This is a genomic window from Curtobacterium sp. TC1 (genome assembly GCF_019844075.1).
Lineage (GTDB): Bacteria > Actinomycetota > Actinomycetes > Actinomycetales > Microbacteriaceae > Curtobacterium.
This window is the reverse complement of the sequence record NZ_CP081964.1, coordinates 619,899-1,537,754: the sequence shown is the minus strand read 5'-3', so window position 1 is coordinate 1,537,754 and position 917,856 is coordinate 619,899. Positions and strand designations below refer to the sequence as shown.

Below are 917,856 nucleotides of genomic sequence, written 5' to 3'. Positions count from 1 at the left end.
GCCATGCTGACAGCGTGCGTTTCGACGAACTCCTCCCCCGGCCCGACGGCCCCGCGATCGCCGAGGAGCTCGCCGCGCTCCGCCGACCCGCCCGGTACGTCCTCGAGGGCATCCACCAGGAGTCACGGCAGAAGTACTCGCAGTTCCGCGTCGACGTCGATGAGGCCGCGCAGACCTGGACCTTGGTCCGCCAGCGCGCCAAGCCGGTCTCCTACCGCGACGGCGTGCTGCACGAGCCCGACGACGGCCCGATCGAGGTGTCGTTCGCCCGGAGCATGGTCTCGTCTCCCGTCGTCCGGATGGCAGTCCCCGACCTGATGCTCCGGTGGGGCCGCGCCTCGGACGACGTCCACCCGATCCTGGTCCAGCACGTCGGCGAGCACTCGATCCTGGTGACCTTCGAGCACGGCGAGGACCCGGCGTTCCGCTCGACGCTGGTGATCGACGAGCGAGACGGCATCGCCCGCCGTTCGTACGAGTACGGCGAGGCCACGATCATCACGAGCGTGCGGACCGCCGAGCCGGACGAGGTCCTGCCCCGCGCCCGCTTCGTGCAACCGACGGACTGGATCCGGCCGCAGTACTGAGACGTTGACGGTTCCGGTTCACGATCCCCGACGATCGCGAACCAGAACCGTCAGTGCTTCGGCTCACTCGTCGATGAGGCCGATCCGCGCCGCGAGCGCAGCGGTCGACAGCCGATCTCGAGCGCGTGCGACGCCGCTCGCCGAGAAAGCGAGTCCCTCGGCCTCGAGGACGGCCCGGGGATCGCGGCCGTCCGCCGGGTCCGGCCAGCGGAACCCCGGCGCCACGGTGCCACTCCCCTGCAGGACCCGATGTGTCCCGTGGATGTGCGTTCCCGCCAGGTGCGCGCCGACCGCAGCGGGGTGCGTGCCGATGAGGGCCGCGAGGTCGCCGTACGACGTCCAGCGCCCCGCCGGGATGGCCGCGATCGCCCGGTGCACGATCGACCAGTCCCGGCGGCCGCCGACCGACCGGGCGCGCACGTTCGGGCCGGTCCACTGGCGGGTGATGCGGTCGGCGAACCACTCACTCCGTGCCAGGATCTGCGTCCGCCCCCACACCGGCGCATCGAGCAGCAGCCGGTTGAGGGCGGTGAAGCTGCTCTGCCGGTACTCCTCCTGCTTCTCGGGGAACGGGCGGTTGCCGAGCGTCGCGTTGTACCCGGTGAGCGTCAGGTTGCCGAGCGAGTGGACGAGTCGTTCGTGCACGACGTCGACGGGCTCCCCGTCGAGGTCTGCGGCGAGCGCTGCCCGCCAGTCCGGGGTCAGCGTCTGCGGCAGGACGTGCTCGATGGTGGCCCGTTCGACGTCGATCGGCTCGTTGGGGTTCAACTCCTCCTGCACCCACTTCAGGATGAGCTTTTGCTGGTTGCGGAGCCCGCGCAGGTAGAACGGCTGCGTCCGGATCGCATCGCGCACCTGTTCGTCGGTCGCGAAGTGCTTCCGGCCGGTGGAGAAGTAGTCGAGCAGCACCTGGTCGACGGGTCGGTCGTCGAGTTCCCCGCAGGCCTGCAGGATGATCCGGTTGAGTCCCTGCCCCGGCCGCCCGACGAGGGTGCGCCGGACGAGGTACGCCTCGAGGGTCGCGAGCGCCCCGGCGACCTCGGCAGAGGTACTGGTGCCGGCGGCACGACGGGACAGCAGCCGCAGGGTGAGCGGGACGGTCGTGGTGGAGGACCACTCGGCGAGGTGCCGCAGGTGCTTCCGGACGGTCGGGTCGGACTCCTGCGACGGGTCCCGGATGCGCATGAGGTGCTCGGACAGTCGGCTGAACCGTTCGATCTCGGCCAGGATCTGTTCGTCGTCCATCGCCGCCAGGCGGGCCTGCTGCGAGCTGTAGATGTCGCCCTGTTTCAGCAGTGGTTCCTCGGCCACGGCGTCCAACCAGAAGAGCAGCTCGAGGTCGTTCACGCTGAGCCGACGCTGCATCGGCAGCCACCACGACGAGTAGGCCGATTCACCTCGGTGCCCGAGTCGCATGAAGAGGTCGTTGCGCACCAGGTCGCCCTGCGTCAGCCGCATCCCCGTGTTGTTGAGGGACTCGAAGATCCGGTAGACGTTGTCCTCGTCCTTCGCGGTGATCGAGACGAAGACCAGGCCGCCGAGGACGGCGTCGCGGGTCAGTTCGAGGTCGTCGACCCGGCCGAGCTCGCGTCGGAAGTACGTGTACGCGTCGCGCACGCCGGACACCGACGCGTCGGGCTCGTCCGGCACGTCGGCACCGCCGTCGACCACGCTTCGGTACGCGTCGCGGTCCGCCTGGGTCGGCAGGAGCTTGAGCCGGGCATCGCCGGGCTTGAAGCGATCGGCGACGTACTGCTCGTGGATGCTCTCGGCGAGCACGGGCGACTCCGGACGGCGCTCCCGGAACGTGTCGCGCAGGGCGCAGAGCAGGATCGAGAGCGTCGTCAACCGCTGCTGGCCGTCGACCACGAGGAACTCCATGCCGCTCGGGACGACCGTGCCGGTCGAGAACACGAGCGACCCGGTGAAGTGCGTGGCACCGGGCTCGGTGCGTCGGGTCTCGCTGAGTTCCAGCACGTCGGCCCAGAGCCGCTCGCGTTGGCGGGCCTCCCACGCGTAGGGCCGCTGGTAGAGCGGGACGAGGTACTGCTTCGGTCCCCCGAACAGCTCTTGCAGGGTGGTCTCGCGGACGTCCATGGTCGCCTTTCGATGGGTGCTTCGTTCGGACGGGAGGCCCGGTGCCAGCTCGCTAAGCGCCTGGCGTCCGTCAGGTGGTCGCGTCGACTGCCAGCGCGAGTTCCGCGCCGGCCCATGCGATGAGCGCAGGGTCGTGGGTCGCCACGACGACGGCGCTGCCGGATGCACGCAGCGCGTCCAGACCGGCGCTGACGCGGGCCGCGCTCTCGCTGTCGAGCGACGCGGTGGGCTCATCGGCCAGGACGAGCCGTGGTCGCTGCGCCAGGACCCGTGCGACAGCGACCCGCTGCTGTTCTCCGCCACTCATCGTCCCGGCACGAGCAGTACGGCGACCACCGAGCCCGACGATCCGCAGCGCCTCGTCGATCCGGTCGCCGAGCTCGGCACGGGCGACGCCGCTCGGACGCAACACCCGCAAGTTCTGCGTGACCGTCCACTCCGGCACGACGGCGTGGTCTTGCATGACCAGGCCGACGGTGTCCCGGCGCAGCGCCCGACGTTCTCCCTCTCCTGCCGTCTGCAGAACGTTGCCATCGATGGTGATCCGCCCCCGTGTCGGTTGTTCGAGTCCTCCCAAGCAGCGGAGCATCGTGCTCTTGCCCTGCCCGGAAGGCCCGCGGAGGGCGAGGGCTTCCCCGGCGCGGAGCTGGAACGAGACGCCGTCCCAGAGGGTCCGCCCGGCGATGTCGTACCCGATCCCCTCGGCGCGGAGTCGCAGTTGCTCGGTCATCGTCAGGTCCCTTCTCGGTGGTGTGTGGCAGCGAGCAGGACCGACAGGGCCACAGCGGCGAGCACAGCGGCGGCGCCAGCCGTCCCGGCAACGTGGAGCACATCGACGGTCCCACCACCGAGCAGCACGACGGCGGTGGTTCCGGCGACGATCCCGCTCGCGGTGCACACGAACTGTCTGTGCTGCACGGCTGGGTGGCGACCGACCAGGAATCGCAGGCGTCCCGCGCGTCGACGTCGCATCCGGTGGTCGGCGACCAGGGCGGCGGCAGCGAACAGGCTCGCGAGTACGGCGCCGAGCGATGCCCCGATGACGACCACCCGCTCGGTGCGGACGGCAGCGAGCTCGCGCTCGAGCACGGCACCGACCCGGTTGATCTGGGTGACGACGTCGAGCAGGTCAGCGGCGCGGAGTTCACGGAGGAGCGTCGACCGGTCGGCGAACCGCACCTCACCGTTGCGAGCCGCCGTCCCGAGCCGGTTGGGCGGGAGGTCTCGCAGATCTGCCACCACGATCACGGGGACGTCCAGCGAGTCGGTGGTTCGTGGCGTCACCCAGTCGACCCATCGATCGGCGGACTCGACGATCGGAGCGGTCGTGTCCACCACCTCGGGGCGGATCGGAACTGTTCGGGGCGGACGAACACTGTCCACTTCCCAGCCGTCATCGAAAGCCGTACGGACGTGATCGACGACGGCGTCAGCATCGCCTGCCATGCTGCGCGGCACCAGCACGGTCACGCCGTCGCGGTTCGGAGCGGTCAGCTGCTCAGCGGCGTCGCCGGCGATCAGGAGGGCGTCCTGCATGAAGGTCGTCTGCGCCAATCCCGCGGTACCGGCGTCGAGGGCTCGACGGGCGATCTGCCCGAACGTTCGCTCCTGTTCGATGGTGTCGTTGCCGACACCCAGCACGACGTCATCGCCGTGCGGAGCCTCGCGGCTCAGCGACCGCTCGAGTGCAGTCGCCCGTCGTGCGTTCTCTGCGACAGCGCCGGCGTTCACGGTCAGGATGCCGACGAGTGCGACGCCACACAGCGAGACGACGATCGGGCGCCAGACCGGGGCCGCGAGGCTCCCGAACCTGCGACGGCCCGCGATCGAGCAGACCAGGTGCACTCCGACGACGCTGACGAGGGTGATGGGGAACACCACCGCGGCGAGCCCGGAGCTGAACGACCAGATCGTCGGCGATGCCCCGCGGACGAGCAGGTACACGGCGAGTGTTCCGCACACCAGCACGGAACAGACAACGAGCAGCCCCACGATCTCGAGAGACTCACGAGCTGCGATCTGCTTCGGCGACCACCCGGCGAGTTCGCGAAGGCGCTGTCGACTCGCGCGCCGGTCCGATTCAGCGACGAGTGCGATGACGATCCCGAGCACGACGCACGCCGAGATCGCCAGCACGCCGGGTTGCTGGATCACCGCGGGGACCAGGACATGGGCCGTCGGTGTGGCATCCACGAACCTGAATTCCGCGCCGTGCAACGCGGCGAGGAACGACCGTACTTGGTCAGGAGTCCCGTCGACGGCGTACGACCACACGATCACGGCATCACCGATGTCACTCGCAGGGTGCTCGACGACCGTCCCCCAGAACAGCGGCTCGGCGACCGAACCGGTGAACGCATACGCGTCGACCGAGTTCGGTGCACCGGAGCGGTCGGGTACAACGAGGGCCAGCGAGACGTCGTGTTCCTCGGCCAGTTCGGTGAGCTGCTCGACGTGCTCCTGTTTCGTCGGTCCGAACGGCAGGTCGACGACGTCGATCATCGTCCGTGCGGAGAGGTACCCGCTCGCCTCGCCGCTCCCGACCACGAACACGACGAGGCCGGCTACGAGCACGGGTACGGCCGCCACCGCGAGGACGGTGGCGGCCGCGAAGCTCCGGATCAGTAGATGCCCCAGAACGCCTGGTTCCCGAACAGCGCCTTCGGTCGAACGGCGCTGGCGAGCCGCCCCTTCGCGACGAGCCCAGAGGACTTCGTCTTGCCCGATGACTTGACCGCCGTGCTGTGGATGAAGCGGTGGTTCTCGAACGCCGAGACGACGTTGTCGCGGGTCACGGTGTACGACCAGAGACCACCACCGACAGCCTGCGTCCCGTTCGTGCTGACGCCATCGACGGATGCGCTTCCGCTCGTCACGGAGGAGACCTCGGCCGGTGCTGCGTGCGCGACGCCGGTCGAGAGCGCCCCCACGAGCGACACCCCGGCGATGACAGCGGACAGCTTTCCGAATCGGTTCATGGTTCGGCCTTTCTGGTTGCGACAGCGAGCTCGGATCGGCTCGACAGGAGCCAATCAGAAGAACGTCGAAATCTGAAGTTGCAGATATTCGGAATACAACATGCCCTTTCCGTGCGCGAGCACCTGATAGCGCGTCCACCGACGCGCTCGCACCATCCCCCGATCGGAGGATGCAGCACCACCGCCCCCACCGATCCCCCGCGGCACCCCACCGGCCAGGCTGGACCCATGCCCGAGTCCCCCGCCATCGAGGTCCACAACCTCAGCAAGACCTACGCCACCGGCAAGGTCGCCGTCGACGACGTCAGCTTCGTCATCCAGCCCGGCGAGACCTTCGCCCTCCTCGGTCCGAACGGCGCCGGCAAGTCCACGACGGTCGAGATCCTCGAGGGGTACCGCTCCCGCACCGCCGGCGAGGTCCGTGTCCTCGGCGTTGACCCGAACAAGGCGTCCCGACGACACAGAGAGAGAATCGGCATCGTCCTGCAGACCAGCGCCGAGTCCCCGAACGTCACCGTCGCCGAGCAGCTGCACCACTTCGCGACGCTCTACCCGAAGCACCGCAGCGTCGATGACCTCATCGCTGCGGTCGGTCTCACGGACCAGCGCAACACCCGCATCGCCCGACTCTCCGGTGGCCAGCGCCGCCGCGTCGACGTCGCCCTCGGCATCATCGGCCGCCCCGAGGTCCTGTTCCTCGACGAACCGACCACGGGCTTCGACCCCGAGGCCCGCCGGCAGTTCTGGGACCTCCTGCGCCAGGTCCAGCACGAGGGCACGACGATCCTGCTCACCACGCACTACCTCGACGAAGCTGCACAGCTCGCCGACCGGGCCGCGGTGATCGCGGACGGGAAGCTGCTCGACATCGCCCCGATCGACGAGATCGGCGGCGCCGCAGCACGCACGCCACGAGTCCGCTGGCGCGACGATGCCGGCGAACACCACGACGAACGCACGACCGACCCGACCGCACTCGTCCGCAGCAGCACCACGGCCATGCACGATCTCGAAGTCATCCGCCCGTCCCTCGAGGACGTCTACCTCGGAATGGTGGGCCAGCAGTGAACACCGCGACCAGCCGCATCTCGTACGAGATCCGCTCCTACTTCCGCGCCCCCGACGCCGTCTTCTTCACGTTCCTCTTCCCCATCATCATGCTGGCGCTCTTCTCGGTCGCGTTCGCGGACGCCGACCCGATCCGCGCCATCGCCGGCAACGGGCGACCGATCAGCGTCGACTACGCCACCTACTACCTGCCCGGGCTGGTCGCGACGGGCATCCTGCTCTCCGGCACCCAGTCCCTCGGCGTCGACATCGCCACCGAACGCAGCGACGGCACGCTGAAGCGTCTCGGCGGCACACCCCTGCCGGTCCTGAGCTACTTCGTCGGCAAGATCGGCATGGTCCTCGTCACGACCATCGTGCAGACGGCGTTGCTGCTCGGGATCGCGAGCCTCGTGTTCGGCGTCGACCTCCCGACCGCGGCGAGCAACTGGGGCGTCTTCGCGGGCGTGATGGTCCTCGGCATCGCGACCAGCTGCGTCCTCGGCATCGCGATCTCGGCGCTCCCCCGCGAGGGCCGCCGCGCCACCGCCACGATCGTCCCCATCGTCCTGGTGCTGCAGTTCATCTCCGGCGTCTACCTGCCCTTCACGCAACTGCCCGACTGGCTGCAGAACGTCGCGTCCGTCTTCCCCCTGCGCTGGATGGCGTCCGGCATGCGGTCCGTCTTCCTGCCCGGCGCGTTCGCGTCCGCCGAGCCGGGAGGCGCGTGGCACCTCGCCCTCGGAACGCTCGTGTTGGTCGCGTGGCTGGTCGGGGGCACGGTGGCCTGCGCCCTCACCTTCCGCTGGAACCGCAAGGACTCCTGATGGGGCCTGTGGAGAACCGCTCCGCGGTGCTGCATCGATGGGATGCTGTGGTCATGAGCGGCGAGACGTGGGTGCGCAACCGGTGGTTGCACGTGTTCTTCGCGGGCACGATGCTCCTCACCGCCGTGATCACCGCGCTCGGCTGGTCCCCGTGGTCGACCCGCTGGCCCGCGTACCTCGCTGTGGTGGTCCTCGTCGTGGCGTACATCGCGTACGGGCACCGCGGCTACGACAGCCCCCGAGCTGCCGCCGCGTTCCTGCCGCTCGTCGTCGTCGCCGCCCTGGTGTTGCCGGCCGTCGTGCCGAGCACCGCGTTCGTGCAGTGCATCGTGTTCCCGCTGGTCTGGGTGCAGTCCGAGCGGGTCCGCACCGCGGTCCTGTTGTCCATCGCGGTCGGCGTCGTGAGCGGCATCGGTCTGCAGGTCTCCGAGGGCCCGGACGCCCTCGTCAGCACCCTGCTCATCGAGGGCATCAGCGTCATCGGTGCCTGCGCGATGGGCGTGTGGATCTCGAGCGTCGCCGGCCTGTCCGAGGAGCGCCGCCAGCTCGTCGAGGAACTCCGCGCCACCCAGCAGTCCCTCGCCGACGCGAACCGCACTGCGGGCATCGCGAGCGAACGGGAGCGCCTGGCCCGTGAGATCCACGACACCGTCGCGCAGAACCTCGCCGGCATCGTCATGCTCACCGAACGGGCCCGCGGGGACCTGGCGAACGACCGCTCCGATGCGCTCGAGGAACGACTCACCGTCCTCGAGGAGTCCGCCCGAGCCGCCCTCGAGGAATCCCGAGTCCTCGTCGCAGCCGGGGCAGCCGGCATGACCCACGACAGCCTCGCCGGCGCCCTCCACCGCCTCGCCGAACGGCACACCCGCGAGACCGGCGCAGTCGTGACCGTCGATGCGTCCGACTGTGCACTGGATCGCGACGCGCAGGTGGTCCTGCTCCGCGTCGCGCAGGAGGCCCTCTCGAACGTCCGCGCGCACGCCGGCTCCGCCTCCGTGCAGGTCCGTCTGCTCCGCGAAGAAGAGCAGACCGTGCTGCGGATCACCGACGACGGCACCGGGTTCGACCCCGCGCAGCCGACGGCCGGGCACGGCCTGCGCGGGCTCCGCGAGCGCCTCGCCCTCGCCGGCGGTACCTGCACGATCACGAGCGCCCTGGGCCGGGGCACCGTCGTCGAGGCGACCCTGCCCACCGGAGCCGCACCGGGCCTCCCGTCCGCCGTTCGCCACCCCGTGGCGGAGGTGGCCCGGTGATCCGCGTCGTGGTCGCCGACGACCACCCGATCGTCCGCTCGGGCATCGTTGCGCTGCTGCAGGACGCCGACGACATCGACGTGGTGGGCCAGGCCAGCGACGGCCGTGCCGCGGTGTCCGTCGTGCTGGCGGAGCGCCCCGACGTCGTGCTGATGGACCTGCGGATGCCAGAGCTCGACGGTGATGCGGCGACGGCGGAGATCCTCGCGGCGGAACCGGGCGTCCGCGTCCTGATCCTGACGACGTACGAGTCCGACGACCAGATCCTCGCGGCCATCGAGGCCGGGGCCACCGGGTACCTGCTCAAGGCGGCCCCGGAGTCCGAGATTCTCGCCGGGGTGCGGGCGACCGCGCGGGGCGAGACGGCACTGGCCCCGTCGGCGGCGGCTGCGCTCGTCAGGCGGGCCACCGGTGGGATCCCGACGGGCCCGTCCCTGACCCCGCGCGAACTCGAGGTCCTGCAACTCGTCGCCCAGGGCAACTCGAACCCGGCGATCGGCCGCGCCCTGTTCCTCAGCGAGACGACGGTGAAGACGCACCTCGGGCACGTGTTCGAGAAGCTCGGCGTCAACGACCGCACCCGTGCCGTGACCCGTGCGATGGAGCTCCGACTCTTCCCCTGACCCCCGCGCTTCCCGACGCGCGCTTGGTGAGCAGAAATGGTCGGGTGCGTCACCGCGACCCGACCATTCCTGCTCACCATCTGACGCACGCCGCTGCCATCGACGCGCGCCCACCCGGTGTCACCACCGGCTCAGTGCTCCGCGTCCGCCCCCTCCGGTCGGACGCGGAACACCCGTGCCGTCGGGGTGGCACCACCGTGACCGACGTGGAGCACGCCTGCCGATGCCTCCCACGAGACGGACCACGATCCGAGCGCCGTCGGGAACAGCGGCTCGACGACGACCTCCTGCCCGGCGAAGCCCGACAGCGGCAACGACACCGACGAGCCGGCACCGGGCAGCGCCCAGACCGACAAGTACAGCTCCCCGGACGTGGCCCGCAACCCGAGCGCGAGCCACGGGTCCTCCCACGCCGGCAACCCGAGCGGCCACACCGGCACCGCCGACTCGATGACCTCGAGCACTGTCCGGTGTGCCTCGATCGCAGAACGCACGACCGCCCGTTGCGCCGGCGACATCGCGTTCAGGTAGCCCGACAGGTACATCCGCCCGAGCACCCCGTTCACGAGCGACAGCTCGAACAGGTCGGGCGACATCGTCGGCGCCGGGTACGCCCAGTTCCCCGCCTGCTCGGGCAGCATCGCGGCGGGAGCGGCCGCGGCGATCGACGCGGACAGCACCGGGTCCTGCTGGTCCGAGGTCGACTGCATGTGCAACCGGGACAGCATCGCGGAGTCGGCGCGCATCGCTCCCGAGGCGCAGTTCTCGATGAGCAGCGACGGGTACCGGGCCTGCACGGCGTCGAGCCAGTCGAGCAGCGCCCGCTGGTGGTCGAGCATCCCGGCGAACGGCCCCGTCATGGTGTTGTTGTCCATCTTGAAGAACGTCACCCCGAGCTCCCCGACCAGCCGGTCGACGACCGCGTCCAGGTGCGCCCGAGCCTCCGGCGAACGGAGGTCGAGCAGGTGCCGCCCGTGCTCCGCGACCCGGACCCCGTGGTGCTGGACGAACGCGGACGACGGCAGGGTCACGGCCAGCGGCGAGTGGATGCCGATGACCTCGGGCTCGAGCCACAGCCCGGCCTGCATGCCCCGCGACCGGATGTGGTCGATGACAGACCCGAGCCCGGTCGGGAACCGCGACGCAGCCTCCTCCCACGCTCCGACGGTGTCCCACCAGTGCCCCTCGGCGTACCAGCCGGCGTCGATGCAGAACAGGTCCGCTCCGGCGTCTGCTGCCGCGTCGATCAGCGGCAGGAGCTTCTCGGTGGTCGGGTCGCCCATGAGCGTGTTCATGTAGTCGTTGAACACGAGCGGCAGGGCACGGTCGGCCTCGCGCACGTGCCGGAACGCCCGACGCTGCGCCGTGAGCACCTCGAACGCGCCACCGACCGAGCCGGCGATCCCGACCGACACCGGAACGGACACGAACGGCTGCCCCGGAGCGACGACGGCCGTCCACTGGTGCTCCTGGTCGGTCGGTCCGCTCAGCAGCACGTACGCGTGCCGCCGGGTGTCGCCGAGTTCGTACAGCCACGGCCCGTTGTGCTCGATCTGCCACACGAGCGCGTACGGAGTCGGCACAGCGCCGTCCGCCTGCAGCACCCCGATCGGCAGGGCCTCTCCCGTCGACCACGACCCCCGGTTCTGCACGACCGCGCGGCTGCGGGGCGGGTGGTGCTGCGCCTCGCGGTCGATCGCCGCCAGCCCGATCGACCGCAGCGGATCGGTCCGCCACCGGCTCTCGGCCGCCCAGTCGTTGTCCGCGTGCACGAGGGCCAGGTCGTCGACGCCGACCCCGGAGTCCGTCAGGAACGCCCCGGTCGCGAACGACGACACGAAGTCCACGACGTGCTCGCCGTCGTCGGCGGACACCTCGGTCCACGTCTGGAACCCCGGGACGTCGGCGCGCGCCCGGAACACCGACTCGACCTGGAGGCCCGTGGCCGCGTCCGTCTGCACGATCCGGAACCACGGATCGGTCGCGTCGTCGGACCCATGCCAGGAAACGGGTCGCAGTCGCGCCCCGATCGTGGAGTCCACGTGCCGGAACCCGCCCGGGAACCGCCCGTGTCCGATCGTGGTCAGCTCGACCAACGGCTGCGGGTCGTCGGGTCCGTCGGCGAGCGCTCCACCGGCCGGCACGAAGGACACGAGTGCGGCGGGCTGGTCGTCGCCGATCCGGAAGCGTGCCGAGAACCCGGGCGTGACCCAGTCGGCGAAGGCTCCGCTCACCGTGCGCCGACCGGCGCGGGCGAACTCGTCACCCAGTCACCGACGCCGTGGTCGTAGCAGGTGGTGTTGTCGATCTTCGCGCGGTCGAGGGCGCTGCCCGAGGTCACCTTGCGGTCGATCCGTTCGGGGTCCGGGGCGGCCTCGGCGAGCAGCCGGGTGTAGTCGTGCTGCGGGTTGAGGATCACGGCGTCGGAGGGTCCGCGTTCGACGACCCGGCCGCGGTAGAGCACCAGGATCTCGTCGGAGAAGTGGCGTGCGGTCGCCAGGTCGTGCGTGATGTACAGCACGGCGAGGTGGTCCTCGCGCTGCAGGCGTCCCATCAGGTTGAGCACGCTGAGCCGGATCGACACGTCGAGCATCGACACCGGTTCGTCGGCGATGAGCACCTGGGCGCCGGGGGCGAGTGCGCGGGCGATGGCGACGCGCTGCCGCTGCCCGCCGGAGAGCTCGTGCGGTCGGCGGCTCGCGAAGTCCTCGTCGAGGTTGACGCGGCCGAGCAGTTCCCGCACCTTCTCGGCGGTCTCGTCGGCGCCTCGGGACCGGTGGTGCAGCTGCAGCGGCCGAGCGATGTGGTGCTCGATCGAGTGGAACGGGTTGAGCGACGCGAAGGGGTCCTGGAACACCATCTGCACGTGCCGGCGGTACATGCTGCCGACGACGGGTGTGCCGTCCTCGAGCCGCACGTCGATCGAGCCACGTGTGGTGCTCTCGAGTTTGGCGAGCATCCGGGCGATGGTCGACTTGCCCGAGCCGGACTCCCCCACGAGCGCCACGGTCCGGCCCGGCAACAGGTCGAACGACACGTCGTCGACGGCGCGCAGGGTGGTCCGCTTGAGGCCCTTGCGGGTGTGGAAGTCCTTGCCGAGGTGGCTGACGGTCACACTGGTCATCGGATCTCCTCGTGGACTGCGGCCGCGTGGTCGTCGACGCCGGAGCGGATGAACGCGCCGCGCTCCCCCGACAGGCTCGGGAACGACTGCAGCAGCTTCTGCGTGTACGGGTGCTTCGGGTCGTGCTGGATGACCGAGGCGCGGTCGCACTCGACGACCTCGCCGCGCAGCATGATCGCGATCCTGTCGCTGATCTCGAGCAGCAGCGGCAGGTCGTGCGTGATGAACACGACGGCGAACCCGAGCTCGTCGCGCAGTCGGACGATCTCGCGCAGGATCTCGCGCTGCACCACGACGTCGAGCGCGGTGGTGGGCTCGTCCATGATCATGATCTGCGGTTCGAGCAGCATCGCCATCGCGATCATCACGCGCTGCCGCATGCCGCCGGACAGCTCGTGCGGGTACGCGGTGATGCGGGACGGGTCGACGCCGACGCGGCTCAGGGCGTCCTCGGCGATGGCACGGCGCTCCTTGCGGGACAGGTCGCGCCGGTGTTCCTTGAGGGCGTCGTCGAGCTGCGCCCGGATGGTGGTGACCGGGTTGAGGGCGTTCATCGCGCCCTGGAACACCATCGACAGCTTCGACCAGCGCACGGCCCGCAGCTGTTCGTGCGGCAGCCCGAGCAGGTCGATGTCGGTGCCGTCGCGGTCGTGGAACGTGATGCTGCCCGAGGCGACCTTCGCCGGCGGTCGGTGCAGCCGGGTGATGGCGTAGGCCAGGGTCGTCTTGCCGCAGCCGGACTCCCCCGCCAGCCCGAGGATCTCGCCGGGGGCCAGGGTGAGCGACACGTCCTTGACGGCGTGCACGGGGTGTTCGGTCTCGTAGACGACGTCGAGGTGGTCGATCGTCAGCACGGCTTCGGCACTCATCGGACGAACTCCTTCGTGGTGCGTGCGGAACGCGTGGCGCGGGCGGCGCGCTTCGCACGACGGTCGCGCCGTCGCTGCGCCCGCACGTTGGCGAGCCGCGGGTTGATGACCTCGTCGATCGAGAAGTTCACCAGGGACAGGCCCATGCCGAGCAGCGCGATGAGCAGGCCGGGTGGTACGAACCACCACCACGCACCGTTCGCCAGCGCGAAACCGTTCTGGGCGTAGAAGAGCATGGTGCCGAGCGTCGACGAGTTCGACGCCCCGAGCCCGAGGAACGACAGTCCCGCTTCCCCGAGGATCGCGGCGATCACCGCGAACACGAACTGCGACGCCAGGACGGGCAGCAGGTTCGGCAGGATCTCGACGGCGATGACCCGCCAGGGCCGTTCGCCGGCGACGCGGGCGGCGGAGACGTAGTCGCGGTTGCGGATCGACATCGTCTGCGCCCGCAGGACCCGGGCGGACCCGGCCCACGAGGTGATCGCGAGGACGACGGCGATGGTCCAGAGCCCGCGGGCCTCGCGCGGCACCAGGCCGGAGATCACGATGACGAGCGGCAGGCCGGGGATGACGAGGAACACGTTCGAGAACAGTGAGAACGCCTCGTCCATGATCCCGCCCAGGTAGGCGCCGAGGATCCCGAAGAACGCGGACAGCACCGTGGCGAGCACGCCGACGATCAGGCCGATCTGCAGGCTGCCGCGGGTGGCGTAGGCGAGCTGGGCGAGGACGTCCTGCCCGGTCTGGGTGGTGCCCAGGACGTTCGAGCCGCTCGGCCCCTGCAGTCCGGAGTCGCGGATGGTGGTCGGGTCGCCGACGAGCAGCGGCCCGATCACCCCGAACAGCGTGACGCCGGCGACGAGGGCGATGCCCGTGACGAGCCACGGGGTCAGGGTCGGCAGGAAACGGCGGATGCCGCCCTTCGTCTGCCGCCTGGTGGCGATCGACGTGGTGGTGTCGGCCTCTTCGGCGAGTGCGCCGATGGTGGGTTCGGTGTCCTGCTGGATGTTGGTCATGGCGTGTCCTCCCTAGCTCCGCGCCCGCGTCCGCGGGTCGATGAGCCCGTACAGCAGGTCGACGACGAGGTTCGCGCCGAGGACCGCCAGGGTGATGAACAGGAAGATCCCCTGCATGAGCGCGTAGTCGTTGTTCGTCACGGCGGACAGCAGCTTCGACCCGATGCCCGGGTACGAGAACACCTGCTCGGTGACGACGGAGCCGGACACGATGAACCCGAGGGAGATCGCGAAGCCGGCGACCGAGGGCAGGACGGCGTTCCGGGCGGCGTAGTTCCGCAGGATCTTGCCGTCGGACAGTCCCTTGGCCTGGGCGGTGGTGATGTAGTCCTCGGACAGCGTCGACACCATCATGTTGCGCATGCCGAGCAGCCAGCCGCCCAGGGACGCGAGCACGATCGTCACGGCGGGCAGCACCCCGTACTGGACCGCCGAGGCGATGAAGTCCCAGTTGAACCCGGGGGTCAGGATGACGTCGTAGCCACCCTGCGCCGGGAACAGGTGGATGCCGGTGGCGAAGAAGTACACCAGGATCAGCGCGAGCCAGAAGTACGGCACCGCGGCGAGCAGGGTGGTGGCCGGTACGAACGAGTCGAGCCAGGTGCCCGGACGCCAGCCGACGAAGGCACCGAGGCCGACGCCGATGATCGCGGCGAGGATCGTCGCGATCCCGACCAGCGCGATCGTCCACGGCAGCGAGCTTGCGATGACCTCGGTGACGGGCGCCGGGAAGTAGCTGACGGACACCCCGAGGTCACCGCGGAACACGTTGACCAGGTAGTGGCCGTACTGGGAGATCAACGGTTCCGAGGAATCGCCACCGAGGAGCAGCTCGTACGCCTGCCGTGTCGCCGGGGTCACCTGCCCGCCGCGCTGCTGGAGCTTGGCGAGCAGGATGTCCACCGGGTTCCCGGGCAGCAGCCGCGGGATGATGAAGTTCAGCGTCAGTGCCGCCCACAGCGCGACGATGTAGAAGCCGATCTTGCGCAGGAAGTAGGTCATCGTCGAGTGCTCCTCGGTCGCGATCCCATCGTGGTCAGCCCTTCGCCGGCTTCAGTGCCTTGAAGATCTCGGCGTTGTCCGGGCTCGCCCAGACCGCCGGGAAGGCGTAGAGGTCGTCCTTCGTGGGCCAGCCGGTGAACTTCGCCGCGTGGAACTCGCTCGTCGTGCCGCCGGTCATGACGGGGATGTACGGCAGGTCCTCGACGATGTGCTGCTGGATCGTGTCGATCTCCGGCTGCGTCGCAGCGGTGTCGGACGGGTCGATCGTCGCGAGCTTCGCGATGGCCTTGTCGACGTCGGGGTTGCTGTACCGCGAGATGTTCATCGGGGCCGCTTCACCGACCTTCGCGGTGTTCGCCGTCGTGAAGTAGTTGTTGTACAGGTAGTACGGGTTCGCCGTCGGGCCCTGGCCGAGCGAGTCGATCGCGAGCTCGAAGTTGCCCTTGGTCTTCTTGTCGGTCCACTCGTTCCACGACGACTGCTGCGCCTTGAGCTCGATGCCCGCGGCCTTGAGCTGCTGCGTCATCGTGTCGATCGCAGTGATGTAGTCGGTCCATCCGGTGACGACCTCGACGGTCAGGGACAGCTTCTTGCCGTCCTTGGCGTAGATGCCGTCAGCGCCCTTCTTCCACCCGGCGTCCTCGAGCGTCGACGCGGCGGCGGCCTTGTCGGCGGTCTCCGGCATCACGGCGGGCTCGATGTCCTTCGAGATGGTGTCCTTCTGCGTCGTGGTGAGCGCGAAGGTCGGCGAGATCTCGCTCGCGGTGTTCTCGAACGCCAGCGAGTTGAGCTGCTTGCGGTTGATGGCGTCGGCGATGGCGTGGCGGACGGCCGGGTCGGTCTGCGGGCCGGCGCAGCCGAGGTCCGTGTTCGCGCAGGTGAGCAGCGCCATCTGGTTCTGGCCGACGGTGATGCCGTCGTAGCCGTTGTAGTTGCCGGCGATGTCGTCCATGTTCGGCACCGGGCCGGTCTGCCAGTCGATCGAGCCCTGCTTGAGCGCGTCGGCGCCGGCGGTGTTGCCGGAGAGCGACAGGTAGCGGATGGTCTTCACGGCCGGGGCGCCGTCCCAGTACTCCTTGTTCGCCTCGAGGGTGAAGGCCTGCGCCTTGAAGGTGCCGAGCGTGTACGGACCGGTGCCGACGGGCTCGCGCACGACGTCGGTGGTCGGGTCGATGTCCTTCCACAGGTGCTCCGGCACGATCCAGGTCTTGCCGAGCAGGTTCGGGCCGAGCACGAACGACGGCTTGTCGAACGTCACGACGACCTTGTCGTCGCCGTCGGCCTTCGCGGTGCCGTCGTAGCCGATCGAGTTCAGGGCCTTCTGCTTCGTGAGCATGTCGAGCGTGAAGACGACGTCCTTCGAGGTGAAGGGCTCGCCGTCGCTCCAGGTCGCCCCGTCGCGCAGGGTGATGGTGAGCTGGGTGCCGTCCGTGTTCCACTCGTAGGACTTGCCGAGCAGTGGCTTCGGGTCCTTCGTGTTGACGTTGGTGATGAAGAACAGCGACTCGTAGATCGTGCCGACGCCACCGATGTTGGACGGCGACCACGGGTTGAAGTTGATCTGGTAGTCGCCGGACTGTCCGGTGTAGGCGACCAGGGTCGAGGCGGCGTCGCCCTTCGTGCTGGCGCTGCCGCTCGCGCTGCAGCCGCTCAGCGCGAGGCCGGCGGCGAGGAGTACGGCGGCGCCGATGGCGAGCCGTGAACGGGTTGGGTTGAACATCGTTGTCCTCTCGGTCTGCGTCGTCGCAGGATCCACGTTGTGAGCGTGATTGTTACACGCGTAAACTAAGGCGGTCAAGGGGTCGTGTCACGGCCCCGTAACGATGAGGAGACGCAATGGAGCGGACCACCCTGGACGGCACGTGGACGGTCGAGGCGGTGCACGGACCGGCACAGGCCGATGCGCACCGGGAGCCGGTCGCCGCGATCGTCCCCGGCTGCGTGCACACCGACCTGCTGCGGGCGGGTCGGATCCCCGACCCGTTCGACGGCGACAACGAGGCCGCGACCCAGTGGATCGGCGACACGGTCTGGCGGTACCGCCGCACCTTCGAGTGGTCGGGCACGGGCACGCACGACCGCCACGACCTGGTCGCCGACGGTCTCGACACCCTCGCGACGATCGAGCTGAACGGCGTCGTCGTCGCGACCACCGCGAACCAGCACCGCGCGTACCGGTTCCCCGTCGGGCACCTGCTGCGCCCCGGCGCGAACGAGCTCGTCGTCACCTTCGACGCCCCGGTCCCCGCGGCCGAGCGGCTGTCCGCCCTGCACGGCGGCGAACTCCCCCACGTCAACCACCACCCCTACAACGCGCTGCGCAAGAACGCGTCGAACTTCGGCTGGGACTGGGGCATCGACGTCGCCACGAGCGGCATCTGGAAGTCGATCGGCATCGAGTCGTGGAGCGGCGCCCGCATCGCGGCCGTCCGCCCGCTCGTCGACGTCGACGGCACCACCGGCGTGCTCACCGCGCACGTGGACGTCGAGTTCGCCGGTTCCTCCGGCGCCTTCTCGCAGGCCATCGGCAGCGCACCCGTCGCGTCCGCGGGCGGTGACGCCGGTGCCGGACTGGAGGCCCGGATCACCCTGGCCCCGCACCACGCGTCCGCAGCGCACCCCGGTGCCGACACCGTGCCTCCCGTCCGCCCCGCCGACCACGCGGCGACCGCCGGCCGGGTCGTCGGCGCGCGCCCCGTCGTGACCGGTCCGGATCGCACGACCGGGTCCGTCGTCGTGCGGCTCGAGGTGCCCCAGGTCGCCGTCTGGTGGCCGCGCGGCGAGGGCGACCAGCCGTTGTACGACGTCCGGGTCGAGGTCGGCGACGACGTGTGGACCGGCCGCGTCGGGTTCCGGACCGTCACGCTCGACACCGCGGCCGACGGCGGTGGAGCGCCGTTCCTGCTCCGGGTGAACGACCGGCCCGTGATCGTGCGGGGCGCGAACTGGATCCCCGACCACGCGTACCTGACCGAGATGACGCCCGAGCGCTACGCCGACCGGATCGACGACGCGATCGACGCGAACGTCAACCTGCTCCGCGTCTGGGGCGGCGGGATCTACGAGTCCGACGACCTGTACGACCGGTGCGACGAACTCGGCGTGCTCGTCTGGCAGGACTTCCTGTTCGCCTGCGCCGCCTACGCCGAGGAACCCTGGCTCGCCGACGAGGTCGAGCCCGAGGTCCGCGAAGCCGTCACCCGGCTCAGCCCGCACCCGTCGCTCGTGGTGTGGAACGGCAACAACGAGAACCTCGTCGCGTACGCCGAGTGGGGATGGCGGCCGTCGCTCGTCGGCCGGACCTGGGGCAACGGCTACTACCGCTCGCTGCTGCCGTCGATCGTCGCCGAGCTCGACCCGACCCGTCCGTACACGCCGGGCAGCCCGTTCTCGTTCGACGAGTACCTGACGCCGAACGACGAGCGGAACGGCAGCGTGCACATCTGGGACGTCTGGAACCGGCTCGACTACCGCGCCTACGCCGACTGGAACCCGCGGTTCGTGGCGGAGTTCGGGTTCCAGGGACCGCCCGCGTGGTCGACCCTCACCGCGGTGGTGCACGACGAGCCGCTCGACCCCGACGGCCACGAGATGCTCGTGCACCAGAAGGCCGACCAGGGCAACCAGAAGCTCGCCGACGGCATGCGCGGGCACCTGCCCGCACCGACGAGCATCGAGGACTGGCACTTCGCCGCGCAGCTCAACCAGGCGCACGCGATCCGCTTCGGCATGGAGTGGTTCCGGTCCCGCACGCCCGACAACACCGGCATGATCGTCTGGCAGCTCAACGACGACTGGCCCGTGGTGTCATGGGCACTCGTCGACCACGCGGGCATCCGGAAGCCGGTCTGGTACGCGGTGCGGCAGGCCTACCAGCCGGTCCTGCTCACCGTGCAGCCCGATGCGTCCGGTGCTGCGGGTGGGCTCGACGTCGTGCTCGTGAACGCGTCCGGGGCATCGGTCGCCGAGGAGGTCACGGTCTCCCGCGTCGGGTTCGACGGCACCGTGCTCGAGTCGTCCTCGTTCCCGCTCACCGCCGGGCCCGCCGACGCCGACCGGGTCACGCTGCCGGTTGCGCTCGCGGTGCCCGGGGATGCCGGCTCCGAGGTGCTGGTCGTCACCGGGGCAGGGACCCGCACGGTGTTCGACTTCGCCGAGGTCGTCGACCAGGTGCTCGCCCGCTCACCGCTGTCCACGTCGGTCACGGCGACCGACGACGGGGCGGTCGTGACGGTGACGGCGACATCCTACGCGCGGGACGTCTCGCTGTTCCCGGACCGCGTGGACCCGGCCGCTCGGGTCGACGACGGCCTGGTGTCCCTGCTCGCCGGCGAGTCGGTGACGTTCACGGTGACGGGTGCGCGGGGCATCGCCCCCGAGGCGCTCGTCGCCCCGCTCGTCCTGCGCCACGCGGGCTCGCTGCTCCCCTGACGCGGGCGCCCGCTCGCCGACCGTGCTGTCGGCGAGCGGGCGATCCGCGAGCGGGTCAGTCGAGGGCGGCCAGCTCGAACACGATCGCGGTCGCGGGGGCCAGCAGCGGCAGCCTCGCCCCGACGTCCTCGAGCACCGCACCCGACAGCTCCAGGTGCCCGCGAACGAGCCACGCCGGCGGCACCATGTCGAGTCCGTGCGGCACCCGCAGCCCTGCGACCGGGGCCAGCCGGTAGCTCCGAGCCCGGTCGAGCCCCCGCATCCGCAACGGCACCGGCAGCGACTGCGGCCCGGTCTCGGTCCGTGCGACCCGCACCAGCGCCCGCGACCGGTCGACGGCCACCACCGAGGTCGCCACGAGCCCGGGGTCGCCGAGCTCCAGGTGCCGCAGCCGCCCGGTGTGCAGCAGCCCGCGCTCCCGCTTGTACAGCGCCGTCCACGCGCGCAACCGGTCGAGCTCCGACGGTGACAGCCGGGTGACGTCGGTCTCGATGCCCGCGGAACCGAACAACGACACCGCCATCCGGAAGTCCAGGTCCAGGTGCCGTCCGGTGGTGTGCGACACCTCGGGGCCGACGTGCGAACCGATCAGCTCGAGCGGCAGCAGTGCCTCGGTCCAGCGTTGGATCGGCAGCCGTTCGAAGGCGTCGTTGGAGTCCGACGGCCACACCCGGTCGGTGCGCTCCAGCACGCCGAGGTCCACTCGGGCACCCCCGCTCGCGCACGCCTCGATCTCGAGCCACGGGTGCCGGGCGCGCAGGGCGTCCATCAGCGCCCAGACCCCGCGGGTGTGCGCGTCGATGCCGGCGCGTCCGGCGTGGACCGCGTGCACGATGTCGCGGTTCTGGTCCCACTTCACGAAGTCGACGTGGTGCGCCGCGATCACGGCGGACATCGCCTCGAGCACGAACGCCCGCGCGAGCGGGTTCGCCATGTCGAGCACGTACTGGTTCCGCCAGGTGCGGACGTCGTCCTCGGGGCGCTGCAGCAGCCACTCGGGGTGCGCTGCCGCGAGTTCGGACACCGGGCTCACCATCTCGGGCTCGAACCACAGCCCGAACTCCATGCCGAGTCCGCGGACCCGGTCGACCAGCGGGCCGAGGCCGTCGGGCCACACCGTCGGGTCGACGCGCCAGTCGCCGAGCGACGTCGAGTCCGAACGCCGTCCGAGGAACCAGCCGTCGTCGAGCACGAACCGCTCGACGCCGATGTCCGCCGCGGTCTCGGCCAGGGCCACCAGGGGCGCGAGCTCCTGCCGGAAGTAGACGGCCTCCCAGGTGTTGAGCACCACGGGCCTCGGGCGCTTCGGGTGGCCGGAGCGGCTGCGGAGCGAATCGTGCAGCCGGTCGGACAGGCCGTCCAGCCCGGCGTCGCTCCAGACGAAGACGGCCTCGGGCGCGGCGAAGGACTCCCCCTGCCCGAGGACGACCTCGCCGGCGCGCAGGAGTTCCCCGGCGCCGAGCAGCGGTCGCGCCTCGGCGAGCACGTCGTACCGGTGCACCGAGTCGGCGCTCCAGGCCAGGTGCACGCCCCAGACCGCACCGGAAGCGTCCGAGAACCCGGGCGTCCCGAGCACGAGCAGCGTCGGGGCGTCGTGGCCGGTGCGACCGCGACGGCTCTCCCGCGCGTGGCTCCCGGCGGTCAGGGCTCGACGCTGCGGGGTCCGCTCCCGGGTCCAGCGTCCGGCCAGGTCGAGCACCTCCCCGACCCGTTCGTCGACGGGCAGCGTCGCCTCGAGCGCCTGAAGGTGCACGGGCACCGCGGCCCCGCTCGTCACGGTGTGCCCGACGCGCAGCACCCCCGCGCCGTCGAGCCTGAAGGCACTCCGCAGCAGCAGTTCGTCGGACACCGCGGTGACGACCAGGGAGCCCGGCTCCGCGGCCACCTCGACGTCGCGCCACCGCGGCACGAGCGGCAGCCCGTCGACGTGCCCCGCGATCCCCGGTCGGCCCTCCCACCCGTCGCGTTCGGTCGGCAGCACGGTCAGCGGCCAGGCCGCGTCGAGAGCGCTCGGTCCGAGCGGCCGTCCGACCGCGAGCCGCAGGTCGTCGCCGTCGCCGTCCGCGACGGGTCCGACGTCGCGGCCCCAGTGCAGCACCTCGGGCAGTCCCTCGTCGGCAGTCGCGAGCACGAGCGACACCCCGCCGTCGCGCAGGACGTGCACCCGCCGGCCGTCCAGCGCGTGCGCCGGCGCCGGGTCGCGGTCCACGACGGTCACGACGCACGCTCCTCGCGCAGGACGCGGACGCGTCCCGCGGGGACAACGGTCTCCGGCCCGTGGCCGGAGCCGTCGAGCAGGTCCGTACCGGACGCGGTGACCGTGACGTCGTCTGCGCCGTGGTTGACGAGGAACAGGAAGACGGAACCGTCGTCGTGGACGCGGCGCACCGCCTCCAGGCCGGGAGGCGCGGCGACCGTCCGCGGGAGCGCGCGCTCCTCGATGACCCGGTCCACGAGCCGCTGGGTGCTCTGGGCAGGCAGCATCGCGGACACGTACCAGGCGCCGCCGCCGACGGCGCGGCGGGTGACCGCTGCGCGGTCCGCGAGCGGGCCGCCCGTGTACCGGAGCACGACGTCGGCGTCGTCGACCACCACGGCCTCGGCCCAGTCGGTGACGGTCCCGCCGTCGTCGAGCGTGCGGGTCTCGTCGCGCTGCAGCGGGGTGAACTCCTCGCTCCAGGCGCCGAGCACCTGCCGGAACGCGCCCGGGTAGCCGCCGGCGCGGATGCGGGCGGTCTCGTCGGCCACGCCGGACAGGTAGGTGACGATCAGGGTCGCACCACGGTCGACCACCGCGGCGATCCGCGCGGCGGTGGCGTCGTCGACGACGAGCATCGTCGGGACGACGACCACGTCGTACCCGTCGAGGTCGGCGTCCGAGGGCACGACGTCGGTGAGCACCTGCCGGTCGTGGAACGCGGCGTACCAGGCACGGAGCTCCCGCGAGTACCGCAGGGCTCGGTGCGGCTTCAGCCCGGACTGCAGTGCCCAGCCGGACGGCTCGTCGACGACGATCGCGACCCGCGCCGGTTCGACGCGACTGCCCTGCACCGGGGCGAGGTCACGGAGTGCACGCCCGAGCGCGACGACCTCCCGCCAGATGCGCGTGCGGGTGCCGGCGTGCGGGACCATCGCGGAGTGGAACTGCTCGGCCCCCGCGGTCGACGCCCGCCACTGGAAGAACAGTGCGCCGTCGGATCCGCGGGCGACGTGCACGAGCGAGTTCCGCAGGATCTCCCCCGGCTCCTTCGCCCTGTTGCGCTGCTGCCAGCTCGGCCCGCCCGTCGAGTGCTCCATGAGCAGCCAGGGGTTCCGGCCGGCGGTGATGCCGCGCATCCGGTCGGCGGCGAGGGCGAGGTCCTGCTCACGGTGCGGGTCGTCGACGAGCGTGTAGTGGTCGTTGGCCGGGATCGCGACGTGCTTCGCCCACTCGGCGTAGTCGACGACCTGCGATCCCGCTCCGACCATGAAGTTCGTCGTGACGGGGACGTCCGAGTGCTGCTCGATGACGGCCTTCTCGGCGTCGAAGTGCCGGAGCAGGGCATCGGAGGAGTACCGCTCGAAGTCCAGCGCGAGGCCGGGGTTCGGTGCGCCGCCGACGCCTCGAGGCGGCGACACCTCGTCGAAGGACGTGTAGGTGTGCCCCCAGAACGCCGTCCCCCACGCGGCGTTCGCGGCGTCGACGTCCCCGTACCGCTCGGCGAGCCAGCGTCGGAAGTCCGCTGCCGACTCCTCGCAGTAGCAGCGACCGTTCCCGCCGCCGAGCTCGTTGCTCACGTGCCAGAGCCGCACCGCCGGGTGGTGTCCGTAGCGTTCGGCCAGGGCACCGACGATACGCAGGGCGTGCTCGCGGAAGACCGTCGAGGCGGCGCACCACCCGAGGCGTCCACCTGGACGCTCGCGGCGTTCCGTGGCGTCGACCGGCAGGACCTCGGGGTGGGCGGTCAGCAGCCAGTTCGGCGGGGCGGCGGTCGGCGTCGCGAGGTCCACCGCGATGCCGTTCTCGTGCAGCAGGGCGATGACGTCGTCGAGCCAGTCGAAGGTGTACTCCCCCGGCGACCGCTCGAGCAGCGCCCACGAGAAGACCCCGATCGTGACCAGGTTCACCCCGGCCTCGCGCATCAGGCGGACGTCCTCGAGCCAGACCGCACGGGGCCATTGTTCCGGGCTGTAGTCGCCGCCGAACGACAGGCCGTCGGTCGGCCACGGGACGGTGGGGGCAGCGGTCACGGCATCTCCTTCGATGGGTGGACCGCACCAGCCTCCCGTCTCCGGCGGCGTTTGTCAACGTGTGTAACTAAGGCGCCAGGAGTCGTGCCGCGTCAGGTCTCGAGCAGCTGCCGGATCGCGACGACCGCACCCGCACGCGCCCACTCCGAGAACTCGAACGGCTGCACCTCGACGGTCACCGGCTGCCGGTACGGAGCCAGGGCCGCCCGGAGTGCCTCGTCGACCGTCGACCGTGCCAGGTCGTACACGGGCAGTCCGTCCCCGGTCAGGACGATGGCGGCGGGATCGGCGATGTGGACGGCCGTCGCCAGCACCACCCCGAGCGCTCGGCCGGCGTCCTCGAACGCGGCCACGGCCCGCTCGTCGCCGGTGCGCGCGAGCTCGACGACCTGCTCGTACGTCGAGCCCTCCCGCCCGGCGTTGCGGACGATCACCGGACTCGGCAGGAAGCTCGAGGCGCACCCCGCGTGCCCGATGCCGCAGTCGGGTCCCCCACCGAGGACCGGCAGGTGCCCGATCCGGCCGAGTCGCCCGTGTTCACCGGTGGACACCTGCCCGTTCACGATGAGCCCGAGACCGAGCCCCTCGCCGACGGTGACCAGGGCCATCGAGTCACGGCCGGCACCGGCACCGAACCAGTGCTCCTTGACGGTCAGGGCGTGGACGTCGTTCGCCGTGAAGGCGGCCAGCCCGGTGCGCTCCCGGACCATCCGCGCGAACGGGACGTCGGTCCACCCGAGGAACGGCGACGACGCCACGACGGCCTCTCCACCGCGGACGAGCACGTCACCCGGCAGGGAGACCCCGACGGCACAGATCGCGGGGTGTGCGGCCCGGAGGCGCTCGTGCACCGCGCTGACCTGGTCGGCCAGGGCTTCCGGAACCGTGGACGCGACGGCTTCCTCGTGCAGGGCGAGCACGCGGCCGCCCAGGTCGGTCACGGCGGCGTACAGGCGCTCACGCGTCAGCTTCACACCGAGGAACTCCCACTGCCCCGAGCTCGACTGCAGCAGCTCCGACGGCCGGCCGGTCGCGCCCCGCACACCGGTGCCGACCTCGACGACGAGCCGGTGTGCCACGAGGATGCGCATCGCCCGGGTCAGGCTCGCCCGCGACAGTCCGAGCGACCGAGCGATCTCGGCGCGGGAAAGCGTGCCGTGGATGAGGATCTCCCGCAGTGCCAAGCGGGAACCCTCGGGCAGTGCCGGCCAGGCTTCGGTCATCGTTCCTCCGTCGTCGGCTGATCCTACGGCCTGCCCGGAAACGCAGAAAACCCCTGACCAGTGCTGGTCAGGGGTTCCCTGGTGTTACTACGGTTAAGTCCGGCGGCGTCCTACTCTCCCACAAGGTCCCCCTTGCAGTACCATCGGCGCTGAGAGGCTTAGCTTCCGGGTTCGGAATGTGACCGGGCGTTTCCCTCTCGCTATGACCACCGGAACACTGTCGACCATGATCTGGTCTCAAACATGTCCCAGCTGTCGCTGAGCTATTTATTCAGTTTGATTCCCGATCGTCTGTCGGGAACCACAAAGTGGACGCGAGCCCCGCACACGAAGGTGCGGGAAATCAGTGTGTTATCAAGTCTTCGGCTTATTAGTACCGGTCAGCTCCACGGGTCGTTAGTCCCCGCTTCCACATCCGGCCTATCAACCCAGTAGTCTGCTGGGAGCCTCTCACACTCAAGGTGCATGGAAATCTCATCTCGAAGACGGCTTCCCGCTTAGATGCTTTCAGCGGTTATCCGGTCCGAACGTAGCTAATCAGCGGTGCCCTTGGCAGAACAACTGACACACCAGAGGTTCGTCCATCCCGGTCCTCTCGTACTAGGGATAGATCTTCTCAAATTTCCAACGCGCGCAGCGGATAGGGACCGAACTGTCTCACGACGTTCTAAACCCAGCTCGCGTACCGCTTTAATGGGCGAACAGCCCAACCCTTGGGACCTACTCCAGCCCCAGGATGCGACGAGCCGACATCGAGGTGCCAAACCATGCCGTCGATATGGACTCTTGGGCAAGATCAGCCTGTTATCCCCGAGGTACCTTTTATCCGTTGAGCGACAGCGCTTCCACAAGCCACTGCCGGATCACTAGTCCCGACTTTCGTCCCTGCTCGACCTGTCAGTCTCACAGTCAAGCTCCCTTGTGCACTTACACTCGCCACCTGATTGCCAACCAGGTTGAGGGAACCTTTGGGCGCCTCCGTTACTCTTTGGGAGGCAACCGCCCCAGTTAAACTACCCATCAGGCACTGTCCATGAACCCGATCAGGGTCCTACGTTAGACATCCAGAGTGACCAGAGTGGTATTTCAACAATGACTCCACGAACACTAGCGTGCCCGCTTCACAGTCTCCCACCTATCCTACACAAGCCACACCGAACACCAATACCAAACTGTAGTAAAGGTCACGGGGTCTTTCCGTCCTGCTGCGCGTAACGAGCATCTTTACTCGTAGTGCAATTTCGCCGAGTTCGCGGTTGAGACAGCTGGGAAGTCGTTACGCCATTCGTGCAGGTCGGAACTTACCCGACAAGGAATTTCGCTACCTTAGGATGGTTATAGTTACCACCGCCGTTTACTGGGGCTTAAATTCAGAGCTTCGCCCAAAGGCTAACCCTTCCTCTTAACCTTCCAGCACCGGGCAGGCGTCAGTCCGTATACATCGTCTTGCGACTTCGCACGGACCTGTGTTTTTAGTAAACAGTCGCTTCCCACTGGTCTCTGCGGCCTTCAACGCTCACGGAGCTAAGTCCGGTCACGTGTCCGGCCCCCCTTCTCCCGAAGTTACGGGGGCATTTTGCCGAGTTCCTTAACCACGATTCTCTCGATCTCCTTGGTATTCTCTACCTGACCACCTGAGTCGGTTTCGGGTACGGGCGGCTGCAACCTCGCGTCGATGCTTTTCTCGGCAGCATAGGATCACTGATTTCCCCTTACGGGTACGCTTCGGATCTCAGGCACACAGACGACGGATTTGCCTATCGTCAGCCCTACATCCTTACACCAGGTTCACCTTACGGATACCATCGCCTGGCTCAGCTACCTTCCTGCGTCACACCTGTTCATACGCTAACCGCACCAGCATGGGGTCGAGCGTTAGACCGGCCACCATCACCCCGAAGGGATCCGGTTGAACCGGGTTAGGACTCTTAGCACCACTGGATTAGCTTGGGCGGTTGTTCGCCGGTACGGGAATATCAACCCGTTGTCCATCGACTACGCCTGTCGGCCTCGCCTTAGGTCCCGACTTACCCAGGGCGGATTAACCTGGCCCTGGAACCCTTGGTCTTTCGGAGGACGGGTTTCTCACCCGTCTTTCGCTACTCATGCCTGCATTCTCACTCGTGTAGCGTCCACGGCTGGATCACTCCGCCGCTTCACTCGCCACACGACGCTCTCCTACCACTCCGCACGACTGAACCACGAAGGCTTGTCAATGTGCGAAATCTACAACTTCGGTGGTGTGCTTGAGCCCCGTTACATTGTCGGCGCGGAATCACTTGACCAGTGAGCTATTACGCACTCTTTCAAGGGTGGCTGCTTCTAAGCCAACCTCCTGGTTGTCTATGCAACTCCACATCCTTTCCCACTTAGCACACGCTTAGGGACCTTAGTTGGTAGTCTGGGTTGTTTCCCTCTCGACGATGAAGCTTATCCCCCACCGTCTCACTGCTGCGCTCTCACTCACCGGCATTCGGAGTTTGGCTGACGTCAGTAACCTGTTGAGGCCCATCGGCCATCCAGTAGCTCTACCTCCGGCGAGAAACACGCAACGCTGCACCTAAATGCATTTCGGAGAGAACCAGCTATCACGAAGTTTGATTGGCCTTTCACCCCTATCCACAGCTCATCCCCTCCATTTTCAACTGAAGTGGGTTCGGTCCTCCACGACGTCTTACCGTCGCTTCAACCTGGCCATGGATAGATCACTTCGCTTCGGGTCTAGAACATGCGACTCAAACGCCCTATTCAGACTCGCTTTCGCTACGGCTGCCCCACACGGGTTAACCTCGCCACATATCACTAACTCGCAGGCTCATTCTTCAAAAGGCACGCCGTCACCCCTACAAAGGAGGCTCCGACGGTTTGTAAGCAAACGGTTTCAGGTACTATTTCACTCCCCTCCCGGGGTACTTTTCACCTTTCCCTCACGGTACTTGTCCGCTATCGGTCATCTGGGAGTATTTAGGCTTATCAGGTGGTCCTGACAGATTCACACGGGATTTCTCGGGCCCCGTGCTACTTGGGATACACATCCGGCCATAACACCATTTCGTCTACGGGGCTGGCACCCACTACGGCCCGGCTTTCAAACCGGTTCGACTATGATGCGCTGTAACCGCCCCAGTCCGGCAGAACTGAGCGACGTGTCCCACAACCCCGACCATGCAACGCCCGCCGGCTATCACACATGATCGGTTTAGCCTCATCCGCTTTCGCTCGCCACTACTCACGGAATCACATGTTGTTTTCTCTTCCTGTGGGTACTGAGATGTTTCACTTCCCCACGTTCCCTCTACCCGCCCTATATATTCAGGCGGGAGTCACCAGGTCACAAAAGCGCCCAGCGGGGTTTCCCCATTCGGAAATCCTCGGATCAGGGCTCGATTATCAGCTCCCCGAGGCTTATCGCAGATTTCTACGTCCTTCTTCGGCTCCAGATGCCAAGGCATCCACCGTTTGCTCTTAGAAACTTGACCACAAAGATTAAAATTGCGATCCGTCATCACCCACAACCATCAGCCCGAAGACCTCAGATCGATTGGATGACTCGAATCAAAGATGCTCGCGTCCACTGTGTAGTTCTCAACATACGATCGGCACCACACTCCCCACCATCCAACGACAGTGCTTCATGCGGCCCAACGAAGGACACACCACGGATCACTCCATGCGGCCCAACCCCCAACCCACCTCACAGCAGATCAGGAAGCCTGGTCCCTCAGGACCCAACAACGTGCACCAGCCAACCCGTGCGACACCAACCCGTTCCAACCCCGCAAGCGGAGCGTACTGAGGCCAGCACCATCGGTACCAGCTGCACTGTCAATGTTCCACCCATGAGCTACCCGTCGGACACGTTCGGTCCGAATCAGGCGCCTGGACCATGCATGCCCCGATGAGGGACAACACGAGGCCAGATGCTCCTTAGAAAGGAGGTGATCCAGCCGCACCTTCCGGTACGGCTACCTTGTTACGACTTAGTCCTAATCACCGATCCCACCTTCGACGGCTCCTTCCACAAGGGTTAGGCCACCGGCTTCGGGTGTTACCGACTTTCATGACTTGACGGGCGGTGTGTACAAGGCCCGGGAACGTATTCACCGCAGCGTTGCTGATCTGCGATTACTAGCGACTCCGACTTCATGAGGTCGAGTTGCAGACCTCAATCCGAACTGAGACCGGCTTTTTGGGATTCGCTCCACCTTACGGTATCGCAGCCCTTTGTACCGGCCATTGTAGCATGCGTGAAGCCCAAGACATAAGGGGCATGATGATTTGACGTCATCCCCACCTTCCTCCGAGTTGACCCCGGCAGTCTCCTATGAGTCCCCGGCATAACCCGCTGGCAACATAGAACGAGGGTTGCGCTCGTTGCGGGACTTAACCCAACATCTCACGACACGAGCTGACGACAACCATGCACCACCTGTACACCGACCACAAGGGGGCGACCATCTCTGGCCGTTTCCGGTGTATGTCAAGCCTTGGTAAGGTTCTTCGCGTTGCATCGAATTAATCCGCATGCTCCGCCGCTTGTGCGGGCCCCCGTCAATTCCTTTGAGTTTTAGCCTTGCGGCCGTACTCCCCAGGCGGGGCGCTTAATGCGTTAGCTACGACACAGAAACCGTGGAAAGGTCCCTACATCTAGCGCCCAACGTTTACGGCATGGACTACCAGGGTATCTAATCCTGTTCGCTCCCCATGCTTTCGCTCCTCAGCGTCAGTTACGGCCCAGAGATCTGCCTTCGCCATCGGTGTTCCTCCTGATATCTGCGCATTCCACCGCTACACCAGGAATTCCAATCTCCCCTACCGCACTCTAGTCTGCCCGTACCCACTGCAAGCCCGAGGTTGAGCCTCGGGATTTCACAGCAGACGCGACAAACCGCCTACGAGCTCTTTACGCCCAATAATTCCGGACAACGCTTGCACCCTACGTATTACCGCGGCTGCTGGCACGTAGTTAGCCGGTGCTTTTTCTGCAGGTACCGTCACTTTCGCTTCTTCCCTACTAAAAGAGGTTTACAACCCGAAGGCCGTCATCCCTCACGCGGCGTTGCTGCATCAGGCTTTCGCCCATTGTGCAATATTCCCCACTGCTGCCTCCCGTAGGAGTCTGGGCCGTGTCTCAGTCCCAGTGTGGCCGGTCACCCTCTCAGGCCGGCTACCCGTCGTCGCCTTGGTGAGCCATTACCTCACCAACAAGCTGATAGGCCGCGAGTCCATCCCCAACCAAAAAATCTTTCCACCACCAGACCATGCGGCCAGTGATCATATCCAGTATTAGACGTCGTTTCCAACGCTTATCCCAGAGTCAGGGGCAGGTTACTCACGTGTTACTCACCCGTTCGCCACTAATCCACCCAGCAAGCTGGGCATCATCGTTCGACTTGCATGTGTTAAGCACGCCGCCAGCGTTCGTCCTGAGCCAGGATCAAACTCTCCGTAAAAAAATACAGACCCAACACCCCAAAAGGTGCCAGACCGAGTTGATTCTGACTGTTGACTGTCTACTGACAATCTTCAATCCAAAAGGAATTGTCTCAAACCCAACCAACCCGAAGGAAGGCCAGGCACGAGGTCAATCAATAAATTGGCATTGACAATGTGCACGCTGTTGAGTTCTCAAGGACCAGACGCACTCCCCCACTCGACACCCGAAGATGCTCCGCCAGAGAGGCTATGAAATCCGCTACCCGGGGAAGAACCGTGGCGGACAAGATCTCCAGGTGAACCCAGGGACCGTCTCAGCCGTTCCGTTCTCCGCCGCCGTGGCAACGAGAGGTAACACTACACAGGCTCCGAGGGCCTCGCCAACCGTTGTCCCTCCCGGGCGTGTCGGCCCGGGAGGCCCCGTCGGCGCGGGGCCTACTCGGCGGCAGCGAGCTGCCCGCAGGCCCCGTCGATCTCCTTGCCGCGGGTGTCGCGCAGGGTCGTCGGGATGCCCGCGGCGTTGAGCCGGCGGACGAACTCGTCCTGCACGTGCACCTCGGACGAGGTCCACACGGAGCCCGGCGTCGGGTTGAGCGGGATCGGGTTGACGTGCACCCAGCCCTTGCCGCGCTTGTTGAGCTTCTCGGCGAGCAGGTCGGCACGCCAGGCGTGGTCGTTCATGTCCTTGATGAGCGCGTACTCGATCGAGACGCGGCGGCCCGTCTTGACGTAGTAGTTGTGCGCGGCGTCGATCGCCTCGTCGGCCTTCCAGCGCGAGTTCACCGGGATGAGCTCGTCGCGGAGTTCGTCGTCCGGGGCGTGCAGCGACAGCGCGAAGGTCACCGGGATGTCCTCCTCCGCCAGCTTGAGGATCGCGGGGACCAGCCCGACGGTCGAGATCGTGATGCCACGGGCGCTCATGCCGAGGCCGTTCGGCTGCGGCGCGACCATCAGGCGGACGGCGTCCATCACCCGCTTGTAGTTGGCGAGCGGCTCCCCCATGCCCATGAACACGATGTTCGTCACGCGCTCAGCGTCGACGCGGTCCTTGCCGCCCTTGCGGGGATCACCACCGAGCTCCCCCGCGGCGATGGCCGCATTGGCCCGGACGATCTGCTCGATGATCTCGGCGGTCGACATGTTCCGGGTCAGACCCGCCTGGCCGGTGGCGCAGAACGGGCAGTTCATGCCGCAGCCGGCCTGCGACGAGACGCAGAGCGTGATGCGACCCGGGTAGCGCATGAGCACCGACTCGACCAGGGCGCCGTCGTGCAGCTTCCACAGGAACTTGATGGTGTCGCCGTTGTCCGTCGCCAGCCGCCGGGTCTCGGTCAGCAGGGGCGGCAGCATCCCGGCGACGAGCTGCTCGCGCTGGGCGGCCGGCAGGTCGGTCATCTTGTCCGGGTCGGACGTGTAGTGCGTGAAGTAGTGGGTCGCGAGCTGCTTCGCCCGGAAGCCCGGCAGGCCGAGTTCCTTGACGCGTGCCTCGCGCTCCGCTGCCGTCAGGTCGGCGAGGTGGACGGGCGGCTTGCCGCGCTTCGGCGACGCGAACTGCAGCAGCGGACGGCCGTCGGTGTCGGTCGCCTGCTTCCAGCCCTCGGTGCGCGGACGCACCTGCGGACGAGCAGACTGCTGCTGTTCGAACGGAGTGCGGGTCTCGGAAGCCATCAGACCAGGATACGGGAGGCCCGTGACACGTCGGTGCCGGACCCTCCGGTGGCCGGGATGGTCACCGTCGACGGCCCCGCCCGCGTCGGGTCAGCTGCCGGCGGGCAGCAGGCGCGCGAAGTGGTGTGCGGCCGAGTACATCGGCACGATGTCGACGACCTCGCCCGGGTGCGGGGCCTGCAGCACGAGTCCCTGGCCGAGGTACAGGCCGACGTGGTCCTCGTCGTCGTACACGACCAGGTCGCCGGGCAGCGCCTCGGACTCGGGGATCGTCGTCGCGGCGGCGTCCTGCGTCGGCACGTAGTGGACGAGCGGGATGCCGACCGCGGCGTACGCGACCATCGTCAGGCCGGAGCAGTCGATGCCCTCGTGGCTCGCGCCGCCCTCGACGTAGGGGTCTCCCATGTACTGCAGGGCGGTCTCGACGATGGTGGCGCGGTCGCCGCCGGCGGACAGCGCCGCCGACAGGGCCGACTGCGCCTGGGCCGTCGTGACGCCGAAGCGCAGGTCGAGCGTCGGGTACGAGACGACGGTGGTCGTGGTGGTCATGCCGTCGGTGGTGACGACCGGGACCTTGACGTCGTGCGCCACGGTGAAGGTCTGCGCGGCCTGCGCGGTCGTCGTGCCCTGCTGCGTCTCCGCCGGGGTCGCCGCGTTCGCCGGCACGGCCAGCGTCAGGCTCGAGGTCACGGCGATCGCGGGTGCGAGCAGGATCGCGGCGCGCTTGGCGTTCGCGGCGCGGCGGATGTGCCGGGGGTCCACGGCGCGCTCGGCACGCAGCACGGCCGTCCGGCTCAGGACGGCGGCACCGGCGACCGAGGCGACGGGTGCCGAGGAGACGGGTGCCGGGCGCGACTGCATCCGGACGGTCCGGGTCGGCTTCGGGTGCTCGACGAAGGTCGCCTGTGCGGCGGCGGGCCCGAGCGCCGAGCGCCGACCACGGGGACGCAGCTGCTGCGGTTCCGGGGACGGCGATGCGGGTGCCACCGCGGTGCGCGGGGTCGCTCGCGAGGGCTGTCGGTCATCGGCTGCTGCAGGCAGGGCGTGGCGTCCCATGGGTCCTTCCGGGTCGGGACCGCTGGGCGATCCGGAAAGTAACGTATTGGTCACGGCCCGGATCGCGGCTGGGCAGTCCCGGAGTGTTCCTGCGGCTCGTCACAGGAACGGGCGATCCTCGCAGGTCGCTCCGATGCGGCGGATCCGCGCCCGGGGCCCGAAGACCCGGCCTCAGACGGACGCGACCCGCATGACGGCGGCGATCCGGGCCTCCCGGTCGGACGACAGGCGGTCGAGGCGAGCCGCCAGCGCCACGACGGACGCGTCGACCGGGGCGTCCCCCGAGATGTCCCCCGGTACCGGCACGCCGGCTCGGACGGCGAGCGGCAGGACGCCGGCCCAGACCGTGTGGTCCTCGCCGTCGTCCGCGGCCTCGCCGTTGCCCTGGAAGCGCACCTTCACGCTCGCGCGGTCGAGGGGCAGCTGCAGGACCTGGGTGGCGCGGACCTCCTTCGGGGTCATCTCGCGGACCTCGTCGCGGCGGCCGGGCATGAGGTGGTCGGCGACCTGCCAGAGTGCCTCGGTGCGGAGCTCGGGCGGCACGACCGTCGCGGCGCCGGCGATCATCGCGCTGCGGTAGTTCGCCGAACTGTCGAAGGTCGAGCGGGCGAACACGAGCCCGTCCAGGTGCGTGACCGTCGCTGCGACCTGCACGCCGGCCACTCCGGCCTCGAGGAAGAGGCCGCCTCCCGTCGAGCCGTGCAGCAGCAGGACCGGGCCGGCCCCGAGGTCGCCGACGCCGCACAGGAAGGGCAGCACGATCGGGTGGCCGCCGCGGACGAACCCGACGTGGGCGACGTGGGCCTCGGCGAGGATCGCGCGGAGGACGGCGGGGTCGTCGGACTGGCGCTCGCGGATGCGACGGACGCGCAGGTCGGGGCCGTCGGAGGGCTCGTACTGGTGGGGCGTGGTGCTCATGCGGGCCACGCTAGGTTCGTCAGTGGTCCAGTACATGGACCAGATCGAGGTGATCGTGGTGGACCAGTCCGGCAAGACCGCGGGGGTCGTGGCGCGCATCCGGCGCATGGTGCACGACGGCACGCTGCACGAGGGCGATCCGCTGCCCTCGACCCGGGCGTTGGCAGCCGAGCTCGGTGTCGCGCGCGGCACGGTCGTCGCCGCGTACGACCAGCTCGACGGCGAGGGCTGGATCCGGACGCGGCACGGTGCCGTGGCGCGGGTGGTCGCGTCGGCCGGCACGGCCACCGCTGCCGTCCCGGTCGTCGCCCGATCCGGGGTCCGGCCGGCGTCGACCGACCCGAGCGCGGCGCCGTCAGCGTCGGTGGCGGCCACCGCGGCCCGGATGGTGGACTGCCGACCCGGGGTCCCCGCCGTCACCGCGATCGCGCAGCGGGACTGGCGCGCGGCCTGGCGGGCGGCGGCCGACGCACCACTGCGGAACGCGGTCGCGGACCCCCTCGGCACTGCGGAGCTCCGAGCGCAGGTCGTCGCGCAGCTCGGCCTGGGTCGCGGGTTCGCCCCGTCGGTCGACCGGGTGCTGCTGACCGCGGGGACGTCCGAGGCGCTGTCGCTCGTCGCCGAGGCACTCCGCGTGCACCTCGGCCGCGCACCCGTGTTCGCGGTCGAGGACCCGGGGTACCGGACCGGTCAGCGTGCCGTGCTCAGTGCGGGCGGTACCGTGGTCGGCATCCCGCTGGACGACGACGGGATGGACCTCGACGCGCTGACGGCCGCCCCGCCGGTGGACGTCGTGCTCGTCACGCCGACGCACCAGTACCCGCTCGGTTCCGTGATGCCGGTGGCACGACGGCAGCGGCTGCTCGCCTGGGCTGCGGCGACGGGCACGCTCGTGGTCGAGGACGACTACGACTCCGAGTTCCGGCACCGCGGCAGCCCCGTGCCCGCCCTCGCGGCGCTCGACACCGAGGGGGTGGTGCTGCACGTCGGCGGGTTCTCGAAGACGCTCGACCCGCGGGTGCGCTGCGCCTACGTCGTGCTGCCGGCGGCGGCTGGTGTGCCGGTCGGCGTCGATCCGGCTCGGCTGATCGACGGTCGCGTCGACGCGGTGCTGGCTGCCCGTCGCGCCCGCGGCGCGGTCGTCGCCGAACCGGTGCAGGTCGCGCTCGCGCACCTGCTCCGGACCGGCGCGCTCCGCCGGCACCTCGGCCGGGTCCGACGCGACTACACGCACCGTCGCGCACGGATCGCGGCTCGGCTCGACGGCGTCGCCGGACTGGAGGCCCGTGCACTGGCCGGTGGACTGCACGCGGTGGTCGTGTGGTCGGGTCCGGCGACCGGACGGGACGTCGCCGCGCGGATGGCCGACGGCGGCGTGCTCGTCTCGACGCTCGAGGAGTACGGGATGGCGCCCGGCAGCACGCCGGCCGGGATCGTGTTGGGGTACGGGGCGGTGACGGTCCCGGAGCTGGACCGGGCGCTGGACGCGCTGGTCGCGGCGGTCGAGCGGGCCTAGACCGTTCGGTGGCGCCGGTGCGAGCGGACCACCGGGCGCCCCCGATCAGCCGCCGTTCTGGGCGGTGGCCACCACGTTCGAACCGGCCTGCTGGCACGCGGTGTTCAGGGTGCGCCCGACGAGTTCCCACTCGGGGCTGTCGTCGAGCGCCGGCCCCGACGCAGGCGCCGGGTGGGCGTCCAGGTACTCGAGTGCGTAGTCGATGGCGTCGTCGAGCCGCTCGTCGCTGCTCGACAGGTGCTCGTAGCCGAAGCGCTCCGCGGCGATGAGCGCCTCGTACTGCGCATCGGACAGGACACCGCGGGAACGACCGTCCGAGGCGTTCAGGGCGATCGTCGACAGCGCGCTCAGCTGCCCGCAGACGGCCGCGGCGCTCCGGTCCTCCTCCATCGGGTCCACCGTGGGGGACGCCGCCGGCACGTCCACCGCTGCGTCCGCTGACCGAGCGCTCGACGAGGTCGGCGCCGGTGCCGACGAGGCGTCGGCCGAGCACGACGTCAGGGAGACGGACGCGAGCAGTGCACCGACGACCAGGGGCAGCGCGAGTCGGAGGGAAGTCATGCCCGCCATCGTGGCAGCGAAGTCGTCACGCCCGCGGCGTCGTGTCGCGATCGAGACCTCGTCGATACCGGATCGTGAGCAAGCGGGCGAGCCGGCGGTCAGGGTCGCTGCAGGTGCGCGCGCACCCGTGCTTGCACGGCTGCGGCGTCGCGGTGGTCCCAGAGCGCGAAGTGCGTGCCGCCCGGCAGCGTGACGAGCTCCGCGCCGGGGATCGTTGCGGCGGCGCGGGTGCTGTCGTCCGGCCGGACCTCGGTGTCGGCGTCGCCGTGCACCAGGAGCGTGGGCGCCCGGAGGGCACCGAGGTCGAGCGACCCCACGGCCGCGAGCTGGCGCACGTCGTTCTCCCGGCCGGTGCGTCTCGGCCCGGAGGCGTTGCCGGTGCGTGCGAGCCCGAGCAGGAACGCACGCCGGTCGGGGTCGGCGAGGACGCCGGCGACGTGGTCGCGGAGGGCCCCGCCGCGCAGGGTGCTCACGCCGGCCACCGCAGCGCGTGCTGCTGCGGCCGGGGCGACGCGCGCTGCGGCCGCTGCCACCCGGGCGCCGAACGCCGTGCCGGTCACGAGTCGTTCGGCCAGGCCGGCAGGTCCGGGGACCCAGCGACCGGACACCCCGGAGGCGACGGCGAGCGCACTGACCCGGTCCGGGTCGCGGACGGCCAGACGGTACGCGGCCGCAGCGCCACCGGACCACGCCAGCACGCCGGCCCGGTCGATGCCGAGGTCGTCGAGGAGCGCGGCGAGCCGGTCGGCCTCGTCGTCGATCGTGGCGTGGTCGCTGTCGAACGGGGTGCCGAGGTACCCGGGTCGCGACACCGTGACCACCCGGAAGTCCTCGGACGGCAGGAAGCCGGCCATCAGCTCGGCGACGTCGATGCCGCCGGGGCTGCCGTGCAGGACGAGCACGGGGACGCCGGTGTCGGAGCCTCGGGTCCCGACCTCGACGCCGTGGGTGACCGCTCGGGCCGAAGGGGGCATGGCCCGACGATACTGCGGGCTCGGGTTCGTCGTCGGCGTGCGGGTCAGCGGCCCTCGGGGCGCGCGGAGCCGCGGGTGCTCACGAGGTCGGCGAGGGACGGCTCGGCCTCGTCGGTCGGCACGGCCCAACCACGGCGGGCGGCCTTGCGGACGAGACGGTAGGTGGTGACCTGGACGGGCTCCACCCCGTCGGCGGATTCGTAGTTCGTCATCGTGCTTCTCCCTGATTCGCGAGTGATTCGCTGCTGCCGAAAGTACCCGGAGGACGTACCCCCGGACAGGGGCATGCGTTCCGTGGCCAATGGTCGGAGAGCGCGGGTCGACACCGCTCGCCGTGGTGGGATTGTTCGCATACAATGCGAACATGTTGATCACCGTCGACCCGACCGCGCGGGCCACGCTCGCCGAGCAGGTCGCGTCGCAGATCCGGTACGCGATCGCTCGCGGCGAGCTCGCGAGCGGGGAGCGCCTGCCGTCGGCGCGCGACCTCGCCGCCGCGGTCGACGTCAACATGCACACGGTGCTGCGCGCCTACGCACAGCTGCAGGACGACGGACTGATCGAGCTGCGGCGGGGTCGCGGAGCCACCGTCCTGCGATCGGGCAACGCCTCGTTCGACCGGCTGCGCACGCTCGTCGACGAGCTGCGCGACCAGGCCGACACGCTCGGGGTCCCGCTCGACGACCTGTTCACGATGATCAAGGGGGCACGATGACGAACCGACCAGCGACGAACCGAACGCTGCGCACGACGACGCGCACGGCGGTGGTGGCACCCGGGCTGGTGGTGTTGCTGGCCCTGGTGACCGCGGCGCTCGTCGCCGCACCGAACCTGCCGGACCGCATGGCCGTGCACTTCGGGGCCGACGGCACCGCGGACGGCTGGAGTTCGCCCTGGCCGGTGTTCTGGATCACGCTCGCGGTGGCCGCCGGTGCGGTGGCCCTGGCGTTCGCGGCGCTGCGGATGCCCGACCGTCGGACCGCCGCCACGCTGGTGCTCGTCGCCAACCTCTTCGCCGGCAGTCTGGGCACCGCCTGGATCGTGCTCGCCGCCACGAACACCGTCGGCGACGGGACGCTGTCCGGCTGGTGGACCGTCCCGTTCCTGGCCGTCAGCGCGGTCATCGCCGCGGTGCCGGTCGTCGCACTCGTCCGGTCGGCCGCCCCGGTGCCCGCACACGACGTCGAACCGCTGCGCGTCTGGTCGGACACGCGGGTGGCGTGGCGCGCCCGCATCGGCAGTCGCTGGTTCGCGGCACTCGGGGCCGTGGTCGTCGGACTCGGCATCGGCACGGGGATCGCGATGGCGCCGGCCGGCGTCGGCACGGCCGTCGGCTCCGGAGCGGCGCTGGTCGTCGCCGGGCTCGCCGTGCTGGTCCTCGCCCGGGTCGAGCTCACCGTGGACCGTCGCGGGATGCGGCTGACCTCCACCTGGATCCGCATCCCCCTCATGCGCGTCCCGCTCGAGCGGATCGAGTCCTGCGGGTGGGAGGACGTGTCGCCCGGACAATGGGGCGGGTGGGGCTACCGGTTCTCCGGCCGCGGGGTCGCCTACGTGGTGCGGTCCGGGCCGGGGCTCGTGGCACGGCTCCGCGGCGGGCAGGCGCGGATGGTGACGGTGCCGGACGCTGCGGGCGGGGCCGCGGCCCTGGGCGCACTGCTCGCCCAGCGCACGCCGGCCTGACGGGGCCGCGCCGGGCCTCCCGGTCGGGGTGGTGATGCCCCGAGTCTCGGGTGAGGCGACAGTCCTCGCGCTGCGGAGCCCGAGAGGTGTCGCTCAGCCCGAGACTCGGGGCGAGCTCGCGCCGCAGGCGGTCAGAGGCTCGTCATGCCGCCGTCGACGCGGAACTCGGCGCCCGTCGCGTAGGACGACTCTCCGCTGGCCAGGTAGACCATGATCCCGGTCACGTCGTCGGGGGTCCCGGGGCGGCCGAGCGGTGTGCGGGAGACGATCGCCGCGCGCGCCGAGGGATCGCCGGAGATCGTCCGGACGAGCCCGGTCTCGGTGTAGCCCGGCACGACGGTGTTCACCCGGATGCCGTCCCGCGCGTAGGCCATCGCGGTCGCACGGACGAGCGCGTGGATGCCGCCCTTGGTCGACGAGTAGGCCGCGAAGTCGGCGCCCTCGCCGTTCAGGCCGGTGGGTGAGCCGGTCGCGATGATCGACCCGCCGCCGCCGGCCGCGAGCATCGCCCGGACGGCGTGCTTCACCGTCAGGAACGTGCCCGTCAGGTTCACCGCCAGCGTGCGGTTCCAGGTCTCGAGCGACACGTCCGCGACCGCGGCATCGTGGCCGAACAGCTGCACGCCGGCGTTCGCGACCACGACGTCGGGGGTCCACTCCTGCGCGGCGAGGGCGGCGAACCCGGCCGCGACGCTGCCCTCGTCGGCGATGTCCACGGTGAGCGGCAGTGCGCGCGGACCGGCTGCCGCTGCCGCGGCGCCCGCCGCCGTCGCGTCTCGGTCGGCGTAGACCACGCGCGCGCCCTCGGCGACGAACCGGTCCGCGGTCGCGCGGCCGATGCCGGAGCCCGCCCCCGTGACGAGTGCGGTGCTGTGGTCGAGTCGTGCGGTCATGCGGGCGCTCCGTCCTGGGAGCGTCGTCGCTCCACGGACCCATCATTGCCCAACCGGTTGACCGGTGGTAGTCATGCACCATGACCGTGACGTCGATGGGCACCGAGTCGTCGATCGGTGCGTGGTGGTTCACCCTGCGCGGTGCCGAGCTCGCCGACCTCACGTACGACGGTGAACCCGTGCTGCGGGCGATCCGGTTCGTGACACGGGATCACGACTGGCGCACCGCCGACGACACCGTGCTCGCACGGACACAGCCGTCCGGCACGGGTACCGGTGGACGGCTCCGCATCGAGGCCAGCAGCCGGTACGACGGCACGGAGGTGCTCCGGTACGTCCTCGAGGTCACCGTCGACGGCCCGACCCTGCACGTCGACGCGGTCGCCACCACGACGGCGCCCTTCCGCCGCAACCGCATCGGCCTGGTCGTGCTGCACCCGCCGGCCCTCGCCGGTGTGCCGTTCACCGCCCGGCACCCGTCCGGCTCCGTCACCGGGTCCGCGTTCCCGACGTGGATCGCGCCGCACCAGCCGGCCACCGACCTGTCGGGCCTGGACTGGTCGACGGGGCGGGTCGCGCTGACGCTCGACCTGGCCGGCGACGTGTTCGAGACGGAGGACCAGCGCAACTGGACCGACGCATCGTTCAAGACCTACTCGACGCCGCTGTCCGAACCGTTCCCCGTCGCGCTCGACGCCGGTTCCGTGGTCCACCAGTCGCTCACGCTGCGCGCGACGACGGACGACCGACCGGGAGGCACGGCCTCCCCCGCCCCGGACCTCGCGTTCCTGGACGGGCCGGCTCCCACCACCGTGGTCGCCCCGTCGCCGACGCTCCAGCTGCTCGCCGCCTCGGCCCCGGCCGCTGCGCGCCCGACCGCGGTGCCGCTCGACGTGCCGGTCGTGGTGGAGCCCGTCGTGCTGGTTGAACCCTTCCTCGGCGATCCGAACGTCCGGGCCGTGCTGGCGTCAGCTCGCCGCGATGCCGGCGGCGGCCCGCTCGACGTCCGGTTCGTCACCGACGACCCGGACGTGCTCCGTGCCGCGATCGACGACGTGCTCGACTCGGGCGCGGTCGTGCGGATCGGCGCGTTCGACCCGACCACACACGTGACGGCCCCGGCGTTGCAGCAGGCCCTGCGCGACGCCGCGGCTTCCGTGGGCGACCTCGAGGTCGTGGCGGGCAGCCGCGCGCACTTCACGGAGCTGAACCGGACCGTCGACCTGTTCCGCGACTGGGACGGGCCCCTGACGTTCAGCGTGACGCCGCAGATGCACGACCGGTCGCCCGAACAGGTGACCGAGTCGATCCGGATGCAGCGCTGGGTGGTGAGCAGCGCCTCCCGGCTGGCCGCCGGCAGGGCGCTCCACGTCGGACCGGTGACGCTGCGACCACGCTTCAACGCGGTCGCGACGTCCGCGCGCCCGTCGGTGACCGACGCGACGATCGAAGCCGGGTACGGGCCGCAGTTCGTGCCGGACGCGACCGATCCGGAGCAGCACTCCCCCGCGGCGCGGGCGTGGTTCGCGGCGTCCGTGGAGGCGCTGACGGTGCCGGGGGTCGCGTCGATCACCCTCGCCGAGGCCTGGGGACCCCGCGGCGTGCGGTGAGTGCGCCGCGGGCGGTGGGTGCCGGCGGGCGGAGAGTGCCGACGGGCGGTGGGTGCCGACGGGCGGTGGGTGCCGCGAAAGCGACAGATTCCCGCCGATGGTCGGCGGGAATCTGTCGCTTCGGCAGATCAGACGAACGTCAGCGGCGGACGGCGTCGATCTTGAGCATCTTGGCGATGACCGAGTCGAGCTCGCTGTCGTCGAAGACCTGCTTCCAGTCCTCCTTGATGAGCTTCTCGCGGCCGTAGCCCATCGCGATGTGGCACGCATCCGAGAACGGGTTCGAGCCGCGCAGGCCGTTGGTCAGCGCGATCCAGGTGTGGCCGTAGAGCATGGCGCGGGCGGCCTCGCGGGGCACGCCGACACCGGTGACGGTCTCCTCGAGGGCGTCGTTGAGGAAGTCGCCGATCATGCAGGCGATGGTCTCGACCAGGGTCGGCTCGAGCACGGCGAGCTGCTTCACGGTGACCCAGTGCACCTGGATGACGGGTGCGTACATGGTGGTGATGACGGCCTCGGCGATCGCCTTGGCGGAGTCGTCCGGGTCGCCGAGGGACTCGGAGGCGTCGAAGGCCGCGATGACCTCCTGCGGGGCGGCGATGCCACCGAAGGTGTCGTCCCACTCGGCCTTGGTGGTGCGCTCGAGGAACACCGACGGGTGGCACGGGTGCGCCACGGCGTAGTGGATGTCCTCACGCTTGGCGAGCAGTCCGGCGTAGGCGGCGGCCGGGTCGAGCGTCAGGATCGTCGCGCCCGACTGCATGACGGGGACGAGCTGCTCCGAGATGGTGCCGAGCAGGACGTCCGGCACGGCGAGGATGACCACGTCGGCGACCTTGGCGGCGTCGAGGCTGTCGGTCAGCTCGCGGCCGAGGGCCTGGATGCGCTCCTGACCCGCGGGCGAGGCCTCGCTGTAGAGCGTCGTGTACTCGCTCTTCGCGAAGTTGTTCGAGACGCGGGTGCCCATCTTGCCGCCGGCACCGATCACGGCGACGGTGACGTCGGCCGTACCGGATCCGGCAGCGACGGTGTGGGTGGTGGTGACGGTGTCGGTCATGATTCCTTGCTCCTGATGTGCTCGATGGTGTGTTCGGTCCACGCCGCCTCGATGCGGGTGGTGGTCTGTGCGGGCGTCTCGCCCGGTCGTGGTTCGGCGCCCGCGTGCTCGTCCTGCCAGGGCAGCCAGAACTCGATGACGCGGTTGATCCCGCGGGCGTCGGGGTCGATCGCAGCGCGGACGGCGTCGTGGTCGACGACCCCGGTGCCGATCGGGACGCCGGTGTACTGGAACCCGACCCACCCCGGCGACCGGGTGAACCCGGAGTCCTTGACGTGCCAGTTGACGACGTGCGGGGCGGTCATCGCGACGACGTCGGCGGGGTGTTCGAGCCGTGCGACGGTGTTCGCCGGGTCCAGGCAGATGCCGAGGTGGTCGGAGCCGATCGCTTGCACGACCGCGACGAGGTCGGCGGTGGCGACGACCTCGTAGGTCTCGAGGGCGAGCGTCACTCCGGCCGCCTCGTAGGCGGGGAGTGCTTGGCGCAGACGGCGTTCGGTCTCGGTGGCGTCCGGCTGGTCGTCGCCGCTCGTCCACATCGACCGGACGAGCGTCGCGCCGAGCACCTGCGCGATCTGCAGGTACCGGGCGAGGTGCGCCGGGTCGGTGCCGCGGGTGCCGACCTCGAGTGTGAGCCCGAGGTCGTCGGCCAGCGTCCGGATCGCGGTCAGCCGGTCGTCCGACGCGGTGTCGAGCGGCAGGTGGTCGCAGATCTGGAACAGGTCGACGCCGTCGTGGGCCGCGGCGTCGCGCAGGGCGTCGTCGAGGGACAGCGGTGCCGGCACACGGTCGGACATGCGCCAGAAGTAGGCGTAGGTGGAGAGACCGAGCAGGGAGGTCACGTGGTCACCTCCAGCGCCTGGGCTTCGTCGAGGATCGTGCGGATCGCCTCGGGGTCGTGGGCGAAGCGGCCGAGGAACAGGCCACCGATGCGGCCCTCCCCCCGGGTGAGCAGGCCCGGTCCGGCGCTGCCGCCGTAGACGACGACCGAACCGGCGAGCTCCGGACGGGTCGCCAGGTGCTGCTCGATGCCCGCGAGCACCGCGACGATGTGCTCGTCGGGAGCGGGCTGCGGTGCGCCGATCGCCCAGACCGGCTCGTAGGCGGCGATGACCGGCCCGGCGAGCCCGTCGGCGACGGCCGTCGCGACGAAGCGGTCCAGCTGCGCGGTGACCTCGGCGACGGCGGCGGACGGGTCGCCGTCGGCGGCACGGTCGGTCTCGCCGATGCAGATGAGGGGACGCAGGCCGTTGCGGAACGCGGCGTGCACCTTGCCGGCGATGTCCTGGTCGGACTCGTGGAACAGGGAGCGACGCTCGGCGTGGGCGATCTCGACCAGGTCGACCCCGACCTCGCGGAGCTCGCGGCCGGACACCTCTCCGGTGAAGGCGCCCTCGTCTGCCCATGCCAGGTCCTGCGCGCCGAGGAGCACCGGGGTGCGCTCGAGCACGGCGTGCACCGGCACCAGCGAGGGGAACGTCGGGATGACGAAGAGTTCAACCGCGCCCGACTGCACCGCCGGGTGGGTCCGGGCGATGTCGGCCACGGCGGCCGCCCACTCGAGCGTCCGGGCGTGCCCGAAGTACATCTTGAGCGACACCCCGATCGTGATCGGGGCCGCCGCCGTGGTCGCCGGCATCAGGCGTCGGTCCCGACCGGGGCCGAGCCGTCGTAGGCACAGATCGCCGCGACCTTCGATGCGCTGGCACTCGAAGCGTCGAACGTGTAGCCGAGCCACTCCTTCGCCATCCGGCGTGCGACCTCGACGCCGACGACCCGCTGGCCCATGCAGAGGACCTGCGCGTCGTTCGACAGGACCGAGCGCTCCACGCTGAACGAGTCGTGCGCCGTGACCGCCCGGATGCCGGGGACCTTGTTCGCCGCGATCGCCACACCGAGTCCGGTGCCGCAGATCAGGATGGCGCGGTCGGCCTCGCCGTTCGCGACCAGGCGTGCGGCGTCGACCGCGACGTGCGGGTACGCGGTGTGTCCGTCCGCGTCGACGCCGACGTCGACCACGGAGACGACGCGCGGGTCGGCCTGCAGGTCCTGCTTGATGATCTCCTTGTAGTCGAAGCCGGCGTCGTCCGAGCCGACGACGATGCGGAACTGCTGGTCACTCATGCGGGTGCCTTTCGTGGTGGTGTGGGTCAGGCGGGGACGGAGACGGTCGACAGGACCGCCGCGGTGATCAGGGCGAACGAGGTCGCGCCGGCGTCGGGGGTGCCGACGGCGTCCTCGCCGTGGGTGCGAGCGCGGCCCATCTTGGGCAGCAGGTCGGCGGTGGCGTCGGCAGCGGCCGTCGCGGCGGCGGACGCGGCCGACCAGGCGCTGACCAGGTCGTCGCCGGCCGCGACGCGGTCGGTGAGGACTCGGTCGAACGGGACGATCGCGTCGACCATGGTCTTGTCACCGGGGACGGCGCCGAAGGCGAGGACCGCCTCGGTGGCAGCGTGCACCGCGCTCTGGACCGTGGCGGCCGTCGGACGCGACACGTCCCCGAGGACGCGACCCAGTGCCTCCAGGGCGGCTCCCCAGATCGCACCGGACGTGCCACCGGCCTTGTCGGACCAGGCGTCTCCGGCGATCGCCAGGACGCTGCCGGCACCGGCGCCGCGCGCGGCGGCGTCCTGTGCGGCACGGTCCGCCGCGGTCGAGCCGCGCTGCATGCCGATGCCGTGGTCGCCGTCACCGGCGACGGCGTCGATGCGGCCGAGCTCGTCGGCGTGGTCGTCGATGGTGACGCGGATCGCCGTGATCGCTGCGGCGACCCGAGCGGCGGACGCCTGCGACGCCTCGGTACCGGGCGTGACCGGTGCCTGCTCGTCCGCGGCGAGGGTCTCGGGTGCGACCTGCTCCTGCGGGACGGCGCCGCCCTTGCGGTACGCGGGGCTGTCGGCGGGCGCTGCCCAGAGCTGCTCGAGTTCGTCGTCGAGCCAGAAGAGCGTGAGCGAGACGCCGGCCATGTCGAAGCTCGTGACGAGTTCGCCGACCTCGGGCTCGACGACCACGACGCCGGCCGCGGTCAGCTTGCGCTGCACGGCGTTGAAGACGACGAAGAGCTCCTCGTACTTGACGCTGCCGAGGCCGTTCAGGATCGGGACGACGCGTGCTCCGTCGACGACGACACCGGATGGCAGCTCGGTCAGGAGCTTGTCGACGAGCAGGTCGGCCAGTCCGGACGCAGTGGGGACGTCGGCTTCGGCGATGCCGCGTTCCCCGTGGATGCCCATCCCGATGGCCATCCGGCCCTCGGGGACGGTGAAGAGCGGCTCGTCGGCGCCGGGCAGCGAGCACCCGGAGAACGCGACACCGAAACTGCGGGTGCGGTCGTTGGCGCGGGTGGCGATCGCGGTGACCGTGTCGAGGTCGTCTCCGCGTTCGGCTGCGGCACCGGCGACCTTGAAGACGCAGAGGTCACCGGCGATGCCGCGGCGCTTGTGGGCTTCGGCGCTCGGGGCGGAGGCGACGTCGTCGGTCACCCGCACCGTGCGGACGTCGATCCCGCTGTCGGTCAGTGCCCGCGCCGCGGCGTCGAAGTTCAGCACGTCGCCGGCGTAGTTGCCGTAGCTCAGCAGCACCCCGCCGCCGTGCTCGGACGCCTTCGCCACCGCCGTGACCTGCTGGGCACTCGGGCTGGCGAACAGGTTGCCCATCGCCGCACCGGCGGCCAGACCGTGCCCGACGAGTCCGCCGAAGGCCGGGTAGTGGCCGGAGCCACCGCCGACGACGAGCGCGACGGTGCCCTCGGGGCTGGTGGTCGAGCGGGCGACGCCGCCGTGGACCTTGCGGACCCGGGCCTGGTTCGCGGCCACGAAGCCGTCGACCATCTCGTCTGCGAAGTCGGCAGGGTCGTTGAACAGGCGGGTCATGCGTGAGTCTCCTGGGTCGTCGACGTCGCGTCGTGTGCCGCAGCGTCGGCGTCGCGCTGCTCGTTCCGCTTCGTGTTCCGGCCGAGGACGAACATCAGCACGCTCGACAGCACCATGAAGAAGCCGACGATGAACATCGGGACCTGGTAGCCGCCGGTCCACCCGCTGACGACGCCCGTGATGTACGGAGCGGCGAACCCACCGAGGTTGCCGATCGTGTTGATGAGCGCGACCCCCGCGGCAGCGGCGGCACCGGTCAGGAACTGCGTCGGCACGGTCCAGAAGTTCGGCAGCGCGGCGAAGATGGCGCAGGCGGTGACCGCGATGACGGCGATCGTGGCGGCCGGGCTGTTCATGTAGAGCGCGACCGGGATGCTCAGGCCACCGACGAGCGCGGGGACGGCGATGTGCCAGACCCGGACGCCGCGCCGGAAGGCGTCACGCGACCAGAAGTACAGGACGACCGCGGCGGGGACGTACGGGATCGCCGTGATCATGCCCTTCTGGAACAGGTCGAACGTGGTGCCGAACTGCTCCTGGAAGCCGTCGATGATCGTCGGCAGGAAGAAGCTCAGCGCGTACAGGCCGTAGATGAAGCCGAAGTAGACCGCCGCGAGCATCCAGACGCGGCCGGAACCGAACGCGGCACGGAGGCCGCCCTTGGCGTGACCGTCTCCCCCGCTCTTCTCCTTGTTCTCCTTCGCCAGGGCACCTTCGAGCCACGTCTTCTCGTCCTCGTCGAGCCACTTCGCCTGCGACGGCTTGTCCTTGAGGACGAAGAGGCACAGGATGCCGACGATGATCGCCGGGATCGAGACGCAGAGGAACATGAAGCGCCAGCCGGCGAGTCCGCCGAGCAACCCCTCGTGGGTCATCAGCCAGCCGGCGAGCGGGGAGCCGATGACGCTGGTGAGCGGCTGCGCCAGGTAGAACAGCGCGAGCATCTTGCCGCGGTGGCGTGCGGGCACCCAGGTCGACAGGAACAGGATCGCGCCGGGGAAGAAGCCCGCCTCGGCGATGCCGAGCAGGAAGCGCAGCCCGACGAGCTGCGGGTAGTTCTGCACCCACGTGAAGAGCAGCGAGACGATGCCCCACGTGATCATGATCCGGGCGAGCCAGATGCGGGCGCCGAACTTGTGGAGCGCCAGGTTCGACGGCACCTCGAGCACGAGGTAGCCGATGAAGAACACGCCGGAGGCGAACCCGAACTGGGCGGCGGTCAGACCGAGGTCCGCCTCCATGCCGTTCGGGGCCGCGAAGGAGATCGCGGTGCGGTCGAGGAAGTTGATGAAGAACATCAGTGCAACGAACGGCACGATGCGGATCGCGATCTTGCGGATGGCCGTCTTCTCGACGACCGAGGTGGGGATGCCTCGCGTGGCGGGGATGTCCACGATGACTCCTGCTCGGTGGGGGTGGTACGACTCCGACCCGTGCTGCTGCGCCCGGATGGAGCGGGCGCATCGGTGCGCCTGGTCCAGTGTGCGGATTCCAGTTCGACTTGTCAACCGGTTGACCAAAGCGCGCAGGCCCAACCGGTTGACCGAACGGTACGCTCACTGCATGCCCGCGTTCAGCCCGGACGATCCCCTCAACATCCGACTCGAACTCGAGTCCGTACCCGCGGGATCGCCCGCCTCCGAGGTCGCCCGACAGCTCGTGTCCCTGCTCACCGCGGGTGAACTGGCACCGGGCTCGCGGTTGCCGTCCGAGCGGATCCTCGCCGAACGGCTCGGCGTCGGTCGCTCCGCCGTGCGCGAGGCGCTGGCCGCCCTCGAGATCCTGGGCATCGTGCAGATCCGGCCCGGCTCGGGCACGTACCTGCAGGGCGGCACCTCGGACCTGCTGCCGACGACGCTGTCGTGGGGGCTCATGCTCGCCTCGAACCGCACCCGCGAGCTGCTCGAGGTCCGGTCGTCGCTCGAGCGCACGGTCGCGATCCTCGCCGCGCAGCGCGCCACGCCCGAGCAGGTCGCTGAGCTCGGCGAGTACCTCGTCCGACAAGAGGCCACCCTCGACGACCCGGAGGCCTTCATCGACGCCGACGTCCGGTTCCACGTCCTGCTCGCCCGAGCCGCGGGGAACGACGTGCTCGGTGATCTGCTGCAGAGCCTGCGGTCGATGCTGAGCGTGTGGGTCGGTCGCCGCGTCCAGACCCGCCAGGCCACCGAGGCGGCCTACGAGGAACACCGCGCGATCTACGAGGCACTGCGGGCCGGCGACGTGCCCGCCGTGCAGCGGGCGATGGACGAGCACATGGCCACGGCGAGCGCCCGCATCGAGAACGCCGAGCCCGTCCCGCCCGCCGAGTAGCGGTGGTGGGGCGCGCGCGCGGGCGCGGCGCGCGCGCTTCGGGAGCAGAAATGGTCGGGTCCGTGTAGGCGACCCGACATCTTCTGCTCACCATCCGGCGGCCGGGAGGCGCGGCGCGCGTCCGCCTCGCACCGTGCGACGTTGCCGGGGCGGCAACAGGGCTTGGGTCCGGCCCGGCAGGTGCGCTGGAGTGGGCGGATGCATGCACACAAAACCACCACCGACGGCGTCGGCTCGGCCCGCGACTGGTGGGAGCAGCGGTACGCCGAGCGCGACGGGATCTGGTCTGGCCGGGTGAACGCGGTGCTGGCCGACGTCGCCGGGTCGCTGCCGACGGCGCCGGGCGGCGGTGTGCGCCGCGCGCTCGACCTCGGCTGCGGTGAGGGCGGGGACGTCGTCTGGCTCGCCGAGCAGGGTTGGGACGTGCTGGGGATCGACCTGTCGGTGACGGCGATCGAGCGCGGTTCGCGGGCGTCCGTGTCGGCCGGGGTCGAGGAACAGACGGCGTTCGTCGCCGCCGACCTCGCCACGTGGGAGACGGCGGCGCGCTTCGACCTGGTGACGGCGTCGTTCCTGCAGTCGTGGCCCGTGGAGATCCCGCGCGCGGTGATCCTGCGACGGGCCGCCGGCTTCGTCGCGGTCGGCGGCCACCTGCTCGTCACGGCGCACGCTGCACCCCCGCACGACGACCTGCCCGTCGAACTGCGGGAGTACCGGTTCCCGACGCCCGACGAGGACCTGACCGCGCTGCAGCTCGACGACACCTGGGACGTCGTCGCCGCCGAGCTCCGGCCGCGCACCGCGACGACACCCGACGGCGACCCGCACCAGGTCGTCGACAGCGTGGTGCTGGTCCGCCGTTCGCGCGGGTAGCGTCGGAGCGGTGAGCACCGACGACCGCCTCCGCACGATCGAGGTGGACGCGGTCGAGGTCGCTGTCGGCCGCGACGGTGCCGGGACCACTACCACCTCGTCCCCTCGCCCGTACCTGCACCCGGTGCGGACCCTCGGCCGTACCGTCCTCACTGCCCACCACCCGGCCGACCACGAGTGGCACTGCGGTGTCGGGGTCGCGATCCCGGACGTCGACGGCGTGAACTGCTGGGGCGGTCCCACCTACGTGCACGGTGAGGGCTACGTCTGGCGCGACGACCACGGCCGGGCCGACGTCGTGCGTGCCGAGCAGCACGCCGCTCCGCACGGTGGTCGCACGGTCCAGGAGCTCGCCTGGCGCGGCCCCGACCACACGGTCGTCCTGCACGAAGCCCGCACCCTCGCCTGGCGTGCCGTCGACTCCGGGTGGGAACTGCGCTGGTCGTCGTCGTTCCGGGCTCCGGGGAACGACACCGTGCACCTCGGCAGCCCCGGCAGCAACGGTCGGGTCGGTGCCGGCTACGGCGGGTTCTCCTGGCGGTTCGCCGAGTGCACCGACGTGGTCGTCCGGACCGCCGACGCGCAGGGCGAGGAAGCAGTGCACGGCTCGATCGCCCCGTGGATCGAGTGGTCCGCGACGTTCGAGGGTGCCCCGGCGACGGTCCGGCTCGAAGCACTCGACCACCGTGACCCCTGGTTCGTCCGTGTCGCGGAGTACCCCGCGATCGGTTCGGCCCTCGCCTGGCGTGAACCAGTGCTCGTGCGCCCCGGCGTCCCATTCGTCCGCTCCTTCCGCGCGACGATCACCGACGGTGCCGTCCTGCCCGGCAATACGCTGGACCGATGAGCACCGCAGACTGGGAAGCCCGCGTCGCCGCACTCTGGGCCGACGAGACCATCGACGACCAGCAGCGCATCGAGCGGATGCGCGAGCTCGCGGCAGCTGCACCGCACCCGGCCCTCGGTGCCTTCGAGCTCGGCGGCGCGAACGACTCCGGCGGCCACGAGGCGGAGGCCGACGTCCACTACGCAGCCGCCACGGCCGCAGGTCTCGCGGACGTCGATCCGTCCCGTGCCGCGCAGATGGTCGTCCAGCACGCTTCGACCCTGCGGAACCTCGGCCGGATCGACGAGGCCATCGCGATGCTCCGCAACGCACCGGAGCACCCGTCCACCGGCGCCGCGCCGAAGGTGTTCCTCGCGCTCGCCCTGCACAGTGCGGGCCGTCACGACGAAGCGCTCCGGGTCGCGATCGAGGCCGTCGAGCCGACGCTCCCCCGCTACAACCGGTCCGTCCGCGCCTACGCCGCTGCCCTCACCGACGCCTGACGGTTCCCGCCCCGACCCGCCGGCGCTCGGTGTCGGGTCACCACGACGCGCTCGTGCCGTTCGCGACCCGACGGCGAGCGGGCGAAACACCGTGGTCCGTCCGGCATCCGACCCCGGCATTTCGCCCGCTCGAGCCGTCGGGAACCCCCACCCACCCGCGAACGGGCGAAACATCCGGGTGTCCACGGCGCTCAACGCTGGCATTTCGCCCGCTCGCGTGAACGGGCGCTCGTATTCCAGCGGATGCATGCGAGTTGCGGCATGCCTGCATGAGCGGGCGAAATACCCGGGTGGAGGGGCCGCGCACCCCGGTATTTCGCCCGCTCGCCCGCTGACGGGCCGGCGCGCTGACGGACAGCGGGCTGACGGGCCGCGGGCGCACGCTGGCGGACGCGCCCGCGCACGAGAGCGACGCACGGGGCGCGACCGCAGGGCGGACGGGAGGCGCGGGGCGGACCCGCACCGGGCCTCCCGTCCGTCGGCGGCGACCGTCTAGGGCCGCGCGCGCTCCTGCTGCCCCGTCACCTGCGCGACCGGCAGGGAGTCACTCGTGGTGCGGAGCGACTCCTGCCGGAGCTCGAGCTGCGTGACCGCGAGGGCGGCGAGGTCGTGCAGGTTCGCCAGGTCGGCTTCGGTCGCCTGCCGCGGCTTCGTGTCGAGCACCGCGAGGGTGCCGATCGGGACGCCATCGTGCCGCACGAGCGGCACGCTCACGTAGAACCTGATGCCGAGCGCGCCGGTGACGAGCGGGCTGTGCTGCATGTCCGGGTGGATCGACCCGTCCGGGATGACGACGGGGACCGCGACGGGCGCGAAGCCGTTGCCGAAGTTGATGTTGCGCGCTGCTTCGTCGACGCCCTCGGCGATGTACGACTGCGACCAGGCGCGGTCCTCGTCGAGCACCTCGACCAGGGCGATCGGGGCGTCGAACAGGCGGGCGGCCATCGCGGTGGTGCGGTGCAGGGCCTCGTCGGGCAGTGTGTCGAGCGTCGCCGGGCGGGCCGTGTCGGCGTCGGCACGCGGAGCATCGGCAGCGGCGGCGGGACCCGACGCCGAGGTGTCCACGACGTGGTCGGTACCGGCGGTCTCGGCGATGACGACGTCGCGCAGCAGCGTCACGAGTTCGGCACCGGCGGGGCGTACGGACGGGTCCTGTGCGGTCATCGCGCGGAGCAGCTGCTTCCAGTGCTCGGGCAGGGGTTCGGGGACGACCGGGTCGCGGGACAGCCGGGCGACGGCGGACTCGACGAGCGACCCGGGGAACTCCCGGCGCCGGGTGAAGCACTGCAGCAGCACGAGTCCGAGTGAGTACACGTCGCTCGGGGCGCCGACGTCGCCGCCTCGGGCCTGCTCCGGGCTGAGGTAGGCGGCGGTGCCCGTGGTGACGCCGTCGGCGGTCAGCCGCTCGACGCCCGCGGCGAGCGCGATGCCGAAGTCGGTGAGGCGTGCACGGGCACGGTCGGAGTCGTTGCCGTAGTCGACGAGCAGGATGTTCGACGGCTTGATGTCGCGGTGCACCACGCCGTGGCTGTGGATGTAGTGCAGCGCCTCGGCCATGTCGTAGCCGATCTCGGCGATGTGGCGGGAGGCGAGTGGGCCGACGGCGAGGCGTTCCTCGAGGTCCTGTCCGACGACGAGTGCCATCACGAGGTAGCGCTGGTGGGTACCGTCGTGGCCGGTCACGACCCCGGTGTCGAGCAGGCTGACCAGGTTGTGGTGCTCGAGCGAAGCGAGCACGCCGAGCTCCGCCTCTTGCCGGGCGATGTCGACGGTGCCGGCGTGGAACACCTTGACGGCGACGGGGCGGTGCAGGCTCTCGTCGATGCCGCGGTACACGACGGACATGCCGCCCTGGCCGATGGCGTGTTCGAGTCGGTAGCGCCCGTCGAGCAGTGGGGCCGCGGACTGGGGGTCCTCGGTCGGACTCATCGAACCTCGTTCTCGGTGCGGGCAGGCGTCGGTGCATCTTCCCATCCCGACGGGGATCGTGGTGGCCCGCGGCGTTCTCCGGATGGACGGCGTCGGCGCACCAGGCTCGGTAGCCCGTCACCGCCGGTGCGTCGCCACCGTGCTCACCCGCAGGTCGTCGAACGTGCTCGTGAACCCGGCGCCGCCGAGTGAGATGAGCCCGACCCTCGGGGCGCTGCCGAGGTCCGCCGTCCAGGTCCCGCCTCGGACGAAGTGCCGCCCGTCGACACTCGTGTACGCCGTGTACCGGTGCTCCCCGCCGACGGACCGGTGCACGATCCGGAGCGTGGTGGTGTCCCCGACCGGACCCACGACCGTGTTGCCGTAGCTCGGCGCCCCGGCCGGTTGCCCGGCCACCTGCTTGCCGAACTCCGTCTGCCGGGTGTTGAAGATCGAGTTCGACGTGAGCCGGACGTAGTTGCCGTCGTCGCCCCACACGATCAGTCCGCCCTGCACGTAGTTCTTGCCGTCGCCGGTGGCGGGGGTGTCCACCGCGACGGTCGTCTGCAGCACGTAGTCGCCACGCGGCGCCGGTTCGGACAGCACGGAGGCGAGCGGCGTCGCCGGTGGGTGGATGTCGGCGTCCTGCGTCTGCCAGCGGAACGTGCCGCTGCCGACGGTCCAGGTCGAGCGGTCGGGTTCGCGGGTCCAGCTGAGCGCCGCGGGGAGCGTGCTCCCGTCGAACGACGTCGACAACGCGCGGATGGTCCGTCCGGGCACGTCGACCGGTGCAGTGGTCGCCCGGTAGGTCGCACGCTGCCCCGGCTGCGCGACCGGCCCCGGCAGCACCGTGTCAGACGGACCCGCACCCCCGCGTACGACGGGCCAGCCGTGCCGCCAGTCGAGCGGGTCGATGAGCGCCGGCCGCTTCGTGTACGTCGGCTGCCCGGCGTAGTACGGGTCGCCGCGGTCGACCGCGTGGTAGATGATCCAGTCCTGGCCGGCGAGGTCGGTGACCACCGTGTTGTGCCCGGTGCCGACCCAGCGGTTGCCGTTCTGCGCGAGCAACGGTGTCCCGCCGACCCGGGTGCTCGTGATCGCGACACCGTCCTGGTCGGTGAAGGGTCCGAGTGGGCTGCGCGACCGTGCGACGAAGACGCCGTACCCGGTGAGTGCGCCGTTGCAGCAGTTCGTGGCGGAGCCCGTGAAGTACCACCAGCCGTCGTGGCGCATCAGGTACGCGCCCTCGTACCGGTTGTCGATCGCGATCTGCCGTTCGCTCGCGGGGTCCGACCGGAGTCCGTCGGCGCTGAGGGTGCGGACGTTGACGCCACCGAAGTAGCTGCCGAAGTACAGGTACGTGGTGCCCTTGTCGGTGATGACCTCGGGGTCGAACGCCCATCGCTGCCCGGTGCCGTTCGCGGCCGCCTGCGGAGCGACGACGGGGCCTCCGGAGTCCGTCCACGGACCGGTCGGGCTCGAGCTCGTCGCGACGCCGACCGCTGATCCCCCGCCGGTCGCTGCCGATGCCGAGGGCGTGTCCGACGCGGCGTAGTACAGGTACCAGGTGCCGGGACGACCACGCTCGCCCGCGCGGTACACGACGTCCGGTGCCCAGATGCCGTTGGCGGCCCCGACCCACGCCGGTCGTGTCGGGAACGCGTCGTTGACGTACGTCCAGTGCGTCAGGTCGGTCGACCGGTACGTCGGCACGCCGTGCTGCACGAGCGATCCGTCGGCGTTCTGCTCCGTCGCCGTCAGCGCGTCGGTCGTGCAGTACAGGTACCAGTTGCGGTCACGTCCGACCCCGCGGATCGCGGTCGGGTCGGCGCAGCTCGCCGCCGTCTCGCCATCGGGCAGGCTGAGCGCGACCGGGTTCCGGTGCGTCGGCGCGGCGGTGCCGTGTCCTGCGCTGGTGCGTCCGGTGGTCCGGTCCGCCACGGGCGCGGACGCTGCGGCGGCGCCGACCGGGAGGCCCGTGGCCGCGACCGCCGTGAGCGCCGCGACGGCGAGGATGGTTGCGACTGTTCGGCGCACGGGGTCCTGCTCTCATCGTCGAGGAAGGGCTGCGTGCGCGAGCGTACGCTCGCGGGCAGCGGACCGGGCCGGTTCCGTCCGGTTCCGCGCGACGAAGGAGTCAGCGATGCCCGCGAGGTTCGTGTACTGGATGAACGTGTCGATCGACGGCTTCGTCGAGCGCGACGAGGGAGAACTCGGCGACGTCGCTGGACCCGAGTGGATGCGGATCGACGAGCCGCTGCACCGCGAGTTCAACGCCCGCGCCGCCGCGTTGACCCTGTCCGTCGAGGGCCGGGTCGTCCGCGACGTGATGGACCCGTTCTGGCCGGACGCCCGCACCGACGGGTCGATGCCGGCGTTCATGCGCGAGTACGGCGAGATCTGGACCGACCAGCCGAAGATCCTGGTCTCACGCACCCGGACCAGCGCCGACCACAACACGCGGATCATCGGCGGCGACGACGCGATCGCGCAGCTCGCCGTCCTGCGCGAGGAGTCCGAGGGCGACATCGGCGTCGGCGGCCCGAACCTCGCGACGCAGTTGCTCGACGCGGGGCTGCTCGACGAGCTCCTGCTCTACACGCACCCCGCGGTGCTCGGCGCCGGCCGTCCGCTGTTCGATCCGCCGGCCTCGGGTGGACGGCCGCCGGTGCTGCTGGACCTGCTCGAGCAGCGGGAGTACCACAACGGGGTCACGCTGCACCGCTACCAGGTGCTGCGGTAGTCATTCCCCCGAGGGGCCTGGACCGATGATGACGAGTCGCCAGGCGCTCGGCCGGTCGCTGTCGAAGTCGTTGAACGCGACGCTGTCGACGGCCTTGCTCGACGACAGCTCGATCTGGTGCGGGCTGTCCGTGCAGGACATCGGATCGAGTTCGATGCTCTGCGATCCGCGCGCCGACACCGTCCGCACGATGCCGCGCATGTGCCCGTTGCCGTAGCAGGAGAACTCGAGGTGGTCGATCGTCCGCGAGTCCGGGAACTGCACGCGGACGCCTGGCTCGAGGTGGGCCGGGTCCTCGTCGCCGGGGCTCGTGTCGGCGCTCAGCACCCCGAGGACCGCGTCCTCGGTCTCGGTCCTCGCCTCCTGCTGCGTCTTCCACTTGGCGAGGGCCTGTTCATCGACGGGCGGCCCCGACGTGCAGCCGGCGAGCAGGGCCACGACGGCGAGCGCCGGCAGGACCAGGGCGGGGAGGTGTCGCACGGTGCGAGCCTAGCGACGCCGTGGGTCGGTCGATGCGTGCGCAACGAACGACGTCCCACCCGTCGATCGACAGGTGGGACGTCGCAGAACGCACGTGCGGTTGTTCGGGTCAGACGTCGCGCCGACGTGCGACCGTCAGCGCGAGCGCACCCACGACCAGGACCTCGCCCGCCAGGACACCGAATCCGCCCCAGCCGTTCAGGACGACACCGCTCGTCGGTCCGGCCTCCGCGCCCGAGGACGAGTACGCGAAGAGCTGGCTCCCTGCCTGGTCGGGCAGGAACCGGAACACGTCACCGACCCAGTCGGCGTTCAACAGACCCGCGACCAGCGACAAGATCACCGGCAGGACGAGCAGGATGCCGAGCGTGATCGCGATGCCACCGGCACTGGACCGGACCAGCAGACCGATGCCGTAGGCGAGCAGTGCGAGCAGCGTCACGTAGACCGACGAACCGAGGATCGGCATGAACACCGACGGGTCGCCGATCTGTGCGGTCGTGCCGTCGGAGGACAGCAACAGCGCCGACAGGAGCACGCCGATCCACGTCGACACCACGCTCACGACGAAGGTCGTCAGCGCGAGGACGGTCGCCTTCGCGAGGATCACGCCCGTACGCCGCGGGTCAGCCGTGAAGGTCGAGCGGACCTGACCGGTGCCGTACTCGCCGGTGATGATCAGGACGCCGAGCACACCGACGACGAGCGCGCTGAGCGAGACGCCGGTGGTGTTGATGCTCACGAAGTTGGCGTTCATGACGGACTGCGGAGCGTTCTCCGGCACGACCACGAAGGCGCCGAGCAGCGCCGCCATGCCGATCGTCAACACGACCAGGATCGCGTAGCACCAGATCGTCGACCGGATGCTGCGGAGCTTGATCCACTCACTGCGGACCAGGTGTGGGAACGACAGGCGGACCGAGTCCGGCACGGAAGCCGAGTGTGCCCGGGTGACGGGCGGGGTGGTGGCGCTCATCGGGTGCCCTCCGATCGGTACTCGACGTCGTCGCGGGTGAGGGCCATGTAGGCCTCCTCCAGGCTCGCGCCGGTCGGGGTGAGTTCGTGCAGGACGACACCGGCCTGGGCGGCGATGGTGCCGACCGTCGGTGCGTCGGGACCGACGACCAGGAAGGTGCCGTCCTCGCGCGGGGTGACGGTCGCGTTCGGGCCGATGGCCTGGAACAGCTGGTCGGGCGACGGCGTCCGGACGATGACCCGGCTGCCACCGCCGGCGGCGCCGGGAGCGGCTCCCCCGCCGGCGACGAACTCGGCGATCGGGGCGTCCGCCAGGACCTTGCCGCGACCGAGTACGACCACGCGGTCAGCGGTCTGCGCCATCTCGCTCATCAGGTGGCTGGACAGGAACACGGTGCGGCCGTCGGCGGCCATCCGCCGGGCGAGCTGCCTGACCCACAGCACGCCGTCGGGGTCGAGACCGTTGACGGGCTCGTCGAGGATCAGGGTCTTCGGGTCGCCGAGCAGTGCGGCAGCGATTCCCAGGCGCTGCCCCATGCCGAGCGAGAACCCGCCGACGCGCTTCTTCGCGACCGACTCGAGGCCGGTCATGTCGATGACCTCGTGCACGCGGGCCTTCGGGATGCCGTGGGTCGCCGCGAGCGAGAGCAGGTGGTTGTAGGCGCTGCGGCCCGAGTGGACCGCCTTCGCCTCGAGCAGGGCGCCGACCTGTCGGAGCGGGTCGCGGAACGTCGTGTACGGCTGGCCGTTCACCGTCGCGCTCCCCGCGGTGGGCCGGTCGAGGCCCATGATCATGCGCATCGTGGTGGACTTCCCGGCACCGTTCGGCCCCAGGAAGCCGGTCACACTGCCGGGTCGGACGACGAACGAGACGTCGTCCACGGCGGTCTTCGGACCGTACTGTTTGGTGAGGTGGCTGACTTCGATCACGGCGGCCACGCTATTGCAGCGGTGTCCGGTGGCGCGTCCGCCGGAAGGGGGATGTGTCAGGTGCGCGGGGGTCGGATTCGCTCGACCCGGCGCCGTGTCTGGTCGGTGAGCTCGAGCTTGCCGCTGCTGTGCAGGACGAGCAGCAGCAGTCCCAGCGCTACTGGAGCGGCGATGACGCCCGCGGAGCCGCTCTCGGACAGGATCCCGCGCAACTCGTTGCCGACGACCGTGAGGATGTACGGAGTCAGGCCGAGCGTGATCGTGAAGACGACCGTCCAGAGGCGCGCCACCGCGAACCCGACGGCCACGACCTCGATCGCCCCGACGGCGTACCAGGCCCACAGGTTGCCGTCCCACAGGCTCCGGCTGGTCAGCCACGCCCCCGTCAGGTGGACGACGCTGCCGTAGCTCGCGACGCCGAGCAGGAACCACCCGACCGCGGCTGCTGCGGTGTGGTGGCTGCGCAACGGTCGACCGACGAGGGCGACGACCGCGCACGCCGCGAAGAGGGCGAGCGTGCCGCGGTCGACGCTCCAGACCCCCGGGAACCGGGCGAACCAGTACGGGGTCACGACGGCAGCGAGGATGCAGACGGCCAGCGCGATCCGCCCGACCGCCCACCGACCCGCGAGTGCCGCGGCGAGGGCGACGAGCCAGAGCGCGGCGAACACGAAGCCGGTGTCGCGGAACGGCCCGACCTGCACCAGCGACTCCGGCACCGGGTTGCCGTGGATCCACGGCGCCCAGCTGCTGACGAGGAACTCGGCGAGCGCGAAGCCGGTGCCCATGGTGAGGGCGATCGTGCTGCCCGCGTCGCGGACGTGCGGCACGACGATCCGGTCCAACCGTCCGGAGACCGCGTGCCCGACGATGTCCAGCCGCTCCTGTCGCGTCGGAGCGGCACGGCCCTCGGCGTCCGCGACGTCGAGGAGCGTCCCGACGAAGGCGTCTTCGTTCGCTGCTCGCCACGTGCGCGGGTACCACCTCGTGAGCCGGCGGTACCGGTCTTCGAGCGGGGATCCGCTCCGCTGGGCGGTCATGCCGCTCCCCCGGCCGTCGCCGTCGTCGCACGCCCGAGTCGGGTGCGGAGGACGCGCAGCTTCGCGTCCAGCCGTGCGGCTTCGTCGGCCAGCCGCTGCTCGCCCTCGGTCGTGATCGCGAAGTAGCGCCGGAGTCGACCGCTGACGACCTCGTCACCGTCGCCCTGGACCAGCCCGTCCTTCTGGAGACGCTCGAGCGACGCGTACAACGTGGTGACCGCGAGTGCGACGCGGCCTTCGGACAGGTCGGACACCGCCTGGATGATCGCGTACCCGTGCTGTCGACCGCCCGTCAGGCTGGTCAGGATCCAGAAGACGGGTTCGCGGAGTTCCCCACTGCTCATGGCCAGAGCATATACCCACAGTGGGAGTATTCCCGTCACGGAACGTGCGCGAGGGATGCTCGTGCGCGCGGCGAGATCCTCAACTGAGCCGACTGGCGGACGGGAGGCGCGGGGCGGGGCCGCCACGGGCCTCCCGTCCGCTCCGCCCTGGTCTCAGGGCCCCGAACGCGCCCTGCGGACGTCAGCGGTTGAGCGCGTCGCTCGTCGTGACGGTCGCGAAGCTGCCGTCGAGCGCCGCCATGAAGGCGGCGTGGACGCTCGCGCCCGGGACGGTGACGCCCCCAGAGGTCAGGTCCGGCGCCGCGCACGCGTCGGCGACGACGGTCGCCGTGAAGCCGAGCTCGTGCGCGGCCCGGGTCGTCGAGTCGATGCACATGCTGCTCATCATGCCGACGATGGTGACCTCGTCGACTCCGGCGTCGGTCAGCAGTTCCTGGAGTCCGGTGCCGATGAAGCTGTTCGGTGCGTGCTTCTCGAGGACCGGCTCGCCGTCGACGGGCACGACCGACGGGTGGAAGTCGAGTCCCGGCATGCCCGGCACGAAGAACGTGGCGTCGGGATCGGTGGACACGTGGAACACGTGCACCACCAGGTCGCCGGCAGCGCGGAAGGAGTCGAGCACCGCACGGGCCGCGGCCGCAGCAGCCTCGGGTTCGACGAGGGGGAACGCCCCGCCCGGGAAGTAGTCCAGCTGGATGTCGACGAGGAGCAGCGCGCGGGTCATGCGGTCAGTATGGCGTGCCGCGGGCCTCAGACCGGGCCGTGTCCGGGCTGTTCGTCGCCGGGGTCGCGGGCGAAGGCCAGGCTCTCCGCGATGATCGCGAGCACGACGTCCACCTCGTGGTCGTCGCGCGGCCCGTAGACGAGGAACTCGGTGCCGTGGTCCTCGTACTGATGGGGGGTCGCCCACCCGAGAGCGGTGAGCTCGACGCCACGAGCCGCCGGCAGGCACAGGTGCACCGAGGTGTCGTCGACACCGTGCAGGTGCACGGGTTCGAGGCGCCCCTCGGGAGCGAGCGACGTCCACGGCACGACGTGGTCGGCACGGTCGCGGAGGAACAGTGCGCGCGACGACGCCGGCGAGACCCGACTGTGCCCCTCGACGACGTCCGGTAGTGCCAGGGCGTTCGCGACGAGTCGTCCCCACCGCTCCGGGGTCGCTCGGTCGGTGAGCTGACGTTGTGGCCCGTCGTCGGACACGGTCGGGCGGACACCGGGGCGAGGTGTGGAGATCACCGTTCGACGCTACCGGCGCGCTCCGCCGTCGCGGGTCACGGTTTGGCGCCGTTGCCGAACGAGCCGTGCAGGGTCGTGTCCGCGAAGGCCGTCGTGTCGATCACGGCGCGGACACGGTCGAGGACGTCCTGGTCGTCCGAGTCCACGCCGATGACGAGCGAACCGTAGTCGACGCGCATCGTGTACGGGATCGAGGCCTCGAGCCCGGTCACGTGCGGGGTCGCAGCGAGGGTCGCGAGTCCCTGCGCCACCGCGGTCGACGTCGACTCGGGGATCTGCTGGTCGAACGTGCCGTCGTAGTGGACGGTGCTCGCGATGTGATCCTCGTCCGCCGGCACGGTCAGGGTCAGGGAGACGCCGGTCCACGCCAGCTCGGTGGCCATCGTCGTCGGGACGGCTCCGGCCTCCGACGGTGTCGCGACGGGGGCCATCGTGACCGCGAACCGCGACGCGAAGTGGTTCGCCGTGACCCACCGGGTGGGACAGGTCGGGTCGGGGGTGGAGCTGGGGGTGTTCGTGGTCGTCTGCGTGGCCTCGGCGACGGACGGGAGCGCACGGACCTGTCGGAGCGCGGTGCCGACCTGGCTCGCGACCGCGGGGTCGAGGGTCGGCGCCGGGGTCTGTTCCCGTGTCGGGTCGGCTTGCTCCGGTGCTGGCACGTCGTCGCTCGGACAGGCCGCCGTCTCGGTGCCGTTCGATCCGCCGGACGACCGCAGCGCGTCGCGTGCCAGGCCCTCGACGGCCGAACACGCCGTGAGCGGCACGGTGCAGGCAAGGGTGAGGAGGAGTCCGACGACGAGACGAGAACGCACCGACCCAGTCTCGCTGCCCCGTGCTGCGTTGGGGAGCTGGACGAACGCGCTGTGTCCCGGGTGCTACGCGGCACTCGTGCGATGACGGGAGAGCTGCCCGTCCGGTGCCTGACCCGAACAGGGCCGGACGGACAACTCCTGATCCCGTTACTACGAGTTGTTCGGAACCGGGCCCCGGATCGATTGCCCGGGCGCACGAACGCGCCCACGTCGAAGTTCGGGTCGACGACGAGGGCGCGTCCTGTAACGGGTCATGAACGACCGGACTCATTCGGAGCCCCCGTTCGAGGGGTTTGGTCGTGTGCGGATCCCCGACTCAGCGCTGCTGGTCGTCCAGGTCGAGCGACGAGGTCAGTTCCGGGAACGCCCGCGCCTGCTCGTCCAGCTGCTGCGCCTTCCGCAGGACCCCCGCGACGCTGTCCGCTCCGGCCACGAGGCGCACCGGCGGCTCGGACATCTCGGTCAGGGCCAGGAGCGTCCGGGCGAGCTTCACCGGATCGCCACTCTGCTTGCCCTCCATGCCGCGGAAGAACTCCTTGGTCTGGTCCGACGAGGACCGGTAGTCGTCGAGGTGGACGTCGCCCCAGAACGTGGAGCTGCCCTCCGCGAGCAGGTCGGTGCGGAAGAAACCGGGCTCGACGACGGTGGTGTGGATGCCGAACGGCATGACCTCGTCGTGCAGTGCCTCCATCCACCCCTCGAGCGCGAACTTCGACGCGGCGTACGCGCTCCCGCCGGCACCGGCGACGATGCCCGCGGTGGAGCTGATGCTGATGACCCGACCAGAGCCCTGTGCCCGCATGACGGGGAGCACCGCACGGGTGACGTTCAGCGCGCCGAAGAAGTTCGTCTCCATCTGCGCGCGGAACTGCTCCGGGGAGACCTCTTCGAAGAACCCGCCCTGGAAGCTCCCGGCGTTGTTCACCAGCACGTCGATGCGGCCGAACCGTTCGATCGCGGCGTCGACCGCGCTCCGGACGGTGCGCTCGTCCGTGACGTCCAGCGCGACGGCGAGCAGTTCCTCGTGCTGGCCAACGACTGCCTCGTCCTGCTGTCCGACGGCTGCGAGGACGCGTTCCGGGTCCCGCCCGGTCGCGACGACGTGGTGTCCGGCGTCCAGGGCCGCACGCGCGAAGTCGGTGCCCATGCCGCGGCTGGTCCCGGTGATGAAGAAGGTCTGGGGTTCGGTCATGCTCCCAGCGAAGAACACTTCCGCGCAACGAGTGAGGCTCTGCCGAAACGGGGTCGAGCAGAACCTCCCTCCCGCCGCTCGAGCCGCCCCACCGTCAGGGACATGGACCCCCTCGTGACCACGACCCCGTCGACTCCGTCGACCACTCCGGTTGCCGACGACCGGCTGCCGTGGTTCCCGCTCGCACTGCTCGCGGCGATCGGGTTCGTGCTCGTCGCGATGGAGACCATGCCCGCGGGCCTCCTACCGGTCATCGCGGACGGCATGGGGACATCGGAGGGCACGGTGGGGCTCTTCGTCAGCGCCTACGCGATCGGCACGGTCGTCGCCACGGTGCCGGCGATCGCCCTCACCCGGAGCCTGCGTCGCAAGCCGTTGCTCGTGACGGCCATCGCCGTGCTGGTCATCGCGAACACCCTCACCGCGTTCGCGCCGAACGTGACCGTCGCGCTCGTGACACGGTTCGTCGCCGGCGCGGCGTCCGGCGTCATCTGGGGCATGTTCGCCACCTACGCGCGGCGGATCAGCCCCGCCCGGTTCGCGGGCGTCTCGCTCGCCATCGTCTCCACCGGCGCACCCGTCGGCTTCGCGCTGGGCACGCCGCTCGGGTCGTTCATCGGTACCGCCCTGGACTGGCGGTGGTCGTTCATCGGCCTCAGCCTGGTCGGGGTCGTCGTCCTGGCCCTCATCGCCGTCTTCGTGCCGGATGCACCGGGCCAGACCGGCACCGCGAAGCTCTCCGTCGTCAAGGTGTTCCGCATCCGCGGGATCGCGGTCATCCTCGCCGTCATCGCCACGTGGATGGTCGCGCACAACACGATCTACACCTACATCTCGCCGTACCTGCGGGTGACCGGTACCGACCTCAGCGCCGGGCTCGTCCTCCTCGTCTACGGCATCGCGGCGATCCTCGGCGTCGTGATCACGGGCGCGCTCCTCGACCGGCATCCTCGTCCCCTGCTGCACCTGAGCGTCGGACTGTTCGTCGTCGCCGGTGTCGTCCTGCTCGTCGGTCACGCGTCGCCGGTCGCGGTCCTCGTCGCCGCCGTCCTGTGGGGTGTCAGTTTCGGTGGTGCCTCGACGCAGCTGCAGGCGGCGCTCACCACGGCCGGAGGAGAGAACGCCGACGTCGCCAGCGCGTTCCTACCGGTCGCGTTCAACATCGCGATCTTCGTCGCCGGGGTCTTCGGAGCCGCGCTGTTGACCGTGTTCGACGGACTGGTCCTGGCCGTGGTGATGATCGTCTTCGGGACGGTCGCGGCGCTGCTCACGCTGGTGGGCCGGCGGTCGGCGTTCCCGGCGCGGCTCTAGTCGACAGCCGGCGGACGAGGCCGCCGACACCGCCACGGTTCAACCGTTGACGAGGTCGCCGTCCCACGTCAGGTCGCTGTCCTCGTCGACCGGGAACGCCTCGAACCGGTCGTCGGCCAGGACCGCGTCGACCAGGGCGCGTGACCCGGCGACGATCGTCGAGTCCCAGTCGATCTCCGACGCGAGCACCCAGGAGTGGTCTTCCGGCCAGAGCATCTGCGGGGTGTGGTGCAGATCCGCGACCGTCCCGATCCGGGCGCGGTCCAGCCACGTCGGGTCGGCGAGCTGCGGCAGGGTCATCGAGAGGAGGAGGCACTCGCGGTGCGGCCAGTCGAAGCGTTCGACAGCGAGGGCAGCACGGACCGCCGCCTGCTCGTCGTGGTGTGCCGCTCGCCGCTCGACGACGTACCGCTGCATGGACTCGATCTCCTCCGCGGTGGGCTCGTCCGGGCCCTGCCAGCCGACGGCGAGCGTCGAACCGCCGCTCAGTTCCGCCCACCCACCCCAGACCGCCGCGACCAGGTCGTCCGGCGTCGACGTGGCCTCGGCCAGGTGCTCGGTGAGCGCAGCAAGCAGGATCGGCTCGAATGAGCCTTCCTCGGGCGGGTCGACGCGCCATCCGTCCTCGAACACCAGGTCGGACTCGTTGGGCCGGCCGGTCAGGCTCCGCCACTGCACCAGCGGATGCATCGTCTTCCCGGTGCGAGCCGCGACCTCCGCCCACGGCCACACCGCCGACTCGACGTTCGGGTGGTCGCCCCACTCGTCCTCGATCGAACGGTCCTCGCGATCCGCCGACACCGGATGGAGGATGCGCGCGGCGGCCTCGAAGCCGGTTCCGACTGTCCCACCCACGGTGGCGAACGCCCCCGCCCGGGCGAGCAGCCAGGCGCCGCGGGACACGTCGGTGATCAGTTCCACGTGCCGAGCCTAGGACGAGCCCCGACCGACACCGTCCACGTGCACCGGCAGCGTCGGCAGAGCCGGGGCCGGATCCGTCGCGAGCCGAGCGTGGGTCTCCACGTCGAAGCGTTCGACGCCGTACCGCAGCTTCTGTCGCTCGATGCCCTCCGCGGCGAACCCGGCGGCGGTGGCGACCCGGCAGGAAGCGGGGTTGTTCACCCGGTGCCCGAGCTCCACGCGGAACAGCCCGACGCCGAACGCCCAGGACGAGACGCTGGCGAGCGCCGCCGTCGCGAGTCCGCGTCCGCGCGCCCCACGCGTCAGCCAGTAGGACGCCCAGGCCGTCCCGTGCCGGAACTCGATCGCGGTGAGCCCGACGTTCCCGACCGCGACACCGTCGTCCACGAGCGCCCAGTTCTTCGCGCGATCGTCGAACCCGAGCACCCTGCTGATGTGCTCGCGCGTCTGCGCTTCGTCGCGCAGATCGGCGTCGGGGAACTGCGTGTCCAGGTCCGGCGTCGTCTGCCGGGCCAGGAGCAGCGCAGATGCGTCGTCGACCGACCACGGGCGCAGCACGACCGCCATGCGATCAGCCGGCGGCCGGCGGCCGCGGACGGGACGCACGCAGTCCTGGGAACTGCTCGTCGCGCCACTCACCGTCGACGGGCACGCCGCTCACGGCCGCGCGTTCTTCGCGCTCCCGCAGCTCCACGCGTCGGATCTTGCCCGAGATGGTCTTCGGCAGCTCCGCGAACTCGACCCGCCGCACCCGTGCGTACGCCGGGAGCGCGGTCCTGGCGTAGGCGAGCACCTGTTCGGCGGTGTCCGCCGTCGCCTCGAACCCGGCGGCGAGGGTGACGTACGCCTTGACGACGTTGAGCCGGGCGTCGTCCGGGGCGGGCACGACGGCACTCTCGGCCACTGCGGGGTGCTGCAGCAGGGCGCTCTCGACCTCGAACGGCGACACCTTGTAGTCGGACGACTTGAAGACGTCGTCGGTCCGGCCGATGAACGTCAGCTCCCCGTCGGCGTCCCGGACGGCGATGTCGCCGGTGTGGAAGAAGCCGTCGCGCATCGACGCCGCGGTCCGGTCGGGGTCGCCGAGGTACTCGGCCATCAGGTTGACCGGCCGCTCGTCGAGGTCCAGGCAGACCTCGCCCTCGTCGCCGGGCTGCCCGGTCACCGGGTCCAGCAGCGTCACGGTGACACCGGGCAACGCACGGCCCATCGCGCCCGGGGTCACGGTGCTGCCGGGGGCGTTGCCGATGATCGCGGTGGTCTCGGTCTGCCCGTAGCCGTCGCGGATGGTCAGACCCCACGCTCGTTCGACCCGTTCGATGACCTCGGGGTTCAGTGGCTCTCCGGCCGACACGACCTCGCGCAGTGCCCGAGGGCGCGCACCGAGGTCGGACTGGAGCATCATCCGCCAGGCGGTGGGCGGTGCGCAGAACGTGCTCACCTCGGCGGCGTCCAGCTGGGCGAGGAGCGCGGCCGGATCGAACCGCGGGGTGTCGTGGACGAAGACGGTCGCCTCGGCGATCCACGGCGCGAAGAAGCAGCTCCAGGCGTGCTTCCCCCAGCCGGGCGAGCTGATCGCCAGGTGGACGTCCCCGGTCCGCAGGCCGAGCCAGTGCATCGTGCTGAGGTGCCCGACTGGGTAGGACGTCTGGGTGTGCACGACCATCTTCGGTTTCGAGGTCGTTCCCGACGTGAAGTAGACGAGGCAGGGATCCGAGGTCTTGGTGACCACGACCGGTCGCGACTCCCCCGCGGGCGCTGGTTCGCCGAGGTCCGACGGGTACTCCGTCCAGCCGTCCACGGCGCCGCCGATCACGATGCGGGAGAAGCCCCCGCGCACGCCGTCGTACTTCGCGGTCTCGCTGCGGTTCGTGACGACGTGCGCCACGGCTCCGCGGTCGACGCGGTCCTGCAGGTCGGCGGTGTCGAGCATCGTCGACGTCGGCAGGATCACCGCTCCGAGCTTGATCACCGCGAGCATCGTCTCCCACAGCTCGAGCTGGTTGCCGAGCATGACCAGCACGTGGTCGCCCTTCCGGACGCCGTGCTCGTGCAGGCGCACGGCCAAGCGGTCGGACCGGGCGGCCATCTCCGCGTAGCTGAGTCGCTGTTCCGAGCCGGCCGCGTCGACGATCCAGAGCGCGATGCGGTCGTTGCCGGCCGCGATGACGTCGAACCAGTCGTCCGCCCAGTTGAAGGTGTCGCCGAGGTCCGGCCACCGGAAGTCGGCACGGGCGGCATCGGCGGACTCTGCGGAGAGCAACTGGTCACGGGCAGCGCGGTACGCGGCGGTCACGTTCGGGTTGGGCACGGACCGATCATGCCGCATCCGTCTGGTCGCCGATCCCGAACAGCCGACGTGCGTTCCCCGATGTGAAGGCATCGCGGGCCACGTCCGAGGGGAACTCCTGCAGGAACGCCTCGATCTCGTCGGCGGAGGGCCGCTGGAACGGGTGGTCGGTGGAGAACAGCAGCCGATCGGGCGTCGTGACGTCGAGCGCGTGCCGGAGCAGGGTCGGGCTGAGCATGCCCGAGCTGGTGATGTGGACGTTGGAGCGGACGGTGTCGGAAACCTTCCGCTCGAGCCCGGCGACCCGCGACAGGCTGTCCGCGCGGTCGAGCCAGAAGAGCAGCAGCTCACCCCAGTGGCCCAGCACGATCTGCAGGTCCGGGTGCCGGTCGAAGGTGCCCCCGACGATGAGGCGGAGTGCCGCTCGTGCCGCCTCGAGGTGCCACCCCCACCCGAAGGTCGCCAACCCGAGCTCGACCATCGGGTCGAATCCCTCGTACGCCGCTTCGCGCAGACGCCTCGACGGGATCTGCGGGTGGATGAAGACGGGCTGCCCGAGCGATGCCGCGGCAGCGAAGAGGTCGTCGTACCGCCGGTCGTCGAGCGGCACCTCGCCGGTCCGCCCGTAGACCATCGCCCCCACGCAGCCGAGGCCGGCGGTGCGGTGCAGCTCGGTGACGGCGGCAGCCGGGTCCGCCATCGGCAGGGTCGCGAACGCACGGAACCGGTCCGGGTGGTCCGCCACCGCGGCGATCGCGATGTCGTTCGCCTGCCGACTCAGCGGGATCGCGTCCGCGGCGTCGAGCGGCTGCGCTCCGGGAGGCGCGAGCGACAGCACCTGCACGTCGATCCCCTGCTCGTCCATCGCCGCGAGCCGGGCGTCACCGAGGTCACGGAGTCGCTCGCCGTTGTCGCCGAGCTCGTCCAGCGCGGTGCTCGGGTCGCGGCGGTCCTCGGGCAGGGCGTTGACGGCGTCGGTCAGTGCCGGGTGGTTCCAGTGCTCTTCGATCGCGATCAGGGTCATCGGGTTCCTCCGTCAGGTCTCGCACCGATGCATTCGCTCATCGATGTTGAGTGAACCGTACACCTCGCTCAACACCGTAGAGTCAGGTACATGGCCAAGACCTCACGCGACGCGAAACGCGCGCAGACCGCGGAGCGCATCCGCGCGGCTGCTCGGCAGCAGTTCGGTGCGAACGGGTACGAGGGCACGACGATCCGGAGCATCGCCGCAGCAGCGGGCATCGATCCGTCGCTCGTGATGCAGCACTTCGGGTCGAAGGCAGCGCTGTTCGCGACCGCCGTGCAGCTGCCAGCCGTGTCGGACAGCGGGAGTGAGCGCGCGGCTGCCGACCACCTGCTCGACGTCCTGGGGATCCGGTTCGACGCCCTCCCCGCCGAGACGGCCGCCCTCGTCCGGTCGATGCTGACGGTGCCCGAGGCCACGGACACGATGCGCGGCTACCTCGACGAACGGGTCGAGAACCTGGCGCGGTCACTCGACGGCGACGACGCGCGGCTGCGGGCCTTGATGACCGTGAGCGGGATCCTCGGCATCACGATCACGCAGCACTTCCTGCGTCTCAGCGCGTTCGAGGGCGCGTCCCGCGACGACCTCCTCCGCGCGGCGCGGGGCTGGGTGGAGTCGCTCACGACGGAGGCCGGACCACCGAGCCCCGAGACAGATGCGTGCTGAACCGGATCAGTCCAGACCGCGCAGCCACGTCTCGAGCCACGGCACGACGGCCGACAGGTCCGTCGTGTCGATCGCGGACGACGCTGCCGCCCGTGCTGCTCCGGTTGCGTTGAGTGCCAGTGCCGCCGGGACCACCTCGAAGAGCGGGATGTCCGACCGGCTGTCCCCGATCGCACAGCACCGCTCGATCGGCACGCCACGAGTCAGCGCGTACCGAAGCGCAGCGTCTCGTTTGTCGAACTCGTCGAAGTGCTCCGCCACCGTCCCGTCGTGGGTCCCGCCCGTGACCCCCACCCGCGGTCCGCCGTTGGCGACGAACCCGAACTTTCGCGCGAGCGACGCCGTGACCGGCTGCCACGCGAGCGACGCGAGCACGGGTGCGACCCGGTGCGAGCGGCACCAGGCCACCACGAGCTCCACGCCGTCAAGGACCGGGAGGTCCTCGAGCCATCGGTTGACGGCCGTCGTCGATGCACCGCGCCAGCCTGCGGCGTCGATCTCGCTCACCTGTCGGTTCGTGAGGGTGCCGTCGGCGTACTGCCGCTCGGCCTCGTCCAACGCCTCCCGATGGCCGAGACGCGCCGCGAGGTGACTGCTGCTCGAACCGGTCGACACGAGGGTCCCGTCGACGTCGAAGAAGACGATGCCGCGGACCGGTTCCGTCACGGCTCCCGATCCTCCGGCATCGCGGCGCGGATCGCCGCGATCGTGTCCGCGGTCTCGACGTGCAGGTGCGCCCGGATCCCCATCGCGCGGGCAGCCTCGATGTTCTCCGGTACGTCGTCGACGAACAGGACATCGGCGGGTGCGGCGTCGAGCCGGTCGAGCACGATCCGGAACGCCTCGGGTTCCGGCTTCGTGACCCCGATCTCGTGGCTGTAGGAGATCGGGTCGAACACCGCCGAGAACCCGAACCGTCGCTCTTCCTCCTCGCGCGCGCCGTCACCCGAGTTGGACAGGATGGCGAGTCCGACCTGCCCGCGCAGACCGGCGAGGAAGTCGAAGAGCGGCTGGTTCAACGTGCCGCAGTACGCGTCCCAGAAGTCGGCTCGCATCGACGCGAGCACCTCGGCCGAGGCTCCGAGTGCCGCGCCGATCTTTCCCCAGTACTCGTCGTCGACCCCGGACCGCCGCGCGGCATCGGGCAGGTCGGCGTTCGACAACCGCTCGGAGAACTCCTCATCCGTCAGACCGAACGCTCCAGCCCACCTCGTGCGGAACTGCCCGGGCCACGCTGCGTCGTCGACCTGCTCGAGCACCCCGCCGACGTCGAGCAGCAGCCACCGCACCCCACCGCCCGTCATGCGGACGCCCCGTCGAGCCGACGGATCATCTCGAGCTCCCGTTCGTCGGGCGCGAGCAGGTACGGCTCCGTCGCCCCGGTCCGCTCGTACCCGCGCCGCGCGTAGAAGGCCTGGGCCCGCAGGTTGCGCTCGTGCACGTGGAGTCGGAGCGTGTCGCCGTGGCCGGACGCCCACGACTCGATCCCGTCCAGCAGGGCATCGGTCACCCCAGCCGCTCGGCCGCGGTGCGACGGCGCCACGTACACGCCGACCAGCAACGGGCCGGTCACGGCGTCGGGGATGAACGACCCCATCGCACCGACCCAGCGGCCGTCGGCATCGATCGCCACGAGTGCGGTGCCGCCCGTGTCCTGACCGCGCCGGCCCCGTGCACGCCACTCCGCCTCGTCGAGCTGCTCGGCATCGGCCAGGTGCTCCGCGTAGGCCATCGGGGTGTCCCGGAGCATCTCCAGGCGGAGCGCTCGGACGGCTTCCCAGTCGGCTTCGGTCGTCGGTCGGATCGTGATCCCCTGCATGGACCGAGCCTAGGACAGCGGTCGGTCGGCCAAACTCGTCCGAACTGGTTCCAATCGGCTTCGGGCAGGGCGCCGAATCACCTGCACAGACCGGGAACCACCCGGAGCGCTCACCAGCCGCACACTGCTGGTTCTCCACCCTGCACCAGGGTGTGTTCGGCGCGCACACAGCAGCCGCGCCGAGCGCGACACCTCAGCAAAGGAATCGATCACCATGCGCAAGAGCCTGAAGACCTCCATCACCCTCGCCACGACCGGCGCCCTCGTCCTCGGCGGTGCCGCGTTCGGCATCTCCTCCGCCCAGGCCGCCACCCCCTCGATCCACACCGTGTCGTCGTCGTCGTCGAAGATCCCCGCACCGGTCGCATCGGTCCCCGAGGTCCTGGGCGGCTCCACCGCCGTGAAGCTCGACTCCGGCTTCACCGACGCCCTCACCGCCCTGAAGCTCACCCCCGGCGTCTCCGGAGATGCGACCCTCGCCGACGGGTCCGTGTCGTTCCCGATCACCGCCGGATCGGTCACGTACTGGTCGCCGGACGGCAACTACCGCCCCTACGTGCAGGGCATGCTCAACCACGACGACTCCGGCCTCACGCTGAAGGCCGGCGACACCACCGTCACGCTCGAGAACTTCGTCGTGAACCCGGGCTCCTCCAAGCTCTACGGTGACGTCCTGGTCAACGGCAAGGTCGCCGCGTCCAACGCGTACCTGTTCGAGCTCTGGGGCGGTTCGCTCAAGCCCCTCCAGCTCGAGGGCGACAACGCCATCCTCACCGGCACCACCGTCCACGTCTCCGAGGACGCCGCCGGCCTGCTGAACAAGACCTTCGGCACCGACGCCGTCAAGCGCGGCCTCCTCGTCGGCACCGCCACCATCACCGCACAGATCAAGTAACACCCCACGTACTCCGGCTGTGCATGGCAGACCGGAACGGCCAACGCCCCGTCGCACGCGACGGGGCGTTGCTCGTGTACGGAGGATCCTCGTGGAGCTGGTCGCACCGACGAGCGACGATCCCCTCCGCCGGCTGCAGGCCGGGCGGACCGCCCCGCGCTCACTTGCTATCGTGGAGGACAGGGGAACGGGGAGGCGCTTCCATGGGGGATCTGCAGGTCGACACGTCGGCGCTGGACGCCTTGACGCACGCCCTCACGCCGGTGCCCGAGGCCGTCCGCTTGGATCGATCATTCAGTGATCCGCGTGAAGACGCCCTCGGGTCGGCGGACGTGGCTGGCGCCCTCGGTGACGCGGGCTCGACCGTGACGGACCGCGCCGAGGTACTCGCACAGTCCCTCACCGCGATCGGTCAGTACCCCTTCCAGGTCGCGACGCAGATCTCGGCGACCGAAGACGACCTCGCCGGACAGGCCGGTGGTCGCTGATGACGTGGACCACGACCGACCCGGGCGCCGGCGACACCGCCGCCGTCGCGGCACTGGCGACGGCACGACGCACCAGGGCCGACGAGCTCCGCGACGTCGAACGGACGCTGCGTGGTGTCGCGGGTGACGGTCAGAGCGCCGATTGGAAGGGTCGCGCCAAGGAGCCGTTCATGGCGAACATCGGCGACTTCACCGCCGACACGATGACGCTCCGCACCGCGCTCGACGAGCAGGCAGCAGCGCTCGAGCAGTACGCCAGCGACCTGCAGGCCGTGCAACAGGAGCAGCAGCGGCTCGAGACGGCCCGCGCATCGGCGGCCGAGGCACTGGCGACGGCACAGTCGGCCCTCGACACGGCCCGTTCCGAATCGCGCGCAGCCGCATCCGACGACAGCGCGACGGCCGAGTCGCGAGATGCGCTCCGGTCGGCGGCAAACCAGCACGAGGACTCGGTCTCCGCCGCGGTCACCACCAGCCGTGCGCTCGACCTCGAGTGGGACGCCCTCGTCGAGCAGCGTCGCACCGCGGACCGGAAGTGCTCCGACGCCCTGAGCGGCCGTGTCGCCAACGGACTCCCGCGCACCCTCTCGCAGTCGTCGATCGCCGGTGCCACTCCCCTGACCCTGCTCGCCCTGCTGCAGGGCATGACCGCCGACGAGGCCGCGGCCTTCCTCGAGAAGCACCCTGAGGTGGCCGAGGCAATCGAGCAGGCTGATCCCGGTGCCGTCCGCGCGTGGTGGCAGTCCCTCGGCACCGGCGACGACTCGGTCCTCTCCCCTGAGCAACTGGCGCTCGTCGGTTCGATCCCGAGCGTGCTCGGAGCGCTGAACGGCGTCCCGCCGGCTGCTCGTGTCGCCGCCAACCGGAACCTCGCCGGCGACCGGCTCTCGACGGTGCAGTCGCGGCTCCAAGCCCTCCGCATCGCGCAGGGTCTGTCGAAGTCGCTCACCGGTCGGACGGACAAGAAGACCCAGGACGAGATCGACAGCCTGGCGCTCGAGGAGAAGTACCTCCTGCGCGTCGTGGCTGAGCCGCCGAAGACCCAGCTGTACCTCTACGACCCCGCCGAGAAGCGCATCATCGAGATGATCGGGACACCCTCGCCGGACACGAAGCACGTGATCACCTACGTGCCGGGCACGTTCAGCGCGATGGAGTCCTTCTACGGTCAGGATGTCCAGCAGGTTGGCAAGTGGCTCCACGATCAGTCGCCCGACGACACCGTGGTCTTCGTCGCGAAGGACGGCGTGTTCCCCGGCGAGGAGACCGCAGGCCCAGCTGGCATCGATGAGGCCAACCAGCCGGACTTCGCGCTCGGCCCCGCCGAACGGCTCCGGCAGCTCGCCGCGGGACTCGACGTGGACCCGGACCTCGCGAACGCCCGGACCACCGCGATCGGGCACAGCTGGGGTGTGGCGAACATCACCACGTCCGAGACCCTCGGCACGCAGTACAACCAGGTCGTCTCGCTGTCCGGAGCCGGGATGCCCGAGACCTGGAAGCCGAACCAGCTGACGACCTACGCCGACTACTCGTACGTCGACATCCTCCAGGTCGCCCAAGCGACGCGACATGTGTGGGACGGCAACAACCCGCGGTGGAACCCGGCGTTCTCACACGACCAGTACTACGGTCCCGCGCCCGGAGACGTGAACCCGTACGATTTCGGGAACCTGATGGCACAGCACAACCGCGTCGCGCGCGTCCAGGGCAATCGTGCCGTGCTCGACCAACTCTCCGAGGAGATCTTCGATTGACCAAACTATCCAGGACGGTCATCGCAAGCCTCGTGACGTCCCTGACCCTGTCACTCACCGCGTGCGCTGGAGGACCGTCGATGACCGAGACACCCGATTCGAGCACATCGCCCTCGATCACTCGCGCTGCTGCTGAGGAGCAGACGACGTCGATCCTGGACCGTGTCATCGCTACCCTCCCCGACGGCGCGGTCGCGAGCCGTCGAACGATCGACTGGACCTTGCTCGCGTGCTCGGACACCGAAGTCTCGGCTGCCGGCGGCGCATGGCTGACGCTCGCACGGGACGTGGACGCGGACGCCGCGTACGACGCGATGATCGCGGCTGTCCGCGACGACGGCTACACCGCGACCACGGACACGACCGGCAAGGGGGCGAAACGCTTGACGATCACCGGTGCCGACGACGACCAGTTCCTCGTCACGATCTACAACGACACGCAGAAGGTCCGGATCTCGTCGTTCTCGCAGTGCTTCCCGGGGTCCCTCACCGACGGCTGAGCAGGGCCGTCCCGAGGGCGGCCCCCAGACCCGGTCAGACCGCGGCGCGGAGCACAGTCCCCACGACCCGTGCGGGCTCGGGCAGCGGCTCGTTCGTCGCCGATGCTCGGAAGGAGTCGAGTGCAAGCGCAGCGAACCGCCGCGCGGCGCCGAGCCGCTCGGCCTGGTCGTCTCCCCGGAGCCCCCGCGCCGCGAACAGCACGAGGAGCACGTCGTCGACGACGAAGTCCGGTCGCAGCCGTCCCGCGGCCTTCGCTCGCAGCGACAGGGCTGCGATCGCGTGCAGGAGCTCAGCGCGGTGCCGGGCGAGCCGGCCGGACACCTGCCCAGCGGCGACGAGCGCATCGACGAAGCCCTGGTTGCGGGCGTTCAACTCGACGGTGCGCTCGACGACGGAGCGCAGGCCCAGCCAGGGGTCGGGGTGCGCGGCGCCCTCGAGGACGATGCTCCGACACAGCTCGAGCTCGTCCTCGAACGCGGCGTCGACCAGGTCCTGCCGGGTCGGGAATCGTCGGTACAGCGTCGCCGGGCCGACCCCCGCGTGCCGAGCGATCTCACGCATCGTCACGCCGAGACCGCGCGAACCGAACAGGTCGCGCGCAGCCTGCAGCACGCGGTCGCGGTTCTCCTGCGCATCGGCCCGCAGGTGAGGCGTCTCAGCGTCCATCCCTCCCACTTTACCCAAGCGGACGCCCCCGTCCGTTAGCGTCCGGACATGCTTGCTGTCACCATTCGGTCATTCGGTTCGCCGGACGGCCTCGTCTCCACCGACCTCCCCGAACCCGTCGCCGCTCCCGGCCAGGTCCTCATCGACGTCGAGGCGATCGGCGTCGGTGGCGTCGACGCCGTCATCCGACGCGGCACCATCGGCCGCCCGGGTATCGAGCCCGGGTACGTCCCCGGCAGCGAGGTCGCCGGGACCGTCGCCGCGGTCGGCGACGAGCAGGACACCGCGTGGCTCGGCCGACGCGTGTGGGCGTTCACCGGGGTCGGTGGTGCCTACGCCGAACGGGTGGTTGCACGGATAGCCGACCTGACCGCGCTCGGTGACCTCGGCGCGGTCGAGGCCGTCGCCCTCGGCTCGGCGGCGCCGGTCGCGCGGTTCGCCCTGGAGCATGCACACCTGTCGGCCGGCGAACGGGTCCTGGTCCGCGGTGCCGCCGGCAGCATCGGGATCGCCGCGGTCGAGCTCGCCGTGCTGGCCGGAGCCGGGGCCGTCGCGGTGACGACCGGCTCGGCGGAGCGCGGCGAGCGACTGCGCGGACTCGGCGCGACGCACGTGCTCGATCGGCAGGGCGCGGGAGACGGACCGGAGTCCTACGACGTCGTCATCGACATCGTCGGCGGTCCCACGATGCCCGACTTCATCGACCGCCTGGCTCCCAACGGCCGACTCGTGATCGTCGGTGCTGTCGCCGGGATGCCCCCGGCGGACTTCGGAGCGCACCTCCTGCGCGCGTTCCAGCAGTCGCGGTCCGTCGCGACGTTCAGCCTCGACTCGGTACCGCGCGACGTGCTGGCCACGGCCCGCGCGGAGCTGTTCCGTGCGGCCGCCACAGGCGAGCTCACGCCGGTCGTCGACGACGTGCTGCCGCTCGCCGAGGCAGCGGAGGCGCACCATCGCATGGACGCGGGCCGGGTGTTCGGACGGATCGTCCTGACGCCCTGAACCTCGAACCAGGCCGGAAGCCGTTCCGCGCAGAGCAGGTCATTCCGCGCCCACCTGGCCGAATCGGGCGTACCTGGCCGTTTCTTTCGATCAGGGACGCCCGATTCCGCATACCAGCGCAGTGGCGATGGGAAAGAAACGACGGGAGGCACGGTGCCAGCTGGCACCGTGCCTCCCGTCCGTCGTCCGCGTCAGCGGATGATCGAGATGTTGTCCGCCTGCGGGCCCTTCTTGCCGGGGCCCACGTCGTACTGCACGTGGTCGTTCTCCTCGAGCGACCGGTGGCCGGTCGTCGCGATGATGCTGGAGAAGTGGGCGAACAGGTCCTCGGACCCGTCGTCGGGGTGGATGAATCCGTACCCCTTGGCGTGGTCGAACCACTTCACGGTGCCGGTCGGCATGGTCGACAACACGGCGTCAGTGGATGCGCAGTTGCGCGACCATCGGGCAGGCGAACGGGTCGCGGGCAGCGAGCCCGACCCGGTTCAGGTACCGGACGACGATGCCGTACGAGCGCAGCAGGGTGGTCTCGGTGTAGGGCACGTCGAGCGTGTCGCAGTGGTCGCGGACGAGCAGGCGGGCCTGCTTCAGCGCCGGGCGCGGCATCGACGGGAACAGGTGGTGCTCGACCTGGTAGTTCAGGCCGCCCATCAGGAACGAGACCCACCAGCCGCCGCGGATGTTGCGCGACGTGCGGACCTGGCGCGAGAAGAAGTCGACCTTGGCGTCGTGCGCGATGGTCGGCATGCCCTTGTGGTTCGGGGCGAACGAGGCGCCCATCATCACGCCGAACACAGCGAGCTGCACGCCGAGGAACGCGCAGGCCATGCCGAACGGCAGGAACCAGAACACGACCGTCAGGTAGATGCCGAAGCGGGCGACGAGCAGGGCGGCTTCGAGCCAGCGGTGCTTCACGTCGGCCTTGGTGCCGTTGCCCGTGACGATGCTCTGCACCGCGTACCGGTGCAGGTTGAGGCCCTCGAGCGTCAGCAGCGGGAAGAACAGCCAGCCCTGGAACCGCATGAAGGTGGTCATGAGCGGCCCCTTGACCGCGGCGGCGTCCTCCGGCAGGAACCGGATGCCGTCGGGAGCGATGTCGGGGTCCTTGCCGACCGTGTTCGGGTTGCCGTGGTGGCGGGTGTGCTTGTTCATCCACCACGAGTAGCTGAGGCCGACCAGGAACGTGCCGAGCCAGCGGCCGGCGTGGTCGTTCCACTTCTGCGAGGCGAAGACCTGGCGGTGCGCGGCCTCGTGCGACAGGAACGCGAACTGCGTGAAGATCACGCCGAGCGCGCCGGCGACGATCAGCTGGAACCAGGAGTCGCCCAGGAACGCGAACGCGACCCATGCGAGGGCGAAGGTGACGATGAGTGTGGAGAACAGCGACCAGTAGAACCCGGTGCGGCGGCGGAGGAGTCCGTTCTCCTTCACCTGCGCGAGCAGAGCGGAGTAGGTCGAGGTGCCCTTGGGGCTTCCTGTTCCTGGACGAGTGCGTGTGTAGCCCGGAGCGAGCGGAGTGGTGGTCAAGAGGACCGACCTTCCGGTACGGACCGGCCCTTCAGCCGGTTCGAGAGAGTTCACGCGATTGCGCTTGTCGCGACCCTAAGGCCTCAACTTGCGTTTCCACCTGGCAATCCGCCCGCTGCGCTCCGGTGACCGGATGGGCACGGTCACGCTGCAGGACGTCGCCGCGCACGCGGGCGTCTCGATGAAGACCGTGTCCAACGTCGTGCGTGGCCACCAGCACGTCAGCCCGCCGATGTGCGACCGGGTGCAGGCCGCGATCGACGAGCTGGGGTACCGCCCGAACGTCTCCGGACGGTCGCTCGCCACCGGCCGGTCGAACATGCTCGCGTTCGCGTTCCCCGACCTGCGGCGGCCGTACTTCGCCGAGCTCGCGTACATGCGACCAGCAGACGGACGGGAGGCGCGGGTCGACCCCGCCCCGTGCCTCCCGTCCGGCACTCGTCAGCGCGACCGCCGCGCGCACCGTGCGCACGCCGCCATCCGGTGCGACACGCCTGAGCGAACGCACAGAGCCGCCGCCAGGCACCATGGAACGCATGCCAAGCACCACCTCTGCTCCCCCGTCCGGCCCAGGAACGACGACCTCGGAGGTCCGGCGGTGGGTGTTCTGGCCCGCCGCCGTCCTCGTGCTCGGGTTCGTGGCGTTCACGCTGGTCTCGCCGTCGAGTGCCGAGGCGATGTTCGTCGGCCTGCAGGACGGCATCGTCCGGAACTTCAGCTGGTACTACGTCCTCATCGCGGCCTTCTTCGTCGGCTTCTCGGTGTTCGTCGGCTTCAGCAGGTTCGGCGACATCAAGCTCGGCAAGGACCGGGACGAGCCCGAGTTCTCGACGGGTTCGTGGTTCTCGCTCCTCTTCGCGGCAGGCATGGGCATCGGCCTCGTGTTCTACGGCGTCTCGGAACCCCTCAGCCACTTCGCCTCACCGCGCCCCGGCGTCACCGGCACCGAGAGCGAACTCGCGCAGCAGGCCCTCACCCAGACGTTCCTCCACTGGGGACTCCACGCCTGGGCCATCTACGTGGTGCTCGGCCTCGCACTCGCGTACGCCATCCACCGCCGCGGCCGTCCGGTCTCGATCCGCTGGGCCCTCGAACCACTGCTCGGCAACCGCGTACGCGGCGGCTGGGGCAACCTCATCGACGTGCTCGCCCTCGTCGGCACCGTCTTCGGCGTCGCGACGTCGCTCGGCCTCGGCGTGATCCAGATCGGCGCCGGGCTCGAGAACGCGGGGATCGCCGACAGCGGCATCGTCAGCCAGATCTTCATCATCGCCGCGATCACCGCCGTCACCATCGTCTCGCTCGTGACCGGGGTGGCGAAGGGCATGAAGATCCTGTCGAACTTCAACCTGCTGCTCGCCGCAGCGCTGCTGCTGTTCGTGCTCATCGTCGGCCCGACCCAGTTCCTGCTCCGTGACTTCGTGCAGTCGATCGGTTCGTACCTGCAGAACGTCGTCGGTCTGTCGTTCAACGTCACCGCACAGCAGGGCGCCGAGGGCGAGGCCTGGCAGGGCGCGTGGACCACGTTCTACTGGGGCTGGTGGATGTCGTGGGCACCGTTCGTCGGCGTCTTCATCGCGCGCATCTCGAAGGGCCGCACCGTCCGCCAGTTCGTCTTCGGTGTCCTGCTCGTGCCGACCGTGCTCACGTTCCTGTGGTTCGCCGTCCTCGGTGGCGCCGCGATCCACCGCGAGACCGACGGTTCCGGCGGCCTGGTCGGCGCGGACGGTTCGGTCGACGTCGAGGGTTCCCTCTTCACCCTGCTCGGCGATCTGCCCGCCGGCACCGTCCTGGTGTTCGGCGCGATCCTGCTCATCGGCGTGTTCTTCGTGACCTCGTCGGACTCCGGCGCCCTGGTCATGGCGATGATCGCGTCCGGCGGCGACATCGAGCCGAAGAACTGGCTTCGGGTGTTCTTCGCGTTCGTCTCGGCCCTGCTCGCGGTCGCCCTGCTGCTGAGCGGTGGCCTCGATGCCCTGAAGACCGCGGCGATCACCACGGCACTGCCCTTCAGCGTCGTTCTGCTGCTCACCTGCTGGTCGACGATCATCGCCTTCACCCGTGAGCGGCGGGCGTACGACAAGGCCGAACGCGAGGTCCTGCTCGAACACGTCGGCGCGTACTACGGGCTCGAGGTCGACGGGCCGTCGGAGCGCGCACCGCGATCCGCGTTCGGTCGGCCGTGGGCCGCCGTCAAGAAGCGGGTGCGCGGCGGGTCGGGACCCTCTGGTGCCGCCGTCCTGGACGACGTCCCGGTCCGACCGCAGTCAGTCTCACCCGACCCGGCGGTCGACGCGAGTCTCGACGACGAGCCGGCTGCGGAGAGCGCACGGCGCCCCACGGAGGGATGACGGACGGAGCCTCAGAGGTGCTTCTCCATGCAGTAGCTCGTCGGGTCGTCGGTGTACGGCGCGAAGCGCGGGACCTGGCGGTACCCGAGCTTCTCGTACAGGGCGATCGCCGCGACCTGCGGCAGGCCGGTCTCCAGTTGCAGCGTCGAGATGCCCACGTCACGTGCATGGGCTTCGAGCGCCTGGAGCAGGGCTCGGCCGACCCCGAGTCCTCGGGCGTCGTCGGTGACGAACATCCGCTTGACCTCGCCGGATCCGTCGCGCCGATCGACGATCGCCGCCGTGCCGACGGCCACGTCGTGCTCGCGGGCGACGAACAGCGAGACCCCGTCGGCTTCCAGGGCGTCGACGTCGAGGCCGTGGTAGTTCTCGGCCGGGTACAACGCCAGGGCGAAGGCATCCCCCTGGCGGAGCAGGCTGCGGACGTCGTCGCTCCGAGGGCTCTCGATCTGGATGGAAGGCACAGCCGATCCTACGAGCTCAGTCGGCCGCTGGGCGCCGTCCCGCCGAGGACTGGAACCGCACCAGGTACCCGTCCGGGTCCTGCACGAGGAACTGGTCGACGCCCGCCTGCTCGGTCCCGACGTCGTACCACTTCGTCTCGGGCTGCATGAAGAGCTCCGTACCGGCACGGAGCAGCGACTCGGACAGCGCACGGCTGTCGGGCACGGTGACCTGGAAGTTCACGCCCCGGCCGAGCGGTCGATCGAGCGGACCGGTGATCCAGTTCCGGCCGACCCCGGCCTGTTCGAGCATGAGGTGGGCGGTGCCGAGGGCGACGTACGCGAAGCGCTCCTCGGGCCGGGCGTAGCGGACCTCGAAGCCGCACAGGCCGCACCAGAACGCGAGGCTCCGGTCCAGGTCGGCAACGAGGAGCTCGGGGACGAGGGTGGGCTCGGGGGTCTCGGTCACAGCACCATCGTGACATCGGAGCGCTGCGGTACCTGCTCGACGGGCCTCAGGTGCCGGGACAGGAACACGACGATGCGGCATCGTGCGAGGACTCGTCGACCACATCGACGCCTGGAGCACCGCGCCGAGGTTCCATGACATGCCGCGTGTACGTCGCCGAGGTTCCACTGGCAGGCTCCGCGGCGCGTGAGATGCCGGGATTTCGGAACCTCGAGCGCGGTCACCAACCCGGCACGGCGACCCGCACCGCGCTGATCCGACCGGCGCGCGTCTGCGCCGTGGTCGCCGGGTCGTAGCTGTCGGCGGTCGCCAGGTAGAGGGTGCGACCGTCCTCGCCGCCGAGCGCACAGTCGATCGCGCACTCGCCTGGTGCATCGATGCGGTCCGTCACCTCGCCGCCCTCGAGGACCCGCAGGAACTCCCCCGTGTCGACCGAGCAGACCCAGATCGCGCCGTCACGGTCGACGGTGCTGCCGTCCGGGGTCACGCCGCCGGGCAGGGCTGCCCACTCGCGCCGCCCGGTCAGCGAACCGTCGTCCTCGATGTCGAACGCGGTGAGCAGGCCGCCCCACGTCTCGCTGACCACCAGGGTGCGGGTGCCGGGCAGGATGTAGGCGCTGTTCGGGAACACCAGGCCCTCGGCGGCGAGCCGGACGGAGCCGTCGGGGTCGATCACGTAGAGCGGGCCGGGGCGCAGCTCCTCGCCCGCGTACAGGTCGTACCCGAAGGCACCGATGTAGGTCCGGCCGGTGTGGGCGTCGACGACCAGGTCGTTCACGAGGGAGGACTCGACGGCGGACAGGTCGGCGAACACCGAGGTGCTGGCGTCCGGCTCGACGGCGACGACCGTGCGGGACTCCATCGAGCTGACGATGAGCCGCCCGTCGGCGAGCCACCCGAGTCCCGACGACTGCCCGTCGACGGTGGCCTCGAGCCGGGGGCCGTCGGTCGAGGCAGGGTCGACCGAGAACACCTGACCGGTGTGCATGTCGGAGTACCAGAGCCGCCCGTCGTGCCAGCGGTTGCCCTCCGGGAACCGGATGCCGGAGATGACGATGTCGGTCGCGGAGTCGAGGGTGATGTGCACGGATCCAGCCTGCCAGCGCACCCGGAGAGCCGCCCGGACGGATGCGGAGACGTCGGCCTAGGGTCGTCCCATGCCGGGTCAGCGACTCATCCACCACCTGGGCGTCTTCGCCAGCGACTTCGCCGCGAGCGACGCGTTCTACACCGCCGCCCTCGCGCCGCTCGGCATCGGAGCGGGCTACCGCACGGACTCCGTCGCCGAGTTCTGGCAGCACGGGGACGACACCCCGAGCGTCTCGCTCGAGACCGCCCGGGCACCCGAGGCGGTGACACGCGGGCTCCACCTGGCGTTCGAGGCCGGGTCACGGAGCGAGGTCGACGCGTTCCACCGCGAGGCCGTCGCCGCCGGCGGGGTGTCACGACACGAGCCGCGGTACTGGGCCGAGTACCGCGCGTACACGGCTTTCGTTTCCGACCCGGACGGCAACAACGTCGAGGCGCTGATCAAGGAGCCACGGCCCTGACCAGCAAGACCGGGGTCTGAGCGACGCACCGGGCACGACGCATCTGGCACGATCGACCCATGCCCCTCGACGGAACTCCCCTGCACCGGCTCGGCTTCCTGACGATCGGGTCGTTCGACCCCGCCCGACCGGCCGAAGGCCACGAGGACACGCTCCGCGTCATCGAGCGTGCGGAGGCGCTCGGCTTCGACAGTGCGTGGCTGCGCCACCGGCACCTGCAGCACGGCATCTCCTCCCCCGTCGCGGTGATGGCCGCCGCGTCGCAGCGGACCTCGCGGATCGACCTCGGCACCGCCGTCACGCCGATCGGGGCGGAGAACCCGTTCCGCCTGGCGGAGGACCTCGGCACCGTCGACGTGCTCCTCGGCGGACGGCTGAACCCCGGCTTCTCGGTCGGCACCCCGATGAACTTCGACCTGTACCGCGACGCGATCTACCCCGACACCCTCGAGCACGAGGACCTGGGCAACGACCGCCTCCTGCGCTTCCGCGACCTGGTCCGCGGCGACCACGTGACCGGAACCGACACCGTCGAACGTCGGGGCATCGAGGAGTTCGCGAGCACCGTCCAACCACACGGTGACGGCCTGGCCGACCGCATCTGGTACGGCACCGGCAGCACGAAGTCGGCGGTCTGGGCTGGCGAGAACGGCTTCCACCTGCTGACGTCGAGCGTCACCCGCAGCGAGAACGGCACGGACTTCGCCACCAACCAGCGGGCCCAGATCGACGCCTACCTCGACGTCCACCCCGACCCCGACTCCGCCCGTGTCTCGCAGGGGCTGGTCGTCATCCCGACGGACACCGCGACCAAGGAGCAGGAGGCCCGCTACCGCGCCTACGTCGAGAGCCGCTCGGGGCGTGTGGGTGTGCCGATGGGACCCGCGGGGATGCTCTTCGCCGCCGACCTGGTGGGCACGTCGGCCGAGATCGCGGACCGGTTGCGTGCCGACGCCGGCTACCAGGCGGTCACCGAGGTCGCCTTCGCACTGCCGTTCTCGTTCGAGCCGGACGACTACGCGCAGATCACCACGGACATCGCCGAGCACCTGGGTCCGCAACTCGGCTGGTCGCCGGAACCGGCGGCCTGAGAACGGCGCCAGACCGCCGGACGGGAGGCACGGGGCCAGCTCCCGCCGTGCCTCCCGTCCGCTCTGTGGTCGCGCCCAGGGCGCGTGATCAGTCCTGCTGGTCGGCCTCGACCGCATCCCGCAACCGGTCGAGCACGTCCGGCACCGCCGAGCGCACCCGGCTCCAGCTCGGGATGAACGGCTTGTCGTCCGGGCGCGCGGTGAACGCGCCACCGGCGTCGAGGATCGCCTTGGTGAAGAGCTCGACGGCGGCTTCTTCCGCGTGCTGGTCGAACCCGAGGCCGCTCATCTCCGCCTCGTGCCGGTAGACCTCGACGATGTCGAGCGCGTTCCGGTAGTACGTCGCCTTGAGCACCCGGAACGAGTCCGAGGTGAGCGGCACGCCCATCGTCGCGAGCTTCCGCAGCAGCGACTGCACGATGTCGTTCCCCATTCGGGCGAGTCCGCCGGTGCCGTCGGACTCGGCGAGGGGTTGGTGCTTGTGGTCGTAGGCGTCGGCGATCTCCACCTGGCACACCTGCCGGGTCGCGTAGTCGCGGTAGACCTCGGACAGCATGCCGATCTCGAGGCCCCAGTCCCCCGGGATCTTCAACCCGTTCAGCACGTGCGCGCGCATCGCGAACTCGCCGGACAGCGGGTACCGGAAGCTGCTGAGGTACTCCAGGTACTCGGACTCGCCGTAGACCTGGCGGAGCGACCGGAGCAGCGGACCGACGAGCAGGCGTCCGACGCGCCCGTTGATCCGGCCGTCGGCGACACGGGCGTAGAAGCCCTTCGAGAACTCGTAGTCGAACGCCGGGTTCGCCACCGGGTAGAACAGCCGCGCGAGCATGCCCCGCTCGTACGTCGTGATGTCGCAGTCGTGCAGCGCGATGCACTCGGCGCGCTCCGACGCCAACGCGTAGCCCGTGCAGTACCAGACGTTCCGGCCCTTGCCCGGCTCGCCGGGAGCCAGCCCCTCGCGCTCCAGCTCGGCGTCGAGCTCCCGCAGCCGCGGCCCGTCGTTCCACAGGATGCGGTGCCGCTGCGGCAGCCGCGCGAAGAACTCCCGCGCGTGCTCGAACTGCGCACGGTCGGCGCGGTCCAGCCCGATCACGATCTCGCTGAGCCAGTCGGCCTCGGCCAGCTCGTCGACGATCCGTGCGAGCGCGGGACGTTCGAGCTCCGAGTACAGCGCCGGCAGGATCAGGCTCATCGGACGCTTCTCGGCGAACCCGCGCAGGTCGTCCTCGATGCTCGCGGTGCTGCGGCGGCCGAGATCGTGGAACGTCGTGATGACGCCGTTCTGGTGGAAGTCGCTCATCGGTGGCTCCTGACGGACGGGGTGGTGAACCGGGTGAGGCCCTCGGCCCAGCCCTGCGGGCCGGGGGCGGTCGTGCGGTGGACGCGCTCGGGGCGGTCGTCGGCGAGCGGCCCGGGTGCCGGGCCGTGGCCGCGCACGACGACCGCCAGGTCGACGGCGTCGAGCAGCGCGGTGTCGTTCGGGCCGTCGCCGAGCCCGATGGTGCGCGGGACGGTGCCGGTGCGGCGTGTGTGGTCGGCGACGAGCAGGCGGACCGCGGTGCCCTTGTCGCGTCCGGCCGGCAGGACGTGCCAGAAGCGGCCCCCGCGCACGAGCTCGAGGCCGGCCGCGGCGAGCGCCGTGCGGAACGTCTCGGCACGGTCGTCGTCCTCGGCGTGCCAGAACAGGACCTCGGAGGCTTCGCGCTGCCGGGCGGCCGCCGCCGCCACGACGTCGAGGCCGGTCCAGGCGGCGACGACCGCGTCGGTCTCGCCGCCGAACGTCGCGAAGTGCAGGTCCAGGTCCGCTCGGATGCGGTCGAGATCCGCACGGAGTCGCTCGAGATCGCCGGCCGCGGGGCCGACGCCGGAGCCGGCCGAAGGTCCGGCGATCACGTTGCCGTCTTCTCCGACGACGACCGCGCCGTTCTCCGCGACGAACGCCTGCCCGTCCAGACCGGTCCGCTGGTGCAGGGCGGTGATCTCGGCCCGGGTCTTGCTGCTGCAGAACACCACCGGCACGCCGTCCGCGCGCAGGCGCTCGAGCATCGGCAGGGCGGCGTCGAACGAGTAGTCGTGGTGGTCGAGGAACGTTCCGTCGAGGTCCGTGACGACCATCAGGTCGGGTGGTGGCATCGTGCTCCGCTCGCGGCTGGCTGGGCTGCGGGCGACGACGCCCCGGACCACCCTGCCATGCGCGGGAGTCCGGTTGGTGAACGGCGCATCCCGGCATTTTCCACGCACATGTCGGAAAAGTCGTAGGGTGGAGCCGTGCAGAGCAGCGCGCCCGTGCGGGCAACCGATCCCCGTCCAGCCCGGACCCGTGCCGCGATCGTCCGCGCCGTCGAGGGCCTCGCCGCCGACGCGTCGACGGAGATCACCGTCAACGCGATCGCCCGCGCTGCCGGGGTGAGCCGGAGCGCGTTCTACGCGCAGTTCGCGGACCTCGACGACCTCGCGGTCGCGATGCTGGTCGACGCCTTCCGGGACATCGGGCTCGACGACCTCCGGGCACGGGACGACCACGCTGCCGACCTCCGCACCCTGGCCGTCGCGGCGAACCGCCGGATGCTCGCGCACATCGGTTCGCGTTCCGCCTTCTACCGGGCGTCCCTGGACTGGCGGTTGTCCGGGCGGGTGCACGAGAGCGTGGTCGCCGCGTACGCGCAGCAGGTCCTCGCGACCATCCGACTCCTCGGCGTTCGCGTCCCCGGGACCGTCCACGCCGAGGACACCGCCCGGTTCATCGCCGGCGGTGCGATCGCGATGCTCACGGCGTGGCTGCGCGACGACGCTCCCGCCGAACAGGACGCGATGGCCGAACGACTGGTCGCCGTCATGCCCGAGTGGCTGGTCGGCAGCGACTGACCCCTGACTTCTCCGCTACCCGAGCGGAGCTCGCGCGCTCCCGCGCGCCGACGTCGACGATGACGAGAGGAACCACCATGAGCAGGACGTACGTGGTCACCGGAGCCGCTTCCGGTATCGGCAAGGCCACCGCAGAACGACTCGAAGCCGACGGGCACCGCGTGATCGGTGTCGACATCAAGGACGCGGACGTCGTCGCGGACCTCAGCACCGCCGAGGGCCGGACCGCGCTCGTGCACGAGGTCGAGCAGCGCTCCGGAGGCCGGGTCGACGGCGTGATCGCCGTCGCCGGGCTCGTCGCGGCGAGTCCCGTGACGGTCGGGGTGAACTACTTCGGCGCGACGGCCACGCTCGAAGGGCTCCGCCCGCTCCTCGCCGGCTCCGATGCACCGCGCGCCGTGGTCGTCGCGTCCCTCGCGGCCCTCGAGGAGGTCGACGAGGGCCTGTACGAGCGGCTCCTCGCGGACGACGAGCCGGGCGCACGGCAGGAGGCCGAGCGCATCGGCACCGCGACGAACGCCGCCGGGTCCAGCGCCATCTACTCGACCACCAAGAAGGCGATCGCGCAGTGGGTCCGCACCCACGCGAAGGACCCGGAGTGGGCCGGCGCCGGCATCGCACTGAACGCCATCGCTCCCGGCGTCATCGAGACGCCGATGACCGCCGCAGCGCTGGAGAGCGCCGAAGGCCGCGCCGCCCTCGACGCGGGAGCCCCGTCTCCCCTGAACGGTCCGGCCGCACCACCCGCAGCTCCGGCGGCGCTCCTTGCCTGGCTCGCCAGCGCCGAGAACACGCACGTCACCGGACAGATCGTCTTCATCGACGGCGGCGCCGAGAGCATCCGACGCCCCGAACGCATCTGACCCGCACCACGAGAGCAGGAGACACGACATGGCACGACTCGACGACAAGGTCGCGATCATCACCGGCGCAGCGAGCGGCATGGGCCTCGCCGGAGCCCAGCTGTTCGCCCGGGAGGGCGCGACCGTCATCATGACCGACGTCAGCGAAGCAGCACTGCAGCGGGAAGCGGCCACGATCCGCGACGAAGGAGGTCGGGCCACCGCGATCACGCTCGACGTCACGTCGCCGGAATCGTGGAACGGCGTCGTCGAACGGGTGGTCGCCGACCACGGACGCGTCGACGTGCTCGTCAACAACGCGGGCATCCACGTCGCGAAGGGCATCCTCGACGCCGAGCTCGACGACTGGAACACGGTCATGGCGGTGAACACCACCGGCGTGTGGCTCGGCATGAAGTCGGTCATCCCGCACATGCAGCGGCAGGGCGGCGGATCGATCGTCAACGTGTCGTCCATCGCCGCGATCGTCGGCGGCGTCTCCGATGCCGGCGGTGCCGCGTACTCGGCGTCGAAGGGCGCCGTGCGGTCCCTCACGAAGCACGCCGCACAGTGGTTCGCCGGGGACGGTGTCCGCGTCAACTCGATCCACCCCGGCTCCGTCTACACCGGCCTGGCCGCCGCTGCAGGCATGACGAAGGAGACGATGGCCGAGCAGCTCGGTGGCGAGGTGCCCCTGCCGCCGCACGTCGGCGAACCGACCGACATCGGCTACGGCATGGTCTACCTCGCCTCCGACGAGGCGAAGTACGTCACCGGCGAGGAACTCGTCATCGACGGCGGCTGGACCACCCACTAGCCGCGTCGACGCGCTCCTGCGCGCGTGGACCGGGCTCGAGACGCGACCCCGAGACGGACGGGAGGCGGGGTGCCAGCTGGCACCGTGCCTCCCGGCCCTCATCGCCCCGACAGTGGACACTGAAGACGTGAACGCACGAATCCCTGGCCGCGCCGGCGTCGGTGCCGCCGTCATCCTGACGGCGGCCCTGAGCGCTGCCGGTTGCAGCAACGCTCTCGGGAGCAAGGCGGCGGATCCGTCCGAAGCGAAGCAGTCGATCGTCAGCATCGTCGAGGAATCCGCCGACGCCGTCGGCGGTGACTGGACCGTGTACCGCGGCCCTGCCGCCGAGGTCTGCACCCGGTCGGGCGGTGGAGACGGCGCCCGCTTCGTGTACGTCCTGGAGCGCAGCGGCACCGACGGCACCGACGCGGCTGACATCCGTGCGGTCGAGGAGCTCTGGCAGGCGAAGGGCATCACGACGGAGCGGTTCGAGAGCGGCGGCTCGGACCCGCTCACCGGCATCCGGGGTGTCGGCGGCACGGTCACCTCGATCGGCTTCAACGCGTACCCGCAGCGGTACAGCATCACCGGGGTCTCGAAGTGCTCCGACGGGGACGTGCAGGACCTGCGGAGTGCGGCGTGAGGCGGGCATCATGATGATCCGGCACGCGACCGTCGACGACGCGGAGTCCATCGCCCACGTCCACACCACGTCCTGGCGTGAGACCTACGGCCGGTTCGTGGACGACCCGGCCACCAATCCGTGGTTCGACGTCGAGCGACGGATCACGATGTGGCGATCGAACCTGGAACACGAGACCTTCGCGACCCTGATCGCCGAGGACGAGAGCGGGATCATCGGCTTCGCCGCAGCACAGGTCGTGACCGAGCCCGATGCGGTCCGGCCGGAAGAGCTCACCATGCTCTACGTGCTGGCCCGCGCTCACGGGAGCGGTGCTGGCCAGGCACTCCTGGACGCCGTCCTCGGGGGCCGTCCGGCGTCGCTCTGGGTCGCGGCCGACAACCCGCGAGCGCACTCGTTCTACCGCCGGAACGGCTTCGCCGCCGACGGCGCGACGTCGAGCTTCGGCCCGATCGGGACGACCGTCCGGCTCGTCCGCTGATCGCCTGGTGACACCGGCAGGGACGGGAGGCGCGGTGCCAGACAGCACCGGGCCTCCCGTCCCGCTCGTGGGGCGTCTACCGAGACACGTCGTCCGCGGTCCCGTGCTGGAGCCCGGCTGCGCGTCCGATCGGCGAAGGATCGCCGAGCAGTCGTCGGGTCCAGTCCGCGAGGGCCGCGGTCGCGGTCCTCGAGATCGCGGCGTCGGGCATCATGCTCGTGAACCCGTGGAAGGCACCGGGCCAGACGTGGAGCTCCGCGTCGACCCCCGCTGCCCAGAGGCGGCTCGCGAAGGCGACGTCCTCGTCGCGGAAGACCTCGGCACTGCCGCAGTCGATGTAGGTACGCGGCAGCGCCGACAGGTCTGCAGCACGAGCCGGAGCGGCGTACTCCGAGACGTCAGGGGTGGCGCGGCGTGGTCCGAGGTATGCATCCCACGCGAAACGGTTCATCTGGCGGTCGGCGACCCCGACACCGTCGATCTGCTGGGTCGAGACGGTGTCGTCACGGTCGTCGAGCATGGGTGACACCAGGATCTGCGCCATCAGGTCGGGACCCCGCCGGTCACGGGCGAGCAGGGCCGTCCCCACGGCGAGTCCGCCGCCGGCGCTCTGCCCCGCGATGACGATCCGTGCCGGGTCGATGCCGAGCTCGTCGGCGTGGGCCGCCACCCAGACGAGACCGGCGTAGCAGTCCTCCACCGGGTACGGATCGGGGTACTCGGGTGCGAGGCGGTAGTCGACGCTGACGAGGACCACGTCGTGGTCGAGCAGCCAGTCGTCGAACGAGTCGAGGTTCCCGAGGTGGTGACCGAACACCATGCCCCCGCCGTGGATCGAGAAGACGGCCGCGGTCGTTCCGGTGCGCTCGACACGGTCGATGATCGCGAGGTCGATCGGGTCGCCGAGGTGCCCCGGAACGGTGACGCTCCGCCGCTGGTACCCGCGGGAACGCAGGCGCTCGTCGACGACTTCCTCGGGCACGTCGAGCTGTCGCATACGGGGCAGCATCTCTGCGGTGAGGGTGAACGGACCGCGGGCCTCGAGCGCCGTCAGGAAGGTCGCGAGTTCGGGGTCGAACGGCGGGCGGGCAATGGTGTCGGACACGGGCACACTCCTTCGATGAAGAAGTGGCGACTCCCGTGAGACGCGTGTGCGGTCCCGCCTGCCGGAGCAGCGCGGGCTTTTTCCCTCTGCCGACGACAGTAGTGCACGCGACGCTGCGGAGCGCGCACCGCACTGTGCGAGAAGCCGCGGAGACGAGGTACTGAACGCCGACATCCCTGGTGCACAACCGGGACGCCGTTCTTCCCCACCGCCCGCCAGACGCGTACAGTCCCCCGCAAGGTACGACTGGTGGGCGGGGAACGCGATGCGACTGATCACGGGAACGACACTGGTCGTGGCGCTTGCCGCAGCTGCGATGGTCGGCCTGGCACCGCCAGCGGCCGCGGCCGGGTCGGGGACGATCGCTGTGCAACTCGCGGCGCCGGACGGCACCCCGATCAGGTTGGCGGACGTCGAACTCGGTGCGATCGGCGTCGACGCCGTCGTCGGGACCGCCACCACCGATGCCGACGGCACCGCGACGTTCACCGGCATCCCCGCCCCGGACACCGTGACGGTCACCACACGGCAACTCCCGCCGCGCGGAACGCAGACCTACGCCCCCGGACTCCGCTCGGACATCGCGGTCCGCGGTGGCACGACGGTCGCGGTCACCGTGCCGCTCGTGCGCGGCGCCACCGTGCAGGGCGGGGTGGTCGGCCCCTCGGGTCCCGCTGCTGGACGGTTGATGTACGCCTGGAACGAGGACACCTCGCAGGTGTTCCGGACGACCTCGGACAGCGCGGGCCAGTACCGGTTCGTCGGGTTGAGCACCGGGAAGTACCGCATCGAGGCGTACGCCAGCGGCACGGCGTCGCCCGCCGTCTGGAAGACCCGGGTCCACCAGCAGCGCGGGACCCTCCCGGCGTCGCAGGTGACGTTGTCGCAGCACTACGCGCACAGCGACTACGACCTGGTCGTCTCCGCGGCCTCTGCGTCCCTCGCCCCGTCCGCGCAGCTGAGTGGCGCGAGCGTCACGGTGACGAACACGACGACCGGCGCGTCGTTCTCGACCCGGTTCTCGACGCTGCTCGACAGCGAGCAGACGGCGCAGTTCCAGATCCCCTCCGGGCAGTACGTGGTCGAGCTCCGGACGACGGCGACGACCGCGACGCCGGCGCGCGTGCTGTGGCTCGGCCGTCCGGGCGGCGTGTACCGGTACGTGACCGACCGGGCGCAGGCCGTCCCGGTGCGGGTCGTGTTCGGCGGGTTCAACGGCTGGGGTGGGGCGGTGCCGGAGACGTCCGTGGCCGTGGCCGAGGACAACTAGCCGAGGGTGGTCCGTCCGGCGAGGACGGCGAGGGCGACCTCGCCGATCGGGAGTTGATTCCGCCGCGCGTGGTCGCGCAGCAGGGAGAACGCAGTCGCGGTGTCCACCCCGTTCCGGTTCGCGATCCACCCCTTCGCCTGCTCGATGACCGTACGGCTGTCGAGTGCTGCTTGCAGCTGCCCTTGCGTCGCCACCGCGTCGTCGATGGTGCGCTGCTGCATGAGCGAGACCGCTGCGATGTCGGCCAGTGCCCGCGCAGCGATGAGGTCGTCCTCGTCGAACGCGCCGGCGGACTCGCCGAACAGGTTGAGCGATCCGATGACGGTCGTCCGGAGCCGCAGCGGGATCGAGTGGACGGCCGTGTACCCGGCGTCAGCCGCAGCCCGGCAGAAGTGCGGCCATCGCGGCTCGGCCAGTCGGACGTCGGGGATCGAGACCACGCTCCCGGTCCGCGCTGCCTCGAGACAGGGCCCGTCGCCGACTTCGAGCTGCAGGAGCTCGAGCATTCCGCTGTGGTGCCCCACTGAGGCGGTGATCTGCAACCGGTGGTCCGAGCCGAACAGCATCAGCCCGGCAGCGTGGACGTCGAACAACGCCGCCGACTCGTCCACCAGGTGCTGCAGTCGCTTGCTGAGGTCCTCGGAGCTGGTGGCACTGCCGACCAGCGCGATGATCGTCTGCAACAGTCGTCGTTCGCGATCGGCGCCCACGGGGTCACTCCAGATGCTGTGATCAGAAGTGGCCGGTCGTGCCCTGCTCCAGCAGTCGAAGACCGCGTGACACCACCGTACGGCCCGGGGATGCGAACACACCTGGTGCCACGGTGACTCCCCGCTGGATGCTCGTGCGGATCACCGACCCCGGGTACGAACGGCCTGCCGGGTCGCGGTCAACGGCGCTCCTGGACGGCGAGCGCGCCCATGGCCCTGTCCAGCACCTGGTCGAACGGCACGGACTGGTCGGAAGCGAACCAGCTCGCACGAGCGGCCTGCATGCACGCGAACGCTGCTCCGACGATGGCGGATGCTCGCGGATCTCCGTCATCGGACTCGTCCGAACCGATCCGGTTCGCGACACGTCCGATGAGCAGCTGCTGGATCCGCTGCATCTTCTCGAGGTAGCCGGCGGAGAGCTGCGGGGTGCTCCGCACGATCGCTTCCATGGCATCGTTCCGGGCGCGCTGGTGCTCGTCCTGGACGTAGTCGAGGGTGATGTCGAACACCCGCCGCAGGGACTCCCACACCGGCTCGTCGGCGGGGCGCTGATCGAGCGCTTCGGCCATCCGGTCGCCGAAGAGGTCGTACTTGCCGATCACGAGGGCGTCCTTCGACGGGAAGTACCGGAAGAACGTGCGCTTCGACATGCCCGCGGCCGCCGCGATCTGGTCGACGGTCGTCTCCTCGTACCCGTGCTCGAGGAAGAGATCCTGCGCAACGACGGTCAACTCGGTCTGCGCGATCCGACGAGTGCGCTCGCGCATCGTGACCGGACGGGGCTCGCTCATACCCTCAGCATAACCCCAGGAGGCGGACTTGACACCGGGTGTCACTTACGGCGTAGGGTCTACCAATCGTCACTGAGACGCCATCGATCGAAGGAGCACCATGAGCAAGGTCTGGTTCGTCACGGGAGCCTCGAAGGGCTTCGGCCGAGAATTCGTGCTCGCCGCGCTCCAGCGCGGAGACAAGGTCGCCGCCACCGCCCGCAACACCGACACCCTGAACGACCTGGTCGAGCAGTACGGCGACGCCGTGCTCCCCCTCCAGCTCGACGTCACCGACCGCGACCAGGTCGCCGCCGCCGTGCAGGCCGCGCACGAGACGTTCGGATCGCTCGACGTCGTCATCAACAACGCCGGCTACGGCCTCTTCGGCACCGTCGAGGAGATCACCGAGCAGCAGCTCCGCGACCAGCTCGAGACGAACCTGTTCGGCGTCCTCCACGTCACCCAGGCCGTCCTGCCGATCCTCCGCGAGCAGGGCTCGGGCCACATCATCCAGATCTCCACCATCGGCGGCGTCGCCGCGTTCCCGAGCCTCGGCGGCTACCACGCCTCGAAGTGGGCCCTGGAAGGTCTCACCGAGTCGCTCTCGCAGGAAGTCGCCGGCTTCGGCATCAAGGTGACCCTCGTCGAGCCCGGCGGGTTCAACACCGACTGGGCCGGCAGCTCCGCCGTGTTCGCCGACACGCTGCCGCAGTACCAGCCGCTGCACGACGCCATGGCCGAGCAGATGTCCGGCACCGCCAGCCCCGAGCCGGTCGGGTTCGGGTCCGCGATCCTCAAGGTGGTCGATGCCGAGAAGGCGCCGCTCCGGGTGTTCTTCGGCGAGCGGCCCACCCAGATCGCGCCGCACATCTACCAGCAGCGCCTGGCGGAGTGGGCCGAGTGGGCTCCCGTCTCCCGCGAGGCCGAGGGCAAGTAACACCCCACTGGGAGGAGGGGCCGGTCACCACCAGCCGACCCCTCCTCCCGTTTCCGTCCACGCAGCACGTCTCCGAGAAAGCGGCCCCTCATGGCTCCCTTGAACATCGCGATCATCGTCGGCAGCACCCGCCCCGGCCGCAACGGCACCGCCGTCGCCGCTTGGGTGCACGAACAGGCCTCCGGTCGAGAGGCCGCGACGTACGAGATCATCGATCTCGAGGACACGGGCCTGCCTCTGCTCGACGAAGCCATCCCCGCTCTGGTGGGCAAGTACGAGCAACAGCACACCAAGGACTGGGCAGCGACCGTCGCCCGGTTCGACGGGTTCGTGTTCGTCACCCCCGAGTACAACCACAGCACCTCCCCCGCACTGCTGAACGCGCTCGACTACGTCTACGCCGAGTGGAACAACAAGGCCGTCGGGTTCGTCAGCTACGGCACCAGCTACGGCGTCCGCGCCGTCGAGCACCTCCGCGGCGTCGCCGGCGAACTACAGATGGCCGACATCCGCAACCAGGTCCGCTTCGCCCTGCCCAGCGACTTCCCCGACCGCGTCTTCACCCCCGGCCCCGAGCACGCAGAGCAGGCCGCAGACCTCTTCGACCAGCTCGAACTCTGGGCCGGCGCACTCCGCACCGTCCGCTCCTGACCCGAGCGACCTCGGCGGCGATCGGGAGCCGGCCGACTCGGCGTCAGATCGTGCTGGCGTCGAGGACAAACCGGTACCGGACGTCGCTCCTGAGCATCCGCGTGTACGAGTCGTTGATGTCCGTCGCGGCGACGGTCTCGATCTCCGCGCCCAGCCCGTGCTCGGCGCAGAAGTCGAGCATCTCCTGGGTCTCGGCGATGCCGCCGATCATGGAGCCGGCCAGGGCCCGGTTGCCGGCGATCAGGGAGAACGCGTGCAGTGGCAGCGGCTCGTCTGGGATGCCGACCATGACCATGGTCCCCTCGGCGTGCAGGAGACCGAGGTACGCGCCGAGGTCGATCGGGGCAGACACCGTCGACAGGATGAGGTCGAATCGGCCGGCGAGTTCGGTGAAGGTCGCGGCGTCCGACGTCGCACGGTAATCCGCCGCACCGAGGCGCAACCCGTCCTCCCGCTTGCTGAGCGTCTGGGACAGCACCGTGACCTCCGCGCCCATGGCGTGGGCGATCTTCACCGCCATGTGGCCGACGCCGCCGAGTCCGACGACCGCGACCTTCTTGCCGGGGCCGGCGTTCCAGCGCTTCAGCGGCGAGTAGGTGGTGATGCCCGCGCAGAGCAGCGGTGCCGCGACGTCGAGGGGAAGCGCGTCGGGGATCCGCAGCACGAAGGCCTCGGTGACGACGACCTGCTTCGCGTACCCGCCGTACGTCGGCTTCCCGTCGCGACCGATCGCGTTGTACGTGTCGGTGGCACCACGGACGCACTGCTGCTCCTGGCCCGCGAGACAGCGCTCGCACTCGCCGCACGAGTCGACCAGGCACCCCACGCCGACACGGTCGCCGACCTGGTGCGCCGTGACAGCAGAGCCGACAGCGGCCACGATGTCGGCGATCTCGTGCCCGGGGACCATCGGGTACATGCCCGGGCCCCATTCGTCGCGGGTCAGGTGGATGTCGGTGTGGCACAGACCGGTGAAGCGGACGTCGATGAGGACGTCGTGCGCACCGAGTTCTCGGAGCTCGACCGACGACGGTTCCAAGAGCGCTCCGGCGGCGGCAGCGGCGTAGGCGGGGACGATCGGCATGGGTGGTTCTCCTCGACGGTGGTGCCGGAGCAGGATCAGTCCTGCCCCACGAACCCCTCAACACTCCCTCGGAACGACGGCCCGAGCCAGACTCCCCTGTTGCGTACGTCCATCGTGGGTACCACTGGCAGTGGTGGGACAACCGGAACGATCACCCACATACTGGGCTGATGAGCTCCTCCTCTTCGACCGAGCCGCTGGTGACGGCGGACGAGGACGAAGGTCGCGAGCTGGGCCGCTTCCTCGCTGCGAAGCGAGCTCGGATCCGACCGGGCGACGTCGGGCTACCGGGTGGCGGGCGTCGGCGGGTGCCGGGGCTGCGTCGCGAGGAGGTCGCGATGCTCGCCGGTGTCTCCCCGGCCTACTACACGCGCCTCGAACAGGGCGACGTCGGTCGTGTGTCCGACGAGGGCGTCGGTGCGCTCGCGCAGGCACTCCACCTCAGCCACGCGGAGACCGACCACTTCTTCCGGCTCGCGAACCCGCGAGGAGAAGCACGCCGGGAAGCCTGCAGCCGCACCGCGGTCCGGCCAGCGCTGCAGGGGCTGCTGGACGTGCTCGTCGACGTGCCGGCCCTGGTCATCGGCCGCCGGTCGGACATCCTGGCCTGGAACGGACTCGGGTCGATCGTGTTCGGCGGGCTCCACGACCTGCGCGAGGAGCGGAACCTGGCACGGCTCGTGTTCCTCGACCCGGCCTACCGGGACCTGTTCGTCGACTGGGACCAGAAGGCCGCCGACGTCGTCGGGCAGCTCCGGGTGGACGCCGGCTTCCACCCGAGCGATCCTCACCTTTCGGCCCTCGTCGGCGAGCTCGCCGTGCGGAGTGACCCGTTCGCACGCCTCTGGGCCCGGCACGAGATCCGGGAACGCTGCCACGGCGTCCAGCAGCTGCGCCACCCAGAGGTCGGCCTGCTCGACCTGCACGTCGAGACCTTCCGCGTCGCCGGAGAAGACGACAAGAGCCTCGTCACCTACCGGGCCGCACCGGGGTCGACGACGCTGGAGTCGTTGCGCATGCTCGGCAGCTGGGCCGCAGCGGCCTGAACCTCCGGGTTCGCGGCGCACACGGAGCTTCGGGGGTCAGAGTCGGTTGCGATGAGGGCGCCGGCGGACCCGAACCGTGTCTTCCCTCATCGCGGTGCGGGAGCATGACCCGAATCAGCGCTCCCGCACCCGCCGTGAGCCCCTGAGCCCGCCCGGCGATCCGGTACTCGGACCGCCAGTCGACGTGTTCTCAGTAAGCGCCTGTTTCCGCCGATCTCCGAGGATCCAGGCGACTTGCCAGGTTGGTTGAATCCGTGAACGACTTTCTAGCCGTGAGACGCGGGTCTGGTTCAATCCGTGAACAATCGGCATCGAAGGGTGCCGTATCCGGTGCTGAACCGGACCACGATCAATCGGCAGAAAGGGACGCAGACACCAGTCGCATGTGCTTCCATGGCCACTCGCGGATGTTCACCGATCACTGACGGATAGTCGCGGACCCGATCGAAAGGTCCACCATGAGCAGCCTCGCCCACTCACTGCAGTCCGGAGAACCGACGCCGGACGACGATGGTCCCGCCACACTCATGGCGGCGATGTCGGCGATGCAGACTGCCGACGCCCTCCTGCGGTGGCGACTCCGCGATCGTCTCACGCTCCGCGCGAACGAGATCATGGCGCTCGAGTTCGTGATGCGCCTCGACCACCTGCGGGAGCCCGTCCGGGCGACCGACGTCGCGAACGCGCTCGGGGTGAGCCGTGGTGCGAGCACCATCATCCTCGCCAGGCTCGTCGAACGCGGATACCTCACGCGGACCAGCAACCCGCGCGACGGACGCGGCCACCACTTCCACTTCACGGAGGTCGCGGCGCGCGAGGTGGCCGAAGCGGTCGGCGACTCCCGGCACGAGATCGACGCACTCGTGTCCGGGCTGTCCCCCCGAGAGTCACGACGGATCACCGCGCTCCTCATCGCGATCACCGGGACGCTCGACCGCGGGGGCGTCGTCCAGCCGACCTGAGCACACCCCGACGAGCACATCCGCGTCGCGCGCCTCCGAGGATCCGTGCATGAGCCCGCCTGAGGGATCGCGCGTCACGGGCGGATGACGGACGGGAGGCCCGGTGCCAGCTGGCATCGAGCCTCCCGTCTGTCCGTGGTCGCGCTGCAGATCCTCCATCACGCGTCCGCAGGGCGGGCGCGACGACGACACCTTCCTTGGCAAAAGCTTCTACGTCTGACATGTTAACGGCTGATTATCGTTCACATCCACTGAGGCGGGAGGAGAAGACGTGACGAAGCAACAGATCACAGCGATCGCTGGCCTGCTCCTGCTAGCCATGGTGTTGACGGTCCTGATCGGGGTGTTCGACGCTCGCCGACGTGTGATCGCCGCGGAAGGCAATGACCTCCGCACGGGCCAGAGCGCGTGGGTGACCGCGACCCTCGGCGATCTCGATCGTGCGCGGAGCGCGTTCGAACCGGGAACCAAGGTGTTCGTGGAACTCGATGATCGTGTCCGAGCCGTTGCGATGCTGTCGGGACGGTGGACAGACGTCCCACTGCACGACGGGCACGCACTGACCGGCGGTCCCGGCGAAGCCCTCGCCGGCGCCGACGTCAGTGTCCACGGTGACGACATCGCGGTCGGTGGCAAGACGTACACCGTGGTGGGACACCTTGGCGTGCGGGCGGACAGTCTGCTGTCCGGTGATGTGGTCCTCGCCGATCCGTCGCTGTTCTCGGCGTCACCACAGCGGCTGCTCCTGGACGGCCCGAACAGTGTCCGCCACTACAACGCACAGTTCCCTGGCCGAAGCGTCGAGATCATCGACGACGGCACGAACCGCAGGACGAACGTCGACGCCGTGTCGCCGGTCCTGGTCGCCCTCGGCGCGCTCGTCGTCGTGCTCATCGCCGTGGTCGCAGGTCTGCAGGCTGGACGATGGGAACTCCGCACCGCCACCGTCCGCTTCACCACCGGGTTCCGACCGCTGAACACCCTTCGCAGCGCTGCCGCCAGAGTCGCTGTGATCGGCACCGCCGCCTGTACGACCGCCCTCGCGGGCGCGTCGGTCGTCAGGCAGACCACCACCCTCGACCTCGACCTCACCACCGCCATCGTCGCGGTCGGAAGCGTCGTGTTTGCCGTGTCCGTCACTTCGTTCTGGCAGGGAAGCCGTCGATGGAACTGCTGAACGACCTCCGGTCCAACTGGCCGATCATCGTCGCCAAGATCGTCCTGCTCGCGCTGCTCGCACTCTGCTGGTACAACGTGGCGTCGTTCACCCAGTCCACATCGCAGGCCGTGGCCCAGGGCTTGTCCGCTGACGCCGACGTCGACCTCTACACGGTGATCGACGATCTCGACCCGGACGCTTTCGAAGCGATCCGGCGAGACCAGCACGCGCTCGACGAAGTCGCCTCGTTCGTCGATCGCATCGACGACGAGCCCGGATTCGACTTCATCTCCTCGTACGACCAACCCGTCGCCGTGCAGGACTTCCGCGGCGACGACCGCTTCGACGTCGGTTACGGCACCGAGTACACACTCAACGGGAAGTACCAGGACGAATCGGGGCGAAGTGTTCAGGACATCAAGTCGATCCAACTCAACGAGACCGCGTACGAGTTCGCGGGGCTCTCCGTGCAGGACGGCGAGCCGATCGAGTGGGATGCCGTCGACTGGGGGGCCGGCCAGATGCCGGTGCTCCTGGGCGCTGAGTACCGCGGCGTGTACGAGCTCGGACAGCGACTCACCGGCTCGGTCATCCTGCAGGAGCAGGAGCTCGAGGTCGTCGGTTTCCTCGAACCGAACAGTGCCATGTACTTCCGCGGTGATGCCAACCACTACCTCGACGACACCGTCATCGTGCCCTACCCGCCGACACTCGCCGGACTCGATCGAGCAGCACTCGACCGGCTGGATCCCGAGCTGTTCGGACGCCTGGTGTTCCAGGTACTCAACGCCGACCTCGCCGTTGATCGCAGCCTCGATTTTGGTGGCGTCGTCGCGCGACTCGACGCGATCGGAGACGACACCGGCTTCCGGTCGTACACGTTGCTCGGAGTACCGACCTACCTCGTGCAGCTCTCCCTCGTCCGCCAGCTCATCCAGGACAACCTGGTGCTCGTCACCGCGCTGCTCGTCTCGCTCACCGCGGGAGTGAGCGTCATCACGGCGTTTCTCAACCGACTACTCCATCACCGTCGAGCGCCAGTCGCGCGGGTGCACCATCTCCTCGGAAAGAGTCCGAACCACACGAACCGACTGTTCCGCGCAAGCCGCCTCACCGAGTACACCGCCGCGTTCGGGCTGTTCCTCGCGATCAGCGCGCTTCTCCCCAACGACAGCGCGACGGCTCGATTCGGCGCAGGCACCGTCCTCCTGCTCTGGTGCGTGGTGGACGGCGCGGTCAGCCGACGAGCCGTCCGCATCGAACTGACCACCCGGCGTCGAAGAGGTATCCCACGATGATCGCGCTGCGCGACGTCTCGAAGACCATCACCGAGCCCGACGGATCGACCCGAGCGCTGTTCGACCGACTCGATTTCGACCTTCGCGACGACGATCGGTCAGTAGCCATCACCGGGCGGAGCGGATCCGGCAAGAGCACGCTGCTCCGGATCCTCGCCGGCCTTGACACCGACTTCCGGGGGACCTACGAGCACGACGGGCACGTGCTCGAGCGCACCACATCCAGAATGGCGGCGCACCGGCTCCGTCACATCGGCATCGTCACCCAGGATCACAACCTGCTCGGCGACCGCAGCGTGCTCGACAACGTCCGGCTCGGCGTTCCTGCTCGCGCTGACTCGGTCGACCGAGCACATGACGCCCTCGAGGCGGTCGGCATCAGTCACCTCGCCGGCAAGCGCCCACGACGACTCTCGGGAGGAGAAGCGCAGCGCGTCGCGATCGCTCGAGCCATCGCGAAGCGCCCCGCCGTCGTCCTCGCCGATGAGCCGACCGGCGCACTGGACGAGACGACCGAGGACGACGTGCTCGCGCTCTTCGATCAGCTGCAGCGAGCTGGGACCACGTTCGTGATCGTCACGCACAGTGAGCGCGTTGCACAGCGATGCGGACGGCAGCTCCACCTGCAACACGAGCAGCTCATCGAGTGCGACTCCTGACGGATGCAGAAGCAAACGAAAGCGCAACCACTCTCCCTGCTGCACCGGAGGCGCAGGAGTTCTCCGCAGTGGTCAGGTGCAGGGGCAGGTCCAGGTCCAGGTCACGCCGACGCGGACATCACCGGCCTGCGTCATCTCCTGGCCTTCCGGCTCAAGATCACGTCGAACCGTGCCGTCGCACCGCTCTGCGACCAGATTGCGCGTCCGGCGCGCCAGGCATCCGGGTCGCAGCTGCACGCTCGGATGTTGCCGTCGACATCCCCGAGGGTCCGGGGGCCGTTGCAGTGGAAGCGGCTGGCGATGCCTTCTGCCCACTCGGGCACGCCCGGTTCGATGGGTGCGGCGTTCGTGGTCGTGGTGGTATCGGCTCGCCGTTCGTCATCGTCAGCAGGAAATCCCACTCGTCACGATGGATCTCGGAGGCGGCTCCGCCGGCACGTCAGTCCGACCGATTGACACACATTGCGCGAATTGTTCCGATTTGGAACGGCCTCATCGCGATCGCACTCACGTCGTTTGTGGACTGAGGCTTCGCACAGATTGACGCGATAATCCGGCATCTGCGGCGGTGATTTCCGAACGTATCTTGTCAGAAGCGGTGCCGCATGCTTTGCTCCCGCTTATGCGGCAAGGGGCCGCTCGAGGGGAACACCATGCGAATCACACAGAAGCGCTCCGCGTTCTGGACATTGCCATTCGGGGCCGTCCTTCTTTCCATCACTCTCGCGGCGCCGGCCCACGCGGCCACCGTAGCCGACGCCGATCAGCCGGTGCTGTCCAGCACACTGACGATCACCAACAGCGACGGAACGTCGAAGACCACGACCTCGACCGGCACGCTGCAGTCGATCCAAGACGTCACGCCGTCTGACGATGTCGACTCAGATCAGCCGGCAACAGCCACCGCGCGGTCGGCGGCCACGAGTACAGCTGCCCAGTCGGTTGCGAGTCCCGCCGTCGCCGGTCCGCAGGGCGCCAAGTTGCTGTGCAACAAGTTCTACAAATTCTCGGACGCGAACCTCAGCTACACAGTCCAGCACCAGTGCGGCGGCAACACCGTTCCCTGGGGCATCAAGCTCTCGACGGCAGATTGCGCAACAGCTACGGGTCTCGTCACAGAAGCTCCGCAGCACTGGACGAAGAATGGTGTCACGCAGAAGGCGCAGTCTGGACACACCGTGAACTGCTCGTATCAGTTCCACGGTAACTACAGCGGGTCACCTGACGGAACGCACATCGCCTACTCGGGTGTCTACACCTGGCGTGTGAAGGGCGACGGCACCGCCACCCTCCAGGTGTACGGTTCCTTCACCGCGACAGGCAACCGCTGCGGTTCCGCTACCTCCTGCTGAGGGGACACCGATGCCAGATTCCGGAATCGTGCGCAGTTGGAACTCCGACGAAGGATGGGGCGTCGTCGACGTTGATGACGTCGACGACGGCATCTGGGTGCATTTCAGTTCGGTCGAAGGTCGTCCATTCGGATTTCTCAACGTCGGGGAACCAGTGACGGTCGACTGGGAGCCAGTTGAGCATTCGCCCTATCCCGCGCAGGCAACGCGAGTCATTGTGGCAACGAACGATGAGCCCGCCGGTGACCAGGCCAACTCCAGCGCTCTGAACTCCATCCTGACAATTGACTGGGACGCGGACAGGAAAGAGTGACGACCTCCTTTGCAGACTGAAGCGCCACGGACCATCGGCCGACACAGCCTGGGCCGTGGCGTTTCTGTGCCGGTCCGCGCGATCCGAGGACAATCCGTGGTGTGGAAGAACCGAGGGCTCATCGCTGTCGGGGACGGCCTCAGCCTGGCCGTCACGCTGAGGTTTGGGGTTACCAGGGGCGCGTCGACGAACGGGTTGGCCCATCTCCTTCAGGAGAGAGCTCGTGATCGACTCCGACGTGAGCGGGGATCCCGCCTCCCCGCCGCACGACGTGTCCTCGGTTGGCCTCTGTTCTGGTGTCTCGGCCTCGGTTGCCGTACCCGGCAGCACCGTCAGGTCACCCCCGGGTCAAGCGCTGTTCACTCGCTGCCGCTAACTCTGCTTGTCGGACCGCCGCCCGAGGGTCCCGATACCGGAGGACCCATGAACACCCGCACTGCGCTGTCCTGCGTTGCCGTCGCTGCTCTCGCCTCGCTGATGCTCGCGGTACCGGCGCACGCCGACGGCGAGGCCAGCTTCTACAGCAGCAAGCAGCCCTACATCGCCCCCAGCCAGTCGGACATCGACGCCTATTCGCCGGCGCCGCCGGGCTACGCCCCCGTCGCCACGGAGTCGGTCGCCCGACACGGATCTCGGGGGCTCTCCGCGTACAAGTACGACGCGCTGCTGCACCGTCTCGCCGCGACCGCGCAGGCCGAGAACGGGTTCCTGACTCTTGAGATCGGGAGAGAGTTCTCCGCGAACCTCGACGCCATCACAGCGGCGAACGTCGCGAACGGCTACGGCATGCTCACCGGTCAGGGCGCCGCTCAGCACCAGGGCATCGGAGCGCGAGCAGCACAGCGCAACAAGCAGCTGTTCGCAGCTGCGGCCAAGACGGGCGGGCGCGTCGTCGCCGAGACCTCGGGTGAGTCTCGCGCAACGGAGTCGGGCGAGAACTTCGTGCGGGGCTTCGGGGCCGCGGGCGTCAAGCTCGAACCGCGCCCCGACCTGCTCTACTTCCACGAGGTCGAGAACCCGGAGGGCACCGACAAGGCCGAGGGGTCACCCGAGCGCAAGCGCGCACAGGCGTACGAGGACTACATCGCCCAACAGACCGGTGACGGCGGCACGATCGCGGCGGCCTTGCAGTACATCGAGGCGAAGCCGCGATCGGTCGAGGCGGCGAAGGACCTGCTCTCCGGCATCTTCACGCCCGAGTTCATCTCCGCGATCGGGACGGACAAGGCACACATCTGGTACAACACCGCCGACGGCTCCAAGGGCGGTGCGGTGGCGTGCGCGCCCGGCGCCGACACGAAGGCCGATCCCGATGCCTGCGGCGACCCGAAGAAGTCGATCAAGAGCACAGTCGATGCGGCGATGGCGCTGTACAACCTGTACATCATCGCGGCGGACATGCAAGAGGAGAACGTCGCTCCGCACGAGTTCGACTTCGCGCAGTACTTCGCTGGCCGACCGGCGGATGCCGAGTGGTTCGCGTACTTGCTCGATGCGGAGGACTTCTACGAGAAGGGCCCGAGCCTCACCGGTCACGACGAGACCTACTCGATCGCCAAGCCCCTGCTCGACGACTTCTTCGCCACGATCGACGCCCGCGTCGCCGGCGGCGACGTGGTCGGGACCTTCCGCTTCGCACACGCCGAGACGATCATCCCGTTCGCTGCGCTGTTGCGTCTGCCAGGATCGACCGTTGCCGCACCCGACGACGCCGCTCCGGCATCGGACGCCGACGTCTACGACTACGCCAACAACCCGTGGCGAGGTTCTGAAATGACGCCGATGGCTGCGAACGTGCAGTGGGACGTCGTGTCGCGAGCGGGCATCGACCCCGCTACCGGAGCGGCCTACACGCCGCTCGTGCGCATGCTCTACAACGAGCGGGAGATCGCGTTCGCCTCCGGGTGCCGTGCAGTCGCCGCAGGGTCGAACTGGGTCAAGGAGACCGAGCTCAAGCACTGCCTCACCGGTACGGCGATGACCGAGAGCCCGCTGATCGCGGCAGCCACGCCGGGACCGACCGTGACACCCACTGCGGAGTCCACGCAGACCTCGACCGTGACACCAGCGACTCGGGGCACCGGCACACCGACGGCCCGGGCGACGGGCACGCTGGCCGCGACCGGAGCGCAGGCGCCCGTTGGACCGGCGCTGCTCGCGACACTGCTCCTCCTGGCCGGTGCCGGGACGCTGGCACTGCGTCGCCGGCGTCGTCAGACCGAGTGAAACCGATGCGGAGTGGCGGCTTCCCTCGGTGACCGAGCCACTACCGGGCACCGTGGACGAGGGGTGGTCATCGGGGTGCCCCTGCGAGACTCGCCAGATGGACCTCGACGACCTCGGCCAGCGGATCTGCATCCTGGGGCCATCGAACAGCGGCAAGTCAACCCTCGCGGCAGCCATCGGCCGAGCCCGCTCGCTCCCTGTGATCCACCTCGACCAGTACCGCCACCTGCCCGGAACACAGTGGGTCGAGCGCCCGGACCCCGATTTTGAGCGCATGCACAACGAGGCGATGGACACCGATCATTGGGTCATCGACGGCAACTACTCGCGCTGGCTCCCCGGCCGGTTACGGCGATCGACTGGTCTGGTGCTGCTGGACGCCTCGACGGCAGCAAGCATCGTCCGTTACTTCCGTCGCAGTCTCTTCGAGCCCGACCGTGCTGGGAGCTTGGACGGTACTCGCGACCGTGTCCGCATCGAGATGGTCCGGTTCCTGCTCGGACCCGCCAGGAAGAACCGTCCCCGGTATCGGCACGTCTTCGACGAGTTCGATCGGCCGAAAGTGTCTCTGCCGGACCCTGCGGCCTTGGAGGAGTACTACCGCCGGAACAACCTGGCTCGGCGAAGTCCATGACCACTGACCCCTCCGATGGACGATCGGGTACCGAGACAGAAACGGGTGGTGTGTGAACTGTCTTGCTCCCAGCGTTGCGCTCTGCCAGCGTTGGCGCATGGGCGACGACGTGACCACGCTGCGTCGAGTGCACGGGTTCCGCGCGTACTGGTCTGCCGCGACCGTCTCGTCGTTCGGATCGGCAGTGAGCGCGGTCGCCGTACCGGTTCTCGCGGTGACGGTTCTGCACGCCAGCCCCCTCGAGGTGGGGCTGGTGAACGCTGCCCAGTTCCTGCCGTACGCGTTGTTCGGTCTGATCATCGGCGCGTACGTCGATCGGTTCCGGCGCAAGCCACTCCTGATCTGGGCGAGCGTCGGTCGTGGCGTGTGCCTGGGCGCGATCCCGGTGCTCTGGTCGACCGGGCTCTTGAACCTCTGGGTGACCGCGGCGGCCTTGTTCGTGTTCGGCATCTTGTCCGTTGTGGGATTCGCCGCGACGCAGTCCCTCCTCCCCCGGATCGTGCCTCGCCCTCTCCTCCTGGCAGCGAATGCGCGGGTGGACCAGAGTGACGCGGCAGCGCAGACGGTGGGCCCGGCTCTCGGAGGTGTCCTGGTCAGCATCGTGACCGCGCCGTTCGCGATCGCCATTGACGCGGTCAGCTACTTCGTCGACGCTGTCCTCATCGCGCGAGTCCGCGTCATCGAGCAGCAGCCAGCGCGTCCCGCGGGTACGAGGCTGCGGAGCGACATCGCCGAAGGCCTGCGGTGGACGTACGGTCATCCGATGCTCGCACCGCTGGCGCTGTCGACACATCTCTGGTTCCTGGCCAACGCCGCCGGGTTGACGGTGTTCGCGACACTCGCGCTCCGCACCCTCGCGCTCCCAGCGGCCGTGTACGGGGGCATCCTCGCCCTCAGCGGCGTCGCGATGCTCCTCGGCGCCACTGCGGCGCCGCGCCTCGGCACCCGCTTCGGTGCCGGCCGGACGATCATCGCCGCTCGAGCCGCGTACCCGATCGCGTGGGCGGCCATCGCGCTCGCGACCGTTGGCATCGGCGTCGCAGCACCGCCGGCGACCGTCGTGGTCTTGTTCGCCGCCTTCGCCGTTCACGGCCTTGCGGCGGGGTGCGAGAACGCGAACGAGATGAGCCTCCGCCAGACCGTCACACCCGATGCGCTCCTCGGTCGGGTGAACGGCACGATGCGCAGCGCGAACAGAACCCTTGCGGCTGCGGGAGCAGTGAGCGGCGGCGCTCTGATGACCGTCGCTGGGGATGGCGTCGCACTGCTCGCGGTGACCCTCGTGTTCTCTGGCGCCGTCGTCGTGGCGATGGGATCACCACTCAGGACGAACGCTGGTCGATAGAGAATCGACTACCGAAGGGCAAGCACTCGACTGTCCTTCTTTCGTCCGCCGGTACCGGCGCACCGCGCCTCCCGTCCGCAGTTTCAGCCTTCAGACCCCGCGACCGGTGGAGATCACCGGTCGCCTTTTACTCGCTCCATCGCGCGGCGTTCACGGCTGAAGAACTCGGCAAACATCTCCCGTTTCGCCGCGTGCGAATCGGGCTTGAGTTCGAGTCCCTCCATGTTGAGGTCGGTCCCGAAGAGCCGCAGGATTCCCGGACCATTCGGACCCGTGGTCTCGAGGGACACCGAGAACAGCGTCGGCGACATCGCCGGTACCCTCTCGCAATGGCCGGTCGCCACCAGGGACAGCGTCGTCGAGTGGGCTCACGGCTCGTCTGGAGATGCGGGCACCGTCGTCCTGTCCGCCCTTCGTGGGAGACCTGCAATGTAGGCGGTCAGGATGGCGACTGGGTCGAGCGGTGCGACCGCGGCCGTGCGGTACAGCAACATCGCGTCGATGAGGCCGACGAGATCGACCGCCGTGCGGTCAGGGTCAGCCACTCGGAGCGCGTCGAGGAGCGATCGAGCTGCTTCGTTCAGCCGGCCGCGCACCGGGTCGGCCCCGGTGAGCGGCGCGCGGAGTTCCTCGTCCTCTCGGAGGTCGAGCAGGAGTGCAAGGCGAGCCGCCTGCGCTTCTGCTCGTGCTGCGAGTTGTTCGAGGAACGCGGCCGCGCTGTGCACGACAGCAGCGTCGTCGAGGTCATCGGGGATCTGCAGGGCTCCGAGTTCGGCGGAGAGTTGCGCTGTGACGCGGGCGACCACGAGCGCTGTCAGCTCGCGGCGCGTGCGGGCGTAGTACGACGTCGACCCCGCGGCCAGCCCGGCCTCGGCGTCGACTGCGCGATGCGTGAGCGCGCGGACACCTCCGCGCGCTGTGAGCCTGATTCCCGCATCTGCGAGCAGTTCCCGCCGATCCATACCTGTCCCTTCGGCCTCTACTATCGTAGTGTTCTCTACGGACGTAGAGGACGGGTGGGCTCATGCGAGTAGGAGTTGTCGGCGGCGGGATCTCCGGTGCCGCGATCAGCCGGGCGGTGGAAGCGCGAGGATGTTCGGTCACGCAGCTGTCCCGGTCGACGGGTTTCGACGTGTTGCGCGACGACGCAACCGCTGCGCTTGCCGGTGCGGACGTGATCATCGAGGCGACTGGACGGTTCACGACGAGCAGGAGAGCGGCCACGCAGTTCTTCACGGGGTCGACCCGCGCGATCGGCAGGGTAGCCGGTGCGACCGGCGCGCACCACGTGCTGCTCTCCATCGTCAACTGCATGCGTCCCGAGGTGCAGGGGTACGGCTACTTCGCCGGCAAGACCGCCCAGGAAGCAGTCGCGCGTTCCGTCAGCCCGCACCTCACGATCGTGCGCTCCACGCAGTGGTTCGAGTTCGCCCGGCAGAACCTCGAGCGGATGCGCTTCGGACCCGTCGCGCTGGTCCCGGGGATGACGATCGCTCCGGTTGCACTCGATGCCGTGGCAGCGGTGATCGCCGACGTCGTGGTCGGCGAACGCTCCGCGCGAGAGGTCGAGGTCGCAGGCCCCGACACCACGACGCTGTGGACGATGACGAAGGCGCTGCCCGGCCCCGGGGTGATCCCGGTGCTCCTGCCGATCCCGGGCCGGATGGGGCGAGCGTTCCGCGGTGGCGTCCTCCTGCCGGCTCGCGAAATCGAGATCGTCGGCCCAGGCTTCCGCGACTGGATCACCGAGACGTGAATCTCGACGACGGACCGGCCGGTACAGCATTGACCACCGGACCGCTGACCATCTCGCCGCGCATTCGGGAACAGCGGATCAGAACGGTCGCTCCTCAGACCGGGTCGGCCTGCCGCGGGAAAGCGCTCCGAGGTGGGATTCCAGTGTGTGAAACGATCGACGGGTGGAAGATCGGCAGCTGACCCAGGAACTTGTTTGGCGTGGAAGAACTGTCCGATGGGACCGCATCGGGTCAGGGCCGGCGCTGGTGTTCCTGCACGGGACGCCGTGGTCATCCTGGCTCTGGCGCCCGATCGCGCTCGCGATGGCCGGGCGGTTCACGGTCTACCTCTGGGACATGCCGGGGTACGGCGCGTCGTCCAAGGATCCGTCGCATGCTGTCGACCTCGGGACGCAAGGCGAACTGTTCGCAGCGCTCCTCGAACACTGGGGACTCGATCGGCCGCACGTCGTCGCGCATGACTTCGGCGGCGCCGTCGCGCTCCGAGCGCGTCTCCTCCACGGAGCCAGATTCGCCTCGCTGTGCCTCGTCGACGTGGTGGCGCTCGCTCCCTGGGGATCGCCCTTCTTCAAGCTCGTCCAAGAGCACGCTCGGGTCTTCGAACAACTTCCTTCAGCGGTGCACCGAGGTGCCGTAGAGGCCTACATCAGCGGCGCCAGTCACAAGGGCCTCCGTGTCGACGAGCTGCGGATACTCGTCGATCCCTGGTCGGACGAGGAAGGTCAGCCGGCGTTCTACCGTCAGATAGCGCAAGCGGACGAGCGCTTCACGACCGAGATCGAAACGGAGTTGGGCAGGCTCACCGAGCCCGTGCACATCGTCTGGGGGACGGAGGACACCTGGATACCCGCGGACCGAGCTCGTCGACTCAACGACGCCATCCCGCACGCCTCGGTCACGCTCATCCCGGAAGCAGGACACCTCATCCAGCTCGATGCGCCAGCAGCGCTGTCCGCCGAGCTCACCAACTGGATGGCCACCACCGACGCTCGCACCGCGATGCGCGAAGCTGCCGTTCCCATCGCGGAGTAGCGACGAAGAGGTGTCCCGGCGCGCCATCATCACACGGACGGAGTCCGTGCTCGGCTCAGATCGGCGTGACCTCGTGAGCGCGGAAGAAGTAGCCGTCCTGCCCCGGTGGGTACGGCTCGACGTCGAACCGAACGCGGTCCCCGGGCTGGAGCGTGTGATTCCCGCCCGTGCTCAGGTTCGCGAAGTGCACGAACACCTCAGACGCGACATCGTCCGAACGGAGCGCACCCCACCCGTCCTCATCACTCCACCAGACACACTCGCCCCCGACGTTCCGCATGAGCAGACGCTATCGCTCGGTGCGATCCGGTGAACGATCGGTCAGCGATCAGAACTGTCGTACGGTCCGCACGACGTTGGGCAACGTGATCGGATCGAGCACCCCGTGGTGGACTACCCACACCACCCATATCATCTGGGTGGGAAGGGCGACGACGATCAACACCGTCATCGCGGCCATCACTCTGACGGTCCATCGCAGGACAGCTTGCGGGCCGAACCGTGCGGACGGATCGAGCCGCTCGGAAAGTTGCCACCCGATCACCGCGGCCGCGCCGGTGATCGCAACCAGCCACCATGTCGGATGCGACTGGAAGTCGAACTCGCTGTCTGGCACACCGGGCTGTGTCGCCGAGGCCTGCCAGGCCGATGCGACGGCCTGCACGACCACGAACATCACGGCCCATCCGGCCAGGCGAGGCCCGTCGATCGCCACCGGACCGATTCGGCGTCTGCCGCCGTGCCGCGCATCGGTCGTCGTCGTCGTGGACATGAGATGAGCATGGCAGAACTACCACCCGTTGCAACGACCCATTCGAGCCGAAGGGTCGGCGTCAGATGGGTCGGTGCTGAGCTGCTCCGCGGGTTAGCATCGCCCTGGGGCGGATGGTCTGCCACCAAGGGGGACACAGTGTCGGACATCATCGCGGTCGGGGAACACAAGAAACGGGTGCAGTTCAAGCTCCGCATCCAGATGGTCGTGTTCATCGCAGCGGTCGTCGGCGGCGGAGCATTCGGCATCAACGGCGCCGCTCACCTGAACAGTGCCGCGCTCGGGGCCATCGGCCTCGTGGGACTGGGCGTGGCGATCATCGCGTACGTGTGGTCACGCATCTACGGGCTCGTCATCATCGCGAAGCACCAGGGACCGCCGAACCTGCGCTGACCGCGGTCCGGGTGCCGCACTGCAACGTGCTCAGTGACAGGCCGTGTCGAGGGCGACGATCCGGCTGGTCGAGCCGATGCCGTCCCCCCACGTGAAGCTTCCGTGCAAGTCCGGAGACCCGGACACGTCGTCCGTGAACTCCAGCCGGCCCGAGCTGGCATCGACCTTCTGCTGCTGCAGATCAGCACCCGGCACGGTCGCCTCGACCGCTGCCCGGACCGCCGCAGCGGCGCGGACTGGGTCGACGGAATCATCGAGGAAGAGGTCCCACCGGTAGAACACGCCCGCCTTCGGACCGTATCCCGCATCGCATTGCCCCGTGGACGGGGTGACGCGGACAGACCGCGCCGCGGCCGACCCCGTCGGCAATGGCTGCCCCGCCGGGACGATGTCGTCCGGTGTGATCGCCAGCGCATCCAGTAGGGCCTGGCTCACCGCGTCGAGTCGCTGCTTCGTCGCGGCCCGGCGTGCGGGAGCGTCGCGCTCCGCAGCCCGACCCGCCGGCGAGGCCGCGCTCTCCGATGCTCGGGCCTCGGCTCTCGCCGTCGCCAGCACCTCTGACCGCGGGTTCTCCCGCTCGTACGCCGCCTGCAGCCGCACCGAGCTCCGGATGATCGTCACCGACTCGGGGACGATCGTGCAGAGAGCGATACCCAGCGCCACAGCTCCGACCAGGAGCGCTGCACCCGGTGTCCCACGAGTCCGCCGCACGTCGACGATGCCCCAAACCAGCGCCCACCCGGGGATCCCGACACCGAGCACGATCGCGACGATTCCGTAGCCAGCGAACCCGCCGGGACCGCCGCCGTCACCACCGTCGCCGCCGTCCTGCCCGTACCCGGCCAGGAGACCGCCGAGGAAGTACGGCACGAACGCCACCAACAAGGCCACCAGAGCCGCGATCGCGAGGACGACGGAAACCCCGCTCACCCGTCGTCTTCCTCCCGGCCCACTGCCAGACACTTCGGTCACCCCACGCCCCCGGTCACTCTCTCCCGTCGCCAATCATGATGGGTGTTTCCGAGCGCGTACAGCGCTACCCCTCGACCCGTTCGCCGATGGGTTACCGAGTCCGTCTGAGAAGCCGCAAGTAGATCGTCATGCGCCACCCCGCCGAAGCGGCCAGGACGAACATCAGGACGGCGAGCCAAGTTGACCCGGTCGACGAAACGACCTCGGCGATCCCGACGACCAAGCAGGCGAAGCAGGCGAAGCAGGCGATGAGTGAAGCGGCCAGCGCGATGCGAGCACTTCGTCCGGCTCCTCGTCGTCTGGCTCTCATAACCAAGGAGCTAACTCGCTCACGCCCGTTGAGGGCTCGACTACCGGACTGCAGCGCTACTCGGCACCGAGGTTGCCACGTGATGGGGCCGTGGGATGTACGGACAGTGACTAGCGCTGAGTCCTTCGCGGTTGCTGCATCGCATCGCCATTCTGAGTTCAAGCGCCGGACTCGTCGCGTGATCGTCCAAGAAATCGTCTGCTGAGCGAGAGCGATCCCGCCGAGGCTCAACGAACGCCGTCTTGGCCAGCGCGCCTCTGCCCCGCAGGGGATCCGCATCCGGCACCAGTGCTTTGCAAGCGGCACGATTGGCCCTCCCGGCTGGGCGCAGATGCCGACCCGACCGCAGAGCGTGGGAAACCTCCTGGTAGTTCCTTGCAAGCAGTTCGGTCTCGCCAACACGCGCCTCGGTCCGTTCTGGTCGCAGAAGGTCCCGCTCGGATGCCTTGGTGATGCGGTGCGAGCCAGGCAACGAACGCCTGACCGCGTCCGCGCTCTCACACTTACTCTGTAGGGCCTCGATTGCTCGACCGCCGATTCCACCGAGTACCACGGCGAGGGTGGGGTCTGGCCCTCGAAGTGGTACTCACGACAGCCCGCGTGGCACTGGCAGAGTGATGAATCTGTCTTGTCAGTCGCCTCTGCGGCTGAGCATCTACCGGGGGACCAAGCCATGCCGAAAGCACTGTTCATCACGCTGCTCATCGTCGTCCCGACCCTTGCCATCGCAACGTCCGGCAGCTTCCTGCTTGGCGTGCTCGCGTTCTTCTTGGTGCTCGTCGCGAACCCGATTGTGCGATCGATCCGCAAGGCTCGGTACTTCGGGTCTGAGCACTTCAAGGACCTGCGCGCCGAGGTTGCTGCGTTGGTGAGCGAGCACAACGCTGTTGTCGACTACGTGTCGGAGATGCGCACTGAAGGCTCCTTCGAACTTGGAGCGTCCACAAGTGGGCAGTACGCGCACCTGGCAGGCTACGTCAATGAGTCAAGGTGGAACAACCGACGCGACCGGCACGTCGCGGAGTTTGCCCCACATGTCCACCACGCCTCTCTCCAAGTCGTCCGCAACGCGAAGATTGAGCCGATCAAGTACTTGATGAAGTACTTCGGGATCAAGGCAGACCAAGCAACACTTGCTGAAGTGCAGCGCGTTTCAGAAGACATTGCGCGCCTTGAAGATGCGGTTGCCAACGTACGAGGTCGTGAAACCGATCTGACTGCCCGGATCGCTCCGCCTCACTTCATCCTCAAGCACTACTCGACAGAGTTCTGGAATCAGCTAGGCGCGCACCTCACACCGATCGAAGTGCCCTACCCGAAGTACAGGTTCGAATACACATCAGCAGGCGGGAACAGTTCACAATCCGCTCCTATTCGACTCGACACCCCAACGCTCGAAGCCTTGTCGCAGGTGCTCGTCGAGAAAATCCGCTGGGCTAAGTCCGCAGCTGGCCAGCGGGCGCTGATGACGACCCGTCTTCGCACCTTCATCAAGAGTCGGGACAACTACGCGTGCCGATACTGCAAGATCTCAGTAGCCGCGGAGCCTCACTTGCTTCTCGAGGTTGACCACATCGTACCGGTATCACGAGGAGGTCTGAGCGCCCCCGAAAACCTACAGACGCTCTGCTGGCGCTGCAACCGGACCAAGGGCTCGAAGATCCTCGCGTAGCGACTTCGTTGGTGCGCGTGCTGGTCCCAAACGTCTCGATAGCCGGTCCGCCCACGGACCTCGGTGTCGGACTCGGACAGGACGCATTTGCGAGAAGGGTTCTGCCTCACACACAAGTGCTTCGCTGATCGCCGCAGCGAAGGAGCCCTGTACGTACGACCCACGACAGCCGCCGAAACGACGGAAGCCCACCGAGATCCTCGGTGGGCTTCTTCGTGGTGTCAGACACGCTTCGGTCGGTCGGGCTGACAGGATTCGAACCTGCGACCCCTTGACCCCCAGGCAGCACCGGGCGCTTGCCCACCATGAACCGAGTGGACCCGAGGCGACCCTCGTAAACCTGATCTCACCGGGAATGTCGGCGGAACGCCCCACCTCGATCGTCGCAACTTGGTCCGCATCGGGCTGCGGCAGCGGAGCGCGGTTGGAGGGGTCTCGGAGGGGGCAGTCTGCCGCGACGACACTCGTCACGTGTCAAGAAAGTCCCACTCGTCCCCGAGGACCCACCGCAGCGCGGAGAGCTTCCCGTTCACAAAGCCCCACGTCCAGTCGTCCCAGGGACCCACGTCGCTCGCGCCGTAACGCTCGACGACCGCCGCACGCGCAGCGAGCACTCGCTCACGCAAGTCGGCGGAAAGATCATCGCTCTCACCCGCTGCGATGTTCTCGTCGTGGATGAGGCTCCGCACGTACCAGACCTTGTCGAAGAACTCGTGCTCGGCGGCACGGATGTCTGCAACCGTACGCATCGACTCCGCTTCGATGATCCCGTGGCGATGCATCAGGTCCGGAAAGCGGGAAAGCATGCGGCTTAGATCCGGCTTCTCCCAGTACCGGATCCGAAACCCTGGAGAACGATTGCTGACGTAGGCCGAAACCCAGTCCTTCGCGGGGTTAGACAAGAAACCAGAAGCGGCCACAAGCGCTACATCGGGGCGCTCAACCTCCGACCAAGTCATCAACCCCTGCAGTGCCTCAGGCGGAACACCCCTGGCGTAGTGCTTGGCGTCCACGAACCACGTCTCGAATCGAGTATGACCGTCGACGTCCTTCACAACCCATTGCGCGACGATGTCCCTGCCACGGTCGGACGGGCTAGCGTTCTTCGGAGTACCTTTTCGCCAATCCACATTCACAAAACCCAACGTGACCAACAGGTCGTAGACAAACTCCTCAAATTCGGTGTCATTAAGGTTAGCGAACGAGACGTCAAGCGATGCGGCCGAAGGCAGACCGTCGCCAAGCTCGGCAGGTGTCAGTCGATCCCGATCGTCCGTCATATGGCCACGCCGAAGGGTCCGGCGACGGCCTGCTTAATCATCAACCGCACAGCTCCAGCCCTGCATCGATAACAGGCGAGATGTCAATCTTCAGTCCACTGACATCAGGGTCAGCTGCCCAAATCGGGTCGATAGCCGGGGCAGTCGTGCGGTCCTTCGCTGTCCCGTTCGCCGCGTACGTGGCGCCATCGGGTGCGTCAACAGTCAGTACTTCCAGCGCACGACCGCCCGCAACGATGTTGTCGCAGTGAGCCACCACGTACGGCACAGTCAGGGGCCACTCGTCGCCGAAGTCGGTGCTCACGAGCAAACCCGGGTCGTCCGCCACCGACGCGGGCACATCGACCGCACTCGGAGTCGGGTCACTGGCTGGCTTGTAGTCGGCGCATGAGCCACTCTGAGGCTCACCAAGGTCCAACGACGGGAAGTTAACCACGACGTACCCAGCGTTGCCGCCCGTTCCGTTCAGGCCTCCCGTTGGCCCGTACGTTCGGTCTACGCAGACCTCAGATGCATCGACGGCGCTCCCCTTTGCAGTAACCCCATCCCAGGCTGGAACATCCGGAAGCTCCGCGAGCACGAGCTTCTCGGCTTTCGCGGTGCGATCCCCTTCGCTCATCGCGCTTTTGGCTGACTGCTTTACCGAAGGCGAAAGCGTGACTTCGGGTGTTACTGAACCCGACGAACAGCCGGTCAGCACAGCCGCGGCGAGGCCGACGGTCACGGTGAGAATGAGAGTCTTGAGCACCGTAGGAGAGTATCTCTCACTCACGGCTGCGGGCTACCCCGCGAAGGCAGGTCGGCGCTGCCGGAGCCGATGGCGACCAAACACCCGAGGCGGGTCGCCGACCTGGTTGCGGATCCCTAGCTTACGCAGCTGACGCGCGCGCTCTTGTCTGCTGACCGGTCACCGATCGCGTTCCTCGTCAGATCCGGTGTCTTCACTCATGTCTTCACTAATGCCTCCACTCATGCCTTCACTCATGCCTTCACTCATGCCTTCACTCATGCCTTCACTCATGCCTTCACTCATGCCTTCACTCATGCCTTCACTCATGCCTTCACTCATGCCTTCACTCATGCCTTCACTCATGCCTTCACTCATGCCTTCACTCATGCTATTAAACTCCACGCTCCCGAGCGCACCGCCTTCATGCAGTCCCCACAAACGTATCCCGAGTTCTGTCAGCAGCGGCGTAAGCAACTTTGGGCGTTAAGTAATAGGCGTCCGAAATAAACCGGAGGCGATTATGGGAAAACGTGGCCAAGAGCCCCTCGACTACACCGAAGAGCTACGCACCAGCGTGCCGCGGGGGGTCAAAAAGGCGCTCGAAGTTCTCGTGCCCGTCGGAGGAATTTCGAGAGCGCACATAGTGCGTGTCGCGATCACCTACCTGCTGACGCACGCAGGAGTCCTCTTCCCGGAAGTAGCGGAAGCGCTGCACCCCACCGCTCCGGCCGGGCGTCCGCGAATCGACGAGGAGAAGGAACGACGACCAACATTGAGACTCGCCGCCGACCGGATCCCGGTCGCGGTGACCTGCCGGGTGTTGGGCTTCACGAAGCAGGCGTTCCATGCCTGGCGGAAGAACCCGGTGAGCCGCCGCGATTGGGAGAACGCGCACCTGACCAATGCCGCCGTCGATGCGCACCGCGACGACCCGACGTTCGGGTACCGGTTCATCACCGACGACCTCCGCGCCGGCCTGCTCGTCTCGGAACGGCGCGTCTGGCGACTGTGCTCGCAGCAGCGGCTCTGGTCACTGCACGCAAAGAAACGGGGCCTGACCCGGAAGGCCGGACCACCAGTGCATGACGATCGGGTGCGGAGGGCGTGCACCGCGCCGGATCTGGACAAGCTTCGGTTGACCGACATCACCGAGCACAACACGGGCGAGGGCACGCTCTACCTCTGCGCCGTGAAGGACGCAAGCTCCCGCCGGATCGTCGGCTACTCCATCGACTCTCGGATGCGATCCTCGCTCGCCGTCGCGGCACTGCAGATGGCAATCTCTCGCCGCGGCCCGCTCCACACCGTGGTTCATTCGGATCGCGGCAGCCAGGCCGTATTCAACCCGCATCGAACACCTCCGGTATCAGGTGTTGCGACGACCGGTTGAATACGGCCAGTTCCGGTCCAAGAGGTTCGTTCGAGCGCTGTCGGATGCCGGGCTGCTGGGGTCGATGGGCAGGTCGGGGAGCGCGCGGACGACGCGGCAATGGAGTCGTTCTTCGCGCTGCTGCAGAAGAACGTCCTCAACCGGCACCGACGGACTTCTCGTGAGCAACTGCGGCTCGCGATCGTGCACTGGATCGAGGGCATCTACCACCGAAAGCGCCGACAGCGCGGTCGGGAAGTTGACGCCCATCGAGTACGAAGCAATCATCAACCCACAGGCAGCACTCGCGGCCTAAACCAACGAGTCAACCAAACCAGCAGCAGTCCCTCCGGCGCATTCGACATGTTTGAGCTGTCGCGGCTGATGGGCCACGCGTCCGTCGCCATCACCGACAAGGTCTACGCTCACCTGCGGAAGAAGGACTACGCCGCGCAGCGGGCTCGGTTCGCGCCGTTCGTCACGGGGCCAGCACACCGCCCGCCGACCTCAGGGAGGGCCAACCGTTGGCCAGCGCGACGAAGTAGACCTCGCTCACCAGCGCTACACGGAGCGGCTCACCGGCGTGATGACCGGGCAGATTGACGGTGAAGATGGTCCGTTGGCTCCCGCCCAGTCAGCTTCGCCGAGCGACCAGTCCGCCGTGGAAGAACTGGACTAGCGGCACTGCAAGGAACAGTGCCGCTTCGGCTTCTTCTTGCGTCGCCGCCCGATCACCGTTTCCGCCGTGCCGCTCCTGCTGGCCCGAGTGCAAGGAACGCATCATCTTCACGACGGTGTCGCTGGAGGGATTTGTCTCGTCGTCTTGCAGTGGAAGCGCCCAGTCTTTCTGGTCCCGCATCGCCGACACCATCTTGCCGAGCGTTGCGACTGAGTCCTTGGGCGAGACGCGGGGCTTCGCAGCCTCCTCGACAGCCTTGATCGCCTTGGAGTAAGCCTTCTCCGGGTCCGGATGGATACCGAATGTGGCCTGCCAGGCTGCCGACAGCAGCTCGCCCGCCGAGCCGGTCCTCCCCATCACCACGTTTGCAGCTTCGCCGACACCAGACGCCACTCGCCGCTCCACACCGGCCGCGCCGCTTCTGGTCCCAATCCGCCAAGCTGACCCGGACTGTTCCAGGATGCCCTCGAGGTCATCGAGCCAGTGCGAGATAGCCCAGCTCGCCCGCTCGAGCGACGACGAAGTCAGTCACGCTCCAGGTCAGGTTGTCATCCCCACGCCGTTGTAGGACGTTACTCAAGTTGTAGGTGCCGCACTCTGGAGCTAGCGGCTCCCGCATCCGCCGTCGCTCGTCGTACTCGGCCATGACTACCTTGTGCCCCTTTTCACGGGACAGAGAGTCGAACGAGCGCTCGAGCCAGGTCCAGAAGCGGGTCGCCATCCACGCCGGTACGCCCTCGTGCAAGTCCGCTACATCCGATTGTCGCGTTCCCAACGGCAGCCACTCATCCATCATGGTCAAAATCTAGCGAGCAGAACCGACACACACGGCGGCATCATCGATGCCCAAGCCCGGTCGATGCGTGCGGAAGGGGAGCTGTTCTCGCCTAAGCGGCGAGAACCTCTTCCACAATTCGAGGAAGCGAGAGCTGACGTAGAGGCTCGCGTACGAAGTCAAGAGCCCAGGCATTGTCGCGCAGTACAGCAGCAACCACGGGTGCGTGGGCTGCGTCGCGCAGGGCCAAGCGAACAGCGTCGATGAAGCGATCACGGACAAACCAACGATTGTGGCTGGCCCCGAGCACCAGGAGTCGGCTGATGACAAGACCGTGGACACGCATGTCCGCCGACGCGCGGTAAGCCGCCAGCAAGAAGACGGCGATGTTGTCCGTGAAGTCGAATCCGAAGCTGCCATCTGCGAAGCCATCGAACGCGAGCATCACCTGGTGGAACAGCTCAGCGTCACGAGTAGCGAGCTGAGCGAGCACAGACTCCGGGACCTTCGGAACTACCTGAATGAATAGCTGGAGGTCGTCGCTCTTCTCCAAGACGAGCCGCGCGAACTCATCCACCAACTCAATGTCGCCGGATGCGATTGCTTCGACCAACGAGATCGCCTGCTCCGCGGGGGACAACAGGGAGCCTGGCTCGCGGCCAAGGAGTGCTACCTCTCTCAGCATCTCTCCCACCGTCGCGAAGCGTCGTTCAGGATCAATCTGAGTCGCTTTGTTGATGATGAATCGGTACTGCCCGGGTAATCTCTCCAGGTCTTGACCCGTTATCGACATCTGCCCGGACAGCATCTCGTAGAAGATCCGTCCGAGCGCGAAGACGTCAGACCGCTGATCAGCTTCCTTCGCATTGTTGAACTGCTCCGGCGCCGAGTAGGCGAAGGTGCCCATGCCGACATTGGTCATCGTGAGCGTGGTGCTGTCGGAGTAGAGGCGGCGGCCGAGCCCGAAGTCCGAGAGGACCGGCCGCCCCTCGAGGATCAAGATGTTTTCGGGCTTCAAGTCACGGTGAATGACGCCCGCCAAGTGGGCGTGCTCGACGCCCTCCAGAATCAGCTGGAACATCCTCAACGCCTCAGGTTCCGGGATCCCGATGCCTGCTCCCGGCGCGAGTCGTCCTCGCAGCGACCCCTCCGCAAGCGGCATCGCGAAGTGGGGCTGCGCACCTCCGAGTTCGGACCCCAGGATCGGGAGCACCTGGGGGTGATCCAGCGACGCCTGACACGTAACTTCTCGCTGGAAGCGGCGACGCTCTTCAGCCTGCTGGGAGTCGTTGCCGACCAGGTTCAGGTACTTGATGGCTACTGGGTTACCAACTTCGTCGCGCCCGAGCCAAACCTCACCCTGGCCGCCGCCGTCGATACGCGTCTCGCGTGTGTACCTCGACAAAGATCCCCCTTGATGCGATTGAGGCGTCAGCACTTCCGACCGAGAACCGAGGGATTCCGGAGGGGTTCACAAGCGCCCCCCCAAAAGAAGGCCCCGACAGAACTCGCGTTCTATCGGGGCCTTTCGGTCGGGCTGACAGGATTTGAACCTGCGACCCCTTGACCCCCAGTCAAGTGCGCTACCAAGCTGCGCCACAGCCCGCGAGTTCCGGAGAACTCAGGATCCCGGAGGATCCTCGCCCGCTTCCGACCGGAGCGCGAGCGACCGGTCCAGCATAGCGGACGTCAGACCCCCTCCGTGCCACGGCGAGTCGGTCGCACCACCTCGCGCCGCGCTGCCAACCACGGCAACCCGAGCCCGACGAGCAATCCCCCGGCCCCGTCCGCGGCCAGGTCCCCGATCGTGTCGTCGTACCCGACGTAGATCGCCGAGTCGACGAAGTTGTGGCCGAGCCACTCCCCCATCTCCCACGCGGCCCCGATGGCGAGTCCCGCACACAGTCCGAGGATCGCGACGACCACCCGTCGCTCCCCGTCCGGCGCCGGCACCGCGCGCAGGTCGGCACCGATGACGTAGAGCACAGCGGCGAGCAGGCCGGTGAGGACGACGTGCATGAACTTGTCCCACAGGAACACACTCGTGTACCACTCGAGCACGCTCGACCACCCGGCGAGGAGCACGAGCACGCACACCGCCAGGTCGAACGCGGGCCGCAGCCCGAGCATCCGGGGCACCACGACCCCGAGCAGCGACAGCGCCATCACCGGCAGCGCGGTCCCGCCCCACCCGATGCTCGCGACGACCAGGCTGACGAGCGTCAGGGCACGCACCACGTCGGCCACCAGGAACTTCGGGCGCAGGAACGTCGGCCCGAGCGTGGCGATCACGACGCCCACCGCACGACCGCGTGCACAGCCGCGTGGTCGGACGGCCACACCCCGCCCGGCCGCCGGTTCGACACGGCGACCCGCTCGACGGTCGCGTCCGGCGTCACGAGGACACCGTCGATGCGCCGGCCGCCGACACGTGGGCTCCCGTAGTGCGGGTACGTCCCGTACGGCTCACCCACCTGCCGGGAGGCCCGCCCCCAGCTGTCGACGACACCAGCGTCCGCCAGTGCTTGCCATGGTGCGGATCCTGCCGGGCTGTTCCAGTCGGCCATCACGACGGCGGGCAGGCCGCGCTGTCGCACGATCCGGCCGAGCAGTTCGGCGGATCGCAGCCGGGCCCACGGCGAGGCGACGTCGAGGTGGGTGGCGATCGCCAGGAACCGGACGCCGGTCGCGCGGTCGTCGACGACGGCGCCGACGGCGTGCCGGGGGAAGGACGTCGCCCACGAGCGGGATCCCGGACGGTGCGGCGTGCGGGAAAGCGCCCACGTGCGGCGCTCGACGACGTCGAGGCGCGAGCGGTCGAGGAAGAGCCCGACCTGTTCGCCACCGCCGCGCGCGCCGCGCCCGGCCAGGACGGGCTCCCAACCGGACCCGAGGCCGGCCGTCAGGTCGTCTGCCTGCGCGGGGAGGGCCTCCTGGACGGCGAGGACGGTGGGCGCTTCGGAGGTGACGAGCGCGGTGATCGCGTCGCGGCGACGCTCCCAGGCGTCCGGGTGCGCGGGCGGTCGCGGCACGCGGCGCCGCACGTTCAGGGTCATGCAGTGGACCTCGGGCGACCGGACGGCTCCGATGAGCGGGTGGTCGTCGGGGTGGTGGGGCATGCCTCCCTTCTACGAGACGACACCCGTCGGATTCCCAGGGACCTCTCCGCGTGGCTCGTAGGGTGGCCCGATGCGTTCTCGTCCCACCCCTCGTTTCCTCGTCGCGATCGCGGTCTCCGGACTGCTGCTCGGAGCCGCCGGGTGCACCTCGAGCGGCCCGGACACGAGTCGCCCGACCCTCGCGAAGGCCACGGCGGGGACGGTCACGGTGGCCGATGCCTCGGACGCCGCAGCCCGGTCCGTCCGCGTCAGCAAGGCCCTGTTCGCGAGTGCTCCCGGCGCGGTCGTGGCGACGGCCGGCGATGCCGACGCGATCTCCGATGCCGCGAAGACCGCGGCGAGCGCCCACGTTCCGGTCCTGCTCACCGCGAAGAAGGAGCAGGACACGAAGGGCGGCGCTGCCGTCGCCCACGAACTCGACCGGCTCGGGGCCGACTGGTACCAGGCCGAGGGCGACGTGTCGGTCGACACGGACGTCGAACAGCGGCAGGCGCCCGAGGGTGGCGACGCGCCGGAGTCGACCCGGGCCTCCCGGCAGGCGACCGTGGTGGTGGCGGACGCGAGCGCGGACGCTGCGGCCGTGGCGACCGCCAAGGCCGCAGGAGCGAAGGTCGTGACCATGCCGGAGGGCGTGACCGACCCGGCTGCCGCACCCGACGTGGTGACGGCGCTGCACGAGCGGGCGAAGCACCCGACGGTCCTGGTCGGTGCGGCATTCGACGCGCTGCAGGACCCGGAGTGGACGGTGCGGGCGGCCGAGGGCGGGTTCCAGCTGCGGAACGGCGGCCAGCGGCCGTTCGACGGGCACCGGTACGTGGCGCTGTACGGGGCTCCCGGGGCGCCAGCGCTGGGCGTGCTCGGCGAGCAGGGGCCGGAGGCCACCGTCCGGCGTGCTGAGCAGGTCGCGAAGCCGTACCGGGCGGAGTCCGACGAGCTCGTGACGCCCGCCATGGAGGTCATCGCGACCGTCGCTGCGGGTGACGCCGGAGCCGACGGCGACTACTCGACGGAGCTGCCGGTCTCGACCCTCGAGCCCTACGTCGATGCCGCCCACGACGCCGACATGCCCGTCATCATCGACCTGCAGCCGGGCCGCTCGGACTTCCTGTCGCAGGCCAAGAAGTACGAGTCGCTGCTGAAGAAGCCCGGTGTCTGGCTGGCGCTCGACCCGGAGTGGCGGCTGACGAAGGACCAGGTGCCGCTCGAGCAGATCGGTAGCGTGTCGGCGTCCGAGGTGAACGAGGTCTCCTCGTGGCTGGCTGCGCTCGTGCGCAAGGAAGGGCTGCCGCCGAAGGCCCTGGTGCTGCACCAGTTCCGGCTGTCGATGATCCAGGATCGTTCCGCGCTCGAGACCCACCCGGAGCTCGACATGCTCGTGCACGTCGACGGGCAGGGCTCGCAGCCGGACAAGCAGGCGACGTGGAAGGCGCTGCACCAGGGCGCGCCGGAGGGCCTGCACTGGGGCTGGAAGAACTTCTACGACGAGGACACGCCCATGCTGACGCCGTCGCAGACGATGCAGGACGTGCAGCCGACGCCGTCGTTGGTCACCTACCAGTAAGCGCGTTCCGTCGCGCTGTCCACAGATAGGAGGCGCGGGTCGGGTTTCGTCGGTCGGTGCTGACAGCATGGGGGCATGGACACCCCCACCGCCGCTCCGTCTGTCGTCTCGCCGTCTGCAGACATCGCCGCCGAGGCACAGCACGCGCTCGCTGCGCTCACGGGGCGCCCCGACGCGGTCTTCCACCCCGGCCAGCTCGAGGCGATCTCCGCCCTGGTCGAGCACCGACAGCGTGCCCTGGTCGTGCAGCGCACCGGGTGGGGCAAGTCCGCCGTGTACTTCCTCGCGACCCTGCTGCTCCGTCGCCGGGGTGGCGGCCCGACCGTCCTGGTCTCGCCGCTGCTGGCGCTGATGCGCGATCAGGTGGCAGCGGCTGCCCGCGCGGGGGTCCGTGCGGTGTCGATCAACTCCGCGAACGCGCACGAGTGGGGCGAGACTCAGGCAGCCCTTGCCCGTGACGAGGTCGACGTCCTCCTCGTCTCCCCCGAGCGCCTGAACAACCCGAAGTTCCGCGACGAGCAGATGCCGACCCTGATCGCCCGGATGGGCATGCTCGTGGTCGACGAAGCGCACTGCATCTCGGACTGGGGCCACGACTTCCGACCGGACTACCGCCGCTTGGCCGAACTCATCCGCTCGCTCCCCCACGGCGTCCCCGTCCTGGCGACGACCGCGACGGCGAACGAGCGCGTGGTCGAGGACGTCGCCGAGCAGCTGACCGCCGGCCCGGCCGACCCGGTCTTCACCATCCGTGGGTCGCTCGCCCGGGCCTCACTGCGGCTCGGCGTGCTGACGCTTCCGGATGCCCGGCAGCGGCTCGGCTGGCTGCTCGCGCACCTCGGCGACCTGCCCGGCAGCGGCATCATCTACACGCTCACGGTCTCGGCGGCCGAGGACATCGCCCGGCTGCTGCGCGACAACGGGTACGCCGTCCGCGCCTACACGGGGCGCACCGACACCGACGAGCGGGAGCAGCTCGAGCAGCAGCTCAAGGGCAACGAACTGAAGGCCCTGGTCGCCACGAGTGCGCTCGGCATGGGGTTCGACAAGCCGGACCTCGGGTTCGTCGTGCACGTCGGTGCTCCCTCGTCGCCCGTCGCTTACTACCAGCAGATCGGTCGTGCGGGTCGTGCCACCGACAACGCCGACGTGCTGCTGCTGCCCGGGCGTGAGGACCGCGAGATCTGGCAGTACTTCGCCAGCGCGTCGATGCCGACCGAGGCCCGCGCTTCGGCCGTGCTCGGCGCCCTGTCCACCGACACCGCGATGTCGACGGTCGCCCTCGAGGGCCTGGTCGACATCAAGCGCTCGACCCTCGAACTCCTGCTCAAGGTGCTCGATGTCGACGGGGCGGTCCGACGCGTCACCGGCGGCTGGATCTCGACCGGACAGCCGTGGCAGTACGACGCCCCGCGGTACGAGCGGGTCGCGGCTGCACGCGCTGCCGAGGCCGCGTCGATGCTCGACTACGAGTCCACCTCGGCCTGCCGCATGCAGCTGCTGCAGCAGGACCTCGACGACCCCTCCGCGGAGCCCTGCGGCCGCTGCGACAACTGTGCCGGGGCGTGGTTCCCGACCTCGGTCTCCGACTCGGACTCGTCCGGTGCTGCTGCTGCGCTCGACAAGGTCGGCGTCGAGATCGCCCCGCGTGCCCAGTGGCCGTCCGGCATGTCGTCGCTCGGCGTCTCGGTGCGAGGCAAGATCGGCGCCGACGAGCTCGTGCAGCCCGGCCGCGCGGTGGCTCGTCTGACCGACCTCGGCTGGGGTGGACCGCTGCGTGCACTGTTCTCGCCGTCCACACCCGACGCCCCGATCTCCCGCGAGCTCGTCGACGGCTGTGTGCGCGCGCTCAAGGACTGGCCGTGGGAGACCCGGCCGACCGGGGTCGTGGCGATGTCCTCGCGGTCACGGCCGCAGCTCGTGGGGTCGCTCGCCCAGGCGCTGTCGACGATCGGGCGGCTGCAGTTCCTCGGCACGCTCGACCGGAACGGCGGCACGCCCCGCGGCGACGGTGCGACGAACAGCGCGTACCGGTTGTCCGGCGTGTGGGACACGTTCCAGGTCGGGCCCTCGCTCGCTGAGGCACTGCAGTCGCACGAGGGCCCGGTGCTGCTCGTCGACGACCTGGTCGACAGCCGGTGGACGATGACCGTCGCGGGCCGCGAGCTCCGGCGTGCCGGGGCCGCCGCCGTGCTGCCCTTCGCGCTGGCCACGGTCGCGTAGCCGCCGCGGGCGCTAGCGGCGGGCGGGCTTGGGGAACGTGGCGCGCATGTGGTCGGTCGTGAGCACGTCGCCGATGCCGATCATGAGCAGTGAGAACACGATCTGCTCGATCACCATCCAGAACGGGTACAGCCCGGGGATCGCCGCGACGATGAGCGTCACGATCGGGAAGATCCGGCTGAACAACCGCACCCGCTGGTACGCCCAGTAGTACCCGAGCTGCGCCCGCCAGGCGAACACGTACAGCGTCAGGGTGATGAGCAGCACGACCGTCGCCCGGAACCAGACCGCCCACGGCACGGTCTCCCCCGCACGCGTCAGCAGCACGGCCACGACGATGGCAGCGAGTCCGACGATCGTCTCGGCGACGAGCAGCCACCGGATCCAGCGGAACGACCGAACGGTGTCGGGGTGCTCGAGCATGTCCTGCCGGATGACGTACCCGCCCTGACGGCCTCCGGCCAACCGGTCGAGCCGGAGTCGGCACCACGCGCGGTCGGCGAGGCCACCGAGTCCGTCGTTGCGCTGCGTCACCAGTACATCGTGCCGCATCGAACGACCGCCGACGTACCGCGCCGACCGCTCAGTCGCTCGGGACGAGCGCCGCGCCACCCAGCACCGTGCCGGTCGCCGCGTCGAGCAGGACGAGGGAACGGACCTCGTCGGGCAGTGTCCACGGCTCGCCGAGCACGACGGTCAGCCCCTCTTCGAGACCGGCGGCCTGGAAGAGGTCGAAGGACTCCCCCGCCGGCGTCCACGTCGGGTCCTCCCCACCCGTCACCGTCCCACCGGACAACACGACGTCGACCGGGCCCGTCGTTCCCGTCTCCAGGTGCGCGATCTCGACCGCGAGGGTGGCGTCACTCGTGTTCCCCGCGATGTGGACGTGACCCGAGGCAGCAGCGCCGTCGATGCCGACGATGTCCCCGGAGACCGGCGGGACACGGCGCCACCACGGCTCGATCGGCGACGGGTCGACCGGTTGCACGGCCGGGGACTCCTCCGGCAGGGGTGCGCCCAGGCCGTTCGACGGCCGCAGCCCTTCTGCTGGGGACTGCGCGGGTACGGGGACGGCTCGATCGGAACGGGTGACGAGGTCGTCCTCGGCTGGGGCGTGCGAGACCGACCAGAGCGACACCGAGCCGACGACGACCACGGCGACGAGGACTCCCACCAGGGCGAGCCGACGTCGATCCGTTCCCCACCGCCCGATGCGCACGCACCCATGGTGCCGCACCGACGCTGCGGACGCGATCCGGGCCTCCCGGCCGAACGCGACCGCGAACGCACAACGCGCCCCGTGCAGACGGGACGCGTTGTGTGTGGTGCGGCTGCGACTCAGCGCTTCCGGCGCTCGCGCACCCGCATGTTGACGTTGATCGGGGTGCCGGAGAAGCCCCAGACCTCGCGGAGGCGACGGGTGATGAACCGTCGGTACTGCGGGTCGAGGAACGCCGACGTGAAGAGCACGAACGTCGGCGGCTGGCTCGACGCCTGGGTGCCGAACAGGATGCGGGGCTGCTTGCCGCCGCGCACGGGGTGGGGGTGCTCCTGCACGAGCTCGGCGATGAAGGCGTTGACCTTGCCGGTGGGGATGCGGGTGTCCCACGACTCGAGGGCGGTCTCGAGCGCCGGCACGAGCTTCTCGAGGTGACGGCCGGTCCGGGCGGAGATGTTCACCCGCGGAGCCCAGGCGACGTGCGCCAGGTCCTGCTCGATCTCACGCTCGAGGTAGCGGCGACGTTCGTCGTCGAGCAGGTCCCACTTGTTGTAGGCCAGGACGAGCGCACGGCCCGACTCGAGCACCAGGTCGATGATGCGGAGGTCCTGCACGGACACCGGCTCGGTGACGTCGAGGACGACGACGGCGACCTCGGCCTTCTCGAGCGCGGCGGTCGTGCGGAGCGACGCGTAGAAGTCGGCGCCCTGCTGCATGTGGACGCGCTTCCGGATGCCGGCGGTGTCGACGAACCGCCACACCTTGCCGCCGAGCTCGATCTGCTCGTCCACCGGGTCGCGGGTGGTGCCGGCGATGTCGTTCACGACGACGCGCTCTTCACCGGCCGCCTTGTTGAGCAGCGAGCTCTTGCCGACGTTCGGGCGGCCGAGGATCGCGACGCGGCGGGGGCCGCCGACCTCCTGCTTGGCGACGGCCGAGGTGTCGGGGAGCGTCTTGATGATCAGGTCGAGCAGGTCCGCGACGCCACGGCCGTGCAGGGCCGACACCGGGTGCGGCTCACCGAGCCCCAGGTTCCAGAGCTCGTAGGCGTCGAGTTCACGGCGCTCGTCGTCGGCCTTGTTCGCGACGACGATGACCGGGCGGTCGGTGCCGCGGAGCATCTTGACGACGTGCTCGTCGGTGGCGGTGATGCCGACCGTGACGTCGACGACGAACAGGACGGCGTCGGCGAGGTCGATCGCGACCTCGGCCTGCGCGGCGACCGAGGCGTTGATGCCCTCGGCGCCGGGCTCCCAGCCGCCGGTGTCGACGAGCGTGAAGCGCTTGTCGTTCCAGTCGGCCTTGTAGCTGACGCGGTCACGCGTGACGCCGGGGACGTCCTGCACGACGGCCTCGCGACGACCGAGGATGCGGTTGACGAGCGCGGACTTGCCGACGTTCGGGCGGCCGACGATCGCGAGCACCGGGTAGGCGGGCAGGTAGTGGACGCCGTCCTCGCCGACCTGACCGGCCTCGAGCAGGGCGAGGTCCTCGTCCTCGAGGTCGTACTCCTCGAGCCCGGCGCGGAGCGCGGTGGCGCGCTGCTCGGCCTCGGCCTCGTCGAGTCCGGCGAGCCGCTCGCCGAGGGCGTCGTCGTACTGGGGAAAGTCGTCGTTGTCCGGGTTGTCCAACTGAGCCATGGTGGGTTCCTCGCGAGCGGCCGGAGCCGCGGTGTCGGTGGCCGTTCCCGGCCGGGCCGGAGTTCCGGCCGTGGTGTGACCAGGCGGCCGAGGCCGTCCGGTCGTGCGTCAGTGCGTGGCCGCGCGGGCCAGGTCGACGACCGCCTGCACGGTCTGGTCGAAGTCGAGGTCGGTGGAGTCGAGCGTCGTGACGCCGTCCGCGGCGTTCATGAAGTCGACGACCTTCGCGTCCGCCGCGTCTCGGCGAGCGAGTGCGGCGGAGGTCTCTGCGGCCGACTGGGTCGTGACCTCCGCCGAGCGCCGGGCCATTCTAACCGACTCGTCGGCCGTCAGCAGGATCCGGACCTCGGCGTCGGGTGCGACCACCGTGGTGATGTCCCGCCCCTCGGTGATGATGCCCGGTGCGTCGGTCTTCCGCATCACGTTCCGGAACAGCTGCACGAGGCGGTGCCGGACGTCCGGGAGCTTCGCGATGTGGGCAACCGCAACCGTCACGTCCGGGGTGCGGATCGCGTCGGTGACGTCGGTCTCCCCCACGCGCACGTAGTAGTCGTCGGGATCGGTGCCGATCGCGTAGTCGAAGGTGTCCCAGCTCGCCAGGATCGCCGCCGCGTCGTCGAGGTCCACCCGCTGCTGCAGGGCGTGCCAGGCGAGCGCACGGTAGGCGGCGCCGGTGTCCTGGTAGCCGTAGCCGAGAGCACGGGCGGCCGCGCGGGACACGCTCGACTTGCCGCTGCCCGCTGGGCCGTCGACCGCGATGACGATCTTCGCGACGTAGGCGCCGTCGGTGAGACCGGCCGGCACCGGGGCACTGGTCGAACCGGGCTCGCCGCCGGGTTCGCCGAGGCCGCCGGCCGGACCGCCGAGTGCGCCGCCGTCGCCGCTGCCGCTGAGCGGACCGCCGGCACCACCCTGTCCCGGGGTCGGCAGACCGGTGTCGGGCCCGTCCGGACCACCGGTCACACCGGATTCGTTCGTCGCTGCGTTCGTGTCGTCGTTCAGGCCCATGCTGCTGCGATCCTCCATCCGCGCCCCTCGAGTTCCTCGACGAGTCGCTGTTCCTGCTCGGGCAGCACCGACACCTCGACGATGCCGATCTGCGCGCCCGGTGAGTGCTCGAGGCGCATGTCCTCGAGGTTGATGCCGATCTCCCCGATGAACGTCAGGAGCGCGGCGATCTGCCCGGGGGTGTCGTCGACGAGGACGACCACCTGGGCGAAGCGCTTGGTGGTGCCGTGCTTGCCCGGCAGCCGTTCGACCCCGCGGTTGCCGGCGGCGATCGTCTCGGCGATGGTGCGCGGCGAACCGGCGCCGTCCGGGTCGCCGAGGGCGTCGATCACGCGGGAAAGGTCGTCGCGCAGGTCGGTGAGCACCGGCCGGATGTGCCCGGCGTTCGCCCCGATGATCTGCACCCAGAGCCCGGGGTCGCTCGCGGCGATCCGGGTGACGTCGCGCACGCCGCCGCCGGCCAGGCCGAGCGAACCGTCCGGGGCGTCCCGCAGACGTGCGGCCATGAGGGTCGACACGAGCTGCGGCGCGTGCGAGACGTACGCCACGGCGAGGTCGTGCGACTCGGGGTCCATCGGGACGACGGTGGCGCCGACGTCGAGCGCGAGGTCCTCGACCACCGCGGCACGCTGGTAAGTGATGCCGTCGTGCCCGGCGATCACCCACGGGCGTCCGACGAACAGGTCGGCGCGGGCGGCGGTCGGACCGCTGCGCTCGCGTCCGGCCATCGGGTGCGAGCCGATGTAGCGGGTGACGTCGGCTCCGGCGGCAACCAGGGCGGCCAACGGACCGGACTTCACGCTGGCGACGTCGGTCACCACGGCGCTCGGGTGGGCGGCGAGCTCACGCTCCACCACGGTCGCGACGACGTCCGGCGGCACCGCGACGACGACGAGCTCCGGCTGGTCGCCGGCTGCCGGTCGACGCCCGGCGCCGTAGTCCACGGCGAGCGCCAACGCGGCCGGCGACACGTCGTCGAGGACGACGTCCACGCCCTTCTCGCGCAGGGCCAGACCGATCGAGGCGCCCAGCAGCCCGGCACCGACGACCCGGACCGGGCCGCGCAGACGGCGGTCGATGTCGGTCGGGGTCACGTCGGTCACCGGGCAAGCCTACCGACCGAGCACGGTCAGTCCGCCGTCTCGTCGTCCCACTCGTCGTCCTCGCCCTGGTCGAGGGCGACGTCGCGGTCGTCACGAGCGGAGGGCTTGGCGTCACGGACCGTTCCGAGCAGCTTGCCGACCTCGACCGAGCCGAGCTCGCGCATCTTGCCCGGCGGCAGGCTGCCGAGGTGCAGCGGCCCGAACGAGCGACGGACGAGTTCGAGGACCGGGTGGTCCACGGCCTCGAGCATGCGTCGGACGATCCGGTTGCGGCCGGAGTGCAGCGTGATCTCGACGAGCGACTCACCCCGCGAGGACTCGAGCAACCGCACCTTGTCGGCCTTGATGGGACCGTCCTCGAGCTCGACGCCCTCGGTCAGACGCTGCACCACGGCGGGGTTCACGTTGCCGTGCACCTTCGCGATGTACGTCTTCTGCACCCCGAACGACGGGTGCGCCAGCACGTGCGCCAGGTCGCCGTCGTTCGTCAGGACGAGCAGCCCGGAGGTCTCGGTGTCCAGGCGGCCGACGTTGAACAGGCGCTCCTCGTAGCGGTCCACGAACTCGGTCAGGTCGCGGCGACCACGCTCGTCCTGCAGGCTCGAGACGACACCGGTCGGCTTGTTCAGCACGATGTACCGCCGCGAGGAATCGATCTGCACCGGCACGCCGTCGACCGAGATCGCGTCGGTCGCGGGGTCGACACGACGCCCGAGAGCGTCCACGACCTGGCCGTTGACCGTCACGCGGCCCTCGACGATCAGGTTCTCCGCGACTCGGCGAGATGCCACGCCCGCAGCGGCGATCACCTTCTGCAGGCGCTCCCCCTCTGCCTGGAGGCCCGGCTCGGCCCCGGCAGTCGCCGTCCCGTCCGCCGCGTCCCAGTCCTCGATGATCGGCCGTTCGGGCGTGCCCTCCACCGGGATGCCGTTGCTGTCGCGCTCACCGCTCGGCTTCGGCGTGGTGCGGCCGTTGCTGCTGCGGTCGCTGTTGCGAACGCTCGTGGTACCGCCGACGTAGCGACGGCCGTTGTGCCACACGCGGCTCTGCTGGCCGTCGGGGCCGCGGCGGTCGTCGCGGTTGTCACGCGGGGCCGAGCGGCGGTCGTCGCGGTTGTCGCGGGGTGCCGAGCTGCGGTCGTCGCGGCCGCGGTAGCCGCCACGGTCGTCGCGGTTGTCACGGGGAGCGGCATTGCGGTCGTCACGACCCCGGTAGCCGCTACGGTCGTCGCGGTTGTCGCGAGGTGCCGAGCTGCGGTCGTCGCGGCCGCGGTAGCCGCCACGGTCATCACGCGGAGCCGAACTGCGGTCATCGCGACCCCGGTACCCACCACGGTCATCGCGCGGAGCCGAGCTGCGGTCATCGCGGCCGCGGTACCCGCCACGGTCGTCACGCGGCGCCGAACTGCGGTCATCGCGACCCCGGTACCCACCACGGTCATCACGCGGAGCCGAACTGCGGTCATCGCGACCCCGGTACCCACCACGGTCGTCACGCGGAGCCGAGTTGCCCCGGTATCCGCCGCGGTCATCACGGGGCGGGGCGCTGCGGTCGTCGCGCCCGCGGTACCCACCACGGTCATCACGCGGCGCCGAACTGCGGTCATCGCGACCCCGGTACCCACCACGGTCATCACGCGGCGCGGAACTGCGGTCATCGCGACCCCGGTACCCACCACGGTCATCACGCGGCGCGGAACTGCGGTCATCGCGACCCCGGTACCCACCACGGTCGTCACGCGGAGCCGAGTTGCCCCGGTACCCACCACGGTCACCACCGCGGTCGTCGCGCGACGGGTACCCGCCACGACGGTCGTCGTCGCGCGGCGGACGTGCGCCCCCGCGGTCGTCGCGCCCGTACCCGCCGGAGCGGCCACCGGCACTGGAGCCGGCCCCGCCGCGGCCGGGAGCCGAACGCCCGGGGCGATCCGGGCCTCCTGAGCGTCCGTTGCGGTCGTCTCGGTCTCGGGGCGCGCCGCGCCCCCGGTCGTCAAACCCGGCCATCGGGGATCCCTTCGTTCTGCTCGAAGCCGTCCGCACCGTCGTCCAGGAGGGGCGAGATGAGCGGCAGCTCGTCGAGCGAGTTGATGCCGAGCTGCTGCAGGAGCAGATCGGACGTGACGTAGTTGATGGCGCCGGTCTCGGAGTCGGTGAACGACTCCTCGATGAGACCGCGCGCGACCAGCGTTCGGACGACGCCGTCGACGTTGACGGCACGGATCGCCGCGATCTGGGATCGCGTGATCGGTTGCTTGTAGGCGACGACCGCCAGGGTCTCGAGCGCGGCCTGCGACAGGCGCGAGGGGCGCTCGGCCTCGACGAACTGCTCGACGACGGCGTCCAGGTCCTGGCGGACGTAGAAACGCCAGCCGCCGCCGACCTCGCGGAGTTCGAACCCGCGTCGGATCGTGTCGTCGACACCGTCGAAGTCCGCGACGAGGCGCTCGATCGCCTGGCGGACGGCGGGCACCGGGGCGTCCACGGCGGCGCCGAGTGCGACGAGCGACTGGGGCTCGTCGGCGATCATCAGGATCGCCTCGAGCTGGCGGTCGAGCGGGATCGCCGGGTGCGACTGCGGGGCGCGGTCGTGCTCGGCGCGCTCGTGGATCGCGTGCTCGATCGCGCGGGCATCGGCCATCTCGTCGGCGCCGCCGGGCTCGGCACTGGACGCGTCGTGTGCGTCATCCGTCATAGTCGGCTCCCAGGTTGGCGAGGCTCTCGTCGGACCAGTCCTCGGCGGTCCATCGGAGCGTGAGTTCCCCGAGCGGCTCGAGTTGTTCGAACGAGATCGATGCGTTCCGGTACAGCTCCAGGATCGCGAGGAAGCGAGCCACCACGATACCCGTCTGGTCGACGCCCGCGACCAGTTCGCGGAACGAGACGCCCTCGCCGTCGCGTGTCCGCAGGATCGAGACGACGATCGCGGCCTGCTCACGGATGCTGATGAGCGGAGCGTGCAGGTGGTCGAGACCGACCGTCGGGATCTCCCGCGGGGCGAACGCCAGCGCCGCCAGCGCGGCGAAGTCCTGCACCGACAGCGTCCACACGAGCTCGGGCGTGCGCGCGCGGAACCGCTCCTCGAGCCGGACGCTGCGGACGTGCCGACGCGACTCCATGCCCCAGCGTTCGCCGAACCAGTCGGCGGCCTGCTTGAACGCCCGGTACTGCAGCAGCCGCGCGAACAGCAGGTCGCGGGCCTCGAGCAGGGCGACGTCCTCGGCGTCGACGAGCTCACCCTGCGGCAGCAGCCCGACGATCTTCAGGTCGAGGAGGGTCGCGGCGACGACCAGGAACTCGCTGGCCTCGTCGAGCTCGTCCGCCGACTCGGCCTGGCGCACGTACTGGATGAACTCCCCCGTGACGGCGCCGAGCGAGACCTCGGTGATGTCGAGCTGGTGCTTCGTGATGAGCGACAGCAGGAGGTCGAACGGGCCGTCGAAGTTGGCGAGTCGGACCCGGAACCCCGGCTCAGGCGACGGCGCCACGCTGGACGAGCTCTCGTGCGAGCTGCCGGTAGGCGTGGGCGGCGGCGTGGTCGGGCGCCGTCTGGGTGATCGGCCGCGCCGAGACCGTGGCGTCGGGGAACTTCACGGTGCGCCCGATGACGGTGTCGAGGACCCGGTCGTCGAAGGTGTCGACGACGCGCTCCATGACCTCGCGCGAGTGCAGGGTGCGGGAGTCGTACATGGTGGGCAGGATGCCGTCGAGCGTCAGTGCCGGGTTGAGACGGTCGCGCACCTTGTCGATCGTCTCGATGAGCAGGGCGACACCGCGCAGGGCGAAGAACTCGCACTCGAGCGGGATGAGCACGCCGTGCGCCGCGGTCAGGGCGTTGACGGTGAGCAGGCCGAGCGACGGCTGGCAGTCGACCAGGATCACGTCGTAGTCGTTCGCGACCTTGCGCAGCACGCTCGCAAGGATCTGCTCGCGGGCGACCTCGTTGACCAGGTGCACCTCGGCCGCGGAGAGGTCGATGTTCGCGGGGATCACGTCGAGCCCCGGGGTGTTCGTCGGCTGGATGACCTGGATCGGGTCCTTCACGGCGCCCATGAGCAGGTCGTAGACGGTGTGGATGTCGTGTGTGCGGACACCGAGACCCGCCGAGAGCGCACCCTGCGGGTCGAAGTCGACGGCCAGCACCTTGCGGCCGTACTCCGCCAGCGCCGCACCGAGGTTGATCGCCGTCGTGGTCTTGCCGACGCCGCCCTTCTGGTTGCAGAGGGCGATGATGCGCGCGGGGCCGGTGCTGTCGAGTTCCTCGGGCACGGGGAACTCCCGGACAGGACGACCCGTCGGACCGATGGAGGTCGCGCCGGTGGGGTTGGTCGTCGGGTTCGTGCTCACCCGGCCATCGTACCGGCGACGCCGCCCGGGCCGAGGCCGCACCGCCGCGCGCGGTTCAGGCTGCGCGGAGGGCCACGCGCATGCTGTCGACGCGTTCGGCGATGACCGGGTCCGTCGACCACCGCTGCTGCAGCCGGCCGACGAGGTCGCCGACCTGCTCGCGGTCGAGCCCGGGGTGCAGCGCCAGCCCGACCGTCAGCTCCGGTCCGGCGAAGCGTCCGACCGGGTCCCCGGGGGTGAGTTCGACGCGGGCGACGCTGCGCTCCCCCACGACCGAGTCCGCGAACGCCTGGGCGACCTCGGGGTCCTCGAAGCACGGTGTCCACGGCAGGTCCTGGCCGAGCGCCCAGACCGCGGGACGGCGCAGCACGAACTCGGTGGCGGACTGCGGGTCGAGCACGACGAGCTGGGTCTCCTCGCTCGCCGCGGCCATCGCCACCCGGCGGGATTCGACGGGTACGGGCCGGGCATCGGCGTCCCACACGTGCATCGCGTCGACCGAGGTGAAGGCGGGCATCACGCTCCGCCCGTCCGGCCCCGCGACCGTCACGATGGAGAGTTCCTGGGTCTTGTCCACGACCTTGCCGGCGTCGGTCTCGCCGAGGTCACCGGCCTCGGCGATGAGCGGGATGAGCAGGCGGGCGGTGCGCAGCGCCTCGATGACCGCCGCCTGCGAGGCACCGGCGGCCAGGCCCGTGATCGCTGCGGTCACCGCAGGGTCGGCCAGCCCGTCGTCGTCGGCGAAGGCGGTGTCGTGGTGGTCGAACGTGCGGCCCTCCCACGCGAAGCCGGCCGAGTCCGCCGCGCCACCCGGGGTGTGCGCGTCGTCGACGCCGTGCGCGCCGTCCGACCCGGCGCCGGGCTCGACGTCCGGCCCGGTTCCGCGCCCGTTGGAGATCCCCGCCACGCCGCTACTCCGAGGCGATGTCGAGCGCGGCCGGCAGCGTGAACGCCCCGGAGTACAGCGCCTTGCCGATGATCGCGCCCTCGAGCCCGAACGGCACGAGCTCGCGGAGTGCCCGGAGGTCGTCGAGTGTCGAGATCCCACCCGAGGCGACCACGGGCTGGTCGGTCCGGTCGCACACCTGACGCAGCAGCTCGACGTTCGGGCCCTGCAGCGTGCCGTCCTTCGTCACGTCGGTGACGACGTAGCGTGCGCACCCCGCGGCCTCGAGGCGGTCCAGGACCTCCCACAGGTCGCCGGCGTCCTCGGTCCAGCCGCGGCTGGCGAGGGTCGTGCCCCGGACGTCGAGCCCGACGGCGATCTGCTCGCCGTACTCGCCGATCACCCGCGCGGCCCAGCCCGGGTTCTCGAGGGCCGCCGTGCCGAGGTTGACGCGCGCGGCACCGGTCGCGAGGGCCGCCTCGAGCGAGGCGTCGTCGCGGATGCCGCCCGACAGCTCGACGGACACGCCCTCGACCTCGCGGATCGCGTGCGCGATGACCTTGCGGTTGTCGCCCCGCCCGAAGGCCGCGTCGAGGTCCACCAGGTGGATCCACTCCGCGCCCTGGTCGCGCCAGGTGCGTGCGGCGGCGACGGGGTCGCCGTAGCCGGTCTCGCTGCCCGCCTCGCCCTGGGTCAGCCGGACCGCCTGGCCGTCGACGACGTCGACGGCCGGCAGCAGGACGAGGGGCGAGGTGTCGGTGAGGTCGGTCATGGTCCTGTCGGTTTCGTCGCGGTGGAGGAGGTGCGGTGTTCGGACTGGAGGCCCGTGGCGCGTCCGGCGGCGCCGTCGCGCCCGTCGCGGGCCGGGTTCAGAGCGAGCGCACCCAGTTGGTCAGCAGGCGGATGCCCGGCTCGCCGGACTTCTCGGGGTGGAACTGGGTCGCCGTGAGCGGCCCGTTCTCGACCGCGGCGATGAACCGCTGCCCGTGCTCGGCCCAGGTCAGGCCGGGAGCACGGAACGGCCCGTAGGCGTCGAGCGGGAAGTCGGTCACCCCGTACGAGTGCACGAAGTAGAACCGCTCGTCGTGCAGCCCGTCGAACAGCACGGAGTCCTCCGGCGCCTGGACGGTGTTCCAGCCCATGTGCGGCAGGACCTCGGCCTCGAGCTGCTCGACGGTGCCGGGCCACTGCCCGAGCCCCTCGACGTCGGCACCACGCTCGATGCCCCGCGAGAACAGCACCTGCATGCCGACGCAGATGCCGAGGACGGGACGGCCGCCGGCCAGACGGTGGTCGACGATCTCGCCGCCCTGGACGCCTTCGAGCTGGTCGATGACCGCGGCGAACGCCCCGACCCCGGGCACGAGCAGGCCGTCGGCTCGGAGTGCCGCCTGCTTGTCCGAGGTCAACGTGACGTCGGCACCGGCCCGCTCGAGCGCCTTCGCCGCGGAGTGGACGTTCCCCGACCCGTAGTCGAGGACGACGACGTTCGGCTTCGCGGTCACAGTGCGCCCTTCGTGGAGGGGATGCCGTCGACGCGCGAGTCGAGCTCGACCGCCTTCCGCATCGCACGCGCGAACGCCTTGAACTCGGCTTCGGCGATGTGGTGCGGGTCACGACCCCCGAGCACGCGGACGTGCACGGTGATGCCGGCGTTGAACGTGATCGCCTCGAACACGTGGCGGATCATCGACCCGGTGAAGTGCCCGCCGATGCGGTGGAACACGAACCCGGCCGGCTCGCCGGAGTGCACGAGGAAGGGACGCCCGGAGACGTCTACGACCGCCTGGGCGAGGGCTTCGTCGAGGGGCACCAGGGCGTCGCCGTACCGGCCGATGCCCGAGCGGTCGCCGAGGGCCTGCTTGAGGGCCTGGCCGAGCACGATGCCGGTGTCCTCGACCGTGTGGTGCACGTCGATGTCGGTGTCACCCGTCGAACGGATGCGGAGGTCGATGAGCGAGTGCTTGCTGAACGCCGTCAGCATGTGGTCGAAGAACGGCACGCTCGTCGAGATGTCGGACGAGCCGGTGCCGTCGAGGTCGAGCTCGAGTTCGACGCTCGATTCGCTCGTACTGCGGCTGATCGAGGCGGTGCGGGCGGTCATGCCCCAACCCTAACCGGCGGCTGCTCGGCGGCGACCTGGCGCATGGCGTCGAGGAACGCGGCGGTCTCCTCTTCCGTTCCGGCGCTCACTCGCAGGTGGTGCGGGATGCCGAGGTCGCGCACGATGACGTCCCGCTCGAGCAGGGACTCGAACGCGGCGTGCGGGTCGGCGACCCCACCGAACAGGACGAAGTTCGACCACGTCTCGTACGTCCGGTAACCCATGGCCTGCAGCTCCGTCACCATCCGGTCGCGCTGCTGCTTGATGTCGTCGACCATCGCGAGCATCTCGGGCGCGTGGCGCAGCGCCGCGACGGCCGCAGCCTGCGTCAGGACGGAGAGGTGGTACGGCAGCCGGACGAGCCGGAGGGCGTCGATCACGGCGGGGTGCGCGGCCATGTACCCGACACGGGCGCCGGCGAAGGCGAACGCCTTGCTCATGGTGCGTGAGACCACGAGACGCTCACGACCGGGCAGCAGCGTGAGCGCGCTCGGGACGTCGGACGGCATGAACTCGGCGTAGGCCTCGTCCACCATCACGATGCCGTCGGTCGCGGCGTACGCGGCCTCGATCGTCTCGATCGGCAGCGGCGTGCCCGTGGGGTTGTTCGGCCCGCACAGGAACACGATGTCCGGCCGGTGCTGCTCGATCGCCGCCACCACGGTCTCCGGCGAGATGCGGTACTCGTCGTCGCGCTCCGCCGGGATCCAGGTCGTGCCGGTGCCGGACGCCAGGATGGAGTGCATCGAGTAGGTGGGCGGGAACCCGAGGACCGTTCGGCCCGGGCCGCCGAACGCCTGCAGCAGCTGCTGGAGGACCTCGTTCGACCCGTTCGCTGCCCACAACTGTTCTGCCGACAGGCCGTGCCCGAGGTAGCGAGCCAGTGACTCGCGGAGCTCGGTGAACTCGCGGTCGGGGTAGCGGTTGACCGTTGCCAGCGCCTGTCGGATCGAGGCGACGATGTCGTCAGCCACGTCGTCCGGCACCGGATGCGTGTTCTCGTTGACGTTCAGCTGGACGCGGACGTGCTTCTGCGGAGCGCCGTACGGGCTCTGACCGCGGAGGTCGTCTCGGATCGGGAGGTCTTCGAGCGTGAATGCCACCGATCCATCGTAGGCCGCTGAGCGCGACCCGTGACCAGCCGTCTGGACGGGACTGCCCACCATGACTGGCGGCGATTACTGGCCGGAGGTGTACTTCGTCGGGATGGCGATCTGCTCGCCTGCCTGCAGCCCCGAGCCGTCGAGGGCGTTGAGGCTGATGACGTCCTGCACGAAGTCGCGCGGGTCGGCGTTCGGCGCGGTGTCCTCGGCCAGCTGCCAGAGCGTCTCGCCCGGCTGGATGGTGACGGTGTCGAAGTGCGTCCGGGCTCCACCGGCGGCGGCATCACCGGCGGACGCCTGCCCGCCGTTCAGGACGAAGAAGGCGACGACGATGAGGAGCGGGAGTGCTGCGAGCGTCGTGAAGACGATGCGCCCGCGGCGCGTCAGGCGCAGGCGGACGCGTGCGGCGGGGGCCGCGGTGCGCTGGATGTCAGCGATGGCGATGGTGCTCATGTCGTTCTTGCCTTCCCGTTCGGGTGAACCGAAGTCGTGTACCGAACATAGTTTCGAATCGTACGTCGCACAAGTCCTGGGAGCGGATTTCTGCGGGGTTTTCTTGCGACACGCTCGAACAGGTGTTTGTCCGGGGTTGACCGGTCGGATACTGTTTCGATCGACTGGGACAAGTCAAGCGGGGACCACCGACATTCCCGCCACGGCCGCTCAGCACCGACGAAAGCGAGACGACGTGGTGGACGAACTGCGGGGCCAGAAGCCGCTGACCGCGAAGCAGCAGACGATCCTCGACGCCATCCGCGGATCCATCGCCTCGCGTGGGTACCCGCCGAGCATGCGCGAGATCGGTGACGCGGCCGGGTTGTCCTCGTTGTCGAGCGTGTCCCACCAGCTCGGCCAGCTCGAGCTCGGCGGTTGGATCCGCCGTGACCCGAACCGCCCTCGCGCGCTCGAGGTCCTGGTCGACGAGCCGACGCCCGACGTCACCGGACCCGACGTCGACGCCACCACGCTCGTCCCCCTGGTCGGCCGGATCGCCGCCGGTGTGCCGATCACCGCCGAGCAGCACGTCGACGAGATCGTCCCGCTCCCCCGTCAGCTCGTCGGTTCGGGCGACCTCTTCATGCTCAAGGTCGTCGGCGAGTCGATGATCGACGCCGCGATCTGCGACGGCGACTGGGTGGTCGTCCGCTCGCAGCAGACCGCCGAGAACGGGGACATCGTCGCCGCGATGCTCGACGAAGAGGCGACCGTCAAGGTCTTCCGCCAGCGCGACGGCCACACGTGGCTGCTCCCCCGCAACACCGCGTTCGAGCCGATCCTCGGCGACGCGGCGTCGGTGCTCGGCAAGGTCGTCGCGGTCCTCCGCTCCCTCTGACCCGCGCCGGGCGCCGGCCGCACTGACCCGCGCTGGGTCGAGACCCGCGCACAACCAAGATCGGCTCGAACCACGAGATCTCGTGGTTCGAGCCGATTTGCGTTGTGCGGCGCTGAACGGAACCGCGGCCGGACCGGACCCGCGCGGCGGACGCGGGGCGGGCCTCCCGGCCGTCAGTCCCGGCCGGCCGTCAGGACGTGACGGGGGCGACCACGTACGGGTCGAGTTCCGCGACCTGGCGCTGGAAGACGCGCACGCGCAGGCGCGTGCCGTCCTCGACGTAGTCGACGGACTCCACCGCACCGGTGTCGTGCAGCGTCGAAACGAGGTCGCCGCGGTCGTACGGCACGACGACCGTGAGCTCGACGTCGGGCTCCGGCAGGCGGTCCTCGATGACGCGGAGCAGCTCGTCGATGCCCTCGCCCGTGCGCGCCGACACGAAGACCGCGTCCGACGCCAGGCCGATGAGCACCAGACGCTGGGCATCGTCGATCAGGTCGGCCTTGTTGAACACGACGATCTCGGGGATGTCGTGCGCACCGACGTCGCCGATGACCTCGCGCACGGTGGCGAGCTGCGCCGCGGGGTCGGGGTGCGAGCCGTCGACCACGTGCACGATGACGTCCGCCTCGCCGACCTCCTCGAGGGTGGAGCGGAACGCCTCGACCAGCTGGTGCGGCAGGTTCCGGACGAAGCCCACCGTGTCCACGAAGGTGAACTCACGGCCCTTGGTGCTCTCGGTCCGGCGGACCGTGGCGTCGAGCGTCGCGAACAGCTGGTTCTGCACCAGCACACCGGCGCTCGTCAGGCGGTTCAGCAACGAGGACTTCCCCGCGTTGGTGTAGCCGGCGATCGCGACGCTCGGCACCTCGTTGCGGTGTCGGTCGGCGCGCTTCGCCTCGCGCGCGGGCCGGAACCCGGCGATCTGGCGGCGGAGCTTCGACATGCGGGTGTGGATGCGACGGCGGTCGAGCTCGATCTTCGTCTCACCGGAGCCACGGGACCCCATGCCGGCACCGCCGGAGACCTGGCCACCGGCCTGGCGGGACATCGAGTCGCCCCAGCCGCGCAGTCGTGGCAGCAGGTACTGGAGCTGCGCGAGCTCGACCTGGGCCTTGCCCTCCCGGGTCTTCGCGTGCTGGCTGAAGATGTCGAGGATCACGGCCGTGCGGTCGATGACCTTGACCTTCACGACGTCCTCGAGCGCACGGCGCTGCGACGGGGCGAGCTCGGTGTCCGCGATCACCGTGTCGGCGCCGGTGGCCTTGACGACCATCGCGAGCTCTTCGGCCTTGCCCTTGCCGAGGTAGGTGGCGGGGTCGGGGTTCGGCCGGCGCTGCAGGAGTCCGTCGAGGACGACAGCGCCCGCGGTCTCGGCCAGGGCGGAGAGCTCGCGCAGCGAGTTCTCCGCCTCTTGCGCGTCACCGTGCGGGTACACGCCGATCAGGACGACCTGTTCGAGCCGCAGCTGGCGGTACTCGACCTCGGTGACGTCCTCGAGCTCGGTGGAGAGGCCGGCGACGCGGCGCAGGGCCGCTCGGTCCTCGCGGTCGTACTGGTCGCCGTCGCCGTCCCAACTCGGGTCGTCGACCGAGCGGGTCTGGATCGCCTGGGCGGGGGCGAAGATGGACGATGCTGCGCGGCGGTCGGCGTTGCGCAACACCCGTTCGACGACACCGTCTGCGCTGTCGTCGTTGGTCTGGTCGTTCTGCTGATGGGTATCCGTCATCCTGTCCACAGGGTACCTCCGGCGGCCCTCGGACGCACCGGGTTCCCGCTACGGTTCATCCATGGCGAACGACCACTACTTCTCCGCGAACCCGTCATCGGACACCCGCGAACGCCAGATCGACGTCACCCTCGCCGGCCGGCCGCTCACGCTGACCACCGCGGCAGGGGTCTTCAGCCCGGACGGCCTCGACCGCGGCACACGCGTGCTGCTCGGTGCCGTCCCGCCGCCCGCGCACGACGGCGCGCTGCTCGACATCGGCTGCGGCTGGGGGCCGATCGCGATCACGATGGCGCTGCACTCCCCCGACGCCCAGGTGTGGGGCGTCGACGTCAACGAGCGCGTGCTCGGACTGGCGCGCGCGAACGCCGAGGCAGCCGGAACCACCAACGTCACGATCGCCCTGCCCGACGACGTGCCGGCCGACCTGCGGTTCCGGACGATCTGGTCGAACCCGCCCATCCGCGTCGGCAAGGACGAGCTGCACGAGATCCTGCTGACCTGGCTGCCCCGGCTCCAGGTCGAGGGCGACGCCTGGTTGGTCGTGTCGAAGGACCTCGGGGGCGACTCGTTGCAGAAGTGGCTCGTCGGCGCGCTCGGCACCGGGTTCCACGTCGCGCGGGCGTCCACGGACAAGGGGTTCCGCGTCATCCGCGTGCGCCGGACGGCGTAGGGACGGTACCGAGCGCCGGCGTCAGACCGTCAGGTCCCCGGAGAACACGAGCTCGGCCGGCCCGGACAACGAGACGTGCTCGCCGTCCTCCGCCGCGAACATCCGAACCGTCACGACCCCACCCGGCACCCGGACGCGCCAGGTGTCCGGCGCGCCGGAGCCCACCCAGTACCGCGTCGCCAGGGCCGCAGCCACCGCACCGGTGCCGCACGACAGCGTCTCGCCGCTGCCCCGCTCGTGCACCCGCATCGTGATCTCGCCGACGCCGTCGTTGATGAGTGGGTCGCCGGGCAGCACGAACTCGACGTTGGCGCCGTGTTCGGGCGCCGGATCGAGCACCGGCAGGAAGGTCAGGTCGAGGTCGGCGAGTTCGTCCTCGGTCGCGACGGCCACGACGACGTGCGGGTTGCCCACGTCGATGCCGATGCCCGGACGGGCACCGTCGAGGTTCTTGGCGCGCACCATGACGTCGTCCGAGCCGCCGTCCTCGATGCCGAGTCCCCACCGGCCGAGGTCGGCAGCGAAGCCGTTCGTGGTGCGCTGGATGTCGACGAGGCCCTTGCGGCTGCCGACGGTCAGCGTCTCACCGGGCGCCAGCTCGACCAGGCCGGACTCGGTCAGGTAGCGCGCGAACACCCGGATCCCGTTGCCGCACATCTCGGCGACCGTGCCGTCGGCGTTGTGGTAGTCCATGAACCAGGTCGCGGCGGGTTCGACGGCCACCAGCGCGCGCCCCTCGGGGATCGCCTCGGACCGCACCGCACGGATCACGCCGTCGCCGCCCACGCCGAAGCGTCGGTCCGCGATCGCGCGGATCCGCTCAGGGGTCAGGTCGACGGTGGCGTCGGGGTCGGCGAACAGGACGAAGTCGTTACCGGTCCCCTGGCCCTTGGTGAAGTGCAGCTCGGTCACGGGACGATCCTACGGGCCAGTTCCGACAGGTCCCCGCGGTCCGCTCCGGTGACGTCGAGGGTCTCGGCGTCGGCGTAGCGGCGGAACCAGGACACCTGCCGCCGCGCGTACTTGCGCGTCGCGATGCCGGTCGCCTCGACCGCGGCCTCGACCGTGGAGCTCCCCCGCAGCACGTCGAGCGCCTGCGAGTACCCGATCGCGGCCCGCGCGGTCCTGCCCTGCTCGATGCCCTGCTCGCGCAGCGCTGCGACCTCGTCGACGAGCCCGGCGGCGAACATGCCCGCCGCGCGCGCGTGCAGCGCCGCGACGAGTTGCTCGCGGAACCGTCGCAGGTGCAGGATCCGGGACGGTCGCCACGCGCGGGGCGCGGACGGGAGGCTCGGGGTCACGACCTCGGATCGGCTCGCGATCTCGAGTGCGCGGATCAACCGCCGTGGGTTGCGTGCGTCGATCGCCGCTGCGGCTGCCGGGTCCATGCCGCGCAGCCGTTCGAGCAGGATGCCCGGACCGAGCTCGTCGTGCTCGCGTTCGAGCCGCGCACGGAGCTCGGGGTCGGTGCCGGGGAACGCCAGGTCGAACAGCACCGACGACACGTAGAGCCCGCTGCCGCCGACGAGCACGGCGACGCCACCGTCGGCCCGGATCCGGTCGACCTCGGCTCGGGCAGCGACCTGGTAGGCGGCGACGCTCGCCTCGTCGGTGACGTCGAGGACGTCGAGTTGGTGGTGCGGGATGCCGTGCCGTTCGTCGAGCGACAGCTTCGCGGTGCCGATGTCCATGCCGCGGTACAGCTGCATGGCGTCGGCGTTGACGATCTCGGCGTTCCGGCCGGCGGCGCGGAGGCGTTCGGCGATGGCGATGCCGAGGTCGGACTTGCCCGTCCCCGTCGCACCGACGACAGCGATCAGGTCGGCATCGGTCGCGTCGCGGGGGTGCCCGTGGTCCGGGATCGGGTCGCGCCCGAGGTCGTCCGGTCCGACGAGGGCTTCAGCGCCCGACACGGAGCGTGGGCAGCCCGAGCGACACCGGGCGCGGACCGTCACCGGGCACCGCCGGCGTGGGCACACCGCAGCTCTCGGCCTCGGCACGGTCCCAGGCGTCGCCCGCCCGGGTGCGTCGGACGCGCAGCGGAGCATCGTCGTCGGCGATGAGGAAGTGCGGAGCAGCCCGGGTGATCTGGACGGTGACGACGTCACCGGGGCGCGGGACCGCGGAACCCTCCGGCACGGCGAAGTGCACGAGCCGCGAGTCCTCGGCGCGTCCGGACAACCGGCGGGTGGCGTCGTCCTTCCGCCCTTCACCCGTCGCGACCAGCACCTCGACGCTCCGGCCGACCTGCGCCGCGTTCTCCTCGGCGGTGATGCGTTCCTGCAGGGCGACGAGCCGCTCGTACCGCTCCTGCACGACCTGCTTCGGCAGTTGGTCGTCCATCGTCGCCGCGGGGGTTCCGGGGCGGATCGAGTACTGGAACGTGAAGGCGCTGGCGAACCGTGCCTGCTCCACGACGCGGAGCGTGTCCGCGAAGTCCGCTTCGGTCTCGCCGGGGAACCCGACGATGATGTCGGTGGAGATGGCAGCGTTCGGGATCTTCGCGCGCACCCGATCGAGGATGCCGAGGAACCGCTCGCTCCGGTAGCTGCGGCGCATCGCCTTGAGCACGCGATCCGAGCCGGACTGCAACGGCATGTGCAGCTGCGGCATCACGTTCGGGGTCTCGGCCATGGCGTCGATGACGTCGTCGGTGAAGGCCGCCGGGTGCGGGCTCGTGAAGCGGATGCGTTCGAGGCCGTCGATGGTGCCGGCCGCGCGCAGCAGCTTGCCGAAGGCCTGGCGATCGCCGAACTCGACTCCGTACGAGTTCACGTTCTGTCCGAGCAGTGTGACCTCGATCGCACCGTCGTCCACGAGCGCCTGGATCTCGGCGAGGACGTCGCCGGGGCGGCGGTCCTTCTCCTTGCCGCGGAGCGACGGGACGATGCAGAACGTGCAGGTGTTGTTGCAGCCGACCGAGATCGACACCCACCCGCTGTGGGTCGAGTCACGCTTGGTGGGCAGCGTCGACGGGAACACGTCGAGCGCCTCGAGGATCTCGATCTGTGCTTCGTCGTTGTGCCGTGCACGCTCGAGCAGGGTCGGCAGTGACGCCATGTTGTGCGTCCCGAAGACGACGTCGACCCACGGCGCCTTCTCGAGGATGACGTTCTTGTCCTTCTGCGCCAGGCACCCACCGACGGCGATCTGCATGCCGGGGTGGTCGCGCTTGATGCCGGCGAGCTGCCCGAGGTTGCCGTACAGGCGGTTGTCGGCGTTCTCGCGCACCGCACAGGTGTTGATCACGACGACGTCGGCCTGCTCGCCGTCCGCCGCCGTGTAGCCCGCCGCCTGCAGCGACCCGCTCAGTCGCTCGGAGTCGTGGACGTTCATCTGGCACCCGTAGGTGCGGACTTCGTAGGTGCGCTGGCGCGCTGCGACGGTGGCCATGGTCGTCCCAGTGTAGGTCGGGGCGACTACTCGAAGCGCACGGTCCCGCGGCCCGTCGGAGGCCGACGTCCGCCGCCGTCGAGGGCGCGCTGGACGGCGATCCGCACCACGCCCGAGCCGTAGCCCTTGCGCATCAGGAAGCCGGACAACCGACGCTCGGCGGTCGCTCGGTCGAGCCCGCGCATCTGCGGCGCGCGCTTGTCGGCGAGCTCCTGGGCGCGGATGAACTCGTCGTCCTCGTCGTCGGCGGCTTCGTCGAGCGCGGTGTCGATCGCGATCTGGTCGATGCCGCGTCGCCGGAGCTCGGTCACGACGCCCTGCCGCCCGAGACCCTTGCGGGCGTGCAGGCGGTCCACCAGGTCGGTGGCGAGGGCGACGTCGTCGAGCAGCCCGACGCGGGTCAGGCGTTCGATCTCGTGCTCGACCACGTCGGGGTCGAGGTCCTGTTGCGTGAGGAGCGTCCGCATCTCGGACTCGCTCACGCCCTTGCGACCGAGCGCGCGCATGCTGAGCCGCTCGGCGTCGGCGCGCTGTTCGTCGAGCGGACGAGGAGCATCCGCGGGGTCGAGTTCCTCGCCACCGGCGATCGAGAAGACCGATGCCGTGGTGGCGTCCGCGCCGTCGTCGGCGTAGCCGTCCTGCTCGGCCCGAGCGCTCCGGCCGGACCCGTCACCGATGACCGGCGAGACCCAGTCCGCCTGCGCACGCGGCCCGCGGATCGGCAGTGGGACGGGGGTGTCCGCGTCGTCCTCGAGCACGGGATCCGGGACGTCGGACAGCGGCCGGTGGGGCGCGGGAGGAGGGGTGGGCTCCGCAGGTGCCGGGGCCCGACGACGGGACCTCGCACCGAACAGGTCGGTGACCGGTGCGAGGCCGTCGTCGTCGTGGTCGGTGCTCACGCGCCCTTGCGCTCCGCGAGCTTCGGCGCGATCGACTCGACCGGGGCGTCCTCGGCCTTGGCACCGCCGACGCCGAGCTTGGCGAGGATCTTGCCCTCGATCTCAGCAGCCGTGTCCGGGTTCTGGATCAGGAAGGAACGCGAGTTCTCCTTGCCCTGCCCGAGCTGGTCACCGTCGTAGGTGTACCAGGCACCCGACTTCTTGACGATGCCGTGGTCGACACCGAAGTCGAGCAGCGAGCCTTCGCGCGAGATGCCGACGCCGTACAGGATGTCGAACTCGGCCTGCTTGAAGGGCGGCGCCATCTTGTTCTTGACGACCTTGACGCGCGTGCGGTTGCCGACGGCATCGGTCCCGCTCTTCAGCGTCTCGATGCGACGGATGTCGAGGCGGACGGACGCGTAGAACTTCAGCGCCTTACCGCCCGAGGTGGTCTCCGGGGAGCCGAAGAACACACCGATCTTCTCGCGCAGCTGGTTGATGAAGATCATCGTCGTCTGCGTCTGGTTCAGCCCACCGGCGAGCTTGCGCAGGGCCTGGGACATGAGGCGGGCCTGCAGACCGACGTGGGAGTCGCCCATCTCGCCCTCGATCTCGGCGCGCGGCACGAGTGCGGCGACGGAGTCGATGACGATGAGGTCGATCGAGCCAGAGCGGACGAGCATGTCCGCGATCTCGAGCGCCTGCTCGGCGGTGTCCGGCTGGGACACGAGCAGGGCGTCGATGTCGACACCGAGCTTCTTCGCGTACTCGGGGTCGAGCGCGTGCTCGGCGTCGATGAAGGCTGCGATGCCACCGGCGCGCTGGGCGTTGGCGATGGCGTGGATCGTGAGGGTCGTCTTGCCCGACGACTCCGGACCGTAGATCTCGACGATGCGGCCGCGGGGCAGCCCGCCGATGCCGAGCGCGACGTCGAGCGCCACCGACCCGGTCTGGATGACGTTGACGGGGGCGCGTTCGTCCGAACCGAGGCGCATGATCGCACCCTTGCCGAACTGCCTGTCGATCTGTGCGAGTGCGGTCTCGAGGGCCTTTTCGCGGTCTGCCGGTGATGGCATGGGGTGCTCCTTCGTGCTCGTGTTCGGCCGCCTGTAGGCTGTCGCGTCCACGCCGGCCGGTGGTGCAAGGCCGATGGTTCTGCGACAAGGCTTCGGGCTGTTCCCGATGTCAATCAACCTATGGCTGGCCACCGACATCACTGCCGACGGTCACGCGATCTGTGGATGGAACACCCGGGCGACGCCGCTGTGGAGGAACGTACCACCGATCGAACACCCGTTCGAGCAACACGCCGAACAGAGTTTCGCGCGTCGGAGCCAGCGCGACCGGAGGAGCACACGCCTCAGTTCTGCGGCTCGGCCAGCCCCTTGCCGTGCCGCCGGTCCAGCGGGACGTCCTGCGAATCGCACAGCGCGTCCCACACCCGGCGGGCGTCGATGCCGGCGTCCAACGCGTCCACGGCCGAGCGGCCACCGAGGTCCTCGAGCACGACGTCACGGGTGACCACGGATCCGTAGGCCTCGCCGAACACCTGGTCGACGGCACGCCAGAACTCACTCACCCGCATCCGTCCAGCCTAAACGCCGCCACGCCCCACGGCGCCGCCCGGACGCAGAACGCCCCCGCCGGGAGGTTCCGGCGGGGGCGTTCAGTGCGAGGCGCTCAGCGCACCGCGAGGTCGTTGTCGAACTCTGCGACGAGGTCGTCCGGGAGCGTGTCGGGGACGGGAGTGAGTCCCTCGACGATCGCGAGGCGGTCGCCCACCTCGCGCATGATCGTGGAGATGGGGGTGTCCAGCGCATCCGCGACGGACGCGAGGATCTCCGAGCTGGCCTCTTTCTGACCACGCTCGACCTCACTGAGGTACCCGAGGGCCACACTGGCCTTGGACGCGACCTGACGGAGGGTCCGGCCCTTCTGCAAGCGGAAGTCCCGAAGCACATCGCCGATTTCCTGACGAACGAGAACCATGAGAACTCCTCCTCTCTGTCGTCTCCGCGCCCGCCCGATCCGGAGGATCGAGTTCGGGTTCAGCAACTTGAGCGTTGCCGGTTGAAGCATGCTAACCAGGCTGGCTGCCGTCCTGCTGGAGATTGCGTGAGATGTAACCCAGTGGAAACGGGACCTATTCCCGGCCCCGGACCACGGACGACATCCGTGTCAGGAGTTCGGAGACGGACGCCGTCCGGATTGCACCGCGGTCCCCGTCGAGGTGGAGTTCCCAGGCAGTGGCGCCGTCCGCCGACGCGATCCCGACGAACACGGTGCCGACGGGCTTGCCGTCCTGCGGGTCCGGCCCGGCGACCCCGGTCGTGCTGATCCCCCACGTCGCCGGCTCGCCGTCGACGGACAGCGCGGTCCGGACACCGGCAGCCATCTGCCGCGCGACCTCCGGGTCGACGGCGCCTCTGGCGGCCAGCAACTCGGACGAGACCCCGAGCACGCTGTGCTTGACGGGCGTCGCGTAGGCCACGACTCCCCCGCGCACCACGGCGCTCGCCCCCGGTACGCCGACGAGCGTCGACACCACCGATCCGCCGGTGAGCGACTCCGCCACGGCGACGGTCTCACCGCGACGCGTCAGCTCGGCGACCAGGGACTGCGCGATCGCGTCGACCGTGCCGGCCGGACCGGGAGGCACGGTGCCGGTCGCGTCGTCGTCCTGCGTCACGCGGTGGTCCGGTTGTGCTTCCACGCCTGGTACAGGTAGTCGATGCCGCTCAGCACGGTCGCCAGGAAGGCGGCGGTCATCAGGATGCCGTTGACCCAGTGCGCCCAGTCGCCGACGAGCTCCCACCACGGGAACAGTGCCGCCGTCAGGGCGACGGCCTGCAGCACGGTCTTGATCTTGCCGCCGCGGCTGGCCGGGATCACCCGGTCCGACAGCACCGCGAAGCGGAACACCGTGATGCCGATCTCGCGCACCATGATCAGGACGGTCACGTACCAGGGCAGCTCCCAGAGGATCGATAGGGCGACGAGCGCGCCGCCGATCAGGACCTTGTCGGCGATGGGGTCGACGAGCTTGCCGAAGTCGGTGACCAGGTTCTGCCGGCGGGCGATGATGCCGTCGGCACTGTCGGTGACGATCGCGACGACGAACACGACCGCGGCCCAGATGCGCAGTGGGCCGTCGTCACCGGCGTCGGCGAGGAGCAGCACGAAGAACAGCGGCGCCATGAGGATGCGCACCACGGTGATGATGTTCGCGACGTTCGCCGTCGATGCGGGGCCGGGGCCCTTGCGGAGCAGTCGCCCGCGCCAGGGGAACTTCGCGCCGTGTGTCGTGTCCGTGCCGTCCGAGGCGGTCATCGCCTTCACTCCCTGCCCGTCAGTCCCCACGCGTCCTCTTCGGGCTCGTCGTGCACTTCATCGTACCCGCGGGTCATGTCACCCACGGGGTCGGCGCCGTAGCGGTCGCCGTCGTCGCTCGGACCGGGCGCGGGGGCCACGGGCGCCGGAGCGGCGGGCGGCTCCTCGCCACGGAGCTTCGCGAGCACCGCGGGCAGCTGGTCCGCGGTGACGAGCACGTCGCGGGCCTTCGACCCCTCGGACGGACCGACGATGTCGCGGGACTCCATCAGGTCCATCAGGCGACCCGCCTTCGCGAAGCCGACACGGAGCTTGCGCTGCAGCATCGAGGTGGACCCGAACTGCGTCGAGACCACCTGTTCGACCGCCGCGAGGAGCAGCTCGAGGTCGTCGCCGATGTCGGCGTCGATCTCCTTGCGCTCGACCACGGCCTGGACGTCCTGGCGGTACTCGGGCTGGGCCTGGCGGGTGACGTGCTGGACGACCTCGGCGACCTCGCCCTCCTGCACCCAGGCACCCTGCACGCGCAGGGACTTCGACGACCCCATCGGCAGGAACAGCGCGTCGCCCTGGCCGATGAGCTTGTCGGCACCGGGCTGGTCGAGGATGACGCGGGAGTCCGTGACGCTCGTGACCGCGAAGGCGATGCGGGACGGCACGTTCGCCTTGATCAGGCCGGTGATGACGTCCACCGACGGACGCTGCGTAGCGAGCACCAGGTGGATGCCGGCTGCACGGGCGAGCTGGGTGATGCGGACGATCGACTCCTCGACGTCGCGCGGGGCGACGAGCATGAGGTCGGCGAGCTCGTCGACGACGACGAGCAGGTACGGGTAGGGCTTGAGCTTCCGTTCGCTGCCCGCTGGCAGGACGATCTCCTCGTTCTCGATCGCCTTGTTGAAGTCGTCGACGTGGCGGAACCCGAACGACGCCAGGTCGTCGTACCGCATGTCCATCTCCTTCACGACCCACTGCAGCGCTTCGGCCGCCTTCTTCGGGTTCGTGATGATGGGCGTGATGAGGTGCGGGACACCCGCGTAGATCGAGAGCTCGACGCGCTTCGGGTCGACCAGCACCATCCGGACCTCGGACGGCTTCGCCCGCATGAGCAGCGACGTGATCATCGAGTTGATGAAGACCGACTTGCCGGAACCGGTCGAACCGGCGACGAGCAGGTGCGGCATCTTCGCCAGGTTCGCGACGACGAAGCCGCCCTCGACGTCCTTGCCGACGCCGATCGTCATCGGGTGCTTCGACTTGCGCGCGGCGTTCGAGCGCAGGACGTCGCCGAGGGACACGATCTCGCGGTCGGTGTTCGGGATCTCGACGCCGATCGCGCTCTTGCCGGGGATCGGCGAGAGGATGCGGACCTCGTTCGAGGCGACGGCGTAGGACAGGTTCTTCGACAGCGCCGTAACCCGCTCGACCTTGACGCCCGGACCGAGCTCGATCTCGTACCGCGTGACCGTCGGCCCACGCGAGAACCCGGTGACCTTCGCGTCGACCTTGAACTCGGTGAGCACGCCGGTGATGGCGGCGACGATGTCGTCGTTCGCCTGGCTGCGGGCGACCGAGGGGGTGCCGGAGCTCAGGGTCGTGGCGGCGGGCAGGCGGTACGGCTTCGACGGGTCCTCGTCGGACCCGGCTGCGGCCGCGCTCAAATCGGCGGCGGCGTCGGCCTCGTCCGGCTCGTCGACGACCTCGGGTTCGGACAGGACCGCAGGCACCGCCGGTCGGATGTCGCCGGTCGGTTCCGGACGCGCGGGGACGTCGGTGCCGAACGCGCGGAGCGCCTGCTCGGCGTCCTGCAGGTCCTGCTCGACGGAGTCGTTGAGGTTGACCGACGCGGGCTCGGCGGGTGTCAGGTCGACCAGGCCGACCGCGGCGCCGGCGTTCGGGTTCGTGGTCGGTGCGGCCGCCGCGGGAGCAGCAGCAGCCGTGGGCGGGGCCGTCGGAGCGACACCGGTCGCCGGGGGCAGGACGGGGCTGTCGTACGCCGGGTCCTCTTCGCGCCCGGACTTGTTCCGGCGCCACCACGGCACGTTGTCGCCGTCGGCAGCGTCGTCGCTGTCGCCTGCTGCGCGATCGTCGCCGAACCCGAGGTCGTCGAACAGCTGGAAGTCGGTGTCGCCCTTCTTGCCGCGCTTGGTCGTCTTGGTGCGGGTGGCGGGCGCCGCTGCTGCTGCTTCGACCTCGGGCTCTGCCGCCGGGGCCGGCGCACCGAACAGGTACGCGTACAACTCGTGCAGGCGACGACCGACCCTGTTCGGCGGCGTCTTGGTGACGATGAAGAGCGAGAGCACGAGCAGCACGACCGCCACCGGGACCGCGACCCACGCGGTCGCGATCGTCACGAGCCAGCCGATCACGACCCAGCCGAGCACCCCGCCGGCCGCTGCCAGCGCGGGCATGCCGTCGGCTGCGCTCGGCTGCCCACCGAAGACGTGGCAGAGCGAGGCGATGGAGACGAGCAGGATCCCCAGGCCGATGCCGATGCGGGTGTTGTCGTGCACCGAGGCCGGGTGCCGGAACAGCCATCCGGCGAAGACGATCATGATCACCGGCAGCGCGAACGCCAACCGGCCGAACAGTCCCCCGAACGTGTAGGCGTCGAGCGCGACGGACACGTCGTTCGTCGGGTTGAGCCACTCGACGACCGCACCGGCGATGGCCAGCACGAACAGCAGGAACGGGAACCCGTCGCGCCGCTGGTCCTTCTCGAGCGACTCCTTGCCGAGCAGCCGGAACACCGCGCCGACGCCGTGCGCCATCGCGAGCCAGAACGTCACGAGCGGGTTCTGCTCGCGGAACACCGGTGTCGGTGCAGCCTGCGGCAGCTTCTTCGTCGTGGCCTGGGTGCGCGACGAACCACGCGTCCCGTTCCCACGGGACGACGTGGACGCGCGCGAGCGCGTGGTCGACTTGGTGCCTCCGGCCATGGGCAGAACCCTAATCCCCACTCAGGACAAACCAAGGGAGGCCCGCCGCAGCATCCGTGACGGACGCTGGACGGGCCTCCCGGTCGACCGCGATGAACGCGACTGACGCGACGAACGCGCTACGCCTCGATGACCACCGGGACGATCATCGGACGGCGGCGGTGCTTGGTGTTGACCCAGCGGCCGACCGTGCGGCGGACGACCTGCGCGAACGCGTGCGAGTCGCGCGTGCCGTTGGCGGCCGCCTCGGCGATCGCCTTGGCGATCTGCGGACGGACGTCGTCGAACACGGAGTCGTCCTCGGCGAAGCCGCGCGACTGGATCTCCGGGCCGATGACGCACTGGCCGGTGGTGAAGTCCACCGCGGCGAAGACCGAGATGAAGCCCTCTTCCGACAGGACACGGCGGTCCTTGAGGTCGGCGTCGGTGATCTCGCCCACGGTCGAGCCGTCGACGTACACGTAGCCGATGTCGAGCTGCCCGGCGACCGTCGCGACGCCGTCCTTCAGGTCGACGACGATGCCGTCCTGCCCGAGGATCACGTTGCGCGGCGGCACACCCGTCTGGATCGCCAGGTCGGCGTTCGCGTACAGGTGACGGTGCTCGCCGTGGACGGGCAGCACGTTGCGCGGACGCAGGATGTTGTAGCAGTAGAGCAGTTCGCCGGCCGAGGCGTGTCCGGAGACGTGCACCTTGGCGTTGCCCTTGTGCACGACCTTCGCGCCGAGCTTCGTCAGCCCGTCGATGACGCGGTACACGGCGTTCTCGTTGCCGGGGATGAGGGACGACGCGAGGATGACGGTGTCGCCCTCGCCGATCTCGATCTGGTGCTCGAGGTTCGCCATCCGCGCGAGCACGGCCATCGGCTCGCCCTGCGACCCGGTCGACATGTAGACGATCTGGTCGTCGGGGACGTTCTTCGCCTTCTTCGTGTCGATGAGGACGTTCTCGGGCACCCGGAGGTAGCCGAGGTCGGCGGCGATGGTCATGTTGCGGATCATCGAGCGCCCCATGAACGCGACCTTGCGGTTCGCGGCCGCGGCGGCGTCGAGGACCTGCTGCACACGGTGCACGTGCGACGAGAAGCTCGCCACGACGACCTTCTTGCGCGCCCGCATGATGATGTTCTCGAGCACCGGTCCGATGTCCCGCTCGGGCGCGGTGAAGCCCGGCACGTCGGCGTTGGTCGAGTCCGGCAGGAACAGGTCGACGCCGGCCTCACCGAGACGCGCGAACGCACGGAGGTCGGTGATGCGGTCGTCCAGCGGGAGCTGGTCCATCTTGAAGTCACCCGTGTGCAGGACACGACCGGCGGGGGTCGTGATCGCGACGGCGAGGGCGTCCGGGATGGAGTGGTTCACGGCGACGAACTCGAGGTGGAACGGGCCGAGCTGTTCCGTCTGGTCCTCGGCCACGACGAGCGTGTACGGCTTGATCCGGTGTTCCTTGAGCTTCGCCTCGACGAGCGCGAGGGTCAGCGTGGAGCCGATCAGCGGGATGTCGTCGCGGAGCTTCAGCAGGTACGGGACGGCGCCGATGTGGTCCTCGTGGCCGTGCGTGAGCACGACACCGAGGACGTCGTCGAGGCGGTCACGGATCGGCGCGAAGTCCGGCAGGATCAGGTCGACCCCGGGCTGGTGCTCCTCGGGGAAGAGCACGCCGGCGTCGACGATGAGGAGCTTGCCGTCGTACTCGTAGACGGTCATGTTGCGACCGATCTCGCCGAGTCCCCCGATGGGGATGACGCGGAGGGTGCCGGGTTCGAGCGGCTGCGGTGTGGAGACTTGTGTGGGCATTCGGTCCTACGGATTCGGGCGACGCGCGGGGAGCGCGCCGCGGTGTTCGCTAGCGGGTGGTGCCTGGCACCTTTGGCAGTGCGCCGCCGGCCGCTGCGTTGCGGTCGGGGCGGAAGTTCGAGAAGTCGGCGCCGGGCACGTCGTGCACGGCTTCGAGCGAGGTCTCGATGGCGTACGCCTCGGAGTCCTCGGGGCCGACGAGCGGCAGACGGACGCGCGGGCTGCCGATGCGGCCGAGCCCGTGCAGGATGTACTTCGCCGCGACGGTGCCGGGCACGTGGGTCATCACGGCGCGGACGAGCGGCTCGACGCGCTTGTGCTCGGCGGTGGCGGTCGCCAGGTCGCCGCGGTTCACGGCGTCGACGATGGTGCGGTACGGCGTGCTCGTGATGTTCGCGGTGACGCCGATCAGGCCCGTCGCACCGATGGACAGGTGCGGGAGCACGTTGGTGTCGTCGCCGGAGAAGTACATCAGGTCGGTGTTGTTCAGCACGCGGGACACCTCGGCGAAGTCGCCCTTGGCGTCCTTCACGGCGAGGATGTTCGGGTGCTTCGACGCGCGCAGGATCGTGTCGTAGGTGATCGGGATGCCCGTGCGCCCCGGGATGTCGTACAGGATCACCGGCAGGTCGGTCGCGTCGGCGATCATCCGGAAGTGGGTGAGCACGCCCGACTGGGTGGGCTTGTTGTAGTACGGCGTGACGATCATGACGCCGTCGGCGCCGGCCCGCTCGCTCTGCTTGTAGAGGTGGATCGCGTGCGCGGTCTCGTTCGACCCACCGCCCGTGATGATCTTCGCGCGGCCTGCGGCGACGGACTTGCCGACCTCGACCAGCCGGAGCTTCTCGGGGTCGGTCAGGGTGCTGGTCTCGCCGGTGGTGCCGGTGACGACGATGCCGTCGGCGCCGGCCGTGATGCAGTCGTCGATGTGCTGCTCGACGCCGGGCCAGTCGACCTCGCCGTCGGCCGTGAACGGGGTCACGAGGGCGACGAGGACCTGACCGAAGGGATTCTCACGCGGGGACACGGGCACCAGCGTACCGGGGATGGGCGCGATGGCCGCCGTCCGGGTGGACGGTCGCCTGCCTGCGGCGCGGACGGGAGGCCCGGATCGCGTCCGTCAGGCACCGCCCGTCCGGTGGGAAACAGGTTCCGGACGCTCAGGCGCGGTGCCACTCGAGGAAGCGGTAGCGGGTCCCCGTGCGGGATTCCTGCCACGCGCCCTCGTCGACGAGCGACCAGTCGGCCGACTCGTGGAGCGTCGGAGCGACGGTGTCGCCGGGCACGTCGACGTCGATGACGGTCTCGGACACACGCTCGGCACGGTCCAGCGCTGCGGCGTAGACCTGCCCGCCGCCGATGACCCAGACGGTCTCGTCGGCACCGCCGGCACCGTCGAGGGCGGCCACCAGCTCGTGCACGACCTCGGCGCCGTCCGCCGACCAGGACGGGTCGCGGGTGAGCACCACGTTGCGCCGACCGGGCAGCGGACGGAACCGCTCGGGCAGGGACTCCCAGGTGCGCCGGCCCATCAGCACCGTGGCGTCACCCGTGACCTGCTTGAAGTGCGCGAGGTCCTCGGGCACGTGCCAGGGCATGCCGCCGTCGGCCCCGATGACCCCGCCGGTCGACCGGGCCCACACCATGCCGATCATCAGACCGCGACCGCGGCCTTGATCGCCGGGTGGTGGTGGTAGCCGACGACCGTGAAGTCCTCGTACTCGTAGTCGTCGATGGAGTCCCTCGGTGCGAGCTCCAGGGTCGGCAGGGCGTACGCCGTGCGGGACAGCTGCTCCTCCACCTGCTCGACGTGGTTGTCGTAGACGTGGCAGTCGCCGCCGGTCCAGACGAAGTCACCGACCTCGAGCCCGGTCTGCGCGGCGATCATGTGGGTGAGCAGGGCGTACGACGCGATGTTGAACGGGACCCCGAGGAACATGTCCGCGCTGCGCTGGTAGAGCTGGCACGAGAGCTTGCCGTCGTTGACGAAGAACTGGAAGAACGCGTGGCACGGCGCGAGCGCCATGTCCGGGATGTCCGCCACGTTCCAGGCCGACACGATGAGCCGTCGGCTGTCCGGGTTCGTGCGGATCTGGTCGATCACCTGGGCGATCTGGTCGACGTGCTCGCCGGACGGGGTCGGCCACGAGCGCCACTGCACGCCGTAGACCGGGCCGAGGTCGCCGTCCTCGTCCGCCCACTCGTTCCAGATCCGGACGCCGTGTTCCTGCAGCCAGGTCGCGTTGCCGTCGCCGCGCAGGAACCAGAGCAGCTCGTACGCGATCGACTTGAAGTGCACGCGCTTCGTGGAGACGAGCGGGAAGCCCTTCGACAGGTCGTAGCGGAGCTGCGCACCGAACAGACTGCGGGTCCCGGTGCCGGTGCGGTCGCCCTTCGGCGTGCCCTCGGTGAGGACCCGTCGGAGCAAGTCCTCGTAGGGGGTCGGCACAGTGGGGTCGGGCTGCACGGTCTCGCTGTCGCTCACACACAGAAGACTACGTCGGCATGAGTAGCGTTGGCGGCATGGCAGACACGGCGGCAGAGCCGCTCTCGATCCTGATCGCCGGCGCGTCCGGTTTCATCGGCACCCCGCTCGTCCGCGCGCTGCGCGAAGCGGGCCACCACGTGACCACGCTCGTGCGACGCGAGCCGCACACAGCTACGGAGTTCCGCTGGGCCCCCGGGCGCCGCCCGCTCGACCCCGCCATCGTCGACGGCGCCGACGTGGTCGTCAACCTGGCGGGCGCGAACATCGGCAAGCTGCCCTGGACCCGCTCGTACCGCGAGGAGATCCGGCGCTCGCGCGTCGACGCGACCGACACCCTGGTCGAGGCGATGCAGCACGCCAGCACGCCCCCGGCGCTGTTCCTGTCCGGATCGGCCTCGGGCGTGTACGGCGACCGCCCGGCGGACGTCCTGCAGGACGACGCGGCGCCCGGCACCGGGTTCCTCGCCGAGGTCTGCACCGCATGGGAGGCCGCGGCGAACGCGGCGCCGGACGGCGTCCGCGTCATCACCCTGCGCACCGGCATCGTCATCGGCGAGGGCGGCGGCGCGCTCGCTCCCCTCATCCCGCTCACCCGGGCCGGGCTCGGCGGGCGTCTCGGCACCGGCGGGCAGCACTGGCCGTGGATCGCGCTCGAGGACGAGGTCGGCGCCATCGTGCACCTGGCCACGAGCCCGTCGGCGTCCGGGGTCAGCGGGCCGGTGAACCTGGCCGGGCCGGAGGCCGTCGTCGCCGACCGCATCACGAAGCGCGTCGCCGAGGACCTGCACCGGCCGTACCTGTTCCGGATCCCGGAGTTCGCGTTGCGCCTCGCACTGCAGGACGCGGCGGACGAGATGCTGCTGTCGAGTCAGCAGATGGTGCCGACGAAGCTGCTCGAGTCCGGCTACGCCTTCCGCTACACCCGCGCGTCGGACGCGGTCGACGCGGTCCTCTGACCGGGGGTCAGGCGCTCGCCCGCGACAGCGCGGTGCGCATCGCGGCGCGGGCACGCTTCCGGTCCCCCGCGGCGTCGTAGACGACCCCGAGCCGGTACCAGGCACGCCAGTCGGCAGGGTCCTGCTCGACGGCGGCCTGGTACTTCGGGAAGACCTCGTCGGCGGCCTCGCGCGTCGGTCGGCCGGAGGGCCGGACCGGCACGACGTCCTCCGGTGCGCCGCCCTCGGCCTCGAGGCGGGACCCGAGCCGGGTGATCCGGACACCGAACCGGAACTCGAGCACGAGCAGGAGTGCCCCGATCGCGGCGACGACGAACAGCGCGACGCCGATGCCGATCCCGATCGGGATGCCGGTCGCGATGAAGGCGACGGCCCGCTGCCCGACGAGCACGATGTAGAGCGCCAGCAGCAGGGTCATCAGCGCCGCACCCCAGAACGGCGACCGGATCGCGCGCCCGGCCCGCGCTGCACGTCCCACCGGGTCAGCCGATGCCGAGGACGCTGCCGAGGCCCACGGTGAGTCCGCGGGCGGACCCGAGTGCCGACAGCGCCGCCCGGATCCCGGCGACGTAGGCGACGTCGTCGTTGGTGTCGTGCCGGATGGTCAGGGTCTCGCCGGGGCCGCTGAGCAGGACGTCCTGCACCGCCTTCACCCCGGGCAACCGGAGCGAGTGGATCGGCACGCTCGCCACCTGCTGACCGCGGGCGCGTTGGTCGACGTGCGGGGCCTCGACCGGACCGACGTCGCGCCGCGCCTCGGCGATCAGTTCGGCGGTGCGCACCGCGGTGCCGGACGGCGAGTCGATCTTGCCGGCGTGGTGCGTCTCGACGATCTCGACCGAGGGGAACCACGGCGCCGCGATCGTGGCGAGGTGGGTGCCGAGCACCGAGCCGATCGAGAAGTTCTGGACCACGAGGACGCCCTGGTCGGGTCGCTCCTGCAGGGTGGTGCGGAGCTTCGCGAGACGGTCGGCCGACCAACCCGAGGTGCCGACGAGCACGTTCGCCCCGCTCGACAGGGCGTTCTCGACGATCGCGGGGCTGAGCGCCGGCACCGTCACGTCGACGACGAGCGCAGCGCCGCCGAACACCGACGGAGGCGCCTCGTGGGCACCGTCCTTCGACGACAGACGGGCGACGAGCTCGAACTCCGGGAGTTCCTCGACGACGGAGGCCACGAGGCCCCCGAGACGACCGGTGGCGCCGACGACGGCGACGGGAGTGACCATGCGGTCCATCCTAGGATCGACCCATGTCAGTCGAGGTCAGGACCGTGCCCGCCGATCTGCCCGAGGTCGACGTCCTGCTCGACGCGTACCTGGACGAGCGCGAGGCGACGTTCCCGAGCGCGCAGGGCACCTACTCGCGCAAGCGGACACCGGCTGCCGAGTTCACGCCGCCGAACGGCGTCTTCGCGGTGGCCTACGACGGCGGTACCGCAGTCGGGTGCGGCGGGCTCCGGCGGATCCCGGACGGGGTCGACGCGACGGGCGCCGACGACGTCCGGTTCGAGGTCAAGCACGTCTTCGTGACCCCGGGCGGACGGGGCAAGGGCATCGCGTCCGCGCTGATGGACCTGCTCGAACGGGAAGGTGCCGCGCTGGGAGCGACGAGCATCGTGCTCGACACGAACGACTCGCTCGTCGCTGCGGGCGCGATGTACCGCGGTCGGGGCTACGAGCGCGTCGCAGCGTTCAACGACAACCCGAACGCGACCGCCTGGTACCGCAAGCCGACGACCCGCTAGACGGGCTGGTCGACCGGCAGCCCGGTCCGCAGCTCCACCGGCAGGTGGGCCAGGTCGTTCAGGGCGACCACCTCGGCCGGCTTCGCGGAGCGGATCCGGATGATCGTGAGTGCGGTGTGCGCCACGTTCGTGCCCATCCAGCGCCACTCGGGGGCCTGGAACGCCTCGCGCACGAACCAGCCGATCACGGCGTTGTGCGTGATGAGCAGGTCGTGCCGGTCCTCGCGCGCCGGGGTGAACCACTCGGAGACGGCATCGCCCATCTGGGCCTGTCCTGCGACGATCTCCTCTTCGGTGACACCGCCGTACCAGCCCTGGTAGGCGTGCGGCATGTCCGGGGTCGGGCCGGAGGGGACGCAGTCGAACAGCAGTGTCGACGGTTCGGGCTGGATCGAGGGCAGCCGCTGCGCCAGGAACGCAGCCGTCTCGCTCGGGGCCTGCAACGGGGAGTGGTACACGCCGTCGAAGGGCAGGCCACCCAGTCGGTCGGCGACGAGCATCGCCTGCCGCTTGCCGCGCTCCGACAGCTTGCCGTCGCGGAGGCCGTGCTCGGCGTCCTGGTGTTCGCCGTGCCGGACGAGGTACAGGTAGTGGGACATGTCCGTGCTCAGCTGCCCATCCCGATCGCTGCGGCGAGTTCGTCCTGCTGCACCGCTCCGACCACCGACGTGATCGTCGGACGGGTCAGGAGGTCGCGGGCGAGTTCGAGCACGCCGTCGGTGGTGACCCGGTCGACGCGCTCCAGTGCGGTCGACAGGTCGGTGTACTCGCCGGTGCCGAGCTCGGACCGGCCGAGGCGGGTCATGCGGGCGTCGGAGTCCTCGAGCGAGAGGGTCAGGGCACCCTCGATCTGGCCCTTCGCGCGGCGGAGCTCGTCGTCGGTGATGCCGTGGTCCACCATGCGGCGGAACTCGGCGTCGATGATCTCGATGACCCCGGGGACGTTGTCGGGCGCGCAGCCCGCGTAGACGCCGAAGGCGCCGTTGTCGAGGTAGGCGGGCGCGAACGACGACACCGCGTAGGCGAGGCCGCGGCGCTCGCGGACCTCTTGGAACAGCCGGGAGCTCATGCCCCCGCCGAGCACGGCGTTCAGGACGCTGAGCGACGGCCGGCGGTCGTCGCGCAGGTCGAGTCCCTGCGAGCCGCGGAGCATGCTCACCTGCTCGGTCGGCCGGTGCACCACCGACAGCTTCGGCTCGATGGGGTCTGCCACGGTCTGGGGTGTGCGGCGCGCGAGCGGTTCGGCGCGCGGGGCGTCGTGGAACACCGCGGCGACCGCGTCGCAGAAGCGGTCGTGGTCGACGGCACCGGCGGCGGTCACGACGATGCCGTTCGGTGCGTAGTGCTCGCGGTAGTGGGCCAGGACCTCGTCGCGCTGGACCGCACGGATGCTGTCCGGGGTGCCACCGATGGGGCGACCGAGCGGGTGTCCGCTGAAAGCCGAGGCGAAGAACGCCTCGCCCGCCACGTCGGCCGGGTCGTCGGCGGCCATCGCGAGCTCTTCGAGGATGACGCCGCGCTCGACGGCGAACGCCTCCGGGTCGAGCACCGAGCCGGTCACCATGTCCCCGATGACCTGCACGGCCATCGGGACGTCGGCGTCCCGCACCCGTGCGTAGTAGCAGGTGTACTCCTTGGCCGTCGCGGCGTTGTGCTCGCCGCCGACCGAGTCGAACGCGATGGCGATGTCGAGCGCCGACCGGGTCTCGGTGCCCTTGAACAGCAGGTGTTCGAGGAAGTGGGTCGATCCGAACTGCCCGTCGCGTTCGTCCCGCGAGCCGACGCCGACCCAGAACCCGATGCTCGTGGAGGCGGCACCGGGAACGGCTTCGGTGAGCACACGCACACCCGACGGCAGCACGGTGCGGCGGACGAAGGCTCCGCCGGACGTCAGGAACGACGTGTCCGGGGCCCCGAGCGGCAGTGGCACTGGCTGGTTCATCGCAGACGAGCCTACTGATGCTCCGGAGCCCGCCGCCCAGTTTCCACAGGCGCACGGACTGTCACTCGAAGAGGGGTACAGAAATTGCGGACAGACCGACTCGTCTGTCTGTCCTCCTTGTGGTACAGTCGTTCACGCCGGATCGAAAGCCCCCCTAAGTTCCGATCCGGCGGCTCGGGACATCAGTCCTCGCGGCCACGAGTCCCCCCACTCGTCCGCGGAGCCGATGAACCAAGGAGCCACGCTGTGACGGTCGATTCCCCCCAACCGGCCGTCCAGCGTCTCCCTGGTCCGAGCACGAACCTCGCGTCGCCGGACGGGTCGAGCGTCCCCCCGACTCCCCGCTCCGGCGGCGCGAAGGTCCGCGTCCTCGAGACGGCCACGCGACTCTTCTACGAAGAGGGCATCCACAGCGTGGGCGTCGACCGCCTCATCTCCGAGGCGAGCGTCACGAAGGCGACGTTCTACAAGCACTACGGGTCGAAGGACAACCTGATCCTCGCCTACATCCGCACCCAGCACGAACGGGTGCAGGAACGCATGGAGCGGCTCGTCGCCGACGCCGGCTCCCCCGCAGCAGCCGTCCGCGCCTGGGTCGCCGCCCTCGCCGACGAGGTCAACGGCCCCGACTTCCGCGGGTGCGCCTTCCTGAACGCCGCCGCCGAGTACCACGACCCCCGTGACCCCGTGCGCGAGGTGGTCGCCACCCACCGCGACTGGTACACCGACCGGCTCGCCACCCTGCTGCAGGAGTCCGGCCACAAGCTGCCGGGCGACGGCGCCGACGAGCTCATGCTCGCGCGCGACGGCGCGATGGCCGGCGCCTACGCCGGTGACGCGATCGCCGCGACGGCCGCCCTCGGTCGCGTCGTCGACCGCGTCCTCGCCGACTGACGTCCGGCTGGTCCGCGCGCCGCGCGCATGCGCATGCGCCTCCCGTCCGCACCGTGCGCACTCCCGCACCCCGTGCGAGCTTCCCCGCTCCGTGCGCGCCTACAACCCCGCACCCACCCACCAAGGCCGCACCAGCCCGAGAAGGCGGCACCGTGCAGACGGGAGGAACGTGACGGGGCCGCACCGCGCCTCCCGTCCGCACCGTGCGCACTCCCGCACCCCGTGCGAGCTTCCCCGCTCCGTGCGCGCCTACAACCCCGCACCCACCCACCAACGCCACACCAGCCTGAGAAGGCGGCACCGTGCAGACGGGAGGAACGTGACGAGACCGCACCGCGCCTCCCGTCCGCACCGCGCGCACTTCTGCGCCCCGTGCGAGCTTCCCCGCTCCGTGCGAGCTTCCCCGCTCCGTGCGCGCCTACACCACCGCACCCACCCACCAACGCCACACCAGCTGACGAAACGAGCACCGCGCATCGGGCTTCGGGCACCCACCGAGGCTGCGGGTGTTGGCTGGGGGCATGGCCAACGACCCCAACTGGAACCTCCCCGAGGTCCCCTCGTTCACCCTGACCAGCCCCGACTTCACCGACGGCGGCGAGCTGCCGACCTCGGCGCGCGGCACCGACGCCGGTGGTGAGGACCGCTCCCCCGCACTCGAGTGGTCCGGCGCACCGGAGGGCACGAAGAGCTTCGTCCTCACCGTGTACGACCCCGACGCCCCGACCGGCTCGGGCTTCTGGCACTGGAGCCTGACGGACATCCCGGGCTCCGCGACCTCGCTGCCCGCCGGCGCCGGCACCGACGACGCCCTGCTGCCCGCCGAGGCACTCCGCCGGCGCAACGAGTTCGGCACCGACACGTTCCTCGGCGCCGCCCCGCCCGCGGGCCACGGCGTGCACCGCTACTTCTTCACGCTGAGCGCCCTCGACGTGCCGCTGCTCGAGGCGCCGGCCGACGCGACCCCCGCGGTCGTCGGGTTCGTGCTGCGCGAGCACCTGCTCGGCCGCGCACAGCTCGTCGGCACGCAGGAGACCCCCGCCGCGTAGAACGATCCCGCAACGACGAACGGCCGCCGTCCTGCGAGGGACGACGGCCGTTCGTGTGCCAGGGGAGGATCAGACGGTGGCGTCCGTCGACTCCTCGCGGGCGCCGCTGGAGTCGGTGTCCGACTCCTCGGCGACGACCGGCGCGAGCGACAGCTTGCCGCGGTCGTCCACCTTGGTGACCTCGACCAGGACCTTCTGGCCGACGCCCAGGACGTCCTCGACGTTCTCCACACGCTTGCCACCGGCGAGCTTGCGCACCTCGGAGACGTGGAGCAGACCGTCACGGCCCGGGAGCAGCGACACGAAGGCGCCGAACGTGGCGATCTTCACGACGGTGCCGAGGAACTGGTCCCCGATCTCCGGGTTGGTCGGGTTCGCGATCGCGTTGACCGACGCACGAGCGGCCTCGGCCGACGGTCCGTCGACGGCACCGATGTAGACGGTGCCGTTGTCCTCGATCGAGATGTCGGCACCGGTCTCGTCCTGGATGCCGTTGATCGTCTTGCCCTTCGGGCCGATCAGCTCGCCGATCTTGTCGACGGGGATCTGCACCGAGATGACGCGAGGAGCGGTGTCCGCCATCTCGTCGGGAGCGTCGATCGCCTCGTTGAGCACACCCAGGATGGCCGAGCGGGCCTCCTTGGCCTGCTTCAGCGCCGCGTCGAGCACCGTCGACGGGATGCCGTCGAGCTTGGTGTCGAGCTGGATCGCGGTGACGAACTCCGAGGTACCGGCGACCTTGAAGTCCATGTCGCCGAGGGCGTCCTCCGCACCGAGGATGTCGGTCAGCGCCGCGTAGCGGGTCTGACCGTCGACGGTGTCGGACACCAGGCCCATCGCGATGCCGGCGACCGGGGCCTTGAGGGGCACACCGGCGTTGAGCAGCGAGAGGGTCGAGGCGCAGACGGAGCCCATCGAGGTCGAGCCGTTGGAGCTGAGCGCCTCGGAGACCTGACGGATGGCGTACGGGAACTCTTCACGCGTCGGCAGCACCGGCACGAGGGCGCGCTCGGCGAGGAAGCCGTGCCCGATCTCGCGACGCTTCGGCGAACCCACACGGCCGGTCTCACCGGTCGAGTAGGGCGGGAAGTTGTAGTGGTGCAGGTAGCGCTTCTTCGTGACGGGCGACAGCGAGTCGATCTGCTGCTCCATCTTGAGCATGTTCAGCGTGGTGACGCCGAGGATCTGCGTCTCGCCGCGCTGGAAGATCGCCGAACCGTGGACGCGCGGGATCACGGCGACCTCGGCGTCGAGCGGACGGATGTCGGCGAGGCCGCGGCCGTCCATGCGGATCTGCTCGGTCAGGATGCGGCCGCGGACGACCTTCTTCGTGACCGACTTGTACGCGGCGCTGACCTGCGAGTTGGCGACCTCGGGCAGCTCGCCCGCGGTGACCTGCTCCGCGATGGCGGCCTTGACGCGCGACTTGAGCGCGTCGTCGGCGTCCTGACGCTCCGTCTTGGCGGCGATCTTGTAGACGTCACCGAGCTCGGAGAGCGCGAGGGCCTCGACGGCCGAGTAGACCTCGGGCGCGTACGGCGGGAAGACCGGGTAGTCCTGGATCTCCTTCGCCGACTGCGCGGCGAGCTTGGCCTGGGCGTCGACAAGCGACTTGAGGAACGGCTTGGCCGCCTCGAGCCCCTGCGCGACGATTGCCTCGTCGGGCTTGGTGGCGCCGCCCTGGATGAGCTCCCAGCTGTGCTCGGTGGCCTCGGCCTCGACCATCATGATGGCGACGTCCTCGTTGCCCGCCTCGTCCGTGACGACACGGCCGGCGACGGTGAGGTCGAAGACGGCGTCAGCGAGCTGCGACGCCTTCGGGAACGCGACCCACTGGTCACCGATGAGCGCGAGGCGCACACCGGCGATCGGGCCGGAGAACGGCAGACCGGAGATCTGCGTCGAGGCGGACGCGGCGTTGATGGCCAGCGCGTCGTAGAACTCGTCCGGAGCGATGCTCAGGACGGTGATGACGATCTGGACCTCGTTGCGCAGGCCGTCGACGAAGGACGGGCGCAGCGGCCGGTCGATCAGACGGCAGACCAGGATGGCCTCGGTCGACGGGCGGCCTTCGCGGCGGAAGAACGAGCCGGGGATCTTGCCGGCGGCGTAGGAGCGCTCCTCGACGTCGACGGTCAGCGGGAAGAAGTCGAATCCTTCACGCGGGTGCTTGCCGGCGCTGGTGGCCGAGAGGAGCATCGTTTCCTCGTCGAGGTACGCGGCGACCGCGCCCTGCGCCTGCTGTGCGAGCCGACCGGTCTCGAACCGGACGGTGCGCTTGCCGTACTTGCCGTTGTCGATGACGGCTTCGGCGAACTTGATCTCGGGACCCTCCAAAAGGGTGCCTCCTTGAAGTGTGTTCGGCAGGCCTTGGCGACGGCACTCGATGGTGCGTGCGCGCCGATCGTTCCGGACGCATGTCTGGCCAGCAGTAGAAGCACTCGGGAAACCGTTCCGGCCCGCGAGCCACCACCGATGACCAGCTCCGTGCCCGGCCTGCGCAGTGTTTTTTCGTGCGTCCGGGGAAACGGTCCCCGGACACGATGGACTTTACCAGTCCACAGGGAATCGGCGGCGCGGCTCGCGGACACCCGGGCGAGCCTCGGTAGCCTGCTGCCATGCGTCTCACCCCCTCGCGGGGCGTGCTCGTCGCGGCCGCCGTGGTCGTCGGCGCGCTCGTCGCCCCGGTCCTCACCGTTGTCCCGGCGACCGCGACGGAGTACCCGACCTGGCAGGACGTGCAGCGGGCCAAGGGCAACGAGACCGCCAAGCGTGCCGAGGTGACCAAGGTCCAGGCCGCGCTGCAGTCGGCGCAGGACGAGGCCGCAGCGAAGTCGCAGGCCGCGCTGACGGCCTCGTCGAAGGCGGACGCGGCCGAGGCGGAGCTGGCGGAGGCCACCCAGGCCGCCACGAGCCTCCAGGCCCAGGCGCAACGCGCGTCGGAGACGGCCGAACGCGCGCAGACGCGCGCCGGTCAGCTGGCGGCGAACCTGTACCGCGACGGCAGCACGAACCAGATGACCACCCGGATCGCGACCGCCGGCAACCCGGACCAGCTGCTCTACCAGCTGGGCGCCCTCGACCAGCTGTCGTCCACCTGGTCCGGCGTGATGGACGAGGCGTCCGTCGCGGCCGGCACGGCGTCGTCGCTGCACGAACAGGCCGAACGCGCCGAGGCCGAGCGGGCGACACGTGCGCAGGCAGCCGAGGAACGCTCCGCGGCGGCGAAGTCGGCCGAGGCCGTGGCGAACGCCGCCGTCGAGTCGACCGAGCAGCACAGCGACGAGCTGTACGCGCAGCTGGCGTCGCTCCGGGACACCACCGCCGAGCAGGCCGCCGGGTACGAGCTCGGGCAGAAGGTCGCGGCGCAGAAGGCCGAACAGCAGCGCAAGCGCGCGGCGGCGGCTGCAGCGCAGGCGGCGGCAGCAGCCTCGGCGAGCGCCGACACCGGCGGCGGGAGCACCAGCGCCAGCGGCGGCTCGGGCACGAGCTACCCGAGCACCGGCGGGGTCGTCGTGGACCCCGCTGCCGCGCAGGCCTACGCCCGGAGCGCCCTGGGTTCCTACGGCTGGGGCGACGACCAGTTCTCGTGTCTGGTGTCGCTCTGGACGCAGGAGTCCGGCTGGCGGGCGAACGCACTGAACGCCTCGAGCGGCGCCTACGGCATCCCGCAGTCGCTGCCGGCCGAGAAGATGTCGGCGGCCGGAGCGGACTGGCGGACGAACGCGAACACGCAGATCAACTGGGGGCTCGCCTACATCAAGAGCGCGTACGGGTCGCCGTGCGGTGCGTGGGGGCACGAGATGAGCGTCAACCCGCACTGGTACTGAGCTCCCGCGCTCACCGCCCCACCAGCCGCAGCGCCTGCAGCGGGCACAGCGTCACCGCGTCCGCAGCGGCGGCGCGTTCGTCCGGCCGCACCGGCACGTCGCGGGTGCCGCCGCCGTCCCGCGCGACCGGGTAGCCCCACTCGTCGCGCGCCAGCCGCTCGGCGAACAGCTCGGTGCACAGGCCGCGTCCCCGACAGCGGGTCCAGTCGACGTGCAGCGCGACGGGACCAGCGGCGGTGGCACCGCCCGGCGCGCCGCTCACGGTCGTCCCCCGACCAGGCACGTGCCCCGCAGGTGCGCCTGCACGTCGTCGTGGAACACGTCGAGCGCGCTCCGCACCATCCGTGCGACGCCGTCCGGGTGGTGGCAGGCCCCGCGTCCGTCGACGAGGCCAGCGATCCGCCGGACCTCGCCGGCCAGGTCGCCCGCCCGGTGCCCGGAGGCAAGGTCGGCGACCACCTCGGCGATCCGCGGCAACCCGTTCACGCACGGCCCGCAGCGCCCGGCGGACGCTCCGGCGAGCGCCGCGGCGAGTCCCGCGGTGACCCCGACCGGGCAGGTCCGGTCGTCGAGCACGGCCAGCACGCCGGCCCCGGGCGCCGCACCCCACGGTGCCAGTCCGTCGACGTCGAAGGGCGCGTCGAGCGCCGCGGCCGGCACCCAGGTGCCGCCCCACCCGCCGACCAGCACGGCTCGCGTCCGTCCCGGATCGGCCGCCGGGAGCCGGGAGGCGCCCAGCAGCTGCCCGAGCGGCGCACCCCCGGCGGTCTCCAGCACCACGGCACCGGGCGGGTCCGTCACGTCGCTGACGGTCACGAGGCGGGTGCCGGGAGCGCTCGCGCTGCCCACGCTCCGCGCCCACGCCGCCCCGTACCGTGCGACGAGCGCCGCCTGCGCGAGCGTCTCGACGTTCGACACCAGGGTCGGTCGTCCGCCCGGTCCACGCTCGGCCAGCCGGACGGTGCGGTCCTCCGGCAGACCTCGGCCACCGGCGACGGCGGAGGCGAGCGCCGTGGCCTGCCCGGCGACGAAGGTGCTGTGCGGCAGGGCGCGGACCGCGATCGTGACCGGGTCGGTGCCGGACCGGGCGTCGGTGCGTTCGGCCAGGGCCTGCCGGACCCGGTCGGCGAGCCGCTCGCTCGTGGCGACCACGGCCTCGGTCGCACCGATCGCCAGCGCCGCGACCACGATGCCGTCGAGCACCAGGTGCGGTGCTCGTCCGAGCAGGACGGCGTCCTTGCGGCTGGCGGGTTCGCCCTCGGCGCCGTTCGCGATGACGATCGGGGCACCGCGGCTGCCGCGCCGGGTCCGGCCCGCCACGGCGTCGAGCTTGCGGGCGAGCGGGAACCCGGCTCCGCCGCGGCCGTCGACCCCGGCGAGACCGATCTCGTCGATGATCCCGGGTCCCACGTGCGGGAGCGTCCCGTGCGTGCGGTGGTGGGTGTCGAGGCCGGGGCCGGGGGCGGCGAGGAGGCGTTGCGTGCCGGTCGGTGGCGGGACGGTGAGCGGGTGGGTCAGGGTCATCGGAGGGCCTCCCTCGGGGTCGGACGGAACGCGGTGACGCCAGCGGTGCAGCGCCAGGCGACGGCACCGAGGACGGCGGCGGCGCAGACCCCGGCGATCACCAGGAACCAGGCCGACGTGCCGTCGGTCCCGGTACCGATCGCGTGCGCCATCGCGATCGGCCACATGGCGTAGGCGGCCCAGTGCACGGCGCGGAACACGCGTGGTCCGATCACCCGGCGGAGCATCCCCGTGACGACGAGCACCACGAGCAGGTCCACCGCCAGGGTGCCGAGCCCGAGCCAGAACCAGCGGTACGCACCGGCGAACGGCACGAGGGCGTCGAGCAGGCGGAGTTCCGCCTCGGTGTCGAGCAGCAGCGTCACCACGTGCACGCCCACGAACACGGTGGATGCCAGGGCGACGTCCCGGTGCACGAGCTGCACGCCGAACCGTGGCAGGCCGGGGAGCGGTCGTCCGCCGCGGGTCACGATGCCGAGCAGGACCGTCAGGGTCAGGAGCACGACGGCGGCGACGCCCGTGCCGCGGCCGACCACCCAGAGCGCGGTGTCCATCAGGCGGCGTCCGCCCCGTCGACGCTGAGGGAACCGTCGGCAGCCTGGTCCTCCGGCCAGCCGCCGAGCCGCAGCACCGACCCGTCGGCCGCGACGAGTCGGGCCGCGCGGCCGCTCTGCCGGAGCCACTCCACGGCGCCGTGCCCCCGGACCACCGCGGCGGTCGTCATCGTGTTGGCGGTGGTGCACGAGGGGGCGACGACCGTCACTGACCGCCACACCGGGTCGGCGGGCAGGCCCCACCGCGGGTCGAGGATGTGGTGCCGCGCGGTCCCGTCCTGCTCCCAGCGGCGCTTCTGCGTGCTCGAGGTCGCGACGGACCACCCGGAAGCGATGCGGACGTGGTCGACGGGGTCGTCCGCCTGGTCCTGCACGCGCACCTGCCAGCCGCCGGAGGGGTCCGGGCCGGCCGTGGCGACGTCCCCACCGAGCGAGACGAGGGCGCCGACGCCGAGCCGCGCGGTGATGCTCGCGGCAGCCATGTCCGCCGCGGCGGCCTTCGCCGTGGCACCGAGGTCGAGCGTGACGCCCTCGGGGACCCGCAGGAACGTGCCGGAGAGCAGGATCCGCTGCCAGGCGGGTCGACCGTCGAGCGCTCGGGCGACGGTGTCGGGCGACGGGACCGGGGGCGCGTCGGCGAACGCGGCGTCGTACCCGAGGGACGCCATCCGCCGGCCGAGCGTCGGGTCGACGTCCCCGTCCGACAGTCGCGCGGCGTCGACGGCCTGGTGCACGAGGGTCGCCAGCAGCGGCGAGACCTCGGTGCCGCGCACCAGGTCGTCGGCGCGGGCGAGGAGCTCGGAGTCGTCGCGGAACCGACTGCACGCGGCGTCGACGGCGGCCGTGACCTCGCGGACGCACGACTCGGCGGCGGCGAGGTGGCGGCGGTCGCGGTGGTCCAGGACGACCCGGGCGGTGGTGGTCCAGAGGTCCCACTCGGCGGCGGCGCGCACGGTCAGGAACCCGTCGTCGTCGTGTCCGACGACCCACCGGTGGTGCCCTGCGAGACCCCGGTGTCGGTCGACGTGTCGGTCGACGACGACGAGGACGAGGACCCGGAGTCGGTGGCGGCATCACTCGACGTCCCGGTACCCGAACCGGAATCCGTCGTCGTGCTCGTGGTCGTGGACGTGTCGGTCGTCGTCGTGCCGGCCTGCTCGTGCCCGAACCACAGCCCGGCGCCCGTGACCGTCGCGACCGCGAGTCCGCCCAGGCTCACGAGCGCACTCGTGATCCGTGCGGACCGCCTGCCGGTGCCTCTGGTGTCCATCGGTCCTCCTCGTCGTCATGACGAGGTTCCCGAGGCCACCGATGAGCGAGCCGCCAGCCGGCCCCACTCCGACCCCACGAACCCTGTGGTCCGCCTAAGAGCGGGCCGCGGGGTCAGCGGTCCGGGTCAGTGGCCGAGGCCACCGAGCAGGCTCGCGAAGTCCGCGGTCGCGGGGAGCGCGTCGGCTTCCTGCGGGGCCCGACGGGAGGCCCGGATCGCCCAGGCCAGGTCGACTCCGGCCCGACGGATGCGTCCGTCCAGGGCCGCGGCGTCACCGTCGCTCCCCCAGTCGTCGGTCGCGGCGAAGACACCGGTCGGCACCACCGCTGCGCGGAGGTACGCGAACACCGGGCGCAGGGCGTGGTCGATGGCGAGCGAGTGCCGCGAGGTCCCGCCGGTGGCGCCGAGGAGGACGGGCAGGTCGGCGAGCGAGTCCTTGTCGAGGATGTCCAGGAACGACTTCGCGAGACCGCTCACGCCGGCCGTGAAGATCGGCGTGACGAAGACGACCGCGTCGGCCTCGACCACGGCGGCCATGGCGGTGGACAGCGCGGGCGCGGCGAACCCGGTGAGCATCGCGTCGGTGATCTCGTGGGCGAGCGGCCGGAGCTCGACGTGCAGGACGTGTGCTGGCGTGCCCGCGGCGACCAGCGCGGCCACGGCGGCCTCTCCCAGGCGGTCGGCGAGCAGGCGGGTGGAGCTGGGCTCGGAGAGTCCGGCGGAGACGACGGCGATGGTGGTCATGGTGGTTCCCGACTTTCGATGCGTTTGCATGAACATCGTACCGAACCGTTCGACACGCGCAACCATTCCCGCAGAACGGAGAACGCCCCGGTCCTCTCGAGGAGGACCGGGGCGTTCGGTCAAGCCGTGGGGCGTCGACTAGCGGCGCAGGCCGAGGCGCTCGATGAGCGCACGGTAGCGGGCGATGTCGACGTCGGAGAGGTAACCGAGGAGACGGCGACGCTGACCGACCATGAGCAGCAGACCACGACGCGAGTGGTGGTCGTGCTTGTGCTCCTTGAGGTGCTCGTTCAGGTCGTTGATACGACGCGTCAGAACGGCGACCTGGACCTCGGGGGAACCGGTGTCGCCCGGGTGGGTCGCGTACTCTTCGATGATCTCCTGCTTGACCTTCGCGTCAAGTGCCATGCGTAGATCCCCTTTCAGTCCGTTGCGCGGTGCCCGTGCCTGATGCACGAGCGCTCTTTGTCCGCGGCCGTTCGACGGCAACCGCGCAAGACTAGCAGAGTCCTAGACCGTCCTGGCGCGCAGGCGACGACGACGCGGCGCGGGCAGCAGGCTGCGGACGAGCCCGACGAGCGTCGCGCCGAGCAGTCCGCCGAGGCCGTTCGACAGCACGTCGCGGGGGTCGGCGACGCGGTAGGGCAGGTAGGTGGCCTGCGCGAACTCGATGCCGGTCGACAGGGCGACCGCGACCAGGGCCCCGAGGATCCACCAGCGCCGTGGCAACCAGAGCGCGGCGAGCATGCCGACCGGCACGAACATCGCGATGTTGGCGAGGAACTCGGTGCGCTCGTACGTGAACCAGGCACCGTGCGGCAGCTGCTGGACCCAGGCGATCGCGTGCAGCACGAACGAGTTCTGTGCCGATGTGAACACCTGCGGGGTCAGCGTCATCCGCCAGATCACCCAGGCGTACGCCGCGGTCACGGCGAGGAGGAGGAGTCGACGGAACATCCCGGTATTGTGCAACACCGCCCTGCGCGGTCGCTGGAGCACTCCTGGCAGAGGCCGTCGGCGGACCTGGACGAACGCCCCCGTGGCCTGGTCAGGACTCCCCCGCACCTGTCAGCATGGGGAGCGAACAGGGAGGACCGCCGGATGCCGGAGGACCAGGGGATGCGCAGGTCGGCGCACCGGCAGTGGCTGTGGATCGCGGCCGCGGTCGTCGCCGTCGCCGCGGTGGTCACGACGCTCGTCGTGGTCGTGCCGCACGGCAGCGGGCCGGATGCCGACCCGCCGAAGAGCGGACGTGACGTCGTGACGCGGAAGACCGCGGAGCAGGCGTTCCCCGGCGGACTCGCGCACCAGCCGTCGGCGGTGAACCAGCCGGGCATCCGCGAGCGCCAGGCACGAGCCGCCGGACACGACGACACCGCGGCGCAGATCGCCCGCATCGCCGACCAGCCGATCGCGACCTGGCTCACGAACTCCTCGCGGTCCGAGACGCGCGCGACCATCCGCGCGGTCGTCCGGAACGCCGAGCAGCAGCGGGCCACCCCGGAGTTCGTGCTGTACACCGTGCCGGACCGCGACTGTGGCAGCTACTCGAAGGGCGGCACCGCCGACGACGCGTACCTGCCGTGGGTCCGGTCCGCCGTGCGGGCGATGGCCGGGTCCGGGGCCGTCGTGCTCGTCGAGCCGGACGCGATCGCGCAGATCCAGAACTGCCAGCGCCTGCGCGACTCCCGGCTCCCCCTGCTCCGGAAGGCCGTGGACGCGCTGACCGGGCACGGGCTGACGGTGTACCTCGACGGCGGCAACGAGAACCGCGTCCCGACCGCGACGATGGCCGACTGGCTGCGGCAGGCGGGTGTCGATCAGGTGCAGGGCTTCTTCACGAACGTGTCGAACTTCTACCGCGTCGACCAGGAACGCGCCTACGCCGACGAGCTCGCCGACGCGATCGGTGGTGATCCGCACTTCGTCATCGACGTCTCCCGCAACGGGCAGGGCTGGCGCGGGACCTGGTGCAACCCCGAGGGCGCGGGGCTCGGCCAGGCCCCGCACGTCACCGGTGGATCGAGCCGACTCGACGCCCTGCTGTGGGTCAAGACGCCGGGACTCAGCGACGGCACGTGCAACGGCGGACCGGCCGCCGGGCAGTGGTGGGAGTCCTACGCGCTCGGTCTGGTCGAGAACCGCAAGCGCGACTGACCCGTGGCCGGGGTGTCGGTGCCCGGTGGTTGCATGAGCGCATGACCCCGACCGACAGCCGGCGCTCCGTCGTCCCGCCCTACCTGCTCCACGCCGTGGCCCAGGCGGCTGAGTTCCCCCGCGCGGCATCGGCCGCGCGCACCGCACTGGCGTCGCTCGAGCTCGTGCAGAGCCCGAAGCACCAGCACCTGGTCGCCCCGCGCGGCGTCAGTGTCGGCGTCGACGGCAGCGGCACGGTCGACCGGTCGCCCCGGCGCACGATCGCCGACGCCCGCGGCACGACGACCCTGCCCGGCACGGTCGTCCGGAACGAGGGCGACCTCGAGACCGGTGACGCGGCCGTCGACGAGGCGTACGCCGGACTCGGTGCGACCCACGCCTTCTGGCTCGACGTCTTCGGTCGGGTGTCGATCGACGGCGCCGGGCTCCCCCTCGACGCCACGGTCCACTTCGGGCAGGACTACGACAACGCCTACTGGGACGGCAGCCGGATGGTGTTCGGTGACGGCGACGACGAGGTCTTCCGGCGGTTCACGATCGCCCTCGACGTCATCGGTCACGAGCTGGCGCACGGCGTCACGCAGTACACGGCCGACCTCACCTACCAGGGGCAGTCCGGGGCGCTGAACGAGTCCGTCAGCGACGTGTTCGGCTCCCTCGTGGCCCAGTACGCGGCAGGGCAGACCGCCGAACAAGCGAGCTGGCTCATCGGCGAGGGGCTCTTCACCGATGCCGTCCACGGCGACGCCCTGCGGTCGATGCGGGCACCCGGTACCGCCTACGACGACCCGGTGCTCGGCAAGGACCCGCAGCCCGCGACGATGGCCGACTTCGTCGTGACGACCGACGACGCCGGCGGGGTGCACACCAACTCCGGCATCCCGAACCACGCGTTCTTCCTGGCGGCGACGGCGATCGGCGGGTACGCCTGGCAGGGTGCCGGTGCCGTGTGGTGGGACGCCCTGACCTCGGACGCCGTCACCGCCTCGATCGACTTCGCCGGGTTCGCCGCCGTCACGATCGACGCCGCCGCCACCCGGTTCGGCGACGGGGCAGCGGAGCACGCCGCCGTGCAGGGCGCCTGGCGGACAGTGGGCGTGCTCGCCTGAGCACGCCACCGGCGCGTACGGTCGGGAGCATGCGCATCGAGGTCCGTCGTTCCGGGGGCTTCGCCGGCACCACGCGGCGCTGGCGGGTCGACACCGACACGAGCGGTGACCCCGCGGCGTGGTCCGAGGTCCTCGACGCGCTCCCCCGCACCGCCGCGACGCCGTCGCCGTCCGGGCCACCGGTCCCCGACGACTTCACGTGGACGATCACCGTCGAGCGCACGACCGTGACGTTCCCGGGCCGACGCCTGGACGGACCGTGGGCCGACCTCGTCGCGCGCGTCCGATCTGCAGGCGACCCGTCCTGAGCCAGCAGGCACAGGACGGGCTCGCCACGGGCCTCCCGGCTCAGGCCACGTCGATGACCGTCAGGCGACGTCGATGACCGTCAGGCGCCGTGTCGGGCGGGTCATCGCGACGTAGACCGCGGCGGCGGGGCGCGCGGCGTCGCCCCCGACACGGTCGGGGTCGACGAGCAGCACGCCGTCGAACTCGAGGCCCTTGGCGTCGGCCCCGGTGAGCACCGTGAGCGACCCGGCGTGCGGCGCGGCGAGCCCGCGCACGTCGGCCTCCGTGCGGGCGAGGCGCTGCCGGACGGCGTCGACCTCGGACTCGGGGACGATCACGCCGATGGTGCCGGCACCGATCCGCGACCGTTCGGCGTCGGCGACCGACACGACGGTGTCGAGCAGGTCGGCGCGGGCGACGCGGACGCGCTCGACGGGGTCGCCGTCGCGCACGGCCTCGTTCCGGGTGACGGTGAGGCCGGCACCGTCGGCGAAGACGCCGGCGGCCTCGACGATCGACCGCGGGGTGCGGTAGTTCACGGTGAGCTGTTCGATGCGGTGGTCGAGCGGCACGAGCGGCGCCCGGCCACGGCGACGACGGGCCAGCGCGCCGAGCACGTCGTCCCAGGTGCGCGCGGCCCCCGGCGAGGAGCCCTGCGCCATGTCGCCCACGATCGTGAAGGACCGCAGCGGGTTGCGGCGGGCGAGCACGCGCCACTGCATCGGCGACAGCTCCTGCGCCTCGTCGACCACGATGTGCCCGTAGGTCCACTCGCGGTCGTCGGCCGCGCGTTCGGCCGTCGACCGGGGGTCGCCGCCCTCGGCGAACGAGCCGGCCACCTGTTCGGCGGTGACGATGCCCTCGACACCCATGTTCTCGATCGCCTGGCGGGCGTTCTCGATGTCACGGTTGCGGCTGGCCTTCGCCGCGCGCTTGGCGGCGCCGCCGGTCGGGTCGAACGGGCCGAGCAGTTCGGCGGCCTCGTCGAGCAGGGGGACGTCCTCGACCGTCCACGCCGCACCACGGGCCCGGTGCAGCAGGGCGCGGCGCTCCGGGGTCCAGTCGGGGGTCAGCGACGCGAGCCAGTTCGGGCGGGCGTACAGGTCCTCGAGGAACTTCTCCGGCGGCAGCGGCAACCACGCGGTGTTGAGCAGCACCCGGGCGTCGTACGAGCTCCGGATGTCCTCGCGCAGGACCTTCTCGTCGGCCTCGTCGACCGTCGTCCCACGCTCGCGCAGCTGGTCGGCGAGCAGCCGGGTCATCGCGTCGAGCGCGAGCTTGTTGAACGTCACGCGCGCGGCGTTGTGGGGCTTGCCGCGGTCCTGTGCGCGCTTCATCGCGTCGGCCACGAGCTGCGGCGGCACGACGAGCCGCTCGCCCTCGACGTCGAGCGTCACCGACTCGGTCGGCACCACCTGACGGGAGCGCACCGCGCGGCGCAGGAGTGCGGCCGTCTGCGCGGAGCCCTTCACGGCGGCGACGTCGCGGGCGTCGTGCGTCGTCGCGTGCACACCCGGGTAGAGCGACCCGAGCGAGGCCATCACGACGCCGGTCTCGCCGAGCGACGGCAGGACCTGTTCGATGTACGTCAGGAACGCCGGCGACGGACCGACCATCAGGACCCCGGAGCCCCGCAGCCGCTCGCGGTACGAGTACAGCAGGTACGCGGCACGGTGCAGCGCCACGGCGGTCTTGCCGGTGCCGGGGCCGCCCTGCACGATCAGGACGCCCTCGAGCGGGGAGCGGATGATCCGGTCCTGCTCGCCCTGGATCGTGGCGACGATGTCGGTCATCCGGCCGGTGCGTTCCGCGGTCACCGCGGCGAGCAGCGCCCCCTCGCCCTGCAGGTGGGTGCGTTCGTCGTCGTAGAGCGCGGCGTCGAACACCTCGTCCTCGACACCGACGACCCGACGGCCCTCGAGTGACAGGTGGCGGCGCGAGCGCATCCCCATCGGGTGCGCCGCGGTGGCCTGGTAGAAGGCGCTGGCACCGGGCACGCGCCAGTCGAGCAGCAGCGGGCGGTGGTCGGCGTCGCGGAGCCCCACGCGGCCGATGTACCGGAAGGCGTCCTCGGCGCTGTCGGGTTCGGAGACCTCGAGCCGTCCGAAGACCAGACGGTCCCCCACACGCTCGAGCGTCGCCACGGTGTCTTCGTAGAGCCGGGCGTACGCATCGCGCTCGCTGCGGCTCTGGTGGTTCCCGCCGACCGCCTGACGACGGGTCTCGGCGAGACGCTGTTCGGCCTCGGCGGTCAGCTCGTCGAGACGGCGGAAGAGGCCGTCCACGTAGCCGCGCTCGCGGTCGATCTCGGTCGGTTCGGACACACGCAACCCTTCGGGAAGAGGGGAATCCAGTGTACTGCCCGCTGGAGCCCCGCAGTTCCCGAAGGGTCGTCGCTCACATCTCTTCGTGCGTGTCCGGGTCGGCGTCCCAGAGCCGGCCGCGCTCGAGGCCGGAGATGGCCTGCACCTCGGCGTCGGTCAGCTCGAAGCCGAACACGTCGAGGTTCTCGCGCTGCCGGGTGGCGTCGGCCGACTTCGGCACCGGCACGGCGCCGAGCTGGACGTGCCACCGCAGCACGACCTGGCCGGGGGTCACACCGTGGGCCGCTGCGGCGTCGGTGATCGGCTGCTCGGTGAGGAGCTCCGAGCGGACCGCGAGCGGGCTCCAGCTCTCGGTGACGATGCCGAGCTCCTGGTGCACCTTCCGCAGTGCCGCCTGCGGGAAGTACGGGTGCAGCTCGACCTGGTTCACCGCCGGTGCGACGCCGGTCGCGTCGATGATGCGACGCAGGTGCTCCGGCGTGAAGTTCGAGACGCCGATCGAGCGGACCTTGCCGCTGTCGCGCAGGTCGACGAAGGCCTTCCAGGTGTCGACGAACCTGTCCACCGACGGGTTCGGCCAGTGGATCAGGTACAGGTCGACGTGGTCGAGCCCGAGGTTGCCCAGGGTCTCGTCGATCGAGCGGTGCGCCTCGTCGTAGCCGTGGTGCCGGCCGGGGAGCTTCGACGTGACGACGAGGTCCTCGCGCGCCACCTCGGACTCGCGGACGGCGCGACCGACGGCGTCCTCGTTGCCGTAGTTCAGTGCGGTGTCGAGCAGCCGGTAGCCGCTCGCGATCGCGGTGCCGACCGCGGCCGCACCCTCGTCGCCGTTCAGCCCGTAGGTGCCGAGGCCGAGCTCCGGGAACCGGTGGCCGTCGTTCAGCTCGATGGTCGGGGCACCGACCTGCATCAGCGCACCCCGAGCAGGTCGATCACGAAGATCAGGGTCTTGCCGGACAGGAAGTGGCCGCCACCGGCGGGACCGTAGGCGAGCTCCGGCGGGACGACGAGCTTGCGGCGACCGCCGACCTTCATGCCGGGGATGCCCTCCTGCCAACCGCGCACGAGCGCCGCGAGCGGGAAGTCGATGGGCTCACCGCGGTTCCACGAGCTGTCGAACTCCTCGCCGGTCTCGTACTCGACGCCGGCGTAGTGCACCTTCACGGTCGACCCGGCGCTCGCGACGTCGCCGTCACCCTCGACGATGTCGGTGACGACGAGATCGGTGGGGGCCGGGCCCTCGGGCGCGTCGAACTCGGGCTTGCTGTTGAGGTCAGTCATGCGATCCAGTCAACCAGAGCGCGGCAACGGCAGACGCAACGACCGTCCAGGCCGCAGAATGGTTCCACCGTGACACGACCCACTCCCGCACCGCCGCACCGCCGCCTGCTCGCCGACCTCACCCCGCTCCGCCGATCCCCCGCCTTCGCCCGGCTCTGGGCGGGCACCGCCATCGCCGGGATCGGCACGCAGATGACCACGGTGGCGGTCGGGCTCGAGGTGTACGAGATCACGCACTCCACCTTCGCGGTGGCGCTCGTGGGGGTCATCGCCCTGCTGCCGATGGTGGTCGCGGGCCTGTACGGCGGCATGCTCGCCGACGCCTTCGACCGCCGCACGGTCGCGCTCGTGTCGTCGATCATCGCTTGGGTCGCCGTCGCCCTGATCGCCACCCACTCGTGGCTCGGGCTGCACAGCGTCGCCCTGCTCTACGTCCTGGCGACCGTGAACGCCGTCGCCGCGACCGTGAGCAACGCCTCGCGCTCGGCGATCGTCCCGCGACTGGTCGGCACGGACCTGCTGCCCGCGGCGAGCGCCCTGGGCGGGATCGCCTCGGGCTTCCAGGTCACGGTGGGTCCGGCGGTCGCCGGTGTGCTGATCGCGAGCGTCGGGTTCGCGCCGACCTACACGATCGACGTCGTCCTGTTCACGTTCGCGTTCCTCGGGGTGTTCACGCTGCCGCGCATGGCCGCCGACCACGGTGCGCTCCGCCCGGGGCTCAGCTCGCTCATCGAGGGTGCGAAGTTCCTGCGGCGGTCGCGCAACATCACCATGACGTTCGTGCTCGACATCGTCGCGATGACGTTCGGGCAGCCCCGCGTCCTGTTCCCCGCGATCGGGGCGCTGGTGATCGGCGGCGGATCGATCACCGTCGGCACGCTCACGGCCGCGTACGCGATCGGTGCGCTGCTGTCGAGCGTCTTCTCCGGCCCGCTCGGGCACGTGCGCCGCCAGGGCGAGGCCGTCGGCTGGGCCATCACGGCGTACGGCGGCGCGATCGCCGCGTTCGGTGTGGTCATCGCGCTGGCGCACGTGCTCGGCGGGCGCTCAGGCGAAGCGTTCGGTGTCGAGATCCTGCCGGCGCTCGGGCTCGCGGCGCTGTTCCTGGCGATGGCCGGCGGTGCGGACAACGTCAGCTCGGTGTTCCGGAACACGATCCTGCAGGCGGCGTCGCCGGACGGCATGCGCGGGCGGCTGCAGGGCATCTTCATCGTGGTCGTCACCGGAGGCCCTCGGCTCGGTGACCTCTACGCGGGTCTGGTCGTCGCGGCCGGCATCGCGTACCCGCCGATCATCGGCGGGGTGCTCATCGTCGCGCTCGTCGCGCTGCTCCTCCGCCTGGTCCCGTCGTTCCGCCGCTACGACGCCCTGCACCCCCACGCCAACTGACGCCCGAGATTCGGGCTCGCTGCGCCGAGACTCGGCCCCAGCGACGGTCCTCGGGCCGGGGAGCGCGTGATCTGTCGTTCAGCCCGAGACTCGACAGCGGCCGCCGGACGCGACCAAGGGCCGGACGGGAGGCCCGTGGCGGGGCCGCCACGGGCCTCCCGTCCGCCACGTGTCGGGTACCGTACAACGCATGCCGGACAGCGCATCGCGCGATCTCCAGCGGACGGGAGTCCGCGCCGTCGTCCGGCGCACCTACCACTCGGTCATCCGGCACCGCGTCGTCGACGCGGCCGCGTCGCTGACGTTCTTCGCGCTGCTGACCGTGTTCCCGACGGCGCTGACGGTGGTGTCCGCGCTGTCGATCGTGGACCGCGAGGGCGACAGCCTGTCCGACATCATCGGCGTACTCGGGTTCATCCTGCGACCGGAGACGGCGGAGCACCTCGAGACCCCGCTGCGGCAGCTGCTGACCCTCGACAACCCGTGGCTCGGCTTCGCGATCGGTGTCGTGCTGACGCTGTGGTCGCTGTCCGGGTACGCGACGGCGTTCGGGCGCGCCATGAACACCTCGTACGAGGTCGAGGAGGGGCGGCGGATCTGGAAGTTCCGCAGCATGATGCTGCTCGTCACGCTGCTCGTGATGGTGGGCGGGGCGATCGCGATCGTCATCCTGCTCGGCACCCCGACGATCTCGGCGGCGATCGTCGCGTCGTTCGGTTGGGCGCCGTGGATCGACGACGTGTGGAACGTCGTGAAGTGGCCCGTGCTCGCCGCCGACCTGGTCGTGATGGTCGCGGTCCTGTACTACGCGACCCCGAACGTGAAGACGCCGCAGCTGCGGTGGGTGTCCGCCGGTGCCGCGTTCGCCATCGTCACCTGGGCGCTCGCGACCCTCGGCTTCGCCGTCTACGTCGAGACGATCGGCGGCGGCAACCGTGCGTACGGGTGGCTCGGCGGCGGGATCCTGCTGCTCGTCTACCTGTACATCTCGAACTTCGTGCTCGTGGTCGGCGGCGAACTCGACTCCGAGGTGATCCGGATGCGGCAGCTCCTGGCCGGCATCGAGGCCGACGAGTCGATCCGGTTGCCGCTGCGCGACGTGACGCGGAACTTCACGCTGGCCCGCTGGCGCGACGCCGACATCGCGGCTGCTCGGCACGTCCGGAGCGTCGCGGCGCAGGTCGCTGCCGACGAGGACGTCGAGCCGACCCCGGCGCAGGAGCACCTGCGCGACGTCGCGCAGCAGGTGCGCGTCGGCGAGGCACCGATGCCGTGAGGCGGTTGCGCCGCCCGTGCTCGCGCGTCAGCGCTCACGCGCCGCTTGGTCCAGCATCTCCTCGGTGACCACCGGGATCGCGCCGGTCGCGAGCTCGATGCCGGACAGCCGCGCCGGGCTCAGCACACGCTGCACCTGGTCCTCGTCCATCAGGCCGGCCGCGACGACGAGCGTCGAGATCGGCGTCGACGTCGTCAGTGCCGTGTGCGCGATCGACGCCGCCGCCGCGTAGCCGATGTACGGGGTGAGCGCCGTGACCACCCCGACGTTCGTGTCGACCTGCGCCGCGAGCTTCGCCTCGTTCGCCTCGATGCCGGTCACGCAGTGCTCGCGCAACGTGGCACAGCCCCGCGACATCCACTGCAGCGACTGGAGGATCGAGTGCGCGATGATCGGCTCGAACGCGTTGAGCTGCAGCTGGCCACCCTCGGCTGCCATCGTCACCGTGGTGTCGGCGCCGACCACGGCGAACGCGATCTGGTTCACGACCTCGGGGATCACCGGGTTCACCTTGCCCGGCATGATCGACGAGCCCGCCTGGCGCGCCGGCAGGGTGATCTCGCCGAGCCCCGCCTGCGGCCCCGACGCGAGCAGCCGCAGGTCGTTGCAGATCTTCGAGAGCTTCGCGGCACTGCGCTTCACCGTGCCGGACAGCGTCATGAAGGCGCCGGCGTCGCTCGTCGCCTCGATCAGGTCCGGCGCCGTCACGACGTCGATGCCGCTGGCGTCCTGCAGCTGCCGGCGGACCTCGTCGCGGTAGAGCGGGTCCGCGGTGATCCCGGTGCCGATCGCCGTCGCGCCGAGGTTCATCTCGGCCAACAGCGGCAGGACCTTGCGGAGCAGGTCGGCGTCCTCCTGGATGGTGTGCGAGAACCCGGTGAACTCCTGCCCGAGGGTCATCGGCACGGCGTCCTGCAGCTGTGTCCTGCCGACCTTGAGCACGTCGGCGAAGGCGTTCCCCCGCTCGGCGAACGCCGCGGAGAGCTGCTCGAGCTGCTCGATGAGCCGCCGGGCGGAGAAGATCATCGCGATCTTGATGCTCGTCGGGTACGTGTCGTTCGTCGACTGGCTGCGGTTCACGTGGTCGATCGGGTGCAGGTACCCGTAGTCGCCCCGCTCGCGGCCGAGGAGCTCGAGGGCCCGGTTCGCCAGGACCTCGTTCGTGTTCATATTCGTGCTCGTGCCGGCGCCGCCCTGCACGACGTCGACGACGAACTGCTCGCGCAGGGCACCGTCACGCACCTCCTGCGCAGCACGGTCGATGGCGTCGGCGCGCTCCTCGTCGAGGACCCCGATCGCCCGGTTCGCCCGCGCCGCCGCCTGCTTCACCGTGGCGAGGGCCTCGATGAGGTCCGGGTACACCGAGATCGGCACCGACGTGATCGGGAAGTTCTCCAGCGCGCGCAGGGTGTTGATGCCCCAGTAGGCGTCGATCGGGACCTCGCGCGACCCCAGCGAGTCGCTCTCGGTACGGGTCTGCGCCCCTGCGGGGGCCTGTGCTGCTTCGTTGCCGGTCACACGTCGAGGCTAGCCCAGTCCGTCCGGCCGGTCCGGGACGAGCTCGGGGTGTGTGCGGGCCCGCGCCGGAGCGCGCACATGGTGAGCAGGAACGGTCGGGTCGCCGGAAGGCACCCGACCATTGCTGCTCACGATGCGCGCGTCGCGCGCGCCCCGCGTCAGTGGAACTGGGGCACGATGAGGTAGATGCCGTACAGGACGACGGCGCCGCAGACCGCGTAGCAGAGGATCGCGAGCGCCCGGAAGGCACGCACCGCGGTCGTCGCTCCGGCGGGGTTCGGGAACCCGGCGGTCGCCGGACCGATCGTGCCGTCGTCCTTCACGGTGAACTTGCCGGCGCGGGTGTCCGCGGCGCTCCAGAAGCGGAGGCCGACCGAGTAGACGGCGACGACGAAGCAGGACGAGACCACGGCGACGAGCGCCACGGTGAGGAATGCAAACCAGTCGATGCCCATCAGCGACGGCCTCCCTTGCGTGCGGCCATGCGGCGGAGCGTGCGCTCGCGGCTCAGTGCGGCGCGACGGTCGGCGACGGCGTCCGCACGCTTCTTGCGCTGCAGGTCGCGCAGTTCCTTGCGGGTGTACACGGCGTTCGCGGCGACGTCGACCTCGATGGCCGATGCCTGCTCGTGCGGCTTCCGGAGCGACCACAGGTACAGGCCGAGGATCACGGCGGCACCGACGACCGCGTCGATGACGAGCCCGACGACGCCGAGGCGTGCGATGCCCGACGCCACGGCGCCCACGGCTGCGGCGGCGGGCAGGGTGATGAACCAGGCGATCACGATCTTGCCGGCGGTGGACCACTGGATCTTCGAGCCGCGGCGGCCGAGCCCGGCACCGATGATCGAGCCTGAGGACACCTGCGTGGTCGAGAGCGCGAAGCCGAGGTGGCTGGACGCCAGGATGGTCGCGGCGGTCGACGCCTCGGCAGCGAAGCCCTGGGTCGCACGGATCTCGGTGATGCCGGACCCGAGGGTGCGGATGATGCGCCACCCGCCCGTGTAGGTACCGAGGGCGATCGCCAGGGCACAGGCCACGACGACCCAGAACTGCACGCCCTGGTTCGACGACTGCGCCCCCGAGGCGATCAGCGTCAGCGTGATGACACCCATCGTCTTCTGGGCGTCGTTCGTGCCGTGCGCGAGCGACACCATCGACGAGGTGAAGACCTGCCCGACGCGGAAGCCACCGCGCTCGTTCGGGAACACCGGGCGCTTCGTGATCCGGTACGCGATGCGCGTCGACAGGAACGACACGAGCGACGCGATCACCGGGGACGCGAAGGCGGGGATGATCACCACCGTCAGCAGCGCGACGTAGTTCACGGACTGGAACCCGGCGCCGACGATCGCGGCTCCGATCAGTCCGCCGAACAGCGCGTGCGACGACGACGAGGGCAGCCCGCGGAGCCACGTGATCATGTTCCACACGACCGCTCCGATGAGCCCCGCGAAGATCATCTCCGGTGAGATCGCGACGCCGCCCGGGCCCTCGTTGATGAGGCCGTGCGAGATCGAGGTCGCCACCGCGGTGCTGAGGAACGCACCGACGAGGTTGAGCACCGCGGCGACCGTGACCGCGACCTTGGGCTTCATGGCCCCGGTCGCGATCGGAGTCGCCATCGCGTTGGCGGTGTCGTGAAAACCGTTTGTGAAGTCGAAGAAGAGGGCCAACGCGATGACCAGGACGACTATGAGTGTGATGTCCACCGCGGGCCAGTGTTCCCCATCGACGGCCTCCGGAGCAAACCTGATCGGCAACCCGTTGTTCACCGGAGCTTCAGACTCGTTCAGATTCGGAACCATGCCGATGCGAGAATGAGTCCCATGGACACCGTCGAGCTCCTCATCCTGTTGGTCGGATCGCTCGCGGTGACCGGGTTCGCACGGGCGAAGGGACTCCCCGCTCCCCTGCTCGTGACGGCGGTCGCGCTCGCAGCGTCGTTCCTGCCGGGGCTCCCCGCGATGGAGATCGACTCCGAGGTGATCCTGACGGTGATCCTGCCGCCGCTGCTCTACTCGGCGGCCCTCGACGTGTCGTGGCAGAGCTTCCGCACGTCGATCAAGCAGATCCGGCGTCTCGGCATCTTCCTGGTCATCGTCACGGCACTCGTGGTCGGCGCGGTGGCGTACTTCCTCATCCCGGACATGACCCTGCCGGCGGCGATCCTGCTCGGTGCGATCGTGGCCCCGCCGGACGCCGTGTCGGCCGCCGCGATCGGCCGCAAGCTCGGGCTCCCCCGCCGGGTGATGACGGTGCTGTCCGGCGAGAGCCTGATCAACGACGCCGCGTCCCTGACCCTGGTGCGCGTGTTCACGCTGATCATCGCGGGCACGTCACTGACGATCTGGCAGGACCTCGGCATCTTCGGCCTGGCGATCGGCGTCGGGCTCGCCGTCGGCATCGTGCTCGGCGTCGTCGTGCACTGGATCCGGATGCGTCTCAACGACCCCGTGGTCGAGACGATCATGAGCATCCTGCTGCCCTTCGTCGCGTACATCCTGGCCGAGGACCTCTCCGGCTCCGGCGTCATCGCGGTCGTCACGGCCGGCCTGTACATCGGCTACAACTCGCCGAAGGAGGGCTACGCCACCCGGCTGCAGGAGCGCCCGCTGTGGACCAGCATCGACGTCATCCTCGAGGGCTTCGTCTTCGCCCTGATCGGTCTGCAGCTGAACACGGTGGTGCAGGACCTGGTCGAGAGCGAGCGGAGCCTCGGACAGACCCTCACCGCCGCGGCCGTGGTGCTCGGCGTCGTGATCCTGGTGCGGCCCCTCTTCATCTTCGAGTCGTACGTGCGCAACCGCTTCAACGGGCGGTGGCTCCGTCCACTGCGCATCAAACTGTCCCGCGGGCACCCGTCCCTGCGGTGGATGCGCGGGACGGCCGAACCGAAGCTCAACTGGCGCGAGCTGACCGTGATCTCGTGGACCGGCATGCGCGGCGTGGTGACGCTCGCCGCCGCGGTGTCGGTGGTCGCGAGCCCGACGCAGATCCCCGCACAGGACACGATCTTCATCATCGCGTTCTTCGTCACCGTCGGCACCCTGCTGCTGCAGGGCCTGACCCTGCCGTTCGTCATCCGCGCCCTCAAGGTGCAGGACCCGGCCGAGGGCGAGGAGGACGTCCGCAGCGAGATGCGCCTGAACCAGCGCACGACCGAGGCGGCGATCGAGCTGCTCGAGAAGCGCCGCCCGGACTGGTCGAAGCAGTACGGCGCCGTCGCCGTCGACTCCGTGGTGAACCGGCTGAAGGCCCGGCTCGAGCGGCAGGTCGAGACCTTCCGCCAGGACGCGCTCGAGGAAGAGGACGAGGAGCGGAACGCCCCGATGCGGCTGCGCGGCTCGCAGATCCAGGACATCCGGCGTGAGCTGCTCGACCGCCGACGCGAGATCGTGCTCGAGGAGCGCGAGAAGGGCAACCTCGACGAGGAGGTCATGCGCCGCGTGCTCGTGACCCTCGACGCCGAAGAGCTCGCGATGGACTCGGCGCAGGCCTCACGCAGCCGCTCCTGAGGGCCCCGGCGTATCCTGGCGCTCCGTTACGAGAACAGGAGCACAGCGCGAACGTGAGCACGCCGCGGAACGACGTCCCCAGGAACGACGACACCCCGGAACGTCCCGGAGCGTCCCGACCGACGTCGGCACCGAAGCCACGCAGCACCCGGCCCTCGGCCCGCGGGACCAAGCCCCGTCGCGGTGCGAAGGTCGCCGGGTCATCCCGCCCGGCCCCGCGTCGTCAGGCGCCCGTCCCGGAGCCGCAGCAGCACGGCGCCTACCGCCGCTGGTACGCCACCCTGCACCCGTCGCTCCAGCTCATCGGCCTGCAGCTCTGGATGCCGCTCTTCTTCATCGTCGGCTTCTGCCTCTGCTACGTCTTCGCCTTCCACGCACCGCACCCGCACGACGTGCCGATCGCACTGGTCGGCAGCGACCCGACGCTCGTCGCCGCCGTGCAGAAGGCGTTGCCGGGCGAGTTCGTCTTCCACACGTACGACTCGTTGGCCGCGGCGAAGCGTGACGTCCTCGCCGGCTCGATGGCGGTCGCGTACGACCCCGCGACGAACGAGTTCTTCAAGGCGAGCGCACACCAGTTCCAGGTGGCGAGCCTCGTCCCGGCGACGCTGACCGCGGTCCTGACCGGCATCGGGGTCGCGAGTCCGACGGTCACCGAGCTCGCTCCCCTGCCCGCGTGGGACGAGTACGGCACCGTGCCGATGTACGTCATGCTCGCCTGGTGCATCGGCGGCTACATGGTCGCGATGTTCATCGGGATCATGGGCGGTCCGCTCCGGCACCGCACCCGCATGGCCGTCATCGTCGTCGGTGGCCTCGTCATCTCCCTCATCACGAACACGCTCGCCGGACCGGTGGTCGGTGCGATCCACGGGCACTGGATCCAGCTCGTGCTCATCGCGTGGGGGTGGATCGTCGCGATCGGGCTCGCCGTCAACGGGCTGAGCTACTTCGTGGGCCGGTTCATCGCCGCCCCCGCCATGATCTGCTTCGTGTTCCTGTCGATGCCGTCGTCCGGGGGCGCGTACCCGAAGTGGTTCATGCCGGAGCCGTTCGCCTGGCTCAACAACGTCGTCGTCGGGTCGAGCATGGTCGACATGATCAAGCACCAGATCTACGGCGTCGGCCCGGGTCCGGCGCGCGGCCTGATCACGATGGGTTGCTACGCCGCGGCCGGCCTGGTGCTCATGTACTTCGGCAAGAAGTGGTGGGAGCGGCGCCGCATCCGCGCCATCGTCACCGGCCGGACCACGATGTTCCAGGACGCCAACACCGCGAACCGCGAGTTCCTCGGCAAGGAGCGCGACGCCGAGCTCGAGCGCCACGGCCTCGAGTCGACCGAGACGGGCACCCTGAGCGTCCTGAGCGACGACGACTGGGAGGACGCCCGCGTCGGCGGCGACGTCTTCACGGGCGGTCGCGACGGCCTCGAGACCGAGACCACCCCCACCGGCCGCATCCCGGTGCAGCGGCCTGGGTCCACGCGGGCCGGTACCGGCGCGTCGCGGAGCCTGCGGAGCGACGTGACGGCCGAGCACGTGGGGGGAGGCGCGGGGACCGGACCACGCACCCGTCCCGTCCCACGCACCGAGGGTTCCAGAGCCCCGGTCCGGTCCGAGACGTCGGCTCGCGTCGAGGCCACGGACGAGCAGCCGCACGGCCGGCACGCCGACCGGTGAGCCACGGCGGCCGGGTATCCTGGGTCGCATGAACCCCCGCATCACCTGGCACCGCGTCCTCGTCACCGTCGTCGTCGTGCTCCTCGTGCTGACGGTCGGCTTCTACGTCGCGAGCATCGTGCTCGCCCCCGCCGACGGCCGGAACACCGCCGGGCTCTTCGTCGGTTGGGCGATGTTCGCCATGGTCGGCGCGATCGTGTTCGGGATCATCGACTTCTTCGTCCGGCCCCTCGGTGGTCGGAGCGGCGACGCCGAGGTCATCGCCGCTGCCGAAGAGGCACGCACCGGCAGCACCCGCACCCAGCAGCAGACCCGCTGACGCGGACTACGCGGGTGTCTCGACGCCCGTCCCGGTGAAGCCCGCGACCGTCGCGTCGTCGTCGGCGAACGTGAAGCGTGCACGCACCGAACCCCCACGCAGCACCCTCGGCAGCCAGTACTTCGCGTCGTCCCACATCGCCCCGTAGGGGACGTCGGCGACGGGGATCCACCGCGGTTCGAGCTCGTCGGAGCCCGACGGGCTGCCCTGCCATCGGCGGCACACGAAGACGTCCGAGACCTGGGACCAGGACGGTCGGTACGGGAACCGGTAGTCCAACGTGCCACGGGCCTCCAGGTCGACCGCGTCGAGCCGCAGGCCGACCTCTTCACGCACCTCGCGCACGGCGGTCTCGACCGCCGTCTCGCCGGGCTCGCGCTTGCCGCCGGGGCCGACCAGTCGGCCCGTGCCGAGGCCGCGGCGCTTCTCGCCCAGCAGCACCTCGGGGCCGTCCGCACCGTCGCGGAGCAGGTAGACGACGACCACCCGGGGGTGCTGGGACTTGCTCTCGTCGCGCGGGGTCACCCGTCCAGTCTGGCCGAAGATGTGTCGTACGCTCTTCCCATGGCAGGCGTGCTGCGGGGGCACCGTGGCTGAGCCCCGCAGGACCGGGCGCAGCCTCGAAGTGCTGCGCGCCGAGGCGGCCGAGGAGATCTCGATGCTCGTCGAGCACCGGAGCCGACAGGGCGAGGACCCGTGGGAGTTCATGCCCACGCTCCCCACGGTGGACGAGCAGGTCGTGCTGATCCTCCGGGCCGACGCGGTCGATCTGGACGAGGCGATCGGCAAGCGGAACGCGCAGTGGTCGAGCCACCCGGCGTCCGGGCAGGGCACCAGGCTGGGCGAGGAGTACCACCGGTTGCGCCGGATCGCGCTGCAGCACCCCGAGCTGACGCCAGCGGTGTGGAAGCTGCTGGGCGCGCTGCCCGAAGCGGGCTGAGCTGCGGTTGGATGGGTGCATGACCGAAACCGTGCTCGCGATCCTCAACCAGCCCTCCCGCGACGCCGCGCCGCACGACCCCGCAGCGGACGCCTTCACCTGGGCGAAGCCGCTCGAGGAGCACCTGCAGGTCCAGGACCTCGGCATCACCCGGGGCGACGGCGTGTTCGAGACCATCACGGTGGTCGACGGTCGCCCCCAGGCGCTCGAGGCGCACCTGGCCCGGTTCGGCCGCTCCGCTGCGATGCTCGACCTGCCCGCGCCGGACCCCGACGCGTGGCGGCAGGCGATCGAGGCCGTCTGCGCCCGGCTCGACCCGGTCCGCGAGGCCTTCGCGAAGACCGTCCTGACCCGTGGTGTCGAGGGCACCGACCGCCCCACCGGGTGGGTGTACGCCGCGCCGTCCGTCGACTCCACCGCGGCGCGCACCGAGGGCATCTCCGTCGTGGTCCTGGACCGCGGGTACCGGCACGACGTCGAGCGCACCTCGCCGTGGCTGCTGCAGGGCGCGAAGACGCTCTCGTACGCCGTCAACATGGCCGCCCTGCGCGAGGCCGCCCGCCGCGGGGCCGACGACGCCCTGTTCGTGTCGAGCGACGGCTACGTGCTCGAGGGCACGCGCGCCAACCTGATCATGAAGGTCGGCGAGCGGCTCGTGACGCCGCGCACCGACATCGGGATCCTCGCCGGCACCACGCAGGCCGACGTCTTCCGCTTCGCCGAGCAGGCCGGCATCGAGACCGCCTACGAGCTCGTCACCCTCGCCGACCTGCAGGCCGCCGACGCGCTCTGGCTCGTGTCGAGCGTCCGTCAGGCGGCGCCGATCCGCTCGGTGAACGGCGACACCCGGGCGATCGACGCGGACCTGACGGACCGCATCAACGAGTTCCTGCTGGCGCGCGAGGTCTGACCCGGCCGGGTCCGCCGACCGTCACCACCCAGCGCCCCGGCGCCACGGACGGGAGGCCCGGATCGCGACGTCCGGGCACGTCGCGATCCGCGCCTCCCGGCTCTCCCCCGCTACCAGCGCGGGGTGGTGACGCCGACGCCGTCCGCCCACTCGAAGACGGGCTCACCGTCGATCCAGACGCGCGTCGCGCGACTGGTCGCGTCCAGCGGGTCACCGTCCCAGAGCACGAGGTCGGCGTCGTAGCCCACGGCCAGTCGACCGACACGGTCCCCGAAGCCGAGGAACTCGGCCGGGTTGACGGTGAGCGCCTCGAGCGCGGTCTGTGCGGGCAGGCCCTCCTTCACGGCGGCCGTCGCCTGGTCGACGAGCATGCCGATCGGCACGACCGGGGCATCGGTGGTGATCGCGACCCGGACGCCGGCGGCAGCGATCGTGGCGAGGTTCGGGATGCCGCGGTCCCGGAGTTCCACCTTCGAACGGCTCGTGAAGAGCGGGCCGTAGATGACCGGGATGTCCTTCTCGGCGAGCAGGCTCGCGATCTTGTGTGCCTCGGTGCCGTGGTTCACCACGAGGCGGTACCCGAACTCCTCGGACAGCCGGATCGCGGTGGCGATGTCGTCGTGGCGGTGCGTGTGCTGGTCCCAGACGAGCTCGCCGTCGAGGACCCGGACCAGGGCCTCCTTGGACAGGTCCCGCGCGAACGGCTCCCCCTTGGCCGCGGCGGCGTCGCGGGCGGCACGGTAGTTCTCGGCCTCGACGAAGGCGTCACGGATGATCTTCGCGACGCCCAGGCGCGTCGACGGCGTCTGGCCCTTGCCGCCGTACACGCGCTTCGGGTTCTCGCCGAGGGCGCTCTTGATGCTCACCGAGTCCGAGATGAGCTGCTCGTCGACGGTCCGGCCGCCCCAGGTCTTGATGGCGACGGTCTGGCCGCCGATCGGGTTGCCCGAGCCGGGCTTCACGACGATGCTCGTGATGCCGCCGGCGAGCGCATCGCGGAAGCCCTCGTCGTCGATGTCGATCGCGTCGATCGCACGGACCCCGGCCATGTTGGGGCCGGTCATCTCGTTCGTGTCGTTGCCGGCCTCGCCGTTCGCCTCCTCGTGGATGCCGACGTGGCCGTGCGACTCGACGAACCCGGGGACCAGCCACGCTCCGGCGGCGTCCACGACCGCGATCCCCGGGGGCGGCGTGACGTCCGGGCCGATCGCCGTGATGCGGCCGTCCTCGACGACGACCGCGCCGCCGTCGAAGGCGGGGGCGGAGACGGGGACGACGTGGGCACCGGTGATCGCGAAGGAGTTGCGCATGCCACCAACGCTACGCGGGCCGGCGAAATACGGATTCCTGGCGTCGGGCGTCCGGCGGTCCCTACGCTCGCGGCATGGCACATCGGATCGAGCCCGCGGACCACCTCGGCACGTCGACCGCACCCGGCAGCTGGCCCGTGCACCGCAGTGCGGAGCGTCCGTGGCGCAGTTCCCGTCGGGGCTCCCGCGAGGACCGCATGACGACGTCCGTGCGGGTGTCGCTGCCGCCGCGGATCGCCCGGGTCCGGTGGGTGCCCGGCGATGCCACCGTGGCGCTCCTCGACCGCGCCGCGGCCGCGCTCCGCGCACTCGACGTCCACCACGGTTCCCGACTCGCGCCGCTCGGCTCGGTGATCGGCCGGACCGAAGCGGCGGCGTCCTCACGGATCGAGGACGAGTCCGCGTCGCTCGACGACTGCGCCCGAGCACTCGTGGGCATCCGCGCGAACCCGACTGCGACCGTCGTCGTCCGCGCCGCCGGTGCGATCGAGGGGTTGGTCGCAGCAGCGGACACGGGCGTGATCACCGAGGCCGCGCTGCTCGAGGCGCACCGGCTGCTCATGCGGGACGACCCGGTCGACGGACGGTACGCCGGGCGGTACCGCAGCGTCCAGAACTGGATCGGTGGCGGTGACACCCCGCGGCTGGCGACGTACGTCCCGCCTCCGCCGGAGCTCGTCGCGCCGCTCATGACCGACCTCTTCGCGTTCCTGCACCGGACGGACCTGCACCCGATCGCCCAGGCTGCGATCGGGCACGCCCAGTTCGAGTCGATCCACCCGTTCACCGACGGCAACGGCCGGATCGGACGTGCGTTGATCAGCGCCGTGCTGCGACGCCGGGGCGTCACGACGACGGTGACCGCACCGATCGCCACGGCGCTCGCAGCGGATCGGGGCCGGTACTTCCGGCACCTCGAGCGGTACCGCGACGGGGTCGTGGACGCCCTCGTGGCAGACGTCGCGATCGCCATCGGCACCGTGTGCGACGAGGCGACCGTGACCGCCCTGCTCCTCGACGAACACGCGGCCGACCGGGCTGCAGGGCCGTGCGCCGACGGGCTGCACGCGGTCGTCGGCCGGGCGCTCTCCGACGATCCGGTCCTGACGGAGACCCGGCTGCAGGAGCTCGTCCCGGCCGGGGCCGCTGATGCCGTCGCCGCGGACCTCGTGCGGACCGGGGTGCTGCGTCCGGTCACCGAGCGGCAGCGCGACCGGGCCTGGGTGGCGCCGGCGGTGGTCGACGAGCTCGAGGCCTTCGAGCAGCGCGTGCAGGCTGCCGTCACCGGGCGATCGAACCCGGTCCGTGCGGTGGCATGACGCCCGGCTCGCCGCGGGGCGGTGCGAATAGGGTGGGACGGTGAGCACCGAGCACTCCCAGGCCACCCCTCCCACCGCCGCCAAGCGGCCCGTGACGCGGACCCACCACGGCATCGACTTCGTCGACGACTACGAGTGGCTGAGAGACAAGGAGTCGCCGGACACCCTGGCCTACCTCGAGGCCGAGAACGCGTACACCGACGCCGCGACCGAGCACCTCGCGCCGCTGCGCGACCGTGTCTTCGCCGAGGTCAAGAGCCGCGTCCAGGAGACCGACCTCTCGGTGCCGGTGCGCATGGGCGACTGGTGGTACTTCACCCGCACGGCCGAGGGCAGCCAGTACGGCGTGCACTGCCGCGCGCCGATCGCCGGTCCGGACGACTGGACCCCGCCGGCCGTCGTCGAGGGTGAGTCCACCCTGCCCGGCGAGCAGGTCGTGCTCGACGGCAACGCCCTGGCCGACGGCCACGACTTCTTCTCGCTCGGCACCTACGACATCAGCGACGACGGCACCCGCCTGGTGTACGGCATCGACGTCGAGGGCGACGAGCGGTACACCCTGCACGTCCGCGACCTGACGACCGGCACCGACCTCGGCGACGCCATCCCGAACACCGGGGCCGGCGCCACCTTCGACCCCGCCGGCCGGTACGTCTTCTACCCCACGGTCGACGAGTCGTGGCGCCCGGACAAGATCTGGCGCCACGCGGTCGGCGCGGCTGCGTCCGACGACGTCCTGGTGTTCGAGGAACCGGACGACCGCTACTGGGTCGGCGTCGGCGTGACCCGATCGTCGCAGTACATCGTCATCGAGCTCGGGTCGAAGATCACCTCGGAGGCCCTGGTGCTCGACGCAGCCGACCCCACCGGCGAGTTCCAGGTCGTCTGGCCGCGGCGCGACGGTGTCGAGTACGAGATCGAGCACGCCATCGTCGGCGGCAGCGACCGGTTCCTCGTGCTGCACAACGACGGCGCCGAGAACTTCGAGCTCGTGGACGTCCCCGCCGACGACCCCACGTCCGAACGTGACCGCCGCGTGGTCGTGGCGCACGACAGCGAGCGCCGCATCGAGTCCGTCGACGCCTTCGCCGGGCACCTCGCGCTCGAGTACCGTTCCGAGGCGCTCCCCCGCATCGCGATCATCCCCATCGAGGGGGACGGGTACGGCGACGCGCACGAGGTCCCGTTCGACGAAGCACTGTTCTCGGCCGGGCTCGGCGGCAACCCCGAGTGGGACCAGCCGACGCTCCGCATCGGGTTCACGTCCTTCGTCACCCCGTCCGAGGTCAGCGACCTCGACCTGGCGACCGGCCAGGTGACGGTCCTCAAGCGCCAGCCGGTGCTCGGCGGCTACGACCCCGCCGACTACGCGCAGGAGCGCGACTGGGCCACCACCTCGGACGGCACCCGCGTGCCGATCTCGCTCGTGTGGCGCCGCGACGCCGTCGACGCGGACACCCCCTCGCCGCTCCACCTGTACGGCTACGGCTCGTACGAGCACTCGATCGACCCGGGCTTCAGCGTCATGCGCCTGTCGATGCTCGACCGCGGTGTCGTCTTCGCGGTCGCCCACGTGCGCGGTGGGGGCGAGATGGGTCGGCACTGGTACGAGAACGGCAAGACCCTGACGAAGAAGAACACCTTCACCGACTTCGTCGCGGTCGCCGACCACCTGATCGCGTCCGGTCGCACCACCGCGGACCGGCTCGTGGCCGAGGGCGGCAGCGCCGGCGGGCTGCTGATGGGTGCCGTGGCGAACATCGCGCCGGACCGGTTCGCCGGGATCGTCGCCGCGGTGCCGTTCGTCGACGCGCTCACGAGCATCCTCGACCCCGACCTGCCGCTGACCGTCATCGAGTGGGACGAGTGGGGCGACCCGCTGCACGACGCGGAGGTCTACCGCTACATGAGCGAGTACACCCCGTACGAGAACGTCCGCGACGACGTGCAGTACCCCCGGATCCTCGCCGTGACGTCGCTCAACGACACCCGTGTGCTGTACGTCGAGCCGGCGAAGTGGACCGCGAAGCTGCGCGAGGTCGGGGCGCCGGTGCTGCTGAAGACCGAGATGTCCGCGGGCCACGGCGGTGTGAGCGGTCGGTACGCCTCGTGGAAGGAGCGGGCGTTCGAGCTGGCCTGGCTGCTGGACGTTCTGGGTCTGGCGGACGAGGCACCTGCCGCGTCCTGACCACTTCGTGAGCAGGAATGGTCGGGTTGCCCGTGGGCACCCGACCATTTCTGCTCACCAAGCGATCCGCCGCGAACGCCCGCGGCGAAGCGCATCGGCTCACACGCGGTTGAGCGCGTGCACCGCCTCGTCGTAGGACTCCTCGGCCAGCCGCACCCGGTCCCCCGCGAGCACGCCGTACCCGAACGTCCCCTCGCCACCGCGCTCGGCGATCGCCGCGTTTGTCCGCAGTGCGTCGAGGGCGTGCAGCGACCTGACCCGCTCGGTCAGGACGTCGGCCGCGCTGCCGATGCGCTTCCAGAGGGCGTGCGGGAACGCGTCGTCGCCGAGGACGTCCATCGCCATCCGCGCCCGCATCGTGGCCTGCCACGCGGCTTCGGTGGTCGCGCGGTCGGCGGCCTCGCGCTCGGCGGCGGTGTCGGAGGTGTCGTCGGCGACCGCGGCCCGGACGAGCTCCCGGATGTGCGGCTTCACGACCGCCCCGACGTCCTGTGCGACCTTCTTCGGTGAACGGAGCGACCACTCGGTCGGGGCCGGCCGCTCGACCGCGTCGTCGAGCGCGTCGAGCAGCTCGAGGAACGGCTCGCCGTGCACGAACGCGACGACGTCCCGCACCGACTGGTCGCGACGCTCACGGGTCGAGGCCAGGATGCGTTCGCGGGTCATCGAGTCGACCAGGTCGTCCTGCGCCGGGGTCGACGCGCGCGGCAGCCGGTCGATCAGGTACTCGTTCAGGGCGGCGCGCGCCGTGACGGCGGCCAGCCCGTCCGCTGCCTCGGCGGCGCGGTCGACGGCGTCGCCGGTGGGGAACGCCAGCCGGTAGGCGCTCAAGATCGCAGCGACCTCGAGGGCGGTCTCGGCCGTCTGACGCAGGTCGGCCGCATCGCCGGAGCGGAGGCGCGATTCCTGGCCGAGCAGCGCAGCGCGCAGCTTCCGCAGCCGCTTCGCCAGGACGCGGGCGGTCGTGCCCTTGTCCGGCTTCTCCTCGGTCTGGAGGCGCGGTGCCGGTGCTCCTGCCAGCCCGCGTGCCAGCTTGGACGCGACGGCGGCGGGGCCGGCGCCGACGGCCGCGAAGCGCCCGTCGAGGGTGGTGAAGAGTTCGTGTGCGACCTGCGGGTCGACACCCGCGACGGCCTCGACCTCGACCTCGCGCCAGGTGCGTGGCGTCTCCGGTGCGTCGTCGTCGAGGCGCTGGGCGGTGACCTGGTCGTCGGCGAGCTCGGCGACCTGGTCGCCGTCCTCGTCGAGCAGGCGGGTGACGGTGCGGGTGGTGGTGATGCGGACCACGGGTCGCAGGCCGCGGCCGCGGCGCTCGGTGAAGAGCGCGGCGAGGACCTCGGTCGGCACCGCGTCGGCGTCGTCGGTCAGCGGGAAGTGCTGCTCGTGGCGGACGGTGTCCGACTCGGAGCGCTTGATGTGCCACCCGGCGTCGGGGCCGCCGGTGCGGCGGCGGACCGTGACCCGCGCCGCCACCAGGTCGTACCGTTCGGTGTCCCAGTACGTCGCATCGAGCTCGAACGGCTCCTGGTGCTCGGTGCGGAGGATGCCACCGGCGCCGACGAGGTCGGGCAGGGCACCGCCCTCTGGCAGGTCGTAGGTGCGCTCGATCTCGAGGTGGGTGTCGCTCACGGGGTCTTGTCTACCAGGGCTTCGCCGTGCGCCTCGACCACCGCGGGTGCATCTGTGGAGAACCGTGACGCCACCACGGCTCCGACGACGGCGACCAGGAACGGGACGAGCTGCCCGGCCCACGACACCAGCGTCATGACGGAGTACGGGATGCCCGTGCCGTTCGCTGCTTCCGCGAGCGGGAACACCAGCACGGCAGCGACGACGGGCAGGACGAGGAGCGAGTACGTCCATCCCGGACGGTGGAGCACCACGAGCCAGACCGCGAGCAGCCCAGCCGCGATGACGCCGACCTGGACCGGGGCGTACACGGGGACGTTGAGCGAACCGTTCGTGATCGCCCACCACACGGCGGCGACGGCGGACACGGCGACAGCGCCGAGGACCCGGCGGCGGCGCGCGACGTCCGACACCAGCAGGACGCTCGTCGCGACAGCGACGCCCGGCACCACCGCGAGCCCGATCCCCACCAGGTCGAAGACGGGAAGCGCCTCCGGCAGGCCGTTGTACCGCTGCAGGAGCGCGAGGACGCCCACCGAGACAACGAAGGACAGCACCGCGAACGCGACGAGCACCGGGATCGTACGGATGGTGTGCGGTGCAGAACGGACGGGTGTCGGCAGTGCGGTCATGGTGTCCCCCCAGGTGGAACGGTGGCCGGCGCGTCGGTGGAACAGCGCCGTGGTGAACGCGCCGAACGCGAGTGCGGTCGGCGAGAGGTCGAGTTCGTGGGCATCGCGGACGTCGGCGAGCCACTGCTCGCGGCGGGCGGCGCGGTGTGCAGCGGGTGAGACCGCGACAGCGACCCCGACGAGCACCCGGTCGACTGCGCTCACGAGGTCACCGGCCGGGCCGAGCGAGCCGGACGCGCGGGCGTCGCGGCGGACGGACGGGCGGGCGGTGCGGCGGACGGACGGGCGGCGACGAGGTCGCGTGCGGCGTCGACCCCGTCGGACGTGAACTCGTAGAGCCGACGACGCGGCCCGGGGCGGTCGGTCTCGTCGTCCCACGACGACGTGATCCACCCCTGCCGCTCGAGTCGTTCGAGGATCGGGTAGACGGTGCCAGCCTGGCGCCCGGTGGCCTTGATGACGAGCAGCCCCCATGCCGGGCCGTCGACGGTCAGCAGTGCGTCGAGCACGTCGAGCGTCGGGGCGGTGATGCGTTGGATCGGATCCATGCGGCTTAACCTAGCTATATAGAATAAGTGCGTCAAGGGCGTCCAGAAAGCGGGGTTAGCCTGGCGCCATGAGCGACACGATCACGCGCGAGCAGTTCACCCCCGGAGCCGGCGGCGTCACGATGTTCACGACCACGTGGTGCGGCTACTGCGCCCGCCTGAAGAACCAGATGACAAAGGCCGGTGTGCCCTTCACCGAGGTCGACATCGAGCAGACCCCGGGTACGGCGGAACTCGTCGCCGAGGTCAACGGCGGCAACCAGACCGTGCCGACGCTGGTGTTCTCCGACGGCAGCACGGCGACGAACCCGTCCCTGGCCGAGGTGCAGTCCCGCATCTGAGCAGCGGCACCCCGGCGCTCCGGCGCCCCCGGCGCGAAGCCTCGCACAACCAAAGTCCGTCCGAACCGCGTGATCGCGTGGTTCGGACGGACTTTGGTTGTGCGAGACGAACTCGCGCCGCGACTCGCGCCGCAGGACCCGGTCGCTAGCCGCCGAGCGCCTCGGTCAGCAGTGCGGCCATCGCGTCGAGCTGGATGTCGCCGGAGTCGACGAGTTCCTCGTCCGACCCGTCGAGCGCGCGAGCGGCCAGGGACGCCTTCGAGTCGATGAGCTCGGCGATCTTCGTGTCGATCGTCTGTGCGGCGATGATGCGCCACGCGGTGACGGGCTCTTCCTGGCCGATGCGGTGCACGCGGTCGATCGCCTGGGTCTGCTCGGCGCTCGTCCACGACAGCTCGGCGAGCACGACGTTGGACGCGACCTGCAGGTTCAGGCCGACGCCGGCCGCGGTGAGCGAGCAGACGATCACGGCGACGTCGGGGTCGTTCACGAACGAGTCGATCTGCGCCGTGCGCTGCGTGGCCGTCTGGTCGCCGCGGATCGTGGCGGTGCGCAGGCCCCGACGCGCGAAGACCTCTTCCGCCTGGTCCATGACGTCGAGGTGCTTGGCGAAGAACACGACCTTGCCGACGTTCGACGCGAGCTGCGCGGCGTAGTCCGCGGCGAGCTGGGCCTTGGCGCGACCGATGCGGCGGACCATCGAGAACACGTTCTCGCCGGTCGACGAGGCGTCCTGGTCCTCGAGTTCCCAGCGGGCGACCTGCCGGACGAGCTTGTGGTCGATGCCGACGACCGGGTCCTGCCCGGTGCGGGCGTCGAGCGCCTGGTGGTACCGGCGCACCAGCTTCGCGGTGAGCTCGCGCTCGGCGTCGCGGATGGAGCGGCCCTCGTCGCCGTCGAGCTCGACGGGGATGTCGGCGATCCGGCGGGCCGGGATGTCCGCGGCGACGTCGACCTTGCGGCGTCGGACGATGCCCTGGTCGATGACGGCACGACGGGCCTCGACGAAGAAGCCCTGGTCGGCCGGGGTCAGTCCGATCTCCTCGAGCTCGTTCATGAGCTTCGCGCGGGGCTTCTTGTCGTCGATCCAGCCGAGGTACTCCCAGATGGTGCGGAAGTCCTCGACCGAGTTGATCAGCGGGGTGCCCGTCAGCGCCATGAGCAGCGGCGCTGCGGTGCGCTGCCGGATGCGGTCGGCGATCTGCAGCACGAACCGGGCGCGCTGCGAGTCCTTGTTCTTGATGAAGTGCGCCTCGTCGACGACCATGCCCTTGAAGCCGAAGCCGCCGAGCCAGCCGGCGTGCCGGTCGAGGATCTCGTAGTTCACGATGACGATGTCGGCGAACCCGTCGAGGTCGTTGCCGTCGCCGTGGATCACGGTGGCGCGGTGGTTCGGCACCCAGCGCTCGGCTTCGCGTGCCCAGTTCGTCTTGACGACGTTCGGCACGACCACGAGCAGCGGGAACGCGTTCGCGGCGTCGGCTGCGAGGAGCGACTGCGCCGTCTTGCCCAGACCCGGCTCGTCGGCGAGCAGGAACGTGCGGTGCCCCTGCGACGCGGCGGCGACCAGTTCGGCCTGGTGCTTCATCAGGGTGGTGCCGGAGCGGGAGTGCAGCGACGTGGGCTCGGGCAACGGCATCGTCGCCGCTCCCCCGCCTGCGCCGTACTCGAACGACTTGAACAGCGGGCCGAAGAGCTCCCAGTTCGCCAGGCGGCGCGGGTGCGCGACGGGCTGGTCGGCGAGCGCGAAGTCCGGCGGCAGGAACGGGTTCGCGAGCTGGCGCTGCACGACCGCCTGCGGGGTGACCGCGCGCACCGGGGTCTCGGCGACCGGGGCGGGTTCCGTCGCGATGACGAGGTCCTCCGGCTGCAGCTCCATGCCGCCGGCGATCATCATGTCGCGCTTGACGGCTCGGGTCGCCTCGGAGACCTGGACCTCTTCGGCGAGCAGCTGGATCACGCTGGTGTCGCGCGCCGCCGTCTTCGCCAGGATCGTCGCGACGCCGTCGAGCCGTTTGAGCTGCTCGGCGCGCTGCGAGTCGGTGAGGTCGGTGTCGCCCTTCACCCGTGCGCGCTCTTCGCGCATGAGCAGTGCGACGGCCTGGAACTTCGTCCGGTTCGTCGCCTTGAGCGGTCCACGCTGCGCCGCCGCCTCGACCTCGCGCACTGCGCGAGCGAGGACGGGGATCACGCCGTCGTTGTCCAGCGGCCTCGTGCGACGTGACGCGGTCCGCGTCCCGCCGGCAGCTCGCCGGGTGCCTGATCGAGCCAACGCTCCTCCTGTTCCGCCCACGCATCGGGGCGAGCCGCCCGTGGGGCGGAAGTCCTGCACCGGGTCCTGACACGGCTCCGGTTCGGCTGCGGGCCACCGTGGCCCACCGCATCGCCGGTCCCCGCTTCGGGACGTCCGGTGGAGTCCCGCGGTCCGTTCCACCACGAGCGCCTGCTCGGCGCCGGGTGCGACGGTCCGCGCCGGGATCCGGCGTCGTCACACGCACATGACGCCCCCGCGGGGCGGTCACGGCCCGGTTCCCGCGTCGATCAAGTGATCGACGGCTGCGTCCGGAATCGACGCGGCACGCGGGAACGCGGTGCGTGCAGGGTCAGTTTACTCCCCGACCCCCGACAGCGGCGACTCCGCGTCGCCCGCGCGCGTCGCGTGCCCTGGATCGTGCTGCAGGACGGCCGGGAGGCACGGTGCGGGCCCGCCACGCGCCTCCCGTCCGACGCCGGGCGCGTCCACCCCGCGAAAGCGACAGATCCCCGCCGACCTTCCGCGCAGATCTGTCGCTTTCGCGGCCGGGGACGCAAGCCGTCAGACGCGGGGTGCGGACCGCGGGCGGACCAGGCCGGCCACCGGCAGGACCGGTGCGGCGTCCGCCAGCGCGGCCCGCGTCGCCGCGAGGAGCTGCTCGGCGGTCTGGATCCCGTTCGCGGAGCCGGTGGTCGCCTGGCCACCGGCGTGCGCCAGCAGCTGGGCGCCGATGGCGGGTCCGATGCGGTCGGCCTCGCCGGGGTTGCGGGCGACCCAGTCGCGGGCGATCCCGTCCGCGAGGCGCTCGGCCGCCGCACCGCGCTCGGCGTCGCCGCGCGATCGGTGCCAGAGACCGGTCACGACCAGGTGCGCGACGACTGCGCCGATGTCGCGGACCGGGAAGCCCCAACCAGCGGTGTCGATGTCCAGGAGCCCGGAGATCCGCCACGGCTCGTCCTCGTCGACGAAGACCTGCTCGAGGTGCAGGTCGCCGTGCACGACCTGCTTCGTCGCGCTCGTCCACCCGATCGACCGGCGGCCGATGGCGTCGTACAGGCGGTCGATCTCCTCGGCGTCCTGAGGCAGCGCGGCGACGAGTGTGCGCCGGTGCCAGTCGGCGTGGTCCATCGCGTCGGCACGGGCCTGCTGGGTCATCGGCACGGTGGCGACCCGACCGCTCAGGGCGGCCAGCGACGCGACGAACCGAGGGTCGTCGGCGATGTCGAGGATGCGGCTGCCGGCCGGCACCCCGCGGATCCGCTCGAGCACGAGGAGCCCGTCGCCGCGGCTGGACAGCACCCGGGGCACCGGCAGGCCCGCAGCCACGAACTGCTCGTGAGACTGCACGATCGGCGCGACCCGGTGCGGGCGGACGATCTTCAGGAACAGGGTGCGCTCCGGGGCGTCCACGCGCACGACCGCACGTTTTCCGGGTCGGTAGGCGGCGACCGTGAGCACCGGGTCGGTGACGGGCATGCCGAGCGTCGTCAGGAGCTCGGCGACCGCATCGCGGTAGGTCACCTGCGGCAGCACCGGCAGGCCGGGGTCGTTCGGGTACGCCCACACCGAGACCGGCTCGCCGGTCGCGGGATCGGTGACGATCGCACTGTTCTGGTCGTGCGTGCCGCCGGTGTCGACGTAGGTCAGGACGGTGGCGCGCTGGCCGTTCCGGTCGACCGTGTCGACCGTGTCGACCTCGTAGCCGTACAGGTAGCCGTTGCCCGAGGGCTCGACGGAGTGTGCCCGTGCGGCCACGACGGAGGTCCCGGAGCCGGCGAAGGCCTGCGGGATGACGCGCTCATGGTTGGGCCACACGACATCAGTCAACCGTGTCCGGGCGTTTTCGTCGCCTTCGTGCACGGCTCGGCGTGCGGGCGATGGCTAGCGTGGTCGGCGTGAACCCGGTCGCGCGCCTCCGCAGCTCGAGTCGCACGCCGTTCCTGCAGGTCGTCAAGACCGCGGTCGCGGTCGTGGCGGCGGTGCTGCTGTGCCGGCTGCTCATCCAGGGACCGTTCCCGACCTTCGCCGCGATCGCCGCGCTGCTCGTCGTGCAGCCGAGCATCAACCAGTCGTTCGTGAAGGGCCTCGAACGGAGTGCCGGCGTCGTGCTCGGGGTGCTGCTGGCCACCGGGTTCCACCTGCTGCTCGGCGACTCCGTGTGGGTCGTGCTGCTCGTGGTCGTCCTCGCGATCCTCATCGCCTGGGCGCTCCGGCTGACCCCGACCTCGGCCACCCAGGTCAGCATCAGCGGCATGCTCGTGCTCACCGCCGGGGTCGTCACGCCGAACTACTCGGCCGACCGCATCCTCGAGACGGTGATCGGAGCGGTCGTCGCCCTCGTCGTGAACGCGCTGATCATCCCGCCGGTCCTGCTCGAGCCGGCGCACCTGGCCGTCGCCCGACTCGCCCGCGACACCGCCGTGGCGTTCGAACGGGTCGCGATCGGCCTGACCGAGGGGTGGGACCGCGACCGCTGGCAGGACGCCCTGGTCCGCGCCCGCGCACTCCGCGCGCAGCACGCGAAGACCGAAGCGTCCCTCAACGCGGCCCGCGAGTCCCTGACGATGAACCCGCGCGGCGGACGGCACCGCACGATCCTCGACCGCGACGACGCCATCACCGAGCACCTGCGCGTCCTGGTCACGCGCGTGACCGGCATGACCCGGGCGATCCGCGACAACACCGCGCCCGACCTGCGCGCCGACCCCGTGGTCGGCGGCATCGCGACGGAGGTGGCCCGGATCGGCGCGGACGTCCGTGCCCTGAGCGCCCGGGTCGAGTCGACGCGGCTGGACCCGTCGCCCACCGCAAGTACGGGTGGCGACGACGAAGCGCCGTCGACCGCCGAACCCGCACTGACCGCGCCGATGGAGATCGTCCGACCGAACTCACGGCACTGGGTGCTCATCGGCGCCCTGCTCGAGGACGTCCGGCGTGTGCGCGAGGAGCTGCTCGGCGAGGACGACTGACGCGGGGGCTCGGGTCAGCGCGTGGCGCGGGCCGCTTCCGCGGCGGTCTGCACGACGTCCTCCCAGATCCCCGCGGCCGGCACGGCGGGGTCCGTCCCGGGCGCACCGGCGTCGGCGAACCGGTCGATCTCCGCCACGACGGCCTCGGTGCCGACCTCGCGCGCCGCACGGCTCGCCACGTCGGGCACGGCCGTCCGCAGCTCGGCGACCACGCGGTCGCGGCGGACGCCCTCCAACTGGCCGAGGGCGCCGATGCCCTTCCACGCGGCGTCGAGCTCCGCGCGGAGACGGACGATGGCCGGATGGTCGACAGACGGGTGGTCGGACGGGTCGTTCATGGTGCCCCCTGGTGCAACGGACCGCGCTTCGGGTAAGCGCTGTCCGCTCCGGGAGCCTAGCAACGACGCAAGAAGTCCTCATGTCCCTAGAACGCGGGACAGACCGTTCTGCACAGTGGGCTGGCAGCAACGGTAGCCGCTCCTGTGACGAGATTCAGTGAGTTCGGCCCCGACATCGGCCCTCGGCGCCGGTTCGATGCCACGATGGGTCCGAGGAGGTCCACTATGCGGCTGTTGGTGGTCGAGGACGACGACGAGATGCGTGCCCTGATGGAGCGCGGTCTCGCTGCCGAGGGGTACCGCGTGACGGCGGTCGAGAACGGGGTCGAGGCGCTCATCGCCCTCGGCGAGCAGGCGTTCGACCTGGCCGTCGTGGACGTCATGATGCCCGGCATGTCCGGGTTCGAGCTCGCACGCCGGATCCGCGAACGCGAGGACCCCGTGCGGATCCTGCTCGTCACCGCGCGCGACGCCGTGGACGACCGCGTGTTCGGCCTCGATGCCGGCGCCGACGACTACCTCACCAAGCCGTTCGCCTTCGCCGAGCTCACCGCCCGGCTCCGCGCCCTCGGTCGCCGCGAGTCCGCCGGCGCGCCGCGCACGATCGAGGTCGGCGACGTCTCGATCGACTCCGAGGCCCGACGCATCTCGATCAAGGGCCAGCGCGTCGCCGTCAGCCCGACCGAGTTCGCGCTGCTCCGACTGCTGGCACGCTCCGCCGGCAGCGTGGTGGACCGTCCGAAGATCCTCGAGGAGGTCTGGGACGGCTCGCAGCACGTCGACCCGAACGTCGTCGAGCAGTACATCTCGTACCTCCGCAAGAAGCTGACCTCGCACGAGGCCACCGTGGCGATCGCCACCGTCCGCGGCCGCGGGTACCGCCTGGATCTGCTCGGGGCGTGAGCAGGGCGTCCGCTCGCCCGGAGCCGGACCGCCCACGACGCGGTCTGGTCCGGCCCCTGCGCCTGCTGTCCCTGCGAGCACGGATCACGATCGGTTCGACGGCGATCGCGGCGGTCGTGATCGTGCTGCTCGTGCTGGTGATGCGGTTCCAGGTGGTGAGCGTCGTCGCCAGTGCGACCCGGACCCTGCTCGACGCCGACGCCGACCCGTACGTCGCCACGCTCGAGGTCGACAGCGACCCCGACCTGTCCCCACCGGGCAACGCCCAGCTCGTCGCCGTGGTCTCCCCGTCCGGCGACATCGTGCTCTCGACGATGCCCACCCGGGTGGAGAGCGCGCTCGGCAGCCTGACCTCGACCGCTGCCGGCACCTCGATCATCCGGGTGTCGGGGTCCGAGTACCGCGTGGTCGTCGAACACCCCGTGAACCAGGCCGGACGGTGGACGGTGGTCGCCGCCCGGAACTCGCAGGCCGAGGCGATCGTGGTCGACGACCTCACCTCGACGCTGTCGCTCACGGGCGTCGCGATCCTGCTGGCGTTCGGGATCGCGTCCTGGATCCTGGCGACCGCGGCGCTCCGCCCCGTCAACCGGATGCGCCGTGAAGCCGAGCGGCTGTCCGTCGCGCCCGAACGCGCCGAGCTGCCCGTCGGCCCCGCCCAGGACGAACTCGCGTCCCTCGCCACGACCCTCAACGCGTTCCTCGCCCGCACGCGGCAGGCCACCGAGCGAGAGCGGCAGATGGTGTCGGACGCCAGTCACGAGCTCCGCACCCCGCTCGCCATCCTCACCACGCAGCTCGACCTGGCATCGCTCGACGGTGACGATGCCGCTGCGCTGGCCGCCCACATCGAGCGCGCCAAGCACAGCGTCGCCCGCCTCTCGCGGCTGGCGAACGACCTGCTGGCGCTGTCGCGGATCGAGGAGTCCGAGCGGCGGGAGCAGGACGGCGACCAGCGGCCGGAGACCGCGTGGTCGGACCTGGGCGACGAGGTCATGGCCGCCGTCGACCGGGTGCGACTCATCGCGTCGGCGAAGGACATCACCGTCGACTTCGACCTCGAGGCCCCCGTGGCCGTCGGCGGCTCCGGGCCGGGCATCGGCGGCGGGACCCACGAGCCTCGCTACCGGTTGGACACGGGCGGCATGGCGCAGCTCGTGACGAACATCGCGGGCAACGCGGTGTCGGCGCTCCCCCGCGGTGGCGGCATCTTCGTGTCCTGGCGCAGCACCGGGGGCGAGGGCGTCCTGCAGATCACCGACGACGGCCCCGGCGTCCCCGAGTCGTTCATCCCGGTCGCGTTCGACCGGTTCACCCGACCGGACGAAGCCCGCAAGTCCCGCCCGAGCCCCGATCCGGCCACCGGCGCCATCGCGCTGCCCGGCGGGTCCGGACTCGGGCTCGCGATCGTGCGCGCGGTGGCCGAGCGCGCCGGTGGCACGGCGTCGCTGCGGAACGTGCGCTCCGGTGGGCTCGAGGTCACGGTGCGACTGCCCGAGGTCGAGTAGCCGCGCCCGTCCCGCGCCCGTCACCTGCGACCACTCACTGGAAGTCCCGTGACCGCGTGCGCACGGACAGCGACAGGTGCTCGATCCGGTCCGCCACCAGGTTGACCACGCCGTCGGGCGACCGCTCGAGGATGCCCCGGACGATCACCGCCGGGGACTCGCGGGCGACCCGCCGGTAGCGTCCCCAGACGCCGACGCTGCAGATCACGTTGACCAGCCCGGTCTCGTCCTCGACGTTCAGGAACGTGATCCCCGACGCCGTCGCCGGACGCTGCCGGTGCGTGACGATCCCGCCGACCTCGACCCGCCGCCCCGTCTCGGCGGTCGCGGTGTCCTGCACGCTGAGCACCCGGCGGGCGGCGAGCCGGTCGCGCACGTGCCGCACGGGGTGGTCGTCGGTCGTCATCCCCGTCGACCACATGTCGGCGATCAGGACGTCGCCGCTCGTCATCTGCCCGAACAGCGGCGGCTGGACGACGACCTGCGTGTCCGGCAACTGGTCGGCGCGCTCCGCCGCAGCCTGAGCCGCCGACCACATCGCGCCGCGGCGGTCGATGTCGAACGGGGCGAAGGCGTCGGCCGCGGCGAGCGCCTCGAGCTGCGCCGTCGTCAGGCCCACCCGGCGGGCGAGGTCGGACATGTCGGTGAACGGGCCGTTCGCGTCGCGCTCGGCGACGATCTTCTCGGCGCTCTTCCGACTGAGCGAGGCGACCTCGGCCAGCCCGAGCCGGACCGCGAAGGCGCCGTCGCGGCGGTGCCTGGCGGTGTCGTCGGGCAGTGCCTTGTCGAAGGGCAGTACCGGCGGCTGCTCCGTGACCAGGCAGGCGTCGTCGCCGCACGGTGGCGGCACCTGGTCGTCGCCGAGCGGCTCGAGCGTCGCGTCGACGCCCGACCGCAGGATGTCCGGCCGGAGCACCTGGACGCCGTGCCGCCGGGCGTCGGCGACCAGGGTCTGCGGCGAGTAGAACCCCATCGGCTGTGCCCGGAGCAGCGCGGCCAGGAACGCCCCTGGGTAGTGCAGCCGCATCCAGGCACTCGCGTAGACGATCAGGGCGAAGCTGATCGAGTGGCTCTCCGCGAAGCCGAAGTTCGCGAACGCCTGGATCTTCGCGTAGATCGCGTCGGCGTCCTCGCCGTGGATGCCGTTGTCGGACATGCCGGCGTAGAGCTTGTCGCGCAGCCGGTCGATCTTCTCGTGGCCGCGCTTCGAGCCCATCGCCCGCCGCAGCAGGTCGGCGTCGTCGCCCGAGCAGTTGCCGACCGCGATCGCCATCTGCATGAGCTGCTCCTGGAACAGCGGCACCCCGAGGGTCCGTTCGAGCACCGGCTCGAGTGACGGGTGGATGTACGTGATCGGTTCCTCGCCGGTGCGCCGCCGGATGTACGGGTGCACGGCGCCGCCCTGGATCGGACCGGGGCGGACGAGGGCGACCTCGATCACCAGGTCGTAGAAGCGCCGAGGGAGCAGCCGGGGCAGCGTGCCCATCTGCGCGCGGGACTCCACCTGGAACACCCCGATCGTGTCCGCACGGCAGAGCTGGTCGTAGACGCCCTGTTCCTCCTTCGGCATGGAGTGCATCTCCCAGCGCTCCCCGCAGTGCTCCGCCGCCAGGTCGAACGAGTACTGCAGCGCCGCGAGCATGCCGAGGCCGAGCATGTCGAACTTCACGAGCCCCATGAAGGCGCAGTCGTCCTTGTCCCACTGCAGCACCGTGCGGCCGTCCATCCGCGCGTGCTCGATCGGCACGACCTCGCCCACCGGCCGGTCGGTGAGCACCATGCCACCCGAGTGGATCCCGAGGTGGCGCGGGAACCCCAGGACGTCGCTCGCCAACCCGACGACCGCCGGCGGGATGTCGTGGTCCTGGCTCTCGGTCACCGAGCCCCACCGTTCGACCTGCTTCGACCAGGCGTCCTGCTGCCCCGGGCTGTGGCCGAGGGCCTTCGCCATGTCGCGGACGGCGCCCTTCGGCCGGTACGTGATGACGTTCGCGACCTGGGCGGCGTTGTACCGGCCGTACTTCTCGTAGACGTACTGGATCACCTCTTCGCGGCGGTCCGAGTCGAAGTCGACGTCGATGTCGGGTTCCTCGTCACGCATCGCCGACAGGAACCGCTCGAACGGCAGACCGTAGCGGATCGAGTCCACCGCGGTGATCTCGAGCAGGTAGCAGACCGCGGAGTTCGCGGCGGAGCCCCGCCCCTGGCAGAGGATCCCCCGACCACGGGCGTACTGCACCATGTCGCGCACGATCAGGAAGTAGCCGGGGAAGTTCTTGTCCTCGATCACCGCCAGCTCGCGTTCGATGCGCTCGCGCTTCTGCGAGTCCACCCCGTCGGCGCTGCCCGGGTAGAGCCGACGGGCTCCGGTCCAGGTGAGTTCCCGCAACCAGGACATCGCGGTGTGCCCGTCCGGCACGTCGAGGTCCGGCAGCCCGGGCTTGACCGTGCGCAGCCGGAACCCGAGTTCGTCGGCCAGCGTGACGGTGTTCTCGATCGCCCCGGAGTAGCGCCCGAACCGCCGTGTCATCTCGACACCGGAACGCAGGTGCGCGGTGTCGGCGGCCGGCAGCCACCCGTCGATCTCGTCGAGACTGCGCCGGGCCCGGACCGCGGCCAGTGCCGTCGCCACCGGGAACCGGTCCGGGGTGGCGTAGTGGACGTTGCCGGTCGCGACCAGGGGCAGCGCGTACCGCTCGGCGAGGGTCGCGAGCACGTCGTTCCGTGCGCTGTCGAGCGGATCGCCGTGGTCGAGGAGCTCCACCACGACGTTGCCGCGGCCGAAGCGGTCGAGCAGCACGCGCAGGGCGGTCTCCGCCGCGGACTCCCCACCCTGTTCGAGCGCCTGTCGGACGGTGCCCTTCCGGCACCCGGTGAGCACCCGCCAGTGTCCGTCGGCCCGCGCCGCGAGCTCGTCGAGGTCGTAGCGCGGGCTGCCCTTCTCGGACCCGGCCGCGAGGTGCGCGCTCGTCACCGCGCCCGCGAGCCGGTGGTAGCCGTCCTGCCCGTCGGCGAGCAGGAGCAGGTGGGAGCCCTCGGGGTCGGGGACGCCGTTCTGGGGTTCGGTGAGTCCCAGCGAGAGCTCGGTGCCGTATACGGTCCCGACCTGCGGGTACGCCTCGGCCACCTCGGCCATCCGGGCAGCACCGTAGAAGCCGTCGTGGTCGGTGAGGGCGAGGGCGTGCAGGCGCAGCCGTGCGGCTTCCTCGAACAGCTGCTCGGGCTGGCTCGCACCGTCGAGGAAGCTGAAGGCCGAATGCGCGTGCAGCTCGGCGTACGGCACGACCGGAGCGCCGTCGGTGTCCAGGGCCGTCGGCACGTAGCGCTCGCGCTTCCGCGACCACGCCGGGCTGTCCCCGCCGTCGCCCGCGTTCCCCGATCCGGGGCTCCGCTTGTCCGACAGGGCGCGCTCGAACTGCGACCACGGGACGGGTGGGTTGCTGTAGCCCATCAGGTCCTGCTCCTGGATCGGTTCACGTGGCGATCGCCTCCGCCCACCACCGGTGGTCGGCCAGCACCAGGTACCAGGCACGGCCCTCGGCGTCGACGAGCTGCAGCCGGTGCAGTCGTCGACCGCCGGACTCCCACCACCGCACGACGAGCGGCCACGGACCGGCCCAGGCGGTGACGGGCGCGAACCCGCCGCCCCGGTCCCCCTCGGCGCGGAAGCCTTCGGGTGCGCCGGACAGCACGCCGCGGTCGTCGACGTCGACGCTCGCGCCGTCGCCGGAGACCACGTCGACCGGACGGGGACGCTCGAGGACGGTGGCGGGCGGCGGCCCGGGCAGCTTGCCGGGCCACGGTCGGTCGCGCACGGTGGCCAGGGCACGCTCGCCGCCGGGCGGGGCGTCGCCCCATGGCACGAGCACCACCCGCTCGGACAGGGTCCGACCGCCACCGACGCGCGGGCTCACCACACCGTCGTGTCCGACCATGCCCTGGATCCGCGCCAGCCCGTGGTGCACGCGCTCGTCCGGCCCGGAGCCCCAGAGCCCGCGCTCGTGGTTCGCCATGTCGTCGACGGCGACCGGTTCGAGCACGACCGACGTGACCGGGGCTTCGAGCCCGGTCGGGTCGACCCCGCCGGCGAGCTGCCACCGCACCCGGTCGACGACGTCGGCGGCGTCGAACCAGCGGGGGTGCGCCCACGTGCGTTCGAGCAGGATGTCCCGCTCGTCGACGATCCCCACCCGGATGGTCGTCGCCACCAGCCCAGCAGCGCGGAGGCGTGCGGCGAAGTCGTCGGCGGAGCGCCGGAACGCGAACGCGATCTGGTCGGCGCGGTCGAGCGGGGGCTCGAAGGCGGCCTCGATCCGGAGTTCGGGCGGGATCGCGCGCGCCGAGATCTCCCGCGGGTCGCGTCCGCCCGCCAGCCGGTGCAGGAACGCCCCGGCGACCCCGAACCGGTCGCGGACCTGCTCGTCGCTGAGCGATGCGAACGCGCCCAGCGTGGTGATGCCGAGCCGGTCGAGGACGGTCGCGAGCTCGGGGTCGCCGAGCACACCGAGGGGCAGGTCCGCCAGGAAGTCCGACGAGCCGGAGACCGGCACGATCCGCACCCGTTCGCCGGGACGCACCGGCCGGGCCCGTGCTGCCTGCTCCGCCGCGAACGGGGTGTCCGCCACACCGGCCCGCACCGCCGGGGCACCGTGGTCGGCCGCGATCCCCGCCAGGGTCGCCGCGGCCGCCCGCTCGCCGCCGTAGTACCGCGCCGGCCCCCGGGCACGCAGGGCGAGGGTGCCGGGCCGGAGCACCTCGACCCCGGGGACGGCCGCCTCGACCGCGCGGATGACGGGTTCGAACGCACGGTGGTCGAGCGCGTCGTCGTAGGGCTGCACGACGAGCTCCGGACAGCGCGCCTGCGCCTCGCGCACCCGGAGGCCCCGGACGACACCGTGCTGCCGTGCGGACGCGGAGCTCGCGAACACCAGGCCCTTCGCGACCACGGCGAAGGGCTGCTCCGGCGGCGCACCGGCCGCGCGGGCTGCCGCGATCACCGGCCAGTCCGGGCACCAGAGCACGATGGTGCGGGTCGGTGGCGGCTCGGGCAGCGCACCGCCGCGGGCGATCGCGTCGGCCCGGACACGCCCCGGCGCGATCACGACGCCACCGCCACGGGGCGCAGCACCCGGGTGTCGCCGGAGCCCACCGTCGGCACCGGGGCGGCTGCCCGGACCGAGCCGTCGGCCGCCGGCAGCAGCAGCTCGGTGCTCGTGGGGCGCACCGCACCCGCACGACCGGTCGCCGTGACGGTGGCGCGACGCTCGGTCAGGTGCCCGTGGCCCTGTCCGATGCCGCTCCACACCGACGACGTGATCCGCAGCGTAACGTCCGCGCCCGGCCAGGAGCCGAGCGCGACGAGGGCGCCACCGCGTTGCCGGAGCCGTGCCGACAGCCGGGCGACGTCACCCGGCACGACCCGGCCGAGCGGCCGGGTGAGGACGATCTGGGCGACGTCGGCCATCGCCGCGGTCACCGCGAGCCACTGGTCGCCCGGGTCGGGGACGAGCACGAGCCGCTCGAGGTCGATGCCCGCGGCGGCGGCGGCCTCGATCCCGAAGGACGGCACCCCGATGACCGCGCACCACGCACCGGACGCCGAGGCAGCCTGCAGCATGGTGATCACGAGCAGCACCGACTCGGGGACGGCGTAGGTGCCGCCGACCCGGATCGCCCCACCGGGCAACAGGGGCTCGAGGGCGGGAGCGGTCGGGAGCCCCGCGGTGTCCACGCGGGTGGACTCCATGTCGGTGACCCGGGACCGCAGGGACGTGATGCGGTCGAGCGCCGCCCGGGCATCGCCGAGGTGGTCGGCGCTGCCCCCACGCGCACCGCCCGCGCCGTTCCCGCGCGCGGGACCGTCACCCCCACGTGCAGCACCACTCCGCCCGACCCGGTCCGGGCCGGGCGACCGGAGTGCCGCCGCCGTCTGCATGCCCTCATATTCGAACATGTGTTCGATGATGTCAACCGCGTCCGACATCCGCGGACAGAGCAGTTCGAACGTGCGTTCGACGCGCGGGAGCCCACCGGGATGCACCCATCCTGCAGCGGACGGCCGACACGGACCCGAGCACGACAGCGCCGGGCACCCTCGTGACGAGGATGCCCGGCGCGTCAGGCAGACGGTGTCAGCGTCAGTTCGCGGCGACCCGGAACGTCACCTCGACCGTGGTCGGAGCCCCTCCCCCGGTCGGGGTCTGCGTGACCCACAGGCGGTACGCGCCGTTCCCCAGGTCGAAGTCGGCCGGGACCGACCAGGTTCCGTCCTCGACCGTGGTCGTCGCCACCGTGCGGCTCGACCCCTTGACCTCGATCCGAGCACCCTCCGCACCGGTGCCCTCGAACACCGGACGCTTCGACGTGACCGTCGACCCCTCGGTCGGCGCGGTCACCACGACCGGCGCGGCGGCGGCATGCCGCACGGTGAACGTGATGACGACCGGGTCCGTCGGAGCACCGCGAGTGGGCTCCTGCACCACCAGCAGGCGGTAGTCACCGTTCCCGAGGTCGAAGTCCGCAGGTACCGCCCACTTGCCGTCGACCACCGTGGTCGTCGCGACCTGACGGCTCGAACCCCGCACCACGATCGTGGCGCCCTCGTCACCGGTGCCCTCGAACACCGGACGCTTCGACGTCACCGTCGCCCCCTCGGCCGGCCCGGTCACGACCACCGGCACCACCGGTGCGACCGCGTGCCGCACCGTGAACGTGATGACGACCGGGTCCGTCGGAGCACCGCGAGTGGGCTCCTGCACCACCAGCAGGCGGTAGTCACCGTTCCCGAGGTCGAAGTCCGCCGGTACCGCCCACTTGCCGTCGACCACCGTGGTCGTCGCGACCTGACGGCTCGAACCCCGCACCACGATCGTGGCGCCCTCGTCACCGGTGCCCTCGAACACCGGACGCTTCGACGTCACCGTCGCCCCCTCGGCGGGCGAGGTGACGACCACCGGGGCGACCGGCGTGCCGTCGTCCGACGTGAACGAGACGTCCTGCATCGTCGAGGTCCGGCCGTCCTGGGTGGTCTGCGTGAACGTGACCTCGAGCGCACCCTTCGGCAGGTCGGCGTCCGCCGACCAGGTCCCGACGCCGGCCTTCGCGCCGGAGGCCTCCGTCGAGAAGAGCTCGGTGCCGTCGGCGTCGCGTGCGACGATCGTCGCACCGGCTTCGGCCGACCCGGAGAACGCGTTGATCCCCGGCTCGAACACGTTGTCGCCGTCGGTGACGCCGTCGACCGAGAGCAGGCGGGGCAGTGCGACCCGCTCGGAGACCTTGCCGAACTGCATCGTCACCATGTCGACCTGTTGACCGGTGAACTCCTCGGGGATCGTGTACGAGATCCCGCTGTCCGTGGTGGTCCCGGCCACGACCCGATCACCGTGCATGAACCAGGTCACTCCGGGCGCATGCGCGTCGCCGGTCACCATGATCCGACCATCGGGCAGGTTGAAGACGTCGCGGACCGTCGGCGCGGCGATGTTCGGATCCTGTTCCGCGACCGGCAGGAGCACGTCGACCGCGGCCGACTCCGAGTCGTCCGAGCGGACTGACACCGAGGCCGTCTGACCCACGAACCGCTCGGGCACCTCGACCCGGAAGCGGCCGTCGGCACCCGTCTCGTCGGTGAACTCCTCCCCGCCGACGGCGACCACAGCGGTGCTCGCCTCGCCGACGCTCGACCCCTGCACGAAGAACCGGCCGTCCACACCACGGTCGACGTCGTCGACGACGGGCGCGTCCAGGTCGTCGGATGTGTCCGGCACGAACCGGATGCCCTCCAGCGTCGTGGTGATCCCGCTCGGTGCGGTCTGCGTGAAGGTCAGGACGTGGGTCGCGTCCGTCAGGTCGGCCGACGCCGACCACGCGGCCGCCGCCGAGCGCGACGACGGCACCTGCTCGCGGAAGACCTCCGAGCCGTCGGCATCGGTGGCCGTGATCGTCGCGCCGGCAGTCGCAGTGCCCGCGAAATCGACCGTTCCGGGAGCGAACGCTGTCGTCGACGAGATGCCGTCGATCTGCAGGGTACGCGGGAGTGGGACCGGCACCGAGCGCACGACCGCGCCGTCGACGACGCGGGAGGCGACCATGGTCAGCGGTGTGTCCTTGTACCCGTCCGGTACTGCGATCATGAAGAGTCCACCGCCGCCCGGCCAGGCGCTGACGACGGTGTCCCCGTCGAGGACCTCGACACGGTCGGTGCCGGCCGAGCCGAGCATGCGCTGGGTGCCGTTCGGCTCGGTCTCGATGTTCTGGACGACGGGTGCGGGGACGACGGTCGACGCCGTCGCGACGGATCCGCCAGGCGTCGAAGCGGACGAAGCCGTCGCGGCGACGGCACCGGTTGCACTGATCGTGCACCCGAGGCCGACGGCGACGACGACCCCGAGGGCCGTCAGGCGTGCTGTGCGTGGGATTGCCAAAGGGAACTCCTTGATGTGGGGGGACCGCAGACGCGGCGACCACATCGTAACGCACGGTATGTTACATATTGACGTTCCATGATGCCGTCGCTCCGACCGCGCCCAGCACCGACCGTGTCTTCGTCACGACCTCCTCCGCCTCGTCCGCCGCGACCGACGACCACGTCACCGCTCCCCCGGCCCCGAGTGTCCGCGAGCGGACCTGACCTGCGGCATCCACCACCGTCACCAGCGTCCGGATCACCACCGACAGGTCGACCGCCCCGCTCGCCGAGAAGTACCCGATCGCCCCGGAGTAGACCCCGCGCGGTGCACGCTCGAGCCGGTCGGCGATCGCCATCGCACTGATCTTGGGCGCACCGGTCATCGACCCCGGCGGGAAGGCCGCCCGCACCACGTCCGCCCGCGACGTCGCCGCCGGCAGCTGCGCACCGATCGTCGACACCATCTGGTGCACGCTCGCGTAGGTCTCGACCGCGCACAGCCGGTCGACGTGCACCGACCCGGGCGTCGCCGTCCGCAGCAGGTCGTTCCGCAGCAGGTCGACGATCATCACGTTCTCGGCACGGTCCTTGGCACTCGCTGCGAGGTCGTCCCGCACGACAGCGTCGGCGGCAGCGTCGGCGACGCGCCGCCGCGTGCCCTTGATCGGTTCTGCCAGCACGGCACCGTCCGCGTCGATCCGCAGGAACCGTTCCGGCGACCGGCTCGCCACGCGCAGCGAGCCGAGCCGCAGGTACGCACCGAACGGGACCGGGTCCGACACCCGCATCCGCACGTAGTCGGCCAGGTGCGGGTCGTCCGGGTGCGGATCCGCACCGGGGTCGACCCGGGCCTCCCGGTCCGCGACGGGCACGGAGAAGGAGGTGGTGAGGCAGACCTGGAACGCGTTGCCCTCGCGGATCTCGGCGCGGCACGCGTCGACCGCGCGTTCGTGGTCGGCACGCGACACGCGTCCGACCGCTGACGACACCCCGGCCGGGAGGCCCGTGGCCGCGTCCGCCACGGCGGCCTGCGACGGAGCCCCGGTCACCGTCTCGAGCCACGCCCGGTTCCGCGCGCTGGCCGCCGGTTCGGCGTCGGCGACGAGCGTCAGCGCCCAGGCGCCTCCGGTGTGGTCGACGACCACGGCGCGGTCCACGAACCGCAGGTCGGCGTCGGCGTGGCCGTCGGCGGTGCGGTCCGGGCCGCCGGACTCGCGCCCGAGCTCGTACCCGAGGAACCCGACCCAGCCGAGCGCGAAGCCGCAGCCGACGATCGGCTCAGGCAGGTGCGGCGTCCGGTCCAGCAGCTCCGCCAGCACGGCGAAGGCCGGGCGGTCGTCGGTGGACGACGGACCGAACCACCCGGCAGCGGGCGCGGCGACGTCGACGGAGGCCTGCCGGTCCTGGTGGCGGAACCGGGCTCGGAACGGCCCGTCCGCCCATGCCAGGACCGACCACCGCGCGCGTGGTCGAGCGGTTTCCGGCGCGCCGTCCGGCAACGCGGAGTCGAGCCACACCACGTCGCCCCGGGCCTGGGCGGCCAACGCACCGAGGTCGGGGGCCGGGTCGAGCCGGCGGACCTCGATGCGGGCGTCGGCCGACGGACCGGTCAGATCGCGGAGATCGTCCATGCGGCGGCGTGGGACGCACCCGGGGCGAGCACCACGAGACCACGGTCGACCCCGTCGTTGAACGCGTCGGGCGCGCACGTCATCGGCTCGACCGCCAGCCCGGCGCGGTGGTACTCGGGGACCACGTGGTCGGCCGTGTGCACCTGCACCCACGGGCACTCCGGCCCGAAGGCCACGCGGACACCACGGCCGTCCGCGGCGGTCAGCGTGATGGTCGCGGTCCCGTCGGCGTCGCGGTCGAAGCCCGTGAAGGCGTGGTCGATGAACCGGTCGCCGATGAGGGTGGGCGTGCGCAGGTCGAACTCGTCGTGCACGGGGACCAGGTCGGTCGGGATCAGCCGGTCCGGGGTGACCTCGAGCACCTCGGCCGCGGGCAGGGTGAGGGTCCAGTCGTCGACCGTGCCGGAGCCCGCCGCCAGGTACGGGTGCGGGCCGGTCCCCCACGGGGCGTCGTCGGCACCGGAGTTCGTGCCGGTGATCGTCGTGTGCAGCCCGGTGGCGTCGAGTCGGTACTCGACCAGGACCTCGACGCGGTACGGGTAGCCCGCCTGAGCCTGCACGGTGGTGCTGAGCACGACGCGGTCGGGCTCCTGGGCCTCGACCCGGAAGTCGGTCCAGGCGACCAGTCCGTGCAGGGCGTGGTGCCGTGCCGGCTCGGTGAGCGCGAGCTCGTGGTCGACACCCCCGAAGGTGTACTCGCCGTCGACGACGCGGTTCGGCCACGGTGCGAGGACCGCACCGCGGAAGGCCGGGCGGACCTCGTCGGCGTCGAACGGCACGACCAGGTCGCGGCCCTCGTGGCGGAACGTCCGCAGCGTCGCTCCGACCGTGGCGATGTCGGCCGTGTACCCGGCGGCGGAGATCGTCAGCGGGGTCCCGGACAGCGGCGCATCGTTGCTCATGCGCTCAGCGTATCGGGCGCGTGCGCCCACATGCACCACGAGGAAACCCCCGCCGTTCCGGGGAACGACGGGGGTTGAGGGTGGATCTGAGGGGACTCGAACCCCTGACCCCCTGCATGCCATGCAGGTGCGCTACCAGCTGCGCCACAGACCCAGATGTCTTGCTTTCGTGCCATCCGGTTCCCCGGAGGCACCATAGAAGCGTACACCATGCGAACGCCGGGCAACGAAATCGAAGCCGTCACCCGGGCGCGTCGCTGATCAGGCGGTGTGGTCCACCGGGAGCTCGAGCGGGATGGTCGGGCAGTCGGCCCAGAGACGCTCGAGCGAGTAGTACTGACGGTCTTCGTCGTGGAAGACGTGCACCACGATGTCGCCGACGTCGATGAGGACCCAGCGGCCCTCGCTCCGGCCTTCGCGGCGGAGGGTCTTGGCGCCGAGCTCGAGGAGGCGCTCCTCGACCGCATCGGCGATGGACTGCACGTTGCGCTCGTTCCGACCGGTTGCGAGCAGGAACACGTCCGTGAGCTGCAACGGCCCGGTCACATCGAGCGCGACGAGGTCCTCGGCCTGCTTGGCGTCGGCCGCGAGAGCAGCGGCCTGCACGAGTTCCAGTGCGCGAGTGGAGGCGGTCACGGATTCCTTCCGGTCGTCGACCCGGCAGGGAGCCGGATCGCTTGGTGGGTCACGATCATAAGCCACCCCGCCGACAGCGGCCAGGCCAGGGCGACGGGGTGGGGCACGACGGACGTCGGGGACGGCAGCGGTCAGCCGCCCATGTGGGTGGTGAGGAGGGCGGTGATGATGACACCGGCCGCTGCCAGTCCGACCGCACCCACCGTGACGCCGAGGATGAGCGGCGTGCGCGACTCCTTCGGCTTCGCGGCGGCGAGGACGACCTGGCGGGTCGAGGTGTGGCTGGACACGGCACGGCTGGCGCGCACCGGGCTGGCGTCGGTCTCCGGCTGCTCGTCGTGCTGCTCGAGCAGACGATCGACCTCGGCGCCGTCGATCGGCCGGTGCGACCCCGTCGACGACAGCGACGCAGGCAGGTCGATCGATCCGGTGAGGATCACCTCGCCCGTCGCGTTCAGCGCACCGGTCGGGTCGGCGAGGGCCGAGTTCGGCAGGATGATCGCGTTCGTGTCGGTGACCGCGATGCGGCGGGTGCCGGTCGAGTCGTCGAGCACCTCGGCGTCGTTCGAGCCGTGCGCCTGCTGCGACCAGTGCCCGACGGGCGGCTCGAAGGCCGTCGTCATCGGCTTCGGCTCGGACGGCCGCTGGAAGGACGCGGGGACCTTCGGGGGCTCGGTCCGAGCGGGTTCCGGGATCGGGACCTCGTTGGTGTCGTCGTCCTCGGGATCGAGGGACAGCGGGAACACCGCCGGGGTCGACGGCGCGCCGTCCGGGATCCCCGGGAGCGGCGTGGCCGAGGGGTGCTCGAGCGCGGCGACGTCGGCCGGTGTCTCCGCGTCGCTCTGCGCCCCGTCGGCGCCCGTCTCGTCGGCGCCCGTCTGGTCGGTGCCCGTCCGGTCGGTGTGCGACTGGTCGCCCGGCGTCCCTGCGGCGACCTCGTCCGTGGACCCGGCTGCGGGCTGTGCGTCGGAAGCGTCGTCGGCGGGCGGTGACCAGGTCGACCGGTGGCGCCGGGGCTCCTCGGCGTGCGCAGCGGCTTCGTCGAGCGGCTCGAGGGCGTCGGGCGACCCGTCGGCCTCGGTGGCCTGGGCGACCGCAGCCTGGTCGAGAACGGTGGGGCCGTCGGCGCCGGACGGCTCGTCCGTCGCACGCGGGGCCGAGGTCGGCTCGATGGTGTCGACCGAGCCGAGGACGTCCTCGACGGTGCGGTCGGAGGACTGCGGCGTCGGGTTCTGCAGCGGTACCGGCAGGACCGCCTGGTTCTCGGCGGCACGCTGCTGGCGGATCTGGCGGCGGGTCAGACCACCGCTGCCGGGGACGATCTCGGTCGCGGAGGCCGGCGGGAACGGCGACACCCCGGCAGAAGGCACGGAGGTCACCGGCACGGAGGGCGCCGATGCCGGCGTGCCCGTCGCGGCGGATGCCGGGGCAGAGGACTGGGTCGGACCGCCGGGGGCGGGTGCCACGTGCGAACCGGGCCGAGGACGGGGTTCCGTCGACTCGGCGGGTGCGGCGACGGTCGGTGGCGGCGTCGCGGGCTGCGAACCGGCTGCTGCGGCACGCTCCCGCTCGCGCGCCTGGCGCCGCGACAGGGGCGGCTGCGCGTCGGACGAACTCATGCAACGCTCCGATACAGGTGGTGCTTGGAGATGTACTGGACGACCCCGTCGGGGACCAGGTACCAGACGGGGGAACCACGTCTCACCCGGTCGCGGCAGTCGGTCGACGAGATGGCCAGTGCAGGGACTTCGAGCAAGCTTACGTCTCGCTCGGGGAGTCCACTGATGCTCAGGTCGTGTCCCGGACGCGTCACAGCGACGAAGTGCGCGAGGTCCCAGAGACCATCATGGTCTTTCCAGTCGACAATCTGCTGAACGGCGTCTGCGCCCGAGATGAAGACGAGCTGCGCGTCGGGCCGCTGTTCGTGCAGGTCGCGGAGCGTGTCGACCGTGTACGTCGGGCCGGGGCGGTCGATGTCGACGCGGCTCACCGTGAACATCGGGTTCGATGCGGTCGCGATGACCGTCATCAGGTAGCGGTGCTCGGCATCCGTGACGCCGGACTTCATGTACGGCTGCCCCGTGGGGACGAACACGACCTCGTCGAGGTCGAACGCCCGAGCCACCTCGGACGCCGCGACGAGGTGACCGTGGTGGATGGGGTCGAACGTGCCGCCCATCACCCCGATGCGCGGTCGTCCGGTGCTCTCGAGCATCGAGTGCAGATCAGATCTTGGTGTGGCCGAACTCGTCGACACCCGTCTCGTGGTGGCGGGTCGCCTCGAACTTCTGCGAGTGGCGGTACGCCACGTCGCGGAAGCTCCAGGTGACGAAGCCCAGGAAGACGAAGAACAGCGCACCGACGAGCGGGAACACGAACGCCGGGGCCCCGGAGGCGTGCTCAGCAGCTTCTGCGAGGAAGGTCATCGTTCGGTGCTCCGTTCGGTCGGGGAAAGACGCCGTTCAGTCTAGCCGCGGATCTGGCCGTTCCCGCGCACGATCCACTTGGTGCTCGTGAGCTCCGGCAACCCCATCGGACCACGGGCGTGCAGCTTCTGCGTCGAGATGCCCACCTCGGCGCCGAAGCCGAACTCGCCGCCGTCGGTGAAGCGCGTCGAGGCGTTCACCATCACGACCGCCGAGTCCACCGTCGCCAGGAACCGCTCGGCCGTGTCGACGTCGTTCGTCACGATCGACTCGGTGTGGTGGGTGGACCAGCGCGCGATGTGCGCCATCGCGGCGTCGACGTCCGGCACGACCCGGATCGACAAGTCGAGGTCCATCGACTCGGTCGCCCAGTCCTCGTCGGTGGCGCGGAGCACCCCCGGCACGATCGCCCGGGTGGCGTCGTCGCCGCGCAGCGTGACCCCGGAGGCGCGGAGCCGGTCCGCCAACGCGGGCAGGAGCCTCTCGGCCGCCTGCTCGTGCACCAGCAGGGTCTCGAGGGCGTTGCACACGCTCGGCCGCTGCACCTTGCTGTTCAGGACGATGTCGACGGCGCGCTGCTCGGGGGCGGACGCATCGAGGAACACGTGCACGACGCCGGCACCCGTCTCGATCACGGGGACCTGCGACTCGGTGACGACGGTCTGGATGAGCGAGGCGCTGCCACGCGGGATGAGGACGTCGACCAGGCCCCGGGCGCGCATCAGCTCCGTGGCGCCGGCGCGGCCGAACTCGTCGATGGTCTGCACGAGCTCGCGCGGTAGGCCGACCGACTCCACTGCGTCCTGGATGCGGGCCACGAGCACGGCGTTCGTCCGCTGGGCCGCCGATCCACCGCGGAGCACGACGGCGTTGCCGGACTTCAGCGCGAGCGAGGCGATGTCGACCGTGACGTTCGGGCGTGCTTCGTAGATGGCACCGACGACCCCGAACGGCACCCGCACCTGGGTCAGCTGCAGGCCGTTCGGCAGCAGCGAGCCGCGGAGGTGCTCCCCCACCGGGTCCTGCAGACCGACGACGTCCTCGACCGCGGTGGCCAGCGCCTCGATGCGTGCGGGGTCGAGCCGGAGACGGTCGACGAGCCCGGACGACAGGCCGCTCTCCTCGCCCGCGACCAGGTCACCGTGGTTCGCGGCGACGATCTCGTCCGTGGCGGCGCGGACGCCGGCGGCGATCGCCACGAGGGCGGCGTCCTTGACCGCCGTCGTCGCGGTCGCGAGGGCCGACGAAGCGGTGCGGGCCGCCACGAGCGTGTCGGTCAGGGTCGGGGCGGGCGCGATCGACGACATGGACCGATCCTAGGCCCGACGCGATCCCGTGTGACGGACGCGACCCCGGCCTCCCGACCGCTGTGGACGACGCGTGTCAGGAACGGGGCGCCGCGTGGAACCAGGTGCCCACGTGCTCGCCCGACAGGGCGCGGTCGACGAGCGCCGTGGCGGTCACCAGGACCGACGTACCGGCCTCGGCCGCGAGCCGTGCGGCCGCGACCTTCGTGCCGGCACCCCCGGTCCCCACGCCGGACTTGCCGACGGAGCCGAAGGTGACGCCGGCGAGCTCGTCGCCGAACGGGACCTCGTCGATGCGCTCGGCGCCGGGCTGCTCGGGGGGCTTCGTGTACAGGGCCTCGACGTCGGACAGCAGCACCAGGGCGTCGGCACCGAGCAGCCGCGCCACCAGGGCGGCGAGCCGGTCGTTGTCGCCGAAGCGGATCTCGTGCGTGGCGACGGTGTCGTTCTCGTTCACGATCGGCAGCACCCGGAGGGCGAGCAGTCGGTCGACGGCGCGCTGCGCGTTCACCCGGTGCGTCGGGTTCTGCAGGTCACCGGCGGTCAGCAGGATCTGCGCCGCGACGACCCGGTGCCGGTCGAGTTCCTTCTGGTACCGGAACATCAGGACGTTCTGGCCGGTCGCCGCGGCGGCCTGCTGCGTGGCGAGGTCGTCCGGACGGCCCTCGAGCCCGAGGAACGGGAACCCGGTGGCGATCGCGCCGGACGACACGAGCACGACCTCGGTGCCCCGGCCGTACGCCGCGGACAGGGCGTCCACCAGCGGTCCGATCTGACCGGCGGCGTCACCGCTGACCGACGACGAGCCGACCTTCACCACGATCCGCCGCGCACGCGGGATGTCCTCGCGCCGGGTGACGGGTCCGAGGTCGGTGCGGGCGGTCGTGTCGGTCATGCCGCGGTCAGTCCTTCTGGTCGCTGGTCGTCTCGAGGTCGTCGCTCGTCTCGAGGTCGTCGCTCGTCTCGAGGTCGTCGCTGGTCACGACGTCGTCGTTCACCCAGAGGCCGGCGACGCGCTCCTGCTCGAGCTCGGCACGGGCGGCCGCCTTGGCGTCCATCCGCTCGAAGTACTCCTCGCGACGCTCGTTGCGGGTCGGACGCGACGTCGCGCCGATACGGGCGTCGGTGCCTCGGGCGCTCGTGATGAGCTCCGCCGTCGAGGTGAGCGTCGGCTCCCAGTCGAAGACCATGCCGCCGTCGCCGCCGATCACGACGGTCGAGCCGGCGACGGCGCCGGCCTTGAACAGGCCGTCCTCGACACCGAGCTTCGCGAGCCGGTCGGCCAGAAAGCCGATCGCCTCTTCGTTGGTGAAGTCGGTCTGCTGCACCCACCGCTCGGGCTTCGCACCGCGCACGCGGTAGAAGCGGTGCTCCTCGCCGCCCTCGGCACGGACCGTGAAGCCCTGGTCGTTGACCGCGCGGGGGCGGATGACGATGCGCTCGACGACCGGCTCGGCCGCGCGCTTCGCACGACCCTGCTCGACGACCTCGGCCAGCGCGAACGTCAGCTCGCGCAGGCCCTTGTGCGACGCAGTGGAGATCGGGAACACGCGGTAGCCGCGGCCCTCGAGCTCGGCGGTGACGAACTCGGCGAGCTCGGCGGCGTCCGGCACGTCGATCTTGTTGAGCGCGATGAGCTGCGGACGCTCGAGCAGCGGCACCTGGCCCTCGGGGACCGGGTAGCGCTCGAGTTCGCCGAGGATGACGTCGAGGTCGCTGATCGGGTCGCGGCCCGGGTCCATCGTCGCGCAGTCGATGACGTGCAGCAGGGCTTCGCAGCGCTCGACGTGCCGCAGGAACTCGAGGCCGAGGCCCTTGCCCTCCGACGCGCCCTCGATCAGACCGGGGACGTCGGCGACCGTGAAGCGGCTCTCGCCCGACTCGACGACGCCGAGGTTGGGGGTGAGCGTGGTGAAGGGGTAGTCGGCGATCTTCGGCTTCGCGGCCGAGATCGCCGCGATGAGCGAGGACTTGCCGGCACTCGGGAACCCGACGAGGGCGACGTCGGCGATGGTCTTCAGCTCGAGGCTGATGTCACCCGCCCAGCCCTCGGTACCGAGGAGCGCGAACCCGGGGGCCTTGCGCTTCGTGGTGGAGAGCGCCGCGTTGCCGAGACCGCCCTGCCCACCGGGGGCCACGACAACGCGCATCCCGGGTTCGGTCAAGTCGGCGATGACCTCGCCGGCCTCGTCGTACACGACGGTGCCGATCGGGAGCGGGAGCTCCTGGACCTCACCGCTCACACCACTGCGGTGGTCACCCATGCCGGGCTGACCGTTCTTGGACGAACGGTGCGGCGAGCGGTGGTAGCCGAGCAGCGTGGTGACCTGCGGGTCGGCCACGAGCACGATGTCGCCGCCGTCACCGCCGTTGCCACCGTCGGGCCCGGCGAGGGGCTTGAACTTCTCACGGCGGACCGAGACGCAACCGTTGCCGCCCTTCCCCGCGCTGAGGTGCAGGGTCACGCGGTCGACGAAGGTCGCCATGGTTCCACTCCTGGAAGGTCGTTGTGCCGACGGGATCCGTCAGCGCGTTGTGCCGACGGGATCCGTCAGCGCGTTGTGCCGACGGCATCCGTCGGCGGGAAAAGCGAAGGAGGGGCGGGCACTCGGCCCGCCCCTCCCGCTGAAGCTGATCGTCGCGACTACGCGTTGACGATGTTGATGATGTTGATGACCTTGCGGCCACCCTTGGTGCCGAACTCGACCGAACCGGCCGAGAGGGCGAACAGCGTGTCGTCGCCACCGCGGCCGACGTTGGCGCCCGGGTGGAAGTGGGTCCCACGCTGGCGGATGATGATCTCGCCGGCGTTGACGACCTCGCCACCGAAGCGCTTCACGCCGAGGCGCTGTGCGTTCGAGTCACGACCGTTGCGAGTGGAACTCGCACCCTTCTTGTGTGCCATGAGCTGACTCCCTTACGCGATCTTGGTGATCTTGACGCGGGTCAGTTCAGCGCGGAAACCCTGGCGCTTCTTGTACCCGGTCTTGTTCTTGAACTTCTGGATGATGACCTTCGGACCGCGCAGGTCGTCGAGCACCTCGGCGGTGACGGTCACGTTGGCGAGCTCGGAAGCCGCCGACGTGATCTTGTCACCGTCCACGAGGAGCACGGGGGCGAGGTCGATGTTGCCCTTGTCGTCCGCCTTGACACGGTCGACGGTCAGGATGGTGCCGACCTCGACCTTTTCCTGACGGCCGCCGGCGCGCACTACTGCGTAAACCACGTGGAAATCCTTACGTAACTCTGCTTGAGGGAAGTCTCGGGTGCCCACTTCTGCACGAGCGGCTCCCGGGAGGCCGGGCCCGATCGGCGACGCAGGCAGAACGGCCCGCTGACACCAGGGATCGAGAATACTCGATCCCCATGGGTCCGGTCAAACGGCGACACACGTACGATTGCACGGTGACCGTGTTGATCGACCCACCGACGTGGCCCGCTCACGACACTCTGTGGTCGCACCTCGTCAGTGATGAATCCTACGCGGAACTCCACGCGTTCGCTGCACGCGCCGGTGTGCCGCGACGTGCGTTCGACCACGACCACTACGACGTGCCGCTCGCGAAGTACGACGAACTCGTCGCCGCGGGGGCGTCGGCGGTGTCCGGACGCGAGCTCGTGCTGCGGCTGATCCGCAGCGGGCTGCGCGTGGCGCAGCGCGACAAGCGCGCGCACTGACGCGCGGGCCGCGTGCGTCCTGCACGCACGGTGCACGGTTCCGGACTCGGCGCGGGGCGTGGCGGCTCGCACCGTGTCCGGAACCTCGCACGATGCGCACGTGCCCTGGACGTGGCGTCGCACCGTGCGAGGTGAGACGCGTGGCGGGCGTGCGCCGGGCCTCCCGGCCGCACCGTGCGGGGTTCCCCGCAGCATGCGAGGTTGGTGGCTCGATGCGGCGCCAGAGGCTCGCACCGTGCCGTGAACGCCGCACCGCCCGGAGAACCTCGCACGGTGCAGCGACCGCGCGTCGACGACCGGGGGTCAGCGGGCGGTGCGAGGTTGGTGGCTCGGTGCAGCGCCAGAGGCTCGCACCGTGCCGTGAACGCCGCACCGCCCGGAGAACCTCGCACGGTGCCGCGACCGCGCGTCGACGGCCGGGGTTCAGCGGGCGGTGCGAGGTTGGTGGCTCGGTGCAGCGCCAGAGGCTCGCACCGTGCCACGAACGCCGCACCGCCCGGAGAACCTCGCACGGTGCAGCGACCGCGCGTCGACGGCCGGGGGTCAGCGGGGCGCCGGACCACCCCATGGTGCGGCCGGCGGCTGCTGCTGGTCCGGACGGGGCTGTGCGCCGTACTGACCGCCGTACTGCCCGTGGGGGTCCGGCTGGACCAGACCCTGTCCGTACGGGCCCTGGTGCGGCTGCTGCGGCCCCGGCTGCACGGTCGCGGGCGGCACGGCGTCTGCGGGCCGTACCGTGCCCGGCAGGCCGGACGTCGGCGCTGCACCGCGGTTCCGTCGCGGGCGGCCGAGCCAGAGCCATGCGGCGGTGGCGGTCGCCAGGAGCATCACCGTGTACGGCACCCCGTTGCGGAGCGGGTTCGTGACGACGTCGATGACCAGACGGGACCCGCCCGAGGTGATCGCGCCGAACGCGCCGGTGAAGACGCCGACGAGCGCGAGTGCGATGGTCCCCGCGGCGCCGGCGAGCGCCGCTCGGAGCAGCACCGTCGGCAGCGGGCTGCGACGGGCGATCGGCGTCAGGAAGGCCAGCGCCAGGAAGGCCCCGGCGTAGAACGGGAACGGCGCGAGGAAGACCCCGGCGATGAAGCTGCCGACGAGGCTCGCACCGGCACCGTAGTGCGCGAACGGGCTGACGACGAGCGACGTCCCGATCAGGCCGACGACGCCGGACACGAACTCGACGAGCACGAGCGACACCACGGCGATGAGCGCCCCGGCCGTGTTGTTCACCGAGGCGCCGGGCGCGAAGGCCCGACGCGGATCGGCCGGCGTGCGCGGCGGCCGTGGCGGCGCGTAGGGCACCCCCGCGGTCGGCTGCCCACCGCGCAGCGGCTGCCCGCCGGGCTGCCCTCCGTACGGCGGCACGGGACCGCCGGCTCCCCCGGGTCCGGGCGGTGCGGGCTGCTGCCAGCCCGCACCGTAGTACCCACGATCCTGCTGCGGGTCACCGGGGTTCGCCACGCTCAGTTCCCCAGGATGACGGAGCCGTCGGTGTCGTCGCCGGATGCGTCCTCGGTCGTGGCCGGAGCACTGATGCTCGGCGACGACACGCGGCGGGACCGCGAACGGCCCTGGCCCGGCTGCTTCGGCTCCGGCAGCGCCTGGAGCACGGAGTCCAGCAGCGACTCGGCGTCCGGGGCCACCTGGCGGGGCTCGCGCTTCGGTGCGGCGTTGAGCGGGATGTCCAGGATCGCGACCGTGTTCTCGGTCGGGGTCACCGTCGCGCTGGAGCTGACCCGACGGCGGGCCGGGGCCTTGGCCTTCGGTTCGGGGGCAGGAGCGGCAGCCGCCGACTGGTCGGCAGCCTGACTCGGCGCGGCCTGCTTCGGCTCGTCGCGCTTCGGCTCGGCGACGGGCTCCGGCTCGACCACGGCGGATGCCGACTCGGCGGATGCCGACTCGGTGGCTTCGGTCGTGGCAGCGTTCGGCTGCTCACCGCCCCGTCCACCACGGCCGCCACGGCGCCGACGCTTCGAGCCGCTGGGCTGTTCACCCGCGTCTGCGGACTCGGCGGTCCCCGCCGGCGCGTCGGCCGAGGTCGGGGCCGCTGCCGAGGTCGGCGATGCCGGCGACTCCTCGTGCGGGATCGTGGAGGCCGCGATCCGGGACAGCGCGTTCTTCACGTCGTCCGTGATCTGGTGCGCCTGGCTCGACTGCCCGTTCGACGAACCCGAGCCACCGCCGGAGTTGCCCCCGCCGTTGCCGTGCCCGTTGCCGCCGTTGCCGCCGTTCCCGTTCCCGTTGCCGCCGTTCCCGGCCGCACCGCTGCGCCCCTTGCGACGCCCCTTGCTCGGGCCCGGGTCGGCGTTGTTGTCGTTGACCTTCGCGTTGACCTCGTCGAGCGACTCGCGCAGGCCGACACCGATCTTCTTGCGGGTCATCTGCACGAGGCCGAGCGAGGTGACCTCGGCGACCTGGTGCTTCGTGCGGTCGCGGCTCAGGCACTCGATCAGGCGACGGAGCACGAGGTCGCGGTTCTCCTCGAGCACCATGTCGATGAAGTCGACGACGATGATGCCGCCGATGTCGCGCAGGCGGAGCTGACGGACGAGTTCCTCGGCGGCCTCGAGGTTGTTCTTCGTGACGGTCTCCTCGAGGTTGCCCCCGGAGCCGACGAACTTGCCGGTGTTGACGTCGACGACCGTCATGGCCTCGGTGCGGTCGATCACGAGCGAACCGCCGGAGGGCAGCCAGACCTTGCGGTCGAGCGCCTTGTCGATCTGCTCGTTCAGGCGGTACTCCTCGAAGGAGTCCGGACCCTCGTAGCGGACGACGCGGTCCTTCAGGTCGGGTGCGACGGCCGACAGGTACTCGTCGATGGTGCCGCCGGCAGCCTCGCCGTCGATGATGAGCTTCGTGAAGTCCTCGTTGAAGACGTCGCGCACGATCTTGACGAGCAGGTCGGGCTCCGAGTGCAGCATGACCGGGGCCTGGCCACCGGCGACCTTCTTCTGGATGGCCTCCCACTGGCTGGTCAGACGCTGCACGTCGCGGGTGAGCTGCTCCTCGGTCGCACCTTCGGCAGCGGTGCGCACGATGACGCCCGCGTGCTCCGGCAGGACCTCCTTCAGGATCTTCTTGAGGCGCGCACGCTCGGTGTCGGGCAGCTTGCGTGAGATGCCGTTCATGGAGCCGTTCGGCACGTAGACCAGGTAGCGACCGGGCAGCGAGACCTGGCTGGTCAGACGGGCGCCCTTGTGGCCGACGGGGTCCTTCGTGACCTGGACCAGGACCTTGTCGCCCGGCTTGAGCGCGGCCTCGATGCGACGGCCGTGGCTGGTGTCGACGGAGTTCCAGTCGACCTCGCCGGCGTAGAGCACGGCGTTGCGGCCGCGGCCGATGTCGACGAAGGCTGCCTCCATTGAGGGCAGCACGTTCTGCACCTTGCCGAGGTACACGTTGCCGATGAGCGACACGTTCTCGGACTTGGTGATGTAGTGCTCGGCGAGGATGCCGTCCTCGAGCACGCCGATCTCGATCGTCGACGAGCTGGAGCGGACGATCATCTGACGGTCGACGCTCTCGCGGCGGGCGAGGAACTCGTCCTCGCTCACGACCTGGCGACGACGTCCGGCGTCACGGCCGTCGCGGCGGCGCTGCTTCTTCGCCTCGAGTCGGGTCGAGCCCTTGATGCGCTGCGGCTCGGTGATGAGCTCGGGCTCGCGGCGGCGGGGCTCCTGGTGGTCGCGCGGCTCGCGCGGTGCACGGGACTCGCGGTCGGCGCTGCTCCCCCGACGACGCGAACGACGGCGGGAGCCGCCGGGCTCCTCGTCGTGGTCCTCGCGGTCGAACCGGTCCTCGCGCTCGGAACGGTCGAAGCGGTCGTCACGGTCGTCCTCGTCGCGCTCGTACCGCGCGGCGCGGCGCGGCAGCTCCGGCAAGACGGGGGCGTGGAAGATCAGGCTGAGCGTGCTCGTCGCCTTCGGGACGAACGGCTCGGCCGGGGCGGCGGGTTCGCTCGCCTCGGTCGTCGGCGCGGTCTCGGTCGGACGGGAGGCACCACTCGCCTCCGTCACGTCGGTCGCGGGCTCGGTCGGCTCGGCCGTGACCACCGGCAGGTCGCCGGTCAGCGTGCTCACGTCGTCCGGCTCGGCGCTCTGGGCGGCGACGGCCTCGACCGCGACGGAGACCGTGTCGGCTCCGGTCGGCTCGGCCGCGTCCGCTGCGTCGGCGGACGAACCGTCCGTCAGCGCGGCGGCCTCGTCGACGGCCGGCGCCTGCGCGGCACCGGCCTGACCCTGCAGGCCGGACGACCGGGCGCGGCGTCCGCCGAACAGGCGGGTCCGACGCTTCGGGGCGTTCTCGTCGTTGGTCGTGTTGTCGTTGTTCTGCTCCACCATGGACTGGCGCACTCCTCGGCCCCACTCGCACCCTTGTCAGGCGGCGGGAATTCTTTGGTTGTGGCGGTGGCGTCGACGCCCCGCGCTCGCTGTCTTCGTGACCGGTCTGCGTCAACTTCTCGTTGCGTCCGCGGCCGTTCCGGTCCGGGCACCCGGCCCGGGTCGGCTCGGCGTCGGAGTGACGCTGTCCCGACCACGGTGCGCTCTCACCGCACCTGATCGTCCGGACACTGCCCCGTGGGGCACCGCCCGGAAAGCTCTCTTCGGTCTGCGGTTGCCCGCACGACCTCCGGCCAGTATCGCACGCCGCTCCCGGAAAGGACCGGAACCCGCGTGCGATGATGACGGCGTGAGCACGTCAGCGCCTGCCCCCCGTCGTCCGGTCGCGATGGCCGTCTTCCTCTTGATCACCGGGATCGTCGGCCTCTACGGGTCGTTCTCCCTGGTGCTCGACGAGTTCAAGAAGTACGCAGACCCGGACACCGTGCTGTCGTGCGACGTGAACCCGTTCATCAGCTGCTCGGACGTCATGGCCAGTTGGCAGGGCCACCTGTTCGGGTTCCCGAACCCGTTGCTCGGCGTGATGGGCTTCGTCGCGCCGATCGCCGTCGCCGTGCTGATGCTCGCGGGCTTCCGGAACGGTTCGCGGTGGTTCTGGATCGCGTTCAACGCCGGCGTGTTCCTGGCATGGGTCTTCGTGACGTGGCTCTTCACCCAGACCGTGTGGTTCATCGGCGCGCTCTGCCCCTGGTGCATGCTCGTGTGGTCGATGACGATCCCGATGTTCTGGGTGTTCACGATCTGGAACGCCGCGCAGGGTCGCTTCGGCGCGGGGACCCAGCGCGTCGGCCGGGTGCTGCTCCCCTTCTGCTGGGCGTTCCCGCTGGCGAACTACCTGTTCATCATCGTGACGATCATCATCAAGTTCCCGACCATCCTGACGGTCTTCTAATCCGCTCCTGGGCGTTCCCGATACGGCGACGATGACGCGTCGATGACGTGTCGATGACACGTCATCGAATTCCTGGGCGCTTCCCAGGCAGGACGCCCGGTCGGCGTCCGGGCAGCACCTACGCTCGATCTCGATGAGCGAGAACGAGAGCAAGAAGGTCCGTCGCGACGCCGCCCGAGAGCGCGCTCGCGAAGCCCGGGTGCAGGAACAGGCGCGACGTCGCCGCAACAGGACGCTCGGCATCAGCGGCATCATCGTCGGCAGCCTGGCGGTCGTCGCCGTGGTCGTCCTGGTGATCGCGAACTCGGTGCAACCCGCCGGGCCGGGGCCGCGCAACATGGCGAGCGACGGCATCCTGTTCACCGGCCAGAGCGGCAAGATCGTGCCCGTCGAGACGAAGGCGACGCCCGACGGCGGGACCCCGACGGCGACGAAGCAGGACGACTCGGTGGCGAACATCACCGTGTACTCGGACTACATGTGCCCGTACTGCAACCAGTTCGAGACGGCGCAGATGGACCAGATCCAGCAATGGGTGAAGAGCGGCTCGGCGACGCTCGAACTGCACCCGTTCAACCTGCTCGACCGGGTGTCCCTCGGGTCGAAGTACTCCACGCGCTCCGCCGCCGCCGCTGCCTGCGTCGCGAACGACGACCCGGACGCGTTCCTGGCGTACAATACGGCGCTCTACGAGAACCAGCCGTCCGAGAGCACCAAGGGACTGTCGAACGACGAGCTGGCATCCCTGGCGAAGGAGGCCGGCGCGACGAGCAGCAAGATCGCCTCGTGCATCACCGGGCAGCACTTCGCCGGGTGGGTCGCCGACGCCACGAACCGGGTGATGAACGACCCGATCCCGAACTCGTCGCTCGACAAGGTGACGAGCACCCCCACGATCATCGTGAACGGGAAGCAGTTCACCGGCTCCCTGACCGACACCGACGCCTTCGCGTCCTTCGTCGAGCAGAACGGTGGCGCCGCCTGACCCGAAGGCGCCCGCCACGAGCGAAGGCCCCCGCTTCCGGATGGAAGCGGGGGCCTTCGCTCGTGTCGGTGGCGCTACTTCGCCGCGGCGTCGATCGCCGTGATGACCGTGCTGAGGTCGTCGAGGCGCTTGCCGTTCACGACCACGGTCGGCGTGCCGAAGCCCTGCGTGCCCTGCAGCGCCGCGTCTTCGGTGACGAGCTTCGTGGACTTGGTCACCCAGCCCTTGAACTGCTCGGTCGACAGGCACTCGGAGACGTTCGACCCGGTCGCACCCCCGGCCTTGACGAGCTTCGCGATCTCGGCGTTCGTCAGGCCCGAGGTGCCCTCGGTGGGCTGGTTGTCGAAGAACTGCGTCTGGACGTCCAGGAACTTGTCCGGCGCGTAGTTCGCGACGCACATCGCGGCGTTCGCGGCCCGGCTGGCGTAGCGCGAGCTCTGGTAGCTGCGGTCGAGGATCGACACCGGCTGGATGGCCAGCGTCGCGTCGCCCGACTTCACCTTGTCCAGGATCTGGTCGGCGTAGGCGGCCTCGAACTGCTTGCAGACCGGGCAGGCCCAGTCGACGTACTCGGTGACCGCCACGGCGCCGTCGGTGTTCGACGTCGGGACCGCCGACGGGGTGCCCTTCGCGGTGACGGCCTTCGTGGTCACCGGGGTGACCTCGCCGCCCTCGCCGGTGAACTGGATCGCACCGGTGGCCATGTTCTTCGGCCCGGCCGCGGACACGGCGGGCGCGTTGTTCACGTTCACCACGACGAGCGTGATGATCGCGGCGATCGCGATGATCCCCAGGCCGATGCCGCCCTGCAGGAACCACTTGTTGCGGCGCTTGCGACGCTTCTCGGCGTCGGCGCGCTGCCGCGAGACCTCGCGCGCGTGCTGACGACGTTCGTTCTTGGTGGGTCGGTCGTTGTTCGTCATGCTCTCCCCGTCGCTCAGGCGAACCAGAGCGCGAGCTCGCGCGCCGACGACTCGGTGCTGTCGGATCCGTGCACCAGGTTCTGCTGCACCTTGAGACCCCAGTCGCGACCGAGGTCGCCACGGATCGTCCCGGGTGCGGCGCTGGTCGGGTCGGTGGTGCCGGCGAGCGACCGGAAGCCGGCGATCACGCCGTTGCCGGCGACGCGCACGGCGACGACCGGACCGGACTGCATGAACTCGACGAGCGGCTCGAAGAACGGCTTGCCCTGGTGCTCCTCGTAGTGCGCGTCCAGCAGGTCGCGCGGCGCGGTGAGCATCTTCAGGTCGACGATCTCGTAGCCCTTCGACTCGATGCGGCGGAGGATCTCACCGGTGAGCTGGCGGGCGACGCCGTCGGGCTTGACGAGGACGAGGGTCTCTTCGAGGTCGGACACGCAGTACTCCTAGTGTGTTCGCGGGATCGGAGGGGTGGTCAGTCCTCGCCCATGGCGGCCCGGCGCGCGGCGTTCTGACGGTCGAGCTGACCGCCCTTGACGAAGCAGAAGACCCACTGCGCCAGGAACACCACGGCGACCGCGAACATGAACGGTTCGATGAACCCGGTGGCGAGGATGGCCGCCTGCAGCAGCCACCCGAACCATACACCGGCGGGGTTGCCGGTCAGGCGTGAGGCCAGTGCCAGCACGACCATCGCACCGATGCCGCCGCCGAACGCCAGGGCCGGCGGCAGGGTCCCCTTGCCGAACACGACGAGCATCGGGAAGAAGAACATGATCGCCTCGAGCACGAGCGCGATCGACAGCAGGCTCTCCTGCGCCCCGCGGTCACGTCGCGGCTTCCGGGTGCGCGGTGCACGCCCCGGCCGGGAGGCACGTGGTGCGTCCGTCACTTCGTCTCGCCTTCCCGGTGGACCAGGTCCATGACCGCACCCACCATCACGATGGAGCCCGCGACGAGCACGAGGGCGTCCTCGGCGTCCGCCTCGTCCGCCAGGTCGCGTGCCTGCTGCAGCGCGGCGGCCAGCGACGGCTCGACGACGACACGGTCCGCGCCGACCTCGTCCACGACGACCTTCGCGAAGGCGTCCGCGTCGAGCGCACGATCCCCCGGCGGCTGCGTGACGACGAAGGTCTCGACGGTGCCCTTCAGCGCGCGGACGAACCCGCGGGCGTCCTTGTCGCCGAGGATCCCCACGACGCCGACGACGTGCTCGGACGGGAACGCCACCGGCAGGGCCTCGGCCAGGGCCTTGGCGCCGTGCGGGTTGTGCGCTGCGTCGACCACCACGGTCGGCTCGGTGGCGATCGGCTGCAGGCGGCCGGGGCTCGTGGCACCGGCGAGCCCCTCCGACAGGACGTCCTCGTCGAGCGCCTGGGTGCCCCGACCGAGGAACGACTCGACCGCGGCGATCGCGACGGCCGCGTTGTGCGCCTGGTGCCGGCCGAACAGCGGCAGGAACAGGTCGTCGTAGCGGCCGGCGATCCCCTGCACGGTGATGAGCTGACCGCCTACCGCCGGCGTCACGTCCACGACGCTGAATCCGGCGCCTTCGACGGCCAGGGTCGACTCGGTGAGCTCGGCGGCCCGCTCGAGTTCGACGAGGGCCTCGGGGACCTGCTCGCTCGAGACCACGGCGGACGACGGCTTGATGATCCCGGACTTGGTGCGGGCGATCTCCGCCACGGTGCTGCCGAGCTGCTTCGCGTGGTCGATGGCGATCGGGGTGAACACCGCGACCTGGCTCTGCACGACGTTCGTGGAGTCCCACTCGCCGCCCATGCCGACCTCGATCACGGCGACGTCGACCGGCGCCTCGGCGAAGCAGGCCAGGGCCAGCACGGTCAGTGCCTCGAAGAAGGTGAGCGGGAGCTCGCCCTTGTCGGCGAGCTCCCGGTCGGTCAGCTCGAGGACCGGGGCGATGTCGTCCCAGTTCTCGACGAACCGCTCGGCGGCGATCGGCTGGCCGTCGATGACGATGCGCTCCCGGATCGACACCAGGTGCGGGCTCGTCATCAGGCCGGTGCGCAGACCGTGCGCACGGACGATGCTCTCGGTCGTCCGGGCCGTCGAGGTCTTGCCGTTCGTGCCGGTGATGTGGATCACCGGGTACGCCAGGTGCGGGTCGCCGAGCAGCTCGACGGCGCGACGGGTCGCGGTCAGGCGGTGCTCGGGCGACTGCTCGCCGATCCGGGCGTACAGGGCGGCCTCGACGCGCTTGACCTCGTCGTCGTCACCGCCGTACGGCACGGCCTCGACCGGGGCGTCACCGGACGGACCCACCGGGATCCGGATGCCGTCCTCGTCGTGCTGGTCGTGCTCGTCGTACTGGTCGTCGTCGCTCATGCGCGTGACACCTCCACGGTCACCTTCGCGCCGTCACCGACATCGGTGGCGGCGCCTGCCCCGAGGGGCACGATCTCGACGCTCGTCGCCAGGGTCTCCCCCGCGATGAGCTGCTGGTGGGTGCGCACCGACGCGTCGGCGGCCTCGTCGACCCCGAGGGTGAGGACGATGCGGTCGCTGACGTCCAGGTCGGCGTCGCGTCGGGCCTGCTGGACGGCGCGGACGACGTCGCGGGCGAGCCCCTCGGCCTCGAGCTCGGGCGTGGTCACGGTGTCGAGCACCACGAAACCGCCCTCGTCGAGGAACGCCACCGCGACCGACGGGTCGGCGACGGTGAGGTCGAGCGTGTACTCGCCCTCGACCAGGTCGACACCGCCGACGGTGACGCCGGACTCGGTCGCGGTCCAGTCGCCCTTCTTGGCGGCCGGGATCACCTGCTGCACCTGCTTGCCGATCCGGGGACCGGCGACACGGGCGTTGACGGTGAGCTTCCGCTCGATGCCGTACTGCGCCAGGGATTCCTCGGCCTGCGCCTCGAGCACGACCCGCTTGACGTTCAGCTCGTCGCGCAGGATGTCGGCGAACGGTTCGACCGCCGCCGGGTCCGGCACCACGAGCGTGAGCGTGGCGAGCGGCAGCCGGACGCGCTTGCCGGTCGCCTTGCGGAGCGCGAGGCCCTTCGAGGCGACGTCGCGCACGCGGTCCATCGCCGCGACGAGGGCGTCGTCGGCGGGGAACTCGGCCGCGTCCGGGAAGTCCGTCAGGTGCACGCTCCGACCGCCGGTCAGGCCCTTCCAGATCTCCTCGGTGACGAGCGGGGCGAGCGGGGCCGCCACACGGGTCAGGGTCTCGAGCACCGTGTACAGCGTGTCGAACGCCGCACGTGCGTCGTCCGCTGCCACGCCGTCGGCGCCGGTCCAGAACTTGTCGCGCGACCGGCGGACGTACCAGTTCGTCAGCACGTCGGCGAAGTCGCGGACGGCCTGGGCCGCGAGCGGGGTGTCGAGCGCGTCGAGGTGCTGCTGCACGTCGGACACGAGCACCCGGGTCTTCGCGAGCAGGTAGCGGTCGAGCACGTCGGTGCTGTCCGTGCGGCGGGACGCCCGGTACCCGTCCGGCCCGGAGGCGTTCGCGTACAGGGTGAAGAAGTAGTACGTCGACCACAGCGGGAGCATGAACTCGCGGACGCCCTGGCGGATGCCTTCCTCGGTGACGACGAGGTTGCCGCCGCGGATCACCGACGAGGACATCAGGAACCAGCGCATGGCGTCGGCACCGTCGCGGTCGAACACCTCGGAGACGTCCGGGTAGTTCCGCAGCGACTTCGACATCTTCTGGCCGTCCGAGCCGAGGACGATGCCGTGGCTGATGACGTTCTTGAAGGCCGGCCGGTCGAACAGCGCCGTGGACAGCACGTGCATGACGTAGAACCAGCCACGGGTCTGCCCGATGTACTCGACGATGAAGTCGGCAGGGTTGTGCGACTCGAACCACGCAGCGTTCTCGAACGGGTAGTGCACCTGGGCGTACGGCATCGACCCGGAATCGAACCAGACGTCGAACACGTCGGTGATCCGGCGCATCGTCGAGTTGCCCGTCGGGTCGTCGGGGTTCGGACGGGTCAGGTCGTCGATGAACGGGCGGTGCAGGTCGACCTCGCCGTCGGCGTTCAGCGGCAGGCGACCGAAGTCGCGTTCGATGTCGGCGAGCGAGCCGTACACGTCGGTGCGCGGGTACTCGGGGTCGTCCGACTGCCACACCGGGATCGGCGTACCGAAGTAGCGGTTGCGCGAGACCGACCAGTCGATGGCGTTGCCGACCCACTTGCCGAACTGGCCGTCCTTGACGTTGTCCGGCACCCAGTTGATGTCCTGGTTCAGCTCGCCCATGCGGTCGCGGAGCTCCGTGACCCGGACGAACCACGACGAAACGGCCTTGTAGATGAGGGGCTTCCGGCAGCGCCAGCAGTGCGGGTAGCTGTGCTCGTACGAGGCCTGGCGGAGCAGACGCCCGGCGTCGCGTACGGCCTTGGTGAGCGGCTTGTTCGCGTCGGACCAGAGCAGGCCGGCGACCTCGCCGAACTGCGAGGTGAACACACCGCCCTCGTCCAGCGACAGCACGACGGGGATGCCGGCTGCGGCGCAGACCTCCTGGTCGTCGGCGCCGTAGGCCGGGGCCTGGTGCACGATGCCGGTGCCCTCGCCGGTCTCGACGTAGTCGGCGACCAGGATGCGCCAAGCGTTCTCATAGCCCTCGGCGTCCGCGAGGAAGTCGAACAGGCGCTCGTACTCCACGCCGTCGAGCTCCGCGCCCGTCAGGGTGTGGACGACCGCGGCACCGGCGTCCTCCGCGCTCTCGTAGCCGAGGTCCTTCGCGTAGGCGGCCACGGTGTCCGAAGCCAACAGGTAGTGGACGGAACCGGCGGTACCACCGTCAGCCGCGCCTCCCGGTCCGGCCGGCAGCACCACGTACGAGACCGCAGGGCCCACGGCCAACGCGGCGTTCGTCGGCAGCGTCCAGGGGGTCGTCGTCCAGGCGAGCGCGCGGACGCCCGTCAGGTCGAGCGCGGCAGCGCGGTCGCCGTGCAGCGGGAACGACACCGTGACGGACTGGTCCTGGCGCATCTTGTAGACGTCGTCGTCCATGCGCAGCTCGTGGTTCGACAGCGGCGTCTGGTCGTTCCAGCAGTACGGCAGGACCCGGAAGCCCTCGTACGCCAGGCCCTTGTCCCAGAGCTGCTTCCACGCCCACAGCACGCTCTCCATGAACGTGGTGTCGAGCGTCTTGTAGTCGTCCTCGAAGTCGACCCAGCGCGCCTGGCGGGTGACGTACTGCTGCCACTCGTCGGTGTACTGCAGGACGGACTTCTTGGCGGCGGCGTTGAACACGTCGATGCCCATGGCGTCGATCTCGTGCTTCTCGGTGATGCCGAGCTGGCGCATCGCCTCGAGCTCGGCGGGCAGACCGTGGGTGTCCCAGCCGAAGCGCCGGTGCACCTGCTTGCCGCGCATGGTCTGGTAGCGCGGGAAGACGTCCTTCGCGTACCCGGTCAGCAGGTGGCCGTAGTGCGGCAGGCCGTTCGCGAACGGGGGGCCGTCGTAGAAGGTCCACTCGTCGCAGCCCTGGCGCTGGTCGATGGACGCCTGGAACGTGTCGTCGCGCTTCCAGAAGGCGAGGATCCCCCGCTCGACGGCGGGGAAGGACGGCGAGGGGACGACGCCTGCGGCGCCGTCGTGCTCGTCGGGACGGTTCAAGGGGTAGCGCACCGCGGGGCTCCTGTGGGTTGCCGGTTCTCGGACCACGAGGACGGAGCGGGCTCCGCGGTACCACCTCGCTTGCCGTGGCGCGCTGTTCGGCGCGTCACGACCGCTCGTGTTCGGGTTCGGCGCGGCCCGGTCCGCCCGGTTCTACTGACGAGCCGCTCGCGCGGACCGCGTTCTTCCGGGAGCTCCCCGGTGATGGCCGGATCGACGCTCGTGTGACACGAGTTTAGCGGACGGGAGCATGCTGGAGGGATGCCCGACGACTCTGCCCCCGGCGAACGCCCGGAGTCCTCCCTCACCGTCATCATCGCCTTCGGCGCGAACCTGCTCGTGGCGCTCGCGAAGACCATCGCGTCGCTCGTCTCGGGTTCGGCATCGATGGTCGCCGAGGCGGCGCACTCGTGGGCGGACACCGGCAACGAGGTCTTCCTGCTCGTCGCCGAACGACGGGGCGCGCGGAAGCGCGACACCGCACACCCCCTCGGCTACGGGCGCGAGACGTACATCTGGTCGATGTTCGCCGCGTTCGGCCTGTTCACCGCCGGCGCCATCGTGTCGATCTACCACGGCATCTCGGAGCTCGGGGACACCGGCCCGGCCGAGGACGTCCTGCTCAACTACATCGTGCTGGCGCTGTCGTTCTGCCTCGAGGGCACGAGCTTCCTGCAGGCGTACCGCCAGGCGCACGGTGCCGCGACGAAGCGCAAGGTGCCGGTGCTGCGCCACGTGCTGCAGTCCTCGAACCCGACGCTGCGAGCCGTGTTCGCCGAGGACGCCGCCGCGCTCATCGGCCTCGTCGTCGCGTTCCTCGGGGTGTTCCTGCACCAGGTCACCGGCCTGGCGGTCTTCGACGCGATCGGGTCCATCGCGATCGGCGTGCTGCTCGGGGTCGTGGCGATCGTCCTCATCGACCGCAACCGCCGCTTCCTGCTCGGCGAGAGCACGTCGCCGGAGCTCGAGAACGCCGTGCTCGTCGAGCTGCTCGGCCGCTCGCAGGTCGAACGCGTCACCTACCTGCACCTGGAGTTCGTCGGACCGTCACGGGTGTACCTCGTCGCCGCCGTCGACCTGACGGGCAACGAGAACGAGGAGCACGTCGCGGTGCGGTTGCGCGACGTCGAGAAGTCGCTCGAGGACAGCCCCTACATCGAGGAGGCCGTCCTCACCCTGAGCTACCCGGGTGACGACTCCCTGGTGCCGACCGACGACGACGTGCCCGAGGTCGTGCGGGACGGCACCGTGGAGGACGTGGCGTCCGGTGGTGCGGGGACCCTGCGCACGGAGTGAGCGTCCGCGCGTCAGCCCGCGTCAGCCCGCGTCAGCCCGCGTCAGCCCGCGTCAGCCCGCGTCGAGGCCCGCGACCACCGGCGTCAGCGCTGCGGCGACGTACTCGACGAGCGGCCGGCGCGCCACCCCGTCGGCGACCCACACCCAGAACGCCGCCGCGGCGGCACCGAGCATCGCGCCCGACACGGTCTGCGGCCAGAGCGACCCCGGCTGCTCCCCCGTGCGCCCCGCCACGAAGGCGGCGACGGCCCCGTGCTGCGCCATCACCCGGACGGCGACGCCGGCGACGAGCTCGGATCCGATGCCCATCACCTCGGCCTGCGCGACCGCCCACGGCACCCGCTCGGGGTCGTGGGCCCGGGCCGCGGCGAGCAGGGCCTGCTCCACCGCACGCACCGCACTCGCCTCGGTCGAGGACGCCAGGTACCCGGGCAGCCCCGCCACCGCGGCGTCGAGCTCGAGCCACATGACGTCGGACTTCGCCGTGAAGTAGTTGAAGAACGTCGCTCGGCTGACCCCGGCCCGCACGGCGATCTGGTCGACCGTGGTGCGTCCGTACCCCTGCTCGAGGAACAGCTCGGCTGCGGCGTCCGCGAGGACCTCGGCGCTCGAGCGTCGGGGCCGCCCACCGCGGCGGATCGGTTCGTCCATGGGCCCCAGTAAACCGCTAGACTCGTCCAGCCATGATCTTGGACTCAGTACAGAAAACCGTCGCCGCCGTCGCGAGCGCCACCGCCGTCGTCCTCGTCCTCGCCGCCTGCAGCGGCGCGGGGACGGGCACCACGAGCAGCAAGCCGGTGAGCGGCGGGACCCTGACGTACGCGTCCGGCGATGCCGAACCCACCTGCCTCGACCCGCACGTCGGCGGCAACTACCCGCAGGCGCTCCTGGCGACGCAGTACATCGAGGAGCTCGTCGGGCTGGAGGACGGCGAGCCGACGCCCGAGCTCGCGACGAAGTGGACCACGAGCGACGACGGCAAGACCCTCACCTTCACGCTGCGCGACGACGTCACCTTCACCGACGGCACCCCGTTCGACGCCGCCGCCGTCGTGGCGAACATCGAGCACGTGCAGGACCCGGCCACCGCGTCGAGCACCGGCTACCTGGCGCTGCAGTCGATCACGAAGGCGACGGCCACCGACGACCACACCGTGACGCTCTCGCTGAGCCGTCCGGACAGCGCGCTGCTCGAGTCGTTCTCGCAGCCCTGGGTCGGCATGGAGTCCCCGAAGGCGCTCGAGCGCAAGCAGGCGACGAACTGCGAGTCCCCCGTCGGCACCGGGCCCTTCGAAGTGACCGGCTGGAAGCACGGCGACCGCGTCACCCTGACGAAGAACACCGACTACTGGGGGAAGACGAAGCCGCGCCTGTCCGGCATCACGTGGCGGTTCCTGCCCGACTCGACCTCGCGCTACGCCGCGCTGCAGTCCGGCCAGGTCGACGTGATCGACAACGCGCAGCCCGACCAGCTCAAGGCCGCGTCGGCGAAGGGCGCGATCCGCGACCTCGACGCCCCGCGCCCCGGCGCCTCGAACCGGCTCGAACTGAACTCCGGCCACGGGGTGTTCCGCGACGAGGCCGTGCGCCAGGCGTTCATCGCCGGCGCGGAGATCGACCCGGGCCTGCAGTCGCTGTTCCTCGGTACCGCGAAGCGCTCGTACTCGGTGCTCTCGAGCGCCGAGCCCCTGGCGTACTCGGAGAAGAGCCGGTTCGACTACTCCCCCACCACGGCGAAGCAGCTGCTCGACGACGCCGGCTGGAAGGTCGGGTCGGACGGCATCCGGCAGAAGGACGGCCAGCAGCTCACCGTGACGTTCCCGGTGTCGACGAACCAGTCGGTGCCGGCCGAGCGCAGCCTGTTCCAGCAGATCCAGGCGTCCGAGAAGGCCGTCGGGTTCAAGGTCGTGCTGGACGAGCTCGACCTGTCCAGCTGGTACGCGGCCCTCGCGGCGAACGAGTACGACGTGGTCAGCGCCCCGTACACGAAGGTCGGCCCCGACGTCCTGCGCATCCTGTACGACAGCGCGAGCATCGAACCCGCACCGTCCGGCTACTTCGCGAACCTGGCCCAGCTCGACGACCCCGCACTCGACACCCTGCTCGAGCAGGCGGCCCGCACCTCGGACGCCGACGAGCGCGCCGACCTCTACGAGCAGGCCCAGAAGGCGATCCTCGCGAGCGACACCGTGCTCCCCCTGTACGACCAGCAGAACCACTTCCTGGTGCGCTCGGCCGTGCACGGCATCCAGACGACCTCCGTCTCGACGCCCTGGTTCGGCACCGCCTGGATCGACCGCTGACACGGATGCGATGGGTCTGGTGGGCCGTCCGGCGGCTCGCCGGGGGCATCGGTGTGCTCTGGGCCGTCGCGACGATCGTCTTCGTCGCGATCCGGCTGATCCCCGGCGACCCCGCACTCGCGATCCTCGGGGGTCCGGGTTCGCAGGCCTCCGCCGAGGCCGTCGCCCAGGTCCGCCACGAGTACGGCCTCGACCAGCCCGTGCTCGCGCAGTACGCGGTGTTCCTCGGTCGCCTCGCCACCCTGCAGCTCGGTGACTCCTACGCCTTCCGCACCCCCGTCTCCACCCTGCTCGGCCAGCAGCTCCCGGTCACGCTGACCCTGGCGGTGGCCGGGCTCGTCGTCGCGTGGGTCCTGGCGATCGTCGCGGCCTGGTGGTCGACGCAGCGCGGCCGGTTCGCGGCCGGACTGACGAGCGCGCTGAGTGTCACCGCGAGCGTGATGCCGCACTTCTGGCTCGGCAGCGTGCTCATCGTGGTGTTCGCGAGCGCCCTCGGCTGGGTGCCCGCGGTGAGCGACGGCACGGTGCGGGGCTGGGTGCTCCCGGTGCTGACGGTGGCCGTCCCGGTCGCCGGGTACCTGGCCGAGACCGTCCGCGACGGGGTCGTCGACGCGCAACGCTCCGCCTTCGCGCTCGCCGCCCGTGGCCGTGGCGAGACCCGCCTCGGGCTGTTCTCCCGGCACCTGCTCCGCCACGCGGCGCTGCCCGGGATCGCCCTGTCCGCCTGGGCCTTCGGTTCGCTCGTGTCCGGAGCCGTGGTCGTCGAGTCCGTCTTCGCCCTGTCCGGCATCGGCCGCGCCCTCGTGACCGCCGTCACGCAGCGGGACATGCCGCTCGTCGCCGGGATCGCGCTGGTGTCCGCAGCCGCGTACGTCGTGGTGCTGGCCGTCGCCGACCTGGTCGAGCGCGTCGTCGACCCGCGCACGTCGGCGGGCAGCGGTGCGCGGAACAGCGGCGCACGCGGCGGCACCGCGCGACGCCGTGGACCCGGCCGACCGGCGGACGCGCGGTGAGCGGGATCGCCGACCCGGGCCTCCAGACCGAAGCGCCCGGCCACCAGACCGCCGCCGGCACCGAGCGCGTCCGTGGGGGGACGCTCGGCGTCGGCGGCACCGCCGCGGCGGTGGTCGTCCTCGTCGCCGTCGTGGCGGCCGCCTGGCCGGCGCTGCTCGGCGGCGGCGACCCGCTCGCGGTGCACCCCACGGACGCCCTGACCGCCCCGAGCGGCGCGCACCCGTTCGGCACCGACGAGTCCGGTCGCGACGTCCTGGCACGGGTGGTCGCGGGGACCCGCGCATCGCTCGTCGTGGGCGTCGCCGCGACCCTGATCGGGGGCGGAGCGGGCGTCCTGCTCGGCGTCGTCGCCGGGCTCGGTGCCGGGGCGGGACGGCTCGGCCGCCTGCTCGACGCCGTGATCGGCCGCGTGACCGAGGTGGCGTTCGCCCTGCCGCTGCTGCTCGTCGCCCTGGTGGTCATCGCCGTCACCGGACCCGGCCCGGTCCCCGCCGTGCTCGCCGTCGGCTTCGCCACCGCCCCCGGCTACGCCCGCATCGTCCGTGGGCTCGTCCGTGCCGCCCGGTCGTCGCAGGTGGTCGAGACGGCCGTGCTGCAGGGCCGCTCCCCCGTCCGCATCGTGGTCCGGCACGTCCTGCCCACCGCACTCTGGCCCGTCGTCGCCGTCGCCACGCTCGGCGTCGGTCAGGCGATCGTCTGGGCCTCGGCACTGAGCTACCTCGGCGTCGGCACACCGCCCCCGGCTCCGGAGTGGGGCGCGATGCTCGCCGACGGCCGGACCTACCTGCAGACCGCGCCGTGGATGAGCACCTTCCCCGGACTCGCCATCGTGGTGCTCGCGACCGCCGTCACCGTGCTCGGTCGCGCGATCCGCCGAACAGGAGTCGTCCGATGACCACCGTCCTCGAGGTCCAGGGGCTGCACGTCGCCATCGCGGGCACGCCGATCGTGCACGACGTCGCCCTGCGGGTGGACGTCGGCGAGTGCGTCGCACTGGTCGGCGCGTCCGGCTCCGGCAAGACCGTCACCGCGCGCGCCGCGCTCGGCCTGTCCGCGCCCGGCTCCGCCGTCCGCGCCGACGCCTTCACCGTCGCCGGTCTCGACGTCCGGGCGTTCTCCGACCGGCGGTGGCGCCAGGTGCGCGGGTCGCGGGTCGGCTACGTCGGCCAGGAGGCCCTGGGTGCGTTGGACCCGCTGCGACCGGTCGGGCGCGAGGTCGCCGACAGCCTCCGCCTGCACACCGAGATGGGTGCGGCCGAGCGCGTGGACGCCGTGCGCGATGCCCTGCGAGCGGTCGGCCTCGATCCGGACATCGCGACCGACGGCCGACTCGCCGGCACACTGTCGGGCGGCATGCGGCAGCGGGCCCTCATCGCCGCGGCCACCATCGGGTCGCCCGCGCTCGTGGTAGCCGACGAGCCCACGACCGCACTGGACGCCGGGGTCGCGGTCACCGTGATGGAACAACTGCGGGCGGCGCAGCAGCGCGGGGCGGGGCTGCTCGTGATCACGCACGACCTCGGGCTCGTCGCGGGGTGGGCCGACCGCGTGGCCGTCATGCACGAGGGGCGGATCGTCGAGCAGGGTCCGGTCGCCTCGGTGTTCGCCGCGCCCGAGCACGCAGCGACGCAGGCCCTGGTGCGCGCGGCGCACGGTGCCGATCTGGTCGACCGGTGCGAGGTTGATGGCTCCGTGCAGGCCTCTGACGGCGCACCGAGCGGGCAACCCCGCACCGAGCGCACGTCTACTCACCGTGCGCCGATCGGCGACCGCGGCACCCAGCGCGCGACCTCGCACGGTGCGAGGGGCGTGCTCGTCGCCGAGGGCCTCGCGCGCGACTTCGGTGGCGTCCGCGCGGTCGACGACGTGTCGTTCGGACTCGACCGCGGGCGGGTGCTCGGGGTGATCGGTGCCTCGGGGTCGGGCAAGACGACCCTCGCGCGCGTGCTGCTCGGGCTCGAGACGCCCGACGCCGGCACCGTCGCACTCGACGGCGAACCGTGGGTGCCGCTCCCCGAGCACGACCGACGCCCCCGACGACACCGGGTGTCGGCCGTGGTGCAGGACCCCGGTGCCACCTTCGACGAGCGGTGGTCGGTCGAGCGGGTCCTCGCCGACGCGTTCTCGAGGGGCGACGCTCGACGTGCCCAGGGTCCGCTCGCCGCCCGGGTGGACGCAGCCCTGCGGCAGGTCGACCTCGACCCGGCGCTCCGACCGCGCTCCCCGCGCACGCTGTCCGGCGGGCAACGGCAGCGCCTGGCGATCGCCCGCGCGCTGGCGACCGACCCCGAGGTGATCGTCCTCGACGAGCCGGTGACCGCCCTCGACGCCACCGTGCAGGACGCCGTGCTGACCCTGCTCGAACGGCTCCGCGACGACACCGGCGTGGCGATGGTGTTCGTGTCGCACGACCTCCGGGCGGTACGCCGGATGGCCCACGACCTACTGGTCGTGCACCGTGGCGCGGTCGTCGAGCACGGCCCCGCCGCGACGGTGTTCGCGCGCCCGGCACACCCGGTGACCGCGCACCTGCTACAGGCCGCCGAGCGGCTCGCCGCCGGCCACGGCCCTGGACGTGACCGGAGGCCCGGTGCGCGTCCGTGACGGACGTGCACCGGGCCTCCAGGGCGGGTCTGACCGGGGTCAGGAGTCCGCGGACTCCTTCTTCGGCGTGTCACCCGAGATGATCGGGATCTCACTCGTCGCGAACTCCTTCGCCCAGTCGGACTGCGCGAACTCCGAGTTCGGGTCGTTGTAGTCGTCGATCACGCCGGCGACCTCGTCCTCGGAACCGACCGTCGGGCCGGAGCCCATGAGCGGCGTGGCCGCGGTCTCCTTCGTGAAGTACACCGCGACGAGCCCGATGACGGCGGCCAGCATCAGGTAGAAGGCCGGGATGTCCTCGGCCCAGCCGTAGCCGGCGTCCTTCGCAGCGTTGATGAGCGCGGACGTCGCGAGCGGGGTCGTCCCACCGAACAGCGACACGGACACGTTGAACGCGATCGCGAGGGCGCCGTAGCGGATGATCGTCGGGAACAGCGCGGGCAGCGTCGACGGCATGGTCGAGGTGAACGTGACGAGCACGACACCGAGGATCAGCAGGCCGGAGAACACCCCGACGCCCGTGCCGGTCTGGACGAGCTTGAGCGCCGGCCAGGACAGCAGGATGAAGCCGATGCAGCCGGCAGCGAGCACCGGACGACGGCCGAACCTGTCGGACAGCCGGCCACCGAAGGTGATGACGACCATCATGAGCAGCATCACGACGACGATCAGGATGAGGCCGAACGTGGCGTTCTGGCCGAGGTTCTGCTCGAGGTAGGTCGGCATGTACGACAGCAGCATGTAGTCGGTCACGTTGAAGACCAGGACCAGGCCGATGCAGATGATGAGCGAGCGCCAGTTCTCGGCGAAGAGCTTGAGGAACGGCGTCTTCTGCCCCTCGCGTTCGGCGGCCTGCTCCTGCTGCTTCTGGAAGGCCGGCGTCTCCTCCAGCTTGAGGCGCAGGTAGAGCCCGATCAGACCGAGCGGGCCCGCGATGATGAACGGGATGCGCCAGCCCCAGCTGAGCAGGGCGTCCTCGGACAGGCCGAACTGCAGGCCGGTGACGATCGACGCACCGAGCACGTAGCCGGCGAGGGTGCCGAACTCGAGCCACGAGCCCATGAACCCGCGGCGCTTGTCGGGCGAGTACTCGGCGATGAAGGTCGCGGCGCCGCCGTACTCACCACCGGTCGAGAAGCCCTGCACGAAGCGCGCCACGAGGAGCAGGACCGGAGCCCAGAAGCCGATCGAGTCGTACGACGGGATCAGGCCGATCATCAGCGTGCCGGCGGCCATCAGGATCATCGTCAGTGCGAGGACCTTCTGCCGACCGATCTTGTCGCCGATCGGGCCGAACACGGCGCCACCGATCGGTCGGACGATGAACGCTGCGGCGAAGAACCCGAAGGTCGCGACGATGTTCGCGGCCGGGTCGCCCTGCGGCAGGAAGACCTGCGAGATGGTGACCGTCAGGTACGCGAAGATGCCGAAGTCGAACCACTCCATGGCGTTGCCGAGGGCGGCGGCCGCCACGGCGCGCTTGAGCAGCGACTCCTCGACGACGGTCACGTCGTCCTTCGTGAGCTTGCGCCGAGCGCGCTTCGCAGCGCCCTTCGAGCGCAGCGGTCGGTCGCCGTGCGGCAACGGCCGATCGCCGTGCGGGTGGGGTGCGTCGTTCGGTGCCAAGTCGTTCCTCCGGTGTGCGGTGCGTCCTTCGGGCGTCCGGCGGACGGCAACGGTGCAGTTCCTGCGAACCCGCGCTCGCCGGACAAACTCCGACAGACTACCAGGTGTCCGGCGTGTCCGACAGGTCGGTGTGGTAACCACCGCTCCGACCGCCCGCGAACGGCGTCGGCCCCGCCCGCTACGATTGGGACACCTCGCATCGCGCGGGGACACTCAGGCACCTCATCACGGACTCGGTGCCGCACACACGCACGGAAGGCGCAGCCATGACCAAGCCCATGCCCGAGAAGCCCAGCGTCGACGGACTCGAGCAGGTCTGGGGGCCGGTCTGGGAGCAGGACGGTACCTACCGCTTCGACCGTGACGCCGCCGGCCACCGCGACGCCGTGTACTCGATCGACACCCCGCCTCCGACCGCCTCCGGGTCGCTGCACATCGGCCACGTGTTCTCGTACACGCACACCGACCTCAAGGCGCGGTTCGAGCGCATGCGGGGCAAGCACGTGTTCTACCCGATGGGCTGGGACGACAACGGCCTGCCGACCGAGCGACGCGTGCAGAACTACTACGGCGTCCGCTGCGACCCGACCCTGCCCTACGACCCCGACTTCACGCCGCCGTTCGAGGGCGGCGACGGCAAGTCGTCGAAGGCCGCCGACCAGCTGCCGATCTCGCGCCGCAACTTCATCGAGCTGTGCGACCAGCTGACCGTGCAGGACGAGCAGCAGTTCGAGGAGCTCTTCCGCACCCTCGGGCTGTCGGTGGACTGGACGCAGTCGTACCGCACCATCGACGAGACCTCGCGGGCGAGCGCCCAGCGGGCCTTCCTCCGCAACCTCGAGCGCGGCGAGGCCTACCAGGCCGACGCCCCGACCCTGTGGGACGTCACGTTCCGCACCGCGGTCGCGCAGGCCGAGCTCGAGGACAAGGAGATGCCCGGCGCCTACCACGGCATCGCGTTCCACCGTGCGGACGGCGGCGACGACGTCGTGATCCAGACGACCCGCCCCGAGCTGCTGCCGGCGTGCGTCGCCCTCGTCGCACACCCGGACGACGAGCGGTTCCAGGACCTGTTCGGCACCACCGTCCGCTCCCCCCTGTTCGACGTCGAGGTCCCGGTGCTCGCGCACCACCTGGCACAGAAGGACAAGGGCGCCGGCATCGCGATGGTCTGCACCTTCGGCGACACCACCGACGTCGTGTGGTGGCGCGAGCTGCAGCTGCCGAACCGCGCGATCCTCGGCTTCGACGGCCGTGTCCGCTCCGACGAGCCCGCGTGGATCGAGAGCGAGCAGGGCAAGGCGCTCTACGCCGAGATGGCCGGCAAGACCGTGTTCTCGGCGAAGAAGGTCGTCGTCGACGCCCTGACCGAGTCCGGCGAGCTCGTCGGCGACGTCAAGACGATCAACCACCCGGTGAAGTTCTTCGAGAAGGGCGACAAGCCCCTCGAGATCGTCTCGACCCGCCAGTGGTACATCGTCAACGGCGCCCGCGACGAAGCCCTGAAGGCGATGCTCCGCGCCCGCGGCGAGGAGATCGCGTTCCACCCGGACTTCATGCGCGTCCGGTACGACAACTGGGTCGGTGGCCTGTCCGGCGACTGGCTCATCTCGCGCCAGCGGTTCTTCGGGGTGCCGATCCCGGTCTGGTACCCGCTCGACGCCGACCGTAACCCGGTGTTCGACCAGCCGATCGTCCCGACCGAGGCGCAGCTCCCCGTCGACCCGTCGTCCGACCCGGCGCCGGGCTACTCCGAGGACCAGCGCGGCGTCGCCGGTGGGTTCCAGGGCGAGCTCGACGTCATGGACACCTGGGCCACCTCGTCGCTCACCCCGCAGCTCGCGGGCAAGTGGGAGACCGACCCGGCGCTCTACGACCTGGTGTACCCGTACGACGTCCGCCCGCAGGCGCAGGACATCATCCGCACGTGGCTCTTCACGACGGTGCTCCGCAGCCAGCTCGAAGCGGACACCGTGCCGTGGAAGCACGCGAGCATCTCCGGCTTCATCGTCGACCCCGACCGCAAGAAGATGTCGAAGTCGAAGGGCAACGTCGTCACGCCGCTGTCGATCCTCGAGCAGCACGGCGCCGACGCGGTCCGCTACTGGGCGGCGTCGTCGAAACTCGGCACGGATGCGGCGTTCGACCCGCAGAACCCGAAGCAGATCAAGGTCGGTCGTCGTCTGGCGATCAAGGTCCTGAACGCGGCGAAGTTCGTCTACGGGTTCCCGCTGCCGGAGGGCGCGAGCGACGTCACCGAGGCGCTCGACGTGGACATGCTCGCCGAGCTCGGCGCGGTCGTCGAGCAGGCCACCGCCGCGTTCGACGGGTTCGACCACGCCCGTGCGCTCGAGATCGTGGAGCGGTTCTTCTGGACCTTCTGCGACGACTACCTCGAGCTCGTGAAGGAGCGTGCCTACGGCACGGCGGCCGACGCGACGCACGAGACCCAGGCGAGCGCGGTCCTGGCGCTGCGCGGCGCGATCGACGTGCTGCTCCGACTGCTGGCACCGTTCCTCCCGTACGCGACGGAGGAAGTGTGGTCCTGGACCCACGAGACGAGCGTGCACCGGGCCTCCTGGCCGACCGCTGCCGACCTGCCGACCGACGCGGCCCCCACCGGGCTGCTCGCGGCCGTCGGGCAGGCGCTCATCGGGATCCGCGGGGCGAAGACGGCGGCGAAGGCGTCCCAGAAGACGCCTGTGACGCGCGCCGTGGTCGCCGCGCCGACGGAGACGCGGGTGCTCATCGAGCGCGCGGCGGTCGACCTGGCGGCCGTCGGCCGCATCGAGAACCTGTCGTTCGTCGACGGTGACGAGCTCGCGGTCACCGAGATCGAGCTCGCGGAGCAGCAGGCGTAAGGTCGGCCGTCCGGGCCGGGTCGCGTCGGCGACCCGGCCCGCCCACCACCGGACAGGAGGCACGGATGCAGTTGGGCACACGATGGGGCGTGGGTGGGGAGCCGCCTGCGCGACTGCCCGAGGCGATGGTCGTCGCCGTGCGGGGGGTCGAGGACGAGCTCGCTGCGGAGTCGGTCGACACCGGGGCGTGGGGCTGGACCCTGACGTTCCTGGAGGGCAAGCCGATCGTCGAGCTCGACGACGGCACCTCGATCCACCTCGACGATGCCGGGCACGCCCAGGTCACGAACCCCGACGACGCGGCGGAAGAGGACTAGCGCGCGGTCGGCGGTTCGCGGTTCGCTGTTCGCTTGGTGAGCAGAAATGGTCGGGTCCCTGGTAGGGACCCGACCATTTCTGCTCACGCTGCGGGCGCCCCGAGGCGCCCGCGTGATCGCCGAGGGATCAGGACTCGGCGAGCCAGGTGAGCAGGACCTCGTTCACCTCAGCGGTGTGCGTGGTGAGCAGGCCGTGCGGGGCGCCCTCGATCTCGACGTACTTCGCCGCCGGCAGGGCCTTGGTGAAGCGGCGACCGGTGGCGTCGATCGGCAGGATGTTGTCCGCCGTGCCGTGGACGATGAGTGCCGGGACGGTGACCTTCGGGATGTCCTGGCGGAAGTCGGTCGGCCAGGTCAGCGGAGCTGCGGCGGACGCGATGGAGCCCGATCCGGCGGCGACGTTCCAGGCGTTGCGGACGGCTTCTTCCGAGATGCGCGAGCCGAGGTTCTCGGACAGGTTGAAGAAGTCCTGGTAGAAGTTCGTGAAGTACGCGTACCGGTCCTTCTGGACGTCGGCGGCGATGCCCTCGAAGAACGACATCGGGCCGGCACCGTCCGGGTTGTCCTCGGTGATGGCCAGGAACGGCTCGAGCGAGGCGAGGAACGCGACCTTGGCGATCCGGTCCTGTCCGTGGCGGCCGATGTAGCGGGCGATCTCGCCGGTGCCCATCGAGAAGCCGACCAGGATCACGTCGCGCAGGTCGAGGGTCTCGAGGACGGTGTGCAGGTCGTCGGCGAAGGTGTCGTAGTCGTAGCCGGTGCTCGGCTGCGAGGACTGGCCGAAGCCGCGGCGGTCGTACGTGATCACGCGGTAGCCGGCCTCGAGCAGGGCCGGGGTCTGGCCCTCCCACGAGTTGCCGTCGAGGGGGAAGCCGTGGATCAGCACGATCGGCTGCCCGGTCCCCTTGTCCTCGTAGTGGAGTTCGATGTCGACGCTGTTCTCGGTTCCGACGGTGATGGCACCCATGATCGTTCCTTCCCTGAGCATCGCGGAGAACGACCGTTCTCCGCCGATGTGGATTACACTAGAGAACGATCGTTCCCGGCGCAACTCGGGAACGGTGAACACACAGCGAACGGGGTACGTCATGGCAACCAGCACCGTCGAGCCGGACGTCCGCGCACACATCGTGGACGTTGCGGACCAGTTGTTCTACGCGCGCGGCATCCAGTCGGTCGGCATGGACGAGATCCGCACCGGCGCCGGTGTCTCGTTGAAGAAGCTCTACGCGGCCTTCCCCGGCAAGGAGCAGCTCATCGCGGCCGTCCTGTCCGGGCGCCACGACCTGTGGGAGCGCGGCGTGCACGGCGCGGTCGAGGCCGCCACCACCCCGCGCGACAAGCTGCTCGCCGTGTACGACTTCCTCGAGTCGTGGTTCGGGGACGACACCTTCCGTGGCTGCGGCTTCATCAACGCCTTCGGGGAGCTCGGGGCCACGTCGCCCGCGGTCGCCGAGATCGCCCGCGAGCACAAGGACTCGTTCCAGCGGTTCGTGCAGGAACTCACCGCCGAGGTCGTCACCGATCCGGAGCGCGCCGAGGAACTCGCCGCCCAGCTCGCGCTGCTGGCCGAGGGCGCGCAGACCACTGCCGCCATCGCCGGCACCACGGCGCCGGCCGCGCACGCCCGCCGTGCGGCTGCCACGCTGATCGACGCCGCGACCCGCTGACGCGCGAACCTGGTCGTTCCGGGCGTACCTGGTCGGTTCGGGCATACCGGGTCCCTGGTCGGTTCGGGCATACCGGGTCGTTTCTTCTGACCCGGTACGCCCGATTCCGCTTTCCAGGCCGGTCGCGATGGGAAGGAACGCACCCACAGGGCGGACGGGAGGCGCGGGGCAAGGCCGCCACGGGCCTCCCGTCCGTCCCGTCACGGCGCGACGTCCGTAGTGTGGTGACCATGGCAACTCCGTTCGACGTCCCGAGCACCCTCCCCTACGCACTGCCGCCCTTCGGCGACGTGCGACTCGAGCACTACCGGCCGGCCTTCGAGGCCGGCATGGCCGAGCAGCGCGCCGAGGTCGAGGCCATCGCCACCGATCCGCACGCACCGACGGTCGAGAACACCCTCATCGCTCTCGAGCGCTCCGGGCAGTTGCTGACCCGCGTCAGCCACGTGTTCTTCACGCTGTCGTCGGCGGACTCGACGCCGGAGCTGCACGACCTCGAAGCCGAGATCTCGCCGCTGCTCGCCGCCCACCGCGACGCCATCACGCTCGACTCGCGGCTCTACGCCCGGGTGCAGTCCGTGCTCGACGGCGCCGAGTCAGCCGGGCTCGAGGGCGAAGCGCTCCGACTGGTCGAGCGCACCCACGCCGAGATGACCCTGGCGGGCGCCGGACTCGACGACGCCGGCAAGGAGCGCCTGACCGCGATCAACCAGGAGTTGTCGACGCTCACCACCACCTTCGAGCGCAACCTGCTCGAGGACACCAACGACTCCGCCGTGCACGTGACCGACGAGGCCGAGCTCGAGGGCCTCGACGACGGTGCGAAGTCCGCCGCCGCCGGATCCGCCGCCGACCGCGGGCTCGAGGGGTGGCTCATCACGCTGCCGCTCTACACCGGACACCCGTGGCTGCCGTCGCTGGCGAACCGCGACCTGCGCGAGCGGATCATGCAGGCCTCGCTCGCCCGCGGTCGCCGCGGGAACCAGTACGACAACCGCGAGGTGCTGCTGCGCATCGTGCGGCTGCGGGCCGAGCGTGCCGAACTGCTCGGGTTCCCGAACCACGCCGCCGTCGTCACCGCCGACGAGACCGCCAAGACCCCCGAGGCCGTCGACGGGCTGCTGTCGTCGCTCGTCGGCGCCGCGGCACGGAACGCCGACGACGAGCGAGCCGTCCGGTCCCGCACCGTCGGGTTCGACATCGAGTCGTGGGACTGGGCGTACGCCACCGAGATCCTGCGCGGAGAGCAGTTCGCCGCGGACAGCTCCGCGCTCCGGCCCTACTTCGAGGCCGACCGGGTCCTGCACGACGGCGTCTTCCACGCTGCCGGAGCGCTGTACGGCCTGACGTTCACCGAGCGTCCGGACCTGCACGGCTACAACGACGAGGTCCGTGTCTTCGAGGTCACCGGCGACGACGACGAGCCCGTCGGGCTCTACCTGCTCGACCTCTACACGCGCGACGGCAAGCGCGGCGGCGCCTGGATGAACCCCGTCGTCGAGCAGTCCGAGCTGCTCGGCACGCTGCCCGTCGTGGTGAACAACCTCAACGTCGCGAAGCCGGCACCCGGGTCGCCGACGCTGCTCATCCAGGACGAGGTCGAGACGCTCTTCCACGAGTTCGGCCACGCGCTGCACGGCCTCATCGCCCGCACCACCTACCCCCGCTTCTCCGGCACGAACGTCGAACGCGACTTCGTCGAGTTCCCGAGCCAGGTGAACGAGATGTGGGTGTCGTGGCCGTCGGTCCTGGCGAACTACGCCAAGCACCACGAGACCGGTGCCCCGCTGCCGCCCGAGCTCGTCCTGGGCCTGAGCGAGTCCGAGGGCTTCAACGAGGGCTTCGGCACGACCGAGTACCTGGCCGCAGCGCTGCTCGACCAGGCGTGGCACCGCCTCTCCGCCGCAGAGGCCGCCGCGGTGACGTCCGTCGAGGACTTCGAACGCTCGGCACTCGAGTCGGCCGGGATCGCCGTCGAGGCCGTTCCGCCGCGGTACTCGTCGACGTACTTCGCGCACACGTTCTCGGGCGGGTACGACGCCGGGTACTACGGGTACATCTGGTCCGAGGTGCTCGACGCCGACACGGTCGAGTGGTTCCGCGAGAACGGCGGGCTCGACCGGTCCGCGGGCAGGCGGTTCGCTTCGCTCCTGCTGGGCGTCGGTGGTTCGAAGGACCCGCTCGAGGCATACCGCGACTTCCGCGGCCGTGACGCCGAGGTCGGGCCGCTGCTGCGGCGCCGCGGGCTGGAGTAGGGCGCCGCGGGGGCGGGCGCTTCCGGGCGTACCTGGTCGAATCGGGCGTACCTGGTCGGAACTTTCGACCAGGTACGCCCGATCTCATCTTCCATCGCAGCCGTCATGGGAAGAACCAGACATCAACCCGCGCACCGCGCCGACCGCCCCACCACGACGAAGGCCCGCACCGAACGGTGCGGGCCCTCGTGGCGTTCCGGAGCGCTACGCCGACTTCTCGACGCGCTTCGCCCGAGGCCGCGGCACGATGGTCGGCGCGGCGTTCTCGAGCACGGACTCGCGGGTGATCACCACGCGAGCCACGTCGTCGTCGGAGGGGACGTCGAACATCACCGGGCCGAGCACTTCTTCGAGGATGGCACGCAGGCCGCGGGCACCGGTCTGGCGCAGCACGGCCAGGTCGGCGATCGCCTCGAGCGCTCCCTGGTCGAACTCGAGCTCGACGCCGTCGATCTGGAACATCCGCTGGTACTGCTTGATCAGCGCGTTCTTCGGCTCGGTCAGGATCTGCATGAGCGCCGCCTGGTCGAGCTGCGACACCGTGGTGACGACGGGCAGACGACCGATGAACTCGGGGATCAGGCCGAACTTGTGCAGGTCTTCCGGCAGGACCTCGGAGTACAGGTCCTGGTGGTCGGTCGCACTGTGCAGCGGCGCCCCGAAGCCGATCCCCCGCTTGCCGACGCGCGAGGACACGATGTCCTCGAGCCCGGCGAACGCACCGGCCACGATGAACAGGACGTTCGTCGTGTCGATCTGGATGAACTCCTGGTGCGGGTGCTTGCGACCACCCTGCGGCGGGACGGAGGCGACCGTGCCCTCGAGGATCTTGAGCAGTGCCTGCTGCACGCCTTCGCCCGAGACGTCACGCGTGATCGACGGGTTCTCGGCCTTCCGGGCGATCTTGTCGACCTCGTCGATGTAGATGATGCCGGTCTCGGCGCGCTTGACGTCGTAGTCGGCGGCCTGGATCAGCTTGAGCAGGATGTTCTCGACGTCCTCGCCCACGTAGCCGGCCTCGGTCAGGGCGGTGGCGTCGGCGACGGCGAACGGCACGTTGAGGCGCTTCGCCAGGGTCTGCGCCAGGTAGGTCTTGCCGCAACCCGTCGGACCGATGAGCAGGATGTTCGACTTCGCGATCTCGATGTCGTCGCGGTCTTCGGCAGCGGTGATCTGCCCCTGTGCCCGGATGCGCTTGTAGTGGTTGTAGACGGCCACGGCGAGGGCGCGCTTCGCCGGGTCCTGCCCGATGACGTACTCCTGCAGGAAGTCGAAGATCTCGCGCGGCTTCGGCAGTTCGAAGTCACCGCTCGAGGTGTCCTCGCCGGCTTCGGCCAGGCGCTCCTCGATGATCTCGTTGCACAGCTCGACGCACTCGTCACAGATGTAGACACCCGGACCGGCGATCAACTGCTGCACCTGCTTCTGGCTCTTGCCGCAGAAGGAGCACTTGAGGAGGTCCCCGCTCTCTCCGATGCGTGCCATTGCCGTGCCTCCCTGGTTGGACATGCCGGCCCGCGCGCTCGCACCGGCCGCTGGTGCACCGCTGCTGGTGGGCACCTCGTCGTGGACACGAGCCTAACCGCAACCGGTGACACCGACCGTGCGGCGCCGCGGGATTTCGCGTGCGCGTTCGCCCAGGGCGTTCGGGCCTGCTACCGTGATCCCGTCGTCTCTACAAGTTGTAGAAACCCCGTCGAACCAACCCCCGAAGGATCCCCATGCAGAAGCGTCTCGCCGCCGGCGGCGTCGTCACCCTCGGAGCAGTGGCCGTCATCGTCCTCGGCACCGCCGGCGCAGCCAGCGCGCACGTGTCCGCGACGGCCACCTCGACCGCCGCGAACTCGTACACCACGGCGACCTTCTCGGTCCCGCACGGCTGCGACGGCTCCCCCACCACGAAGATCGAGTTCCAGGTGCCGGAGTCGGTCATCGAGGTCACCCCGACCGTGAACCCGAACTGGAAGATCACGAAGGCGACCGAGCCGTACACGAGCCCCTCCGCCGCGGCCGACGGTGAGCACGCCGAGGACGAGGCCGAGCGCGTCACGAGCATCACCTACACCGCGAAGACCCCGCTCCCCGCCGACGAGCGCGACACCTTCGCGCTGTCCTTCTCACTGCCCGACGGCAAGGCCGGCGACCTCGTCGAGTTCCCCGCGATCCAGACCTGCGAGAAGGGCTCGGTCGAGTGGAACCAGGAGCAGCAGGCCGGCGAAGCCGAGCCCGAGCACCCGGCCCCCTCGATCACGCTGACCGCCGCCGAGGCGACGGACGACGACGGCGACCCGGTCGCCGCCACGCCGACCGCCGAGGCCGCAGCCGGCTCGACGGCCCCCGCGGACCCCGACCTGGTCGGCCGCTTCCTCGGCCTGAGCGGCCTGGTCCTCGGTGCCGTCGCCCTGGTCGTCGCCGTCGCCGGCACGCGCCGCAGGAGCTCCGCCAAGTGACGCAGCGCGGCTCGCGTCGGACGCGACTGCGGTCCTCTGCCCGGAGGCTCGTGGCCGGGTCCGCCGCGGCCGTCGCGATCGCGGGCGGTGCGGTCCTCGGGCTCGCGGGGCCCGCCAGCGCGCACAACTACCTGATCGCGTCCACACCGGAGGTCGACGGCACGCTCACCGCGCTGCCGAAGACGTTCGAGATCACCACGAACGACAAGCTGCTCGACATCGGCGACTCCGGGTCGGGCTTCGCCTTCCGGGTCGTGGGTCCGGACGGGAAGTACTACGAGGACGGCTGCGTCGCCGTCGACGGCTCCTCGATGACCACGCCCGCCGCGCTCGGCGACTCCGGGGAGTACACCGTCGAGTGGCAGATCGTCTCCGCCGACGGCCACACCGTCTCCGACGAGTACCCCTTCACGTGGAAGGCTCCGTCCGGGTTCTCGGCCGCGACGGGATCGTCGACGCCGCCGACCTGCGCCACCGCGGGCGACGACTCGACCGAGGCCGCCACCACCGGCACCGCCTCGGGCGACACCGACTCAGCCGCGACCGACGCGCTCTGGATCGGTGCCGGCGGCGTCGTCCTCGTCGCCGCGGTCGTCGCGGTGCTGCTGCTCCTGCGGCGCCGCCCCGCGCCCGAGACGGACGACGCCGACGACTGACGCCGCTGCACGACGAAGGCCCCACACCGATCGGTGCGGGGCCTTCGTCGTTCCTGCTGGTGCTACTTGACGAGCGCCGGCAGGTTCTTGCGGCTGGTGAGGACCTGGTCGATCAGGCCGTACTCCACGGCTTCCTGCGCGGACATGATCTTGTCGCGCTCGATGTCGTGGTTGATCTCCTCCGGCGTCTTGTTGGAGTGCTTGGACAGCGTCTCCTCGAGCCAGGTGCGCATGCGGAGGATCTCCGCGGCCTGGATCTCGATGTCGGACGCCTGACCGCCACCCTGCTGGGTCGCGGGCTGGTGGATGAGCACGCGCGCGTTCGGCAGGGCCAGACGCTTGCCCGGCGTCCCACCGGCGAGGAGCACCGACGCGGCCGAGGCAGCCTGGCCGAGGCAGACCGTCTGGATCTGCGGACGGATGTACTGCATCGTGTCGTAGATCGCGGTCATCGCGGTGAACGAGCCACCGGGCGAGTTGATGTACATGACGATGTCGCGGTCCGGGTCCATCGACTCGAGCACGAGCAGCTGGGCCATGACGTCGTCAGCCGACGCGTCGTCGACCTGGACACCGAGGAACACGATGCGGTCCTCGAAGAGCTTCGCGTACGGGTCCTGGCGCTTGTAGCCGTAGGCCGTGCGCTCCTCGAAGCTCGGCAGGATGTACCGATTGGACGGAGCCGGGACGTTCTGCGCGCCACCGAGCATTGGGAGATGCATTCTCGTTTCCTTTTCTTCGGTGGGGATCAGGACTGGGCGTCGGGGTCGGCCGCGCTGGTGGGCGTCTCGCCGTCGGCGACGGTGCCGCCGCCACCGATGACCTCGGCGCTCGAGGCGCGGAGGTGGTCGACGAAGCCGTACTCGAGCGCTTCCTGCGCCGTGAACCAGTTGTCACGGTCGTTGTCCTTGAGGATCTGCTCGATCGACTTGCCGGTCTGCTCGGCCGTGAGCTCCGCCATGCGCTGCTTCATGTCGAGGATGACCTTGGCCTGCGTCTGGATGTCGGCAGCGGTACCGCCGAACCCGCCGGACGGCTGGTGCAGCAGGACGCGGGCGTTCGGCGTGATGTAGCGCTTGCCCGGCGTGCCGGAGGACAGCAGGAACTGTCCCATCGACGCGGCCAGGCCGATGCCCACGGTGACGATGTCGTTCGGGACGAACTGCATCGTGTCGTAGATCGCCATGCCGGCGGTGATCGAACCACCGGGCGAGTTGATGTAGAGGTAGATGTCCTTCTCAGGGTCCTCGGCGGCGAGCAGCAGCAGCTTGGCTGCGATCTCGTTCGAGTTGTCGTCGCGGACCTCGGAGCCGAGCCACACGATCCGGTCTCTCAGAAGGCGGTCAAAAACACTGGGGTTCAGTGTTGCTTCGGCCATGGAAAAGCTCCCGTTCAGTTGTCGCTTGTTGTCGAACTTATCGGTTGCAACGCACCACTTCGCGTGTGTTCGCCGACAGCAATGCGGTGGTGCGGAAATACGAGACGGGAGGCACGGTGCCAGCTGGCACCGTGCCTCCCGTCCGTCGTTCTGGTGGCGTCGAGATCGTTACTCGGCGTCCTCAGCAGGAGCCTGCGCAACGCCCGCCGTGAAGGCGGACAGGTCGACGGCGTCGCCGTTGGTGTCCTTGACGGTCACCTTCGACAGGACGGTCGCGACGGCCTTGGAACGGGCGACCTCGCCGACCATGCCGGGGATCTGGCCGTTCTGGTCGATGACCTTGATGAACTCGGCCGGCTCCATGCCGTACTGCGCAGCAGCCTGGATGAGGTACTGGGTCAGTTCCTCCTGCGAGACCTGGATCTCTTCCTTCTCGGCGATCGAGTCGAGGAGGATCTGCGAGCGGAAGGCCGTCTCGCTGGACTCCGAGACCTCCTTGCGGTGCTCGTCGTCCTCGAGGCGGTTCTCCTGCTCGAGGTGACGGTGCACCTCGTCCTCGATGAGCTGCGCCGAGATCGGGATGTTGACGTCCTCGATGAGCTTCTCGACGAGCTTGTCGCGAGCCGCGGCACCCTGACCGAAGGTCTTGGACTTCGCGATCTGCTCCTTCAGGTCCGCCTTGAGCTCGTCGATCGTGTCGAACTGGCTGGCGATCTGCGCGAACTCGTCGTCGGCCTCGGGCAGCTCGCGCTCCTTGACGGCGGTGACGGTGACGGCGATCTGGGCGGTCTCGCCCTCGCGGTCGCCACCGACGAGCTTCGACTCGAAGTTCGTCGACTCACCGGCGGTCAGGGACTCGAGCGCCTCGTCGATGCCCTCGAGCAGGTCGCCGGAGCCGATCTCGTAGGAGACGCCGGTGGCCGAGTCGACCTCGTCGTCGCCGATGCTCGCGGTCAGGTCGATCTGCGCGAAGTCGCCGGTCTTCGCCGGACGGTCGACCGTCACGAGCGTGCCGAAGCGGGTGCGCAGGTTCTGCAGCTCCTCTTCGATCTCGTCGTCCGACACCTCGACGGCGTCGACGGTGAGCTCGTAGGCGGAGTAGTCCGGCAGGTCGAACTCGGGACGCACGTCGACCTCGAAGGTGAGGACGAGGTCGCCGGCGAAGTCGGCGAGGTTCGGCAGCTCGGCGACGTCGGCCTCGGCACGGCCGAGGATGCGCAGCTCCTGCTCTTCGACCGCCTGGCGGTAGAAGTTGTCGATGGCGTCACCGACGGCGTGGTTCAGGACCTCGCCACGGCCGACGCGCTGGTCGACGATCGCCGGCGGGACCTTGCCCTTGCGGAAGCCGGGGATGTTGATCTGCTCGGCGATGTGCTTGTACGCGTGGTCGATGCTCGGCTTGAGATCTTCCGGCGTCACGTTCACGGTGAGCTTGACGCGGGTGTCGCTCACCTTGTCGACGGTGCTGGTGGCCACGGGATGTTCTCCTGTTGGTTGACGTTCGTGTGGTCGATGGTTCTCGAGGACCTGGTCGGGGCGACAGGAGTTGAACCTGCGACCTCCCGCTCCCAAAGCGGGCGCTCTACCAAGCTGAGCTACGCCCCGTTTGACTGGGCCAGGGTGTTCGCGCACGCCGAAGGGCGCACGCGACGCCGATGAGTCTAGCGGTCCGGGGCCGGGCGGTTCCCGGGAGGGACGTCGTCGTGTTCCACAGCGCGTCGCAGGCCCTTCCGCCACTGCACCCCGACCGCCACCTGGACCCCGAGCGCAGCCACCCCGAGCACGATCCCGACGACGATCCGCCACACGTGCAGCAGGGCGTGCGCGGGCTGCGACTGCGGATCGCCGAACAGGTCCGGGCGCATCGAGAACACGATCGCGGCGAGGACCACCAGCGCGTACGAGACCACCCGCGACCGCTTGATCCGCCGTGCACCGGCGTCGGTCGGCGGGAGCATCACACGGGGTGGCATGTCGGTACTCGTTCGTCCGCTACGATGGTCGGGCTGCGACACGTGCGCAGCGCGGGGATGTAGCTCAATGGTAGAGCCCCAGTCTTCCAAACTGGCCACGCGGGTTCGATTCCCGTCATCCCCTCTCTTCTTCCCCTACCTGCTGTCCCCGCACGGAGCGGTGTTCTTCAGTCCGTGCACGGTGGGTTGCTCGGTGCGAGGTCGTTCTGGCGCACCGAGCGATCAACTCCGCACGGAGCGAACACGGGCGCACCGTGCATTTCGGCACCACCCTGAACTGGGGATGGGGCGGCGGAGCTGTTTCCGCGACACTTGAGCGGTCCTCGTCATGCCAAGGAGCTCAGTGCCGAACCCCCGCCAGACCACAAGCCCACGTGCGCCACGTCCCCGTCGACGGGTACCGATCATCACGTGGATCGGCATCGTGGGAACCGCCGTCCTCGCACTCGCCGGCCTCGCATCGAGCGGAGTCTGGGGAATGCTGATGATGATCGCGCTCGTGGTCCTGCCCACGACGCTCTACGCCGTCGCCTTCCGCCGCTCGACGTGGCTCCGGATCCCGAGGAAGCGCGCTACTGCCGCGATCGGTGCCGGCATCGCTCTCGCCGCACTGATCGGATCCACCTCCGCCTACGGGGCGACCCACCCGTTGCCGGACGCACCGGCACAGGTCGTCGCCGCGACGACTCCGAGCACGACGGTGGCCGCGAAGCCGAAGACGTCTCCGACACTGACACCGACACCGACACGCACGGTGACGCCCACGCCGACGCCGACCCCCACGCCGATGGTCACGACCAAGGCGGTGACGGAGACCTCACGGATCGCGTTCGGCTCGACGACGGTGCAGAGCTCGACCCTGGCCCAGGGCACGACCTCAGTGACGACGCCCGGGGTCCGCGGTGTCAACACGAAGACGTACCTCGTCACGTACACGGACGGTGTGGAAACCGACCGTGTTCTGCGGAGCGAACGCGTCACGACGCCGCCGGTGACGCAGGTCACCACGGTCGGGACCTACGTTGCCCCCGCAGCACCTGCCGCTCCCGCGGCCCCGACGTGTACGAACGGCACCTACGTCAACGCGGCGGGAGCAACGGTCTGTCGACCAGAAGCGGCTTCGAGTGCGCCCGCTGGCGCGACAGCCAAGTGCGTCGACGGCGTTTACAGCTTCAGCCAGTCGCGACGAGGAACCTGCTCTGGGCACGGAGGCGTCGCCGTCTGGCTGTGACGCATGCCTGCTGGTAGCGGCGCCGATGCTCGGTTGTCAGAGCGCGCCGATCGGCTCTTCGTCGACCTCCTGTCGCAGCATCCGGTACTGCCGCTCCCAACCAGGGGTGCCGCGCCCAGCGGCGTGCAGCGCAGTCCGGACTGCCCCGAGCGCACGGTCGAGCGCACCGAACTCGTCGTCCGAGACGACCCCGATCGAGAAGTTGAGGGTGCCGGTCGCGATGTCGACGGCCAGGTCCTGATCGTGGACGTCGTCGAGATCGAAGAGCGCGTCCGCGATGACGTCGAAGTCCGCCGTGAGCTCGGCGCGGAGGTCGTCCGCTGCCTCGAGCTGTGCTGCGCACTCGACGCGCACGATGTAGTTCGTCATGAGCTCCTCCTGTCCCAGCAGCCTGTTCTCTCGAACCGATACTTCAGATGCACAACGTACCAGGGGTTCGACGGCGTCACGTGGACCGTGTGCAGGTGCTCGCCGCAGGGGCAGTACGCCTTGTAGTACTTCTTCCCCTTCGCGAACCGCCAACCATGCGACTCCGCAACACGCATGACGCGTTCGATGTCCTTCTTCGGATGTCGAGGTCGCTCGACCATCGCCACCTCCCTTCCACTCGTTCGACGGTAGGGAGAACGGCAGCGACACCGAGGCGCGCTTGCGAGCACTGTGGACATGCTCCACGCCTGCCCGAGCTGTGGAGGAATGTCAGGGGCCGCCGAGTTCGAGCGTGATCTGCGGGGCCTCGCCGACCTCCACCTGAGCACGGCGACGCTCGGCAGCACGGAGGGGCACGAGGTACCCGCCGTCCTTCGGGAACAACGAGGTGGTCCAGGTGACGGCGCCGATCGTCACCCGGGCGGGGATCACACCCCACCCGTAGGTGAGCATCGGTGCGAGGTCGGCGATGACCTCGGCGGCGTCCGGCGGCACGACGGCGAAGAAGAACGGCGACGGCCCGCGCCACTCGACGACCTCGCCGCGGAACTCGAGCTCCATGCGGCGATCGTACGGCCGCATCCCTCGCACGGTGCGAGGTCGACGGAACTCCGTGCGAGGTTCCACACTCGGTGCGACGGCAGCGCGAACGCGTCAGCGGTACGACGCGGCCTGCCCGTACAGCTTCTGCGTCAGCGCCGAGACGTAGGCGGACTTGTCGCCTCCCGGCAGGTTGTACGTCATGAAGACGCCGTACCCGTCGGCCTTCGTGCGCTGTGCGAGCGACACCGCCGTCGACTGCGAGGTGTTCTGGATGTCCACCGCGGCAGCCGACAACCGGTCCTTGCCGAGCCCCGGGATCGACGGCGCCGAGTACGTGCCGTAGTAGGGGTTCCAGGCGTAGTCGAGCTTCGAGCCGATGGTGCTGCTCGACTGCGACAGCGAGGACGACGCCGGGCCGATGTCGTAGAACGAGATGAGCTTGCCGGGCATCTGGGCACGCAGCGCGGTGATGAGCCAACCGATGGACTGCTGGTTCGGCTGCGGGGTGCCGTTCGCGCCGTAGTCGGAGTACTCGTCGTCGAGGTCGACCCCGTCGAGGCCGTACTTCGACACGGTGGCGGCGATCTGGGACGCGAAGTCCGACGCCGCGGCCTGGGTCGGGAAGTTGGCGATGCCCGCACCCTGGTGGTTGCCGAGGACCGACAGTGACACCTTGATGCCCTTCGCCTGCAGCGGCCTGATCTGCGTCGCTGCGTTGTCGAGCGTCGCCTGCACCTTGTCGTTGTTGACCAGGACGGCCTTGGAGCCGTTCCAGTTGATGTTCGCCGCGAAGATGATCGCGACGTCGAAGGCGTTCGCCCCACCGGACAGCGTGTACCGGCCGACGTTGGCGAGCTGGTCGTTGTTGACCTCGACGTAGGCGATGCTCGTCGGCCCCGACTTCGTAGCGGCGGCAGTGCCGGCGGCTGCAGCAGCGGTCGGTGCTGCGGTCGCTGCGGACGGCACCAGCGGTGCCGCCACCATCGCGGCGATGGCCGCCACGATCCCGAACTTCATGGACTTCTTCATGTCATTCCTCCTTGAATGGGTCGGTCGTTCAGTTGTGTGGGAAGCGGAAGGTGCGGACCTCGTAGGCGTCGACGGCGAACGAGGACGCGTCGACGGTGCCGGCCGAGGCCAACGGCTCTTCGAGCAGGGTGACCTCGGCAGCCGTGCCGAACGCGGCCCCATCGCCCTCGGACAGGGCGATCGCCCCGGTCCCCCGCCGCCCCACCGGCTCGTACACCCGCACGACCAGGTCGCCGGAGCGGTCGTCGGCGAACTTGACGCTCGACAGCACGACCCCGCCGGACACGCGCACGAGCGGTGCGAACCCGTTCGCCCCGGTGACGGTCCGCACTCCGGCGTTCATCCGCACGCCGGCCGCCGTCGCCCCGAGCTGGTCCGTCCCGATGACGATGCCGTACCGGTGCGTCTGCACGCCCTGGTCGGTCTCGGGGTCCGGGAACCGCGGTGCCCGCAGCAGCGACAGCCGCACGGTGGTGGTGACGTGCCCGTCGACGGCGTCGCGGGTGGTGTCGAACCCGTGGATCGAGTCGTTCACGAGCGACACACCGAAGCCCGGCTCGGACACGAGCACGTAGCGGTGCATCGACGTCTCGAACTTCGCGGCTTCCCACGAGGTGTTCGTGTGCGTCACCCGCTTCTGTGCTCCGAACTGCGTCTCGGCGACGGTGTGCTCGGCGCGGACGTCGAGCGGGAACGCGACCTTGAGGAACTTCTCGGTCTCGTGCCAGTCGGTCGTCTGGTCGAACTCGAGGGTGCGGGAGTCCGGCGCGAGTGTGATCTCCTGACGCACGGTCGAGTCGCCGAAGGCCCGCGAGACGACGACGCGCGCGACGCCGTCGGCATCGACGGACGCGTCGAGCGACGTCACCGCGACGAGGTCCTCGACCCGGTTCCGGTAGTACCGGTCGACGTCCCACGCGTCCCACATGTTCGGGAAGTCCTGGTGCAGCTGCAGCAGGTTCGCGGCCTGTCCGGCAGCGATCGCCTCGCGGCCGCTCGCCAGGTCGACGGCGCTCGTGACGAGCCCCTGGTCGGTGACGGTGACGCGCACCAGCTCGTTCGCCAGCACGTACCCGCCGTCCTGCTCGGTCAGGGTCACGGCGGTGGCTTCCGGCACGTCAGTCGCCAGGACCGCGCCCTGCGCGGGTGCGCCGGCCTGGAGGAACGGGGCCGGGTTGACGACGACGGCTGCCTGTCCGGTGCCGGCGAGCGCCGAGAGCGCCTGGTCGATGATCGCGGTCAGGGCCGCGGCCGTCTCGGCGTACTTCGCGACCGCTTCGCGGTGCACCCACGCGATCGAGGTGCCCGGCAGGATGTCGTGGAACTGCTGGAGCAGGACCTGCTGCCACAGGGCGTCGAGTTCGTCGTACGGGTAGGCGAAGTCGCTGCGGGCGGCGGCGGTCGCGGCCCAGAGCTCGGCCTCGATGAGCAGCTGCTCGCACCGGCGGTTGCCCTGCTTCGTGCCGTGCTGGCTGGTCAGCGTGGCGCGGTGCAGCTCGAGGTACAGCTCCCCCACCCACACCGGCGGGTCGGTCAGCTCGGACTTCGCGCGGTCGAAGAACGTGTCGGGGTGCTCCCACCGGACCTTCGCACTGCCCTCGAGGTCGGCAAGGCGTGCGGCCGTGCCGGTCATCTCGCGGGTCGTGCCACCGCCGCCGTCGCCCCAGCCGACCGGTGCGATCGAGCCCGTGGCGAGCCGGTTCTCACGGAACTGGCGGGAGGCCTTCGCGACCTCGCTGCCGGACAGGCGGGAGTTGTAGGTGTCCATCGACGGGAAGTGCGAGAACACCCGCGAGCCGTCGATGCCTTCCCACAGGAACGTGTGGTGCGGGAACTTGTTCACCTGGTTCCACGAGATCTTCTGCGTGAAGAACCACTCGAAGCCGGCGCGGCGCATGAGCTGCGGGAGCGCCGGCGAGTACCCGAAGCTGTCGGGCAGCCAGACGCCCTTGGGTCGGATGCCGAACTCGCGCTCGAAGAACCGCTGTCCCTGCGAGAACTGCCGGACGATGCTCTCGCCGGTCGGCATCACGGTGTCGGACTCGACCCACATGCCGCCGATCGGCAGGAACCGGCCGGCCTCGACCGCGGCCTGCACCCGCGCGTAGACCTCGGGGCGGTGCTCCTTGATCCACGCGTACTGCTGCGCGCTCGACATGCCGTACAGGAAGTCGTCGGTCTGGTCGATGAGTTCGGTCATCGTCGAGGTGGTGCGGGCGACCTTGCGGATCGTCTCGCGGACGGGCCAGAGCCACGCGGAGTCGATGTGGGCGTGGCCGATCGCCGAGATCGTGTGGGCGGAGGCCTCGGCGGGGGCGGCGAGCACATCGGCGAGCGCCGCGCGGGCGTCACCCGCGGTCGCGGCGATGTGCTGCAGGTCGAGCCGGTCCAGCGCGTCGTCGAGGGCCTGCAGGATCCGCATCCGCCGTGGGCCCTCGGGCAGCTCTGCCTGCAGTTCGAGCAGGACGTCGATGTCGAGCGCGAGTTCGTGCGCCTCGGACTCGAAGACGGCGAGGTCCATCCGGCGCGAGGTGTAGAGCCGCTTCGACGACGAGGTCTGGATGTCACCCTCGTGGGTGACCAGGAAGGGGTGGTAGTCGAGCAGGACGGGGTTCGACGCGGCCTCGACGAAGAGCTCGATGGTCTCCCCGCCCACCGCTGCTTCGGTGAGGAGCACCCACTGGTTGCGCGGGTTGATCGACTTCACCGGCGTGCCGTCGGCCAGGTAGACGAGCCCCTCGCACTGGAACCCGGGCATGTTCTTGTCGAACCCGAGGTCGATGACCGCTTCCACCCGTCGTCCGGCCCACTCGGTCGGCACGGTCCCGGTCAGCCGGAACCACGTCGTCCCCCAGGCCGCACCCCAGGGCGTGCCGACCTCGTACGGTTCGAAGGTGAGCTGCAGGCCCTCGGTCGGCGGGACGGGCTCACCGGGCAGTTCGTGCCACGCGGTCTCCAGCGGCACGGCGGTGGCGTGCACCGCGGGCGTGATCCGCTCGTCGAGGACCCGGCGGGCCCGTCCGGTGGTGAGGGGGATGTCGTCGTGCATGGAGCCTTCCAGGGTCGGGGCGTTGCCGCAGATCAGGGCGTGGTCGCGGGGTGCGCGACGCGGATGGTGGTGGAGTCGAGGTCGGCGGGCACGTCCACGCAGCGGTCGATGCCACGGGCGGCGAGCATCTCGGTGTCGCCGAGTCGGGAACGGAGGACGACCTGCGGACCGCGACCGTCCGGGTCCGCCGACGCGACGGCGAGCCAGGCGGCGGCGAACCGGCCTCCGGGGGCGCAGTCGGCACGCATCCCGTGCCGGTCCGAGCCGTCGGGCAGCACGTCGTCGAGCACGAGCGCGGTGGCCGGCGGCGCAGCGGCGGCGGCGCCTGACCGTGCGACGGCGGCGAAGGCCTCCCCCGCCGGCTTGACGCGGCCGTCGTTGGTGAAGAGCCCGAGGTCGTACTCGAGCTCCGGGAAGTCGGCGAGCGACCGGGCGACGTCGTGCGAGCACCACCACGTGATGCCGAGCACCTGCTGCGCCCCGAGCACGTGCCGGATGGTCTGCTCGGTGAACGAGGCGGCGTCCTCCGGGGCGATGACGTTGGTGGGCGCCCCCACCTCCTGCAGCCAGTTCGGCCGTGCGGGGTCGCGGTTCCAGGCGGCGGCGAGCTGGAGCAGGTACTCACCGTGCCGCACCGATCCCGGTCCGAGTGCGCCGTGCAGCGCTGCCGAGCCGTTGAACACCCACGAGTGCGTGACGGTGGCGTCACCGTGGTCCGCCGCGTGCTCCGGGCCGAAGGGCTGGGCGTCGTCGTACCAGGCGGCGTCGTACTGCGCGACGGTGACCAGCGGCCGTGGACGCGACCCGGCGCCGGACGGCGCAGACGTGGCGGGGCCGAGCCGTGCCTCCAGGCCGGACCCGCCGGACGAACCGGCCGGACCGGCCGACAGCCCGTCACGCGCCGCCGCGACCATCGCCGCCGCCCACGCGTGGCCCTGCTCCGCCGTGATGTCGTGCGGCGCGGGGTGCGGCGCGTGCGCGAACTGGTTCACCTCGTTGCCGATGGTGATGCCGAGCAGGTTCGGCTTGTCCGCGACCGCTCGGGCGAGCGCCCGGACGTACGCCGCGGTCGACGCGACGACGTCCGGGTCGGTGAACATGTTCCGGCGGTGCCAGCTGTCCAGCCACGCGGGCACGAAGTCGAAGCTCGACAGGTGCCCCTGCAGGGCGTCGACGTTGACGTCGAGCCCGAACGAGCCGGCGATGTCCACGACCGTCGCGACGTCCTGCAGCGCCGAGGCCCGGATGAGCGTCCGGTTCGGCTGCACGACCGGCCAGAGCGGGAAGATCCGCACGTGGTCGGCGCCGAGCGAGGCGATCGCCTCGAGGTCCCTGGCGGTGTCCGACGCCGAGAAGTCGAGCCACGAGTGGAACCATCCGACCGAGGGCGTGTAGTTGACCCCGAAGCGCATCAGCCCTTCACACCGCCCTCTTCGACGCCCTTGAAGAAGAAGCGTTGCAGGACGGCGAAGATCACGGCGATCGGGATGAACGCGATCATGGTGCCGGCGGCGATCATGCGCTGGTCGGTCGCGAACGTGCCCTGCAGGTACTGCAGTCCGACGGTCAGGGTGAGGTTCTCCGGCGACTGCAGCACGATGAGCGGCCACAGGAAGTCGTCCCACGCCCCGATGAACGAGAAGATCGCGATGACGGCGATCGTCCCCTGCACGGCGGGCAGCGAGATGTACCGCAGCCGCTGCATCGCGTTCGCGCCGTCCATCACGGCGGCCTGGTCGATCTCCTCCGGGATCTGCCGGAACGCGTTGAACATGAGCAGCACGTTGAGCGCGGCGATCATCCCGGGCAGGGCGACACCGACGAGGTTGTCGGCGAGGCCGAGGTCCTTGACGGTGACGAACTGCGAGATGATCGTCGCCTCGCCGGGCAGGACGAGCGTGGCGAGGAACAGCCCGAGGACGAGCTTGCGGTGCCGCCACTGCAGCCGCGCCAGGGCGAACCCGGCGAGCGTCGCGAAGACGATGTTGCCGAACACGTCGATCGCGGCGACGAGCAGCGAGTTGCCGATGTACCGCCAGACCGGGATCGCGGCAGCCACCTTGAGGTAGTTCTCGAAGGTCGGCTCGGTCGGGATGAAGGACGGGTTCGCGGTGTAGATGTCCTCGCCGGCGCCCTTGAGCGAGGTGGACAGCTGCCACAGGAACGGGCCGATCGTGATGAAGAGCACCACGATGAGCAGGACGTAGCGCACGACCTTCTCGCGGGTGGACATGACGCCCCAGACCGCGCGACGGCGCTTGCGTCCGTCTTGTCCGTTCTGCCTGGAGGCCCGTCCCGCGTCCGTCGCGCCGGTCACGTCCGGCGTCGGGCTGGCTGCACCGCGTGCCCCGCCCAGTGCGGGTTCGGTGGTCGTCGTGTTCGTCACTTGTCCGCCTTGCTGTTCATCCGCGCGAGGGCGAGCATCGGGATGAGCGTCACGACGAAGAGCAGGAGGCTCAAGGCGGACGCGTACCCGAGGTTGCCGGTGAAACCGCGGGCGTACTGCTGGATGAGCATGACGAGCGAGTTGTCCTGCCCGCCGGGTCCACCGGTGCCGTTGGTGAGGATGTAGAGCTCGCTGAACACCCGGAGCGCGGAGACGCACACCAGGATCCCGACGAGCGTCATGGTGCCGCGGACCCCCGGCATGGTGACCGACCAGAACCGTCGCACCGATCCGGCGCCGTCGAGGGCGGCCGCTTCGTGCAGGTCCTTGCCGACGTTCCCGAGGGCCGCGAGGAAGATGATCATGTAGTAGCCGAGGCCCTTCCAGACCGTCAGGCTGATCGCGCTGAGGAGCAGCAGCCACCGGTCGGTCAGGAACGGGACGCTGCCCTGCACGACGCCGAGCGCCTGCGCCATCTCGTTGATGACGCCGCGGTCGTCGAGGATCCAGGTCCAGATGAGCCCGACGACGACGGCCGAGGCGATGACGGGCGTGTAGAACGCCGTGCGGAAGAACGCGATCCCCGGGAGCTTCTGCTGGACGAGCACCGCGATGAGCAGCGGCAGCACGGTCAGCAGGGGCAGGCAGATCGCCATGTAGATGACGCTGTTGAGCAGCGCCTCCCACACCTGCGGATCGGCCAGCAGGGTCTCGAAGTTCGCAAGACCCACCCACTGGCTCACGCCCCCCAGCGGGCTGGCGTTCGTGAACGACAGCCGGACGGTGTTGATCGACGGCCAGAGGCTGAACGCGACGAGCCAGACGAGGGCCGGCAGGACGAGCAGCCAGGGCGTGAACCAGCGGTTGGCGCGCATCAGCCGTTGGCCAGCAGGCTGTTCATTTTGGTCTGCGCCGTCTGCAGTGCCTGCTCCGGCGCGACCTGGCCCTTCATGGCGAGGGCGATCTGCTGGTCGAGGAAGTCCGTCATGGCGGAGTTCGCCTCGACCGGGTTGAGGACCTTCGCGGTCTTCAGGGCCTCGTTCGCCAGGACACGGGCCTCACCGTTCACGGTGCCGTCGTCCTTCGAGAAGTACGGGTCGGACTGCGACGACGTGGTCGACGGGAAGATGTTCACCTGGTGCGCGAACGCCTCCTGGTTCTTCGCGTTCGTCATGAACTTCGCGAACGCCTCAGCCGTGGCGAGGTGCTTCGACTTCGCCGACACCGACAGCCCCTGCACGTACAGCGGCGGGGTGTCGAGTGCGGGGCTGACGGTGACCTTGCCCTTGAGCGACGGGTTGTTCTTCTCGAAGTCCGCGAGCGAGGTGGCGCCGCCGGTGGTCCACGCGACCTTCTGCTGCGTGAACAGCGTCGAGTTGCCGAGGTAGTCGCTGTTCAGCACGTTCGAGGGCATGTAGCCGTCCTGGTACGCGTCCTTGTACCGCTCGATCAGGTCGGCGGCCTTCGACGAGTCGGCGAAGGTGAACTTCGTGCCGTCCGCGTTGAGGACCTTCACGCCTGCCAGGGTGAAGTCGCCGAGGCCGGGCTTGCGGCTCATCAGGTAGTCGGTCGGGCAGTTCTCGTGCATGGTCTTCGCCTGCGTGAACAGCTCGTCGGTGGTCTTCGGCGGGTTGTCCGCGTCGAGGCCGCACTTCGCGAACATCGTCGCGTTCCAGTAGTCGACGTCGGTGTTGAGGTACCAGGGGTACCCGAACGTGCCGTCCACGCCCTTGTACTCGTACGAGTCCAACGCACCGGCGACGTAGGTGCTCGCGAGCTCGGTGTCGTCCTTCGCGACGTCCTGCAGGAACCCGCGCTTGGCGAGCGGCAGGGCGATGTCCGGCGGCAGGTTGATGACGTCGGGCAACGAGTTCGACGACGCCTGGCTGAGCACCTTGTCGGCGTAGCCGTCGCCCGGCTGGTCCTGCAGCTTCACCTTCGCGTCCGGGTGGGCCTTCTCGAAGTCGGCGATCACCCCGTTCAGGTAGTCCGTGTACGTCGGCGTGAGCGCCCACGTCTGCAGCGTGATCGACCCGCTGATCTCCCCGCCGCCGTTGTCGGCCGCGGTGCTGCCGCCCGAGCAGCCGGTCAGGACGAGTGCCGTGGCGGCAGCTCCTGCGAGCAGCGCCGCAGCACGGCTCCTCGTCGCACGTGTGGTGGTCCTCATGGCGTCTGACTCCCTCGTCATCCTGCTTCGTCAGTGTGCTGAACCGGTTCAGTCCCTGTCCCCGAACCCGCTCGTGGCAGTGACTATGAAGGACTAAAACGCTATAGTCAAGCCCATGGCCGCGAACCGTCGAACGACGATCTCCGACATCGCCGCGCGTGCCGGCGTGTCCGTCAGCGCGGTCTCGTTCGCCCTGAACGACCGCCCCGGCGTGTCCGACGAGACCCGTGCTCGCGTGCGCGCGATCGCCCGCGAACTCGACTGGCAACCGCACACCGCAGCCCGCGCACTGGGCGGTGCCAAGGCCGGCTCGATCGGCTTCGTGCTGAACCGGCCGGCCCGCACCCTCGGCACCGAGTCGTTCTTCGGCGACCTGATCTCCGGCATCCAGCTCGGACTCGCCGGCACCCACGTCGGGATGAACCTGCTCGTGGCGCGCGACGTCGCCGAGGAACTCGAGACCTACCGGGCGTGGTGGCGTGGGCACCGCGTCGACGGGGTGGTCGTCATCGACCCGCGGCGCGACGACGACCGGTTGACCCTGCTCGCCGAACTCGGCATGCCCACGGTCGTCGTCGGGTCCCACCCCTCGCCCGAGGGCTCCGCACCGAGCGTGTGGATCGACGACGGTGACGCGACGGACACCGTCCTGCGGTACCTGCACGCGCTCGGGCACCGACGCATCGCGCACGTCGCCGGGCGCCCCGAGTTCGAGCACACCGCCATGCGGATCGGCCGTGTGCGGGCGTTCGCCGCGGCCGAGGGGCTCGCCGACGCCGTGTCGATCCCGACCGACTACTCGGCCGAGGCCGGTGCGAGTGCGACCCGCACGCTGCTGTCCCGCAGCAGCCGACCGACGGCGATCGTCTACGACAACGACGTCCTGGCGGTGGCCGGGCTCGGGGTCGCGAGCGAGATGGGCGTCGCCGTGCCGACCGACGTCTCGATCGTGTCGTTCGACGACTCGGCGATGATCCAGCTGGTCCGGCCGTCCATCACCTCGCTGACCCGCGACACCGTGGAGCTCGGGCAGCGGGCGGCGACGCTCCTGCGCGCGCAGATCGACGCCGACGCGCCGCTGCCGTCACGCCCCGGGCCACCGCTGACACTGAGCGTCCGGGAGTCGACGGCGCGCGCCGGGTCCTGAGACGCCGCACCGGCGCTCCGCTGCGACACGCCCAGCGGGCGTCCGACCGAGGTCCACTGCACGCGGCGGACTTGACTCCCGTTCGAACACACGTTCGAATACCGTCGTGGGACGGCGTCGCGAGAACCGGTGGCAGCCCCCGGAACACCCGGAGGTCGAACGTCCGCGCGCCTACTCGCTGTCCGAGGACGCCCGCGGGCCCGACGTCTGCCACGCCGTCACCCCGGTGCCGGTCTGGGCGTGGATCCAGTTCCCGACCTTCCACGTGCGCGTGAAGGCCTTCGCGAAGAGCTGGACCCGCGATGCCGTCATGGTCGAGTGGGCGCAGTTCGGACAGCAGGCGGACGCGTGGGTGTGGCGGTCCGCCGTGAAGCACCGCACCCTGCGCGCCGACCAGGCGGAACGCGCGATCCGGAGTCCGCAGAACGCAGCGCGTTGACTTCCGGTCGCACCCCGAGGATCGTTTGGCGAACACCGGTTCGGCAAGTAACTCACTGATCGAGGCATTCGTTCGAGTGCCGCTCCGGAACGAGGAGGCACCATGAAGAACACCGCGGTGCCGTCCTGGGTCGCCCACGTGCTCACCCCGCCCGAGGTCATCAGCGCCTACGTCGAGGCCCGGGTCAACGACCCCGCCCTGCTGTCGGGCGAGCACACGGAACCCACGTGCGCCGACTTCCTCGGCGACGAGTAGACGGTCGTTCAGCGGCGTCGGCGGCGCGCCGAGAGCGTGACGGCGACGCTCGCAGCGGTGACGCACACCAGCGCCACCGTCTCCAGCACCGACAGCCCCTCACTGAGCACCACGAGGCCGGCCAGCGCGGCGATCGCCGGGCCGAGGCTCTGCAGGACGCCGAACACCCGCGTCGGCATCCGCCGCAACGCCGCCATCTCGAGGGCGTAGGGCAGCACGCTCGACAACACCGCGACCGCGCCGAAGACCAGCAGGAGCACGGGTTCGCGGACCACGCCGTCCACCGCGGACGGGAGCCCGAACGGCAGCGACACGAGCATCGCGACCACCATCGACACCACCAGGCCGTCGACCCCGGGGATCGCCGCGCCGACGTGCCGGTTCATCACGATGTAGCCCGCCCAGCACGCCGCCGCGAACACGGCCCAGACGACCCCGCCGACCTCGGTCACGGCGCTCGGGCCGACCCCGAGCAGCACGACGCCGGCGAGCGCCAGGGCAGCCCAGAGCGCGTCCCGCCAGCGTCGGGTGTGCACGAGGGACAGGGCGAGGGGGCCGAGGAACTCGATCGTCACCGCGACCCCGATCGGGATGCTCGCGAACGCCAGGTAGATGAAGACGTTCATCCCGCCGAGCGCCAGCCCGAGACCGACGGCACCGACCCACTGCGCGCGGGTCCAGTGCCGGACGCGGGGACGGACGACCAGGGCGAGCACCACCGCACCGATGACGAGCCGGAGCGCCGCGGCCCCGACCGCGCCGACGTCGTCGAAGTGGGTCTTCGCGATCGCGGCGCCGAGCTGGACGGACACCATCGCGGTGAGGGCGAGCAGCGGAGCCGGGACCCGATCGGTGCCGCGGGCCTGGTTCATCCGCGCGCCCGGGTCATCCGAGGTAGGCGAGCACGGCGAGGACGCGGCGGTGGTCCTCACCGGTGTCCTCGAGCGCGAGCTTGCCGAAGATGCTCGACACGTGCTTCTCGACGGCGCCGGTGCCGATGACGAGCGCGCGGGCGATGGCTGCGTTCGTGCGCCCCTCGGCCATCAGGCCGAGCACGTCGCGTTCACGAGGGGTGAGCGCGGCGAGGGGGTCGCGCCGACGGCTCATCAACTGCGTGACGACCTCGGGGTCGAGCACGGTGCCACCGGCCGCGATCCGGCGCACGGCGTCGTCGATCTCCTCGAGCCGTGTGACGCGGTCCTTGAGCAGGTAGCCGATGCCCGTCGCGCCGGCGGCGAGGACGTCTTCGGCGTAGGTGGCCTCGACGTACTGCGAGAGCAGGAGCACACCCGTGCGCGGGGCGATCCGGCGGGTCTCGACGGCCGCGCGGACGCCTTCGTCGGTGAAGGTCGGTGGCATCCGGACGTCCATGACCACGACGTCGGGAGCGCCGTCGGGCAGCGTCGCGAGGAAGGCGCGGGCGTCGGCGTACTGCCCGATGACGTCGATGCCGGCTTCGTCGAGCACGCGGGCCAAGCCCTCGCGCAGCAGGACGGCGTCGTCGACGACGACGGCCCGGATGCGTGCTGCATCCGGGCCGTCTGTCATGCCGACCAGCCTAGTGGGAGCGCGGGCGCTCCCGTGGGGTCACGACCGCGGGTTCGCCGTCGTGGGGACGCCGTTCAGGGCGCCGAGCGGGATGCGGGCCGTGGCCTCGGTGGGTCCGCCCTCGGGGCTCGCGACGACCAGGTCGCCGTCGAGCGCGCGCATCCGGCCGATCAGGCCCTCGATGCCGTGGCCCTGCTGGGGTCGGGCGCCACCACGGCCGTCGTCGGTGACGCTGACGGTCAGGTACCAGAGCCCGGAGGCGTCGACGACGAGCCCGAGGTACACCCCGGCGGTCGTCGCACCGGCGTGCTTCATGGTGTTCGTCAGGAGCTCGCTCACCGTGAAGTACACGTTGCGCTGGATCTCCGTCGCGAGCTCGAGGCCCTCGGGCAGACGGACGTCGAGGCCGACCGGGATCGGCGTGCGGGCGACGAGCGCCTCAAGGGCCGCCACGAGCCCGCGGTCGAGCAGGATCGGCGGGGCGAACCCGCGGGACAGCGCACGCAGTTCGTCGAGGGCGTCCTGCGCGTGCTCCGATGCCTCGCCGATCAGCTGCTTCGCCTTCTGCGGGTCCTTGTCGAACGCGCGCTCGGCGGCGGACAGGTCCATCCGGAGCCGCACCAGGCGCTGCTGAGGGCCGTCGTGCAGGTCGCGCTCGATCTGGCGCAGGGCCTGTCCCTCGGCGGTCGCCGCACCGGCGCGGGAGGCCTGCAGTCCGGCGACGCGCTGCTCGAGCTGCTCCGCACGGAACCCGCCGAGCAGGCCGAAGTCCACCCAGTAGTGCGCGATGACCGAACCGCGGGCCCACAGCGGGAACAGCACGACCGAGGCCGCCATCGACAGCAGCCCGAGGAACCCGACGCCCGTGGCGAACCCGATGCCGTCCGGGAAGTACCCGGACCGGATGTTGTTGAGCAGGAACAACCCGCCGACGGCGATCGGCCAGAGGAACCCGGCGAGCAGGATCGCCCCCGCACCGACGGTCACCAGGGCGACGAGCGGGTACACGACCGCTGCGTGCAGCAGGTAGAGCCAGTAGTGCGGGTTGGCGACCGCGGACCCCGTGCGCGTCCACCAGTTCTGCTGCCAGCGGGGCGTCCAGTCCACCGGCCGGATCGGACGCCGGTCGGCCCATCCGATGCGGAGCTTCTCGAACTGTCCGAGCCACCGCGCCACGAACAGCGCGATGAAGAACATCAGCAGCACGAACGGGTTGAACAGGTCGCGGAAGCCTCCACCGAAGATCGCTGCGGGGAACGCGACGTACAGGGTGCACAGCAGCACGGCCGTCAGGGCCATGTAGCCGAAGTCGCGCGGCAGGCGCTTCCAGGACTCGCGGTAGAACGCACCGGCGGTCATGCCGGAACCCGGACCGCGGCCGTGGCCGCCGACGGGTGCCGATCCGTTCGGCGGGGTCGCGCCCCACGACGCCGGCGGCGTCTGCTGGTCGTGCTGTCGCGGGTACTGCGGCATCGGCTTGGTGGCTCCAGGTGGGACGGAGTCGCCCAGCGGGACGGTCTGGGCCTGGTCGGGCGAGGGCGTGACGTCGTCCAGCGGGACGGTTCGCGCCTGGTCGAGGCGGTCGGTGTCGGTCATGACTCCAGCCTCGCGATCACGGGGCCGTTCCCCCATCCTGCCCCCTCCCCACCCCGGGTGGGGTTATCCCCCGTTCCGCCGGCTCCCGGGGCACCATCGCGGTGTGACGGGCGCGGGAGTAGTGTGCGCGCATGCAGAACATCACGGGGGTTCGGGTGGTCTCGGCCGCGGCAGTCGTCGCAGCGGTCGTGTTCGGGGCGCGCGGCCTGGTGGGGACGATCTGGCTCGCGCCGTGGGACCTGCCGAACGGGCTGCTCCTCGTCGCCACGGCGCTCGCCGGGCTGGCAGCTGCGGTCGTGCTCGTCGCAGCGGTGCGCGCTCGGGACCGCCGGGCGCTCGCGTTCGCGGTGTCGGTCCTGGCGTTCGCGCTCCTGTGGCCGGCGCCGGGCTGGGCCACCGAGGTGCTCCTCGTGGTCGCGCAGGGTGCACTCGTGGCGTTCGGGGTGCTCACCGTCCGGAACGAGGACGGCGTGCAGCGGGCCTTCGGCTGGGTCGTCACCGTGGCGGCGTCGCTGTGGTTCGTCGCGGCGCTCCTGTCGAACACGGTGCTGATCCTGGCGACCCCACAGGAGGCGCTGGGCATCGTGCTGGCCGTCCCGGGGCTGCTGCAGACCGTGGCGTACCTGGCGGCGACGGTGCTCGTCGCCGTCCCGCTCCTGCGTCCGGTCGGCCGCGGCGCGAACGCCCTGTGGGTCTCAGCCGAGGTGCGCTGACGCCACACGGACGCCGACCTAGCAGCTGCGCTGAGCCTGCAACTGCGCCGAGGCCGCGAGCGCCCCTCAGCCGACCCGTGCGGCCAGACGCTCGGACCGGCGGACGGCCTGCTCGGCCGGGTCGGGTACCGGCGCGGCCTGGATGAGCCGGCGCGTGTAGGGGTCCTGCGGCGACCGGAGGATGGCGTCGCGGGTCCCCTGCTCGGCGACCTCCCCACCGTGCAGCACGACGACCCGGTCGCACAGCGTGTCGACCACGGCCAGGTCGTGCGTGACGAACAGGCACGCGAAGCCCAGGCGCTCCTGCAGTTCCCGGAAGACGTCGAGCACCCGCGCCTGCACCGAGACGTCGAGGGCACTCGTGGGCTCGTCGGCGATGAGCAGTGCGGGGTCGAGCGCGACCGCGCGGGCGATCGCGACGCGCTGCCGTTGCCCGCCGGAGAGCTCGTGCGGGAAGCGCTCGCGGTACCCGCCGTCCAGGCCGACGTCGGCGAGCAGCCGGTCCACCCGTTCGTCGATCTGCGCCGACGGCAGGCGCAGGACCTGCCGGAGCGGCTCGGCGACGGTCTGTCCGACCGTGTACCGCGGGTTGAGCGACCGGAGCGGGTTCTGGAAGACCACACCGACGTGTCGCCGCATCTCGCGACGAGCTGCTCGCCGGGCGACCGCCACGTCGGTGCCCGCGACGACGACCGATCCGGACGTGATCGGTGCGAGTCCCACGGCCGCGCGGCCGATGGTGGTCTTGCCGCTGCCGGACTCCCCCACGAGTCCGACGATCTCACCGCGACCGACCGTGAACGACACGTCGTCGACCGCGCGGAACCGCCCGCGCAGCGCACCGCCGTACTCGACCACGAGGTGCCGGACGTCGAGGACGACCGAGGGGGCCTCCGTGACGGTGTCGATCCGGGCCTCCTGGCCGGACCCGGTGCCCATGCGTGGGACCGCAGCGAGCAGGTCGCGGGTGTACTCAGCGGACGGCGCGGCGAAGACCGCGGCGACGGTGCCCGTCTCGACGACGCGACCGCGGCGCATGACGACCACGCGGTCGGCAATGTCGGCGACGACGCCCATGTCGTGGGTGATGAGGAGGATCGCGGTGCCGGTGCGTTCCCGCAGCGCACGCAGGACGTCGAGCACCTCGGCCTGCACCGTGACGTCGAGTGCGGTCGTCGGCTCGTCGGCGATGAGCAGGTCGGGGTCGGCGGCGAGCGCCATCGCGATCATCACGCGCTGCGCCTGTCCGCCGGAGAGCTCGTGCGGGTACTGGCCGAGCCGGCGTTCGGGCTCCGGCACCTCGACGGCGCGCAGGAGTTCGAGCGATCGTTCACGGACGGCGGCGCGGTCGTGCGATGCGTCGGCGCGGCGGACGGCCTCGGCCAGCTGGAACCCGACCGTGAACACCGGGTTGAGCGCGGCCGACGGGTCCTGGAAGACCATCGACACGCTGCGGCCCCGGACCCCGCGCAGGGTGCGCTCGTCGGAGCCGATGACCTCGAGGTCGCCGAGCCGGATGCTGCCGGAGGCGCGCGCACCGTCGGGGGCGATCCCCATCGCCGTCATCGCGGTGATGCTCTTGCCCGACCCGGACTCCCCGACGACGGCGACGACCTCGCCGCGGCCGACCGTGAACGAGGCGTCGTCGACCGCGCGGACCTCGACGCCGTCGACGTCGAAGGTCACGGACAGGTGGTCGACGGTCAGGACGTCGGTCATGGGGTCTCCGAACGGTCGGTGTGGTCGCGGGCGGCCTTGAACGCCTCCCACTCCTCGAGCATCTTGCGGTGGTACCCCTGCAGCCACTGCATGTAGTCGCGGCCGTTGAGCAGGCGCTCGCGGACCTCGGCGTCGACGTCGCCCGCGCCGGTGCGGCCCGCGGCCTCGACGACGGTGAGTCCGCGGCCGATGATGTCGCGCTGCCGGTCGAGGTACTTCCGCTCGCTCGCGAGCCAGGAACCCCAGACGTCCGCCTCGGCGCGGAAGTAGTGGCTGCGTTCGCCGGCGACGATGTGGCGCTTCACGAACCCGGAGTCGACGAGCCGTCGCGTGGCCATCGACACCGAGCCCGAGCTGGCGCCGAGGGCGTCCTGCAGGTCGGCGGAGGACGAGTGCGGCGCGCGGGTCATCATGAGGTAGCCGAGCACGCGGGCGTCGGTGAGGGGCATGCCCGCACCGTCGTTGAGCATCAGGGCGAACTCCTCGACGAACGCCTGCCGCTCGGGTTCGAGCACGACGTCGTCGTGCCCGACACCGTCGTCCCGACCGTCGACGCCGCTCACGGTGCCAGCCCCGCCGCGACCTCGGGCGACTCGGTCGGGATCGTCCACGGTTCCTCGGTCATGCCGCCACCGGCGCGGATCGACCGGACGGTACCGTCGGCGTCGCGCGTGAAGGTGATGTCCTCGTCGATCGAACCGAAGCGGTTGCCGTGCGTCATCCGCAGCGTGTCCGCGTCGACGACCTCGAGCCGGGTGGGGGTGTCGAGCGGTTCGGGTCCGGACGGGTCGACCTCGACGAGCCGGTCGCCGATGCGGGCGATGTCGCTGACGCCCCACGGGTTGGCGAAGCGGCCGGTGTACGCGGCGGTGTCGACGTCGTCGGGCACGGGGGTGCCGGGCGCGGACGCGTCCGCCGCGGCGTCGAGCATCTGCACGACGGCGGTGGCGATGAGGGTGGCGGGTCCGGCGGCAGCGCTCGTCATCACGGAGACGACGAGGCCCGATGCCGGGTCGAACAGCGACTGCGTGATGTGCCCGGGGAACCCGCCGGAGTGGCCGCGGACCTCACGGCCTCCGATGCGGTCGACGATGAAGCCGGCGCCGTACCCGCGGGCGGCCGGGTCGTCGGTGGCACTCCAGGCCTTGCGCTGCGCGAGCCGCTTCGAGTGGTCGTCGAGCAGCCTGCCGTGCCCGATGACGTGCTGCGAGAAGTACCTGACCAGGTCGGAGGCGGTGCCGTGGAACCCGGTGGCGGCGGCCATCGCGCGGGTGTCCACGTGGTCGATGCGCTGCCGGCGCCGCGCGGTGTGGAACCCGGTGTACCCGACCACGAAGTCGTCGGCACGGGTGGGGTCCCAGTCCGGGCCGGTGTTGCGGAGTCCCAGGGGTTCGGTGATCGACTCGCGGACGAAGTCGTTGTAGGACCGGCCGGAGACCGCGGCGATGACGAGTCCGAGCAGCGAGTAGCCGAGGTTCGAGTAGTTGAAGGACGACCCGGTGGGGACCTTCTGACCGCGGTCGAGCACGAGCGCCAGCAGCTCCTGCTCGTCGGGGAACGGCCGCAGGAGCGACCAGTAGTCGCCGTCGTGGCCGTCGCGGATGACCCCGGCGCCCATCTCCATGAGCTCCCGGATCGTGGCGTCGGCGAGCGGGGAGCCGCCGTCGACCAGGGCGGGGATGTACGTGCCGACGGTGTCGTCGAGCCGGAGCGACCCGCGCTCGGCGAGCTGGAGCAGGGCCGTCGCGGTGAAGGTCTTCGAGTGCGAGGCGATGCGGAACAGGTCGGTGGTGGTCAGGCGACGCCCGGCCTCGACGTCGGCGTAGCCCCAGGCTTCGTCGAACAGCACCTCGCCGCCGAACCCGATGGCGACCTGCACGCCGGGCACCCGGAGCTGCCAGACCTTGTACGACACCCACTCGCGGATGTAGGGCAGGGTCTTCCGGTACGCGGAGAGGGTGTCGGTCACGGTGGTCCTTTCGAGAACGGTTCTGCAGCGAGTCTGGCGCGTCGGCCGCGGCGGTGCCCGCCACGACGCGGGGCGCGCCGTGCGGGTCAGCGCCGACGCGGGTCGAGCGCGGCGCGCAGCGTGTCGCCGAGCGCGATGACGGCGAGCACGGTCACGGCGAGGAACGTCGCGGGTGCGATGAGCATGTGCGGGGCGCGGAGGAACTGCGCCGTCGCTGCGGAGAGCTGCAGTCCCCACGAGATCGCGGGGCTCTCGAGCCCGATGCCGAGGTAGGTCAGCGACGACTCGGACACGATGACGCCGCCGACGGTGATGGTCGCGAGCACGAGCAGCGGCGAGATCGACGACGGCAGGACGTACCGGGTGGTGATCCGCCAGGTGGACAGCCCCATCGTGCGGGCGGCGAGCACGAACTCGGCGTTCCGCACGCTGCGGACGCTCGACCGCACGAGCCGGGCCATCGTCGGCCACCCGAACAGTGCGAGCACGAGCGACACGGTGAGCACCGAGCGCTCCCCCACGCTGTTGAGCACCACGACGGCGCCGAGCAGGAACGGGAAGCCGAGGAACACGTCGGTCAGGCGGGCGAGCACGGCGTCGACCCACCCGCCGACCATGCCCGCGATCGTCCCGACGACGACGGCGACCATGCCGGCGAGCACGGTGGTGAGCACCGCGACGGCGATCGACGACCGGGTGCCGTACACGACGTTGGCGTACACGTCGCAGCCCTGCAGGTCGAAGCCGAACGGGTGCCCGCCGGTCGGCGAGGCGCCGCTCTGCCCGAGGTCGCACACCCGGGGGTCGCCGTGGCCGAACAGTCCGGCGAACAGCTGCGGGAACGACGCGACGAGCAGCACGACGACCAGGACCGAGGCGGGCACCCAGAAGCCGGGGGTCCGGGCCGCGGCCAGCAGGGGTCGGCGGCGACCGCCGACGACGGGTTCGACGGTGGCGCTGAGCGCTGAGGTGGTCATGCGGCTGCTCCGGTCCGGACGCGGGGGTCGAGGGCGGCGTGCAGCAGGTCGACGAGCACGCTCGTGACGAGGAACACCAGGATGAGCGCGGTCGAGATGCCGACGACGACCGCGCCTTCGTGCGACCGGATGCCCTGGAACAGCAGGTTGCCGACGCCGGGCAGGTTGAAGATGCCCTCGATGATCACGGTGCCGCCCATCAGGTACCCGAGGTCGGTCGCCAGGTAGGTGGCGGTGGGGATGAGCGAGTTCCGCATCACGTGCACGCCGACGATCCGACCGGGCGTGAGCCCCTTGGCCCGTGCGGTGCGGGCGTAGTCGGCGTCGAGGGTCTCGATCATCGAGGTGCGGGTGAGCCGGGACACCGCGGCGAGGCCGAAGAGCGCGATGACGAACGCCGGCAGGATGTACGCCGTCGGCCAGCCCGCGGTGACGCCGGCGACCGGGAACCAGTGCAGCCGCACCGAGAACACCAGTTGCAGGGCGACGCCGAGGACGAACACGGGGATCGCGCCGACGACGATGGTGCCGACCAGGACCGTCTTGTCGAGGGCGGTGCCGCGCCGCAGGGCGGAGAGCACCCCGAGCCCGATGCCCAGGACGATCTCGAGGGCCCAGGCGGTGAGCGCCAGGGTGATCGTGACCGGCCAGCGCGACGCCATCTGCTCGCCGACGGACTGCCCGTTGAAGTCGGTGCCGAAGTCGCCACGGAACAGCCCGCCGAGGTACTGCACGTACTGCAGCCAGAGCGGCTGGTCCAGGTGGTACTCGGCGCGGAGCGTGCGGACGACCGCGTCGCTGAGCGGACGCTCGCCGCCGAGCGCCTTGATCGGGTCGCCGGGCAGCGCGAAGGTCATCGCGTAGATGAGGAACGTCACCCCGAGGAACACGATGGCCAGGCCGCCGAGCCGGCGACCGACGGCGAGCGTCGGACGCATCACGCGCCTCCCGACCTGCTCGTGGTGACCAGGGGCGGACGGGAGGCGCGGGCCGGGTCCGACACGTGTGCCGCGCAGGCGAGGATCGCCCCGTACTGCACCCCCACCAGTTTCCGCACCGGGATCGGCTGGGCGTCCGTGGACGCGTCCGCCTGCCAGCGCGCGTACCGCTCCACCAGGCGGTCGCACAGGCGCCGGAGCGGCGCGGACGCCGTGCCGGCGGTGGTCTCCGCCTCGACCGCACGGAGCAGCATGCCGCCGTAGCGCAGTCGGAAGCAGCGGACCAGGTCCTCGCAGCCGAAACGCTCCGCGACCGTGGCCATCCGCTCGGCCGGCTCGCGGTCGGCGCGACGGCGGTCGGTGTCGGCCGTGCTGACGAGCATCGGCACGAAGGCGCGCGACGCCTCGAGGAACGGCGACTCGATCGTCAGCATCGGCGACGCCTCGTCGAGGAACTGCTGGAGTTCCTCGCCCGAGGCACCGAGCTCGGCGGAGCAGCGCCGGAGCAGGTCGGCGTACGACTCGTCGGTCGGGGTCTGGTCGTCGGCGTCCGGATGGCTCCAGTACGGCAGTTCGGCGACCATGCACAGCGCCCCGTGCCGCATCGCCCACGCTGCGCTCGACGCCCCGTGGATGTGCTCGCCCGGATCGACCCCGAGTCCTTCGAGGTAGTCGTACGCGGTCTCGATCCCGTCCATCGCGAACACCGCGGGGGCGAGTGCACGCAGGAACGGCGACTCCGGCTCCCCGGTGTCGAGCGGCAGCCCGAGCGCGGCCGGTACCGCGTGCAGGGTGTCGACGACGTCGGGCAGGTCCTCGGACAGGTAGTAGTAGACCCCGCCCATCTCGCCGTTGTGCAGCGACACCAGCAGGTCCGGCTCGGTGTCGTCGATGAGCCGCATGAACGCGAGCGTCTCGGGCAGCACCTGGTCGAAGTACACCGACCGGTAGCTGTTCGGGAACGTCCACTCCACCTGGCTGTCCGGGGCCGGGCGGTAGAAGTGCCGCGAGTAGAACACCCGGTCGTGCGGGTCGTGGAACCAGGCCTCGTTGAGCCGCATGCCGTCCGGGTCGATCGTCGGGACGATGTGCCAGGTGACGTCGAGCGCACGGGCCTCGTCGTCGGTGGTCATCGTCTCGGCGAGGTGCAGGGCCGTCCACGAACCGATCGGTTCGTTCGGGTGCACGCCGCCGACCACGACGGCGGCGTGCGACCCGGTGCCGATCCGGTAGGAGTGCAGCGGTTCACCGAGCCGGCTGGTGCCGATCCGGGTGACCGTGACCCGGTCCGGGTGGGCCGCGGCGAGCGCGTCGAACCGGGCGTGCAGGTCGTCGACGAACGGGAAGCCGTCGCGGTCGGGGACCTCGGCCGCCAGACGGAGGATGGTGCGCTGGTCCATGCGGTGCCCTACTTCACGGCGATCTGCGTGACGACCGGGCTGCCGGCGACCGCGGGGAGCTTCGTGACCTTGTCACTCGTCACGTAGGAGTACTTGTCGAAGAAGGTCGGGACGACGGGGAAGTCCTCGAGCACGGCCTCCTGCGTCTTCGTGTAGTACTCGTTCGCCTCGTCCTGGGACCCGGCCGAGTCGGCCTTCGCGAGCAGGGCGTCCACGGTGTCGGACTGGTAGTACCCGGTGCAGGGTGCGCAGCCGCCGGCCGTGGTGAACAGGGCGCGGAGGGTGTTCTGCTGGCTGATGTACAGCGCGCCCCAGTGGCCGAAGTGCGGGCCGGCGACCTTCTTGTCCGTCAGCTCGGAGTAGTACGAGGCCCAGTCGGTGGTGGCCTTCGCGACGGTGTCGACGCCCAGGTTCTGCCGGATCTGGTTGGCGTACGCCTCGTAGAGCGAGTCGAGGCCGCTGCCGCCGGGGTAGACGAGGGTGATCGTGCCGTCGAAGCCGCCGGACTTCGCCAGGAGCTTCTTGGCCGCGGCGGGGTCGAACTCGCACGCCTCGCCGCAGATGCCCTCTTCCGTGCCGGACATCGACGGCGGCGTGAGCGCGGTGGCGGGTTCGTACAGGCCGCCGTAGATGGCGGTGTTCACCTCGTCGCGGTCGATCGACATCGAGATCGCGCGTCGGACGTCGGGGTCGGAGTACCGGTCGTCCCAGAGCGGGAACCCGAGGTAGTCGATGCCGGGGGCGTCGAAGGAGTGCAGGCGGTCGCCGAAGTCGGCCTCCGCGCTGGTCATCTTGTCGGTCGGCAGGAACAGCACGTCGGCGTTGCCCGCGAGGACGTCGGTGTACGCGGTGTTCATGTCGGAGTAGCTCCGGAACGTGACGTCCTTCGTGACCGGCTTCGTCCCCTCGTAGTCCTTCCACGCGGTGACGGTGAACTCCTTGTCCGCCTTCCACGCCGACTGCATCTCGTAGGGGCCGTTGCCGATCGGCTTCTTGTCGTACGCCTTGAGGTCGTCGTACGCGGCGGACGGCATCGGGTAGAACGCCGTCTGGGCCTGGCTGAGCTGGAGCGGGAACTGGCTGTCGGCGTGGGTGAGCGTGACCGTGAAGGTGTCCTTGCCGGTGACCTTGAGCCCCGACATCTCCTTCGTCTTCGGGGTGCCCTTCGCCGGGTTGAGGTCCGTGTACCCGACGATCGCGGCGAGCTGCCCGCTGTTCTCCCACGCGTTCGGTCCGTAGGCGACGTGGTTCCAGGCCTTCACGTAGCTCTCCGGGGTGACGGCCTCGCCGTTCTGGAACGTCCAGCGGTCCCGGAGCGTGATGGTCCACGTGGTGGCGTCGTCGCTCTCGACGCTCTTCGCGGCGACGTCGTGGAGCTCGCCCTTCGCGTCGGTCTGCGTCAGCGGCGCGAACAGGCTCTGCACCTGGTCGAACGCGACGGTCTGCCGTCCGGGCGTCAGGTGGTCGGGCTCGCCGGTGGCGTACACCAGGCTGGATCCGCCGTCGGAGTCGGCCGTGCCGCTCGCCGAACAGCCGGTCACCACGAGTGCCAGCGTGGCCGCCGTGGCCAGCGTGGCGATGGTCCTGCGTCGCATGGGGTCTCCTCCGGGTCGTCGTTGATGAGTGAAGCTAGGCCTGCAGCGACCCCCGGCACAATGCTTCTTTCAATGAACTCTGAAACTTTTACCGGTCTGAAACACTCGCGAAACGACAGGTGTCGCGCTCGGCCGGAGCCGTGTGCCACGCTCGGACCATGCGGCACACACCCCACTTCCTGATGACGGACGTCGACGAGGTCAAGCGCCTGGTCGCGGGCAACCCGTGGGCTACGATCGTGTCGCACACCGACGCCGGGATCGTCGCGTCGCACTACCCGTTCCTGCTCGAGGCGCCCGGGCCGGACGACGACCCCGACGAGATCGTGCTCGTCTCGCACGTCGGCCGTCCGGACGAGCTCGCGCATGAACTCGGCCGGCACGAGGTCCTGGTCGTGGTGCAGGGTCCGCACGGGTACGTCTCCCCTGCCTGGTACCCGCCGGAACAGTTCGTGCCCACCTGGAACCACGTCACCGCACACCTGTGGGGCACGCCTGAGCTGCTGTCCGACGACGAGAACTTCCGGGTGCTCGGCGAGCTCGTCGACCACTTCGAGCGTGTCATGCCCGAGCCGGTGTCCCTCGAGATCGACGAGGAGACCGCACGCCGGATGGCGAAGGGCACCGTGGGCATCCGCATCCGGATCACCCGGTTCGACGCCCGCGCGAAGCTCTCGCAGAACAAGGCGCCCGAGGTCGTCGACCGGATCATCGCCGGCCTGCGCGGCGACGGCCCCTACGCGTCGCCGGCGCTCGCCGACGAGATGGAACGAGCGCACGCTGCGCGCGCTGACGACCGGGAGGAACGGTGACGGAGATCCTGCTCAGGACCGTCCGCAGGGTGGGCACCTCCGGGGCCCCTGCCGACGTCCGCATCGCCGACGGCCGGGTCGCCGAGATCGCGCCGGCCGGCACGCTCGACCCCGCAGGCCCCGACACCGAGGTCGTCGAGACCGCCGGCGCGTGGCTCGGCCCCGGCCTCCGCGACCACCACACGCACTTCGACCAGTGGGCCCTGGTGCGCCGCCGCGTCGACGTCTCCGGCTGCGACTCCGCGGAGTCGACCGCCGACCTCCTCGCAGCGGTCGCGCGGACCGGGGTGCCGGACCGCGTGCTGATCGGACACGGCTACCGCGACGGGTTGTGGCCGACCCCCGCACGACGCGAGCTGCTCGACCAGGCCGCACCGGGCCTCCCGACCGTCGTCATCAGCGGTGACCTGCACGCGGTCTGGTGCAACGCCCTCGCGCTCGCCCGCTTCTCCGCGCTCGTCGGCCGCTCGCTCGAGGCGGGTGCCGACGGGGTCCTGCGCGAGCAGGACGCCTTCGACGTGACCGGTGCGCTCTCGCAGGTGCCGGACGACCTGCTCGACGGGTACGTCGCCGACGCGGTGGAGGCCGCTGCCGCCCGCGGTGTGACGGGCGTCGTCGACCTCGAGATGCGCTTCGGCCTCGACCGCTGGGCGCGCCGGATCCACGCCGGCACCGACGCGCTCCGGGTGGCGTCCGGGGTCTACCCGGCGGAACTCGATGCCGTCATCAACCGCGGGCTCCGCACCGGCGACGTCGTCGACCGGACCCGCGGCTTGCTGACGATGGGGCCGTTCAAGGTCGTCACCGACGGGTCCCTCGGCACCCGGACCGCGGCCATGACCGACGGGTCCGGCGTGCTCGCGTGGGAGTTCGACGACCTCGTGGCCATCACCCGCCGGGCTGTCGACGCCGACCTCGTCCCCGCGATCCACGCGATCGGCGACCGGGCGAACACCCTCGCGCTCGACGTCTTCGAGGCCGTCGGCGCCCGCGGCACCATCGAGCACGCGCAACTGCTCGTCGACACCGACGTCGACCGGTTCGCCAGGCTCGGGGTGGCCGCCTCGGTGCAGCCCGAGCACGCCATGGACGACCGCGACATCGCCGACCGGCACTGGGCCGGCCGCACCGACCGGGCCTTTGCGTTCGCGTCGCTCGCCCGAGCCGGAGCCCGGCTGCTGCTCGGATCGGACGCCCCGGTGGCGCCCCTCGACCCGTGGGTGTCGATGGCCGCGGCCGTCGGGCGCGACCGCGACGGCCGCGACCCGTGGCACCCCGCCGAACGACTGTCGGCGCTCGCCGCGTGGCAAGGGTCGACGGACGGACGGGTCAGCGTGGCCGTCGGCGACGTCGCGGACCTCGTGCTCGTCGGGTCGGACCCGCTCACGGCGTCGTCGTCCGCGTTGCGTTCGATGCCGGTGCTCGCGACCGCCATCGCCGGGCGGTTCACGTACTGCGAACTCTGAGCTCTCGATTCTGAGGCGCGCTACTTCTGGTCCTTCGGGCACCAGTAGAGCTTCCGGCCAGCCATGTCGGCCATCCGGATCTCGGTGCCGCACAGCCGGCACGGCTCGCCCTGCCGGTGGTAGACCCAGTGGCGGTCCTTGCGCGAGCGCAGGGCCTTCTTGTGGTCGGCCTCGGACAGGTCGTCCATCGTCATCATCAGGCCGTCACGGACGCCGTCGTGCAGCAGCTTCGACCAGTCCGCCCAGAGCGCCTTCGCCTGCTTGACGGTGATCTTCTTGCCCGGCTTGTACGGGTCGATGCGCTGCCGGAAGAGCAGTTCGGCACGGTAGATGTTGCCGATGCCGGCCACGACCGACTGGTCCATGAGCAGCTGCCCGATGGCGACGTTGCGCTTCCGGACGTTGTCGACGAACACCTTCTCGGCCTCGGGGCCGTCGTCGTTCATCGGGTCGGGGCCGAGCTTGTCGAGGGCGCGCTGCACCTCGGCCGGCGTCTCCACGACGCAGGCGGTCGGGCCGCGCAGGTCGGCGACGGTGTCCTCGGTCAGGATCCGGACGCGCACCTGGCCGACGGGGTCCGGGGGGAAGGACTCGATCGGGTCCTCCGCCTTCTCCTGCTCGGCCATCCGGTACCGGGCCAGCCGCGGTGCGCCGATCGAGCTGAGCGACTCTTCGCGGTCGTCGTCGTCCGACAGTGCCTCGGCGGTCGAGATCACCCCCGCGAAGTCCCACGCGCCGTAGAGGCCGAGGTGGACGCGGAGGAACAGGTCGCCCTCGAACTCGAGGAACATCTGCTTCGCCACCGCCCGGGCAGCGATCATCCGCTTGCCGTCGAGCTGCGCGGCCCCAGCGGCGAACCGCCCCTGCGGACTGGACACCTCGCAGCGTTTGCCGACGAAGTGCCGGGTGAACTGGTTGGCGATTCGGTGGACGGAGTGACCCTCGGGCATGGGACCTGTCTACTCGGCCGAGCCGTCGATCTGCTTGCCGGCGATGTGCCCCGTCTGCTCGTACTCGGCGAGCTGCGCGATGCGGCGGGCGTGACGCTCCTCGCCCGAGAACGGCTCGGCGATGAACAGGTCGACGAAGCGGATCGCTTCGTCCTCGGTGTGCTGGCGGGCACCGATCGAGATGACGTTGGCGTCGTTGTGCTGACGCGCCAGGAGCGCGGTCGACTCGTTCCAGACGAGCGCTGCGCGGACGCCCTCGACCTTGTTCGCGGCGATCTGCTCGCCGTTGCCGGAGCCGCCGAACACGACGCCGAGCGCCTGGACACCGGCGCGCTGGTCCTGCACCACGGCGTGCGCGGCGTTGATGCAGAACGAGGGGTAGTCGTCGAGCGCGTCGTACTCGGTCGGTCCGTGGTCCACGACCTCGTGCCCGGCTTCCGTCAGGTGCGTCGCGAGGGTCTGGTTGAACTCGAGGCCGGCGTGGTCCGTTCCGAGGTGGATGCGCATGGAACCGATCCTATTCCTGCGGCTACTGCCCCCGGACCACCACGACGACGTACCGGGTGGGCCCGTCGCCCGGGTTCCGGTAGACCACGTCGGCGGGGTCGCCGAGCTCGATCCGGTCGCCCGCGGCGAGCCGCGTCGACTCGCTGCCGACGACGAGTTCGAGCACGCCGTCGACCACCCAGATGCAGTGGCGCAGGAACGCGTAGGCGGACGCCGGGTAGGCCACTTCGCGGCCGGCCGGGAGGCGCACCTCGGTGACGTCAGCGGGGAAGGTCGCACTCGAGACCGGACGGCGGCGGTACCCGGTGTCGGGATCGGTCCAGGACTCGGCGGTCGCGCCGCGTTGGATGCCGCGTGCGTCGTCGGGATCGGTCGCCCTGGGGACCTCGTGCTCGAGGGCCTCGTCGAGGAGCTGCGAGATCGTCAGGCCGAAGGCGCCGGAGAGCCGCCCGAGGATCGTCGCGGTGGGGCTGGAGACCCCGCGCTCGACGCGGTTGATCATGGCGCGGGAGACGCCGGACTCCTCGGCGAGCTCGGTGAGGCTCCACTTCCGTTCGGTCCGGAGGCGCTGGAGCCGCTCGCCGAGGGCCCGTTCCGCGAGGCCCGGTTCGTCGTCTACGATGTGAGACATGACGACAGCATATGCGACGAACGGGGTCGTGGTCCGCGACTGCACCCCGGCCGACCTCGACGTCGTGCACGCCCTGCACGTCGACGCCGTGCTGCACTCCACCGCCATCTGGCAAGAGGAGCCGCACCCGCGCGAGTACTTCGACACCTGGCTGGCCGAACGGCAGGGCGACGGGTACCCCGTGCTCGTCGCCGAGGTCGACGGCACCGTGGCCGGGTACGCCACGTACTCGCAGTGGCGGCCGCACCACGGGTACCGCCTGACCGTCGAGCACAGCGTCTACGTGGTCGAGTCGCTCCGCGGCCGGGGCATCGCCTCGACCCTGATGCGGTCCCTCGTCGAGCGGGCGACCGCCGAGGGCCGGCACGTCATGATCGCGGGGATCTGCAGCACGAACACCGGGTCGATCGCCCTGCACGAGAAGCTCGGGTTCAGCACGGTCGCGGTCGTGCCCGAGGTCGGACGCAAGTTCGACCGCTGGCTGGACCTGACGCTCATGCGCCTGCCCCTCGCCTGACGGGACGGACGTGGCGGTGGCGAGCCGCGCCTCCCGTCAGTCGGTGGTGTCGAAGACCGGACCGACGGTGCGCGAGCGCTTGAGCTCGAAGAAGCCGGGGTACTTGGCCACGGCGACGACGCCGTCCCACAGGTCGAGCGCTTCCTGCCCCTTGGGTGCCGGGGAGATGACCGGTCCGAAGAACGCGGTGCCGGCGACCGCGATGACGGGCGTGCCGACGTCCTGTCCGACCCGGTCGATGCCGTCCTGGTGGCTCGCGCGCACGGCGGCGTCGACCTCGTCCGTCCAGGCGTACTCGAGCAGGTCGGCGTCGAGACCGAGCTCGGCGAGCACGGCGGGGACGACCTGGTCGGGGTCCTGCTCCTGGCGGTGGTGGACGTGCTCGCCGAGGGCGTCGTAGAGCGGCTTGACGATGTCCTGGCCGAGCCGGAGCTTCGCCGCCGTGACGATGCGCGGGTACAGCTGCCCCTTGTGGATGCGCTCGCGGTACTCCTCGGGGATGTCCTGGTCCTCGTTGAGGACGAACAGGCTCATCACCTTCCACGTCACGTCGAGGTCGCGGTGCTCGGCGACCTCGCCCACCCAGCGGCTCGTCATCCAGGCCCAGGGGCAGTTCGGGTCGAACCAGAACTCCACGGTGGTTCGTTCGGTCGTCTGTCCGGTCGGGTGTTCCGTCGTCTTGTCCACAGTCGTCTCGCTCACGCTCCGAGCGTACGCGGCGTCGCTAGGCTGGAACCCATCGTCCCGCCGGTGCACGACGCCGTGCCGGGACTCCCCTCGCGGACACGATCGTCCGCGTCCCCAGCGAAGATGGAGCGTTGCGTGCCCGGAGAGAACCTCACCAGAACCGAAGCCCAGGAACGTGCCGGCATCGTCAGCGTGCAGACGTACGACGTCGAGCTCGACCTGACCCGCGGCGCCGAGACCTTCGGCAGCACCACCCGCGTGCGCTTCACCGCGACCGCCGGTGCCTCCACGTTCATCGACGCGATCACGAAGACCGTGCACTCCGTCACCCTGAACGGCACCGCGCTCGACGTCGCCGCGGTGAACGACGGCGTCCGCATCCAGCTCGACGACCTGCAGGAGCAGAACGAGCTCGTGGTCGTCAGCGACGCGCTGTACACGAACACGGGCGAGGGCCTGCACCGCTTCGTCGACCCGGTGGACGACGAGGTGTACCTGTACTCCCAGTTCGAGGTCCCCGACTCGCGCCGTATGTTCGCGGTGTTCGAGCAGCCCGACCTCAAGGCACGGTTCTCCTTCACCGTGACGGCGCCGTCGCGGTGGCAGGTCGTGTCGAACTCGCCCACACCCGAGCCCCACGTCGACGGCGACGTCGCGACCTGGGCCTTCCCGCCCACCGCCACCATCTCGAGCTACATCACGGCGCTCATCGCCGGCCCGTACGAGGTCGTCCGCGACGAACTGACGAGCAGCGACGGCCGCACCATCCCGCTCGGCGTCTTCGCGCGCAAGTCACTGGCCGAGTACCTCGACCCCGAGTACGTGTTCGAGACCACGAAGAAGGGCTTCGCCTACTACGAGGAGAAGTTCGACGTCCCGTACCCGTTCGAGAAGTACGACCAGCTCTTCGTGCCGGAGTTCAACGCCGGCGCGATGGAGAACGCGGGCGCCGTCACGTTCACCGAGACCTACGTCTTCCGCTCGAAGGTGACCGACGCCATCAAGGAGCGTCGGGTCGTCACGATCCTGCACGAGCTCGCGCACATGTGGTTCGGCGACCTCGTCACGATGAAGTGGTGGAACGACCTCTGGCTGAACGAGTCGTTCGCCGAGTGGGCGTCCACGATCGCCACCGCCGAGGCCACCGAGTGGACCGAGGCCTGGACCACGTTCCAGGCGATGGAGAAGTCCTGGGCCTACCGCCAGGACCAGCTCCCCTCGACGCACCCGATCGTCGCGACGATCAACGACCTCGAGGACGTCCAGGTCAACTTCGACGGCATCACCTACGCCAAGGGCGGCTCCGTCCTGAAGCAGCTCGTGGCGTGGGTCGGCATCGACGCGTTCTTCGCGGGTGTCTCGGCCTACTTCAAGAAGCACCACCACTCGAACACCGAGCTGCGTGACCTGCTCGTCGAGCTCGAGGCCACCAGCGGCCGTGACCTGTCCGAGTGGTCGAAGCTCTGGCTCGAGACCGCCGGGGTCAACACGCTCCGCCCGGAGATCGAGGTCGACGCGTCCGGCGCGATCACCGCGTTCGCCGTCCTGCAGGAAGCGCCGGCCGACCACCCGACGCTCCGCCCGCACCGCCTCGCCATCGGCGTCTACGCGTTCGGGACGGACGACTCCGCGCCGTTCGGTGCCGACACCGCGTCGTCCGGCGGCAAGCTCGAGCGCGTGCACCGTGTCGAGATCGACGTCGACGGCGCACGCACCGAGGTCCCCGAGCTCGTCGGTGTGCAGCGCGGCGACCTCGTGCTCCTCAACGACGACGACCTGGCCTACGCCAAGATCCGTCTCGACGAGCAGTCCCGCACGACGGCGATCGAGCACCTCGCGGCCATCGCGAACCCGCTCGCCCGCTCGATCGTCTGGGGTGCGATGTGGGACGCCACGCGCGACGCCGAGTCGCCCGCCAGCGACTACGTCCGGCTCGCGCTCGGCAACATCGCGACCGAGTCCGAGTCGACGACCATCCGCACGACCCTGTCGCAGCTGCTCCTGACGACGCGCAACTACGTGGCACCGTCGAAGGTCGACGCCACGGTCCGCACGGTGGGCGACACCCTCTGGCAGCTCGCGGCCTCGGCCGAGGCCGGTTCGGACGCGCAGTTCCAGTTCGTGAAGTTCTTCGCGCAGATCGCGTCGACGCCCGAGCACGTCGCCACCCTGCAGGGGCTGCGCGACGGATCGGTCACGCTGCAGGGCCTCGAGATCGACACCGACCTGCGCTGGGAGCTGCTCGAGGGCCTCGTCCTCGCCGGTGCCGCCTCCGACGCCGAGGTCGACGCCGAACTCGCGGCGGACAAGACCGCGTCGGGTGAGCAGGCCGCGGCCCGCGCCCGTGCGACGATCCCCACCGCCGAGGGCAAGCTCGCGGCCTTCGCGTCGCTCGTCGACTCGTCCGAGCTGCCGAACGCGATCGTGCGGCAGACCACGGTCGGGTTCCAGCACGTGAACAGCCCCGTCGTGCTCGAAGGCCTCGTACCGAAGTACTTCGAGGTGCTCACGCGCATCTGGGCCGAGCGCAGCTACCACATGGCCGACACGATCGTCTCGGGCCTGTACCCGGCGCCGCTCGCGTCCGCCGAGCTCCGCGACGCCGCGCACGCGTGGCTCGAGGCGCACCCGGAGACCCCGGCGCTGCGGCGCATCGTCTCCGAGAGCGTCGCGGGCACGGAGCGTGCGCTCCGGGTGCAGGCGGCGGACGTCTGAGCCTGAATTCGCTGAACCGCTGATCGGCGGGGTCGGGGCGTTCCTCCAGGGACGCCAAGACCCCGCCGTTAGCATCGATCGGATATGACCTTGGCTGCAGAGACCTCCGACGTCCCCAAGTGGGCATCCAACGCGTTCACCCAGTTCGTCGACGCCTGGCACATCCCGATCACGATCGTGATCACGATCATCGCGGCGATCATCCTGCGCGTGATCCTCCGCCGCATGATCAAGCAGATCGTCGACCGCGTCGTGAACGGCGTGAAGAAGCGTCAGGGTGCCGAGGACACGCAGGCCCTCATCGCTTCGCCGGTCCAGACGGCGCGTGTGGTGCAGCGGACCCGCACCCTGGGCAGTGTGCTCGAGAACCTCGCGACGGTGATCGTCGTGGTGGTGGCCCTGGCGATCATCATCCCCGTGGCGATCCCGAACGCCGCAGTCGGCATCGTCGGTGGCGCTTCGCTCGTCGCCGCGGGCCTCGCCGTCGGCGCGCAGTCGATCGTGAAGGACCTGCTGTCCGGCATCTTCATGATCCTCGAGGACCAGGCCGGCGTCGGGGACGTCGTCGACACCGGACAGGCCACGGGCGTGGTCGAGAACGTCGGGCTGCGCGTCATGCAGGTGCGTGACGTCAACGGCATCCTGTGGTTCGTGCCGAACGGCCAGATCCTGCGCGTCGGCAACCTGTCGCAGGGCTGGTCACGGGTCCTCGTCGACATCACGGTCCCCTACGACACCGACATCGACGCCGTGCAGGACGCCCTGCTCGCGGCCGCGGTCACCATGTCGCAGGAGCCCCGCTGGCGCCAGCGCATCGTCGAGAAGCCCGAGATCTGGGGGCTGCAGTCGATCTCCGAGGACGGCATGGTCTTCCGGCTCGTCGTGAAGACCCGCGCATCCGAGCTCGACGTCGTCGGACGCGAACTCCGCGCCCGCTTGAAGCACGCCGTCGACGGCCTCGGCATCACCCTTCCCGCGATGGCGATGATCATGCCCGAGGGCTGGGAGAACGCGACCTCGATCAACGGGCTGCGATCCGTCCAGACCCGGCCCACCCCGGCACCGACCAAGCCGCGCCGCACCAAGCGCAACGTGCTCGGGCAGCCGATCCGCACCGACGACCAGCACGACGGTGGGAAGGACCCCCGGTGACCGATCTCACTCCCCCGAGCAACGGCCCCGGCAAGCCCGGTGTGACTGGCGGCCTCGGCGTGCCCGGCGGGGCTGGCAGCCTCGGCGTGCCCGGCGGGGCTGGCAGCCTCGGCGTGCCCGGCGGGGCTGGCGGCCTCGGCGTGCCCGGCGGGGCTGGCAGCCTCGGCGTGCCCGGCGGGGCTGGCGGCCTCGGCGTGCCCGGCGTCCCGGCGCAGCCGATCACGCTGCGGGTCGGCGAGCACGGGGTCTCGGCCACCGGCTCGCTCTTCGACCGCATCGGCGGCGCTCCGACCTTCGACCGGCTCGTCCGCCGCTTCTACGAGGGCGTGCAGCACGACGAGGTCATCTGGCCGATGTACCCGGCCGACGACCTCGAGGGCGCGATCTGGCGCCTGTCGGCCTTCCTGCAGCAGTACTGGGGCGGGCCGGGCACCTACAGCGAACAGCGCGGACACCCCCGGCTGCGCATGCGGCACAACCCGTTCCGCATCACGTCCGAGGCCCGCGAGCGGTGGTTGCACCACATGCGTGAGGCCGTCGAGTCACTCGAGCTCGCGCCCCTGGACGAGGCCGAGCTCTGGGCGTACCTCGACCGCACCGCGCACGCCATGACGAACACCTTCGACTGACCCCTGCCGTCGGCGCCTGGGTCCCGCCTGCCGGCAGGTCCTGACTGCCGTTCAGGTTCCAAAATCTGCACATCTCGGCGGCCTCTCGCGCCGTTCGTGGAACCTTGACGAACGGTGCACGGCGTGTTGTGGAACCTCGGCGGCGCTGAAGCCGTCGTCGAGGGCCGCTGGTCGTCCTCAGCGCACGTACGAGCCGGTGGCGAGGTCCTGGACGAGGGACGGGTGCGTCGGGTTCCAGCCGTACGCGGCGCGGGCATGTGCACCGGAAGCCTCCTGGTGCAGGAGCAGGGCATCGGCGAACGCCGCGCCGAGTCGCTCACGCGAGGCGTCGACGCTCTCGGGGACGACCGGAGCGCCGTGCGCCCCCGCTTCGGCGAGCTCGCGCACCGTGGGGTTGTCCCCGGTGGCGGCGACGATGTATCCGTCCTGCTCGGCCCGCTCCAGCGCCAGGACGTAGAGCTCGCCGAGGTCGTCGACGTGCACCGTGGTCCAGCGCTGCGAGCCGTCGCCGACCAGGGCGACCGGCTGCGTGCCGTCGCTGACGAACATCGCGGGGATCCCCGCACTGCGCCCGTACACGATGCCCGGGGCGACGATCGTGGTCCGCGCGTCGCTCGCCCGGACGGCTGCCTCGTTCGCCGTGCGCCACGACGTCAGCTCGGGCGGGTCGATCGGGGACTGCTCGGAGATGTCCGTCGAGTTGCCGAAGGTGAAGATGCCGCCCGTGTGCACGAACGGCTTCGGGGTGCCGGAGTACGCGCGGAGGACCGTCGCCACGAAGTCGGGGTCGACATCGGGAGCGGACGCGGTGTGGACGACGCCGTCGGTCTCGTGCAGCAGCCGTTCGACGACCTCGGTGTCGGTGACGTCCTCGACGAGGGCGTGCCCGCCGGCGTCACGGACGCGCTGCGCCTTCTCGTCGGAGCGCACGATGGCGGTCACCTGGTGCCCGTGGGCGACGAGGGCGCGGAGGACGGAGGAACCGATGTAGCCGGACGCGCCGGTGAGGAAGACGTGCATGCCGCCAGCCAACCACCCGGGCAGGACGCGACGCTCGCTACGGGTTCAGGGTCCAGGCGCGGCGCTTGACGAGGACGTGCCCGCGCGACGTCGTCAGACGGCTCCACGGACCCGTCTCGAACAGTCGGACGGGATCGTGACCGAGGAAGCCGAGGCTCTCCCCCGCGAAGCCTGCGCCAGCGGGCAGGTGCTCGATGCCCGGCACCGGACGGCCCCAGACCTCGGAGCGCACCTTGCGGATGATCGCCTCGCCCGCGTTGGTCGGGACGGCGTCGGCGACCTCGGCGATGCCGTCGCGGGTGGCGCGGCGCAGCAGCTCCGGCGAGATGTCGGGCAGCGGCACCCACCCACCACGAGGCGGTGAGATCGCTGCCCAGGTCACGGTGTGGACCTCGTGCGGGAGCTCGACCTCGATCGGGGTGGCCCGCGTCGGGTCCGCACCGTCGGCGTGCTCGGCGTCCTGTTCTTCGGCGAGGAGTCGCAGCCGCTCGAGCAGGGACTGCAGCGGCACGACGGCGTCGATCGTCGCGGGCTCGGTGAGCGAGAACGTCCGGAGTCCGAGGACCGTCGGCAGCTCGTCGAGGAGCCCGAGCGGGTAGAGGATCGCCGTGTAGACCGCGAGGACGCCGGAGTCGGCGATGAACCGGACCGAGCCGTCCTCGATCCGAGCGGCACGTCCGAGGTACGTGCGGAGGTCCCCGAGGGAGGCGGCGTCGGGAAGCGTGAACGAGGTGCCCATGTCGCACCGATCCTACCGGCGCACCCTGTGTTCGTAGACTGCACCTCGTGAACGGCGAACCCGACTTCCTGCGGACACTCCGACTCGAGGACACCGGTGCGAGCACGGGTGAGACGATCCTCACCGGCGCGAACCACTGGTCCCCCGGCGGGCGGGTGTTCGGCGGCCAGGTGCTCGCCCAGTGCATCGTCGCCGCGCAGGCCACCATCGAGGGGCGCGACATCCACTCGATGCACGGGTACTTCCTGCGCCCCGGTGACATCGACGTGCCGATCACCTTCGGCGTCGAACGCATCCACGACGGACGGTCGTTCGCGACCCGGCGGGTGCAGGCCTACCAGCGCGGCGTCCCGATCTTCTCGATGATCGCGTCGTTCCAGGTGCCGGACACCGGGGTCGAGCACCAGGACCCGTACCCGGTCGACACCCCGGCACCGGAGTCGCTGCCGTCGGCCGCGTCGATCCTGTCCGCCATCGACCACCCCGTCGCCAAGGCCTGGGCCGAGCGGTCGATCGACCTCCGGCACGTCGAGGGCCCGGTGTTCGTCGACGTGCAGGGCGAACACGTCCCGCACCAGGCGGTCTGGTTCCGCGTGCAGGGCGACCTGCCCGATGACCCGGCCCTGCACCGCGCGGTCCTCGGGTACGCCAGCGACCTGTCGATCCTCGAACCGATCATGCGGCGGCACGGTGTCGCCTGGGGCACACCCGGCGTGAAGAGCGCCAGCCTGGACCACGCGATGTGGTGGCACCGCGACGGTCGGGCCGACGAGTGGATCCTGTACACGCAGGAGTCCCCCAGCGCGCAGGGCGGCCGGGGGCTCGCGTTCGGTCGGATGTTCTCCCGCGACGGCCGCCTGCTGGCGACCGTCGCGCAGGAGGGCATGATGCGGGTGCCTACGGGCGGCTGAACTCCACCGGGGCCTCGAGGTACGGCTCGCACGCCGCACGCTCGGCCTCGGTCAGCCGCCGAGGCCGGTTCGTGGCGGCGTCCACCATGACGAGCGCCGTCGTCGCCCGGGTGTAGAGCTCGGCCGGCTGCTGCCCGACCGGCGACCAGACCTCGTACGACACGTCGATGCTCGCTCCACCGAGGCGTCCGATCCACATCTGGATGTCGAGCGGCTGGCGGAGGTACGGGATCGACGCGAGGTACTCGAGACGCTGTCCGGCGATCACCGTCATCGTGCCGGAGCCCGGCCGACCGTCGATGATCGGCTCGGGCAGGCTGCCGTCATCCGTCAGCTCGCCCGCATCCGGCCCCCAGAACCCCACGATGCGCGCCTCTTCGAGCAGGCGCAGCATCGCGGAGTTGTTGACGTGACCGTAGGCGTCGATGTCGCTCCACCGCATGCGGATGGGAGCGTGCAGTCTCGCCACGCGGGTCAGTCGCGGGTGAGCTTGCGGTACGTCGCGCGACCGGGCTTCGCGGCGTCGGCACCGAGGCGCTCGATCTTGTTCTCCTCGTACGCCTCGAAGTTGCCCTCGAACCAGTACCAGTTCGGCGTGCCGTCCTCGTTGAGGCCTTCCCACGCCAGGATGTGCGTCGCGATGCGGTCGAGGAACCACCGGTCGTGGGTGATGACCACGGCGCAACCGGGGTACTCGAGCAGGGCGTTCTCGAGGCTGCCGAGGGTCTCGACGTCCAGGTCGTTCGTCGGCTCGTCGAGGAGCAGCAGGTTGCCGCCCTGCTTGAGGGTCAGCGCGAGGTTCAGACGGTTGCGCTCACCACCCGACAGGATTCCGGCCCGCTTCTGCTGGTCCGGGCCCTTGAACCCGAACTGCGAGACGTACGCGCGGGACGGGATCTCGGTCTTGCCGACCTGGATGTAGTCGAGCCCGTCGGACACGACCTCCCACAGGTTCTTGTTCGGGTCGATGCCGCCACGGCTCTGGTCGACGTAGGAGATGTCGACCGTGTCGCCGATCTTCAGCGTGCCGCCGTCGAGGGGCTCGAGGCCGACGATCGTCTTGAACAGCGTCGTCTTGCCGACACCGTTCGGGCCGATGACGCCGACGATGCCGTTGCGGGGCAGCGTGAAGGACAGGTCGCCGATGATGACGCGCTCACCGAACTGCTTGTGCAGCTTCTCGGCGTCGATGACCTGCGAGCCCAGACGCGGGCCCACGGGGATCACGATCTCCTCGAAGTCGAGCTTGCGGGTGCGCTCGGCCTCGGTGACCATCTCTTCGTACCGGGCGAGACGGGCCTTCGACTTCGCCTGACGGCCCTTGGTGTTGCTGCGGACCCAGTCGAGCTCCGAGGACAGGCGCTTCGCGAGCTTCGCGTCCTTCTTGCCCTGCACCTCGAGGCGCGCACGCTTCTTCTCGAGGTACGTCGAGTAGTTGCCCTCGTACGGGTAGAGGCGACCACGGTCGACCTCGGCGATCCACTGGGCCACGTGGTCCAGGAAGTACCGGTCGTGGGTCACGGCGAGGACGGCACCGTGGTACTGCTGCAGGTGCTGCTCGAGCCACTGCACGCTCTCGGCGTCCAGGTGGTTGGTGGGTTCGTCGAGCAGGAGCAGGTCGGGCTTCTGGAGCAGGAGCTTGCACAGCGCGACGCGACGCTTCTCACCGCCGGAGAGGTGCGTGACGAGTTCGTCCCCCGGGGGGCACTGGAGCGCGGCCATGGCCTGCTCGAGCTGCGAGTCGAGGTCCCACGCGTCGGCGGCGTCGATCTCCTCCTGCAGCGTGCCCATCTCGGCGAGGAGCGCGTCGAAGTCGGCGTCGGGCTCGGCCATCAGCGCGGAGATCTCGTTGAAGCGGGCGAGCTTCGCGTGGATCTCGCCGACGCCTTCCTGGACGTTCTCGAGCACGGTCTTCGTCTCGTCGAGCTCCGGCTCCTGCATGAGGATGCCGACGGTGAAGCCCGGCGTGAGCTTCGCCTCACCGTTCGACGGCTGGTCGAGACCGGCCATGATCTTCAGGATCGTCGACTTGCCGGCACCGTTCGGTCCCACGACGCCGATCTTGGCGCCGGGGAGGAACGACATCGTGACGTCGTCGAGGATCAGCTTGTCGCCGACCGCCTTGCGGGCGCGGACCATCTGGTAGATGTACTCAGCCATATCGGCCCCAAGTGTAGTGACACCGCCGGTGCGTCGCGCGCCCGGAACCGGATCGCCGCTTCGCGCACCCGACCGGACGGGGGTCTGTCGGGATCCGTGGCGACGACGTAGGTTGTCCTCGCCAACCACCTCGGGGCCCGTCGCTCACCACGACGCGGACCGGCTCAGGATCACGGACGGGATGACAACCATGACCAGGCACGCCACACGACTGCGCCGACTCGCGCTCCCCTTCGTCGGAGCGATCGCGCTCACCGTCGCCCTCGTCGCTCCGGCCGCGCCGGCTTCGGCCGCCGGAGCCGTCCCGAAGGGCGACCCCTACCTGCTCTACACGGCGAGCATCAGCGCCAGCGGGTCCGGCACGGGGTACTCGTCGTACATCAACGTCCACGACGCCCACAACAACGCCTACTCGTTCGGCATCCAGTCGGACAAGGGGTCCCCCGAGAGCAAGGGCAAGCCGCGCTACATCTGGGAGCGCGTGCAGAACGGCAAGTTCACCTACGGCTACCTCGGTCCGGCGACGAACAAGCTCACGCCGATCGGGATGCGCTGGTACAAGAACGACGTCGCGACGATGATCGTGAACCACAAGACGATCGGCACCCTCAAGCTCAACCTGGACGGCCGGCTGTTCTTCAACGCCGAGGCGAACGCCCGCCTGAACGGTGACGTCGTGCACTCGACCGTGCAGAACACGCGCATCACCGTCGGCGACCGCAAGGGCCAGATCGGGCTGAACGGCAAGTGGGACACGAGCTTCTCGTTCCACGGGCTGAAGGCGACGCAGACGAACAAGCCACGGATCCAGGGCGCGAGCTTCAAGATCGACGGCCGGGTCGCCGGGCTGCCGCGCGGTGGGAACTGGGACACCGAGCAGGTGTCCGGCATCGCGATGATCGCGCAGAAGTGGTGACCGTCCGGCGCGTCTGACCGGGTTCACGCCGCGACCCTGGCGAGGGGACCGTCGTCGTCCGGTGACTCGGGGTCGAACGCGGCACCGTCCTGTTCGAGCATGCGCTCCGACGGCCCGACCGGGTCGGCGTCGTCGAGTCCGTGGTCGATCCCGGAGTCGTTCCCCTGGTCGGCCCCTGGGTCGACCCCGTCCTCGTCCTCGCGGTCGGCACCGGCCTCGTGCTCGGTGTCGTGCTCGTGCCGCGGGCCGTCGAGCGCCGGAGCAGCGACCAGGCCGCCGCCGTGCACCTCGCCGGTCCGGGGGTCGACGCCCCGCACCCCGCCGTGCCCGGACGTCGTGTCGTTCACCTGCCGCGGCACCCGGACCCAGTTGCTGATGCCCCAGGCCAGGTCGTGCCCGATGCCGTCGGCGTCGATCTCGACGGACGTGCCACCGCGACCGTCGCGCTCCCAGGTGCGGATCCGGACACGGCCGGACACGACGATGCGGTCGCCCTTCTTCAGGGACTTGAACACGTTCGACGCGAGGGAGCGGAACGCGGTGACGGTGTACCAGTTGGTCGCACCGTTGACCCAGGCGGCGCTGGCCCGGTCCCATCGGCGTGACGGTGAGGCGAGGCGCAGGCTCGTGATGGCGATGCCGGTCTCGGTGACGAGGTGACGGGGTTCCGTGGCGACGATTCCGCAGACGGTGATGATGTCGTTCATGCGTCGATCGTCATCGAGCCCGGGGCTGCCGAAGCAGCCCCGGGCTCGATCTGTGGCGTGTGGACCCGATCAGGCGACCTGTGGAGGACGAGTCCCCCGGGCCTCCTGTCCGGCCCTGGACCGCTAGTGCGCTCGGAACTCGGGCCGCGCCGCGAGCGGCCCGAGCGCGGCGTGGACCGCGCCCTTCGCCGACTCGAGCGACGGGTAGAGCCCGCCGGTGCGCCCTCGTCCGTAGAGCTCGACCTGGAAGCCGTCCGCGGCACGGTGGATGCTGCCCACCGCACCGGCCGGACCGATCGCGACCCAGGTCCCGGTGTTGTTCGTCATCGTTCGACCACCTCCTCGTGGCCCCGACGCCCGAGGATCAGGACGCCAGGATGTACTGACTGTAGGCCTTGCGGACCTTGTTCACCTTGGGCAGCGCGACTGCGAGGCAGTAGCCCTGGCCGGGGTTCTTCGCGAAGAAGTCCTGGTGGTACTCCTCCGCCGGGTAGAACGTCGTGAGCGGTTCGATCGTGGTGACGATGCCGCCGTCCCAGATCTCGGATGCGCGCGCGATCGCCTGCTCGAACAGCACGCGCTGCGCGTCGTCCGCCGGGAACATCGCCGACCGGTACTGCGTGCCGACGTCGGCGCCCTGCCGGTTCAGCTGCCGCGGGTCGTGCAGCGTGAAGAAGACGTCGAGGATGACGTCGGCCGGGATCACCGTTTCGTCGAACGTGACCGCGACGGCCTCGGCGTGACCGGTCGACCCGGTGCACACCAGCTCGTACGAGGGGTTCTCCACCCGACCGCCGATGTAGCCGGACTCCACGTCCTGCACCCCCTGGAGCGTGCGGTACACGGCGTCGAGACACCAGAAACATCCACCTGCGAGCACGAACGTGGTCATGGCCACAACCTACCTCCCGGAGTCCGGCAGCGGATCGAACAGCGGACGGCCCGCACAGGGGACATCCCCTCCACAGCGCGCTGCGTCCGTCCCACCGTCCACGATGCGCCGGCAGAGCCCCGGCGTGTCGGTGGTGGCCCGTAGCGTCGGGACCACACCGACCAGGAGGCCACGATGCAGACCACGACCGAACCCGCACTGCGGATCCGCTCCGTCCCGCTCTCCCGGTCGCGCGGCGACTACCGCATCCTCGACGTCCGCGACGACCTGAGCCGTGTGACCCGCGCCAACGGCGAGATCGTCGGGTACGTGGACCGCATCGACGTCGCCGGGGACACCGCCTACCGCGCTCGTCGCTACGTCGCCACCGAGCGTCGGTTCGTCGAGCTGCCGAACGTGTGGTCGGCAGACGACGCCGTGGACTGCCTCCGTTGGTCATGATGTTCCAGATTGGAATCATCTGGGGTCGGATGTGCGGAACGCCGTTCGTCCTCCCCGGGGCCTGACCGTTTCGTGAGTATGGTGCGCGCATGGACTGGTGGAACGACCTGACCGACTGGACTGCGTCCGACGACGGGTGGCGGGTGATCTCGGGTGCCGTGATCCCCTTCGTCGCCATCGTCGTCGCCGGCGTGATCGCGGCGCTCATCGGACGGGGTGCGACCAAGCGGGTCGTCGCCCTGCAGGAGCGTGAGTCGAAGAACGCCGCCGTCTCGGCGATCATCTCCGCGGCGCGCAAGGCCGCTGCCTGGGGTTCGCTCGGGCACGACGAACGCAGGTACGCGGACCACCTGGCAGAGGACGCCGACATCCGGCTCCGGCTGCTCCCCGTGCAGGGTGCGCCCCTCGCCGCCAGCTGGGCGCAGCACGAGATCGCCGACATCAAGAAGAACTCGTCGACCTTCAGCTTCCAGGCCGACCAGTCGCTCGCCGAGTTCCGCGACCGCCTGCTCGAGTGGCAGGCCCGCCCGGGTCGCGCCCGCAAGCTCTTCAAGGCCGACCTCGAGCGCTGGAAGTTCGAGTCCCCCGACCCCGACGCCGACCTGATCAAGCGCCAGCAGGACTGGAACGCCGACCAGAACGGCACCGCCCGACCGCAGAGCCCGACCCCGGCGGCTCCCGCCCCGGCGGCTCCCGTCGAGCGCCCCACGCCGACGACGACGTCCCTGCGTCCGGCGCAGCGATCAGCAGGAGCTCCCGCCTCCGCACCGTCGACCCCGGCCAACGCCGGGTCGGCCCCCGCCGGCGGCGCCCCCGCTGCCTCCGCTCCCGCAGCTCCCGCAGCTCCCGCAGCTCCCGCCGCAGGACCCGAGTTCTCGGTGACCCGAGGTGGGTCGGACGCCAACGCCACCCGGTCCTACGGCGAGAACACCACCCGCGTCTACGGCGACGACACCGCGCCCCCGGTACGCCCGGCACTCGGCACCCCCACGTCACCCACACGCTCGACCCCGAGCCGCGGGACCGACGACACCGAGGTCGTGGACGACGACGCCGTCACCAAGGCGTTCGGCGACTCCGACCGGGCGACCCCGGCCCGCAGCTCCGACCGTCCCGCGTCGTCCGCAGTGGTGACGCCGTCGCCGACCTCGGCCGACGCGCACGTCAACCGGACCCCCGCCAACGACGTCCCGACGGCCCAGGCGTCACCGGCTGCTCCGTCGTCCTCGGCTGCCCCGGCGTCCGCCCCGGCCCCGAAGGTCGAGACCCCGGGTACGACGAACACGACGTCCATCCCGACCCGCATCACCCAGGCCCCCGCGGAACCGACCGACGCGAACGAGACGTCCGAGGCGCCGTACACGCAGCCGATCAGTGCCGCCGAACTCCGCCGCCGCGCAGCGGACGACGACGAGTAGCGGGCCAGGACACCCAGCACCCGCACGAACGAGCAACGGGCCGCCATCCGATCGGATGGCGGCCCGTTCGCGTCGTGCCCCCGGCAGGAATCGAACCCGCGGCACGGTGGGTAGAAACCACCTGCTCTATCCACTGAGCTACGGAGGCGAGCGACGTCGATTCTAACCGGGACCCGCCGGTCGAGCGGTTCCGGAACGGTTCGGCCCGCGTCTGCCCGCAGTTCGCCTCCGGGACACCCGCACTTCGTACCGTCCGGGAGATGCACTCCTCTCCCACCGTCCTCGCCGTCGTCCCCGCGCGCGCCGGCTCGAAGGGCATCCCGGGCAAGAACCTGCGGACGGTCGCCGGCCGGTCGCTCGTCCGCCGGGCCGTGGAGTCGGCGCGGAGCGCGGCACTGATCGACGCCGTGATCGTCACGACCGACGGCGACGCCATCGCGGCGGAGGCACGAGCAGCCGGTGCCGACGTGGTCCGACGGCCGGCCGACCTCGCGGGCGACGAGGCGTCGTCGGAGTCCGCGCTGCTCCACGTGCTCGACGAACTCGAGGCCGCGGGCACCGGGCTGCCCGAGGTCCTGGTGTTCCTGCAGGCGACCTCGCCGTTCATCGACCCGGACGACCTCGACACCGCGATCCGGCGCGTCTCGGAGGGGCACGCCGACGTCGTGTTCGCCGCGGCGCCGTCGCACGCGTTCCTGTGGCGCGTCGCCGCGGACGGTTCCGCCGTCGCCGTGAACCACGACGCCGCCACCCGTCCGCGTCGCCAGGACCGCGCGGCCGAGTACCGCGAGACCGGCGCCTCGTACGTCATGCGGACCGATGGCTTCCGGCAGCACCGGCACCGCTTCCACGGCCGCGTCGAACTCATCGCCGTCGACCCCGCCGGCGCGATCGACATCGACGACGAGACGGACCTGATGGCGGCCGAAGCCAGGTCCGAAGTCGCGGCCGACGCCACGGCCGGCGCCGTCGCTCCCCAGACCCCGGACCACGACCCATCCCCGACGCGGGCAGCCCCCGCACTGAACGGAGCACCATGACCGTCACCATCGGCACGTCCACGATCGGCGCGGGCCACCCCGCGTACCTCATCGGCGAGATCGGCCTCAACCACAACGGGGACGTCGACATCGCCAAGCAGCTCATCGACGTCGCAGCCGACGCCGGGCTGCAGGCCGTGAAGTTCCAGAAGCGCACCCCGGCCATCGCCACCCCGGAGCACATGAAGAACACGCCCCGCAGCACCCCGTGGGGCGAGATGACCTACCTGGAGTACCGCTACCGCGTCGAGTTCGACCGCGACCAGTACATCGAGATCGGCGACCACGCGACCCTCCGTGGTCTCGACTGGTTCGCGTCGCCGTGGGACGAGCCGTCCGTGGACTTCCTCGAGGACCTCAACGTCGTCGCGTACAAGATCGCCTCGGCATCGGTGACCGACCTCGGGATGCTCGCCGCCGTCGCCGCGACCGGCAAGCCCGTCATCCTGTCGACGGGCATGTCGACCCTCGAGCAGATCGACGCCGCCGTCGACGCCCTCGGCACCGACCGTCTCGTGCTCATGCACGCCACGTCGACGTACCCGCTCCCCGCCGAGGAGGCGAACCTCCGCATGATCGACACCCTCGCCCACCGCTACTCGGGCGTGCCGGTCGGGTACTCCGGCCACGAACCGGGCCTGCAGATCTCGATCGCCGCTGTGGCCCTCGGCGCGACCGCGGTCGAACGGCACATCACGCTCGACCGCACGATGTGGGGCTCGGACCACGCGGCCTCGCTCGAGCCGCACGGCCTGAAGACCCTGGCGCGGGACATCCGCATCATCGAGACGGCACTCGGCGACGGCGTCAAGAGGATCTTCCCCGGCGAGCAGGCACCGCTCGCGAAGCTGCGTCGCGTCGGCGCGTGAGCGGAGCGCACGTGCGCGGCGCACACGTGAGCGGTGCACACGTGCGCGGCCCGGTCGACGGGACCCGCGCCCTGGACGCGCCGGCTGACGGGGGTGCGCCGAGCAGCGGACGGGAGGCGCGCCTCCCGTCCGACGCGTCACCACGCGTCCGACGCGTGGTCGGCCTGGTCGACACCGATTCGTTCGCGAAGTGGGGTGCGCACCTGCTGGCGACGGCCCCGGCCGACTGGGACCTGGAGCTGCGCACCGTGGCGACCCCGCGGTCTGCGAGTCCGGAACAGCTGCGGTCGGCGTTCCGCGGACTGGACCGGCGGCTCGCCCACCTGCGCCACGATCCGCCGGCACCGAAGGACGTCGACGCCGTCGTCGAGGAGCTCCGCGTCGACCCGCCGGACGCCGTCCTCGTGTCGTTGATCGGCCCCGTGGCCGAACTCGTCATCGACGAGGTGCACCGGCGGATCCCGGACCGGCCGGTGCTGGTGTCGGGACTGCCGGGGATCTCGTTCCCGGCGAAGTGGAAGGGCATCTTCTTCCGCGCCCGAGCCGACTTGTTCGTGCTGCACAGCCACCGCGAGGTCCGGGCGTACGACGAGATGGCGCGCGAGGGCGGGGTGCAGCCGCACTTCGCGCTCGCCACGCTGCCCTTCGCGCGGAGCGCGACCGCCAGCGCGACCACCGGCGCCAGCGCGACCACCGGCGCCAGCGCGACCACCGGCGCCAGCGCGACCACCGGCGCGAGCGCGCCCGTCCGTGACTCCGTCGTCTTCGCCGCCCAGCCGAGTGTCCCGCTGGAGCGCGCCGACCGGGCCCTCGTGGTGCAGTGGCTCGTCGCGACCGCGCGGCAGCACCCGGAGTGGCGCGTCGTGATCAAGACCCGCGCGGCCGCCGGCGAACACCAGACGCACCGCGAGGAACACCCCTACCCCGACCTCGTGCCGGCCGACGCCCCGGCGAACCTGGTGGTCGAGAGTGGGCCGATGGCCGAGCACCTCGACCGTGCGGTGGCCCTCGTGACGATCAGCTCGACGGCGGTGCTCGAAGCGGCTGCCCGTGGTGTGCCCGCGCTGACCCTGACGGACTTCGGCATCGGACGGCACCTGATCAACGAGGTGTTCGTGTCGAGCGGCCTCGAGGGCGACTCGGTCGACCTGGTGGACGGCCGGTTCGGCACGGTCCGACCGAGCTGGATGCGGGACAACTACTTCCACCCGACCTCGGAGGACGACTGGCAGCAGCGGCTGACCGAGCTCATGGCACGGCGGGACGCCGGGGCGCTCGTGGACCGCGAACCCGCACGCCGCAGCCGGGGCGGCGTGCTGCGCCGGGCCTGGGAGCGGAAGAACGCCCTCGGCGGTGCGGACCGCTCGACGCTCGGCTGGCTCGCACTCGCGATCGGGGCCCCGATCCGCACGGTGAAGCGGCTGGCCCGGAAGGCGAGGGCGCTGGTCGACCCGCCGGAGCCGGTCGTGGTGGCGGCGCCGACGTCGCAGCGCGCGGCGGGCGCGGGCCGCGTGGCGGGCGCTGGCGGCACGGTGGGCGCCGGGTCAGAGCGCCTTGGCGATCGCCAGCAGGAGCTGGTCTCGGGTGGGGACCCCGGGTGAACGGAAGACCTCGGCTCCGTCCTCCCGCCGCACGATGATCGTGGGCGTGGAACGGATGCCGAGGTCCTCCGCGTCGTCGGGGTACGACGCCACGTCACGTTCGGTCACGGCGAGCCCGGGGACGAGTGCCGACGCCTCGGCCGACACCCGTCGGGCGGCGGCGCACGGCGCACAGAAAGCGGACGTCCAGAGGTCGAGCTGCATGTGACCGTGCAACACGGCGGCGAGGGGTTCTACTCCCGGTCGAACTCGCCGCTGCGGTCGCCGCGATCGGCCAGGTCGTCCACCGGGTCGGACTCACCCGGCTCGTAGGTGAACTCGACGGAGATCTGGTCGAGGACCTGCCGCGACTTGGTCGCACGGTACGTGAAGGCCGTCTGCAGGCCCTCGACGTCGGCGAACACCGTGACCTCGTCGTCCAGCGCGTCGCTCGTCGCGGTGCGGGTGTCGGTCGTGCCGTCGAAGGGGCCGCCGTGGAAGATCGCGGTGTACTCGTCGCCTTCGTGGATGGTGATGTCGCTCATGCGTCCCTTCTACCAGGCGGTGCCTGTTGCGGTCTGTTGCGCATTGCATAGCATGGCTATATAGTTCAGCTATGGAAACAACGCGTGCGCAGACGATCGAGACGCTCCTCGTCTCCGTCAACCGCCTGATCCGCAGCGCCGTGCAGTCGACGGGCAACACCACGTCGGCCGCGGTCTGGCGCACGCTCGGCATCCTCGAGTCCGACGAGCCGCTCCGACTGGGTGAACTCGCGGTCGCCTCGCGCGTGGCGCAGCCCACGATGACCCGGCTCGTCACCGGCATGCTCGCCGACGGCCTGGTCTCGCGCAGCGTCGACCCCGACGACTCCCGCGGGCAGCTCATCGAGATCACCGACGCAGGCCGCGCACGACTCACCGCCTGGCGCGCCACGCTCACCGACACGGTCGGCCCGCTGTTCGCCGACCTCACCGACGACGACTGGGACGTCCTGCACCACGCGGCCGTCCTGATCGCACAGCGCACGAACACCACCACCCCCGCGACGTCGTCCACCGGGACGGCACCGACCAGAACGGAGACCACCGCGTGAACGCCCACGCACCTGCCGGCCAGTCCGGCTCCATCCTCAAGCAGTCGTCGGCGGTCTGGGCGATCGCGTTCGCCTGCGTCGTCGCCTTCATGGGCATCGGTCTCGTCGACCCGATCCTCCCCGCGATCGCTGCGTCGCTCAAGGCGACCCCGGCGCAGACCGAACTGCTGTTCACGAGCTACCTGGCGGTCACCGGCGTCGCGATGTTCTTCACCAGCTGGGTCTCGAGCCGCATCGGTGCGAAGCGCACCCTGCTCATCGGTCTGGCGCTCATCGTCGTGTTCTCGGTCCTCGCCGCCACGTCGAACAGCGTGTGGAGCATCATCGACTTCCGCGCCGGCTGGGGCCTCGGCAACGCACTCTTCATCTCCACCGCGCTGGCCACCATCGTCGGTGCGGCATCAGGCGGCACCGACTCGGCGATCATCCTCTACGAGGCAGCACTCGGTCTCGGCATCGCCGTCGGTCCGCTCGTCGGCGGCCTGCTCGGATCGGTCAGCTGGCGCGGTCCGTTCTTCGGCGTCACCACCCTGATGGCCGTCGCGTTCATCGCCATCGTCGCCCTGCTGAAGACCGGCCGCCTCGAGAAGCCCACCCCGACGAAGCTCTCGGCACCGTTCCGTGCCCTCGGCCGTCCCGCGCTCGCCGCACTCGCCGCGACCGCGCTGTTCTACAACATCGGCTTCTTCGTCCTGCTCGCCTACACGCCCTTCCCGCTCGGCTTCGGCGCGCTCGGCATCGGCTTCACGTTCTTCGGCTGGGGGCTCGGTCTCGCGATCACGTCCGTCTGGGTCGCGCCGATGCTCACCGCCCGTCTCCGCCGGACGACCGTGCTGAAGATCGCGTTGCCCTTGCTGGCGCTCGACCTGTTCGCCGCGGCCGTCGTCGTGGACTCGCAGGTCGGCCTCATCATCTGCGTCATCGTGGGCGGACTCGTCCTCGGTGTCCTGAACACGGTGCTCACCGAGTGCGTGATGGAGGCCACGGACCTGCCCCGATCGGTCGCCTCGAGCGCCTACTCCGCCGTCCGCTTCATCGGCGGAGCCATCGCCCCGCCGGTCGCGACCCTGCTCGCCGACGCGTTCGCTCCCTCGGCCGCGTACGTGTTCGCCGGAACGTCGGTCGCCGTCGCGTTCGTCGTCGTCCTCTGCACCACGAAGGTCCTGCGCCGCGTGGACGACGGTGCCGAGCCGGAGCGCGTCGAGGTCGAGGCCATCGGCGCCGGAGAGATGTCCTAGTCGCGGGCCCCTCCTTCCCCTTCCAGCCCCGCGAGCCCCGCGAGCCCCGCGAGCGGGCGAAACACCCGGGTGCCCGGCAACGCGGCCCGGGCATTTCGCCCGCTCGCGGTGGGCGCACTGATCGCGAGCGGCTCGGAGGCCCGGCACCCGCCCGACGGACCGGCACCGGGCCTCCAGGCCGTCACCGCAACCGCGGCGCAAGCCCTCTCGGCACATCCGCGCGTCTGCGCGTCTGCTCGCCTGCTCGTCTGCGCGCCTGCGCGCCTGCGCGCCTGCGCGTTCGCGCGTCTGCTCGCCACGCGCTCGTCGAGCGGGCGAAACACCCGCGTGCCGCGCGACGCAAGCCTGGCATTTCGCCCGCTCGCGGTGGGTGCACGGGGCGCGACCGGCCTGGAGGCCCGGCGCCCGCCCGGCGGACCGGCTCCGGGCCTCCAGGCCGTCACCACCACCGCCCCGCGCGCCACCGCCCCGCGCACCCCGCGTCGAGCGGCCTGCCGAGCGGGCGGAACACCCGGGTCGCCCCGCCGCACGACCGCGGCATTTCGCCCGCTCGCGCGCTCGGCGGACGCCGCTGCGCCGCCGCGCACGGGGCGCACGCGGGCCGGGAATAGGATCGTGCACATGGCAACCGCGAATGACCGCCTCGTCTGGATCGACTGCGAGATGACCGGCCTCGACCTCGAGGTCGACGAACTCGTCGAGGTGGCCGTGGTCATCACCGACTTCGACCTCGAGCCCGTGCACCCCGGATTCGACATCGTCATCAAGCCGGACCAGTCCGCGCTCGACAACATGAACGAGTTCGTGACGAACATGCACGTCACGTCAGGGCTCATCGAGGAGATCCCGAACGGCGTGAGCCTGGCGGACGCCGAGTACCAGGTGCTCGAGTACATCCTCGAGCACGTCCCGGCAGAGGGCACCGCTCCCCTCGCCGGCAACACCATCGGCACCGACCGGGCGTTCCTGTCGAAGTACATGCCCCGCGTCGACGGCCACCTGCACTACCGCAGCGTCGACGTCTCGAGCATCAAGGAGCTCTGCCGCCGCTGGTTCCCGCGCGTGTACTTCAACTCGCCGGAGAAGCACGGCGGGCACCGCGCGCTCGCGGACATACTCGAGTCGATCCGCGAGCTCGAGTACTACCGCCGCGCCGGCTTCGTCGCCGAACCCGGCCCGACCACCGACGACGTCCGCGCCGTCCAGGCCGAGGTCGTCGAGAAGTGGGAACCGCGCCTGGCACAGCCCGCGGCCGAGTGACGACACGGGTGGTCGGCACCACCCGCGGCATGTACTACTATTGAGTGGTCGCGCCGGTCCGCCGGTGTGTGCATGGTGGATATAGCTCAGTTGGTAGAGCGCCTGGTTGTGGTCTAGGAGGTCGCGGGTTCGAGACCCGTTATTCACCCAGAACAGAAGGCCCCGGTCCGTTGGATCGGGGCCTTCGTCGTTTGGGCGCTTCTCGGCGTCATGTGAACTACTTGCAGGGAATATCACGCAATGGATATCCTGTTCCGATGCACACCCGAACCCTCCGCTCCGACGTCCAGGGGCTCCGCGGCATCGCGGTGGCCGCAGTCGTCCTCGACCACGCCTTCCACTGGCCGAGCGGCGGGTTCCTCGGTGTCGACGTCTTCTTCGTGCTCTCCGGCTTCGTCATCACGGCCGGTTTGCTGCGCGAACGGGCACGGAGCGGTCGGATCGACCTGCGCGCCTTCGCGGTCCGACGGGTGCGTCGTCTGGCGCCGGCCGCGATGCTCGTGCTCGTCACGACCACCGCGGCGGCGTGGGTACTGCTGCCCGCCACACGCTTCGGGTCGGTCGCGACGGACGCCCTCTGGTCCGCACTCGCGGTGCAGAACTGGCGGCTCGCATCCGAGGGGACCGACTACTTCGCCGCGACGACCTCGGCGTCGCCGTTCCAGCACTTCTGGTCCCTCGGGGTCGAGGAACAGTTCTACCTGGTCCTCCCCGTCCTGATGCTGCTCCTGCTCGGGCGCTCGGCCGGCACCGGGCGCAGCGCCGAGGTCGGACGGGCCGGCCTGACGACCGTGGTGATCGCCGTACTGACCATCTGTTCACTGGCGTGGGCCTTCCTCGCGGTCACCCGCGATCCCGGCGCGGCGTACTTCTCGACGGCGACCCGCGCCTGGGAACTCGGCCTCGGCGTCGTGGTGGCCCTGCTGGTGCGGCGAGGACGCGCACTGCGCCCGTTGCTCGCCGAGGTCCTGGTGGTCATCGGCTCCGTCGCGATCATCGTGTCGATCGTCATCGGACGTGAGTCGATCGGCGTCCCGGCTCCGCTCGCCGTCGTCCCGACGATCGGCACCGCCCTGGTCCTGATCGCGGGCACCGGAGGACCCCGAGGTGTCCGAGCTGCGGCTCCGCTCCGGTGGCGGCCCCTCGTCGGGCTCGGCGCGATCAGCTACTCCCTCTACCTCTGGCACTGGCCGTTCATCGTCCTGCTGCCCCTGTTCACCTCGCTGCCGATGCCCGCGATCGTGGCGCTGTCCCTGCTGGCCGCGATCGCCAGCTACGCGACGGTCGAGACCGCCTTCCGACACCGCGGACTCGTGTCGACGCTGCGTGAGAACCGTCTGCGGCTCCAGCTCGGCGGACTCACCGTCCTGACCGTGCTGACGCTGATCACCGTGTCCGGCACCGCGGAACGACTGAAGCCGCTCCCCGCGGTGCCTGCCGCGGCGGCCGATGCAGGTCCGGCCGAGGACGACGACGCCTTCCCCGCGCTCCGGGCGCGTGCCGATGCCGTCGCCGCAGGTCTGGCCGCGCGTGCGTGGCCGGACACCCTCACGCCGAGCGCCGACGCCATCAGCGCGGCCGGCTACGCGGACTCGCTCACCACCGCCTCGGACTGGGCGTCGACCATCGGGTGCTCGCGGATCGGCGCGGACTGGCGTGCCGCGGGCTGCACGTGGGGCCCGGAGGCGGAGACCAGTACCGACATCGTGCTCGCCGGCGACTCGACGGGGGCGTTCTCGGCGCCGGGATGGCGTGCCCTCGCCGATGTCTCCGAGGCCGGCGTCCGGGTCCGCAACGCCGCAGAGATCGGCTGCCCCTTCTCGACGACCGCGCTCCGATCAGACGCCGCGACGTGCGCCACGCACAACGCCGAGGTGCTCGCCGAACTCGAGCGGACCAGGCCGGACGTCCTCGTCGTCACCAACCGGTTCTGGGACGAGAACGACCCGAGTCTGGAGTCGATCGACCAGGACGCCTACCAGGACGGCATCCGCGAGATGATCGAGGCGGCCCGCGTCCACGTCGGTCGCGTCGTCGTGGTGCCGGCGACGCCGCCGGGCTACGCCCCCACGAGCTGCACCGCAGGCACCAAGGGCCCTCAGGACTGCCTGACCAGCGACGGCGTCGCCCGCTCGCAGATGCGCGCGCTCACCTCGGCGCTGCGCGGCGTCGAAGGCACCGAGGTGCTCGACACGACCCCGCTCTGGTGCGCCTTCGGGTCCTGCCCGCTGCTCATCGGCGACGTCCTGACACGCTTCGATCCCGTGCACGTCACACCCGAGGCATCGCACGCGTCGGCACCGGCGCTGCTCGAGCTGCTCCGTCAGCAAGGCATCCTGCCGGGTGTGGCACGATCGACCCCGTGATGGAGATGTCCGCCGACGACTTCGAGCAGCTCGTGACCGCCGAACTCGACCTCCTGCCCGACGAGATGGTCGACGGGCTCGACAACGTGGTGTTCGTCGTCGAGGACGAACCGGAGGGAGGCGAAGAGCTGTTCGGCGTGTACGACGGCATCGCGGCGACCGAGCGCGGGCAGTACGGCTTCGGCGAGCTGCCCGACCGGATCGTGGTGTTCCGCAAGCAGCACCTGGCCGAGTGCGACACCCTCGAGGAACTCAAGGACGAAGTGCACACCACGCTCGTCCACGAGATCGGGCACTTCTACGGCATCGACGACGAGCGCCTGCACGAGCTCGGCTGGGCGTAGCGGGCGCCGCCCCTCAGAACCGCGTCGGCCCCACCTCGTGGTACTTCTCCCACGCACCCACCGGCCCCCGCCCGTGCAGCGCGTACTCCCCCACGAGCCGCTCCTTGTAGACCGCCGGGTTGTGCGACGCCACCACGCGCGCGTTCCGCCAGTGCCGGTCCAGCGCGCGCGTCCGGTCGGCAGCTGACGCCCCACCGACCTCGAACAGCTCGGACGCCGACCGCAGCACCCGCGGCCCGATCTCGACCTGTGCCTGGTACACGGCGTTCTCGGCCGCGTCGAGCAGCACGCGGTCCACGCCGACCCCGGGTTCGTTCGTCGCGACCACGGCGTCGAGCAGTCCCGCCGCGGCGGCGACCAGTGACCGGGCGGTGAAGGCCCCGCTCGACAGCCGACCGAGGACCGCCAGGACCTGCGGGTCCTCCCCCGGCGTGGCCGCGTTCGCGTGGATGTACGTGCGGGTCCGTGGTCGGACGAACGCCACGGCGTCGTCGGACGCCGCCTGCCCGATCCCCGCGAGGACCGCCAGCAGGTACAGCTGGTAGAAGGCCTGGATGTGCGAGAGCGGGGCGTCCCGGTACGCCGACACCGCAGCGGGGTCGACCGGCACCCCGTCGAACACGGTGGTGCCGGACGCGGTCAGCCGCTGCCCGAAGCCGTCCCAGTCGTCGACGCTCGTCACGCCGGGTGCGGTGGCGTCGACGGCGAACGTCACGCGTTCCCCGTCGCGGTCCGCCGCCAGGTAGATCCAGTCCGCGTAGAGCGTGCCGGTCGAGTAGAACTTCCGACCGTCGAGGCGGAGGGAACCACCGGCCGGCGTCACCGTCGTCGAGATGTCGGCCAGGGTCGTGCCGGTCCGCTCCGAGGTCGCGTTCCCGATGATCGCGCCGTCGACGATCCGGTCGAGCCACTCGTCGCGCGATCCGGAGTCCGGCCGGAGCAGCACGAGCTCGGTGTACCCGAAGTGTCCCCGCCACAGGTGCGCGATGTTCGAGTCCGCCGCCGCCAGGTCCGCCACCAGCTGCACGAGTTCGACAAGGGTCACGCCGAAGCCGCCCCGGTCCTCCGGCACGCGCAACCGTCCGAACCCCGCGTCAGCCAGCGCGCGGACCTCGGCGTGCGGCAGCGGCCGGTCGCCGGGAGCACCGGAGGCGAGCTCACGCTCGACCGCGCCCTCGCGGATGGTCGCGAACACCGGTGCGAAGCGCGCCCGCAGCGTGGCCAGGCGGTCGGCCGGGAGGCCCGGTGTGCGCCCGTCGGTCGTCGTCGCGTCCGTCATGCGGGCACCTCCACGGCACGGGGTGCGTCGTCCGGGTGGGCCGCGGTCGCGCCGCTCGCGCCACCGGAGAACGCGCCGCGCCACTGCCGGGCGGGGTGCGAGTCGGGCAGCTGCGCGTGCCCGAAGAGCTTCTCGCGCAGGGTGCCCGCGCGGTACTCGGACTGCATCAGGCCACGCTCCTGCAGGGTCGGGGCGATGTGGTCGACGAACTCCTCGTACGAACCGGGCAGCGTCCAGTTGATGACGTTGACGCCGTCGACGCCGACCCGCTGCCAGTCGGCGAGCTCGTCGGCGATCTGCTCCGGCGTGCCGACGACCCGGGCGCGGAGCTTCGCGGACAGGCGTGCGAGGTCGGCGATCGTGGGTTCGCGGTCGCCGGCGGCCTCACGGAGCCACTGCAGGTGCGACTGCCCGGCGTGGGTGCGGACCTCGGACAGCGGGGTGTCCGGATCGAGGGCCTCGCCGGTGTCCGGGTCGAAGCCGAGGTTCGAGTGCACCAGGAACCCGTCGGCGGCCAGGTACTCGTCGATCTCCGCTTCCTTGGCCTTCGCCTCGGCTTCGGTCGAGCCGGTGACGAACGTCAGCCCGAGGAAGAACGCGATGTCCTCCCGCTGGCGGCCCGCGGCCTGGGCGAGGTCGCGGGTCTCGCGGATGAGCTGCTCGGTGGCGTCCCGGTTCGAGGTCAGGATGAACTGGGCCTCGGCGTTCCGTGCCGCGAAGGCCCGACCGGCGGGCGAGGAGCCGGCCTGGAAGAGCACCGGCGTGCGCTGCGGGCTGGGCGCGCTGAGGTGCGGACCCTGCACGTCGTAGCGGGTGCCGTGGTGGTCGATGCGGTGCACCTTGTCGGGGTCGGCGTAGCCGCGGACCGGGTCCTTCAGCACGGCGCCGTCCTCCCACGAGCCCTCCCAGAGCTTCGTGCAGACCTCGAGGTACTCCTCGGCCCAGACGTAGCGCTCGTCGTGCTCCTCGAGCCGGTCGGCGCCGAAGTTGCGGGCGGCGCTGTCGAGCGCACTCGTGACGACGTTCCAGCCGATGCGGCCCCGCGTGATGTGGTCGAGCGTGGAGACCCTGCGGGCGAAGTCGAACGGGTGCGCCTGGATGACGCTCGACGTGAACGCCAGGCCGAGGTGCTCGGTCGACACGGCGAGCGCGGAGAGCAGCATCGAGGGGTCGTTCGAGGGGATCTGCAGTCCCTCGCGCAGGTTGGTCGAGTAGTCGCCGCGGCCGGGACCGTAGGTACCGACGACGTCGGCGAAGAACACGGCGTCGAACTTGCCGCGCTCGAGCGTCTTCGCCAGGTCGGTCCAGAGCGTCACGTTGTCGAAGTCGGCCTGGCGGGCGTCCGGGTGCCGCCACAGGCCGTGCTGGATGTGCGACGTCGTGTTCATGACGAAGGCCGCGAAGCGCAGCGGACGGTTCGGTGCATCGCTCATGCGTCCCATCGTGGTCGGCGGGCACCGCCCGACGACAGCGACGTGACCTTCCGTTACGCGCGGTGTTCCCCGCGGCCCTGGAGACGACCATGCTCCTGAGGCATGCCGACCCCGAGTACCGTCACCGCGCCTCCCGGCCCTCCCGCCGCACCGTCGACCACCGCGACCCGCCGTCGCGTCGCCCTGGCCTCGTTCGTCGGCACGACGGTCGAGTACTACGACTTCTACCTGTACGCGACGGCATCCGCCCTGGTGTTCGCGCCGACGTTCTTCCCGTCGGTGACGCCCGCCGTCGGCGTGATCGCGTCGTTCGCGACCTACGGGGTCGGCTTCGTCGCGCGGCCGCTCGGCGGGGTGATCGCCGGCCACCTGGGCGACCGCATCGGACGCAAGAAGCTGCTCGTCGCGTCCCTGGTGCTGATGGGCATCGCGTCGACGCTGATCGGTGTCGTGCCGTCGGCAGCGAGCATCGGTGTCGGTGCCGTGGTCGCGCTGGTGTTCCTGCGGCTGCTGCAGGGCGTCGCGGCCGGCGCGGAGTGGGGCGGGTCGGCGCTCCTGTCCGTCGAGCACGCACCCGAGCGGCACCGCGGGCTGTTCGGGGCGTTCACGCAGATGGGGTCGGCGGGCGGGATGCTGCTCGCGACCGGCGTGTTCACCCTGGTGCGCTCGCTGCTCGGCACCGAGGTGTTCCTCGCCTGGGGGTGGCGGCTGCCGTTCCTGTTCTCCGCGGTGATCGTGGCGGTCGGCCTGGTGATCCGGCTCGGCGTGCAGGACGCTCCGGTGTTCCAGGAGCTGCGGGCCTCCGGCGGGGTCGAGCGGTTCCCGGTCTGGCAGGCGATCCGGCACCACCCGCGCGCGATCCTGGTGACGGCCGGACTGCGCCTGGTGCAGCCCGCGCTGTACTCGATCCTGACGACGTACTCGCTGACCTACCTCGCGGCCGTGCGGGGACCGTCCGGCTCCGATGCGGGGTTGCAGGCCGTGCTCGTGATCTCGGCGGTGTCGCTCGTGTCGACGCCGTTCTGGGGCTGGCTGTCCGACCGAGTGGGTCGCCGCGTGCTCACGATCTGGTCGGCAGTGGGCATCGCGGTGCTCATCTGGCCGTTCTTCGCGTTCCTCGACGCCGGGCCGCTCGTGCTGCTGCCGCTCGTGGCGCTCATCGGGATGTGCGTGTTCCACGACAGCATCTACGGGCCGCAGGCAGCCTGGTTCGCGGAGCAGTTCCCGACCGGGCGGCGGTACTCGGGGATGTCGCTCGGGTACCAGATCGGGTCGATCTTCTCGGTGGGACTGACGCCGCTGCTGGCCGCGGTGTTCGTGGAGCTCGGTGGGGGCTCGCCGTGGATCCTGTGCGGGTACCTCGGGGTGTACGCGGTGCTGACCATCGTGGCGGCGGTGTTCGCGGTGGACCCCGCTGCGCGGGCGCGTGCGGGCGCGGGCGGCGGCACGGCCCGAGTTTCGCGGTGAGCGACAGTTCTCGCGCTCGTGCGTGCGTGATCTGTCGCTCAGCCCGAGACTCGGCGCGGCACGGCCCGAGACTCGGGCGACCGCGCTACGTCCGCAGCACTACGTCGGTTAGGGACGCCGGGTCCTCGGCGGCGATGAAGTCCTGCTCCTGCGCCGCCCACCGGTCCCACTCGCGCGCGAAGGTGTCGCCGTCGCGGCCGATCGCCCGGTCCCACCGGACTGCGTCGTCGGCCTCGAGCCACACCGCCAGCGAGGCGAGCGCCACCGACGCCCGGGACACCGCCCCGCAGCCCTCGATCACGATCGGCATGTCGGGGTCGACGGCGGTCCACTCCGCAGGACCGTCGGTCGCCCAGTCCCACCGGCGGTACCCGCTGGGTGCGCCGAGCACGTCACGGACCACGGCGTCGGCCGCCGCGCGCAGTCCGTCCCACCCCGGGTAGACGTCGTCGAGGTGCACGACCTGCGCTCCCAGCAGCCGGGCGAGCTGGTCGCCGAGGGTCGTCTTGCCGGTGCCGGAGCGGCCGTCGACGAGCACCACGCGGCGCCCTCCCGACGCCGCCGCGGCGCCGGCAGCGGCTGCGGCGACACCCGCGGCGAGACCGTCGCCGCTCGCCGCCTCGGTCGCATCAGACACGCCAGGTCCCCGCTGCCACCGCGACCGCGATCGACACCACGCCGATCCCGACGAGCACCGCGACCATCGCCCACTCCGGCCCCGCGAACCGCGCGACCCGCGCCCACGTCCGTCGTCCGGGAGCCCCGAACCCACGCGACTCCATCGCCACCGCCAACGTCGTCGCGCGACGCAGTGCCAGGACCAGCAGCGCGAACGCCATCGATGCCCCACGCCGCAGCCGCCCGGTGTCGGCAAGCCCCCGAGCTCGCCGCGCCATCGCGAGCTGCCGCCAGTCGTCAACGAGCAGCGTCATCATCCGGATGGCCGCGAGCGCTCCGAGCACGAACCGCGCGGGCAGTCGCAGCACCTGCGCGAGCCCGTCGGCCAGGTCGGTCGGGTCGACGCGCACGAACAACGCGACCGCGGGCAGCCCCACCGCGAGCACGCGCAGAGCCGTTGCCAGCGCGAGCGTCAGCGACCCGTCGGTGACGTGGGCGAAGCCGAAGTCGAACCACTCCCGCCCGGAGGGTCGTCCGTACAGCGCGATGCTCACCGCCGTGAGCGGCACGGCCACCAGGACCGGGGACACCCGCAGCAGCAGGGTCCGCACCGGCAGCCGCAGGAGCGGCAGCAGGGCGAGCTCGAGGGCGAGGGCGACGGCTGCGGACACGACGTCCAGGCTCAGCACGAGGCACACGCCGAGTGCGAGGACGCCGACGAGTGCGGCGACCGGTTGGACGGCGCGGACGCCGCGGTGGTGGTCGGTCGCGGGGGCGGTCGCGGTCGTTGCGTCTGTTCGGTCTGGAGGCGCGGTTCGGCTCGACGTCGTCGGCACCGTCGCCGGGGTGGGCGCCGTCGCACCCCCCTGGTCGCGTTCCGCGCGCCCTTGGTCGCCGTCCACACGCTGGGTGCCGTCCACACGCTGGGCGCCGTCCGCCGCGAGCGCGACCTCCTCGGCGTCGAGTGCACGGATCAGGTCGCGGTCGTGCGTGACGGCGACGATGGTGGTGCCGGCGTCGGCGAGCGCTCCGAGGTGCCGGACGACGGCGTCCCACGTGGCGCGGTCCTGCCCGGAGGTCGGTTCGTCGAGCACGACGACGGGCGGCCGGGCGGCGACCACCGCGGCGATGGCGAGCCGTCGCTGTTCGCCGCCGGACAGCGTGAAGGGGTTGGCGTCGGCGAGGTGGGCGAGGCCGAACTCGCCGAGGAGCGCGTCCGCCCGGTCCGCGGCGTCCGGCGTGCCGAGCGCTCTGGGGCCGGCCTCGACCTCTTCGCGGACGGAGCGGGCGACGAACTGGTGCTCGGGGTCCTGGAAGACGGTGCCGATGCGGGCGGACAGCTCGCGGCTCGACCAGGTGTGCGGTGCGGGGTCGAGGCCGGCGGCGAGTTCCGTCGTCGCCGAGAGTTCCCCCGCGGCCGGAGGCAGGAGCCCCGCGAGCGTGAGGCCGAGCGTCGACTTGCCGATGCCGTTCGGTCCCGTGACCGCCAGGACCTGACCGGCTCGGAGCTCGAGGTCGATCCCGCTGCCCACCCGCTGCCGCTTGCCGCGGGCGGTCCCGAGGTCCCGGGCCTCGAGCAGCGCCGCGCCCACCCCCGCGCCCTTCCCCGCGCCGAGCGGGCGAAATGCCGCGGTGCCCTCGGCGGCCGACCCGGGTGTTTCGCCCGCTCGCGCAGCGGCACGGCGCCCGCGGGCCGCACCACGTCCGGGCTCGGCGCCGGGCACCCACACCCCGGCCGCGGTGAGCGCGGCGCCGTGGTGGGCGAGGACCTCGGCCGGGGCGCCGTCCGCGACGACTCCGCCGCCGGGTGCGAGCAGCACGAGCCGGTCGACCAGGTCGAGCCAGGTGCCGATCCGGTGCTCCACCACGAGCAGGGTCGCCCCGGTCTCGTCGAGCAGCGCCCGGACGGCGTCGTGCACCTGGAGCACGCCGGCCGGGTCGAGGTTCGCGCAGGGTTCGTCGAGCACGAGGGCTCCCGGACGCATCGCGAGCACCCCGGCGAGCGCCAGCCGTTGCCGCTGGCCGCCGGACAGCATCGCGGTGGAACGGTCGAGGGGCAGGTCGAGCCCGACGACCTCGAGGGCGGACCGCACCCGCGCCCAGGTCTCCTCGCGCGGGACGCCGAGGTTCTCACAGCCGAACGCCACGTCGTCACCGATCCGCGACATCACGGTGTGCGCTTCGGGGTCCTGCATGACGAGGCCGACACGCCCGCGGACCGCGCGGGGGTCGGCACCGTCGACCAGGACCGAGCCCTGCGCGGAGGCAGCCGTGTCGTCGGTGGCGTCGGGTTCGTCGGGCAGGACGGCGGCGACCGCTCGGAGCAGCGTCGACTTGCCGGAGCCGGACGGTCCGACGATCGCGACCCGCTCCCCCGGCTCGACGCTCAGGTCGACACCGCGGACGGCCCACTCGGCGCGTTCGGGGTAGCGCCACCCCCAGCCGCGGAACGCGATGCGTGCGGCGCGCACGCCGACGGCGCCCGGGGACGTCGACGACGGAGCGGACACCCTCACACCAGTTCGCGCGGCCGACGTCGGCTGTGCTCGCGACCCGCCGCGAACGAGGACAGCACGCCGGTGCGGGCGAGTGCGCGGACGAGCAACCACGAGCCGGCACCCGCGATGACCGCGCCCGAGATGATCGCGCAGACGACGTAGACGACCTTGAACGCGGCGTCGAGGCCGGGGTACCACAGCACGGTGTCGTTGATGCCGAGCGCGAGGCCGGCCGCGGCGCCCGCCAGGACGACGACCGGCAGCCGGTACACGCGGTACAGGAAGAGTGCGAGGACGATCTCGGCTCCGAGGCCCTGGACGAGCCCGGCCTCGAGCGTCAGCCAGCCCCACTGGGTGCCGAAGAGCGCTTCGACGGACGCGGCGACCATCTCACCGTAGAGTGCGGCGCCGGGCTTGCGGACGACGATGGCGACGAGTGGGCCGGCGAGCAGCCAGACCCCGCCGAACAGCGCTTTCGTCCCCGGCAGGACGAGGTCCATGACGGCGCTGATGGGTTCGTAGCCGAACTCCCAGAGCCGGAAGACGACGCCGAGTGCCACCGCGAGCACGCTCGCGACGACGATGTCGACGACCCGCCAGCGCAGCGAACGCCGCGGGGCGGTGTGGACGGTTGATGACGTGCCAGAAGACATGGTGCTGGACTCCTCCCTGCGCCGGCATGATCCGGATCAGGTTCGACGGTCGGAGCGCCACTCGCTCCCTCTCAGCCCGGCGGTCCCGGACTCCCGTGTGTGTCCCAGCAGTCTAGACGTGGTCGCGACCACATGACGGGTCGCGACCACGGATCGGACGGGAGGCCCGTGGCGGGTCCGCCACGGGCCTCCCGTCCGATCGTCGCTACTTCTTCAGGACGCGCACCAGTTTCCGGAGCACGGTGCCGGTCACCCAGACGAGCGGGATGCTGACGGCGACGAGCGAGATGAGGTTCGGCTCGAACTCGAGGTCCTTGCCGGGGCGACGGACGTACGCGCCGACCGGGATCGACGCGCCGCCGCCACCACCGCCGCCGTTCTCGTCGTCCCCGCCGCCCCCGAAGCCGAACCAGCCGAGGGACACCGGGATGAGGGTCTGGTCTCCGACCTCGACGGGGTCCCCGTAGTTCGTGGAGACGCCGATCGGGCGTACCTTGTCTGCGATCTGCGTGACGATGTTGGCCATGCGCGCGACGCTACTCGTCCGTTCCTCCACAGGGCGGGCCACGCGCGCAAGGGTGCACAGCTGGGGCTTGTCTGCGGACGCGGACGGGCGTCACCGATATGTTGGCGCGACCATCACCTGGAGGACCGTTTGCACACCTGGCCCGGCAACCCGTACCCGCTCGGGGCGACCTACGACGGAAGCGGCACGAACTTCGCGCTCTTCAGCGAGGTCGCCGAGCGCGTCGAACTCTGTCTGTTCGACACCGACGGCAACGAAGAGTGCATCCCCCTCGTCGAGGTCGACGCCTACGTCTGGCACGCCTACCTGCCGAACATCGGCCCCGGGCAGGAGTACGGCTTCCGTGTCCACGGCCCGTACGACCCCGACAGCGGTGCACGCTGCAACCCGTCGAAGCTCCTGCTCGACCCCTACGCCAAGGCGACGAGCGGCGAGATCGACTGGGACCAGTCACTCTTCGCGTACACCTTCGGCGACCCGGACTCGACGAACGACGACGACTCCGCGGCGCACATGATGAAGGGCGTCGTGATCAACCCGTTCTTCGACTGGCAGGGCGACCGCGCACCGCGCACGCCCTACGGCGAGACGGTGATCTACGAAGCACACGTCAAGGGCCTCACCGAGACCCACCCCGACGTGCCGGAGGAGCAGCGCGGCACCTACGCCGGCGTCTCCCACCCGGCGGTCATCGAGCACCTGCAGCGACTCGGCATCACGACGCTCGAGCTCATGCCCGTGCACCAGTTCGTGAACGACTCCACCCTGCAGGACAAGGGGCTGTCGAACTACTGGGGCTACAACACCATCGGCTTCTTCGCGCCGCACTCCTCGTACTCGTCCTCGGGCGACCAGGGGCAGCAGGTGCAGGAGTTCAAGACCATGGTGCGGGAACTCCACCGCGCCGGCATCGAGGTCGTGCTCGACGTCGTCTACAACCACACCGCCGAGGGCAACCACCTCGGACCGACGCTGTCGTTCCGCGGCATCGACAACGCGGCGTACTACCGCCTGGTCGACGACGACAAGAAGTTCTACATGGACTACACGGGCACCGGGAACTCGCTCAACGTCGGGCACCCGCACTCGCTGCAGCTCATCCTCGACTCGCTGCGCTACTGGGTGACCGAGATGCACGTCGACGGCTTCCGCTTCGACCTCGCCTCGGCGCTCGCCCGCGAGTTCTACGAGGTCGACCGGCTGTCCGCGTTCTTCGAGCTCGTGCAGCAGGACCCGATCGTGTCGCAGGTCAAGCTCATCGCCGAGCCCTGGGACGTCGGCCCCGGCGGCTACCAGGTCGGCAACTTCCCGCCCCAGTGGTCGGAGTGGAACGGCAAGTACCGCGACACCGTGCGCGACTTCTGGCGCGGTGAGTCGTCCACGCTCGGCGAGTTCGCCTCCCGCATCTCCGGCTCGGCCGACCTGTACGAGCACGACGGCCGCACGCCCAAGGCGAGCATCAACTTCATCACGGCGCACGACGGCTTCACGCTGTACGACCTCGTCGCCTACAACGAGAAGCACAACGAGGCCAACGGCGAGGACAACAACGACGGCGAGAGCCACAACCGGTCCTGGAACTCCGGCGCCGAGGGTCCGACCGACGACGAGGCCGTGAACTCCCTGCGGCTGCAGCGACGCCGGAACTTCCTGGCGACGCTGCTCCTCAGCCAGGGCGTGCCGATGATCGCCCACGGTGACGAGCTCGGCCGTTCGCAGTCCGGCAACAACAACGTCTACGCGCAGGACTCCGAGCTCAGCTGGATCGACTGGGAGACCGCGGACGACGACCTCGTCCAGTTCACGGCCGACGTCGTGAAGCTCCGCCACGACCACCCGACGTTCCGCCGCACCCGGTACTTCAACGGGCGCCCGGTCCGCCGCGGCCAGGACGAGCCGCTGCCCGACGTGGTGTGGCTCACCCCCGACGGCGAGGCCATGTCGCCGGAGGACTGGGACTCCGGCTTCGGCAAGAGCGTCGGCATGTACCTGAACGGCGACGGGATCCGTGGGCGCGACTCCCGCGGTGAGCGTGTCACCGACGTGGCGTTCATCACGTACTTCAACGCCCACGACGACGTCGTGACCTTCACCCTGCCGCCCGAGGAGTACGCACCGGGGTGGACGGTCCGCATCGACACCGCCGAGCCCGGCGCCCGCGACGAGGTCATCGACGCGGGGACGCCGCTCGACGTCCCCGCCCGGTCGATGATCGTCCTCCGCGCCGAGCCGAACCACGAGGTCTCCGCCGCGCCGGTCGAGGTCCAGCACCACGAGGGCGATCCGGAGCTCCGGTCCCCGCAGGACGCCGTCACCCCGGCGAACCCCGCCGGCTCCACCGCACCGAGCGGCACCGCACGATGAGCGCCGTCGCACCGGGAACCGGGCGTCGCGTCCCCGTCTCGACGTACCGGCTGCAGGTCTCCGCGGACTTCGACCTGGCCGCAGCACGCGACCTCGTCGACTACGTGCACGACCTCGGCGCCGACTGGCTGTACCTGTCGCCCGTCCTGCAGTCGGAACCCGGCTCGGACCACGGCTACGACGTCGTCGACCACACGCACGTCGACACCGACCGCGGCGGTGACGAGGCCCTCCGGGTCCTCGCCGAAGCCGCGCACGCCGTCGGCCTCGGCGTACTGGTCGACGTCGTCCCGAACCACGTCGGGGTCGCCACCCCGGAGGTCAACCCGTGGTGGTGGTCCCTGCTCGAACTCGGCCAGGGCTCCCCCGTCGCGTGGGCGTTCGACGTCGACTGGGACGCCGGCGACGGCAAGGTCCGCGTGCCGGTCCTCGACGACCGGCTGCTCGACGCCGTGTCGCTCGACACGTCCGACCCGGAACGCCCGGTGCTGCGGGTCGGTGAGACCGCGTACCCGACCGCGCCCGGCAGCGCCCACCCGGGCGACTCGGTCGAGGCCGTGCACGAGTTGCAGCACTACGCGTTCGTGCACTGGAAGCGCGCCGACCACGAGCTCAACTACCGCCGGTTCTTCGCGGTGAACACGCTCGCGGCGATCCGAGTCGAGGAGCCCGAGGTCTTCGCGGCCTCGCACGGCGTCATCGGAGCCTGGTTCCGCGACGGCCTCGTCGACGGCCTGCGCATCGACCACCCGGACGGGCTGTACGACCCCGCCGGGTACCTGCAGGACCTCGCCGAGCTGACCGGCGGCGCGTACACCCTCGTCGAGAAGATCCTCGAGCCCGGCGAGGAACTGCCGAGCTCGTGGCCCGTCGACGGCACCACCGGGTACGACGCCCTGGGCGTCCTGGACCGCGTGCTCGTCGACCCCGCGGGCGAACCGACGCTGACGGCCGCGTCCGGAGCGGAACCGGCCGACTGGCAGCAGCTCACGCACGACACCCGTCGCGGCATCGCCGACGGGATCCTCGGCAGCGAGGTCGAGCGGCTCGCCCGCCTCCTCGCCCCGGCCGCCGCCGGGGCGGACGCGATCACGCACGAACGACTCGTGGACGCCCTCGCCGAGGTCGTCGCGTCGTTCGACGTGTACCGCACCTACCTGCCCGAGGGCGCGCACCACCTCATCGCCGCGCTCGAACGTGCCGCCGAGGCCCGCCCGGACCTCGACGACGTCATCGACCGCATCGCCCCGGCGCTCGTCGACCCGGAGAACGCCGCCGCCGTCCGCCTGCAGCAGACGAGCGGCATGGTGATGGCCAAGGGCGTCGAGGACACGGCGTTCTACCGCACGTCCCGCCTGACGTCGCTGAGCGAGGTCGGGAGCGACCCGAGCGTGTTCGCGGTGTCCGTGGCCGACTTCCACCAGGCGCAGCGCGACCGGCTCGGCAGCTGGCCGCACACCATGACGACGCTCACCACCCACGACACGAAGCGCAGCGAGGACACCCGGGCACGCATCGCGGTCCTGGCCGAGCTCGGCAGCGAGTGGGCCGACACCCTCGACCGGCTGCAGTCCCTCGTCCCGCTCGAGGACCGCGTGTTCGCGGACCTGCTCTGGCAGGCCATCGTCGGTGCCCGGCCAGCGAGCCGCGAGCGGTTGCACTCCTACGCCGAGAAGGCGTCGCGCGAAGCCGGCGACAGCACGACCTGGACCGAGCCGGACACGGCGTTCGAGGAGCGCATGCACGCGCTCGTCGACGCGGCGTTCGACGAGCCCGCGGTGGTGGCCGTGCTCGATGCCCTCGACGAGCGGATCGACGCGGCCGGGTGGTCGAACGGGCTCGCGCAGAAGCTCGTGCAGCTCACGGCGCCCGGCGTCCCCGACGTCTACCAGGGCACCGAGTTCTGGGACCGTTCCCTCGTCGACCCCGACAACCGCCGTGCGGTGGACTACGCCGAACGGCGCCACGTCCTCGCCGAGATCGACGGCCCGGACGACGACGGCCCCGAGGACCTGCCCGCGATCGGGATCGACGGCGCTGCGAAGCTCCTCGTGACCGCGCGTGCGCTCCGGCTCCGCCGTGACCACCCGGAGCTCTTCACGCGGTACCTCGCGCTCGAGGCGACGGGCAGCGCGGCGGACCACGTCGTCGCGTTCGACCGCGGTGGTGCCGTGACGGTCGCCACGCGACTGCCGATCGGCCTCGAACGGGTCGGCGGCTGGGGCGACACCCTCGTGCACGCCGTCCCCGTCGATCGGGTCGACCTGCTCACCGGCAGGTCGTTCCCGGCCAGCCGGGGCATCGCGCTCGCGGACCTGCTCACCACGTACCCGGTCGCGCTGCTCGTCCCGGCCGCCACGGTCGGGGAACCCGGCCACACCGACACCGTGACCGACGCGTCCGACGCGGGACGGGCCTCCCGGTCGACCGCCGGAACCGCCCCGGCGACCACCGAGTCCGACGCACAAGCCGAGATCGACATCCTGGAGGGTCACGCATGACCGCACCCGACCGCTACGCCGTCTGGGCGCCCGAGCCGGACCGCGTCCGGCTGGTCGTCGACGACGTCGAGTACCCGCTGACCCGGGGCGACGACGACTGGTGGTCGACCGACGCGATCATGCCGGTCGTCGGTGCCCGCTACGGGTTCCGCCTCGGCGACGACGACGCGGTCCGGCCCGACCCCCGCAGTCGCTTCCAACCGGACGGCGTGCACGGCACCTCGGCAGTGGTCGACCCGGCGCGCTTCGCGTGGACCGACGAGTCGTGGACCGGACGCCCGGCCCGCGGGTCCGTCATCTACGAGATGCACGTCGGCACCTACACGCCGGAGGGCACCCTCGACGCAGCCGCGCAGAAGCTCGACCACCTGGTCGAGCTCGGTGTCGAGTTCGTCGAACTGCTGCCCGTCAACGGTGTGAACGGCGAGTGGAACTGGGGCTACGACGGCGTCGCGTGGTTCGCGGTGCACGCGCCGTACGGCGGCCCGGACGCGTACGACCGCTTCGTCGACACCGCACACTCGCTCGGTCTCGGCGTCATCCAGGACGTCGTCTACAACCACCTCGGTCCGAGCGGCAACTACCTGCCGCTGTACGGGCCGTACCTGGTGCAGGGCCTCGCGAACACGTGGGGCGACTCGGTGAACGTGGAGCACCCCGAGGTCCGCCGGTACGTCCTCGACAACGTGCGCATGTGGTTCCGCGACCACCACGTCGACGGGCTCCGGCTCGACGCCGTGCACGCGATCCGCGACACCACCCGACCGCACGTGCTGGCCGAGATGGCCGACGAGACGGACGCGTACGGCGCCTTCGTCGGTCGACCGCTGTCCCTGATCGCCGAGTCGGACCTCAACGACCCCGTGATGTTCCGCCCGCGTGAAGCCGCCGGGTACGGACTCTCCGGGCAGTGGTCCGACGACTTCCACCACGCCGTGCACGTCGCGCTGACGGGTGAGACGAACGGCTACTACGCCGACTTCGCACCGCTGTCGGCGCTCGCGAAGGTGCTCGACCACGGGTTCTTCCACGACGGCACGTGGTCGTCGTTCCGTGGCAGGCGGCACGGGCAGCCGATCGACCGCGGCACCTCGCCGGCGACGGCCCTGGTCGTCACGAACCAGAACCACGACCAGATCGGCAACCGCGCGGCGGGCGACCGTCTGGCGGCGACGCTCGACGACGAGGGTCTCGTCATCGCGGCGGCGCTGACGCTGCTCGGCCCCTTCACGCCCATGCTGTTCATGGGCGAGGAGTTCGCCGCGACGACGCCGTGGCAGTTCTTCACCTCGCACCCGGAGCCCGAGCTGGGCGCGGCCACCGCCGAGGGGCGCATCGCCGAGTTCGCCGAGCACGGGTGGGACGAGTCCGCCGTGCCGGACCCGCAGGACCCGACGACGTTCACGAACTCCAAGCTCGACTGGGCCGACATCAGTTCCGAGCGGGGCGCGGCGATCCTGCGTGCCTACCGGGTGCTCGTCGCCCTGCGGCGGACCGACCAGGCCTTCGTCGACCACCGGTACGAGGCGAACGCCGTGCGGTTCAGTGAGGACCGGCGGTGGCTGGTGCTCACACGCGGGCTGCTCGGGCCCGACGTCGCACCGGTGCACGTCGTGGTGAACTTCCTCGACGACGCTGCCGAGGTGCCGGTCCCCGGTGCCACCGGCGAGGAGCTCTACCGCTTCGGTGCGGCCGAGGTCGCGACGGACTGCGTGCGGTTCCGCGGGCGGGGCGTGGTGGTGCTGCGCTAGTCGCTGCGCTGGCGTCCGGGCTGCCCGCGGGCGTCCGATCCGCGAAAGCGACAGTGTCCCGCGAACGGTTCGCGGGACACTGTCGCTTTCGCGGTAGCGACGCCGAGCGCCGACGCTGAGCGCCGTCGCCGCGGATCAGGCGGCGTGGTCGGCGACCGCGTGTGCGTTCTTCCGCACGGACGGCAGCTTCCGGTGGTCCTTGACCAGGGAACGGGTCTCGCGGATGCGGCGGTCGATGCCCCACTTCGTCACGAGGGCGAGGCTCTCACGCACGATGTTGCCGCTCATCTTCGAGACACCGAACTCCCGCTCGGTGAACGTGATCGGGGTCTCGACGACGCGCAGACCGGCCTCGAGGGCACGCCAGCACAGGTCGACCTGGAAGCAGTAGCCCTTCGACGCCACACCCGCCAGGTCGATCCGCTCGAAGGCCCGCGAGGTGAACACACGGAACCCGCCCGTGGCGTCGCGGACCGCGATGCCGAGGGCCAGACGGGTGTAGAGGTTGCCGCCGCGGGACAGCAGTTCGCGGTACCAGGGCCAGTTCTCCACCTTCCCGCCCTTGATCCAGCGGGATCCGAGCACCAGGTCGTTCGTGTCGGCGAGCTCGAGCATCCACGGCAGGTACTCGGGATGGTGCGAGCCGTCGGCGTCCATCTCGACGAGCTTGGCGTACCCGTGCTCGAGGCCCCACGCGAAGCCGGACAGGTATGCGCCGCCGAGGCCGTCCTTCACCGTGCGGTGCATCACGTGCACCCGGTCGGTCTCGCTCGCGATCGCGTCGGCGATCTCACCGGTGCCGTCGGGCGAGTTGTCGTCGACGACGAGCACGTGCACGCTGTCGTCGGTGGCGGCGAGCGTGCGCTCGACGATGGGACGGACGTTCTCCGCCTCGTCGTAGGTCGGGATGATGACCAGGGTCTCGCTCATGGTGCTCCTCGTGCTCCACATCGAATGTATCGGTCGGTCGTGGGTCAGTCCGACGAGAGGTCTGCGAACACGATCAGATTGTCCGTGTAGTGCCCGGTGGCGGTGTCGAACACACCGTCGCAGGTGATCAGTCGGAGTTGGGCGGTCGGGGTGGTGCCGTAGACGTCGCTCGTCGGGAACGCCGACTTGGCGGCGCGATCCGAGCGGTCGACGGTGAAGGTGCGGGTGGTGCCGTCGGACATCGCGACGTGGACCTCGTCACCGGCGACCAGCTCGTCGAGGCGGAAGAACACCGCGGCGCTCGTCGGGCTGTCCACGTGGCCGGCGATCACGGCCGGGCCGACCTCGCCGGGGACGATGCCGTCGCTGAACCAGCCCGCGCTGTCCCAGTCGACGGGCGGGTCGAGCTCACCGGCCGAGCCGCGGTGCAGGTCCTCGAGGTCCGACTGCACGCCGATCGCGGGGATCGAGACGCTCACGGGGGTCGCCGAGGAGCGGGCAGCGGGCGCCGCCGGGTCCTGGAACCCCTCGGTGCCCGACCCGGCAGACGCAGGAGCAGACCCCGACGCCGGACTCGACGGCGCCGAGCCGGCACGCTCACCCGACCCGTCGCTGCCGACGGTCGACGCGAGGGCCACACCCGTGACGCCGCCGCCCAGGACGACCGCGGCCAGGACGGCCCCGATCACCACACCACGACGCCGGACCGCCGGACCGCGCCCGGCGGACCGCCGGCCGGTCACGATGCACCTCCGGCCGTCGTCGCACAGCCGCCGAGCACGTCCGAGGTGAGCATGGTCGCACCGAGGGCGGCCCAGGCGTCCCCGTAGTAGGTCGGCGTGGTGGCCGCCGTGCGGTCTGCCCGCTCCAGGTCGTCGGCAGCCGCACCGGAGGACCCGGCTGCGTGCTCCGCCGCTGCCCTGGCGGTGTACGCCAACGCGTTCGTGTCCTCGGTCACGGCGGTCCCGCCGAGGTCGAGCTGGGCCGCGAGCTGCGTCGTCCGGCGCAGGGTCGGGGCGAGCGAACCGGCGAGGGCACGGTCGTCGGCGGAGCAGGCCTCGGCGTAGCGGACGGGCGTGCGCATCGCGTCGTAGCCGTACAGCACGCGCTGGTCCCCGCCGGTCGCGGGCATCGGGTCGACGGTGCCGTCGGCATGCACCTGCGACCAGTCGCTCGGCAGCTGTGACTCGTCGAGCACGGCCGTCGTCACCGCTCGGGAACCGCGGTTCAACGCGGTCCACCGGTCGTCGCCCGTGGCCTTCGCCAGCACCGCGAACGCTGCCGGCGACGCGTACGAGGCGTTGTACCGGTAGGGCTCGGAGTCCGCCCACGGCCCGGGCAGCAGGATCGTGCCGAGGTCCGTCGTCGCGGTCTCGTGCTCCAGGATCGCCGAGGCGATGCGCGTGCCGGCTGCCGTGTAGCGGTCCTCGCCCCACGCGTCTCCGGCGAGCACCAGTGCCCGCGCGGCGTCGAGGTCGGCGTCGCTCGCCGGCTGCTCGTCGGCGACACCGTCGTCCGGCGTCCAACGCCAGGCGAGCAGGTCGTCGTCGGTCAGCATGTGCGTCTTCGTCCACTTCCAGATGTCGTCGAACCGGTCGCGGTCGCCGTTCGCGAACGCGATGAGCAGCCCGTAGGCCTGCCCTTCGCTGACGGTGTCGTCGCCCTGGTCGGTGCGGACGACGCGGCCGTCCTGCACGTAGCGGTCCAGGAACTCCGTGCGGAGCTGCTCCGGGGAGCGCGCCGCGTCGGGCGCGCTGGTCGAGGTCGGGGTGGCGGCCGAGCCGTTCTCGGCTGCGGTGTCCTGCCCCCACGGCCGCACTGCGATGAGCGCGACGCCGACGGCGACGACCACCGCCGCCGCGGCGGTGACGGGTATCCAGGTCCTGCGGGTCATGCTGGCCTGCCTTTCCGTGGATGGTGACGATGGATCTGGACAGGAGGGGCGGATCACGTGAGCGTGTCGGCGCACGTGATCCGGGCCTCCCGCCAGGGCGTCAGCGGTACAGCGAGCGGAGCGCTGCGATGGCCGTGTGGACGGCCTCCGTCATCGGGCGGTCGGCGGCTGCGCCGCCGCCACCCGTCTGCACGCCGCCGGTCGGCGTCGCGGCGGTGGCTGCGGCGTCCGTGACCGGCACGACCGTCAGGTCACCCTTGCTGTCGTCGAGGACGAACAGGGTGGAGACGGTGTTGCCCGCGAGGTCGACACTGGCGGTGCCCTGCTGGCCGCTGCCGGAGACGTCGAGCGTCCACTTGCCGGAGTCGACGGTGGCGTACTTGGTGGCGGTGCCGAACTCCGCGCCCTCGGCGATGGCGGTGCCCTCGGAGGTGCTCACGTCGACCTGCTTCGCCGTGGTGGCGGCCTGGACCAGCCGGAGCTTCGCCTTGCCGTCGCCCGGCTGCTGCAGGTCGTCGGTGAACGCCGTCGTCTTGAGGTCGGTGTTCTTGCCGTAGGCGACGACCGTGCTCGCGTCGCCCTTGTCGACCTGCACGTCGGTGGAGATCACCGGCGTGGAGTCCGGAGCGTCGGAGGCCCGCATCGACAGCACGTAGGTGCCGACCGGGAGCTCCTGGTACTTGCTGACCTGGCCGTAGGTGACGTCGTCGAGCTCGAAGACCGTCTTGCCGCCGGACAGGCTGGACAGCTCGACGTCGACGCTCTTGGTGTCGGGCGAGAGGTGGCCGACGCGGAGCCAGCCCTCGTCGGTGGCGGTGGCGGCGGTGGCGGTCTGGGGTGCTGCGAGTCCGACGGTCGCGGCGACGAGGGTCGCTGCGAGTGCGCCGACGACGACGGTGCGGCGTCGCTGGGTGTGTGCGGTCATGGTCGTGCTCCTTCGGGTCGTGGTGCTGGTCGTGTTCGGTTCCGTGGTGCCGCGGGCGGCGCGGGTGTCGCGGGCGGCGCGGGCGGCTGGGGTGTCGCTCGGGGCCTCCCCGCGAGCGGGCGAAATGCCGAGGTCCGCGCGCGGGGCACCCGGGTGTTTCGCCCGCTCGGCGAACCGCCGCGCGGCCCGGGCATCGGCCGCGGGTGTCACGAGGCGCTCGTCGCGGTCGTCGTCGGGTCCGCCGGGGTGTAGGTGACGGTGAGCCGCTCGCCCTCACGCTCGACCGACGCCGGCCGGAACGACTCGGACATCGCGTCGAAGGTCGCGGCCACGCGCTCGGCCGAGGCGACGTCACTGGTGTGCAGGACGGCGGTGCGGAACGGCTGGCCGGTCTCGCCCGTGAGCGGGGTGAACCGGTCGACGCGGACGTCCTGGTCGGCGAGCACCTGGCCGAGCGCGATCATCGCCCGCGAGTCGACCTGACCCGCGCGGAACTGCGACTTGGTGCCGTCGTCGGCCCGGAGCGCCGGGTTCGACGCCAGCTCGGTGCCCATGGTCTTCCGGAGGTCGCTGGCCCGGGTGATCGCGGTCTGTGCGGCCGTCGATCCCTCGGCGTGGATGCGTCGGACCTCGACCTGCTGGTCGCCGGAGCCGAAGGTCGCGACGGCCGTCGAGTTCTCGATCGCCTGGCGGATGTCGGATGACGAGTTGCCGCCGGTCCGCATGGAGTCCGTCGTGATGACGTAGTCCGAGTCCTTCCACCCGTTGGGCGACTGGCGTTCCACGGCTCCGTCGGTGTCGAGCTTGTAGTACCAGACCACGTTGTTCCGGGCGAAGCCGTCCTCGACGAGGTCGACCCACATGGCGTCGTCCACCAGCAGTCGGGAGGACTTCGAGACGTTGTCCCCGACCCACTGCTCGGCCTGCTGCATCGGCAGGTCGAGGTTGCCCAGGACGAAGCCGCGCAGCTGTGTTCCCCAGAGCGGCACCGCCACGACGAGTGCGACTGCGGTGGTGACGGCCCAGGTGATGCCGAGACCACGACGGGTTCCGGTGCCGAGGCGGGTACGGGTACGGACCCGACCGGCGATCGACAGGACGGCACGCTCGGCCGTGTACGCGACCAGCAGGGCGGCGAACGGGATGAGCATGATGACGTACGGCACCGGCAGGTACCCGTTCGGGCGGAACATCATCGCGAGCAGGAAGACGAGCATCGCGGCGATCGGACGCACCCGGCGCAGGAAGAGCCCCACGACCGCGGCAGCCGAGCCGAGCACGATGAACACCGGGTCGAGCGCCCACCACTGCGACGCGGCGGCGTTGGCCAAGCTGCCCGGGTCGAACAGCGAACCCGATGCCGAGCGCGAGCCGAGCTGGTAGGTGATGCCCTCGAACAGGCTGACCCGACCGCTGCTCGGCAACAACTCGCCCTTGACCGCGGCGAGCAGCAGGTACCCGCCGCCGATGATGACCAGGACGGCGCCGGCGACGCTCAGCGTGTACCGGCGGGTGCTCTTGTCGGCACGGCGGATCGCCATCCAGATGAGGAACGGCAGGGCGAGCAGGTACGTCTCCTTGGAGAGCACCGCGATGCCGAGGCACGCAGCGGCTCCGGCGAACCCGGCGAGCTGCTGGCGACGGCTGAGCACGAGGACGAACGCGGCGAGCAACCACGGCGTCGCGACGTTGTCGATGTAAACCGTGCGGTGGTACTGCAGGGCGAGCGGCGACAGCGCGAAGACGAGTCCGGCTGCGGCAGCGGTGATCCGCCCGGCACCGAGGCGGCGGGCCAGGACGAACAGCAGCATGCTCGAGACGGCGGAGAAGAAGACCATCGCCTCGCGGCCGGCCTCGACGGCGAACGGGTAGCGCGCGAACGCCCCGGTCAGACCGGTGTAGCCGGCGATCTGGATCCAGCCGAGCGGCGGGTGGTCGTACCAGTAGGTGTAGTGCGTGATCTCGCCCAGGTGCATGATCGCCCAGGCCTGCGCGGTGTACGTGCCCTCGTCGTCGATCCGCTGCGGGGTGCCGGACATGTTCCAGGCCTGCACGATGACGGTGATCGCGACGACCGGCAGCAGCCAGGTCAGGCTCGCAGAGTGTCGGCGGAACCAGGCGCTGATGCCGGTGTGGTCCCCGGCGACGGCACCGCGGATTGGGATGCCGGTGGTGTTGGTGATGCTGGCGCTCATCGGGTCCCTCCGGTGGTCGTGCCGGCGAGCTCACGCTCGGAAGACGAAGACGAAGACGAAGACGAAGTCGAAGTCGAAGACGTCGCGCCCGCGGACCCGGTCAACTCCGACGCGAAGCCGACGACCTCGGCCGGCTGCTCGGCGTTCCGGTGCTGGCCCGTGTGCTCCGTCTTCTCCCAGCCGTTCTGCCCTTTGGCGTGGCGGACGACGGCCCGGACGGCCGCTGCGGCGAGGAAGACCTGGTACGGCACGAGACCGAGCACGAGCTTCACGTAGTCCCGGAAGCGGACCTTCTCCTTGTAGAGGCGACCGAACTCGTTGAGGCCCACGACCTCGACGGCCAGCAGCATGAGCGTCGGTGCCACCGGGATGAACGACACCAGGGCGATCGCCGTCGGCACCTTGACGAACAGGATCATCAGGACGCTCAGCGGGATGAGCAGCCCGGTGGCCGCCTGGATGAACGGCATGGTCAGCATGTAGCGCGCGAAGAAGCGCTGGCGGAACGAGGGCAGCTTCTTCCACTCCCCCTTGCCGAGCACCTGCAGGAAGCCCTGGTTCCAGCGCGTCCGCTGCTTGAGCAGGGAGGCGAAGGTCGGCGGGGTCTCCTCGCGGGTGACGGCCTCTGGGCTGTAGGCGACGACGACCTTCGCGCCGTCGGCGGACAGGCGGACGCCGAGTTCGCAGTCCTCGGCGAGGCAGTGCGCGTCCCAGCCGTTCGACCAGTCGAGGCGTTCCTTCGTCACGAAGACGGTGTTGCCACCGAGCGGGATGAACTTCGAGCCGGCGTGGAAGTGCAGGCGCGAACGGAACCAGAAGTAGTACTCCAGGACGTTCCGGAGCGACCACCAGCTGGACTTGAAGTTCATCAGCTGCACGCCGCCCTGCACCACGTCGGCGCCGGTCTCCTGGAACCGCGAGTCCACCAGGGTGAGCAGCTGCGGGTAGACCTCGTCCTCGGCGTCGAACACGCCGACGACGTCACCGGTCGCGTACTGCAGCGCCAGGTTCATCGCCTTCGGCTTGTTCTTCGGCAGCGTGTCGTCGACGACCACGCGGATCAGCTCGGGGTGGCGCGCGGCAGCAGCGCGCACGACGGCGTCCGTCTCCGGGTCGTCCTCGCCGACGATCGCGATGATCTCGAAGTCCGGGTGGTCCTGCTTCGCGAGCATGTCGAGCGTCTCGCCCATGACCTCCTGCTCATGCCGCCCGGGCACCAGCAGGGTGAAGCGGTGCGCGGCCGGGCGCGGGGTCTGGCTGAAGCTCGTCGACTTCAGTGCGTCCCGCGAGCGCCAGGCGTGCAGCATCCACCACAACGTGGTGAGCGCGACGATCGTCAGGAGCACGGAGATGGCGATGAGGGCGGAGTAGCCGATCCACTCGCCCAGCGACCACGCGGCCTGCTGGACGGCGCCGGAGCCTCCGGTCGGGACGTCGGTGGTCCCACGGTTCGGGACGCTCGACGGAGCGGTCCCCTCGTTCGGCTGGAGCAGCGGCCCTGCGGCCGTCAGCAGCGTGGCGGAGATGGTCATGCGGCGAACCCCTTCGTGCGACGAGCATCGGTGGAACGGAAGACGAGGGCCTTGTACGCGGCGAACCGGAAGGCGGTTCCGAGCACGAGGCCGACGCCGTTGCCGGCGACGTTGTCGGCGAGGGTCGAGGTGAACCCGAGGACGTAGTGCGAGACGAACAGGCAGGCCGCGGCGATGCCGAGCCCGATCAGGTTGGTGGCAGCGAAGAGCAGCCCCTCGCGCACGGTCTCGCGGCGGCCGGTCTGGCGCTCGGCGCGGAACGTGATGAAGCGGTTGCCGATCCACGCCACGGCGGTCGACACGACGGCCGACACGATCTTCGCGGCGATGGGACCGTCGGGCATGACGGTGGCGCGCAGCAGGTTGTAGAGCCCCAGGTCGATGACGAAGCAGACGGCACCGATCGTGCCGAACGACGCGAGTTGCCTCGCGGTGGCGAGCAGGCGCCGGACCGTGCCGGGTCGCACGGTCGGCACCGCACCGGTGTCGGGTGACACCAGAACGGGGGTATCAGTTCGGGTCATGCCCCCGATTCGGGGGTAACGCGACTGCGGTTTGGGTGGGGTACGGGCTTACCCAGGCCTCTGCCAGTTCCACGACACGTGCTGTTCACACGGGGCACGCAGACGCGTCGTCAGGCGCGTTCCGCGGACTGGGACCGGCAGGATCACCGTACGTCGTGTATCGGGCTGGGTCCACGACGGACGGGAGGCCCGTGGCGGCGTCGCCACGGGCCTCCCGTCCGATGGTGGGTCGCGTCTCAGGCGGGACGCTGCGCCGGGGACACGGTCTTGGCCGCGTCGCGCTCCGGGAGGTCACCCAGGGCCTCGTCGATGGCTGCGAGCGCGTCGGCATCGAGCGTGACGCCCGCTGCCTTGACGTTGTCCGTGACCTGCTCCGGACGCGACGCACCGACGATGGCGCTGGCGACGTTGTCGTTCTGCAGCGTCCACGCGATCGCGAGCTGCGCGAGGGTGAGGCCGGCCTGATCGGCGACGGGCTGCAGGCGCTGCACGGCCTCGAGGACCTCGTCGCGCATGAACCGCTTGATCATGTCCGCACCGCCCTTCTCGTCCGTGGCACGCGAGCCCTCGGGAAGCGGCTGACCCGGCTTGTACTTGCCGGTCAGCACGCCCTGCGCGATGGGCGACCACACGATCTGCGACAGGCCGAGCTGCTTCGAGGCGGGGACGACCTCACCCTCGATGACCCGCCACAGCATCGAGTACTGCGGCTGGTTCGAGATGAGCTGGAACCCGAGCTCCTTCGCGAGCGCAGCGCCGGCGCGGATCTGCTCGGCGTTCCACTCGCTGACCCCGATGTAGAGCGCCTTGCCCTGGCGGACGACGTCCGCGAAGGCCTGCATGGTCTCTTCGAGCGGCGTCTCGTGGTCGTACCGGTGCGCCTGGTAGAGGTCGACGTAGTCGGTCTGCAGGCGGGTCAGCGAGCCGTCGATCGACTCGAAGATGTGCTTGCGGGAGAGTCCGACGTCGTTGTGCTGCTTGGGGCCGGTGGGCCAGTAGACCTTGGTGAAGACCTCGAGACCCGCACGCCGCTCGCCCTTGAGTGCTTCGCCGAGGACGGTCTCGGCTGCGGTGTTGGCGTACGTGTCCGCGGTGTCGAAGGTGGTGATGCCGGCGTCGAGCGCTGCCCGCACGCACTGGGAGGCGACGTCGTTCTCGACCTGCGAGCCGTGCGTCAGCCAGTTGCCGTAGGTGATCTCGGAGATCTTGAGTCCGGAGTTGCCCAGGTACCTGAATTCCATGGCTCCGACGGTACTGGAGGCCGCCGACACCTGAGGGGCCCCGCGAGTGCCTGCCGGGCGCGGCCGCGCGCCCGGCGTGCGGGGCGGGGTGCGGGCGGGGTGCGGGCGGGGTGCGGGCGGGGTGCGCTCGCCCATCTCCGCGAGCGGGCGAAATGCCGGGGTGCCGGGCCGCGACACCCTGGCAAACCGCCCGCTCGCGTCTTCGCCGGTCTGGTGGCCACGACACCCTCCCCGAGGGCCGACATCGTGACGCCGCCCTCCCGGTCACGATCGCTCCGCCGACCGGCGGTGGGCAGCGCGGCGGTTCGCGCCGGTGCTCGCCCCCGCGAGCGGGCGAAATGCCGCGGTCGCCATGCAGCAGGACCCTGGTGTTCCGCCCGCTCGGGCCGCGGCGCAACTCCTCCACAAGGGCACCAGCACCGCGGGCCGTCCACACAGGAGGCGCGACCCACCTCCGCCGCGCCCGCTCGGCTGCACGATGTGGAGATGACCGCCAGACGCCGACTCCCGTTGGCGCTGCGGGACGCCTCGTTCCGCGTCCGTGACGCACTGCACCGAGGGGTGTCCCGTGGCCGCCTCGATGCACGTGACCTCGTTCGCCCGTTCCACGGCATCCGCTCGGCGGTTCCGCCGCGAACGGTCGACGAACGCGCCCGAGCCCTGGCTCCCCGACTACGCCCCGACCAGGTGTTCAGCCACGTCACTGCCGCCGCGATCCTCGGTATCCCGCTCCCCCGCCGGTTCGAGGGCACGCCACGACTCCACGTCACGACGATCGGGGCCGATCAGGCGCTTCGTGTCCGAGGTGCCGTCGGACACCGCGCCCACCACGGCAGGGTCCGTGCGACCCGGAGCCGGGGTGTTCGGCTGACCACCCCCGCGGACACCTTCGTCGCCCTCGGCACGATGTTGACGCTCGACGAACTGATCATCGCCGGTGACGCCCTCGTCGGGTGGCTCGGATGGGCGACGGCCGACGAACTCGTCCAGGCAGTCAGTCGGCGGCGCGGACTCCGGGGCGTCGTCAAGCTCCGCCGCGCGCTCGCCGAGATCAGGCCCGGCTCACGTTCGCCGGGCGAGACCAGGGCCCGGCTGGCGCTCGTGCGCCGCGGACTCCCGGAGCCCGCCCTGAACCACGATGTGGTCGTGGACGGCAGATGGATCGCATGCGTCGACCTCGCCTATCCCGCTGCTCGGGTGGCGATCGAGTACGAGAGCGATCTGCACCGCACCGATCCGGCCACCTTCCGGAAGGACCTCACCCGTGGCGAGCGCTTGAAGGACGTCGATTGGTGGTTGGTCCGCGCCACTGCGGATGACGTCGGCCGCGGGATCGACCGCTTCGTGCAGCGCGTACGCCGCCTGCTGGACGTCGGGTACCGGGCACCGCACGACCGCCGCCTTGCGACACTTCAGTGAACAATGGTTGACGCTTCAACCAAAAGGGTGCACACTGGCGTAGTATCAGGTTGATGCAGGCGCATGGATCGCGTCGCACCACAGACTCTCGTTCGGAAGAAGGACCACCATGACGCTCACCGCCACGACCATCCCCGGCTACCAGACCGGCACCTGGAAGATCGACCCCACCCACTCCGAGGTCACCTTCTCGGTCCGCCACCTCGCGATCAGCAAGGTCAAGGGCAAGTTCGAGACCTTCGACGCCACCGTCGTCACCGCCGAGAACCCCCTCGAGTCGACCGTCGAGGCGAACATCGACGTCGCGTCGATCAACACCGGCCAGGAGCAGCGCGACCAGCACCTCAAGACGAGCGACTTCTTCCTCACCGAAGAGCACCCGCAGCTCACCTTCCGCTCGACGGGCATCGAGGCCAAGGGCGATGACCTGCACATCTCCGGCGATCTGACCCTGCGTGGCGTCACCAAGCCGGTCGTCCTCAAGGCCGAGCTCGGTGGCTTCACGACCGACGGCTACGGCCAGGTCAAGTTCGGCGCCGAGGCGACCACCAAGATCGACCGCACCGAGTTCGGTGTGAACTGGAACGCAGCGCTCGAGGCTGGCGGCTTCACGCTCGGCAACGACGTGACGATCAACCTCGACGTCCAGTTCGTCCTCCAGGCGGCCTGAGTCCCCTCGGCCTCGTTGCCTGACTGAGGGCACCGAACAGCACGACCCGAACCCGAGACACACGCCCCGGCTCCCCACGGAGCCGGGGCGTTCGTCGTCCCCGCCGAGGCTTCGGGTCTGCAGCGAGCACCATCGCCGGACGCCGCACCGCGTCCTGCCGCATCCCTTCGCGTCCCACCGCGAACGGGCGAAACACCCGCCTTCGTTCGAGCTCGGCCCGGGCATTTCGCCCGCTCGGCACCGGGCACGGGCACGATGCCGACATTTCGCCCGCTCGGCAGCAGGCGAGCGGGCGACGCCGCGCGCACGACGCCCGCGAGCCGGCGGCGGCGTAGCGTTGGGCAGCGGGAACGGGTACGCACCGCACGCGCGGGAATCCGCACCGAGACCCACGAGTTACCAACCACCGCACCACCGCACCGAGCACGCCAGCCCGACGAACAGGAGCACCACCATGGCCACCGACTGGATCGCGATGCAGGCCCTCGCGGCAGCCGAGTTCGGCCGCCGCGTCGCCGCCGTGACGGACTGGGACGCCGCCACGCCCGACTCCGAGTGGACCACCCGTGACCTCGTCACCCACGTGGTCGACGAGCAGCGCTGGATCCCGAAGCTCCTCACCGGATGCGACTACGCGCAGGCCGAAGCCGACCTCGAGGCCATCGGCGACGACCTCGTGTCCGAGTGGCAGCGCTTCGCGACCGCCGCGACCGATGCATGGCGGAACGCCCCGCGGGACACCCCCGTGCACCTCAGCACCGACGTCGTCCCGGCGGGCCAGTACCTCACCGAGCAGACGAGCGACATCACCATCCACACGTGGGACCTGGCGCGGGCGACCGGCACGGACGAGTCGCTGCCGGACGAGCTCGTGCAGGCGGTGTGGGAGTACTTCGAGCCGCAGATCGAGGACCTCGCCGCCACCGGCCTCTACGCCGCCCCGGTCGACGTCGACGACGACGCTCCGCTCCAGGTCCGTCTGCTCGCCGTCACAGGCCGCGATGCCAAGGTGAGCGCATGAGCAACGCAGCACCCGCGGAGACCACCCGCCTCGGCGCCTCCGGCCTCGAGATCAGCACCGTCATCCTCGGCATGATGTCCTACGGCGCCCCCGACCGCGGCTCGCACGCCTGGAGCGTCGGCATCGACGAGGCCCGCCCCTTCGTGCGTCGCGCGTTCGACGCCGGCATCACCACCTTCGACACGGCGAACGTGTACTCCGACGGCTCGAGCGAGGAGATCACCGGCACGCTCCTCAAGGAGCTCGCGCCGCGCGAGGACGTCCAGGTCTTCACGAAGGTCTTCAACCGGATGCGTCCGGGTCGGAACGGCGCCGGGCTGTCCCGCGCCGCGATCATGCACGAGATCGACGCCTCGCTGACCCGGCTCGGCACGGACTACGTCGACCTGTACCAGATCCACCGTTTCGACCCGGTCACGCCGGTCGAGGAGACGATGGAGGCCCTGCACGACGTCGTGAAGGCCGGCAAGGCCCGGTACCTCGGCGCGAGCAGCATGTGGACGTGGCAGTTCGCGCAGATGCAGCACGCCGCCGAGCTGCACGGTTGGACGAAGTTCGTCGCCATGCAGGACCAGTACAACCTGCTCGAGCGCGAGGAGGAGCGCGAGATGCACCCGTTCGCGCACGCGACCGGCGTCGGCGTGATCCCGTGGAGCCCCCTCGCCCGCGGCAGGGTCACCCGCCCGTGGGACGCCGACGGCTCCGGGTCGCGCGCGAGCACCGACGAGTTCGGCAAGACGCTCTACCGGCAGGACGAGGACGCGAACCGCGCGATCGTGGGAGCCGTCGAGTCCATCGCGAGCGACCGCGGCGTGAGCATGGCGCAGATCGCGCTGGCGTGGGTCGCGGGCAAGCCCGCGGTGAGCGCGCCGATCGTCGGTGCGACGAAGGAGCACCACATCGACGACGCGGTCGCGGCCGCCGCGATCACGCTGACCGACGACGAGGTGACGCGACTCGAGTCCGCGTACACGCCCCGGGTGCCGTCCGGTTTCTGACGCCCCCACCGACCGGACGGGAGGCCCGTGACCAGCTGGTCACGGGCCTCCCGTCCGTCTCCGGTCACGTCCACGACACGTGACACGCCGTCGTGTCAGGCGACGGCGCCGCGCTCGCGCTCGAGGCGCGCGATGCGCACGAGCGCAGCGCGCTCGGTGCCCGTCTGGTTGCCGAGCACGCCGCCGATGCCGTCGAGCACGAGTCCCGTGGCCCGGCCGACGGGCAGTTCGACGGGTCCGATCGCGGGTGCTCGCAGGCCGAGCATCGACCGGTGGCGGGGGTCGAGCGTCGAGACGGCTCCCTGGAACAGCGTCTGGTAGCCGGGTCGCAGCATGAGCGCGAGCGGTGGGTTCTTGATGAACTTCACGACGTCGCGGGTGCGCGCGGTGACGGCGAGTTCACCGCGGTCGAGGTACCCGTCCATCTGGGCGCGGAGCTCCGCCTCGGACTCCGGGGCGTCCTCGACGCGCATGAGCCGGCCGGCGGTCGCCCACTCGCGGACGTAGGCGTCCGCACCGCCGGGGATCGGGCCGCCCCAGCGCTGCGCGGCGCGGAGGAACGCGTCGGTGAAGGCGAGGTGCACCCAGCGGGCCAGGTCGGGGTCGTTCGCCGCGTAGTCGCGTGCGATGCCGTGGCCGTCGACGTACTGGCCGCGCACCCGCTCGTGCAGGCGAAGCACCCACTCGCTCGCACCGCGGGCGGTCGCGGTGTCGCCGTGCGAGACCGTGTAGATCCACCGGATGGTGCCGGCGAGTCGGCCGAACGGGTCCTCGCGGTAGCGGGAGTGGTCGGCGACTCCGGCGAGGGCACCCGGGTGCAACGCCTGGACGAGGAGTGCGCGGACGCCGGCGACGATCGTCTGCTTGCCGCCGTGCACCGCCCACGTCGCGGAACCCGGGCCGAAGAAGCCCGCGTCGGTCCCGTCCTCGAGTTCGTCGATCCACTCCGGCTTGCTCGTCGCCCCACCGGTGAACGTGTCGTTGAGGCGGGAGCGGAAGGCATCGGAGACGGAGGGCATGGCGTCATCGTCCGTCCGTCCCCTGGGAGCGCGCCCGGCGTCGTGCACCCCGGTCGTGGCCGACGTCTCCCAGCGGGCGCGGGGGTGGCCCGCTAGGTTGGGACGCGTGAGCATCGACACGCCTCGTCCCTGGCTTGCCTCGTACGCCCCGGGGGTCCCGCACGACATCGAGGAACAGCACGGTTCCCTGATCGACCTGGTCGAGGAATCGGCACGACGGTTCCCGGGCAAGGTCGCGCTGGAGTTCTTCAAGCGGACCACCAGCTACGCGGACCTGCAGGAGCAGGTCCTCCGCGCGGCGAACGGCCTCCGCAAGCTCGGCGTCGGTGCCGGCGACCGGGTGGCGATCGTGCTGCCGAACTGCCCGCAGCACATCGTGGCGTTCTACGCGGTCCTGCGCCTCGGCGCGATCGTGGTCGAGCACAACCCGCTGTACACACCGCGCGAACTCCGCCACCAGTTCGAGGACCACGGCGCGAAGGTCGCGATCGCCTGGGACAAGTCCGTCGCGACGCTGCAGGACTTCCCGGCCGACGTGAAGGTCGACGCGATCGTGTCGGTCGACCTGACCCGTGCGATGCCTCGCAGCACCCGACTCGCCCTGGCGCTGCCGGTGGCGAAGGCCCGCGAGTCCCGCGCGAAGCTGACCACCGCGGTGCGCGGCACGACCAAGTGGGACGACCTGGTCGGCACCCGCAAGCTGTCGAAGCGGCACCCGCGGCCGTCCACCGACGACGTCGCCCTGATCCAGTACACGTCGGGGACGACCGGCACGCCGAAGGGCGCCGTCCTGACGCACCGGAACCTGCTGGCCAACGCCGCGCAGGCCCGCGCCTGGGTGCCGCAGATCCGACGTGGTGACAACGTCGTGTACGCGGTGCTGCCGATGTTCCACGCCTACGGTCTGACGCTGTGCCTGACCTTCGCGATGAGCATGGCCTCGCGGCTCGTGCTGTTCCCGACGTTCGACCCGGCACTCGTGCTCACCGCGATCAAGAAGCACCCGCCGACGTTCCTGCCGGCCGTCCCGCCGATCTACGCGCGGCTGCAGCACGCGGCCGACTCGGCGAAGGTGTCGCTCGAGGGCATCGAGATCGGCATCTCGGGCGCCATGCCGCTGTCGCAGGACATCGTCGAACCGTGGGAAGCGCGGACCGGCGGGTACCTGGTCGAGGGCTACGGACTGTCCGAGTGCTCCCCCGTGCTGATGGCGAACCCGGTGTCCCCGGAGCGTCGCCTCGGGTCGATCGGTCTGCCGTTGTCCTCCACCGAGGCCCGCGTGGTCGACCCCGACGACGGCACGGTGCTCGGCGTCGACGAGCCCGGCGAACTGCAGGTCCGTGGCCCGCAGGTGTTCCGCGGCTACTGGGGCAAGGCCGAGGCCACCGACGAGGTCTTCACCCCCGACGGCTGGTTCCGCACCGGTGACATCGTGGCGATCGGCGCGGACGGCTACGTCCGGATCGTCGACCGCCTCAAGGAACTCATCATCACGGGCGGCTTCAACGTGTCGCCGTCCGAGGTCGAGGACGCCCTGCTGAAGCACCCCAGCGTCAAGGAGGTCGCGGTCGTCGGCATCACGCAGGGCGGCAACGAGCAGGTCGTCGCCGCCGTCGTGCCGAAGGACCCGTCGTCGTTCGACGCCGCGGCCCTCCGGACGTGGGCGCGCGAGCAGCTGGCGGCGTACAAGGTGCCGCGCCGCGTCGTCGTGGTCGAGGACCTGCCGCGCTCGATGATCGGCAAGGTGCTGCGGCGGAAGGTGCGGGACCAGATCCTCGCCGACGACTGACGCGCGTCAGCGACCGCCGCGCCCCGTCACCGCCGCGACCCGTCGCGCGTCGGCGACCGCCGCGACCCGACGTGCGTCAGCGCCCGCGACGCGCCGGCAGTGCCAGCACGACGAGCCCGGCCACCACGAGCGCGATGCCGAGCCACCCCGTCACGCCGAGGTGCTCCCCGACGACGAGCACGGCGAGCACCGCGGCCACCACGGGCTCGAGCAACGACACCAGCGTCGCGACCGAGGCCCCGACCGCCCGCAGCCCCACGGCGTACAGCGAGTGGCCGAGGACCGTCGGCACCATGGCCAGGTACAGGAACACCGGCCAGTTGCCGCCGTCGCCGAGGAACGGCGCCCCGCCGACGACGACGAGCACGACGAGCGGCACGGCGGCGATGCCGAACACGGCGCCGACGAGCCCGCGGCCGTTCGGCAGCCCCGCCGCGACGGCCTCGACGCCGGGCCCGCCCGGCACCGACACCGCCCCGGCCGCTGCGTGCAGTCCCCGCGCGACCGCCCACGAGTACAGCGCGTAGGTGAGTCCGGCGAGCAGCGCACTGGCGATCCCGAGCGCGAGCGCGCCACCGCCACCGTCGTGCTCGGACCGCGCCAGGGTCACGACGACCATGCCGGCCACGCTCACCAGCGTGGCGACGACCCACCTGCGGGTGACGGGCCTCCGGTCCGCTGCCCACTCGACGAGCCCGGCGAACACGGGTGACGACCCGATGGCGATGGTGGTGCCGAGGGCGACCCCCGCGTCGGCGAGCGCGGCGTAGAACGCCACCGCGTACGGGACGAGCGCGGTCGCGCCGAGCAGTGCCCACCCCCGGGTGCGGCGTTCGACGACGGCACGGACCGTGCCGCGTCCGGCGACTGCGGCGAGCACGAGGCCACCGATCCCGAAGGTGACGGCGCCGAAGACGAAGGCGGGGACGCCCGGGGCGAAGTGCGTCGCGGTGCCCGTGGTCCCCCAGACCACCGCAGCGACGACGACCGCCGCGAGCCCGCCGGCGGGCGCCGGGACACGACGGCTGCCCGCGGACGCCGTCACGAGACGTGGATGGAGGGGCGGCGGTGCACGTCCGGCTCGGCTTCGCGCAGGACCTCGCGCGTGACGGGTGCGACGTCGCCGACGCCGGTGAACACGAAGCGCAGGGCGTTCCGGATCGGGCTGCCCTCGTTCCACTCGAAGTAGATGCTCGGGACGACCCCGGCGGTGTCGCGGATCGCGAGCAGGGTCGACGCGATGGTGTTCGGCACGTTGCCGGACCGGACCCGGAGCACACGGTGCCCGTGCACGACGTGCCCCTCGACCAGCAGGTCCTCTTCGAAGTCCGACGAGTCGGCGGGCAGGACCTCGAGGAACATCGTCGGCACGCGCGCCGGGATGCCGGAGTCCCGCCGCTCTTCGCGTCCCTTCGCCCGGTACGCCTCGGCGGTGCCGGCACCCGGCTCGTTCGCGATGATGCACACCGCGCTGAACTGGTCGGCGTCGGCCTCGACGAACTGCCGGGCGGTGGCGTCCAGCTCGATCGACGACGCACGGAGTTCGAACGAGCGGCGCACCCGCGAGACCAGCGACACCACGACGATGGCGACGATGAAGATCGCTGCGATCCGGACGCCGTCGGGCCGCTCGATGACGTTCGCGACCGTCGTGTAGACGAACACGACCGAGATGGCGCCGAACGCGATGGTGCGCTTCTTCTGCTGCCTGCGGCGGGCCGAGAGGGTGACCGCGACCGCGGCGCTCGTGATCAGGACGAGCACGCCGGTGGCGTACGCCCCGCCCTGAGCGTCGACGTTCGCCCGGAAGACGATCGTGATCAGGAAGGCGATGAGCGTGAAGATGATGACGAGCGGCCGGGTCGCGCGCGCCCACTGCGGAGCCATGCCGTACCGGGGCAGGAACCGCGGCACCAGGTTGAGCAGGCCGGCCATCGCGCTCGCGCCGGCGAACCACAGGATCGCGACGGTCGAGAAGTCGTAGATCGACCCGAACACCCCGCCGAGGTACTGGTGCGCCAGGAAGGCCAGGGCACGGCCGTTCGCACCGCCGCCCGGCTGGAACTCGTGCTGCGGGATGAGGAACGTCGTGGCGATCGACGAGGTGATCAGGAACGAGCTCATGATGACGGCCGCGACGGTCAGGAGCCGCTTCGTGCCGCGGATCCGCCCCTCGGGCCGAGCACTCGTGTCGTCGGACGCGTCGCCGCGCACCTGCGGCATCACCGCGACGCCGGTCTCGAACCCGGACAGGCCGAGGGCGAGCTTCGGGAACACGATGAGCGCGATGCCGACCATCACGAGGGGGTTGCTGTGCTGCGCCGTGAGCCCGGACCACCAGTCACTGGCGACCATCGGGTGCTCGAACACGTGCCAGAGCGCGACCACCACGACGACGGCGTTGAGCGCGAGGAACACCGCGACGAGGCCGACGGCGATGCCGATCGCCTCCTTGAACCCGCGGAGGAACACCACGCCGAGCAACAGCAGCAGCGCGAGGGTGAGCGGGACGGGGATCTCGGTGAACCAGTGCGGCGTGTACGGGTTCTCGGCGATGTGCGCCGTGGCGTCCGCCGCCGACAGCGTCATCGTGATCATGAAGTCGGTGACGGCGAACCCGAGCAGCACGAGCACCAGGAGCTTGCCGGCCCACCACGGCAGGAGCTTCTCGAGCATCATGATCGATCCGGCACCGCGGAAGCTGTCGCTCGCGACCCGGCGGTAGACAGGCAGCGCCCCGAACAGCGTGACGAGCACGAGCACGATGGTGGCGATCGGCGACAGCAGGCCGGCGGCGAGCGCCGCGATCGCCGGCTGGTACCCGAGGGTCGAGAAGTAGTCGACACCGGTCAGGCACATGACCCGCCACCACGGGTGGGTCTTCTCGACCTCGACCTGGTGCGGGCCCTGGTGGGACGCCCCCTGGTGGGCGCCCTGCAGCATCCAGCGGCGCAGTCGGGTGCTGCGGTCGAGGGGTGGCTCCGTGGCGTCGCGCTGGGCGGCCCGCTCGGCGTCTGTCGCGGTCACGTGGACGATGCTAAGCCGTCCGGGTGACGCACGCGCGCACCCGGACGGCCCCTGTGGAGGACTGCTACTTCGCGCTGATCCTCGTGTACTTGTTGACCGCCCACGGTACGAACACGACGAGCATCACCGCGACCCCGATCAGCACCGTCACGATCGGGTGCTGCATCGTCCAGATGTCCGGCACCGGCGCGGACCCGACGTTGCCGAACAGCTCGCGGGCCGCCTGCACGAGCGACGACACCGGGTTCCACTCCGCGAACACCCGCAGCACCAGCGGCAGCGTGTCGCTCGGCACGAAGGCGTTCGAGATGAACGTCAGCGGGAACAGGATCATGAACGAGGCGTTGTTGATGACCTCTGGCGTCTTGACGCTCATGCCGAGCAGCGCCATCACCCAGCTGAACGCGTAGCTGAACAGCAGCAGCAGGGCGATGCCGGCCAGGAACTCGAGCGGCGACGAGTTCACCCGCCATCCGACGGCCAGCCCGGTGAGCATCATGATCGCCATCGAGATCGAGTTGAGCACCAGGTCGGAGTTGGTCCGGCCGACGAGCACCGCGGACGCCGACATCGGCAGCGTGCGGAACCGGTCGATCAGGCCCTCCTTCAGGTCCTGCGCCATCGCCGAACCCGAGAACGTGGCCCCGAACACGACGGTCTGGGCGAAGATCCCGGCCATCAGGAACTGCGTGTAGTCGGTGCCCTCGACCGCGATCGCGCCGCCGTAGACCTGGCTGAACAGCAGGACGAACATGATCGGCTGCAGCACCGCGAACACGAGCATGTCCGGCGACCGCTTGAGCTTGATGAGGTTCCGTTTGGTGACGGTCCAGCCGTCCTCGAACCAGATGGCGATCGGCGAGGTGACGACGACGGGCAGTTGCCGACCCGGCGCGATGGTCGTGGCGGTCATCGGGCCGTCTCCTTCTGCTTGGTGGCGGCGGCTTCGTCGGCCTCGTCCTCCGTCGCGGCGTGGCCGGTGAGCCGCAGGAACACGTCGTCCAGGGTCGGTCGCCGCATTCCCGCGTCGTGGAGCTCGATACCGGCGTCGCCGAGGTCGGCGAGCACCCGTTGCAGGGCGGCGGGCCCGGCCTCGACCGCGATGGCGTGGGTGCGGCCGTCGCCCGACGCCTCGACGTCGCCGACGCCGTAGCGGCGCAGGACGGTCGTCACGGCGTCGCCGTCGGTCTCGTCCACCAGGGTCACGACGACCCGGTGCCCGCCGACCTGCGCCTTGAGGTGGTCGGCGGTGCCCTCGGCGATGACCCGGCCGTCGTCGATCACCGCGATGTCGTCGGCGAGCCGGTCCGCTTCTTCGAGGTACTGCGTGGTGAGCAGGACCGTGGCGCCCTCGGCCACCAGGCCCTCGATGATGCCCCAGAGCGCGAGCCGGCTGCGGGGGTCGAGTCCCGTCGTCGGCTCGTCGAGGAACAGCACGCGCGGGTTCATCACGAGGGCACCGGCGAGGTCGATCCGTCGCCGCATGCCGCCGGAGAAGCCCTTCACCGGACGGTCCCCGGCTTCGGAGAGGTCGAACACGTCGATGAGCTCCCGTGCGCGCTCCCGCGACGTTCTGCGGCCCAGGTGGTAGAGCCGCCCGATCATCTCGAGGTTCTCGAAGCCGGTCAGGTTCTCGTCGACCGCGGCGTACTGCCCGGACACGCCGATCGACCGCCGGGTCGCCTGCGGGTCGGCGATCACGTCGATGCCGTCGATCGACGCCGTGCCGGAGTCGGGCGTGATGAGGGTGGTGAGGACCTTCACGGTCGTGGTCTTGCCCGACCCGTTCGGCCCGAGCAGTGCCTTCACGGTGCCCTGGGGCACCGACAGGTCGAGTCCGGCCAGTGCGTGCACCGGCCCGGACTTCGACTTGTACGTCTTGGTCAGCCCGGAGGCTTCGATGATGGCCATGTCGCTCCTTCGTCGGACACGGTGGGTACCCGGGGCCCGGTGGAGCGACGGACGTCACTCAGACGTCGAAGTCACCGCCACCGAAGTCGCCGAAGCCACCGCCGAAGTCGGATCCGCTGTCGCCCCAGCCCGCACTCTCGAACCCGCCGCCGTCGGACGCGCCACCGTCGGACGCACCGGCATCGCCGGATTCAGCACCAGTGTCCTCCGAACCGCCGTCACCCGCAGCGTCAGTACCGCCATCGAACGATCCCGGGTCCGGCAGGAAGGCGCTCATGATCGCCGAACCGATGACGTAGCCGGCCACCGTGCCGAGGATCGAGGCACCGATCATGCTGCCGAACGACGGCCCGCCGCGCTGGCCACCGAAGCGTCCCGCGCCCCCACCGACACCGCCGAGCGACCGCTCCATGAAGCCCGGCTGGCGGATCTCGGACCGTGTCGCCGACTGCGCGAGCGAATGGGGGTCGTCGCCACGAGGAGCCTCGCCGGGAGGCGCCGTGCGGGTGAACTCGTCGTAGACCATGCGGCGCTGCTCGTCGGTGAGCTTCGCGAACGCCTCGGCGTGCACCGCTTCGATGCGCTCCGGCGGTGCCGTGCGGAGCAGGTAGCGGTACCGCTCCACCGCGCGCTCGTCGTCGGTCGTCGCCCCCTGCTGCTGCTGTGCGGGTGCACCACCCCATTGCGGCACGCCGTACTGCCCGCCCGGCTGCTGCTCGGCCGGCGTCCCCGTCGGAGCGGGCTGGTGGTACGACTGCTGGCCGTACCGGTAGCCCTGCTGCTGCGGCTGCCCCCACTGGTTCTGCTGCGCGTCGCCCTGCCGCACGTCACCGGTGCGGTCGCGGTCCGGACGTCCGAGCAGGCGGTCGAGGAATCCCATGGTCGATGCTCCTTCGGGTGCACGGTCGATCCGGTCGGACCTGCCGTGGAGTGCCACCCTATGGAGCGGGGTCGGCCGCTGACTGAGCGCCCGCTCAGAGTCAGCCGAGCGCCGCCGCGCCCGCGTCCGCGGGCGCACCGTGCGCACTTGCGCGACCCGCGCCTCCAGTCCGCACCGTGCGCACCTGCACGACCCGTGCCGGGTTGGCAGCACCGTGCGCGCCTACAGCGCCGCACCCAGCGGTCAACCCCGCACCAGAACGCGGACCCCGCACCGTGCGCATCACCCACCCGACGGGAGGCCCGTACCCGACCCGACCCGCGCCTCCAGTGCGCACCGTGCGCACCTGCACGACCCGTGCCGGGTTGGCAGCACCGTGCGCGCCTACAGCGCCGCACCCAGCGGTCAACCCCGCACCAGAACGCGGACCCCGCACCGTGCGCCGGCCACACCTGCCGCGCGCACGCGCCCGCTCACCCCGCGCCGTGCACCGCCGCGCCCGCGGCGAGCGCCGCCGTCCACACCGCGTGCAGCTCGTCCGCCGCTCCGGGGTGCGCCACCAGGAACGGCTCGCCCACGGGCGGGAAGCCCTCGACCGGGCCGGAGCGCGTCAGCACGATCCCGCCGGCCTCGTGCACGAGCAGCACGGCGGCCCCGTGGTCGACCGGGTTGAACGCCGACACGCACCCGCCGATCCCCCGGCCGGCCGCGACCTGCGCGATGGTCAACGTGCCGGAGCCCTGCACCCGCAGCGTGCACGACCGGTCGGCCAGGGCGTCGAGGAACACCCCGAACCCGGGCCACGGCCGGTGCCCGTCGAGTTCGGTGCCGACGACCGCCCCGGCGAGCGGGCGTGGGGTGTCGTCCAGCCGCAGCGGCCGGTCACGCAGGGTCGCACCGCGCCCGCGCCGCGCCTCGAGGACCTCGCCCCGCCACGGATCGGCCACGACCCCGACGAGCGGGCGCCCACCGCGGGTCAGGCAGAGCGACATCGACGTCCACGGCACCCCGTTCGCCAGGTTCGTGGTGCCGTCGACGGGGTCCAGGTACCAGCGGTGCCGGTCACCGGGCGCGTCGCCGTACTCCTCGCCGGTGAACCCGTGCGTCGGGAACACCATCCGCACGCGGGAGCGGACGTGCTGCTCGACCAGGCGGTCCACGTCGGTGACGAGGTCGGCCGGGTTCGCCTTGGTCCGCACCTCGCTGACGGGGTGTTCGCGGGTGAACGCGATGACCTCGTGCGCGATGCGGTGCGCCAGGGCCTGGGCGCGCGAGGCGACCTCGGTCTCGGTCGGCTCACGGTCCCGCTCCGGCCAGCCGTCCCGCTCCGCCGAGGACAGCGCCGCGCCGATCGCGCCGACGTCGTTCGTGGTGATCGAGTCGACGCCGAGCCGTGCCGCCCACAGCGCCGGTTCGGCCTCGTCGACGGTCCAGACGGCGACCCGCAGCCCGAGGGCGTGCGCGACCTCGATCGTCCGCGGCGTGAGGAACGCGATGTCGAGGTTCAGGGTCGACGGGGTCAGGGCCGCGAGGTCGGCCAGGGCGGGCGGGTCCAGCGACTCCCACGCGAGCCACACGTCGGCGTCGGGCAGCACCGAGCGGACCGCGGCCATGGCGGCCGGCGCACCGCACCACGCCACGCTGGTGGACGCGGTGGAACCCGCGACGGTCCGGGCGGCGACCAGGGCGTCCTCGGCGTCGGTCAGGTCGACCAGCAGGACCGAGCGGCAGCCGTCGAGCCGTTCCAGCGCGGCGTCCAGCCGCGGGATCCGGTCGAGCCCGTTGCCGAGCCGGGCGACGTCGCACCAGGCGACGTCGGACACCCGTCGGGCGTCGCCCCACATCCGCCCGAGGGTCTCGTCGTGCAGCAGGACGGCGACGTCGTCGGCCGTGCGACGGACGTCCACCTCGATGACCTCCGCGCCGAGCGCCTCGGCGACCGCGATGGCGGGCAGGGTGTTCTCCCGCCGGACGCGCGGCGCACCGCGGTGGGCGACCAGCCGTGGCGGACGCACGCCGGGCCTCCCGGTCGGGTCGGACGGGACCGACCCGTCACCGGCGGCCGGCGCGGCGGACGCAGGAGCAGACGCTGCTGCCGACGCGGCGGGGACGGCGCGGTCGGTGACCGGCACGGCGCCGCTCATCGGGTGCCCTCGAGCAGTGCACCGTCGCGGTAGACGAGCACCGCACCGAGCCGGACCCCGGTCTCCGTGCCGACCGCCGGGGGCGCTCCGGTGACGAAGGCGCGGAGCTCGGCACCGTCGGTGGTGAGCACGACCTCGGCGAAGTGGCCGCGCATGACGACACGGGCGACGGTGGCGCGGATCGGTGCGTCGTCGGTCAGGACGACCTGCTCGGGGCGGATCAGCACGGTGTCGGCCGCAGTCGGGCTGACGGACGTACCGGCGAGGAACCGGCCGGAGACGACGCTCGTCGACCCGATGAACGACGCGACGAACCCGGTGGCGGGGCGGGCGTACAACTCGGTCGGCGTTGCGATCTGCTCGATGCGTCCGTCGTGCATGACGGCGATCCGGTCGGAGATGCTGAGCGCTTCGTCCTGGTCGTGCGTGACGATCACGGTCGTGATGCCGAGGCGCTGCTGGATGCGGCGGATCTCGTCGCGGACGCTCACGCGGAGCTTGGCGTCGAGGTTGGACAGCGGCTCGTCGAGGAGCAGGACGTCGGGCTCCTGCACGATCGCGCGGGCGAGGGCGACGCGCTGCTGCTCACCGCCCGAGATCGCGGTCGGCTTCGAGCCGGCGTGGTGGCTCAGGCCGACGAGTTCGAGTGCGTCCCGCACCCGATCCGCCGCCTGCCGCTTCGGGACCCGTCGGGTCCGCAGCGGGAACGCGACGTTCTGCGTCACCGTCATGTGCGGCCACAGCGCGTAGTTCTGGAACACCATCGCGCTCGGTCGGCGCTCGGGGCCGGCAGACGTGACGTCGCGGTCCCCCATCGACACGACGCCGCCGTCGGCGGGCAGGAACCCGGCGACCAAGCGGAGCGTCGTCGTCTTGCCGCACCCGGACGGTCCGAGCAGCGAGACGAGCTCGCCCTTCGCGACGTCGAGGTCGATGCCCGCGACCACGTCGCGTCCGCCGAGTGTCTTGCGCAGCCCGCGGACGGTGAGTCCGCCGGTGCGGCTGCGGTCGGTCGTGCTGCCGTCGACCGGGAGGCCCGGTGCGCGTTCCGCGACGAGCGCCTGGTCCGTCATCTGGTCGCCTTTCGTGCTGGTGTGGGTCATCGGGGTCTGTCCGGTCGGTTGCGGCCGGGTCATCGGATCTGGAACCCGTCCGCGAGGCGGCCGCCCATGATGTGCTTCCGGGCGAGCAGCAGCAGGACCACGGACGGGATGCTCAGCGCGATCGCGAACACCGCCGAGACCTGCCGCGGGGAGTTGAGGACGAGCGAGTACATCGCCGTCGGCATGGTCATGTAGGTCGGAGCGCCGACGAGGTACGTGCCCTGCGCCTCGTCGAACGACGCCAGGAACGACATCACCATCGCGACGAGGATCCCCGGCCACGCGATCGGGAACGTGACCCGCCAGAACGTGCGCCAGCGACTCGCCCCCGCGTCACGGGCCGCTTCCTCGAGGGACCGGGGGACGGCCGAGAACGCGGCGGCGGGCAGCCACGTCATGAACACGACGCACCCCAGGACGTGCACGATCAGGATGCCCGTCACCGTGTTCATGAGGTCCAGCGCGGTGAACATCGCCGACATCGTGACGAAGAGGCCCATCTTCGGGAACGCGTTCGTGGCGAACAGCCCGACGAGCACGAGCCGCCGCCCCGGGAACTCGATGCGGCTGATCGCCCAGGCGGCCGGCAGGCACACCACCGCGGCGATGAGGACGGTCAGCGGGGCGAGGACGAGCGAGTTCTGCACCGCGACGGCGAGGCTGCGGTCCTCGAACACGGTGCCCCACCACTGCAGGGTCCAGCCGTCGGGCAGCAGGTTCGGGTAGGTCCACGTCGTGGCGAAGGCACGAGCGGCCAGCCAGACGAGCGGCCCGAGGATGAAGACGGCCAACACGATCGCGGTCGCCCAGACGAGGGCGTTGCCGGTCAGACGCTTGATCACTGCTGCTCCTGCTGCTTCTTGTCGAGCTCGCCCGCGTTCGAGCGGACCGTCGAGCGGAGGTAGGAGATGCTCGCGGCCGCCGCGAAGGCGAACACGATGAACGCCATCGCCGTCGACTGCTGCGGACGGTTGTAGGCCTGGAAGTACTTCGAGATGTCGACGCCGAGCATCGTCGGCGCGTTCGGACCGGTGAAGTACGGCACCGTGAACGACCCGAGGACCCCGATCACGGTGAACGTCGTCGCGATGACGAGTGGGGTGGCCGCCATCGGCAGGAGCACCTGCCAGACCACCCGCCAGGTGCTCGCGCCGGCGTCCTTCGCGGCCTCGACCAGGGCGTCCGGGGTGCCCTGCAGCGCCCCGGCGATCATCAGCACCGCGAACGGCAGGCTGGTCCAGACGCTGCCGAACACCACGGCGACGAGGGTGTACCCCCACACCGGGACATCCAGGCCGAACTGGGCACCGAGGCTCCGGAGGAACCCCTGCGCATCGGTGAACGTCAGGACCGACCAGCTCGCGATGACCACCGGCACGAAGAGCGGGACCACCGCGAGGACGCTGAGGCTCTTGCCGAGGATCCCACCGCGGAGCCGGAGGACCACGGCCACCGCCACGGCGAGCGCCACGGTCAGGCAGGTGGACAGCGCGGTGACACCGAGCGTCGCGACCAGGTCGCGCAGGAACGTGGCGTTGCCGAGCAGTGTGCCGTACACCGCGAACGAGAACCCGTGAACGGTGTCGCCGCCGATGTCGGCGAGCGCCTGGTTCAGGCCGCCGGTGAACCCGAGGCTGAAGAGGGCGGCGTTCACCACCGGGACGCCGACGAACAGGACCACGACCAGCACGGGCGCCGCGACGAGCGCGAGGCCCTGCCAGCGCTGGCGGCGGGCCAGGCGCTCCTGTGTCGTGCGGTCGCTGGCGGGCTGCGCCGTGCCGTGGGCGGAGGGCGGAGCGGGCGGGAGGCCCGTGGCGGAGTCGCCACGGGCCTCCCGGCCGGTCGCCGGGCCGTCCTGGACGGTCTGGGTCACTGCGGGACCTTCGCGTCCCACGCCGCGTTCATGTCGGCGGCGAAGTCACTCTGGAACCCGAGGCGGAGCTGCGACGGGTTCGCGTCGGCGAACTGCTCGGCGACCGACTTCGGCAGGCTGTCGAGCGGGATGACCGGGTAGCCGGAGACGGCGCTCGCGACGAGCTGCTGCCCCTTCGCGCTCAGGACGAAGTCGGCGAGCTGCTCGGCAGCCGCCTTCTTGGCCTTCGGCTCGGTCTTCGGGATGCCGAGGAAGCTCGCGCTGCCGGTGAACGACGGGTCGGTGATCTGGATCGCCTTGACGGTCTTCGGGATCACGCCGGTCTTCTGCGAGGTGATGAACTGGTCACTCCAGACCGGTGCCATCGCGATCTGGCCACTGCCGAGCAGCTGCACGACCTGGTCGTTGCCGTTCGGGTAGACGCCCTTCTGGTACGTCGAGGGGCCGAGGTCCCTGAGCGCGGCGAAGCCCTTGTCCCACTTCGACTCGAGCGACTTGTCGTACGTCGTCTGCATCGTCTCCTGCTCGGCGGGCGTGAGGTACTTCGCGAGCACCGTGGCGACGAACGAGCCACCCGAGCCGCCGGACGACGGGGAGTTGTAGGCGAACTGACCCGGGTTCGCTTTGATCCAGGCGAGCAGGTCGTCGAGGGTCTTCGGCGGGTCCGTCACCTTCTTCGAGTCGTAGGCGAGCAGGACGCTCGAGGCGCGGTACGGGATCGCGCTGTCGCCACCCTGCTGCTTCGTGGCCTCGGGGACGTCCTCCAGGTTCGGGATCGTGCTGTCGCTGACCGTGCTGAGCAGCCCGGCCTTGCCCGCGGTGCTGACGAAGCCGGCGTCGACGAGGTCGTACGCGACGGACTTGCCGGCCTTGACTGCGGTGGCGAGGTTGGCCTGGGTCTGCGCGTCGTGCTCGCCGTGCAGGTCGATGCTCGTGCTGACGTGGATCTTCGGGTGCACCTTCTCGAAGGCGGGGATGAGCGACTTGTCCCAGAGGTCCTGGACGTTGGTGTCGCCGCTGATGAACACCGTGAGGTTCGTGGTGCCGCCGCTCGTGTCTGCGGCGTTCGAGGCGTTGGCGCTCTGGACGCAGCCGGACAGCGCGACGGTCGCGGCCGCTGCGATGGCGAGGCCGGCGAGGACTCGGGTCTTCACGTGGGTTCTCCCTGTTCCGTGGGGTGGGGTCGTGCGGGGTGGGGTCGTGCGGGTCGTGTGGGAACGTTCCCGCGCCGAGGTCGAGTGTGGCGCTGCCGGGTGAACGCCGGGTGCCGCGGGCGTCGCCGCCGGGTGAACTCCGGGGCGCGCGGGCGGGCTTCGCTCTGGTGCGAGGTTCCGTACTCCGTGCCCGTCGCACGCCCCCGCACCGAAGACGGAACCTCGCACCGTTCGCGCCGGCCCTCGCACCGTGCGAGGTCATCGCGACATCGGCACCCGCGCGTTCCGGAGCTTCGCGCGGAACGCGGACTCGTCCCACACGTCCTTCCAGCCGTACCGGATCACACCGCGCACCTCGGGGAACGACCGCAACCGGTCCTCGCGGTGCTTCTCCGCGATGACGACGTCCTCCGCCGTCCGACCTCCGCGCAGGCGCGGATCGCGGTACTTCACCTCACCGTCGAACTCGATCACCACGCCGTGGTCCGGCAGCCAGAAGTCCACGACGATGTCCGGCTCGCCGAACGTGGTGAAGCGTCGTTGCAGCACCGGGGTGGGTGCGCCGTACTCGTCCAGACGGACCCGGACCAGGGATTCCCCGACCGAGTCGGCGGCAGCGTCCGCGAAACCGACGGACTGCGCGGCACGGCGCCGGCCCTTCCGTCCCCGCCGCGCGACCCCGTCCAGGACGGCGTCGCGGTCAGCGCCGAGGGCGAGGAGTCGGTCGAGGGCGACCACTGCCTCGGCCATCGGCAACGTCATGGCGAGGTCCACCGCGGTCCGGTCGAAGTCCGTCAGGGTCAAGTCGTCCGCGCGGAACCGCCACGTACCCGCCATCGACGGGTCGAAGTCGGCGTGCACGATGAACGTCGCGTTGGTCGTCCGCGCATCCTGCCCAGGTCTCATCAGGTGGACTCGCTCCGGCCAACGGCCCACGTGCGGCACGCCGATGACCGCCGCCGCCGAAAGGTGCGACACGACGAAGCGCGGTCGGATCCTGTCGACGAGCGATCGCACGAGCACGTGGTGCCGCTGCTCGGGTCGGAGGCCCTTCCACCGCTCGGCATCGGCGTACCGGCCGTGCGCGATGCGGACCAGTTCCCCGGCTCGCGCTCGGACGCGGATCGCCGCAGCCTCGTCCGGCCGTGACTCGTGCGCGACGAGGACCTTGCAGTCGGGGACGGCGGGAAAACGTTGAGGAGCAGCCATGCACGGATGGTGGCGGTTGCCTCGCACGGTGCGAGGACCGCGGGATCAAACTGTGGACAGCCGCGCCCGTCCACAGTCGCGAGGTGATAAATCAACAGCTGCGAGACTGTCCGGGTGAACACACGCACCTGGGGTTGGCTCGCAGCGGTCATCGACGTCGTGCTCATCGTCGTCTTCGCACTCATCGGGCGTTCGTCGCACGGTGAAGCCAACACGGCGCTTGCACTCTGGACCACCGCGTACCCGTTCCTGGCGGGCTGGGCGATCGGGTACGTGACGAGCGGAGCCTGGGCCCGCCCGCTGCGCTTCTGGCCGACCGGCGTCGTGGTCTGGGTCCTCACGGTCTTCGTCGGTCTGGCGATCCGTGTCGCCACCGGCCAGGGCGACGTCGACGGCAACCCGCTGCCGATCTCGTTCGTCATCGTCGCCACGATCGTGCTCGGGGTGTTCCTGCTCGGTTGGCGGGCGATCGTCCGCGGTGTGCTCCGGTTCACCTCGCGGTCGCGGCAGGATGCTGCGGCGACCGACGCGTGAACGGCAGCCGCGGTTCCCAGCCGACCATCCTCGACGTCGCCGCACGTGCGGGAGTCTCGAAGTCGGCGGTGAGCCGGGTCCTCTCGGGCACGGGGCGGTTCTCGAACGAGACCCGTGAGCGAGTGGAACGCGCCGCGACCGAGCTCGGGTACGTCGCCAACGCGATGGCCCGCGGGCTGGTCAGTGGCCGCACGAACACGATCGGGATGCTCGTCCGTGACGCCTCGTCGATGGTCTACACCGCCCTGCACGCCGTGATGGAGCGCCGCGCATCCGAGCTCGGTTACCGGGTCGTCACCACGACGGGCGTCGGCCGGGTCGAGGACGAGAAGTCCGCCCTCGCGGCCCTCGTCTCGATGCGCGTCGACGGACTGGTCGTGTGCAGCGGCCTCATGCCGTCCGCCGACATCGCCGAGTTCGCACCACGCATCGCCACCGTCGTCGCCGGTCGGCCCGAGCTGCACCCGGCGCTCTCGAGCGTCTACTGCGACGAAGCGGACGGTGGCGCGGCGATCGCCGACGCCGTCGCCGACGCCGGCCACAGCACGGTCGTGGTGCTCACCGTCCCGCTCGACAACGCGATCACCCAGCACGCGCGATCGTCGGCGATGGTCGAGCGGCTCCGGACTCGAGGCACGCGGGTGATCGACATCGATGCCAGTTTCGTGCGCCCGCCGGACGACCTCGCCGCCGACCTGGTCGACGCGATGCGCGAGTCGGGCGTCACCGCGGTGATGTGCCCGACCGATCGGCTCATGCTCGACGTGTGCGAGGCGCTCGCACGCCGCGGTGTCCGGGTCCCGGACGATCTGTCGGTCACCGGGTTCGACGGCGTGTACCCCCTCGCGAGCGACTGGATCGGGTTCACGACGCTCGAGCAGCCGATCGAGCGGATCGGCCGCGAGGCGATCGACCTCGTCATCGGCCGGATCGACGACCCCGCGCGACCCGTCGAGCACCGCTCACTGCGCGGCACCGTGATCCCCGGCCGCACGCTGCTCCCCCGCTGACCGGGACCTTCTCGGTGCGAGGTTGACCACTCGGCGCAGCGCAACAAGCGCGCACGGAGTGATCAACCTCGCACCGAGCGAAGCACCTCAGAACAAGCCCGAGCGCGGCCCCTCGTCCGGACCGTCGAACCCGCGGAACATGTCGGTCACGAGCGCCTCGATCTGCGGCTCCACCAGGCGCTCGACGGCCTCGGCGATGCGCGGCCGGTGGTCGATGAGCGCCAGGCAGACCGCGGTGCCGGTCGAGCGGGCGCACTCGTCGGACAACTCGATCTCGTGCCGGAGCGCCGCCTTGGCCTCGTCGGACAGTGGCTCCCGCGGTGTCTGCTCCCCCGCGCCCGTCCCCGCCAGCTCCCCGAGCGTGAAGAGGAACGGCGAACCCGGCGAGGGCTCGGGATCGACGTCGAGGCCCTGGAACTCGGGCGACAGCCCCTCGGCCGGCTGGTACCCCGCGTGCCGCTTCCGTGCGGCGGCCCGTTCGAGTTCGCGCTGGAGCAGCGGCAGGTTCTTGGCCGTGTAGTCGTCGACGGCGTCCTCGACGATGGTCGAGATCCGCCCGATCAGCGCGTGCTGGACGGCGTGCGGCACGTCCGGGCCGAAGCCGGCGGCACTCGCGATCGGGGACCCGGTGCACTTCCGGCAGATGCGCGTGCGCGGGCGGGCGGTCCCGATCTGCCAGCGCGGCAGCCAGCGCAGCCAGACGTCGACAGCGCTGCGCACGCGTCCGTCGATGCCGTCCATCCCTCAACAGTAGGCCTGGAGGCGCGGATCACCCCCGGCACACCGCGCCGGTCCGGCAATCCGCCGGTTCTCAGGCCTTGGGTTCCGTCACGAAGTCGATGAGCTCCTCGACGCGGCCGAGCAGCTGCGGCTCGAGGTCGGCGAAGGTGCGCACCTGCCCGAGGATCCGCTGCCACGCCCGGGCGATGTCGGCCTGCTCGGCGTTCGGCCACCCGAGCGCCTGGCAGATCCCCTTCTTCCACTCGATCGACCGCGGGATCGTCGGCCACGCCTGCAGTCCGACGCGGGCGGGCTTCACGGACTGCCAGACGTCGACGAACGGGTGCCCGACCACGAGCACGTGTGCGCCCCACTTGCCGCGCATCACGGCCTCGGCGAAGCTGGACTCCTTCGACCCGGGCACCAGGTGGTCGACGAGCACGCCGACGCGACGGTCACGGGTCGGCTGGAACTCGTCGAGGACGTCGGCCAGGTTGTCGACGCCGGAGAGCTCCTCGACGACGACGCCCTCGACGCGCAGGTCGGCACCCCAGACCTTCTCGACGAGCTCGGCGTCGTGCTTGCCCTCGACCATGATCCGGCTCGGCAGGGCCACCCGGGCACGCTGCGACTCCACCGCGAACGATCCGGACGCGGTGCGGAGGCGACCGCCGTCGGACGTCTGCCGCACGGCGGGCGCTGCCCCGGGCCTCCAGTCAGTGTGGACGGAACCCAGCGAACCAGGTGAGCCGGCAGCAGCTGCGGCAGACCGGCCGACCGACGCCTGCGGGCGGCCCAGTGTGACGAGCTCGCCCTCGAGCAGGAACTGCCCGGTGAAGGGGAAGGAACGGGTGCGGCCCTTCCAGTCCTCGAGCGCGATGTTGCCCGCCTCGAGTCCGACGACGGCACCGGCCCACCCGGAGTCCGGGTCCTCGAGCACCATGTCGCGTTCGAGCGGCACCTGCCGCACCTTCTTCACTCCGCGGGAGCGCCAGTCTCCCGAGAGCACGTCCCCGCCGTACCGGTCGTCGTCCACCCGCACGAGGGTACTGTCGACGTCGGCCCGGACGACGTCGACCGCGCCGACTCCCCACCATCTCAACGGAAGGCCTCCCGTGCGCGCAGCGATCATCCACGCCCCGAACGACATCCGCGTCGAGGAGCGCGACCGCCCCTCGGTCCTGACCCCGAAGGACGTCGTCGTCAAGGTCGTCGCGGCGTGCGTGTGCGGTTCCGACCTCTGGCCCTACCGTGGCGTGACCGAGACGAAGCAGCCACGGCCGATCGGGCACGAACTCGTCGGCGAGGTCGTCGCCGTCGGGGACGAGGTCACCGACCTGCACGAGGGCGACTTCGTCATCTCCCCCTTCACCATGAACGACGGCACCTGCCAGGCCTGCCGCCACGGCATGACCAGTGGCTGCGACCACCTGTCCGGCTTCGGCGGGAAGGACGCGTACGGCGACCCGGTCGGCGGCGCGCAGGCCGAGTACGTCCGCATCCCCGACGCGTCTGCGACGCTCGTCGCGGTCCCCGGCCCGGTCGACCCCGCCCTCGTGCCGTCGCTGCTGACACTGTCCGACGTCTTCTCCACCGGGCACCACGCCGCGGTGTCGGCAGCGGTCGGCCCGGGCAAGACGGTCGTCGTGGTCGGCGACGGCGCGGTCGGCCTGTCCGCCGTGCTCGCGTCGAAGCGACTGGGCGCCGAGCGCATCATCGCGATGAGCCGGCACGCCGACCGCCAGGCGCTCGCTCGCGAGTTCGGCGCGACGGACATCGTGGCTTCCCGCGGCGAGGAGGGCGTCGCGGCGATCCGCGACCTGCTCGGCGGCGACCAGGCCGACTGCGCGGTGGAGGCCGTGGGCACCGAGGAGAGCATGGACCAGGCGCTGCACTCGGTGCGTGCGGGCGGCAACCTCGGCTTCGTCGGGGTCCCGCACGGCGTCCCGACGATCGGCACCCGGTACCTCTTCGACACGAACATCGCGATCGCGGGCGGGATGGCGCCGGCCCGGAAGTACATCCCGGAGCTGCTGCCCGACGTCCTGTCGGGCACGATCGACCCGGGCCGGGTGTTCGACCTCGAACTGCCGCTCGACGAGGCCGCCGAGGCGTACCGGGCGATGGACGAACGTCGGGCGATCAAGGTGCTGCTGCGGCCGTAGGCGCCGGTCGCTCACTCCACGTATGCCTGGTGGAAGCCACGGAAGTAGGCCGCCCCGTCGTGCGTGCCGATGCTCTCCGGATGAAACTGGACGCCTTCGACGGGAAGTGTCCGATGGCGAACCCCCATCACGAAACCGTCGTCTTCCGACCGTGCCGTGACGACGAGATCGGCGGGCAACGTGGACTCGTCGATGACGAGAGAGTGGTACCGCGTGACTTCGCGCGGCCCTTGCGATCCCAGCGCGTAGAGCCCTCGACCATCATGGTGGATGGTGCTCGTCTTCCCGTGGCGGATGCGGTCGGCGCGAACGACAGCAGCGCCGAATGACGCCCCGATCGCCTGATGCCCGAGACACACGCCGAGAATTGGCATCCTTCCGGCGAAGTGGCGGACGAGCTCGACGTGGCCGGACGCACTCGGGTGCCCTGGGCCCGGACCGAGGACGAGGAAGTCCGGTCGCAGCGCTTCGACACGCTGGATCGTGTCTGGAGCCGACCGGAGCACGGTCCGCTCGTCGTCGACATCGGCGAGGTACTGGTCGATGATGTGCACGAAGCTGTCGAACGCGTCGACCAGGACGACACTCATCGAATCTCCTCCCCGCAGACCGCCCAGTAGGGAGCAGCCATCTTCTGGAGGGTCTCCTCCCATTCGCTGTCTCCCGTCGAGTCTGCGACGAAGCCCGCTGAAGCGCGGAGGACGTACGTCCCGGAGTGAACGACGGCCATGCGGATGGCGAGACCGAGAACAGCTGGCCTACTGCCGAGGCCGATCAATCCGAAGGCGCCCGCGTAGAGACCGCGTCGAGTCGATTCCAGGGACTCGATGATCTCCATCGCGCGCACCTTCGGAGCTCCGGACATCGTGCCGGCTGGGAAACCCGCACGGATGACGTCCCATGCGTCGTACCCAGCTTCCAGCTCGCAGACGACCTGCGACACGAGGTGGAGCACGTGCGAGTACGTCTCGACGGCCATCATGACCTCGACGTCGAGCGTCCCGGGTCTTGCGACACGTCCGAGATCGTTCCGACAGAGATCGACGAGCATGAGGTGTTCGGCTCGCTCCTTCGGGTCGTCAACGAGTTGCGCCTGCTGCGCTGCATCGTCAGCTCCTCGCTCGATGGTGCCGGCGATCGGCCGCATCGTCGCCGAGCCCTTCTCGAGCCGGACGAACAACTCCGGACTCGCACAGACCACGACATGGCCCGCGACGGTGAATAGAGCCATGTAGGGCGACGGGTTTCGCCGTCGGAGGCGTTCGTAGACTGCCAAGGGATCGGCATCGGTCTCGATGGTCACGGAGTGTCCGAGTTGCACCTGGTAGGCGTCTCCTTGGCGGATGTGTTCGAGACAGACCTCGCCTCGCCTCAGGTACTCGTCGCGTGTCACATCGTCGCGAATCCGGCGCGGACGTGGCACCGTCGGCATTCCGCCGACAGCCTCCGGCGAGGTGCTCTCCTCCGACCATGCGGTCAGCGCGCCCTCGATTTGGTCAGGGTCTTCGCCACCCCAGACAGAAGAGCGGACAACGGCCAGTTCGCTGCCGTGCTCCTCGAAGGTCACGATGGCGTCGACGAAACTGATCACAGCATCCGGCGGAGCATCACCCTGATCCGGGATCGAACGCGGGAGCCGCTCGATGTAGTGCACCGCGTCATACCCGAAGAAGACCAGGAAGGACAACGCGAGATCGTCGCGATCGTCGAACGTCCGCAAGGCCGCTTCCAAGACCCGAGGAATCGCCCAGAGCGAATCGTCAGCCGCCAAGCGGTACGCGCTTCCGTCGGGAATGATCGCTCCCGCTTCGACGAGGACCCCGGCGATGACTCGAACTGTCTCTCGTTCGCCGTCGATCGCCACGGAACCGTTCCGGATTATGAGCGATGTCCGCCCCGCAAGGCCACACATCGAGACGCGGTTGTCTTCCTGCGGCCCACCCTGCGACTCGAGTATGAATGCACGATCCGGTCCGTACGTTGCCCGGAGCCCTCGAAACGCATCCATCGCCGGCATCCGCGGCACGGGTCGACGCACAACGTCGCACTCGATTCGGGCAGCCTGTGCGCTCACGTCGTCCATCTGGCATCGCCTTCTTGTGTTCGTGTTTCGTCTGGTTGCATCAATGAAGCCGGTGCACCCGTTTTTCCGGCAGCGGCCAGTGCATCGTTCATCGTCTGCATCTTCGCTGTCGTCTCGTCATATTCGGCATCAGCGTCGGAACCCCGGACGATGCCAGCGCCCGCGAAGAGACGGACGGAGAACCCGGTGACGAGTCCGCAACGGATCGACACCCGCCACTCGCCATCGCCATCGTGCGACTGCCAGCCCACCACTCCGCCGAACAGTCCTCGTTCGAAGGGCTCGCTCTCACTGATGACCCGAAGAGCAGCCGTTCGCGGCACGCCGCAGACTGCAGGCGTCGGATGCAACAGCTCCACCGCAGCAAGCGAGTCGATGTGCGCCGGATCGACCGTCGTCGTGATGGTGGATGCGAGATGCCAAACGCGTTCTGTGGACCGCAGTTCTGGGCCAACCACATCAACATCGGACATCGCCACTCCGCGAAGCCGATGAACAATGTCCTCGACCACCAGGCCGTGTTCTGTGCCGACCTTCGCGGATCGGATGAGTTCGTTTCGAGCACGAGTGCGCGACACTCCCCCCCTCGGCACCGAGCCGGCGAACGGTGACGACACGAGACTTGCACCGTTGACCCGCACGAGTACTTCTGGACTCGCCCCCAGAAAGTCGCCTTGCGGCTCGGAACCGCGAACCTGAAACGCCACGGAGGACCGGTCTGAAGTCAGCCGCGCGAACACTTCGGCCTCGTCGAAGCCCTCCGGCCGCGTGATCACATCCGTCCGGGCGAGGACGACTTTCTGAAGGTCGCCATCAGAAATCCCACGCAGGACGTTTCGGACCAAAGATCTGAAGGCAGATCGATGCTCGATGTCGTCCGTCCTCGATGGTCCGGTCTGATGTCCAACAGATCGCGAGTCGGGAAGCAGCATCGAGCGAGGTTTGCCGATCCACAATCTTCCCGGCGATGAGAGGTCGAATGGCAGTGCACCGACGATCAGCGATCCGGTTGGCGCTGCTCTGAGCAAGTCTCGCGCCGCGCCGATCTGGACGCGAGCCGAAGCACCAGGCCGGATCGCCACTCCGTCGACGACCTCGAAGGGCGCGGGACGGCGACACCATCGGAACACCGGCCCCGCCGCGCGCGTCAACGCTCCTCCCGATCGATGCGTGCCGACCCGCATTCGCCGTCGTCATCGTTGCCGAACAGCATCCAGACGATCGGAACACCGTTCCGGACACGGAACCAGGTCAGATCCTGCTGACGGCGGGCCTCGTCGTTACAGACGGCCATGTCCGCTTCGCCGGTACCCACCATCGCCGCAGCGCTGCTCGTCGATGCTGTCACCTTCTCCTCGGCGACAGCGCCGAGGAGGTGTTCGGGTGCCAACTGGTCGAACAAGTGCCGGACTTCCGGCATCGACGCAAGGACGACGCCGGAATCTGGTTCGAAGCCACGACGAGTCGCGATCCCGTACGGGGGCGTGGAGTGCACGAACGCTCCGCGCAATCGAAGCTCAGGGTGCCAGTGGAAGTCAGTCGCCTCCCGGTGTGCACTGGGGATGAGCGCCAGTTCTGCCCGTCCTTCCAGTACCTCATTTCGGACCGCCGAGATGTCGTCACGCAGGCTCAGTTCGACTTCGATCCAGCCTCCGAGGGCGTCCCGGAGCGCCCGTGCGACGCAGTCAGCACTCGTGCCGGCAGGCCCGAGTGTCGAGACGGTGACGATGCGCCCGCCCGCAAAGTCTGCAAGTGCGTTCGGCGCTGCGGGGACAGGCAAACCGACGATGCCGTGGACGACGGTCACGACGTGACACCACGGCGCAGCGCCAACTGAGCGGCAATGACTTCCTCCGCACCTGGCTCGTTCCGGTGATCGGAGATGCGAGCTGCCTTCCAGCTCACGAACGCTCCGGTACTCACGATCTCGTCCAGAGCATCGACAGCTTCTGCACGGCATTCGACAGCGAATCGCCGTCGCACACGCCGCTCGATCTCGCGGAGCATCTGGACGTGTTCCGATGAGTTGCCATCCCGGAAATGCAGCCGCACCGTCACACGATCCTCGGAGCCATCGGCCGGACCGTCGATCACGACCTGGTAGCCGTACGCGCCCACGACGCCGTGCAGCACCGACTGCTCGACATCGCTCGCGGTCGCCGGGCTGCCGCCCAAACTGATTCGATCCGCAACCCGACCGATCACCTTGATGATCGGCCCGGGTTGGTCGATGTCGGACTGGTCATCGTCACTCAGCTCGACGAGGTCACCAGTGCGGTAGCGGATGAGCGGCTTCACACCGTCCATCAGCATCGTCACACAGAGCTCGCCAGTTCCTCGACCACCGAGGCATTCGCCAGAGTCAGGATCGATGATCTCCGCGATGTAGTTGAGCTCGGAGAAGCGCATCACTCCGCTCGGTGCTGCTGTCCCCATCACGAACGCTTCCTGCGAACCGTAGAGGATGTCGTAGCACCGCACGCCCCACAGCGACTCGATGTTGCGCGCCAAGGCCGGGGTGCACATCTCTCCCGTGGTGAAGACCAGCCGGAGCGACGGAAAGTCCTCGCGGATGTCGAATCCGTGGAACGACGCCGCTCGCGCAAGGTTCAGACAGACGCCCGGGGTCGCGACAATGACCTCCAGCTCGAGGTCGCGCATGAGTTCGAGCGCTCGCTTGAAGCCCATGACCGGCGAGTAGGGCCAGATCTTGGCATTGCACGACCCGAGGTTCTTCGCCACGTCGCCGAGCGTGTCCCCGAAGGAGTGCACCTCGGTCGGCCCCATGAGCCCGACGGACGGACGGTGCGCTCCGAAGTGCTCGCGGAAGATGGCGCGCCACGACTCGGTGATGAAGGCATTCGACGCGACTACCTCCTTGGCGTCGCGTGGACACGGTGTGGCCCTGCCGGTCGTTCCCGTGGTCTCGTAGAAGTACAGCGCCTCGCGGAGCGGGCCGGACAGCACGTCGTACAGTTCGCGCCGAAGATCCTCCTTCGTGGTGAACGGCAACGCGGTGAGGTCCTCGGGCCGCACCGAATCGAGATCGACGCCTCGGAGCTGTTTGCGGTAGAACGGCGACCCCATCACCTTGTGCAACACAGCTGCGAGCTGATCCGAACGCCACGCTCGGAGGGCTTCCTGGGTCAACCGGGCGTCGTGGTACTGCTCGAAGACTTCGACGTACCGGCCGATGAAATCGTCGGCCGCAGAGGACCTCGGAAGCCAGGTCTCGCCGCGGGCAAGTGATGTCGTGTGGTCGGTCATGGGGTGACGCTCCTCTTCGTCTCGATCTGTCCTGGTTCATCGTGGACGGCACGCTCACTTCGTTCGTTGGCCGCCAGGCCGGTGCTGCTGCTTGGCATCCCCCGTAGCTGGAAGATCACCTCGACCATCCGGATGGCCATCGCGCGGACCGCTGCCATTCCTTCGTGATCCAGGTCCGGGTCGCCTTGCTCGGTCCGCACGATGGCGGGGTAGCCGCTTCCTGGAAGGATCATGCGGTTGAGCAGGATGTTCTGGTGGAGCTGGTTCAGGACAGCGGAATGTGCGTACCGACGGCCGACGACCAGTGCACCGCCGACCTTGTCCGCGAGAGGGCGTGAGAACCGGAGATGCCCGACGCCGGCCCGCTCGATGAACGTCTGCATCGGCGCGGCCAGCCCGAAGCCGTGCACGGGGCTGGCGTAGACCACTCCCTCCGCTTCGACCATCTGCCGGACGATGTCCCCTACGTCGTCCTGTAGTGCGCATCGTTCCGTCCTCAGGTTGCAGTCTCCGCATGGTCCGCATCCGCTGATGTCCGCAGCAGCAAGCGGGACGACGATCGATTCCACTCCACGGCTGCGGAGTTCGTCGGAGAACCGTTCGAGCACGGCGCCCGTCGCGCCGCGCGGGTTCTCGGACCCGTTGAGACAGACGACCCTCGGCGGCATGGTCGAACCGCCGGTCACCGGCAGACCGCTTCGGCTCGGGCGCGGATCGCCGATGCGACGGCTGCTAGCGTCGGAGGCGCGTCCATCGGGGAGGTACGCACGACGATCACGTGCGCTCGATCCGGGTCCGAGAACGCTGCTTCGAGAGCGATCGCGTACTCGATCACCGTGCTGACGGCGGAGGTGGTCACGGTCGATCCGCCGCCGATGGTGCGGGCCACCATCGGCCAGTCCCAGGACGAGACGTCGTTGTAGGACGCCCGCGCTCCGCGGATGACACGCTCGATCGTGTACCCACCGTTGTCGACGACGACGAAGATCGCATTCGACCGGTAGCGGTGCAGCAGCCCGAGTTCGTTGGCCGTCACTTGTGCAGCACCATCACCGACGACGGCCAGAACTTGACGCGTTCGGTCACCGATCGACGCTCCGATCGCCGCAGGCAGCGCGTGACCGATGGCGGCCCAGACGGCGGCGCACTCGAACACCGTGTCTGCGGGGAAGGCGATGTCGAGCGCTCCGAAGTACGAGGTGCCGGTCTCCGCGAACAGACGAGTGTGAGTCGGCATGATCGCAGCAGTGCTCGACCACATCGAGTTGATCGTCAGTGGACCATCGCCGACAAGCACAGCGGTCGGCAGCTCGGTTGGGGCCTTGCTCGGCGGCGGGGCCGGGAGACCAGGCCACAGCGCAGCAAGGCGCCGGACCACGACGCCGATCTCCGCTTCGAGAACCCTTCCTGCCCACGTGACCGAACTGCGGCCGACGACGAGTGTCGAATCCTCGGGGAAGTCATGGCTGAACCCTCCCGTGGTCGTGTCAGCGAGTACGCAGCCGACGAGGACGCGCCCAGTCGGAGCTTCCACGCGCGCATTGACGCCTGCACGACTGAGTTTCCCGTTGTAGACGCCGAGGTAGGACGGGACCGTCTCGTCCACGATCCCCTTGCCGTTGGGGAGGGCGGCCAAGGGAACGTTGCGCTGGGCGAGCTGGTCGATCGCTCCTCGAAGGTTGTGCCGGAGGGCCAGATGACCGACGACCGCGGTCGCACGAGGATGGGCGGCGAGGTATGCAGAGAGCAGGTCGTCGACGTCAGGATCGTCGTTCTGCGGAGTTGGCGCTCCCAGCACCGCGGACGCCTCGGGGACGGCAGCCGACAGGACGTCCTGCGGAACACGGACGTACACGCTCTCGCGTCGGCCAGCCCAGTGACGCACTGCACGATCGATGGCGTCACATGGCTCGTCGAAGCCGATGTCGAACACCAGCGTTCCGAGCGCAGCCGCGACCCGGCCGAACCGGTCCAGATCGCCGTCAGCGAAGGTGTGGTGCACACACGCCTTGCTGCGCCAAGCTGCGGTCGGCGGTGTCACCACGACGTGCAGGACCGCAACGTCCTCGGCAACTGCACCAGCGGTCGCACATGCGGCGGAGAGCTCTCCGACCCCGAACGTGGTGCAGAGTACTCCGAGCCCGCGGGCTCGCGCGTACCCGTCCGCTGCGTACGCAGCACCGAGTTCACTCGCACAGCCGATCCACGAGATGTCGGGACTGGCTTCGAGGACGTCCATGAACGCCAGCGAAAAGTCGCCGGGGACGCCGAAGACCTCATCCACCCCGACTTCGCGCAGACGGGAGAGGAAGTGATCGGCGACACTGACCTGTTGAAACATCACAGTTAACGTATCAGCACTCAGGGCGGCACGTTTCGCGCAGCAGAACGCGTGTTTCGAATCGGTAAACAAACCTTTCAGTAAAGAAGGTTGTCCGTTACAGTCCTCGACATGACCACTCGAGGACGCACCCCCGGCCAGCCCGGGCTGCTCCGCGTCCTGAACGACCGCGCAGCGCTCGAACTGCTGCTCGACGACGGCCCGCTCACGCGCAACGAGATCGCACAGCGGACCGGCCTCAGCAAGCCCACCGCCGCCGAGATCATCCGCCGGCTCGAGTCGGCCGACCTCATCCGCCAGGCCGGCACCGACACCCAGGCCGGACGCCGCGGGCCGAGCGCCGTCGTGTACGAAGCGATCACCGACCGCGACCTCGGTGTGGCGGTCGACGTCCAGCTCGTCGACGTCCGGTCGACCGTGGTGGACGCCGCTGGTCGCACCTTCCCGGTCGCCACGCACCGGATGTCCGAGGCCGAGGTGCGCTCCCCCGGGTCGGACATCGTGGCCGCAGCGATCTCCCGCGCAGCCGCCGCGGCCGGCGTGGACCCCGAGCTCGTCACCGCCGTCGCGGTGGGCGTGCAGGCGAGTGTCGACCACGCCACCGACACCCTGATCTTCACCGACGGCCTGCCCGGCTGGCCCCGCGAGCAGGTGAGCGCGACCCTGTCCGCCGACCTCGGGGTCCACGTGGTCGTCGAGAACGACGCCAACCTCGCCGCCATCGCCGAACGCAACATGGGGGCCGGTCGGGCTCCCGGGTCGTTCGCGCTCTTCTGGATGGCCGAGGGCCTCGGCATGGCCCTCGACCTGCACGGCCACCTGCACACCGGCGCGTCCGGTGCCGCGGGTGAGATCGGCTACCTCAGCGTGCCCGCCGACGCACGCTCCATCGACCCGACGGCCACGATCGTCGCGGACCTCATCTCCGAGCCCGCGATCATCGCCCTGGCCGCCGAGCACGGGATCACGGCACCGGACGGCACCGCAGCCGACTGGCGCCAGGTGCTCCCGCAGCTGCCCGGCCTGCCCGAGCAGCACCCCTTCACCGTCGCCCTCGGCGAGCGCGTCGGGCACAACGTGCTTCCCGCACTCGCGGTGGCCGATCCCGAGACGGTCGTCCTGCACGGCCCGACCGGGATCGCCGGCGGCCCCGCCCTGGCCGCCGCCGTGACCGCCTGGCTCCGGACCCGTTCACGCTGGTCCACCGCCGTGGTCGCGCCCGGCGTCCCCGACACCCCCGTCCTGCACGGTGCGCGGCACGTCCTCATCGACGTCGTCCGCACCGCGCTCGCGGACCGGCTCGAGCGCATCAGTGACGATGCCCCGACGCCGGACCCCGTCGAGCGCCCCTGAACGTTCCACCCGCACCACTCGAGGCACCATCACCCAGCCCTGTCACAGGGCTCTTCGTCGCGCCCGGAAACGGGCAGCGCCCGGAAACGGGCAGCGCCCGGAAACGGACGGCGACGGAGCGAGACCAGAGAGCGAGTACCGCCTTGTCCCTCCCCGAACCGAACGTCCCGCGCCGCCGGGCGTTCCGCCGCATCGCCACCGCCACGGCCGTCGCCGCCGTCGGCGCCCTCGTCGTCGCCGGCTGCAGCTCCGGCAGCAGCGCCGACTCGATCGAGAAGAGCGCCCCGAAGGAACTCAAGGGCACCGTGTCCCTGTGGCACTTCTTCACCGGCCGTGAAGCCGGCGTGGTGAAGACCGCCGTCGAGGGCTTCGAGAAGGCCAACCCCGACGTCACCGTCGACATCCACGCCGGCCAGGACGACGAGAAGCTGCAGAAGGCGATCTCGTCCGGCCAGAACATCGACGTGGGGCTGTCGTACTCGACCGCCATCGTGGGCAGCTTCTGCTCCTCGGGTGCCTTCCGTGACCTCTCCCCCTACATCAAGCGCGACAAGGTCGACCTGTCGGACATCCCGAAGGCCGTGCAGTCGTACACGCAGTACAAGGGCACCCGGTGCACGCTGCCTGCCCTCGCCGACGTCAGTGCGCTCATGGTCAACAAGCCGCTGCTCGAGAAGGCCGGGATCGACTCCCCGCCGAAGACGCTCGACGAGCTCAAGACCGACGCGCTGAAGCTGACGACGTACAACGCCGACGGCTCGATCAAGCAGCTCGGCTTCAACCCGCTCATCGACTTCTACGAGAACTCGCCCGAGCACTGGGCGCCGATGGTCGACGGCTCGTGGTTGGACGAGGACGGCAACAGCGTGATCGGCACGTCCGACGCGTGGAAGCAGCTCATCACCTGGCAGAAGGACTTCGTCGACGAGATCGGTTACGACAAGCTCAAGGCCTTCACGTCCGGCCTCGGGCAGGAGTTCGCCGCGGACAACGCGTTCCAGACCGGGCAGGTCGCGATGCAGATCGACGGCGAGTACCGCACGGCGTTCATCAAGGACCAGAAGCCGGACCTGGACTACGGCACGTCGCCGACCCCGGTGATGGACGGCCTCGGCAACTACGGCTCGACGTACATCGCGGGCAACGTCGCGGGCATCGCGAAGGGCTCCAAGAACCCGGAGCTGTCGTGGGCACTCCTGAAGTACCTGTCGACGAACACCGACGCACAGGTCACCCTGGGCAACGGACTGAAGAACATCCCGACGCTCACCTCGGCGCTGGAGTCCCCCGACCTCGAGGTCGACGAGAACTACAAGACCTTCGTCGACGTCGCGGGCAACGCGGACACCATGACCTCGCCGGGCACCGCCGACGGCGCCGCCTACATCGGCACCTTCACGAAGTTCTGGCAGGCCTACCAGCAGAACGGCGGCGACCTCGACGCCAAGCTGAAGAAGCTCGACTCGGACATCGACAACGCGAACCAGCTGGCTGGTCCGTGATGAGCGTCACCACCAAGACGACCGGCCGGGAGGCGCGGCTCGCCCGCGCCGCCCGGCCCACGGGCCCGACGGGGTCCGGTCCGGTGCCCCCGACGGCTCCGCGACGTCGGCCCCGCTCCGCCGAGTCCCGGCGCCGCCTCGTCGCCCTGACGATGCTCGCGCCGGCCCTGGCGGGCCTGGTGATCTTCTTCGCCTACCCCCTCGTCGCGTCGATCTTCTACTCGTTCACGCGCTACAACCAGCTGCAGGAGCCCGAGTTCGTCGGGCTGCTGAACTACAGGTTCCTGTTCACGCAGGACCCGCAGATCGGCCCCGCGGTCGTCAACACGCTGTGGTTCGTCGTCATCCTGGTGCCGGTCCGGATCGTGTGCGGGCTGCTGGTCGCCGGGCTGCTGTCGCGGGCCCGCACCGCCACGGGCTTCTGGCGGACGCTGTTCTACCTGCCCGCGCTGGTCCCGCCGGTGGCGAGCGTCGTGGCGTTCGTGTTCCTGTTCAACCCGGGCACCGGGCCGGTGAACCAGATCCTGCGGGTCTTCGGCATCGACGGCCCGCTCTGGTTCAACGACCCGGCGTGGTCGAAGCCGTCGCTCGTGATCCTGGGCGTCTGGGTGATGGGCGACATCATGATCATCTTCCTGGCGTCCCTGCTCGACGTGCCGCGCGACCTGTACGAGGCCGCGTCGCTCGACGGTGCGAACGGCGTCCAGCAGGTCCGGCACATCACGCTGCCGACGATCGCCCCGGTGATCGGCTTCGCCGCGGTGACGGGGGTGATCGCGGCCCTGCAGTACTTCACCGAGGCCGCGGTGGCGTCCGGGGTCGCGTCCGGCAAGGCGACGATCGGTGGCGGGACCGCCGCCCAGCTCGGCTACCCGGGCACGTCGCTGCTCACGTACACCGAGCTGCTCTACCAGCACGGGTTCGCGAACTTCCAGTTCGGCTACGCGTCCGCCATGGCCGTGGTCCTGTTCGTGATCACCGCGGTGGTGCTCGTCTTCACGATGCGCCGCATCTCCGTCTTCCGTCCCGAGGAGTCCTGATGACCGCCGTCTCCCAGTCCCCGCTCGCCCGGGCGCCACGGGGTCCAGCTCCCCGCACCGGCAGGCCGCGTGGTCGCACCCTGGTCTGGATCGCCGAGCACGCCGCTCTGGTGGCCCTCGGCGTGCTGACCATCGCCCCGATCGTGTTCGTGGTCCTGACCTCGCTGATGTCGAGCAACCAGGCACTCACGGCGTCGATCGTTCCCCGGCCGCTCGACTTCTCGAACTACGCGCGGGTGTTCACCGAACTGCCGCTCACGCAGTGGTTCGGCAACTCGTCGATGTACGCCGTCCTCGCCACCGCGTTCATGCTCGTCAGCTCCGTACCGGCGGCGTACGCGCTCGCCCAGATCAAGTTCAGGGGTGCGAACCTGATCTTCACGGTGATCATCGTCGCGATGCTCCTGCCCCCGCAGGTCACCGCGGTGCCGGTCTACGTGATGTGGTCGCACCTGCACCTGACCGGCACCCTGTGGCCGCTCATCCTGCCGAACCTGCTCGGCGACGCGTTCAGCATCTTCCTGCTCCGCCAGTTCTTCATGACCATCCCGAAGGAGTACGGGGACGCCGCCCGCATGGACGGCTGCAGCGAGTGGGGCGTGCTCTGGCGCGTGGTCGTCCCGATGGCCCGCCCGGGCATCGCGTCGGCGGCGATCTTCATGTTCTTCCACTCGTGGAACGACTACTACGGCCCGCTCCTGTACGCGTCCGAGAACCAGGCCGCCTGGCCGGTGGCGTACGGGCTCGCGACGTTCCGCGGACAGCACGGCACCGACTGGTCGATGACGATGGCGATGACCGTCGTCGTCATGGTCCCCGTCGTCATCATCTTCTTCTTCGCACAGAAGGCATTCGTCGAGGGCATCGCGCTCACCGGCGTGAAGGGATAGCAGCTCCAGTGAAACTCACAGTCGTCGGTGGCGGATCCACCTACACCCCCGAACTCGTGGACGGCTTCGCCCGGCTCCGCGACCAGCTCCCCATCGACGAGCTCTGGCTCGTCGACCCCGACCCGGTGCGCCGCGAACTCGTCGGCGGCGTCGCCAAGCGGATGTTCGCGCACGCCGGCCACCCCGGCACGATCCACGTCACCGACGACGTCGTCGCCGGGGTCAGCGACGCCGACGCGGTCATGTTCCAGCTCCGCATCGGCGGACAGGCCGCACGGCAACAGGACGAGACGTGGCCGCACGACGCCTGCTGCATCGGGCAGGAGACCACCGGTCCCGGCGGCTTCGCGAAGGCGCTCCGCACCGTACCCGTGGTCCTGGAGTACGCCGAACTCGTCCGCAAGTACGCCAAGCCGGACGCCTGGATCGTCGACTTCACCAACCCCGTCGGCATCGTCACCCGCGCCCTGCTCGAGGCCGGGCACCGCGCCGTCGGTCTGTGCAACGTCGCGATCGGGTTCCAGCGACGCTTCGCGAAGGAGTTCGGCGTCGCCCCCGACCACGTGCGGCTCGACCACGTCGGCCTGAACCACCTGACGTGGGAGCGCGGCGTGCACGTCACGGGCGCGGACGGCGTCGAGCGCGACGTGATGGCGGACCTGCTCGCCGAGTCGGACGGCGCCCTCGACCGGACGGCGGACAGCGTGCACATGCACCCGGATCTCCTCCGTCTGCAGCACGCGATCCCCTCGTACTACCTGCGGTACTTCTACAGCCACGACATCGTGCTGCAGGAGCAGCTGCACGAACCCACCCGTGCCGAGGCCGTCATGGAGACCGAGCGTGCCCTGCTCGCGAAGTACGCCGACGAGTCCGTCGTGACGAAGCCCACCGAACTGGAGCAGCGCGGCGGCGCCTACTACTCCGAGGCGGCGATCGATGTGCTGTCCTCGATCCTCGGCGACCGCGGCGACGTGCAGGTGCTCAACGTGCGGAACGACGGCACGTTCCCGTTCCTGCCGGACGACCACGTCATCGAGGTGCCGTCCCGCGTCACCCGTCAGGCCATCACGCCGCTGCCGGTCTCCCCACTCGCCCCGGACATGGTCGGTCTCGTGTCGCACGTCGCCGGGTACGAGCGCCTCGCGCTCGACGCCGCGGTCCACGGCGGCCGCGATCGGGTGCTCCGCGCGATGTGGGCGCACCCCCTCGTGGGGCAGGTCGACAAGGCGGAGAAGCTCACCGACCTGCTCCTGGCCGCGAACGCGGAACACATCCCGTGGGCGCGATCGGAGCAGGCGACGTGGGCGGGTTGAGCCGGACCGGCGAGGCGGGCCCGGCGCGAGCCTCCCGTCCGCCCGCTCCGGTCCCACCGGACGCGACCGACGTCGTGCTCGCCGTCGACGGTGGCGGGAGCAAGACGGACGTCGTCGCGATCGCGCTCGACGGGACGATCGTCGGGCACGCGCGCGGTCCGGGCTCGAACCCGCAGACCCGCGGGTGGGACCTCGCCGGGCCGATCCTCGACGACGTCCGTGCACGGGTGGTGGGTGAGCTGGGCGACCGGCGCATCCGCACGACGCACGTGTACCTGGCCGGGCTCGACCTGCACGACGAGCTCGTCGCGGCGTCCTCGGCCCTCGCGCACTGGGCCGAGGACGGCGGCGAGCCGCACGTCCTGGACAACGACCTGTTCGCACTGCTGCGGGCCGGCACCCTGTCCCCCGACGCGGCGGCCGTGGTGTGCGGCACCGGGATCAACGCCCTCGCGGTGCGAGCCGACGGCACGACCGCACGGTTCCCGGCCATCGGCGACGTCTCCGGTGACTGGGGCGGTGGTGCGTGGCTCGGCAACCGGGCGCTCTGGCACGCGGCGCGGGCCGACGACGGCCGCGGTCCGGCGACGGCGCTGGTCGACGTGGTGCCGGCGGCGGTCGGCCTCCGCAGCGTCCGCGAGGTCACCGAGGCCATCCACTTCGGACGCCTCGACCAGCGCGTGTTCAACCGGCTCTGCCCGGTGCTGTTCGAGGTGGCCGGAGCCGGCGACGCCGTGGCCCGGAGCGTCGTGGAGCGTCAGGCGGAGGAGATCGTCCTGCTCGCCGCGGTCGCACTCGAGCGGTTGGGCCTCGGTGGTTCGGCGGCCGAGCCGGTGCCCGTCGTGCTCGGCGGTGGGGTGCTCGCTGCTCGCCACCCGTTGCTCGTGGACGGCGTCGTCGACGGGCTCGCTGCCCGGGTCCCCGGAGCGGTGCCGACCTGGGTCACCGATCCCCCGGTGCTCGGTGCGGGCTTGGCGGCGCTGGAGTCGGTCGGTGCCGACGACGCCGCGCTCGAGCGGTACCGCGTCGCCGTGCGCTCCCGCGCGTTCGCGAGCACGACCGCGCTGATCCACTGATCCGCTGACGCGCTGCGACCGGGCGGAGTGCTGCGACCGGCCGGGGCGCTGCGCGATCCCCTCGCGAAAGCGACAGTCTGCCGCCGAACATCCGCGGCAGACTGTCGCTCTCGCGGCACAGACCGCGCGGCCGCGCGCGCCCGCCCGCGCGCGCGGCACCGCCCTACGCGCGCGCCAGCATCCCGAGCGTGTCGACGACGCGGTTCGAGAAGCCCCACTCGTTGTCGTACCAGGCGACGACCTTCACGTGCCGGCCCTCGTCGACGCGCGTGAGCAGCGAGTCGAAGACGCTCGACTCGGGCCGCCCCGTGATGTCCGTCGACACGAGCGGGTCCGCGGTGAACGCCAGGACCCCGGCGAGCGGTCCGGCGGCTGCGGCCCGGTAGGCCTCGTTGACCTCGTCCGCGGTCACGTCCCGCGAGACGACGGTGTTCAGTTCGACGATCGACCCGACGGGCACGGGCACGCGGATGGCGTCACCGGACAACTTGCCCTCCAGGCGGGGCAGCACCAGTCCGATGGCCTTGGCGGCTCCGGTCGTCGTCGGCACGATGTTGACCCCGGCGGCGCGTGCTCGACGCAGGTCCCGGTGCGGCCCGTCCTGCAGGTTCTGCTCCTGTGTGTACGCGTGCACGGTGGTCATGAACCCGTGCTCGATCCCTGCCAGGTCGTCGAGCACCGATGCCAGGGGTGCGAGCGCGTTGGTCGTGCACGACGCGTTCGAGATCACCGTGTGCGCGGCAGGGTCGAACGTGTCCGTGTTCACGCCGTACGCGATGGTGACGTCCGCGCCCGTTGCGGGTGCACTGATGAGGACGCGGCGGGCTCCCGCGGTCAGGTGTCCCGCCGCTGCGTCGCGCGCGGTGAACCGGCCGGTCGACTCGAGCACGACCTCGACGCCGAGGTCGCCCCACGGGAGCTCCGACGGCTCACGCGAGGCCAGGACGCGGACACGGCGGCCGTCGATGACGAGCGTGTCCCCGTCGACCTCGACGGTGCCGTCGAACGGGCCGAGGGCGGAGTCGTACCGGAACAGGTGCGCGAGCGTGTCGGGGGCGGTCAGGTCGTTGACGGCGACGACCTCGAGGTCGTCGCCGCCCCGTGCGAGCAGGGCGCGGAGCGTGTTGCGGCCGATGCGGCCGAAGCCGTTGATGGCGATGCGGGTCATGTGGGGTTCCTTTCGTTCCGTGCTCCATGCTCACGGGCCGGGAGGCGCGGCTCCAGTGGCAGGGAAGCCAGCGTTCGAAAGGATGTCGCCACCACGGCCGCGACGGCGCGGTCAGTCCTGGAACGTCCGTCGGTACTCGGTGGGCGACGTCCCGAGGATCCGCCGGAAGTGCGTCCGCAGGTTCGCGTCGGAGCCGAGGCCCGCCCGATCGGCCACCTGGTCGATGCCGAGGTCCGACTGCTCCAGGAGTTCCCGGGCGAGGTCCACGCGCGCCCGCAGCACCCACTGCATCGGCGTGTACCCGGTGTCCTCCACGAACCGGCGCGAGAACGTCCGTGCCGACACCGTGGCGTTCCGTGCGAGCGCCCCGAGCGTCAGCGGCTCGGCGAGGTGCCGGAGCGCCCACTCCCGGGTGTCCGCGAACACGTCCCCGAGCGGCTCCGGCACGCTGCGCGGCACGTACTGGGCCTGGCCGCCGCTGCGGTACGGGGCGCTGACGAGCCGTCGGGCGACGTGGTTCGACAGCGCCACGCCGTGGTCCTGCCGGACGATGTGCAGGCACAGGTCGATCCCGCTCGCGGCTCCCGCGCTGGTCAGCACCGAGCCCGCGTCGACGAACAGCACGTCCTCGTCGACGTCCACCTCGGGGTACCGCTCACGGAGCACCCGCGTGTAGTGCCAGTGCGTCGTCGCCCGGCGTCCGTCGAGCAGCCCGGCGGCCGCGAGCGCGAACGCCCCGGTGGAGATCGCCGCGATGCGGACGCCGCGGTCGTGCGCCCGAGCCAGTGCCGCGACGACGTCGGCCGGCGGCGCCGAGTCCGACGGTCGGCGGTAGCCGGGCACGAAGACGGTCTCGGCCCAGTCCAGTGCCTCCAGCCCGTGGTCGACCGCGTAGGCCAGCCCGTCGCCGCCGGTGATCCGACCGGCCCGGGGCCCGCACACCCGCACCTCGTAGGGCATGCTCGGCCGGTTCGAGAACACCTGCGCGGGGATCCCGACGTCGAGCGGTTTCGCCCCGTCGAGCACGAGGACCGCGACGCGGTGCAGTGCGGACGCAGCCATGCCGTCGACGCTAGCGGACGCGATAGGCCGGCTGGCGGAACCGCCCTGAGCGTCAGGCGTCGCGGACCGCCAGCACCCGGTGCGGCGATGCCCGTTCCGCCCGCCACCCGCTCGGCAACGTGTCCCGCAGCTCCGCCAGGGTGAAGGACCGGCGGATCGACCGCAGACCGTCGACCCGGACGAAGGTCCCAGCGGACACCAACGGCGACGCCAGCGCGTAGGCGTGGTACGCCTCCCGTGACCGACGGATGTCCGAGTGCACGCTGCGGCCCGACGCCAACGCAGCGGAGTCGGCGAGGAAGCCCGTCCGCTCGTCGTCTCCCAGGTGGTGCAGCACGTGGTTCGACACGACGACGTCGAACCGCTCCCCCGCCGCCACCAGGTCACCGCTCGACTGCTGCCGGAAGCTGACGCCCCGCGGCGCCCGTCGGTTCGCGGCGTCGATCGCCCGCGGGTCCGGGTCGACCCCGACGACCTCGACGTCGAACCCGTCGCTCGCCGCCCACCGCACGACGGCCCGGGCCAGGTCGCCGCCACCGCACCCGAGGTCGAGCACCCGTCCGCGGCCGGTGACCGGCAGGGCCGGCACGACGTGCGTCCGCCACGCCGATCGCCACCCGCTCACCAGGGCGTTGACGAGCGCGAACCGCCGGAAGGTGCGCGCCAGCGCGCGCGGATCGCAGTCCGGGTCGTCCATGAGCTCGGTCAGGTCGAGCGCACGGGTGCGCAGGTCGAGGACCGGGAGGCCCGTGGAGCCGCCGTCGGGACGGCTCACGTGCGCACCATGGTCAGTCGCGCGCTCTCGACGGTGAGCCCGGGGCCGAAGGCGAGCGCCACCACGGGTGCCCCGTCCGGGACGCCGGCGTCGACGGCTTCGCGGAGCACGAACAGCACGGTCGCACTCGACATGTTCCCGTGGTCGCGCAGGACCGTGCGACTCGCAGCGATCGCCGCGTCCGGCAGGTCGAGCGCCTGCTGGGTCCGGTCGAGGATCGCGCGGCCACCGGGGTGCACGGCCCACACCGGCACGTCGGCGGCGGGACCGTCGAGCAGCGACGCGACGGCTTCGGCGACGCTGGTGCCGACGAGCTTGGGCACGGCGGTGCTCAGGACCATCTCGAAGCCCTCGTCGCCGATGTTCCACGCCATCTCGCCGGCGCTCTCGGGCACGACGGCGGTGGCGAACGCGTCGAGGCGCAGGCCGGGACCGTCGGCCGTGACGACGGCGGCCGCGGCGCCGTCGCCGAAGACGCTGTTGGCGACGACCTGGTCGGGGTCGTCGCTCGCGCGGACGTGCAGGGTGCAGAGTTCGGCGCAGACGACCAGCACGACGGCGCCCGGGTCGGCCTCGGCGAACGCGGCGGCGATCCGCAGGGCCGGGAACGCCGCACAGCAGCCCATGAACCCGATGTGGTGGCGGAAGACGGCGCGCGGCAGCCCGAGCGCGGTCACGATGTCCAGGTCCGGACCGGGTTGCGTGAAGCCCGTGCACGACACCGTGACGACGTGCGTGACCGAGGCGGCGTCCACGTCCGCACGATCGAGGGCGTCACGAGCGGCGTCGACGAACAGCGCCGGTGCGAGCTCGCGGTACCGGTCGTTGCGGGTGCCGGTCGACGGCGAGTGGAGGGCGCCGTACGCGTCACGGAAGGCGCCGGCGGGTCGTTCGCGGTCGAGCTCGTCCAGCACGGTGTGCCGGTGGTCGACCGCCGAGGCGTCGAAGGCTGCGGGGACGAGCCGCCGACCGAGACGACCGAGCTCGGGCTGCGCGGCGAAGAGATCCCGCACCGCAGCCTGCTCGAGCGTCGTCTCCGGGACGGCGGTTCCGATGGCGCGGATCGTTGCGGACACGACTCATCCTGTCACCGGGTCGCTGACGCGTCCCCAGGATCGACGGGAGGCGCGGTGCCAGCCGGCACCGCGCCTCCTGTCCGTCAACGGATCCGGTCTACGACTGCTGCGCGCGCTCCAGCACCAGCTCGCGCACGCGGGCGGCGTCCGCCTGGCCCTTCATGGCCTTCATCACGGCGCCGATGATGGCGCCGGCGGCCTGGACCTTGCCGTCCTGGATCTTGGCGAGCACGTCGGGCTGCGCGGCGAGCGCCTCGTCGACCGCGGCGGTGAGCGCCGAGTCGTCGGACACGACCTTGAGCCCGCGGGCCTCGACGACCTGGGCCGGCGAGCCCTCGCCGGCGATGACGCCCTCGAGCACCTGGCGGGCCAGGCGGTCGGTCAGGTCACCGGACTCGACGAGCGCGATGACCTCGGCGACGTGCTGCGGCGACACGAGGTCGCCGGGCTCGGCGTCCTGCGCGTTCGCGACGCGGCTGATCTCACCGGTCCACCACTTGCGCGCGGCCTGCGGCGCGGCTCCGGCGGCGACGGTGCCCTCGACCTGGTCGAGCAGCCCGCCGTTCACGACGTCCTGGAACTCCAGGTCGGCGAAGCCCCACTCGCCCTTGAGACGACGGCGGCGAGCCACCGGTGCCTCGGGCAGGGACGCTCGGAGTTCCTCGACGACCGCGGGGTCCGGCACGACCGGCAGCAGGTCGGGCTCGGGGAAGTAGCGGTAGTCGTCGGCGTCCGACTTCGGACGGCCGGCCGACGTGCGGCCGGTGTCCTCGTGCCAGTGGCGGGTCTCCTGCGTGATGGTGCCGCCGTCGGCCAGGATCGCGGCCTGGCGCTGGATCTCGTAGCGGATCGCACGCTCGACGGCACGGAAGGAGTTGACGTTCTTCGTCTCGGTGCGGGTGCCGAGCTTCTCCTGGCCGCGGGGGCGCAGCGAGATGTTGGCGTCGCAGCGCAGGTTGCCGCGTTCCATGCGGGCCTCGGAGACCCCGAGTGCCCGGACGAGGTCGCGGATGACCTGCACGTACGCGGCACCGAGCTCGGGAGCGCGGTGCTCGGCGCCGAAGATCGGCTTCGTGACGATCTCGACCAGGGGCACCCCGGCGCGGTTGTAGTCGACGAGCGAGTACTCGGCGCCCTGGATGCGGCCGGTGGCACCGCCGACGTGCGTCAGCTTGCCGGCGTCCTCTTCCATGTGGGCGCGCTCGATCGGCACGTTGAAGATCGTGCCGTCCGCCAGTTCGACCTCGACCTCGCCCTCGAACGCGATGGGCTCGTCGAACTGCGAGACCTGGTAGTTCTTGGGGTTGTCCGGGTAGAAGTAGTTCTTCCGGGCGAACCGCGACGACTCGGCGATCGAGCAGCCGAGCGCGAGCCCGAGCTGGATCGAGTACCGCACGGCCTGCGCGTTCACGACCGGCAGCGACCCGGGCAGCCCGAGGTCGACCGGCGTCACGTTCGTGTTCGGCTCGCCACCGAAGAAGTTCGGTGCGTCCGAGAACATCTTGGTCTTCGTCGCGAGCTCGACGTGCACCTCGAAGCCGAGCACCGGCTCGTAGCGCTCCAGTGCTTCGTCGAAGTCCATGAGCGCGTCCTTCTGCGCCATCAGATCACACCTTCCTGCGCAGCCGACTGCTGACTCTGGTCGAGGTCCGGGATCCGGTCGATGAGCGGGGCACCCCACTGCTGCTCGAGCAGACGTTCGAGCGCCGCACCGTAGCGGTACAGGCGGGCGTCCTCGCGCTGCGGGGCCATGAGCTGCACGCCGACGGGCAGGCCGTCCTCGGGCGCCAGGCCGTTCGGGATGCTCATGCCGGGCACGCCCGCCAGGTTCGCGGGGATCGTGGTGAGGTCGTTGAGGTACATCGCGAGCGGGTCGTCGATGCGCTCACCGATCGGGAACGCGGTCGTCGGGGCCGACGGGCTGATGAGCAGGTCGACCTGTTCGAAGGCGGCCTGGAAGTCCCGCTGCACGAGCGTGCGGACCTTCTGCGCCGAGCCGTAGTACGCGTCGTAGTACCCGGCGCTCAGGGCGTAGGTACCGAGGATGATGCGACGCTTCACCTCGGGCCCGAACCCGGCTTCGCGCGTGGCGGCCATGACGTCCTCGACGGTGGCACCGTTCTCGGGCGTGACCCGGAGTCCGAAGCGCACCGAGTCGAACTTCGCCAGGTTCGACGAGGCCTCGGCCGGCAGGATCAGGTAGTAGGCGCTGATCGCGTAGGCGAAGGACGGGGCGTCGATCTCGACGACGACCGCACCGGCCGACTCGAGCAGGGCGACGGTCTCCTGGAAGCGCTGGGTGACCCCGGCCTGGAAGCCGTCGCCACCGGCCAGCTCCTTGACCACGCCGACGCGCAGGCCGCGCAGCGTGTCCGCCTGCAGCCCTTCGCGAGCGGCGGCGGCCATCGACGGCCAGGCGTCGGGGATCGAGGTGGAGTCGCGCGGGTCGTGCCCGCCGACGACGTCGTGCAGGAGCGCGGCGTCGAGGACGGTGCGCGCGACCGGGCCGATCTGGTCGAGGCTGGACGCCAGGGCGATCGCGCCGTAGCGGCTCACCCCGCCGTAGGTCGGCTTCACGCCGACGGTGCCGGTGACGGCGCCCGGCTGGCGGATCGAGCCGCCGGTGTCGGAACCGAGTGCGATGGGTGCCTCGTGCGCGGCGACGGCAGCGGCCGAGCCACCGCCGGAGCCGCCGGGGATGCGGTCGAGGTCCCACGGGTTGTGGGTCGGACCGTACGCCGAGAACTCGGTGGTCGAGCCCATCGCGAACTCGTCCATGTTGGTCTTGCCGAGCGGCACGAGGCCGGCGGCTCGGAGCTTGGCGACCGGGGTGGCGTCGTACGGCGGCACCCAGCCCTCGAGGATCTTCGAGCCCGAGGTCGTCGGCATGTCCTGCGTGCACAGGACGTCCTTGATCGCGATCGGGACACCGGCGAGGGGCCCGAGGTCGTCGCCGGCCGAACGGCGCGAGTCGATCGACTTCGCGACCGCGATGGCGTTCTGGTTGACGTGCAGGAAGGCGTGCACGTCGCCGTCGACCGCGGCGATGCGGTCGAGGTGGGCCTGCGTGGCCTCGACGCTCGAGACGTCGCGTGCCACGAGGGCGTCGGCGAGTGCTGCGGCGCTCATGCGCGTGATGTCGGTCACTGTTCTTCTCCCAGGATCGCGGTCACTCGGAACCGTTCGCCGTCGGAGTCGGGCGCCCCGGAGAGCGCCTGCTCCTGTGTCAGCGTCTGGCCGACGACGTCGGGTCGGGTGACGTTGCCGAGCGGCACGGGGTGGCTCGTCAGCGGGACGTCGTCGGTCGCGACCTCGGCGACCTTGGCGACGCTCTCGACGATGTGCGACAGCTCCCCGGTCAGCTTCTCGATCTCGTCGGGCGTGAGTGCGATACGCGCGAGGTTCGCCAGGTGCGCGACCTGCTCGCTCGTGATGTCAGGCATGGTGCTCCGTCGATCGGTTCGTGGGATGTCCGACAGTCTATTGGCCCGAGCAGTCACTTCCCGTTCTGGTCGCCCGCTGCCGGAGCCGCCGTGGCAGCGGGAGCCGCCGGTGCTGCCGGAGTGGAAGGAGCAGTCGGCTGCGTCGGCGTGGTCTGCGTCGTCTGGTCGCCCTGCGAGGCCCCCTGTCCAGACGAGGATCCCGAGGACGACTGCGAGGACTGCGACTGCGACTGCGACGCGTGGCTGGCCTGCCCGATCATCGCCTGGCTCGGAGCGGGCAGCGCGTCCCCACCGACCGTCTGGTCCAGGTACGCCATCATCGACTTCCCGACGCCGAACTTCGCGCTGTACCCGGTGGTCCCCTGCAGGAACGGCCAGTTCGCCAGGCTCACGTTCCCCTGCACGTTGCCGATCCAGGTGGCGTTCGTGTACTTCGTCGACGACGCCACGAGCCAGTTCTGCACGTCGCCGTCGGTCGTGCCGGTCTTCGCGAACTTCGGCACGCTGTCGCCCGGGTTCGCGCTGGCTGCGGTGCCGGAGCCCGACAGCACCCCCTGCAGCGCGTAGTCCACGGTGCCGGCGACGTCCGCCGAGACGCCCTGCGTGCAGGACGACGGCGTCGGGGTGATCTTGGTGCCGTCCGACTCGGTGACCGAGTCGATGGCGGTCGGCGTGCAGACGACACCGCCGTTCGCGAAGCCCGCGTACGCCTCGGCGAGGTCGATCGGCGACAGCTCGTTGACGCCGAGGATCGACGAGGGGGTCTGCCCGAGGGCACCGCCGTCGGCGCGGTGGATCCCCATCGACTGGGCGAGCTGCGCGATCTTGCAGAGGTCGAGCTGCTTGCCCATCGCGCCGAAGGCGGTGTTGATCGACTCGACGGTGGCGGCCTGCACGGTCATCGAGGCCGGCACGGACTCGGCGTTCGCGACGGGCCACGTCCCGCCACTGACGTTCTGGCAGGAGTTGGTGAACTCCGAGTTCTGGAAGGTGTGCTCGGTGGTCGACACCGATTCGGACAGGGTGTGGCCGGTCGCGAGCCACTCGGCCAGGGTGAACACCTTGTAGGTGGACCCCGTCTGGAACCCTCCGGAGTTGCCGTACCCGGAGTCCGCGCTGTAGTTCACCGCGGTCGACCCCGCTGCGGCGTTGTCCCCCTGCGTGTACGACGTGTTCTGCACCATCGACATGATGCGTCCGGTGCCGGGCTCGACGGTGACGTTCGAGCCGCCGACGTCGACGCCGGCCATCGTGGACGGCACGTAGGTCGACAGCGCGGTCTGCGCCTGGCTCTGCAGGTCGAGGTCGAGCGAGGTGTGGATCTGCAGGCCCTTGGTGTCGAGGGTCGCGATGCGTGCTGCGGCGGTCTTGCCGAACGCCGGGTCCTGCAGCACCTGGTCGCGGACGTAGTCGCAGAAGTAGCCGGCGTCCTCGTTCGTCGCCGCGGTCGAGCAGCCGTTCGCGGTCTCGGTGATCTTCGGCGTGACCGGCGTCGCGATCGCCTTCGTCATCGCGGCCTTCGTGATCGACCCGTGCGCCTGCATCCGGCGGAGCACGTAGTCGCGGCGCTCCTTCGTCAGCGCGTACCCGTTGGCCGAGCCGTTGTCCTTGTCGCTCGGTACGTCGATGCGCAGGTTCGACGGGTTGTTGAGGATCGCCACGAGCGTCGCCGACTGCACGAGCGACAGGTCCTTCGCGTGCACCCCGAAGTAGTACTCGGCACCGGCCTCGGCGCCGTAGACCCGGCCGCCCAGCCCGACGATGTTCAGGTACCCGGTCAGGATGTCGTCCTTCGAGTACTTCTTGTTGACGGCGATCGCGTACCGCATCTCCTGCAGCTTCCGCTGCGGGGTGACGCCGGCCGCGTCCTGGTAGCAGGCCTCCACCTTCTTCGCCGTGGCGGCCTGGTCCTTGCCGGTGAGTTCCTCGCACTGCTGCACGAGGACGTTCTTGACGTACTGCTGGGTGATGCTCGACCCGCCCTGGACGTCGCCGCCGACGACGGTCGCGGCGACTCCGCGCAGCGTGCCGAGGACGTCGATGCCGCCCTCGTCGTAGTACCGGGGGTCCTCGGTGTCGATCGCGGCCTGCTTGAGCGTGTCCGCCATCTGGTCGGCTGTGACGTTCGTCCGGTTCTCGGCGTAGAACGACGCGATCTTGACCTGCTTGCCGCCCTTCGTCGCGTACACCGACGAGACCTGCTGCGGCGTCTGCACGTCGAGGTAGCTCGGCAGGTCCTCGAAGAACGCGACCGCTCCGGAGGTGCTCTCACCCGCGACGGCGACCGCCGGCGTCACCGCGACGGCGACGAGCATGCCGGCGAGCACGGACATCACCACGAACATCAGGAGAGCACCAGGCCATCGCACCACACGCATGCCCCGAACCGTAGGGAGGCGGGCTGTACTGGTTCTGCCGTGGAACCGACTGAGGCTGCGCCGTCGCTCAGGTTGCCGCTCAGGCACCACCCGACGCGGGTCGCGATCCGCGCGCGGTCGCGGATCCGACCGGGAGGCCCGGCGCACGCCCGGCACGTCGGCCACCGGTCACGATCCGGTCACGTCCAGGGCCGCACCGCGTCAGTCGCGCGGCTGCAGGTCCTGTGGACGGACCAGGTACATGTCGATCGACGCCCCGACGACGCCGTCGTCACCGGTGCTGCCACGTCGGACCTGCTCGCGGACGAGGTCGCCGCGGCCGACGCCGATCAGGGCGACGTCGTGCAGCGACGCGGTCCCGGGCTTGAGGTAGTCGTTGTGCCCGACCGGACGGCGGAACAGGTCGCCGGCGGCCAGCGCGTCGGCCCCGCCGGCCAGGTCCATCACGGTGGCGCCGAAGGACGCACCGCCGGGATCCGTGCCGTAGTACCCGGACCCCGCGATCGGGTCGCTGTGCGCGACGCCGACGAACACCTCGTCCGAGGCGACGGCCAGCTCCGCCGACGACCGGACGTCGCTGCCCGGCGACCCGAGGACGGTGAGGGTGTCGGCACTCATCCGTCCGGAGGCGAGCGCCATGAGCGCCGTGGTCGACCCGTAGGAGTGCGCCACGATGTTCAGCCGGGGCTGGTCGCCGTCGCGGATCTGCCGCAGACCGTCGACGGTGCGCTCGAGTCGCTGTGCTCCGGTGTCGGCGAGGCTGAGCGACATGATGTTCGACAGGTCGGGCGTGCGGTAGCCCATCCACGCCACGACGGCGACGCCGGACCCGTCACCGGAGCCACCGGCTGCCAGCGGTGCGAGGGTCGCCTGCTCGCTCGCCAGGTCGTTGGCGGTGTTCGTGAAGTCGGCCATCTGCCCCGTCACGGTGAAGAACATCCCGGGCACGATGACGGTGACGTCCGCCGCCGTGTCGAGGTCGCCGATGCTGATCGCCGCTCGTCCCGCTGCCCGGGTGTCGAGCGTGACGAGGAACCGCTGCGGGTCACCGGGCTCGCGCCGCAGCGAGTCCCGTACCTGTCCGAGCATCGCGGCGTGGGCGGCAGTCGTGTCGTGGTCGGCGAGGCCGCTGGCCAGGGTCGACCGGTTCGCCCGGTCGCGCACGGCGTAGGGCACGCCCTCGAGGTTGCCGACGATCGAGGGCGCGTGCGCCAGGAGCGTGTCCTGTTCGTCGGCGTCGAGCCCCGCCCACCACTGCGCGACGACGGCCGCGGCGGGTGGGTCGTCCTGTGCGGTCGCCACCACGCGTCGGTCGTCCGCGGCACGGCGCAGGGCACCGGCGCCGAGGGTGCGGAGGTCGTCGAGGAAGGCGCGTCCGTGCGCGGTCGCGACGGTGTCGACGTCGATCTGTCCCCCGGTCATGACCGGCTGGGGCACCGCGTGGCGTTCGGAGACCAGCGCGACCGTCACGGTGGCCGTGGTGGCGTGGGACGGAGGCGCGACGGGGGCCTCGATCACTCCGAGCGAGTGCATCGAGGCGGTGAGCAGAGCCGCGGCGATGAGCAGCAATCGGGTCTCCCCCTGGAAGGCCGTCCCGCCGTCCCCCTGCAGACGACGGGTGATGCTCTGTCGAGTGTAAGGAGAAAGCCCGAGGATCGGTCATGCGCGTTGCAACTTGTCCCCCGAACTGGGTGCGTCGGACGGCGCGCCGCGGCGGGCGGACACGTCGACGGCGTGCTCGCGGTCGGGCTCAGGACTCGGCCGTGGTCTCCTCGGGTTCGGGGAGCGCGCTCGGGCCCTGGGTCACGAGCAGGTGGAACTGCTCGGCGTCGATGATCCGGAGGCCCAGCTGCTCGGCCTTCGTGAGCTTCGAACCGGCCCCGGGGCCCGCGGCCACGAAGTCGGTCTTCTTGCTCACGCTCGACGCCGCCTTGCCCCCGGCGGTGATGATCGCCTCCAGCGCACCTTCTCGTGTGTACCCCTCGAGCGATCCGGTGGCCACGACCGTGACACCGCTCAGGACACCGCCCTCGACCGCAGCACCGCCGGGGCCGGGGTGGTCCGGCGTGGTGAACTGCACGCCCGCCGCCGTCCAGCGGTCGATGATCTCGCGGTGCCAGTCGACCTCGAACCACGCGAGCAGGGCGTCGGCGATGATCCCGCCGACACCGTCGACCGCGGCGAGCTCCTCGCGCGAGGCGGCGCGGATCCGGTCGAGGGAACCGAAGTGGTTCGCGAGCGCCCGCGCCGCGACCGGTCCGACGTGGCGGATGCTCAGCCCGACCATGATGCGCCAGAGCGGTTTCGTCTTGGCCGCGTCGATGTTCGCGAGCATCTCGAACGCGTTCTTCGAGGGGTAGCGGCTCGGCTCGCCGGTGTAGTCGGCACCGCGGGCGTCGGCGTCGAACGGCGGGTCGGTCTTCTTGCGCGCCCGGCTGAACGGGGTCACGCGCTTCGGGGCGCCGGCGTCGTCGACCTTCTCCATGCCGGTCTCGGCGTCGCGCACGATCACCTCGATCGGGACGATGTCCTGCATCGTCAGGTCGAACAGCCCGGCCTCGGTCACGAGCGGCGGGGTCTCCGGGTGCAGCGGTTGCGTGAGCGCTGCGGCTGCGACCTCGCCGAGGCCCTCGATGTCGAGCGAGCCGCGCGAGGCGATGTGCTCCACACGACCGCGGACCTGCGCCGGGCAGCTCTTCGCGTTCGGGCAGCGGAGGTCGATGTCGCCTTCCTTCGCGGGGGCGAGCTCGGTGCCGCACTCCGGGCAGTGCGTCGGCATCACGAACTCGCGCTCCGTGCCGTCGCGCAGGTCGACGACCGGCCCGAGGACCTCGGGGATGACGTCGCCGGCCTTCCGCAGCACGACGGTGTCGCCGATCAGGACGCCCTTCGCCTTGACGACCTGCTGGTTGTGCAGGGTGGCCTGGCGCACGACCGAGCCGGCCACCTCGGCCGGGGCCATCACGGCGAACGGCGTCGCACGACCGGTGCGGCCGACGCTCACCACGATGTCGGTGAGCGTCGTGTGGACCTCTTCCGGCGGGTACTTGTAGGCGATCGCCCACCGGGGGGCCCGTGACGTCGAGCCGAGTTCCTCGTGCAGGGCGAGGTCGTCGACCTTGATCACGACGCCGTCGATCTGGTGCTCGACCGAGGCGCGGCGGTCACCCGTCGAGCGGACGAAGGCGTTCACCTCGTCGATGGTGTCGAAGACCCGGTAGTGGCTGCTCGTCGGCAGCCCCCACGTCTCGAGCAGCTCGTACACCTCGGACTGCGAGCGGACGTCGGTCTCCTGCTCGAGTTCGCGCACGGGCCACGCGCCGATGCCGTGCACGAGCATCCGCAACCGCCGGAGCCGGTCGACCATGAGCGCGCGCTTCGCCTCGGACTTGCCCTCTTCCTTCTGGCGGAGGGACCCGGCGGCGGCGTTGCGCGGGTTGGCGAAGACCCGTTCCCCCGCCTCGCGCTGGTTCGCGTTGAGCTCGTCGAACTCGGCGACCGGGAAGAAGATCTCGCCGCGGACCTCGACCAGGGGCGGGTGGCCGGTGCCCGACAGGCGGTCCGGGATCGTGCCCATCGTCCGGACGTTGCCGGTGACGTCCTCGCCGACCACCCCGTCACCGCGGGTCGCCGCCGACACCAGCCGGCCGTGCTCGTAGCGCAGGTTGATCGCGAGGCCGTCGATCTTCAGCTCGGTCAGGAAGCGGACGCGCTCGGCACCGGCGTCGCGCTGCACCTTGAGGGCCCACTCGGTCAGCTCGTCCGGGCTGAACACGTTGTCGAGCGAGAGCATGCGCTCGGCGTGCTCGACCGGCGCGAACTGCGTGGTCTGCGCCTGGCCGCCGACGGTCTGGGTGGGGCTGTCCTCGGTCAGGAGCTCCGGGAAGCGATGCTCGATCGCGTCGAGCCGCCGGACCAGCACGTCGTAGTCGGCGTCGGCTTCGGGCGAACCGTTCTCGCCCTGGTAGTAGGCCTGTCGCAGCTCGTTGATGCGTGCCCGCAGCCGGTCGACCTCGCGCCCGGCCTGGGCGGCGTCGAGCCCGTCGGGGTCGATGGTCTCGAACGTGGCGTCGGTCTCGCTCATGCCCTCAGTTCTACCGCGTGCCACCGACGCGGCGTGCAGCGAGGCCGCCGCCCGGGAGCGGCGGTCTCAGGCGCCGACGGGGACGGCGCTGACGGTGCTGTCGATCGTGCACTGTCCGAGCACCCGCGTGCCGACGTAGACCACGGCCGTCTGCCCGGGTGCGACCCCGTGCAGCGGCTCGTCGACGTCGATCACGAGCACGTCGTCCTGCACCCGCGCGGTCGCGGGCACCGGGTCGGCGTGCGCGCGGATCTGCACGTCGCAGGCGAACGGTGTCGCCGGGTCGGCCGGGGCCGTCCCGGCCCAGGTGAACCGCGAGCCCGACATCGACGTCACGGCGAGGGCTTCCTTCGGCCCGACCACGACGGTGTTGTCCTTCGGGCGGATCTCGAGCACGAAGCGCGGCTTGCCGTCCGGCGCCGGGCGACCGAGGGCGAGGCCCCGTCGCTGACCGACGGTGTAGCCGGTCGCGCCCTCGTGCGAACCGACGACCGTGCCGTCACGCTCGACGACCTTGCCGGGCGCCGTGCCGACGCGGTCCGCCAGCCAGCCGCGGGTGTCGCCGTCCGGGATGAAGCAGATGTCGTACGAGTCCGGCTTCTGCGCGACCGTCAGGCCACGCTCGGCGGCCTCGGCCCGGACCTCGTCCTTCGACGGGGTCGCCCCGAGCGGGAACATCGCGTGCTGCAGCTGCTCGGCGGTCAGGACCCCGAGCACGTAGGACTGGTCCTTCGCCCACGCGGCCGACCGGTGCAGTTCGCGCGAGCCGTCCGGTCCGGTGACGATCGAGGCGTAGTGCCCGGTCGCGACGGCGTCGAAGCCCAGGGCCAGGGCCTTCTCGAGCAGGGCGGCGAACTTGATGCGCTCGTTGCACCGCATACAGGGGTTCGGGGTGCGCCCGGCCTGGTACTCGGCGACGAAGTCGTCGACGACGTCCTCCTTGAACCGGGCCGAGAAGTCCCACACGTAGTACGGGATGCCGAGGGCCGCAGCAGCGCGCTGGGCGTCCATCGAGTCCTCGATCGTGCAGCACCCGCGGCTGCCGGTGCGGAGCGTGCCCGGCATCCGGCTCAACGCCAGGTGCACCCCGACCACGTCGTGCCCGGCGTCGACCGCCCGGGCAGCAGCCACCGCCGAGTCGACCCCACCGCTCATCGCCGCCAGAACACGCATGCCTCCAGGGTAACCCGCCGACGAAGGGGTACCGCTGGCGTACCGTTGTGGTGCGATGGCCACGACGGGGAACGACTCATTCGACTTCCGGTCCGTCCTGTTGTCCGGCTTCTTGCCGGCGGCACTCTTCGCGATCGGCGAGGGCGCGATCATCCCGATCATCCCGATCGCTGCCGACTCGCTCGGGGCGACCCTGGCGTTCGCGGGCTTCGTCGCGTCGCTCATCCTGGTCGGCGAGCTCATCGGCGACGTGCCGTCCGGCATCGTCGTCGCCCGGATCGGCGAGCGGAACGCCATGATCGGCGCCGCCCTGGTGTCGGTCGGCGGACTCGTCGTCTGCACGACCGCGGCGAACGCGTGGGTGCTGGCGCTCGGGGTGTTCCTGGTCGGTGTCTCGACCGCGGTGTTCGCACTGGCCCGGCACGCCTACGTGACCACGGCGATCCCCGTCCGCATCCGCGCTCGGGCGCTCTCGAGCCTGGGCGGGGTGTTCCGCTTCGGGTACTTCGTCGGGCCGTTCCTCGCCGCCGGCGTGATCCACCTGACCGGCACCACCGCCAGCGCCTTCTGGATCCACGTCGTGTGCTGCCTGGCGGCGGCGACCGTGCTCCTGGTGCTGCGCGACCCCGCGACGGGCGCGCGCGGTCTGCGGATGCCGCCACGGGCCTCCCGGTCGGGGTCCGACGCGACCGGCGTGACGGAGCCGTCCACCGACACCGGAGCGGTCTTCGTCGAGAAGGAGGCGCACGGGCTCTTCCGCACCATCCGCGCGAACGGCGCCGTCCTGCTGCGGCTCGGCAGCGGCGCCGCGCTCATCGGCGCCATGCGTGCCGGACGCCAGGTGATCCTGCCGCTCTGGGCGGTGAGCGTCGGGCTCGACGACTCGACGGCGGCACTGGTCATCGGCATCGCCGGCGCCGTCGACTTCGCGCTGTTCTACACGAGCGGCCAGATCATGGACCGCTGGGGCCGCTTGGCGAGCGCACTCCCCTGCATGCTCGGGTTGAGCATCAGCTACTTCCTGCTCGCCTGGAGCGGGCACCTCGACGCACGCGTCGGCTGGTTCGTCGGCATCGCGATGGGCATGTCCCTCGCGAACGGCGTGGGCTCCGGCATCCTGATGACGCTCGGCGCGGACCTCGCCCCACGCGACGACCCGGCGCCCTTCCTCGGAGCCTGGCGGTTCACCGGCGACTTCGGGTCGGCCGCGGCACCGCTCGTGATCTCGGGGGTGACGGCCGTCGCGACGATCGCGGTGGCCAGCGGCGTGATGGGCGTGCTCGGCCTGATCGGCGCCGGCGTGCTGCTGCGCTACGTCCCCCGGTACCTGCCGCGGCAGCTCCGCTGACGCGCGCGGCGCGTACCGCGCACCGCGCGCCGCGCTGCCGGCGCACGGTGCGCGTTCCGCGACTCCGTGCGAGGTTCCCCGCTCCGTGCGCGACTGCTGCGGTGCACGGAGCGAGGAAGCCCGCACCGGGTGACGTCCGGCGCACCGTGCGCACGTGCGGGCCACTGCCCGGGAGGCCCGGCGCACCTCCGTCACGAACACCGCACCGTGTCGACGGGGTCACCCACAACGCCGCTGGTCGCTCCGTGCACGCCTGCTGCGGTGCACGGAGCGACCAACCCCGCACCGGATGACGTCCGGCGCACCGTGCGCACGCACCGACGTCCGCCGAGCAGGGACCGATCGGTAGACTGCCGCTGCTCGCGGGAGTGGTGGAATCGGTAGACACGCAGGATTTAGGTTCCTGTGCCCCAGGCGTGAGGGTTCGAGTCCCTCCTTCCGCACGGACGGTTGCGTGCTCGCGCATCTCATACCGCGGAGGGACGTCCGCGACATCGGCGGACGGTACCCTCGTCGTGCGGGTGACCCTCCCGTCACCGCATCTGCACGACCGGAAGAGACATGCACTCCGTCGCACTCGCCCTGATCCCATGGCTGGATCCGCAGTACATCCTCGACCACTTCGGGGCCGTCGCCGTGCTCGTCGTCTGCGCGATCGTCTTCGCCGAGACCGGTCTGCTCATCGGCTTCATCTTCCCCGGCGACAGCCTGCTCGTCATCACCGGCCTGTTCGCGTTCGACCGCGGCGGCGAGATCGGCGGCATCCCGATCTGGGTCGCGGCCCTGATGATCGGCGCCGCGGCGTTCCTCGGCGGGGAGCTCGGGTACTACATCGGCAAGAAGGCCGGTCCGCCGATCTTCGAGCGCAAGGAGAGCGGTCTGTTCTCCAAGGCGAACGTCGAGCGGACCAACGCGTTCTTCCACCGGTTCGGTCCGCTCGCGGTGATCCTGGCGCGCTTCGTGCCGGTCGTCCGCACCTTCGCGCCGATCGCCGCCGGCGTCGGCCGCATGGACTACAAGAAGTACTCGCTCTACAACGCGATCGGCGCCGTCGTCTGGGGTGTCGGCGTGACGTTCCTCGGGTACTTCATCGGGCACATCCCGTTCGTCGCCCACATCGTGCGCGAGTACATCGACATCATCCTGCTGGCCGCGGTCGTCGTGACCGTCGTGCCGATGGCGCTGACCTACATCCGGAACGCCCGCAAGGCGAAGAAGCACGAGCACCAGGTCGAGTCGACGGCCGTCGACCCGCAGCTGTAGCTGTCGCCGGACCGAACACGACAGGCCCACACCGTTCGGTGTGGGCCTGTCGTCGTCGCAGGTGGGCGGTTCAGAGCCCGAAGTGCTCCCGCACGATCGGCGCGATGCCGCGGAACGCTTTGCTGCGGTGCGAGAGCGCGTTCTTCTCCTCGCGGGTGAGCTCGGCCGACGAGCGGTCGGCGTCGTCCGGCCGGAACACCGGGTCGTAGCCGTGGCCGCCGTCGCCGACGGGTTCGGTCAGCACCTCGCCGTTCCACACCGCCTCGACGACGTGCTCGAACCCGTCGGGCGTCACGAAGGCGGCAGCGCACACGAAGGCGGCGGTGCGCTCCACGACGCCCTCGAGGTTCTGCAGCAGCAGCGCGATGTTGTCGGCGTCCGACCGGGTGCCCGCGTACCGCGCCGAGTGGATGCCCGGCGCACCGTCGAGCGCGTCGACCGCGATGCCGGAGTCGTCGGCGAGCGCCGGCAGCCCGGTGTGGGCGACCGCGGCACGGGCCTTGATCAGGGCGTTCGCGGCGTAGGTGTCGCCGTCCTCGACCGGTTCGGGGCCGTCGTAGCCGACGAGCTCGACACCCTCGCCCAGCGCCGACCCGAGGATCTCGCGCAGCTCGACGACCTTGCCCTGGTTGTGGGTGGCCAGCACCACCTCGCGGGTCGTCACGCCAGGCCCAGGGCCGAACGCTGGATCGACGCGAGCGACTGGTTGCCGGCCAGGCCCAGGTCGAGCAGGACGTTCAGCTCGTCGCGGTCGAACGGTGCGTGCTCGGCAGTGCCCTGCACCTCGATGAACTTCCCCGACCCGGTCGTGACGATGTTCATGTCGGTGTCGGCGGCGGAGTCCTCGGTGTACGCCAGGTCGAGCATCGGCTCGCCCGTGACGATGCCGACCGAGATCGCCTGCACGCTGTCGGTGAGCGGGGTGGCCTTCTTCGCGATGAAGCCCTTGCCGCGGCCCCACTCGATCGCGTCGACCATCGCCACGTAGGCGCCGGTGATCGACGCCGTGCGGGTGCCCCCGTCGGCCTGCAGCACGTCGCAGTCGATGACCAGGGTGTTCTCACCGAGGGCCCTCGTGTCGACCACGGCACGGAGCGAGCGCCCGATCAGGCGGGAGATCTCGTGCGTGCGTCCGCCGACCTTGCCCTTGATCGACTCGCGCTGCATGCGCTCGTTCGTCGACCGCGGCAGCATCGAGTACTCGGCGGTGACCCAGCCGGTGCCCTTGCCGGCGAGCCAGCGGGGCACGCCGTTCGTGAACGAGGCGGTGCAGAGCACCTTGGTGTTGCCGAACGAGATGAGCGCGCTGCCCTCGGCCTGCGTGCTCCAGCCCCGCTCGATGGTGACGGGGCGGTGTTCCTCGGCCTGGCGGCCGTCGATGCGGGTGGTCATGGTGTCCTTTCGGTCCGGCCGGGAGGCGCGGTGCGGTTCGACGGAGCGGGCGGCGGCGAGCGGCTGGTCGCCGCTCAGGGCCGCCCACGGGGCAGCGTGATGGCGCCGGTCTCGAGGTGGCCGACGCGGACGATCTCGGGGCCGAGGAACCGGCGGGCGAGCCGCAGGAACCCGTCCTCGTCGTCGCCGGTCGACTCGAACGAGTACGTCGGAGCGGTGGTGGTGGTGCGTTCGAGGCCGTGCTCGACGAGCCGGCGGTAGACGTCGCTCGCGGTCTCCTCGGCACTCGACACCAGGGTGACGTCCGGGCCCATCACGTACTGGATGGCCGCGGACATCAGCGGGTAGTGGGTGCAGCCGAGCACGAGCGTGTCGACGTCGGCGGTGCGGATCGGGTCGAGGTACCCGGCGGCGACCTCGCGCAGTTCCGGTGACGAGGTGTCCCCCGCCTCGACGAACTCGACGAACCGCGGGCACGCCGCCAGGGCGAGGGTGACGTCCGAGGCCACCGCGAAGGCGTCCTCGTAGGCGCGCGACGCGATGGTGCCGACCGTGCCGATGACGCCGATGCGCCCGGTCCTGGTCTGTTTCACGGCGGCGCGGGCGGCGGGCTGGATGACCTCGACCACCGGGATGCCGTACGCCTGCTCGTACCGTTCGCGGGCGTCGCGGAGCACGGCGGACGACGCCGTGTTGCAGGCGATGACGAGGGCCTTGACGCCCTGTTCGACCAGGTCGTCCATGACCTCGAGCGCGTAGCGGCGGACGTCGGCGATGGGCTTCGGGCCGTACGGCGAGTGCAGGGTGTCGCCGACGTACCGGATGCTCTCGCGCGGCAGCTGGTCGATGATCGCGCGGGCCACCGTGAGCCCGCCGACCCCGCTGTCGAAGACTCCGATCGGTGCATCCGTCACGGTGACCAGCGTACCGACGCTCGCAGTAGTGTCGGGGAGGTGACCAGCGCGCTCCTGACGGACCAGTACGAACTCACCATGGTCGACGCGGCCCTGAAGGACGGGACCGCCCACCGGCGCTGCGTCTTCGAAGTGTTCGCCCGGCGGCTGCCCGACGGCCGCCGGTACGGCGTGGCCGCCGGCCTCGGGCGGTTCCTGACCGCCCTCGGCGACTTCCGCTTCGGCGACGACGAGATCGGGTTCCTGCGCGACCGCGGGGTCATCGACGCGGGCACCGCGTCGTTCCTCGCCGACTACCGCTTCACGGGCGACGTCCGGGCGTACCGCGAGGGCGAGGTGTACTTCCCGAACTCCCCCATCCTGCAGATCGAGGGCACGTTCGCCGAGGCCGTCGTGCTCGAGACGCTCGCCCTGTCGGTGTTCAACGCCGACTCCGCCATCGCCTCGGCGGCCGCCCGCATGGTCTCCGCCGCCGACGGCCGCCCACTCGCCGAGATGGGGTCGCGCCGCACCGGCGAGTGGAACGCCGTCGCCGCCGCACGGGCCGCGTACATCGCCGGCTTCGGCGCGACGAGCAACCTCGAGGCCGGCCGCACCTGGGGCATCCCGACGATGGGCACGGCCGCGCACGCGTTCACCCTGCTGCACGACTCCGAGGAAGCGGCGTTCCGTTCGCAGCTCGACGCCCTCGGCAACGGCACGACCCTGCTCGTCGACACGTACGACATCGAGCAGGCCGTGGAGACCGCCGTCCGCCTGACCGACGGCAAGCTCGGCGGTGTCCGGATCGACAGCGGCGACCTGCCGTCCGTCGTGGCGGCGGTCCGGGCGCAGCTCGACCGCCTCGGCGCGACGGGCACGAAGATCACCGTCACGAACGACCTGGACGAGTACACGATCGCCGCGCTCCGGGCCGCCCCGGTCGACTCGTACGGCGTCGGCACCTCGGTCGTCTCCGGCTCCGGACACCCCGCCGCCGGCATGGTCTTCAAGCTCGTGGCGCACCGGTCCGCCGACGGCGACGACTGGGTCGCCGTGGCGAAGAAGTCGGCTGACAAGGCCTCGATCGGCGGGCGGAAGGAAGCCGGGCGTCGCCTGCGCAACGGTGTCGCCACGGCCGAGGTCGTGCTGACCGCCGGGCAGGTCGGCCCCGACGAGCGCGCCCTGCTCGTGCCCGTCGTCACCGGCGGCGAGGTGGACCCGGCGTTCCTCGGGGTGCAGGGCGTCGAAGCCGCTCGGGCACACCACGAGCGTGCCAAGGCCGAGCTGCCGGCGGACGCCGCGCGCATCGGTCGCGGCGACCCCGCGATCCCGACCCTGGTGATCTAGCGCGCCGCTGCGCATCGCTTCGTGAGCAGAAATGGTCGGGTCCCCGAAGGCGACCCGACCATTTCTGCTCACGATCCGCGGACCGCGTCTACTCGGCCTTCATCTTCTCGTAGATGGCCTTGCAGTCCGGGCAGACCGGGAACTTCTCCGGGTCGCGGCCCGGGATCCACTTCTTGCCGCACAGTGCCTTGACCGGCTTGCCGGACATCGCCGACTGCAGGATCTTGTCCTTCTTGACGTAGTGCGAGAACCGCTCGTGGTCGCCGGGTTCGATCGCTTCGTCTTCGAGGAGCTTCTCGAGCTCCCGGTCCATCACGTCGAGGCCGCCGCCTGGTTCCGTCATGCTCATGGGTCCAGGGTACGACGGTCTGCGCTCGGGCGCGCTGCGCTCCCTGCGCGCGCTCCGGAACGCTAGTTGCGCTGCGCCGCCGCCAGCAGGTCCGGTCCGCGTCGGTCGAACAACCGACCACCCGCGACGATCCCGGTGACGAGCACGACCACGCCGACCCCGATGCCGACGGAGAGCGTCAGCATCGACCACGGCTCGGCGCCGCGGACGAAGGCGAGCACCGCGAGCCACGCGGCCGGGACGGTGCAGAGCACGATGCCGATCACCATCATCGACTGCGCGACCGTCGCCGTCACCCCGGCGGCCTGCGGCTGCTGGAACGGGTGGTCCCCCGGCCGCACGGTCGGGTAGGGCAGCAGGACGGACACGACGCTCGACAGCCCGAGTCCGGACAGCAGCGCGCTGGCGCTCACGCCGATCAGCAGCGGGAACGCCGTCCAGTCGTCGGACAACCAGGCGGACAGCGCCGAGCCGGCCACGATCGCCGGCGCACCGACGACGAGCACCGGGACGACGCGGCCCAGGCGGTCGCTCCACCCGGGAGCCCCGGAGGCGACGTGCAGCCACACCGCGGTGTTGTCGTACGAGACGTCGTTGTGCGGCAGGAACCCGGCGATCAGCGCCATCAGCGGCAACGGCACGAGCGCCGTCCAGTGCCACGGCACGCCGGCGACCCCGAGCGGGATGACGACGAGCGGGACGAACAGGATGATCAGGTACGAGGTGCGGTACCGCGGGTCGCGGACCCAGTAGGTCAGGGCGCGGGCGGCGACGGCGGCGACCGGGGTCGACCCGAGCCGGTCGAACCAGCCGAGCCCCTGGTACCGCCGGGTCCGGGCGCGACCGTCGACGGTGTCGAGCGCGCGACCGACGAGCGCCCACCACGCCCAGGTCAGCAGGGCGACGACGGCGATCGCGACGAGCAGCTTGAGGAACCCGGTCACGACGTGGCCGCTGGCGACCTCGGCGGGCACGGCCCAGGCGGCGCCCCACGGCGTCCAGCCGGCGACGTCCGCGACGCGCTGCATCTCGGCGCCCTCGGGATCGAGCCAGTCGACGCGGAGCAGCAGCGACACCGCCGGGATCGCGAGCACGATGATCACGAGCGCGACGAGCCAACCGGCGTCACGGGACCGGTGCGGACCGATCAGCCGCGAGCCGACGGTGCAGCACACGCGGACCAGGAGCGCGCACGTGGCGATCGCCAGCAGCCCGCCGACGACCGCGAGCACACCGGTACCGGCGTCCCGCGCCCAGACCACGGACTGCGCCGCCGCCACGACGACGACCCCGGTGACGGGGATGCCGATCAGCCCGGCGACGACGAGGCCGACCGCGAGCGTGCGCCGGCGGATGCCGAACACCGCGAAGCGCCGCGGGTCGAGCTGGTCGCTCCGGCCGACCACGAGCGGGACGACGGTGAACGCGAACGCGATGAGCGTGCCGACCGGCACGGTGACCGCTCGGGCCGTGTCGGGGTCCGCCGACCGCAGTGCGACCGTCTGCGTCGCGACGAAGACGGCGGCGAGGAGTCCGACGAGACTGCCGAGCACGACGAACACGGACCGGCGGGCGCTGCCGCGGACCTCGCCCGCGAGCAGGTCGGCCCTCAGCCGGAGAAGCTGTGCAACCATTCCATGCTCTCTGCCACGACGCGGCCGCCCGCGAGTTCGACGAACTTGTCCTCGAGGCTCTTGCGACCGCGCACCTGGGCCATCGTGCCCGAAGCGAGGACCTTGCCGCCGACGATGATGGCGACGGAGTCGCACGTGCGCTGGACGAGCTCCATGGAGTGGCTGGAGAGCACGACGGTGCCGCCACCGCGCGTGTACCGGCGCAGGATGTCGGTGATGGTCGCGGCGCTCACGGGGTCGACCGACTCGAACGGTTCGTCGAGCACGAGGACCCGCGGCGAGTGGATGAGGGTGGCGGCCAGGGCGATCTTCTTCGCCATGCCCACCGAGTAGTCGGCGACCTGGCGGCCGAGTGCCTCGCCGAGCCCGAACGCCTCGGCCAGGTCGGTGCTGCGCTCGCGCGCGGTGGCGCCGTCGAGGCCGCGCAGGGTGGCCGAGTAGTAGAGCAGCTGCGCGCCGGTGAGCCGGTCGAACAGCCGCAGGCGGTCCGGCAGCACGCCGAGGCTCCGCTTGGCGGCCGTGGGGTCGGCCCAGACGTCGTGGTCGAGGACGGTGACGGAACCGGCGTCGGGACGCAGCAGTCCGGTGATCATCGACAGGGTGGTCGTCTTGCCGGCGCCGTTGGGGCCGACCACGCCGAAGATCGAGCCCTGGCGGATCTCGAGGTCGACCTCGTCGACGGCGAGCGTCTGCCCGTACCGCTTGACGAGGCCGTTCGCGGCGAGCACGACGGGCTGCTGCTGCTGCTGCGGGGCCTTCGTGGCAGTGGCCCGGGGTGCGCGCTTCTTGGCGGCGGGGCCGGTCGCGGCGCCCGCCTCCGCTGCGCCCGTCTCCGGTGCGTCCGCCTCGGGTGCGGCAGTCGCCGGTGCGTCCCCGGTCGAGTTCGTCGCGTCGCTCGCGGTCGGACCGGGAGGCACGCTGCCGGTCGCCCCGTCGGCCTTCGCCGGTCGCTTGGTGCGCTGCTTCGTGGTGCGCGCCTTGGCGGGTCGGGCGCCGGTGGTGGTCGTCGGGGCCGCTGCCGCGGCACGCGCCGCGGGACCGGGTACGGCAGCCGACTCCGGCTCGGCGGCCGGATCGGGTTCGGTGGTCGCGGGTTCGGTGGTCGTGGTGTCGGTGGCCGTGCTGTCGTCGGTCATCTCGTCATCAACGGAGGCGTCGCGCGCATCCGGTTCCCCCATGTCGTCGTCGTCGGCGTCGTCCCCCGCCGCGGCGTCACGCTCGTCGGCGTCGCTCGCTTCGGTCATCCAGGCAGCGTCGGTCGTGGCGTACACGTCCTCGTTGTCTGCTCCGGCGGCCATCGCCCAACCGTACCAACGCTCTCCGGACAGCGGGGAACCGCCTGCTCCAGTGTCACGAAATGAGTACGAAGCGCCGCTGACCTACCCCTTGAGCGGGTGTTTCCGTATCATTCACCAGGGCACGAAGGAGTGTTCACCACTTGGAAACCTGCTCCGGCGGGCTCTCCGACACCGCACAGCGGCAGGCCCGACGGGTCCGCGGCGTCTGGTTCTCGGCGAACTCGGACGTTCCGCGAGCAGACTCGACGAGGCCCGCCCGTGCCCCAGGGCGCGCGGGCGGACACCAGAAGGGACCAGCATGACCACGCAGATCGTGATCCTCGCAGCGGGGATGGGGAGCCGTCTCGGCCGCAGCCTGCCGAAGCCGCTCACGGAGCTCAGTGACGGCCGCACCATCATGCAGCAGCAGTTCGACAACATCCGCGCCGCGTTCGGTTCGAGCGCCCGCGTGACGATCGTCGTCGGCTACAAGTCGGAGCACATCGTCGAGGCCTTCCCCGACGCGTCCTTCGTCTACAACGAGTCCTACGACTCCACCAACACCTCGAAGAGCCTGCTCCGCGCCCTCAAGGCGACCGGCAAGAGCGGTGTCCTCTGGATGAACGGCGACGTGGTCTTCGACCCGATGGCGCTCGTCCGTGCTGCGGACATGATCGACGAGGACCACTCGTTCGTCAGCGTCAACACCGACAAGGTCTCCGACGAAGAGGTCAAGTACACCGTCGACGCCGAGGGCTTCATCCACAAGCTCTCCAAGCAGGTCGTCGGTGGGCTCGGCGAAGCCGTCGGCATCAACTACGTCTCGGCGAACGACAAGCAGGCCCTCATCCGCCAGCTCGGGCGCGTCGACGACCAGGAGTACTTCGAGGGCGGCATCGAGGCTGCCATCGCCGAGGACGGGCTACGCTGGTCCCCGATCGACATCTCCGACCTGTACGCGGTCGAGATCGACTTCGCCGAGGACCTCGAGCGCGCGAACAACCTGTTCGCCTGAACCTCCGTCAGGACCCCTTCGGCGGTTCCGCCCGAAGGGAAACCGTGACCACAGCGAGCGCGCCGACCGTGCCCGCGGCTGCCGCACCAGCGGCGACCCGGAGCGCCGGTCGGCGGTATCGTCATGCGCTCTGGTTGCTGACCGTCCGCGACCTGCGGGTGCGGTACTCGACCTCGGCGCTCGGCTACGTCTGGTCGATCCTCGACCCGCTCGTGATGTCGGCGATCTACTGGTTCGTCTTCACCCAGGTGTTCCACCGCGGTTCCGTCGGCGAAGACCCGTACATCGTCTTCCTGCTCTCCGCGCTGCTGCCGTGGATGTGGTTCACGGGCGGCGTCTCGGACTCCACGCGGGCGTTCATCAAGGAGTCGAAGCTCATCCGCTCGACGACGATCCCCCGCACCATCTGGGTCGCGCGGATCGACGCATCGAAGGGCATCGAGTTCCTGCTGAGCCTGCCCGTGCTGGCCGCGTTCGCGATCGCGACCGGTGCGCACCTGCACTGGCAGGTCGTCTTCTTCCCGGTGGCGATCGTGCTGCAGTGCGCGCTCGTGTACGGCCTCGGCCTGATCGTCGCACCGCTCGTCGTCTTCTTCCGCGACCTCGAGCGCGCGACCAAGCTCGTCCTGCGGTTCCTGTTCTACGCATCGCCGATCATCTACGGCACGCACGCGCTGCCCGACGCCCTGCGCCCCATCGCCGCGGTCAACCCGCTCACCGGCGTCTTCGGGATGTACCGGGCGGCGTTCTTCCCGAGCCAGCTCGACTGGTTCGAGGTCGGCGCATCGGTGGTCATCACGGGCATCGTCCTCGTGATCGGCTTCGCGGTCTTCCGCCGGAGCGAGCACCGCGTGCTGAAGGAGCTGTGATGACCGCCACCGACCAGACCCGACGCACCGAGACCGTCGCCCCGGTGATCTCCGTGCGCGACGCCGGCATCTGCTTCAAGCGCAACCGGCGGGCGAGCCGCAACTTCAAGGACCTCTTCGCCGGACGAGGGCGCCGCAAGCGCGCCGACGAGTTCTGGGCCCTCCGCAACGTGTCGTTCGACGTCCGCCCCGGCGAGGCGATCGGCGTCGTCGGGCGGAACGGTCAGGGCAAGTCCACGCTCCTGAAGCTCGTGGCCCAGGTGATGCTGCCGGATGAGGGACGGGTCGACGTCGGCGCCGGTGTCGCACCGCTCATCGAGATCACCGGCGGCTTCGTCGGCGACCTGTCCGTCCGCGACAACGTCTACCTCACCGCCGGCCTGCACGGCATGTCGCGTGCCGAGATCCGTGCCGCCTTCGACGAGATCATCGCGTTCGCCGAGATCGCGGACTTCGTCGACACCCCGTACAAGCACCTGTCGAGCGGCATGAAGGTGCGCATCGCCTTCGCGGTCATCTCACGGCTCGACGAACCCGTCATCCTGGTGGACGAGGTCCTCGCCGTCGGCGACAAGGCCTTCCGCGAGAAGTGCTACAAGCGGATCGAGGAGCTCCTGGCCGGCGGCCGGACGCTGTTCTTCGTGTCCCACAGCGACAAGGACCTGCGCCGCTTCTGCGACCGCGGCCTGTACCTCGACAAGGGCCGGCTGCAGCTCGACGGCACCATCGAGGAAGCTCTCGCGCAGTACTCGGCCGACTACGGCGTCTGAACGGCTGGGGCACTCCCCCTCCACAACCCGGGCACCACGCTCCCCCTCCACAGCGACGGGACCCGCGCGCCACACCAGGGCCCCACCGTCGGACCCTCCCCCTACCGTTCCCCCCATGCACCACCCAGCACCCGCGTACGCCGTCCCGTTCACCATCGACCGCTCGCAGGCCCCGCGCCGCTACGACCTCGTCAACACCGGGGACGAACCGGTCGACGGACTCACCCTCACGCACCTGGGCACCGGCTACAGCCCACCACTGGCGGTCCGCCGGCTCGAGCCCGGTCGACACCTGTCCGTCGCCGTCTTCGGCGCCGATCCGCAGGACACCGGCGTCGTCATCGTCCGCTGGCGACGCCCGGACCGGTCCGAGTACCTCTGGCGGATGTCACTCGTCGGCCCCGGCCTGCACCCGTGACCACGTCGAGACGGGGGTCAGCGCTCCCCACGCTCGGCGGCGACGGTGCGCCAGCGCTCGAGCAACCACTCGACGGCGGCGTGGAACCGGGCCGTCGCGGCGCCGGGCGTGGTGTCGCCGAAGTACTGCGCCACCCAGTGCTGCAGCTTGGCGAGCTCGGCGGCGTCGCCCAGGGCCGCGTCGATCCGTGCGAGCACCGACGACGCATCGGCCGCGGTCAACCAGTTCGCATCGCTCAGGTACCCGCGCTCGTCGACGTCGGCCTCGGGCGACACCGGCCGGGTCACGATGAGCGGCTTGCCGACCGCCAGTCGGTCGTAGATCATCGCGCTGATGTCGGTGATCGCCACGTCGGCGTCCGCCAGCTGCCAGCCGAGTTCCCCGCCGGTGTCGTGGACGTGGTGGGCGGACGGGTCGGCCGTGTTCGCCGCCGCGATCGCCGCGACGATCCGCTCGTGCGCCGCGCGGTAGGTCGGCTCGAGCACGCCGCTCCGCGGGTGGGGTCGGTACACCAGGCGGTGCCGGGGCGATGCGAGCACCTGCTCGGCGATGGTGGTGCCGTGGGACGCGATCGACCCGTAGGCAGCGGCGCCCCGGTCGCCCTCCCACGTCGGCGCGTACAGCACGACGGTGCGGTCGTCGTCGGGGTAGGGGGCAGCGCCGGCGAAGTGGTCGGCCTGGGGACGACCGATCGCGATGGTCCTGGCGTCGAGGTCGTAGTCCCACAGGGCCTCGGCGAGCCGACCGCGCGCGGCGTCACCCGCGATCAACGCGTAGTCGTACGCCTTGAACTGGTTCGTCGTCATGTACATCTTGTCGCTCTCGCCGTGGTTGACGAAGACGTGCCACATGCGCCCGTACCGCATCATCTGGAAGTTGCGGGCGTTCTGGTTGACGTACAGCACCACCTTCGGCGCCTGCGTCTCGACGAAGTGCTCCAGGTCGACGACCTGGCGGGCGTACACGGCGGGGACGGGCGACTCGTCGATCAGCGTCGTCATCGTGCCGGGGCTGCGCGCGATGATCGCGACCGGGTGGGTCTTCGCCAGTTCGGCCAGCGGTGCGTACCACTGGCGCACCTGGTACATGTTCACGGGGCCGTCGGCGAAGTACACCGCGATCTCGATCGTGCCGGGTGCCGGCACCGCGACCGAGGGCAGACGACGCGCGAGTTCGCGGCGGCTCCGGCGCGAGGCGAGCAGCCGCTGGGCCAGGCGCACTGCGGTCCGCAGGTCACTGGTGATCGGCATGCTCTGTCTCCCGTTCTGCGGTGGCGGTGGCGGTGTGGGTCGGGGTGGTCACACGACCGGCGGGCGGCCGGCGATGGTCATCCGTGCGACCGTCAGCCAGCTCATCGGCCGGGTCGGTCCGCAGTCGGTGGCCCATCCCTCGCGGATCCCGGCGAACCACGTCCCCAGGCGTCGCGGGTGCCGCCACCAGCGTGCGACCTGGATCGCGGCCCACGAGCCGACGTACAGCGGCCGGAGCGGCGCCGGCAGGTTCCGTCGGGCCAGCCAGACGCGGTTGCGGGCGTTCAGGCGGTAGTACTCGGTGTGCCGCGCCGGGTCGATGGCCGGGTGGTGGGCGACCATGTCGCCCGCGTACCAGGCACGTCGACCGGCGTCCCACACCCGCCACGCGAGCTCGATGCCCTCGTGGGCGTAGAAGTACTCGGCGCCCCAGCCACCGACGACCCGGTAGACGTCCATCGGCAGCACCACGGCGCCCTCCCACACGGAGAACACCGGCGACGAGTGGTCCGGCTCACCCTTGCGGATGCGCGGGACCCAGCGACGCGGGTTCGCGGCGCCGGTCGGGTCGACCACGCGTGGCTGGAGCAGTCCGAGCGAGGGGTCGCGCTCGAACCGGGCGACGGCGTCCTGCAGGAACGTCACCGACGGGATCGAGGCGTCGTCGTCCAGGAAGAACACGTAGTCCCCGTCGACGACCTCCGCGCCGGCGTTCCGTCCGGCCGGGATCCCGAGGTTCTCCGGCAACGCCAGCGTCCGGACCCCGTCCGGCAGACCGGTCGGCTCCCAGCCGTTGCCGACGCAGACCACGTCGAGCTCGACGCCCTGCTGCGCGAGCACGCTGTCGAGTCCGCGGCGGAGGTCCTCCGGCCGGGTGCCCTGCGACAGGCTCACGACGGCGACGCGCGGCCGCGCACGGTGTGGGACCGCGTGGCGACGCACCGTCCCCGGCGTCACCGGGTCTGCGGTCTCCGCGTCGTCGGTCATGCCTTGACCCGCTTCGACGCGATGATCGCCAGGAAGTGCCCGACGGTCGCCAGCACGGCGAGGGGCAGCAGCGCGCCGACCAGGATCCGGCTGGCGAGCGTGTCGCCGATCGCCAGTCCGATGAGCGCGAAGAGGAACGCCAGCATGCTCAGCTCCACCGAGTGGTACAGGCGGTGGAACGGCAGGAACCGGGCCAGGCGGCGCAGCGAGGCGAGCTTCCGACCGGACGGCGCGGTCGAGGCGTCGCGTCGGTCGACGAGCTTGTCGAGCCCCGCGTTCGCGCGGGCGACGTGCACCATGTCGTTGAGTGCCTTGTTCAGCACGATGACCAGACCGAGGGCGCAACCGATCGTCGTCCACATCCAGTCGGCGCCGTGGATCGGCCAGGTGGCGGCACGGATGCCCAGCGCGACCGGGATCAGACCCTCGGTCGTGTAGTGCCCGACCTTGTCCAGGAACACCCCGGCGGGCGACCGGGTACCACGCCACCGGGCGACCTCGCCGTCGCAGCAGTCCACGAGCATCTGCAGCTGCCCGAGCACCAGGGCGAGCGCTGCGCCCCAGATGCCCGGGATGAGCAGGGCCGCGGCGATGCTCCACCCGACCAGGATCATCAGACCGGTCACCTGGTTCGCACTGACGCGGGTCTTCAGCAGCACCCAGGTCAGGTACGGCGAGACGTCGCGCAGGTACAGCGACGCCGTCCAGTGCTCGGCGTTGGCGCGGGCACGGACCTCGTCCGGCTGGGCGACGGCCCGCAGCTCGGCGATCGACGTCGGGCGTGCGGATCCGCGGCCGGGGGTGGCGTGGTCGGTCATGGGGGTCACCGTCCGGTGTGGGTGGTCAACTCGGAGGTGCGGGTGAGGAACCCGATGATGAAACCGAGCCCCCAACCCACGTGGATGCAGGGCAGCACCACGAGCAACCAGAGGAAGGTCGCCACCCCGGATCGACGCGCGACGGCGACCGACCCGACGATGACGAAGAGCAGGTACACGGCGGGCACGGCGAACCCGAGCAGTGCCCAGGCGACCGGGCTGCCGAGGGCCGCACCGATGATGCCGACGATGCCGGCGAGGATCCCGACGGCCATCGCGGCGACCATCGCCGGTGGCACGAAGTACCGCAGGCCGTTGTTCGCGGGGAACCGGCGGGCGAGCTCCCCGCGCCACAACCCGGTCGCGACGAACTGCCGCACCAGACGCTTCAGGCTCGGTCGCGGGCGGTAGGTGACGACCAGCTCGGGGGTGAACCAGACGGTGCCGCCGGTCTGGCGCAGGCGTCGGTTGAGCTCCCAGTCCTGACCACGCTTGATGCCCTCGTCGAACAGGCCGACCTCGAACAGACGGTCGCGACGGAAGACGCCGAGGTACGCCGTCTCGGCGGGGCCCGCGGTCCCGCCGACGTGGTGCGGGGTCCCGCCGAGCCCGACGCGGCTGCCGTACGCCAGCGCGACGGCTCGCTCGAACGGGCTGCGGCCCTCGGCGCGCATGATGCCGCCGACGTTGTCCGCGCCGGACTCGAGCAGGGTGCGGACGGCGATGCGCGTGTAGTCCGAGGGCAGGACCGAGTGTGCGTCGACACGGACCACGACGGGGTGCACCGACGCCCGGATCGCGACGTTCAGACCCGCCGGTGTGGACCCGACCGGGTTGTCGATCGCCCGGATGCGCGGATCGGCCGCACTCATCTCGGCGACGAGTTCGTTCGTGCCGTCGATCGAGGGGCCGAGCGCGAGGATGACCTCGAACACGCCGGAGTAGTCCTGGTCGAGCAGGCTGGCGACCGCAGCGCGGACCTCGGTGACCTCGTTGAGCACGGGCATCACGTACGAGACGCCCGGCAGGGGCTGTCCGTCTGTCTGCATGCGTACCTCGGGGTGCTGGCTGGGTGCACGGGACGCACCGGGGCGGTGCCGCCCCGCAGAGCGACCATGAGCCTATCAAGACCCGAACCCGGAACCTGCGGTGCGCCCGCGACGCGACCCGCAGACGGACGGGAGGCCCGGCGCACGTCGTGCACCGGGCCTCCCGTCCTGTCCGTGGTGGCGTCAGCCCTTGCTGTCGTACGTGCCCAGGGTCACGTCCGCCTCGTGGGACTGGCCGTTCCGGATGTAGCTGATCGTCGTCGACGCGCCGCCCGCGAAGAAGCGGACCTGCGCCGTCAGGTCGGTCGCGTCGGAGACGGTCGCCGAACCGATCTTCGTGACGACGTCGCCCTTCTGCAGACCGGCCTTCGCGGCCGCCCCGCCGGACGAGACCGACTTGATGAGGGCACCCATCTGGGTCGCGCTCGTGTCCTCGGATGCATCGCCCACGGTGGCACCGAGCAGACCGTGCGTGGCCGAGCCCTTGTCCTTGATCTCGTTCGCGACGCGCTCCACCAGGTTCGACGGGATCGAGAAGCCCACGCCGATGCTGCCGGCCGCCGAGTCCGACGACGACGAGCTGCCGGCCGACGCGATCGCGACGTTGATGCCGATCAGCTTGCCCTTCGCGTCGAGCAGCGCACCACCGGAGTTGCCGGGGTTGATCGACGCGTCGGTCTGGATGACCGGCAGCGAGACCGTCGTGTTCGCGGACGAGCTGCTGCCGTTGTCGCCGTTGCCCCAGAAGTCGAAGGGACCGCTGCCGCCGTTGCCGCCCTCGTTGGAGTCGCCGCCCTCGCTGGGAGCGCTCGACGTGACCTGGATGCTGCGGTTCAGGGTCGAGACGATGCCGTCCGTGACCGTGTTCGACAGGCCCAGGGGCGCACCGATCGCGACCGCGGTGTCACCGACGTTGAGCTTCGACGAGTCGGCGAACTCCATCGGCTTGAGGTCGGTCGCGTCGATCTTGATGACGGCGAGGTCGACCGTCGGGTCGGTGCCGATGAGCTTGCCCGCGTAGATCTTGCCGTTCGAGGTCGTCACCGTGATGCGGCCGTTCGAGCTGTCGCCGTCGAGCGTCACCACGTGGGTGTTCGTGACGATGTAGCCGTCCTTGCTCATCACGACGCCCGAGCCGGTCCCGGCCTCGCTGCTGGCCGACACGTTGATCGTCACGACCGACGGTGTCGCCTGTGCCGCGACCGCGGTGACGACGGTCGCGGAGTCGTAGTCGTTCACCGTCAGGTTGCCGCCCTGCGACGAACCGGACGACGACGTGACCGTGCCGCCCTGCGACGACCCGGCGAGCCAGCCGGCACCGCCGCCGACCAGACCTGCGACGACCAGTCCGGCGATGATCGGCAGGACGAGCTTGTTGCGGCCCGAGCGGGTGCCGGCGGGGGTCGAGGCCGCGCCGGAGGCGCCGTCGTCGAAGTAGTGGCCGTTGCGCTGGTTCGCGCCGTCGACGTCGCCGAAGGCACTCGTGGCGGACTGCGGCGCCTGCGCCGATGCGGTCGCGTACTCCGACGAGGACGCGGGGGCCGCGGCGGAGGCCGGCTGGGCGTACTCGCCGTACCGGGGCTGACCCGCGGTCGGCTGCTGGCCGTACGGGGACTGCTGGTTCTGGCCGTACGGGTTCTTCTGGCCGTACTGGCTCTGCTGGTTCTGGCCGTACTGACCCTGCTGGCCGTACTGGCCCTGCTGGCCGTACTGGCCCTGCTGGCCGTACTGCGACTGCTGGCCGTACTGGCCCTGCTGGCCGTACTGCGACTGCTGGCCGTACGGGCTCGTCTGGTCGGCCGCAGGCTGCTGCCCGTACTGGGACGCCTGCCCGTACGGCGAGGCCTGCTGCCCGTAGCCGGTCTGCTGCTGGCCGGGGCCGCGCTGCTGGTCACCGGAGAGCGTCGGGTACGGAGCCGTGTAGCGGTCCGTGGGGTGGTCGGTCGCCGACGGGATCACGTCGGTGTGGTCGGCGCCCGTGGCGTCGTCGGACGGAGCCGCGTGCTGCGCGGCGGGGTCGGACCGCTCGGTGTCGTCGAACTGCTCGGAGTCGTTCGGCATCGACATGTTCCCCTTCGTGGCCGCTGCGGCGGCGTCCTCGCTGGCGGCAGGCGATGCCGCATCGTCCGGACGGCGTTCGTCGCCCTGCCCGTTGGGCGTGGTGTCGGTCATGCTGGACGTGCTCCTTTCAAGCTCGTGCAGTCTGTCGCAACCACCTGAGCGGTGCTTCTGGCGACGCTGGAAGCATCCTCTGCCGATCTTATGCGTGGGCTGTGGGTCCGTCCCCGGATCGCCGTCGGACGGCCAGCTAGGTTGGGGTCCGTTCAGCGCGACACGTCGTCGCCGTCACCGGAGGGAACCACATGCGGCAGGCAGGACCCTGGTTGCGAGCAGCCGAGGGAGCGATGCTCCTCGGACCGGACGGCATCCCCGCGCCCACCGTCTTCGCCGAGATGAGCGCCCTCGCCGCGAGCACCGGAGCGATCAACCTCGGGCAGGGCTTCCCCGACCAGGACGGCCCCGCCGAGGTGCTCGAAGCCGCGGTCCGCGCCATCCGGGACGGCGTCAACCAGTACCCGCCCGGACGCGGGACGGCCGACCTCCGCACCGCCGTGGCCGAGCACCAGCAGCGGTGGTACGGCCTCGACGTCGACCCCGACCGCGAGGTCCTGGTCACCGCAGGCGCCACCGAGGCCCTCGCCGCGACGCTCCTCGCCCTGGTCGAACCCGGCGACGAGGTCATCACGTTCGAACCGTTCTACGACGCCTACGGCGCGCTCGTCCGGCTCGCCGGCGGCACCCACGTCACGGTGCCCCTCACGGCCCCCGACTTCCTGCCGGACGAGGACACCCTGCGGGCCGCGTTCACCGACCGCACCCGCGTCGTCCTCGTCAACACGCCGCACAACCCGACCGGCAGGGTCCTGCCCGACGAGGTCCTGCGCACGATCGTGGAACTCGCGACCCGGTACGACGCCGTGATCGTCACCGACGAGGTCTACGAGCACCTGACGTTCACCGTCCCGCACACCCCAATCGCCACCCTGCCCGGAGCCGCCGAGCGGACGGTGTCGATCTCGAGCGCCGGCAAGACCTTCAGCACGACCGGGTGGAAGATCGGGTGGCTGACCGCTCCCCCGACACTCGTCGACGCGATCACGACGGTGAAGCAGTACCTGACCTTCGTCAACGGTGCGCCGTTCCAGCCGGCCGTCGCCGTGGGACTGCGGTTGCCCGACGCCGTCTTCGCCGGGATCGCCGCCGAACTCGCCGCCAAGCACGCACTGCTCGCCTCGGGGCTCCGGTCAGCGGGCTTCGACGTGATGCGCCCGGACGGCGGGTACTTCGTGATCGCCGACACCGCGCCGCTCGGGTACGACGACGCGCGGGCCTTCTGTCTCGAGCTGCCCGCACTGGCCGGGGTCGTCGGCGTGCCGGTGTCGGCGTTCGTCCGACCGGACCACGCCGCGGGCTACCGGTCGCTCGTGCGGTTCGCGTTCTGCAAGCGGCGCTCGGTCCTCGAGGACGCCGCCGACCGCCTCGCACGCCTCCACGCGCCGTCCTGAGCCCGATCCCGCCACCGGCGCAGCCGGGACCACGCACCGGACGGGACGCACGCGTCAGGGGCGAGCCGCGCCTCCGGGCAGGGCGCGCAGCGCGACCTCGTACCGCCGGAGTGCCAGCGACGGGTTGACCTGCCGGACCGCCGCGGTCACGGCGGTGTCGACGGTCGCGACGAGCGTGCCGGGCGTGGACCCGGCGGCGGCGACCGCGACGCCGGAGGGGTCGAGCACCACCGAGGCGCCGATGCCGACCGGCGGCGTCTGGCCGACGCCGACGACCCACACGGTGTTCTCGATCGCCCGCGCCGTGAGCAGCGTCCGCCAGTGGTGTTCCTTGCCCGGGCCGCGCACCCACTCGGCCGGCAGCACGACGACGTCGGCCGCACCGTGCTCCGGTGCGGCCAGCCGCCGGGTGACCTCGGGGAAGCGCAGGTCGTAACAGGTCTCGAGTCCGATCCGGACGCCCTCGAGCTCGAAGACCGGCAGCTGCTCCGGATCGCCGGACTCGATGCGGTCGGACTCCCGCGACCCGAAGGCGTCGTAGAGGTGCACCTTCCGGTACGTCGCCGCGAGCTCGCCGGTGGGGAGCACCGCCACCAGGGTGTTGCGGAAGCGCGTGGGACCCGCCGTGGCCGCCGCGTCCGTCGTCGCTGCTTCTGTCGTCGCTGCTTCTGTCGTCGCTGCTTCCGTCGTCTCGGCTTCCGTCGTCTCGGCGATCCCGACGACCAGTGCGACACCGGTGTCGCGGGCGATGTCCTGCAGCCCTGACACGAAGGGGCCGTCGAGCGGTTGCGCTGCGGCGACGAACCGGTCGTCGATCTCGGCGGTGAAGTACGACGAGTACTCCGGCGTGACGAGCAGAGCCGCTCCCCGCGCGGCGGCGTCGACGGCCGCGGCCCGGACGGTCTCGAGGTTCGCGGCGCTGTCGTCCGCGGGAGCGAACTGCGCGGCGGCGATCGTGAGGGTGCCCATCCGCCGAGCGTACCGGCGCACCGCGGCGCGCTCCGGCGTGCACGAGCCCGGGAACGAGGAAAGCCCCGGTCCTTTCGGACCGGGGCTTTCGTGTGACGCTTGGTTGCGGGGGCAGGATTTGAACCTACGACCTCTGGGTTATGAGCCCAGCGAGCTACCGAACTGCTCCACCCCGCGGCACGTTGAATAGCCTACACACGGTCGTGGCGGGGCACAAATCGTGTGCCCCGCCACGGCGTGTCAGCTACCGTCTTCGGCTGCGGTCGCGGCCTCGATCGCCTCTTGCAGGCGCTTGTCGGCCTCGGCCGCGGCGACCAGGTCGTTGTCGGCGTAGGCCTGCTGGCGGTCCTGCAGGGCGTCGTTCGCGTCGGACAGCGCCTGCTGCAGCGCGTCGTTGCCCGTGGCACCCGATCCGCTCGTACCGCCCGTCGAACCGGACCCCGTGTCGGAGTCGGAGCCGGAGTCGGACGAACCCGAGTCCGAATCCGACGAGCCGGAGCCACTCCCCGAGCCGCTGGCATCGGAATCGCCGGCAGCAGCACCGGAGTCACCGCCGAACAGCGAGTTGAGCGCCTCGTCGAGGGTGTCCTCGAACGCGATCTTGTCGCCGAACGCGACCAGCACCTTCTGCAGCAGCGGGTACGAGCCGCTCGACGTCGACTGGACGTACACGGGCTGCACGTACAGGAAGCCGCCGCCGACCGGCAGCGTGAGCAGGTTGCCCTGCTTCACCGTCGAGTTGCCGCGCTTCAGGATGTTCAGCTCCTGCGACACCGTGGTGTCCGAGTTGAACAGGTTCTGCACCTGCGCCGGGCCCGGGATGTTGTCGGTCTTCGGCATCGTCAACAACGTGAGCTTGCCGTAGCCCGACGCCTTCTTGCCCTTGCCCGCACCTCCCGCGTCGGAATCGGCCGCCAGGTACCCCGTCAGGACGTTGCGGTTGTTCGCGCCGGCGGACTGCTGCGGGATGTAGGTCGTGTACAGGTTGTACGCGGTCTCCTGCCCCGGCACCTTCATCGTCAGGTAGTACGGGTCCTGCAGGTTCGCCTTGCTCGCTGTCGTCGTCGTCTGCGCGCCCAGGGCGTTCGTGGTCGTCGACGTGTCCGCGGCGGTCGCGTCGCTGTCCGTCCCGCCGGTCGTGGTGGGCTCCTGCGGCGTGTTCCACGCGTCGTCACCCGAGTAGAACGAGTTCGCGTTCGTCACGTGGTACGTGCCGAGGATCGACCGCTGCACCTTGAAGAGGTCCGTCGGGTACCGGACGTGGTCCAGCAGCTCGGCGCTCATGCTCGACACCGACTTGACCGACGTCGGGAAGATCTTCTCCCAGGTCTTCAGCACCGGGTCCTTGGTGTCCCACGCGTAGAGGGTCACCTTGCCCGTGTAGGCGTCGACCGTGGCCTTCACCGAGTTGCGGATGTAGTTCACCTGGTCGGTGCGGTACGCCGAGGACTCCGAACCGGAGATGCTGTCCGACAGGCTCTGGCTCTGCGAGTACGGGTAGGCGTCGCTCGTCGTGTAGCCGTCCACGACCCACTGGATGCGGTGGTCGACGATCGCCGGGTAGGCGTCGCTGTCGACCGTCAGGTACGGAGCCACCTTCTGCACACGCGTGATCGGGTCGCGGTCGTAGAGGATCTGCGAGTCCTTGTTGACGGCGTCCGACAGCAGGACCTGCTCCGACTGGAACTTCGCCGCGTAGACGAGTCGGTTGAAGAAGTTGCCCACACTCGGTCCGCCGTCACCGGAGTACGTCGTGGTGGCGTTCCCGCCGTTGTCGTCATCGGACCCGGAGGGGTAGTCGAGCTCGACGTCCTTCGAGCCCTTCGGGGCGCCGACGATCGAGTACGCCGGCGAGGTCTCACCGAAGTACACGCGCTGCTGGAAGTCCCCCAGCGCACCGTTCGACGGGATGCCCGACTCGAGGAACACCGGCTTGCCGTCGCTCGCGCGCTGGTTGCCGAAGGCCGCGGTCACGCCGTAGCCGTGGGTGTACACGAACGCCCGGTTGTACTGGGTGTTCGCAGCAGAGCTCAGCCCGTCGAGGTCGATGTCGCGCACCGCGATGACGGTGTCCTCGGTCTCGCCCTTGACGTCGTAACGGTCGACGTCGAGCTCGTCCGGGAACTGGTAGTACTGCCGGTACTGCTGCAGCTGACTGAAGGTGTCGGAGACGATCTTCGGGTCGATGAGGCGGATGTTCGCCGTCGTCTGGGCGTCTTGCGCGAGGGCGCCCGAGCTGGCCTCGGTCGTGGCGTCGTAGTTCTGTTCCTTGACGTCGGAGACACCGTAGGCGTCACGCGTGGCCTTGATGTTCCGCTCGATGTACGTGGATTCGTACGTGCGCTCCGAGGGCTTGACCTGCAGGCGCTGGACGATCCAGGGGTAGATGCCCCCGATGACGATCGCGGCGACGAGCAGCAGCCCGGTCCCGACGATCGAGATGCGCCAGCGACCGATGACCGCCGTGACGATGAACAGGATCGCGACGATCGCCGCGATGCCCGCCATGATCTCGCGACCCGGGATGACCGCGTTCACCTCGGTGTACTGGGCACCGGTAATGAGCGAGTTCGACTTCGTGAGCGCCGCGTACTGGTCGAGCCAGAGGCTCACGGCCTGCAGTGCGATGTAGAGCGCTGCGGTGACGGCGAGCTGGATGCGCGCGGCACGCGAGATGCGGACCTCACGTCCCCCGAAGCGCAGCGCGCCGTACAGGTAGCAGGCAGCGAGGGCGGCGAGGCCGGCGATCAGCACCACGGCCGACGAGTACGCCACGATCGAGCGCCAGAACGGCAGCTCGAAGACGTAGAAGCCGATGTCGAGGCCGAACTGCGGGTCCGTCTTGCCGAACGGCGTCCGGTTGAAGTACTCGAGCACCATGCTCCAGCGCCCCGAGGTCGACAACCCGGCGAAGATGCCGAGCACCACCGGGATGCCGATCATGACGGCACGACGCAGCGGCTCGATGACCTGCTGGTACCGGTCCAGCTGCGAGTTGAGCTTCGCGTAGACCGGGCGGTACCGGAAGGCCAGCCCGATGCTCAGGAAGACCGGCACCGCCATGCCCAGGAAGCCCGCGAGGAACATCAAGGTCCCTGCGATCCACCGCGTCGTGAGGACCTGCTGGAACCCGAGCTGCGCGAACCACGCGTAGTCCGTGTACAGGCTGGCGAAGATGAAGAAGCCGATCACCAGTGCGGCCAGCACGATGATCGTGACCACGATCGGGACCCGCGGCGAACGCCGCCCCGAGGTGGACGAGGTTGTCGTCACTTGATGTGCTCCAGACGTGTCGGACCGGCGGGCCCGGCTCGCGGCGGGCCGTCAGTGCACTGATCCTATTGGACCGCGCGGAGTGTGAAACTGTGCGAGGACTCAGGAACCCGGTCAGGAACCGCAGCGGGCGAGCTTCGCGGTGCTCTCGCCGTCGGCGATGGTCTGCAGATCGGTGACGGCCTGGTCGAGCATCGACACCTTGAAGACGTCGAGCCCGTCCGGCACGTGCCCGACGACCTCGTCGCAGTTGTCAGCCGGGGCGAGGAACACCGTCGCGCCCGCCTCCCGTGCCCCGTAGAGCTTCTGCCGGATGCCGCCGATTGCCCCGACCTCGCCGTCTGCGGTGATCGTGCCCGTGCCCGCGACGTGCTTGCCACCGTTGAGCTTGCCGGGCGTGATCTCGTCGATGATCCCGAGCGCGAACATCATGCCGGCCGAGGGGCCGCCGACGTCCTGCAGCGTGATCGAGACGTCGAACGGGAAGTCGTACTTCTCGGTGACGCCGACGCCCAGGAGCGCGGTGCCCTGCTCGTCGCGCGGGGTCACCCGGACGTCCTTCGTCGCACCGTCGCGCTCGATGGTGACGGTCGCCGGGGTCGACGTTCCGTGCTCCGCGACGAGTTCGCGCAGCGAGGTGGCGTCGGCGTTCGTCGTGAGCGAGGTGCCGTCGAAGGCCGTGATGACGTCGCCCTTCTCGATCGGACCGTCGGCAGCCGAACCGGGCTGCACGGTGCCGACCTCGAGTTCGGTCGGCAGGTCGTTCCCCTGCTGGATCAGCGCCGCGGCCACGGCGGACTGCTGCGACGCCTGCATGTCGGCGGAGTCCTGCTGGTTGACCTGCTCGGTCGTGGTGCCGGTCGGGTAGATCGCCTCGACCGGGATCACGGCCTCGGACTTCGTGAAGATCGCGCGGACGACGCTGGTCCACGACGGACGGTTCGTCGCGTCGCCCTGGATGCCGACCGTCAGCATGTCGAGCGCTCCGGCGGTGGGGTAGGTCTCGTGCCCGGAGACCTGGATCAGCTTGACGTCCTTCGCGTCCTTGCCCGTCCCCTGCTCCTGCGTCCCGATGGTGTTGTAGACCGGTCCGGGGACCTCGATCAGGTACGGACTCGGCAGCACGCTCGCGAGGATGCCCAGCACCACGGCCCCGATCACGAACGCCCACCCGACGGTCCTGGCACGCGAACGACGACGGGGCGCGGGGGCGAAGAGGGTCACGCGGGGTCCTTCCAGGGGCGGTCGCCGGGCCTGGCGGCAGGGCGGTCGTCCTCGCCGTACGGCGGGACTGTTCGCCCTCGGCGCAGCGGTTCGGGCGTTCCCACGGGGGCATCCCAGGTGCGGCCCCGTGAGCAGCGATTAGCGTAGTCGGCATGCCTGATGAACCACAGCCGGGGCCGGACGACGACTTCCAGGAGATGCTGCGCAAGCTGCTCTCGGGCGAGGGCCAGATCGACCCGTCGCAGCTCGCCGGGGCGGCCGGCCTGCCGAACGACCCGGCCTTCGTCGCGAACCTCATGAGCCAGCTGCAGCGTGCCGCGCAGTCCGGCGGAGACGGCATCGACTTCTCCGCGACCGCCGAGCGCGCGACCGCGATCGCCCGCGAGGGCGGCCACGCCGTCGACCCGGTGGCCTCGCAGGCGGCCGACCAGGCGTTCCAGGTCGCGGCGCTCTGGCTGGACGAGGTCACGACGGTCGCCGAGCTCACCGCCACCCCGAGCCTCTACACGCGTGAGCAGTGGGCGAAGGCGACGGTGCCGGTGTGGACCCAGATCGCCGAGCCCGTGGCGTTCAGCATCGCCGACGCACTGACCGAGGCCATCGACCAGCGGGCTCCCGAAGAACTCAAGGCGATGCTCGGCGACGTCTCGAAGGCGATGCGCGGCGTCGGCGGTGCGCTGTTCGCCATCCAGCTGGGCCAGGTCGTCGGCCAGCTGTCGAAGGAGGTCGTCTCCGGCGGCGACGTCGGCGTGCCCCTGCTGGACGAGCAGGTCGCTGCACTCCTGCCGCAGAACGTGGCGGAGTTCGCCGAGGGACTCGACGTCTCCGAGGACGAGGTCCGCATCTACCTGGCGGTCCGCGAACTCGCCCACGCGCGACTCTTCCGCTCTGCGCGGTGGCTGCGCCTGCACATCATCTCGTCGATCACGGACTACGCGCAGGGCATCCACATCCCGTTCGACCGCGTCGAGGAGCTCGCGGCGGACATCGACCCGACCAACCAGGAGCAGCTGCGGGACGCGCTCGCCTCCGGTGCGCTCATCCCGCCGAGGACGCCCGAGCAGGACGCCGCGCTGGCACGACTCGAGACCATGCTCGCCCTCGTCGAGGGCTGGGTCGACACGGTGACCGCCGCCGCCACCGTCCGGCTGCCGAAGAGCGGCGCCATCGCCGAGATGGTCCGCCGTCGCCGGGCGGCCGGCGGGCCCGCCGAGTCGGCCTTCGCGACGCTCGTCGGCCTCGAACTGCGCCCCCGCCGTCTGCGCGAGGCCGCCGCGATGTGGCAGCGGGTCACGGACGAGCTCGGCGCGGAGCAGCGTGATGCCCTCTGGTCGCACTTCGACCTGGTGCCCACGTCCGACGACGTCGACGCACCGGACGCCCTGGTCGCCCGGTTGCGGAACCCCGCGCAGACGGAAGAGGACGACGCGTTCGACAAGGCGCTCGAGGACCTGCTCAACGACGCCACCGGTTCCCGCCCGCACGAGGACGAGTCCGGTCGGATCGACGACGGCGCCCCGGGCACCGACGACAGCGGGACCGGCACCGACGAGACCGGCACCGACGGGGACCACCCCGGCGACCAGCCCCGCTGACGCCGCCACCGACGAGTTCTCCACAGATCCACCTCCCGACCCCACGCCTGCCCCCGACTCGGGCAGCGTGAGGTCATGGGCATCCGCATCGATCCGACACTCGAGTTCGTCTGGCGCGACCCGGCCACGGTGCAGCTCGGGGTCGATCCGCCCCGTGCCGTGGTCGCCGTCCCGACCACGGGCGAAGAGCGGTTCCTCAGCGCCCTCCGGCGTGAGACGGGGCGCGAGGCCCTGAGCGGCCTCGCCGTCACGTCGGGCTGCCCACCGGACGTCGCCGCGCGGGTGCTCGGTGCGGCGTCCCCCGCGGTGATCGACGTCCTGCCCGAACCGCTCGAACGGATCGAGGTGCACGGGTCCGGCGGGCTCGCGGACACGATCGCGGCCCACCTGTGCGGTGAGGGCGTGACCGTCGCCCGGACGTCGTCCCCGCGGGGCGGCCCGGTCGTCCTGCCGGAGCACGAGCCCCGGCTCGCCGTGGTGGTCGCCGACCACGTCGTCGACCCGGCGCTCCGCGCCGCCTGGACCCGCAGGGGCGTGCCGCACCTGGCGGTCGTGGTGGGCGACGGACGCATCCGCCTCGGGCCGTTCGTCGTGCCGGGGGCCGGCCCGTGCCTCCAGTGCGCGGAGTTCGCTCGCGTGGACGACGACCCGGCGTGGCCGGCGATCGCGTCGCAGCTGTGGGGACGACCGCCGTCGCCCCTGTCGCCCTGGCGGACCGCCGCGGTGGCCGCTGCCACGACCCGACTGCTCGTGCAGCGCCTGCCCCTGCGGACGCAACGCGCCGACCCCGACCAGGTGGTCTTCGACCGCGACGACCTGGCCGTCAGCCGGTGGTCGGTGCCGCTCCATCCGCGGTGCGCGTGCCGAGCGCTGCCAGGAACCGACTCGGAGCACGGGCTCCCCCACGTGTGGAGCCCTGTCGCGACCACGTGATGGTCACGGTTCGCCGGGCACGGGTGAGTCCGACGTAGAACAGGCGTCGTTCCTCGTCGACCTCGGTGTCGGTGGTGGCGTGGGAGATCGGCAGGAGCCCCTCGGCGGCGCCGGCGATCACGACGTTGGGCCACTCCAGGCCCTTCGACGAGTGCAGGGTCGCCAGGGTGACGGCGTCGACCTCGGGCTCGTGGTGGGTCGCCGCACGGTCCACCAGGTCCTGGGTGAACTGCTGCATGGTCGTGCCGGCGGGGGCGTCCTCGGCCAGGCCCATGATCGCCTGCAGGGCTTCCCACTGGTCACGGACGGCGCCTGTGCCCTCGGGCGCGGTCGGCGTCCACCCACTGACCTGCAGCACGAGACGGACACGGCGGGTCAGTTCGTCGTCGGTCTGCCGGATCGCTTCACCGCGCATGTGGTGCACCGCGAGCTTCACCTCGGGGCGGTTGAAGAAGCGCGTGCCACCCTGCACGCGGTAGGGGATGCCGTTGCGGCCCAGCGCGGACTCGAGCGCCGCGGACTGCGCGCCGACGCGGAACAGCACCGCGCAGTCGCCGTACTTCGCCCCCGCGGCGACGAGTTCCGCGATCCGCCGGGCGATGGTCTGCGCCTCGTCGCCGTCGTGCACACACGGCACCACGACGGGGTCGGGTCCGGGTTCCTGCGTCTGGGCGACCAGGTCGAGGGCGCCCGGCTGTCCGCGCATCAGCGCGTTGGCGGCGTGCACGACCTCGCGGGTGGAGCGGTAGTTCCGTTCGAGTCGCAGGACCGAGCCGCGCGGGAACTCCGAGCCGAACCCCAGCAGGTAGTCGCTCGAGGCACCGGCGAACGAGTAGATCGTCTGGCTGGCGTCACCGACGACGCACAGGTCGTCGCGGCCGCCGAGCCAGGCGCGCAGCAGGTCGTGCTGCACGGGCGAGACGTCCTGGTACTCGTCGACGACGAAGAACCGGTACTGCTGCCGCACGTACGACGCCACCCGCGGCTCCGACTCCACCATGCCGAGCGTGGCGAGCAGGACGTCCTCGAAGTCGAGCTGTCGGCGGTCGTCCTTGAGGCGTTCGTACGCCTTCATCAGGTCGATCACCCGGCGCGGCGAGGTGTCACGCGGCATGACGCGTTCGGCGGCGGCGGCCTCGTACTCCTCGAGCGAGAGCATCTGCACCTTGCGCCACTCGACCTCGGCGGCCAGGTCGCGCAGCACCGGCGTGTCGACCGACATGCCGACGGTGTCGGCGGCGTGCGCGATCATCCGCCCCTTGGACTCGACGATCTTCGGGGCGTGCCCGCCGACGGTGTCCGGCCAGAAGTAGCTGAGCTGCGCCATCGCCGCGGCGTGGAAGGTGCGGGCCTGCACCGTCCCGGCGCCGAGCGAGCGGAGTCGCGACCGCAGCTCACCGGCAGCGCGGGTGGTGAACGTCAGCGCGAGGACGTGGTTCGGCGCGTAGGTGCCGGTCGCGACCCCGTAGGCGATGCGGTGGGTGATCGCCCGGGTCTTGCCGGTTCCGGCTCCCGCCAGCACCGCGACGGGGCCGAGCAGGGTCCGGGCGACGGTGCGCTGCTCCGCGTCGAGGGCGGCGAGCAGTTCATCGGGTGACGGTGGACGGAGCTCGGGCACCCCGCTCACGGCAGGTCCAGGGGCCCGCCGTACCACTCCTCGATGATGGCGCGGGCGATCGACGTCCGGCCGGGCAGCAGCAGGGTGTCCCCCGCGCGCTCCCGGATGTCCTCACGCGAGAACCAGCGCACGTCGAGGATCTCGACGCCGTCGGGTCGCGCCGTCGACGGGTCGCCGTCCACCGCGCGGGCGCGGAAGCCGACCATCAGCGACGCGGGGAACGGCCACGGCTGCGAGCCGAGGTACTCGGGCTCCTCGACGTGCACGCCGGACTCCTCGAAGACCTCGCGGCGGACGGCGTCCTCGAGCGACTCGCCCGGTTCGACGAACCCGGCGAGCAACGAGTAGCGGTTCGCGTCCCACGCGGCGTTCGAGCCGAGCAGGATGCGGTCGTCGGCGTCGACGACCCCGACGATGATGGCGGCGTCGGTGCGCGGGAAGTGCTCGTGCCCCTCGGGGTCGCGGCGGACCCAGCCGCCGGTGACGACGTCGGTCGCCGACCCGGTGCGGGGCGAGAAGCCGTGGACGGCGTGCCAGTTCGCCATCGCCACCGCCTCGACGGCCAGGCCCTGGTCGCGCGGGGACAGCTCGGTGCCGAACATGCGCAGGCTCTCCCACGCGTCGTCGGACGGCTCGATGGCCGCCGCGGTGCCGTCGTCGACGAGGGCGGCGACGAAGCGGGTGCCGGCGGGAGCGTCGGCAGCATCGGCGACCGCGCGGCCGAGGTACAGGGTCACGGTGCCGGCCGGGACCTCGGACGCGGTGACGAAGCGCAGGGTGCCGTCGGCGTTCCGGAGCATCTCCGAGCCGTGCACCGGCAGGTACCGGGTCGCGGAGTCCTCGCGCAGGACCCGGTCGAGGTCCGGCGTCGTACGGAACTCGGCGTCGCGGTCGAGTTCGTTGCGGGACAGCGGGAGCCGGGAGGCGAACTCGACGGTCACGGCAGAGGGCTCCTCGGTTCAGGTGCAGGCGAGGCCTGCGGGCAAGGCGTGCTGGGAAGGCTTCGGGAACAGCGTGGCGTGCACCGGTGCAGGCGTCACGCACCTACCCTGAGGGGCATGGCGGGATCCCAGTTCACTCTAGCCGCGTTGGCGACGACGGCCGTGCCCGGTCTCGTCGTCACGGGCACGCGCACGCTCGGCTCGGCCGCGGCCGGCGACTACGAGTCGGCTCTCCTCCGCGACGCCGACGGCGCCGAGACGGTCATCCGACGTCCCCGGAACCAGCGGGCGGAAGCCCGGCAGTCGGCCGACCTCGTCGCGATCCGTGCGCTGAGCGCCGGGATCCGCACGCGCCTCCCGTTCGGTGTGGCCGAGTACCGCGGTCAGGCGCCGATCGGATCGACCCGCGCCATCGTCACCACCCGTCTGCCGGGCGCGCACCCGACGCTCGCGTCGTTCGCCGAGCGCCCCGAGCTCGCCACGAGCGTGGGCCGCGCCCTCGCCGCGATCCACCAGCTGCCGACGAGCTTCGTCTCCGACGCCGGCCTGCCGTCGCTCACCCCGTTCGAGGTGCTGCGCTCCGCCGTGTCCGTGATGGACCGCGCCGTCGCCACCAAGCTCGTGCCCGCCGCCCTGGTCGAACGGTGGGAGGGTGCCGCGCGCGACCAGCAGCTGTGGCAGTTCACCCCGACCGTCGTGCACGGATCGATCGGCCCCGGCGTGCTGCTCGTCGACGGCGACGCCGTCAGCGGGATCCTCGACTGGGGCGAGCTCCGGCTGGGCGACCCGGCGAAGGACCTCGCCTGGGTGCTCGCCGGCCGACGCGACGCCTTCGACACCGTCCTGAGCGCCTACGAGGCGAACGGCGGTGGACGCGACCGCCAGCTCGCCCAGCGCGCTCGTGTGCACCACGAACTCGAGACGGCGCACTGGCTGCTGCACGGCGTGCAGGCGAAGAGCACCGAGGTCGTCGACGACGCGGTCGCGATGATGCACCGACTGGTGGACGCGGTGCACGCGCCGAGCGCGGAGCCGCTGCAGTCGGTGTCCCCCGAGACGATGGAGATCGGCGAGGTCGAGCAGCTGCTGTCGTCGACCGAACGCCGCCACGGCTGACGCCGCCCGCCCGCAGAGCGGTCCACGCCGGTCGCGTGGGTCGCGGTGCACGCAACCGTCTGGAGGCCCGGTGCCGGTCCGGCGGACCCGCTCCGGGCCTCCGGTGCGTCGCCGGACGGGCGCGGGGCGCCCCGCCGAACGGTCACGTCCGCCGGGCGGTCACGTCCACCGATCGACCGCGACCCGGCCGCCCGTCAGCTGATCGCGGCCGTCCAGGCCCGCTCGAGTCCGGCGCGGTCCAGCAGCTCGGTCGGACGCACCTCGAGGTCGTCCGCGACGAAGTAGAACACCGCGTCGACCTGGTCGAGCGGCCGTCCGGTGAACTCGGCGTACGCCACCCGGTACAGGGCGAGCTGCAGGGTCCGGCGGGCCAGGTCGTCGGCACCGGACGGCGCCTTGCCCGTCTTCCAGTCCACGACCTCGGCCCGCCCGTCGATCTCGTAGACGGCGTCGAGCTTGCAGACGACGCTGTGCCCGAGGAACGGGATGTGGATCTCCCGCTCGACCTCCACCGGCGTGCGACCGGCCCACCGGGAACGCGCGAAGGTCGCCTGGAAGTCGGCCAGCCGTCGGGCGTCGTCGTCCGTGACCACGGCGTCGGGCGAGGCGTCGACCAGGTCGTCGGCGTCGAGGTCGAGCTCGTCGCCCCACACGTCGAGGGTCTCGAGCGACCCGCCCGTCCGGGCGCGCTGCTCGACCCACTGGTGGAACAGCGTGCCGAGCCGGGTCGCGCGGTACGGACGCTCCGGCATCGGCCGACGCAGGCGCTCGGCCACCTTGTCCGGCTCGGTCAGGTAGTCCTTGAAGCCGGAGGCCGGCACACGGTGCGGGACCACGACCGCGTGCTTCGCGTTCCGGGTCGCGCGTCGTTCGGCGAGCAGCAGGTCGATGTCGGCGGCGTACCGGCCGGAGGCGCCGGGGTTGGCGTTCCGCACCCGCTCGGCCGCCGCGAGCACCCGGGGCGCCCGCTGTCCGAACGGCACGTGCGGCCAGAGCTGCGTCGCACCGTCCTCGCCGAGGGGGTTCTCGTCGTGCACGGTGGTCTCCGGGATCGCGGTGTCGTCCACGACCCCGGCCTCGACCAGGTCGTGCAGGTACCGGCTCGGCTCCGTGGGGCGCACGCCGCCGGCCCAGAACGAGCCGGACACGAGCAGGTCGTGGCGGGCACGCGTCAGCGCGACGTACGTGAGTCGGCGTTCCTCGTCCTCGTTGCGGGCCTTCACCTGCTCCTTGAAGGCGTCGATCGCGGTCGTGACGTCCTTCTGGGTCTCCTGCCCGCGCCACGCCAGGTTCGGCAGCTCGGCGCCGTCCCCCCGGAACTCGTACGGCAGACGGCCGAAGCCGAGCCACCCGGACGAGCCTTCCTGCGGCCGTGCGGGCAGCCCGCCCTCGACCATGCGCGGCACCGCGACGGCGTCCCACTCGAGGCCCTTCGATCCGTGGATCGTCAGGATCTGGACCGTGCCCGCCTCGGGTTCCTCGGAGCGCGGGCCCATGTCGTCACGACGGGCAGCGGCGTCGATCCACCCCAGGAAGGACCCGAGGTCGGCGCGGTCGTCGGTGGACACGAACCCGGCGAGTTCGTCGATGAAGGCGTCGAGGTACGCCCCACTGCCCTGCTCGTGCGCCGCGACCTCGATGTCGAGCCGCATCTCCTGCACCACGAGCGTCACGAAGTCGACCAGGTCGCTGCCGGCCCGCGACCGCAGCATCGCGAGCTGCGCGCCGAGCGCCCGCATCCGGCTGCGACCGGCGGGCGTGATGCCCTCGAGCGCACCGTGGTCGTCCGGTGCGGTCGCCACGAAGTCCAGGGCGTCGACGATCGAGCCGTGCTCCCCCGCAGCGACCGAGGCGCGGAAGGCCGCCGTCAGTTCGTCGTCGAGGCGCTGCTGGGTGTGGTCGCGCTGGAACAGCCAGCGCGCGAGGTGGTGCAGGGCGACGACGTCCGCCGCGCCCACCCGCCACCGGGCGCCCGCGAGCAACCGGATGAGGTCGTTGCCGGCGGCCGGGTCGTGCAGCACCCGCAGGCAGGCGACGAGGTCCACGATCTCGGGGCGCTGCAGCAGGCCGCCGGTCCCGAGCACGTGGAAGGGCACCGCGCGCGCACCGAGCGCAGCGGTGAACGACGCCAGGTCCTTGCGGGCACGGAGCAGCAGAGCCATCGACCCGGTCGGGTTCCGCTTCCGGTGGTCCTGGAACCACGCGGCGACCTCGTCGGCCTCTTCCGGCAGGGTCTCCGGGAACACCGCACGGACCGTCCCGGTGTCGGCGCCGGGTCGCGGTGACAGGCGCTCGACGTCGACCTCGGACGCTTCGGACAACGGAGCCACGATCGCGTTCGCCCCCGCGAGGACGTCGACCGGGTTCCGCCAGCTCGTCGACAGCGCGAACGTGACGGGCCGCGCCGACTCCGGCTCGGTCCCCCCGAAGTCGCGCGGGAAGCGGGCGAGGTTCGCGGCGCTCGCACCGCGGAACCCGTAGATCGACTGGTGCGGATCGCCCACTGCCATCACCGAGTGCCCGCGGAACAGCCGGGCGAGGAACCGGGTCTGCACCACCGAGGTGTCCTGGTACTCGTCGAGCAGCACGACGCCGAACCGCTGCCGCAGGTCCGTGACCACGCGCGGCGCGGACTCGGCCGCGGCGAGCGCCAGGGCGATCTGGTCGGAGAACTCGACGAAGCCCCGGTCGACCTTCTGCCGCCGGAACTCCGTGACCAGGTCGGCGAGCGGTTCCAGTGCACCGATCGCGGCGACGGCGTCGGTGATCGCCTTGTACGGCTTGCCCCGGTTGCCGGGCAGCTCGAGCAGGTCGGAGAACTCGACGGCGAAACGACGGAGGTCCTCGGGTTCGACGAGGTGCTCGGACGTCGCACCGGCGAGCGCCACCACGGCCGCGGTGAGGGTGTCGACGTCGCGGTCGAGTCCGGCCAGCCGGTCGTCACGCGCGGCCACCACGACGCGGCGGGCCAGCTGCCAGGCGGAGGGTTCGGTCAGGACCTGGGACTCGCCGTCGCGGCCGACGAGCAGGGCGTTCTCGCGGAAGACGGCGTTCGCGAACGCGTTGTAGGTCGACACCGTCGGCGCTTCGAAGGCGTCGCCCGGGGTGATCAGGCCGACGTCCTCCAGCGCACGGATGCGGTCGTTGATGCGGACCGAGAGTTCGCCGGCGGCCTTGCGGGTGAACGTCAGGCCGAGGACCTCGTCGGGGCGGACGAGGCCGTTCGCCAGGAGCCAGACGACGCGCGACGCCATCGTCTCGGTCTTGCCGCTGCCGGCCCCGGCGACGACCAGGGCGGGGGCGAGCGGGGACTCGATGACGGCGCGCTGCTGCGCGGTCGGGCGGGGGCGGCCGAGGGCGTCGGCGATGGCGTCGGCGCCGTGCCGGATCGCGGGCGCGACGGTCCCTGCCGTGGCGGTCACGTCGGTCGTGTCGGTCACGTCGGTCACGTCGGTCACGTCGGTCGTGTCGGTCACGTCGGTCGTGTCGGTCACCAGGTCACCTCCGCGACCACGTGGATGCGGCACTCGACGCCGGTCCGGGCCTTCTCGCAGTGGTCGTCCACGTTCGCCAGGAACGTCCGCCCGGCCATGCCGCGCGCGACCCCGTGCAGGCGCTCCCGGTAGGCGTTGCGCGCCTCGGCGTCGAACGCGTGCTGGGTCCGCTCCGAGAAGGCGTGCCCACCGCGCGGGTTCTGCACGAACACCAGTCGGGCGTCCGTCATCACCGAGCCGGCCGGCACCCCTTCGACCGCGCCGTCCTCGACCGCCAGTTGGTAGGCGCCGAGCTGCGGGTGCTCCGGCATGTCGTTCTTCTCGCTCGGCATCGACCGGCCGGTCTTCAGGTCCACCACGCTGACGCGGCCCTCGGGGTCGACCTCGATGCGGTCGATGCTGCCGCGCATCCGGGCGGGGCCGGTGACCAGGGCGAACGAGGTCTCGGCGCCGAGCAGTCGGCGGCCGGCCCCGGCGAAGGTCCGCAGGTAGTCGCTGAGTCCCTCGATCATCCGCCGGGTGCGCGCGCGTTCGCGGTCGGCGACCCACGGCGACTCGAAGGTCAGTTCGTCCCACCGGGCCTCGACCCGCTCCCACAGCGACTCGACGTCGATCTCGGTCGCGTGTTCCATGGCCTCGTGCACGATCGTGCCGATCCCCATGGCCGGGCTCGGTGCGCCGCCGCCGAAGGTCTGCACGAACCAGTGCACGGGGCACTCCTCGAACGTGCCGATGCGCGACGGCGAGACGGACACGGTCGGCGCGACGGGTTCGCCGCCCTCGACCTCGGGGGCCGGATCGGCGTCGAGGTCGACCAGGGGCTCGTCGGTGGTCGGATCGGCGAGGCCGTACCAGTCGTCCGGCGCCGCGCCGGGGACCTCGGCCTCGGCGAGGCGGGCCAGTGCCGAGGCGGCCTCGTGGTCGCCGGACAGCACCACCCGTCGGCGCAGGGAGCCGGCCAGTCCCCGCAGGGACAGCGGGTGCACGGTCGGCTGCCGGTCCGGCGGCACCGGCACCAGCCGGACGAACGGCGACGGGGACTCGTCGTCGTTGGCGACGGTGCCGATCACGACCTGTGTGGTGGCGCGGGAGACGGCACGGGCGAACAGGCGGAGTTCGTCGGCGACGACGGCGGCCCGGTCGTCGATCGGCGAGCGCTCGACGCCCGAAGCCGCCCGGACCAGCCCGTCGGGGTCGAGCAGGCTGCCGCGCACCCGGGTGTTCGGCCACACGCCGTCCTGCAGGCCGAGCACCACGACGACGTCGCACTCGAGGCCGATCGTCGCCGAGGGGGTGAGCACCCGGACGCGGCCGGCCGTGCGGTCGGGGCCGATGGAGTCCTCGGGCAGGTCGGCGCCGAGCAGGTCGTCGACGAACACCCGGGCCGGGGCGTCCGGGGTGCGTTCGACGAACCGCTTGGCGGCGGTGAACAGGCCGACGACGGCGTCGAGGTGCCGGTCCGCCTCGCCCGCTCCGACCCCGCCAGCCGCGGACTGCGCACCCCACGACTTCGCGAGGCCGCTGCGCTCCCAGAGCCCCCAGAGGATCTCCTCGATGCTCGACCCGGCCTCGGCGTCGGCGTGCGCCTGCACCAGGCTGCGCGCGAGTCGGGTTGCCCGCCTGGCGAAGCCGGCGTCGAGGGTGGCCAGACGTTCTGGGGCGCCGAGCGCGTCGATCAGGAGCTCGTCGGCGGTGCGGGTGCCGTCCCCGGCGAGTTCCTCGCGCCGCAGGGCGAGTCGGAGCCGGCGCATCGCCAGGGTGTCGAGGCCACCGAGCGGGCCGGTGGCGAACGCCGTGGCCAGGGCGGCGTCGAGCGGCAGCACCCCGAGGGCGACCGCTGCGGCGTCGAGCAGCGCGCGCGCTGCTGAGTCGTCACGCGGACGGACGGGTGCGGCGCCGGCGGTCGCCGGGACCTCGGCCACCGACAGGGCACGCACGAGCTCGGGGATGGCGGCGCCGCTGCGGGTGACGACAGCCATCCGGTGCCACGGCACACCGTCGAGCAGGCGGTGCTCGCGGAGCCGTCGGGCGATGGCGACGAGCAACGCCGACCGGCTCGCGGCCTCGAGGTGCACGACGGCGTCGGCTCGAGCGTCCTCGTCGCTCGCCGTCGCTGCGCGCTGCCGACCGGCCGCCGCCGTGCCGATGCGCCCCGTGATCCCCGAGACCAGCGACCGGATCGGCGCGGGGTACCGGTGCACGGTCCCCAGGACGAGTTCGTCGACCCGGTCCACGCCGAGCCGGACCGCCAGGCGACCGAGCACGTCCGGTTCGGCGCCGCGGAACGCCGAGGCGGCGATGTCCGGGTCACCGAACGCGACGACCTGCACGCCGGACCGGGCGAGCGCGCCGAGCAGCGCCACCTCGCCCTCGACGAGTTCCTGGGTGTCGTCGACCACGATCAGCCCGAGGGCCGCGATGCTCGCCGGCAGCTCCCCCCGCAGCACGGCGGCGGTGGCGAACGCGACGAGCTCACCGGAGTCGAGGCTGGTCGCACGGAACGCCGTGACCGACGCCCGGTACTCGTCGACGAAGTCACCCACGGCCCGCCACTCGGGTCGACCGCCCTCGTCGGCGAGCTCGCGCATGTCCTCGGGTTCGACACCCGCCGCCACCGCACGCATCATGACGTCGCGCAGCGCGGTCCGGAACCCGGCGCGCTCGCGCACCACCGCGGTGATCGGCTCGGGCCAGTCCGGACCGGTCCCGTCGAGCTCGTGGCCCGCGAGCAGGTCGGCGATGATGCGGTCCTGCTCACCACCGGTGAGCAGCGTCGGCGCCTCCTGCCCCTGGACGGCGGCGGCGTGCGCGACGATCTGGAAGGCCAGCGAGTTCACGGTCCGGGCGAGCGCACCCGGCACGACGCGGTCGACGGCGGCCGCGAGTCGGTCACGCAGCGCGGTGGCAGCGGTCCGCGCCGAGGTCAGCGCGAGCACCGTGGCGTGCCCGTCGGGACTGATCGCGTCCGGTCGGTGCAACCGGTCGGCGACGAGCCGGGCGAGCGTCGTCGTCTTGCCCGTGCCGGGCGCCCCGATGACCGCCGCGTGTCGACCGTCCGGCAACGCGAGCACGGCCGCCTGGGACGGGTCGTCGACCAGGGCACGTGCGACGCCGGCGTCTGCGGGAGCTGGCGTCAGCGTGGTCTGCGGCACGCTCGTACGGTACCCACGACCGCCGACACCACCCGGCCGGGCGCGGGCGCGGCGTGCACCCCGGCCGTCGAGTGCGCCCGCGGCGAACGTCCGATGTCCTCCGGGACCGCTCGGATACGCTGTGCTCGTGGACATCAAGATCGGCATCATCAACAGCCCGCGCGAGATCGCGTTCGAGACCGCCCAGACCGCCGACGAGATCGAGAAGGCCGTGTCGGAGGCCCTCGCGTCGAAGGCGACGCACCTGTCGCTCCAGGACGAGAAGGGCCGCCGCTTCATCGTGCCGGTCGCCGCCCTGGCGTACGTCGAGGTCGGCGCGGAAGAGGCACGCCGCATCGGCTTCGTCGCCTGACGACGTGGAACTGCTCTTCGCCGTCCTCGGCGGCCTGATCATCGGTGGGATCGCGCACGTGGTCCTGCCGTGGCGTGCCAGTCGTGGCGTCCTGATCGGGCCCGCCGTGGGCGGCATCGCCGCTGCCGTCCTGTGGGAGGCACTGACCTGGGCCGGCTGGCAGTACGACGCCACCTGGATCTGGGTGGTGGCCCTGGTCGGTGCGGGCGTCGTCGCCCTCGTCGTCGAGTGGCTGCTCGGGACGCGCCGCGACAAGAGCGACGTCGAGTACTACGAACGGCTCAAGGCCCGCGGGGCCTAGGCCGTCAGGCCGAGCGCGTCCATCCGGCGGGTGTGCGCGGCGATGAGCTCCGTCCAGACCGGCTCGAGCCGCTCCTGGTCCTCGCGCGCGTGCGACGCCAGGGCCGACCGCGCCACCAGCAGGGTGTCCCCGACGAGCCGTCGGCCCCACATCGCCAGGCGCGAACCGACCTCGGGGTCGTCCTCGATCCGGGCGGTCAGTTCCTCGACGACAGCGGGTTCCTCACGCGCGTCGAACACGGAGCGCAGCCGCTGCCGAACGTCGTTCGGCAGCGAGCGCAGCAGGTTGCCGAACAGGTCGTTCAGGATGCCGGCCGTGACGTAGCCGGTCAGCATCGACTCGTACCAGTCGGCACCGCTCGTGCGTTCGAGGAACCGGTCGATCGCCTCGCGGTGCGGCGCCATCAGGGCCGCCGGGTCCGAACCGTTGCGCTCGATCTCGGCGACGATGGTGCGGTGCCGGTCGAGGGCCGTCGTCGCGAGCACGCCGGTCACCAGGCGACCGGACAGCGTCGGCGCCGAGGCACCGGCGCGACCCATCGTCTCGTAGACGGAGAGCTGCAGGTACGCGGCCTGGCCGAGGTACACGTCCAGCTCCGGGGTGACGTCGTCGAGCGCCAGGCGCTTGACCTGGGCTGCGCCTCGCGGGTTCCGCGACGCGAGCCACGCTGCTGCGAGCTGCGCCGCGCGCTTCCGGTTCCACCACGACACCACCCGGAGAGCATAGCGGGAACCGCCTCGCGCCCCGCTCCACCCGCCCATCGGTAGACTGGCCGGGACTTCCACCAGAACTAAGGTGATTCTTTGACTTTCGCAGACCTCTCCATCGAGCAGGACATCGTCGACGCGCTCGCGGGAAAGGGCATCCTCGAGCCCTTCCCGATCCAGCAGCAGACGATCCCGCTCGCCCTCACCGGCCAGGACATCATCGGCCAGGCCAAGACCGGTACCGGCAAGACCTTCGGGTTCGGCCTCCCCCTCATCCAGCGTCTCGGGGCCGACCCGGCACCCGGCGTCAAGGCACTCGTCGTCGTCCCGACCCGCGAGCTCGCCGTCCAGGTGACCGAGGACCTCGAGGTCGCCACCTCGAACCGCCCGACGACCATCGCGGCGATCTACGGCGGCAAGGCGTACGAGGGCCAGATCGAGCAGCTCAAGGCGGGTGCCCAGATCGTCGTCGGCACGCCCGGGCGACTCATCGACCTGCAGCGCCAGCGACTCCTCGACCTGTCCCACGTGCAGGAAGTCGTCCTCGACGAGGCCGACCGCATGCTCGACCTGGGCTTCCTGTCGGACATCGAGCGCATCTTCCAGGCCATCCCCGAGGTACGGCACACGATGCTGTTCTCGGCGACGATGCCCGCGCCGATCGTCGCCCTCGCCCGCCGGTTCATGAGCCGTCCGGTGCACATCCGGGCGACCGACCCGGACGAGGGCCTCATGCAGGCCAACATCAAGCACCTCATCTACCGCGCGCACTCCCTGGACAAGGACGAGGTCATCGCCCGCATCCTCCAGGCCGAGGGCCGCGGCAAGACCGTGATCTTCACCCGCACCAAGCGTGCGGCGGCGAAGCTCGTCGAGGAGCTCAAGGACCGCGGGTTCAACGCCGCAGCGGTGCACGGCGACCTCAACCAGGAGCAGCGCGAGCGTGCGATGGCCGCCTTCAAGGCCGGCAAGCGCGACGTGCTCATCGCCACCGACGTCGCCGCCCGCGGCATCGACGTGGACGACGTCACGCACGTCATCAACCACACGATCCCGGACGACCCGGACACCTACCTGCACCGCGCCGGCCGCACCGGCCGTGCCGGCAAGACCGGCATCGCGGTCACGTTCGTCGACTGGGACGACCTGCACAAGTGGACGCTGATCGACAAGGCCCTCGAGTTCGGCATCCCCGAGCCCGTCGAGACCTACTCGTCGTCGCCGCACCTGTTCGAGGAGCTCGACATCCCGAAGGGCACCAAGGGCCGTCTGCCCGGTGCCTCGTCGCACGCGGCGTCGGCGGGTGCCCCTGCCGAGAAGCGCAGCAGCGATCGTCCGGCCTCCGGTCCGCGTGACGCCTCGCGTTCGCGGTCGCGCAGCCGCACCCGGTCAGCAGGCTCCGAGCAGCCCGCCTCGCAGGCCTCTGGCGCCGAGTCCGCGGCTCCGACCTCCGCGCCCACCGACGACACGTCGGCCACCGAGGGTGGGACCACCGACGGCGCCGCGAAGCGTCGTCGCCGTCGCCGCCGTCGCGGTGCCGGCACCGGCGATGCCTCGGCGACCGCCTCGGCACCGCAGGGTTCGTCGGACGGCGAGTAGCGCCTCCAGACCGAAGGGTCCGTCGCTGACGCGACGGGCCCTTCGTCGTCTCCACCCCCGAGACTCGGGCTGAACGACATTCCTCGCGCCCGCGGACACGAGAACTGTCGCTGAACGCGAGTCTCGGGCTGGTGGTGACGAGACTCGGGTCAGGACAGGCGCGAGCCGGGGCCGACCACGGGGGCGCTGCCGGTGGCCTCGGACAGGATGGTGTCGAACGCGGCCCGCGCCGTGCGGTGCTCACCGAGCCGGTTCGGCTTGCCGGTGCCGTGGTAGTCGCTCGAGCCGGTGACGAACAGGCCGTAGCGCGACGCCCAGTCGAGCAGGGTGCGCTTGCCGTGCGCGAGGTTCTCACGGTGGTCGACCTCGAGGCCGCCGAGCCCGGCGTCGACGAGGTCGCGGAGCATCGGCTCGTCGATGACGATCCCCCGCGACGAGGCCGCCGGGTGCGCGATGACCGGCACGCCGCCGGCCTGTCGGATGAGTTCGACGCCGCGCAGGGGCGACGGTGCCTCGTGCGGTTCGTAGTAGCCGGACGCCGGGTGCAGGATGCCGCGGAACGCCGCGCTCCGGTCGGACTCGAGGCCCCGGGCGACGAGCGCGTCGGCGATGTGCGGGCGGCCGATGGTGGCCCCGGGACTCGCCTGCGCCAGCACGTCGGCCCAGGTGATCGGGTGGTCCTCACCGATGCGGTCGACCATGCGGTGCGCACGCGCGAGGCGGCCGTCGCGGATGCGGTCGGTCTCCTCGACCAGGCCGGGGTCCTGCGGATCGACCAGGTACCCGAGGACGTGCACACTGCGGAAGCCGATGCGCGTGCTCAGCTCGAGACCCGGCAGGAGCGTCAGCGGCAGCGCCCGTGCGGACTCCGACGCGTCGGCCCAGCCGGCGGTCGTGTCGTGGTCGGTCAGCGCGACGGCGTCCAGGCCGGCGGCCGCGGCCGCTCGGACGAGCTCCGCGGGTCGCTCGGTGCCGTCGGAGACACTCGAGTGCGCGTGCAGGTCGATGAACGGGTCGGGCACGTCGACAATGCTATCCACAGGTGCGGGGCCGCAGAGGACGCGGGGGCAGCGCGGTGCGATGATGGAGCCATGGCCGACACGACTCCCCGCGCGACGAGCAACCGTTCCACGACCCCAGGGTCCTCGACCTTCAAGGACTTCATCGGGTCCCAGTGGGCCGACCGCGAGCAGACGATCCCCGCGCCCCGCGAGCAGGCCGCCTTCGCCGCCGAGCGTCGTGCGCGCATCTCCGAGCTGCACCCGGGCCGCGCGATCGTGGTCCCCGCCGGCCAGGCCAAGGTCCGCTCGAACGACTGCGACTACCCGTTCCGCCCGCACTCCACGTTCGCCCACCTGACCGGGTGGGGCACCGACACGGTCGTCGGTTCCGTCCTCGTGATGACGCCGAACGGTTCCGGGCACGACGCCACGCTCTACTTCCGCGCCACGGCCGGTCGTGACTCGGAGGAGTTCTACGCGAACCCGGAGATCGGCGAGTTCTGGGTCGGCCCGCGTCCCTCGCTCGACGCCGTCGCCGCCGACCTCGGGCTGGCCACGGCCGACCTCGGTGCCTTCCCGGCCGTCGCCGACGGGCTCGACGCCTCGGCGCTGCTGGTGCGCGAGGCCGACGACGACCTGACCCGCACCCTCGACGCACGACTCGGCAGCGCCGTCGGCGGCGCACCGGAGACCGACGACGCACCGGCCACCGACGACGTCCTCGCCCGTGACCTGTCCGAGCAGCGCCTGGTGAAGGACGCGTACGAGGTAGGCGAGCTCCGCAAGGCCGTCGACGCCACGAAGCACGGCTTCGACGACGTCATCGCCGACTTCGACGCCGTCCTCGCGCATCCTCGCGGCGAACGCATCGTCGAGGGCACCTTCAACCGCCGGGCCCGCGCCGACGGCAACACGGTCGGCTACGACACCATCGCCGCCTCGGGCCACCACGCCTGCATCCTGCACTGGACCCGGAACGACGGCGCCGTCCAGCCGGGTGACCTGATCCTCATCGACGCCGGGGTCGAGGTCGACTCGTTCTACACGGCCGACATCACCCGCACCCTGCCGGTCAGCGGCACGTTCTCCCCCGTCCAGCGCATGGTCTACGACGCCGTGCTCGAGGCGGCGGACGCCGCGTTCGCGATCGTCAAGCCGGGCATCACGTTCCGCCAGGTGCACGCCACCGCGATGGAGGTCATCGCCCGCAAGACCGCCGAGTGGGGCTTCCTGCCGGTCTCGGCAGCAGCATCCCTCGAGCCGGACAACCAGTTCCACCGCCGCTACATGGTGCACGGCACGAGCCACCACCTCGGCCTCGACGTGCACGACTGCGCGAAGGCCCGTCGCGAGATGTACATCGACGGCGTCGTGCAGCCCGGCATGGTGTTCACGATCGAGCCCGGACTGTACTTCCAGCAGGACGACCTGACCGTGCCCGAGGAGTTCCGCGGCATCGGCGTCCGGATCGAGGACGACATCCTGGTCACCGAGGACGGCGCCGAGAACCTGTCGGTCGGCATCCCCCGGACCCCCTCGGAAGTGGAGGGGTGGATCGCTCGCTCCGGCCGCTAGCCTGAGCGGGTGACGACGCCCGACGCCTCCACCGACGCCCGCACGCCGCAGTTCTCGATCGAGGTCGAGCACTTCGACTCCCCGGACGCGCAGCGACTCCGTGCCGCGCAGCGTCTGGAGATCGACCGCGCCTACGGCGGCGACACCGAACCCGGCGAGAAGCCGACGGCCGACTCCATCGCGGTGTTCTTCGTGGCGCGCGATGACGCGGGCACACCGCTGGCGTGCGGCGGGCTCCGGGTCGTCGCGGACGGCATCACCGAGATCAAGCGGATGTACGTCCGGCCAGAGTCCCGCGGCTCCGGCGTGGCGGCCGCCCTGCTGCGCCGGCTCGAAGAGGCTGCGCTCGACCTCGGGTCACCCGCGCTCGTGCTCGAGACGGGGAACGAGCAGAAGCGCGCCGTCGGGTTCTACGAGCGCGAGGGCTTCACGCGCATCGCCAACTTCGGCCCGTACGTCGGTGCCCCGCTGTCGATCTGCTACTCGAAGGTGCTGTAGACCGAGCACACCAAGCCCACACGCGTCAGGCGCGGTCGTCGCCCTTCGGGGACGACGGGGACGACGGTGCCGGCGGCGTCGCACCGGGCACCCGCTCGCCGTACTGCGGCGGATCCTGGGGACGACGCTCGGGGATCGCCGACCCACCCGAGGTGGGTCGGTCGGCGGGAGCGGCGGCTGCCGGGTCCGCGTTCTCCCCGTACCGGGGCCCGTCGTTCGTGCCGTACCGCGGCGGGGCGGTGGGCGCATCCGGTTGCCCACCGTGGGCCGACGTGCCGGGCTGCTGCGGGCCTCCCGGCTGCTGGTGGGGCGTGGCGTGTCCGCCGTACGGCGACTGCTGCGGCGGGGCAGGACGCCACGGCTGCTGTCCCTGCACGGGCGCACCGGGCGCGCCCTGCTGGGGCTGCTCGTTCCAGTGCGTGGACGGCGTCGCACCGTGCTCGCCGAGGATCCGCTGCGCCTGGCCGGTCAGCTGCGGGTTGACGACGATCTGGTAGTTCGTGGCGAGCACCTGGTGGACGCTCGTGAAGTCGCGCTGGCGCTTCGTGATCGCGAACGAGACGATGCCGTACAGCATGCCGAACGCGGCACCGATGATCGCTGCGGCGAGGATCAGGCCGCCGGCGCTCGGCGAGAACAGGGTGAGCACGATGCCGAAGAAGATGCCGAGCCAGAGCCCGGACAGCGCTCCGGCGATCGCAGCACGGCCGTAGGTCATCTTGCCGGTGACACGCTCGACGGTCTTCAGGTCGTTGCCCACGATCGAGAGCTGGTTGACCGGGAAGTCGGCGTCGGCGAGCTTCGCCACGACGCGCTGGGCGTCGGGGTAGCTGTCGTACGTGCCGAGGACGTCGCCCTTGGGCAGCGTCGGGAAGGCCTGGGCGGTCCTGCCGGCGAAGGGACTCTGATTGCTCACACAGCCATCATTCACCGCACACCTTGCAATCGCACGTGCACCGCCGGGGAAGCGCCACCACGCACACCGACTACGCTGGGTCGGGTGAGCGCCACGAAGGTCTTCGTCGCCCGCCTCGCCGGGTGCTCCGTCTTCGACCCCGCGGGCGACCGCGTGGGCAAGGTCCGGGACGTCCTGGTGGTCTACCGCCGGGCCGATCCCCCGCACGTCGTGGGGTTGATCGTCGAGGTGCCGGGCAAGCGCCGCATCTTCGTCAGCGTCGGGCGCATCACCTCGATCGGTGCCGGCCAGGTGATCACCACCGGGCTCGTCAACATGCGCCGCTTCGAGCAGCGCGGCGGGGAGGTCCGGGTGATCGCCGAGATGCTCGGCCGCAAGGTGCTCATCAAGAACCAGCGGATCCGCGCCACCATCGAGGACGTCGCGATCGAGGACCGCGGGCAGGGCGACTGGGAGGTCGCGCAGCTCTTCCTCCGCAAGCCGAAGACCACGCCGTCGCCGTTCGGCAAGGGCCCGACGACGTTCGCGACGTGGAACGAGGTCACCGAGGACGAGCTCCCCGGCGAGGCCCAGTCCGCCGAGCACGTCATCGCCGCGTACTCCGACCTCGTGCCCGCCGACCTGGCGAGCACCCTGCTCGACCTGCCGGAGGAACGCCGGTTCGAGGTCGCCGAGGAACTCCCGGACGACCGGCTCGCCGACGTGCTCGAGGAGATGCCCGACCAGGAGCGCGTCGAGATCCTGTCGCGGCTCGAGGACGCCCGCGCGGCAGACGTGCTCGACCAGATGCAGCCCGACGACGCCGCCGACGTGCTCGCGCAGTTCTCCGACGAACGGAGCGAGGCGCTCCTGCAGCTCATGGAGCCGGAGGAGGCGCAGGACGTCCGCATGCTCCTGGAGTACGAGCCGGACACCGCCGGTGGTCTGATGACCACCGAGCCCGTCATCGTCTCCGCCGACGCGACCGTCGCCGAGGGACTCGCGCTCGTCCGCCGCCACGACCTCGCCCCGGTGCTCGGTGCCGCGGTGTGCGTCACGCTGCCGCCGTACGAGCCGCCGACCGGCCGGTTCCTCGGGCTGGTGCACTTCCAGCGCATGCTCCGCTACCCGCCGAACGAACGGCTCGGCACGCTCATCGACCAGCAGACCGAACCGGTCCGGGTCGACGCGAGCGCCGCCGAGGTCACCCGCGTGATGGCGACCTACAACCTGCTGTCCGTCCCCGTGGTCGACGACGCCCACCGCCTCGTCGGGGTGGTGACGATCGACGATGTCCTCGACCACGTCCTGCCGGACGACTGGCGAAGTCAGGGCGAGGGGGAACCCTCACCGCTTCCACGCCAACGCCCGCGCAAGACACCCGTGACGACGGGAAGGAGGACCACCCGTGGCCCGAACGGATGAGAACCGTCGCGATCGCGAGCGCTCCGACGTCCGCCTCGACTCCCCCAAGGGCATGCGCACGCGCGTGCTCCCGACCCGGCGCCGCGGCGGACGCGGTGACACGTTCGGTCGCGCGACCGAGGGCATCGCACGGGGCATGGGCACGCCGTGGTTCCTCATCGGCCTCACCCTGTTCTGCGTGGTCTGGATGGGCTACAACACCCTCGCGCCGAAGCCGTGGCAGTTCGACTCGGCAGCGATCGGCTTCACCGCACTGACCCTGGTGCTGTCGCTCCAGGCCTCGTACGCCGCGCCGCTCATCCTGCTCGCGCAGAACCGGCAGGACGACCGCGACCGCGTGCAGTTCGAGCAGGACCGGCAGCGCGCCGAGCGGAACCTGGCGGACACCGAGTACCTGGCACGCGAGGTCGTCGCACTCCGGCTGGCGATGCGCGACATGGCGTCGAAGGACTTCATCCGTGCCGAGTTGCGATCCCTGCTCGAGGAACTCGACCGGCGCGACGCCGACGACGCCGGGTACGCGAACGAGCCCGGCAGCTCCACCCGTGGCTGACGCGGCCGCCGCCGACGAGCAGCTGGGCACGGCGGTCCTCGCTGCGCTCGGCCGCGTGATCGACCCGGAGATCCGTCGGCCCGTCACGGAGCTCGACATGATCCGCGGGGTGGACGTGCAGCCAGGAGGCGCGGTGTGCGTCGACCTGCAGCTCACGATCGTGGGGTGCCCCGCCGCCGACACCATCGAGCGCGACGTGCGCGTCGCAGCGGGTTCCGTCGACGGAGTGTCGTCGGTCACCGTCGACGTCTCGGTGATGGCCCCCGCGACGCGTGCCGCACTGACCGAGCGCCTGCGCGCCGGCAGGCCGAACGGCATCCAGTTCACCCCGGACTCACTCACCCGTGTCATCGCCGTCACGAGCGGCAAGGGGGGTGTCGGCAAGTCGACGGTCACCGCCAACCTCGCCGTCGCACTCGCCCGCCGGGGCCTGCGGGTCGGGATCGTCGACGTCGACGTGCACGGCTTCAGCATCCCCGGGCTGATGGGACTGACCGACGAACACGGCGTCGCGCCGCGTCCGACCCGGGTGGACAGCATGATCCTGCCGCCCGTCGCCCACGACGTGAAGGTCGTGTCGATCGGCATGTTCGTCGACGACGCCTCCACCGCGGTGTCCTGGCGTGGCCCGATGCTGCACCGCACCGTGAACCAGTTCCTGACCGACGTGTTCTTCGGTGACCTGGACGTCCTGCTGCTCGACCTGCCGCCCGGCACCGGCGACGTCGCGATCTCGGTCGGCCAGCTGCTCCCGCACGCCGAGGTCCTCGTCGTCACGACCCCCCAGGCCGCCGCGGCCGACGTCGCCGAGCGCAGCGGGATCGTCGCTCGGCAGACCGGCCAGCGGGTGATCGGGGTCATCGAGAACATGGCGGGCCTCGTGCAGCCCGACGGCTCGGTCCTGCACCTGTTCGGCGAGGGCGGCGGCGCCGAGACCGCGGCCCGACTGTCCCGTGGGCAGGACGCCCCCGTCCCGGTGCTCGGCAGCGTGCCGCTGTCCGTGCCGTTGCGCGAGGGCGGGGACACCGGCCTGCCGGTCGTGCTCGCCGCGCCGGAGGACCCCGCGGCCGTCGCACTCGCCGCGATCGCCGACGGCATCACGACCATGGGGCGCGGACTGGCCGGACGGAAGCTCGGCCTGTCGCTGTCCTAGGCTCGTTGCCATGAGCATGGATCACGTCAGCGTCGACTGGGACCGCGCCCGCGACACGAACCGGGCGAACTGGGACGACCGGGTCCCCATCCACGAGGGTGCCTACGCGATCGACGAACTGTCCGACCCGAGGCACCGCTCCGACGTCGTGCGCGACGACCTGCCGGTGTTGACGCCCTGGCTGCCGAACGGATCGCTCGCCGGGCTCGACGTCTGCCACCTGCAGTGCCACATCGGCACCGACACCGTGTCGCTCGCCCGCGAGGGCGCCCGGCTCACCGGGGTCGACTTCTCCCCCGCGGCACTCGCGTCCGCTGCCGGCCTCGCGACGCGGCTCGGCCTCGACGTCACCTGGGTGGAGACCGACGTGCTCGACGCCCGCGCTGCGGTCACCGGCGACTTCGACGTCGTCTACACGAGCATCGGGACGATCACCTGGCTCCCCGACCTCGACCGCTGGGCCGCACAGGTCGCCGGCCTGCTGCGCCCGGGCGGGGTGTTCTTCATCCGAGACGGTCACCCGGCGCTCTACGCGCTGGACGAGTCCGCCGACGAGCTCGTCACCCGGTACCGGTACTTCCCGGACGGCACCGCGCAGCAGTGGGACGACGCCGGCACCTACGCCGGCGACGGCTCCGTCGCGAACACCCGGACGTTCGAGTGGCCGCACCCGCTGTCCGAGATCGTGAACGCCCTGCTCGGCGCCGGACTCCGACTCCGCCGCCTGGACGAAGGGCGCACCCTGCCCTGGCGCTTCAGTCCCCGCATGGAGGACACCGGCGACGGTTCGTGGGCGTGGCCGGACGTCGATCGTGACCGGATCCCCCTGACCTACACGATCGTCGCCACCCGCGACTGACGACTCGGGCACTCGCCCGTCCACCTGACGCACGCCTGTACGTTCGTTCATGGACAGGTCGTTCCACCCCGGAGCATTATGCAAGGGCATTGCACAATGCCCTTGCGGAATGTGACCGCCAGGGCTCCACCCGTCGGACGAGGACGTCCGGCCGAGGACAGGAGAACCGTGTGAACCAGAACACCCGCGTGCGATCGGGCCTCGTGGCCACCGTCGCCGCCGTCATCGTCGCCGGGGGCTCGCTCGCAGCAGCGCCAGCCCTCGCCGCGACGACCTGCGCGACCACCTGGAGCGCCGGCACCGCCTACAACGGCGGAGCCACCGTCAGCGAGAACGGAACGAACTACACCGCGAACTGGTGGACGCAGGGCGACGACCCGGCAACCCACTCGGGGGCGACGGGCAGCGGCCAGCCGTGGACCTCCGCCGGGGCCTGCACCGGTTCCGGCGGCGGCACCACGCCTCCCGGTGGGGGAACGACGACCCCGGGCACGGGCGGGAGCGGCGGCACCGCCAAGGGACTGGTGTTCAGCCCGTACAAGGACATCACCGTGAACCTCGACTGGAACACGAACGTGATGAACACCGCCGTCACCGGCACCCGCATCCCGGTCGTCGGCTCGAGCAACAGCCTCGTGTCCACCCGCGAACCCGGTCTCAAGACGATCACCCTCGCCTTCGCGACCGGCACGTGCGGCAGCGAGAACTGGGGCGGTGTCGCGGCGGATGCCTTCGCGAACGCGAACATCCCGAAGCTCGATGCCGCCGGGGTGGACTACATCGTGAGCACCGGTGGAGCCGCCGGTTCGTTCAAGTGCTCGGGCGCGGCGCTGCAGAGCTTCATCGCCCGGTACGCCACCCCGCACATGATCGGCGTCGACTTCGACATCGAGAGCGGCCAGTCCGCCGCGGACGTGCAGAACCTGGTGAGCGCCGCTGCCCTCGCCCAGGCGAAGTACCCGGGCATGCGCTTCTCGTTCACGCTCGCGACCCTGGCCGCCAGCGACGGCTCGTACGGCGGGCTGAACAGCACCGGCGACGCCACCGTGAAGGCGATCAAGGCGTCGACCCTGACGAACTACACGATCAACCTCATGACGATGGACTTCGGCCGCGCGACCGCCGCGAACTGCGTGCTCTCCGGCTCCACCTGCCAGATGGGCAAGTCGGCGATCCAAGCCGTCACGAACCTGCAGCACACGTACGGCATCGCGTCGTCGAAGATCGAGGTCACCCCGATGATCGGCGTCAACGACACCACCGACGAGGTCTTCACCCTCGCCGACGTCGACACCCTGTCCACCTACGCGAAGGCGAACGGCCTCGCCGGGATCCACTCCTGGTCGCTCGACCGGGACACGCCCTGCGCCTCGACCACGGCATCGCCGACCTGCAGCTCCGTCCCGAGCGCACCGGCGCTCGCCTGGACGGACCGGTTCCTCGCCGACCTGCGGTAGCCACGCTCGACCGGTTCACCTGGTCGAATCGGGCGTACCTGGTCGATTCTTTCGACCAGGTACGCCCGATTCCGCGTTCCATCGCGAGGGCTTTGGGAAGGAACGACGCGACACGACCACCGGAAGTACGGGAGGCCCGTGGCGGATCCGCCACGGGCCTCCCGTACGTCTCGTGGTCACGTGACGGGCGTCAGGTCGCTTCCGCGTCGAAGGGTGGCGCTTCCCCCACGGCCAGCGGCACGACGGGAGCCGTCGCGCGCACCTTGGACGCGGTCACCTGCGCGGTCTGGACCGCGGCGGCACTGCTGGCGCCGCCGGAGTCGAGGAGTGCATCGCGGATGATCCGGCGGGGGTCGTACTGTCGCGGGTCGAGCTTCTGCCACTCGATGTCGTCGAACTCCGGGCCCATCTCGTCTCGCATCCGCTCCTTCGCGGTGTCGGCGAACCGGCGGACGGCCTTTACGAACTCGGCCAGTTTCTGGGCGTACATCGGCAGGCGCTGGGGCCCGAGCAAGAGCACGGCAATGATCCCGATGATCAGGATCTTGTCGAGCGGGATGTTCACGTGAGCGAGCCTAACCCGTGCGGCTCGGATGCACCCCTAGAGTTGTCATCCGAACGGAGTGTGCGTGTCAGAGAAAGAGTCGAACTGGAAGTTCGCCGAGGACATCGTCTCGGAGTCCGAGGCGATCGCCCGCGCTCGTGAGCACTCCCTGGAGCTCGGTGTCGAGGCGATCTCGCCCGCGATCGGCGCGCAGATCGGCGTCATCGCCGCAGCGTCCCGAGCCACGAGCATCATCGAGATCGGGACGGGCCTGGGAGTCTCCGGGCTGTACCTGCTCGGCGGCGCGCCGGACGCGACCCTGACCACGATCGACGTCGAGGTCGACCACCAGCAGTTCGCCCGCGACGCCTACATCAGCGCCGGCACCGCTCCCGCCCGGATCCGGCTCATCCCGGGCCGCGCGAACCAGGTGCTTCCCCGGATGAACGAGGCGTCGTACGACGTCGTCCTGGTCGACGCCGACCCCGAGCACGTCATCGAGTACGTCGAACACGGACTGCGGCTCGCGCGCCTCGGCGGGACCGTCCTGGTGCCGCACGCACTGTGGCGCGGACGCGTGGCCGACCCCGTCAAGCGGGACCGGGCGACCACCGACTTCCGGCTGCTGCTCACCGAGGTGTCGACGTCGGGCGCAGTGCGGAGTGCGCTCTCGCCGGCGGGCGACGGGCTGCTGCAGCTGACGAAGGTCACCGCGTAGCGCACGCTGCGTCCCCCTCGCCGTCGGTCACTCGAGGTGCCGGAGGTACCGCTCGGGTGATTCGAGGAACGAGCGCTGGTTGCGCACCAGGTCGAGCTCGTCCCACTCGGTGCGCCGGAACCCCCACTCGCCGACCTCGTGGATCGTCGCGCCCGGGAACGCCGCCAACACCGGCGAGTGCGTCGAGAGCACGACCTGTCCGACCCCGCTGTCGACGATCGACCGCAGCAGCGCGATGAGCGTCAGGCACCCGGAGAAGGACAACGCCGACTCGGGTTCGTCGAGGATCCAGAGTCCGGGCCACTGCGCGCGGTCGATGACGAAGTCGAGGAACGCCTCCCCGTGGCTGCGTTCGTGGAACACCGGCTCCGGGCGGGAGTGGTTCGGGTGGTCCTCGAGGTAGGTGAAGAAGCCGTGCATGGTCTCGGCGCGCAGGAAGAAGCCGCCGCGGGGCGCACCGAAGTCACGGCGGAGGACGATGTGCTCCCACAGGTCCGACTCGGACGGGCGCGTCGAGTGGTTCGCCAGGGTGGAGCCGCCCTCCGGTGACATCCCGAAGCGGAGCGCGATGGCCTCGATCAGGGTCGACTTGCCGACACCGTTGTCGCCGACGAACACCGTCACGGGGTCGAGGTCGAGCCCCTCGTCGAGCAGCTGCCGCACCGGGGGCAGCGTCGCCGGCCAGACGTCACGCGGCATCGGGTCCGGGTCGCGGTACTCCTCGACGCGGCGGATCGGCATGTGGGTCCTCGGCACGAGGCCATCCTGCCGGACGCAGACGACGGGCCCGGCGCGTACACGCTCCGGGCCCGTCGTTCTGGTGCTTTCGACTACTAGGCCGAGACGACCTCAGCGAGTGCGTCGTGGAGTTCCTTGGCCTCGGCATCGTTGACCGAGACGACCAGGCGGCCTCCTCCTTCGAGCGGAACCCGCACGATGATGAGTCGACCCTCCTTAACAGCCTCCATCGGCCCGTCACCGGTCCTCGGCTTCATGGCTGCCATCAGATGTCCCCTTTCGTGCAGTACATGCCCGCTCATTATCTCGTATTGATGGGGCAACTGCGAAACCGCCCAGGTTGGGGGTGTCGGATCGGCGGTTCTTCGCGGGTTGCGTTCGTAACCTTGGCGGATGCCGAACATCCGCTCCACGCGCCGTCAGTCCCCCAACGGACGACCCGAGCGGGCCACGCGGTCCGCGCGGTCCGACGACGCCGTGCCCGCCGGCCTGCGGATCGGCGCGGCGTTCACCTGGCGCATCCTCGTCGTGGGTGCCGGGCTCGCGGTCCTCGTGGCGCTGGTCGTGCTGCTGCAGGACATCGTGGTGCCGTTCCTCATCGCGCTGCTGGTCTGCGCGCTGCTCATGCCGATGTCGTCGTTCCTGCAGCGGCACCGGTGGCCGAAGTGGACGGCGGTGCTGTCGAGCCTGGTGGCCCTGGTGCTGGCACTCGGCGGGCTCGCGCTGCTCGTCACCGAGCAGGTGCGGTCCGACCTGCCGTCCCTCGAACGCCGACTCCACCACAGCGTGCAGTCGCTCCGGACCCTGCTCGACAGCGAGCCGTTCGGGATCACGGCGAAGGACGTCGACGGATGGGTGTCGAACGGCTTCGACTACCTGCAGGCGCACGCTTCGACGATCCTGTCCGGGTTCCAGGCCGCCGGCACCGGCGCCGTGCACGTGCTGGAGGGGCTGTTCATCGTCGTGTTCACGACGCTGTTCGTGCTCATCGACGGTCCGCGCATCTGGGGCTGGGTCGTCCGGCTCTTCCCGCGTCGTGCCCGCGCGCGCATCGACGTCGCCGGGCACGCCGGCTGGAAGACCCTGACGAGCTTCATCCGTGTCCAGCTGGTGGTCGCCGTCACCGACGCCCTCGGCGTGACCATCGGCGCGCTCGCCCTGCAGATCCCCCTGGCGATCCCGATCGGCGTCGTCGTGTTCTTCGGTGCGTTCGTCCCCGTCGTCGGCGCGATCGTCGCCGGTGCGGTCGCGGTGCTCATCGCCCTGGTGTTCAACGGGTGGGTACCGGCGCTGGTGATGCTCGGGATCGTGGTCGTGGTGCAACAGCTCGAGAGCCACGTGCTGCACCCGTTCCTGACGGGCACCGCCGTGAAGGTGCACCCGCTCGGGGTCGTCCTCGGGGTGACCGCGGGCACGACGATCGCCGGGGTCGTCGGCGCGTTCTTCGCCGTGCCGTTCATCGCCACCGTCAACGCGATGGTCGTGGCGGCGGCGAACTGGCGGCCGGGTGACCCGGAACCGATGTCAGCGACCGTGCCGAAGCGCGAGCGGAGCGGCCCCGCTGCACGGCTCCTGGCCCGCGCCCAGGCGCGAGAGCGCCGCGCCGATCACGGCGGGGTCCAGTCGTAGCCGTCGATCCACCAGCAGGAGTACAGCCAGACCCACTGCAATCCGACGAAGGCCACCACGACGGCCACCCGGTACACGCGTGACCGCGGCAGCGCCACGATGCCGAGCAGCGGGGCGATCGGCACCAGGATCCGCCACGTGCTCGACTGCGGGAAGAACACGGCGAGCAGGTACACGACGTAGGCGATGCCCCAGAGCCGCAGCTCGATCCCGATCCGACGTGCCGCGGGCATGCAGACGAACGCCGCGAAGCCGACGACCACGGCGGCCAGCAGGATCCCGCCGGCCGGCTGGTGGAACCACCAGCCGAAGCCCTGGATCCACGGCGCGAACGGCACGAGCTCCTGCCACCCGATGTACGACGACCGCCAGGCGAGCTCGGTGTCGGTGTACGCCTTCGGCACCCCGGTGACGGCCCAGGCGATCGCCGGCCACGCCAGGCCCACCAACCCGGACACCACCGCGACCACGGCTGGCGGCACGAGCCGGCGCAGGGTGAGCGGCTCCGACGACCGCACCCACGCGGGCCGGATCGCCCATGCGCCGACGAACAGGACGACGAGCAACGAGAAGGCGAGTCCGGTCGGCCGGGTCATGCCGAGCAGCAGCACGACGGGCAGCATCGTCCACCACCGCCGGTCGACCATGAGCAGGAGCGCGACGAGCAGCAGGAACAGCCCCATCGACTCGGCGTACGCCACCTGGAACATCGCCGACACGGGCGCGACGCAGAACAGCACGGTGGCGAAGGTCGCCCGTGCCGGGTCGAGGAAGCGCCCCATCAGGCGGCGGAACACGAGGGCAGCACCGAGTCCGGCGAGCAAGGACACCGACACCGCGACGAGTTCGAACGACGCACCGGTCAGCAGCATGAGGCCGCGCACCAGGAACGGGTACGCCGGCATGAACGCCCACGCGTTCTCGGTCACGTGCCCTGCCGCGTCGACGGGCAGGGTCGACGGGTAGCCACCGGTCGCGATCACGCGGTACCAGGCGCCGTCCCAGATGGACGCGAACGACAGGTACGCCGGGTGCTGGACGGTGAACGAGTTCGCCGCTTGCACGCTCGCGAACGCCTGCATCATCAGTCCGGTGACGAACCGCGCGAGCACGTAGACGACCGTGATGCGGACCCACCACGGCACGACCCGGTACCGGGCTCGCCAGCGGGTGCGTGCAGGGGTCGGCCGGGGGACCCCGGCCGTCGTCAGGCCGTCAGCCACCGACGGAGGCCGGCCTCGACCGCGGTGATCTGCGCGACCGGGACCTGCTCGTCGTCGTGGTGGGCGAAGACGGGTTCACCGGGGCCGTAGTTGACCGCGGGCACGCCGAGTGCCGAGAAGCGCGCGACGTCGGTCCAGCCGTACTTCGGACGGGGCTCCGGGCCGCCGACCGCGGCCACGAAGTCCTGCGCGAGCGGGGCGTCGAGGCCCGGTCGGGCACCGGCGGCGAGGTCGACGATCGTGACCTCGTACCCGTCGAAGAGCTCGCGGATGTGCGCGACGGCCTCGTCGGCGGAGCGTGAGGGCGCGAAGCGGTAGTTCACGTGCACCATCGCCTCGTCCGGGATGATGTTGCCCGCGATGCCGCCGCTGATGCCGACGGCGTTCAGGCCCTCGCGGTACTCGAGCCCGTCGACCGTGACGGTGCGGGGCTCGTAGGCGGCCAGGGTCGCCAGGATCGGTGCCGTCTTGTGGATCGCGTTGTCGCCGATCCAGCTGCGGGCGCTGTGCGAGCGCTTGCCGAACGTGCGGATCTCGGCGCGGAGGTTGCCGTTGCAGCCACCCTCGATCTGCGCGCCGGACGGCTCCCCCAGGATCGCGAAGTCGGCCGCCAGCAGCTCCGGACGGGTCCGGGCCAGACGACCGAGGCCGTTCAGCAGGTCGCTGACCTCCTCGTGGTCGTACCAGACCCAGGTCACGTCGACGGAGGGCTCGACCAGGTCGTACGCGAGCTTGAGCTGGACCGCGCAGCCGGCCTTCATGTCCACGGTGCCGCGACCCCAGAGGATCTCGGTGCCGTCCTCGGCGGTGCGGAACTCCGTCGGCAGGTTGTCGTTGAGCGGCACGGTGTCGATGTGCCCGGCGATCACGACGCGGCGCTCGCGCCCGAAGTTCGTGCGTGCCACGATCGCGTCACCGTCGCGGATCACCTCGAGGTGCGACAGCGGCGTGAGCACCGCCTCGATCGCGTCGGCGAGGGCCTGCTCGTTCCCCGACACCGATTCGATGTCGCAGATGGCACGGGTGATGTCGATGGACGAGGCGGTGAGGTCGAGCTGCTCCGGCATGCGGTCACCTTATCGGCCGCCGCTTGCGTCGCGCTGGCCGACGGCACGGGGGTCCGGGAGGCACGGTGCCGGTCCGCAGCGTCCGTCCGGTCGGTCCGGTGCTCCCGTCCAGGGCGTCGGTACCCTGGTGCGGTGACCGACACGACCGCTGCCACCGACCCGACCGCCGCCGACCGCCCGACGCACGCCTGGGGCCACGGCCTCGCGACGATCGCCGCCGACGGCACGACGCTCGACACCTGGTACCCGGAGACGCACCTCGGCGCGCTGCCGACCGACGCGGAGTTCCCCGCGGAACTGCAGGTGCACGTGGGCGACGACCCCCGCCGCGAGGTCCGGATCGAGGCCGTCACCACCGAGGTCACCATCGACGCCGCACCGACCAGCACCGAGGACGCGTACCTGCGCCTGCACCTGCTCAGCCACCTGCACGTGCGTCCGACCACCATCAACCTCGACGGGGTTTTCGGCTTCCTGCCGATCGTCGCGTGGACGAACGCCGGGCCGGTGCACCCGGAAACCCTGACCCGACTGCGCCCGTCGCTGCAGCGCGCGGGCATCGCCGTGCACGCCATCGACAAGTTCCCACGCCTGCTGGACTACGTCGTGCCCGACCGCGTCCGCATCGGCGACGCCAACCGCGTCCGCCTCGGCGCGCACCTGGCGCCGGGCACGACCGTCATGCACGAGGGCTTCGTGAACTTCAACGCCGGCACCCTCGGCGACGCCATGATCGAGGGCCGTGTCTCGCAGGGCGTCGTCGTCGGACACGGCACCGACATCGGCGGCGGGGCGTCCATCATGGGCACACTCTCCGGCGGTGGCACGCACCGGGTCTCCCTCGGCGACCGCGCACTGCTCGGCGCGAACGCGGGCCTCGGCATCTCGCTCGGCGACGACTCCGTGATCGAGGCCGGCCTGTACGTCACGGCCGGCACGAAGGTCGTCCTGGTCGGCGCCGCCCCGAACCCGGACGGCACGCCGAAGACCGTCAAGGCGGCGGAGCTCTCCGGCGCCCCGAACGTCCTGTTCCGCCGCAACAGCCTGTCCGGCGCGGTCGAGGCCCTGCAGCGCGCGGGCGAGGGCATCCAGCTCAACACCGCGCTGCACGCGTAGCTGAGATCCACCACCGGAACGCTTTGCTGATATGTAACCTCTTGTGTGTCAGACATCGACTCCCCTACGGTCGAATCGGCGCCGCGCTGTCGCGGCGCCTCGAGATGAAGGGGAAGAAGATGTCACTTCGCACCACCGGTACGGCGATCGGATCAGCTGTCGCCATCATTGCGTCGAGCTTGCTCATCGCTCCGTCTGCTCACGCAGAGGGCCGCTCAGCGCTGAGCGGCCCGACCGCGACCGCGATGTCGCAACCGCTGGCGAACATCACGTCAGAGCAGCTCGATGTCGCCGTTGCTGAAGCCCGCGCAGGCGGGTACGTCACCGACGAGCGCGTCGGGAGCGACGGCGAGCGAACGACGACCGTCGAGCTCGGAGACGGCTTCTCGTTCGATCTCGTGCAGAGCGATCCCCGAGCCCGTCTGGGTGCGGGCAGCGACAAGTACGGAACGTACGTCTCCTTCAACGCGACTGATCAATCCGCCATCATCAGCGGTGCAGGCTGGGCCCTCGGCGCGGCCGTCTGCGCGATCAGCGCGGGGACCTTCTGCGTGGTGGCCGGAGCGATCATCGCCGCCGCGACGTGGGCGGTGACCACCAACGGCATTCGGTGCGGATCGAAGTCACTCCGCGTCTACCCCTTCAGCGGTTCACGGAACCCTCGTTGTGTGTGAGACCAGAACAGGTCGGAGCGAATTGATGCGCGTACTCGTCGCGATCGTCGTCAGCATCTGCTTGATCGCCTTCGGCGTCGTCATCACGACGTCGCCGGCGACGGCCGGACTGTGGACGAGCAACGCTCTGGGTGCTGTCGCGCTCTTCGCGGCCATCCTGCTCACCGGGACCGCGATTCGCCGCCACCGTAGGCGGCCCTGAGCCCGAGGCGTCCGCGAGGAGGCGACGGGCTCAGCGTGCCCCCGGTGCGGAAGTGAGGCACGGTGCCAGCTGGCACCGTGCCTCCTGTCCGTCACCGAGCGCGTCAGCGCGTGGGGAGATCCCGCTTCGGGGCACCCACGTAGAGCTGCTGCGGGCGGCCGATCTTGTTGAGCGGGTCGTTGTTCAGCTCGCGCCACTGCGCGATCCAGCCGGGCAGGCGGCCGATCGCGAACAGCACCGTGAACATGCGCGGCGGGAAGCCCATCGCCTTGTAGATGATGCCGGTGTAGAAGTCGACGTTCGGGTAGAGCTTGCGGTCGATGAAGTACTGGTCGCTCAGCGCGATCTGCTCGAGCTCCTTCGCGATGTCGAGCAGGTCGTCCTGCACGCCGAGGGACTCGAGGACCTCGTCCGCCGACTCCTTGACGAGCTTCGCGCGGGGATCGTAGTTCTTGTAGACGCGGTGTCCGAAGCCCATGAGCTTCACGCCGCGCTCCTTGTTCTTCACCCGCTCGACGAAGCGCTGCACGGGCTCGCCGGAGTCCTTGATCTGCTGCAGCATCTCGAGCACGGCCTCGTTCGCGCCGCCGTGCAGCGGGCCGTACAGGGCGTTGATGCCGGCGGAGATCGACGCGAACATGTTCGCCTTCGTCGAGCCGACCAAGCGCACCGTCGCCGTGGAGGCGTTCTGCTCGTGGTCCTCGTGCAGGATGAGGAGCCGGTCGAGGGCCTTCGACAGCACCGGGTTCGGCTGGTACGTCTCGGCCATGGTGCCGAAGTTCAGGCGCAGGAAGTTGTCGACGAACGACAGCCCGTTGTCCGGGTACAGGAACGCCTGGCCGATGGACTTCTTGTGCGCGTAGGCGGCGATCACCGGCAGCTTCGCGAGCAGCCGCACGGTCTGCAGCTCGACCTTCTCCGGGTCGTCGACGTCCATGTCGTCCTCGTAGTACGTCGACAGAGCACTGACGGCACTGGACAGCACGGACATCGGGTGCGCCGAGTGCGGGAGGGCGTCGAACAGGCGACGGAGGTCCTCGTGCAGCAGGGTGTGACGACGGATGCGGGCGTCGAAGTCGGCGAGTTCGGACTCGCTGGGCAGCTCGCCGTAGATCAGGAGCCACGCGACCTCGAGGAACGTGCAGTTCGACGCGACCTGGTCGATCGGGTAGCCGCGGTACCGCAGGATGCCCTGGTCGCCGTCGATGTAGGTGATGGCGCTCTTGGTGGACCCGGTGTTCACGAACCCGTAGTCGAGCGTGTTCATGCCGGTCTGCTTCTTGAACGTCGAGATGTCCATCGTGGACGCGCCGTCGACGCTCGGCAGGATCGGGAACTCCGCGCTGCCACCCGGGTACGTCAGCGTCGCGGTCTCGCCCGTCTGTTCGGCGGCGGGACTCACGGGCACGGGCGTCGTGGGCGGTGTGGCCGTCTTCTGAGCGTCGTTGGCAGTGTCAGTCACGGTGACAGCCTAATCGCGGCGTCTGTCGCTCGTGCACACCTCGGAGGTCACGACTTGGTGGGAACCACCGATTGCGCTCCGGGCTGGACGGTGCCGAGCCGACGGCTGCTGGCGAGCCGCTGTGCCGCAGCTGCGATGCGCTCGTCGGTCGCCGTCATGGCCACCCGGACGTGCTCGCCCCCGGCCACACCGTAGAACGTGCCCGGCGCGACGAGGATCCCGCGGTCGGCCAACCACGACACGGTGTCGAGCGCGGGTTCGCCGCGGGTCGCCCACAGGTACAGCCCGGCCTCGCTGTGGTCGATGCGGAATCCGGCGCCCTCGAGTGCCCGTCGGAGCATGTTCCGGCGCGCACGGTAGCGGGCCTTTTGCTGCTGCACGTGGGTCTGGTCCGCGAGCGCCACGATCATGGCTTCCTGCACGGGCAGGGGCGGCATGAGCCCGGCGTGCTTCCGGACGGCGAGCACGTCGGCCAGGATCTCGGCGTCACCGGCGACGAAGGCCGCACGGTACCCGGCCAGGTTCGACTGCTTCGACAGCGAGTACACGCTGAGCACGCCGTCGACCGAGTCGCCGACGACACGGGGGTCGAGGATCGTCGGGGTCGGGGTGGTCGCGTACTCCGGGTCCCATCCGAGCTCGGCGTAGCACTCGTCGCCGACGATGACGGCGCCGAGCTCGCGGGCCCGGGCGACCGCGACGCGCAGGTCGTCGATCGAGAGCACGCGGCCGTCGGGGTTGCCGGGCGAGTTCAGCCACACCAGCTTCGTCGTCGACGGCCACGCCGCCGGGTCGTCCGAGGCGAGCGCGTCCGCGCCGACCAGGGCGGCCCCGAGTTCGTAGGTCGGGTAGGCGGCCGCCGGGAACACCACGGTGTCGCCGTCGCCGATGCCGAGCCAGAGCGCCAGACCGGCGATGAACTCCTTCGAGCCGATCGTCGGTAGCGTGTGCGCCTCGGTCAGGGTCACCCCGTGCCGGCGGCCGTACCAGTCGGCGATGGCCTGCCGCAGGGCCGGGGTGCCGGCGACCTGCGGGTAGGCGTGCGCGTCGGTGGCATCGGCGAGGGCCCGTCGGACGACCTCGGGCGTCGGGTCGACGGGCGAACCGACGCTCAGGTCGACGATGCCGCCCTCGTACTCCGCCGCACGGTGCTTGAACGGGACGAGCTGGTCCCAGGGGAAGTCGGGCAGGTCGAGCGCCACGTGCGTGTCCGGCTCAGCCGCGGGGCGGTTCGGCCATGACGACCGGGTGGTCCTTGTGGATCACACCGACTTTCGCGGCACCACCGGGCGAGCCGACCTCTTGGAAGAACTCGACGTTGGCCTTGTAGTAGTCGGCCCACTCGTCGGGCAGGTCGTCTTCGTAGTAGATGGCCTCGACCGGGCAGACCGGCTCGCACGCACCACAGTCGACGCACTCGTCGGGGTGGATGTACAGCGACCGGTCGCCCTCGTAGATGCAGTCGACGGGGCATTCGTCGATGCAGGCGCGGTCCTTGACGTCGACACAGGGCTGGGCGATCACGTAGGTCACGGTTCGGGTGCTCCCTTCGACGAGCGGGTTCGAGTCTACTCGCGGCCCGGGGCCGTCCGGGACCGCAGCCCCGACAGGTCCGGCCACGCGAGCACCAGGGCGGCGATGACGGCGGGTGCGAACGTCCAGACGTACCCGGCGGCGTTCGCCAGCACGAGCGGCGAGCCCTGCCCACCGACCGAGACGAGCACCTGCGTGGCGACGAGGATGCCGATGCCGATCGCGGCGACCATGGCCCGCGACCGGTACAGCAGCCGGATGCCCACCGTGAGCCCGACCACGAGCAGCGTGGTGATCACCATGCCGATCGGGAACGCGGCGGCACCGATGGTCTGCTGGTGCGTCACCGTGCCGAGCCCACCGGTGACGAGCCCGAGTACGAGCGCGACGGCGACCGCCGCGACCTTGCCCTGGCCGGACATCTCGGCGTAGGTCTGCGGTGCCGGGGGCTGCTGGTCGGCGTCGTGCCGGAAGGTCTCGACCGCGGGGGCGTGCTGGCGGACGCCGTGCGGCATCACCCACGACAGCGCCGTCGGGTCGGCGGGGTCCACCGGGTCGACCGTCACCTGCGAGCGGTACTGCTCGACGGCGGCGCGCACCTTCGCCCGCACCGGCAGGACGTCGACGGTGACGTCGGCGTCTCCGTCGTCCGGGGCGACGATCATCGAGAACGCGACCTCTTCCGCCCGGGCCGCGTACCGGGCGGCGTGGTGCACGCGCACGTGGTCGGGGTGTCCGTACCCGCCGTCGTCGGCGTAGCTCACGACCGCGTCCGCCCCGGTGGAGCGGATCGCGGCACGGACGTCGTCGACGACCTCGCCGAGGTCGGCGGCGGTCAGCGAGTCGGCGGGGGCGTCGTCGGCTGCGGTCGCCCGGCCGTCCGGTCCCCACTGCATGCCGGAGTCGACGTACCGGCGTTCCGGCAGGTCGGTCGGACGCGCCCCGCGACCGCCGAGCCACAGGTGCACGGGGCCGCCGAGGGCCGCGAGCGCCGCGTCGATCTCGGTCTCGCGGTGCGCGGCGACGCGCTGCGCGTCACCGGCGAGGGGCGTGAGCCGCTCGGTGAGCATCTCGCCGCGCTCACCACGGGTCGCCGTCAACACGGTGACCTCGGCGCCGAGCTCGAGCAGGGTGGCGATCGTCCCACCGGACGACAGGGTCTCGTCGTCGGGGTGGGCGTGCACGAACAGGACGCGCTCGGGGCGCGTGACGGAAGCCTTCGACATCGCCCCCAAGGGTACGGGACTAGCGGGCCGTGACGATGTAGGTCGCGGTGACGCCGTCGTCGCCGTCCGAGAACGTGAGCACGACGCGGTACCCGTCGCTGCGGAACATCCCGAACGCACTCGACGAGTCGGCGCGCTTCGCCGACTCGGTGTACCCGGCGTCGGCGAGCTGCTGGGCAGCGGCGGTGAAGTCGTCGACGGCCCCGGCACGCACCTGCACGACCCACCCGGAGCCGTTCGGACCCGCTCCCCCGCCGAGCACCGTGCCGTCGACGAGCGGCACGTCGGACGACGGGAAGCCGTCGGGCACCTTGCCGTCGGAGGTCACGTTCGCGCCCTTGAGCGCGGTGTCGAGCGCGCCGTCGATCCCGCCCGCGACCGAGGACATGCCGTCCTGGATCGCCTTGCCGTCGATGCCGGCGACGCCGTCCGCGACCGTCGAGGCGACCGAGGACCCGAGGTCCGTCGCCTGCTCGACGGCGTCGGACGAGCAACCGGTGAGTCCGGCCAGGGCGATGCCGGCGGCGACGGCGGCGATCAGCGGGGTACGGAGGGAACGCATGCGCCGACGGTAACGGGTGAGCCGGCAGGCACGGCGCGAGTTGGCTGTGAACGTCCTGTCCCCGAGACGGTCACCCGCGCGGCGGGGCCGCCCCGCGCCTCCCGTCCGTCAGGCGACGTAGGCGCGCGTCGCGGCGACCAGTGCGTCGACGCCCACCGGGATCGCGGTCTCGGCCTGCGGGGCGTAGAACGGCGAGTGGTTGCTCGGGATGTCCTCGCCACGGCGGAACAGCTCCGGGTCGGTGATCCCCGTGAACCAGTACACGAGCGGGACGCCCGCCGCCGTCGCGAGCTGACCGACGTCCTCCGACGCCATCGCCAGCCCGATCTCGAGCTCGCGCGCTCCCGGCACGGCAGCGCTCACGGCCGCGAACACCCGAGCGGCGGATTCGGCGTCGTTCACCGTCACCTCGGCACCCGGCGACCGCACGATCGTCGGCTCGGGCAGGCCACCGGCGTCGCTCTCCGCCCGGACGATCCGCTCGATCGACGCGATGATCCGCGCGCGGGTCTCCTCGTTGCGGGCACGCGTCGAGATCTCGATGACGGCCTGGTCGGGGATGATGTTGGCGCGGGTGCCGGCGTGGAAGCTGCCGACGGTGACGACCCCGGCGTCGCTCGGCGAGACCTCGCGCGACACGACGGTCTGCAGCCGGACGACGGCGGACGCGGCGGTGACGACCGGGTCGAGGGACGCCTGCGGTGCGGAACCGTGGGCCCCGCGGCCGTTGAACGTGACCGTCAGTCGGTCGCTCGACGCCATCACCGGACCGGAACCGATCGCGACGATGCCGACGGGCGCCGGAGCCGAGTGCTGACCGAGGACCACGTCGGGCTTCGGGAACCGGTCGACCAGGCCGTCCTCGACCATCGCGCGGGCGCCGGAGATGACCTCCTCCGCCGGCTGGAAGACCGCCACGACCGTGCCGTGCCAGTCGCCCGTGGTCGCCGCCAGGCGCTCGAGCGCGCCGAGCAGCCAGGTGACGTGGATGTCGTGGCCGCAGGCGTGCATCGTCGGGACGTCGTTGCCGTCCTCGTCGGTACCACGGTGCTGGCTGGCGTAGGGCAGACCCGTGCGCTCCTGGACCGGCAGGCCGTCCATGTCGGCGCGGAGCCACACCACCGGGCCCTCGCCGTTCGCCAGCACGCCGACGACCCCGGTGCCGCCGACGCCGGTGGTCACCTCGATGCCACCGATCTCGGCGAGCCGGTCGGCCACGATGCCCGCGGTGCGGTGCTCCTGGAAACCGAGCTCGGGGTGGGCGTGCAGGTCCTGGTACAGCGAGAGGAGGTCGAGAGTCACGGCATCCACCGTAACCCCCGACCTCCTCAGGTCGTGCTCTGGCTTACGCGTCCTGACGCTTCAGGCGGGCGTACGAGCGCTGGCGGGCCTGCGCGTCGAGCTCGACCTTGCGGATGCGGACGACGGCCGGGGTGACCTCGACGCACTCGTCCTCGCGCGCGAACTCCAGGCACTCCTCGAGGGAGAGCTGGCGCGACGGCGTCATCGACTCGAAGGAGTCGGCGTTCGCCGAACGCATGTTCGTGAGCTTCTTCTCCTTCGTGATGTTGACGTCCATGTCGTCGGCGCGCGAGTTCTCGCCGATGACCATGCCCTCGTAGACCTCTTCGGTGGGGTTGACGAAGAACGTCATCCGCTCCTGCAGGTTCGTGATGGCGAACGGCGTGACGACACCCGAGCGGTCGGACACGATCGAGCCGTTGATGCGGGTCTGGATCGGGCCGGCCCACTCGTCGTAGCCGTGCGAGATCGCGTTGGCGATGCCGGTGCCGCGGGTCTCGGTCAGGAACGACGTGCGGAAGCCGATCAGGCCACGGGACGGGACGATGAACTCCATGCGCACCCAGCCGGTGCCGTGGTTCGTCATGTTCTCCATGCGGCCCTTGCGCGCCGCCATGAGCTGCGTGATCGCGCCGAGGTACTCCTCCGGCGTGTCGATCGTCATGTGCTCGTACGGCTCCTGCAGCTTGCCGTTCTCGTCACGCTTCGTGACGACCTGCGGCTTGCCGACGGTGAGCTCGAAGCCCTCGCGACGCATCTGCTCGACCAGGATGGCGAGCGCGAGCTCACCACGGCCCTGGACCTCCCAGGCATCGGGGCGACCGATGTCGAGGACCTTGAGCGAGACGTTGCCGATGAGCTCGCGGTCGAGGCGCTCCTTGACCATGCGGGCGGTCAGCTTGTGGCCCTTGACCTTGCCGACGAGCGGGCTGGTGTTCGTGCCGATCGTCATCGAGATCGCCGGGTCGTCGACCGTGATGGTCGGCAGCGGACGGACGTCCTCGGGGTCGGTCAGCGTCTCACCGATGGTGATCGTGTCGAAGCCGGCGACGGCGACGATGTCACCGGGGCCCGCCGACTCGGCGGGGTAGCGCTCGAGCGCCTTGGTGATGAGGAGCTCGGTGATGCGGGCGTTCGCGACGGTGCCGTCGTGCTTGACCCACGCGACCGTCTGGCCCTTCTTCATCGTGCCGTGGAAGATGCGCAGCAGCGCGAGGCGACCGAGGAACGGCGACGCATCGAGGTTGGTGACGTGGGCCTGCAGCGGGTGCTGGTCGTCGTACTTCGGCGCGGGGACGTGCTGCAGGATCGCCTCGAACAGCGGCTCGAGGTCGTCGTTGTCGGGCAGCGAGCCGTCGGCCGGCTTGTTGCGCGACGCGGCACCGGCACGGCCCGAGGCGTAGACCACGGGGACGTCGAGGATCGCGTCGAGGTCGAGGTCGTCGACCTCGTCCGACAGGTCGGACGCCAGGCCGAGGAGCAGGTCCTGCGACTCGGAGACGACCTCGTCGATGCGGGAGTCCGGGCGGTCCGTCTTGTTGACGAGCAGGATCACCGGGAGCTTGGCGGCGAGCGCCTTGCGGAGCACGAAGCGCGTCTGGGGCAGCGGGCCCTCGGACGCATCGACCAGCAGCACGACGCCGTCGACCATGGACAGGCCGCGCTCGACCTCGCCACCGAAGTCGGCGTGACCCGGGGTGTCGATCACGTTGATGGTGATGGGGCCGTCCGCGCCGAACTCGGTCGCGTGCTTGCCGTTGTAGAGCACCGACGTGTTCTTCGCGAGGATCGTGATGCCCTTCTCGCGCTCGAGGTCGTTCGAGTCCATCATGCGGTCTTCGCCCTCGAAGTGGGCGTCGAACGAGTTGGTCTGCGTGAGCATCGCGTCGACGAGGGTGGTCTTGCCGTGGTCGACGTGTGCCACGATGGCGACGTTGCGCAGGTCGGACCGGGTGGCGAGCGCCATACAGGACATCCTTCAATTTCTGGGAGAGTGTCGGGCCAGTGATTTGACAGCACCGCACCCGTGGGCAGAACGCCCGACACGCCAGTCTACCGGTAGTTCGCAACCGACAGGAGTACTCCGCATGAGCCGACGGCGAACGTGGGTCGAGATCACGATCGTGCTGCTCCTGTCGCTGGGTGCCAGCGCGCTGTACTCGATCCTGCAGATCATCGACGACCTGTCGCAGACGACCCCGCTCGGCGAGCAGTCGACGGCGCTCAACACGTCGTCGACGACGGTGCAGTACGTCGACCTGGCCCGGCAGTTGCTCGGCATCGCGGTGGACCTGGCGCCGGTCGCGCTCGTCTGCTTCCTGCTGTGGAGCACCTCGCGCCCGCACCTGGCCCGGCTCGGCATCGACCGCTTCCGCGTGAAGCCCGACCTGGGTGGCCCGGCGCTCATCGCACTCTGCATCGGGATCCCGGGGCTCGCCCTCTACTTCGCCGGGCGTGCCCTCGGCATCACGGTGGACGTCGACCCGGCCGCCCTGAACTCCTACTGGTGGACGGTGCCGGTCCTGCTGCTGTCGGCGATCCGCTCCGGCCTGCAGGAAGAGGTGATCGTGATCGGGTACCTCTACGCCCGGCTCGGTGACCTCGGGTGGGGCCGGTGGCAGGTGATCCTGTCGACGGCACTGCTGCGCGGCAGCTACCACCTGTACCAGGGCTTCGGCGCGTTCGTCGGCAACGCCGTGATGGGCATCGTGTTCGGCTGGATCTACACGAAGTGGGGCCGACTGATGCCCCTGATCGTCACGCACTGCCTGCTCGACGCCGCGGTGTTCATCGGCTACCCCTGGGTCGCGAACGCGTTCCCCCAGCTGTTCTCCTAGACGCACCCCTACCGTGAGCACATGAGCATCCCCGAGGTCGGCGAGTCCGCGCCGACGTTCACCCTGCCGGGCATGATCGTCCGCGACGGGGTACGGACCGACGACGAGTACGACCTGTCGTCGGAGATCGGCCGGACCGTGGTGCTCGCCTTCTACCCCGGCGATGCGACGGCCGTGTGCACCGCACAGCTCTGCAGCTACCAGGCCGAGCTCGACGAGTTCGACGACCTCGGCGCCGTGGTGTGGGGCATCAGCCCGCAGGCCCTCGACTCGCACGAGACGTTCGCGCGCGGTTCCTCGCTCACGTTCCCCCTGCTGAGCGACACCGCCGGCTCGGTGATCCGCGACTACGGCGTGCGTGCGCCGGGGATCGGACTGCGCCGGTCGGTGTTCGTGATCGGCCCGGACGGGGTCGTGCGCTGGCGGCACGTGGGCCTGGTCGGCCTCCGGTTCCCGAAGGCCGAGACGATCCGCGAACAGATCGAACTGCTCGTCTCGTGACCGGATCCCGCGGCTGACGCTGTTCCCCGGCGTGGGGGTTTCCCGAACCCGTCGCCATGGGGTATTGACACCCGAACTGGGGGCGACGACCATTGTCCGCACGAGAGGTCCGAACAGGATCTGCCTCCCCGGGGAATCGGGTCGTCCGGAGATACGCGCTGGTGTGTCACACCCGCTCCCCGGGCGTTCCCGGGGAGGCATCTCGTAACCTCGTCCGGTGCACACCACCATCGTCGCCCCGGGTCTTCGCCGCCTCGCCCTCGTCCTCTGGGTCGTCGCGGTGGCGCTCGTCCCCCTGGCGCTGCTCGGTGGCAGCAACCCCTGGCTCGTGCCGATCCCGAGCATCTGCATCGCGTTCGTGGCGTGGGCCGCGCTCTGGCGTCCGCGCGTCGAGCTGACGCCCGAGCACCTGCGGATCGTGGACGTCCGCCGCACCAGCACCTACACGTGGTCGCGCGTCACCGAGGTGCGCACCAAGTACGGCATCGAGGTCGTCTCGAGCGAGGGCGTCCGCCGCCTGTGGATCGCGACCCGCCCGACCGCGCGGCTCACCGCGCAGGTCCCGGGCCGACCGGGAGGCCCGGATCACCTCGACGTCGATGCTGCGGCCGCGCTGGTGCTGACCCTCGTGCCCGCACCGGCACCGCAGGACGGCCCGCCTCCGGCGACCGTGGTCCCGGCACCGATCACCCACCGGGTGCACGGCTGGACGGTGCTGGCGTTCGTCGTGCTCGGGATCGCGGCGTCGCTCGCGGCGGCCCGGCTGTAGCGCCAGGCGTCCACGCCCCTGCCGACGCAGGACGACACCCCCGACGTCGTGCGACGTCGGGGGTGTCGTTGCGGGTCGTGCGACCGCGGGACTACTTGGTGTAGCCCACGTCCTGCCACTTGACCGAGTACTGCTGGAACTGCGCGGGACCGTAGTTCACGAGGTCCTTGCGGACACCCCAGGCGTACGGCTCGGCGAACAGCGGGATGGTGCCGGCGACGGCGACGATCTTCTTGTCGATCGCCTGCGCGTCCTTGATGCGGGCATCGGGGTCGAGCTCGGCGTTCGCCTTGTCCCATGCCGCGCCGAGCGAGTCGTCCGTCACACCGGTGTAGTTCTGGCCGGCGTCGGCGGGGTAGTAGATCGACTTGAGCGACGAGATCGGGAACGGCGTGCCCTGCCACGCGAAGTACGTGGCGTCGAAGTCACGGCCGTCGGTGGTGATGTACTTCGTGAAGAAGTCGTCCGAGGGGACGGTGTCGATCGTGACCTTGAAGCCGGCGAGCTTCGTCTGCTGCTGCACGAGCTGCGCGACGTTCGCCGAGTTCGGGTTGTCCGACGGGATCACGAATCGGACGTCGAGTTCCTTGCCGCCCTTGGTCGCGTAGCCGTCCGAACCGACCTTCCAGCCGGCGTCCTCGAGCTTCGACTTCGCCTTGTCGGTGCTGTAGCCGTAGACGCTCGACACGTCGTCCTGGTAGCCGTCCTGACCGGGCAGGTACGTCAGGTTGTTGAGCACGTCACCCGGGCTCTTCACCGGCGACAGGATCGCCTGGGCGAGGACCTTGCGGTTGATGGCCTGCGCGAACGCCTGGCGCACGTCCTGGTCCTTGAAGACGTCCGACGTGCCGTTCAGCGTGATCTGCCGCTGCGTGGTGCCGAGCGAGCGCTCGATCTTCGAGTCGGAGCGCGAGTTCGCCGTCTTGAGGTTGTCGGCGCTGCCGTTCAGGTTGAACGCGTCGAGCTCCTTGTTGCCGTACGCCTGCGCGACACCGTCACGCGAGACCGTCTTGAAGACGATGGTGTCGAGCTTGCCCTCGTCGCCCCACCACTTCGGGTTCTTCTCGAAGGTGAGCACGCCGCCGTTGGCGTCGAAGGACTTCACGATGTACGGGCCACCGGAGACGTAGGTCTTGCCGTCAGCGGCGTACGGACCCTTGGCCCAGGCCGTGTTGAAGTGCTCGGGGGTGTCGACGGCCCAGTACGGGTAGATGGTGCCGAGGACGCTCGCCCAGTCGGCGTTCGTCTTCGAGAACGTCATGATGACGTCCTGTTCGTCCGAGCCCTGCTTGACGGAGTCGACGTCCTCCCACACGTTGGTGGCGAGGGGTGCGAAGGCCTTGTTCGTGCCGTTCAGCGCCTTCCAGTTGGCGATGACGTCCTTCGCGCTGATCGGGGTGCCGTCGGACCACACGGCCTTCGGGTTGATCTTGATCTCGACGGTCTGGGGCGAGTCCTTGGTCAGCTCGACCGAGGTCGCGAAGTCCTTGTTCGCCTCCCACTCGCCGTTCTCCTTGAACTGGATGAAGCTCGGCAGGTAGGTCCCGGCGATCGTCTGGTCGTCGACGGTCCCGGAGTCGAGGTTGTTGATCTGGAAGTTCGCCGGTGCGGTGTCGATCGGCAGGGTGATCGACCCGCCGTCCTTGACGTCCGCGCGGTCGGCGACGGTCCAACCGGTCGACTTCAGCGACGACTCGGCGACCGCGGAGCTGCTGTTGCCCGCCTGTCCACCGCCGGAGCAGCCGGCCAGCACGACGGCCGCAGCCGCAGCGGTGGCCAGCACGGCGATGCCCTTGATCCTCTTTCGCATGGCGAGGATTCCCTTTCGTTGTGGTTCGCGCTGATCGCGCTGGAACGCGACGACCCCCGCCGCCACGCCTGTTGGTTGAGAACCCTAGTCACATCCGAAGGCTCCACAAGGGTTGATGTGGGGAATCGAAACATGCTCGTAACGAATGTTGCATAGCGTCACAACGCCAAGTCCCATCCCTCCGCCGCGAGCGGCTAACCTGTCGCCACCGACAACGCCGTCCGGACGGATGGCCGCACCCCACGAGGTCCCAGTACATGCTTGCCTTCATCGCAAAGCGGATCGTCAACTACATCGTCCTGACGATCGTCGCGACGACCCTCGGCTACATCCTCGCCAGCACCACGCTGAACCCGGCTGCCCGGTTCCTGGGCCGCAACCCGGCCGTACCGCAGGGCACGATCGACGCGTCCCTGCGGAAGCTCGGCGCGGATCCGGACACCCCGCTGATCGTCCGGACGTGGACCTGGTGGTCGAACCTCGTCACGCACGGGTCGCTCGGCATGAGCACGCGCGGCACCGAGGTCACGGCCGACATCGTCGCCCGCTCCGGCACGAGCCTGCGCTTGCTGGTCATCGGCACCCTGCTCGGCGCGATCCTCGGGGTGCTGCTCGGTGTCTGGAACGCCGTCCGCCAGTACCGCACGTCGGACCAGGTCTCGACGTACCTGTCCTTCGCGGTGCTCGCCACCCCGACCTTCGTCATCGCCGTCGTCCTGATGATCCTGGCGACCGCGATGAACCAGGGCCTCGGCACCCAGGTGATCCGGTTCACGGGTGAGTACACGCCGGGCGTGAACGGGTTCTTCCCGGTGCTCGGCGACCGGCTGATCCACCTGTTGTTACCCACGATCTCGCTGACCATCGGCGCCGTCGCCACGTACTCGCGGTACCAGCGCTCCGCGATGCTCGACGTGCTGTCGAACGACTTCATCCGCACCGCGCGCTCGAAGGGCCGGACGCGCGGATCGGCCATCATGCGCCACGGCGTCCGCGTCGCCCTCATCCCGATGTCGACGTTCTTCGCGTACTCGTTCGGGCTGATCCTGACCGGCGCGAGCATCACCGAGCTGGTCTTCAGCTGGCACGGCATGGGCGAGTACTTCGTCCAGGGCATCACCAACAACGACATCAACGCGGCATCGGGCACGATCCTCTTCACGGCGATCCTCGTGCTCATCGCAGGAACCCTCGCGGACCTGCTCTACGCCGCGCTCGACCCGCGAGTGAGGGTGTGACCCGTGTCTGTTCTCGATCCCACGACCACGACCACCGCCGGTGACCCCGGTGACGGCAACGCCGGTGTCCCGGCGCACGTCATCGAGGTCAAGGGCGGCCGCACGCCGCTCTGGCGCAAGGTGTTCGGCACCTGGCGTGCCCGCATCGGTGGTGGCGCGCTGCTGCTCATCCTGCTGTGGGCCTTCGTCGGCCCGCACCTGTACCACTGGAACGCCGTCGACTCCGACGGTCTGGCGTTCGGCATGCCGCCGAGCGCCGCCCACTGGTTCGGCACGAACGACATCGGCCAGGACATCTACGCACAGACGCTCGTCGGCCTGCAGAAGTCGCTGCTCATCGGCCTCATCGCCGGTCCGGCCGCCACGCTGATCGCCGGCATCGTCGGTGCGATCGCCGGCTACTTCGGCGGCACGGTCGACCGCGTGCTCGTGTGGGTCATCGACCTGCTGCTCGTGATCCCGTCGTTCTACGCGCTCGTCCTCCTCAGCCCGGTGTTCAAGAACCTGACGTGGGTGGCGCTCATCGTCGGCCTCGCGGTGTTCAGCTGGATGGTCATGGCCCGCGTCATCCGCGGGCAGACGATGTCCCTGCGCGAACGCGACTACGTCAAGGCCGCCCGGTTCATGGGGGTGCCGGCGTTCACGATCATCCGACGGCACATCCTGCCGAACGTGGCGTCCCTGCTCATCATCGACGCGACGCTCGGCGTCGGGGCCGCGATCCTGGCGGAGAGCTCGCTGAGCTTCTTCGGCTTCGGCATCCAGATCCCCGACGTCTCGCTCGGCACCCTGCTCGCCGCGGGCAGCCAGTCCGCCGTCACCCGCCCGTGGCTGTTCGTCCTGCCCGCCGCGACCCTCGTCGCGACCGTGCTCTCGACCAGCCTGCTCGGCGACGCCCTGCGCGACGCCATCGACCCCACCTCCGGAGCCAACCGTGACTGAGCCGCTGCTGACCGTGTCCGACCTGTCGGTCACGTTCAACCCGAAGACCAAGCCCGTCCACGCCGTCCGCGGGGTCGACTACACGGTGGCCCCCGGCGAGTTCCTCGGGATCGTCGGCGAGTCGGGCTCGGGCAAGTCGGTGTCCTCGATGGCCGTGATGGGTCTGCTCCCGTCATCGGCCCACGTCGAGGGCAGCATCCGCTTCGACGGTCAGGAGCTCCTCGGCAAGAACGACCGTGAGATGTCCCGCCTGCGCGGCCGCGACATCGCGATGGTGTTCCAGGACCCGCTGTCCGCCCTGACGCCCGTGTACACGATCGGCCAGCAGATCATCGAGGGGCTGCGACTGCACGACCGCTCCCTCACCCAGCACGCCGCCCGTACCCGCGCCGAGGAACTCCTGCGCGTCGTCGGCATCCCGAACCCCGCACGACGCCTCGACGCGTTCCCGCACGAGTTCTCCGGCGGCATGCGCCAGCGCGCCATGATCGCCATCGCCATCGCGAACGACCCGAAGCTGATCATCGCCGACGAGCCGACCACCGCGCTCGACGTCACGATCCAGGCGCAGATACTCGACGTGCTGCAGACGGCGAAGGACATGACCGGCGCAGCCGTCGTGCTCATCACGCACGACCTCGGCGTCGTGGCCGGCAACGCGGACCGCGTCGCCGTGATGTACGCGGGCCGCATCGTCGAGACGGCACCGGTCGAGCCGCTCTTCCGCGAGCCGGTCATGCCGTACACGATCGGGCTCCTCCGGTCGATGCCGAACATGACCGCGGCCCGCACCGAACGGCTCGTCCCGCTCGAGGGCCGCCCGCCCCTGCTCACGCAGAAGCCGACCGGCTGCCCGTTCGCCGACCGCTGCCCCGCCGTGATCGACGCCTGCCGCGACGGCGAACCGGCGCTCATCGCCCCGACCATCACGCAGGCCGGTGCCGGCGCCATCACGAACGCCGGCGGTGACACGGTCGCCGACATCGCCACCGGCGCCGCGGTCTCCGCGCCCGCCGTGCTCGTCGACCACACCGCCGCGTGCATCCGTCGCGACGAGATCGCCGCCGGCACCCTCGAACGGTCGGAGATCTTCCCCCGGCCCGACGACGTCCCCGACGCGACGATCGACCACGGCGACGACGTCGTCCTCGAGCTCACCGACGTCGTCAAGACGTTCCCGCTCACCAAGGGCGCGCTCTTCCGCCGGCAGATCGGCGAGGTGCACGCGGTCGACGGCATCTCGTTGACGCTCAAGCGCGGGCAGGTGCTCGGCCTGGTCGGCGAGTCCGGCTGCGGCAAGACCACCACGATCATGGAGATCCTCGAGCTCGCCGGCGCCCAGCAGGGCACCATCCGGGTGAACGGCGTCGACACGGCGTCGCTGTCGAAGAAGGACCGCCTGGCGATCCGCCGCGACATCCAGGTCGTGTTCCAGGACCCGATGGCGTCGATCGACCCCCGGCTCGACATCGGTTCGGTGATCGGTGAGCCGCTGACGGTGCACGGCGTCGCGAAGGACGAGATCCGGCGACGGGTCCGCGAGGTCCTCGAACTCGTCGGGCTCGAGCCGAGCTACATCGACCGGTACCCGCACGAGTTCTCCGGTGGCCAACGGCAGCGCATCGGCATCGCCCGCGCGCTCATCGTCGAGCCGAAGATCCTGGTGCTCGACGAGCCGGTGTCCGCGCTCGACGTCTCGGTGCAGGCGGGGGTCATCAACCTGCTCGAGGACCTGAAGCACCGCCTCGGCCTGTCGTACCTGTTCGTCGCGCACGACCTGTCCGTCGTCCGGCACATCGCCGACGACGTCGCGGTCATGTACCTCGGGCGCATCGTCGAGTACGGCGACGGCGACGAGGTGTTCTCCGACCCGCAGCACCCCTACACGCGGGCCCTGCTGTCGGCCGTGCCGGTGCCGGACCCGTCCGCCGAGGCCGCCCGCGGTCGGATCCTGCTCGACGGCGACCTGCCCTCCCCCACCGAGCGCATCGACGGCTGCCGGTTCCGCACCCGCTGCCCGCTCTACCAGCTCCTCGACGAGGGCCGGCAGGAGCAGTGCCGCACGGTGGACCCGCGCCTGCAGGACGTGCACGGCCGCGGCGTCGCCTGCATCCAGACCGACCAGGAGCACCTGCTCACCGAGCGGGTCGGCGCGGTCGTCTGAGGACGCTGGTCACGTGGTGGACGTGACCAGCAGACGGACGGGAGGCCCGGCGCACGACGTGCGCCGGGCCTCCCGTCCGTCTGTCGTCGCGATCGCGAGCCGCGTCAGCCGCCCAGCGACAGGCTCAGCAGCGAGACCACGAGGAGCGCCAGGGCGACCGCCCCGACGACCACGGCGGGGCGGTCCCAGCCACGCACGACGTCGCCGCCCGTGGCGACGTCACGCCGCTCCGCCCAGCGGTCGAGCAGCACGACCATCTCGTCCGGCTGGCGCAGCACCGCACGCTCACCGCGCCGGGCCGGCTTCGGCCGGGGCAGTGACGGGCCGCCCCAGCACTGTAGGCGACGGCCGGCGACCGTCTCGATGACGATCTGCCAGCGGAGCGTGACGTCGGCGACCGCGTGCCACGGCACCACCGTTCGGCGGAGCGGGTTGACGACGGTGACGGCCGTGTCGTCGATGCGGATGCACGGTCGGTAGGTGAGCACCCACAGGACCCAGACCAGCACGGCGATCGGACCGACGGCGTCGAGCACGACGATCCAGCTGCCGCGTACCGCCGCGTCGACCAGCAGGAAGAGGCCCAGGACGGCGACGAGGCCGGCCGCCACGGCGCCTCCGCGACCAGCGCGGAGGACGACGGGACGACCGGTCTCGTTCGTGGTGTCCAGCAGGATCAGCGTCCGAACTCGAACCCGGCGCCGGGGATGGCGGCCAGGAGGTCCTTCGTGTACTGCTCCTTCGGGGCGGCGAAGACCTCGTCGGTCGTCGCCTTCTCGACGATCTTGCCCTGGCGCATGACGCACACGTTGTCCGCGACCAGGCGGACGACCGCGAGGTCGTGCGTGATGAACAGGTACGTCAGGCCGAGTTCGGTCTGCAGCTCCGTCAGCAGGTCGAGGATCTGCCCCTGCACGAGCACGTCGAGCGCGGACACGGCCTCGTCGAGGACGATGACCTCCGGCTTGAGCGCGAGCGCGCGGGCGACGGCGATGCGCTGCCGCTGCCCACCGGAGAGCTCGTTCGGGTAGCGGTTGACCATCGACTTCGGCAGCGCGACCTGGTCGAGCAGCTCGAGCACGCGGGCCCGACGCGATGCCTTGTCGCCCACCTTGTGCGTGGCGAGCGGCTCGGCGATCGTGTTCCCGACGTTGTACATCGGGTCCAGGGAGCCGTACGGGTCCTGGAACACCGGCTGCACGCGGCGGCGGAAGTCGAAGAGGTCCTTGCCCTTCAGCGCGCCGATGTCGATGCCGTCGAACTGCACGGTGCCGCTCGTGATGCTCTCGAGCTGCAGCACCAGCTTGGCGACGGTCGACTTGCCCGAACCGGACTCGCCGACGAGCGCCGTGGTGGTGCCCTTCGGGATCGCGAAGGACACGTCGTCGACGGCCTTGAGCTCGCGGGTGGCGAGGCTCTTGCCACGCAGCTTGTAGACCTTCTCGAGGTTCTTCACCACGATGAGGTCCTCGGCGGGACGGTGCTCGCGCTCCTGCGCCCGGGCGATGAGCTCGGCGTCGTCGCTGCCGGCGTCGGCGATCTCGACCCGCTCGTGCTGCACCTTCGACTGGATGCGGCGGCTCGCGAGCGAGGGCGCCGCGGCGACGAGGCGCTGCGTGTACGGGTGCTGCGGGTTGGCCAGGATCTCCTTCGAGGGACCGGCCTCGACGACCTGGCCCTTGTACATCACGACGAGCTTCTCGGCCCGCTCGGCGGCGAGGCCGAGGTCGTGCGTGATGAACAGCACCGAGGTGCCGAAGTCGCGGGTCAGGCTCTCGAGGTGGTCGAGGATGACCCGCTGGACGGTGACGTCGAGCGCACTCGTCGGCTCGTCGGCGATGAGCAGCTGCGGGCGGCTCGACAGACCGATGCCGATGAGCACGCGCTGCCGCATGCCGCCGGAGAACTCGTGCGGGTACTGCTTGAGACGGTTCGAGGCGTCGCCGAGGCCCGCCTCCTTCAGGACCTCGATCGCACGGTCGCGGACGGCCTTCTTGCCGGTGGCCATGCCGTTCGCACGGATCGCCTCCTCGACCTGGAAGCCGATCGACCACAGCGGGTTGAGGTTCGACATCGGGTCCTGCGGGACGTAGCCGATCTCCTTCCCGCGGATCTCGGACATCTCCTTGTCGCTCAGCCCGACGAGCTCACGCCCGTTGAACTTGATCGATCCGCCGGTGACCTGGCCGGTGCCGGGCAGCAGCTTGATGATCGCCTGGGCGCTCGTCGACTTGCCGGAGCCCGACTCGCCGACGATGGCGAGGCGCTCGCCCTGCTCGAGGGTGAGGTCGACACTGCGCACGGCCTGCACGAGACCGGACTGCGTCGTGAACCCGACCTGCAGGTCGCGGATCTCGAGCAGCGGAGCACCGCCGGCGTTGGTGCGTCGGCCGGTGGGGTTGGTCAGCGTCTCGCTCATCGGCGGGCCCTCGCCTTCGGGTCGAGCGCGTCGCGCACCACGTCACCGAGGAGCAGGAACGCGAGCACGGTGATGGACAGCGCGGCCGACGGCCAGAAGATCGTCGACGGGTTGGTGCGGATCGACGTCTGCGCCGTTCCGATGTCGAGACCCCAGCTGAGGGCCGACGGCGGCAGTCCGATGCCGAGGAACGACAGGGTCGCCTCCGCCACGATGAACGTGCCGAGCGACACGGTCGCGACCACGATGACCGGGGCCAGCGAGTTCGGGATGACGTGGCGCACGAGCGTCTTGAACCGGCTGACGCCGAGGGCCGCCGACGCCATGACGTAGTCGGCCTGCTTGGCGCTCAGCACGGCACCACGCATGATGCGGGCGATCTGCGGCCATGCGAACGCCGCGAGCACGAGCGCGACGGTGATCGCGTTCCGCGCGGGGATGACCGACATGATCACGATCGCACCGAGGACGGTGGGGATCGAGAAGAAGATGTCACCGATGCGGGACACGATCGTGTCGAGCCAGCCGCCGTAGAAGCCGGCCAGCGCGCCGATCACGATGCCGACGAGCGACACCAGGACCGTCGCGACGATGCCGACGATGAGCGAGTTCTGGGCGCCCCAGATCACGCGGGCGTAGACGTCGGAGCCCTGACGCGTGAAGCCGAGGATGTGCCCGGCCTCGGGCCCGCCGTCGCTGTTGTCGAGGTTCGACGCACGCGGGTCGACGTGGGCGAAGAGGCCCGGGAAGACCGCGACGACGATGATCAGCAGGATCAGGACCGAGGAGATCCAGAACGTCGGGCGGGTCCGCATGGACTCCCAGGCGTCGGTCCAGAGGGAACGGGTCTTCTCGTCCTCGTTGACCTGGTCGATCGCCTGCAGGGGCGTTTCCTCGAGCGGGGCGACGAAGTGCGTCGCCGAGCGCGGTGCGGCGTTACTTGGCATAGCGGATCCTCGGGTCCAGGACGGCGTAGAGCAGGTCCACCAGGAGGTTGGCGAGCATGAAGATGATGACCATCACGGCGACGAAGGAGACCACCGTCGGCCCCTCGCCGAGCTTGACGGCGCGGAACACCGTGCCGCCGACACCGTTGATGTTGAAGATGCCCTCGGTCACGATCGCGCCGACCATCAGGTTGCCGATGTCGACACCCAGGTAGGTCACCACGGGGATGAGCGAGTTCCGGAAGATGTGCACGCCGACGACACGACGACGGGGCAGGCCCTTCGCGGTCGCGGTGCGCACGAAGTCCGCCGTGGTGTTCTCGGCCACGCTCGCACGGGTGAGCCGCACGATGTAGGCGAAGGACACCGACGCGAGCACGATCGCCGGCAGGACGAGCTCGTCCCACGGCGCTTGTCCGGACACCGTGACCCGGAACAACCCGAGCTTGATGCCGAACACGTACTGCAGCACGAACCCGACGACGAAGGTCGGCACCGAGATGAGCAGCAGCGACACGACGAGCGCGGTGGCGTCGAACAGCTTGCCCTTGCGCAGACCCGCGATGACGCCGACGACGATGCCGGCGACGGCCTCGAACACGAGCGCGAGGATCGCCAGGCGCGCGGTGATCGGGAACGCCGAGGCGAGCTGCTGGCTGACCGGCAGGCCCGAGTAGGTCACGCCGAGGTCGCCGCGGAAGACGCCGCCGATCCAGAGCAGGTACTGGACGATGAACGGCTTGTCCAGGTTGTACTGCTGGCGCAGGGTCTCGATGACCTGCGGCGACGGCTGGCGGTCGCCGAACAGCGCTGCGATGGGGTCGCCGGGCAGCGAGAACACCATGAAGTAGATGAGGAACGTGGCCCCGAAGAACACGGGGATGAGTTGCAGGAGGCGCTTGCCGAGGTACCAGAGCATCAGATCCCTGCCCGGTCCGGAGCGATGTCGATCAGGTTCATTGTGGTGAGGGGTGGACGTTCCGAGGGTCGGCACGGATGTCCGGCACGGGCGGCGGCGCCCGATGTGGTGGGGGAAGGTGTTGCCGCCGAGGTACGGGGGTTCGGGGACCTGTGCGGTCCCCGAACCCCCGTCCGGTGGTCGCGAGGCAGGATACCTGCTCGCGCTTTGGTCTCTGGGAGACCTAGATCAGTTCTTGACCTCGATGTCGTAGTACAGCGGCACCGAGTTCCAACCGAACTTCACGTTGGACACGTTGTCCGCGTTCCAGACACCGGTGACGTTCGAGTACCAGAGCGGGATCTCCGGGAGGTCCTTGAACAGGAGCTCCTGGGCCTGGTCGAAGGCCTTGTTGCCCTCTTCGACCGTGGCGGCCGAACGGCCCTCGGCGAGCAGCTCGTTGTACTCCTTGGAGTCGTACCGCGAGTAGTTGTTCGACGAGCCCTCACCCATGGTCGGGCCGAGGAAGTTGTACAGCGACGGGTAGTCGGCCTGCCAACCGGTGCGGCTGCCGCCCGTGAGCTTGTCGTTCGTCTGGAGGTCCAGGGCTTCCTGGAACGTCGGGATCGCGTTGCCCTCGGCCTTGATGCCGAGCGTGTTCGAGATCGAGTTCGTGACCGCGGTCACCCACGCCTCGTGCCCACCGTCGGCGTTGTACGTGATGGTGAGGGTGTCGTCGTACTTCGAGATCTTGTCGGCCTCGGCCCAGAGCTTCTTGGCCTCGGACTCGTCGTAGTCCAGGACGTCGGAGCCGTCGAGGTCGTCGTTCCAGCCCGCGATGACCGGCGACGTGAAGTCCTTCGCCGGGGTGCGCGTGCCGTCGAAGATCTTGTCGGTGATCTGCTTGCGGTTGATGGCCATCGAGATGGCCTCACGACGCAGCGTGCCTTCCTCGCCCTTCCAGTGGTCGAGGTAGTACGGCAGGTAGATCGCCTGGAAGATGGCGGCCGGCTGGTTGACGTTCGAGTCCGGGAAGTCGGACTTGTAGGTCTTGAAGGCGCTGTCCGGCACGGCGTCGAGGACGTCGAGGTTGCCGCCCTGTGCGTCGGAGTACGCGGTGTCCTGCGAGGCGTAGAACGTGATCGTCAGACCACCGTTCTTCGGCTTGCGCTTGCCCTCGTAGTCCTTGTTGGTGACGAGCTTGATGGACTGGTTGTGCGTCCAGGCCTTCTTGCCGTCGAGCTTGTACGGACCGTTGCCGATCGGGTTCTCACCGAACGCCTTGGTGTCGTCGTAGAACGAGGACGGCAGCGGCACGAAAGCCGAGTAGCCGAGCGACAGCGGGAAGTCCGACTGGGCCGACTTCAGCGTGACGGTGAACTCGTCGTCGTCGACGACCTTGAGGCCCGTGAGCTCCGAGTCCTTGTCGGCGTTGTAGCCCTCGATGTTCTCGAAGAAGTAGCTGGCGCCCTGGGCGTTCGACTTCTGGGCTGCCCAGTTCCACGCCTTGGTGAACGACTCGGCCGTGACCTTCTCGCCGTTCGTGAAGGTGTAGTTGGTGTTCAGCGTGATGTCGAACGTCTTCGAGTCATCGGTGTCGATGCTCTTGGCGACCTCGTTGACCGGCTTGCCGTCGGCGTCGTACGAGACGAGGCCTTCGAAGAGCGAGTCGATGATCTTGCCGCCACCGGTCTCGGTGGTGTTCGACGGGATCAGCGGGTTCTGGGGCTCGCTGCCGTTGGTGGTGACGATCCCGGACGCGTTCGCCGAGCCCGAGCCACCCCCGTCGGAGCTGTTGCTGGAGCAGGCGGTCAGGGCGAGTGCTGTGGCCCCGAGCACGGCGAGGGCGGAAAGCCCGGCGCGCTTCTTGATCAAGGTTCCTCCTGGTGCATGGGACGCGCAGGGCACAGCGGTGTCGCCCGGGCGCGTTTGACATCTGCACTGTAGGCAAGGTGGACAGCAGCCTCCAAACCCTGGAGCGAACGGTTACAAGCCGGTAACCAAGTTGCACGATCCTTGCGAGAGGATGCAAGATTCGCGCGCTCGCTGAACACCCTCGCGCTTTTGTTGCATCTGCATGAAATTCGTTGCACTGCGACACAGTTCTGTGCAAGGAACACCTGTCCCGAGTCCCCCTCGGGACCCGGGCATCCACCCGCCACCAGCCGTACCGTGAACACGTGCTCGCGAACGACATCCCCCATCTCCACGTCCCCTCCTCGCCCTCCGTGAGCGGTGATCCCGGGAACGCCGGAAGGGCCTTCGTCGCGGTCTCCCGCCCGGACCTCGAGCAGGACGCCTCCCGCAGCACCATCGAACGCGTGACCGCCGAGGGCGCGGTCCGCTGGACCTCCGGCGACCGCGACTCGTCACCGGTCCTGTCCCCCGACGGGCGGGCGCTCGCGTTCCTCCGGTCGGTCGAGGACGACCGCGGGGGCGCGCACCCGCAGCTCGCCGTGGCACCGGTGCACGGCGGCGAGGCCCGCATCGTCACCGCCCTGCCGCTCGGCGCCGGCGACCCGGTCTGGTCGCCCGACTCGACGCGTGTCGCGGTCACCGCACGCTTCCCCGAACCGGGGCGTTACGGCTCGACGGTCCCCGGTGCCGACCGTCGTCCGGCACCGGGCGCCGAGGCGCCGCGGCTCGTCTCCCGGCTCGACTTCCACGTCGACGGCACCGGGTACCTGCTCGACAAGCTGCAGCAGATCGTGGTCGTCGACGTCACCGACCCCGCCGCCGCGACCGTGGACGCCCCGCTGACGAGTGCGCCGTGCTCGGTCTCCGCTCCGGCCTGGTACCCCGACGGCGGCGCGCTCCTCGTCGTGGCCCCGCGTGACCTCGGTGCACGAGAGGCCCACGACGACGACCTGTACCGCGTCGACGCGTCCGACGGCACGATGACGCTCGCGATCCGGACCGAGGGCTCCGTCAGCGCGATCGCAACGGGCCCGGACGGCACCGTGTACTACGTCGGGGCGTCGCACCTCGACGGACGCCTGGTCGCCGAACCCGAAGGCCTCTGGGTCGCGGCGCACGACTCCGAACCGATCCGACTGACCGCCCGCGAGACGGTCGACGTCACCGGAACGCCCGTGCTTCACCGCGGAGACGTCCTCGTCGCGGTGCTCGACCGCGGGACCGTCACCGTGCGTCGTGTCCCCGCCGGCACGACGGCGCCGCTCCAGCTCGACGAGCTCGGCGTCGTCCTCGGGGGCCGTCTGGTCGTCTCGGGCTTCTCCGTCGACGGGGACGTCCTGGTCGCCACGGCTGCCACGACGGACTCGCCCGGCGAGGTGCACGTGGTCGACCTCACGGCATCCGACGACGCGTTGCCGACGGTCCTCACCGACTACGCGGCTCCGCTCCGGTCGGAGGCGTCCGCCCCCGGTGTCCGCCGCATCGAGGAACTCACGGGCACCGCTGCCGACGGCACCCCGGTGCACGGCTGGGTCGTCCTGCCCGAGGGCGACGGCCCGCACCCCGTCCTCCGGGTGGTGCACGGCGGACCGTTCGGCCAGGACACCTGGGCGTTCTTCGACGAGGCGCAGGTGTACGCCAGTGCCGGGTACGCCGTCGTCATCGGCAACCCGCGCGGGTCTGCCGGCTACGGCCTCGACCACGGCCGCGCGGTCATCGGTGCGATGGGCACCGTCGACGTCGACGACGTGCTCGCCCTGCTCGACGCGGCGCTCGAGCGCCCCGACCTCGACGCGGCCCGCGTCGGCATCATGGGCGGCTCGTACGGCGGGTTCATGACGAGTTGGGTCGCCGCCCACCACGGTGACCGGTTCGTCGCCGCGTGGAGCGAACGCGCCGTGAACGCGTGGGACTCGTTCGCGGGCAGCTCCGACATCGGCTGGTACTTCGCCGACGCCTACGTCGGCGCCGACCCCGAGGAGCAGCGTCGCCGGAGCCCGCTGACGTACGCCGCGCAGGTCACGATCCCGTTCATGGTCGCGCACTCGGAAGCGGACTGGCGCTGTCCGATCGAGCAGGGGCAGCGCCAGTTCGTCGCGCTCCGGCGCGCCGGGGTCGACGCGTCGTTCCTCGTGTTCCCGGGCGAGGGCCACGAACTCTCCCGCTCCGGCTCGCCGTGGCACCGCGTGCAGCGGTTCGAGCACGTCCTCGCGTGGTGGGCGGAGCACCTGCCCGTCACGCCGGTCGCGTGACCTGACCGAGGGATGACGGGAGGCCCGTGGCGGATCCGCCACGGGCCTCCCGTCGTCTCGGTGGTGCGTCGAGGACGCGGGTCGCTACGCGAACGCCTCCACCGGCGGGCAGGCGCACACCAGGTTGCGGTCGCCGTACGCCTGGTCGATCCGGCGGACCGGCGGCCAGTACTTGCGGCCGCTGATGCCGGGCAGCGGGTAGACGGCCTGCTCGCGGGTGTAGGCGTGCGCCCACTCCCCCGAGATCACCGACGACGCCGTGTGCGGGGCGTGCACGAGCGGGTTGTCGTCCGCCGGCCACTCTCCACGCTCGACCGCCGCGGCCTCGGCCCGGATGGCGAGCATGGCGTCGACGAAGCGGTCGAGCTCGGCCAGGTCCTCGCTCTCCGTCGGCTCCACCATCAGGGTGCCGGCGACCGGGAACGACATGGTCGGGGCGTGGAAGCCGTAGTCGACCAGACGCTTCGCGACGTCGTCCACGGTGATGCCGGTGGTGTCGCGCAGGGGCCGCAGGTCGAGGATGCACTCGTGCGCCACGAGCCCGTCGTCGCCCGTGTAGAGCACCGGGAACGCGTCGCGCAGTCGTGCCGCGATGTAGTTCGCCCCGAGCACGGCGGCTTCGGTCGCACGGGTGAGGCCCTCGAGCCCCATCATCCGGACGTAGGTCCAGGTGATGGGCAGGATGCTCGGGCTGCCGTACGGGGCCGCGCTGACCGGGCCACCGGCGTGCGCCAGTCGGGCGTCGGCGTCGGCCGCGGTCGAGCCGGGCCGGCGGTCGGCCTGCTGCGCGAACGGGTGCCCCGGCAGGTAGGGCGCGAGGTGCGCCTTCGCGGCCACCGGACCGACACCCGGTCCGCCGCCGCCGTGCGGGATGCAGAAGGTCTTGTGCAGGTTGAGGTGCGAGACGTCGCCGCCGAAGTCGCCGAAGCGGGCGTGGCCGAGCAGCGCGTTGAGGTTCGCGCCGTCGACGTAGACCTGGCCGCCGGCGTCGTGCACGGCGTCGCAGATCTCGCGGATGTCGTGCTCGTACACGCCGTGGGTCGACGGGTACGTGATCATCAGCGCCGCGAGGGTGTCGGCGTGCAGTTCCGTCTTCGCGCGGAGGTCCTCGAGGTCGACGTTGCCGTTCTCGTCGCAGGCGACCACGACGACCTTCATGCCGGCGAGGACCGCCGACGCGGCGTTCGTGCCGTGCGCGCTCGACGGGATGAGGCAGACGGTGCGCTCGGCGTCGCCGTTGGCCTGGTGGTACCCGCGGATCGCGAGGAGCCCGGCGAGCTCGCCTTGACTGCCCGCGTTCGGCTGCAGGGACACGGTGTCGTACCCGGTGACCTCGGCCAGCCAGGACTCCAGGTCACCGATCATGTCGAGGTAGCCCTCGACGTCACCGCGCGGCGCGAACGGGTGGATGTTCGCGAACTCCGGCCACGTCACGGCCGCCATCTCGGTCGCCGCGTTGAGCTTCATCGTGCAGCTACCGAGCGGGATCATGCCACGGTCGAGCGCGTAGTCCTTGTCCGCCAGGTGCTTCAGGTACCGCATCATGCGGGTCTCGCTGCGGTGTGCGCTGAACACGGGGTGCGTCAGGTACTCGCTCTCGCGCTGCAGCCCGGCCGGGAGGCCCGTGGCCGCGTCACGCACGGCAGCCTCGGTCGCGGGGACGGTCACGTCCACGGCCCCGAACACGCCCGCCAGTCGGGCGACGTCGTCGGGCGTGGTCGTCTCGTCGACGGAGAGCTGGAACACGTCCTCGTCCACCTGGTGCAGCAGGAAGTCCGCGTCCTGCGCTGCGGCGACGACCGCCCCGGCGCGACCGGTGGCCCGCAGGGTGAGCGTGTCGAAGTACGCGTCGTGCACCACCTGGAGGCCGGCGTCACGGGCGACCGCGGCGAGCGCCGACGTCGTCCGGGCGACCCGGTTCGCGATGAACCGCAGCCCCTCGGGTCCGTGGTACACGGCGTACATCGAGGCCATGACGGCGAGCAGGACCTGCGCGGTGCAGATGTTGCTCGTCGCCTTCTCGCGGCGGATGTGCTGCTCGCGGGTCTGCAGGCTGAGGCGGTAGGCCATCGCACCGTCGGCGTCGAAGGACACCCCGACCAGGCGACCGGGCAGTTGGCGCTCGAGTCCGGCGCGGACGGCGAGGTACCCGGCGTGCGGGCCGCCGAAGCCGAGCGGGACGCCGAAGCGCTGGCTCGTCCCCACGGCGACGTCGGCGCCGAGGTCGCCGGGGCTGGCGAGCAGGGTCATGGCGAGCAGGTCGGCCGCGACGACGGCGATGCCGCCGCCGGCGTGGACGCGCTCGATGATCGACGACGGGTCGACGATCCGGCCGGAGGCACCGGGGTACTGCACGATCACGCCGAAGGCGCCGTCGAGCTGCTCGTCGGTCGGTCCGGCGACGGGGTCGAACGCACGCAGCGTGATGCCGACGGCGTCCGCGCGGTGGTCGAGCAGCGCGCGGGTCTGCGGCAGCAGGTCGTCGTCGACGAGGAACGCGTCGCCCTTCACCTTGGACGCGCGGCGGGCGAGGAGCATGCCCTCGACCACGGCGGTGCCCTCGTCGAGCATCGAGGCGCCGGCCGTGGCCATGCCCGTCAGGTCGGAGACCATCGTCTGGAAGTTGATGAGCGCTTCGAGCCGGCCCTGGGAGATCTCCGGCTGGTACGGCGTGTAGGCCGTGTACCAGCTCGGGTTCTCGAGCACGTTCCGCTGGATCACGGCGGGCGTGTGGGTGCCGTGGTAGCCGAGGCCGATCATGGCGCGGCGGACGGTGTTGCGTCCGGCCTTCGCCCGCAGTTCGGCGAGCGCCTCGGTCTCACCGACGGCGGCGGGGATCACCGAGTCGGTGACGGGTGCCGCGTGGATCGACTCGGGGATCGCCGCGCGGACCAGGGCGTCGAGCGACGGCCGGCCGACGGTGTCGAGCATCGTCTGCTGGTCGGCCGGGGTGGTGCCGATGTGGCGGTCGGCGAAGGAGGTCTGCAGGTTCTGGGACACCTGCTGGTCGTCGGGGCCGGTCATGCGATGGACGCCCGGTACGCGTCGTGGTCCATCAGGTCCTCGGGGAACGAGGTGCCCTCGACCTTGATCTTCACGAGCCAGCCGGTGCCGAACGGGTCCTGGTTGACGGTGTCGGGGGCGTCGACCACGGCGTCGTTGACCGCGATGACCTCGCCCTCGATCGGCGCGAAGAGCTCGCCGACGCTCTTGGTGGACTCGATCTCGCCGATCTGCGCGCCGGCGGTGGTGGCGGTGCCGACGGCGGGGAGTTCGACGTAGACGACGTCACCGAGCTGCTCGGCGGCGTGGTCGGTGATGCCGACGGTGACGGTGTCGCCCTCGACGAGGAGCCACTCGTGGTCGGCCGTGTACTGGAGTGCGGTCTGGTCGGTCATGACATCAGCCTTTCGAGGCGCGGCGGTAGAAGGGGAACGCGGTGACGGTGCTGGGGATGGCCGTTCCGCGGACGTCGATGTGCAGGAGTTGTCCCTCGGCGGCGACCGCCGGGTCCACGAAGGCCATCGCGACCGGGTGGCCGAGGGTCGGCGAGAGAGCACCCGAGGTGACGGTGCCGACGACCGCGCCGTCGTGCACGACGTCGTAGCCGGCACGTGGGGCGCGGCGCCCATCGGTGACGAGCCCGACGAGCACGCGGGCGTCGTCCGACGGCGCGACACCGGCCGCGCCGACGAAGTCGCCGGTCTTCGCGACCACGCGGCCGAGTCCGGCCTGGGCGGGGCGCACGTCGGTGCTGAGCTCGTGCCCGTACAGCGGCATGCCGGCCTCGAGCCGCAGGGTGTCGCGTGCAGCGAGTCCGGCGGGGACGACACCGCGGTCGGCGCCGGCCTCGAGCAGCGCGTCCCAGATCGCCGGGGCGACCTCGGGGGCGCAGTACAGCTCGAAGCCGTCCTCGCCGGTGTACCCGGTGCGGGCGACGAGCACCTCGGAGCCGTCGAACACGGCGTGCAGGGCGCGGTAGTAGCCGAGGTCGTCGAGGGGGCTCTCCGGCTGCAGGCGATCGGCGACGACGAGGGCGTCGAGCGTGCCGGCGGCCGCTGGGCCCTGGATCGCGACGAGTGCGGTGCTGTCCGAGTCGTCCGACACCGCGACGTCGAAGCCGTCGGTGCGCTCGGACAGCGCGGCGACGGCGACCTCGCGGTTCGAGGCGTTCGCGACGACGAGGAACACGTCGTCGTCGGTGCGGTACACGACGAGGTCGTCGAGGATCCCGCCGTCCTCGGCGAGCAGCAGGGAGTACTTCGCGCGGCCGAGCGGCATCGCGCCGAAGGAACCGGCGAGCGCGTGGTCGAGGAAGGCGACGGCGTCCGGACCGGTCACCCCGATCTCGGCCATGTGCGACAGGTCGAAGACCCCGGCCGACTGTCGGACGGCGTGGTGCTCGGCGAGGTCGGACGAGTAGCGCACGGGCATGCGGTACCCGGCGAAGTCGGTGAAGGTCGCACCGGCGGCTTCGTGCGCGGGTTCGAGCGGGGACGAACGCAGTGGCGTCGGACTCATGGCGGAGTTCTCCTGGCATCAGCAGGGCCCGGCGACGATCGCCGGGTGGAACTCCCCCTCTGTCATGGGCCTGAGAGTTTCACCGCGGCCCGTGAGGTCCGGCGGCTTTCACCGTGGGCGAGACGACTGAGCGTCTGCTTTTCAGAGTGGCCTGTCCGCTGCGGTGTGGGACCTGAGAGATTGACGGGGGGATTGCTCCTTCGGTGCCGTGCGTGCGCCCGAGGGCACGATGTGCCCGTGGGCACGAGGTACCCGTGGGCACTGCACGGCGTCTCCCGCGACGGATGAACGGCCGGTGTGTTCAGTTGTCCGCGCCGAGCATACCGAGACCGCGTTACGAACGTGTGTCGCGTACCGGCCTTCGACATCTCGTAGAATGCGGGGATGGCCGGACAGCGATCACGCCCCAGGGGGCAGCTCGAGCAGGCGGTGCTCGACGCGCTCCGCTCCGTGACCGACGGCCTCACCGCCCGCCAGGTGCTCGACGCCTTCCCGGAGCCCCGTCCAGCACTGACCACGGTGCTCACCGTCCTCGACCGGCTCGGCCGCAAGGGGCAGGTGGAGCGGCAGGAGCACGACGACGCCCCGCTGAGCTTCCGCGCCGTGCACAGTCGCGACGAGCAGACCGCGTCCCTCATGTCGAGTGCGCTCGCCGCCTCGGCCGACCGTGAAGCAGCGTTGCTGCAGTTCACCGGCTCGCTCGCCTCCGACGACCTCGAGGCCCTGCGCCGCGCCCTCGACGCCCGCGCACGTTCCTGACCGGGGTCGCTCCGTGGTCGTCGCCGGCATCGCGCTCATCGTCCTCGCCCTGCTGGTGGTCGTGTTCGCCCCGAGGGTGCTGACCCGCTCCGCCTGGACCATCGACCGCCCGCGCACCGCCCTGGTGTGCTGGTCGCTCGCGGTGTTGCTCGGCGTCGTCGGGTTCGTCGCCGGCATCGCCCTCGTCGTGCTCGCCGACCGCCCGCTCACCGACCTCCTGGGCGGCGACGGTTCCCCCACCCACGGCTTCAACGTCGGCGTCGCACTGCTCGCGGTCATCGCGTTCGTGGTCGCCGTCCGCGTCCGCCCCGGGCCCGAGCACGAAGCCGTCCGCCAGGCGATGCGCTCCGGCGTCGCCCCGCACCGCGAGATCGACGGCACCCCGGTGGCCGTCGTCGACGCGGACCACGCCCTGGCCTGCGCCGTGCCCGGACGGAGCGGCGGTGTGCTGGTCAGCACCGGCCTGGCAGACCGGTTGCGGACGGACGAACTGGAGGCCGTGGTCGCCCACGAACGCGCCCACCTGACCCAGCACCACGCGGCGGCGGTCGCGGTCGCCGAATCGATCGAGCGTGCGGTCCCGTGGGTGCCCGGTGCGCGCGCGATGGCGCGCTCGACGCGCGTCCTCGTGGAGTTCGCCGCCGACGACGCCGCAGCCCGACGCGTCGGACGCGACGCCCTGCGCCGGGCCGTCCTGGTGGCGGACGAGAGCAGCGCGCTCGGGGCGATCCGCGCCTCCCGTCTCTCCTGAGCGGGGCGATCCGCGACCGCGCCGTCGCCCGCACGTCTCTCCTGAGCGAGCACGTGTCGGAGGCGAGGCATATGGTGATCGGACCGTGAAGCCACTGACCGAAGCCGACATCCGATCCTCGTTCGTCAACGCCACCCCCGACGAGCTCGAGCAGCTGCCGATCCCCGGCCTGCACGAGATGCTCTGGGACGAGCGCGAGTTCCTGGGCTGGCGCGACCCGCAGGCCGCCCGCCGCGGGTACATCGTGTCCTGGATCGACGACCGCCCCGTGGGCATCATCGTCCGGTCCGCGGGCGGGTCCCTCCGCGCCGGCATCGCCGCGATGTGCTCGTTCTGCCACTCCCCGCAGCCGGCGACGCAGGTGCGGCTGTTCTCGGCGCCCCGTGCGGGCGAGGCCGGGCGCAACGGCAACACCATCGGTACCTACATCTGCGAGGACCTCGGCTGCTCGATGCTCATCCGCACCGCGCCCCCGCACCTCAACCCGCCGGCGACCATCGCGATGCGCGGCGCCTCGCTGCTGCAACGCGTGCAGAACTTCACCGCGGACATCATGAAGTCGGCGTGAACCGCTTCGGCACCGCCCGCTGGGCCGTGGTCGACGAGCTCGGCGACGGACGCTGGCGGTTGACCCTTCGCGACGAGGCCGACGACGAGCTCGGTACGTTCGGTCTCGGGGTCGAGGGGCCGTGGGACCCGGACGTCGAGCCCCACGTCGGGTTCGTGCTCGTGCAGCTCGGGTTGACCCTGCGCGGCGCGCGACCGTGGCACGTCGACGAGCTCGGCGACCACCGTGCACCCGTGCTCGCACTCGGCTGAGCGGAGCGCTTCCCGCCGGGCGTCGCGCAGTCGGCGTCGCTCAGTCTGCTTCGCTCAGTCGGCTTCGACGAAGTTCCGCAGGATCTCGCGGTCGTCGTCGACACGCATCGCCCACGACAACTCGCTGCGGTGATCGCTGTCGGTCAGCGGCAGTAGCACGACGGTGTCCGGTGCGGCGAGCGCGGCGCTCTCCGGAGCCACGGTCACGCCGAGTCCCGCACCCACCAGGTGCAGGACGGTGGCCCAGGTCGTGGCCTCCTGAACGACCGTGGGTCGTCGACCGCCGGCGGTGACCGGTGCGAGGTTGCGCTCGGTCGCGAGCGAACCGGCCACGGCGGGGAAGAACACGAACGGCTCGTCCACGAGCTCGGTGCCGCTGATGGCTCGACGATCGGCGAGCCGGTGTCCGCGTGGGACCGCCGCGACGAACGCCTCGGTCCGGAACGGCAGCAGCCGTACGGCGGGCTCCGGATCCGGGTCTCGCACGACGGCCAGGTCGAGCTCGCCCCGCACGATCCGGGCCAGGAGCGTCGACGAGTAGCCCTCGGTCAGGTCCACACGGACCAGGGGGTAGACCTCACGGAACGCCTGCACCCGCTCGATCGGACCGAGGGGCAGCGCCGACACGACGAAGCCGACGTCGAGCCGGCCGGCCTCGCCCCGACCGACCCGGACCGTCTCGTCGAGGTCGCGGCGCACCTGCCCGAGCAACGACCGCGCGCGCCCCTGCAGCGCCTGGCCGGCGGCGGTGAGGGCGACGCTGCGGCTCGTGCGGACGAACAGGTCGACGCCGAGTTCGCGCTCGGTGCGGCGGATCTGCTGGGACAGCGCGGGCTGCGCGATACGGAGGCGCTCGGCAGCGCGGCCGAAGTGCAGTTCGTCGGCCACTGCGAGGAATGCACGGAGCTGGCGGAGGTCGACGTCCGGTTCCCGATCCATGCATGCAGCGTATCGATCAACGCGAACGAGTATTGGACGTGACCCCATCCGGATCGGAGGATGGAGCCATGCCCGAAGCGACCTCCACCGTCACCATCGCCGACCTCGCCACCCCCGCCGACGCCGAGGCGTTCCGTGTCCTCAACGAGGCCTGGATCACGCAGTTCTTCGCGCTCGAGGACGAGGACCGCAAGTTCCTCGGCGACCCCGTCGGTCACGTCGTCGAGCCCGGCGGCGCCGTCTTCGTCGCGCGGCTCGACGACCAGGTGATCGGGTGCATCGGCATCGTGCCGACGACCCCGGGGGTGTTCGAGCTCGTGAAGATGGCCGTCGCGCCCGGACACCAGGGGCACGGCACCGGTCGGAAGCTCATCGCCGCTGCACTCGACCGGGCCCGGGAGCTCGGCGCGCACCGCATCGACCTCGAGAGCAACGCGCAGTTGGCCAGCGCCGTGCACCTGTACGAGGCGTTCGGCTTCCGGCACCTGCGCGCCGACGAGCTCGTGCCGAGCCCCTACGTCCGTGCCGACGTCCACATGACCCTCGAGCTGCACTGACAGCGGCCCGGTTTCGGTACGCTCGCGGCATGGCGACGTACGAAGTGCAGGCGGTCCGCGAGCGCGGCGCGTGGCAGGTGTTCATCGACGGCTTCATGGTCACCGAGGTCGACCGCTGGCCAGCCGTCGGCTTCGTCGCACGCGAGGTCCTGGCGATGGACCGCACCGACGACCTGCAGATCCGCGTCGTCGGGCGCAACCAGTACATCGACTGACCCACGCGCTCACGCGACGTGCCAGACCAGCCCCTCCTGCGCACTCGACGGGTACGCCGAGGCGATGCGGAACACGGCCTCGCGCAGCGTCTCCGGTGAGCACGCCAGGTTGAGGCGCACGAACCCGCGCCCCTCGCTCCCGAACCCGAGTCCGGAGTTCAGCGCGACGTAGGCGTGCTCACGCAGTGGTACGGCCGGGTCGTCACCGAGCCCGATGCCGCGGAAGTCGAGCCACGCCAGGTACCCCGCGCGCGGCCGTGTGTAGACGACACCGGGCAGGTGCTCGGCGAGGAGCTTCGCGAGCAGCCGGTCATTGGCCACGATCTGGGACACCACCTCGTCGAGCCAGGTGGTCCCGACGGTGAACGCCGCCAGGTTCGCGTGCAGCCCGAGGATGCTCGTGCGGCAGGCAACTTCCTCCCACAGGGTGTCGAGGAGCGCGGCGGTGCGGTCGTCACCGGCGACGATGATCGAGCACTTCACACCGGCGAGGTTCCACCCCTTGCTCGCCGAGGTCACGCAGACGCTGCGGGCTCCGACGGACTCGGCGACGGCTGCGAACGGGGTGAACTGCACGCCCGGGTGGGTCAGGGGTGCGTGGATCTCGTCGCTGATGACGAGCACGTCGTACTTCGCCGCGAGTTCGGCGATCGCGAGCAGGTCGGCCCGGTCGTGCACCAGGCCAACGGGGTTGTGCGGGTTGCAGAGCAGGAAGACGCCGACCCCGCTGGCGAACGCCCGCTCGAGTCCGTCGAGGTCGAGCCGGTACTGCCCCCACTGCTCGAGCAGCGGGACCTCTTCCACCTGACATCGGGCCTCGTCGACGAGTTCGAAGAACGGCGGGTACACCGGCGGCGTGATCGCGACGCGGCCGCCGTCGGGCAGCGCGAGTCGCAGCGACTCGACGATGCCGACGCTGACGTCGGTGGCCAGGTGGATCCGGGACGGGTCGATCTCCCAGCCCCAACGGTCGAGAGCGAACTGCGCGAACGCCGGCGCGAGCGGCCCGGGGCCGTCGAGGTAGCCGAGGTCGGACTGCGACACGCGTTCGATCAGGGCCTGCCGGATCTCCGGCGCGACGTCGTGGTCCATCTCGGCGACGAACAGGGGCAGCACGTCGGGTGCGTACCGCGTCCACTTGATGCTCGTCCGGACCCCGCGGAGCGTGCCGACCGGGTCCTGCTCGTCGCTCGCCATGCGTCCCAGCATGCACCGACCGGGAGGCCCGGCGCGAGCCCGCCTGTCATCGAGCGTCGTCTTCCGCGCACCCTGGGACGCAGGGCGTCGCCCCGCCTACTGTCGGTCCCATGAGCACGAGCACCGCCGACAAGGCCACCACCCTCAAGCAGCTGCACGAAGCCCCGGAGATCCTCCGCGTCGTGAACGTGTGGGACGCGATCACCGCGAAGGTCGTCAGCGACCTGCCCGGCACGAAGGCGATCGCGACCGCCGGACACTCGATCGCCGCGTCGTACGGCTACGAGGACGGCGGGATGCCCCTCGACCTCGCACTGTCGGGCGCCGCGATCGTGGCCGCCGCGACCGACCTGCCGGTCACCGCGGACCTCGACGACGGGTTCGAGGACCCCGCTGAGACCATCCGGCGCGCGATCGGCTCCGGCATCGTCGGCGCCAACGTCGAGGACCGCCTGCGCCCCTTCGACGAAGCCGTCGCCCGGGTCGCCGCGATCACCGCCGCTGCCCAGGCCGAGGGCGTCGACTTCCAGCTGAACGCCCGCACCGACGCGATCGCCCGCGGCGGCGACCGTCCGATCGACGAGAGCATCGCGGACGCGATCGCACGCGGGAAGGCGTTCCTCGACAACGGCGCGGCGCTCGTCTTCGTGCCCGGCGCGATCCAGCGCGACGTCGTCGAGCAGCTCGTCGACGGCCTCGGCCGCGGCAAGCTGTCGGTCATCGGTCTGCCGGGTGCCCTGCCCGCTGCCGAGTACGAGGCGCTCGGCGTCGCCCGCATCTCCTACGGTCCGCTCACGCAGCGCGTCGCGCTGCGCGCGCTGCGCGACCTGGCGACCGACCTGTACGCCGACGGCGTCGTGCCGGAGGACACCCCGACCCTGAACTGACGAAGAAGACGGACGGGAGGCCCGGTGCCAGCTGGCACCGGGCCTCCCGTCATCTCTCTGGTCGCGTCACGCGACCCGCTCAGCTCAGCCGAGCGCCGGGTACAGCGCGGGCGTGGTGCGCGCCTTCGTCTCCTGCTCGAAGGCGTAGCCGAGGCCGATCAACGTGCTCTCGTCGAACGAGCGGCCGAGGAACTCGAGGTTCACGCCGGCGCCGGTGATCGTGCCGTCGGCCGCCGTCGCCTGCCCCATCGGGACGGTGATCGCCGGCATGCCCGTGTTCGGGCTCAGACGCATGTTCGTCGACTGCGTGCCGTACGGCGTACCCGACGGGTAGATGAGCGAGTCGAGGTCCTGGTCGTCGAGCATCTGCGTGACGAGCTGCTTGCCGGTGGCGAGCTGCGTCGTGTGCGAACCCGTCGGCCCGGCCCACGCCTGGTACTGCGCGTCGGTGATCAGGTCGCGGGACTCGTAGGTCGACTTGCGGCTCGGCACGTACTCGCCCGAGGCCAGGATGCCCTGCAGCGACCGGGCGGTCACGTCGGGGTCGAGGTGCTTCGCGACGTACTCGTCCAGGTCGTGCTTGAACTCGTTCGTGCTGCCGCTGCCCTCGGACAGGACCCGGTTGAACGCGGTCGTCGCGGTGATCGGGACGACGGTCGCGCCGGCGGCCTCGAGCTTCGCGACGGACGCGTCGAACAGCCGCTTGGTCGTGGCGTTCGTGCCGACCATGCTCGTGACGTAGCCGATGCGGGCACCCTCGAGCGAGTCGGCGTCGAGCGACGACGTGTACGAGGTGGGCACCTTGCCGGACTGCGCGCTCGTGACGGGGTCGGCCGCGTCCACACCGGTGACGGCGTCGAGCGCGACGGCCGCGTCGGTCACCGACCGGGCGATGGGCCCACCGGTGTCCTGCGTCAGCGCGAGCGGGATGATGCCGTCGCGGCTGGCCAGGCCGACCGTCGGACGGATACCGACGAGCTGGTTGTAGGTGGACGGGATGCGGATCGAGCCACCGGTGTCGGTGCCGAACCCGATGCCGGCCAGGTTCGCCGCGATCGCCGCACCGGTACCGCCGCTGGAGCCGCCGGCGGTCTGCGCCGTGTTGTACGGGCTGGCGACCAGCAACGACGAACCGGCGGGCTGGTTCGACGAGAACTCCGAGACGAAGCCGTAGGCGAACTCGTCGAGGCTGGCCTTGGCGAGGATCACCGCACCGGCACCGCGCAGGCCGGCGACCATCGTGGCGTCGGTGTCGGTCTGGTTGTCGTCCCAGCAGCCGCAGCCGCCCGTGGTCGGCATGTCCTTGGTGTCGTAGTTGTCCTTCACGGCGATCGGCACGCCGAGCAGCATGCTCGTCATGCCGTGCTCGGCCCGCTCGGCGTCCGCCGTCTTCGCCGCGGCGAGGGCCTCGGCGTTCGTCGTGACGATCGAGTTGAGCGCGCGACCGGTCGACGCGGTGTCGACCTTGGTGCGGTCGTACGCGGCGATGCGGTCGAGGTAGTCCTGCGTGATGGCGACCGAGGTGGTGACCCCGGCGTTCATGGCGGCCTGCATGTCGATGGTGGACGCCTCGACGAGCGTGAACGGGCCGTCGTCGTAGATCATCCGCTGGGACAGCGCCGCGAGGTCCGCGACGGTGATCGTGCCGTCGGCGTCGGTGTCCGCGGCGCTGACCGTCGCCCAGTCGTCACTGGCGCTCGTCGTGCCCAGGTGGTCGGTGAGCACCGCGAGGTCGGACTTCGTGACCTGGTCGTCGCCGGTCAGGTCGAGGTCCGTGTAGTACGGCGCGAGCATCGCGGCGGGGCTGGCGTCCACGGCCGCCGGAGCCGCTGCTGCCGTGATCGCCGGGGTCGCGGCGAGGACGGTGCCGACGAGGGCGATGAGCGAGGCGCCCGCGACGGCGGTGCGCTTCCGGCTGGTCGTGGGCGTTGCCGCGACCTGCTTGCTTGTGGCCGGCTTCTTGGCGGTCATTCGGCTGCTCCGGTGCGCTCGCGGCGGGCGCGGCGCGCACGCATGGTGATCAGGGTTCCGCCGGCGGCGAGGAGGGCCAGCGATGCGGCGATCCACGGGGCGACGTCGGCGCCGGTCCAGGCGAGTTCGCCGCCGGTCGGACGGTCGCCACCCGCTGCGGCCACGGCGGTGGCGCCGTTGGTCGGGTCGGAGGGGTCGCTCGGGCCGGCCGTGGCCGTCGGGTCGGGGTCGCCCGCGCCGGTGCCCGGGTCGGCCGTGGCGGTGGCGCCCGGGGTGGGCGTGGCCGTCGGGGTGGGCGTCGGCGTGGCCGTCGCCGCTGCAGCGATCGAGATCGAGGTGCTCGCCGGGTCGGTCAGGGTCGTCGAGGTGCCGTCGGAGCCGACGAGCGTGATGCTCGTGACCGCCAGGTCGACGCTGCCCGGCGCGGTCGGCGTCAGGCCGATCGAGGCAGCGAGGTCGCCGCTGAGCGCCGGGGAGGTCCCGAGGCGGGTGTGCACGACCGTCAGGGTGTCGCCGTCCTGCTCGACGCTGTCGAACCCGCCGTCGGGACCGGTGACGCTGTCGTCGACGTACGCCACGGAGTCCGCGTCGGCGTCGAGCGTGATCTCGTACGCGTAGACGTCGGTCGTCGCCGGGATCGTCAGGTCGACGTCGAACGCGGTGCCGACGGTCGCAGTGGTGGGGGCGTCGATGGTCGCGGTCGTCGCGGTCGGTGCTGCCTGTGCCGGTGCGGCGGTCAGGGCGGCGAGGCCGATCGCCCCGGCGGCGACGAGTGTCGAGGACACGATCGTCGCGCGGGGGCGCAGCCGGAGGCGGTGCTGCATGGGTGCAGGTCCTTCGGGAGGAGGTCGGGTGCTGAGCGGGTACTCAGTGATCCGAAAGCTAACGGTGCGCTGTTTCCGGCTCGGGCCCGGCACGTTTCCGCGCCGTTACGGCTCCGTCGCAGCGCTACTGTCGTGCCATGCCGCTCGACGTCGAAGCCCTGCTCACCCCGCCCTCCCCCGTCGCCGCACGGGCGTTGGACGCCGTCCGCACCTGGTCCTCCCCCGCGCTGGTGAACCACTGCCTGCGCTCGTGGGCGTGGGCGGTCCTGCTCGCCCCGACCGTCGACCTCGAGCCCGACCGCGAGCTGCTCTTCGTCGCCACGATGCTGCACGACCTCGGCGTGACACCGTCGTTCGACGCCCACGCCGTACCGTTCGAAGACGCCGGCGGCGCCGTGGGCTCCGTCTTCGCCCTCGGCGCCGGGTGGGACGCAGCCCGCGCTCGACGCGTCGGTGAGGTCATCGAGCGGCACATGTGGACCTCCGTCGACCCCGCGCTGGACGTGGAGGGGCACCTGCTCGAGGTCGCCACCTCGCTCGACGTCTCCGGTGCCGGGTTCTCCCGGTGGTCCACCGACGACCTGCACGCCGTCGCCACCGCACTGCCCCGCCTCGGGTTCTCCGGCTCGTTCGACGAACTGATCCACGCGCAGGCTTCGCGCAAGCCGGCCTCCGCCGCTGGACGACTCGACGGCTCCGGCAACGTGGCTGCCGGAGCCGCCCGTTGGGACGCGTTCCTGGCGTCCTGAGCCGTCTTTCCGGCCATCGCTGGACTTCTTCGCCTCGAGTGCGTATAGTTCTTGGTTGGTGCACTGCCGCGAACCCATCTGACTCGCGCACACCAACGTCTCGACACCGACTCACCCGAGTCGCATTCCAAGCGAGACCACCGCTCGATCCGAACGGATCAGCAGCACGTTGAAACTCGACGTGCGCGCCCCGCACTCGATGCGTCGCGCCGGACTGAGACGTCCGCCGACACCGAGTCGCCCTGGCGCCGAATGACCAGGAAGTACAGCACCATGACCAGCAACGAACGAATCACCGTGTTCGGGACCGCACTCGCGGCCCCGACGATCACCCCCGACCGCATCGCCGAGTTCCCCGTGCGTGACGACCGCTCGCAGCGCGAGTACCTCGTCCGCATCGCGGCCGACGACCTGCAGACCTTCGTCACCCGCGGCACCCGTCTGGACGCCGTCGGCGAGGCCGGCTGGACCGTCCCGGGCCGCTCCTGGGCGGGCGAGGCCAGCCGCACCCTGCTGCAGGCTCAGTCCGTGCAGGCGGGCGAGATGGCCCTCGCGGCCTAGGCTCCACCAGGACGAACGCGAAGCGCCGCCGGGCTATCCCGGCGGCGCTTCGTCGTGCGTGGTGCGTGGTGCGTGGTGCGTCAGTACTCGCCCTTCACGACGAAGAACGAGCCGCGGATCGTGCCGGCGAGCTTCGACTTCTGCCGTGCGAACTTGAACTTGTCGGCGAGCTCCTCGGGGACCTCCATGCCGTCGGAGAGCTTGAAGCCGACCGCGCGTTTGCCGCCCGGCTCCAGCGTGTAGAGCACGTTGATCGCGAGACCGGATTCGTAGAACACGTACGTCCATCGCACACCGTCGACGAGCGCTTCCGTGGCTTCGAGCGGTGGTGACGCGATGACCAGCCCGCGCTCCTCCTCGAGCACCCGGCGCACGGACTCGACGAGGTCCGGCACGTCAGCTGCGGCATGCGTGGTGAACACGTGGTCGTACTTGTTCGCGAAGTACCGCGCCTCGTTGGCCCGGAGCCCGGCGAGTGCATCGGCGACCGGCGAGGACTCCAGACCCACCGTGGTCACGTTCACGAAGTCGACGACGTACGACATGGGGGCCTCCTCGAGCGCTCGGACGAGCCGAATCTAGTCCACCGCGCACCTTCCCGAGCGAGCGCGAAGCATCTATAGTCGAGAGCTATAGAGGAGGTGCTCATGCGAGTCGAACGCGCAGCACAACTCATCCGCGCTGCCCGCGAGGACCTGGGCCTCTCACAGACCAGCCTCGCCGCCGCCGCCGGGATGCAGCAGCCGACCATCTCCGCGTACGAGAGCGGACGCAAGCAGCCGCGGCTCGAGTCGCTCCAGCGAATCCTCGCTGCTGCGCAAACGCGTCCGAGCATCCCTCTCGCCGTCTACGCCGACGCGATCCTCGACGAGGCGGAGCGGTTCCACCTCGAGAACGTTCGCGTCTTCGGTTCCACGCTCCGCGGGCAGGACACCGAGTACAGCGACATCGATCTGCTCGTGCACCTGACCCCTGCCGCATCCCTGTTCGACCTCGGCGGCTTCGCCCACGAGGTCGAGGCCATCACCGGCTTCGAGGTCGACGTGCTCACCGACGACCTCGAAGACGATGCGCACTTCGCGCACGTCCTCACCGAGGCCGTGCCACTGTGACTCCCGAGCACCGCTTCACGCCGCGTCCGCGCGCCGACGGAGACGCCGACGGCGCTGTCCGCGAGCGTTGGCCGTTGCTGCAGGACAGCTTCCACGACCTGCTCGCCGAGTGCTCCATGATCGTCGAGCGCGGTCGAGACGAGTTCGGAGCACCGCGCAGTCTGACCTACCGTGCAGCCGAGGCCGTCATCATCCACTTCGACGACCTGCTCGGACGTGTGCCCACGGGACGCGAAGCGCGATTGCCGTCCGACCTGTCCCTCGCCGCCGTCCGGAAGACCCGGAACATCCTGTCGCACGACTATCGCAAGGCGCGGAAGGAGATCGTCTGGGATGCGATCGAGCATCGGATCCCGGCTGTCATTCTCGCGCTGGTGGACTGAGTGCGCCAAGGGCGGGTGCCGTCCCATCGGTCGCGTTCGCCCTCGGCGAGGCTCTCGCTGATCCTGGCGACGCCCAGCATCAGACTCAGGCCGACCACGGCCGGATCTCCGGGATTGACGAGCATCGTCGGATCACGGGACGTCGGCTCCGGAGAAGTGCCCCTGCAGTGCAAATGACCGTCCATCGAAGCTGAGTCCATTCCAGGCTCGAGAGGACGGACCCGCTAGCTCACTTTTCGCCGAGGTCACCAGCATCTGACAGGTAATGGGGCGGCTGGGTAGGGAGCCCTCAACTCGTTGGACGTTCTCGCCACGCGCCGACGGCACTGGCAGCGGCTTCAAGTTCGGGACCGTACTCGGCCCACAGGTACGGCTGGATGCGCTTGATCCGATCAAAGCCGACTCGAACGTCTTCGTCGTCGATTCCCCACCCGCGGGTGTCTGCGGCGCGTGACGCGGAGCGGATCGCATCGGCGAGGTTCTGCGTCATGCGCATGGCGAGGTGATCGTCAGTGTCACTCAGCCAACCAACAGCCCTGATCAGCCAGGCGACGGTGGCTGTGACGGGTTCTGTCGACCCGCTGAGCGACCAGCGATCAAAGGACCGCAAATTATCTCGATGAATCAGGGTAGCGAGTGCAACAGGCAGTGAACTACGTAGCTCCGCCACGGCACGGTCGCGGGGGACGGATCGAGGCCCAAGTCGCCCTAGGTCCGCGTCCTTCACCGCTAACAGCGTCCCCGTGAGGACGTTCAGTCGCAGGCCACCCGCGCTGCGAGAGTCGATGCCCTCCACCGCCCTGAGCAATCCACTCGCACTCTCAGGGAACACTCCGACCAACGCGCGGAAGAAACTGTGCCCAGGACGCTGATGCTCAGAAGCCTGGCCAGTCACGAGCGATGTGATCCTAGATGCATCAACTCGGGTTCCTTGTTCCCTCGCCGCCACGAGAAAGTCGAGGAGTCCCGGAAAGGATCGATACCCGCTGGCGTCCTCCGAGTAGCGACGTTCGAGCCCGTTGACGTACTGCTCCACGATGACGTCGTCGAGGCGGCCCTCCACCCGAACGCCGAACGACGTGCCGGGAAGAGCGAGCGAAGGATTGGTTCGGAATACCGAGAGGAGGAGTTCGCGGTCTCCATCGTCGTACTCACCGACCTCTCGCCACAGGAGCGAGATGTGCGCTGCGTCCGACGAGCGGCCGACGATCTCGAGGAGCGAGTCTCGTCGCTGTCGCCGAAGGATGCCCTCTTGTCGTTCGAGAGTGGCAGCCTGGGACTTGTTCAGGAGAGCGTCGCGCTCCGCCTGCCGCGACCCGAGCCGCCACAAGAAGATCGGAATGAGTGCGGTGACAGCAATCGTGACGAGGCCCAGGAGCAGGGTCGGATCATCCCAGGACCACTTCGCGGCGAGATGCGCCCACCAGCTCGACAGCTCGGTACTCGCGCTCGGAACGAAGACGCTGCGGCCGAACGACATCGGTCAGGCAATCGAAGGACTGAGCAGAGCGCGTCCGTCCTTGATGACTCGCAGGTCCACCTCGGAGTTGGACGACAACAGGTCCGAGATGATCCGCTCCGACGCTTCCCTGTTGAGGTTCGTGGCGACGTAGAGCACCTCGCCGTCCTCAAGATCGACCGCCTTGGCACGGGTCCACTTGGGCAGGTCGTCTCGAAGGCTGACGATGTCAGGCATGACGGCCGCCCCGGGACCCGCGACCCGACTCACGGCTACGACCACGGCCCGGACCGCTGCTGCCCCAGGGAGGAGTTTCGAGAGCAGCTCGGGAGGGCAATCCGAGCCCTCGAGCGAGTACCGGGAGTAGCCCGTCTTCCCGCGCAGACGATCGAAGCGCCATTCGAGCTGTTTCGCCCGAGAGCGAACGTTGCCAAGGTCTGCGGTGAGCCGGATGTACTTCTCTCCGTGCAGCGACAGGAGGTCGTCGTCGAGCCGACGCACCCTGGTGACCGGCACCTCGTAGTCCATCAGGGAGCGCACCTGATCACTGTCGATCGAGAGCAGATCATCCTCGATCGCTTGGACGCTCGTGTACCCCACCGCGGATAGCAACTCGCGGGCGAAACGCATGCCGCTCTCGGAAGCCTCCTTGTCGCCCGGGAATTGGCGATGAAGAAGATCAGCAACCTCGGCGTCGGAGACACCGTCCGGCCCAGGTGGCGCGTTCTCGGATTCCGCACGGCCCTCGTCGAGGTTTACCGCTTCGTCGAGCTCCGGTTGGGGAGCCGAGGACGTTGGATGCGCCAGAATCCTGTCGATGGCAACAAAGGTTTCGTCGAGGGCGCGCCGAGCATCGGAGGCCGCGCCGAACAGTTGATCGATGGTCTCTCGATCCTGTTCCGTCACGGCATTGTAGGAACGTCCCTTGTAGCGGCGAGCGTGCTCGAACTCCGCCCAGGCGTGGGCAGCCACCGTTCGCAGCTGCACTTCCAGACCGCCGAACGTGTTGAAGTACCGACTCAGGTCGCCCCGCTCGATCAGCCAGCCAGACTCTGGCTGCTTCTCCCCCGTGATGACGATGTGCCAGCAGTCGTAGCCGCGGCGACGCTCGCTCTTCTCAAGACCCGGGTTGCGGTCTTCGCCCGGCTTCACGACGAAGCGGTCTTTGATGATCTCCGCAATCCGATCTCGATCGGTGATCGAGAACGTGATGACCCGTACTGCGACGGTGTCCGTGATCTCGCCGACAGGATCCTCGTACGGCTTCGCAGCTTTCCGCTGGAACGAGGCGATCGACTTTGCCCGTGCCGACACATCGTGCGGTTTTATCGTCTGCTCAGCAAGCAGGCGAACGAGGTACGCCTGGAACTCCGAAGCCGCACGGGGAAGCCAGTCCCAGTTCGTGTAATCGATCTCTACGCTCGCGGTCACGTATCTTCCCCCCAAGGAACGTTGCTCGAAATTGAGCATACCGATCGCTCGTCAAGCTTGAGGTCAGTTGTTGAAGCGGAACTCCACCACGTCGCCGTCCTGCATGACGTAGTCCTTGCCCTCGATCCGGGCCTTGCCGGCAGCGCGGGCCTCGGCGATGGAGCCGGTCTCGACCAGGTCGTCGAACGAGATGACCTCGGCCTTGATGAAGCCCTTCTCGAAGTCGGTGTGGATGACGCCGGCAGCCTGGGGAGCCTTCCAGCCCTTGCCGATCGTCCACGCACGGGCTTCCTTCGGACCGGCCGTCAGGTAGGTCTGCAGCCCGAGGGTGTCGAATCCGATGCGTGCGAGCTGGTCGAGTCCGGACTCGGACTGCCCGGTCGACTCGAGCAGTTCGGCGGCGTCGGCGGGGTCGAGGTCGATGAGCTCCGACTCGACCTGGGCGTCGAGGAAGACAGCCTGGGCCGGGGCGACGAGCGCGGCCAGCTCGGCCTTGCGGGCGTCGTCGGTCAGGATCGCCTCGTCGACGTTGAACACGAAGATGAAGGGCTTGGCGGACAGGAGTCCGAGCTCGGCGATCGGCGCGAGGTCGATCTTCGTCGCGGACAGCAGGGTGCCCTGCTCGAGCGCGGCACGGGCCTCGCGAGCCGTCTCGAGAACGATCGGCTCGGCCTGCTTGAGCTTCACGGTCTTCTCGTACCGCGGGAGCGCCTTGTCGATGGTCTCCATGTCGGCGAGGATCAGCTCGGTGTTGATGACCTCGAGGTCGTCCTTCGGGGAGACCTTGTTCGCCACGTGCACGACGTCGTCGTCGGTGAAGCCACGGACGACCTGCGCGATGGCGTCGGCCTCGCGGATGTTGGCGAGGAACTTGTTGCCGAGCCCCTCACCCTCGCTCGCACCCTTGACGATGCCGGCGATGTCGACGAACGATACCGGCGCGGGCACGGTCTTCTCCGAGTGGAAGAGCTCGGCGAGCTGGTCGAGCCGCGAGTCGGGCAGGTTCACCACCCCGACGTTCGGCTCGATCGTCGCGAACGGGTAGTTCGCGGCGAGGACCTGGTTCTTGGTCAGGGCGTTGAACAGGGTCGACTTGCCGACGTTCGGGAGACCGACGATTCCGATGGTGAGTGCCACGGGAGGTCAGCCTACCGGCGGCGACCTGTCGGAGCCGACCCGGGCCTCCAGTCCGTCCGTCAGTCCAGCGGTGGCGACCCGCCCAGCGTGATCAGCCACAGGATCGCGGCGAGGAGGCCACGGGCCGATCCGGTGGCCACGATCGCGACGGCGGCACCGGCCGCGAGGAGTGCGGCGGCCAACGCGACGGCACGCCGTGCGGTGTGCGGCACTGCGTCGACGCGCTCCGCCTGTGCCAGCAGCTCGTCCATGTCCTGCGGTTCCCCCATGCGCCGAACCTAGTCCGTCGGCATCCGGCGCCGTAGGGCCGTGATGCGCCGCTCGACGACGTCGAAGACATCGGCCTGCAGCCGCTGCGATCGCCGCCAGTCGCCCGGCACCTGCAGCGAGTGGTCGGTAGCGGCGACGGTCCGGAGGCGCGCCCTGGTCCCCGACGCGCGTTCCGGCCGCCACATGGTGTCGTCTCCACCCCCGATCGCGTCGTGCGCGTCGGTCGCGCGGGCGAGCGCTGCCGCGACGTCGTCGTGGGTGAGGACCGGCGTCAGCCAGACCCCGGGGACGTCGTTGCGGAGCGCCCAGGGCAGGGCGAAGCAGCCGAACGACTTCGCGACGACGAGGTCGGGCAGCCGGTCCCCCAGCGCCGAGGCGACAGCGGTCTCGACGAACCCGACCGGATCGACACCGGCAGCGTCGTCGACGTGCCAGCGTGGCGCGACGACCTCGCACCCGGCCGCGGCGGCGATCTCGCTCGTCCACCAGAGCAGCGGCGCCTGCTGCCCGTAGCCGGCACCGGCGAGCACCAGGACGAGCGGACGGCAGTCGGCATCGTTCCCCATGCGCTGAGAGTAGCCACACGCAACGCCGACGGGAACGGAGGGGGATGTCGGCACCCCGTGCGACGATCGGGACCGTGCCGTTGAACTTCACCGCGATCGACTTCGAGACCGCGAACAGCTCGCCCGCCAGTGCGTGCTCCGTCGGACTCGTCAAGGTCCGCGCGGGCCGGGTCGTCGACCGGGCATCGTGGTTCATCCGCCCGCCCCTCGGACACGACGCGTTCCTCGAGTGGAACACGCGGATCCACGGGATCGTCGCCGAGGACGTCGTCCGGGCGAAGACGTGGGAGCAGCAGTACCCCGACCTCGTCGCCTTCGCCGAGGGTGACGTGCTGGTGGCCCACAACGCCCGCTTCGACATGGGCGTCATCGCCGGTGGCTGCTCCGCGACGGGCATCGACCTGGCCGAGCACCACTCGCTTTGCTCCCTGGCGGTCGCCCGCAAGACCTACACGCTCGACTCGTACCGCCTGCCGGTCGCCGCGATGGCCGCCGGGTTCGAGGGGTTCCAGCACCACGACGCCGCCGCCGATGCCGAGGCATGTGCTGCGATCGTCATCCATGCTGCCGGCCACCATGGCACCGACACGGTCGAGGCCCTGGGTGCGGCGACCCGGGTGGCGATCGCCCCGGTCCGGGCCCGCGCCGAGAAGCCCAAGGCGTCGACGCCGCAGCCGCGGCTGTCAAACCGTCCGATGGTGTTCGCCGACTGACGCAACGCCCGCTGCGCGCGGCCGGGGTGCCACATTCCCGGTGGTATTGTCACGACAATGCCGTCGGCACCGACGCCGGCATCTCCGCACGTGTGAAGGACCGCGATGACCAACGAAGGCCAGCTGCCGTCCGACCTGTTCATGGACCTGGACCGGTCGGGTCCCATGCCCCTCTACTTCCAGGTGGCCTCGCGCATCGAGGAGTCGATCCGCTCCGGCGTGATGCCGCCCGGCGCCCGTCTCGAGAACGAGATCGCGCTCGGTGAGCGCCTCGGACTGTCCCGACCGACGATCCGTCGGGCGATCCAGGACCTCGTCGACAAGGGGCTGCTCGTCCGCCGCCGCGGCATCGGCACGCAGGTCGTACACGGCCCGGTGACCCGCAAGGTCGAGCTCACGAGCCTGTACGACGACCTGGCCCAGGGGTCGCAGGCGCCGGCGACGAAGCTCCTCGAGCGCAACGACGTGCCGGCTCCGGACGACGTCGCAGCCGCGCTGAGCGTCGAGCCCGGCACGACCGTCGCGCACATCCGCCGTGTGCGGTTCGCCGAGGACGTCCCGATGGCGATCCTCGAGAACTACCTGCCGCCGGAGTTCCTCGAGATCACCGACCAGGACCTGCAGGACCACGGGCTGTACCAGCTGCTCCGCGGTCGTGGTGTGACGATGCGGGTGGCGAAGCAGCGGATCGGCGCCCGCGCGGTCACCGACGAAGAGGCCGGTCTGCTCGAGATCGAGGACGGCGACCCCGTCCTGACGATGAGCCGCACCGCGTACGACGCCTCGGGCCGCGCGGTCGAGTACGGCGTGCACTGTTACCGCCCCGACCGCTACTCGTTCGAGGTCACCCTCGTCGACAAGTAGGAAGTCCGCGCGGTCCGCGTGACGTCGAGGTTCCACGAACCGCCGCGCGCGTGACGCCGAGGTTCCACGAACTGCCGCTGAACGCCTCGAGATGCCGAGATTTCGGAACCTCGGCGGGACGGGTCAGGCGCTCAGGCGAGGGAGGGCACGCCGAGCTCGCCGGTCACGTACTGCGCACGTCCGAAGCCGAACGACCAGTCCTGCGGGCCGTTCTCGACGTAGCCGATGAAGACGTCCTCGGAGGCGACACCGATCGCCGCCAGGGCGTCGTGGATGGCCGCGTACAGCGTCGTCTTCGCCTCGTCGGTGCGCCCGCGCTGCGTGAAGACCTGGATGACGATGACACCCTCGGTGCGCTCGAACCCCAGGCCGGCGTCCTCGGCGATGATCTGCTGCGCCGGGTGCTCGGTGATCACCTGGAACCGGTCGCGCACGGGGATCGCGTACACGTCGACGATGGCCTGCTGGATGGCGTCGGCGATGGCGCGCACCGCCTGCGGCGTGCGGCCGGTGGCGAGGTCGATACGGACGAGCGGCATGGTGCCTCCTGCAGTTCGGGACTTTGTCCTGACAAACTAACATGGATCGAGACCCAGCAACAGACGGACGGGAGGCGCGGTGCCAGCTGGCACCGCGCCTCCCGTCCGTCGTCCGCGACCGTCTAGAGCACGGGGGTCGCCGCCGCGTAGGTGAGCGGCCCGTCGACGCGCGCGACGTCGTGCCACGCACCGTCGGCGAGGGACGCCTCCGCCGCCTCGACGATGGACGCTGCGGCCAGTCCGTCGGCGACGGACGGGGCGAGCTGCTCCCCGCGACGGATGCTCGCGATGAACTGGGCGGCCTCGATCGTCTTCAGGTCGTCGTAGCCCATGGCCGTGCCGGCGCCGGGCTGGAAGCGCGCGAACTCGCCGTCGCCCGCGGCGACGTAGTGCGTGGCGTAGCCGTCCACCTCTTGGCCGTCGAGGTACACCTCGAGCTCGTTGAGACGCTGGAAGTCCCACCGCACCGACCCCTTGGTGCCGTAGATCTCGAGCGTGTACTCGGCGTGCGGTCCCCGCATGACACGACTCGAGTCCATGGTGCCGACGGCGCCGTCCTCGAAGCGGAAGAGCAGGGCGGCGTAGTCCTCGTTCTCGACGCTGCCCAGCGCACCGGTGGCTGCGGCGCTCCGGTCGACGATGCCCGCGGCCGGCTTCGGGCGCTCCTGGATGAAGGTCTCGGCGAGGGCGCTCACGCTGGCGATCCGACCGACGACGTACTGCGCCAGGTCGAGGCCGTGCGAGAGCAGGTCGCCGAGCACGCCCGAACCGGCACGCTCCCGCTCGAAGCGCCAGGTCAGCGGCGCCGCGGGGTCGGACGAGTAGTCGGCGAGCAACGAACCCCGCACGTTCGTGATCCGACCGAGGCGGCCGCTGCGGACGAGTTCGCGCGCCCGCTCGATCGCCGGCGCGTGCCGGTAGTTGAACCCGACGCTCGTGATGACGCCTGCGCGCTGCACGGCCTCGTGGATCTCGCGTGAGTCACTGGCGTAGCGGCCCATCGGCTTCTCGATCCAGAACGGCTTGCCTGCTTCGGCAGCAGCGACCGCCATCTCGCGGTGCAGGAAGTTCGGCGAGCAGATCGAGACGACGTCGACGGCCGGGTCGGCGAGGACCTCGTGGTAGTCGGCGACGGCCCGCTCGTAGCCCAGGCGGGTGACGGCCTGGTCGCGAGCGGCCTCGATCGGGTCGGCGGCGACGACGAGCCGGGGCTGCACGCCGAGCTCGGGGAAGTGGTCCGGCAGGGCGCGGTAGGCCCGCGAATGCAGCCGCCCCATCCAGCCGACCGAGATGAGGCCGACGCCGATGGTGTCCGGCGCGACGGTGTTCCCGGCGGTCATGCGGCGGGGACGATGATGTCGCGGACCAGGGCGTCGAGCTGCGCGTCGGCGTCGAGGAACTGGCGCAGGGTCGTCACCGTGGCGCCGAACCGGTCGAACTCGTCGATCGTCATGCCGTCGACGTCGTAGCCGCGCGCGAACTCAGGGGTCGCGGCGCGCAGGGCTGCGATGACGTCGACCGGCACCTCGTCGTCGATGGCGTCCGGACGGAACGGGAACGCGTTCGCGTTGATGTCCTTCGACCACTGGAACGGCGGCGAGACGACGAGGTCGCCGCCCTGGAACTCCGACCACTGCAGCGCGTTGCGGAAGGCGGCGACGAGCACGCGCGACCGGAAACCACGCTCCTGGAACACGCGGTAGGCGTTCTTCACCGCGGCGACGCCGGCCCACTCGAGGATGCCGGGGTCGACCAGGACGTGGTCGCGCTTGACGACGGTCTTCAGCCAGTCGTCGAACCGGCCGGCCATCAGCGTGACGACGTGGCCGAACTCCTGGTCGGGCAGCCCGTCGGCGGCACGACGGTCGAGCGCACGCTCGATGGCCTCGCCGACGGCCACGACCTGCGGCACCGTGAAGGACACGGTCGCGTTGATCGAGACACCGCGGTACGCGGCCTCCTCGATCGCGGCGATGCCGACCTTGGTGGCGGGGATCTTCACGATGATGTTCGGGGCGAGCTGCGAGAACCGCACCGCCTGCTCGACCAGGGCGTCGGCGTCACGGTGGAACCGCGGGTCGGTCTGCATCGACAGGCGGCCGTTGCGGCCGCCGGATGCCTCGAACGCGGGCAGCAGCTGCTCGGCCGCGGCGATGGAGAGCTCCTCGACGGCCTTCCAACCGATCCAGGACTCCCCCGCCGTCGGGTGCTCGGCGGCGATCTCGCGGATGCGCGGCACCCAGGTCTCCGGGTCCTGCTTGATGCACGTGTACGCGATCACCGGGTTGCAGGTCGCCCCGACGGCGCCGTACTCGTGGATCGCGGTCGACAGTTCGCGCGGGTCGGCGGAGTCGTTCCACAGGGCGGTCACGGCCTGCGACGCGGCCTGCAGCGTGACGGGTCGGGTGTCGGCGCCGGTGGGCGTCGTGGTCTCGAGGGTGTCGGTCATCGTGTGAGTCCCTTCTTGATCGTGTCGAGCTGGAAGCGCGAGACCTGGTCGGCGTTCTCGTCCTCCGCGAAGACGCTCGACACCGCGACGGTGTCCTCGCGCGCCGTGAAGCCGACCCGGTCGAGGGCGGCCCAGAAGGCGTCGAAGTCGACGTCCGCCTGCCCGACCGGCAGGTGCTGGTGCACCCGGACCGGGTTGCCGGGCGGGTTCGTGATGTAGCGCAGGCCGTGCGACCGGTGGTGGTCGTAGGCGTCGGCGACGTGCACGAGCTGCAGGGAGTCGCCCGCGGCGTCGATGATCTCGTCCATGTTGCCGCCGTAGTGGAACGTGTGGCAGGCGACGTAGACGAAGCCGATGCTCTTCGAGTTCAGGCCACGGATCACCCGGAGCGCCTCGAGTCCGTCCTCGACGAAGTCGTCGGGGTGCGGGTCGATCAGGACCCGGATGCCGGAGTCCTCGATGATCGGCAGCAGTTCCTCCATCGCCCAGTGGAACTGGTCCTCGGACTCCTCGGCGCGCTCGGGGCGGCCGGAGAACTCCGTGTTGATCGTGTCCACGCCGAGGCGCTTCGTGATCTCGATGACCCGCTTCCACTTCTTGACGGCGGCCTCGCGGGCCTCCTTGTCCGGACCGGCCCAGCGCAGGACGGGCAGGACCGATGCGACCTGCACCCCGGCCGTCGTGCACGCCGCGGCGAACGCGTCGACGAGGTCGTCGTCGGCCGTGGGGTGCCGGTAGAAGGGGATGAAGTCCTTGTGCGGGGTGAGCTGCAGGTACTCGTAGCCGAGGTCGGCGACCTTCTGCGGGAACTCCAGCAGCGACAGGTCGTGGTGGTAGGGCGTGGGGTCGAGTGCGATCTTCGGCATCGATCAGGCCGTCTCGTAGAAGGCGGGCTTCGCGGTCGCGTACGTGATCGGTTCGAGCGCACCGGACTGCTGCGCACGCACGGCGACCTCGGCGACGACCGACGCCGTGTACCCGTCCCAGGCGCTCGGCCCGTCGATCCCGCCGGCCCGCGCGGCGTCGACCCAGCGCTGCACCTCTTCGTCGTAGGCGGCACCGAAGCGCTCGACGAACGACGGGGTGACGCCCTGGCCGGAGACGCCCTGCGAAACGAGGTTCAACGAGGTCTCGCGGCCGATGTAGGCGACCCCGGACTCGAACACCGCATCGGTCGTGACCTGGTAGCCGAACTGGGCGTTCACGTTGATCTCGACGATCGCCATGGTGCCGGACTCGGTGGTGAACAGCACGAACTGCGGCTCGGGCAGGTCGGCCGGCGCGAGCGAGTTCTTGCGGGGCTTCTTCACCTCGACGCTCGTGATCGCCTCGCCCGTGATGAACGGGATGATGTCGATCTCGTGGATCACCGAGTCGTGGATGAGCATCGACTCGCTGAAGTTCGGCGGTGTGGTCGGGTTGCGGTGCGCGTGGTGCAGCGCGAGCAGGGCGCCGTTGGCACCGGACTCCCGCAGGGCACGCAGCTCCTGGTACCCCTTGTCGAAGCGGCGCATGAAGCCGACCTGGATCCTCGGGCGGTCGGCGTGCTGCTGCTCGAGCTCGACGATCCGCAGGGAGTCCTCGGCCGACGTGGTGAGCGGCTTCTCGCACAGGACGGCCAGGCCGCGCTCGAGCGCCGGCACCAGGACCGGCTCGTGCAGGAAGCCCGGCGTCGCGACGATGACGGCGTCGATCGGGGTGGCGTCGAGTGCGTCCTCGAACGACGCTGCGGTGATCGCACCGGGCGCCTTCGCCGCGGCGGCGGTCGCGCGGCCGCTGTCGGGGTCGACGATGGCGACGACGTCGGCGCCGGCGATGGTCGAGGTGATGCGACGGATGTGGTCGCTGCCCATGGCGCCCGCGCCGACGACGGCGACGCGGAGGTTGTCAGTGGTGCTCATGGCGGTGCTCCTGGGGTAGATGACGCTGCGTGGACGGCTGTCGGTGGCCGGTCAGGACACGCGGGCGGCGGACGTGGAACCGAAGATGTGCTGGAACGTGCGCTCGGCGATCGGGCCGGGGGCGTCGACCGAGCAGCCGTACATGTCCTGCTCGACGATGCCGAAGACGTCCGGGTTGATCTTCGCGACGGCCTCGATGATCGGGGCGAGTTCCGGGGTACCGTGCGGCGGCTCGGTCATGATGCCCTGCGACACGGCGGTGGCGAACGGCACGTCGTTCTTCAGCACGTCGAACAGCAGGTCGGTGTCGACCTGCTTGAGGTGCAGGTACCCGATGCGCTCCGGGTGCGCGGCGATGAGCTTGAGGTTGTCGCCGCCGTAGTACGCGAAGTGACCGGTGTCGAGGCAGAGGTTCGTGTACTCCGGGTTCGTCACCTCGAGGAACCGCACGGTCTCCTTGTAGGTGCCGACGTGGCTGTCGGCGTGCGTGTGGAACTGCTGGTGGACGCCGTACTCCTCGAGCAGCGCCTTGCCGAGCTGGTCGTGCCCCGTGCCGAGGCGGTCCCACTGCTCGTCGGTCAGGGTGCGCGACTCGAGCACCTCTTCCGTGGCGTCCGAGCGCCAGAGGTCCGGGATCGTCACGAGGTGCTGGGCGCCGAGCTTGGCCGCCAGACCCGCGACCGCCACGGCCTGGTCCCAGGCGCGCTGGAACTGGTCCTCGCCCTTGTGGAACCCGGTGAACACGGTGCCGGCGGAGAGCTTCAGCCCGCGCGACTCGAGCTCGTCCGACAGCTGCGACGGGTCGGTCGGCAGGTAGCCGTACGGTCCGAGCTCGATCCACTCGTACCCGGCGGCGGCCGCCTCGTCGAGGAAGCGCTCCCACGGGACCTGGTTCGGGTCGTCGGGGAACCAGACGCCCCACGAGTCGGGGGCGGTGCCGATCCGGATGGCGTCGGTTGCGGTGGCGGTGTCGGTCATGACGTCGTCGTCTGCTCTCTGGGTGTGGTGCGTGTGGTGGACGGTGGTGCTCAGCCGAGCAGCGGGCGCTGGGCGGCGACCTGCTGCTCGTACTCGGTGCGGGCGGTCTGCGTGCTCGACAGCGTCGAGGTCTGCGCGACCGGCACGTCCCACCAGCCGTCGCCCTCGGGGGCGTAGACCAGCGGGTCCGAGTTGATGTGCACGAGGGTGGTGTGGTCGTTCGCCTTCGCCTGACGCAGCGCGGCCTTGAGGTCCTCGATGCTGTCCGGGCCCGGCTGGACCTCGAGCACGTCGACGCCGTACGACCGCGCGTTCGCCGCGAGGTCGACGGGCAGCGGGTCGCCGTTGTCGAACGACTGCGTCTCGTCCAGGTAGCGGTACTTCGTGCCGTAGCGCTCGGACCCGACGGTCTCGGACAGGTGCCCGATCGACGCGTACCCGTGGTTCTGGATGAGCACCACGATGATCTTGATGCCCTCGGCCACGGCGGTGACGAGCTCGGTGTGCAGCATGAGGTAGCTGCCGTCGCCGACCATGACGATCGCGTCGCGGTCCGGGGCGCCACGACGGACGCCGATGCCGCCGGCGATCTCGTAGCCCATGCACGAGAACGCGTACTCGACGTGGTAGCCGAGGGCGTCCCGCACGCGCCAGAGCTTGTGCAGGTCGCCGGGCAGCGAGCCGGCCGCCTGGATGACGACGTCGCGCGGGTCGGACACCGACTGCACGGCGCCGATGATCTCCGGCTGGCCGGGCAGGTCCGCGCCGGACGGCGCGAACGCGCCGTCGACGGCTGCGTCCCACGCGGCCTTCAGCGACGCGATCTCCGCAGCGTAGGCGGCGTCGACGACGTACGCGGGCTCTGCGGGTGACGACCCGGTCGACGTGAGCGCCGCGGTCAACGCGACCAGGGCCTCCCGGGCATCCGCGATCAGCGGCAGCTGCGAACCGTGCTTGTAGGCGTCGAACGCGGCCACGTTGACGTTCACGAACGTGACGTCCGGGTTCTGGAACGCGGTCCGCGACGCGGTCGTGAAGTCGCTGTAGCGCGTCCCGATCCCGATCACGACGTCCGCCTGCGCGGCGACCGCGTTCGCCGCGGCCGTGCCGGTCGCGCCGATGCCACCCAGGGACTGCGGGTGGTCCCAGACGAGCGAGCCGCCGCCGGCCTGCGAGGTGCCGACCGGGATGCCGGTGGCCTCGACGAAGGCGGCGAGCTCGTGCTCCGCGCCGGAGTACAGCACGCCACCGCCCGCGACGATGACGGGGCGCTCCGCCGCCCGGATCGCGGCGACCGCACGCGCCAGCGGTCCGTGCTCGGGCAGCGGCCGACGGATGTGCCACTCGCGCGGCTGCAGGAACGCGACGGGGACGTCGAACTCCTCGGCCTGCACGTCCTCCGGCAGGGCGATCGTCACGGCACCGGTCTCGGCCGGGTCGGTCAGCACCCGCATCGCCGCGAGGGCGATCGAGAACAGCTGCTCGGGGCGCTCGACACGGTCGAAGTAGCGCGACAGCGGACGGAACGCGTCGGTCACCTGCAGGGAGGTGTCGTGCGGCAGTTCGATCTGCTGGAGCACCGGGTCGGTGGTCCGCGTCGCGAACGTGTCCGACGGCAGCAGCAGTGCGGGCAGGCGGTTCGTCGTCGCGAGCGCGGCGGCGGTGAGCATGTTCGCGGCACCCGGACCGACCGACGCCGTCGCGGCGAAGGTCGCACGGCGGCGGTGCATGCGGGCGAAGCCGACGGCCTCGTGCACCATCGCCTGCTCGTTGCGGGCCTGGTGGTACGGCAGCAGTCCGGGCTGCTCGACGTGGAGCTGCTTGATGGCCTGTCCGACGCCGGCGACGTTGCCGTGCCCGAAGATGCCGAAGATCCCCGGGATGGTGCGTTCGCGGACGTCGCCGTCGACGGTCCACTGGTTGGCCAGGAACTCGACGAGTGCCTGACCGACGGTCATCCGGCGCGTGGTGGTGGTCACGCCTGCTTCCTTTCGTAGGGCAGGCGCGGGTCGAGCTGCTCGCTCTCCCACACCTGGCGGACCCAGCCGTGCGCCGGGTCGTCGGTGATGTTCCAGACGCGCTCCGGGTCGGGCCCGGCCATCACGTTGAGGTAGTACATGTCGTAGCCCGGAGCGGCGACGGCGGGGCCGTGCCACCCGTGCGGGACGAGGGCGACGTCGCCGGTGCGGACTTCGCGGAACTCGTCGATCGGACGGTCGTCCGAGGCGTAGGTCCGGTGCAGCGCGAACGGATCGGCGGTGGCCGGCGCGGAGAGGCCGCGTGCGACCGCGGACTCGTAGTAGTAGATCTCCTCGAGGTTCGACTCCTCGCCGGGCACGTTCGTGTCGTGCTTGTGCGGCGGGTACGACGACCAGTTGCCGGCCGGCGTGATCACCTCGCACACGATGAACTTGTCCGCGTCGAGGGCGGCCGGGGTGCCGAAGTTGTGCACCTGGCGGCTGGACTGCCCGGCACCGCGGAGCTCGACCGGCACGTCCTGCCGGGCCACGTAGGTGGTCGGCTTGACGGTGTCCGTGGGCGCCTCGGCGACCGCGAACCGGCCGCTGCCGGTGATCGTCGCCGCGGTGCCGGACCCCAGGTACAGGACGTCGGTGGGACCCTCGAACACGCTCGCGCGCCCCTGCAGGACCTGCTCGCCGTCACCGGCGTCGCCCGCGTAGGTCACGTGGAACGCCCCGGCGAGCGGCACGACGATGCGCTCCACGGCGTCGGCCGGGAGGCGCAGCTCGCGTGTGCCGGTCGGGTCGCTGTCCGTCAGGGTGCCGGTCCGGAGCCCGGTGTGCGTCCATCCTGCGATGCGACCGTCGATGACGTCGGTCCAGCCCGCCTCGGGCCGGGAGCCCGCCGGGATGAACCACTGGTCGTGCTCGTGCTGTTCGTTCGCCATGCTGCGGGTCAGTTGTTCGACGGGAAGCCGAGGTTGATGCCGCCGTGCGACGGGTCGAGCCAACGGCTCGTGATCGCCTTCTGGCGGGTGAAGAAGCTCACGCCGTCGGCGCCGTACGCCTTGTGGTCACCGAACAGCGAGTTCTTCCAGCCGCCGAACGAGTAGTACGCGACCGGCACGGGGATCGGGACGTTGATGCCGATCATGCCGACCTGCACGTCGCGCTGGAAGCGACGGGCGGCGCCGCCGTCGTTGGTGAAGATGGCGGTCCCGTTGCCGTACGCACCGGAGTTGATGAGCTCGAGGCCCTCTTCGTACGTGGCGACGCGGACGACGCTCAGCACCGGGCCGAAGATCTCCTCGGTGTAGACGCGGCTCGTGGTGGGGACCTGGTCGATCAGCGTCGGGCCCAGCCAGAAGCCGTTCTCGTCGCCGTCGGGTCGGACGGTGCGGCCGTCCACCACAACCACCGCACCGTCCTGCTCTGCGACCTCGATGTACGAGGCGACCTTGTCACGGTGCTGCTTCGTGACGAGCGGGCCCATGTCGCACCCGCGACGACCGTCGCCGATGCGCAGGGTCGCCGCGCGGTCCGTGATCTTCTGGATGAGCTCGTCGGCCACCGGCTCGACGGCGACGACGACCGAGATCGCCATGCAGCGCTCACCGGCGGAGCCGAAGCCCGCGTTGATGGCGTTGTCCGCGACCAGGTCGAGGTCGGCGTCCGGCAGCACGAGCATGTGGTTCTTCGCGCCGCCGAGGGCCTGCACGCGCTTGCCGTGCTTCGTGCCGGTCTCGTAGACGTACTGCGCGATCGGCGTGGAACCGACGAACGAGATCGACTCGACGTCCGGGCTGGTCAGCAGCCCGTCGACCGAGAGCTTGTCGCCGTTGAGCACGTTGAAGACGCCGTCGGGCAGACCGGCCTCGGTGAACTTCTCGGCGAGCCAGATGGCGGCGCTCGGGTCCTTCTCGGACGGCTTCAGCACGACGGTGTTGCCCGCGGCGATCGCGATCGGCAGGAACCACAGCGGCACCATCGCCGGGAAGTTGAACGGGCTGATGATGCCCACGACACCGAGCGGCTGCCGGATCGAGTAGACGTCGATGCCGGTCGAGACCTGGTCGGAGAACTCGCCCTTCATCAGGCTCGGGATGTTCGTGGCGAGCTCCACGACCTCCTGCCCACGGGCGATCTCGCCCAGGGCGTCGTCGATGACCTTGCCGTGCTCGCTCGTGATGATCTCGGCGAGCTCGCCCTTGTCGCGGTTCAGGATCTCGCGGAACGAGAAGAGGATCTGCTGGCGCTTGGTGAGCGACAGGTTGCTCCACGCCGGGAACGCCGCCTTGGCACTCGCGATGGCGGCCTGGATCTCGTCCTCGTTCGCCAGGGCGACCTGCTTCGTCGCGACGCCCAGTGCCGGGTCGTACACGGGGGCGCTGTTGCCCGACGCGGACTCGACGTGCTTGCCGCCGATCCAGTGGCCGACGGTGGTGGTGGCGGTCTCCGTGGTGGTCATGCGTTGCTTCCTTCGAGTGTGGTGGTTGCTGCGTGCGTGGCGCCGGCGCTGCCGGTGTGGACGAGACCCGCGGCCACGTCGACCGCGGTGGCGACGTCGCCGTCCGGCGGGTAGAGCAGGGTGCGGCCGACGACCAGGCCGCGCACGCCGGGGAGCGCGAGGGCGTCGGCCCACTTGGCGTAGGTCTCGAGCGGCTTGCTCGACGGGTCGCCCCCGAGCAGGAGCGTCGGCAGCGTCGTCGCCGCCATCACCCGCTCCATGTCGTCGACGACCGGGATCTTGAGCCAGCTGTAGGCGCTGGACTCGCCCAGGCCCGCGGCGATCGCCATCGAGGTGATGACGGCGTCGGCGGTCAGGTCGTTCACGACCCGGCCGTCCTGCCACGCGGACATGAACGGCTCGAGCATGATCGGCAGCTGGAGTGCGGCGGCCTCGCTGACCGCACGGGCCGTGGCCTCGAGCGTCGGTGCGGTGCCCGCGTCCTCGAGGGCGATGCGGACGAGGAGCTTGGCGAAGTCGAGTCCGGAGTCCTTGATGGCCTGTGCCGAGTACGCCGTGTAGCGGTCGTCCATCTCGAACGTCGCCCCGCGCAGCCCGCCGCGGTTCATCGACCCGACGACGACCTTGCCGTCGAGGGCGCCGAGCAGTGCCAGGTCCTCGAGGATGTCGGGCGTGCCGAGCACCCCGTCGACGCCGGGGCGGCCGAGCGCCGTGACGAGCCGCTCGAGCAGGTCGTAGCGGTCGGCCATGGCGGACTCGTCGTTCCGGACCGCCAGGGCACCGCGTGCCGGGTGGTCGGCGGCGACGATGAAGAGCTTGCCGTCGTCGGCGAGCAGGGAGCGCTTGTGCCGAGCGTCGAGCACGGACCGCACCAGTTCGGGCTGTCCGGCGCGGATGTCCCGGAGGCGCTGGAAGTCAGCGGGGCTGATCTCAGGCATGGGTCTTCTCCTCGGTGTTGGTCGCACCCGTGCTCGTGTGGTTCGTGCCGTCGGCGGGGTTGCTGGCGATGAACGACTCGATCTCGTCGCTCGTGGGCATGGCCGTCGAGCACTCGAACCGTGTCGCGACGATGGCGCCGGCGGCGTTGCAGAACGCGAGGATCCGCTCGAGGCCCCAGCCCTGCAGCAGGCCGTGGGTCAGCGCGCCGCCGAAGCCGTCACCGGAGCCGAGCCCGTTGACGACGTCGATGTGGTGCGGGCGGAACTCGACGAACTCGTCGCGGGTCTTCGCCAACACGCCCTTGGGGCCCTGCTTGACGATGGCGATCTCGACCCCGCGCTCGAGCAGGGCGTCGGCCGCGCGGACCGGGTCGGTCTCGCCGACGGCGACCTCGCACTCCTCGCGGTTGCCGACGGCGACCGTGGCGTGCTCGAGGGCGACGGCGACCTTGCGCGTCGCGGCCTCGGGGCTCGACCAGAACACCGAGCGGTAGTCCAGGTCCAACACGGTGTGCAGTGCTGTCGGGGCGTCGGCGGCGCTCCGCGCCTGGAACGCGGTGTGGTGTGCGCTGCGGCTCGGCTCTTCGCTCAAGCCGGTCACCGTCGTCCAGAAGATCTTCGCCCGCTCGATCTCGTGCAGCGGCAGGGACTTCGCCGTGATCATCAGGTCCGGTGCCTTCGGGGCCCGGTAGAAGTACAGCGGGAAGTCGTCCGGCGGGAAGATCTCGCAGAACGCGACGGGGGTGTTCAGCCCGTCGACCGTCTCGACGAAGGCGTTCGCGACGCCGAACTCCGGCAGGGTGCGGGCGATGTACCGGCCGAACGGGTCGTTGCCGGTGCGGGTGATGACCGCTGCGTCGGCACCGTGGCGGGCCGCGGCGATGGCGACGTTGGTCGCGCTGCCGCCGACGGACTTCGAGAACGTCGTGACGTCTTCGAGCGGGCCGGTCTGCTGCGGGTAGATGTCGACGCTGACGCGTCCCATCGTGATCACGTCGTAGGCGTGGGGAGCTTGGTTCGTCATGCGACGCGGTGGACCTTCCGTGCGGCTTCATCGGCGGACGTTCACGACTGTACACCCTGTTTGCCCTAATGTCATGACATGGGATTCGGAGCTTGCTGCGCTGGTCCCGTGTCGCCGGTGACGCCGGTTCTGCGGGCGCGTCGGTGTGCCGGGAGGCGCGGTGTCGGTGGGTCCTGCCAAGGTCACGACATGCAGATCCTCGCCCTGGTCATCGGTCTCGTGATCGGCATCGCCGTCGGTGCGGTCGTCGCCTGGTCGCTCGCGCGGTCACGCGCCGGCGTCGACGCCGCCGCCTCGCGCGCGAGCGCCGAGGCGCTCCGCACGCGGCTCGACGAGGTCCGCCGCGACGCCGAGGAGCGCCTCGATGCGCAGGACGCCCAGTACCGCCGACAGGTCGACTCCCTCGAGCGTCGCTCCGCCGAGCTCGAGCACCTGGTGCAGCGCATGCACGGCGCGGACTCGGCCCGGAACCAGAACGAGTCGAAGGTGCTCTCCGCCCTCAGCCCCGTCGCGCAGACCCTCGACGTCATGCGCACGAAGATCGCCGAGCTCGAGCAGTCCCGGAGCGAGCAGTACGGCGCCCTGTCCGCCCAGCTCCGGTCGGCCGCCGAGTCCGAGGAACGCCTGCGCGCCACGGCCGACACCCTGGCCAGTGCCCTGTCGTCGAACAGCACCCGCGGCGTGTGGGGCGAGACGCAGCTGCGCAACGTGGTCGAGGCCGCCGGGTTGCTCGAGCGGGTCGACTTCGACGTGCAGTCATCGGTCACCACCTCGGCCGGCACCGCCCGACCCGACATGGTCGTGCACCTGCCCGGCGGCAAGACCATCGCCGTCGACGCCAAGGTGCCGTTCAGCGCCTACCTGCAGGCCGCCGAGATCCCGGCGACCGCCACCGGAGCCGAGGGGGCCCGCCGCGACGCGCTCATCGGGCAGCACGTCAAGGCGCTCCGCGCGCACGTCGACGCCCTCGCCGCGCGCGAGTACTGGACCGGGTACGACGCCTCCCCCGAGCTCACCGTCGCCTTCATCCCGTCCGAGTCGCTCATCTCGAGCGCCCTCGCCGCCGACCCCGGCCTGCTCGACCACGCCTTCCGCAAGCGCATCGCCCTCGCCTCGCCCGTGACCCTGTGGTCCGTGCTGAAGACCGTGGCGTTCTCGTGGCAGCAGGACGTCGTCTCCCAAGAGGCGCACGAGCTCTTCAAGGTCTCCCGCGAGCTCTACGGCCGGCTGTCCACGATGGCGGGGCACGTCGACAAGCTCGGCCGCTCGATCCGCGGTTCGGTCGTCGACTACAACCGCTTCGTCGGGTCGCTCGAACGCCAGGTCCTGCCGAGTGCCCGTCGGCTGTCGCTGCTCGACGAGTCGAAGGTGATCGCCGACCCGGCGTCGATCGAGGACGAGCCGCGGCTGCTCACGGCCCCGGAGCTCGTCGGCGCCGTCGACGACGACTGACTGCGCAGCGGCGCACCGCACTGCTCCGCTCCGCTCCGCACAACGAAAACCCGTCCGAACCACGGGATCACGTGGTTCGGACGGGTTGCAGTGGTGCAGCGCGGATCTGCGCCGATCAGGACCGCCGACGGATCAGAACCACTTCTCCGCGCGGTGGTCCGCCTGGATCCGGCGGATGGTGTTCGACCGCGACCGCAGCACGAGCGAGTCGGTGTGGATGACGCCGCGCGAGCGACGGACACCGTCGACCAGGACACCGTCGGTGACGCCGGTGGCGACGAAGAACGTGTTGTCACCGGTGACCAGGTCGTCCTGGTCGAGGACCTTGTCCAGGTCGTGGCCGGCGGCGATGGCGCGCTCGCGCTCCTCGTCGTCCTTCGGCTGGAGCTTGCCGAGGATCACACCGCCGAGCGCCTTGATCGCGCACGCGGTGATGATGCCCTCGGGGGTGCCGCCGACACCGACGCACATGTCGATCGTCGAGCCGGGCAGGGCGGCGGCGATGCCACCGGCGACGTCACCGTCGAGCAGCAGTCGCGTGCCGGCACCGGTCGCACGGATCGCACGGATCAGCTCGTCGTGGCGGGGACGGTCGAGCACGGCGACGACCATGTCCTCGAGGTCCTTGCCCTTCGCCTTCGCCAGCGCGCGGATGTTGTCACCGATCGGCTTCTCGAGGTCCAGGACACCGCGACCCTCGGGACCGGCGGCGATCTTGTCCATGTAGAACACGGCGGACGGGTCGTACATCGAACCGCGGTCGGAGACTGCCATGACGGAGATGGCGTTCTGGCGGCCGGCGGCGGTGAGCGAGGTGCCGTCGATCGGGTCGACCGCGATGTCGCAGGCCGGACCGTGTCCGTTGCCGACGTGCTCGCCGTTGTAGAGCATCGGGGCGTTGTCCTTCTCGCCCTCACCGATGACGACGACGCCGTCGAAGTTCACCGTGCCGAGGAACTTGCGCATCGCGTCGACCGCGGCGCCGTCGGCGAGGTTCTTCTCACCGCGCCCGACCCACGGCTGCGCACGGATCGCGGCGGCCTCCGTCGCACGCACGAGCTCGAGGGCCAGGTTGCGGTCGGGCTGGAGGAACAGGGAGCCGGTTTCCGTAGTGGGAGTCACGACCTGAGCTTACCGACCCCCGTCGAGTCACACTCCAGTCCGGCTGACTACGATCGGCGGGGACATCACCGAAGTCGAAGGAGATCCACGTGCCCATCGCAACGCCGGAACAGTACGCCGAGATGATCGAACGCGCGAAGGCGGGCAAGTTCGCGTACCCCGCGGTCAACGTGTCCTCGTCGCAGACCATCAACGCGGTCCTCCAGGGCCTGCAGGAGTCCGGCTCGGACGGCATCCTCCAGGTGACGACGGGCGGTGCCGACTACTTCGCCGGCCACACCATCAAGAACCGCGCCGCCGGTGCCCTCGCGATGGCGAAGTTCGCCCACGAGGTCGCGAAGAACTACGACATCACGGTCGCGCTGCACACCGACCACTGCCCGAAGGACGCCCTCGACGGCTTCGTCCTGCCGCTCATCGCGGCGAGCGAGGAAGAGGTCCGCGCCGGGCGCAACCCGATCTTCCAGTCGCACATGTGGGACGGCTCGGCCGTGCCGCTCGACGAGAACATCGAGATCGCGAAGACCATGATCGAGAAGACGCGGAACATCAACGCGATCCTCGAGGTCGAGATCGGCGTCGTCGGCGGCGAAGAGGACGGCGTCGAGCACGAGGGCACGAACGACGCGCTCTACACGACTCCGAACGACGTCGAGAAGGTCGTCGACGCGCTCGGCCTCGGCGACAAGGGACGTTGGATCGCCGCGCTCACCTTCGGCAACGTGCACGGCGTCTACAAGCCGGGGGGCGTCAAGCTCCGGCCCGAGCTCCTCGGCGAGATCCAGGCCTCGGTCGCGGCCAAGCACGGCACCGGCGAGAACCCCCTCGACCTCGTCTTCCACGGCGGCTCCGGCTCGACCGACGACGAGATCCACGAGGCCGTCCGCAACGGCGTCATCAAGATGAACATCGACACGGACACGCAGTACGCGTTCACGCGGTCGATCGCCGACTCGATGTTCCGGAACTACGAGGGCGTCCTGAAGATCGACGGCGAGGTCGGCAACAAGAAGCAGTACGACCCCCGCGCCTGGGGCAAGGTCGCCGAGTCCGCCATGGCGGCTCGCGTGGGCGAGGCCGCGAAGGTGCTCGGCTCCGCCGGTCACACCAAGGGCTGAGCAGGTCCGTCCGGTCGGGTCCACCGGCCGGGAGGAACGGGGCGCGTCCGACGGACGTGCCCCGTTCTGCGTCCGGTCGCCGCCACCGCATGCCACGATGGGCGGGTGACCGTCGACGCCATCGCCTCCGAGTTCGCCCAGTTCGTCACCGAGTCGCCCACCGCGTTCCACGCGGCAGCGGCGTCCCGTGACCGCCTCGTCGCAGCCGGGTTCACCGAGCTGTCCGAGCTCGACGCCTGGCCGACCGAACCCGGCGCGTACGTGGTGGTCCGCGACGGTGCGGTGATCGCGTGGCGACTGCCGGAGGGTGCGTCGGCGACGACCCCGTTCCGGATCCTCGGCGCCCACACCGACTCCCCCGGCTTCCGCGTGAAGCCGAACCCCGGCGTCCGCACCGGGGGCTGGGAGCAGCTCAACGTCGAGGTCTACGGCGGCGCGCTCCTGTCCACCTGGTTCGACCGCGACCTCCGCATCGCCGGCCGGGTCGTCGACGCCGACGGCAGCGTCCGGCTCGTCAGCACCGACGCCGTCGCTCGCATCCCGAACCTCGCCATCCACCTCGACCGCGGGGTGAACGACGGCAAGGAGATCGATCGCCAGCGCCACACGCTGCCGATCGTCGGGGTCGACGGCGACGCCGGTGGGACCTCGGTCGTGGAGTGGCTGCGCGCCCGCCTCGGAGCCGATGCCGTGTCGTGGGACCTCTTCCTCGCCGACACCCAGGCCCCCGCCCGCATCGGCATCGAGCGCGAGTTCCTGGCCTCGGGCCGGATGGACAACCTGACGAGCGTGCACGCCGGACTCCGCGGCATCGTGGACGCCCCGGTCGACGGCGACCACATCCCCGTGTTCGCCGCGTTCGACCACGAGGAGATCGGTTCCTCGACCCCGTCCGGAGCCGGTGGTCCGTTCCTCGAGGACGTCCTCGGCCGCGTGCAGGAAGGCCTCGGCGCCACCCGCTCCGAGGCCGCCCGGGCGTTCCGCGCCTCGTGGCTGCTGTCGAGCGACGCTGGCCACCTGGTGCACCCGAACCAGCCGGAGAAGCACGACCCGACGAACCGTCCACGCCCCGGTGCCGGCCCGTTGCTGAAGATCAGCGCGAACCAGCGCTACATGACCGAGGCCAAGGGCGAGGCCGTTTGGGCCGCCGCGTGCGACACGGCCGGGGTGCCGTGGCAGCCGTTCGTCAACGTGAACACGATCCCCGGTGGCTCGACCATCGGCCCGATCGCGGCGACGCGGCTCGGGATCCCGACGATCGACATCGGCGTCGGGCTGCTCTCGATGCACTCGATCCGCGAGCTCGTGCACGTCGAGGACCTGGCGTCGCTGCACGGCGCCGTCGCGGCGTTCCTGGCGGGCTGAGCACTGGCGGGCTGAGCCCTGGAGGACTGAGCCCCGCCCGGCCGGACCCGGCTGCGGTCAGGCGCCGGTCTGGCGCATCATGAACTCGACGAACTGCGGGTCCTGGAACACCACGACGATGAACGCGATGGTGCTCACGAACGTGGCGACGACCGCGCCGACGATCGGTACCCAGAACGTGCGCTTCCGTGCCCGGAGCCGGCGGATCGACCACCACGCCACGAGCGCGAACACCACGACGTTCGTGATCGCGCCGATGATCGCGGCACCGCTCAGTGCGCTCGGGTCGTTCAGCGCCGTGTACTGCGTCTCGAGGGTCCGCCGGACCGTCGAAGCGACGTTCGTGACGGCGAGCGACTGCACGACGGAGATGAGTCCGAAGGCGAGCAGCCCGACCGTCAGGACGAAGTCGGCGGGGGTGCGGCCGAACCGGCTCGTCGAAGTCGTTCGCTGCGCCCCGTCGGGTGCGCCCGGACGACCGCCGGGCACGGCACCGTCCGGGGTGCCCGCACCGGCACCGGACCGGTACGCCGTCGCACCGTCCCGCCCTGCCTGGCTCGCTGCCTGCTGGCGGCGGTCGCGCTCCTGCTGCTCACGCTCCTGTCGTTCCCGTTCGACCAGGACCGGGTTGACCCATCCCTCGGGCGCGTACTCGCCGTACGCGGGGGCGGGTCGGCCGTGGACCCGGCCGCTCGCGGCACCGTCGGCCGTCGTCGGGGACGTGCCCCGGGCCTCCTGGCCGGCTGCCGCCGTGTCGTCGACGTGACCCGGCTCGCGTCGCGGCACCGAGCCCCAGCCGTCCGCGCCGCTCATGCCCGACGCCCGCCGAGCGCGCGCGTCGGGTTGCCCGACGCGTCGGTGCGGAGCTCCTTGGGGAGCGAGAACATCAGGTCTTCGTGTGCGGTCACGACTTCTTCCACGGCGCCGTACCCGGCGTCGGCGAGCTGTTCGAGGACTTCGGCGACGAGCTCTTCGGGGACGGACGCACCGCTCGTGACGCCGACGGTGGCGACGCCGTCCAGCCACTCCTGGCGGATCTCCTCCGCGTAGTCGACGCGGTGCGCGGCCTTCGCGCCGTGCTCCAGCGCGACCTCGACCAGGCGGACGCTGTTCGACGAGTTGGCGGAGCCGACCACGATCACCAGGTCGGTGCCCGGTGCGACCTTCTTGATCGCGACCTGGCGGTTCTGGGTGGCGTAGCAGATGTCGTCCGACGGCGGGTTCGCGATCGTGGGGTACTTCTCGCGCAGCAGGCGGACGGTCTCCATCGTCTCGTCGACGCTCAGCGTGGTCTGCGACAGCCAGACCAGGTTGTCGGGGTCGGGGACGTCGAGCGCGGCGACGTCGTCCGGTCCGTTGACCAGGATCGTGCGGTCGGGGGCGTGGCCCATGGTGCCCTCGACCTCTTCGTGGCCGGTGTGCCCGATGAGGATGATGGTGCGCTCGGCCTTCGCGAAGCGGGTGGCCTCGCGGTGGACCTTGGTGACCAGGGGGCAGGTGGCGTCGATGGCGTGCAGGTCGCGTTCGGCAGCCCCTGCCACGACGGCCGGTGAGACGCCGTGGGCGCTGAAGACGACGTGTGACCCGCGCGGGACCTCGGCGACGTCGTCGACGAAGACCGCGCCGCGCTGCTCGAGGGTCGACACGACGTGGACGTTGTGCACGATCTGCTTGCGGACGTAGACGGGCTCGCCGTACTGCTCGAGCGCCTTCTCGACCGCCACGACCGCCCGGTCGACCCCGGCGCAGTAGCCGCGCGGGGCTGCGAGCAGCACCTTCTTCGGACCGGCGACCGGCTCGTCCCGCAGGCGCCCACGCGCCGCGTGCACACGCGGCGGGGCGAGCGGGACCGTGTGGCCGTTGGTGATCGTCACGTCCCCGATGATAGGTGAGCGGAACGCGCGCGACCTGGGCGCGGGCACCATCCGTGGAGATCCCGCCGCTCGCCCGCTGTCACCGGTGTCGGGCACGATGGACGTCCCGCACGAGAAGGAGCGACATGGCGATCGAACAAGGCCCGCCGACGGCCGACAACCCGTGGCCGGTCGCACTCCTGGGCGCGAAGCTCCGCGACTGGATCGACCGGCTCGGCACCGCGTGGATCGAGGGCGAGATCACGCAGTGGAACGTCGCCGGCGGCAACGTGTACGGCAAGCTCAAGGACGTCGAGGTCGACGCCACGGTCTCGTTCTCGATCTGGTCGAGCGTGCGGTCCCGGGTGCCGGCGGACATCAAGCAGGGCGACCGGGTCGTCGCGGCCGTCAAGCCGAACTACTGGGTCAAGGGCGGCTCGCTGACCATGCAGGTCGTCGAGATGAAGCACGTCGGCCTCGGTGACCTGCTCGAACGACTCGAACGCCTGCGCCGCACCCTGGGCGAAGAGGGCCTGTTCGACCCCGCACGCAAGAAGCGCCTGCCGTTCCTGCCGCACCGCATCGGCCTGATCACGGGCAAGGACTCCGACGCCGAGAAGGACGTCAAGCGCAACGCGCAGCTCCGGTGGCCGCAGGTCGAGTTCCGCACCGTCCACACCGCGGTGCAGGGCGAGCGCACCGTCGGCGAGGTCACGGCGGCGATCCTCGAGCTCGATGCCGACCCGACGGTGGACGTCATCATCATCGCCCGCGGCGGCGGCGACTTCCAGAACCTGCTCGGCTTCAGCGACGAAGGGCTCGTCCGCGCAGCAGCAGCGGCGAGCACCCCGATCGTGTCGGCCATCGGGCACGAGGCCGACCGTCCGATCCTCGACGAGGTCGCGGACCTCCGTGCATCCACCCCGACCGACGCCGCCAAGCGTGTCGTGCCGGACGTCGCGGAAGAGCTCGCGAACGTCCGGCAGGCCCGCGCCCGCATCGGCCTGCGGTTGTCGCAGACCCTCGCGGTCGAGGCCGACCGGATCGCGGCACTCCGCTCGCGGCCCGCGCTCGCGTCCACCGCGTGGCTCGTCGACACCCGTGCGGAAGAAGTCGCCCGCGACCTCTCCCGGTCGCGGGAGCTGCTCGACCGCCGGCTCGAGCGGGGGCACTCCGAGGTCGGGCACCTGACCGCCAGGCTCCGGGCGCTCTCGCCGCGGGACACCCTGCGTCGTGGCTACGCGATCGTGCAGCGGGCCGACGGTGGCGTGGTGCGGTCGTCCGACGACCTGTCCGGGCAGACGCCGGTGCACGTCACGCTCGGCGCGGGGACGGCGACCGGAACGCTCGAGCCGGACGGGCCGGGTCCGGACGGCTCGGGTTCGGGGTCGGCCGCCTGACCCGTCGGGGTCACGGACGGTCTGCTCACCACCCGCGGTCGCGCAGCCAGGTCGTCGCCAGCGTGCTCCACGCCTCGGCCGGCCCGAGCCCTTCGGCCAGCCCGATGCCGTGCACCCCGCGCTCGAACACGTGCAGTTCGAAGGGCACCCCGTGTCGCGCCAGCGCGTGTGCGTAGGACAGCGAGTGCGTCACGGGCACGTGCTCGTCCTCGGCCGTGTGCCACAGGAACGTCGGCGGGGTCCGGTCGTCGACGAGCAGGTCCGCGTCCACCGCGGACCGCTCGCGGACGCTCGCGCCCGGTCCGAGCAGGTTGTCGGTGCTGCCGACGTGCGAATTGTCCGTCATCGACGTCACCGGGTAGCAGAGCACCGTCAGGTCGGGTCGGTCGTCGACGTCCGACACGGCGCGCTCCGCCGCCGTCGGTGCGTTCGAGACGAGGGCCGCCAGGTGCCCGCCCGCCGACGACCCGATCACGACGATCCGCGGATCGGACGGGAGGCCCGCCCAGCGTCCGGCGCGCAGGTCGCGGACGAGCGCGCGGGTCGCCACCACGGCGTCCGGGTGACGGTGCGGGGCGAGCGGGTACGCGAACACGACCGCGTCGATGCCGATGCCGTTGAGCCAGCGGGCGTACCCCTCCCCCTCGTGCGGAGCGTGCATGCCGTACCCGCCACCGGGCAGGACGACCGCGAGCGCGGGGCGGCCCGCCCGTCCGTCGTGCTCCGCTCCGGGTCCTGCACCCGGTGCCGGGTACCAGTCCACGCCCTCGGGGAGATCAGCCATGGCGCGACCCTACCGGCCGGTGTTCTCCCCAGGCGCAGCGGGCGGGACCGTGCGTCGGTGGACGCTCGGTAGGATCGGGTCGTGCCATCCCAGCAGGAACCCGAGCAGACCGACGTCCAGTCGCTGAGCTACGAAGCCGCCCGCGACGAACTCGTGCGCGTCGTGAGCGAGCTCGAACAGGGCTCCGCGACCCTCGAACGCTCGCTGTCGCTCTGGGAGCGCGGCGAGGCCCTCGCCTCGCGCTGCGAAGAGTGGCTCGTGGGCGCCCGGGCACGGCTCGACGCGGCGCGCGCGGCCAGCAGCGCCGAGGACGGCTCCGCCCGATGACCGACGCGAACGGTCGTCCGATCGTCGCCGAACTCGGTCGCCCCGAGACGGCGGAGGAGACCTGGGCGCGCAAGGACGCCGCACGGACCGCTCGCCGCCAGCACCAGACCGCCTTCAACCTCGTGATCGCGCTCATCGCGTCGCTCGGCATCGTCCTGTTCCTCGTCGCCGTGGTCGTGCGGCCGGACACCACGGTCGACCGCACCGTCGACTACCAGCAGATCGCGGCCGACGCCCACGTCGGGGACATCACCCTGGCCGCCCCCGACCTGCCGAGCGGCTTCACGTCGAACCGCGCCGACTTCTCCGACAAGGCCTCGGACGACGTCGACGTCTGGACCGTCGGGTTCGTGACGCCGGACAAGCAGTACCTCAGCCTGCAGCAGGGCATCGACGCCAACGGCTCGTGGGTGTCGAACCAGCTCGACCAGCGCCCGTCCACCGGCAGCCGCGTGATCGACGGCACGAAGTGGACCGTCTACGACCGACGGGACGAAGGCTCCGACGCCGGCAACCACGCGTACTCGCTCGTGTCGACGTTCGGCGCGAACACCGTCGTGCTCTCCGGCACCGCCGACGACTCGTCGTACCGCACCGTGGCCAAGGCCGTCGCCGAGCAGTTCGCCCGGTAACCACCGCCGGACGCCGCACCGCCGGACACCTCCGCAACCCGACACCGCCCGACCCGATCCGAGGAGCCCCATGCCCGACCGCGCCGCCTCCACCCCGTCCGACGCCCTGCGCCTGCTCGTCGACGGCAACGCCCGCTTCGCCGCCGACAAGCGCCGCATGGGCCGCACGGACCCCGACCGTCGCACCGAGCTCCAGGGCTCGCAGTCGCCGTTCGCGACCGTCCTCGGCTGCTCCGACTCACGCGTGCCGTTCGAGCACGTGTTCGACGCGGGCATCGGCGACCTCTTCGCCATCCGCAACGCCGGGCAGATCGTCGACGACGTCGTGCTCGGCTCGATCGAGTTCGCGGTCGTCGCGCTCGGCACCCCGCTCGTCGTCGTCCTGCGCCACACCCGGTGCGGTGCCGTCGCCGCCGCCCGCTCCGGTGAGCCCGTCCCCGCGCCGCACCTGCAGGCCCTGGTGGACGCCATCGCCCCGAGCGTCGAGAAGGTCCGCGCCACCGACGCCGAGCTCCCGCAGGAGGCGATCGGCGCCGCCCACCTCGAGGCCACGCTGCGCCAGGTGCTCGAGCGCTCCGGTGCGGTCTCCGACGCGATCGCCGAGGGTCGGCTGGCCGTGGTCGGCGCGACCTACGACCTCGGCACGGGCGAGGTCACCATCGACACGGTCGTCGGCAACGCCTGACGCCGCCTCGGCGCCGCACCCGCACGTCCCCACACCCGACGCACCGGTACAGTCGAACGCGACGCCCGGCGCCGGTTCCGTGACCCACGGGGACCTCGTGCGCCGGCGCAGTCCCCCGACGCGACCGCGTCCGGCGAGCACCCCAGGAAGGACCACGACGACGTGACCGACACCACCGAGACCGAGTTCCGCATCGAGCACGACACCATGGGCGAGGTGCGGGTGCCGAAGTCGGCGTTGTACCGCGCCCAGACCCAGCGCGCGGTCGAGAACTTCCCCATCTCGGGCACCGGGCTCGAGTCGGCCCAGATCGTGGCGCTCGCCCGCATCAAGCGCGCCGCGGCCATCGTGAACGGCGACCTCGGCATCGTCGAGCCCGCCGTCGCCGACGCCATTGCCGGCGCCGCAGACCTGATCATCGGTGGGCAGCACCACGACCAGTTCCCCGTCGACGTCTACCAGACCGGCAGCGGCACCTCGTCGAACATGAACATGAACGAGGTCCTGGCAACCCTGGCGTCGGAGATCGGCGGCACCGCGGTGCACCCGAACGACCACGTCAACGCCTCGCAGTCCTCGAACGACGTGTTCCCGACCTCGGTGCACGTCGCCGTGACCGAGGCCCTGCTCCGCACGCTCGTGCCGTCGCTCGAGCACCTCGCCGAGTCGCTCGAGGCCAAGGCGACGCTGTGGGCCGACGCCGTGAAGTCGGGCCGCACGCACCTGATGGACGCCACCCCGGTCACCCTCGGGCAGGAGTTCGGCGGCTACGCGCGCCAGATCCGCCTGGGCATCGAGCGGGTCACCGCGACGCTCCCCCGCGTCGCCGAGGTCCCGCTCGGCGGCACCGCCGTCGGCACCGGCATCAACACCCCGAAGGGCTTCCCGCAGCGGGTCATCGCCCAGCTCGCGAGCGACACCGACCTGCCGATCACCGAGGCCGTCGACCACTTCGAGGCCCAGGGCGCGCGCGACGCACTGGTCGAGGCCTCCGGGGCGCTCAAGGTGCTCGCGGTCAGCCTGACGAAGATCAACAACGACCTGCGTTGGATGGGCTCCGGCCCGAACACGGGGCTCGGCGAACTGCACATCCCCGACCTGCAGCCGGGCTCGTCGATCATGCCCGGCAAGGTCAACCCGGTCATCCCCGAGGCCACCCTGATGGTGGGCGCGCGGGTCATCGGCAACGACGCCACCATCGCCTGGGCGGGTGCGTCCGGTTCGTTCGAGCTCAACGTCGCGATCCCCGTGATGGGGACGGCCCTGCTCGAGTCGATCCGGCTGCTGGCGAACAGCTCGCGGGTGCTGGCCGACAAGACGATCGACGGCCTGCAGGCGAACCTCGAGCGCGCCCGGGCCTTCGCCGAGTCGTCGCCGTCGATCGTCACCCCGCTCAACCGGGTCATCGGCTACGAAGCCGCCGCAAAGGTCGCGAAGTACGCCGTCGCCGAGGGCATCACCGTCCGCCAGGCCGTCGTGGCGCTCGGACACGTCGAACGTGGCGAGGTCACCGAGGAGCAGCTCGACGCGGCACTGGACGTCCTGTCCATGACCCACCCGAACTGACCCCTCCGCCTCAGCGCTGACGCCTCGGCGCTGAACCCTCCGCCGAAGCGACAGATCTCCGCGAACCGTTCGCGGAGATCTGTCGCTTTCACGAGGGGTTTGCCGGGCGCTACACCAGCTCGGGCGAGTCCAGCAGGTCCGTCACGAGGGCGGCGATCGCCGAGCGCTCCGACCGGGTCAGCGTGACGTGGGCGAACAAGGGGTGGCCCTTCAGCCGCTCGATGACGCTCGCGATGCCGTCGTGGCGGCCGACCCGCAGGTTGTCGCGCTGCGCGACGTCGTGGGTGAGCACGACGCGGGAGTTCTGCCCGATGCGGGAGAGCATCGTCAGCAGGACGTTCCGTTCGAGCGACTGGGCCTCGTCGACGATCACGAACGCGTCGTGCAGGGACCGGCCGCGGATGTGCGTGAGCGGCAACACCTCGATGAGCCCGCGTTCGACGACCTCGTCGAGGACGTTGTCGGACACCACCGAACCGAGGGTGTCGTAGACCGCCTGCGCCCACGGGTTCATCTTCTCGCCTGCGTCACCGGGCAGGAAGCCGAGGTCCTGGCCGCCCACGGCGTACAGCGGCCGGAACACCATGATCTTCTTGTGCTGCTGCCGTTCGAGGACCGCTTCGAGCCCGGCGCACAGGGCCAACGCGGACTTGCCCGTGCCGGCGCTGCCACCCAGGGACACGATGCCGATCTCGGAGTCGAGCAGGGCGTCGATCGCGAGCCGCTGCTCGGCGGACCGGCCGCGCAGCCCGAAGACCTCGCGATCGCCACGGACCAGGGCCACGGAACCGGCCGTGTGCACGCGCCCGAGGGCCGAACCGCGCTCGGAGTGGATGACGACACCGGTGTTGACCGGCACGCCGTCGAGCTGGACGGAGCGGATCTCCTCCTTCTCGTACAGGTCGGCCATCTGCTCGCCGGACACCTGCAGGTCGGCGATGCCGGTGTAGCCGGAGTCCACCGCGAGCTCGGCGCGGTACTCCTCCGCCGCCATGCCGATCGACGACGCCTTGACGCGGAGGGGCAGGTCCTTCGAGACGACGACGACGTCGAGCCCGTCGTTCTGCAGGTTCGAGGCGACGGCGAGGATGCGGGAGTCGTTGTCGCCGAGCTGCAGCCCGGACGGCAGGACGGACTGGTTGGAGTGGTTCAGCTCGACGCGGAAGGAACCGCCGTCACCGAGCGCGATCGGGAAGTCGAGCCGTTCGTGTTCGATGCGCATCTCGTCGAGCAGCCGCAGGGCCTGCCGTGCGAAGTACCCGATCTCCGGGTCGTTGCGCTTCGACTCGAGTTCGCTGACGACCACCACGGGCAGGACCACCGCGTGCTCGGCGAAGCGGAACAACGCCCGCGGATCGCTGAGGAGCACCGATGTGTCGAGCACGTACGTGCGCTGGGCGACCGATGTGGACGAGTCCGCGGTGTGCTGGTGCTGGGTTCCGCGAGAGACGTTCTGAGAGGTCACGACCACTCCATCCCCGGGCCGCGAGCAGCCCGGTCCATGTCCTCGAACGCGGCCGTGGAGCGGGTCCCGAAGCACCGACTGTGGCCGCTTCGATCGGGCGCGGTGCCCGATGGGGACAACGTACGTCCGCCCTCCGACACCCCGCCAGCGACACGCGGATTCCGGCGTTACGGTCACGTGAACAACGCGACTCCGGCAGTCGACGCATCCGGCCGCCGGACGGGAGGCCCGTGGCGGCGCCGCCACGGGCCTCCCGTCCGCTGGTGGGGCGCGCTACTGCAGCGTCGCGTACGAGACGCAGGCGTCCCGGAACATGTCGAGCGTCTCGTCGGTGGTCGACGCGAACACCGACACCCGCGCGACGCCGAGCCGCGTGGTCGCCGTGACACCGTGGTTGTGCAGCGCCGCGGACAGTGCCGTCAGGCGCCCCTCGGCCGGCCGCAGCACGACGATGCCGGCGCGCTCGCGCGGGTCGCGACTGGACTCGACCTCGAGCCCGAACTCGTCGGCGATCGCGAACACGCGCTCGACGCGCTCGGTCACGCGCTCCTGCACGGCGGCGACACCGACGGCGGTCAGCCGGTCCAGCGACACCGCCAGGCGGGCCTGCGCGATCGGGTCGATGCGGGTCATCTGGTACCCGGCGGCACCGGGGCGCACGGCGGGGACGTCGACGGGCCAGCCGGTGGTGCCGTGCGGGCCGGACAGCGCCGGACGCAGGCGGTTCAGGGCACGGTCGCTGAACGCGGTGAAGCCCGTGCCCCACCCGGCGTGCAGCCACTTCTGGCCGCCCGTCGCGACGACGTCCGCGATCTCGTACGGGGCGTCGACGACCCCGAAGCCCTGGATCGCGTCGAGGATCAGCAGGCGGTCGCCGATGACCTCGCGGATGCCGGCGAGGTCGGCCAGGTAGCCGGTGCGCCAGTCGACCAGCGAGACCGCCACGGCCGTCACGTCGTCGGTCAGACGCTCCTGGATGCGCGACGGCGTCATCCACCCGGCGCCGGACTCGATGACGACGGGCTGGACCCGGCCGCCGGTCGCCGAGGCGGCGCTCGCCAGCGCGAGCGGCAGCGACGGGTACTCGTCCGCCGACACCAGCACCCCGCCGGTCAGGCCGAAGGCGGTGTGCAGCAGGCCGGGGGTGGTGGCGGTCTGCGAGACGACCTGGTCCTCGCGGCGACCGACCAACCGGGCGGCGACGGTGCGGACGCGGGCGTCCTGCTCGTCGAGCGTCTCCATGGCGCCGAAGCGCATGTGCTCCTGGATCGTGCCGAGCACGCGCTGCTCCTCGAGCACGGCGGTCTGCACGGGGCCGAACGCAGCGTGGTCGAGGTAGCCGGGGTCTTCGGAGAAGCCGGCGGCGTACTCGTCGATGTTCACAGGTGGTGCACCTTTCGCGGGGTGGAACCCTGTGAGCCTACTGGGACGGGGCTGCCGTGGCCGAACCGACGCGGGACGTGGCCAGCGCGTCAGCAGCCTGGGCGACGTCCGTCGGTCAGCCGCCGAAGCGTCGCGAGCGGAGGCCGAAGTCGCGGACGGCGCGCAGGAAGTCGACCTCGCGCAGGTCGGGGTAGAGCGCCTCGACGAAGTAGAACTCGCTGTGCGCGCTCTGCCACAACATGAAGTCGGACAACCGCTGCTCGCCCGAGGTCCGGATCACCAGGTCGGGGTCGGGCTGGCCCTGCGTGTACAGGTGGTCGCCGATGAGCTCGGGGGTCAGGACCTCGGCCAGGGTGTCGATCGTGCCGCCGCCCGCGCCGTGCGACTCCACGATGCTGCGCATGGCGTCGGCGATCTCGCGGCGTCCGCCGTACCCGACGGCCAGGTTGATGTGGAGACCGGTCCGGCCGGCGGTGCGCTCCTCGGCCTGGGCGAGCGCGGACACGAGCGAGTCGGGCAGGCCTTCGTTCGACCCGACGTGCTGGACGCGCCAGTCCGTGGTGTCGGCCAGGACCCCGGCCAGGTCGCCGATGATCCCCACGAGCTCGCTGAGTTCCGCTCCGGCACGCCCGGTCAGGTTGTCGGCGGAGAGCAGGTACAGCGTCACGACCTCGATGCCGAGTTCGTCGCACCAGGTCAGGAACTCCGGGATCTTCGCGGCGCCGGCGCGGTGGCCGTGCGCGGCGGACTCGAGGCCGAGCTGCTTCGCCCACCGACGGTTGCCGTCGACGATCATGGCGACGTGCTTCGGCTTCGCGCTGCCCTCGATCTGGCGGCGGATGCGGCTCTGGTAGGCGCGGTAGAGGATCCCTCGTCCTGCCCATCCCACCCTGCCGGTCACGCACCGAGCGTAGTGCACCGTCGGTCGGAGCGTCCCGAGTGCGGCTCCCCCGGAACTCGTGGCATCCGTTCGGGCGCGGGGCTTACAGTCGCACCATGCAGGACGAGCACGAGACCGCCACCCTCCCCCACGTCCCGTTCACCGAAGAGGCCGCGACGACCACGGAGGACCCCCGCCCCGCCTGGCGCGGGTGGATCCACCTCGGAGCGTTCCCGTTCGCCATCGCGATGGGCATCGTCCTCATCGCCCTCGCCGACAGCACGGCGGCGAAGGTCGGCAGCGCGGTGTTCATGGCGACGTCGCTGGCCATGTTCGGGGTCTCCGCGACGTACCACCGGTTCCCGTGGGGGCCGACCGTCAAGGCGGTGCTCAAGCGCATCGACCACACGAACATCCTGCTGCTCATCGCCGGCACCTACACGCCGATCGCGATCTGCGCCCTGCCGCACACCCTGATGGTGGTCGTGCTCTGGGTGATGTGGTCCGGGGCGGCGCTCGGGATCGCCTTCCGCGTGCTCTGGATCAACGCGCCACGGTGGCTGTACGTGCCGATCTACCTGGTGCTCGGGTGCGCGGCGCTCGGGCTGCTGCCGCAGTTCTTCGCGGCGAGCGTGCCGATGACGGTGCTCGTGCTGTCCGGTGGCGTCGCCTACATCATCGGGGCGCTGGTCTACGGCTTCAAGCGTCCGAACCCGGTCCCCACCCAGTTCGGCTTCCACGAGGTGTTCCACGCCCTGACGGTGGTGGCCTTCGGCGCGCAGTGGGTCGGCGTGCTCATCGTCGCCCTGGACCCGGTGCGCTGACCGTCCGTCGCACGTTCCTTCCCAGAAGGGGTGCGATAGCTGGTCGTTCCGGGCGTACTCACCCGGAAATTCCGACCAGGTACGCCCGATCCGATCAGGTACACCCGGTTCCGGCAGGCGCGTGGGTGCGCGTCAACCGCGCTCGGTGTCGTCCCCGACGTCGGCTCGGCCGTCCTCGGCCGCACGCCGCTCCGACTCGTCCGTCGCCGGACCGTCGACCGCGGTGCCGTTCGCTTCCGCCTCGAGACGCTCGCGGATCTCCGACCGGTAGCGCGTCCGCCGGATGCGCCGGGTCATGTCGACGACCAGGACGATCGTCGCGACGGCGACGAGGGCGATGGCGATGAAGCCGACGACCCCCGGGGTGACGTTCACGTCCGGCACGACGCTGGGGCTGGGACTGGGGGTGGCGGCGAGTGCCGCCGCGATGGAGCTCACGGGGTCGGTTCCTTGTCGGCTGGGATCCCGGCGAACAGGTCGGTCTCCGGGAGCTCGGTCGGCACGCGGGCCTCCACGAGCTGGTAGTCCTCGGTCGGCCACACCGTGGCCAGGAGGTCGTTCGGCCAGTAGAAGAACGCGCTGTCCGGCGCCACCTGGCTGGCGTGGGCACGGAGCGCGGCGTCGCGGTGGTCGAAGTACTCGTGCACGTCGACGTGCGTGGTGGCGAGGTCGGGTCGGTCGGCGAACCGCTCGACCCACTCGCGCAGCTGTTCGATCGCGGGGCTGTCCGGGTCGCGCTCCTGCAGCGCCTCGAAGATGGTGCTGAAGCGTCGCGGGTTCATCGTGCGCTCGTAGTAGAGCTTCGCGATCGACCACGGTTCGCCGGCGCCGGGGTACGCGGCGGGGTCCGCCGCGGCGGTCCAGGCGGCGACGGACACCTCGTGCGTGCGGATGTGGTCGGGGTGCGGGTAGCCGCCGTTCTCGTCGTAGGTGACGAGCACGTGCGGGCGGAAGCGTCGGATGACCCGGACGAGCGCCTCGGTGCTGTACTCGAGCGGCACGGTCGAGAAGGTGCCGGGTCGGACGGTCTCACCCTTGTCGGCATCGGGCAGACCGGAGTCGTGGTAGCCGAGCCACAGGTGGTCGATGCCGAGGGCCGCCTGCGCGGCGGCCATCTCGGTGCGGCGGTACCCGGCCATGTCGCGGTGCGCACGGCTGGTCGCCGGCTCGCCGAGCTGGTCGTTCAGGATGTCGCCGGCTTCACCGCCCGTGCAGGACACGACGAGCACCTCGTGCCCCTCGGCCACGTACTTCGCAGCGGTCGCCGCCCCCTTGCTCGACTCGTCGTCGGGGTGGGCGTGGACGGCCAGCAAGCGGTACGGCACAGGACTTCCTCACGTGTGGTGAGCGTGGGCGAGCGGGGACGGGAAGTGCACAGCGACGCGTGAACTACCCTGGGATCAGGATAATCACCCCGGGAGCCCCGAACTGTCCGAACAGCACCACGCCGCCACCCTCGACGACCGCTACGGCCGCACCCCGGCCCGCGCGCGCCGCAGCAAGGCCGTCGCGATCACCGCCGCGATCGCCGTCGTCGTGGTCTTCGCCGCCTGGGTGATCTGGGCGGGTCTGGACCAGTCCGACCGCGGCCTGACCGACGACGTCGTGGGGTACGAGGTCCTCTCCCAGCACAGCACGGTCGTGCACTCGCAGGTCTCCGTCGACCCGGGGGTCCGCGCGAAGTGCGCCGTCCAGGTCCTCGACAAGAGCTACTCGATCGTGGGCTGGAAGGAGATCACCCTCGCCCCGTCCGAGCAGCGCACGCGCAGCGTCAGCACTGAGGTGACGACGACGACCCGTGGCGTCACCGGGTTGATCCACGACTGCTGGATTCCCTAGACTGACCTGATTCGCCTCTCGAGACCGACCACTCGGCCGGTCTCGTTTTTCATGGTCGAAGGGACAGAAGATGAGCAACGACACGCAGGTCACCTGGCTGACCCAGGAGGCGCACGACCGTCTCCAGGCGGAGCTCGACGAGCTGAGCGGCGAGGGCCGTGCCGAGATCGCGCGCCGCATCGAGGCCGCTCGCGAAGAGGGCGACCTCAAGGAGAACGGCGGCTACCACGCCGCCAAGGACGAGCAGGGCAAGATCGAGGCGCGCATCCGCGTCCTCACGAACCTCCTCAAGCACGCCACCGTCAGCGAAGCCGTCTTCGACGGCACGGTCGAGCCCGGCACGGTCGTCACCGCCGTCATCGCGGGCGACGAGTCGACCTTCCTGGTCGGCAGCCGCGAGATCGTCGCCGAGGGCTCCGACCTGACGGTCTACAGCCCGGTCAGCCCCGTCGGCGCCGCCATCGTCGGCCTCAAGGCCGGCGACAAGGCCACCTACACGGCGCCGAACGGCAAGGAGATCGCGGTCGAGGTCGTCAAGATCGAGCGCTACGAGCCGTAGGCAGCACCACAGACGGACGGGAGGCCCGTGGCGACACCGCCACGGGCCTCCCGTCTGTCCGCCGGTCGCGCCCAGGGCGCGCACCGCATTTCCGACAGTCCACGCGTCGAACGACTCGCGGATCGTCGTGGACTAGTGCTCGAGGAGCTCCGGGCGGAAGCCGACCTCGTGCAGGCGCTGGATGACCTCCTGCGCGTGTTCGGGCCCGCGGGCCTCGATCGACAGGTCGAGGGCGACCTCGTTGATGACCAGGCCCTGTCCGTGGCGGGTGTGCAGGACCTCGACCACGTTCGCACCGGCGTCCGAGATCACCTGCGCGACCCGTGCGAGCTGGCCCGGACGGTCCGGCAGCATGATGCGGATGCCGATGTACCGTGACGCGGCGACCAGACCGCGGGTGATCACGCGCTCCATCATGAGCGGGTCGATGTTGCCGCCGCTCAGCAGCACGACGGTGCGCCCGGTGTCGCGGACGGCTCCCGACATGATGGCGGCGACGCCGACGGCCCCGGCGGCCTCGACCACGAGCTTGGCGCGCTCGAGCAGCACGAGCAGGGCGCGGGCGGTGTCGTCGTCGGAGACCGCGACGATGTCGTCGACCAGGTCGCGGATGATCGGGAAGTTCAGGTCACCGGGACGGGCGACCGCGATGCCGTCGGAGATGGTCGGCTTCGTCGTGATGGTGACGGGTTCGCCGGCGCGGATCGACGACGGGTAGGCGGCGGCGTTCTCGGCCTGCACCCCGATGACCTTGATCGGGCGCCCGAGCCGCTCGGCCATGCCCTTGACCGCGAGGGCGATGCCGGAGATCACACCGCCACCGCCGATCGGCACGACGACGGTGTCGACGTCGGGCACCTGGTCGATGATCTCGAGACCGAGGGTGCCCTGTCCGGCGATGACGGCCGGGTGGTCGAACGGCGGGATGAAGACCGCTCCCGTGTGCGCGGCGAAGTCCTTGGCGGCGCTCAGGGCTTCCTCCACCGAGTGGCCGCGCAGCACGACCTCGGCTCCGTAGTGGCGGGTGGCCTGCAGCTTCGGCAGCGCGACGCCGACCGGGGTGAAGATCGTCGCCGGGATCCCGAGCTCGCGTGCGGCGAGGGCGACGCCCTGGGCGTGGTTGCCGGCGCTGGCGGCGACGACGCCCTTGGCGCGCTGTTCCGCGGACAGGGTCGACAGGCGGTTGTACGCGCCGCGGACCTTGTACGCACCGGTGCGCTGCAGGTTCTCGCACTTCAGGTGCACGGGCGACCCGAGCAGTTCGGCCAGGAACTGCGACGTCTCCATCGGAGTGACGCGCGCGACGCCCGAGATGGTCTCCCGTGCCGTCTCGATGTCCGCCAGGGTGGGGATCGCGGCGAGCGTGTGCTGGGAGGCGCTGGTGTCGGTCACTCCCCCATCATCGTCGTTCCGGGCGTCTGCGGCGAACCCGTGACACGAGGGATCGTGCAGCGTCAGCCTGCCGTTCCCTTGACCGCGGTCGGCTGCTCGTCGGTGCCGGGCTTCGGGACGTCGCCACGGCGCTCCCGCAGCTTGAGGATCTTGCGCCGGCGCTTGGTCCGGACGTTCTCGTCGTGCGCCTCCTGCTTGGCCTCGCGCACGTGGTCGGAGTCCATCGTCTTCCAGCGGCCGCTCGAGATCGTCGTGACCATCGAGTTCACGGTCGCGATGAGCGGGACGGCGAAGAACGCGCCCGCGATGCCCGCCAGGCCCGAGGCCGCGGTGACCCCGAGGACGACGGCGAGCGGGTGCACCTTGACGGCGCTGCCCATGACGAGCGGCTGCAGGATGTGTCCCTCGACCTGCTGCACGACGAGGATCACGACGAGCATCCAGACCGCGGCCACCCAGCCGTTGAACACCAGGGCGACGAACACCGCCAGGAACCCGGTGACGATCGCCCCGACGACCGGGATGAACGACCCGAGGAAGACGAACACGGCGATCGGCACCACGAGCGGCAGCTGCAGGATCGCGGCGCCGATGCCGATGCCGACGGCGTCGACGAACGCGACGAAGATCTGCACGCGGATGAAGCTCGTCAGCGTCGTCCACCCCGCGACACCCGCGCCGTCGATCGCGCTGCGGGCGTTCTTCGGGAAGAGTCGAACCGTCCAGCGCCAGACGTTCTTGCCGTCGATGAGCAGGAAGATCACCGTGAAGATGACGATGAACAACCCGGTGAGGATGTGCGTCAGCGACGACCCGGCGCTGGCCACCCCGGACAGGATCGAGCCGGAGTTGCTCTGCAGCCAGTCCGTCGCCTGGTTGAGGTAGGAGTTCAGGTCCTTCTGGCTGATGCCGAGTCCGGACCCGAGCACGAAGTCGCGGATGTTGTCGTACTGCGACAGCGTGCGGTCTCGGAGCGACGGGTACGCGGCGGCGATCTGGTCGACGACGAGCCAGATGAGCGCCCCGACGGCGGCGAGCCCACCGACCAGGCTGACGATGACGGCGACCCACTTCGGCACGTGGTGGCGCTGCATCCAGTTCGACAGCGGGACCAGGAGCGCGGCGACCACGATGCCGATGAGGAACGGGATGAGGATCTCGCTGAAGAGGGTCACCAGGTAGATGACCACCGCGACGACACCCACCACGACGAGGATGCGCCACGACCACGCACCGGCGATCCGCATGCCGGGTGGCACCGCGTCATCGACGACGACGGGATCGGTGTGCGGTGTCTTCTTGCCCCAGGCCATGGGCCGATCCTAGCGATGCGCTCGGCGTCGCGTTCCAGATACGGCATACGTTCCGACGCCGTGCTGTCGGCGGGGTTCGGTAGCGTCGGCGCATGGTCAGGTCCTCGCTCTCCGATGCCGAAGCCCGCCGCGTCGCCCTCGCCGCGCAGGGGTTCGGTCGGCCGCCGGCGCTGGACGTCTCGACACGCGCGGTGAACGCCGCCTTCGCCCGCCTCGGGCTGCTGCAGATCGACTCCGTGAACGTGTTCGAACGCAGCCACTACCTGCCGCTCTTCGCACGCCTCGGGCCGTACGACCGGTCCACGCTCGACCGGCTGACCCTCGGACGGTCCGGCCCGTACACCGAGTACTGGGCGCACGAGGCCGCCCTCATCCCACGCGACGACCTGCGGCTGTTCCGCTGGCGGATGGACGCCCTGCGGCAGCGCGACGCCGGCCCGACCCGGATCGACGGCGTCACCCGCACCGCCGCGGTCCGACGCGAGCTGCACGCGCTGCTGCGTGCCGAGGGGCCGATGCGTGCCAGCGCGGTCGAGCACGAGTCGAACGTGCGCCGTGGTCCGTGGTGGGGCTGGAGCGACGTGAAGACCGGGCTCGAGCAGATGTTCCGCTGGGGCGAGGCCGTGAGCGCCGGGCGGTCGGGCTTCGAGCGCGTGTACGCCCTGCCCGAGCAGGTCCTGCCGGCCGGCTTCCTCGAGACGGCCCCGCCGCGCGCCGCCGCCGTGCTCGAACTCGTCCGGCACGCCACCCGCGCCCTCGGTGTCGGCACCCGGGCGGACATCGCCGACTACTACAGGCTGCGGTCGGACGACACCGCGGCCGCCATCGCGGAGCTGACGGCCGCCGGCGAGCTCCTGCCCGTGCGGGTCGAGGGCTGGGGCGAGCGGGCCTGGCTCCACCCCGACGCCCGGGTGCCCCGACAGCTCACCGCCGACGCCGTGCTCAGCCCGTTCGACCCGGTCGTGTGGTTCCGCCGCCGGGCGGAGCGCATGTACGGGTTCCACTACCGGATCGAGATCTACACACCGGCGCCGAAGCGGGTCTTCGGGTACTACGTGCTCCCCGTGCTGCAGGACGACCGGCTCGTCGGCCGGATCGACCTGAAGAGCGACCGGCAGCGGGGCGTGCTCCGGGTCCGGACCGCGTGGCAGGAGCCCGGCGAGCACCTCGATGCCGAGCGGCTGGCCGAGACGCTCCGACGCACCGCCGCGTGGCAGGGACTCGACGCCGTCGAGGTCACCGATCGGGGCACGGCCGCGGCGGCCGTCGCCGGTGCACTCGGGCTCCCGCTGGTCCCCCACGAGGCCGTGGACGACGCCGATCCTCCGGAACCCGCCGAGCAGCTCGACGCAGCGGAGGCCTGACCGGCGTCAGAAGCGGTCGGCGTTGGCCCGCAACCGCGCGATGCGGTCCGGCAGCGGCGGGTGTGTGGAGAACAGCCGGTCCATCACACCGGGGCGCATCGGGTCGGCGATCCACAGGTGGGCCATCGACGAGTTCTGCGTCTGCATCGGGCGACCGTACGCGCCGAGCTTCTCGAGCGCCCGTGCGAGTCCTTCGGGATGGCGGGTCGTCATCGCACCGGTGGCGTCGGCGAGGTACTCGCGCTGCCGGGACACGGCGGCCTGCACACCCGCTGCGGCGATCGGCGCGACGACGACGGCCACGATGCCGGCGATGAGCAGCACGGGGTTCGCGCCGCCGCCGTTGTCGGAGTTGCGGTTCCGGCCGCCGGACAGGCCGCTGAAGATCGAGATGCGCAGGAGCACGTCGGCGATCAGACCGACGGCCACCACCAGCCCGAACACCATCGTCGAGACCCGGATGTCGTAGTTCCGGACGTGCCCGAGTTCGTGGGCCATCACGCCCTGGAGCTCCTGGTCGTCCATGATCTGCAGCAGCCCGGTCGTCGCGGCCACGACGGCGTGCTCGGGATCGCGCCCGGTGGCGAAGGCGTTCGGCGACGGGTCCTGGATGACGTAGACCCGGGGCATCGGCATGCCGGTCGAGATCGCCAGGTTCTCGACCGTCCGCCAGAGCCGCGGTTCGGATGTGCGGTCGATCTCGATGCCGCCGGCGATGGCGGTCGCCTGCCGAGCGGCGAAGAAGTACTGCAGCACCGCGTAGCCCAGGGCGACCGCGAGCGCGATGACACCGATCGAGACGTTCCCGGCCAGGTAGCCGCCCAGGAACCCGAGCGCGCCGATGATCAGCAGGAAGACCAGGACGATGACGACGGTGTTGCGCTTGTTCCGCGCGATGGCGCTGTACACGGCAGCTGCGGGACTGGGGTCAGAACTGGACGCGCGGCGGCTCGGCGATCGCTGCCGGCTCGGCCGTCTCGAAGAACGTCGCCTCGGCGAAGCCCCGTCGCTTGGCGAACGTGGAGTTCGGGAAGACCCGGATCTTCGTGTTCAGCTCGCGCACGCCGCCGTTGTAGAAGCGCCGGGCGGACTGGATCTTGTCCTCGGTGTCGACGAGCTCGGTCTGCAGCTGCAGGAAGTTCTGGCTCGACTGCAGCTGCGGGTACCCTTCGGCAACGGCGAACACGCTCTTCAGCGCCTTCTGCATGTGCCCCTCGGCCGCGGAGGCCGTCCCGGCGTCTCCGGCCGTGAGGGTCTCCGAGCGCGCCTTGGTGACGTCGTCGAAGACGGCCTTCTCGTGGGTGGCGTACCCCTTGACCGTGTCGACGATGGTCGGGATGAGGTCGGCACGCCGCTTCAGCTGCACCGAGATGTCGCTCCAGGCCTCGTCCACCCGCACCTTGAGCGTGACGAGGGAGTTGTACGTCACCCAGAGGTAGATCCCGATGATGACCAGGATCACCACCACCACTCCGACGACGATCAGCGTCGTGACGAGTCCGGTGTCCATGTTGGGGTGCTCCTTCTCGCGTTCGGATCCGCGGTGCTGCGTGGCCTGAACGGCCGTCGTGAAGTCTACCGACGCGTGCGCGGTGCTCCCGTCGACCACCAGGGTTCACGGGCGATTCCCGAGTCATGCACACCGGGCATTCGGACTGACGGACGAACCGGACCGGATGCCCGACATCATCCGCGAGGCGTATTGACCCGGCGGCCCACATCACGTGGGATGGAGTCGGTGAGCACGCGCGGGGACAACGTGGACGACCGGGCCGTCGGGGGCGACGGCCCTCGTCGTCGTACCCGGTTCGTCGCACTCGCCTCGGCCACGGCGCTCCTCGCCGCGGCACTGTCGGCAGCCGTAGCCGCCCCCGCGTTCGCCGTCGCCGGCGCCGCGGACACCGAGCGCATCAGCGCCGCGACCACCGCGACCCCGCAGCCGGGCGAACTCGTGGGCCCGCCGAGCAGCGGCCGCCCCGGCACCCCGACGCCCCCGCCCGCGTCCACCGGGCGACCACCCGTCGCGCCGACCATCGCCGACCCGGGGGACATCACGAGCAGCACCGCCCGGTTCCACGGCACCGGCACCCCGGCGCACGTGGTCCGCGTCACCGGCCCGGCGTCCACCGGGTCGGCCGGGTGCTCCGCGCAGGTGCAGGCGAACGGGTCGTGGGCCTGCCTGGGCACGGTGCGGTCGGGCCCCCAGCAGGTCTTCACGGTGCGTGACGCCACGACCCCGACCCAGCCGTCCGCGAGCGCTCCGGCGTCCGACGTCATCGTGCCGCCGACCGTCGCGTCCGACCACCCGACCAGCGGCGCACTGTCCGGTACCGGCTACCCCGGGTCCACCGTGCTCCTGTCGGTCTCCGGGTCGTCGTCGCAGCAGAGCGCCCCGGTCGGACCGGACGGTCGATGGGTGGCCTCGCTCGCGCTGCGGTCCGACGCCACCGTCACGGTCACCGCGTCGCAGACCGCGAGCACGGCGCACGGCTACCGCTCCGACCTGCGCAGTGCGTCCTCGGCCCCGGTGCGGGTCACCGTCGACCGCACCGCGCCGACGGTTCCGCGGATCACGGCGCCCGGCGACGGCGACCGCGTCGGTTCGCGTGCCACGCTCGTCCGCGGCACCGGCGAGCCCGGCGCCGACGTGACCGTGTACGTCGACCGAGCACCGGTCTGCCGTGCCGAGGTGGCTGCGAACGGGTCCTGGTCCTGTTCGACCGCCGGGTCGCAGCTCCGGTCCGGCGGCCACGACCTCACCGCGACGCAACACGACGCCGCGGGCAACTACTCGCGGTCGTCCGCTGCCGTGCGGGTCATGGTGTGGTCGACGTCGGGCACCCCCACCGGGACGCCCGGTACCGGCGGGGACGCACCCACGAACGGCACCGGCACCACGACCCCGCCCGTCGACGGCCAGCACCCCGGTGACACCGGCCCCCCAGGCGGGCACGAGAACGGAAACGGCACCAGCACCGGCAGCGGCACCGGCACGAACGGGAACGGCGGCGGATCCGACGACAGCGGTGGGTCCGGATCGTCGGCCGGACCCGGCGACGGCACCGCGACGAGCGGCACCAGCGCCCCCGGCGCGGCGGGCCCCGGCGGCGGCCACACCGACTGGTCCGGCCCCGCGGGCGACTGGACCGCAGCCACCGCCTACGACCGCACCGTGCCGACGATCCAGGCCGCGTTCTCGTGGCGGACCGTGCTCATCGCCACGGCCGTCGCCGCGGGCTTCCTCCTGCTCATCGCCGCGCCCCTCGCCCTCGTCGCCGCGGCGGCCCGCGGTCGCATCCGGTCGCCCTTCGCCGGCCTGCTCGGACGGAACCGCTCGCGTTCGGACCGCTCGGGAACGGACGACGTCCTGCCGACGTGGGTGTCGATCACGATCGCGGTGACCGTGGCCGCCCTCTGCACGCTGCTGGGCGTGGGCGTCTCGCTCGAGGCCCGCTACGTCCGCCTCGCGATCGCCGTGCTGCTCGGGACCACGGTGCTCACCGCCGCCGTGGTGCTCGTGACCCGATGGGCGGCCGGACCCGACCACCGCGCCGTGGGCTTCCGGGTGTCCCCGTGGCTGGTGCTCGCGGCGCTGATCGCGTGCGGCATCACGCGGGCCGCCGACCTCTCCCCCGCCCTGATCGTCGGGGTGGTGCTCGTGCCGTCGGGTCGCCCCGACCTGGACACCGGCGCGCTGCGCCTCGGCTCGGCGATCGCCGCGGGTGCCCGGAGTGCGACCTGGCGGACGGTCGCCCTGCTCGCACTCGCGGCCTCGGGCTGGGTGCTGCACAGCCTGACCGCGGGCGGGGGCTTCTGGCACGCGCTGACGTCGGAGTTCGCCATCACCCTGTGCGTGGGCGGGGTCGGAGCCGTCATCGCGACGCTGCTGCCGTTCGCCGGGTCCGCCGGCAGCGCGCTCCTCGCGGCCTCACGCGGCCGGTACGTCGCGCTCGCCGTCGTCGCGGTCGCGCTCACCGCCGCGGTCTACTCAGGCCCGTCGGGGACGCACGTGTCGCCGGTGCTGCTCGGCGCGGTCGGCGCGGCCTGCGTGGGGGGTGCGATCGGGGCGTGGTTCTGGGCGCGCACCACGCAACCGGACGCGCGCGCCTGACCCGCACCGGGCCTCCCGTCCGCCGTCCCCGCGCGGCGGATACAGTGACGAACGGTGCGTGACGCGCCGCTCGACCGCCCCAGGGAGCGATGATGACCGAGACCCGATCCGACTACGACCCGACGCGCTTCCGAGAGGTGTTCGAGGGCAGCTTCACGTACGCGAACGGCTTCGCGCGGAACACCCACCGCTTCGCAGGCCGCCCGGCGCTGCGCGAGCCGGACACGGGTCGATCGTGGACGTACGCGGAGCTCGGCGACGCCGTCGACCGCATCGGCGGGTGGCTCGTCCGGCACGGCGCCGGCCGCGGTTCGGTCGTGATGGTCGAGCTGTTCAACTCCCCCGAGTTCGCGATGCTCTACCTGGCGTGCCACCGCATCGGCGCGGTGTTCTCCCCCACGAACTTCCGGCTCGCGCCGGACGAGGTCGCCTTCATCATCGAGGACTCCGCACCGGTGGTGCTGGTGCACGACGCCAGCCGCACCGCCGACATCGCCCGCGCGCTCGAGACCTCGCCGCACCGTCCCGACCACCTCGTCGTCGTCGGCGACGACGACGAAGACGCGCACGACGACGAGCCCGCACGCGACGCGCGCGTCGCGTTCACCGCCCTCCTCGCCGCCGACCCGGTCACGCCCGCCGAGCTGGCCGCCACCGAGCCGCGCAGCGTCTACGACGAGACCACTCGGCTCTACACCTCCGGCACCACGGGACGACCGAAGCCGGTGCCCCTGCCGAGCCTGGTCGAGGTGCTCAGCGCCCACGACGTCGTGATGCACTTCCCGCTCAGCCCGTTCGACAAGACCCTCAACATGTCGCCGCTGTTCCACCGGGGCGGCCTGTACTCGGGCGGCCCGAACCCGGTGTTCTACGTCGGTGCCGAGCTCACGACCCTGCGGCACTTCGACGCCGAGCGGGTGCTCGACCTGGTCGAGTCCGAGCGGCTGACGTTCCTGATCGGCGCACCCCCGAACCTGGTACAGCTCGCGGACGCGCAGGAGGCCCGGCCCCGCGACCTGTCGTCGTTGCACGGCATCGTCACGATGGGCGCGCCGCTCGACCGTGCCGCCGCACTCCGCTTCCAGGAGCTCCTGTCCCCGCGGATCTTCAACGGCTACGGCACGACCGAGACCTTCTGGAACACGTTCCTGCGTCCCGAGGACTTCCCCGACGGCGCCGGCTCCACCGGACGTGCATCGACGGACGACGACGTCGCGGTGGTGCGGGTCTACGAGGACCGCCTGGCCGACCCGACCGACACCGTGCCGAAGGACGGCTCCGAGATCGGTGAGTTCGCGGTCCGGACCGTCAAGTCCGGGTACTCGTACCGCAACCCGGGGCTCGAGGCCGAGAAGTTCGCGAACGGCTGGTTCTACCCCGGCGACCTCGCGACGTGGGACGAGCACGAACGGGTGACGATCGTCGGCCGCAAGGACGACATGGTCATCTCCGGCGGCGAGAACGTGCACCCCGTGCAGGTCGAGGCCGCGCTGCAGGAGCACCCGGGCGTCGCGGACGCGATCGTGGTCGGCGTCCCGGACGAGCGCTGGGGCGAGGTCGTGACGGCGTACGTCGTCCGCGCGCCCGGGCGGCTGCCGGAGGACGACGTCGAAGCCGCCGCCGCCCTCGAGGAGTGGACCGCGTCGCACCCCGGCCTCGCCCGCTACAAGCGGCCGCGGCTCTACCGGTTCGTCACCGAACTGCCGTACAACGCCACCGGCAAGAAGGTGCACTACCTCGCGAAGGCGACGGCAGCGGAGGACCAGGCGGCGGGCCGGCTGATCGAGCCGTAGCGGGCTCTGCAGGTGCGCGGCGTCGGACGGGAGGCCCGTGGCGGTCCCGCCCCGCGCCTCCGGGCCGTCAGCTGGTCGCGTCCACCCCGCGGCTCGGCGCGTTCCGGGCGAACAGGCCCGGCAGCAGCCCGCCGATCTTCGTCCCGATGCACAGACTGACGAAGGTCGCCAGGGGTGTCGCGAGGGACTCGGGGTCGAACGTCGCCACCGCCACCAGCCCGACCGTCCCGGGGACGAGCAGCAGGAACGCCGGGAAGAACGACACCGTCGCGGGGATCGCCGGCACGAGCCGCTCGAGCACCCGCGTCGCGACGAACAGCAGGGCCGCCGTCGCCCCCGTCGCGACGACGCTGCCCCACACCGGCGTCGTCCCGCTCACCAGGGCGTAGGCGGTGACCATGACCGCCACCGAGACGAGCGTCAGCCGCCAGCCCGACCGGAACACCAGGCCGAGTCCGACCGCCAGGACCACCACGGCGACCCACGACACCCAGTAGGACGGGACGGACTCCCACCCGGCCAGGTCCGTGCCGACACCGGCGACCTCGCCGACGAGCGCCGCCGAGGACGGGTCGACGTGCAGCCCGGTCAGTGCGCTGCCCGAGGCGATGCCCGCGGCCATGAACCCGAGCATGATGAGCCCCTGGACGAGCCGCGAGGACCCGGTGACGATGTCGGCGGCGGTGAGCTCGAGCAGGGCGTTGGTGATCAGGGCGCCGGGGACGAACACCGCCACCGGCGCGCACACGGCGAACAGCGGGACCTGCTCGAACCCGGCGCCGGCGGCGACGAGCCCGACTATGGCGGTCGACACGAAGGCCGCCAGGAACGGGATGATCGCGACGGCCTCGCGGAAGCGCCGGAGCAGCAGGCCGATGACCCCGACGAGCCCGCCCACCAGGAGCGCGAGGACGATGGCCCACCACGGGCAGCGGAAGACGACGGCGAGCCCGGCGGAGGTCAGCGCGTTGCCGAGGATCCAGGGCAGTGCGGGCGGCGGGACGGTACCGGCGCGGATGGCACGGACCCGCGCGGGGATCTCGGCGAGGGCGATGGAACCGCTCTCCAGCCCGAGCACGACCCGGTTCGCGCGTGCGGCCTGCCGCGACGACAGCTCGACGCCCTCGGCGTTCACGATGGTCGCCGCACCGGTCGAGACCTCGCTCACCATCACGAGCGCTGGCAGCACCCCGATCGCCAGGGTCGGTCCGACGCCGGCGGCGTCGCGGGCCTTCTCGAGCGCCGAGCGGACGTCGGTGACGGAGCTGCCCGCGTCGAGCAGCAGCGCACCCAGCGTGCCGAGGAGCATGCCGACGGGGACGGTCTCGCCGTCGACGACCTCGACGTGGGCCTCGGGCCGACGGAGGGCGTTCTGCAGGTTCGCGAGTGCGCTTCCGAGTCCGACCACGCAGGCGATGTTAGCGATCGAGCGTGGCCTCGATGACCACGTTGTCGACCGAGGCGGCGCCGTCCGGACGCTGCAGGCACGTGATGAGCAGCAGTCGGCCGGGCTCGTCCGCCCAGACGTCGGCATCGGCGGCCACGGTCGCCTTCGTGATCCGCTCGGAACCGGTCACCGTCCACCGCGCGTCGCCGATCCGGACCCTGCTGCCGACCGCGACCTCGGAACGTTGCCCGTCGACGTCGATGAGCAGGTTGCCGGGGCCGATCGCACCGTTCCGCAGCGAGTGCATGACGACGAACACGGTGCCGTCCGCGCGGTCCGCCAGCGGGACCCCCAGGTTGCGGACCCGGTAGGCCTCGCTGAACCCCGGTGGCGTGATCTGCCCGTCGACGGCGTCCAGTTCGCCGAGCGGCACGTCGAGCCCGACCGACGGCACCACGAGCTGCGCGCCGGTGTCGGCGACTGCGTTCGACGCCGCCGCCGCCGTTCCTGACTCGCCCGGGTCGAGCGTGACCTGCTTGCCGTCGAGCGACGTGCCGGTGATCGCCGTCGGCGATGCGGCGCCGGTGGTCGCCGTGACCACACCGACCACGCCGACGACGAGGGTCGCCGCGGCGAGCACGGCGGTCGTCCAGAGCAGCGCGGTGCGCGGTCGGGTGCGTGGGGCGGTCATCTTCCGTTCCGGGGGTGGTGACGAATGTGTCGGACGGGAGGCGCGCCTCCCCCCACCGGCACGGCCGGAGCGCCGCTGGCGCGTCGCTCCGGAACCGGCGGCGTGGGCCCAGTCCGACAGGTGGGTGCCGGGATCCGCGTGGCGGGGTCGACCGCCTCGCGGATCCCGGTGCGTCAGTCCTGCTGGGTGACGCGGCGGCGGGACGCGATGAACGCGACCGAGCCGAGGGCGACGACGCCGACGGCCGACAGCCCGATCCACGGCAGGGCCGAGGTGCCGGAGACGGTGCCTCCGGTGTTCACGGCTGCGCCGGTGGTGACGGCCGTGGTGGTGTCGACCGGGTCGACGACGACGGTGCCGTCAGCGGTGACCGTGATGGCGAGCGAGACCACGGCGGTGCCGTCCGAGGACTCCACCGCGACGGTGTGCGCGCCGGCCGGGGTGTCCGCGGGGATCACGACCGAGGTCGCGAAGGCCCCGTCGGCGTCCGTGGTCACGGTGCCGAGGACGACGGGGTCGCTGTGCAGGACGATCGAGTACTCCGTCGCTGCCGGCAGGCCCTCGGCGCGCAGCGGCACCGAGTCGCCGACCGTGAAGGTGGTGGTGCCGCCGGTGCTGATCGACGGAGCCGGGGTGGTCGGGGCGGTGGTCGGCTCCGTGGTCGGGCCGGTCGTGGGCGCCGGCGTGCCGGGCTCGCTCGGCTCGGTCGTCGGCTCCGGCGTGCCGGGCTCGCTCGGCTCGGTCGTCGGCTCCGGCGCCACCGGGGTGGTCGGCTCGGGCGTGGGTGCCTCGGCCGCCGTGTAGGCGATCGAGATCGGCTGCGGCTTCTTGGCCGCGGCGTCGTTCGCGCCGGACGTGTACCAGTACGAGCTCTGACCGGTCTCGTTCTGGAAGTCGACGAAGTCCGCCGGCCACGAACCCCAGTCGGCGTTCGTCTTGTTCAGGCTCGTCGCCGACGCGGGCTCGACGCCCTGCCAGTCCGGGCTCACGGTGATCCCCGTGCTCGTGACGTCGACGTCGGTGAGGGTGGCGAGGTGCACGGTGCGCGGGGTGAGCGGCGCCCAGCTGCCCCCGTCGCGCGAGGCCGCGTAGCCCGAGACCGTGGCGGTGAGCTCACCCGTGCCGTCCGCTGCGACGTGCAGTTCCGGGTCCTCGGCGGACCAGTACGTCAAGCCACCGTAGAACGCGACCGTGAAGCCGCCGTCCCACGCGATGTCCGCGGTGCCGGCTGCGGCGTCGACGGTGCCGGTACCCTCGGCCAGGGTCAGGACGCCGCGGGTGCTCGTCGCCGGGGTGACGGTGGTGCCGTCGCCGGTCTGGCACTTCGTGGCGAAGGTCGGGGTCGAGGTGCCGCCCGCGGTCGTCGGGTAGGCGATCGAGACGTTGCCGGCCGAAGCGGCGTAGCCAGGCGACGGGTTGGTCGCGGTCCACGGAGCCGAGGCTCCCGAGTTGCCGGCGACCCCGGCGGACAGGAAGTTGCAGCCGCCGAAGTAGGCGCCGGCGTTGGCCTCGTTGCTGAGGCTCCAGGACAGCGACGCGTCGGTGACGTCGGCGGAGGCGGCGTTCGCGGGGGCGGCGCCGAGCGCGGCGGCCGCGGCGATCGTCGTGCCGAGGGCGACGGCGGTCGCGCCGGCGGCCAGACGCCGGGCGCGAGGAGAGGACAGGTGCATTCGGGTGGTCTCCAAGTTTGGGTAGCCTTACCTAACTCCCTGAGCATAGGGACAGGAGTTAGGTTAGGCAACCCTAAGTTTATCTCTCCCGGACGCGGTCGTGCGCAGGAGCTCTCGCGAGACGTGCTTCGGTACCCCCGGTGGGACTCGAACCCACAACTCAGCGATTTTAAGTCGCGTGCCTCTACCGATTGGGCCACGGGGGCGGGCCGCAACAGCCTACCGATGCCCTCGACGACGAGAGGCGGCCACCCCGAAGGGTGACCGCCTCTGGCGTGCTGGTGCTGGGACTACTTGGCGTCGGCCGGGGCCTTCACGGGCTCGGCCTCGTTCGAGACGTCCTCGGCGGGCTCGCCGTACGCCGGGCCAGCGGCGCCGGCGGGCTTGCCCTCTTCCGGAGCCGGAGCGGCGGCCGGGGCTGCCGGGGCCTCGGCTGCGGGCTTCGGACGGGACGCGAACGCCTCGAACGCAGCGCGCGGGGTCTCACGGTCGTCGAGCGACGCGATGTCGCGACCGAGGAAGAAGCCACCGACCCAGTCGCCGATGACGCGCCACTTACGCTCCCACGACGGCATCGCCATGCCGTGGTAGCCGCGGTGCGCGCCCCACGCCAGGAAGCCCTTCATGGCGAACTTGCCGGACTGGAACACGCCGATGCCGAGACCGAGACCCGCGACGGCGCCGAGGTTCTCGTGCTTGTAGTCGGTCGTGGCCTCGCCGCGGATCGTCGCGACCAGGTTCTTCGCGAGCTGCTTCGCCTGACGGACGGCGTGCTGGGCGTTCGGCACGCAGAAGCCGCCGACCCCACCACCGGTGAGGTCCGGCACGGCTGCGACGTCGCCACAGGCCCATGCGTCCGCGATCACGCCGTTGTCGTCGACGACACGCAGGTCGGGCTGCACGCGGATGCGACCGCGCTGCTCGAGCGGGAAGTCGGTGCCCTTGACCATCGGGTTCGCCATGACACCGGCGGTCCAGATGATGAGGTCGGACTCGATCTTCTCGATGGCGCCGTCGCTCGTCTTGAGCTCGCAGACGCCACCGACGGCCGAGGCCAGCTGGGTCTCGAGGTGCACGGTCGCACCGCGCTGCGCCAGGTTCTTGAGCACCCAGTGCGAGGTCTCGAGCGAGACCTCGGGCATGATGCGGCCCATCGCCTCGACCAGGTGGAAGCGCGTTTCGTCGAAGGACAGCTGCGGGTAGCTCTTCAGCAGATCGGTGACGAAGGAGCGGAGCTCGGCGAAGACCTCGATGCCGGCGAAGCCGCCACCGACGACGACGACGGTCAGCAGGCGGTCACGCTCGGGACCGGCCGGCAGATTCGCCGCCTTGTGGAAGTTCGTGAGGATCTTGTCGCGGATCGCCGCGGCTTCCTCGATCGTCTTGAGGCCGATGGCCTCGTCCGCGACACCCGGGATCGGGAACGTGCGCGACACCGCGCCGGCGGTCATGACGATCTGGTCGTAGGACTCCTCCCACGCCTCGCCCTCGGCCGGGGTGATCGTGGCGGTCTTCGTCGCGTGGTCGACCTTGGTGACCTTCGCGGTGACGACGCGGGTGTTCTTGAGGTGACGGCGGTGCGAGACGACCGCGTGACGCGGCTCGATCGAACCGGCGGCGACCTCGGGCAGGAACGGCTGGTACGTCATGTACGGCAGCGGGTCCACCATGACGACCTCGGCTTCGCCCTGGCGAAGGTGCTTCTCGAGCTTCCATGCGGTGTAGAAACCGGCGTAACCGCCGCCGACGACGAGGATCTTGGGCACGGGGGATGATCTCCTTGGATGGGGGTTTCGGAGTCGAGTCAGACTTCGCCGCCACCCGCCCCGACTCCAGCGTCTGCACCGTCATCATACGCCCGGCACTCACACCGGGAGGGCGACCAGTCCGCGCGCTCGAGCGCGAGGTCGCCGATGGGGTTGACGCCGGGTCCGGCGGCGAGGGCGTGACCGACGAGGGCGTGCAGGCACTTCACGCGGGTGGGCATGCCACCGGCGCTGATGCCGACGATCTCGTCGACGTGCTCGATCGACTCGCGATCGGCCAGGTAGGACTCGTGGGCCGCGAGGTACGCGGCCGCAGTGGTGTCGTCCTCGAGCAGTGCTGCCAGCCCCGGCATCACCTGGTTGGCCTCGAGGGTGCTGACCGCGGCGGTGGCCGCGGGGTGGCACAGGTAGTAGAACGTCGGGAACGGGGTGCCGTTCGACAGTCGGGGCTTCGTGGAGACGACCGTGGGGTTGCCACAGACGCACCGTGCCGCGATCCCGATGACGTCGCGTGCCGGTCGGCCGAGCTGCGCCGACACGACCTGGACGTCGCGGTCGGAGGGCGGGTCGAAGGGAGGGGTCGTCACGGGAACGTGAGCCTACCGGAGACCCGGTGCCCCGCGCACCGTCGTGCCGGACGGGTGCCGGGCGCTACTTGCTCTCGCCGGTGCCCGAGACGTCCGGGGCCACGAGGTCGGCCGCGGTCTCGTCGGTGAGCCCGGACTGCAGCACCGAGGAGAGCATCGCCTGCACCCAGTCCACCTTCGGCGTCTGGACCTTGGTGCTGACCGGCGTACCGGAATCCGTCGTCGGCACGGTCTCGGTCGTGCGGTTCTCGGCGCCCATCACGAGGTAGCTCTCCTCGCCCGGGTACACGTAGAGCAGGCGATCGCGTGCCTGCGCCTCGATGTAGGCGGGGTCGTCCCAGCGGGCGACGTCCTTCTTCTTCTGCGTGACGTCGGCCTTCTGGCTCGCCACCTCACGCTGCTGCTGGGCGATCTGCTCCTGCTGCTGGATGAGCGTGCGGAGCGACGGCGCGAGCACCACGACGAAGAGCACGATGATCGCGAGCATGAGCAGGCTGAAGCCGGAGAAGTGGATCGAGCGGTACCAGGGCTGCGCCGACGTGGTGCCGTCGGGCATCGCCACGGGGACGCGGCGGACGCGGGGCTTCTGGCTGGGCACGGTCCGACGATAACCCGACCGACGTGGTGGGCACGCTCGGCACGCGGCCGTTCGGCGCCCTCTCAGCGTCTCGCCGACGTCCGCACACGACGAGACGCCGTCCTCTCGGAGGAGGACGGCGTCTCGGTGGTACGGGGACTGCTGAGCGGCTGGCTACAGCGACGCGGCGCGCGGGAAGGCCGAGCGACCGGCGTACACCGCGGCGTCGCCGAGCTCTTCCTCGATGCGGAGCAGCTGGTTGTACTTGGCGACGCGGTCCGAACGGGCCGGTGCACCGGTCTTGATCTGACCACCGTCGACCGCGACCGCGATGTCCGCGATCGTGGTGTCCTCGGTCTCACCCGAGCGGTGCGACAGGATGGAGGTGAGGCCGTGGCGGTGCGCGAGCGACACCGCGTCGAGGGTCTCGGTGAGCGTGCCGATCTGGTTGACCTTCACCAGGATCGAGTTCGCGGCCTTCTCGTCGATGCCCCGCTGCAGACGCTTCGGGTTGGTGACGAACAGGTCGTCGCCGACGATCTGGACCTTGTCGCCGAGCTCGGCGGTCAGGTGCGACCAGCCCTCCCAGTCGTCCTCGGCCAGCGGGTCCTCGATGGTGACGAGCGGGTAGTTCGCGACGAGGTCGGCGAAGTACGCGGTGAACTCCTGACTCGAGAGCTGCTTGCCCTCGAACGAGTACTTGCCGTCGTGGAAGAACTCGGTGGACGCGACGTCGAGGCCGACGGCGATGTCCTTGCCCGGGGTGTAGCCGGCCTTCTCGATCGCGGTCAGCAGGAAGTCGAGCGCTGCACGGTTCGATGCGAGCTCCGGCGCGAAGCCGCCCTCGTCGCCGAGGCCGGTCGCGAGGCCCTGCTTCTTCAGCTCGCCCTTGAGGGCGTGGTAGGTCTCGACGCCCCAACGGAGCGCCTCGGAGAAGGACTCGGCGCCGTAGGGCACGAGGAAGAACTCCTGGATGTCGACGTTGGTGTCCGCGTGGGCGCCACCGTTGACGACGTTCATCAGCGGGACGGGCAGCGTGTGCGCGTTCGGGCCGCCGAGGTAGCGGAACAGCGGCAGGTCGGCCGAGTCGGCAGCGGCACGGGCCACGGCGAGCGAGGCGCCGAGGATCGAGTTCGCGCCGAGGCGGGACTTGTTCTCGGTTCCGTCGAGCTCGATGAGCGCGGCGTCGACGAGGCGCTGGTCGGTGGCGTCGAAGCCCTCGAGCGCCGGGCCGATCTCGTCGAGGACGGCGTCGACGGCCTTGAGCACGCCCTTGCCGCCGTAGCGCGAGGCATCGCCGTCGCGGAGTTCGTACGCCTCGAACGCGCCGGTGGAAGCACCGGAGGGGACGAGCGCGCGGGACACGACGCCGTCGTCGAGGAGGACCTCGACCTCGACCGTCGGGTTGCCTCGGGAATCGAGGACTTCGCGTGCGCCTACGGCATCGATCAGGGCCACGGGGTACTCCCTACACATTGGTTGTGGTGTTTGCGGGACCGATCCTAGCGAGCCGAGGTGAACACGACGTCGACCGTGACGCCCGGTGTGGACGACTCAGTCGAGCGGGCGGAACTCCACACCCTCGAGCGACGTCGTGTCGGCGCCGACGGTCGCGAAGGCGGAGAACCCCTGAGCGGCCAGACCGGCGAGCAGGTTCTTCGTGTTCTTGGTGCGCCGTTCGAGCCGTACGCGTCGGTGCGACCCGAGCGCCTCGGTCTTGAGGGCCGCGAGCCGGACGGGGTCGACGTCCTTGTCGTAGACGAGCACCACGGCGTCGGACTCCGCGGACTCCGGGAGTGTCACGAGGTCGACCAGGCGTTCGAAGCCGAGCGAGAAGCCGACCGCAGGGACGTCCTGGCCGAGGAACCGGCCGATCATGCCGTCGTACCGACCGCCGCCGCCCAGGCTGTAGCCGAAGTCGGGGTGCGCGACCTCGAAGATCGTGCCGGTGTAGTAGCCCATCCCGCGTACGAGCGTCGGGTCGAAGCGGAGGTCGACCCCGGGCAGGGCCTCGCGCAGGCGCAAGAGGTCGGCGAACGCCTCGGCGTCGAGCCACGCGGACCCCTCGACCGAGGTCCAGTCCGCGGCCTCGAGCGCGCGGATCGTGTCCTCGAGCCCCGGCAGCTCCTGCCCGACGGTGCTGCGGAGTTCGGCGGCGACGCCGTCCGGACCGATCTTGTCGAGCTTGTCGATCGTGATGAGCGCGCGGTCGGCGGCAGCCGGGTCGGCGATGCCCCACGACGCCAGCAGGGTCAGCAGGATCCGCCGGTCGTTGATGCGGATCGTGGTGCCGGTCACGCCGAGTGCGTCGAGGGCGGCGGTCGTGGCGCGGATGAGCTCGATCTCGGCCAGCTGCCCGGGCTCCCCGAGGATGTCGATGTCGCACTGCACGAACTGGCGGTAGCGCCCCTTCTGCGGACGCTCGGCGCGCCAGACCGGCGCGATCTGCACCGATCGGAACACCGACGGCAGCTCGGCGCGGTGCGACGCGTAGAACCGGGCGAGCGGCACGGTCAGGTCGAAGCGGAGCCCGAGGTCGGCGAGGTCGAGGGGCGCCTGGGCCGTCTGCAGGTCCTCGGTGCTGAGCCCGCGCTTCATGACCGCGAACGCCAGCTTCTCGTTGTCACCGCCGAGCCCGGAGTGCAGGCGCGCGGCGTCCTCGACCACCGGGGTCTCGATCTCGTCGAACCCGTGCCGGGAGTAGACGTCGCGGACGACACCGAGCACGTGCTCGCGTCGGGCCTTGTCCGCGGGGAGGAAGTCACGCATGCCACGGGGTGCCGTCACGGTCGTCGCCATGGCGTCAAGTCTGGCAGATGCGCATCGCCGGGTTGCGCGGCATGCGCTCTACTGGCATACTGCATTCAGTACCTCGGTTCGGAGCGTGCCTGATCCACTCTCCGGACCGATCGCGTGGGCACCGTGCTGCAGTGTGCCCCGCGACTCGAGCGGGTTCTGCGTGCACACCTCTCCCTGGGGGTGTGCCCACCCGCTCACGGGCGCCCTCCTTTTTCGGGTTAGGAGGGCGCCCTTCTCCGTTTCCGCAGGCGGCGCCCGAGCTCCCGCGCACTCACTCGGCGGCGCGGCCGGCGTGCTCGAGCGCAGCGACCGCGGCGCGGAGACTCGCGACCGGGTCGATGCCGTCGTGCACCGCCCTCGTGATCTCCTCGAGCATCGCGATCCCCCACGTGGGGTCCACCGCCCCGGCCCCGTCGGCCGGCGCCGGAGACCCGACCGATGCCCGAGCGGTCTCCGTTCCGGATGCCGCAGCGGGCGTGGCGGACGGGTCACGGGCCTCCCGGTCGGCGGCCACGACGGACGCGACGGCCGCGTCGGCAGCACCGTGCTCGTCCAGGCGCTCCAGCAGCTTGACGGCCCGTTCCAGCGGCGGCATCGCGCGCGGGACCCCGTCCAGCACGCTCGTCCGGGCCGACTTCTCGGCCGCCTTCGCCGCGCGCCACACCCGGACGACGTCGTCGACGGTGTCCGCGGTCTCGTCGCCGAACACGTGCGGGTGTCGACGGACCATCTTGTCGCGGACCCCGGCGGCGACGTCCTCGAGGGTGAACTCCCCCGCACGTTCGGCGATCCCGGCGTGCAGGACGACCTGGTACAGGACGTCGCCGAGCTCCTCGCGGACGTCGTCCGGGTCGCCGTCGTCGATGGCGTCGACGAGTTCGTAGGACTCCTCGACCGCGTAGCGCGCAAGCGTGGCGTGGGTCTGCGCACGGTTCCAGACGCAGCCCCCGTCCTCGGCGAGCAGGCGGTCGACGACGGTGACGAGGTCCGGTACGGCGGTCATCGCGCCATCGTCTCACCCACGTATGCTGGTCGTGGTGTGTCGGGAAGTCTGGTCGACGGACACTCACCCGACCCCTCGAGACGGAGATCCATGTCGTCCCTCGTCCGCTCGCCCCGCTTCAGCGCCATCGCGCTCCTGACCGCCGCCGTGCTCGGCCTGGTCGTCGCGAACTCGCCCGTCGGCCCCGGCCTCGAACGCCTGCTCGACGCGCACCTGCCGCTCGGCGCCGTCGGGCTCGACCTGTCGATCGCGCACTGGGTCAGCGACGGACTGCTCGCGGTCTTCTTCCTGCTCGTCGCGATCGAGCTGAAGCAGGAACTCGTCGACGGTGAGCTGTCGAACCCGGGGACCGCGATCGTGCCGGCGATCGCGGCGGTCGGCGGCGTGCTCGTGCCGGCCGGCGTCTTCCTGCTGGTGACCGCCGGTACCCCGTACACGCACGGCTGGCCGATCCCGACGGCGACCGACATCGCGTTCGCGCTCGGTGTCCTTGCGATGTTCGGTCGTGGGCTGCCGAGCGGCATCCGGGTGTTCCTGCTCGCGCTCGCGGTGCTCGACGACCTCATCGCGATCATCATCATCGCCGTCGTGTTCGCGCACGACACCGACTTCGCGGCCCTCGGCGGTGCGGTCGTCGCGCTCGCGGTGTTCTGGGTGCTCGGTCGGATGCTCCGGCCCGGGCGCCGCGGTCAGACGCTCCTGATCGTGGCCATGGTCCTGGTCGGGCTCGTCACCTGGTGGCTCGTCCACCACTCGGGCGTGCACGCGACGATCGCCGGCGTCGCGCTCGGGCTCGTGCTGCCCCGCCGACCGGGCCACACCCTGCACGAGCACGTCGAGCCGTGGTCGAACGCGATCGTGCTGCCGGTGTTCGCGTTCGTCTCGGCCGCGGTCGTCATCCCCTCGGTCGGCATCAGCGAGCTCTCCCCCACGTTCTGGGCGGTCGTCATCGCGCTGCCCGTCGGCAAGGTCATCGGCATCACGCTGTTCGGCGTCGTCGCCACGCGGATCTTCCGCTCGCCCGGCCGCTCGTCGCTGTCGTTCTTCTCGATCGCCACCGTCGGGGTGCTCGGTGGGATCGGGTTCACCGTCTCGCTGCTCATGAACGAGCTCGCGTTCGCCCGCAACGAGGAGGTCCTCGACGAGGGCGTACTCGCCGTGCTCGTCGGGTCCGGCATCGCCATCGTCGCGTCGGCGGTCGTCGTCACGCTGCGGGCACGGGCGTACCGTGCGCGCCGCGAGCTGTCCGAGGCCGAGGACACCGAGTAGCGGGCTGCGGTCCGACTCGGAACGACGTCCTCGTTGTCGTACGACATCGAGAACGTCGTTCCGGGTCGGAGATCGCCGCCCCTTACGCGGCCGGCGCCTCCGCCGGCGTCGTCGCGCCGTAGACCGCGGTCAGGATGCTCTCGACCCACCGGATCAGGGCGTCGTCCGGCAGCGCCTGGTCGTGCGGCCGCGGCATCGGGATGCTCGCCGCGTTCTGCTGCGGGAACCACTTCGCGCCCGGGAACATCCGCTTGAGCCGCACCTGCGACGAGTCGGCGAGCTCCTTGCCCGCGACGCGCAGGTTCGACCCCATGACGACCACGTCGGACAGGCCGACCTGCTGCGCCATGCGACGGAGCCGGGAGACCTCGACCAGCGTCTGCACGGGCTGCGGCGGCTGCCCGTACCGGTCGGTGAGCTCGTCGAGCACCATGTCGATGGCGTCCTGCTGCGCCGTCGGGGCCGAGGCCGCTGACAGCTTCTGGTACGCCTCGAGCCGGAGCCGCTCGGACTCGACGTAGTCCTCGGGGATGTGCGCGTCGACCGGGATCTCGAGCCGCAGCTCGGTCTGCCCCTCGGCCACGTCGCCGCGGAACTGCGAGACGGCCTCGCCGATCATCCGGAGGTACAGGTCGAACCCGACGCCCGCGATGTGCCCGGACTGCTCGCCACCGAGCAGGTTGCCGGCACCACGGATCTCGAGGTCCTTCATGGCGACCTGCATGCCCGCGCCGAGCTCGTTGTTCGCCGCGATCGTCTCGAGGCGGTCCTGCGCGGTCTCGGACAGGGGCTTCTCGGAGTCGTACAGGAAGTACGCGTACCCGCGCTCCCGCCCACGGCCGACACGACCGCGCAGCTGGTGGAGCTGGGACAGCCCGTACTTGTCGGCCTTGTCGATGATGAGCGTGTTCGCGTTCGCGATGTCGAGCCCGGTCTCGATGATCGTCGTCGACACGAGGACGTCGAACCGACGCTCCCAGAAGTCGACCATGACCTGCTCGAGGGTGCTCTCGGACATCTGCCCGTGTGCCACGGCGATGCGGGCGTCCGGAACGATCTCGGCCAGGTGCGCGGCGACGCCCTGGATGTCCTTCACGCGGTTGTGCACGTAGAACACCTGCCCCTCACGCAGGAGTTCGCGGCGGATCGCGGCGGCCACCTGCAGGTCGGACTGCGGCCCGACGAAGGTCAGGATGGGGTGGCGGTCCTCTGGTGGCGTGGCCAGGGTCGACATCTCGCGGATGCCGGTGACGGCCATCTCGAGCGACCGCGGGATCGGGGTCGCCGACATCGCCAGGACGTCGACGTTCGTCTTGAACTTCTTGAGCTGGTCCTTGTGCTCGACGCCGAACCGCTGTTCCTCGTCGATGATGACGAGGCCGACGTCCTTGAAGGTGATGCCCTGCGACAGGATCCGGTGGGTCGCGATGACGATGTCGACGGTCCCGTCGGCGAGCCCGGCGATGGTCTCCTTGGATTCCTTCTCGGACTGGAACCGGCTCAGGGCGCGCAGGTGCACGGGGAACCCGGCGAAGCGCTCCTGGAACGTCTCCATGTGCTGGCGGACGAGCAGCGTCGTCGGCACGAGCATGACGACCTGCTTGCCGTCCTGCACCGCCTTGAACGCGGCGCGGATCGCGACCTCGGTCTTGCCGTAGCCGACGTCGCCGGAGAGCAGGCGGTCCATCGGGATCGGCCGCTCCATGTCGCGCTTGATCTCGTCGATCGTGGTGAGCTGGTCGGCGGTCTCGGCGAACGGGAAGGCCTCTTCCAGCTCGCGCTGCCACGGGGTGTCCGGCCCGAAGGCGTGCCCCTTCGACGCCATCCGCGCCGAGTACAGCTTGACCAGGTCGACGGCGATGTCGCGGACGGCCTTGCGGGCCTTCGACTTGGCGGCCGACCAGTCCGAGCCGCCCATCTTCGACAGGGTCGGGGACTCGCCACCGACGTACCGCGACAGCTGGTCGAGCTGGTCGGTCGGCACGAAGAGCTTGTCGCCCGGGTAGTTCCGCTTCGACGGCGCGTACTCGAGCACGAGGTACTCGCGCTGCGTCTTCACCGCGTTGCGGCCGCCGCTGGAGACCTCGCGGCTGACGAGCTCGACGAACTTGCCGATGCCGTGCGTCGCGTGCACGACGACGTCGCCCGGCTTGAGCTGCAGCGGGTCGACCACGTTCTTGCGGCGGCTCGCCAGCTTCTTGACGGTGCGCGCGCCCTGCTGGACGCTCCGGCCGTAGAACTCCGCCTCGCTGAGGACGACGATGCGCGGATCCGGGATGGCGAAGCCGTGCTCGACGGTGGCGGTCGTGACGATGGCGACACCCGGCTCGGGAGGCGCGGGCAGGGCTTCGGCACGGGCTGCGACGCCGGCGTCGGCGAGGACCTGCACCGCCCGTTCGACCAGTCCCTGGCCCTGGGCGGTCACCACGACCGCCCACCCGTCATCGGTGAGCGCCTTGACGTGCGCGATCGCGCCGTCGGCACTGCCCGCGAAGCTCGGCACCGCCTCGGCGCGGACGCGGATGTACTCCCCGGCCTCGGCTGCCGCCTCGGCGTCGGTGAGCACGCGCGCGGTGTCGCCTTCGTCGAGCCCGGAGTCGAACGGCGACACCGTCCACCAGGTGCGCTGCCCACGGGTGTTCTTGAGCTGCTGCACCGTCAGGAAGTTGCCGGCGTCGAGGTCGATGGGTGCCTGCGCCCCGGCGACCGCGGCGCTCCAGGCGGCCTGCAGGAACTCGGTGTTCGTCTCGGCCAGGCTGTTGGCGCGGCCGTTCACCCGCTCGGGCGAGAACACCGCGATGGTGGCGGTCTCGGGCAGGTACGACGTCATCGGCACGAGGTCCTGCACGAGCGCCGGGGCGAGGGACTCCATGCCCTCGACCGGGATCCCCTCGGCGATCTTCGCGAGCATCTGCGACAGGTTGGGGAACTCGTGGAGCATCTCGCGCGCCCGCTGCCGGACGTCGTCGCTGAGGAGGAGTTCGCGCGAGGCGGTGAGCTCGACCGAGCCGAGGTCGTCCTCGGTGGTGCGCTGATCGGCGACGGAGAACGCCTTGATCGCCTCGATCTCGTCGCCGAAGAAGTCGACGCGGACGGGGTGGTCGGCCGTGGGCGGGAAGACGTCGAGGATGCCGCCGCGCACCGCGAACTCACCACGCCGGGTGACGAGGTCGACCCGGGCGTATGCCATGTCGACGAGCTTCGCGGCGATCGCTGCCAGGTCGTTGCCGCGCGAGTCGGTCCGGAGCAGGACGGGTGCGAGCGAGGTCAGGTTGGCCGCGATCGGCTGCAGGGCGGCGCGGACGCTCGCCACCACGATGGTGGTGCGGCGGTCGGCGACGTCGGCGGCGGACCACGACGCGAGTCGCCGCAGGGTCGCGATCCGGGTGCCGACGGTCTGCGCACTCGGGCTGAGGCGTTCGTGCGGCAGGGTCTCCCACGCCGGGAACTCGAGGACGTCGGCGTCGGGGACGTAGCTGCCGAGGGCGTCGCGGACGGATTCGGCCTCACGCCCGGTCGCCGTGATGACGAGCACGCACTGCGGGCCGTTCCGTTCGGCGATCAGCGCCCCGAGCAGCGGGACCCGCAGGCCGTCGACGACCGAGAAGTCGGCGTCACGAGGCGCGGCACGGAGCACGCGATCGAACGCGGAGGCGCGCGAGAGCGCAGGGATGATGCCCGAGATCGTCACTCAGGAGATGGTACCGGCCCCCACCGACACCGCCCGCGTGGTGCGCGACGGGCGAACACGGCCGGGATCGGCCGGTGCCGTCAGGACGGCGCGTGCACGCGCTGCTGCGCGGCGACGAGCCCGAGCTCGGCGATCGCCTCGACCGCGTCCGCGGCGTCGGCCAGCAGGATCGGCAGCGACTTCTTCTCGGCTGCGGAGAAGTCACGCAGCACGTAGTCGGCCGGGTCCTGACGGCCGGGCGGGCGACCGATGCCGACCCGCACGCGCGAGAACTCGTTCGTGCCGGTCGCCTTGATGATGTCGCGGAGGCCGTTGTGGCCGCCGTGCCCACCGCTGCCCTTGAGCCGGACGGTGTCGAACGGCAGGTCGAGTTCGTCGTGCACGACGACCAGGTCGGCCGGGGTGGCGCTGTAGAACCCGAGCACCGACGACACCGGGCCGCCCGACGTGTTCATGAACGAGCCGGGCTTCGCCAGCACGAACCGCGGGCCGCCGGGCACCAGGCGCCCTTCGGCGACCTGGTTCGGCGTCTTGTGCTTCTTGAACGTCGCGCCCATGCGGGACGCGAGTTCGTCGAGGACCATCTGGCCGACGTTGTGGCGGTTGCCGGCGTAGTCGGGCCCGGGGTTCCCGAGTCCGACCACGACCAGTGTTCGATCCGCCACAGCGTCGACCAGATGCCTTCGAAGGGGTGTTACTCGGAGACGGGCTCGGAGCCGCCCTCGGCACCGGCTTCGGCGCCGGCCTCGGCCGAGGCCTCGTCCGCAGCGTCGTCGTCGGCGGTGCCACGCGGGGTGACGATCTGCACGACGAGTGCCTCGGGGTCGGTCTCGAGCTCGGCGCCCTCAGGGAGGGTCAGCTCGGACGCGACGATCTGCTTGCCGTCCTCGAGGCCCTCGACGTCGACGACGACGTGCTCCGGGATGTCGGTCGCGAGGACCAGCAGGGAGACGGTGTTCAGGTCCTGCACGTGGATCGTGCCGGAGAAGGACTCGCCCTCGACGACGACGGGCACGTCGACCGTGACCTTCTCGCCACGGCGGAGGACCACGAGGTCGATGTGCTCGATGATCTGGCGCACCGGGTCACGCTGGACGTCCTTGACGAGGGCGAGCTGGGCAGCACCCTCGATGTCGAGGTCGACGACCGCGTTGGCGGTACGGACGAGCAGCATGGTCTCGTGACCGGGCAGCGAGATGTGCTTCGGCTCGGTGCCGTGGCCGTAGACGACCGCGGGGATCTTGTCGGCGGCGCGGAGCTTGCGCGCTGCACCCTTGCCGAACTTGGTGCGGACGTCCGCTGCGAGCTTCGTGTAGTCGGCCATGGTGCCTCCTGGTCTCGGGGGTCGACACCGGCGGTCCGGCATCGTGGGGGTCTGTGGTGTTGCAACTCGAACGCGTGCACGCGTGAGGAACGTTCCCTGCTGGGCCGGGTCTCCCACCGCGTCGATCACGGCCGCTGTCGCGGCCCTCGCCGAAGTCAATCACCGACTCTACCAGCACCCGCCGGGCGTGTCGTGCCTCAGTGCCCGGCGGCCACCGCTTCCTTCGGCACCCTGAGGAACGAGAGCACCACGAAGGCGAGGACGTAGAGCCCGACGAACGTCCAGACCACGCCGCCGGGCCCACCCCACGGCAGGACGGCGCTGACCACGGCGTTGCCGAGGAAGGTCGCACCGCCGGCCGCCGTCGCGTACATGGCCATCGCGGCGCCGCGGCGCTCCTCGCCGGCGAAGGCGGGGACGATCGCACCCATCGGCGTGAACCCGGCGAGCATGATGCCGAAGACCGTCCCAGCGGCGGTGGCGAGCCAGAAGCCCCACTCGGAACCGGCGGGCACCAGGTGCGGGACGTACCACCAGGCCAGCAGTCCGATCGCCGAGGCGCCGATGCCGAACCACTTGACGGTGCGGATCCAGCCGATGCGGTCGCCGAGGGCGCCGAAGAAGGCGTTGAACAGGATGTTGCCGGCGTAGACGATCACCGTCATCGTCAGCCACTTCGACTGGCCCCACCCGAGCTCGGTGCCGATGATCGCCGGCATGATCACGAACATGCCGAACTCGGGCGCCGTGTTGACGAGCCGGATCAGGACGGCGAGCAGGACCTTGGGCCGTGTGATGCAGACCTCGATGCCGCTGGCGATGACCCGAGCGGCGGAGTGCGAGCGCGGAGCGATGCGGCCGAGTCCGGTGGGCTCGTGGACACCGAACCGGACGATCACCCAGCCGGCCACGACCAGCACGAGTGACAGGGCCATCGACCACGTCTCCCCCGTGTGGCCGCCGCCGAACGCGGGGATGCTGCCGATCGCGATGAGCGAGCCGAGCGTCGGCAGGCCACCGGTGAAGACGACGTAGAACCAGCCGACGGCGGTGGCGTTCCGCTCACGTGCGACGGTGTGGTTCACCCAGCAGAGGAACGAGAAGGCGAACAGCGGGAACCCGAGTCCGCGCAGGAAGTACGTCAGGGCGATGAGTCCGACCGACCCGGTGGGCAGTGCCGCGAGGAACGCGACCTGGAACACCACCCACAGGACGGCGCCGATCGTCATGACGCGGCGGGGCCCCCACAGCTCGGAGAGCACACCGGCGAAGTACGACGCCACCAGGACCGCGACGCCGTAGATGCCGATGACCATCGCTGCACTGTCCGTGCCACCGGAGCCGAGCGCCGCGGCGATGTGCGGAGCGATGAAGTTCGACTCGATGCCGTCGCCCGTCATGAAGACGAGGACGCCGAGGAAGCCCCACCGCAGCGGGTGCGGGATGCCGAGGCGGGCGATGAGGCCCTCGCGCGCCACGGCGGGTGCCGGTGGCGTGGAGCCAGGTGGTGCGGTCGCGACGCCGTTCGGCGGGGTCAGGGTCGTGGTGCGTTCGGTGCGGGGTTCCGACATGTGTCGTCTCTCCTGGAGGGGCCCCGGAGTGCTCGACCCGGCATCGCGGCATGTCTCCGGGGTGCGCCGCGCGCCACGCTCCCGACCACCCGCGCAGTGGCTGCGGGCGGTCGGGGCGTCGGCGATGATGCGAGTCCTGTACCCGGGACGCCCCGTGCTGATGCGGAGACGGCTCCCGGCGGACCATCGCCGGCCCGAAGCATGGTGCCCGAGATTAGACCGCTCCAACGCCCCTCGTCAAGAACGACAACTGTTGTGTAACGATCCGGGCAGCAGAGCGTGCGCGGAGGGCGTTCCCGGCGTACTGGAGTCAGCGACCGAGGGTGCGCCGGTGCTCCTGCGCGGCCGCCAGCAGCTCGCGGGCGTCGTTGCTCGCGGCCTCGGCGGCGTCACGAGCACGTTCGAGGGCCTCGGTCTCCGCGGTGGCCCGGTCGAGTTCGCGCTGCAGGTCGGCCCGGCGCTCCTCGGCCTGCTCGAGGTCCGCCTCCGCGGCGTCGAGCGCCGCATCGGCGTCGCGCGACTCGCTCCGGGCTGCGGTCTCCGCCTGGCGTGCGGCTTTCCGCTCAGCGGCCGGGTCACGCTCCGGCTCGGGCTGGGCGTCCGGCTGCGGTTCGTCCTGGGGTTCCGTCTCCGTCGACCGGGAGGCACGGCTCGCCTTCCGCGCGCCCCTCGCCCGGGTGATCGGGATGGGTGGGGCATCGCTGCCGGACCAGGCGTCGGGCACCGCGTCCGGATCCGCGAGCGCCCCGTCCAGGTCGACCGCGTCGAACCCCACGCTCTCCAAGGGCGTCACGAGCAGCCCCGAGCGCACGGCGGCTCCGGCGTGCGGGTCGGCCATCGCGGCCTCGATCGTCGCGCGCACCTGGTCGAGCACGGCCGACGTCGCGGAGTGTCCGGCGTCCGAGGCGAGATCGGCCCCGGCCTGCGCCAGAGCCTCGATCACCTCGGAGCGTTGCTGTCGGAGTGTCCGGATCGCTCCGGGGTCGGCGTCGGCCTGGGCCTTGCGGAGGGCTGGTCCGAGGTCGACCGCGTCGTCGAGGGCGCCGTCGTGCGCGAGCAGGTCCACGACCCACGCTGCCGGTGCCGGCTTCCGGAGCTTCCCGATCGCCGCCGCCAGGTCGCGGTCGTCCTGCCGCACCGCGCGCTGGCGAGCCGTGCGCTCCGCGACGAAGTCCCCGGGTGCGACGAGCAGCAGCTCCCTGGCGACGTCTGCGAACTCCATGCCCCCAGCTTGCCCGCTACCAGTCGTGGACGGTGCCGTCGGCCAGACGGTTGAACGGCAGGTAGGCCTGCTCGTACGGGTACTTGCCGGCCTCGTCGACGTCGAGGCTGACCCCGAGGCCGGGCTCGTCACCGGGGTGCAGGTAGCCGTCCGTGAAGGTGAAGGTCTGCTGGAACACCTGGTTCGTCTGCGGCCCGTGCTGCATGTACTCCTGGATGCCGAAGTTGTGGATCGCCATCCCGAGGTGCATCTGCGCGGCGAGGCCGACGGGCGAGATGTCGGTCGGCCCGTGGAATCCGGACTTGACCTGGTACATCGCGGCGTAGTCCATCGTCTTCCGGAGCGGGGAGATGCCGCCCATGTGCGTGACGGCCCCGCGGACGTAGTCGATGAGCTGGTCGCGGATGATGTCCTTGAAGTCCCAGATGGTGTTGAAGACCTCGCCGATCGCGAGCGGTGTGGTGGTGTGCTGCCGGACGAGCTTCAGGGCTTCCTGGTTCTCGGCCGGCGTGCAGTCCTCGAGCCAGAACAGGTCGTACGGCTCGAGCGACTTGCCGAGCTTCGCGGCCTGCAGCGGGGTCATCCGGTGGTGACCGTCGTGCAGCAGCGGCAGTTCGGGTCCGAACTCGTTGCGGACGGCTTCGAACACAGTGGGCACGTGCCGGAGGTAGGCGCGGGTGTCCCAGTCCTCCATGGCGGGGAAGGCTCCGCGCTGCGCCGGCTCGAAGTCGTACCGGACGCCCTCGTTGCCCTCGGTGGTCTTGTTCGAGGCGATGCCGTAGATGCTCTCGAGGCCCGGGACACCGGTCTGCACACGGATCGAGCGGTAGCCCTCCTCCTGGTGTTCGCGGATCGAGTCGAACAGTTCGGGGAGTTCCTTGCCCGAGGCGTGCCCGTACGCCATCAGCCCGGTGCGCGAGGCCCCGCCGAGCAGCTGGTACAGCGGCATGCCGGCGACCTTGGCCTTGATGTCCCAGAGCGCCATGTCGACGGATGCGATGGCGGCCATCGTGACGGGCCCGCGGCGCCAGTACGACGAGCGGTAGAGGAACTGCCAGGCGTCCTCGATGCGGCTGGCGTCGCGGCCGATCAGCAGCGGCACGACGTGCTCGGACAGGTAGGCGGCGACGCCGAGCTCGCGGCCGTTCAACGTCGCGTCGCCGAGGCCGGTGACGCCGTCGGCGGTCGTGATCTTCAGCGTCACGAAGTTCCGGTTCGGGCTGGTGACGATGACCTCGGCGCGCTCGATGAGCTGGCCGCGGTCGGCCGACGCCCACGTGTCCGGACGCCCGGAGGTCTGCCCCGTCGCCGCGCCGGTGTCGGCGGCGCCCGGCACCGGGGCCGCGGGGTTCGTGGTGGTGTCGGTCATGCGTGGACTCCTTCGTCGGTGCTGCTGGTGGTGCGTGCGGCGGTGCTCGCCGCCCGGATGTCGTCGGCCGCCGCGGTGATCGCGTCGACCACGTCGGTGGTGTCGAGGTCGGGGGCGATGCCGCGCAGCACGTCGTGCACGTCCGAGTCTGCCCCGGGGGCTCCGTCGTCGTCCACGAGCTCCGGCTGCGTCGTGACCTGGAGCCACCACGCTGCGATCACCGTCGCGGCGCCGGGCCCGATGCCCGCGGACGGGTCGCGCTCGAGCCGGTGCCGCACGACGTCGACGACCCGGACGGGCAGCTTCTGCGACCCGCCGGAGGCGATCTGCCGCAGGGTGTGCCGGATGCGGGGGTTCGCGAACCGGTCCACGAGGGCGGCGCGGGCGGCGGCGACCTCGTGGGCGGGCAGCGGCAGTTCGCGGGCGGCCTCGTCCCACAGCTGCTCGACGGCGGCCCGGCACACCGGGTCGTCCATCGCCGCGGCGACGGTCTCGTGCCCGCGCTGGAGCCCGAGGTACGCGAGCAGCGAGTGCGAGCCGTTCAGCAGCCAGAGCTTCCGCTGCTCGTACGGGGTGACGTCGTCGACGATGCGCACGCCGGCGGTCTCCCACGCGGGCCGGTCGATGCCGTCGAAGCGGTCCTCGAGCACCCACTCCGCGAACGGCTCGGTGACCACCGGCACCCGGTCCCCGGCGAGCGCACCCGGCAGGGCGGCGAGGCCCACGACGTCGGCGTCGGTGGTGGCGGGCGTGATCCGGTCCACCATCGACGACGGGAACGCGACGTTCGCCTCGATCCACGCGCGCAGGTCGGGGTCCGTGGTGGCACCCAGCACGGCTTCGCGCAGCACCGCGCCGTTGTGCGTCAGGTTGTCGAGGCTGACCAGTGCGATGCGCCCGCCGCCGGCCGTCCGCCGGGCGTCGAGCCCCGCGACCAACCGAGCCGGGACGTCGGAACCGGATCGGTAGCCCTGCTCGGTGACCGTCAGCGTGACGATGGTCGTCGCCGGCGACGCGACCACGTGCCTCCAGGTCGTGTCGTCGCTGCCCGCGTGGGCGGCCACGATCGTGTCGACCACCTCGGCGTCGTCGCCGGCCGCGGTGCGGGTGACCAGCGTGTACCGGCAGTCCTGCGCGGACAACGCGTCGGCCGCCGCGGGCGAGCGGCCGGTGAAGGCGGTGATGCCCCACGGCTCCCCCGTGGTGTGGGCCGTGTACCAGGCGAGGTGGGCGCGCGCGAACGCGCCCACCCCCAGGTGCACGATGCCCGGTCGGCGGTCGGTCATGCCGACACCGGCACGAGGGCCCGCAGGTACGCCAGGTTGTCGGCGGTGCGGGCCTCGAGCGGCAGGTCGGTGGAGAAGTCCTCGATGGTGACCCACCCGTCGTAGCCGACCTGGCGGAGGGCGTCGAGGTACTCGGACACGGATGCCTGGCCGGTGCGCAACGGTGCCCACTCGTGCTGCCAGATCGTGCTGCCGTCGGCCCGGGTGTCGCCGGTGTCGACCCAGCGTGCGTTCTTCACGTGGGCGTGGGCGAGGTAGGGGCCGAGGAGCTCGAAGGCGGCGAGGTGGTCCTCGTACCCCTCGATGACCAGGTTGCCGAGGTCGTGGATGACGCCGACGTGCTCCGGGTCGAGGCCGTCGACGAGTCGCAGTGCCGCCGAGGCCGAGGGGGTGATGGTCATGTGGTGGAGCTCGACGAGCGCCTTGACGCCGAGCTCGGTCGCCCGGGTCACCGCCCACTCGAGGTCGGCTCGGGTGCGGTCGAAGATCTGCCCGTACGTCTCGCCGGTGCGTTCCTTCTCCTGCCGGTACACCGGCATCGAGACCCGGACCTGCCGGGCGCCGAGCTCGCTCGTGACGCGGAGCATCGTCTCGACGCCCTCGTGGTCCGACGCCTGCTGGTACCCGCCGATGCCGGAGTACTCGAGGCCGGCGGCGTCGGTGATCCGGGCGATCTCGCCGACCTGGTCCTGGATGCCGGTGAACTGCCACGTCGAGTCGTTGCCGGCCCAGAACGAGCGACCGGCGGGCACGACGGTGCCGTCCGCGGGGCGGTCGTCGACGATGCGCCACTCGACGCCGTCCCAGCCCTGGTCGGCCAGCGTCGAAGCGGCCTGCGACGGGGTCCAGTCGGGGGTGGACGCGGTGAACACGGAGAACTTCATCGGGTGGCTCCTTCGGTCGCGGTGTCGGACGTTGCTGCGGCACCGACCACGGGCACCACGTCGTCGTACTTCCCGTCGATCACGTCGTCGATCCGGACGGGCTGCCCGAGCGTCGCGCTGACGTAGAGCCCGCGGACGGTGGCGAGCGACACGAGGGCCGCGTCGACGGTCACGCCGGGCTCGCGGCCCTCGCGGATCGCGGCGACGATGTCGGTGTACTGCCGACCGTGGCCGGCGGCGAAGTGGTCGGGCTCGGCGGGGCCGCCGACGACGTGCTCCGGCGGGACGACGTCGTCCTTCTGGTCGACGGCACCCGCGACCGCCGACGCGTTCGCGGTGGTCGACGCGGACTCGAGGGTGGCGGCGTCGGGTGCGATGTGGAAGTAGGCCAGGCGGTCGTCGTCGACGATCGCGGACCCGTGGGTGCCGTACACGGCGTAGCGGGCGGAGAGCCCCGGGTACGCGGCGGTCGTGCAGTGGATGACGCCGAGCGCGCCGCCGGCGAACCGGACGGTGGCGACGGCGGTGTCCTCGACCTCGATGCGGTCGTGTGCGAGCAGCCCGGTCTGCGCCGAGATCTCGACCGGACGGCCGAGCGCCCAGACGAGCAGGTCGACGGTGTGCACGCCCTGGTTCATGACCGCGCCGCCGCCGTCGAGCGCCCAGGTGCCGCGCCAGTCGCCGGAGTCGTAGTAGCCCTGCGACCGGTACCAGGCCACGCTCGCGAGGCCCGAGGTCACGGTGCCGAACCCGCCGTCGTGGGCGGCCGCGGCGACGGCGGCCGAGGCCGGGTCGAACCGGTGCTGACTGATGACACTCGTGACCAGGCCACGGTCGCGGGCCGCCGCGGCGAGCGCGGCGATCTGCCGGGCGCGGGGCATCGTGGTGTCGAGGGGCTTCTCGATGACGACGTGCTTGCCGGCGGCCAGGGCGGCCTCGGCGAGCTGCACGTGCATGCCGGACGGCGAGCAGATCGCGACGACGTCGATGTCGGTCTGCTCGATCGCCTCCTCGATGGTGGACGTCGTGATGGGGCGGGTGACGCCCATCGCCTCGACCTCGTCGGCGGCGCTCGTGGCGGCCGCGGGGACCGCGTCGACGAGGGCGACGACCTGCAGGTCCGGGTGGTGGACGGCGACCGTGGCGTGGTGGCGTCCGATGACGCCGGCGCCGACGACTGCCAACTTCAGTGGGGTGGTCATCGCAGGGTGACTCCGATCTGGTCGGTGAGGGAGCGGAGGGCACGACCGGCGCGACCGAAGGCCGCGGGGCCGGAGAACCCGCCGAGGGAGGTGAAGTCGCTGAGGTGCGGCTCGAGCGAGGCGTAGCCGGAGTACCCGGCGTCGCGCAGCGCGGTGAGGGTCTGGAGCAGCTCGCCGTCGCCCTCGCCGGCGGGGACCACCGACGAGTCGGCGGCGAGCGCGTCCTTGACCTGCAGGTAGTCGACGTAGGGCGCGAGCTGCGCCCACCCGTCGGTGAACGGCTTGACGCCGCACTGCACGTAGTTCGCATTGTCCCAGGCCAGGCGGAGTGCCGTGGACCCGACGCTCTCGACGAGGTCGAGCACGCGCGCGGGGACGTCGCCGTAGATGTCCTTCTCGTTCTCGTGCAGCAGGGTCACGCCCTCGCGTGCGGCGAGGTCGGCCAGGGCGCGCATCCGGACGAGGACGTCGTCGCGGACGTCCTCGGGCGCTCGGCCCTCGAAGTAGAACGAGAAGATCCGGATGTTCGTGGTGCCGAGGGCGTGCGCGGCGGCGACCGCACGGCCGAGGCGTCCGACCTCGTGTTCGACGGGCTCGTCGACGGAGACCTTGCCGATCGGCGAGGCGATGGCGGACACGGTCTGTCCTCGCTCCTCGAGCAGGCGGTGCAGTCCGGCGAGCTGGTCCTCGTCGAGGTCGACGACGTTCACGCCCCAGGCGCTGCGGACCTCGATGGCGCTCGCGCCGAGCGCCTGCAGGACCGCGACCTGGACGACGGGGTCCGCGTCGATCTCGTCGCCGAAACCGGAGAGTTCCCACGTGGGCTGGTCGGTCATGGTGTCCTTTCGTGTCGGACGGGAGGCACGTGGCGGGGCCGCCACGGGCCTCCAGTCCGGTTCTGGGTTGCGGTGACTGCCGCGCTCACTTGACGGAACCGGCCGTCAGACCGCCCACCAGGTAGCGCTGGAAGATGAGGTACAGGGCGACGACCGGCACCGCGCAGACGATCGAGGCGGCCATCATCTGGCCGTAGATCGGGACCGCGCCGCCCTCCTGGGTGGTGCCGAGCACCTGCAGGACCACGGCCACCGTCCGGGTGTTCGGGGTCGTCATGATCGTGGAGAACAGGACGTCGTTCCAGCCGAGCAGGAAGGCGAAGATCGCGGAGACGACGATGCCGGGCCACGACAGCGGCATGACGATCTTCGTCAGGATCTTCGTGCTCGAGGCACCGTCGATGCGCGCCGCTTCCTCGAGTTCCTTCGGCAGGCCACGCAGGTAGGTGACCATCACCCAGGTCGAGAACGGCAGGGCGAACGTCAGGTAGGTGACGAACAGGCCCCAGCGGGTGCCGATGATCTGCACGCCCGTGGCGCTGGCGATGTTCGAGAAGACGACGAACACGGGCAGCAGCAGGAGCGTGCCGGGGATCGACTGCAGCGCGAGGAGCCCGCGCAGGATGGTCAGGCGCCCGAGGAACCGGAACCGGACCAGCACGTAGGCCGTGGACACGGCGAGCGCGGCACTCGCGATGGCGACCGCGCCGGCGGTGAGCATCGAGTTGACCAGCCCCTCGCCGAGGGCGACCGTCGACCAGATCTCGACGTAGTTCGACAGCGTGAACTCGGACGGGAAGTACTCGCCGCGGGCGACCGCGACGTCCGAGTTCACCGAACCGAACAGGATGTACAGGACCGGGACGGCGATGAACGCGATGATGACGGCGATCACCACGATGAGCAGCCAGCGGGGCAGGAGCCGGGTGACGTCGGTGTCGTACGGACGCTTGCTCCGTCTCCCGCCGCTGCCGGCCGTGATGCTCTCGGTGAGCGTCGCGGTGGGGCGGGTGCGGGTGCTGAAGGACGTGCTCGGGGTGGTCATGCGCGTGCTCCGTCGATGTCGGCGGCGGTCGGGGCGGCGGCGAGCGTGGCGCGGTCGGCGCGGCGCTGCTTCCGGTTGGGGCCGGCGTCGTCACCGGTGTCGAGCTTGACGGCTCGCAGGTAGACGAACAGCGGGATGGCGACGATGACGAGCGAGCAGATCGCCATCGCCGCGGACAGGCCGAAGCGGAACGACTGGAAGCTCGCGATGTACGTCAGGACGGGCATCACCTCGACGCTCGACGGCAGCGGGATGCCGAACAACACGAACGGCAGCGTGAAGTTGTTGATGTTGTGCAGGATCGCGATGATCACCGCGAGGCTGAGCGGTCCGCGCAGGTACGGGAAGATGATGTACCGCAGCTTCGCCCACCAGGTCACCCCGTCGAGCGCGGCGGCCTCGTGCACCTCGTTGTCCACGGCCTGCAGCCCGGCCAGCGACAGCAGGTAGACGAACGGCCAGCTCGTCCAGATCATCACGCCGGCGAGCGCCCAGTAGGACGCGGAGCCGTTCAGCCACAGCACGTCGGTGTGCAGGATCGAGTTCACCACGCCCTGCGGCTGCAGCATCGTGCGGAAGAAGGTGCCGACGACGAACGCGGGCAGCACGTAGGGGATCAGGTAGATCGACCGGACGAGGCCGCGCCCCGGGAACCGGTTCTGCGTGGAGATCGCGGCCGCGACGCCGATCGGGACGGTGACCGCCGTGACGAGCACGGACAGCGACACCGAGATCCAGATCGAGTGGAGCAGGGGTGAGTTCGTGAAGGCCTCGGTGAAGTTCGCGAAGCCGACGAAGGGGGCGCTGAACCACTGCCGCAGTGTGTACTGGTCCAGGTCGAGCATCGCGATGAAGAAGCCCACCAGGAGCGGCACCACGATGACGGCGAGCATGAGGACGCCGCCGGGGATGAGCATCCAGAGTGGACGCTCCTTCTTGTACAGGGGCGTCTTGCCGGCCGGGCGCACGGGCCGCGGCGGCGCCGCGTCGGTGCGGGGCCGGGTCTGCGTGCTGGTCATCACAGACCTCCGTTCTTCTGACGGTCGAGGGTGGACTGGGCGTCGCGTTGCGCTGCTTCGAGTCGCGCACGGAGCTGGTCGTCGGTGACCTCGCCGCCCTTGAGTGACGGGATCGACTGCACGACGACGTCGACCAGGGCGAGCTGGATGTCGGACCAGGCGCCGGTGAAGGCGGTGGGCTTCGACAGGCGGCCGGCGTCGATGATCGGCCCCAGCTGCGGGTTGTCGGCCGCGAGCTGTGCGGCGGCGTCGGCGTTCGTCGGCAGGTTGCCGAACAGGTCGTAGTACTCGAGCTGGGCCTTCGGGGCGCTGAGCTGCTTGACGAAGTCGAACGACAGGTCCTGCTTCGTGCCGTAGTCGGCCACGACCCAGTTGTCGCCGGACAGGATGCTCGCGGCCTCGATGCCGTCGGCGGGGCGTTCACTCGCGCCCGGTGGGACGGTGGGGAGCAGGGCGAACTCGTACTTCCCGTCGACCTTCGTGTCCGTGAAGGAGTTGATCGCGGTGGTGGTCGTCATCGGGAAGAACGCGGCCTTGCCCTCGGTGAACTGCGCGAGGGCCTGCGCGTTGTTCCAGCCGATCGCGGCCTTGTCGACGACGCCGTCCTTCGTGACCCAGTCGAAGTAGGTCCGGTACGCGTTCGCGACGGCGTCGCTGTCGATCTCGGCCTTCCCGTCCGTCGAGACGATGGTGTTGCCGGCGTTCTGCGCCATGCCCCACACGAACTTCCACGGGTCGAAACCGTCGGCGTAGGCGATCGCCATGCCGTGGCGGCCGTCACCGGTCGTGGCCTTCGCGTCCTCGGTGAGTTCGTCCCACGTGGTCGGCATGTCGGTGATGCCGGCCTTCGCGAGCAGGTCCTTGTTGACGGCCATGACGAACGGGCGGCTGGCGAAGGGGATCCCGATCTGCTGCGAGTCGCTCGGACCCGAGATGCCGAACGAGGCCGGGTCGAACTGGTCCTTGCCGCCGATGGCCTTCCACTCCTTCGCCCCCATCTCGACGAAGGCACCGGTGGCGTAGGCGGTCGGGGTGAACGTGGTGCCGATGGCGTAGACGTCGGGGCCCTGACCGGAGATGACGCTGGTCTGGATCGCGGTCAGTTCCTCCTGCGCGGACGAGTAGGTCTCCCACTGGATGTCCGCGCCGGTGGTGCGCTTGAACTCGGCGGCGGTGTCCTGCTGCCACTGCTTGCGCTCCTCGGGGTACGTGATGTCCGCGCCCATCATCACGCGGAGGGTGTTCGGGTCGTCGCCGCTGCCGTTCACGACGGCGCAGCCCTGCAGGGAGAGAGCGGTGAGGGCGATCACCGCGACGGCACCGACGAGAGTGCGGGGCTTGAGCCGTGTCCTGTTCATCCGGGGGTTTCCTCCTCGAGACCTCCTCCGGGCGGCGCTGCCCGGTGGCACCACTGTTCCGCCGTTGGCAACATCCGGCAACCGGTTGCCACTTGTTGCCAGACGCGAATACGTTCGGGCTCGTGAGCAGCACAGATACGGACGTCGGCGACGCCTCCGGCGCGGGTTTCAGCGCAGCCCGGCGCGTGACCATCCGGGACATCGCCGACGCGACCGGCGTGGCACCGTCGACCGTGTCCCGTGCACTCTCGCTCCCCGACCGCGTGAACCACAGCACGCAGGAACGCATCCAGCGGGCGGCCCGCGAACTCGGCTACGTCGCCAACTCGCAGGCACGCGCCCTGACCTCCGGTCGCACCCGCGCCGTGGCCGTGCTCGTCTCCGACATCACGAACCCGTTCTACTTCGACGTCATCCGCGGCACGCAGCACCAGCTCGCCGGGGCCGGCTGGACGCAGTTGCTCGTCGACACCGAGGAGTCCGCCGACGCCGAACTCGCCACCCTGAGCGCGATCGGCGCGAAGGCCGACGGCGTCGTCCTCACCGCGTCCCGCCTGTCCGACGCGCAGATCGCCCGGTTCGCCGAGCGCATCCCGCTCGTCGTCGTGAACCGTCGCCCCGCGGGGGTGCCCTCGGTGCTCATCGACACCCCCGGCGGCGTCGAGCAGGCGGTGCAGCACCTCGTCTCCCTCGGCCACCGCGACGTCCTCTACGTCGCCGGTCCGGACAGCTCGTGGTCGAACGAACGCCGGTGGAAGGCGCTCGTCCGCGTCGCGAAGCGCCTCGGCGTCCGCGTCGCACGCATCGGGCCGCACGCGCCCTTCGTCGACTCCGGAGCCGCTGCCGCCGACGCCGCCGTGCACGCCGGGGCCACCGCCTGCATCGCCTTCAACGACCTGATCGCCATCGGGATGCTCGCGCGGCTGCGGGAACGGGGCGTCCGCGTCCCCGAGGACATGAGCATCGTCGGCTGCGACGACATCTTCGGCGCCGACTTCTGCAACCCGCCGCTCACCACGATGACCTCGCCGATCGAACGCGCCGGCCGGGTCGCGATCCGGATGCTGCTCGGCCGCCTCGGCGCGATCCCCGCCGACGAGCTGCCCGGTGAGCACATGACCGGCGCCGTCGCACTGCCCACGCACCTGACCGTGCGGGAGTCGACGGGTCCCGCGCCCGCCTGACGCCGGCGCTCGCCCGCAGCACCCGCCGTCCCCGCCGTCCCCGCCGTCCCCGCCGTCCCCGCCGTCCCCGCCGTCCCCGCCGTCCCCGCCGTCCCCGAAGGAGTCGATGATGACCCAGACCAGCACCGCCACCCGTCTCGCCCCGCACCCCGACCGGCTGCTCCCCGCCGACCCCGGAGCACGCCGGGTGGCACGGACCGTCTACGACACGGTCAAGGACGCACCGATCATCTCTCCCCACGGCCACGTCGACGCGGCGCTCATCGCCGCGGACCAGCCGTTCAGCGACCCGGCGTCGCTGCTCATCACGCCCGACCACTACGTGCTCCGCTTGCTGCACGCGAACGGGGTGGACCTGGCCGCGCTGGGACGCGCCGACCTGTCGGGGACCAGCCCCGTGCCTCCCGGTCGCGCCATCTGGCGGAACCTGGCGGACCACTGGGACGACTCCCTCGGCACCCCCGTCCGCTACTGGTTCGAGACCGAGCTGCACGACGTCTTCGGACTGACGGAGCAGCCGTCGGCGGCGAACGCCGACGCCCAGTACGACCACATCGCCGGTCTGCTGGCTTCGCCCGCCTTCCGCCCGCGCGCGCTGTTCGACACCTTCGGCATCGAGGTCCTCGCCACCACCGACGGCCCCGCCGACGACCTCGCCGCGCACGCGCAGCTCGCCGCTGACCCCGCGTTCACCGGCCGGGTGGTCCCCACGTTCCGCGCAGACGCCGTGTTCGACCCCACCCGGCCGGACTGGAGGCCCGTGGTCGATGCCGTCGGACAGGCCGCCGGCATCGACACGGGCACCCACGCAGGACTGTTGGCAGCACTGCGCGCACGTCGCCAGTACTTCATCGAGCACGGCGCGACCGCCACGGACACCGGGGTGCTCGACGCCGGGTCCACGCCCCTGTCCGTCGCCGACCGTGAGCGCATCCACGCAGCGGCGCTCCGCGGCGACGTATCGACAGAGGACGCCACCGCGTACCGGCACGACATGCTCTACCGCTGGGCCGAGATGAGCGTCGAGGACGGCCTCGTCATGCAGCTGCACCCCGGCGTGATCCGGAACCACCACACGCCGACGCTCGAGCGGTTCGGACCGGACACCGGCCACGACCTGCCCGCCGTCGGCTCGTTCACCACGCCCCTGCGGCCGTTGCTCGAGGCCTTCGGGACCGCCCCGGGCTTCCACCTCGTGCTCTTCACCGTCGACGAGACCGTGTTCTCGCGCGAGATCGGTCCGCTCGCCGGCTTCTACCCCGCCGTGTACGCCGGTGCGCCGTGGTGGTTCATCGACACCCCGGCGGCGATCGGGCGGTACCGTTCCGCGATCACCGACTCGGCGTCGTTCACGAAGACCTCGGGCTTCATCGACGACACCCGTGCGTACTGCTCCATCCCCGCGCGGCACGACATGGCGCGGCGAGCGGATGCGGCGTACCTGGCGTCGCTCGTCGTGACGCACGAGATCTCCGAGGAGGACGCCGTCCGCACGGCGGGGCGCATCGTGTCCGACATCCCGCGGGCGACGTTCAAGCTGTAGGGGTGCGGGCCTCGGCCGGGGCCGTGCCGCAGCGGACGCGTTCCAGCGCGAAGCGGATCTCGGCTTCGGCGGTCTGGGCGTCGGGCGCGCCGGGTGGCCGTCGGTCCGGGTCACTGAGGTGGACGTGCCCGATCCGGTCGCGACCGACGCCGGTACGGTCGGACGATGGACCTCGACGTCACCGCTGCGTACGGCGACCGTGCCGGCGAGTACGCCGAGCTCCTCGGATCGATGTCGGCCGTCCACGACGAGGACCGGACACAGGTCGAGGCCTGGGCGTCCGGATCCGGCACTCGCATCCTCGACGCAGGGTGCGGGCCGGGGCACTGGGCCGCACACCTGGCGGATCGTGGACATGCGGTGATCGGCATCGACGCGGTCGCACCCTTCGTCGAGCAGGCACGACGCGCGCACGACGGCGTCGACTTCCGCCTGGGCGCGATCGAGTCCACCGGTCTCGACGACGGCAGCGTCGACGGGGTGCTCGCCTGGTACTCCGTGATCCACCACGATCCGTCCTGCGTCGGCGAGGTCTTCGCCGAGTTCCGCAGGGTGCTCCGGCCGGGCGGCGGCCTGCTGGTCGGGTTCTTCGAGGGGCCCTCGATCGAGTCCTTCGACCACGCGGTCGTCACGGCGTACCGGTGGCCGACGAGCGCACTGGCAGCGGTCCTCGACGACCACGGGTTCGACGTGGTGGACGTCCGGGTCCGGGTCGATCCGGGACAGCGGCCGCACGCTGCCATCCGCGCGACACGGCGGTGAGGCGCCTCAGCCGCGGCTGTGACCACGAGCGCGACGGTGGTGGTCGTGACGGTGCCGTCGATCGACATGTCGTTGATGCTGAAGCCGTCGTTCAGGCTTCAGCATCCAGCGAGTGCAGGACTGCGGAGATGTCCGCGACCGCGTCCAACTCCCCCTCTGCGATCGCGATGATCAGGTCGTACGCCTCGTCGTTCGTCGCCTGCAACCGACGGCCGTTCACTCCGAGGAACACCACCAGCAGCATGAGCCCCGATCGTTTGTTGCCGTCGACGAGTGCGTGGTTCCGAACCGCGGAGTGCACGAGCGCTGCGGCCTTCTCGAGCAGGGACGGATAGGCATCGCGTCCACCGACCGAGGTCGCCGGTCGCGCCACCGCGGCCTCGAGGAGTCCGGCATCTCGGATGACGAAGTCAGCCCCCAACGTCCGCCGAGCGATGTGCAGCGCTTCGTCGATCGTCAGGTAGATCATCGTCCGAGTCGCTCGAGCGCCTCGGCGAAGTTCGGCAACTCGCGGTCGATGACCCCGTCGATGAGGTCCCGTCGGCTGTGGTGCTCGATGTACTCGCGGATCGCTTCCCGAGCGACGTCCTGCATTGATCGGTCTTCGAGGTCGGCCCGGGTTCGGAGCGCAGCCGCCTCAGCATCGTCGAGTCGAAGTGTCATCGCCATCTGCATGATGGTATCAGTGGTGATACCAGGGCCGTCGATCAGTCGCATGGACCCACTCTTCGATCGATCGGTGCACGGTCCTCTGTCATGGAACGAGGATGTCGGGGTCGCAGCTCGACGATGACCCGCGGGGGCGACTCTGTGGACCATCTCTGACGAGGACCTGGCTGTGGAGGAGTCGCGCTCAGCCGGAAGTGACCGACAGCGCCGCGAGGATCGTCGTCACCGTGTCGTCGACCGGCCCGTCGATGGAGACGTCGACGGCGGCCTCGTCGGACTGCGGCCGTTCGAGCGTCGCGAACTGGGAGTCGAGCAGCGACGACGGCATGTACTCGTGCTGCCGGTGCGCCTGCCGCTCGGCGATGAGGTCGTGCGAGCCGTCCAGGAACGCGATGACGAGGCTCGGTGCCGACTGCCGGAGCCGATCGCGGTAGACGCGCTTGAGGGCCGAGTTGGCCATCACGCAGCGGCTCCCGGACGCCTCGACGGCGGCGATGCGCGCGGCGCAGGCGTCGAGCCACGGCCAGCGGTCGTCGTCGGTGAGCGGGATGCCCTGCCGCATCTTCTCCTTGTTCGCGGCCGGGTGCAGGTCGTCGGCGTCGACGAAGACGGTCGGCTGGCCCTGCTCGGCGAGCGCGTCGGCGAGCGCCTGCCCGATCGTGGACTTGCCGGAACCGGAGACGCCCATGACGAGGACGGGTGGGAGGACAGCGGTGTCGGTCATCCCTCCACAGTATTGACGGGGTGAACAGTGGTCCCCAGTTGCCGTAACACCCGTGCGGTCCCAGGGCGCCGACCGTAGGTTGGTCTCACGTCCGGACGAAGGAGACGACGTGGCAGACAGCACTGGTCAGGCGAACATCGGGGTCATCGGCCTCGCCGTCATGGGGTCGAACCTCGCACGCAACCTCGCGTCGCGTGAGGGCAACACGGTCGCGGTGTACAACCGCACCTACGCCCGCACCGAAGAACTCATCAAGGAGCACGGCGACGCCGGCTTCATCGCGTCCGAGGACCTCGACGGCTTCGTCGCCTCGCTCTCGAAGCCGCGCACGGCGATCATCATGGTGCAGGCCGGCAAGGGCACCGACGCGGTGATCTCGCAGCTCGCCGAGAAGTTCGAGGAAGGCGACATCATCGTCGACGGCGGCAACGCCAACTTCCACGACACGATCCGGCGTGAGCACGACCTGCGCGAGAAGGGTCTCAACTTCGTCGGCACGGGCATCTCCGGTGGTGAAGAGGGCGCGCTCAAGGGTCCGTCGATCATGCCCGGCGGCTCGAAGGAAGCCTGGGAGACCCTCGGGCCGATCCTGAAGTCGATCGCGGCGGTCGCCGAGGGCGAGCCCTGCGTGACCCACATCGGCACCGACGGCGCCGGGCACTTCGTGAAGATGGTGCACAACGGCATCGAGTACGCCGACATGCAGCTCATCGCCGAGTCCTACGACCTGCTCCGCCGCGTCGGGGGGCTCTCCGTCGAGGACCTGGTCAAGGTGTTCCAGGAGTGGAACGGCGGCGACCTCGAGTCCTACCTCATCGAGATCACGGTCGAGGTCCTGAAGCAGCGCGACGCCGACTCGGGCAAGCCGCTCGTCGACGTCATCCGCGACGAAGCGGGCTCCAAGGGCACCGGCGTGTGGACCGTGCAGAACGCGGTCGGTCTCGGCATCCCGGTCTCCGGCATCGGCGAAGCGGTGTTCGCCCGCGCGGTGTCGTCGAAGCCGTCGCAGCGTGCCGCCGTGCAGCAGGCGTTCCCGGACCGACCCGACATCGCCGAGGTCCCCGACGGCTTCGAGGACGACGTCCGTGCGGCGCTCTACGCCTCCAAGGTCGTCGCCTACGCGCAGGGCTTCGACCTGATCATCGCCGGGGCCAAGGAGTACGGCTGGGACATCAACCTCGGCAACGTGGCGAAGATCTGGCGGGGCGGCTGCATCATCCGCGCACAGTTCCTCAACCGCATCGTCGAGGCGTACGACGAGAACCCCTCGCTCGAGTCGCTGCTGGTGGACCCGTACTTCGCGAACGCCGTGCAGGAGGGCGAAGCCGCCTGGCGTCGCATCGTCGGGATCGCCGCCGCGTCGGGGATCCCCGCTCCGGGCTTCTCGTCGGCGCTGTCGTACTTCGACTCGCTCGCGTCCGAGCGGCTGCCCGCCTCGCTCATCCAGGGGCAGCGCGACTTCTTCGGGGCGCACACGTACCAGCGCATCGACAAGGACGGCACCTTCCACACGCTGTGGTCCGACGACGACCGCCGCGAGGTCGACCAGGAACCGTCCACCCACTAGACCGCGGCACGACCGCACCCTCGAAGGGCCCCGCCGATCGGCGGGGCCCTTCCCACGTCCGACCGCGGTCGGCTCGGTTCAGGCGACGATGCGCTCGCGTGCGAGGTCGGCGACGAGCCGGTCCAACCGCGGCCCGCGGCCGAGCAGTCGACGGGCGCCGGGAGCGGTCCGCACGAAGAAGGTCGCGACCGCGGGGGTGTCGTCCGGCCGGACGTAGTGGATCGCGACCGCGCACGCCCGTCGACCGTCGGCGCGGTCGCCGTCTCCGTGGACGTCCTCGATCCCGACGTGCACGACCCGGCTCCACCGGATCACGAGCAACCGGGTGGCCTTGCGGTCCTCGAGTTCCCACAGGGACGCCTCGGTCGCCCCGAATGCCCAGGTCACCCGCGGACCGAGGCTCGCCTCGGGGCGGACCTCGGCGATCGCGTCACGCAGTTCGGTCGTCGGAGCCGCCGGGACGAGCCAGACGGTGGGGTCGATGCGGCGGATGGCGAGCGCGAGGGCCTCGTCGGCCTGTCGGCGTCGCACCGCAGCGGCGCGGACGACCGCCACCACGATGACCGTGACGCCCAGCGCGATCGCACCGAACTCGACGATCCCGAACCAGGACAGATCGACCTCGGGCGCCGTGGAGACGACGACGACCCGTGCGGTGACGAGCGCCGCCCAGATGCCGACGATCACCCACCGCAACGTGGACAGCCGCTGCGCGGCCGACATCGGCGTGCGCTCGGGGCGGCGGGCGCGGCCGGGGCGCGGAACGGGATCTGGACGCCTCGGCACACCCCGATCCTCGCACGACCCGGTCGGCAGCTGCTGGCCGGCGTCGGTGAACGCCCGGGGAACCGCACGTACAGGCCACGAGCGGGCGGGCGACCTACGCTCGGGCGGTGACCACCGAACGCACCACGGACGTCCCGGCGCCGGGCGACCCATCGACGGACCAGCGCACGGCCGGCGTCCCGCTGCGCCGGCCCGCGGTCCTGGCAGCGGCCGTCGGGCTCGTGGCTGCCGCGGCCTTCCTCGGGATCGCCGAGTTCGGCGCGCTGCTCCTCGGTGGTGCCGGCAGCCCGCTGGTGGCCGTGGGGTCGGCCGTGATCGACCTCGCACCCGCGGGCGCCAAGAACCTGATGGTCGCCCTGTTCGGCACCGGCGACAAGGTCGCGCTCTTCGTGCTCATGACCGTCCTGGTCGCCGCGATCAGCGCCGGTGCCGGGGTCCTCGAACGCGCTCGTCCGCCCGTCGGAGCACTCGTCTTCGCCGTCGGCGGGGTGCTCGCACTCATCGCGGTCAGCACCCGGTCCGGCAGCGGCACGTTCGACGGCGCCCCGACCGTCTTCGGCGTCGCCGCCGCCGTGATCACCCTGCGGCTGCTGCTCCGTCGGCTCCGGCGCTGGGAGGCCGCCGCGGCCGTCCCGTCGGCGTCACCGCGACCTGCCTCGGCCGAGCGCCGCGCGTTCCTGGTCTGGGGCGTCGCGACCGCAGCGGTGGCGGTCGTGGTGGGCACTGCCTCCAGGGTGGGGTCGTCCGCGATGCAGGCGGTCGCCGCTGCTCGACGAGCCGTCCGGCTACCCGCGGCGGCGACGCCCGCACCGGCGGTGCCGGGCGGTGCCTCGCTCGACGTCGACGGGATCACGCCGTACGTCACGCCGAACGCCGACTTCTACCGGATCGACACCGCGCTGCGCGTCCCGTCGATCGACCCGGCCGACTGGAGCCTGCGCATCCACGGCGCCGTCGAGCACGAGGTGACGCTGACGTGGGACGAACTGCTGGCACTGCCGCTCGAAGAGCACATGGCCACGCTGAGCTGCGTGTCGAACGAGGTCGGTGGTGACCTGATCGGCAACGCGCTCTGGCTCGGGTACCCGATCCGGGAGCTCCTGGCGCGCGCGAAGCCGACCGGGGACGCCGACATGGTGCTGTCCCGCAGCATCGACGGGTTCACCGCCGGGACGCCGCTCGACGTGCTGCAGGACGAGGGCACGGATGCTCTGCTCGCCATCGGGATGAACGGGGAACCACTGCCGACCGAGCACGGGTTCCCCGCGCGGATGGTCGTGCCCGGGCTGTTCGGCTACGTGTCGGCGACGAAGTGGGTGACCGAGATGGAGGTCACGCGCTTCGCCGACGCGCAGGGCTACTGGACGCCGCGCGGCTGGTCGGAACGCGGGCCCGTGAAGCTCGAGTCCCGCATCGACACCCCGCGGAACGGGACGACCGTCACGGTCCGCGAGCAGGTCGCCATCGCCGGGGTCGCCTGGCAGCCGCACACCGGGGTGAAGGCCGTACAGGTCCGCGTCGGCTCAGGCGCGTGGCAGCAGGCGGAGCTCGCCGAGTCGGTGTCGGCGGACACCTGGCGCCAGTGGGTGCTGCGGTGGACGCCGACCGCCGGGTCGCACCGGATCGAGGTCCGCGCGGTGAGCGCCGACGGCGAAGTGCAGACGAGCGTCGAACGGCCACCAGCGCCGAACGGTGCGACGGGGTGGGCCACGGTGACGGTGGACGCGAAGTAGCGCGGGCCGGGCGGCGTGCGACCCGCCGTCTGCGTGTCGCCGAGGTTCCGAAATCTCGGCATGTCGAGCGTTCGAACGGCCATCTGTGTCACCTCGGCGAACCTGAGCGGCGTGTCGCGGCCCCTGAGCGAGCGAGCCGGCAGTGCGGGTCGCTCGTCGGGTCAGGCGGGGAGCGTCGCGACGACGCAGGTGCCGTCGACCTCGTCGTCCTGCTCGACCACCGCCGAGAACCCGGCGGCCACGAACGCCGCGACCGATGCATCTGCCTGCGTCACGGACACCTCGATCACGACCGAACCACCGGGGCGCAACCACTCCCCCGCTCCCGCGGCGATCCGCCGGTGCAGGTCGAGGCCGTCTGCCCCACCGTCGAGCGCGACGCGGTGCTCGTGCTCCCGTGCTTCGACCGGCATCATCGCGATCGATGCCGTCGGGACGTAGGGGGCGTTCACCGCGACGACGTCGACCGTGCCACGGAACCGATCCGGCAGCGGCGCGAACAGGTCACCGACGACGACGATCCCACGGTCGCCGATGTTCTCGGCCGCGACGTCGACGGCGTCCGGGTCGATGTCCGTGGCCACGAGGTCGAGTGCGCCGACCCGGCCGAACAACGCCACCGAGATCGCGCCGGCGCCGCAGCACAGATCGACCACGCGGTCGTAGCGCTGCAGCCGACGCGCAGCCTGCTCGACGACGACGGCCGTGCGGGCACGCGGCACGAAGACCCCGGGGGTCACCCGGATGCGGTGTCCGTCGAATGCGGCCCACCCGAGCACGTACTCGAGCGGCTCACCGGCCAGGCGACGCTGGACGAGCGAGCGCAGCCGGACGGGCTCACCGGCTCCTGCTTCGAGGAGCAGGTCGGCTTCGTCCTCGGCGAAGACGCTCCCCGCGGCCCGGAGTCGGGCCGCGAGGGCGTCACGCGCGGGATGGGTCAAGCGGCGCCGTCGAACATCGACGTGACGGAACCGTCGTCGAAGACCTCGTGGATGGCGCGGGCCAGGAGCGGGGCGATCGGCAGGATCTCGAGACGGTCCCAACGCTTCTCAACCGGCACCGGCAGGGTGTCGGTCACGACGACGCGGTCGATGAACTCGCTCTGCAGCAGCTCGGTGGCCGGGTCGGAGAACACCGCGTGCGTCGCGGCGACGACGACGCCGATCGCGCCGGCCTCCTTCAGCGCCTCGGCAGCCTTGGCGATCGTGCGCCCGGTGTCGATCAGGTCGTCGACCAGCAGGCACCAGCGGCCGGAGACGTCGCCGACGATCTCGTGCACCGTCACCTGGTTCGGGACCAGCGGGTCGCGGCGCTTGTGGATGATGGCGAGGGGCGCACCGAGCTTCTCGGACCAGATGTCGGCGACGCGGACGCGGCCCATGTCCGGGGACACGACCGTCAGGATCGACGGGTCGAGGATCTCCTTGAAGTGCTCGAGCAGCACCGGCATGGCGAAGAGGTGGTCCACCGGGCCGTCGAAGAAGCCCTGGATCTGGGCGGCGTGCAGGTCGACGCTCATGATCCGGTGCGCGCCGGCGGCCTTGAACAGGTCGGCGACGAGGCGGGCCGAGATCGGCTCGCGACCGCGGCCCTTCTTGTCCTGACGGGCGTACGGGTAGAAGGGCGCGACGACGGTGATGCGCTTCGCCGAGGCCCGCTTCAGCGCGTCGACGATGATGAGCTGCTCCATGAGCCACTCGTTGATCGGTGCCGTGTGCGACTGGATGACGAACGCGTCGCATCCGCGGACCGACTCGTCGAACCGGACGTACAGCTCACCGTTCGCGAAGGTCCGGGCGTCGGTGGGGACCAGGTCGACGCCGAGTTCCTCTGCGATCTCGGCGGAGAGCGCCGGGTGTGCTCGCCCCGAGACGAGGACGAGTCGTTTCTGGCCGGTTGTCTTGATTCCGGACAAGTGCGGTGCTCACTCCCTGACCCGTGTGGGGTCGATGTCGACGACCGGTGGTCGCCAGGATCTATTCGCCGTTCGCGTGCCGAGCAGCCTCGGCCGCCGGTGTGCCGGGTCGGTGTTCCTCGACCCATCCGTCGGTGTTGCGCTGTGGGGCGTAGCTGATCGCGAGCGATCCGGCCGGGACGTCCTTGCGGACCGTCGTCCCGGCACCCGTGTACGCGCCGTCACCAATCCTAACCGGGGCGACGAAGACGTTGTGCGAGCCGGTGCGGACGTTCGAGCCGACCTCGGTCCGGTGCTTGTGCACGCCGTCGTAGTTCGCGGTGATCGTGTTCGCGCCGATGTTCGAGTCCTCGCCCACCTCGGCGTCGCCGATGTAGGACAGGTGCGGGACCTTGCTGCCACGGCCGATCTTCGCGTTCTTCGTCTCGACGAAGGTGCCGATCTTGCCCTGGTCGCCGAGGATCGTGCCCGGACGCAGGTACGCGAACGGCCCCACCGAGGCGCCGTCGCCGATGACCGCGAGGGTGGCGTCGACCCGGTTCACCGTCGCCCCGGCACCGACCTCGGTGTCGCGCAGCGTCGTGTCCGGCCCGACCACGGCACCGGCGGCGATCGCGGTCGCTCCGAGGAGCTGGGTGCCGGGCAGGACCTCGGCGTCCGCCTCGATCGAGACGTCGAGGTCGATCCAGGTGGTCGCCGGGTCCTGCACGGTGACGCCGGCGAGCTGGTGTCGGCGGACGATGCGGGCGTTGAGCTCGCGTGCGGCATCGGAGAGCTGCGCGCGGTCGTTGATGCCGGCGACGAGCCACGAGTCCGTCAGGGTGACCACGTCGATGCGCCCACCTCGGTCGCTGATCAGCGCGGGGGCGTCGGTGATGTACTTCTCGCCCTGCGCGTTCGCCGTGGTGAGCGACGGCAGGACCGCGCGGAGGTGCGTCACGTCGAACGCGTAGATGCCCGCGTTCGCCTCGGCGATGGCAAGCTGTTCGACCGTCGCGTCCTTGTGCTCGACGACCCCGGTGAACGCGCCGTCGGCGTCACGCACGATCCGTCCGAGGCCGGTCGGGTCCGGGGCGATCGCACTGACGAAGGTCGCCCCGTTGCCGCCACGGGCGTGCGCGTCGACGAGCAGGCGGAGCGACGCCGCATCGAGCAACGGAACGTCGCCGGAGAGCACCACGACGGCACCGTCGAAGTCGGCGGGGAGCGCCTGGACCGCGACCTCGACCGCGCGACCGGTGCCGGGGACGTCGTCCTGGTCGACGATGATGGCGTCGGGCGCGCGCTCGGTGATCTCCGCTGCGACGAGGTCACGCTCGTGCCGGACGACCACCGCGACGTGTTCCGGCCCGAGGGACGACGCCGTCCGCAGGACGTGGGCGATGAGCGGCAGCCCGGCGAGCCGGTGCAGCACCTTGGGCGTGGACGACTTCATGCGCGTGCCCTGCCCGGCGGCGAGGACGACGACGGCGATGCGCTGGTCGGTCATGGGTCCATCCTGGCGCACCCGCGCTGCGGAGTTCGACGGAACCGCGGCGCTGTGCACAACGATGCGCACAACCGCAGCGGTGCGGGACCGCCTACGTCCGGGGCTCGGGCTTCACGAACGCCATGAGCACCAGCCCCGCGACGAGCACCACCACGATCCCGAGGATGCCGAAGCGCGTCGAGCCGCCGATCGTCACGGCGACGCCGAACAGCGCCGGCGCCAGGAACGACGCCGCCCGGCCGGTGGTGGCGTAGAGGCCGAAGAGCTCGCCCTCGCGGCCGGGTGTCGCCAGCCGCGCCAGGTACGCCCGCGACGACGACTGCACGGGTCCGACGAACAGCGCCAGGGTCAGCCCGAGCACCCAGAACCACTCGGTCCGCGTCCCCGCGGCGAGTACGCCGAGTCCGCAGGCGGCGAGGCCGATCAGCGACACCATGATGAGCGCACGCGAGCCGAACCGGTCGTCGAGCCGTCCGGACACGAAGGTGGCGACTCCGGCGACGACGTTCGCGGCGATGGCGAACAGGATGACCTGCGATGCGCTGAAGCCGAACACCTGGGCCGCGATGATGCCGCCGAACGTGAAGACCGCGCCGACACCGTCGCGGAAGACCGCGCTGGCGAGCAGGAACGCGAGCACGTTGCGCCGTTCGCGCCAGAGCCGGGCGATGTCACGCCCCAGGTCGCGGTAGGCGCCGAGCACGCCACCGGTCCCGCGCGGATCGGGCGCGGCGTCGGGCACCACGATGAAGAGCGGGATCGAGCTGACCGCGAGCCACACGGCGGCGATGCCGATCGCGACGCGGACGTCCCACTGTCCGGTCGCGACGGTTGCGGGCAGCTGCAGGAGCCCGCCGACGACACCGTCGCCCCGGAAGTCCTGGATGCAGAGGACGAGCAGCACCACGAGCAGCACGATGCCGCCGAAGTAGCCGGCGGCCCACCCGATCGCGGAGACCCGTCCGGTCCGTTCCCCCGACGCGATCTGCCCGATCATGGCGTTGTAGCCGACGCTCGCGATCTCGTACGCGACCGTGCCGATACCGAGCAACGCGGCCCCGAGCACCAGGTACGGCTGGCTCGGCGCGACGAACACCATGCCGCCGATGGACAGGACGATGCCGATCGTGGCGATGAGGACGGACCGGCGCCGGTGCCCGGACGAGTCCGCCAGGCGCCCGATCGCCGGGGCGACGAGCGCGACGACGATGCCGGCGATCGTCAGCGCCGTGGAGACCACCGCGGCGTTGTGGGCGAGCTCGCGCTCCACGAACGCCTTGCCGGCGGCGGAGGTGTCGGCCACCCGCGCCGGGTCGACGAACGCCCGGCTCGCCAGGTAGGTGCTGAAGACGAAGGTGGTGACGACGGCGTTGAACGCCGCGGATCCCCAGTCCCAGAGCGCCCAGGAGACGAGCGCGCGCCGGTCGGTGCGCTGCGGCACAACGGCGGCCGGAGAAGCGGTCATGCGCGAACCGTAGCGCGTCCCGGTGACGCAGCGGTGGCCCCGTTCCGGGTCACGTGCCGGGTTGGAGGCGCGTGGCGGCCTGGCCACGGGCCTCCCGTCCGCACCGTGCGCGCGTCCTCACCCCGTGCGAGCTTCCGCGCACCGTGCGCGCCCACAGGGCGGCACCATGCCGACGACCATGGATCCAACGACCAATCTCGCACCGTGCACCAGCCATCAGCCGGACGGGAGGCCCGTGGCGGCCTGGCCACGGGCCTCCCGTCCGCACCGTGCGCGCGTCCTCACCCCGTGCGAGCTTCCGCGCACCGTGCGCGCCCACAGGGCGGCACCATGCCGACGACCATGGATCCAACGACCAATCTCGCACCGTGCACCAGCCATCAGCCGGACGGGAGGCCCGTGGCGGCCTGGCCACGGGCCTCCCGTCCGCACCGTGCGCGCGTCCTCACCCCGTGCGAGCTTCCGCGCACCGTGTCCGCTTGCAACCCCGCCCGTGGCACGCAACTCGGCGCTGCGCGGCAAACCGCGCACCGTGCGCGCTCAGGCGGGCACGCCGCCGGGGTAGACGACGGACTTGAGGGACTCCGGGTCGGTGTCGCTCTCGAGGGCTTCGCGGACCTCGTCGAGCCCGAACCGACCGGTGACGAGCGAGTCCAGGTCGACCTGCCCGGACGCGACCAGGCCGATCGCGACCGGCCACGTGCCGGTGTAGCGGAAGATCCCGGTGACGGTGACCTCGAGGTTCTGGATGTGCTCGACCGGCAGCGTCATCTCGGAGTTGCCGAGCCCCACGAGCACCGCAGCGCCGGCCGGTCCGACGGCCTTGATGCCGTCGGACACGGCACGGGGCGCACCGCTGGCGTCGATGAAGGCGTCGACCGGTGCGATGTCCGAGGCGACGGACACCGTGGTCGGGTCGACGACCTCGGTGGCGCCGTACTGCAGCGCACGCTCCCGGCGCTCGGGGACGAGGTCGCTGACCACGATCCGGGTGGCGCCGAACGCCCGCGCTGCCTGTGCGCAGATGATCCCGATCGGACCGGCACCCGCGATCAGCACCGAGGAGCCGGGGACGATGCCGGCCTTCCGGACCGCGGCGATGCCGACCGACAGGGGTTCGAGCAGGGCGCCGGCCTCGAACGAGACGGAGTCGGGCAGGACGTGGGCGAACTCGGCCTCGATGGTGACGAACTCGGCGAAGGCCCCGTCGACCGGGGGCGTCGCGTAGAAGCGCATGTGCGGGCAGAGGTTGTAGCGGCCGGCGAGGCACTGCGCGCACCGGTGGCAGGGACGCTGGGGTTCGACGGCGACGCGCTCCCCGACGCGCGCGGGGTCGACGCCCTCGCCGACGGCGGTGATCGTGCCGGACAGCTCGTGCCCGAGGACGAGGGGCTCCTCGACGACGAAGTCCCCGATGCGGCCGTGCCGGTAGTAGTGCACGTCGGAGCCGCACACCCCGACCGCGGCGACCCGGACGAGGACGTCGCCGGGCTCGACCTCGGGGACGGGGCGGTCTTCGACGGTCAGGTCCTGGGTGCCGAGCAGCACGCTGGTGCGCTGGCGCTGGATGGAGGTCATGGGGTTCTCGCTTCCTCGGCCGCGTCGTCGCGGTCGGACGTGTGGGTGGTGGTGGCGACCGCGGTGGTCACGGTGCCCGGGTCGCGGAGCAGGTCGCGGAAGCCGATCTCGGCGGCTCCGTGCACGAGGACGTCCCTGCCCAGTGCAGCCGGGACGATGCGCAGCCGATCGGCCGTGCCCGCCATCGACTGCGCACGGACGGCGGTGACGATCCGGTCGCCGACGTGGTCGAGCAGCACTCCGAGGAACCCGCCGAGCACGACGACCTCGGGGTTGACGGTGTGGATCGCGTTGCGGAGCGCGGTGGCGAGGGCATCGACCTGCCGGTCCACGACGCGTTCGGTCGCGGGGTCGTCGGCGGCGAGCGCTCCGGCCAACGCGGCGAGGTCGTCGGGGGCCGTCCCGGCGACGGTGGTGAGGGCGTCACGCGAGGCCTCCGTCTCGAGGCATCCGACGGCTCCGCAGTGGCAGCGGATGCCGTTCGCCGCGACGAACGTGTGGCCGAGCTCGCCGGCGTACCCGTCGGCGCCGCTGAGCGGCCGTCCGCCGGAGATGACCCCGCCACCGATGCCGCTCGCGCCGCCGTTGAGGTACACGAGGTCGTCGACGCCCCGTCCGCTGCCGGCGAGGCGTTCGGCCCAGGCCCCGAGGTTCGCGTCGTTGGCGGCACGGACCGGCAGTCCCGTCCGGGCGGCGAGCGGAGCTGCGAAGGGTTCGTCGTGCCAGCCGAGGTGCGGCGCGTACTGGACGTTGCCGTCCTCGGCGCGGACCGTCCCGGGGACGGCGACGCCCACCCCGACGAGCCGCAACCGCCCCGGGGCGGACGCGGGCCCGGTGCCGGCGCCGGTGCCGGTGGTCTCGGCGCCGGTCACTCGGACCTGGTCGAGGAGCCGGGCGACGACGTCGACGGCCTCGGCAGCCGAGGGTGGGCGGACCTGCGCCTCGACCTGCCGCCGCCGGACGGTGCCGTCGAGCCCGACGAGGGCCACCTCGACGGCGTCGATCTCGACCGTGACGGCAGCGGCCACCACGTCTGCCGAAGCCCGCACGATCGGGCTCGGGCGACCGACCCCGGATCCAGCGGACCCGGCGGGCGGTGGGCCTTCGTGCACCAGCCCGAGCTCGACCAGCTCACCGACGAGTGCGAGGGTCGTGGACCGGTTCAGCCCGGTGCGACGGGTGATCTCGGCGCGTGCGATCGGGCCGTCCTCGTGCACCAGGCGGAGGATGCGCGCGGCGTTGCTCGGCGCCGGGGTCTGTGCCGGGCCCGTCGTGCGGTCGTGTTCCGTCACAGAATCTCCCAGGACGTCCGCGATGGGAAGCGGGATCGGGCGTACCTGGTCGGAACGAACGACCAGGCACGCCCGAGATCACCAGGTACGCCCGGAACGACCCCGACCCCGCCCACGCGCACGCTCACGCCCGCGACCGCGAGAACGCGGCGTCGAACGCGGCCGACGGCGGCGCGATCGTGCCGAGCTGCCGGACGAACGCCAGCGCCTCGGGTCCTCCGACGAGTCGGTCCATGCCGGCGTCCTCCCACTCGACGCTGGTCGGTCCGGTGTACCCGATGTGGTTCAGCACGCGGAACACGCGCTCCCACGGCACGTCACCGTGTCCGGCGGTCACGAAGTCCCACCCGCGTCGGGGGTCACCCCACGGCAGGTGCGACCCGAGCCGGCCGTTGCGTCCGTCGAGCTGCTTCACCGACTCCTTGCAGTGCACGTGGTAGACGCGGTCGGCGAAGTCGAGCAGGAACGCGGCGGGATCGAGGTCCTGCCAGACGAAGTGGGACGGGTCGAAGTTGAAGCCGAACGCCGGCCGGTCCGCGAAGAGCTCCAGCGTGCGACGAGCGGTCCAGTAGTCGTAGGCGATCTCGGACGGGTGCACCTCGAGCGCGAAGCGGACGCCCACCTCTTCGAAGACGTCGATGATCGGCGACCAGCGGTCGTGGAAGTCCTGGTACCCGGCGTCGATCATGGTCGGGGGCACGGGCGGGAACCCGGCGACGGTCTTCCAGATCGACGAGCCGGAGAACCCGGTGACGGTGTCCACGCCGAGTGCCGCAGCGGCACGGGCGGTCCACTGCAGTTCCTCGGCCGCGCGCTGCCGGACGCCCTCGGGGTCGCCGTCGCCCCAGACGTGCGGCGGCAGGATGTCCTCGTGCCGCTGGTCGATGGGGTCGTCGCACACGGCCTGGCCGACCAGGTGGTTCGCGATGGTCCACACCTGCAGTCCGTTGCGTTCCAGGATCGCCCTGCGGTCGGCGACGTACGACGGGTCCGTCGCGGCGCGCCGGACGTCCAGGTGGTCGCCCCAGCAGGCGATCTCGAGTCCGTCGTACCCCCAGTCGCCGGCGAGCCGGGCGACCTCCTCGAAGGGCAGGTCGGCCCACTGTCCGGTGAACAGCGTGACCGGCCGGGAGGCCCGGGTCGGCTCCGTCTGGTCGCTCGCGTCCGTCGTCGTCATCGTCGTCGTCCTTCCGTGCGGTGGTCGGGGTCCGTCACCAGGATCCGGGGGTGGACCCGGCGGGGACGGTGGCCGGTCGGTCGACGCGCGAGTGCACGTCGACGACCGTGTGGTCGCGGGCGGCGGCCGAGACGGCCTCCATGACCTCGAGCACGTGGAACGCGAGGTCGCCGGCGGCTCGGTGCGGCCGGTCCGTCGCGATCGCGTGGGCCATGTCGGCGAGCCCGTAGCCACGACCGGCGTCGGCGTACCCGGCGGCGACGGGCAGCTCGCGCCACGCGCGGTCGTCCGCGGTGGCGATCGACACCGGGTCCGAGAACCGGTTGGGATCCGGGACGCCGAGGGTGCCGGCCGTGCCGTACACCTCGAAGAGCGGCGCGCGGGTGGCCCAGACCTCGAACGAGACGGTGACGGTCGAGACCACGCCGTTCTCGTGTTCGAGGATCGCGACCACGTGGGTGTCGATGTCGACCGGGATCGACGTGCCGGCGTTCGGCCCGGTCGCGATCGTCCGTTCGCGAGTGGAACGCGTGGCGCTGCCGCTCACCCGGACGACCGGTCCGAAGAACGTGACGAGACTGGTCAGGTAGTAGGGGCCCATGTCGAGCAGCGGTCCGCCACCGGGCTGGTAGTAGAACGCGGGTGCCGGGTGCCAGAGCTCGTGGCCGGGGGCGCTCCAGGCGACGGCCGCGCCGACCGGGGTGCCGATCAGCCCGTCGTCGAGGGCGGCCCGAGCGGTCTGGATGCCGGTGCCGAGCACGGTGTCCGGGGCACTGCCGACCCGGAGGCCCGCGGCCCGGGCTGCATCGAGCACCGGTCCGGCCTCGGCCGTGGACATCGCCAGGGGCTTCTCGCCGTAGACGTGCTTGCCGGCGGCGAGCGCCCGGGTCGCGACGTCGGCGTGGGCGGCGGGGATCGTCAGGTTGAGCACGACGTCGACGTCGTCGGCTGCGAGCAGCTCGTCGACGCTCGTGCCGCGCACGCCCTGTGCGGCGCCGACCGTCTGCGCCCGGTCGACGTCGAGGTCGGCGACCGCCACGAGCGACAGTCCGGGCAGCGCCGGGAAGTGCTCGAAGTACTGCTGGCTGATCACGCCGACCCCGACGACGCCGACCCGCAGCGCTCGTTCGTTCACCGTGCTGCCCACAGGAGTCCCCGTTCGATGATGGTTCGGAGTGGCTGCGACTCGACGACCTCGAGGCGGTGTCCGGGCGCCGAGACGAACACGCGGCCCTCGCCCCACTGCCGTGTCCAGATCGCCGGTGCGGTGACCGGTCGGTTCCAGGCGTCGAAGTCGCGCGCGTCCTGGGTGGTGGTCGCGAGGACGTCGTTGTACTCGTCGGACAGCACCCAGTACTGCTCGGTGACGAGGTCGAAGTCCTCGATGCCCTGCGTGATCGGGTGCGACCGGCCGAGGTCGGTGAGGTGCACCGTGTACGGGATGTAGTTGTCGGACTGTTCGCCGACGCGCTCGTCGGGGTGCTTGCCGGCGTGGTGGGCGAACTGGCCGCCGACCATGTGCAGGTAGTCGGCGGTGTTCCGGAACGCGTCCGCGATGCCGCCGTGCCAGCCAGCCAGTCCGGCGCCGCCCAGGACCGCGCGCTGCAGCCCGGCGAACTCGTCGTCGGCGATGGTCGACATCGTGACGACCTGCACGATCAGGTCGACCTCGTCCATGACGGACTCGTCGGCGTAGACGGCCGTCGAGTCCGACACCCGGACCGCGAACCCGTTCTCGCGCAGGAACGGGACGAACAGGTCGGTGGTCTCGACGGGCTGGTGGCCGTCCCATCCCCCGCGGACGACCAGGGCCAGGCGGGTACGGTCGGCGGCGGTCACGAGGTCGCCGTCCAGCTGCTGCCGTCGGCGGCGCTGCGTTCGACGGCGTCGAGCACGCGCTGCACGTGCAGGCCGTCCTCGAACGAGGGCGACGGGTCGGTGCCGGACACGATCGCCTCGACGAAGTCCTTCACCTGGTGGCTGAAGGTGTGCTCGTAGCCGATGAGGTGTCCGGTGGGCCACCACGCCGCCATGTAGGGGTGCTCGGGTTCGGTGACCAGGATCCGGCGGAAGCCCTGCTCCCGCGCGGGGGCCGATGACTCGTACAACCGCAGTTCGTTCATGGACTCCAGGTCGAACTGGATCGCGCCTTCGGACCCGCTGATCTCGAGCGTCAGGCCGTTCTTCCGGCCGGTGGCGTAGCGCGTGGCCTCGAACGTGCCGATGGCGCCGTCGGCCGCGCCGCCGCCGAGTCGGGCGGTGAAGAACGCGGCGTCGTCGACGGTGACCTGTCCGCGCTCGCTCGACGCGGTGCCGGAGAGCCCGACCCCCTCGGCCATCAGCGGACGTTCGGTCACGAAGGTCTCGAGGGTGCCGGACACGGTGGCGAGCGACGCACCGGTGACGTGCTCGACGAGGTCGATCGCGTGCGCGCCGATGTCGCCGAGCGCACCGGAGCCGGCCTGCTCCTTGTCGAGCCGCCAGGTCATCGGGCCGTCCTCGTCGGCGAGCCAGTCCTGCAGGTAGAGCGCGCGGACCTGGCGCACGGTGCCGATCCGGCCGTCCTGCACGAGCTGCCGGGCGAACGCGATGGCCGGCACGCGGCGGTAGCTGAACCCGACCATGGCACGGACCCCGTGCGACCGGGCGGCAGCGGCTGCGGCGGTCATCGCCTCGGCCTGTTCGACGGTGTTGGCGAGCGGCTTCTCGCACAGGACGTGCTTGCCGGCCTCGAGCGCGGCGATCGCGATCTCGACGTGCGACGAACCGGGCGACACGATGTCGACGACGTCGATGTCGGGGTCGGCCACGACGGCACGCCAGTCGGTCGACGCCGCCTGCCAGCCGTACTGCGCACGGGCGGTCTCGGTGCGTTCCGGGTCGCGCCCGACGATCACCGCCATCTCGGGTTCGACCCCGAGGTCGAAGAACCTGGGGGCGGTCCGCCATGCCTGTGAGTGCGCGGCCCCCATGAAGCCGTGTCCCACCATGGCGATCCGCAGTCGTTCCTGTGCCATCCGCTCGCTCCTTTGCGATCACGTCCTTGCCACAGCCAACACTACCGCTTATGTTGGGCGCGGCAACATTTTGTTTCGACGACGAACGGTGACCACCATGGCAACGACGCCCACCCGTGCAGACAAGTTCTCCTTCGGTCTCTGGACCATCGGCTACAACGGCTCCGACCCCTTCGGCGGGCCGACCCGCCCGGCCCTCGACGTGGTCGAGGCGGTCGAGAAGCTCGACGAGCTCGGCGCCTACGGCCTGACCTTCCACGACGACGACCTGTTCGCGTTCGGCTCGACCGACGCCGAACGGCAGACGCAGATCGACCGCCTCAAGGGTGCGCTCGACGCCACCGGCCTCATCGTGCCGATGGTGACGACGAACCTGTTCTCCGCCCCCGTGTTCAAGGACGGCGGCTTCACCTCGAACGACCGGCAGGTCCGCCGCTTCGCGCTCCGCAAGGTGCTGCGCAACATCGACCTCGCCGCCGAGCTCGGTGCGTCGACGTTCGTGATGTGGGGCGGCCGCGAGGGCTCCGAGTACGACAGCGCGAAGGACGTGCAGGCCGCACTCGAGCGCTACCGCGAGGCCGTCAACCTGCTCGCCGACTACGTCACCGACAAGGGCTACGGCATCCGCTTCGCCATCGAGCCGAAGCCGAACGAGCCCCGCGGCGACATCCTGCTGCCGACCCTCGGCCACGCGATCGCGTTCACCGAGACCCTCGAGCGCCCGGAACTGTTCGGCATCAACCCCGAGGTCGGCCACGAGCAGATGGCGGGCCTGAACTTCACGGCCGGCATCGCCCAGGCGCTCTACCAGGGCAAGCTCTTCCACATCGACCTGAACGGCCAGCGCGGCATCAAGTACGACCAGGACCTGGTGTTCGGACACGGCGACCTGCAGAACGCGTTCTCGCTCGTCGACCTGCTCGAGCACGGTTCGCCGCAGGGCGGCCAGGCGTACGACGGCCCGCGCCACTTCGACTACAAGCCGAGCCGCACCGAGGACATCTCGGGCGTCTGGGACTCGGCCGCCGCGAACATGCGCATGTACCTGCTCCTCAAGGAGCGCGCGCAGGCCTTCCGCGCCGACCCCGAGGTGCAGGCCGCACTCGAGGCCTCGAAGGTCGGGGAGCTCAGCACGCCGACCCTGAACGACGGCGAGTCCTACGACGCCTTCCTGTCCGACCGTTCGGCGTACGAGGACTTCGACGCCGACGCGTACTTCGGCGGCAAGGGCTTCGGCTTCGTCCGGCTGCAGCAGCTCGCCATCGAGCACCTGCTCGGCGCGCGCTGACGGGCGGCGGGGATGACACAGCTCGTCGCCGGCGTCGACTCGTCGACCCAGTCCTGCAAGGTCACCGTCCGCGACGCCGCGACGGGCGCCGTCGTCCGTGAGGGGCGTGCGTCCCACCCGGACGGCACGTCCGTCGACCCCCGCCACTGGTGGGACGCCCTCGGCGCGGCGGTCGCCGACGCCGGTGGCCTCGACGACGTCGGTGCCGTCGCGATCGCCGGCCAGCAGCACGGCATGGTCGCGCTCGACGCCGACGGCCGCGTGGTGCGCGACGCCCTGCTCTGGAACGACGTGCGCAGTGCGGACGCGGCCGCGCAGATGGTCGACGAGCTGGGGCGGGAGTCCTGGGTCGAGCGGACGGGCCTGGTGCCGGTGGCGTCGTTCACCGGCACCAAGCTGCGGTGGCTCCGCGACGCCGAGCCGGACAACGCCGGTCGCGTCGCGGCCGTCGCGCTCCCCCACGACTGGTTGTCGTGGCGGCTGCGCGGCTACGGCCCGGCCGACGACAGTGCGCTCGGCCCCGACCTCGACGCCCTGGCGACGGACGCGTCCGACGCCAGCGGCACGGCGTACTGGGACCCGGTGCGCCGGGAGTACGACCCGGAGCTGTTCGAACGGGCGCTCGGCCGCCCGATGCGCGTCGCCGGGTCGGAGCCGGCCGCGGACACCGTCGTCGTGCCACGCGTCGTCGCGCACGACGAGGCGATGGGGACGCTCACCGTCGACGTGACACTGCCGAGCGGCCGGGCCGCGCCGGCCGGCCTGCTCGTCGGCGCAGGACTCGGCGACAACGCCGGGGCGGCGCTCGGCCTCGGGCTCGGGCCGGGCGACGTCGCGGTGTCCCTGGGGACCAGCGGAACGGTCTTCGGCGTCACCGGTACCGACGTCCTGGACCCGAGCGGGACCGTGGCGGGCTTCGCCGACGGAACCGGGTCGCGCCTCCCGATCGTCACGACGCTCAACGCGGCCCGCGTGCTCGAGGTGATCGGCGGCCTGCTCGGCGTCGACCACGACGCGCTCGGCGAGCTGGCGCTGCAGGCGCCCGCCGGGGCCGACGGCCTGGTCCTGGTGCCGTACTTCGTCGGCGAGCGCACGCCCAACCGGCCGGACGCGACCGCCTCGCTGCTCGGGATGACCCCGGGCACGACGGACCGACCGCACCTGGCGCGCGCCGCGGTGGAGGGCATGCTGTGCGCGCTGGCCGACGGGCTCGCCGCGGTCGAGGGCACCGGCGTGACCGTCTCGCGACTGCTGCTCATCGGCGGCGCGGCACGGAACGAAGCCGTCCGGACCGTCGCCGCGCAGGTGTTCGGGCGGGACGTGCTGATCCCGGAACCCGGCGAGTACGTGGCGTCCGGGGCCGCGCGGCAGGCAGCATGGGTGCTGACCGGCACGCTGCCGACGTGGGACGCCGCGACGACGACCGTGCCGGCGGACCCGCACCCCGAGGTGCTCGAGCAGTACCGCGCTGCGACGCGCTGACCGAGGAGACCCATGGCACGCACCGACCTCCCGCTCGACGAACTCCGTCGGTACCGCCCCGCGGTCCGGAGACCGGCAGACTTCGACGCGTTCTGGGCGGACACGATCACCGCGGCCCGGGCGGCCGGAGCAGGGACGGCTCCCGTCCTCGCTCCGGCCGACACCCCGGTGACCGGACTCGTCGTCGAGGACCTGACGTTCCCGGGCTTCGCCGGCGACCCGGTGCGCGCCTGGGTCTCCCGTCCGCTCGCCGGTCGTGACACCGCGCTGCCCGTCGTCGTCGAGTTCCTCGGCTACGGCGGCGGCCGCGGGCGCCCCGGCGAACGGGTGCACTGGGCCCTCGCCGGGTACGTGCACGTCGTCATGGACACCCGCGGCCAGGGCAGCGGGTGGGCCGGCGGCGACACCCCCGACCCGCACGGCTCCGGACCGCACGCGAGCGGGTGGATGACGAGCGGCATCGGCTCCCCCGCCGACCACTACTACCGCCGCGTGTACACCGACGCCGTCCGCCTGGTCGACGCCGTGCGGACACTGCCCGGCGTCGACCCGGCACGCATCGCCCTGACCGGCGGCAGCCAGGGCGGCGGCATCGCCATCGCCGCCGCCGCCCTGGTCGAGGCCCACGTCGGACCGATCACCGCGGTGCTGCCCGACGTCGCGTTCCTGTGCGACTGGGAGGGCGGCACGGACGTCGCCGTCGGCGGCCCGTACCTGGAACTCGCGACCTACCTGTCCGTGCACCGCGACGCAGCCGACACCGTGTGGGACACCGCGGCGTACTTCGACGGGGTGAACCACGCAGCCGGCATCACCGCACCGGCGCTGTTCTCCGTGGCCCTGATGGACGACGTCGTCCCGCCGCGCACCACCTTCGCCGCCTTCAACGCGCTCGGGTCGGCTTCCCGCGAGATCGAGGTGTACCCGTACAACGGGCACGAGGGCGGCGGCTTCCGGCAGTGGGAGCGGCAGGTGGCGTTCCTCCGCGCGCTGGGGTGAGCGCGCTCACGTCACCACCATCGGGGTGTCACGCCCGCCGCATCGTGTCCCGGGGGTACTCGCCGTGCCGGTCGAGGTACGCGGCCGAGAACCGGCCGGCGTGGGCGAACCCCCACTGCCGGGCCACCTCGGCGATGCTCGTCGCCGCCGGGTCGGCGTGCAGGAGCTCGTCGCGCACCCGGTCGAGACGGACCCCGCGCAGGTAGCCGTTCGGGCTGACGCCGAGCTGCCGCTGGAACGCCTGCTGCAGTGCACGCAGACTCAGGGAGGCGACCTCGGCCAGGTCGGTGCTCGTGATCGGCAGGTGCGCGTGCTCGTGCACGTACTCGACGGCTCGGCGGATGTGCGCGTTGCGCGGGAGCAGGAGCTCGTCCGGCAGGGTGGCCGAGACGACCGGGTAGAGCTCGAGCAGGGCCAGCGCTCCCAGCCGGCCCATCTCCGCCTGCAGGAGCGGCGAGACCTGCCGGTCGAGCACGGTGTGCGAGATGAGCTTGACCGTGTTCCGCCACATCGTCACCGCGCGGTCGTCGGGCTGCACGGTGTGGTCGAGTTGCACGGCGCCCGAGGCCGCGCCGCGTTCGCCGGCGACCTCCTCGAGCGAAGCCCGGTTGATCTGGACGAGCCGCTGGTCGTAGTCCTGGTAGGTGAACGCGGCGCCGTCCTGCGGCCACAGCTGTGGTCGGCCCGGGGCGCTGACGAGGCGGTCGTCGCCCTCGCCGATGAAGCCGGTGCCGCGGGTGATCCACTGCACCACGAAGTCGTCCGACGGGGTCATCACGCCGTTCAGGTGCCCGTCGAACCGGATCGCGCGCAACGTCATCGTGGTGTCGCCGACCGCCGAGTACCGGAACGTGAAGGGCTGCGCGGTGGTCTCGGCGCGCCACTCGGAGGCGTCGTACGCCCCGACCAGGAAGTCGCGTGCTTCGTCGACGTCAGCGGACCGGACGTCGTCCTGCACGCGCGCTCGTTCATCTGTCATCGGTTCACCGAGTGCAGTGTGACGGACCGGGGGCCAGCCGTCCGCACCGCTGTCCGAGAAGCGCTCCCGACGGCCTCCAGCGCGTGGAACGGATGCTGGATCCGGTGCGGCGATGTCCGGATTCCGACCGCCGGGCTGCGTCCGACATCCGCGATCCGCCGACTCCTCGGTCCTGGCGCACACGGCCGGTCCCGCTGCTCCTACGGTCGACTCATCCGGTGGCATCGGGCCGCGCAGGAGAACACGAGGACGCCATGACCGCCTTGACCGCAATCCCGGTCCATCCCATCAGCGCACCGAGGCAGGCCTTCGAGTCGGTCTCGGTGACGAGCCGACAGGACCGCCACCGCGGTACCTTCACGGAACTCCGGGACCTCCAGCGTCAGCGCATGCTGCAGATCGCCGCGGTCAGCACCGGCATCGTCTCCGTGAGCGCCCTCGCTTCCGCCGCCGCCGTGCTCGGGCTCTCCGCGTGATCCGCGACGGCTCCGCGGTCGAGGACGTCCGCACCCAGGCCATCGACATGACGGCGCTCTTCGCGGAACAGGAACGTCTGGAAGCATGACGCTCCTCACACTCACGCCCCCGGCCGTCGAGACGACCGCGCAGCGCACCGCATCCAAGGCCGCCGACGACCTCTTCACGGCGCACGGCGTGATCCCGGTGCGCTTCGAGGACGTCGCCGCGCACGCGGGCATGAGCGTGGACGAGCTGACGGCGGCCTACCCGTCCAAGCAGGCGCTCGTGGTGGCGGTCCTGCGACGCTGGCACGGCGCGTGGCGTCGGGCCCTGGACCACATCGCCACCACCTCGGCGGATCCCCGCGACGAGATCCTCGGCATCTTCAGCTACCTGGAGGAGTGCTTCGCGGACGAGGGGTGGCGCGGCTGCGCGTTCATCAACGGACACGCCGAGCTCGGACGGCAGGACCCGGAGATCGCCGCGCTCGCAGCCGAGCACTTCCGCGACGTCGAGAGCCACCTCACGTTGCTGTGCACCCGTGCGGACATGCCGGCGCACATCGCCGAGACCCTGTCGCTGCTGGTCGAGGGCGCCCGGGTGGAGTCAGCCGTGCAGGGCTCGGCGAAGCCCGCCCGGAGCGCGCGGCTCGGTGCGGCCATGATCATGTCGGTGTTCGAGGAGCGCACGACGTTCTGACCGCACGTATGATCCGGGGAACCACTCGTCACCGAAGACGGAGACCGGAATGACGCGCACCGAGCCCACCACCGCCGCTCACCACGGCACCCCCAGACCGACCCGAGCCACCGCCTCGGTCGCCGCGATCCTGGCCGAGTCCGCCGCGCGGTACCCGGACGACGTCGCCGTCATCGTCGGCGACCACCGCACCACCTACGCCGAGCTGTGGTCCGAGACCCTCGCCTACGCCGGAGCGCTCCGGGCCCGCGGGGTCACCGAGGGATCGCGCGTGGCGATGCTCGTGCCGAACGTCGCGGACTTCGCCCGCGTCTACTACGCCACCCTCGCGCTCGGCGCCGTCGTCGTCCCCGTCCACGCGTTGCTCAAGCGGCGCGAGATCGAGTACCTGCTGCAGGACAGCGGCGCCATGCTGCTCGTCTGCGCCGCCCCGCTGCTCGCCGAGGGCGCGGCCGGTGCCGAGCTCGCCGGCGTCGACGTCATCACCGTGCTCGCACCGGCCGACCACGACGACCACGACGGCCACGACGTCCCAGACCGCCTCGAGGCCCTGGCCGCGGCAGCCGAACCCCTCGACACCTACGTCCCCCGCGACCCCTTCGACACCGCGACGATCCTGTACACGAGCGGGACCACCGGCAAGCCGAAGGGTGCAGAGGGCTCGCACTTCGCCCTGCTCGAACAGGTCAACACGAACCTGATGAGCACCTTCGACATGCACCGCGGCGACGTCCTGCTCGGGGCACTCCCGCTGTTCCACACGTTCGGTCAGACCTGCACGATGAACACCGGGTTCCGCGCCGGCGCCACCATCGTGATGCTCCCGAAGTTCGACGGCGACGCAGCGCTGTCGGCGATGGTCGAGCACGGCTGCGAGATCTTCATGGGGGTGCCGACGATGTACATGGCACTGCTCGACGCCGCGACCCGAGGCGACGCCAGACCGGACCTGCGCTACGCGATCTCGGGCGGCGCGTCGTTGCCGTTGGCCGTCCTCGAGCGGTTCCAGTCCGTGTTCGATGCGCCCGTCCACGAGGGCTACGGACTGACCGAGACGTCGCCCGTGGCCACCTTCAACCACGTCGGCCGCGCGCCCCGACCGGGAACGATCGGGACGCCGGTGTGGGGTGTCGACGTCGAGATCGCCGACCCGGCCACGCCCGACGCGATCGTGCTGCTGCCGCACGGCGAGATCGGCGAACTCGTCATCCGCGGGCACAACCTGATGAACGGGTACCTGGACCGGCCGGAGGACACCGACGCGGCGATCGTCGACGGCTGGTTCCGCACCGGCGACCTCGGCACGAAGGACGACGACGGGTACCTGACGATCGTCGACCGCACGAAGGACATGATCATCCGCAACGGCTACAACGTGTACCCGCGGCAGGTCGAAGAGGTGCTGGCGACGCACCCGGACGTCACCATGGCGGCGGTCTTCGGCGTCCCGCACGAGCTGCACGGCCAGGAGATCGAGGCCGCCGTGGTGCTCCGCGCCGGCGCGACCGTCAGCCCGGACGAGCTCGTCCACTTCGTGTCCGACGAGATCGCGGCGTACAAGTTCCCGCGGGTCGTGCACGTGGTCGACGCCCTGCCCCTCGGACCGAGCGGCAAGGTCCTGAAGCGGACGCTGGTCGAGCAGTTCAGCACACCGGTCGACGCGGCGGCTGCTCCGGCCTGACACACTCGGAGCGTGATCACCAGGCCGCGTTCCGTCCTCCTCGCCGTCGCCCTGACCGCGGGCCTCGTCCTGACCGGCTGCACGGGCCCCGCGAACGCCGAGTCCGGCACACCCGAATGGTTCGACGTCACGGGCTTCCAGCCAGAGGGGGCGGACCCCGCGCTGATCGACGCCAACGCATCGGCGATGGACGTCGTCGGCGTCGACGGGCTGCTGCTGAGCCGGACCGGCACACGTGTCACCACCCCCTCCCGCGAGGCGAGGACACAGCGCAACCGGGCGCACGCCCGCGGGCTCGAGGCGCAGCTGCTCGTCAGCAACTACGCCGACGGCGACTTCAGCGAGCCGATCGCCCGGAGGATGCTCCGGTCCCCCGCCAACCGGTCCCACGTCGTCCGCGCGCTCGCGACCGACGTGCGTTCCGGCGGATGGGACTCGGTCATGATCGACCTCGAGGCGTTGACCGCCGCCGACACGGCGGGGTTGACGGCCTTCGCGCGGGAGCTCCGTGCGGCGGTCGGCGAAGACGTCCGGCTCGACATCGCCCTGTCGGCGTCGACGACCGCGGCCGGGTACGCGCGCATGGGGTACGACGTCCGGGCGCTCCGCGCTCCGCTGGACCACCTCACGCTGATGGCCTACGACCAGCACGGCCCGTGGGAGCCGGACGCACCGGGGCCGGTCGGGTCGTTGCCCTGGGCGTCGAAGTCCGCCAGGGCGCTCGCCACCCTCGCGCCCGCCGACCAGATCGTGCTCGGCGTCGCCGGGTACGGCTACCACTGGAAGGGGCCGCGGCCGGCGGGGCAGCTGTCCGACGACCAGGCCCGTCGCCGTGTCCGGAAGGCCCACGTCACCCCGACGTGGAACACCACGGTCGGCGAGTGGACCGCCACCCTGCCCAGCGGCGAGGTGCTGTGGTGGTCGGACGCGCGGTCGCTGCGTGAGCGCGTGGCCCTCGCCGAGCGACTCGGTCTGACCGGGGTGGCCGTCTGGTCCCTGGACCTCTCCGACACCCTCGGGGGTTGACACGTTCGGCTAATGGTCTTAGCTTTTAGCTAACACACTTAGCCATGGAGGCAGTCATGCTCGAACACCTGCGCACCGACGAAGGCACCATCGCGTACGACGTCAGCGGCGACGGCCCGCTCGTCGTCCTCGCACACGGCATGGGCGACAGCCGGCACGCCTACCGGTTCCTGGTCCCCGAACTCGTCGACGCCGGCTACCGGGTGGCGAACGTCGACATCCGCGGGTGTGGCGACTCGAGCACGGGATGGGCGTCGTACCAGCGCGCCGACATCGCTCGCGACCTGGTCGCCGTCGTCCGGCACCTCGGCGGCCCCGCGGTCATCGTCGGGCAGTCGATCAGCGGCGGGGCGGCCACCATCGCCGCCGCCGATGCCCCCGACGTCGTCGCCGGCATCGTCGAGCTCGCGCCGTTCACGCGGAAGCAGTCGTTCGACCTCGGCGGCCTGCTCCGGAACCGCCGCCACCGCGCCGGCACATTCCAGCTCGCCAAGGTGATGACGACGGGGAGCCTGGCCGGCTGGCTGGCCTACCTGGACCTCGCCGTGCCGACGAAGCCGACCGACTGGACCGAGGAACTGGGCCGCATCGAGTCGACGCTGCAGCAGCCGGAGCGGATGGCGGTCCTCCGCGCGATGACGAAGACCGCACCCGCCGACGCCGGCGCCCGACTGCCGGCCGTGCGCTGCCCCGTCCTGGTGATCGAGGGTAGTGCCGACCCGGACTGGGCCGTCCCCCGCGCCGAGGGGGAGCGGGTCCTGGCCGACCTGCCCGACGGACTCGGCGAGCTGGCCGTCATCGACGGCGCGGGCCACTACCCGCACACCGAGACCCCGACCGAGGTCCTCGCGCTCGTGCTCCCCTTCCTCGGCCGCACGCTCGCGCCGGTCGGTGGCCACCGTGGCTAGGGCAGGACTCGACCCCGCCGCCGTCACCACCGCCGCGGCAGGGCTGGCCGACGAGATCGGGCTCGCACGGCTGAGCATGAGCGTCGTCGCCGAACGGCTCGGCGTGAAGTCGCCGTCGCTGTACAAGCACGTCGACGGACTCACCGACCTGACCCGCCGGATCGCGATCCTCGCCGCGAACGAACTCGGCGACGACCTGCGCGACGCGATGCAGGGGCTCGCCGGGCGCGACGCCGTCGAGGCGGCCGCGCAGACCGTCCGCCGGTACGTGCAGCGCCACCCCGGTCGGTACGAGGCGACGGTCGGGATCCGTCCCACCGGGCCGGACGACCCGTTGGCCGTGGCCCTGGAGCGCACCCTCGCCTCGTTCGCAGCAGCGCTGCGCGGCTACGGGCTCGACCCCGCCGACGAGGTGCACGCGCTCCGCCTGCTGCGCAGCGTCCTGCACGGCTTCGCGACCATCGAGACGTCCGGTGGGTTCCAGATGCGCACCGACGTCGACGCGAGCTTCGGGTGGATCATCGCGTTCCTCGACCGGGGGTTCCGCGCGACGACCGCCGCCCCCAGTCATGGTCACGATCCGGACTCCATGAACCGGTAGGGTTGTCACGAGCCAACATTCACTGTGGAAAGGTGTGCCATGCCCCTCGACGATGCAGCCCCGGGTCGCGTGCTCGCACCGGGCCAGACCTGCCGGATCCGGATCTGGCACCGAGCCGACCGCAGCGTGACCACCGTGCACGAGTCCGCCGAGCGGCTCTACGAAGCGCCGAACTGGACCACCGACGGCCGCCTCGTCCTGAACGGCGACGGGGTCCTCTGGACGATGCCGGCCGACGGCGCCGCAGCTCCGGAGCACGTCGCGATCGAGGACGTCCCGCCCCTGAACAACGACCACGTGCTCGATCCCGACGGCGTCACCGTGCACGTCAGCGCGAACGACTTCCACATCTGGAGCGCCCCGCTCGCCGGCGGCCCAGCGACCCGGGTCACCGCGGACGACGGCGGCCTGCACTTCCTGCACGGCGTCAGCCCCGACGGCTCCGAGCTCGCCTACGTCCGGCTCGACCCGTCCGGTCAGGAGGTCTGGTCATCGGGCACGATCCGGGTGATGGGCGTCGACGGCAGCGCGGACCGCGCCGTGACGACGGACCCCTCCGCGGCCGACGGCCCGGAGTGGACGCCTGACGGCGCGTGGATCCTGTTCAACACCGAGCAGTTCGAGACCACACCGGGGCACGCCCAGATCGCCCGGGTCCGTCCGGACGGCACCGGCATCGAGCAGCTCACCGTCGACGAGCACGTCAACTGGTTCCCACATCCCGCCCCGACCGACGACGCCGCCGTCTACCTGTCGTTCCCGCCCGGCACCGAAGGGCACCCGGCCGACAAGCGCGTGCGGTTGCGCCTCGTCACCGGTGACGGATCCGTCAGCGCCTGGGGACCCGAGGTCTGGCAGGCAGCCGAGACCATCGTCGAGCTCGACGGCGGGCAGGGCACCCTCAACGTCAACGGGTGGGCGCCCGACGGATCCGCCTTCGCCTTCGTCGACTACCCCACCGGAGAACCCGCATGATCGTCCACACCGTCTGCTTCACGCTCGTCCACGCCGCGGGATCCCCGCACGAGGCCGCGTTCCTCGAGACCGCCCGCGACACCCTGCCGGCGATCCCCGGCGTGCAGGACTTCACGGTGTCGCGCCAGGTGTCCACGCAGAGCGACTTCCGGTTCCAGTTCTCGATGGTGTTCGCCGACCAGGACACCTACTCGGCGTACGACGCACACCCCGCGCACCAACGCTTCGTCGCCACCCGTTGGGCGGACGAGGTCGCGTCGTTCCAGGAGTTCGACTTCGTGCCGCTGCCCGCCTGAGCGGGTGCGGGTCGCGAACGCGACCAGGTGACGGACGGGAGGCGCGGTGCCAGCTGGCACCGGGCCTCCCGTCCGTCACGCGGTGACGACCACCGCTACTGGTTGCTGAAGGCGGCGTCGAACGCAGCCTGCGGCTGCGGCCAGAGCAGGGCGCGGACGAACGCGGCCGCCTCGGCGGCGCCGTGCAGGCGGTCCATGCCGGCGTCCTCCCACTCGACGGAGATCGGGCCGGCGTAGCCGATGTGCCGGAGTGCGCGGAACGCGTCCTCCCACGGGGTGTCCCCGTGCCCGGTCGAGACGAAGTCCCATCCGCGGCGTGGGTCGCCCCACGGCAGGTGCGATCCGAGGATGCCCTGCCGGCCCGACGCAGGACGGATGCGGGTGTCCTTGCAGTCGACGTGGTGGATGCGGTCCGCGAAGTCGGTGATGAAGCCGACGGTGTCGATGCCTTGCCACGCCATGTGCGACGGGTCCCAGTTGAACCCGAAGGCCAAGCGGTGGTCGATCGCCTCGAGGGCACGCACGCTCGTCCAGTGGTCGTACGCGATCTCGGATGGGTGGACCTCGTGGGCGAAGCGGACGCCCTCGGCGTCGAACACGTCGAGGATCGGGTTCCACCGGTCCGCGAAGTCCTGGTAGCCGGCGTCGATGACGTCCTGCCCGACGGGCGGGAACATCGCGACGTACTGCCAGATGCTCGACCCGGTGAACCCGACGACGGTGTCGACGCCCATCTTCCGCGCCACGCGGGCCGCACGCTGCATGTCGGCGGCGGCGCGCTGCCGGACTCCCTCGCCGTCACCGTCGCCCCACACGGCGTCGCGCAGGATCGCGCGGTGGCGGAAGTCGATCGGGTCGTCGCAGACGGCTTGCCCTGCGAGGTGGTTCGAGATTGCCCACACCCCGAGGCCGTGGCGGTCGAGGACCTCGAGCCGGCTGCGCAGGTAGGCGTCGTCCTCGTCCGCGCGAGCGAGGTCGAGGTGGTCGCCGGACGCTGCGATCTCGAGGCCGTCGTAGCCCCACTCCGCGGCCAGGCGGGCGACCTCCTCGAAGGGCAGGTCGGCCCACTGCCCGGTGAACAGGGTGACGGGGTTGGTGGTGGTGCTCATCGTTCCTCCGTGCTGGTGCTCGTCCACCGTCCGGTCGCGGCTCCGCGCAGGACGGCGTCGACGACCTCGAGCGAGCGGACGCCGTCCTCGACGGTGGGGAGTCCCTCGGGTGTCTCGCCACGGACCGCGGCGTAGGTGTCGGCGCAGAACGCCGCGAAGGCGTCCGTCCAGCCCTGCGAGTGCCCGGCCGGTGTCCGGTTGAGCCGCGCCTGGTCGGCGGATACGGGCCCCTCGGCCCGGTGCACCGTCGTGGAACCGTGCTCGCCGCCGAACCACACGGACTCGGGGTGCTCCTGGTCGAACACGGCTGAACCCTGCGAGCCGTCGACCTCGATCCACAGGCGGTTCTTCCGGCCGGCCGCAACCTGCGAGACCACGGTGTTGGCCAGGGTGCCGTCGGCGGTGGCGAAGGTCACGACGGCGGTGTCCTCGGTGCGGACCGGGACGGTGCCGGTGCCCGCGCCGGCGCCGGTAGCGCTTCCGCTTCCGCCGAACGATGCACCGGCGGAGGTGGGATCGGGGCGCTCGGGGTAGGCGATCGACGTCCGGGCGGTCAACTCCGTGAACCGAGTTCCGGTGATGAACTCGGCCAGGTCGGTCCAGTGCGTCCCGATGTCCGCGAACGCCCGCGACGGCCCGCCCCGCTCCGGGTCGACCCGCCACGTCGAGGCGTCCGGCGACACCATCCAGTCCTGCAGGTACGAGCCGTGCAGGGTCAGCACCCGGCCGAGCGTGCCGGCGGCGACCCGGGCACGGAGCTCCCGGACCATCGGGTGGTACCGGTAGACGTAGGGGACCGTGCTCACCGTGCCGGCGGCGTGCACGGCCTCGGCGAGCCGTCGGGCGTCCGGGAGCGTCATCGCGACCGGCTTCTCGACGACGGTGTGCAGCCCGGCCGCCGTGGCGGCTAGGGCGTAGTCGACGTGGGTGTCGTTCGGCGTGCAGACGTGGACGACGTCCGGCCGGTCCGCGATCAGTTCGTCGACGGACGCGTACCCGGCCGGCACGCCCCACCGTTCGGCGGCCTGCCGGGATCGCGACGCCGACGAGCCGAGCACCCCGCCGACGACCGCGCCGGCGTCACGGGCCGCCCGGACGTGCGCGTCCGCGATCATGCCCGTCCCGATCACGGCGACGCGGAGTGCGGTCACCGGCGCTCCTCGAGGAACGCACGGAGGCCGGCGACGACGAGGTCGTGGTCCTCCGTCGAGGACAGCCCGGACGCCGTCGCCGCGGCGACCACCCCGGCTCCGCGGACCCGGATCGGGAACGACCCTCCGGTCACGGCGTACTCGGCGCCGAGCCATCCGATCGCAGCGGGATCGACCCCGGCGGCGGACAACCGGGCGTCGACGAGGGCACTCGACTGCTCCATCCGGAGCACCACCGCGGCCTTGCGGTCGATCCAGACGTGCTGGTCCGGGGTGATTCCCGGGGTGGCGGCGCGGAACAGCCCGAGGCCGGGACGTCGGATGTCGATGCCGACGGCGTGGCCGGCCTCGTGGGCGATGCCGCGGATCAGGGAACCCAGCTCCCAGGCGTCGTCGTGGGTGAAGGCGTCGAGCACGAGGTCGCGCTCCTGCTGTTCGAGGGTGGTGATGAGGTCGGACATCGTCGTCTCCTGCTCAGCCCGCGGCGATCTGCGCGCGGGCGGTGTCGATGGTCTCGAGGATCGAGATCGTCTCGTCGAGGGTGTGCAGCGGGGACTCCGTCCGCCCCTCGCCGACGAAGCGTGCCAGGGCAGTGGCCTCCCACGCCAGGGCGGCGAAGCCCCGCAGCGGTGTCGGGTCATCCCAGTGCAGGACGGGCGATCCGTGCGCGGCGGCCGAGATCGTGAAGGTCGTCGGGTTGTAGAACGGCCCGGCGAAGGCGATCGTGCCCTCGGTGCCGGCGATGGACGCGGTCGTCGGCGTCCGCGCGGCGATGGTCGTGTGCAGGACGGCCTGGGCGGCGCCGTGTTCGAGGACGAGCGAGCCGGAGGCGTCGACGCCCGACTCGGTCAGACGCCCGCGAGCCGTCACCCGCTGCGGTGCGCCGAGCACCATCGAGGCGAACTGCACGGCGTAGATGCCGAGGTCGAGCAGCGCTCCCCCGCCGAGCTCCGGACGGAACAGCCGGTGGTCCGGGCCGAACGGGATCGCCTGGCCGTGGTCGGCGAGCACGCTGCGCACCTCGCCGAGCGCTCCGTCCGCCAGCAGGGTCCGGAGCACCGAGGCCTGCGGCAGGTACCGGCTCCACATGCCCTCCATCGCGAACACCCCGGCGGCGCGTGCGGCGTCGGCGACGGTGCGGGCCTCGGCAGCCGTGACGGTGAAGGGCTTCTCGATGAGCACGTGCTTGCCGGCGGCGATCGCTGCCAGGGCCACCGCGGCGTGCTCGCTCTGCGGTGTCGCGATGTAGACCACGTCGACGTCGGGCCGGGCGACGAGGGCGTCGACACCCTCGACGGCCGCCTCGATCCCGTGCTCGGCAGCGAACGCGGATGCGCGGGGCAGTGACCGGGACGCGACGGCGACGATGCGCTGGGCGGTCGAAGCGCGCACCGCGGTGGCGAACTCGCCGGCGATCCAGCCGGGTCCGACGATCCCCCAGCCGAGGGACGGATCACCGGACGCCGTCGTGAAGAGCTCGGGTTCGGGCAGGGCGGTGGGGATCATCGTGCTCCAGTGCTCGCGGTTCCGTGGTTCGTCGTCGGGCGGTGGCGTTTGTGCTTGGCACGAGATAACATCGCCGACGTCGTCAGGTTAGCACGAGCCAAACGCGCGTCACCGATGACCGGGTTTCCGACCGGACGACGTGCACACGACCCGAGGAGGAGTCGATGTCGACAAGGCTGCCGGCGCACCCGTTCACCACCGCCACCCCGACCAACCACGTCAGCAACTGGTACCTGACCGCCCTCGGACTGGCGCAGTTCGGCATCTACGTGGCGATCCTGTCGCCGGTCTACGTCAGCATGCAGCTGAAGGCCCAGGCGCTGAACCCGGACGACCCCGCCTCGGTGATCGCCGTCGCGCTGCCGCTCGGATCACTCGGCGCGATCTTCGGCAACCCGCTGTTCGGCGCCCTGAGTGATCGAACCCGGACGCGGTGGGGGCGGCGGCGCCCGTGGCTGCTCGCCGGCATCCTGGTGCTGCTCGGCGGACTCGCCATGGTGGCCTCCTCGCCGAACGTCGGCATGCTCACCGTGGCGTGGATCGTCTGCCAGCTCGGGTCGAACGCCGCGTACTCGGCGATGATGGCCAGCTGGGCGGACAACGTCCCCGAGCTGCAACGCGGCCGGGCATCGAGCGTGATCGGGCTGGCGCAGAACCTCGCCGTGCTCGCCGGCACCTACGCCGCCGTCCTGCTGGTCGAGAACCTGCCGCTGCTGTTCATCCTGCCCGGCGTCCTCGGCGTGCTCTGCGTGCTGGTGTACGCGTTCGTCACCCCCGACCGCATCCCCGAGGTCCGACCGAAGCCGTTCTCGTGGCTCACGATCGTGCAGACCTTCTGGACGAACCCGATCACGCACCGCGACTACGGTCTGGCGTGGTGGTCGCGGTTCCTGATCATCCTCGCCACGTTCCTGTTCACGACGTTCCGGCTGTTCTACATGCAGGACCACCTCGGCATGACCGCGCAACGCGCCACCTCGGCAGTGGCGTTCGGTGTCCTGCTCTACACGATCGCGCTCATGATCGGCACGGCGTTCTCCGGCTGGCTGTCCGACCGGCTGCGCCGCCGCAAGGTCTTCGTCGGCGGCTCGACCCTGCTCTTCGGCGTGGGCCTCGTCGTGCTCGTCTACGCGCAGGACGTCACCGTGTTCTACGTCGCCGAGGTGATCATGGGCTTCGCCTACGGCATCTACGTGGCCGTCGACAACGCCCTGGTGGTCGATGTCCTGCCCGACAAGGACAAGCCCGGCAAGGACCTCGGCGTCATGAACATCGCGAACTCCCTGCCGCAGTCCTTCGCGCCGGCACTCGGTGCCTTGCTGCTCGGGGTCGGCGCTGGTGACAACTACCCGGTGCTGCTCTGGGGCGCCGGCATCGTGGCACTCGTCGGCGCACTCGTCGTGATCCCGATCCGCAGCGTGCGCTGAGCGGCAGCCACCCCGACCCGGAACGACGTGGTCGACGTCGCACGACGTCCACCACGTCGTTCCGGCTCGACGCTCGACGCTCAGCGCTCGGCAGGACCCGTCGACGCACGCACCACGAAGCGGGTCGGTGTCGCGACACGACGACGCTCGCCACCCTCACCCGAGGTCCGGTCGAGCACGGCGGCGAGCGCTGCATCCACCGTCGCTTCGACGTCCTGGTGCACCGACGTCAGGCGGTGGTAGCTGAGCGACGCGAGGTAGCTGTCGTCGAAGCCGACCACCGACACCCGCCGCGGCACGTCGACCCCGTGCTGCGCGAAGACGGCGAGCAGGCCCGTGGCGCACTGGTCACCACAGCAGACCACGGCGGTGGGCAGGGTGTCGCGGGCGACGAGCGTGCGGGCGGCCGCGGCGCCACCCTCTTCGCTGAAGCCGCTGGGGACGACGTCGGTCTCGGCTGCGAGTCCGGCGCCCTGCATCGCGGCACGGTAGGCGGTCGCACGATCGAGGCCGACCAGCCCGTCCTCGCCACCGACGTAGGCGATGCGGCGGTGACCGAGACCGACCAGGTGCTCGACCGCGGCGCGGAGTCCACCGGCCTCGTCCACGTGCACGTTGTCGGCGTACGGGGCGTCCGTCCACTCGCCGAGGAGCACGACCGGCACGAGGCGGCTCGCCTCCTCGAGCGCGGTCGCGTCGGGGTCGGGGTTGAACACGACGAGGGCCTCGACGCGTTCGCCGAGCAGGTCGGCCACCACCTGGTCCGTGGAGCGCTCTGCGCCGGCGGGCCCGAGGGCGACACCGAAGCCCTGCTCGGCGGCACGGGCGAAGAGCCGTTCGACGAACCGGACCTGGAACGGGTTGCGCATGCTGAAGACCGCACCGATGAGCCGCGTGCGGCCTTCGCGGAGCAGCCGGGCCGAGGTGTGCGGGCGGTAGCCGAGCTCAGCGGCCGCGGCGAGGATCCGGTCGCGGGACTCCGCACTGGGACCGGGGGCCCCGCGGAGCACGAGCGAGACGAGCTGCCGGGACATCCCGACGTGCTCGGCGACGTCACGCATCGTCGGCAGGCGGCCGCCGGTGGGGCGCCGCTCCGGCAGGTCGTCGGTCCCCGTCGTCACCCGGCTAGTCTGGCACGTGCGCAGGACGCGTAGGCTGGGATGGCACGAGCCAATCCCTGCGAGAGGACGACGATGACCCTGACGCTGCCCACCCCGGTCCTACCCGACCCCGACGCCGTGCCGGCCCTGCGGTGGGGCGTGATCGGCACCGGCATCGCCGGCAAGTTCGTCACCGCGATCCACCGGCACACGCCGCAGCGCGCGGTCGCCGTGACCGCCCGTGACGCCGCGAAGACCAGCGCGTTCGCCGCAGAGCACGGCATCGACCGGACCGTGTCGAGCGTCGAGGCACTCGTGACCGACCCCGAGGTCGACGTCGTCTACGTCGCCACCCCGCACCCGCTGCACCGCGAGCAGGCCCTCGCTGCGATCGCCGCCGGGAAGCACGTCCTGATCGAGAAGCCGATCGCGATGTCCGCTGCCGAGGCGCAGGAGATCACCGGTGCGGGACGGGCCGCCGGCGTGCTCGTCATGGAGGCGATGTGGACGCGGTACCTGCCGCAGTCGGACATCATGCGGCGACTGCTCACCGACGGCACGATCGGCACCGTCCGGCTCGTGACCGCCGACTTCGGGTTCGTGATGCCGTACGACCCGGGGCACCGCCTGTGGGCGCCGGAGCTCGGCGGCGGCGCGCTGCTGGACGCCGGCGTCTACCCGATCTCGTTCGCCGCCTCGGTTCTCGGCTCCCCCGACCGCGTGCTGGTCGAAGGGGCGAGCGGTCCGGGCGGCGTCGACGTGCGCGCAGACCTGCTGCTCTCGTACGCGGGCGGAGCCCGGTCGATGCTGTCGACGTCGCTCGAGACCGCGCTGCCCGTGCGAGCCTCGGTCGTCGGCACCGAGGGACGCATCGACATCGGCAGCCCGTTCTTCGGGCCCTCGTCGATCACCGCGGTTCGTGGGAACTTCGCGGCGTCGGAGTCCGCGACCTGGACGGACCAGCGACTCGAGGTGCTGCATGACGGGCTCGCCTACCAGGCCACCGCACTCGCGTCCTTCGCGGCCGAGGGGCGGATCGAGTCGCCGGTGCACACGCACGACGATGTCGTCGGCGTGATGCGGGTCATCGACACGGCCCGGGCAGCGATCGCTGCGGCCCCGTGACGGTCAGGTGAGCCCGACGTTCCGCAGCCACCGGTCGACGTCGTCTCCGGCAGCGCGCTCGCGGACGTCTTCACCGCGCACTGCGAGCCCCTCGACGAGCATCGCCCCGGTGTCGATGTCGCGGTAGAAGGACTCAGTGGAGCCCAGACCGGTCACCGCGTACGTGACGACCGGCAGCAGCCGCTTGCCGGACAGGTCGACGGCCTCGACGAAGGTCGCCATGATCATCGGCGGCTGGACGTTCCAGATCGGGCTCCCGAGCAGCACCGTGTCGTAGGCGCGCAGATCGGGCAGTTCGCTCGCGATCTCCGGACGGGCGTCGTCGTCCTGCTCCGTGCTGTTGCGTGCCACGGTGGCGTCGTAGCGGTCGGAGTAGGGGTCGGCGGCCTCGATACGGACGACGTCGCAGTCGATCCGGTCACCGATCAGACCGGCGAGGACCTCGGTGTTGCCCGTGTCGATGGTGCGCCGGCCGCCGTTCCAGTAGTTCTCCCCGGGTCGCGAGAAGTACGCCAGCAGGACGCGGTCGTCGCGCGCGGTCGGGGACACGGTGCTCCTCGGGGTGGTGGACGGAGTGGGCGCGGTGGTGCACGCGGCCAGCAGCCCACCCACGGCCACACTGAGCGTGCTTGCCGTGGCGGTCCGCAGCACCTGGCGGCGGGTGGGCTGCTGGCCGGGCATGCAGATCAGGCTTCGGCGCGGCCGGTGAGCCAGCGGACCATGTCGGGGTCGACGTGGGAGAAGAACTGCGACTCGCCTGCCTCGAGCTCGGCGATCGTCGCCATCTGCTCGTCGGTGAGCTCGAAGTCGACGACGTCGAGGTTCTGCTGCATGCGCTCGGGCTTGACGGACTTCGACACGACCACGACGCCGCGCTGCACGAGCCACCGGAGCACGACCTGCGCGACCGACTTGCCGTGCGCCGCACCGATCTCGGACAGGACCGGGTTGGTGAACAGGTCGTTCTTGCCCTCGGCGAACGGCGCCCATGCCTCGAGCTGCACGCCCTCGCCCCGCAAGAGTTCCTGGTAGTCGGCCTGCTGGTGGAACGGGTTCGTCTCCATCTGGTTCACCGCGGGCACGACGTCGGCGAACGCGATGAGGTCCACGAGTCGGTCGGCGGCGAAGTTGGACACGCCGATTGCGCGGAGCCGGCCGTCTCGGTGCGCCGTTTCGAGGGCACGCCACTCGCCGTAGTAGTCACCGAATGGCTGGTGGATCAGGTACAGGTCGAGGTAGTCCAGGCCGAGCTTCTGCAACGACGTGGTGATCGCATCACGGGCGCCGTCCTCGCCGCGGTGCTGGATCCACAGCTTCGAGGTGATGAACAGCTCCTCGCGGGGCACACCGCTGGCGGCGATGCCACGGCCGACGGCTTCCTCGTTGCCGTACGAGGCGGCGGTGTCGATCAGGCGGTAGCCGGCCGTGATCGCAGCGGTGACGGCCTGCTCGGTCTCGTCGGCGGGGATCTGGTACACACCGAAGCCGAGCTGCGGCATCGTCGTACCGGTGTTGAGGGTCACTGTGGGAGTCGTCTTCGCCATGACTCCCATGAGACTCCCGCGGCGGCGTCCGTGGGAGGGCGGGCTCTTCCGTGTACCAGCAGTCACTCCTTCGCGACAGCGCGTCGACGTACGGTGAGGGGCATGGACAACCAGGCCGAGGTCAGTGACTTCCTCCGCACCCGGCGTGCTCGCATCACGCCCGAGCAGGCCGGCCTCATCAGCGGCGGTCGGCGACGCGTCCCCGGGCTCCGTCGCGAGGAGGTCGCGATGCTCGCGGGGACGAGCATCGACTACTACGCAAAGATCGAGCGCGGGAACCTCTCCGGGGTGTCGACCGAGATCCTCGAGGCGATCGCCCGTGCGCTGCAACTGGACGACGCCGAGACCGAGCACCTGCACGACCTCACCCGCGGCGCGGCTCCGGCCCCGATCCGTCGGCGGACCACCACGCCGGAGCCAGTCGTGCGTCCGAGTCTGCAACGCTTCCTCGACACGGTCACCGGGACACCGACGTGGGTGCGGAACCGGCAGATGGACATCGTCGCGACGAACCCGCTCGGCCGGGCGCTCCTGGCACCGGTCCTCGACGCCCCGGGTGCGCAGGGCAACAACGCACGCTTCACGTTCCTCGACCCCGCGGCCCGGACCTTCTACCCGGACTGGGTGGCGGGCGCGAACAGCATCGTCGCGACGCTCCGACAGACTGCCGGACAACACCCGCACGACAAGGACCTCACCGGACTCATCGGGGAGCTCGTGACCCGGTCCGACGAGTTTCGGGCCCGCTGGGCTGCCCACGACGTGCGGTTCCACCGCACCGGTGCGAAGCGGATCCACCACCCCGACGTCGGCGACCTCGAGTTCACGTACGAGGCGTTCGACCTGCCCGACAGTCCCGGGTGGACCATGTACGCCTGCACGGCGACAGCCGGGTCGCCCAACGGAGAACGCCTCACCCTGCTCGGCAGCCTGTCGGCGACCTCGGCAACGAGCTGACGTGGGTACCGTCACTCCCGTGCCCGGTCCTTGCCTCATCCACCACCTCGGGGTCTTCGCCAGCGACTTCGCCGCGAGCGAGGCGTTCTACACGGCAGCACTCGCGCCACTGGGGGTCGAGGCGGGCTACCGCACCGAGTCCGTCGCCGAGTACTGGACCACCGGCCAGGACACCCCGAGCGTCTCGCTCGAGACCGCACCCACGACGGCGGCGGTGACCCGTGGTCTGCACCTGGCGTTCGAGGCGGCGAGCCGCACCGAGGTCGATGCGTTCCACCGGGCGGCCGTCGCGTCCGGCTGGCTCTCGCGCCACGAGCCTCGGTACTGGCCCGAGTACCGCGCCTACACGGCGTTCGTGAGCGACCCCGACGGCAACAACGTCGAGGCGCTCGTCAAGGAGCACTGAGCGCGGCGACGCCGCCCGTCGGTTCCCTCAGCGTGTCTGCAGGCGACCGTTCGCCGACTCGGCGGCGTCGGTCATGCGCCGCAGGAACGCCAGGACGACCCGCGTCTCCTCCGGATCGGCATCTCGCACCGTCGCGGCGATCTCGGCGCCGGAGAACGCGAGGAACCGCCCGCTCTCCGCACGCGCGGACTCGGTCGGGCGCAGGGTCACCCGACGGCGGTCGGTGCTCTCGCGGTGTCGTTCGACGTGGCCGGCAGCCTCGAGGCGGTCGAGCAGGACCGACGTGGCACCGGATGTCATGCCGATCCGGCGCGCCAGCTGCGCGGGCGAGAGCGGTTCACCAGCCTGGTCCGCCCACACGATCTGTCCGAGCGCGTTCGCGTCCGAACCCGGCAGCCCGATCCAGGACGACAGGTGCCGCTGGAGCTCGTCGAACGTGACGGCCCAGTCGCGCAGCGCGTGCATGACGGCCACCTCGTCGTCGGACCACGCCGTGGTGAGGGGGTCGATGTCGGGCATCCAGGTTCCTTTACTGTGCAGTTGCTTTACTGTAAAGCATGACCTCACAGCACGCAGTGATCTCCGGAGCCAGCATCGCAGGCCTGTCCGCCGCATGGTGGCTGCGCCACGTCGGGTGGCGGGTGACGGTGATCGAACGCGCGCCGGCCTTCCGCGACGGCGGGCAGAACGTCGACGTCCGCGGGGTCGCCCGCGACGTGCTCGACCGCATGGGTCTGGTCGATGCGATCCGCGCACGGAACACGACCGAGACGGGGACGGTGATCGTCCGCCGTGACGGCACCGTCCGGTCCGAGCTGCCCTCGGACGGCCCGGACGGTGCGACGGCCGAACTCGAGGTGCTGCGCGGTGACTTCGCCCGGGTACTCCTCGACGACCTGCCCGACGACGTCGACATCGTCTACGGCGAGACGATCGAGCAGGTGGACGACGCGCCCGGGTCCGGGCGCGCTTCCGTCACCACCGACGCCGGTCGGGTGCTCGACGCGGACCTGGTCGTCGTCGCCGAGGGTGTCCGGTCACGCACCCGCGACCGGCTCTTCGCTGCGGAGGGCGAGGTCGACGAGCGCGACCTCGGGGTGACCATGGTCTTCGGGACGATCCCGCGCACGCCGTCCGACGACGACCGGTGGCGCTGGTACAACGCCGTCGGCGGCCGTCAGGTCCACCTGCGCCCGGACCCGTACGGCACGACCCGGGCGATCCTGGCCTACGCCGGCGGCGACGACCTGGTCGGCCGCTCGCGGTCGGAGGCCCTGGCGACACTGCGGACCCGTTACGCCGACGCCGGCTGGCAGACCGAGCGCGTGCTCGACGGGTTCGACGACTCGGACGACGTCTACCTGGACGAGCTGACCCAGATCCGGATGCCGCGCTGGCACCGCGGCCGTGTGTGCGTGATCGGCGATGCGGCCTGGTGCGTGACGCCGATGGGCGGCGGTGGCGCCTCCCTCGCACTCACGAGCGGGTACGTGCTGGCAGCGTCGGTCACGGCGGACGAGGACCTCGACCGCGCACTCGGTGCCTTCGACACGTGGATGCGCCCCCTCGTCGACACGATCCAGGGCATCCCGAGGGGCATCGTGCACTTCGCGTACCCCCAGACCCGGCTCGGGCTCGCCGCCCGGGGTGTGGCGGACAAGGTGCTGCTGTCGGCGCTCTTCCGACCACTGGCAGCACGGCTGACCCGGGTCGCCGACAGCGATCGCCCTCTGCCACCGCTGCACGGAGCCACGCAGCAGGGTCGGCGGTAGCACTGCCGAAGCCGGCGGACCGTGCGACCTGATCCGACCGCACGGTCCGCCGGCCCGCCATCACGGCGTCGGATCACCCGACCTCCCACTCGACGACCCGCGGGTCGCCCAGCGTGACCTCGTGCACCGGCCCGGTCACCGCGACCGTCGCGCGCTCCGTCGCGGAGCCGGGGACGGGTTGTCGGGCCGGCCCACCACCGGACGCGACGATCCCGCCTGCCGGCACCGGGCCTCCCGGTCGTGACGCCGCCGCGTGGGACGCGACCCAGACCTGCACGTCCCCGGGTTCCACGACCTTGCGCATCCGCCGGTCGGTGAACGCGAACCGCTGGACGGGCACCCGGAAGCGGACCCGCGTGGACTCCCCCGCGGCGAGCGCGACGCGCGCGTAGCCGAGCAGCTGGACCTCGGGTCGGGTGACGCTGCCGTGCACGTCGTGGCCGTAGAGCTGGACGACGTCCTCGCCGTCGCGGGAACCGGTGTTGCGGACGGTCACGGACGCCTCGAACCCGGCGTCGGAACGGACGGACGCGTCGACGACCAGGTCGTCGTACGCGAACGACGTGTAGCCGAGGCCGAAGCCGAACGGACGGACCGGGGTCGAGTCGGCGGCGGTGACGTCGGACGGGCCGCCGAGCCGGGGGTGCAGGTACGTGTACGGCTGCGCGCCGGCGGCCCGCGGGAGCGAGACGGGCAGGCGGCCGGACGGCGAGGCGGCGCCGGTGAGCAGGTCGGCGATGGCGGTGCCGCCCTCCTCGCCGGGGAAGAAGGCCTGCACGACGGCGGCGGGACGGAGCGAACCGCCGGCACCGTGGTCGGCCCCGGCGACGCCGTCGCCGTCGCCGTCGAGCGCCCACCCGATCGCGTACGGCCGCCCGGTGAGCAGCACCATCACGGTGGGGGTGCCGGAGGCGACGACCGCCTCGACGAGCTCGCGCTGCACACCCGGCAGGTCGAGCGACTCGGTGTCGTTCCCCTCGCCGACCGTGCCGCGGCCGAACAGTCCGGCCTGGTCGCCGACGACGACGACCGCGACGTCGGACGCGGCGGCCACGGCGACGGCGTCGTCGAACCCGGCACGGTCGGACCCGGTGACGGCGCAGCCCGCGGCGAAGCGCACGGCGTCCTCGCCGAGGGCGTCGACCATCGCCTCGCGCACGGTCGGGATGGCGAAGCCGAGCGGCAGGTCGGGGTGCGAGGCGAGCACGTGGTTCGCGAAGGAGTAGCAGCCCTGCAGCGCCTCGGCGCGGTCGGCGTTCGGGCCGATGACGGCGACGGACGCACCGGCGCGCAGCGGCAGGACCGGCGCGGCGCTGCCGGTGCCAGCCGCGTCGCGCGAGTCGTTCGACAGCAGTACCAGCGACCGCGCCGCCAGCTGCTTCGCCAGCGACCGGTGCAGCGGGGTGTCCAGGTCGATCCCGGTCGGCGGTTCGTCCTCGAACGCCTGCGGGTCGAGCAGGCCCAGGCGCTCCTTCTGCCGCAGCACCCGCAGGACGGCGCGGTCGACCAGTGCCTCGTCGAGCAGTCCGGACCGGACCCGCTCGACGAGCGGCGCCAGGTACGCGTCACCCGTCGGCAGCTCGACGTCGATGCCGGCCTCGAGTGCCAGCGCCGCAGCCTCGCCACGATCGGCGGCGATGCCGTGCATGACCTCGAGGAACGCGACCGAGAAGTAGTCCGCGACGACGGTGCCGTCGAACCCGAGCTCGTCACGCAGCAGGCCGGTCAGCAGTTCGCCGTTCGCCGCGACGGGGACGCCGTCGATCTCGGCGTACGAGTTCATGACGCTCCGGGCGCCACCGTCGCGCAGCGCCATCACGAACGGCGGCAGGTACACGTCGGCGACCTCGCGGGGTCCGGCGTGCACCGGCGCGTGGTTCCGCCCCGCCTGGGACGCCGAGTACCCGAGGAAGTGCTTGAGGGTCGCGTCGACGCCAGCCGACTGCAGGCCGCGCACGTACGCGGTCCCCACGGTGCCGACCAGGTACGGGTCCTCGCCGATGCACTCGTCGACCCGACCCCAGCGGGGGTCGCGGACCACGTCGAGGACCGGCGCGAGTCCCTGGTGGACGCCGAGCTGCCGCATCGACGCGCCGATGGCGGCGCCGACCTGCTCGACCAGGTCCGGGTCGAAGGCCGCACCCCATGCCAGCGGGGTGGGGAACGTCGCGGCCTTCCAGGCGGCGAGCCCGGTCAGGCACTCCTCGTGCACGAGCGCGGGGATCCCGAGTCGGGTCTCGCGCGTGAGCCGCCGCTGTTCCGCCCAGAGCCACGCCGCGCGGTCGTCGGGTTCGACCGGTCGGGTGCCGTAGACGCGGGTGAACTGGCCGATGCCGTCGCGGGTGATGTCCGCCAGCGTGCGGCCGTCGGCGGCCGCCGCCATCTCACCCTGCATGGGTGCGACGACGCCGTCCTGGTCGAGCCAGTAGCCGACGAGCTGCGCCGCCTTCTCGTCGAGGGTCATGGCGGCCAGCAGGGTGGTCGCGCGGTCGGGTCCGGCAGCGTCGGTCGCCCCGTGGTCGTCCTGGAGGCGCGGCTGGCCTCCGGTGGGCCGGGTCGCGTCCGTCGTCGTCACCCCTTCACCGCCCCGGTCAGCCCGCCGACGATGCGGCGTTGGAAGATGGTGAAGAACACCAGTGCCGGGATCATCGACATCGACGTGAACGCCAGCACCTTGGCCGTGTCGACCGAGTACTGCGACGAGAACGCCTGCACGCCGAGCGGCAGCGTGTAGCTCCCCTCGTTGTTCAGGATGAACAGCGGCAGGATGTAGCTGTTCCAGCTCGCGATGAACGCCAGGATGCCGACCGTGACGACGCCCGGCAGCGACAGCGGCACGACCATGCGGAAGAAGAACCCGAGGCGGCTGGCGCCGTCGATCGACGCCGCCTCTTCGAGCTCGTCCGGGATCGCCCGCAGGAACGGCACCAGGATGATGACCGTCGTCGGCAGGGCGAAGGCGATCTGCGGCAGGATCACGCCGGCCAGGCTGTTCGTCAGACCGAGGTCCTTCACGAGCAGGTACAGCGGCGTGATCGCGACGGTGATCGGGAACATCAGGCCGGCGGCGAACAGCGCGTACAGCGCACCGCGTCCGGCGAACCGGTAGCGGGCGAGCACGAAGCTCACCATGAGGCCGAGCACCACGACGCCCGCGGTGGTCGTCACGGCGCTGATCGTCGAGTTGGCGAGCTGCTGCCAGAAGATGCCGCTCGACAGCACCGAGCCGTAGTTGCCCAGCTCGAACGGTGCCGGCAGCCCGGCGGGGCTCGTGGTGATCTGCGAGTTCGTCCGGAAGCCGCCCAGCACGATGTACAGCACCGGGGCGAGGTTCGCGGCGACGAACAGGATCGCCACCAGGTAGGTGAGCGGGTTCGCGCGGCCGATGGCGGCACTGGACCGCCGCTCCCGCGTGGCCCGCCGCCCGGGGGCGACGATGCTCGTGGTGGCCATCAGTTCTTCCTCTCGGTGAGTGCACCCGCGGTGTCGCGGCGGAGCACGAAGCGCTGGTAGATCAGGGCGACGGCGAGCGAGATCACGAACATGACCACGGCCACGGCGCTGCCGAACCCGAAGTTGCCCGACGTGCGGCCGTTGGCGACCATGTACGTCGCCATCGTCGAGGTGCCGGCGGTCGACGAGATGTACTGGCCCCAGATGATGTAGACGAGGTCGAACAGCTGCAGTGAGCCGATGATCGACAGGAACGCCCAGATCCGGATCGTCGGGCCGAGCAGCGGCAGGGTGATCCGCCGCTGGATCTGCCAGTAGCCGGCGCCGTCGATGGCCGCCGCCTCGAAGAGCTCCTCGGGGATGCTCTGCAGGCCGGCCAGGAACAGGATCACCGCGAAGCCGATGTACTTCCACGAGATGATGACGAGCAGCGTCCAGATGGCGATGTCCGGGTTGGACAGCCAGTCCGCCCGCAGCCCGCCGAGGCCCATGCCCTGCAGCAGGTCGTTCACCGCACCGTTCGACTGCAGCATCAGGCTCCAGCCGGTGCCGACGATCACCTCGGAGATGACGTACGGCACGAACACGAGCACCCGGACGAGTCCGCGACCGTGCATCTTCTGGTTGAGCAGCAGCGCGAGCACGATGGCGATCGGCCCCTGCAGCACCAGCGACAGCACGACGATGAAGCCGTTGTGCATCAGGACCGCGTGGAACGCCTTGTCCTGGAAGATAATCAGGTAGTTCTGCAGCCCCACGAAGTCGGTGGGCGGGCCGTAGCCCTGCCACTTGAAGAACCCGTAGTAGGCGGCCAGCACCACGGGCAGGATCACGAAGGTGACGAAGACGATGACCGCGGGGCCGGCGAGCACCGCGATCTCGACGCGCTTCCGCCAGTCCGCGATGCAGCGCGTGGACCGCCGTCCGGCGGGGAGCGGCGTACCACTCCCCGCCGGGGACGTCCCCGCGGCCGTGTCCGACCCGGTGGTCGGGGTCGTGCCGAGCGAGGTGTCGAGGGTCATGGTCAGCCCTTGGCCGCAGCCTGGTTGGTGGTCTCCACGATGTCCTTCGCGCTGCCCTTGCCGGCGAGCAGGTCGACGACGCTGGTGTTCAGCGCGTTGCCGACGTTCTGGCCGTACAGGGTGTCCAGGTACTGCGACACGAACGGGGCTTCCTGGTAGGCGGCGAGGGCCGACTTGAGGTAGTCCGCGTCGACGACCGACTGGGCTTCCTGGTTGACCGGGATGGCCTGGAACGCCGTGTAGTAGGCCTCCTGGTTGTCCTTCTGCACGATGAAGTTGAGGAAGTCCGTGCAGGCCTTCTTCGGGGCCTTCGCCGAGCAGGAGTTGCCGTCGACGCCACCCATCATCGACTTCGGGTCGCCCTTGCCACCGTCGATGGTCGGGAACGGGAACCAGCCGAGGTCGGCCAGCGGCTTGCCGTCCGGGGTGAGCGAGCTGATCACGCCCGGGTCCCATGCGCCCATGAGCTCCATGGCGGCCTTGTGGTTGGCCAGCAGACCGGCGGAGCTGCCGGCGCCCTGCTGGGCGGCGGTCGTCAGGAAGCCGTCGTTGAACGGCTTGGTCGCGGTGAAGTCCTCGAGCTGCTCGCCGGCCTTCGTCCAGCAGGCGTTGTCGAACTTCAACGACTTCGCCGCGCCCTCGAGCGTCTTCTGGCTGCACTCGCGCAGCGCGAAGTTGTAGTACCAGTGCGCGGCGGGCCAGGCGTCCTTCGCGCCGACGGCGACCGGGTCGATGTCCTTGGCCTTGAGCTTCGTGATCGCGTCGTTCAGCTCGTCCATGGTCGTGGGCGTGCCCTCGATGCCGGCTGCCTTGAACAGGTCCTTCGAGTACCAGATGCCCTCGGGGAGCACGGCGCCCGGCATGGCGTAGGTGGCGCCGTCCTTCTCGTAGCCCGCGAAGGTCCCGGCGCTGATCGACTTCTTCGCGTCGGCGCTGATGGAGTCGGAGATGTCCATGAGCTGCCCGGCGGCGATCATCGCGTCCATCTTGCCGCCACCGCGCTGCAGGAAGACGTCCGGCCCGTCGCCCGAGTTGAGCGCGGTCTGCAGCTTGCCGTCCAGGTCCTCGTTCTGGATCGCCTGCGTCGTGATGGTGACGTTCGGGTACTTGTCCTCGAACGCCTTGACCGTCGAGGCCCAGTAGGCCTTGCCCGGTCCGGTGGTGGAGTTGTGCCAGAAGGTCATCGTGACCTTGCCGGTGCCGTCGTCGGCCGCGTTGCCGCCTGCCGAGCAGCCGGTGGCCACCAGTGCTGTCGCCCCGATCAGCGCGATGGCTGCCGCGGCACGGATCTTCCTCGTCATCGTGGAACTCCTCGTGTCGTCGTTGACATGCAGCGACATCCACTGCCGCTGCGGAGAGCGTGCCAGGTGCTCCTGCCGCTTGTCAATCGATATCGATAACGTTTTCTAGGCCGTTTCGGCGCCCACTTCAGCGGTACGGTGAGCACATGGACTCGGCTCTCGGCGCGCGTCCCGGTGCCGGCCGGGTGACGATCGGCGACGTCGCACGGGTCGCGGGGGTCTCGATCCCCACCGTGTCGAAGGTCATCAACCACCGTGACGGGGTCGCCGCGGCCACCATGGTCCGCGTGCAGCAGGTCGTCGCGGACCTCGGCTACGAGACGTCCCTGGTCGCCCGGAGTCTCCGGAGCTCCCGCACCGGGGTCGTCGGGATCCTGGTGCCCGAGTTCGAGCCGTTCTCCACCGAGCTCCTGCGCGGCATCTCGAGCGCGACGACCGGCACCGGCTACGAGCTGCTCGCCTACGCCGGCCTGATGACGGGCGCCGACCGCCCCGGGTGGGAACGCCGGTCCTTGTCCCGCCTGTCCGGCACCCTCATCGACGGAGCCATCGTCGTCACCCCGACCACGGCGCTGTCGAGTTCGTCGATCCCCGTCGTCGCGATCGACCCGCACACCGGCCCCGAGGGCCACGCGACCGTCGACGCCGACAACGAGGGCGGGGCGGTGCAGGCCGTCGAGCACCTGCTCGCGCTCGGGCACACCCGGATCGCGCACCTGCGGGGTCGCGCCGACCTGGCCTCCGCCCAGCTGCGCGAGGCCGGGTACCGCTCCGCCCTGACCGCCGCCGGGCTGACGATCGACGACCGGCTCGTCCGCGACGGCGACTACCAGGAAGAACAGTCAGCCGCCGTCGCACGCGACCTGCTCGCGATGGACGACCGCCCGACCGCGGTGTTCGCCGCGAACGACTCGTCGGCGTTCGGCGTGCTGCGGGCCGCGGCGGAGCTCGACCTGCGGATCCCCGAGGACCTGTCCGTGGTCGGGTTCGACGACGTCCCCCAGGCCTCGATCACGACCCCGCCGCTCACGACCGTGTCACAGCCGCTGGCCGAGCTCGGGTCCCGCGCGGTCGACATGCTGCTCACGATGCTCCGTGGCGAGGCCGCGTCGGACCACGTCCGCCTGTCGACCACGCTGCGGGTGCGCTCCAGCACCGGTCCGGCACCGCGGGGCTGACCCCGGGTCAGCGGCGCAGGGTCTGCTTCGGGTACTCGCCGAAGCGTGCCGCGTACGACGCCGAGAACCGGCCGAGGTGCGCGAACCCCCAGCGTCGGGCCACGTCGCCGATGACCCCGGCCTGCGGGTCGAGCTCGACGAGCTCGCTGCGCACGCGGTCGAGGCGGACATCCCGCAGGTACGTCAGCGGCGACACGTCGAACACCCGGCGGAACGACTCCTGCACGGACCGCACGCTCAGACCGGCCACCGCGGCGAGGTCGGCGATGGTCACCGTCTCGGACGCGTGCGCGTGCACGTACTCGACGGCGGCGCGCAGTCGGGCGTTCCGCGGCAGGGCCAGCTCCGTCGGCAGGTCGTCGAGCTGCGGCGGGAAGGTCTCGAGGAACGCGGCGATCGCGAGCGCCTTCGCCTCGGACCAGGTGTCCGAGTCCGGCCCGGCCACCCGGAGCGCGCGGGACAGCGACACGAGGGCACCCTGCCACCGACCGAACGCGGCACTGTCCGGTTCGCGCGTGTGGTCGAACCGCAACGGTCGGTCTCCCAGCCCGAGCCGGTCGCCGGCGAACCGGTGCACGAGCTCCCGGTCGAGGTGTACCAGTCGCTGGTCGTGGTCCTCGGCGGCGAAGACGAACGCGGTGTCGCAGGGCAGCAGCGTCGGCACGTTCCGACGCAGGTCGACCCGCTGCCCGCCGACGTCGAGGTGGGCGCTGCCGCTGGTCATCCAGGCGACGATGTAGTCGGTGCTGATCGGCATCGCACCGCGCAGGACCCCGCGCATCCGGGACCGGCGGATGCTGACCTCGGTGTCGCCGACCGCGGTGTAGCGGTAGAGGAACTCGTCGCCGGTCCGTTGGGCCGACCACTGCTCGGCGCCGTGCACCGTGGCCAGGTCGCGCGCCGCGGACTCCGGCTCCGTTCCGGACACCTCGAAGCGGACCGACTCGCTCGCACGCCCGCTGGCGAGCGGCACCTCGGACAGGTCAGCCACGGCGCACCGCCGCCGGAGTCGCCACCCGGACCTGGCAGCGGGACTCGTTATGTGGATACGCTGATCCGGTGAGTGCGGCGTATCGTGGCGCGGACCCGATCCGTGCGAAGGGGGCGCTCCAGTGAGCGATCTCGACCTCGTCGCGGCGCTGACCCGCCTCGAAGCCGCGGTGTCCGCTCTGCGCGCGCGACTGCGCGACCAGCTCGGCGTCTCGGGCAGCGACCTGACCGTGCTGCAGTTCGTGTCCCGTGCCGAAGAGGCCGACCGGACCGTCCGCGTCAAGGACCTCGCGAAGCACCTCGGCCTGACCGGGCCGGCGGTGACCGGCATGGTGGACCGACTCGAGCAGAGCGGGCACCTCAGTCGCGTGCCGAACCCGGCCGACGGACGGAGTCGCCACATCGAGCTGACCGAGACCGCCAGGCGCGACTACTCGGTCGCCATGGACGGCACGAACAAGCACCTGCACGAGCTGTTGGCCTCCTTCTCGGAACGGGACAGGGTCCGGTTCGTCCGGATCGTCGACCGCATCATCGCGGCCGTCGATCTCGGCGCCCCGAGCCCCTGACGGCAGGGTACGGGCGGTCAGCACCCGGTCCGGGCGATTGTCCACCATGCGCAGTTAGGTAACGATGCTACCTATCTCGGGCGCGGACGGCCCCGAGGAGCGACACCGAGTTCGGCCCCACCACGGCACTGGCCAGGTCGATGCGGGCCAGCCCGCCCGGCACCAGGGCATCCGCGATCGACAGGCGGAGCGCGGTCTGCGTGTACCGCCCGGTCGTCGCGCGGCCGGCCGGGGGCGCAGCCGCGTCGAGGTCCTGCTGCACGTTGACCCGGAGGGAGAGCACCCCGGGCAGGCGTGCGAGGACCGTCCCGAGTGCCCGGACGACCGGACCACCGATCGTCGTCGTGAGCGTCGTACCGAGCGTCCCCACGAGCGCGAACAACCGGGTCGTGAGCGTCCCCACCACCGCCTGGGTCAACGGGTTCACGAGCGAGGTGGCGAGGCCGGTGACCACGCCGAGCAGTCCGCCCAGGTCGAGTCCGAGCAGCGCGACCCCGACCGAGAGCTTCGTCTGCCCCGACATCAGCGCCGCGATGCCGGTGTCGACGCCGATCGACAGCGTGGCGATCTTCACACGGATGCCGAGCGCGAGCGGTGCGCTGAGGTCGGCCGCGAGGGCGATCCGGACGTACAGGGACCCGAGTGCGGTCGTCAGCGCCGTCGTGATCTCCGCGGCCCAGGCATCCACCACCTGCCCGAGCCGGTCCGCCAGCGCGCCGAGGGTGACCGTGTCGAGCACCACCTCGTGGTTGGGCGGCAGGTCGTTGAGACCGTGCGCGTCGTCACCGAGCAGGTGCGCGAGGTCCACCCGCACGGACCCCTTCGACAGGTCGAGCGACAGCGTCCCGCCGGCGTCCTGCACGGGTTCGGCGAGCAGCGGCGCGACCGCGTCCGCCAGGTCCGGCCCGGTGATCTCGACCGTGCCGCCGATGGTGCCGAGCCCGAGGCTGCCGGTCAGCCCGCCGAGGACGCCGAGCACGCTCTGCTCGATCGTCCGGGCGAGCACCCCGTCCTTCCCACCGAGCGCGTCGACGGCGGCGTCGAGCTGCACCACGGTGTCGTCCACCGCCGTGACCAGCGCGCCGACGAGCGGGCTGTCCACACGGAGGTCCAGGCTCGCGATCCCGTAGTCCCGCTCGAGTCCGGCGGGACCGCTGTCGGCGGCGGCCCGCTGGACCGCGGCCCGCAGGTTCGTCGCGAGCGTGCGCTGGACGACCCCGCCCCACACCTCGTCGCTGATGGCGTCGCACCCGGCGAGCTGTGCGCTCGCACCGACCGCGCCGACGTCGAGCCCGACGTCGGTGACGTCCGCGATGCCCGGCAGCGCGCGGCTGAGCGTGATGGACGCCGGATCGGGGAGGTCGCCGGACGGGGTCGACGGCGTGACGAGCACGCCGCCGGAGTCCGCGACCAGGCCCGACGCCGCCACGGCCTCACCCGTGCCCGACGCCGTCGCGACCTGGTTCACCGCGCCGGCCGAACCTGCTGGCAGCCCGAGGCCGAGGCCGGTGAGGTCGATGCCCGCCACGTCCCCGAGCAGGCCGACGTCGAGCGGGTTGCCGAACGCCTGCGTGAAGGGGCGGCCGCCCGTGCCGAGCTCGGGCGCGGTGGCGGGCTCGACGGACGCCGGCGCCGCCCCGGTCTTCGCGACGTCGACCCCGCGCACCGTCGCGACGTCGTCGAGGTCGACGCCGGCGATGCTCCCGCTCAGGAACCGGCTCGAGGCCGTCGACGTGTAGTCCGCGTCGGTTCCGCAGTCGAACGACGAGGTCCCGACGGCCCCGTTCGCCCACGCACGGTCCGTCCACGACGCGGTGCTCGGGACGGCTGTGGGCGTGACGAGTGCCGCCGCGGCGACGATGCCCGTGACGACCGCGAGCCGGCCGCGACGCAGGTGCAGGGGGTGCCGGGTCACGACCGGCTCCGGGGACGTCGGAGTCGGAGTGCGACGCCGGCGAGGACGGCCGCAACCGCGACGAGCACCGGTCCCGCGAACCCGCCGCCCGTCATCGCGAGGACGACCGGACCGACACCACCGGCTTCGTCGCCGTCGCCGTCGCCGCGAGCGGGGCGCCCCGACACGGCCGGGTCGTCGCCGCCGGCGGTCACGCCGACTCCCAGCTCCGCGGTCCGGGGCACCGTGGTGGCGGCGTCGCCGAGCGTCAGCCGGACGAGCAGGTACGCCTCGCCGACGCCGTCCGGGTCGGGCACACGGACGGACGGTGCGGTCGCCGCCCAGTCGGAGGCGGGGACGGCGTCGACGAGCGCTGCCTCCTGTCCGCCGCACGCGGGGTCACCGGACGGGTCGCGCCACGGCTGGTCGCACGTCTCCACCGACACGAGGACCCCGTCGGCACCGCCCGGCAGGCCGCCCCGTCCCAGGAGCTGCAGGTCGAGGGTGACCGGACCGGGTTCGTCGACGCGGGTCCGCACCTGCCACGTGACGTCCCCGCGGTCCCCCGCCCCGGGCAGCACGAGGGGCTCCGGACCGGTGTGCAGCACCAACCGGCCCGGCGTGCCGGTCTCGGCCACGGGCCTCCAGTCCGTCGACGCGACCGCCACCGCGGTCGTGCCGATGCCCGCCGCACCGACGAGCACGGCGGCGACGGCCGCGACGAGGGCGACGGCGCGGTTCACGAGTCCTCCCGACGGGCCGGCCAGAACGCCCACGCGACGAGCACGCCGACGACCGCGACCGCCAGCCCGCGTGCCGGGGCGCTCGTGACCACGACGAGCGCCGATCCCAGGCCGGGAGCGTGCGCCAGCACGAGGCCGACGTGCCGGACGACGTACGGGTCACGGTCGTCGGACGCGTTGTCGTCGCCGCGCAGGGTCAACGAGCGTGCGGCCGCGTCGCTCGGGACCCGGTCCACCGCCACGACCCGGTGCGTGACCGGCAGGCTCGACCCCGCGCGCGGCACCGTGACGACGTCCCCGTCGGTGACCTCGGCCGCGGGCACGCGGTGCGTGATGGCGAGCCCGCCGGCGGGGATCGTCGGGGCCATCGACCCGGTGGTGACGACGACGAACGACAGCCCGGTGACCGCCACGGCCGCCCAGGCGAGCACGCACGTGAGCCCGACCGCGCCGGCGACCGTCAGGACGACGGTGCGCACGCGGTCGGCGGGACGACGGGGCGGCGCCGTGCCCTCGTCGGAGGACGTCGGCGCGGTGGATCCGCGCACGGCCGCGCTCAGTCGGACTCGGCGGCGAACTGCCACGCGGGCGCGACCGTCCGCCCCTGGAGCGCGTCGACCGTGGTGCCCGCGGGCAGCGTCGGTGACTCCGGCAGCGAGACCTCGAAGCAGTACACCTGCGTCGACCCGCCGGCTGCGGCGAGGGGCCGCGCGACCGTCGCGGCAGCCGTGCCGAGCGGCCCGGACGCGACGCTCGTCCAGGGCACGTCGAACGCGGTGGCGTCGCACACGGCGGTGGTGTCCGTGATCGCGGCGACCCGGACCTGCAGGGCGTTCCACAGGACGTCGTCGGGGTCGGTGACCGCGACGCCCGCCGCCGGGACCGCTGCCCGGAGCACGAGGTCCCCGGCGATCGAGTCGGCGGTGGTGCGCAGGGCGACGGGTGCGTAGGTCGCCGTGCCCGGTGAGAGCGCCAGCGCATCGACCGTGAACCGGAGGGCCTGCCCCGGGTTCGTCTCGTCCGAGGTGAACCCCGCCGCGGTGAACGGTGCCGTCACGTTCTGCTCGACCTGGAACCCGGACGTGCCGACGCCGGGTCCGCCCGACCCGTCGCCGCCGAACACCCACTCGGTGTCCGTCCACGACGCGAGCGTGTACCCGGCTCCGCCGATGACGAGGACGCCACCGGCCGCGAGCGCGAGGACCCGGTTGCGGCGCCGGGAACGGCGAGCGGTGTCGTCCGCGGCGCGTCGGCCGTGGTTCCGGGCGCTGGGGAGCGCGGTGCTGTCAGCCATGACGTGTCTCCTGATCCGTGACGCCGATCGGTGGCGGCCACGGTCGGGGTGGTTGGTCCCGGCCGTCGCCGTCGACGTCTGCTCCGATCCTGACGGACTATCCCTCAGGAATCAATGGCCACGTCACCCCTTGACGGCGCCGGAGGTGAGCCCCGACACGATCGAGCGGCGGAACACCAGCACGAGGATCACGATCGGCACCGTGGCGGCGACGCTCGCCGCGAAGATCTGCGCGAAGGGCACCGTGAACTGCGTGCCGAACAACGCGATGCCGACCGGGATCGTCCGGAACGAGTTCTCGCTGTTGAACGTCAGCGCCATCAGGAACTCGCTCCACGACGCCGTGAACGTGAAGACACCGACCGTGAACAGCCCCGGCTTCGCCATCGGCAGGATCACGCTGAGCACGGTCCGCCAGGCTCCCGCTCCGTCGATCTCGGACGCCTCCTCGATCGTCGAGGGGATCCCGACCAGGTAGTTCCGCATGATCCAGATGGCGAACGGCAGGTTGAACGCGACGTACGGCACGATCAGCCCCGGGTACGAGTTGAGCAGTCCGAGGTTGCGCTCGAGCAGGTACAGCGGCGTCAGCACGGCGATCGCCGGGAACACCGAGAGCATGAGCAGCGACGTCATGATCGCCGTGCGCCCCCGGATGAACCGGCCGGCCAGCGCGTAGCCCGCCAGGAACGCCAGCGCGAGCACGATCACCGTGGTCGACACCGAGACGATGACGCTGTTGACCATGTACTGCCCGAGCGCGTTGTCGCGGAAGGCCACGACGAAGTTGTCGAACGTGATCGACCGTGGGAACGCGGTGGGCGGCGACTGCCCGATCTCCGACGCCGGCTTGAGGGACGTCGACACGAGCCAGTACAGCGGCAGCGCCGTGAGCACCGCGATGACGACACCACTGACGTTGACGGTGTTGACCCACTTCCGCCAGCCCTTGCGCACACGTTGACGGGGCATCAGGAATCCCCTCCCTTCGCCTGGTTCCGGAACGCCCGGAGGAACAGCAGACACCCGGCCGCGACGATGATCGCGGTGGACGTCGCGATCGCCGCGCCCGGTCCGATGTTGATGTCCTGGAACAGGACCTTGTAGCCCATGATCGCGAGCGACTGGGTGGCGGTGCCCGGCCCGCCGTTCGTCAGCACGAACGGCAGGTCGAACACCCCGAAGGCCTGCAGGATGCGGAACAGCACCGCGATCGTCAGCGTCGGCGTGAGCTGCGGCAGCACCACCCGCCAGAACGTCTGCCAGGTGCTGGCACCGTCGAGCTCGGCGGCCTCGTAGTGGTCCTCCGAGATCTGCACGAGCCCGGCGAGCAGGATGATCGCCACGAAGGGCGTCGTCTTCCAGATGTCCGCGACCATCAGGCCCGTGATCGCCGGGACGGGTTCGCCGAGGATCACCGGGGCGTCCCCGAACAGGCCGAAGAACCACGTCGCGACGCCGTAGGTGCTGTCGTAGACGTACTTCCACAGCTGCGCGTTCACGATGGTGACGAGCGACCACGGGATGAGCATCAGCGCGAGCATCCAGCCGCGGGTGGCCCCGAGCCGCTCGAGCACCAGGGCGACGAGCATGCCGAGCACGAGCTCCACCGAGACGGTCACGACCGTGTAGAGCACCGTGAAACCGAGGGCCCGGTACCAGTCGGCGCTCTGCAGCAGGGCCGCGTAGTTGCCCAGCCCGAACGACTGGATCGTGAACCCCTCGTAGCCGACCTCGACGTCCGCGAAGCTCAGGACGATCGAGTAGACCACCGGGAAGATCGTCACCGCCGCGACGACCAGGAGCGCCGGGGCAGCGAATCCCCACGCACCGCGCGCGCGGATGCGGTCGAGCCGCGACCGTCCGCTCAGCCGGGGCGGTGGGTCGAGGCGAGCCGTGCCTCCCGGCCGCTCGTCTGACCGCGTGGCCGTGCCGGCGCTCACAGCGCCTCACCCTTCAGGGCGAGCGCGATGGCGGAGGCCATCGTGCTCGTGCCGCCGTCCACGGACGCCTGGCCGCCGAGGATGCTGTTGCCGTTCTGGTACACGCCCTGCGAGACCTTCGGGTAGTACGCCGTCGACGTCGGACGGGGCACGAGCGTGATGCCGGCCGCGGTGTCGTAGGTGGGACGCTCCTGGCGCTTCGCGTCCTCGCTGACGAGCGATGCGCTCCGGGCCGGCAGGACGCCGCCCTCACGGGTCAGGAACTGCTGCGCCGTCTCGCTCGACATCCAGCGCGCGAAGGTCAGCGCCGCCGCGGGCTCCTGCGTGTGCGGGTTGATGTAGTTCCCCCACCCGCCGATCGTCGAGTGGTGCTCGTCCTGCCCGTCGAAGGTGGGGCGGGCGGCGAGCCCGACCTTGCCCGCGACCTGGCTGTCCGGTCCGTTCGCGATCCCCCATGCGTACGACCAGTTGCGCAGGAACGCCGCGCGGCCGCCCGAGAAGGCGTCGTTCGTGTCCTGCTCCTGGTACGTCAGCGTGGCCCGGGGTGACGCACCCGACGTCACGAGGGAGCGCATGAACTCGAACGCGCGCTTGGTCTCGGAGCTCGTGGTCTCGGGCTTGGTCAGGTCGTCGTTGAGCAGCGAGCCCCCGGCGTCCGCGACGAACTCGGTGACGTTGCAGGTGAGGCCCTCGTAGACGTCGCCCTGGAACGCGAACCCGTAGCTGACGTCGCCGGTGTCGACGAGCTTCGCGGCGGTCTCGCGGACCTCCTCCCACGACCCCGGGACCTGCAGGGAGTGCTTGGCGAGCAGGTCCTTGCGGTACAGGAAGAACGACTCGTCGATGTAGAGCGGGAACATGTAGTACGTCCCGTCGACGCTCGCCGCCTGCCGCAGGCCCTCGGGGAACTGGTCGAAGAAGTCCGCCCCCACGAGCTCGTTCACCGGGGTCGCGAGCTTGTTCTTCGCGAACTGCCCGGGCCACGCGACGTCGCCGAGGTAGACGTCCGGTGTGCTGCTGCCCGCCGCGATCTGGGTCGTCAGGCTGGTGCGGTTGGTGTCGGTGTCGCTCGGGGCACTGACGATCCGGACGCGGATGTTCGGGTGCTCCTTCTGGAACTCGGCGATGAGCCGCCGGCGAAGGTCACCGCCGTCCTTCGAGGCGACCTGGCCGGCCCACCAGCTGATCGTCGCCTCGCCCTCGGGCGGGTCGGTCGGCCAGTCCTGGACCAGCGTGCGCTCGGGGCGCGTGGAGCAACCCGCGAGGAGCAGCACCCCCGCTCCCCCGAGCAGGAACATCCTGCGGTCGATGGCCATCCGTCCTCCTCGACGTGTGGTGCTGCGAACCTGTGCATCCACACAACCAACGGACCCTGAGCGCCGGGTGGGTGGGGGCGCGCATTGCCGAGTCTCGGGGTGGGCGACAGTCCTTGGGGCTGACGGCGCGAGGCGAGTCGCTGTGCGCGAGTCTCGCGGGCGGGTCACGTGACCATCCGTCGGACGGGAGGCGCGGTGCGGGCCCGCCCCGCGCCTCCCGTCCATCTCCTGACCACGTCACGGGCGCGGGCCGAGTCTCGGGGTGGGCGACAGTCCTCGGGGGCGCCGGCGCGAGAACTGTCGCTGCGCCCGAGTCTCGGGGGCGCGGCCCCGAGACTCGGACGGGGCCGGGGGGGGTCAGGCGGGCGCGGGGGCCGTGGACTCCGCGGTGCGCAGCGTGCACGGCAGCAGGAAGTGCGGCAGGTCGTCGGACGTGCCGTCGAGCTGCTCGATGAGGGCGTCGGCGGCCCGGATCCCGAGCTCCTGACCGGGGGCGACCATCGTGGACAACCGCGGGTAGTGCTGGTCGGCGTTCGCCTCGGACGACGCGATGCTCAGGACCGAGACGTCCTCGGGGACCCGCCGCCCGGCGGTGTACAGCCCGACCAGCACACCGGCCGTGGAGTCGTCCTTCATCACGAGGACCGCGGTGACGTCGGGGTCGGCCGCGAGCAGGTCGCTCGTGGCCTGCCGTCCGCCGTCACTGCCCGGCCCGGCGGTGACGACCGCTCCGGCCAGCCCGCGCTCAGCGATCAAGCGCCGGAAGGTCGCCTCGACGCGCAGGTGCGGGGCGTAGCCGGCCATCGGGGTGCCTCCGAGGTCCTCGAGCACGAGTCCGAACCGGCGGTGCCCGAGTGCCTCGAGGTGGTCGAGGCTGTCCTCGATGGTCGTCTCGAAGTCGATGTCGACGAAGGGCAGACCGCTGCTGTCGCGGGTCCGGCCGATCAGGGTGAACGGCACGCCGAGGTCGGTGAGGACCGCGACGCGGGGGTCGTCCATCCGCACCTCCATCAGGATGACGCCGTCCACGAGGCCGCCGGAGACGAGGTCGTCGAGGTCGTCGCCGGCGGGGTCCACCGGCCAGAGCACGAGGTGGTACCCCCGCTCGGACGCACGCTCCGCCGCACTCATGAAGAACTGCGAGGTGGTCGGGCTGAAGCGGTTGCCGGTGGTCGGGAACAGCAGCGCGATGATCCGGGTCCGACGGCTCGCGAGCGCTCGGGCGACGACGTTGCCGCGGAACTTCAGCTCGCGCATCGCGGTCTTCACCCGCGCGGTCGTGCCGGGGGTCACGTACTTCGTCCCGTTCACCACGAAGGACACGGTGGCGATCGAGACCCCCGCCCGATCGGCGACCTGCTGCATCGTGGCCATGCCGCCGATCCTAGCGCGCAGGAAGTCAGAAAAGCGCTTTACAGGTGAAGCGCTTATCTGTTAGCTTCTCGCCCCAGGAGCACAGCGACGATGACGTCAGCGGCCTCGTCGATGCGTGCCTGCCCCAGCATCCGTCAAGAGAAGAGCTCTGCAATGAAGCACAAGTTCACTTCCCCGTCGCGCCGGACGCGCGCCCTCGTCGGCGCGGTCGCCGTCGTCGCCACGATCCCCCTGGTCCTCACCGGCTGCTCCGGTTCCGGATCGGCCTCGTCGGGCGGCAGCAAGGCCCTGACGATCGAGGACTACTACGACGCGAACTACAACCCGGTCTACAAGCAGTGCGCGAAGGAGGTCGGCGCGACGGTCACGATCAACCACGTCGCCGGCGCCGGCCTGATCTCGAAGGTGCTGCAGCAGGCATCCTCGAAGACGCTGCCCGACGTCCTCATGCTCGACAACCCCGACGTGCAGCAGATCGCGTCCTCGGGTGCCCTCTCCGACCTCAGCGACTACGGCCTGAGCGCCGAGGGCGACGTCCCCGGCGTCAAGGCGGCGAGCACCTACAAGGGCAAGCTCTACGGCCTGCAGTCGAACACGAACTCCATCGCGCTCTACTACAACAAGAAGCTGCTGGCGGACGCCGGCGTCGAGCCGCCCAAGACGTGGGACGAGCTCAAGGCCGCCGCGAAGAAGCTCACGAGCGGGTCCACCTACGGCTTCGCGATGAGCAACATCAACACGTACGAGGGCACCTGGCAGTTCCTGCCGTTCTTCTGGTCGAACGGCGGCGACGAGAAGGACATCGCCACGCCGGAGGCCGCCCAGGCCCTGCAGCTCGTCGAGGACCTGCAGGACGACGGCTCGATGTCCAAGAGCTCGATCAACTGGGCGCAGGCGGACGTCAACAACCAGTTCCTGGCCGGCAAGGCCGCGATGATGATCAACGGCCCCTGGCAGCTGCCGGCGCTCAACGAGAAGAAGGGCCTCGAGTTCGACAGCGTGCCGATCCCGACGCGCACCGGTGAGGCCACGGTCGCACCGCTCGGCGGCGAGGCGTTCACCGTCCCGCAGACCGGCGACAAGGACAAGATGCAGCTCGCCGGCAAGTTCGTCGGCTGCCTCCACACGCAGAAGATGCAGAAGACCCTGTCCGAGGTGAGCGGCAACGTGCCGACGAACCTCGAGGCCGGCGCCGCCTGGGCGGAGGACCACCCGCAGGTCGCGTCCTTCGTGACCACGGTGCAGACCGCCCGCGCCCGCACCGGTGAGCTCGGACCCGACTGGCCCAAGGCCGCCACGAAGATCTACACCGCCGTCCAGCTCGCCCTCACCGGCAAGGCCAGCCCCGAGGCAGCGCTCAAGCAGGCGCAGTCGCAGGAGCAGTAGTCAGTCGCACGAGCAGTGGGGAGCCGGCCGACCCGGTCGGCTCCCGCCGCGTGAGGAAAGGACCCCGGCGTGAGCGCCTCGACACAGACACGACCACGGACGATCCCGTCCGTGACGACACCCCGACCCGGGCAGCGACGAGCCCGGTTCCGATCCGGCGTGACCCGATGGCTCTTCGTGGTGCCAGCGGCGGTCTTCGTGGCCGTCTTCTTCGGCTACCCGGTGGTGAAGAACGTCGTCATGTCCTTCCAGGACTACACGACGGCGACCTTCTTCACCGGCGAGGCCCCGTGGGTGGGACTCGCCAACTACATCTCGGTGTTCCAGAGCTCGGTCTTCACGACGAGCCTCGTGAACACCGCCCTGTTCACGGCGGGCTCGATCATCCTGCAGTTCGTCATCGGGCTGAGCCTCGCACTGTTCTTCCGCCGGCACTTCCCGCTGTCCGGCTTCCTGCGGGGACTCCTGCTCCTGCCCTGGCTGCTGCCGCTCATCGCCTCGAGCGCGGTGTGGAAGTGGTTGCTCGACCAGGACAGCGGCGCGCTCAACCAGCTCCTCGGTGTGGTGGGCATCGCCCCGGTGCCGTGGCTGGTCAGCCCGAGCCTCGCGCTCATCGCCGTGATCGGCGTCAACGTCTGGCTCGGCATCCCGTTCAACACGACGATCCTCTACAGCGGTCTGCAGTCCGTGCCGCCGGAGCTGTACGAGGCCGGCTCGCTCGACGGTGCCACCGGGTTCAAGGCGTTCTGGTACATCACCTGGCCGAGCATCCGGTCGGTGGTCAGCGTCGTCGTCGTGCTCGGGGTCGTCTACACGTTGAAGGTCGTGGACATCATCCTCGGCCTGACCGGCGGCGGGCCGGCGAACTCGACCCAGACCCTCGCCACGAACGCGTACCACCAGTCGTTCATCAACTTCCAGTTCGGCATCGGAGCCGCGGTCAGCAACGTGCTCATCGTCGTCTCGTTCGTCTTCGCGATGGTCTACATCGCGATCTCCCGGAAGGCGGTCGACGAATGAGCGTCGGACTCGCGAACCAGACCGTCACCGCCACCCGCGCGATCACCACCAAACGGAGCGCCCGGGCACCCCGGCCGCGCGGCTCCGTCAAGGGCATCCCGTTCACGATCCTCGGCTGCGTGTTCCTCGCGATCATGGTGTTCCCCGTCTACTGGATGGTCAACACGAGCCTCCAGGCGACGTCCGGGGCCGCCACGGCGACGTGGTTCCCGTTCTCCCCGACCTTCGCCGGCTACGAGGCGGCGTTCGCGCAGCAGGGGCAGAACTTCCTGTCGAGCATGATCATCGGGCTCGGCACCGTCCTGCTGACGCTGGCCATCGCGACGCCCGCCGCGTACGGGCTCGCACGGTTCCGGATGCGCGGCGGCCGGATGTTCCTGCTCGTGCTGCTCATCACCCAGATGATCCCGGCGATCGTCATCGCGAACGCGCTGTACACACTGTTCAACAACATCGGGCTGCTCAACAGCTACGTCGGGCTGATCCTGGCCGACAGCGCGGTCCAGGTGCCCTTCGCCATCCTGCTGATGCGGGCCTTCATGGAGTCGATCCCGCCGAGCCTGGTCGAAGCGGCCCTGGTCGACGGCGCCAGCGATTTCCGGGCGTTCGTCTCGATCGTGGTCCCGATCAGCCGGAACGCGATCGTCACCGCCGCGCTCTTCACGTTCCTCGGCGCGTGGGGCGACTTCCTCATCGCACTGACCCTGACGTCGACGACCGCGGTGCGACCGATCACGCTCGGCATCTACAACTACATCGGGTCGAACGTCACCGACTGGGGGCCCGTCATGGCGACCTCGGTGCTGGCGTCCCTGCCCGCTGCCGTCCTGCTGATCTTCGCGCAGAAGTACATCTCCGCTGGTGCCCTCGGCGGTGCCGTCAAGTGACGGCACCGGACCGACGCCTCCACGCATCCCAGCCAGAAAGGCACACCATGACCACCACCCCGCTGCGCATCACCGTCTGGGGCGAGAACGTCCACGAACAGGTCGAGCAGCACGTCGCCGAGCGCTACCCCGACGGCATGCACGGCGCGATCGCCGACGGCATCCGCGAGAACCTCCCCGACGCCGTCGTCCGGACCGCCACCATGCAGGAGCCCGAGCACGGCCTGACCGACGAGGTCCTGGCCGCGACGGACGTCCTGACCTGGTGGGGGCACGCCGCGCACCAGGACGTCGACGACGCCGTGGTCGACCGGGTGCACAAGCACGTGCTGTCCGGCATGGGCCTGGTCGTCCTGCACTCCGGCCACTGGTCGAAGATCTTCGGCAAGCTGATGGGCACGACCTGCACCCTGCGGTGGCGGAGCGAGCACGACCAGGAACTCGTCTGGACCGTCAACCCGCAGCACCCGATCACCCGCGGTGTCCCGAACCCGATCGTCATCCCCGAGCAGGAGATGTACGGCGAGTACTTCGACGTGCCGACCCCCGACGAGCTCGTCTTCATCTCGGGCTTCACCGGTGGCGAGGTGTTCCGGAGCGGTATGACGTACCGCCGCGGCCTCGGGAAGATCTTCTACTTCTCCCCCGGCGACCAGGACTTCCCCGTCTACCACCACAAGGACGTCCGCCGCGTGATCGCGAACGCCACCGAGTGGGCACGGCCGGAGCGCGAGCGCGCGATCCCGACGCTCCGCCGCTACGACCTGGGCGAGTACTTCGACGGCCAGCACTACCGCGGCCCGTTCGACGACGCACCAGCGACCGACGCACCCGTCGAGGAGCACGAAGGGGCACAGGCATGACCCTCCGCGTCGTGCAGGTCGGCGCCGGCGGCATGGGCCGCGCCTGGCTCGCCACCGTCGCGGCCGACCCGGACGTCGAGCTGGTCGGCATCGTCGACCTCGACCTCGACGTCGCCCGGGCCGGGGCCGCGCACGCCGGCGACCCGAGCATCCCCGTCGGCACCGAGCTGACCGTGCTCGCCGCGGAGACCGGCGCGCAGGCGGTGCTCGACATCACCGTCCCGGTCGCGCACCACCCCGTCACGCTGCAGGCGCTGCACGCCGGACTCCCCGTGCTCGGCGAGAAGCCGGCAGCGCAGACCGTCGCCGAGGCACTCTCGCTCGCCGCGGCGGCCGAGGCCACCGGCAAGCTGTTCATGGTGTCGCAGTCGCGTCGCTACAACGACCAGCTCGTCGCGTTCCGGCAGCACGTGCGCGGCCTGGGTGCGATCGGCGGGCTGAGCACGCGGTTCGCCAAGGCTCCGCACTTCGGCGGCTTCCGCGAGCAGATGGACGACGTCCTGCTGCTCGACATGGCGATCCACGCGTTCGACTCCGCCCGCTACGTGCTCGAACGGGACCCGGTGTCGGTGTACTGCGAGTCCTGGAACCCGTCGTGGTCCTGGTACCGCGGCGACGCGGCCGCTGCGGCGGTCTTCGCCTTCGAGGACGACGTCCGCTACGTGTACGACGGCTCGTGGTGCGCGCCGGGTGCCGAGACCTCGTGGAACGGCGACTGGCGGGCCTCCGGCGCCGCCGGCACCGCGCTGTGGGACGGCGACCACGACCCGTCCAGCGACCTCGACGGCACCGCTGGCGCACCGTCGCCCGCACCGAGCGTGGGGTACGAGATCGCCGGTGCGCTCAGGTCGTTCGTGCACGCCGTGCGCTCCGGCGAGACCCCGGACGGCGAGGTGCACGGCAACGTCATGAGCCTCGCCATGGTCGAGGCGGCGATCGCCTCGACCCGGACCGGGCAGCGCATCGTCATCGACGAGGTGCTCGAGCGCGCGCACGCCGAGGCACTCGCCGCCGAGCGACACGACGCCGTCCGCGACCGCCTGGCGGCGTGGAGCTCGGTGCGCGAGGCCCTGCGCGCGTCCGTCCCCGCGTCGTAGGGCGCACGGCTCGCCCGCGCGTGTTCCCCCGAGGTTCCGAGATCTCGGCATGTCGGCGTCCGTCAGACTCCCGATCGGAACCTCGGCGGACGTGAGCGGCGCGTCGCGGGACCGCGACCGCTCCCGCCGGGCGCGGTGCGTGCGGTGGACGCGACCGAAGGACGGACGGGAGGCCCGTGGCGACGCCGCCACGGGCCTCCCGTCCGCCTTCCCCCACGACCAGGGCGCGGCCCCGGCGCGCGGTCACCCCGGCCAGGACTCCCACGACCACGACCCGTCCGCGCGCCGGTGGTAGGCGAGCCGGTTGCTCGCCGCGTCCGTCGCCCCGCGCCAGAACACCATCCGCACCGGTGTGAGTGCGAACCCCGCCCACGTGCTCGGCGGCTCGAGGTCCGTGCCGGCCCGTCCGCGGTCGAACGCCGCCCAGGCCTCCCGGCGCCGGGCCGGTGTGTCCGCAGCGGAGGCGTGGTCGTTGACCCACGCGAGGGCCTGCAGGTACGGCGTCCTGGCCGCGTAGGCCGCACGGGCCTCGTGGTCGGAGACGGGCGCCACGTCGCCGACCACGACGAGCTGGCGCGCGGCCTCGGGCCAGTGCAGGGTCACCGCGGCACGGGGCACCGCCGCGAGTTCGGCGGCCTTGCGGCTGCGCGAGTCGGTGTGGAAGTGCAGGCGCTCCCCGTCGAACAGGGAGAGCAGGACCGTCCGGGCGTCGGGGTAGCCGTCGAGCCCGACGGTCGAGAGGGTCATGGTCGGACCCGGGGCGTCGGCCGCGGCGGGGAGCCACGACGCCGCGAGGGTCAACGGGTCCGTCGGCACGGACAAGTCGTCGACGGCGGCCGCCGGGGCGGGCGTGCCCGGGTCGGACACGCCCGCCCCGCGCGGCACGGTCACGAGACCGCAGCGTCGGCGGGGCGGGCCACCGCCGGACGGCTCACCGCCGGGTCGAACCGTGCGATCTCGTGCAGCGACGTCACGGCCTCGGCGACGGAGTGCTCCCAGAGGACGGCACCGTACGACGCCGTCGCCCGGCTGGCATCGCCGACGACCCCGGGCGTCCCGAAGTCGTCGGACAACCACCCGAACGACACCGGGCCGCCGTTGAAGGCGATCTTCTCGAAGCCGGCGATGTGCTCCGGCACCCATCGCTCCGCGAGCGACATGTCGACCAGGTCCGGGCGCAGGTGCAGGATCATCGACGTCTCCGCCGCACCGCCGTGGATCCCCAGCCCGAGCTCGTCCGCGTCCTCGCCGTCCGGACCGGGGACGCGGGCGAGGGTCGGCATGAGGAAGGTCTTCAACCCGTAGCGCTTCCGGATCTCACGCAGGGCGACCTGCAGCAGGGCGACGTTGCCGCCGTGCCCGTTGGCGAACACCAGGGTGCCGGCACCGGTGAGGGCGACCGCGCGGCCGATCTGCACCGCGGTGTCGAACATCGTGTCGCTGTCGAGCCACACCGTGCCGGGCGCCCAGCTGTGCTCGTCGGACTTCGTGAACGACAGCGTCGGGAGCTGCCAGACGTCCAGCCCCTCGGCGGCGGCCTGCTCGACCGCCGCCCCGCCGATGTGCTCGGCGAGCAGGTGGTCGGTCAGGAGCGGCAGGTGCGGGCCGTGGTGCTCGACGGCGCCGGTGGGCTGCACGACGATCGTGTCCGGCCCGAAGCCCGCCGCGACGGCCGGACCCGACAGTTCCGCGAGCCGACGCGAGCGGACCGTGGCGACGCCGGCGCTCACTTGCCGAACCCCGGGACGACGGGCTGCGCGGACGCGGTGGAGCCACCGCTGACCACGAGCGACGGGTCGATGACGTGCCCGGGGTTGAGCAGCCCCGCGGGGTCGGTGCGCTGCTTCAGCGCCACGAGCTCCTCGACGCCGTGGTCGACGTAGTACTGGTGCGGGCTGTGCACCCGGACGCCGAGTTCGCGGAGCACCGGGTAGCCGGCGTAGACGTCCTCGGCGCCGGTGTACGGCGCGGTGAGCATCCCGATCGGTCCGACGTGCGCGGCCTCGATGTGGAGCATGCCACCGGGGTAGACGGCCTCGACCTCGGCGATCCGGTCGATGAGCGCCTCGCCGCCGACCTCGACGTGGAAGTACTCGGTGTCGCTCGTGTTCCGCTTCAGCCACCAGATCGGGTGGTTGTACGACAGCATCGACACCTTCGTGGTCTGCTGCAGCCCCTCGCGGACGTCCAGGACCTCACCGCCGGCGGCTTCGATGCGTGCCCGGGCCTCGTCGAGCACGACGTCGTCGATGATCGCTCGCAGGCTCGCACGGTCGTCGGGGACGGCCAGGTCGGACGGCAGCGTCGCGGCGATCTCGGCGCGGTCGGCGCTCACGAGCCGCGGCACCGGGTCGAGTCCGCGCAGCGTGCGGACGGCGACGAGCGCGTCCTCGAAGGTGGGGAACGCCGCGTAGACGGCTCGCCACTCCTGCAGCGGCTCGAGCCGGACGGTGGCGCGGGCGATGACGCCGGCGGTGCCGTAGGTGTGCACGAACGGCTGCGCCTCGTCGCCCTCGACGTGCAGCAGCTCGTCGGCGCCGGGGAGCGCGACGTCGAGCGCCGTGACGAAGCCCTGCCAGTTCGACCCGTGCGCGATCGACCCGGTGCCGCCGGACCCGCCGGACAGGAAGCCGCCGATGGTCGACTGCGCGGTGGACGGGTACATCCAGAGCTGCTGGCCCGTGGCGGCGGCCGCCTGCTCCAGGGCGACCATGGACGCGCCGGCCTCGGCGGTGATCCAGCCGTCGCCGACCTCGACGACGGCGCGTGCCCGCGAGGTGTCGAGGACCAGGCCGCCGTGCAGCGGGATGCCCTGGCCGTAGTTGCCGGTGCCCTTCCCGCGGGTGGTGACGGGGACGCCGTGCCGGACCGCGGCCTGCAGGGTGGCGGCGATGTCGTCGGCGGTGGCCGGCGACGCGACGAGGTCGGCGAGGCCGAGGGGCAGCTGCTCGCTGAGGATGGGGCTCATGGTGGCCTCGTCGACGGAGGCGCGGGCCCGCGTGCGTTCGTCGGCGCTCACGCCGCGCTCGCCGAGCAGTGCGACGAGCTCGGCGCGCAGCGCCTCGACGGAGGTGGGGGTGACGGTGGTCATGCTCACTCCTGGTGGGTGGGTGGTGCGGGGACGACGGACTGGGCCCACGCCGCGGGTTCCGGTGCGACGCGCCAGCGGCGGACCGGCCGTGCCGGTGGGGAGAGGCGCGGGGCGGCGTGGCACCGCGCCTCCCGTCCGCTTGTTGGCCGGCTCCCGTGCGACGGGAGCCGACCGGTGTCAGGAACCCAGACCGATGGACTTGTCGAGGAACTCGTTCGTGTACAGGTCGGAGGGCTTCAGGCCGCTCTTGACGTCACCGGTGTCGGCGAAGACGGGCGTCGCCTTCGCGATGAAGTCCTCCATGCGCTGCTCGTCCATCGACCCGATGTAGCCGTCGGTGTCCTTCGCGAGGCCGAGCTCCACCATCTGGGCCGCGGCGAACGCGCCGACCTTCGAGTCGTAGGTCCAGCCGTTGTTGTACTGCTGCACGAGCTTCGTGATGAGGTCGTTCGTGGCGCCCGGGGACTTGAGGTAGTCCACGTCGGCCTGCTGCATGACCGGCACGAGCTTCTGCAGGCACGGCTCGAGCTTCTCCAGGTCACCGGTGCGGACCGACATCGCCTCGGGGTAGGGGTTCCACCCCGTGCTCGAGACGAGCGCGTAGTCGACCTTCTTGCCCCAGGCCGCGACCTGGTTCTGGTAGATGTACGGCTCGGCGGTCGCGAAGCCCTGCTGGGCGTCCTTGCCGCCCGCGGACACGAACTTCGACGGGGTGCCGTCGTAGCTGCCGTCGAGGACCTTCTTCGGCAGGATGCCGGACTGCTCGAGGTAGGTCATGTACGCGGCACCGCTGAAGTAGCGGACGACACCGCCGTCCTTCTCGAGGGCCGTGCCGAGGCTCTTGATGCTGTCGACCTCCGGGTACGTCTTCGGGTCCCACATGATCGACATCGGGGACTGGTCGTTCTCGGCGAACACCGCCGTGGTGGGCAGCTTGCCGGAGAACTGCACCTGCTCGTCCGTGGACATGTACCCGAGGGTGATGTCCTTGTCCTGGTACATCTGCGACGCGACCTTCGTGTACCCGATCGCCGGGCCGCCGGCGCGGATCTCGAGCTTGACGCCGGTGCTCTTGCCGTTGGCGTAGAGGTCGCCGGTGACGGTCTTGCCGGAGGAGTCGATCACCGGGTTCGGGCCGAGCATCTGGTACAGGTGGCCGTGCTCGCCCTCGGGGTTCCAGTCGGTCTGGACGACGACGGTCGCGGGGCACGCGTCGGAGAGGTCGACCTTCGGCCCGGAGGCGGTCGACGAGGTCGCGGCGGTCGTCTCGGTGCTGCCGGACGACCCCGCCGCACAGCCGGTGAGGGCGATGGCGGTGGCGGCGAGGGCAGCGGTGGCGACGCCGAAGCGGGAGGTGGTGCGCATGGAGGCTCCGTTCGTGGTGCGGGTCTCGTGGTGCTGTGGTGGGAAGGGGTGGTGTGGTTCGTGGGGGGGGGGCGGGGAGTCAGCTGAAGTCGTGCCAGCGGCCGACGGCCAGCCGGCCGATCAGGCCGAACACGAGGAAGACGGCGACGCCGTAGAGCGAGGCGATCAGGATGGTCGCGTACAGCTCGGGGCCCATCAGGCGCGATGCGGTCACCTGGATGAGGACGCCGAGACCGGGGTTGCCGCGCTGGAAGAACTGGTCGCCGACGATCGCCCCGATGACGCTCAGCCCGGCGGAGGTGCGCAGGCCGACGAAGATCGACGGCAGCGCGGCGGGGAACTGCAACTTGACGAGCTGGGCGAACCGGCCGGCGCGCTGCAGCTGGAACAGCTCACGCTGCGCGCGGTCGGCGGACTGCAGCCCGAACAGCGTGTTCGACACCATCGGGAACAGCGCGATCATCACGGTGACGATCACGCGGCTGACGAACTCGTAGCCGAACAGGGCGCCGATGAGCGGCACGAGGGCGAGGATCGGGACGCACTGCAGCACCACGGCGTACGGGTACAGCGAGTTCTCGAGCCACTTCGCCTGCGCCATCGCCATCGCCCAGACGACGCCGATCACGATCGCGAAGCCGAGGCCGGTGAGCGAGACGACGGTGGTGCGTCCGAGCGCGGACCAGAGGTCGGAGCCGAACGTGGACGGCGACCCGTCCGGCAGGGTCGGCGCGACGATCGCCTTCGCCACGAGGTGCGGGTACGGCACGAGGAAGGCCAGGCCGCGGACGTGGTCGTAGTACGCGGCCGCCGCGTACCAGATGCCGACGAGCACGGCGAGGACGACGACGGGCTGCCACCAGGCGATGCCGCGGCGAGCCCGAGGAGCGGCACGACGGGCGGCGGCCCGGACCGCGCGGGTCTCGGCGGCCTCCTGCAGGGTGACCATCAGCGGTGTCCTTCCCGGAGCGCGTGCGAGACCTCGCCGACCAGTTCGGCGAACTCGGGTGTGAAGCGGATGTCGGGGTCGCGGGGCATCGGGAACGGCACGTCGAACCGGCCGACGATGCTGCCGGGGCGTCCGGACATCACGATCACCTCGGTGGAGAGGTACACGGCCTCGGACACGGAGTGCGTGATGAAGAGCCCGGCGAACTGCTGTTCGACGAACAGCCGGAGGAGCTCGTCGTTGAGGCGTTCGCGGGTGATCTCGTCGAGGGCGCCGAACGGCTCGTCGAACAGGAAGAGCTCCGGGTCGAGGGTGAGCGACCGGGCGAGCGAGACCCGCATCCGCATGCCGCCGGACAGCTGCTTCGGCAGGTTCGTCTCGAAGCCGTTCAGGCCGACGAGTTCGATGGCGTGGGCGGCCTTGGCGGCCCGCTCGGCCTTCGACACGTGTCCGAGCTCGGCGAGCAGTTCGACGTTGCCCTGCACGGTGCGCCAGGGCAGGAGCGTGGCGTCCTGGAAGACGTAGCCGATGCGGTCGGCCGCGACACCGGCCGACCCGTCCGACGCGGTCTCGAGGCCGGAGGCGATGCGGAGCAGCGTGGACTTGCCGCAGCCGGACGGGCCGACGACCGAGACGAACTGGCCACGGTCCACGGTGAGGTCGACGCCCTGCAGGGCGATGGTGCCGTTCGGGAAGGTCATCTCGACGTTGCGGAAGTCGAGCAGCGTGTCCGTCGTGGCGACGGGTGGCGGGGCGGTGGTGGTCACGATCACCTCGGGTTCTCGGTGCGGGCGGGCGGTGGGGTCAGGCGGGGACGGCGGCCGCGGCCGGTGCGGCGACGGTCCGTCGCACCTCGGTGCGGGCGACGAGTCGCCCGCGGGACAGGACGATGCGGTCGGCGGGGGCGTTCGCGACGGCATCGGTGACGCTCGTCGCGGCCACGGCGAGCAGGTCGGCGCGCCGCCCGGGGACGGGACCGGCGACCGGGAGGCCCATCACGCTCCGGGCGGTGTCGCTCACCATCGCGTACGCCTGGTCCGGCGTGACGTGGCCGGCGGAGACGAGCAGCGATGCGGTCTCGAAGGCATCGCTCCGGCCGACCGGGTTGAAGGGGTCGCGGACGTTGTCCGCGCCGGCGGCGACGCGGACGCCGGCGTCGAGGAGCGCGTGGATGGCGGTCAGTCCGCGCGGCGTGGCGACCGGGTGCTGCCAGCCCTGCAGGTACAGGTTCGTGATCGGCAGCGTGATCACCCCGAGGTCGGCTGCGGCCACGTCGGCGATGACCTCGGCGAGTCGCTCCGGCCCCAGGGTGCCGAGCCGGACGCAGTGCCCGGCGGAGTACTGCCGGTCCGGCCGCAGCGAGCGGGACGCCCGGGCGTAGTGGTCGAGGGTCACCGGACCGTCGAGGCTCTCGTCGGCGTGCAGGTCGACCCCGATGCCCCGTCGGCGGGCGATGGCGAGGAGTCGGTCGACGTCGGCGAGGGGGTCCTCGGCGAGGTGCGGTGCGCCGCCGACCAGGTCCACGCCGAGGTCGAGCACCGCCTCGACGTGCTCGTCGGGTGCGAGCGGGCCGGCGAGGGCGACGAGCTCGATGTCCATCAGGCCGGCGAGTTCGTCGCGGACCTGCACGAGGGCACGGGCGCCGCGCAGGGCCTGCTCCGTGGTGGCGGGCCGGTCGGCCGCGCTGTGCCGGCCGCTGAGCACGTCGACGTGGCTCCGGACGGCCGTGGTGCCGGCGGCGAGCAGCGTGAGGGCGGCGGTCCGGGCACGGTCGGCGATGTCCTCGACGGTCATGGTCGTCGCGTGCGCGGTCCACGAGGCGATCGCGGCGCCGAGGTCCCCGAGCGGCGGCCGGATGGCGTCGGCGCTGAGGGCCTTGTCGAGGTGGGCGTGGGGTTCTGCCGGTGCGGTCAGGAGCAGCCGGCCGCCGAGGTCGATCGTCTCCTCCGCCGGGGCCGCGAGGGTGCCGGCCGGTGCCACGGTCAAGACGGTCGCGCCGTCGATCGCGACGTCGACCGAGCGGCCGTCCGGCAGCAGTGCGGAGCGCAGGAGGGCGATCGGGCGGGGCACTGACGAGTCCATCCGGAGCCTCTCGATCGTGTGTGAGAATGTTGATCGCATCAACATCTCCGATGCTAGGGCTGCGGTGTTTCCCTCTCGTTTCGAGGCGGTTGCCGTGTGTGACGCCCGACCCGACGTCACCGGGAGCGGGAACGAGCGTTCCGTCCGACCGGTCGGGATGGCCCAACCGAGGACGAGAGGAGTCCGCGTGAGCACCGGCACCACCACCGAGACCGACCGCGTCGTCGACGATCAGACCCAGCGGATCGGTGAGCACATCCGTGCCCGCCGACGCGCCGCACGACTGACGCTCGTGCAGGTCGCCGAGCTGACCGGTCTGTCGCACCCGTTCCTCAGCCAGGTCGAGCGGGGGCACTCCCGCGCCAGCATGGTGTCCCTGGAGAAGATCGCCACGGCGCTCGGGACGACCCAGGTCGAACTGCTCGCCGCCGGTGCCCCCGAGCGCCCGGGGCAGGACGTCCGCCTGCCCGAGGTGATCCGTGCCGGCGAGGGCGCCCGCGGACCGTTCTCGAGCGGCGAGGCACGGCTGCTCGTGCACGCCGGCCCGCACGCGTTCGAGCCGCTGGAGTGGGTCGGCGACAACACGGACCTCGGCGAGTACTTCGAGCACCACGAGGACGAGTTCCTCACCGTGCTCGCCGGCCGCGTGCACCTCGACCTGCGCGGACGGGAACCGCTCGACCTCGGTCCCGGCGACTCGGCGTACTACCGCGGCGGCACCGGCCACCGGTGGTGCAGCGCGGACGGCACCCGCTTCCACATGATCGTGGTCAAGGAGACCCCGCGCGCCGGAGCGATCGCGTGAACGCCGTGCCGGAGCGTCGGCGGGTGCGCATCGCCGCCCGCCACGAGGTCGCCACGGACGTCGTCGCACTCGACCTCGCCCCGGTCGACGGTCCGGCGTTGCCGGACTGGGAACCCGGAGCGCACGTCGACCTCGAGGTCTCCCCCGGGACCGAACGGCAGTACTCGCTCGTCACGACGACGGTCGACGGACACTGGCGCATCGCCGTGCTCCGCGAGCCAGACGGCCGCGGCGGATCGGTCGCCGTGCACGAGGGCCTGGCGGTCGGCGACGAGGTCGCGGTGGCCGGACCGCGGAACCACTTCGGCCACGACCCGGCACGCCCCGCGGTCTTCGTCGCCGGGGGCATCGGGATCACGCCGATCCGGTCGATGATCGCCGCCGCCGAACGCGCCGGAACCCCGTGGGAGCTCCACTACGCGGGGCGGTCCCGCGACCGCATGGCGTTCGTGCACGAGCTCGTCGCGGCGCACCCCGACCGGGTCGTCGTGGCCGCGGCCGACGAGGGCGTCCGGCTCGACGTCGACGCGCTCCTCGCCGCACCGCGCGACGCGGTCGTGTACTGCTGCGGGCCGCGCGGGCTCATGGACGCGGTCGAGGCCGCTGCCGCGCACTGGCCGGCGGGCAGCGTCCGCGTCGAGCGCTTCGAGCCCGCCGCGGACGTCGACGCCCCCGGCGAGGCCTTCGAGGTCGAGCTCACGGTCACCGGCGTCACCGTGACGGTCCCCGCCGACCGGACCCTGCTCGAGGTCGCGGAGGACGCCGGCGCCTTCGTGCTCTCGTCCTGCCGGGAGGGCACGTGCGGCACCTGCGAGACCCCCGTGCTCGAGGGCGCGGTCGAGCACCGGGACACCGTGCTCAGCCCGGAGGAGCAGGCCGACGACCGCACCATGATGGTCTGCGTGTCCCGCGCCCGGCGCGGCTGCCCGCGACTGGTGCTGGAACTCTGACCGGACGGACTACGGACGCTCCGTGCCGTCGAGTGTGCCGCCGGTGAGCGCGGACAGGCGCTCCAGCCCCGCTTCGGCCACGAGCTGCCGAGCGAGCGGACGCGCCCGTTCGACCGCCTCACGCACGTCCACCCGGGTGACGTCGCCGTCCGCGACGCTCAGCTCCCCGTCCACCCAGACGTCGCGGACCTCGCGACTGCCGGCGACGAAGACCACCGCCTGGTAGGGGTCGTGGACGTTGGCGAGGGTCGGGGAGTCGCCGTCGAGGACGACCAGGTCCGCGCGCTTGCCCGGCTCCAGCGAGCCGATCTCGTCCTCCATGCGCAGGGCACGGGCACCGCCGATCGTGCCCATCTCGAAGGCCTCGCGGGCGCTCATCGCGGTGGCCTGCAGGTCCCGCACCCGGGCGAGCAGCGCGGCCGTCTTCATCGCCTGCAGGAAGTCCTGGGAGTCGTTCGACGCCGGGCCGTCGACGCCGATGCCCACCGGGACCCCCAGCGCACGGAGTTCCGCGATCGGGGCGATGCCGCTGGCGAGGATCCCGTTCGCGACCGGGTTGTGGGCCACGCCGACGCCGTTGGCCGCGTACCGTTCCCGGTCCTCGCGGTCCACCCAGACGCTGTGCGCGGCGATCACCGGGACCTGGAACATGCCCGTCGCCTCGGCGTGCCCGATGGCCGTCCGTCCGGTGCGCTGCCGGGCCGCGGTGACCTCCTCGCGCACCTCGTGGAAGTGCACGTGCACGCCGTGGCCGCCGGCGACCGCGTAGTCGACGTGCTCCTGCCAGGTGTCGTCCGTGTACCGCCCGATCGACGAGACGCCGACCCGGAACGTGCTGTACCGGCTGGCGTCGGCGGCCTCGCGCAGGGCCTCGAACTCCTCCAGGATGGGCGTCGCGCCGAAGTCGCGGTCGACGTCGCCGGAGCCGAACGACACGACCCCGCGCAGCCCGAGTTCCTCGAGTGCCTGCACCACACCGGGCGTCGCCGGTTCGTCCGGCACCGGGTCGGCGCAGAACATGTCGTTCGCCGTCGTCACCCCGCTCCGGAGCAGCTGGATGCCCTGCAGCACCGTGCCCGCGTACGCCTTGTCCCGGGTCATCACCGGGTTGACGCGCCCGATCAACGCCGTGAGCCACTCCCACAGCGTGTACTGCGAACCGATCCCCGTGATGAGCCCCTCGCTGAAGTGGCCGTGGGTGTTCACGAAGCCGGGCGTGACGACGTCGTACGCACCGCCGCGCACCGGTGCGTCCGGGTGGGCCGCGGCGAGGTCGGCGTAGGTGCCGACCGCGGCGATCCGGTCGCCGTCGAGGAGCACGGCTCCGTCGCGGATCGCGGCGGGCGTGGCGGCGCCGTCGGGTGCTGCGGTGAGCACCCAGCCGGCGCGGATCAGGGTCTGCGTCATGGGGCGAACCTACGGTCCGCGTGTTCCCCGGGTGTTTCCGGCCGGTCACGGGCCGGAAACAGGGGACTGCTAGAAACACCACCATGCTGACCGTCACCGGTGCCCTCCGCGTCCTCGTCGACCCTCGGACCGAACGGGAGGGCGGCGTCGTCGTCGACGACGGCAGCGACCTCGCCACCACCCTCGACGCATCCGGGTGCGTCGTCACGGCCGGCCTCGTCAACGCGCACCACCACCTCCTCCAGACCGCGTTCCGCTCCCTGCCCGGGACCCGCGGCGTGCCGATGGCGGCCTGGCTCCCGACCATGGCCGCGGCGTACGGGCGGGTGGGGCACGACCCCGAGCTGTACGCACTGGCGGCGTCCGCCGGAGCCGCGGAGGGCCTCCTGTCCGGCGTCACGACGATCGCCGACCACCACCTGAACTGGCCCGCCGCGGCGACCACGGACGACACCGTCGCGCTCGCCGCGGCCACCGTGGGCGCGGTCCGCGGTCTCGGCGGGCGACTCGTCTTCGTCCGCGGCTCGGCACGGGACGACCCGGACCGCGCGGCGGCCTCGGCGGACGCGATCGCGTCGCGGCTGCTGCACGACGACGCCGTCGGCGGCGTGGACCCGGACGGTGGGCTCCAGGTCGCCGTCGGTCCGGCGGGCGTGCACTCCGACGGCGAGGCGACCTTCCGGGCGCTCGGCGCGGTGGCGGCGCGGCACGGACTCCGCCGGCGGACCCAGGCCAACGAACAGGTCGACACCGCGATCGCGCTCGATCGCTACGGCCGTCGTCCGCTCGACCTGCTCGAGGAGTGGGGGTGGCTCGCACCGGACGTCACGATCGCGCACCTCTGCGACGTCACCGACGACGAGATCGCCCGGCTCGCGGCAGCGGGCGTCACCGCCACGCACGCCCCCGGGTGCGACGTGCCGATGGGGTGGGGCATCGCTCCCGTCGCACGGCTCGCCGCGGCGGGGGTCCCGGTCGGCCTCGGCACGAGCGGCGGCGGCAGCAACGACGCCGGACACCTGCTCGCGGACGCCCGGCTGGCCATGCAGGTGTCGGCACTCGTCGGGCCGCAGCTGCCGGCGCGGCAGGTGCTCGGCGCGGCGACGGAGGGTTCCGCGGCGGGGCTCGGACGCCCGGAGCTCGGGCACCTCGGCGCCGGGAGCGCGGGCGACCTGTGCGTGTGGGACGTCTCCGGAGTGGCGGACGCGGGCGTCGCCGACCCCGTCGCGGGACTGCTCTGGGCCGCTCCCGGGCGGCGGCCCCGACACGTCGTCGTGGGTGGACGCGTGGTGGTCCGCGACGGGGAGCTCGTCGCGGCGGACGAGCGGGAGATCGCGGCGCGACTGGCCGAGCGGTTGGCCCGGACACCCGCCGTCGTCTGACCGGATCGCGCGCCGCCGGCTCAGCTCGTGGACACCGCCCGGCGGTGGATGGGACCGACACCGTCGACGAGCGCACCGCCGCCGGCGCCGGTCCGGACCGCGATCACCTCGGCCATGATCGCGACCGCCATCTCGGCCGGCGTCGTCGCACCGATGTCGAGCCCGATCGGGGACCGCAGCCGGTCGGTGTCCGGTGTCCCGAGCGCGCGCAGCTCCGCCATCCGGCGTGCGTTCGTCGTGCGGGAGCCCATCGCCCCGACGTACCCGGCACCCCGTCGGAGCGCCGAGTCGACCACGGCGGCGTCGAACCGGTCGTCGTGCGAGAGCACCACGACGGCGGTGGTCGCGTCCACCGGCAACGCCTCGACCACACGCGTCGGCCAGCCCACGATGCGTTCGTCGGCGGCCGGGAAGCGCTCGTCGGTCAGGAACACCGGCCGCGGGTCGACGACCGTCACGGCGTAGCCCAGCACCGCAGCCGTGTTCGTCAGGGCCACGGCGAACTCGACCGCGCCCACCACGATGCACCGCGGCCGGACGTCGGCGCGCTCCACGAAGAGCCGGCCGCCGCAGCCGTCGGGGACGTGCACGACCGCGCCGAGCGTCGACGGGTCGAGCGAGAGGCCGAGCGACGTCGGCACCCCGGACGCCGCGCGCCGGAGCGCGTCCACGACGTCGGCGTCCTCGGGACGGACGCGACGGACCAGGACCTCGACGCGACCGCCGCAGCGGAGCGCCGGTGCCCACATCGCGTCGACGTCGTCCGGGTCGTCGTCGAACCCGAAGCGTTCGAGCACCGCCTCGCCCGTCTCGAGGACCTGTTCCGCGGTGTCGAACAACGCCCCCTCGACGCACCCGCCGGAGATGGTGCCGACGACCTGACCGCCGGGCAGGACGGCCATCGACGAGCCGACGCCGGTCGGCGCGCTGCCCGTCATCGCGACGGCCGTCGCGACGACCACGGGGTCCCCCGCGTCGAGGGCGGCCAGGAGGCGCGGTGCCAGTTCGAACATCACGCACCCCCGGCATCGGTCGCGTCCTGGAGCATCGCCCAGACCCGGTCGCGCGTCATCGGCAAGCGGTGGGGGCGCACGCCGACGGCGTCGCGCACCGCGTTCGCGACGGCTGGCGCGACCGGGTTGTACGGCGCCTCGCTCATCGACTTCGCGCCGAGGGGGCCGAGCGGGTCGTGCGTGTCGGCGAAGCGCACCTCGGTGCGGGGCACGTCGGAGATCTTCGGCACCCGGTACGCCCGGAACGCGTCGGTCGTCACCCGACCGGTCTCGTCCAGCACGACCTCCTCGTACAGCGCCGAGCCGATCGCCTGCGCGGCGCCGCCCTCCACCTGGCCGCGGAGCTGTTCCGGGTTCAGGACGGTGCCGGCGTCCACCGCCTGCACGCTGTGCAGCACGCGGACCTCGCCCGTCGGCCGGTGCACCGCCACCCGGGCGCCGTGCACGGTGAACGCGAGCGACCGTGGCGTGCCGTCGTGGCTGCCGTGCGCGACGAGCGGGCCGTCGGCGAGCAGCTCGGCGTGCCCGACGAGCTCCTCCCCGATGCGGACGCCGTCCGGCCCGATCGAGACCGCCGGCCCGAGCGGACCCGACGCGGTCCGGGGTGTCCGGGCGGCGACGATCCCGAGGGCACGCCCGGTCATGTCCTCCCGCAGTGCCTGTGCCGCGGCGTACAGCGCCTTGCCGGCGACCACGACCCCGGCGGACCCGAACGCCCCGGTGTCGTGCCGGGCAGCGTCGGTGTCCGACTGGTGCACGTCGACCCGGTCCGTGGTGGTGCCGAGGGCGGTGGCGACGAGCTGCGTGTGCACCGTCGTCGTCCCGTTGCCGAACTCGGCCGTGCCGACGCCGATGCGGTACCGGCCCTCCGCCGTGGCCTCGACCGACACGTGCGCGTGGTGCCCGCGCGGCGGCATCGTCGCGATCGCCGCGAGGGCGACCCCGGTGCCGAACGCCCAGTCACCGGAGTCGTCCAGCGGCGGCCCGTCCATGCACGGGACCTCGGGTACCGGCGCGCGGAGGGCGTCCTCCACCAGGTCGATGCACTGGTCGAGTCCGTAGCTGCCCTCCCAGCGCAGGTCGTCCTGCTCGTCCGGGTCCGTGACCACGAGGGGGTCTCCGGGGACCACGACGTTCCGCCGCCGCAGGTCGAGCGGGTCGATGCCGAGCTCCCGGGCGAGCTCGTCCATGGCGGACTCGATCGCGAACACGACCTGGCCGAGCCCGTACCCGCGGAACGCCCCGGACGGCAGGTTGTTCGTGTACACGGACTCCGCGTCCACGCGCTTCGACGGGCACCGGTAGACGGCGACGGACTCGCTGACGGAGTGGAACATGACCCCGATCCCGTGGTTGCCGTACGCGCCGGTGTCCATGGTCTGGTCGACGTGCAGTGCCGTCAGGTGTCCCGCGGCGTCGGCACCGAGCCGGACCCGCACGCGCATCGGGTGCCGGGTCGGGGCGATCGTGAACTCGTCACGCCGGCTGAACTCGTACTGCACCGCGCGACCGGTCCGCAGCACCGCGAGGGTGACCAGGTCCTCGGTCAGCAACTCCTGCTTCCCGCCGAACCCACCGCCGACGCGCTTCGCGACGACACGGACTCGGCTCGGGTCGAGGCCGAACACGTGCGCGATCTCGTCCCGCACCAGGAACGGGACCTGCGTCGCGGTCCGGAGCACGAGCCGCCCGTCCCGGTCGACGGACCCGCGGGTCGCGTGGGTCTCGAGCGCGGCGTGCGAGACGCGGCCCGTCGTCCAGGTGCCCTCGACGGTGGCCGCGGCCGTCGCCAGGGCTCCGTCGACGTCGCCCGTCTCGCCGTGCAGGGCGGCGACCACGTTGCGGCCCGGCTCGGCGATCCGGTGCTCCTGGGTCGTCTTGTCGGCGTGCAGGAGCGGAGCGCCGGCGGCACGGGCCGCGTCCGGGTCGTGCACGCTCGGCAGCACCTCGTAGCGCACCCCCACGAGGGCGCAGGCCTGCTCGGCGATCCGGACGCTGTCCGCGACGACGGCGGCCACGCGCTGCCCACGGAACCGGAGCACGCGGTCGAGCACCCGGGTGTCGTCCGGGTCGTCCAGGCGGGACTCGTGCCGACCCGTGGAGAACAGCACGCCGGGGTCGTCGTGGTGCGTGAGGACGGCGTGCACGCCCGGCAGGGCTTCGGCCTCCGCCGTGTCGATCGACACGATGCGGGCGTGCGGGTGCGGGCTGCCGAGGACCGCGAGGTGCAGCAGCCCCTCCGTCCGCCGCACGTCGAGCGTGTACTCCTCGCGTCCGGTCACGATCGCCATCGCCGCCGGGGCGGCGACCGACGTGCCGATCGCCTGACCGGCCGCCGCGCAGGCCGTGTTCGCGACCCCGTCCAGGGCGTCCTCGATCGCCCGGTACCCGGTGCACCGGCAGAGGTTGCCCTTCAGCGCACGGTGCCGGTCGGCCAGGGCGTCCTCGTCGAGCGTGGACGCCGTGACGACGTACCCGGCGGTGCAGAAGCCGCACTGGAAGCCCGGGGCCTCGGCGAACGCACGCTGCACGGGGTGCGGGTCCTCCGGCGTGCCGAGCCCCGCCGCCGTGGTGACGGCACGACCCGCCATCCGGTGCGCCGGCGTGATGCAGGAGTGGACCGGCACACCGTCGACGAGCACCGAGCACGCACCGCAGTCGCCCGCGTCGCAGCCCTTCTTCACGGACGTCACCCCGTGCTCGCGGAGCAGGGTGCGGAGGACCTGACCGGGCTGCGGTTCGGCGTCCACCGTCGCGCCGTCGACCTCGAACCTCATGCCGCACCGCCCGTCGTCCCGAGCGCCTCGGCGACGAGCTCCGCCGCGAACCGCCGGCTCACCGCGCGCCGCCAGTCCGGGGAACCGTGCGGATCGTCGTACCAGGCGTCGTGGGCCGCCAGCCGTGCGTCGACCTCCGCGGCGGTCGGGACCCCGGCGTGACGGAGCACGAGCGGCCGCGGGGTCGCCCCGGTCACGACGAGGACGAAGCCCGATGCCGACCACCGCGCCGTGACGAGTGCACCGGTCCGGCCGTGCGGGCTGAGGGACACCCGGCGGAACCCGGTGCGTGCCACGAGGGCCGCTCGTGGCACGTCGAACGCCCGGATGACCTCGCCCGGCGCGAGGTCGGTCGTCCGCGGCCCGGTGACCAGGTCCGCCACCGGGACCCGGCGCTCCCCACCGTCCGGGGTCCAGACCTCCGCGATCGCGTCGAGCGTCACGAGCAGCGCGGTGATCGCCCCCGCCGGCAGGGCGACCGCGACGTTGCCGCCGACCGTCGCCTGGTTCCACACCTTGAACGACGCCAGCAACGCGTTGGCGCACCGGTCGACGAGCGGCCAGGCACGCCAGTCGTCCTCGTGCGCCACACGCAGCAACGACGCGATCGTGCACGTCGCGGCGATCCGGAGCCCTCCGGCGCTGCGCTCGGTGTCGCGCCACCCCAGTGCGGTGAGGTCGACGAGCCCGGTCAGACCCGGCTGCTCCTCCGAGTACAGCCAGGTGCCACCGGCGAGGGGATGCTCACCGGGACCGAAGGAGAGGTCGTCGCGGTGCGACGGTGTCCGCACGGTGCGGACGGAGACGAGGTCCATTGCAGGGTCCGATCGGGATGGGGGAACGGGTGTCGGTGGCGCCGTCGGACCGTCGTCCGTGCGCGATCATCCCGCGGTTCCACGCCGAGGACCGCCGGGGTGCGGATGTGTGCGCCACGGGTCCCTCCTCGATCGGGTGCGTCGTGGCGGCAACGCTATGGAACGGGTGTTTCCGTGTGGTTACGGGCGTTCGACGGCTGCGTCACGACCGGGCCGTGGCCGCTGGCGGAGGTCGTGACGTGTTCGACCCACCGCCGAAACACACGGGTGTCATCGTCGCCTCCATGGAGATCACCGACGTCCAGCCAGTCCCCACCACCACGACCGTCCACCTCGGTGCGAACCAGTACGGCAAGGCCGAGGTCCGGCTCGTCCGGGTGACGCGCGACACCGACCGGCACGAGATCGAGGACCTGACCGTCACGACGCAGTTGCGCGGCGCGGCGCTCGCCGACTCGTACACCGAGGGCGACAACGCGAAGGTCGTCGCGACGGACACGCAGAAGAACACGGTCTACGCCTTCGCGAAGGAGCACGGGGTGGGGACGCCGGAGGAGTTCCTGCTGCGACTCGGCCGGCACTTCAGCACCGCCTTCGACTGGTACGACGGCTCCACCCTGTCCGCCGAGCAGCACACGTGGGAGCGGATCGTCGTCGACGGCCGGGAGCACGACCACTCGTTCGTCCGGGCCGGCCGCGGAACCCGCACGGCCGTGGTGCAGGTCGACGGCGACGACGTGCACGTGCTCGCCGGGGTCACCGACCTGACGGTCCTGAAGTCGACGGGCAGCGAGTTCCACGGGTTCCCGCGTGACGGGTACACGACGCTCGCGGAGACCGACGACCGGATCCTCGCGACCTCGGTGACGGCCCGCTGGCGGTACACGCCCGAGGCGGTGGCGGCGGGCATCGACTACGACGCCGTGTACGCCGGCGTCCTCGACCGCATGCTCGCGACGTTCGCCGAGCTGCACTCCCTGGCGCTCCAGCAGACGCTGTTCGCGATGGGCCGCTCGGCGATCGAGGCGTTCCCGGAGATCGCCGAGGTGCGGTTCTCGATGCCGAACAAGCACCACTTCCTGGTCGACCTCGCACCGTTCGGCCTGGACAACCCCGGCGAGGTGTTCTTCGCCGCCGACCGACCCTACGGCCTCATCTCCGGCACCGTCGTGCGCGACGGCGTCGCCGAGGCCCCTGCCGCGTGGACGTCGGTGCCGGCGTTCGTGTGACCGACGTGGTGGGCGTGCTGCTCGCCGCCGGTGCGGGGACGCGGATGGGGCGGCCGAAGGCGCTGGTCGCCGAGCCGGACGGCACCCCGTGGCTGCACCTCGGCGTCGACGCGCTCCTCCTCGGCGGCTGCGACCGCGTCGTCGTCGTCCTCGGTGCCGCCGCCGACCGGGCGCGGTCCCTCGTGCCCGCCGTGGACGGGGTCACCGTCGTCGTCGCGGACGACTGGGCAGCGGGGCCGGGCGCGTCGCTCGCCGTCGGGCTCGCGGCCGTCACCGGTCCGGCGACGGCCTGCGTCTCCCTGGTCGACCTGCCGGGGCTGCCCGCGACGGCCGTCCTGCGGGTGATCGGCGACGGTGACCACCCGACGGCGCTCCGCCGCGCGGTCCACCACGGCGTACCGGGACACCCGGTGGTCGTCGGCTCGGAGCACCGCGCCGCGCTGGTCGCCGCGCTGTCCCGCGACCCCGCGCACGGCGCCGGGCCGTGGCTCGCGTCGTCGGGCGCGGAGTCCGTCGAGTGCGGCGACCTGTGGGACGGTCACGACCAGGACCACCCGGTCGTCCCGCACTGAACCCACGGCGCGTCAGCGCGGGATCACCGAGAACAGGAACCGCTTCCGCACCATGTACCAGGCCAAGAGGATCAGCAGGGTGTGGGTCGCGAAGCCGATCCAGCCGTTGCCCCAGTCGACACCCGGGATCGACGCGATCGCCAGCGCGAAGAAGACCTGCCACACGAACACGTAGAGGCTCGCCTGCCCGATCGGGATCCAGAGCCACCCGATCGCCGCCGAGATCGGCTTCCAGAACACCGTCAGGATCGCGTACGACACGATCGCGAAGAAGGCGATGTCGACCAGTCGGCCCCACTGCTGGTCCACCCGCTGGTACGCCGTGTTGTACAGGTCCTCGTACATCGACGCCGGGAACGGGACCGGCGTGAACCCGACGTGGTTCGCCGCCCAGACGTACACCAGGAACGCCGCGTAGCCGCCGACGCCGATGCCGACCAGGACCTTGCCGAGCCGCCCGGTGAGCGCGCCGATGATCTGCCGTCGGTAGTACCCGAGCACGAGGCCGTGGGTGAACACGACCTGCCAGGTGAGCAGCGGGAAGACCGCCTCGAACTGCGAGTTCAGCGGGCGGAAGTCCGGGTTGAGCGCCTGGAACACGTACAGCGCCCAGCTCACGACGAGCACCACCCACCAGAAGCCGCGGCGGATCAGCCAGAGCAGCGGCGGGATGAACAGGCTCAGCACCACGAACAGGCCCATGATGTTGAACGGCCAGGGACCCATCTCGAGCAGCAGGAACTGCCGGATGGCGTACCACGGCGGCGGGTAGCCGAGCAGCTGCATCGCGTTCGGGTACAGGTCGTACACGCGCCCCTCGGCGCCGACTCCCCCGGTCCCGGTCCCCCGGTCGGTGAAGGTGGTGATCGCGTCGGTGTTCAGGAACGGGACGAAGCTCAGCGCGAAGACCACCGCGATCACCACGAGCGTGACGAGGTACTGCTTGCGGGCTCGCTTCCACGCCCCGATCGCGGCCGCCCACTCGCCGAACTTCTTGATGGCGAACGGGTAGGTCATGCCGAGGACCATGCCGGACAGGAACACGAACATCTCGGCACCGGTGATCGCACCCACCGCGTGCAACGTGAGGTACGAGTACGGTCCGCCGATCTCGATGTGGGTGATCACCACCGCCAGGATGATGAACCCGCGGAACAGGTCGAGCCGTAGATCGCGCCCGGGCTTGCCGTCGTCGGGGTACCGCCACCCCGGCAGCAACCGTCCGAACAGGCCGCTCAGCAGGAACACGACCGCCAGGCCCACGGCGACCCAGACGATCCACGCCATCTGGTCGCCGCCGGTGTCGTACTGCTGGTCGGTCGCGGCGTTGCCCTGCTGCGTCGTGACGCGGTCGGTGACCGGCCCGAAGGCGAAGTGGTCGCTGCGCTCGAGGTCGGTGCGGAACGACCCGGCGATGCCGGGCACGGCGGTGTCGCGCCAGTCGGCGACACGGTTACCGGCCTCGGGCTCGCGGCGGTTCGTCTCGACGAAGGTCACGCCCCGGATCAACGGGCGGTCCTGGACCGACGCGATCACCTGCCGCCACCAGCCCTGCTTGACCAGCAGCTCCGCGTCGCCCCGGCGGGTGTGGTCGTACAGCGCGCCGGTGTCGAGCAGCATCGACCGGTCACCGTCGACCGCGAACCGGTCGTAGAAGCTGTCGGCCTGCTGCTGCTCGTAGCCCCAGGTCTCGTCGAACCGGGACTCGACCTCACCGGGCTCCGGCACGTCGTTGCGGGTGAGGGGCACGTCGCGCCCGGCTGCTGCCGTCGACTTCCCCTTGCCGAAGGAGTACATCGACAGCCCGACCCAGTCGACCGACGCGTCGCCCGGCCAGTACGGCTCGTAGGGGTCGTCGGCCGCGGTCAGCGCGCCGTCGCCGTCGGTGTCGAGCTTCGCGACGTCGGTCGCGGACAGGTCGTCCAGGCGCCCGGCGGACTCGCCGAACGGGTACCCGGCACCGTACGACGGCGACCAGACCATGAGCGCGTCGGAGTCGCCGCCGTGCACCGCGGTCGCGAGTGTCCGGAACGCCTGCACGAACTGCGTCGGTTGCTGCCCCCAGCGCACCCACGTGCCGTTCATCTGGGGCGCGAACCGCACGAGCACCTGGGTGTCGTACTGGTCGTGGACCTCCTGGAGCACGGTGTTCACCGCGCGGGCGTCGGCGACGTCGAGCGAGCGGAGCGACTGCCCGGGCTCGAGGCTGACGACGAGGACCGCACCCTGCGTCGCCGCGGCACGCGTCGCGCGGAGGAGCTCCCGCCGGGCCGAGCGGTCGAGCGGGTAGTCGATCTCCACCCCGTACATCGACGGCGTCGCACCGAGTCGTCCCTCGTACCCCGCCGGGGAGTCGTCGCCCCAGTCGAGGTCCGGACCGAACCAGGCCGTCCCGCTCGCCGGCGCCGTCGCCGCGGCCGTGTGCACCGTCACCGCGGACGCCGGCAGTGCACCGCCGAGCAGGAGCGTCGCGATCGTGACGAGGACGGCGACCACCCGGGCCGCCAGCAGCCTCATCGGTCGCACACCAGGGTCCAGACGTTGTGCCCGTGCTCGTGTCGGTGCTCGAGCCGGTCGAGGGCGGCGATCGCGAGTGCCAGGCCGCGTCCGCTCTCCTGTTCGACGTCGGCCATCGTCACGGCGCTCAGGTCGATGTCCACGGGCAGGCCGTTGTCGGTGAGCTCCGCGGTGACGGCACGATCCGTCGACTCGAGCCGCACGGTGTACCGCCGACCGGTCGCCTGGTCGGCGCGCGTGGTGTGCTCGACGATGTTGGCGGCGACCTCGGCCAGGGCGGTCTCCAGCGCGAACCGGAGCCGGGCGTCGTCGATGCCGAGACCGTCCCACCATGCGGCGAACCGGTCCTGGACCTCGTCGAGCGACTCGGGCGTCGCGGCGACGTCGAAGGTGGTCTCGGCGCTCACAGTGGTCCTCCGGCGGTGCTGGACTCGTGCTCTGACTGGACTGCCGTGCCCGGGCCTCGGTAGAGCACGGCACGGATCACGATGCTGAAGATGAACAGGTCGAAGACGACCCACGCGGTGTTGACCAGCGGCGCGATGCCCGACGCCTGCCCGGTCAGGTACCGGATGCCGATCATGACGAGTGCGGCGACCAGGGCACCCATCGCGAAGAGCTGCGGCTTGACGAGGTCCCACCGTGGCTTCTGCTCGGTCTCGTCACGCACCTTCGGCGTCACCCGGAACCCGAGCGGCTTGCCGCGGAACACGTTCTCGAACGCACTCGTCACCGCCTCGATCCACACCGGGAACAACGCGAGCGAGTACTGCTGCCCACGCCAGGTCGGTCTGCCCGCGGCGACCACCCAGAACAACAGCTGGTTGAGCACGAGGAACGGGATCAGCCGGGCGAAGAAGTCGACGCTGTACGCCTGCACCGGCACGACGCCGAACGACAGGCACAGCACCGGTGCCGCGATGTAGACGATCGCCGCGAACCCGGACAGGTAGCTCCACATCGTGGAGAAGTACATCAGGCGCTGTCCCCAGGACAGTCCCTTCTGCACCAGTGGGTTCTCGCGGAAGAACACCTGCATGGTGCCCTGCGCCCAGCGGAGCCGCTGCACGAGCATGGTCGGCAGGTCCTCGGGCGCCAGGCCCTTCGCCAGGATCTCGTCGTGGTACGCCGACTTCCAGCCGAGCCCGTGCAGCCGCATGGCGGTGGCCATGTCCTCGGTCACCGAGATCGTGGCCAGCGGCATGATCGGCTGCGCCTCGTCGTCGCGGTTGACGTCGAGTGCCCGGGCGAGGACGGCGATCGACTCGATGGCGGCCACGGGCGATGCGTCGCGGCGGCCGAGCACGTCGAGCGCAGCGTCGTCGAGGCCGGCGAAGGTGTTCGCGTCGGTCGACATCGCCGCCAGTTCCTGCAGGTCGTTCCGCACGGACTCGAGGTCGGCGGCGGCGAACCGGAAGGCGATCGTGTCGATCCCGCGCTGGAACGCGTAGGTGACGTCGCCGAGCGGTTCGCCGGCCCGGACCTGGTCGCGGGCACGGTCGACGACGGCCTCGGCCTCGTCCAGGGCGCCGAGCACCCGCGGGTCCGTCTCGGTCTCGCGGGCTCGGGCCAGCAGCTTCCGCGCCGTCGTGATGGTCCGCTGCACCGACGCCTCGACCTCGACCACGTAGCGGGAGATACCGAGCTGCATCAGGGCCTCGCGTCGCAGGATCGCGTTCGACCCGCAGAAGAACGCGGCGTTCCAGCCGTCCTTCGACTGCTGGATCGGGCCGTAGAACAGCGGCGCCTGGCTGCCGAGCAGGTCCTCTTCTGGGACGTTCTCGAACCACTGCGGCGTCTGCACGAGGGCCATCCGCGGGTCCTTGAAGTAGCCGAGCGTGCGGTCGAGGATCTCCGGCTCCGGGACCTGGTCGGCGTCGAGGATGAGCAGGAACTCGCCCTGGGTCGCGAGCAGGGCGTTGTTGAGGTTGCCGGCCTTGGCGTGTCGGGGCCGGTCGATCCAGTCGGCACCACGGGTGACGACGCCGATGCCGAGCGACTCGGCGGCGGCGCGCATCTCGGGGCGGTTGCCGTCGTCGAGGATCCAGGTCGCGTGCGGGTGCGTGATCGCCTTCGCCGCCCGGGCCGTGCGCACGACCATCTCGACGGGCTCGTTGTACGTGGTGATGAAGACGTCGACCGTGACGTCGGAGGACGGCTTCGTCGGGGGTTCCCCGCGCTCGCGCAGCCGCCACGCCCCGAAGGCGAACAGGAGCGAGTCGATGACGCTGTAGGTCTCGGCGAGGATGAGCGGCACGGCGATCCACCAGGAGTGCCAGTTCACCGAGGCGGCCCAGCGCCAGACGACGTAGTTCACCCCGGCGATCGAGGCCAGGAGCGCGACGGTGCGCACCGTGACGAGCCGTCGGCGGGCCGTGCCGGTGCTGAGCCGGCGGCGGTCCTGCCGGCTGACGTCGAGCGCCGTCACCGGATCGCTCCGGCTGCGGGGTCGCCGACCGTGCTGCGTCGCAAGGGTGCCTCCTGATCCGCGGACCCCGGCCGCAGCGCGCGCCCGGGTGTGGTCTCGTCCGGACGCAGACCCAGGGGTCGTCGTGCCGGCCGTCCGCTCCGGTCGTCGGGCACGACCTCGGCGTAGGGACCTGTCTACCGCAGCGACCGGCCCTCTGTCAGGCCCGGACTGCGAGTCGTGGACAACGGCCGGGGTCCACCCGCCGTGCAGGTCAGAACGCGGCGGCGAAGCCCAGGTCGTCGGCGAGGCGGGCGATCACCTGGTCGAAGTACGCGGCGCCGTCGGAGACGGAGCCCACGAAGTGGCCGAAGAGCTCGAACGAGATCGTGCCGAACACCGTCGACCACGCCATCAGGGTGCGGACGAGGACCTCGTCGGGCAGCGTGACGCCGAACGATCGCAGGGTGGCCGGGGCCTCCGCGACTGCGGGGCCGGCCGCCCCGGGAGCCGCCGTGGGCGCGGTGGGTGATCCGGGCCTCCCGTCCGATCCCGGAGACGACGTGACGGGACCGTCGGACGCGACCGCATCGGCGACCACCCGTACGAGCGCGAGCGTCGTCCGCGCGGCGGGCGCGACCGTCTCGCGGGGCGCGGCGTAGCCCGGCACGGGCGACCCGAACAGCAGCGCGAAGTCTCCCGGGTGTGCGACGGACCACGCCCGGATCGCACGGCACGCGGCGACCCAGCGGGCGCCCGGCAACGGTCCGGCCGCGGCGTCGGCGGCCTCGACCGCTGCGCCGAGTTCGTCGTAGTCGACGATGAGCAGCGCCGTCAGCAGGTCGTCGCGGCTCGGGAAGTAGCGGTACACCGCCGACGAGACCATGCCGACGTCGCGGGCGACGGCTCGCAGGCTGAGCGCCGCCGGGCCCTCGTCGGTGAGGCGGGTGCGCGCGGCGGCGAGGATGTCCGCCCGGACCGTCTGCCGGGCGAGCTCGCGTGCTGTCGGTGCCATCCGGTCACCCTGCCACACGAGAGCACTGCACACAAACGAGAGCAGTGCTCTTGCTCTTTCGTGCTCCAGCATGCATCCTGGTGGCGAGAGCACCGCTCTCGCTGACCGAACGGAAGCAGGGACCATGTCGCACCACCACCTCGTCATCGGCGCCGGCCCGGTGGGCCGCCACGTCGCCACGCTGCTCGCCGAACGCGGCGAGCGCGTCACGGTCGTCACCCGCTCGGGTCGCGACACCGGCCTGTCGGGAGTCGGGCACGTCGCACTCGACGCCTCCGACGCCGAGGCGCTCACCCGGACGGCCGACGGCGCCGCCGTGCTCTACAACTGCGCGAACCCCGGCGACTACACGCAGTGGGAACGCACCTGGCCGCCGCTCGCCGCGTCGATGCTCAGCGCTGCCGAACACACCGGGGCCGTGTACGCCATCACCGGCAACCTGTACCCGTACGGTCCGGTCGACGGGCCGATGCGACCCGACACCCCGGACGCCGCCACCGACCACAAGGGGATCCTCCGCGCCCGGCTGTGGGCAGACGCCCTGGCGGCGCACCGCGCAGGACGTGTCCGCGCCGTCGAGGTCCGGGCCTCGGACTACGTCGGGCCGGGCATCGGGGCCAACGGACACATCACGCGGGTGCTGCCGGCCGCATTGCAGGGGAAGGCCGTGACGATGATCGGCAGGACCGACCTGCCGCACACCTTCACCGACGTGCTCGACGTCGCCAGGACCCTGGTGGCGGCAGCTTCCGACGAGGGCGCGCTCGGCCGCACGTGGATGGTTCCGAGCAACGCCCCTCGCACCCAGCGGCAGGCGCTCACCGACGTGCTCGCCGCCGCCGGCAAACCGCCCGTGCCCGTCCGACGGGTGCCCGCCGCCGCGATCCGTGCCCTCGGGCTCGTGTCGCCGATGATGCGGGAGCTCGCCGACATGACCTACCAGTGGACGGCGCCGTACGTGGTCGACGACGCCGAGAGCCGCACGTGGTTCGGCATCGAGCCGACCCCGTGGGACGAGGTGTGCCGCCGGACCGTCGCCGGGGTTGCGTGAGGGGGGATGGGTTGTGGGGGCGGCGGTGGCGGCGGGCGGTCTCGCTGGTGCCGGGTGCCGGGTGCCGGTGCCGGTGCCGGTGCCGGTGCCGCCGAGGTTCCACAACACGCCGCCGGTGTGCCGCCGAGGTTCCACGGACCGGCCGAGGGAGCGCCGACACTCCAAGATTTCGGAACCTCGGGCCCGCACGCCCGCGCACCACGCCCGCACGCACGCACGCACGCACGCCCGCACGCCCGCGCCGCCCGCCGCACCCACGACACAGGACGGGGTGGGACGCGCCGTTGCGTCCCACCCCGTCCTGCCTCGGTCTGCCGGTCAGATCACCAGTAGCCGCGAGTACTGCGCCGACGACAACTGCTGCGCAGCCCCGCCGGAGGCCGGCACGCGCCACAGCCCGGCCGAGGGCCCGCTGTCGACGTTCACGAAGACGTCGCCGTCGTCGGCCGCCGCGCCGGTGTTCGGGCCGCGCGACCCGGCCGTGATGCCCGAGACCGCCACGGTGGACGTCCCACCGGAACCGACCACGAGCTTGTCCGGGATCGTGCGGTCGACCTTGCACCCGGTCGGGCTGGTCGGGTACTCGGCAGGGGCGGCGCACCACTCGGCGGACTGCAGCAGCGAGAACCCGTCCGCGTTCGCGGCACCGTACTCGAACGCCAGCCGAGGCTCGATGACGCTCGGTGCCGTGGCACCGGGCTTCAGCAGGTACCAGGCCCACGACCCGGCGGCGCCGGGCGAACGGATGTCGAGGTAGACGTTGCCGTGCGAGTCGGCCAGGACGGCTGCGGGGTACCCGATGCCGAGACCGGACGTCGAGGTGAGCGAGCGGGGTGCGATGCCGGTCCCCGTGACCCACGAGTTGCCGGCCGTCCCACCGAAGACGACGACCTTGCCGTCGGGGGTGACGGTCCAGAACCGCTGGCCGCTGCCCGAGGCGCTCAGGTCGAGCGCGGTCGTCGCGGTGGAACTGCCGACGGGGAGCTTCTGCACCGCACCCGTCACCGAGTCGATCCAGTACAGGTTGCCGGCGACGTCGGAGCGCAGGTCGGGGGTCAGGTGCAGCCCGGTCGCCAGCGTCCGCGCCGCACTGCCGTCGGCGGGGTGGAACAGGATCGAGGTCAGGTCCGCCGAGGGGGTGAACACGTCACCGACGTCGTCCGCGGCGAAGCCCGTCCCCTTCGCGGCGACGACCTTCCCGGTGCCGGAACCGTCCTCGGCGAACCGCACGACGTTGCCGGACGCGTCGAGGGCGAACAGCGACTGCGTCGTGTCGACCACGGACGGCGTGGTGTAGCGGACCAGGATCGTGCGGCCGGTCTTCTTCGCGCCGATCGCGCGCACCGAGAAGCGGTAGGTCGTCTTCGGCGTCAGGTCACCGAAGCGGTCGGACCGCGCCTTCGCCGGCAGCCGGTCGACACCCTGGTCGGGCTGGTGCTGCGCGGGGGAGATCGTGACCTTCCAGCCGGTGACCTTCGCGCCGGACTTCGGGGGACCCCAGGTCACGGTCGCGCTGTCGCCGGCTCCGGTGACCCGGACGGCGGTCGGCGCGCCCGGCGCCGAGGACGAGGGGGCAGCCGTCGCCGGCGCCACTCCCCCGATGACGAGCGCCGCCGCTGCTGCGACGGTGATGAGTGCTCGGTACACGTTCGTTCCCCTGCGTTCCCCGCGGCTCCCTGCGTCACGGCTGCAGGTATCACAGCACCGCCAGGGCACCAGGGGAACCGATCCGGGCGTGATGTGCGGTTCCCCGCACCGCAAGCGTGGTGACGCAACGGCCGCCGTCTGGGGCGACCCACGGCACGAGACGCGACCGGACGACGGACGGGAGGCACGGTGCCAGCTGGCACCATGCCTCCCGTCACAAGGGGGTCGCGTCCGGGACGCGGCTCGCGTCAGTAGCGCGGCTTGCGCTCCGGACGGTCGTCGCGGTCGCCACGCGGGGCGCGGTCGCGGTCCTCGTAGCGACGAGCACCACCGCCACCACCACGGCGGTCGGGCTTGATCTCGATGAGCTTGCCGCTGATCCGGGTGTCGGTCAGACGATCGAGCACGCCACCGTCCATGTCAGCGGGCAGCTCGACGATGGAGAAGTCCGGCTGGATGCGGATCGCGCCGAAGTCGTCGCGACGCAGGCCGCCCTCGTTCGCGAGGGCGCCGACGATCTGACGCGGCTCGACGCGGTGCCGACGACCGACCTCGATGCGGTAGGCGGTCATGGGCTGCGAACGACGGGGGCCGCGGTCGCGGTCGCCGCCGCGGTCGCTGCGCGGGGCACGGTCGTCGCGTCCGCCGCGGTCGTCGCGCTCGCCACGGCGGGCGTCGCGCTCCATCTGGGTCCGGAGGGCGTCGTCGGCTGCGGTCAGGAGCAGCGGCGAGTCACCCTGCGCCACGACGGCCAAGGCGGCGGCGACGTCGTCCGACGGGACGTCGTGGTGCTCGACGTAGTGGGCGATGACGTCGCGGAAGGCGGCGATGCGGCCCTGGTCCTCGAGCGCCGTGGTGATCGCGTCGTCGAAGCGGGTCAGGCGCGTCTCGTTGACGTCGTCGATGGTCGGCAGCTGCATCTGCGTGAGCGGCTGCTTCGTGTGGCGCTCGATCGCGGAGAGCAGGCGCCGCTCACGGGGGGTCACGAAGCTGATCGAGTCACCCGAACGGCCGGCACGACCGGTGCGGCCGATGCGGTGCACGTAGGACTCGATGTCGACCGGGATGTCGTAGTTCACGACGTGGGTGATGCGGTCGACGTCGAGGCCACGGGCGGCGACGTCGGTCGCGACCAGGATGTCGAGCTTGCCGGACTTCAGCTGGTTGACGGTCCGCTCGCGCTGGGCCTGGGCGACGTCACCGCTGATGGCGGCTGCGGCGTACCCACGGGCGCGGAGCTTCTCGGCCAGGGTCTCGGTCTCGCTCTTGGTGCGGACGAAGATGATCATGCCCTCGAAGTCCTCGACCTCGAGGATGCGGGTGAGCGCGTCGACCTTCTGCGGGTACGAGACCATCAGGTAGCGCTGCGTGATGTTCGCGGCGGTCTTCGTCTTGGTCTTGACGGTGATCTCGGCCGGGTCCGTCAGGTACTGCTGGGAGATGCGCCGGATCTGCGCGGGCATCGTCGCCGAGAAGAGCGCGACCTGCTTGTCGTCGGGGGTGTCGGCGAGGATCGTCTCGACGTCCTCGGCGAAGCCCATCTTGAGCATCTCGTCGGCCTCGTCGAGCACGAGGTACTTCAGCTCGGACAGGTCGAGCGTGCCCTTCGCCAGGTGGTCCATGATGCGACCGGGGGTGCCGACGATGACGTCGACGCCACGGCGCAGGGCGGAGAGCTGCACGCCGTACGCCTGGCCGCCGTAGACGGGCAGGACGTGGACGTTCTTCATGTGGGACGCGAACTGCTCGAACGCCTCGCACACCTGCAGGGCGAGCTCACGCGTCGGCGACAGCACGAGCGCCTGGGGCTTCTTGCTGCCCGAGTCCATGCGGGACAGGATCGGCAGCGCGAACGCCGCGGTCTTGCCGGTACCCGTCTGCGCCAGGCCGACGACGTCGCGGCCGGCGAGCAGCGTGGGGATGGTGGCTTCCTGGATGGCGGAAGGGGTCTCGTACCCGATGTCCTTGACGGCCTTGAGCACAGCGTCGCTCAGGCCGAGATCGGCGAAGGTCACCACGGGCCCCTCGTCGGTGGTCTCGGTGGTGGTGGCGGTGTCCGTGCTCATACACCAACGGTATCTCGAATGCACGCACCGCAGTGACCGGAGGGCATGCGGACGGGAGGCGCGGGGCGGGCCCGACCCGTGCCTCCCGGTCCCGTCGTGGTCACGTCACGGGCGTGTGGTGCCGATCCCGAGGACCGCGTCGGCCCGGTCGTTCAGCCGCGTGAGCATCTCGGCGAGCGAGCGCAGCTCGTCCGAGGCGAACTCCTCGGTCAGGTCGTCGAAGACCTCGGCGCCGGCCGCGTCGAGCTGGTCGAGCAGTCGCCTGCCCGCGGGCGCGAGGGACACGAGTGTGGCGCGGCCGTCGGCGGGGTCCGGCGATCCGACCAGGTGCTCGGCGTCGATCAGCGACGCGACCCGGCGACTGATCACCGGGCGGGACAACCCCGTCGCGTCCGCGATGGCGGTGGCCCGGACGGGTCCGTGGCCGGCGACGGCCCGCAGGATCACGCGCGCCGTCGGGTCGAGTCCGCCGCTGGACTCGATGAGCGAGGAGCGCAGGGTCTGTCGGACCCACAGCCGGTCGAGCTGGGATCGCAGGAGTCGCTCGGCAGCGCGCCGGTCGTCGGACATGCGCTCAGCGTAGCGGCCACATTTAGTTGCTTGTCGGAAGCAACAGATGTATCGTTGCGCGGTCTGCAAAGTTACACAGCACGAAAAAGGAGTTCGATGACCGCCACCGCACCCGTCCAGGTGCAGCACGGTCGGCACAGCGCCGAGGCCCCAGCAGCCTCCGGCGGTACCGGCCAGCAGCCCCTGATGACCCACCGACAGATCCTCCTCGTGATCTACGGCCTGATGGCGGGCATGTTCCTGTCGTCCCTCGGCCAGACGGTGTTCGGCACGGCGATCCGCACCATCGGCGACGACCTGCACGGCCTCGACCAGCAGGCCTGGGTCACGACCGCCTACCTCATCACCTCGACGATCGCGACGCCGATCTACGGCAAGCTCTCCGACATCTTCGGCCGCCGTCCGCTCTACATCTTCGGCATCGTCGTGTTCATCCTCGGCGCCGTCCTGTCGTCGATGTCCACCTCGATGCTCATGCTGGCGGCCTTCCGTGCCGTGCAGGGCATCGGCGCCGGTGCGCTGATGTCGCTGCCGCTGGCGATCATGGGCGACATCCTCGCCCCGCGCGAACGTGCCAAGTACCAGGGCTACTTCCTCGCCGTGTTCGGCATCTCGTCGGTGATCGGCCCGCTCATCGGCGGTCTGCTCGCCGGGTCCTCCGAGATCCTGTGGATCACCGGGTGGCGCTGGGTCCTGCTGATCAACGTGCCGATCGGCGTCGCGGCGCTCCTCATGGTCATCGTCTTCCTGCACCTGCCGAAGGTGCACAGTGCCGACGACGCGAAGCCCAGGGTCGACTGGTGGGGCGCGACCGCCGTCATCGTCACCCTCGTGCCGCTCCTGCTCGTCGCCGAACAGGGCCGCATCTGGGGCTGGGGCTCCCCCGCCGCCATCGCCTGCTACGTCGTCGGTGTCGTCGGCCTGATCGGGCTGCTGCTCATCGAGTCGAAGATGGGCGACGCGGCGATCATCCCGCTCAAGCTGTTCCGCTCGGGCACCTTCTCGATGGCGACCGTCATCGGGTTCCTGGTCGGCTTCGCGATGTTCGGCGCGATGCTCACGATCCCGCTGTACCTGCAGATCGTCGTCGGGCTCACCCCGACCGAGTCCGGCTTCGCCACCCTGCCGCTCGTCGGTGGACTGATGATCGCCTCGATCACGAGCGGTCAGATCGTCGCCCGCGTCGGCCGCTACCGGATCTTCCCGGTCATCGGCACCGCGCTCGTGTCCGCCGGCTACGTCGTCCTGACCTTCATGTCGATCGACAAGCCGCTCTGGTTCCTCATGATCGGCATGTTCCTCATCGGTCTCGGACTCGGCTCGGTCATGCAGTCCCTCACCCTGGCGTCGCAGGGCTCCGTCGAGGCCCGTGACATGGGTGTGGCCACGTCGTCCGCCACGTTCTTCCGCCAGATCGGTGGAACGCTGGGCACCGCGGTCCTGCTGTCCATCCTGTTCTCGGTGATGCCGGCGAACATCCTGCACGCGACCGCGAACGAGAAGGACCTCGGCCCCGCACTCGACGCCGCGCTCAACCCCACCGTCGCCAGCGCGAAGGCGAACCAGGGCGCGATGGACAAGATCTGGACGCCCGTCGTCACACCGCTGACGAAGACCGTGCAGTCGCAGCTCGACGCTGCCTCCGCGAAGGCGACGCAGGCCGCCGACGCCGCGGTCACCGAGCAGGTCACGGCAGCCGTGCAGCAGCAGGTCGCCGCCGGTGCGGTCCCCGCCGCCTCGGCCCGGTCCGTCATCGCCCAGCAGGTCGCCGCGGCGACGCCGGCGGCCGAGCAGTCCGCGCTCGAGCAGGTCGCCGACCAGGCACACGCCAGCGTGCAGGACGGCACCGTGTCCGTCGACTGGTCGAACGCCTCGCAGCGCTCCTACTGGGTCGACGAGCTCACCCCGGAGCTCGCGAAGAAGATCGACGACGGCAACACCACGAGCGACAGCGCCACCAGCACGAACGACACTTCGTTCCTGACCGGTGCCGACAGCCACCTGACCCGGCCGTTCATGGCGGGCTTCAACGCCTCGTCCGTGACGATCTACTGGGTCGGCCTCGGCGTGATCCTGCTCGCGTTCGTGCTCACCTGGTTCTTCCGGGTGCCGCCGCTGCGCCAGCGTTCCGCCCTGCAGGAGCGCGCCGACCTGTCCGCCGAGGCGCAGCTCGAGGCCGAGGCCGGTGCTGCCGCGGCCGACGCCGGCTCGTTCACCGGTCCGATGACCGGGTCCGTGCCGACCGGCTCGGTGCCCACCGGCTCGGGCTCGGGCCCGACCGGATCCACACCGACGCACCGTCGGTGACCGACCGGGGCGTCCGTCCGTGCCCCCTTTCCGGGCGGGCGCCCCTCCCACCACCCCGACCACACCAGGAGTCCCCGTGATCACCACCCCGGCAGCGGCAACGGCAACGGAGCCGTGCACGCTGCGTGAACGGAAGAAGCAGCAGACCCGCCAGGCGTTGCACGACGCAGCGCTGACCCTGGTGTCGGCGCACGGACTCGACGGCGTCACGGTCGAGCAGATCTGTGCCGACGCCGACGTCTCCCCGCGCACGTTCTTCAACTACTTCTCGTCGAAGGCGCACGCCGCACTCGGGCTCGACTCGGTCGAGGTCCCGGAGCACTCCGCGGTGTGGTTCGCCGAGGCCCAGGGCGGCCTGGTCGACGACCTGTGCTCACTGATCGCGGCGACCGTTCCGCTCTCCCAGGACCGCCGGCGGATGAAGGAGCTGCTCGTGCTCCGGCCCGAGATGTCGTCGATGGTGATGCAGTGGATGGCCGAGTCACGCCAGTCCCTGCTCAGCGTCGTCGGCACCCGCACCGACGAGCAGACCGCACGCACGGCCGTGACGCTCGTGATGTCGGCGCTCAGCGAGGCTGCCCACCGCGACTCCGTGCGGAGCAACGACGAGCTCGCCGTGCGACTCCGGGCCGTGGTGCGCGAGATGGCGGCGCTGGCCGCCTGACGCCCCCGCGGGCCGTTCCGCGCGGGGTCGTTCCGCGCGTACTCGGTCGTTTCGGGCGTACCGGGTCAGAACTTCTGACCAGGTACGCCCGATTCCGCTTTCCATCGCACGCGTTCTGGGAAAGAACGTCAGGTGGTGGCGCTGACTCGACGCCGAGCGGGCCGGTGCCAGACGAGCGCGGCGTTCGCGGCGTCGCGGGCGAAGCGGAGCACCCGCAGCACGACGATGTCGTGGTCGCCGGCACGGTGGACGGCCTCGACCGAGCACTCCAACCACGAGTGCGCACCGTCGAGCAGCACGGCCCCCGACCCGGTGTCGACGTGCGGCACACCGACCAGTCGCTGCGCCCGGTCGCGGGAGGCCAGCTGCCGGGTCTGCTGGGCGTGCCCCTCGGCGAGGACCGAGATGCCGAGCACCGGCGCCGCCGCCAGGTCGGGCCAGGTCGTCGACGAGTGCTGCACGGCGATCGTCGCGAGCGGCGGGTCGTAGGAGACCCCGACGGTGAACGAGGTGGCCACCATGACGACCGGCGCGCCCGCCACCCGGGCGGCGATGGCCGCCACGACCGAGGGGATCTCGGCGATCGCCTCGCGGATGTCGAGAGGGTCGCCGACGAACTCGTGCTGCATGGGGGTTCCTTCGTTCAGGAGCGGGCGAGCAGGGAGCGGGCACGTCGTTCGTCGGCACGCATCGCGGCGACGAGGGCGTCGGGCCCGGGGAACGTGCGCTGCCGACGGAGCCGACGGCCGACGGTGAGCTCGACGGGGGTGCCGTACAGGTCACCGTCGAAGTCGAGCACGTGGATCTCGACGGTGCGCGGCCGGTCGGCGAAGGTGCTGTTACTGCCGATCGACACGAGGGCCTCGCGCGTCCCGGGCCACGTCGGCGCGGTGAGCCACCCGACGTAGACGCCGTCCGACGGGACCGTACGGCCGTCGTCGGGCAGCAGGTTGGCGGTCGGGAACCCGAGCCCGTGGCCGACGCCGGCGCCGTGCACGACCGCGCCGGTGAGGACCGCCGGTGCCCGTCTCGGCAGGGAGACCGCCGCCACGAGCGCCCCGAGTGCCGCCAGCGCCAGGGCGCCGAGGGCGACCGCGTCGGTCGACACCGCGAGCAGCACAGCGGTGACGGTGCTGCCCAGGACGGCGCCGAGCTGCTTCACGGTGTTGAACGTGCTCGACGCCGCACCGATGGTCGCCGGGCCGGCGCCGAGCACCGCTGCGAGCGAGAACGGTGACCAGACGAACGCGTTCGCGACCCCGAAGCCGGTGAACGCCGCCGCGACCGCCCAGAGCGGAGCCGACGTCCCGATGAGCACGGCGGTGAGCGCCACCGAGACGACGAGCAGGACGGCACCGATGGTCGCCGTCGCGCGGGGGCCCGCGGTGTTCGTCGTGCGGCCGACGAACGGTGCGGCGGCCAGGCAGGCGATCCCCATCGGCACGAGCACCAGGGCGGCTGCGCCGGCGCCGAGTCCGCGTCCGTCCTGCAGGTCGAGCATGAGCGGGATCGGGGCAGAGCCGACGCAGAACGACGCGGCGGTCGCTCCCCACGAGCCGGTGACGAACCCGCGGTCGCGGAAGAGCCCGAGCGGCACGAGTGCCCGGTCGCCCGCTCGGCGCTGCACGGTGAGCACCGCGGCGACGACGAGCGCGCCGAGGACCACCAGACCGACCCGCGGCAGGGGTGCGGCGAGCACTCCGTCACCGGTCCCCTGCACACCGACGACCACCGCGAACACCCCGGCCGTCACCCCGACGACGGCGAGCACCGGCAGCGGCACCGCGATGCGTCGGGACACGGGTACGAAGCGGAGCACGGCGACGGCGGTGACGATGCCGACGGGGACGTTCACCAGGAAGACCGACGGCCACCCCCACGCCTCGACGAGCACGCCCCCGACGATCGGGCCGGCGACGGTCGCGGCACCACCGCCGGCGCTCCAGACGGCGAGCGCGACGGCGAGCTGCGGCGGTTCGAACAACGAACGGATGACGGTCAGGCACTGGGGCGTCAGCAGCGCGGCGCCGACGCCCTGCACGGCGCGCCAGACGACGAGTGCACCGATGCCCGGCGCGAACGCGCAGCCGATCGACGCGACGGTGAACACCGCGAGCCCGAGCAGGTAGACGCGGCGGTGGCCGAAGCGGTCGCCGAGCCGTCCGGCGACGAGGAGCGGCACCGCGAACGCGAACAGGTAGGCGCTGTTCACCCAGACCGACAGGGACGCGTCGGTGCCGAGGTCGCTGCCGATGTCCGGCAGTGCGACGGACACGATCGTGCTGTCCAGCAGCAGCATGAAGAAGCCGAGGCAGAGCCCGCCGAGTGCGAGCCACCGACGGGCCGGGGTCACCTCACACCGCCAGGTTCTCGCGGAGCGTCGACCCCGGGTACCGCGGCGCCAGGGCACCACGGGCACGCAGTTCCGGCACGAGCAGCTCGCTCAGGTCGGCGAACCCGGTGGGCATGCCGAGCGGGCTGGACAGCATGTAGCCGCCGCGTCCGCCGGTGGCCGCGAAGTTCTCCTGCAGGGCGTCGGCGACCCCCGCGGCGTCACCGACCAGCATGTGGTCGAGGCCCGTCGCGGCACGCCAGCCGTGTTCGAAGAAGTCGTCGCGGTCCATCGTGTGGTCCTCGCCGAACTCGGCGACCAGGCTGCCGACCAGGCCGGCCGGGCTCGCCTGCGCGGCGACGATCTCGTCGCGCAGCTCGCCGAGCCGGAACCGCTCCGGCAGCGTGGAGAAGTCGTAGCCGGCATTGTGGGAGATGAAGGTGCCGACGGCCTCGCGGTTCCAGAACGACAGCAGCGAGTCGCGGCGGGCGGCGGCCTCGGCGTCGGTGGCGCCGACGATGACCTGGGTCGCCCAGAGGATCCCGACGCCGGATGGGTCCCGACCGGCGTCGGTGAGCGCTGCGTCGAGCGCGTTCCGGTGCCGGAGCTGTCCGGCGACGCTCGACCCGAACCCGAACACCAGGTCGGCGAAGGACGCACTGGCGGCGATGCCGCGCGGCGAGTTGCCGGCCTGCACCACCACGGGGTGCCGCTGCGGGCTCGGGACGCTCGCGAGCGGGCCACGGACCTTGAAGAAGCGGCCGTCGTGGTCGATGGGGTGCACCCCCGCCGGGTCGGCGAACCGTCCGGTCGAGCGGTCGCGGACAATCGCGTCGGGGGCGACGGAGTCCCAGAGCGCACGGCAGACGCCGATGAACTCCTCCATCCGTTCGTACCGCAGGTCGTGGTCGATGAGGTGGTCGGACCCGTAGTTCGCTGCGTCCGCCCCACGCGACGAGGCGACGACGTTGAACGCCATGCGTCCGCCGGTGACGTGGTCGAGCGAGTTGAGCAGCCGGGCGACGGAGAAGGGGTGCGTGAACGTCGACGAGTAGGTGAGCCCGAACCCGATGTGCTCGGTGACGGTGGACATCGCGGCGATCACGGGTGACATGTCCTGCCGGGGCCACTGGATGCCCCACTCGACGGCAGGGTCGATGCTGCCGCGCCACGTGCTCGGCACACCGGACCCGTCACCGAAGAACAGCATGTCGACGCCGGCACGTTCGGCCGTGCGTGCCACCTCCATGTACATGCGGACGTCGGGGAAGTCCTGGCCGACCCAGCTGCCGGCCGCGGCCCACCGCCCCTCGGTGTGGGTGAAGGACAGGTCGTAGGCCAGGTGCATGCCGTTCATCGGACACCCACCGGCGAAGCGGACGCGGGCACAGACACAGACGCGGAGGCGGACTCGCGCCACAGCGCCACCGTCTCGTCGGCGTCGGTCACGACGCCCACGTTCAGGTCGATCAGGGTCAGCGCGGCGTCGTGCACGTCGGAGTCGTACGCGGCGGTGGCGTCCTGCGGGACCACCACGGGCCAGCCGAGCTGCATCGCGTCCTGCGCGGTGGCGAGGACGCAGCACTCGGTGGTGAGTCCCACGACGGTGACCCAGCCGATCCCGGCGGAGGTGAGCCGGGCCTCCAGGTCGGTGCCCAGGAACCCGCTGTACCCGCGCTTCACGACGCGGGTCTCACCGGGCGCTGGCGCCGTGCGGTACCACTCGGCGCCCTCCGTGCCGATCCGGCAGGGCTCGTCGTCCGGCATGGGTCCGTCCGGGTTCCCTCCGCGCAGCCACGTGCTGGAGCGCCACGGCCGGGCCGGGTCGCTGCCGAGTTCGACCCAGACCACGGGGACGCCCGTCGCGCGGGCCTCGTCGACGAGCGAGCCGATGCGGGTGACGGCGGCGTCCACCGCAGCGGACGCGCGGTCGTCGAGTCCGTACGGGGCGATCCGCGTCGGGTCGCCGAAGTCGCGCTGCACGTCGACGACGACGAGCGCGGGCCGCGGACCACCGGTCGGCGAACCGGCAGCCGGCGATCCCCGGTCCAGCAACTGCGCGAGCCGTGGGTCGCGACCCGCGTCGACTCCCCCGGTCACCGGACGACCGCCGCGTCGTGCTGACGGAGCGCGGGCAGGACGGTGTCCCCGAACAGCACCATGTCCTGGTCGTACTCGGGGAAGATCAGCATCAGGCCGTCGAGCTCGCCCCGGTCGACGATGTACTCGATGTGCTCGGTGACGGTCTCGGCCGACCCGGCGACGTACGCGGTCTGGAACGCGTCCTCGCCCGCAGCACCGTCCGCCCAGGCACGCGCCTGCTCGGCGGGGACGCCCCACGACGCCCGCATCGAGGCCAGTGCTTCGCGGTCGACGCCGGCGCCCCACTCGCGCACCTTCCGCTGCGCGGCGGCGTCCGTCTCGCCCTGCACCACCGTGAGCATCGAGTACGTGCGGCATTCGCGGCCCTCGGCGGCGGCGCGGTCGTGGACGTCGCGGGACAGCTCGCGCATCTCGTCGAGGCTGTCCGCCGCCAGGAAGGCCCCGTCGGCGTGCTTCGCCTGGAACGCCCTGGCCGCCTCGGACTTGCCGGCACTGATGATGGTCGGGCGCGACACGGGGTGGGGGCGGGACTCGCACGCGTCGAGGTCGAAGTACGGCGTGTGCATCGTCACGCTGTCCTCGGTCCACAGGCGCGTGACCGCCTCGGTCCAGAGTTCCGTCATCCGGTACCGGTCGGCGTGGCTGAGGGCCGCGTCCCAGATCCCGAACTGCTCGAATTCCGCCGCGTAGGCGCCGTTGACGATGTTCATGCCGGCCCGGCCGCCGGAGATGTCCTGCAGCGTCGTGTACATCTTGGCGGCGACCGCCGGGTTGTGGACGTTGGCGTGCATCGTCGCCCAGATCTTGACCCGCTCGGTGGCCTCGGCGATCCCGGCCATCATCGTCATCGACTCCAGGGACCGGCCCCAGTGGTCCGTGGAGCCGCCGAAGCCGCGCCACTTCGCCATCGACATCACGAAGTCCAGGCCGATCGTCTCGGCGTGCAGCGCCGCGCGCTTGTTCCAGGCGTAGGTCGCCTCGGGGTGGGGTGCCGTGGTGGAGAGCATCCACCCGCCGTTGCCGATCGGGAGGAAGATCCCGTACTCCTTCGCGGGCATCTCACGCCGCCTTTCTGGTCGTTGCGGAACACTCGGTGACGATGGGGCTCACGGTGCGGGCCACACGGTCTCGCCGTCCTTCGTGATGGCGTCGATGTACTCGTTCGTGAACCAGCTCTTCGCGTCGTCGGCGGTCACGGAGCGCTTGACGATGTCGAACTGGTGCAGCATGTCGACGAGCTTCGTCACGTTCTCCGGGTCGATGCCGCCGAGCGGCTGGTCCGGCGTCGGGTTGTCCGCGATGACCTTCGTCTCGGTCGTCCAGATCTTGGTGTTCTGGGCGGTGTCGTAGGTGGCGCCGGACAGCTTCGCTGCGTACCCGACGCACTGCTTGGCCTTCGCCTCGCTCGCGGAGCAGAAGTCGTAGGCGTGCAGGGCTGCGCGCAGGACGTCCTCGACCGCGGTCGGGTGCGCCTTCGCGAACGCCGGGTTCACGGCCATGGCGCCGATCGACGAGGGGATGTCGTAGTCGACGGGCTGCCAGACGGTGACGTCGTCACCGGCGGCCTCGAGCAGGTTCGGCTCGTTCGACACGAAGCCGGTCAGCGCCTCGAGGCCGTTCTGCTTGCGGGGCAGGACGGACGGGTCGTAGCCCTCCTTGACGAGCGTGAGGGAGTCCCAGTCCACACCGGCCTTCTCCATCATCGCCCGGACCGACGCGGGGACGTAGCCCTTGTGGCCGACGACCTGGCCGTCGAGCTGCGGCAGCTCGGTGATGTCCTCGTTCGTCATCAGGACGTCGAGGCCGGCGTTCGAGTACGACGAGATCCCGGTGATGTCGATGCCGTTCGCGCGGGCCTGGATGAGGTCCTGCTCGGCGACGGCGGAGACGGTGGCCTGGCCGCTGGCGAGGAGCTTCGTGTTCTGGGCGGTGTCACCGGACCCGGGCTTCAGCGTCACGTCGAGGCAGAGGTCCTTGAAGTACCCGAGCTCGTCCGCCGCGATGTACTCGAGGATCGACGCCGACGACTGGTACTGGTACCCGGACAGGTAGGTGATCGTGCCGGCGTCCTTGTTCTCCTTGCACCGCTCGGCCGAGATCGCGCTGCCCTCGGACGAGGTGGTGCCGGCGCTGGAGCCGGTGCTGCAGCCGGTCAGCGCGAGGGCGACGGCGGCGGTGGCGAGGGCCGCGAGTGCGGCCGTGGTGCGGCGCGTGGTGCGGCGCGTGCTGTGCTGCGTGGTGCTGTGCTGCATGGTGCGGCGCGTGCTGTGCTGCGTGGTGCTGTGCTGCATGGTGCTGTGCTGCATGGTCACTCCTGTGGGAAGGGATGGGTGGTGCAGGGCGGGGCGGTGCAGGGCAGGTGCGGGTGGGGCGGTGGGGCAGCTGACGTCGGCCTGGAGGCGCGGCTGACGTCGCGCGGGCAGGCTCGCGCCGGCGGGTGGTGCGGCAGGGCCGCGGGGCGGCCGCGTGGTGCGGCCGGCGGACCGCGGGTCAGTCGTTCGCGGTGCGGTGCCAGTGCAGGACGCGACGCTCGACGAGGGTGATGAGTCCGAGCAGGACGACACCCATCACCGCGAGGATCGCGATGGCGGCGTAGACGACGGCGAGCTGGTTCATCGACGACGCCGTGCTGATCACGGTGCCGAGTCCCCCGGTCGATCCCGAGGCGGAGAGCTCCGCGACGACCGCGCCGATGATCGACAGCGGGAACACGATCCGCAGTGCCGCGAACACGAACGGCAGGGCGTTCGGGATCCGCAGGTGCACGAGCATCTCGAACCGGGACGCGTCGATCGTCCGGTACACCTGCAGCACGGGCTGCGGCACGGACCGCAGCCCCGCGGCGGTGTTGATCAGGATCGGGAAGAAGCAGATGAGCGCCGTGATGACGAGCTTCGGCAGCGGCCCGAACCCGAACGCCACGACCAGGGCCGGGGCGATCGCGACGAGCGGCGTGACGTTCAGCACGATCGCGATCGGCATGACCGCGCGTCGGACGATCGGCAGCTCACTCGTCAGCACCGCGAGCACGAACGCGGCGAGGAACCCGATGGCCAGGCCGACGAGCGACTCCGCCAGGGTGATGCCGGCGTTCTGCAGGTAGTAGGGCAGCTGCGTGGCGAGGGTCTCCCCCACCGCGGGCAGCGGCGGCAGCAGGTACGGCATGGCCGTCGCACCGATCTGCCAGAGCACCGCCAGGACGGCGAGCATCACGACGAGGGGCGACCAGACGGTCGGTCGGAGCCAACCGGGCACGGATCGGCGGGCGGTGCGCCGCTCGGCGTCGGCCGTGGTGACGGTCGCGGCGGGCGTGGAGGTGGTGGTCGCGCTCATGGTCCCGTCTCCCTCAGGCCGCATCGGCCGTGCGCCAGGCACTGTGCAGGCGGGTCCGGACGAGGTCTTCGTACTCGTGGAACCGCTGCTCCTCGAACAGGCGTTGGTTGCGCGGGCGGGGCAGGTCGATGTCGATGACGTCGACGATCCGGCCGGGGCGCGGCGCCATCACGACGACGGTGTCCGACATCCGGACGGCTTCGGACACCGAGTGCGTCACGAAGAGGACCGTCGTGCGCAGCTCGTCCCACAGGTCGAGCAGCTGGTCCTGCAGGCTCTCGCGGGTGAACTCGTCGAGTGCCGAGAACGGCTCGTCCATCAGCAGGACGTCGGGGCGCAGGCCGAAGGCCCGGACGATCGCGGCACGCTGCTGCATGCCGCCGGACAGCTGCGCGGGGAGCTTGTCCATCGCCTCGCCGAGTCCTGCCATCCGCAGGAGTTCGCGCATGTCCGGACCGGCACCGGTGCCGCGCTCCTCGAGGTCGTCGATGGCGGCACGACGTCGGCCGGCGCCGGGGTTCACGCGGGCGGCGAGGGAGACGTTCTGCAACACGGTGAGCCAGGGCAGCAGCGCCGGCGTCTGGGGTACGAGCCCGATGAGCTTCGCCGCGCACGCCTGCGCCGGGGTGACCCCGTGCACCCGGACGTCACCACGGTCGGCGGGCTCGAGCCCGGCCACGAGCCGGAGCAGCGTCGACTTCCCGCAGCCGCTCGGGCCGATGAGCGACACGAACTTGCCGGGCTCGATCGTCAGCCGGGCGTCGTCGAGCGCGACCATGGCGCTCGGGCCGCTGCCGTAGACCTTGCGCACCGCGTCCACGCGGACCGCTGATGTGGTCATCCGTTCCTCCATACCGTCGGCGAGCACGCATGCTCGATCTCGTATGGCGGAGAGCGTGCGTCGCGAGCTCGGGTGGTCTGCGACGCGGAAATCCGCTGCTGGTGACGAGGTTAGGACGCCCGTGTTACGGCGTCGGACCACATGTGTTGCGAACGTGTGAACGAGTGCGCGGGTCAGCGTGGCGTGGGCACCGCTGTCCGCCCGTCCCAGACGAGCACCTCGACGCCGAGGTCCTCGGCGGCGACCGCGACCCACCCGGCGAGCGCCCTCGCCGCGGGCTCGGCGACGACGAGCACGGCACGCTCGACCCCGGGGACCGACCGCCGCAGCCACAGCAGCTTGAACAGGTCCGCCATCACCTTGTTGCGCCAGGCGGGCTTGTAGGCGCCCAGGTTGGCGACGAGCTGGACGACCACGCGGTCGGCGTCGTCGATGCCCTCGACCTCGACCCGGGCGCGGTCGAGGACGACCGTGCGCGGGCGGAGGACGAGTCCGAGAGCGACCCCGGTGTGTTCGAGCATCCGGCGTTCGACGGAGTCGGGGGCGAACCGGCCCCACTCGGAGCGCGCGACGGGGACCTCGGTCATGTCGGCAGTGTAGGCGGGCCAGCCGCTCCGGATCGACCGGCGCGTCAGACCGACCGCGCGGCCACCTCGAGGGCCTCGGCCGCTTCCCCGGCGCGCACGATGTCGCTGTCGCTGACCGACCGCCCGTTGTACTGGGCTTTGGTCTTCACCGCCACGCCGGTCCGAGCGACGCAGATCGCGTCAGCCGCGGCGATGCCGCTGAGGACGCACTGCGTGACGAACGCGTTCGCGAACTGCGATCCGGCACTGAAGACCCTGCGTCACCGCCGAGCGCGCGGAGGGCCTCTGCGGCTTCGAGGAACTCCGTCGCCTTGGCGAGCCGGCCCCTCCGGAACGACTCGTCGCCCGGTGCGGTGGTGCCGGTTCGCGGGGTCATCCAGTCAGGGTACGGAGCTTCCGGGACAGCCATCGACCATCGCCTGCGATGGGAATACCGTCTCGGGCAACCGATGCGAGGAGCGGGTCGGTGCCGTCGATCTCGTCCTCGTCGAAGAGGACCGGCCGCACGGCGTTCCCGGTCCACCGACCGGCCGCACGGCACAACGCGTGGATCTGGTCTTCTGCCTCGGCACGTCGGCTGTGCTCGACGATGAAGCAGACATCGAGGTCGCTGTCCGGCCGCATCTCACCTCGGGCGCCGGATCCGAAGAGCGCGGCGTACCGGAGGGGGATCGATCGACAGCCCGATCGGAGTCGTTCGAGGAGCGCGCGCCGGAGATCGGCCAGAGCGGTGATCGCATCGGCGGCGAGGTGTTCTCGGTTCAGGCTGAACGACTTCGTCCGTCCGGTCCGGTGCCCGTCGACGACACCCTGCTCGACCAGCCGATCCGCACTGTTCCGGACCCCGGCGTACGACCGGTCCGGCACCAGGCTGCAGATGTCCGCGATCGTCATCGGTCCTGGCGCTCGTGCCAGTACGGCGAGCACATCGCCGTCCACGGAGGTGGTCACCGTCGCGAAAGGGGTTTGCAACTGCATCGGAACCTCCGATCGGATACGAGTAGAAATCTACCACTTCTAGTAGATTTCTACTCGTATCTGAGCATGTTCCTCAGACGACCGACCACCCACCGTCACTCGGCAGCACGGCGCCGTTCACGTTGGCGGAGTCGTCGCTGAGCAGCCAGGTGATGGCCGCGGCGAGCTGCTCCGGCTGCGCGACCGGCGGGATCGCGACCTGCATGATGGGGCCCACTCGGCTGGCGGCGTACTCGCTGCGCATCGGCGCCTCGATGTTCGTCGCGACCGCACCCGGCGCGACCGCGTTCGCCCGGATGCCCTGCGGCCCGTGGAAGAACGCCACGCTCTTGGTGAACCCGGCGATCGCGTGCTTCGACGCCGTGTACGCGGCACCCGCTGCCGAGGCACGGAGTGCGGCCTCGGACGCGACGTTCACGACGGCGCCGCGACCGGCGGCGATCATGTGCGGCAGGACGGCGCGGGTGAGGCGCATCGGCCCGGTGACGTTGACGCTGAAGACGCGGTCCCAGGTGGCGTCGTCGACCTCGCTCGGCGGCAGGAAGGCGTCCATGATGCCGGCGACGTTCGCCAGTCCGTCGATGCGATCGCCCGCGGCCGCGATGAGTGCGTCGATCGTCTCGGTCGCTGCGACGTCCCCGACGACGGTCTCGACGTCGAAATCGTCGAGTTCGGCGCGGAGGGCGTCGAGCCGCTCGGCGACGACGTCGGTCGCGATCACGCGCCCGCCCTCGTTCGCGATGCGCGTCGCCGTGGCGCGTCCGATGCCGGAGCCCGCCCCGGTGACGATGATGGTCCTGCCGGTGAACCGTCCGGCGGTGGTGTCGGTCATGTCGTCTCCTCACTGAGAGGCGCTCGCTGCGCCATGATGGTTATAGCACTCAGTGCCGAAAGGACTCCATGAGCTCGACGAGCGACCGGGCGACGAGCGACCGCCCGACGGGACGCCCCCGCACGATCGATCCGGACGCGGTGTCCCTCGTGGCGTTGCGCCTGTTCGACGAGCAGGGCTTCGACGCCGTCTCGATGGACGACGTCGCCACGGCCGCCGGGGTGAGCCGTCGATCGTTGTTCCGGCTGTTCCCGAACAAGGCGGCACTCGTCTGGGGCGGGCTCGACGAGTTCGCCTCGCGGTTCGGTGACGCACTGCGGGAGCGGCCGTCCACGGAGTCGTCGTCCGTCGCACTGCGCGCCGCGTACCGGATCGGCGCGACCTTCCCCGACGACGCCGTCGAGGTCACCCGCCACCGGCTCCGCGTCATCCGCGCGAACCCCTCGCTCGAACACGTCGGTGCAGCCACGGTCACGAGCCTGACCGACGCGATCGTCCGGTTCGTGGCCGAGCGGGACGGCGCGACGCCCGACGACCTCGCGGTGTCGGTGCGCGCGCACGCCCTGGCAGCCGCGGCGAGCGCCGCCCTCACCTGGTGGGCGCTGCACGGCGACGGCCGTCCGGAGGACGTCGTGGACCGCGCACTCGCCCTGCTCGCCTGAGACGCGCCCTGGACACGACCACCGGACGGACGGGAGGCCCGTGGCGGGCGCGCCACGGGCCTCCCGTCCGACACCCGGCCGGGCTCAGCCCATCGCGCGCTTCCCACGGACGTCGCGCGACAGCGCGTCGATGCGCGCCACCTCGTCGTCAGTGAGCCGCACCTCGGCGGCTGCGACGTTCTCGGCGACGCGTCCGGGGTTGCGCGATCCGGGGATCGGGACCAGGTCGGCGCGCTTCGCCAGGATCCAGGCCAACGCGAGCTGCGAGAGCGAGACACCCTTCGCGTCGGCGATCTCGGTGAGTGCTGCGACGACGGCGACGTTCCGGTCGAAGTGCTCCGGCGCCCACCACTCGAGCTGCTGGCGGATGTCGTCGGCCGCGTAGGCGCTCGCCGGCTGCACGGCACCGCTCAGGAAGCCGCGCGCCAGCGGCGAGTAGGCGACGACGCCGATGCCGAGCTCGTCGACGAGGGGGAAGAGCGCCTCGGACTCCCGCGAGAAGACGGAGTACTCGGTCTGGAACGCCGAGATCGGGTGGACTGCATGGGCCCGGCGGATCTGGTCGGCATCGGTGTTCGACAGGCCGAGGTACCGGACCTTGCCGGCCAGCACGAACTCCTGCATCACGCCGACGACGTCCTCGATCGGGACGGCCGGGTCGTGGACGTGCTGGTAGAGCAGGTCGATCGAGTCGGTGCCGAGGTTCTGCAGGCTCGCGTCCACCACCTGCCGGATGTGCTCCGGTCGGGAGTCCGGTGCGTACGCCTCGGGGGTGAACCCGAACTTCGTGGCGATCGTCACCTCGTCGCGGATCGGGGCGAGCGCCGCGCCGAGGAGCCGCTCGCCGGTCCCCCACCCGTACAGCTCGGCGGTGTCGAAGTGCGTGACGCCGAGTTCGTGTGCGTGCCGGATCGCGGCGACGGACTCGGTGTCATCGCCGGGTCCGTAGGCGAACGTGGTGCCCATGGCGCCGTAGCCGATGGCGCTGACGGTGAGGCCCTGTCGGCCGAGGGTGCGTTGCTGCATGGTGCCGTCCCTTCGTGACGTGTGGTGGTCATGCGAGTGGCACTGTACGCCATGATTGTCAGAGTCTGACAGGTTGGACTGACGATGACGTCAGGGTACGATCGGCTCCGTGAGCGACGTCCGAACCGGCCTGCGGGACATCACCCGGGATGCCGTCCGCGCGCGCATCGCCGCCGTGGCACTCGAGCGGTTCGACACCGACGGGTTCGAGAACGTCACCGTGGAACAGGTCGCCGCCGAGGTGGGGATCTCGGCGCGGAGCTTCCACCGGTACTTCCCCGCGAAGGAGGACGCCGTCATCGGCGACCCCGCGCGACACCGGGACGCCCTCGCTGAGGCGTTCCGGTCGCGGTCGACGACCCAGCCGGTGTGGCCCGCGCTGCGCGAGGCGTTCGCCGAGATGCTCGAGCGCGGCAGCACCGACGACCCTGAGACCGGACGCCGATCCGTCCGCGTGATGACGAGCACGGCGTCGCTGCGCGCGCGGAACCTCGAGAAGCACCAGGCCTGGGCGGATGTGCTGACGCCCCTCGTCGTCGAGCAGCTCCACGGGCCCGACGCCGAGCTGCGCGCACGAGTCCTCGTGCAGGCTGCCCTCGGTTGCTTCGACGTGGCGATCACCACCTGGGCCACGGGCGACGATCCCGACGCGGCCGCGATCCTGCGACGCGCGTTCGACGGCATCACCCCGAGCGCCTGACGAGCGGACGCGCGCCGTCGTCCGGCGGTATCGTCCGGGCATGAACGCCACCGGACCGTCGCCGTACTTCCAGTTCGCCGGCACCGCCAGGCAGGCCCTCGAGCACTGGCGAGGGGTCTTCGGCGGCGAGGTCCGGATCGCGACCTACGCCGACTTCTCACGGACCGACGGCCCCGCCGACGCAGTCGCCCACGGCCAGCTCACCGGCGGACTCCAGCTGTTCGCCGCCGACGCGAGCGAGACCGACGAGCCGTTCGCGGCGACCGGATTGCTGTTCTCGCTGCTCGGCGCCGACGAACCCGACGTGCTGCGACGCTGGTTCGACGCGCTCGCCAAGGGTGGCACGGTCGTCGACCCGCTGCAGCAGCGGCCGTGGGGCGACTGGGACGGCACCGTGCGGGACGCGTTCGGCGTCACGTGGCTCATCGGGTTCGAGGCGTCAGCCCTGGGGTGACGGGCACCCTCGCTGGGATGACGGGCGCCGTCGCTGGAATGACGGGCACCCTCGCTGGGATGATGGGCGCATGACCGACCGCCCCGCCGTCCTGTTCGTCTGCGTCCACAACGCCGGACGCTCCCAGATGGCCGCGGGGTGGCTGCAGCACCTCGCCGGCGACCGCGTCCGGGTGTTCTCCGCCGGCAGCGAGCCCGCCGACCAGGTGAACGCCGTCGCCGTGCAGGCCATGGCCGAACAGGGCATCGACATCGCCGCCGCCCGACCGGCGGTGCTCGAGACCGAAACCGTGCGTGAGACGGACGTCGTCATCACCATGGGCTGCGGTGACGCCTGCCCGGTGTTCCCCGGCAAGCGCTACGAGGACTGGGACCTCGACGACCCGGCAGGGCTCGCCATCGAGCAGGTCCGCCCGATCCGCGACGACATCCGGTCGCGCGTCGAGCGGTTGATCGCGTCGCTGTAGACGACTACTGCTGGTCGGACGGCAGCAGCGGCGCCCAGTAGGCGTCCGGGCCGTCGGCCTGCACGGCGTCGCGCTCGAAGCGGAAGCCGTACTCCCGCACGAAGTCGAGTGCGGCGGCCTGCTCGTCCTCGGCGTCGTCGTGGGCGGCGTCGAACAGGTACACGCCGTGCCCCATCTTCACGCCCGAGTCGCTGATCACCGTGAGGTCCCAACGCCCCTCCTCGGCGCGTTCGATCCGCACGACGGCGGCCTGTGCAGCGGTGAAGTCAGCCATGCCGTCAGCCTACGGACGGTGGTCCGGTGGCGTTCAGGGTCGGTCGCGCCCAGTACGCTGAGCACCGTCACAGGCCCGGACGAGCGGAGAACGAAGTCATGTCAGTCGGATTGCTCGCCGTGGTGGACGACATCCTCTCCGCGGCCCTGAAGGCGAGCGCGAAGACCGCCGGTGTCGTCATCGACGACGCCGCGGTCACTCCGCAGTACGTGCAGGGACTGGCGCCGGCCCGCGAGCTGCCGGTCGTCGGTCGCATCGCGCTCGGCAGCCTGTTCAACAAGTTCATCATCATCATCCCGCTGGCGCTGCTCCTCACCGCGTTCGCGCCCTGGGTGCTGCCGTACCTCCTGCTCATCGGCGGGACGTACCTCTGCTTCGAGGGCGCGGAGAAGGTCACCGAGTGGTTCGGCGTCCACCACGGCACAGGCAGCACCGACTCGGTCACCGAACCGAAGCTCGTGTTCGGCGCCATCCGGACCGACCTCATCCTGAGCACCGAGATCATGCTCATCGCCCTGGCCGGCCTCGACCCGGATCTCGGGCTCTGGCCGACGCTCGGAGCCCTCATCGTGATCGGGCTCGTCATGACCGCGGTCGTCTACGGCGCAGTGGCCCTGCTGGTGAAGATCGACGACGTCGGTCTGCAGATGATGAAGAACTCGGTCCGCCGGACCCGTCGCACAGGAGCGCGGATCGTTCGGGCGATGCCGACGGTCTTCCGGATCATCAGCGTCATCGGCACCGTTGCGATGCTCTGGGTCGGCGGCCACCTGGTCATCGCGAACCTCGCCGAGACCTTCTGGCACGGCCCGTACGACCTGCTGCACACGATCGAGCGCGCGATCGAGGCCGCGGGCCCGGTGATCACGTGGGTCGTCGACACCGCGGTCTCGGCGCTCGCCGGCGTCATCCTCGGCATGGTCGTCGTGGCGATCGTCCTCGGCATCGGTCGCCTCCGCGGGAAGCACTGACTGACACTTCTGTTCCGCCATCGGCACAGCAGTGTTCCGACGGACCACGCGTCGAACGACTCGTGGTCCGTTGCAGAACCGGTGCTGCGCGCCAGGATTACCCTGACGCGCATGGCAACGGTGCGACAGGTCCAGGTGACGTTCGACTGCGCCGAACCGGAGCGGGTCGCCCGGTTCTGGTGCGAGGTCCTCGGCTACGAGGTCCCTGCTCCCCCGCCCGGGTTCGACGACTGGCAGGCGTTCAACGCCTCGCTCCCGCCCGAGCACCAGGACTCCGCCTTCGCGTGCGTCGACCCGACCGGTGCCGGCCCTCGGCTGTTCTTCCAGCGGGTGCCCGAGGGCAAGACGGTGAAGAACCGTGTGCACCTGGACGTCCGGGTCGGCACCGGTCTCGTCGGCGAGGAGCGTCTCGCGGCACTCGACGCGGAGAGCGCTCGCCTGGTCGCGCTCGGCGCGACGCAGTTCCGCCGCATGCTCGCGGATCAGGTCAACGAGTCCTGCATCGTGATGCAGGACGTCGAGGGCAACGAGTTCTGCCTCGACTGATCCGCGAGCGCGGGCAGCCTCAGGCCACCGGCCCGTAGAGCGGCGTCTCCGCCTGGTCGAGCTCGAGCTCAGCCGTCTGCTGGATGAGCGCCAGCAGGTCGGCGTCGAGTCCGGGAGCGAACTCCTCGAGGCGCTCCGGAGCGATGAACGACGGCACACCCGCCGGGGCCTGCTCGGTCGCGGACAGGTCCGTGCCGTCCTTCGACGGCGATGCGCCGCGGAAGATCTTGCCGGCCTCGGACGCTCCGTCGAGGTCGAAGCTGTACTGCTTGCTCTGCAGTCCGAGGTCGACGAGTTCCTTGACCTCCGGGAACCGCTCGGCGTTCGTCTTCGGGATCGGCAGGAGCGTCTTCCAGTCGACACCCAGCGTCTCGAGCGCCTTCGCGTACGCGTTCTCGTGCGCCTGGTCGCGGACGATCAGGTAGGCGATCGTGCTGCGCGCGGTCGGGTTGTCGGTCATCTCGTAGATCCGGCACTTCTGCAGCCGGCCGGTCGACTCGAGCATCAGGTTGTAGAGCAGGTCGAGCGGCAGGTTGCCGGAGTTGTAGACGTAGCTGCCGCTCCACGGGTTGCCGGCCGCGTCGACCGGCAGGGCGCCCTGCGCACCGACGAGGTAGTGGTGGATGTTGCTCGTGTCGAGTGCGATGTTGAGCGGCGTCGCGCCCTTCGCACCGGGCTTGTCGAGCGGGTCGGTGAGCTTGCCGGCGTACTCGGGCGAGCCGTCGAGCAGGCGGGAGATCGTGGTGCCGATGAGCTCGACGTGGCTGATCTCCTCGGTGCCGACCCCCTGGATGAGGTCGCGGTACGGCTTCGCCGCCGGGCCGCGGAAGTTCATCGCCTGGAACAGGTACTGCATCATCGTGCGCATCTCGCCGAACTGCCCGCCGAGGCCTTCCTGCAGGGCGTTCGCGGCTGCCGGGTCGGGCTCGCCGTCGGCGATCTCGTTGATCCAGGTCTGTGCGTGGAAGTACATGGAGCCTCCTTGCTGGTCGCGACGGATCCGCCGCGTGCCTCACGGTCGTCCGGCGTCCCTGGCAGGCGACACGGGTCGTCCACTGAGCGCGGTATCGTCGTCGGCGCCGCACCGCAGCGCCCGGAAGGACCCCCGAACCGATGACCGTCAGTCACGACGTCGACACCGCCGCCCTCGACGACCTGCTGGGGGTGGAGCAGGTCCTCCGCGACCCGGCGTCGCTCGAGCGGTACCGCCACGACGACGCCGAGTGGGCGGACTCCACGGCGCCGCTCGCCGTCGTCCTCGCCCGCAGGACCGACGACGTCGTCGCCACCGTCCGGTGGGCGGCGGCGGCCGGGGTCCGGGTCGTGCCGCGCGGCGCGGGGACCGGTCTGTCCGGCGGGGCGAACGCGATGGCCGGATCGGTCGTCCTGTCGCTCGAGCGGATGGACGCGGTCCTCGAGGTCAACACCGACGAGCGGTACGCGGTCGCCCAGCCCGGTGTGGTCAACGACGCCCTGCGTGCTGCGGTCGCGGAACACGGGCTCTGGTACCCGCCGGACCCGGCGAGCTCGGCCATCTCGACGATCGGCGGCAACGTCGCGACGAACGCCGGCGGGATCTGCTGCGTCAAGTACGGCGTCACCCGCGACTACGTGCTCGGGATGACCGTCGTGCTGGCCGATGGTTCCGTGGTCGAGCTCGGCCGCCGCACGGCGAAGGGCGTCGCCGGCTACGACCTGGCCGGCCTGATGGTCGGTTCCGAGGGCACGCTCGGCATCGTCGTGTCGGTGACCGTCAAGCTGCTCCCCCTTGCTGGCCGCGATGAGCGCGCCGTGATCGGGTACTTCCCCTCGCTCAGCGCCGCCGGGGACGCCGTCGCGGCGATCTCACGCGCCGGCATCATCCCCGCAGCGCTCGAGATCGTCGACCGGACCTGCCTGCGGGCCGTCGACGACTGGATGCACCTGGGCCTGCCGTCCGACGTCGACACCCTGCTGCTGGCACGGGTCGACGAGCGCGGTGCGGCGGGCGACGACCTCGCCGACCAGGTCGCCGCGGTCTTCGCACGGGCCGGTGGCACCGACGTCGAGCGGGCCACGGACCCCGACGACATCGCCCGGCTGTTCCAGGCGCGGCGGCTCGCGTACCCGGCGCTCGAGCGGCTCGGCCCGGTGCTGACCGAGGACATCTGCGTGCCGCGCAGCGCGGTGCCCGAGATGCTCAGGCGGATCCAGGCGACCGCTGCGGCGCACGACGTCACGATCGCGAACATCGCGCACGCCGGCGACGGCAACCTGCACCCGCTGATCATCGCGCCCGTGGGCGACGACGCCGCGAAGGCCCGCGCGAAGCACGCATTCGACCAGATCGTCGCGGACTGCCTGGCGCTCGGCGGCACCGTCACGGGCGAGCACGGCGTCGGACTGCTCAAGTTGCCGGGCCTGCGACAGGAGCTCGGCGAGCGGGTCCTGGCGATGCACCGTTCCGTGAAGGACGCCCTGGACCCGGCGGGCACCCTGAATCCCGGCAAGGCGTTCTGAACGCACGGAGACGACGGACGGGAGGCCCGGTGCCAGCTGGCACCGGGCCTCCCGTCCGTCAGCCGGTCGCGTTCAGCGCCCGGCGTGCGTCACGCAGTCGCGGTCAGCGACGGCGGAAGTAGCCGTTCGCGCCACCGACGTACATCAGGATCGTCGCGACGAGCACGGCGACGCCACCGATCCACCCGAAGGCGTTGCCACCCGACGCTGCGCCCACGCCCACACCGATGAGCTGCAGGATCGCGAGCACGGTGAGCACGATGCGGGCCCAGTTGCGACCGTCGCGCATCTTGAAGACGATGATGAGCTCGATCACGGCGAGGACGAAGGCGAAGATCGCTCCGCCGACGAGCGGGGCGGTGCCGACGCTGTCGGCGACGTCGGCAGAGCTGCCGGACGTGAGGCTGATGATGCCCTGCAGGATGTTCGCCAGGACCACCACCAGCCAGATGATGAACGACACGGTGACGCTGGTCGGACGGCTGTTCGTGTTTGCCATGTGAGGAACCCTTCGTGAACGGCCGCGTCCAGCGGCCACACAGCGAACGTACATGAGCACTGGAGGTCTGTCCGGGAGCGGGCGAAGGTCACGGACCGGTAACGGAGACAGATCGGTCCAAACCGCTTCGCCGAGGGCGCCGAATCACCTGCACAGACCGGGAACCACCCGGAGCGCTCACCAGCCGCACACTGCTGGTTCTCCACCCTGCACCAGGGTGTGTTCGGCGCGCACACAGCAGCCGCGCCGAGCGCGACACCTCAGCAAAGGAATCGATCACCATGCGCAAGAGCCTGAAGACCTCCATCACCCTCGCCACGACCGGCGCCCTCGTCCTCGGCGGTGCCGCGTTCGGCATCTCCTCCGCCCAGGCCGCCACCCCCTCGATCCACACCGTGTCGTCGTCGTCGTCGAAGATCCCCGCACCGGTCGCATCGGTCCCCGAGGTCCTGGGCGGCTCCACCGCCGTGAAGCTCGACTCCGGCTTCACCGACGCCCTCACTGCCCTGAAGCTCACCCCCGGCGTCTCGGGAGATGCGACCCTGGCTGACGGGTCGGTGTCGTTCCCGATCACCGCCGGATCGGTCACGTACTGGTCGCCGGACGGCAACTACCGCCCCTACGTGCAGGGCATGCTCAACCACGACGACTCCGGCCTCACGCTGAAGGCCGGCGACACCACCGTCACGCTCGAGAACTTCGTCGTGAACCCGGGCTCCTCCAAGCTCTACGGTGACGTCCTGGTCAACGGCAAGGTCGCCGCGTCCAACGCGTACCTGTTCGAGCTCTGGGGCGGTTCCCTCAAGCCCCTCCAGCTCGAGGGCGACAACGCCATCCTCACCGGCACCACCGTCCACGTCTCCGAAGACGCAGCCGGCCTGCTGAACAAGACCTTCGGCACCGACGCCGTCAAGCGCGGCCTCCTCGTCGGCACCGCCACCATCACCGCACAGATCAAGTAACACCCCGCACCACCACACGAAGGGCCGCCCCGGACAACCGGGACGGCCCTTCCGTCGTGCGCCGGGCCGTCGCACCCAGCAGCACCCGCCTACCATCGAGCAGATGCCCTCTCCCCGATCGACCGTGACCGACGACCAGCCGGGGCCCGACGACTTCATCCGTGTCCGCGGCGCCCGTGAGCACAACCTGCAGGACGTCGACGTGGACATCCCGCGCAACCGGATCGTCGCCTTCACCGGCGTCTCCGGCTCTGGCAAGTCCTCGCTCGCGTTCGGCACGGTGTTCGCCGAGGCGCAGCGCCGGTTCCTCGAGTCCGTCGCCCCGTACGCCAGGCGGCTCATCGCGCAGGGGTCGACGCCACACGTCGACTCGATCACCGGGTTGCCGCCCGCCGTGGCCCTGCAGCAGCGCCGCGGTGCGCCGAGCAGCCGTTCGACCGTCGGCACCCTGACGACCCTGTCAAACTCGATGCGCATGTTGTTCTCCCGCGCTGGCACCTACCCGTCCGGCGCCGACCGGCTCGAGTCCGACTCGTTCTCACCGAACACCGTGGCCGGGGCCTGCCCGCGGTGCCACGGACTCGGCATCGCCCACGAGGTCACCGAGGCCTCGGCCGTGCACGACCCGTCGTTGAGCATCCGCGACGGCGCGATCACCGCGTGGCCCGGGGCCTGGCAGGGCAAGAACCTGCGCGACGTCACCGCGGTGCTCGGCTACGACATCGACGTGCCGTGGCGTGAGCTCTCCCGACAGGACCGCGACTGGTTGCTGTTCACCGAGGAGCAGCCCGTCGTCCAGGTCCACCCGAAGCGCGACCGCGTCGCGAAGCCGTACAAGGGGCGGTTCTGGAGCGCACGCCAGTTCGTGATGCACACCCTCGCCGACTCGCAGAGCGAGACGCAGCGGACCAAGGTGCTGCAGTTCGTCGAGTCCGGTCCGTGTGGCCTCTGCGGCGGGACCGGCCTGACACGGGCGGCCCTGGCGGTCACCGTCGGCGGCCACTCGATCGCCGACCTGAACGGCCTGCCGCTCACGGCGCTGGCCGACGTCCTGCGCCCGATCGCCACCATCGCGGACGCCGGCGCTGCCACCTCACGTGCCTCGTCCGGCGAACACACCGAGGTCGCCGTCGCGATCTCCCGCGACCTGCTCACCCGGGTCGAGGTGCTCGTCGGCCTGGGCCTCGGGTACCTCGCGCTCGACCGGGCCACCCCGACGCTCTCCCCCGGCGAGACGCAACGCCTGCGCATCGCGACACAACTGCGCTCCGGCCTGTTCGGCGTCGTCTACGTGCTCGACGAACCGAGCGCCGGCCTGCACCCCGCCGATGCCGAGTCCTTGGTCGAGGTCCTCGACGACCTGCGCGCCGGCGGCAACAGCGTCTTCGTCGTCGAGCACGACATGAGCATCGTGCGGCGGGCGGACTGGATCGTCGACGTCGGCCCGGGTGCCGGGTCCGGCGGGGGCACCGTCCTGTACAGCGGCCCCGTCGACGGCCTCGCCGACGTCGAGGCATCGGTCACCCGACGGTTCCTGCACCCGCGCGACCGTGCCGACGGTGAGCGCACCGTCCGGACCCCCGTCGGGACCCTCGAGCTGCGCGACCTCACCCTGCACAACCTGCAGGACCTGGACGTCGACCTGCCGCTCGGGGTGCTCACCGCGGTCACCGGCGTCAGCGGCTCCGGCAAGTCGTCGCTCGTCGGCGGTGTCCTGCCCGGCGTGGCGACGTCGCACCCGCTCGTCGACCGTGTCGTGCAGGTCGACCAGAAGCCGATCGGCCGCACCCCGCGTTCGAACCTCGCCACCTACACCGGGCTCTTCGACGCCGTGCGTGCCGCGTTCGCCGCGACCGACGACGCGAAGGCCCGCGGCTGGACCGCCAGCCGCTTCTCGTTCAACGTGGCCGGCGGCCGGTGCGAGGTGTGCCAGGGCGAGGGCTCGGTGTCGGTCGAGCTCCTGTTCCTGCCGGGCAGCTGGGCGCCCTGCCCTGAGTGCCACGGTGCGCGCTACAACGACGAGACGCTCGAGGTGCAGTGGGACGGTGCATCGATCGCCGACGTCCTGGGCATGACCGTCGACCATGCTGCGCCCTTCCTGGCATCGCTGCCGGCCGCCGCCCGCGGGCTCGAGGCCCTGCGTCAGGTCGGCCTCGGCTACCTACGGCTCGGACAGCCCGCACCGGAGCTGTCCGGCGGCGAGGCCCAGCGCATCAAGCTCGCGACCGAGCTGCAACGCGCGCGCACCGGGCACACGCTCTACCTGCTCGACGAACCGACGACGGGCCTGCACCCTGCCGACGTCGAGCTGCTGACCGCACAGCTCGCACGCCTCACCGACGCCGGCAACACCGTCGTCGTGGTCGAGCACGCCATGGACGTCGTCGCGAGTGCCGACCACGTCATCGACATGGGGCCGTCCGGCGGTGAGGACGGCGGCCGCGTCGTCGCCACCGGCACCCCCGCCCAGGTCGCGGCCTCCGCCGAGAGCCGGACCGCGCCGTACCTGCGGGAGCAGCTCGGGCACTGATCGCGCCCACCGGCGGACGGACGCGTCCTGTGGCGGGCCCGCACCGGGCCTCCCGTCCGCCGGTTCGTGCGCATGTTCCGACGTTCCACGCGTCGATCAACCGGTGCTGTGTCGCACGATGCACACGCATCCGGTGCGTGCGCATGTTCCGACGTTCCACGCGTCGATCACGTGGTGGATCGTCGCACGGTGCGCACGCATGCACGCGCACGCTCCCGCACGCGCACGCGCACGCACCCGCACTCGCACGCGCGCGCAACAGCGCCCGCCGGGACGGATCCCGACGGGCGCTGCTGGTGGTGCGGACTAGGCCCGACGGAAGCGGCGGGCGATGGTGAGCCCGACGCCCGCGAGCATCAGCAGGATCGCGAAGGCGATCACCGGGGCCGGGTCGCTGCCGGTGTAGGCGAGCGTCCCGTTCGGGCCGGTGCCGCCGGCGCCACCGTTGCCGGCGGTCGTCAGGCGGACGGTGAACGTCACCGGGTCGGACGCCGCCGAGGTGCCGTCAGCGCCGGTCTGGGTGGCGGTGATGGTCACCGTTCCCGGGCCGAAGCCGACGATCGGGGTGCACTTCCAGGTGCCGTCGGCCGCGACGACCGCGGTGCAGACGACGACCGTGCCGACGGTGACCGTGACGGTCGCGCCCGGCTGGCCGGTGCCGGTGATCGGCGGGTTGGGCGTCGTGACGGTGCCACCGTCCTCCGGCGAGGTGATCACGGGCGGCGGGGTCGTCGTGGTCGACGCGGGGTTGTAGGTGTAGACCAGCGGGTCGGACGTGCCACCCGCGGTCGTCACCGTGACCTCGACGTCACCGGCAGCGTGCGCCGGCGTCGTGAAGGTGAGCGTCGTGCCGTCCGCCGACACGCTGTCCGGCGTGATCGGGTCGGAGCCGTCCACCGAGACCGTCGAGTCGTCGGTGAAGCCCGAGCCCGTGACGGTCACGACCGTGCCACCCGCAGCCGGACCGTTGTCCGGGTCCAGCGCCGAGAGCGTCGGGACCGCGGCCGGGGCCGGGTCGTAGGTGTACGGCAGCGGCGCCGAGGTGCCGGCCCCGTTGGTGACGGTCACGGGGACCGTACCGGCGGTGTGCGCCGGCGTCGTGAACGTCAGCTCGGTGCCGTCGTCCGAGACGCTGTCGGGCGTGATCGGGTCGGAGCCGTCGACCGAGACCGTCGAGTCGTCGGTGAAGCCGGTGCCGGAGACCGTGACGACCGTGCCACCGGTGACCGGACCGTTGTCGGGGTCCAGCGCCGTCAGCGTCGGGGCCCCGGCGGGTGACGGGTTGTAGGTGTACGTCAGCGGGTCCGAGGTCCCCGCGTCGGTCGTGACCGTCACGTCGACGGGACCGGCGACGTGTGCCGGGGTCGTGAACGTCAGCTCGGTGCCGTCGTCGGAGATCGACTCCGGGTCGATCGGGTCGGACCCGTCGACGGAGACGGTCGCGTCGTCGATGAACCCGGTGCCCGTGACGGTGACGAGCGTGCCGCCACCGACCGGTCCGTTGTCGGGGTCGAGCGTCGTGATCGTCGGCACCGCTGCGGGCGCCGCGGTGTACGTGAAGTCGAGCGGGTCGGACGTCCCAGCAGGCGTCGTGACCGTGACGTCGACCGTGCCGACTGCGTGCGCCGGCGTCGTGAACGTCAGCTCGGTGCCGTCGTCCGAGACGGAGTCCGCCGCGATCGGGTCGGAACCGTCGACCGACACCGTGGCGTCGTCCGTGAAACCGGTGCCCGTGACGGTGACGACCGTGCCACCGGCGACCGGCCCGTTGTCGGGGTCGAGCGTCGTGATGGTCGGGACCGCGGCCGCGTCGTCGGTGTAGGTGAAGTCGAGCGGGTCGGATTCACCGGCGGGCGTCGTGACGGTGACGTCGACCGTGCCGACGTCGTGCGCCGGCGTCGTGAACGTCAGCTCGGTGCCGTCGTCCGAGACGGAGTCCGCCGCGATCGGGTCGGAACCGTCGACCGACACCGTGGCGTCGTCCGTGAAGCCCGTCCCCGTCACGGTGACGACCGTGCCACCGGCCACCGGCCCGTTGTCGGGGTCGAGCGTGGTGATCGTCGGGACCGCGAGCGGACCGGCGTTCGGACCGACCGCCGCCGAGGCGAGGTTGACGACGGCGGTGCCGGCAGCCGGCAGGAGTGCGACGCGCAGTGCACGCTGCGTGAAGACGCCGTCGGCGCTGGTCTCCTGCACGTTGGCCCGCAGTGACACGACGGTCGTCAGGGCGTTGGCAAGCGGCGTGACGACCGTCTCGCCCAGGCCGGCGACGACCTGGTTGATCGGGGCGACGACCTGCGCCAGCACCGGGTTCACGATGGGCAGGACCTGGCCGACCGGCACGGGGACGCCGAGCACGGTGACCGAGAGGCCCTGCAGCGAGGCGGTGAGCTGCGTGACGACGCCCTGCAGCGCGGTCGTGACCGCCGGCAGGAGCTGCGTCGTGAGCGCGTCCGTGATGTACGGCAGCAGCTCGGTGTTCGCCGGCAGGTTGTTGATGTCCAGTCCGGCGTTGGTCAGCACCGCGGCGACGTCGACCGTGATCGCACCGGTCTGCAGGTTCGCCGTGATCGAGCCGTCGGCGCTGGTGACGTCACCGGTGGCCGAGTCGAGCACCGTGACCAGGTTCGGGATGCCGTCGACCTCGACGAGCGGACCGAGCACCGCGAGCAGGTCTTCGAGGTTGTCGACTGTCGGCTGGAGCGTGCCGAGCGTGGTGCGGAGGCCGGACACCGTGGTGCCGAGGGCGGGGCTCGTCAGCGACAGGTCGAGTCCGGCGATGCCGTAGTCGCCCGTCTGTGCACCGTCCGGGCCGGCTGCCTGGGCAGCGGTGGCCGAGACGGCGCCGACCTCGAGCTGGGCGTTCGCGAGGGCGCCCGCCAGGTCGGTGCCGATGAGACCCGACAGGTCGAGCGTGGCGTTGGACTGCGGGACGCCGTCCTGGCCGCCGACGCCGATGCCGCCGGTGTTCGTCACCGCACCGGACGCGGCCACGGAGCTGCCGTCGGCGTTGGCGGCGGCGTACTGGTTGACGGCTCCGAGGGTGAGGATGCCGTTGTTCCCGAGCAGGTTGAGACCCCCGCCCAGGTTGACGTTGACCGCGTTGAGGGCGGTGACGTCGAGCGGGTGGACATCGGTGTCCGTGGCCCCGCCGGTGTTGACGGCATCAGCCGGGGTGACCGCGAGGATGTCGTCGAGGTCCAAGCCGAGCGCGGAGCCGCTGAGGAAGCGCCCCTGCCCGGTCGACGCGACGGGCGCTGCCGTCGCGGGAGCGGCGGCGAGGATGCTGCCGCCGGCGCCGAGCAGGGCCGCGGTGACGATCGCGACGCCCTTGCTCCGGCCTGACCATCGGGTGGAAGTGGACGCCCCTGGGTCCTTCTGGGCGCGCTCGAGTACTCCAAGCCTCATGTGGCTTCGCTCCTGATCCTGGTGCTGGTCCGGCAGTTGGTGATGCTGCCTGCAGCTGTGGTGTGGTTCCGATGAGCGTAACCCTGAACGGGTGCACAAGACCATCACCCCCGAACGGGGGCCTGCGCTCTGCGGATGCGGATGCGGATGCAGAACGCCGGTGCGCGACGCGGTCAGATCTCGACGTCGCTGCCCATCGTCACGGTGCGATGTGCCGGCAGCCCGAAGCGCGCTGCCGGGTCGGCCGCGTTGTGGGCGAGGCCGACGAAGAGCTTCTTCCGCCAGGCGACCATGCCCCGGTTGCCGGGCACCGGGCGGAGGGCGCCGCGCGAGATGAAGTACGACGCCCGGAGCACTTCCTCCGGGTCGATGTCGAGCACCTCGGCCAGGCAGGCGGCATGCAGGGCCTTCGGCAGGTCCTGGTCGTCCGAGAACCCGAACTTCACCGTGATGTGGTCGATGCCGTCGTCCTCGTAGCCGAGGTCGTCGCGGAAGAAGGCCTTCGCGTGCGGGACGTGCGGCACGTTGGCGGTGAGCACCGAGACGATCAGGACGGTGCGGTGCACGACGTGGTTGTGCTCGACGTTGGCCCGGAGCGCCAGCGGGGTGGTCTCCTTGTTCGGGTGCGGGAACACCGCGACCCCGGGCACCCGCGGGATGTGCTCGTGGTTGATGCGGTCGATGAAGTCGGCGAGGGACCCTTCGCGCTCCTTCCGTTCCTCCTGCACCAGTGCGCGGCCACGGCGCCACGTCGTCATGACCGTGATCACGGCCAGGGCGATGAGGAGCGGCACCCAGCCGCCGTGGATGATCTTCGACAGGTTGCCGGCGAGGAAGGTCAGCTCGAGTCCGCCGAACGCCACCGCCGCGACCACGAGCTTCCAGGTCGTCCACTTCCACAGCGGGCGGACGACGAGCAGGAGCAGGAGTGTGTCGACGACGAGAGCACCGGTGACGGACACCCCGTACGCCGTGGCGAGGTTCGCCGACGACCGGAACGCGAGCATGATCGCGAGCACGCCGATGAACAGCAGCAGGTTCACCGCGGGCAGGTAGATCTGGCCGCTCTCCCGCCGCGAGGTCTGCCGGATCGTCAGCGGCGGCAGCAGCCCGAGCTGCACGGCCTGACGGGTGAGCGAGAACGCCCCGGAGATGACGGCCTGGCTCGCGATCACCGTCGCGAGCGTCGCGAGCACCACCACGGGCAGGCGCAGCGCGTCCGGGAACAGCAGGAAGAACGGGTCCTTCGCCGCCGACGGGTCGCGCAGCACGAGCGACGCCTGCCCGAGGTAGTTGAGGACGAGCGCCGGGAACACCACGAAGAACCACGCCCGCAGGATCGGCGAGCGGCCGAAGTGCCCCATGTCGGCGTAGAGCGCCTCGGCACCGGTGATGACGAGCACCACGGCGCCCATCGCGACGAACGTGATGTACGGGTGCGCGAAGGCGAACGAGATCGCCCAGGTCGGCGAGAGTCCCTGCAGGACACCGGGGTGCTGCAGGATGTGCGGGACGCCGGCGGCGGCGATCACCACGAACCAGAGCAGCATCACCGGGCCGAACAGGTTGCCGACCTTGCCGGTACCGAATCGCTGCACCGCGAACAGCACGACCAGGATGACGGCGGCGATCGGCACGATCAGGTGCCCGACCGACGGTGCGGCGGTGCCCAGCCCTTCGACCGCGGACAGCACCGAGACGGCTGGGGTGATCACGGAGTCGCCGTAGAAGAGCGAGACGCCGACGATGCCGATCACCAGGAAGATCACCGCACCTCCGCGGCGCTTGGCGTAGAGCCGGCGGGCCAGGGCGGCGAGTGCCATCACCCCGCCCTCGCCGTCGTTGTCGGCGCGCATCAGGATCAGGACGTACTTGATCGAGACGATGATCGTGATGCTCCAGAACATCATCGAGATGACGCCGTAGACGTCTTCCTGGTTGGCCTTGACCAGGCCGTCGTCGATCGTGAACACGGTTCGCAGGGCGTAGAGCGGACTCGTGCCGATGTCGCCGAACACGACACCGAGTGCGGCGAGCGCGAGGACGGCGACGCCCTTGCGCGGGCCGTGTCCACGGTCGTCGGTGGTGTCGGTCGTGGGGGTGGTGTGGTCCGTCGGCTTCGACGGTTCCGTCGGGGTCTCGGAGCGGGTCTCGGTCACGCTCGGCACTTCCGTCTCCGGCCGTCCGGGCGACGGCCGCCGCTCATCATCGCACCGTGCGCGGGATGCGCTCGCAGCTGGCGCACATGCGTGCGCACCGCGGCTCTCGACGTGCGCGCAGGGCGGACGGGAGGCACGTGTCGGGCCCGCACCGCGCCTCCCGTCCGACGGCGGGCCGGGTCTCAGGGACGCAGGCCGCGCACCAGGTCGTGGACCACACGGGCGGCGCGCGCCGCGGCACCGTCCAGGTGCTCGCGGAACTCCGCACCGTCGGGCGCGCACAGGTCGCTGATGCACCGGACCGACACGAACGGCATGTCGTGGACGTGCGCGAACTGCGCGATGGCGGCGGACTCCATGTCGACCGCGGCCACGTCGGGGAAGGCCCCGCGGAGCGTCCGGGCGCGCCCCTCGGTGACGAAGACCTCGCTCGAACCGATCGTCGCCGAGCGCAGCGGCCAGGCGATGTCGGCGGCCATCGCCAGCTCGACCAGCCGGGCGTCCGGTGCGTACCCGGTCGGCATCCCGGGCACCTGGCCCAGGGCGTAGCCGAACGCCGTGGCGTCCGCGTTGAGGTTGACGTAGCGATCGCCGACGACGACGTCCCCGATCGCGATGCCGTGCATGAGGCCGCCGGCAGTCCCGACGCTGATCACGGGGATGCCGGGCCCGAAGTCGTGGAAGCCGTGTGCGACGGCGGCCGTCGCGTTCGTGAAGCCGATGCCGCTGCGGCGGACGGCGACGGTGGCGCCGCCGATGTCGAGCAGCTGGTGCGGGTCGTGGCCGCCGACCGGGCCGTCGAGGATCGGGACGCCGCCGAAGAGGTCGGCGAAGGCGGAGACCTCTTCGCTCATGGCCGCGATGATGATCGCGACGGGCGCCTGTTCCTGCACTGATCGATCCTACCGCTGGCGGGCGAGCTCCTCGGCGACGAACGCGGCCACCGCGTCGGCCCCGAAGTGGTCGTCGGCGGTGATCGTGACCACGGTGTCGCCGCCGGGATGGTCGTCGAACAGCAGCATCTGCCCGTACGCCCCGTGCAGCCGCCACAGCTGTCCCGGGCCACCCCACCCGGCCATCGCGTAGCGGTGGTACCCCGGCCCGGTCCCCTCGCGTTCGACCCAGTCGGCGTGCATCGCGTCGCACCAGCGGGCGCTGACGATGCGCTGTCCGTCGACCAGACCGCCGTCACGGATGAGCTTGCCGAGGCGCGCGAGCTCCTCGGTGCGGAGCGCCAGGCCCTCACCGGCGGCGACGTACCCGTTCGCGCAGCGTGACCACTCGACGTCGTCGATGCCGAGCGGGTCGAACAGGCGTCGGGACACGAACGCGCCGACGTCGCCGACGCGGGTCTCGAGCACGCGCATGGCGGTGTAGGTGCTGACGTTGGCGTACTGGAACACGCGGCCCCGCGAGGGTCGCCGCAGGAACTCGGCGGCCAGGTCCGGCCAATCCGTCAGCTCGGTCGCCGACCAGGGCATGTCGATCCCGCTCGTCATCGTGAGCAGGTGTCGGAGCGTGACCTGCTCGACGCCGTCCCCGAAAGCGAACCCGGGCAGGGCGTCGGCGATCGGCTCGTCGACGTCGACCAGGCCGTCGTCGGCGGCGATCCCGGTGGCGAGGACGCAGACGCCCTTGGCTGCGGAGTGGATCTCCTCGCGCACGTCGGGCGTCCAGCGGTGCTCGGCGACGTCGTCGTTCGCAGTCCGGACGTGCAGGCCGTGGGCGCCGAAGCCGGTCTCGTCGACGTGCCGGACGATCGCGTCGAGGATGCTGGTCGCGGTGGTCACACGCCATCCTCTCGTGCGCGGCCGCCGCACGCGCTACTGCGATCGCAGTACGTGCGCTGGTCGCCGTCTTGGTCAGATGGTTCCGTCCCGAGCCGCCCGTGCTCGTGACGTGAGGAGCACCATGCGCACCGTCGTCGTCACCGGCCCCGGATCCGTCGAGATCCGCGACGAGCCCGTCCCCGAGGTCGGCCCCGCCGACGTCCTGATCGCCGTCAAGGCATGCGGGGTCTGCGGCTCCGACGCCTTCTACGCCGCACGCGGCGGCATCCCGCCGCGTGCGGGGAACACGCCTCTCGGACACGAGGTCGCCGGGGAGGTCACGGTCGTCGGCGACGCGGTCGAGGGCATCACCGTCGGTGACCACGTGGTGGTGAACCCGATGGGCGATCCACGCGGGATCATCGGCAACGGCGGCCCCACGGGCGGGTTGTCCGAGTTCCTGCTCGTCGAGCAGGCCGTCCTCGGCACCAGCGTCGCCCTGGTCCCGGAGGACCTGCCCTGGCAGGTGGCCGCGCTCAACGAGCCGATGGCGGTCGCCCTGCACGCCGTGAACCGGACCGCGCCGCAGCCGGGCGACACGGTCGTCGTGTTCGGTGCCGGCCCGATCGGGCTGGGCGCCGTGATCAGCTACAAGGCGCTCGGCGTCGGGCACGTGGTCGTCGTCGACGTGATCGCCTCGCGGCTCGAGAAGGCCCTGCTCGTCGGAGCCGATGCCGTCGTGAACTCGGCTGAGGAGCCGCTCGACGAGCGCCTGATCGCCCTGCACGGCGAAGCACGTGACGGCGTCGGGCACGGCGGCAAGGCCGGCACCGACGTCTGGCTCGACGCCGCCGGGGTCCCGGCCACCGTGCAGACGGCGCTGCGCCTGGCGAAGCACCGCGCGACGATCGGCGTCGTGGCCGTGCACAAGCGGCCCGTGGAGGTCGACTTCGGTGATCTGCTGGCCGTCGAGCCGACGATCGTGACCGCGATGGGGTACCCGACCGAGATCTTCGACGTCACCGAGCACATCATCGCGAACCCCGAGGCCTACGCGCAGATCGTCAGCGACGTCTTCCCGGCGAGCGACGTGCTCGAGGCCCTCCGGGTCGCAGCGACCCCGGGCGCGGCCGACAAGGTCGTCGTCACGTTCGACTGATGCCGGTGACCAGGAAGGTCGCCGTGCAGTACGCCGTCACGGTGTGGCGGGACCGGCCGCGCCGCGGGCTCGTGCTCGCCGTGCTGTCGGTGCCGAGCAGCCTCGTGATGGCGGGGTGGAAGGTGGTCCTGTTCTGCGCGGCTCCCTCGTTGTTCCTCGCCGCGACCGTGGTCTTCACGCTCGGGGTCGCGGCCGCGAAGGTCTGGGCCGTCCGCCGACACCGGCTGTCGTTCGCGCTCGACGCCGCGAACGGCGACCGGATGCGGTTCCGGCAGGCCGGACACCGGTGGATCGGGGGTGCGGTGGCCGCGATGTCAGTCGTGTTCGTCGGGTGCAGCGTGCCGATGCTCGTCGGGCGGGCGCACCCCGTGCACTACGACCAGTGGGTGGCGATCGTCATCGCGGCCGCGACGTTCGCGGAGCTGGGGATCGGGGTCTGGGGTGCGGTGACAGCACGCAAGGACGGGGAACCACTCGTCGAGGCGACGAAGCTCGTGAACGTCGCCGCGGCGGTGGTCCTGCTCGTGCTGACCCAGTCGGCACTGCTCTCGTTCGCGGGCAGCGCCGAGGACGCTGCTGCGTCCACGGGTGCGAGCGGGGTGTTCCTCGGCGGCGTGGCTGCGGTGATCGGGCTCGCGATGGCGCTGCGGCGGTTCCCGGAAGCGACGGCGCCTCAGCCGGCGCCGACCTCAGTCGACCAGGCCGGCCTGGAACGCGAACGCCACGAGCTGGGCGCGGTCCCGGGCATCGACCTTCGCCATGGCCCGGTTCACGTGGGTCTTGACCGTGAGCGGTGAGAGGAACAGCTCGGCGCTGATGGCGTCGATGCCCTGACCTCGGCTGACCATCACCACGACGTCGCGCTCGCGAGGCGTGAGGGCCTCGAAGCGCCGGGTCATCTCCGGGTCGACGGAGGACGCCGGCGTGCGGGCGACCTGTCCGATCAGGGCGGCTGCGGCCGCCGCGGACAGCGCCCCTCCGCCCGCTGCCACCTCCTCGATCGCCGCGACGAGCTCTGCGGGCCCCGCGGCCTTGCTGAGGAAGCCGTTCGCCCCGGCACGGAGCGCCGCGAAGACGAGTTCGTCCTGGTCGAAGGTCGTCAGCATGACGATGCGCACCTGCTCGGCGGTGCGCTCGGCGCGGATCCGTCGGGTCGCCTCGACCCCGTCGATGCCCGGCATCCGGATGTCCATCATGACGACGTCCGCCGGGACCGACAGCGCCGTCTGCACCGCGGCGAGCCCGTCCCCGGCCTCGCCGACGACCTCGATGCCGTCCTGGCGGTCGAGGATCGCACGGAGCCCCAGTCGGATCATGTCCTGGTCGTCGACCAGGATCACTCGTGTGGTCATCGTGCTCCGTTCGCGGTGGGCAGGTGGACGCGGACGACGAACAGCACGCCGTCCGGCGCGGCCCGGACGGACCCGCCGACGGCGGCGACGCGCTCGCGCATGCCGACCAGACCGAGCCCGCTGCTCCGGCCTGCGACGGGGTCGCTCGCCGGGGTCCGTCGGCGGGGGTTGCGGACCTCGAGCACCAGGTCGTCTCCGGCGCGGGCGAGGGTGACGGTCGTCCGGCCCTCGCCGTGTCGGTGGGCGTTGGTGAGCGACTCCTGCAGCACCCGGTAGACCGTCACACCGATCGGCACGGAGACCGGGCCGACGTCGTCCAGTCGAGCATCGACGTCGAGGCCGATCCGTTCGTACGACGCGACCAGTCCGGGGAGCTGCTCGATGCCGGGGGCAGGTGCCGTCGGGTCGTCGAGCTCGGCGCCACTGCCCGACGCCGAGCGGAGCACCGTCAGGACGTGCTGGGTCTCCGTCAGGACGTTCCGCACGCCGTCCCGGGCGGCGTCCAGCGCACGCCGGGCTTCGTCGGCCCCGGCGGGCAGGGTGACCTCGGCGACCCCGAGCTGCATGCTGACCACCGCGATCTCGTGCCCGATGACGTCGTGCAGGTCCCGCGCGATCCGGACGCGTTCCTCGGCCACGCGGCGCTCGGCCTCGAGTTCCCGCGTGGCGACGGCATCGGCGGCGCGCTGTTCCAACGACGCCCGGTACTGGTGCTGCACCCGCAGCCCCGAGCCGATGGCCGCCGCGGCGACGACGGAGATGAGGGCGCCGAGGGCGGTCGGTACCGCACCGCCCTCCCCCGGCGCGAGGAGCGTGCCGATGACCACGCCGGGGGCGACGATCGCCGCGGCGCGGACCGGGTGCCCCTGCCGCGAGGACACCGCGAACAGCAGCAGCACCGCGCAGCTCCAGGTCACGATCGGCGACCATCCGGACAGTCCTCCGAGCACGGGGGCGACCGTGGCGAGCCCGAGCGCTGTCCACGGTGTCCACGGCGCCGCGACGACGGCGAGCACGGTCGCGGCGACCGCGATGCCGGGCCCCGGGCCGGCATCGGCCACGATCACCCGGCCCGACTCGATCGCGCACGCGAGCAGGACGACGGCGGCCGTGCCACGGAACACCCAGCGGTCGTCCGGACGCCACGAACCCCAGATCGCCCGCAGTCGCCGCATGCACTCATCCTGTCGTGCGGGTGAACGGTCCGGCTACTGCGAACGCAGTAGTCGGGGGTACCACCGATCGGGGACCTGCCCGCGGCGCGTCCCCGGGACGATCGACACCAGGCCGGAACGATCCGGCACCGACCGGAGGAACCACCATGACGCTGACGAACACCGCCGCTCCCGCTGCCACCACGTACGACTACTGCACCGTCGACGTCCCGCGCGGCAAGGACGCCCTGTACGCGGACACCTACCGCAACTTCGGCTGGACGTCCGACGGCTCGGACCGGACGGGCGCACTGAACCGCCGGCGCACCCTCGGCCTCCGCCGCGACCGTGCCGTCCGCTCCGTCGAGCTGACCGAGCTCCAGCAGAACGCCGAGACCGCCCTGGCCACGATCGACTCGCTCGAACGCTCCCGCACGACCGCGGCGTCGGTGGTCGCGTACGCGCTCGGCGCGATCGGCAGCGTCCTGCTGGCCGCTTCGGTGTTCGCCATGCAGGACACCGTGGCGGTCCCCGACCTGCTCGGCGGGCTCGAACCGGTCACGGTGTTCCTCGTCGGGGCCGGTGGGCTGGTCAACTGGGCGATCGCTCCCGTGGCCTTCCAGCTCGTCCGCGCGGCGCGAACCAAGCGGATCCGTCCGGCCGTCGACCGCCAGTTCGACGTCGTCTACGGCGCGTGCGAGGCGGCCAGTCGCCGCCGGACCGCCTGAGCGCGGGCCGAGCCCGATGACGGACACCATCGCCCGGGAAGACGCTGTCCTGCACGCGCCGGTCCCCCGCCACCTGGAGACCCGGGTGCTGTACGCACCGACCGCGTTCGTGCCGCTCCACCGGCACACCCTGGAGCAGTTCGGCTGGACGGTGACCGTGCAGGGCGGACGGCTCGGCACGACGTCCCTGCTGCTCCAGCGGCTGCGCACCCGGCCAGACCCGGCACGACCGCTCCTCGAGCGTCGTGCCGAGCGGGCGCTGGCCCGGATCGCCGCCCTCGAGCAGCAGCCGGCCCGGTTGGCTGGTGTGGTCGCCACCGCGGGTTCCGCGGTCGCCGTGCTGGCGATCGCGCTCGGCGGTCTGCTCGCCCTCGGCGGGGACCCGACGCTCGTGCCGGTCCTCGTCGGTGCCGGCGTGTGGATCGCCGCCGTGGCCGCAGCGCCCGGCATCCGGTCGTGGCGCACCGAGCGGAACCAGACCGCACTCAGCCGGGAGTACGCCGCGATCGACGCGTGCACGCACCCGCCCGTCGGGTCGTGACGACGGCGGACCCCCGCGCACAGCGCACACACGACGGCCCGGTGGGATCTCCACCGGGCCGTCGTGTGTGCTGGAACCGACGGGTCAGTCCGCCAGACGGATCGCCAGGGCCGGGCAGACCGCCGCGGCGTGTCGCACCGCCTCGACCTGGTCGTCGGTGACCTCGTCGGTCAGCAGGACGGCGATCCCGTCCTCGTCCCGTTGGTCGAACACGTCCATCGCGGCCATGACGCACTGGCCGCTGGCGACGCACTTGTCCTGTTCGAGGATGACCTTCATGACTCGTTCCCTCCGGTGGTCGAGCTCGCGCTCGTGGTGGTGTGGTGGTCGACGGGGCACCACGTGACGGGGAGCTCGTACACCCCGTAGACCGCGCCGTCGTGCTTGAACGGGACCTCGTCGAGCGGGACCGCGCGAGCGAGGGTGGGGATCCGACGGAACAGCGTCGGGTACACGACCTGCAGTTCGACCCGCGCGAGCGGCTGGCCCAGGCACTGGTGCACGCCGAACCCGAACGCCACGTGGTTCCGCGGGTTGCGGGTCAGGTCGAGCCGGTCCGGGTCCGGGTAGACGTCCGGGTCCCGGTTCGCCAGGTCCGTCGCGACGATCACCCCGTCACCGGCGCGGATCGTCGTGCCGGCGACGTCGAGGTCCTCGGTCGCCACGCGCTTGCGTCCGTCGTGCGTGATGGTCAGGTAGCGCAGGAGTTCCTCCACCGCCGAGGCGACCAGCGCCGGTTCGGGGTCGTCGAGCAGGCGATCGCGCTCGTCCGGGTGCTCGAGCAGGGCGAGCGTGCCGAGGGCGATCATGTTCGCGGTCGTCTCGTGCCCGGCGATGAGCAGCAGGATCCCCATCTGCACGGCCTCGCCCTCGGTCATGTCGCCGGCGGTGACCCGGCCGGCGATGTCCGTGAGCAGGTCGTCGCCGGGTTCCGCCGTCTTGCGGCGGAGCAGCGACGTCAGGTACGCACCGAGCTCGCGGAACGCCTGCTGCCGTTCGTCGTCGGTCGTGGTGCGGCGGATGATGGTCTTCGAGTGCGCCTGGAACCGGTCGTGGTCCTCGTACGGCACGCCGAGCAGCGCGCAGATCACCAGGGACGGCAGCGGGAGCGCGAACGCCTCGACCAGGTCGACCGGGTTCGGGCCGGCGAGCAGCTGGTCGATCAGGTCGTCCGTGATCCGCTGCACCACGGGGCGGAGCGCCTCGATGCGTTTGATCGCGAACGGCGCGGTCACCATCCGCCGCAGCCGAGCGTGGTCCGGGTCGTCCATCAGGATGAAGGACAGCCCGCCGCCACCGCCCGAGGCGCTGGCGGAGGGGTACCCCGGGTTGGCCGCGTCTGCGCTGACGGACAGGCTCGACAGCACCTGCTTGCCCTCGTCGTAGCGGGTGACGAGCCACGGCTCGCGGCCGTCGGCCAGCGTCACGCGGTGGACGGGGCCGTCCTCCTGCAGCACGCGGGCCGCCGGCGGCGGGTCGAAGGGACACCCGGCGGTCCGCCGGTCCATCGGGAACGTGTCCGGTCGGTCGGTGATCGGTGGGTCGGTCATGGTCTGCTCCTCCGTGTTCGGGTGACGGCCCCGGTCAGGCGACCGGAGCGGACGGCACCGGTCAACCGACCGGTGCCGGGCTCTCGGCGGCAGACGCCGCAGACGCGGCAGACGCCGCAGACGCGGCAGTCGCCGCAGTCGCCGCAGTCGCCGCGTACCGGGGACGCAGGCGCATGCTGGCGATCCGCGCCTGCTTCGGCATGCCCCACCCGAGCGCCCCGACCGCCTCACCGGCGCGTTCGGCCACGGCGACGAACCGGCCGTCCTCGGGGTGCCCGTCGACGACGGTGATCCGGTCGGCCGGGGTCATCTGCCCGAAAACCTGCACGCGGGTGCCGTGCTGGTCCGTCCAGAAGTACGGCACCGGCGTGTACGGCACGCGGTGCCCGAGGACGTTGCCGGCGACGACCTGCGCCATCTCGGTCGCGTTCGTGCGGTTCTCGAGCCGCATCGAGCGCTCCGCGCCGACGTGGTGGAAGCGGGCGACGTCGCCCACGGCCCAGACGCCGGGTGCAGCGGCTCCGAACGCGTCGCAGTCGACGCCGTCCGTGATCTCCAGGCCGGACGCCTCGAGCCACCCGGTCGTCGGGCGGGACCCCACGGCGACGACGACGGCGTCGGCCGGACGGCTCGGGCCGTCGACGAACTCCACCGTGTCCGCGCGACCGTCCCGGCCGCGCACCCGCGCGGCGCGGACCCCGCCGAGCAACCGGATGCCGGCCGCTTCGTGCTGTGCCGCGAGGAACTGCGAGCCGAACCCGCCGAGCTGCCCGCACATCGGTGCGCGGATGCTCCCCGCGAGCGTGACGCCCACGCCGAGGGACGCGGCGGTCTGTGCCACTTCGCTGCCGAGCACGCCGTTCCCGACGACCAACAGCGGCCCCTGCAGCGTCTGCAGTCCCGCTCGGAGCCGGTCCGCGTCGGCCCGGGTGCGGAGGACGTGCACGCCGTCGAGCCCGGCCCCCGGGATCGCGCGCGGCGTGACACCGGTGGCGATGACGACGTGGTCGGCGGCCCGGGTGGTGCCGCTCGACGTCGTCACGGTCCGGGTCGCGACGTCGAGGGCGACCGCGCGGTCCCCGAGCACGAACTCGGCGTCGAGGCCCGCGAGCTGCTCGGTCGAGCGGAGCACCAGGGCGTCGGCGCCGATCTGCCCGGCCAGGTACTGCTTCGACAGCGGAGGCCGGTCGTACGGGTCCTCGGTCTCGCCGTCGAGCAGCGTCAGCCGGCCGACGTGCCCGTGGCGGCGGAGCGCCTCGGCCGTCGCGATGCCGGCAGCCGAGGCGCCGACGACGAGGACGGATGCGTGCGGATCGGTCCGAGGGACTCCGGTGCTGGCCATGCTCCGAGCCTCGCCGGGCCCAGCGGTGCCGGACTACTCCGGTCGGACCGACCGGGATACCGCAGACGCAGTACGCGCCGCGCCCGGCGATCGAGCACCCTGGACCGGTGACCCGCACCCGCACCGAACACACCGCCCTGCTCGTCGTCGACCTGCAGGCCGGGACCGCGCCGTACCAGCGCACCCACCCCGTCGAGACCGTCGTGGCCAACGTCGAGACCCTCGCCCGCGCCACCCGTGGCGGCGGCGGCACGGTGGTGTTCATCCGCCACGACCCTGCCGCGACCCCGGCAGGCGCCACCCAGTACGGCGGCGGCCCCCGGCCGGCCCCGGTCGCCTACGGCTCCCTGCTGCTCGAACGGGCCGACGACGACGGCAACCTCACCCGCGGCGGGTGGAGCGCCTTCGCCGGCACCGGCCTCGACGAGCGGCTCCGCGCCGACGGCGTCACCGTTGTGGTCGTGGTCGGTCAGGCGACGACCTTCGGCGTCGAGTCCACGGCTCGGGCCGCGTACGACCTGGGCTACGACGTCGTCCTCGTCGAGGACGCCACCAACGACCCGGACCCCGACGCCCACGCCGCCCGGTTCCGGTCGGTGTTCCCCGCCCTCGGCGTCGTCGTGCAGACGGCCGACCTGGCGGGGCCGGGCGCGGCCTGAGCACTGACACCGTGGCGGACGGGAGGCACGGTGCGGGCCCGCCACGTGCCTCCCGTCCGTCACCTGGTCCGTCCAGGGCCGACCCTGTAGGACGGACGGAGGTGAGCGCACGCTCGCCCCGACCCGAGGAGCACCCATGGCCGCGAAGACCATCGTCATCACCGGCGCGAGCGACGGCATCGGCGTCGCCGCTGCGCGGGAGCTCGTCCGCCGCGGCAACGAGGTCGTGGTGGTCGGTCGCAACCCCGCGAAGACCGAGCGGGTCGCCCGTGACCTCGGCGTCGACCACTTCGTGGCCGACTTCTCGGACCTGTCCGCCGTCCGGGAGCTCGCCGCCGACCTGCTCGAACGCTGCCCCCGGATCGACGTGCTGGCCAACAACGCCGGCGGCATCTTCAGCGCGGGCCGCCAGGTCACCGTCGACGGCCACGAGCTGACGTTCCAGGTCAACTACCTGGCGCCGTTCCTGCTCACGGAGCTGCTGATGGACCGGCTCATCGCGTCCCGCGGAACCGTCATCAACACCTCGAGCGTCGCGAACAAGCTGTTCGGCCGCGTCGACATCGACGACCTCGACGCCGAGCGGCACTTCCGGGCCACCAAGGCCTACGGCGACTCGAAGCTCGAGCAGATCCTGTTCACCAAGGAGCTCGACCGTCGGTACCGCGACCAGGGCGTGACGTCGACGGCGTTCCACCCCGGCACGATCAGCACCGCGTTCTCGAACGACAAGACCTCGCCGATGTACCTCATCTACCACACGCCCCTGCGCCACGTGTTCCTGACCAGCCCGGAGAAGGGCGCCGACACCCTGGTGTACCTGGCGGACAACACCCCCGGTCGTGACTACCCGACCGGCGAGTACTACGTGAAGCGCAAGGTGGCGGCGCCGAACACGCAGGCCGAGGACGCCGACCTGGCCCGAGAACTGTGGGACCGGAGCGTGGCGATGCTCCACACGGCCTGACCGGCGGGGCTCTCCGTCGGTCTCCGGTGCGCTACGCCGCGGTGTCCGGCGCGGGAGCGGCCGGCGGCTGCGCCTCGCCGCCGGCTGGCTGCGTTTCGCCGGTCGGCTGTGCCTGCCGCAGCCCCGTGACCAGCAGCGTCACGATCGTCCGCACGTCGTAGTCCGGGTCCTGGGGGCTCCACGCGACCAGGTCGCCGACGGCGCGGAGCAGCTGGTACGGCGACACCGACGCGACGACCTCGCCCGATGCGCGTGCGTCGTCGAGCATCCGGCCCAGCACGGGGACGAGCTCGTCGACGAACAGCGTGTGCAGCGCGGTGAAGCCGTCGGCGTCCCCCTCCCACACCCTGGCCAGGCCGTGCTTCGTGCCGAGGAAGTCGACGAACTGGTGCACCCAGCGCAGGATCGCGTCGAATGCGGTCGGCGCTGAGTCGAGCAGCGCGGGGCCGGCCTCTGCCAGGGCCTCGATCTGGTGCCGGTAGACGGCGACGACCAGGTCCGAGCGCGTCGGGAAGTGCCGGTAGAGCGTACCCACGCCCACGCCGGCGGCTGCCGCGACCTCGCGCACCGGCGCGCCGATGCCCGACGCGGCGAAGACACCGGCGGCGGCGTCGAGGATCGTCCGTTCGTTCCGTTCGACGTCGCGGCGACGCCGGGGCGGCGCGGTGTCGCCCGACGGCGCGGTGTCGCTCGACGGTGTGCTCATGCCCCGATCATCGCACGGTCCGGCCTCGTAACGGAACGACGATCCGTTTCGCTTGCAATCCGGAGCGCGGTTCCGTATCGTTCCGGAACGTCGCTCCGTTTCGAGTGACGACCGCTCCCGGAAGGACTCCCGATGTCAGCAACAGCACCGCGCCCACAGGTGATCAGCGTGCGCCCCGTCACCCTGCCCGCGCCGTCACGCGGCCACGACCTCGAGGTCCGGATCACCGCCCCGACCACAGGCACCGACCTGCCCGTGATCGTCTTCGCCCACGGCTTCGGACAGTCGATGACCGGCGGCGACCCGCTCGTCGACCACTGGACCGCCAACGGGTTCGTCGTCGTCCAGCCGACGTTCCTCGACTCGACGCAGTACGGCCTGACGCTCGACGACGCGCGCTACCCGACGATCTGGCAGACCCGGGTCGACGACCTCGAGCGGGTCATCGACGACCTCGACGTCCTCATCGCAGCCGTCCCCGGTCTCGCCGGACGTGTCGACCAGGCGAACCTGGCGGTCGCCGGGCACTCGTGGGGCGGCCAGTCCGTCGGCATGCTCCTCGGCGCCCGGGTGGTCGGGTCGGACGGACAGCCCGGCGAGGACCGTACCGACCACCGTGTGCGCGCCGGGGTCCTGCTCTCCACCACCGGGATCGGTGGAGCCGACCTGACGCCCTTCGCGCAGGAGCACTTCGCCTTCATGAGCCCGGACTTCAGCCAGCTGCGCACCCCGTCGCTCGTCGTCGCCGGCGACCACGACCAGTCCCAGCTGTCGACCCGCGGGCCGGACTGGTTCACCGATGTCTACCACCACAGCCCCGGCGCCCGGCACCTGGTGACCGTGCACGGCGGCGAGCACCTGCTCGGCGGGATCCAGGACTACGCGTCCACCGCCACGACCGACGAGAGCCCCGAGCGCGTGGACCTGGTCCGCCGCACCACGACGGCGTTCCTCCGGACGGCACTCGGGCTCGACGACGACGCGTGGTCCGCGACGGCCGCCGGACTCGCACTGTCCGCTGCGCCCGCCGACGCCGTCGGCCAGATCGACGCTGTCGGCCACGTCGACGCCGTCGGCCACATCGACTCCAAGGAGGACCACTCGTGATCACCGACCAGCACCCGCTCCCCACCCACTTCACGGCGTCGTCCACCGCCGCCGACGTCCTCGCCGGCGTCGACCTGACCGGCCGGAACGTCATCGTGACCGGCGGACACAGCCGCCTCGGGCGCGAGACCAGCCGCGCCCTCGCGGCGGCAGGCGCCGACGTCACCGTCGCGTCCCGCGACACCGACCGCGCGAGCGCTGCCGTCGCGGGCATCCCCGGCGTGCGGGTCGAGCAGCTCGACCTGACCGACCCGGCGTCGATCGACGCCTTCGCCGCACAGTGGACGGCGTCCGGCCGACCACTCCACGCCCTGGTGAACAGCGCCGCGATGCTCTTCACCCCGGACCGCCGGCTCGACGGCCGCGGCAACGAACTGGCGTTCTCGACGACGCACCTCGGGCACTTCCAGCTCACGCGGGCGCTCCTCCCTTCCCTGCTGGAGGCCCGTGGTGCGCGGGTCCTGACCGTCACCTCCGGCGCGGCGCGGTTCGGGCAGATCCGGTGGGACGACCTGACGTTCGCCCACGGGTACGACCCGGTCACCGCGTACGGGCAGTCGAAGCGGGCGAACGTCCTGTTCACGGTCGAGCTCGACCGCCGGTTGGCCGCGCAGGGCATCCGCGCGTTCGCCGCGCACCCGGGCGTCATCGTCGGACCCGGCCCGCACGACCCGAGCGCGCTGGCGTCGTACCGCGAACAGGGGCTGGTCGACGACCAGGGGGTGACGGTCATCGACCCCGAGGTGGGCAAGAAGACGGTCGAGCAGGGCGCCGCGACGCTCGTGTTCGGCGCCGCGAGCCCGCTGCTCGACGGCGTCGGCGGGGTCTACCTGAAGGACAGCGACGTCGCCGTGGTCGACGACGAGGTCCGGCCACTCACCGCGGACAGCATCCCGTCGGACGCGAACTCGGCGATGCTCGATGCCGACGACGCGCGGCGGCTGTGGGAGGTCAGTGCGCAGCTGACGGCCTGAGGGCGTCGAGGTCACTGATTCCCGCATGGCAGCGGGTGAAGATCATCGTCGCGTGCGTGGCCGGCATCGCCGTGCTGAGCTTCTCCCCGGCGGCGAACACCATCCAGTCGCTCGTGCCCGGGATCAGATCGCGGTGAATCCACCGTCGACTGGAAGGAGGGCACCTGTGACGAAGCTCGCTCGGTCTGATGCGAGGAAGAGGACGGCCTCGGCGACTTCGTCGGGTTGGGCGATGCGGCCGAGGGGGTGTGCGCTCCCGAAGGTCCGGAGGTACTCCTGGCCGTCAGGACGGATTCCGTTCAGGAATCCGGTGTCGATGACTCCTGGTGCAACGGCGTTCGCACGGACACCGTACGGCGCGCCTTCTACCGCGGTGACCTTCATCAGCTGCGCGATCGCACCTTTGGAGGCCGAGTAGGCCGAGCCTTCGGGCAGGGCGACGGTCGCCGCGTAGGAGGCGACGGTCACGATGGATCCGGACCGCGCTTCCTGCATGACCCGGAGCGCTGCGCGAGTCTGCACGAACGGGCCGCGCGCGTTGACTCGCATGACCTCGTCCCAGTCTTCCGCGAGGGTGTCGACGAGCGGCTTGTTCAAGGTCGTGCCAGCGTTGTTCACCAGGACGTCGAGCCGTCCGAAGCGATCGACAGCGGCTTCGACGGCGCGATCGGCGACGTCTTCGTCGGCGACGTCACCGACGACTGCGACGACGGATTCAGGGTGTCGTTCAGCCAGGACTCGGATGCCGTCGTCGATGTCCTGGACGATGACCCGAGCACCACGGGCGAGGAGCAGCTCGACCGTGGCTCGGCCGACACCGCCACCAGCGCCGGTGACGATGGCGGTCTGGTCGTGGAAGTCGCGCAGGGATGACATGGGTCTCCTTCGGGTTGTGTCGGGAGGTCCGACGGGGAGGGGTTTCGGGGTGTCACGCCGCATGCCGGCGCAACAGGAGCGCTGCGCCGGCCACACCGCACAGGGACAGGACGACCACGACGAGCGTGGCGACCACCGTGTTCGACGCCGTCATCGAGGCGCCGGCGACGGCGGTGACGAGCGCGAGGCCGACCGCGCCGCCGATCTGCTGCGCAGTACTGAGGACGGCGGAGGCGAGGCCGTGCCGGGCGGGATCCGCGGCCTCGAGAGCAGCGAGGTTGAGCGGCGCGAACGTGCAGGCGAGGCCGAGACCGTTCACCACCATGACGGGCAGCAGGACGCCGATGAAGGTCGCGTCCGGACCCATCCGGAGGAACAACGCGTACGAGGCGGTCAGCAACACGACACCGACGACCACGACGCGGCCCGCGCCGATCCGTCCGGCCAAGCGTCCCATCGCGGGAGCGAGCACGCCGTTCACGATGCCGATCGGGACGAACGCGAGGCCGGCCTGCAGCGGCGACCAGCCGAGCGTGCCTTGCATGCCGAGCGTCGCGAGGAACGCGAACCCTGTGTACGCCGCCCAGACCGTCGCGATCGTGATCGACGTGGCGATGGTCACCCGGCGCGTGAGGGAGGACAGCGGCAGCAGCGGCACCCGGGCCAGTCCCTGTCGGATGGTGAACGCACAGAGCGCCGCACATCCGGTGACGAGGAACGTGACCGACCGGGGGTCGCCCCACCCGAGGGCAGGCGCTTCGGTGAGCCACACCACGACAGCGGAGAAGCCCAGGGTCACCAAGACGGCGCCGGGCACGTCCAGTGGCTCGCGCTTCGGCCGGGCTGTCGGGCGGGGAAGCAGACGGGGCGCGAGGGTGAGAACGGCGATCGCGAAGGGAAGCGGAAGCGCGAACGCGAGACGCCAGGACAGCTCGGTGACCAGGCCCCCGAGCACGAGGCCGCCGACGAACCCCGCAGCGCCGGCGGTCGCGAACACGCCGATCGCGCGGCCACGCTCCTGCGGCTCGGTCCAGATCGAGGTGATGAGTGAGAGCGCCGCCGGTGCGAGGAACCCTGCTGCAATGCCTTTGATCCCGCGGGCCGCGATGAGTACTCCGGCGTTCGGGGCGAGTGTGGCCGCAACGCTGACGACAGCGAAGACCGCCACGGCGGCGAGGAACACGCGCCGTCTCCCGAGAACATCCGATGCGCGACCCCCGAGGAGCAGGAAGCCGCCGTACCCGAGGAGGTAGGCCGACACGATCCACGTCAGAGAACCGGTGGACAGCCCCAGGTCGCGCTGCACGGCGGGAAGGGCGACGGTCACATCGGAGAGGTCGATCGCGTCCATGAAGTGTGCGGTGCAGAGCACGATGAGCAGCAGCGGTGTCGCGGCAGCGGATTCGACTCGGCGCGACCGTGCGGACGAAGAGGACATGCCACCAGGCTCCATCGCCGGTCGCCGTGACCCCAGGGCGAACGGCCCCTGGGTGCGCTGCAACCAGGGACAGCGTGGCGATCCGGCTTACGGTGGACAGCGTGTTGACGGATCTCGGAGTGTTCCTGCGGAGCCGACGCGCGCAGGTCGACCCCCGCACGGCAGGCTTCCCCTACGCCGGTGTGCGGCGTGTGCCGGGACTGCGTCGAGAAGAAGTCGCTGTCCTCGCCGGAGTGAGCAGCGATTACTACGCCAAGCTCGAGCAAGGACGGGAAGACCACCCGTCCGCGCAGATCCTCGAGGCGCTGGCGCGCACCTTCGAGCTGAGCGAGGACGAACGGCGGTACCTCTACGGTCATGCGGGCCTCGCGCCACGACGAGAGAGCGACTCCAGCCCGGCGGTCATCGATCCGCAGCTGCTCCGCCTCATGGATGCGTGGTCGGCGACGCCGGCGATGGTCCTCTCGGCGACCCTCGACGTCCTCGCTCGCAATCAACTGGCCAGGGCCCTGTACGCGGGTTTCACGCTCGACGACAATCTGCTCCGCATGACCTTCCTCGACCCAGAGGGGCGACGGTTCTACCAAGACTGGGACCGTGCCGCGGAAGCCTCAGTCGCCAACCTGCGGGCCGCGTCGGCGACCGAAGGCAACGACGCCCCCGTCAGGTCGCTCGTCGCGGAGCTCTCCGCGGGCGCCCCGGCGTTCAAGCGTCTGTGGGAGCAGCAGACGGTGCGCGGGAAGACCCACGAGCCGAAGTCGTTCCACCACGCCGACGTCGGACCCCTCACCCTCACCTATCAGGCGTTCGACGTCCGGGGTGCGCCCGGCCAACAGCTCGTCGTCTACGACGCCGAGCCCGGGTCGAGATCAGCCGACGCACTCCGCCTCCTCGGGAGCATCGCCGCGTCTCTTCCTCAACGAGGCGCCTCATCCCGCGGCAACGCCTGAGAACGCGGTCCCAGCGTCCACGCCGTTCCGGTCCGCTCCGTGGCGACTGATGAGGGCACGTCGCGCTGTCGTCCTCGCCGCCGGTGTCGGCGGCGGGTGACGGGGTGAGAACGCAGCCTTCTCATCACGGTCGATGTGCTCTCAGCGGTTGTCGACGGAAGTCGACGGTTTCGCGACCGCGCGAGTATCAGAACGCGAACCGATGCCGACCAACACCGCCAAGAAAACACTGACCAGCGTGCCAGCCCCCGCCCGCACTCATCGCCGACCGACTCAGCAGCAACACCCACGGCACCGACCCGACCCGACCCGACCCGACCACGGTCCTCGCGACCACCTAGGACTAGCTCCACATCCTCGGTCGCGACGCCACAGGCATCGTCGGCCACTGGAAGGACCTCGAACTCGTCGCCACGATCCCGCGCAGCAGCTTGGCGGTCGAACGCCACCACCGAGGGACGACGCTCGCGATCGACCTCACCGACACCACGACCGGCGTCACCCTCGAGTTCGAAGCGCGGCCCCTCGGCAACCTCGGTGTCAAGGACCTCCTCCGCGAACTCGAAGAGTAGGGCCGGACCGCCGGTGTCGGCGTACAGCTCCCGTGTGATGTGTCGAGAGAGCTGCGCTACGCCGTGGTCGGGTGTCCACGTGCCAGGGTCGCCGCCTCGAACGTGTTCCTCGACTGATCCGAGCATCTGCCGTCACGGAGAGGGCGACGGAGACCATGGCGGGGTCAGAGACTTCGATACCGGGGTACCCGCTCCGTGCACGCCTTCTTCGAGGGCCTCTAGGAGCGCGTGCCTGCCTCGGATACTGGTTCTCCGACCGCTCCTGCAACGTTCGGGTCGGCGCGCAATCCGCTCGTGAATCGTCGGATGACCTGCAGCTCGGCTTCCTCGAAGGAGACCATGCCTGCGAGGATCCGCTGGCGCTCGGGACCGAAGAACGCCTCGGCTTCGACGTGCATGTGCTTCGCCGAGTGCAGGGTCACGATTCGGCGGTCCGCGTGGCCACGCGTCCGCGTGATGTGTCCGGCGTCCTCGAGGCGGTTCAGGAGGAGCGTCGTCGCGCCGCTGGTCATGCTGATGCGTCCCCCGAGGCGCGCGGGGGTGAGCGGCTGGCCCTGGTTCTCGGCGCTGAGGATCTCGACGATCGCCAACGCGTCGGTCGGACGCATGTGCATGTGACGCGCGAACGCGCGGCCGGAGTCGCTCTGCTCGGCACTGAACGCGAGGAGATCCTCGAGGATGCGGGACCGAAGGTCTGCACTGTCGCCTGTGGTGCTCCGGCCGCGCTGTCGCTGCTCGCTGCCTTGTTCACAGCGCCGAAGGAGCGCGCGAAGGCGTTCGGTGTCTTCGGCGCGGTTGCTGGTGGTGGCGCGGCGATCGGTCTGGTGCTGGGCGGCCTGCTCACGGAGTACACGTCCTGGCGCTGGACACTGTTCATCAACCTGTTCTTCGCCGCCGCTGCCGTCATCGGAGCTCTGCTGACGATCCCGCCCTCAACCAGGCGTGAACCACGACCGACGATCGACGTGTGGGGAGCGGTCCTGGTCTCCGTCGGCCTTGCCGGCCTCGTCTACGGGCTGTCGTCCACGGCGAGCACCGGGTGGACGAGTCCCGTCACGCTCGGATGCATGGCTGGCGGCATCCTCGTGCTGGTCGCCTTCGTCATCGTTGAATCCCGGACTCGGCAGCCGCTGCTGCCGCTGCGCGTGGTGCTCGATCGCAGCCGTGAGGGTGCGTTCCTCACGACCGGGATCGTGTCGCTCGCGCTGTTCAGCGTGTTCCTCTTCCTGACTTATTACCTCCATGCGCTCCGTGGGTACACGCCGCTGCTGACCGGAGTGGCGTTCCTACCCCTGCCGATCTCGATCGCCGTCACGTCCATCGTCATCGCACCCCGCTCGCTCGCACGACTCGGCCCGAAGGTGCTCCTCGTTGCCGGGCCGCTCCTCGCGGCAGCAGCGCTGCTCATCCTCAGCACGATGTCCCTCGACAGCAACTACTGGTTCACCGTCGTCCCGGCCCTGATCGTCCTCGTTGTCGGGATGGGCCACGTCTTCTCGGCGTCCCCGAACGTCGCGACATCGAACCTCGATCCCGGAGACCTCGGAGTGGGGTCAGCCATGGTGAGCACCACCCAGCAGGTCGGTGGCGCGATCGGCACCGCCCTGCTGTCGGTCATCGCCACCTCCACCGTCTCCAGCTACCTCGCCGAACACGGAACAGGGGCCACCGCTCAGCGGCTCGCCCAGCTCGCCAGCTACCAGGCGGCATACCTCTCCGCGGCTGGGATCCTCATCGTCCTCAGCGTGACGACCAGCATCCTCATCCAGAATCCCCCGCGACCTGGTGCCACAGCCAAGCCTTGACCAGCCTGTCCATCCCGACGCGACGTACGACATCAACCACGGAGTGACTCCATGAAGCTCAACCACGTCAACCTCTGCTCCAGCGACGTCACCAGTGTCCCGTGCCCGGAAACGGAGCCGGGGGCTTTCGTCGTGCACCGATCCGTTCGTGCGCCACCGGCTCGGGCCTCATGCAACGGTCAGGGAGAGATTCGGGGCAGTGCGCAGACGAAGTCCGGACGGCTCCCGCACCCGTCACAAGCAGAAGAACGACCAGGATTCTGGCAAAGACCGAACTGGCCCCGGCGAGGTGTTCGGCTTATTCGCGGATGCTAGTGGTGGCGCGGATCGCGGATCCCACCGGCGCCGGGCGTTCCACGGCTTGCGGGATTCTGTTCCAAGCATCTCACCGGCGTCCTAGAAACGGCCCGGATTACCCGTCTCTCAAAGTCAGATGCGTGGACAGTGGCGCCACGTCAAGCTCCCGCGGCACCGGTCACGTGCATCCCGCAGGAGCGGGGTACGCCACTCGAAGGGGCGCCTCAGAGTGGGTGGATGGACCTGTCCGCGCTCATGAAACTACTCCGGCGAGCTTGCGGAAGAGTCGTTCGATCCGTCCTCGTCGTCAAAGTCGTCCTCGTCCTCGTCGTCCTCGCATTCCTCTGCATCACGCAGCCAGCCCTGCATGCGGCTGATGCCCGCCTCGAGGAGTGCGCGGAGCTCGGCAGTTGATGCCGATGCGGCGGCTTTCGTCGCGGCAATGATCGTGAGATCCAGCTCCGGTGAACCCCCGGTCCCAGTGGACCAGCTGGTTGGGGTCACCGAGTTTTGAATCAGGGCCAGACGTTGTCCGCGTGCGTCGAGATCGGGGCTGCCGTGCTCAAGGAGCCGCTCAGCGAGCGTCGGACGGTGTGACACCCAAGCGGAGAACCCCGCAAGAAGTTCGGTTAGGTGGTCCACCGTCTCGGGCTCCAGCTGGAAGACCTGAGCGGCAAGGATGTCACCTACGTTCGCCGGTATCGGTTCACCGATGGCACGTGTGCTCCTCCAGCTGACTGGCCTCGCGTCCGCTGTCGAAGCGCGCCGGAGGAGCCAATCCGCAATGTCACTAGCATCGCCATCGAGTACCTCATCCACCTCGATGTGGAACTTCGGGTCTCCTGGCTCGTCCAGGAATGTCAAAGCCGCTGACACATCGACTCTTGCCACTGCTCGGAGGACGTGCGGGACCGTCGATGCGTTGCTGGGCAGCAGCTTGAGAAGGTCCAACAGCACCGGAACCTCAACCGTGCCGATGACCGGATCCTGTTCGTTGTGACTCAGCCCGAACCCGAGGTCGTCGAGCACGACCTCTATCGTTTGTGGCGTCGCCGCGCATTCCATGAGCTCATCGCTGATTGCGCGCAGCGTCGCGTTCCTGTCGTAGGCGGTGAGAAACGCCTGTCGGACCGTTTGGTCCTCGTCGTGACGCCCCGCCGCTAGCAGCGCCATCGCCGCCGTTCGTTTCGACCGCCATCCCTCCCCCGCGGCAGCAATCCCGAAAGCTCGGCGGGCACCCGGGCGAAGCGTCGGGTACGCGTATGTGGACGCCCTGAGCTGCTCATCGGACACACCCGCTAGCAGGGTCGGAAGAAGGTCGTCGAGCGGCCCTGCGGTGTTTTCCATGATCGCTGCAGTTACGGGCGCGACGAGCTGCGGCCGTGCTGTCTGCAGTGCCGTCGCCAAATGCATGAGTATCCAAAGATGCCGGCCGCCGACCTCGGCGGCTTCGCGGACTTGCGTGTCGAGGTGAGAAAAACCTGCGGGTGTGAATTGGTCGGGCCAGACCTCGTCAATGACATCAGCGAATAGAGCCGTCAGTCGTTTGTACCGACCGAGGCCGCGACCTCCGGAAGCATCGGAACCGAGGCGCTGATGCATCGTGATGTGCGTCGAACCGACCAGCAAGTCCGCGAAGTCATCCTCCGGCCTCGCATCTAGCTCTGCGATGAGGGTCCGCGTCTCAGAGCGCACCGCCGGCGAAACTGCATGTGTCGCGGGCCAGTCCACGGCGTTGCGGACAAGGCGCCTTACCGCGGAGATCTTCGTCGCCGTGGAGATGCGCCGCAATGTTGCCACCGTCGCTAGATCATCGTCCTCCCAAGCGAGAATGGCTGCGTCCGTGACCTCAGCACCAAATCCCGGTCGTGGTGGAGCGAGCGCCGCCTTCAGCAACTCGATCTTCTCTCGAGGGTGCTCGGCATCGCGTTCAAGGATCTTACGGATACGTGCCCTAAGGAAAATCGTCTTCTCAGGAGAAACAGCGAACGGTCGAAAAGTCACGGTGCGATGGTCAGTCATCACCATTCGTGTTCCGTGCTTGGTCATGATCGACGTCAGCAGAGGTATCGGAGTCCGGTCTTCGCCCGACCAGCGCTCGACCGCATCTATGACCTGCGATGGCGCTTCAGCGCTCGGGATCGACCCGAAGTCAGCGAATCGCTCTCGTATGAGTCGAACCGGATGCCCGGGGTTCGTATTTTCCAGCCGTCCATCCTGCTTGCTCAGTCCCCAGAGGACATCGAGCACATGAGGAATCAGGGCCGGATCATTCGCTCCGACGTCGGCGTACAGCGAGGCAAGGTGGTGGCGCAAACCATCCTCGGTGTACCAAGAGCGCGTGGGTTCATCGGGGATGGTCTCGCGTGGCCCATCGACCATACCCAGTACGACGTCGAGAATGTCCACGAACTCGGCCGGCTGGGTCTGCGCAGCTGGCGCGGCGTCCGAAAGGAACATCGTCAGTTCAAAGAGGGTCATGTCGGTGACCCGCTTCCGGACGTCCGCCCAGACTGCATCCATGACTGGCGGCGACCCTTGGCGGTGCAGCCGACCAGCCAGTGCTGCCAGGTTCACTAGCAGCGTGCGGTGCTCGCCGTCACCGAACTGCTCCCAAAGCGTGGACACAAGGTGGCTGTCGCGACCGAAGATCACCGCTTCATGTTCGAGGATCTGATCGGCGAACAATTCCGAGGTAACCCGGAACACCTCCCCAGTGCCAATCACTAGGCCTCGAGCCTCAAGCGCCGCGAAGACTGACAGGTAGTCTGCAACGCTCCACCCGGTGATTTGGAGAAGACGTGCCTGTGTTTCGTCGTCATCGCGATTGATCGTGCCGATTGCGGCGATGAGTGACAGGAGCCGCCGTGGGGCCTGCGGGGGTCCTCCAGGAACGTCGTCCAGCGTCTCCTCGCCAAAGCGCGCGAGCACCGCTTCGCGCAGCTGCTCATCCAAGGGGAACGGGTCGGTCAGTGTTCCCGCGCGGACCATACCAACAGCCAATACGGCGACGGCGGGCACATCGACCGCGATACGTGCGAGCGCCTCTCGGAAGCCGTATGCCACCGAAAGGTCCTTCGCGAGGGCCGCGACGAGTCGTCGGGCTGCTTTCAAACTGATGCGGTCAGTCCGGACATCACCGATCCTGCTACTCACGACGCCACCACGGATCAGCTTCCGTCGAAGCTCGTGCACGGCAAGGTCGCGGGATCCGAGGAGCAGCCTCGCCCCAGGTGTCTCCAAGACGTGGCGCAAGAGCGCGGTCAAATCATCGGCCTGCAGGTGAGCGTCGTCAACGACGATGACCGAGGCGACTAGGGGCAGCTCGCCGAGCGCGGCCTCGCCGAGAGCTACGCCAGGCCCAAGCCACAACACGGGAACTTCTGGGCGCAGTCGCTCAAAAGCCTCCGCTGCTTCCAAAAGGAGACGCGTCTTGCCGGTGCCGCCAGGTCCGTGCACGAGAACGACCTGACTGACCTCCGGCCCGGCCTGAAGCAAGTTCGTCAGCTCTCGTCGCCGCGCCCCCATGCCGACAAAAGGTGCGTTGTCATCAAGAAGTTGACCGTCGCGCGCTCTGCTTGCGCGCACGGTCGCCGTGGCGACGAACGCGTCCGTCGGAAGTCCCTTGAGAAATCGCCTTCGGACACTGGCGGACCACGTCTCGTCGAGTACGTCGCGCTGAACGTGAAGGGGAAGGTCGCCGAGCAGCTGCCGGAGATCCCGTACGTCCCACAGATCCCAGGCCGGGAACTCCTCCATCGCTTTCCGGCTGGCGGCCGACGCCACGCCAGAGAAGACCAACTTGAACTCGCTTGCGTTGTACGTGGTCTCTTTGACGATGGTGCGCACCGCCGACGGTGACAGCGCCGCCCACCGCTTGCATTGGAAAGCTACCGTAGTTCCGTCGTCCCAAGCGCCGACAAGGTCGACGCCGTCTTGCTTGTCGCCGGAACGGCCCCAACGCTTGACTCGTTCGATACGGCGGCCCACCGAAGGCAGGGCGCGTCGGTGTGCCGCGAGCAGGCGTTCCGTGAACCCCTCAAACTGATCGCCAGTCAGAGCGGCCGTGGGTAGCAAGTCATGATTGGGGCCGTTCAACAGCACAGCTGCCGCTCGCAGCGCGTCTTCGTCGGTCACAGCATCATCATGGACGACGAACCATGCCCGCGCAGCAGGAGAGCCCGCAGTGTCTCGAGTACCCGACAGCGCGGGGCTGCTCAAGTTGATGGCCACCGGAGACAACCGGCGATCGCGATTCGACGCTGCACAACTGCGGTGACCCAGTAGCCTACGACCATGACTGACCACGAATTGAGTCTCGCGGGTTTCTGGGTCAACCTTATCGTGGGAGTCCTGACTTTGATTGCGCTCGTGGTTGCGCTAGTTCAAGCAGCCGACGCTCGAAAAGGTGCGGACGCCGCTAGAGCGGAGGCCTTACACGAGCGTCGCGTCGGTTTCGAGCTAACGCTGCTAAGAGAGTTGTACGCTCAGTTTCAAACCTCTGGCACGAGCCATTTGCGCGGATACGTATTGGCGCTCATTCGGGACCACGAGAACCAGGAAGACCTCCCGTTCCTGCGTGCAACTATCGGCGCTCGCTCAGACGGACTGGCGCCATCGACGCGAACACCCCCCCGTCAAGGGACCGCAGATTTCAATCGAAAGATTGAACTCGAGATTGACGAAGCCATCAACCGACGAATAGAGGCTGGGCGATAACAATGAAAAATCCTGATGTAGCCGCTTACGTGAACCTGCACCTCGGAACGGCCATCAATCTACTCGACCTGCTCAGCGCGAAGCGAATTCTCACAGATCGAACGATCGATCGAGAAGACGAGACTCTTTGTGTCCGTTCTGCCAACGAGCTGAGGAAGCAGATCACTTTGAAACTTGAACTCGTTCCGAACGGCCCCTTGCGCGACTCTTTCCAGAGCATCCGCCGCTCGGCTGCAGCGTTCGTCGATCTCGGTGGTCGCGACGGAGTCGATTTCTCGAACGATCCGACGCTCTTTTCGAACTCACTGCGGGACTTCCGCAGCGCAGTCGCTCGAAACTCCCGGTTGATCATCGAGATGTTCGAGATAGATACTCCCGACGACCTCCGCGACCTTTTAAGAAGCTACTGACTGTCCACATTTATGAACCCAAGCGGCGCATTCGGATGGCGCAGGAGCGAGAGGGCAGAGAAACCTCAACACGTGCGTGACCTCAAAGAGCTGGCCGAACATGAGAGTTTCTTCGCCGAGAATCCAATCACGTGACGCGCTTCTTTCGTGAGATGGGATGAGAAGCGGCGAGAGCGAAAGAAACGCTTAGTCGAGCCCAGAATCTGGGTGCTCGTGGTGCCGGTGTGACACAGCTGCCGATCTCTGGTCGGTCTCGCTGCCATTCCGGGCTCGGGCTTGAGCGGCTCTCGGAGGATGATCCACAGTTGGCTGGCGATGAGTGAACGCCCGGCGCCGCGGTTCGAACCGGTACCGTTGCGGCTGCTGTCGCTGTCGGCGCAGTTCGACGCCGTCATCTGGCCCACGTTGGCTGGGATGACGTTCACGCACTCCACCGGGTCGCGGATCCTGCAACGAACCGTCAGCGTCCGCACCACGGAAGACGGGTGGGTGTTCACGCTCCTCAACGGGTCGCCGTTGACGGTTCCTACTGACCCGCTGCTGGAAGCAGCGACACAGGTGATGGACGTGCTTTCAGAGCTTCGTGCGGTGGGCCGTGGTTCCGAAGCGGTGGGGCCGGCTGATGTCTGACCGGCAGTGGGTGCAGGACATCCGACACCAGCAGACGATCCTGTCGTTGCCGTTCGGGCTCGGATGGACGATCGACATCACGCAAACGGCTTCCAGTGCTGATGGAGCAGTTGGCCCGCCCACGCCCACTTCCACGAACACATGCCTGGCACGGTCGGACCACACTGGTATCGCGCTGACGTGTACGAGCAGCAACTTGTCACCATCAACGACGCGGTCGCACAACTCCGCCCGGCGCTCCACGCGATCGAAGAAATCAGGGAGCAGTCACCTAGCTTCCTCTGGTTGCCACGCGAATGCGATCTCACGCCGAATGAACACCTCCGCGTCCCGCTAGACCCATAGTCCCCGGAGCGTGCGCCGGGCCGAGACCGCATCGTGCCCTACCAGCCTGACTCGGACAGCTTCGACACGGACTGACCCGTTCCCATCGCCCTCTGATCCGCGTCATGCTCGGGGTACTGCGTCATGACGATTGAGCAGCAGGTCCGGAAACTGCGACTGAGCGAAGGGCAGCCTCGACCGGTCGACGACAACGCGTCGAGCAAACGCTGCTGACGGACCATCGAGGCACACGCAATGAGTACAGTGTGCAGAGCAATACGCGAGCCAGGGGTGGAGGAACATCCGCGTGACGTCGACTGAAGCAGAGCCGCCCACGGACGCGACGCAACGTGTCATCCAGGTGCTGATTCGCGGCACCGTGACTCCCGTTAGTCGGGAACTGTTCACAACCTTGCTTGACAACTCAGTGGCGGGTACCTACAAGGGCTACGGTGATGCAATCCGCACCGGCCACATCACACTCTCCCAGCTGAAGTTCCTCGCTGAGCGAGGTGACATCCCGTATTCTCTTTTCTTCGCACCGCTTCCGTTGGTGCAGCGTCAAGTCGCGACAAAAACCGAGAAACTTTTGGCTGGCCTCAGTAGGGATACCTTCTCGATTGGGTCTCGCGCGCGGGTTGAGCTTCGGGACGTAGAGCTGATTGTCAAGGACCTCATCCGCAAGCAGCAACTCGTCAAGAAGCACGACCCGACACTCGTCCGGAACAGCATCGTCGGTTCCCTGCCGGGTAAGCGGCACTCGCCTGACTCGGATGCGACGCAGCTGATGACGGCGCTCGGACTCTCCGCGGATACAATCGGCGCAACTCGTACGAAGGAGCAAGCGCTCGAGCTCCTCATCACCCACCTCGAAGCGAACCAAGTCCTGGTGTCTCGCAGCGTGCAGCATTACATGCCGCAGCGGCTGACGCATGTGCATTTCAGCGGGATGACCATCCGAGACAACAAGGTGCCGTTCATCTTCCTCGCCGGAGGGGACCACGCCGACGATCAGGAGCCCGTCGGCAGAACCGTCTTCACGTTGGCGTTGATGAGTGTGCTGGTCGCGCGCAAAATCTTCGCTCCGATGACCTGGGACGGCGGAAGCGTCGAGACCGAACCGGGGTACGAATACGACGTCGCTGGCGCGATGTTGATGCCCGCCGACCGGTTTAGGACGGTCGCTCCGACGTCCCTCGATGACATGAAACGAGCGTCGGATCGCTTCAAGGTGACGGCGAGTGCCGTCACGGTGCGAGCGTCTCGATTGGGCATGATCAGCGGAACCACGGCACGTCGGTACCTCGACGAACTCCGTGACGAATTTCGTGCTTTGCCGAAGGGAGGCCCGCGCAGCCCGATCCTTCCCGAGAATGCCGTCCGAAAGTACAACGGTCGGGAACTGACGGTGCGGATGTTACGCGCCCTCGACGCATCCAGCATCTCGCAGGGAGACTTCTGCCGCGCGGTTTGCCTCAACCACCTAAAACCGTCGCAGATCGACGACCTTCGGAGCGCAGTCCAATGAGCCTATTCGGGGAGCGCTACGTCATCGATACCAATGCTCTGAGCCAGATTGGGATGAGGAGGCGCCAAAGTCCAGTATTTCTCGAGCGAGTGGTCATCCCCGAAGAAGTACTGCACGAAGCCGAAGGGTTCCCCGACGTGACCACGCTCCGGGAACTTCTGCAGCCAGTCTCTCCACGGACTCTCTACTGGTTAGCTCGAGTGATGAGCACCGTTCCGGAGAGCGACATCCGGCTGGTCGATCTGTACGCGAATCGTGGCAATGCGGACCCCTTCGTCGTCGCCTCGGCACTCGAACTGCAGGAACAAGATAGTCAGTTCCTAGATGCGCCAGAATGGTTGGTTGTCACCGCCGACCAAGCCGTCCGAGACAAGGCCGAGGAATTCGGCATACGGGTCCTCACAAATACTGAGTTTGCTTCTCTCATTGATGACCAACTCCGATGGAGTCCGTAACAATGGCGACACTCCTGTCTGCTGAAAGGTAGCGGCTAGATTACAGCGCCCTTGCGTCATGCGCAGTCGAGGGAGAATGAGTCCGGTGACCCCCGCTCCGCACGGCCAGCCACCAACGCACTCGACCTCGGACGCAGAGACTCTCTCGTGGCTGCCCGACCATCAGACGCACGTGCTCGAGTCCCTCGGACACATCGACGATCAGCTGCACGCGGTGGCAGTCCTGCTGCAGGACTACTCTCGCGACGGAGCGTTCGATCTGCGCGAAGAGGTCGACGGCTCACTGATACGCGTGATCATCGAGCGAGTGAAGCCGATCCCCGCTGCTGTCAGCCGCGGCGCGGCCGACATCCTGAACGCCTTGCGCAACCTGCTCGGGCATGCCGTGTACGCGGAAGTCGAGCACGCTCTTGGGCGGCCCCTCGATGAGGCGGAGAGCCGCGCGCTCGAGATGCCGGTAACCGACACGTTGCCCAACTTCGACAAGTGGTTGAACCACGAGTGGCGCCGGGATCTGCCGCTCCTCGGCAGCGACGGCATCCTCACCCAGAAGCTGCGAGCCCTGCAACCGTTCGAGTGGACCGGGGTGGAACGCCCCCCCTCAGGCTCCTTACCGACTACACGAACGCGACGAAGCATCGGAAGCCCGCCGCGGTCGCGGTCCTGGTGGGGAAGGTGGTCGCGGACTACGACATCTCCGGTCTCAGCGTGCTTTTGCCTGTCGGTGAGCCGGCGCAGGTCGGTGACGTCATCGTCACGGCCCCACGCAGTCCTCGTATGGAGTCGATGTGTGGCCGCTCATCGCGATCCGGCGTGCAACCTCAGACTAGCGAGTCCTGGTGCCGGAGCTAGCACACCTCGAGCAGTGGGTTCGAGTGACTGAGTGTGAGGACTTTCGGGCGCCACGCGGATGTCTCGAGCGCCGGAAGCCGCTCCACTGAAAGGATGGTGCCCACGTTCCGTGCTGGAGTTGGGCAGCGGTGAAGGGGTGAGGTCATGTCGCGAAACAACGATGATGGCGCGGTACATGCGCCAACTCCTCTCTATATCGTTGCAGCTCCGCTCGGAAGCGCTGGCGAAGAGTTCCAACCGCTGTTTCTCGAGGATGCACCGCCTGGAGGGACTTTCGATGACGCGCTTCGACCAGCCCTCCGCGGTATTTGGTACGCCCTACATCTGCCGAAAACGCGTTTCGAGACGCTCGACCTATCGCTGGGAGCGATTCAGGCTGGGCCGGTTGGAACTCCTCACCCGCACACGATCGCCCTGATACCGGACACACTCCTCCAGAAACTAGATCTGATGCGGGTGCTTGCCAGCGCCTACGACCCGACGCTGATCATCGCCGACGCCGCTGCCATGCCGGCGGCAGCTGCAGCGAGTGCGACCATCGGAGCGACACTTTCGCCGATCACCTTCGGGGCCACGAATCAGGTGCTGCTCGATGATCATTGGCGGGAGCTCACGGAGGCATGGTCTGTGGACTGGCCAGAGCGTGCACACGTTGACCCGACGCCGCTGACGTGGACATGGCCTATCCCTGCGGACGGATCACTCCTGCCTTTGCTGCGGCTCCGTCGGCTCATGGGTTCCGTGGACCCGGTGGCGCCATCGTGGTCGGAGCCGGCAGGATCCGCTCGGGACCTCTGGCAACAGCGGCGCCACTTGAACGCGTTGGCGCAACTCGAGCAGGAGTTGCCCGACGACCCGTCGGACGCCGACGTCGCGCTGGCCCTCCCTGCTGCGCTGCACCTGCAGACACCTTTGACGCGTCCTCGCCTGACGGTCAGCATCTCCGGCACGGCGTCCCGATACCTCCGATTCGCTACGACCACAGAAGGCGTCTCCGAAGTCGCGTTCCGCGATGACTATCCCGATGTGCGTGCGCTTCTCGTCGCTCACTCGGCGACCAGCGATGACAGCATGGGTATCCTCCTTGAAGATGTCCTCGATCCGAAGGTGTTCCACGCGTTGGCGGCGCTCGAACAAGCGTGGGCCGATCAGGCAAAGCCATCGGCGCTGCTGCGGGTGCAGCAGCGGCTGGATGACGCTGCCGAATCGCTCTGGACCGACAACCTGACGACTGCGATCCGCTTCGCGTCATCAATGGAAGTGTTCTCGAACTTCCCAATCGGTCTACTGACGCTGCCAGGAGACTCCGCGCCGCTATCAGCCATGCTGCCGATCAATTACCACACGGTGAACCCGCTCACTCGTGCACTGCAGAGCGAGCTTGGCCCGCACGCGTCTCACAACTTCGCCTCCGGCTTCACCGTCCTCATCGCTGAATGCATTCCCGACTCTGATCGAGTGGGGCGAGCGAGCAGGAGCGCCTGGAACCTCGTCGCGCAGGAGGCGAAGGAGTGGCCGGTCGGCGTGCAAGTCCACCTGCAGGAGACGCTGACGAAAGGGGCGCTGCGCAGCGCGATCGACTCCGTGCGGCCAAACGTGCTCGTTCTCAGTGCGCACGGCTTCCACGACGCCGCATCGAATGTCGCGGGGGTCGTCATCGGAGATGAGCACAGCATGGGCGAGGACCTCGGGCCCATGCCGCCCCTCGTGATTCTGAGTGCTTGCCACACTTCGCCGCGCGGCGGCGGTGTCGTCAACGTCGGCGATCTCCTTCTCGCCGCGGGTGCCACTGCTGTTCTGACCACACTTGTTCCCGTCGATGTCTGGCACAACTCGCAACTGGTGTCGCGGCTGCTCCGTTACATGTCGCTGGCCGTCGGGGATGAGGCTTCGGAGCCGGCGACCGACGTGTCTGAGGTGTGGCACCGCGTGCAAACAAGCAACGTCGTGATCGACCTGACCTATACCAACCCCCGGCTACTGGACTGGTCGCACAGGCGCGTGAATGGCCGCAGCCCAATTGAACGTTTCATGACTGGGGACTACGGGGTGCCGCTGCGGTCGTCGGTCCTTTACGCCGATGCGGAAGCGCGCCTACTGGTGATCGCCGGGCTGCAGGGCGACGTGGAGCGAGTCCGGAACTGGCTCCGCAACCCGGGTTACCGACGTGAATCGCTGATGTATACGATGGTCGGCCGTCCATCGCTCCTGCGACTCAGGGCCACGTGAGACGCCGGCCCTTCGCTTGAATCACGCGTTGAAGCAAGGGGTCGCGGCGTAGGACATCGGTCGGGCTGTACCACGGCCGATCCTAAACCGCGAGAACATCCCGGGGAACGCCACCGGGATGGTGTTGAGCTCCACGAGCTCTCCCGTGCCCGCTCGAAGTGGAAGTGGCTCCGGCCGAGAACGGACTACTTCCGCTTCGTCCTCGATCGGGTTGCCCTTCGGACCAGGCGACGGCAGTCTTTGCAGCCGACCGAGCCCTCCGCCACATGGTTGTCGGGGCGTTCCTGGAAGTCCCCGTGGAGCGGGCAGATCACGGTGACGTAAGTCTTCTGGTCGATGAAGACGACCTTCGCGTAGTCGTACTTGTCGCCGTGCCGGTTGGTTGCACGTTGGATGAAACGCTGCGTGCGCAACTCCTGGTTGGCGTTGCGAAAGCCCTTGCAGCTTCGGCATCCCTGGCCGCGCTGCTGGCCCCAGGGCGTTTCGCGGACTCGGCGGTGCTCGCGCGGGGTTTGCTCGAAGGTCCCGTGGTCGGGGCAGATGATGGTGACCTTGGTATCGCCGTTGACGTAGCTGAGCGGAACGTGCGCGTAGTCGTATCGGCTGTCGTGTAGCTTCGTCGCGAAGTTGATGAACTCGGCGGCTCGTTCTTCACGGGTAGCGGTGCGGTAGTCCAATGAGTCCTCCAGGAGTCGTTGTCCTGGAGCTATGCCGTCACGCCCAAACCAGCTGGGGAAGTCGGCTAGGAGCGGTCCTTCAAGGCCGTGTCGGTCTACTTCTCGGCGTTCCTCACGTCAGAGTCCGACCGTCAGGCATAGCCGTGGCATGCCTTCGCTCCCTACCGTCGTTCGAGCGGCGCTCCGCTCACCGATTTCAACTGAGCACCTCGTCGTGCCGAGCCAGGAGACTGTCACGTCCGCGACTGCCCTGGGGCGGCCGATGGGCGCCGCCTTCGGTCGGCCGTTCCCACGTCGAGGTCTCGTCGAGCACTGCTCGCACGTCCAATGTTGGGAACCCGAGCCGCTCATCCTCGGGGACTCAACGCTCGGGGCCCGAAGCTCGAACGCAGACAAGGGGACTCTTGTCGCGCAGCTTCGCCCAGAGCCCCTCCACGCGATGCGGAAGTACCGGAACCAGTCGGTTCCCGCGGACCGGTGGGCCAACATCGAGCCGTTCGTGCTGGACGCTGTCGCGGTCGTCGCGCCCGCGTGTGCCTACCTTGCTGAACGGCTGATGGTCGCGGTGACGCCGTACGTTGACTGGGTCGTCCACGTCAACGGGATGCAGAAGGTCGCGAACGTGTTTCACCCGGTGCTGATCCGCCGGTATATATCTCGCGACGACCTCAACCTCAAGGACAAGACTCTCCGCGTTTACCGGTCCTTCCTGCTCCGGATCTCGGAGGTCGTCCTCCCCGACGAGGGTCCGATCGAGTTTGCGCCGTTGAACGGGCAGTCCGTCAGTAGCCCGTACACCGACCGCGAGCTGAACCTGCTCGAGTCCTGGGCACGTGGTCAGTCAACTGCACTGCGACGTCGAGGTGCTGGTGCAGTCCTTGCCCTAGGTGCAGGTGCTGGGCTGGATCCGTGGGAGATGCAGCACCTGCACCGTAGCGACGTGCGCGTCGACCGGCACGGAGCGCTCGTTGACGTACGCGGTGGGACGCTGAGGTTGGTGCCCGTGCTTCAACGATGGGAGCAGCTCCTCATCGACTCTCTCGCGGACGTGCCGGACGACGCATGGGTGCTCGGCGGGGCCAACAAGAAGGCGACCTACAACTTTGTCACGCCGTTCATCAATCACACCGACTTCGGCAACGAGCCGAAGCCAGTCCCGACGCGAATGCGCGCTAGCTGGCTTACCACGCACCTTGCTGCAGGCACGCACGGCGCTGACCTCATGGCTGCCGCCGGTCTGAGCAAGCCCGAGCACCTCGTCACATCCCTGCGGCACCTTCCGACGATGAACGCTTCCGCGCACCGTCGACGGATCCTCGCCGAAGCCCGCGAAGCTCGGTGACGCACTCAAAGGACACGGAATCGTGCCGCCCGGAGCTGCTGCTCGCGTTCGGGCAGCAGGCGGCCGCGGGCGCAGCGCTCTTCGAGTCTGGGATCGAGAAGCTCACTGTCGAGGAACACGACCGCCGTAATGCCTTCAACAGGCTCGCCGAGATAGACGAACTCAGACTCATCGCCTAGCGCGGCCGCTGCCCCTCCCAGAACCGAACACGAAGAACTTCGCCCGGCAACGTCTCCCAGTTGCCGCGATGCCCCCTGCCCTCAACCGGGTCGGGGGCTTTCGTTCGTTCAGAAGGAAGCGAGCGCGCACCTCGGCGGCGAGCAACTCAGGCACCCTGACCGCTCCGACGACCGTCCGCGCGCTGCGGCATCGCAGACGAGGGCAATATTCACAACGAGATCCACCAATAGTCCGATCACCCCCCCCGGCTCCGCCTCCAGGATTCGAACCCGGACCTAACGGCACCAAAGGCCGTCGTGCTGCCATTACACCAAGGCGGAACGCACCCGTGGGTGCTTGTCCATCCTCCCACGACCGACGAGGCTGGCCGTCCGCCCCGGGTTCGGCCAAGATGGAGGGATGCCGCACCAGGACGAGGTCGACCGGATCGTCGCGGCGTGGGGTCGGGAACGTGCTGATCTGGACTTCGGCCCGCTCGAGGTCCTGTCCCGCGTCGACCGGCTGGCCCGGCACCTGGACCGTGCCCGGCGCGCGGCGTTCGACGCCGGCGACATGGAGCCGTGGGAGTTCGACGTGCTCTCGGCCCTGCGGCGTGCGGGCGAGCCGTACGAGCTGAGCCCGAAGACCCTGCTCCAGCAGACCCTGGTGTCGAGCGGCACGATGACGAACCGGGTCGACCGGTTGGCGGCGCGGGGCCTGGTCGGTCGGCGGACGGACCCGAAGGACGGTCGCGGCATCCTCGTGGCGTTGACGACGAAGGGCCGGGTCGCGGTCGACGCCGCGATCGCGGACCTGCTGGCGGCCGAGCGGGACATCCTCTCCGGGGTGTCCGATGACGAGCAAGACCAGCTCGCCGGGCTGCTCCGACGACTCATCCTGGGCCTCGGGGACTAGCCTCCGGCCCATGCACGCGATCACCCTGGCCGTCGCCGACGTCGCACGATCGGCGGAGTTCTACCGCGCCCTGCTCGGCATCGAGGGCAGCGGCGTCATCGGCACCGAGTACCCGGCGACGGAGACCCAGGCGGGCGGGACGACGGCGATGTTCACCCTCGACGACGGCCTGATCGTCAGCGTCTACGGGCGGGACGACATGGCGAAGGACTCGGGGGTCGCCCTCGCTGACGGCCCTGCGGCCACGATCGGGCACTTCGTCGACAGTCAGGCCGACGCCGAAGCGTTCCTCGACCGGGCCCGTATCGCCGGCGCCACGATGCTCGCGGCGCCGTACACACGCCCGTGGGGCATGTGGTCCGGCTTCTTCCAGGACCCGGAGGGGCACCTGTGGGAGGTCGTCGCGAACCCCGGCGGCGGCGCCCCCGAGGACGCGAAGCCAGCGGAGTAGACCCGCTCAGACCCCGAGCAGCTCCGCGACCTCGAGCCAGCGTTCCTCGAGCTGCTCGATCTCGGCCTCGTGCGCCGCGAGCTTCGCCTGCAGCTCCCCGAGCCCGCCGTAGTCCGACTGGTCGTGGATCGCGAACTGGTCGAGCAGCTTCTTCCGGTCCGCGCCGACCTTCGCGATCTTCCGGTCGAGCGCCGACATCTCCTTCTCGGCCGTCCGACGCTCCGCGCCCGACAAGCCCGAGGCGGCCGCAGCGGACCCGCCGGGACCGGCCGACGCACTGGAACCGGCCACGGCACCGGCCGAACCGGTCCCGCCAGCCGTGTCGGGCCTCCCGGCAGACGCGGCGGCAGCCGCAGAAGCAGTCCCACCACCGGTGCCGGCCGCACGGAGCCGCATGTACTCGTCGACGCCGCCGGGCAGGTGTCGCAGGTGGCCGCCGAGCACGGCGTACTGCTGGTCGGTGACGCGCTCGAGCAGGTACCGGTCGTGGGAGACGACCAGCAGGGTGCCCGGCCAGGTGTCGAGCAGGTCCTCCATGGCCGCGAGCATGTCGGTGTCGAGGTCGTTGGTGGGCTCGTCGAGGATCAGCACGTTCGGCTCGTCGAACAGGATGAGCATGAGCTGCAGGCGGCGCTTCTGTCCACCGGACAGGTCCTTGACCGGCGTGGAGAGCTGCTCCGCCGTGAAACCGAGGCGTTCGAGCAGCTGCGCCGGCGTCATCTCCTTGCCGTCGGCGACGTAGCTCGTCTTCTTGCGGGCGACGACCTCGCGCACCCGGTCGTCCGCGAACTGCGCCAGGTCGGCGAGCTGCTGGTCGAGGACCGCGACCTGCACCGTCTTGCCGGTCTTCACCCGTCCGCTCGTCGGCGCGAGCGTGCCCGAGACGAGGTTGAGCAGCGTCGACTTGCCGGCACCGTTCGGGCCGAGGATGCCGGTCCGCTCCCCCGGTGCGATGCGCCACTCGATGCGGTCCAGGATCTGGGTGCCGTCGAACGAGACGCTGACGTCGAGCAGGTCGACGACGTCCTTGCCGAGGCGGGCGGTCGCCGTCTTCGCCAACGCGACCGTGTCGCGGATCGGCGGGACGTCGTCGATCAGGGCGTTCGCCGCGTCGATGCGGAACTTCGGCTTGCTCGTCCGGGCCGGTGCGCCACGGCGCAGCCACGCGAGCTCCTTGCGGGCCAGGTTCTGACGGCGCTGCTCGCTGGCGGCGGCCTGCCGGTCGCGCTCGACGCGCTGCAGGATGTACGCCGCGTAGCCGCCCTCGAACGGGTCGACGACGCCGTCGTGGACCTCCCACGTGTCGGTCGACACCGCGTCGAGGAACCACCGGTCGTGCGTCACGACCACCATGCCGCCCTGGTTCGACGACCAGCGACGGTTGATGTGCTCGGCGAGCCACTGGATGCCCTCGACGTCCAGGTGGTTCGTGGGCTCGTCGAGGAACAGGACGTCCCAGTCACCGACCAGCAGCCGCGCGAGTGCCACACGGCGGCGCTGGCCACCGGACAGCTCGTCGACGCTGACGTCCCACGGGATGTCCGACACCAGACCGCCGATGACGTCGCGGATCTTCGGGTCGCCGGCCCACTCGTGCTCTTCCAGGTCACCGACGACGGTGCTGCCGACCGTCGCGCCCTCGGGCAGGATGTCGCGCTGGTCGAGGTAGCCGACGGTCAGCCCACGGCGGTGCGTGACGCGGCCGTCGTCGGGTTCGAGGCGCTGGGACAGCAGCGCGAGCAGGGTCGACTTGCCGTCACCGTTCCGGCCGACCACGCCGATCCGGTCCCCCTCGTCGATGCCGAGGGTGACGTTGTCGAAGACGACCTTGGTGGGGAACTCGAGATGCAGGTTCTCGGCGCCGAGGAGATGTGCCACGCGTCAAGGGTAGGCGGCGTGGCGGGGTGGTCGGTGCGGGGCCGGTGGTCGGGGTGGTTGGCTGGCTCTGGTCGCACGGTGCGCGCTTGTTCGAGTGGTGCGAGGTTGCCCGCTCGGTGCGAGCCTGTAGCGGCGCACGGAGCGCGCAACCTCGCACCAGCCGACAGACGGCGCACGGTGCGCCGGTGCGCCGGTGCGCCGGCGCGTCGGCCTGGAGGCCCGGGTCAGCTCGCGGGGGTCGGCTCGGCTCCGCTGGGCGGTGCGTCAGTTCGCGGGTGCGGCGTCGCCCTCGCCCGCGGCTTCCTTCGCGCGCTTCAAGCGGGCCTGCGCCTCCCAGTACTCGATCTCGCGTTCGAGCTCGGCGAGCTCCTGCTCCGTGCTGGTCACGCGCTTCGCGCCGTGGGCACTGCGGGCGACGCCGAGGGTGGCGTACCGGTCCTCGTGACGGGTGGGCTCGATGTAGCGGCCGTGGTTCCTTTCGCCCGGTGCCCAGTCGTGGCCGATGGCGAACCAGACGATGCTGCCGACGACGGGGACCAGGATCACGAGGATCACCCACGCGATCTTCGGCAGGCCGCGGATCTGGTCGTCGTTCTTGGTCAGGATGTCGATCAGGGCGAAGACCAGCAGGATGACGGTGATCCCGGGCAGCAAGACGCTCATGTTCGCGATTCTATGGATCCGCTTGGAGTCTCACCATGCCCCGAACGAGCGTCGCGGTTGCGAAGGTGCACAGGGTCGGCGTCCTACAGGGCAGCGACCCACTCGTCGGACCCGTCCGTGAACCGCTGGTGCTTCCAGATCGGCACCCGCTCCTTCACCAGATCGACGAGCTCGCCGCACGCCGCGAACGCCTGCGCCCGGTGCGACGACGCCACCGCTGCGGCGAGCGCGACGTCCCCGATGCCGAGGGCCCCGACGCGGTGCAGCACGGCGATCCGGACGTCGGGGTGCGCATCGGCGACGGCGCGGGCGACCTCGGCGATGACGTCACCGGCGCTGGGGTGCCGTTCGTAGTCGAGCGCGGTGACGCCCTTGCCGCCGTCGTGGTCGCGGACGACGCCGGCGAAGGTGACGACGGCGCCGTCCTGGTCGGTGGCGACGACGGCCGAGACCTCGTCGACGGTGATCCCCCGATCGACGACGTCGGCGAGGACGACGCGTGCATCCGGTGCCGGGGACGGAGCCGGCGACGCGGTCACGACGCACTCCGCGGCGCGTGGCCCTCGCCGTGCACCTGCGCGAGTACGTGCTCGACCAGCCCGTCGAGTACGGCCAGTCCGTCCGCGACGCCGCCGCGGGACCCGGGCAGGGTGACGATCAAGGATCCACCGGTGCTGATGCCGGCGATGCCGCGGCTGAGCAGTGCGGTCGGACCGGCTCCGGCGAGGCCCCGACGACGGACCTCTTCGAGGATGCCCGGCAGCTCCAGGTCGATGAGGGGCGCGACGGCCTCTGGCGTCCGGTCGGTCGGGGTGACGCCGGTTCCCCCGGTCGTGATGACGATCCGGGCTCCGGCGAGCAGTTCGGCGGTCACGGTCTCGGTGATGGCCCCGCCGTCGGGGACGATCACGGGCTCGGCGACGGTGAAGTCCCGCTCGCGGAGCCACCCGGCGATGACGGGCCCGGTGCGGTCGAGTGCGGGGTCGGCGGCGGCCTGCGTGGACACCACCACGACGGCGGCACGGCCCCTGGTCGGCTGCGAGGTCATCGGTTGCTCCAGTCCCCGGACCGTCCGCCGTGCTTCTCGAGCACCCGGACGTCCGTGATCGAGGCCGCTCGGTCGACGGCCTTCACCATGTCGTACACGGTCAGTGCGGCGACGCTGGCGCCGGTCAGCGCTTCCATCTCGACACCGGTCCGCGACGTCGTGCGCACCGAGACCTCGATCAGCACGCGGTCGTCGGCACCGGTGATGTCGACCTGCACGCCGGCGATGGGCAGCGGGTGGCAGAGCGGGATGAGGTCGGACGTCTTCTTCACCGCCATGATCGCGGCGATGCGGGCGGTGCCGATGACCTCGCCCTTCGGCAGGGAGCCGTCGAGGATGCGGGCCACGACGTCGGGCCGGGTGACGAGCGTGGCGGTGGCGGTCGCCGAGCGGTCGGTGACGTCCTTCGCGGACACGTCGACCATGTGCGCGGACCCGTCAGCGCGCACGTGCGACAGGTCGGCCTGCTCGGCAGCGTCGGCCTGCTCGGCAGCGTCGGACGGATCGGCCGCGTCGGACGGATCAGACACGTCGGACGGATCAGACACGTCGGTCGTGTCGACGGGTTCGGTCATCGGAGACTCCAGACGGTCAGGACGTCACCGGGTTCGACGGTGTCGACCCCCACCGGGACGTGGACGAGGTGCGTGGCGGCCGCGTAGTGCGCGAGCAGGTGGGAACTCGGTCCACCCACGAAGTGGACGACCCCGTCGGCCACCCGTCCACGCCGCACCTGGTGCTTGCCGCCCGGTGACTGCGCAGCCGATGCCGCGGGCAGGTGCAGCACGGCGCGATCGGCCGGCAGTCCGACGAGGGGCGCGAGCAGCGGACGGAGGAAGACCTCGAACGAGACGAGTGCGGACACGGGGTTGCCCGGGAACGAGACCACGGGCACCGGGCGACCGGCGAGCACCACGCTGCCGAACGCCTGCGGCCCGCCGGGCTGCATCGCGACCGGGGTGACGGCGAGCCCGCGGGGTTCGAGTGCCTGCCGCACGACCTCGTACGCGCCCGCACTGATCCCCCCGGTGGTGAGCACGAGGTCGGCCCACTCGCCCACGGCGTCGTCGAGCTCGGTGACGAACGCGTCGACGTCGTCGGGGACCCGGACCGTGCGGGACGAAGCTCCGACCTCGGCGAGCGCCGCCCGCAGTGCGATGCCGTTCGCGTCGCCGATCGTCGCCGCGTCGGCGTCGGCGCCCTGCAGTTCGGACCCGGTCGACACGACGAGGACCCGCAACGGGCGGCGGACCTGCACGGTGGGCACTCCGGCGGACGCGAGCGCGCCGAGCAGGGCTGGGGTGATCGGCGCACCGATCGGAGCGATGGACGCACCGAGGGCCAGGTCGCTGCCGGTCGCTCGCACGAAGGTGCCGGGCACGAGGTCAGCGGGCACCGCGACGTGCCCCAGGTCGAGCGCGGCCGGGAAGGACCCCGGCGACGTGGCCTCCACCGGGAAGACCGCATCGGCGCCGTCGGGGATCCGCGCGCCCGTCATGATCGGTGCGGCGGTGCCGGAACCGAGCGGTGCGGGGACGACCCCGGCGGGGATGGGCGCGACCACCCGGACGTCCTGCCCGGCATCGGCCACCCGGACCGCGAACCCGTCCATCTGGCTGTTGTCGAAGGGCGGCAACGGGACCGGGGAGGCGACGGGCGCAGCGAGCACGCGGTACCCGTGTCCGGCACGGCCGTCGACGGCCAGGTCGTCGATCCGCCACGACGCGGCCCCGAGGCCCGCCACCACCGGCGCGAGCAGAGCCGCCAGGTCGTCGCGGTGCTGACCGATCGTTCGCACAGGTGCCTCCGAACAGGGATGGTGTCGCCGCTCCCGGTTCGTCCGGGGCCGGCGTCAGTAGCGTATCCAGCGCGCAGACCGCGCCGACGACCTTTCGGAGGACCTGTGGAGAACGACGAAGCCGTGACGATCGGTGTCATCGGGGGCTCCGGCCTCTACCAGCTGTTCGAGGAGGGCACCGCCGAGGAACTGGACGTGCCGACGCCGTTCGGCCCGACGTCGAGCCCGATCAGCATCGGCACGCTGTCCGGCCGTCGGGTCGCCTTCCTCACCCGGCACGGTCGTGAGCACTCCGTCGCCCCGCACCGCATCAACCACCGCGCCAACGTCTGGGCGCTCCGCTCCCTGGGGGTCCGGGCGATCGTGTCCTCGAGCGCCGTCGGCGGCCTGCACCCCGACTACGCCCCCGGCACCTTCGTCGTGACCGACCAGCTCATCGACCGCACCTTCGGCCGTGCGGACACGTTCTTCGAGGACGACGTCCAGCACCTGTCGTTCGCCGACCCCTTCGACCCCACGCTGCGGCGCGCGGCCGTCGAGGCGATCGCCGCACTCGACGTGCCGTTCCGTCCGACCGGCACGTGCGTCGTCATCCAGGGCCCGCGGTTCTCGACCCGCGCCGAGTCCGTCTGGTTGCGCGAGGCCGGCGGGCACACGATCAACATGACGATGACCCCCGAGGTCCCGCTCGCCGCCGAGCTCGGCATCGCGACCGTCAACCTGTCGTTCGTCACCGACGCCGACGCCGGCCTGGCCCCGACCGAGGACGAAGCCGCCGCAGCGGCCGCCCACGCGGCCACGGCGGACGCAGCGGCCACCGCGGACGCAGTCGACGACGCCGGGGCACCCGTCACCCACGCCCTCGTGATGGAACGTCTCGCCCGCGCCAACGAGGTGATCGTCCGCGCCATCGGCGAGATCGTCGGGGCGATCCCCGCCGACTTCACCCCGCGCGAACTCGTCCCGACCAGCGCGAGCGCCAGCATCATGCAGGCCCAGCCCACGGGCGCCAGCGTCACGCAGGCCCAGCCCGCCACGGGACCCACCGCATGAGCCGCCTCCTCGTCACCGGCGGCGCCGGCTTCATCGGCTCCGCGATCGTCCGCCGCGCCCTGGCCGACGGCCACGAGGTCCGCGTCCTCGACTCCCTCCGCGACGACGTCCACGGCGATCCCGGCGAAGTCGTCCGAGCCCACCAGCAGCAGGGCATCGAGTTCGTGCACGGCGACGTCCGCGACCGGATCTCGCTCGACGCCGCGCTCGACGACGTGGACGTCGTCTGCCACCAGGCCGCCAAGGTCGGCCTCGGCGTCGACTTCCAGGACGCCCCCGACTACGTCTCGTCGAACGACGCCGGCACCGCTCACGTCCTCGCCGGCATGGACCGGCACGACATCGGCCGGCTCGTCGTCGCGAGTTCGATGGTCGTCTACGGCGAGGGCGCGTACACGACGTCCGACGGCCAGCCCGTCCGGCCGCCGGCCCGTCGCCGCGAGGACCTCGATGCCGGCCGCTTCGACCCGATCGGCCCGGACGGCCACCCCCTGCTGCCCGGCCTGATCGACGAGTCCGCCGCGCTCGACCCCCGCAACGTGTACGCGCAGACGAAGGTCGCGCAGGAGCACCTGGCCTCGAGCTGGGCGCGCGCGACGGGCGGCCGGGCGATCGCGCTCCGCTACCACAACGTGTACGGACCCGGCATGCCCGCGAACACCCCCTACGCCGGTGTCGCCTCACTGTTCCGCTCGGCACTGGCCCGCGGCGAGGCGCCCCGCGTGTTCGAGGACGGTGCCCAGCGCCGCGACTTCGTGCACGTCGACGACGTCGCCGGGGCGAACGCCGCCTCGATCGCCGCGACCACCGACCTGCCCGCCGACTCGTTCCGCGCGTACAACGTCGGGTCCGGCGTCGTGCACACGATCGGCGACATGGCCGCGGCGATCGCCGGCCCCGACGGCCCGCAGCCGGTCGTCACGGGTGAGTACCGCCTGGGCGACGTCCGCCACGTCACGGCGAGTTCGGACCGCATCGCCGCCGAGCTCGGCTGGCGCGCCGAGGTCGACTTCGTGGCCGGCATGCGCGACTTCGCGACCGCTCCCCTCCGGAGTGCCGTCAAGTAGCCCGCTTCGTGAGCAGGAATGGTCGGGTCGCCGGACGCGACCCGACCACTTCTGCTCACGAAGCACACCTATCCCCCGTTCTGGGGACCCCGCCGCGGAACAGCGCGCTGACTGACCAGCGGGTACAGGTTTCCTGTACCCCGCCGCGCGTCGTCGTGTTACGTCGAGTGCATGACAGGACAGACCCGTCGTTCTGACGAACGGCACCGAATGACGGACATGAGTGTCGACGTCATCCTCCCGTGCCTCGACGAGGCCGATGCCCTGCCGAAGGTGATCGCACGCCTGCCGGAGGGCTACCGCGCGATCGTGGTGGACAACGGCTCGACCGACGGCTCCGCCGACGTCGCCCGCGCCCACGGCGCCCTCGTCGTCACGGAACCGGTGAAGGGCTTCGGTTCCGCCTGCGCCGCCGGCGTCCGCGCCGCCACCGCGGACTTCGTCGCCTTCTGCGACGCCGACGCGTCGATGGACCCCGCCGAACTGCCGCCGCTCGTCGATCGCGTCGCCAGCGGCCGCGTCGACCTGGCGCTCGGCCGCCGCGTCCCGACCGGCAAGGGCGCCTGGGCGCCGCACGCCCGGTTCGCGAACCGCGTCCTCGCCGTCCTCATGCACCGCGCGACCGGCTACCGTCTGCGCGACCTCGGCCCGATGCGCGTGATGCGTCGTGAGGACCTCGTCTCCCTCGACCTGCGGGACCGCCGCAGCGGCTACCCGCTCGAGATGGTCCTGGCCGCGCACGCGGCCGGCTGGCGCGTCGACGAGTCCGACATCGGCTACGCGCAGCGCATCGGCGACAGCAAGGTGACCGGCACGCTCCGCGGCACCGTCAACGCGGTCCGCGACATGACCCGCCTGCTGCGTGCGTACCGCCGGGAGGCCCGTGTCCGGGTCGTCGCACCGGCGTCTGTCCGTCACGTGACCGGCTCCACCGCCGCGACCGGTTCCGCGGCACGGCCCGACTCCGCACCCGTCACCGCCTCGGCCGAGGGAACGCGCGCATGACCGCCGGCATCACCGTGGCCGTGGTCGCGAAGGAGTGCCTGCCCGGCAAGGTGAAGACCCGGCTGACCCCGGCGCTCTCCCCCGAGGGTGCCGCACGTGTCGCGTCCGCGAGCCTCGCCGACACCCTGTCGACCGTCCGCGCCCTGCCCGCCGAGCGCCGCGTCCTGTTCTTCGACGGCGACGTCGTGCCGGAGTCGGCCGACGGCTTCGACGTCCTGCACCAGCCCGGTGGCGGTCTCGACGAGCGCCTCGGCTTCCTGTTCGACGCGATCGACGGCCCGTTGCTGCTCGTCGGCATGGACACCCCGCAGGTGTCGGCCGACGACCTGGCCCCGGTGTTCGACCAGCCGGAACGCGGCGCCTGGTTCGGCCCCGCCGAGGACGGCGGCTTCTGGTCGCTCTACCTGCACGACCCGACCGGTGACCTGCTGCGCGGCGTCCCGATGTCCCAGGACGACACCGGTGCGGTCCAGCTCGCACGCCTCACCGACGCCGGCCTCGACGTCGGGATCCTCGGCGAACTCCTCGACGTGGACACCGTGCCCGACGCCGAGCGCGTCGCCGAGATCGCGCCGGACTCCGGCTTCACCCAGGCACTCCGTGCCGAGACCGTGGGGAGTCTGTAGATGACCATGCACGCACCCGTCTCCTTCGGCGCCGGCGGCGGCGAGCCGTACGCCAGGGCCCTGCGCTCGGACGGCAGCCTCCGCCTGACCGACCCGGCCCGCCCCGACGTCGTGACGACGATGGACGTCAGCCGCTGGAGCGCCGCGGCCGACCGCGTCGACCGCTCGCTGCTCGACGACGCCGACGGCCCCGTGATCGACATCGGCTGCGGCCCCGGTCGGATGCTCGTGGCCGCCCGCACCCTCGGCATCCCGGCGCTCGGCGTCGACGTCTCGGCCGAGGCCGTCGCCATCGCGCAACGGTCCGGCGGCACGGCCGTCCAGGGATCGGTGTTCGACGCGGTCCCCGACGAGGGGCACTGGGACACCGCCCTGGTCATCGACGGCAACATCGGCATCGGCGGCGACCCCGCCGCGCTGCTGGAGCGCTGTCGCGAGATCGTCCGCACCGGCGGCCGGGTCATCGTCGAGACGAACCCCGACCCCCTCGCCGACCGCGTGTACACCGCCCGCGTGGTGGACACCGACGGCCACGAGAGCGCCGGGTTCCCCTGGGCCGAGGTCGGGCTCGACGCGCTGCACCGGCACGCGGCGGACGCGGGCCTCGTGGCGCGGCAGAGCTGGACGGTCGCGGGCCGGAGCTTCTGCGAGCTCTTGGCCTGATCGCGCACGTTCGTGCACTTGTTTTGCATGATGCAAGACAGTCACGTACGGTGGTGTCTCCAGCCGACGGCGTCAGGGTCGTCGGACCGGCGATCCTCGATGCCGCCACCACATCGAGGAGACCACCATGACGAACAGCACCTTCCCGTTCGGCGGCACCTTCGTGTCCGGGCTCGGCGGACGTGACGAGCGCGGGACCTTCACCGGCAGCCGCGCCACCGACTCGGTCGGCACCTACACGGGCGCGCCGATCACCGGGCGCCTCGGGCGCTTCACCGACACGCAGCGGTCGCGTCCCGGCACCTGGACCGCGTCGACCCGCACCGCCACGGGCTCGTTCCGGACGGCGACGGGCTCGTTCCGCACCGCCTGACCCCCACCGGCGGACACGGCCCGGTCCGCGCTCTGCGGCCCGGGCTGTGCGCCGGCCGGACGTCTCCGGGCGCGCGATGCCAGGATGGACGCATGAACGACCGCGCCGGCACCCCCGCGACCGCAGACGACCTCGTCGACATCGACGCGCTCGTCGCCGCCTACTACGACCGTGTGCCCGATGTCTCCGTCGCCGAGCAGCAGGTCGTGTTCGGGACCTCCGGACACCGCGGCTCCTCGCTCGACTCCGCCTTCAACGACACCCACATCGCCGCGATCACGCAGGCGATCGTCGAGTACCGGCAGTCGCAGGGCACCGACGGCCCGCTCTTCATCGGGCGCGACACCCACGCGCTGTCCGGCCCTGCCGAGCGCACCGCACTCGAGGTCCTCGCCGCCAACGGCGTGCACGTGCTGGCCGACAGCGACAACGGCTACGTGCCGACCCCCGCGTTGAGCCACGCGATCATCCGCTACAACCGCGCTGGCAACCCCGACACCGCGGACGGCATCGTCATCACGCCGAGCCACAACCCGCCCCGCGACGGCGGCTTCAAGTACAACCCGCCGCACGGCGGACCGGCCGACAGCGACGCCACGAGCTGGATCGCGAACCGGGCGAACGCGATCATCGAGGGCGGCAACGCCGAGGTGCAGCGCACCGAGCACGCCACCCCCGACCGCTACGACTTCCTGCACACCTACGTCGCCGACCTCGAGAACATCATCGACATCGCCGCGATCAAGCGCGCCGGGGTGAAGATCGGCGCCGACCCGCTCGGCGGTGCCTCGCTCCCCTACTGGAACCTCATCCGCGACCACTACGGCCTCGACCTGACCGTCGTGAACCCGGACGTCGACCCGACCTGGTCGTTCATGACGCTCGACTGGGACGGCAAGATCCGGATGGACCCGTCGAGCCCGTCGGCGATGGCCTCGGTCCTGGCGCACAAGGACGAGTTCGACGTCCTGACCGGCAACGACGCCGACTCCGACCGGCACGGCATCGTCACGCCCGACGGCGGCCTGATGAACCCGAACCACTACCTCGCCGTCGCGATCGAGTACCTCTACGCACACCGTCCGGCCTGGCGCGACGACGCCGCCATCGGCAAGACCCTGGTGTCGTCGAGCATCATCGACCGCGTCGCGGAGTCGCTCGGCCGCCGCCTGTGGGAGGTCCCGGTCGGCTTCAAGTGGTTCGTGCCCGGCCTGATCGACGGTTCCGTCGCCTTCGGTGGCGAGGAGTCCGCGGGTGCGTCGTTCCTGCGCACCGACGGCACCGCGTGGACGACCGACAAGGACGGCATCATCCTGGCGCTCCTGGCGTCCGAGATCGTCGCCGTCACCGGCAAGACCCCCTCGCAGCTGTACGCCGAACTGACCGAGCGCTTCGGCGACCCGGTCTACCAGCGCGTCGACGCCGCCGCCACGAAGGAGCAGAAGGCCCGCCTGTCGAAGCTCGACGGCGAGGCCATCACGGCGGAGACCCTGGCCGGCGACCCGATCACGGCCAAGCTGTCGAAGGCCCCCGGCAACGACGCTGCCGTCGGCGGCGTCAAGGTCGTGACGGACAAGGCGTGGTTCGCCGCACGGCCGTCCGGCACCGAGGACGTCTACAAGATCTACGCCGAGAGCTTCGTCGGGCAGGAGCACCTGGAGCAGGTGCAGCGCGAGGCCAAGGAGATCGTGGACGCCGCACTCGGCGCCTAGTCGGCCACCCGCACGACCGGCACTGGCGGCGGCCGAGGATCAGTCCTCGGCCGCCGCCAGTGCCAGTTCGCAGAACATCGCGTCCGCCCACGAGAACCACGGGCGCGAGAACCGCGTCGGATCCTCGACGTCGAACGACTCGTGCATGTCGCCGGTCCCGCCGTCGGTCGCCACGAGCACGTCGAGCAGCTCCCGACGGCGCGACGGCGACCCGGACACGAGGCCCTCGACCGCCAGGGCGATCGGCCACACCCGCTGCGGCACCGTGTGCGGGCTGCCGACACCGGCGGCCGCGGTGCCGCTGAACCAGTACGGGTTCGCCGGTGACAGCACGAAGTCCCGCGTCGCCGCCCACACCACGTCGTCGAGCACCGACGGCGCGGACAGGGGCAGCGACAGCAGCGACGGCGTGTTCGCGTCGTCCATGAGCAGCACGCCGTCCAGGCCGTCGACCTCGTAGGCGTAGACGTCCGCACCCGCCGGCCCGGCCACGATGCCGTGCTGCCGGACGCCGTCCAGGATGCTCGCGCGCAGCACGTCGGCGTCGTCCGCCAGCCCCGTGTCGGACCAGACCTCGCGGGCGATCGCGGCGACGGCGAGCAACGCCTCGGCGGCGAACAGGTTCGCGGGCACGTTGAAGCCGTACGTGCAGGCGTCGTCCGACGGGCGGAACCCGCACCACGTCATGCCCGTCACGGCGACCGGGGTACCGCGGCCGTCCCGCGCCAGGGTCTCGGTCGGGATCGCCCCGTCGCGCACGAACCGGTACGCCGAGGCGTCGTGGTCCTGTTCGGCGCGCCACTGCGCCACGATCGTGCGGAACACCCGGTGCGCCCGCTCGTCGAGCACCGTCGTGGAGCCGGTCGCCCGCCACAGCGCGTGCGCGAACGTCACCGGGTAGGCCAGGCTGTCCACCTCGTACTTCTGCTCCCACACCAGCGGGTCGGCGTTCAGGTCGTCCGGGTCGTAGTGCGCGCCGTTCGGCTCGCGGTTGAACGAGTTCGCGTACGGGTCGTGCTCGATCAGCCGGAACTGCCGCCGCACGACCGCCCAGAGCAGGTCCGCGAGCGCCGGGTCGTCCGCCGCGAACCGCAGGTACGGCGTCATCTGCGTCGTCGAGTCGCGGAGCCACATCGCCGGGATGTCCCCCGTGATGACGAAGGCGCCGTCGTCGTCGAGCGAGATCGTGTCCCGCAGCGTCCGGACGAGCGCGCGCTCCACCCGGTCCCCGACCTCGGTGCCGACCGCGGCGCGGACCCGGTCGGCGGCCGCCACCAGCGTCGGCGTGATCTCCTCGAGCTGCGTCCGCGTCACGACACCCATCGCACTGACTCCTGTCCGTCGGTGACGCGGACGGTCCGCGTCGACCCGGGTGGATCGAGCACGTCGTCCGTCCAGCAGTCGAGTTCGAGCGGCCGTGCACCGAGCCGGAGACCAGCGTCCCACGTGCCGAGCGCATCGAGTCCGAGCGTGTACGCGGTGTCGACGGTCCCGCCAGCGGGCACGTCGACCGTCACCAGGGCGAGCAGTCGCCGTCGCCGCGGTCGGACACCGGTCTCCCGCCGCCGCCCCCACAGGGGCACCGACACCCGACGGGGCGCGTCCGACCTGTTGCGCACCGTCACCGGGACGGTCACCGTCCCACCGGCCAGGAGGCGCACGGCAGTCACCGCGTCGCTCCCCTCCGCCAAGCGGACGTCCACCCCGTCGCCCGGCCCGGGTGCACCGGTCACGGTCGAGCGGCTGGTCACGTCGACGTAGCCGCGTGCCGTCTCGAGCCGCTCGTCGTGCGCTACGGGCAGGACGCCGTCGGCGCCGGGCCAGGTCGCGGGGAGCCGCCCCTCGGCCGGGGCGCCGAACAGCACGTCCGCGACGGCACGACCGCCGGACGGCCCCGGGAACGGCACGACCAGCACACCATCGGCCAGCGCGAGCACCTCGGTCAGGACCCGCGGGCGACCGTCGACGACGACCGCGACGACCGGCAGACCGCTCTCGCGGGCGGCGCGGAGCACGTCGAGCTGGGCCTCGGGGACGGCGATCGACGCCAGGTCGACCCCCTCGCCGTTCGTGGTGTCCGGTGCCGGACCACTGACGGCGCCGTTGTCCTCGAAGCCGTCGTCGTACGCGCGACGGCTCGAGCCGCCGAGCACCACCACCGCGATGTCAGCGCCGAGGAGCGCCGTGCGGACCGCGAGGAGCCCGTCGGGGCCCGGCAGGGGCTGTCGGAGCCCGCTGCCCCGGGCGGTGCGGATCCGGGCGGGGCCGAGCCGGGCCTCCAGGGCGGAGCGGACGGTGGACGCACCGGGGTCGTCGGGCGGCCTCGGGGGTGCGTAGTCGCCGAGCAGGGCGTCGACGTCGTCGGCGTTCGGGCCGACCACGGCGACGACGGCGTCGGGTGCGATCGCGGGCAGCGCTCCGCCCAGGGCGACCACGGCGCGGCCGGCGGCACGCTCGGCGAGCGCGGCGGTCGTGCGCTCGAGTGCCTCGGCGCGCGTCGGTGCTGGTGCTGGTGTCGTTGGTGGCGCCGGTGTCGGCGTCGCGAGCAGGCCGACGCGGCGCTTGAGGGCGAGCACGCGGTCGACCGCCTGGTCGAGGTCGTCGGTGCTGATCAAGCCGCGGTCCAGCGCCTCGTCGAGGTGCGTGTACGCCTCGTCCCACAGGCTCAGGTCGACCCCGGCACGCAGGGCGAGCGCAGCCGCCGAGGCCGGGTCGGGGGTGACGTCGCGCAGCCGGTCGACGGCGGTCCCGTCGGCCATGACGAGCCCGTCCCAGCCCCAGGCGTCGCGGATCGTGGTCGTGAGCAGGTCGCGGTTGCCGCAGCACGGCACCCCGTCGACGTCGTTGTAGGCCGCCATGAACCCGGCGACGTGTTCGCGTGCGGCGGCGAGCGCCGGCGGCAGGTGGACCTCGGCGAGTTCGCGACGACCGATCGGAGCGCCGGAGCCGTTGCGACCGCCGATGCCGGCGCCCTGCCCCGCCAGGTGCTTCGCGACGACGGCGACGTGCCGGCCGTCGATGGGGCCGGGGCCGCCACCCTGCATGCCGCGCACGGTGGCGGCGACCATGATCGCGGCGAGCGCGGCGTCCTCCGACCAGCACTCCTCGCTCCGGCCCCACCGGGGGTCGCGCAGGACGTCGAGCCCGGAGACGAGGGCGACGTGGGTGCCGCGGGCCCGGACCTCGGCGGCGACCGCGGCGGCCAGCTCCTCGACGAGCTGCTCGTCCATGGCGGCGCCGAGCGCGAGGTTCACCGGCACCGTCGTGCCGCCGAGGGCCTGCAGCCCGTGCGGGACCTCCTCGACGAAGAGCGTGGGGACACCACCGTCGCTGTGCGCGACGACGTGGTCCTGCACGGCGGCGTAGGCCTCGGCGGAGCGTTCGGGCGGGATGCCGTTGCCCCAGTGCACGCCGGACCAGGGGTCGGCGCGGAGCACGCCGTAGACCGCGCCGATGCCACCCCACCGGTCGACCTCGGCGCGCAGGACGTCGGTGATCCGCGGCCGGCCGTCGACCCAGCGGACGGCCTCCCAGCCCTTCAGACGCTGGTTGAGCTGGCCGATGCGAGCGCGGACGTCGAGGCTGCTCGCGGTCGGCTGGCTCGTCGGGTGCGCGGTCATCCCTTGATCGCTCCGGACACCAGGGCGCGCTGCATCTGGCGCTGCAGGATCGAGTAGACGAGGTACACCGGCAGCAGCGTGAACAGCGTGCCGGCCATGAGCATCCCGTAGTCGGTGCCGGCGTCGACCTTCAGCGTCGGGAGCGCCACCTGGATCGTCCGCTGCGCGGTGTCCGGCCCGATGAGCACCAGGGCGTACAGGTACTCGTTCCAGAACGACAGGAAGTTCAGCAGCAGCACGGTGGCGATGCCCGGGATGCAGATCGGCAGGTACACCTGGCGCATCACCTGCCACGCCGAGGCTCCGTCCATCGACGCGGCCTCCTCCAGCTCGCGCGGGATCGTCCGCATGAACTGGGTCAGGATCACGACGGCCAGGGGCATCGCGGTCGCGGGCAACAGGAGCACGAGGAACGTCCGGGTGTGGAAGAGCCCCATGCCCGCGGCGAGGAGGAACGTCGGGAACAGCGCCGCGAACGACGGGATGAGGAACCCGAGCGAGAACAGCCCCTCGACGATCCGTCCCGCGCGACCGGTGGCCCGGGCGAGGGCGAACGACGCCGGCAGTGCGAGCACGAGCGTGAGCACCAGGGCCGCCACCGTCGTGATCGCCGAGTTCGCGATCGCCGGTCCGAGCGAGGCCTGGCGGATCGCCTCGGTGAAGTTCGACAGGTCCCACGACGCCGGCAGCGCCAGTGGGGACTCGAAGATGCCGTCGTTGTCCTTGAACGACGACACCACGAAGTAGTAGAAGGGCAGGATCAGCAGGGCGGCGTAGATCCACGCCACGGTGCCGCTCGTGATGGAGCCGATCCGGTCTCGCAGCCGGATGCCGGCGGTGGGCTTCGCCATGGTGGTCTCCCGGGGTCTGTCGGTCAGGGACGGTCGGTCAGTGGGTCTTGCGCAGGACGCGGCGGATGACGAACATCCCGGCGAGTCCGAGCACGAACAGGACGACGCCGACCGCCTGGCTGTAGCCGAGGTCGGTGTCGACGAAGGCCTTCTGGTACACGAGGTACGACAGCGTCGTGGTCGCGGTGCCCGGGCCGCCCTGGGTCAGCAGGAGCACGTTCTGCGCCGAGCTGAAGAGCATCGACAGGAACTGCAGCATCGCGACGACCCCGATGAAGTCCCGCGCGATCGGCCAGTACACGCCCCACGCCAGCCGCCACGACCCCGCGCCGTCCATGCGGGCGGCCTGCACGACCTCGGTGTCGACGCCGTCGAGCCGGCTCGCGATGAGCACCGCCGAGTACCCGATGCCGGCCCACAGGTCGACGACGATGAGCGCTCCGAGGGCCGTCGCCGGGTCGGCCAGCCAGGCCTTGCCGCCGATGCCGAGCGTGGCGAGCACCCCGTTGACCAGGCCGTCGGGGTTCAGCATCGCGTAGAACATCATCGCCGTGGCCGGTGCCGAGATGAGCGCCGGGATGAAGAGCAGGTAGCGCAGCACCTTGTGGCCGCGGGGCTTCTGCACGACGTGGAAGGCGAGCAGGAACGCCAACACGATCATGATCGGCAGGCCGACGACGATCTGGACCGTGCTGTTCCGGACCGCGGCCCAGAAGGTCTCGTCGGAGAACAGCACCCGGAAGTTGTCGAGCCCCGCGAAGGTCGGCGAGACGAGCATGCCGGGCCAGCTCAGGAACGCGATCGCGATCATGGCCACGACCGGGCCGATCATGAACAGGCCGTACCAGACGAGCGCCGGGATCGCGAAGGTCGGGAAGCTGCCGCGACCGGTGCCGACCGCGCGGGATCCGCGGCGGACGGGCCCGGGCGGGTTCGACGCCGACCGGACGGGTGGTTCCTCGACGAGCACTGCCATGGGGAGCTCCTTCTCGCAGGGTCGGGTGGGTCAGGCGGCCGTGTAGGCGCGCTCGAAGAGGTCGATGATGCGCTCGGCCGAGGTGCCCGAGCCGTAGGCCAGGCTGGTCGCGCGGATCATCGGCTCGTACGCCGAGTCGGGCACGAGCAGGTCGGGCAGCATCACCGGGGTGACCTGGTCGTCGGTGAGCTTCGACGCCTGGGCGACGAGCGGGAAGTCGCGGCTGACGGTGTCGGTGATCCGGCTCATGTCCCGGCCGGAGTCGAGGATGAACTCGCTCGTCACCGCCGACGAGTACAGGTACTGCACGAACGGCTTGACGAGGTCGAGCTTCGCCCGGCCGTTCTCGCTGATCCAGATGCCGTGGCCGTTGTAGCTCTTGATGACGCTCGGGTGCGCGATGGCGGCGTCCTCCGACGGCACCGGCCACCCACCGACGGTGACCTCCTCCGCGCGCTCCTTCGACACCAGCGCGAGGGCGGAGGACATCGCGGGGACGATGGCGGCCTTGCGGGTGGTGAACTGCGTCAGTTCGGAGTCCGAGGTGAAGCCCTGCACCGAGTCGACGAAGACCCCGGCATCGCGGAGCTCGACGAAGTGCTCGACGCCGCGGACGGCACCGGCGCTCTCCGAGATCCTGCCCGTGGAGAAGACCTCCGCCGCTTCGTCCTGCGACACGAACCCCTGGATGACCTGCATGAGGAGCTTCTGGCCGCTCCAGTCCGACCCGCCGACGGCGACCGGCCCGATGCCGGCGGAGCGCAGGCGGTCGGCGGCGGCGATGAGTGCGTCCGAGGTCGTCGGGATCTCGCTCACGCCGGCTTCCTCGAGCAGCGCCGTGTTGTACGACACCGGCCAGTTCGTCCGCGTGAACGGGAAGGCCCGGAGTCGACCCTGGTCGTCGGTCCACTCCTCGAGCGCCTCGGGGATGATCTTGTCGCGCAGGTCCCACTCGTCGAGGTACCGGGAGACGTCGATCGTGGCGTCCTCGCCCGTCCAGGACAGCGTGCGCCCGACCATGTTCACGATCGCGACGTCCGCTTCCTTGCCGGCGAGCGAACTCGTCTCGAAGACGATCGGCAGGTCCGACCCGTTCGAGAGCAGGGCCACCTTGCGGTCCGTGCGACGACGGTAGGCGGCGACGACGTCCGTGAACGTCTGCGCGCCGGCGACCGCGCCGCTGAGCTGGGTGTGCACGCTCAGCGTGCCCGGGCCGCTCGAGGCCGGGGTGAGCGCGCTGCACCCGGCCAGGATCGGCGCGAGGATGCCGGCGCCGAGCCCGGCTCCGATGAGGGTGCGCCTACTGATGCCGTCCGTCACGGTGCCTCCCTGGCAGTGGATGGTGGAGCGGTCGCGATGCGTTTTGGTACAGCGGTGTACTTCAGGTGACGAGCAACGTATACCGCTTTACACGAGGTGGTCAAGCCTCTACGCTCGACGGCATGAGCGACACCACCGCCGGAGCCGTCGACCGCCGCCGCGTGACCATCGCGCAGGTCGCCAAGCGCGCCGGCGTCTCGACCTCGGCGGTCTCGCACGTGTTCAACGGCCGGCCGAACGTCTCCGCCGCCACCGCGGCCCGCATCCGCAAGGCCGCCGACGACCTGAACTGGCGGCCGAACCTGGCGAGCCGCAAGCTCTCCGGCAACGCGGGGCACAGCCTCGGGCTGGTCCTCGCCCGCTCGCGCGACACCTTCCAGCGCGACCCGTTCACGATGCGGCTGATCGCCGGCCTGACCGAGCCCCTCGCCGCGATCGGGTGGTCACTGTCCGTCACGCTCGTGCAGGCCGACGACGAAGCCGCCGTCTACCGCCAGTGGTGGACCGAGCAGCGGGTCGACGGCTTCCTGCTCGTCGACGTCCGCACCGACGACCCCCGCATCCCGATGCTGCAGCACCTGGCGGCGCCGGCCGTCATGCTCGGCGCGCCGATCCCCGGCAGCACCGTCCCGGCGGTCACGGTGGGCGACGCCGACGCGACCGAGTCCCTGCTCGACCACCTCGGTTCGCTCGGGCACCGCCGGATCGCCCGCGTCGGGGACGGCCCGGCGCTCGCCCACACCGGCGCCCGCGACGCCCGCTTCACCGCCGCGGCCGCACGTCGGGGCGTGGACGCGCTCGTGCTCGGGTGGCGCGCCGACGCCGAGGACCCGGTGGCCGACCTGCTCGCCCGCCTCGACCGCGCCACCGCGATCGTCCTGGACGGCGAGGCGATCGCGGCAGAGGTGATCGCGCACGCCCCCGAGCTCGGCGTCCGCGTGCCCGAGGACCTGTCCGTCGTCGCGTGGGAGGACTCGTGGGTCTCGTCGATCGTGCGTCCGTCGCTGACCGCCCTCGACGCCCCCGTCGAGGAGTCCGCCCGCACCGCGGTGGCCCTGGTCGAACGCCTCGTCCGTGGCGACGAGGTCGACGATGCCGAGGTCGGCGGGCGCGCCCTGCACGTCCGCGGCTCGACCGGCCCCGCGCCCACCACCGCCGCCACCGCTCCCTGACCGAAGGAGACCGATGACCACCGCCACGCGCTTCGGCGTGAACTACGTGCCCTCGACCGACTGGATGTTCCAGTGGCAGTCGGTCGAGGAATCCGCGATCCGCCGTGACCTCGAGGCGATCGCCACCCTCGGCCTCGACCACGTCCGGCTGTTCCCGCTGTGGCCGACGCTGCAGCCGAACCGCACGCTCATCCGACGACGGGCCCTCGACGACGTGGCACTGGTGGTCGACATCGCCGCCGAGTTCGGGCTGGACGCCAGCGTCGACGTCGTCCAGGGGCACATGTCCGGGTTCGACTTCATCCCGGCGTGGCTCGTGAACTGGCACGACGGCAACATGTTCACCGACCAGCCGGCGATCGACGCGCAGGCCGCCCTGGTCGCCGCCGTGTACGACGCCGTGCGCGACCGCCCGAACTTCACCGGCCTGACCCTGGGCAACGAGCTCAACCAGTTCCAGCCGCCGAACCCCGCCGCGATGCCGGCCGACACCGCGCAGGTGACGCACTGGCTCGAGTCCCTGCTCGGAGCGCCCCGCGACAAGGACCCGCGGCACGTCGTCACGCACTCCGAGAACGACCACCTCTGGTACCGCGACGGCCACCCGTTCGTGCCGGCGCACGCCAGCCGACTCGGTGACGTCACGACGGTGCACTCCTGGATCTTCAACGGCGTGGCCGGTCGGTACGGCGCACTCTCCGATGAGTCCGTGCGGCACGCCGAGTGGATGATCGAGCTGGCCCGCGCCTTCGCCACCGACCTCGACCGACCGGTCTGGCTGCAGGAGGTCGGGGCCCCCGACCGGCACCTCGCCGAGTCCGAGATGCCGGAGTTCCTCGCGCGCACCGTCGCCGCGGCCCTGACCACCGAGCGCCTGCACGCGGTCACGTGGTGGTGCTCGCACGACGTCTCCCGCGACCTCGGCGACTTCAAGGACCTGGAGTACTCGCTCGGCCTGCTCGACGTCGACAACCGCGTCAAGCCACTCGGTCGTCGCTACGCCGAGGTCGTCGCCGATGCCCGGCGCTCCGCTCCGGCCCCGACCCCACGGACGAGTGCCGTCGTGGTCGACGTCGACGAGGCCGACCTGCCGCTCCGTCGGACGGACCTGGCACCGGGCGGCCCCGTCTTCGAGCGCTGGCACCGCCTGCGCGCCGCCGGCGAGGCCGTGACCGTCGTGACGAGCCGCACAGCAACCGAGCCCGCAGCGCTGGCGGCACGGGGTGTGACCCGGGTCGTGGAGACCGCAGCGGTCTGACGGGGCCGAGCCGGGCCTCCCGGCCCTGACCGCGTTCGGCACCGAGCCCGCGATCCGGGCGTACCGTGACTGCCGATCCACACAGGAAGCCGCTCCTGAGCGACCGACCACTTGCGGCAGATGTAACTTTGCAGGCAGCGCAAAAATCGTTTCGCCAGCGCATCGGTACCGGGAGACCCTGCTCATGACCCAGACGGCGACCGCCCCCGCGGCCCCCACCACGGCGTCCAACGTCGTGATGAACCACCGACAGATCCTGTTGGTGATCTACGGCCTGATGGCCGGCATGTTCCTCGGAGCCCTCGACCAGACGATCGTCGGCACCGCGATCCGCACCATCGGAGACGACCTGCACGGCCTCGACCAGCAGGCCTGGGTCACCACCGGGTACCTGATCGCCTCGACCGTGACGACGCCGATCTACGGCAAGCTCTCCGACATCTTCGGTCGGCGGCCGCTGTTCATCACGGCGATCGGCATCTTCATCCTCGGCTCGTTCGCGGCGTCGTTCTCGACCTCGATGCTCATGCTCGCCGGGTTCCGCGCGCTGCAGGGGCTCGGCGCCGGTGGTCTGATGTCCCTGCCGCTGGCGATCATGGGCGACATGCTCGCGCCCCGCGAGCGGGCGAAGTACCAGGGCTACTTCCTGGCCGTCTTCGGCATCTCGTCGGTGATCGGCCCGCTCGTCGGCGGTGTCTTCGCCGGCGCGAGCGAGCTGCTGTTCATCTCCGGTTGGCGCTGGGTGTTCCTGATCAACGTGCCGATCGGCGTCATCGCGCTGTTCATGGTGCTGACGTTCCTGCACCTGCCCAAGTTCGGCGACCGCGGCAAGCCCCGCATCGACTGGTGGGGCGCCACGCTCGTCATCGTCACCCTCGTACCGCTGCTGCTCATCGCCGAGCAGGGCCGCGAGTGGGGCTGGAGCTCCCCCGGCGCCTTCGCCTGCTACGGCATCGGTGCTGCCGGGCTGATCGCGTTCATCATCGTCGAACGGGCGATGGGCAGTGACGCGATCCTCCCGATGAAGCTGTTCGGTTCGCGGGTGTTCTCGATGTCCGCGATCCTGTCCGTACTCGTCGGCTTCGGGATGTTCGGCGCGATGCTGACGATCCCGCTGTACCTGCAGATCGTGAAGGGCGTCACCCCGACCGAGTCCGGGTTCGCGATGCTCCCGATGGTGCTCGGCCTGATGATCTCGTCGATCGCCTCGGGGCAGATCATCTCGCGGACCGGCAACTACCAGGTCTTCCCGATCACCGGCACCGCCTTCACCGCGCTCGGCTTCACGGTGCTGACCTTCCTGACCGCCGACCGTCCCCTCTGGTTCCTGATGCTCGGCATGTTCGGCATCGGCCTCGGGCTCGGGCAGCTCATGCAGACGCTGACCCTGGCGGCGCAGAACTCGGTGTCCCCGCGGGACATCGGCGTCGCGACCAGCGCCGCGACGTTCTTCCGGCAGATCGGCGGCACCATGGGCACCGCCGTGCTGCTGTCGGTCCTGTTCACCCTGATGCCGACGAACATCACCGCGGCGATGCAGAACGAGACCGACCTGAAGAGCGCGTTGAACGCCGCGCTCACGCCGTCGGTGGCGAACGCGTCCGAGAACAAGGGCGTGATGGACCAGATATGGACGAAGATCGTCGATCCCGTGCAGAAGAACGTGCAGGACGGCCTGAACAAGGGCGCCGTGCAGGCGAAGGAAGCCGCCGATGCCGCCGTCACGAAGCAGGTCACGGCCGCCGTGCAGCAGCAGGTCGCCGCGGGCGAGCTCCCCGCCGCCGCAGCCGACACCGTCATCGCCCAGCAGGTCGACGACGCCAAGCCGGCCGCCGAGCAGCAGGCCCTCGAGACGGCTGCGGCCAAGGCGAACGCGACCGTCGTCGACCGCACGCTGCAGGTGGACTACTCGGACGAGGCACAACGCGAGAACGTCGTCGACGAGGTCGCGCCGACGCTCATCAAGCAGCTCAAGAGCGGTGACTCGAGTGCGAGCTCGTCCGGTTCCGCAGCGACGAGCGACACCTCGTTCCTGAACGGCGCGGACAAGCGGCTCACCCGTCCGTTCCTGGTCGGGTTCAGCGACTCGGCCGTCCGCGTGTACTACGTCGGGCTCGCGGTGATCCTGCTCGCGTTCGTGCTGACCTGGTTCTTCCGGGTGCCGCCGCTGCGCAAGACGTCGGCGCTGCAGGAGCAGGCGGACGCCGCGCGGACCGCTGACGCCGACGCTGCGGCAGCCGGTGCTGGTGCCGGTGCCGGTGCCGGCGACGGATCGGGTTCGGCCGCGGTCGCCTCGTCGGACTCGGTCCCGACCTCGCCCGACGTACCCGCCCAGCCCCGGTCGGCTCGCGCTGCCGGTTCGTCCGACGTGTCGGTGCTGCCGAACGACGTGCTGCCCGACGACGTGCTGCCGAACGACGCCGCCACGGAGGACACCCGTGCTCCGCTGCCCGACGCCACGACGCACGGCGCACACTCGGCGGCAGCGCCGGTCGACGAGCCCCCGACGACGACCGGTGCGATCCGGACCAGGGCCGCCCATGCGGCAGCGGACCCGGACGCTGACGCGGAACACCAGCACGGGCGGCACTCGGCCGAGTAGGCGCGGGCGGGCTGGCCTGTCCGCACGCCGGTGCTCGTGATGCGCGCCTGTTCCGACGTTCCACGCGTCGAACGACTCGTGGAACGTCGTGAACGGGGCGGACGCTAGGAGCGCTCTCGCTCGCGCATCTCGACGTAGTCACCGGCAGCGCACGCCGAGGTACCGCTGACCGTGTCGCCCCCGCCGAGGTCGGAGGACTGGAAACCGATGTTCGCCACGCCGTCCCCCTTGCCGTCGACACCGCTGTAGGACCCGTCGGCATCGGAGAACCGCTTCGTGTCGAGTCCGCGCTCGCCCCACAGCTTCTCGACCGTTCGGATCCCCTGCTCGACGTCGCCGCGATCGGCACGGGACTTGATGTACGTGTAGTTCACGCCCTCGCCGACGCCGCGCTCGTCCTCGCACGTGCCGAGCCGCGGCCCTTCCTCGACCTGCCACGTCCCGCCGAGCGCGTCGGTCGTGTCGTCGACGAGCTGCTGGATGCTGCGCTTCGCATCCGCCGGCTCCTGGGTCGGTTGGTTCTGCATCTGTCCTCCAGAACAGCCGGCGGTTGCGCCGACGATCGCGATCGTGGTCACGGTGACTGCGATCCACTGCTTCAGAGCGGTCATCGGTGTCGGTTCTCCGTCCGGTCGTCGGGTGTCCAGCATGTCACTCTGCCGGTGTCACTCGGTCGCCGTGCCCGGTCGTCGTCTTCGCCACGTTCCGCAGCGACTCGGTTCCCGGGTCGAGGTAGCCGTTGCCGCTCTCCGTGTGCACGCCGTGGTCCTTCACCGGTTCGAAGCCGTCGGTGCCGTCCGCGCCGAAGGTCTCCGCGCCGAAGCTGGAATTCGTCGGGTCGAGTCGGTAGGGCACGCTGAAGCCCCTACCGATGTACGCGTACTGGTCGCCCAGCCCGGGGATGCCGACCATCGTGTCCTGCGCCTGTCCCGCGTAGACGTGGTCGGCCTGGATGTCCTCCGCCGTCGGGATGGTCTGCGGGATGCCGGCGGAAGCGATCGACGTGAACGAGTCGACGTGGACGCCAGGTGCCGTGAGCCCGATCGACGCCGTCGTGGTGCCGTACGAGTGCGCCAGGACGTTGGTCCGGGGCATGTCGCCCGCACGAGCGGCGTCGAGCCCACGGATCGATGCCGCGAGCTTCGCCCCGCCGCTCTCGGCCGCGTCCTCGTTGAAGACGCCGAGGTCGGGCGGTGCCGGCGGTGCGTCGTAGCCCATCCAGGCGATCACCGCCCGGTTTCCCGGGCCGTCCACCTTGAACTGCTCGTCCGCGACGTTCTGCGCGGCCTGGACCCACCCCGTCATCGTCTTGGTACTGGATGCCATTCCGGGAACGGCCCAGGTGACGTTGGTCGCGGTGTCCAGGTCGCCGATCGAGACGGCGGCCAGGGGCGGGACGTCTCCCGTCAGGGAGATGAGGAACCGGTTCTCCCCCAAGCTGGCCCGGATGCTCTTCAGCGCTTCGCGCTCATCGGGATCGAGGTTCTTCCGTGCGAGTCGGTCGTCGAGGACCTCGTGGTTCGCGGTGTCCCGCGCCCAGTACGGGATCCCCTCGAGGTTCCCGAGCATGGCGAGCACCTCGAGCGGCAACGCCTGGAGGTCTGCCTCGTCGCCCTTCGTCAGGCCGAGACCCGCCCAGGTCGCCGCGACCTCGGCCGGCGTGGCCCCTGGTGTGAGCAGGGTCCGGAACGACGGGGGGATCGTCGCGGCCGCGGCGAAGTCGAGGACGGTGTTCGAGAGACCGTTGCTCCCGCCGGCGCGTTCGAACGCGGACGCGATCCGTTCGATCCAATCGGCATCGGAAGCGTTCTCCTGCAGGTACCGGTCGAACCCCGTGAGGAGCGTCGAACTGGACACCTCCGCCCAGGAACAGTCGGTCGTGAAGCCGGACCACGCCGTCCGCAGCTTCTCCGCATGCTCCGAGAACCCGCGATCCGAGGCGCGCGCCGACGCCACGAAGGTCCGGAGCCGCTCCGGGTCCGCCGAACTCCGGCCCATGCTCGACCCGCCGGCAGTTCGCGGGCGGTCCGACGCGGAGAACGACGCCGAGATCGGTGTGGGCCGGATCGGGACGTCCGAGGGCTTCGGGTCGAACATCGGTGTCGGTTTGACCTCGAAGATCCCCAGCGGTTCGTCGTCGGCCTGCTGTCGCGCGGTCTCGCGCCCCTGCCAGGCGTCGACGTCTGCCAGCCGTTCGCGCTCCCGCTGGGCCTCACCGATGACGACCTGCACCGCGTCGGCGAGTCGACCGAGCGCCCCGGCGAGGCGGACACGGTCACCGGCTTCGGCCACCGCGGCTTCGGCGAAGCGGTCCGCGTAGGCGCCGGAGAAGTCGGCTGCGGCATCCTCGGCGGCTGATCGACGGGCGGACGCTGCGAACAGCAACGTGATGTCCGCTGCCGTCGCCGCCGTGATCAGGCTGTTCGCCGCGCCTTCGTCGAACGGTATGGTCCCCAACATCGCCCCCGTGATGCTCGCGTCCGTCCGTCGACGGCCGAGGCTCCCCACCATACCCATCGACGACGAGGGGCGGACGTCACGGTCCCGGAACCCGCCGTCGTCAGACCGCCGCGACCTCGAACGACGCCCCCGGCAAGCGCTTCCGCATCACGTCGATCGCCGCCGGGTTGTCGTCCACCAGCACGTACCGTCGCCCGAGCGCCGACGCCACCGCGCCGGTCGTCCCGCTGCCGGCGAAGAAGTCGAGCACCCAGTCGCCCTCGCGCGACGACGCCTGCACGATCCGCCGCAGCACGCCCTCGGGCTTCTGCGTCGGGTAGCCCGTCTTCTCCTTGCCGGTCGGCGACACGATCGTGTGCCACCAGACGTCGGTGGGCAGCTTGCCGCGCTCCCGCTTCTCGGGCGTGACGAGCCCGGGTGCCATGTAGGGCTCGCGGTCGACCGCCGACGAGTCGAACCAGTACTGCGACGGGTCCTTCACGTAGACCAGGATCGTGTCGTGCTTGGTCGGCCACCGCGACTTGGACTTGGCGCCGTAGTCGTAGGCCCAGACGATCTCGTTGAGGAACGAGTCGCGGCCGAACAGCGCGTCGAGCAGGACCTTCGCGTAGTGCGACTCGCGGTAGTCGAGGTGCAGGTACAGGGTGCCGTCGGTGGTGAGGAGTCGCCAGGCCTCGAGCAGCCGTGGCTCGAGGAACGTCCAGTAGTCCTCGAACCGGTCGTCGAACCGCATCAGATCGCCGCGGACCCGCTCGTAGGTCCGTCCGTGGAACCCCATCACCGGCCCGTCGGCGCTCGGCACCGCTGACGAAGCATGCCGCCGCTGGTACCGCCCCGTGTTGAACGGCGGGTCGAGGTACACGACGGTGAACGACGCGTCGGCGAGCGCCGGGGTCACGTCGAGCGCGTCGCCGAGGACGACGCGGTCCGGGCCTCGGTCGTCTCCCGTGTGCACGGGACCATTGTGGCGCAGCCAGCGCAGCCAGCGCAGCCAGCGCAGCCAGCGCAGCCAGCGGCGACTCGGCCTCGCGGCGTAGCCTCGGCGCATGGCAGCACCCGAGGTCCGCAACGACACCGACGAACAGCAGTACTCCCTGGTCGAGGACGGCGAGGTCATCGGCCTCGCCGCGTACGAGATCGACGGCGACGAGATCCGCTTCGTGCACACCGAGGTCGATCCCGAGCACCGCGGTGGCGGGCACGCGTCGATCCTCGTGCAGCACGCGCTCGACGATGTGCGCGCGAACTCGTCACGACGGGTCGTCGCGCAGTGCAGCTACGTGCACGCCTGGATCGAGCGGCACCCGGACTACCAGGAGCTCACCACCCGCTGACGCACGGCGAGCGACCGTCGACCGGTCAGTACGACCGGTCGTGCGTTCCGAGTCGCGCTTCGTGCCGGCCGGCGCTCCGCACCGTCGGCACCTTGATCAGCACGCTGCCGCTGAGCAGGTCGTGATCGTCGTCCGCCGGTGACGGTGCCTCCTTCGGGAGGCGCGACTGCCGTTCGTACTCGGCTTGCGTCTCGTGGCGGGTCGGCGCGAACACCTCGTCCAGCATCCCGCCGACGCCTCCGGATCCGCCGCTGCGCGTGGACTTGTTCGACAGGTCGATCCACCCCACGCGATCGGCGATCCACACCACGACGGCCACGGCGGCCACCGCCCCCAGGAAGATCAACCAGTTCACGCGAGCGACGCTACGTGGACGATCCGGCCACGACATCAGCCGCGCGGGGGATTCTCATGATCCGCACGTGTGGTTCATGAGGTCGAGGCGCACACTCGACAGCAGCGGCGGCCGGGACGTCCCCCCTCAGCTCCGGCCGCCGCGCCACCGTCGATCGGAACGGGCTCACGGCACCCGCTCGAGCCACTCCTTCGTCGCGAACTTCGTCCGCACCAGCTCCTGCGCCTTCTCGCGCTCGGCGTCGGTCACCGCGCCGGGAGTCGCCCCGTACAGCTTCGTGAACGTGCCGACCAGCCGGTCGATGATCTCGGCGCGGGACAGCCCGGTCTGCGAGCGCAGCGGGTCCACCCGCTTCGCGGCCGACGTCGTCCCCTTGTCGCTCATCTTCTCGCGCCCGATCCGCAGGACCTGGACCATCTTCTCGCCGTCCATGTCGTAGCTCATGGTGGCGTGGTGGAGCAGGGAACCGGTGCCGAGGCGCTTCTGCGCGGCGCCGCCGATCTTGCCCTTGGCCGAGGTGATGTCGTTGAGCGGCTGGTAGTACGCGTCGATGCCGAGGGACTTCAGCGCCTCGATCACCCACTCGTCCAGGTAGGCGTAGGAGTCCGCGAACGTCATGCCCTGCACCAGGTCGGCGGGGACGTAGAGCGAGTACGAGATGATCGCGCCGGCGTCCATGAACATCGCGCCACCGCCGGAGATCCGCCGGACGACCTCGACGCCGTACTTCTCGGCACCGGCCGGGTCGACCTCGTTCTTCAGCGACTGGAACGACCCGATGACGACCGCGGGCTGGTCCCACTCCCAGATGCGCAGGGTCGGACCGCGGCGACCGGCGCCGACCTCTTCGGTCAGCACCTGGTCGAGCGCGAGGTGCTCGTTCGGGCTGATCGGACCCTCGTGGATGATCTGCCAGTCGTAGTCGCGCCAGGTCGAGGCACGGGACAGCGCGCGGCGGACGGCGACCCCGACCGACTCGGGGGTGAAGCCGAGCAGCACGGCGTCAGCAGGGAGCGCGGCACGGACGGCCGCGGCGATGCCGGCGGCGTCGGTCGTCGCGGGCAGTCCGTTGACGGCCGTGTCGATGAGCGGCAGCGCGTCGTCGGGTTCGAGGAAGAAGTCGCCGGCGAGCCGGAACTCCCGGATGTCTCCGTCGACCACGTCGAGGTCGACGACGACCAGTTTTCCGCCTGGGACCTTGTACTCACCGTGCACGCGTCGAGCCTACGCCCGCGCGGGCAGGTCCTTCTCGAGGTACTCGGACGCCTCGAGCGCGACTCCGATCCGCAGCACGCCCCGGTCGGTGGCCAGCGCCTCGGCCGCCGCGATGAGGCGGGTCCCGACGCCCTGACCTCTCCGGTCCGCGTCGACGCGGAGGTTCCGGAGCTCGGGCCGGGCATCAGCGGTCACCTCGCCCGAGCCGACTGGCACCCCCTCGATCCACGCGACCAGGACGGTCTGCTCGCCGCGCGTCTGGGCCGCGAACGCGGGGCGTACATACTGCCTGCCCGCGGGCTCGCGCCGCTCGACTGCCTCGACCGATGCCAGGTCGAGGACCGCGACGGTCACCTCGTCCACGTCACTCCGGTCGTCATCCGCATCCGTGTGCCGGACGGGAGGCCCGTGGCGGGCCCGCCACGGGCCTCCCGTCCGCACCGTCGCCCGCCCACACCGCGCCCCGTCAGTGCTCTCGTCGTCGCCTCAACGACGCGCCGTCACCCGGTCCAGCCACGCGACCAGGTCGGCCACGACCTCGTCGCGGTTCGTCTCGTTGTAGACCTCGTGCCGCGCGCCCTCGTACACCTGGACCGTGACGTCGGACAGCCGTCCGCGCCGCCGGTAGGCCTGCGCCAGCCGCTCGACCGATCGCGGCCCACCGAGGGCGTCGTCGGAGCCGACCTGCAGCAGCATCGGCAGGTCGTGCGGGATCCCCCGACGCGGCACCCCGAGCAGCCGGAGTGTGTCGGACAGGCCGAACAGCCCGATGACGTCGGCCTCGACGGCGAGCGGGTCGACGGACATCGCATCGATGATCTTCCGGTCGCGGGTGAGCCACTCGTACTTGGTCGGCCCGGAGCCCGCGTGCCGCGCGTTGAGGTCGCCGCTGTTCATCCACCCGGGCAGCCGGTAGGCGGTGGCGGAGAGCACGACCCCGTCGTACGACTCCGACGCGGTGTTCACGATCCGCTGCGCCATGAGGGAGCCCCACGAGTGCCCGAGCAGCACCAACGGCACGCCGGGGGTGTCGGCACGGGCGGCCTCCCCCATCTGCTCGACGGCAGCGATCGCGGCGCGCAGTCCGCCGGGTCCGAGCCGTCCGAGCTTGGCGTGGTCGCCGTCCCACTGGCCGAGGCCGGTTCGCCCGTGCCCGCGGTGGTCGTTCGCGTGCACGGTGTACCCGGCGCGGACGAGGTCCTGTGCCAACGGCTCGTACCGCAACCCGTGCTCGCCGACGCCGTGCGCGATCTGCACGATGCCCTTGGGGCGCGCCGCTCGCCAGGTCGAGTAGACGATCTCGACGCCGTGGGCGTCGGTGAACGAGGCGTCGCCTCGCGCTGCGGAGAAGGTGGGCACGTGAACATCCTCGCAGACAGGCACGCCCACGGACCTGTTCATCCGGCGTTCACGCAGGGGCTTCGGGGCGGGCCTATCGTCCCCGGCATGGACGTCCTCGTCATCGTCGTGCTCGTGATCGTGGTGGCCCTCGTGTTCGACTTCACGAACGGGTTCCACGACACCGCCAACGCCATGGCCACGTCGGTCGCCACGGGGGCGCTCAAGCCCCGGACCGCCGTGCTCATCTCCGCCGTCCTCAACGTGGTCGGCGCGTTCCTCTCCACCGAGGTCGCCAAGACCGTCTCGCAGGGCATCATCCGCGAGGGCCAGGACGGCGTCCACATCTCCCCCACGATGATCTTCGCCGGGCTGGTGGGCGCAGTCCTCTGGAACCTCGCCACCTGGTACCTCGGGCTGCCGTCGTCGTCGACGCACGCGCTGTTCGGCGGGCTGATCGGCGCATCGATCATCGGCGCCGGGCTGAACTCGGTCGACTGGGCGACGGTGGTGTCGAAGGTCGTGCTGCCGGCACTGGTCTCCCCCGTGATCGCCGGGGTGATCGCACTGGTGGCGACGTACTTGGCGTACACGCTCACCAAGAACGCGACGACGCACGGTGCGGCGACGGGGTTCCGGCACGGGCAGACCGTCTCGGCGTCGCTGGTGTCGCTGGCGCACGGCACGAACGACGCGCAGAAGACGATGGGTGTGATCACGCTGACGCTCATCGCCGCGAACTACCAGGACGGCGGCACCGGCCCGGCGCTCTGGGTGATCCTCGCCTGCGGACTCGCGATCGGCCTCGGCACCTACATGGGTGGCTGGCGCATCATGCAGACCGTCGGCAAGAAGATCTCCGACGTGCAGTCGCCGCAGGGCTTCGCCGCCGAGACGAGCTCGGCGGCGACGATCCTCATCTCGTCGCACCTCGGCTTCGCCCTGTCGACGACGCACGTCACCAGCGGGTCGGTGATCGGGTCCGGGCTCGGCAAGAAGCTCGCCGACGTGCACTGGTCGGTCGTCGGCCGCATCGTCGTCGCGTGGGTGATCACGCTGCCGGCGGCCGCGGTGGTCGGCGGGTTGGCGACCTGGCTCGCCTCGACCTCGGTGATCGGCCTCGTGCTGGTGGCGGTGCTCGCCCTGGCCGGCGGGCTGACCTTCTACGCCCTCGCCAAGCGCAAGCCGATCTCGCACGACGACGTCGCCGCCGGATCGACCGAACCCACCGACCAAGCCGAGCCGCAGCCGGCCGGCGCGCAGAACTGAGGGGAACGACCATGGAGATCGACTTCACGAGCATCGGCACGGTCGCGGGCGTCGGCTTCGTCGCCGCGGTGGGCATCGTGCTCGTCTACACCCTCGGCCTGCGGCTGCTCGGCACGGGGCAGCCCCTCGACACCGGCGGCGAGCGCACGCAGTACGCCGAGGAGACCCCGCGCTCCGGGCACACGCCGCCGGCAGCACTGGCGGGTGCCGTGCTGTGCTTCGCGGTCTGTGTCGCCGCCGTGCTCGCCGGCATCTGGCTCACGATCCCCCAGTTCCACTAGCGCGTTCCTTCCCATCACACCCGCGGTGGGAAGCGGAAACGGGCGTACCTGGTCGAAACTTCCGACCAGGTACGCCCGTTTCGACCAGGTACGCCCGACCCGTCAGTGCGCGGAGTACCCGCCGTCGACCAGGTGGTAGCTGCCCGTGATGAACGAGGCCTTGTCGCTCAGCAGGAACAGCACGAGCGCGGCGACCTCCTTGTCGGTGCCGAGGCGCTTCGTGGCGTGCTCCTCCTCCAGCGCCGAGATGGCCTCGGGCGTCATGGCGTTGCGGAGCAGCGGGGTGTCGATGAAGCCCGGGCCGACGGCGTTGGTGCGGACGCCCTGCGCCGAGTACTCGAGCGCGGCGACCTTGGTGAGGCCGGCGAGCGCGTGCTTCGATGCGACGTACGCGGCGTTCTGCGCGATGCCGACCGTGCCGAGCACCGACGCCATGTTCACGATCGCACCACCGCCGGCGGCGACCATCGCGGGCAGTTCGTAGCGGAGGCCGTAGAAGACGCCGTCGAGGTCGACCGCGCGGACACGGTCCCAGGCGGCGATGTCGTACTCACCGATCTTCTGCGGGGCGGCGCCGATGCCGGCGTTGTTCACGGCGAGGTGCAGCGCGCCGTGGGTGTCGACGGCGTACTGGACCATGCGCTCGTTGTCGGAGGCGACGGCGGAGTTGGCCTCGAACGCGCTGGCGGTCCCGCCGGCCTCCGTGATCTCGGCGGCGACGCGGTCAGCAGCGTCCTTCTTGATGTCGGTGACGACGACCGTGGCGCCCGCCGCGGCGAGCTCCTTCGCGACGGACTCGCCGATGCCGCTGCCACCACCGGTGACGATGGCGACCTTGCCCTCGAACTCGGACATGATTCCTTCTCTCTGAACAACATCTGTTGTCCAGATCCACGGTACACCCGAAAACCAGTTCGTTCACTGAACTAATGAGCTAGGCTAACGACCCGTGACCGACGCCACCGACCTCCGCATCGCCGTGAACCGGCTGTCCCGGACGCTGCGCGCGCAGAAGGCCGACACGACCGTCACCGATGCCCAGTTCGCGGCGCTTGCCCGGCTGCACCGGGACGGCGCGATGACCCTGGCCGACCTGAGCCGCCAGGACGGCGTCACCCCGCCCTCGATGACGAAGACCATCGCGGTCCTGGTCGAGCGCGGCCTCGTCTCGAAGGGCGGCCACGACGACGACCGCCGCAAGGTCGTCCTCTGCGCCACCCCCGCCGGAGCCGCGTTCGTCGAGGAGACCCGTCGGCGCCGGGACGACTGGCTCACCCCACGACTGGCCGCACTCACCCCCGTCGAGCGCGCCACCCTCGCCGACGCCACCGAGATCATGAGGAGGCTGGCCCAGCAGTGACCGCCATGTTCCGCTCCCTCGCCGGACGCAACTACCGCATCTGGTTCGCCGGTGCCCTGGTGTCGAACGTCGGCACCTGGATGCAGCGCACCGCCCAGGACTGGATCGTCCTGACCCAGCTCTCCGACAACGACGCCGTCGCGGTGGGCATCACGATGGCGTTGCAGTTCGGCCCGCAGCTGCTACTCCTCCCCCTGACCGGCCTCGCCGCCGACCGCTTCGACCGCCGCAAGATGCTCATGCTCACGCAGGCGCTGATGGGCCTGTTGGGGCTCGGACTCGGCGTCATGGTCCTCACGCACACCGCGACGCTGCTCGCGTTGTACGGCTTCGCGCTCGCGCTCGGCATCGTCGCCGCGTTCGACACCCCGATCCGCCAGGCATTCGTCTCCGACGTGGTGCAGGGCGAGAACGTCGCCAACGCGGTGGCGCTCAACTCCGCCTCGTTCAACGCCGCGCGCCTGATCGGTCCCGCGGTCGCCGGCGTGCTCATCGCCGCCATCGGGTCGGGGTGGGTGTTCGTCATCAACGCCGGATCGTTCCTGGCGGTCCTCATCGCCCTGCGGTTCGTCGACCCCGCACAGCTGGCCGAGCGCGTGCACGCCGGCCGCGGCAAGGGGCAGATCGTCGCCGGCTTCCGGTACGTGCGGACCCGGCCGGACATCATCGTCGTGCTCTGCATGATCTTCGTGGTCGGCACGTTCGGCGTGAACTTCCCGATCTTCACCTCGACGATGGCCCGCGTCGAGTTCCACCAGGGCGCCGGCGAGTTCGGTCTGCTCAACTCGGTGATGGCGATCGGGTCGGTGTTCGGCGCCCTGATGTCCGCCCGCCGGGACAAGCCGCGGATGCGCACCCTGGTCCTCGCCGCCGGCGGCTTCGGCCTCGCCTGCACCGCCGCCGCCCTCGCACCCACGTACTGGACCTTCGCGTTCGTCCTGGTCTTCGTCGGACTCGCGGCACTGACCTTCATGACCACCGCGAACGCCCTGGTCCAGACCACCACGACACCCGCGATGCGCGGCCGCGTGATGGCGCTCTACATGGCGATCTTCGCCGGCGGAACCCCGATCGGCGCCCCGATCGTCGGCGCCATCGCCGATGCGTGGGGTCCTCGCTGGGCCATCGCGGTCGGGGCGGCGTCCGGCTTCGTCGCACTCGCCATCGCGATCGTCTGGCTCGTCCGGTTCCAGCGCCTGCGACTCCGGTACGACGCTGACACCCGCCTGCACCTCGCGGTCACGCACGCGATCCCGGTGGCGGACACACGCGCCTCGCGCGCGGCGCTCCGCCAGGAGCTCGAACGCGAAGAGGCGGTCGCCGACCGCTCCAGCGCCGTCTGACGCTCTCGCGGGGCGGACGGGAGGCACGGGTCGACGCCGCCACGGCCCTCCCGTCCGTCGCCGGTGCCGGCCATGGCCGCGATCAGTGCGCGGGTTGGGTCACCGCGAAGACGCGCTCGTCGAGCACCGCGGCGACGCGGTCCGCGGCAGCCGCGAGTCGGTGGCCGGCGTCGCCCACGACGCCGAGGACCGAGTCCGCCGGGACGGCCTCGAGCCGGTCGCGGGCGGCGGAGAACGCCGCGACCTCGTCGGCCACGCAGGACGGTGCCACGTCGGCCAGGCACTCGGCGGCCCGTCGGACCGTGAAGCGGAGCGACCGCGGACTGTGCTCGTCCAGCAGCAGGAACGCCGCGGCGTCGTCCGGTACCGGGTGGTGGTCCCGGCCACGCAGGAAGGCCTCGCCCGCGCCGCACGCCCGGAGCGCCGCCGTCCACGAGGTGACCGAGTCCGGTTCGAGCAGCCCCGACGCGAGCAGCCTGGCGGTCGAGGCGACCCGGGTCAGGGAGCGGCCGAGGGTGAAGAACTCCCAGACCTCGTCGCGACTGGCATCCCCCTCGACCACGCCGATGGCGAGGGCGCTGCGTTCCCGTGCCCAACCGAGGAACTCGTGCGCCCGGCCCGGAGCGATCTTGCGCGGCATGCGCGAACGGGTCACGTCGAGGCAGTCCCAGAGCTCGCTCGAGACGACCTCGCGAGCCCGACGGGCGTGGTCACGCGCGACGGCGACCGCGGCGGCGATGGACGCCGGCTCGTGCCGGTCCAGCGCCAGTGCGTCGATCGTCGCGGCCCGGTCGGTGTCGTTCGCCGGCCCGGCGGTGCCCACGACCGCGCGGAGATCGGCAGCGACGGCCCGGTCCTCCTCGACGGTGGCGGGTTCGCGGCGTGCGACGTAGACGTCGAGCAGGCGGGCGACCACGTCGGTGCGCTCGACCGCGCTCCCCACGTGGAAGACGTTCCCCGCGAGTCGGCTCAGCACGGCTGCTCCTGCATCCCCAGAACCTAACGAGCGGGCGTTGCGGGAGTGTTTCGGAACCGCGTCACGGGTGTTGCGGTGTCCGATGTCCGCGCCCGCACCGGGGTCTCGGCTGCGATCACGGCCTCTCGCTAGACAATCTAACTAGAGCGTCTAGCATTGCAGGATGACGTCCGAGGTCCTGACCAGCACCGCGGGGTTCTGGTACGAGGACTCCCCGGTCACCGCCGTCGACGTCCTGAACGCCCTGCGTCGGTACCGCACCGCCGAGAGCGCCGCGCAGCGTCGTGCCCGCGAGGCCCTGGGCATCGGCGAGAACGCACTGCTCGCGCTGCGGATCCTCATCGACGCCGAGCAAGACGGCCGGACCGTCAACGCCAAGGACCTGGCCGAACGGCTCGAGATCACGGCGGCATCGACCTCGGCACTCGTCGACCGACTCGTCCGGAGCGGTCACGTCGAGCGACACCAGGACCCGATCGACCGCCGCGGCGTGATCCTCACCGCGACGGGGACCTCGATGCGCCACGCCCTGCGGGTCATCGAGGAGCTCGACGCCCGCGCGCTCGAGGTGACCGAGCACCTGCCGACCGACGAGATGGCGGTGGTGGTGGACTTCCTCGACGAGATGGTCCGCGTGGTCGACGACGTCGACGCCGGGGGCCGCACGGCTCGTCGCGCGTAGCCTGCTGCCCATGGACCCTCGCGGCACGCACGACCCCGAGGACGACATGCCGTTCGCCGAACTCGACTCCCGGGCCCGCGCCGACGCCGCACTCCGGCGCATCCAGAGCGGGGCCGATCCGACGCGTGAGGCCTTCGACGTGGCGAACACCATGAACGACGAGGCCGTCGGCCGGCTCACGAAGCGGCTCCGCCGGCTCTTCCGCCGCGACTGACGCGGCGTCAGAAGGCGGTGCCGACCGCCGCGATGTCGTCGCCGCCGTGGCCGGCCGCACTGGCGTCGGCGTAGACGCGCCCCAGGGCGTCGAGGAGCGTCGTGGACACCCCGTTCGCCCGCGCGGCATCGGCGATGAGCCCGATGTCCTTCCGCAGACCGTCGAGTGCGAACTGCGCCGGGAACTCCCCCGCGATGATCGACGCACCCTTGGTGTGCGCGTAGGCCGAGTCGCTCGCGCTGCCGTCGATCGCGTCGAGGAACAGCTGCGGGTCGAGCCCGAGCGCCGCTGCGAGGGCGAGCGACTGCCCCGTGGCCGCGGTGATGGACGCGATCCAGGCGTTGGCCGCGAGCTTGAGCGCGGTCCCGTCGCCGACCCGCTCGCCGGCGCGGACGGTCTTCGCACCCATCGCGTCGAGCACGGGGACGACGCGGTCGACGTCGGCAGCGGGGCCCGCCGCCAGCATGGTGAGCTTCCCCTGCTCCGCGGGTGCCTTGGTGCCGAGCATCATCGCCTCGACCAGGGTGATGCCGGACTCCGCGGCGAGCTGCACGACGGTGGCGGTACCGTCGACACCGATCGTGGACGCCTGCACCCACACGGCGTCGGTCGGCGCGTCACCGGCGGCCTGTTCGAGCACGTCGACCACGGCGTCGGTGTCGAAGAGGGTCAGGAGGACGACCTCGGCGTGCTCGACGGCGGCGCTCGGATCCGTGGCGACCGTCGCACCACGCTGACCGAGGGGAGCGGCCTTGTCGGCACTCCGGTTCCAGACCGTGACCTGGTGGCCCTCGCGCAGCAGCGACCCCGCCACGCCGGCACCCATCGCCCCGGTCCCCAACACCGTCACTCGCACGTGCGTCTCCGTCCTGCCGCGGCGCGCTGCCCCGGCGCCGCCGACGGTACGCGTCCGCGCTCAGAGCACCCCGCGCGCCTGCAGCCACACGGCAGGGTCGATCGGGACACCGCCGACGATGACCTCGAAGTGCAGGTGCGCACCCGTCGAGACACCCGTGTTGCCGACTGCGCCGATCGGCTGGCCGACCGCGATCGCCTGGCCGGGCTGCACGCCGATCGCCGACAGGTGCCCGTAGCGGGTCTGGACACCGTCAGCGTGCTGGAGCAGGACCTGGTTGCCGTACCCCCCGAGCGCGCCGGCCGAGATGACGGTTCCGGGCATCGTGGCGACGACGGTGGTCCCGATGGGCGCCGAGAAGTCGACCCCCTGGTGGTTCGTCGAGCAGGCCGCACACCCGGTCACCCACCGTGAGCCGAAGCCGCCGGCAGCCGGGACCGCGCCGACGGTGGGGCGGGCGACCCCGGCGGCTGCCCCGACGGACGCGGCTCGGACCTGCGCGGCGGCGACCTGGCCGACCGAGAAGCCGTCGCGGTCGACGGAGAGCTGGGCGGACCCGTCCGCGACGAACTGCTGCACCGCGGTCGCCGGGGCCCGCGCCGCCGGCTCCGATGCGATCGCGGTCTGCGGGGAGCCGACGGCGACGAAGAGACACGTCACCGCGGCGGTGGCGGTCGCCGGCAGGGTGTGTCGGATCGAACTGCGGAAGAAGGAGGTGGAAGCCGGGGCGACGGGAGGGGACACCGTCACCCCGGCGGCTCTGGGGGAGTCCGGGCGTGGGTCGTGTCGAGCACGGCGGCGCACGGCCGGTTCGGATCGGCGGGTGGTGGAGCGGTTCGCGGCCCGCCGGTCGGCACCGCGCGGGCGCAGCGGGAGGCCGTCGGGGGACGTCGTCATCGCTCGGGGACCGCCCGGCTCAGACGCGGACGACGCCGTCGCGGGCGATCCGGTCGAGTTCGGTCGCGACGGCGTCGACGACCGCTCGGGTGATGGCATCGGCGACCGTCTCGACCAGGACGAGCTGCTCGGGGTGCACGCGGAGCTCGGTGACCACGGACGGGGTGACACGGACGGTGATGTCGTCGATCGCGGCGACGAGGGCCGCTGGCACGAGGGTCGAGTCACCGGCGCGGACGGGCGCGGTCATGGGCGAGGTCGGCGCAGGGGCCAGAGCTGCTCGTGCCGCGGCCGGAGTCGGGGCCTGGGCAGGGGCGGGCGACTCGGGCTGGTCGTGCCGCTGGGCGATGGAGTCGAAGAGCGGGGTGGAGGACATGCTGCTGACCGTCCGATCTGAGTCGTGGGTTGCGGGCCGTTGTCGGGCGACCCGCCGGGGAACCGTGCCGTGCGGCACGTCCTTCATTCAACCATTGATATTTCAGATGTGCAATAGTGACCGGATGGATCCAGTTCAGTCTGGGTCGACGGCCGCCGCGGTCGGGTCGTCCGGCTGGAGCACACGCCGGACCCGTTCGACGATCGTTGCGGGCGGGTTGTTGTAGGTGTTCGCCGGCTCCTGCCCGCTGAGCTCCTGGATCGCCGCCATCACCGCATCGGTCGCGTGCCGGCGTGCGCGTCCGGACGACGCCTCACCGAAGGACGACAGGTCGATCGGCTTGCCGAACTCGATCGTCACCTTCGCGAGCTTCGGCAGCTTCGAGCCGACGGGCTGCACGTCCTGCGTACCCGTGAGCGCCACGGGCACCACGGGGGCGCCGCTCGTCAGGGCCAGCCAGGCCACGCCTGTGCGGCCCTTGTAGATCCGTCCGTCCAGGGACCGGGTGCCCTCGGGGTAGATCGCGAAGGCCTCGCCCTCGTGCAACCGCGCGAGCCCCAGGTCGAGCGCCTGCTGCGCCGCGGCCCCCGCACCACGTTCGACGCCGATCGCACCGATGCCGCCGAAGAACGCCCGGGACACCGCCCCGCGGAACCCCGTCCCGGTGAAGTACTCCTGCTTCGCGAGGAAGGCGACCTTGCGCGGGGCCATCAGCGTGATCGCCGGGGAGTCGATGAAGGAGCGGTGGTTGCTCGCGAGGATGACCGGTCCGCGCTTCGGCACGTTGCGGCGTCCGATGATCTTCGGTCGCCAGAGCATCCGCGCGAGCGGGGTCACCACTGCGCGGCTCAGCACGGTGGCGAACTTGGTCGAACCGGGCACCGGGCCTCCTCGTCGTGACGGCGGACTCCCGAGTGTAATCACGCCGGGCGGCGCTCCATGCCCGCTGCGGCATGCATGCTCGGTGATGGCGTCAGTCGGCCTCGGACGCCACGACGTCGAGCACCGCACGGCCGTACCGCTCGAGCTTCGCGGCACCGACCCCGGAGATCTCGGCGAGCTGGTCGACGTCTGCCGGGCGCACCGCCGCGATGCCCCGGAGCGTCGCGTCGTTGAACACGACGTACGCCGGAACGCCCTGCTCGCGCGCCTGCGCGGCACGCCAGACCCGGAGGGCCTCGAACAGTCCGACCGCCTGCTGGGGCATGTCGGTGACGACGGTCCGGCGGGATGACCGGCTCGCCCGCGGTGCCTTCACCGGGTCACGACGCATCCGGACCTGGACCTTGCCGGTCAGGACCTCGGCGCTCGTCGGACTGAGGACGACCGTGCCGAAGCCGTCGCCCGACACCGCGGCGTAGCCCTGCGCGAGCAGCTGTCGGGCCACCGCCCGCCACTCGCCGTCGGACAGGTCGGAGCCGATACCGAAGGTCGCCAGGGACTCGTGCTGCAGCTCCTGGACGCGGGGCGACTGCTTGCCGACCAGGATGTCGACGAGGTGGGCGACACCGTACCGCTGGCCGCGCTCACGCTCGAGCCGGACGACCGTGGACAGCAGCTTCTGCGCGGGTACGGTGCCGTCCCACGACTCGGGTGGGGCGATGCACGTGTCGCAGTTGCCACAGGCCGTGGACTCCTGCCCGAAGTACGCGAGCAGTCGCACTCGCCGGCACTCGATCGTCTCGCACAGGCTGAGCATGGCGTCGAGGTGGGCGCTGAGCTGCCGACGGTGTGCGGCGTCGCCCTCGGACTGGTCGATCATCCGTCGTTGCTGCACGACGTCGTTCAGGCCGTACGCCAGCCACGCGGTCGAAGGCAGGCCGTCGCGCCCGGCGCGACCGGTCTCCTGGTAGTACCCCTCGACCGACTTCGGCAGGTCGAGGTGCGCCACGAACCGCACGTCGGGCTTGTCGATGCCCATGCCGAACGCGATCGTCGCGACCATGACGATGCCGTCCTCGCGCAGGAAGGTCGACTGGTTGCGCGCCCGCACCCGGGCGTCGAGGCCCGCGTGGTAGGGCAGCGCCTGGATGCCCTGTTCGGCCAGGGCGGTGGCGGTCCGCTCGACCGACTTGCGCGACAGGCAGTAGACGATGCCCGAGTCGCCGCTGTGCTCGGTGCGGATGAAGGTGAGGAGCTGCTGCAGCGCACCGGTCTTCGGTTCGATGCGGTACTGGATGTTCGGGCGGTCGAAGTCGGCGACGAAGTGCGCGGCGTCGTCGAGGCCGAGCCGCGCCGAGATCTCCTTGTGGGTCTGCGGGGTCGCCGTGGCGGTGAGGGCGATCCGGGGCACGGTCGGCCAGCGCTCGTGCAGGATGCTCAGCTCGAGGTAGTCCGGCCGGAAGTCGTGGCCCCACTGCGCGACGCAGTGCGCCTCGTCGATGGCGAACAGCGAGACCCGCGCCCGGTCGAGGAGCGCACGGGTGGACTCGAGCCGGAGCCGCTCGGGTGCGAGGTAGAGCATGTCGACCTCGCCCTGGACGACCGCGCGCTCGACCCGGGACCGTTCGTCGGGCCCCTGCGTCGAGTTGAGGAAGGCGGCGCGGACCCCGTTCGCCGCGAGGGCGTCGACCTGGTCCTGCATGAGGGCGATGAGCGGCGACACCACGACCCCGACGCCGTCGCGCACCAGCGCGGGCACCTGGTAGCAGAGCGACTTGCCGCCACCGGTGGGCATGAGCACGAGGGCGTCGCCGCCGGCGACCACCTGGTCGATGATCGCCGCCTGCTCGCCGCGGAAGTCGTCGTAGCCCCACACGCGGTGCAGGACGTCGAGCGCTGCGGCTCGCGAAGCAGACACGGCGGCGGGCGCGGGCGTGGTGCTCATGCCACGAGCCTACGGGCGACCGGCGACACCCACGGCACTGTCCACAGTGGCACGGCCCACAGCGGTTGCGTCGACGTCGTCGGCACGAGCCGGCGCGACGGCCCAACCCGTGCCCGCCGGGCCGAGCCAGCGCTTGCCGCCCGCCCAGACCGGCGGCGTCCCGCGGAACCGCGGTGCCTCGTGTCCGGCGAAGGTGCGATCGAGCTTCCGCCACCACGCCAGGAGTTCGACCATGCCCCAGAACGCGAGCGACGTGCCGAGGGTGACGAGCCAGCCGCCGAGCGTGCCGTTCGCGTCCGAGGAGGCCAGGTCGATCCTCGACCACCCGGGCGCCTGCAGCACGAAGATCATGATGTTGTTGAAGGCGTGCTGCAGGACGGTGGCCTCGAGCCCCCCGGTCCGGAGCACGATGATCGCCGCGATCAGGCCGAACGACCCGACGTCGAGGATGCCCCAGACGTTGTAGCCGTTCGGGATGTGCAGCACCGCGAAGACGACGGTCGACACCGCGACGGCGATGACCGTGCCGGTGCGCCGCGGGATCCACGAGGCGATCGTCTGCATGAGGAAGCCACGGAAGACGAACTCCTCGGCCGCGCCCTGGAACGGCACGAGCAGCACGACCAGGACGATCGTGAGCGTGAGGGTGCCGAGCGACACCGTCGACTGCCCGATCGCGGCGTGGTTCCACGCGAAGCCGCCGTCGGTCGTGATCATCCCGCCGTCCCAGAACAGGCCGGTCTGCACCACGAACATGACCGCCGCGATGACCAGCGTCGGCAGCAGACACCACGCCGTCCAGGCCCACCGGACCCGGAACCGCGTCGAGGTGAGGATGCTGCCGGGCCCGAGGCGCGCGACCTTGACGGCCAGCAGGACGCCGGGCAGCAGGATGACCAACGACACCAGGGTCAGCGACAGGACCAGCGGATCCGTCGGGTCGAGCGCGCCGCGCTGCAGGTCCTCGAGCAGGTCGTACAGACCGGACTCGCCCCCAACCGCAGCGACCGGGATGAAGTAGGCGACGGTGATGAGCACCTGCGACGCGACGTACCAGCCCGCCAGGAACGCGAGGGCGACCAGCGGGCGCCACCACCTCCATCGTGCGTCGACACGGGGCAGGCGGTGGTAGGGAACGCTCACGCCACGCAGGCTACCGGGCCGGGCAGGATGGGACCCGTGCTCACCGTGCTGTTCGGCCTGTCCGGAGCCGTCGTCTACGGCTTCGCCGACTTCCTCGGCGGGCTCGCGTCGCGGCGCATCCGCCCGGTGACGGTCACCGCCGTCGCCGCGGCGATCGGGATCGCACCGCTCCTGCTCGGCCTGGCCGTGCTCGGTGGCTCGGCGTCGTGGGCGGGCACCCTCTGGGGTGCCGTCGCCGGACTGTCCGGCGGCGTCGGGGTCCTGTTGCTCTACGCCGCGTTGGCGATCGGCCCGATGAGCGTGCTGTCACCTCTGACCGCCGTGTTCGCCGCCGTCGTCCCGGTCGTGGTGGCCGTCGCCCGCGGGACCGTCCTGTCACCACTGGCCGTCGCCGCGGTGGTCGTGGCCGTCGTCGCGGTGGTGCTCGTCGCCGCGGTGCGGGACACCTCGGGTGCACGCCTCACCGTGCGCGGGGTCGTCGCCGCCGCGGTGGCCGGGTGCGGGTTCGGCGGCATCGTGCTCGCCTACGACATGACACCGCCCGGCGCGGGCATCCACCCGCTCGTGGTCGCGCGGGTGCTGCAGACGGTGCTGCTGGGCGCAGCGGCGCTCGTGGTGACGGTGCGTGCCGGGCGCGGGGCGCGGTCTGGAGGCGCGGCAGACCCCGCAGCGTCGGCCGACGTCGCGGGGTCTGCCGTGCCTCCAGGGCGCTGGTGGCCGCCGCGACTGCTGCTGACGGTCGCGGCCTGCGGCGTCTTCGACGCCCTGGCGAACGTGTGCATCCAGGCGGGGCTGCACGCGAGCGACGACCCGGGCGCCCTGCCCGTCGTGAGCGTGCTCAACGCGCTCTACCCGATCGGCACGGTCGTGCTGGCCGGGGTCGTGCTGCACGAGCGGCTGACCGCGCCGCAGTGGGTCGGCATCGCGCTCGCGTTCACCGCGTCGGTGGGCCTGGCCCTGGCGTGACCGGAACGCTCAGACGTCGGGGATGAGTCGCTTGCCGAGCGACACGGTGCGGTCGTCGGAGTACCCGAGGGATTCGTAGAAGCCGAGCACCCGCTCGTTGCCCGCACGGATCTGCAGGTTCACCTTCGGGCAGCCGAGGTCGGTGAGGAGCCGCTCGAACTCGGCCATCAGCGTCCGGCCGAGACCGGACCCCTGCAGGTCCGGCTGCACGGCGAGGTAGTTCACCCAGCCGCGGTGCCCGTCGAAACCGGCCATCCCCGCGGCGACGACCCCGCCGGTCTCGCCCTCGGCGACCAGGAAGAGCTCGGGCTGGACCGTGGCCTTGCGCGCGATGTCGCGGCGCGGGTCGTTCCACGGGCGGACGAGACCGCACGATTCCCAGAGGGCGACGACCGCTTCGGTGTCGTCGGCGCGGAACGGGCGGATCCGGTACTCCATCCCCCCACGTTACTTCGGTGTGGAGAACGTCCTCACCGGACCGTCGTCGTGATCTGATAGACCTGTCCGACCGACCAGCCGATCAGGAGCCCCGTGACCGCACACGACACCATCCCGTCGCGCCGCAGTGCGCGGGACGACGACGGCGGCAGACGGTCCGGGCGCCGCTCCCCCCGGCGACGGCAGACGGTCGGCGGAGCGATCGTCTCGCTCATCGCCGAACTGCTCATCATCGCGGGTGCCGGCACCGGCCTGTACGTGGTCTGGACCGCCTGGTGGACGGACGTCGTGGCGGTCAACGAGCAGTCGAAGCTCGTCGAGGGGCTCGACCAGCTGAAGACCCCGGACAAGGCCGGCACCGAGCACCGTGGGACCGCACCCGTGCTGGCGGAGCCGCCGGATCTCTCCGACGTGTTCGGCACGATGCAGATCCCCCGCTTCGGCAAGGACTACAACCGGCCGATCGGCGAGGGGACCGACCGTGAGAAGGTCCTCAACACCATCGGGCTCGGGCACTACCAGGACACCGCGATGCCCGGAGCCCCCGGCAACTTCGCCGTCGCCGGGCACCGCGTGACCTACGGCAAGCCGCTCAACCAGATCGCCGAACTCAAGAAGGACGACTCCGTCGTCGTGCGGGTCACCGACGCGAAGACGAAGTTCGACGTCTGGTACGTCTACAAGGTCACCGACAGCCAGATCGTCACACCGGACCACATCGAGACGATCGCGCCGGTGCCGAACAAGCCCGGGGTCGACCCCTCGCCGTCGGACCGCTGGCTGACCCTCACCGCGTGCCACCCGATGTGGTCGGCGGCCGAACGGTTCGTCACGCACGCGAAGCTCGACTACTGGATGCCCGCGTCCGAGGGCACCCCGAAGGAACTCTCGGAGACCGCCAAGTGATCTTCCCCCTGGTGTGGCGGCTGCTGCCCGGACCCACCGTCCTGAAGGTGCTCGAGCTGCTCGTGCTGCTCGCGGCGATCGTGTTCGTGCTGTTCCAGTGGGTGTTCCCGTGGATCGCCGCGGACATCCTGCCGCCACCCGACGGCACCGTGGAGTCGACGCCGACCCCGTAGCGGTCAGCCACGGCGGTGACGGCTGGCGGCGTCAGACGGTCGTCGTCACGTGCGAGCCGCCGGCAGCGGTGCGCCGCACGGCGATCCGCTCCGGGATCCGCTGCTTGAGTTCCTCGACGTGGCTGACGATGCCGACCTGGCGTCCGCCCGCGGTCAACCGGGACAACTGCCCGATGACGTCGTCGAGGGTCTCCGGGTCGAGCGTGCCGAACCCCTCGTCGACGAAGAGCGTGCCGAGTGAGACCCCGCCGGCCTCGGCCTGCACGACGTCGGCCAGGCCGAGCGCCAGGCACAGCGAGACCGTGAACGTCTCACCGCCGGACAGGCTGCGGGGGTCCCGCACGGTGTCGGTGGTGTGGTCGTGCACGGCGAGTGCCAGTCCGGTCCGGCGTGCCCGTGATCCCGACTCGCGTTCGTCCGAGGTCTCGAGCGTGAACCGGCCCGCGAGCATCCCCCGGAGTCGGTCGTTGGCCGCGGCGACGACGTCCTCGAACCGACGCATGAGCACGTAGGTGCCCAGGGTGATGCCGGTCGGGTTCGCCGCGGTGACGCCGTTCGCGATGTCGGCGAGCCGCACCACGGCGCGGCTGCGCGCCGACGTCTCGTCACGGGCGCGGATCGCACGGGTCACCTCGGTCGCGCACCGGTCGACCGCGTCGGCCCGGTCGGCGGCGGAGGCAGCCGCCCCGGTGGCCTGCTCGAGTTCGGCGGCAGTCCGTTCACGAGCGACGCGGGCGCCGTCGAGGTCGAGCCGTTCCGCAGAGTCGTCCGCCGCGGCCACCACGGACGGCTCGGCGAGACCGGCCACCACGACGGCACGCTCGGCCTCGGCCGCGCTGATCCGCGCCCGCAACCGTGCGGTGTCGCCGGGGTCGAGCCGTCCGGCCCGCGCTGCGGCGACGTCGGCGAAGCCCTGGTCGTCGAGGACCCGGGCGACCTCGGCACGACGGTCGTCGCGGGCACGGGTCGCAGTGGCCACCCGTTCATCGGCCTGCACGACCGCGCGGTACGCCTCGAGTCGCTCGTCGAGCAGCTCGACGGCCGCCCGGAGCGTCGTGGGGCGGTCGTCGAGGAGCGCGCCGAGCCGTTCGCGTGCCGCGGCCACGGTGCCGAGGTCGGTGTCGAGTCGCTCGGCGTCGGCCTGCGCGGTCGAGGTCAGGACGGTGCGACGCGCGTCGAGGTCGTTCCGCTCCCGCTGGAGCCGACCGGTCTCGGTGTCGTGCTCCGCCCGCTGCCGCTCGTGCTGCAGGACGAGGGCGGCGGCGGCGTGCGCGGCCCGGACCCGGGCGTCGGCGGCCTCGGTCAGCGCGTCGAGCGCTGCGGTGTCGACCGTGCCGACGACGTCGACCAGCCGCTGGTGCTCGGCGCGTTCGACCGCCAGGTCCGACGCGGCCTCGGCGAGGCGCTGGTCCGCACGCCGGGTGGCGTCGCCCGCGGCGTCGACGGCTTCGGTGGTCGGGTGGTCGTCCTGCGGGGTGGCCACCGACGGGTGTTCCGTCGACCCGCAGACCGGACAGGGGTCCCCGGTGGTGAGCGCTGCGCCGAGTTCTCCGGCGAGGCCGGCGATCCGGCGTTCACGGAGCGCACGCTCGGCGGCGAGGGCCTCGGTCGCCGATCGTCGTGCCGCGGTGACGGTCCGCTCGGCCGCGGTGACGCGCTGCGCCGCGTGGTCGCGCGCCACCAGCTCGGACCGGAGGGATCGGACGCGGGTGACCTCGTGCGCTGCCGCGTCCGCGTCGGCCGCGGTCCGGGCCGCGGTGCGTGCGGCCTCGACGATGCGGGCCCGTTCGGCCGGTCGGGCGTCGAGCGCGGCGTCGAGCGCGACCAGCTGCCCGGCGAGCTGCTCGGCGGTCGCGACGGCCTCGGCGATGGCGGACCGTCGAGCAGCGGCGCCGTCCTCGACCGCGACGAGGTGGCGCGCAGCGGACAGGTCGTCGGCCAGGGCATCGCGCCGGCCCACGACGACGTCGGGGGCCTCGGCGACCCCGTGGCGATCGCGCACCGCCCGGGCCGCCGCGGTGGTCTCCTCCGCCCGCAGGACCGCGGCGTCGAGTCCGTCGGCCACGGCGGCGACCCGTGCGGCGCGTTCGCCGAGGGCCACGGTCGCCCGGGCGTCGTCGACGGCCGGGGCGTCGTCGTCGAGCGCGGTCTGCCGCGCGAGCAGCCCCGCACGTCGTTCGAGGGCGGTCGCACGCGCCGTGACCACCTGTTCGTGCTCGGCCGCCGCCGTCGCCGCCGAGGCCGCCGCAGCACGGACGGCCACAGCGGCGTCGGCCGCCGCGCGGATCGACGCGACGGTCGACGGCACGCTGACCTCGTCGGCGCCGTCGAGGCCAGCGGCCTGGGCGAAGCGGTTCAGGGCGTCGCGGACACGGTCGTCGGCGCCGTCGACCTCGGCCTGCACGGCGCGGCGCCGCGCGGCGAGTTCGTCGGCGGTGCGGTCGTAGACCTGCGTGCCGAACAGGGACTGCAGGAGCTTGCGGCGGTCTTCACCAGGGGAACGCAGGAACCGTGCGAACTCGCCCTGGGGCAGCACCACGGTCTGCAGGAACTGCGCGCGGTCCAGCCCGATGATGCGGCCGATCTCGACGCCGACCTCGGGGATGCGCGACGACATGGGTTCACCGGCGACGTCGGACGGGCTCGCCAGGCGGAAGAGCTGCACGGACGCCTGCTGCTTGACGGTGCCGGTCCCCCGCTGCTTCGGTCGGTCGTACTGCGGGGTGCGGCGGACCCGGTAGGTCCCGGCGCCGGTCTCGAAGACGAGCTCGACGAAGGGCTCCACGGCGGGGTCGGCGTGCTGGCTGTGCAGGCGGTCGGAGCTGGCGTCGGACCCGGCGAGCCCGCCGTACAGGGCGAACACGACGGCGTCGATGATCGTCGACTTGCCGGAACCGGTCGGCCCTTCGAGCAGGAACACCCCGGAGGCCGCGAGCGCTGCGAAGTCGATGGACACCAGGTCGGGGTAGGGCCCGATGGCACGGAGTTCGAGTCGGTGCAGGTACATCAGCGGTCCCCCTCGCGCTGCAGCGCCAGCACCGCGGCCTCGTACGCCTCGGTCAGGACGGCGTGCTCGTCGTCGTCGGGCGCGGCACCGGTGGCGAAGGCCACGAAGTCGGCTGCGACCTCGACCGGGTCGGACGTCGCCGTGACCGCGCGGGCGGCTGTCGCCGGGCCACGGTCGGCGGGCTCGTGCGTGATCGCCAACGCGTGCGGGAAGTGGTCCTTGACCCGGGCGTACATGCGCTCGGGGTGCACCGTGTCGGTCACGGCCACCCGGACCCACGCATCGGCGTCGGCGCGGAAGACGCCGGACTCGACGTCGTCGATGCTGCCGCGGACGTCGACCAGGCGTCGCGGCACCGGGGCCGGCACGAGCTCGGTGCTGACGGCGCCGCCGGCGTCGAGTTCGACGAGGGTCACCGACTTCTGCTGGTGCCGCTCGCCGAACGAGAACGCCAGCGGTGAGCCGGCGTACCGGATCCGGCCGCCGTCGCCGACGCGCTGCGGACCGTGCAGGTGCCCGAGGGCGACGTAGTCGAACCCGTCGAAGACCGATTCGGCCACCCGGTCGACACCGCCGACGCGGATGTCCTGCTCGCTGTCGCTCGGGTCGGCCCCGCCGACGAAGGCGTGCGCGACGACGACGCTGCGGGTGCTCCCCCGCAGTGAGAGGTCGGAACGGATGCGTTCGGTGGCGGCGCGCACGACCGCGTGGTGCGACCGTGCGAGGGGTTCGTCCGGCACGTCGGCCAGTGCGTACCGGGTCAGGTCCGGGTGCAGGTAGGGGATGCCGTAGACCGCCACCGGGCCGTCGGCGTCGTCGACGAGCACCGGGTCGGCGATCCGGGCGGGTTCGGCGAGGATGCGCACCCGGCGGTCCATCACACCGGCGCCGAACCCCAGGCGTGCGGCGGAGTCGTGGTTGCCCGGCGTGAGCACCACGGTCGCCGTCTGCGCCAGGCGTTCGAGCACCCGGGACAGCATGCGGACGGCGTCGATCGGCGGGATCGCCCGGTCGTACACGTCTCCGGCGATCACGACGAGGTCGACGGAGCGGTCCTGCACGAGGTCGACGAGCCAGTCGAGGAACGCCGCCTGGTGCTCGAGGAGGTCGGCACCGAGCAGCGTGCGGCCGAGGTGCCAGTCGCCGGTGTGCAGGATGCGCATGCGGACACGGTAACGCCGGCCGGGGACATCGCCGGACGGCCGCGCGCCGCCTGGGGAGAACCGCCGCCTGGGGAGGACTCAGGGCACGCAGCTCGCCGAGGCCAGACCGAGGACCGACACGACCTTGACCTTGACGGTCGGCGTGCTGGTGGCGGTCCACCCGTTGCCGAGGTTCGTGCGGAGGTTCAGCGTGTACGTCGTGCCGAGGTCGAGCAGGCCGGCACCGCCGTAGACGAGCGAACGTTGCCCGGCGGTCGTGGCGGTGGCGAGCTGGGCCGTCCCGTTCACCAGGTCGAAGGAGTACGGCACCGTCGGGTCCGTGTACGTCCAGGCGATCGTCACGGTGTTCGACGACGCCGCGGTGCAGGTCAGCGTGGGCACACCGGTCGCCGTGCCCGCCGTGAAGGTCGAACCCGGGTTCACCGTCGTCCGCGACCACGGCACGGCCACCGCCTGCGCCGGTACGAGCACCCCGACGCTGCCCGCGATGACGAGGACCGCCGCGGCGCCGCCGAAGCGGCGCAGCCGCTGGACGCGACGCTCGTGCACCCGCAGCGAGCGACGGGTGACGACGGTCGCCGTGCCGGACGCCAGGCGCGTGGCGGCGTCGTCCCGCGCCTCCCGGCCGGCACCGGCACCGTCCGACGGGCCGACGCTCGACCCGTGGGCGTCGTCGCCCCCGTCCGAGCCGCCGCCGTCGTCGTCGCGCTCGTCGTCGACCGCCGTGAGGCGGCGGAACGACCCGTCGACCGTGCAGAGCGCGAGCAGCGCCGTCAGGCCGAGCGCGAGCACGACGACCTTCGTCCACTCCCCCTGTCGGAGCCACAGGACCGGCGCCCCGACGAACGGGATGCGCAGGAACGCGACCCCGTGCACGGCCGAGCGCTCGAGCGGCGTCGAGTCCGGCTGCGGGTTCGCGTCGCCCTTCGTGACGAGGGTGCCGCCCGGGCCGTCCTCGACGTACCGGTGCATGCGCAGGTGACCGGACTGGTCGGGGTCGTCGGCGAGCAGGATCTTGCCGGCCTGGACCTCGCCGGACGCGACCGGCCGTGACACGACGACGTCACCGGGGGTGAGGCGCGGCTCCATGGACCCGGTCATCACCGTGGTGGGCTGCCAACCGATCACGGCGGGCGCGGCCGCCCAGAGGGCCAGGCCGAGGAGGGTGGCGACCACACCGCGTGCGACCGTGCCGACGACGACGCGCCCCCAGTCGACGACGTCACGGAGCACGGCGTGCGGTGCGGGACCACCGTGCACTGCGATGCTGCTCATGACTGCCTTCGACCGGGGGCGCGTTCTCGGGGGTGGCGGCCGGGGCTGGCTCGGGCGCAGCCCCGGTCACCGGGTGGGGAGTGCTCCCCGGGTCAGCTGTTCTGGGCTTCCCAGGTGAAGCCGAGCGCCGCGGTGCCGCCCTGGGCCGTGTTCGGGGCGGTGTCCGAGACCTTGTAGGAGAAGCGGTAGACGCGCGATTCGGACGCGGTGCCGGTCGGGGCCCACGAGCCGACGCCGGTGGCGAAGTTGGTCGCCGCTGACCCGAAGGACGCCAGCGTGGTGTTCGCAGCCGTGATCGTGCCGCCGGTGGCGAGCGGCGTGAAGCCCGTGCAGGAGCCGAAGCCGCCGCCGGTGCCCTGCTCGACGGTCAGGCTGATGTTCGCGGCGAGGTCCTTCGTCGTGCTGGCGGCGGTGCCGTACAGCTTGACGGTCGAGGGCAGCGAGCCCGTCGAGGTGACCGTGATGCAGTTCGCACCGGTCGAACCGGGCTTCAGGGCGGTCGCGGTGAAGAGCGCGGTGTTGTTGTCGTCGTCGGAGAGGGCGACGCTGCCGGCGGTCCAGTTGCTCGTCGGGTTGACGGTGGTCGCCGAGAACGCCGAGTAGGACGCGGTCGAGACGACGACACCCGAGGCGACGAGGGCGGCGGGGATGGCGATCCAGGCCGCGAGACGGGCGGCGCGAGGGGTGACACGAGACATTGCGAGAGCTCCTGATCCGGAAACGGTGGCGCCGTGGTCGCGGTGGTTGGTCGCGTCGGAGCCGGGGTGGTTGCTACGACGATCAAGCTACTTTTCCGCCGAGCAACTCACAAGGGAAGGCACTACCCCCGTGCTGGGGGTGTCTTGACGAGTGAGATACTTGTTGACTGAGTCATCCACCTCCTGCCGAGAAGAGCTGCCCATGACGGACACCACCCAGCCCGTCCTGCCCGACGCCCTGCCGCCCGCGCCCGTGTCCCCGACCGTCTCGCTGCCCGACATCGTGGACGCGGACACCGACCTGGCGCAGCTCCTCACCGCCTTCCGCATGCTCCAGACGCAGCACGCCCGTGTCCTGCACCACGAGAGCGTCGTGCGCGGGCTGAACGCCACGGACACCCGGTTCGTGTTCTTCCTCGCAGCGGCCGACGGCGACGGGGTCACCCCGAAGCAGGCCGGCGAGTACCTCGAGCTCACCACCGGTGCCATGACCTCGCTCGTCGACCGCCTCGAGCAGCGCGGGCACCTCGAACGCCGCCCGAACCCGCAGGACCGTCGCAGTGTGCTGCTGCACCTCACCGCCTCGGGCGCCGAGGTCGCCCGACAGATCGGCGCCGTCTACTCGGACGCCTTCCGCGAGGTCGTCGCCCCCGCCGACCGGGTCCGGCTCGCCGCAGCGTTCACCGGGCTCGGCGACGCCCTGGACCGCCACTCACGTGCGGAGACCGCGGCCCGTTCCGCCGGACGATCTGCGTGACCCCGTGTGTCGTGGCGCGCGCGTAGCGTGGTGCGCATGACACCGTCCGAAGTCCTGATCGAAGCGTTCTCCCGCGTGCCCGAGACCGTCGAACGCGCCGTCGACGGCCTGTCCGAGGACCAGCTCGCAGCGCGTCCCGCCGCCGGGGCGAACACCCTGGCGTGGCTCGCGTGGCACACCGCCCGCGGGCAGGACGTCCAGATCGCCGACCTGGCGGGCACCGCGCAGGTGTGGACCGCGGACGGCTGGTACGAGCGGTTCGGCCTGCCGTTCCCGGCCGAGGCCCTGGGCTACGGCATGTCCCGCGACGACGTCGGTCGCGTGCGCGCCTCTGCTGCGCTGCTCACCGGGTACCTGCGCGCGGTCCACGACCGCACCGTCGCGTACCTCGGCACGCTCGGTCCGGACGACCTCGACCCCGTGGTCGACGACGCGTGGGACCCGCCCGTCACCGCCGGCGCCCGGCTCGTGAGCATCCTCGACGACTGCACGCAGCACGCCGGTCAGGCCGGCTTCGTGCGCGGGTTGCTGTTCTTCAACCGCTGAGCGCGGTCACGCGGGCGCTTCGTGAGCAGAAATGGTCGGGTCCGACTTCGGGACCCGACCATGCTGCTCACCATGTGACGGACGGGAGGCCCGTGGCACGCATGCCACGGGCCTCCCGTCCGTCCTGGGGTCGCGTCTACCGCGCGGCGAGCTCGCTGACGATGCCGTCACCGGGTGCGGCCTGCACGAGGTCCGCCTCGATCTCGGCACGCTCGAGGATGCCCTCGATCTTGCGGATGCGGCCACGCGGGACGATCGTCACGACGGTGCCCTCCTTGCCCGCACGACCCGTGCGGCCGGAGCGGTGCATGTACGCCTTGTAGTCGTCCGGGGCGTCCGCCTGCACGACGAGCGACACGTCGTCGACGTGGATGCCACGGGCGGCGACGTCGGTGGCGACGAGGACGTTCACCCGGCCACTCGTCAGGAGCTGCAGGTTGCGGGTGCGGCGCGACTGGTTCAGGTCGCCGTGGAGCGACGTGGCACGGATGCCGGCGTCCTCGAACTGGTCGGCGAGACGCTCGGCGTAGGCGCGGGTCCGAGCGAAGACGATCGTCTTGCCGTCGCCGGCGACGAGCTCCTCGAGGACACGGTCCTTCTCGCGCTGCTCGACCACGAGGACGCGGTGGTCGATGGTCGAGGACGCCTGGTCCTCACCCGCGACCTCGTGCACGCTCGGCTCGTGCAGGAACTGCTCGACGAGCGCCGCGACCTGGGTGTCGAGCGTCGCGCTGAACAGCAGCTTCTGCGCACGGTTGCCCTGCGGGGTGACCTCGGCCGTGGCGGAGAGGATCTCCTGCACCGGCTCGAGGAACCCGAGGTCGCACATGTGGTCGGCCTCGTCGAGCACGGAGATGACGACCTCGCTGAGGTCGAGCTTCCCCTTGTTCATGAGGTCCTGCACACGACCGGGGGTGCCGACGATGATGTCGACGCCGCGCTCGAGCGCGCCCTCCTGACGGCCGTACGGGACACCGCCGTAGATCTGCGTGGTGAAAAGCCCGACCGAGCGGGCGATCGGCTGCACCGTGCGGTCGATCTGCAGGGCGAGCTCGCGGGTCGGCGCGAGGATGAGCGCACGCGGGGCGCGGCCCATCTTGCGCTTCGTGCCGCCGCCGTGCTCCATGAGCTTCTCGACGAGCGGGGCGCCGAACGCGATGGTCTTGCCGGAGCCCGTGCGGCCACGACCGAGGACGTCCTTGCCGGCGATCACGTCGGGGATCGTCGCCGCCTGGATCGGGAACGGGCTGCTGGCGCCGAGCTCCTGCAGGGCGCGGGAGATGTTGCCGCCGATGCCGAGGTCGCCGAAGGTCACGCCCTCGACGTCGGACGCCACGGTGGACTCGGCCTGGAGCTTGGCGAGCTTGACGTCGTCGGCGGGGACGAACTTGCCGCGCTCGGGCTCGTCGAACGAGCGGCGCGGGGCACGGTCGCTGCGGTCATCGCGGTCGAACTTGCGCGGAGCGCGGTCATCGCGGTCGAACTTGCGCGGAGCGCGGTCGTCGCGGTCGAAGCCACGACGCGGGCGGTCGTCGTTGTCACGACGGGGCGCTCGGTCGTCGCGGTCGAAGCGACGGGGACGGTCGTCCTGGTCGCGACGGGGCGCACGGTCATCGCGGTTGAAGCTGCGCGGCGCACGGTCATCGCGATCGAAACGACGCGGTCGGTCGTCGTTGTCACGACGGGGCGCACGGTCATCGCGGTCGAAACGACGGGGCGCACGGTCATCGCGGTCGAAGCGACGGGGAGCGCGGTCGTCGCGGTTGAAGGTGCGGGGAGCGCGGTCATCGCGGTCGAAGCTGCGACGCGGGCGGTCATCGTTGTCTCGACGCGGCGCACGGTCGTCGCGGTCGAAGCGGCGAGGCGCGCGGTCATCGCGGTCAAAACGACGCGGGGCACGGTCGTCACGGTTGAAGCCACGACCACCACGGTCGTCGCGCTCGGGGCGGCGCTGGCCACCGCTGTCGCGGGGCTCCCAGTTCGGGCGGGCGGGGCGCTCACCCTGCGCCGAACGGCCGCGACGCTCCTCGGCGTCCCAGCGCTGCTTCTGACGCGGCGCGGTCGGCTCGGCAGCGCGGAACCCGCGGTGCTTGCTGCTGCGTGCGGCGGGGGTGCCGTTCGGGTGGCGGGGACGGTCGGAGGCGCGGTTGTCCGCGCCCTTGTTGTACGGGGCCATGTCTGCTTTCTCGGGTGCGCAACGAACCGCAGCGCCCGACAGCGACATCGGCGGGGGCTGCTTGCGGAGAGGGGGTTCATCCCGTCGCGATTCGACGTGATTCCAGCCCTCGAGCAACACACACCCAACAAGAAGTCCGTGATCACGATGTCACGGCGTCGAAGGCCGACCGAGCGAGTCTACGCGACCCCGCGCTCTGATACCAGCCCCGATGCGGACGGACGCAGGCCGGAGCAGGCGATCCGTGCCTCCTGACCGGTCTGTGGTGCGCGAACCCGCTGTGCGCCGAGCGCCTCACCGCGAACCGCGCCGGAACGCCCGTTGCAGTCCCCACCCGGTCACGCGGACCAGCGCCTCGACGACGATCGCGCTGCTCATCTTCGACGCTCCCCGCTCGCGTTCGACGAAGGTGACGGGGACCTCCGCGACGACAGCGCCGGCACGAAGAGCACGTCGGGCCACGTCGACCTGGAAGCAGTACCCGGTCGACGCGATGTCCTCGGCGACGAGCGTGCGGATCAGGTCGGCTCGGACGGCACGGTACCCACCGGTGAGGTCGCGGACCCGGACACCGAGCATGATGCGACTGTAGAGCGAACCGCCTCGGGAGAGCGCGATGCGGTACCACGGCCAGTTCACGACGGAGCCGCCGGGCACCCAGCGAGAGCCGATCACGAGGTCGGCGCCCGAAGCGCAGCGATCGAGGAGTCTGCCGAGTTCCTCGGGGCGGTGCGAGCCGTCGGCGTCCATCTCGACCAGCACGGCGTGACCGCGGCAGAGCCCCCAGGCGAACCCGGCGAGGTACGCGGCACCGAGTCCCGCCTTCTCGGTGCGGTGCAGCACGTGCACGCGATCGTCTCCTCGGGCGAGCCGATCCGCGATGGCGCCGGTGCCGTCCGGACTGCCGTCGTCGACGACCAGCACCTGCACCTCAGGACGGGCCGCGTGGACGCGGGCGATGACCGACTCGAGGTTGTCGCGCTCGTTGTAGGTGGGGATGACGACGAGGGTTCCCTCACGGTCACTGCGATGCGTCATGGATTTCCCTGTCGAGGTGATGGTCGAGCATGCACAGTAACATGATGGATACTGCATGACACTCCGGAGGCTCGCATGCGAACGGCAACTCGCCCACTTCCCGACTGGCTCGTCCTCCTCGGCCTGTACGGGATCGCCCGAGTGGTGACGACCGTCACGTTCCTAGTCGGTTTCGCGTCCACCGATCCTGTCGGGTTCGGCGACCCATCCGGTTGGAAGGGCTTCTTCGAGCGCTCCGCCGCGTGGGACGGCCAGTACTTCCTGGAGATCGCCCGCCAGGGGTACCCGAGCACCTTGCCGACCGACAGCGCGGGCACGGTGCAGCAGAACGCGTGGGCGTTCCTGCCCGTGTTCCCCGCGATCGTCGCCGCGGTGAGCCTGACCGGCGCAGACCCGGCGGTCGTCGCGGTGCTGCTCGCGACCACGTTCGGCGGGGCTGCCACGGTCGCCCTCATGGTCCTGCTCCGCCCCCACGTCGGCCGGAGCACAGCACTGTGGTCGGCCGTGTTCTTCGCGTTCGGGCCGCTCGCGTTCGTCCTGCAGATCGCCTACGCCGAATCACTCGGCCTGCTGCTCGGGTTCGCCGCGCTGATCGCGATGCAACGACGGCGGTACTGGACGATCCTGCCGATCGTCACGGTCCTCGCCTTCACCCGACCGGGCGCGCTCGCGATCCCGCTCGCCCTCGCGGTGCACGGTGTCATCCGCCTCGTGGAACGCGACCCGGTGACCGTGCGGGAGCGCGTCGCGATCGTCGTCACCGGGCTCGTCACGGCCACCGCCGGACTGGCCTGGCCTGTCGTCGCAGCCGTCGCCACCGGTGTCCCGGACGCGTACCTGCAGACGGAGCTCGCATGGTGGCGGCTCCACCTCAGCGTGGACCACTTCGCGCCGCTGACCCCGTGGTTCCTGCAGGCCGCGCGGTTCGCAGGCCCCATCGGTGTCGTCGGAGTGCTCGTCGCCGTCGTGGTCGTCGGATGGTGGTCGTCGTCGCGGTCGACCCGTCAGATCGGGTCGGTCCCGCTGCTCGGATCGGTGTCCTACCTGCTGTACCTGTTCGCGACGTTCCTGCCGCAGCAGAGCACGTTCCGGTTGCTCCTGCCGGCATCACCCCTGCTCGGGATCCCCGCGCTCCACCGCACCCCTGGTCGCCGGTGGATCGTCCTCGCGTGCTGCGTGATCGCGCAGCCCGTGGCGATCTGGGTGCTGTTCCTGACGCACAACCCCTGATCGGGCGACGTCCGGGGGTCGCGTCGCCGGCGTCAGGACTCGGCGAGCCGCTGTCGTTGCTCGGCTACGTCGAAGTCCGCCTTCGGCCACGAGAGCTGCATGTCCTCGAGCGCACGCAGCAGGAGCTGCTGCACCGCCAAGCGGGCGTACCACTTGCGGTTCGCCGGCACGACGTACCAGGGCGCCTGCGGGGTCGAGGTCCGGTCGAACACGATCTGGTAGGCGTCCTGGTAGCGGTCCCACAGCAGGCGCTCGTCGATGTCGGCCGGGTTGAACTTCCAGTGCTTGTCGGGGCGGTCCAGTCGCTCGCCGAGGCGTTCGCGCTGTTCGTCCTTCGAGATGTGCAGCATCACCTTGACGATCGTGGTGCCCTCGGCGGTGAGACGGTCCTCGAAGTCGGTGATCGCGCCGTAGCGTCGCTCGATCTCGTCCGGCGCCGCGAAGGCCCGGATGCGCTGGATGAGGACGTCCTCGTAGTGCGAGCGGTCGAACACGCCGAGCTGCCCGGCGCTCGGGAGCTGCCGCTCGATGCGCCAGAGGAAGTCGTGCTCGCGCTCCTCGGCCGTCGGGGCCTTGAAGCCCGCGTAGCGCACGCCGTTGGGGTCGACCGCACCGACGACGTGCGAGACGATGCCGCCCTTGCCAGCGGTGTCCATCGCCTGCAGCACGAGCAGCACCCGGCGCTGGTCGCCGGCGGTCGACGCCGCGTACAGCCGCTCCTGCAGGGCGGCGAGACGGGAGGCCCCCGCGGCGAGCGCTTCGAGCCCGTCGATCTTGCGGCCGGGGAAGCCCGGCGTCGCGTCCGGGTCGACCTGGTCCAGGCGGAAGCCCGGTTCGACGCGGAGCAGCGGTTCGGGATCGGCGTTCCAGGCCTTGCGACGGCTCACGGGTCCTCCTGCGGTCCGGGCGGCGGATGCCCCCTGCTCTCATCCTGGCACTGGCATGGGTCCTCCGCTGGGTTCCTCCGCTGGGGTGACGTGGGCGGCTCCGGGTGCGGCTACCGTGGAACCGATGAAGTCCGGCCGCCGCACAGTGCTCGCGCTCGTCGCCGCGGTCGTGGCGCTCGGCGCGGTCGCGTCCTGCAGCACGGACCCCGTCGGCGACGAGAACGCGACGGTCACCGCGGACAGCGTCATCTACCCGCTGTCGCTGGAGTACCACGGCATCGACGTGGTCGCCGACGTGCCGTACGGCACGGCCCCGTTGCAGCGACTCGACGTCTGCCTGCCGGCCGACAGCGCCCCGGAGACGACCGCGACCCCGACGGCGACGCCGTCCGCCACCGCGACGGCCGATCCGGCAGCAGCTGCGGCCGCCACCGGTCGGCCGGCCGTGCTGATGATCCACGGCGGCAGCTGGTCGCACGGCGACAAGGCCACGGCCGCCTACCGGTCGGTGTGCAAGTACCTGGCGTCCGAGGGCTTCGTGACGTTCAACGTGGACTACCGGCTCGCCCCCACCGATCCGTTCCCGGCCGGCCTCGACGACGTCCGCCGCGCGCTCGACTACGTGTTCCGTCCCGCGACGCTCGAGACCTACGACGTCGACTCCCAGCGGGTCGGGGTGTTCGGCGGGAGCGCGGGCGGCAACCTCGCGGCGATGCTCGCGGTGACCGACCACGAGTCCGCCGCGTACGCCGAGGGCGACCGGATCCGTGCGGTCGTCGACCTGAGCGGCCCCACGAACCTGACGTCACGCTCGACCCGGGCCGACGGCGTGTCGGCGTCCTTCCAGCGGAAGCAGTTGCTCTACCTCGGCTGCCGGACCTACGCGAAGTGTCCGGCGGCCACCCGTGCGTCGCCGGAGTACCACGTGACCTCGGACACGGCACCGTTCTTCATCGGGCACTCGACGGACGAGTTCATCCCGCTGTGGGAGTCGCAGGAGTTCGCGGCCACGCTCCGGTCGCACGACGTGCCGGTGACGTTCGTGCAGGTCGAGGGCACGGCCCACTCGATCGCCCAGCTCGACGAGGCGATGAGCCGACGCGTCGCGACGTTCCTGCGGACCCAGCTCGGCTGACGCGACCGCGACCGCCGCGTGCCCCGGGTGGGTGGCACCCGGAGTCGGGACTACTGCCGATCGGCGCCACGCCGCAGACTTCGGGGGTGACCGACACCTCGACCCGCCCTGCCCGCGCCGCTGCGACCCGTTGGGACCGTTCCGCGCTGCAGACCGCTGCGGAGTTGCTGCTCGGGCTGTCGTTCGCCGCCACCATGGCCTTCGGTGGGTACGCGGCCGCGACCGGGCAGATGGCCGTGTTCGCGCAGGGTGCCGGGGTCGTCTTCCTGGTCACGCTCACCTGCGTGCTCGTGTCGTGGTTCCGGGCCGTCGAGCGCGAGGAGCGTGCCGACCACCGGGCCGCTGCGCCCGTCGTGCCGGCCACGGTCCCGGTGCCGCTCACGACCGCCGCCATCGCGGCCGTCGACGCCGAGTACCGCCGCTAGCCCGGATCGCCGCTAGTCCGCCGCGGCCGCCGCAGCCGCACGCCGGTCGGCCCGCCGCTCCCGGGCCCGCTCGACCACGAAGTACAGCGCCGGCAGCACCACGAGCGTCAGCAGTGTCGAGGACACCAGGCCGCCGATCACGACCAGTGCCAGCGGCTGCGAGATGAACCCGGACTTGCCGGTCAGGCCGATCGCCATCGGCAGCAGCGCGAAGATCGTCGCCATCGCCGTCATCAGGATCGGACGGAGGCGTCGCGTGGCGCCCTCGATCAACGCCTCGCGCACCCGCAACCCGCGCCGTCGGTACTGGTTGACGAGGTCGATGAGCACGATCGCGTTCGTCACGACGATGCCGACGAGCATGAGCAGACCGATCAGCGACGCGACGCCGATCGGGACGCCGGACGCGATCTGCAGCAGGATCGCGCCCGTCGCCGCGAACGGCACCGACACGAGCAGCAGCAGCGGCTGGAGCAGGCTCCGGAACGTCGCGACCATGATCACGTAGACGATCAGCACGGCGACCAGCACCGCGAGCCCGAGCTGCGAGAACGCCGACGACTGGCTGGCGGCGACGCCACCGATGGAGGCGGTCGCACCCTTCGGCAGGTCGAGCTCGTCGACGGCGGTCGTGACGGACTGCACGGCGGCACCGAGGTTGGTGGCGTCGGGCGTCACGGTGATCGTGGCGGTGCGGGCCGCGTTCGTCGTGGTGACGGTGGTCGGGCCCTCCGACTCCTCGACCGTGGCGACGTCGGACAGCGGGACGGTGCCGGTGCTCGTCGGGACGTCGAGGGCACGGAGTGCGGCGATGGTCGTCGGCGGCTCGGGGTCGGCGATGTAGACGTCGAGCGTCGCGTCGTCGATCTCGATGCTGCCGGTGTCCCGCGGTGAGACGGCGGCGGCGACGAGGCCACCCACCTGGGTCTCGGTGAGGCCCAGCGACGCGGCCTTCTGCCGGTCGACCCGGACGGCGAGGAACGGTTCCGCGGCGGACAGGTTGCTCGTGGCGCCCGTCGTGTCCGGGACCGACTGCATGGTCTTCAGCACCTGGCGCGATGCCGTCTCGAGCTGCGACTGGGTCGGCGCGGTGACGTCGACCTCGATGTCGCTGCTGCCACCGAACCCGCCGCCGGAGGACGCGATGGTGACCTCGCCGACGTCCTTGATCGCCCCGATCGACTTCCGGGCGTCGGCCTGGATCGTCGGCTGGTCGGCCTCGGCGTCGGTCGTCACGGCGTACTGCACCGAGGCGCTGCCACCCCCGCCGAACGCCGCCTGGATCGACTGGCCGCTCGTGCCGATGGTGGTCTGCACGGTCTCGACGCCGTCGACGTCCTGCAGTGCCCGCTCGACCTTGCGTGCGGAATCGGACTGGACGGCGAGGCTCGAACCGGCCTTCAGGTCCTGCGTGACCGTGAACGTGTTCTGCCCCGAGTCGCCGAGGTAGTTCGTGGTGACGAACGGCAGCGTGGCGGCCGTTCCGCCGAGCACGATCACGGCGAGCAGGATGACGACGACCGGCTTCCGGACGACCCACCGGAGCACCGGCAGGTAGACGCGGCGCAGACGGTCCACCCGGCCGGCGTCGTGCAGATCCGCCGCCGAGGCGAGCACACCCTCCGAGCGGACGCCCTCGTGCTCGCGCTCGGCATCGACCGCCGACGGTGCCGCTTCCGCGTCCGTGCGCGCTTCCGCTGCCGTCGTCGCGTCGCCCGGCTTCGCCTTCGGCGGGCGCAGCCACCAGTACGCCAGCACCGGGACGATCGTGAGCGAGACGAACAGCGACGCGACGAGCGCCAGGGTGACCGTCACGGCGAACGGCCGGAACAACTCCCCCACGAGTTCGGCGACGAAGGCCACCGGCAGGAACACGGCGACGGTGGTCAGGGTCGAGGCGGTCACCGCACCGGCGACCTCGCGCACGGCGTCCCGCACGGCCTGGCCGCGGTCGACGCCCGGCTGCATGTGCCGCTTGATGTTCTCGATGACGACGATGGAGTCGTCGACCACGCGGCCGATCGCGATCGTGAGGGCCGCCAGCGTGATGATGTTGAGCGTGTACCCGGCGGCGCGCATGCCGATCGCGGCGAGCAGCACCGACGTCGGGATGGAGATCGCGGTGACGAGCGTGGAGCGCCACGACAGCAGGAACACCAGGATGACGATCACCGCGAAGGCGAGCCCGAGCAGGCCCTCCTCGGCCAGGGAGTCGATGGACTGCTGGATGTAGGGGGCCTGGTCGAAGACGACGGTGAAGCTGGGGTCGCCCTCGATCTTGTCCTCGATGCCGGGCAGGGCGTCGCGCACGGTGTTCGAGACGTCGACGGTGTTCGCCTCCTGCGTCTTCGTGATCGAGATCGTCAGCGCCTGCTGCCCGTCCACGCGGCTGATGGAGGTGCGCGGCGACTCGGTGATGGCGACCTTCGCGACGTCACCCAGCGTGGTGTCGGTCGGCGTGGCGGCGGTCGTGGACGTGTCCGTCGCAGCGTCGCCGGTGGGAGCAGCGGCGGTCGCACCCGTGCCGGTGGCACCCGCAGCCGTGCCGTCACCGGACGATGCGGTCCCGTCGCCGCCAGCGGCGCCCGACACGGACCCGTCCGAACCCGACGAACTCGACGAGCTCGACGAGCTCGTCAGCGGCAGTGCTCGGATGTCCTCGAGCGAGGCGATCCGCTCGCCCGTCTGCACCGACAGCGTCGAGCCGTCCTCGGTGATCGTGCCGCCGGGGATCAGGGTGCCGTTGTCGTCGAGCGCGTCCGAGATCGCCGTCTGGGTGAGGCCACGGGCGGCGAGCTCGTCCTGGTCGGGCGTGATGACGACGCGACGGCCCGGGTTGCCGAAGACGTCCGCCTGCCGCACGCCGTCGAGCTTCTCGAGGTCGGGGATCGCCGAGGCCTGCAGCCGGTCGACGAGCTGCTCCTGGTTGCCGGACGCCGAGACCGCGACCTGCAGCACCGGCAGGTCGTCGAAGGACCCGGTGACGATCTGCGTCTGCACCGAGTCGGGCAGCGACAGCGCGTTCACCGCGGTCTGGATCTTGTCCTCGGCGCTGGCCAGGTTCGATCCGTACTGGAACGACGCCGACACCACGCTCTGTCCGGTGGACGAGGTCGCGCTGGTGGACTCGAGGTCCGGTACGACCTGGATCGCCTGCTCGATCTTCGTCGAGACGTCGTTCGACACGACCTCGGGCGTGGCACCGGGGTAGGCGCTGACGATCGCGACCTGGGGGAACTCGACGCTCGGGATCAGCTCCTGCTTGAGGTTCGACAGCGCGATGCCGCCGAAGATCGCGACGACGACGGTGACGAGCGCGATGAGGGCCCGGTTGCGGAGGCTGAAGACCGAGAGGAGGTGCACGTCATCGATCCTCGCAGCCGCAGCCCGTGCGCGCCCGCATCAGGCCGTCGGATCAGCCGCCCAGCAGCAGGTACGCCCCGAGCACGCCGACGGTGCCGACGACTCCCGTACCCAGTCCGACCACACGGCCGACGGACGAGCGTGCGGTGCCCACGCCGACGGCCAGGAGCAGGACACCGACGACGATCTCGACCACCCACGTGACCGGGCCGGTGGTGGCCACCACCTGCAGCAGTGCGCGGACCCCCTCGCCGATCAGGATCGCAGCGGTGACCCCGAACGCGCCGGCACGCCAGCGGGCGTCACGGGACCGGACGAACACCGCGACCGCTCCGGCGAGCAACCCGGCCGGGATGCCGAGCAAGACCCACGGGTTCGTCAGCGACAGGAAGTCGGGGTACCCGCGCAGGTTCGTCGTGGCCCAGTACCCGACGTGCATGAGTTCGAGGAGCACGACACCGAGGGCCATCGCGAGCGGCAGGGCGAACCGGCCGGCTCGGACCCCGGCGCCGATGCAGAGCGCCACGGCGACCAGGAACCAGGGGCCGGCAGAGTTCGCGACGGACGACAGCGCCGGCACGGCCTGCCCGAACGAGGTGAGCACGCCGGCGAGCAGCGCACCGCTCAGCGCCATCGTGACGCGCACCGCGGCGGGCACCGCGGGGCAGGGTGCCGACGAGGATGACGTCGGGGACGCAGCAGCGGCCGGAGGACCGGCGGACAGGGTCGCGTTCATGGCATCAGCATCGCGGCAGCCGCCCCGGGCCACATCACCCCGGGGAGCGACATGGCGGGTGCATCTTCACCCCAGAGGATGACGTGTTGGCGTCACACCACCGCGGCGAGCGAGCCCCGCACCTCGGCGGACTCCCCACCGATCCGTGCCCACGCCCGTTCGAGCACGTCCACCAGACGACCCCGGTCCGCCGGCGCCATCGTGAACGGCACCCGCAGGAACCGCTCGAACCCGCCGTCCGGCCCGAACACCCCGCCCGAGGCCAGCACCACGCCCTCGGACCGCGCGGCCAGCACGAGCGCACTCGACACCGGCCGCCCGAGGCCCACCCACGTCGTCAACCCGCCCGCCGGCGACGGGACGTCCCACTCCGGCAGCCGCGCCCTGAGCGCGCCCACGACCTCGTCGCGACCCTGTCTGAGGGACTTGCGCCGCGCCTCCAGGACGACCGCCGTGCGTGGGACCAGCTCGCGCGCGACCAGCTGGTCGAGCACGGGCGTGCCGAGGTCGCCCGTCGGGCGGGCGGCGAGCAGCCGCTGCAGGAGCGCCGGTGCGGCGCGGATCCAGCCGATCCGCAGGCCGCCCCAGAAGACCTTGTCGGCCGACCCGATCATCACGACCGATGCTCCGGACGGGTCGGCTGCTGCCAGCGGCAGCGACGGCGCTCCCTCGATGCGGAGCTCGCCCATCGTCTCGTCGGCGATCACCGTCGTGCCGACCGACGCCGCGACCGACAGCAGCAGCGCACGGGTCGACGCGGACATGGTCGCGCCGGTCGGGTTGTGCAGCTCGGGCATGACGTAGGCGACGGCCGGTTCGGTGCGCCGCAGCGTCGTCTCGAGCGCGGCGGCGTCCCACCCGGTCCGCGCGTCGACGGGGACGCCGACGAGCCGGCCGCCGGCCTCGCGGAACGCCTCGTGCGCGTGCGGGTACGTCGGCGACTCGACGAGCACGGCGTCACCGCGGCGGACGAGCACCCGGGCGAGCAGGGCGATGGCGTGCTGCGCGCCGATCGTCACGATCACCTGGGACGGGTCGGTCGGCAACCCGCGCTCGGTGTACCGGTCGGCGATCGCGGCTCTGAGCCCGGGGTCGCCGACGGTGTCGTAGCCGATGCCGGCGAGCGCCGCCGGCACATGCCGCACCGCCCGCTCGACCGCTTCGGCGACCCCGGGGGCCGAGTGCATCGCGGCCTTGCGCAGGTCGAGCAGCTCGTCGTCGACCACGCCGCCGAGCCGTTCCGGGTCCGGACGGCCGATCAGCGACGCCGGCAGGTGGACCACGCTGCCGGAGCCGCGGACCGACACGACGAACCCGTCGGACCGCAGTCGTGCGTACGCGTTCGCCACGGTGGTGCGGGAGACACCGAGGGCGGCGGCGAGCCCGCGCTCCGCCGGGAGCCGCACGCCCTGCGCGACCCGGCCGTCGATGACGAGGACACGGATGGCGTCGGACAGTGCCTCGTAGGCCGGTGCATCGGTGCCGTCACGCCAGTCGGTGAGCAGCAGGGCAGCGGCACGGGCACTCAACAGCACGGGGGTCATGAGTCCACGGTAGCGCGATTGGCTCTCGACCAGCAGTCCAATCGGAGCGGACGATGAACCCATGCCCCGCAACACCGCCCTCACGTTCCGCTTCGTCCAGCTCGTCGTCGGCCTGTTCCTCTACGGCGCCTCCACCGCACTGCAGGTCCGAGCGGTCGTCGGGGTGTCGTCGTGGACCGTGCTGACGCAGGGCCTCGAGAACGTGGTGCCGTGGTCGTTCGGCGTCATCACCGTCGTGTCGAGCGGCGTGATCCTGCTGTTCTGGATCCCGCTGCGCCAGAAGCCGGGCATCGGCACCCTGTTGAACGCGCTGGCGATCGGGCCGAGCGCCGACCTGGTGCTCTGGCTCGTGCCGGAGCCGTCCGGCCTGTTCGCCCGGATCGCCCTGTTCGCCGGGGGCCTGGTGCTGCTCGCGATCGCGACGGCGTTCTACATCGGCGCGGGGTTCGGCACCGGGGCCCGTGACGGCCTGATGGTCGGGCTGCACGAGCGCCTCGGCTGGCCGCTCTGGCTCGCGCGCACCCTGGTGGAGGTGTCGGTCGTCATCGTCGGGTGGATCCTCGGCGGGAACGTCGGGGCCGGCACCGTCATCGCCGCCTTCGCGATCGGCCCGATGGTGCAGCCGCTCATGCCGTTCTTCCGGCGGTTCCCGTGGAGCCCTGAGCGCAGGGTCGTCCGCGAACCCCTTGCGGAGTCGCGAGTCGCGATATAACGTGACCTCCACAGACGCGATACATCGCGAGTTGGAGGAAGCACCATGGCGCAGGAGAAGTGGCTCGTCGACGAGCCCAAGGTCATCGACACCGGCATCGTCCGCACACTCCGTGTCGGACTCGTCGGTGGTCAAGTGGACGTCGTCGCACACGACGAACCCACCGCACGGGTCGAGGTCCACAGCGTGTCCGGCAAGCAGCTGAAGATCGAGGTCGACGGCGACACGCTCACCGTCGACCACCCGCAGATCCGGTGGGACGACCCCATCGGGTTCCTCAAGTCGTTCCGCGGCAAGGCGCTCGCGGACGTCAGCATCCTGGTCCCCCGCGACGCCTCGGTCACCCTGGGCGTCGTCTCGGCGGGCGCCCTGCTGTCCGGCACGAACCGCGGCGCGATGCTCAACACGGTGTCCGGCGACCTCGTCGTCGACGGTGTCGCCGGCGACGTGACGGTCAACGCCGTCTCGGGCGCGACGACCATCCGCGAGCTCGACGGCGCCCTGACGGTCCACACCGTCTCGGGTGACGTCGTGGCCACGGGTGAGATCCCCCGGTTCCAGGCGGACGGTGTCTCGGCCGACGTCGTGCTCGACCTGCACGGCGTGCCGGAGTCGGCGCGCGTCAACACGGTCTCCGGCGGCGTGAGCGTCCGACTCGAGGACGGCGTCGCCTACCAGTGCACCGTCAGCACGGCCACGGGCAAGCTGCAGTTCGACGACTCCGAGATCCGCGGCGTGCGCGGCTCGTACGTCAAGCAGGGCGGCGAGCTGTCCGGCCAGTGGCTGGACCTGCGGGTGAACTCGGTGTCCGGCGACATCGCGGTGCTGCACGCCCCGCCGGTCGCCGCCGAGCCGACCGCGCCCCCGGCACCCCCGACGGTCCCGACCAACGACGGCGAGGTGCCCGGCGGGGTTTCCGGTACTGCTCCCGCCGCCGACACCACACCGACCAACGACGGCGAGGTGCCCGCATGAGTCCCGTCTTCGCCCACGGCCACCTCCGCCTGTACCTGCTCGTGCTGCTGGCGGACCACCCGATGCACGGCTACGAGCTCATCCAGGCCCTCGGCGACCGGTTCGGCGGCACCTACGTACCGAGCGCCGGCACCGTGTACCCGCGCCTCGCGAAGCTCGAGGAAGAGGGCCTCGTCTCGAAGACCGCCGACGGCCGCAAGACCGTCTACGCGATCACCGAGGCCGGTCGCACCGAACTCGCGGCGCGTGCCGACGAGATCGCCGCGGTCGAGTCCGGGGTCGCCGACTCGGTGAAGTCCCTGGCCGACGGCGTCCGCGCCTCGGTCGGTGAGGCGATGCGCTCGCTCCGTGCCGACCTCGCCGCCTCGGCGGAGAGCCCCGGTACCGGCTCCCACGAGGACCCCGTCTCGGTCCCCTCCGAGAGCGCCCGCGCCCTGCGCGAGCTCGAGATGGCACTGTCGTCGTTCCGGCAGCAGGTCCGCGCGGACCTGCGTCGGCGCGCGACCCGCGGCACGCTCCGTGCGGACACCGTGACGCGTCTGCGTGACGGCCTGGAGGCCCTGCGCAAGTCGCTCTGACGGCCCGCGGCCGACAGGCGGTCGCGACCAGTGCCTCCCGGCCGCCCGTCGCGCCACCCGCCCTCGGAACCAGGTTCCGGACACCGCACCACGCCGATCCGTGGTGCCGTGACCGGAACCTGGTTCCGTCACGGCACGGGAGCGAACCCGTCCAACGCGTCCACCACCGCCAGACGCTCACCGTGCTCGGTGCGGGCGATGGTGGTGCGGACGGCTGCCAGCTGCCGGGCGAGCCGGTCCCGCTCGCGCTCGAGGCCGACGACGTGCGCGGCGAGTGCCGACGCGTCGTCCGGCTCGGCGTCGAGCCGCCGGCCGATCTCGGACAGCCCGAGGCCCGTGCCACGCAGCAGCAGGATGCGCTGCAGCCGGACGAGTGCCCGGTCGTCGTAGCGGCGGAGTCCGCCGTCGCCGACGGCGGTGGCCGGCAGCAGTCCGATGGCGTCGTAGTGGCGGAGCGTGCGGCTCGAGACCCCGGCGGATCGCGCAACGTCGGCGATGCCGTGGGGCGCTTTCGCAGCTGCGGCGGCGTTGTCTGACGGATCCCTCATGCACCACACCGTAGAGGTTGACGCGGCGTCAACCGCAAGGGGCCGCCCGGAGTCGGAGCGGACGACGTGCGCCCGACCGGGAATGACTGCTCGGACACCCGTGTTGACTCCCGCCCGGAACTGAGTAGGTTTGCCGCTCGTGACGAACGAGGTCCGGTCGCTGAAAGCGCGACTGATCGGGGATCCCCTCCCCTCCGAGAAGCTCGAAGGACAGCTCCTCCCGAAGCACCTGGCCCTGCCGATCTTCGCGAGTGACCCGCTGTCCTCCGTCGCGTACGCGCCGCAGGAACTCCTGATGATCCTGCTGCTCGGCGGCATGTCGTTCCTGACGTTCGCACCGTGGGTGGCCGCGCTCGTCGTGCTGCTGCTCGTGGTGGTCGTCGCGTCGTACCGGCAGCTCATCAAGGCGTACCCGTCGGGTGGTGGCGACTACGAGGTGGCGCACCGGAACCTCGGCGAGAAGGCCGGCCTGGTCGTCGCGAGCGCGCTGCTCGTCGACTACGTGATGACGGTCGCGGTGTCGGTGGCGTCCGGCGTGGACAACATCATCTCGGCACTGCCGATGCTGAACGACGTCCGCGTCGAACTCGCGCTCGTGTTCGTCGTGCTCCTCGCCGCCACGAACCTGCGTGGGGTGCGGGAGTCGAGCAAGGCCTTCGCCGTCCCCACCTACCTGTTCGTGGCGTCCGTCTTCGTGATGGTCGTCACCGGCCTGGTCCGGGTCGCCACCGGGCACGCCCCGGTCGCCGAGTCCGCCGGCTACACCGTCGACAACGTGGAGCACACCACCCAGGCGGCGTTCATCCTGCTGCTCCTCCGGGCCTTCGCCTCCGGCTGCTCGGCGCTCACGGGCGTCGAGGCCATCGCGAACGGCGTGCAGGCCTTCCGGCGCCCGAAGATCAAGAACGCGCAGGCGACCCTGGTGGCGATGGGCGGCATCGCGATCGTCCTGTTCATCGGGCTCATCACCCTCGCGCTCGTGTCCCGCGTGCACTACGCCGAACGCGCCTGCGACCTGCAGGGTTTCGCCGACTGCGCCTCGACGCCGCAGCGGTCCCTCATCGCCCAGATCGCGGCGGCGACGTTCGGCGACAACTCGGTGCTGTTCTTCGTCATCCAGGCGACGACCGCCGCGGTCCTGCTCCTGGCCGCGAACACGGCCTTCAACGGCTTCCCGCTGCTCGGCTCGATCCTGGCCCGCGACTCGTACGCCCCGAAGGCCCTGTCCACCCGCGGCGACCGGCTCATCTACTCGAACGGCGTCATCGTGCTGGCGCTCGTCGCCGCAGCGCTGCTCGTGGTCTACCGGGCGAACGTCACGAGCCTCATCCAGCTGTACATCATCGGCGTCTTCGTGTCGTTCACGCTCGGTCAGACGGGCATGGTCGTGCACTGGACGCGCCTGCTGCGGGCGGACCGGAGCGGTACCGAGGACCCGTCCGTCAACCGCGCGCAGGTGCTGCGCTCGCGCACCATCAACGCGATCGGCGCCACCTTCACCCTCGTCGTCCTGGTCATCGTCACGATCACCAAGTTCACGCACGGCGCCTGGCTCGTCTTCCTGATCATGCCGATCCTGTACGTGCTCATGCTCGGTGTGAACCGGTACTACCGCGACGTCTCGCACGAGATCGAGGCCGACGTCGAGACCGAGTTCGGCGCGACCGGCGACCACGCGGTCGTGCTGGTGAACAAGCTGCAGAAGCCCGTGCTGAAGGCCATCGACTACGCGATCGCGGCCGAGCACGCCAGCTGCGAGGCGGTCCACGTCGCGATCGACGACGCCGACGCCCAGCACCTGCGCGACCAGTGGGCCGAGTACGGCATCCGGATGCCGCTGACCATCGTGCCGAGTCCCTACCGCGACATCTCGATGCCGCTCATCAAGTACATCAAGGCGCACCGGCTCGAGCACGGCTCCGAGGTCGTGACCGTCTACACCCCGATCTTCATCGTCGGGCACTGGTGGGAGGGTCTGCTCCACAACCACCGCGGCCGGCGCATCCGCAAGAAGCTCCTGCTCGTGCACGGCGTCACCGTTGCGCTCGTGCCGTGGCTGCTCGACTCGTCGGAACTGCTCTACGGCCGCCGATCGCGTCCGCTGCCCGGCCAGGAGCGTCGTGGCGAACCGGTGCGCCCACCGCTCCGCCGGTCCGGAGCGGGCTCGGCCGCGGCACCGGTCGACGGCTCGGCCGACGACCGCCTGGCTCGGTCGGCGAAGCGGAACAGCCTGCAGCCGCGGAACGGTCCGCAGCCGCGACGGGCCACTCGTCCGGCGGGTCCCGCCGAGGGCGTCGACCCCGCGCTCTGCACGGGTGAGTTGCACGCGCTCGTGCCGACCTCGCCGCGCCGGGGCGACGAGTCGTAGCATCTGACGTCATGACGATCACGGACCTAAGGACGTTCGCGACGTTCGACGGCCACGGCGGCAAGGTGTCGAAGCGCGTCGAGGTGCTGGACCACGAGCCCGCCGCGGGCAGCCCCCACGAGGGACTCGTCGCGGTGCGCGGCGAACACCCCATGGGTGCGCTCGACGAGCGCGCTGCCGACGAGTCGGCAGCGCTGGCGCGCGGCGTCCCCAGCGTCGGCTGGGTGGACCCGTCGACGCTGCGCGACTGGTACCGCCCGGACCGCGTGGTCATCACGCGCCTCGAGGCACGGCAGTCCGGCATCGAGCCCGGCCTGTTCGCCGATTCGCGCGGTCGCGGACGGGTCCGGATCGACGGCCTGGAGGCACGGCTCGCCCCCGACGGTCGGCCCGCCTTCCGCGCACTGGCCGGTTCCGACGCGCCCTGGGTGGTCGACGTCCCGCTGCCGACGGACCAGGCGGTGCGGCTCGTGGCGGTCTCCGAGGTCGACGAGGGCTTCGAGGTCGTGACCGCACCGGTGTCCCCGTTCCTGCAGCCCGGCGAGTACGCGGCGTACGACGACGTCCCCGGGCTGCCTCCGCGGCCGTCCAGCGGCCGGGTCGTGGTGTCCGCGACGGTGCTGCTCGACGGCTCGCTGCACGAGGTCGAGCGGATCGACGAGCAGGCCGCGACGATCTGGATCCGGCGCGACGGCCGGGCGGTGCCGATGGCCACGAGTGCGGTCGGCCCGGACCTGGTGCGCTACACGGCCACCCCGGCCTGACGGGGGACAGGCGGCTGCGCGGTACGTCGGGGGTGCGGCGTAGCGTCCGTGGCATGAGTGATGCAGAAGAGACCCTCGGCGGCGCCCGTCCGGACCCGTCGACCGACGCGAGCAAGGACCCCGAGCAGTGGGTCACCGGTGACGAGCCGATGACCGGACCGCAGCGCAGCTACCTCGACACCCTGGCCCGCGAAGCCGGTGAGGAACTCTCCGCCGACCTCACGAAGGCCGAGGCCTCGGAGCACATCGACCGCCTGCAGCAGCAGACCGGACGCGGCACGGACTCGTCGGGTTCCTGAGTGGGGGTCCGCCCTTCGGCGGACCCCAGCCTGGGCGTGTTCTGGTGATGTCCGGGTAGACCCCCGGACGAGGGGCTTCGATGACGTGTCACCGGATACCTTCGTGGCCATGCGAACGACATCGACCTCCATCGGCCTGACCGCGCTCCGCATCGTCCTCGGGGTGGTGTTCATCGCCCACGGCGCGCAGAAGTTCGCCCAGGGCATCCCGAACGTCGCCCAGGGCTTCTCCGGCATGGGCGTCCCGCTCGCCGACCTCGCCGCGCCCTTGGTGGCCGGACTCGAACTGGTCGGCGGCGTGCTGCTCGTGTTCGGCGTCGCGACCCGCGTCGTGGGTGTCCTGCTCGCCGTCGACATGGTCGTCGCGGGGCGGCTCGCGCATGCCTCGTCCGGCTTCTACTCGCAGGACGGCGGCTTCGAGTACGTGCTCGTCCTGGCGGTCGCGTCCCTCGCCGTGGCCCTGACCGGTCCGGGGCGGTTCTCGCTCGACGCCGTGTTCCTGGCGGCGTCCCGCCGACGTCGTGGCGTGCAGGAGCCCCTGCCCGCCTGACCTGCGCTGCGCCGGTGCTGCCTGCGGCCGCCTCGTCGCGCTGCGCACGGTGCGTGCTTCGTGGGCCCGTGCGAGGTTGACCGCTCGGTGCGCCGTCAGAGCCTCGCACCGAGCTGGCAACCTCGCACCGCCCGACGAACCTCGCACCGTGCGCAGTCCGCCAACCCCGCACCGCCCGACGAACCTCGCACCGTGCGCCGTCCGCCGACCCCGCACCGCCCGACGGACCTCGCACCGTGCGCAGTCCGGAGCGGCTCACGCGGCGGCGAGCACGTCCATCACCTGGCGGGCGATGAGCCGTCCGGCCCGGTTCGCACCGATCGTCGACGCCTGCGGCCCGTACCCGGCCAGGAACAGGCGCGGCTCGTCGACCGATCGCCCGTCCACCACGACGACCCCGCCGGCCGCGGTCCGCAGGTGCAACGGCGCGAGGTGCCGCAGATCGGCCCGGAACCCGGTCGCCCAGAGCACCGCGTCGGCGTGCACGTGCGTGCCGTCGGCCGTGACCACGCCGGTCTCGTCCATCCGGGTGAACATCGGCTGGTCGCGCAGGACCCCGCGGTCGATGCCCGCCCGGATCCGCCGCGAGACCGGGACACCGGTGCCGCTGACGATGCTCGGCAGCACCTCGCCGGCACGGGCGGCCCGGTCCTGCTCGTCGACGGCCGCGACCGCGGACTCGAGGTCGAGCGACGCGGTGTCCGCCCACACCACCGGCCGCCGCGTGAACCAGTGGGTGGACCGGGCGACACCGTCGAGCTCGAGCAGGAAGCCGATGGCACTCGTCCCGCCGCCGACCACGACGACGTCCTGCCGCGCGAACTCCGCAGCGCTCCGGTAGTCGGTGGTGTCGAGTTGTCGTCCGCGGAACACGCCGCGGCCCGGGTACCACGGCACGAACGGGGTGCCCCAGGTCCCCGACGCGTTCACCACGACGTCAGCGCGGATCCGGGTCTCCGTGCCGTCGGCGGACCGCGTCGTGACGCAGAGGCCGCCAGCTGCCGTGTCGCCGTCGAGCCGGGAGACCGACGAGACCGAGACCGGACGTCGGACCCGCAGGTCGTAGTGCTGCTCGAACCGCCGGTAGTACTCCCCCACGACATCCCGGGCGGGTCGTGACCGATCGGCGTCGTCGAACTGCAGCCCCATGGCCCGCATCCCGGGCAGGTCGTGCACGCGGTGCGCCGCGCCGAGCCGCAGGGCCTCCCACCGGAACTGCCAGGCACCACCCGTGCTCGGGGCGCGGTCGAGCAGCACGAGGTCGGTGCCCGGCACGAGCCCCAGGCGGCGCAGGTGGTATCCCACGGACAGCCCAGCCTGCCCCGCACCGATCACGACCACACGGGCGTGCTGGTCGACTGGGTTCTCGAGGGGTTCGGTCATCACTTCGATTCTCCTGTGCGCGGAGCCGTCGCGGCGACGTCCAGATCGAGGTACATGGTAGAGTGATCGGCAGATTTCAAACCACGAACCGTCTGGTTCCCCGAGTGATCTTCCGTCATTCGCCAGGACCGGACCAGAGCCGAACGAGGGGGTCACGCATGGGGCGCGGCCGTCAAAAGGCGAAGCACACCAAGGTTGCCCGCGAGCTGAAGTACTTCAGCCCGCAGACGAACTACGGTGCACTCGAGCAGGAGCTCTCCGCCGGACAACACTCCGATGACGATCTCGTCGACCGCTGGGCGGACCAGTACGGTCCCGAGGCGGCAGACGACGCGGACGAGTTCGAGACCGAAGCGGACCAGAACAAGTCCGCCTGACCTGCATCGCCGTCACGCCGCGCACCTTCGGGCAGCGCGGCGTTTCTGCGTGCCCGGACAGTCGGCTGCCGAGGTCGCGTGACGTCCCGCCAGCCGGGCGTCGCGGTCGCACGGGCTGCTGTCCGGACCACGTCCGAGCGGCAGCCCGTGCGACCGCGACCGGCCCGGGTCAGGCTGCGTAGCTCCCGACGAGCCGCACCGCGCCACCGTCGACACCCTTGGCCCCCTGCTCGAAGCCGGACAGGTCGCGGGCCGACGTGGCGATCGTGCCGACGGGCCAGGCGGGCATCCCTGCCACGCCGAGCGACTCGATGACGTCCACCGCGGCGCTGGCGGACACCACGGCGAACATGCCGATGCCCAGGTTCCAGGTGCCCTCGGTGTCCTCGATCGGCGTCCCTGCCATGTCGGCGAGCACCCGGAAGACGGGGAGCGGCTGCCAGCTCGAGCGGTCGACCTCGATCCAGGAGCCGACGGGCAGGACGCGCGCCAGGTTCGCGGCGATGCCACCACCGGTCACGTGCGACAGGGAGTGCACGGCGCCCGGGTGCTGCTCGAGCAGCTCCAGCAGCGGCGTCGTGTACAGGCGGGTGGGCTCGAGCAGTGCTTCGCCGACGGACACGCCGCCGAACTCGGGTAGCTGGTCTGTGTACCCGACCCCGCGCGACGCGAGGATGTGCCGGACGAGCGAGTACCCGTTCGAGTGCAGCCCGGACGACTCGATCGCGAGCACGACGTCGCCGTCCTGCACCAGGTGGGCGCCGAGCTGCGAACCGGCCTCGACGACGCCCGTCGCGGCGCCGGCCACGTCGTAGTCGTCCGGACCGAGCAACCCCGGGTGCTCGGCGGTCTCGCCACCGACCAGTGCGGTGCCCGTCGCCGAGCAGCCGCGGGCGATGCCGGCGACGATGTCCGCGATGCGGTTCGGGACGACACGCCCGCAGGCGATGTAGTCGGTCATGAACAACGGCTTCGCGCCGACCACGACGATGTCGTCGACGACCATGCCGACCAGGTCCTGCCCGATGGTGTCGTGCTTGTCGATCGCCTGCGCGATGGCGACCTTGGTGCCGACGCCGTCGGTCGAGGTCGCGAGCAACGGGTGTGCGAAGTCCTTCAGGAAGGACACGTCGTAGAGTCCGGCGAAGCCACCGACGCCGCCCAGCACGTGGCTGTTGTGGGTCGCCGCGACGGCGGACTTCATGAGTTCGACGGCGAGGTCACCGGCGGCGGTGTCCACTCCGGCTTCGGCGTACGGGTTGGGCATGCGGAGTCCTTCGCGGTGACATGGCAGACTTGTTCGGTACCCCCCGATTCTACGGTCTGGAGCACACCCGCGAATGTGCGGCATCGTCGGCCTCGTTGCACAGGGCCCCGCCAACCAATCCATCTACGACGCACTGCTCCTCCTGCAGCACCGCGGGCAGGACTCGACGGGCATCGCCACGGTCGAGGGTCACGTGCACCACATGCACAAGACCCGCGGTCACGTGCGGGAAGCGTTCCGCACCCGTGACATGCGCGCGCTCCTCGGCACCATGGGCCTCGGTCACGTGCGCTACGCCACGAAGGGCGCGGCGAGCAACGAGGAAGAAGCGCAGCCGTTCTACGTGAACGCGCCGTACGGCATCGTCCTCGTGCACAACGGCAACCTCACCAACACGCGAGAACTCACTCGCGAGCTGTTCGACATCGACCGTCGGCACCTGAACACGACGAGCGACACCGAGCTCCTGGTGAACGTGCTGGCGCACGAGCTGCAGGGGCAGGTCCGCGGCACGGACCTCGACGCCGGGCAGGTCTTCGACGCCGTCGAGCGCGTGCACGAGCGCGTCGAGGGCTCGTACGCCACGATCGCGACGATCGCCGGCCACGGGCTCCTGGCCTTCCGCGACCCGTTCGGCATCCGGCCGCTCATCCTCGGGCACAAGTTCGACGAGGCCGGCCAACCCGAGTGGGTCGTCGCGAGCGAGTCGCTGGTGCTCGAGTCCGGCGGCTACGAGATCGTCCGCGACGTCGCCCCGGGTGAGGCGATCTTCATCGAGATGAACGGGCAGATGCACGCCCGGCAGTGCGCGAAGAACCCGCGGCTCGTGCCGTGCTCGTTCGAGTACGTGTACCTGGCGCGTCCCGACTCCGTCATGAACGGCATCTCGGTGTACGACGCCCGCCTGCGCCTCGGCAACCGGCTGGCGGACACCATCGAGCAGTACGCGCCGACCGGCGACATCGACGTCGTGATGCCGATCCCGGACTCGTCGCGCCCCGCGGCCATGCAGGTCGCACGGAAGCTCGGCATCGAGTACCGCGAGGGGTTCTACAAGAACCGCTACGTCGGCCGGACGTTCATCATGCCGGGCCAGGCGGAACGCAAGCGGTCCGTCCGGCAGAAGCTCAACGCGATGTCGTCGGAGTTCAAGGGCAAGAACATCCTGATCGTCGACGACTCGATCGTGCGTGGCACGACGAGCAAGGAGATCGTGGAGATGGCCCGCGCCGCCGGTGCGAACGAGGTCACCTTCACGAGCGCCGCTCCCCCGGTCCGGTTCCCGCACGTCTACGGCATCAACATGCCGACGCGCGACGAGCTCATCGCGCACGACCGGAAGATCCCGGAGATCAACAAGGTGCTCGGCAGCGACCACCTGATCTACCAGGAGATCGGCGACATGCGGGACGCCATCATCGAGGGCTCCGACGTGACCGACCTCGAGATGAGCTGCTTCACGGGCGAGTACGTCACGGGCACCGTGAGCCCGGAGTACCTGTCCTGGGTCGAGGCGAACCAGCTCAGCTGAGTGGGGGTCGCGATCGCGACCACCAGACGGACGGGAGGCCCGTGGCGGTGTCGCCACGGGCCTCCCGTCCGTCAGGTGGGTGCGACTACGGCCGCTGGTCGCCGTGCTCGTCGATCTCGCCGTCGACCGTCTCGGGCGGCAGCTCGACCTCGACGCGCTCCGCCGTCAGGCGGGCCGCTCGCCGGGCGAAGACCCGGTCGAACACGACGGCGACGACCGCGCCGACGAAGGCGCCGATCGTGACGCCCCACAGGCTGAAGTAGCCCACGAGGCTGCCGAAGCTCGACTCTTCCTGCTGGCCACCGAGGTTCATGGTGAGCGAGACGACGACCAGGGTCGCGATGAACCCGAGCACCGCGCCGCCGACGATGAACACCCCGAACTTCGGGGCACGACGGATCGTGACCTCGTCGGAGGTGGAGACGGCGTTCAGCGCGGGGGCCGGGACCGGCTGGTCGTCGGGTCGATCGGTGTTGCTCACCCACCCATTGTCCCCCACTGTGGGACGTCCCCCGGCCTGTGCGCACGGTCAGTTCCGGGAGAGGATGGTCCGTACCGGTTGGTATCCCACAGGCGAGGAGGTGACGCGGATGCGAGAACGGACCGTACGGGGGCGAGGTCGCACCCCGGGCATCCCCGCGCGCCTGACCTGGCCCGTGATGCAGCGTCGCGAGGAGGACCGTGCCGTGTCCGTCGTCGCGGAGCACCGGTGGAGCGTCGCGCTCGTCGGCGCTCCCGGTCTCGGCAAGAGCACCGTCGCGGCCCGCGTCACCGACCGCGTCGCCGGACGGGACGGCTCCGGCCGCACGGTCGTGGTGCCCATCACCGCCGTCGCCACCGGGCGGTCGATGCCCTTCGGGGCGATCTCGGACCGCTTCGGCGAGCTGCCGGCGACCCTGTCCGAGCTGTCCGACGACTCCGGGGCCGAGCAGCGTCTCCGGGCGATCGCCGACCTCGCGGACCGTGACGTCCTGTTGCGCGTCGACGACGCCGACCACCTCGACGCGATCTCCGCCCGGTACGTGGCGTGGCTCGTCCGACACCAGGGCGTTCGGCTCGTCCTGACCTGCCGCGACTTCACCGCGCTGTCGGAACCGCTCCGCGCCCTGTGGCAGGACGACCTGCTCGAGCGCATCGACCTCGAGCCGCTCAGCCTGCGCGAGACGTCGGCCCTGGTGGCCGAGGCGCTCGGCTCGCAGCTCGAGAACGCGTCGGCCGAGCGGGTGCACCGCGCGACCGCCGGCAACCCGCTCTACCTGCGCGAGGTCGTCCGGGCCGCCCTGACCTCCGGCGCCCTCGAGCACACGGCGTCCGGGTGGTACTGGCGGGGGCGGGTGACCGCGTCGAACAGCCTCGCCGACATGTACCGGACCGAGCTCGGCGCGCTGCCGGAGGACCTGCGCGACGTCGTCGACATCGTGGCACTCGCCGACCCGATCCCGCTCGCGCGGCTGCTCGGTCTGGTCAGCGGCGGCGACGTCGACCGCGTGGTCGCACTCGGTCTGGTCCGGATCGACTCGCTCGACGACGGCGCCGCGGTGGCCCGTCCGCAGCACCCGCTCGTCGGCGAGGTCATCCGCGCCCTGGTCCCGGTGGCACGGCGCACGGCGCTGTTCGCCCGCGCGAACGCCTTCCGCGCCGACAGTCCCGAGGGCGCTCCGCCCGCCGCACGGTTGCGGTCGGCGCTCTGGGCCCTCGACTGCGGTGTCGTGCCCCCGGTCGAGCAGCTGCTCGACGCGGCGCAGGTCGCGGTGCGGCTGCAGGAGCACGAGAGCGCGATCGCCCTGACCTCCGCCGCACTCCGGCGGACCCTGCACCCGGACGAGCAGGTCGCCGCGCGCTGCCTGCGGTCACTGGCGTACTCGTACAGCGACGGGCGCGAGGCCGGTCGCGCCGACGCCGAGGCGGCCTGGGCCGTCGTCCGTGCGGACCACGCCACGGTGGACGACGCGTTCGTGGTCGAGGCCTGCGAGATCCTCGCCAACATCCGGCAGTTCCACGACGACGACGTGCTGGCCGCCGTGGCGCTCACCGACGCCGCCAGCCGCCTGGTGTCCGGCGAAGCGGTCGAACGGCTCCGCCTGCTGCGGCTCGCGCACCTCGGCTGGGGCGGCCGCTTCGACGAGGTCCGGGCCGAGCTCGAACGCAGCGGCATCGTGCACGCCCCGACCATCCCGTTCGCGTTCCTCTGCGTCGCCCCCTGCGCGATCATGGCGCTCGCGACGGCCGGCCGGCTCGACGACGCCTCGGCCCTCGGCCGCCGCGCCCTGGCCACCGCGGTCGAACACCTCGAGGACGCCCCCTGGAGCGTCGGTGAGATCGTGTCCGTGCTGCACCAGGTGCAGGTCTGGCGGGGCGACCTCGCCGATCTGCTCACCGAGGTGCCGGTCCGGCGCTCCAACCCGTACCTGAAGTACGACTTCACCCTCGAGCTCATCGGGGACGGCAACCTCGCCATCGGGCAACGGCGCTGGGACGACGCGATCGCGGCGTTCTCGGCCGCCTGCGAACGCTACGACGTCGCGGACCACGGCGGCTTCGCGGCCTACCCGTGGGCGCGGCTCGCGATGGCGTACGCCTACGCCGGCCGGGCCGAGGATGCGACGCGTGCCCTCGACCGTGCGCGGGCCACCCCGCAGCGGGCGATGCGGATCACCGGGGAGCAGGTCGCGATGACCATCGCCTGGACCGAGGCGGTGCTCGGCAACCCCGCGGCCCTCCGCCACGCCGACGACATCATCGACCGCGCCACGGCGAGCGGCGCGTGGACGCACGTCATGTACGCGCAGACGCTGCACTACGCGATGGACATGCTGAACGGGCGGGACACCGGCACGTCGCTCGGTCGGATGCGCGAGGCGGCAGCCCGGGTCGACGGCCCGCTCGCCGCGGCGATCGTCGAGTACACCGACGCCCTGACCGCACGTGACCGCACGCGGATGATCGCGGCGGAGCGGGTGCTCGCGTCGCACGGCATGGCGGTCACGGCGGGTCGGCCGAAACCACCGCTCACGAACCGCGAGTACCAGGTCGCCGAGCTCGCGGCGCGGGGGTTGAGCAACCGGCTCATCGGCGAGGAGCTCGGGCTCTCCACCCGGACCATCGACGCCCACCTGTCGCGGGTGTTCGCGAAGTGGGACGTGCACGCGCGGTCGGAGCTCGCCGGTCTCGTCTGAGTCCACCCGTGACGCAAGAACGTTGCGCATTGCAGCACGACGCGCCGCGCCGGTTGACACGTTGTGTGGAACTTCGCGTACCTTGGTCCCTGTCGCCGGGTTCGGACCCGTTCGGGTCGGGTCCGAATCCCGGCGACTTCAAGCCTAGGTACGTGGTTCATGCGGCCGCATCGGTAGGGACTACCTAATTCGGTTCGTCCGCCTAGGTACTCGGCTCCGTCGCTTCCAGCGGGTCCGTGGTCGACGCGACTAGAGCGCGACGCGCACCGGCAGGAACGCCGTCAGGTCCGCGCGCGACCCGGATGCACTGACGCGCGACTGTGCGACCGCCTCGTCCCAGGTCAGCTCCGCGGTGGCGAGCGCGAGCCACGTCGTGGCGTCGGTCTCCACCACGTTCGGCGGCGTGCCACGGGTGTGTCGGGGGCCGGGGACGGCCTGGACCGCGGCGAACGGCGGTACCCGGACCTCGACGCTGTTGCCCGGCACGTCGTCGGCGAGGCGCTGCAGCGTCCACCGGACGGCGGTCGCGATGGTCGCCCTGGCCGTGTCGCCCTGCTGCACCGCGGTCAGTGCGGCGCGGCCGGCGGCGTCCTCGATCCTCCTGGGTGGCATCTCCACAGGCTAGCCGTCGCCTCGCGGGGGGCGAGTCCTCCTCGGTAGGGTGATCGGGTGCGAATCCTCGTCCTCGGTTCCGGTGCCCGCGAGCACGCGATCATCACGGCCCTCCTCGCTGAACGGGCAGGTCACGTCATCACGGCCGCTCCCGGCAACGCCGGCATCGCCGCCGACGTCGAGACCGTCTCCCTCGACCCCACGAACGGTGCCCTCGTCGCCGAGTACGCGATCGAGAACGGTGTCGAACTGGTCGTCGTCGGACCGGAGGCACCGCTCATCGCCGGCGTGGCCGACCCGGTCCGCACCCGGGGCATCCCGGTCTTCGGGCCCGGCAAGGCCGCCGCGCAGCTCGAGGGCTCGAAGGCCTTCGCCAAGCGGATCATGTCCGAGGCGAACGTGCCGACGGGTCGCCCGGTGTACGCCGGCACGGCAGCGGAAGCCGTCGCGGCGATCGACGAACTCGGCGCACCGTACGTCGTGAAGGCCGACGGTCTCGCCGCCGGCAAGGGCGTCCTCGTCACCGAGGACCGCCAGGCCGCGATCGACCACGCCACCTACTGGCTGCAGCACGGGCACGTCGTGGTCGAGGAGTTCCTCGACGGCGAAGAGGTCTCGCTGTTCTTCCTGAGCGACGGGCACGACGTCCGGCCGCTCAGCCCCGCGCAGGACTACAAGCGCCTGGCCGACGGCGACCTCGGACCGAACACCGGCGGCATGGGCGCCTACTCGCCGCTGCCGTGGCTGGCGGATCGTTGGGCGTCCGAACAGGCCTTCGTCGACGAGGTCACCGAGCTGGTCGCGCTGCCCACCGTCCGTCGCCTCGAGCACGAGGGCACGCCGTTCGTCGGCCTGCTCTACTGCGGCCTCATCGTCACGGAGCAGGGCGTCCGGGTCATCGAGTTCAACGCACGCTTCGGCGACCCGGAGACCCAGGTGGTCCTCCCCCGCCTGGCGACGCCGCTGAGCGGACTGCTGCTCGCCGCCGCGACCGGTCGACTCGGGAGCACCCCGGCGCCGGAGTTCCGCGACGAAGCCGCCGTGACCGTGGTGCTGGCGAGCGAGGGCTACCCGGAGAACCCGCAGACCGGCCGGCCCATCGCCGGCATCGACGCCGCGAACGCCCGCGACGGCGTCTCCGTCGCCCACGCCGCCACCGGGGTGCTCGACGACACCCTCGTCGCCACCGGCGGCCGCGTGCTCAGCGTCGTCGCGGTCGGCTCCGACTTCGCGCAGGCGCGGGAGCGCGCGTACGCGGGACTCGGCGACATCACCCTGCAGGGCGCGCAGTACCGCACCGACATCGCCGCGAAGGTCACCCGATGAGCGGCGCGCCCGTGATCGCCGGCTGGGACCACGTCTCGTCGGGCAAGGTCCGCGAGCTGTACGTGCCGACCGGCACCCCCGACATCCGGAGCGCGTCCGAGCTGCTGCTCGTGGCGTCCGACCGGGTCAGCGCGTACGACTTCGCGCTCGAGCCGCCGATCCCGGGCAAGGGCGAGCTGCTCACCCGCCTGTCGCGGTTCTGGTTCACGCAGCTGAGCGACGTGCCGAACCACATCATCGGCCCGTCGTCCGGCGGCACCCCCGTGCCGGCGGAGGTCGAGTCGCGGTCGATGCACGTCATGCCGCTCGAGATGTTCCCCGTCGAGTGCGTCGTGCGCGGGTACCTGGTCGGCAGCGGCTGGGCCGAGTACCAGCAGACCGGCAGCGTCTGCGGCGTCGCCCTGCCCCAGGGGCTGTCGAACGGCGACCGGCTGCCCGAGCCGATCTACACGCCCGCCTACAAGGCACCCCAGGGCGAGCACGACGAGAACATCTCGTACGAGCAGACCGTGGACCTGGTCGGTGCGGACGTCGCGGCGACGCTGCGTGACCTGTCGCTGCACGTGTACACCGAGGCGGCGGCGATCGCCCTCGAGCGCGACGTCGTGATCGCGGACACCAAGTTCGAGTTCGGGCAGGACGCCGACGGCCGGATCCGGATCGCGGACGAGGTCCTGACGAGCGACTCGAGCCGGTACTGGGACGCCCGCGCCGACGGTCGCACGGATTCCTTCGACAAGCAGATCGTGCGCGACTGGCTCAGCGCCCACTGGGACCGCCAGGGCACGCCGCCGGTGCTGCCCGAGGAGATCGTGTCCCGCACGGCCGCGCGCTACGCCGAGCTCATCGAGCGCCTCGGCGCCTAGCGAGCCGGACGACCGACGGCGACCGCCTGCCGACCGCCGCCCACGGCCCGTCGTCAGAGGTCGCGCGCGACCACGACGACGGTCAGGTCGTCGCCCGGGTCGTGGTCGACCGCACGCGACCGCACCCGCTGCAGGAACGTCGCGATGTCGGGCGACCCGCGGTAGAGCGCCCCGAGCTGCGACAGCGACGCGAGCGTGGAGTCCCACAGCTCGAGCGCGCCGTCGCTGACCACGATGACCACGTCACCCGGCCGCATGACGAGCGATCCCGAGGCACGTTCGATGCCCGCCGGGTGCAGCCCGATCGGCAGGTCCGACGACCGCAGGATCCGCTCGGCGCCGTCGTCGCGGAGCTGCAGGACGAGCCCGTGTCCGGCGTCGGTGAAGTCGATCCGACCGGTCGAGGGGGTGAGCCGGCCGTGGAACAGCGTCGCGAAGGACTCGGCGCGGCTGAGGTCGGGTGCGACCTGCGCCTCGAGCTCGGCGACGGCGACGTCGGGTGCCACGTCGCCGCGGGCGAGCAGGGCGCCGCGGATGTTCGCGGCGAGCAGCCCGGCCGACATGCCCTTGCCCATGACGTCGGCCACCGTCAGGTGCACCGCGTCGTCGCCGGAACGGTGCCAGTCGTGGAAGTCGCCGGAGACGACGCCGTGCGGAACGGACAGGCCCGCGATGCGGTAGCCGGGCACGTCGACCGTGCCGGGTTCGAGCCCCGCGAGCACCGAGCGCAGGCGGTCCTCGTCGGCACCGGCGGCCAGTTCCCGCTCGGCCCAGACGCCCAGCTCCTGGAGCAGGGCGAGCTCGTCGGCGTCGAGGGTCCGCGGTTCGGGGTCGATGAGGCAGAGGGTCCCGACCTTGACGTCGTCGTCGCCGAGCCGCAGGGGCACGCCCGCGTAGAAGCGGACGTTCGGGTCGCCGACGACCATCGGCATGTCGGAGTATCGGGCGTCGGTGCGCGCGTCGGGTACCAGCACGGGGCCGCGCTCCCCCAGCGTCCGCCCGCAGAAGGTGTCCTGCAGCGGGATGTCCGGTCCGAAGTGGGCGTCGCTCTGCTGGGACTTGATCGTCAGCGAGGTGTCGCCCGCCAGGTTCAGGAACGAGCCGGACACGCCGAGGGCCTCACGCGCGATGCGGGTGATCCGGTCGAACCGTTCCTCGGCACCGCCCTCGACCACGTCGAGCGCGGCGAGCAGTGCTGCTCGGCGCACGGCGTCGGTCGCGCTGGTGACTGGGACGGTCGTCGCGGTCTCCGGGTGCATGCACCCACGCTAACGCGCCAACCGGACAGGGCCTGTCCCCACTACGGAGGACGCACCACCCCAGTCCACGGGGCAGGCACGCCGAGTGCACGCGACGGTCGTCCCCGGCCCGGACCGATCCGGCGCCGGACTACCCTGGACGCGTGTCCCGCCCCGTCCTGCCCACCGTCGCCCTCGCTGCGGCGGCCCTGCTGACGCTCGCGGGGTGCGGCGCCCACGACTCCACCGGCCAGGTCTCGGTCACAGTGTCGGACAACGCCGCCGACCACCCGTACGAGGTGAAGGTCTTCGCGTCGACGGGCAAGCTGTCGGAGCACCAGCGGGTGTTCCCCGGCGGCACCGCGGACTTCGCGGGCGTCCCGCTCGGCAAGGTCACGGTGCGTGCTGGCGAGCTGTGCCCGCAGACGACGACGGTGACGAACGACGCCGTCGCGACGGTCACGCTGACGACGACGGGCTGCTGAGCGCCCGTCGCCTCAGACCGCGCCGGGACCCCGCGCGATCGTCTCGTGCGGCTGCTCGCCGAAGCGTGCGCGGTAGTGCGCGGCGAAGCGTCCGAGGTGCGTGAACTGCCAGCGACGGGCGACGTCGCCCACCAGCAGGACTCCGGAGCGTGAGCGCCCGAGCTCGAGGTGGACCCGGTCGAGTCGGACCTCGCGCAGGTACTGCATCGGCGTCACTGCGAGACGCCGGCGGAAGAGGGCCTGCACGCCGCGCTCGGTCAGGCCGCACGAGGCCGCGATGTCGCCCACCGAGAGCGGCCGGCCGGCCTGGTCGTGCACGAAGCGGATCGCGCGGCGCATCCGGTGCTCGACGTCCGACCGCGACGGCGCGAACGTGGACAGCACGACGGTGGCGATGCGCCGGTTCACCGCGGCCCGCTCGCCGGCCGGCAGCGCCGGGTCGAGCACCCGATCGGTGACGTCGCGGAGCAGTGCCCGGAGCGGCTCGATCCGGGGGTCGGCGGCGTCCGGCTGGCGGAACTCGGCCACGCCGTCGCGGTCGCCGAGCAGGGCCGGCGCCAGGTGCAGCAGGGTCATCGCCGTCGCGTCGGTGTCGAAGCCGTACGCCACCGACGCGGAGAGCATCATCGGGCGTTCGACGCCGACGTCCCAGCACGAGCCGTCGTCCGCGGTCAGACGGGCACGGCCGTCGGCGAGCCAGAAGACCACGTGGTCCGGACGGGGTCCGATCGTGCCGGACCGGTGTCCGTGCGTCCCGATGCGCCGGATCGACAGGTCCGCGTCACCCCCGGTCACGTAGTCCATCGGCACAGCGTCCATGGGCTCAGCGTCCATCGGCGCAGCGTCGTCGGGCACAGCGTCCATCGGAACAGTGCCTCCCCCCGCCCCGCGCCGGACGGTCCGGCCCGGGAACCGGAACGCTACCGCACCGGACGGCCGGGGCGGGCAACGACCGCCCGGACCGCTCAGGACCGCTCAGGACGGGTCCGGCACCTGGTCCCACTCGTCGGCGTACCGCGAGAGCACCGTCCACCGCGACACCGGCCACGTGGTGATGAACGCACGACCGACCACGTCGTCGACCGGGACGGTGCCGTGCACACGGGAGTCGGCCGAGTTGTACCGGTTGTCGCCCATCACCCAGATGCGCCCCTTCGGCACGGTGATGTCGAAGTCGGTGCCGGAGACCCGGTCCGACCCGATCTCGGGCACCACGTACGGTTCGTCGACCGGGTGGCCGTTCACCGACAGGTGACCACCGGTGCCGCAGCACGAGACGGTGTCGCCGGGCAGGCCGATCACGCGCTTGATCAGGTCGTCGCCCTGCCCGGTGCCGAGCCAGCCGCCCGGGTCCTGGAACACGACGACGTCACCGCGCTGCAGCGGGACGGCGCCGGGGACGAGTTCGTTGACGAGCACGCGGTCGCCGACCAGCAGCGTGTTCTCCATCGACGCGGAGGGGATGTAGAAGGACCGGACCAGGTAGGTCTTCACCAGGAACGACGCCAGCAGCGCCACGACGACGATGACCACGAGGTCGCGGACGAACCTCCAGCCGGCCCGCTTCGGCTTCGGCTCGGACTCGGCGGCACTCAATGCGTCAACACCACCTTCACGAGACCGATCACGAACGCCACGGCGGCCAGCACGATGCCGCCCCAGAGCCCGAGGAACGTGGGGCGCTTGCCACTGAACCGCTGCATGAAGACGCCGACCATCCCGATGCGCACGACCAGGATGACCAGGGCGGCCGTCTGCGCCCACCCCGCCGGGATCCACCCGGCCCACGCCACCGCGTACAGCACCGCGGGGATGAGCCCGGACGTCGCGATGGGGTTCGCGTTCCGCATGATCGTCACGACCGATTCGCGCCGCGCGTCGTCGGTCTCGGACTCGTCGCCGCCGAGCCCGTGTGCCACCAGGTGCGCGAGCACGTGCGCCAGGTAGGTCAGGACCGCGGTCGCCAGGACGGCCCAGCTCGCCGAACCGTGGTGGATGGCGGCCGGGTCGACGGCGATCGCGGCGGCGAGCACCGTGATGTTGCCGTAGATGTAGGACGACATCCGGTCGCGGACGTGCTCGATCGGCAGGTCGCGCGGGTCCGGACGACCGCCGCGGGGTCCGCGTCCGCGTCCGAGCGGTGGTCGTGTGCGTGGCATCCGTCCATCTTGGCCCTCGCGTGCCGCTCCTCGCCGACAGGACGCCGAGTGCGATGGCCACGAGCGTGCCCGGTTCCGGCAGACTGGGTGGCGATCGGTGCGACGGAGCACCGAAGAGGAGGCCCGCATGACGTCCGCACGACCACTCGCCCTGGTGACCGGCGTGGGCCGCAGAGCCGGCATCGGCGCGGCGCTCGCCACCCGGCTGGCGACCGACGGCTGGGACCTGGCCATCTCGTGGTGGGGCCCGTACGACGACCGCGTGAGCGGTGGGGCGGATCCCGACGGAGTCGAGTCCGTCGTGCAGGAGTGCGAGTCGGTGGGCGCACGCGTGACGCGCCTCCCGGTCGACCTGGAGGACCCGGAACAGGCTGCCGCGCTGGTCGGCCGTGCCGAGACGGAGGCGGGCGCACCCGTCACCGCGCTGGTGATGTCGCACTGCGAATCGGTGGACTCGGACTTCCGGACCACGACCGTCGAGTCGTGGGACCGGCACTTCGCCGTCAACGCCCGCGCGCCGTTCCTGCTCGTGCAGGCGTACGCGGCCGCACTCGAGCGCGCCGGCGACGCCGCACCACGCGACCGTCGGCGGATCGTCGCACTGACGAGCGACCACATCGCGTACAACCTGCCGTACGGGGCTTCGAAGGGTGCGCTCGACCGCATCGTGTTCGGCGCCGCGAAGGAGCTCGGCAGCCTGGGCGTCAGCGCGAACGTCGTGAACCCCGGTCCGAACGACACCGGGTGGATGTCCGACGACGTCAAGCGCTGGGCGGTCGAGGGGACGCCGCTCGGCCGGCTCGGACGCCCGTCGGACACCGCGGCGCTCGTCGGGTTCCTCTGCTCGGAGCAGGGCGCCTGGGTGAACGGGCAGCTGCTGACGTCCGACGGCGGGATCTCGAACCGCGCGTGACCGGCGGCGGCCGCGGGTGGGAGTGCCGAGACTCGGGGTCAGCGACACTTCTCGGGGCCGCGGGGGCGAGGAGTGTCGCTCAGCCCGAGTCTCGGCCGCCCCGCGGGCTCAGCCGCGACCGGGCGCGGTCACCTCGATGCGGTTCGCCCACGGGTCCTCGAACGCGACCGTCCGGCCGTCGTCGGCGGTCTGCACCCCGGTGTCGTGCATGCGCGACACGAGGGCGCCGAGGTCGTCGGCCCCCGGCACCTCGATCCGCACGAGTCCGAGCCCGAGGGCGAGCTGGCGGCGCCCGGCCCCGCGGGAGTTCCAGGTGTTCATCGCCATGTGGTGGTGGTACCCGCCGGCGCTGACGAACAGGGCCTCACCCCACCCGGCCGTCGTCGCGAAGCCGAGCTTGTCGACGTAGAACGCCTTCGCGCTGGCGACGTCGCCGACCGACAGGTGCACGTGGCCGACCTTGCCGGGGCGTGCCGCGGCGGTGTCCAGGGCGTCCTGCGTCAGGTGCTCCTGCAGGAACGCGTTCGGGTCGACGTACTTCGTGTCCATGTCGACCATGCCGTGGGTCCACGACCACTCGGTGCGGTCGCGGTCCCAGTACAGCTCGACGCCGTTGCCCTCGGGATCGGTGAAGTAGAACGCGTTGCTCACCAGGTGGTCGGCGCTGCCGGTGAAGGTCTGCGGGAACTTCGTCGCGACCGAGTACAGCGCCGCGGCCAGGTCTGCCCGGGTGTCGAACAGGATCGCGGTGTGGAACAGGCCGGCGTCGTGGGGGCCCGCGTGCTGCATCGACGGCGCGTGCTCGAGGATCACGATCGGGATCGCCAGACCACCGGCGCCCGGTCGCCCCAGCACGGCGACGCCGCCCTCGTTCGAGAGCAGCGCGAGCTGGACGGCGTCGCGGTAGTAGCCGATCATCCGGTCGAGGTTCGCGACGCGGAGGGTGACGGCGCCCATCCCGGTGTCGGCGGCGAGGAGATCCTGCGTGTGCATGGCACCAGTGTGCGCCCATTTGGTTGACGCGTCAACCAAATGGGTCCGTCGGCTGCACCAGAGCGACAGATCCGCGCAATCCCGGCGCGAGGCGCCCGCCAAAGCGACAGATCGCCGCGAACGGTTCGCGGCGATCTGTCGCTTTGCCGGACCAAGCGGACGCAACGACCTCCACCACATCCGGGCAGGATGGACGCGTGACTGATGACATCCGGTGGGAGGTGCTCGAGGAGAGCTCCCTCTCACTCCCCGACCACGAAGCGATCGCAGCGCTGCTGGGGCAGGCGTTCCCGGACTGGTCCCACTGGTACGTGGGCGGCCGCAGCTGGTCCGGCATGCAGCCCGAGCGCCGGGTCCTCGCCCGCGACCAGGACGGCGTCGTCCTGGCGCACGTCGGGATCCGCCGCATGTTCATCACGGTCGGCGGCCAGGACGTGCTCGTCGGCGACACCGGTCTCGTCGCCGTGTCGCCCCGACTGCAGGGAACGGGCAAGGGCCGCGAACTCATGGAGCGGGCACACGCGGTGCTCGAGGGCCTGGCGGTGCCGTACGGATTCCTCGGCGCGGGCGAGAACCGCATCCCCTTCTACGCGAACCTCGGCTGGCACCACTTCGACGACGTGGTCGCCGACTACACGGCCTTCACGGCCGAGGGCGCCGGCCTGCCGATGACCGACCAGGGCGGCTGGATGGTGCTGCCGGTGGCAGCACAGCTCGAGGACTGGCCAGCAGGACCGATCTGGCTGAACGGCCAGCAGGTCTAGAACCGCTTCAGACCAACGGACGGGAGGCCCGGTACCAGCTGGTACCGGGCCTCCCGTCCGCTCGTTGCGGTCTGGGCTCACGCCTCGACGGCCACCGTCTCCGGGTCCTCGTTCGAACCCGGCGCGCTCGGCACGACCGCGGCGCGCACGCGCGCACCGAGGTCGGCGTCGACGTTCGTCCAGTACGCGAAGACACGCTCGCGCAGGTCGTCACGCGTCACCTTCGAGACGTGACCGGCGATGTTGCCGACCAGGCGCTCACGGGCGGCGTCGTCGAGGACCTCGCGGACCATCGTGCCGGCCTGTCCGAAGTCGTCGTCCTCCGGGTGGAGGGTCGCCGCGGAACGCTGCAGCGCGCCGCCCGACTCCCAACCGGGCACGTCGTCGGTCGCGGTCGGGTCGGCGTGCGCGCCACCGAGCGAGTTCGGGGCGTACACCGGCACCTCGGACTTCTGGAAGTCGAAGCGCATGGCGCCGTCCTTCGAGTACGAGTGCACCTCGTTCTTCGGGGCGTTCACCGGCAGCTGCGCGTGGTTCGTGCCGACGCGGTAGCGGTGGGCGTCCGCGTAGCTGAAGATGCGCGCCAGGAGCATCTTGTCGGGGCTCGCCGCGATGCCGGGCACGAAGTTCGACGGCGCGAACGTCGCCTGCTCGATCTGCGCGAAGTAGTTCTCCGGGTTGCGGTTGAGCTCCATCGTGCCGACCTCGATGAGCGGGTAGTCCGCGTGCGGCCACACCTTCGTCAGGTCGAACGGGTTGAACCGGTACGACTCGGCGTCCGCGTAGGGCATGATCTGCACCTTGAGCGTCCAGCGCGGGAAGTCGCCACGCTCGATCGCGGCGTGCAGGTCACGGATGTGGAAGTCCGCGTCCTCACCGGCGATGCGGTCGGCGTCCTCCTGCGTCAGGGTCTTGTGGCCCTGCTCGGTCAGGAAGTGGTACTTCACCCAGAAGCGCTCGCCCTCGGCGTTGATCCACTGGTAGGTGTGCGAACCGAAGCCGTCCATCTCGCGCCAGCTCGCCGGCAGGCCACGGTCGCCCATGAGCCAGGTGACCTGGTGCGCCGACTCGGGCGACAGGGTCCAGAAGTCCCACTGCATGTCGTGGTCGCGCAGGTGCGAGCCGGGCAGGCGCTTCTGCGAACGGATGAAGTCGGGGAACTTGATGCCGTCGCGGATGAAGAAGACGGGGGTGTTGTTGCCGACGAGGTCGTAGTTGCCCTCGGACGTGTAGAACTTCAGCGCGAACCCACGGGGGTCACGCCAGGTGTCGGGCGAACCCTGCTCGCCGGCGACGGACGAGAAGCGCGTGAGCATCTCGGTCTGCTGGCCCGGCTGCAGGAACGCGGCGCGGGTGTACTTGCTGATGTCCTGCGTGACGGTGAAGGTACCGAACGCTCCGCCGCCCTTCGCGTGGACGACGCGCTCCGGCACGCGCTCGCGGTTGAACTGGGCGAGCTTCTCGACCAGGTAGTGGTCGTGCAGCGCGAGGGGGCCGTCGGCCCCGACGCCCATCGAGTGCTCGTCGCTCGAGACGGGAGCGCCGGAGTTGGTCGTGGTGGTGGGGGTGCCGGACGGGGTGCCGGTCGTGTTCTGGTCGGACACGGTTCCTCCTTGGGTGGAACGGTTGGTTCGGTCAGGGGTGCTCGGGTGGTTCAGGGGACGCGCGGGGCGTCGGGGGCGCCTGCGGCTGCGTCGGGCGCCTCTGCGCCCGCGTCGTCGCGCTCGGCCGCGGCGCAGCGCTCGCAGATGCCCCAGTAGGTGACCTCGGCGGTGGTGACGGCGAAGCCGTGTGCGTCCGACGGGGTGAGGCAGGGCGAGTGTCCGACGGCGCAGTCGACGTCCTCGATCGCGCCGCACAGCGTGCAGACGATGTGGTGGTGGTTGTCCCCGGTCCGTCGCTCGTAGCGCGCGGGGCTGCCGGCCGGCTCGATGCGTCGGACGAGCCCGACACCGGTGAGCGCGGCGAGGACCCCGTAGACGGCTTGGTGGCTGGTCGTCGGGAGTTCCGCAGTGAGTGCCGTGACGATGTCGTCGGCGGTGGCGTGCGGCATCGATTCGGTGGCCCGCAACACCGCGAGTCGCGGCGTCGTGACCCGGAGGCCCGAGGTGCGGAGCAGATCGGCGTCGGCGTCCATGCTGAGCCTTTCTTTTGCAGGAATCAAGACAACGTGGCCACTGTACACGAGCTTCTGCCAACGGTCGGCGCGATGGCGCATGCCGCTGCCGGAATACGAAGTGTCACGATCCGGTCGCGATCAGCTGGGACGACCCTGGACCGACCGTTCGGCACGCTAGCGTCCGGACATGTCCACGAGCCACGGTCTGCCTGAACAGGCGAACAGCGCACCGGACGTCCGGGGGATCATCGCGAAGCGGGACCTGGTCGTCGACCTCATCCGGACGGCCTGCGTCGTCCTCGTCGTCATCGTGCACGTCACCATGGTCGGCGTCGCCGCCGACGACCAGGGGGTCCGGGTGACGAGCCCCCTGCAGGAGCTCCCGTGGTACGTCGCCGCCACCTGGGTCGGGCAGGTGATGCCCCTCTTCTTCGTGGTCGGCGGCTTCGCGAGCGCGACCGGCTGGCGCAGCACCGTCGCCCGCGGTGCACCGAGCCCCGCGCGCGACTACCTGGCCACCCGGCTGGTGCGCCTGTTCCGGCCGGCGGTCCCGCTGTTCGTGTTCCTCGCACTCGGGCTCGGGGTGGCGACGGCTGCCGGCACCCCGCCGGACCTCCTCGCCGAGGTCGCGTTCGGCATCGGTTCGCCGCTCTGGTTCCTCGCCGCGTACGGCATCACGCAGTGCTGCGTGCCGCTGATGATGCGCCTGCACGAGCGGGCACCGTGGGCCACCCTCGGCGTCCTGCTGCTGCTCGCCGGAGCGGTCGACGCGATCCGCCTGGCCACCGGGGTCGCCGAGGTCGGACTGCTCAACCTCGGACCGGTGTGGCTCTTCGCCCAGCAGCTCGGGTTCCTCTGGGCCGACGGCTGGTTCGCGCGGCGGTCGAAGGCGCTCCTGCTCGCGGTGGCGGTCGTCGCCTACGCCCTGCTCGTCCCGATGACCTCGGTCGGGCTGTGGGCACCGGACATGCTGCAGGACCTCAACCCGCCGATGCTCCCGCTGGCGTTCCTCGCGATCGCACAGGCCTGCCTGGTCCAGCTCGTGCACGCCCCGCTCACCCGCCTGATGCGCACCAGGGCCGCGCTCGGCGCCGTGTTCGTGCTCGGTCGGGACGGCATGACCATCTACCTGTGGCACCTGCCGCTCTTCATCGCGCTGAACGGGGTCGCCCTGCTGGTCGGGGTGCCGTTCCCGACGCCGGGCTCCGGTCCGTGGTGGGCGTCCCGTGTCGTCGCACTGGTCGTGGTGCTCGCCGTCGCGCTCGGGGTCGCTCGAGCGCTGCGCTGGTTCGACCGCCCGCTCCCCCGCCTGCTGCCCTCGGCCGACCGTCCGTCGTGGCCCGTCGTCGCCGTCGCGGCGATCTGCACGATCGGTCCGGCGTTCCTCGTGATGCAGCTGCACCTGTCGTTCGGGGTCGCGGTCATCGGCGCCGTCGCGGTGCCGATCGGGGTGTGGTTGCTCTCGCGGACCACGCCGGCCCGGGGCGGCACCCGGATCTGAACCGGTTCTCACCGATCGGGGCCGCTCGGGTCTGCGCCGGCACACACGCCGGGCAGAGGATGGCACGAGGCCGATCCGCAGGAGGCACCCGACGCCGTCGACACCCGAGTTCTGGAGCACCTGGCGGTTCGATCCCCTGTCAGCGGTGATGATCGTCGTCGCCGCGGTCGCGTACGGCTGGTGGGTCGTCGGTGCTGCCCGCCGCGGCGCGCGCTGGCCCTGGTGGCGCACCCTCGCCTTCGTCGCGGCGCTGGTGGTGTTCGGGATCCTGCAGTTCGGCATCGTCGGCGTGTACGACCAGCAGCTGCGGTGGGCGTTCGTCCTGCGGTCCGCCCTGCTCTTCTTCGCGGTCCCCACCTTCGCCGCGCTCGGTGCGCCCGTGTCGTTGCTCCGGACGGGAGGCCCGGATCGCCTCGCGCACGCCGCAGACGCCGCCATGGGGTCACGTCCAGTGCGTCTGCTCGGCAACGCGATCGTCGCGCCGCTGGTCGCCCTCGTCCTGTTCGGCCTGTTGCTGACACCGTTCGCGGCGACCCTGCGGGGATCGTCCGTCTGGGCCGTCGTCATCACGGTGACGGTGCCGGCGCTCGGCTTCGGACTGCTCGCCCCGCTGTCCGAGCCCGGGGTGCTGCGGTCGTCGACGTTCGTCACCGCGGAGTTCCTGCTCGCGTTCGTCGAGCTGATGATCGACGCGGTGCCGGGCATCGTGCTGCGGATCACGAACCGCGTACTCGACGGCTCGGTGGTGCAGGCGGTCGGGCAGCCGTGGTTCCCGTCCCCGCTGCGCGATCAGCACCTGGCGGGCGACCTGCTGTGGTTCATCGCCGAGGTGGCGGACATCCCCGTGCTCATCTCGCTGTTCATCCGGTGGCAGCGGACCGATCGCCGCGAGGCCCACGCGGTCGACGCCCTGACCGACGAGCAGATCGACGAACTCACGCGGGCGCACTTGCAGCGCCGCGGGTGAGCGCGGGGCGGGCGGCGACGGCGCTGACCCGGAACGACACCCTCGATGTCGCACGACGTCGAGGGTGTCGCAAGCCCGCGGCCGCAACCGTTGCAGACGCGGGACTGCGACAGAACCGTTGTCGTACGACGTCGACGGTGTCGCACCCCCGCGGCCGCAACGACTGTGCCCGGGCCCCGGACCCTGGGCCCCGGACGCACGCGGGCCCCGGGCCGCTCGTGTGAGCAGCCCGGGGCCCGTGTGGTCGGCGCGGGTCAGGCGTCGGCGTGCTTGCCGTGGTGGTCGATGGCGGCGAGCTCGGCCTCGGGCGTCGCCGGAGCAGCGGCCGCAGCGTGCGCGCCGTGCTCGGTCGGCTTCGCGTCGCCCTCGGTCGGCGCAGAGCCCTCGGCGCCGGGCTGGGTGGTCACGCCACCGGTCTGCTGCCAGGCGACGGTCTGCTTCGGCTTCGCCAGGAACAGCGCCGCCACGATCGCCGCGAGGAGCACGATCGCCGGCAGGAACAGCGACTCACCCATGGCCCGCGAGAAGGGCTCGAGCAGTGCACCCGGCAGTGCGCCGACCTGCTGCTCGGCTCCGCCGGCGGACACCCCGCCGGTCGAGGACGGGAAGTTCGCGCTGATCCGGGCCTCCATCAGCGCGGCGATGCCGGCCGACCCGAGGACCGCACCGATCTGCCGCGTGGTGTTGTAGACGCCCGAGCCGGCACCGGCCAGCTTCGGCGGCAGGTTGCGCGTCGCCGAGACGGACAGCGGGCCCCACATGCAGGCGTTCGCGATGCCGAGGAGCGCGCTCGGCAGGAGCACCCATCCCCAGTCAGCGCTCGACGACAGCAGCGCGCCGAACCAGAACAGCCCGGCCGAGAAGCAGGCGAGCCCGAACGCGGCGACCCAGCGCGGGTTCCAGCGGTTGAGGTTCTTGCCGACGAGCGGGGCGAGGCCGGCGGACAGCACGGCCTGCGGCACGAGGAGCAGCGCAGCCTGGGTCGGCGAGAAGCGCAGGACGTCCTGCGCCCAGAGCATGATCGGCAGGGCGAACGAGGCGATCGCGACACCGACGGCCGTGATGGCGACGTTCGCGAGCGTGAAGTTGCGGTCCTTGAACAGGCCGAGGGGCAGCAGCGGCTCGCCCTTCTGCGTTCCCTGCCAGACCACGAACCCGGCGAGGACGACCAGGCCGGCGATGATCAGGCCCCACACCGAGATCGGGCCGGCGATGATGCCCCAGTCGTAGGTTTCGCCCTCTTGGATGCCGAAGACGAGCAGGAACAGCCCGACCGCGGACAGGAAGATCCCGAGGTAGTCGAAGCGGTGGCCGTGGCGGTCGAACGACGGCACGAAGCGCTGCGCCAGGACGAACGCGACGACGCCCACGGGGACGTTCACGAAGAAGATCCACTCCCAGCCGAAGCCGTCGACGAGCAGGCCGCCGACGATCGGGCCGACGAGCGAGGCGACACCGGCGACGGCGCCCCAGAGGCCCATCGCCGCGCCGCGCTTCTGCGGCGGGAAGATGCGCGTGATGACGGACATCGTCTGCGGGCTCATCATCGCGGCGCCGAGGCCCTGCACGACGCGGGCGACGATGAGCACCTCGATCGAGCCGGCCAGGCCGCACCACAGGCTGGCGAGCGTGAAGACCACGAGGCCGATCTGGTACATGACCTTCGGGCCGAAGCGGTCACCGAGCCGGCCCGTGATGAGCAGCGGCACGGCGTAGGCGAGCAGGTACGCGCTCGTCACCCAGATCACGGCGTTGATGTCCGCGTCGAGCTTCTGCGCGATGGTGGGGGTGGCGACCGACACGATGGTCGAGTCGACGAGGATCATGAAGAAGCCGACGACGAGCGCCCAGAGGGCGGGCCACGGCTTCTTCTCGGTCGTCCGCGGAGGCGTGACGGTGGTCATCGAGTGGTGTCCTTGCTGTTCGTGGGGAAGTCAGTGTCTGCGGGGACGGCCGGGCCGTCCCAGGGGAGGTCGCCGCTGGCGATGCGGTCGACGGTGGTACTGAGCCACTCGATCTGCGCGGCGAGCATCGCACGGACGTACGACACGTCGAGCCAGTAGCGCTCGGTGAGCTGCTTGGCGTGCACGCGCTTGAGCGCCTCGTCGTAGTCGTCGCGCTCCCGTTCGAGCGCGACGATCCGTGCCCGGACGGCATCGACCGCCTCGGCCTGCGGCAGGTTCTCGAGGACGGAGAGCGCCAGGTGGAACTCCGGGTACTCGTCGGCGGGCTCGGCCACCATGCGGCGGAGACCGTCGGCGAGCGCTGCGCGGCCGGCGTCGGTGATCGTGTAGGTGGTGCGCTCCGGACGGTTGCCGTCGCGGTCGGTGCCCACGACCTGGGCGAACCCGAGTTCGGCGAGGCGGCCGACCTGGTGGTAGAGGGTGCCCGGGCGGACCTTGACGTTCCGCTCCTCCTGCCGGTGGAGCATCGTCTGGAACATCTCGTACGGGTGCATCGGCGCCTCGTTCAGCAGGTCGAGCGCGGCGAACGCGAGCGGTGTGAGCGATGCCATCCGTGCCTCCTGGCTGATCGATGCGGCCGTCTTCGGACTGGACTATTCGACGTCGAATATACGGAGTGGAACACATGTGAGCAAACACACAGCTCGCCCTCCACAGGAGGCCGGGATCCGTCCCGGCGTGTCGCGCGCGCCCCGTAGACTGGTCGCGTCCCCCCACCCCTGAAGTGCTGGAGAGAACACGTGCCAACGATCGTCGTCGAGGTCATGCCCAAGGCTGAGATCCTCGACCCCCAGGGCAAGGCGGTGGGCAACGCCCTCGCACGCCTGGGCAAGGCCGACCTGACCAACGTCCGCATCGGCAAGCGTTTCGAGGTGACCGTCGACGGCCCCGTCGACGACGCCAAGCTGGCCGAGGTCCGCGACATCGCCGCCGACGTCTTCTCGAACGCGGTCATCGAGGACGTCGTCTCCGTGACCGTCGAAGGCCAGTGACCCGGATGCGCATCGGCGTCATCACCTTCCCCGGCTCGCTCGACGACCGCGACGCCCAGCGCGCGGTCCGTCTCGCCGGCGCCGACCCCGTCGCGCTCTGGCACGGCGACCACGACCTGCAGGGCGTCGACGCGATCGTGCTGCCCGGCGGGTTCTCGTACGGCGACTACCTGCGCGCCGGTGCGATCGCCGCGAAGGCGCCGATCATGGCCGAGGTCATCGACGCCGCCGGCAAGGGCATGCCCGTGCTCGGCATCTGCAACGGCTTCCAGATGCTGGCCGAGGCCCGTCTGGTCCCCGGGGCCCACACCCGCAACGCGCACCAGCAGTTCATCCGCCGCGACCAGAAGCTCCGCGTCGAGACGACCTCGACCGCCTGGACCTCGGGGTTCACCGCGCAGCAGGAGATCACGATCCCGCTCAAGAACGCCGACGGCCGGTTCGTCGCCGACGCCGACGAGATCAAGCGCATCGAGGACAACGGCCAGGTCGTGTTCCGCTACGTCGGCGTGAACCCGAACGGGTCGATCGACGACATCGCCGGCGTCTCGAACGAGCGCGGCAACGTCGTGGGCCTGATGCCGCACCCCGAGCACGCGACCGAGCCCGGCTTCGGTCCGGACACCGCCGCTGCCATGGCCTCCGGCACGGACGGCCTCACCTTCTTCACCTCCGTGATCGAGTCGACGCTCGTCAAGTGACGACCGCGACTCCAGTGACAGGGAACGACAACACCGTGACGACTTACGTGCGCCCGAAGCCCGACACCGTGCAGGATGCCGCGGCCACTCCCGACAAGGACCAGCCGTACGACGCGCTCGGGCTGAAGCCGGACGAGTACGCCCGCATCAAGGAGATCCTCGGCCGCCGCCCCACCTCGGGCGAGCTGGCGATGTACTCCGTCATGTGGTCCGAGCACTGCTCCTACAAGTCCTCGAAGAACTACCTCCGTCAGTTCGGCAAGAAGGTCACGCCGGAGATGACGAAGAACCTGATGGTCGGCATGGGCGAGAACGCCGGTGTCGTCGACGTCGGCAACGGCTGGGCGGTGACCTTCAAGGTCGAGTCGCACAACCACCCGTCCTACGTCGAGCCGTACCAGGGCGCCGCGACCGGTGTCGGCGGCATCGTCCGCGACATCATCTCGATGGGTGCACGCCCGGTCGCCGTGATGGACCAGCTCCGCTTCGGTGCGATCGACCACGAGGACACCGCCCGCGTCGTGCACGGCGTCGTCGGCGGCATCTCGTTCTACGGCAACTGCCTCGGCCTGCCGAACATCGGCGGCGAGACGTACTTCGACCCGGTGTACCAGGGCAACCCGCTGGTCAACGCCCTGGCGGTCGGTGTCCTGCGACACGAGGACCTGCACCTGGCGAACGCGTCCGGCGCCGGCAACAAGGTCGTGCTGTTCGGTGCCCGCACCGGTGGCGACGGCATCGGCGGCGCATCGATCCTGGCGTCGGACACCTTCACCGAGGGCGGCCCGACCAAGCGTCCCGCCGTCCAGGTCGGTGACCCCTTCGCCGAGAAGGTCCTGATCGAGTGCTGCCTCGAGCTGTTCCAGAAGGAACTGGTCGAGGGCATCCAGGACCTCGGCGCCGCGGGCATCTCCTGCGCCACGTCCGAGCTCGCGAGCAACGGCGACGGCGGCATGCACATCTCGCTCGACGACGTCCTGCTGCGCGACCCCACGCTCACTGCCGAAGAGATCCTGATGTCGGAGAGCCAGGAGCGCATGATGGCGGTCGTCCGCCCCGACAAGCTCGACGAGTTCCTGAGCGTCGTCGGCAAGTGGGAGGTCGAGACCAGCGTCCTGGGCGAGGTCACCGGCACCGGCCGTCTCGTCATCGACTGGCAGGGGCAGGAGATCGTGAACGTCGACCCGCGCACCGTCGCCGTCGACGGCCCGGTCTACGACCGCCCGGTCGCCTACCCGACCTGGATCGACGCGCTGCAGGCCGACACCGCTGCCTCGCTCGACCGGCCGGCAGACGGCCCCGCGCTCAAGGCGCAGTTCCTCAGCCTGCTCGGTTCGCCGAACCTGTCGTCGAAGAACTGGGTCACGAACCAGTACGACACCTACGTGCTCGGCAACACCGCGCTCTCCTTCCCCGACGACGGCGGCATGATCCGCGTCGACGAGGAGACCGGGCTCGGTGTCGCGATCGCGACCGACGCCAACGGCCGCTACTGCCAGCTCGACCCGAAGCAGGGTGCGCGCCTGGCCCTGGCCGAGGCGTACCGCAACGTCGCCGTCACCGGTGCCGTCCCCGCCGCGGTCACCGACTGCCTGAACTTCGGCTCCCCCGAGAACCCCGAGGTCATGTGGCAGTTCTCCGAGGCGGTCGAGGGCCTGGCCGACGGCTGCATGGAGCTCGGCATCCCGGTCACCGGCGGCAACGTGTCGTTCTACAACCAGACCGGCACCACCCCGATCCACCCGACCCCGGTCGTCGGCGTGCTCGGTGTCATCGACGACGTCGCCAAGCGCGTCCCGTCGGGCTGGCAGGACGACGGCCACAACATCTACCTGCTCGGCACGACGAGCCTCGAGCTCGACGGATCGGCCTGGGCCGGCACGGTGCACGGACACCTCGGCGGTCGCCCGCCGGCAGTGGACCTCGGGCGCGAGAAGGAGCTCGCCGAGCTGCTCTTCGCCGCGAGCGGCGAGCAGCTGCTGACGAGCGCGCACGACCTGGCGGACGGTGGCCTCGGCCAGTCGCTCGCCGAGTCGGTGCTCCGCTTCGGTCTCGGCGCCCGCGTGGTGCTCGACGAGCTCGAGTCGCGCGACGGCGTCGACACGGCCACCGCGCTGTTCTCCGAGTCGACCGGTCGCGTCATCGTGACCGTCCGACGCGAGGACGACGTCCGCTTCCAGGGCCTCTGCGACGGCCGGGGCTTCCCGGTCCTGCGCATCGGCGTGACCGACGCCACGTCGAACGCGCTCGAGGTCCAGGGTGCGTTCACGGCGACGCTGGACGAGCTGCGCGGCACGCACAACGCGACGCTGCCGGCCCGCTTCGGCGACGTGATCGTCGAGGACGTCACCGAGGGGTACGTCGGCCGCGGGCCGCTCGACTCCGACGGTGCCTTCTCGCCGCGCACGGACTCCTAGGCCCGGCGGACACCGCGTGCCCATCGTCACCCTGCCCTTCGCGGAACTCGTCGACCGGTTCGGCCCCGTGCCGGACGGCATCGAGCTGGACGTGTGGGACGTCGAGGCGCCGTACGGTCGCCCGGACGACGTCGCCATCACGTTCCTGCCGTTCTACTTCGGTGGACGGCACCGCTGGCAGTTCGTGCACGACCTGCCGGCGCTCGAGCTCCTGCAGCTGCCGAGCGCCGGCTACGAGCACGCGGTGCCGCACGTGCCCGGTCACGCCCAGCTGGCGAACGGTCGGGGCATCCACGACGACGAGACCGCCGAGCTCGCCGTCGGGTTGGCGCTGACATCGCTGCGGGAGATCTCGGCGTTCCAGGCCGACCGCGCGAACGGCGTCTGGGACGCCCGGGAGACCCGCTCGCTGGCCGACCGCCGGGTCACGGTCGTCGGGTACGGCGCGATCGGGTCTGCGATCGCCACCCGCTTCGAGGCGTTCCGCACCGAGGTCACGGTCGTGGCGCGCACCGCTCGCGAGCAGGACGGCCGCCACGTGCACGCGTTCGGTGAGCTGCTGGAGCTGGCACCGACGACGGACGTCCTGGTGCTCATCGCGCCGCTGACGGACGAGACCGAACGACTGGTCGATGCCGAGCTGCTCGCTGCCCTCCCCGACGGTGCCCTGGTGGTGAACGTCGCCCGCGGCAAGGTCGTCGACACCGATGCACTCGTGGCGGAGCTGCAGTCCGAGCGGCTCTTCGCGGCACTCGACGTCACCGACCCGGAGCCCCTGACGGACGGCCACCCGCTGTGGACGACCCCGAACACGGTGCTGACGCCGCACGTCGGAGGCAACACCGACCTGAGCATCCCGCGGTCGATCGAGCTGATGCGCCGACAGGTCGCCGCACTGGCCGAGGGTCGCCCGTTCGAGAACCTGATCGAACGCTAGCGACCCGTCCCCGTCAGTCCAGTCGGAGTGCCATGCCGAGACTCGGCGCGACGTCGTCGAACCCGAGCGACCGGTACAGCCGCTGACCGGGCGGATCCCCGACGAGCGTGACGGAGGCCCCAGCGGGAGCTCGGTCGCGGACGTCCTCGACCAGCCACTCGACCACACGGCGTCCGAGCCCACGGCGCTGGTGGTCGGGATCGGTGGCGATGTCGGCGATGTGGAAGGACCACCCGCCGTCGCCGATCGTCCGGCCCATCGCCACCGGTGTGCCGCCGGCGTCCACGACGTGGCACGCCGACCAGCTGCCGGTGATCGCCCCGGCGCCCTGCTCGGCGTCCTTCGGCGAGAGTCCGGAGTCCTGACGCAGCCGCAGGTAGTCCGCCAGCGGCGGTGCCCCGACGACCAGGGTGTACGGGTCGACCTCGGTCATGGTCAGAGCGGGACGATGCACGTCGGGGTGCCGACGGCGATCTGCTCCACGGCCTCGCCCGGCACGCCGTCCGTACCGACGGGCAGCACGGCGATGGCGTCCGACCGTTCGTTGGCGACGAGCACGTACCCGGGCACCCGGGCGAAGTGCCGCGGCCAGGCACCCCCGCACGACGCGGACCCGACGAGCGCGAGCCCGTCGTCGGCAGCGTCGAGCACCACGATCAGGTCGCGGCCACGGACGGCGACGGTCACGATTCCGGCGTCGTCGACCTCGATGTGACTGAGGAGCGACTCCCCGACCGCACCGTCGAACGTCGGGGTCGAGGCGATCGTCACGAGCGAGCCGGACTCGTCGCGGCGGAGTCGGTGGATCGCGCCGTCGAGCTCACCGGCGACGAACAGGTCGCCTGCGTACCAGGCCAGGTGCCGCGGACCGACACCGGCCGCCACGTGGTGCACGCGCAACGCCTCGATCGAGGGGACGCCGTCGGCCGACACGGTCACGCGGAACTCGTGCAGCGCGTCGCCGCCGAGGTCCGCGACGAGCACGGTGCCGTCCGGCGTCGCCACGGACTGGTGGGCGTGCGGCGCGTCCTGCCGGTCCTGCACCGGGCCGGTGCCGGCGGGGAGCGTCGCGACCGCGATCGCGGAGGCGGGGACGGCGAGCCGGTCGGTCCGTCCGTGCACGCCGTCGGCGGGCAGGACGACGCCGTCGCTCGCGAGCACCGAGGCGGAGAACGACTCGGCCGCCGCGAGCGAGATGGCGGTCACCGTACCGGAGACGTAGTTGCTGACGACGAGCGCCCCGGACGGGTCGACCCGCACGTGGCACGGGGCGTCACCGCCGGCGGAGGCGTCCCACAGGTGTTCGAGCGCGCCGGTCTGCAGCCGGAAGGCCGAGACGCCGCCCTCGTTCGTCTCGGACACGGCGTAGACACGGTCGCCCGAAACGGCGAGGAACGAGGGGTCGTCGAGCACCGCGACGGTACGAGCGCCCGCGCCCGCGCGGGCAGCGCCACCGTCGACCAGGGAGATACCGGTCGCGTTCCCGCCACCGGTCGCCGTGTAGGAACCGACGAGCAGGGTCGGCAGGTCGACGCTCATTCGTCGCGTCCGGCGATGCGCTCGTGGTGGTGGATGACCTCGGCGACGATGAAGTTGAGGAACTTCTCGGCGAAGGCGGGGTCGAGGTGCGCCTCGGCGGCGAGGCTCCGGAGCCGAGCGACCTGGACCTGTTCGCGGTCCGGGTCCGCGGCGGGCATGCCCGATTCGGCCTTCAGGTGCCCCACCCGCTGCGTGTACTTGAAGCGCTCGGCGAGCATGTGGATGACGGCGGCGTCGATGTTGTCGATGCTCTGCCGGATGCTCCGGAGTTCGGCGACGGCCGTCGCTTCGGGCTCGGGCGGGGTGACGTCGTCGCTCATGCCCCGAGCCTACTGGCGGACGCGCAGCCGAACCCTGCCGACGCCTGCGAGAATGAGCACATGTCGGTCTTGCTCGTGATCTCGGGCGTGTGTGCGGTCCTCGCTGGCCTCGTCCACGTGTACATCTGGTTCCTCGAATCCATCATCTGGACGAGTCCACGCGCCCGCAAGGTGTTCGGCATCGCGACCGAGACCGAGGCCGACGCGACCCGCTCCCTCGCGTTCAACCAGGGGTTCTACAACCTGTTCCTGGCGATCGGGGCGATCCTCGGTGTCGTGCTGGTGCTGGCGGGCAACACCGCGACCGGCTGGACCCTCGTCGTGTTCTCGACCGCGAGCATGCTCGGCGCCGCGGTGATCCTGGTCGGCTCCGGCCGCAAGTACCTCAACTCGGCGTTCAAGCAGGGCACGCTCCCGCTGATCGCGCTGCTCTTCGCGCTGCTCGGCTCGAGCTTCCCCGTCTGAGCCGTCTCGACCACACCGTCAGCCCCGAACACCACGCAAAAGCGACAGGGCGCCGCCGAACACCGGCGGCACCCTGTCGCGTTCGCGGTGGAGAACAGGTCAGTCCAGGGCTAGCCGAGCTTGTCCTCGAACTGCGCGGGCAGCTTGTCGAGCGCCCACTCGATCGCAGCGGTCGTGCCCATCGAGAACGCCGACGACACGTCCTTGTCGTCGAACACGATGTAGTGGCCGGCCTCAACCGACGGCACCTTCTGGAACAGCGGGTCCGACTCGGCCTTCGACGCGTCGACGTAGATCGGCAGCACCAGGGTCAGGTCGGCGTCGAGCAGGTCGAGGTTCTCGTCGGACAGCGTGACGGAGAACGCCTTGCCGGCCTCCTTGTCGATGGCCGACGGGATCGTGAACCCGAGGTTCTTCATGAACGACGAGCGGCTGTCGGTGGAGGCGTACGCGCCGAAGCCCTCGGAGCTGTACGCGCCGACGACGGCGGACTTGCCCTCGAAGTCCGGGTGGGCCTTGCGAGCCGCGGCGTAGGCGTCGTCGAGGTCGGAGAGCAGCTTCTTGCCCTCGGACTCCTTGCCGAGCGCCTTCGCGATCATCGTGGTCTGCTGCTCGGTCGAGGCGAGGTAGTTCTCGCCGCCCTTCGGGATCGCGACGGTCGGCGCGATCGCGGACAGCTTGTCGTAGCGGTCCTTGTCGCCCGACGACTTCACGTCGAGGATCAGGTCCGGGTTCAGCTTGAGGATGTCCTCGTAGCTGGGCTCGAGCGTCTGGATGATCTTCGGCGACTTCGTGTACGCGTCCTTCAGCCACGGGCCGACACCGTCGCCACCGAAGGCGAGCCAGTCGCTCGCACCGACCGGCTGCACGCCGAGTTCGAGGGCCGTCTCGGCGTCGCCCCAGCCGAGTGCGACGACGCGCTTGGGCTGCGAGTCGATCGTCGTGGTGCCGAGTGCCGTGGTGATGGACACCGGGAAGGCACCGTCGGACGACGATGCCGAGGACGACTCGGACGAACCGGAGCCGGAGGCACAGCCGGCGAGGACGAGGGAGGCTGCGACGACGGCACCCGCAGCGGCGAGGACACGTCGGAGACGAAGGGATGAGCGGATCACGAAGGGTAGCCTAACCTAACGGGGCGAGGAGGAAACCGGCTGGATAGGCTGGGTGATCGTGGCCGCCCCAGATCCAGACCGCACGCGCCTCGCGGTGCTCGGCTCCCCCATCGCGCATTCGCTCTCCCCCACGCTCCACGAAGCGGCCTACGCCGCACTCGGGCTGGGGTGGTCGTACGGGAGGCACGAGGTCGCGTCCGGCGGGCTCGACGCGTTCGTCGCGGGGCTGGGTCCCGAGTGGCGCGGGCTGAGTCTCACGATGCCGCTCAAGCGCGAGGTGCTGCCGCTCCTGGACCGCACGACCCCGCTCGTCGACGAGCTCGGGGTCGCGAACACGGTCGCGTTCCGACGCGAGGGGTCCGCCGTCGTCCGCGCGGGCACCAACACCGACGTCCAGGGGCTCGTCCGCCCGGTCGAGGCCCTCGGACACCTGCCCGGCGAGGCGACGATCCTCGGTGGCGGGGCGACCGCGGCGAGCGCCCTCACGGCGGCGGTGCGGCTCGGGGCGTCGCTCGTGCGGGTGTTCCTGCGCGACACCGGGAAGGCCGGCGCGCTCGTGGAGCTGGCCGTGCGGCTCGGCGTCTCGCTCGAGGTCCTGCCCCTCACCGACCTGCCCGGAACCCGCCACGGGTTCGTCCTGTCGACGCTGCCCGGCGGCGCGGCCGACCCGCTCGAGCTGGTGCCGTCGGGGTCGGACGCCGTGCTGTTCGACGTCGCCTACGAACCGTGGCCGACCGCCGTCGCGTCGCGCTGGGCCGATGCCGGCGGCCGGGTGCTGAACGGCCTCGATATGCTCACCGAGCAGGCCATCGGGCAGATCCGTTTCTTCCTGACCGGCGATGAGGACGAACTCCTCCCCGACGAGGCCGCCGTTCGCCGTGCGATGCGCACCGCCGTCGGCCTGCCCGCCGTCATCACCACCTGAGTCCAACCCAAGACCCGGACTCGCTGTCCATCCGTCAACGGATACCCCTCGCGAACCACGAGTCGTCAGAGGCCGATAGTCGCGTCACACCGTCCGATCAGGTCGCGATCGTGCGTAGCCGTCAGGACGGTGGAGCCCGCATCTGCGAGGGAGCGCAAGAGAACGTGAATTATATTAGCGTTCTCGGCGTCCAAGGCAGCCGATGGCTCATCCGCGAGCACGAGTGCAGGCTTACGCACGAGCAGGCGAGCGAACGCCACCCGAATCCTTTCCCCGCCGCTCAAAGAATAAGCGGGCTCGTCGAGGACCCGGCCGATGCCGACGGCGTCGGCGGCGTCTTCGATTCCGAGCTGGTCACTCGCCGGAGAGGAGGGGAGAGCCTTCAACGCGATCGAGATGTTCTTGCGCGCACTCCAATGCTCGACGAGTCCTCCATCTTGAAACACGAATCCGACCTGCTCCCGTAGGTACTTTCGCTGGGCCCCGGCTCCAAGAGCGCTGACTGTCAAGTCCCCGACCTGCACAAGCCCCCGGGTTGGGCGTTCGAGTCCACCGACGACACGGAGGAGAGTCGACTTGCCCGATCCCGACGGACCGACGACGGCGGTCAGAGCTCTGGCATTGGCGTTCGCGTGCAGATCCCGGATCAGCGACCGCCCCGCCACGATGTGGGTGAGGTCGCGGAGCATTACGCCCAGACCTTCTTGCGCCTCAGTAGGCATATGCCCTCACTTGCTTCCTCGAGAAATGCCTCGTGAAACCGACCAACGCGACCCCGGCGGCGACAGTAGTCACGAAGATCGGGCCACCGATGAAAGTAGCGTTGGTGACGTCCGTTGCCTGCAGCCCCGCTTGTGCCGTGATCCAGAGCAGGACGCCAGCACTGAACCCGATGGCAAGTTGCCCTGCCCACCACAGTGATGAGGCGCGTAGCGGGTGACTACCCTGGGCGATTTCCAACAGGAGGCGGTCGCGATGAAGAGACGTGTAACTACGCCATCGCAACGCCTGCACCAACCCGAGTACCAGTATCCCGAGAATCACGCCCGCTGAGATCGTCGTCAATTGCGTTCGCGCTTGATCGTCGCCGCGTTCGATCTGATCCGCGAGGGCGTCGAGAACATAAAGACTCGTGATCACACCCGAACCTTCCATCACCCGACGGGTTCCTTCAGCGGAACCGAAGATGAGCTCGCCGGAGGAACCAGCGGCCAGGTACATGCTGTCCGGCAGCAGCCGTGCAGCTGCGGGAACAACGACGATGATCGGTGCGTCCGAGTACAGAGCAGACCGATCACCGAGTGATCCGTACGTGAAAACTTCTCGCGCTCGGTATCGGCTCGTCACAGGTGTCGGATTGGGGCGCGAAAGACCAGGCTGGACGGAGGACTGGAACGACAACCAGTCCAGCCACGCGCGTTGAATCAACGACGTCTTCGCTTCCAAGGAGTCTGGGATGAGTAGACCCCACTCGCCGGGCCTGACATGACCAGAGAAAGGATCGCGAAACCCGACCCGATCGCGGCGGAGAAACTCTTGATTCACGACGATCGCATTATTTGAGACACTCGATGGAGAGTACTCGTGTCCGGAAGTACCACCCGCCTTCCACGCGAGGATCGAGACCCCATCTCGTTCTAGCTGCCGAGCCGCGTGCGCATAATCGGCTTCGACCGCATCGAAGTCGCTCCCCCGGGTCGTTGAGCCAAAGATCGTCACCACGCACGAACTGCATTGCGCTCGATCCGAGCGGGAACGATCGAGCGAGTTGCTTGCGACGACTCCGCCGATAAGGCTATCGAGGAGGACACTGACGATTGCAATTGCCGCAACCATCGACAATGACGAGGCCAGGTAGGTCCGTCGCCAGGGCCTCCACCGCGAGTAGGTAGGAAGATACCTCGTGGAGGGCGTCGAGGCAGATCCCGCGACTGTTCCACCAACGAACGTCGCTCCGAACAAGACACACGCAACCGCAGAGACGCCGATGAAGGTCTGAAGTTGTTGTGCACCGGTACCGACGTGGAGCACTGCAGCGGTACCTGCGACCGTGGCCGCTGACGCGAGTGCCACTGTCACGCCGAGCTTGACGGCGTCGGTGAACCGAGGGCAGCGCCTGCCGAAGGTGCGGGCCAAGGCGAGCGGCCTGATCCGGGACGTCGCGTGAGCGTATCCAAACAACCAGGACGCAAGCGCCACCAGAGCTGCAGTGGCCGGGAGCGCCGAAGTCATCCAGATGTATCGAAGGAGGGCAGGCCACCCGGTTGACTCGACCTGCACGGTGGCGCCGGATGCTCGAAGCGCGGAAACGACGCGGTCAGCGGCCTTGGGGGTCAGCGTGCTGAGATACTCTCCGCGGGCTGTGCCCCCGGGGTGATGAAGTTGAGTGACTGTGGTCGAGGTAAACCCGGCGTACCGTCGATCGGGGAATACTCGGTCAAACGCCGGCCTGTTGCCGATGATCGGTTTGACGGATCGAACGTTCTCCGATGAAGTCGGATCGACTTCGAAGCGGTAGATGTTTTCGCCATTCGTCGACGCATGGTGCTGAAGCGACCGCCATGTACCGGCGTCATCGGGCGTGTCCGTAATGATGAACCCGGACCGAGTGGACGCAAGAAACTGCGTGTCGAGACTCGCCGTCAGGCTGTATCCGACAAGAACCGCCGATGCGGCCGCAAGGACAACACCAAACGCGGCGAACCAGGACCTACGTCTCAACCGAGTCTCCTTGAGAGCGCGCGGCGGAGGACTGTGGCCCTTCCGCCGCGCGAAATTCTTGAGGACTACTTCTTGTCCCAATAGGCCGTGTTCCCACTTGCGGTCTTCAACGCCTTCGCGTGCGTTGTGACGCCACCGCCGGCCCAGCCGGTCTTGGCACACGCGGTTCGCGAACATGCCGTGGACCGGTGCTCTGCAGTCTTGTGGTAATAGTACGAATACGAGTAGCCGCCGCCGATACCGTATTGCCACTTGCCCCCGCCTACGTTCGCCTCAGCGAACGGCGATAGCCCAGCGGTCTCGTCGATCGTGATCTGCTCGGAGCCATTGATGGATGCGGACCCCCCCTGCGTGATGCCGACTGCATCCGTGCTGGCGGACGCCGCACTCGGTAGGAGCACTCCTACGAGGACCGCAGCGCCTACGGCTGCCATTGCGAGGGTACGGGGGCTTTCACTTGTTTGATGAACATGCTCGTCAGCATATTAGCTTCTACATTGAAATGGAAGTCTTCGGGCCTGCGGGTATGCGCCCCCAAGAGAAGCTGCATCTGGCACACTGCCGAGTGGACGGCCATCGCGCTCCGGCCCCGCGCCGGCCGGCGTCAGGCCCAGGTCTGCGGGTGGTGCTTGGCGAGCAGGAACACCCCGGTGATGGCGATACCGGCGGCGACCACGAACCCCACCTCCGCGAACCACGGCGCCCCCGAGGCCTCGCCGAGCACGATGACGCCGATCCCGACCGCGACGATCGGGTCGATGACCGTCAACCCCGCGATCACCAGGTCGGCCGAGCCGCTCGAGTACGCGTTCTGCACGAAGTACCCGCCGAGCGATGCCGCCACGACCACCCCGACGATCGCGAGCACCGTCAACCAGTCGAACGTGCCGTTCACGAACCGGTTCAGCACGACCTTCGCCAACGTCGCCACGAAGCCGTAGAGCACCCCCGCCCCGACGACGTAGTAGAGCGCACTGCGGTGCTTCGCGACCAGCCGGAACGACACCAGCACGAGCACCAGGACGACGGTCAGGATCGCCAGCACGATGAAGAGCTGCTGACGGGTAATCGCGCTCTCGTACCCGACGAACGCCGCGATCCCGACGAAGATGCCGACACCGATGATGCACGTCCACACGGCCCGACGCGCGCGACGACCGAGCGGCACACCCGACGACCGCGACGAGAACCACGTCGTGATGACCAGCGCCACGGCACCCAACGGCTGCACGACGATCAGGGGGGCGAATGTGATGGTGATGAGTTGGAGCACCACGGCGATGCCGAGCATGAGCGTGCCGAGAGCCCAGTAGCCGCTCGAGACGAGCCCGACCACGTGCCAGACACTCAGCCCCTTCGACTGCCGACCCAGACGCGCCTCGACCCGCTGCACCCCGCGGCTCTGGAACTGCGCACCGAGCGACAGGAACACCGCACCGATCAGCGCCACCGGGATCATCAGCCCCGCGAGCGCATTCACGGCCATCAGAGCCCTGACTCGATCGGCGAAACCGGGAGCGGTCGATGAAGTACCAAGACAGCCATCCCTCCACCAACGGGTTTTACAAGCGAGCGTCGGTCGTGAAACTCTACCGGTCGTATCTGACGTTCGTCGTCGACTTTCGATGGGCTCGGGGCGTGGCGTGGACGGTCAGGCGACGACCCCGTTCACGTAGAACCATCGTCCCTGCTCGCGGACGAACTCGCTCGTCTCCTCGAGCGTCCCGCGGTCGTCGTCGGAACGCCACCACGCGCGGAACGCGACCGTGCCCCGGGAGTCGAACGGGCCTCCCGAGGTCGTCGTCAGGATGTCCAACCGGGTCCAGCGCTGGGACGCGTCCAACTCGAGGGCCGCCGGACGGGTGCGCGGGTGCCAGGTGAGCAGCAGGTACTCGGGCAGGCCCAGTGCGAACGCGCTGAAGCGGGAGCGCATCAGGCGCTCCGCGGTCGGCGCGGCCGCACCGCGGTGCAGGGGGCCGCAGCACTCGCCGTAGGGATTGCCGCTCAGGCAGGGGCAGCGCGTCTCGTCGGTGACCACGCCGGAACGCTAGTCGACGATCGACAGCGTGACGGTGATGTTGCCGCGGGTGGCGTTCGAGTACGGGCAGATCTCGTGCGCGCGCTCGGCCAGGCGCTGGCGCTGCTCCTGCGGGGCGGCCGGTGCGTACACGTCGAGTTCGACCGCCAGGCCGAAGGCGCCGTTACCGGTGCCGCCGATGCCGACCTCGGCGGAGACCTCGGCGCCGGTGGTGTCGAGGTCGAGCTCCTTGCCCGCGGCGTGCAGCGCGCCGAGGAAGCACGCGGCGTACCCGGCGGCGAACAGCTGCTCGGGGTTGGTGCCCTCGCCGCTGCCACCCATCTCCTTCGGCGGGCGGGTGTCCAGGTCGAGCCGGTCGTCCTCACTGCGGACGTGCCCGTCGCGGCCGCCTCCGGTGGCGTGGGCGGCTGCGGTGTAGACGATGTCGAGACTCATGGAGCCGAGGTCATCGCGCTCACCTGGACGTGTGCTGCACGTGCCCGGGGTACCGGGACCGGGCGCCCGCGCGCGACCGTGCCGCCGGGCGTGTCCGCGGCGGGTGCCGCGCACTTCATGAGCAGAAATGGTCGGGTCGCGCGGGCGCACTCGACCATTTCTGCTCACGGAGTACCGACCGGCCGAGCCGCTCCGCGTCGCGCGCGAGTAGACATGAGACGTGTTCGGGATCGGGTGGCAGGTGTACCGGGAGCGGCTGCCCGCTCTCGTCAGCGTGCAGCGCCGCCGTCGCATCGTGCTCGTCGGCGGGATCGTGGCCGTCGTCGCACTGGCGGGACTCGTCGTCCTCGGACTGATCTTCGACGACGGCTCCGTCCCCGTCGCCGCTGCGATCGTCGTGGCGGTGCTGCTCGCCTCCGGCATCGGACTCATCGGCGCGTGCTTCGTACCGGTCGGGCCGAAGGGCTGGAACGTCCCGCCGATCCCGGGCATCGGCTGGCGTACCCAAGAGGCGATCGCCCGCTACTACCGCCGCAACCCTCCCGCGGTCGACCCGAAGCACCGTGAGGCCGTCCTGCACGGCATGCCCGAGACCCGCGACCTGCTGGTCCGGGCGGCGTTCCGCGGGTACCTGCTGCTGGGAGGGTGGGCACTCGCGTTCCTCGCGACCGTGCTCCTCAACGTGTTCACGATCTCGACGAACGACGACATCGTCGGTCTCTCCGCGGTCTGGATCCTCATCCCGGCGAGCGGTGCCGTCACCGCCATCGGGGGCATCCGCACCCTCGGCCGTCAGGAGCAGCTGCGTGCCGAGGCCGAGGCGCTCCCGCCCGTCCCGCCGACTCCGCCCGCTCGCGGGCGGCCCGGCACCCCGAAGGACAGCAAGCTCTCGCTGCCGGGCGACTGAGCCGTGTTCGCACTCGGTTGGCGGATCTTCTTCCGGCACGTCGACGACGTGCTGGACCCACGTCGTGTCCGCCGCGCAGCAGCGTGGTCCGGTGCAGCGGCCGCGGTCGTGTTGGTCGGCATGCTCGTCCTGGAGGCCCGGCTCGGCTGGACGGCACAGCCTCCGCTCCGCAGCGTGGCGGCCATCGTGCTGCTGGCGGCCGGCGTGGGCCTGCTCACGTTCGCGTGCTTCCCGACGCGGCGCCCGCCGGACCCCTCGGCGACGATCAACGGGCGGCAGGTGCGGGCTTCGTGGCAGAACTCGGTGCGGTGGTCGGTGCAGCCCTACCTGCTGCGACGGCCACGCCCTGTCCGTGCAGAAGACCGCGAGGCCGTCCGCACCGACACGGTCTTGCTCCGCCGCGGCCTGATCGGCACGCTCGCGCGGGTCACCCCGCTGCTGGGGGCCGGGGTCGCCACCCTCGGTGCCGGCCCGTTGCTCGAGGTCGTGCCCTGGTGGCCCGTGGCGTCCGTCGCGCTCTACGTCCTCGTGCTGCCGGAGTACGTCGTCCGCCTCGGCCGCGCCGAGCGCGCCCGGGTCGCCGCCGGCCCCGCCGAGTGAGCAGAAGACGTCGGGTCACCGCACAGCACTCGTCGTCTTCTGCTCACTCGAGGCGCCGGCGACTGCCCGCTGCCACCGGCCGCGCGACTGTCGGGGGCACGGAGCACACTGGGCGCATGTGTGGAAGGTTCGTCGTCTCCGACACCACGGCTGATCTGTTGCCCGAGCTCATGGGTGAGCTCGCGGCCCGGACCGAGCACGTCGACGAGGACACCGGCGAGGTGCACGCCGGCCTCGCCCCGAGCTGGAACGTCGCCCCGACCGACCCCGTGTACGCCGTCCGGCAGCGGCACGGCGAACGGGAGCTGCCGCAGATCAGCTGGGGCTTCGTGCCGAGCTGGGCGAAGGACTTCCAGAAGCAACGCCCGAAGCCGATCAACGCCCGCATCGAGACGGTCGCGACGAGCGGCATGTTCAAGCGGGCGTTCGCGACGAACCGGTGCATCGTGCCCGCGCAGGGCTACTACGAGTGGGTCGTGCGCGAGGACGGCAAGGAACCCCACTTCGTCCACGAACCCGGTGGCGCCCTGGCGATGGCCGGGGTCGTGAGCGCCTGGCCCGACCCCACGAAGCCCGAGGGCGACCCGGACAAGCGGCGGCTGTCGCTGGCGATCATCACGCGCGACGCCCACGTGGCCCCGGGCGAGGTGCACGACCGGATGCCGGCGTTCCTGACGCCCGACGGCTACGACGACTGGCTGCGCGGCGACGCCGGGGGCCTCGGCACCGACGACCTGCTGGCGCTCCTCGACCACGAGTCGCTGGCGGTCGCTGCCGGTCTGCAGCAGTACGAGGTCGCTCGCACCGTGAACAGCGTGAGGAACGACGGCCCGCACCTCATCGAGCCCGTGGCGTAGGACGCGCGGGATCGTCCGCCGTCGTCAGCGGTCGGCGAACCCGCCGAGCATCCCGGAGATGAACCGCTTCTGCAGGAAGAAGTACAGGACGACGATCGGGAGCGCGACGATCACCCCCGCCGCTGACAGCAGGGAGTAGTCGGTCAGGTGAGCGCCCTTGAAGAAGGCGAGCCCGAGCGGCGCGGTGCGGTGGTCCTCGCTGGTGATCAGGACGAGCGGCAGCAGGAACTCGTTCCAGGTCCACATCGTGATGAGCAGTGCCATCGTCATGATCGGTGCGATGGCCGCCGGAACCATCACGGTCCACAACAACCGCACGTCGCGCGCTCCGTCGAGCCGGGCCGCTTCGATGACCTCGCCGGGGAAGCTGCGGAACTGGCTGCGCATCCAGAAGATGCCGAACGCGAGCGACTGCGCGGTCTGGGGCAGGATCAGGCTCGTGTAGGTGTCAGTGAGGCCCACACTCCGCAGGTTGAAGTACAGCGGGATGATGAACGCCTCGGCGGGCAGCATCAGACCGGCGAGCATCAGGAAGAAGATGACGTTCGAGCCGACGAAGTCGAGTCGGGCGAACGCGAACCCGGCGAAGACGGCGAGGACGGTCGTGAGCACGACGACCGACACCGTCACCAACACGCTCGAGAGCATGTAGGACGCGAAGTGCCCCTGGTTCCACGCGGCGCCGAAGTTGCCGAGGTCGAGGGTGCTCGGCACGCTGAACCCGCCGGAGTTCTGTGCCGACGGGGTGACCGAGGACAGCAGGACGCCGATCAGGGGGATGATCGCGAAGAGTGCGAACAGCGACAGGATGACGTAGTTGACCGTCTTCTCGCGGACGGAGAGCCTCATGCGACGTCCTTCGGTTGGAGGCGGCTGATCAGGGCGGTCACGATCATGATCACGATGGTCAGCGACACCGCCACGGCCGCAGCGGACCCGACCTGGCCCGTCTGGAACGCCCGGTTGTACGCCTCGAACGCCGGGACGGACGTCGAGTTCCCCGGGCCGCCGCTCGTGGTGACGTAGACCAGGTCGAAGGTCTTCAGTGCGGAGACCACGGTCAGGGTGAGTGCAGCCGCGATCTGGCCGCGGAGCGACGGGAGCGTGATCGAGAAGAACTCCCGCGCCGAACCGGCACCGTCGATGCGAGCGGCTTCGAACAGGCTCGGGTGGATGTTGCCGACGCCGGACAGGAACAGCACCAGGCACAGTCCGACGTTCAGCCAGGTGCCGACGAACCCGATAGCCGGGAGCGCCGTGTCGTAGCCGCCGAGCCAGACCTGCGCGAACTGTCCGAGTCCGATCAGCCGGAGGCCGTCGTTGAGCAGACCGCCGGCGGAGTAGATCGACACCCAGATCGTGGCGACGACGACCGACGCGATCACCTGGGGCAGGAACAGGACCGTCCGGAAGAACGACATCCCGGGCAGGCCGTTCGCCCGCGAGATCAGTGCGGTCAGGAACAGCGCCACCGCGACGGGGATCGCGGCGTAGAAGACCATGAGCACCAGCGCGTGCCCGAACGACGCACGGAGCTGCGCGTCGGTGACGACGCCGACGTAGTTCGAGAACCCCGCCCACGTCGCCGCGGACAGGCCGTCCCAGTCGTAGAACGAGTACTGGATGCTCTGCAGGAACGGGACCCCGAGGAACACCGCGAACACGACGAACGCCGGCAGGATGTAGAGGTACGCGACGAGGTTCCGTCGCCGCTTGCGGACGCCGCTGGGCCTGGTCACCCCGGTGCTCGCGGTCACTTCTTCACGAAGCCGGTGTAGTCGTCCTGGAGCGTCTTCGTGAACTGCTCCGGGGTGGCCTTGCCCGCGACGAGGTCTTGCATTCCGGACGTGATGGTGTCGTAGAACGTGGGCGTGGCGTAGTCGAGGTACGGCGTGATGTCGTTCGAGCTCGAGATCGTCTTGTAGTTGCTCGTGATGTCGCCCGCGATGGTGCCGGCGGCGGGGGTGTCGTCGTCCGGCACCACGGTCGGCAGGTTGCCCTTGTCGACGAGGGTCGAGGCGGCCTTCGCGTTGGTGATGAAGTCGATGTAGGCAGCGGCGGCGTTCGCGTTCTCGGTCTTCGAGGTGATGGCCCAGGCCAGCCCCTCACCGCCCATCGTCACCGGTGTGGAGGCGCCCGCCGGGGTGAGCGCCGTGAAGCCGATGTCGTTCGCGCTGCTGGCTGCTTCGAGGGTCGCCTGGTACCAGGTACCGGTGATCAGGAACGCGGAGCCGCCCTTGCCGAACGTGCTGACGGCGTCGTCGCGGGAGACCCCGTTGGCTCCTTCGGTGACGTAGCCCTTGTCGACCCAGCCGGTGATGGTCTTCGCCGCCGCCACCTCGTCGTCTCCGGTCCAGCTGCCGGACTTGCCGGCGACGAGGTCGTTCACGGCGTCGTGTCCGGCGAGCGCGGAGAGCACCAGCCCGTACAGGTGGATGCCGGGGCTCTTCTCCACGTCGCCGTAGCTGAGCGGCAGGGCGCCGGCGGACTTGACCTTCGCCATGTCCGCGGTCAGTTCGGCCACGGTGGTCGGCGGGGAGTCGATCCCGGCGCGCTGCAGCACCGCCTTGTTGTAGTAGACGCCGACGAGTTCGCCGGTCTGCGAGACGCCGTACAGGTCGTCGCCCTGCCAGGTCGTGCCGTCGGGTGAGAACGAGTTGAGCTTGAGCAGCCCGGACGGGTAGTAGTCGTCCCAGCCGTAGAGCTTCGCGTAGTCGTCGACCGGGCGCAGGAAGCCGGCCTTCACGAAGGCGCCCATGTCGGGGTAGCCCTGGTTCGCCTGGACGACGTCCGGCGGGTTGTCGCCGGACAACGCGAGCTTCAGCGTCGTCTTCAGGTCGGCGAACGACCGCGAGACGCGCTTGATCGTGATGTCGGGGTGCGCCTTCTCGAACTCGTCGTTGAGCACCTCCTGCGCGTCGTTGATCCCGGTGTCGGTGTTCTGGTCCCAGACCGTGAGCGTCGTCTTGCCCGATCCGAGGTCCTTCGACACCGGGCCGAGGCTCTGGGACGCTGCGGGTGCTGCGGAGCCGCCCGGGGTGCACGCGGTCAGGCCGAGGGTGATCGCGGCAGCGACGCCGATGAGCATCGTCGTCTTGCTGAAGTGCTTCATGGTGGTCCAGTTCTGCGAGTGGGTGGGTGGTGCTCGGGATCAGGGGAGGAGGAACGACCAGTCGCCGGACGGGTCGGCGCTCCGGAGGAAGGCCCGGAGCTGCTCGGGACGCGGTGCACTGGCTGCGCCGCCGAGCCCGGTGACGGCGAACGCGGCGCTGGCGGCTGCGAACCGCAGCCGGGTCTCGAGTGGCCAGCCGTGGTGCGCACCGGCCATGAACGTCGCCACGAAGACGTCGCCGGCACCGGTCGGGTCGACGACGTCCACCGGGATGGTCGCCGCCTCGACGACCACGCCGTTCGCCGAGTCCACCGCGACGACGCCGGCGCCGCCGCGGGTGACGACGGCGAGCGGGACGTGTTCGCCGAGGGCCTTCGCGGCGTCCAACGCCGATTCGGTCCGGGTGTAGCGCATCGCCTCGACGTCGTTCGGGACGAAGACGTCGACCTCGGCGAGCCGGTCGAGGACTCCTCCGGACCACTCGCCGGTGTGGTCCCAGCCGACGCCACCGACGACCGTCGTACCGGCGGCGCGCAACCCTGCGACCCATGCGGGCAGGGGCCGTGCGATCCCGACGTGCGTCGCCGCGACCGGACCGATGCCGTCCGGTGCCGGGAGGGGGCCGAGTGGCTCTTCGTAGGTGATGAAGCTCCGGTCGTCCGGGCCGGTGAGGGCGACGGACACGGGGCTCTGGTGCCCGGCGACCAGCTCGAGCAGATCGGTGTCGAGCAGGGGTTCCGCCGTCAGGATCTGGTGCACGTGGCGGCCGAGCACGTCGTCACCGAGTCGACTCAGGAGCGCCGTCGGCGCCCCGGCCCGTGCTGCTGCCACGGCGCGGTTCGCGACGCCACCGGGCGTGACGGTGAAGGCGTCGGCGTACACCTCGGCGCCGAGTCGGGGAGCTGTGACCCCGGCGAACACCAGGTCGCAGAAGACGTCGCCGGCGAACAGCAGGATGCCTGGGGCGGGGGTCGGGCTCGCCTGGTGCACGGCTTCTCCTCATCGTTGCGGATCACCGGTGTGCAGGACGACCCACCTGGACGGATCCGTTGGTGATGCTCAAGCCTGCGCGATTGGTGTTGCGAGGACGTTACTTGATTGCACCAGATTTGTTAAGTCTGATCGAAATAAGAAACCAACTGCGCAACTCTGCGTGAGTTTGCGTGTCTTGCGATATGGTCGGAGCATGATCTTGCGAGAGCGGCAGAACCGCATCATCAAGGCACTCCTGGTCGACGGAGCCGCCTCGGTGCAGGAGCTGGCCGACGCCCTGTCGGTGAGCCCCGCCACGATCCGTCGCGACCTCGAGATGCTCGACCGCAACGGCGAGCTGGTCCGGACCTGGGGCGGCGCGGTCCTCGCGCCCCGCGCGACCGCGCAGGAAGACGACGACGGCGAGGCCATCGAGACACCCTTCGAAGAAGCCGGTGACCTCGACCTCAAGCGCCGCATGGCCGAGGCCGCCGCCGCGATGGTCACCGACGGCCAGGTGGTCATCCTGGACATCGGGACCACGACGCCGCAGATCGCCGAGCTCCTCCGAGGTCGCGACATCACCGTCATCACGACCAACCTCGCGGTCTTCGACGTCCTCCGCGACGACGAGGCGGTGCGGCTCGTCCTGCTCGGCGGCGTCGTCCGCCGCAACTACCGGACCCTCGTGGGCTCCCTCGCCGAGGCCGCACTCGAGCACGTCAGCGCCGACGTGCTGTTCCTGTCGTGCACCGGCGTCCGCGCGAACGGCCACGTCGTCGACAACATGGCCGTCGAGGCGCCCATCAAGCAGTCGATGATCGCGGCTGCCGACCGGGTCGTCCTGCTCGCGTCCGAACGGAAGTTCCCGGGGACCGGAGCCCTGCGGCTCTGCTCCCTCGCCGACGTCGACACGCTGATCACCACGACCGGCGCTCCCGACGAAACACTCGCACACAGCCGGAACGCCGGCGGAGAGGTCATCACCACATGAAGCTCTGCATCCTCGGAGGCGGCGGGTTCCGCACGCCCTACGTCTACCAGGCCCTCTTGCGGGACGCCGGCTCGCCCCGCGTCACCGAGGTCGCCCTGTACGACGTCGACGAGGTCCGCCTGCACGCCATGGTCGCGATCCTCACCGAACTCGCTGCCGGGTTCGAGGACGCTCCCGTCCTCCGACCCACCACCGACCTGCACCGTGCGGTGGAGGGCAGCGACTTCGTGTTCGCCGCCCTGCGCGTCGGCGGTCTCGAGGGCCGGCGGTGCGACGAGCACGTCGCGCTCGACCTGAACGTGCTCGGCCAGGAGACCACCGGCCCCGGCGGTCTCGCCTACGCCATCCGCACGGTGCCGGTGATGGTCGAGGCGGCGAAGGTCATCCGCGACCTCGCCCCGAACGCCTACGTGATGAACTTCACGAACCCGGCGGGCATCATCACCGAGGCGATGCAGACCGTCCTCGGCGACCGCGTGCTCGGCATCTGCGACACCCCGTCCGGCCTCGGGCGCCGGGTGGCCGGCATGCTGGGACTCGACCACACCCGCGTCCAGATGGACTACGTCGGCTTGAACCACCTCGGCTGGATGCGCCGCGTCATGTACGACGGCCGCGACGTCCTGCCGGAGCTGATGGCCGACGACGAGCGACTCGGGGCGATGGAGGAGGGCCACGTCTTCGGGCTCGACTGGATCCGCTCCCTCGGCGCGATCCCGAACGAGTACCTGTACTACTACTACTTCAACCGCGACGCCGTGCGGTCGATCGTCGGCTCCGGCAAGACCCGCGGCGACTTCCTCGCCGAGAGCCAGTCGGCGTTCTACGACCGGGCGACCGCTGCCGGGGACGGCGTCGCCGAGCTCTGGCGTGAGACCGTCGAGCGTCGCAGCGCGTCGTACATGGCCGAGGCCAAGGGCGGCACGCAGGACGAACCGGTCGACTCCAAGGAGCGCGAGACCGACCCGTCGCACCAGGGCTACGCGGGTGTGGCCCTCGGCGTGATGGCCGCGATCAGCCGCAACGAGCGCCAGACGATGATCCTCAACGTGCGGAACAACGGCACGATCACCGGGCTCCCCCGCGATGCGGTGGTCGAGGTCCCGACGATGGTCGACGCGAACGGCGTCCACCCGATGAGCACCGACCAGCCGGACCTGCACCAGATCGGGCTCATGTCCCAGGTGAAGGCGGTGGAGCGGCACACGATCGCCGCCGCACTCACGGGCTCGAAGGACGAGGCACTGAAGGCGTTCGCGCTGCACCCCCTGGTGGACAGCGTCAGCGTCGCCCGTGACCTCGTCAGCGGCTACGTCGCGCGCATCCCCGAGGTGGCCGCGGTCCTGACGCGGTGACCGCGGCAGGAAGACGGGAGGCCCGGATCACGTGCGCCTGTCGGCTGACGTGATCCGGGCCTCCCGGTCGACCGCTGTGGTCACGGACGCGCGCTGCGTCGGATCCCCGGGGCGGCTGCGATGCCCGCCGCGATGCGGCGACGCGTCACGAGCAGCACGCCGGTCAGGAGCAGTGCGATCGCCGCGAGGCCGAGGCCGACGAGGCCGGTCGCGCCGGTGAAGGCGAGCTCCGCGGTGTGGACCGCTGCCGCGATGCCGGTCGGGTAGGTGACCGTGATGGTCGCCGTCACCGTCTGGCCGTTGCTGTCCGTCACCGTGTACCCGATGAAGGTGGTGCCGGTGTGGCCCTCCGCCGGGGTGAAGACGACCTTGCCGTCGCGGACGGTCCAGGTGCCCTCGTGGCTGACGACCACGCGGTCGGACTGCTTGCCGGACTCGGGATCGATCAGGTGCACGGTGCCCGTCTCGAAGGTGGCGCCGCCCGAGGCGGAGTCGTTGTCGAGCGGGTCGATCGTGACCTGGTGCCCGACGGTCCCGGTGGCGGAGTCGTCCGTCGCGACCGCGGCGGCGACGACCGTCATCCTCGCGGTGGCGGTGGTGGTCTGCCCCGAGGCGTCCGTCACCGTGTAGGTGAAGGTGTCCGTGCCGGTGAAGCCGGCGGCCGGGGTGTAGACGTACGCACCGGTGCGCTGGACCGTCACCGTGCCGTGGGCCGGCTTGCGGTCCAGGGCGGCGGTGAGGCCGGTACCCTGGTCGTTCGCGAGCAGACCGTGAGCGGCGTCACGCGTGACCGGGGTGCCGGCGATGGTGTGACCGGCGTCCTTCGTCGCGTCGATGCCGACGGTGACGGTGACGGTGGCGTCGACCCGCTGACCCGAGGCGTCCTGCGCCCGGTAGGTCACGGTGTCGGTGCCGGAGAAGCCCTTCGCCGGGGTGTAGACGAACGTGCCGTCCGCGGCGATCGAGACCGTGCCGTGCTTCGCCGTGCCGGAGGTCACGACCGTCAGGTCGGTGCCGTGGTCGTTGCCGAGCACGCCGGGGCCGGCGACGGTGATCGACTTGCCGGCCTTCGTGGCTGCCTTGTCGTCCGCTGCCGTCGGGGTGACGTCGATCACGACGAGCGCGAGCGCGGTGTGCCCCTCGGCGTCGTTCGCCGCGTAGGTGAACCAGTCACGGCCGGACCAGTCCGCCGGCGGCGTGTAGACGTACGAGCCGTTCTTCGCCAGCGCGAGTCGCCCGTGCTGCGGCTTCGTCTCCATCGATGCCCACAGGCCGGAACCGGAGTCACCGACGAGGACGCCGTTCGACGACGACGTGCGCATCACCTGGTTGGTCGGCATGGTGTGCCACTGGTCGACGGCGGCGACGCCGACGAGGACCGTCACGGTCGCCGTCGTGGTCTGCCCGGCGCCGTCGGTGACGGTGTAGGTGAAGGTGTCCGTACCGGAGAAGCCCTTCTTCGGTGTGTAGACGAGCGAGCCGGGCTCGGCGCCTGCGGTCACGACGCCGTGCGCGGCGGGACCGTGGCCGGTGACCGTGAGCGTGGTGCCGTGGTCGTTGCCCGTCAAGGTGGTCCCGGTGATCGGCAGTGCCGTGCCGGCGGTGGTGTGCAGGGCGTCTGCGACCGCGACGGGTGCGACCGTCACGGTGACGGTCGCCTTCGCGGTGCCGCCGGTCGGGTCGGTCACCGTGTAGGTGAAGGTGTCCGTGCCGGAGAAGCCGTCGGCCGTCGTGTAGGTGACGGTGCCGGTCCCGGTGATCGCCGCGGCGCCGTGCCCGGGCTCGGTCACCGCGGTGACGGCGAGCTTCGTGCCGGAGTCGTTGCCCGTGACCGCGACGTCGACCGGGATCGAAGCGGTGGTGGTCGCGGTGTCGGCGACGGCCTTCGGGGCGACGACGATCGTCACGGTGCCGGTGGTGGTGCCGCCGGCGCCGTCGGTGACGGTGTAGTCGAACGAGTCCGGACCGGAGTACCCGGGCTTCGGCGTGTAGGTGTAGCCGCCGTCCTTGTCGACGACGACGTCTCCGTGCGACGGCTCGGTGTTGTCCGTGACCTGCAGGTCGGTGCCGGTCGCGCCGTCGAGCACGCCCTTGTCGGCCGGCACGGTGATGGAACCGTCGGCGTCGGCGGTGGTCGAGCCGCCCGCCGTGACGGGGGTGACCCGGACGGAGACGGTGCCGGTGTTCGTGAGGCCGTTGCGGTCCGTGACCGTGTACGTGAACTCGTCGGTCCCGGAGAAGCCCGGCTTCGGCGTGTACGTGACGGTGCCGTCGTCGTTCCGGACCGCGGTGCCGTTCGCGCCGCTCGTGCCGACGGGGATGTCGAGCACGGACAGGCCGGTGCCGTGGTCGTTGCCGGTCAGGTCGGCCGAGGTGACCGTCGTGCTGCCGCCTGCCTTGACCGTGATCTCGTCCGGCTCGGTGCCGGGCGTGACCGTGATGGTCACCACACCCGTGGCCGTCCCGCCGGAGGGGTCCTTCGCCGTGTAGGTGAAGGTGTCCGTGCCCGAGAAGCCGTCCTTCGGGGTGTACGTGTACGACCCGTCCGCCGCAAGCTCGAGGTCACCGTGCCCGGGCTCGAGGTCGACCGTGGCGGTGAGCTTCGTGCCCGCGTCGTTGGCGAGCACGCCCTTGCGGTCGTCGCCGTCCCCGCCCACGGTCAGCGTGGTGCCGGCGGTGGCGGTCGCGGTGTCCGGGGTGGCCATCGGGCCGACGACGACGGTGATCGTGCCGGTCGTGGTCTGGCCGGAGTCGTCCCGCACCGTGTAGGTGACGGTGTCGGTGCCGGAGAACCCGGGCTTCGGCGTGTACGTGATCGTGCCCGTGGCCGGGTCGATCGTGACGTCGCCGTGCGTGGTGCCGTCGGCGTCCGGCACGGCGGCCGCGTCGGTGACGGTCAGGCCGGTGCCCGCGTCGTTCCCCGTCAGCGTCGCGGGTGCGATGGTCGTCGCCTCGCCGGACTTCGTCGACACGGTGTCGCCGTTCGCGACCGGCTTGACCGTGACGGTGACCGTCGCCGGGCCGGTGGTGACCTCCGCGCCGTCGGTCACCGTGTAGGTGAACGAGTCGGTGCCCGAGAAGCCAGCCGTCGGCGTGTAGTCGACGGTGCCGTCCTCGGCCACCACGCCGGTGCCGTTCGAGGGGCCGGTGACGATCGTGGTGACCAGGTCCGAGCCGCGGTCGTTGTGCTGCACGTCGACGTTCACCGGGGTGCCGGCGTCGGTCGTCGTGGCGTCGTTCGCGATCGTCGGGTTGACCGTGATGGACACCGTCGCGGACGTCGGCGCACCGGCGGTGTCCGTCGCGGTGTACCGGAACGAGTCCGTGCCCGAGAAGCCGTCGGTCGGCGTGTAGGTGATGGCCCCGGTCGCCGTGTCGAGGGTGAGCTCGCCGTGGGCGGGCTTCGTGTTCGACGAGACGGTCAGGCCGGTGCCGAGGTCGTTGCCCAGGACGCCGGTGGCGCGGGTGCCGGCGGTGTAGGTGGTGCCGGCGGCGACGCGGACGGTGTCGTCCTTCGCCAGCGGGGCGACCTGCACGGTCACGGTGACGGTGTCGGTCCCCCCGTTGCCGTCGGTGACCGTGTACGTGAAGGAGTCCGGGCCGGAGTACCCGGTGGTCGGGGTGTACGTGTAGCTGCCGTCCTTCGCGACGACGACGTCACCGTGGGCGGGCTTGGTGCTGCCCGTCACGGTCAGGTCCGAGCCGAGGTCGTTGGCGAGCAGGCCGGGGGCGGTGCCGGGGGTGCCGGTGCCGGGGGTGCCGGTGCCGCTTCCGCTGCCGCTGCCGCTTCCGCTGATCGGCGAGCCTGCCGTCGCGGTGACGGTGTCGGCGACCGCCGTCGGCAGCACCGTGATGGTGACCGTGCCGGTGATCGTCGCGCCGTCGCCGTCCTTCGCCGTGTAGGTGAAGGAGTCCGGGCCGGAGTACCCGGCAGTCGGGGTGTACGAGTACGAACCGTCCTGCTCGACGGTCAGGTCGCCATGGGCGGGCTTCGTGTTGTCCGTGACCGTCAGGCCGGTGCCGTGGTCGTTCGCGAGCAGACCCGTCTTGGCGTCCGCAGTCGCGGTCTGGCCGGCGTGCACGCTGAACGCGTCGTCGGTGCCCGCCGGGGCGACGGTGATCGTCACGGTGCTGGTCGACGTCTGGCCGGACGAGTCCTTCGCCGTGTACTGGAAGGTGTCCGTGCCGGAGAAGCCGTCGGCCGGGGTGTACGTGTACGAGCCGTCGGGGTTCACCGTCGCCGCGCCGTGGGCCGGTGTCGTGTTCGACACGACGGACAGTCCGGTGCCGCTGTCGTTCGCCAAGACGCCCTTCGCGGGCACGGTGAGCTTCGTGCCGTTCGGCGTGTTGCCGGTGTCCGAGGTCGTGGTCACGTGGGTGGCCTTGAGCGTGTTGGTGAAGGTGACCATGACGTCGGTGCCGTCGGCGGTCGTGGCGGCGGGGAACGTGAAGGTGCCGGTGTTCCCCTTGCCGTCGGCGACCAGCGCGCCGGTCGTCTGGTTCCGTGCCACCCACGACGTGCTGTAGTTCGCCAGGTCGGTGGTGCCCGAGGCGGTCTGCGTGACCGTGTAGTCCTTGTTCGGCGTGCTCAGGACGGCGCCGGCGCGCTGCGACTGGGTGCCGGTGTCCTTGCCGGTCGTCGTCGCCGAGGTGCCGGGCTTCGTGGGGTCGATGCCGCCGCCGGAGATGGCGAGGCCGAACTGGTCGACCGCGTTCCAGCGCTTGTCGACGCTGGCCTCACCGGTGACGGTGTCGGCGTAGTTGCAGCTGGCCAGGTCGGTGGCGGCGTAGTTGCCGACGATCGGGAAGCTGCGGACCTGCGCACCCGAGGTGGGGTCGAGCTGGTAGATCGTGGTCGTGGACACGTTGTTCGCCGTCACGGTGTTCGACACGTACAGGTAGCCGTCGGACGAGAACGCGATGCCCGGGCTGCTGGTGCCCGCCGGCAGGGTCGCGATCGCGGAGGTCGACATGGCGGTGTTGCCCGGGGCGCTCGGGACCTCGTCGGTGTTGACGCGGTAGACCGTGTCGGCCGCGACGACGAAGAACAGGCCGCGCGAGCTGAACGCGAAGTCACCGTTGCCGGACTTCAGGCCGTTGATCTGACCGACCTGGCCGAGGTACGTGCTCGTGGCCGGGTCGTAGGCGCCGAGCCACCCGGCGTTGTCGCCGTAGTAGTAGATGCCGTTCTTCGGGTTCACCGCACCGCGGATCACGACGCGCTTCTGGTCCGTCGTGATCGGGTCCGACGCGGTCCCGTCCTTCGGGTTGAACTGCCGGAGCGTGGCGCTGACGTTGTTCGACGCGGCGAACATCGACAGGCCCTCACGCGAGATACCGAGACCGTTGTTCGCGCCGGTACCGAGGTTCGTGACGTCGGCGGTCGTGCCCTTGGAGTCCCCCGTGGTGATGTCCACCGCGACGACCTTGCCCGTGCTGTCGATGGCGTAGAGCGTGTTCTGGTCGCACACCAGTGCACCGTTCGAGATCGCGGTGACGGCCGAGGCCGGCTCAGCCGCGATGACCGCAGTGGTGGTCGAGAGCCCGGCGCCGACGAGCAGCGCGGCGCCGAACATGGCGACGGTTCGGACGCCGAAGCGGCGTCGAGGCACAGCGGTGCCCTGGGAAGCAGGCAGCATGATCACTTTCGGGTCGAGACGATGCGAGCGCCTGATCCACGGCCGTCGGTTCAGGGAGGACGGGCGGTGGCGCCGGGTCGATACTGGCAGGTCTCGATACCGAAATGGGGACGGGACGGGTCCCCAATAGGGGGGACCACTCGTTGTGGGGGTAGCAGCCCCTCAGACCCGCGTCACCCGCTCGGGGCACACGAAAACCCCACCGGATCCGGTGGGGTTTCGGGGTTCGCGGGGCTCAGCGCGTCAGACAGCCTGCCGGATCACGTCCGGCAGCAGCACGTGCAGCCGCTCGGCGAGGCGCGTCTTCGCCTCGTCGAGGGACCGGAAGTCCCCCACGTACTCGCCGAACGTGTCGGCGACGAAGAAGTGCGTGCCCTGGCGGTCGACGGTGCCGCCGTAGTACCCGCCGTAGTTGGCGACCCAGAGGCCGGTGTCGGGCTGCGCCCAGCTGATGCGGACGCGCTCGGGCGCCGTGTCGGCGACGACCTGCGCCTCGATCTCGGCGATGACCTCGATCGTCCGGGTGTCCAGCGTCACTTCGGCCTGCTGGGGGTGATCGGTGGTCATGCTCATGGTGGTGCTCCTTCGGGCTGTGCTGCGTACTGGTGCTGCGGGCGTCGCGGACGCCGATGGTGCTGGGTGGTGCGGGCGCTGACGGCGCCGGCGGTGCGGTGGCGCCTACTCGACCGGTCGGATGACCGACGGGAGCATCACGTGGAGCTGGTCCTCGAGCTTGGTCTGCGCTTCTTCGAGCGTGGCGAACTCACCGACGACGAGGCCGAAGGTGTCCGAGGCGACGAACCGGCCGTCACGCTTGTCGACGCTGCCGCCGAAGTACCCGCCGTAGCCGGCGATCCACTCGCCCTGGTCTTCCTGCACCCAGGTGACCTTGGCGCGGGTCGGACGGGTCGACGTCGCTGCGGCGGCTTCGAGGATCGCGATGGTGTCGACCGTGTCGGTGTCGAGGGTGACCTCGGCCTGCGTCTGGTTGTTGACGATGGTGGTCATGTCGCTCTCCTTCACGATCCGGGGTACATCTGCTGACACCAGAACGCTACGAGAACCACGACCCGAACCGCCAGCGAGGCCCGCCGATTCACGGGTTCCGTCAATGCGACTGATCGAGGTCCCCCGGATTTCCGGGGTGGTGTGACGTCTTTCCGGGGTACACGCGTCGAATCGGGGTACTCGTTTTCCGGACCTCCGAGATGCGTCACGGAATGACGGAGACACCCATCCGGGAGGCCCGACTCACTACCGTCGGTCGGGTGACCTCCGACAGTCCCCGCGATCCAGGGCGCGCCCCGGCCACCGGACGCAGCCGCCGGGTCGCGACGTGGCTCGCCGCCGCCTACGGCGTCGCGGTGGTGCTCGTCGGGTTCTGGGGTTCACCCGTCGACGCGGCAGCGGGTCCGACGCTCGACCGGGTGATCGCGATCGCTCATCGCCACGGGGCCCCCGACGGGTTCGGCTACGGCACGGTCGAGTCGTTGTCGAACGTGGTCTTCTTCGTCCCGTTGGGCCTGCTCGTGGTCCTGGTCGCGGGCGCTCGGTGGTGGTGGGCCGGTGCGGCTGCGGGCCTGGTCGTCAGCGTCGGCATCGAGACCGGCCAGGCGCTCTTCCTGCCCGCTCGCACCGCATCAGTGGCCGACGTGCTGGCGAACGGCCTGGGCGCGGTCCTTGGAGCCGTCCTGGGCGTCCTGGCGCTCGCGTGGGCGGCACACCGCCGGCGTCACTGACGCGCGGACACGACGAAGCCCCCGGAGCAATGCGCTCCGAGGGCTTCGTTCAGTAGCTCGAGACTCAGACGGACTCGCGCTGGCGACGGACCGAGCCGCGGACCAGCAGCAGTCCACCACCGAGGACGACTGCGCCACCGGCGACCCAGAGGGCCAGGGCGGACACGGTCGAACCGGTGAAGGCGAGGGTGCCGTCGGTGCCGGAGCCAGCACCCGCAGCGGGGACAGCAGCAGCAGCGTCAGCCGGGGCGACGGTGAAGGCGGCGAAGCCGACGACACCCGAGGTCGCGCCGGTGGCGGTCAGGTTGTAGGTACCCGAAGCGCCCTTCGGGAAGGTGACCTTGACGGCGAGTGAACCGTCGGAGGCAGCGGTGTAGGTCTTCGAGACGGTCGTGGTCGGCAGCGCGCCGAGCGTGACCGCACCGGCACCGGTGACCTGGACGTTGACGGTCTCGTTGTCCTGGAACGCACCCTCGGTGAAGTTCACGGAGGCGGTACCACCGGCAACGGCGGTGCCGGAGACGGAGACGTCGGAGTCAGGCGTGTAACCGGCGGCGTTGGCGACGGTCGGCGTGGCGAGCAGTGCGGCCCCAGCCAGCACCACCGCAGCGATGAGCTTCTTCATGTGGTTCCCCTAAAGATCTGAAAATCCAGACCCTGACACCCAGAGCCCGCTGATCCGCCCGTGGTTGTCCCCGGCCAAGAAACTGGCGGTTGTGATGGCGAAGTTGTCTCAATCTACCGGAGTTTCACAGCTCGGTACCAGATGGCGTGAATTTCGGTCATTGGTCGTCATGTGTTCATTCCGGACGAGCACGCGACCGAGTCGCCGTCATGATGCCATCGGGCTGAATCCGACGAGGAAATCCCAGGTCAGGCGAATATTCAGCCGCACCCCCACGAATCCTGGCCACCGCATCACCAGCCTGTGACGTCGGACAGCCGCGATCGATCACCCCCGGAGTGGGGGCGCCCGATCCGCGTTAACGGGACGGCGGGCTCACCCGGCGGCGAGAGGCTGGTCACACTCGAACGCGATCGGCTTGGCCTCGGACTGGCGGACACCCGGGGTGGAGCTCGCCTGCACGGGGGCTTTCGCGTACTTGCTCTTGCCGAGGAAGGCAACGCGGTAGGTCAGGCTCTGGCCCGGTGCGAGCAGCGTCTGCAACTGCGCCACGGGGTGTCCGCCATCCGTCGCCGTCTGCACCGCGGTCGTCGTGCCGTCCTTGGTTGCGCCGAGGAAGATCGCGCCCTCGGGCGCGTAGGTCGCGATCAGGGTCTTGATCTTGCCCGGCTCCACACCGAAGTCGCCGCCACCCGTGACGTACTCGGGCAAGCTCGTCGCGGCGTCGGCGGGTGCAGTGTTCTTGATGGTGACCTCGACGACCGACGTGGGACGACCGTCTTTCCGGCACACTGAGCTGCCGACTGACACGGTCTTCTCGAGGTAGTAGTCCATCTTCGAGCCGGTGCCGTCGTTCAGGTACACCGCGAACTCTCGTGACGACGCCGACTCGGTCGGGAGTTCGCCGGCCACAGCGGTGCCGCTGATGCGGCGCTGCTCGGCCCGGTCCGCGCTCCACAGGCGCAGTCGGTCCTCGCCGGTGCTCTGACTCAGGGCGGAGACGAACTGCTGGGGGTCGAAGTCACCACTCGCGACCTTGTCGAACACCGCGCTGGCGGCGGAGGCGAAGAAGGCGTCCTGCACGACCGGGTCCGGGTACCTCGCGTACACGTCGCTCAGTAGGAGCTTGACCGCGTTGTCCGACGTCAAGGTGTCTCCGGTCGGCAGTTTCACCGGGCCGGTGGCCTCGAGGATGTAGCTCAGCGTCACCGGGTCCATCGCCAGCACGCCGTCGACCTGTTCGCCGAACTTCTGCTTCCACATGGCCCGAGCGAGCTTCGCCGAGACGTCGAAACGCGGGGTCAGGGTGACGTCCTGCATGTACTTCCCGGTGATGCTGCCGTACAGACCAGTCGTGTCCGGGGTCAGCGGCAGGATCGGCTGCGCGTACGGACCGAACGAGCCACCGGACGTCTGGTTCTGCAGGTGAATGGCACCGTCATCGGTCTGGAGGAGCGCCACGGCTCCCGGGATCCCGCCACCCGCGCGCAACTCGGCGTTGTTCTGGAACAACAGCAGGTAGTTCCGTTCACCGTCGTTGCCCAGCATCGCCGGCGCGAGCTGCACGACCCGGTTCGCGGTGGTCACCTGCGCAGAAGCGGACGACAACGCGTTCCGTAGCTCGGCAACCGCGGTCGTCACCGGGGACAACGTGTCACTCGTGTCGATCGCGTCCGCATCGCGGTCCGCCCGTGCCAGGGTCGTCGTCGCCTTCGCGACGGCCGGCTGCGCGTCCACGATCGGCTGCAGGTCGACCTTGCCGTTCTTCGGCGCGAACGAGTCGGTTCCGAGACCGCCGATGACGTCGGCGACCGGGGTCACCGCGTTCCGGGCAACATCGTCCACGACGACGGAGACCTGGCGGACTGCACGCAGGTTGGCCCCGAAGAACGGGACGTTCTGCGAGGCCCCCCAGATCGGATCACCCGTCAACGAACGAGCTGCCCCCGCTTCACGCTCCAGGTGCTTCGCGGTCTTCTGCGCGGCGGCGGTGTCGCCACCGGTGAGTTGGGAGCGCAGTGTGTCGACGTCACCGACCGCTCGTTCGAGGTGTCCCTTCGCGAGCGCACCACGCACTCCCACCCAGGCGACGGCGAGGATGAGCAGCAGGACGAGGGCGAGGACGATCCACAAGACGATCCGGGCCCTGGATCCCCGGTGTGCTGCAGTGCGTCCCGACTCGGGCAGGTCGGACATGACGCGATCCTACGGTTCCCCGTGTCCAGCCCACGTCACTGACGCACGGTGTCCACGTGTTCGCGGTACCAGTCGATGGTGCTCCGCAGACCGTCCTCGAGCCCGATCTGCGCCGTCCAGCCGGCGTCGGCGAGCTTCGACACGTCGAGCAGCTTCTGCGGCGTGCCGTCCGGTTTGGTGGTGTCCCAGACCGTCTCGCCTTCGAAGCCGACGATCCTGCCGATCGTCTCGGCGATCTCCTTGATGGTGACGTCGGACCCGGTCCCGACGTTGACCTGGTCCGGACCGTCGTAGTGCTCCATCAGGTGGAAGACCGCCGCCGCCATGTCGTCGACGTGCAGGAACTCCCGACGGGGCGAGCCCGTCCCCCAGTTCTCGACGCGCGCCGCACCCGTTCGTGCCGCTTCGTCGTACCGGCGGATGAGAGCCGGCAGGACGTGCGAACCGGTGGGCGAGAAGTTGTCGCCCGGGCCGTAGAGGTTCGTCGGCATGGCCGAGATCCACGGGCGCCCGAATTGCCGCCGGACGGCCTGCACCTGCAGGATGCCAGCGATCTTGGCGATCGCGTACGCGTCGTTGGTGGGCTCGAGGTGCCCGGTGAGGAGCGCGTCCTCGTGGATCGGCTGTTCGGCCATCTTCGGGTAGATGCACGACGACCCGAGGAAGACGAGCCGCTCGACGCCGTGCTCCACAGCCGCGTCCATCACGTTGACCTGGATCTGCAGGTTCTCGCTCAGGAAGTCGTGCGGGTAGGTGTTGTTCGCCATGATCCCGCCGACCTTGGCTGCCGCCAGCACGACGTGCTTCGGCTGCTGCTCGGCGAAGAAGGCGAACACGGCGCCGCGGTCCTTCAGGTCCAGCTCGGAGGAGCTCCGCCCGACCATGTCGGTGAAGCCCTCCGACTCGAGCTTGCGCCAGACCGCCGAGCCCACCAAACCGCGGTGTCCCGCGACGTAGACGCGGTCCGCCCGGTCGATCGGACCGGGAGTGAAGTCGGTCGTGGTCATCAGGATCCCCAGCTCTCGAGTCGGACGGTGTCGATCCACGGGCTGCCCTCGTGCTCGAGGGCGGCGATGTCCGCGTCCACCATGATCCTCGCCAGTTCGGCGGTGTCGACCGTCGCCTCCCAGCCGAGCTTCTCCTTGGCCTTCGACGCGTCACCGACCAGCGCATCCACCTCGCTCGGTCGCAGGTACCGCTCGTCGAAGCGCACGTGGTCTTCCCAGTTCAGGCCTGCGTGGGAGAACGCGGTCGTCAGGAAGTCCTTGACCGTGAAGTCACCGCCGGTCGCCAGGACGAAGTCGTCCGGCTCGTCGACCTGCAGCATCCGCCACATGCCCTCGACGTACTCGGCGGCGTACCCCCAGTCGCGGACGGAGTCGAGGTTGCCGAGGTACACGTGGTCCTCGAGGCCGGCCTTGATCCGCGCGACCGCACGGGTGATCTTCCGGGTGACGAACGTCTCACCACGTCGCGGCGACTCGTGGTTGAACAGGATGCCGTTCACCGCGAACATGCCGTACGCCTCGCGGTAGTTCCTGGTCACCCAGTAGCTGTAGACCTTCGCTGCACCGTACGGAGAACGCGGCCAGAACGGCGTCTCCTCGTTCTGCGGCGGCGGGGTCGCCCCGAACATCTCGGAGGAGGACGCCTGGTAGAAGCGCGTGTGGATGCCGGAGACCCGGACCGCTTCGAGCATGCGCATCGTGCCCACACCCGTCACGTCACCGGTGTGTTCCGGCTCGTCGAACGACACCCGCACGTGTGATTGCGCCGCGAGGTTGTAGACCTCGTCCGGCTTCAGCTCGCTGAGGAGGCTGACGAGTCGTGCACCGTCGCCGAGGTCCCCGTAGTGCAGGAACAGCTTCGCGCCCGACTCGTGCGGGTCGACGTAGAGGTGGTCGATCCGCGACGTGTTGAACGTCGAGGCGCGACGGATCAGGCCGTGGACCTCGTACCCCTTGCGGAGCAGCAGCTCTGCGAGGTACGAGCCGTCCTGCCCGGTGATGCCGGTGATCAGGGCCTTCTTCTGCAACGTTTCCCTTTTCTCGTCTGCTCTACTTCAGTGGTGCCGGGCGAAGCCGCTCGACGTTCAGTTGCGTCCGGAGACTCGTACTCGGGCCGGAGACGACCTTCCGGATGAAGAACTGCGGGCTGGCAACGATCTCCGGCCAATCATCGATCGTGAACACCCTGACGAGCGTCGGATCGATCAGGTGGAGGTTGGCGTACCGCCAGTTGCCAGGTCCGACGTACGGCTCGAATCCTCCGGCGGGGGTTGCGGTGGAGAACCGCGTGCGCATGATCAACGAGTGGTAGAACTTCTCCTCCGGACAGAAGACCGCCTCGAAGTAGCGCTCGACCTCGGGAGTCACGATCGCTTCCATGGCACGCATGCACGCCGCGGTCACCGCGAAGTGCGTCCCACCGTGTCCGATCTTCATCCCACCAGGAGGCACCGGTGCGTGCCGCAGGCTCAGCGGCCCGTCGAGCACCTTGATCACGCCGTTGCGGACTCTTCGGAGCATCCTGTTCCCAGTCCGTTTGGACAGGAACGACAAGTCCCGATGGTGTCGGCGGTCGACCTGGCGACGGTACTTCTGCTCGCTGCTCGATATCTCGAACGCACGCAGGTACTGCCGCCCGGGATGGGACCGGAGGTGCTTGAGCAACTCATCGACCGGCCGCAGCGGGTAGTCCGACCCGGAGAGCAGCACGAGGTAGTCGTCATCGTCAGCGAACTCGAGTGCCTTCTGCACGAGCGCCCGGATCGCGCGGACTTGCGAGTAGCCGCCCCAGTTGACCTGCACACGGTCATCGAGGAGGACAGCGTTTCCAGTGCGTTCCAGGGCCGCCTCGAAATCTCCGATGTCCACCTTGGCATCCACATGGACGAAGACTCGGTGTGGGCCGAGCGCGTTCACGAGTTCGCCCAAGTGTTCGGCGTCTTGGAACGTGTAGACGAGGAATACCGGTTTCACCGCCGACCTTCCGTCGTGATGTGACGAGCATAGGCGTCTCTGCTGCCGGATAGCAGGCCTGCGACGGTGTAGGTGGTCACGCTTCGCCAGCTCGCTGTCCGAGGATCCCACGACGACGGAGGATCTTGAGCGGTGGCAACGCGCTTCGTGCGACGAGGACCCACGTGACGAGGGCTACCAGGCCGATGATCCCTGCTGGGAGGCTCGCGACCGACGCCCCCCCGGCGGCGAGCGCCAGCAGCGAGCCGTAGAGCACGACCGCGAAGACGACTGGTTGCGCGTAGCCCCTGACGAGTTCGGACAGGCGGACCGCTCCCACCCGCCGGGCTTGTGCGATGTGCACGAAGTGCCGACCGACCGTCGCGCCGATGAGGGCCAGCAGAGCGAACACGTAGTCATGCCGAGTGGCGACCATGACGACTCCGATCGCGCTCACGAGAAACGCCACGGCCTCGGCGGCCCAGATCGCACGGAAGAGCGACGCCGACTCGAGCGCCCCCGCCAAGAGCACCATCAACGGCTGGACAGCTCCGAGCAGCGCGAGGAGCGGGAGTATCTGAGCGGCGAGTCCCCACCCCGGCCCCAGCGCAATGTGCACGAGTTGCGGGCCGACGCCGGCGATCACCGCTCCGAGCGGGAGCGTCAACCAGGCGATGAGGCTGAGCATGTCAAGCCAAGCCGATCGTGCCTCGCTTGTCCCGACCGGGTAACGGCGGAACTCCGGGTAGATCACCTGCAGCAGCGCGTTCTGCAGTTGGGCGAACGGAACGGTGGAGAGGACATCGGCGCGGTTCCAGGCCCCGAGCACCCCCGCACCGATGAAGTGGCTGACACTCCATCGCGGTGCGTTCCCCGAGATGTACTGGAACACCGAGACGGCCACCAGCTTCGTGCTGAAGCGGACGTTGTCAGAGCGGAGCGCCAAGCGTCCCGGAACGAGTCCCCCACGCAGGCGACTCGCGGCCCACGCTAGGGTCCCCCACTGCCCGACGATCGCGGAGACGGCAAGCGACTCCGGGCTGCGGAAGATCAACACGGCGACGAGACCGAGGACCATGCCAGCCACGTTCGCCCCGAACGTCGCGATCGCCATCTCCCGGAACATGCCCTGGCGACGCAGGAGGCCGGTGCTCAAACTGAGGAACGGCATGACGGCTGCGCTCAGCGCGAGCAGACGGACGGCACCGGCGGCCTGAGGGGCGGCCCAGACGGCACTCCACAGTCCTGCTGTGAGCAGGGTGAACACCGCGGCTCCCCCGCCGAGGAGCAGGGCGTACGTGGCCAGGGGGCGCGTCGACGCTCGATCCGCGTTCGGAGCTCGCGCGGCAGTTTGGGACAACCCGCCGGAACCCAGCAAGTTGACGAGGGCTGCGATCGAGAGCGCGACGCTGTAGGCGCCGAAGACCGCAGGGTCAGCGAGCCGAGAGGTCAGAGCCGCGTACCCGAGTTGGACGACGATGGTCAGGAGCTGGAGCCCGTAGACCCACGATGCGCCTGCGACGAGCCGACGGCCGTTCGAGGTCACGAAGGACTTCCGGCGGCGAGCTGCTCCAGCCGCCCGGTGTCGAGTCCACGACTCGCCTGGTAGGCAAGCCACCGACCAGTGTCGGGAACGTGGTGCCACCAAGGGACTCTCGCGACGACCGGAGATCGCGAGACGAGGGCGGCCAGGAACCCGAAGGAGCTCGGCGCGGCCACGACGAGTCGCGCGGCCGCGATCTCGACGAAGTCGCGATCGCGGCCGCCGGTGTCCTTGATGACCACTCCGAGCTGCTCCAAGCCACGGAGATCAGCTGCGTCTCCGGACGTGTAGAGCCTGATGGGCGCGATCCGGAACTGCGGCACGGTCCGGATCTCCGCGATCAGGCGCTCGTAGAAGGCCACGTCGATCCAACGGTCCGGGTGCGTCATCGGACCGATGTCTCCACGCCGCGCATGGATGGCGACGTATTGCGCGTCGGCTTCGGCCTGCAGCAGGTCTGCTCCGAGGTAGCCGGCGAGTACCGCCCGGCGCAGCGGTTCCGCGATCGGGGTCTGATCCCATCGCCGCTGGTCGAGCGCCATCCGCCCGGTCCAGGGCCGCGCAGATCTGGTCGACGCACGGGTCACCGACTGCTGCAGCGCCGGAAGCGACCACGTCTCGTTCTCAAACCCCGTCGCTGCGAGGCGCCGCTCCGTTGTGGGTCCGGCGGGCGGTTCCGAGGTCAGCACCGAGAGGTCGAGGAGTCCCTTCGTGTCCTTCGACACGTCGCCACCGAAGAACGGGACGCCGAGGTCCCGGGCCCACAGGTACCCCGCGATCCAGGTGGACAGCTGATGGCCGAGGTCTGGGTACGGGTCGATCCGCACCCGCAGGCCCGCGAGCGTCTCCGGCGGAAGCCACGTGTCCGATGCCTGCTGTTGTGGCCCGCGCCGGAGGTCACGGGCGTTCTGCTCCCGCTCGAGCCGGAGGGAAGCGCGGAGCGGGAGGGTCCGGAGCGGCGCCAGGGTCATCGGTGCCCGCCCCCGTGCGGTGGCCACACGGACCGCGCGGCCACCGGATCGATCCACTGCGTGCGCCAGTTCACCATGTGCACCATGAGGTCATCCTGACGGAAGTGCTCGGCCGCGAACCGGCGTCCAGCCGTGATGGCAGCGAGCCGCTCGTCGACGGACGTGTTCGCGAGCACACGGTCGATCTCCTCTACGAGCGCCTCCGGACCCGAACCGCGGAGCAGGAACTTCCCGGTCGCGGGCCCGAACACCCCGTCGTAGCCGACGTGTTCGGTCGTTGCGTGGATCGATCCGGCGGCCAGCGAGATCGGCAGGCGATTCGAGAAGTAGGAGTCTTCGTCCGCGAAGTGGTCCCAGTTCGCACTGATCCATCCCGATGTGATGGCGCTGTCCTGCTCCTCGAAGGGCACAGGCCCCTTCGCAGTGGGACCATCCCATCCCCGTCCGAAGACGGCGAGGCGGCCTCCGAAGTGCTCCTGCATGAGCTCGACGAACCGGATGCGATCGCGCCAGTTCGGCAGCCCACGCAGTCGGGGACGGTTCTTGTTCGCCACGATGACCACGTCGTACGGGCGGTCCGTCCGGATCGCGCGATCGAAGTTCTCGGATCGCCCCGGTTCGTACGCAGACGGAACCCAGCGGACGTCGCGGCTCCCGGCTCGTCGGAAGTTGTCCCTGAAGACGCCCTTGCCCACGGTGAAGACGACATCGGCTGCGCGCCCCGCGTTCCGGGCCTCGGGCGGAAGAGGATGCAGGAACCGCGAGTACGGGTCGGCTTCGTGGTAGATGAAGTCCGACACGCACGCTTCTCGGAGCGCCGCGAAGTGATGCCGACGCAGACCAGTGTGGCCAAGGTGCTGCATCAAGAGGATGTCCGGACGGAACTCCCGCACGCGACGGACGAGCTCGTCGCGAGAGCGCTCTGGATCTTCTCCGCTCCGGATGGCGTTCAGGACACTGAACGCCTCGAGGGCTGCGATCGCACCGGTCTTCGCGAGCGCCTGGAGCGGATCGCGGAAGCCGAGCTGCAGGAATCCACCGAACTCGTTCGGGACGTAGAAGACCCGCGGAGCACGCTCAACCATCCTCGGCCTCGCCCCTCGTGGGGCCGCTCAGTCGGATGCCCGCGCGGCGCAGCGCCGCCCAGTGCTCCGCCAAGACCGCTTCATCGAAGCGCTGTCCGATCCTCTTCGCCGGGTTTCCAGCGACGATGGCGTTCGGCGGCACATCTCGGGTCACCACGGAACCGGCCGCGATCACAGCGGTGTCGCCGACGGAAACGCCGGACAGGATGATGGCGCCGAACCCCACCCAGACGTCGCTCCCGATCGTCGTGGGTTGGCTGAGCGAACTGTCATTGCCCACCCACGGGCTCTCGGTGATCGGCACCCCCGCGACGGTCATGTCATGGTCGCGTCGCCCCACGATCGCAGCCCGGTTCGCGATGAGGACGTGGTCTCCGATGGAGCCGTCCACTTCGATCCGGACATCGGAGCCGATGTGGACGTCATCACCGATCGTGAGTGATCTGGGCGCCCAGATCCTGACCCGCTCGCCGAGCGTCGCGGTCTCGCTCCACGTGACCGTCGGCGGCAGCGTTCGAAGCCAGCGACGCCGCCGGATCATTCCCAGAACTCGTCGGATCACGCGCTGGCCCCTCATCGTCGTTCCACCGCAGCGCGGTACACCGCTGCGTACTCGGCGGTGCCTCTGCGCGCCCGGAAGTCGATGGTCGGAGCGCTCACGCTGACAGCGACGCCACGCAACGCATCGAGCCATACAGCCGGGTCCCGGCTCGCAAGGGCCACAACACCTGGCTCACCGGTCGCCCAGCGCAGCCCAGGAACATCCGCCACCACCGCCGGCATCCCGACGACGAGCGCCTCGGCCAGGGCGACGGGCATCCCTTCGTGGCGACTCGGCATGGCGAACACCCTTCCAGCAAGGAGCGCATCCGCCGGATCGGCAACTCCACGGGCGACCAGGAGGCCGTTGCGCTGGAGTCGGTCCAGGATCGCTCGCTCCGCGGGTTCGGCATGCTCCTCGGAACCGATGTGGGCGACGCGCAGATTCCCGAGCAGAGCCGCTTCGAGGGCGACTCCATGGCTCTTGATGCGCGAGCAGTTCCCGACCAGCACGACCGGCCCCGTCGTGTCCGGACCGGCTCCGGAACGGCTCCCGGCGAGTTCGAAGAAGCGGTCCTCCACCCAGTTGAAGATCACCTGCGGATCCCGGCCGAACCGCTTCTCATTGCGCGCGACGTCCGGGCTCGGGACGATCAACGCGCTCAGTGCGCGGTCGCCGATCAGCGCCTGCAGGAGCCGACTCGCGAACCATCGGCCGTGCGCGTCGAACACGTTGTGGATGGTGCGTACGACGGGCACGCGTCGGTCGACCTTGCGAACGGAGAAGACCGTTTGCAAGTACCGCCGTTCCGTGTGGATGTGGATGACATCGGGACGGAATGCCGAGACGACCTGACGCAGGACCCGGCGCCCGGGTGAGGTGTGTGCGGGGTGATCGGTGGTCGTGACGGAGTACCCGGCGCGCCTGATCTCCTCGGCGAACGGGTGGTCGGTCCCCACGCCGAGGACGTGGCCCTGCACGGCCAGGGCAGCGAAGCCGGGGGCCCCGGACACGAGCATCCGCTCCATGCCACTCGGTCTGAGCTCACCGAGCAGGTGCAGTACCCGTAGCCCGTCCACTAACGAATCTCCTGCAACCGGCGGGAAGCGGTCGCCGGAACGGAGACCGGCTCGGCCAGTGCGGGGAAGGCGCGGTCGAGGAAGGCGAGTGCCAGGGGCAGACAGGTCCACCACTGCCACGAGTAGGTCCACCCGTACAGGAGGAAGCACACCAGGATGCACTCGAGGAACACATCGCGTTGCGAACGGAGGCCCGCAACCACCCGGGGCAGGAAGATGACCAACATGGCGCCGAGCCCGACCAGACCTTCCCTGAGGTACACCGTCACGTACCAGTTGTGCGGCGCGAAGACGACCCACCTCCCGACGCCTTCGAACCTCGCATACCCGTGACCGAACGGGGCTCCGAACAGCACGGTCAACGGGCCTTCCTGGACCGATTCGGCGATCAACCCCAGCCAGCTCGTCAGGCGCGCGGAGTACGTCCCCGTGTTCGACGCCGAACCGGCGAACTCGTCGATGACGCTGCTCATCGACGAGTGCGCGGCCACGACGAGGACCCCTCCGACGAGGCACACGCCGACGAGCGCGACCAGCTTGGTCCGGAGGCTCCGGGGCCCACGCGCCAGGAGCAGCAACGCGAGCACGATCGCGGTCGCCCAGACCGTGCGCTGCTGGCTGATGAGCACGAACACGACGAAGAGACCCGAGAGTGTCAGGTAACGGGTCTGCCCTCCCTGATGCCATACGCGCAACGCCAGGATCGCGCAGAGCGTGAGGAGCAGCGCCTGTCCGGAGACCAGCGGACGACCGGTCTGGTTGAGTTCGCCGTTGACCAGGACGAAGTCGGCAGTCCCCCCGAGTCCGTAGCGGATGACGTGGTAGGTGGCCACGACACACAACCCGACGCCTTGTACGACCACGAAGAACTTCTGCGCGTACGCGATCTCGCCGGTTGGCCATGGGCGGGTGACGGCCCAGAGGAGGATCCCGAGGACGTAGAGGAAGGCACGGGATTCGTTCACTGCTGCGCCGAGACCATACTCCTCGATCCCCCGGGCGAGAGCAGCTGCGAGGAGCACGATGACCAGCGCTCCCGCGATGAGCGCAGGGGGCCGGAAACGCCGGAGCGCCGTGCGCGCGTCGAGGACCCCTGCGACCACCAGGGCGACAGCCAGTCCGTCCCCGAGCGTGATGGTCGTTCCCCCGAACGTCCCGATGGTCCCGAAGTTGGGGTATTCCCAGGCGGTGACCGCGTAGAGGGAGACCACCCAGTAGACGATCCGCGGGTGCATCCGGACGAGGCCGACAGCGATGGAAAGGAGGATGACCGCAACGACCAGGAAGAGCAGCGTGGTCAAGGTCTCACCCTCCTCGGTCGCAGGGAGCGCCTGATGGTGCGCATCCACCACAGACCGTACGACGACGCGAAGAAGAACCACCAGGAGCGAGGGCTGTGTCGACGGAGGTACCGGCGGAGGGCGCGTGGATTACCGGCCCCCTTGCGCCCGGTGTACGCACGCCAGGCAGTGACCGCGGAGCTGTGCAAGACGGTCGGGTTCCTGCTGCAGAAGCCGACCACGCCCCCGGCAACGATGATCGGAACACCCTTCGCAACCGCTCGTGATCCGTAGTCGACATCTGCGAACGCATGACTGAAGGCACCGTCGATCGCGCCGACCGTTCGAGCAACGTGCACCGGCATCAGCACCACGTTCCCGTTGAAGGCGTCCACCTTCGCTCCCTCATCGGGAGCAGCCGGTGGTTCGACGAGGTCGAAGGCGAGCGGGTGGACCCCGCTCCTACGCAGGCCGCCGTAGGTCAGCAGACCCGAGACACCATCGACGGTGCTGCCCACGAGGACGCCGGCAGGCAAGGCGGATGCTGCCGCGACCATGTTCCTGAGTCCGGACGGTGTAAGGACGACGTCGTCGTTGAACCACAGCAACCAATCGCCGTCCTGCACGTCATCACGGGAGAGGACCTCATCTTCGGCCGCGGCCATCGAACGTGCCCAGAACGCTGACCCGTCTCCGCGGAGGACCGTGAGGTTCTTGACAGCGGCAGTGGCCTCGGCGACGGTCTCATCGGTCGAGCCGTCGTCGAACAAGGTCACGTCGTAGGACAGGTCCGCTTCCGCAGCCGCGACGTCGAGCGATGACAGGGCGCGACGCGTGGTGGCGGCGCGGTTGTGGCTCGCCACGATCACGTGCAACTCATTCATGGTCATCCTCGATCGCTGCGTTCAATCCATCGCGGAACCGGCGCACCGTGTTCTCGATGGAGTAGTTCTGGGAAGCTTCCCGGCACCGTGCTTGCATCGCGTCGAGTGCGGGCCGATCGTGGAAGAGCCCGACCAGGGCCCGCGCTGCATCGTGGACACCGTCGGTGACGACGCACGTGACTCCCGGCTCAAGGTACTCGAACTCGGGCCCGTGGAGGGACGTCGAGAGCGTCACGATCGGCCGTCCCGCCGCCAGGCTGTCGATGGCAGCGAGACCGACACGACCGGGTATCAGGAGCAGATCGCTCTCCTGCAACAGTGCGGCCTTGTCAGTCCCGGCCACGGAGCCACGGTGGTCGATCCAGGAGAACCGTTCCGCAGCCGCCTCGACGATGCCGCGGAGTTCCCCGTCCCCGCCGATGACGAGGCGGAATCCAGGATCGAGTCCGTGTGCAGCCTCTCCGATGGATATGAGATCCTCGATCCGTTTGCTGGAATCGAGGCCTCCGATGAAGGCAGCCCGCGGTGACACGCCTGCTCGACCTGGTCCCACCGCATCGAGATCCTGGCGGAGTCTTCGGGTATCGATGCTGTTCCAGAGGACGGTTGTCCGCTGACGGTTGATCCCGGCGTCCACAGCCCGGTCCGCTCCTGCCTGCGTGTAGGCGAAGAGCCACGCGGCGCGCCGGAGCAGCAGGCGGCTGTAGCGCCGCTCGAGATGCGAAGGGATCTTGACGACATCAGCGCCGTGTCCCCACAACGCTGTCTTCCGCGCGGTTCGGGGCCAGGCCAGGAGGAACGGGACGTCCGTGTTGCGACGTGCTTGCTCCACCACGATCAGATCGGCGCTCCAGACAGCTCGGGGCAACGCTCGCAGTACCAGTCGTCGGCCGAAAATCGTGAACTCACGCTGCCGGATGGTCCGGAGCCAGGGGCTGCTCTGGACGCCGTCCCGCCGTTCCGCCAACGCACCGGCAGGGTCGCCTGCATAGACCAGCAGCTCGTCGCCGTCGGCCGCCACCGCCGCAGCCAGCTGGGTGAACAGGGGCACCCGGTACGCGGGCACGTACTCCTGCACGATCGCGAAGCGCCGACCCGCCACGTCAGTCACGTCCTTCGAGGAGGTCGGACCAAGCAGCGGCGTACCGAGCGGGAGCGAAACGTTCCTCGGACACTGCCCGAGCACCGGCTCCCAGTCGCGTCCGGAGGTCCGGCGACGTCATGATCGAGCGGCATCGATCGGCCGCAGCCTCCCGATCTCGCGTCTCCACGAGGTAACCGTTGACGTCGTCGTCGATGACATCTCCCAGTCCCCCCACTGCGTAGGCCACGACGGGGACACCCAGCCGGAGCGCTTCCAACACGGTCAGCGGTTGGGCCTCGTACCGGTAGCTGCTCGGGAACACGAGCACGGACGCCGACGCGACGACGGCATCGCGATCAGCGTCGAACAGAGGGCCGGCGAACAAGACGCGAGTTCGGACGTCGGAATCCAAAATGGCCCGCAACTCGTCCTCGTACTCGGTGGTCGGCGCACGGCCCACGACGACCGCACGTGCAGCGGGTACGTCCCGGAGACACCGGTTGGCGATGCGCATGAATTCGTCCGCGCCCTTGCCCGGGATCAGGTTCGAGACGAACACGATCGACGGAGCGGCCGCCGCTGGAACCTCAGGCGGCATCGACTCGGCCACGGTGTTCGGGATGGTGCGGACCGTGCTGCTGAACCGCTGGACGTCCGCACGCATCGAAGTGCCGAGCACGACGACCGATGCGGCTCCCCCGAGCAGCAGCCTCACGCCGCGGCGCTGTGCCGTGCCCGCACCGGCTAGGTCCGCGTACCCAGATGTGTGGACGTAGGCGATGTAGCGACGGCGCAACGCTCGGAGCACGACGCTCATGGCGACGTCGACCCAGAACGACGGTGGCCGGTTCGTGGTGAAGAACACGACGTCAGCGCTCGGGCTGCGGCGAAGGGCCAGCCACAGTCGACCCAGGAGCGAGAACGCGCCGAGTACCTTCCGAAAACTGGCCGTGCCGATCTCGTCGACGGACTTGCTGAAGCGCCGGTCCACGAGTTGGCTCCGTCGTCCGGTCGTGCGCAGCATCTCCAGGAAGGTCCTGGTCATGACCGTCGAACCGTGCACGGGCGGCGGCACCTGGCTGATCACGATCACGTCGACCACGGTGTGCTCAACCACGCAGTCGCCTCCCCACGAGGAACAGGAAGGTGATGTTGCCGAAGACGTACCGTCCCCAGAGACGCCGGGGCTCGCGAGCCAGCCGGTAGAGCCACTCGAGTCCGGTCCGACGCCACAGGAGCGGTGCCTCGACGACCTCGCCGGAAACGAAGTTGAACGCCGCGCCGACGGCGAGAACGACCGCGGGGTGCACCTTCGCGAGGCGGACCGTCTCGTAGTCCTGCTTCGGGGTCCCGATGCCGACCCAGACCACGTTCGCGCCAGCGTCCTTGATCAGGACGTCGATCTCGTCGTGATCCGCCTGCCTCAGGGGCCGGAACGGCGGACTGAATGATCCGACGACCGTCGTGTCGGGGTAGTCGCGTGCCACGGCGAGTCTGAGCCGTTCGAGAGATTCCTCGGTTCCGCCCAGGAGGAAGTGCCGCAGACCGTGCCTCGGATCGGACGCGAGCAACTCGCGGAACGCGTCCGGCCCACGCAGGTGTGCGACGTCAGGCGCTCTGCGACGGGCGATCCAAGCGAGTGGGGTCCCGTCGGCGATGTTCAGTCCCCCCGACTGGAAAAGCGCGAGGTAGCGGGCGTCGGAGGTCAGCGACACCGTGTAAGCGTTGACGAAGTGGACCGGGATTCCGGGGCCCCGCAAACCGGAAGCACACCGACGGAGACCATCGATGACCTCCGGTGCAGGTCGCGCCACCAACGGCACGCCGGCAGTGCGGACCCGGGGAACGGCGAGGATGGCGTCGCGGCGGCTTCGGTTAGACGCATCGTCCGCGCCTAGTCGTCCTCCGGAGCCCATCTAGTACGCACCTCGGCTCGCCGAGATCGCCTTGAGCGTCCGCCACAGCACCACGAGGTCCCCGAGGATCGACCAGTTTTCCACGTAGTACAGGTCCAACCGCACCGAATCCTCCCACGACAGGTCGGACCGACCGCTGACCTGCCACAGACCGGTCATGCCCGGCTTCACCAGGAACCGACGGTGGACGTGCGTGTCGTAGCGCAGGACCTCGCGGGCGAGCGGAGGACGTGGACCGACGAGCGACATGCTGCCGGCGAGGACGTTGAACAGCTGCGGCACCTCGTCGAGGCTGTACCGCCGCATGAATCCACCGACCCGGGTGACGCGTGGGTCGTTCCGCATCTTGAACAGGACGTCGTTCCCCTCCGCCCGGTCCAGGGCGCTGAGCTCCTGCAGGCGATCTTCGGCATCGACGACCATCGATCGGAACTTGATCATCCGGAAGGTACCGCCGTTCAGGCCGACTCGCTCCTGGCGGAAGAAGACCGGACCCGGAGTGGTGGTCTTCACCAGCGCGGTCAGCACGAGCAGCAGCGGCGACAGGACGATGACGAGCAGCGCTGCACCGACCAGGTCGAAGGCACGCTTCGTGTAGAGCTTGCGCCCAGAGTACGTCGGCGTCTCGACGTGGATGAGCGGGAGCCCCTGCACGGGCCGCGTGTGGATGCGCGGACCTCCGATGTCGGTCAGGCTCGGTGCGACGACCAGGTGCTGCCGGCCGGGCTCGAGCGACCAGCTGAGTTCGCGGACCCGCTCCGGCGGCAGGTCGTCGGAGCTCGTGATCACGACGGTGTCGGCACCGGTCTCGCGCAGTGCCGAGCCGACGTCATTGAACCCGCCGTGGCTCCGGATCGTCGAGCCCGACAACGGCCCGCGTTGGTTGGTCGACACGACGGCACCCACCACGCGGTACCCGGCTTCGGGTGAACGAGCGAGTTCTCGGCCGATGTGCAGCACACTCGCCGGTGACCCGACCAGCAGCACCGTCGCCGAGAACCCACCCTGCTGACGCTGGGCGACCAACCACTGCCGCCACATCCACCGGGACAACAGCAGCACCAGGATCCCGATCGGGAAGGCGATGAGCACGTACCCGCGGGCGAGATCGACGTGCAGCAGGAACGCCGCGATCGCGAGCAGTCCGAACACCCGCACGCTGGAGTCCGCGACCAGGCGGTACTCCGTGCTCCCGACGCCGATGACTCGCGCACCGCGGGTGTCGTACAGGGCGAGCGCGCTCATCCACACCACGATCACGACGATCGAGATGGCCGAGTAGCTGAGCCGGAGGTCCGCGGTGTTGGTGGCGAGGTTCGACTCGATCCCCAGCCAGGCGATCTGCACGCCGAAGACCACCCAGATCAGCGCCAGCAGATCCGTGATGAGCACCCGGCGCGAGTACGAGCGGCTCCACTCGTCACCGGCCCCGACCACGCTCGGTGCGCGGAGCGCGTCCGCCGTCATGGTCGCATCACCACGACGCACCGCCGTCACTCGAGACCCTGACCGTCTCGCCGTCCCACAGCCACACGTCCTGTCCGGCGCGGTCGATCGTGACGGTGCCGTCGGAGTCGGCACCCTCGGCGCAGCCCACCGGCGAAACCGCGGTGCTGGGGGTCACGTCCGCCGCGGGCATGGTCACGAGTTGCACGCCGGAGCAGGACGCCACGTCCACGCGGGCCAGGGTGTACTCGCCACCGTCGACCGCGATCGAGCGCACGCCGCCCATCGGTACGTCCACCCAGGCGTCCGTGCCGGCCCGCCACTCGAGCTGTCCGTCGCAGATCACGACCGACGTCCGCTCCCCCTGGAACGCCTCGATCGGGTCCGCGCACGGGGCCTGGATCGTCCCGCTCGCGAGCACCACACCGTCGGTGCTGATCCCGGCGCCTGCGGCGCCGGGTGTCCCAGCGTTCCACGTCACGCCCGCATCGGTGCTGGTCCGCGCCGTCGTGGTGCAGTCATCACCGACGCCCGCCAGGATCGAGAGCTCCGCACTGGAGGCCCGGATCGCCATGAGCGATCCGACATCCGTCCCGAGTCCCACCGGGACCCACGTCGACCCGCCGTCCACGGTGTGTTCCAGCACCGGCCGGGGGCCGCCGCACGACCCGCCGGACGCACGCCATGCCTCCCGGTCGTCCACGGCTGCCAACAGACGCCGCCCCCGCTGAGCGGTGGCTGCGGAGTCTGCGTCAGAAGACGCGCTCGCGCGCGGCGTCTCGGTCGTGTCGGGTGTGCTCGTGAACGTGGGGATCGGGCCCGCTGGCCCGTTCTGCTCCGGCGCGGTGCGCCCCAGGGCGAGGGAGACGAGCACGACGTCGATCGCGACCAGCACCACCACGACTGCCGCCACCACGATGAGTGTGGTTCGGGGCAGCGCGCGGCCGAGGCTTCGGGTCCCCCGGCGGGTCTTCATGGTCGCGGCTCCGTTCAGCGTCCGGCGCGACGGAGCACGCCGAGCTTCTTGCCGGGTTGCTTCGGCGGCGTCACCGATGCGGTGGCGCCGTCGTCCTGGCCGTAGCCGTAGCCGTACCCGTACCGGCCGTACCCGTAGGCGCCGGGACCCTTGACGGGCATCTTGGTGATGACGAAGCCGGAGATCGGGGCGCCGACGTTCTCGAGCGATGCGATGGCTGCCGCCAGTTGCCCCTTGTGGGTGTGGCCCGAGGCGACCGCGATGATCGCGCCCGATGCCTTCTTCGCCAGGATCGCCGCGTCGGTCACCGGGAGCAGCGGCGGCGCGTCGAACAGCACGTAGTCGAACTGCTGCTCGAGGCGTTCGATCAGGTCCTGCATGGCGCGCGAGCCGAGGAGTTCCGACGGGTTCGGCGGGATCGGTCCGGCGGGCAGGACCACGAGCTTGCCGCGCCCCCACGGGTGTGCGACGTCCTCGAGGTCGGCACGACCGATGAGCACGTCGGTGAGGCCGGCGTTGCCCTCGACGTCCATGTACTCGGCGACGCGGGGGCGGCGCAGATCGGCGTCGATCAGGATGACCCGGAAGCCGGCGCTGTCCAGGGCGATCGCGAGGTTCGCCACGGTCGTGCTCTTGCCTTCGGACTGCATCGACGACGTCATGACGAAGGTCCGAGCGCCCGTGCCGATGTCGAGGAACTGGAGGTTCGTGCGGAGCGTCCGGAAGGACTCGGCACGGGGGCTGCGGGGGTCGACCTGCACGATGAGCGGACGCTCGGCGGCCTTGGCGTCGTAGGCGATCCCGCCGATGACCGGCTTGTCGCTGATCTTCTCGACGTCGAGCTCGGTGCGGACACGGTTGTCCAGGGTCTCGCGCAGCACGGCGATCCCGATGCCGAGTGCGAGCCCGACGAGCAGGCCGAGTGCGACGTTGACGGGCACGTTCGGACTGACCGGGGTGCTCGGGACGTCCGCCTGCTTGACGCGGGTGAGCTTGACCGTGCTCTTGCCGCTCGCGTCGGTGGCCTCGATGTCCTGAACGACGTTGGTCAGGCTCTGCGAGGTCGCGTTCGCGATGTTCGCGGCCTGCACCGGATCGGTGCCCTCCACCGAGATGGAGATGAGGGTGGTGCTCGTCGGCGCCGTCGCCGACACCATGGTCGCGAGCTGGTCGGCGTTCATGTCGAGCTTGAGCGACGAGATGACCGGCAACAGGACGATGGGCGTCGACACCAGGTTCGAGTACGTCAGCACGCGCTGCTGGGTGAACGTGTTGCCCTGCGCCAGGTCGCTCGCGCTGCCGGACGTCTCCGTGGAGACGAAGACCTGCGCAGATGCTGCGTAGACCGGCTTCTTCACCAGGGAGAAGCCGGCCGCGGCCGCGACCCCGACCAGTGCCAGCACCAGGATGAAGACCCATCCCTTGCGCAAGACCGCTATGTAGTCGCGTAGCTCCACGCGGCACCCTTCCCCGGAAGTCGCCGCGCCCTGCAGAGTCCCTGTCGCAGGTCGACCGGGATCGTCCCAGCGTTCGGCAGGGAAATACTGCCACACCGATGAGACGCGCTCGGGGTCGCGCGACGTCGAGTCTCGTTCTGCGTCCCGTACGGTGGCGACATGCAGCCCGAACCGGACGCGCCGACCGCCGCCCGCCCTCCCTCGGCGGTGCGGGACCTGCAGGTCATCGTGGTCGCCCTCCTGGTCGCCGTGCTGCTGTCCCGGATCGTCGGGGGCGTCGCCCGGACTGGGGGTCTGCCCTCCCCGGTCGCGCAGGTGCTGGTCGCCGACCTGGCCGTGTGGGTCCCGCTCGCGCTCGGTGTCGGGTGGGTGCTCCGGAAGTCCGCTCCGGCTGCCCTCGTGCGGCGGCTCGGGCTCGGGTGGGCCGATGCCGTCGCGGCCATCGGCATCGTCATCGTCTGCCGCGGGCTCGACGCCGTGCTGTCCGTCGCGTTCTTCGGTGTGACCGGGCTGACGCCGCAGCCGACCCTCGGCACGCCGGACGTGCTGCTGCTCGTGGTCTCGGCGATCGGGGTGTGCCTGGTCAGTCCGGTGCTCGAGGAGATCGTGTTCCGCGGTGTCATGCAGCGCCGGTTGTCGGCCGAGCTGACGCCGCGCACGCGGTTCCTGGCGGTGCTGGTGACCGCGTTCGCGTTCGCGCTGATGCACCTGGCGATCAGCACGCCCGCGTCGTCGGTCGCGGGCTTCGAGGTCTTCGTGACGACGTTCGTGCTCGGTCTGCTGACGGGGACGCTCGTCGCGATGACCGGACGCATCGGCGGGGCGGTCCTGGCGCACGTCCTGTTCAACACCGTGGCCGTCGTGCTCACCTGGCCGCGCTGACATCGATCGCACCGGCAGACGCATCGACCGGTAACGTCCTCCTCGAATGTCTCGCACAACCAGCGTCTTCGAGAGCCCCCTCGCGCGGCAGGCTCCGCTCAGCGGGCTGCTGGCGCTCAGTGCGGTCCTCTCGATCACGGTGCCGTCGCTCGAGGTGACGGACGGCAGCCTGTTCGTCGGGAGCCTGGCGGTCACCGGGGTCGCGACGATCGTTGCTGCCCTGGCACTCGCGCTCCCCCACGCCGTCGGACTCGTGCCGGCGTTGCTGGTGCTCGACTTCGTGGCGATCGCGCTGTTCCGGACGAGCACAGGCGCAGGTGCCTCGGTCTTCACCTCGCTCGCCGTCCTGCCGGTCGTCTGGTGCGGGTCCCTCCGTGGGCGCCTGACCGTCGTGTACGCGGCGCTGGGAGTGACGCTCGTGATCATGGCGCCCTACTTCCTGACGCCGACGAACGTCCCCGGTGCGAGCGAGCTCGTCCGCCTCGGTGTCACCGTCATCGTGTTCGGAACGGTCGCGGCGGTCGTGCAGGAGCTCTCGCGGCGAGCGCGGCGCAACGTCCGCGCTGCCCGGCTGGGTGAGGAGCGCGTCCGCGCGGAGATCGAGCGGGCTGCCACCGTCCAGCGGTCCCTGCTCCCGACGTCGACCGGCCACCTGGGCGCCGACGTCGCGGTGGCGGGCGCCTGTCTGCCGGCGAAGTCGGTCGGTGGTGACTTCTTCGACTGGTACGAGACGAACACCGGGATCGCCGTCACCCTCGGGGACGTGATGGGCAAGGGTGTCGGGGCCGGGCTCATCGCGGCGGCCGTGCGCGCCACGGTCCGCAGTGCCCGCACCGTGGACGACCCGTCCGAGGCCCTCCTCCGCGCAGCCGACGGGCTGGCCGCCGAGGCCAGCGTGACCGACGTGACGTTCACCACGCTGTTCCACGCGCGCATCTCGACCGACGGCACCTTCCGGTGGGCGGACGCGGGCCACGGATTGAGCCTGGTGCTCCGGTCGGACGGCACCGTGGACCGGCTCCGGTCGAGCGACCTCCCGCTCGGGATGGGGCTCCGCGACGAGTGGGCGACGACCGAGGGGTTCCTCGACGCCGGCGACCTGCTCATCTCGTTCAGTGACGGCGTGCTCGACCTGTTCGGCGGGCGCGAGGACACCGTCGACGCGGTGGCCGACCTTGCGCGGGCCTGCGGGTCCGAGCCCACTGCGCTCGTGGCGGCGCTGTCCGCGCGGGCCGAGGACATTGCGCACGACGACGACGTGACGGTGATCGCGATCCGGCGAGCGCCGGTCCCGGCTGACGCCTCCGCGGTGCCGGTCCGTCCGGTGCGCCGGGACCGAGCCTGACGAGGTCGGTCCGCGACCGCTGCCTCCTGCTCACGTCGGAACCGCTCCACCTCGGCATCGACCTGCCGCCGCGAGGACCGCTTCGTGACGACGATCCCCCACGTCGCACCGATCGCGGTGAGCCCTGCCCCGAGGACGATGCCCTCGACGCGCAGGTCACCGTCGCCCCGGTTCGGCACGATGGCACCGACCAGCAAGCTCGCTCCGATGAGCGTGATCGTCGACAGCGCGAACGTGGCGACGGGGCGGCCCAGGCGCGGACGGCCACCGGGAAGTGACCATGCCGACGTCGCGAGCACGAACCAGCCGCCCAGGACCCCGGCGCTCACCGCGAACCACCGTCCCAGCACGAGCAGCAGCCCGAGCGACAGGACGAACCCGCCGGCGCACCAGAGCCACCACCGGTTCCGCTCCCGCCGCTGATGCCCGGCCACGTCGTCAGTCCCCATGAGTCGAACGGAGACCAGCTCCGGTCGCCGACCGTCGACCCCACCGGGTCGGTGTCCGGCGACCGGAACCGTGTCAGTACAGCGCGGAGAAGGACGCGTCGCGTACGAGCACGGTCGCCGCGTCACCCGCGACCTGCTGCTCCGGGTCGCTGGAGAGCCCGAGCTGCCACGTGCCGCCACCCGGCTTCTCGGGCAACGTGAACTCGACGGTCGTGTCCGAGGCGTTGAGCAGGACGGCGACGGTGTCGTCGCCCTGTTCGAGGACGAGCATCACCGCCCGGTTGCCGCCGTCGGCCCAGTCCCCGTCCTCGAAGCCGGCGTTGTCGGCGCGGAGCACCGAGACGGTCGAGTCGGAGTCGCCGGGTGCCGTGCGGTACCACTCCGGACGCAGGGACCGGTGCTGCGCCCGGAACGCGATCGCCGCGGTCGTGAAGGCGAGCAGGTCCTGGTCGGCCGCCTCCCAGTCGAACCACGAGATCTCGTCGTCCTGGCAGTAGGCGTTGTTGTTGCCGCCCTGGGACCGAGCGATCTCGTCGCCGCCGAGGATCATCGGTACGCCGGCCGACAGCAGCAGGGTGCCGAGGAAGTTCCGGCGCTGGCGGTCGCGGTACGCGTTGACCCCGCCGTCGTCCGTCGGGCCCTCCACCCCGCCGTTGAACGAGGCGTTGTCGCTCTCGCCGTCGTTGTTGTCCTCCCCGTTCGCCTCGTTGTGCTTCTCGGCGTACGAGGTCAGGTCCGCCAGGGTGAAGCCGTCGTGGGCCGTGACGAAGTCGACCGAGCACAGCGGCGAGCGGCGGGACCCCTCGTAGACGTCGGGGCTGCCGAGGACACGCTGGACGGCGTCGCCGAGCGCCCCCTCGTCGCCGCGCCAGAAGGCCCGGAGGTCGTCGCGGTACTTGCCGTTCCACTCGGACCAGTCGGCCGGGAACCCTCCGACCTGGTACCCCGCGGTGTCCCACGGCTCGGCGATCATCTTGACCCGACGGAGCACCGGGTCCTGGTGGACGATGTCGAGGAACGCCGAGTGCTTCTCGGCCTCACCGTCCTGCCGCGTCAGCGTCGTCGCCAGGTCGAAGCGGAAGCCGTCGACGTGCATCTCCTCGACCCAGTAGCGCAGCGAGTCCATGATGAGCCCGAGCGCCGCCGGATGGCCGACGTTGAGCGAGTTGCCGGTGCCGGTGGTGTCGAAGTAGTTGGCCTCGTCCCCCTCGACGAGGCGGTAGTACGACTCGTTGTCGATGCCCTTGAACGACAACGTCGGACCCATGTGGTTGCCCTCGGCGGTGTGGTTGTAGACGACGTCCATGATGACCTCGAGCCCCGCGGCGTGCAGGGCCTTGACCATCTCCTTGAACTCGGCGACCTGCTCACCGGCGGTGCCGCTGGACGAGTACTCGTCGTGCGGTGCGAAGAACCCGATGGAGTTGTAACCCCAGTAGTTGCGGAGCCCCTTGTCGGCAAGGGTCGAGTCCTGGACGAACTGGTGCGTGGGGAGCAGCTCGACGGCCGTGACGCCGAGATCGACCAGGTGCTGGATCGCCGCCGGGTGCGCCATGCCGGCGTAGGTGCCGCGGATCGCCTCGGGGACGTCCGGGTGCTGCTTCGTGAAGCCCTTGACGTGGACCTCGTAGAAGACGGTGTCGGCCAGGCTGGTCGAGGGACGGACGTCGTCGCCCCAGTCGAACGAGCGGTCGGCGACGACCGACTTCGGCATCGCGGCGGCGGAGTCGGTGTCGTCGCGGGTCTCGGGATCGTTCATGTCGTGGCCGAACAGGGCCTGGCCCCACTCGTACGAGCCGTCGACCGCCGTGGCGTACGGGTCGAGCAGGAGCTTGGCGCCGTTGTGGCGCAGGCCCTTCGCCGGGTCCCACGCGCCGTGCACGCGGAAGCCGTAGCGGGTGCCGACGGCGACGCCGGGGACGATGTCGTGGAAGGTGTAGCCGGTGCGGTGCTGCAGCTCGGTGCGGTGTTCCGTGCCGTCGTCGTCGAACGTGCAGAACTCGACGCGCTCCGCGGTGCTGGAGAAGAGAGCGACGTTGGCGCCGCCGTCGACGAGCGTGACGCCGAGCGGGGTGCGGGCAGAAGTGGTCATGGTGTCGTTGTACCGGGCGGCCGCTGTGGTCCCGGCTCGCGCACGTACCCCGGCAGGCATGGATGCGCAGACCGGACAACTGCGTCCGCCTCGACGGACACCGGACGGTGACCGAGGGCGTCTGCTCCTCGTTCGGGTCGAGGAGCAGGCGCCCTCGCGCTACGACGACGTCGGGTTCGGCGGGGCGGTCCGCGACGATGCCAGCCCGGAACAGGGATCGGGCCCCCGCAGCTGGGCGGCGCGGGGTAGCTCACGAGACGGTACGGACGTGCCGCTCTCCGGGCGCACAGGTACGCGGAAATCGACGGGAGCGGCCCTGCCGCCATCCGGAGAACGCGCGTTCCCCGTTTGGGGGATACCAACGAGGCGAGTCGCCTGATTGGGTCGTCGAGTCAGCAACTCCGTTGCGGACGAGATCCGCGCGGAGCTTTGGCACCAAGCGAAGGTGACCTCCCTCGGGTGGGGCGGTCACGGTGGGTGCCGGCGTGTCGATTCGGGTTCGACGCGGCGGCACCCCCATTCACGAGATGCGTAGATGTCCTCACTCTGGGGGACTCGCCTGTACCCCGTTCTGGGTGTACCGATTCGTCTGTCCTCCGACTGTGATGGGTGCCTGGGCTCCACTGTCCGCATCCACCCGAAGGAGCGCGCATGACCGTCACCGTCCCGCGTCTGAGCGCCGTCCTGTCGTCGGCCGAGCCGCCGCACCGATCGGCGCTCCGGCCGCTCCCCCGCGCGTGGACGCGGTGGCTCCTCCGGCTCGCGTTCGCCGTGCCCTACGTCGTGGTCGCCGTGCTCTCGATGAAGATCCCGACCACACCGCTCCTGGAGCTCACCGGCAACCAGGCGACCCTCGATCGGGCGACGGCAGCCATCGACGGCGGCGTCGTGCAGGCCGTCGGTCAGCTCTACCCGCTGCTCTCCGGCGTCCTGCTCCGGTTCCTGCCGTTCGGCGTGCACGGCGCAGCGGTCCTCGGTGGCCTCGCAGCCGGCGTGCTGCTGCAGCTCCTGGCGCAGGCGATGCTCCGGCGCGGTCTCCGGATGCGGAAGGTGGTCGTCTTCACGATCGCGCTCGGCGCGAACCCGCTCTACGCCTTCGTCGCCCTCAACGACCTGCAGGCCTTCCTCGGCATCGCGCTGTTCGCGCTCGCGATCGCCGACATGGTGCGGTTCTTCTCGTACGGCGACACCCAGGCGGGGTTCCGTGCCGGCCTGTCGTTGATGGTGTCGACGCTCGTCGACCCGATGGGCCTCGTCTACGTCGTCATCGCAGCTCTGACCGCCCCGCTGCTGGAGCTCGCCCGGCACGGACAGCCGGGCATCCGCCGAGCGAACACGCTCGTCCTCGTGTTCCCGAGCATCGCCGTCATCGGCTCGATGTCCGTGCTCGACCTGCTCGTCCTCCGCGACCCGTTCGCGGCACTGCGGAACACCGTGCACACCGACAGCACCCGGCTGAGCGGCCTCGAGTACCTGGTGGGTTCGTTCGACGGGCTGTTGCTCCTCGCGATGGTCGTCGCGGGGTGCCTCCTGGCCCTGCTCGTGCACCGACCCGGTGCGATCGTCATCGTGGTCGCGCTGTTCGCCGGGATCCTCGCCGGCTACGCGATCGGGCTCATCCCGGTCGCCACCGCCGGCAACACGTTCGTCACGATGCTCGCCGTCGCGATCGCGATCCTCCCGCGGGTCAGCAGCCGGGTCACGAGCGCTCTCGTCATGGTGCTCGCCGCCCTCCAGATCCCGCTCGCGTGGACCGCGGCGTTCGAACGCGAGGTCGTCGCCGAGTGGATGCACGCCCTGGTCTCGGCGGTGGGCGCATGACCGCCGTCGTGCCCGGTGCGTCCGCCGTCACCAGCGCGACCGACACCCCGTCGATCGACGAGACGACCGCCCGGCACCGCGGCGGCGAGTCCGACTGGCGCCCGCCGCACCGGTGCTCGGTCCGCCGGCACGTCGACGAGGGCTGGGTCGCCTCCGCACGGATCCGCGAGGGGGTCCTCGTCCTGACCAGCGGCCGGTCGGACCCGGATGTGCTCCGGGCCGCCTTGACCGAGGAGTTCGGCGAGCCGGTCGTGCTCCGGGCGGTCGACGAGGCAGAGGTCCGCCAGCGCATCATGTGGGAGCTGGACGACGAGGTCGCCGACCTCGCGGCACACGACCTCGCCCGGACGATCCCGGCCATGTCCGCCCGCACGGTGCTGTCCCGCGGTCAACAGGTCGGCGGCGGCATCGCCCTGCTCGCGTTCGCCGGCTGCCTGGTGATCGCTCCCGGCACGACGGCTGCCATCGTCACCGCGGTGCTCTCGCTCGGGTTCCTGGCCGGCATCGTCTTCAAGTTCTGGGTCTCCATGGTCGGCGCCCGCTTCGACCTCGTCGAGCAGGTCTCAGCGGCCGACGTCGCCGCGCTCGACGACACCACGCTGCCGACGTACACCGTCCTGGTCCCGGTGTTCCGCGAGGCGAACATCGTCGGCGACCTCGTCCGCAACCTCGAGGTCCTCGACTGGCCGAAGGACCGCCTCGAGGTCCTGGTCCTCGTCGAGGCCGAGGACCACGAGACACGCCAGGCCGTCCTCGACGCTGAACCACCGGCCTGGATGCGGATCGTCATCGTCCCTCCCGGTGCGCCGCAGACCAAGCCGCGCGCCTGCAACGTCGGCCTCGCGATCGCCCGCGGCGAGTACGTGGTCATCTACGACGCCGAGGACCGGCCCGACCCCGACCAGCTCAAGAAGGTGTTCACCACGTTCGAGCGGGCCGGCACCGACACGGTGTGCGTCCAGGCCGCCCTGAGCTACTTCAACGCCGATGAGAACGCCCTGACGCGCATGTTCACGCTGGAGTACTCGTACTGGTTCGACTACATGCTCGCCGGCCTCGACGCCCGGAACCTGCCGATCCCGCTGGGCGGGACCTCGAACCACTTCCGCACCGAGCTCCTGCGTGAGCTCGGTGGTTGGGACCCCTACAACGTCACCGAGGACGCCGACCTGGGGATCCGTGCGTCCGCGGTCGGGTACCGCGTCTCCGTCGTCAACTCGACCACGATGGAGGAGGCGAACACCTCGATCCCGAACTTCGTCCGGCAGCGGTCGCGGTGGATCAAGGGGTACATGCAGACCGCCCTCGTCCACGCCCGGCGCCCCCGTGCGCTCGTGCGGGAGATCGGGGTGCGCCGGGCTGCCGCGTTCGCGCTGCTCATCGCCGGGACGCCGTTGACGTTCCTCGGCATGCTGCCCGGCATCGCGGTGACGATCGCCACGCTCGTGCTGCCAACGGCGTGGACGGCCCCGGTGTTCCCCGCCCCGGTGCTCTGGCTGTGCGTGCTCGACTTCCTGCTCGGCAACGCCACGATGATCTACTTGACCATGATGGGACCGTACAAACGCGCGCGGTTCGACCTGATGCTCTGGGCGTTGCTGAACCCCGTGTACTGGGTGCTGCACTCGGTCGCCGCCTACAAGGGCCTGTGGCAGCTCATCACCCGCCCCCACTACTGGGAGAAGACGGAGCACGGTCTCACCAAGACGTCATCCGGGTGAGTACCGCGGTCGCCGCGGCGTCTCCCGTTCAGGGGGTTGCCGCGGCGGTCGAGGTGGAGCACGCTGTGGTCGGTCCGGTCATGTCAGAACCTGAGGGGAAACCGCCATGCGATCGCTCGTCTACACCAGCACGCAGACCCGACTGATCACGGACTCGGAACTCGCGCAGATCCTCGCCGTCGGCCGGGAGAAGAACACACGCCTCGGTGTCACCGGGATGCTCGCACACCGCGACGACAACTGCATCGGCATCATCGAGGGCGACGACGACGTCGTTGCTGAACGCTTCGATCAGGTCCGAGCCGATCCCCGCCACACCAACGTCCGAGTGCTCCTCAACGAGCCGATCCGACACCGGTCCTTCCCGGACTGGTCGATGGCGTTCCAGCCGCTCGACCCGTTGCTGCACGACGTGCCGGGGTTCAGCGGCCTCTTCACCGCCAACCGCCCCAATGACTCCACCTTCGGTGCGTCCCGCGCGCGTGCCCTGCTCGACTGGTTCCGGAAGCACCCGCTCGCTCCCTTGACGAACCAGGACGCGGCCGACGAGGAGATCCCCCGAACCCGGATCCTGAACGCCGCGATCACCGCTGTCCACGCCGGCGGCGCGTCCCGGTTCACCCTCGAGGACGTCGCAGAACGCGCGGGGATGACGGTCCCCGAGGTCCTGGGGCTCTTCCCGTCGCAGCACGCCGTGCTCGCCGCGACCGTGATGCGGTGGACCCGAGCAGTCTCTGCTCCCCTGCTCCCCCTCGCCGCCGAGAAGGGCACGATCGCGTTCCTGCACGCGCTCCTCGCCGCCCACGCCGAGGAACCAGCCCTGATGCGCCTGATCGCGTCCACACTCGCCACGTCGACCGATCCGTCGACCGACGGAGCGGACTACTACCGGTCCGCCTACCTCCAGTTCCGTGAGACCGTGCGCACCGCCCTCGCCGAAGACGTCCGTGCCGGGCGGGAACCCGCCACGATGGATCCGATCCGCGGTGCACAGCAGCTCCTCGCCCTCTACGACGGCATCCGCCTGCAGGCGCTCCTCACACCGGACACCGACGTCGTCGACGCCTTCGACCGCGCCGCGTCGCGCATGCGACGGGGCTGGACCGAACACTACGAACGACCCGCCTACTGGGACCTGCCCACGATCCCCAGCGCCTGACGACGGGAGCCGGTTCCGCCGACTCCACATGGGCCGATCGCCGAGAGGCACAGCATCGTGCGAGTGGTAGGACCTGTCCATGGTGTTCTACGACGCACGTCCGATCCGCACCGCAGGGCAGGTGCTGCTCGATGTCGTCGTGGTGGCCGGGATGGTCGCCGCGGTTCTGCTCGGGCGAGCGGTCTCCGCATCGATCAGCGCCCTCGCCGACATCGGAACTCGTGTCCACGACCAGGGCACCGCGTTCCAGGAGCAGTTGAGCAGCACCGCAACGGCACTCGAGAAGGTGCCGTTCATCGGCAAGTCGGTCAGCGCACCGCTGCAGGACGCGAGCCAGAGCGCGCAGCGGATCGCGGCTGCCGGAGCAGAACAGCAGCAGGAGACGCTGCACGTGGCGCACCTCCTGGGTACCTCGTCGACCGCGGTGCTGATCATCGTCCTGGTGGTGGTCTGGATCCGGTACCGCGGCGGCTTCATCCGGCTCGCCACGCTCACACAGCGCCTCGGTCAGCAGCCGGACGGAGCCGAGTTGCTCGCTGTCCGCGCGTTGACGACCCGGAACGCCGCCGGCCGGCTCGGCGTCGACGTCGTCGACCGGTGGCGGCACCGGGATCCGGAGGTCATCCGCGAGCTGGCCGATCTCGAGCGGCGCTCCACCGGGCTCCGCGTGGCGCCTTCGCGGACGTCGTGACCTCCCGGCCCACGAGGGCGGGATCGGGTCAGGCGCAACTGGTGCGGCCGAGTCCGAGGAAGCGGACGGTGCTGATGCGGACGCTGCTGGCGGAGGTCGTCGTCCACGTCGAGGTGACGTCGGCGCGGACGGTGACACTGGAGGTGCGGAACGAGAAGAGGTCCCAGGAGCTGATCGTGGTGGATCGGGCGGTGCCGGCGCTGGTGTCGCTGCTCGCGACGCCGTCGATCACCGTGGTGAACCGCTCGGGTGCCACCCCGTCGTAGCTCCACCCGATGGTGACCGACCCGTTCGTGTTCGACGTGCACGTCAGCGCAGTGGCCGGGGTCGCGGCCACGGTCGCCATCGTGCTGGGTGCGGTGGCGGTGGCGGCGAAGGCCGCGGCGGCCGCCGGAGCAGGTACCGCCAGCGCCGCGACGGTGCAGACAGAAGTGACGAGGAGTGCCCCCACCGCCCACGGCCGGTGGTCCTGCTGACGATGCCGGGGCCCACGTCGGGACGCCCCCGTCGTCCTGCTCGGATCTGCGACGGCGGGCAGGACGGCGAGTCCAGCGACGAGGACGAGGGCCGAACCGAGGGCGACGAGCGGGCCCGTTCGATGGTCCGCAGCCCAGAGGACGGGTGTGCCGATGAGCGGGACACGGAGGTACCCGACTCCCGTGACCGCGGACCGGGAGATGTGCGTGGAGTCGGCGGAGGGGTTCGCGTCGCCCTTCGTGGTGAGGGTTCCGTCGCTGTTGAGGGAGTCGAACCGGTGCAGCCGGAGGGTGCCGACGTGGTCGGGGTCGGCGAAGAGCAACACCTGTCCCTTCCGGAGCTCTCCCGCGGCGACCGTCTTGCTCACCACGACGTCACCCGGGTGCAGGGACGGCTCCATGGAGCCGGTCATCACCGTGGTGGTGTGCCAGCCGAGGACCATCGGAGCGACAGCCCAGAACACGAGACCGAGGACGGCAGCCAGGACCCCCCGGGCGCCGAGCACCACGGCGAACCGACCCCACACGGACGGACGCACGACCGACCTCCTCTCGTGTCCTCCCGGCCGCTCAGGAGTTCTGTGCTTCCCAGGTGAACCCGAGGCTCGCGGTGGCACCCATCAGGGAGGCCGGGGCATCCGACGAGACGGTGTAGGTGATCTGGTAGGTCTTGGTCTCCGACTTGTCGCCGGTCGGCTTCCACGTCCCGACGCCGGTGGCGTAGCTCGTTCGGGTGGACGCGAACGACGCGAGGGAGTCGTTGTAGAGGAGACCGTCGGACCCGGCCGCCGCGGTGAAGCCGTTGCACGTGCCGTAGCCTCCACCGCTGCCCTGCTTGACCTGCAGGGTGACGTACGAGGCCAGCGCCTTGGTCTGCTGCACGTTCGTGGCGTAGAGCTTCACTGCACTGGGGAGCGAGCCAGTCGAGGTGACGGCGATGCAGTTCGTCCCGGTGGAACCGGGCTTGAGGTTCGACGCAGCGAAGAGCGCACCGTTCGATGCGTCGTTGCTCAGCGCCACCGATCCCATCGACCAGTTGTTGGCGTCGTCCGACGAGGTGGCCGAGAACGCCGAGTACGACGCGGTGGACACGGCGACACCGGCAGCGAGCAGGGCAGCCGGGATGACGGCGAGGGTGGCGACACGGGCGATGGTGCGGTTCGGGCGACGCATGAGAGGAGATCCGTTCAGGTTGAGACTTGACTCGAATTTCGAGCTAGGTGAACCATACGCCTACAAATTCGTTCAAGTCAATTTTTGTCCCAAACGGATCTCGTCTAAGATGGGAGCATGAGCGCGAGCCCTCCTCCGATGAGTGACGCCGACCAGGATCGTCTGCTGGACGAGGCGGTCGCCGCGTTCTACAGCGCTCAGGTCGAGCACGCGCACCTGATGCAGCACCTCGCTGTCACGCACGACCTGAACCCGGTCGACCTCCGCGCGCTGAAGTTCCTCGGCGCAGTCGACGACGACCGCACGCCGAAGGAACTCGGCGGGTACCTGGAGATGGGGACGGGAGCCGTCACCGCCCTGCTCGACCGCCTGACCAAGCGAGGCCTGCTCGATCGTGTCCGCAACCCGGACGACCGCCGGAGCGTGCGGATCGAGCTGAGCGCCGACGGGTTCGCGGTGGTCGGGACGCTCCGGGCCGCCTACCGCCGGGCACTCCGGCAGTCCTTGCCGCCGGAGAGCACGGAGGTGTTCATCCACTTCACCGAACGCGTGTCGCACGCCTTCCGCGAAGCCAGCGTCGACTGAGGACGACCGACTCCCTCACGGGTCCTCCGCGTGACTCACGGAAGTGGCGCCCCACCGGCCCGGCGGCGCGACGTGATGACGTCGAGCTCCTCCCTCCGCAGCCCCGCCTCGACGCGGTGCTCCTCCGTGACGGTGTGGGTCGTCAGGGTGACGCGTTCGACCGGGACGACCGCTGTCGAGACCGTGATCTGTTCCTCGCGGAGGACCACGACGATCGGTTCGTGGACGGTGTCCGTGGTGCCGGCCGACACCGGTACCGCGCCGCCGATCGGCTCACGGACGAGTCGGATCTCCTCGTGACTGACGTCCACCGTGATGGTCCGCTGCTCGGTGACGATGACCCGCTCGAGCCGGACCCGTTCGATGGCGTGGCGTTCGGTGCCGATGACGAGTCGCTCTTCGCGTCGGACCACGTCGAACTGGTCCGTCCGGTCGTCACCACCCGGAGCGTCGCGCGGTGCGTGGCGGGAGGTCATGGTCTTCTCCGATGCTGGGGGCACGGTCCCGAGCGAACACGGGAGCGCGGGGATGGCCCTCGGCCCCGCCCATGGTGAGCGGGGCCGACACACAGGGCTCGCTCAGTTCGAGCGATGGGAACTGGTCGTCGTCGAGGCAGCTCGCTTGGCCTTCCCGGCAGCCTCTTCTGCCTGCTCGACGACGGACGGCGCACGCTGGGCGTGCTGCTGGATCTTCGGGGCTTCGGCCTCGGCCTTCTCGAGGATCGCCTCCCAGCGGTGCTGCATCGGCTTGATGAGTCCGCCGCCGGCTCCGACGATGACGACGCCGGCGATGATCGCGAGGACCGCGATCAGGATCGGGGTGGTGACCGAGGTGGCCACGTCGATCTGGTTCAACGCCGCGGTCGCTCCGATGAAGACGATGAAGACCGCGACGATGTTGCCCAGCAGCTTGCCGTAGGAGAGACCACCGAGCGTGTTCTGGATCAGGCCCTTCGCTCCGGCCGCGATCGCCGCGGCGACCACGATGATGATGATCGCGACGATGATCTTCGGCAGGAACCCGATGATGCCGGCGAGGAGATCACTCACCGGGTTGGACCCGAAGACGCCGAACGCGAACTGGAGCACGAACAGCACCAGCGTGTAGTAGATGATCTTCGACACGATGTCGGAGGCGTCGAGTTTCGAGTTCGCGAGGGCCTTCTTGATGCCCCCGCGTTCGACGGCACGGTCGAAGCCGACCTTGGTGAGGAGACGCGAGAGCCCCTTCTCGATGAGCTTCGCGACGATCAGGCCGACGACGAGGATGAGCAGGAAGAGCAACGCGAGCGGGACGAACGCGATGACTGCGGCCAGTCCGTTCTGCAGAGCGGCGGGGAAGTCCATGGGGTGAGCCTTTCGGGTGAGGGTCGGGTGGACAGGGCGCAGAGGAGGCGTCCTGTGCTGGCGACGGACGTCCGGCTGTCGCCGAGCGACCGTCGCCCAGCACGATCAGGAACGGGCGTCGCGGTCCGCGATGGTCTCGTCGGTCGCGGCGGTGTCGTCGAGGACGATCTCCTCGTGCGCGACGTCCTCGGTGACCTCCTGCTCGCCGGCGATGGTCTCGGTGCCGAGCCGGACGCGCTCGACCGGGACCGTCTCCTTGGCGGTGACGACGCGCTCCTCGGTGAGCACGACCTCGTGTTCTTCTTCGCTCAGTGCGGGCCCCGACAAGGCATCGTCGGCGGTCGCGTCGGTGATCGGCTCACGGCTGAGGGTGACCTCCTCGTGGCTGACGGGCACGGTCTTGGTGACCCGCTCGGTGACGATGTGCTTGCGCAGACGGGCACGGCCGGACTCGATCCGCTCGGTACCCACGTGCAGCCGCTCCTCGGAGCGGGTCATGGCGTCGTCCGTCGTCGGACCGGACGTGTCGTGTCCCTGGACGTCGGCGGAGTCCGTGCTCCGGTCGGCGTCCTGGTCGTACAGACCCGCATCCGCCGACGCGCTCGACGGGTTGCCGTAGAAGGAGTAGAGCGACTGCTCCTCGTCCGCGCTGAGCGCCCCGTCGGCGTCGACCCGCGGGGCGTCCTTCACGAAGGACTTCTCGTAGGCGACGTGGACGGCGCCGGCTTCGAACGTCGCGTCGTTCAGGGGTGCGAACGACTCCGAGGTGCCGAAGAGCCCGGTCCGCACCGTCACCCAGGTCGGAGCCTGGGTGTCGTTGTCGACGTAGACCTGGCCGACCGTGCCGATCTTGGCGTCGTCGCTCCCGTAGACGTCGGCGCCCGTGAGGTCGTTGATGCTGCTGCTGTCGATCATGGTGGTACTCCTCTTCCCCGGCAGGTCGCCTGGGGTTCGATGCGGAGTGGATCCGAGGTGACGGCGGCGCACGGCCCGCTCGATCGGCGGAGACCACCACCTCGTGGACTTACGGCGTAAGCCCAGCGGGAGCTTACATCGTAAGTCGCGATAGCGTGGGTTTGTCGGCCGCGAACTCGGCGCAGCGCCCGTTGTCAGCCACGAACCGCGGATCGGCAGGGAGATCAGCCGTGGCATCACGAGCGAGGGCGAACCGTTCCGAGACGAACGCACCGAGGCTCAGCCGTGACCTCATCGTCGAGACCGCGTTGCAGCAGATCGATCGGTCAGGTCCCCAGGGACTGTCCATGCGGTCACTCGCGCAGGAGCTCAGCGTGGAGGCGATGTCCCTGTACCGCTACGTGCACGGCAAGGAAGACCTGCTCGAAGGCGTCGTCGCCTCACTGATGCGGGATCTCACCTCGCAGCTCACCGAGGCCGAGGAAGAACACTGGCAAGGGTTCCTGCAAACGGTCGCCCATGCCGTCCGGCAGATCGCCACGGACCACCCGAAGGCGTTCCCGCTGGTGGCGACCCGCCACCCAGCAGCCCCTTGGCTCCGCCCGCCGCTGCGGAGCGTCGAGGTCGTCAACACGTTCCTGACCGCGCTGACGGGGAACGGCTTCACGGACGCCCAGGCGGTCAACGCGTACCGAGCGTTCAGCAGCTTCCTGCTCGGCCAGCTCCTCCTGCAGTCAGTGGTCAGCGGCGCCGAAGCAGGCCCAGCCGAGGAACCGCTCGACGAAGGAGGCGCCGCCATCCCCGAGGGCGACGGCAACACGTCCCTCGACGTCGCACCGGAGGTCCGCCGACTCCGCACGTTGTTGAGCGAGGACCGCAGCGACGAGGAGTTCGAGGTCTCCCTCGAGGCACTCCTCGACCGACTGGACCGCGAACTGTCGCAGTGACCCGCGATCGCGGTCCGGCGACGCGGCCGTCAGACGTGGGCGTCGAGGTGCCCGCCCCACACCTTGTACGTGTCGCGGTACCGGTGCTCGTCCGACTCGGGCCGCCACACCGACCGCGTCAGCTCGTCCGGGAACCCGACTGCGCGCACCCGTGGACAGGCTTCGGCGACGACTCGAGTCCGCGCGTTGAGGCGCCGACCGTGCACCCCGGCTGCGAGCCGAGCCGGCCGGGACAGACTCCCGGCGTTGTCGAGGGGTGGGATCTCACCGATGACGACCTCGGCATCCACGGGCACCACCTCGCGCAGGGCAGCGATCGTGTCACGGACGCGTTGTTCCCACACCCTCGTCGGCAGGACCCGGAGCGCATCCGTGATGCCGACCAACACGACCACGAGGTCGCACCGCCCCAGGTCCTCGCGGTGGGCGGCGATGACGGACGGGAGTTCCCGGACACTCGCCGACGGTGCGGGGATCATCTTCCAGGAGACGCCGCGCGCCGTCCGTGCTGCCCGGTGCCGAGCGAAGAACGCGGGGAGCGAGAGCTCGTGGGTGCGGACGCCGAGCGACAGTTCGCCCCGCTCACCCACGAACACCACGCGATCCGGGTCCGGGCCGGGCACCGTGCCCTCCATCGCGTCGTCCGGGTAGAAGTCCCCGGTCGCGTCGAGGCGACGGAACACGAACTCGACGACGCGCGCACTGCGCGACGGGAGGCTGAACGCAGCGCGGCGCAACGACTTCGTCCGTGACACTGCCCCACCTCTTCCGAGCACCTTCACCGACCGGGACCCGGTCGGTGTCCGGTTCCTCCAGCGTAGGCAGCGGCCCACCGCCAGGACACCGCGCCATCCACCTTGCGCGCCGGCCACGAGCCGCAGACGACAGGCGGAGCGCGACGCGATCGGCACGCCTTGCCATCGGAGCCGGTGTGCGCCACTGTGTGGAACACACGCTCGCTTCGAGGAACAGGGGCCACATGCTGTCGTTGGTGTACGTGAGCACGATGAGCCGACCGGTCACGGACGAGGAACTCGCCGAGATCCTGGTGGTCGGTCGCGAGAAGAACCTGCAGCTGGGCATCACGGGGATCCTCGCCCACCAGGGGAGCAACTGCATCGGCATCATCGAGGGCGACGACGAGGTCGTGCGGGAACGGTTCGAGGGCATCCGCCAGGACCCCCGTCACACCAACGTGCGCCAGGTCGCTGCGGACACCGTCGCGACGCGGTCCTTCCCGGAGTGGTCGATGGCGTTCCAACCGGCGGACCCGTTGATCAAGGAGATCCCGGGGTTCCTCGACCTCTTCGCCGACGGGCACGCGCCCGACCCCGCCGCCGGGACGTCCCGCGCGACGGCCCTGCTGGAGTGGTTCCGGAAGCACCCCCTGGCGCCGCTGACGAACCAGCACGGCGACGACGGCATCGAGCTGCGCACCCGGATCGTCAACGCGACGATCACGGCGCTGCACGAGACCGGGGTCGAGCAGGTCGACGTCGACACCGTCGCCGACCGGGCCGAGATGACCGTCGACGAGCTGCGCACCCACTTCCCCACCCGCGAGAGCCTGCTGACCGCCACGGTCGACCGGTGGTCGAGCTCGGTGTCACGACCCCTGCGGCCGATCGCCGACACGCACGGCGCAGTCGCCTACCTGCACGCGCTGGTCGTGGCGTACTCGGAGGAACCAGCGCTGATGCGGCTGCTCGCCTCGACGCTCGCCTCGAGCACCCACCCCGGACACGAGGGCGCGGAGTACTACCGCACCCTGTACCTCCGGTTCCGTCGGACCGTCCGGGAAGCACTCGAGCGGGACATCCGGGTCGGTCGCGAACCGGCCACCATGGATCCCGCGCGTGCCACCGAGCAGCTCCTCGCGCTCTACGACGGTCTGCGGATCCAGTCGCTCCTCATCGAGGGGTTCGACATCATCGCGTCCTTCGACCGCGCCGTGTCACGGCTGCGGCGGGGGTGGGCCGAGGACTACCGGCACACGGACCTCTTCGAGATCCCGGTCGAGGGCACGGGCGATCACAACGCCCGCGAGAAGCAGACCGACTCGGGGTCGTCGCGGTAGGGCCCGAACGGCTGGATCCGCACGAACCCGTTCCGGGTGAACAGCGCGGCGGCATGCGGCTGCAGCACGCCGAACTCGGCGACGACCGCCGGTGCCTGCAGCTCTTCGGCCTGCGCGAGCAGTTCGAGCACCAGCAGGTCGCCGACGCCCTGCCCGCGGGAGTCCGGTCGGACGAACAGCCGCCGGACCTCGAACACGCCGTCGCCGGCCGCACTCAGCGACGCGGTGCCGAGCGCCAAGCCCGAGCGGTCTCGGGCGACGACGTGCACGGCGGCGGTCGCCTCGGTCAGCGGACGGCCACGGTCGGCCGGACGGCCGTAGATCCGGTCGACCTCGATCCGGGCCGCGGCGCGCAGCCGGACGGCGTCCTCGTGGTCGAAGGGCTCGGCCGCGACCGAGAACGTCAGGTGCTGCATCGTGGTGTGTTCCTCGCCCGGCGCCGCGTCGTCGCGGGTGCCCCGTGGGTGTTCAGTGTGCGTGCCGCCGCTCGAACCCGAATCGAGCGGCGGCACGGTGTGCGCGCTTCCGCTCGAACCCGAATCGAGCGGTGGCGCGTGCAGACGGCTGGCGTCTGCCCTCGGACGCCCTAGCGTCCGTGGTCTGTGGTGGGTCCGGGTCAGCTCACCAGGTCGAGGTCCCACACGGGGGCGACGTACTCGCGGGACCATCCCTCGCGCAACCGGGTGACTGCCCGGTCGAACGCTTCGAGCAGGTCCATCTCGGGGCGCACCATGGACTGCAGCTGCAGTCCCTCGTAGGTCGCGAGCAGCTGCTCGGCGCCGCGCGACGGCTCCATGGTGCTCGGTTCGCGACCGAGCAGGCTGTCGCGCTGCAGGGAGTCCTGCACGAAGGCGTGGAACCGGCGCCACCGCGCGTGCAGCATCGGCGCGAGCGGGTGCTCCGGTGACGCCGCGATGTTCAGGGTGGCGGTGAGGAAGCGCATCAGTGACGGGTCGGCGATGTTCGCGGTCACGATCGCACGCAGGAACGGCACCGTCCCGAACCGTTCGGCGAGTGGCATGAGCGGTGCGGTGCGCTGCTCGTTCCAGTGGTCGATGGTGGCCAGGAGCAGACCGTCCCAGCTGGGGAACGTCCGGCCGACGACGTCGACGTCCTGACCGGCGTGGTCCGCGACGACGGCCGGGGTGACCTCGTGGAGCGGACGCGTCCGTAGTGCCGTGATCATCCCGTCGACGACGGCCGATCGGAGGGCAGCATCGTCCGAGGTCCGGCGCGATGATTCGATGTGCATGCATACACCCCACCAGGCACACCGGTCCCACCCAAGCCCCCGAACGGGGATCGCGCGCAAAACGGACCAGCACGATCCGGCCACGACACTTCCCACCGATCGACCTGCGAGCGATACTCATCCCATGCAGTGGGGACGGATCGTACCGGTCGTGGTGCTGGCCGTGGTGGTCGCTGGCGGGCTCGCGGGGTGCGATGCGGAGGGCCGGATCCAGAGCATCGGGCCGAGGACCTCCGTGAGCTCCTGCACCGACTACGTGCCCATGACCGCGGCCGAGCGCCGCGAATCCGCCGATCTCGTGGTCGAGGGCCAGGTCACCAAGACCGATCGCACCGTCGAGATCGGCGGCGTCTACGACGTCTACGACGCCGAGGTCACGACGACCTCGAAGGGGGAGGCCCCGGGCACCACCATCGAGGTCGTCAGCACGTCGGACCAGTGCACGACGAGCGGCGAGCCCGTCGAGTACCTCGACGGCGACGTGCTCGCAGCGGAAGGAACGTTCCGCCTCTACCTGACGAAGGCCGACCCCGAGGACGACGACAGCGTCTGGCGCCTCGTCGTCCCCGGCGCCGCCGAGCCGCTCACCACCGGCTGACGCCCGGCACGCACCATGCGAGCCCTACGACTCGGGGACCGCCACAATCCGGTTCTGGTACGCCCACACCACGGCCTGCAGCCGTGACCGGACCCCGAGCTTCGGCAGCATCCGCGCCAGGTGCGACTTCACGGTCGAGACCTCGAGCACGAGCGCGACCGCGATCTCCTCGTTCGACATCCCCTGCGCGAGCAGGAGCAGGACCTCGCGTTCGCGGGCGGTGAGCACCCCGTCGGCCCGGTCCCCCGACACCGGCTGCAGGCTCCGTCGCGACACGAACTCGCGCAGCACCCGCCGGGTCAGCGCCTGGTCGAGCGTCCCGTTCCCCGCCGCGACCTGGCGCACGGCGTCGACGATGGTGTCCGGCTCGGCGTCCTTCAGCAGGAACCCGGAGGCACCGGCCTCGAGGGCCCCGAACACGTAGTCGTCCAGGTCGAACGTCGTCAGCATCAGCACCGGGATGGCCGGATCGGCGTCGGGGGCGCAGAACAGCCGGGCGAGCTCGATGCCGTTCACCACCGGCATCCGGATGTCCAGGCAGGCGACGTCGGGCCGCAACGAGCGCGCCAGCGCGAGCGCCTCGCCGCCGTCGGCGGCCACGCCGACCACCTCGATGTCGGCCTCCGCGCCGAGGAGCGCGGACACCCCGGCACGGACCAGCGGCTGGTCGTCCGCCACCAGCACGCGGATCACGCGACCACCTCGCCGCCGTCGGCGGCCTGCGCGGGTGCGGCAGGTGCCTCCCGGCCGAGCGCCAGCTCCACCAGCCATCCGCCGGTCGCGGTGGGGCCGGTCTGGAGGCGCGCCCCGACCAGGTCCGCCCGCTCGCGCATCCCCCGCAGGCCGTTGCCGCCCGACGGTGAGGTCGGCGCTGCCGGAGCGGCGGCCGGTGCGTTCTCCACCCGGATCACCACCCGGGTCGGGTCGCGGTCGTCGACGGTGACCGTGCACGGGGCGGACGGGGCGTGCAGGGCGGCGTTGGCCAGCGCCTCCTGGACGGTGCGGTACGCGGCGAGCTGCGCGAGCGGGCCGACGCCGTCGGCCACGGGGCGGTCGTCGGTCGGACGCTCGCCGGGCAGGACGTCGAGGCGCACGTCGCTGCGGAACCGGGCACGTTCGACCAGGTCGACGATGCCGGCGACCGTCTCGACCGCGCGTTCTGCGGGGACGTCCTCGCGCAGGAGCCCGACCAGGCGGCGCAGGTCGTCGAGGACGGCGGTGCTCTGCTCCCGCACCTGGCGGGCGCCCTCGTGTGCGCGCTCCGGGTCGCTGTCGATCTGCCGGTCGATCACGGCGGCCATCAGCGCGATGCCGGACAGGTGGTGCGCTGCGATGTCGTGGAGCTCGCGGGCCATGGCGGCGCGTTCGCGGGAGACCGCGGCGTCGACCAGGGCGTCCTGCTCACGGAAGACCGCGCTCGCCTCGGCGGTGCGGGCGGCGCGCACCTCGCGGCGGGACCGCACCAGCAGTGTGACCAGGAGCGGGAGCCCGACGGCACCGACCGCCTGCAGCACCCCCTGGCCGAGTGCGCCGGTCAGTCCCTGCGTGACGTCGCCCCGGAGCGCTCCGCCGGCGACCGCGGACAGGACCGTGCTGCCAGCTGCCACGAGCGCGGCGGCGACCAACAGCGTCGGCCACAGGCGAGCGAGCGGAACGCGCAGCGCCGCGAGGACCACGGCGACGACCACCGGCAGCGCGGTGAGGCCGAACAGGTCGAGCGACTGCGGGGCGAGCGCGGCGACCAACACCGGCAGTGCGGACACCGCGACCAGCACGGAGCGTGGTGCCCGACGGGCGGCGAGCAGGGCGGCGGACTGGGCCAGCAGGCCGAGCGCCAGGACGGTCCACGCAGCGGTGAACGGTGCCGGGACCCGCATGGCCAGGGCGGCGCCGTCCGGCTCGAGGCCGTCGAGCGGCGGCAGACCGAGCAGCAGGCCGAGGGCCACGACGGCCGTGCCGAGCGCGACGAACACGTCGACGCGGCGGTCACGGGTGCGCGGGTCAGCGGAGGCCATCGTTGGATCCTACGAGGCGGGTGCGAGCGGGGACCGGGGCGTCGATCGGCAGCGCACGTCGCGCCGGGTCGTAGCCCAGGCGGCCACGGGTCACGACGAGCAGCACGGCGGCGGCGACGGTCGAGGTGATGGTCAGGCCGAACATCAGCGTGCCGGCGGTCATGCTCGGGTACACCTCCGGGAACAGCGTCGAGATCGTGTTGTTCACGCCGACGTGCAGCAGCAGGCCAGGGGCAGGCTCTCGCCGGTCTTGTTGAACACCTGGATCATCACGACGTTGAACGTGATCGTGAACAGGGCGAACACGACGGGCTCGCTCCAGTGCGCGTTCGGCCACCCGCCCCAGTCGCTCAGGTAGAGCGGCATGTGCCAGAGCGCCCAGATCGGGCCGAGGATCGCAGCCGCACCGAGCCCACCGAAGCGGTGCTGCAGGCGGGGCAGGGCGAAGTCGCGCCAGCCGGGCTCCTCGCTGAGACCGGTGGAGAACAGCTGGATGACCAGGCCGGGCACGAGCATGGCGACGGCCAGGGCCGAGGGGGCACGGACGTCCCCGCCGGCGAAGGGCAGCGCGGACGCGACGATCATGGCCGGCACGACGACGAGCGCCAGGGCGTACCAGTACCAGGCGACCCGCCAGCGGAACAGGCGCCCGACCCAGCGGCGCAGGCCCGGACGGCCGTCGGCGACCGCGGTGACGATGAACGCACCGCCCAACGGGCCGAGGAGCGCACCGGGCAGGACACCCGTGAACTGTCCGCTGCCCAGGACCTCGGGGAAGTGGACGTCCCACACGCCCATGCCGTGCGGGGACAGGATGTAGGGCACCCACGCGAGCCAGCTCAGGCCGAGTGCCAGGGTGAAGAAGGACACGAGCGGGTGCCGGGCGATGAGGCCGCGGACACCCCCACGGTCCTGCGGGGATGTGCCGGCGACGGGCCGGACTCCGGTGGTGTACGTCATGCACACGACGCTAGGAACCAGCGCGCTCGGGGACGACCGGCTTCGGGACGCACCTGCGGGAGTTCCATCGAAGGATGCAAGTGCTCCCGGGCCGTTCAGGCGGTGCGCTGGGCGGCCACGTGGGCCAGGACGACCGGGTCCTCGCAACCCCGGGCGAAGCCGCGGATGCGCCGGTCGATGTCCCGCTGCAGCACCAGCACGCCGATCCGTTCGGCGAGCGGCGCCAACCACTTCGGCCGGCAGGTGAAGTTGTAGCGCCAGACGGCCAGGGTGTGCCCGGGCTGCCCCTCCGCCGCGGTGAAGCGCCAGCCCCCGCCCATGCGCTCGAAGAACCACGACCCCTTCGTCATCTTCATCCCGACGTTCGACGGTGGATGGTACGAGACGTACTCGCTCTCCATCGCGAAGCCGAACCGCTGCACCGTGTAGGTCCGGACGCCCTTGCCGGGGACCGTCGCACCACCGACCAGGTGCTGGTGTCGGATGAAGGGGTCCCAGCGCTTCCGGATCGCCCCCTGCGTCTGCGACACGGCGAACGCCACCTGCGGCTCGACCGGCACGATGCAGCGGGACTCGACGACGGGCATGCGTCATCCTCGCACAGCACCGTGCACGGTGCGACGTCCGCCGGCCCGTGCGAGGTTGCTCGACCCCGCACCGTGCGACGTCCGCCGGCCCGTGCGAGGTTGCTCGACCCCGCACCGTGCGACGTCCGCCGGCCCGTGCGAGGTTGCTCGCTCCGTGCGCCGCTCCAGCCCTGCACGAGGCCGCCGACCTCGCACCGGACGAACAACCGCGCACCGTGCGAGTTCGGCCCGCGCGGCGTCAGCCCACCGGCAGCGCGGCGTCAGCGCAGCGCGGTCCGGAGCGCGTCGGCGATGGGTGCGAGCGCGGCGTCGATCTCGTCGGCGACCCGCGCGTGGGTCGCCTCGGACCGGCGGTACGGGTCGTCGACGTCGTCGGCGGCGGGGTCGGCCGGCGGCGGGACGGTGCCGCGCAGGCGTGCGACCCGCTCGACCAGGGCCTCGGGCGTGTGGACGTCCTGCAGGTCACCGGGTTCGAGTCCGTCGAGCACCCGCGCGAACTGCTTGATCGTGAACGCCCGCTTGGTGGCCCGGGGCGCGAGCGACACCACGGCCGCCCGGTGCGACCGTTCGGCCGTCAGCACCAGGTCGGCGTCCTCGACGATCGCCGACGTCAGGTACCGCGAGCCGTGCCGCGACGGGTCACCGCCGAGCCGGACCGACTGCGCCGCGGCGGCGCCGTCCATCGCGGCACCGTCGTCGGCGATGGTGCCGGCGGACTCGACCACGAACGTCGCAGCGTCCGGGCCGAGTCGCGCCGTCAGGACCTGCGCGCCGAGCGGCGACCGGCAGATGTTGCCACTGCAGACGAACAGGATCCGCATCGTCAGGCTGCGCCGGCGCCGAGCAGGTCGTGCCGGACGACGATGGCGTCGCGCCCCGGACCGACACCGATCGCGGAGATCCGCGCACCCGACATCGCCTCGACCGCGAGCACGTAGTCCTGCGCGTTCTTCGGCAGGTCCTCGAACGAGCGGGCGCCGGTGATGTCCTCGGTCCAGCCGGGGAACTCTTCGTACACGGGCTTCGCGTGGTGGAAGTCCGACTGGTTCACGGGGACCTCGTCCACGCGCACGCCGTCGACCTCGTACGCGACGCACACGGGGATCGTCTCGAGCCCGGTCAGCACGTCGAGCTTGGTCAGCACGAAGTCGGTCACGCCGTTGATGCGTGCCGTGTAGCGGGCGATCGGGGCGTCGTACCAGCCGCAGCGACGCGGACGGCCCGTGGTGGTGCCGAACTCGAAGCCGTTGGCGCGCAGGAACTCGCCGGACTCGTCGAACAGTTCGGTCGGGAACGGACCGGCGCCGACGCGCGTCGTGTACGCCTTGACGATGCCGATGATGCGCTCGAGCTTGCCCGGGCCGATGCCGGAACCGGTCGCGGCGCCACCGGCGGTCGCCGAGGACGACGTGACGAACGGGTAGGTGCCGTGGTCGACGTCGAGCATGGTCGCCTGACCGGCCTCGAACAGGACGGTGTCGCCGCGCTCCAGTGCACGGTGGATCTCGAGGGCCGTGTCGGCGACCATCGGGCGCAGGCGCTCGGCGAAGGACAGCAGCGACTCGACCACTTCTTCGGCGTCGATCGCGCGACGGTTGAAGACCTTGACCAGCAGGTGGTTCTTCTGGTCGAGGGCCGCTTCGACCTTCTGGCGCAGGATGTTCTCGTCGAAGATGTCCTGGATGCGGATGCCGACGCGGTTGATCTTGTCGGCGTAGGTCGGGCCGATGCCGCGACCGGTGGTGCCGATCTGCCGCTTGCCGAGGAACCGCTCGGTCACCTTGTCGATGGTGCGGTGGTAGTGCGTGATGACGTGGGCGTTCGCCGACACGAGCAGCTTCGAGGTGTCGACGCCGCGTGCCTTCAGCGCGTCGAGTTCCTGGAACAGGACCTCGAGGTCGACGACGACGCCGTTGCCGATGATCGGCGTGACACCGGGCGTGAGGATGCCGGAGGGCAGCAGGTGCAGGGCGTACTTCTCGCCGCCGACGACGACCGTGTGGCCGGCGTTGTTGCCGCCGTTGAACTTCACGACGTAGTCGATGCGGGAGCCGAGGAGGTCGGTGGCCTTCCCCTTGCCCTCGTCGCCCCACTGGGCTCCGATGATGACTGCTGCGGGCATCTGGTTCTCCTCACGTTGGCGGAGGACCTCACGCGACCAGGCGGGCCGGTGGTCCACCCGAGTCTATCGGACGGTCACCTGCGCGCCACCTTGCCCGTGCTCGAGGTGGTGACGACGGACGGACGGGCGCGCCCCGCTCAGCGGCAACGCGAAGCGTTGCGCGGGTCGCGCCGACCGAGCCTGCGAGGGAGGGGTGCCAGCTGGCACCGGGCCTCCCGTCCCTCGTGTCCGTGCGTTCCGCGATCAGGCGCGGAAGAAGTCCTGGTACGACGGGTCGCCGACGGGCTGCGAGTAGCCGGGCTCGGCGAGACGCTGCTCGATCATCGCCTGGACGACGTCGGGCGGGGTGAGCCCCCGGCGGCGCCACTCGGTCGGGTTGGCCCGGAGCTGGCTCAGCGTGTTCTGCATGCTGCAACCCTGGCACCGTGTAACTAGTTTGTCTAACTACCTGTCCTGATTCCGCGTTCCCCCGACTGCTGAGAGCACAGAAGACGCCGGATCCGCACTGCGGACCCGGCGTCTCCTGTTCGTTCAGCGGCGCGGACGCCGCACTACTTGCGCGACACCTTCGCGGTCGACTTGGACGTCGCGGTGCCGTCCTTGTAGCCCGAGGCGTGCGCGGTGACCTTCACGGAGAACTTGTGTCCCGCGGCGGACGTGCCGAGCTTGTACGTCGCACCGGTGGCCTTCTTCACGACCTTGCCGTCGCGGAGCCACTGGTACTTGTACGTCGCCTTCGTCGTGCTCCACTTACCGTGGTTCGCCGACAGCTTCGAGCCGACCTTCGCCGTCCCGCTGATCGTCACCTTGCTGCCCGCGGCGAGCGCGAGCTTCGGCGGGACCACCGAGATCGTCGACGTGCCGGCCTGCTTGCCCGACGCATTGCCGAGGTGCAGGAGCAGCACGGTGGCCTTCGTGACGCCCGAGGCACGGGTGACCCGGAGGACGCCGGAGTCGGCGAACAGGACGCCGGTGCTGCGGCCCTGCGCGAAGGACAGTGCCGGCTTCGACGGGTCGAACGACGCGCTCTTCGTCTCGTCCACCACGGACGAACCGGTGGTCGCGGCGCCGGGGGCGTACGCCGACTCGGTGAGCACCGAGTAGGTGAACTTGCCCTTCGCACCGATCAGCGCACCCGTGGTCGTGAGCACCTTCACCGAGCTGTCGAAGGTGTTCACGTCCTGGCCGGGTGCCCCGCCGTTCAGCGGCTGGACGTCGACGACCGGGTCGACGTCCGGGTCGTCCGACGCGGCCTTGGCCAGGTCGATCGTCGTCGCGAACGTCGCGTCCACCGCAGCGGACTTCGCGTTGTAGACCAGGTAGTCGGGCTCGCCGTCACGGTTCGTGTCGATGAGCACCTCGACGTTGGTCACGGCGCCGGGGTTGGCGTCGGGACCGGCCGTCTGGATGCCGAACGCGATCGTGTCCGATGCCTTGTCGTAGCTGGCGCCGTAGGAGCGGATGTCCGCCGCCTGCAGCGAGCGCTTCGCCGAACCGTCGGGGAACGCCTCGGCCGGGTCGGTCCCGCCGAGCACGAACGGAGCGACGGCGGCGTGGTAGCCGGTCGTCAGCCCGCCCTGGTCGACGGTGCGGCCCTTGAGCGTCAGGTCGGCCGACTTGCCCGGGCCGGTGAAGGCGACGGTGGAGCGACCCTGCACGGAGCTGACGGGCTTCGGCGCGAGGTACGCACCGACGCGCAACGGCACCGCGGTCGTGTCGGTCGGCGTGAACGCCACGATGCCCGAGGCGGCGGTGACGAACTCACGCTGGTAGCCCTGCTGCACCGACTCCTGGGTGGGGTCGATGACGCGGCGGAGCTTCGTCGGGTCGGCGATGGTGAACGTGAGCTTCACCGTCGCGGTGCGGTTCGCCGGGACGGTGACCCGCTTCGTGTCGAGCGCGAACGTCACACCGGGCTGCGACACCTGCGGCTGGTAGGCCACGTCGTAGGTGTGCGCGACGCCGTCGGTGTTCGCGATCTGCAGGGTGCGGCTCTCGCTCGTCGCGCTCGAGACCTCGACGACACCGAACGAGGCGGTGACGAGCAGGTCGTTCTCGACGCTCCGCACGGTGGTGCCGGCGGTCACGGCCTGCAGGGCGTCGACGCGGCCGGTGCCCTGCCGGAGCAGGGTCGCCGAGCGTGAGCCGTCCTTGACGTCGTGCGTCGCCGTGTTCATGAGCGCCGCCTTGACCTGCGGTGCGCTCCACTCCGGGTGCGACTGGAAGGTCAGCGCCGCGATGCCCGCGACGTCCGGTGTGGCCATCGAGGTCCCGCTCATCGACATGCGGCCGTCGCCGGTGCCGTTGGCCGCCGAGATCACGTTGACCCCGGGGCCGGCGATGTCCGGCTTGACGATGTCGTTGAACGACCCGTGCACGCCCCGGCTGGTGAACGCGGCGAGCGTGTTCACGGCCTCCGGGTCGGTGGCGAGTTCGAAGCCCTTGAGGTCGTCCGCGAAGCGCACGTGCAGGGTCCCCGCCTTGGCTGCGGCCTGGAGGCTCGTGGCGGCGTCCAGCGTCAGCTCGGCACCCGGGATGGTCGCGTTTCCGGCGATGCCCGAGTCGAAGGTGTTGATCGTGCCCGCGAGGAGCACGCCGACGCCGCCGGCGGCCTGCACGTTGTTGAAGCGCACACCGGAGCCGCACTCGAGCGCGCCGTCCGTCCACTTCAGCCAGACGACCTTGCCCGCGATCTTCGCGGCGTCGGCGGCGCTGAACGCGGCGCAGCCGTCGATGTTGCTGGTCGGGACGACGACGTCACCCTCGACCGGCAGCGTGCCCGTGAAGTTCTGCGAGTACTGCGACCGGTAGGTCTTCGCGACGTTCGCGGGGGCGGTGGCCTGCACGCCGTCGTACAGCGACTGGCCGGTGGCGCTCGCGGCGACGGTGAGTGCACCCTCGGCGTTGCCCGGCGAGCCACCGATGTCGGTGAAGTCGTCGGCGTTGCCCGAGGCGATCACGGGCAGGACCCCGCGTGCGGTCAGTGCGTCGATCTTGGCGTTGTCGGGGTCGTCCGGTGCGCCGTAGTCGGAGCCGAGCGACAGGTTCAGGACGTTGATGTCCTTGCCCTCGGTGAGCGCCTGGCCCACCCAGTCGAGCGCGGCACCCGTGACGTCGGTCGAACCGCCGCCGTCACCGAACACCTTGAGGGCGTAGAGGCCGGCCTCGGGCGCGGTGCCCGGGCCGATCCACATGTCCTGCACCTGCTGCGTGGTGAGCTTGGTGTAGTCGCCGTCGAACTGCTGCTTGTCGGCGGTCAGACCGTAGCCCGCGATCGAGCCGGACACGTGCGTGCCGTGGTCGCCGCCCTTGCCGTCGATCGGGTTGTCGTCCGGAGCCGGCACCGGGTCGTAGGCCGGGTCGGTCGGGTCGGCGTTGTAGGTCGCACCGGCGAAGTCGTACCCGCCGAGGAACTTCGACGCGTCGTACAGGCTGGGGTCCGGGGCGCCGGAGCTCGCGTTCGCCAGGGCCTGCTGGTAGGCCGCGGTGGTGCCGGGTCCGCCGAAGTCCGCCTGCGTGTAGTCGAGGCCGGTGTCGAGGACGGCGACGTTGACGCCCTTGCCGGTGTGCCCGGTCTGCTGCCAGGCGTTGAGCGAGCGCGTGTAGACGTCGCTCGCGGCGTTCTTCGGGGCGACCCCGTCGGCGCCCGGCTTCACGAGACTCGGGTCCACGCCGGAGGGGGCGACGCTCGCGTCCGGCAGGACCGTCGGCTGGACGATCTTCTTCGGCGTGAGCGGGATGATGCTCTCGACGTCGGAGCGCTTCGCGATGTCCTGCAGCGCGGAGACGTCGGCGACGACCGCGACACCGGGGACGGTGTACTCGGTCGAGTAGAGCTCGGTGGAGTCGGCGTCGGCGCGCTTGACGGCGGCGCGGACGGCCGCGGTCGTCGACTCGATCGCCTTGACGCGGCTCTTCGCTGCCGAGGACTGGGTCCGCGACTTGGTGAGGTCACCGCCCTTCGCGTTCGCGTCGACCTCGAGGGCACCCTGACCGGTCGTGCGCACGAAGGCGGCGACGGTCTTGGTGGGCTTGGCGTCGCGCAGCGGCGCGGAGAGCTTCAGGTCGGCCACCGACACCCCGGCCGGAGCTGCGGAGGCCGCGCCCCCGACTGCGAGGCCGCCGCACGTCAGGGCCACGGCGGCGATGCCGGCGGTCAGGACGCGTGCGATGCGATGGGAGTTCGGGGTCGGGTTCGGGTCGTGGTTCGGTGTTGCACGGTTCAAAGAGGGCACTCCAGGCTCAGTCCGTGGTTCGCATGAGATTGCTGTGAAGTTATGCGCTTACATTCAGAAAGGGCAGTCCGCACTTTGGGGGACACCCCTGTTCGAGGGCCGGTCTTCCTGTTAAGTTGCACACCCGTGTGCACGTTATTACGATGGGGTCCGTGACCACTGCTTCCCACTCCGCACGCGCACCACGCCGCGACGCGACCGAGAACCGGGCAGCCCTCCTCGACGCCGCACGAGCCTGCCTGCAGCGCGATCCGGACGCCTCCATCGAGACGATCGCCGCGGCCGCCGGACTCTCGCGCCGTGCGGTGTACGGACACTTCCCGTCGCGCGACGACCTCGTGCGCGAGGTCGTGACCTCCGGTGCGGCTCGGATCGCCGCGTCCATGCCGACCACCTCGGACCTGCAGGAGCTGCCGCCGGCCGCTCGGCTCGCCGCGATCGCGGTCACGCTCTGGACCGAGGTCTCGCACGTCCGCTCGATGGCCCGGGTCGCCGTGCGCAGCCCGTTCGCCGAACCCGTCGCCGAGGTGTTCGCGCCGCTCCGGGCCCAGGTCCGCCGGGCGTGTGCGCTCGGGATCGCCGAGGGCACCATGCGCGACGACGTCGACCCCGCCACCCTGGGCCGCCTGGTCGAGGGGGCCTGCATCGCCGTCCTCGACGAGGCGACCCGGTCCGGCACCCCGGACGAGGCCGGACGGCGCATGGTGGTGGTGTCGGCCCTCGGCATGGCCGGCATCGACTGGCGCACCGCACTGCTCTCCGAACCCGCTGCTCCCGCTGTGAAGGACCCCGCATGACGCTCGAACTCGCCCACGTCGGCATCGGCGAGGAGCCCGGCGCGGCACTGCCCGTCGTCTCCGCCGTCGCCGCCCCCGGACGCCCCGGGGTCGTCGCCGTCGAGACGGAGCAGGCCCCCGTGCTCGCCTCGCTCGTCGCCGGTGGCCGGATGCAGCCCGACACCGGGCGGCTCCTGCTCGACGGGCACGAGGACGCCGCGGCCGTGCGCCGCGCCTTCGCCCTCGTCGACACCCCGGGCGTCGCCGAGCCGTTCCCCGTCATGACCGTGCAGCAGATCGTGCGCGAGGAACTGGCGTTCGCCGCCCAGCGGCCCTCGCGCGGCCACGTCGACACCGTGCTCGAGGAGCTCGACCTGCGGCACTACGCCGACACCCCGGTCCAGCGGGTGCCGACGGCCGTGCGCGTCCGACTGCTCGTCGAGCTCGCCCTGCTCCGCGACGGGGTGACCGGCGTCGTCGTCACCTCGCCCGAGCGGCACGGCGGTGCCGTCGAGGAGTGGTTCGCCGTCCTCCGCGACGTCGCCCGACGCGGTACGACCGTCGTGCTCGTCACCTCGAAGGCCGCAGCCGCGACCGTCGAGACGCTGCTCGACACGATCGACGCGACCGACGCGTCCCAGCCCGAGGGTCCCGACGACGCGGCCCTGTCCGACGGAACCGAGCCGGGCCTCCCGTCCGTCCCGTCCGTCACCGCAGAATCCGCAACCGTCCCGACGGAGGCAACCCCGTGACCACCACCTCGCTCGTCCGCGCCGAACTGGCGCGACTCACCGCGACCCCGCTCGCACGACTGGCGTTCATCGCCCTGATGATCGTGCCGCTGCTGTACGGCGGCGCCTACCTGTGGGCGAACCGCGACCCCTACGCCAAGCTCGACCAGATCCCCGCGGCGATCGTGAACCTCGACGCCGGCGCCACCCTCGACGGCGAGCACGTCGACTACGGCACCGACGTCACGAAGGAAGCGATCGACGGCGCCGACTTCAAGTGGACGAAGACCGGTGCTGCGGACGCGCGCTCCGGCGTGCGGAACGGCACCTACGACTTCGTCGTCACCATCCCGCACGACTTCTCCGAGCACCTGGTGTCCGCGCAGTCCGACGACCCGACGCAGGCGAAGCTCGTCATGACCACGGCCGACACGAACTCGTACCTGGCGTCGACCATCGCGGAGCAGGCCGGCAAGACCATGCGCACGGCCGTCGCCGAACGCGTCGGCAAGCAGGCGGCGAAGACCCTGCTCGTGGGGCTCGCCGACGTCCGCGACAGCCTCGGCGACGCGGTCGACGGGGCCGACCAGCTGGCGTCCGGCACCGCGAAGGCGGACTCGGGGGCTCACACCCTCGCCGACGGCACCGGCAAGCTGTCGTCCGGTGCGGCGGAGCTCGCGTCCGGCACGGCGGACCTGCCGTCGCAGACGAAGCAACTGGACAGCGGGGCGCAGCAGGTGGCATCGGGGGCGTCGACGCTCGCCTCGGGCCTGGCGAGCGCGCAGCAGCAGACGGCGGCGCTGCCCTCGCAGACGCAGCAGTTGGACGACGGGGCGCAGCAGCTGCAGACCGGCCTGCACCAGCTCCGCGACCAGACGTCCTCGCTGCCGGCGGACTCTGCGCGCTTGTCCAGCGGTGCGTCGCAGGTCGCCAGCGGCAACGCCGAGCTCGCCGAAAAGGCCGCACCGTTCATCGCGGGCGTCCAGCAGCTCTCGGCGCAGTCGCCGGAACTCGTCGCGTCGCTGAAGCCCGTCGTGCAGGCGTCCACGGTGCTCACCGCGGAGCAGAAGACCCAGCTGCTCGCCGGGCTCGACGACCTGCAGACCGGCAGCACCAAGCTCGGTGCCGGTGCCGGTGACCTGTCCGGCAACCTGCAGAAGCTCAAGACGGGCAGCGCCCAGGTGTCCGCGGGCGCATCGCAGCTCGCCCAGCAGGCTCCGGCGCTGACGAGTGGCATCCAGCAGCTCTCGGACGGCTCCGACACGCTCGCCGCCGGGACGTCGAAGCTGGCTGCCGCGGCACCGACGTTGACCTCGGGCATCTCGTCGGCGGCGACCGGCGCGTCCACGCTCTCCGCGGGTGCCGCGAAGGTCGCAGACGGCACGTCGACGCTGGCTTCGGCCGCTCCGACCCTGTCGTCGGGCGCATCGTCGCTCGCCACGGGCGCAGCGTCCGCCGACAAGGGTGCTTCGTCGCTCGCATCGGGCCTCGACGAGCTCAAGACCGGCTCGTCGAAGCTCGCGTCGTCGCTCGACGAGGGCCGCACGAAGATCCCGGCGTCGAACGCCTCCGAGCGCGAGTCGCAGGCCTCGGTGATCTCCGACCCGGTCAAGGTCGGGGACGACAACGTCGCCGCTGCGTCGAACTACGGCGCCGGCCTCGCGCCGTTCTTCATCTCGCTCGCGGCCTGGATCGGCATGTACGCGCTGTTCCTCATCCTCAAGCCGATCTCGAAGCGGGCGATCACCGCGGTGCGGAAGCCCCTGGCCGTGGTGTTCGGCGGCTGGCTGACCCCGGCCCTGCTCGGCCTGGTGCAGATGGTGGCGCTGTTCTTCATCGTGCGGTTCGCCCTCGACCTGAACGTGGTGCACGTCGGCGGCACGATCGGCATCATGGTGCTGGCGTCGGCGACCTTCGCGGCGATCATCATGGCGCTCAACGTGCTGCTCGGGTCGGTGGGGCAGTTCCTCGGACTGGTGCTCATGCTCGTCCAGCTCGTCACCGCCGGCGGCACCTTCCCCTGGCAGACGCTGCCCGGGCCGTTGGCGGCGCTGCACTTCGCGCTGCCGATGACCTACTCGGTCGACGCGATCCGGCAGACGATGTACGGCGGGGACCTCGGCGCCGCGTGGTCCGACGCGGGCGTGCTGCTCTGCTGGCTGCTCGGGGCGCTGCTGGTGTCCTTCGTGGTCACGGCGCGGCAGACCCGCTCCCGCACGCTGCGCGACCTGCGCCCGAGCCTGATCGGGTAGCGCGGGGCGCGGGGGCCCGCGCTCGCCCGCGCTCGCCCGCGCTCGCCCGCGCGCATCGTGAGCAGAAATGGTCGGGTGGCATCAGGCCACCCGACCGTTTCTGCTCACGAAGTGCTGCGCCCGAGGGGCAGCGACACCATCTCGCCGCCGAGGAACCGCAGGTCCTCTGGCGGCAGCTCCGCACGGGCATCGGGGTCGATCGCGTGGGACGCGTCGTCGCGGGGGACGAAGCCGATCCTCTCCCCGGCGGTCAGGTCGGCGGGCGACCCGGTGTTCCGCGACAGCGCCCACACCACGTGGTGGCCCGGTTCCCGCAGGTCGACGGTGGCGAGCACCAGCCGAGCCAGGTCGTCGGGCGAGCTCCACATCAGGAGTGCTCGCGACGACGACGGCTGCTCGCCGAACGCCCCGATGCGCGCCGAGACGATCGACATGTCGTACCGGTCGGCGAACAGGCTGCCGAGCAGTTCCATCCCCGCCTTCGTCACGCCGTAGTAGGTGTCCGGTCGCGGCAACCGGTCGCCCGGGACGCTCCCCGGTTCGTCGAGCGGTTCGGGGACCCGCCCGACCGCGTGGATCGAGCTCGCCTGCACCACCCGGAGCACCCCAGCTGCCGCCGCCCGCTCGAGCACGTTCTTGGTGCCGGTCAGGTTCGCCGCGAGCAGGTCGTCCCACGCGGCCTCGGTCGGGATGCCGGCCAGGTGCACCACGGTGTCGACCCCGGCGAGCGCGTCGTCCAGCGCAGCCGGGTCGTTCACCGACCCGGCGACGAACCGTTCACCGGCGACCACCGGGTCGTCGGGCGTCCGTTCGTCGAGCAGCACGAGGTCGTGTCCGGCCGCCAGGAGCCTGGGGCGGAGGGCAGCCCCGATGCGTCCTGCGGCTCCGGTGATGAGCAGCGTCGCCATGCCGCGGACGCTACCCGCGGCGTGCGAGCAGTTCCCTCAGGTGGTCGACCACAGCGTGACCGCCCGCCCCACGCCGCCCGCTACGATCGACGCACGAGCCAACGGAGGTCGAAGCGCATCATGGGAGACGGCAAGCCCGCGACCATCTACGACGTCGCCGCACGCGCCGGGGTCTCCAAGTCCCTCGTCTCCTTGGTCCTGCAGCGTTCCCCTCGGGTGAGCGACCAGCGCCGGGCCGCCGTGCTGACGGCCATCCAGGAGCTCGACTACCGTCCTTCCACCGCGGCGGTGTCGCTCGCCGGCACCCGCAGCCGCACCATCGGCGTAGTCCTCGACGACTTCCGGAACCAGTGGTTCGTCGACCTGCTCACCGGCCTGCGCGAGGCGCTGCAGGACCAGGGCCACCGGCTCGTCGTCGCGGACCGCTTCCTGAACACGGGGCTCGACGCCTCGCCGGTCGAGGGCTTCCTGTCCATGCGCGTCGAGGGCATCGTCATCGCCGGCGAGCCGACCACGGACCTCGCGATCCCCGCGTCGATGCCGGTCGTGATCGCGGGCGGGCGCGTGTCGATCCCCCGCGCGGACACCGTCGCGAACGACGACCGTGCCGGTGGCGGGATGGCTGCCGCCCACCTGCTCGACCTGGGGCACACGCGGCTGGGATTCCTCGGTGCGGGTTCGGCGGCGTCGCAGGAGCGCCGCGCGGGCTTCGAGGGCGCGGCAGCCACAGCGCCCGCAGCAGCCGGACCGGTGACCGTCGCCGTCGCGGTCCTGCCCGGCGAGCCCACGGAAGAGGCCGGGTCCCGCGCCCTCGGCGCCCTGCTCGACGAGCACCCGGACGTCACCGCGGTGTTCGCCGCCAACGACGTGATGGCCCTCGGAGCGCTGTCCGAACTCGCCGAGCGCGGACTCCGCGTGCCCGAGGACGTCTCCGTCATCGGCTACGACGACACCCCCGTCGCCGCGACGCGCTACGTCGGCCTGACGAGCATCGACGACCGCAGTGTCGAGATCGGCCGCGGCGCTGGCGAACGCCTGCTCGCGCGCATCGCGGACCCGGGTCTCGCGGCCACCGAGTCGCTCGTCGAACCCCGCCTCGTCGCGCGCCGCACGACCGCCCCGCGCTGACGCGGCGGATCCCGCCGACACCTCGACCGGGAGGCCCGCCTCACGCCCGCCACGCCCGCTTCGTGAGCAGGAAAGGTCGGGTCCAGGGCCCGTACCCGACCATTCCTGCTCAGGAAGCGTCCGGCAACGCGGCGTGCTGCACGATCCACGAGTGCATGACGATCGCGGCCGCCGCCGAGGCGTTGATGCTCCGCGTCGACCCGAACTGCGTGATCTCCAGGTGTCCGGACGCACCGGCCACCGCTTCGTCGGTGAGCCCTGGACCTTCCTGACCGAACAGGAACACGCACCGCTCCGGGATCGCCGCGGTCTCGATGCGCTCGGCGCCCGGGGTGTTGTCGATCGCGATCACCGGGCGTTGCTCGTCGGCCATCGCGGCGAGGAACGCCTCGACGTCGGGGTGGTAGCGGACGTGCTGGTACCGGTCGGTGACCATCGCGCCGCGCTTGTTCCAGCGCCGCCGCCCGATGATGTGGACCGTGCCGGCCAGGAAGGCGTTGGCGCTCCGCACGATCGACCCGATGTTCAGGTCGTGCTGCCAGTTCTCGATCGCGACGTCGAAGGCGTGCCGGCGGGTGTCGAGCTCGGCGACGATGGCGTCCATCGACCAGTACCGGAAGTGGTCGAGCACGTTCCGGGAGTCCCCCGCCGCCAGCAGCTCCGGGTCGAGGCGCGGATCGTCCGGCCAGGGGTCCGGGTGCGGGCCGACGCCGTTCGTCGTCAGTTCGTGCGACGGTTCGGGCGCAGTGGTCACCGCACCAGCGTACGGCCGGGCGCGGGGAACCAGGGTCCCGCCGCCGGGGCTCAGGCGGTCCGGGCGACGCGGGACTCGATGCCCGCGATGAGCACGTCGAGCCCCAGGTCGAAGCGTTTGTCGTACGAGTGCTCCCCCAGGATCTGCCCGACGAGCGTGTGCCGCTCCGGCCGCCCGGTGTCGTCGTCGCCTCGCCCGATCTGCACGGAGGTGTGCCCGACCACGAAGTCGTACACGACGAAGAACGTGTACATCGCCTCGACCTCGGGCAGCCCGGCGTCGCACAGCGCCCCGACGACCTTCGCCACGACGGCGTCGGACTCGGTGGACACCAGGGCGCCGCGCCGACTGTGCGACTCGAGCACCAGGGGGTGGGTGCGCATCAGGTCGCGGAAGGTCCTGGCGAACACCCGGACGACCGCGTGCCACTCGTCCGGCCAGACGAAGGTGGCGGTGAACTCGTCGACCGTGCGGCGCACGAGTTCGGCGTGCAGGTCGTCGAGGCCGCCGATGGTCCGGTGCACGGTCATCGGCGCGACGCCGAGCCGCACCCCGAGCGCCCGGAAGGACAACCGGTCCAGACCGTCCTCGTTCGCGATCGCGGTCGCGGCGTCGATCACCTGCTCGCGGCTCAGGACGTTGGGCCGGCCCCGGCGTCGTCGCGGCGCCTCCTCGACCAGGTCCGGCACCGCGGTGGGGCGGGGCGTGGCGGTCGGGGATCCGGGTTCGACGAGCACGGCGGGTTCTCCTTGATTCGGTACGTGTCCCGAAAAGCCTAGGGCAAAGCCGAGTGGCGTTCGGTGACTCGACCATCTCGGGTCCGGAGCCGACGCGCAAGAGCCGATCCGTGCCTCCCGGCCTTCTCCGAGCCGACACCGAGCCGGGCCGTCACGGGTGCGCAGTAGGGTGAGGCCATGGCGACCCGCGACGACGTCGAGTGCTGGCTGACCGACATGGACGGCGTGCTCGTCCACGAGAACCAGGCGCTCCCCGGTGCCCCCGAGCTCATCCAGCAGTGGCTCGACGAGGGCACCGAGTTCCTCGTCCTGACCAACAACTCGATCTTCACGCCGCGCGACCTCAGCGCGCGGCTCCGCTGGTCCGGCATCCACGTCCCCGAGGAGCGAATCTGGACGAGCGCCCTCGCCACGGCCGACTTCTGCAAGTCGCAGATGCCCGGTGGCTCGGCGTTCGTCATCGGCGAGGCCGGCATGACCACCGCCCTGCACGAGGCCGGGTTCATCATGACCGAGACCGCCCCCGACTACGTCGTCGTCGGCGAGACCCGCAACTACTCGTTCGAGGCGATCACCAAGGCCGTCCGCCTGATCCGCGACGGCGCCCGCTTCATCGTCACCAACCCCGACGCCACCGGCCCGTCAGCCGAGGGCGTCCTGCCCGCGACGGGTGCGATCGCCGCGATGATCGAGAAGGCCACCGGCAAGCAGCCCTACGTGGTCGGCAAGCCGAACCCGATGATGTTCCGCTCGGCGATGAACCGCATCGGCGCGCACTCCGAGAACACCGGCATGATCGGCGACCGGATGGACACCGACGTGCAGGCCGGCATCGAGGCCGGGCTGCACACCGTCCTCGTGATGACGGGCATCAGCGACCAGGCCGAGATCGACCGCTACCCGTTCCGTCCGAGCGAGGTCATCTCCGGCGTGCACGAGCTCGTCCGCACCGCCCCCTTCGAGGTCGAGCTGTAGCGGTGCGCTGGGACCCGTCGCGGTACGCCGCGTTCGCGGACGACCGCGGGCGTCCCTTCCACGACCTGGTCGCGCAGGTCGCGTGGTCGGCGGACACTCGGGAGGCCCCGAGTCGCGTCGTCGATCTGGGCTGCGGTCCCGGGGCCCTCACCGCCACGTTGGCAGCGCGGTGGCGTTCGTCGCAGGTGGTCGGGATCGACAGCTCGGCGGAGATGCTCGCGTCAGCTGGGACCGACCCCGCCCTGGCGGACCTGCCGAACCTGTCGTTCGAGCTCGGGGCGATCGAGGACTGGACGCCCGGGCCGACCGACGACGTCGTCGTGACGAACGCGGCGCTGCAGTGGGTACCGTCGCACGTGGCGCTGCTGCCGCGGTGGCTCGACGCGATGCCGTCCGGGTCGTGGTTCGCGATGCAGGTACCGGGCAACTTCGGGTCCCCGTCGCACGCGCTGATGCGGTCGATCGGGGCCTCCGGCCCGTGGGCCCCGGCGCTCGACGGTGTGCTGCGGTCGGACCCGGTGCTCGATCCCGCCGGCTACCTCGGCATCATGCTCGACGCCGGGTTCGTGGCCCGCGCCTGGGAGACCACCTACGCGCAGCTGCTGCCGGGCGAGGACCCGGTGCTCGACTGGGTGCGCGGCACCGGGTTGCGACCCGCTCTGGCTGCCCTCGACACCGCCGACCCCTCCGGTGCGCTGACGGCGGAGTACGTCGACCGGTACCGGGCGGCGCTGCGCGAGGCGTACCCGGCGAGCGCCCACGGCACCGTGTACCCGTTCCGCCGGGTCTTCGCCGTCGGCCGCAAGCCCTGACGGACGGCTCCCACCGGGCTCTGCCGCGCTGGCGGGGCGGGCCGGGCGCTGCGCACAACCAAAGTGCATCCGCGCCGCGTTTTCGCGCGGCTCGGACGCACTTTGGTTGTGCGGCACGGAAGCGCGCCGGGCTCTGGAGCCGGGCGCGGCTACCGGGCCGTGGCCGGCGCTGCCAAGTCGCCACGGGCCTCCAGGGCGAAGGCCGCCATCGGAGGCACCGAACGCCACCGCTTCGCCAGGCGACGCGGACGGTCGTCGCGCCACGCGACCATGCCGCCCGCGACGATCCCGAAGCCCAGCACGGCGAACGAGAACAGTCCGATCAGACCGAGGACGACGACGCGACCGGTGTCCGACGGATCGGCGGTTGCGGAGTACCCGATCGACCCGAAGTCCCAGAACGCGTGGAGCAGCACCGGGACGAGCAACGAACCGGTGACCCGTCGGGCGACGTACAGCGTGGAGCCGAACGACGCCGCGAACACGACCTGGATCAGCGTCGGCCCGATCCCGGCTCCGGCGAGCGCGTTGAGCAGGTGCAGCAACCCGAACAGCACGCACGACAGCGCCCACACCCCGAACTCGGGCACCCGGCGCCGCAGCCCGACCAGGAGCATGCCCCGGG

Annotated in this window: 850 protein-coding genes, 10 tRNA genes, 3 rRNA genes, 3 pseudogenes and 2 riboswitches (1 of these 868 cut by a window edge); of the genes and pseudogenes, 329 read left to right on the top strand and 537 right to left on the bottom strand. The window is 70.8% G+C overall.

The window, feature by feature from the left end; genetic code table 11:
- Positions 1–14: 14 nt before the first annotated feature.
- Positions 15–587 carry a hypothetical protein gene (locus KZI27_RS08420; protein WP_222660561.1) on the top strand — a complete coding sequence of 191 codons (573 nt, stop codon included), beginning with the start codon at positions 15–17 and terminating at the stop codon, positions 585–587.
- Positions 588–650: 63 nt separating this feature from the next.
- Here the strand turns inward: KZI27_RS08420 and KZI27_RS08415 are convergent, their stop codons facing one another.
- The 4 genes from KZI27_RS08415 to KZI27_RS08400 all read right to left on the bottom strand — a co-directional run bounded on the left by KZI27_RS08415 (position 651) and on the right by KZI27_RS08400 (position 5,662).
- Positions 651–2,684: a DUF262 domain-containing protein gene (locus KZI27_RS08415; RefSeq protein WP_222660560.1), complete on the bottom strand. Its 2,034-nt coding sequence runs from the start codon at positions 2,682–2,684 to the stop codon at positions 651–653.
- A gap of 70 nt (positions 2,685–2,754) precedes the next feature.
- Positions 2,755–3,414: an ABC transporter ATP-binding protein gene (locus tag KZI27_RS08410; protein WP_222660559.1), complete on the bottom strand. Its 660-nt coding sequence runs from the start codon at positions 3,412–3,414 to the stop codon at positions 2,755–2,757.
- A gap of 2 nt (positions 3,415–3,416) precedes the next feature.
- The gene (locus tag KZI27_RS08405) at positions 3,417–5,273 is read right to left on the bottom strand and encodes a hypothetical protein (RefSeq protein WP_222660558.1); all 1,857 of its coding nucleotides are present in this window, start codon (positions 5,271–5,273) and stop codon (positions 3,417–3,419) included.
- A 32-nt stretch (positions 5,274–5,305) separates the two neighbouring features.
- A complete protein-coding gene (locus tag KZI27_RS08400) occupies positions 5,306–5,662 on the bottom strand; it encodes a lactococcin 972 family bacteriocin (protein ID WP_111086741.1) in 357 nt (118 codons plus the stop codon).
- Positions 5,663–5,890: 228 nt separating this feature from the next.
- On the opposite strand from KZI27_RS08400, the gene KZI27_RS08395 reads away from it, so the two are divergent.
- Genes KZI27_RS08395 through KZI27_RS08380 form a run of 4 tightly spaced genes read left to right on the top strand, consistent with a single transcriptional unit; the run spans position 5,891 to position 9,415 of the window.
- Positions 5,891–6,730 carry an ABC transporter ATP-binding protein gene (locus KZI27_RS08395; protein ID WP_222660556.1) on the top strand — a complete coding sequence of 280 codons (840 nt, stop codon included), beginning with the start codon at positions 5,891–5,893 and terminating at the stop codon, positions 6,728–6,730.
- On the top strand, positions 6,727–7,536 hold the full coding sequence (locus KZI27_RS08390) for an ABC transporter permease (RefSeq protein WP_222660554.1): 810 nt from the start codon (positions 6,727–6,729) through the stop codon (positions 7,534–7,536). The genes KZI27_RS08395 and KZI27_RS08390 overlap by 4 nt, the downstream gene beginning before the upstream one ends.
- 53 nt (positions 7,537–7,589) lie before the next feature.
- Positions 7,590–8,792: a sensor histidine kinase gene (locus tag KZI27_RS08385; RefSeq protein ID WP_222660552.1), complete on the top strand. Its 1,203-nt coding sequence runs from the start codon at positions 7,590–7,592 to the stop codon at positions 8,790–8,792.
- On the top strand, positions 8,789–9,415 hold the full coding sequence (locus KZI27_RS08380; RefSeq protein WP_222660550.1) for a response regulator transcription factor: 627 nt from the start codon (positions 8,789–8,791) through the stop codon (positions 9,413–9,415). Before KZI27_RS08385 ends, KZI27_RS08380 begins: the two co-directional genes overlap by 4 nt.
- A gap of 131 nt (positions 9,416–9,546) precedes the next feature.
- On the opposite strand, the gene KZI27_RS08375 is transcribed toward KZI27_RS08380, so the two are convergent.
- The 6 genes from KZI27_RS08375 to KZI27_RS08350 are packed head-to-tail and all read right to left on the bottom strand — an operon-like array spanning position 9,547 to position 17,149.
- Positions 9,547–11,649, bottom strand: a complete 2,103-nt coding sequence (locus KZI27_RS08375; protein ID WP_222660548.1) for a glycoside hydrolase family 36 protein — start codon at positions 11,647–11,649, stop codon at positions 9,547–9,549.
- Positions 11,646–12,539 carry an ABC transporter ATP-binding protein gene (locus KZI27_RS08370; protein ID WP_222660546.1) on the bottom strand — a complete coding sequence of 298 codons (894 nt, stop codon included), beginning with the start codon at positions 12,537–12,539 and terminating at the stop codon, positions 11,646–11,648. Before KZI27_RS08370 ends, KZI27_RS08375 begins: the two co-directional genes overlap by 4 nt.
- Complete coding sequence (locus KZI27_RS08365) at positions 12,536–13,408, bottom strand: ABC transporter ATP-binding protein (RefSeq protein WP_123313058.1); 873 nt, start codon at positions 13,406–13,408, stop codon at positions 12,536–12,538. Before KZI27_RS08365 ends, KZI27_RS08370 begins: the two co-directional genes overlap by 4 nt.
- Positions 13,405–14,427 carry an ABC transporter permease gene (locus KZI27_RS08360; RefSeq protein ID WP_222660544.1) on the bottom strand — a complete coding sequence of 341 codons (1,023 nt, stop codon included), beginning with the start codon at positions 14,425–14,427 and terminating at the stop codon, positions 13,405–13,407. Before KZI27_RS08360 ends, KZI27_RS08365 begins: the two co-directional genes overlap by 4 nt.
- Before the next feature lie 12 nt (positions 14,428–14,439).
- Positions 14,440–15,429, bottom strand: coding sequence for an ABC transporter permease (locus KZI27_RS08355; RefSeq protein ID WP_123313060.1), 990 nt, complete (start codon positions 15,427–15,429; stop codon positions 14,440–14,442).
- 34 nt (positions 15,430–15,463) lie between these two features.
- Positions 15,464–17,149: an ABC transporter substrate-binding protein gene (locus KZI27_RS08350; RefSeq protein WP_222660542.1), complete on the bottom strand. Its 1,686-nt coding sequence runs from the start codon at positions 17,147–17,149 to the stop codon at positions 15,464–15,466.
- Between the two features lie 116 nt (positions 17,150–17,265).
- Between KZI27_RS08350 and KZI27_RS08345 the strand changes: the two genes are divergently transcribed.
- The gene (locus tag KZI27_RS08345) at positions 17,266–19,860 is read left to right on the top strand and encodes a glycoside hydrolase family 2 protein (RefSeq protein ID WP_222660540.1); all 2,595 of its coding nucleotides are present in this window, start codon (positions 17,266–17,268) and stop codon (positions 19,858–19,860) included.
- Positions 19,861–19,915: 55 nt separating this feature from the next.
- On the opposite strand, the gene KZI27_RS08340 is transcribed toward KZI27_RS08345, so the two are convergent.
- From KZI27_RS08340 to KZI27_RS08300, 9 genes are all read right to left on the bottom strand, one after another.
- Positions 19,916–22,078 (bottom strand): alpha-galactosidase, encoded by a 2,163-nt coding sequence (locus KZI27_RS08340; RefSeq protein ID WP_261784182.1) that lies wholly within the window; start codon positions 22,076–22,078, stop codon positions 19,916–19,918.
- Positions 22,075–24,090: a beta-galactosidase gene (locus KZI27_RS08335; protein ID WP_222660538.1), complete on the bottom strand. Its 2,016-nt coding sequence runs from the start codon at positions 24,088–24,090 to the stop codon at positions 22,075–22,077. The genes KZI27_RS08340 and KZI27_RS08335 overlap by 4 nt, the downstream gene beginning before the upstream one ends.
- A gap of 92 nt (positions 24,091–24,182) precedes the next feature.
- Complete coding sequence (locus tag KZI27_RS08330; protein WP_222660536.1) at positions 24,183–25,313, bottom strand: ROK family transcriptional regulator; 1,131 nt, start codon at positions 25,311–25,313, stop codon at positions 24,183–24,185.
- Positions 25,314–25,410: 97 nt separating this feature from the next.
- Positions 25,411–25,527, bottom strand: a 5S ribosomal RNA gene (gene rrf / locus KZI27_RS08325).
- 136 nt (positions 25,528–25,663) lie between these two features.
- Positions 25,664–28,792: ribosomal RNA gene (locus KZI27_RS08320) — 23S ribosomal RNA — on the bottom strand.
- Between the two features lie 452 nt (positions 28,793–29,244).
- A 16S ribosomal RNA gene (locus KZI27_RS08315) occupies positions 29,245–30,766 on the bottom strand.
- The 16S, 23S and 5S rRNA genes sit together here, the layout of an rRNA operon.
- 418 nt (positions 30,767–31,184) lie before the next feature.
- Positions 31,185–32,417 (bottom strand): 23S rRNA (adenine(2503)-C(2))-methyltransferase RlmN, encoded by a 1,233-nt coding sequence (rlmN, locus tag KZI27_RS08310; RefSeq protein ID WP_123314398.1) that lies wholly within the window; start codon positions 32,415–32,417, stop codon positions 31,185–31,187.
- A gap of 90 nt (positions 32,418–32,507) precedes the next feature.
- The gene (locus KZI27_RS08305) at positions 32,508–33,473 is read right to left on the bottom strand and encodes a C40 family peptidase (RefSeq protein ID WP_222660534.1); all 966 of its coding nucleotides are present in this window, start codon (positions 33,471–33,473) and stop codon (positions 32,508–32,510) included.
- A gap of 171 nt (positions 33,474–33,644) precedes the next feature.
- Positions 33,645–34,391, bottom strand: coding sequence for a pyridoxamine 5'-phosphate oxidase family protein (locus KZI27_RS08300; RefSeq protein WP_222660532.1), 747 nt, complete (start codon positions 34,389–34,391; stop codon positions 33,645–33,647).
- Positions 34,392–34,413: 22 nt separating this feature from the next.
- Here KZI27_RS08300 and KZI27_RS08295 point away from each other — a divergent pair, with 22 nt between their 5' ends.
- Entirely contained in the window at positions 34,414–35,907 is a 1,494-nt protein-coding gene (locus KZI27_RS08295) for a PLP-dependent aminotransferase family protein (protein WP_222660530.1), read from the top strand.
- A 45-nt stretch (positions 35,908–35,952) separates the two neighbouring features.
- Here the strand turns inward: KZI27_RS08295 and KZI27_RS08290 are convergent, their stop codons facing one another.
- From KZI27_RS08290 to KZI27_RS08280, 3 genes are all read right to left on the bottom strand, one after another.
- Entirely contained in the window at positions 35,953–36,468 is a 516-nt protein-coding gene (locus KZI27_RS08290) for a hypothetical protein (RefSeq protein ID WP_222660529.1), read from the bottom strand.
- A 98-nt stretch (positions 36,469–36,566) separates the two neighbouring features.
- On the bottom strand, positions 36,567–37,442 hold the full coding sequence (locus KZI27_RS08285) for an alpha/beta fold hydrolase (RefSeq protein ID WP_222660527.1): 876 nt from the start codon (positions 37,440–37,442) through the stop codon (positions 36,567–36,569).
- 44 nt (positions 37,443–37,486) lie between these two features.
- On the bottom strand, positions 37,487–37,654 hold the full coding sequence (locus tag KZI27_RS08280; RefSeq protein WP_185021522.1) for a hypothetical protein: 168 nt from the start codon (positions 37,652–37,654) through the stop codon (positions 37,487–37,489).
- A gap of 152 nt (positions 37,655–37,806) precedes the next feature.
- On the opposite strand from KZI27_RS08280, the gene KZI27_RS08275 reads away from it, so the two are divergent.
- Positions 37,807–38,157, top strand: coding sequence for a GntR family transcriptional regulator (locus KZI27_RS08275; RefSeq protein WP_222660525.1), 351 nt, complete (start codon positions 37,807–37,809; stop codon positions 38,155–38,157).
- Positions 38,154–39,125, top strand: a complete 972-nt coding sequence (locus KZI27_RS08270; RefSeq protein WP_222660523.1) for a DUF1648 domain-containing protein — start codon at positions 38,154–38,156, stop codon at positions 39,123–39,125. Before KZI27_RS08275 ends, KZI27_RS08270 begins: the two co-directional genes overlap by 4 nt.
- Before the next feature lie 131 nt (positions 39,126–39,256).
- Here KZI27_RS08270 and KZI27_RS08265 read toward each other — a convergent pair whose 3' ends face one another.
- Entirely contained in the window at positions 39,257–40,018 is a 762-nt protein-coding gene (locus KZI27_RS08265; protein ID WP_222660521.1) for an SDR family NAD(P)-dependent oxidoreductase, read from the bottom strand.
- A gap of 80 nt (positions 40,019–40,098) precedes the next feature.
- Between KZI27_RS08265 and KZI27_RS08260 the strand changes: the two genes are divergently transcribed.
- On the top strand, positions 40,099–41,628 hold the full coding sequence (locus tag KZI27_RS08260) for a hypothetical protein (RefSeq protein WP_222660519.1): 1,530 nt from the start codon (positions 40,099–40,101) through the stop codon (positions 41,626–41,628).
- A 139-nt stretch (positions 41,629–41,767) separates the two neighbouring features.
- On the opposite strand, the gene KZI27_RS08255 is transcribed toward KZI27_RS08260, so the two are convergent.
- Genes KZI27_RS08255 through KZI27_RS08230 form a run of 6 tightly spaced genes read right to left on the bottom strand, consistent with a single transcriptional unit; the run spans position 41,768 to position 47,951 of the window.
- Positions 41,768–42,685: a phosphogluconate dehydrogenase C-terminal domain-containing protein gene (locus KZI27_RS08255; RefSeq protein WP_222660517.1), complete on the bottom strand. Its 918-nt coding sequence runs from the start codon at positions 42,683–42,685 to the stop codon at positions 41,768–41,770.
- Positions 42,682–43,527 (bottom strand): sugar phosphate isomerase/epimerase family protein, encoded by an 846-nt coding sequence (locus tag KZI27_RS08250; RefSeq protein WP_222660515.1) that lies wholly within the window; start codon positions 43,525–43,527, stop codon positions 42,682–42,684. The genes KZI27_RS08255 and KZI27_RS08250 overlap by 4 nt, the downstream gene beginning before the upstream one ends.
- Complete coding sequence (locus tag KZI27_RS08245) at positions 43,524–44,324, bottom strand: triose-phosphate isomerase family protein (RefSeq protein WP_222660513.1); 801 nt, start codon at positions 44,322–44,324, stop codon at positions 43,524–43,526. Before KZI27_RS08245 ends, KZI27_RS08250 begins: the two co-directional genes overlap by 4 nt.
- Positions 44,324–44,809 (bottom strand): ribose-5-phosphate isomerase, encoded by a 486-nt coding sequence (locus tag KZI27_RS08240; protein WP_111086530.1) that lies wholly within the window; start codon positions 44,807–44,809, stop codon positions 44,324–44,326. Before KZI27_RS08240 ends, KZI27_RS08245 begins: the two co-directional genes overlap by 1 nt.
- Positions 44,810–44,835: 26 nt before the next feature.
- Positions 44,836–46,557, bottom strand: coding sequence for a dihydroxyacetone kinase family protein (locus KZI27_RS08235; protein ID WP_222660512.1), 1,722 nt, complete (start codon positions 46,555–46,557; stop codon positions 44,836–44,838).
- Complete coding sequence (locus KZI27_RS08230) at positions 46,554–47,951, bottom strand: MFS transporter (protein WP_222660510.1); 1,398 nt, start codon at positions 47,949–47,951, stop codon at positions 46,554–46,556. Before KZI27_RS08230 ends, KZI27_RS08235 begins: the two co-directional genes overlap by 4 nt.
- A gap of 169 nt (positions 47,952–48,120) precedes the next feature.
- Here KZI27_RS08230 and KZI27_RS08225 point away from each other — a divergent pair, with 169 nt between their 5' ends.
- The 4 genes from KZI27_RS08225 (at position 48,121) to KZI27_RS08210 (ending at position 51,072) form a co-directional block, all read left to right on the top strand.
- Positions 48,121–48,870, top strand: a complete 750-nt coding sequence (locus tag KZI27_RS08225) for a FadR/GntR family transcriptional regulator (RefSeq protein WP_222660508.1) — start codon at positions 48,121–48,123, stop codon at positions 48,868–48,870.
- A 198-nt stretch (positions 48,871–49,068) separates the two neighbouring features.
- Complete coding sequence (locus KZI27_RS08220; RefSeq protein ID WP_222660506.1) at positions 49,069–49,743, top strand: class I SAM-dependent methyltransferase; 675 nt, start codon at positions 49,069–49,071, stop codon at positions 49,741–49,743.
- Positions 49,744–49,753: 10 nt separating this feature from the next.
- Complete coding sequence (locus tag KZI27_RS08215) at positions 49,754–50,590, top strand: PmoA family protein (RefSeq protein ID WP_222660504.1); 837 nt, start codon at positions 49,754–49,756, stop codon at positions 50,588–50,590.
- On the top strand, positions 50,587–51,072 hold the full coding sequence (locus KZI27_RS08210; protein ID WP_222660502.1) for a tetratricopeptide repeat protein: 486 nt from the start codon (positions 50,587–50,589) through the stop codon (positions 51,070–51,072). Before KZI27_RS08215 ends, KZI27_RS08210 begins: the two co-directional genes overlap by 4 nt.
- 492 nt (positions 51,073–51,564) lie before the next feature.
- Here the strand turns inward: KZI27_RS08210 and KZI27_RS08205 are convergent, their stop codons facing one another.
- Positions 51,565–53,001 carry a protein kinase domain-containing protein gene (locus KZI27_RS08205; protein ID WP_222660500.1) on the bottom strand — a complete coding sequence of 479 codons (1,437 nt, stop codon included), beginning with the start codon at positions 52,999–53,001 and terminating at the stop codon, positions 51,565–51,567.
- Between the two features lie 117 nt (positions 53,002–53,118).
- On the bottom strand, positions 53,119–55,017 hold the full coding sequence (locus tag KZI27_RS08200; protein ID WP_222660498.1) for a family 43 glycosylhydrolase: 1,899 nt from the start codon (positions 55,015–55,017) through the stop codon (positions 53,119–53,121).
- Between the two features lie 106 nt (positions 55,018–55,123).
- Here KZI27_RS08200 and KZI27_RS08195 point away from each other — a divergent pair, with 106 nt between their 5' ends.
- Positions 55,124–55,723, top strand: coding sequence for a dihydrofolate reductase family protein (locus tag KZI27_RS08195; protein ID WP_222660496.1), 600 nt, complete (start codon positions 55,124–55,126; stop codon positions 55,721–55,723).
- Here the strand turns inward: KZI27_RS08195 and KZI27_RS08190 are convergent, their stop codons facing one another.
- The 9 genes from KZI27_RS08190 to KZI27_RS08150 form a co-directional block, all read right to left on the bottom strand.
- Positions 55,724–56,203 carry a hypothetical protein gene (locus tag KZI27_RS08190; protein ID WP_222660494.1) on the bottom strand — a complete coding sequence of 160 codons (480 nt, stop codon included), beginning with the start codon at positions 56,201–56,203 and terminating at the stop codon, positions 55,724–55,726. It lies immediately after the preceding gene.
- A 109-nt stretch (positions 56,204–56,312) separates the two neighbouring features.
- The gene (locus KZI27_RS08185) at positions 56,313–57,179 is read right to left on the bottom strand and encodes an ABC transporter permease (RefSeq protein WP_222660492.1); all 867 of its coding nucleotides are present in this window, start codon (positions 57,177–57,179) and stop codon (positions 56,313–56,315) included.
- Positions 57,176–58,108: an ABC transporter ATP-binding protein gene (locus KZI27_RS08180; RefSeq protein WP_222660491.1), complete on the bottom strand. Its 933-nt coding sequence runs from the start codon at positions 58,106–58,108 to the stop codon at positions 57,176–57,178. Before KZI27_RS08180 ends, KZI27_RS08185 begins: the two co-directional genes overlap by 4 nt.
- 56 nt (positions 58,109–58,164) lie before the next feature.
- Entirely contained in the window at positions 58,165–59,148 is a 984-nt protein-coding gene (locus KZI27_RS08175; RefSeq protein ID WP_222660489.1) for a hypothetical protein, read from the bottom strand.
- Entirely contained in the window at positions 59,145–59,492 is a 348-nt protein-coding gene (locus KZI27_RS08170) for a PadR family transcriptional regulator (protein ID WP_222660487.1), read from the bottom strand. Before KZI27_RS08170 ends, KZI27_RS08175 begins: the two co-directional genes overlap by 4 nt.
- Before the next feature lie 181 nt (positions 59,493–59,673).
- Entirely contained in the window at positions 59,674–60,216 is a 543-nt protein-coding gene (locus KZI27_RS08165) for a cysteine hydrolase family protein (protein ID WP_222660485.1), read from the bottom strand.
- A gap of 26 nt (positions 60,217–60,242) precedes the next feature.
- Positions 60,243–60,728 carry a luciferase family protein gene (locus KZI27_RS08160; RefSeq protein ID WP_261784181.1) on the bottom strand — a complete coding sequence of 162 codons (486 nt, stop codon included), beginning with the start codon at positions 60,726–60,728 and terminating at the stop codon, positions 60,243–60,245.
- 35 nt (positions 60,729–60,763) lie between these two features.
- Positions 60,764–61,540: a hypothetical protein gene (locus KZI27_RS08155; protein ID WP_261784180.1), complete on the bottom strand. Its 777-nt coding sequence runs from the start codon at positions 61,538–61,540 to the stop codon at positions 60,764–60,766.
- Between the two features lie 316 nt (positions 61,541–61,856).
- On the bottom strand, positions 61,857–62,732 hold the full coding sequence (locus KZI27_RS08150) for an SDR family NAD(P)-dependent oxidoreductase (protein ID WP_222660483.1): 876 nt from the start codon (positions 62,730–62,732) through the stop codon (positions 61,857–61,859).
- Between the two features lie 102 nt (positions 62,733–62,834).
- Between KZI27_RS08150 and KZI27_RS08145 the strand changes: the two genes are divergently transcribed.
- The gene (locus KZI27_RS08145) at positions 62,835–64,043 is read left to right on the top strand and encodes an MFS transporter (RefSeq protein ID WP_222660482.1); all 1,209 of its coding nucleotides are present in this window, start codon (positions 62,835–62,837) and stop codon (positions 64,041–64,043) included.
- A 39-nt stretch (positions 64,044–64,082) separates the two neighbouring features.
- Here KZI27_RS08145 and KZI27_RS08140 read toward each other — a convergent pair whose 3' ends face one another.
- The 4 genes from KZI27_RS08140 to KZI27_RS08125 are packed head-to-tail and all read right to left on the bottom strand — an operon-like array spanning position 64,083 to position 68,278.
- On the bottom strand, positions 64,083–64,964 hold the full coding sequence (locus KZI27_RS08140) for a hypothetical protein (RefSeq protein WP_222660480.1): 882 nt from the start codon (positions 64,962–64,964) through the stop codon (positions 64,083–64,085).
- 9 nt (positions 64,965–64,973) lie between these two features.
- Positions 64,974–65,531 carry a GNAT family N-acetyltransferase gene (locus tag KZI27_RS08135; protein ID WP_222660478.1) on the bottom strand — a complete coding sequence of 186 codons (558 nt, stop codon included), beginning with the start codon at positions 65,529–65,531 and terminating at the stop codon, positions 64,974–64,976.
- A gap of 4 nt (positions 65,532–65,535) precedes the next feature.
- A complete protein-coding gene (locus KZI27_RS08130) occupies positions 65,536–67,293 on the bottom strand; it encodes an AMP-binding protein (RefSeq protein WP_222660476.1) in 1,758 nt (585 codons plus the stop codon).
- Positions 67,283–68,278: an amidohydrolase family protein gene (locus KZI27_RS08125; RefSeq protein ID WP_222660474.1), complete on the bottom strand. Its 996-nt coding sequence runs from the start codon at positions 68,276–68,278 to the stop codon at positions 67,283–67,285. Before KZI27_RS08125 ends, KZI27_RS08130 begins: the two co-directional genes overlap by 11 nt.
- Positions 68,279–68,368: 90 nt before the next feature.
- On the opposite strand from KZI27_RS08125, the gene KZI27_RS08120 reads away from it, so the two are divergent.
- The gene (locus tag KZI27_RS08120; protein ID WP_222660473.1) at positions 68,369–68,950 is read left to right on the top strand and encodes a TetR/AcrR family transcriptional regulator; all 582 of its coding nucleotides are present in this window, start codon (positions 68,369–68,371) and stop codon (positions 68,948–68,950) included.
- 6 nt (positions 68,951–68,956) lie between these two features.
- Here the strand turns inward: KZI27_RS08120 and KZI27_RS08115 are convergent, their stop codons facing one another.
- Genes KZI27_RS08115 through KZI27_RS08105 form a run of 3 tightly spaced genes read right to left on the bottom strand, consistent with a single transcriptional unit; the run spans position 68,957 to position 70,769 of the window.
- The gene (locus tag KZI27_RS08115) at positions 68,957–69,616 is read right to left on the bottom strand and encodes an HAD family hydrolase (protein ID WP_222660471.1); all 660 of its coding nucleotides are present in this window, start codon (positions 69,614–69,616) and stop codon (positions 68,957–68,959) included.
- Positions 69,613–70,254, bottom strand: a complete 642-nt coding sequence (locus KZI27_RS08110) for an HAD-IA family hydrolase (RefSeq protein ID WP_222660469.1) — start codon at positions 70,252–70,254, stop codon at positions 69,613–69,615. Before KZI27_RS08110 ends, KZI27_RS08115 begins: the two co-directional genes overlap by 4 nt.
- Positions 70,251–70,769: a GNAT family N-acetyltransferase gene (locus KZI27_RS08105; protein WP_222660467.1), complete on the bottom strand. Its 519-nt coding sequence runs from the start codon at positions 70,767–70,769 to the stop codon at positions 70,251–70,253. The genes KZI27_RS08110 and KZI27_RS08105 overlap by 4 nt, the downstream gene beginning before the upstream one ends.
- Positions 70,770–70,983: 214 nt before the next feature.
- On the opposite strand from KZI27_RS08105, the gene KZI27_RS08100 reads away from it, so the two are divergent.
- The 4 genes from KZI27_RS08100 (at position 70,984) to KZI27_RS08085 (ending at position 74,409) form a co-directional block, all read left to right on the top strand.
- On the top strand, positions 70,984–71,664 hold the full coding sequence (locus tag KZI27_RS08100) for a hypothetical protein (protein WP_222659671.1): 681 nt from the start codon (positions 70,984–70,986) through the stop codon (positions 71,662–71,664).
- A 203-nt stretch (positions 71,665–71,867) separates the two neighbouring features.
- Positions 71,868–72,152, top strand: coding sequence for a hypothetical protein (locus KZI27_RS08095; RefSeq protein ID WP_222660466.1), 285 nt, complete (start codon positions 71,868–71,870; stop codon positions 72,150–72,152).
- Positions 72,152–73,909 carry a WXG100 family type VII secretion target gene (locus KZI27_RS08090; protein WP_222660464.1) on the top strand — a complete coding sequence of 586 codons (1,758 nt, stop codon included), beginning with the start codon at positions 72,152–72,154 and terminating at the stop codon, positions 73,907–73,909. Before KZI27_RS08095 ends, KZI27_RS08090 begins: the two co-directional genes overlap by 1 nt.
- 80 nt (positions 73,910–73,989) lie before the next feature.
- On the top strand, positions 73,990–74,409 hold the full coding sequence (locus tag KZI27_RS08085; RefSeq protein WP_222660462.1) for a hypothetical protein: 420 nt from the start codon (positions 73,990–73,992) through the stop codon (positions 74,407–74,409).
- Between the two features lie 34 nt (positions 74,410–74,443).
- Here KZI27_RS08085 and KZI27_RS08080 read toward each other — a convergent pair whose 3' ends face one another.
- Positions 74,444–75,076, bottom strand: coding sequence for a TetR/AcrR family transcriptional regulator (locus KZI27_RS08080; protein ID WP_222660460.1), 633 nt, complete (start codon positions 75,074–75,076; stop codon positions 74,444–74,446).
- A 48-nt stretch (positions 75,077–75,124) separates the two neighbouring features.
- Here KZI27_RS08080 and KZI27_RS08075 point away from each other — a divergent pair, with 48 nt between their 5' ends.
- Complete coding sequence (locus KZI27_RS08075; RefSeq protein ID WP_222660458.1) at positions 75,125–76,078, top strand: zinc-binding dehydrogenase; 954 nt, start codon at positions 75,125–75,127, stop codon at positions 76,076–76,078.
- Between the two features lie 191 nt (positions 76,079–76,269).
- On the opposite strand, the gene KZI27_RS08070 is transcribed toward KZI27_RS08075, so the two are convergent.
- Together KZI27_RS08070 and KZI27_RS08065 are read right to left on the bottom strand one after the other, a co-directional pair.
- Positions 76,270–76,479 (bottom strand): cold-shock protein, encoded by a 210-nt coding sequence (locus KZI27_RS08070; RefSeq protein WP_222661270.1) that lies wholly within the window; start codon positions 76,477–76,479, stop codon positions 76,270–76,272.
- 16 nt (positions 76,480–76,495) lie between these two features.
- Positions 76,496–77,605, bottom strand: coding sequence for a fatty acid desaturase family protein (locus KZI27_RS08065; RefSeq protein WP_222660457.1), 1,110 nt, complete (start codon positions 77,603–77,605; stop codon positions 76,496–76,498).
- 133 nt (positions 77,606–77,738) lie between these two features.
- Between KZI27_RS08065 and KZI27_RS20215 the strand changes: the two are divergent.
- A pseudogene (locus tag KZI27_RS20215) lies at positions 77,739–77,876 on the top strand (LacI family DNA-binding transcriptional regulator); the annotation flags it as partial.
- Between the two features lie 256 nt (positions 77,877–78,132).
- The gene (locus tag KZI27_RS08055; RefSeq protein ID WP_410004026.1) at positions 78,133–79,956 is read left to right on the top strand and encodes a BCCT family transporter; all 1,824 of its coding nucleotides are present in this window, start codon (positions 78,133–78,135) and stop codon (positions 79,954–79,956) included.
- 11 nt (positions 79,957–79,967) lie between these two features.
- Here the strand turns inward: KZI27_RS08055 and KZI27_RS08050 are convergent, their stop codons facing one another.
- The 3 genes from KZI27_RS08050 to KZI27_RS08040 all read right to left on the bottom strand — a co-directional run bounded on the left by KZI27_RS08050 (position 79,968) and on the right by KZI27_RS08040 (position 81,955).
- Positions 79,968–80,420 (bottom strand): GNAT family N-acetyltransferase, encoded by a 453-nt coding sequence (locus KZI27_RS08050; protein ID WP_222660455.1) that lies wholly within the window; start codon positions 80,418–80,420, stop codon positions 79,968–79,970.
- A gap of 16 nt (positions 80,421–80,436) precedes the next feature.
- Positions 80,437–80,868, bottom strand: coding sequence for a bleomycin resistance protein (locus KZI27_RS08045; RefSeq protein ID WP_222660453.1), 432 nt, complete (start codon positions 80,866–80,868; stop codon positions 80,437–80,439).
- Between the two features lie 220 nt (positions 80,869–81,088).
- Positions 81,089–81,955 carry an SMP-30/gluconolactonase/LRE family protein gene (locus KZI27_RS08040; protein WP_222660451.1) on the bottom strand — a complete coding sequence of 289 codons (867 nt, stop codon included), beginning with the start codon at positions 81,953–81,955 and terminating at the stop codon, positions 81,089–81,091.
- 70 nt (positions 81,956–82,025) lie between these two features.
- Between KZI27_RS08040 and KZI27_RS08035 the strand changes: the two genes are divergently transcribed.
- Together KZI27_RS08035 and KZI27_RS08030 are read left to right on the top strand one after the other, a co-directional pair.
- On the top strand, positions 82,026–82,418 hold the full coding sequence (locus KZI27_RS08035) for a VOC family protein (RefSeq protein ID WP_222660449.1): 393 nt from the start codon (positions 82,026–82,028) through the stop codon (positions 82,416–82,418).
- 59 nt (positions 82,419–82,477) lie between these two features.
- The gene (locus KZI27_RS08030) at positions 82,478–83,509 is read left to right on the top strand and encodes an LLM class flavin-dependent oxidoreductase (RefSeq protein WP_222660448.1); all 1,032 of its coding nucleotides are present in this window, start codon (positions 82,478–82,480) and stop codon (positions 83,507–83,509) included.
- Positions 83,510–83,597: 88 nt separating this feature from the next.
- Here the strand turns inward: KZI27_RS08030 and KZI27_RS08025 are convergent, their stop codons facing one another.
- Complete coding sequence (locus tag KZI27_RS08025) at positions 83,598–84,812, bottom strand: hypothetical protein (protein ID WP_222660446.1); 1,215 nt, start codon at positions 84,810–84,812, stop codon at positions 83,598–83,600.
- Positions 84,809–85,645, bottom strand: a complete 837-nt coding sequence (locus tag KZI27_RS08020) for an HAD-IIB family hydrolase (RefSeq protein WP_222660444.1) — start codon at positions 85,643–85,645, stop codon at positions 84,809–84,811. The genes KZI27_RS08025 and KZI27_RS08020 overlap by 4 nt, the downstream gene beginning before the upstream one ends.
- Before the next feature lie 135 nt (positions 85,646–85,780).
- Between KZI27_RS08020 and KZI27_RS08015 the strand changes: the two genes are divergently transcribed.
- From KZI27_RS08015 to KZI27_RS07995, 5 genes are all read left to right on the top strand, one after another.
- Positions 85,781–86,377: a TetR/AcrR family transcriptional regulator gene (locus tag KZI27_RS08015; protein ID WP_222660442.1), complete on the top strand. Its 597-nt coding sequence runs from the start codon at positions 85,781–85,783 to the stop codon at positions 86,375–86,377.
- Between the two features lie 77 nt (positions 86,378–86,454).
- Positions 86,455–87,240 carry an SDR family oxidoreductase gene (locus KZI27_RS08010; protein WP_123313576.1) on the top strand — a complete coding sequence of 262 codons (786 nt, stop codon included), beginning with the start codon at positions 86,455–86,457 and terminating at the stop codon, positions 87,238–87,240.
- Between the two features lie 28 nt (positions 87,241–87,268).
- Complete coding sequence (locus KZI27_RS08005; protein WP_222660441.1) at positions 87,269–88,036, top strand: SDR family NAD(P)-dependent oxidoreductase; 768 nt, start codon at positions 87,269–87,271, stop codon at positions 88,034–88,036.
- Between the two features lie 127 nt (positions 88,037–88,163).
- A complete protein-coding gene (locus tag KZI27_RS08000; protein ID WP_222660439.1) occupies positions 88,164–88,661 on the top strand; it encodes a hypothetical protein in 498 nt (165 codons plus the stop codon).
- 10 nt (positions 88,662–88,671) lie between these two features.
- Positions 88,672–89,142, top strand: coding sequence for a GNAT family N-acetyltransferase (locus tag KZI27_RS07995; protein ID WP_222660437.1), 471 nt, complete (start codon positions 88,672–88,674; stop codon positions 89,140–89,142).
- 76 nt (positions 89,143–89,218) lie between these two features.
- On the opposite strand, the gene KZI27_RS07990 is transcribed toward KZI27_RS07995, so the two are convergent.
- Positions 89,219–90,247, bottom strand: a complete 1,029-nt coding sequence (locus KZI27_RS07990) for an alpha/beta hydrolase (protein WP_222660435.1) — start codon at positions 90,245–90,247, stop codon at positions 89,219–89,221.
- Between the two features lie 265 nt (positions 90,248–90,512).
- Between KZI27_RS07990 and KZI27_RS07985 the strand changes: the two genes are divergently transcribed.
- Positions 90,513–91,517, top strand: coding sequence for a carboxypeptidase-like regulatory domain-containing protein (locus KZI27_RS07985; RefSeq protein ID WP_222660433.1), 1,005 nt, complete (start codon positions 90,513–90,515; stop codon positions 91,515–91,517).
- Here the strand turns inward: KZI27_RS07985 and KZI27_RS07980 are convergent.
- Complete coding sequence (locus KZI27_RS07980) at positions 91,514–92,227, bottom strand: GAF and ANTAR domain-containing protein (protein ID WP_222660431.1); 714 nt, start codon at positions 92,225–92,227, stop codon at positions 91,514–91,516. The two genes, KZI27_RS07985 and KZI27_RS07980, sit on opposite strands and share 4 nt — an antisense overlap.
- Before the next feature lie 179 nt (positions 92,228–92,406).
- Positions 92,407–93,021, bottom strand: a complete 615-nt coding sequence (locus tag KZI27_RS07975) for a TetR family transcriptional regulator (RefSeq protein ID WP_222660429.1) — start codon at positions 93,019–93,021, stop codon at positions 92,407–92,409.
- Between the two features lie 100 nt (positions 93,022–93,121).
- On the opposite strand from KZI27_RS07975, the gene KZI27_RS07970 reads away from it, so the two are divergent.
- Together KZI27_RS07970 and KZI27_RS07965 are read left to right on the top strand one after the other, a co-directional pair.
- On the top strand, positions 93,122–93,940 hold the full coding sequence (locus KZI27_RS07970; RefSeq protein WP_222660428.1) for an SDR family oxidoreductase: 819 nt from the start codon (positions 93,122–93,124) through the stop codon (positions 93,938–93,940).
- 90 nt (positions 93,941–94,030) lie between these two features.
- On the top strand, positions 94,031–94,591 hold the full coding sequence (locus KZI27_RS07965) for an NADPH-dependent FMN reductase (protein ID WP_222660426.1): 561 nt from the start codon (positions 94,031–94,033) through the stop codon (positions 94,589–94,591).
- A gap of 43 nt (positions 94,592–94,634) precedes the next feature.
- Here KZI27_RS07965 and KZI27_RS07960 read toward each other — a convergent pair whose 3' ends face one another.
- On the bottom strand, positions 94,635–95,675 hold the full coding sequence (locus tag KZI27_RS07960; RefSeq protein ID WP_222660424.1) for an NAD(P)-dependent alcohol dehydrogenase: 1,041 nt from the start codon (positions 95,673–95,675) through the stop codon (positions 94,635–94,637).
- Positions 95,676–95,845: 170 nt separating this feature from the next.
- Here KZI27_RS07960 and KZI27_RS07955 point away from each other — a divergent pair, with 170 nt between their 5' ends.
- From KZI27_RS07955 to KZI27_RS07910, 10 genes are all read left to right on the top strand, one after another.
- Positions 95,846–96,721 (top strand): helix-turn-helix transcriptional regulator, encoded by an 876-nt coding sequence (locus tag KZI27_RS07955; protein ID WP_222660423.1) that lies wholly within the window; start codon positions 95,846–95,848, stop codon positions 96,719–96,721.
- 458 nt (positions 96,722–97,179) lie between these two features.
- Positions 97,180–97,683 carry a MarR family winged helix-turn-helix transcriptional regulator gene (locus KZI27_RS07950; protein WP_222660421.1) on the top strand — a complete coding sequence of 168 codons (504 nt, stop codon included), beginning with the start codon at positions 97,180–97,182 and terminating at the stop codon, positions 97,681–97,683.
- Positions 97,684–97,954: 271 nt separating this feature from the next.
- A complete protein-coding gene (locus KZI27_RS07945) occupies positions 97,955–98,860 on the top strand; it encodes a hypothetical protein (RefSeq protein WP_222660419.1) in 906 nt (301 codons plus the stop codon).
- Complete coding sequence (locus KZI27_RS07940; RefSeq protein WP_222660417.1) at positions 98,848–100,140, top strand: hypothetical protein; 1,293 nt, start codon at positions 98,848–98,850, stop codon at positions 100,138–100,140. The genes KZI27_RS07945 and KZI27_RS07940 overlap by 13 nt, the downstream gene beginning before the upstream one ends.
- Positions 100,137–100,799 carry an ABC transporter ATP-binding protein gene (locus tag KZI27_RS07935; RefSeq protein ID WP_222660415.1) on the top strand — a complete coding sequence of 221 codons (663 nt, stop codon included), beginning with the start codon at positions 100,137–100,139 and terminating at the stop codon, positions 100,797–100,799. The genes KZI27_RS07940 and KZI27_RS07935 overlap by 4 nt, the downstream gene beginning before the upstream one ends.
- Before the next feature lie 653 nt (positions 100,800–101,452).
- On the top strand, positions 101,453–102,151 hold the full coding sequence (locus tag KZI27_RS07930) for a hypothetical protein (RefSeq protein WP_222660413.1): 699 nt from the start codon (positions 101,453–101,455) through the stop codon (positions 102,149–102,151).
- Positions 102,152–102,161: 10 nt separating this feature from the next.
- Complete coding sequence (locus KZI27_RS07925) at positions 102,162–102,464, top strand: cold shock domain-containing protein (RefSeq protein ID WP_222660411.1); 303 nt, start codon at positions 102,162–102,164, stop codon at positions 102,462–102,464.
- 423 nt (positions 102,465–102,887) lie between these two features.
- Positions 102,888–104,690: a histidine-type phosphatase gene (locus tag KZI27_RS07920; RefSeq protein WP_222660409.1), complete on the top strand. Its 1,803-nt coding sequence runs from the start codon at positions 102,888–102,890 to the stop codon at positions 104,688–104,690.
- Between the two features lie 97 nt (positions 104,691–104,787).
- Positions 104,788–105,324, top strand: coding sequence for a hypothetical protein (locus tag KZI27_RS07915; RefSeq protein WP_222660407.1), 537 nt, complete (start codon positions 104,788–104,790; stop codon positions 105,322–105,324).
- A gap of 97 nt (positions 105,325–105,421) precedes the next feature.
- Positions 105,422–106,669 (top strand): MFS transporter, encoded by a 1,248-nt coding sequence (locus KZI27_RS07910; RefSeq protein WP_222660405.1) that lies wholly within the window; start codon positions 105,422–105,424, stop codon positions 106,667–106,669.
- A 113-nt stretch (positions 106,670–106,782) separates the two neighbouring features.
- Here KZI27_RS07910 and KZI27_RS07905 read toward each other — a convergent pair whose 3' ends face one another.
- Together KZI27_RS07905 and KZI27_RS07900 are read right to left on the bottom strand one after the other, a co-directional pair.
- Positions 106,783–107,013 carry a hypothetical protein gene (locus KZI27_RS07905; RefSeq protein WP_222660403.1) on the bottom strand — a complete coding sequence of 77 codons (231 nt, stop codon included), beginning with the start codon at positions 107,011–107,013 and terminating at the stop codon, positions 106,783–106,785.
- Between the two features lie 24 nt (positions 107,014–107,037).
- On the bottom strand, positions 107,038–107,631 hold the full coding sequence (locus tag KZI27_RS07900; protein ID WP_222660401.1) for a TetR/AcrR family transcriptional regulator: 594 nt from the start codon (positions 107,629–107,631) through the stop codon (positions 107,038–107,040).
- 62 nt (positions 107,632–107,693) lie between these two features.
- On the opposite strand from KZI27_RS07900, the gene KZI27_RS07895 reads away from it, so the two are divergent.
- Entirely contained in the window at positions 107,694–108,425 is a 732-nt protein-coding gene (locus tag KZI27_RS07895; RefSeq protein ID WP_222660399.1) for a hypothetical protein, read from the top strand.
- Positions 108,426–108,588: 163 nt separating this feature from the next.
- Positions 108,589–109,458 (top strand): alpha/beta fold hydrolase, encoded by an 870-nt coding sequence (locus tag KZI27_RS07890; protein ID WP_261784178.1) that lies wholly within the window; start codon positions 108,589–108,591, stop codon positions 109,456–109,458.
- Between the two features lie 55 nt (positions 109,459–109,513).
- On the opposite strand, the gene KZI27_RS07885 is transcribed toward KZI27_RS07890, so the two are convergent.
- Both KZI27_RS07885 and KZI27_RS07880 read right to left on the bottom strand, forming a co-directional pair.
- The gene (locus KZI27_RS07885) at positions 109,514–109,738 is read right to left on the bottom strand and encodes a cold-shock protein (protein WP_222660397.1); all 225 of its coding nucleotides are present in this window, start codon (positions 109,736–109,738) and stop codon (positions 109,514–109,516) included.
- Positions 109,739–109,786: 48 nt separating this feature from the next.
- Positions 109,787–110,230 (bottom strand): hypothetical protein, encoded by a 444-nt coding sequence (locus tag KZI27_RS07880; protein WP_222660396.1) that lies wholly within the window; start codon positions 110,228–110,230, stop codon positions 109,787–109,789.
- Positions 110,231–110,368: 138 nt separating this feature from the next.
- Between KZI27_RS07880 and KZI27_RS07875 the strand changes: the two genes are divergently transcribed.
- Positions 110,369–110,623: a hypothetical protein gene (locus KZI27_RS07875; RefSeq protein ID WP_222660394.1), complete on the top strand. Its 255-nt coding sequence runs from the start codon at positions 110,369–110,371 to the stop codon at positions 110,621–110,623.
- A gap of 30 nt (positions 110,624–110,653) precedes the next feature.
- Here KZI27_RS07875 and KZI27_RS07870 read toward each other — a convergent pair whose 3' ends face one another.
- Positions 110,654–111,553: a hypothetical protein gene (locus KZI27_RS07870; RefSeq protein ID WP_222660392.1), complete on the bottom strand. Its 900-nt coding sequence runs from the start codon at positions 111,551–111,553 to the stop codon at positions 110,654–110,656.
- A 1,025-nt stretch (positions 111,554–112,578) separates the two neighbouring features.
- Here KZI27_RS07870 and KZI27_RS07865 point away from each other — a divergent pair.
- On the top strand, positions 112,579–113,577 hold the full coding sequence (locus tag KZI27_RS07865) for an HNH endonuclease (RefSeq protein WP_222660391.1): 999 nt from the start codon (positions 112,579–112,581) through the stop codon (positions 113,575–113,577).
- A gap of 467 nt (positions 113,578–114,044) precedes the next feature.
- On the opposite strand, the gene KZI27_RS07860 is transcribed toward KZI27_RS07865, so the two are convergent.
- The 3 genes from KZI27_RS07860 to KZI27_RS07850 form a co-directional block, all read right to left on the bottom strand.
- Positions 114,045–114,857, bottom strand: coding sequence for a restriction endonuclease (locus KZI27_RS07860; RefSeq protein WP_222660389.1), 813 nt, complete (start codon positions 114,855–114,857; stop codon positions 114,045–114,047).
- Positions 114,858–114,897: 40 nt separating this feature from the next.
- Positions 114,898–115,605, bottom strand: a complete 708-nt coding sequence (locus tag KZI27_RS07855; protein ID WP_261784177.1) for a YebY family protein — start codon at positions 115,603–115,605, stop codon at positions 114,898–114,900.
- A 159-nt stretch (positions 115,606–115,764) separates the two neighbouring features.
- Positions 115,765–115,974, bottom strand: coding sequence for a hypothetical protein (locus KZI27_RS07850; protein ID WP_222660387.1), 210 nt, complete (start codon positions 115,972–115,974; stop codon positions 115,765–115,767).
- A gap of 391 nt (positions 115,975–116,365) precedes the next feature.
- Here KZI27_RS07850 and KZI27_RS07845 point away from each other — a divergent pair.
- Positions 116,366–117,272 (top strand): annotated as a pseudogene (locus KZI27_RS07845) (IS3 family transposase); the annotation flags it as partial.
- 318 nt (positions 117,273–117,590) lie between these two features.
- Here the strand turns inward: KZI27_RS07845 and KZI27_RS07835 are convergent.
- The 6 genes from KZI27_RS07835 to KZI27_RS07810 form a co-directional block, all read right to left on the bottom strand.
- Complete coding sequence (locus tag KZI27_RS07835; protein ID WP_222660382.1) at positions 117,591–118,028, bottom strand: hypothetical protein; 438 nt, start codon at positions 118,026–118,028, stop codon at positions 117,591–117,593.
- Between the two features lie 79 nt (positions 118,029–118,107).
- The gene (locus KZI27_RS07830) at positions 118,108–118,431 is read right to left on the bottom strand and encodes a hypothetical protein (protein ID WP_222660380.1); all 324 of its coding nucleotides are present in this window, start codon (positions 118,429–118,431) and stop codon (positions 118,108–118,110) included.
- Positions 118,432–118,522: 91 nt separating this feature from the next.
- Entirely contained in the window at positions 118,523–119,815 is a 1,293-nt protein-coding gene (locus KZI27_RS07825) for a serine/threonine-protein kinase (RefSeq protein WP_222660379.1), read from the bottom strand.
- 127 nt (positions 119,816–119,942) lie between these two features.
- Positions 119,943–120,016: transfer RNA gene (locus KZI27_RS07820), tRNA-Pro, on the bottom strand.
- 83 nt (positions 120,017–120,099) lie between these two features.
- Positions 120,100–120,702, bottom strand: a complete 603-nt coding sequence (locus KZI27_RS07815; RefSeq protein WP_222660377.1) for a hypothetical protein — start codon at positions 120,700–120,702, stop codon at positions 120,100–120,102.
- On the bottom strand, positions 120,699–121,529 hold the full coding sequence (locus tag KZI27_RS07810) for an endonuclease/exonuclease/phosphatase family protein (protein WP_222660375.1): 831 nt from the start codon (positions 121,527–121,529) through the stop codon (positions 120,699–120,701). The genes KZI27_RS07815 and KZI27_RS07810 overlap by 4 nt, the downstream gene beginning before the upstream one ends.
- Before the next feature lie 70 nt (positions 121,530–121,599).
- Between KZI27_RS07810 and KZI27_RS07805 the strand changes: the two genes are divergently transcribed.
- Positions 121,600–123,090: a hypothetical protein gene (locus KZI27_RS07805; protein ID WP_222660374.1), complete on the top strand. Its 1,491-nt coding sequence runs from the start codon at positions 121,600–121,602 to the stop codon at positions 123,088–123,090.
- A 75-nt stretch (positions 123,091–123,165) separates the two neighbouring features.
- Positions 123,166–125,313, top strand: coding sequence for a RecQ family ATP-dependent DNA helicase (locus KZI27_RS07800; protein ID WP_222660372.1), 2,148 nt, complete (start codon positions 123,166–123,168; stop codon positions 125,311–125,313).
- 12 nt (positions 125,314–125,325) lie between these two features.
- Here the strand turns inward: KZI27_RS07800 and KZI27_RS07795 are convergent, their stop codons facing one another.
- From KZI27_RS07795 to KZI27_RS20210, 6 genes are all read right to left on the bottom strand, one after another.
- Positions 125,326–125,847, bottom strand: coding sequence for a hypothetical protein (locus KZI27_RS07795; protein WP_123313552.1), 522 nt, complete (start codon positions 125,845–125,847; stop codon positions 125,326–125,328).
- Between the two features lie 49 nt (positions 125,848–125,896).
- Positions 125,897–126,532 carry a hypothetical protein gene (locus tag KZI27_RS07790; protein WP_222660370.1) on the bottom strand — a complete coding sequence of 212 codons (636 nt, stop codon included), beginning with the start codon at positions 126,530–126,532 and terminating at the stop codon, positions 125,897–125,899.
- 119 nt (positions 126,533–126,651) lie between these two features.
- On the bottom strand, positions 126,652–128,172 hold the full coding sequence (gene der / locus KZI27_RS07785; protein ID WP_027464783.1) for a ribosome biogenesis GTPase Der: 1,521 nt from the start codon (positions 128,170–128,172) through the stop codon (positions 126,652–126,654).
- 108 nt (positions 128,173–128,280) lie between these two features.
- Positions 128,281–128,976 carry a (d)CMP kinase gene (cmk, locus tag KZI27_RS07780; protein WP_410004030.1) on the bottom strand — a complete coding sequence of 232 codons (696 nt, stop codon included), beginning with the start codon at positions 128,974–128,976 and terminating at the stop codon, positions 128,281–128,283.
- Positions 128,977–129,170: 194 nt separating this feature from the next.
- Positions 129,171–130,283 (bottom strand): prephenate dehydrogenase, encoded by a 1,113-nt coding sequence (locus KZI27_RS07775; RefSeq protein ID WP_123313549.1) that lies wholly within the window; start codon positions 130,281–130,283, stop codon positions 129,171–129,173.
- Positions 130,284–130,309: 26 nt separating this feature from the next.
- Positions 130,310–131,101 carry a pseudouridine synthase gene (locus KZI27_RS20210; protein ID WP_261784223.1) on the bottom strand — a complete coding sequence of 264 codons (792 nt, stop codon included), beginning with the start codon at positions 131,099–131,101 and terminating at the stop codon, positions 130,310–130,312.
- Positions 131,102–131,314: 213 nt separating this feature from the next.
- Here KZI27_RS20210 and KZI27_RS20205 point away from each other — a divergent pair, with 213 nt between their 5' ends.
- Positions 131,315–132,223: a hypothetical protein gene (locus KZI27_RS20205; protein ID WP_261784176.1), complete on the top strand. Its 909-nt coding sequence runs from the start codon at positions 131,315–131,317 to the stop codon at positions 132,221–132,223.
- 49 nt (positions 132,224–132,272) lie between these two features.
- Here the strand turns inward: KZI27_RS20205 and scpB are convergent, their stop codons facing one another.
- The 9 genes from scpB to KZI27_RS07725 all read right to left on the bottom strand — a co-directional run bounded on the left by scpB (position 132,273) and on the right by KZI27_RS07725 (position 139,172).
- A complete protein-coding gene (scpB, locus tag KZI27_RS07765) occupies positions 132,273–132,974 on the bottom strand; it encodes an SMC-Scp complex subunit ScpB (protein ID WP_261784175.1) in 702 nt (233 codons plus the stop codon).
- Positions 132,964–133,767, bottom strand: coding sequence for a segregation and condensation protein A (locus tag KZI27_RS07760; RefSeq protein WP_222660364.1), 804 nt, complete (start codon positions 133,765–133,767; stop codon positions 132,964–132,966). Before KZI27_RS07760 ends, scpB begins: the two co-directional genes overlap by 11 nt.
- Positions 133,751–134,626, bottom strand: coding sequence for a ParA family protein (locus KZI27_RS07755; RefSeq protein WP_111084609.1), 876 nt, complete (start codon positions 134,624–134,626; stop codon positions 133,751–133,753). Before KZI27_RS07755 ends, KZI27_RS07760 begins: the two co-directional genes overlap by 17 nt.
- A gap of 55 nt (positions 134,627–134,681) precedes the next feature.
- Entirely contained in the window at positions 134,682–135,533 is an 852-nt protein-coding gene (locus tag KZI27_RS07750) for an SseB family protein (protein ID WP_222660363.1), read from the bottom strand.
- Positions 135,534–135,537: 4 nt separating this feature from the next.
- Positions 135,538–136,284, bottom strand: coding sequence for a bifunctional 1-(5-phosphoribosyl)-5-((5-phosphoribosylamino)methylideneamino)imidazole-4-carboxamide isomerase/phosphoribosylanthranilate isomerase PriA (gene priA / locus KZI27_RS07745; RefSeq protein WP_123313545.1), 747 nt, complete (start codon positions 136,282–136,284; stop codon positions 135,538–135,540).
- 97 nt (positions 136,285–136,381) lie between these two features.
- Positions 136,382–137,017: an imidazole glycerol phosphate synthase subunit HisH gene (gene hisH, locus KZI27_RS07740; RefSeq protein WP_123313544.1), complete on the bottom strand. Its 636-nt coding sequence runs from the start codon at positions 137,015–137,017 to the stop codon at positions 136,382–136,384.
- Positions 137,014–137,616 carry an imidazoleglycerol-phosphate dehydratase HisB gene (gene hisB, locus KZI27_RS07735; protein ID WP_222660361.1) on the bottom strand — a complete coding sequence of 201 codons (603 nt, stop codon included), beginning with the start codon at positions 137,614–137,616 and terminating at the stop codon, positions 137,014–137,016. The genes hisH and hisB overlap by 4 nt, the downstream gene beginning before the upstream one ends.
- The gene (locus tag KZI27_RS07730; RefSeq protein ID WP_222660359.1) at positions 137,613–138,719 is read right to left on the bottom strand and encodes a histidinol-phosphate transaminase; all 1,107 of its coding nucleotides are present in this window, start codon (positions 138,717–138,719) and stop codon (positions 137,613–137,615) included. Before KZI27_RS07730 ends, hisB begins: the two co-directional genes overlap by 4 nt.
- Positions 138,720–138,794: 75 nt before the next feature.
- A complete protein-coding gene (locus tag KZI27_RS07725) occupies positions 138,795–139,172 on the bottom strand; it encodes a LysM peptidoglycan-binding domain-containing protein (protein ID WP_123313541.1) in 378 nt (125 codons plus the stop codon).
- Between the two features lie 235 nt (positions 139,173–139,407).
- Between KZI27_RS07725 and lexA the strand changes: the two genes are divergently transcribed.
- Positions 139,408–140,052 (top strand): transcriptional repressor LexA, encoded by a 645-nt coding sequence (gene lexA, locus KZI27_RS07720; protein WP_222660357.1) that lies wholly within the window; start codon positions 139,408–139,410, stop codon positions 140,050–140,052.
- A gap of 190 nt (positions 140,053–140,242) precedes the next feature.
- On the opposite strand, the gene hflX is transcribed toward lexA, so the two are convergent.
- Positions 140,243–141,781 (bottom strand): GTPase HflX, encoded by a 1,539-nt coding sequence (gene hflX / locus KZI27_RS07715; protein ID WP_222660355.1) that lies wholly within the window; start codon positions 141,779–141,781, stop codon positions 140,243–140,245.
- A gap of 61 nt (positions 141,782–141,842) precedes the next feature.
- Here hflX and KZI27_RS07710 point away from each other — a divergent pair, with 61 nt between their 5' ends.
- Complete coding sequence (locus KZI27_RS07710; protein ID WP_222660353.1) at positions 141,843–142,454, top strand: class I SAM-dependent methyltransferase; 612 nt, start codon at positions 141,843–141,845, stop codon at positions 142,452–142,454.
- A 21-nt stretch (positions 142,455–142,475) separates the two neighbouring features.
- Here KZI27_RS07710 and dapF read toward each other — a convergent pair whose 3' ends face one another.
- The 14 genes from dapF to KZI27_RS07640 all read right to left on the bottom strand — a co-directional run bounded on the left by dapF (position 142,476) and on the right by KZI27_RS07640 (position 157,278).
- Positions 142,476–143,366: a diaminopimelate epimerase gene (gene dapF, locus KZI27_RS07705; protein ID WP_111084599.1), complete on the bottom strand. Its 891-nt coding sequence runs from the start codon at positions 143,364–143,366 to the stop codon at positions 142,476–142,478.
- The gene (gene miaA / locus KZI27_RS07700; RefSeq protein ID WP_222661262.1) at positions 143,363–144,316 is read right to left on the bottom strand and encodes a tRNA (adenosine(37)-N6)-dimethylallyltransferase MiaA; all 954 of its coding nucleotides are present in this window, start codon (positions 144,314–144,316) and stop codon (positions 143,363–143,365) included. The genes dapF and miaA overlap by 4 nt, the downstream gene beginning before the upstream one ends.
- 37 nt (positions 144,317–144,353) lie before the next feature.
- Positions 144,354–145,847 (bottom strand): tRNA (N6-isopentenyl adenosine(37)-C2)-methylthiotransferase MiaB, encoded by a 1,494-nt coding sequence (gene miaB, locus KZI27_RS07695; RefSeq protein ID WP_222660351.1) that lies wholly within the window; start codon positions 145,845–145,847, stop codon positions 144,354–144,356.
- A 26-nt stretch (positions 145,848–145,873) separates the two neighbouring features.
- The gene (locus tag KZI27_RS07690; protein ID WP_222660349.1) at positions 145,874–146,746 is read right to left on the bottom strand and encodes a regulatory protein RecX; all 873 of its coding nucleotides are present in this window, start codon (positions 146,744–146,746) and stop codon (positions 145,874–145,876) included.
- Entirely contained in the window at positions 146,743–147,804 is a 1,062-nt protein-coding gene (gene recA, locus KZI27_RS07685; protein ID WP_123313535.1) for a recombinase RecA, read from the bottom strand. Before recA ends, KZI27_RS07690 begins: the two co-directional genes overlap by 4 nt.
- Positions 147,805–148,088: 284 nt before the next feature.
- The gene (locus KZI27_RS07680) at positions 148,089–148,313 is read right to left on the bottom strand and encodes a DUF3046 domain-containing protein (protein ID WP_123313534.1); all 225 of its coding nucleotides are present in this window, start codon (positions 148,311–148,313) and stop codon (positions 148,089–148,091) included.
- Positions 148,314–148,408: 95 nt separating this feature from the next.
- The gene (locus KZI27_RS07675; RefSeq protein ID WP_027464765.1) at positions 148,409–148,717 is read right to left on the bottom strand and encodes a helix-turn-helix domain-containing protein; all 309 of its coding nucleotides are present in this window, start codon (positions 148,715–148,717) and stop codon (positions 148,409–148,411) included.
- A gap of 154 nt (positions 148,718–148,871) precedes the next feature.
- A complete protein-coding gene (locus KZI27_RS07670; protein ID WP_222661260.1) occupies positions 148,872–149,387 on the bottom strand; it encodes a CinA family protein in 516 nt (171 codons plus the stop codon).
- Positions 149,388–149,413: 26 nt separating this feature from the next.
- On the bottom strand, positions 149,414–150,058 hold the full coding sequence (gene pgsA / locus KZI27_RS07665) for a CDP-diacylglycerol--glycerol-3-phosphate 3-phosphatidyltransferase (protein ID WP_222660347.1): 645 nt from the start codon (positions 150,056–150,058) through the stop codon (positions 149,414–149,416).
- A gap of 5 nt (positions 150,059–150,063) precedes the next feature.
- Positions 150,064–152,997 (bottom strand): FtsK/SpoIIIE family DNA translocase, encoded by a 2,934-nt coding sequence (locus KZI27_RS07660; protein ID WP_222660345.1) that lies wholly within the window; start codon positions 152,995–152,997, stop codon positions 150,064–150,066.
- Positions 152,998–153,116: 119 nt separating this feature from the next.
- On the bottom strand, positions 153,117–154,793 hold the full coding sequence (locus KZI27_RS07655) for a ribonuclease J (RefSeq protein WP_222660343.1): 1,677 nt from the start codon (positions 154,791–154,793) through the stop codon (positions 153,117–153,119).
- Between the two features lie 49 nt (positions 154,794–154,842).
- Positions 154,843–155,820 (bottom strand): 4-hydroxy-tetrahydrodipicolinate synthase, encoded by a 978-nt coding sequence (dapA, locus tag KZI27_RS07650; RefSeq protein ID WP_222660341.1) that lies wholly within the window; start codon positions 155,818–155,820, stop codon positions 154,843–154,845.
- A gap of 133 nt (positions 155,821–155,953) precedes the next feature.
- A complete protein-coding gene (locus KZI27_RS07645; RefSeq protein WP_222660340.1) occupies positions 155,954–156,448 on the bottom strand; it encodes a dihydrofolate reductase in 495 nt (164 codons plus the stop codon).
- Positions 156,448–157,278 (bottom strand): thymidylate synthase, encoded by an 831-nt coding sequence (locus KZI27_RS07640; protein ID WP_261784173.1) that lies wholly within the window; start codon positions 157,276–157,278, stop codon positions 156,448–156,450. Before KZI27_RS07640 ends, KZI27_RS07645 begins: the two co-directional genes overlap by 1 nt.
- Before the next feature lie 38 nt (positions 157,279–157,316).
- Between KZI27_RS07640 and KZI27_RS07635 the strand changes: the two genes are divergently transcribed.
- A complete protein-coding gene (locus KZI27_RS07635; RefSeq protein WP_222660338.1) occupies positions 157,317–158,237 on the top strand; it encodes a TIGR01777 family oxidoreductase in 921 nt (306 codons plus the stop codon).
- A gap of 7 nt (positions 158,238–158,244) precedes the next feature.
- Here the strand turns inward: KZI27_RS07635 and KZI27_RS07630 are convergent, their stop codons facing one another.
- Together KZI27_RS07630 and KZI27_RS07625 are read right to left on the bottom strand one after the other, a co-directional pair.
- On the bottom strand, positions 158,245–158,715 hold the full coding sequence (locus KZI27_RS07630) for a tetratricopeptide repeat protein (RefSeq protein WP_396290710.1): 471 nt from the start codon (positions 158,713–158,715) through the stop codon (positions 158,245–158,247).
- A gap of 4 nt (positions 158,716–158,719) precedes the next feature.
- Positions 158,720–159,466: a 4-hydroxy-tetrahydrodipicolinate reductase gene (locus KZI27_RS07625; RefSeq protein ID WP_261784172.1), complete on the bottom strand. Its 747-nt coding sequence runs from the start codon at positions 159,464–159,466 to the stop codon at positions 158,720–158,722.
- 23 nt (positions 159,467–159,489) lie between these two features.
- Here KZI27_RS07625 and KZI27_RS07620 point away from each other — a divergent pair, with 23 nt between their 5' ends.
- Positions 159,490–159,984, top strand: a complete 495-nt coding sequence (locus tag KZI27_RS07620) for a GNAT family N-acetyltransferase (RefSeq protein ID WP_222660334.1) — start codon at positions 159,490–159,492, stop codon at positions 159,982–159,984.
- Here the strand turns inward: KZI27_RS07620 and KZI27_RS07615 are convergent.
- Both KZI27_RS07615 and KZI27_RS07610 read right to left on the bottom strand, forming a co-directional pair.
- A complete protein-coding gene (locus KZI27_RS07615) occupies positions 159,981–160,583 on the bottom strand; it encodes a histidine phosphatase family protein (RefSeq protein ID WP_123313525.1) in 603 nt (200 codons plus the stop codon). The two genes, KZI27_RS07620 and KZI27_RS07615, sit on opposite strands and share 4 nt — an antisense overlap.
- An 8-nt stretch (positions 160,584–160,591) precedes the next feature.
- Positions 160,592–161,926, bottom strand: coding sequence for a M16 family metallopeptidase (locus KZI27_RS07610; RefSeq protein ID WP_222660333.1), 1,335 nt, complete (start codon positions 161,924–161,926; stop codon positions 160,592–160,594).
- A gap of 246 nt (positions 161,927–162,172) precedes the next feature.
- Here KZI27_RS07610 and KZI27_RS07605 point away from each other — a divergent pair, with 246 nt between their 5' ends.
- Entirely contained in the window at positions 162,173–162,820 is a 648-nt protein-coding gene (locus tag KZI27_RS07605) for a TetR/AcrR family transcriptional regulator (protein ID WP_222660331.1), read from the top strand.
- A 521-nt stretch (positions 162,821–163,341) separates the two neighbouring features.
- Positions 163,342–163,869 (top strand): YbhB/YbcL family Raf kinase inhibitor-like protein, encoded by a 528-nt coding sequence (locus tag KZI27_RS07600; RefSeq protein WP_123313522.1) that lies wholly within the window; start codon positions 163,342–163,344, stop codon positions 163,867–163,869.
- A gap of 69 nt (positions 163,870–163,938) precedes the next feature.
- Here the strand turns inward: KZI27_RS07600 and KZI27_RS07595 are convergent, their stop codons facing one another.
- The gene (locus tag KZI27_RS07595; protein WP_222660329.1) at positions 163,939–166,206 is read right to left on the bottom strand and encodes a polyribonucleotide nucleotidyltransferase; all 2,268 of its coding nucleotides are present in this window, start codon (positions 166,204–166,206) and stop codon (positions 163,939–163,941) included.
- 281 nt (positions 166,207–166,487) lie between these two features.
- Here KZI27_RS07595 and KZI27_RS07590 point away from each other — a divergent pair, with 281 nt between their 5' ends.
- The gene (locus tag KZI27_RS07590) at positions 166,488–167,699 is read left to right on the top strand and encodes a coiled-coil domain-containing protein (RefSeq protein WP_222660327.1); all 1,212 of its coding nucleotides are present in this window, start codon (positions 166,488–166,490) and stop codon (positions 167,697–167,699) included.
- A gap of 10 nt (positions 167,700–167,709) precedes the next feature.
- On the opposite strand, the gene KZI27_RS07585 is transcribed toward KZI27_RS07590, so the two are convergent.
- From KZI27_RS07585 to KZI27_RS07550, 8 genes are all read right to left on the bottom strand, one after another.
- On the bottom strand, positions 167,710–167,961 hold the full coding sequence (locus KZI27_RS07585; protein ID WP_261784171.1) for a ferredoxin: 252 nt from the start codon (positions 167,959–167,961) through the stop codon (positions 167,710–167,712).
- A complete protein-coding gene (locus KZI27_RS07580; RefSeq protein WP_222660325.1) occupies positions 167,958–169,223 on the bottom strand; it encodes an NADH-ubiquinone oxidoreductase-F iron-sulfur binding region domain-containing protein in 1,266 nt (421 codons plus the stop codon). Before KZI27_RS07580 ends, KZI27_RS07585 begins: the two co-directional genes overlap by 4 nt.
- Positions 169,220–169,777, bottom strand: a complete 558-nt coding sequence (locus tag KZI27_RS07575) for a ferric reductase-like transmembrane domain-containing protein (RefSeq protein ID WP_222660323.1) — start codon at positions 169,775–169,777, stop codon at positions 169,220–169,222. The genes KZI27_RS07580 and KZI27_RS07575 overlap by 4 nt, the downstream gene beginning before the upstream one ends.
- Positions 169,777–170,730, bottom strand: a complete 954-nt coding sequence (locus tag KZI27_RS07570; protein ID WP_222660321.1) for an FAD:protein FMN transferase — start codon at positions 170,728–170,730, stop codon at positions 169,777–169,779. The genes KZI27_RS07575 and KZI27_RS07570 overlap by 1 nt, the downstream gene beginning before the upstream one ends.
- Before the next feature lie 2 nt (positions 170,731–170,732).
- On the bottom strand, positions 170,733–171,047 hold the full coding sequence (locus KZI27_RS07565; RefSeq protein ID WP_222660319.1) for a hypothetical protein: 315 nt from the start codon (positions 171,045–171,047) through the stop codon (positions 170,733–170,735).
- Between the two features lie 126 nt (positions 171,048–171,173).
- Positions 171,174–171,791: a CE1759 family FMN reductase gene (locus KZI27_RS07560; RefSeq protein ID WP_222660317.1), complete on the bottom strand. Its 618-nt coding sequence runs from the start codon at positions 171,789–171,791 to the stop codon at positions 171,174–171,176.
- A gap of 138 nt (positions 171,792–171,929) precedes the next feature.
- A complete protein-coding gene (rpsO, locus tag KZI27_RS07555; RefSeq protein ID WP_070416523.1) occupies positions 171,930–172,199 on the bottom strand; it encodes a 30S ribosomal protein S15 in 270 nt (89 codons plus the stop codon).
- A gap of 102 nt (positions 172,200–172,301) precedes the next feature.
- Complete coding sequence (locus tag KZI27_RS07550; RefSeq protein ID WP_222660315.1) at positions 172,302–172,748, bottom strand: VanZ family protein; 447 nt, start codon at positions 172,746–172,748, stop codon at positions 172,302–172,304.
- A gap of 144 nt (positions 172,749–172,892) precedes the next feature.
- Here KZI27_RS07550 and KZI27_RS07545 point away from each other — a divergent pair, with 144 nt between their 5' ends.
- From KZI27_RS07545 to KZI27_RS07535, 3 genes are read left to right on the top strand one after another with little or no spacing between them, the layout of a single operon-like run.
- Positions 172,893–173,948: a glycoside hydrolase family 6 protein gene (locus KZI27_RS07545; RefSeq protein ID WP_222660313.1), complete on the top strand. Its 1,056-nt coding sequence runs from the start codon at positions 172,893–172,895 to the stop codon at positions 173,946–173,948.
- A 41-nt stretch (positions 173,949–173,989) separates the two neighbouring features.
- On the top strand, positions 173,990–175,057 hold the full coding sequence (locus KZI27_RS07540; protein WP_222660311.1) for a M4 family metallopeptidase: 1,068 nt from the start codon (positions 173,990–173,992) through the stop codon (positions 175,055–175,057).
- 29 nt (positions 175,058–175,086) lie between these two features.
- Positions 175,087–175,365: a protealysin inhibitor emfourin gene (locus tag KZI27_RS07535; RefSeq protein WP_222660309.1), complete on the top strand. Its 279-nt coding sequence runs from the start codon at positions 175,087–175,089 to the stop codon at positions 175,363–175,365.
- Between the two features lie 60 nt (positions 175,366–175,425).
- Here KZI27_RS07535 and KZI27_RS07530 read toward each other — a convergent pair whose 3' ends face one another.
- From KZI27_RS07530 to KZI27_RS07520, 3 genes are all read right to left on the bottom strand, one after another.
- Complete coding sequence (locus KZI27_RS07530; RefSeq protein WP_261784169.1) at positions 175,426–177,669, bottom strand: HelD family protein; 2,244 nt, start codon at positions 177,667–177,669, stop codon at positions 175,426–175,428.
- Positions 177,670–177,742: 73 nt separating this feature from the next.
- Entirely contained in the window at positions 177,743–178,579 is an 837-nt protein-coding gene (locus KZI27_RS07525) for an aldo/keto reductase (protein WP_222660306.1), read from the bottom strand.
- Positions 178,579–178,950 (bottom strand): FKBP-type peptidyl-prolyl cis-trans isomerase, encoded by a 372-nt coding sequence (locus KZI27_RS07520; RefSeq protein ID WP_123313509.1) that lies wholly within the window; start codon positions 178,948–178,950, stop codon positions 178,579–178,581. Before KZI27_RS07520 ends, KZI27_RS07525 begins: the two co-directional genes overlap by 1 nt.
- A 69-nt stretch (positions 178,951–179,019) precedes the next feature.
- Here KZI27_RS07520 and KZI27_RS07515 point away from each other — a divergent pair, with 69 nt between their 5' ends.
- Together KZI27_RS07515 and KZI27_RS07510 are read left to right on the top strand one after the other, a co-directional pair.
- Positions 179,020–180,339 (top strand): MFS transporter, encoded by a 1,320-nt coding sequence (locus tag KZI27_RS07515; RefSeq protein WP_222660304.1) that lies wholly within the window; start codon positions 179,020–179,022, stop codon positions 180,337–180,339.
- A 190-nt stretch (positions 180,340–180,529) separates the two neighbouring features.
- Positions 180,530–181,615, top strand: coding sequence for a YihY/virulence factor BrkB family protein (locus KZI27_RS07510; RefSeq protein WP_222660302.1), 1,086 nt, complete (start codon positions 180,530–180,532; stop codon positions 181,613–181,615).
- A gap of 27 nt (positions 181,616–181,642) precedes the next feature.
- Here the strand turns inward: KZI27_RS07510 and KZI27_RS07505 are convergent, their stop codons facing one another.
- The 3 genes from KZI27_RS07505 to KZI27_RS07495 all read right to left on the bottom strand — a co-directional run bounded on the left by KZI27_RS07505 (position 181,643) and on the right by KZI27_RS07495 (position 184,844).
- Positions 181,643–183,133: an aspartate ammonia-lyase gene (locus KZI27_RS07505; RefSeq protein ID WP_123313506.1), complete on the bottom strand. Its 1,491-nt coding sequence runs from the start codon at positions 183,131–183,133 to the stop codon at positions 181,643–181,645.
- Positions 183,134–183,291: 158 nt separating this feature from the next.
- On the bottom strand, positions 183,292–183,588 hold the full coding sequence (locus KZI27_RS07500) for a hypothetical protein (protein ID WP_111084565.1): 297 nt from the start codon (positions 183,586–183,588) through the stop codon (positions 183,292–183,294).
- Entirely contained in the window at positions 183,588–184,844 is a 1,257-nt protein-coding gene (locus KZI27_RS07495; RefSeq protein WP_222660301.1) for an inorganic phosphate transporter, read from the bottom strand. The genes KZI27_RS07500 and KZI27_RS07495 overlap by 1 nt, the downstream gene beginning before the upstream one ends.
- Before the next feature lie 117 nt (positions 184,845–184,961).
- On the opposite strand from KZI27_RS07495, the gene KZI27_RS07490 reads away from it, so the two are divergent.
- From KZI27_RS07490 to KZI27_RS07480, 3 genes are read left to right on the top strand one after another with little or no spacing between them, the layout of a single operon-like run.
- Positions 184,962–186,650 carry a cation:proton antiporter gene (locus tag KZI27_RS07490; RefSeq protein ID WP_123313503.1) on the top strand — a complete coding sequence of 563 codons (1,689 nt, stop codon included), beginning with the start codon at positions 184,962–184,964 and terminating at the stop codon, positions 186,648–186,650.
- 53 nt (positions 186,651–186,703) lie between these two features.
- Entirely contained in the window at positions 186,704–188,329 is a 1,626-nt protein-coding gene (locus KZI27_RS07485; protein WP_222660299.1) for an ABC transporter permease, read from the top strand.
- Between the two features lie 28 nt (positions 188,330–188,357).
- The gene (locus tag KZI27_RS07480) at positions 188,358–188,648 is read left to right on the top strand and encodes a hypothetical protein (protein WP_222660297.1); all 291 of its coding nucleotides are present in this window, start codon (positions 188,358–188,360) and stop codon (positions 188,646–188,648) included.
- A gap of 6 nt (positions 188,649–188,654) precedes the next feature.
- On the opposite strand, the gene KZI27_RS07475 is transcribed toward KZI27_RS07480, so the two are convergent.
- Positions 188,655–189,173: an 8-oxo-dGTP diphosphatase gene (locus KZI27_RS07475; RefSeq protein WP_222660295.1), complete on the bottom strand. Its 519-nt coding sequence runs from the start codon at positions 189,171–189,173 to the stop codon at positions 188,655–188,657.
- A gap of 64 nt (positions 189,174–189,237) precedes the next feature.
- Here KZI27_RS07475 and KZI27_RS07470 point away from each other — a divergent pair, with 64 nt between their 5' ends.
- Positions 189,238–189,588 (top strand): tryptophan synthase subunit alpha, encoded by a 351-nt coding sequence (locus tag KZI27_RS07470; protein ID WP_410004025.1) that lies wholly within the window; start codon positions 189,238–189,240, stop codon positions 189,586–189,588.
- A gap of 19 nt (positions 189,589–189,607) precedes the next feature.
- Positions 189,608–190,498, top strand: coding sequence for an aminodeoxychorismate lyase (locus tag KZI27_RS07465; protein WP_222660293.1), 891 nt, complete (start codon positions 189,608–189,610; stop codon positions 190,496–190,498).
- Positions 190,499–190,608: 110 nt separating this feature from the next.
- Here the strand turns inward: KZI27_RS07465 and KZI27_RS07460 are convergent, their stop codons facing one another.
- Complete coding sequence (locus tag KZI27_RS07460; protein ID WP_222660292.1) at positions 190,609–191,808, bottom strand: amidohydrolase; 1,200 nt, start codon at positions 191,806–191,808, stop codon at positions 190,609–190,611.
- A 74-nt stretch (positions 191,809–191,882) separates the two neighbouring features.
- Between KZI27_RS07460 and KZI27_RS07455 the strand changes: the two genes are divergently transcribed.
- The gene (locus tag KZI27_RS07455; protein ID WP_222660290.1) at positions 191,883–193,127 is read left to right on the top strand and encodes a Fic family protein; all 1,245 of its coding nucleotides are present in this window, start codon (positions 191,883–191,885) and stop codon (positions 193,125–193,127) included.
- A gap of 40 nt (positions 193,128–193,167) precedes the next feature.
- Positions 193,168–195,315: a S9 family peptidase gene (locus KZI27_RS07450; RefSeq protein ID WP_222660288.1), complete on the top strand. Its 2,148-nt coding sequence runs from the start codon at positions 193,168–193,170 to the stop codon at positions 195,313–195,315.
- Positions 195,316–195,414: 99 nt separating this feature from the next.
- Here the strand turns inward: KZI27_RS07450 and KZI27_RS07445 are convergent, their stop codons facing one another.
- The 3 genes from KZI27_RS07445 to KZI27_RS07435 are packed head-to-tail and all read right to left on the bottom strand — an operon-like array spanning position 195,415 to position 198,124.
- Positions 195,415–196,944 carry a CYTH domain-containing protein gene (locus KZI27_RS07445; protein ID WP_222660286.1) on the bottom strand — a complete coding sequence of 510 codons (1,530 nt, stop codon included), beginning with the start codon at positions 196,942–196,944 and terminating at the stop codon, positions 195,415–195,417.
- Positions 196,941–197,780: a hypothetical protein gene (locus tag KZI27_RS07440; RefSeq protein WP_222660284.1), complete on the bottom strand. Its 840-nt coding sequence runs from the start codon at positions 197,778–197,780 to the stop codon at positions 196,941–196,943. The genes KZI27_RS07445 and KZI27_RS07440 overlap by 4 nt, the downstream gene beginning before the upstream one ends.
- Positions 197,777–198,124 (bottom strand): PadR family transcriptional regulator, encoded by a 348-nt coding sequence (locus tag KZI27_RS07435; RefSeq protein WP_222660282.1) that lies wholly within the window; start codon positions 198,122–198,124, stop codon positions 197,777–197,779. Before KZI27_RS07435 ends, KZI27_RS07440 begins: the two co-directional genes overlap by 4 nt.
- Before the next feature lie 68 nt (positions 198,125–198,192).
- Between KZI27_RS07435 and KZI27_RS07430 the strand changes: the two genes are divergently transcribed.
- The gene (locus KZI27_RS07430) at positions 198,193–198,465 is read left to right on the top strand and encodes a mycoredoxin (protein ID WP_222660280.1); all 273 of its coding nucleotides are present in this window, start codon (positions 198,193–198,195) and stop codon (positions 198,463–198,465) included.
- Between the two features lie 145 nt (positions 198,466–198,610).
- On the opposite strand, the gene KZI27_RS07425 is transcribed toward KZI27_RS07430, so the two are convergent.
- Together KZI27_RS07425 and KZI27_RS07420 are read right to left on the bottom strand one after the other, a co-directional pair.
- Positions 198,611–200,737 carry a DEAD/DEAH box helicase gene (locus tag KZI27_RS07425; protein WP_222660278.1) on the bottom strand — a complete coding sequence of 709 codons (2,127 nt, stop codon included), beginning with the start codon at positions 200,735–200,737 and terminating at the stop codon, positions 198,611–198,613.
- A 543-nt stretch (positions 200,738–201,280) separates the two neighbouring features.
- The gene (locus KZI27_RS07420) at positions 201,281–202,534 is read right to left on the bottom strand and encodes a phosphotransferase enzyme family protein (RefSeq protein WP_222660276.1); all 1,254 of its coding nucleotides are present in this window, start codon (positions 202,532–202,534) and stop codon (positions 201,281–201,283) included.
- Between the two features lie 80 nt (positions 202,535–202,614).
- Here KZI27_RS07420 and KZI27_RS07415 point away from each other — a divergent pair, with 80 nt between their 5' ends.
- Complete coding sequence (locus KZI27_RS07415) at positions 202,615–203,688, top strand: FUSC family protein (protein ID WP_261784168.1); 1,074 nt, start codon at positions 202,615–202,617, stop codon at positions 203,686–203,688.
- Between the two features lie 14 nt (positions 203,689–203,702).
- Here the strand turns inward: KZI27_RS07415 and KZI27_RS07410 are convergent, their stop codons facing one another.
- Positions 203,703–204,026, bottom strand: a complete 324-nt coding sequence (locus KZI27_RS07410; protein ID WP_222660273.1) for a hypothetical protein — start codon at positions 204,024–204,026, stop codon at positions 203,703–203,705.
- 225 nt (positions 204,027–204,251) lie between these two features.
- Here KZI27_RS07410 and KZI27_RS07405 point away from each other — a divergent pair, with 225 nt between their 5' ends.
- Both KZI27_RS07405 and KZI27_RS07400 read left to right on the top strand, forming a co-directional pair.
- Positions 204,252–204,929: a response regulator transcription factor gene (locus tag KZI27_RS07405; RefSeq protein ID WP_123313488.1), complete on the top strand. Its 678-nt coding sequence runs from the start codon at positions 204,252–204,254 to the stop codon at positions 204,927–204,929.
- Positions 204,926–206,437, top strand: coding sequence for a sensor histidine kinase (locus KZI27_RS07400; RefSeq protein ID WP_222660271.1), 1,512 nt, complete (start codon positions 204,926–204,928; stop codon positions 206,435–206,437). The genes KZI27_RS07405 and KZI27_RS07400 overlap by 4 nt, the downstream gene beginning before the upstream one ends.
- A 34-nt stretch (positions 206,438–206,471) precedes the next feature.
- Here KZI27_RS07400 and KZI27_RS07395 read toward each other — a convergent pair whose 3' ends face one another.
- The 16 genes from KZI27_RS07395 to rplU form a co-directional block, all read right to left on the bottom strand.
- Positions 206,472–209,888, bottom strand: a complete 3,417-nt coding sequence (locus KZI27_RS07395; protein ID WP_222660270.1) for an error-prone DNA polymerase — start codon at positions 209,886–209,888, stop codon at positions 206,472–206,474.
- 22 nt (positions 209,889–209,910) lie between these two features.
- The gene (locus KZI27_RS07390) at positions 209,911–211,539 is read right to left on the bottom strand and encodes a DNA polymerase Y family protein (protein ID WP_222660268.1); all 1,629 of its coding nucleotides are present in this window, start codon (positions 211,537–211,539) and stop codon (positions 209,911–209,913) included.
- Complete coding sequence (locus KZI27_RS07385; protein WP_222660266.1) at positions 211,536–212,390, bottom strand: hypothetical protein; 855 nt, start codon at positions 212,388–212,390, stop codon at positions 211,536–211,538. Before KZI27_RS07385 ends, KZI27_RS07390 begins: the two co-directional genes overlap by 4 nt.
- Before the next feature lie 184 nt (positions 212,391–212,574).
- Positions 212,575–214,860, bottom strand: coding sequence for a hypothetical protein (locus KZI27_RS07380; protein ID WP_222660264.1), 2,286 nt, complete (start codon positions 214,858–214,860; stop codon positions 212,575–212,577).
- Between the two features lie 61 nt (positions 214,861–214,921).
- The gene (locus KZI27_RS07375) at positions 214,922–216,475 is read right to left on the bottom strand and encodes an anthranilate synthase component I family protein (RefSeq protein ID WP_222660262.1); all 1,554 of its coding nucleotides are present in this window, start codon (positions 216,473–216,475) and stop codon (positions 214,922–214,924) included.
- Positions 216,454–217,377 (bottom strand): aldose 1-epimerase family protein, encoded by a 924-nt coding sequence (locus KZI27_RS07370; protein WP_222660261.1) that lies wholly within the window; start codon positions 217,375–217,377, stop codon positions 216,454–216,456. Before KZI27_RS07370 ends, KZI27_RS07375 begins: the two co-directional genes overlap by 22 nt.
- Before the next feature lie 81 nt (positions 217,378–217,458).
- Positions 217,459–217,531 (bottom strand) — tRNA-Ala (locus tag KZI27_RS07365).
- Between the two features lie 107 nt (positions 217,532–217,638).
- Positions 217,639–218,013 (bottom strand): ribosome silencing factor, encoded by a 375-nt coding sequence (gene rsfS, locus KZI27_RS07360; RefSeq protein WP_111084542.1) that lies wholly within the window; start codon positions 218,011–218,013, stop codon positions 217,639–217,641.
- A gap of 131 nt (positions 218,014–218,144) precedes the next feature.
- A complete protein-coding gene (locus KZI27_RS07355; RefSeq protein WP_222660259.1) occupies positions 218,145–219,632 on the bottom strand; it encodes a hypothetical protein in 1,488 nt (495 codons plus the stop codon).
- A complete protein-coding gene (gene nadD, locus KZI27_RS07350) occupies positions 219,629–220,228 on the bottom strand; it encodes a nicotinate-nucleotide adenylyltransferase (RefSeq protein WP_111084540.1) in 600 nt (199 codons plus the stop codon). The genes KZI27_RS07355 and nadD overlap by 4 nt, the downstream gene beginning before the upstream one ends.
- Before the next feature lie 10 nt (positions 220,229–220,238).
- On the bottom strand, positions 220,239–220,439 hold the full coding sequence (locus KZI27_RS07345) for a hypothetical protein (protein ID WP_111084539.1): 201 nt from the start codon (positions 220,437–220,439) through the stop codon (positions 220,239–220,241).
- 41 nt (positions 220,440–220,480) lie between these two features.
- On the bottom strand, positions 220,481–221,746 hold the full coding sequence (locus KZI27_RS07340) for a glutamate-5-semialdehyde dehydrogenase (protein WP_222660257.1): 1,266 nt from the start codon (positions 221,744–221,746) through the stop codon (positions 220,481–220,483).
- Between the two features lie 76 nt (positions 221,747–221,822).
- The gene (gene proB / locus KZI27_RS07335) at positions 221,823–222,641 is read right to left on the bottom strand and encodes a glutamate 5-kinase (RefSeq protein WP_260233112.1); all 819 of its coding nucleotides are present in this window, start codon (positions 222,639–222,641) and stop codon (positions 221,823–221,825) included.
- 7 nt (positions 222,642–222,648) lie between these two features.
- Complete coding sequence (gene obgE, locus KZI27_RS07330; RefSeq protein ID WP_222660255.1) at positions 222,649–224,232, bottom strand: GTPase ObgE; 1,584 nt, start codon at positions 224,230–224,232, stop codon at positions 222,649–222,651.
- Between the two features lie 158 nt (positions 224,233–224,390).
- Positions 224,391–224,651, bottom strand: coding sequence for a 50S ribosomal protein L27 (gene rpmA, locus KZI27_RS07325; RefSeq protein ID WP_222660253.1), 261 nt, complete (start codon positions 224,649–224,651; stop codon positions 224,391–224,393).
- 12 nt (positions 224,652–224,663) lie between these two features.
- Positions 224,664–224,972 carry a 50S ribosomal protein L21 gene (gene rplU / locus KZI27_RS07320; RefSeq protein WP_123313479.1) on the bottom strand — a complete coding sequence of 103 codons (309 nt, stop codon included), beginning with the start codon at positions 224,970–224,972 and terminating at the stop codon, positions 224,664–224,666.
- Between the two features lie 179 nt (positions 224,973–225,151).
- Here rplU and KZI27_RS07315 point away from each other — a divergent pair, with 179 nt between their 5' ends.
- Entirely contained in the window at positions 225,152–225,424 is a 273-nt protein-coding gene (locus KZI27_RS07315) for a DUF4031 domain-containing protein (protein ID WP_123313478.1), read from the top strand.
- A gap of 543 nt (positions 225,425–225,967) precedes the next feature.
- On the opposite strand, the gene KZI27_RS07310 is transcribed toward KZI27_RS07315, so the two are convergent.
- On the bottom strand, positions 225,968–226,888 hold the full coding sequence (locus KZI27_RS07310; RefSeq protein ID WP_222660251.1) for a hypothetical protein: 921 nt from the start codon (positions 226,886–226,888) through the stop codon (positions 225,968–225,970).
- A gap of 2 nt (positions 226,889–226,890) precedes the next feature.
- Positions 226,891–229,767, bottom strand: a complete 2,877-nt coding sequence (locus tag KZI27_RS07305; protein ID WP_222660249.1) for an Rne/Rng family ribonuclease — start codon at positions 229,765–229,767, stop codon at positions 226,891–226,893.
- A 349-nt stretch (positions 229,768–230,116) separates the two neighbouring features.
- Between KZI27_RS07305 and KZI27_RS07300 the strand changes: the two genes are divergently transcribed.
- A complete protein-coding gene (locus KZI27_RS07300) occupies positions 230,117–230,719 on the top strand; it encodes a vitamin K epoxide reductase family protein (protein ID WP_261784167.1) in 603 nt (200 codons plus the stop codon).
- Positions 230,720–230,852: 133 nt separating this feature from the next.
- On the top strand, positions 230,853–231,704 hold the full coding sequence (locus KZI27_RS07295; RefSeq protein ID WP_222660248.1) for a DsbA family protein: 852 nt from the start codon (positions 230,853–230,855) through the stop codon (positions 231,702–231,704).
- A gap of 74 nt (positions 231,705–231,778) precedes the next feature.
- Here the strand turns inward: KZI27_RS07295 and KZI27_RS07290 are convergent, their stop codons facing one another.
- Genes KZI27_RS07290 through ileS form a run of 5 tightly spaced genes read right to left on the bottom strand, consistent with a single transcriptional unit; the run spans position 231,779 to position 238,236 of the window.
- Positions 231,779–232,627 carry a DsbA family protein gene (locus KZI27_RS07290; protein ID WP_222660246.1) on the bottom strand — a complete coding sequence of 283 codons (849 nt, stop codon included), beginning with the start codon at positions 232,625–232,627 and terminating at the stop codon, positions 231,779–231,781.
- A 14-nt stretch (positions 232,628–232,641) separates the two neighbouring features.
- Positions 232,642–233,061 (bottom strand): nucleoside-diphosphate kinase, encoded by a 420-nt coding sequence (gene ndk, locus KZI27_RS07285; protein WP_111084529.1) that lies wholly within the window; start codon positions 233,059–233,061, stop codon positions 232,642–232,644.
- A gap of 38 nt (positions 233,062–233,099) precedes the next feature.
- On the bottom strand, positions 233,100–233,516 hold the full coding sequence (locus tag KZI27_RS07280) for a DUF4233 domain-containing protein (protein WP_222660245.1): 417 nt from the start codon (positions 233,514–233,516) through the stop codon (positions 233,100–233,102).
- Positions 233,513–234,970, bottom strand: coding sequence for a bifunctional folylpolyglutamate synthase/dihydrofolate synthase (locus KZI27_RS07275; protein WP_222660242.1), 1,458 nt, complete (start codon positions 234,968–234,970; stop codon positions 233,513–233,515). Before KZI27_RS07275 ends, KZI27_RS07280 begins: the two co-directional genes overlap by 4 nt.
- Positions 234,967–238,236: an isoleucine--tRNA ligase gene (gene ileS / locus KZI27_RS07270; protein ID WP_222660241.1), complete on the bottom strand. Its 3,270-nt coding sequence runs from the start codon at positions 238,234–238,236 to the stop codon at positions 234,967–234,969. The genes KZI27_RS07275 and ileS overlap by 4 nt, the downstream gene beginning before the upstream one ends.
- 249 nt (positions 238,237–238,485) lie before the next feature.
- Between ileS and KZI27_RS07265 the strand changes: the two genes are divergently transcribed.
- Positions 238,486–239,520: a cation diffusion facilitator family transporter gene (locus KZI27_RS07265; RefSeq protein ID WP_222660239.1), complete on the top strand. Its 1,035-nt coding sequence runs from the start codon at positions 238,486–238,488 to the stop codon at positions 239,518–239,520.
- 51 nt (positions 239,521–239,571) lie between these two features.
- On the opposite strand, the gene KZI27_RS07260 is transcribed toward KZI27_RS07265, so the two are convergent.
- Complete coding sequence (locus tag KZI27_RS07260; protein ID WP_222660237.1) at positions 239,572–240,171, bottom strand: TetR/AcrR family transcriptional regulator; 600 nt, start codon at positions 240,169–240,171, stop codon at positions 239,572–239,574.
- A gap of 32 nt (positions 240,172–240,203) precedes the next feature.
- Between KZI27_RS07260 and KZI27_RS07255 the strand changes: the two genes are divergently transcribed.
- From KZI27_RS07255 to KZI27_RS07240, 4 genes are read left to right on the top strand one after another with little or no spacing between them, the layout of a single operon-like run.
- On the top strand, positions 240,204–241,823 hold the full coding sequence (locus tag KZI27_RS07255; RefSeq protein WP_222660235.1) for an ABC transporter substrate-binding protein: 1,620 nt from the start codon (positions 240,204–240,206) through the stop codon (positions 241,821–241,823).
- A gap of 5 nt (positions 241,824–241,828) precedes the next feature.
- Positions 241,829–242,836: an ABC transporter permease gene (locus KZI27_RS07250; RefSeq protein WP_222660233.1), complete on the top strand. Its 1,008-nt coding sequence runs from the start codon at positions 241,829–241,831 to the stop codon at positions 242,834–242,836.
- Positions 242,833–243,732 (top strand): ABC transporter permease, encoded by a 900-nt coding sequence (locus KZI27_RS07245; RefSeq protein WP_222660231.1) that lies wholly within the window; start codon positions 242,833–242,835, stop codon positions 243,730–243,732. The genes KZI27_RS07250 and KZI27_RS07245 overlap by 4 nt, the downstream gene beginning before the upstream one ends.
- Positions 243,729–245,441, top strand: coding sequence for an ATP-binding cassette domain-containing protein (locus KZI27_RS07240; RefSeq protein WP_222660229.1), 1,713 nt, complete (start codon positions 243,729–243,731; stop codon positions 245,439–245,441). Before KZI27_RS07245 ends, KZI27_RS07240 begins: the two co-directional genes overlap by 4 nt.
- A gap of 39 nt (positions 245,442–245,480) precedes the next feature.
- On the opposite strand, the gene proP is transcribed toward KZI27_RS07240, so the two are convergent.
- Positions 245,481–247,067, bottom strand: a complete 1,587-nt coding sequence (gene proP, locus KZI27_RS07235; RefSeq protein ID WP_261784166.1) for a glycine betaine/L-proline transporter ProP — start codon at positions 247,065–247,067, stop codon at positions 245,481–245,483.
- Positions 247,068–247,333: 266 nt separating this feature from the next.
- Between proP and valS the strand changes: the two genes are divergently transcribed.
- Both valS and KZI27_RS07225 read left to right on the top strand, forming a co-directional pair.
- A complete protein-coding gene (valS, locus tag KZI27_RS07230) occupies positions 247,334–249,928 on the top strand; it encodes a valine--tRNA ligase (protein ID WP_261784165.1) in 2,595 nt (864 codons plus the stop codon).
- A gap of 65 nt (positions 249,929–249,993) precedes the next feature.
- Entirely contained in the window at positions 249,994–250,245 is a 252-nt protein-coding gene (locus KZI27_RS07225) for a hypothetical protein (protein WP_222660227.1), read from the top strand.
- Between the two features lie 127 nt (positions 250,246–250,372).
- Here the strand turns inward: KZI27_RS07225 and KZI27_RS07220 are convergent, their stop codons facing one another.
- The gene (locus KZI27_RS07220; protein WP_222660225.1) at positions 250,373–251,212 is read right to left on the bottom strand and encodes an alpha/beta fold hydrolase; all 840 of its coding nucleotides are present in this window, start codon (positions 251,210–251,212) and stop codon (positions 250,373–250,375) included.
- Positions 251,213–251,333: 121 nt separating this feature from the next.
- Between KZI27_RS07220 and KZI27_RS07215 the strand changes: the two genes are divergently transcribed.
- Positions 251,334–251,915, top strand: coding sequence for a TetR/AcrR family transcriptional regulator (locus KZI27_RS07215; protein ID WP_222660223.1), 582 nt, complete (start codon positions 251,334–251,336; stop codon positions 251,913–251,915).
- A 230-nt stretch (positions 251,916–252,145) separates the two neighbouring features.
- The gene (locus KZI27_RS07210) at positions 252,146–254,170 is read left to right on the top strand and encodes a M3 family metallopeptidase (protein ID WP_222660222.1); all 2,025 of its coding nucleotides are present in this window, start codon (positions 252,146–252,148) and stop codon (positions 254,168–254,170) included.
- 204 nt (positions 254,171–254,374) lie between these two features.
- Here the strand turns inward: KZI27_RS07210 and clpX are convergent, their stop codons facing one another.
- Positions 254,375–255,655, bottom strand: a complete 1,281-nt coding sequence (gene clpX, locus KZI27_RS07205) for an ATP-dependent Clp protease ATP-binding subunit ClpX (RefSeq protein ID WP_111084519.1) — start codon at positions 255,653–255,655, stop codon at positions 254,375–254,377.
- Between the two features lie 236 nt (positions 255,656–255,891).
- On the opposite strand from clpX, the gene KZI27_RS07200 reads away from it, so the two are divergent.
- The gene (locus KZI27_RS07200; RefSeq protein WP_222660220.1) at positions 255,892–256,620 is read left to right on the top strand and encodes a YcnI family protein; all 729 of its coding nucleotides are present in this window, start codon (positions 255,892–255,894) and stop codon (positions 256,618–256,620) included.
- Complete coding sequence (locus tag KZI27_RS07195) at positions 256,617–257,276, top strand: copper resistance protein CopC (protein WP_222660218.1); 660 nt, start codon at positions 256,617–256,619, stop codon at positions 257,274–257,276. The genes KZI27_RS07200 and KZI27_RS07195 overlap by 4 nt, the downstream gene beginning before the upstream one ends.
- A 62-nt stretch (positions 257,277–257,338) precedes the next feature.
- Here the strand turns inward: KZI27_RS07195 and KZI27_RS07190 are convergent, their stop codons facing one another.
- From KZI27_RS07190 to KZI27_RS07170, 5 genes are all read right to left on the bottom strand, one after another.
- On the bottom strand, positions 257,339–257,998 hold the full coding sequence (locus tag KZI27_RS07190; protein WP_027464696.1) for an ATP-dependent Clp protease proteolytic subunit: 660 nt from the start codon (positions 257,996–257,998) through the stop codon (positions 257,339–257,341).
- Between the two features lie 26 nt (positions 257,999–258,024).
- Entirely contained in the window at positions 258,025–258,654 is a 630-nt protein-coding gene (locus KZI27_RS07185; protein WP_123313459.1) for an ATP-dependent Clp protease proteolytic subunit, read from the bottom strand.
- 168 nt (positions 258,655–258,822) lie between these two features.
- Positions 258,823–260,130, bottom strand: a complete 1,308-nt coding sequence (gene tig / locus KZI27_RS07180; RefSeq protein ID WP_185021418.1) for a trigger factor — start codon at positions 260,128–260,130, stop codon at positions 258,823–258,825.
- A 52-nt stretch (positions 260,131–260,182) separates the two neighbouring features.
- A tRNA-Pro gene (locus tag KZI27_RS07175) sits at positions 260,183–260,259 on the bottom strand.
- 56 nt (positions 260,260–260,315) lie between these two features.
- Positions 260,316–260,627, bottom strand: coding sequence for a hypothetical protein (locus KZI27_RS07170; protein ID WP_222660216.1), 312 nt, complete (start codon positions 260,625–260,627; stop codon positions 260,316–260,318).
- A 53-nt stretch (positions 260,628–260,680) separates the two neighbouring features.
- On the opposite strand from KZI27_RS07170, the gene KZI27_RS07165 reads away from it, so the two are divergent.
- Positions 260,681–260,751 (top strand) — tRNA-Gly (locus KZI27_RS07165).
- Positions 260,752–261,257: 506 nt separating this feature from the next.
- Here KZI27_RS07165 and KZI27_RS20200 read toward each other — a convergent pair.
- Entirely contained in the window at positions 261,258–261,557 is a 300-nt protein-coding gene (locus tag KZI27_RS20200; RefSeq protein WP_261784266.1) for a hypothetical protein, read from the bottom strand.
- On the opposite strand from KZI27_RS20200, the gene KZI27_RS07160 reads away from it, so the two are divergent.
- Entirely contained in the window at positions 261,472–261,858 is a 387-nt protein-coding gene (locus KZI27_RS07160) for a DUF3761 domain-containing protein (protein ID WP_261784221.1), read from the top strand. The two genes, KZI27_RS20200 and KZI27_RS07160, sit on opposite strands and share 86 nt — an antisense overlap.
- 36 nt (positions 261,859–261,894) lie before the next feature.
- On the opposite strand, the gene KZI27_RS07155 is transcribed toward KZI27_RS07160, so the two are convergent.
- From KZI27_RS07155 to KZI27_RS07115, 9 genes are all read right to left on the bottom strand, one after another.
- A complete protein-coding gene (locus KZI27_RS07155; RefSeq protein WP_222660213.1) occupies positions 261,895–262,227 on the bottom strand; it encodes a hypothetical protein in 333 nt (110 codons plus the stop codon).
- Positions 262,224–262,448 (bottom strand): hypothetical protein, encoded by a 225-nt coding sequence (locus tag KZI27_RS07150; protein ID WP_222660211.1) that lies wholly within the window; start codon positions 262,446–262,448, stop codon positions 262,224–262,226. The genes KZI27_RS07155 and KZI27_RS07150 overlap by 4 nt, the downstream gene beginning before the upstream one ends.
- A gap of 109 nt (positions 262,449–262,557) precedes the next feature.
- Entirely contained in the window at positions 262,558–262,848 is a 291-nt protein-coding gene (locus KZI27_RS07145; RefSeq protein ID WP_123313456.1) for a DUF1905 domain-containing protein, read from the bottom strand.
- Positions 262,849–262,941: 93 nt separating this feature from the next.
- Entirely contained in the window at positions 262,942–263,859 is a 918-nt protein-coding gene (locus KZI27_RS07140; protein ID WP_222660209.1) for an endo-beta-N-acetylglucosaminidase H, read from the bottom strand.
- A gap of 28 nt (positions 263,860–263,887) precedes the next feature.
- Positions 263,888–266,908, bottom strand: a complete 3,021-nt coding sequence (locus KZI27_RS07135; protein WP_222660207.1) for an alpha-mannosidase — start codon at positions 266,906–266,908, stop codon at positions 263,888–263,890.
- A 32-nt stretch (positions 266,909–266,940) separates the two neighbouring features.
- Positions 266,941–268,320 carry a glycoside hydrolase 5 family protein gene (locus tag KZI27_RS07130; protein WP_222660205.1) on the bottom strand — a complete coding sequence of 460 codons (1,380 nt, stop codon included), beginning with the start codon at positions 268,318–268,320 and terminating at the stop codon, positions 266,941–266,943.
- Entirely contained in the window at positions 268,320–269,294 is a 975-nt protein-coding gene (locus KZI27_RS07125; protein WP_222660203.1) for a carbohydrate ABC transporter permease, read from the bottom strand. The genes KZI27_RS07130 and KZI27_RS07125 overlap by 1 nt, the downstream gene beginning before the upstream one ends.
- Positions 269,291–270,169 carry a carbohydrate ABC transporter permease gene (locus KZI27_RS07120; RefSeq protein WP_123673340.1) on the bottom strand — a complete coding sequence of 293 codons (879 nt, stop codon included), beginning with the start codon at positions 270,167–270,169 and terminating at the stop codon, positions 269,291–269,293. Before KZI27_RS07120 ends, KZI27_RS07125 begins: the two co-directional genes overlap by 4 nt.
- Positions 270,169–271,461, bottom strand: coding sequence for an ABC transporter substrate-binding protein (locus KZI27_RS07115; RefSeq protein WP_222660201.1), 1,293 nt, complete (start codon positions 271,459–271,461; stop codon positions 270,169–270,171). The genes KZI27_RS07120 and KZI27_RS07115 overlap by 1 nt, the downstream gene beginning before the upstream one ends.
- A gap of 115 nt (positions 271,462–271,576) precedes the next feature.
- On the opposite strand from KZI27_RS07115, the gene KZI27_RS07110 reads away from it, so the two are divergent.
- The 3 genes from KZI27_RS07110 to KZI27_RS07100 all read left to right on the top strand — a co-directional run bounded on the left by KZI27_RS07110 (position 271,577) and on the right by KZI27_RS07100 (position 273,302).
- Positions 271,577–272,608, top strand: coding sequence for a LacI family DNA-binding transcriptional regulator (locus KZI27_RS07110; protein WP_222660199.1), 1,032 nt, complete (start codon positions 271,577–271,579; stop codon positions 272,606–272,608).
- 106 nt (positions 272,609–272,714) lie between these two features.
- Positions 272,715–273,047 (top strand): hypothetical protein, encoded by a 333-nt coding sequence (locus KZI27_RS07105; protein WP_222660197.1) that lies wholly within the window; start codon positions 272,715–272,717, stop codon positions 273,045–273,047.
- 102 nt (positions 273,048–273,149) lie between these two features.
- Positions 273,150–273,302: a hypothetical protein gene (locus tag KZI27_RS07100; RefSeq protein ID WP_222660195.1), complete on the top strand. Its 153-nt coding sequence runs from the start codon at positions 273,150–273,152 to the stop codon at positions 273,300–273,302.
- An 8-nt stretch (positions 273,303–273,310) separates the two neighbouring features.
- Here KZI27_RS07100 and KZI27_RS07095 read toward each other — a convergent pair whose 3' ends face one another.
- From KZI27_RS07095 to KZI27_RS07085, 3 genes are read right to left on the bottom strand one after another with little or no spacing between them, the layout of a single operon-like run.
- A complete protein-coding gene (locus tag KZI27_RS07095; RefSeq protein WP_222660193.1) occupies positions 273,311–274,174 on the bottom strand; it encodes an EamA family transporter in 864 nt (287 codons plus the stop codon).
- A 13-nt stretch (positions 274,175–274,187) separates the two neighbouring features.
- Positions 274,188–274,850 carry a response regulator transcription factor gene (locus KZI27_RS07090; protein ID WP_111084503.1) on the bottom strand — a complete coding sequence of 221 codons (663 nt, stop codon included), beginning with the start codon at positions 274,848–274,850 and terminating at the stop codon, positions 274,188–274,190.
- Between the two features lie 39 nt (positions 274,851–274,889).
- Positions 274,890–276,446 (bottom strand): sensor histidine kinase, encoded by a 1,557-nt coding sequence (locus KZI27_RS07085; protein WP_222660191.1) that lies wholly within the window; start codon positions 276,444–276,446, stop codon positions 274,890–274,892.
- A 131-nt stretch (positions 276,447–276,577) separates the two neighbouring features.
- Between KZI27_RS07085 and KZI27_RS07080 the strand changes: the two genes are divergently transcribed.
- Positions 276,578–277,159 carry a hypothetical protein gene (locus KZI27_RS07080; protein ID WP_222660189.1) on the top strand — a complete coding sequence of 194 codons (582 nt, stop codon included), beginning with the start codon at positions 276,578–276,580 and terminating at the stop codon, positions 277,157–277,159.
- A gap of 66 nt (positions 277,160–277,225) precedes the next feature.
- Here the strand turns inward: KZI27_RS07080 and KZI27_RS07075 are convergent, their stop codons facing one another.
- The 7 genes from KZI27_RS07075 to KZI27_RS07045 all read right to left on the bottom strand — a co-directional run bounded on the left by KZI27_RS07075 (position 277,226) and on the right by KZI27_RS07045 (position 285,757).
- On the bottom strand, positions 277,226–278,878 hold the full coding sequence (locus tag KZI27_RS07075) for a dipeptide ABC transporter ATP-binding protein (protein ID WP_222660187.1): 1,653 nt from the start codon (positions 278,876–278,878) through the stop codon (positions 277,226–277,228).
- Complete coding sequence (locus KZI27_RS07070) at positions 278,875–279,441, bottom strand: GbsR/MarR family transcriptional regulator (protein ID WP_222660185.1); 567 nt, start codon at positions 279,439–279,441, stop codon at positions 278,875–278,877. Before KZI27_RS07070 ends, KZI27_RS07075 begins: the two co-directional genes overlap by 4 nt.
- Positions 279,438–280,847 carry a serine hydrolase gene (locus KZI27_RS07065; RefSeq protein ID WP_261784146.1) on the bottom strand — a complete coding sequence of 470 codons (1,410 nt, stop codon included), beginning with the start codon at positions 280,845–280,847 and terminating at the stop codon, positions 279,438–279,440. The genes KZI27_RS07070 and KZI27_RS07065 overlap by 4 nt, the downstream gene beginning before the upstream one ends.
- Before the next feature lie 86 nt (positions 280,848–280,933).
- Complete coding sequence (locus KZI27_RS07060) at positions 280,934–281,824, bottom strand: ABC transporter permease (RefSeq protein WP_222660183.1); 891 nt, start codon at positions 281,822–281,824, stop codon at positions 280,934–280,936.
- Positions 281,821–282,762 (bottom strand): ABC transporter permease, encoded by a 942-nt coding sequence (locus tag KZI27_RS07055; protein ID WP_222660182.1) that lies wholly within the window; start codon positions 282,760–282,762, stop codon positions 281,821–281,823. The genes KZI27_RS07060 and KZI27_RS07055 overlap by 4 nt, the downstream gene beginning before the upstream one ends.
- Positions 282,762–284,162 (bottom strand): M14 family zinc carboxypeptidase, encoded by a 1,401-nt coding sequence (locus KZI27_RS07050; protein ID WP_222660180.1) that lies wholly within the window; start codon positions 284,160–284,162, stop codon positions 282,762–282,764. The genes KZI27_RS07055 and KZI27_RS07050 overlap by 1 nt, the downstream gene beginning before the upstream one ends.
- Positions 284,163–284,170: 8 nt before the next feature.
- Positions 284,171–285,757 carry an ABC transporter substrate-binding protein gene (locus KZI27_RS07045; RefSeq protein WP_261784144.1) on the bottom strand — a complete coding sequence of 529 codons (1,587 nt, stop codon included), beginning with the start codon at positions 285,755–285,757 and terminating at the stop codon, positions 284,171–284,173.
- 158 nt (positions 285,758–285,915) lie between these two features.
- On the opposite strand from KZI27_RS07045, the gene KZI27_RS07040 reads away from it, so the two are divergent.
- Together KZI27_RS07040 and KZI27_RS07035 are read left to right on the top strand one after the other, a co-directional pair.
- Positions 285,916–286,569 carry an FMN-binding negative transcriptional regulator gene (locus KZI27_RS07040; RefSeq protein WP_222660178.1) on the top strand — a complete coding sequence of 218 codons (654 nt, stop codon included), beginning with the start codon at positions 285,916–285,918 and terminating at the stop codon, positions 286,567–286,569.
- A gap of 29 nt (positions 286,570–286,598) precedes the next feature.
- Positions 286,599–288,035, top strand: coding sequence for an amidohydrolase (locus tag KZI27_RS07035; RefSeq protein ID WP_261784142.1), 1,437 nt, complete (start codon positions 286,599–286,601; stop codon positions 288,033–288,035).
- A gap of 20 nt (positions 288,036–288,055) precedes the next feature.
- On the opposite strand, the gene KZI27_RS07030 is transcribed toward KZI27_RS07035, so the two are convergent.
- From KZI27_RS07030 to KZI27_RS07020, 3 genes are read right to left on the bottom strand one after another with little or no spacing between them, the layout of a single operon-like run.
- Positions 288,056–288,985 (bottom strand): Fpg/Nei family DNA glycosylase, encoded by a 930-nt coding sequence (locus tag KZI27_RS07030; protein ID WP_222660174.1) that lies wholly within the window; start codon positions 288,983–288,985, stop codon positions 288,056–288,058.
- Between the two features lie 9 nt (positions 288,986–288,994).
- Positions 288,995–289,492 carry a ribose-5-phosphate isomerase gene (locus tag KZI27_RS07025; protein ID WP_123293994.1) on the bottom strand — a complete coding sequence of 166 codons (498 nt, stop codon included), beginning with the start codon at positions 289,490–289,492 and terminating at the stop codon, positions 288,995–288,997.
- A 22-nt stretch (positions 289,493–289,514) separates the two neighbouring features.
- Positions 289,515–290,123, bottom strand: a complete 609-nt coding sequence (locus KZI27_RS07020) for a helix-turn-helix domain-containing protein (RefSeq protein ID WP_222660172.1) — start codon at positions 290,121–290,123, stop codon at positions 289,515–289,517.
- Here KZI27_RS07020 and KZI27_RS07015 point away from each other — a divergent pair.
- On the top strand, positions 290,122–290,640 hold the full coding sequence (locus KZI27_RS07015; protein ID WP_261784140.1) for a GNAT family N-acetyltransferase: 519 nt from the start codon (positions 290,122–290,124) through the stop codon (positions 290,638–290,640). The genes KZI27_RS07020 and KZI27_RS07015 overlap by 2 nt on opposite strands.
- A 36-nt stretch (positions 290,641–290,676) precedes the next feature.
- Here the strand turns inward: KZI27_RS07015 and KZI27_RS07010 are convergent, their stop codons facing one another.
- Positions 290,677–291,237, bottom strand: a complete 561-nt coding sequence (locus tag KZI27_RS07010; RefSeq protein WP_410004029.1) for a disulfide bond formation protein DsbA — start codon at positions 291,235–291,237, stop codon at positions 290,677–290,679.
- 225 nt (positions 291,238–291,462) lie between these two features.
- Between KZI27_RS07010 and pepN the strand changes: the two genes are divergently transcribed.
- From pepN to KZI27_RS20360, 3 genes are all read left to right on the top strand, one after another.
- Positions 291,463–294,042 carry an aminopeptidase N gene (gene pepN, locus KZI27_RS07005; RefSeq protein WP_222660167.1) on the top strand — a complete coding sequence of 860 codons (2,580 nt, stop codon included), beginning with the start codon at positions 291,463–291,465 and terminating at the stop codon, positions 294,040–294,042.
- A gap of 84 nt (positions 294,043–294,126) precedes the next feature.
- Positions 294,127–295,194 (top strand): mechanosensitive ion channel family protein, encoded by a 1,068-nt coding sequence (locus KZI27_RS07000; RefSeq protein ID WP_222660165.1) that lies wholly within the window; start codon positions 294,127–294,129, stop codon positions 295,192–295,194.
- Positions 295,191–295,823 (top strand): globin, encoded by a 633-nt coding sequence (locus KZI27_RS20360; RefSeq protein WP_315971211.1) that lies wholly within the window; start codon positions 295,191–295,193, stop codon positions 295,821–295,823. The genes KZI27_RS07000 and KZI27_RS20360 overlap by 4 nt, the downstream gene beginning before the upstream one ends.
- A 177-nt stretch (positions 295,824–296,000) precedes the next feature.
- Here the strand turns inward: KZI27_RS20360 and KZI27_RS06990 are convergent, their stop codons facing one another.
- Positions 296,001–296,843: an NAD-dependent epimerase/dehydratase family protein gene (locus KZI27_RS06990; RefSeq protein WP_222660163.1), complete on the bottom strand. Its 843-nt coding sequence runs from the start codon at positions 296,841–296,843 to the stop codon at positions 296,001–296,003.
- Between the two features lie 37 nt (positions 296,844–296,880).
- Positions 296,881–297,582, bottom strand: a complete 702-nt coding sequence (locus tag KZI27_RS06985) for a hypothetical protein (RefSeq protein WP_123313433.1) — start codon at positions 297,580–297,582, stop codon at positions 296,881–296,883.
- A 47-nt stretch (positions 297,583–297,629) separates the two neighbouring features.
- Between KZI27_RS06985 and KZI27_RS06980 the strand changes: the two genes are divergently transcribed.
- A complete protein-coding gene (locus tag KZI27_RS06980) occupies positions 297,630–298,493 on the top strand; it encodes an acyl-CoA thioesterase (protein WP_222660161.1) in 864 nt (287 codons plus the stop codon).
- On the opposite strand, the gene KZI27_RS06975 is transcribed toward KZI27_RS06980, so the two are convergent.
- Together KZI27_RS06975 and ettA are read right to left on the bottom strand one after the other, a co-directional pair.
- On the bottom strand, positions 298,480–298,935 hold the full coding sequence (locus tag KZI27_RS06975; protein WP_222660160.1) for an acyl-CoA thioesterase: 456 nt from the start codon (positions 298,933–298,935) through the stop codon (positions 298,480–298,482). The two genes, KZI27_RS06980 and KZI27_RS06975, sit on opposite strands and share 14 nt — an antisense overlap.
- Positions 298,936–298,967: 32 nt before the next feature.
- On the bottom strand, positions 298,968–300,653 hold the full coding sequence (gene ettA, locus KZI27_RS06970; protein WP_111086790.1) for an energy-dependent translational throttle protein EttA: 1,686 nt from the start codon (positions 300,651–300,653) through the stop codon (positions 298,968–298,970).
- Positions 300,654–300,843: 190 nt separating this feature from the next.
- Between ettA and KZI27_RS06965 the strand changes: the two genes are divergently transcribed.
- On the top strand, positions 300,844–301,569 hold the full coding sequence (locus tag KZI27_RS06965; RefSeq protein ID WP_123313430.1) for a hypothetical protein: 726 nt from the start codon (positions 300,844–300,846) through the stop codon (positions 301,567–301,569).
- A 23-nt stretch (positions 301,570–301,592) separates the two neighbouring features.
- On the opposite strand, the gene KZI27_RS06960 is transcribed toward KZI27_RS06965, so the two are convergent.
- The 3 genes from KZI27_RS06960 to msrA form a co-directional block, all read right to left on the bottom strand.
- Complete coding sequence (locus KZI27_RS06960) at positions 301,593–302,276, bottom strand: single-stranded DNA-binding protein (RefSeq protein WP_222660158.1); 684 nt, start codon at positions 302,274–302,276, stop codon at positions 301,593–301,595.
- A 123-nt stretch (positions 302,277–302,399) separates the two neighbouring features.
- A complete protein-coding gene (locus KZI27_RS06955) occupies positions 302,400–302,603 on the bottom strand; it encodes a methyltransferase (RefSeq protein ID WP_111086793.1) in 204 nt (67 codons plus the stop codon).
- A gap of 37 nt (positions 302,604–302,640) precedes the next feature.
- Positions 302,641–303,168, bottom strand: coding sequence for a peptide-methionine (S)-S-oxide reductase MsrA (gene msrA / locus KZI27_RS06950; protein ID WP_222660156.1), 528 nt, complete (start codon positions 303,166–303,168; stop codon positions 302,641–302,643).
- 174 nt (positions 303,169–303,342) lie between these two features.
- On the opposite strand from msrA, the gene KZI27_RS06945 reads away from it, so the two are divergent.
- Complete coding sequence (locus KZI27_RS06945; RefSeq protein WP_222660154.1) at positions 303,343–303,609, top strand: hypothetical protein; 267 nt, start codon at positions 303,343–303,345, stop codon at positions 303,607–303,609.
- 89 nt (positions 303,610–303,698) lie between these two features.
- Positions 303,699–305,027, top strand: a complete 1,329-nt coding sequence (locus KZI27_RS06940; RefSeq protein ID WP_222660153.1) for a hypothetical protein — start codon at positions 303,699–303,701, stop codon at positions 305,025–305,027.
- Between the two features lie 75 nt (positions 305,028–305,102).
- Here KZI27_RS06940 and KZI27_RS06935 read toward each other — a convergent pair.
- Positions 305,103–305,175 (bottom strand) — tRNA-Arg (locus tag KZI27_RS06935).
- A gap of 112 nt (positions 305,176–305,287) precedes the next feature.
- On the opposite strand from KZI27_RS06935, the gene KZI27_RS06930 reads away from it, so the two are divergent.
- From KZI27_RS06930 to KZI27_RS06920, 3 genes are read left to right on the top strand one after another with little or no spacing between them, the layout of a single operon-like run.
- Positions 305,288–306,067 carry a cytidylyltransferase domain-containing protein gene (locus tag KZI27_RS06930; RefSeq protein ID WP_222660151.1) on the top strand — a complete coding sequence of 260 codons (780 nt, stop codon included), beginning with the start codon at positions 305,288–305,290 and terminating at the stop codon, positions 306,065–306,067.
- Positions 306,064–306,936: an N-acetylneuraminate synthase family protein gene (locus KZI27_RS06925; protein ID WP_123313424.1), complete on the top strand. Its 873-nt coding sequence runs from the start codon at positions 306,064–306,066 to the stop codon at positions 306,934–306,936. The genes KZI27_RS06930 and KZI27_RS06925 overlap by 4 nt, the downstream gene beginning before the upstream one ends.
- Positions 306,933–308,537 carry a DUF6716 putative glycosyltransferase gene (locus KZI27_RS06920; protein ID WP_222660149.1) on the top strand — a complete coding sequence of 535 codons (1,605 nt, stop codon included), beginning with the start codon at positions 306,933–306,935 and terminating at the stop codon, positions 308,535–308,537. Before KZI27_RS06925 ends, KZI27_RS06920 begins: the two co-directional genes overlap by 4 nt.
- On the opposite strand, the gene KZI27_RS06915 is transcribed toward KZI27_RS06920, so the two are convergent.
- Positions 308,481–308,741 (bottom strand): thioredoxin family protein, encoded by a 261-nt coding sequence (locus KZI27_RS06915; RefSeq protein WP_123313641.1) that lies wholly within the window; start codon positions 308,739–308,741, stop codon positions 308,481–308,483. The genes KZI27_RS06920 and KZI27_RS06915 overlap by 57 nt on opposite strands.
- Before the next feature lie 29 nt (positions 308,742–308,770).
- A complete protein-coding gene (locus KZI27_RS06910; RefSeq protein WP_123313422.1) occupies positions 308,771–309,061 on the bottom strand; it encodes an oligoribonuclease in 291 nt (96 codons plus the stop codon).
- A 71-nt stretch (positions 309,062–309,132) separates the two neighbouring features.
- On the opposite strand from KZI27_RS06910, the gene KZI27_RS06905 reads away from it, so the two are divergent.
- The 6 genes from KZI27_RS06905 to KZI27_RS06880 all read left to right on the top strand — a co-directional run bounded on the left by KZI27_RS06905 (position 309,133) and on the right by KZI27_RS06880 (position 314,820).
- Complete coding sequence (locus KZI27_RS06905; protein ID WP_123313421.1) at positions 309,133–309,612, top strand: MarR family winged helix-turn-helix transcriptional regulator; 480 nt, start codon at positions 309,133–309,135, stop codon at positions 309,610–309,612.
- Positions 309,609–310,850 (top strand): MFS transporter, encoded by a 1,242-nt coding sequence (locus KZI27_RS06900; RefSeq protein ID WP_222660147.1) that lies wholly within the window; start codon positions 309,609–309,611, stop codon positions 310,848–310,850. The genes KZI27_RS06905 and KZI27_RS06900 overlap by 4 nt, the downstream gene beginning before the upstream one ends.
- Positions 310,851–311,471: 621 nt before the next feature.
- Positions 311,472–312,110: an oligoribonuclease gene (gene orn, locus KZI27_RS06895; RefSeq protein ID WP_205464185.1), complete on the top strand. Its 639-nt coding sequence runs from the start codon at positions 311,472–311,474 to the stop codon at positions 312,108–312,110.
- A 75-nt stretch (positions 312,111–312,185) separates the two neighbouring features.
- Positions 312,186–312,258, top strand: a tRNA-His gene (locus KZI27_RS06890).
- Positions 312,259–312,367: 109 nt separating this feature from the next.
- Positions 312,368–314,476: an acyltransferase family protein gene (locus KZI27_RS06885; protein WP_222660145.1), complete on the top strand. Its 2,109-nt coding sequence runs from the start codon at positions 312,368–312,370 to the stop codon at positions 314,474–314,476.
- Positions 314,476–314,820, top strand: coding sequence for a metallopeptidase family protein (locus KZI27_RS06880; RefSeq protein WP_222661239.1), 345 nt, complete (start codon positions 314,476–314,478; stop codon positions 314,818–314,820). Before KZI27_RS06885 ends, KZI27_RS06880 begins: the two co-directional genes overlap by 1 nt.
- A 13-nt stretch (positions 314,821–314,833) precedes the next feature.
- Here the strand turns inward: KZI27_RS06880 and KZI27_RS06875 are convergent, their stop codons facing one another.
- Complete coding sequence (locus tag KZI27_RS06875; protein ID WP_222660143.1) at positions 314,834–316,099, bottom strand: acyl-CoA dehydrogenase family protein; 1,266 nt, start codon at positions 316,097–316,099, stop codon at positions 314,834–314,836.
- The gene (locus KZI27_RS06870) at positions 316,096–317,532 is read right to left on the bottom strand and encodes an LLM class flavin-dependent oxidoreductase (RefSeq protein ID WP_222660141.1); all 1,437 of its coding nucleotides are present in this window, start codon (positions 317,530–317,532) and stop codon (positions 316,096–316,098) included. The genes KZI27_RS06875 and KZI27_RS06870 overlap by 4 nt, the downstream gene beginning before the upstream one ends.
- 102 nt (positions 317,533–317,634) lie before the next feature.
- Between KZI27_RS06870 and KZI27_RS06865 the strand changes: the two genes are divergently transcribed.
- The gene (locus tag KZI27_RS06865; RefSeq protein ID WP_222660140.1) at positions 317,635–318,999 is read left to right on the top strand and encodes an MFS transporter; all 1,365 of its coding nucleotides are present in this window, start codon (positions 317,635–317,637) and stop codon (positions 318,997–318,999) included.
- Positions 319,000–319,084: 85 nt separating this feature from the next.
- Here KZI27_RS06865 and KZI27_RS06860 read toward each other — a convergent pair whose 3' ends face one another.
- The 4 genes from KZI27_RS06860 to KZI27_RS06845 all read right to left on the bottom strand — a co-directional run bounded on the left by KZI27_RS06860 (position 319,085) and on the right by KZI27_RS06845 (position 323,294).
- Positions 319,085–319,636, bottom strand: coding sequence for an ATP-binding protein (locus KZI27_RS06860; protein WP_222660138.1), 552 nt, complete (start codon positions 319,634–319,636; stop codon positions 319,085–319,087).
- A complete protein-coding gene (locus tag KZI27_RS06855; RefSeq protein WP_222660136.1) occupies positions 319,629–322,127 on the bottom strand; it encodes an ATP-binding cassette domain-containing protein in 2,499 nt (832 codons plus the stop codon). Before KZI27_RS06855 ends, KZI27_RS06860 begins: the two co-directional genes overlap by 8 nt.
- Positions 322,128–322,129: 2 nt before the next feature.
- Positions 322,130–322,768, bottom strand: a complete 639-nt coding sequence (locus tag KZI27_RS06850) for an ECF transporter S component (RefSeq protein ID WP_222660134.1) — start codon at positions 322,766–322,768, stop codon at positions 322,130–322,132.
- Positions 322,764–322,875, bottom strand: a riboswitch (TPP riboswitch). Its footprint overlaps the gene before it by 5 nt.
- Positions 322,876–322,973: 98 nt before the next feature.
- On the bottom strand, positions 322,974–323,294 hold the full coding sequence (locus KZI27_RS06845) for a hypothetical protein (protein WP_222660132.1): 321 nt from the start codon (positions 323,292–323,294) through the stop codon (positions 322,974–322,976).
- Positions 323,295–323,423: 129 nt separating this feature from the next.
- Between KZI27_RS06845 and glgX (KZI27_RS06840) the strand changes: the two genes are divergently transcribed.
- Genes glgX (KZI27_RS06840) through treZ form a run of 3 tightly spaced genes read left to right on the top strand, consistent with a single transcriptional unit; the run spans position 323,424 to position 329,910 of the window.
- Positions 323,424–325,658, top strand: a complete 2,235-nt coding sequence (gene glgX / locus KZI27_RS06840; RefSeq protein WP_222660129.1) for a glycogen debranching protein GlgX — start codon at positions 323,424–323,426, stop codon at positions 325,656–325,658.
- A complete protein-coding gene (gene treY / locus KZI27_RS06835; RefSeq protein WP_222660127.1) occupies positions 325,655–328,159 on the top strand; it encodes a malto-oligosyltrehalose synthase in 2,505 nt (834 codons plus the stop codon). Before glgX (KZI27_RS06840) ends, treY begins: the two co-directional genes overlap by 4 nt.
- Positions 328,156–329,910 carry a malto-oligosyltrehalose trehalohydrolase gene (gene treZ / locus KZI27_RS06830; protein WP_222660125.1) on the top strand — a complete coding sequence of 585 codons (1,755 nt, stop codon included), beginning with the start codon at positions 328,156–328,158 and terminating at the stop codon, positions 329,908–329,910. The genes treY and treZ overlap by 4 nt, the downstream gene beginning before the upstream one ends.
- Before the next feature lie 135 nt (positions 329,911–330,045).
- On the opposite strand, the gene KZI27_RS06825 is transcribed toward treZ, so the two are convergent.
- The 8 genes from KZI27_RS06825 to KZI27_RS06790 all read right to left on the bottom strand — a co-directional run bounded on the left by KZI27_RS06825 (position 330,046) and on the right by KZI27_RS06790 (position 339,151).
- Positions 330,046–330,840, bottom strand: a complete 795-nt coding sequence (locus tag KZI27_RS06825; protein ID WP_222660123.1) for a polyprenol monophosphomannose synthase — start codon at positions 330,838–330,840, stop codon at positions 330,046–330,048.
- A 44-nt stretch (positions 330,841–330,884) separates the two neighbouring features.
- Positions 330,885–331,583: a class F sortase gene (locus tag KZI27_RS06820; RefSeq protein WP_222660121.1), complete on the bottom strand. Its 699-nt coding sequence runs from the start codon at positions 331,581–331,583 to the stop codon at positions 330,885–330,887.
- Positions 331,580–332,734 (bottom strand): glycosyl hydrolase family 8, encoded by a 1,155-nt coding sequence (locus KZI27_RS06815; protein WP_222660119.1) that lies wholly within the window; start codon positions 332,732–332,734, stop codon positions 331,580–331,582. The genes KZI27_RS06820 and KZI27_RS06815 overlap by 4 nt, the downstream gene beginning before the upstream one ends.
- 100 nt (positions 332,735–332,834) lie before the next feature.
- Entirely contained in the window at positions 332,835–333,659 is an 825-nt protein-coding gene (locus tag KZI27_RS06810; RefSeq protein ID WP_222660117.1) for a DUF4397 domain-containing protein, read from the bottom strand.
- A 206-nt stretch (positions 333,660–333,865) separates the two neighbouring features.
- Positions 333,866–335,854, bottom strand: a complete 1,989-nt coding sequence (locus KZI27_RS06805; RefSeq protein ID WP_222660115.1) for an ArnT family glycosyltransferase — start codon at positions 335,852–335,854, stop codon at positions 333,866–333,868.
- Positions 335,851–337,386 carry a glycosyltransferase gene (locus tag KZI27_RS06800; protein WP_222660114.1) on the bottom strand — a complete coding sequence of 512 codons (1,536 nt, stop codon included), beginning with the start codon at positions 337,384–337,386 and terminating at the stop codon, positions 335,851–335,853. Before KZI27_RS06800 ends, KZI27_RS06805 begins: the two co-directional genes overlap by 4 nt.
- Positions 337,383–337,910 (bottom strand): GtrA family protein, encoded by a 528-nt coding sequence (locus KZI27_RS06795; protein WP_222660112.1) that lies wholly within the window; start codon positions 337,908–337,910, stop codon positions 337,383–337,385. Before KZI27_RS06795 ends, KZI27_RS06800 begins: the two co-directional genes overlap by 4 nt.
- A 236-nt stretch (positions 337,911–338,146) precedes the next feature.
- Complete coding sequence (locus KZI27_RS06790; RefSeq protein ID WP_123313404.1) at positions 338,147–339,151, bottom strand: aldo/keto reductase family protein; 1,005 nt, start codon at positions 339,149–339,151, stop codon at positions 338,147–338,149.
- 486 nt (positions 339,152–339,637) lie between these two features.
- Here KZI27_RS06790 and KZI27_RS06785 point away from each other — a divergent pair, with 486 nt between their 5' ends.
- The 4 genes from KZI27_RS06785 to KZI27_RS06770 all read left to right on the top strand — a co-directional run bounded on the left by KZI27_RS06785 (position 339,638) and on the right by KZI27_RS06770 (position 343,259).
- Positions 339,638–340,570 (top strand): hypothetical protein, encoded by a 933-nt coding sequence (locus KZI27_RS06785; RefSeq protein ID WP_222660110.1) that lies wholly within the window; start codon positions 339,638–339,640, stop codon positions 340,568–340,570.
- Between the two features lie 109 nt (positions 340,571–340,679).
- Positions 340,680–341,240: a YceI family protein gene (locus tag KZI27_RS06780; RefSeq protein WP_222660108.1), complete on the top strand. Its 561-nt coding sequence runs from the start codon at positions 340,680–340,682 to the stop codon at positions 341,238–341,240.
- A gap of 454 nt (positions 341,241–341,694) precedes the next feature.
- Positions 341,695–342,261 carry a TIGR03086 family metal-binding protein gene (locus KZI27_RS06775; protein WP_222660106.1) on the top strand — a complete coding sequence of 189 codons (567 nt, stop codon included), beginning with the start codon at positions 341,695–341,697 and terminating at the stop codon, positions 342,259–342,261.
- Positions 342,258–343,259 (top strand): aldo/keto reductase, encoded by a 1,002-nt coding sequence (locus tag KZI27_RS06770; protein ID WP_222660104.1) that lies wholly within the window; start codon positions 342,258–342,260, stop codon positions 343,257–343,259. Before KZI27_RS06775 ends, KZI27_RS06770 begins: the two co-directional genes overlap by 4 nt.
- Positions 343,260–343,354: 95 nt before the next feature.
- On the opposite strand, the gene KZI27_RS06765 is transcribed toward KZI27_RS06770, so the two are convergent.
- Positions 343,355–344,278: an oxygenase MpaB family protein gene (locus KZI27_RS06765; protein WP_222660103.1), complete on the bottom strand. Its 924-nt coding sequence runs from the start codon at positions 344,276–344,278 to the stop codon at positions 343,355–343,357.
- Between the two features lie 106 nt (positions 344,279–344,384).
- On the opposite strand from KZI27_RS06765, the gene KZI27_RS06760 reads away from it, so the two are divergent.
- Positions 344,385–346,067, top strand: a complete 1,683-nt coding sequence (locus KZI27_RS06760; protein WP_222660101.1) for a long-chain-fatty-acid--CoA ligase — start codon at positions 344,385–344,387, stop codon at positions 346,065–346,067.
- 76 nt (positions 346,068–346,143) lie between these two features.
- On the opposite strand, the gene KZI27_RS06755 is transcribed toward KZI27_RS06760, so the two are convergent.
- The 11 genes from KZI27_RS06755 to KZI27_RS06705 all read right to left on the bottom strand — a co-directional run bounded on the left by KZI27_RS06755 (position 346,144) and on the right by KZI27_RS06705 (position 359,368).
- A complete protein-coding gene (locus KZI27_RS06755; protein WP_222660099.1) occupies positions 346,144–347,112 on the bottom strand; it encodes a DMT family transporter in 969 nt (322 codons plus the stop codon).
- A complete protein-coding gene (locus KZI27_RS06750; RefSeq protein ID WP_261784220.1) occupies positions 347,109–349,010 on the bottom strand; it encodes an amino acid transporter in 1,902 nt (633 codons plus the stop codon). The genes KZI27_RS06755 and KZI27_RS06750 overlap by 4 nt, the downstream gene beginning before the upstream one ends.
- Before the next feature lie 148 nt (positions 349,011–349,158).
- Positions 349,159–350,007, bottom strand: coding sequence for an ABC transporter permease (locus tag KZI27_RS06745; RefSeq protein ID WP_222660095.1), 849 nt, complete (start codon positions 350,005–350,007; stop codon positions 349,159–349,161).
- Positions 350,004–351,005 (bottom strand): ATP-binding cassette domain-containing protein, encoded by a 1,002-nt coding sequence (locus KZI27_RS06740; RefSeq protein WP_222660093.1) that lies wholly within the window; start codon positions 351,003–351,005, stop codon positions 350,004–350,006. Before KZI27_RS06740 ends, KZI27_RS06745 begins: the two co-directional genes overlap by 4 nt.
- Before the next feature lie 58 nt (positions 351,006–351,063).
- On the bottom strand, positions 351,064–351,885 hold the full coding sequence (locus tag KZI27_RS06735; protein WP_261784129.1) for a hypothetical protein: 822 nt from the start codon (positions 351,883–351,885) through the stop codon (positions 351,064–351,066).
- A 473-nt stretch (positions 351,886–352,358) separates the two neighbouring features.
- Positions 352,359–354,029, bottom strand: coding sequence for an inositol monophosphatase family protein (locus KZI27_RS06730; RefSeq protein ID WP_222660091.1), 1,671 nt, complete (start codon positions 354,027–354,029; stop codon positions 352,359–352,361).
- On the bottom strand, positions 354,026–355,102 hold the full coding sequence (locus KZI27_RS06725) for an ABC transporter ATP-binding protein (protein WP_261784128.1): 1,077 nt from the start codon (positions 355,100–355,102) through the stop codon (positions 354,026–354,028). The genes KZI27_RS06730 and KZI27_RS06725 overlap by 4 nt, the downstream gene beginning before the upstream one ends.
- 59 nt (positions 355,103–355,161) lie before the next feature.
- A complete protein-coding gene (locus tag KZI27_RS06720) occupies positions 355,162–355,974 on the bottom strand; it encodes an ABC transporter permease (RefSeq protein ID WP_222660088.1) in 813 nt (270 codons plus the stop codon).
- Positions 355,971–357,005: an ABC transporter permease gene (locus tag KZI27_RS06715; protein WP_222660086.1), complete on the bottom strand. Its 1,035-nt coding sequence runs from the start codon at positions 357,003–357,005 to the stop codon at positions 355,971–355,973. The genes KZI27_RS06720 and KZI27_RS06715 overlap by 4 nt, the downstream gene beginning before the upstream one ends.
- Positions 357,002–358,159, bottom strand: coding sequence for an extracellular solute-binding protein (locus tag KZI27_RS06710; protein WP_222660084.1), 1,158 nt, complete (start codon positions 358,157–358,159; stop codon positions 357,002–357,004). Before KZI27_RS06710 ends, KZI27_RS06715 begins: the two co-directional genes overlap by 4 nt.
- Before the next feature lie 258 nt (positions 358,160–358,417).
- A complete protein-coding gene (locus tag KZI27_RS06705) occupies positions 358,418–359,368 on the bottom strand; it encodes a hypothetical protein (RefSeq protein WP_111085036.1) in 951 nt (316 codons plus the stop codon).
- A 114-nt stretch (positions 359,369–359,482) separates the two neighbouring features.
- Between KZI27_RS06705 and KZI27_RS06700 the strand changes: the two genes are divergently transcribed.
- The gene (locus tag KZI27_RS06700; RefSeq protein ID WP_261784127.1) at positions 359,483–359,902 is read left to right on the top strand and encodes a DUF3054 domain-containing protein; all 420 of its coding nucleotides are present in this window, start codon (positions 359,483–359,485) and stop codon (positions 359,900–359,902) included.
- A complete protein-coding gene (locus tag KZI27_RS06695) occupies positions 359,899–360,912 on the top strand; it encodes a LacI family DNA-binding transcriptional regulator (protein ID WP_222660082.1) in 1,014 nt (337 codons plus the stop codon). The genes KZI27_RS06700 and KZI27_RS06695 overlap by 4 nt, the downstream gene beginning before the upstream one ends.
- A gap of 87 nt (positions 360,913–360,999) precedes the next feature.
- On the opposite strand, the gene KZI27_RS06690 is transcribed toward KZI27_RS06695, so the two are convergent.
- Both KZI27_RS06690 and KZI27_RS06685 read right to left on the bottom strand, forming a co-directional pair.
- Positions 361,000–361,653, bottom strand: coding sequence for a spermidine/putrescine ABC transporter substrate-binding protein (locus KZI27_RS06690; protein ID WP_222660080.1), 654 nt, complete (start codon positions 361,651–361,653; stop codon positions 361,000–361,002).
- 70 nt (positions 361,654–361,723) lie between these two features.
- On the bottom strand, positions 361,724–362,668 hold the full coding sequence (locus tag KZI27_RS06685; RefSeq protein ID WP_222660078.1) for a DUF3097 domain-containing protein: 945 nt from the start codon (positions 362,666–362,668) through the stop codon (positions 361,724–361,726).
- A 79-nt stretch (positions 362,669–362,747) separates the two neighbouring features.
- Between KZI27_RS06685 and KZI27_RS06680 the strand changes: the two genes are divergently transcribed.
- The gene (locus KZI27_RS06680; RefSeq protein WP_222660076.1) at positions 362,748–363,797 is read left to right on the top strand and encodes an alcohol dehydrogenase catalytic domain-containing protein; all 1,050 of its coding nucleotides are present in this window, start codon (positions 362,748–362,750) and stop codon (positions 363,795–363,797) included.
- Between the two features lie 11 nt (positions 363,798–363,808).
- On the opposite strand, the gene KZI27_RS06675 is transcribed toward KZI27_RS06680, so the two are convergent.
- The 7 genes from KZI27_RS06675 to KZI27_RS06645 all read right to left on the bottom strand — a co-directional run bounded on the left by KZI27_RS06675 (position 363,809) and on the right by KZI27_RS06645 (position 371,488).
- A complete protein-coding gene (locus KZI27_RS06675; RefSeq protein ID WP_222660074.1) occupies positions 363,809–364,387 on the bottom strand; it encodes an anthranilate synthase component II in 579 nt (192 codons plus the stop codon).
- Positions 364,384–365,880, bottom strand: a complete 1,497-nt coding sequence (locus KZI27_RS06670; protein ID WP_222660073.1) for an anthranilate synthase component I family protein — start codon at positions 365,878–365,880, stop codon at positions 364,384–364,386. The genes KZI27_RS06675 and KZI27_RS06670 overlap by 4 nt, the downstream gene beginning before the upstream one ends.
- On the bottom strand, positions 365,868–366,812 hold the full coding sequence (locus KZI27_RS06665; RefSeq protein ID WP_222660071.1) for an isochorismate synthase MenF: 945 nt from the start codon (positions 366,810–366,812) through the stop codon (positions 365,868–365,870). The genes KZI27_RS06670 and KZI27_RS06665 overlap by 13 nt, the downstream gene beginning before the upstream one ends.
- A gap of 215 nt (positions 366,813–367,027) precedes the next feature.
- The gene (locus tag KZI27_RS06660) at positions 367,028–367,687 is read right to left on the bottom strand and encodes a hypothetical protein (RefSeq protein ID WP_222660069.1); all 660 of its coding nucleotides are present in this window, start codon (positions 367,685–367,687) and stop codon (positions 367,028–367,030) included.
- On the bottom strand, positions 367,684–369,147 hold the full coding sequence (locus tag KZI27_RS06655; RefSeq protein ID WP_222660067.1) for a phenylacetate--CoA ligase family protein: 1,464 nt from the start codon (positions 369,145–369,147) through the stop codon (positions 367,684–367,686). Before KZI27_RS06655 ends, KZI27_RS06660 begins: the two co-directional genes overlap by 4 nt.
- Positions 369,144–369,833, bottom strand: a complete 690-nt coding sequence (locus KZI27_RS06650) for a flavodoxin family protein (RefSeq protein ID WP_222660065.1) — start codon at positions 369,831–369,833, stop codon at positions 369,144–369,146. The genes KZI27_RS06655 and KZI27_RS06650 overlap by 4 nt, the downstream gene beginning before the upstream one ends.
- Entirely contained in the window at positions 369,830–371,488 is a 1,659-nt protein-coding gene (locus KZI27_RS06645) for a thiamine pyrophosphate-binding protein (RefSeq protein WP_222660063.1), read from the bottom strand. The genes KZI27_RS06650 and KZI27_RS06645 overlap by 4 nt, the downstream gene beginning before the upstream one ends.
- 111 nt (positions 371,489–371,599) lie before the next feature.
- On the opposite strand from KZI27_RS06645, the gene KZI27_RS06640 reads away from it, so the two are divergent.
- From KZI27_RS06640 to KZI27_RS06615, 6 genes are all read left to right on the top strand, one after another.
- Positions 371,600–372,841: an ROK family transcriptional regulator gene (locus tag KZI27_RS06640; RefSeq protein ID WP_222660061.1), complete on the top strand. Its 1,242-nt coding sequence runs from the start codon at positions 371,600–371,602 to the stop codon at positions 372,839–372,841.
- Positions 372,842–372,984: 143 nt separating this feature from the next.
- On the top strand, positions 372,985–374,343 hold the full coding sequence (locus KZI27_RS06635) for an extracellular solute-binding protein (RefSeq protein WP_261784126.1): 1,359 nt from the start codon (positions 372,985–372,987) through the stop codon (positions 374,341–374,343).
- The gene (locus tag KZI27_RS06630) at positions 374,343–375,383 is read left to right on the top strand and encodes a carbohydrate ABC transporter permease (protein WP_222660059.1); all 1,041 of its coding nucleotides are present in this window, start codon (positions 374,343–374,345) and stop codon (positions 375,381–375,383) included. Before KZI27_RS06635 ends, KZI27_RS06630 begins: the two co-directional genes overlap by 1 nt.
- A complete protein-coding gene (locus tag KZI27_RS06625; RefSeq protein WP_123313381.1) occupies positions 375,383–376,273 on the top strand; it encodes a carbohydrate ABC transporter permease in 891 nt (296 codons plus the stop codon). Before KZI27_RS06630 ends, KZI27_RS06625 begins: the two co-directional genes overlap by 1 nt.
- Positions 376,274–376,281: 8 nt before the next feature.
- Entirely contained in the window at positions 376,282–377,589 is a 1,308-nt protein-coding gene (locus KZI27_RS06620) for a 6-phospho-beta-glucosidase (protein ID WP_222660057.1), read from the top strand.
- A complete protein-coding gene (locus tag KZI27_RS06615; protein ID WP_261784125.1) occupies positions 377,577–378,665 on the top strand; it encodes an N-acetylglucosamine kinase in 1,089 nt (362 codons plus the stop codon). The genes KZI27_RS06620 and KZI27_RS06615 overlap by 13 nt, the downstream gene beginning before the upstream one ends.
- 163 nt (positions 378,666–378,828) lie before the next feature.
- Here the strand turns inward: KZI27_RS06615 and gap are convergent, their stop codons facing one another.
- The 11 genes from gap to mnmA form a co-directional block, all read right to left on the bottom strand.
- Positions 378,829–379,833 carry a type I glyceraldehyde-3-phosphate dehydrogenase gene (gene gap, locus KZI27_RS06610; protein WP_222660055.1) on the bottom strand — a complete coding sequence of 335 codons (1,005 nt, stop codon included), beginning with the start codon at positions 379,831–379,833 and terminating at the stop codon, positions 378,829–378,831.
- Between the two features lie 111 nt (positions 379,834–379,944).
- Positions 379,945–380,895, bottom strand: a complete 951-nt coding sequence (locus tag KZI27_RS06605; protein ID WP_222660054.1) for a GlxA family transcriptional regulator — start codon at positions 380,893–380,895, stop codon at positions 379,945–379,947.
- Positions 380,896–380,947: 52 nt separating this feature from the next.
- Entirely contained in the window at positions 380,948–381,670 is a 723-nt protein-coding gene (locus tag KZI27_RS06600; protein ID WP_222660052.1) for a methyltransferase domain-containing protein, read from the bottom strand.
- Positions 381,667–382,746, bottom strand: coding sequence for a type III polyketide synthase (locus tag KZI27_RS06595; protein WP_222660051.1), 1,080 nt, complete (start codon positions 382,744–382,746; stop codon positions 381,667–381,669). Before KZI27_RS06595 ends, KZI27_RS06600 begins: the two co-directional genes overlap by 4 nt.
- 97 nt (positions 382,747–382,843) lie before the next feature.
- Positions 382,844–384,349 (bottom strand): Asp-tRNA(Asn)/Glu-tRNA(Gln) amidotransferase subunit GatB, encoded by a 1,506-nt coding sequence (gene gatB, locus KZI27_RS06590; RefSeq protein ID WP_222660049.1) that lies wholly within the window; start codon positions 384,347–384,349, stop codon positions 382,844–382,846.
- Positions 384,349–385,893, bottom strand: a complete 1,545-nt coding sequence (gene gatA, locus KZI27_RS06585) for an Asp-tRNA(Asn)/Glu-tRNA(Gln) amidotransferase subunit GatA (RefSeq protein ID WP_222660047.1) — start codon at positions 385,891–385,893, stop codon at positions 384,349–384,351. Before gatA ends, gatB begins: the two co-directional genes overlap by 1 nt.
- The gene (gatC, locus tag KZI27_RS06580; protein WP_111085021.1) at positions 385,890–386,189 is read right to left on the bottom strand and encodes an Asp-tRNA(Asn)/Glu-tRNA(Gln) amidotransferase subunit GatC; all 300 of its coding nucleotides are present in this window, start codon (positions 386,187–386,189) and stop codon (positions 385,890–385,892) included. Before gatC ends, gatA begins: the two co-directional genes overlap by 4 nt.
- Before the next feature lie 53 nt (positions 386,190–386,242).
- Positions 386,243–388,567, bottom strand: a complete 2,325-nt coding sequence (locus KZI27_RS06575; protein WP_222660045.1) for a transglycosylase domain-containing protein — start codon at positions 388,565–388,567, stop codon at positions 386,243–386,245.
- A 201-nt stretch (positions 388,568–388,768) separates the two neighbouring features.
- Positions 388,769–390,136: an alpha/beta hydrolase gene (locus KZI27_RS06570; RefSeq protein ID WP_222660043.1), complete on the bottom strand. Its 1,368-nt coding sequence runs from the start codon at positions 390,134–390,136 to the stop codon at positions 388,769–388,771.
- 181 nt (positions 390,137–390,317) lie between these two features.
- A complete protein-coding gene (ligA, locus tag KZI27_RS06565) occupies positions 390,318–392,651 on the bottom strand; it encodes an NAD-dependent DNA ligase LigA (RefSeq protein WP_222660041.1) in 2,334 nt (777 codons plus the stop codon).
- A 66-nt stretch (positions 392,652–392,717) separates the two neighbouring features.
- The gene (mnmA, locus tag KZI27_RS06560; RefSeq protein WP_222660039.1) at positions 392,718–393,824 is read right to left on the bottom strand and encodes a tRNA 2-thiouridine(34) synthase MnmA; all 1,107 of its coding nucleotides are present in this window, start codon (positions 393,822–393,824) and stop codon (positions 392,718–392,720) included.
- Positions 393,825–393,879: 55 nt separating this feature from the next.
- Between mnmA and KZI27_RS06555 the strand changes: the two genes are divergently transcribed.
- From KZI27_RS06555 to KZI27_RS06545, 3 genes are all read left to right on the top strand, one after another.
- On the top strand, positions 393,880–395,172 hold the full coding sequence (locus KZI27_RS06555; RefSeq protein WP_222660037.1) for an MFS transporter: 1,293 nt from the start codon (positions 393,880–393,882) through the stop codon (positions 395,170–395,172).
- A gap of 362 nt (positions 395,173–395,534) precedes the next feature.
- A tRNA-Leu gene (locus KZI27_RS06550) sits at positions 395,535–395,615 on the top strand.
- A 118-nt stretch (positions 395,616–395,733) separates the two neighbouring features.
- A complete protein-coding gene (locus KZI27_RS06545) occupies positions 395,734–396,435 on the top strand; it encodes a DedA family protein (protein WP_222660035.1) in 702 nt (233 codons plus the stop codon).
- 70 nt (positions 396,436–396,505) lie between these two features.
- Here the strand turns inward: KZI27_RS06545 and rdgB are convergent, their stop codons facing one another.
- The 3 genes from rdgB to murI all read right to left on the bottom strand — a co-directional run bounded on the left by rdgB (position 396,506) and on the right by murI (position 398,741).
- Positions 396,506–397,099, bottom strand: coding sequence for an RdgB/HAM1 family non-canonical purine NTP pyrophosphatase (gene rdgB / locus KZI27_RS06540; protein ID WP_222660033.1), 594 nt, complete (start codon positions 397,097–397,099; stop codon positions 396,506–396,508).
- Entirely contained in the window at positions 397,096–397,827 is a 732-nt protein-coding gene (gene rph, locus KZI27_RS06535) for a ribonuclease PH (RefSeq protein ID WP_222660031.1), read from the bottom strand. The genes rdgB and rph overlap by 4 nt, the downstream gene beginning before the upstream one ends.
- A gap of 74 nt (positions 397,828–397,901) precedes the next feature.
- A complete protein-coding gene (murI, locus tag KZI27_RS06530; protein ID WP_222660029.1) occupies positions 397,902–398,741 on the bottom strand; it encodes a glutamate racemase in 840 nt (279 codons plus the stop codon).
- A 39-nt stretch (positions 398,742–398,780) separates the two neighbouring features.
- Here murI and KZI27_RS06525 point away from each other — a divergent pair, with 39 nt between their 5' ends.
- On the top strand, positions 398,781–400,070 hold the full coding sequence (locus tag KZI27_RS06525) for a nicotinate phosphoribosyltransferase (protein ID WP_410004024.1): 1,290 nt from the start codon (positions 398,781–398,783) through the stop codon (positions 400,068–400,070).
- A gap of 88 nt (positions 400,071–400,158) precedes the next feature.
- Here KZI27_RS06525 and KZI27_RS06520 read toward each other — a convergent pair whose 3' ends face one another.
- The 3 genes from KZI27_RS06520 to KZI27_RS06510 all read right to left on the bottom strand — a co-directional run bounded on the left by KZI27_RS06520 (position 400,159) and on the right by KZI27_RS06510 (position 403,351).
- Positions 400,159–400,419, bottom strand: a complete 261-nt coding sequence (locus KZI27_RS06520; protein WP_123313364.1) for a DUF3039 domain-containing protein — start codon at positions 400,417–400,419, stop codon at positions 400,159–400,161.
- Positions 400,420–400,481: 62 nt separating this feature from the next.
- Positions 400,482–402,053, bottom strand: a complete 1,572-nt coding sequence (locus KZI27_RS06515; protein WP_222660027.1) for an ABC transporter permease — start codon at positions 402,051–402,053, stop codon at positions 400,482–400,484.
- Positions 402,029–403,351 (bottom strand): ABC transporter ATP-binding protein, encoded by a 1,323-nt coding sequence (locus KZI27_RS06510; protein WP_261784124.1) that lies wholly within the window; start codon positions 403,349–403,351, stop codon positions 402,029–402,031. The genes KZI27_RS06515 and KZI27_RS06510 overlap by 25 nt, the downstream gene beginning before the upstream one ends.
- A gap of 298 nt (positions 403,352–403,649) precedes the next feature.
- Here KZI27_RS06510 and KZI27_RS06505 point away from each other — a divergent pair, with 298 nt between their 5' ends.
- The 4 genes from KZI27_RS06505 to KZI27_RS06490 all read left to right on the top strand — a co-directional run bounded on the left by KZI27_RS06505 (position 403,650) and on the right by KZI27_RS06490 (position 406,402).
- Positions 403,650–404,345, top strand: a complete 696-nt coding sequence (locus KZI27_RS06505) for an NTP transferase domain-containing protein (RefSeq protein ID WP_111085011.1) — start codon at positions 403,650–403,652, stop codon at positions 404,343–404,345.
- Positions 404,346–404,389: 44 nt separating this feature from the next.
- Complete coding sequence (locus KZI27_RS06500) at positions 404,390–405,214, top strand: ABC transporter permease (RefSeq protein WP_410004023.1); 825 nt, start codon at positions 404,390–404,392, stop codon at positions 405,212–405,214.
- The gene (locus KZI27_RS06495; RefSeq protein ID WP_123313362.1) at positions 405,214–405,984 is read left to right on the top strand and encodes an ABC transporter ATP-binding protein; all 771 of its coding nucleotides are present in this window, start codon (positions 405,214–405,216) and stop codon (positions 405,982–405,984) included. Before KZI27_RS06500 ends, KZI27_RS06495 begins: the two co-directional genes overlap by 1 nt.
- 115 nt (positions 405,985–406,099) lie before the next feature.
- Entirely contained in the window at positions 406,100–406,402 is a 303-nt protein-coding gene (locus KZI27_RS06490; RefSeq protein WP_123313361.1) for a hypothetical protein, read from the top strand.
- A gap of 17 nt (positions 406,403–406,419) precedes the next feature.
- On the opposite strand, the gene KZI27_RS06485 is transcribed toward KZI27_RS06490, so the two are convergent.
- The 5 genes from KZI27_RS06485 to KZI27_RS20195 form a co-directional block, all read right to left on the bottom strand.
- Entirely contained in the window at positions 406,420–407,652 is a 1,233-nt protein-coding gene (locus KZI27_RS06485; RefSeq protein ID WP_222660026.1) for a CDP-glycerol glycerophosphotransferase family protein, read from the bottom strand.
- Between the two features lie 48 nt (positions 407,653–407,700).
- Complete coding sequence (locus tag KZI27_RS06480) at positions 407,701–408,639, bottom strand: glycosyltransferase family 2 protein (protein ID WP_261784123.1); 939 nt, start codon at positions 408,637–408,639, stop codon at positions 407,701–407,703.
- Positions 408,636–409,457 (bottom strand): CDP-alcohol phosphatidyltransferase family protein, encoded by an 822-nt coding sequence (locus KZI27_RS06475; protein ID WP_123313359.1) that lies wholly within the window; start codon positions 409,455–409,457, stop codon positions 408,636–408,638. The genes KZI27_RS06480 and KZI27_RS06475 overlap by 4 nt, the downstream gene beginning before the upstream one ends.
- Positions 409,458–409,462: 5 nt before the next feature.
- Positions 409,463–410,506, bottom strand: coding sequence for a glycosyltransferase family 2 protein (locus tag KZI27_RS06470; RefSeq protein ID WP_222660024.1), 1,044 nt, complete (start codon positions 410,504–410,506; stop codon positions 409,463–409,465).
- Positions 410,507–410,689: 183 nt separating this feature from the next.
- On the bottom strand, positions 410,690–412,678 hold the full coding sequence (locus KZI27_RS20195) for a S1C family serine protease (protein WP_261784122.1): 1,989 nt from the start codon (positions 412,676–412,678) through the stop codon (positions 410,690–410,692).
- 191 nt (positions 412,679–412,869) lie between these two features.
- On the opposite strand from KZI27_RS20195, the gene KZI27_RS06460 reads away from it, so the two are divergent.
- A complete protein-coding gene (locus tag KZI27_RS06460) occupies positions 412,870–414,072 on the top strand; it encodes an aminotransferase class I/II-fold pyridoxal phosphate-dependent enzyme (protein ID WP_222660022.1) in 1,203 nt (400 codons plus the stop codon).
- Between the two features lie 54 nt (positions 414,073–414,126).
- Here the strand turns inward: KZI27_RS06460 and KZI27_RS06455 are convergent, their stop codons facing one another.
- From KZI27_RS06455 to KZI27_RS06440, 4 genes are all read right to left on the bottom strand, one after another.
- Complete coding sequence (locus tag KZI27_RS06455) at positions 414,127–415,041, bottom strand: carbon-nitrogen hydrolase family protein (protein WP_222660020.1); 915 nt, start codon at positions 415,039–415,041, stop codon at positions 414,127–414,129.
- 100 nt (positions 415,042–415,141) lie between these two features.
- Positions 415,142–415,218: transfer RNA gene (locus tag KZI27_RS06450), tRNA-Met, on the bottom strand.
- Positions 415,219–415,281: 63 nt separating this feature from the next.
- Positions 415,282–418,263, bottom strand: a complete 2,982-nt coding sequence (locus tag KZI27_RS06445) for a UPF0182 family protein (RefSeq protein WP_222660019.1) — start codon at positions 418,261–418,263, stop codon at positions 415,282–415,284.
- 165 nt (positions 418,264–418,428) lie between these two features.
- Positions 418,429–419,538, bottom strand: a complete 1,110-nt coding sequence (locus KZI27_RS06440) for a PDZ domain-containing protein (protein WP_261784121.1) — start codon at positions 419,536–419,538, stop codon at positions 418,429–418,431.
- 152 nt (positions 419,539–419,690) lie between these two features.
- Here KZI27_RS06440 and KZI27_RS06435 point away from each other — a divergent pair, with 152 nt between their 5' ends.
- Together KZI27_RS06435 and KZI27_RS06430 are read left to right on the top strand one after the other, a co-directional pair.
- Entirely contained in the window at positions 419,691–421,133 is a 1,443-nt protein-coding gene (locus KZI27_RS06435) for a zinc-dependent metalloprotease (protein ID WP_261784120.1), read from the top strand.
- Positions 421,134–421,208: 75 nt separating this feature from the next.
- On the top strand, positions 421,209–422,066 hold the full coding sequence (locus KZI27_RS06430; protein ID WP_222660017.1) for a hypothetical protein: 858 nt from the start codon (positions 421,209–421,211) through the stop codon (positions 422,064–422,066).
- On the opposite strand, the gene KZI27_RS06425 is transcribed toward KZI27_RS06430, so the two are convergent.
- Entirely contained in the window at positions 421,957–423,693 is a 1,737-nt protein-coding gene (locus KZI27_RS06425; RefSeq protein ID WP_261784119.1) for an ATP-dependent helicase, read from the bottom strand. The two genes, KZI27_RS06430 and KZI27_RS06425, sit on opposite strands and share 110 nt — an antisense overlap.
- The gene (gene nudC / locus KZI27_RS06420; protein WP_222660015.1) at positions 423,690–424,625 is read right to left on the bottom strand and encodes an NAD(+) diphosphatase; all 936 of its coding nucleotides are present in this window, start codon (positions 424,623–424,625) and stop codon (positions 423,690–423,692) included. Before nudC ends, KZI27_RS06425 begins: the two co-directional genes overlap by 4 nt.
- 117 nt (positions 424,626–424,742) lie before the next feature.
- On the opposite strand from nudC, the gene KZI27_RS06415 reads away from it, so the two are divergent.
- The gene (locus KZI27_RS06415; protein WP_222660013.1) at positions 424,743–425,741 is read left to right on the top strand and encodes a phosphotransferase; all 999 of its coding nucleotides are present in this window, start codon (positions 424,743–424,745) and stop codon (positions 425,739–425,741) included.
- A 194-nt stretch (positions 425,742–425,935) separates the two neighbouring features.
- Here KZI27_RS06415 and KZI27_RS06410 read toward each other — a convergent pair whose 3' ends face one another.
- Positions 425,936–429,163: a UvrD-helicase domain-containing protein gene (locus tag KZI27_RS06410; RefSeq protein WP_410004028.1), complete on the bottom strand. Its 3,228-nt coding sequence runs from the start codon at positions 429,161–429,163 to the stop codon at positions 425,936–425,938.
- A 68-nt stretch (positions 429,164–429,231) separates the two neighbouring features.
- Positions 429,232–432,387 (bottom strand): UrvD/REP family ATP-dependent DNA helicase, encoded by a 3,156-nt coding sequence (locus KZI27_RS06405; RefSeq protein WP_222660011.1) that lies wholly within the window; start codon positions 432,385–432,387, stop codon positions 429,232–429,234.
- Positions 432,388–432,514: 127 nt separating this feature from the next.
- Between KZI27_RS06405 and KZI27_RS06400 the strand changes: the two genes are divergently transcribed.
- Together KZI27_RS06400 and KZI27_RS06395 are read left to right on the top strand one after the other, a co-directional pair.
- The gene (locus KZI27_RS06400) at positions 432,515–432,739 is read left to right on the top strand and encodes a DUF3107 domain-containing protein (protein WP_111084998.1); all 225 of its coding nucleotides are present in this window, start codon (positions 432,515–432,517) and stop codon (positions 432,737–432,739) included.
- A gap of 4 nt (positions 432,740–432,743) precedes the next feature.
- Positions 432,744–433,040 carry a hypothetical protein gene (locus KZI27_RS06395; RefSeq protein ID WP_123313349.1) on the top strand — a complete coding sequence of 99 codons (297 nt, stop codon included), beginning with the start codon at positions 432,744–432,746 and terminating at the stop codon, positions 433,038–433,040.
- On the opposite strand, the gene KZI27_RS06390 is transcribed toward KZI27_RS06395, so the two are convergent.
- Positions 433,037–433,753, bottom strand: coding sequence for a ferritin-like domain-containing protein (locus KZI27_RS06390; RefSeq protein ID WP_261784117.1), 717 nt, complete (start codon positions 433,751–433,753; stop codon positions 433,037–433,039). The genes KZI27_RS06395 and KZI27_RS06390 overlap by 4 nt on opposite strands.
- 90 nt (positions 433,754–433,843) lie before the next feature.
- Between KZI27_RS06390 and KZI27_RS06385 the strand changes: the two genes are divergently transcribed.
- Positions 433,844–435,346, top strand: coding sequence for a DEAD/DEAH box helicase (locus KZI27_RS06385; RefSeq protein ID WP_222660009.1), 1,503 nt, complete (start codon positions 433,844–433,846; stop codon positions 435,344–435,346).
- Positions 435,347–435,495: 149 nt separating this feature from the next.
- Here the strand turns inward: KZI27_RS06385 and KZI27_RS06380 are convergent, their stop codons facing one another.
- Positions 435,496–436,368 (bottom strand): PHP domain-containing protein, encoded by an 873-nt coding sequence (locus KZI27_RS06380; protein ID WP_222660007.1) that lies wholly within the window; start codon positions 436,366–436,368, stop codon positions 435,496–435,498.
- Positions 436,369–436,437: 69 nt separating this feature from the next.
- Between KZI27_RS06380 and KZI27_RS06375 the strand changes: the two genes are divergently transcribed.
- Complete coding sequence (locus tag KZI27_RS06375; RefSeq protein ID WP_222660006.1) at positions 436,438–437,922, top strand: aminopeptidase P family protein; 1,485 nt, start codon at positions 436,438–436,440, stop codon at positions 437,920–437,922.
- 9 nt (positions 437,923–437,931) lie between these two features.
- A complete protein-coding gene (locus KZI27_RS06370; protein WP_222660004.1) occupies positions 437,932–438,420 on the top strand; it encodes a GNAT family N-acetyltransferase in 489 nt (162 codons plus the stop codon).
- Positions 438,421–438,445: 25 nt separating this feature from the next.
- Here the strand turns inward: KZI27_RS06370 and KZI27_RS06365 are convergent, their stop codons facing one another.
- Complete coding sequence (locus KZI27_RS06365) at positions 438,446–439,336, bottom strand: general stress protein (RefSeq protein WP_222660002.1); 891 nt, start codon at positions 439,334–439,336, stop codon at positions 438,446–438,448.
- 84 nt (positions 439,337–439,420) lie between these two features.
- Here KZI27_RS06365 and KZI27_RS06360 point away from each other — a divergent pair, with 84 nt between their 5' ends.
- The 5 genes from KZI27_RS06360 (at position 439,421) to KZI27_RS06340 (ending at position 444,762) form a co-directional block, all read left to right on the top strand.
- Positions 439,421–440,740: a magnesium transporter MgtE N-terminal domain-containing protein gene (locus tag KZI27_RS06360; protein ID WP_123313343.1), complete on the top strand. Its 1,320-nt coding sequence runs from the start codon at positions 439,421–439,423 to the stop codon at positions 440,738–440,740.
- A 52-nt stretch (positions 440,741–440,792) separates the two neighbouring features.
- Positions 440,793–441,293 (top strand): DUF1003 domain-containing protein, encoded by a 501-nt coding sequence (locus KZI27_RS06355; protein ID WP_111085044.1) that lies wholly within the window; start codon positions 440,793–440,795, stop codon positions 441,291–441,293.
- On the top strand, positions 441,286–442,446 hold the full coding sequence (locus KZI27_RS06350) for an Mrp/NBP35 family ATP-binding protein (protein WP_222660000.1): 1,161 nt from the start codon (positions 441,286–441,288) through the stop codon (positions 442,444–442,446). The genes KZI27_RS06355 and KZI27_RS06350 overlap by 8 nt, the downstream gene beginning before the upstream one ends.
- Before the next feature lie 10 nt (positions 442,447–442,456).
- Positions 442,457–443,305 carry a class I SAM-dependent methyltransferase gene (locus KZI27_RS06345; protein ID WP_222659998.1) on the top strand — a complete coding sequence of 283 codons (849 nt, stop codon included), beginning with the start codon at positions 442,457–442,459 and terminating at the stop codon, positions 443,303–443,305.
- A 170-nt stretch (positions 443,306–443,475) separates the two neighbouring features.
- Positions 443,476–444,762: a carbohydrate-binding protein gene (locus tag KZI27_RS06340; RefSeq protein ID WP_222659996.1), complete on the top strand. Its 1,287-nt coding sequence runs from the start codon at positions 443,476–443,478 to the stop codon at positions 444,760–444,762.
- A 190-nt stretch (positions 444,763–444,952) separates the two neighbouring features.
- Here the strand turns inward: KZI27_RS06340 and KZI27_RS06335 are convergent, their stop codons facing one another.
- A complete protein-coding gene (locus KZI27_RS06335; protein ID WP_123313339.1) occupies positions 444,953–445,327 on the bottom strand; it encodes a twin-arginine translocase TatA/TatE family subunit in 375 nt (124 codons plus the stop codon).
- 64 nt (positions 445,328–445,391) lie between these two features.
- On the opposite strand from KZI27_RS06335, the gene KZI27_RS06330 reads away from it, so the two are divergent.
- Positions 445,392–446,024, top strand: coding sequence for an O-methyltransferase (locus KZI27_RS06330; protein WP_123294100.1), 633 nt, complete (start codon positions 445,392–445,394; stop codon positions 446,022–446,024).
- Positions 446,025–446,051: 27 nt separating this feature from the next.
- On the opposite strand, the gene KZI27_RS06325 is transcribed toward KZI27_RS06330, so the two are convergent.
- Both KZI27_RS06325 and KZI27_RS06320 read right to left on the bottom strand, forming a co-directional pair.
- Positions 446,052–446,780: an AAA family ATPase gene (locus KZI27_RS06325; protein WP_111084985.1), complete on the bottom strand. Its 729-nt coding sequence runs from the start codon at positions 446,778–446,780 to the stop codon at positions 446,052–446,054.
- 77 nt (positions 446,781–446,857) lie between these two features.
- Complete coding sequence (locus KZI27_RS06320; protein ID WP_017887054.1) at positions 446,858–447,028, bottom strand: DUF3117 domain-containing protein; 171 nt, start codon at positions 447,026–447,028, stop codon at positions 446,858–446,860.
- Between the two features lie 127 nt (positions 447,029–447,155).
- Between KZI27_RS06320 and KZI27_RS06315 the strand changes: the two genes are divergently transcribed.
- Positions 447,156–448,391 carry an AI-2E family transporter gene (locus KZI27_RS06315; RefSeq protein WP_261784116.1) on the top strand — a complete coding sequence of 412 codons (1,236 nt, stop codon included), beginning with the start codon at positions 447,156–447,158 and terminating at the stop codon, positions 448,389–448,391.
- Here the strand turns inward: KZI27_RS06315 and KZI27_RS06310 are convergent.
- Together KZI27_RS06310 and dapE are read right to left on the bottom strand one after the other, a co-directional pair.
- Entirely contained in the window at positions 448,370–449,614 is a 1,245-nt protein-coding gene (locus KZI27_RS06310) for a hypothetical protein (protein ID WP_222659994.1), read from the bottom strand. The two genes, KZI27_RS06315 and KZI27_RS06310, sit on opposite strands and share 22 nt — an antisense overlap.
- Positions 449,599–450,681: a succinyl-diaminopimelate desuccinylase gene (gene dapE, locus KZI27_RS06305; protein ID WP_222659992.1), complete on the bottom strand. Its 1,083-nt coding sequence runs from the start codon at positions 450,679–450,681 to the stop codon at positions 449,599–449,601. The genes KZI27_RS06310 and dapE overlap by 16 nt, the downstream gene beginning before the upstream one ends.
- 132 nt (positions 450,682–450,813) lie before the next feature.
- Between dapE and dapD the strand changes: the two genes are divergently transcribed.
- The 3 genes from dapD (at position 450,814) to KZI27_RS06290 (ending at position 452,673) form a co-directional block, all read left to right on the top strand.
- Positions 450,814–451,797, top strand: coding sequence for a 2,3,4,5-tetrahydropyridine-2,6-dicarboxylate N-succinyltransferase (dapD, locus tag KZI27_RS06300; RefSeq protein WP_222659990.1), 984 nt, complete (start codon positions 450,814–450,816; stop codon positions 451,795–451,797).
- Positions 451,798–451,916: 119 nt separating this feature from the next.
- A complete protein-coding gene (locus KZI27_RS06295; RefSeq protein WP_222659987.1) occupies positions 451,917–452,471 on the top strand; it encodes a hypothetical protein in 555 nt (184 codons plus the stop codon).
- A gap of 25 nt (positions 452,472–452,496) precedes the next feature.
- On the top strand, positions 452,497–452,673 hold the full coding sequence (locus KZI27_RS06290) for a DUF308 domain-containing protein (RefSeq protein ID WP_222659984.1): 177 nt from the start codon (positions 452,497–452,499) through the stop codon (positions 452,671–452,673).
- Between the two features lie 103 nt (positions 452,674–452,776).
- Here KZI27_RS06290 and KZI27_RS06285 read toward each other — a convergent pair whose 3' ends face one another.
- The 7 genes from KZI27_RS06285 to typA all read right to left on the bottom strand — a co-directional run bounded on the left by KZI27_RS06285 (position 452,777) and on the right by typA (position 460,724).
- A complete protein-coding gene (locus KZI27_RS06285) occupies positions 452,777–454,075 on the bottom strand; it encodes a citrate synthase (protein ID WP_222661212.1) in 1,299 nt (432 codons plus the stop codon).
- A 107-nt stretch (positions 454,076–454,182) separates the two neighbouring features.
- The gene (dapC, locus tag KZI27_RS06280) at positions 454,183–455,337 is read right to left on the bottom strand and encodes a succinyldiaminopimelate transaminase (RefSeq protein WP_222659982.1); all 1,155 of its coding nucleotides are present in this window, start codon (positions 455,335–455,337) and stop codon (positions 454,183–454,185) included.
- Between the two features lie 13 nt (positions 455,338–455,350).
- Positions 455,351–455,668 (bottom strand): ferredoxin, encoded by a 318-nt coding sequence (fdxA, locus tag KZI27_RS06275; protein WP_069711637.1) that lies wholly within the window; start codon positions 455,666–455,668, stop codon positions 455,351–455,353.
- A 35-nt stretch (positions 455,669–455,703) separates the two neighbouring features.
- On the bottom strand, positions 455,704–456,894 hold the full coding sequence (locus KZI27_RS06270; protein WP_222659980.1) for a PIG-L family deacetylase: 1,191 nt from the start codon (positions 456,892–456,894) through the stop codon (positions 455,704–455,706).
- Between the two features lie 19 nt (positions 456,895–456,913).
- Positions 456,914–457,456: a hypothetical protein gene (locus tag KZI27_RS06265; protein WP_222659978.1), complete on the bottom strand. Its 543-nt coding sequence runs from the start codon at positions 457,454–457,456 to the stop codon at positions 456,914–456,916.
- Positions 457,457–457,564: 108 nt separating this feature from the next.
- The gene (locus tag KZI27_RS06260; protein WP_222659976.1) at positions 457,565–458,758 is read right to left on the bottom strand and encodes an amidohydrolase; all 1,194 of its coding nucleotides are present in this window, start codon (positions 458,756–458,758) and stop codon (positions 457,565–457,567) included.
- A 43-nt stretch (positions 458,759–458,801) separates the two neighbouring features.
- Positions 458,802–460,724, bottom strand: a complete 1,923-nt coding sequence (typA, locus tag KZI27_RS06255; RefSeq protein WP_222659974.1) for a translational GTPase TypA — start codon at positions 460,722–460,724, stop codon at positions 458,802–458,804.
- A 121-nt stretch (positions 460,725–460,845) separates the two neighbouring features.
- On the opposite strand from typA, the gene KZI27_RS06250 reads away from it, so the two are divergent.
- From KZI27_RS06250 to KZI27_RS06240, 3 genes are all read left to right on the top strand, one after another.
- Complete coding sequence (locus KZI27_RS06250; RefSeq protein ID WP_222659972.1) at positions 460,846–461,595, top strand: CPBP family intramembrane glutamic endopeptidase; 750 nt, start codon at positions 460,846–460,848, stop codon at positions 461,593–461,595.
- Positions 461,596–461,616: 21 nt separating this feature from the next.
- On the top strand, positions 461,617–462,096 hold the full coding sequence (locus KZI27_RS06245) for a peroxiredoxin (RefSeq protein ID WP_123294109.1): 480 nt from the start codon (positions 461,617–461,619) through the stop codon (positions 462,094–462,096).
- Positions 462,097–462,313: 217 nt separating this feature from the next.
- Positions 462,314–462,865, top strand: a complete 552-nt coding sequence (locus KZI27_RS06240; protein ID WP_222659970.1) for a PH domain-containing protein — start codon at positions 462,314–462,316, stop codon at positions 462,863–462,865.
- A gap of 91 nt (positions 462,866–462,956) precedes the next feature.
- Here KZI27_RS06240 and KZI27_RS06235 read toward each other — a convergent pair whose 3' ends face one another.
- Positions 462,957–464,675 carry an ABC transporter family substrate-binding protein gene (locus tag KZI27_RS06235; protein WP_222659968.1) on the bottom strand — a complete coding sequence of 573 codons (1,719 nt, stop codon included), beginning with the start codon at positions 464,673–464,675 and terminating at the stop codon, positions 462,957–462,959.
- A 257-nt stretch (positions 464,676–464,932) separates the two neighbouring features.
- Between KZI27_RS06235 and KZI27_RS06230 the strand changes: the two genes are divergently transcribed.
- Genes KZI27_RS06230 through KZI27_RS06220 form a run of 3 tightly spaced genes read left to right on the top strand, consistent with a single transcriptional unit; the run spans position 464,933 to position 469,019 of the window.
- The gene (locus KZI27_RS06230; protein WP_111084974.1) at positions 464,933–465,913 is read left to right on the top strand and encodes an ABC transporter permease; all 981 of its coding nucleotides are present in this window, start codon (positions 464,933–464,935) and stop codon (positions 465,911–465,913) included.
- Between the two features lie 3 nt (positions 465,914–465,916).
- Positions 465,917–466,855: an ABC transporter permease gene (locus tag KZI27_RS06225; RefSeq protein ID WP_111084973.1), complete on the top strand. Its 939-nt coding sequence runs from the start codon at positions 465,917–465,919 to the stop codon at positions 466,853–466,855.
- Positions 466,848–469,019, top strand: coding sequence for a dipeptide ABC transporter ATP-binding protein (locus KZI27_RS06220; protein ID WP_222659966.1), 2,172 nt, complete (start codon positions 466,848–466,850; stop codon positions 469,017–469,019). Before KZI27_RS06225 ends, KZI27_RS06220 begins: the two co-directional genes overlap by 8 nt.
- Positions 469,020–469,123: 104 nt before the next feature.
- On the opposite strand, the gene KZI27_RS06215 is transcribed toward KZI27_RS06220, so the two are convergent.
- The 5 genes from KZI27_RS06215 to KZI27_RS06195 form a co-directional block, all read right to left on the bottom strand.
- A complete protein-coding gene (locus KZI27_RS06215; protein ID WP_222659964.1) occupies positions 469,124–469,630 on the bottom strand; it encodes a PH domain-containing protein in 507 nt (168 codons plus the stop codon).
- 65 nt (positions 469,631–469,695) lie between these two features.
- Positions 469,696–471,438 (bottom strand): dipeptide ABC transporter ATP-binding protein, encoded by a 1,743-nt coding sequence (locus KZI27_RS06210; protein ID WP_222659962.1) that lies wholly within the window; start codon positions 471,436–471,438, stop codon positions 469,696–469,698.
- Positions 471,435–472,385 (bottom strand): ABC transporter permease, encoded by a 951-nt coding sequence (locus KZI27_RS06205; protein WP_222659960.1) that lies wholly within the window; start codon positions 472,383–472,385, stop codon positions 471,435–471,437. The genes KZI27_RS06210 and KZI27_RS06205 overlap by 4 nt, the downstream gene beginning before the upstream one ends.
- Positions 472,375–473,304, bottom strand: a complete 930-nt coding sequence (locus KZI27_RS06200; protein ID WP_123313322.1) for an ABC transporter permease — start codon at positions 473,302–473,304, stop codon at positions 472,375–472,377. The genes KZI27_RS06205 and KZI27_RS06200 overlap by 11 nt, the downstream gene beginning before the upstream one ends.
- A gap of 228 nt (positions 473,305–473,532) precedes the next feature.
- A complete protein-coding gene (locus tag KZI27_RS06195) occupies positions 473,533–475,158 on the bottom strand; it encodes an ABC transporter substrate-binding protein (protein WP_222659958.1) in 1,626 nt (541 codons plus the stop codon).
- A gap of 305 nt (positions 475,159–475,463) precedes the next feature.
- Between KZI27_RS06195 and KZI27_RS06190 the strand changes: the two genes are divergently transcribed.
- The gene (locus KZI27_RS06190) at positions 475,464–477,452 is read left to right on the top strand and encodes an alpha/beta hydrolase family protein (RefSeq protein ID WP_222659956.1); all 1,989 of its coding nucleotides are present in this window, start codon (positions 475,464–475,466) and stop codon (positions 477,450–477,452) included.
- An 84-nt stretch (positions 477,453–477,536) separates the two neighbouring features.
- Here the strand turns inward: KZI27_RS06190 and gcvP are convergent, their stop codons facing one another.
- Genes gcvP through gcvT form a run of 3 tightly spaced genes read right to left on the bottom strand, consistent with a single transcriptional unit; the run spans position 477,537 to position 481,973 of the window.
- Entirely contained in the window at positions 477,537–480,476 is a 2,940-nt protein-coding gene (gcvP, locus tag KZI27_RS06185; RefSeq protein ID WP_261784115.1) for an aminomethyl-transferring glycine dehydrogenase, read from the bottom strand.
- Positions 480,473–480,850 (bottom strand): glycine cleavage system protein GcvH, encoded by a 378-nt coding sequence (gcvH, locus tag KZI27_RS06180; RefSeq protein WP_123313318.1) that lies wholly within the window; start codon positions 480,848–480,850, stop codon positions 480,473–480,475. The genes gcvP and gcvH overlap by 4 nt, the downstream gene beginning before the upstream one ends.
- Positions 480,851–480,854: 4 nt before the next feature.
- Positions 480,855–481,973 carry a glycine cleavage system aminomethyltransferase GcvT gene (gcvT, locus tag KZI27_RS06175; RefSeq protein WP_222659954.1) on the bottom strand — a complete coding sequence of 373 codons (1,119 nt, stop codon included), beginning with the start codon at positions 481,971–481,973 and terminating at the stop codon, positions 480,855–480,857.
- 49 nt (positions 481,974–482,022) lie between these two features.
- Positions 482,023–482,128, bottom strand: a riboswitch (glycine riboswitch).
- 229 nt (positions 482,129–482,357) lie between these two features.
- Here gcvT and KZI27_RS06170 point away from each other — a divergent pair.
- The 4 genes from KZI27_RS06170 to KZI27_RS06155 all read left to right on the top strand — a co-directional run bounded on the left by KZI27_RS06170 (position 482,358) and on the right by KZI27_RS06155 (position 484,302).
- Positions 482,358–482,732: a BlaI/MecI/CopY family transcriptional regulator gene (locus KZI27_RS06170; protein WP_111084962.1), complete on the top strand. Its 375-nt coding sequence runs from the start codon at positions 482,358–482,360 to the stop codon at positions 482,730–482,732.
- 13 nt (positions 482,733–482,745) lie between these two features.
- On the top strand, positions 482,746–483,483 hold the full coding sequence (locus KZI27_RS06165; protein ID WP_123313316.1) for a M48 family metalloprotease: 738 nt from the start codon (positions 482,746–482,748) through the stop codon (positions 483,481–483,483).
- Positions 483,484–483,568: 85 nt separating this feature from the next.
- Positions 483,569–484,051, top strand: a complete 483-nt coding sequence (locus tag KZI27_RS06160; RefSeq protein ID WP_123673093.1) for an FBP domain-containing protein — start codon at positions 483,569–483,571, stop codon at positions 484,049–484,051.
- Positions 484,048–484,302: a hypothetical protein gene (locus KZI27_RS06155; RefSeq protein ID WP_222659952.1), complete on the top strand. Its 255-nt coding sequence runs from the start codon at positions 484,048–484,050 to the stop codon at positions 484,300–484,302. Before KZI27_RS06160 ends, KZI27_RS06155 begins: the two co-directional genes overlap by 4 nt.
- A 54-nt stretch (positions 484,303–484,356) precedes the next feature.
- Here KZI27_RS06155 and KZI27_RS06150 read toward each other — a convergent pair whose 3' ends face one another.
- On the bottom strand, positions 484,357–485,241 hold the full coding sequence (locus KZI27_RS06150) for a LysR substrate-binding domain-containing protein (protein ID WP_222659950.1): 885 nt from the start codon (positions 485,239–485,241) through the stop codon (positions 484,357–484,359).
- 68 nt (positions 485,242–485,309) lie between these two features.
- On the opposite strand from KZI27_RS06150, the gene KZI27_RS06145 reads away from it, so the two are divergent.
- Both KZI27_RS06145 and KZI27_RS06140 read left to right on the top strand, forming a co-directional pair.
- Positions 485,310–485,798 carry a GNAT family N-acetyltransferase gene (locus KZI27_RS06145; protein WP_222659948.1) on the top strand — a complete coding sequence of 163 codons (489 nt, stop codon included), beginning with the start codon at positions 485,310–485,312 and terminating at the stop codon, positions 485,796–485,798.
- 29 nt (positions 485,799–485,827) lie between these two features.
- Entirely contained in the window at positions 485,828–486,013 is a 186-nt protein-coding gene (locus KZI27_RS06140; RefSeq protein ID WP_222659947.1) for a hypothetical protein, read from the top strand.
- A gap of 9 nt (positions 486,014–486,022) precedes the next feature.
- On the opposite strand, the gene KZI27_RS06135 is transcribed toward KZI27_RS06140, so the two are convergent.
- Positions 486,023–487,210: a MalY/PatB family protein gene (locus KZI27_RS06135; RefSeq protein ID WP_261784114.1), complete on the bottom strand. Its 1,188-nt coding sequence runs from the start codon at positions 487,208–487,210 to the stop codon at positions 486,023–486,025.
- 110 nt (positions 487,211–487,320) lie between these two features.
- Here KZI27_RS06135 and KZI27_RS06130 point away from each other — a divergent pair, with 110 nt between their 5' ends.
- Entirely contained in the window at positions 487,321–488,097 is a 777-nt protein-coding gene (locus KZI27_RS06130) for an isocitrate lyase/phosphoenolpyruvate mutase family protein (RefSeq protein WP_222659943.1), read from the top strand.
- 84 nt (positions 488,098–488,181) lie between these two features.
- Here the strand turns inward: KZI27_RS06130 and KZI27_RS06125 are convergent, their stop codons facing one another.
- Both KZI27_RS06125 and KZI27_RS06120 read right to left on the bottom strand, forming a co-directional pair.
- Positions 488,182–490,068 (bottom strand): amidase family protein, encoded by a 1,887-nt coding sequence (locus KZI27_RS06125; RefSeq protein ID WP_222659941.1) that lies wholly within the window; start codon positions 490,066–490,068, stop codon positions 488,182–488,184.
- A complete protein-coding gene (locus KZI27_RS06120; protein ID WP_222659939.1) occupies positions 490,065–490,892 on the bottom strand; it encodes a hypothetical protein in 828 nt (275 codons plus the stop codon). The genes KZI27_RS06125 and KZI27_RS06120 overlap by 4 nt, the downstream gene beginning before the upstream one ends.
- Before the next feature lie 137 nt (positions 490,893–491,029).
- On the opposite strand from KZI27_RS06120, the gene KZI27_RS06115 reads away from it, so the two are divergent.
- Positions 491,030–491,641 (top strand): HD domain-containing protein, encoded by a 612-nt coding sequence (locus KZI27_RS06115; RefSeq protein WP_222659936.1) that lies wholly within the window; start codon positions 491,030–491,032, stop codon positions 491,639–491,641.
- Between the two features lie 273 nt (positions 491,642–491,914).
- Positions 491,915–492,202 carry a hypothetical protein gene (locus KZI27_RS06110; protein ID WP_131845315.1) on the top strand — a complete coding sequence of 96 codons (288 nt, stop codon included), beginning with the start codon at positions 491,915–491,917 and terminating at the stop codon, positions 492,200–492,202.
- An 80-nt stretch (positions 492,203–492,282) separates the two neighbouring features.
- Here the strand turns inward: KZI27_RS06110 and KZI27_RS06105 are convergent, their stop codons facing one another.
- The gene (locus tag KZI27_RS06105) at positions 492,283–492,747 is read right to left on the bottom strand and encodes a phage tail protein (protein ID WP_222659934.1); all 465 of its coding nucleotides are present in this window, start codon (positions 492,745–492,747) and stop codon (positions 492,283–492,285) included.
- A gap of 102 nt (positions 492,748–492,849) precedes the next feature.
- Between KZI27_RS06105 and KZI27_RS06100 the strand changes: the two genes are divergently transcribed.
- Together KZI27_RS06100 and KZI27_RS06095 are read left to right on the top strand one after the other, a co-directional pair.
- Positions 492,850–493,314: an XRE family transcriptional regulator gene (locus KZI27_RS06100; RefSeq protein WP_222659932.1), complete on the top strand. Its 465-nt coding sequence runs from the start codon at positions 492,850–492,852 to the stop codon at positions 493,312–493,314.
- A gap of 116 nt (positions 493,315–493,430) precedes the next feature.
- The gene (locus tag KZI27_RS06095; RefSeq protein WP_222659930.1) at positions 493,431–493,697 is read left to right on the top strand and encodes a HepT-like ribonuclease domain-containing protein; all 267 of its coding nucleotides are present in this window, start codon (positions 493,431–493,433) and stop codon (positions 493,695–493,697) included.
- 289 nt (positions 493,698–493,986) lie between these two features.
- On the opposite strand, the gene KZI27_RS06090 is transcribed toward KZI27_RS06095, so the two are convergent.
- The 5 genes from KZI27_RS06090 to KZI27_RS06070 are packed head-to-tail and all read right to left on the bottom strand — an operon-like array spanning position 493,987 to position 498,560.
- Positions 493,987–495,177, bottom strand: a complete 1,191-nt coding sequence (locus KZI27_RS06090; protein ID WP_261784113.1) for a hypothetical protein — start codon at positions 495,175–495,177, stop codon at positions 493,987–493,989.
- Between the two features lie 3 nt (positions 495,178–495,180).
- On the bottom strand, positions 495,181–496,626 hold the full coding sequence (locus KZI27_RS06085; protein ID WP_222659928.1) for a GTP pyrophosphokinase family protein: 1,446 nt from the start codon (positions 496,624–496,626) through the stop codon (positions 495,181–495,183).
- Between the two features lie 24 nt (positions 496,627–496,650).
- Positions 496,651–497,724, bottom strand: coding sequence for a redox-regulated ATPase YchF (gene ychF, locus KZI27_RS06080; RefSeq protein ID WP_222659927.1), 1,074 nt, complete (start codon positions 497,722–497,724; stop codon positions 496,651–496,653).
- 59 nt (positions 497,725–497,783) lie between these two features.
- The gene (locus KZI27_RS06075) at positions 497,784–497,993 is read right to left on the bottom strand and encodes a hypothetical protein (RefSeq protein WP_222659925.1); all 210 of its coding nucleotides are present in this window, start codon (positions 497,991–497,993) and stop codon (positions 497,784–497,786) included.
- 9 nt (positions 497,994–498,002) lie between these two features.
- Positions 498,003–498,560, bottom strand: a complete 558-nt coding sequence (locus KZI27_RS06070) for a hypothetical protein (RefSeq protein ID WP_222659923.1) — start codon at positions 498,558–498,560, stop codon at positions 498,003–498,005.
- 44 nt (positions 498,561–498,604) lie between these two features.
- Between KZI27_RS06070 and KZI27_RS06065 the strand changes: the two genes are divergently transcribed.
- Together KZI27_RS06065 and KZI27_RS06060 are read left to right on the top strand one after the other, a co-directional pair.
- On the top strand, positions 498,605–499,273 hold the full coding sequence (locus tag KZI27_RS06065; RefSeq protein WP_222659921.1) for an exonuclease domain-containing protein: 669 nt from the start codon (positions 498,605–498,607) through the stop codon (positions 499,271–499,273).
- 105 nt (positions 499,274–499,378) lie between these two features.
- On the top strand, positions 499,379–500,137 hold the full coding sequence (locus tag KZI27_RS06060; RefSeq protein ID WP_123313299.1) for a GntR family transcriptional regulator: 759 nt from the start codon (positions 499,379–499,381) through the stop codon (positions 500,135–500,137).
- A gap of 131 nt (positions 500,138–500,268) precedes the next feature.
- On the opposite strand, the gene KZI27_RS06055 is transcribed toward KZI27_RS06060, so the two are convergent.
- The 11 genes from KZI27_RS06055 to iolC form a co-directional block, all read right to left on the bottom strand.
- Positions 500,269–500,676, bottom strand: a complete 408-nt coding sequence (locus KZI27_RS06055) for a tautomerase family protein (RefSeq protein ID WP_222659920.1) — start codon at positions 500,674–500,676, stop codon at positions 500,269–500,271.
- 122 nt (positions 500,677–500,798) lie between these two features.
- The gene (locus KZI27_RS06050; protein ID WP_222659918.1) at positions 500,799–502,016 is read right to left on the bottom strand and encodes a Gfo/Idh/MocA family protein; all 1,218 of its coding nucleotides are present in this window, start codon (positions 502,014–502,016) and stop codon (positions 500,799–500,801) included.
- A complete protein-coding gene (locus KZI27_RS06045; protein ID WP_222659916.1) occupies positions 502,013–503,125 on the bottom strand; it encodes a transaldolase family protein in 1,113 nt (370 codons plus the stop codon). Before KZI27_RS06045 ends, KZI27_RS06050 begins: the two co-directional genes overlap by 4 nt.
- Entirely contained in the window at positions 503,122–503,991 is an 870-nt protein-coding gene (locus tag KZI27_RS06040) for a sugar phosphate isomerase/epimerase family protein (protein WP_111084937.1), read from the bottom strand. The genes KZI27_RS06045 and KZI27_RS06040 overlap by 4 nt, the downstream gene beginning before the upstream one ends.
- Positions 503,992–503,994: 3 nt before the next feature.
- Complete coding sequence (locus tag KZI27_RS06035; protein ID WP_222659914.1) at positions 503,995–505,026, bottom strand: Gfo/Idh/MocA family protein; 1,032 nt, start codon at positions 505,024–505,026, stop codon at positions 503,995–503,997.
- A 51-nt stretch (positions 505,027–505,077) separates the two neighbouring features.
- The gene (locus KZI27_RS06030) at positions 505,078–506,004 is read right to left on the bottom strand and encodes a sugar phosphate isomerase/epimerase family protein (protein WP_222659912.1); all 927 of its coding nucleotides are present in this window, start codon (positions 506,002–506,004) and stop codon (positions 505,078–505,080) included.
- Positions 506,005–506,054: 50 nt separating this feature from the next.
- On the bottom strand, positions 506,055–507,962 hold the full coding sequence (gene iolD, locus KZI27_RS06025) for a 3D-(3,5/4)-trihydroxycyclohexane-1,2-dione acylhydrolase (decyclizing) (protein WP_222661207.1): 1,908 nt from the start codon (positions 507,960–507,962) through the stop codon (positions 506,055–506,057).
- A gap of 17 nt (positions 507,963–507,979) precedes the next feature.
- Entirely contained in the window at positions 507,980–508,912 is a 933-nt protein-coding gene (iolB, locus tag KZI27_RS06020) for a 5-deoxy-glucuronate isomerase (protein ID WP_222659910.1), read from the bottom strand.
- 8 nt (positions 508,913–508,920) lie between these two features.
- Entirely contained in the window at positions 508,921–510,432 is a 1,512-nt protein-coding gene (locus KZI27_RS06015) for a CoA-acylating methylmalonate-semialdehyde dehydrogenase (RefSeq protein WP_222659909.1), read from the bottom strand.
- On the bottom strand, positions 510,429–511,370 hold the full coding sequence (locus KZI27_RS06010; RefSeq protein ID WP_222659907.1) for a class I fructose-bisphosphate aldolase: 942 nt from the start codon (positions 511,368–511,370) through the stop codon (positions 510,429–510,431). Before KZI27_RS06010 ends, KZI27_RS06015 begins: the two co-directional genes overlap by 4 nt.
- Positions 511,363–512,394 carry a 5-dehydro-2-deoxygluconokinase gene (gene iolC, locus KZI27_RS06005; protein ID WP_222659905.1) on the bottom strand — a complete coding sequence of 344 codons (1,032 nt, stop codon included), beginning with the start codon at positions 512,392–512,394 and terminating at the stop codon, positions 511,363–511,365. The genes KZI27_RS06010 and iolC overlap by 8 nt, the downstream gene beginning before the upstream one ends.
- Before the next feature lie 189 nt (positions 512,395–512,583).
- On the opposite strand from iolC, the gene KZI27_RS06000 reads away from it, so the two are divergent.
- Complete coding sequence (locus KZI27_RS06000) at positions 512,584–513,846, top strand: DNA recombination protein RmuC (protein ID WP_222659903.1); 1,263 nt, start codon at positions 512,584–512,586, stop codon at positions 513,844–513,846.
- Positions 513,847–513,978: 132 nt separating this feature from the next.
- Here KZI27_RS06000 and glpX read toward each other — a convergent pair whose 3' ends face one another.
- A complete protein-coding gene (gene glpX, locus KZI27_RS05995; RefSeq protein WP_017886722.1) occupies positions 513,979–514,968 on the bottom strand; it encodes a class II fructose-bisphosphatase in 990 nt (329 codons plus the stop codon).
- Between the two features lie 89 nt (positions 514,969–515,057).
- Here glpX and fbaA point away from each other — a divergent pair, with 89 nt between their 5' ends.
- On the top strand, positions 515,058–516,086 hold the full coding sequence (gene fbaA, locus KZI27_RS05990; protein WP_222659902.1) for a class II fructose-bisphosphate aldolase: 1,029 nt from the start codon (positions 515,058–515,060) through the stop codon (positions 516,084–516,086).
- A 105-nt stretch (positions 516,087–516,191) separates the two neighbouring features.
- Complete coding sequence (locus KZI27_RS05985; RefSeq protein WP_222659900.1) at positions 516,192–517,451, top strand: M18 family aminopeptidase; 1,260 nt, start codon at positions 516,192–516,194, stop codon at positions 517,449–517,451.
- 57 nt (positions 517,452–517,508) lie between these two features.
- On the opposite strand, the gene KZI27_RS05980 is transcribed toward KZI27_RS05985, so the two are convergent.
- Positions 517,509–518,264: a DUF6264 family protein gene (locus KZI27_RS05980; protein WP_222659898.1), complete on the bottom strand. Its 756-nt coding sequence runs from the start codon at positions 518,262–518,264 to the stop codon at positions 517,509–517,511.
- The gene (locus tag KZI27_RS05975) at positions 518,261–519,325 is read right to left on the bottom strand and encodes a 4-hydroxy-3-methylbut-2-enyl diphosphate reductase (protein WP_260233085.1); all 1,065 of its coding nucleotides are present in this window, start codon (positions 519,323–519,325) and stop codon (positions 518,261–518,263) included. Before KZI27_RS05975 ends, KZI27_RS05980 begins: the two co-directional genes overlap by 4 nt.
- A 125-nt stretch (positions 519,326–519,450) precedes the next feature.
- Between KZI27_RS05975 and xseA the strand changes: the two genes are divergently transcribed.
- Entirely contained in the window at positions 519,451–520,704 is a 1,254-nt protein-coding gene (gene xseA, locus KZI27_RS05970) for an exodeoxyribonuclease VII large subunit (protein WP_222659896.1), read from the top strand.
- A 25-nt stretch (positions 520,705–520,729) separates the two neighbouring features.
- On the opposite strand, the gene KZI27_RS05965 is transcribed toward xseA, so the two are convergent.
- Positions 520,730–521,488 (bottom strand): alpha/beta hydrolase, encoded by a 759-nt coding sequence (locus tag KZI27_RS05965; RefSeq protein ID WP_222659894.1) that lies wholly within the window; start codon positions 521,486–521,488, stop codon positions 520,730–520,732.
- A gap of 81 nt (positions 521,489–521,569) precedes the next feature.
- On the opposite strand from KZI27_RS05965, the gene KZI27_RS05960 reads away from it, so the two are divergent.
- From KZI27_RS05960 to KZI27_RS05945, 4 genes are all read left to right on the top strand, one after another.
- Positions 521,570–521,815 (top strand): exodeoxyribonuclease VII small subunit, encoded by a 246-nt coding sequence (locus tag KZI27_RS05960; protein WP_222659892.1) that lies wholly within the window; start codon positions 521,570–521,572, stop codon positions 521,813–521,815.
- On the top strand, positions 521,812–522,447 hold the full coding sequence (locus KZI27_RS05955) for a DUF4245 domain-containing protein (protein ID WP_222659890.1): 636 nt from the start codon (positions 521,812–521,814) through the stop codon (positions 522,445–522,447). The genes KZI27_RS05960 and KZI27_RS05955 overlap by 4 nt, the downstream gene beginning before the upstream one ends.
- 70 nt (positions 522,448–522,517) lie before the next feature.
- The gene (locus KZI27_RS05950; RefSeq protein ID WP_123313279.1) at positions 522,518–523,132 is read left to right on the top strand and encodes a carbonic anhydrase; all 615 of its coding nucleotides are present in this window, start codon (positions 522,518–522,520) and stop codon (positions 523,130–523,132) included.
- Positions 523,133–523,294: 162 nt separating this feature from the next.
- A complete protein-coding gene (locus tag KZI27_RS05945; RefSeq protein WP_222659888.1) occupies positions 523,295–524,698 on the top strand; it encodes a class II fumarate hydratase in 1,404 nt (467 codons plus the stop codon).
- 109 nt (positions 524,699–524,807) lie between these two features.
- Here KZI27_RS05945 and KZI27_RS05940 read toward each other — a convergent pair whose 3' ends face one another.
- The 3 genes from KZI27_RS05940 to KZI27_RS05930 all read right to left on the bottom strand — a co-directional run bounded on the left by KZI27_RS05940 (position 524,808) and on the right by KZI27_RS05930 (position 528,447).
- The gene (locus tag KZI27_RS05940; RefSeq protein ID WP_222659886.1) at positions 524,808–526,169 is read right to left on the bottom strand and encodes a PhoH family protein; all 1,362 of its coding nucleotides are present in this window, start codon (positions 526,167–526,169) and stop codon (positions 524,808–524,810) included.
- A gap of 267 nt (positions 526,170–526,436) precedes the next feature.
- On the bottom strand, positions 526,437–527,546 hold the full coding sequence (locus tag KZI27_RS05935) for an aminotransferase class V-fold PLP-dependent enzyme (protein WP_222659884.1): 1,110 nt from the start codon (positions 527,544–527,546) through the stop codon (positions 526,437–526,439).
- Positions 527,547–527,661: 115 nt separating this feature from the next.
- Positions 527,662–528,447 (bottom strand): isoprenyl transferase, encoded by a 786-nt coding sequence (locus KZI27_RS05930; protein ID WP_173170760.1) that lies wholly within the window; start codon positions 528,445–528,447, stop codon positions 527,662–527,664.
- Positions 528,448–528,542: 95 nt separating this feature from the next.
- Between KZI27_RS05930 and trhA the strand changes: the two genes are divergently transcribed.
- Complete coding sequence (gene trhA, locus KZI27_RS05925) at positions 528,543–529,250, top strand: PAQR family membrane homeostasis protein TrhA (protein WP_222659882.1); 708 nt, start codon at positions 528,543–528,545, stop codon at positions 529,248–529,250.
- 132 nt (positions 529,251–529,382) lie between these two features.
- Here the strand turns inward: trhA and KZI27_RS05920 are convergent, their stop codons facing one another.
- Together KZI27_RS05920 and mca are read right to left on the bottom strand one after the other, a co-directional pair.
- Positions 529,383–529,688, bottom strand: a complete 306-nt coding sequence (locus tag KZI27_RS05920) for a hypothetical protein (protein WP_111084812.1) — start codon at positions 529,686–529,688, stop codon at positions 529,383–529,385.
- Entirely contained in the window at positions 529,685–530,575 is an 891-nt protein-coding gene (mca, locus tag KZI27_RS05915; RefSeq protein ID WP_222659880.1) for a mycothiol conjugate amidase Mca, read from the bottom strand. Before mca ends, KZI27_RS05920 begins: the two co-directional genes overlap by 4 nt.
- Before the next feature lie 103 nt (positions 530,576–530,678).
- Here mca and KZI27_RS05910 point away from each other — a divergent pair, with 103 nt between their 5' ends.
- Together KZI27_RS05910 and greA are read left to right on the top strand one after the other, a co-directional pair.
- Complete coding sequence (locus KZI27_RS05910) at positions 530,679–531,089, top strand: DUF4307 domain-containing protein (protein ID WP_315971217.1); 411 nt, start codon at positions 530,679–530,681, stop codon at positions 531,087–531,089.
- Positions 531,090–531,159: 70 nt separating this feature from the next.
- The gene (gene greA / locus KZI27_RS05905) at positions 531,160–531,648 is read left to right on the top strand and encodes a transcription elongation factor GreA (RefSeq protein WP_111084815.1); all 489 of its coding nucleotides are present in this window, start codon (positions 531,160–531,162) and stop codon (positions 531,646–531,648) included.
- Positions 531,649–531,780: 132 nt separating this feature from the next.
- Here greA and ilvA read toward each other — a convergent pair whose 3' ends face one another.
- Positions 531,781–533,040, bottom strand: a complete 1,260-nt coding sequence (gene ilvA / locus KZI27_RS05900) for a threonine ammonia-lyase (protein WP_222659878.1) — start codon at positions 533,038–533,040, stop codon at positions 531,781–531,783.
- A gap of 62 nt (positions 533,041–533,102) precedes the next feature.
- Positions 533,103–534,353, bottom strand: coding sequence for an AI-2E family transporter (locus KZI27_RS05895; protein WP_222659876.1), 1,251 nt, complete (start codon positions 534,351–534,353; stop codon positions 533,103–533,105).
- Between the two features lie 92 nt (positions 534,354–534,445).
- Between KZI27_RS05895 and KZI27_RS05890 the strand changes: the two genes are divergently transcribed.
- Positions 534,446–535,717 (top strand): winged helix-turn-helix domain-containing protein, encoded by a 1,272-nt coding sequence (locus tag KZI27_RS05890; protein ID WP_222659874.1) that lies wholly within the window; start codon positions 534,446–534,448, stop codon positions 535,715–535,717.
- A 6-nt stretch (positions 535,718–535,723) separates the two neighbouring features.
- Here KZI27_RS05890 and KZI27_RS05885 read toward each other — a convergent pair whose 3' ends face one another.
- Both KZI27_RS05885 and KZI27_RS05880 read right to left on the bottom strand, forming a co-directional pair.
- Positions 535,724–536,626 (bottom strand): M48 family metalloprotease, encoded by a 903-nt coding sequence (locus KZI27_RS05885; protein ID WP_222659872.1) that lies wholly within the window; start codon positions 536,624–536,626, stop codon positions 535,724–535,726.
- Positions 536,627–536,645: 19 nt separating this feature from the next.
- Positions 536,646–537,227, bottom strand: coding sequence for a LemA family protein (locus KZI27_RS05880; RefSeq protein ID WP_111084820.1), 582 nt, complete (start codon positions 537,225–537,227; stop codon positions 536,646–536,648).
- Positions 537,228–537,455: 228 nt separating this feature from the next.
- Between KZI27_RS05880 and KZI27_RS05875 the strand changes: the two genes are divergently transcribed.
- Entirely contained in the window at positions 537,456–539,828 is a 2,373-nt protein-coding gene (locus KZI27_RS05875; protein ID WP_222659871.1) for an Ig-like domain-containing protein, read from the top strand.
- 92 nt (positions 539,829–539,920) lie between these two features.
- Complete coding sequence (locus tag KZI27_RS05870) at positions 539,921–541,621, top strand: class I adenylate-forming enzyme family protein (protein ID WP_222659869.1); 1,701 nt, start codon at positions 539,921–539,923, stop codon at positions 541,619–541,621.
- A 67-nt stretch (positions 541,622–541,688) separates the two neighbouring features.
- On the opposite strand, the gene KZI27_RS05865 is transcribed toward KZI27_RS05870, so the two are convergent.
- From KZI27_RS05865 to KZI27_RS05820, 10 genes are all read right to left on the bottom strand, one after another.
- Positions 541,689–543,029, bottom strand: a complete 1,341-nt coding sequence (locus KZI27_RS05865; RefSeq protein WP_222659867.1) for a threonine/serine exporter family protein — start codon at positions 543,027–543,029, stop codon at positions 541,689–541,691.
- A 10-nt stretch (positions 543,030–543,039) separates the two neighbouring features.
- Complete coding sequence (locus KZI27_RS05860) at positions 543,040–543,699, bottom strand: class F sortase (protein WP_222659865.1); 660 nt, start codon at positions 543,697–543,699, stop codon at positions 543,040–543,042.
- A 173-nt stretch (positions 543,700–543,872) separates the two neighbouring features.
- Entirely contained in the window at positions 543,873–545,384 is a 1,512-nt protein-coding gene (locus KZI27_RS05855) for a hypothetical protein (protein ID WP_222659864.1), read from the bottom strand.
- Between the two features lie 117 nt (positions 545,385–545,501).
- A tRNA-Leu gene (locus tag KZI27_RS05850) sits at positions 545,502–545,575 on the bottom strand.
- Positions 545,576–545,659: 84 nt separating this feature from the next.
- Positions 545,660–547,135 carry an NAD(P)/FAD-dependent oxidoreductase gene (locus KZI27_RS05845; protein WP_222659862.1) on the bottom strand — a complete coding sequence of 492 codons (1,476 nt, stop codon included), beginning with the start codon at positions 547,133–547,135 and terminating at the stop codon, positions 545,660–545,662.
- A gap of 38 nt (positions 547,136–547,173) precedes the next feature.
- The gene (locus tag KZI27_RS05840) at positions 547,174–547,722 is read right to left on the bottom strand and encodes a DUF501 domain-containing protein (RefSeq protein ID WP_222659860.1); all 549 of its coding nucleotides are present in this window, start codon (positions 547,720–547,722) and stop codon (positions 547,174–547,176) included.
- A 64-nt stretch (positions 547,723–547,786) separates the two neighbouring features.
- On the bottom strand, positions 547,787–548,320 hold the full coding sequence (locus KZI27_RS05835) for an FtsB family cell division protein (protein WP_222659858.1): 534 nt from the start codon (positions 548,318–548,320) through the stop codon (positions 547,787–547,789).
- Between the two features lie 153 nt (positions 548,321–548,473).
- On the bottom strand, positions 548,474–549,757 hold the full coding sequence (eno, locus tag KZI27_RS05830; RefSeq protein ID WP_123313266.1) for a phosphopyruvate hydratase: 1,284 nt from the start codon (positions 549,755–549,757) through the stop codon (positions 548,474–548,476).
- A gap of 96 nt (positions 549,758–549,853) precedes the next feature.
- On the bottom strand, positions 549,854–551,098 hold the full coding sequence (gene hisS / locus KZI27_RS05825; RefSeq protein ID WP_222659856.1) for a histidine--tRNA ligase: 1,245 nt from the start codon (positions 551,096–551,098) through the stop codon (positions 549,854–549,856).
- 271 nt (positions 551,099–551,369) lie between these two features.
- Entirely contained in the window at positions 551,370–552,101 is a 732-nt protein-coding gene (locus KZI27_RS05820; protein WP_222659854.1) for a MazG family protein, read from the bottom strand.
- Positions 552,102–552,191: 90 nt separating this feature from the next.
- On the opposite strand from KZI27_RS05820, the gene nhaA reads away from it, so the two are divergent.
- Positions 552,192–553,370 carry a Na+/H+ antiporter NhaA gene (gene nhaA, locus KZI27_RS05815; RefSeq protein ID WP_222659852.1) on the top strand — a complete coding sequence of 393 codons (1,179 nt, stop codon included), beginning with the start codon at positions 552,192–552,194 and terminating at the stop codon, positions 553,368–553,370.
- Between the two features lie 82 nt (positions 553,371–553,452).
- Here the strand turns inward: nhaA and mfd are convergent, their stop codons facing one another.
- The 13 genes from mfd to KZI27_RS05750 all read right to left on the bottom strand — a co-directional run bounded on the left by mfd (position 553,453) and on the right by KZI27_RS05750 (position 570,177).
- Entirely contained in the window at positions 553,453–557,061 is a 3,609-nt protein-coding gene (gene mfd / locus KZI27_RS05810) for a transcription-repair coupling factor (protein ID WP_222659850.1), read from the bottom strand.
- Positions 557,062–557,141: 80 nt separating this feature from the next.
- A complete protein-coding gene (pth, locus tag KZI27_RS05805) occupies positions 557,142–557,726 on the bottom strand; it encodes an aminoacyl-tRNA hydrolase (RefSeq protein WP_222659848.1) in 585 nt (194 codons plus the stop codon).
- A 29-nt stretch (positions 557,727–557,755) separates the two neighbouring features.
- Complete coding sequence (locus KZI27_RS05800) at positions 557,756–558,385, bottom strand: 50S ribosomal protein L25/general stress protein Ctc (protein WP_222659846.1); 630 nt, start codon at positions 558,383–558,385, stop codon at positions 557,756–557,758.
- Between the two features lie 197 nt (positions 558,386–558,582).
- A complete protein-coding gene (locus tag KZI27_RS05795; protein ID WP_222659844.1) occupies positions 558,583–559,956 on the bottom strand; it encodes an RbtT/DalT/CsbX family MFS transporter in 1,374 nt (457 codons plus the stop codon).
- A 310-nt stretch (positions 559,957–560,266) separates the two neighbouring features.
- Positions 560,267–561,178 (bottom strand): hypothetical protein, encoded by a 912-nt coding sequence (locus tag KZI27_RS05790; protein WP_222659842.1) that lies wholly within the window; start codon positions 561,176–561,178, stop codon positions 560,267–560,269.
- Positions 561,179–561,194: 16 nt separating this feature from the next.
- On the bottom strand, positions 561,195–562,547 hold the full coding sequence (manD, locus tag KZI27_RS05785) for a D-mannonate dehydratase ManD (protein WP_261784112.1): 1,353 nt from the start codon (positions 562,545–562,547) through the stop codon (positions 561,195–561,197).
- Positions 562,544–563,833, bottom strand: coding sequence for a mannitol dehydrogenase family protein (locus tag KZI27_RS05780; protein ID WP_222659840.1), 1,290 nt, complete (start codon positions 563,831–563,833; stop codon positions 562,544–562,546). The genes manD and KZI27_RS05780 overlap by 4 nt, the downstream gene beginning before the upstream one ends.
- Positions 563,830–564,717 (bottom strand): sugar phosphate isomerase/epimerase family protein, encoded by an 888-nt coding sequence (locus tag KZI27_RS05775; RefSeq protein WP_222659838.1) that lies wholly within the window; start codon positions 564,715–564,717, stop codon positions 563,830–563,832. Before KZI27_RS05775 ends, KZI27_RS05780 begins: the two co-directional genes overlap by 4 nt.
- Positions 564,714–565,919, bottom strand: coding sequence for a Gfo/Idh/MocA family protein (locus KZI27_RS05770; protein WP_222659836.1), 1,206 nt, complete (start codon positions 565,917–565,919; stop codon positions 564,714–564,716). Before KZI27_RS05770 ends, KZI27_RS05775 begins: the two co-directional genes overlap by 4 nt.
- Positions 565,916–566,755 carry a sugar phosphate isomerase/epimerase family protein gene (locus KZI27_RS05765; protein ID WP_222659834.1) on the bottom strand — a complete coding sequence of 280 codons (840 nt, stop codon included), beginning with the start codon at positions 566,753–566,755 and terminating at the stop codon, positions 565,916–565,918. Before KZI27_RS05765 ends, KZI27_RS05770 begins: the two co-directional genes overlap by 4 nt.
- Positions 566,756–566,840: 85 nt before the next feature.
- Complete coding sequence (locus KZI27_RS05760) at positions 566,841–567,800, bottom strand: carbohydrate ABC transporter permease (protein ID WP_222659832.1); 960 nt, start codon at positions 567,798–567,800, stop codon at positions 566,841–566,843.
- The gene (locus tag KZI27_RS05755; protein WP_222659830.1) at positions 567,797–568,819 is read right to left on the bottom strand and encodes a carbohydrate ABC transporter permease; all 1,023 of its coding nucleotides are present in this window, start codon (positions 568,817–568,819) and stop codon (positions 567,797–567,799) included. The genes KZI27_RS05760 and KZI27_RS05755 overlap by 4 nt, the downstream gene beginning before the upstream one ends.
- Entirely contained in the window at positions 568,819–570,177 is a 1,359-nt protein-coding gene (locus KZI27_RS05750; RefSeq protein WP_222659828.1) for an ABC transporter substrate-binding protein, read from the bottom strand. The genes KZI27_RS05755 and KZI27_RS05750 overlap by 1 nt, the downstream gene beginning before the upstream one ends.
- A gap of 122 nt (positions 570,178–570,299) precedes the next feature.
- Here KZI27_RS05750 and KZI27_RS05745 point away from each other — a divergent pair, with 122 nt between their 5' ends.
- The 3 genes from KZI27_RS05745 (at position 570,300) to KZI27_RS05735 (ending at position 573,666) form a co-directional block, all read left to right on the top strand.
- The gene (locus KZI27_RS05745; protein ID WP_410004022.1) at positions 570,300–571,361 is read left to right on the top strand and encodes a LacI family DNA-binding transcriptional regulator; all 1,062 of its coding nucleotides are present in this window, start codon (positions 570,300–570,302) and stop codon (positions 571,359–571,361) included.
- 109 nt (positions 571,362–571,470) lie between these two features.
- Positions 571,471–572,904 (top strand): glucuronate isomerase, encoded by a 1,434-nt coding sequence (gene uxaC, locus KZI27_RS05740; protein ID WP_222659826.1) that lies wholly within the window; start codon positions 571,471–571,473, stop codon positions 572,902–572,904.
- Between the two features lie 165 nt (positions 572,905–573,069).
- Positions 573,070–573,666 (top strand): class I SAM-dependent methyltransferase, encoded by a 597-nt coding sequence (locus KZI27_RS05735; RefSeq protein WP_222659824.1) that lies wholly within the window; start codon positions 573,070–573,072, stop codon positions 573,664–573,666.
- Between the two features lie 91 nt (positions 573,667–573,757).
- On the opposite strand, the gene KZI27_RS05730 is transcribed toward KZI27_RS05735, so the two are convergent.
- The 3 genes from KZI27_RS05730 to KZI27_RS05720 all read right to left on the bottom strand — a co-directional run bounded on the left by KZI27_RS05730 (position 573,758) and on the right by KZI27_RS05720 (position 575,059).
- Entirely contained in the window at positions 573,758–574,135 is a 378-nt protein-coding gene (locus KZI27_RS05730) for a type II toxin-antitoxin system death-on-curing family toxin (RefSeq protein ID WP_222659822.1), read from the bottom strand.
- Positions 574,132–574,335, bottom strand: a complete 204-nt coding sequence (locus KZI27_RS05725; protein ID WP_222659820.1) for a hypothetical protein — start codon at positions 574,333–574,335, stop codon at positions 574,132–574,134. The genes KZI27_RS05730 and KZI27_RS05725 overlap by 4 nt, the downstream gene beginning before the upstream one ends.
- Positions 574,336–574,519: 184 nt before the next feature.
- Positions 574,520–575,059: a gluconokinase gene (locus KZI27_RS05720; RefSeq protein ID WP_222659819.1), complete on the bottom strand. Its 540-nt coding sequence runs from the start codon at positions 575,057–575,059 to the stop codon at positions 574,520–574,522.
- A gap of 109 nt (positions 575,060–575,168) precedes the next feature.
- On the opposite strand from KZI27_RS05720, the gene gndA reads away from it, so the two are divergent.
- Complete coding sequence (gene gndA / locus KZI27_RS05715) at positions 575,169–576,626, top strand: NADP-dependent phosphogluconate dehydrogenase (RefSeq protein ID WP_222659817.1); 1,458 nt, start codon at positions 575,169–575,171, stop codon at positions 576,624–576,626.
- A 78-nt stretch (positions 576,627–576,704) separates the two neighbouring features.
- On the opposite strand, the gene KZI27_RS05710 is transcribed toward gndA, so the two are convergent.
- The gene (locus KZI27_RS05710) at positions 576,705–577,412 is read right to left on the bottom strand and encodes a hypothetical protein (protein ID WP_222659815.1); all 708 of its coding nucleotides are present in this window, start codon (positions 577,410–577,412) and stop codon (positions 576,705–576,707) included.
- A gap of 107 nt (positions 577,413–577,519) precedes the next feature.
- On the opposite strand from KZI27_RS05710, the gene KZI27_RS05705 reads away from it, so the two are divergent.
- The gene (locus KZI27_RS05705) at positions 577,520–579,145 is read left to right on the top strand and encodes a molybdopterin-dependent oxidoreductase (RefSeq protein WP_315971210.1); all 1,626 of its coding nucleotides are present in this window, start codon (positions 577,520–577,522) and stop codon (positions 579,143–579,145) included.
- A gap of 161 nt (positions 579,146–579,306) precedes the next feature.
- On the opposite strand, the gene KZI27_RS05700 is transcribed toward KZI27_RS05705, so the two are convergent.
- The 10 genes from KZI27_RS05700 to KZI27_RS05655 form a co-directional block, all read right to left on the bottom strand.
- Positions 579,307–580,086, bottom strand: a complete 780-nt coding sequence (locus KZI27_RS05700) for a putative protein N(5)-glutamine methyltransferase (protein WP_222659813.1) — start codon at positions 580,084–580,086, stop codon at positions 579,307–579,309.
- Complete coding sequence (locus tag KZI27_RS05695; RefSeq protein WP_123313244.1) at positions 580,083–581,060, bottom strand: ribose-phosphate diphosphokinase; 978 nt, start codon at positions 581,058–581,060, stop codon at positions 580,083–580,085. The genes KZI27_RS05700 and KZI27_RS05695 overlap by 4 nt, the downstream gene beginning before the upstream one ends.
- Positions 581,061–581,121: 61 nt before the next feature.
- A complete protein-coding gene (glmU, locus tag KZI27_RS05690) occupies positions 581,122–582,549 on the bottom strand; it encodes a bifunctional UDP-N-acetylglucosamine diphosphorylase/glucosamine-1-phosphate N-acetyltransferase GlmU (protein ID WP_222659811.1) in 1,428 nt (475 codons plus the stop codon).
- A 91-nt stretch (positions 582,550–582,640) separates the two neighbouring features.
- The gene (locus KZI27_RS05685) at positions 582,641–584,014 is read right to left on the bottom strand and encodes an MFS transporter (RefSeq protein WP_222659809.1); all 1,374 of its coding nucleotides are present in this window, start codon (positions 584,012–584,014) and stop codon (positions 582,641–582,643) included.
- A gap of 540 nt (positions 584,015–584,554) precedes the next feature.
- A complete protein-coding gene (locus KZI27_RS05680) occupies positions 584,555–585,592 on the bottom strand; it encodes an NAD(P)-dependent alcohol dehydrogenase (RefSeq protein WP_222659808.1) in 1,038 nt (345 codons plus the stop codon).
- Complete coding sequence (locus KZI27_RS05675; RefSeq protein ID WP_222659806.1) at positions 585,589–586,884, bottom strand: ROK family transcriptional regulator; 1,296 nt, start codon at positions 586,882–586,884, stop codon at positions 585,589–585,591. The genes KZI27_RS05680 and KZI27_RS05675 overlap by 4 nt, the downstream gene beginning before the upstream one ends.
- A 124-nt stretch (positions 586,885–587,008) precedes the next feature.
- On the bottom strand, positions 587,009–588,061 hold the full coding sequence (locus KZI27_RS05670) for a sugar phosphate isomerase/epimerase family protein (protein WP_222659804.1): 1,053 nt from the start codon (positions 588,059–588,061) through the stop codon (positions 587,009–587,011).
- 34 nt (positions 588,062–588,095) lie between these two features.
- Positions 588,096–589,208 (bottom strand): Gfo/Idh/MocA family protein, encoded by a 1,113-nt coding sequence (locus tag KZI27_RS05665; RefSeq protein ID WP_261784111.1) that lies wholly within the window; start codon positions 589,206–589,208, stop codon positions 588,096–588,098.
- Positions 589,193–589,900, bottom strand: coding sequence for a ThuA domain-containing protein (locus KZI27_RS05660; RefSeq protein WP_222659802.1), 708 nt, complete (start codon positions 589,898–589,900; stop codon positions 589,193–589,195). Before KZI27_RS05660 ends, KZI27_RS05665 begins: the two co-directional genes overlap by 16 nt.
- A complete protein-coding gene (locus tag KZI27_RS05655; protein WP_222659800.1) occupies positions 589,897–591,078 on the bottom strand; it encodes a Gfo/Idh/MocA family protein in 1,182 nt (393 codons plus the stop codon). Before KZI27_RS05655 ends, KZI27_RS05660 begins: the two co-directional genes overlap by 4 nt.
- A 97-nt stretch (positions 591,079–591,175) precedes the next feature.
- On the opposite strand from KZI27_RS05655, the gene xylA reads away from it, so the two are divergent.
- Genes xylA through KZI27_RS05640 form a run of 3 tightly spaced genes read left to right on the top strand, consistent with a single transcriptional unit; the run spans position 591,176 to position 594,847 of the window.
- Positions 591,176–592,366 (top strand): xylose isomerase, encoded by a 1,191-nt coding sequence (xylA, locus tag KZI27_RS05650; RefSeq protein ID WP_123313236.1) that lies wholly within the window; start codon positions 591,176–591,178, stop codon positions 592,364–592,366.
- Positions 592,367–592,378: 12 nt separating this feature from the next.
- On the top strand, positions 592,379–593,848 hold the full coding sequence (locus KZI27_RS05645) for a xylulokinase (protein WP_222659798.1): 1,470 nt from the start codon (positions 592,379–592,381) through the stop codon (positions 593,846–593,848).
- A 12-nt stretch (positions 593,849–593,860) separates the two neighbouring features.
- Positions 593,861–594,847, top strand: a complete 987-nt coding sequence (locus KZI27_RS05640) for an acetylxylan esterase (protein ID WP_222659797.1) — start codon at positions 593,861–593,863, stop codon at positions 594,845–594,847.
- A 28-nt stretch (positions 594,848–594,875) separates the two neighbouring features.
- Here KZI27_RS05640 and KZI27_RS05635 read toward each other — a convergent pair whose 3' ends face one another.
- Positions 594,876–595,826: an AraC family transcriptional regulator gene (locus KZI27_RS05635; RefSeq protein WP_222659795.1), complete on the bottom strand. Its 951-nt coding sequence runs from the start codon at positions 595,824–595,826 to the stop codon at positions 594,876–594,878.
- A gap of 254 nt (positions 595,827–596,080) precedes the next feature.
- Between KZI27_RS05635 and KZI27_RS05630 the strand changes: the two genes are divergently transcribed.
- The 8 genes from KZI27_RS05630 (at position 596,081) to KZI27_RS05595 (ending at position 602,471) form a co-directional block, all read left to right on the top strand.
- Positions 596,081–596,302 (top strand): hypothetical protein, encoded by a 222-nt coding sequence (locus KZI27_RS05630; protein ID WP_222659793.1) that lies wholly within the window; start codon positions 596,081–596,083, stop codon positions 596,300–596,302.
- An 85-nt stretch (positions 596,303–596,387) separates the two neighbouring features.
- Entirely contained in the window at positions 596,388–596,984 is a 597-nt protein-coding gene (locus tag KZI27_RS05625; RefSeq protein ID WP_222659790.1) for a TetR/AcrR family transcriptional regulator, read from the top strand.
- 49 nt (positions 596,985–597,033) lie between these two features.
- Positions 597,034–598,665: a long-chain-fatty-acid--CoA ligase gene (locus KZI27_RS05620; protein WP_222659789.1), complete on the top strand. Its 1,632-nt coding sequence runs from the start codon at positions 597,034–597,036 to the stop codon at positions 598,663–598,665.
- A gap of 12 nt (positions 598,666–598,677) precedes the next feature.
- On the top strand, positions 598,678–599,691 hold the full coding sequence (locus tag KZI27_RS05615; RefSeq protein WP_222659787.1) for a glycosyl hydrolase family 18 protein: 1,014 nt from the start codon (positions 598,678–598,680) through the stop codon (positions 599,689–599,691).
- Between the two features lie 56 nt (positions 599,692–599,747).
- On the top strand, positions 599,748–600,599 hold the full coding sequence (locus tag KZI27_RS05610) for an alpha/beta fold hydrolase (protein WP_222659785.1): 852 nt from the start codon (positions 599,748–599,750) through the stop codon (positions 600,597–600,599).
- Complete coding sequence (locus KZI27_RS05605; protein WP_222659783.1) at positions 600,592–601,200, top strand: TetR/AcrR family transcriptional regulator; 609 nt, start codon at positions 600,592–600,594, stop codon at positions 601,198–601,200. The genes KZI27_RS05610 and KZI27_RS05605 overlap by 8 nt, the downstream gene beginning before the upstream one ends.
- A 39-nt stretch (positions 601,201–601,239) precedes the next feature.
- The gene (locus KZI27_RS05600) at positions 601,240–602,175 is read left to right on the top strand and encodes a TolB family protein (protein WP_111084867.1); all 936 of its coding nucleotides are present in this window, start codon (positions 601,240–601,242) and stop codon (positions 602,173–602,175) included.
- Complete coding sequence (locus KZI27_RS05595) at positions 602,172–602,471, top strand: Dabb family protein (protein ID WP_111084868.1); 300 nt, start codon at positions 602,172–602,174, stop codon at positions 602,469–602,471. The genes KZI27_RS05600 and KZI27_RS05595 overlap by 4 nt, the downstream gene beginning before the upstream one ends.
- Positions 602,472–602,566: 95 nt before the next feature.
- On the opposite strand, the gene KZI27_RS05590 is transcribed toward KZI27_RS05595, so the two are convergent.
- Genes KZI27_RS05590 through KZI27_RS05575 form a run of 4 tightly spaced genes read right to left on the bottom strand, consistent with a single transcriptional unit; the run spans position 602,567 to position 606,237 of the window.
- On the bottom strand, positions 602,567–603,580 hold the full coding sequence (locus tag KZI27_RS05590; RefSeq protein ID WP_222659781.1) for a sugar phosphate isomerase/epimerase family protein: 1,014 nt from the start codon (positions 603,578–603,580) through the stop codon (positions 602,567–602,569).
- Positions 603,577–604,731, bottom strand: coding sequence for a Gfo/Idh/MocA family protein (locus KZI27_RS05585; protein WP_258373226.1), 1,155 nt, complete (start codon positions 604,729–604,731; stop codon positions 603,577–603,579). Before KZI27_RS05585 ends, KZI27_RS05590 begins: the two co-directional genes overlap by 4 nt.
- The gene (locus KZI27_RS05580; protein WP_111084870.1) at positions 604,728–605,192 is read right to left on the bottom strand and encodes a heme-degrading domain-containing protein; all 465 of its coding nucleotides are present in this window, start codon (positions 605,190–605,192) and stop codon (positions 604,728–604,730) included. Before KZI27_RS05580 ends, KZI27_RS05585 begins: the two co-directional genes overlap by 4 nt.
- A gap of 13 nt (positions 605,193–605,205) precedes the next feature.
- Complete coding sequence (locus tag KZI27_RS05575) at positions 605,206–606,237, bottom strand: Gfo/Idh/MocA family protein (RefSeq protein ID WP_222659779.1); 1,032 nt, start codon at positions 606,235–606,237, stop codon at positions 605,206–605,208.
- A gap of 164 nt (positions 606,238–606,401) precedes the next feature.
- On the opposite strand from KZI27_RS05575, the gene KZI27_RS05570 reads away from it, so the two are divergent.
- Positions 606,402–607,664 carry an MFS transporter gene (locus KZI27_RS05570; RefSeq protein ID WP_111084872.1) on the top strand — a complete coding sequence of 421 codons (1,263 nt, stop codon included), beginning with the start codon at positions 606,402–606,404 and terminating at the stop codon, positions 607,662–607,664.
- Positions 607,665–607,744: 80 nt separating this feature from the next.
- Here KZI27_RS05570 and KZI27_RS05565 read toward each other — a convergent pair whose 3' ends face one another.
- The gene (locus tag KZI27_RS05565) at positions 607,745–608,785 is read right to left on the bottom strand and encodes a LacI family DNA-binding transcriptional regulator (protein WP_222659778.1); all 1,041 of its coding nucleotides are present in this window, start codon (positions 608,783–608,785) and stop codon (positions 607,745–607,747) included.
- 72 nt (positions 608,786–608,857) lie between these two features.
- On the opposite strand from KZI27_RS05565, the gene KZI27_RS05560 reads away from it, so the two are divergent.
- Positions 608,858–609,889 carry a Gfo/Idh/MocA family protein gene (locus KZI27_RS05560; RefSeq protein ID WP_222659776.1) on the top strand — a complete coding sequence of 344 codons (1,032 nt, stop codon included), beginning with the start codon at positions 608,858–608,860 and terminating at the stop codon, positions 609,887–609,889.
- A gap of 3 nt (positions 609,890–609,892) precedes the next feature.
- On the opposite strand, the gene KZI27_RS05555 is transcribed toward KZI27_RS05560, so the two are convergent.
- Both KZI27_RS05555 and KZI27_RS05550 read right to left on the bottom strand, forming a co-directional pair.
- Positions 609,893–610,570: a flavodoxin gene (locus KZI27_RS05555; RefSeq protein ID WP_222659774.1), complete on the bottom strand. Its 678-nt coding sequence runs from the start codon at positions 610,568–610,570 to the stop codon at positions 609,893–609,895.
- Positions 610,571–610,575: 5 nt separating this feature from the next.
- Entirely contained in the window at positions 610,576–611,433 is an 858-nt protein-coding gene (locus KZI27_RS05550) for an aldo/keto reductase (RefSeq protein ID WP_222659772.1), read from the bottom strand.
- A gap of 102 nt (positions 611,434–611,535) precedes the next feature.
- On the opposite strand from KZI27_RS05550, the gene KZI27_RS05545 reads away from it, so the two are divergent.
- Together KZI27_RS05545 and KZI27_RS05540 are read left to right on the top strand one after the other, a co-directional pair.
- Complete coding sequence (locus KZI27_RS05545) at positions 611,536–612,390, top strand: helix-turn-helix transcriptional regulator (RefSeq protein ID WP_222659770.1); 855 nt, start codon at positions 611,536–611,538, stop codon at positions 612,388–612,390.
- Positions 612,391–612,409: 19 nt separating this feature from the next.
- On the top strand, positions 612,410–612,796 hold the full coding sequence (locus KZI27_RS05540; protein WP_222659768.1) for a VOC family protein: 387 nt from the start codon (positions 612,410–612,412) through the stop codon (positions 612,794–612,796).
- A gap of 27 nt (positions 612,797–612,823) precedes the next feature.
- Here KZI27_RS05540 and KZI27_RS05535 read toward each other — a convergent pair whose 3' ends face one another.
- Entirely contained in the window at positions 612,824–613,315 is a 492-nt protein-coding gene (locus KZI27_RS05535) for a MarR family winged helix-turn-helix transcriptional regulator (protein WP_222659766.1), read from the bottom strand.
- A gap of 38 nt (positions 613,316–613,353) precedes the next feature.
- Between KZI27_RS05535 and KZI27_RS05530 the strand changes: the two genes are divergently transcribed.
- Positions 613,354–614,568 carry an FAD-dependent monooxygenase gene (locus tag KZI27_RS05530; RefSeq protein ID WP_222659764.1) on the top strand — a complete coding sequence of 405 codons (1,215 nt, stop codon included), beginning with the start codon at positions 613,354–613,356 and terminating at the stop codon, positions 614,566–614,568.
- Between the two features lie 73 nt (positions 614,569–614,641).
- On the opposite strand, the gene KZI27_RS05525 is transcribed toward KZI27_RS05530, so the two are convergent.
- From KZI27_RS05525 to KZI27_RS05510, 4 genes are read right to left on the bottom strand one after another with little or no spacing between them, the layout of a single operon-like run.
- Positions 614,642–617,143: a glycoside hydrolase family 3 N-terminal domain-containing protein gene (locus KZI27_RS05525; protein ID WP_410004021.1), complete on the bottom strand. Its 2,502-nt coding sequence runs from the start codon at positions 617,141–617,143 to the stop codon at positions 614,642–614,644.
- Complete coding sequence (locus KZI27_RS05520) at positions 617,140–618,021, bottom strand: carbohydrate ABC transporter permease (RefSeq protein WP_123313217.1); 882 nt, start codon at positions 618,019–618,021, stop codon at positions 617,140–617,142. The genes KZI27_RS05525 and KZI27_RS05520 overlap by 4 nt, the downstream gene beginning before the upstream one ends.
- Complete coding sequence (locus KZI27_RS05515; RefSeq protein ID WP_222659763.1) at positions 618,021–619,043, bottom strand: carbohydrate ABC transporter permease; 1,023 nt, start codon at positions 619,041–619,043, stop codon at positions 618,021–618,023. The genes KZI27_RS05520 and KZI27_RS05515 overlap by 1 nt, the downstream gene beginning before the upstream one ends.
- Before the next feature lie 2 nt (positions 619,044–619,045).
- Positions 619,046–620,344: an ABC transporter substrate-binding protein gene (locus KZI27_RS05510; RefSeq protein ID WP_222659761.1), complete on the bottom strand. Its 1,299-nt coding sequence runs from the start codon at positions 620,342–620,344 to the stop codon at positions 619,046–619,048.
- Between the two features lie 146 nt (positions 620,345–620,490).
- Between KZI27_RS05510 and KZI27_RS05505 the strand changes: the two genes are divergently transcribed.
- A complete protein-coding gene (locus tag KZI27_RS05505) occupies positions 620,491–621,522 on the top strand; it encodes a LacI family DNA-binding transcriptional regulator (RefSeq protein ID WP_222659759.1) in 1,032 nt (343 codons plus the stop codon).
- Positions 621,523–621,529: 7 nt separating this feature from the next.
- On the opposite strand, the gene KZI27_RS05500 is transcribed toward KZI27_RS05505, so the two are convergent.
- Positions 621,530–622,513 (bottom strand): AraC family transcriptional regulator, encoded by a 984-nt coding sequence (locus tag KZI27_RS05500; protein ID WP_222659757.1) that lies wholly within the window; start codon positions 622,511–622,513, stop codon positions 621,530–621,532.
- A 121-nt stretch (positions 622,514–622,634) separates the two neighbouring features.
- Here KZI27_RS05500 and KZI27_RS05495 point away from each other — a divergent pair, with 121 nt between their 5' ends.
- A complete protein-coding gene (locus tag KZI27_RS05495) occupies positions 622,635–623,081 on the top strand; it encodes a MarR family winged helix-turn-helix transcriptional regulator (protein ID WP_222659755.1) in 447 nt (148 codons plus the stop codon).
- A 67-nt stretch (positions 623,082–623,148) separates the two neighbouring features.
- Here KZI27_RS05495 and KZI27_RS05490 read toward each other — a convergent pair whose 3' ends face one another.
- The 8 genes from KZI27_RS05490 to KZI27_RS05455 all read right to left on the bottom strand — a co-directional run bounded on the left by KZI27_RS05490 (position 623,149) and on the right by KZI27_RS05455 (position 631,645).
- Positions 623,149–624,996, bottom strand: a complete 1,848-nt coding sequence (locus KZI27_RS05490; RefSeq protein ID WP_222659754.1) for a choice-of-anchor G family protein — start codon at positions 624,994–624,996, stop codon at positions 623,149–623,151.
- Positions 624,993–625,718 carry a hypothetical protein gene (locus KZI27_RS05485; RefSeq protein WP_222659752.1) on the bottom strand — a complete coding sequence of 242 codons (726 nt, stop codon included), beginning with the start codon at positions 625,716–625,718 and terminating at the stop codon, positions 624,993–624,995. Before KZI27_RS05485 ends, KZI27_RS05490 begins: the two co-directional genes overlap by 4 nt.
- Positions 625,715–626,266 (bottom strand): signal peptidase I, encoded by a 552-nt coding sequence (locus KZI27_RS05480; protein ID WP_222659750.1) that lies wholly within the window; start codon positions 626,264–626,266, stop codon positions 625,715–625,717. Before KZI27_RS05480 ends, KZI27_RS05485 begins: the two co-directional genes overlap by 4 nt.
- An 8-nt stretch (positions 626,267–626,274) precedes the next feature.
- Positions 626,275–627,012 carry an acyl-CoA dehydrogenase gene (locus tag KZI27_RS05475; protein ID WP_261784109.1) on the bottom strand — a complete coding sequence of 246 codons (738 nt, stop codon included), beginning with the start codon at positions 627,010–627,012 and terminating at the stop codon, positions 626,275–626,277.
- A gap of 123 nt (positions 627,013–627,135) precedes the next feature.
- On the bottom strand, positions 627,136–627,984 hold the full coding sequence (locus KZI27_RS05470) for a carbohydrate ABC transporter permease (protein ID WP_260233080.1): 849 nt from the start codon (positions 627,982–627,984) through the stop codon (positions 627,136–627,138).
- Entirely contained in the window at positions 627,984–628,955 is a 972-nt protein-coding gene (locus tag KZI27_RS05465) for a carbohydrate ABC transporter permease (RefSeq protein ID WP_222659748.1), read from the bottom strand. The genes KZI27_RS05470 and KZI27_RS05465 overlap by 1 nt, the downstream gene beginning before the upstream one ends.
- Complete coding sequence (locus KZI27_RS05460) at positions 628,952–630,271, bottom strand: ABC transporter substrate-binding protein (protein WP_222659746.1); 1,320 nt, start codon at positions 630,269–630,271, stop codon at positions 628,952–628,954. Before KZI27_RS05460 ends, KZI27_RS05465 begins: the two co-directional genes overlap by 4 nt.
- A gap of 357 nt (positions 630,272–630,628) precedes the next feature.
- Positions 630,629–631,645, bottom strand: a complete 1,017-nt coding sequence (locus KZI27_RS05455; protein ID WP_222659744.1) for a LacI family DNA-binding transcriptional regulator — start codon at positions 631,643–631,645, stop codon at positions 630,629–630,631.
- Between the two features lie 153 nt (positions 631,646–631,798).
- Here KZI27_RS05455 and KZI27_RS05450 point away from each other — a divergent pair, with 153 nt between their 5' ends.
- The 5 genes from KZI27_RS05450 to KZI27_RS05430 all read left to right on the top strand — a co-directional run bounded on the left by KZI27_RS05450 (position 631,799) and on the right by KZI27_RS05430 (position 636,898).
- Entirely contained in the window at positions 631,799–633,031 is a 1,233-nt protein-coding gene (locus tag KZI27_RS05450; protein ID WP_222659742.1) for an ABC transporter substrate-binding protein, read from the top strand.
- A 159-nt stretch (positions 633,032–633,190) separates the two neighbouring features.
- Entirely contained in the window at positions 633,191–634,051 is an 861-nt protein-coding gene (locus KZI27_RS05445) for a carbohydrate ABC transporter permease (RefSeq protein ID WP_222659740.1), read from the top strand.
- Positions 634,048–634,938: a carbohydrate ABC transporter permease gene (locus KZI27_RS05440; RefSeq protein WP_222659739.1), complete on the top strand. Its 891-nt coding sequence runs from the start codon at positions 634,048–634,050 to the stop codon at positions 634,936–634,938. The genes KZI27_RS05445 and KZI27_RS05440 overlap by 4 nt, the downstream gene beginning before the upstream one ends.
- Before the next feature lie 47 nt (positions 634,939–634,985).
- Positions 634,986–635,801: a ThuA domain-containing protein gene (locus tag KZI27_RS05435; protein ID WP_222659737.1), complete on the top strand. Its 816-nt coding sequence runs from the start codon at positions 634,986–634,988 to the stop codon at positions 635,799–635,801.
- Complete coding sequence (locus KZI27_RS05430; protein ID WP_222659735.1) at positions 635,798–636,898, top strand: Gfo/Idh/MocA family protein; 1,101 nt, start codon at positions 635,798–635,800, stop codon at positions 636,896–636,898. Before KZI27_RS05435 ends, KZI27_RS05430 begins: the two co-directional genes overlap by 4 nt.
- Positions 636,899–637,141: 243 nt before the next feature.
- Here KZI27_RS05430 and KZI27_RS05425 read toward each other — a convergent pair whose 3' ends face one another.
- The 7 genes from KZI27_RS05425 to KZI27_RS05395 form a co-directional block, all read right to left on the bottom strand.
- Positions 637,142–637,789 carry a pyridoxal 5'-phosphate synthase gene (locus tag KZI27_RS05425; RefSeq protein WP_222659733.1) on the bottom strand — a complete coding sequence of 216 codons (648 nt, stop codon included), beginning with the start codon at positions 637,787–637,789 and terminating at the stop codon, positions 637,142–637,144.
- Complete coding sequence (locus KZI27_RS05420) at positions 637,786–638,628, bottom strand: creatininase family protein (RefSeq protein ID WP_222659731.1); 843 nt, start codon at positions 638,626–638,628, stop codon at positions 637,786–637,788. The genes KZI27_RS05425 and KZI27_RS05420 overlap by 4 nt, the downstream gene beginning before the upstream one ends.
- Positions 638,625–639,989 carry an FAD-binding oxidoreductase gene (locus tag KZI27_RS05415; protein WP_222659729.1) on the bottom strand — a complete coding sequence of 455 codons (1,365 nt, stop codon included), beginning with the start codon at positions 639,987–639,989 and terminating at the stop codon, positions 638,625–638,627. Before KZI27_RS05415 ends, KZI27_RS05420 begins: the two co-directional genes overlap by 4 nt.
- Positions 639,990–640,166: 177 nt before the next feature.
- Positions 640,167–641,354 (bottom strand): ABC transporter substrate-binding protein, encoded by a 1,188-nt coding sequence (locus tag KZI27_RS05410; RefSeq protein ID WP_222659727.1) that lies wholly within the window; start codon positions 641,352–641,354, stop codon positions 640,167–640,169.
- Positions 641,355–641,433: 79 nt separating this feature from the next.
- Complete coding sequence (locus KZI27_RS05405; protein ID WP_111084891.1) at positions 641,434–642,303, bottom strand: ABC transporter permease; 870 nt, start codon at positions 642,301–642,303, stop codon at positions 641,434–641,436.
- The gene (locus KZI27_RS05400; RefSeq protein ID WP_258027696.1) at positions 642,303–643,070 is read right to left on the bottom strand and encodes an ABC transporter ATP-binding protein; all 768 of its coding nucleotides are present in this window, start codon (positions 643,068–643,070) and stop codon (positions 642,303–642,305) included. The genes KZI27_RS05405 and KZI27_RS05400 overlap by 1 nt, the downstream gene beginning before the upstream one ends.
- 37 nt (positions 643,071–643,107) lie before the next feature.
- A complete protein-coding gene (locus KZI27_RS05395; RefSeq protein WP_222659725.1) occupies positions 643,108–644,385 on the bottom strand; it encodes an amidohydrolase family protein in 1,278 nt (425 codons plus the stop codon).
- Positions 644,386–644,572: 187 nt separating this feature from the next.
- Between KZI27_RS05395 and KZI27_RS05390 the strand changes: the two genes are divergently transcribed.
- Both KZI27_RS05390 and KZI27_RS05385 read left to right on the top strand, forming a co-directional pair.
- On the top strand, positions 644,573–645,190 hold the full coding sequence (locus KZI27_RS05390) for a helix-turn-helix domain-containing protein (RefSeq protein ID WP_261784108.1): 618 nt from the start codon (positions 644,573–644,575) through the stop codon (positions 645,188–645,190).
- Positions 645,187–646,140 (top strand): PDR/VanB family oxidoreductase, encoded by a 954-nt coding sequence (locus KZI27_RS05385; protein WP_222659723.1) that lies wholly within the window; start codon positions 645,187–645,189, stop codon positions 646,138–646,140. The genes KZI27_RS05390 and KZI27_RS05385 overlap by 4 nt, the downstream gene beginning before the upstream one ends.
- A 9-nt stretch (positions 646,141–646,149) precedes the next feature.
- Here KZI27_RS05385 and KZI27_RS05380 read toward each other — a convergent pair whose 3' ends face one another.
- Complete coding sequence (locus tag KZI27_RS05380) at positions 646,150–647,547, bottom strand: amidohydrolase family protein (protein WP_222659721.1); 1,398 nt, start codon at positions 647,545–647,547, stop codon at positions 646,150–646,152.
- Between the two features lie 83 nt (positions 647,548–647,630).
- Here KZI27_RS05380 and KZI27_RS05375 point away from each other — a divergent pair, with 83 nt between their 5' ends.
- On the top strand, positions 647,631–648,929 hold the full coding sequence (locus tag KZI27_RS05375) for an amidohydrolase family protein (RefSeq protein ID WP_222659719.1): 1,299 nt from the start codon (positions 647,631–647,633) through the stop codon (positions 648,927–648,929).
- A gap of 20 nt (positions 648,930–648,949) precedes the next feature.
- Here KZI27_RS05375 and KZI27_RS05370 read toward each other — a convergent pair whose 3' ends face one another.
- Genes KZI27_RS05370 through KZI27_RS05360 form a run of 3 tightly spaced genes read right to left on the bottom strand, consistent with a single transcriptional unit; the run spans position 648,950 to position 653,534 of the window.
- A complete protein-coding gene (locus tag KZI27_RS05370) occupies positions 648,950–649,942 on the bottom strand; it encodes an XdhC family protein (RefSeq protein WP_222659717.1) in 993 nt (330 codons plus the stop codon).
- Positions 649,942–652,719, bottom strand: coding sequence for a molybdopterin-dependent oxidoreductase (locus tag KZI27_RS05365; RefSeq protein ID WP_222659715.1), 2,778 nt, complete (start codon positions 652,717–652,719; stop codon positions 649,942–649,944). Before KZI27_RS05365 ends, KZI27_RS05370 begins: the two co-directional genes overlap by 1 nt.
- Positions 652,716–653,534 (bottom strand): FAD binding domain-containing protein, encoded by an 819-nt coding sequence (locus tag KZI27_RS05360; RefSeq protein WP_222659713.1) that lies wholly within the window; start codon positions 653,532–653,534, stop codon positions 652,716–652,718. Before KZI27_RS05360 ends, KZI27_RS05365 begins: the two co-directional genes overlap by 4 nt.
- A 284-nt stretch (positions 653,535–653,818) precedes the next feature.
- Between KZI27_RS05360 and pucL the strand changes: the two genes are divergently transcribed.
- Complete coding sequence (gene pucL / locus KZI27_RS05355; protein WP_222659712.1) at positions 653,819–654,763, top strand: factor-independent urate hydroxylase; 945 nt, start codon at positions 653,819–653,821, stop codon at positions 654,761–654,763.
- Positions 654,760–655,335 carry an NTP transferase domain-containing protein gene (locus tag KZI27_RS05350; RefSeq protein WP_261784107.1) on the top strand — a complete coding sequence of 192 codons (576 nt, stop codon included), beginning with the start codon at positions 654,760–654,762 and terminating at the stop codon, positions 655,333–655,335. Before pucL ends, KZI27_RS05350 begins: the two co-directional genes overlap by 4 nt.
- 12 nt (positions 655,336–655,347) lie before the next feature.
- Here KZI27_RS05350 and opgC read toward each other — a convergent pair whose 3' ends face one another.
- The 4 genes from opgC to KZI27_RS05330 all read right to left on the bottom strand — a co-directional run bounded on the left by opgC (position 655,348) and on the right by KZI27_RS05330 (position 661,274).
- Positions 655,348–657,852: an OpgC domain-containing protein gene (opgC, locus tag KZI27_RS05345; protein ID WP_222659710.1), complete on the bottom strand. Its 2,505-nt coding sequence runs from the start codon at positions 657,850–657,852 to the stop codon at positions 655,348–655,350.
- The gene (locus KZI27_RS05340) at positions 657,849–658,259 is read right to left on the bottom strand and encodes an ATP-binding protein (protein WP_222659708.1); all 411 of its coding nucleotides are present in this window, start codon (positions 658,257–658,259) and stop codon (positions 657,849–657,851) included. The genes opgC and KZI27_RS05340 overlap by 4 nt, the downstream gene beginning before the upstream one ends.
- Complete coding sequence (locus KZI27_RS05335; RefSeq protein WP_222661192.1) at positions 658,256–660,205, bottom strand: glycosyltransferase; 1,950 nt, start codon at positions 660,203–660,205, stop codon at positions 658,256–658,258. Before KZI27_RS05335 ends, KZI27_RS05340 begins: the two co-directional genes overlap by 4 nt.
- A 328-nt stretch (positions 660,206–660,533) precedes the next feature.
- Positions 660,534–661,274, bottom strand: coding sequence for a TetR/AcrR family transcriptional regulator (locus KZI27_RS05330; protein ID WP_222659706.1), 741 nt, complete (start codon positions 661,272–661,274; stop codon positions 660,534–660,536).
- 124 nt (positions 661,275–661,398) lie between these two features.
- Between KZI27_RS05330 and KZI27_RS05325 the strand changes: the two genes are divergently transcribed.
- Entirely contained in the window at positions 661,399–662,325 is a 927-nt protein-coding gene (locus KZI27_RS05325; RefSeq protein ID WP_222659704.1) for an NAD-dependent epimerase/dehydratase family protein, read from the top strand.
- A 318-nt stretch (positions 662,326–662,643) separates the two neighbouring features.
- Here the strand turns inward: KZI27_RS05325 and KZI27_RS05320 are convergent, their stop codons facing one another.
- The 3 genes from KZI27_RS05320 to KZI27_RS05310 form a co-directional block, all read right to left on the bottom strand.
- Positions 662,644–663,972: a fibronectin type III domain-containing protein gene (locus KZI27_RS05320; protein WP_222659702.1), complete on the bottom strand. Its 1,329-nt coding sequence runs from the start codon at positions 663,970–663,972 to the stop codon at positions 662,644–662,646.
- Between the two features lie 248 nt (positions 663,973–664,220).
- Positions 664,221–666,038, bottom strand: a complete 1,818-nt coding sequence (locus KZI27_RS05315) for a DEAD/DEAH box helicase (protein WP_222659700.1) — start codon at positions 666,036–666,038, stop codon at positions 664,221–664,223.
- Positions 666,039–666,143: 105 nt separating this feature from the next.
- Positions 666,144–666,608, bottom strand: a complete 465-nt coding sequence (locus KZI27_RS05310; protein ID WP_222659698.1) for a MarR family winged helix-turn-helix transcriptional regulator — start codon at positions 666,606–666,608, stop codon at positions 666,144–666,146.
- 96 nt (positions 666,609–666,704) lie between these two features.
- Between KZI27_RS05310 and KZI27_RS05305 the strand changes: the two genes are divergently transcribed.
- Both KZI27_RS05305 and KZI27_RS05300 read left to right on the top strand, forming a co-directional pair.
- The gene (locus tag KZI27_RS05305; RefSeq protein WP_261784106.1) at positions 666,705–668,915 is read left to right on the top strand and encodes an MDR family MFS transporter; all 2,211 of its coding nucleotides are present in this window, start codon (positions 666,705–666,707) and stop codon (positions 668,913–668,915) included.
- A 76-nt stretch (positions 668,916–668,991) separates the two neighbouring features.
- Positions 668,992–669,579: a TetR/AcrR family transcriptional regulator gene (locus KZI27_RS05300; RefSeq protein ID WP_222659697.1), complete on the top strand. Its 588-nt coding sequence runs from the start codon at positions 668,992–668,994 to the stop codon at positions 669,577–669,579.
- Positions 669,580–669,707: 128 nt separating this feature from the next.
- Here KZI27_RS05300 and KZI27_RS05295 read toward each other — a convergent pair whose 3' ends face one another.
- The 11 genes from KZI27_RS05295 to KZI27_RS05245 form a co-directional block, all read right to left on the bottom strand.
- Positions 669,708–670,208 carry a flavin reductase family protein gene (locus tag KZI27_RS05295; protein WP_222659695.1) on the bottom strand — a complete coding sequence of 167 codons (501 nt, stop codon included), beginning with the start codon at positions 670,206–670,208 and terminating at the stop codon, positions 669,708–669,710.
- A gap of 14 nt (positions 670,209–670,222) precedes the next feature.
- Entirely contained in the window at positions 670,223–671,932 is a 1,710-nt protein-coding gene (locus KZI27_RS05290) for an MDR family MFS transporter (protein ID WP_261784105.1), read from the bottom strand.
- 1 nt (position 671,933) lies between these two features.
- Positions 671,934–673,268 (bottom strand): NtaA/DmoA family FMN-dependent monooxygenase, encoded by a 1,335-nt coding sequence (locus tag KZI27_RS05285; RefSeq protein ID WP_222659693.1) that lies wholly within the window; start codon positions 673,266–673,268, stop codon positions 671,934–671,936.
- Positions 673,265–674,011, bottom strand: coding sequence for a cysteine hydrolase family protein (locus KZI27_RS05280; protein ID WP_261784104.1), 747 nt, complete (start codon positions 674,009–674,011; stop codon positions 673,265–673,267). Before KZI27_RS05280 ends, KZI27_RS05285 begins: the two co-directional genes overlap by 4 nt.
- On the bottom strand, positions 674,008–675,072 hold the full coding sequence (locus KZI27_RS05275; protein WP_222659691.1) for an LLM class flavin-dependent oxidoreductase: 1,065 nt from the start codon (positions 675,070–675,072) through the stop codon (positions 674,008–674,010). Before KZI27_RS05275 ends, KZI27_RS05280 begins: the two co-directional genes overlap by 4 nt.
- A gap of 48 nt (positions 675,073–675,120) precedes the next feature.
- Positions 675,121–676,320, bottom strand: coding sequence for an ABC transporter substrate-binding protein (locus KZI27_RS05270; RefSeq protein ID WP_261784103.1), 1,200 nt, complete (start codon positions 676,318–676,320; stop codon positions 675,121–675,123).
- A 184-nt stretch (positions 676,321–676,504) separates the two neighbouring features.
- Positions 676,505–677,347 (bottom strand): ABC transporter permease, encoded by an 843-nt coding sequence (locus KZI27_RS05265; RefSeq protein WP_222659689.1) that lies wholly within the window; start codon positions 677,345–677,347, stop codon positions 676,505–676,507.
- 13 nt (positions 677,348–677,360) lie between these two features.
- Positions 677,361–678,188 (bottom strand): ABC transporter ATP-binding protein, encoded by an 828-nt coding sequence (locus KZI27_RS05260; protein WP_123313594.1) that lies wholly within the window; start codon positions 678,186–678,188, stop codon positions 677,361–677,363.
- 173 nt (positions 678,189–678,361) lie between these two features.
- Positions 678,362–678,775: a hypothetical protein gene (locus tag KZI27_RS05255; RefSeq protein ID WP_222659687.1), complete on the bottom strand. Its 414-nt coding sequence runs from the start codon at positions 678,773–678,775 to the stop codon at positions 678,362–678,364.
- Positions 678,776–679,147: 372 nt separating this feature from the next.
- Positions 679,148–679,669 (bottom strand): nucleotidyltransferase family protein, encoded by a 522-nt coding sequence (locus KZI27_RS05250; protein WP_222659685.1) that lies wholly within the window; start codon positions 679,667–679,669, stop codon positions 679,148–679,150.
- 157 nt (positions 679,670–679,826) lie between these two features.
- On the bottom strand, positions 679,827–680,585 hold the full coding sequence (locus KZI27_RS05245; protein ID WP_222659683.1) for an SDR family NAD(P)-dependent oxidoreductase: 759 nt from the start codon (positions 680,583–680,585) through the stop codon (positions 679,827–679,829).
- A 68-nt stretch (positions 680,586–680,653) separates the two neighbouring features.
- Between KZI27_RS05245 and KZI27_RS05240 the strand changes: the two genes are divergently transcribed.
- Positions 680,654–681,247, top strand: coding sequence for a TetR family transcriptional regulator (locus tag KZI27_RS05240; RefSeq protein WP_123313173.1), 594 nt, complete (start codon positions 680,654–680,656; stop codon positions 681,245–681,247).
- A gap of 84 nt (positions 681,248–681,331) precedes the next feature.
- Here KZI27_RS05240 and KZI27_RS05235 read toward each other — a convergent pair whose 3' ends face one another.
- Positions 681,332–682,273 (bottom strand): aldo/keto reductase, encoded by a 942-nt coding sequence (locus tag KZI27_RS05235; protein ID WP_222659682.1) that lies wholly within the window; start codon positions 682,271–682,273, stop codon positions 681,332–681,334.
- 109 nt (positions 682,274–682,382) lie between these two features.
- On the opposite strand from KZI27_RS05235, the gene KZI27_RS05230 reads away from it, so the two are divergent.
- The 3 genes from KZI27_RS05230 to KZI27_RS05220 all read left to right on the top strand — a co-directional run bounded on the left by KZI27_RS05230 (position 682,383) and on the right by KZI27_RS05220 (position 683,893).
- The gene (locus tag KZI27_RS05230) at positions 682,383–682,973 is read left to right on the top strand and encodes a TetR/AcrR family transcriptional regulator (protein ID WP_261784102.1); all 591 of its coding nucleotides are present in this window, start codon (positions 682,383–682,385) and stop codon (positions 682,971–682,973) included.
- Positions 682,974–683,013: 40 nt separating this feature from the next.
- Positions 683,014–683,427 (top strand): VOC family protein, encoded by a 414-nt coding sequence (locus tag KZI27_RS05225; protein ID WP_222659680.1) that lies wholly within the window; start codon positions 683,014–683,016, stop codon positions 683,425–683,427.
- A gap of 70 nt (positions 683,428–683,497) precedes the next feature.
- Entirely contained in the window at positions 683,498–683,893 is a 396-nt protein-coding gene (locus KZI27_RS05220) for an arsenate reductase ArsC (RefSeq protein WP_222659678.1), read from the top strand.
- Between the two features lie 4 nt (positions 683,894–683,897).
- Here the strand turns inward: KZI27_RS05220 and KZI27_RS05215 are convergent, their stop codons facing one another.
- Complete coding sequence (locus tag KZI27_RS05215) at positions 683,898–684,167, bottom strand: hypothetical protein (protein WP_111086890.1); 270 nt, start codon at positions 684,165–684,167, stop codon at positions 683,898–683,900.
- Positions 684,168–684,265: 98 nt separating this feature from the next.
- Between KZI27_RS05215 and KZI27_RS05210 the strand changes: the two genes are divergently transcribed.
- On the top strand, positions 684,266–685,138 hold the full coding sequence (locus tag KZI27_RS05210) for a DUF808 domain-containing protein (RefSeq protein WP_111086892.1): 873 nt from the start codon (positions 684,266–684,268) through the stop codon (positions 685,136–685,138).
- 111 nt (positions 685,139–685,249) lie between these two features.
- The gene (locus KZI27_RS05205; protein WP_123672899.1) at positions 685,250–685,684 is read left to right on the top strand and encodes a VOC family protein; all 435 of its coding nucleotides are present in this window, start codon (positions 685,250–685,252) and stop codon (positions 685,682–685,684) included.
- A gap of 19 nt (positions 685,685–685,703) precedes the next feature.
- On the opposite strand, the gene KZI27_RS05200 is transcribed toward KZI27_RS05205, so the two are convergent.
- Entirely contained in the window at positions 685,704–686,657 is a 954-nt protein-coding gene (locus tag KZI27_RS05200; RefSeq protein WP_222659676.1) for a manganese catalase family protein, read from the bottom strand.
- A gap of 140 nt (positions 686,658–686,797) precedes the next feature.
- Here KZI27_RS05200 and KZI27_RS05195 point away from each other — a divergent pair, with 140 nt between their 5' ends.
- A complete protein-coding gene (locus KZI27_RS05195) occupies positions 686,798–688,183 on the top strand; it encodes an FAD-binding oxidoreductase (protein ID WP_222659675.1) in 1,386 nt (461 codons plus the stop codon).
- A gap of 103 nt (positions 688,184–688,286) precedes the next feature.
- On the opposite strand, the gene KZI27_RS05190 is transcribed toward KZI27_RS05195, so the two are convergent.
- The gene (locus KZI27_RS05190; protein WP_222659673.1) at positions 688,287–688,682 is read right to left on the bottom strand and encodes a hypothetical protein; all 396 of its coding nucleotides are present in this window, start codon (positions 688,680–688,682) and stop codon (positions 688,287–688,289) included.
- A 281-nt stretch (positions 688,683–688,963) separates the two neighbouring features.
- Between KZI27_RS05190 and KZI27_RS05185 the strand changes: the two genes are divergently transcribed.
- Together KZI27_RS05185 and KZI27_RS05180 are read left to right on the top strand one after the other, a co-directional pair.
- Positions 688,964–689,644, top strand: coding sequence for a hypothetical protein (locus KZI27_RS05185; RefSeq protein WP_222659671.1), 681 nt, complete (start codon positions 688,964–688,966; stop codon positions 689,642–689,644).
- Positions 689,645–689,747: 103 nt separating this feature from the next.
- Positions 689,748–692,174: an excinuclease ABC subunit UvrA gene (locus tag KZI27_RS05180; RefSeq protein WP_222659669.1), complete on the top strand. Its 2,427-nt coding sequence runs from the start codon at positions 689,748–689,750 to the stop codon at positions 692,172–692,174.
- A 306-nt stretch (positions 692,175–692,480) separates the two neighbouring features.
- On the opposite strand, the gene KZI27_RS05175 is transcribed toward KZI27_RS05180, so the two are convergent.
- The 4 genes from KZI27_RS05175 to KZI27_RS05160 form a co-directional block, all read right to left on the bottom strand.
- Positions 692,481–695,582 carry a choice-of-anchor G family protein gene (locus tag KZI27_RS05175; RefSeq protein WP_222659667.1) on the bottom strand — a complete coding sequence of 1,034 codons (3,102 nt, stop codon included), beginning with the start codon at positions 695,580–695,582 and terminating at the stop codon, positions 692,481–692,483.
- A gap of 173 nt (positions 695,583–695,755) precedes the next feature.
- A complete protein-coding gene (locus KZI27_RS05170) occupies positions 695,756–697,741 on the bottom strand; it encodes a potassium transporter Kup (RefSeq protein WP_222659665.1) in 1,986 nt (661 codons plus the stop codon).
- A gap of 182 nt (positions 697,742–697,923) precedes the next feature.
- On the bottom strand, positions 697,924–698,634 hold the full coding sequence (gene mtnN, locus KZI27_RS05165; RefSeq protein ID WP_123310064.1) for a 5'-methylthioadenosine/S-adenosylhomocysteine nucleosidase: 711 nt from the start codon (positions 698,632–698,634) through the stop codon (positions 697,924–697,926).
- 9 nt (positions 698,635–698,643) lie between these two features.
- Positions 698,644–699,531: a serine hydrolase domain-containing protein gene (locus KZI27_RS05160; RefSeq protein ID WP_222659664.1), complete on the bottom strand. Its 888-nt coding sequence runs from the start codon at positions 699,529–699,531 to the stop codon at positions 698,644–698,646.
- Positions 699,532–699,652: 121 nt separating this feature from the next.
- On the opposite strand from KZI27_RS05160, the gene KZI27_RS05155 reads away from it, so the two are divergent.
- Both KZI27_RS05155 and KZI27_RS05150 read left to right on the top strand, forming a co-directional pair.
- Positions 699,653–700,669: a zinc-dependent alcohol dehydrogenase gene (locus KZI27_RS05155; protein ID WP_222659662.1), complete on the top strand. Its 1,017-nt coding sequence runs from the start codon at positions 699,653–699,655 to the stop codon at positions 700,667–700,669.
- Positions 700,670–700,674: 5 nt separating this feature from the next.
- Positions 700,675–701,466 (top strand): hypothetical protein, encoded by a 792-nt coding sequence (locus tag KZI27_RS05150; protein ID WP_222659660.1) that lies wholly within the window; start codon positions 700,675–700,677, stop codon positions 701,464–701,466.
- Here the strand turns inward: KZI27_RS05150 and KZI27_RS05145 are convergent.
- Both KZI27_RS05145 and KZI27_RS05140 read right to left on the bottom strand, forming a co-directional pair.
- Positions 701,359–702,021: a response regulator transcription factor gene (locus tag KZI27_RS05145; protein WP_222659658.1), complete on the bottom strand. Its 663-nt coding sequence runs from the start codon at positions 702,019–702,021 to the stop codon at positions 701,359–701,361. The two genes, KZI27_RS05150 and KZI27_RS05145, sit on opposite strands and share 108 nt — an antisense overlap.
- Complete coding sequence (locus tag KZI27_RS05140) at positions 702,018–703,196, bottom strand: sensor histidine kinase (protein WP_222659656.1); 1,179 nt, start codon at positions 703,194–703,196, stop codon at positions 702,018–702,020. The genes KZI27_RS05145 and KZI27_RS05140 overlap by 4 nt, the downstream gene beginning before the upstream one ends.
- 146 nt (positions 703,197–703,342) lie before the next feature.
- Between KZI27_RS05140 and KZI27_RS05135 the strand changes: the two genes are divergently transcribed.
- Both KZI27_RS05135 and KZI27_RS05130 read left to right on the top strand, forming a co-directional pair.
- The gene (locus tag KZI27_RS05135) at positions 703,343–703,903 is read left to right on the top strand and encodes a hypothetical protein (RefSeq protein ID WP_222659654.1); all 561 of its coding nucleotides are present in this window, start codon (positions 703,343–703,345) and stop codon (positions 703,901–703,903) included.
- 16 nt (positions 703,904–703,919) lie between these two features.
- The gene (locus KZI27_RS05130) at positions 703,920–704,444 is read left to right on the top strand and encodes a hypothetical protein (RefSeq protein WP_222659652.1); all 525 of its coding nucleotides are present in this window, start codon (positions 703,920–703,922) and stop codon (positions 704,442–704,444) included.
- Positions 704,445–704,528: 84 nt separating this feature from the next.
- Here KZI27_RS05130 and KZI27_RS05125 read toward each other — a convergent pair whose 3' ends face one another.
- The 3 genes from KZI27_RS05125 to KZI27_RS05115 all read right to left on the bottom strand — a co-directional run bounded on the left by KZI27_RS05125 (position 704,529) and on the right by KZI27_RS05115 (position 707,336).
- Positions 704,529–704,723, bottom strand: coding sequence for a ferredoxin (locus KZI27_RS05125; protein ID WP_222659651.1), 195 nt, complete (start codon positions 704,721–704,723; stop codon positions 704,529–704,531).
- On the bottom strand, positions 704,720–705,994 hold the full coding sequence (locus KZI27_RS05120) for a cytochrome P450 (protein WP_222659649.1): 1,275 nt from the start codon (positions 705,992–705,994) through the stop codon (positions 704,720–704,722). The genes KZI27_RS05125 and KZI27_RS05120 overlap by 4 nt, the downstream gene beginning before the upstream one ends.
- A 61-nt stretch (positions 705,995–706,055) precedes the next feature.
- Positions 706,056–707,336, bottom strand: a complete 1,281-nt coding sequence (locus KZI27_RS05115) for an NAD(P)/FAD-dependent oxidoreductase (RefSeq protein ID WP_222659647.1) — start codon at positions 707,334–707,336, stop codon at positions 706,056–706,058.
- Positions 707,337–707,443: 107 nt separating this feature from the next.
- Here KZI27_RS05115 and KZI27_RS05110 point away from each other — a divergent pair, with 107 nt between their 5' ends.
- Together KZI27_RS05110 and KZI27_RS05105 are read left to right on the top strand one after the other, a co-directional pair.
- The gene (locus KZI27_RS05110; RefSeq protein WP_222659645.1) at positions 707,444–707,995 is read left to right on the top strand and encodes a cysteine hydrolase; all 552 of its coding nucleotides are present in this window, start codon (positions 707,444–707,446) and stop codon (positions 707,993–707,995) included.
- A gap of 136 nt (positions 707,996–708,131) precedes the next feature.
- On the top strand, positions 708,132–708,962 hold the full coding sequence (locus KZI27_RS05105) for an SDR family NAD(P)-dependent oxidoreductase (RefSeq protein ID WP_222659643.1): 831 nt from the start codon (positions 708,132–708,134) through the stop codon (positions 708,960–708,962).
- A 31-nt stretch (positions 708,963–708,993) separates the two neighbouring features.
- Here KZI27_RS05105 and KZI27_RS05100 read toward each other — a convergent pair whose 3' ends face one another.
- The gene (locus KZI27_RS05100; protein ID WP_261784100.1) at positions 708,994–709,668 is read right to left on the bottom strand and encodes a TetR/AcrR family transcriptional regulator; all 675 of its coding nucleotides are present in this window, start codon (positions 709,666–709,668) and stop codon (positions 708,994–708,996) included.
- A gap of 132 nt (positions 709,669–709,800) precedes the next feature.
- Between KZI27_RS05100 and KZI27_RS05095 the strand changes: the two genes are divergently transcribed.
- Both KZI27_RS05095 and KZI27_RS05090 read left to right on the top strand, forming a co-directional pair.
- Positions 709,801–710,775, top strand: coding sequence for an alpha/beta hydrolase family protein (locus KZI27_RS05095; protein WP_261784099.1), 975 nt, complete (start codon positions 709,801–709,803; stop codon positions 710,773–710,775).
- Positions 710,772–711,749, top strand: a complete 978-nt coding sequence (locus KZI27_RS05090) for an SDR family NAD(P)-dependent oxidoreductase (protein ID WP_222659641.1) — start codon at positions 710,772–710,774, stop codon at positions 711,747–711,749. The genes KZI27_RS05095 and KZI27_RS05090 overlap by 4 nt, the downstream gene beginning before the upstream one ends.
- A 123-nt stretch (positions 711,750–711,872) precedes the next feature.
- Here KZI27_RS05090 and KZI27_RS05085 read toward each other — a convergent pair whose 3' ends face one another.
- Both KZI27_RS05085 and KZI27_RS05080 read right to left on the bottom strand, forming a co-directional pair.
- A complete protein-coding gene (locus KZI27_RS05085; RefSeq protein WP_222659639.1) occupies positions 711,873–712,625 on the bottom strand; it encodes an SDR family NAD(P)-dependent oxidoreductase in 753 nt (250 codons plus the stop codon).
- Between the two features lie 52 nt (positions 712,626–712,677).
- Positions 712,678–714,063: an MFS transporter gene (locus KZI27_RS05080; protein WP_222659637.1), complete on the bottom strand. Its 1,386-nt coding sequence runs from the start codon at positions 714,061–714,063 to the stop codon at positions 712,678–712,680.
- Between the two features lie 101 nt (positions 714,064–714,164).
- On the opposite strand from KZI27_RS05080, the gene KZI27_RS05075 reads away from it, so the two are divergent.
- Together KZI27_RS05075 and KZI27_RS05070 are read left to right on the top strand one after the other, a co-directional pair.
- Positions 714,165–715,013 (top strand): helix-turn-helix transcriptional regulator, encoded by an 849-nt coding sequence (locus tag KZI27_RS05075; protein ID WP_222659635.1) that lies wholly within the window; start codon positions 714,165–714,167, stop codon positions 715,011–715,013.
- A gap of 431 nt (positions 715,014–715,444) precedes the next feature.
- Complete coding sequence (locus KZI27_RS05070; protein WP_222659633.1) at positions 715,445–715,585, top strand: hypothetical protein; 141 nt, start codon at positions 715,445–715,447, stop codon at positions 715,583–715,585.
- A 218-nt stretch (positions 715,586–715,803) separates the two neighbouring features.
- Here KZI27_RS05070 and KZI27_RS05065 read toward each other — a convergent pair whose 3' ends face one another.
- Positions 715,804–716,199 carry a MarR family transcriptional regulator gene (locus tag KZI27_RS05065; RefSeq protein ID WP_222659631.1) on the bottom strand — a complete coding sequence of 132 codons (396 nt, stop codon included), beginning with the start codon at positions 716,197–716,199 and terminating at the stop codon, positions 715,804–715,806.
- Here KZI27_RS05065 and KZI27_RS05060 point away from each other — a divergent pair, their 5' ends adjacent.
- On the top strand, positions 716,200–717,390 hold the full coding sequence (locus tag KZI27_RS05060; protein ID WP_222659629.1) for an MFS transporter: 1,191 nt from the start codon (positions 716,200–716,202) through the stop codon (positions 717,388–717,390). It abuts the gene before it with no gap.
- 558 nt (positions 717,391–717,948) lie between these two features.
- Here the strand turns inward: KZI27_RS05060 and KZI27_RS05055 are convergent.
- Entirely contained in the window at positions 717,949–721,824 is a 3,876-nt protein-coding gene (locus KZI27_RS05055) for an ATP-binding protein (protein WP_222659627.1), read from the bottom strand.
- Positions 721,825–722,435: 611 nt separating this feature from the next.
- On the opposite strand from KZI27_RS05055, the gene KZI27_RS05050 reads away from it, so the two are divergent.
- The 4 genes from KZI27_RS05050 (at position 722,436) to KZI27_RS05035 (ending at position 725,753) form a co-directional block, all read left to right on the top strand.
- The gene (locus tag KZI27_RS05050) at positions 722,436–722,816 is read left to right on the top strand and encodes a hypothetical protein (RefSeq protein WP_222659625.1); all 381 of its coding nucleotides are present in this window, start codon (positions 722,436–722,438) and stop codon (positions 722,814–722,816) included.
- A 315-nt stretch (positions 722,817–723,131) separates the two neighbouring features.
- Positions 723,132–723,446 (top strand): hypothetical protein, encoded by a 315-nt coding sequence (locus KZI27_RS05045; protein WP_222659623.1) that lies wholly within the window; start codon positions 723,132–723,134, stop codon positions 723,444–723,446.
- A 631-nt stretch (positions 723,447–724,077) separates the two neighbouring features.
- Positions 724,078–725,298 (top strand): hypothetical protein, encoded by a 1,221-nt coding sequence (locus KZI27_RS05040; protein ID WP_222659621.1) that lies wholly within the window; start codon positions 724,078–724,080, stop codon positions 725,296–725,298.
- Complete coding sequence (locus KZI27_RS05035; RefSeq protein ID WP_222659620.1) at positions 725,295–725,753, top strand: PIN domain-containing protein; 459 nt, start codon at positions 725,295–725,297, stop codon at positions 725,751–725,753. Before KZI27_RS05040 ends, KZI27_RS05035 begins: the two co-directional genes overlap by 4 nt.
- 280 nt (positions 725,754–726,033) lie before the next feature.
- Here KZI27_RS05035 and KZI27_RS05030 read toward each other — a convergent pair whose 3' ends face one another.
- On the bottom strand, positions 726,034–726,321 hold the full coding sequence (locus KZI27_RS05030; RefSeq protein WP_222659618.1) for a hypothetical protein: 288 nt from the start codon (positions 726,319–726,321) through the stop codon (positions 726,034–726,036).
- A 428-nt stretch (positions 726,322–726,749) separates the two neighbouring features.
- Here KZI27_RS05030 and KZI27_RS05025 point away from each other — a divergent pair, with 428 nt between their 5' ends.
- Entirely contained in the window at positions 726,750–728,834 is a 2,085-nt protein-coding gene (locus tag KZI27_RS05025; protein WP_222659616.1) for a CHAT domain-containing protein, read from the top strand.
- Between the two features lie 185 nt (positions 728,835–729,019).
- Here KZI27_RS05025 and KZI27_RS05020 read toward each other — a convergent pair whose 3' ends face one another.
- Positions 729,020–729,511 (bottom strand): hypothetical protein, encoded by a 492-nt coding sequence (locus tag KZI27_RS05020; protein ID WP_222659614.1) that lies wholly within the window; start codon positions 729,509–729,511, stop codon positions 729,020–729,022.
- Between the two features lie 439 nt (positions 729,512–729,950).
- On the opposite strand from KZI27_RS05020, the gene KZI27_RS05015 reads away from it, so the two are divergent.
- Both KZI27_RS05015 and KZI27_RS05010 read left to right on the top strand, forming a co-directional pair.
- On the top strand, positions 729,951–730,853 hold the full coding sequence (locus tag KZI27_RS05015) for a hypothetical protein (RefSeq protein ID WP_222659613.1): 903 nt from the start codon (positions 729,951–729,953) through the stop codon (positions 730,851–730,853).
- The gene (locus KZI27_RS05010; protein ID WP_222659611.1) at positions 730,850–731,032 is read left to right on the top strand and encodes a hypothetical protein; all 183 of its coding nucleotides are present in this window, start codon (positions 730,850–730,852) and stop codon (positions 731,030–731,032) included. Before KZI27_RS05015 ends, KZI27_RS05010 begins: the two co-directional genes overlap by 4 nt.
- Before the next feature lie 249 nt (positions 731,033–731,281).
- Here the strand turns inward: KZI27_RS05010 and KZI27_RS05005 are convergent.
- Positions 731,282–731,353: transfer RNA gene (locus KZI27_RS05005), tRNA-Gln, on the bottom strand.
- A 79-nt stretch (positions 731,354–731,432) separates the two neighbouring features.
- Here KZI27_RS05005 and KZI27_RS05000 point away from each other — a divergent pair.
- Positions 731,433–731,927 (top strand): MarR family winged helix-turn-helix transcriptional regulator, encoded by a 495-nt coding sequence (locus KZI27_RS05000; RefSeq protein ID WP_222659609.1) that lies wholly within the window; start codon positions 731,433–731,435, stop codon positions 731,925–731,927.
- A gap of 10 nt (positions 731,928–731,937) precedes the next feature.
- Positions 731,938–732,378 carry a VOC family protein gene (locus KZI27_RS04995; RefSeq protein WP_222659607.1) on the top strand — a complete coding sequence of 147 codons (441 nt, stop codon included), beginning with the start codon at positions 731,938–731,940 and terminating at the stop codon, positions 732,376–732,378.
- A gap of 6 nt (positions 732,379–732,384) precedes the next feature.
- Here the strand turns inward: KZI27_RS04995 and KZI27_RS04990 are convergent, their stop codons facing one another.
- The 7 genes and pseudogenes from KZI27_RS04990 to glp all read right to left on the bottom strand — a co-directional run bounded on the left by KZI27_RS04990 (position 732,385) and on the right by glp (position 737,765).
- Entirely contained in the window at positions 732,385–733,731 is a 1,347-nt protein-coding gene (locus tag KZI27_RS04990; protein ID WP_410004040.1) for an ABC-F family ATP-binding cassette domain-containing protein, read from the bottom strand.
- Between the two features lie 56 nt (positions 733,732–733,787).
- A pseudogene (locus tag KZI27_RS20435) lies at positions 733,788–734,154 on the bottom strand (ATP-binding cassette domain-containing protein); the annotation flags it as partial.
- A gap of 366 nt (positions 734,155–734,520) precedes the next feature.
- Positions 734,521–734,919, bottom strand: coding sequence for a PLDc N-terminal domain-containing protein (locus KZI27_RS04985; RefSeq protein ID WP_222659603.1), 399 nt, complete (start codon positions 734,917–734,919; stop codon positions 734,521–734,523).
- Between the two features lie 83 nt (positions 734,920–735,002).
- Positions 735,003–735,458, bottom strand: a complete 456-nt coding sequence (locus tag KZI27_RS04980) for a molybdenum cofactor biosynthesis protein MoaE (protein WP_410004020.1) — start codon at positions 735,456–735,458, stop codon at positions 735,003–735,005.
- Complete coding sequence (locus KZI27_RS04975) at positions 735,455–735,967, bottom strand: molybdenum cofactor biosynthesis protein B (RefSeq protein WP_222659601.1); 513 nt, start codon at positions 735,965–735,967, stop codon at positions 735,455–735,457. The genes KZI27_RS04980 and KZI27_RS04975 overlap by 4 nt, the downstream gene beginning before the upstream one ends.
- A complete protein-coding gene (gene moaC / locus KZI27_RS04970; protein WP_410004019.1) occupies positions 735,964–736,542 on the bottom strand; it encodes a cyclic pyranopterin monophosphate synthase MoaC in 579 nt (192 codons plus the stop codon). The genes KZI27_RS04975 and moaC overlap by 4 nt, the downstream gene beginning before the upstream one ends.
- A complete protein-coding gene (glp, locus tag KZI27_RS04965; RefSeq protein ID WP_222659599.1) occupies positions 736,539–737,765 on the bottom strand; it encodes a gephyrin-like molybdotransferase Glp in 1,227 nt (408 codons plus the stop codon). The genes moaC and glp overlap by 4 nt, the downstream gene beginning before the upstream one ends.
- A gap of 105 nt (positions 737,766–737,870) precedes the next feature.
- Between glp and KZI27_RS04960 the strand changes: the two genes are divergently transcribed.
- The 7 genes from KZI27_RS04960 (at position 737,871) to pgm (ending at position 744,264) form a co-directional block, all read left to right on the top strand.
- Positions 737,871–738,818, top strand: a complete 948-nt coding sequence (locus tag KZI27_RS04960; protein WP_222659597.1) for an MTAP family purine nucleoside phosphorylase — start codon at positions 737,871–737,873, stop codon at positions 738,816–738,818.
- Positions 738,815–739,885 carry an NAD-dependent epimerase/dehydratase family protein gene (locus tag KZI27_RS04955; RefSeq protein ID WP_222659595.1) on the top strand — a complete coding sequence of 357 codons (1,071 nt, stop codon included), beginning with the start codon at positions 738,815–738,817 and terminating at the stop codon, positions 739,883–739,885. Before KZI27_RS04960 ends, KZI27_RS04955 begins: the two co-directional genes overlap by 4 nt.
- A gap of 219 nt (positions 739,886–740,104) precedes the next feature.
- Positions 740,105–740,890: a glycosyltransferase family 2 protein gene (locus tag KZI27_RS04950; RefSeq protein ID WP_315971208.1), complete on the top strand. Its 786-nt coding sequence runs from the start codon at positions 740,105–740,107 to the stop codon at positions 740,888–740,890.
- Positions 740,887–741,516 carry a DUF2064 domain-containing protein gene (locus KZI27_RS04945; protein ID WP_222659593.1) on the top strand — a complete coding sequence of 210 codons (630 nt, stop codon included), beginning with the start codon at positions 740,887–740,889 and terminating at the stop codon, positions 741,514–741,516. Before KZI27_RS04950 ends, KZI27_RS04945 begins: the two co-directional genes overlap by 4 nt.
- Positions 741,517–742,179, top strand: a complete 663-nt coding sequence (locus KZI27_RS04940) for a class I SAM-dependent methyltransferase (protein WP_222659591.1) — start codon at positions 741,517–741,519, stop codon at positions 742,177–742,179.
- Between the two features lie 127 nt (positions 742,180–742,306).
- Complete coding sequence (locus tag KZI27_RS04935; RefSeq protein WP_222659590.1) at positions 742,307–742,552, top strand: hypothetical protein; 246 nt, start codon at positions 742,307–742,309, stop codon at positions 742,550–742,552.
- A gap of 92 nt (positions 742,553–742,644) precedes the next feature.
- Positions 742,645–744,264: a phosphoglucomutase (alpha-D-glucose-1,6-bisphosphate-dependent) gene (gene pgm, locus KZI27_RS04930; protein WP_222659588.1), complete on the top strand. Its 1,620-nt coding sequence runs from the start codon at positions 742,645–742,647 to the stop codon at positions 744,262–744,264.
- A 39-nt stretch (positions 744,265–744,303) separates the two neighbouring features.
- Here pgm and KZI27_RS04925 read toward each other — a convergent pair whose 3' ends face one another.
- The 5 genes from KZI27_RS04925 to KZI27_RS04905 are packed head-to-tail and all read right to left on the bottom strand — an operon-like array spanning position 744,304 to position 751,031.
- On the bottom strand, positions 744,304–745,587 hold the full coding sequence (locus KZI27_RS04925; RefSeq protein ID WP_222659586.1) for a glycoside hydrolase family 125 protein: 1,284 nt from the start codon (positions 745,585–745,587) through the stop codon (positions 744,304–744,306).
- Positions 745,575–747,884: a glycoside hydrolase family 3 protein gene (locus KZI27_RS04920; RefSeq protein WP_222659584.1), complete on the bottom strand. Its 2,310-nt coding sequence runs from the start codon at positions 747,882–747,884 to the stop codon at positions 745,575–745,577. The genes KZI27_RS04925 and KZI27_RS04920 overlap by 13 nt, the downstream gene beginning before the upstream one ends.
- Positions 747,881–748,735 carry a carbohydrate ABC transporter permease gene (locus tag KZI27_RS04915; protein ID WP_123293697.1) on the bottom strand — a complete coding sequence of 285 codons (855 nt, stop codon included), beginning with the start codon at positions 748,733–748,735 and terminating at the stop codon, positions 747,881–747,883. Before KZI27_RS04915 ends, KZI27_RS04920 begins: the two co-directional genes overlap by 4 nt.
- Before the next feature lie 37 nt (positions 748,736–748,772).
- Entirely contained in the window at positions 748,773–749,711 is a 939-nt protein-coding gene (locus KZI27_RS04910) for a carbohydrate ABC transporter permease (protein WP_222659582.1), read from the bottom strand.
- 30 nt (positions 749,712–749,741) lie between these two features.
- Positions 749,742–751,031 (bottom strand): ABC transporter substrate-binding protein, encoded by a 1,290-nt coding sequence (locus tag KZI27_RS04905; RefSeq protein WP_261784097.1) that lies wholly within the window; start codon positions 751,029–751,031, stop codon positions 749,742–749,744.
- Positions 751,032–751,153: 122 nt separating this feature from the next.
- On the opposite strand from KZI27_RS04905, the gene KZI27_RS04900 reads away from it, so the two are divergent.
- The 3 genes from KZI27_RS04900 to KZI27_RS04890 all read left to right on the top strand — a co-directional run bounded on the left by KZI27_RS04900 (position 751,154) and on the right by KZI27_RS04890 (position 756,063).
- On the top strand, positions 751,154–752,203 hold the full coding sequence (locus tag KZI27_RS04900) for a LacI family DNA-binding transcriptional regulator (RefSeq protein ID WP_222659580.1): 1,050 nt from the start codon (positions 751,154–751,156) through the stop codon (positions 752,201–752,203).
- 13 nt (positions 752,204–752,216) lie between these two features.
- A complete protein-coding gene (locus KZI27_RS04895) occupies positions 752,217–753,461 on the top strand; it encodes a glycoside hydrolase 5 family protein (RefSeq protein ID WP_222659578.1) in 1,245 nt (414 codons plus the stop codon).
- Between the two features lie 184 nt (positions 753,462–753,645).
- The gene (locus KZI27_RS04890; RefSeq protein WP_222659576.1) at positions 753,646–756,063 is read left to right on the top strand and encodes an MDR family MFS transporter; all 2,418 of its coding nucleotides are present in this window, start codon (positions 753,646–753,648) and stop codon (positions 756,061–756,063) included.
- Between the two features lie 104 nt (positions 756,064–756,167).
- Here the strand turns inward: KZI27_RS04890 and KZI27_RS04885 are convergent, their stop codons facing one another.
- From KZI27_RS04885 to KZI27_RS04875, 3 genes are all read right to left on the bottom strand, one after another.
- Entirely contained in the window at positions 756,168–756,674 is a 507-nt protein-coding gene (locus tag KZI27_RS04885; protein ID WP_132099460.1) for a hypothetical protein, read from the bottom strand.
- A gap of 40 nt (positions 756,675–756,714) precedes the next feature.
- Positions 756,715–758,523, bottom strand: coding sequence for an alpha/beta hydrolase (locus tag KZI27_RS04880; protein WP_222659574.1), 1,809 nt, complete (start codon positions 758,521–758,523; stop codon positions 756,715–756,717).
- Between the two features lie 100 nt (positions 758,524–758,623).
- The gene (locus KZI27_RS04875; RefSeq protein WP_261784096.1) at positions 758,624–759,478 is read right to left on the bottom strand and encodes a DNA-methyltransferase; all 855 of its coding nucleotides are present in this window, start codon (positions 759,476–759,478) and stop codon (positions 758,624–758,626) included.
- A 91-nt stretch (positions 759,479–759,569) separates the two neighbouring features.
- On the opposite strand from KZI27_RS04875, the gene KZI27_RS04870 reads away from it, so the two are divergent.
- Positions 759,570–759,857, top strand: coding sequence for a GNAT family N-acetyltransferase (locus KZI27_RS04870; RefSeq protein WP_222659571.1), 288 nt, complete (start codon positions 759,570–759,572; stop codon positions 759,855–759,857).
- A 25-nt stretch (positions 759,858–759,882) separates the two neighbouring features.
- Here the strand turns inward: KZI27_RS04870 and KZI27_RS04865 are convergent, their stop codons facing one another.
- The 4 genes from KZI27_RS04865 to KZI27_RS04850 all read right to left on the bottom strand — a co-directional run bounded on the left by KZI27_RS04865 (position 759,883) and on the right by KZI27_RS04850 (position 762,786).
- Complete coding sequence (locus KZI27_RS04865) at positions 759,883–760,212, bottom strand: hypothetical protein (RefSeq protein WP_222659569.1); 330 nt, start codon at positions 760,210–760,212, stop codon at positions 759,883–759,885.
- Positions 760,213–760,377: 165 nt separating this feature from the next.
- A complete protein-coding gene (locus tag KZI27_RS04860) occupies positions 760,378–761,427 on the bottom strand; it encodes a biotin/lipoate A/B protein ligase family protein (protein ID WP_222659567.1) in 1,050 nt (349 codons plus the stop codon).
- Between the two features lie 9 nt (positions 761,428–761,436).
- Positions 761,437–761,790, bottom strand: coding sequence for a GNAT family N-acetyltransferase (locus tag KZI27_RS04855; RefSeq protein ID WP_222659565.1), 354 nt, complete (start codon positions 761,788–761,790; stop codon positions 761,437–761,439).
- 123 nt (positions 761,791–761,913) lie between these two features.
- Entirely contained in the window at positions 761,914–762,786 is an 873-nt protein-coding gene (locus KZI27_RS04850; RefSeq protein ID WP_222659563.1) for an alpha/beta hydrolase, read from the bottom strand.
- Between the two features lie 87 nt (positions 762,787–762,873).
- Here KZI27_RS04850 and KZI27_RS04845 point away from each other — a divergent pair, with 87 nt between their 5' ends.
- Positions 762,874–764,034, top strand: coding sequence for an inorganic phosphate transporter (locus KZI27_RS04845; RefSeq protein WP_222659561.1), 1,161 nt, complete (start codon positions 762,874–762,876; stop codon positions 764,032–764,034).
- An 11-nt stretch (positions 764,035–764,045) separates the two neighbouring features.
- The gene (locus KZI27_RS04840; protein WP_222659560.1) at positions 764,046–764,315 is read left to right on the top strand and encodes a hypothetical protein; all 270 of its coding nucleotides are present in this window, start codon (positions 764,046–764,048) and stop codon (positions 764,313–764,315) included.
- A gap of 102 nt (positions 764,316–764,417) precedes the next feature.
- Here KZI27_RS04840 and KZI27_RS04835 read toward each other — a convergent pair whose 3' ends face one another.
- Entirely contained in the window at positions 764,418–765,170 is a 753-nt protein-coding gene (locus KZI27_RS04835) for an SDR family NAD(P)-dependent oxidoreductase (RefSeq protein ID WP_222659558.1), read from the bottom strand.
- A 94-nt stretch (positions 765,171–765,264) separates the two neighbouring features.
- On the opposite strand from KZI27_RS04835, the gene KZI27_RS04830 reads away from it, so the two are divergent.
- Positions 765,265–765,675 carry a MarR family winged helix-turn-helix transcriptional regulator gene (locus KZI27_RS04830; protein WP_222659556.1) on the top strand — a complete coding sequence of 137 codons (411 nt, stop codon included), beginning with the start codon at positions 765,265–765,267 and terminating at the stop codon, positions 765,673–765,675.
- A complete protein-coding gene (locus KZI27_RS04825) occupies positions 765,672–767,018 on the top strand; it encodes an MFS transporter (RefSeq protein WP_410004018.1) in 1,347 nt (448 codons plus the stop codon). Before KZI27_RS04830 ends, KZI27_RS04825 begins: the two co-directional genes overlap by 4 nt.
- Before the next feature lie 82 nt (positions 767,019–767,100).
- Here the strand turns inward: KZI27_RS04825 and KZI27_RS04820 are convergent, their stop codons facing one another.
- Positions 767,101–767,994 carry an alpha-E domain-containing protein gene (locus KZI27_RS04820; RefSeq protein WP_222659554.1) on the bottom strand — a complete coding sequence of 298 codons (894 nt, stop codon included), beginning with the start codon at positions 767,992–767,994 and terminating at the stop codon, positions 767,101–767,103.
- Between the two features lie 163 nt (positions 767,995–768,157).
- On the opposite strand from KZI27_RS04820, the gene KZI27_RS04815 reads away from it, so the two are divergent.
- Both KZI27_RS04815 and KZI27_RS04810 read left to right on the top strand, forming a co-directional pair.
- A complete protein-coding gene (locus KZI27_RS04815; RefSeq protein ID WP_222659552.1) occupies positions 768,158–768,676 on the top strand; it encodes a MarR family winged helix-turn-helix transcriptional regulator in 519 nt (172 codons plus the stop codon).
- Between the two features lie 10 nt (positions 768,677–768,686).
- The gene (locus KZI27_RS04810) at positions 768,687–768,890 is read left to right on the top strand and encodes a hypothetical protein (RefSeq protein ID WP_222659550.1); all 204 of its coding nucleotides are present in this window, start codon (positions 768,687–768,689) and stop codon (positions 768,888–768,890) included.
- Positions 768,891–768,897: 7 nt separating this feature from the next.
- On the opposite strand, the gene KZI27_RS04805 is transcribed toward KZI27_RS04810, so the two are convergent.
- From KZI27_RS04805 to KZI27_RS04780, 6 genes are all read right to left on the bottom strand, one after another.
- Complete coding sequence (locus KZI27_RS04805; protein ID WP_222659549.1) at positions 768,898–769,740, bottom strand: NAD(P)-dependent oxidoreductase; 843 nt, start codon at positions 769,738–769,740, stop codon at positions 768,898–768,900.
- 66 nt (positions 769,741–769,806) lie between these two features.
- Positions 769,807–770,496 carry a M23 family metallopeptidase gene (locus tag KZI27_RS04800; RefSeq protein WP_222659547.1) on the bottom strand — a complete coding sequence of 230 codons (690 nt, stop codon included), beginning with the start codon at positions 770,494–770,496 and terminating at the stop codon, positions 769,807–769,809.
- 166 nt (positions 770,497–770,662) lie between these two features.
- Positions 770,663–771,019, bottom strand: coding sequence for a hypothetical protein (locus KZI27_RS04795; protein WP_222659545.1), 357 nt, complete (start codon positions 771,017–771,019; stop codon positions 770,663–770,665).
- A gap of 135 nt (positions 771,020–771,154) precedes the next feature.
- Positions 771,155–771,901 (bottom strand): lysophospholipid acyltransferase family protein, encoded by a 747-nt coding sequence (locus tag KZI27_RS04790; protein ID WP_222659543.1) that lies wholly within the window; start codon positions 771,899–771,901, stop codon positions 771,155–771,157.
- A 91-nt stretch (positions 771,902–771,992) separates the two neighbouring features.
- Positions 771,993–773,846, bottom strand: coding sequence for a DNA helicase RecQ (gene recQ, locus KZI27_RS04785; protein ID WP_222659541.1), 1,854 nt, complete (start codon positions 773,844–773,846; stop codon positions 771,993–771,995).
- A 9-nt stretch (positions 773,847–773,855) separates the two neighbouring features.
- On the bottom strand, positions 773,856–774,989 hold the full coding sequence (locus tag KZI27_RS04780; protein ID WP_222659539.1) for a CPBP family intramembrane glutamic endopeptidase: 1,134 nt from the start codon (positions 774,987–774,989) through the stop codon (positions 773,856–773,858).
- A gap of 36 nt (positions 774,990–775,025) precedes the next feature.
- On the opposite strand from KZI27_RS04780, the gene KZI27_RS04775 reads away from it, so the two are divergent.
- A complete protein-coding gene (locus tag KZI27_RS04775; protein WP_222659537.1) occupies positions 775,026–775,955 on the top strand; it encodes an EamA family transporter in 930 nt (309 codons plus the stop codon).
- A 9-nt stretch (positions 775,956–775,964) separates the two neighbouring features.
- Here KZI27_RS04775 and KZI27_RS04770 read toward each other — a convergent pair whose 3' ends face one another.
- Positions 775,965–776,393: a GNAT family acetyltransferase gene (locus KZI27_RS04770; protein ID WP_222659535.1), complete on the bottom strand. Its 429-nt coding sequence runs from the start codon at positions 776,391–776,393 to the stop codon at positions 775,965–775,967.
- A gap of 93 nt (positions 776,394–776,486) precedes the next feature.
- Between KZI27_RS04770 and KZI27_RS04765 the strand changes: the two genes are divergently transcribed.
- Both KZI27_RS04765 and KZI27_RS04760 read left to right on the top strand, forming a co-directional pair.
- Positions 776,487–777,299, top strand: a complete 813-nt coding sequence (locus tag KZI27_RS04765) for a class E sortase (protein ID WP_261784095.1) — start codon at positions 776,487–776,489, stop codon at positions 777,297–777,299.
- Positions 777,296–777,472, top strand: coding sequence for a hypothetical protein (locus KZI27_RS04760; RefSeq protein ID WP_185021323.1), 177 nt, complete (start codon positions 777,296–777,298; stop codon positions 777,470–777,472). The genes KZI27_RS04765 and KZI27_RS04760 overlap by 4 nt, the downstream gene beginning before the upstream one ends.
- Before the next feature lie 31 nt (positions 777,473–777,503).
- On the opposite strand, the gene KZI27_RS04755 is transcribed toward KZI27_RS04760, so the two are convergent.
- The 4 genes from KZI27_RS04755 to KZI27_RS04740 all read right to left on the bottom strand — a co-directional run bounded on the left by KZI27_RS04755 (position 777,504) and on the right by KZI27_RS04740 (position 783,615).
- Complete coding sequence (locus KZI27_RS04755) at positions 777,504–780,479, bottom strand: AAA family ATPase (protein ID WP_222659534.1); 2,976 nt, start codon at positions 780,477–780,479, stop codon at positions 777,504–777,506.
- Positions 780,479–781,642 carry an exonuclease SbcCD subunit D gene (locus KZI27_RS04750; RefSeq protein ID WP_222659533.1) on the bottom strand — a complete coding sequence of 388 codons (1,164 nt, stop codon included), beginning with the start codon at positions 781,640–781,642 and terminating at the stop codon, positions 780,479–780,481. Before KZI27_RS04750 ends, KZI27_RS04755 begins: the two co-directional genes overlap by 1 nt.
- Positions 781,643–781,720: 78 nt before the next feature.
- Positions 781,721–782,917, bottom strand: coding sequence for a signal peptidase I (locus KZI27_RS04745; RefSeq protein ID WP_222659532.1), 1,197 nt, complete (start codon positions 782,915–782,917; stop codon positions 781,721–781,723).
- A gap of 92 nt (positions 782,918–783,009) precedes the next feature.
- Complete coding sequence (locus KZI27_RS04740; RefSeq protein ID WP_222659531.1) at positions 783,010–783,615, bottom strand: hypothetical protein; 606 nt, start codon at positions 783,613–783,615, stop codon at positions 783,010–783,012.
- A gap of 202 nt (positions 783,616–783,817) precedes the next feature.
- On the opposite strand from KZI27_RS04740, the gene KZI27_RS04735 reads away from it, so the two are divergent.
- Entirely contained in the window at positions 783,818–784,372 is a 555-nt protein-coding gene (locus KZI27_RS04735) for a MarR family winged helix-turn-helix transcriptional regulator (RefSeq protein ID WP_222659530.1), read from the top strand.
- 36 nt (positions 784,373–784,408) lie between these two features.
- The gene (locus KZI27_RS04730; RefSeq protein ID WP_222659529.1) at positions 784,409–784,918 is read left to right on the top strand and encodes a mycothiol transferase; all 510 of its coding nucleotides are present in this window, start codon (positions 784,409–784,411) and stop codon (positions 784,916–784,918) included.
- Between the two features lie 136 nt (positions 784,919–785,054).
- Here the strand turns inward: KZI27_RS04730 and KZI27_RS04725 are convergent, their stop codons facing one another.
- Positions 785,055–787,094 carry a DEAD/DEAH box helicase gene (locus KZI27_RS04725; protein WP_222659528.1) on the bottom strand — a complete coding sequence of 680 codons (2,040 nt, stop codon included), beginning with the start codon at positions 787,092–787,094 and terminating at the stop codon, positions 785,055–785,057.
- A gap of 294 nt (positions 787,095–787,388) precedes the next feature.
- Complete coding sequence (locus KZI27_RS04720; protein ID WP_222659527.1) at positions 787,389–788,132, bottom strand: polyprenol monophosphomannose synthase; 744 nt, start codon at positions 788,130–788,132, stop codon at positions 787,389–787,391.
- Positions 788,133–788,207: 75 nt separating this feature from the next.
- Between KZI27_RS04720 and KZI27_RS04715 the strand changes: the two genes are divergently transcribed.
- Positions 788,208–789,362 (top strand): hypothetical protein, encoded by a 1,155-nt coding sequence (locus KZI27_RS04715; RefSeq protein ID WP_222659526.1) that lies wholly within the window; start codon positions 788,208–788,210, stop codon positions 789,360–789,362.
- A 32-nt stretch (positions 789,363–789,394) separates the two neighbouring features.
- On the opposite strand, the gene KZI27_RS04710 is transcribed toward KZI27_RS04715, so the two are convergent.
- The gene (locus KZI27_RS04710) at positions 789,395–790,249 is read right to left on the bottom strand and encodes a polyphosphate kinase 2 family protein (RefSeq protein ID WP_261784094.1); all 855 of its coding nucleotides are present in this window, start codon (positions 790,247–790,249) and stop codon (positions 789,395–789,397) included.
- A gap of 124 nt (positions 790,250–790,373) precedes the next feature.
- On the opposite strand from KZI27_RS04710, the gene KZI27_RS04705 reads away from it, so the two are divergent.
- Both KZI27_RS04705 and KZI27_RS04700 read left to right on the top strand, forming a co-directional pair.
- Entirely contained in the window at positions 790,374–791,384 is a 1,011-nt protein-coding gene (locus KZI27_RS04705; RefSeq protein ID WP_222659525.1) for an alpha/beta hydrolase, read from the top strand.
- Positions 791,385–791,470: 86 nt separating this feature from the next.
- Complete coding sequence (locus tag KZI27_RS04700; RefSeq protein ID WP_222659524.1) at positions 791,471–791,809, top strand: hypothetical protein; 339 nt, start codon at positions 791,471–791,473, stop codon at positions 791,807–791,809.
- Positions 791,810–791,821: 12 nt separating this feature from the next.
- On the opposite strand, the gene KZI27_RS04695 is transcribed toward KZI27_RS04700, so the two are convergent.
- The 3 genes from KZI27_RS04695 to KZI27_RS04685 form a co-directional block, all read right to left on the bottom strand.
- On the bottom strand, positions 791,822–795,172 hold the full coding sequence (locus tag KZI27_RS04695) for an efflux RND transporter permease subunit (protein WP_261784093.1): 3,351 nt from the start codon (positions 795,170–795,172) through the stop codon (positions 791,822–791,824).
- 52 nt (positions 795,173–795,224) lie between these two features.
- The gene (locus tag KZI27_RS04690; protein WP_222659523.1) at positions 795,225–795,908 is read right to left on the bottom strand and encodes a DUF6518 family protein; all 684 of its coding nucleotides are present in this window, start codon (positions 795,906–795,908) and stop codon (positions 795,225–795,227) included.
- Between the two features lie 92 nt (positions 795,909–796,000).
- Entirely contained in the window at positions 796,001–797,452 is a 1,452-nt protein-coding gene (locus KZI27_RS04685; RefSeq protein ID WP_222659522.1) for a PLP-dependent aminotransferase family protein, read from the bottom strand.
- A gap of 61 nt (positions 797,453–797,513) precedes the next feature.
- On the opposite strand from KZI27_RS04685, the gene KZI27_RS04680 reads away from it, so the two are divergent.
- Genes KZI27_RS04680 through KZI27_RS04670 form a run of 3 tightly spaced genes read left to right on the top strand, consistent with a single transcriptional unit; the run spans position 797,514 to position 799,717 of the window.
- Positions 797,514–798,164, top strand: coding sequence for a YczE/YyaS/YitT family protein (locus KZI27_RS04680; protein WP_222659521.1), 651 nt, complete (start codon positions 797,514–797,516; stop codon positions 798,162–798,164).
- Between the two features lie 45 nt (positions 798,165–798,209).
- A complete protein-coding gene (locus KZI27_RS04675) occupies positions 798,210–799,139 on the top strand; it encodes a DUF4097 family beta strand repeat-containing protein (protein ID WP_222659520.1) in 930 nt (309 codons plus the stop codon).
- A complete protein-coding gene (locus tag KZI27_RS04670; protein WP_111085559.1) occupies positions 799,136–799,717 on the top strand; it encodes a PadR family transcriptional regulator in 582 nt (193 codons plus the stop codon). The genes KZI27_RS04675 and KZI27_RS04670 overlap by 4 nt, the downstream gene beginning before the upstream one ends.
- A 128-nt stretch (positions 799,718–799,845) precedes the next feature.
- Here KZI27_RS04670 and KZI27_RS04665 read toward each other — a convergent pair whose 3' ends face one another.
- Positions 799,846–800,265 (bottom strand): MerR family transcriptional regulator, encoded by a 420-nt coding sequence (locus KZI27_RS04665; protein WP_222659519.1) that lies wholly within the window; start codon positions 800,263–800,265, stop codon positions 799,846–799,848.
- 130 nt (positions 800,266–800,395) lie between these two features.
- On the opposite strand from KZI27_RS04665, the gene KZI27_RS04660 reads away from it, so the two are divergent.
- The 4 genes from KZI27_RS04660 to KZI27_RS04645 all read left to right on the top strand — a co-directional run bounded on the left by KZI27_RS04660 (position 800,396) and on the right by KZI27_RS04645 (position 804,246).
- Positions 800,396–802,633: an APC family permease gene (locus tag KZI27_RS04660; RefSeq protein WP_222659518.1), complete on the top strand. Its 2,238-nt coding sequence runs from the start codon at positions 800,396–800,398 to the stop codon at positions 802,631–802,633.
- 11 nt (positions 802,634–802,644) lie between these two features.
- Entirely contained in the window at positions 802,645–803,397 is a 753-nt protein-coding gene (locus KZI27_RS04655) for a hypothetical protein (protein ID WP_222659517.1), read from the top strand.
- Positions 803,398–803,450: 53 nt separating this feature from the next.
- Positions 803,451–803,696: a DUF3072 domain-containing protein gene (locus KZI27_RS04650; RefSeq protein WP_123310260.1), complete on the top strand. Its 246-nt coding sequence runs from the start codon at positions 803,451–803,453 to the stop codon at positions 803,694–803,696.
- 109 nt (positions 803,697–803,805) lie between these two features.
- Positions 803,806–804,246, top strand: a complete 441-nt coding sequence (locus tag KZI27_RS04645) for a DoxX family protein (protein WP_222659516.1) — start codon at positions 803,806–803,808, stop codon at positions 804,244–804,246.
- Positions 804,247–804,501: 255 nt separating this feature from the next.
- On the opposite strand, the gene KZI27_RS04640 is transcribed toward KZI27_RS04645, so the two are convergent.
- Complete coding sequence (locus tag KZI27_RS04640; protein ID WP_222659515.1) at positions 804,502–805,629, bottom strand: NAD(P)-binding domain-containing protein; 1,128 nt, start codon at positions 805,627–805,629, stop codon at positions 804,502–804,504.
- Positions 805,630–805,787: 158 nt separating this feature from the next.
- Between KZI27_RS04640 and KZI27_RS04635 the strand changes: the two genes are divergently transcribed.
- Positions 805,788–806,006 (top strand): DUF3073 domain-containing protein, encoded by a 219-nt coding sequence (locus KZI27_RS04635; RefSeq protein ID WP_123310266.1) that lies wholly within the window; start codon positions 805,788–805,790, stop codon positions 806,004–806,006.
- 169 nt (positions 806,007–806,175) lie between these two features.
- Here the strand turns inward: KZI27_RS04635 and purM are convergent, their stop codons facing one another.
- Entirely contained in the window at positions 806,176–807,273 is a 1,098-nt protein-coding gene (gene purM, locus KZI27_RS04630) for a phosphoribosylformylglycinamidine cyclo-ligase (RefSeq protein WP_222659514.1), read from the bottom strand.
- Between the two features lie 73 nt (positions 807,274–807,346).
- Here purM and purF point away from each other — a divergent pair, with 73 nt between their 5' ends.
- Positions 807,347–808,804 carry an amidophosphoribosyltransferase gene (gene purF, locus KZI27_RS04625; protein ID WP_123310271.1) on the top strand — a complete coding sequence of 486 codons (1,458 nt, stop codon included), beginning with the start codon at positions 807,347–807,349 and terminating at the stop codon, positions 808,802–808,804.
- A gap of 85 nt (positions 808,805–808,889) precedes the next feature.
- Here the strand turns inward: purF and KZI27_RS04620 are convergent, their stop codons facing one another.
- On the bottom strand, positions 808,890–809,285 hold the full coding sequence (locus KZI27_RS04620; protein WP_222659513.1) for a hypothetical protein: 396 nt from the start codon (positions 809,283–809,285) through the stop codon (positions 808,890–808,892).
- 109 nt (positions 809,286–809,394) lie between these two features.
- Here KZI27_RS04620 and KZI27_RS04615 point away from each other — a divergent pair, with 109 nt between their 5' ends.
- The gene (locus tag KZI27_RS04615) at positions 809,395–811,980 is read left to right on the top strand and encodes a LuxR C-terminal-related transcriptional regulator (RefSeq protein WP_222659512.1); all 2,586 of its coding nucleotides are present in this window, start codon (positions 809,395–809,397) and stop codon (positions 811,978–811,980) included.
- A 249-nt stretch (positions 811,981–812,229) separates the two neighbouring features.
- Here the strand turns inward: KZI27_RS04615 and KZI27_RS04610 are convergent, their stop codons facing one another.
- Entirely contained in the window at positions 812,230–812,592 is a 363-nt protein-coding gene (locus KZI27_RS04610) for a sterol carrier family protein (protein ID WP_222659511.1), read from the bottom strand.
- A 57-nt stretch (positions 812,593–812,649) separates the two neighbouring features.
- Here KZI27_RS04610 and purD point away from each other — a divergent pair, with 57 nt between their 5' ends.
- Both purD and KZI27_RS04600 read left to right on the top strand, forming a co-directional pair.
- Complete coding sequence (purD, locus tag KZI27_RS04605; protein WP_222659510.1) at positions 812,650–813,918, top strand: phosphoribosylamine--glycine ligase; 1,269 nt, start codon at positions 812,650–812,652, stop codon at positions 813,916–813,918.
- Positions 813,915–814,784, top strand: a complete 870-nt coding sequence (locus KZI27_RS04600) for a phosphoribosylaminoimidazolesuccinocarboxamide synthase (RefSeq protein ID WP_222659509.1) — start codon at positions 813,915–813,917, stop codon at positions 814,782–814,784. Before purD ends, KZI27_RS04600 begins: the two co-directional genes overlap by 4 nt.
- Before the next feature lie 53 nt (positions 814,785–814,837).
- On the opposite strand, the gene KZI27_RS04595 is transcribed toward KZI27_RS04600, so the two are convergent.
- The gene (locus KZI27_RS04595) at positions 814,838–816,043 is read right to left on the bottom strand and encodes a PP2C family protein-serine/threonine phosphatase (RefSeq protein WP_222659508.1); all 1,206 of its coding nucleotides are present in this window, start codon (positions 816,041–816,043) and stop codon (positions 814,838–814,840) included.
- Between the two features lie 143 nt (positions 816,044–816,186).
- On the opposite strand from KZI27_RS04595, the gene KZI27_RS04590 reads away from it, so the two are divergent.
- Positions 816,187–816,507 carry a hypothetical protein gene (locus KZI27_RS04590; protein ID WP_222659507.1) on the top strand — a complete coding sequence of 107 codons (321 nt, stop codon included), beginning with the start codon at positions 816,187–816,189 and terminating at the stop codon, positions 816,505–816,507.
- Between the two features lie 12 nt (positions 816,508–816,519).
- Here the strand turns inward: KZI27_RS04590 and KZI27_RS04585 are convergent, their stop codons facing one another.
- From KZI27_RS04585 to KZI27_RS04575, 3 genes are all read right to left on the bottom strand, one after another.
- Positions 816,520–817,341, bottom strand: coding sequence for a helix-turn-helix transcriptional regulator (locus KZI27_RS04585; protein WP_222659506.1), 822 nt, complete (start codon positions 817,339–817,341; stop codon positions 816,520–816,522).
- Positions 817,342–817,482: 141 nt separating this feature from the next.
- The gene (gene lepB / locus KZI27_RS04580) at positions 817,483–818,103 is read right to left on the bottom strand and encodes a signal peptidase I (protein ID WP_222659505.1); all 621 of its coding nucleotides are present in this window, start codon (positions 818,101–818,103) and stop codon (positions 817,483–817,485) included.
- Positions 818,100–818,666: a hypothetical protein gene (locus KZI27_RS04575; protein ID WP_222659504.1), complete on the bottom strand. Its 567-nt coding sequence runs from the start codon at positions 818,664–818,666 to the stop codon at positions 818,100–818,102. The genes lepB and KZI27_RS04575 overlap by 4 nt, the downstream gene beginning before the upstream one ends.
- Positions 818,667–818,793: 127 nt before the next feature.
- On the opposite strand from KZI27_RS04575, the gene KZI27_RS04570 reads away from it, so the two are divergent.
- On the top strand, positions 818,794–819,579 hold the full coding sequence (locus KZI27_RS04570) for an SDR family oxidoreductase (protein WP_222659503.1): 786 nt from the start codon (positions 818,794–818,796) through the stop codon (positions 819,577–819,579).
- A 108-nt stretch (positions 819,580–819,687) separates the two neighbouring features.
- On the opposite strand, the gene KZI27_RS04565 is transcribed toward KZI27_RS04570, so the two are convergent.
- Entirely contained in the window at positions 819,688–820,572 is an 885-nt protein-coding gene (locus tag KZI27_RS04565; RefSeq protein WP_222659502.1) for a VOC family protein, read from the bottom strand.
- A gap of 197 nt (positions 820,573–820,769) precedes the next feature.
- Between KZI27_RS04565 and KZI27_RS04560 the strand changes: the two genes are divergently transcribed.
- Positions 820,770–821,336, top strand: a complete 567-nt coding sequence (locus KZI27_RS04560; RefSeq protein ID WP_222659501.1) for a GNAT family N-acetyltransferase — start codon at positions 820,770–820,772, stop codon at positions 821,334–821,336.
- A 77-nt stretch (positions 821,337–821,413) separates the two neighbouring features.
- Here the strand turns inward: KZI27_RS04560 and KZI27_RS04555 are convergent, their stop codons facing one another.
- Both KZI27_RS04555 and KZI27_RS04550 read right to left on the bottom strand, forming a co-directional pair.
- Positions 821,414–822,940, bottom strand: coding sequence for a catalase (locus KZI27_RS04555; protein ID WP_222659500.1), 1,527 nt, complete (start codon positions 822,938–822,940; stop codon positions 821,414–821,416).
- A 50-nt stretch (positions 822,941–822,990) separates the two neighbouring features.
- A complete protein-coding gene (locus KZI27_RS04550; protein ID WP_222659499.1) occupies positions 822,991–823,473 on the bottom strand; it encodes a Fur family transcriptional regulator in 483 nt (160 codons plus the stop codon).
- 169 nt (positions 823,474–823,642) lie between these two features.
- On the opposite strand from KZI27_RS04550, the gene KZI27_RS04545 reads away from it, so the two are divergent.
- Together KZI27_RS04545 and KZI27_RS04540 are read left to right on the top strand one after the other, a co-directional pair.
- A complete protein-coding gene (locus KZI27_RS04545; protein WP_222659498.1) occupies positions 823,643–824,956 on the top strand; it encodes an acyltransferase family protein in 1,314 nt (437 codons plus the stop codon).
- A gap of 148 nt (positions 824,957–825,104) precedes the next feature.
- Positions 825,105–825,923, top strand: a complete 819-nt coding sequence (locus KZI27_RS04540; protein ID WP_222661179.1) for a cytochrome c oxidase assembly protein — start codon at positions 825,105–825,107, stop codon at positions 825,921–825,923.
- Between the two features lie 254 nt (positions 825,924–826,177).
- Here the strand turns inward: KZI27_RS04540 and KZI27_RS04535 are convergent, their stop codons facing one another.
- Positions 826,178–827,827 carry a DHA2 family efflux MFS transporter permease subunit gene (locus KZI27_RS04535; RefSeq protein ID WP_222659497.1) on the bottom strand — a complete coding sequence of 550 codons (1,650 nt, stop codon included), beginning with the start codon at positions 827,825–827,827 and terminating at the stop codon, positions 826,178–826,180.
- Positions 827,824–828,438, bottom strand: a complete 615-nt coding sequence (locus tag KZI27_RS04530) for a PadR family transcriptional regulator (protein ID WP_222659496.1) — start codon at positions 828,436–828,438, stop codon at positions 827,824–827,826. The genes KZI27_RS04535 and KZI27_RS04530 overlap by 4 nt, the downstream gene beginning before the upstream one ends.
- 189 nt (positions 828,439–828,627) lie before the next feature.
- Here KZI27_RS04530 and purS point away from each other — a divergent pair, with 189 nt between their 5' ends.
- The 4 genes from purS to KZI27_RS04510 are packed head-to-tail and all read left to right on the top strand — an operon-like array spanning position 828,628 to position 832,934.
- Entirely contained in the window at positions 828,628–828,879 is a 252-nt protein-coding gene (purS, locus tag KZI27_RS04525) for a phosphoribosylformylglycinamidine synthase subunit PurS (protein ID WP_017886272.1), read from the top strand.
- Between the two features lie 5 nt (positions 828,880–828,884).
- A complete protein-coding gene (gene purQ, locus KZI27_RS04520; RefSeq protein ID WP_111085606.1) occupies positions 828,885–829,580 on the top strand; it encodes a phosphoribosylformylglycinamidine synthase subunit PurQ in 696 nt (231 codons plus the stop codon).
- A gap of 35 nt (positions 829,581–829,615) precedes the next feature.
- Positions 829,616–831,997, top strand: coding sequence for a phosphoribosylformylglycinamidine synthase subunit PurL (gene purL, locus KZI27_RS04515; protein ID WP_258373281.1), 2,382 nt, complete (start codon positions 829,616–829,618; stop codon positions 831,995–831,997).
- Positions 831,998–832,013: 16 nt separating this feature from the next.
- The gene (locus KZI27_RS04510) at positions 832,014–832,934 is read left to right on the top strand and encodes a 2-hydroxyacid dehydrogenase (RefSeq protein ID WP_222659495.1); all 921 of its coding nucleotides are present in this window, start codon (positions 832,014–832,016) and stop codon (positions 832,932–832,934) included.
- Positions 832,935–832,947: 13 nt separating this feature from the next.
- Here KZI27_RS04510 and KZI27_RS04505 read toward each other — a convergent pair whose 3' ends face one another.
- Genes KZI27_RS04505 through KZI27_RS04495 form a run of 3 tightly spaced genes read right to left on the bottom strand, consistent with a single transcriptional unit; the run spans position 832,948 to position 834,793 of the window.
- Positions 832,948–833,367, bottom strand: a complete 420-nt coding sequence (locus KZI27_RS04505) for a GNAT family N-acetyltransferase (RefSeq protein WP_222659494.1) — start codon at positions 833,365–833,367, stop codon at positions 832,948–832,950.
- A gap of 2 nt (positions 833,368–833,369) precedes the next feature.
- Complete coding sequence (locus KZI27_RS04500) at positions 833,370–834,473, bottom strand: lactonase family protein (protein ID WP_222659493.1); 1,104 nt, start codon at positions 834,471–834,473, stop codon at positions 833,370–833,372.
- Positions 834,470–834,793, bottom strand: a complete 324-nt coding sequence (locus KZI27_RS04495) for a chorismate mutase (RefSeq protein WP_111085595.1) — start codon at positions 834,791–834,793, stop codon at positions 834,470–834,472. The genes KZI27_RS04500 and KZI27_RS04495 overlap by 4 nt, the downstream gene beginning before the upstream one ends.
- Before the next feature lie 60 nt (positions 834,794–834,853).
- Here KZI27_RS04495 and KZI27_RS04490 point away from each other — a divergent pair, with 60 nt between their 5' ends.
- Complete coding sequence (locus tag KZI27_RS04490; RefSeq protein WP_222659492.1) at positions 834,854–835,258, top strand: DUF1304 domain-containing protein; 405 nt, start codon at positions 834,854–834,856, stop codon at positions 835,256–835,258.
- 110 nt (positions 835,259–835,368) lie between these two features.
- Here KZI27_RS04490 and KZI27_RS04485 read toward each other — a convergent pair whose 3' ends face one another.
- Entirely contained in the window at positions 835,369–836,373 is a 1,005-nt protein-coding gene (locus KZI27_RS04485) for an iron-siderophore ABC transporter substrate-binding protein (RefSeq protein WP_123310319.1), read from the bottom strand.
- Between the two features lie 58 nt (positions 836,374–836,431).
- On the opposite strand from KZI27_RS04485, the gene KZI27_RS04480 reads away from it, so the two are divergent.
- Positions 836,432–837,298, top strand: a complete 867-nt coding sequence (locus KZI27_RS04480; RefSeq protein ID WP_222659491.1) for a shikimate dehydrogenase family protein — start codon at positions 836,432–836,434, stop codon at positions 837,296–837,298.
- Between the two features lie 65 nt (positions 837,299–837,363).
- Here the strand turns inward: KZI27_RS04480 and KZI27_RS04475 are convergent, their stop codons facing one another.
- The 6 genes from KZI27_RS04475 to KZI27_RS04450 form a co-directional block, all read right to left on the bottom strand.
- Positions 837,364–837,987 (bottom strand): ABC transporter ATP-binding protein, encoded by a 624-nt coding sequence (locus KZI27_RS04475; RefSeq protein ID WP_222659490.1) that lies wholly within the window; start codon positions 837,985–837,987, stop codon positions 837,364–837,366.
- Between the two features lie 22 nt (positions 837,988–838,009).
- Positions 838,010–840,196 (bottom strand): hypothetical protein, encoded by a 2,187-nt coding sequence (locus tag KZI27_RS04470; RefSeq protein ID WP_222661530.1) that lies wholly within the window; start codon positions 840,194–840,196, stop codon positions 838,010–838,012.
- Positions 840,085–840,453, bottom strand: a complete 369-nt coding sequence (locus KZI27_RS20430; protein ID WP_222659489.1) for a lactococcin 972 family bacteriocin — start codon at positions 840,451–840,453, stop codon at positions 840,085–840,087. Before KZI27_RS20430 ends, KZI27_RS04470 begins: the two co-directional genes overlap by 112 nt.
- A 170-nt stretch (positions 840,454–840,623) precedes the next feature.
- Entirely contained in the window at positions 840,624–841,505 is an 882-nt protein-coding gene (locus KZI27_RS04460) for a DMT family transporter (RefSeq protein ID WP_222659488.1), read from the bottom strand.
- Between the two features lie 165 nt (positions 841,506–841,670).
- Positions 841,671–842,057 carry a YchJ family protein gene (locus tag KZI27_RS04455; RefSeq protein ID WP_222659487.1) on the bottom strand — a complete coding sequence of 129 codons (387 nt, stop codon included), beginning with the start codon at positions 842,055–842,057 and terminating at the stop codon, positions 841,671–841,673.
- A 9-nt stretch (positions 842,058–842,066) separates the two neighbouring features.
- A complete protein-coding gene (locus tag KZI27_RS04450; RefSeq protein WP_123310325.1) occupies positions 842,067–842,492 on the bottom strand; it encodes an organic hydroperoxide resistance protein in 426 nt (141 codons plus the stop codon).
- A 220-nt stretch (positions 842,493–842,712) separates the two neighbouring features.
- Here KZI27_RS04450 and KZI27_RS04445 point away from each other — a divergent pair, with 220 nt between their 5' ends.
- From KZI27_RS04445 to KZI27_RS04435, 3 genes are all read left to right on the top strand, one after another.
- On the top strand, positions 842,713–843,399 hold the full coding sequence (locus KZI27_RS04445; protein WP_222659486.1) for a hypothetical protein: 687 nt from the start codon (positions 842,713–842,715) through the stop codon (positions 843,397–843,399).
- Between the two features lie 3 nt (positions 843,400–843,402).
- Positions 843,403–843,999 carry a hypothetical protein gene (locus tag KZI27_RS04440; protein ID WP_222659485.1) on the top strand — a complete coding sequence of 199 codons (597 nt, stop codon included), beginning with the start codon at positions 843,403–843,405 and terminating at the stop codon, positions 843,997–843,999.
- 116 nt (positions 844,000–844,115) lie between these two features.
- Entirely contained in the window at positions 844,116–844,856 is a 741-nt protein-coding gene (locus KZI27_RS04435) for an SOS response-associated peptidase (protein WP_222659484.1), read from the top strand.
- A 24-nt stretch (positions 844,857–844,880) separates the two neighbouring features.
- On the opposite strand, the gene KZI27_RS04430 is transcribed toward KZI27_RS04435, so the two are convergent.
- From KZI27_RS04430 to KZI27_RS04415, 4 genes are read right to left on the bottom strand one after another with little or no spacing between them, the layout of a single operon-like run.
- A complete protein-coding gene (locus KZI27_RS04430; protein WP_222659483.1) occupies positions 844,881–845,705 on the bottom strand; it encodes a carbohydrate ABC transporter permease in 825 nt (274 codons plus the stop codon).
- Positions 845,702–846,595 (bottom strand): carbohydrate ABC transporter permease, encoded by an 894-nt coding sequence (locus KZI27_RS04425; protein WP_261784092.1) that lies wholly within the window; start codon positions 846,593–846,595, stop codon positions 845,702–845,704. The genes KZI27_RS04430 and KZI27_RS04425 overlap by 4 nt, the downstream gene beginning before the upstream one ends.
- A gap of 14 nt (positions 846,596–846,609) precedes the next feature.
- Positions 846,610–847,968 carry an extracellular solute-binding protein gene (locus KZI27_RS04420; RefSeq protein ID WP_222659481.1) on the bottom strand — a complete coding sequence of 453 codons (1,359 nt, stop codon included), beginning with the start codon at positions 847,966–847,968 and terminating at the stop codon, positions 846,610–846,612.
- A gap of 39 nt (positions 847,969–848,007) precedes the next feature.
- Entirely contained in the window at positions 848,008–848,958 is a 951-nt protein-coding gene (locus tag KZI27_RS04415) for a carbohydrate kinase family protein (RefSeq protein WP_222659480.1), read from the bottom strand.
- A 196-nt stretch (positions 848,959–849,154) separates the two neighbouring features.
- On the opposite strand from KZI27_RS04415, the gene KZI27_RS04410 reads away from it, so the two are divergent.
- The gene (locus tag KZI27_RS04410; protein ID WP_222659479.1) at positions 849,155–849,934 is read left to right on the top strand and encodes a DeoR/GlpR family DNA-binding transcription regulator; all 780 of its coding nucleotides are present in this window, start codon (positions 849,155–849,157) and stop codon (positions 849,932–849,934) included.
- On the top strand, positions 849,931–851,289 hold the full coding sequence (locus tag KZI27_RS04405) for a 6-phospho-beta-glucosidase (RefSeq protein ID WP_222659478.1): 1,359 nt from the start codon (positions 849,931–849,933) through the stop codon (positions 851,287–851,289). Before KZI27_RS04410 ends, KZI27_RS04405 begins: the two co-directional genes overlap by 4 nt.
- A gap of 80 nt (positions 851,290–851,369) precedes the next feature.
- On the opposite strand, the gene KZI27_RS04400 is transcribed toward KZI27_RS04405, so the two are convergent.
- The 3 genes from KZI27_RS04400 to KZI27_RS04390 form a co-directional block, all read right to left on the bottom strand.
- Positions 851,370–856,928, bottom strand: a complete 5,559-nt coding sequence (locus KZI27_RS04400) for a beta strand repeat-containing protein (protein WP_222659477.1) — start codon at positions 856,926–856,928, stop codon at positions 851,370–851,372.
- 243 nt (positions 856,929–857,171) lie between these two features.
- Entirely contained in the window at positions 857,172–857,501 is a 330-nt protein-coding gene (locus KZI27_RS04395; protein WP_123310333.1) for a hypothetical protein, read from the bottom strand.
- Between the two features lie 105 nt (positions 857,502–857,606).
- Complete coding sequence (locus KZI27_RS04390; protein ID WP_123310335.1) at positions 857,607–857,936, bottom strand: hypothetical protein; 330 nt, start codon at positions 857,934–857,936, stop codon at positions 857,607–857,609.
- A gap of 260 nt (positions 857,937–858,196) precedes the next feature.
- Between KZI27_RS04390 and KZI27_RS04385 the strand changes: the two genes are divergently transcribed.
- Positions 858,197–858,667 carry a VanZ family protein gene (locus tag KZI27_RS04385; protein ID WP_222659476.1) on the top strand — a complete coding sequence of 157 codons (471 nt, stop codon included), beginning with the start codon at positions 858,197–858,199 and terminating at the stop codon, positions 858,665–858,667.
- A gap of 64 nt (positions 858,668–858,731) precedes the next feature.
- On the opposite strand, the gene KZI27_RS04380 is transcribed toward KZI27_RS04385, so the two are convergent.
- The 18 genes from KZI27_RS04380 to KZI27_RS04295 form a co-directional block, all read right to left on the bottom strand.
- Positions 858,732–859,292 carry a sortase gene (locus KZI27_RS04380; protein WP_111086114.1) on the bottom strand — a complete coding sequence of 187 codons (561 nt, stop codon included), beginning with the start codon at positions 859,290–859,292 and terminating at the stop codon, positions 858,732–858,734.
- A 375-nt stretch (positions 859,293–859,667) separates the two neighbouring features.
- Positions 859,668–861,488 (bottom strand): DUF4012 domain-containing protein, encoded by a 1,821-nt coding sequence (locus KZI27_RS04375; protein WP_222659475.1) that lies wholly within the window; start codon positions 861,486–861,488, stop codon positions 859,668–859,670.
- Between the two features lie 35 nt (positions 861,489–861,523).
- Positions 861,524–862,495, bottom strand: a complete 972-nt coding sequence (locus tag KZI27_RS04370) for a GDP-L-fucose synthase family protein (protein WP_222659474.1) — start codon at positions 862,493–862,495, stop codon at positions 861,524–861,526.
- Positions 862,495–863,523 (bottom strand): GDP-mannose 4,6-dehydratase, encoded by a 1,029-nt coding sequence (gmd, locus tag KZI27_RS04365; RefSeq protein ID WP_131847485.1) that lies wholly within the window; start codon positions 863,521–863,523, stop codon positions 862,495–862,497. Before gmd ends, KZI27_RS04370 begins: the two co-directional genes overlap by 1 nt.
- A 22-nt stretch (positions 863,524–863,545) precedes the next feature.
- The gene (locus KZI27_RS04360; protein ID WP_222659473.1) at positions 863,546–864,469 is read right to left on the bottom strand and encodes a beta-1,6-N-acetylglucosaminyltransferase; all 924 of its coding nucleotides are present in this window, start codon (positions 864,467–864,469) and stop codon (positions 863,546–863,548) included.
- Between the two features lie 76 nt (positions 864,470–864,545).
- On the bottom strand, positions 864,546–865,994 hold the full coding sequence (locus tag KZI27_RS04355; RefSeq protein WP_222659472.1) for an oligosaccharide flippase family protein: 1,449 nt from the start codon (positions 865,992–865,994) through the stop codon (positions 864,546–864,548).
- A complete protein-coding gene (locus KZI27_RS04350) occupies positions 865,991–866,962 on the bottom strand; it encodes a hypothetical protein (protein WP_222659471.1) in 972 nt (323 codons plus the stop codon). Before KZI27_RS04350 ends, KZI27_RS04355 begins: the two co-directional genes overlap by 4 nt.
- The gene (locus KZI27_RS04345) at positions 866,959–868,047 is read right to left on the bottom strand and encodes a hypothetical protein (RefSeq protein ID WP_222659470.1); all 1,089 of its coding nucleotides are present in this window, start codon (positions 868,045–868,047) and stop codon (positions 866,959–866,961) included. The genes KZI27_RS04350 and KZI27_RS04345 overlap by 4 nt, the downstream gene beginning before the upstream one ends.
- Positions 868,040–868,609, bottom strand: a complete 570-nt coding sequence (locus KZI27_RS20355; protein WP_315971207.1) for an acyltransferase — start codon at positions 868,607–868,609, stop codon at positions 868,040–868,042. Before KZI27_RS20355 ends, KZI27_RS04345 begins: the two co-directional genes overlap by 8 nt.
- Before the next feature lie 11 nt (positions 868,610–868,620).
- Positions 868,621–869,568 carry a glycosyltransferase family 4 protein gene (locus KZI27_RS04335; RefSeq protein WP_222659468.1) on the bottom strand — a complete coding sequence of 316 codons (948 nt, stop codon included), beginning with the start codon at positions 869,566–869,568 and terminating at the stop codon, positions 868,621–868,623.
- Positions 869,569–869,666: 98 nt separating this feature from the next.
- Positions 869,667–870,968, bottom strand: a complete 1,302-nt coding sequence (locus KZI27_RS04330; protein WP_222659467.1) for a hypothetical protein — start codon at positions 870,966–870,968, stop codon at positions 869,667–869,669.
- On the bottom strand, positions 870,965–871,831 hold the full coding sequence (locus tag KZI27_RS04325) for a glycosyltransferase family 2 protein (RefSeq protein WP_222659466.1): 867 nt from the start codon (positions 871,829–871,831) through the stop codon (positions 870,965–870,967). The genes KZI27_RS04330 and KZI27_RS04325 overlap by 4 nt, the downstream gene beginning before the upstream one ends.
- Positions 871,824–872,933 (bottom strand): glycosyltransferase family 4 protein, encoded by a 1,110-nt coding sequence (locus tag KZI27_RS04320; RefSeq protein ID WP_222659465.1) that lies wholly within the window; start codon positions 872,931–872,933, stop codon positions 871,824–871,826. The genes KZI27_RS04325 and KZI27_RS04320 overlap by 8 nt, the downstream gene beginning before the upstream one ends.
- A 1-nt stretch (position 872,934) precedes the next feature.
- Positions 872,935–874,032, bottom strand: coding sequence for a glycosyltransferase family 4 protein (locus tag KZI27_RS04315; RefSeq protein ID WP_222659464.1), 1,098 nt, complete (start codon positions 874,030–874,032; stop codon positions 872,935–872,937).
- Positions 874,025–874,630 (bottom strand): WecB/TagA/CpsF family glycosyltransferase, encoded by a 606-nt coding sequence (locus tag KZI27_RS04310; protein ID WP_222659463.1) that lies wholly within the window; start codon positions 874,628–874,630, stop codon positions 874,025–874,027. Before KZI27_RS04310 ends, KZI27_RS04315 begins: the two co-directional genes overlap by 8 nt.
- 201 nt (positions 874,631–874,831) lie before the next feature.
- The gene (locus KZI27_RS04305) at positions 874,832–876,298 is read right to left on the bottom strand and encodes a sugar transferase (protein ID WP_222659462.1); all 1,467 of its coding nucleotides are present in this window, start codon (positions 876,296–876,298) and stop codon (positions 874,832–874,834) included.
- Between the two features lie 7 nt (positions 876,299–876,305).
- Positions 876,306–877,190 carry a hypothetical protein gene (locus KZI27_RS04300; RefSeq protein WP_222659461.1) on the bottom strand — a complete coding sequence of 295 codons (885 nt, stop codon included), beginning with the start codon at positions 877,188–877,190 and terminating at the stop codon, positions 876,306–876,308.
- A gap of 77 nt (positions 877,191–877,267) precedes the next feature.
- Positions 877,268–878,683 (bottom strand): polysaccharide biosynthesis tyrosine autokinase, encoded by a 1,416-nt coding sequence (locus tag KZI27_RS04295; protein ID WP_243692487.1) that lies wholly within the window; start codon positions 878,681–878,683, stop codon positions 877,268–877,270.
- Between the two features lie 186 nt (positions 878,684–878,869).
- Between KZI27_RS04295 and KZI27_RS04290 the strand changes: the two genes are divergently transcribed.
- Together KZI27_RS04290 and KZI27_RS04285 are read left to right on the top strand one after the other, a co-directional pair.
- Complete coding sequence (locus KZI27_RS04290) at positions 878,870–879,592, top strand: CPBP family intramembrane glutamic endopeptidase (RefSeq protein WP_222659460.1); 723 nt, start codon at positions 878,870–878,872, stop codon at positions 879,590–879,592.
- A 46-nt stretch (positions 879,593–879,638) separates the two neighbouring features.
- Positions 879,639–880,937, top strand: coding sequence for a PP2C family protein-serine/threonine phosphatase (locus tag KZI27_RS04285; protein WP_222659459.1), 1,299 nt, complete (start codon positions 879,639–879,641; stop codon positions 880,935–880,937).
- A gap of 522 nt (positions 880,938–881,459) precedes the next feature.
- Here KZI27_RS04285 and glgX (KZI27_RS04280) read toward each other — a convergent pair.
- Positions 881,460–883,478 carry a glycogen debranching protein GlgX gene (glgX, locus tag KZI27_RS04280; protein ID WP_222659458.1) on the bottom strand — a complete coding sequence of 673 codons (2,019 nt, stop codon included), beginning with the start codon at positions 883,476–883,478 and terminating at the stop codon, positions 881,460–881,462.
- A 651-nt stretch (positions 883,479–884,129) separates the two neighbouring features.
- Between glgX (KZI27_RS04280) and KZI27_RS04275 the strand changes: the two genes are divergently transcribed.
- The 4 genes from KZI27_RS04275 (at position 884,130) to KZI27_RS04260 (ending at position 888,870) form a co-directional block, all read left to right on the top strand.
- A complete protein-coding gene (locus KZI27_RS04275) occupies positions 884,130–885,299 on the top strand; it encodes a hypothetical protein (RefSeq protein ID WP_222659457.1) in 1,170 nt (389 codons plus the stop codon).
- Positions 885,296–887,020, top strand: coding sequence for a glycosyltransferase (locus KZI27_RS04270; protein WP_222659456.1), 1,725 nt, complete (start codon positions 885,296–885,298; stop codon positions 887,018–887,020). Before KZI27_RS04275 ends, KZI27_RS04270 begins: the two co-directional genes overlap by 4 nt.
- A 106-nt stretch (positions 887,021–887,126) precedes the next feature.
- Positions 887,127–888,179 (top strand): BLUF domain-containing protein, encoded by a 1,053-nt coding sequence (locus KZI27_RS04265; RefSeq protein ID WP_222659455.1) that lies wholly within the window; start codon positions 887,127–887,129, stop codon positions 888,177–888,179.
- Positions 888,180–888,258: 79 nt separating this feature from the next.
- The gene (locus tag KZI27_RS04260; RefSeq protein ID WP_222659454.1) at positions 888,259–888,870 is read left to right on the top strand and encodes a hypothetical protein; all 612 of its coding nucleotides are present in this window, start codon (positions 888,259–888,261) and stop codon (positions 888,868–888,870) included.
- 28 nt (positions 888,871–888,898) lie between these two features.
- Here KZI27_RS04260 and KZI27_RS04255 read toward each other — a convergent pair whose 3' ends face one another.
- Positions 888,899–889,885: a signal peptidase I gene (locus KZI27_RS04255; protein ID WP_222659453.1), complete on the bottom strand. Its 987-nt coding sequence runs from the start codon at positions 889,883–889,885 to the stop codon at positions 888,899–888,901.
- A gap of 31 nt (positions 889,886–889,916) precedes the next feature.
- Entirely contained in the window at positions 889,917–890,519 is a 603-nt protein-coding gene (locus KZI27_RS04250; RefSeq protein WP_111086138.1) for a hypothetical protein, read from the bottom strand.
- A gap of 117 nt (positions 890,520–890,636) precedes the next feature.
- Between KZI27_RS04250 and KZI27_RS04245 the strand changes: the two genes are divergently transcribed.
- Positions 890,637–891,104 carry a MarR family winged helix-turn-helix transcriptional regulator gene (locus tag KZI27_RS04245; protein ID WP_258373332.1) on the top strand — a complete coding sequence of 156 codons (468 nt, stop codon included), beginning with the start codon at positions 890,637–890,639 and terminating at the stop codon, positions 891,102–891,104.
- A 35-nt stretch (positions 891,105–891,139) separates the two neighbouring features.
- Here KZI27_RS04245 and KZI27_RS04240 read toward each other — a convergent pair whose 3' ends face one another.
- The 3 genes from KZI27_RS04240 to KZI27_RS04230 all read right to left on the bottom strand — a co-directional run bounded on the left by KZI27_RS04240 (position 891,140) and on the right by KZI27_RS04230 (position 893,365).
- On the bottom strand, positions 891,140–891,580 hold the full coding sequence (locus KZI27_RS04240; RefSeq protein WP_222659452.1) for a YsnF/AvaK domain-containing protein: 441 nt from the start codon (positions 891,578–891,580) through the stop codon (positions 891,140–891,142).
- A gap of 102 nt (positions 891,581–891,682) precedes the next feature.
- Positions 891,683–892,450 carry a mechanosensitive ion channel family protein gene (locus KZI27_RS04235; protein ID WP_222659451.1) on the bottom strand — a complete coding sequence of 256 codons (768 nt, stop codon included), beginning with the start codon at positions 892,448–892,450 and terminating at the stop codon, positions 891,683–891,685.
- A gap of 105 nt (positions 892,451–892,555) precedes the next feature.
- Complete coding sequence (locus tag KZI27_RS04230; protein WP_222659450.1) at positions 892,556–893,365, bottom strand: DUF2382 domain-containing protein; 810 nt, start codon at positions 893,363–893,365, stop codon at positions 892,556–892,558.
- Between the two features lie 347 nt (positions 893,366–893,712).
- Between KZI27_RS04230 and KZI27_RS04225 the strand changes: the two genes are divergently transcribed.
- The gene (locus KZI27_RS04225) at positions 893,713–894,312 is read left to right on the top strand and encodes a TetR/AcrR family transcriptional regulator C-terminal domain-containing protein (RefSeq protein WP_410004017.1); all 600 of its coding nucleotides are present in this window, start codon (positions 893,713–893,715) and stop codon (positions 894,310–894,312) included.
- Positions 894,313–894,341: 29 nt separating this feature from the next.
- On the opposite strand, the gene KZI27_RS04220 is transcribed toward KZI27_RS04225, so the two are convergent.
- Positions 894,342–895,067: a hypothetical protein gene (locus tag KZI27_RS04220; protein ID WP_222659448.1), complete on the bottom strand. Its 726-nt coding sequence runs from the start codon at positions 895,065–895,067 to the stop codon at positions 894,342–894,344.
- 224 nt (positions 895,068–895,291) lie between these two features.
- Here KZI27_RS04220 and KZI27_RS04215 point away from each other — a divergent pair, with 224 nt between their 5' ends.
- On the top strand, positions 895,292–896,389 hold the full coding sequence (locus tag KZI27_RS04215; protein WP_261784090.1) for a BLUF domain-containing protein: 1,098 nt from the start codon (positions 895,292–895,294) through the stop codon (positions 896,387–896,389).
- On the opposite strand, the gene KZI27_RS04210 is transcribed toward KZI27_RS04215, so the two are convergent.
- On the bottom strand, positions 896,344–896,805 hold the full coding sequence (locus KZI27_RS04210) for a GNAT family N-acetyltransferase (protein ID WP_222659446.1): 462 nt from the start codon (positions 896,803–896,805) through the stop codon (positions 896,344–896,346). The genes KZI27_RS04215 and KZI27_RS04210 overlap by 46 nt on opposite strands.
- 200 nt (positions 896,806–897,005) lie before the next feature.
- Positions 897,006–897,641, bottom strand: coding sequence for a TetR/AcrR family transcriptional regulator (locus KZI27_RS04205; protein ID WP_123310369.1), 636 nt, complete (start codon positions 897,639–897,641; stop codon positions 897,006–897,008).
- Positions 897,642–897,876: 235 nt separating this feature from the next.
- On the opposite strand from KZI27_RS04205, the gene KZI27_RS04200 reads away from it, so the two are divergent.
- A complete protein-coding gene (locus KZI27_RS04200; protein WP_222659445.1) occupies positions 897,877–898,239 on the top strand; it encodes a hypothetical protein in 363 nt (120 codons plus the stop codon).
- 24 nt (positions 898,240–898,263) lie between these two features.
- On the opposite strand, the gene KZI27_RS04195 is transcribed toward KZI27_RS04200, so the two are convergent.
- The 9 genes from KZI27_RS04195 to KZI27_RS04160 all read right to left on the bottom strand — a co-directional run bounded on the left by KZI27_RS04195 (position 898,264) and on the right by KZI27_RS04160 (position 908,149).
- On the bottom strand, positions 898,264–898,932 hold the full coding sequence (locus KZI27_RS04195; RefSeq protein WP_222659444.1) for a response regulator: 669 nt from the start codon (positions 898,930–898,932) through the stop codon (positions 898,264–898,266).
- On the bottom strand, positions 898,929–900,254 hold the full coding sequence (locus KZI27_RS04190; protein WP_222659443.1) for a sensor histidine kinase: 1,326 nt from the start codon (positions 900,252–900,254) through the stop codon (positions 898,929–898,931). The genes KZI27_RS04195 and KZI27_RS04190 overlap by 4 nt, the downstream gene beginning before the upstream one ends.
- Positions 900,241–900,462, bottom strand: coding sequence for a hypothetical protein (locus KZI27_RS20185; protein WP_261784089.1), 222 nt, complete (start codon positions 900,460–900,462; stop codon positions 900,241–900,243). Before KZI27_RS20185 ends, KZI27_RS04190 begins: the two co-directional genes overlap by 14 nt.
- On the bottom strand, positions 900,459–901,214 hold the full coding sequence (locus tag KZI27_RS04185) for a CPBP family intramembrane glutamic endopeptidase (protein ID WP_261784088.1): 756 nt from the start codon (positions 901,212–901,214) through the stop codon (positions 900,459–900,461). The genes KZI27_RS20185 and KZI27_RS04185 overlap by 4 nt, the downstream gene beginning before the upstream one ends.
- A 95-nt stretch (positions 901,215–901,309) precedes the next feature.
- Entirely contained in the window at positions 901,310–901,801 is a 492-nt protein-coding gene (locus tag KZI27_RS04180) for an SRPBCC family protein (RefSeq protein ID WP_222659442.1), read from the bottom strand.
- A gap of 260 nt (positions 901,802–902,061) precedes the next feature.
- Positions 902,062–902,622: a low molecular weight phosphatase family protein gene (locus KZI27_RS04175; protein ID WP_222659441.1), complete on the bottom strand. Its 561-nt coding sequence runs from the start codon at positions 902,620–902,622 to the stop codon at positions 902,062–902,064.
- A gap of 2 nt (positions 902,623–902,624) precedes the next feature.
- On the bottom strand, positions 902,625–903,923 hold the full coding sequence (locus tag KZI27_RS04170) for an adenylosuccinate synthase (protein WP_123312146.1): 1,299 nt from the start codon (positions 903,921–903,923) through the stop codon (positions 902,625–902,627).
- Between the two features lie 243 nt (positions 903,924–904,166).
- The gene (locus tag KZI27_RS04165; protein ID WP_159573348.1) at positions 904,167–904,331 is read right to left on the bottom strand and encodes a hypothetical protein; all 165 of its coding nucleotides are present in this window, start codon (positions 904,329–904,331) and stop codon (positions 904,167–904,169) included.
- A 143-nt stretch (positions 904,332–904,474) separates the two neighbouring features.
- Entirely contained in the window at positions 904,475–908,149 is a 3,675-nt protein-coding gene (locus KZI27_RS04160) for a S8 family peptidase (protein ID WP_222659440.1), read from the bottom strand.
- 161 nt (positions 908,150–908,310) lie between these two features.
- Between KZI27_RS04160 and KZI27_RS04155 the strand changes: the two genes are divergently transcribed.
- The 3 genes from KZI27_RS04155 to KZI27_RS04145 are packed head-to-tail and all read left to right on the top strand — an operon-like array spanning position 908,311 to position 911,917.
- A complete protein-coding gene (locus tag KZI27_RS04155; RefSeq protein WP_222659439.1) occupies positions 908,311–908,955 on the top strand; it encodes a TetR/AcrR family transcriptional regulator in 645 nt (214 codons plus the stop codon).
- Positions 908,952–909,686, top strand: a complete 735-nt coding sequence (locus tag KZI27_RS04150) for a hypothetical protein (protein WP_222659438.1) — start codon at positions 908,952–908,954, stop codon at positions 909,684–909,686. Before KZI27_RS04155 ends, KZI27_RS04150 begins: the two co-directional genes overlap by 4 nt.
- On the top strand, positions 909,683–911,917 hold the full coding sequence (locus tag KZI27_RS04145; RefSeq protein WP_222659437.1) for a YhgE/Pip domain-containing protein: 2,235 nt from the start codon (positions 909,683–909,685) through the stop codon (positions 911,915–911,917). The genes KZI27_RS04150 and KZI27_RS04145 overlap by 4 nt, the downstream gene beginning before the upstream one ends.
- Positions 911,918–912,021: 104 nt before the next feature.
- On the opposite strand, the gene KZI27_RS04140 is transcribed toward KZI27_RS04145, so the two are convergent.
- Complete coding sequence (locus KZI27_RS04140; RefSeq protein ID WP_222659436.1) at positions 912,022–912,825, bottom strand: NAD-dependent epimerase/dehydratase family protein; 804 nt, start codon at positions 912,823–912,825, stop codon at positions 912,022–912,024.
- Positions 912,826–912,945: 120 nt separating this feature from the next.
- On the opposite strand from KZI27_RS04140, the gene KZI27_RS04135 reads away from it, so the two are divergent.
- Positions 912,946–913,953, top strand: coding sequence for a LacI family DNA-binding transcriptional regulator (locus KZI27_RS04135; RefSeq protein WP_222659435.1), 1,008 nt, complete (start codon positions 912,946–912,948; stop codon positions 913,951–913,953).
- Between the two features lie 109 nt (positions 913,954–914,062).
- On the opposite strand, the gene KZI27_RS04130 is transcribed toward KZI27_RS04135, so the two are convergent.
- Positions 914,063–914,707: a TrmH family RNA methyltransferase gene (locus tag KZI27_RS04130; RefSeq protein WP_222659434.1), complete on the bottom strand. Its 645-nt coding sequence runs from the start codon at positions 914,705–914,707 to the stop codon at positions 914,063–914,065.
- A 50-nt stretch (positions 914,708–914,757) separates the two neighbouring features.
- The gene (locus KZI27_RS04125) at positions 914,758–915,444 is read right to left on the bottom strand and encodes a TetR/AcrR family transcriptional regulator (RefSeq protein ID WP_222659433.1); all 687 of its coding nucleotides are present in this window, start codon (positions 915,442–915,444) and stop codon (positions 914,758–914,760) included.
- A 177-nt stretch (positions 915,445–915,621) separates the two neighbouring features.
- Here KZI27_RS04125 and KZI27_RS04120 point away from each other — a divergent pair, with 177 nt between their 5' ends.
- Both KZI27_RS04120 and KZI27_RS04115 read left to right on the top strand, forming a co-directional pair.
- Positions 915,622–916,419 carry an HAD-IIA family hydrolase gene (locus KZI27_RS04120; RefSeq protein WP_123310397.1) on the top strand — a complete coding sequence of 266 codons (798 nt, stop codon included), beginning with the start codon at positions 915,622–915,624 and terminating at the stop codon, positions 916,417–916,419.
- Positions 916,420–916,421: 2 nt separating this feature from the next.
- Complete coding sequence (locus tag KZI27_RS04115) at positions 916,422–917,231, top strand: methyltransferase domain-containing protein (RefSeq protein ID WP_222659432.1); 810 nt, start codon at positions 916,422–916,424, stop codon at positions 917,229–917,231.
- 149 nt (positions 917,232–917,380) lie between these two features.
- Here the strand turns inward: KZI27_RS04115 and KZI27_RS04110 are convergent, their stop codons facing one another.
- Positions 917,381–917,856, bottom strand: the 3' portion of a protein-coding gene (locus KZI27_RS04110; RefSeq protein ID WP_222659431.1) for a CPBP family intramembrane glutamic endopeptidase. It continues 403 nt past the right edge of the window; the window shows 476 of its 879 coding nt (coding positions 404–879); its start codon lies beyond the right edge, outside the window; the stop codon is at positions 917,381–917,383.

Coding starts and splice junctions, on each gene's coding strand:
- KZI27_RS05405 (WP_111084891.1), bottom strand. CDS start 642,303: ATGGTCACCCTGCAGGAGGCCGCCGAGACCCGCGCGGTCCGGGCCGCC.
- KZI27_RS07900 (WP_222660401.1), bottom strand. CDS start 107,631: ATGGATCGGCGGGAACTGCTCGCAGATGCGGGAATCAGGCTCACAGCG.
- KZI27_RS07930 (WP_222660413.1), top strand. CDS start 101,453: ATGCGAATCACACAGAAGCGCTCCGCGTTCTGGACATTGCCATTCGGG.
- KZI27_RS07340 (WP_222660257.1), bottom strand. CDS start 221,746: ATGTCGTCGATCGCGCCCGCCCCGACCCTGACCGACACGCTCGTGGCG.
- KZI27_RS04935 (WP_222659590.1), top strand. CDS start 742,307: ATGACGAACAGCACCTTCCCGTTCGGCGGCACCTTCGTGTCCGGGCTC.
- KZI27_RS05440 (WP_222659739.1), top strand. CDS start 634,048: ATGAGCGTCGGACTCGCGAACCAGACCGTCACCGCCACCCGCGCGATC.
- KZI27_RS08095 (WP_222660466.1), top strand. CDS start 71,868: ATGGGGGATCTGCAGGTCGACACGTCGGCGCTGGACGCCTTGACGCAC.
- KZI27_RS07040 (WP_222660178.1), top strand. CDS start 285,916: ATGCGGCACACACCCCACTTCCTGATGACGGACGTCGACGAGGTCAAG.
- KZI27_RS05195 (WP_222659675.1), top strand. CDS start 686,798: ATGACCGTCAGTCACGACGTCGACACCGCCGCCCTCGACGACCTGCTG.
- KZI27_RS06480 (WP_261784123.1), bottom strand. CDS start 408,639: ATGACCGACGACGCGGAGACCGCAGACCCGGTGACGCCGGGGACGGTG.
- KZI27_RS06655 (WP_222660067.1), bottom strand. CDS start 369,147: ATGACCGACCACACGACATCACTTGCCCGCGGCGAGACCTGGCTTCCG.
- KZI27_RS07510 (WP_222660302.1), top strand. CDS start 180,530: ATGCCGGACAGCGCATCGCGCGATCTCCAGCGGACGGGAGTCCGCGCC.
- KZI27_RS07710 (WP_222660353.1), top strand. CDS start 141,843: ATGGCGAACGACCACTACTTCTCCGCGAACCCGTCATCGGACACCCGC.
- KZI27_RS04990 (WP_410004040.1), bottom strand. CDS start 733,731: ATGGTGGTCGTGACGCACGACCGGTGGTTCCTCGACGCGGTGTCGACC.
- KZI27_RS07265 (WP_222660239.1), top strand. CDS start 238,486: ATGCCCGACGACTCTGCCCCCGGCGAACGCCCGGAGTCCTCCCTCACC.
- recQ (WP_222659541.1), bottom strand. CDS start 773,846: ATGAGCACCACGCCCGCGCCCGCCGCCGTGTCTGCTTCGCGAGCCGCA.
- KZI27_RS06110 (WP_131845315.1), top strand. CDS start 491,915: ATGACCAGCAACGAACGAATCACCGTGTTCGGGACCGCACTCGCGGCC.
- KZI27_RS06975 (WP_222660160.1), bottom strand. CDS start 298,935: ATGCGGTGGAGCGACATCGACGCCTACGGTCACGTCAACAACTCCGCG.
- gatB (WP_222660049.1), bottom strand. CDS start 384,349: ATGGCGCAGAAGGACGCGCTCATGGACTTCGACGAAGCACTGGAGCGC.
- KZI27_RS06000 (WP_222659903.1), top strand. CDS start 512,584: ATGCAGATCCTCGCCCTGGTCATCGGTCTCGTGATCGGCATCGCCGTC.
- KZI27_RS04275 (WP_222659457.1), top strand. CDS start 884,130: ATGACCGTCACCGTCCCGCGTCTGAGCGCCGTCCTGTCGTCGGCCGAG.
- KZI27_RS07075 (WP_222660187.1), bottom strand. CDS start 278,878: ATGACCGACGTCCTGACCGTCGACCACCTGTCCGTGACCTTCGACGTC.
- KZI27_RS04595 (WP_222659508.1), bottom strand. CDS start 816,043: ATGCACCCGGAGACCGCGACGACCGTCCCAGTCACCAGCGCGACCGAC.
- KZI27_RS06315 (WP_261784116.1), top strand. CDS start 447,156: ATGCCGAACATCCGCTCCACGCGCCGTCAGTCCCCCAACGGACGACCC.
- KZI27_RS05730 (WP_222659822.1), bottom strand. CDS start 574,135: ATGATCTACCTGACGATCGACGAAGCGCTGCACATCGCTCGGCGGACG.
- KZI27_RS05760 (WP_222659832.1), bottom strand. CDS start 567,800: ATGACCACCCCGAGCACGTCCTTCAGCACCCGCACCCGCCCCACCGCG.
- KZI27_RS04210 (WP_222659446.1), bottom strand. CDS start 896,805: ATGCAGCACCTGACGTTCTCGGTCGCGGCCGAGCCCTTCGACCACGAG.
- KZI27_RS06270 (WP_222659980.1), bottom strand. CDS start 456,894: ATGTCGAAGGCTTCCGTCACGCGCCCCGAGCGCGTCCTGTTCGTGCAC.
- KZI27_RS07680 (WP_123313534.1), bottom strand. CDS start 148,313: ATGCGGGTGAGTGAGTTCTGGCGTGCCGTCGACCAGGTGTTCGGCGAG.
- KZI27_RS06490 (WP_123313361.1), top strand. CDS start 406,100: ATGCACCACCCAGCACCCGCGTACGCCGTCCCGTTCACCATCGACCGC.
- KZI27_RS04955 (WP_222659595.1), top strand. CDS start 738,815: ATGAGCCGCCTCCTCGTCACCGGCGGCGCCGGCTTCATCGGCTCCGCG.
- KZI27_RS05220 (WP_222659678.1), top strand. CDS start 683,498: ATGACCGACCGCCCCGCCGTCCTGTTCGTCTGCGTCCACAACGCCGGA.
- KZI27_RS06705 (WP_111085036.1), bottom strand. CDS start 359,368: ATGGCTGCTCCTCAACGTTTTCCCGCCGTCCCCGACTGCAAGGTCCTC.
- KZI27_RS06475 (WP_123313359.1), bottom strand. CDS start 409,457: ATGACCGACCACGCCACCCCCGGCCGCGGATCCGCACGCCCGACGTCG.
- KZI27_RS07490 (WP_123313503.1), top strand. CDS start 184,962: ATGGACACCGTCGAGCTCCTCATCCTGTTGGTCGGATCGCTCGCGGTG.
- KZI27_RS05505 (WP_222659759.1), top strand. CDS start 620,491: ATGGACTCGGCTCTCGGCGCGCGTCCCGGTGCCGGCCGGGTGACGATC.
- miaB (WP_222660351.1), bottom strand. CDS start 145,847: ATGGCCACCGTCGCAGCGCGCCAGCGCACCTACGAAGTCCGCACCTAC.
- KZI27_RS07580 (WP_222660325.1), bottom strand. CDS start 169,223: ATGACCCTGACCCACCCGCTCACCGTCCCGCCACCGACCGGCACGCAA.
- KZI27_RS07575 (WP_222660323.1), bottom strand. CDS start 169,777: ATGGACACCGCGCTCTGGGTGGTCGGCCGCGGCACGGGCGTCGCCGCC.
- KZI27_RS05870 (WP_222659869.1), top strand. CDS start 539,921: ATGACCGAGACCCGATCCGACTACGACCCGACGCGCTTCCGAGAGGTG.
- KZI27_RS06815 (WP_222660119.1), bottom strand. CDS start 332,734: ATGACCCGCAGGACCTGGATACCCGTCACCGCCGCGGCGGCGGTGGTC.
- KZI27_RS08120 (WP_222660473.1), top strand. CDS start 68,369: ATGGCCAAGACCTCACGCGACGCGAAACGCGCGCAGACCGCGGAGCGC.
- KZI27_RS05590 (WP_222659781.1), bottom strand. CDS start 603,580: ATGAGCACCACCACCAACCCCGTCACCCTGTTCACCGGGCAGTGGGCC.
- xseA (WP_222659896.1), top strand. CDS start 519,451: ATGGCGATCGAACAAGGCCCGCCGACGGCCGACAACCCGTGGCCGGTC.
- KZI27_RS05625 (WP_222659790.1), top strand. CDS start 596,388: ATGACGCTCCTCACACTCACGCCCCCGGCCGTCGAGACGACCGCGCAG.
- KZI27_RS06205 (WP_222659960.1), bottom strand. CDS start 472,385: ATGCCAAGTAACGCCGCACCGCGCTCGGCGACGCACTTCGTCGCCCCG.
- KZI27_RS06555 (WP_222660037.1), top strand. CDS start 393,880: ATGGCCACGACGGGGAACGACTCATTCGACTTCCGGTCCGTCCTGTTG.
- KZI27_RS07045 (WP_261784144.1), bottom strand. CDS start 285,757: ATGCGACGCAGGACCATCGCCACGCTGGCCACGGCGGCCACGCTGGCA.
- KZI27_RS06765 (WP_222660103.1), bottom strand. CDS start 344,278: ATGCCCTCCGTCTCCGATGCCTTCCGCTCCCGCCTCAACGACACGTTC.
- KZI27_RS06605 (WP_222660054.1), bottom strand. CDS start 380,895: ATGGCTGCGTCCGCACTGCACCGCGTCGCGGTCCTCGTGCTCGACGGG.
- KZI27_RS05980 (WP_222659898.1), bottom strand. CDS start 518,264: ATGAGCGGCGCGGACGGCTGGGGCTCGGTGCCGCGACGCGAGCCGGGT.
- KZI27_RS20195 (WP_261784122.1), bottom strand. CDS start 412,678: ATGACCGACACCACGCCCAACGGGCAGGGCGACGAACGCCGTCCGGAC.
- KZI27_RS06245 (WP_123294109.1), top strand. CDS start 461,617: ATGAGCATCCCCGAGGTCGGCGAGTCCGCGCCGACGTTCACCCTGCCG.
- KZI27_RS04685 (WP_222659522.1), bottom strand. CDS start 797,452: ATGACCCCCGTGCTGTTGAGTGCCCGTGCCGCTGCCCTGCTGCTCACC.
- KZI27_RS07345 (WP_111084539.1), bottom strand. CDS start 220,439: ATGACCTTCCTCGCAGAAGCTGCTGAGCACGCCTCCGGGGCCCCGGCG.
- rlmN (WP_123314398.1), bottom strand. CDS start 32,417: ATGGCTTCCGAGACCCGCACTCCGTTCGAACAGCAGCAGTCTGCTCGT.
- KZI27_RS04655 (WP_222659517.1), top strand. CDS start 802,645: ATGACGATCACGGACCTAAGGACGTTCGCGACGTTCGACGGCCACGGC.
- KZI27_RS07500 (WP_111084565.1), bottom strand. CDS start 183,588: ATGGGCATCGACTGGTTTGCATTCCTCACCGTGGCGCTCGTCGCCGTG.
- moaC (WP_410004019.1), bottom strand. CDS start 736,542: ATGACCGAACCCGTCGACACGACCGACGTGTCTGATCCGTCCGACGTG.
- KZI27_RS05305 (WP_261784106.1), top strand. CDS start 666,705: ATGACCGCCACCGCACCCGTCCAGGTGCAGCACGGTCGGCACAGCGCC.
- KZI27_RS07250 (WP_222660233.1), top strand. CDS start 241,829: ATGCGATGGGTCTGGTGGGCCGTCCGGCGGCTCGCCGGGGGCATCGGT.
- gcvP (WP_261784115.1), bottom strand. CDS start 480,476: ATGACCGGCCCCGACGACCAGCAGGTGTCCCAGAACCTGCAGACCTCC.
- KZI27_RS05225 (WP_222659680.1), top strand. CDS start 683,014: ATGAACGCCACCGGACCGTCGCCGTACTTCCAGTTCGCCGGCACCGCC.
- KZI27_RS06495 (WP_123313362.1), top strand. CDS start 405,214: ATGACCGCCACCGACCAGACCCGACGCACCGAGACCGTCGCCCCGGTG.
- KZI27_RS04185 (WP_261784088.1), bottom strand. CDS start 901,214: ATGACGTACACCACCGGAGTCCGGCCCGTCGCCGGCACATCCCCGCAG.
- KZI27_RS06105 (WP_222659934.1), bottom strand. CDS start 492,747: ATGTCGTACGTCGTCGACTTCGTGAACGTGACCACGGTGGGTCTGGAG.
- KZI27_RS05685 (WP_222659809.1), bottom strand. CDS start 584,014: ATGACCGCTTCTCCGGCCGCCGTTGTGCCGCAGCGCACCGACCGGCGC.
- gcvT (WP_222659954.1), bottom strand. CDS start 481,973: ATGAGTCCGACGCCACTGCGTTCGTCCCCGCTCGAACCCGCGCACGAA.
- KZI27_RS06885 (WP_222660145.1), top strand. CDS start 312,368: ATGCACACCCGAACCCTCCGCTCCGACGTCCAGGGGCTCCGCGGCATC.
- KZI27_RS07995 (WP_222660437.1), top strand. CDS start 88,672: ATGATGATCCGGCACGCGACCGTCGACGACGCGGAGTCCATCGCCCAC.
- KZI27_RS05240 (WP_123313173.1), top strand. CDS start 680,654: ATGAGCTCGACGAGCGACCGGGCGACGAGCGACCGCCCGACGGGACGC.
- glmU (WP_222659811.1), bottom strand. CDS start 582,549: ATGACCGACCAGCGCATCGCCGTCGTCGTCCTCGCCGCCGGGCAGGGC.
- KZI27_RS06150 (WP_222659950.1), bottom strand. CDS start 485,241: ATGGATCGGGAACCGGACGTCGACCTCCGCCAGCTCCGTGCATTCCTC.
- KZI27_RS08070 (WP_222661270.1), bottom strand. CDS start 76,479: ATGCCGACCGGCACCGTGAAGTGGTTCGACCACGCCAAGGGGTACGGA.
- KZI27_RS05795 (WP_222659844.1), bottom strand. CDS start 559,956: ATGTCGGAACCCCGCACCGAACGCACCACGACCCTGACCCCGCCGAAC.
- KZI27_RS04370 (WP_222659474.1), bottom strand. CDS start 862,495: ATGACCACGACCGACTTCACTCCCGGTCCGATCGACCGGGCGGACCGC.
- KZI27_RS08260 (WP_222660519.1), top strand. CDS start 40,099: ATGACCGTGACGTCGATGGGCACCGAGTCGTCGATCGGTGCGTGGTGG.
- KZI27_RS04550 (WP_222659499.1), bottom strand. CDS start 823,473: ATGGACGCCGACGCCGATCTGCTCCGCACCTCGGGCCTCCGGGTCACG.
- KZI27_RS05790 (WP_222659842.1), bottom strand. CDS start 561,178: ATGGAGTTCGCAGACGTCGCCAGGGAGCTGCTGCTCGTCGCACCCGGG.
- KZI27_RS05645 (WP_222659798.1), top strand. CDS start 592,379: ATGACACAGCTCGTCGCCGGCGTCGACTCGTCGACCCAGTCCTGCAAG.
- KZI27_RS05580 (WP_111084870.1), bottom strand. CDS start 605,192: ATGTCCGACCTCATCACCACCCTCGAACAGCAGGAGCGCGACCTCGTG.
- KZI27_RS07885 (WP_222660397.1), bottom strand. CDS start 109,738: ATGCGGAACGTCGGGGGCGAGTGTGTCTGGTGGAGTGATGAGGACGGG.
- KZI27_RS07655 (WP_222660343.1), bottom strand. CDS start 154,793: ATGCCCACACAAGTCTCCACACCGCAGCCGCTCGAACCCGGCACCCTC.
- KZI27_RS05620 (WP_222659789.1), top strand. CDS start 597,034: ATGACGCGCACCGAGCCCACCACCGCCGCTCACCACGGCACCCCCAGA.
- KZI27_RS05140 (WP_222659656.1), bottom strand. CDS start 703,196: ATGCGGCGACTGCGGGCGATCTGGGGTTCGTGGCGTCCGGACGACCGC.
- KZI27_RS04270 (WP_222659456.1), top strand. CDS start 885,296: ATGACCGCCGTCGTGCCCGGTGCGTCCGCCGTCACCAGCGCGACCGAC.
- KZI27_RS08020 (WP_222660444.1), bottom strand. CDS start 85,645: ATGCCACCACCCGACCTGATGGTCGTCACGGACCTCGACGGAACGTTC.
- KZI27_RS04795 (WP_222659545.1), bottom strand. CDS start 771,019: ATGTCCTCCACCCCGCTCTTCGACTCCATCGCCCAGCGGCACGACCAG.
- KZI27_RS05470 (WP_260233080.1), bottom strand. CDS start 627,984: ATGCCCCGTCAACGTGTGCGCAAGGGCTGGCGGAAGTGGGTCAACACC.
- KZI27_RS06170 (WP_111084962.1), top strand. CDS start 482,358: ATGGCCGGACAGCGATCACGCCCCAGGGGGCAGCTCGAGCAGGCGGTG.
- KZI27_RS05410 (WP_222659727.1), bottom strand. CDS start 641,354: ATGCGCACCACCTCCCGCTTCGGCGTCGCCACCGCTGCCCTCGCCGCC.
- typA (WP_222659974.1), bottom strand. CDS start 460,724: ATGGCGCTCGCCACCCGGTCCGACCTGCGCAACGTCGCCATCGTGGCA.
- KZI27_RS07355 (WP_222660259.1), bottom strand. CDS start 219,632: ATGAGTTCGTCCGACGCGCAGCCGCCCCTGTCGCGGCGCCAGGCGCGC.
- KZI27_RS07675 (WP_027464765.1), bottom strand. CDS start 148,717: ATGGTTCTCGTTCGTCAGGAAATCGGCGATGTGCTTCGGGACTTCCGC.
- KZI27_RS06455 (WP_222660020.1), bottom strand. CDS start 415,041: ATGGGCACCCTCACGATCGCCGCCGCGCAGTTCGCTCCCGCGGACGAC.
- KZI27_RS05125 (WP_222659651.1), bottom strand. CDS start 704,723: ATGAAGGTCATCCTCGAACAGGACAAGTGCGTCGCCAGCGGCCAGTGC.
- KZI27_RS05555 (WP_222659774.1), bottom strand. CDS start 610,570: ATGCCCGGCCAGCAGCCCACCCGCCGCCAGGTGCTGCGGACCGCCACG.
- KZI27_RS05120 (WP_222659649.1), bottom strand. CDS start 705,994: ATGACCGACCCACCGATCACCGACCGACCGGACACGTTCCCGATGGAC.
- KZI27_RS08110 (WP_222660469.1), bottom strand. CDS start 70,254: ATGACGGGCGGTGGGGTGCGGTGGCTGCTGCTCGACGTCGGCGGGGTG.
- KZI27_RS04140 (WP_222659436.1), bottom strand. CDS start 912,825: ATGGCGACGCTGCTCATCACCGGAGCCGCAGGACGCATCGGGGCTGCC.
- KZI27_RS04810 (WP_222659550.1), top strand. CDS start 768,687: ATGGACCCTCGCGGCACGCACGACCCCGAGGACGACATGCCGTTCGCC.
- KZI27_RS06460 (WP_222660022.1), top strand. CDS start 412,870: ATGCGGCAGGCAGGACCCTGGTTGCGAGCAGCCGAGGGAGCGATGCTC.
- KZI27_RS04885 (WP_132099460.1), bottom strand. CDS start 756,674: ATGACCGCTCTGAAGCAGTGGATCGCAGTCACCGTGACCACGATCGCG.
- KZI27_RS07170 (WP_222660216.1), bottom strand. CDS start 260,627: ATGCCACCCCGTGTGATGCTCCCGCCGACCGACGCCGGTGCACGGCGG.
- KZI27_RS07460 (WP_222660292.1), bottom strand. CDS start 191,808: ATGCGCAACTCCTTCGCGATCACCGGTGCCCACGTCGTCCCCGTCTCC.
- KZI27_RS05145 (WP_222659658.1), bottom strand. CDS start 702,021: ATGACCACACGAGTGATCCTGGTCGACGACCAGGACATGATCCGACTG.
- KZI27_RS08175 (WP_222660489.1), bottom strand. CDS start 59,148: ATGACCGCCCAGCGGAGCGGATCCCCGCTCGAAGACCGGTACCGCCGG.
- KZI27_RS04900 (WP_222659580.1), top strand. CDS start 751,154: ATGAGCGACACCACCGCCGGAGCCGTCGACCGCCGCCGCGTGACCATC.
- KZI27_RS08170 (WP_222660487.1), bottom strand. CDS start 59,492: ATGAGCAGTGGGGAACTCCGCGAACCCGTCTTCTGGATCCTGACCAGC.
- KZI27_RS05200 (WP_222659676.1), bottom strand. CDS start 686,657: ATGTACTTCCACGCACAGACCTGGATCAACGAGATCGCCGACGGCGAG.
- KZI27_RS06090 (WP_261784113.1), bottom strand. CDS start 495,177: ATGTCGTTCGGCCGCAGCGTCTTCGTTCCGAGCGCGAGTACCGAGCTG.
- KZI27_RS08195 (WP_222660496.1), top strand. CDS start 55,124: ATGCCCGCGAGGTTCGTGTACTGGATGAACGTGTCGATCGACGGCTTC.
- purM (WP_222659514.1), bottom strand. CDS start 807,273: ATGCCCAACCCGTACGCCGAAGCCGGAGTGGACACCGCCGCCGGTGAC.
- KZI27_RS08185 (WP_222660492.1), bottom strand. CDS start 57,179: ATGAGCGCCACCACCCCGCCCGTCACCCGGGCACACTCGGCTTCCGTG.
- dapE (WP_222659992.1), bottom strand. CDS start 450,681: ATGCCGGAGCAGCTCGACCTCACCGCCTCGTCCATCGACATCACCCGT.
- KZI27_RS06295 (WP_222659987.1), top strand. CDS start 451,917: ATGTCACTTCGCACCACCGGTACGGCGATCGGATCAGCTGTCGCCATC.
- KZI27_RS04745 (WP_222659532.1), bottom strand. CDS start 782,917: ATGAGCAGCATCGCAGTGCACGGTGGTCCCGCACCGCACGCCGTGCTC.
- KZI27_RS04240 (WP_222659452.1), bottom strand. CDS start 891,580: ATGACCTCCCGCCACGCACCGCGCGACGCTCCGGGTGGTGACGACCGG.
- KZI27_RS06290 (WP_222659984.1), top strand. CDS start 452,497: ATGCGCGTACTCGTCGCGATCGTCGTCAGCATCTGCTTGATCGCCTTC.
- KZI27_RS07940 (WP_222660417.1), top strand. CDS start 98,848: ATGGAACTGCTGAACGACCTCCGGTCCAACTGGCCGATCATCGTCGCC.
- KZI27_RS07010 (WP_410004029.1), bottom strand. CDS start 291,237: ATGACGAGCCGCTGGGTGGGCGAGGTCGCCGAGCACCGCGACCTCGAC.
- gatC (WP_111085021.1), bottom strand. CDS start 386,189: ATGCCTGACATCACGAGCGAGCAGGTCGCGCACCTGGCGAACCTCGCG.
- msrA (WP_222660156.1), bottom strand. CDS start 303,168: ATGACCACGTTCGTGCTCGCAGGTGGATGTTTCTGGTGTCTCGACGCC.
- KZI27_RS04915 (WP_123293697.1), bottom strand. CDS start 748,735: ATGGCGAAGCCCACCGCCGGCATCCGGCTGCGAGACCGGATCGGCTCC.
- KZI27_RS05380 (WP_222659721.1), bottom strand. CDS start 647,547: ATGACGCAGACCCTGATCCGCGCCGGCTGGGTGCTCACCGCAGCACCC.
- KZI27_RS08280 (WP_185021522.1), bottom strand. CDS start 37,654: ATGACGAACTACGAATCCGCCGACGGGGTGGAGCCCGTCCAGGTCACC.
- KZI27_RS07615 (WP_123313525.1), bottom strand. CDS start 160,583: ATGTCCCACTACCTGTACCTCGTCCGGCACGGCGAACACCAGGACGCC.
- ligA (WP_222660041.1), bottom strand. CDS start 392,651: ATGAGCGAGACCGACGCCACGTTCGAGACCATCGACCCCGACGGGCTC.
- treZ (WP_222660125.1), top strand. CDS start 328,156: ATGACCGCACCCGACCGCTACGCCGTCTGGGCGCCCGAGCCGGACCGC.
- KZI27_RS04325 (WP_222659466.1), bottom strand. CDS start 871,831: ATGAATGAGTTGCACGTGATCGTGGCGAGCCACAACCGCGCCGCCACC.
- gap (WP_222660055.1), bottom strand. CDS start 379,833: ATGACCCGCATCGCCATCAACGGCTTCGGCCGCATCGGCCGCAACACG.
- KZI27_RS06140 (WP_222659947.1), top strand. CDS start 485,828: ATGGCGACGTACGAAGTGCAGGCGGTCCGCGAGCGCGGCGCGTGGCAG.
- KZI27_RS04730 (WP_222659529.1), top strand. CDS start 784,409: ATGACACCGTCCGAAGTCCTGATCGAAGCGTTCTCCCGCGTGCCCGAG.
- KZI27_RS04770 (WP_222659535.1), bottom strand. CDS start 776,393: ATGGAGTACCGGATCCGCCCGTTCCGCGCCGACGACACCGAAGCGGTC.
- KZI27_RS05735 (WP_222659824.1), top strand. CDS start 573,070: ATGGACCTCGACGTCACCGCTGCGTACGGCGACCGTGCCGGCGAGTAC.
- KZI27_RS06055 (WP_222659920.1), bottom strand. CDS start 500,676: ATGCCGCTCGTCCGTATCGACCTCGCCACCGGCCGCACGCCGCAGGCG.
- KZI27_RS07860 (WP_222660389.1), bottom strand. CDS start 114,857: ATGACGGACGATCGGGATCGACTGACACCTGCCGAGCTTGGCGACGGT.
- KZI27_RS05310 (WP_222659698.1), bottom strand. CDS start 666,608: ATGTCCGACGACCGGCGCGCTGCCGAGCGACTCCTGCGATCCCAGCTC.
- KZI27_RS07865 (WP_222660391.1), top strand. CDS start 112,579: ATGCCGAAAGCACTGTTCATCACGCTGCTCATCGTCGTCCCGACCCTT.
- KZI27_RS08290 (WP_222660529.1), bottom strand. CDS start 36,468: ATGACTTCCCTCCGACTCGCGCTGCCCCTGGTCGTCGGTGCACTGCTC.
- KZI27_RS05260 (WP_123313594.1), bottom strand. CDS start 678,188: ATGACCACATCAGCGGTCCGCGTGGACGCGGTGCGCAAGGTCTACGGC.
- KZI27_RS06845 (WP_222660132.1), bottom strand. CDS start 323,294: ATGGCCAACATCGTCACGCAGATCGCAGACAAGGTACGCCCGATCGGC.
- KZI27_RS08410 (WP_222660559.1), bottom strand. CDS start 3,414: ATGACCGAGCAACTGCGACTCCGCGCCGAGGGGATCGGGTACGACATC.
- KZI27_RS05520 (WP_123313217.1), bottom strand. CDS start 618,021: ATGGCCACCACGAGCATCGTCGCCCCCGGGCGGCGGGCCACGCGGGAG.
- KZI27_RS07540 (WP_222660311.1), top strand. CDS start 173,990: ATGACCCCGACCGACAGCCGGCGCTCCGTCGTCCCGCCCTACCTGCTC.
- KZI27_RS07055 (WP_222660182.1), bottom strand. CDS start 282,762: ATGCGTCCGACGCTCGCCGTCGGTCGCCGGCTCGGCGGCCTGGCCATC.
- KZI27_RS04895 (WP_222659578.1), top strand. CDS start 752,217: ATGACCACCGCCACGCGCTTCGGCGTGAACTACGTGCCCTCGACCGAC.
- KZI27_RS08225 (WP_222660508.1), top strand. CDS start 48,121: ATGCCCGCGTTCAGCCCGGACGATCCCCTCAACATCCGACTCGAACTC.
- KZI27_RS04430 (WP_222659483.1), bottom strand. CDS start 845,705: ATGAGGCTCTCCGTCCGCGAGAAGACGGTCAACTACGTCATCCTGTCG.
- KZI27_RS06990 (WP_222660163.1), bottom strand. CDS start 296,843: ATGCACGTCTTCCTCACCGGCGCGTCCGGCTACATCGGTTCCTCCGTC.
- KZI27_RS06850 (WP_222660134.1), bottom strand. CDS start 322,768: ATGTCTTCTGGCACGTCATCAACCGTCCACACCGCCCCGCGGCGTTCG.
- KZI27_RS08245 (WP_222660513.1), bottom strand. CDS start 44,324: ATGCCGGCGACCACGGCGGCGGCCCCGATCACGATCGGGGTGTCGCTC.
- KZI27_RS08240 (WP_111086530.1), bottom strand. CDS start 44,809: ATGAGTGACCAGCAGTTCCGCATCGTCGTCGGCTCGGACGACGCCGGC.
- KZI27_RS07935 (WP_222660415.1), top strand. CDS start 100,137: ATGATCGCGCTGCGCGACGTCTCGAAGACCATCACCGAGCCCGACGGA.
- KZI27_RS07430 (WP_222660280.1), top strand. CDS start 198,193: ATGAGCGACACGATCACGCGCGAGCAGTTCACCCCCGGAGCCGGCGGC.
- opgC (WP_222659710.1), bottom strand. CDS start 657,852: ATGAGGCTGCTGGCGGCCCGGGTGGTCGCCGTCCTCGTCACGATCGCG.
- KZI27_RS06730 (WP_222660091.1), bottom strand. CDS start 354,029: ATGAGCGGCGCCGTGCCGGTCACCGACCGCGCCGTCCCCGCCGCGTCG.
- KZI27_RS05315 (WP_222659700.1), bottom strand. CDS start 666,038: ATGAGCACGGACACCGCCACCACCACCGAGACCACCGACGAGGGGCCC.
- KZI27_RS07435 (WP_222660282.1), bottom strand. CDS start 198,124: ATGGATCCGATCCAACGCATCACCGCCCCGACGCTCGACGTGCTCGAC.
- KZI27_RS05720 (WP_222659819.1), bottom strand. CDS start 575,059: ATGACCGACACCGCTGTCCTCCCACCCGTCCTCGTCATGGGCGTCTCC.
- KZI27_RS07725 (WP_123313541.1), bottom strand. CDS start 139,172: ATGAGCACCATCGCCATCGCTGACATCCAGCGCACCGCGGCCCCCGCC.
- KZI27_RS07135 (WP_222660207.1), bottom strand. CDS start 266,908: ATGCACGACGACATCCCCCTCACCACCGGACGGGCCCGCCGGGTCCTC.
- obgE (WP_222660255.1), bottom strand. CDS start 224,232: ATGGCGACCTTCGTCGACCGCGTGACCCTGCACCTCAGCGCGGGGAAG.
- KZI27_RS08365 (WP_123313058.1), bottom strand. CDS start 13,408: ATGAGTGCCGAAGCCGTGCTGACGATCGACCACCTCGACGTCGTCTAC.
- KZI27_RS06485 (WP_222660026.1), bottom strand. CDS start 407,652: ATGCCGATCACCAGTGACCTGCGGACCGCAGTGCGCCTGGCCCAGCGG.
- KZI27_RS06065 (WP_222659921.1), top strand. CDS start 498,605: ATGTCGGCACCCCGTGCGACGATCGGGACCGTGCCGTTGAACTTCACC.
- KZI27_RS04995 (WP_222659607.1), top strand. CDS start 731,938: ATGCACGCGATCACCCTGGCCGTCGCCGACGTCGCACGATCGGCGGAG.
- scpB (WP_261784175.1), bottom strand. CDS start 132,974: ATGACGGATGACGCACACGACGCGTCCAGTGCCGAGCCCGGCGGCGCC.
- uxaC (WP_222659826.1), top strand. CDS start 571,471: ATGACCCAGACCAGCACCGCCACCCGTCTCGCCCCGCACCCCGACCGG.
- KZI27_RS05860 (WP_222659865.1), bottom strand. CDS start 543,699: ATGACCGCCCCACGCACCCGACCGCGCACCGCGCTGCTCTGGACGACC.
- KZI27_RS05775 (WP_222659838.1), bottom strand. CDS start 564,717: ATGAAGTTCTCCGTGTTCACCGCGTCCACCCCCGACTGGACCCCGTCG.
- KZI27_RS06520 (WP_123313364.1), bottom strand. CDS start 400,419: ATGAGCATGACGGAACCAGGCGGCGGCCTCGACGTGATGGACCGGGAG.
- KZI27_RS07950 (WP_222660421.1), top strand. CDS start 97,180: ATGAGCAGCCTCGCCCACTCACTGCAGTCCGGAGAACCGACGCCGGAC.
- KZI27_RS08090 (WP_222660464.1), top strand. CDS start 72,152: ATGACGTGGACCACGACCGACCCGGGCGCCGGCGACACCGCCGCCGTC.
- KZI27_RS04680 (WP_222659521.1), top strand. CDS start 797,514: ATGCCCCGCAACACCGCCCTCACGTTCCGCTTCGTCCAGCTCGTCGTC.
- KZI27_RS07115 (WP_222660201.1), bottom strand. CDS start 271,461: ATGAGGACCACCACACGTGCGACGAGGAGCCGTGCTGCGGCGCTGCTC.
- KZI27_RS07480 (WP_222660297.1), top strand. CDS start 188,358: ATGAACCCCCGCATCACCTGGCACCGCGTCCTCGTCACCGTCGTCGTC.
- KZI27_RS04740 (WP_222659531.1), bottom strand. CDS start 783,615: ATGTCTCGTGTCACCCCTCGCGCCGCCCGTCTCGCGGCCTGGATCGCC.
- KZI27_RS07085 (WP_222660191.1), bottom strand. CDS start 276,446: ATGACCGACACCGACCGCCTCGACCAGGCGCGAACCGTCCCGCTGGAC.
- KZI27_RS05285 (WP_222659693.1), bottom strand. CDS start 673,268: ATGAACGGCATGCACCTGGCCTACGACCTGTCCTTCACCCACACCGAG.
- KZI27_RS04705 (WP_222659525.1), top strand. CDS start 790,374: ATGAAGTCCGGCCGCCGCACAGTGCTCGCGCTCGTCGCCGCGGTCGTG.
- KZI27_RS04265 (WP_222659455.1), top strand. CDS start 887,127: ATGCGATCGCTCGTCTACACCAGCACGCAGACCCGACTGATCACGGAC.
- KZI27_RS05025 (WP_222659616.1), top strand. CDS start 726,750: ATGTCGCGAAACAACGATGATGGCGCGGTACATGCGCCAACTCCTCTC.
- KZI27_RS05190 (WP_222659673.1), bottom strand. CDS start 688,682: ATGGCAAACACGAACAGCCGTCCGACCAGCGTCACCGTGTCGTTCATC.
- KZI27_RS08395 (WP_222660556.1), top strand. CDS start 5,891: ATGCCCGAGTCCCCCGCCATCGAGGTCCACAACCTCAGCAAGACCTAC.
- KZI27_RS06810 (WP_222660117.1), bottom strand. CDS start 333,659: ATGACCGCACACACCCAGCGACGCCGCACCGTCGTCGTCGGCGCACTC.
- KZI27_RS07635 (WP_222660338.1), top strand. CDS start 157,317: ATGGCAGACACGGCGGCAGAGCCGCTCTCGATCCTGATCGCCGGCGCG.
- trhA (WP_222659882.1), top strand. CDS start 528,543: ATGCAGGACGAGCACGAGACCGCCACCCTCCCCCACGTCCCGTTCACC.
- KZI27_RS04675 (WP_222659520.1), top strand. CDS start 798,210: ATGGCGCAGGAGAAGTGGCTCGTCGACGAGCCCAAGGTCATCGACACC.
- KZI27_RS05765 (WP_222659834.1), bottom strand. CDS start 566,755: ATGACCGACCAGCCCACGTGGGAACTCTCCGGTTTCGGCGACGAGATC.
- clpX (WP_111084519.1), bottom strand. CDS start 255,655: ATGGCACGCATCGGAGAGAGCGGGGACCTCCTCAAGTGCTCCTTCTGC.
- KZI27_RS07535 (WP_222660309.1), top strand. CDS start 175,087: ATGCGCATCGAGGTCCGTCGTTCCGGGGGCTTCGCCGGCACCACGCGG.
- KZI27_RS07405 (WP_123313488.1), top strand. CDS start 204,252: ATGCGGCTGTTGGTGGTCGAGGACGACGACGAGATGCGTGCCCTGATG.
- KZI27_RS07895 (WP_222660399.1), top strand. CDS start 107,694: ATGCGAGTAGGAGTTGTCGGCGGCGGGATCTCCGGTGCCGCGATCAGC.
- KZI27_RS06625 (WP_123313381.1), top strand. CDS start 375,383: ATGACCGCCGTCTCCCAGTCCCCGCTCGCCCGGGCGCCACGGGGTCCA.
- KZI27_RS07525 (WP_222660306.1), bottom strand. CDS start 178,579: ATGCAGGTCGGTGCCCCGACCATCGAGCTGAACGACGGCCACCGGTTC.
- KZI27_RS06805 (WP_222660115.1), bottom strand. CDS start 335,854: ATGAGCGCCAGCATCACCAACACCACCGGCATCCCAATCCGCGGTGCC.
- KZI27_RS07850 (WP_222660387.1), bottom strand. CDS start 115,974: ATGAGTGAAGGCATGAGTGAAGGCATGAGTGAAGGCATGAGTGAAGGC.
- KZI27_RS07025 (WP_123293994.1), bottom strand. CDS start 289,492: ATGCGCATCCACCTCGGAACGGACCACGCCGGCCTCGAGTTCAACCAG.
- KZI27_RS07910 (WP_222660405.1), top strand. CDS start 105,422: ATGGGCGACGACGTGACCACGCTGCGTCGAGTGCACGGGTTCCGCGCG.
- KZI27_RS05460 (WP_222659746.1), bottom strand. CDS start 630,271: ATGGCCATCGACCGCAGGATGTTCCTGCTCGGGGGAGCGGGGGTGCTG.
- KZI27_RS06060 (WP_123313299.1), top strand. CDS start 499,379: ATGACCAACGAAGGCCAGCTGCCGTCCGACCTGTTCATGGACCTGGAC.
- KZI27_RS05065 (WP_222659631.1), bottom strand. CDS start 716,199: ATGCACATGCGTCCGACCGACGCGTTGGCGATCGTCGAGATCCTCAGC.
- gcvH (WP_123313318.1), bottom strand. CDS start 480,850: ATGACCGACCAGACCGCACTCCAGTACACGGCCGACCACGAGTGGCTC.
- KZI27_RS06675 (WP_222660074.1), bottom strand. CDS start 364,387: ATGAGTGTCGTCCTGGTCGACGCGTTCGACAGCTTCGTGCACATCATC.
- KZI27_RS07965 (WP_222660426.1), top strand. CDS start 94,031: ATGGCTCCCTTGAACATCGCGATCATCGTCGGCAGCACCCGCCCCGGC.
- KZI27_RS05535 (WP_222659766.1), bottom strand. CDS start 613,315: ATGCCCGACATCGACCCCCTCACCACGGCGTGGTCCGACGACGAGGTG.
- KZI27_RS06770 (WP_222660104.1), top strand. CDS start 342,258: ATGAGCAACGCAGCACCCGCGGAGACCACCCGCCTCGGCGCCTCCGGC.
- KZI27_RS05475 (WP_261784109.1), bottom strand. CDS start 627,012: ATGGCTGACAGCACCGCGCTCCCCAGCGCCCGGAACCACGGCCGACGC.
- KZI27_RS05365 (WP_222659715.1), bottom strand. CDS start 652,719: ATGAGGTTCGAGGTCGACGGCGCGACGGTGGACGCCGAACCGCAGCCC.
- KZI27_RS05610 (WP_222659785.1), top strand. CDS start 599,748: ATGCTCGAACACCTGCGCACCGACGAAGGCACCATCGCGTACGACGTC.
- treY (WP_222660127.1), top strand. CDS start 325,655: ATGAGCGCCGTCGCACCGGGAACCGGGCGTCGCGTCCCCGTCTCGACG.
- KZI27_RS07955 (WP_222660423.1), top strand. CDS start 95,846: ATGAGCTCCTCCTCTTCGACCGAGCCGCTGGTGACGGCGGACGAGGAC.
- KZI27_RS05180 (WP_222659669.1), top strand. CDS start 689,748: ATGCCCTCTCCCCGATCGACCGTGACCGACGACCAGCCGGGGCCCGAC.
- KZI27_RS05575 (WP_222659779.1), bottom strand. CDS start 606,237: ATGATCCCCACCGCCCTGCCCGAACCCGAGCTCTTCACGACGGCGTCC.
- KZI27_RS07410 (WP_222660273.1), bottom strand. CDS start 204,026: ATGAACGACCCGTCCGACCACCCGTCTGTCGACCATCCGGCCATCGTC.
- KZI27_RS06640 (WP_222660061.1), top strand. CDS start 371,600: ATGACCACTCGAGGACGCACCCCCGGCCAGCCCGGGCTGCTCCGCGTC.
- KZI27_RS06010 (WP_222659907.1), bottom strand. CDS start 511,370: ATGCCTGAGATCAGCCCCGCTGACTTCCAGCGCCTCCGGGACATCCGC.
- KZI27_RS04670 (WP_111085559.1), top strand. CDS start 799,136: ATGAGTCCCGTCTTCGCCCACGGCCACCTCCGCCTGTACCTGCTCGTG.
- KZI27_RS05435 (WP_222659737.1), top strand. CDS start 634,986: ATGACCACCACCCCGCTGCGCATCACCGTCTGGGGCGAGAACGTCCAC.
- KZI27_RS05370 (WP_222659717.1), bottom strand. CDS start 649,942: ATGTTCGAACTGGCACCGCGCCTCCTGGCCGCCCTCGACGCGGGGGAC.
- KZI27_RS05255 (WP_222659687.1), bottom strand. CDS start 678,775: ATGACCGAGGTCCCCGTCGCGCGCTCCGAGTGGGGCCGGTTCGCCCCC.
- KZI27_RS04500 (WP_222659493.1), bottom strand. CDS start 834,473: ATGAGCGTCGACCTGCCGACCCTGCTCGTCGGTTCCTACACGGCGACC.
- KZI27_RS08010 (WP_123313576.1), top strand. CDS start 86,455: ATGAGCAGGACGTACGTGGTCACCGGAGCCGCTTCCGGTATCGGCAAG.
- valS (WP_261784165.1), top strand. CDS start 247,334: ATGACCAAGCCCATGCCCGAGAAGCCCAGCGTCGACGGACTCGAGCAG.
- KZI27_RS06865 (WP_222660140.1), top strand. CDS start 317,635: ATGCCGACCCCGAGTACCGTCACCGCGCCTCCCGGCCCTCCCGCCGCA.
- KZI27_RS06945 (WP_222660154.1), top strand. CDS start 303,343: ATGCAGACCACGACCGAACCCGCACTGCGGATCCGCTCCGTCCCGCTC.
- KZI27_RS06035 (WP_222659914.1), bottom strand. CDS start 505,026: ATGAGCACCACTGACAACCTCCGCGTCGCCGTCGTCGGCGCGGGCGCC.
- KZI27_RS08145 (WP_222660482.1), top strand. CDS start 62,835: ATGGACCCCCTCGTGACCACGACCCCGTCGACTCCGTCGACCACTCCG.
- xylA (WP_123313236.1), top strand. CDS start 591,176: ATGGCAACGACGCCCACCCGTGCAGACAAGTTCTCCTTCGGTCTCTGG.
- KZI27_RS07145 (WP_123313456.1), bottom strand. CDS start 262,848: ATGGAGCTCGAGTTCCGCGGCGAGGTCGTCGAGTGGCGCGGGCCGTCG.
- KZI27_RS08275 (WP_222660525.1), top strand. CDS start 37,807: ATGTTGATCACCGTCGACCCGACCGCGCGGGCCACGCTCGCCGAGCAG.
- KZI27_RS04635 (WP_123310266.1), top strand. CDS start 805,788: ATGGGGCGCGGCCGTCAAAAGGCGAAGCACACCAAGGTTGCCCGCGAG.
- KZI27_RS05880 (WP_111084820.1), bottom strand. CDS start 537,227: ATGGACACCGGACTCGTCACGACGCTGATCGTCGTCGGAGTGGTGGTG.
- KZI27_RS06780 (WP_222660108.1), top strand. CDS start 340,680: ATGACGCTCACCGCCACGACCATCCCCGGCTACCAGACCGGCACCTGG.
- KZI27_RS06750 (WP_261784220.1), bottom strand. CDS start 349,010: ATGCTGCAGGGCGCCCACCAGGGGGCGTCCCACCAGGGCCCGCACCAG.
- KZI27_RS04460 (WP_222659488.1), bottom strand. CDS start 841,505: ATGGCCGTGAATGCGCTCGCGGGGCTGATGATCCCGGTGGCGCTGATC.
- KZI27_RS04380 (WP_111086114.1), bottom strand. CDS start 859,292: ATGAAGAAGCTCATCGCTGCGGTGGTGCTGGCTGGGGCCGCACTGCTC.
- KZI27_RS04975 (WP_222659601.1), bottom strand. CDS start 735,967: ATGACCTCGCAGCCGACCAGGGGCCGTGCCGCCGTCGTGGTGGTGTCC.
- KZI27_RS05275 (WP_222659691.1), bottom strand. CDS start 675,072: ATGCCCGCGAAGGAGTACGGGATCTTCCTCCCGATCGGCAACGGCGGG.
- KZI27_RS04575 (WP_222659504.1), bottom strand. CDS start 818,666: ATGCCACGCACACGACCACCGCTCGGACGCGGACGCGGACCCCGCGGC.
- KZI27_RS05155 (WP_222659662.1), top strand. CDS start 699,653: ATGCGCACCGTCGTCGTCACCGGCCCCGGATCCGTCGAGATCCGCGAC.
- KZI27_RS06355 (WP_111085044.1), top strand. CDS start 440,793: ATGCGCACGCGCGTGCTCCCGACCCGGCGCCGCGGCGGACGCGGTGAC.
- KZI27_RS08355 (WP_123313060.1), bottom strand. CDS start 15,429: ATGACCTACTTCCTGCGCAAGATCGGCTTCTACATCGTCGCGCTGTGG.
- KZI27_RS08105 (WP_222660467.1), bottom strand. CDS start 70,769: ATGCAGGGGATCACGATCCGACCGACGACCGAAGCCGACTGGGAAGCC.
- KZI27_RS08030 (WP_222660448.1), top strand. CDS start 82,478: ATGCCCCTCGACGGAACTCCCCTGCACCGGCTCGGCTTCCTGACGATC.
- KZI27_RS05780 (WP_222659840.1), bottom strand. CDS start 563,833: ATGACCGACCGCCGACCGGGCATCGTGCACCTGGGGGTGGGCGCGTTC.
- KZI27_RS05630 (WP_222659793.1), top strand. CDS start 596,081: ATGACCGCCTTGACCGCAATCCCGGTCCATCCCATCAGCGCACCGAGG.
- nadD (WP_111084540.1), bottom strand. CDS start 220,228: ATGCTCGAGAGCACCGGACGACCGCGCATCGGGGTGATGGGCGGCACG.
- KZI27_RS06795 (WP_222660112.1), bottom strand. CDS start 337,910: ATGACCCGAACTGATACCCCCGTTCTGGTGTCACCCGACACCGGTGCG.
- KZI27_RS08055 (WP_410004026.1), top strand. CDS start 78,133: ATGGAACGCATGCCAAGCACCACCTCTGCTCCCCCGTCCGGCCCAGGA.
- KZI27_RS06145 (WP_222659948.1), top strand. CDS start 485,310: ATGCCCGAAGCGACCTCCACCGTCACCATCGCCGACCTCGCCACCCCC.
- KZI27_RS07050 (WP_222660180.1), bottom strand. CDS start 284,162: ATGGACCAGCGCACCATCCTCCGTCTGGCGGCCGAGGTCCCCGACCGC.
- KZI27_RS06825 (WP_222660123.1), bottom strand. CDS start 330,840: ATGAGCGAGACCCTGGTCATCATCCCGACCTACGACGAGGCGGAGAAC.
- KZI27_RS06905 (WP_123313421.1), top strand. CDS start 309,133: ATGGAAACAACGCGTGCGCAGACGATCGAGACGCTCCTCGTCTCCGTC.
- KZI27_RS08415 (WP_222660560.1), bottom strand. CDS start 2,684: ATGGACGTCCGCGAGACCACCCTGCAAGAGCTGTTCGGGGGACCGAAG.
- KZI27_RS06875 (WP_222660143.1), bottom strand. CDS start 316,099: ATGACGGACGCGACGACGACCGACGGGCGCACACCGGGCCTCCCGGCC.
- KZI27_RS05210 (WP_111086892.1), top strand. CDS start 684,266: ATGTCAGTCGGATTGCTCGCCGTGGTGGACGACATCCTCTCCGCGGCC.
- KZI27_RS05085 (WP_222659639.1), bottom strand. CDS start 712,625: ATGTCATCCCTGCGCGACTTCCACGACCAGACCGCCATCGTCACCGGC.
- KZI27_RS06115 (WP_222659936.1), top strand. CDS start 491,030: ATGCCGCTCGACGTCGAAGCCCTGCTCACCCCGCCCTCCCCCGTCGCC.
- KZI27_RS06690 (WP_222660080.1), bottom strand. CDS start 361,653: ATGGACGGCATCGACGGACGCGTGCGCAGCGCTGTCGACGTCTGGCTG.
- KZI27_RS05640 (WP_222659797.1), top strand. CDS start 593,861: ATGGCACGCACCGACCTCCCGCTCGACGAACTCCGTCGGTACCGCCCC.
- KZI27_RS04230 (WP_222659450.1), bottom strand. CDS start 893,365: ATGATCGACAGCAGCAGCATCAACGACCTCACGGGCGCCGACGTCTAC.
- KZI27_RS06630 (WP_222660059.1), top strand. CDS start 374,343: ATGAGCGTCACCACCAAGACGACCGGCCGGGAGGCGCGGCTCGCCCGC.
- KZI27_RS04375 (WP_222659475.1), bottom strand. CDS start 861,488: ATGTCCGACCTGCCCGAGTCGGGACGCACTGCAGCACACCGGGGATCC.
- KZI27_RS06745 (WP_222660095.1), bottom strand. CDS start 350,007: ATGACCGCCACGACCATCGCGCCGGGTCGGCAACTGCCCGTCGTCGTC.
- KZI27_RS06470 (WP_222660024.1), bottom strand. CDS start 410,506: ATGCAGACAGACGGACAGCCCCTGCCGGGCGTCTCGTACGTGATGCCC.
- KZI27_RS06645 (WP_222660063.1), bottom strand. CDS start 371,488: ATGTTTCAACAGGTCAGTGTCGCCGATCACTTCCTCTCCCGTCTGCGC.
- KZI27_RS05325 (WP_222659704.1), top strand. CDS start 661,399: ATGTCGCACCACCACCTCGTCATCGGCGCCGGCCCGGTGGGCCGCCAC.
- KZI27_RS04910 (WP_222659582.1), bottom strand. CDS start 749,711: ATGGCAGTGCTCGTCGAGGAACCACCCGTCCGGTCGGCGTCGAACCCG.
- ettA (WP_111086790.1), bottom strand. CDS start 300,653: ATGGCTGAGTACATCTACCAGATGGTCCGCGCCCGCAAGGCGGTCGGC.
- recA (WP_123313535.1), bottom strand. CDS start 147,804: ATGCCATCACCGGCAGACCGCGAAAAGGCCCTCGAGACCGCACTCGCA.
- KZI27_RS08210 (WP_222660502.1), top strand. CDS start 50,587: ATGAGCACCGCAGACTGGGAAGCCCGCGTCGCCGCACTCTGGGCCGAC.
- KZI27_RS07545 (WP_222660313.1), top strand. CDS start 172,893: ATGCCGGAGGACCAGGGGATGCGCAGGTCGGCGCACCGGCAGTGGCTG.
- KZI27_RS05095 (WP_261784099.1), top strand. CDS start 709,801: ATGTCAGCAACAGCACCGCGCCCACAGGTGATCAGCGTGCGCCCCGTC.
- KZI27_RS05570 (WP_111084872.1), top strand. CDS start 606,402: ATGTCGACAAGGCTGCCGGCGCACCCGTTCACCACCGCCACCCCGACC.
- KZI27_RS04840 (WP_222659560.1), top strand. CDS start 764,046: ATGGAGATCGACTTCACGAGCATCGGCACGGTCGCGGGCGTCGGCTTC.
- KZI27_RS05950 (WP_123313279.1), top strand. CDS start 522,518: ATGCCCGACCGCGCCGCCTCCACCCCGTCCGACGCCCTGCGCCTGCTC.
- KZI27_RS07810 (WP_222660375.1), bottom strand. CDS start 121,529: ATGCCCCACCACCCCGACGACCACCCGCTCATCGGAGCCGTCCGGTCG.
- KZI27_RS04650 (WP_123310260.1), top strand. CDS start 803,451: ATGAGTGATGCAGAAGAGACCCTCGGCGGCGCCCGTCCGGACCCGTCG.
- KZI27_RS04985 (WP_222659603.1), bottom strand. CDS start 734,919: ATGAGCGTCTTGCTGCCCGGGATCACCGTCATCCTGCTGGTCTTCGCC.
- KZI27_RS04835 (WP_222659558.1), bottom strand. CDS start 765,170: ATGTCCGAGTTCGAGGGCAAGGTCGCCATCGTCACCGGTGGTGGCAGC.
- KZI27_RS07830 (WP_222660380.1), bottom strand. CDS start 118,431: ATGATGGATGAGTGGCTGCCGTTGGGAACGCGACAATCGGATGTAGCG.
- KZI27_RS05080 (WP_222659637.1), bottom strand. CDS start 714,063: ATGTCCTCTTCGTCCGCACGGTCGCGCCGAGTCGAATCCGCTGCCGCG.
- KZI27_RS04495 (WP_111085595.1), bottom strand. CDS start 834,793: ATGAGCGACGACGTCACCCCGCCCGAGCCCGAAGCGACGGCCGTCGCC.
- KZI27_RS04215 (WP_261784090.1), top strand. CDS start 895,292: ATGCTGTCGTTGGTGTACGTGAGCACGATGAGCCGACCGGTCACGGAC.
- KZI27_RS04395 (WP_123310333.1), bottom strand. CDS start 857,501: ATGAGCATGACCACCGATCACCCCCAGCAGGCCGAAGTGACGCTGGAC.
- KZI27_RS04945 (WP_222659593.1), top strand. CDS start 740,887: ATGACCGCCGGCATCACCGTGGCCGTGGTCGCGAAGGAGTGCCTGCCC.
- KZI27_RS07800 (WP_222660372.1), top strand. CDS start 123,166: ATGGACACCCCCACCGCCGCTCCGTCTGTCGTCTCGCCGTCTGCAGAC.
- KZI27_RS04530 (WP_222659496.1), bottom strand. CDS start 828,438: ATGGCATCGCTCACACCGCTCGCGTTCGCCGCGCTCGACCTGCTGAAC.
- KZI27_RS07465 (WP_222660293.1), top strand. CDS start 189,608: ATGACCGAAACCGTGCTCGCGATCCTCAACCAGCCCTCCCGCGACGCC.
- iolC (WP_222659905.1), bottom strand. CDS start 512,394: ATGACGAACCAAGCTCCCCACGCCTACGACGTGATCACGATGGGACGC.
- KZI27_RS05360 (WP_222659713.1), bottom strand. CDS start 653,534: ATGGACCTCGTCTCCGTCCGCACCGTGCGGACACCGTCGCACCGCGAC.
- KZI27_RS08220 (WP_222660506.1), top strand. CDS start 49,069: ATGCATGCACACAAAACCACCACCGACGGCGTCGGCTCGGCCCGCGAC.
- KZI27_RS05375 (WP_222659719.1), top strand. CDS start 647,631: ATGCTGACCGTCACCGGTGCCCTCCGCGTCCTCGTCGACCCTCGGACC.
- KZI27_RS07660 (WP_222660345.1), bottom strand. CDS start 152,997: ATGGCCGGAGGCACCAAGTCGACCACGCGCTCGCGCGCGTCCACGTCG.
- KZI27_RS05800 (WP_222659846.1), bottom strand. CDS start 558,385: ATGGCCGACTACACGAAGCTCGCAGCGGACGTCCGCACCAAGTTCGGC.
- KZI27_RS07805 (WP_222660374.1), top strand. CDS start 121,600: ATGCGTTCTCGTCCCACCCCTCGTTTCCTCGTCGCGATCGCGGTCTCC.
- KZI27_RS07295 (WP_222660248.1), top strand. CDS start 230,853: ATGAGCGAGAACGAGAGCAAGAAGGTCCGTCGCGACGCCGCCCGAGAG.
- KZI27_RS06125 (WP_222659941.1), bottom strand. CDS start 490,068: ATGACCGCCAAGAAGCCGGCCACAAGCAAGCAGGTCGCGGCAACGCCC.
- KZI27_RS08135 (WP_222660478.1), bottom strand. CDS start 65,531: ATGGCGGTCGTGCTGCGCCCGTGGTCGGTCGACGACGCATCTGCGCTG.
- KZI27_RS08255 (WP_222660517.1), bottom strand. CDS start 42,685: ATGACCGACACCGTCACCACCACCCACACCGTCGCTGCCGGATCCGGT.
- KZI27_RS07600 (WP_123313522.1), top strand. CDS start 163,342: ATGGCCAACGACCCCAACTGGAACCTCCCCGAGGTCCCCTCGTTCACC.
- KZI27_RS05035 (WP_222659620.1), top strand. CDS start 725,295: ATGAGCCTATTCGGGGAGCGCTACGTCATCGATACCAATGCTCTGAGC.
- pgsA (WP_222660347.1), bottom strand. CDS start 150,058: ATGACCGCCTCGGACGGCACGGACACGACACACGGCGCGAAGTTCCCC.
- KZI27_RS06505 (WP_111085011.1), top strand. CDS start 403,650: ATGACCACGCAGATCGTGATCCTCGCAGCGGGGATGGGGAGCCGTCTC.
- KZI27_RS04535 (WP_222659497.1), bottom strand. CDS start 827,827: ATGACCACCGTCACGCCTCCGCGGACGACCGAGAAGAAGCCGTGGCCC.
- KZI27_RS08235 (WP_222660512.1), bottom strand. CDS start 46,557: ATGACCCGCCTGTTCAACGACCCTGCCGACTTCGCAGACGAGATGGTC.
- KZI27_RS07960 (WP_222660424.1), bottom strand. CDS start 95,675: ATGCCGATCGTCCCCGCCTACGCCGCTGCCGCCGCCGGAGCGCTCTTG.
- KZI27_RS05175 (WP_222659667.1), bottom strand. CDS start 695,582: ATGAGGCTTGGAGTACTCGAGCGCGCCCAGAAGGACCCAGGGGCGTCC.
- KZI27_RS08100 (WP_222659671.1), top strand. CDS start 70,984: ATGCGCAAGAGCCTGAAGACCTCCATCACCCTCGCCACGACCGGCGCC.
- KZI27_RS06070 (WP_222659923.1), bottom strand. CDS start 498,560: ATGGGGAACGATGCCGACTGCCGTCCGCTCGTCCTGGTGCTCGCCGGT.
- KZI27_RS08205 (WP_222660500.1), bottom strand. CDS start 53,001: ATGAGTCCGACCGAGGACCCCCAGTCCGCGGCCCCACTGCTCGACGGG.
- KZI27_RS07220 (WP_222660225.1), bottom strand. CDS start 251,212: ATGGGTGCCATCACCGTCGGAACCGAGAACAGCGTCGACATCGAACTC.
- KZI27_RS07030 (WP_222660174.1), bottom strand. CDS start 288,985: ATGCCCGAGGGTCACTCCGTCCACCGAATCGCCAACCAGTTCACCCGG.
- KZI27_RS05515 (WP_222659763.1), bottom strand. CDS start 619,043: ATGACCCTCGACACCTCGCTCGGCACGACCCCGACCACCGGGTCGGAC.
- KZI27_RS06040 (WP_111084937.1), bottom strand. CDS start 503,991: ATGCCGAAGATCGCACTCGACCCCACGCCCTACCACCACGACCTGTCG.
- KZI27_RS06085 (WP_222659928.1), bottom strand. CDS start 496,626: ATGCTCAATTTCGAGCAACGTTCCTTGGGGGGAAGATACGTGACCGCG.
- KZI27_RS07970 (WP_222660428.1), top strand. CDS start 93,122: ATGAGCAAGGTCTGGTTCGTCACGGGAGCCTCGAAGGGCTTCGGCCGA.
- manD (WP_261784112.1), bottom strand. CDS start 562,547: ATGACCGACACCACCACGAACCCCGCGGCCCCGGTGCCGGGCGCCGCC.
- KZI27_RS06790 (WP_123313404.1), bottom strand. CDS start 339,151: ATGGAATTCAGGTACCTGGGCAACTCCGGACTCAAGATCTCCGAGATC.
- KZI27_RS05100 (WP_261784100.1), bottom strand. CDS start 709,668: ATGAGCACACCGTCGAGCGACACCGCGCCGTCGGGCGACACCGCGCCG.
- KZI27_RS04505 (WP_222659494.1), bottom strand. CDS start 833,367: ATGACCGAGGTCGACCCGTACACCCTGGTCGTCGGGGCACCGCCGCTG.
- KZI27_RS04600 (WP_222659509.1), top strand. CDS start 813,915: ATGAGCGGCGCGCCCGTGATCGCCGGCTGGGACCACGTCTCGTCGGGC.
- KZI27_RS07610 (WP_222660333.1), bottom strand. CDS start 161,926: ATGAACCAGCCAGTGCCACTGCCGCTCGGGGCCCCGGACACGTCGTTC.
- KZI27_RS05415 (WP_222659729.1), bottom strand. CDS start 639,989: ATGACCACCGTCACCCCCACCTCCGTCGAGGCGCTGCGCGCCGAGCTC.
- KZI27_RS04400 (WP_222659477.1), bottom strand. CDS start 856,928: ATGCTGCCTGCTTCCCAGGGCACCGCTGTGCCTCGACGCCGCTTCGGC.
- KZI27_RS04940 (WP_222659591.1), top strand. CDS start 741,517: ATGACCATGCACGCACCCGTCTCCTTCGGCGCCGGCGGCGGCGAGCCG.
- rph (WP_222660031.1), bottom strand. CDS start 397,827: ATGACCACCCGCATCGACGGCCGCCAGGCCGAGGAACACCGCCCCGTC.
- KZI27_RS05755 (WP_222659830.1), bottom strand. CDS start 568,819: ATGACCAGCACGCAGACCCGGCCCCGCACCGACGCGGCGCCGCCGCGG.
- KZI27_RS04135 (WP_222659435.1), top strand. CDS start 912,946: ATGGGAGACGGCAAGCCCGCGACCATCTACGACGTCGCCGCACGCGCC.
- KZI27_RS06100 (WP_222659932.1), top strand. CDS start 492,850: ATGCGAGTCGAACGCGCAGCACAACTCATCCGCGCTGCCCGCGAGGAC.
- iolD (WP_222661207.1), bottom strand. CDS start 507,962: ATGACCGTCGGTCAGGCACTCGTCGAGTTCCTGGCCAACCAGTGGACC.
- KZI27_RS05510 (WP_222659761.1), bottom strand. CDS start 620,344: ATGACGAGGAAGATCCGTGCCGCGGCAGCCATCGCGCTGATCGGGGCG.
- KZI27_RS05330 (WP_222659706.1), bottom strand. CDS start 661,274: ATGGCACCGACAGCACGCGAGCTCGCCCGGCAGACGGTCCGGGCGGAC.
- glgX (WP_222659458.1), bottom strand. CDS start 883,478: ATGACCACTTCTGCCCGCACCCCGCTCGGCGTCACGCTCGTCGACGGC.
- KZI27_RS04585 (WP_222659506.1), bottom strand. CDS start 817,341: ATGGACGCTGAGCCCATGGACGCTGTGCCGATGGACTACGTGACCGGG.
- KZI27_RS04665 (WP_222659519.1), bottom strand. CDS start 800,265: ATGAGGGATCCGTCAGACAACGCCGCCGCAGCTGCGAAAGCGCCCCAC.
- KZI27_RS06725 (WP_261784128.1), bottom strand. CDS start 355,102: ATGACGGACCAGGCGCTCGTCGCGGAACGCGCACCGGGCCTCCCGGTC.
- purQ (WP_111085606.1), top strand. CDS start 828,885: ATGCGCATCGGCGTCATCACCTTCCCCGGCTCGCTCGACGACCGCGAC.
- KZI27_RS05545 (WP_222659770.1), top strand. CDS start 611,536: ATGGACAACCAGGCCGAGGTCAGTGACTTCCTCCGCACCCGGCGTGCT.
- KZI27_RS07620 (WP_222660334.1), top strand. CDS start 159,490: ATGTCAGTCGAGGTCAGGACCGTGCCCGCCGATCTGCCCGAGGTCGAC.
- KZI27_RS06230 (WP_111084974.1), top strand. CDS start 464,933: ATGCTTGCCTTCATCGCAAAGCGGATCGTCAACTACATCGTCCTGACG.
- KZI27_RS04345 (WP_222659470.1), bottom strand. CDS start 868,047: ATGGTTGAGCGTGCTCCGCGGGTCTTCTACGTCCCGAACGAGTTCGGT.
- KZI27_RS05265 (WP_222659689.1), bottom strand. CDS start 677,347: ATGAGCGCGACCACCACCTCCACGCCCGCCGCGACCGTCACCACGGCC.
- KZI27_RS04285 (WP_222659459.1), top strand. CDS start 879,639: ATGTCTCGCACAACCAGCGTCTTCGAGAGCCCCCTCGCGCGGCAGGCT.
- nhaA (WP_222659852.1), top strand. CDS start 552,192: ATGTCGTCCCTCGTCCGCTCGCCCCGCTTCAGCGCCATCGCGCTCCTG.
- KZI27_RS05295 (WP_222659695.1), bottom strand. CDS start 670,208: ATGCAGCACGAGTTCGTCGGCGACCCTCTCGACATCCGCGAGGCGATC.
- KZI27_RS04610 (WP_222659511.1), bottom strand. CDS start 812,592: ATGCCACCCAGGAGGATCGAGGACGCCGCCGGCCGCGCCGCACTGACC.
- proB (WP_260233112.1), bottom strand. CDS start 222,641: ATGACCGACACGACCGCCCGCACCGACCTCGGACCCGTCACCCGGCGC.
- KZI27_RS07140 (WP_222660209.1), bottom strand. CDS start 263,859: ATGAAGAAGTCCATGAAGTTCGGGATCGTGGCGGCCATCGCCGCGATG.
- KZI27_RS05130 (WP_222659652.1), top strand. CDS start 703,920: ATGACGGACACCATCGCCCGGGAAGACGCTGTCCTGCACGCGCCGGTC.
- priA (WP_123313545.1), bottom strand. CDS start 136,284: ATGACCGACCTCACCGACACCTCGCCCCTCGTCCTGCTGCCGGCCGTC.
- KZI27_RS06345 (WP_222659998.1), top strand. CDS start 442,457: ATGAGCATGGATCACGTCAGCGTCGACTGGGACCGCGCCCGCGACACG.
- KZI27_RS07155 (WP_222660213.1), bottom strand. CDS start 262,227: ATGACGAACTACATCGTGCGCGTCGAGTGCGCAGCACAGCTCGAGGCA.
- KZI27_RS04615 (WP_222659512.1), top strand. CDS start 809,395: ATGCGAGAACGGACCGTACGGGGGCGAGGTCGCACCCCGGGCATCCCC.
- KZI27_RS05635 (WP_222659795.1), bottom strand. CDS start 595,826: ATGACAGATGAACGAGCGCGCGTGCAGGACGACGTCCGGTCCGCTGAC.
- KZI27_RS05045 (WP_222659623.1), top strand. CDS start 723,132: ATGAGTGAACGCCCGGCGCCGCGGTTCGAACCGGTACCGTTGCGGCTG.
- KZI27_RS08370 (WP_222660546.1), bottom strand. CDS start 12,539: ATGACCAGTGTGACCGTCAGCCACCTCGGCAAGGACTTCCACACCCGC.
- KZI27_RS05965 (WP_222659894.1), bottom strand. CDS start 521,488: ATGGCTGATCTCCCCGAGGGCGTGGACTGGTACCCGGCACCGGGTGCA.
- KZI27_RS07925 (WP_222660411.1), top strand. CDS start 102,162: ATGCCAGATTCCGGAATCGTGCGCAGTTGGAACTCCGACGAAGGATGG.
- KZI27_RS07120 (WP_123673340.1), bottom strand. CDS start 270,169: ATGCGCGCCAACCGCTGGTTCACGCCCTGGCTGCTCGTCCTGCCGGCC.
- KZI27_RS05135 (WP_222659654.1), top strand. CDS start 703,343: ATGACGCTGACGAACACCGCCGCTCCCGCTGCCACCACGTACGACTAC.
- hflX (WP_222660355.1), bottom strand. CDS start 141,781: ATGACGGATACCCATCAGCAGAACGACCAGACCAACGACGACAGCGCA.
- KZI27_RS05770 (WP_222659836.1), bottom strand. CDS start 565,919: ATGACCACCCCACTGAAGTTGGCAGTCGTCGGCGCCGGCGTCATCGGA.
- KZI27_RS07455 (WP_222660290.1), top strand. CDS start 191,883: ATGGCACATCGGATCGAGCCCGCGGACCACCTCGGCACGTCGACCGCA.
- KZI27_RS06135 (WP_261784114.1), bottom strand. CDS start 487,210: ATGGCGAGCGACGAGCAGGACCCGGTCGGCACGCTCCGCGGGGTCCGG.
- KZI27_RS05105 (WP_222659643.1), top strand. CDS start 708,132: ATGGCCGCGAAGACCATCGTCATCACCGGCGCGAGCGACGGCATCGGC.
- KZI27_RS04305 (WP_222659462.1), bottom strand. CDS start 876,298: ATGACGGCGGACGCGCTCCGCGCACCGAGCGTGGTCGGGGCCGGTGAC.
- KZI27_RS07095 (WP_222660193.1), bottom strand. CDS start 274,174: ATGAACCAGGCCCGCGGCACCGATCGGGTCCCGGCTCCGCTGCTCGCC.
- KZI27_RS05270 (WP_261784103.1), bottom strand. CDS start 676,320: ATGCAGCACAGCACCATGCAGCACAGCACCACGCAGCACAGCACGCGC.
- KZI27_RS07210 (WP_222660222.1), top strand. CDS start 252,146: ATGGCAACTCCGTTCGACGTCCCGAGCACCCTCCCCTACGCACTGCCG.
- KZI27_RS06940 (WP_222660153.1), top strand. CDS start 303,699: ATGGACTGGTGGAACGACCTGACCGACTGGACTGCGTCCGACGACGGG.
- KZI27_RS07185 (WP_123313459.1), bottom strand. CDS start 258,654: ATGGCCGAAGCAACACTGAACCCCAGTGTTTTTGACCGCCTTCTGAGA.
- KZI27_RS07015 (WP_261784140.1), top strand. CDS start 290,122: ATGACGACAGCATATGCGACGAACGGGGTCGTGGTCCGCGACTGCACC.
- KZI27_RS04950 (WP_315971208.1), top strand. CDS start 740,105: ATGAGTGTCGACGTCATCCTCCCGTGCCTCGACGAGGCCGATGCCCTG.
- KZI27_RS08005 (WP_222660441.1), top strand. CDS start 87,269: ATGGCACGACTCGACGACAAGGTCGCGATCATCACCGGCGCAGCGAGC.
- KZI27_RS05450 (WP_222659742.1), top strand. CDS start 631,799: ATGAAGCACAAGTTCACTTCCCCGTCGCGCCGGACGCGCGCCCTCGTC.
- KZI27_RS07920 (WP_222660409.1), top strand. CDS start 102,888: ATGAACACCCGCACTGCGCTGTCCTGCGTTGCCGTCGCTGCTCTCGCC.
- KZI27_RS04260 (WP_222659454.1), top strand. CDS start 888,259: ATGGTGTTCTACGACGCACGTCCGATCCGCACCGCAGGGCAGGTGCTG.
- KZI27_RS04165 (WP_159573348.1), bottom strand. CDS start 904,331: ATGCAGAACACGCTGAGCCAGCTCCGGGCCAACCCGACCGAGTGGCGC.
- KZI27_RS06415 (WP_222660013.1), top strand. CDS start 424,743: ATGGCGGGATCCCAGTTCACTCTAGCCGCGTTGGCGACGACGGCCGTG.
- KZI27_RS05015 (WP_222659613.1), top strand. CDS start 729,951: ATGCGGAAGTACCGGAACCAGTCGGTTCCCGCGGACCGGTGGGCCAAC.
- KZI27_RS08025 (WP_222660446.1), bottom strand. CDS start 84,812: ATGAGCGACTTCCACCAGAACGGCGTCATCACGACGTTCCACGATCTC.
- KZI27_RS04205 (WP_123310369.1), bottom strand. CDS start 897,641: ATGCACATCGAATCATCGCGCCGGACCTCGGACGATGCTGCCCTCCGA.
- KZI27_RS07625 (WP_261784172.1), bottom strand. CDS start 159,466: ATGGTCACTCCCGTCGCCGTCGTCGGCGCCACCGGTCGTCTCGGGGGC.
- KZI27_RS06265 (WP_222659978.1), bottom strand. CDS start 457,456: ATGCGTTCCCTCCGTACCCCGCTGATCGCCGCCGTCGCCGCCGGCATC.
- KZI27_RS06545 (WP_222660035.1), top strand. CDS start 395,734: ATGCACTCCGTCGCACTCGCCCTGATCCCATGGCTGGATCCGCAGTAC.
- KZI27_RS04470 (WP_222661530.1), bottom strand. CDS start 840,196: ATGTTCGCGAACCGCGTGTGCCAAGACCGGCTGGGCCGGCGGTGGCGT.
- KZI27_RS04720 (WP_222659527.1), bottom strand. CDS start 788,132: ATGACGCATCGCAGTGACCGTGAGGGAACCCTCGTCGTCATCCCCACC.
- KZI27_RS07290 (WP_222660246.1), bottom strand. CDS start 232,627: ATGACGAACAACGACCGACCCACCAAGAACGAACGTCGTCAGCACGCG.
- KZI27_RS05000 (WP_222659609.1), top strand. CDS start 731,433: ATGCCGCACCAGGACGAGGTCGACCGGATCGTCGCGGCGTGGGGTCGG.
- KZI27_RS05890 (WP_222659874.1), top strand. CDS start 534,446: ATGGTCAGGTCCTCGCTCTCCGATGCCGAAGCCCGCCGCGTCGCCCTC.
- KZI27_RS04925 (WP_222659586.1), bottom strand. CDS start 745,587: ATGGGTGTCGTGACGCGGACGCAGCTCGAGGAGATCACGCCGACGCTG.
- KZI27_RS07880 (WP_222660396.1), bottom strand. CDS start 110,230: ATGTCCACGACGACGACGACCGATGCGCGGCACGGCGGCAGACGCCGA.
- KZI27_RS08345 (WP_222660540.1), top strand. CDS start 17,266: ATGGAGCGGACCACCCTGGACGGCACGTGGACGGTCGAGGCGGTGCAC.
- KZI27_RS05600 (WP_111084867.1), top strand. CDS start 601,240: ATGCCCCTCGACGATGCAGCCCCGGGTCGCGTGCTCGCACCGGGCCAG.
- KZI27_RS08305 (WP_222660534.1), bottom strand. CDS start 33,473: ATGGGACGCCACGCCCTGCCTGCAGCAGCCGATGACCGACAGCCCTCG.
- KZI27_RS05455 (WP_222659744.1), bottom strand. CDS start 631,645: ATGGCCACGATGCAGCAGGTCGCCGATCGGGCGGGGGTCTCGATCGCC.
- KZI27_RS05895 (WP_222659876.1), bottom strand. CDS start 534,353: ATGGCCTGGGGCAAGAAGACACCGCACACCGATCCCGTCGTCGTCGAT.
- KZI27_RS04435 (WP_222659484.1), top strand. CDS start 844,116: ATGTGTGGAAGGTTCGTCGTCTCCGACACCACGGCTGATCTGTTGCCC.
- iolB (WP_222659910.1), bottom strand. CDS start 508,912: ATGGCGAACGAACAGCACGAGCACGACCAGTGGTTCATCCCGGCGGGC.
- KZI27_RS04290 (WP_222659460.1), top strand. CDS start 878,870: ATGCAGCCCGAACCGGACGCGCCGACCGCCGCCCGCCCTCCCTCGGCG.
- KZI27_RS05595 (WP_111084868.1), top strand. CDS start 602,172: ATGATCGTCCACACCGTCTGCTTCACGCTCGTCCACGCCGCGGGATCC.
- KZI27_RS06200 (WP_123313322.1), bottom strand. CDS start 473,304: ATGCTCTGGTACCTCGGCAAGCGCCTCCTGCAACTCATCCCCGTGTTC.
- mnmA (WP_222660039.1), bottom strand. CDS start 393,824: ATGCGTGTTCTGGCGGCGATGAGCGGTGGGGTCGACTCGGCGGTGGCT.
- KZI27_RS06075 (WP_222659925.1), bottom strand. CDS start 497,993: ATGGGGGAACCGCAGGACATGGACGAGCTGCTGGCACAGGCGGAGCGC.
- pucL (WP_222659712.1), top strand. CDS start 653,819: ATGGAGATCACCGACGTCCAGCCAGTCCCCACCACCACGACCGTCCAC.
- KZI27_RS04245 (WP_258373332.1), top strand. CDS start 890,637: ATGAGCGCGAGCCCTCCTCCGATGAGTGACGCCGACCAGGATCGTCTG.
- pgm (WP_222659588.1), top strand. CDS start 742,645: ATGAACGACCGCGCCGGCACCCCCGCGACCGCAGACGACCTCGTCGAC.
- KZI27_RS04640 (WP_222659515.1), bottom strand. CDS start 805,629: ATGACCGAACCCCTCGAGAACCCAGTCGACCAGCACGCCCGTGTGGTC.
- KZI27_RS04180 (WP_222659442.1), bottom strand. CDS start 901,801: ATGCCCGTCGTCGAGTCCCGCTGCATCGTGCCGGTCGAGCCGCAGGTG.
- KZI27_RS04250 (WP_111086138.1), bottom strand. CDS start 890,519: ATGCGTCGCCCGAACCGCACCATCGCCCGTGTCGCCACCCTCGCCGTC.
- KZI27_RS08265 (WP_222660521.1), bottom strand. CDS start 40,018: ATGACCGCACGACTCGACCACAGCACCGCACTCGTCACGGGGGCGGGC.
- KZI27_RS06925 (WP_123313424.1), top strand. CDS start 306,064: ATGACCGTCACCATCGGCACGTCCACGATCGGCGCGGGCCACCCCGCG.
- KZI27_RS06775 (WP_222660106.1), top strand. CDS start 341,695: ATGGCCACCGACTGGATCGCGATGCAGGCCCTCGCGGCAGCCGAGTTC.
- KZI27_RS04545 (WP_222659498.1), top strand. CDS start 823,643: ATGTCCACGAGCCACGGTCTGCCTGAACAGGCGAACAGCGCACCGGAC.
- KZI27_RS04420 (WP_222659481.1), bottom strand. CDS start 847,968: ATGAAGCACTTCAGCAAGACGACGATGCTCATCGGCGTCGCTGCCGCG.
- KZI27_RS08085 (WP_222660462.1), top strand. CDS start 73,990: ATGACCGAGACACCCGATTCGAGCACATCGCCCTCGATCACTCGCGCT.
- KZI27_RS05530 (WP_222659764.1), top strand. CDS start 613,354: ATGACCTCACAGCACGCAGTGATCTCCGGAGCCAGCATCGCAGGCCTG.
- KZI27_RS04235 (WP_222659451.1), bottom strand. CDS start 892,450: ATGGACTTCCCCGCCGCTCTGCAGAACGGACTGGCCGCAGTCATCGCG.
- KZI27_RS08075 (WP_222660458.1), top strand. CDS start 75,125: ATGCTTGCTGTCACCATTCGGTCATTCGGTTCGCCGGACGGCCTCGTC.
- KZI27_RS06870 (WP_222660141.1), bottom strand. CDS start 317,532: ATGAGCGATGCACCGAACCGTCCGCTGCGCTTCGCGGCCTTCGTCATG.
- KZI27_RS04870 (WP_222659571.1), top strand. CDS start 759,570: ATGGCAGCACCCGAGGTCCGCAACGACACCGACGAACAGCAGTACTCC.
- KZI27_RS04690 (WP_222659523.1), bottom strand. CDS start 795,908: ATGAACGCGACCCTGTCCGCCGGTCCTCCGGCCGCTGCTGCGTCCCCG.
- KZI27_RS05115 (WP_222659647.1), bottom strand. CDS start 707,336: ATGGCCAGCACCGGAGTCCCTCGGACCGATCCGCACGCATCCGTCCTC.
- KZI27_RS07190 (WP_027464696.1), bottom strand. CDS start 257,998: ATGCATCTCCCAATGCTCGGTGGCGCGCAGAACGTCCCGGCTCCGTCC.
- KZI27_RS06785 (WP_222660110.1), top strand. CDS start 339,638: ATGACCGCCAGACGCCGACTCCCGTTGGCGCTGCGGGACGCCTCGTTC.
- KZI27_RS07560 (WP_222660317.1), bottom strand. CDS start 171,791: ATGACCACCATCGCCGTCGTCTCCGCCGGACTCTCCGAGCCCAGCTCC.
- KZI27_RS04490 (WP_222659492.1), top strand. CDS start 834,854: ATGTCGGTCTTGCTCGTGATCTCGGGCGTGTGTGCGGTCCTCGCTGGC.
- KZI27_RS06320 (WP_017887054.1), bottom strand. CDS start 447,028: ATGGCAGCCATGAAGCCGAGGACCGGTGACGGGCCGATGGAGGCTGTT.
- KZI27_RS08080 (WP_222660460.1), bottom strand. CDS start 75,076: ATGGACGCTGAGACGCCTCACCTGCGGGCCGATGCGCAGGAGAACCGC.
- KZI27_RS04170 (WP_123312146.1), bottom strand. CDS start 903,923: ATGCCCGCAGCAGTCATCATCGGAGCCCAGTGGGGCGACGAGGGCAAG.
- KZI27_RS04880 (WP_222659574.1), bottom strand. CDS start 758,523: ATGTTGGGGACCATACCGTTCGACGAAGGCGCGGCGAACAGCCTGATC.
- KZI27_RS07395 (WP_222660270.1), bottom strand. CDS start 209,888: ATGGGCTACAGCAACCCACCCGTCCCGTGGTCGCAGTTCGAGCGCGCC.
- KZI27_RS06015 (WP_222659909.1), bottom strand. CDS start 510,432: ATGACCACCACGGAGACCGCCACCACCACCGTCGGCCACTGGATCGGC.
- KZI27_RS05205 (WP_123672899.1), top strand. CDS start 685,250: ATGGCAACGGTGCGACAGGTCCAGGTGACGTTCGACTGCGCCGAACCG.
- KZI27_RS08130 (WP_222660476.1), bottom strand. CDS start 67,293: ATGCGGCATGATCGGTCCGTGCCCAACCCGAACGTGACCGCCGCGTAC.
- KZI27_RS06735 (WP_261784129.1), bottom strand. CDS start 351,885: ATGGGATTCCTCGACCGCCTGCTCGGACGTCCGGACCGCGACCGCACC.
- KZI27_RS05655 (WP_222659800.1), bottom strand. CDS start 591,078: ATGGCACAGGAACGACTGCGGATCGCCATGGTGGGACACGGCTTCATG.
- KZI27_RS04845 (WP_222659561.1), top strand. CDS start 762,874: ATGGACGTCCTCGTCATCGTCGTGCTCGTGATCGTGGTGGCCCTCGTG.
- KZI27_RS06740 (WP_222660093.1), bottom strand. CDS start 351,005: ATGGCCATCATCGAAGCCTCCGGGCTGACCAAGACGTACAAGTCGAAG.
- KZI27_RS06985 (WP_123313433.1), bottom strand. CDS start 297,582: ATGGGCACCTCGTTCACGCTTCCCGACGCCGCCTCCCTCGGGGACCTC.
- KZI27_RS07375 (WP_222660262.1), bottom strand. CDS start 216,475: ATGGACGATCTCCGCGATCTGACCGGTCCGTCGGCCGACGCCCGCATC.
- KZI27_RS04750 (WP_222659533.1), bottom strand. CDS start 781,642: ATGCGCATCCTGCACACCGGCGACTGGCACCTCGGCCGCACGCTGCTC.
- KZI27_RS05430 (WP_222659735.1), top strand. CDS start 635,798: ATGACCCTCCGCGTCGTGCAGGTCGGCGCCGGCGGCATGGGCCGCGCC.
- KZI27_RS06515 (WP_222660027.1), bottom strand. CDS start 402,053: ATGGTTGCACAGCTTCTCCGGCTGAGGGCCGACCTGCTCGCGGGCGAG.
- KZI27_RS07645 (WP_222660340.1), bottom strand. CDS start 156,448: ATGATCGGCATGGTGTGGGCCCGGTCGACCGGCGGGGTCATCGGGGCC.
- KZI27_RS05550 (WP_222659772.1), bottom strand. CDS start 611,433: ATGGCGAAGACGACTCCCACAGTGACCCTCAACACCGGTACGACGATG.
- KZI27_RS04725 (WP_222659528.1), bottom strand. CDS start 787,094: ATGGCCCCGTACAACAAGGGCGCGGACAACCGCGCCTCCGACCGTCCC.
- KZI27_RS08125 (WP_222660474.1), bottom strand. CDS start 68,278: ATGACCCTGATCGCGATCGAAGAGCACTGGAACCACCCGGCACTGACC.
- KZI27_RS06915 (WP_123313641.1), bottom strand. CDS start 308,741: ATGCAGCTCGACCTCTGGACGTCCGCTTTCTGTGCGCCGTGCGCCGCC.
- KZI27_RS06965 (WP_123313430.1), top strand. CDS start 300,844: ATGACCAGGCACGCCACACGACTGCGCCGACTCGCGCTCCCCTTCGTC.
- KZI27_RS04450 (WP_123310325.1), bottom strand. CDS start 842,492: ATGAGTCTCGACATCGTCTACACCGCAGCCGCCCACGCCACCGGAGGC.
- KZI27_RS05560 (WP_222659776.1), top strand. CDS start 608,858: ATGACCCTGACGCTGCCCACCCCGGTCCTACCCGACCCCGACGCCGTG.
- KZI27_RS08285 (WP_222660527.1), bottom strand. CDS start 37,442: ATGCCCCCTTCGGCCCGAGCGGTCACCCACGGCGTCGAGGTCGGGACC.
- KZI27_RS04390 (WP_123310335.1), bottom strand. CDS start 857,936: ATGACCACCATCGTCAACAACCAGACGCAGGCCGAGGTCACCCTCGAC.
- KZI27_RS07090 (WP_111084503.1), bottom strand. CDS start 274,850: ATGACAGACGGCCCGGATGCAGCACGCATCCGGGCCGTCGTCGTCGAC.
- KZI27_RS04120 (WP_123310397.1), top strand. CDS start 915,622: ATGGCGACCCGCGACGACGTCGAGTGCTGGCTGACCGACATGGACGGC.
- KZI27_RS07000 (WP_222660165.1), top strand. CDS start 294,127: ATGACCTTGGCTGCAGAGACCTCCGACGTCCCCAAGTGGGCATCCAAC.
- KZI27_RS07225 (WP_222660227.1), top strand. CDS start 249,994: ATGCAGTTGGGCACACGATGGGGCGTGGGTGGGGAGCCGCCTGCGCGA.
- rpsO (WP_070416523.1), bottom strand. CDS start 172,199: ATGGCACTTGACGCGAAGGTCAAGCAGGAGATCATCGAAGAGTACGCG.
- KZI27_RS06430 (WP_222660017.1), top strand. CDS start 421,209: ATGGGCATCCGCATCGATCCGACACTCGAGTTCGTCTGGCGCGACCCG.
- KZI27_RS07240 (WP_222660229.1), top strand. CDS start 243,729: ATGACCACCGTCCTCGAGGTCCAGGGGCTGCACGTCGCCATCGCGGGC.
- KZI27_RS06880 (WP_222661239.1), top strand. CDS start 314,476: ATGGAGATGTCCGCCGACGACTTCGAGCAGCTCGTGACCGCCGAACTC.
- KZI27_RS06665 (WP_222660071.1), bottom strand. CDS start 366,812: ATGCTGCTTCCCGACTCGCGATCTGTTGGACATCAGACCGGACCATCG.
- KZI27_RS07200 (WP_222660220.1), top strand. CDS start 255,892: ATGCAGAAGCGTCTCGCCGCCGGCGGCGTCGTCACCCTCGGAGCAGTG.
- greA (WP_111084815.1), top strand. CDS start 531,160: ATGAGCAACGACACGCAGGTCACCTGGCTGACCCAGGAGGCGCACGAC.
- KZI27_RS06800 (WP_222660114.1), bottom strand. CDS start 337,386: ATGACCATCTCCGCCACGCTGCTGACGGCCGCAGGGCCGCTGCTCCAG.
- KZI27_RS07305 (WP_222660249.1), bottom strand. CDS start 229,767: ATGGTGGAGCAGAACAACGACAACACGACCAACGACGAGAACGCCCCG.
- KZI27_RS07370 (WP_222660261.1), bottom strand. CDS start 217,377: ATGAGCAACGATGCGCCGCTGTCCGGGACCCCGCTGACGATCTCCGCC.
- KZI27_RS07150 (WP_222660211.1), bottom strand. CDS start 262,448: ATGGTCGAGCGACCTCGACATCCGAAGAAGGACATCGAACGCGTCATG.
- KZI27_RS04815 (WP_222659552.1), top strand. CDS start 768,158: ATGACGTCCGAGGTCCTGACCAGCACCGCGGGGTTCTGGTACGAGGAC.
- KZI27_RS04735 (WP_222659530.1), top strand. CDS start 783,818: ATGACGGACACCACCCAGCCCGTCCTGCCCGACGCCCTGCCGCCCGCG.
- KZI27_RS04540 (WP_222661179.1), top strand. CDS start 825,105: ATGATCGTCGTCGCCGCGGTCGCGTACGGCTGGTGGGTCGTCGGTGCT.
- hisB (WP_222660361.1), bottom strand. CDS start 137,616: ATGACCGCCCGCACCGCCTCGATCAGCCGCAGTACGAGCGAATCGAGC.
- KZI27_RS06095 (WP_222659930.1), top strand. CDS start 493,431: ATGATCGTCGAGCGCGGTCGAGACGAGTTCGGAGCACCGCGCAGTCTG.
- KZI27_RS07260 (WP_222660237.1), bottom strand. CDS start 240,171: ATGGACGAACCGATCCGCCGCGGTGGGCGGCCCCGACGCTCGAGCGCC.
- KZI27_RS07020 (WP_222660172.1), bottom strand. CDS start 290,123: ATGTCTCACATCGTAGACGACGAACCGGGCCTCGCGGAACGGGCCCTC.
- KZI27_RS06960 (WP_222660158.1), bottom strand. CDS start 302,276: ATGAACGACATCATCACCGTCTGCGGAATCGTCGCCACGGAACCCCGT.
- KZI27_RS07130 (WP_222660205.1), bottom strand. CDS start 268,320: ATGCGCTTCGGGGTCAACTACACGCCCTCGGTCGGATGGTTCCACTCG.
- KZI27_RS07215 (WP_222660223.1), top strand. CDS start 251,334: ATGGCAACCAGCACCGTCGAGCCGGACGTCCGCGCACACATCGTGGAC.
- KZI27_RS07550 (WP_222660315.1), bottom strand. CDS start 172,748: ATGTTCCGTCGACTCCTCCTCCTCGCCGTGACCGCGGCGTACGCCTGG.
- KZI27_RS07915 (WP_222660407.1), top strand. CDS start 104,788: ATGGACCTCGACGACCTCGGCCAGCGGATCTGCATCCTGGGGCCATCG.
- KZI27_RS07100 (WP_222660195.1), top strand. CDS start 273,150: ATGAAGAACACCGCGGTGCCGTCCTGGGTCGCCCACGTGCTCACCCCG.
- KZI27_RS07080 (WP_222660189.1), top strand. CDS start 276,578: ATGCAGAACATCACGGGGGTTCGGGTGGTCTCGGCCGCGGCAGTCGTC.
- KZI27_RS08270 (WP_222660523.1), top strand. CDS start 38,154: ATGACGAACCGACCAGCGACGAACCGAACGCTGCGCACGACGACGCGC.
- KZI27_RS04645 (WP_222659516.1), top strand. CDS start 803,806: ATGCGAACGACATCGACCTCCATCGGCCTGACCGCGCTCCGCATCGTC.
- KZI27_RS04475 (WP_222659490.1), bottom strand. CDS start 837,987: ATGCTCCGCGACCTCACCCACATCGTGGCGGGGCGGTCGCTGATCCGG.
- KZI27_RS05215 (WP_111086890.1), bottom strand. CDS start 684,167: ATGGCTGACTTCACCGCTGCACAGGCCGCCGTCGTGCGGATCGAACGC.
- KZI27_RS06930 (WP_222660151.1), top strand. CDS start 305,288: ATGCACTCCTCTCCCACCGTCCTCGCCGTCGTCCCCGCGCGCGCCGGC.
- hisS (WP_222659856.1), bottom strand. CDS start 551,098: ATGGCGACGACCGTGACGGCACCCCGTGGCATGCGTGACTTCCTCCCC.
- KZI27_RS05245 (WP_222659683.1), bottom strand. CDS start 680,585: ATGACCGACACCACCGCCGGACGGTTCACCGGCAGGACCATCATCGTC.
- KZI27_RS07975 (WP_222660429.1), bottom strand. CDS start 93,021: ATGAGCGAGCCCCGTCCGGTCACGATGCGCGAGCGCACTCGTCGGATC.
- orn (WP_205464185.1), top strand. CDS start 311,472: ATGGCAACCGCGAATGACCGCCTCGTCTGGATCGACTGCGAGATGACC.
- KZI27_RS06955 (WP_111086793.1), bottom strand. CDS start 302,603: ATGACGAACAACACCGGGACCTGGGTCGCGATCGGTCCGGCCGGTGCG.
- KZI27_RS07255 (WP_222660235.1), top strand. CDS start 240,204: ATGATCTTGGACTCAGTACAGAAAACCGTCGCCGCCGTCGCGAGCGCC.
- KZI27_RS06250 (WP_222659972.1), top strand. CDS start 460,846: ATGAGCCGACGGCGAACGTGGGTCGAGATCACGATCGTGCTGCTCCTG.
- KZI27_RS08035 (WP_222660449.1), top strand. CDS start 82,026: ATGCCGGGTCAGCGACTCATCCACCACCTGGGCGTCTTCGCCAGCGAC.
- KZI27_RS07565 (WP_222660319.1), bottom strand. CDS start 171,047: ATGGACACCAGAGGCACCGGCAGGCGGTCCGCACGGATCACGAGTGCG.
- KZI27_RS05185 (WP_222659671.1), top strand. CDS start 688,964: ATGCGCAAGAGCCTGAAGACCTCCATCACCCTCGCCACGACCGGCGCC.
- KZI27_RS06045 (WP_222659916.1), bottom strand. CDS start 503,125: ATGACCGACACCCTCGAGACCACGACGCCCACCGGCGCCGACACCCGA.
- KZI27_RS06510 (WP_261784124.1), bottom strand. CDS start 403,351: ATGGCCGCCGGAGCAGACAACGAGGACGTGTACGCCACGACCGACGCT.
- KZI27_RS07060 (WP_222660183.1), bottom strand. CDS start 281,824: ATGACCACCTCAGCGCTCAGCGCCACCGTCGAACCCGTCGTCGGCGGT.
- KZI27_RS04715 (WP_222659526.1), top strand. CDS start 788,208: ATGCGAACGGCAACTCGCCCACTTCCCGACTGGCTCGTCCTCCTCGGC.
- KZI27_RS08300 (WP_222660532.1), bottom strand. CDS start 34,391: ATGAGCACCACGCCCCACCAGTACGAGCCCTCCGACGGCCCCGACCTG.
- KZI27_RS08385 (WP_222660552.1), top strand. CDS start 7,590: ATGAGCGGCGAGACGTGGGTGCGCAACCGGTGGTTGCACGTGTTCTTC.
- KZI27_RS07985 (WP_222660433.1), top strand. CDS start 90,513: ATGCGACTGATCACGGGAACGACACTGGTCGTGGCGCTTGCCGCAGCT.
- KZI27_RS04920 (WP_222659584.1), bottom strand. CDS start 747,884: ATGACCGCGCACCCGACGAGCCAGCCGACCGCGAGCAGCCTCGACGTC.
- KZI27_RS06120 (WP_222659939.1), bottom strand. CDS start 490,892: ATGCAGCACCGCCTCCGGCTGCGCCCCCGCGCGACGATCGTGTCCTCG.
- KZI27_RS05725 (WP_222659820.1), bottom strand. CDS start 574,335: ATGGCGATGACACTTCGACTCGACGATGCTGAGGCGGCTGCGCTCCGA.
- KZI27_RS07520 (WP_123313509.1), bottom strand. CDS start 178,950: ATGACTGACCTCAACAGCAAGCCCGAGTTCGACGCGCCCGAGGGCCCG.
- KZI27_RS08400 (WP_111086741.1), bottom strand. CDS start 5,662: ATGAACCGATTCGGAAAGCTGTCCGCTGTCATCGCCGGGGTGTCGCTC.
- KZI27_RS06130 (WP_222659943.1), top strand. CDS start 487,321: ATGAGCACGAGCACCGCCGACAAGGCCACCACCCTCAAGCAGCTGCAC.
- KZI27_RS05250 (WP_222659685.1), bottom strand. CDS start 679,669: ATGACGATCGCGGACATCTGCAGCCTGGTGCCGGACCGGTCGTACGCC.
- KZI27_RS04405 (WP_222659478.1), top strand. CDS start 849,931: ATGAAGCTCTGCATCCTCGGAGGCGGCGGGTTCCGCACGCCCTACGTC.
- KZI27_RS07110 (WP_222660199.1), top strand. CDS start 271,577: ATGGCCGCGAACCGTCGAACGACGATCTCCGACATCGCCGCGCGTGCC.
- KZI27_RS04350 (WP_222659471.1), bottom strand. CDS start 866,962: ATGACCCTGGCGCCGCTCCGGACCCTCCCGCTCCGCGCTTCCCTCCGG.
- KZI27_RS04175 (WP_222659441.1), bottom strand. CDS start 902,622: ATGCGGATCCTGTTCGTCTGCAGTGGCAACATCTGCCGGTCGCCGCTC.
- KZI27_RS05680 (WP_222659808.1), bottom strand. CDS start 585,592: ATGACCTCCATCCAGCGCCAGCGCACCAGCGTGCTGCTCGGCACCCAG.
- KZI27_RS06050 (WP_222659918.1), bottom strand. CDS start 502,016: ATGACCGCCGGGAACACCGTCGCGCCGGACACCATCGGCGTCGGCCTC.
- KZI27_RS06435 (WP_261784120.1), top strand. CDS start 419,691: ATGCCTGATGAACCACAGCCGGGGCCGGACGACGACTTCCAGGAGATG.
- KZI27_RS20430 (WP_222659489.1), bottom strand. CDS start 840,453: ATGGCAGCCGTAGGCGCTGCGGTCCTCGTAGGAGTGCTCCTACCGAGT.
- KZI27_RS07590 (WP_222660327.1), top strand. CDS start 166,488: ATGCGTCTCACCCCCTCGCGGGGCGTGCTCGTCGCGGCCGCCGTGGTC.
- KZI27_RS05395 (WP_222659725.1), bottom strand. CDS start 644,385: ATGGACTCGTCAGTGCCCCGCCCGATCGCCCTCCTGCGCTCCGCACTG.
- KZI27_RS06235 (WP_222659968.1), bottom strand. CDS start 464,675: ATGCGAAAGAGGATCAAGGGCATCGCCGTGCTGGCCACCGCTGCGGCT.
- KZI27_RS04565 (WP_222659502.1), bottom strand. CDS start 820,572: ATGCACACGCAGGATCTCCTCGCCGCCGACACCGGGATGGGCGCCGTC.
- KZI27_RS07275 (WP_222660242.1), bottom strand. CDS start 234,970: ATGAGCGACGACGACCAGTACGACGAGCACGACCAGCACGACGAGGAC.
- KZI27_RS04190 (WP_222659443.1), bottom strand. CDS start 900,254: ATGGCCTCCGCTGACCCGCGCACCCGTGACCGCCGCGTCGACGTGTTC.
- KZI27_RS06575 (WP_222660045.1), bottom strand. CDS start 388,567: ATGCGTGTGGTGCGATGGCCTGGTGCTCTCCTGATGTTCGTGGTGATG.
- KZI27_RS07385 (WP_222660266.1), bottom strand. CDS start 212,390: ATGTTCGAATATGAGGGCATGCAGACGGCGGCGGCACTCCGGTCGCCC.
- KZI27_RS04890 (WP_222659576.1), top strand. CDS start 753,646: ATGACCCAGACGGCGACCGCCCCCGCGGCCCCCACCACGGCGTCCAAC.
- KZI27_RS08150 (WP_222660483.1), bottom strand. CDS start 62,732: ATGACCGAACCCCAGACCTTCTTCATCACCGGGACCAGCCGCGGCATG.
- KZI27_RS04410 (WP_222659479.1), top strand. CDS start 849,155: ATGATCTTGCGAGAGCGGCAGAACCGCATCATCAAGGCACTCCTGGTC.
- KZI27_RS06910 (WP_123313422.1), bottom strand. CDS start 309,061: ATGAGCGACATCACCATCCACGAAGGCGACGAGTACACCGCGATCTTC.
- KZI27_RS06030 (WP_222659912.1), bottom strand. CDS start 506,004: ATGACCGACACCGCCACCGCAACCGACGCCATCCGGATCGGCACCGCC.
- KZI27_RS08360 (WP_222660544.1), bottom strand. CDS start 14,427: ATGACCAACATCCAGCAGGACACCGAACCCACCATCGGCGCACTCGCC.
- purF (WP_123310271.1), top strand. CDS start 807,347: ATGTGCGGCATCGTCGGCCTCGTTGCACAGGGCCCCGCCAACCAATCC.
- KZI27_RS04755 (WP_222659534.1), bottom strand. CDS start 780,479: ATGTACCTGCACCGACTCGAACTCCGTGCCATCGGGCCCTACCCCGAC.
- der (WP_027464783.1), bottom strand. CDS start 128,172: ATGGCTCAGTTGGACAACCCGGACAACGACGACTTTCCCCAGTACGAC.
- KZI27_RS05670 (WP_222659804.1), bottom strand. CDS start 588,061: ATGACGACGACGGACGCGAGCGACCAGACGGAGCCGACCCGGGCCTCC.
- KZI27_RS04150 (WP_222659438.1), top strand. CDS start 908,952: ATGACGCTCGAACTCGCCCACGTCGGCATCGGCGAGGAGCCCGGCGCG.
- KZI27_RS06375 (WP_222660006.1), top strand. CDS start 436,438: ATGGCCGACACGACTCCCCGCGCGACGAGCAACCGTTCCACGACCCCA.
- KZI27_RS08350 (WP_222660542.1), bottom strand. CDS start 17,149: ATGTTCAACCCAACCCGTTCACGGCTCGCCATCGGCGCCGCCGTACTC.
- rpmA (WP_222660253.1), bottom strand. CDS start 224,651: ATGGCACACAAGAAGGGTGCGAGTTCCACTCGCAACGGTCGTGACTCG.
- KZI27_RS06210 (WP_222659962.1), bottom strand. CDS start 471,438: ATGAGCGAGACGCTGACCAACCCCACCGGCCGACGCACCAACGCCGGC.
- KZI27_RS05235 (WP_222659682.1), bottom strand. CDS start 682,273: ATGCAGCAACGCACCCTCGGCCGACAGGGCCTCACCGTCAGCGCCATC.
- KZI27_RS04570 (WP_222659503.1), top strand. CDS start 818,794: ATGACGTCCGCACGACCACTCGCCCTGGTGACCGGCGTGGGCCGCAGA.
- KZI27_RS05955 (WP_222659890.1), top strand. CDS start 521,812: ATGACCGACGCGAACGGTCGTCCGATCGTCGCCGAACTCGGTCGCCCC.
- KZI27_RS05820 (WP_222659854.1), bottom strand. CDS start 552,101: ATGACCGCCGTACCGGACCTCGTCACCGTCGTCGACCGCCTGCTCGCC.
- KZI27_RS05750 (WP_222659828.1), bottom strand. CDS start 570,177: ATGAACAGGACACGGCTCAAGCCCCGCACTCTCGTCGGTGCCGTCGCG.
- KZI27_RS04225 (WP_410004017.1), top strand. CDS start 893,713: ATGCGGTCACTCGCGCAGGAGCTCAGCGTGGAGGCGATGTCCCTGTAC.
- KZI27_RS08330 (WP_222660536.1), bottom strand. CDS start 25,313: ATGACCGAAGCCTGGCCGGCACTGCCCGAGGGTTCCCGCTTGGCACTG.
- KZI27_RS06670 (WP_222660073.1), bottom strand. CDS start 365,880: ATGGACGACGTGAGCGCACAGGCTGCCCGAATCGAGTGCGACGTTGTG.
- KZI27_RS08165 (WP_222660485.1), bottom strand. CDS start 60,216: ATGACCCGCGCGCTGCTCCTCGTCGACATCCAGCTGGACTACTTCCCG.